The following is a 696283-nucleotide window of genomic DNA, read 5'->3' on the forward strand; positions in this document are numbered from 1 at the left end:
GGCGCGCAGCATCTCGATGGTGCGCCGGACCTGCGCCGCGGCAGCACCGAGGCGTGGACGCTGGGTGGCAACTGGTACCTGCGCGACAACCTGCGCTTCATGCTCAACGTGATCGAAAGCCGCAACCGCGACCGCTTGGCCGGGGTGACGGTGGACCGCACGCGCGCGGTCACCGGCCGCCTGCAGTACGACTTCTAGGCCCGACATTCCGGGCATTCCGCCCGGGCCCCTTCCACTCCCCACGTCCTGTTTTCGCAAGGAGTCCGCAGATGATGCTGAGCATCCTCGGCTTTGGCATGGTCATTACGTTCATGTACTTGATCATGAGCAAGCGCCTGTCGCCGCTCGTCGCCCTGATCACCATCCCCATCCTGTTCGCGCTGATCGGTGGCTTCGGTGCCGGCATCGACGAGATGATGCTGGAGGGCATCAAGAAGATCGCACCCACCGGCGTGATGCTGATGTTCGCCATCCTCTACTTCGGGGTGATGATCGACGCCGGCCTGTTCGATCCGCTGGTGCGGGTGATCCTGCGCTTCGTCAAGGGCGACCCGATGAAGATCGTGCTTGGCACCGCGGTGCTGGCGATGCTGATCTCGCTCGATGGCGATGGCTCGACCACCTACATGATCACCGTCTCGGCGATGCTGCCGCTGTACCAGCGGTTGGGCATGAACGCGCTGAACATGACCTGCGTGACCATCCTTGCCGGCGGCGTGATGAACCTGACCCCGTGGGGCGGCCCGACCGCACGCGCGGCCACCGCGCTGCACGTGGACCCGGCCGACGTGTTCGTGCCGCTGATCCCGTCGATGGTGATCGCCTGTGCCGGCGTGCTGCTGCTGGCCTGGTACCTGGGCCTGAAGGAACGCCGTCGCCTGGGTGTTGTGACCCTGCCCAAGGGCGGCAGCTGGATGGACAACAGCGTGTCCGACGACAGCAACGCGCTGCCGACCGTGGAAGATGCCGAAGACATCAAGCGGCCGAAGCTGCTGTGGGTGAACCTGGCACTGACCGTGGCGCTGATGACCGCGCTGATCATTGGCGTGCTGCCGATGCCGGTGCTGTTCATGGTCGGCTTCGCCATCGCCCTGGTGATCAACTATCCGAACCTGGCCGAGCAGCGCCGCCGCGTGGTCAACCACGCCGGCAACGTGCTGTCGGTGGTGTCACTGATCTTCGCCGCAGGCATTTTCACCGGCATCCTCAACAACACCGGCATGGTGGAGGCGATGTCGCACAGCTTCCTGGCCGTGATTCCGGAATCGTGGGGCCCGTACCTGGCGGTGATCACGGCGGTGGCGTCGATGCCGTTCACCTTCTTCATGTCCAACGACGCGTTCTACTTCGGCGTGCTGCCAATCCTGTCCGAGGCCGCCGGCAATTACGGCATCACCCCGGTGGAAATGGCGCGCGCCTCGCTGGCCGGCCAGCCGGTGCACCTGCTCAGCCCGCTGGTGCCGTCCACCTACCTGCTGGTGGGCCTGGCCAAGGTCGAATTCGCCGACCACCAGAAGTTCACCCTGAAGTGGGCCATCGCCATCTCGATGCTGCTGATGATCGGCAGCCTGCTGTTCGGCCTGTATCCCCTTGCCGCCTGACCCTTTGCCAAGGAGCCTTCTGCAATGACGCTTCGAATCGCTTACGTCACCAGTGGAATGGGCAGTGTCGGCACTGCCATCTGCCAGAGCCTGGCCCGCAGCGGCCACACCGTGGTTGCCGGCTGCGCGCCGAACTCGCCGCGCAAGGCCAACTGGCTGCGCGAGCAGCGCGAACAGGGTTTCGACTTCATCGCCTCCGAAGGCAACGCGACCGACTGGGCCTCGACCAGCGCGGCGTTCGCCAAGGTCCGCGCCGAAGTCGGTGAGGTCGATGTACTGGTCAACAACTCCGGCGGCAGCCGCGACCTGCTGTTCCGGCAGATGACGGTGGAGGACTGGAACGCGGTGATCGCTTCCAACCTCAACGCGCTGTTCAACCTGACCAAGCAGGTGGTCGATGGCATGGCCACGCGCGGCTGGGGCCGCATCATCAACATCGGCTCGGTCAGCGCCCACAAGGGCCAGATCGGCCAGGTCAACTACGCCACCGCCAAGGCCGCGATGCATGGCTTCAGCCGTGCACTGGCTGCCGAAGTTGCGTCGCGCGGGGTCACCGTCAACACGCTGTCGCCGGGCTACATCGCCAGCCAGGCGATCAGCAGCTTCCCGCCGGATGTGCTGGACCGGCTGGCCGCCTCGGTGCCGGTGCGCCGCTTGGGTCGCCCCGAAGAAGTGGCCGGCCTGTGCGCGTGGCTGGCCTCGGATGAAGCCTCGTACGTGACCGGCGCCGACTATCCGGTCAACGGTGGCCTGTACATGGGGTGAGCCCTCCCCACGGAGTGCGCGGGGCGGTGAACCTTCGTTCGCGAGTGGGATCCGGCCCCTTTTCTATCGGGTAGCAGGACACGCACGGGGGCCTGCGTCGTTCGTTGGTTTTTCGTAAAGAAGGTTTCATGTTCCGCTCGCATAGTGGCCATGCACCGCGCACGCGTGCCGGTGCCCCCCCCCATGCAACGGACCACCATGCAGACCCGACACCTGACGATCGCCGTGGCGATCGCGCTCTCCGCCGCCGCCAGCGCCCATGCCGCCACCGCCGCCGATACCGGCGCCAGCACCGATGCCGCGCTGAGCGCGCAGACGCTGGACACCGTCTCCGTGATCGGCCAGGGCGAGACCCGCCAGGTGCAGCGCATCACCACCGTCGACAAGCAGGTGCTGCCGCCGGGTACCAGTGGCCAGAAGATCCTCGACCGCCTGCCGGGCGTGTCGGTGCAGTCCAACGATGCCTTCGGTGCCAATGAGGAATCGCAGACCATCAGCCTGCGTGGCTTCGACAAGAGCCGCCTCGGCTACACGCTGGACGGCATCCCGCTGGGCGACAACAGCTACGGCAACTACAACGGCCTGAGCATCGCCCGCGCGATCATCGCCGAGAATCTGGCCGGTGCCGAGTTGTCGCAGGGCATCGGTTCGCTGGGCGTGGCCTCGACCAGCAACCTGGGCGGCACCATCCAGTACTTCTCGATGGACCCGTCCACCGAGTTCGGTGGCCGCGCCAGCGTCACCGTCGGCGACAACAGCCAGCGCCGTGGCTACCTGCGCGTGGATACCGGCGACCTCAACGGCTTCTCGGCCTATGTGTCCGGCGTGCACCAGGACCAGGACATGTGGGCCGCGCCCTACCAGAACCAGACCACCCGCCAGTTCAACGCCAAGGCAGTGTGGAATGTCGGCGACCACCGCTTCGGTGCGTTCGTGGCCACCTCGCGCGCCAGCCAGGCCAACTACGCCTACCTGTCCAAGGACATGCTGGCGCGTGGCCTGGGCTGGGATTGGAACATCTACGCGCCGGACTGGGATCGCGCCGTGGCCGCTGCGTACTGCGCGCCGGGCACCTACAACAAGGCACGCTGCAAGTTCAGCGGCGGCGTCAACAGCATCGACGATGCCTACTACCAGAGCCGCGCATTGCGCGACGACAACCTCTATTCGGTCGATGCCGACCTTCGCCTGGGCGAGCAGGGCCGCCTGAAGCTGCTGGCCTACCACCACGACAACCGTGGCCAGGGCCACTGGTGGGCACCGGGCCAGCCATCCTACCCGGGCACCGACAGGATGCTGCCGATCTCGATCCGCAGCACCAACTACACGATCAACCGCGATGGCCTGACCGCCGCATTGTCGTGGACGGTGGGCATCCACGAACTGGAAGCCGGCCTGTGGTACGAGCAGAACGACCATAACGTGTCGCGCAACTTCTACTACATCAGTGGCCCGTTCCTGGACGACCTGTACCTGAAGAACCCGGACCGCCTGCTGTTCAACCAGGACTTCGACATCCGCACGCGCCAGTTCTACGTGCAGGACCGCATGCGCTTCCTGAACCAACGGCTGACCGTGGACGTGGGCATCAAGAGCCCGAACACCCGCATGCGCGCCACCGCCCAGCCGGGCGTGGAAACCAGCATCGCTTCGGGCACGCTGACCGCCAAGAAGTCGGTGCTGCCGCAGGTGGGCCTGGGCTTCAAGCTCAACGCCAACAATGAACTGTTCGCCTCGTACGCCGAGAATATCGCCGCCTTCGTCGGTGGCGGCAGCGGTGGCCCGTTGCAGGTGTCGCCGGAATCGTTCGCAGCCAGCGCCGGCCTGGAGCCGGAGAAGTCCAAGAGCCTGGAAGCCGGCTTCCGTACCTTCGGCGAGAAGTACCAGGCCTCGATCGCGGCCTACAACGTGAAGTTCGACAACCGCCTGCTGTCGCTGAACCCGTGTTCCAGCATCGAAGTCGGCACGCGTCCGGAGTGCGTAACGCGCTTCATCAATGTCGGTTCGGTGAAGAGCCACGGCGCGGAACTGACCTTCATCCTCAAGCCGATCGACGGCCTGCAGTGGTACAACGCGCTGTCCTGGAACAAGACCACCTACGAGGATGACTACACCTCGGGCGGCGCGATCGTGCCGGTGGCCGGCAAGATCACGGTGGATACGCCGCAGCGCATGGCCTCCAGCGAGATCAGCTGGAACCGCGATGGCTTCTTCGCCAGCCTGCGTGCCAAGTATACCGGCAAGCGCTACTACACCTACACCAACGACCAGTCGGTGCCGGGCGTGACCACCTTCGACGCCGGTGCAGGCTACGACTTCGGCCCGGGCCTGGGCCTGCGCAACGTTCGGGTGTCGTTGAACGCGACCAACCTGACCAACAAGCGCTATGCCGGCCAGCTGAGTTCGTTCGCGCCGACCGATCCGAAGGGCACGCGGTATGCGATCCATGCGAGCGCGCCGCGGCAGCTGTTCATGACGGTGGCGGCGGAGTTCTAAGTCGAAAGCGTTGCTCCGCGGCGTCTTGATTATCATCGCGGGGCAGGGCCGGATGGGCCGGCGCAGGACACGCCGTAAACCCATCCATGGGGGCTCGATGGCGCCATCCATGGCGTCAACGGTCCTGCGCCGGCCCATCCGACCCTGCTCGACGGTTTCCCGCGCCACGGTGCGGAAGGCAAAGAAGAGCAAAACCAAAGAGCCGGGCATTGCCCGGCTCTTTGCTTTTCAAGCGCAATCCCTTCGGCGCGGTGATGTGCTGCCGCCCGCGCGGGAAACTGTCTGGCGGCGGTGGCGCACCCTGGCCAGGACCGTGAGGCGCATGGATGCGCCGATCGAGCCCCCATGGATGGGTTTACGGCGTGTCCTGGCGAGGGTGCCCCACCGCCGCCCAGCGATATCCATCGAGGCGCCAGCGCATCATCCCGCCAACGCATTTCATTCCGGCGCCAGCTGGTCCATCCGTATCCGGTTGGCGAACAGCGAGAACGCCAGCATCCCGGCCAGCCCGTTCGCCCGGCTCACCCAGTGCGGCAGCCAGCGCGGCGGCTTCAGCACACCCGCTTCGAACAGTGGCGCGAACGCAATCGCATCGGTCAGGCTCATCTTGCCGGCAAACAACCAGCGGCAGACCTGCAGGCGGTCCTCGGCCAGCATGTGCCGGAAGAAGGTATGCACCGACACCAGCCCGCGCAGGTACACCGTGTCCTTGGTGAACGCCAGGCCACCATTGGGCGGCACGCCACGGAACACGCGCTGTGCCGAGGCGAAACTCTCCTCCGGGTTCTGCCCGGCATCGCAGAAATAGCGGAACACTTCGATGAAGTCGGCGCCTTCGCGTGCCATCGCGATCGCTTCGGTGCGCAGGCTGATCCGCTTCAGGCGCTCGATGTCGATGCTGCCGGTGATCTGTTCGGCGAAGGTAGCCAGCCCTTCCTGGGTGGCCGTCACCCGCGGCGAGGACAACGCCAGGCTGGGCAATACCGGCTGGCCGCGACCGTTCAATGCGGTGAGCGAATGCACCAGCGCTTCATGGTGGAACAGCTGCGCGCGGTCGTAAGCGCTGAAGCGCGCGCTGGTACGCAGGCGGATGCGGGTCGGACCGGCAGCGGCCTTGGACACCAGCTCCGGATCCAGCTGAACCTGGATGATGCGCGATTCGAAGAACGCATCCAGATCGTTCTGCAGCTGCAGCTGCAGGGCAATGGCCGAGACCGGTACCTGCTCTTCCGGCGCCAGCAGTTCGTGATCGAGTTCGGTAGCGATCTGGATGAAGTGGCGCGCTGCGTCGCGCGTGCTTGGACCATTGCCCGGCAGCGGCTGCTCGGGTGCGCCGAACAGCTGCACCGAACAGGTATCGACTGCCGCAGTGCCCAGCCCCTCCAACAGCTGCGCGGCCAGATCCCAGCTCTGCGCCGACTGCTGCACATAGTGGCCCAGCGGGTGGCTGTCATCGCAGTCGCCGGCGATCGCGGCCAGCGCGCGGCGCTCCTCGCTGAAATCCAGCCTCGGGTAGTCCACCTTCGGCAGCACCGGCTGGCCGCGCGCCACGCTTTCCAGGAACGGTGCCTGCAGCGTGGCCGGCCAGCTGGTCAGGCCCAGCAGGCGGATGCCCCCCACGGCCTCGACCAGGCGCGCATCGAGCGCTGCATGGTGGGCCACGTCACGGTCCAGCGTCGCAGTCGGTTCCATGCGCGGACTATAACGCCCTGCCGTGCCCGGCGCGGTGCGCCGCCGCCCGTGCATCGGCTCGGGCGCTACATGAAATGACTCCACCGCGGACCAACTGTAGAGCCGAGCCCATGCTCGGCTGCCTTGTTACCGCCTACGCGGCTTCCCCGCCGGCCGGAACTGCTGGCCCTTGCCCTTCCTGCCGCCGCGTTCCTGCGCGGTCTCGGCCTGGCGTACGGCCAGCTTCGCTGCGGCCACGGCCACTTCTTCCTTCAGCTTGAAGTAGTTCAGCAGCCGGCTCTCTTCAATCTCGCCCGCGTCGATCGCTGCGCGAACAGCACAGCCCGGTTCCTGCTGGTGCTTGCAGTCGTTGAAGCGGCACTGTGCGGCCAGCGCTTCGATATCGGCGAAGCCGCCTTCGGACAGCGTCTCTTCACCGGTCGGCTTCAGCTCGCGCATGCCGGGGGTGTCGATCAGGCAGGCACCGGTCGGTAGCGGCATCAGCGCGCGGTGCGTGGTGGTGTGGCGCCCGCGCGAATCGTTGGCACGCACCGCGTTGGTCCTCATCCGCTGCTCGCCGAGCAACGTGTTGGTCAACGTGGACTTGCCGGCACCGGAGGAGCCGACCAGCACCACCGTGCGGCCGGGGCCCAGCCACGGTTGCAGCACCGCCACGCTGTCGGCGTCCAGGCCGTTGATCGCATGCAAGGCGATGCCCTGCATCTCCAGTTCTTCCAGCACTGCCAGCGCGTCCTCGCTGTATTCGGTCTGGTCGGCCTTGGTCAGCACCACCACCGGTTCGGCACCGCCACCGCCGACCAGCAGCAGGTAGCGCTCGATGCGGCGCGGATTGAAGTCAGCGTCCAGGCCACAGACGATGAACACCGTATCGATGTTGGCCGCGATCACCTGCTGGTGGTAATGCTCGCCTGCCGCGCCTCGCTTGATCGCGGTACGACGTGGCAGCAGGGCGACGATGCGGATGCCGTCCAGCAGCACCCAGTCACCCACCGCCGGCCGCTCGTGGCTGGGGAAGCGCGGGCGCTGCCATTCCGGCAGCGACTCGGCCTTGATCGACGCATCCGGGCCATCGGCCACCACGTAGTGGGTGCGGTGCTGCTCGATCACCCGCGCCGGGCGGGCCTGCGGATGCGTGGCCATCGCGGCCTGCCAGTCGGCCTGCTGCGCCGGGCCCGGCCAGGGCCAGCCAATGGTCTGCAGGGCGATGAAATCGGGGGTCTGGGTCATCGCGGCCATTCTACCTGTGCCGACGCCCTGCCAGCCCAGCAATGGCGGGCCCGGAGCCCTTGCCATGCAGTGCAGCAATTCCGGTAGGATGGAAGCCCCATGCCTTTTGACGGCCCAGCTCCCATGTCCACCACCTCGCTCAAGCCCCTGGCCATCCGCGAGCGCCTTTCCGAAGTGCGCTACGAAATCCGCGGAGAACTGGCGCGGCGAGCCCGGGAACTGGAGGCGCAGGGCCGCAAGCTGATCAAGCTCAACATCGGCAACCCGGGCAACTTCGGTTTCCGTGCGCCCGAGCACCTGCAGCGCGCGATTGCCGATGACATGGGCCGTACCGACCCTTACACCCACCAGCAGGGCCTGCCGGTCGCACGCGAAGCCATTGCCGCCGCCTATGCGCGCCGCGGTGCGCCCGATGCGCATCCGGACCGGGTGTTCGTCGGCAACGGCGTGAGCGAACTGATCGATCTGTCGCTGCGGGCGCTGTTGAACCCGGGCGATGAAGTGCTGGTGCCCTCGCCGGACTACCCGCTGTGGTCGGCCGCGGCCATCCTCAACGACGGCCGCCCGGTGTACTACCGCTGCGCGCCGGAAAACGGCTTCCAGCCCGACCCGACCGAGATCGAGACGCTGGTGTCCACGCGCACCCGCGCCATCGTGCTGATCAACCCGAACAACCCCAGCGGCGCCAGCTACCCGCGCGAACTGCTGGAGCGCGTGGTCGAGATCGCGCGCCGCCACAACCTGTTGCTGCTGGTCGACGAGATCTACGACCAGATCCTGTACGACGACGCGGTGTTCCAGCCGGTCGCGCCGCTGGCCGGCGACCATCCGTGCCTGACCTTCAGCGGCCTGAGCAAGGTGCACCGCGCCTGCGGCTGGCGCGTGGGCTGGGCGCACCTCAGTGGCGATGACGCACGCCTGGGCGATTTCCGCGCCGCGCTGGACCTGCTGAGCGCGCTGCGCCTGTGTGCCAACGTGCCGGGCCAGTACGCCATCGACGCGGCAGTGAACGGCCCGGACACCATTTCCGAGCTGTGCGCCCCCGGCGGCCGTCTGTATGAAACCCGGCGCACGGTGATCGAGGCCTGCGAGGCCAGCGAACACCTTTCGCTGGTTGCCCCGGCCGGCGCGCTGTACGCGTTCCCGGCCGTGGTCGGTGCCGCCGCCAAGGGCTTCGACGACCACACCTTCGCCCTGGACCTGATGAACAACGAAGGCGTGCTGGTCGTACCCGGCTCCAGCTTCAACGTGCCTTACCGCCATCACTTCCGCGTGACCCTGCTGCCGGAAGCCTCGGTCATGCGCGATGTGTTCGCACGCATCGACCGCGTGCTGGCCCGCCGTGCCGAGGACGCCACCAAGGTCGTGCCGCTGAAGCCGCGCCGTTCGGTGGCCTGAGCCGTGGCGTTGTCCTACCTGGCGCTGGGCGACTCGTACACCACCGGAGAAGCGGTTGCCGTCGAAGGCCGCTGGCCGCACCAGCTTGCCGCCGCCCTGCGTGCGCAGGGCATTGAGCTGTCCGATCCGCAGACCATTGCAACCACCGGCTGGACCACCGACGAACTCGATGCCGGCATCGATGCGGCCGCGCCGCAGGGGCCGTTCGATTTCGTCAGCCTGCTGATCGGCGTCAACAACCAGTACCGCGGGCGTCCTCTGGACGAGTACCGCAGCCAGTTCCGGGCCTTGTTGGAGCGGGCGATCGGCTTCGCCGGCGGTGATGCCGGGCGCGTGCTGGTGCTGTCCTTCCCCGACTGGGGTGCAACCCCGTTTGGTATCGGCAGCGGCCGTGACCTGGCCGCGATCGAGATCGAGACCGACGAGTTCAATGCCGCTGCCGAAGTGATCAGCACCCAGCAGGGCGTGGCCTTCGTCGACATCACCGATATCAGCCGTGACCAGGGCGACAACCCGGCGATGATCGCCGACGACGGCCTGCACCCTTCAGCACGGATGTACGCGCTGTGGAGCGCGCGCGCGCTGCCGGTCGCCGCCCACCTGCTCGGCGGAACGGACTGAGGCGATGGACGGCACGCCACGGAACGGCCCGCCCCTGCCCTGCACTCCCCTGGCCGCACCGCAGGCCCGTGCGATCGCCGAGGCATTCCGCCCCGCGCACGCCTGGGCCAGCCGCCGCGACTACTACTACACCCGCAGCAAGCTGGGCAGCGACCCGCTGTATGACGGCGTGCTGCAGCACCTGCCTGGCGACGGGCAACCCGTGCTGGACCTCGGCTGCGGGCTGGGCCTGTTCGCCCACGTGCTGCGCCAGCGCGGTGGCTCCCAGCCCTACCTGGGCGTGGACGTGGATGCCGGCAAGATCGCCCGCGCCCAGCGTGCCGCCACCGGCCTGCCCGCTGTGCGCTTCGACTGCCTGGACGTGCAGGCGCCGCTGCCGGCGCAGGCCGGGCATGTGCTGCTGCTGGATGTGCTGCAGTACCTGGACGCGGGCCCACAGCAGGCACTGCTGCGTGAGGCCAGTGCACGGGTAGCCCGCGGTGGCCGCCTGCTGCTGCGCACGCCGCTCGCTACCGGCGATGGCCGCGACCGCACTACCCGGGTGGCGGACCGGCTGGCCTGGCTGATCGGCTGGATGGGCACCCGCCCCCGTCATTACCCGGATCCGCAGGCGCTGCAGGCAACGCTGGTCGAAGCCGGATTACAGGTGACCCCCCCGCGTCCCCTGCATGGGCGCACGCCGTTCAACAGCTGGTTGCTGGTGGCCGAACGCCCCGCGTTGTAGCGCCGAGTGCAGTATGTGCCGGCGCTGCGCTACAGGATGATCGCCCCCCCTTGTAGCGCCGAGCCCATGCTCGGCTGCTCTACACCACCAGGGCCCGGCGTTACGGAACCGGCAGCCGCGCCTTCAGCCCCCGCTCGTCCAGCGCCTGCAGCACGCGTTCGATGATCGCCAGGTTGTGGCCGTGGGCGGCCCCCTCATGCAGCAGCACGATGGCGCCCGGGCGCAGGTCCGGCAGCAGCCGCGACAGCACGCCCTCCGGCGTGCAGCCGACACCGTCGTAGCCACGGGCGCTCCAGCCCACGCGCACCAGTCCCAGCGCCTTCAACACCGGCGCCACGAACGGATTGGTCATGCCCACCACCGAGCGGTACCAGCGCACCGGGCGACCGCCCACCGCCTGCAGCGCATGCTGGCAGCCCTCGATCTCGGCACGCATCGCTGCCGGGCCCAGCCGCCAGAAGCGCGCCTGTGGATGACTGTGGCTGTGGTTGCCCAGGTCGTGGCCCCGGCGCAGGATCTCCTGCACCAGCTCCGGCTGCGCCAGCGCCCGCTCGCCGACCAGGAAGAACGTGGCACGTGCCTGGTGGCGATCCAGCAGATCGAGCACGGCCCGGGTCTCCGGGCCGGGACCGTCATCGATGGTCAACCAGACGCTGTTGCCGGCCTCCGGTACCCGGCTCAGCACCGGTGCGTAGAAGTGGCAGTTGGGCAGGAACACCGGCACCAGAAAGAGCGCGTGGCTGGTCACCATCAGCGGCAGGCCCCACCGCCAGCCCGCCAGCGACCAGACCAGGATCACGGCCAGCTGCGACGCCACCAGCCAGGGCAGCCAGCGCCAGGGCCGGGTCGGGATGCGATGCAATGTTCCTGCGTTGCTCATCCCCCATGATGCCATGAGGGGTAGAATTGATGATTCGAATTCCCGGAACCCCGACGTCCATGTCCCTCGATCCCGCCCTGCGTTCGCGCATCGAATCCATCCTCAACGCCAACCGCGTCGTGCTGTTCATGAAGGGCCAGCCGTCGATGCCGCAGTGTGGTTTCTCGGCCAAGGCCGTCGGCGCCCTGCAGGACCTGGGCGTTGAGTTCGCCCACGTCAACGTGCTGGCCGACCAGGAAATCCGTGAAGGCATCAAGGCCTATGGCGACTGGCCGACCATTCCGCAGCTGTACATCGACGGCGAACTGGTCGGCGGCAGCGACATCGTGCTGCAGATGGCCGCCAGCGGCGAGCTGAGCAGCGTGCTGGGGCTGCCGGCACCGGACCGTACCCCGCCGAGCATCACCGTCACGCCGGCGGCCGTGGAAATGCTCAAGGGCGCGCTGGCCGATGCCCCGGGCGCGGCCCTGCAGCTGACCATCGACGCCCGCTTCCAGCCCAACTTCCAGCTGGCCCCCCACGACGAAAGCGCCATCGCCGCCGAGTCCAACGGCCTGCGCGTGCAGTTCGACCTGGCCAGCGCGCGTCGCGCCAACGGCATCACCATCGACTGGGTGGACGACATCCGCGGCAAGGGCCTGGCCATCGACAACCCGAATGCGCCCAAGCCGGTGCAGGAAATCAGCGTGCGCGATGCCGACGACCTGGTGCGTGCCGGCAACATCACCCTGGTGGACGTGCGCCCGGCCGACGAGCGCGAGATCGCTGCGGTGGGCGTGCCGTTCAAGACCTTCGACGGCAACGGCCGTGCCGAGCTGGAAGCCCTGCCCAAGGACACCGCACTGGCCTTCATGTGCCACCACGGTGGCCGCAGCGCGCAGGCCGCCGAACAGTTCCGTGCGCTGGGCTTCACCAAGGTGTTCAACGTCACCGGCGGCATCAATGCCTGGTCGGAAGATGTCGACAACGGCGTGCCGAAGTACTGATTGACGGCGCGGGGTCAGCGCCCTTTCCTGAGGAAAGCGGATCTGGCCCCCAAAAAAAGGGGACGGAGGGGATTAAGTCGTTTATGCCACAAACGACTTAATCCCCTCCGTCCCCTTTTTTCAGCCGGCGAAACCGCCTTCGGCCAGGTAATCCAGTTCTTCCGGGGTGGGGATGCGGCCCAGCACGGCATTGCGGTGCGGAAAGCGCCCGAAGCGACGGATGATGTCGCGGTGCAGCTCGGCGTACTGCAGGTATTCCTTGTCGCCCAGCACATCGAACATCGCCACCGAACGGTCCTGGTCCAACGGGTCCTCGGAGTGCTCGAACGGCAGGTAGATGAAGGCGCGCAGCTTCGGCACCAGCTGCAGGTCCAGGCCTTCCTCGATGGCGCGCATGGCGTAGTGCCGGGCCAGGCCATCGGTGGCATAGGAATGGGCAGTACCGCGGAAGCAGTTGCGCGGGAACTGGTCCAGCAGCAGCATCAGCGCCAGTGCGCCCTCGGCACTGCCCAGCCAGTGTTCACGCCCACGCGAAGCGGCGGCGAAATGCTCATCCAGGAACAACTGGCGGAACTGCGCGTCGAACGCATCGTCGCGGGCGAACCACTTCGCAGGGCCCGCTTCTTTCCAGAAATCCACCACTTGCGCGGCAACGTCCATCACCTACTCCCCAGGGCCGGCGCGCCGCGCCAGGCCATCATCATCATTCATCGAAGCGCAGGTGGCGGACCGACTTGCCGTTGCGCCGGATAAGCTTAAGCGCCTCGATACCGATCTGGATATGATTTTCCACGAACTGGGAGCTGACCTTGGCATCGGAAGCCTCGGTCTTGACCCCGTCGGGTATCATCGGCTGGTCCGACACCAGCAGCAGCGCGCCACTGGGGATGTGGTTGGCAAAGCCGGCGGCGAATACCGTGGCCGTTTCCATGTCGATGGCCATGCAGCGCATCGCCCGCAGCCGCTCCTTGAAGCCCTCGTCGTGTTCCCACACCCGGCGGTTGGTGGTGTAGACAGTGCCCGTCCAGTAGTCGTGGCCGCGGTCGCGGATCATGGTGGACACCGCACGCTGCAGCGCGAACGCCGGCAACGCCGGGACTTCCGGCGGCAGGTAATCGCCCGAGGTACCTTCGCCGCGGATCGCTGCGATCGGCAGCACCAGGTCACCCAGCTGGTTCTTGCGCTTGAGGCCACCGCACTTGCCCAGGAACAGTACCGCCTTGGGCATCACTGCCGACAGCAGATCCATGATGATCGCGGCATTGGGGCTGCCCATGCCGAAGTTGATCATGGTGATGCCATCGATGGTGGCACTGGCCATCGGCCGGTCCAGGCCGATGACCGGCGCACCGGTCAGCTCGGAAAAGGTGTGCAGGTAGCCGCCGAAGTTGGTCAGCAGGATGTGCTGGCCGAACTGGTCCAGCGGCACGCCGGTGTAGCGCGGCAGCCAGTTGTCGACGATTTCCTGCTTGCTCTTCATGGGCGGTCCGGTACGGCGTGGGGGCCGCCATTGTAGGCGTGCACGGGCCAACCCACACCTGGGCCGGCAACGAAGAAGGGCGGCCCTGCGGCCGCCCTCCTGGTTTCCCTGCGGGAACCGGTGGCTTAGAAGCGCACCGACCAGCGCAGGTTGGCACTGTGGTCACGGCTTTCGTCGCCAAACTGGCCGCTATAGCCCAGCTCCAGCTGCTGGCGTGTGGTCAACCATGCCGACAGCCCCAGTTCGGCCACCACCGTCCTGTCAGCCAACGGGGCACCGCTGACCACGAAGCTGTCGCTGCCGGTGGCAAAGGCGAAGCGGGCCGCCGGGTCGCGGTCACCGCTGGCATGGCGGTACCCGACGCCACCGCGCAGGTGCAGCCAGCTGTCCTGCTGGAACGAAGCCTTCAGGCCCTTGTCAAAACGCAGGCCGGCCGTGGCCACGGTGGTACGCAGATCGTCCACCTCACCCTGCAGTGCAGCCGCACCGCCGCGTTCGTTGACGCGCTTCATGTCCACTTCCACACGTGCGAGCTGCAGGTAAGGTTCCAACCCCGCCTCGCGGCCGCCGAAGCGGTAGCTCGCCTCGACGAACGCCTGGCGGGTGCGGCCGTCATAGCGTGCCGCCAGCGTATCGCTGTAACCGGAGAAGGCCAGCTCGCGGGTGCTCTTCACCTCATGCTCGCTCCAGGCCAGGCCACCCCGCAGGCCGAAGGCGCCCCAATCGTGACTGGCATAGGCCCCCAGGTGCGTATTGTCGACCTTGGCACGCGCACGGCGTCCTTCCTGCTGCTTGGCATCGGTACGGCCGGTACCGGCCAGCATGCCCACCTGCCAGCCGTTGATCTCGCGGTCCACGCCTACCAGCAGGCCGCTGCTGTTGGCTTCGGTGCGTGCGGTGTTGCCATTGCCGTCCAGCGTGGTGCTGCCACCGATGGCCTGTACCCAGACCCCCGTGGCGGCGTCGCCGTCTGCTCCCGGCGCGCGTACACCGACGCGGCGCGACAGTGCGGCATCACGCACGTAGCGGCTGCCCTCGACCAGGGCCATCGCGGTGGCCGCATGCAGCTCGCCGCTGAGGCCGTCCAGTGCAGCGCCTACCTGTTGAGGGAACAGCAGGGTCAGTGGGCGCGGCAGGCCCTGGTTGACCGCCAGCCGGTCGGCCACAGTGGCCACCGCGCGCTGGTTGTCGGTACTGGCGGCACTGGCGAGCGGATTGCCACGGGTGACTTCAATGCGCGCGCCACCGGTGCCATAGGACAGCCCGAATTTCAGGAACGGCGAGAACGCACTGAAGTCGGTGGTGGCGAACTGGCCGCGGATTCCGCCCTCGGCACGGATGAAGTTGAACTGCTCACCCAGGTAATAGGTGCCCGCTTCCGGCAGGGCGATCAGGGTGCCGCCCAGGGTGGCGGTACCGGTGACGCGCAACTGGTCACTGTGCCCGCCCGGGGCCAGCTCGGCCTGGTACACACCGGTGGCGGTCTGCACGTAGTCGCCGTTGATGGTCAGCGTGCCGATCGAGTTGCCCGGTGCAACGATACCGGCCACGGTGGTATCGCCCAGCTGGCCGATGCCCTTCAGTGTGCCGTTGCGGCCAACGAGGGTGTGACCACCGCTCTGCGTGCCGTTGAACGACAGCACGCCACCGTTGACGGTCAGGTCGGAGCCTGCGAGTAACCCGCCTGCATTCACACGGCTGTTGCCCAGGCTGGTCAACGCGCTGTTTTCCAGCCTTCCGTTCAATTCGAACGTCCCCTGCGCGGCCACCGAGGTGTGGGCGCCGCGCTGCACGCCGTCGAAGATGACCACGCCACCGTTGACGTTCAGGTCGGAGCCATCCAGCACACCGCGTGCGTTGATGTGGCTGGCGCCCCCCTGGCTGTTCAGCGCAGTGTTCTTCAACGTGCCATTGAGCAGGAAGCTGCCGCCGGCCACGTCCACCGCTCCGGTGAGCGTATTGACGCCATCCAGTTCGAGCACGCCCTCGCGCACCAGCGCACCGTTGAAGCTGTTGTCGCCGCTCAAGCGCAGCCAGCCGATGCCGCTCTTGGTCAGCTTGCCGGGGCCGCCGATGTCGTTGGTCCAGTTGTCCCAGGCATCGCCTTCCCACACTTTCAGGCCACCGGCACGCTGGTTCATCACCACGTCGGTGTCCACGCGCAGCGAACCGTAACCTTCGATGGCCTTGGCCAGGTTCACCAGGCCCCAACCGTAGATGTCGTCGATGCCGGGCGCGCCCAGATCGGTGGTCGTGGTCAGCAGCACATCGCGCACCTGAGCGCTGTCCAGATAGGGGAAGCGTTCAAACAGCAGGCCCAGCGCGCCGGTGACGTGGGGCGCGGCCATGGAGGTTCCACTCAGCAGCGCATAGCCATAGGTAGGCACGCGCTGCTGGATGTCCAGGCTGACGTTGCCGTTGGCGTCGATGCCGACGCTGCCGGCCAGGCTGGAATCATCACCATAGGCGGTCGATACGATGTCCGAACCCGGTGCGGCAAGGCACCAGTTGGCACTCAGGCCGCACTTGTTGGAACGATTGCTCAGGGTCAGATTGGTACCGACGTTGACCACGCTCAACCAGTACGGCTCGATGTCGGCGAATGCGCGCGGCAGCGTGGCGTAGAGGCCGGCGATGGGACTCTGCGCAGGCGTCGGAATGACCGAACTGGTATTGCCGGCCGCCCACACCTGGATCATCCCGCGCGCACGCGATCCGTCGGCAAAGGTGTTCAGGTACTGGCGGTCGTCCGGGTCGTTGTAGATCGCGTCCATGTCCGTCGCTGTTGTCGGTTCCGTGACCAGGCCCCAGCTATGGTTGATGGCACGCACGCCCTGCGCGTTCATCTGGGCATACAGGTCCTGGAAGGCGCTGACTTTCGGGCCGATCGCGCCCAGTGTCACGACCGAGTAGCCAGTCGCCGTGCGCTGCCACTCGCGGATGCTGTCGGAGAACAGCCGGCCAACGGTCAGGTCCGAACCGAAGGACACACCGTGCATGCCGCTTCCGTCCCGGTTCGCCGCGATGGTGCCAGCAACGTGCGTGCCATGGATCTCGAACTGCATCCCCGGCTGCACATAGGGGCCCGACTCGATGATCCTGCGGATGTTGTCGGGCACGTTGGCGTTGTACCCGACATAGCTGATCTGGACGTCATCGCCATCACTGGCGAAGCAGGCCGCCGGCCCACGCACTGCGGTGGTGTTGGTGCAGCGCGTGCCGTCAGCCATCAGATCGGCGATGCGGATGCTGCGGTTGTCCTTGCCGGCGAATTCCGGATGGTCCAGACCCGTGCCACTGTCGAATACGCCCAGGCGGATGCCCGCACCGGTCAGCCCGCGCGCATAGGCCACGTCGGCATTGATCGCAGCCAGGCCCCAGTCGAGTTCGAATTCACTGGTACGCCAGCTCGCAGCGTCGCCGGGCTTGCCCATGACCGGCTCCGCGGAAGCACCGGCGCTGGGAGCCAGCGCCGCCACCGGAATCGCTACCGAGGGAGCGATCATCGCGGGAGCGGAGGCGCTCACCCCGCTTTGCGCGGCGAACGCCGACTGCAGGCTGCGCTGCAGCTGGTAACGGGCCAGGGCGTCGTCACTGTCCTGGGCCAGTACCGGCAGTGCGGTGGCCACCAGCAACGAACCGACAATGGCCGACGCCAGCGGCGAGGGGAGGAAGGAACGGCGCGAAACGGTCGAACGGCGGAGCTTTGCAGCAGTCATCGGTTGCGTCCTTGATTCCATGAGAGGTACGGGCCCGGCTCCCTCGTTGGAGCAGGTGCGTAAGCTGGTGACACAGGTCAGCGCAAGACGTAATCAGCCCATTGCTTCATCCAACGTTAATATTTCCTTCACAAATCCTCCATCAGAAAATTCCTACCCCCCACGCCCCTGTCCAAGGTCACTTGGCAAGCCACACCGGCCCCGGCTAGCGTCGGTGGATTCATGTTTCTGGCGAGGGGAACTGCATGGCATCGACGTTGTTGCGCACCGGGGTGGCACTGGCGCTGGTTTCATTGAGCACGGCACCGGCGGTGGGCGCCTCGCGCTTCGTCGCCGATCCCTACCCCAGCACCTACCAGGCACACCCCGATGCACCGGTGCTGATCCAGAACGCCACCGTGCTGACCGGCACCGGCCAGCGCCTGGACAACGCCGACGTGCTGCTGCGCGACGGCCGCATCGTTGCCGTCGGCCGCCAGCTGCAGGCCGATGCCGCTGTCACCCGCATTGATGCACAGGGCAAGTGGGTCACTCCGGGCCTGATCGACGTGCATTCGCACCTGGGCGTGTATCCCAGCCCGGGTGTCGGTGCGCACAGCGACGGCAACGAGATGACCGCACCGGTCACCGCCAACGTCTGGGCCGAGCACTCGGTGTGGCCGCAGGACCCGGGTTTCGCCACCGCACTGGCCGGCGGCGTGACCAGCATGCAGGTGCTGCCGGGCTCGGCCAACCTGGTCGGTGGTCGTGGTGTGACCCTGAAGAACGTCCCCGCCATCACCTACCAGGCGATGAAGTTTCCCGGCGCGCCGTGGGGACTGAAGATGGCCTGCGGCGAGAACCCGAAGCGGGTGTACGGCGGAGGCAAGGGCGTCGCTCCGGCCACGCGGATGGGCAACGTTGCCGGTTACCGCGCCGCCTTCATCGATGCCGCCGACTACATCGCCAAGAACAAACCGAAGCCGGCCAAGCGCAGGAGCTGGTTCGGCAGCGACAAGGGCGACAGCGCCGGTGATGCTGGCGGCAAGCGCGATCTCAAGCTGGACACGCTGGCCGGTGCGATCGAGGGCGACATCCGCGTGCATATCCATTGCTACCGCGCCGACGAGATGGCCACCATGCTCGACCTGGCCAAGGAATTCGGCTTCAAGGTGGCCGCTTTCCACCACGGCGTGGAGGCCTACAAGCTGGCCGACCGGCTGGCCGCCGACGGCGTCTGCGGTGCACTCTGGGCCGATTGGTGGGGCTTCAAAATGGAAGCCTTCGACGGCATTCCCGAGAACATCGCGCTGGTCGACCGGCCGAAGAACAGCTGCGCCATCGTCCATTCCGATTCACCCGAAGGCATCCAGCGCCTGAACCAGGAAGCGGCCAAGGTGATCGCCGCCGCGCGCCGCGCCCACATGCCGGAGATCCCCCCCGAGCACGCCATCACCTGGATGACTGCCAACGCCGCCAAGGCGCTGGGCATCGAAGGCCAGACCGGCACTCTGGAGGCGGGCAAGATGGCCGACGTGGTGGTGTGGAACGGCAACCCCTTCAGCTCGTACGCGCTGGCCGAGCAGGTCTTCATCGACGGCCGCCGCCTGTACGACCGCAGCGCACCTGCGGCCACGCCACGTTCCGACTTCCAGCTTGGCCAGGAGGTGCACTGATGGGCGCGTTGAACAAGCGTCGCCGGGCATGGCTCGGCGCTACGGTCATGGTGCTGGCCTGCCTCTCCGCATCCGCGCAGGCGCAGGACCTGCTGGTGCGCAACGCGACCGTGCATACGGCCAGCACGCGCGGCAGCCTGAAGCACGCCGATGTGCTGGTGCAGGGCGGGATCATCCGCGCAGTCGGCAGCGGGCTGTCCGCCCCGGCCGGGGCCAGCGTGGTCGAGGCCGATGGCCGCCCGCTGACACCGGCGCTGTTCGGGGGCATCACCGAGATCGGCATCGAAGAGGTCTCCGGTGAAGCGAGCACGGTCGACAGCACGTTGAAGATCGGCGAACAACCGTTGCGCCCCGAGTTCGATGTCACCCTGGCGTACAACCCGGCCTCGGTGCTGATCCCGGTGGCACGCCTGGACGGCATCGGCTTCACCGCCCTGGGGGCGGCCACCGGCGGCGGCTTCGTTGCAGGCCAGGGTGGCGTGATGCGGCTGGACGGCAGCGCCGATCCCCTCGGGCCGCGCGCGCTGTTCCTGCGCCTGGGGTCGGCCGCAGTGGAGCTGACCGGGCAGTCGCGTGCAGCGCAATGGATGCTGCTGCAGCAGATGGTGGACGAGGCGCGTGGCCAGGTTGCCGCGGACTCACCGCACGCGCTGCTGACGCCGGCCGGGCGCCGCACGCTCAGCCGCTACCTGGCCGGGCACGGCCGCATCGTGGTGGAGGTGGACCGCGCGGCGGACATTCGCCAGCTGCTGCGCTGGGCCGCCCGCGAAAAGGTGAAGATCGCCATCGCCGGTGGCAGCGAAGCCTGGCAGCTGGCGCCGGAGCTGGCCGCCGCACAGGTACCGGTGTTCGTCGATGTGTTGTCCAACCTGCCGGCCAGCTTCGACCAGATCGGCGCCACGCTGGAAAATGCGGCACGCCTGCAACGTTCCGGCGTGGCGGTCTCGTTCGTGCAGCGTGGCGACGCCTCGCACAACGCCCGCAAGATGCGCCAGCTGGCCGGCAATGCCGTGGCCAACGGTTTGCCCTGGGCCGACGGCCTGGCCGGCCTGACCCGGGTGCCGGCGCAGGCGTTCGGCGTGGCCGACCAGATCGGCAGCATCGAGCCGGGCAAGCGTGCCGACCTGGTGCTGTGGGAGGGCGACCCGCTGGACGTGGCGCACTATGCCGAACAGGTCTGGCTGGGCGGCCGGGCGATGCCGATGCGCTCGCGCCAGACCGAACTGCGCGACCGCTACCTGCAGCGCAACGCGCAGCCCTGACCTCCAGTTATTCAAGGAAACCTGCATGGCCACCCTGCGCTGGTACTTCGACTTCGTCTCGCCCTATTCCTACCTGCATTGGCAGAAGCTGAAGCAGCTACCCCAGTTCGCACAGATCCAGACCGTGCCGATCGCCTTCGGTGCCGTGCTGCATCACCTGGGCAACCTCGGGCCGGCCGAGATTCCGGCCAAGCGCCGCTTCATGTACCGTCAGCTGCTGTGGACTGCGCAGGCCGAAGGAACACCGCTGCGGTTCCCGCCGGGCCACCCGTTCAACCCGTTGTCTGCCCTGCGGCTGTGCCTGGCCGCCGGTGGCGCCGTGCAGGCGGTGGACGTGCTGTTCGACTGGATCTGGCGCGACGGCAATGCCGCCGATAGCGCCGAGGCCCTGCGCGAACCGGCTGCGCGGCTGGGGATCGAGGATGTCGCCAGCGCCATCGCGGCCCCCGCGGCCAAGGAGCAGCTGCGGAGGAACACCGAGTCCGCCATTGCTGCCGGCGTGTTCGGCGTACCAACCCTGGCCATCGATGACGAACTGTTCTGGGGCAACGACGCCCATCCGTTGATGGCCGCCGTGCTGGCCGATCCCGCCCTGCTGCAGCAGCCCGAGTGGCAGCGCCTGGCCGAACTTCCGGTGGCCGTGCAGCGCAGTCGCTGAACAGGGCCTGGCGCATTTCCCTCGCGCGCCACGCCAGAATTTGAGATAGATTTCACGTTTCCGAACCTACAACCGCCCTGGAGGGGAGCCGCGGATGCGCATCGGAATCGTCGTCGACTCGGCCTGCGACCTGCCGCAGGACTTCATTGCCGAGCACAACATCGTGCTGCTGCCGATCACCGTCCGCATCGGCGAAGCCGTGCTGGCCGATCACCGCGATGAGCAGGCCACGCTGAGCTTCCTGCACGCGCACGTGGCCGAACACGGCGCCGAGGCGGAAACCATTCCCTTCAGCGTCAACCAGATCCGCGACCTGTTCCTGCAGCAGCTGGTGATCGATTACGACCACGTGTTCTGCATGACCATCACCAAGACCCGCAGCCCGATCCATGACAACGCGCTGCAGGCCAGCTTCGCCATCCTCAACGACTACAAGCCGGTGCGCCAGGCGGCAGGCTACAACTCACCGTTCGCGCTGCGCGTGCTCGATACCCAGAACCTGTTCGCCGCGCAGGCGGTTACGGCGGTGGAAGCCGTGCGCCTGCGCGAGAGCAACGCCAGCGTGCAGCAGATCCGCGAGCGGCTGGAGGAACTGTCCGGCAACGTGCACGGCTATATGGTCACCCGTGATCTGTACTACATGCGTGCGCGCGCACGGCACAAGGGCGACCGCAGTGTCGGCCTGCTCAGTGCGGCGCTGGGCAGCGCGCTGGACATCAAGCCGGTGCTGCACGGCTACCGCGGCGAGACCGGGCCGGTGGCCAAGATCAAGGGCTTCGACAATGCCGTGCAGAAGCTGTTCGCGGTGGTCGGCCAGCGCGTGCGTGCCGGGCTGATGACACCGACGGTGTGCGTCAGCTACGGCGGAGAACTGGACGAGCTGCGCACGCTGCCCGGCTACGCACAGCTGAAAGAGGTCTGCGCCACCCATGGCGTGACCGTGTACGAATCGGTGATGAGCCTGACCGGCATGGTCAACGTCGGCAAGGGCGCGGTCACCGTAGGCTTCGCCGATGGGCCGCATCGGTTCGAATGAGCGCTGGCCACGGCCGGAATCTGCACATCGATTCCACTGCGGTTGTGCCAGTCTTGCCGCACTTCAAGGAGAACGCCATGCCTGCGCAGTACCACATCAGCCTGCCCGATCCCTCCAAGGCCCGCGGCAACGACCCTGACCTGTCCTTCCATTCGCAGGGCGCCGCCGGCTTCGCCGAGGAACTGCAGGACGCGCTGCGCAGCGGCGCGCTGTTCGAGCGCTGGAAGGCCAAGCAACCCGACCCGGATGCGGTGGAACCGCAATGGGGCGTGACCGATCCGGAGGCCACCGTGACCGGCGAACAGAAGGATCTGCGCATCAACCTGGTGGCCACCACCCGCATCGACAGCGATGTGTTCAAGCAGCGCCTGCGCCTGCTGGCCGGCAGCCACTGGGAACTGCGCGACGTGCGTTGAGGCCACGCCGTGGTAGTGCCGGCCGCTGGCCGGCAACCGAGGAGATGCCGGCCACCGGCCGGCACTACCCAGTGCGATGTCCCTGGACGGGCGGCACGCCATGGGCTGGTCCGCTCAGCAGTCCATCGTTCCGTGCGCGTTGCCCTCGTCATCCAGCACGTGTGCGTGCAGGACCACCTGGTTGCGGCCAGCCCGCTTGGCGGCATACAGGCCGGCATCGGCGTCTGCCAGCAACTGATCGGCACTGGCCAGCGCCGGCGGATGCAGGTAACCCACGCCGACGCTGATGCTGACCGGGCCTTCCGGCAATGGCAGCGCTTCGACCGCTTCGCGCAGGCGCTCGGCCAGCGCCAGCACGCCCGACAGTGGGCTTCCAGGCACGATGACAGCGAATTCTTCACCGCCATAACGCGCAACGCTGTCACCGCCGCGACCTGCGACGCCCTTCAGCACCCCGGCCACCGCCTGCAGGCAACGATCACCGGCCGGATGGCCGTGCCGGTCGTTGAAGGCCTTGAAGTGGTCGATATCCACCAGCAGCAGGCCCAGCTCGGTGCCGCTGCGCCGCGCGCGATTCCACTCGGAGGTCAGCCGCGCATCGAACTCGCGGCGATTGGCCACGCCGGTGAGGCCATCCTGCCGCGCCAGTTGATCCAGCGCCGCCTGACGCTCCAGCAGATCGGTCTGCAGCAGGACGCTGCGCAGGCCGAAACCAAGGGTGGCTACGACGAAGCCCGCGACGGCCAACGGCCGCGCATGATCGACCACCAGCGTGCCGACCACCAGCAGCAGCAACGGCAGGATGATCGGACCGGCGGCCTGCACCGTCCTCGCCAGCCGCGGGTGTGCCGTGGTGCCTGTGTCCGGCGCCGTGTCCAGCGCCAGGCAGGCGATCAGCAGAAAAGGGACGTCGATCAGCAGGTCGTTGAACGCACCGAACGCATCATCGGAGGTGTAGTGGTTGATGTAGTAGGCCACCAGCAGATAGGCCAGTGCGTACAACGCCAGTGCACGGAAGAACCTGCGCCGTTCGGGCACGTCGCCGGCCAGCCATCGCACCACGGCGAACGCGGCGATGCACAGGTTCTGGATATCGAACATGCGTTGCATGTTGGCCAGCGCGTGGTCGTCGATGTCAACGCGGGCGGCAAACGACTGCGCGTGCACGAAGAACAGCACGCCCAACAGCGCCGCCATCGCCGCATCGATCAGGCTGATGCTGACCCGTTCCCGGCGCGCCCGGGCCAGGATGAACACCAGGGGCACACCGTAAAGCACGTAAAGGAACAGGCTTGCGCGCGGGGTGAAATCGGCACGCCCGGCGCCCAGGGCATCAATCATGTTGAACGCCATGCCGCCGGCCCACAGCAGCAGGGCCAGCGCCGTGGCGCGCCACCCCAGTGCCGCGCGGTCGCGGCGGGCCCGCCACAGGCAGGCGACCGCAGCCAGCAGCGGGGCGCCGGTCAGGAAAACGAAGGAACCCGCCCCGGCGGGACCGGGCCACAGGGCCAGCACCAGCCCATGGCACAGCACATACAGCAGCGCCAGCACTACCGGCATGCATCCCCCCGATCCGCAAGGCCGTCTGAGCGCACGATAGCGCTCCGGCACGCCACAGCGGCGTGATCCACTGCGGCAAAACGACACTCCGCGTGCATCACCATGGTAGTGCCGGCCGCTGGCCGGCAATCCCGGGGAATCCCTGGGCGTTCCGGTGGTGCCGGCCAGCGGCCGGCACCACCGGAACGCGCTCAGCCCTGCAGGGCGCGGGCGTGGTGGGCGATGTGCTCGCCGATGAAGCTGGCGATGAAGTAGTAGCTGTGGTCGTAGCCCGGCTGCAGACGCAGGGTCAGCGGATGGCCGGCGGCCGCGCAGGCCTGCTGCAGGCGCTGCGGCTGCAGCTGGGTCTGCAGGAACTCGTCCGCCTCGCCCTGGTCGACCAGCAGCGGCAGGCGCTCGTCAGCCATAGCGATCAGCTCGCAGGCATCCCATTGCGCCCAGTCGGCCGGACTGTCGCCCAGATAGGCATGGAAGGCCTTCTGCCCCCACGGCACGTGGCTGGGCGCGACGATCGGCGAAAACGCCGACACGCTGCGATAGCGCCCGGGGTTGCGCAGCGCGATCAGCAGCGCGCCATGGCCGCCCATCGAATGGCCACTGATCGCGCGCGCATCGGTGACCGCGAAGTTCGCCTCGATCAGCGCCGGCAGCTCCTGCGCCACGTAATCATGCATGCGGTAGTGCTCCGCCCAGGGCGCACGGGTGGCGTTGATGTAGAACCCCGCTCCCTTGCCGAGGTCGTAGCCTTCGGCATCGGCCACATCATCGCCGCGCGGGCTGGTATCCGGCGCAACGATGATTACTCCGTGCTCGGCTGCATAGCGCTGCGCACCGGCCTTGGTGATGAAATTCTGCTCGGTGCAGGTCAGGCCGCTCAGCCAGTACAGCACCGGCAGCTTCTGTGTTTCCACTTGCGGTGGCAGGTACACGGCGAACTGCATGTCGCAGCCCAGCGTGGTCGAATGATGGCGGTACACGTCCTGCCAGCCGCCGAAACAGGCGCGGTGTTCAATGCGTTCCATGGTGCTCTCCTGCGCGGCGCGTCAGCGCACGCGTGCTTCTGGTAGATGCCGACCTTGGTCGGCTTATCCACGCCCGGCGTGGATGCCTTGGTTGATCAGTTCATCCAGCTGTGCCAGCAGGCGCAGCAACGATTCGACGCCAGGCTGGCCGTCCAGGTTGCGATACGCCGCCACCGCCACGTCGCTGCGCGGTGGCCACTGACCGTCGGCGCGGGCCTCGTAGAGGCGCGGCAGGAATACCTGCGCAAGCCACTGCTCGAACGGCATGCCATCGTCGCTGCCGAAGGCCGAAGTCACCGCACGCGGTGGCCCCACCTCGCCGTCGACCCAGCCCAGCGCGCGCAACGCCTGCTCGATCGGCGCCACCAAGGCCGCGCGCGGGTCTTCCGCACGCGGCCGGCGCAGGGCATCGAACCAGCCCATGACGCGGCTCAGTAATGGACCACCGAACGGATCGACTTGCCTTCATGCATGAGGTCGAAGGCGTCGTTGATCCTGTCCAGGTCCATGGTGTGGGTGACGAACGGCGCCAGTTCGATATCGCCCTTCATCGCGTCCTCGACCATGCCCGGCAGCTGGCTGCGGCCCTTCACGCCACCGAAGGCGGTACCCATCCACTTGCGCCCGGTCACCAGCTGGAACGGGCGGGTGGAGATCTCCTGCCCGGCACCGGCCACGCCGATCACCACGCTCTGGCCCCAGCCACGATGCGCGCATTCCAGCGCCGCGCGCATCACGTTGACGTTGCCGATGCACTCGAAGCTGTGGTCCACACCCCAGGTGGTCATTTCCACGATGACCTGCTGGATCGGCTTGTCGAAGTCCTTCGGGTTGATGCAGTCGGTGGCGCCGAATTCGCGCGCCAGTTCGAACTTGGACGGATTGGTGTCCACCGCGATGATGCGGCCGGCCTTGGCCTGGCGCGCACCCTGGATCACCGCCAGGCCGATGCCACCCAGGCCGAACACCGCCACGCTGTCGCCTTCCTGCACCTTGGCGGTGTTGTGCACCGCGCCGATGCCAGTGGTGACGCCACAGCCGAGCAGGCAGACGTGTTCCGGGTTGGCGTCCGGGTTGATCTTCGCCAGCGAGACTTCGGCCACAACGGTGTACTCGCTGAAGGTCGAGCAGCCCATGTAGTGGTACAGCGGCTCGCCGTTGTAGCTGAAGCGGCTGGTGCCGTCGGGCATCACGCCCTTGCCCTGGGTGGCGCGCACGGCCACGCACAGGTTGGTCTTGCCGCTCTTGCAGAACAGGCATTCGCCACACTCGGCGGTATACAGCGGAATCACGTGGTCGCCCGGCTTGACGCTGGTCACGCCCTCGCCCACTTCCACCACGATGCCGGCGCCTTCATGGCCCAGCACCACCGGGAACAGGCCTTCCGGGTCATCACCGGACAGGGTGAACGCATCGGTGTGGCAGACACCGGTGTGGGTAATCTTCACCAGCACTTCGCCCTTCTTCGGCGGGGCGACGTCGATCTCGACGATCTGCAGCGGCTGGCCGGGACCAAAGGCGACGGCGGCACGGGATTTCATGGGTGGACTCTCCAGAGACAGGCAATGACAGGATGGGCGGCGCCATGTTGCGCCGTCGTTTACTTCAGGTACGAGCGGATCAACGCGCTCATGTCGCGCACGCGTTCGGCGCGTTGTTCGTCGGAGGCGGCGGGCTGGCCGAATTCCTCGCGCAGATGGGCCTCCATCACCTCGGACATCAGGCCGTTGACCGCGCCACGGATGGCGGCGATCTGCTGCAGCACCGGCCCGCAGTCGGCGCCGGCTTCCAGCGCGCGGTCAAGCGCATCGCACTGGCCGCGGATGCGGCGCACGCGGGCCAGGACCTTCTTCTTCTCTTCGGGGGAGTGCGGCATGGCGGGCCAGTTCGGAACTATACTGGGGGATAGTATACATGCGTATTGGCAAAGTGACGGAAATGGCATCTCCCGCCTCCGCAATAGTGCCGTTGAATCCTTTCATATCAATCAATTACAGAAATTGCGCTTCTACCGTTAATGCATCGGGGCATGCTGTAGGATCGGCAGAATCAGGAACCAGACAATGGGTGTTGGCATCCAACTCGGGCGCATCACCGATGAGATCGGCAGTGGCGCGTTTCTCTATGCCTTCTTCTCGACCATATCCGGCAACCTGGAGCCGAATGGCTGGGGAAGTCGATTCCCAATCCTCTTGAATCAGCTATACGCCGGCAGACTGCAGCAATCAGATGCTGCCGCCGCGCTGGCCGAACTACATAGGGTCCGCCGAGAGCTGGCCGAGCTTGCGCCAGCCCGTGTCATATGGTCGTTCGAGGATAGAACCCAGCGTCCACCGTGGGGAGACGATATCGCTGGCGACATCGACAGCCTGGCGACCTACTTCGTCACCTCACATGGGCACGATCTGATCGCGCTTCTGGCCGAGGTGTTTGAAGCACTTCAGGAAGGCGAAGACACGTCCGCCCGGATCATCAACTACTGATGCCCTACGCTCAATCAAACACGCCCTGAGCCGCCAACCGCGCCAGCTCATCCACCACGTAGCGCACCTTGGGCCGCAGGTGGCGGGTCGGTGGCCACAGCGCATGGATGTCGATATGCCGCTGCATGTGCGCATCCAGCACCGATTGCAGCGCCCCGGATTCCAGATGACGGCGTACCAGTGAAACGGGCATCTGGCAGATGCCCAGCCCAGCGATGGCCGCATCGATCACCGCGTCACCATCGTTGAGCTGGTGGGTCGCATTCGGGATGAACGTTCCCTCGGCATCGTCCCTGCCGATCCGCCACGCCACCGGCTGGCCGTGGCGGAAACCAACGACGCTGCGGTGCTGCGCCAGATCCTCCACGGAGGCCGGCACGCCATGCGCCTGCAGGTACTCCGGCGATGCGCAGGTGACCAGTCGTTGGCGACCCAGCCGGCGCGCGACCAGATGCTCGGCCTGGTGCAATCCGCCGAAGCGGATCAGCAGGTCGATGCCCTCTTCGACCGGATCGACGAAGTGATCGGTGAAGGTCATCGTCAGTTGCAGGTCCGGGTATTGCCGGCACAGGCGCAGCAGCACCGGCAGCACCACCAGGCGCCCGAACGAGGATGGCATGTCGATGCGCAGCCGTCCGCTGGGCAGGCCGGCCGACCCCAGGCAGGCCTCGGCGGCGGAGATTTCTTCCAGCGCCGCCGCACACGATGCGTAGTACGCTTCGCCGTCGGTGGTCAGCGCGATGCGCCGCGTGGTGCGGTGGAACAGGCGCACGCCCAGCCGCGCTTCCAGCCGGGCGATGGCCTTGCCCACCGCCGAGCGTGAGATGCCCAGCGCGTCGGCAGCCTCGGTGAAGCTGCCTGAGCGGGCCGTGGTAACGAACGTGACCAGGCCATTCAATGATTCCAGCGGCAGCATCTATCGCGCTCCATTGGGGACAAATAGTCCCGCACCTAGGGAGATCGAAGCGCTTTATGCGCCTGCATGTCAACTCCATTCTGTGTGCATCGCGCCGCTGGCGCCTCCTCCCCGCACCAAGATGACCGACATGACCGCCGCCCTGTTCCGCCCCTTCGATCTGGCAGGCATCGCCCTGCGCAACCGCATCGTGATGGCCCCGATGACCCGCGCCCGCAACCCCGGCGCGGTGGCCAATGAACTCACCGCGCAGTACTACCGGCAGCGCGCCAGCGCCGGCCTGATCATCAGTGAAGGCACCCCGGTCTCGCCGCAGGGCCAGGGTTACATCGACGTGCCGGGTATCTGGTCGGCCGAGCAGGTTGCCGGGTGGAAGCTCGTCACCGAGGCGGTGCATGCCGCACAGGGCACGATCTTCGCCCAGCTCTGGCACGTCGGCCGCATGTCGCATTCCTCGCTGCAGCCCGACGGTGGTCAACCGGTAAGCGCCGGTACCCGGCCGGTCGCCAGCGCACCGAAGAACACCTCGTTCGTCTATCTGGACGACGGCAGCCGCGGCCACGCCGATCCCACCCCGGCACGTGCGCTGGCCACCGAAGAGATCCCCGGCATCGTCGGCGACTTCGCGCGCGGCGCCGACAACGCCATCGCCGCCGGTTTCGATGGCATCGAACTGCATGCCGCCAACGGATACCTGTTCGAACAGTTCCTCAACCCGCTCATCAACCAGCGCGAGGACCGCTATGGCGGCTCGCTGCCCAATCGTGCGCGCTTGATCCTGGAGACCGTCGATGCGATGACCCAGCGCATCGGTGCGCAGCGGATCGGCGTGCGCCTGGCGCCGAACAACCTCACCTTCGACATGCCGCTCTACCCCGACAACGAGGCAACCTACCTGTACCTGGCCGAGGAGCTGGGCAAGCGCGGCCTGGCCTATGTGCATCTCAACGACAACCTGCAGGCGAGCCAGTCGGTGCTGGGCGAGGTGTTCCTGCGGCAGTTCAAGCAGGCCTACGGCGGCACCGTCATCCTGGCAGGTGGCATGACCCGCGAACGCGCCCTGCAGCTGGTCGAAGCGGGCATCATCGACCTGGCCGCGTTCGGCCAGCCGTTCATCGCCAACCCGGATCTGGTCGAGCGCTTGCAGCGCAACGTCGCGCTGGCCACGCCGGACCGCAGCACCTATTACGGAGGCGGCGAGGCAGGCTACCTCGATTACCCGGCCGCAGGCTGATCACGCACGGGGTCGGATCCCCGCCGCCGGCGGGGCTCCGACCCATGTCCTCAGGCATCCTCGCGCACGTACGCGAACGACTCGTCCAACCGCTCGCAGCCGATCACTTCAACGACGATGGCCTGTGCGTCGTCTTCGCTGATGTTTCCTTCTTCAATATCGTCAACGCGGGCAAACAGCTGCTGCAACGCCGCGTACTGGTCGTCGCGAAGGAAGGATTGGTGGGACTGCAACCAGCGCTGCAGATTGCCGGCCAGCTCGCCGTGCGACAGCAGCGTATATGGCGCTTGGTAGTCGGCAACGGCTTCGACCATCTTGCGGAACAGGAAATCCTGGTAGTTGGCGGCCAGCACATCGGCACGATCATCGTCATGCCACACCAGCACGACGGGGGGCTCGGCAAAGCCGGGCGCGTTGCTCCAGAAGCAGTAGCTGTCGCCGCCGCCGGTCCGCGCAAACGGCAGGAGCTGCAGGTCGGGACGCAGGGGATTGTAATGATCCTCGGCGGTCAGCTCCTGCCACGCCTCCAGCAGCTCGTCGTGTTCCAACGGCTCGTAGTCCTGGGCGTACAGCAGCACCGGCGGATCCGCCTGCAGCGTCGGGAATACCACCTCGGACCATTCCGGATGGGGAGCACCCCAACTCAACCGACCCGCTGCATGCAACTGCTTGAACAGGGGCGGGAAGGACTGGCCGGTGGCCTGTTCGATGCCGGATAGCGCGCTCATGGATGTCCTTGTCGATAGAGACCGCCCAGCTTGCCCGAATCCGCGCAGGAGATGAACCGGCCACAGCACGCGGCAGGACTAGACTGCGACCACCGGATGCCACCCATCGCTGCCATGAACGCCACTGCCCACAGCTTCATCGTCAACCTCGACGTCCCCGACCTGGCCGCCGCCGAAGACTTCTACATCCGGGCCTTCGGCCTGCGCATCGGCCGCCGTCTCGGCCCGGGTGCCGTGGAGCTGCTCGGTGGGCCAACGCCGCTCTACCTGCTGCACAACGACGCCGGCAGCGCCGCCACCGAAGACGGCGACGTGCGCGACTACGAGCGCCATTGGACGCCGCTGCACCTGGATTGGGTAGTGGATGACATCGACGCCGCGCTGGCACGTGCAGTCGCAGCCGGAGCGACGCTCGAGCAGTCCTTGCGCGAGCGTCGCTGGGGACGCATCGCCGTGCTGGCCGATCCGTTCGGCCACGGCTTCTGCCTGATCCAGTTCAGTGCTGAAGGCTACGACGCGCTGGTCGAATGACCGTTGCACCACTCACCACGGCAATGGCACTGCCTCGCCATTGGCACGCTCGCCGTAGTACAGCGACGGCAGCAAGCGCGAGAGGAAACTGAACTCCGTATAGCAGTGCTTGAGCAGGCCCAGGCCGACCGCATCGCCGGCCTCGCGGTGCGGATCGGCGCTGTCCAGGCCGAGCACGAAGCGGCTGCGCAGCACACAGCCAAACGGCGTATCACGCGCCACGTGCAGCATCTGCCCGTCGCAGGGATCACCGTTTGCATCCAGGCGGACGTGGTCGCCGAAGCCGATGCGCGCGGCAATCACCGCCGATACATCGCCTGCATCCTGTGCCGCCTGCAGGCGCTGGGGCACCAGCAGCGTGCGCGGGTCATGGAACTTCAGGCGTGCCGCCACCGGCGGAATGTCGGCCAGCGATTCCACCGCATGGATGCTGGCACCGTGGTAGCTGCGCCCGCGCTGCCACGCCGCGTCCCAGCCGCGATGCTCGACATGATCGACCGGATGCCACCAGCGGATGTGCTGGGTGGTCTCGAAGAAGGTGAACCACCAGTCCAGCATGCGGCCCTTGCAGCCGTGCAGATCGCTACGCACCGCCACCAGCAGGGTGCCGTCTTCGCGGCGCTGGATGCCGGTCTCCAGGTGCATCGGCGCCGGGTCGAGCAGATCGTGGTGGTCCAGCCAGGCGCGTGCGTTCACAGCGGTATCCATCGGGGTCTCCTGCGGTGTTGGGAGACCCGACAATACGGAAACGTTATTCGTTTCTCAATTAGCCGGATGCGGTAAGATGGGCACAATGAACAGCACGACCCTGTCCGAGTCCACAACGCCGACCCGCCGCCGCGGCCGCCCTGCGCGCCCGGAGGCGGAAGTCCGCCACGCGGTACTGCAGGCCACCCTGGAGCTGCTGCTGGCACAGGGTTACGAGGCCACCACCATCGAAGCGGTGGCGGCGCAAGCCGGGGTGGCGAAGAAGACGGTGTATCGCCACGCCAGCAATCGCGAGGAACTGGTTGGGCTTGCGGTGCGCGAATGGACCGACGGCTTCGCGCCGCAGCTGCAGCGCGATGCGCACGGTGCCGACGAGGTGCTGCCGTTGCTGCAGGACATCCTGCAGGCGGTGTGCACGCAGGCACTGTCGGCGCAGGCGGTGCAGGTGTTCCGGCTGCTGGCTACCGATTTCCCCGGCAAGGATGCGCTGCTGCAGGCCTATCTGGACAATGGCATCGAACGCGGCCGAGCGCTGCTGGCTGACTGGCTGGCGCGGCAGCAGCAGCGCGGGCTGCTGCGCGAGGGAGATCCTGTTCGCATGGCGCGATTGCTGCTGGCGATGGCCGTGGCCGAGCCGCTGCGCGAACGCGTGATCGGCGTGGTGGCCGAGGATGCGCCGGTGGAGGTGCACCTGCGTGAGTGCATGGCGTTGTTGGCGCCGGTGTTGCGGGTGCCGTAGGGTTGCCCCATCCGCGCATGGACGACAGTGGGTGGTGGGTGCCGTCCGTTGGTCGGCACCACATCATCCATCGCAGCTCATTCGCGCAGCATATCCACGAACGCGCGCAGGGCACCGGGCATCTGCCGCTGCTTCGGGTAGTACAGCGCGAAGCCGGCGAACGGTTCGCTCCAGTCTTCCAGCACTGCCACCATCTGGCCGGATTCGATATACGGCCGCGCCGTGTCTTCCAGCACGTAGGCCAGGCCGATGCCATCAAGCACTGCACCCACGACGGTGCCCTGCTCACTCAACGTGAGCCGGCCCGGCACATCGATCTCCAGCGCTTGCCCGCTACGCTCGAACTGCCACTTGTAGAGATGCCCGCTGGCGAAGCGGAAGCGGATGCATTCGTGTGCCGCCAGGTCCCGCGGATGCTGTGGTGCCGGGTGTCGCCGCAGGTAGTCCGGCGAGCCGACAATCAGCCCGCGCAACGGTGGCCCCATCGGCACCGCCACCATGTCCTCGGGCACGAACTCGTGCAGGCGCACGCCGGCGTCGTAGCCCTCGGCGACGATGTCGACCAGGCCATCGTTCTCGGTCAGCTCCACCCGCACGTCGGGGTGAGCGTGCAGGAAGCGCGCCAGTCGCGGCCCCAACTGGGTCGGTACCGCCGCGCGGGTGGCGTTGATGCGCAGCAGGCCGGCCGGGGCGGCACGGAACTGGTTCATCTCTTCCAGCGCGTCATGCACCTGGCCCAGCGCCGGCTGCAGGCGCTCCAGCAGGCGCTGCCCGGCCTCAGTCAGGGCCACGCTGCGGGTGGTGCGATGGAACAGGCCCACCCCCAACCGTTCTTCCAGCGCGCGGATCGCATAGCTCACTGCCGAGGTCGACAGCGCCAGCTCGGCACCGGCGCGGCGGAAGCTGCGGTGGCGGGCGACCGCGGCAAACGCGGCCAGGTGGGTGAGGTTGTCAGTGGCCATGATTGTGCAGTTCCACTTGATGAATCATGCCGATATCCACGCTTCTTGCCATTGCGAACGCGGCGTATTGTAAAGCGCCTTTCGATAAACCCTGCCAAGGATTCCCCATGTCCCTCGCCCGTGGTTACGCCGCCCATTCCCATACCGCCCCGCTGGTCCCCTATGAGTTCGAACGCCGCGCGGTCGGCCCGGACGATGTGCGCATCGAGATCCTCTACAGCGGCATCTGCCACTCCGACCTGCACCAGGCCCGCGACGACTGGGGTGGCTCGATCTACCCGATGGTGCCGGGTCACGAGATCATCGGCCGCGTCACCGAGGTCGGCAGCAACGTCACCCGCTTCAAGGTCGGCGACCACGCCGGCGTGGGTTGCATGGTCGACTCCTGCCGCCACTGCGACGCCTGCCAGCATGACCTGGAGCAGTACTGCGCCGAGGGCGCGACCTGGACCTACAACGGCCGTGAACGCGAAAGCGGCGCACCGACCTACGGCGGCTATTCCGACCACGTGGTGGTCGAGCAGCGCTTCGTGGTGAAGGTGTCCGACACCCTCGACCTGAAGGCGGCCGCACCGCTGCTGTGCGCCGGCATTACCACGTGGTCGCCGCTGCGCCATTGGAAGGTCGGCCCGGGCCAGAAGGTCGGCGTGATCGGCCTCGGCGGCCTCGGCCACATGGGCGTGAAGTTCGCCAAGGCGCTCGGTGCGCACGTAGTGATGATCACCACCACCCCGGAAAAGGGCACCGATGCCAAGCGCCTGGGCGCCGATGAGGTGCTGGTCTCGCGCGATGCGGCGCAGATGAAGGCGCACGCCGGCAGCTTCGACTTCCTGCTCAATACCATCCCGGTCAGCCATGACACCAATCCGTACATGGGCCTGCTCAAGCGCGAAGCCACCATGTGCCTGGTCGGCGTGCTGACCGAACTGGACCCGCCGTTGACCGGTGGCAGCGTGATCTTCGGCCGCAAGCACCTGACCGGCTCGGCGATAGGCGGCATGGCCGAAACCCAGGAAATGATGGACTTCTGTGCCGAGCACGGCATCGTCAGCGATGTGGAGATGATCGACATCAGGAACGTCAACGAAGCCTGGGAACGCATGGCGAAGAACGATGTGCGCTACCGCTTCGTGATCGACATGGCGACGATGAAGAACGCGGCCTGATCCAGGGCAGATGCGAAAAAGAAAAACCCCGGCAATGCCGGGGTTTTTTTCTGGTAGTGCCGGCCGCTGGCCGGCGCCCCCGCCTGGCACTACCGCAATCCACTCAGTACGCGAATTCGCGGAACACCGGATCGACGTCGCCGTGCCAGCGGCCATGGAACAGCGCCAGCTTGCGCTCGGCCGGGGTCAGGCCGGATTCGACGATCTCCTGCAGCACGTCCAGGAACTTGCTCTCGTCCTGGCCATCGGCATTACGTGCGGCGCGACGCTTGAGGCCTTCCACCGAGATCTTGACCGCCTCGCCGGCGAGGTCACGCACGGTGCCATTGCGGAACGGCAGGTTCATCGCATGCTTCGGCACGCCGTCACGCAGCGCATGGCGCTCGGCCAGGGTGAAGTCACGCACCAGGTCCCAGGCGGCATTCAGTGCGGTGTCGTCATACAACAGGCCCACCCAGAATGCCGGCAGCGCACACAGGCGGCTCCACGGGCCACCATCGGCACCACGCATTTCCAGGTACTTCTTCAGGCGCACTTCCGGGAACGCGGTGGTCATGTGGTCCGACCAGTCGCGCAGCGTCGGCAGCGCACCCGGCAGCACCGGCAGCCTGGCCTGCATGAAATCGCGGAAGCTCTGCCCGCTGGCGTCGTGGTAGATGCCATCGCGGTAGGAGAAATACATCGGCACGTCGAGCAGGTAGTCGACATAGCGCTCGTAACCAAAACCATCCTCGAACACGAAGTCGAGCATGCCGGTGCGGTCGGCGTCGGTGTCGGTCCAGATGTGCGAGCGGTAGCTCAGGTAGCCGTTCGGCTTGCCTTCGGTGAACGGCGAATCGGCGAACAGCGCGGTGGCGATCGGCTGCAGCGCCAGCGACACGCGGAACTTCTTCACCATGTCCGCTTCGGTGGCGTAGTCCAGGTTCACCTGCACCGTGCAGGTGCGGGTCATCATGTCCAGGCCCAGCGAACCGACCTTGGGCATGTACGAGCGCATGATCTTGTAGCGCCCCTTGGGCATCCACGGCATTTCATCGCGCTTCCACTTCGGCTGGAAGCCCATGCCGAGGAAACCCAGCTGCAGTTCGCCGGCCACCTGCGCCACTTCATTGAGGTGGGTGCCGGTTTCCACGCAGGTCTGGTGGATGGTCTCCAGCGCCGCTCCGGACAGTTCCAACTGACCGGCCGGTTCCAGCGTCACCGAGGCGCCATCGCGCAGCAGGGCAATCGTGCTGCCGTTCTCCTGCACGGGCTCCCAGCCGAAGCGGACCAGGCCGTTGAGCAGCGCTTCGATGCCGCGCTCGCCCTCGAAGGTCGGCGGGCGCAGGTCATCCAGGCGGAACCCGAACTTCTCGTGCTCGGTGCCGATGCGCCACTGCGCGCGGGGCTTCTCGCCGGAGGCGATCACCTCCACCAGCTGCGAGCGGTCGGTAATGGGGGTATCGGCGACGTGGCTGGGGCTCGACAAGGGAGAGGCTCGCTGGACGGTGGCGGGGGATGTGGGGCTCGCGGCCTTCCATCGCAAGGGCGCACTATAGCGTGGCACCCCGTCGCGTCATGCGACGGTGACGGGTTTCAGCATCCTACCGACGCCCTCTTGACCCTCGTACACTCAACGTCATGAGCCGCCATTCACGACACCCCGAACTGCACCGCTCCGAGCGCGTCGGCTGGCTGCGTGCCGCCGTGCTGGGCGCCAACGATGGCATCGTCTCGGTGGCCGGCCTGGTGGTCGGCGTGGCCGCCAGCGGCGCCTCCGCTGCGACCATCCTGGCCACCGGCGTGGCCGGCACCGTGGCCGGCGCGATGTCGATGGCCGCCGGCGAGTATGTCTCGGTGCAGACCCAGGCCGACACCGAAGACGCCGACCTGGCAATGGAAAAGCGCGAACTGCACGAAGATCCGCACAGCGAGCTGGAAGAGCTGGCCGCGATCTACCGCCACCGTGGCCTGGAGCCGGCGCTGGCACGGCAGGTGGCCGAACAGCTCACCGCCCACGACGCACTGGGCGCCCACGCGCGCGACGAGCTGGGCATCACCGATACCCTGCGCGCGCGCCCGCTGCAGGCAGCGCTGGCCTCTGCCGGCGCCTTCACCTGCGGTGCGGCACTGCCGGTGCTGACCGCGTTGCTCGCGCCGGTCGACAAGGTCGCGATGATGACCACGGCCAGTACCCTGCTCGGCCTGTGCCTGACCGGCGCGGTGGCAGCCCAGGCCGGCGGCGCCCCGCCGGTACGCGGCGCGTTGCGTGTGATGTTCTGGGGTGCACTGGCAATGGCCGCCGCTGCAGGCGTCGGTCGCCTGTTCGGCGCCCAGGTGACATGACCGGCATGCTGCCGCCAGTTACCGCACTGCTGGCCGAGATGGCCAGTCTGGCCGGCTGCGCACGCGCCGAAGGTTATGCGTGCATCACCGCTCGGCGCGAACATGGCGCCAGCTCGGTGGAGATTCCGCAACCCCAGTTCGCGATCCTGCTGGAAGGCCGCAAGCAGGTGCGTACCGCCCACCAGTCGCTGGAGTTCATCCCCGGCGACATCCTGCTGCTGACCCAGCGATGCCGCATCGATGTAGTCAACACCCCCGACCCACGCAGTGGCCGCTACCTCAGCGCCATCGTGCCGCTGTGTGCCGAAGTGCTGGCGGCCGCACGCACGCTGTGGAGCGGGGAGCTTCCCGCCGCTGGTCATGCGATGGCGCGACTGCCGTTGATCGATCATGGCGCGGTGCTGCGCCAGTGGCGGCAATCGCTGCAGGACGGCCGTTACAGCGAAGCGCGGCTGGCCCTGGCCTCGTTGGTACTGACCCTGTGCCGGCAGGGCCACGGCAACCTGCTGCTGCCGCAGGCGCCGAGCCTGGGCGAACAGATCCGCGACCGCATCGCCGCCGAACCGGCCCGCGACTGGCAATCGCGTGATGTGGAAGCGCTGTTCGCGCTGAGCGGCGCGACCCTGCGCCGTCGCCTGGCGGCCGAGGACACCAGCCTGCGCCAGCTGCTCACCGAGGCCCGGCTGGCGCATGGCATGCAGCTGCTCTACACCACGGACCTGCCGTTGAAGACCGTGGCCGCACGCGCGGGCTATCGGTCTGTGGCGAGTTTCAGCAAGCGCTTCGCCGAGCAGTACGGGCTGGCTCCCACAGACATTTGAGGGGGTTCGGCAGGGCTTGCAGCCCTGCACCTGCAGAGGCAACGGCAACAGCGAAAGCAACAGCAACAGCGGCTATCCGTGGGATGGCGGGGTGGGTCCGGTTGCGGGAGTGTCCGCGGCATGGATGCCGCGGCCAAGCCCCCATGGAAGGGTTTACGGCGTCTCCCGCAACCGGACCCACCCCGCCATCCCACGGATAGCCCGCTGTTGCTGTTGCTTCGGCTGTTGCTGTTGCTTCGGCTGTTGCTGTTGCTTCGGCTGTTGCCGTTGCCTCTGCGGGTGCAGGGCGCAGCCCTGCAGACAACACTCCTTCCCTGAGCATTCCACGTAGTGGTTTGAGCGCCGCGCACACGCCAGCCACGGCACGCTAGGCCAACGGAACCGCCCGTCATCCACCGAGACCCCTCATGACCCTGCGTCGCCTGCCACTGCACGCCACCCTGCTGCTGGCCCTGTCCTCGTTGCCACTGGCCGCCCTGGCCGAAGCCACCTCGCCCGCCCCCACCCGGCAGGGGCCGGCGTCTACCACCAGCGCGTCGGTGCGCTGCAGGTCACCGCCCTGTTCGATGGCGTGGTCGCGCTGGGCCGGCAGGAAGTGGTGGACGTGCCGCCGACGCTGGTCAGCCGCCTGTTGGAAGGCCGCTACGTGCCCGAAGACAAGAAGGGCCTGCAGACCGCGATCAACGCCTTCCTGGTGCGCCAGGGCAACCACCTGACCCTGGTCGATACCGGCACCGCGCAGTGCTTCGGCCCCGGCCTGGGCCAGGTGCTGGGCAACCTGCGCGCCTCCGGCGTGGACCCGGCCGAGGTGGATGAGGTGCTGCTGACCCACGCCCATCCGGACCACCTGTGCGGCGTACTCGACGCGCAGGGCAAGCCGGCCTACCCCAATGCCACGGTGTGGCTGTCCAGGGCCGATGCCGATTACTGGCTCAACCCGGCCAGCGAGGCCACCGCGCCGAAGGGCGTGCGCTTCGCCTTCCCGCTGGCACGCAACGCGGTGGCGCCGTATCAGGCCAGCGGCCACCTGCGCACCTTCAGCCCCGGCGATGCCCTGCCCGGCGGCGCGGTGGCGATGGACACCCATGGCCACACCCCCGGCCATGTCTCCTACCGGTTCGACAGCCAGGGCCAGTCACTGCTGGTATGGGGCGATGTGCTGCACTTCCACGCGGTGCAGTTCGCGCATCCGGAAGCGGCATTTGAGGCCGATTCGGACCGCAAGGCGGCCACCGCCAGCCGTCGCAGTCTGCTGCAGCAGGCCACGGCCAATGGTTGGTGGGTGGCTGGTGCACATCTACCGTTCCCCGGCCTGGGCCATGTGCGCAGCGAAGGCCAGACCTACGCCTGGGTGCCGGCGGAGTATTCGCCGTTGAAATGACCCGTGTAGAGCCGAGCCCATGCTCGGCTACCGCGCTCAGCGTGCCGGGATTCCACAGCCGAGCGTAGGCTCGGCTCTACAGGAAGGCAGGGGATGCCTTACTCCAGCCCCAGCCAGCCGCCGATCACGCCGCGGGCTTCGTCCACGCCGGTACGGTCTTCGCCGGAGAACACCTGCACGCTGACGCTGTCACCGTAAGCCGATTGCAGCTCCTTGCGCACCTTCTGCAGGGACTGCATCTGCTGGCTGCGGCTGAGCTTGTCGGCCTTGGTCAGCAACGCGTGCGCCGGCAGGCCACGCTGCACGGCATAGGACAGCATCTGCCGGTCGTAGTCCTTCAGGGGGTGGCGGATGTCCATCACCACCACCAGGCCCTTCAGGGCTTCGCGGGTGCGGAAATACCGGTCAATGAAGGCCTGCCAATGCGCCTGCAGGTCCAGCGGCACCTTGGCGTAGCCGTAACCGGGCAGGTCGACCAGATGCGCTTCCGGGGTGACCTGGAAGAACACCAGCTGCTGGGTGCGGCCGGGCGTCTTGGAGACGCGGGCCAGCGCGTTCTGGCGGGTCAGCGCGTTGAGCGCACTGGACTTGCCGGCGTTGGAGCGGCCGGCGAAGGCCACTTCGGCGCCTTCGTCAGGCGGCAGCTGCCGCACGTTGTGGGCCGAAAGGTGGTAACGGGCGCGTTCGATGAGCAATGACATGTGCCTAGGATCGCATGTTGCGGCGCCGCGCGCCCGTGCCGGCGGCCGCTGCGGCCATTTTGCTGCACTGCTGCGTTGACCGTGCGCGGAAACGGCGTTGATAATCCGGGCGATGCCGGCGGCCGCCGCCCGGCCCGGTCCATACGGAGCTTCAGCATGCGCCACGCTCGCGTTCTTGCCGTATCCGCCCTTGCCACTGCTGTAGTCGTTGCCGCTGCTGCGTTCGCGCAGACCACGTTGACCCCGCTGCCCGACAACGGGCCGATCAATACCGCCTCGCTGGAGGTGGATTTCAGCAAGACCCACTGGGGCGATGCCAAGGCCGGCCAGGCCAAGGCCTCGGCCTGCGCGGCCTGTCATGGCGTCGACGGCAATTCCACGGTGGAGATGTATCCGTCCATTGCCGGCCAGAGCGAACGCTACGTGGCCCAGCAGATGGCGCTGATCGCCAATGGCCAGCGCAGTTCCGGCGCAGCAGTGGCGATGGTGCCGTTCGTGCAGAACCTCACCCCGCAGGACATGCGTGATATCGGCGCCTACTTCGCCACGCAGAAAGCCAACGCCGGCATCGCCGATGACACGGCGGTCACCGAGGGCCCCTACAAGGGCATGAAGTTCTACGAGATCGGCCAGCAGCTGTACCGCGGCGGCGATGCCAAGCGCGGCCTGCCGGCCTGCATGGCCTGCCATGGCCCCAGCGGTGCCGGCAATCCCGGCCCGGCCTATCCGCATCTCGGTGGCCAGCACGCCAGCTATGTCGCGCGCCGCCTGCAGGAGTACCAGGCCGGCCAGACCAACGAGACCGACAAGGCACACTTCCAGATCATGGCCACGGTCGCGCAGAAGCTGAGCGAGCAGGAGGTGCAGGCGCTGTCGAGCTACCTGCAGGGCCTGCACAACAAGGCCGACGACGTGGCCGCTGCAGCCACGCCGACGCAACCGGCTGCCGCCCCCTGACCACCACTGGTCGGCCCGGGCCGCCACGTCGGCCCACGGCTGCGGTATGTTCCTTCACGCCGGCGACTGCGCCGGCGTTGCTTTTTTCAACGGAGATGCGTGTCGATGAGGTTGATTTCCCGCCTGCTGTTGTCCGTGCTGGTACTGCTGCCGCTGGCAGCCTGCGCCGCCACCCCCGCCAATGCCCCGCTGGTCGAGGGCAAAGACTACGAGCGCATCGCGCAGCCGGGCCCGTTCCAGCCGTTGGCCGGCAAGATCGAGGTGGTCGAGGTCTTCGGCTACACCTGCCCGCATTGCGCCCACTTTGAACCGCAACTGGAAGCCTGGGCGGCCAAGCTGCCGGCCGACGTGCGCTTCACCCCGGTCCCGGCCGCCTTCGGTGGCGCCTGGGATGCATGGGCCCTGGCCTACTACGCCGCCGACGAAGTCGGCGTGGCCAAGCGCAGCCACGCGGCGGTCTTCAAGGCCCTGCACCAGGATGGCTCGCTGCCGATGCAGAACGTTTCGGCCGATGAGCTTGCCACCTTCTACAAGGCCTACGGGGTGACCCCGGACCGTTATCTGCAGGCCCTGCGCGGCGATGCCGTACAGAAGAAGGTCGATGCCGCCCGCGCGTTCGCCCAGCGCACCAGGATCCCGGGTACCCCGGCGCTGATCATCAATGGCCAGTATCTGGTGCGCGGCAACAGCTTCGACGACCAGCTGCGCATCGCCTCGGCCCTGATCGCCCAGGCCCGCGCCGCCCGCGGCCGCTGAACCAACACACACCATCGACACGGCGCTGTCGCCGCCGCATGTCATCATTTCCCCCTGGCTGGCGCCTGGCGCCGGCCCCCACCTTTCCAGATGCTGGAGACGTTTCCATGAAGATCCGTTACGCCCTCGCCCTCGCAGCGCTGCTGCCGATCCTGGCGGCCTGCAAGGCCGACGACGGCAGCACCAACACCACCGCGGCGCCGGCCGAACCGGCTGCAGCTCCGGCGGCCACCGAACCGGCCGCTCCGGCCGCGGGCCGCGAAGGCACCGCTCCGGCGGCCGCCGAAGGCGAAAAGGCCCCGGCCGAAGCCACCCCCGCCGCGGCGCCGGCCCCGACCACCGCCGCGCTGACCGGCCCGGCCCCGGTGGAAGGCGCCGATTACCAGGTGATCCCGAACGGCCAGCCGTTCCAGCCGGCTGCCGGCAAGATCGAAGTGACCGAGATCTTCGGCTACGTCTGCCCGGCCTGCGCCGCATTCCAGCCGCTGGTCGGCCCGTGGAAGGCCGGCCTGCCCAGCGACGTGAACTTCGTCTACGTGCCGGCCATGTTCGGCGGCACCTGGGATGACTACGCCCGTGCCTTCTACGCCGCGCAGACCCTGGGCGTGCAGGAAAAGACCCACGAAGCGCTGTACGCCGCCATCCACTCGCAGAAGACCCTGAAGGGCGAGCGCGGCCGTGACTCGGTGGAAGACATCGCCAAGTTCTACGCCGCCTACGGCGTCGATCCGAAGCAGTTCGCGGCCACCATGGGCAGCTTCGCGGTGAATGCCAAGACCAACTCGGCCAAGCAGTTCGCCCAGCGCAGCCAGATCAGCGGCACCCCGTCGATCATCGTCAACGGCAAGTACCTGGTGAAGGGCAAGAGCTTCCCGGACATGCTGCGCATTGCCGACCACCTGATCGCCCGCGAACGCGGTGCGGCCCAGGCTCACTGATCCAAAGGACGTTGTTCCCGGCCGTGAATTCCCCCCGCACACGGACCCTGCGTTTGCTGACGGCCAACATCCAGGCCGGCTCAAGTACCCGCCGCTACAGCGACTATGTGACCCGCAGTTGGTCACATGCGCTGCCGGCGGGTCGCAAGCGCAGCAGCCTGGACGCGATCGCCACGCTGGCGCGCGACCATGACATCGTCGGCCTGCAGGAGGCCGACCCGGGCAGCCTGCGTTCGGGCTTCACCAACCAGACCCACTACCTGGCCCAACGCGCCGGCTTCAACTACTGGAGTCACCAGCCGAACCGGCGCATGGGCGGGGTCGCATCCAGCGCCAATGGCCTGCTGAGCAAGCTGGAACCGGTTGAAGTGCAGGATCACGCCCTGCCCGGCCGCATCGGCGGGCGCGGCGTGCTGCTGGCCAAGTTCGGCGACGGTACCGACGGCCTGGCGGTGGCGGTGGCGCATCTGTCATTGGGTGCGGGATCGCGGATGTCGCAGCTGGGCTTCATCGCCGAACTGCTGTCCGACCACCCCAACGCGGTGCTGATGGGCGACTTCAACTGCCTGGCAGAACGCCCGGAAATGCAGGTGCTGTACCAGAAGACCCGGCTGCAGCCGCCCGGCTGCATCGTGCCGACCTTCCCCAGCTGGCGCCCCGACCGCGCCATCGACCACATCCTGGTCAGCAGTGGCCTGCAGACTCGTACCGTGGAAGCCGTACCAGCCGCGTTCTCCGATCACCTCGCCCTGGCGATGCAGATCGACGTCCCGGCCGACGCCCTGCGCTGACTCGCCGTTACGGTAGGTGCGGACCGTTGGTCCGCACGCTCTGCGACGGGCGCCGCCCGGCGCCCCCTAAATCGGGGCATAAACGACTTAATCCCCTCCGTCCCCTTTTTTTCAGGCGGTGACGGGTGCCTTCAACCGCCGCGCGGTCATCGTGCTGCCCACCGAGGCCAGCACCGTGCAACCGATCGCCAGCCACTGCAATCCATGCAGGTGCTCGTGCAGCAGCAGCATCGCCCACAGCGCGGCCACGGCCGGCTCCATGCTGATCAGGATGCCAAAGGTCTCCTTCGGCAGGCGCTTGAGCGCCATCATTTCCAGCGACATCGGGATCGCGCTGGACACCAGTGCCACCAGCAGGCCCGCCGCCAGGATCTTCGGGTCGAGCAGCGCGGCACCGGCATGCACCACGCCCACCGGTACCACCACCAGAGACGCCGCCAGCAGCCCCAGCGAGACCGAGTGCCCGGCATGCAGATGACCGGCACGCTTGCCGAACACGATGTACAGGCCCCAGCAGGCCGCAGCGCCCGTCGCGTACAGCACACCGGCCGGGTCCAGCGCGGGGCCACCGCCGATCGGCAGGAGCAACAGCAGCCCCACCGCCGCGCAGCCTACCCAGAGGAGATCGATCGGGCGTCGTGATGACAGCATCGCCACCGTCAGCGGCCCGGTGAACTCGATGGCCACCGCGATGCCGAAGGGAATCGTGCGCAGGGCCATGTAGAACAGCAGGTTCATCAGGCCCAGGGTGAGCCCGTAGCGCAGGATGGTGATCGCATCCACGCAGCTGGTCTTCCAGCGCCATGGCCGCCAGAACATCAGCAGCAACAGGGCCGAGAAGCCCACACGCAGCGCGCTGGTGCCCTGGGCGCCGATCAGCGGGAACAGGTGTTTTGCGTAGGAGGTGCCGATGGCCAGCGAGGTGACCGAGCCGAGCACCGCCAGCGCCGGCAACATCGGCGCAAGTCGTGAGGTCTGCATGCGCAAAGTCTATTGCGCCAGCGCCGAGCACTTGGCTCAATTGACAGCCCGTTCGTGCAACTTCTGCTCGCCATGGCCACCGCCCCCGTGCTCGACAGCTTCGACCGCGCCATCCTCGACCTGCTGCAGCGGGACAACACCCTGCCGCAGCGCGAGATCGCCGAGACCGTGCACCTGTCCACCCCGGCCGTGCAACGCCGGATCAAACGCCTGCAGGACAGCGGTGTGATCTCGGCCAACGTGGCGGTAGTCGCCGCAGCCAAGGTCGGGCGACCGCTGACCATCATCGTCGAAGTGCGCGTGGTCAGCGAGCAGCGTGATCACGTGGCGCCGTTCAAGCGCCGCGTGCAGGACGACCCGGCGGTGCAGCAGTGCTACTCGATCACCGGCGACGGCGATTTCCTGCTGCTGGTGTCGGCCGCGTCGATGGAGGAGTACGAGGCGATCACCGAGCGGTTGTTCGGCGGCGATGACAACATCGAGCGCTTCCGCACCTCGGTAGCACTGGGAACGTTGAAGCGCAGTTTCAAAGTGCCGCTGGCCCCGGTTCTGTAGCGCTGAGCCATGCTCGACTGCGCTTTGACCGCAAAGTAACAGCCGCCGAGCATGGCTCGGCGCTACAGTCGGAGACCATGAACACATCGCCCTCCCACGCCCACCGCCTGCGCCGCTGGTTGCTGCGCGGCCTGTGGCTGGCCATTGCCGTCGTTGCGATGATGGCGTTGTGGAACAGTCCCTGGGCCGCCGCACCGAAGATGCTGTGGACACTCGCGCGGATGCCGCCGGCCACGCAACTGCCGGTGCCAGTGGACGGCGTGCGGCCACGCCAGATCGCCAACACCTTCGGCGCACCACGTGGCCGTGACCGCTCCCACGCCGGCATCGACATCTTCGCCAAGCGCGGCACCGCGGTGCGCAGCGTCACTGCCGGCGTCATCGCGGACGTCAGCGAGCGCGGCCTCGGTGGCCGCCAGGTCTGGGTGATCGGGCCCGGGCGTGAACGTTACTACTACGCCCATCTGGACGACTGGGCCGAGGGCCTGGCGCGCGGCCAGGTGGTCCAGGCCGGCGACCTGCTCGGGCATGTAGGCGACAGCGGCAATGCCAAGGGCACGCCGCCCCACCTGCACTGGGGCATCTACGGCGCCGATGGCGCGCGCGATCCGCTGCCGCTGCTGCGCTGAACCCAATGCGCTGCGTCGCGGCCCGCGTGAGTGCCTACCTCGTTCATGATTTGTAAATAGGAATAGTTCGTATTACCATTTCTTGCGTTTCCGGTGGTGCCAGGACGGCCTGCCCGCCCGTTTCCCCCCGTAGCGCCTCGCCTTCTGGATGCCGGCCGAGCGCGCGTGCTCGTCCAGGACCCCCATGACCCGTTCCGCCTTCCGTATCCCGCAGCCGCAGCGGCTGTCCGTTGCCGTACTCGTTGCACTCTGCGCCCTGGCCCCGGCCCCGGCCGCCTTCGCCGACACCGCCGCCGACCCGACCACATTGGACAAGGTAGTGGTCAAGGGCGAACGCGCCGAAGGCTATTCGGTGCGCCGAACCTCGGCCGGTACCCGCTTCGACCTGGCACCGCGCGAGATCCCGCAGTCGCTCAGCATCATCAGCCACCAGCGCATCGAAGATCAGAACCTGGACGACATCATCGACGTGCTGGCCAACACCACCGGCGTGACCAGTACCCAGTCCGACAGCGAGCGCACCGAGTTCTACGCACGTGGGTTCTACATCGACGCCTACCAGTTCGATGGCCTGCCCACGCAGATGGTGCAGAACTGGAGCTACGGTGATTCCGGCCTGGACCTTGCGCTGTACGACCGCGTGGAAGTGGTGCGTGGCGCCACCGGCCTGCTCAGTGGTGCCGGCAATCCGTCCGCGTCGGTGAACCTGATCCGCAAGCATGCCGACAGTGCCGAGCTGGCCGGCAGCGTGTCGGTGAACGTCGGCAGCTGGGGCCGCACCCGCACCACCGTGGACGTAGGCAGCGCGCTCAACGCCAGTGGCACGGTGCGCGGCCGCGTAATCGGCAGCTACCTGGACACCGATGGCCAGATGGACCGCTACAACCAGCGCAAGACGCTGGGCTATGCCGTCATCGACGCCGACCTGACTCCGGACACCCAGTTGAGCGTGGGCTACGACTACCAGCAGAAGCGCGCCAACGGCGCGACCTGGGGCGGTTTCCCGATGCTGTATTCGGATGGCTCGCGCACCGGCTACGACGAATCGTTCAACGCCAGCCCGGACTGGACCTACTGGGACACCACCAGCAAGCGCGCCTTCGCCACCCTGCAGCACGCCTTCAGCAATGGCTGGAAGTTCAAGGTTGGCGCCACGCACGATGAGACCAAGGCCGACGACAAACTGTTCTACCCGGCCTACAACGACTGGACCACGGGCGAATCGAACTTCGACAGGACCACCGGCGCGGGCATCTCGCCATCCGCAGGCTTCTACAACACTGAGCGCAAGGTCACCGGCGTTGATGGCTACATTGACGGCCCGTTCCAGCTGTTCGGCCGCGAGCACCAGCTGATGGCCGGCCTCAGCTACAACAGGCGCGAGTACGCCAACTACGGCGACTACCAGGTCGGTGGCCCGGGCCAGACCTGGGATCCGTTCGCCAGCTATCTGAACTGGACGGGCAAGATCGGTGAGCCGAACTGGAACCCGCTGGCCCTGGCCAGCGAGGGCACCATCACGCAGAAGGCCGGTTACGCGGCCGCGCGCCTGTCGCTGGCCGATCCGCTGAAGCTGATCATTGGCGCACGCTACACTGACTGGAAGAGCGAGGGTGAAGGCGCCGACCGCGCGCACAAGGTGACCACGCCGTACGCTGGCCTGGTCTTCGACATCAACGGGACGTACTCGACCTACGCCAGCTACACCGAAATCTTCCAGCCGCAGACGCTGAAGGACCGCAACGGCAGCTACCTCGATCCGGTCGATGGCAAGAGCTACGAAGTGGGCGTCAAGGGGGCGTGGTTCGACAACCGCCTGAATGCCTCGCTGGCGGTGTTCCGCATCGAACAGGACAACGTCGGCCAGGCCACCGGTGAACCCGTGCAGGGCAGCCAGAACGAGTTCGCCTATCGCGCCGCACGCGGCACCGTCAGCCGCGGCTTCGAGTTCGAGGTGAACGGCGAACTCGCCCCGGGCTGGAATGCGACCTTCGGTGCGTCGCGCTACGTGGCCAAGGACATCAACGACGCCGACATCAACACCAACCTGCCGCAGACCGCACTGAAGCTGTTCACCAGCTACACCCCGCAGTCGCTGCAGGCACTGACCGTCGGTGGCGGTGCCAACTGGCAGAACCGCATCTACTACCCGGTGCCGGCCTACGGCCGCATCGAGCAGAGCGGCTACGCACTGGTCAGCGCCTTCGTGCGCTACCGCATCTCGTCGGAGTTCAGCGTGCAGGCCAACCTCAACAACCTGCTGGACAAGAAGTACCTGTCGCAGATCAACGGCTACGGTGCCTACGGCGATGGCCGCAACGGCTCGCTGACGTTCACCTGGGCGTTCTGATCAGACGCGGGGTACGACCGCGCCGCACCTGTAGAGCCGAGCCCATGCTCGGCTCAGAGAATCAGCCGAGCGCGGGCTCGGCGCTACATCCGCAAGGCAGCGCCGGAACTGTCCGGCGCTGCCACCCTCACATCAGAAGCGCAGGTCCGCGCGCAGGTACCAGTAACGGCCACGCGGGATGTCGTAGGTCGAGGCGTCGTAGCCGTTCAACGAGCACGACAGGCAGATCGGCGGATCCTTGTCGAACACGTTGTTCAGGCCGGCGGTCAGCTGCAACCCCTTCATCCAGTCGATCTTGTAGCCCACCTGCATGTCGTGGAAGGTGGTGGCCGACAGCGTGTTGGTACCCGCAGCCTGGTTGCTGCACACCGGGAAGGCCGCGGCATCGCCACAGTTCTCGGTCAGCTCGGAGATGTGCCGCACCGTCCAGTTGGCGCTCCAGCGGTCCAGCGTCCAGCCGATGCTGGCGTTGCTGGTCCATTCGGGAATCGAACTGTCAGCCACTTCCACGCCGGGCTTCTGCGGCTGCTTCTGCCCGGCCGCGCCGGTGGCCTCGTAGCGGCCGACAAAGGTGTTCTTCCAGCCCAGCTTGAACTGGCCGATGGACGTCTGCGGCAGCGTCCAGAACAGATCCACATCCCAGCCGTCGGTCTTGATCGACCCCAGGTTGGTCAGGCGGTTGTTGAAGCTGCTGACCGCACCGGTGCTTGCACGGGTAATGCCATCACAGTAGATCGGGTCCAGCGTCTCCACGCACAGGTCCAGCTGGGTCTGCGCGTTGATTGCCTGGATCGCACCGTCGATGGCATGGCGGTAGAAGGTCACCTCCACATCGAAGCGCTCCGACCACGAGGCATTGTTGCCGAACCACGGGCTCCACACGAAGCCGGCACTGAAGCTGCGCGAGCGCTCCGGGTCCAGCTCGCGGTTGCCGCCGGTGGTCACCGAGATCTGCGAGTTGGCCTGCTGGAACCCGGCCGGTACGCCCAGCGCAGCACAGTTGGCCGCGCTGCCACGCGGCGGCGTACCGCCCAGGCCCACAGAGCACGGATCGAACAGCTGCAGGTCGGCACGCGCCGCCGAGCCGTACAGTTCACCGATCGACGGCGCGCGGAAGCCCTCGGCGTAGGTGGTGCGCAGCACGAAATCATCGGTCACCTGCCAGCGCAGGCCGTACTTGGGCGTGAACTCGCCACCGAAGGTGGAGTAGTCCGAATAACGGCCGGCCAGGCTCAGGTCCAGCTTCTTGCCGAACGAGGAATCGGCGAAGATCGGCACGCTCAACTCCAGGTAAGCCTCGTTGACATCGTAGGAACCGGAGGTCGGCTGCGACGGCACGCCGTTGTAGTGACCAATCACCGTCAGCGGATCGGGCTGGTAGGAGCCCTTGTACTTGCGGTACTCGAAACCGGTGGCGAAGGACACCGGACCTGCCGGCAGCGAGAACAGCTCGCTGGACAGGTTGGCGGTGAACAGGCTCAGCTCGTTCTGACTGCGGTCGCGCACCACCGGCTGGATCCACTTCAGCATGTCCGGGGTGATCGAACCGACGCCACCAAAGATGTTCAGCGGCACGCAGCCCGGCGTGGCCGCGCACACCGCCGGATCGCCCAGCGCCATGTTCACCTTGTAGATGTCATAGCTGCCGTAGTTGGTCTGTTCGGCCTTGTTCTTGCTGTACATGCCGTTGACGTCCCAGTACCAGCTGCGGTCGGCGGCATGGAAGTCACCGACCAGGCCGGTGGCGAAATAGGTGGTGTCCACTTCCTGCTTGAACACGCGCGCACCGCCTTCCACCGGACGGCGGCCGATCAGGCTCAGGTTGTCGCCCGCTACCAGGTCAAACCCGAACGGGTTGTACGGGTTGAGTGCAGACACGGTGATGTTGTCGGCCAGCGGATTGCCGGTGGCGCCATCGGGGCCGAAGAACAGCGGCTCGGGGCCGGCCTGGTTGGTCGACTCGCGACGGTTGCCCAGTGCCTTGACGTACCACTGCACGTTGTCGGTGATGTCGAAGCGGAACTGGCCGAACAGGCCTTTACGCTCCGACGGTGTCAGCACCATGTTGTATTCGGCGAAGTTGAAGCGGTCGGCGGTAGCGAAGCAGTGGTAGTCATCCGTGCGGCTGCAGCCGGCACTGCCGTCGTAGCGCGGATTGCTCACGCCGGTATTGGGCACGATGTTCTGCACCGCGCCGGTGTTCGGGTCGGTGAACATGAAACGGCCCTGCGGAATGCCGCCGCTGCCGAAGGCCAGACCGGTGCCGGGAATCGGGAAGCGCGACTGTTCGCGGTCCTTGGCAAACACCGGATCCTGCTTGGTCCAGCTGGCGCCCAGGAACAGGCTGAAGCGGTCGCCGCTCTTGCCCCAAGCCAGATCCACGCCCTTCTGGGTGCCGTCGCCCTTGCTGTACTCGCCGTAGTTCAGCGTCACCTGGCCACCATCGAAGTCACGGCGGGTGATGATGTTGACCACGCCGGCAATGGCGTCGGAACCGTACAGCGACGACGCGCCATCTTCCAGCACTTCGATGCGCTCGACGATGGCCAGCGGAATGGTATTGAGATCGGTGGCCGAGCCGACGCCGGAGGCGGACGACTCATTGACCCAGCGGATGCCATCGACCAGCACCAGCACGCGCTTGGCCCCCAGGTGGCGCAGGTCGACCTGCGCCGAGCCGGCACCCACGCCACTGCCATCGGGCGGGAAACCGAAGTTGCCGGACGAGTTGAACTTGGCGTTGAGCGCCGAACCGGAGCCGGTGAGCTGCTGCAGCACTTCGCCGATCGAGGTCAGGCCGGTGCGTTCGATGTCACCGCGCGTCAATGTCTGGATCGGCACCTGGCCTTCGACTTCAGCGCGCTTGATGCGGGTGCCGGTCACTTCCACCGCATCGAGGTTGGTGGTGGATTGTGCAGCGGCACCCAGCGGTGCCAGGGCCATCACGCACAGCGCGACGGCAACCGCCAACGGGCGGTGGTGCAGGTGATTCATTCGCTCTCTCTCCAAAGGAATGTCGGGACATGGACTGCCGCGCTCCCCCCTGCATGGCGGCAGCGTCTCCTTTGTAAACAAGTGGTAAAAGGCCCGGCGTGACGGTCGACACTCTTTCACGTGGAATTGACGCAATTACAGGCGCTTTGCGTCCGATAGCTGCAGTTATGACCTTGCGATGGTGTTCACGGCACGCGGCCTTGATGCCGGCCGCGACATCGCGCGCCGGGAGTTGCCGCATTTATCGAACAGGTCTTTGCCGAACCGTTTCAGGAGTAGTCTGAAATTGCTTGATTCAGAAGGCCCCGCTGATTGGTCCGGTCCAGACTCGAACCTCCAGCCAATCGCAGGAGGATCGATCATGAAACCAGCAAGTGGCGCGCCGGGCATTACGATGGTGATGACGCTGCTTCTTTTCCTGGCAGGCGAATCGAGAGCGGGCGGCGTGATCGAGTGCAACGACTACCCCTCTCCCAGCAATGCGGCCTTGGCCTCGGGAGAGGGACTGACGGTTGTGGTGGATTTCGAAGAGCCGAGTTGACTGCTTTCGACGTTGAACATGACCCTGAGAGCGGAAAGTGGCGAGCAAATCCGACCCCGGTTCCAGCGCAGATTGAAATGGCTTTTCTGCGGATCCTGGATGCGACGCTGTCAGCGGGGCAAGCGCCGCCCATGCAGCAATCACCGCATGAGCGGCAGTGAGACAACGCTCTATCGCACGAAGGCAATCCGCTCCATACCGGTCGCCTCGGCCGCGGCCAGAATCCTCGCCATGCCTTCGTACTCGGCCGCCGGATCGGTGGCGATGCGCAGCTCCGGCAGGTTGCCGGCATGTTCGCCCACCTGTGCCTGCAGGCGCGCCTGAAGCTCGCTGATCGTCATGGGCTGGCCATTCCAGCTGAGCTGGTTGGCAGCATCCAGGCGCAGCTCGATAGGCGGCGGCGGTTCGGGGCGATCGATCGTGCGATCGGTGGCCTGTGGTAACTGCACGGCAATCGGCCGGGCCACGATCGGCGCGGTCACGATGAAGATGATCAACAGCACCAGCATCACATCCACCAGTGGCGTGACATTGATGTCCGCCAGCGGACCGCTTCTTCCTGCGCTACTGAACGCCATGTGCCGCTCCCTGCAGCCGGGCCGTTCGCCCAAGGCCGACGTTACGACGCCTCCCGTCCCCTGCGGCAGTGGCCTGCGCGGGGTCATTCAGCTGTCGTTGCCGACGCTCGGCGTGCACGCAATGCGAAACTGAATTCAGCCATCGCCCGCTATGCTGGTCGCCATGACCCGACGCACTTCAACTGCCCTGTCCCTGCTGCCCTTGGCCACCACGCTGCTGATCGGCTGCGCCAACGCCCAGTCCCTCGACGCCCAGAACGCGCAGCTGAAGGCCGCGATCGCAGCCGCCGAACGCGGCCAGTTCGATCCCGGCCAGGCCGCTGCACTCAGCCGCCATCCGGCTTACGGATGGCTGGAGTACGCCAACCTGCGCCGTAACATCGACACCGTCGATACCGCGCAGGCACAGGCCTTCCTCAAGCGCTATGACGGCCAGGCCGTGGCCAACACGTTCCGCAGCGTGTGGCTGCCCTCGGTCGCACGCCGCCAGGACTGGCCCACCCTGCTCGCCAACTGGGTGCCCACCGACAACGCCGGCCTGCGCTGTGCGCAACTGACCGCGCGCCAGGTGACGGGCAAGGTCGATCCGCAGTGGATCAGCGAGGCGCAGGACCTGTGGCGCAAGAACGGCAAGTCGCTGCCGGACGGCTGTGATGCCGTTTTCGCCGTGCTGCAGGCGCAGGGTGGCCTGAGCGACGCCCTGCGCTGGGAACGCATCGATGCCGCCGCCGACGCCCAGCAGCCGGCCGTGATGCGCAGCGCCGCACGTGGCCTGCCTGCCACCGACCTGGCGCTGGCGAACAATTACGCTGCCTTTGTCGACAAGCCCAATGCCAGCGCGTTGAACTGGCCGCGCAACGAACGCAGCCGGCGCATCGCCACCGATGGCCTGGCCAAGCTGGCCAAGGCCGACCCGGCCGCCACCGAACAGCAGCTGCCGCAGTACGCCCAGGCGCTGGGCCTGAGTGCCGCGCAGCAGGGCCAGGTGCTATACCAGATCGCACTGTGGACGGTGGCGTCCTACCTGCCCGATTCGGCGCGCCGCCTCAACGCGGTGCCGGAATCGGCGTATGACGAACGCCTGCACGAATGGCGCGTGCGCGAAGCGATGTCGCGCGGCGACTGGCCGGCGGCGCTGACCGCCATCCGCAAGATGGGCAGCAAGCAGCGCAGCGACCCGCGCTGGCGCTACTTCGAAGGCCGGATGCTGGAGAAGACCGGCCAGGCCCAGCAGGCGCAGCCGCTGTTCCGCGAAGCCGCACGCGCACCGACCTTCCACGGTTTCCTGGCCGCCGACAAGCTGCAGCAGGGCTACACGCTGTGCCCGTGGAAGCCGAATGACAGCGCGCAGGCACAGGCAGCGGTCGCGCGCGACCCGGCCATCCAGCGCGCGATGGCGCTGTACCAGATCGACCGCGCCAGCTGGGCCGTGGCCGAATGGAACAGCGCGCTGTCGCGCTTCGATGACACCCAGCGCCGCCTGGCGGTACGTGTCGCGCAGGACAACGGCTGGTTCGACCGCGCCGTGTTCGCGCTCGGCAAGCAGCCGCAGGAACAGCGCCTGTACGACCTGCGTTTCCCGCTGCACCACGACGCCACCATCCGCCGCGAGTCGGCACGCAATGCCATCGACCCGGCCTGGGTGGCTGCGGAGATCCGAGCCGAAAGCACCTTCACTCCGCGTGCGCGCTCGCCTGCCAACGCCATGGGCCTGATGCAGGTGCTGCCGGCCACCGGTGCCAGCGTGGCCAAGTCCATCGGCCTGACCGGCTACGGCGGCGCCGACAGCCTGTACGACCCGGACACCAACATCGCGATCGGCACCGCCTACCTGCGCCAGCTGATGAACAAGTACGACGGCCTGCCGTACGTGACCATCGCCGCGTACAACGCCGGCCCGACCCCGACCGCACGTTGGCAGGGCCAGCGCCCGGGCTTCGATCCGGACCTGTGGATCGAGACCATCAGCTACAAGGAAACCCGCGAGTACGTTGCCCGCGTGCTGGCCTTCAGCGTGATCTACGACTGGCGCCTCAATGGTGATGCGCTGCCGCTGAGCGACCGCCTGATGGGCCGCCTGGTGGACAAGCGCAAGCGCTTCAGCTGCGCGGCCGACGCCGAGCAGGGCGGCGATTGATCACCCTCCTTCTGTAGAGCCGAGCCCACGCTCGGCTGCTGTTCTGTCCGGTAGCGCTACCGCCTAAGCAGCCGAGCATGGGCTCGGCTCTACAAGTCGGGCATGCGATGATCCCGACCATGAAGATCTATCTTGTCGGCGGCGCCGTGCGCGACCGCCTGCTGCAGCGACCTGCCGGCGACCATGACTGGGTGGTGGTCGGTGCCACGCCCGCGCAGATGGAAGCGCAGGGCTACACCGCCGTCGGCCGCGATTTCCCGGTGTTCCTGCACCCGGAGACCGGCGAGGAATACGCGCTGGCGCGCACCGAGCGCAAATCCGGCCGTGGCTATCGCGGCTTCGTGGTCGATGCCGATCCGGCGGTGACGCTGGAAGAAGATCTGCAGCGCCGCGACTTCACCATCAATGCGATTGCCTGCGACGAAGACACCGGCACGCTGGTCGATCCCTATGGCGGTGTCCGTGACCTGGAACAGCGCGTGCTGCGCCATGTCGGGCCGGCCTTCGTCGAGGATCCGCTGCGCGTGCTGCGCGCGGCGCGCTTCATGGCCCGTTTTGCACCACTGGGCTTCACCGTCGCCGAAGAGACCATGGCACTGATGCGCGAGGTCGCCGCCAGCGGTGAACTGGACGCGCTGGTGCCGGAACGCGTCTGGCAGGAACTGCGCAAGGCGCTGGTCAGTGAACGGCCCTCCGCCTTCCTGCGCACGCTGCACGATGCGCAGGCACTGGGCCCAATCCTGCCCGAACTGGAAGCACTGTACGGCGTACCGCAGCGTGCTGAATTCCACCCGGAAGTCGACACCGGCATCCACCAGGAAATGGTCAGCGACATGGCCGCGAAGCTCGCCCCCGGCGATGACCTGGTCGGCTTCGCTGCCCTCACCCACGATCTCGGCAAGGGCCTGACCCCGCCGGAGGAATGGCCGCGCCACATCATGCACGAGCAGCGCGGCATCAAGCCGTTGAAGGCACTGTGTGCGCGGTTGAAGATTCCCACCGAACACCAGCAGCTGGCCGAAGCGGTGTGCCGCGAGCACTTGAACGTGCACCGCATCGATGAACTGCGCGATGCCACCGTGCTGGAACTGCTGGGCCGCTGTGATGCGCTGCGCCGGCCGGAACGCGTGGCCCGCATCGCACTGTGCTGCGAGGCCGACAAGCGCGGCCGGCTCGGCTTCGAGGACGCCGACTACCCACAGGGCGAAACGCTCAAGCGCCTGCACCAGGCGGCGCTGTCAGTACAGGCGCGGGACCTGGATACCACCCATCTGAAGGGCCCGGCCATCGGTGAAGCGTTGGCCAAGGCGCGCGTAAAAGCCATCGCCGCCGCCCGCTGATCCGCAACCGCCGTGGCGGCCGCGCACCGACTCCCATGGGTAGTGCCGGCCGCTGGCCGGCAACCCCAATTCCCTGGATCAGTGCGCCATCCCACGGGTGATCGCCGCCGCACGCTGCTTCAGCTGGGCCACGGCATCGGGAATCATCTCCATGCCCACGTCCAGGCCCGGGTTCAGCACCAGGCCGACGCCGTCGCCGATACCGGCCAGCAGCGCGTGCACCGCGATCGGCATGGCATGCGCAAACTGCGGCAGCTGCTCGTGCCACAGGCCCGCGCGCTCGGGGGCGGTGAATACCGCGAACATCGGTTCGCCGCTTTCGCTGGTCAGCACCAGCGGCGAGATGCTCTCGTCCCAGGCGCCATCTTCGCCAATGGCCTTGTCCAGCAGCACGAACGCCGTCGAGGTCAGCAGGCCATCGAGGAACTGCGCTGCGGTCAGCGTGCCGTCCTGGGCCTGCAGCAGGCGCACCTCGAGGTCGTTGAGGGGGTCGAACGGGGTGTCGTGGTCCATGGTCGCTTCCGGTACGTGATTGCAGGGCAGACTTTAGCAGGCCCGCTCCTCAACCGAGGAATCCATGCCGCCACAGCCAGCCCAACGCCGCCAGACCGGCCACCACCACCAGCATCAGCGGCAGGCCGAAGCGGTGCCGCCACGGGATCGGCACCCCACCCAGCTGCTGGTCCATGGTGTCGGTGTCCAGCACCCAGCCGTGCCCGCACCGGGTGCAGGCCAGCTCATTACGGCGATGGTAGGTGAGGCCGAACAGCAGGTCGATGCGCGCCATCTTGTAGCGCAACTGGGGCGCGAACTCGGTTTCCGTCTGGCAGCGCAGGCAGTGGTGGGCCTCGGTGGGGCCGACCACCACCACCCGCTCCTGCTGGCCGATCAGGATCATGGATCAGCGGCCCTGGCAGGCGGGTTGGGCCAGCAGCCAGGCTTGGGCGGCGGCCACGGTGGCGGCGTCACCCTCGACGCGCTGGTCGGGCTCGATCTTCAAGCCGTCGCCACGATCATTGCGGTCCCGCATCACGCTGGTGGTCAGCAGCAGGCGGCTGCTATCGGCAAGCGTGTGCACGACATTGCCAGTGGAGACACCCGCAGTGGGCTGACCGAAACTCCGCGTCTGCGGACGACCACGCCACGCCAGCGCCGAGGCCTCGCCCGAACTGCCGGTGCGCGGTCCGAACAGCACTGCCACCGGCGCGCCGGGCTGCCGCAGCACATACCCGGACTGGCCGAAGTCCAGCACCGACTTGCCTGCACGCTGCACGGCGGTCGCGGTCAACGTCCAGCGCTCCGGCCCCTGTGCGGTTTCGAACGACCCCACATCTTCGTTGTTCACTACCGAGGTGCGCAGCAGCGGTGCCATGCCCAGCAGCATCGGCCACATGTTGCCACCGCTGTTGTCACGCAGGTCGACGATCCAGCCACAGCGCGCGCCGTCGTCCTTGCTGCGGATGACCTGCTGCCACCGCGCAGCACGCTCGATGTCCTGGCGGAACTTTTCCTGCGGCGTCGCGCCCGGCGTGGAGGCGTAGCCCTCGATGACCACCCAGCCGATGCGCATATCCACCGCATCGGCCGCCTTGGCCCGGTCCACGGCGGCGGCGCCGGCCTGCTGCGCCCGCGCAAGGAATTCGCTCTGGCGCTGGGTCGTCGTCCATACGCCGTGATTGCCCGTGCTGACCGCAATGGCTTCGCGCAGAACGGCCAGCCGTTGCGCGGGGTCGCCCTGCACCGATTGCAGTCGTGTGCGGGTGCCAGGCCAGTCCACCCGGTCGCGATACAGCGCCTGCCGTTCAAGCAGGTTGAGGATCTCGGCCTCCGCCTGCGGCGAGGGCACTTCGATTGCCTTGGGCGTATCGGCCATGGCGTTGGCAGCCACCAGCGCGATCACCAGCGCACCAATGCGACGCACTCCCTTGCGAACCTGCATGTGACGTTTCCTTGTCGTTGAGGCAGGCGCACAGCATAGCCCGCAGGTGATGGCTTTCGCCATGCGCGAACTGTCGTATCTGGCCCCGCCGCGGGTTGCAGCAAGACAGCGTGCACGCGATCAGTAAATTGCAACTTTGCCCATGTCATCGCCACGTAGAACGCGAGAAGGTTGCCTCCGTCGGCGCTTCCTGCGCTGACCGGGATTGGCGTCCTGAATGAAGCTTTTCACGAGCGGGCTTGCAACGTCGTTGCCGGCCCGAACAATGCACCGTCCGTCGTTCTGCGGCGGGCGGTGCGTGGGGATCCCCGGATCCGCCGGCGTCCTTCCTCGTGAAGAGCTTCACCGGCACGCCAACCCGCACCGCCCGCCACCTTGCATCCCGCAGGTGGCCTTGCCTTGTGAGGTTGCTGCCATGAACACGCCCTACCCCACCTATCCACGCCTGCATGCACTGCTCGGTGCTGCATTGCCCGGCCTGCAGCTGTCCACTACCGCAGCCGAAGCGTTGGAAGATGCGCTCACCGAAGTCCACGAACAGGCGCCGCCCTCCGCATTCTTCGCGCGGTTGCACGGCGTCGCTCACAGCCACGGAGCCGACGGCCAGGCGTGGCGCGAGCGGCAACTCAGCGAGGCGCGCGGTCGGGAACTGGCCGAGGCAACGCGCTGCCTTGCCGCATTGTCCGCCTGCGGCGGCGTGTTGCTGGCTGCACAGTCGGCGCGCGAGACGGACGATGCGCAGGCGCAGTGTCCGCCGCAGGTGGAGGAAGGGTTGCTGCATGCGGTGGTGGTGTTGGCCGATCATGCCGGGGCGCTGGTGGAACCGGATGCGTGCGCACCGCTGCTATAGAGCTGCGCCTATGCCCGGCTGCGCAGAGGTCATGGCGTGGGTGGGATTCGTGCCGACCAAGGTCGGCACCTACCCAAGGTTGCGGTTGTCACCAGTCCGCGCGCAGGCCGATGTTGCCTTCGATGATGCAGCGCTTCTCGTTGCGGTCACCGCCCAGCTCGCGCGTGTAGTCGGCCACCGCGTACGCGCTGATGGTGCGGTTGAAGCGCCCTACCACGCCGACACCGGCTTCGAGCGCGCGTGAGCGCTGCGAATTGATGATCGTGTCGTCGTCGAAGCGGATGCGGTCCTCGCCGGAGCGGCCATGCCGGTAATTCAGCTTGAAATACGGCTGCCAGCCGTTGTCGGCCAATTGATAATCGCCGGCCAGACGCAGGCCGATGCGGCCGGTCCAGGCGTTGTCGTTGTCGAAACGCACGCTCGACACCTCATCGCGGCGGTCGTCCAGCGACGTGCGTTGCCAGATCACCTGTAGCTGCGGTTCCAGCCACCATGCGGACTGCCCAAACCGCAGCAGCGGCTTGCCGGCCTCCACAGACACGCTGGTGCCATCACCGCTCAAGCCGAAGCCAAGCCCGCGCGAGGAACGCACGCGGCCGTCGTAACGGCTCTGCATCGCCACGGCGTCGATGTAGCCGCCGCTGCTGTCGGTGAACGTCCAGTACAGGCCCACGTGCTTGTCGTCCAGGCGGTTCTGGCCCACCTGCACGTTCTCCCAGCCCAATGCCAGGCCGGTGGTCTTGCCCTGCGCGCGGGTGCGGCCGACGAACACGCCGATCTGGTTGCGATGGTTGTCGGAGGCAGCGGCCCACACGTCGAGACCAGCCTGCAGGCCCATCACATCGCCATCGAAGCCGGGCTGCGCATCGCCCTTCCAGTGGATCTCGCTGCTCTGCCCCACCAAGCGGCCCCAGGCGGTGCGGAATGCGCCCTGGTTGTACAGCAGGCGCTGCTCGCCCTGCCGCTCGTGGAAGGTGCCGAGGCTGGCCAGCGAGGTCTCGCGCAGGAGCGGCGGCACCACGGCATAGGTGGCAGTCTCCACGCGGTACAGCGGCACCACCGCGCCCTCGGCGGGGCGTGCACCCGGCGTCGGCGGGGCACCGGTTCCGGGCAGCGCACCGCCGGCCACTGGCACGTCCGGCACGGCTGGATCGCTGGGTGGCGCCACCGGCGCGGGTTCCGGTGGCGGTGGTGGCGGCGCGGTCTCGCCCGCGGTCAGGTCCGGATCGGTGGCGCCTTCGGGCGGCGGCGGCGGTGCCGGGATGATCGGCGGCGGTGGGGCCACTGGAGGCGTCAGCGGTGGCGGTGTCGCGCTGCCGCCACCGTTGGGTGCTGGCGTCGGCCCGGTCACCAGCGTCGAACGCAGGTACCAGTTCTCGGCGGTACCGGCACTGACACCGCCCTTGAACAGGAAGTACTCGTAGGCACCGGCCGCAACCGGTGCGAACAGCGAGAACGCGCCCGGCGCGGTGCGGCCACCATTCAAGGCCTGCACCACCAGGATGCCATCGGCCAGCGTGGCGGCGCCGCTACCGCCGGCATTGAGCACGCCGATGCCGGTGGTCCCGGTGGCAGTACCGCCGTCGATCACCAGACGGTCGCTGGTGGACTTGTCCGCGCCCAGCACGGTACGCAGGTAAAGGCCACCGCCATCGCCTCGATAATTGCCACGCACGGTGAACACGTCGCCCGCGCCGGTACCGGTCAGGTCGATGCGCCCGGCATTGACCATCTCCACCAGTGCGCCACTGTTGAACGGACGGATGGCATGGCCGCCACTGCCCGCATACACGGTACTGGTGTCATCCACGGTGAGCGTGCCGGTGCCGGTTGCGCTGTCGCCCAGCACCAGGTCGCCATCGAAGCTCAGCTCGGTGCTGTTGGTCAGGCTGATCGTCTCCCAGTTCTGGAAGCGGCCCACGCCCGTGGTCTTGACGTTGCTCAGGTTGAGCTGGTCGATGCCACTGCCGCCGTCGAACAGCGGCACCGCACCTAGGTTGCCTTGGTTGAGGTTGCTGAGGTTGGCCACGTCGTTGTCCGGGCCCATGTCGATCGCGCCGTAGACGATGCCGCCGCCATTCCAGTTGAAGGTGTCATCGCCGGTACTGAGCAGTACCTGCCCGCGCACGGTGCCGTCGGTGATGGTCACGCTGTCGTTGCCGCCGCTGACGCTTATGTTGCCGCCGATGTAGGCGGTACCCGAGATGATGATGGTATCGGTGTCGAAACCGGTCACCACATTGCCATCCACGGTGCCGCCGGACTGGTCCCACAGGTTCTTGTCCAGCTTCATGTTGACGCGGCCGATGCGGCCACCGGTCATCCACGCCTGGTCGCCATCCTCGAACGCGCCGATGATGCGGCCACCACTCATGCGGAAGGTATCGATGTTGTCGCCCTGCTGCAGCGCGCCGATCGTGCCGCCACTCATGACGAAATCATCGCGGCCACTGCCCTGCGCTACCAGGCCGGTGACGGTGCCGCCGGTGACGGTCATCTGGTCATCGCCGTTGCCCTGGTCGACGCTGTCGATGGTGCCATTGCCCAGCAGCAGCACATCGTTGCCATCCCCTTGCAGGACGCCGCCGCTGATGCTGCCGGCCTGCATGTCCAGGCGGTCGTTGCCTGAATCGAACTGTACGCCGGTGCGCCCGCTGATCGTTCCGCGGTTGACCAGCACGCTGTCGCCCGCACCGACGAACTGCAGGGCGGTGTTGTTGCCGGTGCTGATGCTGCCCGCATTTTCGACACGGCTGCCGCCACCGAGCTGGACCGCCACACCGCCCACCGAACTGATCGTGCCCAGGTTGGACAACAGATGCCCACCAGCACCAACAAGCGAAATCGCGCTGCTGCCACCGCTCTGCTGCAGTTGTGCCGTGTTGGCGATATTGATGGTGATGCCGGCCGCGCCATTGGCCGTGATGGGAACAGTCTGCGGGTTCGGCGCATTGGCATCGCAGGTGACCGTCTGGCCGGCGACGGGGGCGGCGCTGTCACAGCCGGCCCAGGCGACGCTGGCACTCAGCAGCATGACGGACGGGACAGCCAGGGCCTGCAGCACGGAAACGGTGAGGCGGCGCGGACGGAAAGCGCGCGGAACGGCACGGGACATACAGCACTCCTGGACAAGGGATCAGGAACTGCGGATATGCGGTACTGCGCAGGCAGTCTGCCGTGTGGTGAACGGTTTCGATAGGTGAAATTGCGTGGCGGCCATCACAGTTCAGTTGCGAACTTGATCGGCCATCACCCCACCTCCACGTGGCTGAAATTATTCATCTTTGCAGCGGTCACAGGCCGCGCGGAGAGCATCCACGCATGGCGTGGATGAGGTGCCATCAGATCTTCAGATAGATCTTCCGCCGGTCCAGCCACCATGCCACGCCCCACCACAGCGCGACAAACACCAGCGCCTGCAGCATGGACGCCAGCTCCAGCGCCTGCGGCATTGCGGTGGCCAGTCGCTGCCAGACCCACCCCCAAACCCCGGTAGCCATCAGCACCACCGACATCACCGATGCGCCCAGATACGCCGTGATCGCATTGACGCCGAAGCGCCGGCCCAGCGCCGGCCAGCCCTTCTGGTCGATCAACAGGTGGCCCAGCCACAGCCCCAGCGCCGCCAGGCCACCGGTCCACAGCACGTAGCTGGGCGTCCACAACTGCTTGTTCAACGGCAGCACCACCGCCAGCAGCAGGCCCAACACCGCAGTCGCCACACCCAGCCCGGCCAGCGCCGCGGCACGTCCGCTGCGCAGCAGGCCTCCGGCCAACAGCCCGAGCACGGTACTGGCCAGCGCGCCCAGCGTGCTCAGCAATCCTTCCGGGTCATGGCCCAGCCCGGCATCGGCGTGCCATTGATAGATCCACGGCGCGAACAACGCGGTATCCAGGCGGCTGGCCGGGTTGGTCCATGGCGCCAGGTCACCGATGCCCAGCAGCAACACGGTGTACCCCACCAGCAGCGCGATCAGAGCGCCCACCTGCACGCGCGGCCGCGCGTAGACCGCCAGCACGCCCACCAACGCCGCACACACCGCGATGCGTTGCAGCACGCCCCAGATGCGGAAGTGATGGGTATCCAACGCCCACCAGATCAGCAGGTGCAGCAGCGCACCGGCCAGCAGGATGCGCAGCGCGCGCTCCAGCACGCCGCGCGCCAGTGCAGGTCGCGCCGACACGTCCAGCGCGCGCGGCGCTACGCTGAACGCCATCGACACGCCCACCAGGAACAGGAAGAACGGGAACACCAGATCGGTGGGCGTGCAGCCATGCCATTCCGAATGGCGCAGCGGTGCGAACACCGCACTCCAGTCGCCCGGGTTGTTGACCAGCAGCATCGCCGCCACGGTGATGCCACGCAGGGCGTCGATCGAGCCCAGTCGGCGTGGCGGCGTCGGGTTCATCAGGCGGCCTCGTACTGTCCGGCAATCCAGGTGCCACGCACCTGCAGGGCATCATCCAGCAGCACCAGGTCGGCCTGGTAGCCCTCGGCGATGTGCCCCAGGCGGTCGTCGACGTTGAGGAACTGCGCCGGGTAAGTCGAGGCCATGCGTGCGGCTTCGGCCAGCGGCTGGCCGAGCAGCTGCACGGTGTTGCGCACGGCGGTGGCCATGTCCAGCGCCGAGCCGGCCAGCGAACCGGCGGCATTGCGCACCACGCCGTCGATGGCGGTGATGGTTTCGCCGTAGAGCACGTAGCTGGGATCATCGGCACCGACCGGCGGCATCGCATCGGTCACCAGCAGCACGCGGCCGCGCGGCTTGGCCGCCAGCGCCACGCGCAGGCTGGCCGGATGCACATGCACGCCATCGACAATGACGCCGATCCAGCTGTCGCGGTCTTCCAGCGCAGCGCCCACCGCACCGGGCTCACGGCCCTGCAGCGGCGACATCGCGTTGTACAGATGGGTGAAGCCACGCACCCCAGCATCCAGTCCGGCGCGAATCTCTTCGTACGTGCCAGCAGTGTGGCCAGCAGCAACGATCACGCCACGTTCGACCAGCGCACGGATGGTCTCCAGCGGCACGCGTTCCGGCGCCAGTGTCAGCAGGGTCACGCCGTTGTCCAGCGAGGCGGCCAGCGCGATCTCGTCTTCGTCCGGCACGCGGAACTTGCTGGCATCGTGCGTGCCCTTGCGCGCCGGCGCGATGTACGGGCCTTCCAGGTGGATGCCGATCACGCCCGGCACGCCCTGCGCGATGGCCTCGCGCATCGCACCGATGGCTTCGCGCATCACCGCCACGTCATCGCTGATCAGCGTCGGCAGCATCGCGGTGGTACCAAAACGACGATGCGCCTGCGCAATGGTGCGCAGCGCCGCCACGTCCGGCGTGTTGTTGAACAGCGCGCCGCCACCGCCATTGACCTGCACATCGATGAAGCCGGGCAGCAGCCAGCCGCCGTCCAGATCGATCTGCTCGGCCGCCTGGCCCAGCTGCGGTGCAGCGTCAGGCAGCAGCGCGCTGATGCGACCGTCCTCGATCACCACCGCCAGATCGTCGCGGAACTCCTCGCCAGCCAGGATGCGGGCGTTGCGCAGGACCGTGGCCATCACACCGTCTCCGTAACCTTGTTCAGATGCGGCGGCAGATCCGGGTTGAAACCACGGCGCAGCGCCAGCGCATTGATTGCGCGATAGAAGCTCTGCACGGTCAGCAACGGTGCGCACAACGGATGCGGCGCTGCAGCCACCGGCAGGTTGCCGCCGGCCCCGGCCAGCCACACCTGCGCGCCCCGGGCAGAAAATTCCTCGACCACCGCGCGGGTGCCGGCGCCGGTTTCATCGGGCTGCGCGAAGGCCAGCACCGGGAATCCACGGTCAACCAGCGCCATCGGGCCGTGCTTGACCTCGGCCGAGCTGTAGGCTTCGGCATGCAGGCTGCAGGTTTCCTTGAACTTCAGCGCCGCTTCCTGGGCCGCCCCCAAGCCCAGGCCACGGCCGAGCACGAACAGGTTGGTGGCCTCGACCAGGCCTTCGGTCACCGCGCTCCAGTCGCACTGCCACGCCTCACGCAGCGCGTCGGGCAGCAGGTCCAGCGCCGCACGCAGGCTGCTGTCCTGCTTCCAGTACGCGGCCAGCTGCAGCAGCGCGGCCAGCGACGCCAGGTAGCTCTTGGTCGCCGCCACGCTCTTTTCGGCACCTGCGTGCAGCGGAATGACCGTGTCGGCCAGCTGCGCCAGCGGTGAATCCTCGACGTTGACCAGCGCGATCACGCGCGCACCGGCCGCCTTGGCGGCCTCGGCGTTGCGCAGCAGGTCCGGGCTCTTGCCCGACTGCGAGATGACGATGAACAGTGCGCCGCGCAGCTGCAATGGTGCGGCGTAGACCGACCCCACCGATGGCGAGGCCGACGCGACCACCAGGCCCAGCTGGGTTTCCAGCAGATACTTGCCATAGGTGGCGGCATGGTCGGAGCTGCCGCGTGCACAGGTGACCACGAACGGCGGCGGTGCAGCACGCAGGCTGGCGGCCAGGGTTTCGATGATGGCGTGGTTGCGCGAGAACTGGCGCGCAACCACGTCGGCCGCTTCAGCGGCCTCGGCGAACATCAGGGTGGACGTGGGGTCTGACAGCGACATGGCAGGCTCAGGCAGGATCGGAAGGAAGGGGGCGTGCGCCGGCGGGGCGCATCGGCGCGGTCGAACCACGCACCACCAGCTGCGGCACGAAGCCCTGGTTGTGCAGCGGCGCCGGCGCGTCGTCGTAGGCATCGCTGCGCAGCTGCGCGATCAGCAGGCGCGCGGCGTGGCGGGCGATGTCTTCGGTGGCCTGCTTGGCGGTGGTCAGCGGCGGCCACGACTGGCGCGAGAACGGGCTGTCCTCGAAACCGGCAATGGACAGGTCGTAGGGCACGTTCATGCCGGCCGACTTTGCGGCGGCCAGTACACCGGCGGCGATTTCATCGTTGGAACCGAAGATGGCGGTAGGTGGCTCGCGCAGCGCCAGCAGGCGGCGCGCACCGCGGAAACCGTCATCGAAGGTGTAATCGCCCTGCACCACCAGGTGCTTGTCCACGGTCATGCCGTAGTCCTTCAGCGCGGCTTCGTAACCGGCGTAGCGCTCGCCCGAAGACCGGTGCGAGCTGCCGCCCCAGAGGAAGCCGATGCGCTGGTGGCCCAGCTGGATCAGGTGCTCGGTGATCTCGTAGGCGGCCTCGCGGTCGTCCACGAACACACAGGCGCCATCGGCCGGGTCTTCGGTGGCGGCAATGATGCGCACCAGCTTGATGCCGCGCGCGGTCAGCGCCTGGATCAGGTCGCGGCGCTCGGACATGGGCGCGGTCAGCACCAGCCCGGCCAGGCGCGAACGCTGCACCCAATCGGCCAGCTCGTCGGCCAGCAGCGGCGAACTGGAATCGCAGGGGTGGATCTGCAGGCCGAAACCGGTCTCGCGGCACGCGGCCAGTACGCCGTTCTGCACGCCGATGATGTGGTACGGGTTCGGGTTGTCGTAGACCAGCCCGATCACGAAGGTAGTGCCGCTGCGCAGGTTGCGCGCGGACGGATCGGGCTCGTAGTCGAGCTCGGCGATGGCACGCAGCACCCGCGCACGGGTGGCCTGCATCACCGAGGGCTCGTTGTTGATCACCCGCGAGACCGTCTTCAGCGAGACCTTGGCCTTCTCCGCAACGTCCTTGATGGTCGCTCTGCGCATGGGTTTTCCCTGGGGTTGGCTGCCGTCCATCATCGCCGATCAGGCCTTGTCCTGCGGCAGGCCGGCGCGATGGCCGATCACCGAATAGAACAGGATGTACAGGTAGCACGGCACCATCAGCAGCACGAACACCAGCTGGAAGTCGATGTGCTGCTTGAGCACGGCGAACAGCTGCGGAATGATCGCGCCGCCGGCAATACCCATCACCAGCAGGGCCGAGCCGGTCTCGGTGAAGCGACCCAGGCCGCGGATCGCCAGCGGGAAGATCGCCGGCCACATCATGGCGTTGGCGAAGCCCAGCAGGGCCACGAAGGCCACCGACACGTAGCCGTGGGTGGCCCAGGCGCCGAGGCAGAACACCACGCCCAGCACCGCCGAAATGGTCAGGTAGCGCGACTGCGAGACCACCTTGGGGATCACCAGCAGGCCGACCACGTAGCCGATGAGCATCGCGCCGAGGGTGAGCGAGGTGAACATCTTGGTCTGGTCCAGCGGCAGGTCGAAACCATGACCGTAGGTACCGATCGCATCACCGGCCATCACTTCCACGCCGACGTAGACGAACAGGCAGAGCACGCCCAGCCACAGGTGCGGGAACTGGAAGATGCTGCTGCGCTCGGCTGCGCCGGCGGCCGTCGGGGTGGCGTTGGCCTCGGAGGACTTGATCTCCGGCAGCGGCGAGAACAATACGGCGACGGCCAGCAGCACCAGCAGGCCCGCCATGGCCAGGTACGGCGCATGGATCTTGGCGGCGAACTCATTGAGCAGGGCCACTTTGGTGACCGCGTCGGCCGCCTGTACCTGCTTGTCCAGGTCACCGATGCCATGCAGTACCAGGGTGCCGATCAGCACCGGCGCCAGCATGCCGGCGATCTTGTTGCAGATGCCCATCAGCGCGATGCGACGCGCTGCGGTCTCGATCGGGCCGAGGATGGAGATGTAGGGATTGATCGCCGTCTGCAGCAGGGCCAGCCCGCTGCCGATCACGAACAGCCCGCCGAGCGCACCCGGGTACCAGCGCTGGGTCGCGAACTCACCGAACAGCGCGGCCCCCCCGGCCATCACCAGCAGGCTCAGGCTCAGGCCCTTCTTCATGCCGGTGCGGCGCAGGATCCAGGACGCCGGCAGGGCCAGGAAGAAATAGGACAGGTAGAACACCATCAGCACCAGGAAGGCACCGACCTCGCTGAGTTCGAAGGCCAACTTGACGAAGGTGATCAGCGGGCCGTTGAGCCAGGTGAAGAAGCCGATCAGGAAGAACAACACGCCAACGATGGCGATGGAGGTGGCCACGTTCGGGCGCGCGCTTGCAGCGGGGACGGCGGACATCAGGAGGGCTCCTGCGGCGACGGCCGCAGAACGCGGCGTCGGAGAGTGGCTGGGAACAACGTTGTCACATTCTTTCGATGGACAACGGCGGTTTGTCAACTTCCATGCACGCCTGCCTGAACCTCGTGCTGCATTGCGCAAGTCCACCGCGGTATGCCCCGCTGAATGCGCGGCAGTCCTAGAGCCACGTGCGGCAATGGCTCCCACGTGAAACTCGCACTCACACCATGTAAACGTTTACTGCACGCCGCGTTCGTTGCAACGCAGCAACGAAAGTGTCACGAACTCGTTGACATCGTTGTCAGCGCGGTTACAGACTCCGCCACAATCGCCGCCCCGGTTCCGGGCCGGCCCCACCTGACAGCAGGAGCCCGCGTGACCGCCAGCCACCCCGCCCCGGCCCATGTCCTGTCCCGCGTTGCGCCCTCGTTCCTGGCCGCCGACGTCGGTGGCACCCATGTGCGCGTGGCCCGGGTCCAGGCCAGCGGTGATGCCGCCCACCCGGTGCAGGTGCTGGAGTACCGCAAGTACCGCAATGCCGACCACGCCGGCCTCAGCGCGATCCTGTCCGACTTCCTCGGCGAAGGCCCGCGGCCCACGCATTGCGTGGTCGCCAGCGCCGGCTACGCCCGCGAGGACGGCACGGTGATCACCGCCAACCTGCCGTGGCCGCTGTCGGCGCGCCAGGTGGAAGCCGACGTCGGCCTGCAGCGGGTCTACATCGTCAACGACTTCGAAGCGGTGGCCTATGCCGCCGCGCAGGTGGACGCCAGCGGCGTGCTGCACCTGTGCGGGCCGGACACCGCCACGCGCGGCCCGACCCTGGTGGTCGGCCCCGGTACCGGTCTGGGCGCCGCGCTGTGGATCCCCACCGCGCACGGCCCGGTGGTTCTGCCCACCGAGGCCGGCCAGCCGACCCTGGCGGCCAGCACCGAACTGGAAATGGCCATCGTCCGCCACATGCAGCGCGACCGCGCGCACGTGTCGATCGAGCATGCGATCTCCGGCCCCGGCCTGATGAACCTGTACCGAGCCGTGTGTGCACTGCAGGGGCAGGCGCCGACGCTGGCCAGCCCCGACGCAGTCACCGCTGCGGCCATGGCCGACAGCGATGCGCATGCGCGCCAGGCGCTGGATGTGTTCTGCGGCCTGCTCGGCAGCACCATCGGCGACATGGCCCTGTTCTACGGCGCCCACGGTGGCGTCTACCTGGCCGGCGGCATCCTGCCGCAGATCCGCGAATACCTGCGCGCCAGCACCTTCGTCGAACGCTACCTGCAGAAGGGGCCGATGGGCGAAGCACTGGCACGCATCCCGGTGAAGGTCGTCGAGCACGGCCAGCTGGGCGTGGTCGGCGCTGCCAGCTGGTACCTGCAGCAATCGGCCGCCTGACACCGCAACAGGCTTCAACGCAATCGCAGCACGCAGTACGTGGCACGCCAACGCACGGGACTTCGCCGCCGCCCCGCGCATGTCATCGCAACCGTAACCGAACACCGCCGCCGGCACCCAATCGAGTGATGAGGAGAGACATCATGAACACCCGCAAGACCCTGCTTTCGGCCGCCATCGTCAGCTGCATCGCCTTCAGTGCGCACGCGCAGCAGGCGGCCCCGACCGCCACCGATCTGGACACCGTGACCGTTACCGGCATCCGTGGCTCGATGGAAAAGTCGCTGGACACCAAGCGCGAAGCCAATGCGCGTGTGGAAGTGGTCACTGCCGAAGACGTGGGCAAGCTGCCCGCGCATAACGTGGCCGATACCCTGCAGCGCCTGCCGGGCGTGAACATCAGCTCGTCCAGCGCCGATGAAGGCGGTTTCGACGAAGCCGACCGTGTCAGCCTGCGCGGCACCAGCCCGAGCCTGACCCAGACCCTGATCAACGGCCACAGCGTCGGCTCGGCCGACTGGTTCGTGCTCAGCCAAGGTAGCAATGTCGGCCGCAGCGTCAGCTACACCCTGCTGCCGTCGGAACTGGTGCGCTCGGTGGAGGTGAACAAGTCCTCGCAGGCCAAGCTGCAGGACGGCGGCACCACCGGCACCGTCAACATCCTCACCCGCAAGCCGCTGGAATTTTCCAAGCAGATCACCGCTGAAGCCTCGATCGGCGCGGTGCGCTCGGACCAGGCCAAGTCGACCGACCCGCAGCTGTCGGGCCTGTTCAACTACAAGAACGACGACGGCACCTTCGGCGTGATGGTGCAGGGGTTCAGCCAGAAGCGTGAACTGCGTCGTGAAGCGCAGGAAATCCCGTCGGGCTTCTTCAAGATCGACCCGAACGGCACCGTAGCCAAGTCGAACCCGGACCTGGCCGGTGTCTATGCGCCCGCCCTGCTCGGCTCGACCCTGTTCGAGCAGACCCGCGAGCGCAAGGGTGGCCTGATCTCACTGCAGTTCAAGCCGGCCGACAATCTGACGCTGGGCCTGGAAGGCTTCAGTTCCAAGATGGAAGCCAACAACTACAACCGCAACTTCATGTTGTGGGGTAGCAAGATCATGGGCGACGACAAGGACGACGCCGGCGTGATCACCCGCCCGGGCCAGGCCCCGCTGCCAGGCTATGTGGTCAAGGATGGCGTGCTGACCAACGCCAACTTCGCAGGCGTCGCCGGTACGCCGTACGCGGTGTACGACATGATCTACCGCGAGGCCACCGCCAAGAGCAACTACATCACCCTCGATGCCGACTGGCAGATCAACGACAGCCTCAACGCCAAGTTCCAGGCCGGCAGCACCAAGGGCACCGGCACCACGCCGCGCCAGTTCATCGCGGAAGTGACCGTGGCTGACGGCGGCGGCGCCAATTGGACCACCCACGGCAACGGTTCGCCGGTGGACTGGAACGTCGGCGGCGACATCAGCCCGAACGGCGTGACCAGCTTCGGCACCTGGGGCAACCAGGAAGTCACTGCCGAAGACAAGGAAAAGTGGTTCACGGCGGACTTCAATCAGTACTTCAACGATGGCGGCGTGCTGAACTCGCTCGACTTCGGCGTGCGCTATGCCGACCACAAGCGCGAGGCGCTGTCGCCGGAAGGCGCAACGCCGGGCGCGATCTGGGACGCACTGAAGGGCGCCCCCACCGGCAGCTTCCCGGGTGGCTTCGCCGGCGGCATCGGCGGCAATTTCCCGCGCAACATCTGGTACTACACCCCCGGTGCGCTGAAGGACGCAGTGCTCAACAACTCCACCTGGCTGGCCGGCAATGACGGCCCGACCGGTCGCCACAACTATGGCGCCGAGTGGAAGGTGGCCGAAAAGAACTTCGCCGGCTATGTCCAGGCCAACTTCAGCGGCGACCGTTGGAGCGGCAACGTCGGCCTGCGCTACGTCAACATCAAGCAGGACATCGACACCTACCAGGCGGTCAGCGATATCGCCAACGCCGACGTCAGCAGCCTGTTCGGCAAATGGAAGGCGCTGTCGTTCGAAAACAAGCACGACCGCATCCTGCCCAGCGCGAACCTGAAGTTCGATCTGGCCGATGACCTGGTGTTCCGCTTCGCCGCGTCGCAGACCCAGACCCTGCCGGACTTCTCGGCACTGGGCGCATCGTCCTGGGGTTCGGACCTGACCAAGGTCGGCGGTGGCGGCAACCCGAAGCTGAAGCCGGTGCTGTCGACCAACTTCGACGCCAACCTGGAGTGGTACTTCATGCCGCGCGGCCTGGTGTCGCTGGGCGCGTACTCGATGAACCTGAAGGACTACGTGGCCTTCGGCACCCAGACCCAGATGCTGTACAGCGAGCTGAGCAACCAGCTGGAGGCCTACCAGGTCGCCGTGCCGGTCAACGCCGACGGCAAGGTCTACGGCATGGAGTTCGCCTACGAACAGCCGCTGGGTGAGAACTTCGGCCTGAACGCCAACTACACCTACGCCGACGGCAGCACCTCCCACACCTGGGAAGACGGCAGCAACAACCTGCTGGGTACCTCGAAGAACACCTACAACGTGGGTGCCTACTTCGAGAATGATACCTTCGGTGCGCGCGTCAGCTACACCTACCGGTCCTCGTTCCTGATCGGTCTGAAGGGCGCGAGCCCGTACTACCAGGATGATTTCGGCACACTGTCGCTGTCGCTCAGCTACAAGGCGACCGACTGGATGAGCGTGAGCTTCGATGCGCTGAACCTCAACAACCCGACCCTGAAGTACTACCAGAGCGCCTCGATCCCGAGCGCGTTCTATGAGAACGGTCGCCAGTACTACCTCAACTTCCGCTTCAAGTACTGATCCAGCGGCGGCAACATCGCCGAGTCGTGCACGCACGCCGGGCCTGGTCATTCCGGGCCCGGCGTTTTTCATGTATAGCGTTCATCGCACCGTTCCAAGGAGTCGTTCCGATGGTCAAGCCTTCCCGCGCCCGGATGCGCAGCGCGCTGCTGGGCAGCCTGATTGCCCTGCTGCCGGCACTGCCGGCGCTGGCCGCCGATCCCACGCCGGCCACCGAAGCACCCGGCCCGCAGCTGCGCACCGGCAGCCTGATGCTGATTCCCGCGCCAGCCACCGTGCAGCGCGGCCAGGGCAGCGGCATCACCGTACGCGCCGATACCGCGCTGCACGCCGAAGGCGAAGCCGCGCAGCGCGTCGCCACCCAGTTCACCGACCTGCTGGCGCGCAGTGGCGGTCCGCGCCTTACGCCGGCCAAGGGCAAGACGGCAGCCGCCCCGGGCGGCATCCGCTTCCAGATCGTGCCCACCTTCCGTGACAGCGGCGAGAGCTACACGCTGGAAAGCACCGCGCAGGGCGTGGTGATCCAGGCCGGCAACGAAACCGGCCTGTTCTACGGCGCAACCACGCTTGCCCAGCTGGCCACGGGCGGAAGCAACGGCGTGCTGCCCGCGGTACAGATCCAGGACGCGCCGCGCTTCAGCTGGCGCGGTTTCATGCTCGACTCGGCACGGCATTTCCAGAGCCTGGACGAGATCAAGCGCGTGCTCGATGCGATGGCCGCGCACAAGCTCAATACCTTCCACTGGCACCTGACCGATGACCAGGGCTGGCGCATGGAGATCAAGCGCTACCCCAAGCTGACCGAGGTGGGAAGCTGCCGCCTGCCGGCGGGTGATGGCGGCGTCGATCCGGCCAATGGCCAGGAGCATCCGTACTGCGGCTTCTACACGCAGGAGCAGATCCGCGAAGTGATCGCCTATGCCGCCAAGCTGCATATCCAGGTGATTCCGGAAATCGACGTGCCCGGCCATGCCACCGCCGCGATTGCCGCGTACCCGGAACTGGGTTCGATCGACACCCCGCTGAAGCCGATCAGTGAATGGGGCGTGTTCCCGAACCTGTTCAACGTGGAAGACAGCACCGTCACCTTCCTCGAGAACGTGCTGGAAGAAGTGATCGAACTGTTCCCTGCGAAGTACGTGCACGTGGGCGGCGACGAGGCAGTCAAGGACCAGTGGGAAGCCTCGAAGCAGGTGCAGCAGCGCATGCGTGCACTGGGCATCAAGGATGAAATGGCCATGCAGAGCCACATCATCAAGCGCCTGGAGACCTTCCTGGAGAAGCACGACCGGCGCCTGATCGGGTGGGACGAAATCCTCGAAGGCGGCCTGCCACCGCAGGCCACGGTGATGTCGTGGCAGGGCACCGAAGGTGGCCTGGCCGCGGCCAGTGCTGGCCATGACGTGGTCATGTCGCCGGTGGGCTACCTCTATCTGGATTACCTGCAGACGGCCTCGCCGAACGAACCGCCGGGCCGCCCGGCCCAGGTCAACCTCGGCAAGCTGTACAACTACGAGCCGGTGCCGGCCGAGCTGGCGGCCGACAAGCGCCAGCACATTCTCGGTCTGCAGGCCAACATGTTCACCGAGCACACGCGCACCTACGCACGCCTGCAGCACAACCTGTTCCCGCGCCTGGCGGCAGTGGCCGAGACCGGCTGGAGCACGCCGGAACATCGCGACTTCCGCGATTTCCTCGCGCGCCTGCCCGCGCAGCTGCAGCGCTACCGCGCCTGGGGCCTGGCCTACGCGCAGACCCCGTTCGAAGTGGGCGTGGACTACACCAACAACCGCGCCGCCAACACGGTGACCGTGTCGCTGGCCAATCCGCTGGGCTATGAAGTGCGCTACAGCACCGATGGCCAGCCGGTGACGGCGCAGTCGCCGCTGTACCAGCAGCCGCTGACCGCGCAGCTGCCCGCTACCGTGCAGGCCGCCGCGTTCTACCAGGGCCAGATGCTGGCGGCGAAGCCGACGGTCGCGGCGTTCAGCGCACAATCGCTGCTCAGCCGCCGCAGCGATGAGCTGCTCAGCTGCGTGGGCAAGAAGGGGCTGGTGCTGCGCCTGGAGGACGATGGCCCGCGCGAAGGAAATCGCGCGGTGTTCAACGTGGATATCTTCCAGCCCTGCTGGCGCTGGCCGCAGGCGCAGCTGGACGGCGTCGGCAGCGTGGAAGTCCGTGCCGGGCGCATCCCCTACTACTTCCAGCTGGCCCACGACGAGCCGAAGCGTCGCTTCGAAAAAGCGAGGCGCGCGCATGGCGAGATGCAGGTGCGTCGCGGAGATTGCAGCGGCAAGGTGCTGGCCGAAGTACCGCTGCCGGCCACGCCCGATGCCGATGGCTTCGTGACGCTGCGTGCGGCGCTGCCGAAGGGGACGCAGGGCACCGGTGACCTGTGCATCAACTTCACCGGCGACACGCGCCCGGCGATGTGGGTGCTGGATGAGGTCACGCTCAGGTAGGTGCCAACCTTGGTTGGCGCTTTGCGGCCGGATCCACGCATCGCGTGGATCTACTGATTCCATCCACGCATGGCGTGGATCTACTGTAGAGCCGAGCCCATGCTCGGCTGCTTTTCAACCGGAAAGCCGAGCATGGGCTCGGCTCTACAGGAACCTCACCCTCGCCAGCGCAGCAGCAGGTCGCGCAGCGGGGTCAGGGCCGTGACCATGCCGACCAGCACGCCCACCGTGTTGGCGATGGCGTCCATCGGGTCGGCCATGCGGTTGCTGGTCAGTGCGCCCTGCGCGAACTCGATGCCGATGCCCATCAACACCAGGGCCACGCCCACCCACAGCAGCGGCCTGCCGCGGCGGAACAGCTGCACAGCGCTGCCGGCCAGGATGAAGTAGGCGACGAAGTGCTCGCCCTTGTCGCTGTTTTCCGGCAACGGAATCGGCGGTGGCGGGATCAGGCAGACCACAATCACCAGCAGCACGGCCAAACCCCACAGCACGGCCCACAACCGCGGCCGCCGCAGCGGCTTGATCACCGGCAACACCTCGCTCACAGGCGCCAGCTCAGGTCACCCAGTTCGAAGGCCGGTTCGAAATCGACGCCACGCTGCAGGCCGATGGCCTGGAAGCGCTCGCCCATCTCGGTCGGCAGGGTCAGCTTCTTTACCTGGTCGCGCAACTGGATGCGGCCGACCTCGTCGGTGCGTTCCTCGGCCAGCAGCAGCACCTGGTCCAGGCCGTTGCCGAGCAGGAAGCTGGCCTGGCTGCAGTAGCCCGCCAGCTCGAAACCGCCGTGCATGCCGGCCTCGGCTATCGCGGTGAAATCCACCGACCCGGTGATGTCCTGCAGGCCCGGCCAGCGGTGCACGTCGTTGTGCACGTGGTGGCGGTAGAACGCACGCACGGTGCCCTCGTCGCGGTCGTGCTGGTAGAACTCGCTGCGACTGTAGCCGTAGTCGACGAACAGCATCGCACCACGCTGCATGCCACCAGCCACCGCCTGCAGCCAGTACGGCAGCTGCGGCAACACTTCGGAACGGTAGCCCTCGGCGAAAGGCTTTTCCAGGTAGCGCTCGATATGGCGCACCGCACCGTTGAGCAGGATGTCGGCCGGCTGCGCGCCACGGATGAAATTGCCTTCGGCGTCCAGCTCGACGGTTTCCTCGTAGACCTCGCCATCGCGGATCAGGAAGCGCGGGGTCGGCAGCGCGTCGATCACCTCGTTGGCGAACACCACGCCTTCCCAGGCCTCGTCGAACGGGCGGTCGACCCAGTCCACGCGCGCGGCCAGCTCGGCCGGCAGGTTCTGCTGCAGACGCTGCTGCTGGCGCTCGCGCAGATCGGCACTGGGTTCGAGGATGGCGTAGCGCGACGGCAGCGCATCCAGCTCGGCCAGGCGCAGCAGCACGGCCTCGGCGAAGGCGCCGGTGCCGCCGCCCAGCTCCAGCATCCGCGCCTGCGCGCCGAGCTGGGCGAACACCGGTGCCAGCGCATTGGCCACGCTGCCGGCAAACAGGCTGCCAAGCTCGGGCGCGGTGGTGAAGTCACCGCTGCCACCGAACTTGCTGGCGCCGGCGCTGTAATAGCCCCAGCCCGGGGTGTACAGGCACAGCTCCATGAAGCGCGAGAAGGGCATGGCCCCGCCCTGCGCGAGGATTTCAGCACGCAGGGCGGCCGCCAGCTGGTCGCTGTGGGCCAGGGCATCGGCTTCGGGCAGGGGGAAGGTGGGCTGCATGGCGTGTTCGAATGCGGTGACAATGTGCACAGGATAGCTGAGCCTTGGAGGACCCTCGATGAGCGATACCCACCCCGTGGTCCTGATCACCGGCAGCGCGCGCCGGATCGGCGCGGCCATCGCCCGCCAGTTCCACGCCTGTGGCTGGTCGGTGGTACTGCATGCCAACACCTCCAGCGCCGAACTGCAGCAGGCCGCGTTCGATTTCGACAATGTGCGGCCGGGCAGCGTGCTGGCCCTGCAGGCCGACCTGCGTGACGCCGACGCCCTGCCCGACCTGGTGGAACAGGCCGTCACCCACTTCGGCCGCCTGGACGCGCTGGTCAACAACGCCTCCAACTTCTTCCCCACCCCGCTCGGCCAGGTCACCGCCGAGGCGATGGACGCACTGTATGCAGTCAATGCACGTGCGCCGCTGCTGCTGTCACAAGCGGCGGCGCCCTACCTGCGCCGCCAGCAGGGCTGCATCGTCAACCTGACCGACCTGCACGGCACCGATCCGATGCGCGACCACATCGCCTACACCATGGCCAAGGCCGCGCTGGAGATGGCCACCCGCGCACTGGCACTGGAGCTGGCGCCGAAGGTGCGGGTCAACGCGGTGGCGCCGGGTGCGATCCTCTGGCCGGAACAGGGCAAGGACGATTTCGCGCGCGAGGCGCTGCTGGCGCGCACGCCGCTGGCGCGGATCGGCACGGTCGAGGAGATCGCCGAAGCGGTCTACTGGCTGGTGGCCGAAGCCAGCTTCGTCACCGGCCACACCCTGCGCGTGGATGGTGGGCGCACCGTCAGCTGAAATCTTGCCGGCCAGCGGCCGGCACCACCGGTAGCGCCGGGCCATGCCCGGCGAGCGCAGCGGCAACAACAACCCATCATTCCAGGTCCACCACCTCGAACGCCTCGCCAAACTGCGCGTGCGCCCGCCACAGCGTGGCCAGGTCCTGCCCGCTGACCGGGTCGATGAAGCCCGGCGCGATGTCCGCCAGCGGCTTCAGCACGAAGGCATGCTTCAGTTCCGGGCGCGGAATGCGCAGGTGGCCGGGGCCTTCCACCACCAGGTCGCCGTAGAACACCACGTCGATGTCCAGGGTCCGGTCGGAGAAGCGCGGCCCGCTGCGATCGCGGCCGTGCGCGTCTTCCAGCGCGTGCAGCCAGTCGTCCAGTTCCTGCAGCGGCAGGTCGGTGTCGATCGCCACGGCGTTGTTGAGGAAGGCCGGGCCGTCGAAGCCGACCGCGGCAGTACGGTAGGCCGGCGACACCCGCAGCGCGCCGAAACGCTCGCGCAGGGCCGTCACCGCGGCGTGGAGGTAGCGGCGGGGCTGGACGTTGCTGCCCAGGCTCAGGAGCACGGTGGTCATGCGGTTCAGGTGACGGCACTTGGGGGGCGTGGACATGCCGTCGTCACGGCGGCCTGCCTACAATCCGGGACGCACATGATAGGGCACCGACATGACCTATTGCGTTGGAATCGAGGTGGACGAGGGCCTGGTCTTCGCTGCCGACACCCGGACCAATGCCTCGCTGGACGATGTGCGCGTGCATCGCAAGCTGCACGTGTTCGAATATCCCGGCCAGGCAGCCTACGTGCTGATGGCGGCTGGCAACCTGGCCACCACCCAGCTGCTGGTGTCGCGCCTGGGCCGCGACGCCGCAGAGCGGCGCGTGCCCAACCTGCGCGACATGACCCACCTGTTCGAAGCCGCCGCGTATGTGGGTCAGCTGCTGGTGGACAGCCAGGTGCACAGCAGCCACAGCGAACACGGCCATGACGGGGTCAACACCCAGGCCACGCTGATCTTCGGCGGCCAGATCGCCGGCGAGCGGCCCGGGCTGTACATGATCTACCCGCTCGGCAACGCCATTGCCGCCTCGCCGGAGACGCCCTACCTGCAGATCGGTGAATCCAAGTACGGCAAGCCGATCCTGGATCGCATCCTCAGCCCGACCATGCGGCTGGAGGACGCCGCGCGCACGGCCATCGTCTCGCTGGACTCCACCATCCGGTCCAACCTGTCGGTGGGCCTGCCGATCGACCTGGCGCTGCTGCGCGACGGTGAACTGCGTATCGGCCGGCAACTGCGGCTGGGCGCGGATTCAGCGCTGTATGCCGATATCCACCAGAACTGGTCACGGCGCCTGGAACAGGCGGTGGACGCCCTGCCGCGGTTCCCCTGGGAAACCGACGAACGGTAGTGCCGGCCGCTGGCCGGCGACCGCGTTGATACCAGCACACAGGGATGCCGGCCAGCGGCCGGCGCTACCGGGGCATCAGCCCAGCGCTTCTGCCACGGCGCGGAAGACCTGCTGCATCTGCAGCGGCTTGTGCAGTACATGCACCTCCACTCCGGCCGGGAAGGCGTCGGCCGAGACCGGCACCGCAGGGTCTTCCAGCACCAGCGCCGGGCCGCGGTAACCGAGCGCAGCCATCTCGCCCAGCAGCTGGCTGGCCGGCAGCAGCTTGGAGCCGGCATCGGCAATCACCAGCGCCGGCATTGCCTCCTGCTGCATCCAGCGCAGCGCCGCCGGGCCATCGGAGGCCAACTGCAGCTGGTAGCCCTGGCTGGACAGCGCGTTACCGAGCAGCGACAGGCGCGTGGCTTCCCCATCGACCACCAGGATCGACTGGCCGCTGCCCAAGGCCACCAGCTGTTCGATCGGCTCGCTGCCGTCGATGATCTCGTGCATCGGCAGGCGCAGTTCGAAGCAGGTGCCCTGTCCCGGCTGGCTGCTGACATGGATGCTGCCACCAGCGCCCTCAACAATGCGCTTGCAGGAGATCAGGCCCAGGCCAGTGCCATCTGCCTTGGTGGTGAAGAATGGATTGAACAGGTGCGACAGCGTGTCCGCATCCATGCCAATGCCTTCATCGGCAACGCAGATACGCATCCAGTCCACGCCATCGCGCTGGCCGGCATGGCTGGCGGTCAGGCTCAGTCGGCCGCCGTTGGGCATCGCCTGGATCGCATTGAGTGCCAAGTTCAGCATGACCTGCTGCAGTTCGGTGTAGTTGGCATCCACTACCAGGCCTTCGTCCTGCACCTGCAGTTCCAGGCGCACGGCATCGGGCACGTTGCTGCGCAACAGCAGGGCCACCGCATCGAACAGGCCCTTGATCTCGATACGCTCGCTCGGCTTGCGCGAACCGCGCACGAACGACAGCATCGATTCGGCCATCTCGTGGCCGCGGCGGCCACACTCGGCGATGACGTCGGCCAGGTGGTGCAACTGCGGATCGTCGGTACGCGCCTTCAACAGGTCCGGCATGATCAGCAGCGGCTGCAGGATGTTGCGCAGGTCATGGCTGAGGCCGGCGGCGAGCAGCGACAGGCTTTCCAGGCGCTGCGCGCGCATCAGTTCGGTCTCCACCCGTGCGCGCTCTACGGCGCTGCGGGCATCGCGGATCGCACGCGCCACCGCCGACGGCAGGCGCGCCGGCTGGTGCTTGATGATGTAATCGTTGGCGCCTTTCTGCAGCGCCGCCACCGCGTTCTCCTCACCCATGGTGCCGGAGACGAAGATGAAAGGGACTTCCGGCGCCGTCTCGCGCACGATGCGCAGCGCATCATCACCGGAAAACCCCGGCATGCTCAGGTCGGACAGCACGATGTCCGGCTGGAACGCGGCCAGTGCCTGGCGCAGCTCCGCCTCGCTCTCGACGCGCTCGAAACGAGCGTCCAGGCCCGCATCGAGCATCTGTTCGGACATCAGCTCGGCATCTTCCGGTGAGTCCTCCACCAGCAGGATGCGCAGCGCCCCCAGGGCAGGACCGGTCAGGGGCATGGGCTCACTCGAGTTCCGGTGCCTGGTTGATCAACGCCCAGAACTTGCCCAGGGTCTGCACCGCACCGAAGAACTGGTCCACGTCCACCGGCTTGACCACGTAGGCATTGACCCCCATGTCCCAGCTGCGGGCCAAATCACTTTCCTCGCGCGAGGACGACAGGATCACCACCGGCAGGCGCTTGAGTTCTTCGTGCTCGCGGATCTGCCGCAGCACTTCCAGGCCGTCCATGCGCGGCATCTTGATGTCCAGCAGCAGCACCGCCGGCAGGCCTTCCTCGCGGTTGGCGAAGGCGCCGCGGCGCAGCAGGTAGTCCATCACTTCCACGCCATCCTCGACGTGCACGATGGGATTGGCCAGACGCGCCTCTTCCAGGGCGTCGATCGCCATTTCGGCATCGGCCGGGCTGTCTTCGGCGAGAAGAATGGTGCGCAGAGTCGTCATGCAGAGGGACCTTGTTTGTCCGCGTCGGTCGCGGGGGGCAGGTAGAAGTGGAAGGTGGCGCCGACGTCCGGTTCGGCCTCGGCCCAGATACGGCCGCCATGGCGGGTGAGCACGCGACGGACGCTGGCCAGGCCGATACCGGTTCCGGGGTAGTCGCTGGCCTTGTGCAGGCGCTGGAACACACCGAACAGCTTTCCGGCATAGGCCATGTCAAAGCCTGCACCATTGTCGCTGACCGTGAACTGATGGCCGCCGTCGGGCTGGGGCTGGTAATCCACGCGGATCTTCGCCGGTTCGCGGTTGCCCGAGTACTTCACAGCGTTGCCAAGCAGGTTCAGCCAGACCTGGCGGATCATGTTCTCGTCACCCACCACGATCGGCAGCGGCGCGATGTTCCACTCCACCTGGTGCACGTGGCCGCTGGCCTCAGCCTCGGCCTGCAGATTGGAATCGAGCATGGCGCGGGTATCGGCCACCAGCGACTGCATGTCCACCGCCTGGTGCCGCATTGCCGCACGGCCCAGCCGCGAATAGACCAGCAGGTCGTCGATCAGCGCGGCCATGCGCCGCGCCGAACTGGAGATCACTTCCAGGTAATGGCGGCTCTTGTCATCGGCCGCATCGCCGAGATGGCGCGACAGCTTGTCGGAGAATCCAGCCACGTGGCGCAGCGGCGCCCGCAGATCGTGCGAGACCGAGTAACTGAAGGCTTCCAGTTCCCTGTTGACCTCGGACACCTGTGCAACCTTGCCTTCCAGCTGGCGGTTCAGTTCCTCCACACGCAGCTGCACCGCACGCTGCACGGTGACGTCGCTGACCGTGAGCAACACCACTTCGTCATCGGTGTCCGGCAGCGGCATGCGCCGCGCGTTGAGCAGCATGTAGCGCACCAAGCCATCGGCGGTGCGCTGTTCATGCTCGAAGTCCCAGAGTTCCCGGCCGCGCAGCAGCACATCGGACAGTCGCTGGCGCATCACCGGGTCTTGCCACGCACCGTTGCCGACGTTATCCAGCACCAGGCCCTCGGCGCGCTCATCCTGCAGACCATACAGCTCGGCGAAAGCAGGATTGTGCAGCTGCACGCGCAGATCGCGGTCGAGCAGCACGATCGGCTCGCGCACCGTCTGCAGCACCGACGCTGCTCGCGCGGCCGAACGCAATGACTGCCGCTCGGCGTGCAGGCGGCGGCCGATCTGCCGCTGCAGCAGCCACAGCACCAGGCCGAGCAACGCCAGCTGGACCACCAGCGAACTCCACGACACCAACTCGGTCTGCTTGCGCTGGCGGGCGGCCTGCTCGGCGCGCTGTGCCAGCAGCTTCTGCTCGCTGGCCTGCAGTTCCTCCACCAGCCCGCGGATCGGATAACGCGTGCTCAGGTCCTGCACCAGCTCGCGCTGGTCACTGTTGGGCTCTGACTTTGCCAGTTCGCGGGCAAGCGCCATGCGCCCTTCCAGCATCGACTCGATGCGGCCGATGCGGATCAGCTGCTCAGGATTGTCGCGGGTCATCCGGCCCAGTTCAGCCAGGCGACCGGGAAGTTCATTGGCTTTGGCCATGCGCTCGCGCAGGCCAGGCGCGTCCACGCCCTTGGACAGGGTCAGCGCGGCCGATTCGACATCGCGTACATCGGCCTGCAGCTGCTGCAAGGCCACGCCGACAGCCTGGGTATGATTGACCCAGGCCATCGCATCTTCGCTGTCCTGCTGCAGGTGGCGCAGTGTCAACCACGGCACCACGATGATCGCTGCGGCGGCCAGCGCCAGGGCGGGCATCCGCCAGCGGTCCCAGATGTCATCACTGAAAACCAGCGCCATAGTTCCTCATCAACACGGCCGCAAAGCATGGGCCGTACCCGGCCCCAGTGCGGCGGAACCGGCAATATAGCGCAGGCGGGTCAAAACTCTGGAGTTTCCAGCGCCGCTGGCTGAACGGCTGGTACTTCGGCGCTGTACGGCCGAGCCCACGGTCGGCTGGAACCCAACGGCAGCCGAGCACGGCTCGGCTTCACGCGGGAGTGGGCGCCCCATACCGGGGCGCCCACTCCGCCAGGTCAGCGCTTGGCAGCAGTGCTGACCTTCAGTGCAGCGGCATCGACGCGGGTCACGCCCTTGATGCCCTTGGCAGTGGCAACCGCCTTGTCCTTCTCGGCCTGGGAGGCCACCGCGCCGCTCAGGCTGACAACGCCGTTCACGGTTTCCACCTTGATCTCCGTGCCCGGAACGTTGCTGCTGGCCAGCAGGTCGGCCTTCACCTTGGTGGTGATCCAGGTATCGGTCACAGGCTCATTGGAGTCATGGCGATCAGCATGCGTGGCCGGATGGCTGCTGGTCGGCGGGCTCTTGGCAGCGGGATCCTTTGCAAATGCAGCCGAGGAGGACAGCGCCAGGCCCAGCGTCAAGGCAGAAGCAATCAGTGTGCGGGAGGTATTGCTCATCGTGTCGTACTCCTTCGGGATGTGCTGCCAGTCTGGACAAGCCGCCGTAGAGCAGGCGTGGCGCTGCGGTCATGCCGCCGTGAATCGGACCGTTTCCTGGGGCAACGGTTCAGTTTGGCCTGCCACCACCCGTCGTATACCCTGCCCTTCCCACAGCCGGAGCTCTGCCATGCGCCCCGACCTGCAACTGGCCCTGATCGGCTACGGCCTCGCCGGCCGCGTCTTCCATGCGCCGCTGATCCAGCACACACCCGGGCTGGCGCTGCACAGCATCGTCAGTTCGCAGCGCGACACATTGCTGCGCGCGTTCAGCGACGTGCACGTGCGTGCGATGCCGCAGGACGTGTTCGACGATCCGGCCGTGGACGCAGTGGTGATTGCCACACCGAACGCGCAGCACGCGCCGCTTGCAATCGCGGCGCTGGCCGCGGGCAAGCACGTGCTGGTCGACAAGCCGTTTGCGCTGGATGTCGCTGAAGCCGAAGCGGTACTGGCTGCGGCACGCAGCGCCGGCCGCATCGCCACCGTGTTCCAGAACCGGCGCTTCGATGCGGATTTCCTCACCCTGCAGGCGCTGCTGGCCGAAGGCGCACTCGGCGACGTGGCCGAGTGCCATGCGCATTTCGACCGTTACCGGCCGCAGGTGCGCGATCGCTGGCGCGAGCAGGACGGGCCCGGTAGTGGCCTGTGGTACGACCTGGGTCCGCATCTGCTGGACCAGATGCTGGTGCTGTTCGGCTGGCCCGAGGCGATCGATGCGGATCTTGCCGTGCTGCGCCAAGGCGGCAGCGGCATCGATTACTTCCACGCCGTGCTGCACTACCCGCGGCATCGCGCGATCCTCCATTCCGGTTCATTGGTCGCGGCACAGACCCCGCACTTCAGCGTGCATGGCAGCAAGGCAAGCTGGATCAAGCACGGCCTGGACGTGCAGGAGGCGCAGCTGCGCCGCGGTGTGGCACCCGGTGCGCCAGGCTGGGGTATCGATCCGCGGCATGGTGAGCTGGTGCGCTGCGATGCCGAAGACAACGTGCAGCGCACGACGGTGGACAACCTGCCTGGCGACTACCGGCGGCTGTATGCGCAGTTCGCCGCGGCGATGCACGGCGACGGCGAAGCTACGGTCAGCCCGGTGCAGGCACTGCAGTTGATGCAGTTGCTGCAGGCGGGCATGGACAGTGCGCGCGAAGGGCGGCGAATCGCGTTGGGGTGATCGGCAGGGCTGCGCCCTGCACCCGCAGAAGCGGTAGTGCCGGCCGCTGGCCGGCAACCTCAACAGCAAAAGCCGGCTATCCGTGGGATGGCGGGGTGGGTCGGGTTGCGGGGGACGCCGTAAATCCGTCCCTGGAGGCTTGGCCGCGCCATCCATGCCGCAGACACCCCCGCAACCGCCCCCACCTGGCCTTCGGCACTTTCCCGCGATCTGCCAGTAGATCCACGCCATGCGTGGATGACGTGCAAACAATCGGAAAATGCTTTTGCAGAGTCGAGCCATGCTCGACTGCCCCTGGCGCCATGGGGGTCAGCGCCCTTTCCTGCGGAAAGGGGTCCGACCCCGATTGCTTACGACTTCTTGATGGCGTGCCCACCGAACTCGTTGCGCATCGCCGACAGCAGGCGGTCGGTGAACGAGTTGGATTCGCGCGAACGCAGGCGTTCCAGCAGCGACAAGGTGATCACCGGGGCCGGCACGTCCAGCGCGATGGCTTCGGCGACGGTCCAGCGGCCTTCACCGGAATCCTCCACATACGGCGCGATGCCATCCAGCGACGGATTGCGCTTGAGTGCTTCGGTACTCAGGTCCAGCAGCCACGAACGCACCACGCTGCCGTGCCGCCAGACTTCGGCCACCTGGGCAAGGTCCAGCTCCATCTCCTGCTTGCGCTCCATCAGCGCGAAGCCTTCGGCGTAAGCCTGCATCATTCCGTACTCGATACCGTTGTGCACCATTTTGGTGAAGTGGCCAGCGCCGGATGGGCCGACACGCGCCCAGCCGCGGTCCTCGGCCGGTGCCAGCGTACGCAGCAGCGGCGCGATCTGCTCCACCACCGGCGCTTCGCCACCGACCATCAGGCTGTAGCCCTCCTGCAGGCCCCACACGCCTCCGCTGGTGCCGCAGTCGACGTAGCCCAGGCCGTCCTCGGCCAGCGCCTTGGCGCGGCGGATCGAGTCCTGGTAGTTGGAGTTGCCGCCATCGATGACGATGTCACCCTCGGCCAGGTGCGGGGTCAGCTGGCCCAGCGTCTGGTCGACGGTTTCGCCGGCCGGCACCATCAGCCACACCACGCGCGGCACCGGCAGCGCGGCCACCGCGGCGGCCAGCGAATCAACCACCTCCAGGCCGGCCTCGGCGGCGCGCTGGCGGGCGCCTTCGCCCGGGTCGTAGCCGACCACGCGGTGGCCGCCGCGATGCAGGCGCTGGGCCATGTTGGCGCCCATGCGGCCGAGGCCGATCATTGCAATATCCATTGTTTCACCTTCAGTTGGGGTCTAGGGTCAGGCTGCCTGGCCTGCCGGTAGCCGCGCAGTGGCGCAGCTGCGCCTCGCGCCAACGCCGGTAGAGCGTGGTATGCAGATTGTGCACCGCCAGGTCGATCGAAAAGGGGGTTCGCGGGTTGCGGTCAAGCAGGCGGGCGATGTGGTAGCCGATGGGACGTATACCGCGCGGATGCACATAGATCACGAACTGCTGGTAGAACGGATCGTCCAGCAGGCGGTCCATGCGTGCCAGCGTGGCGTGGTAGCGCGGCGCAAGCGCCGCGCGCACCTCAGGGTCGCGCTCGAACAGCAGGCGTTCGAAGTAGCGCTGGCCGGTGCGCGGGATGTCCTGCGCGAGTTTCCATAGTTCGACGTTGCGCTGGTCGTACCAGGCCAGGCCGCCATGCGTGGCCAGCGCCCGCGCAGCGTCCTCGCCCACCTCGACCACCACGAAGTTCTCGGCCTGGTTGCTCAGGTCGTCCAGCGTGCCCTTGTCGTATGCATGCTCGATGAAACCAGGCACACCGACGAACGCCTGGCGCCCCATCGCCGAGGTACGCACTGCCTTGCCATCGGCGAAGAAATCGCCGGCATGCGCGCCAAGCAGGATGCTGTCGGTCCCATGCAGGGCGAGAAAGGTGCCGATCGACAGCTCATCCGCAGAGAACTCGGTATCGAAGGCAGCATCGCCATACAGCTCGCGCTGGGTGGCCAGCTGCGCGACCTGGCGGCCGACACCGCATTCGGCACGCACGGCACCGTTGTAGAACGCCTGCAGCGCCTTGCTGTTGCCCGCGCTGGGAACGAAACCGCGGCCAAGACTGTGCGTACGCTGCCAGCCTTGAGCGCGCGGGCCCTGCAGGCCGAAACCGATCCAGCCCATCTGCAGGCCGAAGAAGCGGAAGCGGGTGTTGGCCTGCAATGCCGAGGCGGCGCGTTGCGTGGCCGCCCCCAGCTGGAACGCATAGGCGCAGATCGTGGCCGGATCGTCCAGCAACTGCTGCAGCAGCGCTTGGCGTGCAGCAGCGGACATGTGCGCCGGCCAGCGCACGTGCAGATCGCCTGCTGCCTGCGCCTCGGCCAGCGACGCACGGGTGCACACCGCGCCACCATGCACCTGCGGCTCCTTCAGCGCGGCCTCGTCGAAGCGCCAGCCCAGCCGCAGCAGCAGCCCCTGGGCGCAGTCGCCGGCTGTGGCCGCCACGCCCATCACAGGCGCGAGCAACAGGGCCGCGCCCATCAGCCAGCCGTGCACGTTCACCCTTGGTCCGTGCGGACCGGCGCGGGCTCAGGAACTGCTGCGGGTGGTGGCGGCGGTGGCGTGCCCGCAGCCTGTGGCAGGTACTGCTGCAGGCGCTGGAAGAAACGGCGATAGAAATCGGCGTCGGTAACCGTGCTGCTCGCCACTTTCACCAGCGAATCGTCATTGCTGCCGAACGGCAGTGATACCGAGCCCAGTGCACCGACGCCGACACTGGCGGACGTCGGGCTCTTCTTCAACGCATAACGGTCCTGCACGGCGCTTACGAACACCAACGCCTGATCGCCCCGGGGCGCACAGGAGATGCGCAGCACCAGCTGCTCATGGTCGTCTTCGCGCGGCTGGAAGTTCTTGTTGCCTTCCACCTGTGCGTCATCGGCACGGGCGATGGCGTACCCCTGGCTGAGCAGGGTGCGCCGCGCCGCTTCACAGGCATCGCCGGGGCGGCCATCGACGGTACGCGAGAACGTGTCGCCGGAATCGAAGGATTCGCGCAGCAGCGTGCTGTCTGCGGCACGGCCACCACAGGCCGACAGGATCAGGGCGCTGCCAAGCGCCACAACAGCACTGGAAACGAGGGAGGACCGCATGGGTGCTCCTGCGAGGACGGTACCGGCAAGGGTAGCCCCCCAGCTGTGTGCGGCAGGTCGAAAGCACCCGCGTCAGGCGGCCCCGTTTGCAGCCGGTTCATGCACGAAAAAAGCAGAAGGCCGGCAATGCCGGCCCTCGGGTATCACATACCGTGTCCGGCTCAGTCCGCCCAGCGACCGGCGCCGGTCGACTGCGGCAGCACCTGTGCCGACAGCGGGCGGTCGTTGGCCAGCAGGTTCACCGCATCGGCCAGGATGGACGCCGACTCGCGCAGCAGCGGGTCCGGGCGCTTCTCGGCCGCCTTCTCGCGCGCGGCGTCCTTGACGATGTCGCGCTCGTTGCCCGTCAGGCCGTCATCGCTGCTGTCATCCGCCAGCGGGTCCAGGGCCAGGCCCAGCTCCTTGCGCTGCAGCTGGCGTTCCTTGCGCTGGGCATCCTGGCGCTCACGCTCGGCGCGGCGCGTGGCCTCGTTGAGCGAGATGTACTTCTTGGCCGCCTCGGTGCGGAACTGTTCCACGTCCTCGTTCCACCACTGGAACTCCTTGTCGGTGGCGATGCGTGCGTCGTGGCGGGTTTCCAGCTTCGGCAGCAGCGGCGCGAAGTTGCCGTACTGGGTGTGCGGCACGGCGGCGATGCGGGTCCACGGCAGGGCGTTGTCGTAGGTGCTCTCGCCGAACTCGGTGGCGTCGACACTGGCCGGGAAGGCCAGGTCGGGCACCACGCCCTTGTGCTGGGTGCTGCTGCCGCTGATGCGGAAGAACTGGGCGATGGTCAGCTTGACCTGGCCAAAGCGCTGGGTCTCGCCGCTCGGCCAACGGTCGAGGTCGACGATGTTCTGAACGGTGCCCTTGCCGAAGCTGGTTTCACCGATCACCAGGCCACGACCGTAGTCCTGGATGGCACCAGCAAAAATTTCCGAGGCCGAGGCCGAACCGCGGTTGATCAGCACCGCCAGCGGGCCATCCCACGCCACGCCCTGGTTGCGGTCGCTGTTGACGGTGACGCGGCCACCAGACTCGCGCACCTGCACCACCGGGCCCTGCTCGATGAACAGGCCGGTCAGTTCGATGGCTTCATCCAGCGAACCGCCGCCGTTGTTGCGCAGGTCCAGCACCACGCCGTCCAGCTTGTCGTTCTTGAAGCCGGCCAGCAGCTTGGCCACGTCGCGGGTGGCCGAGGCGTAGTCGGCCGCATTGCGGCGACGGCCTTCGAAGTCCTGGTAGAAGGTCGGCAGCTTGATCACGCCGATCCTGCGTGCCGGCTCGCCATTGGCGGCCGGGATGGTCATGGTCTCTCCCTTCGCGGCCTGTTCGGCCAGGCGCACCTTCTGGCGGGTCAGCACCAGGGTGTGGTGCTTGCCGTCGGCACCCTCGGCGGCCGGAATGAATTCCAGCTTCACCTGGGTATCCTTGGCACCGCGGATCTTGGCCACGACGTCGTCGATGCGCCAGCCGATCACGTCCTCGACCAGGCCGGACTTGCCCTGGCCGACGCCGACGATGCGGTCACCCGGCTTCAGCGTGCCATCCACTGCAGCCGGGCCACCGGCGATGATCTCGCGGATCACCACCATGTCGTCCTGCCGCTGCAGCTGCGCACCGATGCCTTCCAGCGAAAGCGACATCGCCTGGTTGAAGTTCTCGGCGGTGCGCGGGGTGAAGTAGTCGGTGTGCGGATCGACAGCGCTGGTGTAGGCGTTCATGAAGAACTGGAAGACATCCTCGCCCTTCAGCTCGTTGACCGACTTTTCAAGCGTGGCATAGCGCTTGTCCAGCGTCTTGCGGATGTCATCGGGCTTCTTGCCGGCCAGCTTAAGGCGCAGCCAGTCATTCTTCACCGACTTGCGCCACAGCTCATCCAGCTCGGCGCTGCTGGCGGCCCACGGCACCTTCTTGCGGTCGTACTCGAAGCGCTCGTCGGTGGTGAAGTCCGGTTCCTGCTTGAGCAGCTTGCGCGCGTAGGCCACGCGCTCGCCGACGCGCTGCTTGTAGACCGCAAAGACCTGGAATGCCGGCTCCAGCTCGCCGCCGCGAATGGCCGAGGAAATGTTGGCTTCGAACGGCGCAAAGCGCGCCACGTCGGCCTGGGTGAAGTACTGCTTGCCGCCGTCAAGCGTCTCCAGGTAGCGCTTGAACACGTCCTTGGACGTGGCCTCGTCCAGCGCGCGCGGGCGGTAGGCATAACGGCTGTCGGACAGCAGGCCGTACACCAGCTTGGAGGTGGTCACCTGATCGGCGGTTACCGCAGCGGGCAATGCCGGCGAGTCGGCCTTGGCCGCCAGCGCCAGCGGCGCCACCAGCGCCAGGGCCATCAGGAATGCGGGGGCTTTGAATTTCATTGACGTGCTCGAAGGCGCCTTGCCAAGGGGGAGACTGCGGGGTGTTAAGACACCACGACAGTGCCGAAAGTTGCCGGGTTTGTCACCCGGCCGCGCTCGGTGGAAAACCAGCCTAGCCGGGCCGGTGTAGCAAATTGTGAATGCATGTAGAGCCGAGCCAATGCTCGGCTGGCCGGCAGCAAGCAGCCGAGCATGGGCTCGGCTCTACGGCAGGCAGAGGTGTGCGGACCAAGGGTCCGCACCCACAGGAGAAGTAGCTCCCACCCACCGGCAGGGTGTCAGGAAATGCCGGCGCCCTTGGCCTGGACGTCGGCGTGGTACGACGAGCGCACCATCGGGCCGGAGGCCACGTGGCTGAATCCCAGCTCGTAGCCGTAGTCCTCCAGCGCCTTGTAGTCCTCGGGAGTCCAGTACTTCAGTACCGGGTGGTGATGCGCGGTCGGCTGCAGGTACTGGCCGATGGTGATCATGTCCACATCGTGCGCGCGCAGGTCGCGCATGGTGGCCTTGATCTGTTCGAAGTCTTCGCCCAGACCCAGCATGATGCCGCTCTTGGTCGGCACGCCCGGGTGCTGCGCCTTGAAGTTCTTCAGCAGGTTCAGCGACCACTGGTAGTCCGCACCCGGGCGCACATTGCGGTACAGGTCCGGTACGGTTTCGATGTTGTGGTTGAACACATCCGGCGGGTTCTGCGCCAGGATCTCCAGCGCGCGCTCCATGCGGCCCTTGCCACGGAAGTCCGGCGTCAGCACTTCGATGCGGGTACCCGGCGACTTTTCGCGGATGGCGGTGATGCAGTCGACGAAGTGCTGGGCACCGCCGTCACGCAGGTCATCGCGGTCGACGCTGGTCACCACCACGTACTTCAGGCCCATGTCGGCCACGGTCTGGCCGAGGCTGGCCGGTTCGTTGGCATCCGGCGGCTTCGGGCGGCCATGGGCCACGTCGCAGAACGAGCAGCGGCGGGTGCAGACCTCGCCGAGGATCATGAAGGTGGCGGTGCCATGGCCGAAGCATTCGTGGATGTTCGGGCAGCTGGCTTCCTCGCATACGGTCACCAGGCGGTTTTCGCGCAGCTTGGCCTTCAGGTTCTGCACGGCATTTCCCGAGGGAATGCGCACGCGGATCCATGACGGCTTGCGCAGCACCGGCGCGTCGGCGAACTGCACCGGCGAGCGGTTGATCTTGTCACCGCCCAGCTGCTTGACCCCGGCCTGCAACGGCGCGGCGGATGGGGAGTCGCCCTGCACGATCTGCAGGGGAATGGAACGGGCGGTGGTTTCAGTCATGGCAGTTCCGGGAGCGGTCAGGCGGCCGCAGAAAGATCGGGCAGTTCGTGCGTGGGCTGGAGCAGCAGGCCGAACTGGCGGGCCAGGTGCTCCAGCAGTACCGGCTTGACGGCCTCCATGCCGGAGGGCCCGCCCAAGTCTACTACCGAGGTCACCTGCAACCCCTGATAGCCACAGGGATTGATGCGGTGGAAGGGTTCCAGGTCCATGGCCACGTTGAAGGCCAGCCCATGGAAGGTGCAGCCGCGCCGCACACGGATGCCGAGCGCAGCGATCTTGGCACCACCGACGTAGACGCCCGGGGCGCCCTCGCGGCGTTCGGCACCGATGTTCCACTCGGCCAGCGTATCGATGAGGGCCTGCTCGATGCGGCACACGTAGTCGCGGACCCCGATCCCCAGCCGCGGCAGGCGCAGCAGCGGATAGACCACGATCTGGCCGGGACCGTGGTAGGTCACCTGGCCACCTCGGTCCACGTGCAGCACCGGGATCTCACCCGGTGCCAGCACGTGCTCGTCCTTGCCGGCCTGGCCCAGGGTGAACACCGGGTCGTGCTCGACCACCCACAGCTCGTCGGCATCGTTGTCGCTGCGCTGGTCGGTGAAGCGCTGCATGGCGCGCCATACCGGCTCGTAGGCCTGGCGGCCGAGGTCACGGACCACCGCCGGACGCGGCGCGCGGTGTTCCGGGGCGGCTTCGGCCGGGCAGCTGTCGGCTACAGCGTCCACTTCACTTCCGGGTGGTCGCGCAGCGCCTGGTGCGCCAGGTCGTACTGCTCGCGGCTTTCGGCCTTGAACACGATGCGGACGGAGACGTACTTGCCGTTGGAGGAGTGCTTCCAGCTGATGCGTTCGTTGACCACATCGATGCCGGCAGCCAGCAGCAGGCGGGGGAGCTCATGTTCCAGGCCGCGGTTGGCCGGGCCCATGGCGCTGAGCTCGAACTGGCCGGGGAACTGGAAGCCGTGGTCGGGGTTGTCGGACTTGATTTCCATGGAGCCATTATCGGGCCGCAGGGCAACAAACCCAAGAGTATTCATCAACGCCAAACGGCGCACCGGTGAGTCGCTGCGTTGCAGCTGAACAGACGTTCAGCATTGGTCATTGCCCCGAAGCCCGCTACAGGAGGGTTCAGGATTGTCCTCACGAGACAATGTCGTTTTCGGAACAGACAAGTGATTCGAACGCGCTCGTTCCGTCACGTCCCCGCGAGTACCGTGTCGCGGCATACAACGACAGACAGAACAAAGCCCTCCCAATGAGTCCCCCTTCCCACCGCCGCCTTGCGGCCCTCGGCCTGTACGGCCTGCTGGCTGCTGCCCTCCCGCTTGCCGCCCAGGCGGCCGAACAATGTGGCCCGGACGCGATGCGCGACCATCCGCCGCAGGTCAATTTCCGCGTCGACAACGACCTGTTCGGCGGCCGCCACCAGGATCAGGGCTATACCAACGGTGCGCTGTTGACCCTGGTCTCCCCCAATCTGGTCGATTACACCGACGACCCCTGCCTGCCGCGCATGGCGCGCTGGGTGAACCGGTACCTGGAAGGGCTGCATCCGGGCAGGTTCGAACAGCAGAACATGATCTTCAGCATCGGCCAGGGGATTTTCACCCCAACCGATTTCAGCCGCAGGGACCTGATCGAGGACGACCGCCCTTACGCCGGCGTGCTGATCGCAAACTTCGGTTTCAATGCGCGCAGCGGCGACCGCCTGCAGACCACCCAGCTGACACTGGGCGTGGTCGGCCCGTGGGCGCAGGGCAAGCAGGTGCAGAATGCCGTGCATGAAGTGTTGGGCGACGAGAAATTCAAGGGTTGGGACAACCAGCTGCACAACGAACCACTGTTCATGCTGACCCATGAGCGCATGCGCCGCTGGCCGGGCGATGCCAGCGTCAATGCCGACGGTTGGGGTTGGGACGCGATCAGCCACTACGGCGGGTCGATCGGCAACCTGGAAACCAAGGCCAATTTGGGCGGTGAAGTGCGCTTCGGCTGGAAGCTGCCGGATGACTTCGGCAGCACGCCGTTGCGCCCGGCAGGTGAGAACACGGCGCCGACCCGCGGCGGCCGCCCAAGCGGGTGGTCCTGGCACCTGTTCGCGACCTCCGACGCTGCCTGGGTGATCCGCGACATCACGCTGGATGGCAACACCTTCCGCAACAGCCACAGCGTGGACAAGCGCCATGTGGTGGCCTACGGCGGGTACGGCGTGGCGGTGATGTACGGCCGCTGGAAGTTCGCTGCCGCGCGCTACCACAGCACGCGCGAATTCAACGGCCAGCGCCAATCGCCGGTGTTCGGCAGCTTCACCATCAGCCGCTCGCTGTAGGCGAGGGGCTGAGGGTGAAGCGGGTAGGTGCCGACCGTTGGTCGGCACACCGGTTACTGCATCGCTCGCTGCAAGTGAGGCGCTGCCGGTAGTGCCGGCCGCTGGCCGGCTCTCGCAGTTCCGGATGGATTCATGGGGAGCCGGCCAGCGCCCGGCACTCCCCCTATCCGCATCCGACATCCCGAAACGAAAAGGCCGGCATACGCCGGCCTTTTCATTCACCACGCCGGGGCGTGGATCATTCCGATTCCCACCACATCCAGAAGCTGTCCCACAGGCGCTTGAAGAAGCCGGCCTGTTCGACGGCAGCCACAGCGACCAGCGGCGCTTCGGCGACGACCTTGCCGTCCAGCGTGACCTTCACGGTGCCGATCTGCTGACCGGCAGTGAACGGTGCCTCCAGGGTCTTGGGCACGTCGATGCTCGGCTTCAGGTCGTTGTAGCGGCCGCGCGGCACGCTGACCAGCATCGGCTGCGCCACGCCCAGCTGCACCTTGTCGGCGGTGCCCTTCCAGACCTTGTGCTCGGCCACGGGCTTGCCCGGCTCGTACAGGCGGTGGGTCTCGAAGAAGCGGAAACCCCAGTTCAGCAGGGCCAGGCTGTCATCAGCGCGCTGCTTTTCCGACGCACCACCCAATACCACGGCGATCAGGCGCTGGTCGCCGCGCTGCGCCGAACTCATCAGGCAGTAACCGGCTTCGGAGGTGTGGCCGGTCTTGATGCCGTCGACGCTGCCATCTCGCCACAGCAGCAGGTTGCGGTTCGGCTGCTTGATGTTGCCGACCTGGAATTCCTTGATCTTGTTGTACGCGTAGGTTTCCGGGTAATCACGCACCATCGCGCGGCCCAGCAGTGCCAGGTCATAGGCGGTGCTGTGGTGGCCTTCGGCGGTCAGGCCGTGGGCGTTGACGAAGTGCGAGTTCTTCATGCCGATCTTGGCGGCGTAGCTGTTCATCAGCGACGCGAAGGCTTCTTCGCTGCCGGCCACATGCTCGGCCAGGGCGATCGCGGCGTCATTGCCGGACTGGATCGCCATGCCCTTTTCCATGTCTTCCAGGCGTGCGGTCTGGTTGACCGGGAAGCCGCTGTAGCTGCCATCGGTGCCGGCGCCGCCTTCGCGCCAGGCGCGCTCGCTCATCATCACCTGGTCATCCGCACGGACCTTGCCGTTCTTGACCTCGGCGGCAACCACGTAGGACGTCATCACCTTGGTGATGCTGGCCGGGGCCAGCTGCTCGTGGATGTTTTCGCCAGCCAGCACCTGGCCGGTGGCGTAGTCCATCAGCACCCAGGCCTTGGATACGCTCGGCACCGGCGCCGGGGGGGTGGCAACGGTGGCCGGGGCGGCGGCGGCAGGCGCAGGCGTGGCCGGGGTCGGCAGCGGCGTCTGGGCGGAAGCCAGGCCCACCACCAGGGTGGCGGCCAGGGCGGTGGCGGCGGAACGGAAATTCATTGGACAGCAGGCTCCAGGGGACGGCCAGGAATGGAGGGTGGAACGAAGCGGCCATTGTAAGGCCGTGCGAGCCTGGGCCGGCAGCACCAGCCCAGGCGGGTCAATCCTTGACGATCTGCGGCGAACCCAGGCCCAGACCGGCGATGCGGCCGACAAGTTCCGCGGCACTGGCATGGTCGCTGGCGGGAACGCGCAGCCGGAACAGGGTGCGGCCACCGGCGGCGATGTCGCTGATGGTCGCGCCGACAATGCCGGCCGCGTTGAGCTGGCCCATCGCGCGGTTGGCATTGTCGCGGCTGGAGAAGCTGGCGACCTGCACCATCACCGCGCCGACCACCTGCTGCGACAGGCTGGGGGCTGCTGCGGTGGCGGGCACCGTACGCACTGCGGCCGGCGCGACCGTGCGCGGCGCGGCGCTGGCGACTGCAACCGGCGCCATTGTGGGGCTGCGCACCGGCGGTGCGCTCGGCGGCAGGCTGCTGACCGCCACGTCCGGCACCGCGCTGGCCACGCCCTGTGTGGTGGCCGGCTGGCCACGCGCAGGCGTGGCGTCGGCCGGAAGGCGCTTGACCAGGCGATCGATGTCGCTGTCGGCGGTGGCACGCGCAGCCGTTACCGGGCGCGTACTGGCCGCCGCGACAGCCGTTTCGGCGGCACGGCGCTCGCGGCGCGACGGCTTCTGCGCCAGCAGGTTGCCCTCGCCCGGCTGCAACGCGCGCACCTCCACATTGCCGGTACCGCGCTGGGTGATGCCCAGCCGCACTGCGGCGGCATAACTGAGGTCGACCACACGGCCATCATGGAACGGGCCACGGTCGTTGACGCGCACGATCACCGACTCGCCGTTGTCCAGGTTGGTCACACGGGCGAAGCTGGGCAGCGGCAGCGTCTTGTGCGCGGCGGTGAACTGGTACATGTCGTAGACCTCGCGGTTGGAGGTCAGGCGGCCGTGGAACTTGGCGCCGTAGTACGACGCGGTACCGCGCTCGACATAGTTGCGGGTGTCGTCGAGCACCTTGTACGACTTGCCCAGCACCACGTACGGCGACTTGTTGCCGATGGCCGAACGCTCTTCGGCGGTCACTTCCGGCTCGGGAATGCAGGCGACGTTGGGAATGTAGTCCGGGGTGCTGTCGCGCACGCCTGGCTTGTACAGCCCCCCGGCGGTGTAGTTGCCGCGCGTGTTCGGGTCTTCCTTGGCCGCGGCATAGGGCGAGCCTTCGGGGCAATGCGCCGGGCGCGAGCCCCGACCCTGCACCACCGTGCCGCTGGGCTTGCCACCGTGGCCGGCCGTGGCCGGCTTCTTCGGCGCACTGCTGCAGGCCGCCAGCGCGAGGACGATCAAGCTCGGGACCAGCCATCTGATGTTCATGCCGGGGGCAGCTCCTGTCCGGCGATGGCCTGCGACAACTGGAACACGGCCATCGCGTACATCTTCGAGAGGTTGTAGCGGGTGATCGCGTAGTAGTTCTGGAAGCCCAGCCAGTACTGCTTGCCGGTGCTGCCTTCAAGCGTGATCGGCGTTGCGGTGGCGCCCGGCTGCACCGCAGCGCTGGGCTGGTAGCCGCGCTGGGCCAGGTCGGCCAGCGACCAGGTCGGCATCCATTCGGTCGGGTTGAACTCCTCGCGACCCGGCGCCAGCGTGGCCGGTACGGCCACCTGGCCACCACGGACCCAGCCGCCCTTCTTCACGAAATAATTGGCGATGGACGAGAACACATCGTCGTAGCTGGTGAACAGGTCGCGACGGCCATCGCCATTACCGTCCACGGCGTAATCGAGATAGCTGGACGGCATGAACTGGCCCATGCCCATCGCACCGGCATAGCTGCCCTTGAGCGTGGTGATGTCCAGCTTTTCCTCACGGCCCAGCTCGAACAGCTTGGCCAGCTCATCGCGGAAGAACAGCTCGCGGCGCACTTCGCGTTCCAGCTTGGCCGGGTCGCCACTGCGCGGGTAGTAGAACGCCAGCGTGTACAGCGCATCGAGCACGCGGTGGTTGCCGGCATTTTTCCCGTAACTGGTCTCCACGCCGATGATCGCCACGATCACCTCGGCCGGCACGCCGGTGCGCTGCTGCACGCGATCCAGTTCGGCACGATGCTGGGCCAGGAACGCGCGGCCGCCATCGATGCGTGCCTTGCTGATGAACATCGGCCGGTATTCGTTCCACGGTTTGACCCGTTCGGCCGGACGCGACATGGCGGCGATGATCGGCTGGCGCACCTGCGCCTGGTCGAGCACGCTGCTGATCTGCTCCGGCCTCAGGCCATAGCGCTTGGCGGTATCGGCAATGAAGCGGGCCCGTGCAACCTCGAACGGCACCGGGGTGAGATCGACCGGCGGTGCGGTGGCGGCAGCGGCTTCAGGCGCGGCCTCGGCCGGACCATGGGCCTTGGCGGACGGCTGGCGCGGCGTGCTGCTGGCCTGCGGCGAAGACGGTGGGGACTTCGGCTGGGTCGCGCAGGCGACCAGGCCGAGGGTGAGCATGCAGGCCAGAGTGCGTCGAATCATCGTCGCAGGTTAGCAGGTCATGGATGAATTAAAACCCCTAACACCATGAATCACAACGATTTGCCCCCGTTCAGCGGGAAATGTGAAGACGTCGTGATCGGGCTCCCCCATTCAGATAGAGGTGGCCGGTTGCGTCCCCATCCCCGCAGACGCAACCGGCGACCGGATCCGGTCGGTACCTGCGCGGCTGCCGCTCCCCAGTGACAGTTCCCCGCGCTCCCTGTACCCGTTGGATCAGTACTGCTCCCGCCCGACGCCCCCTCGCGCTGCATCGATTGACGGCGCGCCGTGCCGAACGGGCCGCCATTGTGCAGGCCGATTACGACAAGTCCATTGATCAAGATCAACGCGGCGTAAAAGTGTGAACCAGCTAACGTTTTTTGCGGACTTTGGTCAGCGGGTGTGCTGTCGTGCAGCGTTGTGAGAACGCTTCCATAACTGGCGTTGCGCAGAGTCAGGAAGTTTCCAGCCATCGGCGCAGCCCCTCGTGGGTGGTGTCTGGGTGGTCGCGGAAAGGAGAAGCCGCGGGTGGGCCGGTCGGGTTGGGTACGCGGGGGACGCCGTGAATCCGTCCCTGGAGGCTTGGCAGCCGCATCCATGCGGCTGACACCCCCGCGTACCCAACCCGACCGGCCTCTGACAGATTTCGGAGGTCTGCCACCCACGGAGAAGAAAAAGAAGATCAAAAGATCGCGACGCTGCGCTTGCTCGTGACCCGAGCATGGATCGGCTCTACACAAGGCAATGAAGCGACCCGCCAGGCCGCCTTTGCTTTTGATCTTCTTTTTCTTCTCCGGGGGAGACGCGCACGGAACCTGTCCGTGGCCGGGTAGATGGGCTGCGCAGGGGCGTGAGCCGCATGGATGCGGCGACCGAGCTTACATGGATGTACTTGCATCGTCCCCTGCGCGGCCCATCTACCCGGCCCCACCCATGAACTGCTTTGCGCGGTCATCCACGAGGGGCTGCGCCGTTGGCTGGAAACCCTATCCCCCGTGCACAGGTCGGTGCCCGCGCACCGCCATCACCAGCCCGATACCCGCCAGCAGCGACACCGCCGAGGTACCGCCATAACTGATCAACGGCATCGGAATGCCCACCACCGGCAGCAGGCCGGAAATCATCCCGCCGTTCACCAGTACGTACACGAAGAACGCCAAGCCCAGGCTGCCGGCCAGCAACCTTGCGTGCGTGTCGCGGGCGTGCACCGCGATCCACAGGCAGCGGCCGACCACGAACAGGTACAGCGCAAACACGGTGGCCACCCCGATCCAGCCGAACTCTTCGGCCAGCACCGAGAACGCGAAGTCCGTGGTGTACTCAGGCAGGAAGTCCAGCGTGGCCTGGGTGCCCTGCCCCCAGCCGCGCCCGTCCCAGCCACCGGAGCCGATCGCGATGCGTGACTGCAGGATGTTCCAACCGGTGCCGAGCGGGTCTGCCGCCGGATCGAGGAAGGTCAGCACGCGATCCTTCTGGTACTGACGCAACAGACCGAACCATGCCAGGGGTGCGGCCACCGCAAGCCCTGTTGCCCCGGTCGCCACCCATCCCCAGTGCAGGCCCGCCAGCAACAAGGCGAACACGCCGCTGGCGGTGACCAGCGTTGCGGTACCGAGGTTGGGCTGCATCAGGATCAGTACTGCAGGCATGCCGATCAGCACCGCAGCCGTCAGTACCGTGCGTGGCGACGGCGGCAGCGGTTGGCGATGCAGGTACCAGGCCATCATCAGCGGCAGGCTGAGCTTGAGCAGTTCGGACGGTTGCAGGTAGAACACGCCGAGGTTGAGCCAGCGCTGCCCGTATTTGCCGGTGCCGACCACGTAGACCGCCATCAGCGGCAGCATCGACAACGCATACAACGCTGGTGTCCACGCCCGCAGGCGCAGCAGCGAAACACGCGACAGCAGCCACATCGCCACCAGGCCACCGGCAAAGCGCGCCGCCTGCCCGGCCACGGGGCCGGACACGCTGTGCAGCACCGCCAGGCCGACGCCCATCAGGATCAACAACGCAACCAGCAACGGCAGATCGATCGTGCGCACCGCCTCACGGCAGCCGCCAAGCAGTCGTTTCCATTCCACACGGCCACGGTAGCAATGCGTGCTTGCGTGAAGCTGTCAGCGCGGTGCCGCATTTGTAGAGTCGAGCCATGCCCGACTGCCTTTCATACAGCAGAAGCAGCCGAGCATGGCTCGGCTCTACAAGAATCAGGAGCAGGAAGCGCGGCGACTAGCCGTAGCCGCCGTGCACCGGGTTGTGGCTGCGCACCGCCATCACCAGGCCGAAGCCGGCCAGCAGTGACACCGCCGAGGTACCGCCGTAACTGATCAGCGGCATCGGCACGCCCACCACCGGCAGCAGGCCGGAAATCATCCCGCCGTTGACCAGTACGTAGACGAAGAACGCCAGTCCGGTGGCCCCGGCAAGCAGGCGCGAATAGGAATCGCGCGATTGGCTGGCAATCCACAGGCAACGCCCGATCACCAGCAGGTACAGCGCCAGCACGGTGGCCACGCCGATCCAGCCGAATTCCTCGCTCAGCACCGAGAACGCGAAGTCGGTGGTCTGCTCGGGAATGAAGTTCAGGTGCGACTGCGAGCCCTCGCCCCAGCCCTTGCCATCGAAGCCCCCGGAACCGATCGCGATCTTCGACTGGATGATGTTCCAGCCGGCGCCAAGCGCGTCCATTTCCGGGTCCAGGAACATCATGATGCGGTCCTTCTGGTACGGCCGCAGCAGCCAGAACCAGGCCACCGGCGCGACCGCGGCCACGCCGCCTACGCCCAGCCCAACCCACCACCACGGCAGGCCTGCCAGCAGCAGCACGAACACGCCACTGGCGGCGATCAGCACACCGGTGCCGAAGTCCGGCTGCAGCATCACCAGGCCGGTCGGTACGCCGATGATGACCAAGGCCACGAGCACGGTATTGAAGCGCGGTGGCAGCGGCATCCTGTGCAGGTACCAGGCCACCATCATCGGCAGGCTCACCTTCAGCAGCTCGGCCGGCTGCAGGTAGAAGAACTTCAGGTCCAGCCACTGCCGGCCATACTTGCCGGTGCCGAGCACGAACACCGCCAGCAACGGAATCATCGAGATCGCATAGATCATCGGCGTGGCCGAGCGGATGCGCAGGATAGGCACGCGCGAGATGCCCCACAGCGCCGCCATGCCCACCGCGAAGCGCGCGCCCTGGGCCATCACCAGGCTGTCGCCTCCGGCACTCTTCAGGGTCGCCAGGCCGATCACCATCAGCGCGCCGAGGGCCAGGCACAGCACCCAGTCCAGCGTACTGAAGAAGCGGCGCAGCATGTCGCCGGCCCAACGCAGGAACACTCTCATCGTGCGGGCTCCGCAGGGGTCGGCCGTGGCGTGGCCGGCAACGCGGCGGCCTGCGCATCCGGCTGCGGCGCGGGTGCAGGCGCCGGTGCAGGCACGCCGATCAGCACCGGATGTTCTCCCACCTGCGCAGCGGCAAGATCGCCGGCCTGGCGCGCGCTCGCGTCTTCGTTGTCGAACGCGGTGGCGCCGATGGCAGTGGTGCCGCGCTCGCTGTCCAGCGGCTGCATGCCTTCGGGCATCTTGCCCAGCAGGTAGGCATCGAACACCTTGCGGGCGATCGGCGCCGCGGCTGAACCACCGTAGCCACCGCCTTCCACCGCCACCGCAATCGCGATCACCGGGTTTTCGACCGGCGCGAAGCCAACGAACAGCGCGCGGTGGCGCAGGTGCATCGGCAGGCTCTTCGGGTTCACTGCAGCAGTGCCCTTGCGGCTGATGACCTGTGCGGTACCGGTCTTGCCGGCCATCACGTACGGCGCACCCACCGCCACGCGCCAGCCGCTGCCGCCGGGCCGCATGGTCGCCATCATGCCCTCGCGCACGGCCTGCACGTTGTTGGGGTTGGGGCTGATCGGCTTGCTTTCGCCGGCCGGCATTGCCGTCCAGTCGCTGTCGAATCCTTCGCGCTGCTGGATCACCAGGTGCGGGGTGCGCAGCTGGCCGTCGGCCAGCGCGCTGACGCCGCGCGCCAGCTGCAGCGGGGTGACCTTCCAGTCGCCCTGGCCGATGCTGATGTTGACCGTGTCGCCCGGGAACCAGGCTTCCTTGCGGGTCTTCCGCTTGTAGGCCGGCGACGGCAGGATGCCGCCGATTTCGCCGGTGAGGTCGATGCCGGTCGGCTGGCCGAAGCCGTAGTACTCCATGTAATGGTCGAAGCGCTCGATGCCCAGGTCCAGCGCCAGCTTGTAGTAATAGGTATTGACCGATTCGGCGATCGACTTGCGCAGGTCGGTCCAGCCGTGGCCGCCGCGATGCGCATCACCCCAGCCACGTGAAGTGCCGGGCAGGTAGAACATGCCGGTGGACAGCACCTTGTCTTCCGGGCGGCGCACGCCCGAATCCAGGCCGGCCAGGCCGATCAGGGGTTTCAGCGTGGAACCGGGGGCGACGCCACCGAGCACCAGGCGGTTGAACTGCGGCCGCGACGGGTTTTCGTTCAATGCCTTGAAGTCGGCATGGGAAATGCCGTTGACGAACAGGTTGGGGTCGTAGGACGGCAGGCTGACCATCGCCAGCACTTCGCCGGTACGCGGGTCCATCGCCACCGCCGAGCCTTCCTGGTCGCCGAAGGCAGCCACCATCGCGCGCTGCAGGTCGGCGTCGATCGACAGCCGCAGGTCCGCACCGGACTGCGCGGCCACCCGGCCGATGGTGCGGATCGCGCGGCCCTGCACGTTGGTCTCGACCTGTTCATAGCCGACCCGGCCACGCAGCTGCTGCTCGTAATAGCGCTCCAGGCCGGATTTGCCGATGTGGGTCAGCGCGGCATTACCTTCGCCGAGGATTTCCAGATCCTTGTCATCGACGCGACCGACGTAGCCGATGATGTGCGCGAACAGATCGCCATACGGGTAGCGCCGGGTCAGGTAGGGTTCCAGCTCGACCCCCGGGAAACGCCAGCGGTCGACGGCAAAGCGCGCCATCTCCTCGTCGCTCATGCGCAGCTTCAGCGTGACCGGCAGGAACTTGCGGCGCGCCTTGCGCGACTTGTTGAACGCTTCAAGCTCTTCCGGGCTGATGCTGATGATCTTCGCCAGCCCTTCCAGGGTGGCGTCCATGTCCTTGACCTTGTCTGGGGTCACGTCCAGGCGGAACGCCGGCACGTTCTCGGCCAGCAGGCGGCCATTGCGGTCGTAGATCATGCCGCGCCCGGGCACCACCGGCCGCGGCTTGATGCGGTTGGCTTCCGAGCGCGTGGCATAGACGTCGTGGTCCAGCACCTGCAGCTTGAAGTACCAGCCGCCCAGCCCCAGCAGGCAGACCAGCACGCCCAGGAAACCGAGCGCCGCGCGACGGCGGAACTGCTCGGCTTCGGCGTGTGGATTCTTGACCTGGCGGCGCGGAATCATGGCTCAGCGCCCGCGCTTGCCGAAGCGCACCGCGTCCAGCAGCACGAACACCAGCGGCCACAGGCCCATGCCCAGCAGCGGGGCCCACCAGTACGACCACGGCAGGGTCGGTTCGCCCACCAGGATGTGCACCAGTGCGCTGACGATGCGGTCGTTGAACAGCAGGCCGCCGATGGCCAGCATCTGCTGCGACATCGGGAAGAAGCGGATGCGCGCGCGGAAGCGCTGCAGGATGAAAGCCAGCATCACCAGCCGAAGTGCCTGTTCGCCGAGGACACCGCCGTACAGCAGGTCGGCGATGACGCCGCTGGCGAAGGCGATGCCCAGGCCGACGCGCTCGGGCGCTTCGATGACCCAGTACGCCAGCACCAGCGCCAGCCAGTACGGGCGCAGCGGCTGCAGCAGCGCCGGCAACGGCAGCAGGCCCAGCAGCAGCGCCACCACCAGGCTGGCCGGCAGCACCCATGGGTTGTCGCGCAGGCGGCTCATCGCTGCGCCTCCGGCGTGGTCGGGTGCCGGCCAGCGGCCGGCACTACCGGAGCAGCAGGATCAGGGGAGGATGCGGGGGCAACAGACCTCGTTTGCGACGAGGGCTGTTGCCGGCCAGCGGCCGGCACTACCGGGGCGCTGACCGGAGCTGGCGTCGATGCCGCTGGCGCGGTTCCCACGGGCACGGTGGCGCCGGTGGCCGGGCCACCCGGGGCGGTTTCTTCCAGCTGCAGGCGCAGCTCCGGCGGAATGCGGATCGCCGCGCCCGGGCGCAGCAGCAGCACGTCGCGGCCGCGGTCGAGCTGCGCCGCCGGCTTCAGTTCGCCGACCAGGAAGGCATGGGTGTCGTCCGGTCGCAGTGCAGTGATGGTGCCGACCGGGAAGCCCGCCGGGAAGCGGCCACCGAGGCCGGAGGTGACGATCTCATCGCCCACTTCCACCCCGGCGCTGAGCGGAATATCGCGCAGTTCCAGCGTGTCGCCGCGGCCATAGACGATCAGGCGAACGCCGTTGCGGGCCACGGTAACCGGCACGGCATGGTCAGGGTCGGTCAGCAGCAGCACGGTAGAGGTGCCGCCGGTGACGCTGATCACCTGGCCCATCAGGCCGCCGGCGTCGATCACCGCCTGGCCGACATGCACGCCCTCGCGGCTGCCGGCATCGAGTACCAGGCGCTGTTTGACCGGGTCCAGGTCGATGTCCAGGATCGGCGCCAGCTGCACGTCCAGGCCACTGCGCTCGGCCACGTTCAGCAGTTCGCGCAGCTGGGCATTGTCCAGTGCGGCGGTCTGCAGGCGGGTCAGGCGCGCGTTGGCCAGCAGCAGCTGGTTGCGCAGTTCGCGGTTTTCGGTGACCAGCTGGCTGTGGCTGGCGGCGGAATCCTTGACCTGGTTGCCGAGCTTGCCGGGCAGGCCGGCCAGTGCCCAGACCGGCTGCACCAGGCTGTTGGCCTGCTCGCGCAGGCGCGCCAGCCAGCCGGCCTGGTCATCGAGCACGATCAGCGTGATGGCCAACGCGAGATAGGCCAGCAACCGCAGGGGGCTGGCGGCATCACCGGATCGGGAGGCGACGGGAGGACCGGCGTAGGGCGGCACGGCAACGATTCAACTGGCAGAAGGCGGAAGGGAAACACGCGGGCGCCCCGCCGGTGCCGGCCCGCCATCACGGCGGGCCGCACCCCGGAAGGGCGCGGCGGGCAGGAACGGCCGGGACGGCTTATTCCGGCGCAAAGAACTCGTTGCCGTGCATGTCCACCAGCTCCAGCGCACGACCGCCGCCGCGGGCCACGCAGGTCAGCGGATCGTCGGCCACCTGCACGTGCAGGCCGGTTTCCTCGGAGATCAGGCGGTCCAGGTCGCGCAGCAGGGCGCCGCCACCGGTCAGCACGATGCCGCGCTCGGCGACGTCGGCGCACAGTTCCGGCGGGGTCTGCTCCAGCGCCAGCTTCACCGCGCTGACGATGCCCGACAGCGGTTCGTGCAGGGCCTCGAGCACCTCGTTGGAGCTGATCTTGATCATCTTCGGCACGCCCTCGGCGAGGTTGCGGCCGGAGATTTCCATCTCGATCACTTCCGCCTGCGGGTAGGCGCAGCCCAGCTCGACCTTGATGCGCTCGGCGGTGGCTTCACCGATCAGCATGCCGTGGTTGCGGCGCACGTAGTTGGTGATGGACTCGTCGAAGCGGTCGCCGCCGATGCGGACCGAGGCCGAATAGACGATGCCGTTGAGCGAGATCACCGCCACTTCGGTGGTGCCGCCGCCGATGTCGATGACCATCGAGCCACGGGCTTCGGTGACCGGCATGCCGGCGCCGATCGCGGCGGCCATCGGCTCTTCGATCAGGAACACGTCACGGGCACCGGCTTCCTCGGCCGATTCCTTGATCGCGCGGCGCTCGACCTGGGTCGAACCGGCCGGCACGCAGACCAGCACGCGCGGGCTCGGGCGCAGCACGCGCGACTTGTGCACCTTCTTGATGAAGTGCTTGAGCATCGCCTCGGTGTAGGTGAAGTCGGCGATGACGCCGTCCTTCATCGGGCGGATGGTGGTGATGTGGCCCGGGGTACGGCCCAGCATCTGCTTGGCTTCGGCGCCTACGGCTGCCACCGAGCGGGTGCCACCGATGGCACGGTCCTGGCGCACGGCCACGACCGATGGCTCGTTCAGTACGATCCCCTGCCCGCGCACGTAGATGAGGGTGTTGGCCGTGCCCAGGTCGATGGACAGGTCGTTGGAGAACATGCCACGGAGTTTCTTGAACATCTGAGGAAGGAGTCCTGAGGGGTGTCGTGCCCGCCGCGGGATGGCGAAAAAATGGGCAGAAATCGAGGCCGACAAGCCTAGCAACCCGCCTGCCGCCGAGCAAGGAAAAAACTAGCTGAACCCGCGTCTTCACAGGCTTTCGGCCTGATCAGGTCTCACCCGGTTCTGGCCCTGAGCGGCACCAGCGGGTAACCTTTGCGCCGTCGGGCGCCCAAGGGCGCCGTTTGCTTGCCCGCTGAACCGGGCCGGCCCACCCCAAAATTCACCGCATAGGCTTACATCGATGTCCGCTCTGATCTGTGGTTCTCTTGCCTTCGACACCATCATGGTGTTCCCGGACCAGTTCAAGAATCACATCCTGCCGGACAAGGTGCACATCCTGAACGTGTCGTTCCTGGTCCCACGCATGCGCCGCGAGTTCGGCGGCTGCGCCGGCAACATCGCCTACAACCTGCACCTGCTGGGTGGCCAGCCGATCCCGATGGGCACGGTGGGATCGGACTTCGGCCCGTACCGCGAGTACTTCGAAGGCCTGGGCATCGACCTGTCGCGCGTGCGCGTGATCGATGAGCTGTTCACCCCGCAGGCGTTCATCACCACCGATCACGACAACAACCAGATCACCGCCTTCCACCCGGGCGCGATGATGCGTTCCTACGAGAACCACGTGCGTGGCGTGCCGGGCGTGACCCTGGGCCTGGTCGGCCCGGACGGCCGCGAAGGCATGATCCAGAACGCGCAGGAATTCCACGAGGACGGAATCCCGTTCATCTTCGACCCGGGCCAGGCCATGCCGCTGTTCAACGGCCCGGAGCTGCGCGCGTTCATCGATCAGGCCGACTACGTGGTGGTCAACGACTACGAGTCGAACCTGCTGCAGGAGCGCACCGGCTGGGACGAAAAGGAGATCGTCAGCCGGGTCAAGGCCTACATCACCACCCGTGGCCCGAAGGGTGCGGTCATCCACACCCCGGAAAAGAGCTACGACATCCCGCCGGCGCACGAGCGCCGCGTGGTCGACCCGACCGGCTGTGGCGACGCCTTCCGCGCCGGCCTGATCTACGGCATCCAGAAGGGCTACGACTGGCTGACCATCGGCCGCATGGGCAACCTGATGGGCGCGCTGAAGGTCGAACACCCGGGCACGCAGAACCAGCGCTTCACTTTCGATGAGTTCAACGAGCAGTTCAAGCAGCAATTTGGCTACGCGCTTAGCGCGTAACCAAATTGCTCGCGCATTCCACCTTATCCCCGCGCCTTCGGCGCGCCCCCTTGAACAACAAGGGGCTTTCCACCCGATGCGCTGCTGGGAATGCTGTTGGTAGGTGTCGACCTTGGTCGACACACTGTTTGATTCCTGTAGAGCCGAGCCATGCTCGGCTTGCGCGCGCCAGCGCGATCTGACCGGAGAGCAGCCGAGCGTGGGCTCGGCTCTACATCATCAGGCGCCCTGCCAGGCAGCCAACAAGGCGCGGCAATCGGCGAAATGCCAGTCGGCACGGCCCGGCCACGGATTTTCCGGCAGATTGACCAGCACGGTGTGCGTGCCTGCGGCACGGCCGCACTCCAGGTCGTAGGCGTGGTCACCGACCATCACTGCCTCCGCAGCCCCGATCCCCCAACGCCGCAGATGCTGCTGCAGGCCATCCGGTGAGGGTTTGGGCACCGCTTCATCGCGGCCGATGATGTCGGCATCGTCGAACAACGCCCCGACCCCGATCGCGTCCAAGGTCAGCTTCGCCAGCGCATGATCATTGCGGGTCAGGATGCCGAGCCGGCAGCCTGCCGCCGACAACGCGCGCAGCAGCTTCAGCGCACCCGGTGCCGGCAGTGCGTCCTCGGCCAGCGCGCGCTCATGATCCAGCAGCCACGCGCGCTTGGCCTGCGCCGGTGCGTCCGGCAAGGCCGCAATATGGTCAAGGATGTCTTCCTCGGCCGCGATCTCCAGCGCGTGGCGGATCGCGGCGAAATCATGCACGGCGACGGTCAGCGTGCCATCCATGTCGAACACCCAGTGCCGGATCGCGGACAACGCGTGCACGGCGCTGCCCGCCGCAACGATCACTGCCACCACTGCGGCATGCGGCTGGCGTCGACGCCACCGGTTTCGAACACAGCGGTGCGGGTGCCACCGGCCTTGACCGGGAACTCGATGCTGATCGATTTGCCCTTGCGCGCCAGCTTCCACAGCGCCTTCTGGTCGGTGATGAACAGGGCAATGGCTTCATCGGTCTTCGGACGCCACGCCGCCATGGAAATCGGCTTGCCGTCGTCCACGGTTACTTTCACCGTGCACTGCGGGCAACGGAAATCGCCGGCCTGCAGCACCAGATACGCATGCCGCTTCCACTCCGGATGATCGCGGAACACCAGCTGCACCGGCTTGGCGCCGCTGCCATCCACGTCCACCCGTTCCTTGCTGTAGATCTGCGCCGAAACCTGGTTGCCCTTGTTGCCCACCGGGATCTGGTTGTACTGCCACAGTGCCTGCATGCGGCGCAAGTCGCGCGCGGCATCGCCCTTGGCCTTGACCTCGTCGAAGCCTGCGGCGATGCGCTCGGCGGCCGCGGTGTCCTTGTACTGGTCCAGCAGCGAGGCACCATGCAGGCGCGCGCGCTCCCAGTCCTGCGCGGCCACGGCCATGTCGTACTGCTTGGCCACGTCTTCGGCCTTGGCCTCCTTCTGCGCCTGCACGGCGGCTGCGGCGGCTTCCTTCGCCTTGCGTTCTTCCTCGGGGTTGCTGCAGGCGGCCAGCGCCAGCGTGCAGGCGGTGAGCAGGATCAGTCGTTTCATGGCGGAGGTCCTTTGCGAGTGCATCCCGATTCTATCGGCAGCGAAAAGCGGATACACCAACGGCGGGTTTCCCCGCCGTTGGTGGTGAAGCAGTGACCGGTTGCCGGCCAGCGGCCGGCACTACCGCTTACTTGGCTTCAGCCTTGGCCAGCATGTCCTGGACCGAGGCGGTGGTGATCGGGTGGTAGCCCGGCTTGGCCTTTTCGAAGGCCTGCTTGGCCAGCTCCAGCCCCTTCGGGGTCTTCACCAGTTCGGCGTAGATCGGCAGGATCAGCTTGCGACGGCCGACGCGCTCGATGAATGCCGCCGCGCCTTCATTGGCCTGCTCGTAGCCGCTGCGGATCGCCAGCGGGTACCAGCGCATGGCGATTTCGCCATTCGGGGTGCCGGTGAAGTGGAAGGCCTTGTCCAGCGTGGCCAGCTTGTCCAGCGGCTGGGTCGCGCCCAAGCCGTCGATGAAGCGCACCCATTCCTGGGTGCTCCAGTCGGCGATGACCTGGCTGCTGGGCACGGTGCCGGCGCTGGCAAAGGCGATGCGTGCGGTATCGACGCTGCTGAAGTTGCGCGACTGCGCCTTGGCCGCGAACGCCGGGATACCCGGCTCGTCCAGCCATGCCTTCAGTTCGGCCTCGGTCACTGCCGACGGATTCTTCGGCAGCAGGTTCTTCTTCATGTAGCCGACGAACTGGTCGGTGTTCGCGCTCTGGAAAGCATGGTCATCGAACCAGCCGCGCAGGAACGGATCGAAGGTCTCGCGGCCGAAGCGCTGCTCCAGGAACTCCAGGAACCATGCACCCTTGACGTAGGCGACCTGGCTGAGCGCTTCGTCGGGGTCGCGCTCGTTCAGCGGCGGCAGCGCCAGCGCCTGGTCGGCCGGGCTCATGTCCTTCACTTCGGCCAGCAGGTCGGTCTGGTCGATCTGCTTCTCCATCTCGGCCATCTCCTTGCCGTACAGGGCTTCGGTGATGCGGCCCTGGACGTAGGTAGTGAAGCCTTCATTGAGCCAGATGTCCTTCCAGCTGGCGTTGGTCACCAGGTTGCCCGACCAGCTGTGCGCCAGTTCATGGGCGACCAGCGAGACCAGCGACTTGTCGCCGACGATCACGGTCGGGGTGGCGAAGGTCAGGCGCGGGTTCTCCATGCCGCCGAACGGGAACGACGGCGGCAGCACCAGCATGTCGTAGCGGCCCCAGCGGTATTCGCCGTACAGCTTCTCGGCGGCACCGATCATCTTCTCGGTGTCCTCGAATTCCTTGGCGGCCTTGTTGACCATGGTCGGCTCGGCCCAGACGCCGGAGCGGCCGGAGATCGGCTCGAACACCAGGTCGCCGGCCGCGATGGCCAGCAGGTAGGACGGAATCGGCTGCGGCATCTTGAAGGTGTAGTCACCGTCACGCGCGGCCTTCGGATCGTTGTCGGCGCTCATCAGCACCATCACGTCCGGGCGCGAGACCACGTGCGCGCTGTAGGTGAAACGCACGCTCGGGGTGTCCTGCAGCGGCACCCACGAACGGGCGTGGATGGCCTGCGACTGGCTGAACATGAAGGGCAGCTTCTTGCCCTCGGTCATCGACGGCGCCAGCCACTGCAGGCCCGAGGCCGTCGGTGCGGTGTGGTAGCTCACTTCCACCTTGGCCGGCTGTTCCGGGGCCTCGATGGTCAGCTTGCTGCCGAACACCTTGTCAGCGGCGGCCAGCTCGAACTTCAGCGGGCTGCGCGCGCCGTCGGCGGCGACGGCCTCGACCTTGGACACGGTCAGCTCGCGGGTGTCGAGCACCAGCTGCCTGGCGTCCTTCTGCTTCCATTCCAGGGTGTAGGTGGCGGTGCCGCCGATCTGCTTCTGGTCGAAGTCCAGCTTCAGATCCAGCGCGATGTCCTTGATGACGACCTTGTCCGGCTCGGCGTACGAGCTTTCGTCGTGGCTGCGGTTCTCGGCGTTCACGGGGGCGGCAGGGGCCTTTGCGGCAGTCGGGGCGGCGGCGGGCGCGGCCGCCTCCTGGGAGCAGCCGGCGGCCAGGGCCACGGCCAGCGGAAGGAGCATCAGCGGATTACGCATGAATCGGGACCGTTACGGGGATCAAACCCCAATGGTAACTCCCTCCGGCCGCGCAGGCGTTGCGCGGTGCGGGGTAATGGCGGCCCACAGCACCGGTAGTGCCGGCCGCTGGCCGGCATCCGCACGGACGATGACCGGGCACGGGGATGCCGGCCAGCGGCCGGCACTACCCGGACACCGGGCTTACAGCTTGTAGCCGGAGTGGATCGAGACGATGCCGCCGGTCAGGTTCTTGTAGTGGCAGCGCTCGAAGCCGGCCTGCGCCATCATCGCCTTCAGTTCGTCCTGCGGCGGGTGCTTGCGGATGCTCTCGGCCAGGTACTGGTAGCTGTCCGAATCGTTGGCGAACAGCTTGCCCAGCTTCGGCAGGATCTTGAACGAGTGGAAGTCGTAGATCGGCTTGAACCAGTCCGCGGTGACTTCGGAGAACTCCAGCACGCGGGCCTGGCCGCCCACTTTCAGCACGCGGTACATCTCGCGCAGGCCAGCGTCCTTGTCGGTCACGTTGCGCAGGCCGAAGGCGATGGTGACCAGGTCGAAGCTGTTGTCCGGGAACGGCAGGGCCTCGGCGTTGCACTGCACGTAGTCCAGGCCCAGCACCAGGCCGCGGTTGGTCAGGCGGTCACGGCCGACCGACAGCATGCCGGCGTTGATGTCGCCCAGCACCACCGAGCCCTCGGCGCCGACGCGCTCCTTCAGCAGGGCGGCGATGTCGCCGGTGCCGCCCGCCAGATCGAGCACGCGGTCGCCCGGCTTCACCTGCGCGGTGGCCACGTAGTAGCGCTTCCACGCCCGGTGCACGCCCAGGCTCATCAGGTCGTTCATCAGGTCGTAGTTGCGCGCGACCGAGGTGAACACCTGGCCGACCAGCTTCTGCTTGTCCTTGGCGGCGACGTCGCGGAACCCGAAATGGGTGGTACCGGCTTTGTAGGGGGATTCGCTCATGGCCCCGATTATCGCACCGCCGGGGGCCAGCGGCACCCCCTGCCCGTATCATGGCGGGCCACGACTTACCGGAGCCCCGCATGATCACCACGCCCGACTACCAGGCCCTGCTGCAGACCGCCATCGCCGAAGCCCGCCAAGGCCTGGCCGAGGGCGGCGTGCCGATCGGCGCGGCCCTGTACCACAACGACGGCCGCCTGCTTGGCTGCGGCCACAACCGCCGCGTGCAGGAAGGCGACCCGTCGGTGCACGGCGAGACCGATGCGTTCCGCAAGGCCGGCCGCCAGCGCCGTTACCAGGACACGATCATGGTCACCACCCTGGCACCGTGCTGGTACTGCTCTGGCCTGGTGCGCCAGTTCAACATCGGCACCGTGGTGGTGGGCGAATCGCGCACCTTCCAGGGCGGCATCGACTGGTTGCGGGAAAACGGCGTCAACGTGATCGACCTCGACAACCAGGAATGCGTCGACCTGCTCGGCGATTTCATCAGCCGCCATCCGGACATCTGGAACGAAGACATCGGTGAATGAGCCACACACCGTCATCCGTTGAACCCGTTTAATGAACGCTTCAGTGCCGCCACCTCTTAGTGCGGACAGCGTTTGCGGCCATTGCCGTGACCGCGCGCACAGTCAGCTGGACTGCGTGCACACACTGCGGTAACACCCCACCCGGCTGACACGCCTAGGGTGGGGTTACCGGGGCTCGTTTCCCCGGCGGAGCCAGCCATGTGCGCGCACGCCGTACGACCTACGCCCGACCCGATCCTCGAATCCATCCGCGAACGCCTGCAGCAGCACTTCGCGCTGCACCGGCGCAGTGCGTCGTTCTGGAGTGCCTACCAGGGCCTGCAGCTGGAACTGGTGCGCGGCCAGCCACGCGATCACGAGCGACTGTGCAACGCGATGGCCACCATGGCCGAGCAGATGGGGGCGGTCGAGCACGCGCAACTGATCAGCAATCGCCACACCGGCTCCACATCCCGCTGACGCGGCATGCACCGGCAGATACGCCACACTCCGATGAACCCCCACTCCCTTTCCACTCAACCGAACTGGATTGTCATGCACGCTGAAGTCCCCACCATTCCTCCGGTCATCAACGTAGACGCCGAGCTTGACCACTGGCGCCGCCAGCATGCCGAGGGCGCACTGCCGCACAACTCGTTCGGCTCCTACGTGCCGTGGATCAAGTTCGCCTGTGATTCGCTGATCACCCAGCCGCGCGCCAGCGAGGCCGAACGTGACGAAATGTTCCAGACCCAGTACGCCCTGCAGATCATGCCGCGGCTGAGCGAAGCACAGGCCCGCGAGTTCGTCGACCTCTGCTGGCAGCACGTCTATCAGAGCAGCCCGGTGCGCAGCCTGCAGGCGCCACGACTGCAACGCATGCGCGCCTGACGGCCGCTGCACGGCGCCTCCACGCGCCACTGCCGATCATCCTCGTCACCTGGGTGGGACGACGACGATGAAAGCACGAAACCTGTTCAATACGATCGCCAAGAAGGCCGCGGCCGCCACGGGCTCGCCGTGGACCTTCCTGGCTGCAGTGGCGATCGTGGTGATCTGGGGCATCAGTGGCCCGGTGTTCGGCTTCAACGACACCTGGCAGCTGGTGATCAACACCGGCACCACCATCATCACCTTCCTGATGGTGTTCCTGATCCAGCACACGCAGAACGCGGACACCGCCGCGATGCAGATCAAGCTGGACGAGCTGATCCGGGCAACCGCCGAGGCCAACAACGAGCTGTTGGACCTGGAAGAACTGGACGAAGCGCGCCTGGAAGAGATCCGCGCCGAATACGAGCGCATGGCCCGCGAGGCCGGTGACGCGCTGCTGCGCGTGCGCGCCTGCCGCGCGGCCCCGCGCGATGATGAAGCGATCTGACGGTAGCGCCGGGCCATGCCCGGCGAGCACGAAGTGCGGTCCGTCCCAGACGTCAGGCATGCAGGAACGAAAAGCCGCCGGGCGTGGCCCGGCGCTACCGGTATCGAATTGCTGCTCAGCTGCGCTCGTGCCAGCCACCGCCCAGCACCTTGTACAGCGTGATGCGGTTGGCCTGCTGCGCCAGCCGCGCCTGCAGCTGGGTCTGTTGTGCGTTGTAGGCGGTACGTCGCGCATCCAGCAGGGTCACGAAGCTGTCCAGGCCCGCGTCGTAGCGCGCCTGCGACAGGCGGTTGGCCTGTTCGGCCGCTTCCACCAGGCGCTGCTGTGAACTCACCTGCTCGTCCAGGCTGACATTCAACGCCAGCGCATCGGCGGTTTCGCGGAAGCCCACCTGGATCGACTTCTCGTACTGCGCCAGAGCGATATCACGATCGGCGTTGGCGATGGCCAGGTTGGCGCGCAGCTTGCCGCCCTGGAAGATCGGCAGCGTGATCTTCGGCAGGAAGCTCCACACGCGCGTACCGCTGTCGAACAGGTTGGACAGTTCGCTCGAACCACTGCCGATGCTGCCGGTCAGCGAGATGCTGGGGAAGAACGCCGCGCGTGCCGCACCGATATTGGCGTTGGCCGCCAGCAGCTGGTGCTCGGCGGCCATGATGTCCGGGCGCTGCAGCAGCACGTCGCTGGGCAGGCCGGCCGGCGGCGGTGCCAGTGCCAGCAGCTGCGGTTCGATGCCGTCCGGCAGCAGTGCCGGATCGAGCTGGCCACCGGCCAGCAGCGCCAGCGCGTTGCGGTCCTGGGCCAGCTGGCCACGCAGGCGCGCAGCATCGGTGCGCGCGGTCTCGACCAGCGTGCGGGTCTGGGTCAGTTCCAGTGCCGAACTGCCGCCACGCTCGTGGCGGGCCTCGGCCAGGCGCAACGAATCTTCGTAGGTCTTCAGCGTGGCCTCGGCGATCTTCAGGCGCTGCGCGTCGGCACCATACGTCAGCCACGCAGTTGCGGTCTCGGCAACCAGGCTCAGCTGCGCGTTGCGGCGGTTGGCGGCCACCGCGAAGTACTGTTGCAGTGCCGCTTCACTGAGGTTGCGCACGCGGCCGAACAGGTCCAGCTCGAACTCGGCCACGCCGACACCGGCGGTGAACTGCTCGCTGACACCGGCATCGGTGCCCTGGCGCTGCATCTGGCCGGTAACGGCCACGCCGGGCACGCGATCAGCGCGCTGCACACGGTACTGGCCGCGCGCGCGTTCAACGTTGAGCACGGCCACGCGCAGGTCGCGATTGTTCTGCAGCGACTGCTCGATCACCTGCTGCAGGCGCGCATCGGTGAAGAAGTCGCGCCAGCCGACGGCGGCGGCATCGGCCACCTCGCCCTGCGCGGCCTCGGCCGGCCACTGCGCCGGGATCGCCGGGGCGACAGCGGTGTTCTTCGGCACCAGGGTGGAGCAACCTGCCAGCGCGAGCGCGGCGGCAATGGAAAGGAACAGGGATGCACTTTTCATGGGAATGACTTCCATCGGTACTGCCGGATGGCAGGAGGTAGTGCCGGCCGCTGGCCGGCAACCTCGTTGGATTCACATCAAGCGATCAGCAGATGCCGGCCAGCGGCCGGCACTACCGTTACAGGTCACATCGTGGATTTGCGCTTGAACACGCGCTGCACCACCACGAAGAACAGCGGCACGAAGAACACGCCGAGCACGGTGCCGACGATCATGCCGCCGAGCACGCCGGTGCCGATCGCCTGCTTGGCGCCGGAACCGGCACCGGTAGAGATCGCCAGCGGTACGACGCCCATGCCGAAGGCCAGCGAGGTCATCACGATCGGGCGCAGGCGGTCGCGCACGGCGTGCATGATCGACTCGATCAGGCTGGCGCCCTTTTCCAGGTTTTCCTTGGCGAACTCGACGATCAGGATCGCGTTCTTGCTGGTCAGGCCTACCGTGGTCAGCATCGCCACCTGGAAATAGATGTCGCGTTCCAGGCCCTTGAAGGTGTTGGCCAGCACTGCGCCGAGGATACCCAGCGGGGCCGCCAGCAGCACCGCGGTCGGCACGCTCCAGCTTTCATACATCGCGGCCAGGCACAGGAACACGATCATCAGCGACAGCGTGTACAGCAACGGCGTCTGCGAGCCGGCCTGGCGTTCCTGGTAGGACATCGCCGTCCACTCGATGCCGAAGCCCGCGGGCAGCTGCTTGGCCAGCTGCTCGATCTCGGCCATGGCATCGCCGGAGGCGACACCCGGGGCCGGTTCGCCCTGGATCTCCATCGCCGACACGCCGTTGTAGCGCTCCAGGCGCGGCGAACCGTAATCCCAGTGCTTGGTGGCGAATGCACTGAACGGCACCATCTCGCCCTTGTCGTTCTTCACGGACCAGAGGTCGAAGTCCTCCGGGACCATGCGGAACGGCTGGTCGGCCTGCACGAACACGCGCTTGACGCGGCCACGATCGACGAAGTCATCGATGTACGAGCTGCCCCACGCAGCGGCCAGCGTGCCGTTGATCTGGTCGATCGACAGCCCCAGCGAGGTCGCCTTGGCCGCGTCGATGTCGATGCGGAACTGCGGCGTGTCCTCCTGGCCGTTCGGGCGCACGTTGGCCAGCTTCTTGCTGGCGGCGGCCAGGCCGAGCAGCTGGTTGCGTGCGGCGACCAGTGCCTCGTGGCCCTGGCCGCTGTTGTCCTTCAGGAAGAAGGTATAGCCCGAGGCAGTACCCAGTTCCGGAATGGCCGGCGGCGGGAAGGCAAAGATGAAGGCATCCTTGATCTGGCCCAGGGCAGCCATCGCACGACCGGTGATCGGCATCACGCCATTGTCGGCGTCACGCTCGCTCCAGTCCTTCAGCTTGACGAACGCCATGCCGGCGTTCTGGCCCATGCCGGCGAAGCTGAAGCCCTGCACGGAGAACACCGAATCCACCGCATCCTTCTCGTTCTGCAGGAAGTGGTTCTCCAATGCCGCGATCGATTCCAGCGTGCGCTCCTGGGTGGCGCCGACCGGGGCCTGCACCAGCGCCATCAGCACGCCCTGGTCTTCGTTGGGCAGGAACGAGCTGGGCAGGCGCACGAACAGCACGCCCATCAGCACGAACAGCGCCGCCACGATGCCCATGAAGCGCCACGGACGATGGATGATCCCGCGCACACCACGCTGGTAACTTTCGCTGGTGCGGTCGAAGCCACGATTGAAACCGTTGAAGAAGCGACCGGCCAGGCCGCGGTGGGCAACATGATGCTCGCCCTTCTTCAGCGGCTTGAGCATGGTCGCGCACAGTGCCGGCGTCAGCACGATCGCCACCAGCACCGACAACGCCATTGCAGAGACAATCGTGGCCGAGAACTGCCGGTAGATCACGCCGGTGGATCCGCTCATGAAGGCCATCGGGACGAACACCGCCGACAGCACCAGGCCGATACCCACCAGCGCACCGGTGATCTGGCCCATCGACTTGCGGGTCGCTTCAAGCGGCGACAGTCCTTCCTCGGACATGATGCGCTCGACGTTCTCCACCACCACGATGGCATCGTCCACCAGCAGACCGATCGCCAGCACCATCGCGAACATGGTCAGCATGTTCACCGAGAAGCCCAGCATCGCCAGCACGCCGAAGGTACCCAGCAGCACCACCGGCACGGCGATGGTCGGGATCAGGGTGGCGCGGAAGTTCTGCAGGAACAGGTACATCACCACGAACACCAGCACGATCGCTTCGAGCAGGGTCTGCACCACGCCCTTGATCGACACGCGCACGAACGGGGTGGTGTCGTACGGGATCTCGGCCTTCAGCCCGGCCGGGAAGAAGCTCTTCATGTCTTCCAGCGCAGCGTCCACGCCGGCCGCAGTATCCAGCGCGTTGGCGCCGGTGGCCAGGGTGACCGCCAGGCCGCTGGCCGGCTGGCCGTTGTAGCGGGTGACGAAGTCGTAGGACTCGGCACCCAGTTCGACGCGGGCGACATCACCCAGGCGCAGCTCGGCACCGTCCGGCGCGCCGCGCACGATGATGTTGCGGAACTGTTCCGGGGTCTGCAGGCGCGACTGCGCGTTGATGGTGGCGTTGAGCTGCTGGCCCTTCACCGACGGCGCACCGCCGAGCTGGCCGATCGCCACCTGGGCATTCTGTGCCTTGATTGCCGCAGTCACTTCCGCGACGGACAGGCCATAGGTATGCAGCTTGTTCGGGTCCAGCCAGATGCGCATGGCGTACTTGCCACCGAATACCTGGATGTTGCCCACGCCTGGCACGCGGCTCAGGCGATCGACGACATTGGAACCGACGTAGTCGGCGATGTCGTTGGCGTCCATGCTGCCGTTCTCGGACACGAACGCGATGACGTTCAGGAAGCCCGAGCTGGACTTGGCCACGTTGATGCCCTGCCGCTGCACTTCCTGCGGCAGCAGCGGCATGGCCAGCTGCAGCTTGTTCTGCACCTGCACCTGGGCGATGTCCGGGTTGGTGCCGCTCTCGAAGGTCAGGGTGATGGTGGCCTGGCCGTTGGACGAGCTGTTGGAGGAGAAGTAGATCAGGCCATCAAGGCCCTTCATGTTCTGCTCGATGATCTGCGTCACCGAGTCCTCGACCACCTTGGCCGATGCACCCGGATAGGTGGCGCTGATTTCCACCGCCGGCGGTGCGACGTTGGGGTACATCGAGACCGGCAGCTTGAACAGGGCCAGGCCGCCGGCGAGCATGATGATGATGGCGATCACCCACGCAAAGATGGGTCGATCGATGAAAAAGCGTGCCATGGAGTTCTCCGCTTACTTCGCGTCGCCGGCCGGGGCGGCAGGCTGGGCGGCTGCCGCCGGCTTGGCCGGAGCAGCGCCCTTCTCGGTGGCCTTGACCGGCATGCCGGGGCCGATCTTCTGCAGGCCTTCGACGATGACCTTGTCACCGGCCTTCAGGCCGTCCTCGACCAGCCACTTGTCGCCGACCGTGCGGCTGACCTTGACCGGGCGCACTTCGACCTTGTTGTCCTTGCCGACCACCATCGCGGTGGTGTCGCCCTTCGGATCGCGCGCGATGCCCTGCATCGGCACCAGCACCGCATCGCTGCGCACGCCGCCGCCGATCACCGCACGCACGTACATGCCCGGCATCAGCAGGCCGTCCGGGTTGTCCACCTTCACGCGCAGGCCGAAGCTGCCGGTGGTCGGATCGACGCTGACTTCGGAGAACTCCAGCGTGCCCTTGTGCTCGAAGGTGCTGCCGTCTTCCATCAGGATGCTGACCGGCAGGGTCTGGTTGTCCTGCAGGCGGCCGGCAGCCAGTTCGCGGCGCAGCTGCAGCAGTTCGGCGGAGGACTGGGTCAGGTCGACATAGATCGGATCCAGCTGCTGCACGGTCGCCAGTGCATTGGCCTGGCCGGCGCTGACCAGCGCACCCTGGGTAACGCTGGACTTGCCGATGCGGCCGCTGATCGGCGCGGTGATGCGGGCATAGCCGAGGGTGACGTTGGCCGCGTCCAGCGAGGCCCTGGCGGCACCGACATCGGCCTCGGCCTGCTTCTGCGCGGCGACGGCGTTTTCCAGGTCCTGCTGGCTGACCGCGTCGACCTTGGCCAGCTCGGTGATGCGCTTGGCGCTCAGGCTCGCGGCGTTGGCCGTGGCTTCGGCGCGGGCCAGCTGGGCGCGGGCGCTGTTGGCCTGGGCGCGGTAGCTGGCGTCCTCGATCTGGTACAGCGGCTCGCCGGCCTTGACCATGCCGCCTTCGGTGAACAGGCGCTTGGCAACGATGCCGTTGACCTGCGGGCGCACTTCGGCGACCAGGAAGGCGTTGGTACGGCCCGGCAGTTCGCGGGTCAGACCCACGGTTTCGGACTTCAGCGTGACCACGGTGACGTCACCCGGGCCCTGCTCGGGGGCCTGGGGCTGGCCGCCGCAGGCAGCCACGGCTGCGGCGATGGCCAGCGACAGTGCAAAGGGTCGGATTCGGCTCAGCAACATGACGGAAAGGCTCTTAGGGGAAGGAATCTCAAATCGCGCTGATACAGGCCGAAAGCGCCAGCAGGCAACGCGCACCAGCGGGGAGTGGGAGCCGGACCGGCCTGCCACGCACACGACGGGAATGATGGGAGCGAAATATACATACATGATTGTTTGTTTGTAAACCGGTACAATTCAGCCACGTTTCACCCGCACTCGTACCTACCCATGGCCCGCAAGACCAAAGAGGACACCCAGGCAACCCGGGAAGGCATCCTTGACGCCGCCGAAGCCTGCTTCCATGAACACGGCGTGGCCCGTACCACGCTGGAGATGATCGGCGCCCGCGCCGGCTATACCCGTGGCGCGGTGTACTGGCACTTCAAGAACAAGAGCGAGGTGCTGGCCGCGATCGTCGAGCGGGTGCACCTGCCCTTCATGCAGGAACTGGAGCGCACCTCCACCGACCAGCGCGACACGCCGGTGCACGACCTGCGCGCGGTGATGATCCACTCGTTCATCGAGCTGTCCGAGGACGAACGCCTGCGCAAGACCATGGAGATCATGCTGCGCAGCGATGCGTCGGCCGACACCAGGGTCCTGACCGAAATGCAGCAGGCCGGCTTCCGCGATGCGCTGGACCGGATGGAGCGCGCCCTGCGCCGCGCCAAGGACCTGGGCCAGCTGCGCGAGGGCGCCGACCCGAAGATCGCCGCACGCATGCTGCACGCCACCGTGCTGGGCGTGCTGCACGGCGCGATGGTCGAACCGGAACTGATGGACCTCAAGCGCGATGGCATGCTCGCGCTGGACATGACCCTGGCCGCCTACGTGAAGGATGGTGTGTTCGTTCCCGGCACCGTCCCCGAGCCGCTGCCCGAGGCGTGAACGAGGCTGCTCCCATCACTGCGGCACCCCCTGCAAGGGCAGATCGATGATCCTGGACAACGTGGTGTGGGGCTTCATCGGGTGTGGCAGCGTCACCGAGAAGAAGAGCGGGCCGGCCCTGGCCAACACGCCGGGCTCACGGGTAGTGGCGGTCATGCGCCGCAATGCCGCATTGGCCGAAGACTATGCACGCCGCCACGCGATTCCGCGCTGGTACGCGGACGCCGATGCACTCATCGCCGATCCGGAGGTGAACGCGGTCTACGTTGCAACACCGCCCTCCACGCACATGCACTACGCATTGCAGGCGATTGCTGCAGGCAAGCCGGTCTACATCGAAAAGCCGATGGCCATGAACCACGACGAGTGCCAGCGCATCATCGCGGCCAGCGCCCGCAGCGGCGTGCCCGTGTTCGTGGCCTACTACCGCCGTGCCCTGCCCCGCTTCGCACAGGTGAAGCAGTTGCTGGACAGCGGCGCGATCGGTACGCCGCGCAGCGTGCGCGCCACCCTGCATCGGCCACATTCGGCGGCTGCCGCATCGCCGGACTTCTGGCGAACCAACCCCGCCATCGCCGGCGGCGGGCTGTTCGTCGATCTGGGCTCACACACGCTGGACCTGCTCGACCATCTGCTGGGGCCCCTGAGCGACGTGCGCGGCCTGGCCAGTTCGTTGACCGGCGCCTACGCCGCCGAAGACAGCGTCTCGATGTGCTTCCGCAGCGGGGTGGGGGCGCACGGCATCGCGCAATGGAGCTTCTGCGCGTTCCGCCGACAGGACGAGGTCGAGATCACCGGCGACCTGGGGCAGCTGCGCTTTGCCACCTTCGAGGACGTTCCGGTGGTGCTGGAGACCGAAGCGGGCGTGCAGGCATTCGATATCCCGAACCCGCCATCGGTCCAGCAGCCGTTGATCGCCTCCGTCGTGGACGAACTGCGCGGCCACGGGCACTCGCCCTCGAACGGCATCAGCGCCGCCCGCACCAGTGCAGTGATCGACCAGGTACTGCAGGCCTACCGCGCCCGGCAATCGCGCTGAGCGCCAACGCAAAAGGCCGCCCTGCGGCGGCCTTTTGCGTTGCAGCGGATGGAGTCAGGGCCCTCGCCACGGCGAAGGATCCGACCTCGATGCGCATTACAGGATGTAGCGGCTCAGGTCCGGGTCCTGCACCAGCTCACCCAGGTGTGCATCGACGTAGGCGCTGTCGATGGCCAGGGTTTCGCCATCGCGGTCCGGTGCCTCGTAGCTGAGCGAATCCAGCAGGCGCTCCAGCACCGTATGCAGGCGGCGCGCGCCGATGTTTTCCTGGCGCTCGTTCACCTGGAACGCGATCTCGGCCAGGCGCTCGATGGCATCGGCAGTGAAACTGACCTTGACGCCTTCGGTGGCCAGCAGTGCTTCGTACTGCTTGGTCAGCGCCGCCTTCGGTTCGGTCAGGATGCGCACGAAGTCGCCCTTGCTCAACGCGCCCAGCTCAACGCGGATCGGGAAACGGCCCTGCAGCTCCGGAATCAGGTCGCTGGGCTTGGCCAGGTGGAACGCGCCCGACGCGATGAACAGGATGTGGTCGGTCTTGATCGTGCCGTACTTGGTGGACACGTTGGAGCCTTCCACCAGCGGCAGCAGGTCGCGCTGCACGCCTTCGCGGGAGACATCGCCACCGCCCACGTTGTCGCCGCGCTTGGCAACCTTGTCGATCTCGTCGATGAAGACGATGCCGTGCTGCTCGCAGGCCTCGATCGCCGCAGTGCGGATATCGTCCTCGTTGACCAGCTTGCCGGCCTCTTCCTCGATCAGCAGAGGACGCGCGGCCTTGATGGTCAGCGTGCGCTTGTGCGCCTTCGCGCCGCCACCCAGGTTGGCGAACATCGACTTCAGCTGCTGGCCCATTTCCTCCATGCCCGGCGGGGTCATGATGTCCATGCTGACATTGGCCGCCAGGTCGAGCTCGATCTCACGCTCGTCCAGCTCACCGTTGCGCAGCATCTTGCGGAACTTGATGCGGGTCTCGTTGTCCTGCGCCGACGGTTCGTTGCGGGCGACTTCAGGATCGAAACCGATGCCGCCGCTACGACGCGGCAGCAGCGCATCGAGGATGCGGTCTTCGGCGCGTTCTTCGGCCTGGGTACGCACGCGCACCTTGGCCTGTTCGCGATAGAGCTTGACCGCGGTGTCGGCCAGGTCGCGGATGATCTGCTCGACGTCCTTGCCGACGTAGCCCACTTCGGTGAAGCGCGTGGCTTCGACCTTCACGAACGGCGCGTTGGCCAACGTAGCCAGGCGGCGCGCGATCTCGGTCTTGCCGACGCCGGTCGGGCCGATCATCAGGATGTTCTTGGGCATCACTTCATTGCGAAGCTCCGGCGCCAGCTGCATGCGGCGCCAGCGGTTGCGCAGGGCGATGGCCACGGCACGCTTGGCGTCGTGCTGGCCCACGATATGCCGGTCCAGTTCCTGCACGATCTCGCGCGGGGTCATGGTGGCGGAGGATACTTCGATCTTCGGCATGGTTGTGCTCACGGATTCAGATGCATGTAGAGCCGAGCCATGCTCGGCTGACGGGCAGCCCTGCCGAGCATGGCTCGGCACTACAGAAGAGCGGTCACAGCTCCTCGACCACCACGTTGCGGTTGGTGTAGATGCAGATGTCGCCGGCGATGCCGATCGCTTCACTGGCAATCGTGCGCGCATCCAGTTCGGTATGTGCCATCAGCGCGCGCGCGGCCGACAGTGCATACGAGCCACCGGAGCCGATGGCGATGATGCCGTCCTCCGGTTCGATCACATCGCCGGTGCCGCTGATGATCAGCGAGGTTTCCTTGTCAGCCACGGCCAACAGGGCTTCAAGCTTTCCGAGGCGGCGCTCGGTGCGCCAATCCTTGGCCAGCTCGACCGCAGCGCGCTGCAGCTGGCCGTGCTTTTCCAGCTTGGCCTCGAACAGCTCGAACAGGGTGAAGGCATCGGCGGCGGCACCGGCGAAACCGGCCAGCACCTGGCCGTCGCGGCCAAGGCGGCGCACCTTGCGCGCGTTGCCCTTCATCACGGTGTGGCCCAGCGTGACCTGGCCGTCGCCGGCAATGGCCACGTGCTCGCCGCGACGGACGCAGACGATGGTGGTGGCGTGGAAAACGTTGGGGTTCTGACTGGGGTCCATGATGCCTCCGGGGTGACAGAACCAGAGGTGGGGACTGCGCTGCGCCCTTCAAGCCACCCGCGACCGGCCACCGCAGGGGCAACGTTCAGCTTTCTCCGCTGCCCTCGCTGCTGCGTCGGCGCTTCGCGCGCGGATGCGCGGCGTCGTAGACCTTGGCAAGGTGCTGGAAATCGAGGTGGGTATAGATCTGCGTGGTGGCGATGTCGGCATGGCCCAGCAGCTCCTGCACACCGCGCAGGTCGCCGGACGATTCGAGAATATGGCTGGCGAAACTGTGCCGCAGCATGTGCGGATGCACATGCTTGAACAGGCCCTGGCGCTGCGCCAGCTGGCGGATGCGGATCTGCACCGCGCGCTGGCTGATCGGCCCGTTGCGGCCAGGAAACACCGGCGAGGCCGGGCCGCCACCACTTTCGGCACGCCACGCCTGCAGCGCTTCGCGTGCGGGCCTGCCGAACGGCACCCGGCGCTGGCGGTTGCCCTTGCCCAGCACGTTGACCAGGCCGCTGGCGAAATCCAGGTCGCGCCAGGTCAGTGCGCAGACTTCGCTCAGGCGCAGGCCCGAGGAGTAGAACAGCTCCAGCAGCGCGCGATCACGTCGGCCGAGTTCACCTTCCGGTTCAAGCTCGACCAGCTGTACGGCTTCGTCGGCATCGAGCACCTGCGGCAACCGGCGCGGTGCGCGCGGGGCCTTCAACGTCGCTGCCGGGCTGGCCTCGATGCGTCCGTGCTTGAGCAGCCAAGCGTAGAAGCTGCGGCAGGCCGACAGGCGGCGCTGCAGGCTCTTGGCCGACAGCCCGCGCCGATGCTCATCGGCCACGAACTGGCGCAACGCATCGGCATCGAGTGCCTCCACGGCTACGCCACGCGGCTCGGCCCAGACCGACAGCGCGTCCAGGTCGCGGCGGTAGGCGTCGAGTGTGTGCGCCGACATCCGCCGCTCCACCTGCAGATGCTGCAGGAACGCCTGTACCGCGCTCATCGCCGTCGTGCCCTGCTCAGCTCGGGAAGCGCTTCAGGCCAGTGGCCAGGGCGTCGCCCATCATGCGCAGGAACAACGTGCCCATGCCCGGGTAGAAACGGTTCGGATCATGGCTGCCGACCGCGATCAGGCCAACCCCCGGCAGCGGCAGCAGCGCGGTGGTCTGCACCTCCTCGCTGCGCGCGCCGTACAGCACGGCGTTCTTCTCCGGCTGCAGGCGGCCGCAGATCGGCTCGCCGTCCTTCAGGCAGTCGCGGAACGGGCCCAGTTGCGGATCATCGGCGGCGATCACCTGCAGCCAGTCGGCCTGTTCCAGCCCGGCCACCGGCGCATGCACCACCAGCCGCACCAGGTCGCCGGCGAAGTCTTCCTGCAACGAAGCGGCCATCGCACGCAGAGTGTCGGCCGCATTGTCCTGCTTCATCAGTGCCAGGGTCAGCTGATGCGTGCGCACCGCCAGCCGCTCGTTGACCTGGGCGGTCGCGCCCAGGTCGGCCAACCGTCGCGCCAGCTCGCGGTTCTTCTCGCGCAGCACTTCCAGCTGGTAGCTGGCCAGCGATGCGGTCGGGCCGTCATCGCGCGGCACCACCAGGGTCAGGGCCAGGTCCGGGAACTGCTTGAGGAAGCCGGGATGACGCCGCAACCAGGCAGCGACTTCGTGGGCCCCGAGCTTGTCGACGGTTTCGCTCATGCCATCCACTCCCCTTCGAAGACGAATGCGGTCGGGCCGGCCATCACCACAGGCTGGCCATCCCCCGGCCACTGGATGCGCAGGTCACCACCGGGCAGGCTGATGCGGGCATCGCGCTGCAGGCGGCCGCGCTGCATCAGGGTCACCGCAGCGGCGCAGGCGCCACTGCCACAGGCCAGGGTTTCGCCGACGCCGCGCTCGAACACGCGCAGGCGGGCGTGCGCCGGGCCCATCACCTGGGCGAAGCCCACGTTCACCGAGCGCGGGAACGAAGCATGCTGCTGCAGCAGCGCACCGACGCGCTCGACCGGCGCAGCATCGATCAGGCCGACTTCGATCACCGCATGCGGGTTGCCCATCGACACTGCGGCGAAGCGCACGCTTTCGCCCTGCAGCGGCAGCAGGTATTCCTCGCGCGGATGGGCGAAGCCCATCAGCGGCACGTTGGCCGGCTCGAAGGCAGGCACGCCCATGGTTACGGCGAACTGTCCGTCACCGAGCACCTTCACTTCATGGCTGGCCAGCGGGCTGTCGATGACGAACGCATCGCCCTGCGCACTCCCTTGGCGCACCAGCCAGGCCGCGATGCAGCGTGCGCCATTGCCGCACTGCTCGGAATTGGAACCGTCGGCATTCCAGATGCGGTACGAGGCCGCCGAGCCTTCCGCACGCGGCGCTTCGATGGTCAGGATCTGGTCGCAGCCGACGCCGGTGTGGCGGTCGGCAAGGCGCGCGGCCAGTTCGGGCGTAGGCGGCGCGGTGCCGTCACGCAGGTCGATCACTACAAAATCATTGCCCGCGCCGTGCATCTTGCTGAAGCGCAGCGCCGTGGAACTGGCCTTACTCATCCCCGCTGCCCGCCTTCTTCGCTGGCGCGGGTGCCGGCTGAGTGGTCGTTGCAGCCGGATCGACGGTCGTGGCGGGGGCAACGGCGCCCTGGGCCTCCGCCGGGGTCGCCTCGGTGGCGGGCTCGGCAGCGGGTTCGACGGTTTCTTCCACCGGCACCGGCTTCTGCGGCAGTACCAGCGGGCCCTTGTTGCCGCAGGCGGCGAGGAGCAGCAGCGAGGCCGCTGCCAGCGGAATCAGGATGGCGTTTCGATGGGGGATCTTCATGCCCCGAGTATAGCCATTGGCGGCTGAGCGGTTGGTGCAGGGCGGCACGCCACGCATCCGCCGGGCATGGCCCGGCGCTACCGTAACCGGGCGCCGCAGGTAGCGCCGGGCCATGCCCGGCGGGCAATCATTGCTTTGGCGGCAGCGGCCGCGTCCACAGCCAGATCGCCACCACGGTCATGCTGCCGATCGAGAACCACTTCACCCAGGCAATCGGTACGCACCACAGCATGATGGCGGCGCATACCGCCATGGTGATCGTGGCCATCCACTTGCCGTAGCGGCTGACCGCCCCGTGTGCCTGCCAGTTGGCGATGGCCGGGCCGAAGCGTGGATGCTGCAGCAGCCAGTTGTGCAGGCGCTCGGAGCCACGCGAGGCGGCCCAGGCCGAAATCAGGATGAATACGGTGGTCGGCAGGCCCGGCACGAAGATGCCGACGATGCCGGTGCCGAGGCTGACATACGCCAGCAGCCACCACGCCCAGCGGAAACGCACCACGCGCGGAGGCGTGGCGGCATCGCGAGGGGCGGAAGGATCTGGCGCGCTCATGGCCGCAAGGATACCGGTTCAGGGTGCCAGGCAGCGCCCGGCACCCTGTCGCGATCACGGCTGGGCGATGCCCAGCTGCTGCAGCACGAACGCGTACGACTCGGACAGCTCGCGGTAGCGCTGGAAGCGCCCCGACTTGCCGCCGTGGCCGGCTTCCATGTTGGTGCGGAACAGGATCGGGTAGTGGCCGGTGTTGTCGTCACGCAGCTTGGCCACCCACTTGGCCGGCTCCCAGTACTGCACCTGCGAATCCCACAGGCCGGTACCCACGAACAGCGCCGGGTACGCCTGCCGCTTCACGTTGTCGTAGGGCGAGTAGGACAGCATGTAGTCGTAATACTGTTTCTGTTCCGGGTTGCCCCACTCGTCGTACTCATTGGTGGTCAGCGGAATGGTCGGGTCGAGCATGGTGGTGACCACGTCGACGAACGGGACCTGCGCCACCATCACCCGGTAATCCTGCGGGGCCTGGTTGGCCACCGCGCCCATCAGCAGGCCGCCGGCGCTGCCACCGGACGCGGCCACGCGATCCTTCGCCGCCCAGCCCTGTGCGACCAGGCCACGGGTGACGTCGATGAAGTCGTTGAAGGTGTTCTGCTTGTGCAGCAGCTTGCCGTTCTCGTACCAGTCGCGGCCCATTTCCTGGCCGCCGCGGATGTGGGCGATGGCATACACCACGCCGCGGTCGAGCAGGCTCACCGCGGTCTGGTTGAAGTACGGATCCATCGACATGCCATAGCTGCCATAGGCGTACTGGAACAGCGCGCCCTTGCCGTCCTTCTGGTAGCCCTTGCGGTAGACCAGCGACACCGGCACCTTCACGCCATCACGTGCGGTGATCCAGACGCGGTCGGTTTCGTACTTCGACGCGTCATAGCCGATCACCGGCTGCACCTTCAGCTGGCGGCGTTCGCCGGTGGCGGTGTTCAGCTCGAACACGGTGGTCGGGGTGGTCATCGAGGTGTATACGTAGCGCAGCCAGGGCGTATCGGCCTCGGTGTTGTCGCCCAGGCCCATCGAGTACGCTGGCTCATCAGCCTTCACGTAGTCGCTGCGGCCATCCTTGAACAGCAGGCGGATGCGTTCCAGGCCCTCGGAGCGTTCGGCGATGGCGGTGTAGCCATCGAACAGTTCGAAGCCTTCGATGAACACCGCATCGTCGTGCGCGATCCAGTCCTTCCACTGCGCACGCGAAGTGGCATCGGTCGGCGCAGTGACCAGCTTGAAGTTCTTCGCGCCGTCGTTGGTGCGGATCACCCAGCGGCCGTCGTAGTGGTCGGCATCGTACTCGACGTCACGCTGGCGAGGGGCCAGCACGGTGAACGTGGTCGGGTCGCCGGCCGGTGCGTAGCGCTCTTCCGAGGACACGGTGCTGTGCACGCCGATGGTGATGAAGCGATCATCGCGGGTGCGGCCGATGCCCATGTAGAAGCTGTCGTCCTTCTCTTCGTAGACGACGGTGTCGGCGCTGGCTGGAGTGCCCAGCACGTGCTTCTTCACGCGCACGGTCAGCAGCGTTTCCGGATCGTTCTCGACATACAGCACGGTGCGGTTGTCGTCGGCCCAGACCAGGTCGCCGGAACTGCCGGTGATCACATCGGGCAGCACCTTGCCGGTGGCCAGATCCTTGAAGCGGATCGTGTACTGGCGGCGGCCCACCTCATCCTCGGCCCAGGCCAGCAGCTGGTTGTCCTGGCTCACTTCCATCGAGCCGACGCTGAAATAGCCCTTGCCGGCGGCCATGGCGTTGACGTCCAGCAGGATCTCCTCGGCGGCCTCCATGCTGCCCTTGCGGCGCGCGTGGATCGGATAGTCCTGGCCGGTCTCGAAGCGGCTGTAGTACCAATAGCCGCGCTCACGCGCCGGCACGCTGGAATCGTCCTGCTTGATGCGGCCGACGATCTCCTTGTACAGGGTGTCTTCGAGCGGCTTGAGCGGCGCCAGCACCTGGTCCGCGTAGGCATTCTCGGCCTGCAGGTAGGCCAGCATGTCCTTGTTCTCGCGCTTGTCGTCGCGCAGCCAGTAATAGTCATCGTTGCGGGTCGCGCCGAACGGCGCCTTGACCACATGCGGATGCTTGGCGGCATCCGGCGGAACAGGCGGAGTGGCGGCGGTGGCAGTAGTGGTCATCAGGCTGGCGAGCAACAGGCAGAGAGTGGATTTCATGTAGTGGGGTTCCTTGAACTGCAATGCAATGGCGTCCTTGTGCCCGAGTCTGGGTTGCAGGAGGGCTGCGGGCAACCCTGCGGATCGTCATGGGGAGTGCCGGCCGCTGGCCAGCAACCTCACGAACCCGGAGACGGTCGGAATGCCGGCCGGCGGCCGGCACTACCAGAACGCATGCCCCAGACGCGCGGCGTACCATGGGCACATGAGCACCCTGCCCCACACGCCGGGCTACAGCCGGCGCAGCCATGAAATCGCTCCATTCCACGTGATGTCCCTGCTGGCCCGCGCACAGGCGCTGGAGCAGGCCGGCCACGATGTGATCCACCTGGAAATCGGCGAACCGGACTTCACCACCGCCGAACCTGTCGTGCGCGCCGGCCAGGCCGCATTGGCCGCCGGTCATACCCGCTACACCGCCGCACGTGGCCTGCCGGCTCTGCGTGAGGCCATCAGCGGCTTCTATCGCAGCCGTTACGGGCTGGATATCGACCCTGAACGCATCCTGGTCACACCGGGTGGGTCCGGTGCGCTGCTGCTGGCCAGCAGCCTGCTGGTCGATCCCGGCCGCCACTGGCTGCTGGCGGACCCCGGCTATCCGTGCAACCGCCACTTCCTGCGCCTGGTGGAAGGCGGTGCGCAACTGGTACCGGTCGGGCCGGAGACCGCCTACCAGCTGACCCCGTCACTGGTGGAACAGCACTGGGATGCCGACAGCGTCGGCGCGCTGGTCGCCTCACCGGCCAACCCGACCGGCACCGTGCTTTCCGCCGACGATCTGGCCGCACTGTCGCAGGCCCTGCACGCGCGGGGCGGCCACCTGGTGGTGGACGAGATCTACCACGGCCTCACCTATGGCCTGGATGCGCCCAGCGTGCTGCAGGTGGATGACAGCGCGTTCGTGCTGAACAGCTTCTCCAAGTATTTCGGCATGACCGGCTGGCGGCTGGGCTGGCTGGTGGCACCGCCGGCCGCGGTACCGGACCTGGAGAAGCTGGCGCAGAACCTGTACATCAGCGCCTCGAGCATCGCCCAGCATGCCGCCCTCGCCTGTTTCAGCGAGGAATCGATGGCGATCTTCGAACAGCGCCGCGACGCGTTCCGCCAGCGTCGCGACTTCCTGCTGCCCGCACTGCGTGAGCTGGGCTTCCGTATCGAGGTCGAGCCGCAGGGCGCGTTCTACCTGTACGCAGACGTCAGCGCGTTCACCGACGATGCGCAGGCGTTCTGCACCCACTTCCTGGAAACCGAGCATGTGGCATTCACGCCCGGGCTGGATTTCGGCTTCCATCGTGCCAACCAGCACGTGCGCCTGGCCTATACCCAGGAAGTGCCGCGATTGCAGGAGGCGGTGGAGCGGATCGCGCGTGGGTTGAAGAGCTGGGGCACCTGATCGCCCTGCGCGAACAGCATCCACGCATGACGTGGATCTACTGGCTCCACGCCACGTGGATACGCGGACCCAACGAAAAACGCCGCCCGAAGGCGGCGTTTTTCATTCCGTCACTTACCGCCGAGGCGTTCCCACAGGAAGCTGTAGGCCAGCGCCGACATGTGTGCGGCCTGCGCGTTGTTGGCGGCGCCGCCGTGGCCACCTTCGATGTTCTCGTAGTAGGTCACGTCCTTGCCGGCGTCGATCATCTTCGCCGCCATCTTGCGGGCATGGCCCGGATGCACGCGGTCATCGCGGGTGGACGTGGTGAACAGCACCGGCGGGTACTTCTTCTTCGCATCGAACAGGTGGTACGGCGAGAAGGTCTTGATGAACTCCCAGTCGCTGGTATCCGGGTTGCCGTACTCGGCCATCCACGATGCGCCTGCCAGCAGGTGGTTGTAGCGCTTCATGTCCAGCAGCGGCACCTGCACCACCACCGCACCGAACAGCTCCGGGTACTGGGTCAGCATGTTGCCGGTCAGCAGGCCACCATTGCTGCCGCCCTGCACGCCCAGGTGCCTGGCGCTGGTGATCTTGCGCTTGACCAGATCGCGCGCCACCGCGGCCATGTCTTCATAGGCCTTGTGGCGGTTCTGCTTCAGTGCCGCCTGGTGCCAGCGCGGCCCATACTCGCCACCGCCACGGATGTTGGCGACCACGTACACGCCGCCCTTTTCCAGCCAGGCGCGGCCCATGCCACCGGAATAGCTCGGGGTCAGCGAGATCTCGAAGCCACCGTAGCCGTACAGCAGGGTCGGATTGGAACCGTCCAGCTTCATCGCCCGATCGTGCACAACGAAGTACGGCACGCGGGTGCCATCCTTGCTGGTGGCGAAGTGCTGCTCGATCACCTTGCCCTTGGCATCGAAGAAGGCCGGCATGGTCTTCAGCGTTTCCGGGGCCTGGCCGATCTCGGCCAGCGCCAGCGTGGTCGGGGTCAGATAGTCGGTGGCCGTCAGCCACACCGCGTCGCTGTCATTGCTGTCGACCGCAGCCACCCCCAGCGTGCCGAAAGCCGGTGCACCAACGAAGCGGCTGGTCTGCCAGCCATTGGCGCCCGGCGTCAGCACCGACAGGCGGTTCTTGACGTCGTCCAGCACGTTCAGCACCAGATGGTTCCTGGTCCAGGTGGCGCTGGCCAGCGAGGTGGTCGCGGTCGGGGTGAACAGCACGTCGAACTCGCGCTTGCCGGCCAGGAAGTCATCCAGCTTGGTGGCCAGCAACGAACCGGGCGCATAGGTCTTGCCCCCGACAGTCCACGGATCACGCAGCTCCAGGGTCAGCCATTGCTTGTGCAGGCCCTTCTCGGCCGAATTCGGCGCGTCGATCTTGGTCAGCGTGCCATCGTCACCGCGCAGATAGATCTCGTTGTTGTAGAAGGCGAGCGTGCGGCTGACCAGGTTGCGTTCGAAGCCCGGAGTGTCATCGTGCGTCGCCGCGATGTACATGTCTTCCGGCTTGCCTTCGTAAACCGTCGTGGCCGAGGCCATCGGAGTGCCACGCTTCCACAGCTTGGCCACGCGCGGGTAGCCGGAGGTGGTCATCGAGCCGGCACCGAAGTCGGTGTAGACGAACACGGTATCGCGGTCGATCCAGTTGAGGCCGCCCTTCGACTCCGGACGGAAGAAGCCATCCTTGATCCAGGTCTTGTTGGCCAGGTCGAATTCGCGGGTGACGTCGGCATCGGCGCCGCCGCGCGACAACGCGATCAGGCAACGGCTGTAGTCCGGGCGCAGGCAATCGGCGCCGTGCCAGACCCAGTTCTCACCCTCGGCCTTGTTCAGTGCATCCAGGTCGAGCACGGTTTCCCACTGCGGCGAGGCCTTGCGGTATTCGGCCAGGGTGGTGCGTCGCCACAGGCCACGCTCGTGCTGCTGGTCCTTCCAGAAGTTGTAGTAGTAGTCGCCGATCTTCTGCACGGCGGGAATCTTGGCATCGGAGTCGAGCACCTCGCGGATGCTGGCTTCCATCTGCTTGAATGCCGGGGTCTGCGCAAGGCGCGCCTCGGACTTGGCGTTCTGTTCCTTGACCCAGGCCAGCGGCTTGTCGCCGGTTACGTCTTCGAGCCAGGCGTAACGGTCGGTGTCTTCAGCGGCCACGGCGGTCCCCACCGAGGCAGCGGTCATCATGCCAGCCAACAGGCAGGCGGAAGCGAATCGTGACATTGCAGCTCCAGGCAGTCATAAGCCCTGGAACGCTAGCATGGATCACCGCTGTCGCCCCCGTGTCGAAGGTCAGGCCGCGGCGGTGGCGCCCCGACGGCGGCGGGCCGCACCGCCACCGCGTCGGTCCGCCTGTCCACCGGTGTGACGCGCCCGCCGCAGCCACGACAGGCGAGGCAACGGGAAGCGCAGCAGCGCCCACCAGGCCACCAGCGGCATGCCCACCAGCCACATCGGCAACCAGCCCAGCCATGCGCTGCTACCACGCGCGGCCGGCCAGACCAGGACCAGTGCCACACCGGCCAGGGCCAACTGCCGCACGCTGCGCAGCAGGCGCGGGTCGGCACGTTCAAGGCTGACGCGTTCAGCTGCAGGGCGACGGACGGAACGTGCGTTCATGGGGCTTCTCCGGTAGACAGTGCAACACAGCTTGGTCAATGCCCTTCTCAAAGGCTGCGACACCATTGACGGATCGCGCACGCTCAGTCGACCATGCTCACGCAAAGCCCTCCTGAGCCCGCTCCCGCATGACTTCGATCCGCCCGCTCTGCGCCATGCTCTTGGCCCTGTCCCTGGCGGGCCCCGCCGTGGCCGCCAGCGAGCCGCCATCGCCCCGTGCCAGCGCCCCACGCGTCGCCGACCCGGATGCGCCGATCGACCTGAAGCGCTTCATGGGTACCTGGTACGTGATTGGCCGCGTGCCGAACTTCGTCGAGCGCGGCCATGTGGCCAGCGTCAACGAGTACGAACTGCGCGACGCGCACAAGGTCGGCATCACCTACCGCTATCGTGATGGCTTCGGCGAACCCCTGCAGGAGATCCGCGCACGCGCCAGTGTCGATCCGGACAGCGGCAATCACGGCTGGCGCACCTGGTTCTATCGCGTGGTGCCTACCCATTCACGGGTGCTGGAAGTAGCACCGGATTATTCCTGGGCACTGATCGGCTACCCGGGCCGCGAGATGGCCTGGATCTTCTCGCGCACACCGGACATGGACAAGGGCCTCTACAAGGAACTGGCCGAGCGCCTGCGTGACGAATACGGGGTGAACACCGACAAGCTCAAGCGTGTGCCACAGCGCCCGGAGCAGGTCGGCAAGCTGGGTTACGAAGTACCCAACGTGCGTTGAGAGAGCGCCGGGCGCAGATGTAGTGCCGGCCGCTGGCCGGCAGCTCCGGCACACCTGGAGCAGCGCATCGTTGCCGGCCAGCGGCCGGCACTATCTGAGGCGGGCTACTTGCGGGTGTAGTGCGCGACCAGGCGGTCGCCGAGCATCTGCAGCAGCTGCACCAGGATCAGCAGCACCACCACGGTAACCAGGGCCACGTCGGTGCGGTTGCGCTGGTAGCCTTCGCGCAGCGCCAGGTCGCCCAGGCCGCCGGAACCGATCGCGCCGCCCATGGCAGTGAAGCCAACCAGAGCAACGGTAGTGACCGTGGCGGCGGCAATCAGGCCCGGCCGCGCCTCGGGAAGCAGCACCCGGGTGACCAGTTGCCAAGTGGTGGCACCCATCGACTGCGCGGCCTCGACCACGCCGCGGTCCACTTCGCGCAGCGCGGTTTCCACCAGGCGCGCGTAGAACGGCGCCGCACCGATGACCAGCGCCGGCAACGTGCCGAGCACGCCGATCGACTGGCCCATCAACCACAGCGACACCGGGATCAACACCACCATCAGGATGATGAAGGGTACCGAACGCAGCAGGTTCACCACGATCGCCAGCGCGCCATAGGCCAGTGGCCGGCGTTTCATCTGCGGCGCGCCGAACACGTACAGCAGCACGCCCATCGGCAGGCCGATGGCCAGGGTAAGCGGCAGCGAGCCGGCCATCATCAGCAGCGTCTCGAGGGTGGCCTTGCCGATATCCACCCACTTGTCCGCATCCAGGTGGCGGAAGAAGCCGCCGGCAGTAGCGATGATCATCGACGCAGTTCCTCAACGTGCACGCCGGCGGCCACGAACGCGGCCTGCGCGGCGGACTGGTCACCGCCCACCAGGGCGACGACCAGCTGGCCATACGGGGTGTCCTTGATCCGGTCGATACGGCCGGACAGGATGTTGTAGTCGACCCCGGTCTGCCGCGCGACGCTGCCGAGCAGGGGTTCGTAGGTGTCGCCACCGAGGAACGTCAGCCGCACGATGCGGCCACCGACGGCATCGAAATCGCGATGCAGCGCACCTTCGTCCATGTGCTCCGATTCGCTGACGAAACGGCGCGTGGTCGGATGCTGTGGATGCAGGAATACCCGGGTGACCGGCCCGGTCTCGACCATCTGGCCGGCGTCGAGCACGGCGACGCGGTCGCAGACGCGGCGGATCACGTCCATCTCGTGGGTGATCAGCACGATGGTCAGGCCCAGCTCGCGATTGATCTTCGACAGCAGCGACAGCACCGATGCCGTGGTCTGCGGATCGAGCGCACTGGTGGCCTCGTCGCACAACAGGATCTGCGGACGCGTTGCAAGTGCGCGGGCAATGCCGACGCGCTGCTTCTGGCCACCGGACAGCTGCGCCGGATACTTCTGCGCATGCGCTTCCAGGCCAACGGTCTGCAGCAGCTCGACCACGCGTGCGTCGATCTCCGCCTTCGGCGTGCCGGCCAGCTCCAGCGGGAAGGCGACGTTGCCGGCCACCGTGCGCGACGACAGCAGGTTGAAGTGCTGGAAGATCATGCCGATGCGCCGGCGCAGCGCGCGCAGGCCGTCCGCGTCCAGTGCGGTGACATCCTCGCCACCGATCAGCAGACGCCCACCACTGGGTTCTTCCAAGCGGTTGATCATGCGGATCAGCGTCGACTTGCCGGCGCCGGAATGGCCGATGATGCCGAATACCTCACCGGCCTCGATGGTCAGGTCCAGCGGCTGCAGCGCGCTCACTGCGCGGCCGGCAACGGCATAGGATTTGTGCAGGCGCTGGAACTCGATCACGGGCGTGGCTCACCGGCTGGGTGACGGAAGGGGGCGTGCAGCCTACCAGCGCAGGCGGTCGCGCGCCCGCGCCATGGGCCAGAATGTTATTCCTTTTGGTTCTAAGCCGCTGCCCGCGGTAGCGCCGGCCGCTGGCCGGCACCTGCAGCGGTCCCTCCGGCGCGAGGGGTTGCCGGCCGCCGGCCGGCCCTACCCCGGCTCAGGGGTGGTCCAACGGCTTCGGCGGCTCCTGCCGGTTCACCCGCTCGCGATGCAGCAGGTACAGGCCGGACGCAACGATGATCGCCGCCCCCACCCAGGTATAGCCATCGGGCAGCTGGCCCCAGAACGCCAGGTCCCAGCCGATCACCCAGACCAGCCCGCTGTACTCCAGCGGCGCGATCATCGAGGCCTCGCCCAGCTGGAAGGCCCTGGTCAGGGCGATCTGGCCCAGCGCTCCGGCCAGGCCCATGCCGCCGATCAGCGGCGCATGTGCCAGTTGCAGTGGCACCCAGCCGGGAAGGGCCAGCAGGCCGGCACCGATGGCCATGATCACCAGGAACCAGACCACCATCGACTGCGAGGTATCGGTGCGGGTCAGCAGGCTGACCGTGATCGCGGCTACGGCATAGGCGGTGGCCGCGGCCAGCACCATCAGCCCAGGCACCGAAATGAAGCCGTCCACGCCCGGCCGCAGCACGACCAGCACGCCGACCAGGCCGATGCCGATGGCCACCCAGCGCCGCGGCCCGACCCGTTCGCCCAGCAGCGGCACCGACAGCGCAGCGATCAGCAGCGGGGCAACGAAATAGATGGTGTAGGCAGTGGACAGCGGCAGGTCGCGCAGGGCGAACACGAAGCAGCCGATCATCGCCATGCCCAGCGCACCACGCAGCAGGTGCAGCCCCCAGCGGCGCGGCACCAGTGAACGCGGCCCGGCGCTGGCCAGCACCCAGACCAGCACGAACGGCAACGAGGCCGCGCCGCGCAGGAAGGTCACTTCCAGGGTGGGATAGCTGGCCGACAACTGCTTCATGCCGGCGTCCATCAGCGAGAAGCAGGCGACCGCAGCGACCATCCAGGCCACTGCGCGCGAGGGAGAGCGTTGCACGTTCATGGCCCATTATCGCCCGGTCGTCGCTTTCTGTAGAGCCGAGCCCACGCTCGGCTGCTCTTCACAAAGCAGCCGAGCGTGGGCTCGGCGCTATAAAGGGCGGGCATAGGGCCCTCGCGATAGAATGGCTGCCACTGAATCCTGCGGAGCATCGCCATGCCTTCCTTCGACGTCGTGTCCGAAGTCGACACCCACGAACTGACCAACGCCATCGACCAGGCCAACCGCGAACTGGCCACCCGCTTCGATTTCAAGGGCGTGGATGCCAAGTTCGAGCGCGATGGCGATGTGATCAACCAGTTCGCGCCGACCGAGTTCCAGCTCAAGCAGATGAACGACATCCTGCGTGCACGCCTGGCCGCGCGCGGCATCGATGTGCTCAGCCTCGAATTCGGCGACATCGAGACCAACCTGGCCCAGGCCCGGCAGAAGATCACCGTCAAGCAGGGCATCGAGCAGAAGGTCGCCAAGAAGATCGCCGCTGCGCTGAAGGAGGCCAAGCTGAAGGTCGAAAGCCAGATCAACGGCGACAAGCTGCGCGTGCAGGGCAAGAAGCGCGATGACCTGCAGGACGCCATCGCCGTGCTCAAGGCCGGCAAGTTCGAGCTGCCGCTGCAGTTCAACAATTTCCGCGATTGATCTGGCCGCCGGGCATGGCCCGGCGCCGGCACCTGCGGTACGACGGCGCGTTGCAAGCGACGCGCCTACAATGTCCGCCCCGCCAGCCGACGTGCCCGCCATGACCGACACCCACCTGCCCACCGATGACCCGATCGCCGCCACCCGCCTGTGGCTGGAGCGCATCGTCATCGGCCTGAACCTGTGCCCGTTCGCCAAGGCGGTGTATGTGAAGGACCAGGTTCGCATCGTGCTCAGCGATGCGACCACGACGGAAGCCCTGGTTGAGCAGCTGGCCGAGGAACTGGTCCTGCTGCGCGATACGCCGGCCGAGCAGATCGATACCACGCTGATCGTGCATCCGCAGGTGCTGACCGATTTCCTCGACTACAACGACTTCCTCGACAACGCCGATGCGGCGATCGAGGCACTGGACCTGCAGGGCATCCTGCAGGTGGCCAGCTTCCATCCGGACTACCAGTTCGAAGGCGTGGCGCCGGGCGATGCCAGCAACTACACCAACCGTGCGCCATTCCCCACCCTGCACCTGCTGCGCGAAGACAGCGTGGCGCGCGCGGTGGACGCGTTCCCTGATCCGGACGTGATCGTCGAGCGCAACATCCAGACCTTGGACCGTATCGGCGTGGACGGCTGGCATCGCCGCCTGCGTGGCGAAGACCTGTCGTGAGCACGGTGCCGCCGATTGCCGCTTGGCCGGCCGCGCCACTGTCGGGCAAGGTGGTGCTGGTCACCGGCGGCGCCAACGGCATCGGCCGTGGCATCGCCCAGTGCGTGCTCGGTGCAGGTGGCCGCGTGTTGATCGGCGACCTGGACGTGGAAGCCGGCCAGGCCTGCCTGCGCGAGTGGCAACGCGGTGAGGACGCCGCATTCCAGCACCTGGACATTACCGACGAAGCCAGTGTGCGCGACTTCATTGCCACGGCCCTGCAGCGTTTTGGTCGCATCGACGGACTGGTCAACAACGCGGGCATCGCCGGTGCGCACGGCTCGCGGCTGCAGGACATGGACTGGGATGAATGGCAGCGCCGCCTGTCGTCGCTGCACGGCGCTTTCCTGTGCAGCAAGCACGCGTTGCCGGCGCTGACAGCCAGCGCCGCCGGCGCCATCATCAACATCGCCTCGACCCGCGCCTGGCAATCCGAAGCGCACAGCGAGGCCTATGCGGCGGCCAAGGGTGGCCTGGTGGCCTTCACCCATGCGCTGGCGATCAGCGCCGGACCGGCGGTGCGGGTGAACAGCATCAGCCCGGGCTGGATCGGCACCAGCGAGTGGCAGGCACCCTCACGGCGACACGCGCCGGAGTACTCGGCCATCGACCATGCGCAACACCCGGTCGGCCGCGTCGGCCAGCCGGAGGACATCGGTGCGTTGGCCGTATACCTGCTGTCATCACTGTCCGGTTTCAGCACCGGCCAGGATTTCATCGTCGACGGCGGCATGACCCGGAAGATGATCTACGCCGAATGACCCACCACCGGTAGTGCCGGCCGTTGGCCGGCGTTCCGGTAGATCCATGCCATGCGTGGAGGGCGGTGAAGTGCCAACCAAGGTTGGCACCTACCCGACGCCTTACGCCATGCCCGAGTGACGCAGCAGCGCGTCGATCTGCGGTGCACGGCCGCGGAAAGCCCTGAAGTTCTCCGCCGCCGGGCGGCTGCCACCGCGCGACAGGATCTCATCACGGAAGCGTGCACCGGTTTCCGCGAGCGCATGCGGCGCTTCCTCGAACGCGGCGTAGGCATCGGCGCTCAGCACCTCGGCCCACTTGTAGCTGTAGTAGCCGGCCGCATAGCCCCCCGCGAAGATGTGGCTGAACTGGTGCGGGAAGCGGTTCCAGGCCGGCGGGTGGTTCACCGCCACTTCCGCGCGCACGCGGTCGAGCAGCGCCAGCACGCTGTCCTGCGCTGGCTCGAACTGGCTGTGCAGCAGCATGTCGAACAGGCCGAACTCCAGCTGGCGGACGGTGGCCATGCCGCTATGGAAGTTGCGTGCAGCCAGCATGCGCTCGTACAGCGCGCGTGGCAGCGGCTCGCCACTGTCCACATGCGCGGTCATCGCCTGAAGGTGCTCCCATTCCCAGCAGAAGTTCTCCATGAACTGGCTCGGCAGCTCGACCGCGTCCCACTCCACGCCGTTGATGCCGGCCACGCCCAGTTCGCCGATGCGGGTCAGCAGCTGGTGCAGTCCGTGGCCCATCTCATGGAACAGCGTGGTCACTTCGTTGTGGCTGAAGGTGGCCGGCTTGCCGTTGGCACCCCGGCCGAAGTTGCACACCAGGTAGACCAGCGGCGTCTGCACGCTGCCGTCGGCGCGCACGCGACGGTTGCGGCAATCATCCATCCACGCCCCGCCGCGCTTGCCCTCGCGTGCGTACAGGTCCAGGTAGAACTGGCCGACCAGCGCGCCCTGCGCATCGACCAGGCGGAAGAAGCGCACGTCTTCGTGCCAGACCGGCGCGCTGTCCTCCTGCACATGCACGCCATACAGCTGCTCGATCACCGAGAACAGGCCGCCCAGCACCTTCGGCTCGGTGAAATACTGCTTCACCTCCTGCTCGGAATAGCTGTAACGCGCCTGCTTCAGGCGGTCGGCGGCGAACGCCAGGTCCCAGGCCTGCAGGGCATCGATGCCCAGCTGCTCGCGTGCGAACTGCTCCAGCTCGGCGCGGTCCCTGGCGGCGAACGGCTTGGCGCGCGAGGCCAGGTCACGCAGGAAACCGAGCACTTCGGCCGGGTCCTGCGCCATCTTGGTCGCCACCGAGTAATGGCCGTACGAATCGAAGCCGAGCAACGCAGCCAGTTCGGCGCGCAGGGCCAGGATGCGGTCGATGTTGCCGCTGTTGTCCAGTGCGTCATCGCCGAATTCGGACGCACGCTGGGCGCTGGCGCGGTACAGGATCTCGCGCAGGTCGCGGTCCTCGCCCCAGGTCTGCACTGGCAGGTAGCACGGCATCTGCAGGGTCAGTTTCCAGCCGGCCTTGCCGTCCTTCCGTGCTGCGGCATGCGCGGTGGCCTTCACGTCTTCCGGCAGGCCCTTCAGCCGCGCTTCGTCTTCGATGATCAGCGACCAGGCATCGGTAGCGTCGAGCACGTTCTGCGAGAACTTCGCCGACAGCGCCGACAGTTCTTCCTTGATCGCAGCAAAACGCTGCTGGGCCTCGGGCGCCAGCTCGGCGCCGCCCAGGCGGAAGTCGCGCAGGGTGTTGTCCAGCACCTTGCGCTGGGCTTCATCGAAATGCGCCGCCTCCGGGCTGGCGGCCAGCGCCTGGTACTGCCGATACAGCGCCAGGTTCTGCCCCAGCGCACTGGCGAAGCGGGTCACCCGCGGCAGGTTGCTGTTGTAGGCCTCGCGCAGTTCCGGGGTGTTGACCACGCCCTGCAGGTGGCCGACCAGGCCCCAGGCGCGCCACAGTCGCTCGGTCGCGTCGTCCAACGGGGTGACGAAGGTCTCCCAACGCACCGGCTGCACCTGCTCGGCCGCGCTGACGGCGGCTTCGGCCTCGGCCAGCAGCACATCCAGCGCCGGCGCGACGTGCTCGGGGCGGATCGCCTCGAAGCGCGGCAGGCCGGAAAAATCGAGCAGGGGGTTGGCAACGGTCACGGCAGATCTCCAGGATACGGGCCCGGCACCCGGGCAGCCCTCCAGATATGGCGCTGCCGGGCGCGGCTGACAAGGGGGCACGGCATTCACATCGGCCTTACGCGCGCCCCCCGAAGCTCTGGATGCGGGGGAGTCCGCAGCGGCACGTACCGAACGAGGCCCCACATGGAAGGTCTGGCTGCAGTTGCATCCGCCTCACCGGTGCGGTCGCTGGCACTGTCTGCCAGCGCGGCCGAACTGGCCTGGATCGCCGCGCTGTGCGATGCCGGCGACGACGCCCCGCGCCACCTGCAGCAGTTGCAGGCGGTGCTGCAGCAGGGCGGCACGTTCAATGAAAGCCAGGAGTGGTACCCGTTCGAAGTGGTCGAGCGCGGCGCCAGCCAGCTGCAGCTGGGCCATGAGCGCGAGTTCGTGATCTGCGTGCTGCTGTGGTTGCAGGCATTGGCCCAGGGCCGCGCCAGCATCCTGGATCCCACCCTGCACCTGGATGACCGCGCGATGGACATCGAGGCCTTGCCCGATGCACTGCGCGACGCGGTACTCGACGCCTTCACCGCAGCGGGTTACTGAGACACCGTCGCGGACGCCGACATGGCCCGGCGACAACGTCGGCCGTCCTACAACGCTTCCAGGCTGCACCACGGCAATTCGGGCAGTCCCTGCCCGGCCACCGCAGCGGCCAGCTGTGCGTCGGCGCCGTCGACATCAATGCCCTGGCGCGCGTACCACGCCGGATCGTAGTAGCTCTGCGCATAACGCTCGCCGCTGTCGCACAGGATGCTGACGATGCTGCCCTGGTGGCCCGCCTCGCGCATCCACTGCGCCGCCTGCAGCACGCCGATGAAGTTGGTGCCGGTGGAGCCACCGACGCGTCGGCCGAGCTGGCGGCTGACATGGCGCATCGCAGCCAGGCTCAGCGCGTCGGGTACCTTGACCATCGCATCGACGCTGGTCGGGATGAAGCTCGGCTCCACCCCTGGCCGGCCGATGCCTTCCACGCGCGAACCACCACTGCAGGTCAGGTCGCGCCAGTCCTGTTCACCGGCCACGGCGGCCCGGTAGCCGTCGAAGAACACCGACACTTCCGGGTCCGCGCACAGGATGCGGGTGTCGTGGCGGCGGTAGCTGACATAGCGGCCCAGGGTGGCGGCGGTGCCGCCGGTGCCGGGGCTGCACACGATCCATTCCGGAACCGGGCTGGGCTCTTCGGCCATCTGCTTGAAGATGGACTCGGCGATGTTGTTGTTGGCACGCCAGTCGGTCGCGCGCTCAGCGTAGGTGAACTGGTCCATGAAGTGGCCACCGGTTTCACGGGCCAGCTTTTCCGAATCACAGTTGAGGTCGCAGGCGCGTTCGACCAGGTGGCAGCGGCCGCCTTGGAACTCGATCGCGGCGATCTTTTCAGGCGAGGTGGTGGCCGGGATCACCGCAATGAACGGCAGGCCGAGCAGGCGCGCGAAATAGGCTTCGGACACCGCCGTCGAGCCGCTGGACGCTTCGATCACCGGTCGCCCTTCGCGCAGCCAGCCATTGGCCAGCGCATACAGGAACAGCGAGCGCGCCAGCCGGTGCTTGAGGCTGCCGGTGGGATGGCTCGACTCATCCTTCAGGTACACATCGATGCCCTCGAACCCGGGCAGCGCCAGCGGGATCAGGTGGGTATCGGCGGAGCGGTTGAAATCGGCTTCAATCTTGCGGATGGCGGCGGCCACCCATTCACGCTGCGACATGGCGGGCAATCGTTGTCAGGACGGAACGGTGCGATCCGGCCATTGTACGTCGCGGTACCGTCAGGTGCTGGCCGGTAGAATGCCCCCATCCGGCCGGCAACGGCCCTGTCTGAAGGACCTCCCCCCATGACCATTCCCGCCCTGCGCGATGTCCCCGGCGTCGCCGCCCAGGCCCCGGCCGAAACCACCGGCTTCGTGTTCAACCACACCATGCTGCGTGTGAAGGACATCACCGCCTCGCTGGACTTCTACACCCGCGTGCTCGGCTACCAGCTGATCGACAAGCGCGACTTCCCGGAGGCCCAGTTCAGCCTGTACTTCCTGGCCTACCTCCCGGCCGGCGTGGTGGTACCGGAAGACGACAGCCAGCGCCGCGTGTGGATGGCCGGCCTGCCGGGCGTGCTGGAACTGACCCACAACCACGGCACCGAAACCCAGGACGGCGCGGTCTACCACGACGGCAACAGCGACCCGCGCGGCTTCGGCCACATCTGCGTGTCGGTGCCGGACATCGAGGCGGCCTGCCAGCGCTTCGAGGACCTCGGGGTAACCTTCCAGAAGCGGCTGACCGACGGTCGCATGAAGAACCTGGCCTTCATCAAGGACCCGGACGGCTACTGGGTCGAGATCATCGCCAACGTCTGACCCGGAAAGGGGCACAATTCCGGTAGCGCCGGGCCATGCCCGGCGGCCTTGAGCAGGCCGCGCTACGCGCTCGCCGGGCACGGCCCGGCGCTACCGACTCCGTCCCCTTTTTGAAGAGGTTCGTATGGAAACGATGGAACTGCACCGTGGCCGCCTGATCGACCACATCCAGCTGGTGGTGCGCGACCTGGCCGCCAGCCGCCGCTTCTACCAGGCAGTGTTCGATACGATCGGCATCCCACTCGGCGGCGAAGGGCCGGACTTCTTCTGGGCCGACGAGCTGTTCATTTCCAGCGCCAGCAGCCGTGCCGCCGCCGGCCAGCTGACCGGCCGCCATCATCTAGCCTTCCAGGCCCGCGACAGCGCCACGGTCGATGCCTTCCACACCGCTGCCATCGCCGCCGGTGGCACAGACAACGGCGCACCGGGCGAGCGCCCCTACCACCCGGGCTACTACGGCGCCTTCGTGCTCGACCCCGATGGCAACAACATCGAAGTGGTCTACCACGGCCCGGCGAACTACAGTGCCGACTCGGTGAAGGTGACGTTCTGACTTCACCGACGCCGTGAACGAAGAAGCCGGGCAATGCCCGGCTTCTCTGTTTCCAGCGCTGCAGCCCTCAGTGGGCGGCCATGTAGATGTCCTGCAGCACGGCCTTTTCCAGTTCCAGCTCGCCCAGCAGGTTCTTCACGATATCGCCCAGGCTGAGGATGCCGACCAGCTGGTTGCCGTCGGTCACCATCAGGTGACGGCGACGCGAGTACGTCATCAGCGACATGGCCTGCTTCAGCGTGGCGTCCGGCGCAATGCCCTCCAGGCCCGTGGACGGCAGGCTGGAAATCACCCGGCGGCCGGCCTGCGGGCCATCGTCGGCCAGGGTGCGCACGATGTCCTTCTCGGAGATGATGCCGACCGGGGCATCGTCCTTCATCACCACCAGCGCAGCGATCCTGTTCGCGCTCATCTTGTGGGCGGCGGCACCGATGGTGTCTTCGGCATCGATGGTGATGACAGCTTCTTTTTTGGATTGCAGGAGTTCGCGGACGTTCATTCTTGTTTCCTGGTGCAGGTCACTGAAGTCAAAAAAGTGTGCTCTTCCGATACGCCCCCTCCCCGGGAACAGACCTTTCAGCGCACGTCTGGCGCACCCGTCTGCCGCATGGGAGGCATCGGCAGACGACGTGCTGCAACGCGAACGAGGTGGGGGTTCAACCGCTCAACCCGGACCTCGGTCAAATCGATTCTACGACTGCGACCATCGGTCACTACCGGCATCGATAGGACAGTTCGTCGTGGGAACCAGCTGACGATCCAGAGAATGGCACCGCGGCTGAAACCGCCGCTGAATACAAGCGCAGTTGCGCATTAAAGATTGATTGCCCGCTGCCGACAGCGGACAGAACACCCGGCGGCAATCCCACTTCGCACTGTCCGGCCAAACGAAAGGGCCCACGCGGGGCCCCTTCGCTTGCAGCATCCAACCGGAGCGATGGGTATTACTCCACCGTCACGCTCTTGGCCAGGTTGCGCGGCTTGTCCACGTCGGTGCCGCGTGCCAGCGCAGTGTGGTAGGCCAGCAGCTGCACCGGGATGGTGTGCACGATCGGGCTGAGCACGCCGGCGTGGCGCGGGGTGCGAATCACGTGCACGCCTTCGGACGCGTTGAAGTTGCTGTCCTGGTCGGCGAACACGAACAGCTCGCCGCCACGCGCGCGCACTTCCTGCATGTTCGACTTCACCTTTTCCAGCAGGCTGTCGTTGGGGGCGATCACCACCACCGGCATATCCTCGTCCACCAGCGCCAGCGGACCATGCTTCAGCTCACCTGCCGGGTAGGCCTCGGCGTGGATGTAGGAAATCTCCTTGAGCTTGAGCGCGCCCTCCAGCGCGATCGGGTAATGCAGGCCACGGCCCAGGAACAGCGCATTGGACTTGCGCGCAAAGCGTTCGGCCCACGCCGCGATCTGCGGTTCCAGGTTCAGCGCGTGCTGCACGCTGCCCGGCAGGAAGCGCAGCTGCTCCAGGTAATCCGCTTCCTGCGCCGCGTCGATGCGGCCATGCAGCTTGCCCAGCACCACGGTCAACTGGAACAGCGCGGCCAGCTGGGTGGTGAAGGCCTTGGTCGAAGCCACGCCGATCTCGGCGCCGGCACGGGTGTAGCAGACCAGCTCGCTGGCGCGCGGAATCGCGCTTTCCGGCACGTTGCAGATCGACAGCGTGTGCTTGTGGCCAAGCGCCTTGGCGTACTTCAGTGCCTCCATCGTATCCAGCGTTTCGCCGGACTGGGAAATGGTCACGACCAGATGCTTCGGGTTCGCATAAGCGGCGCGGTAGCGGTACTCGCTGGCGATCTCCACGCTGCACGGCAGGCCGGCGATGGCCTCGATCCAGTAGCGCGCGGTCAGGCCTGCGTAGTAGCTGGTGCCGCAGGCAATGATCTGCACGCCCTCGATGCCCGACAGCACCGCCTCGGCGTTCTTGCCGAACAGCTCGGCCGGGAAGCCACCGGCGTCGATCGCCGCTTCGATGGTGTCGCCCAGCGCACGCGGCTGTTCGTGGATTTCCTTCTGCATGAAATGGCGGTACGGACCCAGCTCCAGCGAGGCCAGCGACACATCGGACAGATGCACGTCGCGCTCGACCGGCTGGTCATGCTCGTCGAAGATGCGCACGCCATCGCGACGGATCTCGGCGGTGTCGCCCTCTTCCAGGAAGATCACCTTGCGGGTGGCCGAGATCACCGCCGAGACGTCGGAGGCGACGAAATTCTCGCCCTCGCCCAGGCCGATCAGCAGCGGGCAGCCCATGCGCGCGCAGACGAAGCGCTCCGGCTCGGCGCGGCTGACCACGGCCAGCGCATAGGCACCGGTCAGCTCTTTCACCGTGTGCTGCAGCGCCACCAGCAGGTCATCGCCGTCCTTCAGGTGGTGGTGGATGAGGTGGGCGATGACTTCGGTATCGGTCTGCGACTCGAAGGTGTAGCCCAGCGCACGCAGCTTCTCGCGCTGCTCCTCATGGTTCTCGATGATGCCGTTGTGCACCAGCGCCACGCCATGGCTGATATGCGGATGCGCGTTGGCCTCGGTGACACCACCGTGGGTGGCCCAGCGGGTGTGGCCGATGCCCAGCACCGCATTGAAGCCCTCTGCCTCGGCCGCGGTGGCCATTTCCAACACACGACCGGTACGACGCACGCGGCGTACATCGCGGCGCTCATCCTGGTCGACTACCGCAATACCCGAGGAATCGTAACCACGGTATTCAAGACGCTTCAGCCCCTCGATCAGTACCGGCACCACGTCGCGATCAGCGATCGCACCCACGATTCCACACATGTCACGCGTTTCCTTGAAGACGATCGGCGCATTCTAGCCCGCGCGTCCGGCGTCGCCCTCCTGTCCGCTTAATGAAAGTGTCCGGAAAGGTGTCCGCGGACACCCGGACACTTCGCCTCCTCATCCAACCTATTGAACCAAAAGGAAATAAGGTTGGCACGCAACCTGCTTGGTACTGGTTACCACCGTCAGGCACGCATCCGATGATCCGCGACACCTCCGCACAGGACCAGATCGTTTCCACCGCCCCGGCCGGCACCTCCCGCGTGGCCTGGCACCGCTATCGCTGGCCGGCGCTGGGTGCCATCGCGCTGCTGGCGGGCATCGGCTGGGCGGTACATGCCTGGTCCAATGCCAGCCGCTCCTTCGACAGCAGCCGCGTGCGCATCGCCGAAGTGAAGCGCGGCGACCTGGTGCGCGACATCGCCGCCGACGGCCGCGTGATCGCCGCCAACAGCCCGATCCTGTATGCCATCTCGGCCGGTACCGTGGACCTGAAGGTGGTCGCCGGTGACGTGGTCAAGAAGGGCCAGGAGCTGGCGATCATCGACAGCCCGGAACTGCGCAGCAAGCTGGCCCAGGAACAGGCAACGCTGGCCGGGCTGGAAGCCGAGGCCAGCCGCGCCGCGCTGGACGCGACCCTGGCCCGCGCCAAGTCCCGCAAGGAAACCGACCAGGCCACCATCGAGCGTCAGGCCGCCGACCGTGACCTGCAGCGCTACCAGCGCGGCTACGACGGCGGCGCGGTACCGCAGATCGACCTGGCCAAGGCCAAGGATTCGCTGAAGAAAGCCGACATCGCCCTGGCCAACGCCACCACCGATGCGCGCCTGCAGAGCCAGGGCGCCGACCTGGATGCCCGCAACAAGCGCCTGCTGGCCGACCGCCAGAAAGCGGTGGTGGCCGAAGTGCAACGCCAGGTCGATGCGCTGACGCTGCGCGCGCCCTTCGATGGCCAGGTTGGCCAGGTGCAGGCCGTGCAGTCCACCAACCTGGCCGCCAACGCGCCGGTGCTGGGCGTAGTCGACCTGTCCAAGTTCGAGGTCGAGATCAAGGTGCCGGAGAGCTTCGCCCGCGACCTGGCGATCGGCATGCCGGCCCAGCTGACCGGTGGCAACGGCCAGCCGTTCCCGGGCGAGATCAGCGCAGTATCGCCGGAAGTGGTCAACGGCGAGGTCAACGCCCGCGTGCGCTTTGCCAGCGCGCAGCCCGAAGGCCTGCGCCAGAGCCAGCGGATGTCGGTGCGCGTGCTGCTCGATACCCGCAAGGACGTGCTGAAGGTCGAGCGCGGCCCGTTCGTCGAACAGGGCAACGGCATGGCCTACGTGATGGATGGCCGCACCGCCGTGCGCCGTCCGGTGGAACTGGGCGTCAGCAGCCTGGGCGAAGTGGAAATCAAGTCCGGTGTGCAGCCAGGCGACCGCATCGTGGTCTCCGGCAGCGACCTGTTCAAGGACGCCGAACGCGTCTCCGTCAACTGACACCTGATACCTGAATCCTGGAGAGAGGACACCCCATGTACATGCTCGAAATGCGTTCGGTCGCCAAGGTCTTCCGTACCGAACAGGTGGAGACCCACGCTCTGCGCTCGCTGGAACTGCAGGTCAAGGAAGGCGAGTTCGTCGCCGTCACCGGCCCGTCCGGTTCCGGCAAGACCACGTTCCTCAACATCGCCGGCCTGCTGGAAACCTTCACCAGCGGTACCTACCTGCTGGACGGGCAGGATGTGAGCACGCTGGGCGACGACGCACGCAGCCGCCTGCGCAACCAGAAGATCGGCTTCATCTTCCAGGGCTTCAACCTGATTCCCGATCTGAATCTGTTCGACAACGTCGACGTACCGTTGCGCTATCGGAAGATGAGCGCCAACGAGCGCCGCGAGCGCATCGAGAAGGCGCTGACCCAGGTCGGCCTGGGTTCGCGCATGAAGCACTACCCGAATGAGCTGTCCGGCGGCCAGCAGCAGCGCGCGGCCATCGCACGCGCCCTGGCCGGCAGCCCTCGCCTGCTGCTGGCCGACGAACCGACCGGCAACCTGGATACGCAGATGGCGCGCGGCGTGATGGAACTGCTGGAGGAGATCAATGCCGCCGGCACCACCATCGTGATGGTCACCCATGATCCGGAACTGGCCGCGCGTGCGCAGCGCAACGTGCACATCGTCGATGGCCAGGTCACCGACCTGGTGCGCGAACCGGTGCTGGCCACCCCGCCGCGCCACATCGTCGCCGTCAACGAGTGAGGGGCCGGCCATGTTCGCCTACTACGCCCGACTGGCGGTGCGCAGCTTCCGCCGCAACAAGGTCCTGACCGCGCTGATGGTGGTGGCCATCGCCCTCGGCATCGGTGCCTCGATGACCACCCTGACCGTGTTCCATGTGCTGTCCGGTGACCCGATTCCCGGCAAGAGCGACCGGCTGTTCTACGTGCAGCTCGATGCCGCGACCGGCGCCTATGTCGCCGGGGAGGAACCGGAAACCCAGCTGACCCGCTTCGACGGTGAAGCGCTGCTGCGCGAGGCCAAGGGCGAGCGCCAGGCGCTGATGAGCGGCGGCGGCGGCACCATCGAACCGGACAACAGCACCCTCAAGCCCTTCAGCATCGACACTCGCTGGACCTCGGCCGATTTCTTCCCGATGTTCGAGGTGCCGATGCAGTACGGCCGCCCCTGGACGCGCGAGGACGATGAAGGCCGCGCACGCGTGGTGGTCATTTCCAAGGCGCTCAACGACAAGCTGTACCAGGGCGCCAACAGCGTGGGCCGCGACCTGCGCATGGAAGGCCAGAGTTACCGCATCGTCGGCGTGATGAAGGAATGGAGCCCGGAGCCGCACTTCTACGACCTGACCACCGGCAGCTACGGCAAGAACGAAGACCTGCTGCTGCCGATCTCCACCTCGTTCGACCTGAAGCTGGGCAGCAACGGCAACATGAACTGCTTCGGCGAGAATCCCGATGGCAACAGCTACTCGCTCAACGCGCCCTGCGCGTGGCTGCAGTACTGGGTGGAGATGGACCCGGCCAAGGCCACCGACTACCGCCGCTACCTGGAGAACTATTCGAGCCAGCAGCGCCAGGCCGGCCGCTTCAAGCACCCGCCGAACGTGCGCCTGCGCACCGTGATGGAATGGCTGGACTTCAACGGCGCGGTGCCCAGCGACGTGCGCCTGCAGCTGTGGCTGGCACTGGGTTTCCTGGGTGTCTGCCTGGTCAACACGGTGGGCCTGCTGCTGGCCAAGTTCCTGCGCCGCAGTGGAGAGATCGGCGTGCGCCGCGCACTCGGTGCCAGCCGTGGCCAGATCTTCCTGCAGTGCCTGGTGGAAGCCGGCGCGGTCGGCGTGGTCGGGGGCGTGCTGGGCATCGGCCTGGCCCTGCTCGGCCTGTTCGCGGTGCGCCAGCAACCGGTGGAGTACGCAAAGCTGGCCCACCTGGACGGCAACATGCTGCTGCTCGCGCTGGGCCTGACCCTGTTCGCCAGCCTTGCCGCCGGTTTCCTGCCTGCCTGGCGCGCCATGCAGGTCACTCCGGCCATCCAGCTCAAGTCGCAGTAAGCAATCGAACGAGGACTCCCATGGACATCCGCCCCATCCTCAGCACGCTGCGCCGGCACAAGACTGCCGCTGCCCTGATCGTGCTGGAAGTCGCACTGACCTGCGCCATCGTCTGCAACGCGCTGTTCCTGGTCAGCCAGCGCGTGGAGAAGATCAGCATGCCCAGCGGCATCGCCGAGAACGAACTGGTGATGCTCCGCGTCAGCGGCATCGGCAAGCAGACCGATGCCATGGCCCGCACCCGTGAGGACCTGGCGTCATTGCGTGCGCTTCCCGGCGTCAGCAACGTCACCATCATCAACCAGGTGCCTTTCCGCAACGGCTCGTCCAGCAGCAGCATCTCGCGGGAGATCGACCAGGAACGGCCGACCACCAACGCTTCGATGTACACCCTGTCCGAGAACGGGCTGGCGACGATGGGCATCAACCTGATCGCCGGCCGCGATTTCCTGCCCGGCGAGTACCAGAACTTCGAAGACGCCAGCAAGGGGGGCGCCAAGGAAAACGCCATCCCGGTCATCCTCACCCAGGCCACCGCCGCCAAGATGGAACCCAACGGCAGCGCGCTGGGCAAGACCTACTACATGGGCAAGCAGCCGCTGCACGTGGTCGGCATCGTCGACACGCTCAGCACGCCCAACGGCTGGAATGACAACTGGACGAACTCCATGCTGCTGCCCATGCGGCGCACCTTCGACGAGGGTGGCACCTATGTGCTGCGCACTTCGCCGGAACGCCGCCAGGAGGTGCTTGATGCGGGGGCTGCTGTACTGGAGCGCAACGACCCCAACCGGCTGATGCGCGACAAGCTGACCTATGAAGACCAGCGCAAGGACTTCTTCAAGAACGACCGCGCGATGGTTGGCCTGCTGATCACCGTCAGCGTCTCGCTGCTGGTGGTCACCGCACTGGGCATCATCGGCCTGGCCAGCTTCTGGGTGCAGCAGCGCAGCAAGCAGATCGGCATTCGCCGCGCACTCGGTGCCACCCGCGGGCAGATCCTGCGCTACTTCCAGACCGAGAACTTCCTGCTGGCCTCGCTGGGCATCGTGCTGGGCATGCTGGCGGCCTACGCGATCAATCTGGCACTGATGAACCTGTACGAGCTGCCACGCATGCCCCTGTACTACCTGCCGCTGGGCGCGCTGCTGCTGTGGGTGCTGGGCCAGGTCGCGGTGTTCGGGCCGGCCCGGCGCGCGGCAGCGGTCCCGCCCGCAGTTGCCACGCGGGGCGCGTGAGATGCGTGCCTGCCGGATGCTGTTGATGGCACTGCTGCCACTGCCGGCGCTGGCCGGCGGTGGCAGCTCGCAGACGCTGGAATGGCGCCAGGATGATGCCCGCCTGGCGCTGCGCTCGACCGAGGGCCAGGTACGGGTGGAAGCCGCGCGTCCGGAAGCCCGCTTCGGCGTGCGCAGCGGCGACCGCATCCTGCGCCTGGACGATACGGCTGTGCGGCGGATCGAGCATCTTGCCGATGCGCTGCGGCATTCCAGTGCCCCGACTGCGTACCTGTTGCTGCGCCGCGACAAACGCGAGCTCACCGTCCCGGTGGACGCCACCTCGTGGCGGCTGGCGCTGGTCGCTCCGCCACCGCCGCCACCGCCGCCACCCGCGCGGCGCTGAAACCAGCCCGCCCTCGTCGCCGCGGCTTTGGCTATGCTTGATGGGTGGCGCCGGGCTCTCCCGGCGTATGGATACGAACACGGCTCCATCGGCGCCGCCCATCCCTTTCTGCAGAACTGCTTGATGCCTTCGATCCTGATCATCGACGACAACGCCAGCGTGGGCACCGCGCTGGACGTGCTGTTCTCCCTGCATGACATCGACACCCTGCAGGCGCAGAGCCCGGCCGAAGGGCTGGCCCTGCTCGAGTCGCAGCCGGTTGATCTGGTGATCCAGGACATGAATTTCAGCGAGGACACCACCTCCGGCGAGGAGGGCGAAGCGCTGTTCGCACAGATCCGCGCGCGCCACCCGGACCTGCCGGTGATCCTGCTCACCGCCTGGACCCACCTGAGCAGCGCGGTGGACCTGGTCAAGGCCGGTGCCGCCGACTACCTGGCCAAGCCCTGGGACGACCGCAAGCTGCTGACCACGGTCAACAACCTGCTCGAGCTGTCCGAGGCACGCCGCGAGCTGGACCGGCGGCGCGCGCGTGAGCTGCGGCAGCGCAACGCGCTGGAAGAGAAGTACAAGCTCTGTGGCGCGGTCTTTGCAGATCCGGCCAGCGAGCGCGTCATCGCGCTCGCCTGCCAGGTCGCGCGCTCCGAACTGCCGGTGCTGATCACCGGTCCCAACGGCGCTGGCAAGGAGAAGATCGCGCAGATCATCCAGGCCAACTCGCTGGTGGCCAAGGGCCCGTTCATCACGGTCAACTGCGGCGCATTGCCGTCGGAACTGATCGAAGCCGAACTGTTCGGTGCCGAGGCCGGTGCGTACACCGGCGCCAACAAGGCACGCGAAGGCAAGTTCGAGGCCGCCGATGGTGGCACCCTGTTCCTGGATGAGATCGGCAACCTGTCGCTGGGCGGGCAGATGAAGCTGCTGCGTGTGCTGGAAACCGGCCGCTTCGAGCGTCTTGGCTCCAATCGCGAGCGCCAGGTCAAAGTCCGCGTGGTCAGTGCGACCAATGCCGACCTGCCGGCGATGATCCGCGACGGCACCTTCCGCGAAGACCTGTACTACCGCCTCAATACGGTGGAACTGGTACTGCCACCATTGGCCGAACGCCCGGGCGACATCGTGCCGCTGGCCGAGCGCTTCCTGACCGCCGGCAAGCCGCTGTCCAGCGCCGCCACCGCGGCCCTGCAACGGCATCCCTGGCCCGGCAACGTGCGCGAACTGCGCAACGTGATCCAGCGCGCCGAGCTGCTGGCGACCGGCAACCGCATCGAAGTGGCCGACCTGAACCTGCCGCGTGCCGCACCTGCTTCGCGACCGGCGCCCAGTGCCGGCAATGATCCTGACCGTGCGCGCATCGAGGATGTGCTGGCGCGCAACCACGGCGTCATCGCCCAGGCCGCCGCCGAACTCGGCCTGAGCCGCCAGGCGCTGTACCGGCGCATGGACCGGCACGGCATCCCACGCGAATGAAGCGGCGTTCGTTCACCTTCCGCCTGTTCCTGCGCCTGCTGCCGGTGCTGGCGCTGGCCGCCGCGTTGCCGTGGCTGCTGGCGTACTGGATGGACCACGGCTGGGTTGTGACCACCGTGTCGGCACTGATCCTGCTGTCGCTGATGTGGTGGACGCTGCGCCGTGCCACCGCCCCCGTGCGGTCACTGATGCGGGCCCTGGCGGGCACCACCAGCAGCTATCGCGACGGCGAATACAACTTCGGCGTGCACTGGCCCGGCAATGACGAGCTCGGCGACCTGGTGCAGGCACACCGCGAACTGGGTGATGTACTGCGTGCACAGCGGCAGGGCCTGGTGCAACGCGAGCTGCTGCTGGACACAATGGTGCAGAACACGCCGGTGGCGATGCTGCTGATCGCCTCCGGCGGCGATGGCATCGCCCGCGTGGTGTTCTCCAACTTGGCCGCGCGCAAGTTGCTGCATGGCGGCTGGAAGCTGGAAGGACAGCGCCTGGAGGACGTGCTGGAACAGGTGCCGGTGGAACTGCGCGATGCCATCGCCCGCGGCGGCGACAGCCTGTTCGCGGTGCATGCGGAAGGCGAAGACAGCGACGAGGATGACGAACAGGTCTATCACCTCTCACGTCGTTCTTTCCACCTCAATGGCCGTCCGCACGACCTGTTGCTGGTACGCCTGCTCACCGCCGAGCTGCGCCGCCAGGAAGTGCAGACGTGGAAGAAGGTGATCCGGGTGATCAGCCATGAGCTGAACAACTCGCTGGCACCGATCGCTTCGCTGGCACACTCCGGCGGCGTGCTGGTGCAGCGCGAGCGCTTCGATCGGCTGCCGGAGATCTTCACCACCATCGAAGACCGGGCGCGCCATCTGGAAGGTTTCATTCGCGGCTATGCGCGTTTTGCCAAGCTGCCGCAGCCGCAGTTGCAGACCGTGCACTGGGCCCCCTTCCTGTCCAGCCTGCGCCAGCAGATTCCGTTCACCATGGAGCGCGAGCCGGACGAGGAACTGAGTAGCCGCATCGACATCGCGCAGTTCGGGCAGGCGTTGTTGAACCTGTTGAAGAACGCGCATGAGGCCGGCGCCGAAGCCGATCCGCCCAATGATGACGTGCAGGTGCAGCTGACGCGGTTGCCGCAATGGCTGCGCCTGGATGTGCTGGACCGTGGCAAGGGCATGAACGAGCAGGTGCTGCAGAACGCGCTGATGCCGTTCTATTCCACCAAGCGCAACGGCACCGGGCTGGGGCTGGCGTTGACCCGCGAGATCGTGGAGGCGCACGGCGGGCGTGTGTCACTGCAGAATCGTGGCGATGGCGGGTTGTGCGTCTCGATCCTGCTGCCGGTGGGGTGAGTTGCCGACTTGGCTCGGTCTGCCAGTGGATCCACGCCATGCGTGGATGTGCCGACCAGGGTCGGCACCTACCAGACCCGCCGCATCGCCACCCGCAGGTGCATCGGAAACCCGAGCGCAGCCTCTTCCGCCATCACCGACTGCAGCCCGGCATCCCACTCCGCCTCCGGCACTTCAACGAATCCTTCGCTGGCATAGAAAGGCGCATTCCACGGTACGTCGATCAACGTTGTCAGCACCGCTGACGCGTAGCCGTCGGCCCTGGCCTGTGCCAACGCATGGCGCAACAACGCGCGGCCATGGCCTTGCCGCCCGTGTGCAGGATCCACATCCATCTGCAGCACATGGAACTCGCCTGCCAATTCTCCCGCCAGCACGTAGCCGGCAATGCCGCCGCCGGCCGCATCCACCACCCACAACTGCCCGCGCTCAAGGCCGTACTGCAGTGTCGCCAGGTCCAGGCTGTGGCCGGTGAACACCCGATAGGCTTCGTGGTCCCTGAGCAGTTCGCCAGCGCGCTGTTCAATGCCCGGCAGCAGGCCGAGCTCGTCGGCGTGCGGAATGCGTGCCTCAGGCCTTCTTGAGCGGGCGCTTCCAGCCATCGATGGTTTCCTGCCGTGCACGTGCCAGTGTCAACTTGCCATCAGGCGCGTTGCGGGTAATGACCGAGCCGGCGGCGATGGTCGCGCCTTCGCCGATCAGTACCGGCGCGACCAGCGAACTGTTGGAGCCAATGAATGCGTTGTCGCCGATGGTGGTGGTCGACTTGTTCACGCCATCGTAGTTGCAGGTGATGGTGCCGGCACCGATGTTCACCCTGCTGCCGATCACCGCGTCGCCCAGATAGGTGAGGTGGTTGGCCTTGCTGCCCACACCGAGGGTGACCTTCTTGGTCTCGACGAAGTTGCCGACGTGCACGCCATCGGCCAGCACGGTGCCCGGGCGCAGCCGTGCGAACGGGCCAATCTGCGCAGCGCCTTCGGTGACCACGCCGTCCAGATCACAGTGCGCACGCACTTCGGTGCCTGGCCCCAGGTTGACGTCCTTCAGCCTGTTGAACGGGCCTACGGTGACGCCGTCACCGAGCACGATGTTGCCTTCAAGGACAACGTCGACATCGATCAGCACATCGCTGCCCACGGTGACGGTGCCACGGATATCCAGGCGTGCCGGGTCGCGCACGCGCGCGCCCTGTGCGCACAGTGCACGCACCGCACGGCGCTGCCAGGCGCGCTCCAGCTGCGACAGCTGCCAGGGATCATTTGCCCCCTCGGCCTCCTGCGCATCGGCGACCAGCGCCATCTCGGCCGGGGTGTACTCGTTCGCGGCGAACGCGAACACGTCAGTGAGGTAATACTCGCCCTGGGCGTTGCTGTTGGACAGCTGCGACAGCCAGCGGCGCAGCGCGGTCGACTCGGCGGCGATGATGCCGGTATTGATCGTGCGCACGCGCAGCTGGTCGTCAGTGGCGTCCTTCTGCTCGACGATGGAGCCGACCTTGCCCTCCGCATCGCGCAGCACGCGGCCGTAACCGGTCGGGTCATCGAGCTCGGCCACCAGCACCGCCAGGCGCCCCGGCTCCGACAGCAGGTGGCGCAGGGTCTGCGCACGGATCAGCGGCACATCGCCGTACAGCACCAGCACCTGCGCCGCATCGGGCACCTGCGGCATCGCCTGCGCCACGGCGTGGCCGGTGCCGAGCTGCTGCGCCTGTTCGGCCCACTGCAGGTCGGGCTGGTCGGCGAAATACTGCCGCACCGCCTCGCCACCATGGCCATGGACCACGTGGATCGCCGTAGGCTGCAACTCGCGGGCCACATCGATCACATGCGCCAGCATCGGCTGGCCGGCGATCGGCTGCAGCACTTTCGGCAGCACCGACTTCATGCGCTTGCCCGCGCCAGCGGCGAGGATGATGACGTGCAGGGGTTGGGTCATGGAAAAGGCGGTCCGTGGTTCGTTGCAGATGATTCTAGAGCGTGGGCCGTTAACATGGGCATCCCGCCTCCTTCACCACGCTGATGGGCCTCGTCCGCCAGGGAAGCACCTATCTCGTCATCGGGCTCGTGCAGCTGCTGGTCGATTGGCTGGTGTTCGTGGCCGCCAGTGCGCTGGGCATGCCGGTCGCGCCGGCCAATATCACCGGTCGCTTGGCCGGCATGCTGCTGGGCTTCTGGCTCAACGGCCGCTACACCTTTGCCGAGGCCGGCACCCGCAAGCTGGGATGGAAGCGCTTTGCACGCTTCTTCGGGCTGTGGCTGCTGCTGACCGCAGCGAGCACGCTGCTGGTCAGCCTGGTCGACCAGGCGCTGGGCCTGCAGTACACGTGGCTGGCCAAGCCGCTGGTGGAAGGCGGGCTGGCCTGCGTGTCGTTCCTGTTGATGCGCTACGTGGTGTATCGCTGAGACGGGGCGGGATCCGGGATGCCGGATCGGGACCGGGATCGGGATCGGGATCGGGATCGGGATCGGGATCGGGATCGGGATCGGGATCGGGATCGGCATCGGCATCGGCATCGGCATCGGCATCGGCATCGGCATCGGTAGAGTCGACTGTCAGTCGACTGCTCTTCCATCAGGCCGCGAAAATCCCGCGCTGCGCGCGGTAGTCGACTAACAGTCGACTCTACCCCGTCGACTCTACCCGGTCGGCGCTGCCCCGCCAGCACAAACAAGAACGCCGGCACAGGGCCGGCGTTCTCGTGGGTGCAGCGCGAACCTCAGTGCTTGAGATTCTTGCGCAGGCGTTCCAGTGCCTGCAGCTGGACGACGGCCTCGGCCAGCTTCTGCTGGGCTTCGGCCACTTCCATCGCTTCGCCGCGGTTGGCCAGGATGCGTTCGGCTTCTTCCTTGGCCTTGCGGACCGAGGCTTCGTCGATGTCCTGCGCGCGGATCGCGGTGTCGGCCAGCACGGTCACCACCTGCGGCTGCACTTCCAGGATACCGCCGGAGATGGCGAAATCCAGCTGCTCGCCATTCGGCGTGGTCACCACCACCTTGCCCGGCTTCAGGCGGGTGATCAGCGGCGCGTGCTTGGGCGCGATGCCCAGTTCGCCCAGCTCACCGGTGGCCACGACCAGGGTCGCTTCGCCACGGAAGATTTCCTGCTCGGCGCTGACGATGTCGCAACGGATCGTGCTCATGCAAATCTCTTCGCTGTTCGCGGCGGCGCAATGCCACCGTGGGGGTCCACCGGCGCGGGCGGTTGCCCGGCGCCGGCGTCAGGTCGGGCAGGATAGCTCCCGCCCGTCCCGGATCAGGCCTTCTCGGCCATCTTCTTGGCCTTCTCGACCGCTTCTTCGATGCCGCCGACCATGTAGAACGCCTGCTCCGGCAGGTGGTCGTACTCGCCATCGACGATGGCCTTGAAGCCACGGATGGTGTCCTTCAGCGGCACGTACTTGCCCGGCGAACCGGTGAACACTTCGGCCACGTGGAACGGCTGGCTGAAGAAGCGCTCGATCTTACGGGCGCGCGACACGGCCTGCTTGTCCTCTTCGGACAGTTCGTCCATGCCCAGGATCGCGATGATGTCCTTCAGTTCCTTGTACTTCTGCAGGGTCTGCTGGACGCGCTGGGCGGTGTCGTAGTGCTCGTGGCCGATGACCAGCGGGTCCATCTGGCGGCTGGTGGAGTCCAGCGGATCGACGGCCGGGTAGATACCCAGCGAGGCGATCGAACGCGACAGGGTGACGGTCGAGTCCAGGTGGGCGAAGGTGGTCGCCGGCGACGGGTCGGTCAGGTCGTCCGCGGGAACGTAGACGGCCTGGATCGAGGTGATCGAGCCGTTCTTGGTCGAGGTGATGCGCTCCTGCAGGACGCCCATTTCCTCGGCCAGGGTCGGCTGGTAACCCACCGCGGACGGCATACGGCCCAGCAGTGCCGACACTTCGGTACCGGCCAGGGTGTAGCGGTAGATGTTGTCGACGAACAGCAGGACGTCCTTGCCCTTGCCGTTTTCGTCCTTCTCGTCGCGGAAGTACTCGGCCATGGTCAGGCCGGTCAGCGCGACGCGCAGACGGTTGCCCGGCGGCTCGTTCATCTGGCCGTACACCATCGCCACCTTGTCCAGGACGTTGGAGTCCTTCATTTCGTGGTAGAAGTCGTTGCCCTCACGGGTACGCTCACCCACGCCGGCGAACACGGACAGGCCGCTGTGCGCCTTGGCGATGTTGTTGATCAGCTCCATCATGTTGACGGTCTTGCCGACGCCGGCGCCGCCGAACAGGCCGACCTTGCCGCCCTTGGCGAACGGGCACATCAGGTCGATGACCTTGATGCCGGTTTCCAGCAGCTCGGTGGCCGGGGACTGGTCTTCATACGACGGCGCAGCGCGGTGGATTTCCCAGTTGTCGCTGGCAGCGACCGGGCCGGCTTCGTCGATCGGACGGCCCAGCACGTCCATGATGCGGCCCAGGGTGCCGGCGCCGACCGGCACCGAGATGCCACGGCCGGTGTTGACGGCAACCAGGTTGCGCTTCAGGCCGTCGGTGGAACCGAGGGCGATGGTACGCACCACGCCGTCACCCAGCTGCTGCTGGACTTCGAGGGTGATCTCGGTGTTTTCCACCTTCAGTGCGTCGTACACCTTCGGCACCGATTCACGCGGGAATTCGACGTCGACGACCGCGCCGATGATCTGAACGATCTTGCCCTGACTCATTGCTGCATCCTCTAATGTGTGCTTTGAACGAACGCGGTCAGACTGCTGCCGCGCCGCCGACGATTTCGGAGATTTCCTGGGTGATCGCTGCCTGGCGCGCCTTGTTGTAGACGAGCTGCAGGGTGCCGATCAGCTTGTTGGCGTTGTCGCTCGCCGCCTTCATCGCAACCATGCGTGCGGCATGCTCGGAGGCGACGTTTTCCAGCAGTGCCTGGTACACCAGCGACTCGATGTAACGCGTCATCACGTGCTCCAGCACGGTCGCGGCATCGGGTTCGTACAGGTAATCCCAGTCGTGGTGAGCGACCTGCTTCTCAGCCGGCGGCAGCGGCAGCAGCTGATCGAAGCTGGCCTTCTGCACCATGGTGTTCACGAAGCGGTTGTACACCAGGTACACGCGGTCGATCTTGCCTTCGGTGAAGGCGTCGAGCATGACCTTGATCACACCGATCAGCGATTCCAGCTTCGGCACGTCGCCGATGTGGGTCACGCTGCCGACCATGTTGACCTTCACGCGGCGGAAGAAGGTCGAAGCCTTCTGGCCGATGGTCACCAGGTCCACTTCGGCACCCTTGTCCTGCCATGCTTTGGCTTCGCCCAGCATCTTGCGGAACAGGTTGTTGTTCAGGCCGCCGGCCAGGCCGCGATCGGAGGAGATCACGATGAAACCGACCCGCTTGACCTGCTCGCGCTCGACCAGGAACGGATGCTGGTAGTCGGTGCTGGCCTGGGCCAGATGACCGATCACCTGCTTCATCGCCTGCGCGTACGGACGCGAGGTCTTCATCCGATCCTGCGCCTTGCGGATCTTGGAGGCCGAGACCATTTCCAGGGCGCGCGTCACCTTGCGGGTGTTCTGCACGCTCTTGATCTTGGTTTTGATTTCGCGTCCGCTTGCCATCTCTTGTTTCCCGTGGCGCGGGGCTGATGCCCCGCGTTGTTCAACCGTTTGTCATCTGGTCCAGCGGAGCCGGAGGCTCCGCTCTACAGGACCGCGATTACCAGCTGCCGGTGGTCTTGAACTCGGCGATGCCCTTCTTGAAGGCACCTTCGATGTCGTTGTCCCAACCGCCGGTGGCGTTGACCTTGCTGATCAGCTCGCCCTGGGTGTTGGCGAAGTGGGCGTGCAGGCCTTCTTCGAACGCCAGCAGCTTGTTGACCGGCACGTCGTCGAGGTAACCCTCGTTGACGGCGTAGATCGACAGCGCCTGGTTGGCGATCGACATCGGCGCGTACTGCTTCTGCTTCATCAGCTCGGTGACGCGCTGGCCACGCTCCAGCTGCTTGCGGGTCGCTTCGTCCAGGTCCGAGGCGAACTGCGCGAAGGCAGCCAGCTCACGGTACTGGGCCAGCGAGATACGGATACCGCCCGACAGCTTCTTGATGATCTTGGTCTGGGCCGAGCCACCGACGCGCGACACCGAGATACCGGCGTTCACGGCCGGGCGGATGCCGGCGTTGAACAGGTCGGTTTCCAGGAAGATCTGGCCGTCGGTGATCGAGATCACGTTGGTCGGAACGAACGCGGACACGTCGCCGGCCTGGGTTTCGATGATCGGCAGCGCGGTCAGCGAACCGGTCTTGCCGGTGACCTTGCCTTCGGTGAACTTCTCGACGTACTCCTCGGACACGCGGGCAGCGCGCTCGAGCAGACGGGAGTGCAGGTAGAACACGTCACCCGGGTAGGCTTCGCGGCCCGGCGGACGCTTCAGCAGCAGCGAGATCTGGCGGTAGGCGACGGCCTGCTTGGACAGATCGTCGTACACGATCAGCGCGTCTTCGCCGCGGTCCATGAAGTACTCACCCATGGTGCAGCCCGAGTAGGCGCTGATGTACTGCATGGCAGCCGATTCGGAAGCGGTCGCGGCCACCACGATGGTGTGGGCCAGCGCGCCGTTCTCTTCCAGCTTGCGCACGATGTTGGCGATGGTCGACGCCTTCTGGCCGATCGCAACGTACACGCACTTGATGCCGGTGCCCTTCTGGTTGATCACCGCATCGATCGCCATGGCGGTCTTGCCGGTCTGGCGGTCACCGATGATCAGCTCACGCTGGCCACGGCCGATCGGGATCATCGAGTCGACCGACTTGTAACCGGTCTGCACCGGCTGGTCGACCGACTTGCGCCAGATCACGCCCGGAGCAACGCGCTCCACCGGAGCGGTCAGGTCGGTGCCCAGCGGGCCCTTGCCGTCGATCGGCTCGCCCAGCGCGTTCACGACGCGGCCCAGCAGTTCCGGACCGACCGGCACTTCCAGGATGCGACCGGTGGTCTTGGCGACGTCGCCTTCGCGCAGGTGCTCGTAGTCACCCAGGACCACGGCGCCGACCGAGTCGCGCTCCAGGTTCAGGGCCAGTGCGAAGGTGTTGTTCGGCAGTTCGATCATTTCGCCCTGCATCACGTCGGCCAGACCGAAGATGCGCACGATGCCGTCGGACACGCTGGTCACGGTGCCTTCGTTGCGCGATTCCGCGGCCAGCTTGACCTTCTCGATGCGGTTCTTGATCAGTTCGCTGATTTCGGAGGGGTTGAGCGTGGTTGCCATCGTCAAGTCCTAGTGCCGGCAGCGGGGCCGGACGTTAAATGAATTCAGTTAGCGAGCGCGGTCTGCAGACGGGCCAGCTTGCCCTTCAGCGAACCATCGATGACCACGTCGCCGGCGTCGATCACGGCGCCGCCGATCAGCGAGGCATCGACCGCGGTGGTCACGTCGACCTCGCGGTTGAAGCGCTTGCGCAGCGCGACCTTGATCGCATCCAGCTCAGCGGCCGACAGTTCGGCGGCCGAGGTGACGGTGGCCTTGACCACGTGCTCGGCTTCGGCGCGCAGGGCGTCGAACATGCCGGCGATTTCCGGCAGCAGCGGCAGACGGTGCGACTCGGCCAGGACGGCCAGGAAGCGCGAGTAGGTCTCGCCGTGCGACACCGGCGCCAGCAGGGCGACGGCGTCGTCACGACCCAGCTCCGGGTTGGCGAGCAGGGCCGCCACGCGCGGGTCGGCGGCGACGTGGGCGGAGAACGCCAGGGCGTCCGACCACGGCGCGAACGCGCCTTCGTCGCGCGCGGTCGCGAACGCGGCGCGGGCGTACGGGCGGGCAAGCGTGAGGGCCTGGCTCATCCTTAGATCTCCGAGGCCAGCTCGTCGAGCAGCGCCTTGTGGGCGTTGGCGTCGATTTCGCGCTTGAGCAGCTTTTCGGCACCGGTCACGGCCAGCGCGGACACCTGCTTGCGCAGATCTTCACGGGCACGGTTGGCGGCGGCGTCGATTTCAGCCTGGGCCAGTTCCTTCTGACGGGTGGCTTCGGTGATCGCTTCGTTACGGGCAGCATCAACGATCTGGTTGGCACGCGCGTGGGCCTGATCGATGATCTCGTTGGCCTTGGTGCGGGCTTCCTTCAGCGCTTCGTTGACCTTCTCCTGCGCCTGGGCCAGATCTTTCTGGCTGCGGTCGGCAGCAGCGAGGCCCTCAGCAATCTTCTGCTGGCGCTCCTCGATCGCGTTCATCAGCGGCGGCCAGATCTTGGTCGCGATGATCCAGATCAGACCAGCGAAGGCCAGCGCCTGCGCAAGAAGGGTGAAATTGATATTCATGGTTAGCTCGATCGCTGGTTTCGGGGTGGACGCGCCGCCGTAGCGGCACATCCGGCCTTCATCCGAAACCGGGTGCATCAGCACCCGGTCGTCTCAAACCGCTGTATCAGCCGGCCAGAGCCTTGGTGACGGCGCCAGCGAAGGCAGCCGACAGCGGGTTGGCGAAGGCCAGCAGCAGGCCAACGGCGACCGAGATGATGAACGCGGCGTCGATCAGGCCGGCGGTGATGAACATGCGGACCTGCAGGACCGGGATCAGTTCCGGCTGGCGGGCGGCCGACTCCAGGAACTTACCAGCCATGATGGCCAGACCCAGACCGGCGCCCAGCGCGGCCAGGCCGATCATGATGCCGACGGCAAGGGCGGTGGAGCTCTGAATCTGCGCGAAGTTGGTCAGGACGGCGAAGTACATGGTTATCTCCAGGAACTTAAGTTGCTAAGGGTGATGAAACGGATGAAGGTTGAAACGCGTTGAAGCTTGAAACTCAGTGAGCGTCTTCCGACAGGCTCAGGTACACGATCGACAGCATCATGAAGATGAAGGCCTGCAGCGGGATCACCAGCAGGTGGAACAGCATCCAGCCGAGGCCGAACACACCACCGGCAATGGCACCGAAGAAACCGGCACCACCCAGCACCCAGATCAGCAGGAACACGATTTCGCCGCCGAACATGTTGCCGAACAGTCGCATCGCCAGCGAGATCGGCTTGCTCAGCCACTCGACGATGTTGAGGATCAGGTTGAACGGCATCATCCACTTGCCGAACGGCGCCGTCAGGAATTCCTTGATGAAGCCGCCCAGGCCCTTGGACTTGAGCGCGAAGAACAGCATCAGGAAGAACACGCTGATGGCCATGCCCAGGGTGGCGTTGACGTCAGCGGTCGGGACCGGCTTCCAGTAGTGCACGCCCGCCCATTCCAGCGGCTTGGCGATGAAATCGGCCGGGATCATCTTCAGCAGATTCATCAGCAGAATCCAGAAGAAGATCGTGATGGCGATCGGCGTGACCAGCTTGCTCTTGCCGTGGTAGGTGTCCTTGGCCTGGCGGTCGACGAACTCCAGGCAGATCTCGACGAAGGCCTGCCACTTGCCCGGCACGCCGGCGGTGGCCTTGCGGGTCCCCAGCCAGAACGCGACCACGATCACCAGGCCCATCAGGACGGCGGTGAGGAAGGTATCGACGTGGATATGCCAGAACATACCCTCACCCTTGCCGACCGGCGCGGTCAGGTTGTGCAGGTGATGCTGGATGTAGCTGGTAGGGGTTAGAGCCTCGCCCGCCATGTGTCCGGAACCTTCAGTTAATTGAATTCTGTCAACGCCTGGCCATGGCCAGGACCTGGAACATCAAGCCGACGGCGATACCGGCCAACAGCGCCAACGCAGGCAGCTTGAAGACCAGGAACCCCACCAGCAGGACGCCGAAAACCACGACCCACTTGGCCACGATCGCAATGATCAGGCGAGCCATCGCCGATCCTGCGGCCACCGCACCTCCGCCCAGCGCCATCCGTGCTGCAACCCAGCCACCGGCCGAAATGGCCACACCAGACGCCAGCGCGCCGAGGGCATATTTCGGACCCACCAGCAGGAAGGCCAGGGCCAGGACAGCGACCGCGGCCAGCGGGTAGACCGCGGCGCGCAGCATCAGTCGCCGACCCGCGTCAACGGAGTTCAGCACAGGACGTCCCGCGTGGTTGCATGTGGAGGGTTGAGGCGGCTACAGCAGGGGGGGCCTCATCGAGCCGCCAAATTATAGCAATGGGACAATTTGCGAGACAACCGCTGCCTGTTCATCCCGGGAAGGCGCAAGTTGCGGTAACGGTTACATTTTTGCGTACCACCGGGGGGACAATGACGTCCGCACGATGTTGCACCGCAGTATTGAACTTTGGTCGCAGTCGACGGAACTTTCACCGGATGCGCCGGTCCGATTACTCGACCTGCCTGCAGCATCCTCGTCGGCTCCACCCCGCAGGTCCCACGATGGCCCCGAAGCCCGGCTCCGGGGCCATCTTTTTGCATCGTCGCGACAGCGCTGAACCGTGCACACGCCGTGGACCATACGTTCACGGATGGTGGACGGGCCTGTCCCGCACAGTGGTCTTCATTCTGATGAACCACTGCAAGGACTCTTCGATGCGCCCCGTACCCACCCTGCTCGCCCTTTCCCTGCTCGCTGCCGGCGCCTCGTTCGCCAATGCCGCCCACGCCGCCGAAGGCGACGACCGTTTTGCCCTGCGCCTGGGTGCGATGAATATCGACTCGGACAACACGCTCCGCGGCAACACCAACGTGGCCGGCCAGGACATCGGTTTCTCCGAGGACTTCAAGCTGGGTGGCAAGGAGTGGGAGCCGCGCATTGACGGCATGTTCCGCATCAGCAACCGCCAGCGCCTGCTGTTCAACTACTTCAAGTACGACAAGGACCGCCGCGAGACCCTCGGCCAGGACATCTCCTTCGGTGACGTCAGCGTGCCTTCCGGCAGCTTCGTCAAGGGCGAGCTGAAGTACCAGGTGGCCAGCCTGGTCTACGACTACTCGGTGGTGGACACCGACACCTTCGACCTCGGCCTGCAGCTGGGTGCCGAGTACGCCAAGGTCAGCACCAAGGCCTACGCCGATCTGGGCACTGTCTATGAAGGCCAGTTCCTCAACGAGAAGACCGACGGCGTGGCGCCGGTGGTCGGTGCACGCTTGAGCTTCACCCCGTCCGAGAAGTGGATGATCACCCTGCAGGGCCAGTACCTCAACACGCGCTGGGGCAGCTTCGATGACTACAAGGGCGACCTGAGCCGCGCCAACGCCATCGTCGACTACCGCTTCACCAGGAACTTCGGCGTGTTCGCCGGCTACGACTGGTTCAAGCTTGATGCGGACAAGAAGGGCAGCGATGGCACCATCGGCCTGAAGCAGGAATTCAAGGGCCCGGTGGCCGGTATCAGCTTCGTGTTCTGACACCCGCCCCTTCCACGGCACTCTCTCTCCTGGCGCGGCCTCCGGAACATCGGGGCCGCGCTCTTTTGTGCTGTTTTTCCCTGCGTGCAGGAGCAAGAGCAGCTGGGTCGAGCGCTTGAGGGAGCGGGTCAGGCATCCCGGCGGCCTGAGCACCGGCTCTCGACTATCCGCAAGCCGAGCCGCTGTGCGGGTGGCAGGCGTTTGGACAAAGTAAAGGAGGAGGCGACCGCCGCAGGCGAGTGACGGGGACATTTGCCCAAATGCCTGCCACCCGCGCGGCGGCCCGAACGCTCGCAATGAGAGTGATCGAGGCTCAACAAAAAAACCCCGGCAAACGCCGGGGCTTTTCATTTGGAACGGCGCGGGCGCCTTACTTCTTCTTCGGCATGTACAGATCGGTGATCGTGCCGTCGTAGATTTCCGAGGCCATCGCCACCGACTCGCTCAGCGTCGGGTGGGCGTGGATGGTGTGGCCGATGTCTTCGGCTTCCGCACCCATCTCGATGGCCAGGCCGATCTCGGCCAGCAGGTCACCGGCATGCACGCCAACGATCGCACCACCGATGATGCGGTGGGTCTCTTCGTCGAAGATCAGCTTGGTGAAGCCCTCGGTACGGCCGATGCCGATCGCGCGGCCACTGGCAGCCCACGGGAACTTGGCCACGCCGACCTTCAGGCCCTTGGCCTTGGCTTCGGTCTCGGTCACGCCAACCCAGGCGATTTCCGGGTTGGTGTAGGCCACCGACGGAATCACACGGGCCACCCACTCCTTCTTGTGGCCGGCAGCCACTTCGGCGGCCAGCTTGCCTTCGTGCGTGGCCTTGTGGGCCAGCATCGGGTTGCCGACGATGTCGCCGATGGCAAAGATGTGCGGCACGTTGGTGCGCATCTGGCGATCCACCGGGATGAAGCCACGCTCGGTGACCTGCACGCCGGCCTTCTCGGCATCGATCTTCCTGCCGTTCGGCGAACGCCCGACGGCCACCAGCACGCGGTCGAAGGTGCCCTGCGCCAGCGCAGGCGCCTGGCCTTCCTCGGCAGCTTCAAAGGTCACGGTGATGCCCTTGGCATCGGCGGTGACGCCCGAGGCCTTGGTCTTCAGGTGCACTTCGATGCCCTGCTTCTTCAGGCGGTCGGCCAGCGGCTTGACCAGGTCCTTGTCGGCGCCCGGCATCAGCTGGTCCATGAACTCGACCACAGTGACCTTGCTGCCCAGCGCGCTGTACACGGTGGCCATTTCCAGGCCGATGATGCCGCCGCCGACGACCAGCAGCGAGCCCGGCACTTCGGCCAGCTCCAGCGCATCGGTGGAGTCCATCACGCGCGCGTCGTCCCACGGGAAGTTCGGCAGCTTCACCGCCTGCGAACCGGCAGCGATGATGCACTTCTGGAAGCGCAGCAGCTGGGTGCCGCCGTCAGCGGCGGTGATTTCCATCTCGTTGGCCGAGATGAACCTGCCGACGCCCTGCACGTTGCGGACCTTGCGCTGCTTGGCCATGCCGGCCAGGCCCTTGGTCAGCTGGTTGACGACCTTTTCCTTGTACTGGCGCAGCTTGTCCAGGGTGATGGTCGGCTTGCCGAACTCGACGCCGAAATCACCGGCATGGGCCACTTCGTCGATTACCGCGGCGGCGTGCAGCAGCGCCTTGGACGGAATGCAACCGACGTTGAGGCAGACGCCGCCGAGGCTGGCGTAGCGCTCGACCAGTACCGTATCCAGGCCGACGTCGGCGGCGCGGAAGGCGGCGGTGTAGCCGCCCGGGCCGGAACCCAGCACGACCATTTCGCATTCGATGTCGGCCGGCTTGCCGCTGGACAGCGCCGGCTTCGGCGCAGCCGGTTCAGCCGGGGCGCGGTGCGATGGGGTCACCGGCGGCTTGCTGGCCGGAGCGGCCGCAGCCGGAGTCGGCGCAGCGGCCTTGGCCGGGGCTTCGGCGGCGCCTTCAGCGTCCAGCACCACGACCACGGCGCCTTCGGACAGGGTGTCGCCCAGCTTGACCTTGATTTCCTTGACCACGCCGGCAGCCGAGGACGGCACTTCCAGGGTGGCCTTGTCCGATTCCAGGGTCACCAGACCCTGATCCTTCTTCACCGTGTCGCCGACGGCGACCAACACTTCGATCACCGGCACATCGCTGTAATCGCCGATGTCGGGAACCTTGACTTCAATCGTGGCCATGGTGGGTTTTCCTCGTGCCCGACCGGCATGGCCGGTGGGCTGTCACTGCATCTGTTCACGCGGCCGCGCCAGGGGCTGCGGCCGCACGGTGGGGGCGAAGCGGTGCTTTACAGCAGCACGCGGCGCATGTCGGCCAGTACCTGGGACAGGTACGTGGTGAAGCGTGCGGCCAGGGCGCCGTCGATGACGCGGTGGTCGTAGCTCAGCGACAGCGGCAGCATCAGCTTCGGTGCGAATTCCTTGCCGTTCCAGACCGGCTGGATGGACGACTTGGAGACACCGAGGATGGCCACTTCCGGTGCATTGACGATCGGGGTGAACGCGGTGCCACCGATGCCGCCCAGCGAGCTGATCGAGAAGCAGCCGCCGCTCATGTCGGCCGGGCCGAGCTTGCCGTCGCGCGCCTTCTTGGCCAGTTCGCCGGTTTCCTGCGCGATCTGCACCACGCCCTTCTTGTCCACGTCGCGGATCACCGGCACGACCAGGCCGTTCGGCGTGTCGGCGGCGAAGCCGATGTGGAAGTACTTCTTCAGGGTCAGGTTTTCGCCGCTGGCATCGAGCGAGGCGTTGAATTCCGGGAACTTCTTCAGCGCCGCGGCGCTGGCCTTGATCAGGAAAGCAAGCATGGTCAGCTTGATGCCGGCCTTCTCGTTCTCCTTGTTCAGCGCCACGCGCAGCGCTTCCAGGTCGGTGATGTCGGCCTGGTCGAACTGGGTGACGTGCGGGATCATCGCCCAGTTGCGGGCCAGGTTCGCGCCGGAGATCTTCTTGATGCGCGACAGCGGCTGGACTTCGGTCTCGCCGAACTTGCTGAAGTCGACCTTCGGCCAGGGCAGCAGGTTCAGGCCACCACCGGCAGCGACGGCAGCACCGCCGGCAGCCGGCACGCCACCGCTGAGCGCGGCCTTGACGAACTTCTGCACGTCAGCCTTGGTGATGCGGCCGCCCTTCTCGGTGCCGTTGATCTGCAGCAGGTCCACGCCCAGTTCGCGGGCGAACACACGCACCGCCGGGGTGGCATACGGCACCTTGGCCGGCAGCACGCCATCAGCGTTGAACTGCACCGGCGGGCTGGACGGGGTACCGGCCGAGGCGATCTCGCGGGCCGCCAGCTTGTCCGGCTGCGCCGGCACGGCGACCGGCTCGACCTTGGTGGCTGTCTCAGCGGCTGCAGGCGCGGCGGCAGCGGCGGCCTTGGTCGGTGCCGGCGCGGCAGCGCCCTCGGCCTCGATGATCGCAACCACATCGCCCTGCGACAGGTTGTCGCCGACCTTGACCTTGATCTCCTTGACCACACCGGCCACCGAGGACGGCACTTCCATGGTGGCCTTGTCGCTTTCCAGCGTGACCAGGCCCTGGTCCTTCTTGACCGTGTCGCCAACGGCGACCAGGACTTCGATGACCGGAATGCCGGCGTAGTCGCCGATGTCCGGCACCAGCGCTTCAACGGCACCACCGCTGGCAGCCGGAGCAGCTGCGGCCGGGGCCGGCGCGCTCTGGGTAGCGGCAGCCGGGGCAGCGGCCTTGGCCGGCGCCGGCGCGGCAGCCGCCGGCTTGGCGGCGTCCGCTTCGCCTTCAGCCACTTCGATCAGGGCCACGACCTTGCCTTCGGACAGGCTGTCGCCCACCTTGACCTTCAGCTCCTTGACCACGCCAGCCACCGAGGACGGCACTTCCATGGTCGCCTTGTCGCTTTCCAGCGTCACCAGCCCCTGGTCCTTCTTGACCGTGTCGCCGACGGCGACAAGCACCTCGATTACCGGGATATCGCTGTAGTCACCGATATCGGGGACAAGTGCTTCCTTGATTTCGGCCATGGGGATAACTCCGGCAATCTGGTGTAGGGAAACGTCTATTGTGCGGCCAGCGGGGTCCAGCGCCAACCGTTACAGGTGTTTTCAGTACGCACGCAGCCGGGACACGCTGTTGCCCATGGGTTGCGCCTGCCACCAGTCGGTAGCGTATTGTCCCTACGATGTCCGCTTCATGTCGCCAGTGCGTCTGCCACCGGCTGCCAGGCCTGGCGCAGGCGCGGCAGCGACCAGGCCGCATTGGCCGGGCTGGTCGACGGCAGTACCACCCGTTTCGGCGGGGCCTCCAACCGTGGCAGCACCCAACGCTGGAATGCCTGCGCTGACGCGGCGCCATTGCAGCCAACCAGCTTCAGCTCGGGCAACGCGGCGATCAGTTCCGGCAGTGCATTGGGCACTTCCGTGCCACGCACGATCTCCGCATCCAGACTGCCCCGGCGCTCACAGCGGCCGATCACATCCCACAGGCCGATGCCTGCGGCGTTCAACGCCTGCAGCCGCGCTGCATAGGGCAGATCCGCACTGAAGCCACAGATATCGGCCATCAACGGCCAGAAACGGTTGCGCGGATGCGCGTAGTAGCGCTGCTCCTGCAGCGACGCCACGCCTGGCATCGAGCCCAGCAGCAGCACGCGGCACTGCACGTTCACCTGCGCTTGCAGGCCAATGCACAACGTTGCTTCGCTCACATCTTCTCCAACTGCATGAATGTCAGCGAGGGCCGAAAACCCCATGAATACAGGCATTCCGCACCCGTCGCTGAACAAGGAAAACTATTTTTTAACGTGCGTCGGATTCGATTCATGTTGGGGCGACTACGGTGTGCTCGCCCCGCAACCGGGGGCCCAAAACAAGAAACATTAGGAGATACCCCCATGCGCTCCATCCGTATCCTGAGTCTCGCCCTGCTGACCTCCGCCGCCTTTGCACCGGCCGCTTTCGCCCAGGACAGCAGCAGCACCGACACTGCCTCGGGCAAGCATTTTGCCGTGGTTGGCGGCATCTCGCTGCTGGAACCGAAGAACGACCCGATCACCGGCGTGAAGAAGACCGATGGCGGCCCGGCGCCGACCGTCAGCTTCAGCTACTACATCAACGATAACTGGGCCGTTGAACTGTGGGGCGCTGCCGACAAGTTCGAAAACAAGTTCAAGGGCCCGAACAACGCCCGCCTGGGCTCGGTCGAGCAGCAGCCGGTCGCGCTGAGCGGCCAGTACCACTTCGGCCAGGCTGACAACGTGTTCCGCCCGTTCGTGGGCGTGGGCTACTACCAGTCGAGCTTCAGCAACGAGAAGCTGGGCAACGGCGCTGACACCGACATCCGCTTCAAGGATGCCAAGGGCGTGATCGGTACCGTCGGCGTGGACATGAACATCAACTCCACCTGGTTCGCCCGTGCCGACGCCCGCTACATGCGCGCCCGCCCGGACGTGAAGGTTGGCGGCGAAAAGATCGGCGAAGCCAAGATGGATCCGTGGACCGTCGGCTTCGGCATCGGCGCCCGCTTCTGATCCAGGCTGCACCTGCTTCACTGATGTAACGCGACGGGCCCTTCGGGGCCCGTCGTCGTTTCCGTCACCCGCGTTCCACCTGTAGAGCCGAGCCCATGCTCGGCTGCTTTTATGTAGAGTCGAGCCCATGCTCGACTGCCTTTTTGTAGAGTCGAGCCCATGCTCGACTATCGGGAAAGCAGCCGAGCATGGGCTCGGCTCTAGACAAACGGGGTGCGAAGGCGCGATGGAGGAAGTCGACCTGCTGGTGATCGGTGGCGGCATCAACGGCGCCGGCATCGCCCGTGATGCCAGCGGACGCGGACTGCGCGTCCTGCTGTGCGAACAGCATGACCTGGCCGCGCATACCTCCAGTGCCAGCAGCAAACTGGTCCACGGCGGCCTTCGCTACCTCGAACAGGGCGAATTCGGCCTGGTGCGCAAAGCGCTGGGTGAGCGTGAGACGGTACGCCGGCAAGCCCCTCACCTGGTCCATCCTCTGCGTTTCGTCCTGCCCTGGGAACCGCACCTGCGCCCGCGCTGGATGCTGCGCGCGGGACTGTGGCTGTACGACCATCTGGGCCGGCGCAGCCCTGCGTTTCCCGCATCGCACGCACTGGACCTGCAACGCGATCCGCTGGGTCGCTGGCTCTCCCCCTCGCTGCGCATCGGCTTCAGCTACGCCGATGCGCAGGTCGATGACGCGCGGCTGGTGCTGCTCAACGCCCTGGATGCCGCGCAGCGCGGCGCACAGGTGCGGGTCCGCAGCCGCTGCATCGACCTGCGCCCCGTTCACGGCCGATGGCAGGCCGTTCTGGAATCCGCCCATGGCCAGCCGCACCCGGTGACTGCGCGCGCCGTTGCCAATGCGGCTGGTCCGTGGGCCGGCGGCCTGCTGGAACAGATGCAGGGGCGCGGCGATGGCCCCGCGCTGCGCCTGGTGCAGGGCAGCCACATCGTGCTGCGCCGCCCCTGGCCCAGCGACAGCGCCTGCCTGCTGCAGCAGCCCGATGGGCGCGTGGTGTTCCTTCTGCCCTTCGCCCACGACCACCTGCTGGTCGGCACCACCGACACCGACTATCGCGGTGACCCGGCGCGCTGCAGCGTGCTCCCTGCGGAGGTGACGTACCTGTGTGATGCGGCCAATCGCTACCTGCGTGATCCCATCGCAGCGGAGGATGTGGTCTGGCGGTTCGCTGGCGTACGCCCGTTGCTGGCCGATCCCGATCCGCGTGCGGCACGACTCAGCCGTGATTACCGCCTGCAGTTGCAGTCCCACCCGGCACCGGCGCTGCACGTGCTGGGAGGCAAGCTCACCACCTACAGGGTGCTGGCCGAGGAAGCGCTGGAGCTGCTGCGGCCGGCGCTGCCGCAGATGGGCCCGGCGTGGACGGCAGGCGGAGACCCGCTGCCTGGCAGCGACTGGGGCGACGCCACGCAGGCGTGCTCGCGCCTGCAGTTGCTGGCACCGTGGTTGCCCGAGGAAATCGCACGCCGCTGGGCCGACGCCTACGGCAGCCGCAGCGCGGAGCTGCTGCATGGCCTGCAGGGTGTGAACGATCTTGGCGAGGACTTTGGCGGCGGCCTGCACGCGCGGGAAGTCGCTTTCCTGCGTGAGCACGAATGGGCCTCGAATGCCGAGGACGTGCTGTGGCGGCGGAGCAAGCTGGGGTTGCGGCTGGACGCGGCGCAGGTGGCACGGCTGCAGGCGTGGATGGAGCAAGCCAGCGTGTAGAGCCGGGCCATGCTCGGTTGCATCCGCACAACGCAGCCGAGCATGGCCCGGCTCTGCAGGAAGCTGAGGTACCTTACCCCGACCGCTCTACCGGAGACGCTGCATGACGCCCCGCTACGTGCTGGCCATCGACCAGGGCACCACCAGTTCGCGCGCGATCCTGTTCGACCGTGCCGGCGACATCGTCGGCAGTGCACAGCGCGAATTCGCACAGATCTTCCCCCAGCCCGGCTGGGTCGAGCATGACCCGCGCGAGATCCTTACCAGCGTCTATGCCACGCTGACCGAACTGCTCAGCCGCGAACAGATCGATCCGCGCCATATCGCTGCGCTGGGCATCACCAACCAGCGCGAAACCACCGTGGTCTGGGACCGCGCCAGCGGCCAGCCCATCCATAACGCGATCGTCTGGCAATCGCGGCAGAGCCACGCCATCTGCGAGCGGCTGAAGTCCGACGGGCATGAAGCGCTGGTCCGCGAGCGGACCGGCCTGCTGATCGACGCCTATTTCTCCGCGACCAAGGTGCGCTGGATCCTCGACCACGTGGAAGGTGCGCAGCAGCGCGCCGAGCGTGGCGAGCTCCTGTTCGGCACCATCGACAGCTGGCTGGTGTGGAACCTCAGCGGTGGCCAGGCGCACGTGACCGATTACAGCAATGCCGCGCGCACCCTGCTGTTCAACATCCACACGCTGGACTGGGATGAAGACCTGCTGGCGCTGCTGGACATCCCGCGCGCGATGCTGCCGCAGGTGCGCGACTCCAGTGCGGTGTACGCACACACCCGGCCGCAGTTCTTCTTCGACCACCCGATCCCGATCGCCGGCATCGCCGGTGACCAGCAGGCGGCGCTGTTCGGCCAGGCCTGCTTCCAGCCGGGCATGGTCAAGAACACCTACGGCACCGGCTGCTTCATGCTGATGCACACCGGCACGCAGGCGGTACGCTCGCGCAACGGCCTGCTGACCACCATCGCCTGGGGCCTGGACGGGCGCGTGGAGTATGCGCTGGAGGGGTCGATCTTCATCGCCGGCTCGGTGGTGCAGTGGCTGCGCGACGGACTGCGCATGATCGAAAGCGCCAGCGACAGCCAGGCGCTGGCCGCACAGGTACCCGACAGTGGCGGCGCCTACCTGGTGCCGGCGTTTGTCGGCCTGGGCGCGCCCTATTGGCGCAGCGATGTGCGCGGCGCGATGTTCGGCCTGACCCGCGGTACCCGCAAGGCGCATTTCGTGCGCGCCGCGCTGGAAGCGATGGCCTACCAGACCCGCGACGTGCTCGATGCAATGCAGTCCGATGCCGGTATCGCGCTGACCGAACTGCGCGCCGATGGCGGTGCGATCGGCAACGACTTCCTGGCCAGCTTCCAGGCAGACATCCTCGGTGTGCCGCTGCTGCGGCCGCGGTTGACCGAAACCACCGCGCTCGGTGCGGCCTATCTGGCCGGCCTGGCCGTCGGGTTCTGGTCCAGCCGCGAACAGATCACCGCGCAATGGGGCCTGGACCGGCGCTTCGAGCCACAGATGGACGTGGCCCAGCGCGAGAAACTGTATGCCGGATGGCAGCAGGCGGTGGCCGCCACCCTCGCCTTCCACGTCGATTGAAACTGCAATGCCCTGCCCTGCTGCGGCACACGTGGAGTGACACGGTAGAGCCGAGCCATGCTCGGCCGCCGCCGGTGAAATGCCGGAAACAGCAGAGCCGAGCGTGGGCTCGGCTCTACAGGGAAGGCAGTGTCGACGAAGGTCGACACCCACCGTTCAAATCAACAGATCAGCCGCAATCAGAACGCCGGCAGCACCGCGCCCTTGTACTTGGTCTCGATGAAGGCCTTCACCTGCGGACTGGTCAGGGCCTTGGCCAGTTTCTGCACACGGGCGTCGTCCTTGTTGTCCGGGCGCGCGACCAGGAAGTTCACGTAGGGCGAATCCTTGCTCTCGATCGCCAGAGCGTCCTTGGTCGGGTTGAGGCCGGCATCCAGCGCGTAGTTGGTGTTGATCAGTGCCAGGTCCACCTGGTCCAGCACGCGCGGCAGCATCGCCGAGTCGAGTTCGCGGAACTTCAGGTTCTTCGGGTTGGCGGTGATGTCACGCAGGGTCGACAGCGCGTTGGCCGGATCCTTCAGCTCGATCACGCCGGCCTTGTGCAGCAGGATCAGCGCGCGGCTGTTGTTGCTCGGGTCGTTCGGGATCACCACGTCGGCACCGTCGCGCAGCTCGGCCAGCGACTTGACCTTGCGCGAATAGGCACCGAACGGCTCGATGTGCACGCCGATCACCTTCACCAGATCGGTCTTGCGATCGCGGTTGTAGGCATCCAGGTACGGCTCGGTCTGGAAGTAGTTGGCGTCCACCTGCTTCTGCACCAGCTGGTCGTTGGGCTGCACGTAGTCGTTGAACACGCGCACGTCCAGGTCCACGCCTTCCTGCTTGAGGATCGGCTTGACCACTTCAAGGATCTCGGCATGCGGCACGGCCGTGGCGGCCACCACCAGCTTCTGCGAGGGCTCGCCGGACGTGCCGCAGGCGGTCAGGGCCAGCGCAGCGGCGAGCAGGGGCAGCAACAGGGTCTTCTTCATGGGCGGAAGGGTTCTCGGGGGGAGTGTCAGGATTTTTCGTAGTTGCTCAGGGCCAGCTCGAGCAGCGCCTTGGCCTGCTCGCGCAGCATCACCGGCTCGATGATCTCGGCATCCGAACCATAGTGCAGCACGTCCATCAGCAGCTCGCGCGAGACGCTGTACGGCACCTTCAGTTCGTAGCGGCCATCGGCCAGGAAGCGGCCCTGCTGCTTGGAATGCCAGTGCTCGTCGGCCACCCAGCGCGCGGCCTTGGCGCTGAACAGGATGGTCGCCCAGCCCTTCGGCGCACCAGAAAAAATGCCATAGCTGGCGCCGAGCTGCTCGTCCAGCTCGCTGTCGGCGACATCGCGGGCGGTGCTGTCGATCACCCGTGCCTTGTGGATGCGGTCCACGGCGAAACTGCGCAGCGCCTCGCGGTCATGGTCCCAGGCATCCAGGTACCAGTTGTCGCGATAATGGGTCAGGCGCTGCGGCGAGACGGTACGCTTGGTCGGCTCGTCGGTGGAACGGGCACGGTACTCGAACGCCAGCTGGCGGCGCTCCAGCACGGCCGATGCGACGCTGCGGAAGCTGCCTTCGTCAAACTTGCGGCCACGGTGCGGAATCACCCGCACGCGGTCCACCGGCCAGCTGGACACGCCCGCCTGGGCCGCCAGCAGGCTCTCGATGCGCTGCTGCAGCGGCGCCAGCACCGACGACAGCACGCCACCGCCGGTGCGCGCCAGCAGGTGTTGCGAAGCCAGCAGGGCATGCAGCTCCTCCGAGCTGAGCCATAGGCCAGGCAGTTCGAAGCGGTCGCTCTCGTCGGCCTGGTAACGGAAGCCTGCCTCGCCGTCGCCCTCGATCGGTGCCATCAGCGCATCGCGCAGGAAGGCCAGGTCGCGGTAGACGGTGGCACGGGAACAACCGAGCTTGTCCTGCAGGGTCGCCACCGTCACCGGATAGCGCGCGGACTTGAGCAGACGATGCAGGGCGGTGATGCGTTCGTATCGGTCCATGCCCCCGATTATGTCCGAGTCGCGGGTCTTGTGTGGGACGTTTGGGCTATCGTGGTCGCCCCCACCCCATGGAATGCCCGATGCGCCGGTTGCCTGCCCTGTCCCTGCTGGCCTGCCTGCTGCTGGCCGCCTGCGATCGCGCGCCGGCGCCGGCGGGCACCGAGGCCCCGGTACCCGCCGCCGATCCGGCACAGGCGGTGCTGGGCGCCAGCCAGCGTTTCGCCGCCCTGCGCAGCTTCCACGCCGAACTGGAAGTGCTGGGCGCGCCGCAGCGGGTACGCAGCGCCATGGACTTCGTTGCACCCGACCGTTTCCGGGTGGAGACCCCGGCCGGGCCGCAGACCATCATCGGCGACACCCTGTTCCTGCAGGCCGACGGTGCGATCCGCCAGGTGCCGGCCCCGCCCGGCCTGCTCGAGCAGTGGCGCAACCCGCTGCCGGCCGACGCCCTGCCCGCCGACCTGAAGGCCGAAGATCTCGGCAGCCAGGCGCTGGACGGGGTCGAGACCCGTCACTACCGGCTGCGCGGCAACCAGCCCGGCGAACGCCTGGAGTACTGGGTGGATGCCCAGGGCCTGCCACGCCAGATCGTGCGCAGCGGCAGCAGCAATGGCCGCAGTTTCCAGCTGCGGCTGCGCTATTCGCGCTTCAACGACCCGGCGTTGCGCGTCGATCTGCCCTGAATGGGCGGTCGCGGCAACGTCTGCTGAAGCGGGCGTTTGGATCGATTCGGACCGCCATCACGCTTCCAGTATCATCACCGGCTGTCAACCGCTTCGGAGTAGTCCCGATGTTCCTGCGCGTGTCCCTGCTGATCCCCCTGCTGCTGTGCGCGCCGCTCGCGTACGCACAGGATGCCTCCGAACTGGCGGCGATGTCCTCGCCGTGGAGCGGCAGTGGCGGCGAGCTCGGCTTCGCTTCGGCACGCGGCAACAGCAGCACCGAGAGCTTCAACGGCCGCCTGCGCCTTCGCTACACCGACGGCGACTGGGTTCACAGCATGGACCTGGCCGGCCTGCGCTCCAGCTCCAAGGTGACCGAGACCCGCGATGACGGCACCACCACCCGCCGCAACAACACCACGGCCAATCGCTACACCGGCAGTGCCGGCAGCGCGCTGCAGCTGGGCGAGCACCGCCAGCTGACGGCCACGGTGCGTACCGAGCGCGACGACTTCGCCACCTACGACCGCCAGAGCTCGTTCGGCCTGGGTTACGGCACCCGCCTGTGGAACACCGAGCGCTTCTCGTTCGACGCGCAGATCGGTCCCGGTGTGCGCCGCACCCACAGCACCGAGGACGACCGCACCCGCACCGGCATGATCGGCCGCGGCCTGTTCGACATGAAGTACTCGCTGACCGACAACACCGACCTGGTCAACACGCTGCTGGTCGAATCCGGTTCGTACAACACCTTCGGCCAGAACGACTTCGGCGTGTCGGTGAGCATGAACGAGCACTTGGCGCTGAAGGCCGGCTGGCAGGCGCGTTACAACAGCGACGTCGCTGTCGACAAGCGCAAGACCGATACGCTGACCACGATGAACGTGGTCTACAAGTTCAAATAAGCAGAACGGGCGCCGGGGCGCCCGTTTCGTTTTTGTAGAGTCGAGCCATGCTCGACTTGAGCGCGAAGCCCGGGATTTTCCCGGCGAAGAGCAGCCGAGCATGGCTCGGCTCTACAGACATCGGGGCTCAGGCGTTCAGCAGTTCGCCGGCGCCATCGTCCAGCAGCATGTTCGCCACGCGCTGGCCCAGCGCTTCCGGGGCATTGGCCGGGCCCACCGCCTCGGCACGCACCGCACGGCCATCGCTGGCGCTGCCAACCAGCCCCTGCAGGTGCAGGTCGTCGCCCTGCCACTGCGCGATGGCCGCCACCGGCACATGGCAGCTGCCATGCAGCGCACGGTTCATTGCCCGCTCGGCTTCCACGCAGGCACGGGTAGCCGCGTCATCAAGCTGGCCGAACAGCGCCCTCAGGTGCGCATTGCCGCCATCGCACTCCACCGCCACCGCGCCCTGCGCCGGGGCCGGCAACCACTGCGGCGGTTGCAGGCGCGCGACGATGCGCTCACCCAGGCCCAGGCGCTCCAGGCCGGCCACGGCCAGCACGATGGCGTCGTAGCCGCCGTTGTCGAGCTTGGCCAGGCGGGTGTTGACGTTGCCGCGCAGGTCGAGCAGCTCCAGGTCCGGGCGCAGCGCGCGCAGCTGGGCCTGGCGGCGCAGCGACGAGGTACCGACCCGCGCGCCGATCGGCAGCGCGTCCAGCGAGGCGTACAGGTTGGAGACGAAGCCATCGGCCGGATCGTGTCGGGGCAGGATTGCCGGCAGCGCGAACGGCTCGTCCAGTTCCATCGGCACGTCCTTCAAAGAATGCACGGCGCAGTCGGCCTCACCGCGCAGCATGGCCAGCTCCAGTTCCTTCAGGAACAGGCCCTTGCCACCGATCGCGGCCAGCGAGCGGTCGAGCACCTCGTCACCGCGGGTGCTCATCGGCACCAGTTCCACATGCAGGCCGGGATGGGCCTGGCGCAGGCGGTCAGCGACGTGTTCGCTCTGCCAGAGGGCGAGCGGGCTCTTGCGGGTGGCGATGCGAACGGTTTCCATCCGGTCATTATCGCGCCTCCGGCGCGGATACGGCCAACGGCGGAGCCCCTCGTGGCTGGCGGAGGGGTCGTGAAAGCAACAGCCGCGCTTGGCCGGGCGGGGTGGGGTGGCGGGACCGTTGGCGCCATGGGCCCGAGGCATGCCTCGGGCGGGTTGGGCAGGACGCCCAACCCCGGTCTTGCCGTGTGCGCAGGACAGCGCACACGAGCAAGGCGCCATCGAGCTTACAGGGATGTACTTGCAGCGTGTCCCGCCACCCCACCTCGGCCCGACCCAGTACGTAGCACCAACGAGCCGACCAACCCGCCGTTGCTGTTGCTGTTGATGTTGATCTGAAAGCAGTCGCGGCCGCAGGCCGCGCGGAAACCTCACAGATGCCGCAGTTCCTGCTTCAGCGTCGCCACGCAGCGGCGGCTGACTTCCAGCGGTTGCTTGCCATGGCGCAGCATCGCCTGCACCTGGCCGCCCGTGCCACGACGCAGCTCCACCAGCTCATGGCGCGCCACCAGGCAGTTGCGATGGATGCGGATGAAGCGGCTGGCGAACTCCTCTTCCAGCGACTTCAGTGACTCTTCGATCAAGTCTTCTCCACGCGCGTGGTGCACCACCACGTACTTCTCTTCGGCCTGCAGGTAGTGGATGTCGTCCAGCGGGATCAGCCGAAGGCTGCCACGCAGGCGTGCGCACAGCATGCTCCGTGCCTGTTGCCCACGATGGTCCTGCGGCTGGCCATCACGGCCGGCCAGGAACGTGCGTGCGCGTGCAATCGCCGCCGCCAGGCGTTCGGCGCGCACTGGTTTCATCAGATAGTCGATCGCCGCAGCCTCGAACGCCGACAGCGCATGCGCATCGTAGGCGGTGCAGAACACCACCGCCGGCCGGGGTTCGAAGCTGGCCAGATGACGGGCCGCTTCCAGGCCATCCAGCCCGGGCATGGCGATATCCAGAAGGACCAGGTCCGGCTGCAGCTCCGCGCACGCGTGCAGGGCCTGCTCGCCGTTACCGGCCTCGGCCACCACGACCACGCCGTCCTGCGCGGACAACAGGCTGCGCAGGCGCTCGCGCGCCAGCGGTTCGTCATCGGCGATGACTACCCTCACGATCGCTCCCTCACTGGATCGGCACTGTCACCTGGCAGGCATAGTAGCCCTCGCTCCAGCCAGCCGTCATCCGCGCGGCGCTGCCGAAACGCCAGGCCAGCCGATGGCCGATGCTGTGCTGGGCATGGCCGGCACCGCGCGCCAGGGCCAGTCCGGGCGCCTGCGGGTCGGGCGCCGGGTTGCGCACGCGGATCTGCAGCTCGTTGCCCTCGCGCACCAGCTGCAGCTCGATGGTGCCGCCCTCGGGCAGCCGCGAGATGCCATGCAGCACGGCGTTCTCCACCAGCGGCTGCAGTACCAGGCGAGGCAGGGGAAGATTCCAAGGCAGCGGCTCATCGCGCAGCCAGCGCACCTGCAGACGCTCGCCCAGGCGCAGTGATTCAATCGACAGGTAGCGCTCGGCCAGCTCGCATTCGTCACGCAGGGTGGAATCGCCCTCGCCCGCGCCTAGGGCAGCACGGAACAGATCGGACAGGTCCAGCACCGCACGCTCGGCCACCGCCGGATCGCGATGCAGCAGGCTGGCGATCAGGTTCATGCTGTTGAACAGGAAATGGGGGCGGATCCGCGCCTGCAGCGCATCGGCCTGTGCGCGTGCGTTGGCCTGCACCTGCGCGGCCCAGCGGTCACTCACGTAGAAATAGCGCAGGGCCAGCGCGGTGATCAGCGCGGTGGTGGCCGCGCTGCCCAGCGTGAAGCGCCAGAAGCTGATGCCGCGGGCGAAGTTGTCGCCCAGCACCGCGTACAGCGCATGCACGATGCCGGCGCAGATCACCGCGATCAGTGTCGCCAGTGCGATGGCCGCCACAGCCCCCAGCACCTGCGGCAGCCTCGACAGCGCCTGCCGCAGCAGGCACAGGCTGGCGGTCACCGCCAGCGCAAGCCACAACGCGAAGCCGCTGGCCGACAGCAGTTCGCCGAAGGTCCAGTGACGGCTACCGTCGGGCGCCAGCGCCAGTACCACCACCACCAGCTCGGCCAGGCCGAGCATCGCCGCCAGCCGCGGCAGGCGGCACAGTTCCGGCATCCACGGCGGGGCGCTGGCCGGTGACATGGCTCAGGCAGCGCCCAGGCGTTCCTGCAACCAGTCACCCAGCGCCTGGATTTCTTCGGCGCAGACCTGGTGGGCCATCGGATAGCTGTGCCACTCCACCTCCAGGCCCATCGCCTGCAGGGCCTGCGCGCTGTGTACGGCCACCGCCTGCGGAATCACCGGGTCGCTGCTGCCATGGGCCATGAACACCGGCACCTGCACCGCACCGTCAGCGCGCTTGGCGCTCTCGGCCTCGGGCAGGTAGGTGGACAGTGCAATCAGGCCGGCCAGTGGCGCCGTGCGTGACAGTGCGGCGGTCAGGATGATCGCGCCACCCTGCGAGAAACCGGCCAGGAAGATCTTCTCCGGAGCGATGCCGCGCTCGATCTCACGCGCGATCAGCGCATCCAGCTGCAGTACCGAGTCCTGCACGCCGGCCATGTCGGCGCGCGAGCGGAAATCCATGCCGACGATGTCGTACCAGCCGCGCATCGGCACGCCGTTGTTGATCGTGATCGGCCGCACCGGCGCATGCGGGAACACGAAGCGCAGCGCTGGCCAGTGCGGACGCACCAGCTCCGGCACGATCGGCGCGAAGTCGTGACCGTCGGCGCCAAGGCCGTGCAGCCAGATCACCGACCACTGCGGCGAGGCGCCGGTTTCCTGTTCCACCGTTTGCAGCATGATGTGGCTCCTTCAAGTTCGAGCCGCATTATGCCGCTGCCGCAGGGCGATCAGTACAGCGGCGGTTGTTCGGCCGCTTCCCGGCGCAGCTGTGCAGCGCGTACCAGCACCGGCGGCGGGATGTTCTCTTCGGGGATATCGAGCAGGCCAAGCCGATGCAGGAAGGTACCCGGCCCGCGCGATGACGTCAGCGCCACCACCGGGACCGCCAGCACCATGCCGATCACCACCGGCGCCATCCACGCGGCCAGCGACGGCGATACGGCCCAGGCCAGCACGCCCATGAAGGCACCGAATACGCCGAGGCCGCCATAGCCGCGGATCAGCGCCAGCCACGAGATACCACCGTCGTCACGCTGCTGCGCGTCCCAGCCGGAATCGCGCCCGGACAGCACTTCGGCGACGCCGCGCGACTGCACGTACATCACCACCGGCGCCATCAGCGCGGCCAGTACGGTTTCCACCAGCATCGAAACGAACGCGCGGATCGCGCCACCACAGCCACGACGGTCGACCGGCTCCAGAAGCATTGCCAGGTACCCCAGCACCTTGGGCAGCAGCAGCACGGCCATGGTGGCAGCGAACAGGCGAACCACCTGTTCTTCGTCCTGTGCGCGCCAGTAAACGCTGGGCGACAGGTGCAGCAGGGCGTTGAAATCAATGCCTTCCTGGAACAATGGAATGGCGATGCCGATCAGCATCAGCATCGCCCACATCGGCGCGGTGAAGTAATGGCCGATGCCGATCAGCATGTGCGTGCGGCTGATCCAGTGCAGGCCACGGCTGCCGACCACCTTGCCGTGTTGCAGGTTGCCCTGGCACCAGCGGCGGTCGCGCACCAGCAGGTCAGTCAGTGTCGGAGGGCCTTCCTCGTAGCTGCCACCCAGGTAGGGCACCATGTGCGCGGCCCAGCCACCACGCCGCATCAGCGCCGCTTCGACGAAGTCATGGCTGAGCACATGGCCGCCGAACGGCTTGCGTCCTGGTAGCGCTGGCAGGCCGGCGTGGTCTGCGAAGGCGCGGGTGCGGATGATGGCATTGTGGCCCCAATAGTTGCTCTCGGCGCCATGCCACCAGGCCACGCCACGCGCAATCACCGGCCCGTACACGCGGCCACCGAACTGCTGCATGCGCGCGAACAGGGTACGGCCACCGATCACCGACGGCAGGGTCTGGATCAGGCCGACGTCGGCGTTGTGTTCCATGCCGGCCACCAGGCGCACGATGCTGTCGCCGGTCATCAGGCTGTCGGCGTCCAGGATCAGCATCTGCGGGTAGGCGCCGCCGAAGCGGCGCACCCAGTCGGCGATGTTGCCGGCCTTGCGCCCGCTGTTGTCGCCACGGCGGCGGTAGAACAGCCGCACCCGGCCATCAGGTACACGCTCGCGCAGTTCGGCAAACACCTGTTCCTCGGCACCGGCGATGTCCTCGCGGCGGGTGTCGCTGAGCACGAAGAAGTCGAAGCGGTCGAGCTGGCCGGTGGCCGCCACCGACTCGTAGATCGCCTGCAGGCCCGCCAGCAGGCGGCGCGGGTCTTCGTTGTAGGTTGGCATCAGCAGCGCGGTGCGGCTGTGTACCGTAGGCAGCGGCTTGTCCGGATCGATGCCCAGCCGGTAACCCCGGTCGAACACCGCCGTCAGGAAGCCGGCCACGGCACTGGCGAACGACAGCGCAATCCAGGCGAACAGGCCGACGAACAGCACCAGCAGGCAGGCTTCAAGCACGCTGATGCCGTTGGCCGACAGCACCCGCCACATCATCCGGGTAGCGATGGCGGTCATCGCCAGCGTGCCGCCGAAGATGTAGAACCGGCGCAGGCCGATCAGCCGCGGCGAGGTGCGGTGGCGTCGAACCTTCAGATGGCCCTCGCGCAGGGTCTGCTCGGGCATCTGCAACGGCGATTCCACCGGCAGCAGCGCCCAGCCGGCATCAAGCCGGGGCGTATCCGCTTCCGCATGGATGGTCTGCACCCCCATTGCCGCCTACTCCGCGCGGTCGGCACGGCCGGCCATCCCGGCCGGGCTGCATGCACCAAGGTTCCCGGCGCGCTTTCCCGGCGCCCGCACTTGTCCTGGCTGCGTCGGCCTCACGCCGCGCAGTCGCTGTCTGTCACTACCGGAACCCACACGATCTCCAACAGGGCGGAATCGAAAATGCGGCCCAGTCTAGGGCGCCGGATGTAAGCCGGGTGCGAAGGCCTACGCCGGGATTTATCCCCATTCAGCAAACAGCAGGCGAGTCTGGCAGCCAGGTATCGGATGTCACCTCGTCGCCTCCTGTGCTGGATCGTAACAAATGCGAACGGTTATCATTTCATGAACCAGGCAGGTTGCCGTCGTCCGCACGGTCAAAACCCACCCAGCTGCGCCGGTTCCAGCTCCGGCGCCGTACGACCCATGGAAGGGAGCTGCCCGCTGTCTGCGTGCGCCTGCTGCCTCCATCGGGTCTCCCTCCTCCGATGGAAGCCATCATGCCCCTGTCCCGTTCCCGTCCCGCGCGCCCGCCGCGCACCCGCTTGGCCAGCGCCCTGGCCGCCGCCTGCCTGCTTGGCCTGCCCGGCATGGCTGCCGCAGAGGCCAGCGCCGATGCCTCCACCACGAATCTGGATACCGTGGTGGTTACCGCCTCGGGCAACCAGCAATGGATCAAGGATGCCCCGGCCAGCATCAGCGTAATCAGCCGCGAGGACATCGAACGTCAGCCGGTGCACGACCTGGCCACCCTGCTCAGCCGTGTGCCGGGCGTGACCGGTGGCCTCAGCGCGGTCGGCGAGCAGTCCAAGATCAAGCTGCGCGGCATGCCGTCGAACTACACGCTGGTGCTGGTGGACGGCAAGCGCATGGGCAGCTCGGCGTCGACCAACTACCGCCCCGACCTCGGCCGTCAGGATCTGAACTGGATCTCGCCGGAGCAGATCGAACGCATCGAAGTGGTGCGCGGGCCGATGTCGTCGCTGTATGGCTCCGATGCCATGGGCGGGGTGATCAACATCATCACCAAGCGCATCGGTGATGACTGGAGCGGCAGCGCCACCCACAGCTACACCCGCCCCGCTGACGGCAAGCGCGGCGATACCCAGCAGATCGGCGCAACGTTCTCCGGCCCGCTCGGCGAGCGCTTTGGCCTGCGCATCGGCGCCAACAGCATGCGCCGCGATTCGGACCGCTCCAACGGCGGTGTCTACGGCAATGCCTATGCGGGCGAGAAGGACCGCAATGTCGACGCGCTGCTGCAGTGGAACCTGAGCGACGCACAGGCGCTGTCGCTGGAAGCCGGCCATGGCGTGCAGCAGACCTTCATCGATGCGTCGCTGGAAAAGCAGGATGAAAGCGCGTGGGGTGCCAGTGAGCTCAAACGCAGCTCGCTGGCGCTCAACCACGATGGCAAGTGGAGCTTCGGCAATTCGAAGATCAGTGCGTACTGGACCGAGTACAGGAACAACATCGGTGCTACCGGCCGTTCCGAAGCAACAGATACGATCATCGAGGGCAACCTGACCACGCCGTTCACCCTCGGCGTTGAACACCAGTTTGCCGTGGGCGGCCAGTGGAAGCGCCAGGAACTGACCAACACCGATACCATCGGCCGCGCGCCGATCGACTATGCCGGCAATGCCGTCAGCGGTTCCGATCTGGAAGTGGATACCTGGGCCCTGTTCGTAGAAGACGGACTGAAGCTGCACCGCACCCTGGCACTGACCCTGGGCGCGCGCCTGGACCACCATGAGAAGTTCGGTGGCCACGTCAGCCCGCGCGCCTACCTGGTCTGGCATCCGGCCGAGCAATGGACCATCCGCGGTGGCGTTTCCAAGGGCTTCCGCGCGCCCAGCCTGACCGAGAACTCGCCCAGCGCCGCCACCCAGTCCGGGGGCCGTGGCTGCACCTCGCTGATCCCGCTGGGCTATACCCGTGGCGGCTGCTACATGGCCGGAAACCCGGACCTGGACCCGGAAACCAGCACCAACCGCGAGATCGGCATCAGCTTTGGCAACGACCTGGTCGATGCCGGCCTGACCTACTTCCACACCGACTTCAGGAACAAGATCGAGTACGCACCGCTGGGCAGGTTCAACGGCATCTGGTGGACACGGATGAGCAACGTGCAGCGCGCACGCACCAGCGGCATGGAAGGCAACCTCAATTTCCGCTTCGGCGAGCACTGGCGCTGGCGCACCTCGGCAACCTGGATGAAGGAAGCCAAGAACCTGACTACCGGCCGCAACCTGATCGATACGCCGGAATTCTCCGGCTATTCGTCGCTGGACTGGACGCCCAACACGGTGTTTTCCAGCAGCCTGTCGGCGCAGTACACCGGCAGGCAGACCGGCACGGCGACGACCTTCCTCAAGGCCTACGCGCTGTATGACCTGACCGCAGCGCTTAACGTCAACGAGGTGCTGGCCCTGCGCGGTGGCATCAGCAACCTGGCCGACAAGACGCTGTATGCCGAAGGCTCCACCGACTACTTCGTCGCTGGGCGCAGCTACTTCCTCAGCATGACCGCACGGTTCTGAGCCGCGCGCGCGCCGTGATCGCGCTGGCGTGATGCCAGCGCGATCAACGGTGGCGGATTACTCGCTTTCCAGCGCGGCCGGCGCCGCGTCCCGCGTGGCGGCCGTGCGCGCACGGTCCATCGCCACCGCCAGTTGCTGGCGCGCGAGCAGTTGTTGTGCCTGCACCACTTCAGGTGTCGGCAGGAGCACCGGCCCCGGTGCGTTTTCCGGTGTAGCAGCTGTGGTCATGCAACCTCCATGGACATCCCGCCGCCGCCGGGGTCAACCGCGGCGGCAGCGGAACTGCGCACCCTAACCTAAAAACAAGGCGGGCGGGTGACGGTGCGGCGCCGGGCCGCAGCCGTCGGAACAAGGCAGGCGTCACATTTTTGACGGCAGCGCTTGGATCCTGAATAGGACTTGTCCTATCATGAAAACGTTTTCTCACAGGGATGTTTCCCCAATGAATACCACTGACCTGTCCCAGTTCAGCCCGAAGTGGCAGTTCCGCTTCAACTTCTTCCGCCAGCACGGCGCCCCCAAGAACCCCGGCTTCAAGCAGGCCTGGAAGGCGCTGTCCTTTGGTGACCGCCTGAAGATCAACCTGAACTTCTTCGCGCTGTTCTTCGGCGCCATCTACCTGCTGATCCTTGGCATGTGGCGCAAGGCACTGGTGGTGATCGGCATCAACATCGTACTGGCCATCATCACCATGTTCCTTCCCGACGTTGTCGGGCGCATGCTGTTCATCGCCATGAACCTGCTGGTCGCCTCCAGCACCAACTACAGCTACTACCTGGAGAAGGTGGAAGGGCGCACCAGCTGGAACCCGTTTGAAGGCATGTTCTGAGCCATCAGACCTGCGCAGGGATGCGCGGCAAGGATGCAAGCGACGCCCGGCCTCCGCCGGGCGTCTTCGTTTTCTGGCTCAGGCCGCGCGGCGTGCCGTGGCCATCGGCCCGGCCTGCAGGCGGAAGCGCGACACCGCCACCGCCAGCTGCTCGGCCTGCTCCTCCATCGCGCGGGCTGCTGCACTGGCTTCCTCCACCAGTGCAGCATTCTGCTGGGTGGTTTCGTCCATCTGCACCACGGTCTGGTTGACCTGCTCGATGCCGGCCGACTGTTCGCGCGAGGCGGCCGAGATCTCGGCCATGATCTCATTCACGCGGCCGACCTGACCGACGATGTCCTGCATGGTGCGTCCGGCACCGTGCACCAGCTGCGCACCGGCTCCGACCTGTGCCACCGAAGCGTCGATCAGCTCCTTGATCTCCTTGGCGGCACCCGCTGAGCGCTGCGCCAGCGCACGGACTTCGCTGGCGACCACGGCGAAGCCACGGCCCTGCTCGCCGGCCCGCGCGGCTTCCACCGCCGCGTTCAATGCCAGGATGTTGGTCTGGAACGCAATGCCATCGATCACCGAGATGATCTCGGCGATGCGCTGCGACGAGGCTTCGATCTGCTGCATCGTCTGCACCACCTGGCTGACCACCTCGCCCCCTTCGCTGGCCACGCCCGCTGCGGAACCGGCCAGCATGTTGGCCTGCAGCGCGTGGTCGGCATTCTGGCGCACGGTGGAGGTCAGTTCCTCCATCGACGCGGCGGTTTCTTCCAGATTGGCGGCCTGCTGTTCGGTGCGGCGCGACAGGTCGCTGTTGCCGGCCGCGATCTCGCCAGCGGCCAGGCGGATGCTGGCCGCCGACTGCTGGATCTGTCCGACGATCTGAGTCAGCTGCTGCACGGTGCTGTTGGCATCGTCGCGCATCACCGCGAACACCCCGTGGAACTCACCCTGCATGCGCGCAGTGAGGTCGCCGGCGGCGATCGCGCGCAGCAGCGTAGACAGTGCAGCCAGGTTGTGGTCGCTGACCTGCATCATTGTGTTCAAGGTCTCCACCATGCGGCGGAAATCATGCTCGAAGCGCAGCGCATCACCGCGCACGGCGAAATCACCGGCAGCGGCGGCGGCGGCCAGCTGCTGGATCTGCTCGTTGATCGCAGCCAGGTTGCCCTTGGTGGTTGCCATCGCGGCGGTGAATGCCGCCTTCTCGCCCGGCAGCGCTTCCATGTCCACGCTGAGGTCGCCCACGGCGTAGCGCTGCATCACCTCGACCAGGCGCTGGGTGACCGCATTGCTGGAGGCCACCAGCTGGTTGCTGTCGGCCACCATGCGGCCGTACTCGCCCGGGAACGCCGCAGCATCCATGCGGTAGCTGAGTTCCCCGGCATCGTGGCGGCGCGCCATTTCGGCCTGCGCAGCCATCACTGACTGCAACTGCCCACGCATGCCCTGCATCGCGTCCAGCAGTCGCCCCACTTCGTCGTTGCTGCGCGCCGGCAGCGTGCTGTCCAGCTTGCCGGCGGCGACATCACCGGCCACGCGCACCGCTTCGGCCAACGGGCGGATCGCCAGGCGGCGCAGCAGTACATGGACACCGGCGCTGAGGCTCAGCGCGGCGATCACGCCGACCAGCAGGGTCAGCCACAGCAGCTGGCGTGCCTCAGCCACGATCACCGCGTGCGGCATCACCACGCCCAGGGCAAAACGCTGCGGCGCATCGCCGACCCGCAGCGGTACATACACCCGCACATTGCCGGCCGCATCCGGAGTGAAGGCCTCGAACGGACGGTCGGCGGCAATGTCGGCCAGCATGCTGCGGGTCTGCGCGTCGCTGCGCGGCTTGCCGATCTCGGCGGCATTGGCCGAGGCCAGCACCACACCCTTCGGCGACAGCAGTTCGACACGACCGGCCCCCATCGGCTTCAGCGTGGCCAGGTGCTTCTGCAACGCCGCCAGCGAGAAGTCCACGGTGAACACGCCCAGGAATCTGCCGTTCTCGATGATCGGCGTGCTCAGGGTGCTCATGAGCACCTTCTGGCCGGCGATGTCATAGGCGTAGGGTTCGCTGACCTTGGGCAGCTTGTCACGGCTGGGCCCCATGTACCAGTCGCCCGATCCGCTGGCGGTCTCGGTGTAATCGGTCATCACCGACTGCTGCGGCTTGCCGTCCTGCCAGGCCCAGTAGCTCATGTAACGGCCGGTGGCATCGTGTGCTTCGGTATTGACGAACTCCGCATCCTTGCCGTCGAAGGCATCGGCCTCCCACATGGTGCTCTTGCCGAGCCATTGCGGATGAGCACGCAGCTGTTCGCCGAGCACCGCCGCCAGGCTGGCGCGGTCGGGCACGTCGCCACGGGCACGCTGGGCCAGCACGCTTTCAACCATGGCATCGTTGCTGGCAAAGGCGGTGCCCAGGTCAGCCGCCACCTGGCGCGCCTCGGCGTTGGCCTCGCTGGTCATGGTCTGGCGCGAGGCGCTGATCAGACTGGCGCTGGCCTGCCGGTAGATCAGGAACGCGGTCAGGCCGAAGCACAGCAGCGCGATCACAGCGGTGCCCAGCATCAGCTTGTGGGCGATGCTGCCCGGGCGTTGGGCAGTGGCGGAGCGGGAAGAAGGCATGGGAGGGTCCGCAAGGCAATTCAGGACGACCGGCGTCACGAGGACACCGCGCAGGCGCGCGATCCGTCGCGCAGGCCACCGGCCGCCGGGCCGCGCCCGGTGCACGAGGCACACCGGGTTTAGCGGCCGGCCGCCATCGAGATTGAGGCCAGCGGCCTGCACATTCCTGAACCTGCTCAGGGTGGGCTCGGTGCCCGCCCCCTGCGACCATCTCATTCGGCGACCCGATCCTTGATCCACTCCGCCCTTGGCAGCACCTCGATGCTGCCGGCGGCGTACTGCTGCAGCACGTCGTCCGGGCCGAAGCGCGGCTGCCAGCCCAGCACGCTGCGCAGGCGGGCACTGTCGTAGACGCGATCGATGCTCAACGGCAGCGGCCAGCCCCGTCGTTCGAACTCGGCCAGCAGCTGTGGCGCGCGGCGTGCCAGCACGCTGCGCGGGTGGGTGGCCAGCTCCAGGCAATCCTCACGCCGGAACGGCGTCGGAGCGCACGCGATGTAACGCGCGAAAGCGGCGCCTTCGTCCAGCAGCAGTGCAGCATGCGCGCTGGCTACATCACGTGCGTCGATACCGCGGTGCAGGCGGAACATCGCCATGCGTTCGGGCGGCTCGGGGAAGCAGCGGGCCATGCGCAGCACGCGCACGCTGAAGGCCGGCGCCGCAGCGGCTTCGGCCAGTGCTTCGGCCTGCAGCTTGGTGCGGTGGTAGATCGTGCGCGGCAACGGCTCGGTGTCTTCATCGATCCAACGGCAGCCACCGGCGACCACGGCGTGGCCGTACAGCGCGGTTGTACTGGTCAGCACGAATCGCCGCGCCCCGGCTTCGCGTGCGGCCTGCAGCAGGTGCGCGGTCGCCTCCACGTTGATCTGGTGGAACACCCCGTCCGGCACCAGGCCGACGTGGGGTGCGTGCAGGGCGGCGGTATGGATCACCGCGTCAACGCCCTGCACCGCCCGTGCGACAGCCTGGTGATCGGTGACATCGGCAATGATGCGGGTGGTGGCGAATGGGCTGCGATCCAGCCCCACCACTTCGTGGGAGGCCGCCAATGCGCCGAAGATCGCGCGCCCGATCCGCCCGGAACTGCCGGTCAGCAGAATCTTCATTGAGTCCATTCACTCGAAGCGCCCGGGAACTACCGGGATGCCTCGATTCTAGGCACGCTGCATGTCGTCTGCGATAGGGCGCAATTGCAATTGTGCGTTCATTCCCGCGAGGCCGATCGGGCCAGCAGCTGCCGCGCGACGAACAGCGGATCGTCACCGCCTGCCGCGTCGGGCGTGACACCGGTGCGTTCCCAGTTGGTTCCGGTATGTAGATTGATCGGCTGCCGATCGGGAATGCTGATCTGATAGCCATCCGGCAGCAGCACAGGATCATCGACCATGTGTGCAGCGCCGCCGCTGCGCGTGCCGACAATGCGTGCACGGCCCAGCGCCTGCAGCGAGTAGGCGACGAACTCGGCAGCCGACGCGGTGCGGCGATCGATCAGCACGACCAGCGGCTTCAGGTAAGTGGGCAGGCTTGCCGGCGGCAGTGGTACCAGCGTGCGCCGCCCGCGCTGGTCCAACTGCTGCACCGCGTCGATCTTCGCGTCCAACAGCGTGCGCACCAGCAGGTCGGCACTGCCGTCATCCCCGCCGCCGTTCTGGCGCAGATCCAGCACCAGGCCATCGGTGTCGGCCAGCAGCTCGAGGGCGGCGGCGAGTTTCGGCCGGGCCAGATCCAGCGGATAGAATGTGCTCAGCCGCAGGTAACCGATGTTGCCCTCCAGCACCCGTACCTCGCGCACGCCAGCGCCATTGCTGCGCGCATCCGCGCGCCATGCCATCAGCCAGTCGTCCTGGCCGGCCGTTGCGTCCACGCGCTCTACATGGAAGTGGCCATCGAACGTGTCCAGGTCCTGGTTCAGGCGTGCGCTGAAAGCCTTCGGATCCGAGCAGCTGTCCACATAGCGCTGCTGGGTGGACCAGCCGCGCACGGCTTCGGCAATGCGTGCGCCTTCGGCCGCATCCAGGTACTGCGCCTCTATCGCCGTGGCCGCTGCCTGCAGCACGGCGTCCTGCGCCGGGCAGGCGGCCGCCAGCAACGCGCCAAGCATCCACGAAACCGTCATGATCGCCTCCGTCGCCTTGATGATATATAAGTGCTTATATATCATTGTCATCATGGATCTCCAACGTGCAACTCTGGGAACGCTGCTGCGTGCCCTGCTCGACCAGCTCGACCAGCTCGACCCGGCGGTCGAGCAGGCCTACCGGGATCTGCAACTGGACTACCGGCCGCGCTACACCCCGGTGCTGCGCACGCTGATGGTGCAGGGCCCCTGCCGCATCAAGGATCTGGCACTGGCCTGCGGGCTCAGCCACTCCGCGCTCAGCCAGACGGTTTCAGCGATGGTGCACGACGGCTGGCTGCACGCTGCGGTGGGCGAGGACAGCCGCGAACGCATCCTGCAGTTGAGCCCGCACGCCCTGCAGGCATTGCCGGCGCTGCAGGCGCAGTGGCAGGCTACGGAGCTAGCGGCCCGCAGTCTCGACGCCGATCTTGGACAGTCGTTGGAACAGGTGCTGCGTGAGGCATTGAAGGTGCTGGAGCAACGACCGTTCGCGCAACGCCTGCGCGACGCCCGCCTGCGCTGATGCAGTGCGTCGGCGACACCCCGCGTGTTCGCCGGTGGTGGTGGTCCTGGCATTCGCCTGAATGGAGGACTCATCAACCACGTGCGCATGCCGGGTGAAGACCACGGCGGGGATGGCGACCTCGGCTTAGCACGCACTGGCCAAGCATTGGCGCTGTCGCCGACCACGGCGCCGCCCATGCAGAAGGATACTTCCCATGACTGAGCAGAATCACCGCTCCAACCGGGGCTTCGCCTCGATGGACCAGGCCAAGCAGCGCGCGATCGCTGCCAAAGGCGGACGTGCGGCGCATGCCTCCGGCAATGCGCATGAGTTCAGCCGCGATGAGGCACGTGCGGCAGGCCGCAAGGGCGGCGAGGCGATCAGCCGTGATCGGCAGCACATGGCCGCGATCGGGCGCGAGGGTGGGCACGCGCGCCACGCCAACGCGCGCCAGCAGCAGCAGCAGCAGCAGCAGCAGATCGAGCATGGTGGAGAGGCTCCGCACCGCCAGCAGAAGTGATCATCACGCGGCCAGGCCGTTTCCCGTCGGCGGTGCCATCCTGCAGCCACAAGCTGGGCCAGGGTACCGGCCGATGCCATCGCCCAGCCGACGCCGACGGCCGTGCCACTGCGGTACCACGTAAGCATCCGCGGCGCGGCGTGCATTGCGCCCGGTTGCGCGATAGGCGCACGCGCGTGTCCTGCCAGCCCCTGTGATGTCGATTGCCACGCAGGGTCGGCCTGTCACGGGGTAGCAGGCGGCGTTGGAACCGTCCTGCTCAGGTGTGCACGAGGATGTTCAACAGCCGCCCGAATGGATCGCGGACAAAGAAGCGGCGCACGCCCCAGGGTTCATCGACCGGCCCATACTCCAGCGCGATGCCGGCCTTACGCATGCGCTCCAGCACCTGCTGCAGGTCGTCCACCTCGATCGACAGGTCCGGCACCGCGGCGCCGGAACCGCCTTCACTGGCAAAGCTGACCTGCGCCAGCGCACTGCCCTGCCCGCCATGGGTGACGATCCAGCCATGATCCATCACCACGGGCATGCCAAGCAGCTCGCCATAGAAGGCAGCGGCCCGTTCCGGCTCAGCCGTGGCGATGTTGGCGACGACGCGTTTGACGGCCATGGCATGCTTCCGTTGGACAGGGCCCATCCAGACTGCCCGACCTTCCACGGAAACAGAAGAGCCCCGTCAGTGACGGGGCTCCCACACGGCTCAATCGGCGCGACTCACACGCCCATGCACAGATCGACCACGCAGGTATTGTACGCCTGCTGGCATTCCCCAGCGTCGGCCCCACTGGCCAGGCACATCTGGTAGGCCCGCCAGCAGGGCGCGTCGCAAGGCTCGACAGGGCCCGCCACCGCCACCGAACCGGTACACGCCAGCGCGAACAGCGCCGCCACGATCACTTTCCTGACAGTACGCATCACCATCACTCCCTGATAAGCCTGGTGAGCCCAGGCCGGCTCACGGTAGCGGGGGAGCCGCGAGGCAACGTGAACACCGGCGTCACGCCACCTTAACGCGTTCATAAAAATTCCTTCACACTACTGGGGGTGATTGGCGCGCTGCGGGGTTAACGGCGTTGTTGTCCGTCAACCAAGGAATGTTGTCCGATGAATCACCCGCAGCACGGCTGTTCGTCCCACTCCCGCTTCCCGCTGCACAGCCGCCTGGCGTTGGCCGTGGCCAGTTCGCTGTTGCTGGCTGCAGCGCTTCCCGCCATGGCCAGCGAGTCACTCGACGCTTGGCAGCAGCAGCGCCAACTGCAGGCGGCATGGGCGCAGCCCACGTCGATGGCGAGCGCGTCGGCCGGCGCCAACGCAGCGGCCGCAACACCCACGGCAGCAGCCAGCAGCACGTCGCTCCTCGGTAACGCAGGTGATCCGGCCAGTTGGCACACGGAGGAATTCAACGCCGACTGGGGCCTGGCGGCGACCCACGCCGACGACGCCTATGCGCGTGGCCTGACGGGCACCGGCATCCGCCTTGGCGTGTTCGACAGTGGCACCGGCCTGGACCATCCGGAATTCGCTGGCAAGAACCATCGCAGCATCCACATCGCCGACGTGCTCGCCGATGGCACGCGCTGCACCAACACTGCACAGCTCACTGGCCCCGGCGCCTGCTTCTCAAGTGACGGCGACGACGTGCAGGTCAGCTACGTCGGGTTCAACGCAAACGTCCCGCAGAACATCCGCGATCTGATCCTGGCGGGGCCCTATGTACAGCCCGGTATCGGCTACGAAGTGCACGGCACCCATGTTGCCGGCACCATCGCTGCCAACCGTGATGGCAACGGCATGCATGGCGTGGCCTTCGGCGCCGATCTCAGTGTGGCCCGCCTGTTCTTCAACAGCGCCAGCGAATGGCAGCGTACGGCGACCGGGTATTCCGTAGTCTCGCTGGGCAGCGTCGGGCCGGATTCGTCCGCCGTGGTCGACATGTATGCGCAGATGAATGCCCAGGGCGTGCGCGCGGTCAACCACAGCTGGGGCCTGAGCAAGGAACCCGATGCGGTGCTGATGGACCGGATCTACAACGATCCCGATTATCGCGACTACCTTGCCACTTATGCAGATGGATCACGCGCCAGGGGAATGATCCAGGTCTGGGCGGCAGGCAATTCGCCGGCGCGCGGTGCTGCGGCTCCTGTATCGGCCAGCCCGATCGCCGGCATGTACGCCACCCTGCCGCGTGCCTTCGCCGACATCGAAAAATACTGGCTCAGCGTCGTCAACGTTGGACAGGATTTCACCCTCAGCCTGACCTCCAACAAGTGCGGGCTCAGCGCCAACTGGTGCCTGGCGGCCCCGGGTTCCAACATCAACTCCACGGTCTACGGCGATGACTCCGCCGTTGCGGCGTCGTTGGGCGTTGATGCCAACGGCAACCTGTCGCTCGACGTCACCCAGCGCGTGCCAACCTACAGCTACGGGCTGCTCAGCGGCACGTCGATGGCCGCACCGCACGTCACCGGTGCGCTGGGCCTGTTGTTCGAACGCTTCCCCTATCTGGACAGCGCGCAGGTCCGCGACGTGCTGCTGACCACCGCGCGTGATCTTGGCGCACCCGGCATCGACGAGATCTACGGCTGGGGACTGATGGACCTGCGCAAGGCCATCGAAGGCTACGGCTCGCTGCGCGTGGACACCAACGTGGTGATGAACCAGAAGGCCGGTGGCCTGAAGGTGTGGGAAGGCGATGCCTGGGATGACTGGACCAATGACATCGGCGGCCCCGGCAAGCTGACCAAGTCCGGCATCGGCTGGTTGCGCCTGAGCGGTGACAACAGCTTCAACGGCGCGGTACTGCAGGACGGTACGCTGGAACTGAACGGCGCCAACGCGCTTACCGCGGCGGTCGAAGTGCAGGGCGGCCAGTTCCTGCTCAACGGCAGCCTGTTCTCCACCGCACTGACCACTACCGGTGGCGTGAGTACGGTCAGCGCCAGCGCCGTGCTGAAGGACAGCAACCTGAGCGTCAACGGCGGCGTGGTGTCCTTCAACGGCACGCAGACCGGCGGCACCACCACGGTCGGTGCCAACGGCCTGCTGAAGGGTGTCGGTACGCTCGGCACCACCCAAGTCGACGGCATCATCGCGCCCGGCAATTCAATCGGCACGCTGACCATCAACGGCAACTACGTGCAGGGCGCAACCGGCGTCTATGCCGCCGAACTTGCTCCAGGCGGGCGCAGTGACCAGTTGCACGTGACCGGCACCGCCACCCTGGGCGGTACCCTGCTCGCGCTGCCGGAGCCGGGCACCTATTACCTCGGCGAGCAGTTCAATTTCATCCGCGCCGACGGCGGTCTCAACGGGCAGTTCGCGAAGACCGACTTCAGCGCGTTCTCGCCGTTCCTGCAGTTCAGCCTGGCGTACGGCGCCAACGGAGCACGCATCGACGTGGCCCGTGGTGCATCGCTGGCCAGTGCGGCCACTACGCCCAACCAGCATGCGGTTGCGGCGGCGGCCGATGGCCTGGCGATCAACCAGGGCCTGCCCAAGCCGCTGACACAGCTGTTCCCGCAGCAGGTCGGTGCCGTACTCGACGGCCTCAGCGGCGAGCTGCACGCAGCCACCTCGCTGGCGCTGGTGGAAGGCAGCCGTCATGTCCGTGACGCTGCGTTGTCACGCCGTGCCGGCGCAACCGCACCGGGATCCGATACGGGTGACGCCACCGGTGCCTGGGTGCAGGCACTGGGCGGCAACAGCAGGCTGGATGGCAACAGCAACACCGCGCGCACCGATGCCAACAGCAATGGCCTGCTGGTGGGCATCGACCGCGAGTTCGATGGCTGGCAGGTCGGCGTGCTGGCCGGTACCGGCCGCACCGACGTGAAGCAGCTGGAGCGCCGTGCCAAGTCGAAGATCGACAACACGCACGTCGGCGCCTATGCCAGCCACGCCTGGGGCGGCTTCGGCCTGCGCGGTGGCGTGGCATGGAGCAAGCACAAGGTGAAGAGCACGCGCGATGTCGGCTTCGCCGGCTTCAGTGACAGCCTGAGCGCGCGCTACAACGCGCATGCGCGCCAAGCGTTCATCGAAGCGGGCTATCGCTTCGGCAACGCGGAAGGCGGGTTGGAGCCCTACCTGCAGGTGGCTCGCGTGGAAGTGGACCTCAAGCAGATCAACGAGCGCGGTGGCGCGGCGGCGCTGCACGGCGAGGTGGACGACACCGGCACCACCACCGCTACCGCAGGGCTGCGCTTCGACAAGGGCCTGAAGGCATCATTCCAGCAGGACAGCTGGCTGCATCTGCGCGGTGGTCTGGGCTATCGCCGCGCCTTCGGAGACCGCAGCCAGGTGGCCAACCTGGCCTTTGCCAACAGCAGCACGCCCTTTGCAGTCGAAGGCGCACCGATTGCCGAGAACGCTGTCGTGGCCGAGCTGGGCCTGTCGGCGTGGCTGACGCCGCGGCAGCAGCTGGAGCTGGGCTACAGCGGCCAGTTCGGCAGTGAAAGCCGCGACCATGGGGCCAGTGCTCGCTGGTCCATCCGCTTCTAAACACGTGTTCTCTTGACGGGTTGGGGCGGCCTTGCGGCCGCCCCTTTTTTGCCCACCCCCAGCGCTATGCGCGACGGCGCAGGGCGGCGGCACCTGCCAGGCTGGCAAGTGGCAGCAGCAACCCATAGGCCACCAGCGGCCACACGGTATCGCCGGGTAGCACAAGGATCACCAGCGTGCCGATGCCTGCCACGATAAGGCTCTGCACTGCGTAGTACAGGGCCACCGCCGCACCCGACGCATCGGCGAAATCACGCAGCGCACCGTTGGCAGCCACTGAAACCACCATCACAAGCCCCACCGCGATGCCCCACATGGGCAGCACCACGCCGATCAACGAGGGACGCCACGCGGCGGCCGACGCCATCAGCAGCGCCCCGGCCACCATCACCCACAGGCCGCGCAGGAAGGTACCGCGCACGTTCCAGCGCCCAATGCACGCGTTCGCCATCCGCGCCGTGACGATCATCACCAGTGCCACCGTCGCGAAGGCCAGGCTGAACGACAGCGGCGAGTACTGCATGCGCCCGACCAGCAACCGGGGCGCGACTGAGAAGAACACGAAGAATGTGCCCATGCCCGCGCTGAAGCCCAGCGTGTAGACCCAGAACGCGCCGCTGCCGAGGATGCGTCGTGCCGCCGGTCGCGCCCCGTCATGGCACTGCGGGCGGGTTTCGTGCCAATGCCGCACCGCGCGCAGGCCGGCGATCGTGCCCAGTACGCCGAGCAGAACGAAGATCGCGCGCCAGCCGACGGCACCAGCCAGCAGTGCGCCCAGAACAGGCCCCAGCGCCGGCACGAAGGCCAGCATCGAAGCGAACAACCCATACAGCGAGGCGCCTTCGGGTGTATCGGCATAGACGTCACGGACCGTGGCGAAGGTCGCCACCAATGCCGCCGACGCTCCTACCGCCTGTACGGTTCGCCAGGCCAGAAAAGCGGCGCCGCTGCCGGACAGGGCCAGCGCAAACGACGAAAGCGCGAACAGCAACGCCCCCAGCAACAGGACCGGGCGTCGCCCGATGCGGTCGGACAATGGACCAAACAGCAACTGGCCCAGCCCGAGCGCCAGCAGGTAACTGCTCAACGTGAGCTGCACCAGCGTCGGGGATGTCTGCAGTGCCTGCGGCATCACCGGCACCACAGGAAGATAGACGTCCAGGGCCAGCGAGGCCAGGAGGTCGAAGGGCGCCATCAGCACAATGGCCGACGGCAACGGGTGGGCCCAACGCGGGGCCTTTCGATTGAACATGGGGAGTCTCCGCCCGGAGTGATCCGGCGGCGATCCATCCACTTCGCGTGCATCGCAGGGATGATCACCGCAACAACGTCTGCATCGTTGTTGCGGCTCAGCGAACTGTCTGCGGACCGTTCCCGTTGCTCATGGTGTTGATCGTTGGCGGTGCGGAACCGGTGCAAGTGTAGCAGCGACCGGTTCAGGGTGGCCGGGGCAGCGGTGCCGCCCCGGCCGCGGCGACCCTGGGGAGTGGGCCGCCGCTGATCGTCAGGCCGCCTTCATCGCATGCTTGCGCGCGCGCATCACGTTGTGGCACTCCTGCACTTCGGGCAACAGCTGAGTGACTTCCTGGCGCACCGCCGGCGGCAGTTCATTATCCTTCAGCACATCCTTGAACGCGCCCAGCAGGCGATCCTCGGACTCTTCCAGCTCGGCCACGTAGCCATAGTTGGTATCTCCGAACGCGGCGCGGACCTTGCCGTAGAACTGCTGCATCGAACCCACCACGGTGCCATGCTCGGCCGGCTTGCCGCCGCTGGCAGCCACCGAACCGCTCAGCGCCGCGACGATGCGGCCCTTGACGCCGGCGATACGGGTGAACAAGGCCGACAGCTCGGCATCCTTCACCTTGGTTGCGGCCTCTTCGTAGAACGACTTGCCGTCGCGGGCGATCTCGATCAGGTCGTTGAGGCGGTGTTCGATGGTGGACTGGGTGCTCATGGCCTTGCTCCTGTATCTTCGTTTCAGGGGGAGAAAAGCAGCCTCGACTGCGCTGCCTGCGGTTCCACTGTGGACATGCTCGTGTGGTTCGCGGGTGAGCAGCGATTGATATGCACATCACTTCACCCAACCCGCACTGACTGCTTCACGCCACAGTGGCGCGTGGCTCACATCGAGCGGTGCTGGCCAGCCTCACCAGGGAACGAACAGGATGATCAGCACGATCACCACGACCGCGGCGAGCGCTCCCATCAGTACGTTTCTCTGGCGCCAACTGGGCTTCGGTTTTCCGGGGGTATTCATGCCTGCTACCTGTCTCTGCGGATGACCCCGGCAGACTGATGGATCGGCGGCGGTACGTGCGTGCAGGACGCGTGCAGGTGACGTGCAGGGCGCCGCCATCGATGTCGATTTCCGGGACGCCCGCTCGTCAGATCATCAAAGCCCTTCCCTCACCACGCGGACTGCTGCCATGACCGCCATCCTCACCGCCTTCGCCACCTCTCCCGACCGCGGCCAGGGCTTGGCCCGTGACATGCGCGTTCGCTGGGCGCTGGAAGAGCTGGACGTGCCCTATGACGTGCAGCTGCTCAGCTTTGCCGAGCTGAAGCAGCCCGCGCACCTGGCACGCAATCCGTTCGGGCAGATTCCCACCTGGCAGGAGGGCCACCAGGTCCTGTTTGAATCCGGCGCGATCGTCCTGCACCTGGCCGAACAACATTCCGGCCTGCTCCCGGTTGATCCGGATGCCCGCATGCGCGCGGTCATGTGGCTGTTTGCCGCACTGAACACGGTAGAGCCGCCGATTGTCGAGCGCTCCATGGCCTGGGTGCTGGAGCGCGAGCAGCCGTGGTACGCACAGCGGCTGCCGATGCTGGATGAGCGGGTTCGGGCGCGATTGGCGCAACTGTCAACATGGCTGGCCAACGCGCCGTGGCTGGACGGCGATTTCAGCGTGGGCGACCTGATGATGGTTTCGGTGCTGCTGCGTCTGAAGAGCAGCGGGCTGCTTGACGAGTATCCGCTGCTGGTGGCCTATGTGGCACGGGCAACGCAGCGTCCCGCCTATCAGCGCGCGTTTGCTGCGCAGCTGGCGGTATTCCAGAACGGGTAGTTCCGCGCCATGCGTGGAAATACTCAGCGCAAGCTGCGCCGGCAGGCGGCCTGCACCAGCATCAGCTGCGCCACCAGGATCAGCATCGCGCAGCCGGACAGCAGCCACGGATCGATGTACCACTGCGCGTTGAAACTGAAATCACCGGCGGAAATGCGCTTCCAGCCGTTGAAGTGCTGCATCGCTGCGACCACGAACGCGAAGCCACCGGCTGTGTACGACAACCAGGGCACGATGAGGCTCCCCGGGCGCGCGAACAGCGTGAGCAGGCCGAGCACGCCGATGACCGTGCGCTGCACGCGGCAGTACGGGCAGACATAGGCCATCCCGCTCCATTCCACCGCCCAGGCCAGCAGGCTGACCAGCACGGCCGCGCCTGCCGCGGCGTGCAGGACTTTCGGCGTGATCATCATGCCACTCTCGTGTGCCATCCCGTGCTCCTTGGTTGAAAGACCTAGGCAGGGTAGCAGTGCTGCAGCCTCATCCCTTCTTGATGACGGTCCGCTTGCCGATGGTGCTGGTCTTGCCAGCGGTCGGCCTGGCCAAGCCAGGAATCAGGAAATCGGTGACCTTGTGGCCCATCGACACCTTGGACGCCAACCAGCGCGGCATGCGCCCGCGACCGGTCCAGGTCAGGCGCTTGTATTCCGGGTCGCGATACTTGGGCGCGACTTTGCCGGATTTACGGCGGGCGGGTTTGCGGGCGGGCGCAGGTGTTTCCGAGGCTTGGCCGCCAAAGAGTTCTTCGATGGTGTATCCGGCTTCGGCGGCGGCGGCCTTCAGCATCCGGCGCACCGCACTGGCCGGACGGCGGCTGGAAATCAGCTGTTTCCGCCGTTCAGCGGCAACCACCAGGGCACCCAGCTCGCGAAGGCTGAGCGATTCAATATCGATCGTCATGCGGGAAAGGTCTACTGCAGCGCGGCAGCTGTCAAGGCGCCCTGCCCGGCGCGTAGACACGGGCTTCACCGCCGGTGGGCTCCGATCGCCTGCGTCGGCCATCTCCGAGGACCTCGACGTGAGCACTTCATCGCATTCGCTCGCCTACCTGCTTGCACGCATCCTGCTGATGGCCCTGTTCCTGGTGTCCGGGCTGGGCAAGCTCGGTGATCTCAGTGGTACCCAGGGCTACATGGAGGCAATGGGAGTTCCCGGCATCCTGCTCTGGCCGACCATCGCTTTCGAAATCGGCAGCGGCCTGTGCATCCTGCTCGGCTTCCAGACCCGGCTGGTGGCGGTCGTACTGGCAGGTTTCAGCCTGGTCACCGCTTTCATCTTCCACCACAACTTCGCCGATCAGACCCAGCAGATCATGTTCCTGAAGAACCTGGGCCTGGCCGGTGGCTTCCTGCTGCTGGCCTGCACCGGAGCCGGGCGCTACAGCATTGATGGGCGTGGGCGGCGCGGATAAGCAGGCTGCATGCCGCCATCACCCCTGGCCCACGGGCGGGACGCGCTGCAGACGCAGGTTTCGCCATGTCGGCTGGGAGCTGCGGAAATCCACCGCTTCGCCATCGCTGGTGAACAACAAGCCTGGCTCCACTTCGGTGACCAGGCGGATGCCATTGATGTACAGCCAGCCCTGTCGCTGCTCCAGCACAACGGACATCGACGGTTTTCCCCACTGGTCGATGCGATAGCGCCCCAGCCAGGGTTGCCAATGGGGCGCCTGCGGCCCCGTGGGCCCATCGATGGGATCGTTCTGGTCCAGGCCGTCCTCGCCGTTGCTGCATTCCAGGTGCGCCGGCAGCATGTCCGTCGCCGCATGGTAGCGGTACGTCGCAACTTCTCCATCGGTGTCCACGGTGAACAGTTGGTCGCCGTCGATGGCCGCAAAACGGCCGCCCACAGCTTGCGCCCCACGATGCAGTTGCAGTTCACCGCTTCCGGCAACCACGATCTTCGCCTTGCCGCTGCGCCCGATCCAGCTTCCCGCCATCCGCTGCACCTGGTCCTGGTTCAACCTGATCGGCGCCAGGGAAGACAGGGGCACACGCGGCTGACGAGGCCCGAAACGCGCCGACAACAGCTGATCGAGCAGACGCTCGCCAATGCCGTACCCCGCAGACGTCGCGCGATTGAACATCGCGGCAAATCCAGCGTTTGCCTGCCTGCAGTAGGTGAACACGCACCCGAACCCGAAGCCCCCGCCGCGGTGGTGCAGCAGCCTCACCGATGTACTGCCGTAGAGGCGTTCGCTGCGCATGACACCGAGCCCGTAGTCACCGCCCAGGCCGAAACCATGCATCTCGTCCCAAAGGTGAGGCTCGAGCAGTTGCTGCGCACCGGATCGACCGCCACCGAGCAGGAAGCCAAGATACTTCGCCATGTCGGCGGCACTGGTCCAGACGCCTCCCGACACCACCAGCGGCGTCACCGGCGGTACCTGCGCATGGCCTTCCTGGGTTCCCAGTGCCCGCCCCTTGCTTGCCAGGTAGATCGAGGCATCGGCCGTACTGTCGTGCATTCCCAGCGGCTCGAAGATCCGGCGCTGCAGCCAGGCCGGATAGCTGATGCCCGCAACCTGCTCAATGACATGACCGGCAAGGTCGAAGCCCAGGTTGGAGTAGCGATAGCGCGTACCCACTGGAAAGCGCAGCCATGTCTGCGAGATGCTGCGGACGTGCGCATCAAAGCCCGGCGACGCCGGTTCGTAGTTGTTGCCCAGTGGCGCCTCGTGCGTGAATCCCGCGCGATTGGCAAGCAGCAGGCGCAGGCTGATGCGCTCCTGTGGAGCATGCTCGAAGCGGCTGCGCACCGTGAACGACGGCAGATAGCGGGTAATGGGCACGTCCAGATCAAGGATGCCGTCCTGCACGGCCAACAGCACCGCCACCGCAGCGAAATTCTTCGAGGTGGACTGGATGCTGAACATCGTGCTGGCGTCTACGGCCGCGCTGCCCTGGCCTGATACGTGACCGAAGCCTTCAGTCCAGCGCACCTGCCCGCCTTCGACCAGGCAGACGGCAGCGGCACCGATGCCGCTGCCGTCCATGGCCGAGCGGATCACGCCGCGTTCCGCGTCGATCAGGCTCCCGGTGGTGACGGTTGGCTGCGCCACCGCAGCAACGCCGGTGGGCATGAGCGTGGCCGCCGGAGCGGCAGCAGCGTTGGCCAGGAAGGCGCGACGACTGAGCGTACCAGGCATCAGATCACTCCACTTCGGGATGCCGCCATCTTCCCGCCAGCAGAAATGGCGGGGCATGTGTCATTCGGCACAGAGTGCGGTGATCGACACTGCTGCACCTTCGCCGGCTGCGCAGGCCTCAGCCCGGAGAGAGCGGCAAGCGGATTCCCTGCGCCGCAACAAGGGCGCGGCACTCGCTCCAATAGGCCTGTGGCGGTTCCCGGAGCTCTGGTCGTGACCAGTCGTCGGTGATGTGCAACGGGTCGCCCGGCACCGGGTCCGAAGCGCGTGAAGGACCAGAACGTAAACAAGGACTGAATACGAACCAAGGCGGACCGGGGGAGGCTGCACCACTTTTCCGTTCTCTGCGGGCGATGCAGATGTGCACAAGACGATCGAGTCCATCTCTGGGGACTTGCATGCACTCCGTTTCAGTTGCGCGAGCAGCTCCAACGTTGTTGCGTCGCCTACCCGACCCAGTGTTAATCGCAAGGAAACTGCACCACCCTCATGGAATACAGAAGTTCATCGCAGAAATTCGCTGCAGCACTCGTCGTTGCCGTACTCGCCACGGGAGCGGTGGCGGCCCTTCTCCTCCTTCGCCCCACGCCACAGTCCTCGCAAACGGCACCGAACGTTGAACAGGCGGGCGGGCAGCGCAAGGATCCTTCTGCGCCGACACCCTCGGCTGCGTCACCCGCGTTACGGCCTGCCAACAGCACGAGCATGCTGTTTCCTGGTGTTCCGCAGAATCGCGATGGAATGGAACCCAAGGACGATGATCCATTTGATGGGCGTAGCCGCGCGGAGCAACGCTGGCTGGATGAACACGGCTATCCGAATACCGCGCAGTGGGCTTCCTATTCCAGCGCGCCCGATGCGTTGCTGGAACAAGCCGCCCACGGCGGCGACAAGCTTGCGCGCACCATGCTGGACTCGCGAAAGCTTCCCGATCAAACCGCCTTGGACCGGATGATGTCGTCCGCAGTGGACGGCAACTACTTTGCACTGCAACTGCTTGCGACTCATTTCGCATCCACCGGTCGAGCGGGAAACATCAACGCATACGCGGTTTCGCGCGTCCTGGAGATGCGCGCAGACCCTTCCGCCGCGCTTGGCAGGGAAATCATGTTCTCTGCACCGCTCACTATCGAAGAGCGGATGCAGGGGGAGGCCGAAGCGCTTCGTCTGAATGCCACATTCAACCAGCTCTACCAGGAACGAACCGGCGTCCCGTTCGTTCCCGATTACCGCCCGTTCCCCGTTGACAACTCGCAAGGATGGCAATGAAACCTGCAAGTAAATTCGTCCTGGCCACCGCTGCTTTCACCGTTACCGGTGTTGCTCTGGCCTGCACCGTTCTTCCAATGCTCCCGTTCTCGATATCGGTCGACCTGAAGGATATCGCGGCGGCCAAGCAAGCCGGTGCCTCATCCGCAGATGCGCCCAACCGGGCATTCCTGAAGAAGCTGGATGAGACCGCTGAAAGGACGTTCGGTGCGGATGCATGGCGCAACACGTCCTTCGTCGGCAACGTCATGTACAAAACAAAAATCATGATGATGACCGGCTCAAGCATGATCACCGTCAGCAAGCCGTGCGGGAAGTCGGCAGAAGAGTCAGGCGGCACCGAGGACAGCTTCGCCTCGACACCCCCGTCTGGCGGTGGTGGTGGTGGCAGCACTGGCGGTGGTGGCGGGATCGGCGGCTGGTTCCCCGGTGGTGGCGGGTGCTTCGGCAACTGTCAGCCGCCCCCGCCGGTCGCGTTGGTCCTATCGAGAATCTGCCACGATCCTGAGGGCACCACAATGAAAGGGCATCGCCGCAAGGTGCTGCCCTTGGCGCCCCTGACGCACCAGCCAGACGCCATCGGGGCGTCGTCACTGGACTTTGCTGGACGTTCAATTGGTGGGCCCACCAGGATTCGAACCTGGAACCAAGGGATTATGAGGCCTCTATAGGGCTTCCACAACCTTCCACAGGCGCCCCGGCTTTAAGCTAAGTCGTTGATTTTCTCAGGTTGTGCGACCACCTGCGCCCATCATCGTCCACCTCTTTCCATGGACAAACGGTCACCGAGCGGTCACCAATGGGCGCATCAAAGGGAATGCTTACAGCGAAGGGACTGGCCGCACTGCCGGCCGGCGAATGGGCCTCAGATCCGGCGCCGCGCGGCGCGGGCTGCCTTGACGTGCGCAAGCTGGCCGGCGGGCAGCTGCGGTTCTACTACAGGTACACGAAGTCCAACGGGCAGCGCGACCGCCTGCTGATCGGCACCGGCCTGGCGCTGACCGCGGCACGCGAAGCGGCGGCGGCGTTGTCACGGCGGTATCAGGCCGGCGAACGGGATCTGCGCGACGCGATCGCGGCCGAGGCAGCAGCCGCGGACCGCGCGAAGGCTGAGGCCCTGGCCGAATCGACACGGCGATCTGGTGCATCGCTTGGCGCTCTGATGACGGCCTACGTCGAGAGCTTGGAGGGCGCTGGCAAGGTCTCTGCCGCCGCGACGCGCGCTTCCATCAAGCGCCACATCGAGGATCCGTGGCCAGCCCTCTGGGCGCGCCCGGCGTCCGAGCTTGAGCTGGATGACCTGCTTCCGATCCTGTCGCGACTGGTGCGCGCCAAGAAGCTGCGCGAGGGCGGCAAGATCCGGTCGTATCTGCGGGCGGCGTATGCAGCAGCGATCGCAGCAAAGCAGGATGCGGCAGCCCCCGACGCTCTGCGCGTGCTCAACGTATCCAGAAACCCGGCGCGCGACCTGGCCACGCTCGACAGCGGGCAGCCGCGCGACCGGGTTTTGTCGGTGGCCGAGCTTCGTGCCTACTGGCGCCGGATCGAGGCGATGCCCGGGAGGGAGGGCGCTCTGGTGCGCTTCCACCTGCTGACCGGGGGGCAGCGCATTGCACAGCTGATGCGGCTGAAGTGGTCTGATCACGATCACGACACGGACACCGGCACCGGATCCGTCCGCTTGCTCGACATCAAGGGGCGTCGCCGCGTGGCTCGCGTGCACCTGGTGCCACTGCTCCCGCTGATGGCTGCGGATCTCGCCGTCTTGCGCGGCGATGATGACAGTGAAGGCGGCGGCGACGGCGCCAGGCCGCACCTGTTCTCGCTCACCGCCGGAAAGGCGCCGGCCACCTATGACGAGTTCCGGGGAATCATGGATCCGGTGGTGGCTAGCATGGTGGCCGCCGGCGAGCTGACATCGCCGTTCACGCCGGGCGATCTACGACGCACGGTGGAGACTCGGCTCGCTGCGCTGGGCCTGTCGGAAGAAGTCCGTGGCCACCTGCAATCTCACGGCCTGAGTGGCGTCCAGAAGCGGCACTACAACTTCTTCGAGTACGACGCGGAGAAACGCGCTGCGGTGGAGGCCCTGTACGAACTGCTTACCGGCGCCGGTGCGACGGTGGTGCCGATGCGCAAGGGCCTGAGCCGTTAGAACGGCAGGTCCTCGGGCAGATCCAGGCCTACTAGGCGGCCTGCAGCGCGCTGATGACTGCTGGCAGCAGCCCGCAGCCGCTGAGCGCTCTGACGCCGGCGAGCACGGGCTCGCCAGCTCCCTGAGTTGTCCAGTTCGAGGTCCGTAGCCTGCTGCAGCTTGGCTGCGGCCTTAGCCTCGAACAAGGTTCCACCATTGCTGCGATATGTCATCCACCGAGCCTGACACCAGACTGTCGCGTAGACCGCGACACGTCACGAGCCTCTCCGATCGCCCGGCAGCGGGCAAAAAAAAAGGCCCCCGGAGGGGGCCCTTTTCCATTCATCGACCGTGGAGGCTACTCAGCACTAGGCTCTGATGAGTCATCGGCTGGCACACCACTTCCCGACGGCGCTCCATTGCGTCCTGAGCGAACTCGAACGCGCGGACCACCTGCCCCTGGATTCCCGGCGTCCACTGGCTCTCCACTGCTCTGGTCGGAGCTTGGGGCTGCGCCTGGGTCTGCGTCTGCAGCTGGAATGTCGGATTCATGGGACGTACCTTCGTGTGAATTGGGGAGAACCGGAAAATTGATGAATCTGGGTTGCTGGTGTTCGCTGGGGTATTGCAGCATTGCCCACGCAAACTGAACGAAAGCGTTTTCCGCGGGCGTAAGCGGTGACACCCTCTTGAAGAGGTTCGAAGCTTCTTTCCGGTCAATGACGAAACTATGGGAAGGGTAGTCATTGATCAGTGATTTTAGGGCGTCATCCTTAAGGTTCTGCGAATAGCCATCCAGCCGGCCGCCGTACTCAAAGGCGATGCGAGTGGCACGTTGCAGCTCACCAAGGCGCAGAGGATCCACTTGGTTCAGGAGCGGAGCAGCCATTGCAGCGCCAATGTGGGCGGCCATTTCTGCAGCCAGCTTGGTCGACAGCCCCATCCGCCTCGCTTCGCCTAGCATTTGATGGTAGCCCCAGCGAACATGCTGTCCTACGACACCCAGCGCTTCTGTGATGTCCAGCCCAGAACTGCGCTCCTGCAGCTCGGTTCCTTTGAAAACCTGCACGTCTAGGGGACCCAACTCGCCCCTATCACCGATGCCAAGCTCATTGGCAGCGATGGCGATCAAGGTGCCGGCACTCTTGCACCAGCTCGGAACGGCTACTCGGAGTCCGTCCTTGTAATGATGACGGAGACAGCGGGCAATTCGATACCCACCGTCCGGGTCGCCACCAAAGGTGCTCAAAACGACAGTGGCCTTCTGCTTGAGCGGCCGGCTAGCAAGCAAGTCACTGAGCTGTGAGTGCAGCTCCCGGGTGATCGGGCTTGCGATAACGATGTAGTCGCGCTCCGGATCCTCGCCCGAAAGCATGTCCAAAACCTCTGAGTACGTTGACACCTTTTCCCCCTGTGACGCCGTCCTGGCCGGCGAATCTTACAACGCGTTCGACGAATTTTCGGAACTGAGCCAGTCTCACCACCTGAGAAATTCTGAACGAAATTCAGCCCGTTAAGGATTCAGGGGCATCAGATAGTGGTCCTGCAATTGCTGTGCCACCAAGCAGCGCCAGCTTTCCGCCAAGGTGAGGCCATTAGTACTTATACTAATAGAACGCAGTCTCGACGCGTGAGACATGCCGCTCCCAGAGTACGCCCATGCAGTCCCTTCCCAACTCCCATACGCTGGCCCGCCCAATCGGCCCGGCCATGATCGATGGCCCGGCGCAGTTCGTGCCCCTTGCCGCAGCGCGCGCGCGGCTTGGCTTCCCTTCGCCGGCCGACGACTTCATGGACGACGCGATCGACCTGCATCGCCTGCTGGTACGCAACCCCGCCGCCACGTTCCTGTACCGCGCCGATGGCTGGTCCATGAGCGGCGCCGGCGTCAGCGACGGGGACATCCTGGTGGTCGACCGGTCGGTAACCCCCCAGGCGGGGGACCTGGTCATCGCCATCTGGGACGGGAACCAGCCCACCTGCAAGGTGCTGCAGCTCTTTGAAAGCCACATCGAGCTGCACTCGGCCAATCCGGACTTCCCCCCCATCGTGCTGGAGCAATCCACAGAGGTGGAAGTGTTCGCTGTCGTTGGAGTCGTCCGCCAGATCAAACGCCGGAGCGGCCGTGTTCGGGCTCGTTGACGGCAACAACTTCTACGCCAGCTGCGAGCGCGTGTTCCAGCCAGGCCTTCGCGGCGTTCCGCTGGTGGTGCTGAGCAACAACGACGGCTGCGCGATCGCGCGCTCGGCCGAGGCCAAGGCGCTCGGCATCAAGATGGGCCAGCCCGCTCACGAACTGAAGCACCTGGTGCGCCGGCATGGCCTGCAGATGCGCTCGGCCAACTTCGGGCTCTATGGAGACATGAGCGCCCGGGTCGTGAGCGTTCTGCGGGAGGCCGCGCCGCGGGTGGAGGTCTACAGCATCGATGAGAGCTTCATCGACCTGGACGGAATCCGGGATCGCGAGCGGTTCGCCCAGGATCTGCGCCAACGTGTGCACCGGTGGACCGGCATACCGAATTGCATCGGCATTGGCCCCACGAAGACCCTGGCCAAGTTGGCCAACAAGGTGGCGAAGAGTGCTGACGGTGTGATCGACCTCGGCAATGCGGCCTACAGGGACACGGTGCTGCGGACATTCCCCGTAGGTGATCTATGGGGCGTCGGCCGCCGGCTGGCGCCGCGGTTGGAATCCATGGGCATCAGCACCGCCGCAGCACTACGCGACGCGCCGGCGGACGACATCCTGGCCACCTTCGGTGTCACGTTGGCACGCACTCAACGTGAGCTGCAGGGACATCCGTGCATGGAACTGGAGGAAGTTGAGCCGGATCGGCAGCAGATCATGGTGAGCCGGTCCTTTGCGGATCGCGTGGAAGACCATGATGCGGTAGCTCAGGCGCTGGCCACCTTCGCCACCAGGGCCTGCGAGAAGCTTCGCGCGCGCGGGCTCGTCGCCGCCGGCGTCTGGGTGTTTGCCCATTCGGACGCATTCCGTCCCGAGCTGCGGCAGCACAACGCTACCAGGTCGGTAAGCCTGCCGGCCGCTACCGCCGACACCATGGTTGTGCTGGCCGTGGTACGCCGGCTGCTGCGCGGCCTGCTACGCGAAGGCATCGGCTACAAGAAGGCAGGTGTGGCGCTGCTCGACCTGGCCCGGCCGGATGAGCTGCAGGCTGATCTCTTCGGGCCGACAGTAGTCGGCAATGACACGCTGATGGCCACCATGGACCGTATCAACCAGAAATTCGGGCGCGGTACGGCTGGCCTCGGCGCATCTGGTTGGCAGGCGCGGCCAGCGTGGGGCATGCGGCAGCACATGCTCTCGCCGAACTACACGACTTCTGTGCACGAGATCCCTCCGGCGCGATGCTGATGCTTCAGTTGCAGACCGCCGACTGGCGTGAAGGCTGCGGCCGCCGGGTGGCGGCCGCAGCTGTGCACATCAGGTCAGATGGTCAAGCTGAGACAGAACGCTCTCCTTCCACTTCAGCTGCTGTACGTCAGTGCCGGAGAGCTGCTTCTTGTGGACCTGCAGCAGTACCCCGAAAGCTTCGCCAGCGGGAGTAAGGCACCACTGTCCATCGCGCTTCGTCTGCAGACCACGCCCCTCCAGCAGCTTGTTGAACTTCTGGGCAGAGATGCCACGCCGGCGGCCAAGTTCCGTCGGAGTGAAGCAACGGACGCCGTCAATGACGATCGCCACCGGAGCTGCCTTGCTCCAAGCTTCGGGGAAAGGTGCGTCAGGCAAATTCGCTGCATTAAGCAGCTTCCCGGTCGGGAACGTGAAGGAAGCGTCGTCAACATTCAGCATCTTGCCGAGCATCAGACTGGGGAAAACGGGTACAACCTGCTTACCATTCTTCATGGCGGTGATCTCGCTCAATGCAGAGCATGAACCACAGCAAGTTGACGTTCGCTAGCAAGGCGCTATGATCGCCGACAGCCGTTAGGGAATCCTAACTGCCTTACATCCGCCGCTGGTAACGGCGAATGTGAGTTGCCGTAGTACATGTACTGCGGTTAGTGACGTAGGTGGCCTGAGGATCTCTTCGCCGGGACCTCGGGCCATCTTTTTTTTGTCGGACCAGTACCTTGCGTTGGTGTGGCAAGGGCGCTAGCGACCGACGGCCACAAGATAGTGAGGCCGATGTGGGCCGTCAACGCCAAATGTAGTGAAATTCGGCAATCCCTTGTGCCGCAAGGATCTTGTGATCGGCGACCCGATCAGTTGCTTCAGACCTGCCGGAACGGCTTGCGCAGTCAAGTCAAAATAATGTATGGGCGGTGGTACAACGCACCGCGAGAACAGAACAATGACGGCGACGTACGACCTTGAATGTTCAGGCGGAAGCTAGGCGGCCAGCCTATGCTCATAGAACGGGTGCCGCTTGTCGTCAAAGATCCGGTACAGCGCGGCTAGGTCGGCCGGGTCCGGATTGAGCCACGCATCCACGTGCTCGGGCTTGATGTTGATGATTGTCCGGTCATGCCCGGCGGCAGCGACCTCGGGCTCTGGGTCGTCGGTGACGGCGGCGAACGACAGCAGATCCGGCTCTTTGCCAGCCGGATCCTTCCAGTGCGACCACAGGCACGCGACCAGCATCGGCTCGCCCGTGCGCGGGGTGAACTGCACCACCTGGTTCTTCCCGTCCGGGCCTTCAACGTTCTCGTAGAACGTGTCAACCACCATCAGGCCGTGGGTGTGGCCAAATGCCGGCGCCCAGAACTTCTCCAGGCTGTCGCGACGGGCGTTGTAGGTGCCGGGGAAGCGCTGGTCGTAGTTGGCCGGCTTCCCGGCCAGGCGGCACTGGTAGCGCATCGGCTTGATAACCAGCTTCCCACCCTCGGAGACGATCACCGGGGCGTACACGCCGGGGAAGATGCGGCTGTCGCGGTCCTTCGGCTCAACGCGCTGCAGGTCCGCCAGCCGCGCCTTTGCCCGCTCGATCTTGTTGCCGGCAATCCGCACGTCCTCGCGGGCCTTCTTTGTCTCCTTCACCTGCAGCGCGCGCTCAGCGTCGGCCATCCGCTTGCGGTTGGCGAACAGCTCCTGCTCCAGCACCGCGGCCTCGGCCCGGTTCCACTGTTCCACCTCAGCCCAGACCGCCAACTCCGCCGGGCTCGCCCCGGTCCGGAAGGCGTCGTCCATCGCCTTCGGGGTCTTGGGCCGCTTCTTGCCCGGGTCGTGGGCATAGAGAGCCGCGAACTCCTGCAGCGATAGCGTGGCGCCGGTCATCCGGACCAGCTTCTGATAGGCGGCGGTGATCTGGGCGGAATAGCACATGCCGCCATCTGGCCCCCATGGCTGTTGAAGCAGCGTGACGGCGTCCCCATTACGGATAGACAACCAGTGAGAGGGAACACCTATGGGCGAGACACCAGAGCAGCTGCAGGACGAGATTGACTTCCTGAAGCAAGAGATCGAACGAGTCAAAGCTTTGCAGGACCAGCTCAGTCCTGCCGAGTACAGGGCCAAGATTGATGAGAACCACGAGCGTATTAACCAAATCGATCAGATTTTGGCCGGCTTGGGAGAGGAAGACTTGGAGGAGGAGAACGATCTGCTCAATGAGCGCGACTCCCTCCTGAACGAAGGTCCGGGCGGCCTCGATTCTCTCGATGAAGAGATTGAGGAGCGCGAGGAAAAGCTGAAGAAGCTCGGCTAGAAGTGATGGCGGGGCCTAAAGGCCCCGCTTTTTCAATCAAGCCACGAAGCAAGGCGCACACCCAGCAGCCGGTGCTCCCGGGGATACCGCCTCAGCCGCCCGGTGAACATGCCGCGGAACAACCACGAGGATCTGCTGCAGCAGGTCGCATAGGCGCGCATCAACCGAACCCCAGCGGCACCTCCGTCAGGTCCACGATGAAGATCGTGGCGTTCTGCGGCCCCATCGTCACGCCGCCAACCGGGAAGGTGTTGGTGATCAGGGTCTGCTGGGAGACCGCCTGCTTGGAGAGGAAGATCCTGTTGTCGCTGGTCATGTGGAAATAGTCGGCGTTCATCGTGCAACGGTCCTGCGCCACGGACGAGTAGTAGAACCGCGGCGATGGGATGGCGATGCCGATCTTGGTGCCCGGGAAGAACTGGCCGATCTCTACAGGCGGCCCAGCCACCGCAGGCAAGGCGACCACCTGCAGCACGCGCAGGCCCTTCCGCCTGGAGTCGTAGAAGACGGTCCCATCTTCACCACGCATCCGCAGCCCCACCAGACCGGAAGCTGCGCGCTCAGCGGCGCTGAAGGTGTAGTACTCCAGCGACTTGTTTGGAGCCGACCTCGATGCGTATGCGAAGCACGTCACGCCGCTTTGCACCAGGCTGAAGCCGGTATTCACCGACACTGAGTCGTTCACATATCGGCAGACGTGCAGGTTGGACGTACCGTTGGTGCTGGCCAGGAATCCGCGATCTGGCCAAAAGGCGAACGGCGGTGATCCGCCGGTCGCGCCGCCGGAGAACGATCCGGTATCGAGCGTGCCCGACTTGGCCAGCTGCAGGTTCCGATAGCCGGCCCCAATCTGGATTTGGCCGGTGCCCTGGTTCCGCACGCGTAGTCCAACGGCCATCAGCTGTAGATCCCGTAGTGAAGGGTGATTCCGCCCACCGTGTCAGTGGTGGGCCGGCTCGGAAACATCTCCATCCTGACGTGGTAGTTCACCACGTCAGGGTCCCAGCTCCAGTTGATGCTGTTGCCGGAGATGGTCACCGAAGGCACCAGCATGCCGTAGGCCGACCGCTGCCCTTCGCAGGTGAAGTAGTAGAAGGGCTCACCGCCGGAAAAGTCGTTGACGATGAGCCCCCCATTCGCCTCGGGCGGAGCAACCCACTTGTTGTTGGAATTGACCGGGTTATAGAGCGGGAACGTGTACGACCCGATCATCTTCGACAGCTTGGTGGTGACCGTGGTCTCCACGTAGCCATCAGCTCGTCGTATGCGGAGCCCGACCAAGGTCACAGCAACACCCCCACTTCAACAGCTGGAATTCCGTTCGGGTGATAGACGTAGACGCCTTGATTGACGACGTGCAACTTGTAGCCATCTGGCGTGTTCCCGTTCAGTTCGAAACCACCGTCCTTGCTGATTCGCCAGCCGGTTTGCCCTGGAACATAGTTGTCTGACTGGATTACGCCACCGATCTTTGCGTTGGTGATCGCCGCATCAGCGATGTTGGCCGTGTTGATCCACGCGGTTCCGATCAGCGCCTGGTTGATGAAGGTCTGCCCGCCCTGGATCACGAACGGCGAGGTCAGCTGCCCGTTGACCAGGTTGACGAACGCAAAGCGATCGGCGGTGAACAGCACCTGGCTCTGGTAGCTGCCATCCGGCTGGTTCTCGATACCGATACCCATGCCGGCCGCGTAGTACTGCCCGTTGGCGGCGATCTGCAATTTCAGGCTGTAGGAGGCGCTGATCTTGCCATTCACGTCCACTACGGCTTCGCTGACCTGCTGCACCATTGCCTGGGTTTCGCCCACCGACGCTTCGGTGCTGTCCACCCGCCGGCCCAGCGCATAGTCACCGCTGGCAATGACGGTCAGCGTGGTGATCGTGCCGGCAAACGAGTCCTCATCGCCTGCGTTCCAGTCCTCATCGCCTGCATGCTCGGCGCTGTACTGTGCGACCAGGCCGTCCACCCGGTTGCCCACCGCAGTGACCTTGCCGTCGATCTCCGTAACGTCCAACTCCAGCTGGTCGATCCGCCCGACCAACGCACCGGCCTCGGCCACGGCATCGCCTACGCTCTTCCACTTCGTGCCCGGCGGTTCCTCATTGCCGGGTTCGGCGTCGGTCCACAGCCAGATCTTGCCGTTGTGCACCACCGTCTGGCCCGGCTCATACGTGGCATCTGCGACCCAGATCAACGGGACGATGCTGCTGATGCTCTCGATCTCCGACAGCAGCTCCTGCCCCAGCGCGCTCTTGTTGATGAGGCCGGAGAAGTACGCGTCGTATTCGGTCACGTCGGTGCTCGACTCGCCCACCACGCCCGCACCAGCCGGATACCACGGCCCGATGTTGCCGCTGCGATCCACCAACCGTCCCCAGAAGTAGAACTTCGCGCCGGCGGCCAGGCCATCGAGCCGGTGCCGGTTCTGGGGATAGGCGAAATCGCCCAGCTTCGTCGCGCTTTCCAGGTTCGGTCCCGCGCTGCGCCAGATCTCGGTGCGTTCCGTATCGGTTGCCCCGGGCGGGAACGCCCAGGCCAGCTGGATGCCGAACACCACCGACGCGGCCGTCAGCGAGGTCAACGACGGCGGCGGCTCCGTCTTGCCCTGAATGTCGGTGAGGACGCTGAGGGCCGGCTGCGACACGGCATTGAGGGCATTGACCGCACGCACCCGGGCCAGGTACTTGCCCGCGTAGATCCCCCGCACCTCCGCGCTGGCCGTGCCCACGCGCCCGACACGCACCCAGTTCAGGTCGTCCCGGCGCCATTCCACGTCGTAGGCAATCGCCTTGTCGGCGGCGTCCCACTCGATGGTCAGCACCGGCGTAGCAATACCCTGATCGATCACCACATGCGAGGACATGCGCACGTTGGTCGGCGGCGGCTGCACGCTGGGCGGCACGATGCTGACCGGCGGCGGCTCCAGCCGGGTGCCGTCATCGATCGCACCGAACTTGTCCGGGCGATGGGTCAGCCCCGTGATGCGGTAGGTCAGCCCGTCTTCCTCGGTGATGCTGATCACCCGGAACTGCTCCATCACCAGGTCGGTCGATTCCGTCGCCCAGATCGAGTGCGCCACCGGCACCTCGCTCCAAGGCGCTGAGACCGTCACCACGCGCGTGTCCGGATTGACCCCGTTGATGGTACGGGCCTGGGTCTTGCCGCTCGGCAGCGTTGCGCGCAGGACGTCCCCGACCTGCATGGAGGGCGGCACCACGTCCAGGGTCAGGCTGCTCGCCGTGGCCGCACTGATACGGCCGGAATTGCGCCGGCCAGCGCGCTTGGCGTTGGCCACCTGGATCACATCCCCCGGCATGCAGTTCAGAGCATCGAGGCCCACGGCAAAGCTGACGGTCTCCGTCTCAAGATTTTCGCTGTAGAGGATATGCAGCCCCACGCGCTGTGCCTGCGACTTGGAGTGGCAGCCGAAGGCCGTCACCTCGATCTGATTCACGCCGTAGCGCGCGATGCCCTCCTGCAGCTGGACCGGCTCGACCTTCTGCCGGCCGAAGTCGTCGGGATCCGACCACGACACCAATGCCACGGTGTGCCGCGCCTTGCCGCCGCTACCGATGTAGGTGAACTTCCCATCGACCACGTTCGCCTGGCTGTAGGTGTAGACCGGGTCCTTCGGCATGTCTGCCGAGGCCATGATCTGCCCTGCCGCGTAAAAGCTGATGCCGCGGAACATGCTGGCCATGTCCTGCAGCACCTTGTGGGCCGACTCCCGGGTCTGCAGGTACAGGCTGCAGGTGAAGCGCGGCTCCATGCCTCCAATGCCGTCGCTGACCAGCTGATCGCAGTACTGCGCGATCTCGTACAGGCGCCACTTGTTCACCCAGTCCAGCGGGATGCGGTCGCCCAGGCCGAAACGGTCGTTGGTGACCATGTCGAAGAACACCCACGCCGGGTTGTTCGTCCAGGCCGACTTGAAGGTGCCATCCCACACCCCGGTGTAGGTGCGCGCGATCGGGTCATAGTTGCTCGGCACACGGATGATCCGACCCCAGATTCGGTATGCCGTGGTCGGCTTGCCCTGGAACTGGCTGCCGTCGATCTGGATCGCGGCCAGTGCGCAGTTCGGGTAGCGCAGCTTCACGTCGATGATCTCGGTCATCGAGATCACGTTCACGGTGTCGGCGACGGTGGAGCTGTTCGCATTCGGTGTGAGGCGGCGGATCCGCGCCTGCCACTGATTGCCCGGCGGCAGGTCGATGCGGTGGCTGCGCTGGTACTCGGTGGTCGTCTTGCCACGGAAAGCGTTGCTCAGCACCGTGCTGAATGCACCGCCGTCGGTGGACAGATCGATGGCGTACTCGACGGCATAGCCCTCGGTGTCGCCGTTCTCGGTGTTCTGCCGCTGCAGGGCGGGCACGCCGAACCGGATTCGAACCGCAGACAGGTCCTGCCCGGACGCTGCGCGCACCACCGGCGTGTCGCGCAGCTCGACGCCAACGCCGATCTCATTCTCGACGGACGGGAAGCCCGGGATGTACTCCTGATCCTGCGTACCCGAGCGCGTCTCGACCCGCACGCCGTTGAAGTTGAAGGTGCCGTCGCTGTTCTGGATTGGCACCTCATTGAGGTAGATGGACTGGTTGCCGGCCACCAGACCCCGAATCTCACCCTCGCTGATCAGGTCCAGGACCTTGGCATAGGAGATCGAGTGCAGGCTGTCCGGGGTCTCCACCGGCGTGCGGGCGTTGGTGCTGCTCTTGCCGCCTGCGCCGATCACATCAGCGCACGCCAAGGCCAGTGTATCGTGCTGGTAACTGACGGCTCGGTTCACTGCTGATCCTCCGCGTAGATGCCGCCGCTGATCACCACGGATCCGACGACCATCCCCTTTGTGTCGTGCCCGCCGTATGCGACGGGCACGGGGTTGCCTTGGGCCTGTACGTTTACAGGTCCGTTCATGCTGTAATTCGGCGTGTTCTCGGCGCTCTCCTTTGTGCCCAGGCCACGCGGCTGGGGCGACAGCATCTGCGCCACGCCGCCGATGGCCAGGCTCCAGCCGGCAGCGCCGACAGCGCCCCAGAACTTGGCCGCTGCGGCGCCGGCACCCGGACCGCCGGCGATGGAGGCCACCACGATCAGGGCCACGCCGACGATGGTCTGCAGGGCACCGCCGCGCTTGGAGCCAACCAGCACCGGTGCGATGCGGATATCGTCGGCACCCGGCGGATCATGCAGCTGCGCCTTGCTCAGGTTCTCGCGGCCGATGAACACGGCGAACTCGATGCCCTGGTCCTTGCAGCCGGTCAGGAACTGCCGGAAGCCGGGCAGCAAGATGCCCAGCGCGAAAATGGCCTCGGCCGGGCTATTCACCGCCAGCTGGAACTTTCGGCCGAAGCGGGCACCCAGGCGGCCGTACAGCCGGACAGTGCGCAGACGCTCAGTCATGGCGAGCCTCCTTGTGGCGGACGATGTAGCGGGTGCGCTCAGCCCACATGCCGCCGTACACCACCGTTTCAGACAGGCGGCCGTGCATGTGGTGCAGCATCTTCCCGTCGCCCAGATAGACGCCGGCATGGTTCGGCACCGGCGAGCGGATCTGCATCAGGATCATGTCGCCGCGCTGCGGCTCCCCCTGGATGACCGCGAAGCCCTCGGCGCGCAGCCGGTCCAGGCTGTAGAGGTCCTGGCCCATCTCCCACCAGTCGTCCTCCCGCTCGTACTGGCTGAGATGGATGCCAAGCTCGCGCGAGTAGAAGTCGCGCACCAGGCTGTAGCAGTCCAGCTGGCCGTGGGCGAACTGCCGGCCCACCAGCGGCGCCTCGTAGCCGCACGGCTCGATGGTCTGCAGGTCTCCACACTCGGGATCTGCACCGGTGACCTGGCCAACGCTTACGATGTGCCACGGCAGGCCGCTGGCCTCACACATGACGCGGTCAGCGTCAGAGGCCGCGGCGGACGCGTTCGGGTGGCTGTGCACGACGGCCAGCACCTCTCCCACGTCCTCAGCGTCGGCAAAGTCCTCCGCCGGCAACCGGAAGTGCTCGCTGGGCGTGGTAGCCAGGTTGCGGCACGGGATGTACGTCTCCCCGTCGCGGCCGGCCACGATCAGGCCGCAGCACTCGCGCGGGTATTCGGCCACGGCATGCGCCTGGATGGCCTGCAGGGTGGCCTGTTGCATGGATCTCGCCCATAGAAAAGGCCCGCGCTGGGCGGGCCTGGTGGTGTTGCTGGTGCAGCACGAACGTTCGGTGGTGCGGCTCGGTGGGTCGTCAGGTCCGCAGCAGGCCAGCGGCCGGGAACCCACCGTGGGGGAGAGGCTTGTCCTGGCCGAACCGTAGTTGGCAGCTCCTGACCAGGCCGGCGCACACATCCCTGGCCGGGTCGTCCACCGGCTGGTCGTTGATATCGAAGTACGCCGAGCCGGTGTAGCCGCAGTAGGGGCCGCGATAGCCGCCGTGCAGCAGCGCGCTGCAGATCCTGGTGCACTGCCGCGCGGGCAGCTCCCGGCCGTTGAAGTCGGCCACGGTGGTGAGCTCGAATTCGACCGTCTCGTCGTCCTCGCCCACCTTACGTTCGATGTACCAGATCTCGTCCGGGAAGTGCTCGTTGGGGTCTGCGGTAGGGTTTCTGCTACCGGTCATGTCAAGGCCAGTGAACTGATACTCCGTCGCCTCCGGACCTCGCTCAAACTGCGCGTTATCGATCGTGAGATCAATGTCGCCGGCAGTGCCAGAATTGTGCCCGCGCCAAATTGCCCTCGCTCGTACCCCTCCAGCAGGACACAAGGCGCTGACTGAGTACCGCTGGCGAGTTTCCGTCAGGACGAACGACTGCTGTCGCGTCGAGCCAATCACTGCTCCCGAAGCACCAAGGAACTGGATGTAGAGGTCCATCCGCTGGCCAGATCTGCCGTAGGCGTACACCGAGTTGGTATACGTCTGGCCAGCCATGACCTCCGGGCGACTGGCCGCCTCCGTCTCAGCGCCGATGTATGCGCCGCCATCGGCGTTGGCGGCGGACATGCGAAGCGCCCTGCCACCCGCGTTCGGTGTGTAGCTGACGGAGAACGTCCTGCTAGAACTGGTCACATAGCGAGTAGGAAGCGCGCTTCCACTGTTGCTGTACTCGAATCCGCTGTTGACCAGCAGATTCCGCAGGGGCGGAAAGTTCGCGCCGTCCAGGTACTTGACCAAGGTCTGGCGGCGGATCAGCTTTGCACCGGCCAGGTCCTGGAACATGCGGCACATGGCGCCGATTACGCCGTTGACGTTGCTGACCTTCAACCGCGGGTTCGGCTGCTGCTCGCTGGTGCGCTCGAAGCCCGTGGCGTTGATCGGCCACGGCCCGTACTCCTGCCCCTGCCACCAGATCGGACCCGACTGCAGGTGCGCGTGGAAAAAGAGCTGATCGGCACCGAAGCTGGTGCAGTCCAGCTCGTAGACGGTTACCCGGCCACCCGGTTCGAGCTGCTGGGCGTCAGCGGTGATCATGCTGCTCCCTCCGACTGCGCTCCCGCAGCTTCCAGCGTGGCAAGGCGGGATTCCAAGGCGCCCACCTGCAGGCGCATCGCTTCCTCGCGCCGGCAGCCTTCCTGGTGCGCGGCAACCAAGTAGGCGATCAGCTGGTCAGTGGCCCAGCCAGCGTACTGGTCGTCGATCACATCTTCGATGATTACCTCGGGCGTGTGCTGCCGCATAGCGTCATCGGCCATGACGAAAGCGCGATCGAGACCGTCGGGGTTGTAACGGGCCAGGTACTTGCCAATCCGAACATTCAGGCCGCGTAGTGCATCAGTCGCTCCAACGATCGGGCGAAGGCTCCCTGGCTCCTTGATGGCCGGGTCCGAGCCACCGTTTACGAAGCTGCCGGGGGCAGTCGCGTTTCCGTTTGCCTGAAACTGGAAGCGTTGACCGTTCGCGACGAGGCCAAGGTGGCCGGCCCTGTGAAATTCAATGAACTGTTGAGTGGTCGAATCAACCACGCGACCGAATCGCCAGTTGAACGACGACCACGAGGTGCTGCCGTCAGCAGTCTCTCGATAGTACTGCATCTCGACACGATCGTCGTTGTCGCCCGGCTTGGCATTCCACGACCCGAGGATGTAACCCTGGTACTGGCCGGCCGGGATGTTGTTGCCGACCACTTTCAGCTGGTTGGTGTCGAAGCGAACCGCTGGAGCTGAGCCGAGGATCAGACTGCCGGACATCTTCAGCAGCCCGTCCGCATTGCCGGCAGAGTTCAGGCCACGCAGCACCGGGTTGCCCGAGCCATCGTTCTGGACGCCAAACATTGCGCCGTTGGCGGAGAGTTTCCAGGTAAGCCCACCGGTCATGCTGTCGCCAGCCTTCTTTACAGCACTCGCTACCGCGTCCTTGGCCTCATTGGCGAGCCCTTCAAGGTAGGCATCGTTCGCATTGATTTTCTGCGACATGACGCGGGCAGGCTCACCGCGCTTGCCGTTCGGCTGCGGCGTGTCGATGTCGATTGGCTGAAGTGCCATGTTCACTCCTTACGGCTGGAACGTTTGTTCGAAGGTGCAACTGATGCGGATGTACCCTTCCGTCTCATCGGTCGCAGACAGTTTTGTGCAGCGGAACCTGGCCTGTGCTTCATTCGGCGGTGTCCAGAAGAAACTCTCACCACGTGTCTTGCGCAGGCGCAGGAATGTGCGGACAGCTGCCATGTCATCGGATTGAAGGTGCCCCCACAGCTCGACACTCCAGGTCTGCCGCTCGTTATTGATCCCATCGGCTGCTACTTGCTCGTAGCCGTCGCCAAATCGGGCTGTGCTTTCCGCGTAGGAGTACTCCACCTGCGGTTGCTGGCTGTACACGCGCCAGATAAAGGTGTCGGTCATCGCCCTGCTCCCATCACCCGCATCGCACCGCCGTCCTTCATGGACCTGACCTGCGCTTCATTGATCTTCATATCAATCAGCTGCCCGATTTCCTTACCGAACCGCTGCCACATCGGGGTATCAGCAGACACGTCTGTCGAGCCGTCACTGTTGACGATCACGTTCACCTCCACGGTGGATGGCCCCACGCCCAGGAAGCTTGGTGACGACGTCCCAACCGCGCCTCCGTCGGCGTAGCCCGGGAGTCCACGGCGCATAGCCTCGACGACACCCACGCCGCCGGCTCGAGCTATGTCCGCTTGGGACCAAACCACTTCGCCCTTGTGTACTACGCCAGCAGGCTCATTCACACCACCGTCGCCGGTATATCCACCGGTGGAGTACCCACCGCCGAGACGCATGTTCTGGAAAAGCTGGTTGTTGATGCTGCTGGTGCCGGAGGTGACGGCCTGGTTGCCGGCGGCAGTGACGCCTCCGCCGGCCCAGGCGCCGGCCACCGAGTTGACGATGCCCAAGATTGCCTGCCGCGCGGCGATCCGCGCCAGATCAGCCAGGACCGACTTGGTGAGGTCGGAGAAGCTGAGCTTCCCGGTCGTGGTGAACTTGACCCACGCGTCTTCGAAGCCACCGATGGCGTTTCCGACCACGTCGCCCATCTGCCGCGCGGCATTGCCGGCCTCCTGCTGGTAGTTCGCCCAGGCAGCGGTGGCGCCTGCCAGCCAGCTTCCCTCGGCCTGCTGCAGCTCGTCGTAGCCGCTCTTGATGATCTGAAGACGGTCTAGCGTCTTGGCATGCAACAGCGCCCTTTCTTCTTCGAAGGTGATCTGATCGATCTGATCCGCGTTCCGCTGCAGGCTCAGTTCTCGGAGTTTCTCCGCCTCGTCCGCGATGGCTTCGTTGATCCGCTGCTGTATTTCATACTCGCGATCGCCCATGCCAACACGCTGCGCCTGGGTCGTCAGCTGACGCCGTAGCGCCTCATTACTGGCATCCAGTGCACTGGCGTAGGCTTTGACTGCGTTCTCCCGCGCCTTGGCAGCCGACTGCTCCTCTTTCGCAAGCACCTCCACTGCAGCGGCACCTTCGATACGCAACTTGGCCAGTCGTGCTTCTAGCTCGCCGATCTGTCGGTTGACGTTGATTGCATCTTTGCCGCTAACGCCCTGCTTCTGCAGGAATTCAATCTGGCGCTGAAGCGAGCGAGATTGCGCGTCATTTCCCTGCTGCAGCAGCTCCCTCATACGGCTGTAGTATTCGGACGCCGTAATCTCGCGTGCTGAGTACTGTGCACGTAGCATCTGCGTGCTCGCCGTGATCTGCGCCTGTTCCTCTACCAGATCATCCTTGAAACCGCGTAGGCCGGCGGACCGTGATGCTGCGCCGGTGCCGGTCGCTGCCTTTTCCCGGTACTTCTTCTCAATGGCCGCGACTGCGGCGGCGCGCCGCCTCTCGATGGCCTCCGCCTCTGCAATGAGGCCTGACGCCTGGGCCTTTCGCCGGGCCGCTGCGGCTTCACCATTGACACGCTCTACCTCTTGCCGCTTCTTCTCTTCCTTGCTGGCCTGGGACTCGATGATGGAATCCATCTCCGAAATGAAATCGGTCGATGCAGCCTGAGCAGCTTTTACCTCCGCATCCTTGCGCTCTCTGATCAGATCAGCGGCCAATGCCTTGATCTTCTCCGACCGGTCTTTGATGGACTTCTCCATCGCCGCCAGGGCAATAGGATTACGGGCCAGCGGTAGGCCGCGCTGGGTACCGTTGGCCAGATTGTTCAGCTTCTCCAGTTCCCGCTGGTTTTCTGCCACCAGCTGCTGCATCTGTGCGGCAGCAGGCCCAAGGCCGACGTTCACCTGCATCGCCGACCAGGCCTTCGTGGCCTCGACCCACAGGTCCTTGAATCCCCGGATCACCGGGTTCTGGCTGGCGCGGACCCGAGCGAGCGCCATGACGGTTTCATCCGCTGCTGCACGGGTGATCACAGTCACAGCGTCCTGATTCCGGCCCTGATCCTGCAACGCCTTCACCTGCTCGTAGAGCGCCAGGGTCATGAAGTTGACCTGCTCGTTGAGCTTCTGCATTCCTTTGACCGGGTCTTCCGCCAACTTCGCGTACAGGGCGATGGTTCCATCGAGCGCCTGCCCGCTGATTTCCTTCATCGCCACGGCTGCATTGGCCACGTCCTGAAGATTCTGCGCGGCAATCTTCCCGTTCGAGCCGACGGCCTGAGCCGCCTCGGCACCAACGCCGGCGGCAACCTGCAGCGCGTCGCTGGTCTTCTGAGCCATGGTGACGAGCGTCAGGGTCGTCGCGGCCGCCTCATTGCGCGACAGGACAAGTGCCTTCGTGTAGGCCTGGGCCTGCTGCTCGGCGTCATACCAGGCGTAGACCACCAATCCGACAGCCGCCGCGGCCAAGGTATACGGATTCACCATCCCAAGCAGCGCCGACGAGACCCCCTTCAATGCCGGCTCCACACCCCCGAAGCTGTCCTTGATCTGGCCACCCTGCTGCACCAGCACTGTGAAGAAGGGCATGCCGCCCTGCAGGCTGGTCAAGATGTCGGTGAACTGCGCCGGTAGCTGGCGCATCGCCTGCGCCGTCTGCCCTGCAGAGACCCCCAGCTCCGTGATGTTGTTCTTCGTCGGCAGCGGCCTGGCCGCCTCCGTGCGTACCTCGCGCAGCTGGCGAGTGAGCACGCCCAAGCCCTGCCGAATGTCGGCCAGGTCCGCGCTGATGCGGACGCGCAGATTTGCTGAAGGATCAGCCATCGTTCGATATTCCTTGTCGCTGCTGTGCCGGGGCCTGGCCGCGCAGAGCAGCCAGGTACATCTGCCAGTCGGCAGCCGGGGCGGCCATAGCCATGCGCGTGGCCACGGCGAATTCCGCGATGCGATCGCGCTCAACCTGCGCAGCTGCGGCGGTGAAGGCTCGCAGCTGTGCCAGGGTGTAGGTCATCACCTCCGCGCGGGAGTGTCCGTGGGCGATGAGGTACTGGATCAGGTCGGCGAGGCCGTACTCTCTTCCGCCGGAAGCTTCGCCTGCAGCAGAAGCCGCCGCAGGCGGAGGGCGAAAAAATCCCTGTTGAGCCCGACAACCGCCTCCAGCAAGTCAGCGATCTCGTCCAGCGTTGCCCCCGCAACCCATTCCGCCTCGCGTCCGATTGCCACCCCCAAAGCCGCGGCGATCTCGTTGCTGTCCTGCTCGAGCAGGTCGAGCAGGATGGCACCGACGCCAGCACGATCGGCGCCCTCGACCACACCGGCCATCATCGCCACTCGGGCGATGATGGTGCGGCTGGCCGTGATGAAAGGACCGATCTGTTCCAGGCGCAGGGGACCCACAACCACCTTCTCGCCACGTACAAGAACCGTGCGCGTCGGCGGGGCGATCACGTCATCATCGGCCACGGCTTACTTCTCCTGCTGCCAGTAGAAGTAGGCCGACTTGTCGTTGCCCGTGGCCTTCGACGAGTCCTTGAGCAGCGCGCCGGGCACGCTTCCCGCGCCGAACTCGTTGCCGATCAGGCCCATGCTCTCAATGACGCCGCCGGCCACCTTGTGCGCTACCAGGCGGACCAACTTGCCGCCGCGTGCCTCGTTGGCACCGTAGAACTGCATCTCGTAGAACTTCTGCGAGGTGACCGCAGCTTCAACGTGGCCCAGGTCCGCGTTCTTGTAGGTGACCTTGATGTTCGGGGTGCCGACCGCGGACGGTGCTGCAATCGCAGATCCTACCGGGATGAACAGCATGCCGCGCTCGAAACGATAGTCCTTCCCGGCCTCGTAGGCGGTGGTTCCGGTTGCTGGCTTCACGGCGGTCACCTCCGTGGCCAGGCGCGACAGTGGCGCAAAGCTGCCCGGAACGGCCAGCACCGGCTCATCGGTGACGGTACCCGCGGCGATGCTGCTGGCCTTGCCGCGAGTTGCCCGGGCGAAGTTCTCCGGGTTGAAGTCGTGGAACGTGTAATTGAGGTTGTAGCCGGTCACGCGATCGACACGGTTGGCCGTGCCGCCGCCGGGGTTCTGGTAGTCGGCCAGCTCGATGGTATTGGTCTGCGGCGCCACGGTATAGGCTGAGATATTGCCGATCTCCAAGAACGGATCAGCGGTGTTCCACTCACGGATCAGGACGATTCCTGCGCCCAGGTAGCTGTAGTCTTCGGCCATGATGGCTCTCCAGTTGGGTTGCCGCTGTGCGGCGGGTTATTTCTTGGGGATGTGGGTCTGGTAGGTGATCAGCACGCCGACCCAGCCGGCGCTGGCCTTCTCCGGCATCAGCGGTTCCATCCCGACGTACACCGGTACCTGGATGCCGTCGGGGAAGTTGCGGGCTACGCACTGGCTATCCATGGCCGCCTCGATATCGGTCACCAGGTCGTCCAGCGCCTGCTGGTATCCCTCGGTGTCGGTGGGAACCTTGGCGATGACGCTGACGGTGGTAAGCCGGTGCGTGTTGACTTTCGAGGGGCTCTCCGCCCGCTGCTGCTTCTCGATCACGGCCGTCAGCACAGTCTGCGTGTCCTGATCACCGGGCTTCGGCTCCAGTGTCCAACCGGCACCGGCATCGGTCAGGTAGCCGTTGTCGGTGCTGATCAGCTGCAGCGTCTTGCCCATCGCCTGCAGCAGCTGCTTCCGCGGGCTGGGGGTGCGATCAAACATTGGCCACCTCCCACACCGCCGTCGATTCGTCGGCGTGGATCTTCTGGACCAGTTTGAGCCGGCGGCCGGTGCCCTCAATCCGCACCACACCGCCCGCGCGAGGGGTGATTTCGGCCAACTGGAGCGTCACCCGATCAACGGTGGTCGCGATGGGCGCCACATCGTCGGGTGTGAACTGCTCCACGGCCTCGTCCAGCAGCACTATGCACGGCACCTCAACCGTGCCGCCCGGTTCTTTGTAGTGGGCAGCATCGGCGACGCCGGCTGCGCGGAAGGCATCGAACGCGACTGCGTCGAAGGCCTGCATGAAGGCTTTCTGGTTCAAGGCAGGGGCCTCACGGTTTCCATGGCCTTTTCCAGCTCGCGCTTCAGGAAGAACGGCATCAGCCGCTTCCAGGTGTCCTCGGCCATGCCGAAGATGTCGTAGCGCGGCGTGTAGGCGGCGGTGTTGGTGAAGATGAAGATGGATCGGACACCCGATCCGCGTCCGATTCGCTCATAGATGCCCGGGCGCAGCACGCCGCGGCGCTTGGTGATCACGAAGTACTCGCCATCACGGTTGTTGCCTTTGCCCCGTCGCCGCTTCCGGCTGACACTGGTCTCGTTCTGGTACCGGTCCCGCTGGGCGCCCAGCTGCGACAGGATTTTGGTCACCTGGCCGGCCGGAACATTGCCGTACTGGTTCGCCTGAGCGCCCCGACCCATCACCGCAAACTGCGTCGGCGACAACAGGCCTCGGCTCTGCAGGAGCCGCTCGAAGCCCTTCCGGCGGCGCTGACCACCATCCACCTCGGCAAGCAGGTACTTCGCCGGCGGCGTGCCCTTGAAGGCCTCGTCCCGGAGGTAGATTTCGGCGTACGGCTGGGCCTTGGTGGCCTTGCGGTACATCGCTGCGTTGACTGTCAGCGGCGTGGGCCGGTCGAACACCCGCGGCGCCTGGCGCTTCCAGCGCTCGCGGATCTCGTAGGCCACCTTGTTGGCGGCCTGCGATGCAGCGTAGGGCAGCTGGGACTGCTCCAGCGCGGTCAGCTGTCGCCCGAAGACGTTGTCGGGGTCGACCCCGATCCTGATCTGGGCCATACACCCTCCTGCCTGGCCCGCCGGAGCGAGCCAGGCACCGTTGGCTTACTTCGCACCGGCCTTCAGACGGATCACCGCATCCGGTCGGGTGTTGATGTTGAGCGGGTTGGACTGGCTTTCCAGCTGGATGCCCTTGTTCATGCGCATCGGGGCGGTCTTGGTGTAGTACGGCAGGCCAATGCCGCGCACCGTTTCCAGGTAGTCCGCCGGCGCGAAGCGGGTCAGGAACATGTCCGGCACACCCAACGGGAACGCGATGGCCTCGCCATCGGCCAGGGCCAGATCGCCGCCGGTATTGCCCTGGAGCTCTTCGAAGGTGATATCGCCGAACACGAAGCCCTTGCGGACGTCATCGCGCAGTGCGGCACCATCCTGCCAGCGCTCATAGGCCTTCTGGACGTCCGGGTGGTCGGTCAGGGCATCGAAGAAGCCGGCGCTGCAGAACACATGGATGCCGGTGTACGGAATGCCACCCAGCTTCTCCTCGATTGCGCGCTTGATGGCCATGCACTTGGCGCGGACCTTGGTGGCGTCCTTGTTCAGCTCCATGCCGATGACGGTCTGGCTGACACCGAATTCCTCGTAGAAGTCGATGATCACCGAGCCGTCAGCATCGAGCAGCTTGCCCTGCAGCGCGCCCATACGGTGGTATTCGATGGTGAAGTCCAGGTCGCGCTTGTGCACCGCCTGCAGCGCGTTGACCACGGCGGCAACGTTGGCGCCTTCCGGGTCGGCCGGGTCATAAACGCCCAGCAGCTGGTCAGCCATGACCGTCGAGTTCTGCGGCAGGTGGGTGGTTTCCAGCAGCTTCACCTTGCCACGCTCCAGCCCCTTGGGCTGGCCGGGCGCACCGCGCGGAACGTTCGGGACCAGCACCAGCTTGGTGCCCTTGATACCCACCTTGACGATGGTGGTGCCGACTAGGCCATCTTCCTGGAACAGGCGCATGTCGGCCAGCCGCGTGGAGATGCGCGGCAGGTTGTTGATGTAGGCGTTCAGGGCGTCGAAGCTCAGCACGCCCAGAGCCAGAAGGGTCTGCAGATCCATGGTGATTTCTCTCTTGGAATGGGATACGAAAAGGCCCCGCCAAAGCGGGGCCAGGGGTCAGCGGGTGAAGAGGGAGCTGCTCGGCGGTCAGCCGCCGGCAGCGGCTGCGATGGTGATGGTGTCGCTGATGGCTTCGCCCAGGTCGGTGGCCGTCACCTTGAGGGTGTAGTCGCCCGCTGCGCTCAGCGTCGCGGCATCCCAGGTGATGACGCCGCCCACGGCTGCCTTCGCACCGCCGCCGGCCAGGCTTCCGGTGCCGCTGGCCTTGGCCAGAGTGGCGCTGACGGTGCTGCCGGTGACCAGGGCACCAAAGACGTCCTTGACGTGTACCACGATCGGGCCCAGCGCAACCCCGGCGGTGCCGGTCAGCGGTTCGGACACGAACACCAGGTGATCGGCTGCGTTCGACGCGATCGGCTGCTGGGTCCAGCGGGTGATGATTCCCGACTCGGCCAGGCTCAGCGCGGCCAGCAACTTCTGATCGTCGGTAACGCCATCAGCCCAGACCAGCTTTTCGCCAAAGACCTCTGCATCGCGTGCGATCGCTGCGCCCTTCACCGCCAGCTCGCCAGCGTTCGCACCGGTATCCACCGGGCCGTAGAGCACCTTCACTGCATCGGCACCGTTGGTGGCCACGGTATTGTCGGCCTTGAGCAGGGTGCCGGCGGCCAGCATGCCCTGCCCGGCCGGCAGACGGATCAGTTCGCGGCTGCGCTCGCCGCCTGCTTCGGACAGCAGGAATTCGCCGGTGCGGGTGCCGGCCAGAGAGATTTCCATCGTCAGTTACCTCGGTTCTTGTAGATGTTGTTGGGGTTCAGCTGCGCCTTCATTTCGGCGGCTCGTTGATCGGCCATGGAGGCCGGGTGTGCGGTGACGACCTGAGTACTCCGGCCCTCTTCCGCCTTCATCGACAACAGCTGTGCACGCACCGTGTCGAGGTCGGTGTTCTTCTCGATGAAGCTGGCCGCGATCGTGTCGTCGCCACGCAGTGCAGCCGCGCATGCATCCTGGACTGCGGTCGCGTACTCGATCGCGCTTTCCGCCTGCTCACCCTCCGGCTGCGCGCGACGCAGCAGGGCCACAGCGAGCGACGGCGGTAGATCGCTGGAAGCGACCGCGGCAGCCAGCGCGGCTGTCGGGTTCTCCAAGACGGCTGCCGGCGGCGCGAGTGCGGCCTCGGACACCAACGGCGTTGCCGCTGCCTCCGGCTCGTCGTCCGGATCCGCGCCGCCCGGCGCGGGCGGCGGTGCCGCTTCGGCCGCGCCGAGGTGCGCGATCAGGTCGTGCCAGGTGCCGAGCCGGGTAGCAAAACCCACCGCCACAGCGGCCTGGCCGCGGTAGCAGGCCGCCTCGGTGGTGCGCACCGCTTCGGCTTCCATGTCGAGGTTGCGCGCGACGGTATCGACGAACAGCGTGTACATGTCCTCCAGATCCGCCATTGCCTCTGCGTGCGCTTCCTCGCTGAGGGGGAAGTTGGGGTTGAAGTCGACCTTGCGGGCACCTGCGAAAAGCGGGGTGACCTTCAGGCCGATCTGTGCGTTGTTGCCACTCCAGTCATGGTGGAAGCGGACCACGCCCACCGACCCGACGCCGCCGGTGCGGCTGACCCAGATCTCGTCGCACGCCGAAGCGAGGGCGAATCCGGCGGAGTACGCGTGGTCATCGACCAGTGCATACATCGGCTTCCTGCCACGCGCCTCGAAGATGTGGTCGACCAGATCAAAGCAGCCAGACGCCATGCCGCCCGGCGTGTCCAGCCGCAGGATGATGGAGGTCACCGCATCATCGTTGAGCAGTTCATCGAAGAAGTCGCGCACCGCGGCGTAGCTCACCGGACCTGGGCCGCTGGTGCCGGGCATCGGCCGGTTGACCATTGCACCGGACAGGTTGATCACACCGATCAGTTTCTGGGCGACGCCCACCGGCTGCCCGTCGGCGCCGGACACTTCGAAGCGGTCGGCCTTCAGCACGCTGTCGTCGCTGGTGACCTTCCCTTCCAGATAGCCGCCCACCAGTGCCTCGCCGATGGTCGGCTGCACCAGCAACGGCTGATTGAGGACCGCGGCCGCGAGCGAGGCCACCACAGGCGCACGGCTGCCGCGACCCAGCATTCGGGCCAAGAGGCCAGACTTACTCGTCATCGTCATTCCCTTCATCGTTGTTGGCGCCAGGGGCGCCGGGTTTGTCGTCCTGCCGGGCACCGGAGGCGTTCGTACGCCTCGGGTCGCTGTCGTAGCGAAGCCCGGCCGCGTCTGCGCGCTCGTTGTCCAGCGCCTGCTCAGCGTCGACCTGTTCGGGATCCTCGCCAGCGCCCAGCACCACCTTGCTGCGTGATTTGAAGCCCGCCCGCACAGCCTTGAGTTCGGACGTCACGTCCTGCACCGGGTGGCTCCACGGCCAACCCTCGGGCACCCACAGGGTTTCGGTCACGTCGTCGCGAAGGGCCGCATACCGTGGCACCTTCAGCAGGCCGGCCAGCACCGCTTGATCAATGAAGGCGTCGCGAACCTTCTGGCAGAACATGGGGATCATGTAGAGCCACTGGTCCTGCTCGATGACACGGCGGAACTCGTTGAGGATCAGGCGCAGCGCGCGGTCGGAGACGTTGCGCAAGTCGCCGGTGAGCACCTCGTAGGGCACGTCCTGGCTGGCGCAGATCGCCAGCAGGTGACCGCGCAGAAACTCCGCATAGTCAGACCCGGCACTGGGCGGATCGGCGAAGTCGATTTTCCGACCCGGTGGCAGCTCCTGCAGCGTGCCGGGTTCCAGGCCACCGATGGCCGTTCCATCGGCGTCCTCACCGGTGATCAGATCTCCGACGGCATCGCCCTCGTCGCCATCAGCGCTGGCATCTGATGTGATGAAGCCGGCGAACAGGTTGGCCAGCGCCTGCCGTTCCAGCACCGCGTCATCGAGGCGGTCCAGGTTGAACATGCGCAGCAGAGCCGGAGCGGAGCGTGGTACGCCCCGCATCGCACCGGCGCGGCTGGGCCGGAAGAGGTGCAGCACCTGCTCCGCAGGCACACGCACCAACTCGTTGCCGTTGACGGTCTGCTGCAGATCCCCGGGATGTTCCCGGTACATCCAGTAGGCCACGCGGCGCCCGATGCGATCGACCTCAATGCCTTGTCGAATCGCGTTTCCGTTGCTGGCCACGCCGTTGTAGTGCTGCGGGCACTGCTCCGATTCGATCAGCTGCACCTGCAGCGGCACCGGCAAGCCGTCCTCGGGCCGCCGGTAGCGGAGCCGGGCGAACACCTCGCCGGCTTCGTTCCACTCGCGCCAGGACAGCGCCTGCAGGCCCTCCCAGCCCAGCACGCCGTCTGCATCAGCGTACTTGCCCCAGCGGGTCCACAGCTTGGTGAGCTTCTTCTTGTGCTCCTTCGACCCCCAAACTGGCTTTGCTTGGATGCCCGTGGCGATGCCGTTGGATACGCTCTTGTTGAGCGCACTGACCATCCACGGGTCATTGCGGGCCAGATGCCGTGCCCGGGCCAGCAATGTGGAAAGGCCCGTCAATGCGGCATTGGGCCCGAGCGAGGTCGGCCGGAAAGTGCGCAGGCGTCGGCCATTGCCGGCGGCGCGGTAAGGGCCTTCGGCGATATCAGACATTTCCGGTCCCCGACTGGTAGAGGCGCACGATGCGGCGACGCCGTGGCGCGCCTGATGCTTGGCCAATCTCGTCCCGCATCTGCTTCAGCAGCCGCCGCATCGAGTCCAGGCTTTGGTAAGTCACAGTTCGGTCGGCGTAGCGGACGCTCAGGACGCCCGCCGAGATAGCTGCCTCCAGCTTCGCGACCTGTTCTTTGGTAAATGCCATATCAGCGTCCCAGGTACTTGCTTCGGATGACGCGGCGGGTTCGCGTGCGCGGCGTTGGCGCCGGCGCGACGTCGTCTGCCCTCACGTCTGGGTTGTCGTCCCACGGCGCGGCCCATGCCGGCGGCGCGGTCCAGTTGATGGCCGGAACCTTCAGCCACAGCGCCATGCCTTCGGCATAGCCGCACAGGTCGAAGGCTTCGTTGCGGCGCTTGGCCAAGTTTTCCCAGCCTCGTGCCGTCCTCGATTCGGCCGTCAGCTCCGCGTAGAACGCCTCGGGCAGCCAGTCGGGAAAGTGGTAGTAGCCCGGCCCGGGCTCGGCCCGCTTGATGTTGGCGTCCACCGTGTCCTTCAGTCGGTCCACGTTGAGCAGCAGCTGTGGCACATCGCCCTTCGACCCTGATTTGCGGTCCCGGCGCTTGCTGCTGTCCGGGAAGGTCTCCCGGAACAGCCCACCCTCGCGGCGCGCGTCGCCCTTGATCAGCCTGACCCTGGCGTGCAGCTTCCGGGCCCTGAGCGAACGCCAGAACTCCAGCGCGCGCACCGAGGTGCCCGACTTGCCGCCCCAGTCGATACCCACCGCATGCACCGGCATGCTGCGGCCGGTGGCATCGTCCAGCGGGTAGCGCCGGCAGATGACTTTCTCGACCAGGCGTTCCCAGTCTTCCAGGTACTTCGGCGGGTCCAGTGGCAGGAAGCCGCCCGAACCGTCCTCCCGCTTGGAGGTGCGCAGGGTGAAGGAATCGACCACCCACCGCTCCAGTTGCCCGGATTCCCCGATGCCGAAGCCCAGCACCAGCACGACGAACCGGTTGGCCTGGACGTCGACCTCACCGAGCAGGAAACGCACGCCCGCCGGCACAGCACCCGCAGGCCAGACCTCGGCCCGCTCCTGCATCTCGTTCGGATCACTGGCAGAGCGCGCTGCCATCGGCACGTAGTTGATCGCGCCGTCGACGTTGTGCGTGGTCTTCAGCGGCCGCTCTTCACCGGTGGTGGCGAACGTCCGCAGCGCCTGGAAGTAGCGCTCGATCAGCGATTCCCAGGACTGGTAGGCGGCTGCAACACCACCCAGCCAGTAGCTGGCGATGCGCGCTTCCGGCCTTTCACCGGTGACCGTTCCGTCGGCGTGCACGACCTGGCCCTCCGCAGCCCACACGCCGCTGCGGTTCATCCCGTCCTTCCACCGGTGCTGCAGGCCCACACCGCAGTGCGGACAGTGCAGCAGCGAGTAATGCCGCGCCATCTTCTGCACGTCGTCCAGCACGACCCGTTCGAGCAGTTCCTCCATCGGCGGTAACGCGAAGCCGTCATAGCCTGGCGCTGCCTGAAACCGCTCGCCGCACTCCGGGCATGGCCAGTACCAGCGGCGGCGGTCGCCGCGCGCGTACAGCGCCGCGATGCCGGCCGCCGGCGGACCTTGGTGTGGGTGCAGAGGCTTCCACGCACCGTCGGCGTAGTCGGTTGCCGGGCTCGATTCGGCCACCACCATGCCGGCGGACATGTAGGTCTGCGTGCGCTTCAGGCCAAGGCCGAAGCACTCGTCGATAGTCAGGTCGCCGGTGTAGTTGTCCACGTCCGTCATCAGGACGTCGTGGATGTCCTTGCCCGACAGCACCGACACCGACGGCCAGCCCATGCGCAATGACATTCCTGACCGGAAGAACTTCAGCAGGATGTTGTCGTCGTGAGCACGCGGGCTCAGCCTGGAGCGCAGATCCGGGCTGGCGGCGATGCTGCGGGCGATACGGGTCTTGCTGTAGTCCTCGGCCGCATCCTTGGACATCTGCACAACCATGGCGTCGGCCGGGTTGCAGGTGATCAGGTAGGCCAAGCGCGCATCGATCAGCGAGATGGTCTTGCCAGACCGCGCCGGCCCTACGAACACCACCGCCTCGTAGTGACGGCTACCCGTCGTGTCCAGCGGCTCGACCATGTAGGGCGTCGTGTCCGGATCCCAAGATCCGGCGGCGCCGGCGGCATTGGCCACCTGCAGCACGCGCGCTCCCTCGCTCACCCTGATGCGGCGCGGCGGCCGGATCATCTCGGCAACGCCTTGGCGCACGCTACGCGCTGTCGCGTACGTCGTCATCGGTGATGCCCTCGTACATGGATTGCCGGACGCGATCGCACTCGTCCTGGACCTTGACCACCTGCTCCGGCGTGAGCCCGGCCTTGCGCTCGAGCACGTCAGGCAGCGTGTCGAAGAACTGCACGACCTTCTTCACCAGCTCGGCGTAGTCGGCCTCGACCTCTGCGGCCGGCACCAGCTGCCCGATGGTCGACTCGACCTTCAGGCGCTCGTTCTCCGACTGGTAGTAGGCGCGGCGCTCCATCGGCGGCAGATCGCGCGGATCGACCACGCCCTCCGCGCCGAACGCCGCGGCACCCGGGTTCACCAGCGCCGGTGCTGCATCGGCCAGACGATAGACGTCGTGCCCAGCGCGCTTGGTCAGCGGCGGGACGCCGGCCTCCTTCAGCCGCTTGCTGGCCGTTCGGCGGTCCATTCCGAACTCATCCGCCAGCCTGGCCACGGACCAGCCCTTAGTGAATTCGTGGATGTCGGCCATGTGCTACCCGATGCGCAACCTATTCAGCTATGAAAATGCGGTTTCTCCCGGGAAAATCCGCCAAAACCGTGCCCTGTGGTGGAGCACCATAGAGGCCGAAAAACTGTCTTTGACCGGGGTCCGAATTCCCCCCGGTTGCTGTGGGTAAGCCCGGGGGCCCCCGCACACACGTTGCCAACAAGTTGTCCACAGGGCTGTCCATGGCGAGGTGTGATCCCCGTCACATAGAGTCACCTCGACCATTCCGGTCGCTAGGAGAACGACATGGCAGGTAATCCCGAGCAGTTCGTCGTTTACAAGGACAGTGCTGGTGAGTTCCGTTGGCGCCTCTTCGCTCAGAACGGCAAGGTGATCGCAGACAGCGGTGAGGGCTACAAGAACCGAGGCGACTGCGTTCATGGAACAAGGCTGGTCGCTTCGATTGCTGCGGTCGCCGCTATCTGGGATGCAGACAACGAGAAATGGATTGAATGACCGAGGGGGCGGCGCACACTGCGCCGCCTTCCTTTTAATGATGGCCACCTACTGTGCTGCCGGCTTCCCCTGCACCTGGTCGATGGCATCGAACTGCGCCTCGTACTGCAGCAGGCAACGCTTCCGGCCGTTGCTCACCTCGAATACGGCAGACGGCGCCGCTTCCTTCACCCACATACAGCGCTTCCGCAGCTGGGCGTCGATCGGCACGTAGGTGGCCACCGGAACCGTGATGACGGCTGCCGGCGGCGCGTTCGGCTTGGTAGGTGCTGCATCGCACGCGGCCAGCAGCGCAGCGGTAGCAACCACGATGGTGCGCATATCAGTACCCCTTCAGTGCTGGGCAGGCGGAATCGAGCAGCTCCAGTGCTGCCTTGCAGGTGTCCGGCCGTTGTTCGTAGCGGCCGCGCCAGGTGGAGGCCTCCTTCTCGGAAGCCTCGATCTTTCCGGCCAGGTCCTGAAGTGCTGCCGCGCTCTCTGCCTTCAGGGCTTCCAGCTTCTCGGCTTCCGCCCTCAGTGCGGCGGCCACCTCAGCAAGCCGCTGATCGCGGCTGTCCACGTCGGCCTGCAGTCGGGCGGCATCGGCCTGCCAGTCGGCCCGGACCTTGATCACCTGGGCGCTCAGGTCGCGGATCTTCTGCTCCTTCTCCCAGGCAGTCAGCCCGGACACCATGCAGCCGAACGCCAGCACCGCACACACCAGCTTGACCTTGCTGCCGGGCTTGCTCAGCCACTGCAGCGCGTCGGCAGCGGCGCCTACGATCAGCGTCCACAGCGCGCGAAAGAAACGAATCAGTACGCTCATGGCTTGTCGCCTCCGATGGCGCCGGTGGCCCGCTCCACCATGCGCACGTAGCCGGGCAACAGCCGGCGGATCAGGACGCCGGACAGGCCGGCCAAGGGCAGCTGCGGGGCGCCCGCCAGCGCCGGCCAGATGGACGCGGCAACGGCGATGACCCATGCGGCCACGATGGCGTAGGCGACGACCGCCACAGCCAAGGCAGCCCAGCGCGCGGCGGTCTGCAGGAGGCGATGGCCGCGCCGGCGGCTGGCGTCAGCGGCTACCCGCTCCGCGTCCTTCTCTGGCAGTAGCAGGACGCCGATCAGCGCTCCCGCCATGGCAACTAGCAGCACGGACTGCGGTACGCCGAGGATCACCCGTTCGGCCTCCCGCAGCGCATCTGCCGTTGCCGGTGCCACAACGGCCGCGGTGAACGTCCCGACAATGGTTTTCAGAGTGCTCACGGGCTCAGTCACGGTGCCACCGTCCCGCCGGCCTTGCGGTACACGGCTAACAGGTCGGCAATCTCGTGTTCATGCTGACCGTAACCAGCGCCCGGCAGGCTGGCCCAGATATTGCTGACCGCCTTGATGGCTTCCCGGATCTTGCCCGCCTGGATCAGCGGCAGCGCGCGGCGCTCACGGATCTGCTGCAGCGCAATCAGATCCTGGCTCAAGGGCGAAAAGTCCTTGAGGCCGAGCGTCTTCTTGTACGCGTCGTAGTAGCGGCGCAGCAGCTGGTAACGGCCGGCGGCGGTTGACTGGATCTTGAGCTTCGGCAGGTCCACCAGGACACGCGGATGGTCGTCGTAGCTCTTGAACAACTGGCCACCGACGATCACGTCATAGCCGTCGTCCTTTGTCGCCTGCTTGCCGTTGTCAGTCCCTTCGGACCAGGCCAGCATATCCAAGAAGGCAACAGTGTTGGTGCCCCCCGCTTGTTGCGCGGTGATCTTGGCCATCGGTGATTCCTGCAAATAGGCCCCCGTCCCCGCTGCCGACTTGGCGCAAAGATTGATCCGGTGTTGGGGCGGGTAGAGGTGGAGCGGGCGCCGCAAATCAGACGCACTTGGCTGTCAAGGTAGGACGCCCATGCTGATTGATTTGCCCCGCCCAAAAAGAGGGCCCCGACATTTCTGACGGGGCCCTTCAGTTACATCAATTTATCAATTATCAGGCAGCGTGCTGGACGCTTAAATCTAACCTTGCACCGAGAGCACGCAATGCCTCATCGATGGTGTCGATCTTTGTTGGATGACCAAGGTTAACGATCCGGTTCACCACTTGCGGGGATGTACCCAAGCGCCTGGCCAATTCCGAACGCGTCACTCTCTTGGCAATCATCTCGTTCAGCAGTAAGACCTTTGCGGTAAAGCCAGCCGGAAGTGGAATTCCGACCTCGCCGCGTTGAAGCTCACTTGGTAGTGGAACAGTTCTGCGATCCTCAAAGTAAAATTCCATTGCAGTAGCAAGAGCTCCGGCAGCCATTTCAACTGCCTCTTCTTTCGTATCTCCTTGCGTGATTGCTTCAGGTATATCTCTAAACGTCACTACAAATCCGCCATCTTCTGATGAAGACAACTTTGCTGGATAGATCATGTGATAGATGAACCTCGCAAGCCTCAAGCTTCCGCCCCTTACAGGGGCGGTGCCTTGATACCGAGCTGCTTGATGATGGATTTCCGCGTTCCTTCCTTCAATTCAGCAGCGTGCCGGGGCAGTGTCGTTTGCTTCCCGTTGTAGTACAGCTTGGTGTGACTGGATCCTTCCTTCATCACCACGCCAAGGGACAGCAACCACCGCCTGAACTCGCTCGTTTTCATCAGCCTCCTATGTTGTTTGGATGGAGGCCATCATACACACTTTTGCTTAATGTGTAAACACTTTTGCTTATTTGAGAAGAGAGGGCCTAGACCCTTGTCCCACAAGGCCTGGCTGGTCAGCCATTGCCTGTGCCGACCGCGAAGATGACGAACCGCAGGTGACTGGACCTCCCGAGTCCAGGCCTGCGGCCGCCACAGCCCTTCAAATTCCTACTGCTACCCTTACAGCTGTAACGCGCCGACGCTTCTCGCGATAGGCACTCTTCCGATGAGCTTCGATAAGACGCTTCATGGTGAAGACCTTTCGCAGGTCCACATCTTCGAGCACCCAATCTTTGACTCTGGACATATGAGCCTCGATGGCGACGTTGAGAGCCTTCTTGTGCCCCACGTCAGTCCAATCAAATCGGAACCACTCTCCATTGGAGCCAAACGGCGCCAGTTCAACGTGGAGTTCCTTCTCAATCAATCTGGCTTGGGCGCGGCTCATGCACTTGACCATGCCCGCCTTGACTAGCGGTATAGGACATCCCGTTTGGATGGCACCAATCCGTGAGTAGGGATCGTCACTTACACCGATCTTGACGTACATGGGGCCTTGCGCGTCGCGGGCCATCAACAGGTATACGTAGCATCGACCGAGGGCCCAGCGCCCATTGCAGTCGTACACCCCGTTATGCACTTTGTCGCCCATGGTCCCAATTGGACACGAACTGTGGTTCCCGCTGCAACTGCGGTAAGGTTCCTTACCGCACTCGCGCGAATGCGGTAAGGTTCGAGGCAACTGCGGTAATGTTGCTTAACGCATAGGACTTCTTCAAAGGAATTGGATATGGCTGAAGTGCTTCAGATCACTCGCACCCGAAAGGACGATGCTGGAAAGGTATCTACCTTCACGACAGTAATCTTGGCGGATCAAATTTCGTCATTTGAGTATCGACCAAACCTCATTTCCCTTTCTGTCTACATGAAATCTGGGCAAACCCACGATTTCACTCTTCTCACGAAGGAACAGGGTGACGAGCTGTATGCGTTGCTGATGGGTTCTCAGCATGATCTTGGACACAAAGCTGTCGACTTTGCGATCAAGACCGGATTCTAACGTGACTGTTGCGGGACGGCGCCTTGCTGTCCCGCCACACAGTCAGGCCTACCGATTGAATACCCTGCCACTGAATTCCTTCCGCCCATCTTCCAGCGCCTGGCGCAGGGTTGCAGCAGCAATCCCGTACACGCGCAGGTAGTCCCCCTTCCGCATCTTGGCCGCCTTGGCAGCATCCTGTGCGGAAATCTTCCCTTCGGGCCACACTAGGTCGTTCACCGCGTCCTGCAACACAAGCCTCATGCGCCAGCGGTCCGCCGGGTCATCCATTCGCAGCGCGGGCTTTACGCCACTTCGCCGTTGCCACTGAATCTGCCGCATCACGCGCCTTGCCAGGGAGCGCCCCAGCGCGGGCAGCGACACCCCCTGCCCGCGCAGCGCCACCGCCAGCACGATCTGTTTGGCCAAGGCATCGCCCATCATGCCGACGGCACCGGCGATATCAGCGGACGTAAGCGGCGGCATGCTTGACCGGCCGTCCGATGGCTCGCGGAAGCTCCCGCCGACCAGCATGCGGGCGATCAGCTCGAGCGGGTCACGCTGCAGGGTGGGCTCTGGCACCGGTACACGGTCGCGCACCACCCTCGCTGCTGGCGGCGCCGGAGGCGCGTGGTGTTTGTGTCCCCACGTCTTGGCCGCCTGAGCTTCCGCATCTGCGCCGACGCACAGCTCACTCTGGGCGCTGCAGCGCGCACACACGACCTGCGCGGTGCGCCGGCTGCTGGAGCTGCCCCGCGCGCGCATGCGCACCTCGTCGCTTCCGCAATTGCCGCACGGCGTCAGGGCCGCCGCGGGCGCGGCTACTGCCGACATCAGACCACCTCGCAGTTGCTGACCCAGCGCGACCGGCCGTCCTGCCAGACGTCCCACACGCTGCCGTCGACCTGACACCTGATAGGGCCTTCCCTACCCTCCAGGTAGAGGTAGTGGGTTGCCTCATCCAGGCTCGGGAAATTCGGGATCATCGGGAGGTCTCCATGGTTGTCACGTTCGTTGTTTCCAGGGCCATGCCCTGTCGTTGAAGGAATTGCTGGGCCAGCGCGCGCAACTGGTTCTCGCCTACGTCCCGGCGCTCCACCAGGTGTTCCCCCGGGCTGCGCACGCCTTCGATCTGCTCCCGCTTCACCCCGAGCACGTCCGACACGATCGGGTCGCTGCCGCTGTCGGAGAGCAGGAAGTACGGCCGACCAATTCCCTTCAGCTGCAGCTGCTCTTCCATGGCGGTACCCGGCTTGACCGGCGTCACCTCCCGGCGCATGACGACTCCCCCGGCCATCAGCTCACGTCCGGCCGCTGCGCGGCCTCAATTGCTTGGCGCATGTCTCGGCGCGTCGCTTGGGCCAGACAGGCAAGGCGAGCCGCGCGGGTGAAGGCCTCGGCCAAAATCTGTTGGGCCTCGTCCTTCAGGTTCCACACGACAAGGCATTCCGGATCATTGCTGCGCACGTCTCGATCCATTGCCGCAACTTCGGCCAGGGCATGCACTGCCCGGTCCGCAAGGCTAGGATGGTCAGCCATGGACCACCTCCGCAGCCAGCTGCAAACCGGTAGCCGCGTCGGCCTGAGCCCATGTCATCTGCCCCCGGTCGATGCTTTCGGCCAGCCGCGACAGACCCTTCGCGGTCACCAGCACCTGCTCGTGTACGCGCTCCTGCTCACCGTCGGTGCGCTGGATGCACGCCTTGTGCACCAGCAAGCCCTGCTGCAGGCGGTTCTGGTACGCCAGCCAGTTCTTGCTGCCCGCGCGGCGGTAGATCCAGCCGTGCTCGGACAGCCAGGCGAACAGCTGGCGCGGCTGGACCTGCAGCATCTTGGCGGCGGTGCTGATGTTGAAGGCACCGTCAGCCTGGGTCAGCCGCAGCAGCGCGCGGACCTGCGGCTCCTGGTACTGCACACGCGCCTCAAGGATCTCGGCCTTCTCGCTGTAAGACAGCAGCAGCGCGCGCAGCGTTGCCGGATCGGTCAGCGCCTGCATCGGGTCAGGCGCCGCCGCCCCGGCCGTGAGCGCGTCATAGGCGCGGATCACCTGCAGGCTGAAGCTGGGGCTGATCCACATGGCGTAGGCATAGACCAGCTCGCGCACCACGTAGCTGCCGCCGTAGCGGCCGGCCACCGAGTGCACCGGGTAAATCCGGGAATCACCGGAGTTGACCAGCTCGGCCACCAGTTCCTCGGTCTGCTTCAGTCGCTGCCAGTCGCTGGGCTGGTGCCGCTTGGCGCCGCCGGCAGCCTGGTGCAGGTCATTCAGGCAGAACCTGCCCACGTCGTCGCGGCGCACAGTGACCCCGCCAATCATCATTTCGTTCAAGAGAACACCTCCGTTTTCCAGCCGCCGCCTGGGGCGCGCTGGACTGCCAGGAATCGAAACGGGTACATCTCGGCGGCCACCTTCACCTTCACGCGGGCGTCTTCCTCCCAGAAGCCCTTCACCTCGTGAGCCTCCAGGTCACCAGCGGCCGTCATCACGAAGAAGTCGATGGTGAGGTGGGTCTTTTCGGCCAACTTCAGCTTCACGGACTCGAACCGGAACCATGCGATCTCGCCGGCGGCCAGCTGCAGCGCCAGATGCGCGGCATAGGCTTCTTCGGTCTTGTTCATCTCCCCGGGCACGTGCCGCGGCCTGCCGCGTGCCACCTTGCCGGCGGCGTTTCCACTGCCAGAGGGCTGAACAGCGGACGGCGGACGGTAGGCGCGCGGCGCGGCCGGTGCTGGCCCCGCTGCCGGCGCACTGGCCTGCACAAGGCGGCGCATGCCTTCCGGCATGTCCTGCACGGTTGCGTACCGCAGGGAACGGCTGGATGTCTTCTTCGGCGGCATCAGGCAGATGCCTCCATAGCGCTCCACACGCGCATTGCTCGCTGCCGGAATGCGTCGAACTCCTGCCGGGCGCGTTGCTGCGCGGCCTGGTGCTCGCGGTCCATCTGCTCGAGCATGCAGTCGAATTCGACGTTAAGCAGTGCCATCAGCTGTTCCATGGACAAACCGCCGCGCGTGCGCTGCCCCGATGGTGGCGCGAGCATTGGCATGGCCAGCTGCTGCTGACCCGAGGGCGGCGCCGGCGCACGCTCTACGCGGCCGGCCTCAGTCGCAGCCCACGTCGCCACCGGCCGCCCGTCGCGGCCGCTGTCGCGGTTCTCGCACCTGCGCACCAGCCCATCACCATCCAGCTCTCGCAAAAGGCCAGCCACGGCGGCCGTGCTCAGCAGCATCACCTCGCGCGGCGCGCCTGACTCGAGCGCGGCGTTGCCCATCAGCTCCAAGGCCTCCGCTGCAGTGCTCTCGCCGTGGATGCCCAAGCAGAACAGCAGCAGCTGCCGTTGGTAGGCGCGGATTTCAGCCGGCTCCATGCGTGCCTCCGAAACCCAGATCCGCCGCGGCCTTCGCCATGGCGCTGCGCGCGGCGTCACGGTTGCGCACCACGTGCAGCTCTGGCTTGGGTGCAGGCAATGCAGCCATCGCCTCGGGCACGGTGCCGCCGTCCATGACGTGCTTCACCGCCCTGTCGTAGGCGTTGGCCAACATGCGCTGCTGCTGCGCGCCGCTCTCGGCCGTGGCGTAGGCGTGCAGGTCCAGATTCGACCGCACCAGCACGGTGAACCCGCTATGTGCTTGGCCGGGTCGCATCTGGCCATCAACCTCTGCCAGCGACGGCACGCCCAGGCACATGGCCCGGAACTGCCCGGGGTTCGGCGGCCACTGCAGCGCACTGCGCAGGCAGTGGCCCATACCGTCGGCTACCTGTCGCGGGGTGATGCCAACCAGCACCTGGAACCACAATTCACCGGCGGTGGTCAGGCTGCCCGCGTTGTTCACTGGGGCCGAGCCGTTCTCACGCACCCACTTCCCGGGAAACATGCCGGCCATCCGTTCCCACACCGTCCACAGCATGCTCACCGCGCGCTGGTCGGGCTCAATGGTGGACGGGTTCGAACTCGACGTCGATGACATCGCCGCCCGTTCCGCCAAAGCCGCCAACTCCCGCGCGCTGCTCGAATTGTCGCCGCTGCTCTGTGACCTGATCGGCAGAACCTGGCTGATGGCTTGCATTGGTGCCTCCGGTGGTATTGGGGATTGCGGGCATTGCGCCTGCCGCATGGCGGTTGCGGGCGGTCTTGATTGCCCAAGGGAACGGGTTCGTGACCGGTGGCGATCGCGCCAGCCCTTCAGCGACCGTGTGCCCCAGCGTCTCCGGCGTCACGCCCTCCTTCAGGGCGGCCAGCAGGTCGGGGTGGCTCGGGTTGGTGGAATGGCAACCGGCCTTGCGCATCAGCAAGCACGCACGCCCCGCGTCGGTCACGCCTCCCAGAGATCCTTGAGTGAGATGTGATGTATCTGGAGTAGTAATGGGGTCTGGGGTCTGGGTACCCGTGTTCACACCTGTGTTCACACCACCTTTCACACGTGACTCTGCGTGACATGTCACGCGTGACAACTGATCGAATGTCACGCGCTCGTCGCCCGTGACATGCGTGACATGGAGCGCCTTCAGCTGTGCCATCGTGACCATTCCTCCCGGCACGACGCCGACGGCGCGCAGGTCTTCGAACAGCATGGTTCTGCGTGCTCGGGTGCGTGCTTGGCGCTCGGTTTCATTGCTCTTTCGGGCATCGCGTCGACCTTGGCCCTCGGCAATACGGCCTTGCGCCTTGGCGATTTGTTCATCGCAGCGCTTGCTGTGCCGCAATCCGTCTTCTGCCACGGGGAAGTAGCGCTCGGCGACCTTCTTGACCGCAGCCTTGTCCGCCGCAGTGATTGCGCCGGCGATGATGTACAGCTCGGCCAGGCTCTCTGGCAGCGCCTGCTCTTCCGAGTAGTACGCCAGCATCAGCTTGAAGTAGACGCCGTGGTCGGTCAGGGACAGTCGGGTCGTGTCCTTGAGGTAGTCGCCCGGGAACATCTCGAAGTAGATCATCAGGGATCCCCGGCACCTTGCTTGCCGCGCGCCACAGCACCGGAGCTGCCAATCCTGGTCAGCTCATGCTCGTTGGGCGGCAGCGTCTCCAGCCGGTATGTCTCACCCAGACTGTTGCGCCAGCGATACGCCGTGGCGCGGCTCACGCCGAAGTGCCGGACAATGGCCTCAACGGTTGGGAAATCGCTGAGCTCGACTGCCCAGCGCATGAACTCCATGACGATCCTGGTGGTGTTGTAGCCGGCAAGAGCGTGCTGCGGCGCGCTGCGTCGCGGCTTCTTTTCAGACATCGCGGTGGCTACCGGAGCTACGGCCGGCTCTCGCTCGGCCGGAGCGGCGCGGAGCGCAGGGCCACAGCGCAGACCGAGGGTCGGACTGATGTTCATCCTGTCGCCCCCGCATGACCCGATACGGGAACTTCACGCCCCATCGCGGTGCTCAGCTGCCGCAGGCTGGGAAGCCGCCGCCTGGCGGCCGCCGGGTCGTTGAGGTCCTGCAGCGCTAGCTGCCAGCGATATGCCGTCGCGCGCGACAGGCCGAATTGCTTCTGGAGCACATCAACGCGCACCGGCTGCGGCTGCTCTTTGGCCCAGAGGACTACATCCACCATGGGCAGGAGCGGTACCACACTCTCGGGGATGCGACGGCCGGCACTGTCGAATTCGCTGACCACCGCGATTGCCCAGCTCACCATTGCACCGCCGCTCATCGCTGCGCACCCTGCACCGCTCGCGGCGCCAGATCCTGCAGGTGGCCCGACACGTAGCGCTTGGCCGTCACCAGTTCCGCCTCGAGCTGACCGATCTCGTCCAGCGCGCGGCGCAGCTCAGGTATGTCCTTCGGGCAGATGCGGCCGTCGGCCAGGACGTTGGTGATCGCTTCGAGCGTGTGGCCGAACTCCACCGACAGGCGGGCCACAGCCAGCACGCCGGCATGCGGCTCCATCATCGGAATACGGGCACCGAGAAAGCCATAGCGCTGGGCCAGCTCACGCGAGCAGGCGTCGCGCCAGTGCGGCGGCAGCGCACGAACCCACGACTCTTCCAGGTCAACAGGCATCTTGACTGTGCCATTGCGGATACGGGCAATGAGCTGGCCGTTGGACTTCAGCGCTTTTTCGGCGCTGTCGGCGTCTACACCGACATGGAAGTGCAGGATGCGCTCGGCTGGCGCCACGTCCGCCATGTACTGCTCGGCGATCGCCTGGGCGAGGCTGCTGTCGGTGTGGCCGCTGTTGCGGATGGCGTCCGTCGTGTGGCGGAACACCACCGCAGAGCGCGGCTCGTGGTACTGAGGATCAGGCTTCATTTACGCACCTCGGGAGGCGATGCAAAGTGGTCGCCATGGGCAGGACGACCGAAATTCAGGGATTGGGTGGTTTGCGGATCGCGGCTCAGGGGTCTGACCGGACGCGGTTACACCGCGTCGACCGGCACAATCCGGTCAGCGTCTGGGTCGGTCTCCGAGCAGGCGAGTTCGCCGAAGATGTCAGGCCGCAGTTCATGTCTCGAGACTTGGGTCATCGCCTCGATCGACAGGATGTGGTGCGCGGCAACCGGCCGACGGCCTGTGCGCCATTGCGAAACCAACGCGGGGTGAACCTTGAGCAGGCGCGCTAGTGCGCCCTGCCCTCCTACCGCTTCGATGGCCTTTTGGATCGGTACCACGGGGTGGTTGGGCTCGTTCATGCGCCAAACATAGCAGTGCTATTTACCTCTGTAAATAGCATCGCTGTTCGTTTTCCTGAACACCTTCAAATAGCATTGCTATATGCCTAGGCCAGCCAACCCCAAGACCGCTGAAGGCCGCGCAATCGCGGAGGCCATCACCCGCGCCGGCCTGACCCAGGCGCTGGTTGCCGAGCGACTGGAGGTCACCCCAAGCTTCATTTCTCAGTTTTCGACTGGCTTGCGACCAGTGCCGTGGGACAAGGCAGAGGCTTTGGCCGATGTTCTCGGGCTGCAGCCCCAGGAAGTAAGCGCTGAGTACGCTCGCCTGATGGACAGTTTCGGCACGTCTCAGGTTGCGAGACTTAACGCCGATATCGTCGTGGCCGCCATCGCTGTGGTGCGCAAGGCTCTAGATCTGGCCACAGGCGAGACATTTGATGTCGAGCAATCGCCCGATCTGTTCGCCCAGGCGCTGCGCGTTGCACTTGCCGCGGATTTGAGGAAACAGGGGAAGCGTACAGATGGATCTCGATCAGGAGATGGACAAGCTGGCTCAGCTGATCGCGCTGCGCGCGCAGCGGAAGATGGGCGAGAAGCCCATGCTCACGGTGGTCGGAAGCGTAAAGCCGGCTGAGCTGCCAGCTACAGCACCTGATGGAGTCAGTAGGCAAATCACGTACTCGGCGGGCCGCATGGACGTCGTACTTCGTGAATCCCACTGCCGGATGATTCGGCACTTTCAGAGGCGCTGGGGCGCTCCCATGCAGCTCCTGATCGATCAGGCTTGTTTCGGTTACATGGGCATCGAACAGCTTCCGGATGCTGACCTGATCCAGCTGCATAGGGACCTGGAGCGCGCCGAAGATTGCCTGCGGGACGGCGTCAGCTTTGAAGATGCCGGCTTGCTCCGCAGCCGCTATGGATGAGAGGCATGACCGATGAGGAAGAACTTATCTGCCGCTGGAATCGTGGTGCTGGCCCTTTGCGGGTGCGTCAACGCAAGCAATCCTAGCAACGATCCTGCGCGCGCCGCAGCTGCCCGTGCATCTGCATCGGCAGCCGAGGCTGCGACAAAAGCTCAAGAGGCTATCGACACGCTCAAGGGATCAACGGCCGAACTGTGCGAAGGCGAGTCCACTGCTGCCGAGCGCATCATGAAGGCAAGGCAGATGGGCACACCCATGGCTACCGTCATGGCGACTGCGACGAAGTATGGTGAGCCGTACGTGGGCTTCGTCCACAAAGCATATGAACTTCCTCGCTTGACCAGTGATGCCGCCAAAGACGTGGTCACGGGGGAATTTAGAGACGCTGCATACAGCGACTGCCTCAAGCGCTGGGGATTCTGATTTCTTAACGGATTCAGAAATTCATTGAGGCAAACGCGCCTCGTAAACAGCATCGCTATTGTATTGGTTAGATAGCAGCGCTATTGTTCCGTCATCGGCAGCCGCCGGAACGGAGACCTAGCAATGCCCCTGATCCTCAGCACCAAGCGCACCGCCCGCGTCGGCGTGGCCGCCTTGGCGTGCTTCATCGCCCTGGGCGTGGTTGCCTGGGCCACCCCCGTCGATGCACCCGCCGCGGCTACCGGCGACGCGCCAGACGGCCTCGTGATCACCAGCCCCCGCATCTGCGCCGCCCTGGCTGTGTATGAGCTGGCCGCCAGGGACGATTGGGCGCTGCGTGCCACCGTCGCCAACACGACCCTCAACGCTTTCCGCGATGCAGACCGGGTGCCCGACTGTGCGGCAGGTGTCACTGCGGCGCTGACGCAAAACTTCGAGCCGGCGCGCTGGCAGCTTTCCCTCGACGCGGCCGATGCCGTCCTGAGCGGCTCCTATGAGATTTCCCCGGCGGCATGCGTCCGGGCCAATGCGGTTGTCCCCCTGTCGACCGCAGACGGCAAAGAGCCGAGCACCTCCCCGGTGCTGGCGCGGGCGCAGTGCGTCATGCACGAACTGGCCTTCGTGGAGGTGGCGCCATGATCACCGGCCTCCGTACTGAACAGCGCGCCGCGATGATCGGCGCACAGCGCCTGCCCCTGAGCCCCACCGAATCTAAGGTGCTGCAGCTGATCATCAACGCAGGTGACACCCCGATCAGCCGCTCCGCGCTGGAAGAGAGCCTGTATGGCGGTACCGGCCGCAAATCGAACACCGTCGAGGTGACCATTTGCCGCCTGCGCCAGAAGCTGGCCCAGCACGGCTACCGCATCAATGCCACCCGCAGCCGTGGCTACACGATCAGCCAGGCCGGTGCAGCATGATGGCCGCAATTACCTACCCCCTCGCACAGCGCGCGGCCGTCGCCGCCAAGGCAGCCGCTACGGCCGCCGTTGGTATGGGCTTCGCACCGAACCTGGTCGCCGCAGCCGCTGACGTTGCCGCGCGCGCAGTGCTGGAGCGTCGCGCCAGTGCCGGCCGAGCCATCGCCGACGTGCGCAGGAACCTTCGCCGCATGTTGCGGGCACAAGGCGGTGCCGCATGAGGGCGCCTGCGATCAAGCTCCCAGCACCCGATCTGACGTCGGACCAGCGCGCGGCCTTGGAGCGCGCGAAGCGCCCCCGCCGCCATCCCTACCGTGTGTATTGCACGCACCAGGCGAGCGCGCAGCGTCAGCGCGAGGCGGAAGAGCAGCGCCAGCGCGTCGCGCCGAACCTGCATAGGTTGGTGCGCTGATGGACGGCCTGCATCCGATCGGCGGCGGCCTGGACGCGGTGATCGTCAGCACGGCCGCACCGACACCCGAAGAACGGCTGCAGCGGTATGCGGCGGCCGTTGCTGCCCACCCGTGCCGCTGGTTCTCGCTGCGCGTGCAGTTCGGCCAGATCCTGCAGCGCTCGCTCAAGAGCGGCCGCCGGGTGGGCTACGCAGCCTGGCAACGGCAGATGCCGGCTCTCTGGCCCCGGGTACACATCAACTGACTGGAGAAGCTTCGTATGCCGACCATCACTGTCGACGTCGACCTTGACGATTTCGATGACCAGGACCTCTTGGAGGAGTGCAGGGTTCGCGGTCTCAATGTGCTGCCCACTGCCCCTGCCGATGTGCCTGTTGCGGAGCTGGTTGTAGAGCGCGCCTATCTCGCGGCTCGCGCCATGACCGAACTTCCGCAGGAGCTGAAAGACATGTTCTGGGTCGTGCATGGCCGCGCAATCGCATGACGTCGAAGGGCCGCCCGGGATGGGCCTCCGCAACCAGCTCGACATCTTCGACCACAACCCAGCCCGCCTGGCCAAGGCCAACCGCGTTGCGGCCGAGAACGCCCTGACCGATCCGTTCTTCTCCCAGAGGGTCCGACAGGACCGTCACGACTACTACATCGCCGAAGCCGAACGCCTTGAGCGCTTGGCAGCCATGGCCGAGAAGCCGGCCACCACCGCAGCCTGAGATCTCCCGATGAATCAACCTCAGAACAGCACTCGAATCGCGCTAGGCAAGGCTCCAATTTCGGGAAAAGCCCTAATTAAAGATCTTTCCTTCGCTGTTGACCCCTCTTATGTGTCGCAGCGCGCGGCTCGCTGTGAGGAGCGCGACGCGCTCGCTCTGGGGTGTCCCGTTCAACAGCTTAATGAAGTGGCGATCAGTGACGTTCCCGTTGCCGTCCACTGCCTCTATGACTGCATCAAAGTTGCCAGGGTCACGGATTCGTTCAATAGCAGCGGCTCGAAGCATGTACCCGTCTCGCGGAGCGCCACCAAGCAGTGCGTTCGCCTTCGTGGCACCGGCGGCGCGCGCAGCTTCAACAGTTGCAAGTGGACCGAAGCCATGCCCGAAGAAAAGAGTGTCCCCGTCAGGATCGTCCTCAACCATTACGTGAACGAACCAGCCGGCTTCCACACGATAGAGATTGACGGTAGCAACCTTTCCGTTCAACTGAACCGCAAAGAAGTCCCGATCCTGATCCGGAGATGCATTCATTTTCGTCGACACCCATTCCGTTTGGTTGACCGACTGTATCACCGTGCTCAGATCGAAAGTGACGCTGGAAGGTTGGGGGGCTCGTTGCATGGCTGACGGCTCCCACGCTTTCAACTTCCCCATGCCGCAGCACTCACGGCTGCGCCCCGGCGAGATCGTTGTGGATCTGTTCGCCGGAGGTGGCGGCGCATCGGAAGGGCTTAAGCAGGCCCTCGGCATCGATCCCGCCCTGGCCTACAACCACGACGAGCTGGCCATCGGCATGCACGCCGCCAACCACCCGCTGACCCAGCACCACCGTGAGGATATCTGGCACGCCGACCCGCGCGTGGACGTGGCCGGCCGTCCCATCGGCTGGTTCCATGCCTCTCCGGACTGCACGCATTTCAGCCAGGCTAAGGGTGGCCAGCCGCGCAGCAGGAAAACCCGTGCGCTGTCGTGGGTGGTGTTGAAGTGGGTTGGCCAGCTGCTGCGCGCTGATCGCCTGCACGGCACCAACACCGCGCCGCGCATCATCTCCATGGAGAATGTCTGGCAGATCCTGACCTGGGGCCCGCTGGTCGCAAAGCGCTGCAAGACCACCGGCCGCGTCATCAAGATGGACGGCACCGTTGCAGCGCGCGGCGAGCGCGTTCCGGTGGAGAACCAGCAGCTGGTGCCGGACAAGCGCCACAGCGGCCGCACTTGGCAGCAGTTCGTGGCCGCACTGCGTGTGCTGGGCTACGTGGTCGAGTGGCGCAAGCTGGTGGCCAGCGACTATGGCGCAGGCACCAGCCGCGAACGCCTGTTCCTGCTCGGCCGCCGCGACGGTCAGGCCATCGTGTGGCCCGAGCCGAGCCACGGCCCTGCTCCGGGGCAGAAGCCGCGCGTGACCGCCGCCGACTGCCTAGACTTCTCCATCCCCTGCCCGTCCATCTTCGGCCGCAAACGAGACCTCGCAGATGCGACCATGCGGCGGATCGCGAAGGGCGTAATGCGCCATGTGCTGCAGTCCGCTGATCCGTTCCTCGTGCCGGTGCCACCCATCTGCCGCGACAACAGCAGCGCCGCCGCTGCCTTCATCGCCGAGCACGCGAACAGCAGCCACGCCCTCGGCTCCATGCGCGCGGACGAACCGCTGCGCACGGTATGCGCCGGGGTGAAGGGGGGCCACTTCTCTGTGGTGTCTCCGACGCTTGTCCAGACCGGCTACGGCGAGCGCGAGGGCCAGGCCCCGCGTGCGCTGGACATGCAGCAGCCGCTGGGCACGATTGTCGCGGGCGGAGTGAAGCACGCTGTGGCCGCGCCGCACCTGGTGAAGTTCCGTGGCGACAGCATCGGCACGGCGGCCACCGAGCCCGTGCCGACGATCACTTCTGGTGCTGGTGCAGCTAGGCCGGCCGGCGCAGCGCATGCCCTCGGTGTAGCCGCCGCCTCACTGGTAACGCTGCGGCGGAACATGGTCGGCGCCGATGCGCGAACGCCGCTCACCACCGTAGCCGCTCAGGCCGAACACCACGCGGTATCGAGTGCCTTCATGGTCCAGGCCGCACACGGCGAAGGTCGAACTGGCGGCGTCCAACGCTGGGGAACTGGCAGCAAGGATGCTCGCTCACCGGTCGGCACGGTCACTGCCAGTGGCAATGGCGGGCATGCGGTGGCACAGGCGGAGCTGGCACAACTGTCCCCCGAGCAGGAGGCAGGTGCCCTGCGAGTTGCCGCGTTCCTGGTGAAGTACTACGGCAGCGGCATCGCCGTGGGGCTGCATGACCCCGTGGACACGGTCACCACCAAGGACCGCCTGGCGCTGGTCACCGTGGTCATCAAGGGCACGCCCTACGTCATCGTTGATATCGGCCTGCGCATGCTCAAACCGCATGAGTTGTTCCGCGCGCAGGGCTTCCCGGTGACCTACATCATCGACCGCACCGCCGACGGAACGGTACTGAAGACCACTGCGCAGGTTCGAATGTGCGGCAACAGCGTCAGCCCGCCCCCCATGCTCGCGATCGCAGAGGCGAACTTGGACCGGGTGCCGGCCGACATGGCGGTGGCGGCATGACTGACCTCTGTAAAGGGCTACCCAATCTGATAGCCCTCGGGAAGAAGCCCCACGTAGCTCATTCCCGAGACTTCCATCATGAAGGATCCATTCTGGGTTTCGCGTGCCCTTCCTATGAAAAGAACCTTTCTACCAACGAGCCCGGTAATTGCTTCAAGTTGATATCTCGCCTCGAGCTTCTTCGCGAGAGCGGGCAGGATTTCAAATCCCAACGCCGGCTTCGGAGCGCCGTTGAAAACTTGCGTGTTGTAGTACTGATTGGTCCGCGTCAATTCGCCCCAATAGCCTCGGAGCTCACCCACATGTTTCCTACGATCTGCTTTGGGTATCTCTACAAAAAACTCATTCACCGGAATATCGCCGCCAGGCGTAGCGATCACCAAGTTGCTCGTTTTGAAGGTGGGGGCTGCATACAGCCACTCCAGCAGTTTGTCCGCATTACGTTGAATCTTCGTCTTTGCGGGCTCCCCTCCACCGGCAAATCGCCTGCCACCCCCACCTCGCTCTTGGTGGCCACGCACACCACCGGCTCTGCCCTCAGCACCGTCTTCAGCACTCATTCCCAAGATGATCTTGGTGTTATCGGCTTCAAGCCTTTGCACGAGGTCGTCTCCGGCCTCACCCCAAGGGTCTTCCGAGCGGACCGCCAGCTGGCAATTGTCGAGGTGCCTTGCTCCGAAACAGGGACCGCGACCGGATACGGAGGCCTTTCGAAAGTACCCCGGCTCTTTGCACTCGTCGCAGATGAAATTACGACGAAGTGCTTGGATCTGCTCTGGGGGCAGAAGCGAGAACTCCAGGGCGATGTGCTTCTGCCCCGTAATGGTGTTGAACGCGAAATCCATACGCCCCCCCCATGCGAAAGTTTCCATTTAACTTTCACAATTCTTAAACGCCTCCGCCTCCTAATGCAATCGGATATTCCCTACCCAACGCATGCTCCGACCGATTCACCTGAGCCCACTCCCTCGTTCCGCGGGGCCGGTGCGTGAGTCCCGGCCCAAAGGTCTCGGCTACTAAGGCTGCTCTACGCGGTCCGGCGCCGGTGCACGCGTCGGTTCGCGACATGATCCGCCGCCACTGCCGGGAGCACGGGAAACAGCTGGCCTGCCTTGCGCCGGCTTGGGGCTGCCAGGTGTTCAGCGTTTGGCGCGCATTCGGCCGGACGTCCCGCCCCCTGCAGCCGCATCAGGTCGAGGGCGCGATCACAACGCTGCAGCTGGACGAGTTCGACGCCAACGAGCTACGGCTGCGCGCTGCTCGCGAGGCCGGGTGGCACATCGATCCCAAGATGCTGCTCGAGGGCGAGGCATGAGCGGCGATGCCTCGACCATCAGCACAGCACCGCCGCCGACTGCGAGTGACGCCGTGCGCGAGATGCGAGCTGCAGGCCGCGCCGGCCATGCGGTGCCGGCCGATCAGGTGAATCGATGGGCCACCACGCTGATGCGTCTTTTCGGTCAGCAGCGGGCCGTCAGGCTCGAGCAATGGGGCGGATCGTTCTGGTTTCAGATCGATGAAAGGCAGTGGTACCGAGCCCTTGCAGCTGGCGAACAGGTCCGGGCTCTTTACACCCAGCCGCTGCTCCACGAGGTCCGCAGGGCCGGCAAAGATCGGGATCACATCTGGTCGGCGGATCGAACGCACTGCACCGTCTGTAACGACCCCTTCGATTGGGCCGATCCGTACTGCAACCCACCCAAGCCGCCGACGCCCATCGCGCTGAAACCCCAGCCGTTCAATCCGTCCTGGGTTCTCCCGCTGCTCGACCGACTGGAGCGAGCGTTGAAGCGTGAAGGCAAGCGGGAAAGGGACGAGTGGGGTTTCCGAATTGCGCAGATGCGTAAGTCAATCGAAGAGCATACGAAGGAGAAATCACATTGACCGTTGAGCACATCAAGGCCGCCGCGGGCGAGCGGTCACCACTGATCCACCAGCAGCGCGCGGCCATAGCGGTTGCAGCAGCGCTCGAAACCGCCCTGACCAGCACGCGCCCCGCCAGCGGCTGCGGCCGCGCATTGACCTTCACTTTTGCCGGTGAGCCGCAGCTACAGGCCGCGTGCGACGCCTGGCGCGCATACGCCCTCGCAACCATCGACACGCCGGCGCCACTGGCGGCGACGGCGACCCAGCGGCTGACGGCCCAGATCGGCCTCGCCCTTTTCGATGACCCCACCATGGACCTGACACAGATCGCCAACCTTGTGCTTACGGCACGGTCGGATTCGCACACTGCGCTGCTGTTGGCGCCCACCACTGAAGTAACGGAGGCCCGAGATGGGCGCAGCTGAGAACATCCCCGAAGTCCTGCTGAAGCTCGAGCAGGTCGAAGCCCAGACCGGGATGAAGAAGAGCTACATCTACCGCGAGATGGAGAAGGGCACTTTCCCGCCCAGGCACAAGGTCGGCGGCGGCACTCGCTGGTACCAGAGCGACATCCAGCGTTGGATCCGCGCACGCAGGAGCGCCCCGCAGTGGACGCCCGAGGATGCGGATCGGCCAGCGGCCAACTGCGACAGCAGCGGAGCCTAAACGGTCACCGAGCGGTCACCGAGCGGTACTGGCTTGACGAAGAAGGCACTGCGGATGATCCTAAGTGCCTGATTCGATGGTGGGCCCACCAGGATTCGAACCTGGAACCAAGGGATTATGAGTCCCCTGCTCTAACCGTTGAGCTATAGGCCCGGCGCAGCGCCACAGTGTAGTGGAGCCTGCGCTCAACCGGCTACCCGCCGGCGCCAAGACACACTGAAAAACCCTCAGCCATCGCTACGCAACGCCGCGCGCCCAGGCTTGCGCAACAGCTGGCTCACCCAAACCGCGCGCCCATCTCCCGCACCCGCTCGGCGTTCGCCCCCGCCAATGACCGCATTGCTGGCGACTGGATCCGCCCGTCAACAGCCACGCACTGCCAGAATGCTTCAGCCACCGGTGCCGCCCAGCGCAGATGCTGCAGATCACCACTGCCCAGCGGTGCGACCGGCGACAGCGGCTCGTCCGCGCGCAACACGCCCAGCTTTGACGGCGCCAGCGACATCGGCAGCATGTCGTAGACCGGCGCCAACGGCAGCGGGCCGCGATCAACGAAGTGGAAGGCGATGTTGCCGTGGTGCATGTCGCTGTTGCCGATCAGCCGCCCGAACGCGTGGCGTCGGCCCATCGCCTGCACGGTGTCGGCCGTCAGCCAGCCTTGATCACGCAGTTCGGCGCCTGCAACCGGCCACGCTGGGGTGACCTCGCCGGTGAACGCAGACGATAGCGACAGCAGCGAGACCAGGCCTCGCCGCCCCAGCAGATCGGGCGTGCGGTCGAAGCGCTCGATTTCCAGGAAGGTGTGCGTGGGCGACTGCAGCAGTTCACTGGACGCCGCGGCTTGTCCGGACTGGCGCAGGGCCTCAAGCGCCAGATGTTCGCAGACCAGCAGATCGCTCCAGCGCTGGGCGGCGGCGCCTTCATCGGGCTGCGCGAACTTGACCAGCACCGAGCGGCGCCTGCCGTGTACCTCCACGGTGGCGGTGAACTTGGGTTGCTCGCCACCCGGCGAGGAGCCCACGTCCTCTCCGTCCAGCGCAGCACGCGCACGCTCGCGATACTGTGCAAGACGATCGTCGGCCGCAACCCGATCGATCGGCGCCTGCAACGCCTCCATCGCCGCCTCCACAGCAGCGATACCGAGCAGCAGATCGCCCGCTTCAGTCCCGCCAGCGGTTACCAGGGCCATCAACACATCGTCCGGTTGCCAGCCATTGAGGTTCTTCGGCAGGCCGAGCGCCTGCCCACGGCCATGGGCGAAGCTGCGACCAAGAAATCCCTGCGGTCGCAGGTCATCCAGGTACCACGGTAAGTCAGGAAAGAAGGCAGCAACGCCACCTTCGGGCGCGCGTCGCAGGTTCGGGCAGTCAGGCCCGGCGTCGACATGGAAGCCGCCTCCTACCAGCGCAATTACCCGCCCCAGCTCCTCCAGCGTCGCATCTTCGCGCAGCCGGTACAGCGGCCATTCGCTGCCTGCCCGGGTGGGCCGCCGCAGCGCATAGGCGGTTGCCCGCGTTCTGCCCATGCGCACCACCTGCGGGCCACTGGCGGCCACCAGCCGGCTGAGCGCCATCCGGTCCACCCCCAGCCGCTCGGCCAGCGCCGCGGCTGGTAGCGGCTGGCCGGGGGCCAGCTGAGCGATCAGATCCAATACCTGTGGGCGTTGAGCGCGTGGCATGTGCATTACGTAATACGAAGCTTGTTACGTAATTAGCATCAAAAAAACGGGACTGCAAGCACGACCTTGCATCTATGAGCCTGAAAATAATGGACATATTCACGAATCGCCAGCTTCGACGCGGATCTTTGTTACATTATTTGTTACGTAATTATATGGCTCTTCCGAGCACTGGCGGGGCGTTACAGGGATGTGGTGGCAAAGAAAAACCCCGCCGAAGCGGGGTTTCTCTCAACACATCAGCCATCGCCGGATATCAATCGATATCCAGGAAGCTGCGCAGCTGCTCCGAGCGGCTCGGGTGACGCAGCTTGCGCAGGGCCTTCGCTTCGATCTGGCGGATGCGCTCGCGGGTCACGTCGAACTGCTTGCCGACCTCTTCCAGCGTGTGGTCGGTGTTCATGTCGATGCCGAAGCGCATGCGCAGCACCTTGGCTTCCCTCGGGGTGAGGCCGGCCAGCACGTCGCGCACGGTTTCAGACAAGTTGATGTTGGTGGTGTTCTCGATCGGGGACTCCACGTTGGTGTCCTCGATGAAGTCGCCCAGATGGGAATCCTCGTCGTCACCGATCGGGGTTTCCATCGAGATCGGCTCCTTGGCGATCTTCATCACCTTGCGGATCTTGTCTTCCGGCATGTCCATTTCCTTGGCCAGCTCCTCCGGCGTGGCCTCGCGGCCATACTGCTGGAGCATCTGGCGGGAAATGCGGTTCAACTTGTTGATCGTCTCGATCATGTGCACCGGGATACGGATGGTGCGCGCCTGGTCGGCGATCGAGCGGGTGATCGCCTGGCGGATCCACCAGGTGGCGTAGGTCGAGAACTTGTAGCCGCGGCGGTATTCGAACTTGTCCACCGCCTTCATCAGGCCGATGTTGCCTTCCTGGATCAGGTCCAGGAACTGCAGGCCGCGGTTGGTGTACTTCTTGGCAATCGAGATCACCAGGCGCAGGTTGGCCTCGACCATTTCCTTCTTGGCCTTGCGCGCCTTGGCTTCACCGTAGGCCATGGCACGGCTGATTTCCTTCAGCTCTTCCAGGTCCAGCTGGGTCAGCTTCTCGATGTCGATCGTCGCCTGCTGTTCGGCAATGATCTGGTCCTTCACTTCGCGCAGGGCCGACGACCACTTCTGCTTGCGCTTCAGTGCGTCTTCCACCCATTCCAGGTTGGTCTGGTTGCCTTCCCAAGAACGGATGAAGTCCTTGCGCGGCATGCGCGCGGTGACGGTGGCCAGGTTCAGCACACGGCGCTCATGCGACTTGATGTCGGCCATGGTGTCGCGCAGCTGCTTGGTCAGCACGTCGGTCAGCGGCAGCGGCAGCTTCAGGGTGACGAACACCGCCGACATCTCTTCGCGCAGGCGCGGGAGGTTCTTCTTGTCGCCCTTGGTCGCGGCCTTCTTGAACGCATTGAAGGCATCGCTCAGCGCCTGCATGCGCGCGGCGACTTCCTCCGGGTCCGGACCGGTCGGTGCGGCTTCTTCCTCGCCACCCTCGACATCATCGTCCTCGTCCTCGTCACCTTCGGCGTCGGCATCGCTGCTGTCATCGGCAGCGACCGCCGGCGGCGCCGGCTCTTCGTCGACCAGATCATTGAACCCGACGATCACTTCGGCCAGGCGCTTCTTGCCTTCCTTGTGGGCTTCGTAGTCGTTCAGCAGCGACTCGACCGACACCGGGAACTGGCCGAGCGCGGCCTGGACCTGGGAGAGGCCTTCCTCGATGCGCTTGGCAATGGCGATTTCGCCTTCGCGGGTCAGCAGCTCGACGGTGCCCATTTCGCGCATGTACATGCGCACCGGGTCGGTGGTACGGCCACCTTCGGTGTCGAGCGCGCTCAGCGCGGCGGCAGCTTCTTCGGCCGCGGTGTCATCGACTTCGCGGTTGCCGGTGTTGCCGTCGTTGAGAAGCAGGGTTTCCACATCCGGCGCAACTTCATGGACATCGATGCCCATGCCGTTGATCATGCCGATGATGTCTTCGATCTGTTCCGGGTCGACCATGTCGTCCGGCAGATGGTCATTGACTTCGGCGTAGGTCAGGTAGCCCTGTTCCAGGCCCTTGCTGATCAGTTGCTTGATTTCGGATTGGGCAGGACGTTCGTTGGCCATGTAGTGCTCGCGCCACCGGCTGGGTAGGAAATAGGGAACGTAGCATTATACCAGCCCGGGGCCCCGCCTGCCGGGCGGTGGTCCCGCAGGCTCAGGGCCGGAGAAGGAAGGTCACAGGACCGTCATTGACCAGGCTGACGACCATATGGGCACCAAACCGGCCTGTTTCCACCCCTGGCGCGTGATTTTCACGGCAGATCTCGACAAATTGATTGAACCCGCGTTCAGCCTCCTCCGGCGCTGCGGCGCTGGTGAAGCTCGGCCGCATGCCCGAACGGGTGTCAGCGGCCAGGGTGAACTGGCTGACCAGCAACAGGCCGCCGCCGGTGTCACGCAGCGACCGGTTCATTTTCCCGGCCTCGTCGGCGAACACCCGGTAGCCCAGCAGGCGCTCGGCCATCCGTCGCAGCTGGGCCTCGGTATCGCCCGGCTCCATGCCCACCAGCGCCAGCAGGCCTGGTCCGATCTGGCCCACGGTTTCATCATCTACATGGACAGCAGCCTGGCTGACACGCTGGATCAGGACGAGCATCTGGGCTTCCAATGAACAGGGCCGGCCACGATAGCAGCGCCCTTGGCTAAACTGGCGCCAATGAATCCGCAACGCAAAGCCCGGCTGGTCCACCGCGCCACCACCCTGTTCGCCCGCCTGCCCTGGCCGCTGCTGCGGGCGTTCGCGCGCACCCTGGCGTGGGCCTGGATCCGTCTCAATGCCCGTGAGAGCCGTGTCACCCGGCGCAACCTCGAACTGGCCTACCCCGACCTGGACAGTGCCGCGCGGGACCGCCTGCACCGCGATCTGCTGCGCTCCACCGCGCTGCAGGCCATCGAGACCCTGCGGCTGTGGAGCCAGAGGCCGGCCGACAACCTGCGCCTGCATCTGAAGCAGCGCCACGGCGAGGCCCTGTACGACGCAGCCCTGGCCAGCGGCAAGGGCGTGATCGTGGCCGCGCCGCACTTCGGCAACTGGGAGCTGCTGAACCAGTGGCTGGCCTCGCGCGGGCAGATCGCCATCGTCTACAAGCCGCCGGAGGACGAGGCCAGCGATGCCTTCCTGCAGCTGGTGCGCGGCGGCCAGAACGTGCAGCAGGTGCGCGCCGAGGGTCCGGCCGTGCGCCAGCTGTTCAAGGTGCTCAAGGACGGCGGTGCCACCGGCATCCTGCCCGACCAGCAGCCCAAGGCCGGCGACGGCGTGTTCGTGCCGTTCTTCGGCGTGCAGGCGCTGACCATGACCCTGGTCAACCGACTGGCCGAGCGCACCGGCGCCACCGTGCTGTACGGCTGGTGCGAGCGCATCGGGCCGGGCATGCAATTCGCCCTGCACATCGAACCGACCGACCCGGCCGTGGCCGACCCGGACCCGCAGGTGGCCGCCACCGCGCTCAACGCCGGCATCGAGCGCATCGCCCGCCGCGACCCGGCGCAGTACCAGTGGACCTACAAGCGCTATACGTTGCGGCCGCCGGGCAGCGGCGAGGAAGACCCGTACGCAACTGAGGAACACCCCCACTGACGGCCGCCTGCGACCACTGGCCGCACCACGTTGAATACGACGCCGTCGCCCCCATAGAGACTGCGATGTCCGCCTCCCCCGGTCCTGCCATGCCTGCTGCTTCTTCCCTGTTCGGCGATCCGGCCGCGATCCGCTGTGAGCGCGCGGTGGCCGAACTGCGCGCCGGTCGCCCGGTGCTGCTCCACGATGGCCACGGCCAGCGCCTGGCGGTGATCGCGCTGGACAGCGCCACGGCCAGCAGCTTCGCTGCCTTCGCCAATGCCGCCCGCGAGCGGCATTACCTGTTCCTGACCGCCACCCGCGCCCGCGTGCTCGGCGTGGAGGCCCCGCAAGGCGCACGCCTGCCGCTGGCCGGCGTTGCCTTCGATGCCCTCCCCTCGCTGGGCTACCTGCGCGAGCCGGGCCCGATGCCCGACGGCTGGACGGCGGGCGATGCCTTCGATGCCGGCGCGGTGGAACTGGCCCGCCTGGGCCTGTTGCTGCCGGCGATGGTGGCGGTACGCCTGGACGTTGATGACCGCACCTTCGAGGGCGCCGCCGAGGTGGCCCTGTGCGACCTGGCCGAAGGCGCAGCACATGCGGCCCACGACTACGAACTGGTGGCGCGTTCGCCGGTGCCGCTGCGCGATGTCGGCATGACCACCTTCGCGGTGTTCCGCGGCGGCGTGGCCCAGCGCGACCAGGTCGCGATCATCGTCGGCGAACCGGACCTGTCGGCGGTGGTGCCGGTGCGCGTGCACTCCTCATGCCTGACCGGCGACCTGTTCGGTTCGCTCAAGTGCGACTGTGGTGACCAGCTGCGGCGCGGCCTGCGCAAGCTGAAGGAGCTGGGCGGCGGCGTGTTGCTGTACCTGGACCAGGAAGGCCGTGGCACCGGCATCGCAGCCAAGATGCGTGCCTACGGCTACCAGCACGACGGCCTGGACACCATCGACGCCGATGCGCAGCTCGGCTTCGGCGCCGACGAGCGCCGCTACGGCAGTGCGGTGGCCATGCTGCACGGCCTTGGCATTTCGCGCGTGGCGCTGCTCAGCAACAACCCGACCAAGGCACAGCGCCTGCGCAATGCCGGCATCGAGGTACTGGACTGCATTCCTGTCACCGGCGAGATCACCGCCGAGAACGAGCACTACCTGCGCACCAAGGCCGATCGCGCAGGACATCTGCTGGACGTGGATGCGCTGATCCAGGCTGCCCAGTAACGCAGCCGACCTGCTACCGTCTGCGCGGTGCGGCTACCGCCGCCACCGCTCGCCCTGCCACCTGACGGAGCCCGCGTGACCGACATCTCCCTGACCGCTCCGCCCGCCGACGCGTGGCAGTCGCTGCCGCGCCGCGCCGCGCGGCTGGCGGCATTGGAAGGCGCTTTCGGCGGCCTGTTTGTGCCAGGCCTGCCGCTGGCGGCTGCATGGTGGTTCTTCGATCTACCAGGCGGCGCGTGGGTCGCCGCCCTCGGGCTGCTGGCAGGGGCTGCATGTGGCGCATGGCTCAGCCACCGCCGCCTGGTCCGCACCCGTTGGCGGCTGGACGCACAGGGCCTGGGCCTGCGGCGAGACCTGATGTGGCAGCTGGAAACCCGTATTCCCATTTCGCGCGTACAACACCTGGACCTGCGCAGGGGCCCGCTGGAACGCCGTGCAGGACTTGCCACGCTGATCGTGCATACCGCCGGCACCCGCATGAGCGCGGTAACCGTGAGCGGCCTGGATGAAACCGACGCCGAGCGTCTGCGCGACACCCTTTCGCACCAGCTCGACCAGGACGCTGACGCCCTGTGAGCCTGCCACCGCCTCTGCCTGCAGCACTGCGCGCCGGTGGCGAGGACCACCGCCTGCACCCGTGGTCATGGCTGTTCGTGCTGCTGATGCAGCTGCGCCACTACTTCCTGCCGCTGGTCGCACTGCTGGTATTCGGTCAGCGCGGCGACCACGATCCGATGTGGGCGCAGTTGATCCCACTGTCGGCGATCGCCGCGCTGGTCCTGGTCTCGGTGCTGCAGTACCTCAGCTACCGTTACCGCATCGGCAGCGATGCGATCACCGTGCGCAGCGGTCTGCTTGCGCGCAACCGGCGCGAGATTCCGTTCGCCCGCATCCACAACGTGGAAGTGCGGCAGAATCCGCTGCACCGGCTGTTCGGCGTGGCCGAGCTGCGCCTGGAGTCGGCCGGCGGCGTGCGCCCCGAAGCGGAAATGCGAGTGCTGAAGCTGGACCAGGCGCTGGCGCTGGAACGTCTCGTGCGCCAGCGCGGGCAGGCACCACAGGCCGCCGACGCTGTCCCCGCGCCTGCGGTCACCGTGGCCGACACCGAACACGTCCTGCTGCGCCTGTCCAGCTGGGACGTGATGCGCATGGGCCTGCTCTCCAATCGGGGCTGGGCACTGGCGGTTGCCGCCTTCGGCGTGCTGTTCCAGACCGTGCCGCGGCCGGTGATGGACGAAGCCATCCAACGTGGTGGCCGCGAGGCTTTCGGTTACGCCAGCCACCTGCACCCCGGCGTAGCAGGCGCTTTCCTGCTGCTGGCCGCCGCACTGCTGCTGGGCTGGCTGGCGCTGCGCGTGCTGTCGGTGGTACTGACCCTGCTGCGCTATCACGGCTTTACCCTCAGCGAGCAGGATCGCCGCCTGACCGTCTCCGCCGGTCTGCTCAGCCGCACCCGCAGCAGTGTCGCGCGTCGCCGCATCCAGGCCTGGACGCTGCGCGAATCCACCCTGCATCGCTGGTTCGGCCTGCGCCAGCTGCGCATCGACAGCGCTGCCGGTGGCCCTGCGCGCGATGAGGACCGCGCCCTGCGCGAGCTGGCACCACTGGCCCAGGCGACGCGCTGCGAGCAGCTGGTGCAGCACCTGTTGCCTCAGCTGCAGTGGCCGCCGACGCAATGGCACTCCATTCCGCAGCGTGGCTGGTGGCGGCTGTGCCTGGGAACGCTGCTGCTGGTACCCCTGTTGGCCGCAGCCGCGTACTGGCGCTGGGGGCCATGGGGCCTGCTGGTGCTGGCGTGGCTGCCGGTGGCGCTGCTGGTCGCTCATCGGCAGATGGCACGCATGGCCTGGCACCTGGACGAGCACTACGTGGCAGTGCGTGGCGGTTGGTGGAAGCGCTGGTGGCGCTGGGCCGAACTGGACAAGGTGCAGGGCCTGCGCTTGCTGCGCTCGCCGCTGGACAAGCTGTTGGGCACCAGCAGCCTGCAGCTGGATACTGCCGGCGCGCATGGCGATGTGGCATTGACCCTGCACCATCTGCCGCAGGCACAGGCGCAGCAGGTGATGGATCAGCTGGCTGCGGCGCTGGCGCGGCGCAAGCTGCGCTGGTAGGTAGTGCCGGCCGCTGGCCGGCAACCGCAGACATCCCCGAGCTTGCCGGCCAGCGGCCGGCATTACCGCGAGCGGGGGCGCGCATCCACGCACGGCATGGATCTACTCTAGAGCCGAGCCAATGCTCGGCTTACCGCTGCGACGGGCCCCAATAGCCCAGGTCCCTGCGGATCTGCAGATCACGCATCCAGCTGCCGAACGGCTTGCGCCGCAGCGCGCCCATTTCACCGGACAGGAAATCCTCGGTGGCCGCGATTACCCGCTCGCTGGACAGGCCGTCGCGGTACGGATGGATGGCATCGGCATAGCGCACGATCTCCGCCTGCAGCGCCGCGTCCGGGTGCAGCGCACGCGTCAGCATCGCCTCCAGCTGCGCAGGATCATTGAAGTCGATCATGTGTGGCTTGGGCACGCGGTTGCGGAAGGTCACCACCGGCTTGTGCTGCACGATGAACTCCGAAACGATCGACGAGGTATCCGACACCAGCACGTCGGCGGCGCGCTGCGCGGACATCACCTGCTCCGGCTCGATGAAGCGGGCATTGGCACCGGCCAGCGCGCGGTAGCGTTCGAACAGGTCCTGCGGGCACTTCGGGTGCAGGGTGAGAAGCCAGTAATGGTCACCGGCGGCGATATCGGCGGCGATCTGCGGGTGCAGGTGCGGCGCTGCGCTCAGGCGCTCGGTGAAGGTCGAACCGAACAGGATCACCGGGCGTCCTCCAGCGGCGGCGCGCAGCGCGGCGCTCTCGCCACCATCGTCGCGGAACAGCGGATCCAGCTTCGGCCAGCCCGTCTCGGCCACCGCGAAGTGGCCCTGCAGGGCCGCGATCTCACGAAACGGCGCGGTGGTGGCCGGCCCCTGCGTGCAGTACAGGTCGAACATGCCGCGCACCCGGAAGTGGCCGCGCGCGCTGTCCCGCTTCTCCACGTTGAAGCCATGGAACAGCTGCACCTTGGCGCCCGAAAGGAACGTCGGCACCCAGTTGGCCGCGCTGAACACCGCCCGCGGACGCAGGGCCAGGGCCTGCTTCAGGCCCACGTTGGGCACCCCCGGCAGGCTGCTGCCGGCCGCGCCGTCCTCGAACCAGGCCGCTACCTCCTGCCCGGATGCGTGCAAGGCCTGCGCCAACGGGGCGAGAATAGGCAGCGCATAGCGCTCCGTCGCAAACAACAGGTACCCGGCCATCATGTCCTCCACGACCGCTCCCATCGAACGGCCTCGCATCTCGGCGTGCATTATCGCGTTCAACGAGGCCGGGCGCATCGGCGACTGCCTGGCCTCGCTGGCGTTCTGCGATGAGATCGTGGTGGTGGACTCGTACTCCACCGATGCCACCGTCGCCATCGCCGAAGCTGCCGGCGCCCGTGTTCTGCAGCGCCGGTTCGACGGTTTCCGCAGCCAGAAGGCATTCTGCGTCGAGCAGGCCCGCCACGACTGGGTACTGTGCCTGGATGCCGACGAACGGATCAGTCCGGAACTGCGCGCGGCCATCGAACAGGCCCGCGACAGTGGCTTCAGCGGCCATGCCGGCTACCGTTTCGCCCGCCTGTCGGAGTATTTCGGCAGGTTCCTGCGCCATGGCAACGCCTACCCGGACCGAGTGTTGCGCCTGTTCGACCGCCGCCAGGGCGGCTGGCGCGGCAAGCGCGAGATCCACGAGGCTGCCAGCGTCGACGGCAGCGTCGGTACCCTGCGTGGCGACCTGGTCCACTATCCGTACCGCTCATTGCAGCAGCAGCTGGCCAAGACCGAGAAATACGCGCGGATGATGGCCGAGCACGAGTTCGCACGCGGCAAGCGGGCCACGCTGGGCAAGCTGGTGCTGGCGCCGGCCTGGCGGTTCTGGCGCGGCTTCCTGTTCCGTGGCGGCTTCCGCGACGGCTGGCATGGACTGGTCTATGCCTACGTACGCGCCAACTACGTGCGGCAGAAAACCATCATGCTGTGGATGCTGGGCAACGGCCAGGCCGTGGCTGACCCGCCGAACCCCTGATCGCCCGGCCCTGTCCGGGGCGCCGCTGGATCACGCCCCGGTGATTGCCCGGTGGCGCGCGCCCTCGACGATCGACAGGCCGGTCAGCAGGCCGACCAGGGTCACGTAGAAACTGGCTGTCATCTGGTGCGCGAACATCGACTGGGTCAGGCCGCACAGTGCATAGGTGATCACCAGCATGATGCCGGCTGCGGCCGGCCCCCGGAAGGTCGACCGTCCGCTGCGGCGATGCAGGCGCACGAACAACCAGAGCGGGATGCCATACACCGCCAGCAACAGCAGCAGGCCCGGTACGCCCTGGGTCGCTGCCCATTCGGCAACATCGTTGTGCGCATGCCCCAGGTGGCAACGCAACTCTTCCGGGTTCTCACGGCAGACCGGCACGCGCAGCATCGCGCTGTCGAAATGACCGATGCCAACACCCACCAGCGGGTGGTCGAGGAAGGTCTCCCAGGCCACCTGCAGGCGTTCCACGCGGGCACCGGCGGAAGAATCACTGTCGCCCAACTCCATCCGCTGCACGTCACTGTGCAGCTCGCTCAGGCGGACCTGGTGGCGCAGTTCCGGTACCGACAGCAGCAGGGTCGCACCGATCGCCAGCATGCCTGCCAGCACCGACAGGCGCGCCGCGCCGGTGCGCCAGCGCAGGCTCAACGTCAGCACCACCAGCAGCGCCAGCAAGGCGGCGAACACACCGCGGCTGCCGGTCAGCACGATGGTGCCGCAGCCGGCCGCCATGCCGAGGATCACCAGCGACCAGCGCCGCGACGGGCGACAGAACACCAGCAGCACCATCAAAACCATCACGATGTCGGCCAGCACGATGGCGTTGGTGAACAACTCTGCGCGCGGGGCGCCACCCAGCACCTGCCACAGTGACATCGCGAAGGCGGCGAGCAGGCCGGTCAATGATCCGTACCAGAGCCACCGCACGTCGGGACGCAGCGCGCAGACCCACAGCGCGATCCACGGGATCACCACGAACCGCGACCGGTTGTCGACGTCACGCAGGCCCTGCTCGAACAACACTACCGACATTAGGCCGAGCGCCAGCACCGCCAGCATCAGCCAGGCCAGCACTTTCACCGGCTGGCCGGCCATCCCGCGCGCGCGCCACAGCAGCTCCGGCGCCAGCAGCGTGCTCAGCAGCAGCAGCAGGCCATACGGCAACAGGTTGATGGGCACGGTCAGCACCAGTGCCGGCAGGCAGAACAGGCCCAGTTGGGCCAGCCCATGCGCCACCCGCTGACGTCCGCCGGCGGGAACGCCCAGCGGATCGCCGGCCATGAGGTTCAGGTTGTCCGGTGAAGCTGGCACGTCGGGAAGTATCGCTGCAATCGGCTGGAAAGAACGGGAAGGGGCGGTGCAGGCCATCCCGGCCTGCTGTTTTACTGCCTTTGACCCCGCTTGGGCAGACTGGACAAGCAGGAAGGGGGGGACTAGTCATGTTCCTGCAGACGCCGTTCACGTTCCCGCTCCTCTGCGGTGACCACGCAGGGCACCTTCACCGCCGTCGCCGGCACCAGCCACCAGCGCCGCCGGTTGGCTACGCCGGCCAGTTCAGAGCGGCTGCGGTCGACGCACGACAGCATTGCGTACTCGTGGACCAGCAACCAACGGCGTTCGGGCGCAAGCCGCTGCCAGCGCGTGGCCGCAATCAGCTGCTCGTCCCAGTCCGCCTCGAAACCGAAGGTCGCTGCGGGGCGGTCGGCCAGCAGCAGATGCTGCTCCTTCCAGGCCACCAGCCCAAGCTCGGCATCCGGGCCCAGCCGTGTACCAACCGTGCGCATCAGGCCGCGGGCGGAACTGGAATCGTTCAGCAGCGGGTAGCCGACCAGGCTGTACAGCACCCAGACCATCGCCAGGGTCGACACCAGCGCCAGATGCCGGCGACGACCGCAGGCCAGCAGGCTCAATGCGCCCCACACGCCCATCGCCAGGATCGTCCAGGCCAGCGCGTCGACGGCGCCGGGCGCCAGTCCGCGGCTGTGGGTCAGGCGCAGCTCGAAGGCCGGGTCGCCCAGCACCGCCATCGCGCCAGCCAGGACCAGGCCCAGTGACAGCAGGCCGGTGAACACTCCCACCACGGCCTGCACATCGCGCCGCTTCAGCAGCCCCGGCAGCAACGGCGCCAGCGCCAGGCAGAACATCGGCAGCGCCGGCAGGATGTAGACATCGCGCTTGCCGTCGGGGATCGAGAAGAACAGCACCACCATCAACCACCAGGACAGCGGCAGCAGATAGCGCGGATCGCGCCGGCGCAGCCGCCGCAACCAAGCCGGAAGCGCCCACGGCAGCAGCAGGAACGCGGGGATCCACATCGACGGCATGATCGCCAGGAAGTACCACCAGGGCTGGTGGTGGTCCCACGAGTGCGTATAGCGACGCGCCGTCTGCTGGAACAGGATGTCGTCCATGTACGCGCGGTATTCGTCCGAACCGGTGGCAAAACCGGCCAGCAGCATCGGCGCCAGCCACAACGACACCGCCAGCAGGAAGGCCAGCGGCGCCAGCCAGAAGCGGGCATCGCGCGCGTGCAGTGCCACCCGTGGCCATTGCAGTACCGCAGCGGTCACCGCCGGCACGATCATCAGCAGCGCCAGCATGCCCACGCCCTTGGTGATCACGCCGATGCCAGCGAAGAACCAGCCCAGCCACCACCAGCGCCAGCCTGGTCCCAGCAACAGGTGGCGCAGCAGGCCGTAGTTGGCCAGGGTGATGAACAGCAGCAGCAGTGGATCGATCTGCGCCTTCTTCGCCTGGAAGGTGAACTGCAGCGCGAACAGCAGCGCCCAGCCGGCGTAAAGCCCCACCCGCCGTGTCCACAGCCGCCGCCCGAGGTCGACCACGCACCACAGCGTACCCAGTACCGCCAGCAGCGACGGCAGCAGGAAGGCCACGCGCCACTGCCCGACCAGGCCGTACAGCGTAGCCTGCCACCACATCAGCATCGGCGGCTTGTCCGAATACAACTCGGTACCGCGGTGCGGGAACAGCCAGTGGCCGCTGTCGACCATCTGCTTGGCCACCAGCGCAAAGCGCGGCTCGTCCGATGGCCACGGATCACGAAGGCCCAGCCCGGCCCCCAGCAGCAGCAGGGCCATCGCCACGAACAACCACGTCTCGCGCGACGCGCGGGAATTCAGCATGGGACTCGGAACGTCAGCGGGGGTCAGGCTGTTTTTAGCAGACGCGCGTAAAAGAATCCGTCAGCATCGCTGTCACCCGGCAGTCGCTGGCGCGCGATTCCCTCGCAGTCCAGGCCGAATCGGTCATCCAGCGGCTCTGCCACCGCGTCCGGGTGCCATTTCAGGAACGCCCGCACCTGGTCGATGTTCTCCGCACGCAGGATCGAGCAGGTGGCATACAGCAGCACGCCGCCCGGACGCAGCATCGACCAGCAGGCCTCCAGCAGGCGGGCCTGCACACCGACCAGCGCATCGATATCCTCGGCACGTCGGTGGAACATCACATCCGGCTGCCGCCGGATCACGCCGGTGGCCGAGCACGGGGCATCGAGCAGGATCGCGTCGAACGGCACGCCATCCCACCAGGCACCCGGATCACTGGCATCGGCAGCCAGGGTCTGCGCATGCTCGCCCACGCCAGTGCGAACGTAGGTGTCACGTGCACGGGCCAGGCGGCGCGCGTCGATATCCAGCGCCAGCAGGCGCAGGCCGGGGTCGCGCTCCAGCAGGTGCGCCGACTTGCCACCGGGGGCCGCACAGGCGTCCAGCACGCGGGCACCGGCCGCCGGGGCCAGCGCGTCGGCCGCACACTGCGCCGACAGGTCCTGCACCGAGATGGCGCCTTCGGCGAAGCCGGGCAGCTGATTCACGGCAACCGGCGAGGCCAGGCGCAACGCGTCGGCGCTGAGCGGACTGGCTTGCGCGGTAATGCCAGCTTCGGCCAGCGTCGCCAGTGCCTTGTCGCGGCCGCCCTGCTGGCGGTTGGCGCGCAACCACAACGGCGCCGGCTGCAGGCTGGCGGCAAAGATCGCCTCGGCCTGGGCCGGCCAGTCGCGCTCGACGGCATCGGCCAGCCACGCCGGGAAGGCATCGCGCGCAGGCTGTTCCGGGAAACCTTCGCGCTGCGCGCGGCGCAGGATCGCATTGACCAGGCCCGCCTGGCGCTCACGACCCAGGGCACGCGCGGCATCGACCGTGGCCGACAACGCCGCGTGCGCCGGCAACGCCAGCACGTCCAGTTGGGCGAACCCGACCATCAGCAGCGTGCGCAGGTCGGCATCACGCGCCGACAGCGGCTTCTGCATCCACGACTGCAGCGCCGCGTCATAGGTACTGCGGCGGCGCAGGACGGCGAAGCACAGCGCTTCCAGCAGCGCGCGGTCGCGGCTGTCGGCCAGCTTCGGCAGCGCCCAGGCCAGTTCGGCCTTCAGCGACCGGCCACGGGTGAACACCTGTGCCAGCACGCGTGCGGCCAGCATGCGCGTGGCCGCTCCCGGCGCCGCCTTGGCGACGGAGAAATCGTTCTGCTTCGACACCGCTTATGCTCCCACGCGCAGATCGCGGCGGGCGTTGAGGTAGTCGGCCGCAGTAATCGCCTTGCCACCTTCCCGCTGCAGTACACGCAGGCGCAGTGCGCCCTGGCCACAGGCGATGTCGATGCCATCACGGCCGGCGGCCAGCACCGTGCCCGGCGCCTGGCCGTGGTCTGCCTCCAGTGCCACCGCGCCATGGATGCGCACGCGTTCGCCGGCCAGCGTTGCCTCGGCGATCGGCCACGGATTGAACGCGCGCACGGTACGCGCCAGCGCGCCGGCGTCCTGCGCCCAGTCCAGCCTGGCTTCGGCCTTGTCCAGCTTGTGCGCATACGTCACGCCCTGTTCCGGCTGCGGCCGCGCGATCGGCTTGATGCCCGCGCGCAGCAGGCCCAGGCCATCGGACAACACCTGGGCACCAAGCTCGGCCAGCTTGTCATGCAGCTGGCCGCCGGTATCGGTGGCCGCGATCGGCAGTTCCTGGTGCAGCAGCACCGGGCCGGTGTCCAGGCCGGCCTCCATCTGCATGAGGCAGACGCCGGTCTTCGCATCGCCGGCCTGGATCGCACGCTGGATCGGCGCGGCACCGCGCCAGCGCGGCAGCAGCGAGGCATGCACGTTCCAGCAGCCATGGGTCGGAATGGCCAGCACCGCCTTGGGCAGGATCAGGCCATAGGCCACTACCACCATCAGATCCGGCTGCAGGTCGCGCAGCTGCTGCTGGGCGGCCGCGTCCTTCAGCGACTCCGGCTGGTAGACCGGAATGCCACGGGCCACGGCTTCCAGCTTGACCGGCGACGGCGCCAGGCCACGGCCACGGCCGGCCGGACGATCAGGCTGGGTGTAGACGGCCACGACCTCATGATGGCGCGCAGCCGCGCGCAGCGATGACACCGCGAATTCCGGCGTACCGGCAAAGACAATCCTCATGGCTACCCCACTTGCAGGATGGATTCGTGCAGGAAAGAAAACGGCGCCGTCGGCCGGCGCCGTACAGCCCGCGCTTGCCGCGCAGGCGCGGGCCACCCGAAGGGTGGCCCGGATTGGCGATCACGCCACGTGCTTGCGCTGCTTGGCCAGCTTCTTGCGCACCATCTCGCGCTTGAGCGGCGACAGATAGTCGATGAACAGCTTGCCGTCCAGGTGATCCATCTCATGCTGGATGCAGGTGGCCAGCACTTCGCCGGCTTCCATCTGCTGTTCCTGGCCGTTGCGGTCCAGGTATTTCACGGTGATCGTATCGGCACGGGTCACGTCGGCGAAGATGCCCGGAACCGACAGGCAACCTTCCTGGTACACCCGCCCCCCTTCCCTGGCGACGATTTCCGGGTTGATGAACACCTGCGGTTCATTCTTTTCTTCGCTGACATCGATGACCATGAAGCGCTTGTGCACGTCCACCTGGGTGGCAGCCAGGCCGATGCCCGGCGCGTCGTACATGGTCTGGAACATGTTGTCGATCAGTTCCTGGAAGGCCGGCGTGGTGACTTCAGCGGCGTCGATCAACGCGGCCTTGGTACGCAGGCGCGGATCGGGGAACTCGAGAATGGGGAGAAGGGCCATGGCTGTTTCCGGGTAATGGGCCGGCACGCCGGCATACGTCGCAGATTCTAGCTCCAACGCTTGCCTTGCGCCCCGGTTTCTGGACTATAGTGCGCGGACCTGTTGGGGAATCAGGGCTTCACACCTATGTTGCTTCGTTTTCGTACGGTCGTCGCCGCGGCGATGCTGACCGTGGCTGCCTATGCTACCGCCGTGGAAGTGAATGGCGGGCACCCGGACACCTATGTGGTCCGAAAAGGGGATACGTTGTGGGATATCGCCGCACGTTTCCTGCAGAAGCCCTGGCTGTGGCCGGAGATCTGGCAGGCCAATCCACAGATCGCCAATCCGCACCTGATCTATCCCGGTGACGTGCTCAGCCTGGCCTACCTGGACCGGGTGACCGTCGCTGCCAAGCCCGGCCCGCGCCAGGAAGCCCCGATCGATGCCATTCCGCTGGCCCAGGTCGAGCCGTTCCTGAAGCAGCTGAGCGTGGTCGACAGCATCGACCAGCTGCCCTACGTGGCCGGCCTGGAAGAAGAGCGCCTGCGCGTCACCAGCGGCAGCGCGGTGTACGTGCGCCTGGCCGACGCCCAGCTGGGCCAGCGCTGGGCCGTGGTCCGCCCGACCGTGCGCTACGCCCAGCCCAAGCCGACCGAGGACCTGACCGCCAACGGCGACGTCACCCCGGGCAGCGGCAACCTGTGGCGGGCCTACAACGCCCCCAACCACCGCCGCGGCGTGCTTGGCTATGAGCTGGCCCAGGTCGCCACCGGTACCATCACCCACGTCGCCGGCGGCAAGGTCGAGGTGTCCACCCTGGTGCTGGACAAGAACGAGGGCGGCCGCGAGGTACGTGCGGGCGACCGCCTGGTCCCGGTCGAGGCCAGGCCCTACGACCTGCAGTTCATCCCCCATGTCCCGGCCGCCGGTGTCGAGGGCGTCGACGTGCGCGTGCTGGCCGTTGCCGACATGTTCACCGCTGGTGGGCCGCGCGACGTGATCGCGATCTCCGCAGGCCGCGCGCAGGGCGTGGACAACGGCACCGTGTTCTCGCTGTGGCGCCCGGGCCGCCACGTGGCGCACCGCATGAAGTACCCGAACTCCTCGCGCATGGATGATTCGCTCAGCACCGGCGCCGGCCGCGTCTCGCTGCCGGACGAATACGCCGCACACGCCATGGTGTTCCGTACCTTCGACAACGTCAGCTACGCACTGGTGATGCAGGGCGTGAAGCCGGTGCGCGTGGGATACAACGCACTGCACCCGGATGCGCGGTAGAGTCGACTGTTAGTCGACTGCTCTTCACCGCCCCCCGAAAGCGCCCGCGCTGCGCGCGGTAGTCGACTGACAGTCGACTCTACAGGGGCGGTCTCCGGCAAAGTCTGACAGCCACATGCGAAGGCGCCCTAGGGCGCCTTTGTTGCATGCGCTCGATAGTGGGGGGATGACCAACCAAGCTGACGAGGCGCTGCTGCGCCTGTTGATGGCAGGCGGCGCGCTGGCACCACGGCGGGCCCTGCTGCAGGCCGCAGGCAGGGCGGAAACCGCGATCGCGCAGGGTGCCGCGAACTGGCGCGCGCACGGTTGCACGCCAGAGCAGTGCGCCGCACTGGACCGCCCCGACGCCCGGGCCTTGGCCGTGGCACGGCGCTGGCTGGAAGACGACAACCAGCACCTGCTGGCCTTCACCGATCCGGCCTTCCCCCCGCCCCTGCTGGATGTCCCCAATCCCCCCCTTGCGCTGTTCATCGCCGGCGACCCCAGCCGGGCCTGGCGCCCATCGGTTGCGCTGGTCGGCAGCCGCTCGCCAACGCCGGGCGGACGCGCGCTGGCAGCCCGGTTTGCCGGCTGCTTCGTCGACGCCGGGCTGGCGGTGACCAGCGGCCTGGCGGCGGGCATCGATGCCGCCGCCCACCAGGGCACGCTGGACGCGGGGGGCTGCACCGTGGCGGTGATCGGCACCGGACCGGACCGCGCCTATCCGGACAGCCACGCCCGGCTGCAGGCGCGCATCGCCGCCGAAGGCGTGGTGCTCAGCGAGTACCTGCCCGGCACGCCCGCACGCCCCGGCCACTTTCCTGCCCGCAACCGGCTGGTAGCCGGGCTGGCCCTGGCCACGGTGGTGGTCGAGGCCGCCCAACGCTCGGGTGCCCTGATCACCGCACGCCTGGCCGCCGAGGCCGGCCGCGAGGTCTGCGCCCTGCCCGGCTCGGTGCTCAATCCGCGCGCTGCGGGCTGCCACAGGCTGATCCGCGAGGGTGCCGCACTGGTCGAGCGCCCGGAGGAGGTCCTCGAACTGCTGGCCCCCGCCCTCCGCCAGCAGCTGCCGGGCTTGCAATCACGGCTGGCCACCCCCACTGAACAGGCATCGCCCGCACGCCTGCCGGCGCACTGGGCCGACGACCCTGACTACCAGTGCTTGTGGCGGGCGCTGGAGCACAACCCAAGCAGTATGGATTCACTGATCACACGCTGTGGATTGACGGCGCCCCAGGTGTCCTCCATGCTGCTGGCCATGGAACTGGCGGGAATCGTGGTGTGCGTACACGGCCGCTACTGTCGAACTCCCTAGTTTCTTCACCTCCACAGCGTCGCGCGACGCAGGCCGAGGGGCAATGAAAGAGAGCATCCTGGATGTACTGCTGTACCTGTTTGAACACTATTTCAGCGAAGATGCGGACCTGATCCGTGACCGCGATTCGCTTCAGAACGGCCTGATCCAGGCCGGTTTCAGCCCAACCGAGATCAACAAGGCGTTCGACTGGCTCGATGCCCTGGCCGCGCAGCGGCCGAGCGTGGCCCAGGCTCGGGTCGATGGCCCCGTGCGCGTGTACCACGGCCCCGAGCTTGACAAGCTGGACGTGGAATGCCGCGGGTTCCTGCTGTACCTGGAACAGCACGGCATCCTCGATGCCGACCAGCGCGAGCTGGTGCTGGACCGGGCAATGGCCCTGGACCAGGACGAACTGGACCTGGACGACCTGAAGTGGGTCGTGCTGATGGTGCTGTTCAACCAGCCCGGCTCCGAGGCGGCGTATGCCTGGATGGAGACGCAGATGTTCATGGACGAGCCAGAACCCCTGCACTGACCGTACACTTGGGGGCATAGCGCATTCAGGAGCGTCCCCGTGAGCGAGTGGTTCCATGCAGAAGGCAACCGGCAGCAAGGCCCGCTGCCGGCGGAACAGTTGGTCGAGTTGTTCCGCAACAACCAGATCTCCCTGGACACCCTGGTCTGGCGCGACGGCCTGCCGCAATGGCAGCCGTTGCGCACCGTGGTCGACGAGCTCGGCCTGATCGTGCCGGCGCTGGACGCCGCTGCACCGCCCGTGGAACCCGAACCGGAGCCGGCAGCACCGCCTCCGCCGCAGCCACCGGTGCTGCCACCGTCCACGCCCTACGCCACCAGCGCAGCGGCCAGCGCCCTGCCGACGCCGAAGAAGAAGCTGTCCGGCTGCGCCCTGACCGCCATCATCGGCGGCGGCCTGCTGCTGGTGCTGGTACCGATCGTGGCCATCCTGGCCGCCATCGCGCTGCCCGCCTACAACGACTACACCCTTCGCGCCAAGGTCGCCGGCGCAGTGACCACACTGCAGCCGCTGAAGGACCAGGTGCAGCATTTCGCCGATGACGAAGGCCGCTGCCCGGGTGGCAACGACGCCGGCTTCCCGGCCCCGGGTGATTTCGCCCATGCAGGGCTGTCAGCGGTGAACATCGGTCGCTTCAACAACGGCCACTGCGGCATCGAAGCCACCCTGGCGCTGCCCGGCAAGAGCCTCGATGGCGATCTGCTGTGGCTGGAATACGATCGCGACAGCGGCCGCTGGGAATGCAGCGGCGAGAGCAACGACAAGTACCTGCCGCCGTCGTGCCGCGGCTGAACCGCGCGCACGCCAGCACCTCCAAGGATGATTCAACAGGGAACATGCAATGACTGAGTGGTACTACGCCGAAGGACAGCAACGCCAGGGCCCGCTGCCGGTCCAGGAGATCCGCCAGCGCTTCCAGCGCGGCCAGCTCAACCTGGACACCCTGGTCTGGCGGGAGGGCATGGCCCAGTGGGCTGCGCTGCGGCAGATGGTCGACGAGCTCGGCCTGCAGACGCTGGCCGATGCCAGCACTGCCAGCAGCAGCGGCGGGTTCGACCTGCGCAGCGACTACGCCGCCATCGACAGCGGCACCGCACCGCTGCCCGGCACCGGCGCGCTCAGCAGCTCGCCTTACAGCGCTCCAGCGACCACCAGCAGCGGTGGCCACGCGCAGCCGGTGGTTGGCGGTGAAGTGGTCTACGCAGGCTTCTGGAAGCGTGTGGCGGCCTACATGATCGATTACTTCGTGCTGGTCGTCCCCGGCAGCATCATCGGTGCCATTCTTGGTGCGATACTCGGCGCCAGCATGGGCGCGGTGGGCAGCGGCGAATCGGCCATCGAGATCGTTGCCCAGCTGGCCAGCGCCCTGATCAACCTCGGCATCGGCATGGCCTACTACACCTGGTTCCATGCCTCGCAGGGCGGCGCCACGCTGGGCAAGATGGCAGTCGGTATCAAGGTGGTGCGCGGCAACGGCGAACGCCTGACCAAGGCCCGCGCATTTGGTCGCTACTGGGCCATGCTGCTGAGCAGCTTCACGCTCGGCATCGGTTTCCTGATGGCCGCCTTCACCGAACGCAAGCAGGGCCTGCACGACATGGTCTGCGACACCCTCGTGGTCGACCGCTGGGCCTACACCGACCAGCCGCAGCTGCAGCGCCGGGAGCTGGGCACGGTAACCGTACTGGTGCTCGTGCTGACCGGCCTGCTGTCTCTGGTCGGCCTGGCCCTGCTGGTGTTCGCGGTAGGCTTCATCGCCAAGATGGCCTCGTGAACGGCCATCCTCACGCCTGGCTGCTTGACACGGGCCGGCCGGGCGTGATTCCTCTAATAAGGTGAAACCTGAACGCCCGGCACATTACCGGGCGTTCAGTTTATGGATTTGCCCGTGGCCGCTTCACTAATGCGGCCGTTTGCTCCACCCTAGCGGCCCCTTCTCCCGGTCCGCCCACAGACCTCTCCCGACATGCCCAAGCACCTGCTCATCGTCGAATCGCCAGCCAAGGCCAAGACGATCAACAAATACCTCGGCAAGGACTACACCGTCCTGGCCTCGTATGGGCATGTGCGTGACCTGATCCCGAAGGAAGGCGCGGTCGACCCGGACAACGGGTTCGCCATGCACTACGACGTGATCGACAAGAACGAAAAGCATGTCGATGCGATCGCCAAGGCCGCCAAGGGTGCCGACGACATCCTGCTGGCAACCGACCCGGATCGCGAAGGTGAAGCGATCAGCTGGCACATCGCCGAGATCCTGAAGGAACGCGGGCTGGTCAAGGACAAGCCGATGCAGCGCGTGGTGTTCACCGAGATCACCCCGCGCGCCATCAAGGAAGCGATCAGCCAGCCGCGCGCGATCGCCAGCGACCTGGTCGATGCCCAGCAGGCGCGCCGCGCGCTGGACTACCTGGTCGGCTTCAACCTGTCGCCGGTGCTGTGGCGCAAGGTCCAGCGCGGCCTGTCCGCAGGCCGCGTGCAGAGCCCGGCGCTGCGCATGATCGTCGAGCGCGAGGAAGAGATCGAAGCCTTCGTCGCCCGCGAATACTGGTCGATCGCGGCCGAATGCGCGCACCCGTCGCAGCACTTCAACGCCAAGCTGGTCAAGCTGGACGGGCAGAAGTTCGAGCAGTTCACCATCACCGACGGTGACACCGCCGAAGCCGCCCGCCTGCGTATCCAGCAGGCCGCGCAGGGCTCGTTGCATGTCACCGACGTGGCCAGCAAGGAGCGCAAGCGCCGTCCCGCGCCACCGTTCACCACCTCGACCCTGCAGCAGGAAGCCTCGCGCAAGCTCGGCTTCACCACCCGCAAGACCATGCAGGTTGCGCAGAAGCTGTATGAGGGCGTGGCCATCGGCGACGAAGGCACCGTCGGCCTGATTTCGTACATGCGTACCGACTCGGTGAACCTGTCGCAGGACGCGCTGGCGGAAATCCGCGACGTGATCGCCCGCGACTACGGCATCGCCTCGCTGCCGGACCAGCCCAACACCTACCAGACCAAGTCGAAGAACGCCCAGGAAGCGCACGAAGCGGTGCGCCCGACCTCGGCCCTGCGCACCCCGGCCCAGGTCGCACGCTTCCTCACCGACGACGAGCGCCGCCTGTACGAACTGATCTGGAAGCGCGCCGTCGCCTGCCAGATGATCCCGGCCACGCTCAATACCGTCAGCGTCGACCTGTCGGCCGGCAGCGAGCACGTGTTCCGTGCCAGCGGCACCACGGTGGTGGTGCCCGGCTTCCTGGCCGTATACGAGGAAGGCAAGGACAGCAAGAGCGCCGAGGACGAGGACGAAGGCCGCAAGCTGCCGGCGATGAAGCCGGGCGACCGCGTGCCGCTGGAACGCATCCAGGCCGAACAGCATTTCACCCAGCCGCCGCCGCGCTACACCGAAGCGGCGCTGGTGAAGGCGCTGGAAGAGTACGGCATCGGTCGTCCCTCGACCTACGCCTCGATCATCCAGACCCTGCTGTTCCGCAAGTACGTGGAAATGGAAGGCCGCAGCTTCCGCCCGTCCGACGTCGGCCGCGCGGTGTCCAAGTTCCTGTCCAGCCACTTCACCCAGTACGTGGACTACGACTTCACGGCCAAGCTCGAAGACGAGCTTGATGCCGTTTCGCGTGGCGAAGAAGAGTGGATTCCGCTGATGGCTCGCTTCTGGGAGCCGTTCAAGGAACTGGTGGAAGACAAGAAGGAATCGGTCGACCGCGCCGAGGCCAGTGGCGCGCGCGAGCTTGGCACCGATCCGAAGACAGGCAAGCCGGTCAGCGTGCGTCTGGGCCGCTTCGGGCCGTATGCCGCCATCGGCAGCACCGCCGAGGACGCCGAGGAGAAGCCGAAGTTCGCCTCGCTGCGCCCTGGCCAGTCGATGCACACCATCTCCCTGGAAGACGCGCTGGAGCTGTTCCTGATGCCGCGCGCGCTGGGTGAGGACAAGGGCGAGCCGGTCAGCGTCGGGATTGGCCGCTTCGGGCCGTTCGCCAAGCGTGGCAGCACCTACGCCTCGCTGAAGAAGGAAGACGACCCGTACACCATCGACCTGGCCCGTGCCGTGTTCCTGATCGAAGAGAAGGAAGAGATCGCGCGCAACCGGATCATCAAGGAATTCGAGGGCAGCGACATCCAGGTGCTGAACGGCCGCTTCGGCCCGTATATCAGCGACGGCAAGATGAACGGCAAGATCCCCAAGGACCGCGAGCCGGCATCGCTGACCCTGGCCGAAGTGCAGCAGCTGATGGAAGAAACCGGCAAGCCGGTGCGCAAGGGCTTCGGCGCCAAGAAGGCGGCAGCGAAAAAGGCACCGGCCAAGAAGGCGGCAGTGAAGAAGGAAGCGGCGCCGAAGAAGGCTGCTGCCAAGAAGGCGCCGGCAAAGAAGGCGGTGAAGAAGGCCGCCGCAAAGAAGGCCCCGGCGAAGAAAGCCGTCAAGAAGGCCGCTGCGAAGAAGTAGATCCACGCCATGCGTGGATGAGGGGCAAGGTGTGCGGACCAACGGTCCGCACCTACCGTCCGCGCCGACCACCCCTTCTGCACGCAGCAGGGGGATAATGGAGGCCCACGCCGGGCCGGTCGCCGCCATGAAAGAACTCACCCTGGACTCTGCTGTCGCCACGCTCCGCGCCGGCGGCGTGATCGCCTACCCGACCGAAGCGGTCTGGGGCCTGGGCTGTGATCCCTCGCAGGAAGCGGCAGTGCACATGGTGCTGCGGCTGAAGCAGCGACCGATCGAGAAAGGCATGATCCTGGTCGCGGCCGAGCTGGCGCAGCTGGAAGGCTGGGTGCGCCTGCAGGCGCTGCCCGACGCCCGCCAGCGCGCGGTACTGGCCAGCTGGCCCGGCGCCAACACCTGGATCCTGCCCGCTGGCCCGCGCGCGCAGCCCTGGGTCACCGGCGAACACAGCGGCATTGCGGTGCGCATCAGCGCGCACCCGCTGGTGGCCGAACTCTGCCGCGCCTGGGGCGGCCCGCTGGTCTCCACCAGCGCCAATCTGGCCGGCGAACCACCGGCGCGCAGCCGCGAAGAGCTGGATCCGCGCCTGCTGCGCCTGCTCGACGGCATCCTTGACGGACAGACCGGTGGCCTGGCCCAACCCACCCCCATACGCGACGCGCTCAGCGGCAACGTGCTGCGGTCCTGAGCCACCGATTGCACTGCCGCGGACAATCACGCACGCTGCCGCCATGAGCCTGCTGCGCGCCACCTTCAGCCTGTGCCTGCTGCTGCCGTGGACGGCGTCCGCAGCCGAAGACGTGCGGGTGTACCGCTGCGTTTCCAGCAACGGGGCCGTGGCCCTGCAGGACACGCCCTGCAACAGCGGCCGCCAGCAGGTTCGCGACCTGCAGCGCCCGCGCGATCCCGCTCCACGGGTGGTGCGCAGTGATGCCCCGCCTGCGCCGCCCGGCGAAACCCCGGTCATCCGCGAGCGCGAAGTCCGCCACGTCTACATCCAGCCGCCGCAGCCGATGTACGAATGCGTGAGCGATGATGGCCGACGCTATACCAGCGACAACAACGAAGGCAATCCGCGCTGGGTGCCGTTGTGGACCAGTGTCTGGCTGCCACACGCCCATCACGGCCCGGCCTACCCCGGACCGCGCCCGGCCACCGGCACGCCGATCGGCGAAGGCGCGGGTTATCGTCCCCCCTCGATCGGCATGGGCGTGCAGGTTCCGGCCGGCAGCGTGCTGGTCCGCGACAGCTGCCATGCGTTGCCGCCGCAGGAAGTCTGTGCGCGACTGCGTGATCGCCGCTGGGAACTGGATCGCCGGTACAACAGTGCGCTGCAGAGTGAACGCACCGCCATCAGCAACGAACAGCGCGGCATCGATGCGCGCCTGTCGCGCGATTGCGAACGCTGACCGCAGCAAGCCGCCGCGGCCTGTACGCTGTACGCATGAACCGAGTGATCTGGCTGCTCCTGGTGCTGCTGCCTGGAAGCGCATTGGCCGAAGAGGGCGTGATCTACCGCTGTACCTCCAGCAGCAGTGACATCCCTACCCTGCAGCGCACGCCGTGCCCCACTGGCAGCAGGCAGCAGGTGCTGCGCATACCCGGCAAGGGCAACGCGCAGCCGGCCGCCGCTGCCCCTGTGGCCGCTGAACCTGCCCCCACCCCGGTGGAAACACCCGCGCCGCTGCCGGCCAACCCGGGTGTTGCGCCTGCGGCCCCAGCGAAGGCACGACGCGCGGACGAAGGACGCACGATCATGGAAGCAGGCATGGTCGAACACGAAGGAGACGACCAGATCCTTGACAGCGCGACGCTGCGTCGCGATGCCGAGGCCCGTGCTGCTGGAAGTGACGGTTCACCGAAGCCGCCGCTTCCTCCTATCTTCCAGTGCACCGACAGCCAGGGCGGCGGCTACCTGTACGAGTACGAGGCTGCGCCAGGTCGCTGCGAGCTGATGACAGTACAGGGCCTTGGCGGAGTGACGCCGGTGAATGCCGCCAGCTGTGAAGTGGTGCGCGATCAGTGCGAAGCGCTTCCCGAAGCGCAGCGCTGCGGTGCCTGGCAGCAGCGCTTCCGCGATGCCCGCGGCCGGGAGCGCTTCGCCGCGCCCGAGAACCGCGACAGCGCGCGCAAGGACCGCGAGCGGTTGCAGGGTGTGCTGGAGGCCAGCAACTGCCCGGTGCCGGGGTGACCGCCATCCGGTAGTGCCGGCCGCTGGCCGGCAACTGCAATCAACTGAATATCCTGTGGTTGCCGGCCAGCGGCCGGCACTACCCTTCCGAAGATCAGAACCCGTAGCGCAGGAAGCCGCCGTCCACCGCGATGCACTCGCCGGTAACGTAGCTGGCTGCCGGCAGGCACAGGAAGCCCACGGCCGCAGCCACTTCCTCCGGCTCGCCGATACGACGCATCGGCGTGCGATCGATCACTTCCTCGTAGTAGTCCGGGTCCGACAACGGGCCGGACGTGCGCCGGGTACGGATGTACCACGGTGCCACTGCGTTGACGCGGATGCCATCTTCGGCCCACTCGACGGCCAGGTTGCGGGTCATCTGGTGCATCGCCGCCTTGGTCATGCCGTAGACCACGCCACTGCGCACATGGGTCAGGCCGGACACGCTGCCGACGTTGACGATGGACGACGACGCGTGGCGTGCCAGCAGCGGATGTGCGTAGCGCGACAGCTCGAACGCCGAGAACAGGTTGGTCTCGAAGATCTTGCGCCACTCGTCTTCGGAGTACTCGGTGGCCGCCTTGGTGACGTTGCCGCCGGCGTTGTTTACCAGGATATGCAGGCCATCGCTGTGGTCCTCCACCCAGTCCAGGATCTGGCGGCGGTCTTCGTCGTCGGAAACATCGGCGGCCAGCGCATGCACCTGCATCTGCGGATACACATCCAGCAACTCGTCGCGCGCGGTCTCCAGCATGTCGATATCGCGGCCGACGATCATCAGGTCGGCACCGAACCCGGCCAGTTCATGCGCGATGGCCAGGCCGATGCCGGCACTGGCGCCGGTGATCAGGGCAGTCTGGCCGTCCAGCCGCCACCGTTGCTGGGTCATGAGTCCTCCGGGGCCGCGCCCGCTGTGTTTCGATGCAACAAGGATACGCGCTCACGGCCGCCCCCTGCCGAGGATGCGACACTGCCCGCACGCCCATCACGGAGTGCCGCCATGCGCATCCTGGTCCTGTCCACGTCCCTGCTGGCCACCGTGCTGCTGTCCGCCTGCCAGCGCCCGCCAACGCCGAACCCGGAGAAGCCACCGGTGCCCAAGGCGATGGCGCGCGCGATGCAGGGGCCGCTGGACCGCGCCAAGGGCGCGCAGAAATCCGTCGATGACGCCGCTGCGGGCGAGCGCAAGGCCGAGGCCGACGCGACGCAGTGACCTGTGGGGTCAGAACCCTTAGCGGGCAAAGGGATCCGACCCCACCGACGAGAACGCCCGGCCGAAGCCGGGCGTTTACAGTAGATCCACGCCATGCGTGGATGTGCTCCGGTCAGAACCCGCAGAAGCAGTACGCCAGCGCCTTCACCGGTGCGCCATTGCCCTTTTCGCGGGCCGCGTTCTCGACAAAGCGCAGCTGCGTATCCACTTCCGGCATCGTGCGCGCCAGCAGCATCCGCGCCATGCCCGAATCGGACAGCATCCAGGCACCAGCGCGGCTGCCGGCGAAACCGCTGACGAACTGCGCGAACGGCGTGGCCGCCTTCTCGATGTAGCGCACGCGATAAGCGTCGGCCTTGCCCAGCTTGGCGCGGCTGGCGGCGTCGGCCACGGCATCCTTCAGCCCACCGAAGGCATCGACCAGGCCACGTTCCTTGGCCTGCGCACCGCTCCACACGCGGCCACGGGCCACTTCGTCGACGGCCTCGACAGGCTTCTTGCGGGCGTCGGCGACGCGACCGGTGAAGTCGGCGTAGCCCTTGTTGATCACCGACTGGATGACCTGGCCCACGGCCGGATCCATCGGCCGGGTGACATCGAACGCACCGGCGAAGCGGGTGGTGCCGACGCCATCGGTGTGCACGCCGATCTTGTCCAGCGCGCGGCTGAAGTTCGGCACCATGCCGAAGATGCCGATCGAACCGGTGATCGTCGACGGATCGGCGTAGATGCGATCGGCGTTCATGCTGATCCAGTAGCCACCGGAGGCGGCCAGGTCGCCCATCGATACGACCACCGGCTTGCCGGCGGCCTGCAGGGCGACCACTTCACGGCGGATCTGCTCGGAAGCGAACACTTCTCCGCCCGGCGAATCCACGCGCAGCACGACCGCCTTGACATCGTCGTCGTCGCGCGCGGCACGCAGCAGCGCCGACGTCGATTCGCCACCGATGCGGCCGGCCGGCAGGTCACCGCCGCTGATCTCGCCGGACGCCACCACCACTGCCACCTGCGGACGGTTGTCGACCGGGTTGCGGCGCGCATCAAGCTGGCCCAGGTAGGTGCCGAAGTCGACGTTGCGGAAGCCACCGTCGGCATCTTCGTCGGCCACGCCGCGCTCGATCATCAGGTCCTCGAACTCTTCGCGGGTCTTCAGCGCGGTCACCAGCTTCTGCTGCAGGGCGAACTTGGCCAGATCACCACCAGCAGCAGCGATGCCTTCCGGCAGCGTGTCGATGCCGGCGGCCAGCTGTGCCGGATCCAGGCGGCGGGCCTTGGCGATGTCGCCCAGGTAACGCTGCCAGACGTCGTTCATCCAGAACAGGTCGGCTTCCTTGGAGGCCGGTGACGCCGCGTCGAGCACGTACGGCTCGGCCGCGGACTTGTACTCGCCCACCTTGAACAGGTGCACGTCCACGCCCAGCTTGTCCTGCAGGCCGGTGCGGAAATACTGGCGGTAGCGGCCGAGGCCCTCAAGCACCACCGAACCCATCGGGTCCAGGTAGACCTCGTCGGCCTGTGCGGCCAGCAGGTACTGCGACTGGCCCATGCTCTCGCTGTAGGCCACCAGCTGCTTGCCGGAGGCACGCAGGTCCTGCAGTGCCGCAGCCACTTCACGCAGCGAGGCGAAGCCCGAGGGCTGCAGCTTGTCCAGCTCCAGCACCACGCGCTCGATCTTCTTGTCTTCCTTGGCCGACTCGATCACCCGCAGCAGGTCGCGCAGCTGGATCTCTTCGGCACCGTTGTCGCCCACCGCCTTGGCCAGTGCGCGGCTGACCGGATCGGCGCTGAACTGCTCGACCAGCCGGCCTTCCGGCGCGATCACCAGGGTGGTGCGGTCCTGCAGCGACTTGCTGGCACCGGCGCCCATGCCGGCGGCGATGACGAACATCACCAGCAGCAGGAACAGCAGGCCGAAGAACACCAGGTTGAGGATCAACCGGCGGGTGAAGTTCATGACGTCCCACAGCCCGATGAAGAAACTGGCGACGGGATTGCGACGCGCCGGGGGCAGCGGGGGCACGGGGTGATTCATGGAACGCTCCGGATGGCTTCTTGCCGTGGTACCAGCATAGCCGTTGCCGCGTGATGCGGCATCGGACACAAGTCAGGGGATCGCCCGCCATGGGTGGGCAGGCGGGCGGGACGATCAGGACAGCATCGACTGGCCGATGCGCAGGCTGCTGCGGCGCAGGCGCCAGCCCATCAGGATGGCAGCGGCAGTCAGGCCGACGATCAGGCCGATCCACATGCCCTGCGGGCCCATGCCCAGCCCCAGGCCGAGCCCGGCGCCGAGCGGCATGCCCAGGCCCCAGTACGCAAACATGGCGATGAACATCGGCACGCGGGTGTCCTTCAGGCCGCGCAGCGCACCGGCCGACAGTACCTGGATGCCGTCCGGGAACTGGAAGGTGGCCGCGTACAGCAGCAGGGTCGAGGCCAGCCCGGCCACCGCCAGGTCGTTGGTGTAGACACCGACGATGGCGTCGTGGCCGAACAGCAGCACCGCCGCCGACAGCGTCTGCGTGCCCATGATGATCGCGTAACCGGCCCAGGCCGCGCGTCGCACGCCGAAGCCATCGCCACGGCCGACCGCATGGCCGACGCGCACGGTGGTGGCCTCGGCCACGCCCATCGGAATCATGAAGCACAGCTGGGCGACGTTGATCGCGATCTGGTGCGCCGCCGCTTCATTGGCACCCAGGCGACCGATCAGCAACGCGGTGACGATGAACAAGCCACCTTCCATCAGCACGGTGATGCCGATCGGCAGGCCGGTGCGCAACAGCTCCCAGATCGCCTTCCAGCGCGGCCCTTCGAAATGCGAGAACAGCTGCAGGTGGGCAAAGCGCCTGGTCCGCCACAGATAGAGGGCAAACGCCGTGGCCTGCAGCCACATCATCACCGCCGAAGCGATGCCCAGGCCTTCCGCACCCAGTTCCGGGAAACCGAGCTTGCCATTGGCCAGCACATAGCCCAGCGGCGCCAGCACCAGCAGGCCACCGAAGCCAAGCAGCATGGTGGGCAGTGTCCAGTGCATGCCTTCGCTGAGGTAGCGCATGCAGAAGTACAGGGTCAGCGCCGGGCCGCCCCAGCGCACCGCATGCAGGAACGCAGTCGCCCCCGGCACGATGTCCGGTGCGATGCCGAAGGCCGGCAGCAGCGGCGGCACCACCGTAAGGAAGGTGAACATGATCAGGCCCAAGCCCAACGCCAGCCACAGCGCCTGGCGGAACAGCGGGCCGATCTCGCGCTCGCGGCCAGCGCCGTGCAGCTGCGACACCGAGGCGGTGAGCGAGATCAGGGTGCCGATCGGAATCAGCATCGGCAGCCACAGCAGGGCGGTACCGATGGTGACTGCGGCAAGGGTGGCCGTGGCGTGGTGGCCGGCAATCACGTTGTCGACGAAGGAGATCAGACCGGTGGACACATGGCCCAGCACGAGCGGCAGGGCGAGCAGACCGGTGGCGCCGACTTCCTTGCTGAAGCGCGGCGTGGAGGTTGCAGTAGACATAAGGTGCTTGACGCGAACTGCGGTTGCGCGCGAAGGGCACAGGCACCGGGTTGCGGGCGCCCATCTTACGCGGGCAGCGCGTGCATTCCCATGACATGGCGTGAATGCCGGGTTGCGGCTGCCCCAAGCAAAAAGGGGACGGAGGGGATTAAGTCGCATTCGGCACTGACTGGCCTGATACGACTTAATCCCCTCCGTCCCCTTTTTCTACTGGCCGGCCTGGCGCTTGAGCCAGCTGTCGCGTTCGGCGGCGGGTACCGCGAGGAAGGCGCTGCGTACCGCATCGCGTTCCTGCGGCGGCGTGCGCTGCGCGACCAGGGTCAGCTGGGCCAGCTGCGCCGGGCTGAGTTGGCGCAGCACGGCCAGCGCCGACTCGCGTTGCTCCGGCGGCACGAATCCGAACAGTCCGTGCAGCTTGGGGAACTCCAGGCCCAGCTGCGGGCCCAGCCGCCATCCGTCGCGGAACGCCTGGTCCTGTGCCTGGAACTGCTGCCGCATGCGCTGCTGTTGATCGGCCGGCAGCGCATTGAAGCGCGCGGCGGCCTGGCGGATGCGCTCGCGCTCGGCTTCCGGCAATGCGCGCCAGGCGGCGTAGTCGGCGCGGCGCTGGCGCTGCTGCTGCGGATCGAGCTGGGCAAAGCCAGCCGGTGCCGCGGTCGAAGCCGGCGGCACGGCCGGGGTGGCCGGCGATGGCGGCGGCAATGGCACGTTCAACGATTGCGGCGCCGCAGACAGGGACAGCGGCAAGGCCAGCAACAGGCTGGCGAACACGGACTTATTCATCGGCGGCGGCGGTTTCCAGCGTGGCACTGGCCGGCTCCGGTCGGCTCGGCTTGGCTTGCGATTCGTCCACCGGCAGCGGACCGCCCGCGGCGGTCCATGCGTACAGGTCAGCATCGGCAACCAGCGGGTAGTCGCGATCGGCCAGCATCGCTGCGTCGTCATTGGCTTGGGCATGCGTTGCATCCGGCGTGGCGTCGACCTTGCTCGGTGGCAGGGCTTCCACCGTCACCGGACCGGCCTCGCCCACGACGCCTTCCGGCAGCGGCGCATCGTTGCCGAAGGAACGTCCCTGCAGGTAGCGCCAACCCAGCGCAGCGGCCAGCAGCACCGCCACGGTTACCAGCAGGATCAGCGGACCACGCCAGCGCGGCTTGGCGGCCGTACGACGGCGCTTGCCATGGGCGGCCGCGCGCTCGTCCCGCTGCGGTGCTCGCCAGCTGGAGGTCGGCGCTTCATTGTGGGCGGCGGGTGCCGCCGGCTGCTGAAGCTGCTGCAGGCGCGTGGCCGGCAGTTCACGGATACGCGCCTGTACCTGTTCGGCCAACTGGCGCCAGGCCGCGGCATCGGGCTGGCCCTGGGCATCGCGCGGGCAGGCATCGGCCAGCAGGTGCTGGTAGCCGGCCTCGTCCTGGTCGAGCACGCGCGTGGCGATGCTCTCGTCCAGGCTGCCGCCTACCCGCAGCAGCAGCGCCAGGCGCGGCAGCGGCGACATCGCAGCCAGCGCGGCCAACGGTGGCGCCCATTGGCCACCCACCGGCTCGCGCAGGGCCTGGCGCTGGCCCAGCAGGGTCCAGAAGCGGGTCGGCCACTGCGCCATCGGCAGGTCGCTGGCAACGGCCGCGAACGCGCGCATCACTGCCACCAGGGTCTGTTCGGCGCGCGCGGCATCGCCGCACTGCAGCTCAGCCACCACCAGGGCGCGGCGCTCGACGCCACGCAGGAACGCCGACAGCGCGCCGGCCGCGGTCGAGGAAACAGGGGCGGGCACAGCCGTCATCGGTCACTCCAAAGGTCTGGGGGAATGATAGCGGCAGGCAATCGACGCCCGTAGGACTTGCGCCCACGGATACTTCGTGCTGCAGGTTGTGCACAGCACCACGCTCCCGGCGCGGGAAACTGCGGCAAGCAGCTGAATTCACTCTGTTTCAGCAATGTTTCACACTTAAACTGTTGATTTTGAATAGTTTTTAAGTGTGGCTATTTTTTGACCAACCCAAGCGTGAGCTCGTCGCCATCGGCCTCCTGCGTTCCCGTCGACCGGTAACGCACAACGTTATCCACAGAACATGTGGATAAGCCTGAATCTCCAATGGACACCGATATTTAGGTGACATTTATGATTCAACGGGCGCCGCTCCGCCGTCTCCCACCCCGCCATTCGCGCGCGCATGGCCCGGTACACTGGCCCGATGCTTTCACCGATTCCGACCCTGCAGGTCGCCCTGCCCGTCCCCCTGCCCCGTCTGTTCGACTACCTGTCGCCGGAGGGCGATGGCCCCACGGTTGCGGTCGGCTGCCGCCTGAAGGTGCCGTTCGGCAACCGCGAGCTGGTCGGGGTGGTGGTGGGGCACGGCCAGACCGACGACGGCCAGGGACTGCGCCAGGCGTTGGCCTGGTGCGACCCGCAGCCGCTGCTGCAGGGGGAGCTGTGGCAGAGCCTGCAATGGCTGGCGCGTTACACCCACGCACCGCTGGGCGAGGTACTGAGCACCGCCCTGCCAGGACCGCTGCGTCATGGCGAAGCCCTGCCCGACACCCACCACTGGGGCTGGCAGTTGACCCCCGAAGGCCATGCCCAGCGCGGGAAGCTGCGCGCCGGCAGCCGCCCGCGGCAGTTGGCCGAACTGCTGGCCGGGGCCGTGGTGGATGAGGATGTACTGGGCGAACGCATGGAGGACTGGCGCACCGCCGCGCGCAGCCTGGCCAAGCGTGCGCTGGCCGAGCGCGTGGCGATGACGGTGGCACCGCAGCATGCGCAGCCGCTGCCCGGCCCCACCCTCAACCCGGACCAGGCCGAAGCGGTGGCCGCCATCAACGCCGCCGAAGGCTTCCAGCCCTTCCTGCTGGATGGCGTGACCGGCAGCGGCAAGACCGAGGTGTACCTGCAGGCCATCATCCACTGCCTGGCGCAGGGCAGGCAGGCGCTGGTGCTGGTGCCGGAAATCGGTCTGACCCCGCAGACCCTGGCACGCTTCCGCGGCCGCCTTGGCATCGCCGTGCACGCATTGCATTCGGGGTTGAACGACAACGAGCGCGCGCGCGTCTGGGCTGCGGCTTCGCGCGGCGAGGCACGGGTCATCGTCGGCACCCGCTCGGCGGTGTTCACGCCATTGCCGCAGGCCGGGCTGCTGATCATCGACGAGGAACACGACGGCAGCTACAAGCAGCAGGACGGCATCCGCTATCACGCGCGCGATTTCGCTCTGGTCCGGGCCAAGGCGCTCGGCATTCCGGTGCTGCTCGGCAGTGCCACCCCTTCGCTGGAAACGCTGCATAACGCCTACGCCGGGCGCTACACCCACCTGCGCCTGAAGCAGCGTGCCGGTGATGCGCGGCCACCGCGTGTGCGCATCCTCGATGTGCGCAAGCGGCCGCTGCACGATGGCCTCTCGGCTGATGTGCTGGCCGGCATCGACGAGCACCTGCAGCGCGGCCAACAGGTGCTGGTGTTCAAGAACCGGCGTGGCTACGCGCCGGTACTGCTGTGCCACGACTGCGGCTGGACCGCACCGTGCAACCGCTGCGATGCACCGATGACCGTGCATGGCGGCGGCCGCCGCCTGCAGTGCCATCACTGCGGCGCGCGACAACCGGCACCGCTGGCATGCCCGGCCTGCGGCAGCCTGGCGCTGCAACCGCAGGGCATCGGCACCGAACGCCTGGAAGAGCATCTCACCGCGGCCTTCGCCGACGTCCCTGTGGTGCGCATCGACCGCGGCACCACGTCACGTCGCGATGCACTGGAACAGCAGCTGGCGAGACTGGGCGACCAGCCCGGCATCCTGGTCGGCACGCAGATACTGGCCAAGGGCCACGACCTGCCGAAGCTGACCCTGGTGGTGGTGGTGGGCATCGACGAAGGCCTGTTCTCCGCTGACTTCCGCGCCAGCGAGAAACTCGCGCAACAGCTGATCCAGGTGGCCGGTCGCGCCGGGCGCGCACGTGACCCCGGCGAGGTCTGGCTGCAGACCCATCACCCCGGGCATCCGTTGCTGGAAACCCTGGTCAGCGGTGGTTACCACCCGTTCGCACAGGCGGAGTTGAACCAGCGGCAAGCCGCAGGCTTCCCGCCATTCGCGCACCTGGCGCTGATGCGCGCCGAAGCGCAGCAGGTGGAGCATGCCAATGCGTTCCTGATGGCCGCACGACAGTTGCTGGGCGAGCAGGACGTGGTCGAGGCCTACGGGCCGATGCCAGCACCGATGCCACGCCGCGCTGGCTACCAGCGAACGCAGCTGCTGCTGTCTGCCATGCAGCGGCCGCCACTGCATGGCGTGCTTTCGCAGCTGGTGCCACAGCTGTACGCGCTGCCGGAAGCACGCAAGGTGCGCTGGTCGCTGGATGTGGATCCAACGGACCTGTATTGATCCCGTAGAGCACTGCCGAGCATGGCTCGGCACTACCGTAGAGCCGAGCCATGCTCGGCTGCGTTTCAGCACCGGGCAGTGCTTACGTCAGCGGCGACATCACGCCGCGCTGGTAGGCCGGCCGCTCGCGCAGGCGGGCGTACCACTCGGCCAGGTGCGGCAGTTCCGGCCGCTGGATCGGCAGCTCGTACCAGGCGTAGATCAGCGAGCCCAGCGGAATGTCACCCATCGCGAACTTGTCGCCCGACAGCCACGGCTGTTTGGCCAGCGTGGCATCGGCCATCGCCAGGTAATCGCCGGCGCGCACGATCGCGGCATTGATCCGCGATTCGTCCCGGTCGGCCGGGGCGGTGCGCATGATGCCCCAGATCAGGTCGCTGTACAGCGGCGCCATCCGCGAGGTGCTCCAGTCCATCCACTTCTCGGCCTGGGCACGCTCCATCGGGTCTTCGGCGTACAGCGTGCCCAATGCGTAGCGTGCGCTCAGATAGCGCACGATGGCGTTCGATTCCCACAGCGGCAGGCCATGGTCTTCGATCACCGGCACCAGGCTATTGGGATTCATCGCCTGGTACTCCGGCGTCTGCGTGCCGCCGTGGCTGCCACCGACTTCGATGGATTCATACGGCAGGCCGATCTCCTCGGCGCACCACAGCACCTTGCGGACGTTACTGGAATTGCGGCGGCCCCAGATCTTCAACATGCGGGTTTTTCCTTGCTGGCAATGCGAGCGGCAACGATACGCCTGATCGGGTGGGGTGTGTGCGTGCCGAATGCGGGATCTTGCATCCAGCGTTGCCGGCCAGCGGCCAGCACTACCGGTTTTTCTTCGGCAGCGCGCGCACGTAGGATGACTTGCCGTCCTTCTTCAGCTCGAACAGCCCGATCGCTGCCAGCAGATCACTGAGCTTGCCGTAACCGTAGTTGCGCGGATCGAACGAAGCCTGGTTGCCGATCTGGCTGCCAACCGGCCCCAGATGCGACCAGCCATCCTCGCCCTCGGCCGAGGACACCGCGCGGCGCAGCATCTTCACCAGCCGGGTGTCGCTGCGCATTTCCGCACCGCTCTTGCGCGGCCGCGCATCGTCGTTGGCCACCGGCTCGTTCGAGGCCTGTTCGCTGGAGGCCTGTTCGGTATCCGGCACGCTGGCGTGGGTCTGGCCCAGCGCTTCCAGGTAGGTGAACTTCGAGCACGCGTTGACGAATGGCTCGGGCGTTTTCTTCTCGCCGAAGCCGTACACCTTCACGCCATCGGTCAGCAGACGCATCACCATCGGAGTGAAATCGGCATCGCTGGAGACAATGGCGAAGCCATCAAGGTTGCGTGCGTAGAGCAGGTCCATGGCATCGATCACCATCGCCATGTCCGAGGCATTCTTGCCCTTGCTGTAGGCAAACTGCTGGATCGGGCGGATCGCATATTCGTGCAGCACCGCTTCCCAGCCCTTCAACCGCGGGCTCTTCCAGTTGCCATAGGCGCGGCGCACGTTGGCCACGCCGTAGCGGGCGACTTCGGCCAGGACCTCGTCGATCTTCGAGGCCGGCGCATTGTCGGCGTCGATCAACAGGGCGATGCGCTTTTCCGGTTCGCTCATGGGCTCCTCACGGGCCGTTGCCTGAACCCGAGTATCGCCGATCCGGGCAGGCGCTGACGTGACAGGTGGCCGCCGTGCGAAGATGCCAGGCGCTTCCCCCGATGCCCCCACTGGAGTGAGTCGATGAGTCGCGAGCGCGTTCCCCACCTGGTCGTTGTCGGCGGCGGTTTTGCCGGTCTCTGGGCCACCCGTGCCCTGGCCCGCGAGCGCATACGCATCACCCTGGTCGACCGCCGCAACCATCACCTGTTCCAGCCGCTGCTGTACCAGGTGGCCACCGCCGGCCTGTCCGCACCGGATATCGCCGCACCGCTGCGCCACATCCTCGGCCACCAGCGCAATGTGGAAGTCCGCCTCGGCGAAGTGGTGGCCATCGACAAGCAGGCGCGGCAGATCCGCATGGCCGATGGCAGCACGCTGGACTACGACAGCCTGCTGCTGGCCACCGGTGCCACCCACGCCTACTTCGGCAACGACCAATGGGCCGATGATGCGCCCGGCCTGAAGACGCTGGACGATGCCATCGCGCTGCGCCGCAAGCTGCTGCTGGCGTTCGAGCGTGCCGAGGCCGAACCGGACCCGGCAAAGAAGGCGGCGTGGCTGAGTTTCGCCGTCGTCGGTGGTGGTCCCACCGGCGTCGAACTGGCCGGCACGCTGGCCGAGATCGCGCGCCACACGCTGCGCAACGAGTTCCGCCACATTGATCCGGCCAGTGCGAAAGTGCGGCTGATCGAGGCCGGGCCGCGCGTGCTGTCCTCGTTCCCGGAAGTGCTTTCGCTGAAGGCGCGTCGGCAGTTGGAGAAGCTGGGCGTGGAAGTGCTGACCGGTACCCCGGTGAGCGACATCGACAGCCAGGGCTTCACGCTCGGTGACCAGTTCGTGCCGGCACGCACGGTGGTGTGGGCCGCCGGCGTGGCCGCTTCACCGCTGGCGCGCACGCTGGACGTGCCGCTGGACCGTGCGGGCCGCGTGCCGGTGCAACCGGACCTGACCCTGCCCGATCACCCGGAGCTGTTCGTGGCCGGCGACCTGGCCGCACTGAGCCAGGCCGACGGCAAGCCGGTACCCGGTGTGGCGCCCGCGGCCAAGCAGATGGGCAAGTACGTGGCCGAGGTCATCCGCGCGCGCCTGCACGGCAAGCCCGAACCCGGTCCGTTCAAGTACGCGGACTACGGCAACCTCGCCACCATCGGCCGCATGGCCGCGATCGTGCACCTGGGCCGACTGCAGCTGTCGGGCGTGCTGGCGTGGTGGTTCTGGCTGGCCGCGCACGTGTTCTTCCTGATCGGCTTCCGCAACCGCATCGTGGTGCTGCTGAACTGGGCCGTGGCGTACTGGAGCTACCAGCGCAGCGCGCGCATCATCTTCGGTGATGACCAGGACGACCGGCGACCGAAGCGCTAGGGCCGCACGCATGCTCCTGTAGCGCCGAGCCATGCTCGGCTGCACTTCGCGCGGTTTGCAGAAGCCGAGCATGGGCTCGGCTCTACGGCGCCTTCGGTTTCGGGTACCACAGTGCGTTGACGATTACCCAGCGCTGGTCGAAGCGCCCCATGTGGAAGTAGTCGACGAACCACGGGGTTTCCAGCCGCACCGAGGCCGCGTTGCCGGTCACGTCCAGCACCGTGCAGCGGCGGTCCCATTGATCCTTCGGGGTCTTCAACGCGCCCTGCTTCGTCAGCGAGACCAGTTCTTCCTTCGACATACGGCGCAGGCCCAGGCGTTCGTCGGGCGTATCGCCGAGGACCGCGCGCTTGGCCAGCTCCGGATGCAGGGAGCGGGCGACGCGCTGCGGGTCGGCCTCCAGCTGGCCGTCAACGTAATCGTGGCAGGTGGCTTCGATGGCCGCGAGGGTGGCCGGGTCGGCGGCGGGGCTCGTTGCTGCGGAAAGAGCGAACAGCAGGGCGATCGTGGACATCCGGGTCTCCAGCGCTGAGGGCTGGGCGATCATGGCATGTGCAAGCCGCATCCACGCATGGCGTGGATCTACTGTAGAGCCGGGCCCATGCTCGGCTTCACCATCAGGCAGCAGCAACAACAGCCGAGCGTGGGCTCGGCTCTACAGAAGCGCAGGATCCGGGGCCTGCAGCCAGGCCAGCTTGCGTTCGCGCGGCTGCTGCTTGAGCTGCCATTCGGCCCGTGACGCGGCGGCCCGGTCCGGGTACTCGCGCACGGCCAGCACGCGCAGCGGTGGCCGCGCCCGGGTGTAGCGCGCGCCCTTGCCGGCCTGGTGGGCGGCGAAACGCGCGTCCACGTCGGTGCTGATGCCAGCGTAATAGCTGCCGTCGCGGCATTCGAGCAGGTACAGGAACCAGGGGCGGAGGGACGGAGTCATGCCCGGATTATGCCGTGCTGCACTGCAGCGGATATACTGGCGCCCGAATGCAGGAGAGAGGCGCCGCGCTGGCGCCCGCCGAAGGCGCAGGCTCCCATGATCGCTCAGGCCGGTGGGCTGGAATCCCACCAACCATGCATTCGACTCGCCGAGCTGGAGAGAGGTCACCGGGCACGCCTGGGACGATCCGCCGAAGGGGCACGCGGCCCATGCCGCTGAACTCTCAGGCAAAAGGACAGCGGGAGCGGCACCGGTCATCGTCATCCCGTCATTGCGCAGGCAGTGGCGGTAGTCGCGCATGGCCGGCCCCACCGCGCCCGGAGCCTGTCCCATGCTGCTGTCCGTCATCTACCTGATTGCCATTTCCGCCGAAGCCATGACCGGCGCACTGTCCGCCGGCCGCCGCCGCATGGACCTGTTCGGCGTGGTCATGATCGCCTGCGTCACTGCCCTCGGTGGTGGTTCACTGCGCGACATCCTGCTTGGCCATTACCCGCTGGGCTGGGTGAAGCATCCCGAGTACCTGGGTTTCACCGTGTGCGCGGCGCTGATCGCCACCTGGGTGGCGCGCTGGATGCACCACTTCCGCCGCACCTTCCTGGTGCTCGATGGCCTGGGCCTGATCGCCTTCACCCTGATCGGGTGTTCGATCGCGCGTGAGGCCGGCCATGCGATGCCGATCGTGCTGATCGCCGGCATGCTGACCGGTGCCTTCGGCGGCGTGCTGCGCGACATCCTCTGCAACGAGGTGCCGCTGATCTTCCAGAAGGAGCTGTACGCGATCATCGCGCTGCTGACCGGCGCGGCGTATCTGTTGCTGCTGCACTGGGGCGTGGCCGACGCCACCGCGATCCTGTGCTGCCTCGGCGGCGGCTTCGCGTTGCGCCTGCTGGCGATCCACTACCGCTGGGAAATGCCGAAGTTCGTCTATCACGACGAAGTGCATTGAGGTTCGCGTTCTCCACGTCGCCCAGCGCTTGTTGCCGTGTTGCGTTGGGACGCTGTCTCCAGCGCCACGGCGCCCATCTGGTCCCTCAGTGGCGGACCACGAATCCCCCCGAGCGCCCACTGGACGGCGCCCGCAGCTCTTCATCGAATGCATCCTTGATCGCGTTGATCGCCGCGCCGCGGTCCATCCCGCCACTCACGACCAGAGCATCTGCGACATGCTGGGCGACGTCTGCCAGGATGCGTCCCCACGCATGCTCCTCTCGAATGCCAGGACGATCGCCATACAGGCCAACGTTCAGCGAAGCATGCAATCCCCGTTCGGCAATCCACACGCGGATCATCTCGATGGAATCCTCATCGCGCTGTGCGCCTTCTGGAATGATCAGTTCTTTCATGGCTGCGGCCACCAAACAGGAAGTGGCATTGTGACGTGACCTGGAGCGTACGTGGAGCGGATCTTCTACAAAGCCCCGCGCTTCGCGGGCTCGACGCTACATGAAGGCCCCATCCATCGTTCTCACCACCCCGGCGATGTACCTGGCGCTGTCGCTCATGCGCAGCGCCAGGCGCATCGCCGGTGCAGATGGGCCGGTCTCCAACTCCGACCGGCCCTGATCGCGGCCGCACCCCCGCAGGCGCTGGCCGCCATCCACACACGTGCCGCACTCAGGCGGCTTCCATCAGGCGGCTTCGGACACCTTCACTTCACGGCGGGCGCGCACGGCCGCGGCCAGCCGCTCCAGCACCGTCACGGTGGTGTCCCAGTCGATGCAGCCATCGGTGATGCTCTGCCCATAGACCAGCGGTTGGCCTTCCACCAGTTCCTGGCGGCCACCGACCAGATGGCTCTCGATCATCACGCCCACGATGCGCTGTTCGCCGTCTTCCAGCTGAACGGCGATGTCCTCGATCACCTTTGGCTGGTTTTCCGAGTTCTTCAGGCTGTTGGCGTGGCTGGCGTCGATCATCAGGCGCGTCGGCAGCTTGGACTTGGCCAGCACCTGGCAGGCCTCGGCGACACTGGTCGCGTCGTAGTTCGGCTGCTTGCCGCCGCGCAGGATCACATGGCAATCCGGGTTGCCGGTGGTCGACACGATGGCGGTGCCGCCCTGCTTGGTGACCGACAGGAAGTGATGCGGATTGGACGCAGCACCCACCGCGTCAGCGGCGATCTTCACGTTGCCATCGGTGCCATTCTTGAAGCCGACCGGGCACGACAACCCCGACGCCAGCTCACGATGTACCTGGCTTTCGGTGGTGCGTGCGCCGATCGCGCCCCATGCCACCAGGTCGGCGATGTACTGCGGCGAGATCACATCGAGGAACTCGACACCGGCCGGCAGGCCCAGCTTGTTGATGTCGCGCAGCAGGCCGCGCGCGATGCGCAGGCCCTTGTCGATCCTGAAGCTGCCGTCCAGGTCCGGGTCGTTGATCAGGCCCTTCCAGCCCACCGTGGTGCGCGGCTTCTCGAAGTACACGCGCATGACGATTTCCAGTTCACCGGCCAGCGCGTCGCGCAGCGGCTTCAGGCGCTGGGCGTACTCGATGGCGGCCTTCGGGTCGTGGATCGAGCACGGGCCTACCACCACTGCCAGGCGGTCGTCGCGGCCATGCAGGATCTGGTGCAGGGCCGCGCGCGAGGCGCTGACGGTGTCGGAGGCTTCATCGTCACAGGGCAGCATCGCCAGCAGCTGGGCTGGCGGTGTCAGCGGTTCGATGGTGCGGATACGCAGGTCGTCGGTGTGCGGGGGCATTGCGGGAGATCTCCGGAACGTTGGGGGTCCCCAGCGTGGCGGCATGAAAAAAGCCGCCAGGTTCGCTGGCGGCTTTCGGGAATGCGTCTGAAGCTTTCTTCAGGGTGAGCGCAATCCTTCCTCCGCCGGTGGCTTCGGAAAGTAATACCAGTAAAAGCTGGTGGGGGCTGCGTTCATGGGATCTATTGATAGCACAGCTTTTGCGCAGTGCAAAATGTTTCATACGCAACTGGGGACGCGGTTCAGCGAGATGCGCGCCAGCCCGGCCTACGCGGCGGTAACCACGCAAAGTCGCTCATTTGCCATGCACTTCCACGTCCAGCAGCAGGCCCTCATGGATGTCGGCCCAGCGTTCCAGCACGCGATCCAGTTCCTGCCGGGCCTCGTCCAGCTGCTCGGGGTTGAGCAGGGAACGCGCGGTGTAGAGGTCGGAAACCAACCGCCGCAGGGCCGATTCCTGGATGGCCACCGACGGCCCCTCGAGCCCCGGCAACTGCAACGCCGGGCTGTCGCCAAGAGGGCCGAACAGCGTGACCTGGAGCGTGCTCTGCATGATCGACTTCCCTGCGGATGGACATGGGCAATGTCCTGTTTACCGCGTCCGGGTGACAGGCGCATGTGCCACCCATGCCGAGGACCGGATCTGCCGGCGTCTGCCGCCCCGCTACAAGGCGGCCAGGTCGGCCAAGTGCTGGGCCATGCTGTCCATCGCGCCTACCGCATGGGTGGTGGTGAAGTACTCATGCCAGCCGGTGGCGGCAATGCCAGCCACCAGCGCATCGACCTCCTCGCGGCTCGCGCAGCGCCAGACCGCATAGAACTGTTCATCGCTGCTATGCGGTACGTCCCTGGCAATGCGGCCCATCGCCAGCGGCGTGATGCGGGCTGGATCGAACTGCTGCATGCCGGCGCCAATACGGGCGAAGAAGGCATTCCGCTGCTCGGGCGGCAGTGTGGTCCAGGCCGGCGTGGCGGTATAGAGCTCGATGAAGGTGTGCGACATGGTGGTTCTTCCTTGAGGTTGACGGGGTTGCGGGGTTGTCGGCCAGCATCCGGCACTACCGGAGCGAGCGCAGTGCGCGTTTGCGGATGTAGGCGTTGGCGTCGCTGTGGCGCTCGTGCTGCCAACGCGTGCACAGCACGCGCAGCCACTTCGGCTGAGTCTTGCCGGCATCATTGAGCCAGTTGCCGACCGAATCCTGCACGTAGCGTTCCGGGTCGTCAGCCAGTGCTTCCAGCATCGGCAATGCATGTTCAGGGTGCTGCTTGAACAGCGCGATATGTGTGGCCCAGACACCGCGCGGACGCAGTGCTTCGCAGGCGAAGCGGCGCAGGTACGGCGAAGTTTCCTGTGTCCACGGTTGCAGGTACTCAAGCGCCTGCATCGGCGCGGCAACGATGTCCGTGCGTAGCGCCAGCCACGCCCATTCGCGCACACCGAAGTGTGGATCGTCGGCCAGCGTGCGCATCTGCTGCAGCTTCTCTGCCAACGTCGCGCGGGCATCGCTGCCGATCAGGTAGCAGGCCCAGCCGCGCACGGTGTCGGACGCATGGTCCTGCCATTGCACGGGATCGCCCTGCCCCGCCTCACGCAGCAGTTGCGCAGCCAAGGCCATGCGCAGTGTGATGCCCTTGCCTGAAGCATCCTGCATGCGTTGCAGCGCTTCCGGTGCAAGCGCAGGCGCTACCACCTGCAGCAGCGCGGCGAAATCCACTGCCAGGCATTCGGCCAGATGGGTGGCGGCGACGCTGCCAGTGTTGAGGGCATGCAGCCGTTCCGCCGCAATCGCCGGGCTCATGCCGCAGGCTCTCGTCCGGCATCGGTGTGCTGCCAGACCTTATGCAGCAATCGCGACAGGTGCTGCTGTTCATCGGAGTCCAGACCATTGAACAGGCCACCGATCCACTGCGTGTGCTGGTCGAACAGCGTCTCGGCCAAGCGCTTACCCGGTCCCGTCAGTACGATCTGCAGGCGGCGGCCATCCTCGGCATCGCAGCGACGCTGCAGCAGTCCTTCGCGCTGCAGGCCATCCAACAGGCCACTGATGGTGGCGCGGGTCACGCCTGCGCGCTCGGCCAGCACGTGGGGCGGCAACGTGCCGCCGGCCCCATGCAACAGGAACAGCACGATGAAGCGACCCTCACTGAGCCCGTGTGGTGCCAGCCGGGCGGCGCAGTCGCGATCGATTGTCGAGGACAGCGACAGCAACTGGAAGCACAGATGCAGCTGGGCGACATTGGCGTGGCCGCGCCGCCGGGCCTCGTCCAGAAGGGCGCCATGCTTTGCCTCGAGCATCATGATTTCCGTTCTGTTTAGGCGCCTAATCATATTCACGCCACAACAGAATGCAAGACTGGCCGGGCCAGCCGCCGATCCACGCAGGGCGCGCTCCTGGCACAAGGGGTGGAAGCAGCCGAAGCTGCGGTAGCATCGCGCCACGTCCCGCCAGGAGGTCCACGCATGCGCCGTGTTGCCCTGTTGTTGCTGACGCTGTTCCCGCTGGCCGTGCTGGCCGCGCCGCCCCCGGTACCCACGCCGGCCCACATCGATGCCGAAGCCCAGCGCCTGATGCATGCCGCCCACGCGCGCGGCATGGCTCTGGCGGTGATCGATGGCGGCAAGGTGGTGCATGTGGCCGCCTACGGTGAACGCAACGCCGCAGGCGAGCCGCTGCGCACCGACACCGTGATGTACGCTGCGTCACTGACCAAGATGGCTTTCGGCCATCTGGTCGCACAGCTGGCGCAGGACGCGCGGATCGATCTGGATGCCAGCATCGCTACCGCCCTGGACAAACCGCTGCCGGACTATCCACCGGAACCGAAGAAGTACGCCGACTACAGTGTGCTGGCCGGAGATGCCCGCTGGCGCCAGCTCACCCCGCGCCTGCTGCTCAACCATTCCAGTGGCTTTGCCAACTTCGGCGTTCTGGAGCCCGATGGGCGCCTGAAGTTCCACTTCGATCCGGGTAGTCGATATGGGTATTCCGGAGAAGGACTGATCCTGTTGCAGTTCGTGATCGAACGCGGGCGGCTGGGCGAGGATGTGGGTGCGTTGATGCAGCAGCGCGTGTTCGATCGCTTCGGCATGGCGCGCACCAGCATGCTGTGGCGCGCGGATTTCGCCGGCAACCTGGCCGATGGCTGGACCGCCGAAGGCAATACAGAGCCGCACGATGAACGCAGCCGCGTGCGTGCGGCTGGTTCGATGGATACCACCATCGCCGATATGGCCCGTTTCGCCGCTGGCTACGTGCGCGGCGATGGATTGTCAGCGGCGATGCGCAGGGAGCTGGTGCGGCCGCAGCTGCAGATCACCACCGCCAGCCAGTTCCCCACCCTGCAGCCGGAGCTGCCGAAGGCGCAGCAGCGCAAGGACCTGGCGGCTGGCCTGGGCGTGGTGACGTTTCTCGGCCCGCAGGGCGCAGGCTTCTACAAGGGCGGCCACGACGATGCGGTGGGCAATACGCTGGTATGCATGGAGCAGCACCAGCGCTGCGTGGTGATCCTGGGCAACGATGTGCGGGCAGAGGCGGCCTTCCCGGCCTTGGTGGCGTTCGTGCTGGGCGACACCGGCGTGCCGTGGCAGTGGGAGTACGGCGCGGCGAAGGCGTTTGTCAGATGATCGAAGCGTTACCGTTGCACACAGGTCCCGCAGTCGTGCAGCATGCAGACACGGATGCAATGCAGGAGACAGGATGAATCGCCCAGAGATCGATGCCATTGCCGAAGCGGTGTTGAAGCCGGGTGCACGACGTCTGTGCATCGCTGCACGCCATCGCCAGGCGGCACATCGGCAGCGACGTCAGCGGGTGGGAGCCGGCGCCAGTCTGATCGGCATGGCGGCGGGCCTGCTGCTTGCGTCGATCACGGAGCTGCCGTGGGTACAGGGCATGATCGCGGGAGGCGCGCTGGCCCTGCTGGTGGCCCACCTGTGGCTGCAGCGGCGCGAGGGCCGCGCGTAGATCCCCGCCTGGGAGCGGCATCCACGCATGGCGTGGATCTACTTTGATTCCGACCGGCCACAAAAAAACCCCGCCTTCCGGCGGGGTTTTTCATTGCAGGGTGACAGCGGGGACTTAGAAGTCCATGCCGCCCATGCCACCCATGCCGCCCATGCCACCGGCGCCGCCCATGGCCGGCTCGTCCTTCTTCGGAGCTTCGGCCACCATGGCTTCGGTGGTGATCATCAGGCCAGCGATCGAGGCGGCGTTCTGCAGCGCCGAACGGGTCACCTTGGTCGGGTCCAGGATGCCGAACTGCAGCATGTCGCCGAACTCGCCGGTGGCCGCGTTGTAGCCGAAGCTGCCGGTGCCTTCCTTGACCTTGTTGATGATGACCGACGGCTCGTCACCGGCGTTGGCAACGATCTCGCGCAGCGGGGCTTCCATCGCACGCAGGGCAATCTGGATGCCGTGGTTCTGGTCTTCGTTGGCGCCCTTCAGACCGGCCAGCGCGGTGATCGCGCGGACCAGGGCAACACCGCCGCCCGGGACCACGCCTTCTTCAACGGCTGCACGGGTGGCGTGCAGGGCGTCGTCGACGCGGTCCTTCTTTTCCTTCATCTCGATTTCGGTCGAGGCGCCGACCTTGATCACGGCAACACCGCCGGCCAGCTTGGCCACGCGTTCCTGCAGCTTCTCGCGGTCGTAATCGGAGGAGGTGTCCTGGATCTGGGTCTTGATCTGCGCCACACGGGCATCAACGTTGGCCTTGTCGCCGACGCCGTCGATGATGGTGGTGTTCTCCTTGGAGACCTGCACCTTCTTGGCGCGGCCCAGGTCCTTGATGGTGGCCTTTTCCAGCGACAGGCCGACTTCTTCGGAGATCACGGTGCCGCCGGTCAGCACGGCCATGTCTTCCAGCATCGCCTTGCGACGGTCGCCGAAGCCCGGGGCCTTGACGGCCACGACCTTGACGATGCCACGGATGGTGTTGACCACCAGGGTCGCCAGCGCTTCGCCTTCGACTTCCTCGGCCACGATCAGCAGCGGCTTGCCGGCCTTGGCGACGCCTTCCAGCACCGGCAGCAGGTCGCGGACGTTGGAGATCTTCTTGTCGTGCAGCAGGATGAACGGGTCATCCAGGTCAGCGGTCTGCGACTGCTGGTTGTTGATGAAGTACGGGGACAGGTAGCCGCGGTCGAACTGCATGCCCTTGACCACGTCCAGCTCGTTGTCCAGGCCCGAGCCTTCTTCAACGGTGATGACGCCTTCCTTGCCGACTTCCTTCATCGCGTCAGCGATGATCTGGCCGATCGACTCGTCCGAGTTGGCCGAGATGGTACCGACCTGGGCAATCGCCTTGTCGTCGGCGGTCGGCTTGGAGATGTTCTTCAGCTCGGCGACGGCGGCCGACACGGCCTTGTCGATACCGCGCTTGAGGTCCATCGGGTTCATGCCGGCGGCCACGGCCTTGGCGCCTTCGCGGATCAGGGCCTGGGCCAGCACGGTGGCGGTGGTGGTGCCGTCGCCGGCGTCGTCGTTGGTGCGCGAAGCAACTTCCTTCACCATCTGCGCGCCCATGTTCTCGAACTTGTCAGCCAGTTCGATTTCCTTGGCGACGGAGACGCCGTCCTTGGTGATGGTCGGGGCGCCGAAGCTCTTTTCCAGCACGACGTTGCGGCCCTTCGGGCCCAGGGTGGCCTTGACGGCATTGGCGAGAACGTTGACGCCGCGCACCATGCGCGAACGGGCATCTTCACCGAAACGGATATCCTTGGCAGCCATGTGCAGTTACCTCATCTGGTAGCGCCGGGCCATGCCCGGCGGCTGGGTGTTGGAATCAGGGGATGGAACAGGTCGCGCCGGGGCTCAGCCGATGACGGCGAGCACGTCGTCCTCGCGCAGGACCTTGTATTCGACGCCTTCGCTCTTGTACGAGCTGCCGGCGTACTGGCCGTAGATGACCTTGTCGCCGACCTTCAGCGACGGCGCGCGCACGTTGCCGTTGTCCAGCGGCTTGCCCGGGCCGACGGCCACGACCTCACCCTTGGTGGACTTTTCCTTGGCCGAGTCGGGGATGACGATGCCACCGGCGGAGATTTCGTCGGCTTCGATCGGCTTGACCACAACGCGGTCGTGCAGCGGCTTGATGCTCATAGGAGACCTCTTAAGTGATTGATTGGTCTAAAAAAGTCCGGCGATGTTAGCACTCGCCCCAGGCGAGTGCCAGAACCGCACGTGAAGAAACCCGACAACGTCGGGAGCAGGGCAGAGATGGAGCCCCGCCGCCCCCTTTCAAGGGCGGAATGAAAAAATTTTTCCACCCGCGCGCCTCGGCCAGGGCGTCGGTCCAGATCAATTTCGGTGACAAGCGTCGCACTGTCAGACATCTGAGGTTCATTTACGACAAAGTGTCACTGGATCGGCCTTAGGCTCGGTCCGGCATTCCCAATCACAAGGAGGAGTCGATGCGATTGCTGTCCCCGCTTGCCGCAGCCTGCCTGCTGGCGCTGGCCGCTGCGCCGGCCCAGGCCGAGGTCTTCATCAACGAACTGCACTACGACGACAGCACCGCCGCCGGTGACGTCGGCGAAGCGATCGAGGTCGTAGCCACTGCCGGTGAGGACCTGTCCGGCTACCGCCTGTACCTCTACAACGGCAGCAATCCGTCCGCCGCCACCGTCTATGCCAACAACCCGGTCCCGGCCGGCACCGCCGCCGGCTGCGGCAGCGCCACCATCGCCGTGGTCAGTTACCCGACCAACGGGATCCAGAACGGCCCGACCGACGGCATCGCCCTGGTCGATGCCAGTGGCAAAGTGGTCCAGTTCCTCAGCTATGAGGGCGCCATCACCGCCTCCGGTGGCCCCGCCGCCGGCATGACCAGCCAGAACATCCCGGTAGCCGAGACCAACAGCACCGCGCCGGGCACCTCGTTGCAGCTGACCGGCAGCGGCAGCCAGTACACCCACTTCACCTGGGCCGAATCGGCCGGCCAGACCTTCGGCAGCTGCAACAACGGCCAGACTTTCAGCGGCGGTGGCACGCCAGGCCCGAACACGCCGCCGTCGGTGTCCACCACCACCCCGGCGCAGGGCAGCAGCACCTTCCCGGCTGCGGCCGATCTGGAAGTGGTGTTCAGCGAAACCGTGAACCTGGCCAGCGGCGCGTTCGCGCTGAGCTGCGGCACCTCCGGCAGCGTGCCGCTGACCTTCCCGGCCAGCGGCCGCAGCGTGAAGCTGTCCACCAACACCGCGCTGGTGGCCGGTGAAGCCTGCCGCTTCGACATCCGCGCCGCGCGCATCACCGACCTGCAGGGCGCACACCCGGCCGCCGACAGCCGCATCGCCTTCACCGTGGCCAGCACCGGCGGCAATCCGGACCCGGGCAACCCGGGCGTGCCGGCCGGCTACTACTCCAGGGTCAACACCAGCAGCCCCAGCCAGCTGCGCTGCTCGCTGCACGCCACCATCAAGGGCCATACCGCCTACCCGTACAGCGGCTCGGGCACCAATACCTGGACCATCCTGGAAATCGCCGACGAGGATCCGAACAACCCGAACCGCATCCTCGATGCCTACCGCAACCGCAGCTACGCCAAGGTCAGTGATCGTGCGGGCACCGGCAGCGGCCTGACCTACAACCGCGAGCACACCTGGCCGAACTCGCTGGGCTTTGCCACCACCACCGGCGACAAGGGCCTGCCGTACGCCCCGTATACCGACACCCACATGCTGTACCTGACCGACGCGCAGTGGAACGCCGATCGTGGCAACAAGCCGTTCGGCAAGTGCGACGCCAGCTGCGGCGAGCGCGCCACCGAGGCCAACAACGGCCAGGGTGGCGGCAGCGGTGGCTATCCGGGCAACTCCAACTGGGTGCGCACGCCGGACGGCAACACCGGCACCTTCGAGGTGTGGGGCAAGCGCAAGGGCGACATGGCGCGTGCGGTGATGTACATGGCGATCCGCTACGAGGGCGGCAAGGATGCGGCGACCGGCCAGTCCGAGCCGGACCTGGAGCTGACCGACGACCGCAGCAAGATCGTCAAGACCAGCAGCTCACCGGCCTACATGGGCCTGCTGTCGACCCTGATCGACTGGCACCTGTCCGACCCGCCGGATGATGCCGAGCGTGCGCGCAATGACGTGGTCTACAGCTTCCAGGGCAACCGCAACCCGTTCATCGACCACCCCGAGTGGGCCACCCCGGCCCTGTTCACCTCGGCCAAGCCGGCCACCTGCCAGCTGGCCAACTGACCGCGCAACGCAGCGGTCCACGGCCGCCGCCGGGCCCTGGCCCGGTGGCGGCCCTATACTCGATGGTCATGTCGACCGTCGATCCCGTCCTGCTGCTGTTGACCACCTGCCCGGACCGGGCCAGTGCCGAGCGCATCGCGCACGCGCTGGTCGGCGAGCGCCTGGCCGCGTGCGTGACCCGCCTCGATGGCGCGCAGTCGACCTACCGCTGGCAGGGCGAGGTGACCACCGACGCCGAGCTGCAGCTGCTGGTGAAAACCACCGCGAGCCGCGTCGATGACGCAATCGCCCGGATCGTCGAACTGCATCCGTATGAACTCCCGGAGTGCATCGCGGTCGAAACCCGGGCCGGCCTGCCGGCGTATCTGGATTGGATCCGGGCACAGACCCGGGAGGACACTGATTGAAGACTCTGTTTGCGCGTGGCGCTGCCTTGTGCGCCCTGTTGTGCCTTTCGCTGCCCGCCTTCGCCCTGGATGAGAAAGACCTGCTGCCGGTGGACCAGGCGTTCGCATTGACCGCCACTGCCCCCGAACGTGGCCAGGTGCAGCTGCAGTTCAAGATCGCGCCAGGCTATTACCTGTATCGCCACCGCACCAGCGTCAAAGCCGACCCGGCCTTCAATGCCGGCGCGCTGCAGATGCCCAAGGGCGACAAGCACCACGACGATTTCTTCGGCGAGGTCGAGACCTATCGCGAGCGCCTGCTGGCCACCCTGCCCGGCACGCCGACCGACGCTGCCGGCACCATCAGCCTGGAAGTGCGTTATCAGGGCTGCGCCGATGCCGGTGTCTGCTACCCGCCGCAGAAGCGCGTGGTGCAGGTCACCCTGCCGGGCGCCGGTGCGGCGGCGGCGGTGCCTGCCGCGCGTGCCGGTGCGGCCAGCCCGTTCAATAACCCGCTGGCCGGTGCCGGCAACAGCGGTGGCCTGCGCCTGCCGGGCGCGGCCAACAACAGCCAGGCCCTGCCGCTGCCGTCGGAACAGGCGTTCGGCTTCGATGCCATCGCCAGCGACGGCAACACGCTGCTGCTGCGCTTCAGCCCAGCGCCCGGCTATTACCTGTATCGCGACCGCACCTCGCTGAAGCTGGAAGGCAGCGCCGGCGTGCTGGCCGGCAAGCCGCGCTGGCCAGCCGCGCAATCGCATCGCGACGAGCACTTCGGCGATGTCTCGGTCTACTTCAACCAGGTGGAAGTACCGCTGCCGCTGCGCCGCGCTGTCACTGATGCCGTCGACAGCACCCTGGTGGTGACCTTCCAGGGCTGCCAGACCGATGGCATCTGCTACCCGCCGATGACCCGCCGGGTGAAGCTGTCGATTCCGGCCGGCAAGGTCAGCGCCAGCGCCGACCAGGCGCCAGCGCGCAATGACGTGATCAACCCGCTGCCTGCTGCCAACGGTGCACCGCGCGAAGCCGCCAACGGCGCCCCGCTGCGCCTGCTGCCAACCGTGCCCAACACGGATGCAGCGGCACCGGCCGCCGCAGGTGGCGCCACCGCCAGCAGTGAATTCGCCACCGATGCACAGGGCGACAATGCGCTGCGCACGCGTCCGCCGGTGACGACGCCGAATCCTGATCGTTCGTTCGTCTGGGTCCTGCTGCTGGCGCTGGCCGGTGGCCTGGTACTGAACCTGATGCCCTGCGTGCTGCCGATCCTCTCGCTGAAGGTGCTGAGCCTGGCGCAGAGCGGCGAAAGCGCGCAGCGCGCGCGCAGCCACGCGCTCTGGTACACGCTGGGCGTGCTGGTCGCGTTCGCCGTGATCGGCGCGTTGATGGTCGGCCTGCGCGCGATCGGCAATGCCGTCGGCATCGGCTTCCAGCTGCAGCACCCGGGTGTGGTGGCGGCGCTGGCCTACATCATGTTCGCGGTAGGCCTGAGCCTGTCCGGCGTGTTCACCCTGGGCGGCGGCATCGGCAATCTGGGCCAGTCGCTGGCCAGCCGCAGCGGCCCGGCCGGTGACTTCTTCACCGGTGCGCTGGCCTGCGTGGTCGGCAGTGCCTGCGTCGGCCCGTTCATGGGTGGCGCGATCGCCTACGCGTTCATTGCCCCGCCGCTGAAGGCGATGACCGTGTTCCTGTTCCTCGGCCTGGGCCTGGCGCTGCCGTTCCTGCTGATCGGGTTCGTGCCGGCGCTCGCACGCCGCCTGCCCAAGCCGGGCCCGTGGATGGAAACGCTCAAGCACGTGCTGGCCTTCCCGATGTATGCCACCGCGCTGTGGCTGCTGTGGGTGCTGGGCAAGCAGCGTGGCGTGGATGGCATGGCGCTGGTGCTGGGTGGCCTGCTGCTGCTGGCGTTCGGCCTGTGGCTGTTCGAGCGCAACCGCTGGACCGGCTCGCGTGCGGTGACACTGCTGGGCGTACTGCTGGCGATCGGCGCGCTGGTGCCGGCCTGGGGTGTGACCCAGCTCGCACCGCCGGCGCGGGCCGCACAGGCCGCCAGCGACAACGTGGTCGAGTATTCACCGCAGTTGCTGGACCGCCTGCGCGCCGACAACCGGGTGGTGTTCGTCAACATGACCGCCGACTGGTGCGTAAGCTGCAAGGCCAACGAGCGCGCCGTGCTGTCGCGGCCGGAATTCAAGGAACTGCTCAAGCGCACCAACGCGGTGTACATGCGCGGCGACTACACCAATGTCGACCCGCAGATCACCACGTTCCTGGAAGAGCACAAGGCCGTGGGCGTGCCACTGTACGTGGTGTACGGCCCCGGCGCGCCGCCGACCGTGCTGCCGACCCTGCTGACCCAGGCGGTGGTGGAGGAAGCGCTGCTGCGCACCGCACGATGAAGTGGCAACGGCCAGCGCTGCTGTGGACAGCGGTGCTGGCCGCCGGCCTTGGCCTGTGGGCCGGCCATCGATTGACACCGGCGCCGGTGGCGCCTGAGGCCGTGCCGGGAGCGCCTGCTGTGGCGGCTGCCGCACCCACCCTGCAGGTCGGCGACAGCCTGCCCGCACTGTCGCTGCCGGATCTTGAAGGCCGGCCGCTGGACCTGCGCCAGCACGCTGGCGGTCGCCCGCTGTTGATCAATGTCTGGGCCAGCTGGTGCGCGCCCTGCGTTGAAGAAATGCCCGAACTGGCGCGTTTCGCACATGTCCAGGGCGAGCACGGTGTGCAGGTGCTGGGACTGGCGCTGGATACGCCGGAGGACGTGCGCCGTTTCCTGCAGCGGGTACCGGTGGATTACCCGATCGTGATCGAGACCCCGGGGCCGCGCGATGCCAGCGTGCAGCTTGGCAATACACAGGGCCTGCTGCCCTACAGCGTGCTGTTCGATGCACAGGGGCGGCTGGTGAAGGCGAAGCTGGGACCGTTCGCCCACGGCGAGATCGACAGCTGGGTGAAGTGAGGGGGGGTTTTTGCAGGGCTTGCAGCCCTGCACCCTGCTCAATGCAACGGCAACGGCCAGAGCCAAAGCCAAAGCGGGCTTTCCGTGGGATGGCGGGGCGCTGTGGCTGTGCAGGACACGCCGTAAACCCCCCTCCGGGGTCCGGCCCAGCCGCTGGCGGCTGTGCGTTCGGGCGCTTGCGAAGCAGTGCTTCGCAAGCAAAGCGCCCTCACCCATGGGGGCTCGATGGCGCCATCCATGGCGCCAACGGTCCTGCACAGCCACACCGCCCCACCTTCGACAGATTCCGCCGGCTGTTGGTAGGTGTCGACCTTGGTCGACACATCTGTCAGATATCGAATGAAATTCCGGGGTCAGATCCGTTTTCCTACGGAAAACGGATCTGACCCCAAGAGTATTTCCGACAGATCGCGGAAATCTGTCGAAGGCGGGGTGGGTCCGGTTGAGGGGGCGTGAGCCGCATGGGCCCGAGGCATGCCTCGGGCGGGTTGGGCAGGACGCCCAACCCTGGTCTTGCCGTGTGCGCAGGACAGCGCACACGAGCAAGCGGCGACCGAGCTTACATGGACGTACTTGCAGCGTCCCCCTCAACCGGACCCACCCCGCCAACCCACGGAAAGCCGGCTTTTGACGTTGACGTTGCTCCGGCTTGTAGCGGGTGCAGGGCTGCAAAGCCCTGCAACAAGACCCTCCTTGACCGTAGCCCGTCCGCCACGGAGAATTCCGCGATTAATTCTCATTTGCTGTTGCGCAGGATGCGGGCGGCAGCCTTCGGGGCCCCCTCCTTCGATGTTCAAGAACGTCCTGTTCCAACTGCACTGGCTGCTGGGCATCACCGCCGGCGCCGTACTGGCCGTGATGGGCCTCAGCGGCGCCGTGCTGTCCTTCGAGGATGAGCTGCTGCGAGCGGCCAACCCCGGCTTCGCCGAGATCGCTGAACACCATGCTGATGGCCAGCTTCCGCTCGAACTCAGCGAACTGGCAACGCTGCTGCAGGCCGGCGGTGATCGCCCCCTACAGCGCCTGCGCGTGGATGCCACCGGCCAGCGACCGTCGGTGGCGCGCTTTGCTGGCGGCAAGGAACACTGGGTGTACTTCGACCCCTACAGCGGTGAGCGCTTCAGCGCCCTGCGCGGGCAGGCGCTCTTTGACTTCGTCGAGGACCTGCATCGGCATCTTGCCGCCGGTGAGCGCGGCAAATGGATCACCGGCAGCTGCGCCATCGCCCTGGTGTTCTTCACCTTGTCCGGGCTCTACCTGCGCTGGCCACGACGCTGGTGGCACTGGCGCAGCTGGCTGGCAGTGGAGTGGAAGCGCAGTGGACGCGGCTTCCTGTGGAGCCTGCACTCCGTGGCCGGCACCTGGGTGCTGTTGATCTACCTGATGAGTGCGCTGACCGGCCTGTGGTGGTCCTTCGACTGGTACCGCAGCGCCGCCAACACCCTGCTGGGCGTCGCACCGGCCGCCAAACACAAGGTCGCCGCCGACGCCGCCCTGGACCTGGAGCGCATCGAAGCCACGCTGTATGCGCTGCCCGGCGTGCGCACCGGCTACATCGACCTGCGTCTGCCGGAGAAACCGGGGCAGGTACTGAATGTGCGCGTGATGGCCGGTGACCCGTCGCAGCGCGGTGGGCGGCATGACCGCGCGCACGATCTGCTGCAGCTGGATCCGGCCAGCGGGGCCATCCTCGATTCACGCCCCTACGCGCGCCAGGGCACCGGAGGACAGCTGGCCACCAGCGTGTTCGCATTGCACTCGGGCAGTTACTTCGGCATGCCCGGGCGGGTGGTGGTGATGCTCAGCAGCCTGGGCATGAGCCTGTTCTTCATCACTGGCTGGCTGCTGTACCTGGACCGGCGCCGCAGCCAGTGCGCTGCGCGCGGGCTGCGCAAGTCGCTGCCAGCAACACCTGCAGATGGCAATGGCACGCCGTGGCTGGTGGTGCATGCCAGCCAGAGCGGACTGGGCGAACAACTCGCATGGCGCGCTGCCGCGCAGCTGCAAGCATCCGGCCATGCAGTGCAGGTTCTGCCGCTGGCCCGCGTCGATGCCGCGCGGCTGGCACGCACCGCACAGGCATTGTTCGTGCTGAGCACCTTTGGTGATGGCGAACCTCCGGATGCGGCGCGGGGCGCTGCGCGACGGCTGCTGGCACAAGCGCCGGATCTGTCGGGCCTGCAGTTCGGCCTGCTCGCCCTGGGTGACCGCCAGTACCCGCATTACTGCGGCTTTGGCCGCCAATTCGATGGCTGGCTGCTGGGCAACGGGGCACGTGCGCTGTTCGAGCGCATCGATGTCGATGCCGCTGCGATACCGGCGCTGCGCCAGTGGCAGCAACATCTCGGCGCGCTGACCGGCATCGCCACCGATGACAGCGTGTTGCCGACCGCGACGCAGATGCACGAATGGCGCCTGCTCGGCCGTGACCGCCTCAATCCAGGCAGCGTGGGCGGCGCCATCTGGCACATCCGTCTTGCGCCACCGGCCGATGTGCAGTGGCAGGCGGGCGACATCCTGCACATCGCGCCCCGCCACAACGCGCGGCACGCCGTTGCGGTGCTGAAGGCACATGGGCTGGATCCCCAGCAGCCGCTGCTGATTGACGGCCAGCCGCGCACGCTGTTGGCGCTGGCCAGCGAGCGCGAGCTGCCCGATGCCGATGCTGCGCTGTCGGTGCAGGATGCCTGCCTCTGGCTGGCAGGGCTGCCACTGCTGCCGGGGCGCGAGTACTCCATCGCATCCTGTACGGATGACGGTGCGGTCGAACTGGTGGTACGGCTGGTCCATGACGAAACCGGACGCACCGGCCTGGGTTCGGGCTGGCTGTCGCTGCATGCGCCTGCCGGTGCCAGCATCGTGGCCCGTGTGCACCGCAACCCCGGTTTCCATCGCGTTGGCGGTGCGCCAATGGTGCTGATCGGCAATGGCACCGGCATCGCGGGCCTGCGCAGCCTGCTGCGCGAAGCCGCGCATGCAGGTGAGCACGGGCACTGGCTGCTGTTCGGCGAACGCCAGCGCGCGCACGACTTCCTGTTCGCCGATGAGATCGAAGCGTGGCAGGGCGATGGCCATCTCGCGCGGGTGGACCTGGCGTTCTCGCGCGATGGTAAGGGCGGCTATGTGCAGGATCGCCTGCGTGCAGCAGCCGATGCCCTGCGCGACTGGATGCAGCGCGGTGCGGTCATCCACGTCTGCGGTTCGCTGCTGGGCATGGCCGAAGGTGTGGACCAGGTGCTGCGCGAAGCACTGGGTGATGAAGCAGTGGAAACGCTGCTGGAGAACGGCCGCTACCGCCGCGACGTGTATTGATTCCTGCCAGCGCGCATTGGCCCGAGCCGAGCATGGGCTCGGCTCTACAGTGTGCCTGCAGCCGATGTAGAGCCGAGCCGACGCTCGGCTGATTCCCGGCCAGCCGACAAGGAACCGCAGGCTAGGCCGCCGCAGCGCGCGCCTGTGGCATCGACTGCAACTGGAACGCGCCCACCGCTTCGGCCAGCGCGTGTACCTGCGCCTGCATCTGCGCGGTGGAGGCACCAGCCTCTTCCACCAGGCTGGCGTTGCGCTGGGTGCTGGCTTCCATCTGCACGATGGTCTGCTTCACCTGCGCGATGCCGGCATGCTGGTCCTGCGATGCACTGCGGATACCGGCCAGCAGCTCGGCCAGCTGCTGCACGCTGCCAACGATCTCGCCCATCGTGATGCCCGCCTGCTCGGCCTGCTGGTTGCCCTGGCCAACACGCGCCACCGAATCCTCGATCAGTCCTTTGATCTGCTTGGCCGCTTCGGCACTGCGCTGGGCCAGCAGGCGCACTTCCGCAGCCACCACGGCGAAGCTGCGGCCCTGCTCACCTGCGCGCGCGGCTTCCACCGCGGCATTCAGCGCGAGGATGTTGGTCTGGAAAGCGATGCCATCGATCAGCTGGGTGATGTCGCCGATCCGCCGCGAGGCCTCGCTGATGCCATGCATGGTTGCGACCACCTGGCCGACGGCCTCGCCACCACGCTGGGCCACCGCGGCCGCCCCCTGCACCAAGGCATCGGCGCGGCCCGCGGCATCGGCATTGCGGCCAACGGTGTCGGTCAACTCGTGCATCGACGCTGCCGTCTCTTCCAGGTTGGCCGCCTGCTGTTCGGTACGCTGCGACAGATCATGGTGACCGGCAACGATCTCACCCACACCGGTGTCGAGGCTGGACGTCGCCTGCTGGATGCGGGTGACGATGCGGCCCAGTTGCGCGACCGTGGCGTTGGCATCGTCGCGCATGCGTGCGAACACGCCCTGCAGCTCACCTTCCATGCGCACGCTGAGGTCACCACGGGCCAGCGCCGCCAGAAGCGCCTGCAGATCGCCGAGGTTGGTCTCGAAGGTCGCCAGCAGGCGGTTGATGCTGGTCGACAACGTGCGCACGAAGCCCTGTTTTCCCTCCAGCGCGATGCGGCCGTGCAGGTCGCCATGTGCGGCGGCGTCGACCAGTGCTGCCACTTCGGTTTCCAGCAGCGTTTCCAGCGCGCGGCTGCGCCACTCCACTGCCACGCCGAGGAAATGCCCTTCGTCGGTGATGGCATTGGCGATCAGCTGGTAGCGCACGCCGGCATGGCCGATCTCGCGCTCCTCGCGCTGGCGTACGCCGGCCAGGCTGGCCAACGCCGGATGCAGGCGTACCGCGTCGCTGCCCACCAGCGCTTCGTTCGGCAGTTCAAGCAGCTGCAGCAATGCCGGGTTGGCGTAGGCGACCTGCCCTTCCGCATCGATCACCATCAGGCCGGTCTGCGCGCTATCCAATGCCTGGCGCACGCGGGTGTTGCCGCGGGCCACCGCACGCTCGATCTCGATGCGCGCGCGCAGGCGCTGCTGCATGTCGACCAGGCGCTGGGCCAGTTGGCCGATCTCGTCGTTGGCGTTGTAGACGCGCAGGGTGGTGTCGAGGCGGTCGTCGGCGATGTCGCTGGCGAAGCGCAGGGTGTCCTGGATCGGCCGGCGCACCGCACGCAGCACCAGCACCAGGCTGGTGATCAGCACGCCGGCCACCAGCAGCAGGGTCAGTGCGAACAGCACGCTCATGGTGCGCGCGCCGGCCTGCTGGCGTGCCTGCGCCCTGGCCAGCGCCGCCACCTGCGCCCGCTGGAATGCGGCCAGTGCAGGCGCTACGTCCGCAGCGGCACCCAGCAGCGACTGCGCTTCCACATCCAGGCCGACACGGGCAGCGGCATACCCCAGCAATGCGGCCTGATACGCCTCCATCCCGGTGCGCAGGGTGTCCTGCACATCCGCAGGCAGGCCCGCCAGCGCGAGGTCGAACGGCAGCTTCTCCTCGCTGGCGCGGTCGGCGTGGGTGGAATCACCGTCGAGCAGCAGCAGTGCCTCCTGCCTTCGCATCTTCTGCAGGGACAGCGCCAGCGCGGGCCGTTGCTGCACATCCACCTGCGCCTGCAGAGTGTCGGCGGCCTGCTGCAGCTGCGCAGCGAGGCCGGCATCACCACGGCCCATCTCGTCGACCCGTTCGAACAGGGCGGCCACACCCTGCGAGAACGCGTCGGCGGCTTCGGTCAGCGCCTGCAGGGCCTTGCGCCGGCCAGCATCCATCGGCATCGCGCGCAGCGCCTGCAGATCGGTCTGCAACGCCTTCTGCGTGGCCAACAGCTGCGCGCGGTCGGCATCATCGAAACTGCGTGCATACTGGGCCTGCAGGCGACGCGCTTCGGCCACCCGCGTGGACAGGCTGGCAGCCAGATCGCTGCCGCGCTGGTAGCTGGCCTGGCTGCGCGCAGCCAGTGCGTTGGCATGGCCAGTCCAGGCGTAGACAGCAGCGATCGCCACCAGGCCCAGGCCGCAGATCCACAGTGTGGCCTTGAGCTTGTTGGCCACGCTGAGCCGATGTGGCTGCAGCCAGCGCAGCAGCCCAGGGGACGCCGAGTGCAACGCAGCAAGGCGCGTGCGCAGGGACCGGAGGTGGGGGACAACGGCCGACATGACAGACTCCAGGCGGAAAGACGCATCTGTATCGGCCTGACTCAGGACAACTTTAGGGCTTTCTTCGTCTGCGTCCCCCCATCGCTGGTGGACGCGGCCTTTGTACCGGGTGCAGGCGACGGAGGCATGACACGGCCGCCGCGCTTGACCTCAACCCCGGTTGGGGGAGCACAGTGGGCATCCCTCCCCCGCCCGGTGTCTCCATGACGACGCTCGATGTCCCCCGCTACCTGCAGCGCCTGCAGCTGGATGCACCGCCACCGCGGACCCTGGCCGGCCTGACCTTGCTGCAGCAGCGCCACAACGCACTGCTGCCGTTCGAAACCCTCAGCTGCCTGCTGCGCGATGCAGTACCGATCGACCTGGACAGCGTGCAGCGCAAGCTGCTCGACGACCGTCGTGGCGGCTACTGCTTCGAACTCAATGGCGGCCTGCTGGCACTGCTGCAGGCGCTGGGCTTCGATGCACAGCCGTTGAGCGCGCGCGTGCTGCTGGCCGCCCAGGACGGCGAACTGACCGCACGCACCCACCTGCTGCTGCGCGTGCAGGTGGACGGCGATGACTGGCTGGTGGATGCCGGTTTCGGCAGCCTGACCCCGACCGTGCCGCTGCGCCTGCATGATCCGCAGCCACAGGCCACGCCGCACGAGCGCTACCTGCTGCGCCGACTGCCTGGCAACGGTGATTTCGTGCTGTCGGCCGAGTCCCACGATGGCTGGCGGGCGATGTATCGGTTCGACCGGCAGGCGCCGGCACCAATCGACAACGTGGTGGGCAACTGGTACGTGTGCACCCATCCCGATTCCAGCTTCCCCGGCCAGCTGCGCGCATCGCTGACCGGGCCGGACTGGCGCCGCACGATCGGCAGCGGCAACTACACCGAGTACCGCCCCGGCCAGGTACCGGACAAGCGTCCGCTGCACGATGTTGCCGACGTGCGCGAGGTACTGCAGCAACGCTTCGGCATGCAGTTGCCCGAAGACCCGCGGCTTGACCCGGCGATCAATGACTGGCTGCAGCGCTCACGCGCCGAAACCTTGTAGCGCCGAGCCCATGCTCGGCTGAGCTTGGGCTGCTGGGTCAACAGCAGCCGAGCATGGGCTCGGCTCTACGCAACCGCGCGCGCCTGCAGCGCGATACGGTTGCCTTCACTGTCGAAGATCTCGGCCACGCGCCAGTCGCCCGCGTCGGCCGGTCCGAAGCGCAGCGCAGCGCCCGCTTGCAGTGCACGCTCCAGGCTCACGTCCAGGTCATCGACGCCGATGTAGATGCGCGCACCGTGGACGGAGGGCAGATAGTCGGCCCCCCGCACCAGCGCCATGCTGGCACCGGCGGCCTCATCGGAAAACGGCAGGTAGGCCATCCGGCAGTCGTGCTGCAGGATCGGTTCGTCCACCGCCACCTGCAGCCAGTGCTGGTAGAACGTGATGGCCCGGGCCAGGTCAGTGACCGGTATCTCGACGTGCAGGATGGGGTTCATGTCCGCAGGATAACCGGATACTGACACTGCCTTGCAGGTCCGTACTGGCATGCTGAACCGCCCTTTCCCCGCGGAGTCCTGCATGTCCCTGGCCGATCATCGTGGTGCGCTGGCACCGCTGGGCTTCCTGCGCGTGGCCATCAACCTGGGCAACCCTGTGCTGGCACAGGGCGATGCGCGCTCACCGCGCGGTCCATCACTGGAACTGGCGACCGCGTTGGCGCAACGGATGGGCGTGCAGGCCCGCTTCACCTGCCACGACGCCGCAGCCTCGGTGGTTGCCGCGGCCGCCGAAGATGCCTGGGATCTGGCCTTCCTGGCGATCGATCCGGCGCGTGCCGACCGCATCGCCTTCAGCGCCCCCTATGTGGAGATCGAAGGCACCTACCTGGTGCGCGAGGACAGCCCTGCGCAACAGGTGGCCGACCTCGACCGCGAGGGGCTGCGCATCGCGGTGGGCCGCGGTGCAGCCTACGACCTGTTTCTCAGCCGTGAACTGCGCCACGCGATGATCGAGCGAGCCGAGACGTCGGCCGCTGCCATCACCCTGTTCGATCTGCAGCGCCTGGATGCCGCTGCCGGCGTGCGCCAGCCGCTGGCCGCCTGGGCGCAGGCGCATCCCGGCCACCGCGTGCTGGCCGACCGTTTCACCGTGATCCAGCAGGCGGTCGCGGCGCCGGCCTCGCGCCCCGCCGATGCACTGCGGGCGCTGTTCGAGGAAGTGGAAGCGATCAAGGCGGGCCCGTTGCTGGAGGAAGCGTTCGCGCGTGGCGGGCAGGCGGTCACGCTGGTGCGATGAGTTTGGAGTCGAGCCATGCTCGACTCGCCCTCCGCAAGCGCAGTCGAGCGTGGCCCGACTCTACAGATGCAGATGCGATGGTCGAGCATGCCGCGACGCTACGGATGCGCGTCTGCCATGTGTCGCACATGCTCAGCAGCCTGCGCGTGCAACCAGTCGCGAAAGGCGAGGAAGCCGCGATGGCTGGCCGAGCGCTGCGGGTACACCAACCAATGCGGCCACGCCGTCTTCAGGCGCTGGCTGGACAGGGCGACCAGCTGGCCGGAGTCGAGCAGCAGCCTCGCCCGCGTCACTCGGCCGAGGGCCACGCCCACGCCGTCCAGAGCGGCGCGATGGTGCGCCTCCGAATCATCCAGCACCGCCACGAACCGCGCCGGCGCACTCTGCCCACTCAATGCAAACCACGCGCCCCAGGCGCCGTCCGGATCACCCAGCAGCGGCCACTGGTTCAGCGGCACGCGCTCGATCCCTCCCATGCGTTCGATCAGCGCCGGGCTGGCCATCGGCAGCAGCCATTCATCGAACAACGGTTCCACCACCAGGCCCGGCCATTGCCCGCTGCCCAGACGCAGCGCGGCGTCGAACTGGCGCTGCCGCTCGAAATCGACCAGGCGCTCGCTCGACTGCAGGTTGATCTCGATCTGTGGGTGCTCAGCCACGAAATGACCCAGGCGCGGTACCAGCCACGCCGACGCCATCGATGGCACCGCGCTGATCGTCAGTACGTGCTCGGCACGCGCCGCATAGGGCTGGAAGGCTTCGTTGATCGCATCCAGGTGCGGCCCCACCTGGTCGAGCAGGCGCTGTCCCTCCAGGGTGAGCGAGACACCCCGCGGCTGGCGGATCAGCAGCGGCTGCCCGAGCCGCTCTTCCAGTTGCCGCATCTGATGGCTGAGCGCGCTGACGGTCAGGTTCATCGACGCTGCCGCACGCGACAGGTTGCCCAGCCGGGCGGCAGCCACGAAGCCCTGCAGGGCATGGAGCGGAGCACGGGACATCAGGCTTGAAATCCTCTCACGTCACGCTTGCGGAAATGTCGCTTCTTGCCGCTTCATGCTGCCCGTATCGTGCAATCCACTCAAGTGGAGGCGCGCTCATGAACATCTTCGGCGGTTTGTTGTTCCTGCACGGCCACGTGGCCAGCGCCGAGCTGGCACGCCAGCTGGCCGGCCCGTCCACACCGGCTCCGCCGCGCGCGCCGCAACCGGCCACGCCGGTTCAGCGGCCGCGAACCCGTTGAACGCTCTTCAACCTGCATACCAGCGTTGGACGTGTTCAGGCAGCCACGGCATTGGATCGATATCCAATGCCCGACAACCGTCGAGGGTGTCCCGCAGCACACCCTCGCCGGGGCCGCCCGGCATCCGCAGGCCTTCCTCTTCCGGAAGCTGCACCGCCGCCCAGTCGTGCAGCCGGTCCATGCGCACGCGCAGCGCAGCCCGCAGCCATGCCTTCAGCGGGAAACAGCGATAGCCCTGTTCGCCCAACGCATCAACCGCGAGCAACAACGCCTGGTTGGCACCACGTACCCACTCGGTGTGGCCTCCGGCCTTGTCCTGGACCGTCATCGGCGCCGGTGCGCGGTGCGCCTTGAACGGCGAACGCAGCTGCAGCTCCAGATCCCGCGCATCGCGCTCGCTTTCCGCTTCCACCAGTGCACCGGCGTCGAGGTCGAAGAACTCGAACCAGCGCCGGTGCAATGCGCTGATGCGTCCGAGCGGATCACGTGAAAAGCCGATCTTCGCGTAGTCTTCCCACGCACAGGGGAAGACATAGGCAAAGACACGACCGTCGATGCGGATATCCGATTGCATGTGCGCAGGCTGCCTCGTCAACAGCCCGGGCGCAACCGGGCGTTACCGTGTGCACTGCGGCGCTTGGGCAGTGCGGCTTCATGCAGCCGCTGCGGACTATCCTTGCTGGCTGTCGCTGTCACCACCGCCGCCATGCCCTCTGCTGCACCTGCCCCCCTACCGGCCTCGTCCATCACTCTGGAAGCGGCCACCTTTGCGGTGATTCACCAGTACAACGCGGACATCGCCAGGCAACCGGCTTCGCTGACCAAGCTGATGACCGCCTATGCGGCTTACGAATGTGTGGAAGAGCGCGGGCGTTCGTGGGACGACGAAGTCCCCATCGCCGCCGACGACGTGCATGCGGTCGCCGACGATGAAACGCGCATGGTCCTGGTGCCCGGCGAGACAATCTCCCTGGCGCGCCTGCTGGAAGGGTTGATGGTGGTTTCCGGCAATGACGCTGCATTGGCGATCGCGCGCCACCTGGACGGATCGCAGGCGGCATTCCTGGAACGCATGAACCGGCACGCACGCCAGCTCGGGCTGGGCAGCATCTGTTTTGCCAGCGTGTCGGGCATCACCACACCGCACCATGCCTCCAGCGCGCGCGACATGGCGGTGCTGGCCGCCCGCCTGTTGAACGATCATCCGCAGATCCTGGCGATCACCGCGCAGCGCGCGTTCGCCCATGGCAGCTTCAACCGCAGCAACCAGAACGCCCTGCTCGGCGAAGACGGCGTGGACGGCTTGAAGACCGGCTACACCCAGGCCGCAGGCTTCTGCCTGGCCGCCACCGCGTGCCCGCCAGTACCCGGGCGGGACCAGCCGGTACGGCTGATCACCGTGGTGCTGGGCTCTGCAAGCCGCGACGCGCGCGACGCACTGGTGCGCGACCGGCTGGCCGCGGGATTCGCCGCTCTGGCCGGCGGCTGACCGCTCGTGCGGCTCAGCGCCGCTTGACCGTCGCCACGATCAGCCGCTGCAGCTCGGCCACGGCACCGGCCTTGTCCAACGCGCCGGCAACAACACCCTCTGAAAGGGCTTCAGCCGCACCGAGGATGGCCCAGCGCCCCGCCAGCGACACCGTGCCGCCGGTTGCGAACGGGCCCAGCCAGACCTGGCAGTTGTCGATGAAATCCTGCTGGTAGCGCCGTCGCACCTCATACAGTTCCGGCGCCCCCACCAGCGCGGCGAGGATGCCTTGCACTTCGCTGCCCTGGCTGAGGACGCAGTCGATGTAGCCGGAGGCGATGGCCGCCGCCCGATCGACCAGTTGCGCCCGGGCGCGGCCGATGCGCTCGTGGAAGACCACGGTCTGGCGTCCGTCATAGTCATCGTAGAGCGCCGCCAGCAAGCCATTGCGGGTCACGAAGTGATCGTAGGCCACAGGCTTGGTCACGCCCGCCGCCTCGGCCAGCCGCCCCAGCGTCAACGCTCCGGTGCCTTCTCCGCGAACCAGTGCCCAGGCCACATCCAGCAACTGGCGGGTGCGTTGCTCCCGGGTCATTCGGCGGCGCGTGGGGGTGGCGTTGGCGGGCATCGGCGGAGCACGGCGATCAGCGCATCGGAACACCGATTTTACGGCCGATCGCCAGCGCGGTCTGCAGATGCGCTTCAGCGGCACCGGTATCGGCGTCCAACAGCAGGTCGGACGACAGCACGCGTGCGCCGCAATAGTCAAAGATGCCCATGTCGATCTGCGTCCTCATTGCCGCGTCGTAGCCACGACGTTCGACCATGGCTGCGTCGGCGCCGCCCAGCGCCACCAGATGCACATTCAGGCGCTGCAGCTTCTTCACCAGCCTGCCCTGCGCGTCCTGCGCGTAGGCCCAGTCGTTGGTGAACACACGGTCGATCCAGCCTTTCAGCAGCGCCGGGAACGACCACCAGTACAACGGGAACACCAGCACCAGCGTATCGGTGGCATCCAGCCTCGCGTGCTCGGCAGCGACATCGGCGGGTACCGCGCCGGTGCTGCGGAACAACGCCTGGTCCTGCGGGTTGAAGCGCGGATCGAAGCCTTCGGCCATCAGGTCGGCATAGGCCACGGTGTTGCCGGTGTCGGCCGCGGCAATGGCATCACCGATGCGACGCGCCATCGCGTGGGTCAGTGAACCGGGCTCAGGGTGGGCGATGACAATGAGGCTGTGCATGGGGATCTCCAGACATCAATACCTACCAATGGTAAGTATCGATTCCGGGGAAGCCAGCGCCACTGATGGGACGCTGTTTTCGCGTCCAACGTATAGTGCAGCGATGCCCTGTGGGACACCCGGACATGGATCGACGCCTGCCCCTGACGATACTGACGCTGCTGCTGTCGCTGTTGCTGCCATCCGCCTTCGCGGGTGAGCTCAGTCCCAGTGACGCGAAGGCCCTGCGCGATGATGTGCGCGCCCTGATGACTGCCTACGCCCGCGGCGATGCGGACTTCCTCATCGAGCGTACGCATCCCAGCCTCAAGCGGCTGGCCGGCGGCGATGAGGCCTTCCAGGCGATCACCCGCGATGCGCTGAAGAAGCAGCACAGCGGCGGCGTGGTGGTCATCAGCGAAGACGTCGGTGTGCCGACCCGGACCTATGCGGCCGGGGAGGAAGAAGTCTGCTTCGTGCCACGCCAATCCCTGGTACGGGTGCGTGAAACCCCGATGCGCAGCACCACGTTCATGGTGGCCGTGCGCCGCGTTGGCGGTTCCGGGTGGACGTATCTGGACGGCACGGGGCTGCAGGACAATCCACGCCTGCTTCGCCAGCTGCTGCCAGCGCTGGAACCCGGCGTGATCCTGCCCAAGCGTGAGATCGAGGCGTTGTAGTCGCCGGCCCTTCCCGCCATGCAGGGCGCGGGCTACCGGAACAACGCGTTCAAGGCAGACCCGGACGCCGCCTGCTGCAGGCCATCGAAGCGTCCATCCTGCACGATCGGCTGGGTCGCCTGCATCAACCCACCCCACGCAGCTCGCGCCAGCGCACCGCCCAGGCTGACCCGCCGCACGCCGAGTGCGGCGATGTCCTGCAGGCTCAGCGGTGTCGGTCCACCCACCAGCAGGTTCACCGGCTTCGAGCCCGCGGCGGCGACCACCGCGCTGATCTGTTCGCGCGTGCTGATGCCCGGTGCATACAGCACATCGGCGCCGGCCTCGGCATAGGCGCGCAGGCGCTGCAGGGTGTCCTCCAGATCCGGCACGCCAACGAAGAAATTCTCGGCCCGCGCGACCAGCAGCACATCGCCCCCCGCGCGGTCGATGGCCGCACGTGCTGCACACAGTCGCTCGACCGCCTGCCCGATCGGCCGCAGCGGCGCATTGGCCACGCCGCTGGCGTCCTCGATCGACAGCGCCGCGATACCGGTGTCGATGGCCGCCGCCACCGCCTCGCCCACTGCCTGTGGCGTGGCGCCGAAGCCATCACCGAAATCGGCGTTCAACGGCAGCGGTGTCGCGGCCGCCATCAGCCGCAGATGTTCCAGTGTGGCCTGCAGCGAAACCGCCCCATCCGGCCGCCCTTCACTCCAGGCGCAGCCGGCACTGGTCGTGGCCAGTGCCTGGAAGCCCTGCCGCTGCAGGTAGCGGGCGCTGCCCACGTCCCACGGATTGGGCAGCACGAAGCAACCCTGCGCGTGCAGCTGGCGGAAAAACGCGCGCTTTTGCTGTGTGTCGGCATCGGGCGAGATCATGGAAGGGCTCCGGGGCGGCAGACCTGCACCCTAGCCCGCCCAGCGGCCACGCTCAACGACAACGGGGCGCACCTGCATGAGGTGATGCCCCCTGCTTATTGGACGCTGTGGATGCGGGTGCCCGAGCGTGCTTGCCTGCCCACACGATGCCGCCACGGAGCCCTTCATGCACCCGGACCCGCAGACCCTCACCGATGCCGGCGACGATGACACCCACTGGGCCGACCTGCTCTCGCCCGCACGCCGACGCCTGATCGCTTCGGCGGGTCTGGCCGCTGGCGGCCTGGCCAGTGCCTCGACCGCCGCCGCAGCACCGCGCGGCAACGACGCGGTGAACACCACCGAGCCTGGCCGCCCCGGCTTCCGGGCCATCGTGCCGCCAGCACCGGAAGGGCGCAGCCCCTGGGGCCAGGCCACGGCCAGCGAACCGACCCCGCGCCCGGCCAGCGTGCGTCCCGGCGAGGCCACCCTGCCCGTGACCCCACGCGCCTACACCGACATCAAGAGCTATCACGCTCACATCTACTTCGATGAGGACAGCTTCGAAAAGGCCGCGCTGCTACGGCGCTGGGCCGCCGAGCGGTTCCCGGTGGAGCTGGGCAACTGGAACCTTGAGCCGCGTGGGCCGCATGTCACGCCCTCGTTCTATTTCGGCTTTACCAACGACCTGCTCCCCGTGCTGGTGCCCTGGCTGCAGCTCAACAGCCTGGGCCTGACCATCCTGATCCATCCCAACACCGGGGACGGCCGCGCCGATCATCTGTATTACGCGTTGTGGGTGAACCGCGCGCAGCCGGTCAATGCCTACAACTGGCCGGCGCCGAAGCCCGGGCAGCCGGAACCGCTGGAAGAGGTGTTCCCAAACGTGGTGCCGACGGTGCCGCTGGAGACCTGACCCGCCTTTCCGGTGGGTGCGTAGCTTGCTGCATATGGAACTTCCTTCATCCACGCATGGCGTGGATCTACTGACCGCCGGCCCCGTCGCCCGCGCTTGGCGCGGATCCCCCGGCGTGGCCCTTGCCGCCATCGTCGGCCTACGTGCATCCATCCCCCGCCCGCACGGCATTCAGCGCGCCTTGATCCGCCGCCCCGCATAGGGCCGCAAGCGCTTCCGCAGATTTCAAACGGTCGATTGAAACGCTGCAAACTTCGCCGAACTGGACAGCATCCGCCGGTTCCGCCAGACTGCCGCCCTTTCCCGTCTTCCGGATCCCATGGCGAAGCTGCTGGTCCTGCACGGCCCCAACCTCAACCTGCTCGGCACCCGCGAGCCGGAGGTCTACGGCCACACCACGCTGGCCGACATCGACCAGGCCCTGGTTGCCCAGGCCTCGGCCGCCGGGCACGCCGTAGAGAGCCTGCAGTCCAACGCCGAGCATGTACTGGTGGACCGCGTGCAGGCCGCACGCAACGACGGCACTGCCTTCATCCTTATCAACCCCGCCGCGTTCACCCACACCTCAGTGGCCTTGCGCGATGCGCTGGCGGCGGTGGCGGTGCCGTTCATCGAAATCCACCTGTCCAACCCGCATACCCGCGAACCGTTCCGCCAGCACAGCTACTTCAGCGACAAGGCGATGGGCGTGGTGTGCGGCTTCGGTGCCGACAGCTACCGCTACGCGATGGACGCGGCGCTGCTGCGGGTATCCGCCACCTGATTGTCGACCCGGGCGCCCACGGCGCTCTCCTCACCTAGAAGAAACCAAAGAGGCCCTCATGGATCTGCGCAAAATCAAGAAGCTGATCGACCTGCTGGAAGAGTCGAACCTGGCTGAGATCGAAATCAAGGAAGGCGAAGAGTCGGTGCGCCTGTCGCGCGCGCCGGTGGCCGGCTACGCCGCCCCGGTCGCCGCCCCGGTGTATGCCGCTCCGGCCGCTCCGGCGGCGCAGGCGATGCCGATGCAGTCGCCGACCGAAGCCTCCACCGGCGGCACCGCCAAGCCGGGCCCGGCACTGCCGGAAGGCCACGTGCTGCGCTCGCCGATGGTCGGCACCTTCTACGCCTCGTCCGCCCCGGACAAGCCGGCCTTCGTCACCGTTGGCCAGCAGGTCAAGGAAGGCGAGACCCTGGCCATCATCGAAGCGATGAAGATGTTCAACCCGATCGAAGCCGACACGTCCGGCACCATCGTCGCCATCCTCGGCGAGAACGGCCAGCCGGTCGAATTCGACCAGCCGCTGTTCGTGATCGGCTGAGGGGCACGCCATGCTCGACAAAGTCGTCATCGCCAACCGAGGGGAGATCGCGCTGCGCATCCTGCGCGCGTGCCACACCCTCGGCATTCGCACGGTGGCCGTGCACTCCACGGTCGACCGCAACCTCAAGCACGTGGCCATGGCCGACGAGTCGGTCTGCATCGGTCCGGCGCCGTCGCCGCAGAGCTACCTCAACATCCCGGCCCTGATCGCCGCCGCTGAAGTCACCGACGCCCAGGCCATTCACCCGGGCTACGGCTTCCTTTCGGAGAACGCCGACTTCGCCGAACGCGTGGAGGAGTCCGGCTTCATCTTCATCGGCCCCAAGGCCGACACCATCCGCATGATGGGTGACAAGGTCGAGGCCATCCGCGCGATGAAGGCCGCCGGCGTGCCGTGCGTGCCCGGTTCGGGCGGCCCGCTGGGTGATGACATCGTCGCCAACACCAAGATCGCCCGCGAGATCGGTTACCCGGTCATCATCAAGGCGGCCGGCGGTGGCGGTGGTCGCGGCATGCGCGTGGTGCACGCCGAAGCCTCGCTGAAGACCTCGATCGAAACCACCAAGAGCGAGGCCAAGGCCGCGTTCGGCAATGGCGAGGTCTACATGGAGAAGTTCCTGGAGAATCCGCGCCACGTGGAAATCCAGGTGCTGGCCGACGGCCAGGGCAACGCCATCCACCTGGGCGAGCGTGACTGCTCGATGCAGCGCCGCCACCAGAAGGTGGTGGAAGAAGCGCCGGCACCGGGCATCACCGCCGAGCAGCGCGAGCAGATCGGCAAGGTGTGCGTGGAAGCCTGCATCCGCATCGGCTACCGCGGCGCCGGCACCTTCGAGTTCCTGTACGAGGACGGCCGCTTCTACTTCATCGAGATGAACACCCGCATCCAGGTGGAGCATCCGGTCACCGAAATGGTCACCGGCATCGACCTGGTGGCCGAGCAGCTGAAGATCGCCGCCGGCCAGAAGCTGTCGATCAAGCAGAGTGACGTGGTGCTGACCGGCCATGCCATCGAATGCCGTATCAACGCCGAGGATGCAGAAACCTTCGTGCCGAGCCCGGGCACCATCACCGGCTTCCATCCGCCGGGCGGTCCCGGCGTGCGCGTGGACACCCACATCTACAGTGGCTACCGCGTGCCGTCGAACTACGACTCGATGATCGGCAAGCTGATCGTGCACGGCCCGGACCGCGAAACCGCCATTGCCCGCATGCGCGTGGCACTGAGCGAAATGGTGGTCGATGGCATCAAGACCAACGTCGCGCTGCAGCAGCGGATCATGCGCGACAAGGGCTTCCAGGCCGGTGGCCAGAACATCCACTACCTGGAAAAGCGTCTTGCCGAGCGCAAGAACAAGCCGATCGCACTGACCTGATCGGCGCCGCGTGCTGGACATGAAAAGGGCGGGGATATCCCCGCCCTTTTCCATTGCTGCAGCGCCGAGCCCATGCCCGGTGCTACAGCAGGCGCATCAGCGCTTGTCGGCAGCTTCGGCCGGGATCTGCGAGTTCGCCAGCGGACGCACGCCGTTGGGCGAGGTCGGGTCGACGATCACCATGGTCTCGGTCGAACCATCCGGCCACACCACCTGGAAGGTGCTGCCCGCCGGCAGCGACGCAAACGGCATGCCGCTCTGCGCCCGATAGACCGCAGCCACCTGGCTGGCACCGGCACGGCGCACGTCTTCCTGCGCCTTCACAGTAGTCAGTTCCACCTTCGACAGATGCCGGTAGCGATCTTCATAGGTATCGATCATCAACAGGCCAACGGCGCCGGCCGAGTAGGCCACGAACAGGGCCACCCAGAACCAGAACTTGGCCCCGTGCAGGAATCGGCGGTAGTTCATTGCTCGTTCCTCTTTCCAACCAATCGCTTGATCCATTCCTTCATCTTCCCAGCGCCCTGCCGCGATACCGCAGCGTCATACACGAAATCCCGGAAATCCTGCGTACCATCCTGCGAACAGATCCCTCCGTTCGCACAAAAACTGTTGACCAGCACACTGTCTGCCCCACACGGTAGACCGAGTTCGCAGGCCGCGAGCCGCCATGCGAGTTCACTCAGCTGCTCGCCCGCCACCAGCCCGCTGAGCGCGCGGTCACCCGAGGCACGCACGCCCATCCCCGGTGCGATGGCCATGAAGGCCTCCGGGTCACGCGAGGTGCGCACCCGTTCAACCAGGTCACGGCGGTACTCGGGGCTGTCCTGCAGCGGTTCGCCCTCGGCGAACAGCGCAGCCTCGGCAGCCAGGTTGCCCTGTGCAGCCGCCTTGCGCCGTTCGGACAGCACCAGGGCCGTGCCCAGCTTGTCGCCCGGCACGAACCCGCCGCAACGCTGCGCGACGCGTTCGCGCGCCTGCACCATCGCCGGTGCGGCAGTCAGGCCCAATCCGGCCAGCACGTTGTTGTCCAGGCGGTAGCCACCCGGATCGACCGCATACTGCGCGCAATAGTCGTAGACACGGCTGAGCATCCAGCGCGCCTCGTGATTGCCTTCGTCCGCCTGCGCACGCAAACGCTGCGCATAGGCGTAGAGGTCGGTGGCCTCTTCGAGATCAGCGCGGATATCCAGGGGCAGCCCGGACGGCAATGCACCGCCACGCTCGAAGGGTGCCAGCCGGCGCGCGAGCGCCTCCGGCATCACCGGCAGCGGTGCCGCACTGTCAGTGGCCGCCCCCCCAACCGCCAGATCCGCCGAGGCTACCGAAGAAGCCGGAGCATGGCCGCTGGCCCGATAACCGGCCACGCCCAGCACGGCCACGGCCGGCAGCACGAGCAACCAGGTTTTCAGGGTAGGAGCGAAGGCCATCGGCGGCGGCGGGCGATACGGCACACAGGAAAGCACGAAGTTTAGCAAGGCCCGACGGGCCTGTCTGAACGGGCTTCGTTCATCCAGGCACAGCATCTCAGGCAATACGGAGACGCTCCGATGGTCTAGCATGGCCCCCTTTCCCGCGATTGCCCCCACCACCATGCCGTTCCTGGAACTGACCCTGCGCTGCACCGAAGCCACCCAGCCCCGCTATGAAAATGCGCTGGAGGACGTGGGTGCACTGGCCGTGACCCTGCTCGATGCCGAGGCCGATACCAGCAACGAACAGGCCATTCTCGAACCAGGCGTGGGCGAGACCCCGCTGTGGGACACCCTGGTGCTGAGCGCGCTGTTCCCCGCCGACAGCAACGCGCTGTTGCTGCTGGCCGCACTGGAATCCTTCGATCCAGAACTGGACTGGAGCAGCGGCAGCTTCCGCGCGGTCGAGGATGAAGACTGGGAACGCGCCTGGCTGGACCAGTTCCAGCCGATGGATTTCGGCAGCCGTACCTGGATCGTGCCGTGGAATCACGAACTGCCCGACGCCGCACAGGCCGCCGACGCCGCCGTGGTACGGCTGGACCCGGGCCTGGCGTTCGGTTCGGGTACCCACCCGACCACCGCACTGTGCCTGCGCTGGCTGGACCAGTTGGCCATGGATGGCCTGCTGCAGGGCCAGCGCGTGCTCGACTTCGGTTGCGGCTCGGGCATCCTTGCACTGGCCGCGCTGAAGCTGGGCGCCGCTGAAGCCATCGGCGTGGACAACGATCCGCAGGCGCTGGTCGCCACCGCCGACAATGCCGAGCGCAACGGCGAACAGGCCCGCATGCACGTGTACCTGCCGCAGGACGAGCCGGCCGCGACCTATCCGATCGTGGTCGCCAACATCCTCGCCTCGGCGCTGGATGCGCTGGCCGAACTGCTGGCCGCACGCGTCGCCGCCGGCGGCCGCATCGCCCTGTCCGGCATCCTGCATGGCCAGGAAGGCGAACTGCTGCAGCGCTACGCGGCCTGGTTCGATGATCTGCAGGCCACCCAGGACGGCGACTGGATGCGCATCACTGGCGTGCGCCGCGCCTGATCGTGGTTGAATGACCGCTGGATCCGAGCCCGCGCCCTGAGCATGTCCGAGCCGAACCCACCCCGCCGCCCCCTGGCCACCTTCCTGCGCAAGACCCCGGAAGGTGAGGTTGCGCCTGCGTCCGATCCGCGCATGCAGGATCAAACCGGGCAGACAACGCCTGTGGAGCAGGTGCAGGCCGAGCCCAGCAATCTGGCGCAACCACCGGCCACACAAATGCGACACGACGATGACGCTGTCATCGTTGCTGAAGCTGCAGCCATCGAACCGGCGCTGGCCGCGGTGCAGGCAACAGCGGTCGCCAGCGATGCCCCCAGCTTCCTCGGCAGCGCACGCCAGCGCACGCAGCCAGCCCCCCGCTGGCACTGGCTGCTGGTCGCCGGGCTGGCGTTGTTGCTGGTCCTGCAGAGTGTGCTGGCCGACCGTGCGCGGCTGGCTGCCGACGCCGGCAACCGCGCATGGCTGGGTGCACTGTGTGGCGTGCTGCGCTGCAGCCTGCCCGCCTGGCACGAGCCCGCTGCGTTCACCATGACCAGCCGCGAGATCCGCCCCTTGCCAGGCCAGGCCGGCGTGCTGCAAGTGCAGGCCAGCATCCGCAATGATGCGCGCTGGGCACAGGCGTGGCCGGACCTGCGGCTGTCATTGTCCGATGCCGATGGCCGGGTGATCGGCAGCGGCGTGTTCACGCCCGCGCAATACCTGGGTGAGAACCCCGGCGCAGCCCTGCTGGAACCGGGCCAGAGCGCGCGCGTCGCGTTCCGGGTACAGGAGCCCGCTGCGTCCACCGTCGCATTCACCTTCGACTTTCTCTGACCGGGGGCAGGCGACCAGCCGTGGCAGGCCGGGCACGCTCGCGCTAGACTGGCCGCCACCACCTCGTCCGGCCGCGCGCTCCGCGCGCACGGGCCAACCGAATCGGGAACCCCCTTGAACGCTGTCCTTTCTCGTCCTGACAACAGTCGTGGCGCTCCCCGGCCACCGCTGCGTGAACACGTCGCCCAGTCCGTGCGCCGCTACCTGCGTGACCTTGATGGCTGCGATGCGGACGATGTCTACGAGATCGTGCTGCGCGAGATGGAGATCCCGCTGTTCGTGGAAGTGCTCAACCACTGCGAAGGCAATCAGAGCCGCGCCGCGGCGATGCTGGGCATCCACCGTGCCACCCTGCGCAAGAAGCTGAAGGAATACGGCATCAGCGCGTAAGCGCGCGCCTGGGTGGCGCCAGCCGCTGGCGGGCAACCCAATGATGCACGATGGCACGATGTTGCAGTTGCCGGCCAGCGGCCGGCACTACCGGTAGATCCACGCCATGCGTGGATGGAAGCCGGCAGAATCAACCGCCGCCGCCCGCCTTCCAGTAATACCGCACCACGTGGAAGAACACCGGCGCGGCGAAGCACACCGAATCCAGCCGGTCGAGCATGCCACCATGGCCCTCGATCATGTGGCCCCAGTCCTTGATGCCACGATCACGCTTGATCGCCGACATCACCAGGCCGCCCCAGAACCCCATCAGGTTGATCAGCAGCGACAGGCCGAACGCCTGCAGCGGCGTGAACGGGGTGATCCACCACAGCGCTGCGCCCAGCGCGCTGGCACTCAGCACGCCACCGACGAAGCCCTCCACCGTCTTCGATGGCGACAGCTTCGGCGCAATCAGATGCTTGCCCAGCAGCTTGCCCCAGATGTACTGCAGCACGTCCGAGGACTGCACCACGATCACCAGGAAAGCGAACAGCAATACGTTGCGCGCCGGATCGTAGCCCGGCACGTGCAGGTTCAGCAGCAGCGGCACGTGCGAGATGCAGAACACGCAGATCATCAGGCCCCACTGCACCTTCGCGGTCCGCTCCAGGTAGTGCGTGGTATCACCGCCGATGGTCGACAGGATCGGCAGGAACAGGAACGCATAGACCGGAATCAGCAGCGTGTACATGCCGTACCAGTCGATCCACACCAGGTAGTACTGCCACGGCAGGACGATGTAGAACGCGGCCAGCAGCGCGTAGTAGTCGCCCGAGCGGGTCGGCGCCAGCGTGATGAACTCGCGCAACGCGAACAGCGAGATGATCGCGAACAGCACGATCACCCCGGCACGTCCGAAGAACAGCGCCAGCCCGACCACGATCGCCATCACCCACCAGGCGCGGATGCGTGACACTAGGTTGGCGATGACTGCACTGGGCTGGCCGCGCTGGCGCCAGCGCAGGGTCTCGGCCACCAGCGTGGCCAGCACCAGCACCGCCCCCACACCGGCAAACAGCAGGCCGGTCTGCTGGCCGACACTCTGCGTTGCCAGATCGCCAGATACATCCAGCACGAAACTCATGCACGACCTCCATTCGGCGCCAGGTCCAGCAGCGCCTGTCGGCTGCGGGCCAGGAAGGCGGCCTTGTCCTCGTCAGCCTGCAGCCGCAGCGGCGTACCGAAGGTGGCCGTGCACAGCAGCGGCAGCGGCAGGAACCGGCCCTTGGGCATCACCCGCTTCAGGTTGTCGATCCACACCGGCACGAACTCCAGTTCCGGTCGTTGCCGTGCCAGGTGGTAGATGCCGCTCTTGAACGGCAGCAGCGGCTCATCGCCCACATTGCGCGTGCCTTCCGGAAACAGGATCAGCGAGCAGTCTTCGTCCACGGCCTCGCGCAGTACCTGCAGCGGATCCTGCTGACGATGCCCGGCCTCGCGCTCGACCAGCACACCGTTGAACACCGCGTCGATCAGGTAGCGACGCAGGCCGTCGCGCTGCCAATATTCGGCCGCGGCCACCGGGCGCACCTGCCGTCGCAATGCCGGTGGCATCGACGACCAGATCAGCACGAAGTCACCATGGCTGGCATGGTTGCCGTAGTACACGCGACGCTCGCTGGACGGCGCACAGCCGATCCACAGCGCGCGGGCGCCGGTCACCACATGGATCGCGCCACTGCAGGCGCGGGCAATCAGTTCGGCAAGCATCGGTCCCTCCCGTTCACGTCTGCGGCCACAACACGGCCACCACCAGCAGTACGAACTGCACTGCGGTCAGCAGGTACTGGCGCAGCAGCAGGCGGCGCATGCCGGCCCAACGCGCATCCCAGCCGCGCAGTTGTGCAGCGGGCGAGGCACGGCGCAGGCCACTGTCGTGCAGCAGCTGATCGGTGCGGCGCGCGGCGGCTTCGTCGTGCAGGCCCTCATCGCGCAGCAGCTGCAGCAGATCGGCATCCAGCCCCACACGCCACGCGTGGTAGGCCTGTGCGATGCCCGCGGCAACACTGAGCAGCAACAGCCCGGCAGCGATCATCGCCAGCCCCGTCTCGATGCCGAGCAGCAGCAACGCCACCAGCAACAGGCCCAGCGACAGGCATGCCGGCCAACGCCCCTGCCGCAGCAGCAGCTGCATGGTCGCCAGATCGGGAACGGTGCTCATGCGCGCGCTCCTGCTGCAGCGGTGATGGCATGCAGATGCGCCGCGCCCAGCACGATGCCGGGGCGTGCCACACGCACGATCGCGACCGCAGCGTCAGCATCGGCCGCACGACCGCTGCGCAGCAGCCAGGTGGCCACGCTGGCCGCACTGCGCGAATAGCCCAGCGCACAGCACACCAGCAACGGTCCGTGCGCATGGAGCCGCTCGATGGCCTCGACTGCCTCGCGCAGCTGCTCCGGCGTGGGCACTACCAGGTCCAGCATCGGCACACTGGCGTACGCCGCGCCTGGCGCGCGGCAGGACAGCTCGGCACAGGCATCCACCACGCCCGACAGTGGCGGCGGCAACGCGCCGTCGGGAATGCGCCCCAGCCACACGCCGTCCATCACCGGCACCGGCTGCGGCACACGCCGCGTCCATAGCCGCGAATTGATCCAGGCTGCACCCAGGTACGGCGCCAGCAGCCAGCGCGCGGCCACGGTCAGGCGACCATCGGCGCGTTTCTGGAACACCGCCGTACCCAGCCCGGCATAGGCCAGCGCCACCAGCAGCAGCGACACCACCGGCCACAGCAGCCAAAGCGCCGTGCCCCCCAGCACCACCACCGGCACCAGCAGCACCCCCGCGCCCAGCAGGTAGAAAGAGGCCAGACGCCAGCGCTTTGGATCACGCGCCGTGCGCCAGGCCCGCAGTGGCGGCGTGCCCTGCTCGGGCCACAGCCAGACGCACAGCCAGCCGGCCAGCAGGCCGGTCGGGATATCGATGAAATGGTGCTGGAACGTGGTCAGCACCGAGACGCCGATCAGCAACGCCCACACATGCAGCACCCAACGCCACACGCCGTGCAGATACTGCGCGAACTTCACCCACAGCACGATCAGCAGCACGATGTGCAGCGACGGCGCCTGGTTGAACGGCTTGTCGAAACCCAGCAGCACATCGAACAGCCAACCGAACACGCCGCCGATCTCCGGCCGCTCGAAGCTGAAGCGCAGTGGCCACAGCAGGAAACAGGTCACCGCGATCAGCTGTGCACTGAGCAGCCGCAGCGCGTGCCGGTCCAGTTCGAGGCGCTGACGGCACAGGAAGAACGAGACCGCATAGAACAGGTCGATCGACCAGTACGGCACGATCGTCCACGGCACGAACGGGATGCGCGTCTCCCAGGCGAACGCCATCACCGGCAGCGTAGCGTGGCGGCCGGCCATCCAGTTGGCGAAGCCGTAGCTGGCAAAGAAGAACGGACCCAGCAGCGCCAACCACAGCAGGGCGCGCCGCCAAGGGCGCCCTTCCACGGCCAACGGGGTTGCGGCCAGCGTCGCCATCACGCGGTCCGGCGCGCCAGCGACACGGTGAAGATGCCGAAGTCATCGATGCGCTGCGCCACCTTCTCGAACCCGGCCAGGCGCACCAGCTCATCCATCTCCTGCTGGGTACGGCGGCGCATCACCCACGCGGCGCCGCCTCGATGGCTGGTCAGCGCGCGGGCGATGAATTCCAGCTGCGGGTGCCAGGGCTGGCCGGTGTAGGCCAGGTAGCCGCCCACCGGTACGGTTGCGGCGATGCCCTGCAGCGAGCGCAGCACGGCGTCGTTGTCGGGGAATAGTTCGTACAGGCCCGATACCACCGCCAGCGTAGGCGCCGGGTCCACCGCCGCCAGTTGCGCCGGATCGAACGCATCGCCCTGCTCGAAGTGGGCGATGTCGGCTGCACCGAGGCGCTCGATCAAGGCCTGGCCCTGGGTCACGTTCAGATCGCTGAAATCACGCAGCACGATGCGGTCGGCGCGCTGTTCGCCCTGGCCCAGCGCTTCCAGCACATAGCGGCCATGGCCGGCGGCCACGTCCAGCACGCGCACCGGCGTGCCCTGCCCGCGCAGGCGCTGGGCAGCATCGCGCAGCAGTTCCTGCAGGTGCTGGCCACGGATGCGGATGCCGCGCCAGCCGATTGCGTCCAGGTAATTGCGGTCGACCATGCGGCCCAGCGGGCCCTTGCCGCGCGCTTCGTTGCGATAGATGTAGTCGAGCGTGCTGCCGGAATCGAAACCGGTCTGCAGGCCCAGCGCAATGCCTTCGGACAGCGTGCCACCGAAGCGCAGGCCGCCGCGCACCACGCGCCAGCGCAGGTCGGCCAGGCTGTTGCGTTCGGGTGGCCACGCCAGGATCTCTGATTCCTCGAAGGTCGGTCCATGACGGTGCGCGTCACGCCGCGGCAGTTCGCGCAGCGGCTCGGCAAAACGCGCCTGGATGAAGCTGCGGATGCGCGCCAGTGCTGGTGCCCGATCGCGCTCGCCCAGCGTGTCGTGGAAGAAGCCCGGCAGATGCACCCGCTCCTTGATCGGGCTGGACAGGCGTTCATAGAAGCGATCCTGCGGGCCACGGTGCACCACGAAGTCCGAACCGGACACCAGCAGCTGCACCGGCACGCTGATGGCCTGCGCATCGGCGACGATGCGGTCAGCCGCTTCGTAAAGGCCCAGCAGCACGCGCACCGAGATCGGCCGGGTGATCAGCGGATCGGTACGGTAGCTTTCCACCCGCGCCGGATCATGGGTCAGCCACTGCGGCTTGACATAGCTGTTGACGAAGAAGTTGCCGCGCAGCTTCTGCATCAAGGCCAGGCCCGGGCGCGCGAACGGCACGTACAGCTTCACCTTGAACGCCGGCGAAGCCATCACCAGCGCACGCAGGCGCGGCGCGTAATCGTGCACCCAGGTCGCGGCGACCACCGCGCCCACGCTCTGCGCGATCACCACGATATTTTCCACCGCGATGCCGTGCTCGGCACCGATATGGGCAATGAAGCTATCGAGGTCGCGCACCAGCGCCGGGAAGCCCGGTGCATCGCCACGTGCGCCCAACGAACGGCCATTGCCGCGCGCATCCCAGGCGAAGAAGGCGGTGTCGGGCAGGTCCAGCTCATCGACCAGGTGGGTGACCCGGCCGGAGTGCTCGTGGCCGCGGTGCAGCAGCACGATGGCCTTGGTGGCCGGGGTTGCGGTGGTGCCCGCCCAGTACCGGTAGAACAGCGGTACCTGGTCGAAGCTGTGGAATTCCCGTTCCTGCGCCTGACGCATGCAATCTCCTGATTGTCTTTTTGTATCTGCTTGATTAATTCGGCGAAACCGCCGCTTCCCGCAGTCCGCGACGGACGCGGTTGATCATCGTCAGCACGCACAACACTGCCATGGCTGCAGCCACGCCGCTGGCCGTCAGTGCACCGCCCCAGCCGAAGGCCAGCAGCAAGCCCAGCGCACCGATCACGAAGGCGCGGTCGCTCTTGCCCATCGGGCCGTCATAGCGGCGGCTGGCACCGACCATCAGCCCCAGCACGCCGGCGTACTCGCTCAGCGCCGCCGTCCAGGCCAGCAGCCACAGCGCCTCCGGGCGCACGCCGGGTACGCTGAGCAGGCTCAGGTACAGCGCCGCATCGGCGATCACATCGCACAATTCGTTCAGATAGGCGCCCAGCCGCGATTGCTGGCCGAATTCGCGCGCCAGCATGCCGTCCACCGCGTTGAGCGCCATGCGCAGCAGCATCCACAACGGCAGCAGCAGGTACAGCAGAGGCTGGGCAGGCGCGCAGCACCACACGGCCGCGGCCACCAGCAGCGAGACCAAGGCAGCGGCCACGGTCACCGTATTGGCAGTGATCCCCATGCGGAACAGACCGCGTACGGCCGGACGCAACAGGTCCTGGAAACGTCCTTTCAATGCGTAGATCGACATGATCCGTACCCGCTGATCCTTGGCAGTGCGGGGCACAGCCTACCCCATCGTTGGCAGATTCCAACAACCCTGCTCCGGTCCGCAGCCCAGCCCCCGGATCGGGCCGGATCGATGTGCCCGACCCGCCTTTACGTCAACTGCCACGGCAAATCTGCCCCTGCGGCGCCCGCCACCGGCCCCCACCGCCTACAATATCGGCCCCGCTCCGCTGCCGATTCCGTCCCATGACTGCTGATCTGTTGCCCGTCCGCCGGGCCCTCCTCTCCGTTTCCGACAAGACCGGTCTGGTCGAGCTGGCCACTGCGCTGGCGGCACGCGGCGTGGAGCTGCTGTCCACCGGCGGCACCGCCAAGGCGATCCGCGAGGCGGGCCTGGCCGTGAAGGACGTGGCCGAGGTCACCGGTTTCCCGGAAATGATGGACGGTCGGGTCAAGACCCTGCACCCGATGGTGCACGGCGGCCTGCTGGGCCGCTCCGGCCTGGATGACGCGGTGATGGCCGAGCACGGCATCGGCGCCATCGACCTGCTGGTGCTGAACCTGTACCCATTCGAATCGGTCACCGCCAAGGCCGACTGCACCCTGGCCGACGCGGTCGAGAACATCGACATCGGCGGCCCGGCCATGCTGCGTTCGGCGGCCAAGAACTTCGCCCGCGTGGCAGTGGCCACCGACCCGTCGCAGTACCCCGAGCTGCTGGCCTCGCTGGCGGCCAACGACGGCCAGCTGACGGCTGCAACCCGCTTCGCGTTCTCGGTGGCCGCGTTCAACCGCGTCGCCCAGTACGATGCGGCGATCAGCAACTACCTGTCGGCGGTCACCGCCACCGACGCCGCCGTGCCGGTGCGTGCCGAGTACCCGGCACAGATGAACTCGACCTTCGTGAAGGTGATGGACCTGCGCTACGGCGAAAACCCGCACCAGAGCGGCGCGTTCTACCGCGACCTGTACCCGGTGCCGGGCACGCTGGCCACGTTCCAGCAACTGCAGGGCAAGGAACTGAGCTACAACAACCTGGCCGATGCTGACGCGGCGTGGGAATGCGTGCGCCAGTTCGATGCGCCGGCCTGCGTCATCGTCAAGCACGCCAACCCGTGCGGCGTGGCCGTCGGTGCCGGCAACGGCGATGCCTACGAGCTGGCCTACGCCACCGACCCGACCAGCGCCTTCGGCGGCATCATCGCCTTCAACACGCCGCTGGACGCCGCCACCGCCAAGGTGATCCTGGACCGCCAGTTCGTGGAAGTGCTGATTGCCCCGGACTACGAGCCGGCCGCGCTGGAGTACGCGCAGAAGAAGGCCAACGTGCGCGTGCTGCGCATCCCGCATGGCGATGGCCTGAACAACTTCGACAGCAAGCGCGTCGGCTCGGGCCTGCTGCTGCAGTCGTCGGACAACCGCGGCATGACCCGCGACGAGCTGAAGGTGGTCAGCAAGCTGGCGCCGACCGACAAGCAGTTCACCGACCTGCTGTTCGCCTGGAAGGTAGCCAAGTTCGTCAAGTCCAACGCGATCGTCTATGCCAAGGACAACCGCACCATCGGTGTCGGTGCCGGGCAGATGAGCCGCGTGTACTCGGCCCGCATCGCCGGCATCAAGGCCGCCGATGCGAACCTGGTGGTGGAAGGTTCGGTGATGGCCTCCGATGCGTTCTTCCCGTTCCGCGATGGCATTGATGCCGCCGCTGCCGCCGGCATCAAGGCGGTCATCCAGCCGGGCGGTTCGATGCGCGATGCCGAAGTGATCGCCGCCGCCGACGAACATGGCCTGGCCATGGTGTTCACCGGCGTGCGCCACTTCCGCCACTGATCCGCATCACCAAGCCGGGCCCTGCCCGGCTTTTCTTTTCCGCACCCGAGAACCCTGTCCCATGAAGATCCTCGTCATCGGCTCTGGCGGCCGCGAACACGCCCTGGCATGGAAGCTGGCCCAGTCCTCCCGTGTCACCGAAGTGATCGTGGCGCCCGGCAACGCCGGTACCGCCAGCGAAGACAAGTGCCGCAACGTGGCGGTGAAGGTGACCGATATCGACAGCCTGCTGGCGCTGGCCCAGGCCGAAGGCGTGGCGTTGACCGTGGTCGGCCCGGAAGTACCGCTGGTGGCCGGCGTGGTCGACCGCTTCCGCGCCGCCGGCCTGCGCATCTTCGGGCCGACCGCCGCCGCCGCGCAGCTGGAAGGCAGCAAGGCCTACGCCAAGGACTTCCTGGCCCGCCACAACATCCCCACCGCGTTCTATGCCGTGCACACCGACGTGGACGCTGCCCTGGCCTACATCCGCGAGAAGGGTGCGCCGATCGTGGTCAAGGCCGATGGCCTCGCCGCCGGCAAGGGCGTGATCGTCGCAATGACGTTGGCCGAGGCCGAAGACGCGGTGCGTGACATGCTCTCCGGCAACGCGTTCGGCGATGCCGGCGCCCGCGTGGTGATCGAGGAATTCCTCGATGGCGAGGAAGCCAGCTTCATTTCGATGGTGGACGGCGTGCATGCGCTGCCGATGGCCACCTCGCAGGACCACAAGCGCGTCGGCGACGGCGACACCGGCCCCAACACGGGTGGCATGGGCGCGTACTCGCCGGCGCCTGTAGTGACGCCGGAGGTGCATGCACGCGTGATGCGCGAAGTGGTGAACCCGACCGTGCAGGGCATGATCGCCGACGGCATCCCGTTCACCGGTTTCCTCTACGCCGGCCTGATGATCGATGCCAGCGGCGCGCCGAAGGTAATTGAATTCAACGTGCGCTTCGGCGATCCGGAAACCCAGCCGGTGATGCTGCGCCTGCAGTCGGACCTGGTCGAGCTGGTGGAAGCGGCGATTGATGGCCGCCTGGACCAGGTAGAAGCGCAGTGGGATGCGCGCCCGTCACTGGGCGTGGTGCTGGCCGCGAAGCCCTACCCGGAATCGCCGATCACCGGTGATGTGATTTCCGGCCTCGGCGACGTGCCGGCCAGCGCCAAGGTGTTCCATGCCGGTACGGCATTGGATGCGCAGGGCCAGGTGGTCAGTGCCGGCGGCCGCGTGCTGTGCGTGGCCGCACTGGGCGACAGCGTGCGTGATGCGCAGACGAAGGCCTATGCCGGCGTGGCCAAGGTGAGCTGGGCCAACGAGTTCCACCGCAACGACATCGGCTGGCGCGCGATCGCGCGTGAGGGGTAAGGCCTGATAGATCCACCACGCAGCCTCCTGCATGGAACCAGATCACGGATTCTGGGAGTCTTCACCGTCCTCGGCATGGAAGCCGGGACGGTGCGCTTCGGGAAGAGGCGACGCACGTCAAGCGAAGGAAATTACGCTGATTGAATCCGCTATTTCGCCGAGTCAAGATAACGTTTCCAGTTCTCGAAGAGCCGCGCAACGTTCTGCTCATGTGAGTGAGCGGACGGATCATACCCATCAGAAGCTGGCATGTACCTGACAAAGCTCTCCAGAGACTCCGGGTAATCAAAATCAGCGTAGATCCTCTCAACCTCTCCGAGCGGATCAGCAATCTCATCGCGCTTGGCGTAGGCGTCCGCGAGAAATGCAACAAGCCATCTTCTGAGAATCTCATCCTCGTTTGAGTTCTTATCGAATGCCGCCAACTGCGCAGCTACGCTATTACGCTCATCGGGAAGAACCCCTTCAAGCCTTTCAATCAAGGCGTTCAGATTGAACTTCCCTTCCAGTTCCTTCTGCTCCGACGCGCAGTGCTTCACAACCTCAAAGTCAATCAGATGGCGCCCCAGTGCCCATGCCACCTCGGTCTGATTCCAGGGTCCATAGGGTTGAATAGAGTCATACGTTCTCATGGACACTCACTTCTTGTTTGGTATTCCGTTCATGCTGCCACCTTCCACAAATCTTTGATGGGTCAAGTCGCCAGCCTTGTCGACTATGTATTCAAATCGACCGGCCTTTCCATTGAGTTCACCTGGCAGCTGCGTCAGAGTGCGGACCACGCCGTCACCCCCTGTCAACGGAGTATGAACACCCGCTTCTGCAGCCGTCTCTCGCATAAAGGTCGCCGAATTGTGCCCAGCGTCGGCTTTGAGTGCACTTCCCACAGGTCGGGAATTCAGAAGTGCCCGACCTTCAACACTCAGAGCATTGGATGCCGCCACACCTGCTCCACCGGCACCTGTAACTCCTGCGATATCAGCAGCGATACTGGTAGCTGCTGATATGACACTTGGATTGGCCATCGCAACCATGCCAGCTTCGATCAGCACTGGGGCAGCCATTGCCGCTGTAACAGCGATTGCGGCCGGTCTCATCGGCTCGTATACGGCGCCATTTCCGGCAGCAATATCCCTCCGATGCTGCTCAACGAATCGCTCTGCGGCCTGCCTTCCATCCGCATCGACGAACCTGTAGGGATTCCCGTTCGCGTACCGATACCTATTGAACTGCTCAACTGGCTTTTGGTGAGCGGTGACTGGGTCCACTGACAAAAACACACCCAATTGTGGATCCATGTAGCGCTGTTGCATGTAGCTCAGCCCTGTGGCCGAGTCACTCACATGTCCGGCGTACCCAGGTCCATCCGTGACCTGACCGCCTACCACGGCCCCGTAGGGCTCGTAGTCATATCGTTTGATGACGTTGCCGTTGGCATCGCTTTCGGCCACAACCGAGCCGAGGGCATCAGTGTGAATGTATGTGATCGTTGTCTGGGCGATTGCGGATGGTGACAGGCCAAGGCCCATCAGCAGCAAGCAGCACAGCCAGGCGCCTATGACACCAAGCTTGCGAGTTCGACCTTCAAATGCCCCGAAGCGGGTGGACACACCGCCTGCAGTTTTCCCGAACCTGCGCATCATTCCAATCCATGAAAGAGCCTTGAAGCAAGGCTTGGCATTCATAGCACAGGAAGGCAGTCATCGGAGTCCAACTCCAGGACTGAGGCCAAAGGGACCATTCTGAATTGGACCAGGCCCTTGGCTATGAACCTCGCGAGGGCTTGAACGGCCACCGGAAGCGCATGACTGCCAGCCATGGGCTGGTACTACTGAAGCAGCCGATCAGCGGCCTGCATTACCAACTGCCATGCCGGCCGAACAAAAAAAGCCCCGACCAACGCCGGGGCATTTCATCAGAACGGGTTCCGGAAATAGGAACCGAACCTAAGATCCATGCCTTACGCGGTGAACAGCGCCTTCATCTTCTTCAGGGCATTCGCCTCGACCTGGCGGATGCGTTCGGCCGACACGCCGTACTCGTCTGCCAGTTCCTGCAGCGTCACCTTGCTGTCGGCATCCAGCCAACGGCGGCGGATGATGTCACGCGAACGCGCATCCAATTCGGCCAGGCCTTCGCGCAGCAGCTGCATCTGGTTGTCTTCGTTGTCCTCGCGCTCGTAGGCCATCGACGGGTCTTCATCATCGGCAACCAGGAACGCAGCCGGCGACGGCGGTGCGTGTTCGTTGTCCTCGTCGGACGGCGCATCGAAACCGATATCGCGGCCGGACAGGCGCGACTCCATTTCCATGACCTCGCGCTCGGACACGTTCAGATCCTTGGCCACCGCGCTGACTTCCGCCGCGTTCATCCAGCCCAGGCGCGTCTTCGACTTGCGCAGGTTGAAGAACAGCTTGCGCTGCGCCTTGGTGGTGGCGACCTTCACGATGCGCCAGTTCTTCAGGATGAACTCGTGCATTTCGGCACGGATCCAGTGCACGGCGAAGGAGACCAGGCGCACGCCCATGTCCGGGTCGAAGCGCTTGACCGCCTTCATCAGGCCGATGTTGCCTTCCTGGATCAGGTCGCCCAGGGCGAGGCCGTAGCCGTTGTAGCCGCGGGCCACGTGCACCACGAAGCGCAGGTGCGAATGCACCAGCTCGCGGGCGGCGTCCAGATCGTTGCCGTCGCGGAAGCGACGGGCCAGGTCCTGTTCGTCATCGACCGACAGCACCGGAATCTGGTGCACGGCACCGATGTAGGCGTCCAGCGAACCGAGCGCACTGGGAATCGGGAGATTGTTTGCCACAAGGGCAGTAGAGGTGTTCTGGCTCATAGGCACCCATCTTAGCAGTCCGGGATTTGGACTGCTAAAGGAGGAAAAAGTTCCAGCATCCTATTGATGCAACACTGGTCCCAAACAGAACCCTACCGTAGCGCGATTTGATGACAGTGGCGAGCACGCTTTTCGGGATTCACAATCCCTTGGAATTCAAGCAATTACCCACTGAAAACCTGCCGATTCCGGTCAAGCGGAGCTGAACGCGCCGTTCCGGAGGCCCATTCAGGACGGGGAACGTTGCCCGGCGTTCAGGCCCGGCCACTCGCCGGCGCTCAGAGCGCCGAGCGCGGCGGCAGCGACCAGTCGATCGGGGCCTGGCCGCGGCGCTGCAGGTACTCGTTGGCCATGGAGAAATGGCGGCAGCCGAGGAAGCCACGATGGGCCGACAGCGGCGACGGATGCGGGGCCTTCAGCACGCGATGGCGGCGGGTGTCGATGACCTTGCCCTTCTGCTGCGCGTAGGCGCCCCAGAGCATGAACACCAGGCCTTCGCGCTCGCGGTTGAGCACGTCCACCACATGATCGGTGAAGCCTTCCCAACCACGGCCCTGGTGCGCGCCGGCCTTGCCCTCCTCCACCGTCAGCACGGCATTGAGCAGCAGCACGCCCCGTTGCGCCCACGGGATCAGGCAGCCGTGGTCCGGGCGCGGGATACCGAGATCGCTCTCGATCTCCTTGTAGATGTTCAGCAGCGACGGCGGCACCGGCACGCCGGGCGGTACCGAGAAACTCAGGCCGTGGGCCTGGCCGCGCCCGTGGTACGGGTCCTGGCCGAGGATCACCACCTTCACCTGCTCGAACGGCGTGGCGTCAAACGCTGCGAAGATCTGCGGCCCGGGCGGGAACACCGCCGCACCGCTGGCCTTGCGCTGGCGCAGGAAGGCCGACAGCTCGCGCATCTGCGGCTGCAACAGGTACTCACCGACGTGCTGCTTCCAGCTCGGTTCCAGCTGGATCGTCGGGGTGTCGGTTACTTCATCGATCATCGCAACAAAGGTCCATCATTCAATCGAGCCAGGCGCAGCTGGAACAGCACCTTGGTGACCAGCAGCCGCTCTTCGATCGGCTTGAGCACCAGGTCGTTGGCACCGGACTGCAGCAGCCCGGTCTGGTTGTGGGGGTTGCCGTCGCCGGTCATCACCAGCACGGGCAGGCGGCGCTTGCCGTAGCCGAAGTCCACGCGCACGCGCTGCACCACGTCGCGGCCGCTCAGCTCGCCCTTCAGGGTGACGTCGGTCAGCACCAGGTCGATGCGGTGGCGGCTGCGGCCCAGCGACTCGGCGGTGAGCAGGGTGAAGGCCTCTTCGGCGCTGACCACGTGCAGCACGTTCAACTGCTGCCGCTCGAGCATGCGCTTGGTGGCCTCGGCCACTACGCGGCTGTCCTCGATATAGAGGATGGTGGCGCCGGGGATGGTCTGCGGCTGCACATAGCCACGGATGAAGGTCGCCAGCGCTTCATGGCCCAGGGATTTGTCGAAATAGTCGGTGACGTACTCGGTGAAGCGGCGCTGCTCCAGGTGCTGCTGGGCATCGCCGGAAACCACGATCACCGGCACATAGGCCTGTCCGGCCGCTTCGCGGACCATGCGCGCCAGCGCCAGGCCGTCGCCATCACGCAAGGTCAGCGAGGTCGTCACCAGGTCCACCGGGCCCTGCGCCAGCGCCTGCTGCGCGTCTTCGATGCTGTCGCAGCCAATCACCTCCACGCCCGGCAGGTCGCGCTGCAGGACGTCGGCGATCAGCTTGCGGACCAGCTTCGAGCCATCGACCACCATCACCCGCGTCGCGGGCCCTTCAAGGTGCTTCAGCGCTTGCGGTTGCATGCCGGTCTCAGGTATCGGTCGGGCGGGTCTGGCGGAGGAAGTGGCCGGTCACCAGCCAGGCACCCAGCCAGCCCAGCAGCAGCGTGCCGAGCAGGACCAGGCCACCATGCAGCAGGTCCAGGCCATGCAGCACGAACGGGCTGCCGTAGCTGCGCGAGAGTTCGGCCAGCGGCACGCGCAGCGCGGCACCGGCGGCGCCGATCAGGGCCAATGCAACCGCGCCTGCGCCCAGGCCATACCACGCACCCAGATACAGGAACGGGCGGCGGATGAAGCCATCGCTGGCGCCGAGCAGCTGCAGCACGCCGATCTCTTCGCGGCGGGCCTGGATGTCCAGGCGTACCGTGTTGCCGACCACCAGCGCGGCCCCCGCGCCGAGCAGTACCGACAGCACCTGCACCAGCCGCGCGCCGAACGCCAGCCAGGCATCCAGGCGCTGGCGCCACAGCGCATCGTGCTGCACCAGGTCGGCCTCGGGCAGGCTTTCCAGCGCGCGCGCCAGGCGTGCGTCATCCTTGCCCTGGCCGGGGGTGATCACCAGCAGCGAGGGCAGCGGATTGTCGTTGAGTGCGTCGATCGCCTCACCGAGGCCGGCATCGCGCAGTTCCTGCAGGCCCTGCTCCGGCGTGCGCACGTTCACTTCGGCCACGTCGTCGCGGTCGCGCAGCTGGCCCGCCAGGCGCAGCGCGCCGGGACCATCGACGTTGCCCTTCAGGAACACGTTGATGTCGCGCGACTGCTGCACGCTGCCGGCGAACTGCTTGAGGTTGTCCAGCGCGATCGACAGCCCCAGCGGCAACGCCAGCGCCAGCGCCATGACCATCACCGTCAGCAGGGTCGCCCACGGCTTGCGGCAGGCACGGCCCAGGCTGAACACCACGCTGTGCACGTGGTGCTGGAACCAGACGCCCACGCGCGAGGGGGCGGCGGCTTCGCTGTTTTCGTTCTTCGCCATGGTTACTCCGCCAGGTCCTGCGGCGAGATGTCATCCACCAGCCGGCCGTGGTCAAGGATCAGCACGCGCTTGCGCATGCGGCGCAGCAGCGGCAGGTCGTGACTGACCACCAGCACGCTGGTGCCGCGCGCGGGCAGTTCGGCGAACAGGGCCATGATCTCCGCCGCCAGGGTCGGGTCGAGGTTGCCGGTCGGCTCATCGGCCACCAGCAGCTTGGGCTCGCCGACGATGGCGCGGGCGATGCCCACGCGCTGCTGCTCGCCGGCCGACAGCTGCGAGGGCAGCGCCTTCTCGCGATGGCCCAGGCCCATCCGCTCCAGCACCGAGCGCACGCGCTTGCTGATGTCGCCACGGCGGGTGCCGCGCAGGATCAGCGGCAGCGCCACGTTCTCGGCGATGGAGCGGTCCATCAGCAGGCGGTGGTCCTGGTAGACCGCCCCCACCGCGCGTCGGTGGCGCGGCACGTCGCCGCCGCGCACCTTCAGCAGGTTGCGCTCGTCGAACACCACCGCGCCGCGGCTGGGCCGCTCGTCGAGGTGGATCAACTTGAGCAGCGTACTTTTACCCGCACCGGAATGGCCGGTGACGAACAGCATCTCGCCCGGCGCGACCTCGAAGCTGACATCGGTCAGCGCCTCGTGGCCACCGGCGTACTGTTTGCTGACATTGTCGAAGCGCAGGACACTCATGCCCCGATTATGCAGGACCGGCGCGACGTCGTGGAGACGGTGGGTGCCACCGGCCCCGCCTGGTGGGTGCCGACCGTTGGTCGGCACACCTTTCAAAGCCACCCGACCAACGATCGGGTGCTACCCGCTGATCGGCAGCGCCGATCAGCTGCCCGACAGCATCCGGCGGATCTTGCGGCCGATGCGGGTCAGGAACGAGTCACCGGTATCGGCGGCGGTACGCACCGGCTTGGCCACCACCTGCACCGGGGTCACCGGGCTGGCGCCGTTGCCGGCGTTGGCCTGTACACCCTCGGTACCTTCGACCGGACGGCCGTGGCGACGACGACGGCGCTTGCGCGGCTTGTGCTCACCGTCCACCGTAGCTGCCGGTGCGCCTTCGGCACGCGGCGGGCGCGGCGGACGCGGGGCCTGGGCGGCGGCGCCTTCGGCACCGGCAACCGCGGCGGCTGCGCCCTGCTCGCCTTCCACGCGCGGCTTGCGCGGGCCACGCGCACGGCGTTCGCCGCTGCGTTCACCGTCGCGACTACCGCGGCCACCACCACTGCCTGAGCGGCCGCCGCTGCGGCCACCGCCCCGACGCTCTTCCTCGGCGGCGCGGGCTTCGCGCGCTTCGCGGAAGATCTGGCCGACGCTTTCGTTGTCCTCGCCTTCCTCGCCTGCCGCCGGCGCCGGGCGTTCCGGGCGCGGCAGCGGGGTCAGCAGTTCCTTGGTGACCGGTTCGGACGGAATCTTCTGCTCGATATAGGCCTCGATGTCCGGCAGGCCCATGGCGTAGCGTTCGCAGGCGAAGCTGATCGCATCACCCTCCTCACCCAGGCGCGCGGTACGGCCGATGCGGTGCACGTAGTCTTCGGCGTCGAACGGCAGATCGTAGTTGTAGACGTACTTGATGCCGTCGATGTGCAGGCCGCGCGCGGCCACGTCGGTGGCCACCAGGATTTCCAGCTGGCCCTTCTGGAAGCGGTTGAGCAGGCTCTCGCGCTTCTTCTGCGGCACATCGCCGGACAGCACGCCGACACGGTAGCCGGCCTTTTCCAGCGAACGCGCCACGCGCTCGACGAACACCTTGGTGTTGACGAAGACCATGGTGCGCGCGCCTTCGCTGCGCGACAGCAGGCCCAGCAGCAGCGGAATCTTTTCGTCGTCGGCCGGGAAGTAGATGCGCTGGCGCACGCGCGCGGCGGTGATGGTCTCGGCTTCGACCACCAGCTTCTGCGGTTCGTTCATGTGCTCGTAGGCCAGCTCCAGCACGCGATGGCTGAGGGTGGCACTGAACAGCAGGGTCTGGCGGGTGGTACGCTCGGGCATGCGGCGGAGCAGGAAGCGGATGTCCTTGATGAAGCCCAGGTCGAACATGCGGTCGGCTTCGTCCAGCACGCAGATCTCGCAGGCGTGCAGCGACACCACCTTGTGCTGCTTGACGTAGTCGATCAGGCGGCCCGGGGTGGCGATGATCACGTCCACGCCCTGCTGCAGCAGCTCGCGCTGCTTGTCGTAATCCACGCCGCCGTAGACCAGGGCGAAGCGCAGGCCCAGGTCGGAACCGAACTTCACCGCATCCTTGTGGATCTGGATGGCCAGCTCGCGGGTCGGGGCGAGGATCAGCGCGCGCGGATCTTCCGGCTTGCGATCGGCCAGCGCCGGACGCGTCAGCAGGCGGTTCACGACAGCGACCAGGAAGGCCAGGGTCTTGCCGGTGCCGGTCTGGGCCTGGCCGGCAACATCACCACCGGGCAGCGCGACCGGCAGGGTCAGCGCCTGGATCGGGGTGCAACGGGTGAATCCGGCTCCTTCAAGGCCGGCCTGCAGGGCCGGATGCAGCTCGAAGGAGGAGAAGGTCAAATCGGTCAGCGGTTTGTCGCTCATGAGTCCGTCTTGGTATGGCCGCCGGCCCGTGGGGCGGCTGGCACTTCAGCGTCTGGGGGCACCGTCGCAAACTGCGGCCCCTGCGGCGGGTTGGCAGGCTGGGACCACCTGGTCCGCGCGCCGCACAATGCCCCAGTTTACCGCACTCGGGCAGGCAAACCGGAGTGCGGCGTCTCATGGCATCCAGAGACGCTACCTTCACCCAGCCACACCGGACTTGAACGGCCTGCCCGGGTTCGCTGGTGTCGCCCACTGCCAGCCCCATGTACAGGAAGACAGTGAAATCCGACACATACCGGCCATCGAAGCGATCACGATACGCTGGGTTCCAACCGGCGCCTGTCCCTGCCCTGCGATAGGGGTACACTGCCGGCCGTGAGCGTCCAGGCATCCCGCCGAACGCACCGCGGCAGTGCGCCGCGAGGCAACGACGAGGGTCGCGCCACCGGGCATGGCCCAGTTCACCCACCTCCGGCATGGCCGGGTGCAATCCAAGACGAGAAACCAAGATGAGCGACAAGGTTGTACATGTCGGCGATGCCGACTTTGATAGCGCAGTGCTGAATTCCAAGGAACCGGTGCTGGTCGATTTCTGGGCCGAGTGGTGTGGCCCGTGCAAGATGATCGCCCCGGCGCTGGACGAACTGGCCGATGCCTATCAGGGCCGCGCCAAGATCGCCAAGGTCAACGTTGACCACAACCGTGCGCTGGCCGCCAAATACCACGTGCGTTCGATTCCGTACCTGGTCGTGTTCAAGGACGGCGAGAAGGTCGGCGAGCAGATCGGTGCGGTGGGCAAGGCCCAGCTGGCCGGCCTGCTGGACAAGGCCCTGGCCTGATCCTGCGGTTCTCCGGCAGCCGCCGAACGCGGCTGCCGGCGGCGCCCCTGCGCCCATGATGAATGCTGTTCCCGGCGACCCTTGCATGGCGCCGCAGGCCGATGATAGTGTCGGCATATCCGGCCGCGTTCGCGTGCCGCACCCTCTGGACGCAGTTTCTTCCAGACCCATTCCCAACGTTCGCCGCCCCAGCCGGGCGCTCGCACCTTCAAGCGAGGAATAACGCTCTTGTCCGATAACACTTCCGAAACCGGCAGCGCCGATGCGCCCGCCGAAAAGCGTGTGCGCAAGCCCCGCGTGAGCAAGGCCGCCGCCCCGGCAGCCGCCGAAACCAGCGCCGCTCCGGCGCAGCCGACGCTGCCGTTGGCCTCCGCGCCCGAAGCTCCCGCGCCGGCGCCTGCCGCAGCACCTGCACCGAGCGCGCCCGCCGCCGAGGCCCCTGCCAGCAGTGGCGGTGGCGAAGGCAGCGAAGGCCGCGAATCCGGCCAGCCGCGCCAGCAGCACAACCATCAGGGGGGCGGCCAGAACCAGGGCCAGAACCCATACAACCAGAATGGCCAGCAGGGCCAGGGGCAGGGCAACCGCCGCGACCGCTTCCGCAACCGGCGCGACCGTGACCGCAACAACCGCTTCCGCGACGAGGGCATGCCCAACGACGGCGGCGAGCAGCAGCCGTTCGTGCCGCGCCCGCACGCCAACGTGCCCGAGGGCTTCCCGGTCTATTCGCTGAGCGACCTCAAGCGCATGCCGGCACAGAAGCTGCTGGAAATCGCCGAGCAGCTGCAGATCTCCGAAGGCGTGGCCCGCGCCCGCAAGCAGGATGTGATCTTCGCCCTGCTGAAGGTGCTGACCCGCCACGGCGATGGCGTTGCCGCCGACGGTGTGCTGGAAATCCTGCCGGATGGCTTTGGCTTCCTGCGCGCGGCTGAAGCCAGCTACCTGGCCGGCCCGGACGACACCTACATCTCGCCCAGCCAGATCCGCCGCTTCAACCTGCGCACCGGCGACCACATCTCCGGCCGCATCCGCTTCCCGAAGGACGGCGAGCGCTACTTCGCGCTGAACATCGTCGACACCATCAACGGCGAGCCGATCGAAGCGTCGAAGAACAAGGTGCTGTTCGAGAACCTGACCGCGCTGTTCCCGCGCCGCCGCTTCACCCTGGAGCGTGGCAACGGTTCGTCGGAAGACATCACCGGCCGCATCCTCGACCTGATGGCGCCGCAGGGCAAGGGCCAGCGCTCGCTCATCGTGTCGCAGCCGAAGGCCGGCAAGACGATGATGATGCAGCAGGTCGCCACCGCCATCACCACCAACCACCCGGACGTGCACCTGATCGTGCTGCTGATCGACGAGCGCCCGGAAGAAGTGACCGAAATGCAGCGCACCGTGCGCGGCGAGGTCATCAGCTCGACCTTCGACGAGCCGGCCGCGCGCCACGTGCAGGTGGCCGAAATGGTCATCGAGCGCGCCAAGCGCCTGGTCGAGCACAAGAAGGACGTGGTGATCCTGCTCGACTCGATCACCCGCCTGGCCCGCGCCTACAACAACGTGGTGCCGAGCTCGGGCAAGGTGCTGACCGGTGGTGTGGACGCCAACGCCCTGCACCGCCCGAAGCGCTTCTTCGGTGCCGCGCGCAACGTGGAAGAAGGCGGCAGCCTGACCATCATCGCCACGGCGCTGGTGGACACCGGTTCGAAGATGGACGAGGTGATCTACGAAGAGTTCAAGGGCACCGGCAACAGCGAAGTGCACCTGAGCCGTCGTATTGCTGAAAAGCGCGTGTTCCCGGCCATCGACATCAACCGTTCCGGCACCCGCCGCGAAGACCTGCTGATCGAGCCGGAACTGCTGCAGAAGATCTGGATCCTGCGCAAGCTGCTGCATCCGATGGATGAAATGGCCGCGATGGAATTCCTGCTGGACAAGATGAAGAACACCAAGTCCAACGACGAGTTCTTCGGTTCGATGAAGCGCTGATCCGGCGTTGCATCGGAAGAAGCCTGCCGCTCGCTGCGGCAGGTTTTTTTTTGCCTGCAGGGCGACCTGTTTCACTTTGCCGCCTCCGACTTTTGGCGATAATTCGCCCTATACCCTGCCCGGCCCCAAGGGCGTGGCCACCGATTCCCGCTGTCGCCCCTTCCGGAGAACCGGTCGGGTCCAGCCTCCTGCCGGATCCGTCGACGCATGCGAACGCTGTCTCCCCGCCTCAACCTGGGCAAGCTGATCCTCGCCCTGGCCCTGCTCAGCGCCATCATCGCCCTGGCCAATACCCTGCTGGCCAGCTACCGGGTGCAGCGCGACCAGCTGGTCGGCAATACCCTGGAAGCCAACCGCGTCTATGCCACCAAGCTGGCCGAGACCACCCAGAACTTCCTGCTGGCCGCGCAGCAGGAGTTGGCGTATGCGGCCACCCGGCTGGGCCAGAGCAATCTCGATCCGGCACAGGCGCAGGACGAAGCCAGCCGCCTGCAGTTGCAGACCAACAGCTTCAATTCCTCGCTGGTGGTCGATGCCGATGGCCTGGTGATCGCCACCTCGCCACAGACCCTGCAGTTGCAGGGCGAGATCCTGCACAGCGTCGGCAACAACGCGGCACTGGCCGCGCGCCAGCCGATGATCAGCGACCCGTACCAGTCGGCCACCGGCAAGCTGCTGGTCTCGCTGTCGCACCCGATCTTCGACCGCCAGGGCCGCTATCGCGGCTACGTCAGCGGCACCCTCTACCTGCGCCAGCGCAGTGCGCTGCACACGCTGCTGGGCAAGCACTACTACCGCGACGGCTCGTACCTGTACGTGGTGGACCGCCATGGCCGCCTGCTGTACCACGCCGATGGCAAGCGGGTCGGCGACTACGTGGTCGGCAACCCGGCGGTGAAGGCAGTGGTGCGCGGTGAACGCGGTGCGCAGCAGGTCCGCAACAACCTGGGCGTGTCGATGCTGGCCGGCTATGCGCCGGTACCGGCCACCGGCTGGGGCATCGTCGCCCAGCGGCCGACCGAGGCCACGCTGCAGCCATTGTCGCGGTTGATGACCGCGGTGATCTGGAACGCGATCCCGCTCGGCCTGCTGTCACTGCTGGTCACCTGGTGGTTCGCCCGCCGCATCTCGCTGCCACTGTGGCAGCTCGCACGCAACGTGCAGGGCGGCGAAGACACCGGCAATGCGATCAGCCACGTCAGCGGCATCCGCGCGTGGTACTTCGAGGTCGCCCAACTCAAGCAGGCAGTGCTGCACAGCTTCAATGCCCTGCAGGACCGTATCGGTACGCTCAACCGTGCCAGCCGTACCGACCCGCTGACCGGCCTGCTCAACCGCCGCGGCCTGCAGCAGGCACTGGACGCGCTGCAGGTGCAGGGCATCCCGTTCGCGATCCTGGCGCTGGACATCGACCGCTTCAAGTCGATCAACGACAGCCATGGCCACGACGTCGGCGACGCCGCCATCGTCCACATCGCCGACCAGATGCGCCGCTATTCGCGCGACAGCGACATCCTCTGCCGCGCCGGCGGCGAGGAATTCCTGCTGCTGCTGCCGGGCATCAGTACCGACTCGGCCCGCCAGGCCGGTGAACGCCTGCGCCAGCACATCGCCGATCACCCATTCGAACCGGTCGGCACCATCACCGTGTCGCTGGGCGTGGCTCACTTCCCCAGCTTCCATGTCGACGCCGAGCAGGCATTGCGGCTGGCCGACAAGGCGCTGTACATGGCCAAGGAACAAGGCCGCAACCGGGTGGTGATTTACCCTTACGCCGACTGACGCGGAGCCGGGCTGCCCGGCTCCGCAGCGGGTCTCAGCTCTGTTGCAGCGGGGTCAGCAGGCGCAGGCCGCGCTTGGCGCCGTCCACCATGTAGACGCCGCCTTCCGGCAGCAGATCGCTGCCGGCCTGCTCGACCGGGTCGGCCTCGTGCCACGGCACGCTCTGCCGCGGCCCCGGAATGAAAGCGCGCCAGCGGCCATAGCGTTCCGCCTCTGCATTGGGATCATGGTTCAGGGCGAAGTTCACCGGGATGCGAACCGTCCAGCTGTCCCGGGTGCTGTCCTCCCCGGTGGTCGGTGGCTTGAAGGTCCAGGTGCGGGCGGTGCTGACGCTGGCTCTGGCCAGGATGTCGCGCATCTTGGCCAGGGTCCGCTCGGACGCGACCACAGCCATGTTCACCTGCTCGGCGGCCACGTCGGCCACTGTTCCGTCGCGCGCCACCTTGACCAGCAGCAGCACCTCACCCTGGCCACCGTTTCGGTAGGCCGCCTCCGGGTAGCGCGGCGGTGTCATGTGCAGCGGGGTCACCGAATCAGTGGCCTTCGGATCGTACTCGCTGAAGTCGACACTGGTCATGCTGATTTCATAACCGCCATCGGCCGCAGCCTTGCCGCGCAGGCGAACGCGCAAAGGGGCCCGCGTGGCCACCGCCTGGCCAGCGCGCAGCGTGGGCTCGAAGCGCCAGCCCCCGATGGTGCCTTCGACGAAGGAGGCGATGCCCGGGGCGACCATGGCTTTCTGGTCCAGCACCAGCGAACTGACCGCGCCCTCCGGCGTGACCTCGATATGACCGGACAGCACCATGCTCATTTCCGCAGTCGCACGTACAGCACGTGCGGTCTGCGCAGTGGCGTCACCTGCAAGCAGGGGGGCGCCGGCACCGACGGCCAGCGCGAGGGCGAGAAACAGTGGAGAACGCATCATTGCCGGATCCTTGGTGATGATCGGCGAGAGTACCTCAGCCCAAGCGCCCAGGACAGCCGGCTCAGGCCAGCCGGTGCGCGCCCGAATAGGGCGGCGTGTCCGGATAGTCACCTCGGCCGAAGCGTTCCTGCAGGCCCTGCCACCAGCCCGGGTCGAACAGGTGCCGGTAGTGCTCGCGCACCGCTGCCAGCTCTGCAGCGGGCAGGCCCATGAACGGGCCGAAGCGCTCGGGAAACACGTCGCGCGGACCAACATGGAACCAGGGCTCGTCGGCCATGGCCTCCTCCGGCGTACGCGGCTGCGGCCACGCACGGAACACGCAGTCGCTGACCAGGCACAGCTCGTCATAGTCGTAGAACACGGCCCGGCCGTGCCGTGATACACCGAAGTTCTTCGGCAGCATGTCACCGGGGAAGATGTTGTTGCGCGCCATGTCGGTGATCGCCTGCGCATAGTCGAGCACCGCTGCACGTACCGCCTCCCCGCCCTGCTCGCGCAGGTACAGGTTCAATGGACGGAAACGGCGCTGCACGTAGCACAGTGCGATCTCCACCTCATCGCCATCAACGCGTACGCTCTGCGCGCACTGCTGCAGCAGTTCGTCCAGCAAGGCCGGCGCGAAACGCGCGCGCGGAAAACGCAGATGACGATAGGGCTGCGCATCGAGCAGGCGGCCGACACGATCGAGATTGAACACCAGCGCGTACTTCTCTTCCACCTGCTGCCGCGACATCGCCTTGGGCCACGCGAAACGGTCGCGGATCAGCTTGAACACCAGCGGATAGCTGGGCAGGGTAAACACCGCCATGACCATTCCCGGCGTGCCTTCGGCATGCACCAGCCGCTCCTGCGGGTGCTCGTTGAAGTGGCGGAAGAACGTGCGGTAGCGCTCGGTCTTGCCCTGCTTGGCACGTCCCAGCACCGTGTAGATCTCATCGATGGGCTTGCCCGGCAGCAGGCTGCGCAGGAACACCACGGCATCGCCCACCGTACCCAGATCGGCCTGGAAGTAGCTGCGCGACACGCCAAACAGATGAGCAACATCACGGCGCCGGGTCAGCACCGCATCGGCACGCAGGCCGCGCGCGTCGTTGACCAGGGCAATCACGCAGGGTGAGAAGCGGTGCTCGCCGAATACACGTCCAACCAGATAGGCGCGGCGCTCGCGGTAGAACACGGTATCGAGCAGCTCGATGCTGCGCACCGGCGTGTCACCCCAGTGGGCCAGATCATCCTGCAGGCGCACGGCGATGGCCGCCGCGCAGCGCAGCTGGTGCGCGTACGGAATGTCGAAACGATAGTCGGCCAACACGCGTTGCAGGGCCTCCACCGGCCGCGTCGGCGAGACGGCATAGGTATGCCGCGCGACGGGATGGGTGATCGCATCGGACGGCTCAACGTCGAAAGCAATGAATTCCAGCGCCGGGTCCACGCCGCGGGTAGCGAACAGGCGCCGCGACAGCGTGTTGTAGAAGGTCTTGTACAGCTCGGCGTCGATCAGGCCCTGCAGTAACGCGCTGTAGCCGGCGTGCACCTGCAGCCACAGCGCGCGCTCGCCGATCGCGTCACCGGCGAGGCGGCGCAACGCATCCATCTGCTCGGCGATGCACAGATCGTAGAGGGCGATGCGCTCGACTGCATCCTGTCGCGCACCGGCCCAGTCGCGCTGCTCGAAGCGCTGCCGCGCCCGCGCGGTGATCGCCGCGAAGCGGGCATGGTACTGCTCGAAACCATCGCGGATGGCACCGGCGATACGCGGCGCCAGCTCGGTAGCGATGTCAGGCTTGGACATGCATGGCTCACCCGGGAAGACCGGCTTTACCATACGCTGGCGTGGGGTTGCTTGTGTAGAGCCGAGCCCATGCTCGGCTGATCCAGGCAGAAGCAGCCGAGCATGGCTCGGCTCTACAGTTGCAAAGAGCAGTCGGGCGGGCTCGACTCTACCAAAGCCAATGGCTCAGATCGCCAGTTCGGCCTCCACGTCCTGCACCTTGCGTCGGGCCAGTGCAAGGTTGGACTTGGTCCGGTCCAGCACGATGTAGAAGAACAGTCCCTTCTTCTTCGCGACCGGTCGCATGATGTGGTACGCCTTGCCCAGCGAGATCAGGATATCCTCGATGCTGTCATTGAGGTTCAACGAGGCGGCGGTCTTCATCTTGGCCCGGATCACTTCGGTGTTGCCGGCAGCGGCCACCTCCATGTCCATGCCGGCACCGGCTTCGCCCAGCAGCATGCCGCTTTCGTAGTCGACCAGCGCCACTGCCTGCGCGCCGTCGATGCCCATCAGTGCGTTCAACGATTCATTCAATCCAGCCACGTCGCACCCCTTGTCGATGTTGGTTCGAGCCCCTCGTTCCCCTGCGGCCGGGCTCACGATCCGCCGAGTTCGGCCAGGATCGCCTGGCCACATTCCCTGCTCTGCCACAGCACCTGGCCGATCACGCTGCGCTGGTCGCAGGCCGCCATCAGCAGCAGCGGTGCACGTCCCTCGTGCTGGATCGCCAGCATCAGCACCTTGCCGCCGGCCGCCTCCAGCATCAGCGTCTGCAGATCCCCCAGCAGCAGCTCGCGCCCGACCGCCGCGGCCAGCGCCAGCATCGCGCTGGTCATTGCCGCCAGCCGTTCGCCGCGCCCTTCGGCACCAGCGCTGACCAGGGCAAAGCCATCGACACTGGCCAGCACTACCGTGCGCACGCCTTCCACCCGCTGCTGCAGGTCCTGCAGCAGCGGCTGCAGGCGCGCACGCTGGCCGGCATCGGGCAGCACCGCCATCTGCCCGTCAGCCATGCGCGGCCACCAGTGCGTGCGCTTCCATTTCGCTCATCAGTACATCCATCAGCAGCAATCCCTGTTCGCGGTCGCGGGCATCCACCGCCAGCAAAGGCAGCGGTTGATCATCCAGGCTGGCGCGTGCAGCCCAGTCGTCCAGCGCAGCGTGCGGCGCCTGGTCGAGATGGGTGACCGCCACCACCAGCGCCAATGACGCTGCGAACGGCTGCAGCACCTGCAGGTAGTCCTCCAGCTCGCCGGCCAACCCGGCACGGCGCGCGTCCAGCAGCAGCACCGCACCACGTGCCCCCTGCAGCAGGATCGGCCACAGGAAATCAAAGCGCTGCTGGCCGGGTGTCCCGTAAAGCCGCAGGCGTTCGCCGTTGGGCAGGTCGATGTCTGCGTAGTCCAGCGCGACGGTGGTGGAGGCCTTGTCGGCACCGAGGCGATCACTGTTGGCCACATCGGTGTCGATCACCGCGCCGGCCGCGATGCTGCGCACGAGTGTCGACTTGCCGCTGCCCATGCCACCGAGCACGACCACCTTGTGCTCACGCATTGCGCTCGCTCCCACGCAGGTGGCGCCACAGGCGGGCAAGCAGGCCGTTGTCGGTGCCATTGCCGCGTAGGGCCGTCATCGGTGCCGCCGGGGCGCTCTGCAACTGCGCGTAACCGCAGAGATAGGCGGCATGGATGAAATCACGCACCGCCGCAGCCGGCAACTCGAGCAGCATCGCGCATTCTTCAACCGTGCACGCGCGCTTGAGCAGCAGCGAACACAGGCGGAAGCCATCGTGGTCGTGGCCCAGCACGCGGAAATCCGGCCAGCGCAGCAGCTTCACCGAGGCGCCACGCAGGCGTTCGTCCAGTGCCTGCCAATGTCGGCTGCGCTGTGCCCACTGCCACAGCAGGGGCCGCAGTGGCTGGCGCGGCCGCTCACCGGCCAGGGCCTGCAGGCGAGCCGGCGTGAGCGCATCCAGCTGCAGGCGTTCGAAGGCATCGGCCAGGCGCTCTACCAGCGCGCTCGCGGGCTCCTGCAACAGCACGGCCTGGTCATGCTCGAGGTCCATCAGCAGGACGGGGTCACCCGCGTCACTCAGCAGTGCCTGCCCCTGGCGCAGGGGCAGCCGCTCGCGCAGCAGGCGGGTGATGGCGTGTGCACCATCGGCAAGACGGATCGGTGCGGGTGCGTGCATGGTCAGGGGCTCCACTGCCAACTGCATCCCGCGCAGGGCGCGGCCGATGGCACCGTCATCAAGTATGTCCTGAGGGCCATCGCCGTCGCGCAGCTGGCCCCCCAGATCCTCGATCCAGCACTGCAGTCGCGGGCGTTGCTGGCGCATGCGCAGGGCCGCGTTGCGCAGCGCCGGCGTATCGCGGATGACCAGCAGGTCGCAATCGTCCAGATCCTGGCTGCGGCGGATCTGGCCGTCCGGCAGCGCCGATGCTACGCGTAGCCGCTGCAGCAGGGCCTGCTCGCCCTGGATGTCGGTTCCCACTACCAGCACGCGTGCCATCCGTGTTCCCCGTGCGGCCACCTCCCCGGTGGCCTCGCGTCGCCAAGGCTAGGACATCGCCAGCGGCAGCCGTCGTGATCGACTGCTCAGATCGGGAGCGGTTGCAGACGGTGTCCGATCGGTTCTGCGACGGCCATCGCGGGCAAGTTTCATGCCGCTTTGACGGCATTCCGACGGCCAACGGATGTCACGGTTCTGGACGCGGGTCGAATGGGGCCGCCCAAAAAGAAACCCGCGCCGAAGCGCGGGTTCCGGGGTCACGACCGAACGGCGACGGATCAGCCGCGCAGCTGCTCCAGCGCGGCGTTGAAGGTCGCGCTCGGGCGCATCGCCTTGCTGGCCTTGGCCACGTCCGGGCGGTAGTAGCCGCCGATGTCCACGGCCTTGCCCTGCACCGCGACCAGCTCTTCGACGATCTTCTGCTCGTTGTCGGTCAGTGCCTTGGCCAGCGGGGCGAAGCGCGCCTTCAGTGCAGCATCTTCGTCCTGCGCGGCCAGGGCCTGGGCCCAGTACAGCGCGATGTAGAAGTGGCTGCCACGGTTGTCGATGCCACCCAGCTTGCGCGACGGCGACTTGTCGTTGTCCAGGAACTGGCCGTTGGCTTCGTCCAGCGCCTTGGCCAGCACACGGGCAGCGGCGTTGTCGTAGCGGTTGCCCAGGTGTTCCAGCGACGCGGCCAGGGCCAGGAATTCACCCAGCGAATCCCAGCGCAGGTAGTCTTCCTCGACGAACTGCTGCACGTGCTTCGGAGCCGAACCACCGGCACCGGTCTCGAACAGGCCGCCACCGGCCATCAGCGGCACGATCGACAGCATCTTGGCGCTGGTGCCCAGCTCCATGATCGGGAACAGGTCGGTCAGGTAGTCACGCAGCACGTTGCCGGTCACCGAGATGGTGTCCTCGCCCTTGCGGATGCGGTCCAGCGAGAACGCGGTGGCTTCCACCGGCGGCAGGATGCGGATGTCCAGACCGGCAGTATCGTGGTCCTTGAGGTACTGCTCGACCTTGGCGATGACCTGCGCGTCGTGGGCACGGGCGGCATCCAGCCAGAACACGGCCGGGGTGCTGCTCAGGCGGGCGCGCTCGACGGCCAGCTTCACCCAGTCCTGGATCGGCGCGTCCTTGGTCTGGCACATGCGCCAGATGTCACCGGCTTCGACGGCATGCTCGAACACCACGGTGCCAGCATCGTCGGTGACCTTGACCACGCCATCGGCAGCGATCTGGAAGGTCTTGTCGTGCGAGCCGTACTCCTCGGCCTTCTGTGCCATCAGGCCGACGTTCGGCACCGAACCCATGGTGGCCGGGTCGAAGGCGCCGTGCGCCTTGCAGTCATCGATGACGGCCTGGTACACGCCGGCGTAGCAGCGGTCCGGAATGACGGCCTTGGTGTCCTGCAGCTTGCCTTCGGCATTCCACATCTTGCCGGAGTCGCGGATCATCGCCGGCATCGAGGCGTCGACGATCACGTCGCTCGGCACGTGCAGGTTGGTGATGCCCTTGTCCGAGTTGACCATGGCCACGCCCGGGCGCTGTGCGTACTCGGCAGCCAGGTCGGCTTCGATCGCAGCACGGGTGGCTTCCGGCAGCGACGGCAGGCGCGCAGCCAGGTCACCGATGCCGTTGTTGGCATCGAAACCGGCCTGCTTCAGCACGTCGGCGTGCTTGGCCAGCACGTCCTTGTAGAACTCGTTCACCGCCACACCGAACATGATCGGGTCGGAGACCTTCATCATGGTCGCCTTCAGGTGCAGCGAGAACAGCACGCCCTGGGCCTTGGCATCGGCAATCTGCTCGCCGATGAACGCGGCCAGTGCCTTGCGGCTCATCACGGCGGCATCGACGATCTCGCCGGCCTTGACCGCGGTCTTTTCCTTCAGCACAGCGGTGCTGCCGTCATTGCCGTGGAAGGTGATCTTCAGCGAACCGGCATTGGCCAGGGTGGCCGACTTCTCGCTGCCGTAGAAATCACCGGCGGCCATGTGCGCGACATGCGACTTCGAATCCGGCGCCCAGGCGCCCATACGGTGCGGGTGCTTGCGCGCGTAGTTCTTCACCGACAGCGGTGCACGGCGGTCGGAGTTGCCTTCGCGCAGCACCGGGTTCACCGCGCTGCCCTTGACCTTGTCGTAGCGCGCCTTGTAGTCGCGCTGCTGGTCGTCGGCCGGGGTTTCCGGGTAATCCGGCAGCGGGTAGCCCTGGTCCTGCAGTTCCTTGATGGCCGCCTTCAGCTGCGGCACCGAGGCGGAAATGTTCGGCAGCTTGATGATGTTGGCGTCCGGGGTGGTTGCCAGCTGGCCCAGTTCGGCAAGGTCGTCGCTGACCTTCTGTGCATCGGACAGCAGTTCCGGGAACTGCGACAGGATGCGGCCGGACAGCGAGATGTCACGGGTTTCCACCACGATGCCGGCTGTACCGGTGTAGGCGTCAACGATCGGCAGCAGCGACTGGGTGGCCAGGAACGGGGCTTCGTCGGTCAGCGTGTAGAGAATCTTGGACATGGGGGACTTGGACTCTGTAGCAGTGCTCAGGGGAAGGCCGGCGCCAGCGCCGGGCCACGTGCAACCGTGTCGCGCGCGGGGCGGAGCCCCACGCTTTCCCCGTCGCCGTCAGGGTGGGCGCGCGGCGGGGAAACCCCTGCATTGTCGCGTTTTCAGCCGCGCGGGGCAAAGCCACGCCATACGCGACGGTACTGCATGCCGGCAACGCTGTGATCCATCCACGCCTGGATGAAGCCCGCCCACAGCATCAGTGGATCCACGCCATGCGTGGATGAAGCCGACCATCGCACAACAAAAAAGGACGCAGCCTCGCGGCTGCGTCCATCGTGAGCCCTGCCGGGAGAGAGTCGGCTGGACTTACTTGACCTCGAACTCCTGCGGCGTTCCGGCCGCCTTGCCATCGACGGTGACCTCGGCGCGGTACTTGCCGGCCGGCCAGCCCTTTGCATTCTTGAACGTGACGTTGGTGGTTTCCGCACCACTGGTGTTCAGGGTGGCGGTCTGTTCGCCGGCCACCTGGCCGTCCTGATAGGTCAGCTTCGCGCCAACGCTGACATTGTTTGCCGCACCGTCGGTCTTGACCGAGACGATGATGTCGTCCTTCGGTGCGAACAGAGCCGTCGTCGCAACCGACTTGTCGGCGGCGGCGGTCTTTCCGACCGTGACCGACGAGACGCTGACAGCAGCGGCTTCGGCCATCGGCGGCGGCGCGCCGGTCATCGGGGCCGGTGCTGCCGGTTCGGCCGGAGCGGTCGCTGCCGGAGCGGCATTGTTGTCGGTCGACTCTTCTTTCTTCTTGCAACCGACCAGGGCGACGCTGCCCAGCAGGGCGGCGATCAGGGCGGTCTGGAGCGGGGTGGTCTTGATCATTCGGGGTTCCTCCCAGGGATTGTCGGACGGCGTTCTGGCCGGCTTACTTCGGCGGCAGTTTCAGGGTCTGGCCCGGGAAGATCTTGTCCGGGTCATCAAGCACATCGCGGTTGGCTTCGAAGATCTTCTTCCAGGCATTGGCGTCGCCCAGATGCTGCTTGGCGATCTTCGACAGCGAGTCACCCTTCTGCACGGTATAGGTGCCGCCGCTGACAACGTCTGCGGTGCTGTCCACCGAAGCGCTGACACCGGAGAAGTCCGCCTTCGGCACCTGCTCGGCGGTACTGTCGACACTGCCACTGACGCCGGAGAAATCGGCTTTCTTCTCGGTACTCATCCACAACTCCCGTCTGCATGACTACGTGATTGGCACGGTGCCATGGCGGTTGTTAAATGGGGATGGTGCAGATGTGAAGCCGCCCCCGGGGGCGGCTGAACAATCGGGGGAATGGACACTCGATAGTGCCGGCCGCTGGCCGGCTGTGCCACGGGATCCGGCCTTGGCCGATTGCCGGCCAGCGGCCGGCACTACCGGTAACCGCCTGCGGCGGTTACTGCCGCAGCTCGCGGTAGGTCGCGGCCGGGGCGACGATACCCGGGCTGGCACGCCAGGGGTTGATGTCCAGGCCACCACGGCGGGTGTAGCGGGCCTCAACCTCCAGCCAGTGCGGCTGGCAGCGCGCGGACACCTCGCTGAAGATCCGCTCAACACACTGCTCGTGGAACTCGGCATGCTCGCGGTAGCTGACCAAGTAGCGCAGCAGGCCGGCGCGGTCGATCTTCGACCCACGGTAACGCAGGCTGACCGTGGCCCAGTCCGGCTGGCCGGTAACCGGGCAGTTGGACTTCAGCAGCGCCGAGACCAGAGTCTCCTCCACCACCTCGCCCGCATCGGCGGCGAGGAAGTCCGCCTGCGGCGGGCCGTAGCAGTCGATCTCCACGTCCAGCCCGTCGATGGATTCGCCAAGCGGCGTCTCTCGCAGCTCCGGCAGGCCGAACTCCACCTGGACCGGCGCACCGGCGCAGGCCGACAGATCCGCCACGATGCGCGCGCGCAATGCCTCGGCGCTGTCGATACGGGTGCTGTTGAGGGAGTTGAGGTACAGCTTGAACGACTTGGATTCGATCAACCGCGGCGAGGTGCAGGGCACCTGGACGGTGGCGACGGCGACCTGCGGCTTGCCGCGCGGGTCGAGCCAGCTCAGTTCGAACGCATGCCAGCGGTCGTGGCCGACGAACGGCAGCGCGGCATCATCGAGGCCGATCTCGGCACGGGCGCCACTGCGCGGGATGGGAAACAGCAGGCCGGGATCGTACTGCGACGGGTAACTGACCTCGCGACCGAGGCTGGAATCCTGTGGGGTGTTCATGGGGGGCATTGTATCGCGCGGAGGGCGGGCCTTCGGCCGGGCCGGCCAACGGCGAAGCCCCTCCGTGGTGGTTGTATTGGGATGATCGCGAAAGGCGGTCTATCGGCTTGGCCGGGTGGGCAGGCGGGTCGGGGGACGCCGTAAACCCGTCCATGGAGGCTTGGCCGCGGCATCCATGCCGCAGACACCCCCGCCCCGCCTGCCCACCCGGCCCCTGACAGTTCCTTGCACGCGGCCACCACCACGGGAAAGATCAGAAAATCAAGATCAAAAGCCGATTCTTCAGACGTTCACGACGCCTGCCGTGTCGACCAAGGTCGACACCCACCAGAAGCAGAGTGTCGTTCCGACAGCCCGCGGGAAACTGTCGAAGGCGGGGCGGGTCCGGTGGCAGGGGCGTGAGCCGCATGGGCCCGAGGCATGCCTCGGGCGGGTTGGGCAGGACGCCCAACCCCGGTCTTGCCGTGTGCGCAGGACGGCGCACACGAGCAAGCGGCGACCGAGCTTACATGGACGTACTTGCAGCGTCCCCTGCCACCGGACCCACCCCGCCATCCCTCAGGAAACCAGCTTTTGCCGTTGACGTGGCTTTGGTCTCGGCGGGTGCAGGGCTGCAAGCCCTGCCAACACCCCTCACCCCGCAGGCGTACCGGTACCGTGCAGGTAATCCAGGCTCACCTGCAGCAGCGCACGCAGACCCACATCCAGCGCCTTCTCATCCAGCAGGAACTTCGGCGAATGATTGGCCGGCGCCGTCGCCGGGTCGATGCCCACGCTGGTGGAACCGACGAAGAAGAACATGCCAGGCACTTCCTTCGCGTACAGCGAGAAATCCTCCGCGCCCATCTGCAACGGTGGCTCGTATACGTTGTCCTTGCCCACCACCGCCTGCAGGCTCGGCAGCATCTTCGCGGTCAGCGCCGGGTCGTTCACCGTGGCCGGGTTGCCCTCCGATTCGTAGATGTCGGTCACCGCCTTGGCACCGTGCGCGGCGGCCGTGTGCTCGGCCACGTTGCGCAGGTCGGCGAAGATCTGCTGGCGCATCCTTTCGTCGAAGGTGCGGATGGTGCCGACCATCTCCACTTCATCGGGAATGATGTTGTAGCGGATGCCGCCGTTGATTGCGCCGAAGGTCAGCACCGCCGGTTGCTTGGACAGGTTGGCACGGCGGCTGACGATGGTCTGCGCGGTGCCGACCAGATCGGCGGTGGCGACGATCGGGTCAACACCGTTCCACGGTGCCGAGCCATGCGTCTGGCGCCCGATCACTTTGATGCCGAAACGGTCCGAGGCGGCCATCAACGGGCCACCGCGCACCGCGATCTGGCCGGCCTGCACGCTGGAGAACACATGCAGGCCAAACACCGCCTCCGGCTTGAAATCGGCGAACAGCCCTTCCTTCAGCATGAGTGCGGCACCGCCCTCTTCCGGCGGCGGCGCGCCCTCCTCGGCCGGCTGGAAGATCAGCATCACCTGGCCCGGCAGGTCCTTCTTCATCGACACCAGTGCTTCGGCCACGCCGAGCAGCGTCGCGGTGTGCGCGTCGTGGCCACAGGCATGCATCACGCCCACGGTCTGCCCGCGGTACTGGTCAGTGACCCTGGAAGCGAACGGCAGGCCGGTCTGCTCGGTCACCGGCAGCGCGTCCATGTCCGCGCGCAATGCGATCTTCGGGCCCGGCTTGCCGCCTTCGATGATCGCCACCACGCCGTGGTGGGCGATGCCGGTCTTCGGCTTCAGGCCCATCGCCCGCAGGCGCTTGGCGACTTCGGCCGAGGTACGCACTTCGCGGTTGGACAGCTCCGGGTGCTGGTGGAAATCACGACGCCACTCGATCACCTTGGACTGCAGCCGCTGCGCGGCGGCGGTCACTTCCGGGCGCTGCCCGTCCTGGGCGTGGGCAAGGGCCGGCAGGGCCAGCAGCAGGGCGGACAGCAGCAGCGAACGGCGCATCACAATCTCCACGGCAGGGGGTTCCAGCTGAATGTAGGGCAACACTGCCGCCACGGGAACCTCCGGCGCGGCATCCGGTCTTAGCGCCCGTCCCATCCGTCATGCAGGAAACGTGATGTGGCACAGGTATGCTTTGCGCATTGCCCGCCGGGCTCCGCCCGGTCCAGCCCTCTTGGAGTCCTCGTAATGTCACGTGTTTGGAAGATCGTGCTGCTGGTCGTGGCAGTGCTGGTGCTGGCCGTGGTCGGCCTGCGCGTCATCGGCGGCGGCAAGGACAAGGCTGGAAAACCCGCTGCGGGCGCGCGCCAGGGCGGCGAAGACCCGGATGCCGGCCCGGTGCCGGTGACCGTGGTCGATGCCACGCGCCAGGACGTGCCGGTGTATGCCAGCGCGCTGGGCACGGTGACTGCGATGAACACCGTGACCGTCAGCCCGCAGGTCGGCGGCCAGCTGATGAGCCTGAATTTCCGCGAAGGCCAGGAAGTGAAGCAGGGCGACGTGCTGGCGGTGATCGACCCGCGCACCGCCCAGGCCAGCTACGACCAGGCCGCTGCGGCCAAGCGCCAGAACGAGGCGCTGCTGGCCACCGCGCGCTCCAACTACCAGCGCTCGAACGCACCGGAGTATCGCCAGTACGTCGCCAAGACCGATCTGGATACACAACGAAACCAAGTGGCACAGTACGAAAGCGCAGTCGCTGCGAACGAGGCCAGCATGCGCTCGGCGCAGGTGCAGCTGCAGTACACCCGGGTCACTGCGCCGATCTCCGGCATCGCCGGCATCCGTGCGGTCGATGCGGGCAACGTGGTCAACGCCGGCACCGCGCTGGTCACGCTGACCCAGATCCATCCGATCCACGTGCTGTTCAACCTGCCCGAGCGCCAGCTGGGTGATGTGCGCCAGGCACAGGCCGCCGGCACGGTGCCGGTGGCCGCGCTGGACCGCGCCGACTCGCATGTTCTGTCCGGCGACGGCAAGCTGGACGTGGTCGACAACCTGATCAGTGCGGACAGCGGCACGTTCAAGGCACGTGCGGTCTTCGACAACACCGACAATGGCCTGTGGCCGGGCCAGTTCGTCAACGTCCGCATGCAGCTGCGCACGATTGCCGGTGGCGTGGTCATCCCGACCCAGGCCGTCCTGCGTGGGCCGGATGGCGAATACGTCTATGTCGTGCAGGGCGACAACACGGTGAAGATGCAGACCGTGCGCAGCGGCGTGGAAGTGGGCGACAGCCAGGTGCAGATTGCCGAAGGCCTGAAGGGCGGCGAGCGGGTGGTCAGTGAAGGCCAGTTCCGCCTGAAGCCGGGCAGCAAGGTCACCGCACTGAAGCCGGGCCAGACCCCGGCCGCACCGACCGAGGCCGAGCTGAAGGCGGCCGAACAGAAGAACGGTGGCGGCGGTGGCCGTCGCGGTGGTGGCCCGCGCTGAGCGCAGGCGACTGTTCTCCCTCGCGCCGGCATGCTCGTCGGCGCCGACATTGAAGTGCCAGCAAGGATCAGTCCGTGGGCTTTTCGACGATCTTCATCCGCCGCCCGATCGCCACCTCGCTGTTGATGGCGGGCCTGTTGCTGCTGGGCATCCTCGGCTACCGCAAGCTGCCGGTGTCGGCGCTGCCGGAAATCGATGCGCCCAGCCTGGTGGTCACCACCCAGTACCCCGGCGCCAACGCCACCACCATGGCCTCGCTGGTCACCACGCCGCTGGAGCGCCAGTTCGGGCAGATCTCCGGGCTGGAGCTGATGACCTCCGACTCGTCGGCCGGGTTGTCCACGATCATCCTGCAGTTCTCGATGGACCGGAACATCGACATCGCCGCGCAGGACGTACAGGCGGCGATACGCCAGGCCACCTTGCCCTCGTCGCTGCCCTACCAGCCGGTCTACAACCGGGTGAACCCGGCTGACGCGGCCATCGTTACCTTGAAACTGACGTCTGACACGCGTCCGCTGCGCGATGTCAACAACTACGCTGACTCCATCCTGGCCCAGCGCCTGTCGCAGGTGCAGGGCGTCGGCCTGGTCTCGATTGCCGGCAACGTGCGCCCGGCCGTGCGCATCCAGGTCAATCCGGCGCAGCTGTCGAACATGGGCCTGACCCTGGAACAGCTGCGCAGCGCGCTCACCCAGGCCAACGTCAATGCGCCCAAGGGCTCGTTGAACGGCAAGACCCAGTCCTACAGCATCGGCACCAACGACCAGCTGGCCAGCGCCGCCGAGTACCGCGACACCATCATCAGCTACAAGAACGGCCGCCCGGTGCGGCTGTCGGACGTGGCCGAGGTGGTCGATGGCGTGGAGAACGACCAGCTCGCCGCCTGGGCCGATGGCAAGCCGGCGGTGCTGCTGGAAGTGCGGCGCCAGCCCGGTGCCAACATCGTGCAGACGGTCGAGCGCATCCGCGCGATCCTGCCGCAGTTGCAGGGCGTGCTGCCAGCCGACGTGCACCTGGAGATCTTCAACGACCGTACCGAGACCATCCGCGCCTCGGTGCACGAAGTGCAGTTCACCCTGATCCTCACCATCGGCCTGGTGGTGGCGGTGATCTTCGTGTTCCTGCGCCGGTTGTGGGCCACGATCATTCCCTCGGTGGCGGTACCGCTCTCGCTGGCCGGCACTTTCGCGGTGATGGCCTTTGCCGGCATGTCGCTGGACAACCTCTCGCTGATGGCGCTGGTGGTGGCCACCGGTTTCGTGGTCGACGATGCGATCGTGATGATCGAGAACATCGTGCGGTATATCGAACAGGGCAAGAGCGGCAAGGAAGCGGCCGAGATCGGTGCACGCCAGATCGGCTTCACCGTGCTGTCGCTGACCATCTCGCTGGTGGCGGTGTTCCTGCCGCTGCTGCTGATGCCAGGCGTGACCGGCCGCCTGTTCCATGAGTTCGCCTGGGTGCTGAGCATCGCGGTGGTGCTGTCGATGCTGATCTCGCTGACGCTCACCCCGATGATGTGTGCCTACCTGCTCAAGCCCGATGCCCTGCCCGAGGGCGAGGACGCGCATGAGCGCGCGGCGGCGGCCGGCAAGCAGAACCTGTGGACGCGCACCGTCGGCCTGTACGAGCACAGCCTGGACTGGGTGCTGGGCCACCAGCGCCTGACCCTGGCCGTGGCCGGCGGCGCACTGGTGCTGACCGTGCTGCTGTACGTGCTGATCCCCAAGGGCCTGCTGCCCGAACAGGACACCGGCCTGATCACCGGCGTGGTGCAGGCCGACCAGAACATCGCCTTCCCGCAGATGGAGCAGCGCACCAGGCAGGTGGCCGAAGCGCTGCGCCAGGATCCGGACGTGACCGGCGTGTCGGCCTTCATCGGCGCCGGCAGCATGAACCCCACGCTCAACCAGGGCCAGCTGTCGATCGTGCTGAAGGAACGCGGCGAGCGCGATGGCCTGGAGGAGATCCTGCCGCGCCTGCAGAAGGCAGTGGCCGGCATTCCGGGGGTGGCGCTCTACCTGAAGCCGGTGCAGGACGTAACCCTGGATACCCGTGTGGCCGCCACCGAGTACCAGTACTCGCTGTCGGACGTGGATTCGGCGACGGTGGCGACCCAGGCCACGCGCCTGACCGAAGCGCTGCGCAAGCGCCCGGAACTGGCCGACGTCGACAACAACCTGTCCAGCCAGGGCCGCGCCCTGGAGCTGAACATCGACCGCGACAAGGCCAGCGTGCTGGGCGTGCCGATGCAGACCATCGACGACACGCTCTACGATGCGTTCGGCCAGCGCCAGATCTCGACCATCTTCACCGAGCTCAACCAGTATCGCGTGGTGCTGGAAGTGGCACCGGAGTTCCGCACCAGCACCGCGCTGATGGAACAGCTGGCGGTCGCCTCCAACGGCGCCGGCGCATTGACCGGCACCAATGCCACCAGCTTCGGCCAGGTCACCTCCTCCAACTCGTCCACCGCCACCGGCATCGGCGCGCAGAACACCGGCATCACTGTCGGCGCCGGCAACATCATTCCGCTGTCGGCGCTGGCCGAAGGCAAGGTGAGCAGCGCACCGCTGGTGGTCAGCCACCAGCAGCAGCTGCCGGCGGTGACGGTGTCGTTCAACGTGGCGCCGGGCTATTCGCTGTCCGAAGCGGTGCGAGCGATCCAGGAGACCAAGGACAGCCTGGACATGCCGGCACACCTGCATGCCGAATTCATCGGCAAGGCCGCTGAATTCACCGGCAGCCAGACCGATGTGGTGTGGCTGCTGCTGGCCTCGCTGGTGGTGATCTACATCGTGCTGGGCGTGCTCTACGAGAGCTACATCCACCCGATCACGATCATCTCCACCCTGCCGCCGGCCGGTGTCGGCGCGCTGCTGGCGCTGATGCTGTGCGGGCTGAGCCTGTCGGTGGATGGCATCGTCGGCATCGTGCTGCTGATCGGCATCGTCAAGAAGAACGGCATCATGATGGTCGACTTCGCGATCGAGGCGCGCCGCGCCGGTGCCAACGCGCATGAAGCGATCCGTCGCGCCTGCCTGCTGCGCTTCCGCCCGATCATGATGACCACCGCTGCGGCAATGCTCGGCGCACTGCCGCTGGCGCTGGGCACCGGCATCGGTTCGGAGCTGCGCCGCCCGCTGGGTATCGCCATCGTCGGCGGCCTGCTGCTGTCGCAGCTGGTCACGCTGTACACCACGCCGGTGATCTACCTGTACATGGAGCGCTTCTCCGAGTGGCTGGCGCGCCGCCGCGAACAGCGCGCGCTGCGCAATGGTTCGCTGCAGGAGCCGCAGGCATGATCCACGCCCCGCTGCTGCGGGAGGCCGCACGATGAACCTGTCCGGCCCTTTCATCCGCCGCCCGATCGGCACCGCGCTGCTGGCCATCGGCCTGTTCATGGTCGGCCTGATCTGCTACCTGCGCCTGGGCGTGTCGGCGCTGCCGAACATCGAGATCCCCGTGATCTTCGTGCACGCCAGCCAGTCCGGCGCCGATGCGGCAACCATGGCGTCCACGGTCACCGCACCGCTGGAACGCCACCTCGGCCAGCTGCCGGGCATCGACCGCATGCGCTCGTCGAGCTCGGAAGGCAGCTCGCTGGTGTTCATGATCTTCCAGAGCGGCCACGACATCGATTCGGCCGCGCTGGACGTGCAGACCGCGATCAACTCGGCGCAGGCCGACCTGCCCTCGGGCATGGGCTCGCCGATGTACCAGAAGGCAAACCCGAACGACGACCCGGTCATCGCCATTGCGCTGACCTCGCAGACGCAGTCGGCCGACGAGCTCTACAACGTCGCCGATTCACTGCTGGCACAGCGCATCCGCCAGATCAGCGGCGTGGCCTCGGTGGACATCGCCGGTGCCTCGACGCCGGCCGTGCGCGTGGACGTCAACCTGCGCCTGATGAACGCGCTGGGCCTGACTGCCGATGATCTGCGCAACGCCGTACGCGCAGCCAATGTCACCTCGCCCACCGGCTTCCTCAGCGATGGAAATACCACCACCGCGATCATCGCCAACGATTCGGTCGCGCGTGCAGCCGACTTCGCCGACCTGGTGGTGAAGACCCAGGGCGATGGCCGGGTGATCCGCCTGAAGGACATCGCCAACGTCTATGACGGCCAGCAGGATGCCTACCAGGCCGCCTGGTTCGACCACAAGCCGGCGGTGGTGATGTACGTGTTCACACGCGCCGGGGCCAACATCGTGGAGACCGTGGACCGGGTCAAGGCGCAGATTCCCGCGCTGCGCGACTACCTGCAGCCCGGCACCACGATGACGCCGTACTTCGACCGTACGCCGACCATCCGCTCGTCGCTGCATGAAGTGCAGATTACCCTGCTGATCAGCCTGGCGATGGTGGTGCTGACCATGGCGCTGTTCCTGCGCCGGCTGGCGCCGACCCTGATCGCCGCCGTAACCGTGCCGCTGTCGCTGGCCGGTGCGGCGCTGGTGATGTACGTGATGGGCTTCACCCTGAACAACCTGAGCCTGCTGGCGCTGGTGATCGCGATCGGCTTCGTGGTGGACGATGCGATCGTGGTGATCGAGAACATCATGCGCCATCTCGACGAGGGCATGCCGCGGATGCAGGCGGCACTGACCGGCGCGCGCGAGATCGGCTTCACCATCGTCTCGATCACTGCCTCGCTGGTGGCGGTGTTCATTCCGCTGCTGTTCGCCAGCGGCATGATGGGCGCGTTCTTCCGCGAGTTCACCGTCACCCTGGTGGCGGCCATCGTGGTCTCGATGATCGTCTCGCTGACGCTGACCCCGGCGCTGTGCAGCCGCTTCCTCAGTGCGCACGACCACAGCGCGCCGCCGTCGCGTTTCGGCCGCTGGCTCGATGCCGGCCACGAGCGGATGCTGCGCATCTACACCGTGTTCCTCGACTTCTCGCTGCGCCACGCGCTGCTGCTGTCGTTGACGCCGTTGCTGCTGATCGCCGCCACCATCTTCCTGTTCGGTGCAGTGAAGAAGGGTGCGTTCCCGCCGCAGGACACCGGCCTGATCTGGGGCCGGGCCAATTCCAGCGCCACCGTTTCCTTCGAGGACATGGTCAGCCGCCAGCGTCGCATCACCGACATGCTGATGGCCGACCCGGCAGTGAAGACCGTGGGCGTTCGCCTGGGCAGCGGCCGCCAGGGGTCGAGTGCGCAGTTCAACATCGAGCTGAAATCGCGCAGGGAAGGCCGTCGCGAAACCACCGCGCACGCCCTGGCGCGGCTGAGCGCCAAGGCCGACCGCTACCCCGACCTGCAACTGCGCCTGCGCGCTATCCAGGATCTGCCCAGCAATGACGGCGGCGGCTCAAGCCAGGGCGCGCAGTACCGCATCTCGCTGCAGGGCAACGACCTGGCATCACTTCAGGAGTGGCTGCCCAAGCTGCAGGCGGAGCTGAAGAAGAACCCGAAGCTGCGCGACGTCGGCACCGATGTGGACAACGCCGGCCTGCGCCAGAACATCCAGATCGACCGCGCAAAGGCTGCGCGCCTGGGCATCACGGTCGGCGCCATCGACGGCGCGCTGTACGGCGCCTTCGGCCAACGCCAGATCTCCACCATCTACTCCGACATCAACCAGTACAGCGTGGTGGTCAATGCCCTGCCCTCGCAGACCGCCACGCCGGCGGCGCTGGATGAGGTTTACGTGCGTGCGGGCAACGGCGACATGGTACCGATCACCGCGGTGGCCACCCAGGTGCCCGGCCTGGCACCGTCGCAGATCACCCATGAAAACCAGTACACGACGATGGACCTCAGCTACAACCTTGCTCCGAACGTGAGCATGGGCGAAGCCAAGGCGATCATCGACGCCACCGTAGCCGGCATGCGCATGCCCGGTGACATCCGCCTGGCCGACGACGCGGGCTTCGGCTTCAATTCAGATCCCAGCGACATGCTGATCCTGGTGTTTGCCGCGATCCTGACCGTCTACCTGGTGCTGGGCATGCTCTACGAGAGCCTGATCCACCCGGTCACCATCCTGTCCACGCTGCCGGCGGCGGGCGTCGGTGCGCTGCTGGCGTTGTTCGGCACCAACACCGAACTGTCGGTGATCTCGATGATCGCGCTGGTGCTGCTGATCGGCATCGTCAAGAAGAACGCGATCATGATGATCGACTTCGCGCTGGTGGCGCAGCGCGAGCATGGGCTGGCGCCGCGCGAGGCGGCACGCGAGGCCAGCATCGTGCGCTTCCGTCCGATCATGATGACGACGATGGTGGCGATCCTGGCAGCGGTTCCGCTGGCGATCGGCCTGGGCGAAGGGTCCGAACTGCGTCGTCCGCTGGGTATCGCGATGATCGGCGGCCTGCTGTTCTCGCAGAGCCTGACCCTGCTCAGCACGCCGGCGCTGTACGTGATCTTCTCGTGCCTGGCCGAACGCTGGCGGGCCCGTCGCGCGCGCAGGCGCGAAGCGAAGCTGCTCAAGCGCGCGCAGCGGGCGTAGAGCGGCCCATCCACGCATGGCGTGGATCTACGGGGGTAGAGCCGGCCACTGGCCGGCTTTCTCCGTACGGCGAATCTGCCGGCCAGCGGCCGGCACTACCGTGGATGCGAATGGTGGGTACGGACCGTGGGTGCGGACCGTTGGTCCGCACGCCTCCAGGTTTGACGTGCCGTAACGAAAAGAGAACAATTCTCATCCAGCTACGGTCCTGCGCCCCGTTGCGGCGCCCCGCTGCCTTCCCCGGCCAGCCTGCGTGATCCCAGCCACTGCCCCTTCCCCCACCCGTGGGCGGATGGCCTGTGGCCGTCCGTCGAGGACCACCATCGATGCTGCCTTCCCGTCTCCCCCGCCTGGCCCTGCTGGCCTCCGCCCTGTCCGCCGCCTGCGCTGCCCATGCCGAAGCGCCGGCCGTCAGCCGCAAAGCCACCGATCTGGATGCGGTGAATGTCACCGCCGAACGCCCCCATACCGACGCCGGCGCACTGGGCGACCGCGCCCTGCGCGACACTCCGTTTGCGATCACCGCTGTTGGCCGCGAGCAGATCGAGCAGCGCCAGGTGGTCTCGCTGGGCGAAGCCTTCCTGCTCGACCCTTCGGTCACCACCCAGGTCAGCGCCTACGCCAGCGGCTGGAGCTCACCCATCCGCAATCGCGGTATCGAACTGAATTTTGACAGCTATCGCGTCAATGGCCTGCAGGTCTCTTCCTGGGGTACCGAATGGCCGCTGGAAGTGATGGAACAGGTCGATCTGCTGAAAGGCCCGGGCGGCTTCCTGTACGGGTTCGGTGCACCCGGCGGCATCGTCAACTACATCACCAAGAAGCCGACGGACACGCCCACCTTCTCCGCCCAGCTGGGTTGGCGTGAACAGGGCATCGTCAGCGGCGGCATCGACGTTGGCGGACGTTTCGGCAACGAGCAGATGTTCGGCTACCGTTTCAACGCCTTCCAGGAAAAGGGCGAGACCTTCAATGGTGGGCACGTCGATCGCAAGGTTGGCGCACTCTCGCTGGATGCCCGCCTGAGCGATGTACTGACCTGGACCTTCGACGGCGTATTCCAGTCACGCGATCTGCGCGAAGAATCGCCGCAGTACTACTTCCGTGGCCTGACATCGCTGCCGCGACCGATTGCCGGGGATACCCACAACAGCGTGCCCGGCACCTACTACGACACCCGATCCAGCCTGCTGTCGACCGGCTTGAACTGGCAGATCAACAGCGACTGGAAAGCCAGCCTGAGTTACGGCGTCACCACCTCGTGGAACGACGTCAACAAGATCTTCGCCTACATCGACAATCCCAACGGCGACTATGACGTCAACGTCTACGAACTGGGCGGCAAGAGCGAGTGGAAGCTGGCCCAGGCGATGCTGCAGGGCAGCTTCCGCACTGGCCCGCTGCAGCATCAGGTGGTGGCGGGCATCAGCCACCAGACCGGGCTGGGCTGGGACCGCCCCTACGAATGGAACCTGATCGGCCGCGGCAACCTGTACCAGCGCCACGCCATCCGCCACGATGCCGTCGGTTCACGAGTGATGACCCGTGGCGACGAAGCCGTGCAGCAAGCGGTGTTCGCAAGCGATACCGTCGATCTCGGCAGTGGCTGGTCGGTATTGGCAGGCTGGCGTTACAACGACTACGAGACCAGGGGCCGCTACCACACCTACCCGGTCACACCGACCTACGCGGTGATGCTCAAGCCCCGCGAGGCCGTCACCCTCTACGCCAGCTACATCGAATCGCTGGAAGCGGGCAGCCGCGTGGGCAACAGCTACGTCAACGCCGGCGACGTGCTCGACCCGACCATCAGCACGCAGTACGAGATCGGCGCGAAGGTCGAGGGGGCACGCTGGAATGCGAACCTGGCGGCGTTCCGGCTGGAGCGTGGCGCCAACATCGATGAGCTCACGCCTGCCGGCAAGCGCCTGGTGCAGGACGGCATCACGCTGTACGAAGGCATCGAAGCCAGTGCCGACCTGCACCTCAACGATGCCCTGGAGGTCGGCGGTGGCGTCACCTGGCTGGACCCGACCTACGACAGGCTGTCGCCGGCCAGCGCCGCACAGGAAGGCAACCGTACCGCCGGTGCCGCGCGCTGGAGCGGCGTCATGCATGCCACCTACCAGCTGCCGTGGGTGGACGGCCTGGAAACGTATGCGGCCGTGCGCTACTACGGCGATGTCTGGTACGACGCCGACAACACCCTGAAGCTGCCCGACTACACGCTGGTGAATGCCGGCGTCGGCTACCGGCTGCTTGCCTCGGGCCACCCGGTGACCCTGCGTGCCAGCGTCGAGAACCTGGCCAACCGGAAGTACTGGTCCAACGCTGGCGCCGGCCTGCCGCGTACGTTCGCGGTGAGCGTTCGGTTCGACATGTAGGGTCCGGCAGCACCGTGGGTGCGGACCGTTGGTCCGCACTCCATATTTCACGCGCAGCCCGCAATAATGGTGGAAGACCCTTCCACCGAGCCTGCATGTCCGCCCGCCAATCCCGCCTCAGCCGCCTGTGGGCCCACGAGAAGGCCAGCTATGGCCTGCGGGTGTTCATCGCCCTGGCCGCAGCGCTTGCCGTGTGCTGGCAGCTGGACGCGCTCACCGCCCTGCCCGGCGTGTTTCTCGGCATCATCGCCAGCGCCATCGCCGAGACCGACGACAACTGGTGGGGCCGCACCAAGGCGGTACTGCTGTCGCTGCTGTGTTTCTGCCTTGCCGCAGCATCGGTGATCTGGCTGTTCCCGTGGCCGTGGATCTTCATTGGCGCGCTGGCGCTGTCCACCTTCGGCCTGACCCTGCTCGGTGCGCTCGGCGAGCGCTATGCGTCGATCGCCCAGGCGACGGTGACGCTGGCGATCTACACCATGATCGGCCTGGAGCAGCATGGCGCCGGCGACCTGCACAGCGCGCTGGACGCGGTCAGCCACCTGCTGGCCGGTGCGGTCTGGTACGGCCTGCTGTCGATCCTGTGGACCGCGCTGTTCGCCAACCGTCCGGTGCGCGAACGCGTAGCGCGGCTGTATCAGGAACTGGGCCGCTACCTGCAGCTGAAGGCCGCGCTGTTCGAGCCGGTGAGGGAAGCAGACCTGCAACGTCGCCAACTCGACCTGGCCGAACAGAACCGGCGTGTGGTCGGTGCGTTGAACGAGGCCAAGACAGCGATCCTGGCCCGCTTCGGCCGTTCCGGGCGGCCGGGCGTGAACTCCGGTCTGTACCTGCGTCTCTATTACATGGCACAGGATTTCCACGAGCGCGCCAGTTCCTCGCACTACCCCTATGGCGCGCTGGTCGACGCCTTCTTCCACAGCGATGTGCTGTACCGCTGCCAGCGCCTGCTCGACCTGCAGGGCCAGGCCTGCGCGCGCCTGGGCGAAGCGATCCGCCTGCGCCGTCCGTTCGTGTATGGCGAAAGCAACCAGCAGGCCGGACGCGATCTGGCCGATGCGCTGGCCTACCTGCGTGACCAGCAGCGCCCGCAGTGGCAGCGCCTGCTTGGTTCTCTGGACCTGCTGGTGCACAACCTGCGCAGCATCGAGCGCCGCCTGCTGGACGCGGAGCGCTCCGAGGCCAGTCTGGACAACGTCGACACCCGCCTGCGCGACAGCAACCCGCACACGTTGCGCGAGATGGGCGTGCGCATCCGCCAGCAGCTCACGCCCGGCTCGGTGCTATTCCGCCATGGCCTGCGCATGGCGCTGGCGCTGATCGCCGGCTTTGCCGCGATACGCCTGTTCAATGCACAGAACGGCTCGTGGGTGCTGCTGACCATCGTGTTCGTGTGCCGCCCCAACTTCGGTGCCACCCGCCAGCGCCTGGCGCAACGCATCGTCGGCACCGTGGCCGGCCTGGTACTGACCTGGGCGCTGTTGCAGCTGTTCCCACAGCTGCACGTGCAGCTGCTGATCGCACTGCTGTCGGCGCTGCTGTTCTTCTTCACCCGTACCGATCGCTACCTGGTGGCATCGGCGGCGATCACGGTGATGGCGCTGACCTGCTTCAACCTTATCGGCGACGGCTTCGTGCTGATCGTGCCGCGCATGGTCGATACGCTGCTGGGCTGCGCGATCGCCGCCGTCGCCGCATTCCTGATCCTGCCCGACTGGCAGGGCCGGCAGCTGCATCTCGTCCTGGCACGCGTGCTGGACACTGCGGCTCGCTACCTGGATTCGGTGCTGGGCCAGTACCGCAGCGGCATGCGCGATGACCTGGCCTACCGCATCGCCCGCCGCGACATGCACAACGCCGACGCCGCGCTGTCCACCGCATTGTCGAACATGCTGCGCGAACCCGGCCATGTGCGCCGCAATCTGGATGCCGGCTTCCGCTTCCTGGCGCTGTCCAACACGCTGCTGGGGCATCTGTCGGCGCTGGGTGCGCACCGCGACCAGGTGGACAGCTATGCTGGCGATCCACTGGCGCTGGCCGCGGGCGATCGCGTGCGCAAGGCACTTCAGCAGCTGGCGACGGCGCTGACCGCGCGGCAACCCGTTGCGGAAGATGACAACGACTCAGACCGCGCGGTGGCCGCCGAGCTGGAGCAGATCGACGAGGCGATGCCGCCGAAACTGCAGCTGATCCGTACCCAGATGGCGCTGGTGCTGCGGATGCTGCCGAAGGTGCGTGCAGCGGCCAATGAGGCAGTGACCAACCTGACCTGATTCCTTGTCGCTGGTCGGACATCCCATCCGCGCGTGGCGTGGATCTACTGCACCGTGTGCAACCGTGTGTTGCGCCTTGCGATGCATTCCGATCACGTTCCCGCGCGGATACTGGGTGATCCCCTGGTACTGGAATCCCCGATGAAGATCGAACTCGCCGGCCGCACCGCGCTGGTCACCGCCTCCACCGCCGGCATCGGCCTGGCGATCGCCCAGGGTCTTGCCGCGGCGGGTGCGCGGGTCATTCTCAACGGCCGCAGCACCGACAGTGTCGAACGCGCCCGCCAGCGCCTGCTCGCTACCGTTCCGGGTGCCGAGGTGATCGGCGTGGCCGCCGATCTCTCCGATGCGGCCGGCGTCGATACGCTGCTGGCCGGCCTGCCCAAGGTCGACATCCTGGTCAACAACGCCGGCGTCTTCGGCCCCGAGGACTTCTTCGAGACCGAAGATGCCACCTGGGAGCGTTACTGGCAGACCAACGTGATGTCCGGTGTGCGCCTGTCGCGGGCACTGCTGCCGGCGATGGTCGATGCCGGCTGGGGTCGCGTGCTGTTCATCTCCTCCGAATCGGCACGCAACATTCCCGCCGATATGATCCACTACGGGGTCAGCAAGACCGCGCAGCTGTCGCTGTCGCGCGGCCTGGCCAAGCGCGTGGCCGGCAGTGGCGTCACCGTCAACGCGGTGCTGCCCGGCCCGACCCTGTCCGATGGCTTCGCGGCGATGTTCGAGGATGAACGCAAGCGCAGCGGCAAGCCGCTGGAGCAGATCGGCCGCGAGTTCGTGATGGCACACAGGCCATCCTCGGTGATCCAGCGCACTGCCACGGTCGAGGAAGTGGCCAACATGGTGGTGTACCTGGCCTCGCCGCAGGCTTCCGCCACCTCCGGCGCGGCGCTGCGCGTGGACGGCGGCGTGGTCGACGATATCGTCTGAGGGTGCTGGCAGGTGTGCGGACCAACGGGTCCGCACCCACAGGTCCGTACCCACAGCAGATGGGCAGGAATGCTAGGCTGCGCCGGTCAAGGAGGCTCCATGTCCGGTCACAACCAGTTCGCCCTGCTGCGCCAGCGCCGTTTCCTGCCGTTCTTCGTGGTCCAGGCACTCGGCGCGTTCAACGACAACGTGTACCGGCAGGCGATCATCAGCATGTTGCTGTTCATGGCCGTGCCGGAGGAGGAGCTGGGGCTGTACGCCACGCTGGCACCGGCCATCTTCATCCTGCCCTACTTCCTGTTCTCGGCACTGGCCGGGCAGATCGCCGACAAACTTGAGAAATCGCGACTGATCGTGATCACCACCACCATGGAGATCGTGATCATGTCGCTGGCGGCCGCTGGCTTCCTCACCCAGAGCGTGCCGGTGCTGCTGGTGGCCCTGTTCTGCACCGGCATGCAATCGACCCTGTTCGGCCCGGTGAAGTACTCGGTGCTGCCGTCGGTGCTCAAGCCCGAGGAACTGACCGGCGGCAACGGCCTGGTCGAGATGGGCACCTCGATGTCGATCCTGTCCGGCATGATCGTCGGCGGCCTGGTGTTCACCGTGGCCGGCAGCCACGGCACCGTGGTGGCGGCCTGCGCGATCATCGCGCTGGCGATCTGCGGCAACATCGCCGCGCGCCTGATTCCCAAGGTCGATGCCGGCGACCCGAACCTGAAGATCAACTGGAACCCGCTGCCGGAATCACTGGCGGTGCTGCGCATGGCGCGCCAGCAGAAAGCCGTGCGCAATTCGATCCTGGGCGTGTCCTGGTTCTGGTTCGTCGGCACCGTGCTGACCTCGCAGCTACCGGCCTATGCGGTGACCAACCTGGGCGGTGAGCCAACCCTGTACATCTTTGCGCTGGCCCTGTTCTCGGTTGGCACCGGCATCGGCTCGCTGCTGTGCGAGAAGCTGTCGGCGCGCACGGTGGAAATCGGCCTGGTGCCGCTGGGCGCGTTCGGCATGACCGCGTTCCTGCTCGACCTGTACTTCGCCCGCAGCGGCGAGGCGACCGTGCAGGGGCTGGCCATCGGGCCGTTCCTGCAGCAGCCGGGCAGCAGCCGCATCGTCATCGACCTGGTCGGCATCGGCCTGTTCACCGGCATCTTCGTGGTGCCGCTGTTCGCGCTGATCCAGAGCCGCACGCCGAAGGCGCAGATGTCGCGCGTGTTCGCGGCGCTGAACATCCAGAATTCCGGCTTCATCGTCGCTGCGGCCCTGCTGTCGCTGGCCGCGCACACGCTGCTGCACTGGACCATCCCGCAGCAGTTCCTGGCGCTGGCCATCGCCAACGCGCTGGTGGCGATCTACATCTTCACCATCGTCCCCGAATTCCTGATGCGCTTCCTCAGCTGGCTGATGGTGCGCACGCTGTACCGGCTGCGCCCGCACGGCATCGAGGCCAACGTGCCCGACGAAGGCGCCGCGCTGCTGGTCTGCAACCATGTCAGCTACATGGACGCGCTGATCCTGTCGGCGACGATTCCACGCCCGGTGCGCTTCGTCATGTACTACCGGATCTTCAACATCCCGGTGATGCGCTGGATCTTCCGCACCGCCAAGGCGATCCCGATCGCCGGCGCGCGCGAAGACCCGGCGCTGATGCAGCGCGCGTTCGACGAGATTGACGCCGCGTTGGCCGAAGGTGAGCTGGTCTGCATCTTCCCGGAAGGTGCGCTGACCAGGGATGGTGCGATGGCCCCGTTCAAGTCGGGCGTTGAGAAGATCCTCCAACGGCGGCCGGTGCCGGTGGTGCCGATGGCCCTGCGCGGCATGTGGTCGAGCATGTGGAGCCGGCGCGACAGCCGCCTGGGCCGCATGCGGGTGCCGCGCCGTTTCCGTGCCACCGTCGAAGTGGTCGCGGCGCCGGCCGTGGATGGCCACAGCACCAGCGCCCCGGTGCTGGAGGCCCAGGTGCGGGCACTGCGCGGCGATCACGCCTGACGGACCCGGCCCGCCAAGCGGGCCCGGCAGCCTCCCCCGCATAGGCCACCGTCCGGTGACGTACGCGACATGTCGTGACTGTAAACGCATACATGCAACGTCGGTTGCGGTAGATTACGCACCCACAGGGGGGAGGTCCGGCCGATACATCACGGCTGGCCACCAAGGAATGGAGTCTTGCTTTGAATCAACCACCACCGCTCAGCCGTCCGGTCTACATCCCCAACCATCTGGTCTGGGCGATCCTGACGACGCTGTTCTGCTGCCTCCCGTTGGGCGTGGTGTCGATCGTCTATGCCTCCCAGGTCGATGGCCGCCGCGCGGCCGGCGACCTGCCGGGGGCCTACAGTGCGTCGCGCAAGGCGGGCTGGTGGGCGGTGGCTTCGGCCGTGGCCCTGCCGGTCCTGTTGCTGTTGTGGTTCGGGCTGTTCGGCGGCTTGGCCGTGCTGGGCGCTCTTTCCGACCAATGATCTACCACCACCACCCATCAAGGAGCTTGAACCCATGAATACCGCCACTCCGCAGGTCCCGAACAACCTGGTCTGGGCGATCCTGACCACCCTGTTCTGCTGCCTGCCGGCCGGCATCGTGTCGATCGTCTATGCCGCCCAGGTCAACGGCAAGCTGGCCGCTGGCGACATTGCCGGCGCCCAGGACTCCGCCGCCAAGGCCAAGAAGTGGGCCATCTGGTCGGCCATCGCCTGGGCCGTCGTGGTCGTGCTGTACGTGCTGTTCTTCGTTGTGCTCGGCGGCATGGGCGCGATGAGCAACAGCGGCTACTGATACGCCTGGACGGATCCGGCGCCTGCGCCGGATCCGTTGTTGCATGTCCGCGCTTCCTGCTCGTTCCCGGTTCGCCCGCTGGGCGCCGCTGCTGGTTTCCGCCGGCCTGGCCGCGGGCGCCACGGTGCTCCTGCGCAACGTCAATCCGTATGTCGCCGGCAATCCCTTGCCGAGCTGCCCGCTGTACGCGCTGACGGGCCTGTACTGCCCGGGATGTGGCAGCACGCGCTGCCTGTATTCGCTGGTCCACTTCGACCTGCCCGGCGCGATGGCGATGAACCCGCTGCTGGTCATCAGCCTGCCGTTCCTGTTGCTGATGCTGCTGAACATCGCCGGCATCCGCCCACGCCTGCTCGACCCGCTCATGCGGGTGCTGGCCAATCCTGTGTTCTGGCTCTGGGTGCTGCCTGGGTATGCGCTGCTGCGCAACCTGCCGTGGGCACCGTTTACCGCGCTGGCGCCGATCTAGGTTTCCAGCCAACGGCGCAGCCCCTCGTGGTGGGCGGCGTTCGTCGATCATGGGGTTGGCCGGGCGGGATGGGTTTGCGGGGGACGCCGTGAATCCGTCCGTGGAGGCTTGGCCGCGGCTTGCTCGTGTGCGCTGTCCTGCGCGCACGGCAAGACCAGGGTTGGGCGTCCTGCCCAACCCGCCCGAGGCATGCCTCGGACCCATGCCGCGGACACCCCCTCAAACCCATCCCGCCCGGCCACGGACAGTTTCCGTGCGCGTCCGCCACGGAAAAGAAAGAGAAGATCAAAAGCGGATAGCTTCGCTGCGCTCGCTCGGAGCCGAGCATGGCTCGGCTCTACAGAACGTCAGTGCACGGAAAACTGTCGAAGGCGGGGTGGGTCGGATGGCGGGGGTGTGAGCCGCATGGATGCGGCGACCAAGCCTCCATGGACGGATTCACGGCGTCCCCCGCCATCCGACCCACCCCGCCAACCCGCAGCAATCCTGCCGTTGCTGTTGCTGTTGCTGTCGCCTCTGCAGGTGCAGGGCTGCAAGCCCTGCCAGAACACCTACGTCACCCAGCCTGCAATCACCAGCAACGCGAGGATCGCCAGCCACAGCAGCAGCATCCGCCACACCAGGCTCATCGCATCACGCAGGTCCGGCAGCCGCTGCCACACCGGCAACAGCCCGGCCTCGGTGTAATCGTGCGCATCTTCGCGCAGCTCGGCGTTGACGCTGGCCCGCGCCACCGCGCCCAGGAACCCGATGGTGCCGGCCAGCCGCTCGCCATGCGCCTGGCGCCACGCCTTCCACGCCGTATCGAAGTTGCCCACCAGCGCCATCGAAAACGCCATCAGCTGCGCCACCGGCCACTCGATCCAGCCCAGCAGGCGCTGCGCCAGCGCCAGCGGCTCCACCGGCACGCGGGCACGCATCGGGCTTTCCGCCATCAGCGCCAGCAGCCGGTACCCCAGCGCACCGGCCGGGCCCAGCAGCAGGAACCAGAACAGCACCGCGAACCAGCGCCGCAGCGCGTTGAGCACGGTGGCCTCGACCAGCGACGGCACGTCTTCGCGCAGGCTGCCACCGGCCGCCTGCAGGTTGCGCACGGCGGCCTGACGCGTTGCGGCGTCGTCCGCATCGATGATCGCTTCGATATCACGATCCAGATCACGCGGCCCCCAGCACCAGGCCAGCACCGCCACGCCCAGCATCAGCGACGGCAGCCCGAACAGCACCCCGCGCAGCAGCCATGCCAGCAGCGCCATCAGCAGCAGCGGCGGCAGCAGTGCCAATGCAACACCGGCCGGTCCCTGCCACGCCTTTCCGCCATGCGCGTCCAGCCAGCCCAGCCAGCGCCGGAAGCCGTCGAAACGGCGCAGCGAGGCGGCAGCGGCCGGGGCAACATGGCCCAGGGCCAGTGCCACCAGCACGGCGGCCAGAGTGGTGAACATGGCAGGTCTCCCTACGAAACGGAACGCTCGGCGCCGTTACCTTACCTGTCGCAGCGGCGCCCCTCAGCGGTGAACCGGACTGTAACCCGGGCCGTGTTCAGGTGGCGGCAATACAGCAGCCACAACCGGCCCGGCCGCAGGCCGGTTCAGCCCTGCTGCTCGCGGTACCAGTGTTCGATCAGGCCGCGCGAAATCGAGATCGGCGGCGACAGGCGGATGCCCTGGCCATCGTCGTCCGCATCGCGTGCCAATGCTGCGCCAACCTCATCGGCAGTGAACCAGCGCGCGTCTTCCAGTTCGCCATCCACAGTCGGCAGGTCATCCTGCGCCTGTGCACGGAAACCGATCATCAGCGCGCCGGGGAACGGCCACGGCTGCGAACCGAGGTACTGGCAGGCGGTCACCCGCACCTTGCTCTCCTCGTGCACTTCACGCACCACGGTCTGCTCGAACGTCTCGCCGGGTTCGACGAAGCCGGCCAGCACCGAGTAACGACGCGGGGCCCAGTTCGACTGCCGGCCCAGCAGCAGCCGGCCCTGGTTCTCCACGGCGACGATCACGGCGGGATCGACACGCGGGTAGTGCTCGGTGGAACACTGCGCGCAACGGCCGACGAAGCCGCCTCGGGCAAACGCCACGGCGCCGCCGCACACACCGCAGAAGCGGGTGCGCGAGTGCCAGTAAGACATGCCGCGGGCATAGCTGAAGGCGGTCGCATCGGCCATCGACCACAGCAGCGCGGCCTGGCGCAGGTCGAGGCGACGTGGTGCGGTGACGGTGACGCTGGCGGCTTCAACCGAGAACCATGCTTGTTCCCCGCGCAGGCCGAGGAAGATCGCGGAGCCGGGACCACCCCCGATGTCGGCGCCGGTCAGCGCCAGCGGCTGGTCGTCATCGCCGGTAAAGGCGCTGCCGTCCTGATCGAGCACGAGAATGTGCGCGCCCGGCCACAGGCGCGCCAGTGCATCGGCATCGTCGCGCAGGGCATCGGCGCGCTCCAGCGGTTCGCCAACGAAGGCGAAACCGGAAAGCGGCGAAGAAGTATTGGGCATCCGGCAAGCGTGCCGCCAATCGATGCGGGTGGCAAGGTCGGCGCTGTGCGCAATCTGCTGTTGTGTGCATGGAGGCACAGAGCATCCACGCACGGCGTGGATCAACTGATCCGCTCTGGTGGGTGCCAACCGTGGTTGGCACATCCTGGCCACAGGGCTCTTACATGCTGAAGCTGCTGCCGCAGCCGCAGGTGGTCTTTGCGTTCGGGTTGCGGATCACGAACTGGGCACCGGTCAGGCTCTCGGTGTAATCCACCTCGGCGCCCATCAGGTACTGCAGGCTCAGCGGATCGACCAGCAGGGTCACCCCGCTGGTCTGTACCGCCAGGTCATCCTCGGCACGGTTCTCGTCGAACTCGAACCCGTACTGGAAGCCCGAACAGCCGCCGCCCTCGATGTACACACGCAGGGCCAGGTCGGGGTTGCCCTCTTCCTGGATCAGGGATTTGACCTTGGCGGCCGCCGACTCGGTGAAGTTCAGCGGGCGCTCCAGCGATTGGTAATCGGGCGCGGCAACCGGAGTGGCGCCGGGCAGGGAGACTAGCGTGCTCATGATGCCAGCATGGGGGTGCCGGGGATGGCTTTCAAGCCATCGCCTCGGCCAGCTTGCGGCGTGCAGCAGTGTCGCCCTTGCCGCCATTGGCCTCATCGCCTTCCGGCGCCGGCAGGGCCGCCATCGGGGCGCTGGCATGGATCAGGCGGCCGTTCAGCTGGGCGCCCGCATTCATCTCCACCACCTGGTAATGGACGTTGCCATTGACCCGTGCGCTCGGGGTCAACTCGACCTTCTCGGTGGCGTGTACATCGCCGTCCAGGCGGCCGCTGATGACCACCACCTGCGCGCGGATCTCGCCCTCGATCACGCCATGCTCGGCGACCGTCAGGGTCGCGCCACTGGCGCCTTCGGCGGCGATCACCTTGCCATGGATGCGGCCTTCCACGTACAGGCCACCACTGAATTCCACATCACCGCGGATCACCACCTGGTTGCCGATCAGGGCATCCACCACCAGCTGGCCTTCACGGTTGGATTTGCTGCTTCCGAACATCTGCCTACTCCCCTTTGGCGGCCGGCGCACCGGCCTGTTTCCAGTCGAATACCTGGGTGGTACCCCCCGTACCACTCCCCAATGTCACCCGCACGCGTTGCGGGGTGAAGTCAGCCGGCAGCATCACGCTGCCGGTGAGCTGCTGGAAGTACCGGAACGAGTAATCCTGTCCCGGTACCTTGCTGCGCTGGTGCAGATCATCCCAGCTGATCGTGGCCAGCTTGCCGTTCCTGACGCCTTCCACGGTGAAGCGCATCTGCCCCTGGCTGATGGCGCCGCGGTTGAGGTTCTGGGTCAGCACGGCGGTGTACTGCCAGGTGCCGGCCGCTTCCGGGCTGAACTCGATCGAATGGGTGTTCAGGCCCTTGCGCTGGCTGGTCGAACCCACCAGGCGCTCATAGAAGGCAACGTCGGCACGCAGGCCGGCGATTTCCTCATCGCGCTCGGCCAGCGAGGACTGCACCTCGGTGTTGGCAGCGCGGCTGATGCGGTCGGAGGCTTCCAGCGTGGCCTGCTTCTGGCGCAGTTCGGTCAGCTGCGCCTGCAGCGTCTCGGCACGCTTCTCGGCGGCCTGCAGGCGCTGGCCCTGGGCATCGCGCGGGGTGGCCATCCAGCAGCCACCGAGCACGGCCAGCACCAGGCTGAGCAGCCAGATGCCGCCGATCACCAGCAGGCGGCGACGGTCGGCAGGCGGTTGCGGCGCGCCGGGCAGGCGGACCTGCACGCGCATGGGAGGACGGTTGGTCATGGGTGGTTTCCGGGGTATCGCAAGGGCGACACCGGTACGGCCCCTGTGGCAAACGACGGGCTAGTGTATGACAGGACGGGTGGGTTTCCTGCGCAGCAGCGAGCCACGGTCTGTGGCGTTCAGGCATGCCATCGTCGATAGTGTGGTCCCCTGCACAGTTCCGTCGCCGGAGCATCGCCATGACCGAAGCCCACCTGTTCGTGATCGGCATCCTGCTGGCCTGGCTGGCCGGCATCCGCGTCTACCTCACCGTGTTCGGTGTCGGCCTGGCCGGCCTGCTCGGCTGGGTCGACCTGCCACCGGCCCTGCAGGCTACTGAATCGTGGTGGGTGCTGGGCACTTCGGCGGCGCTGGCGGTGACCGAATTCTTCGCCGACAAGATTCCCGGCGTGGACTCGGCGTGGGATCTGGTGCAGACCCTGGCACGTGTACCCGCAGGTGCCTTCCTTGCCGCAGCCACGCTGTCGCCGGATGGGCAGCTGGGTACCGGCGCACTTGCTGCCGGTGCCGGTGTCGCGCTGGCCAGCCATGGACTGAAAGCCGGCACCCGTGCCCTGCTCAATACCTCGCCCGAGCCTGCCAGCAACTGGGTGGCCTCCGCCGCCGAGGACACCGTGGTGGTCGGGGGCCTGGCCCTGGCCCTGGCGCACCCGTGGATCGCGCTGATCGTGGTGCTGGCCTGCAGCCTGGCGGGCGCGCTGCTGGTGTGGCTGGTCTGGCGCACCTTGTGGAAGGGCGTGCGCTGGCTGGCACGCAGTGCGTCGCCGGACGGTCCGCGCCAGCCGGGTACCGGTTGAACCTCGGGCTTGTCGCATAATGGACGCGAACACCAGGAGCACCGATGGCCGCAAACGAATCCCCCGCGGGCGCCCGCCCGGGACGCGCTGAATCCCCTCCGGCCGATCATTGGCAACGCTGGGCCGCGGAGCCGGCGAGCGCGGTCGCCGCAGTACCCGCAGTGGTTCCGCCGCTGGCCAGCTGCGACATGCCCGCATCGATCGGCAGCGCGCCACCGCCTCTGCCGGGCCCGGCCTTCCTGGCCGAGGCTGGCAACAACGACCAGGCGCCGTTGGCCTCCGATTCGCCCTACCGCGTGCTGATCGTCGAGGACGACCGCGCCCAGGCCCTGTTCGCGCAGAGCGTGCTGCACGGCGCCGGCATGCAGGCAATCGTGCACAGCGACGCCGATGGCGCGCTGCAGGCGATCAAGGAACACCGTCCCGACCTGATCCTGATGGATCTGCACCTGCCCGGACTGGATGGCATGCGACTGACCGCACTGATCCGCCAGCAGCCCGGCCTGCAGCTGCTGCCGATCGTGTTCCTCAGCGGCGATCCGGATCCAGAGCGCCAGTTCGAAGTGCTCGACAGCGGCGCCGACGATTACCTGAGCAAGCCGATCCGCCCGCGCCACCTGATCGCCGCCGTGGCCAACCGCATCCGCCGCGCACGTGCGCAGGCCGCGACCCTGCCCGGTGCCAGCGGCGTACCGGCCACCAGCAATCCGGAAACCGGCCTGCCGACGCGCCATCACGTGCTGCAGCAGCTCAACACCGCACTCGCCCACCGCGACCGGGGCGGTGTGTTCTTCATCGAAGTGGCCAGCGCGCTGGGGCTGCGCGAACGCTATGGTTATGCCGCCTTCGAGCGCCTGATGGTACAGGCCGGGCAGCGCCTGGCCGAGGCCGGCCATCCACACCTGCTGGCACGCCTGAACGACAACAGTTTCCTGCTGCTGGCCCGCAACGCCGACGAAGATGCCCTGGAAGGCATCGCCGCTTCCCTGCGCGAGCAGCTGTCGGCGCGTGCCTTCGTGATCCGCGACGACGAATCGGTGCACCTGCGCGGCGTGGTGGGTTATGCGCCGCTGTCGCCGGGCTTCGACGATGCCAACGCTGCACTGGAAGCGATCGAGCGCACCACTCTGCAGGCACGCCTGCTCAGCGCCGGTGTGGCGGGCCATGTGCACCGCCAGGCCGTCACCGAACAGGAGCACCTGGCACTGCTGGAAGGCCAGCTGGAGCTGGCCTATCAGCCGATCGTCGCCGTCGCCGGTGGCAACACCGCGCAGTACCAGCTGCTGCTGCGCCTGCGCCAGGCCGATGGCACGGTGCTGGCGGCCGGCCAGGTTATTCCGGCCGCCGAAGCGGCAGGCCGTATCGCCGACCTCGACCAGCAGGTGATGGAGCACGCGCTGGGCCTGCTGGATCTCTACCGGCACGCCACGCCGCCGCTGAACCTGTTCGTCTCGCAGTCGCTGCGCACCCTGCAGCGCGACGCCTTCGCCGACTGGCTGCTGGAATCGCTGCAGCAGCGTGACCTGCCGGGCAGTGCGCTGGTGATCGACGTGCGCCTGCCCGACGCACTGATCCACACCGTGCCGCTGCAACAGTTCTGCCAGCGCATGGCCGGCCCCGGGGTGCGATTCTGCCTGAGCCAGTTCGAGCCCAGCGGCGAAGCCGACGCCCTGCTGACCCAGCTGCCGCTGTCGTTCGTGCGCATGGCCGCGCGCTTCTCCAGCAGCCATGCCAACCCGGCCACGCGCGAGGAACTGCGCAAGGCGATCGAACAGGCACATGCGGCCGGGCTGCAGATCATCGGGCAGCAGATCGAGGACCCACAGGCCGCCGCGGCGATGTGGGTCGGCGGCGTCGACTACATCCAGGGCAACATGGTGCAGTCGGCCGGCAGCGACCTGAACTTCGACTTCCACAACGCGGTGCTCTGACGTGCCGCTGTGGGGCGTGCTGCTGGTTGCCCTTGCCGCGGCCGCCGTGGCGCTGCTGTTGGGCCTGCGCCTGCGCGCACGCAGCCGTGCACTGTCCCGGCTGCAACGCGCACACGATGCGCTCGCCGCCGAACGCGACCAGCTGCGCCGTACCACCGAACGCCAGGGCCAGCTGGAACAGCAGCTGCTGCAGGCCAAGCAGGCCGCCGAAGCAGCGGTGCTGGCCAAGGGCGAGTTCCTGGCCACCATGAGCCACGAGATCCGCACCCCGCTCAACGGCATCCTGCCGATGCTGGAGCTGATCGCGCACGGGCCGCTGGGCGAGGACCAGCGGCAGATGCTGGCCACCGCTTCGGCCAGTTCACAGCAGCTGCTGCGCATCGTCGATGACATCCTCGACTACTCACGGCTGGAAGCACAGGCGCTGGAACTGGAAATCACCAGCTTCAACCTGCGCGATCTGCTGGATGGCGTGGTGCAGCTGATGCAGCGCGCCGCCGACGCCAAGGGCCTGTCCCTGACCCTGCAGCTTGACCCGTCGGTGCGCCTGCCGGTGCGCGGCGACCCGGTACGCCTGCGCCAGGTGCTGAGCAATCTTCTGGCCAATGCCATCAAGTTCACCGCGCGCGGCCAAGTACAGCTGCGCGTGCAGCGGCTGGGCGAAGGCGCGGCCCAGCACCAGCTGCGCTTCGAGATCATCGACACCGGCATCGGCATCGATGAGGCACTGCAGGCACGCCTGTTCCAGTCCTTCAGCCAGGCCGATGCCTCGACCACGCGCATCTACGGCGGCACCGGCCTGGGCCTGGCCATCTGCAGGCGCATCATCGACCTGATGCACGGGCAGATCGGCGTGCAGTCCACGCCCGGCCAGGGTGCTACGTTCTGGTTCGAGATTCCGCTGCTGAAGGTGCCCGGCGACCTGCCGGCGATGGCCCGCGCGCCGACAGCGCTGCTGCTGTTCAGTGCCGATGCAATGCTGCAGAAACGCATCGAGCGCATCGCCGCCCACCATGGGCTGCAGGTGCAGATGCTGAGCCAGCTGGACGCCGTGGTCGAACAGCTGCGCACCGCGCCGCAACCCGGGCAACCGGCACCGGCGTGGCTGCTGGTCGATGCACGCGCGCGGCGCAGCGGCGAGGCGATGCTGCAGCAGGCACTGGCCGAGCGCGGTGACGACGACGCACTGCAGGTGCTCTGGCTGCAGGATGATGCACCAGCGCAACGACCGCGCCAGCGCCAGCTGCCCACGCACTTCGACGATGCCGCATTGCATGCACTCCTGGCCGCACCTGTCACGCCTGCCCGTCCTGCCGCCCTGCTTTCCAGTGTCGGAGATGGGGTACCCGCGCCGGTGCTGCCGCCACTGCACCTGCGCGTGCTGCTGGTGGAAGACAATACGGTCAACCGGATGGTGGCCGAGCAGCTGCTGCGCGTATTCCAGTGCGAGGTGCGCAACGCCGTCGATGGCGAGCAGGCATTGGCCGCACTTCGCGAAGGCGGCGTGGACATCGTGCTGATGGATTGCCAGATGCCGGTGCTGGACGGCTACGCCGCCACGCGCCACTGGCGTGCGGAAGAAGCGGAAACCGGGCGAGCGCGCCTGCCGATCATCGCGATGACCGCCAATGCCATGGCCGGCGACCGCGAGCGCTGCCTGCAGGCTGGCATGGACGATTACCTGTCCAAGCCGATCGCCCGCGCCACGCTGCATGCGCTGTTGAAGCGCTGGGGTGGCGGTAAAGCCGCATCACCTGCACGGCCTTCTGCAGAGCCGAGCATGGCTCGGCTGACGGCCAACAGCAGTGGGGCTCCATCAGCCGAGCATGGCTCGGCTCTGCAGGACGATGACAGCCGAGTGGGCTCCAAGCCACAACCGGTACTCGACCGCGATGTGCTGGACGAACTGCACGCGGTGATCGGCGACGCCGCCATCCAGATCGTGTCGGTCTTTCTTGACGATGCGCCAGCGATGGTGCAGCAGCTGCAGCAGGCCGCGCAGAGCGGCGACGAGCCCCGCCTGCAGGCGGTCGCGCACAGCCTGAAATCGTCGAGTGCGAACGTGGGAGCCCTGTCGCTGTCGGCGGTCGCGCAGCGCATCGAACGCGAGGCCCGTGGTGGCAGCCTGCAGCGCCCCGCGGTGGCGGTCGCGCTGCTGGTTGCCGAATTCGCCCGGGCACGTGTGGCGCTGACGGGCTACCTGGCGCAGCATCGTGCCGGCCAGGACAGCTGACTCACTCTTCCAGCTTGCTCAGCAGGTACTTGGGCTCGCCGATGCGCTCGATCAGGTCGAGCTGGGTTTCCAGCCAGTCGATGTGTTCTTCTTCCGAATCGAGAATCTTCACGAACAGCTGGCGACTGACATAGTCGCCGACCGAATCGGCATAGGCGACGGCCTCGCGCAGGGTGACCACGCCGTCGCGCTCCAGCGACAGGTCGCACTGCAGGATCTCGGTCGGGTTCTCGCCGATGCGCAGCTTGCCCAGCGCCTGGAAGTTCGGCAGGCCTTCGAGGAACAGGATGCGGTCGGCGAGCATGTCGGCATGCTTCATCTCGTCGATCGATTCCTTGTACTCGTGCTCGGCCAGTTCCTTGATGCCCCAGTTCTTCAGCATCTTGGCGTGCAGGAAGTACTGGTTGATCGCGGTCAACTCGTTGTAGAGGACCTTGTTGAGGAATTCGATGACCTTGGTGTCGCCCTTCATGGGATGCTCCTGCACGCTGAAAACGCAGGCACTTTAACGCCTTGTCTGCGGCCGTGAAGGAACGCGAATCGTGCGCATTGGCCTGTGCGGCCGCGCGTGAAGGATGCGAAAGCGCGGCGTCAATGCGCCGCGAAGAAACGATCAGGCAACCTGGGCCAGGCCCAATACCGGCAGCGGCAGATCGTGGGTCGCACGCGCCTTGGCCAAGAGGTCCGCGGCCATGTCCAGGCAGGAACCGCAGGTCGCACCACAGCCGGTCCGCATGGTCAGTTCGGCCACCGTGCTGACACCATGGCTGGCGGCTTCGCGGATCTGGTGGTCGGTGACTCCGTTGCAGATGCAGACGTACACAGGCGGGAACCGGGCTGACAGGCCAGGAGCGGCCTGATGGCTATTCCAATGGAAACGAGAATGGTTGTCAATCAGAGACCTGAACCATTCTCGATACCGTTCAGCCCGTCAGCTGGCTGGGCCATCACCCGTGGCCTTCTTCGGCCAGTAGCCGCGCGTCCGCGGGCGCTTGCGCGGGCGGTCGTGGCCGGCCGTGTGGCCGGGCATCCAAGCCTCGGCGGCGCTCTTGGGCATGGCGGTTACGCCCTGCCCGGCGACCCCGCGCGCCAAAGGCGCCAGATGACGCAGTGCGCGCGCATAGACGCCGCGCTTGAACACCACCACATGCTCCACCGGGTACCAGAAATCGACCCAGCGCCAATGATCGAACTCGGGCGAGTCAGTGTGGTCCAGCTTCACATGGGATTCGTCGCCGGTCAGGCGCAGCAGGAACCAGACCTGCTTCTGGCCGATGCAGACCTGCCGCTCGTTGCGGCGGATGGCCCGCGCCGGCAGCTTGTAGCGCAGCCAACCGGGCGTGGCCCCGAGCACTTCCACATGCTCAGGCAGCAGGCCGGTTTCTTCCTGCAGTTCACGATACATGGCCTCGACGGGCGTCTCATCGGTGTTCATGCCCCCTTGCGGGAACTGCCAACCATCCCGGCGCACGCGTCGTGCCCAGAACACCTGGCCGTCCTGCCGCATCAGCACAATGCCGACGTTCGGTCGATAGCCGTCCGGATCGATCACGATGCGGACTCCTAAGAAAATCTACTGCCCGGGACTATCCCACGCCCTCTGTCGGCCCACAAGCACGGCACAAAAGTGTTGACAGGGACGGTACACATCCGCAGAATAGCGGGCTCACCAAGGCTATGTAGCTCAGCCGGTTAGAGCACAGCACTCATAATGCTGGGGTCGGTGGTTCGAGTCCACCCATAGCCACCACACTGAAAATGAAGTTGTTTTTCAGCGTGATAAGTGAGAAAATCGTTGTACGTTTTGCCCCGTCGCCAAGCGGTAAGGCACCTGACTCTGACTCAGGCATTCGGTGGTTCGAATCCATCCGGGGCAGCCAAATTAAAAGCAAAAGGCCAGATCGAAAGATCTGGCCTTTTGCTTTTAATTTGGTCACGCATTCCACCTTATCCCCGCGCCTGTCGGCGCACCCCCTTGAACAACAAGGGGGCTCTTCTCCAGAGAGAGGCCCGGGGTCGGACATGCAAAAAGACGGGTAGTGCCGGCCGCTGGCCGGCAACCACGAAATGCCTGACTCCAAAACGACAAAAGCCCGGCCGAAGCCGGGCTTTTGCTTTTCCATCCAGCGGGCCCCCGAAGGAGCCCAACCAGGCGCAGCAGATCAGCGCTTGGAGAACTGGGTGGCGCGGCGGGCCTTGTGCAGACCGACCTTCTTACGCTCGACTTCGCGGGCGTCGCGGGTCATGAAGCCAGCCTTGCGCAGCTCGGACTTCAGGCTTTCGTCGTACTCGACCAGCGCACGGGCGATACCCAGACGGATCGCACCGGCCTGGCCGGTGGTGCCGCCGCCAGCGGCGGTGACCAGGATGTCGAAGCTTTCGGTGTTCTTGGTCAGCTCGAGCGGCTGGCGCACGATCATGCGCGCGGTCTCACGACCGAAGAACTCGTCCAGCGGACGACCATTGACGGTGATGTTGCCCGAACCCTTGCGCAGGAACACGCGAGCGGTGGAGGACTTGCGGCGGCCAGTGCCGTAGTTTTGAGTGATAGCCATGATTAGATATCCAGAACCTGCGGCTGCTGTGCGGCGTGCGGATGCTCAGTGCCGGCGTAGACCTTGAGCTTGCGGTACATCTGGCGACCCAGCGGGCCCTTCGGCAGCATGCCCTTGACGGCGATCTCGATCACGCGCTCCGGGTGGCGCTCCAGCGCCTGGGCCAGGGACTCGGTCTTCAGGTTGCCGATGTAACCGGTGAAACGGTGATACATCTTGTCCTGCAGCTTCTTGCCGGTGACGGCAATCTTTTCTGCATTGATGACGACCAGGTAGTCGCCGGTATCAACGTGCGGGGTGTAGACCGGCTTGTGCTTGCCACGCAGACGGCGGGCCAGCTCGGTGGCGAGACGGCCCAGGGTCTTGCCCTCGGCGTCGACGAGGTACCAGTCGCGCTGGACGGTCTCGTTCTTGGCAGTGAAAGTGCTCATGAAGAACTCTAGGTTAGGTCGGGCTCATTGCGGCGAAAGGCTCGCCGGAACTCTGCCACGCGTTGTGAAAAGGTGAAGCGCAAGAGGCGGGATTGTACTGGCCTTGCCAGCCACTTGCAAGTGGACCGTCAGGCCGGGTTGGCACGGACGCAGGGCCGGGCGAGAATCGGGGGGACTTCCGCCCCACCGCGTACTGCCATGACCGTGCTCCGCCAGACCACCCCGCTGGACCACCTGCTGACCGAGGCGCAGCGCGCCCTGGACACGGTGTTCGGCAACCCACCGGCGGCCCGCCCCTACCCGGCTGCGGAGACCGACGAGCCCGGCATGGGCAGCGCCGAGCGCCGCCATGCAGCCGGCCTGATGCGGATCAACCACGTCGGCGAAGTCTGCGCGCAGGGCCTGTATTTCGGCCAGGCCGCCGTGGCCCGCGACCCGGCCACGCGTGAACACCTGCTGGAAGCGGCCCAGGAAGAGACCGACCATCTGGCCTGGTGTGCCACCCGGCTGGCCGAACTGGACAGCCGTCCCAGCCTGTTCAACCCCCTGTGGTACGCCGGCAGCTACACGATCGGCACCCTGGCCGGGCTGCGCGGCGACGGCTGGAACCTGGGCTTCGTGGTCGAGACCGAGCGCCAGGTGGAAGCCCATCTGGACGAGCACCTGGTCAATCTGCCGCCCGGCGATCTGCGCAGCCGCGCGGTCATCCAGGTGATGAAGGAGGACGAGGCCCGCCATGCCGAGCACGCCGAGCAGGCCGGCGCACGCCGCCTTCCGTTCCCGATTCCGGGCGCGATGGCACTGGCCTCCAGGGTGATGAAGACCATCGCTTACCGCATTTGAACGGCCGCCCGCACCAACCGTGCGGGCCTACCAGGAGGTGCGGGGGGGGGCCGACGGTGGGGGCCGACGGTGGGGCCCGACCGTTGGTCGGGCCATCAATCAGTTCGGCGACACCAGCTTCAGGCCGATCACGCCGGCCACGATCAGGCCCACGCAGGCCAGGCGCGCCGGCGATGCGCTGTCGTTGAACAGGTAGATGCCCAGCACCGCCACACCCATGGCACCGATGCCGGTCCAGATCGCATAGGCCGTGCCGACCGGGATGCTCTTCATCGCCTGGCTCATCAGGTACAGGCTGATCAGGGCGGAGACCACCGTAGCAACGGTGGGCAAGGGTTTGCTGAAGCCTTCCGAGTACTTCATTCCGAGGGCGAAACCGATCTCGAACAGGCCGGCCAGCAGCAGGTAGATCCAGGGCATGGGTGGGGGCTCCTTACCTTTTTGGGAAAAAACGAAACGGCCCGGTGTTTTCACACCGGGCCGTGGGTCGGTACATCACCATGGAGCAAATCGCGCGTGCGACGCCAGTTCCACGGGGCGGGTCGTCCCGCCTGGGTGGCGATGCCTGCGGGCATCGCACATGGGGCTTACTCGGACAGGTTCCGGCCGTGGAACAACTCTTCGATCTCGCGCTTGAGCAGCGCCTCGATCTTCATGCGCTCCTTGAACGACAGGTTCCTGGCCTTTTCCTCGAACAGGTACTGGTCCAGGTCGAAGTCCTTCAGGTGCATCTTCGTGTGGAAGATGTTTTCCTGGTAGACGTTGACGTCGAACATCTCGTAACGCGACTTGATGTTCTTGGCCAGGAAGTTCTGGATCGAGTTGATCTTGTGGTCGATGAAGTGCTTCTTGCCCTTCACATCACGGGTGAAGCCACGGACGCGGTAGTCCATGATCACGATGTCCGATTCCAGGCTCTCGATCAGGTAGTTCAGGGCCTTCAGCGGGGAAATGACGCCACAGGTGGCCACGTCGATGTCCGCGCGGAACGTCGCGATACCTTCCTGCGGATGGGTCTCCGGGTAGGTATGGACCGTGATGTGGCTCTTGTCCATGTGCGCGACCACGGCGTCGGAGATCAGCTCCTTGCCGGCCAGCTTCTTGTCGATCACCGGTTCTTCGGAGATCAGGATGGTCACCGAGGCACCCTGCGGGTCGTAGTCCTGGCGGGCCACGTTCAGGATGTTGGCGCCGATGATCTCGGCGACATCGGTCAAGATCTGAGTCAGCCTGTCGGCGTTGTACTCTTCATCGATGTATTCAATGTAACGCTGACGCTCCTCTTCGGTGCGCGCGTAACACACGTCATAGATGTTGAAGCTCAGCGCCTTGGTGAGGTTGTTGAAACCCTGCAGCCTCAGGCGAGGCAACGGCTTGACCACGGCGGTCGATTCCTGTGTAAGAAGGGAAAGGGGGAATTATGGGGCAAACTGCCCCCGGGGGGAACGTGAAGAGCGCTCACATCTGGCACACTGTTTGCCCTTAACAATTGCGCTGGTTAAGCTCCGCTATCGACCCCGTGAATCCGTTCATGCGCAGAGGGAGCGCTCCTATCGTGTCAACCGTGCGCCTAGCTAGCAGTCCACTGGCCCTGGATATCGCCACAATCGATCGTTTCCTGGCGCACAGCCACAGGCGGCGATACCCCACCCGTACCGACGTCTTCCGGCCCGGGGACCCGGCGGGAACCCTGTATTACGTCATCAGCGGCTCGGTTTCGATCATGGCCGAGGAAGATGACGATCGCGAGCTGGTGCTGGGCTACTTTGGTGCCGGCGAATTCGTCGGCGAGATGGGCCTGTTCGTCGAATCGGACCGCCGCGAGGTGATCCTGCGGACCCGCACCGCCTGCGAGCTGGCTGAAATCAGCTACGAGCGCCTGCATCAGCTGTTCCTCGGCCCGCTGTCGGCCGATGCCCCGCGCCTGCTGTATGCGCTGGGCCAGCAGATTTCCAAGCGCCTGCTCGACACCAGCCGCAAGGCCAGCCGCCTGGCGTTCCTGGACGTGACCGACCGGATCGTGCGCACCCTGCACGACCTGGCGCAGGAACCGGAGGCGATGAGCCATCCGCAAGGCAGCCAGCTGCGTGTATCGCGCCAGGAGCTGGCGCGCCTGGTCGGCTGCTCGCGCGAGATGGCCGGCCGCGTGCTGAAGAAACTGCAGACCGACGGCCTGCTGCATGCCCGCGGCAAGACCGTGGTGCTGTACGGCACCCGTTGACCGTTGAGCACCCGGTGGGTGCGGACCTTGGTCCGCACTCCCTGGCGCGCTAGGCTCGGTGCATGGAGCTGAGCAGCGAATTCTGGTGGTTCATCCTCATCGGCCTGGGCGCACAGCTGGTCGACGGCGCGCTGGGCATGGCGTTCGGCCTGGTGTCCTCGTCGGTGATGCTGAGCATGGGCCTGCCGCCGGCGCAGGTCAGCGCCAGCATCCACACCGCTGAAGTGTTCACCACGGGCGCCTCGGGGGTGTCGCACCTCGCAGCCGGAAATGTCGATAAACGCCTGTTCCTGCGCCTGGCCCTGCCCGGCGCAGTGGGCGGCGCCCTGGGCGCGTACGTGCTCACGCAGCTCCCGGGCGAGATCATCCGGCCACTGATCTACCTGTACCTGCTGGTGCTGGCGATCATCATCCTGGCCCGCGCCGCTGGGCGCTGGATGCCCAAGGGCGAGATCCGCCGGGTGCCGGTGCTGGGCTTCTTCGCCGGCCTGCTCGACGCCAGCGGCGGCGGTGGCTGGGGGCCCATCGCCACGTCCACCCTGCTCGCCCGGGGCGGCCAGGCGCGCACCACCATCGGAACAGTCAACGCGGCCGAGTTCGTGGTCACGTTGACGGTGTCAGCGACCTTCCTGTTGTCGATGGGCGTGCAGCACCTGCAGATCGTCGCCGGCCTGCTGATCGGCGGCATGATGGCCGCGCCGGTGGCGGCGATCCTGGTCAAGCGGGTGAAGGAGCGCTGGGTGCTGGTGGCCGTGGGCGTGCTGGTGCTGGGCATCAGCCTGTTCCAGATCGGCCACGCGGTGTACGGGCACCTGGGGCGCTGAGCGCTTGCCGGCCAGCGGCCGGCACTACCGGACGGAGAAGCGCCGGCACAACCGCGACGGAGAAGGGTAGTGCCGGCCGCTGGCCGGCAGATCCGTCATCGTGCGATGGGGTCGGAGGCCCTACGCGGATCTGACCCCGGGCTACGCCTTGTCACCGCCGCGGTCAGCGCAGCCCCAGTTGAGGATGCGGGTGCCGGCGGGCAGCACGCGGCGGAAGAACGCCACCCGGCCCGGCTTCGGGTTCACCACCACCGGTGCCTTGGCCGCCAGCAGCAGCGGCAGGTCGGCGGTGCTGTCGGAGTAGGCGATATCGATATCGCCGTAGCCGCGCTCGCGCAGCATGCGCATTTTCTCTTCGTTGTGGCAGTGACGGGTTGGACCGACGCCGCCCAGCCGTGGGCCGACCTCGGTACCGATCACCGGCACATCCTGATGGGCCACGAAGGCCAGGATCGCGCGTGCAAGCTCCGGCGGCGCACCTGTGGCAACCACCACGCGGTCGCCCTTGGCCCGGTGCGCGGCGAACACCTCCAGCGCCTGCGGCAGCAGCTTGGCGCGCATCTGCGCCTCGTTGCGCAGCACATAGGCGTCGATCACCTTGTTGAAATCGCGCGCACGGTGCAGGCCGAAGCTGCCGATCCACACGTAGACCGAAATGCCGGCACGACGGGTCGGCAGCAGCGCCACCATCGGCCCGGCGATCGGCGTGACCAGCAGCGCCGCCAGCATGCGCAACGGGTTGCGCTTGATCAGCGAGGCGAACAGATGGGTGCCCGAATCGCCGTCGTAGAGGGTGTGGTCGAAGTCGAAGACCACCAGCGGCGCATCCTCGCGCGGCGTCGGATAGTGCGTTTTCATGCCGCGAAGAATAGCTGACGCAGGCCCTCGCCCGGCTCTTCCACGCGCATGAAGGCCTCGCCCACCAGGAACGCGTGGATGCCGGCATCACGCATCAGCGCCACGTCCTGCGGCCCCAGGATGCCACTCTCGGTGACCAGCAGGCGGTCGCGCGGCACGGCCTGCTGCATGTCCAGCGTGGTCTGCAGCGACACCTCGAAGGTGCGCAGGTTGCGGTTGTTGATGCCGATCATCGGTGCCGGCACCTGCAGCGCACGCTCCAGTTCGTCGATGTCGTGCACTTCCACCAGCACGTCCATGCCCAGCGACAGCGCCAGTTCGGACAAGGTGGCCAGCTGGGTGTCGTCCAGCGCGGCCACGATCAGCAGGATGCAGTCGGCGCCCAGCACGCGCGCTTCGTACACCTGGTAAGCGTCGATCACGAAGTCCTTGCGCAGCACCGGCAGCGTGCAGGCCTCGCGGGCCTGCTGCAGGTAGGCGTCGGCACCCTGGAAGAAGTCCACGTCGGTCAGCACCGACAGGCAGCTGGCACCGCCGAATTCGTAGCTGACGGCGATGTCGGCCGGGCGGAAGTCCGGGCGGATCACACCCTTGGATGGGCTGGCCTTCTTCACCTCGGCGATCACCGCCGGGTCGCCATTGGCCACCGCCGCCTGCAGCGCGCGCACGAAGCCGCGTACCGGCGGGGCGCTGGCCGCGGCGGCCTGCAGCTCCTCAAGCGGGCGCTGGGCGCGGCGCTGGGCCACTTCTTCGGCCTTGCGGGCCAGGATCGTCTGCAGGATGTCGCTCATCGTCTTCGGGTCGGTGCGGGGGCGGTGAGGACGGCCATTATCGGGCCATCGACGGGGTCAGGCTGAACCGCGCGCTCAGGCAACCAGCGCGCGGGTGGTTTCAATGTACTGCTGCAGGCGCTGGCGGGCGCTGCCATTGGCGATGGCGGCACGGGCACGGGCCAGGCCATCGCCGATATCGCTGGCCACGCCGGCAACGTACAGGGCGGCACCGGCATTGAGCGCCACGATGTCCAGCGCCGGGCCCGGCTCGTTGTCCAGCACCGCGCGCAGCATCTGGATGGACTGTTCCGGGCCGTCCACGCGCAGGTTGCGGCTGGCCGACATGGCGATGCCGAAGTCTTCCGGGTGGATCTCGTACTCGCGGACCTTGCCGTCGCGCAGCTCGCCCACCAGGGTGCCCGCCCCCAGCGAGATCTCGTCCATGTTGTCGCGGCCCCAGACCACCATCGCGCGCTCGGTGCCCAGTTCGCGCAGCACGCGGGCCTGGATGCCCACCAGATCGGGATGGAACACGCCCATCAGCACAGACGGCGCGCTGGCCGGATTGGTCAGCGGGCCGAGGATGTTGAAGATGGTGCGCACGCCCATCTCGCGGCGTACCGGCGCGACCACCTTCATCGACGGATGATGGATCGGCGCGAACATGAAGCCGATGCCGGTCCGCTCGATGGCCGCGGCCACCTGATCCGGCTGCAGTTCGATCACCGCGCCCAGCGCTTCCAGCGCATCGGCACTGCCGGACTTGGACGACACGCTGCGATTGCCATGCTTGGCCACGCGCGCGCCGGCGGCGGCCGCGACGAACATCGAGCAGGTGGAGATGTTGAAGGTGTGCGAGCCATCGCCACCGGTACCGACGATATCAACCAGGTTGGAGGTATCGGCCACCGGCACTGGCCGGGCGAATTCACGCATCACGGTGGCCGCCGCGGCGATTTCGTCCACGGTCTCCTTCTTCACGCGCAGGCCGGTGAGGATCGCGGCGGTCATCATCGGAGACACATCGCCGCGCATGATCTGCCGCATCAGGTCGACCATTTCGTCGAAGAAGATTTCGCGGTGCTCGATGGTGCGATGCAGGGCTTCCTGGGGGGAGAAGCTCATGGGTATGCTCCTTGGATCAGGCCGCCGGGCGCTGGAGGAAATTGCGCAGCAGCGCGTGGCCGTGTTCGGTGAGGATGGATTCGGGATGGAACTGGACGCCTTCCACCGGGAACTGGCGGTGGCGCAGGCCCATGATCTCTTCGATCGAGCCGTCCTCGTTCTCGGTCCAGGCGGTCACTTCCAGGCAGTCGGGCAGACTGTTCTTGTCCACCACCAGCGAGTGGTAGCGGGTGGCCTGGTAGCGGTCCGGCAGGCCGGCGAACACGCCCTTGCCTTCATGTCGGATCGGCGAGGTCTTGCCGTGCATGATGTTGCCGGCGCGGATGACGGTGCCGCCGTAGACCTGGCCGATGCCCTGGTGGCCCAGGCACACGCCGAGGATCGGCGTGGTCGGGCCCAGGCGTTCGATCAGCTCCAGCGAAACGCCCGCTTCGTTGGGGGTGCACGGGCCGGGCGAAATGACGATGCGCTCGGGCTTCTGCGCGGCGATCTCGTCCACGCTCATCACATCGTTGCGCACCACCTTCACTTCGGCGCCCAGCGTCTGCAGGTACTGCACGAGGTTGTAGGTGAAGCTGTCGTAGTTGTCGATCATCCACAACATGGTCAGGTTCCGTCGCTTATCAGGAAAATGGCGTACACGTTTTCGGTGTAGGTGATGGGGCCGGCTTCAATGGATTCGGGCTCAGCGGGCGCGGGCGCGGAGGCGGGCGCGTAGCTGCCGGTCACCGAGATCCTGTCGAGGTCCCCGCCGTCCTCGCCCTGCTGGGGCCATTGCCCGGCCCGGATGCCGTAGGCGAAGTCCGGCGCCACATCGGAGATGCTGTACAGGCCACGCACTCTTGTTCCATAGGCCTTGGCCAGGCCCTGCGCGGACTCGCGGGTCTGGGCCGCTGCCTCGCCCTTGAGTTCGCGGCGCAGCGCCACTTCGCCCGAATAGGTCGGCGCCAGGCTGCTCACCTGTACGTTCTCGTTGGCCTTCAACGCCCCCAGCACATCCTGCATCGCCTTCACGCTGGCGAAGCTGGCACGCAGCTGGCGCGATACACGGGTACCGATGAAGACCTGCCGGTTCTGCTCATAGCGCGTGGCCGGGCCGATCCGCAGGTTGTCCGCACGCACGCTGCCGTCCACCGCCTTGTGCTGCTTGAACAGTGCCAGCACGCGGGCAACGTTGTCCTGCACGCGGCGGCGCGCGGCGTCGGCGTCCATGTCGGTCTCTTCGATGTTCAACTGCAGGCCGAACCGGTCCGGCATCACCGTGCGGCTGCCCTGCCCCTTCACCAGCAGGTGCGGCTGCGAGGGAATCGTGTTGGCCTGCGCCCACGCAGACGGGGCCATCGTGGCCAGCAGTGACGACCACAGCAATGCGCTCAGCAGCTTCATGCGGTACTCCTTGTCTTGAATGGGAACAGCGGAAGGTGCCGCGGCGCAGGCCACGGCACGGGGAGGATCACAGGCCCTTGGCGGCCTGGGCGACGGCGCGGAACAGCGCGCGGCCCTTGTTCATCGTCTCATCCCATTCCTTGTCCGGGTCCGAGTCGTAGACGATGCCGGCGCCGGCCTGCACGTACAGGCGGCCGTCCTTGATCACCGCGGTGCGGATCGCGATCGCGGTATCGGCATCGCCGTGCCAGCCGATGTAGCCGATGCTGCCGGCGTAGACATTGCGCTTGATCGGTTCCAGCTCGCGGATCACTTCCAGCGCGCGGATCTTCGGCGCGCCGCTGACCGTGCCGGCCGGGAAGGTGGCACGCAGCACGTCGGCATAGCTCAGGCCCGGCTGCAGCTGCCCGGTCACTTCGCTGACGATGTGCATCACGTGGCTGTAGCGTTCGATCACGAACTGCTCGCCCACCTCCACGGTACCTGCCTTCGAGACGCGGCCGGCATCGTTGCGGCCCAGGTCGATCAGCATCAGGTGCTCGGCGCGTTCCTTCGGATCGGCCAGCAGCTCGGCTTCCAGCGCCAGGTCCAGCTCGGGCGTGGCGCCACGCGGGCGGGTGCCGGCGATCGGGCGCACGGTGACTTCGCCGTCCTGAAGGCGTACCAGGATTTCCGGCGATGAACCGACCACCTGCAGGTCGCCGACATCCAGGAAGTACATGTACGGCGACGGGTTCAGTGCACGCAGCGCGCGGTACACATCCACCGGGCGCGCCTTGAACGGCACGCTCAGGCGCTGGCTGAGCACCACCTGGAAGATGTCACCGGCGCGGATGTATTCCTTGCTGCGCTGGACCGCATCGACGAAGCCTTCGCGGGTGAAGCCGGAGACGAAGTCGGACTCGTCCAGCACGTCGCTGTTGAGCGGTGCGGGATAACCGGCGCCGGGCGCGCGCAGCTTGGCAGTCAGCGCATCCAGGCGTGCCTGGGCCTGCTCGAAGGCGCCCTCGACCCGTGGGTCGGCGTGCACGATCAGGTACAGCCGGCCCTTGAGATTGTCGAACACCGCCAGCTCGTTGGAATCCAGCAGCAGGATGTCCGGCGTGCCCAGCTCATCGCGGCCGGCCGGCGGGGCCAGGCGCGGCTCGATGTAGCCGATGCACTCGAAACCGAACCAGCCGACCAGGCCACCGGTGAAGCCCGGCAGGCCTTCCAGCTTCGGCACCGAGTGGGCGCTGCGCAGCGCCTCGACTTCGGCGAACGGGTCGGCCACTTCGCGGGTGTCCGCCACCTGGCCGTCTTCGCGCACAGTCAGCGTGTGGCCATGGAAGGCGTACACGCGACGCGCCGGCAGGCCGATGATCGAGTAACGACCAAAGCGCTCGCCGCCTTCGACGGATTCAAACAGGTAGGTATTGGGGCCGTCGGCGAGCTTCAGATAGACCGAAAGCGGCGTGTCCAGGTCGGACAGCACTTCACGGACGACGGGAATGTGGGTGTGGCCTTCAGCGGCCTGCTGCTGAAACTGAGCGTGCGAGTTCAAGACGACTTTCCTTCCGGGACACAGCGTTATGGGGGCGGACGACGGCAACGGGCCACCATCGCCACCAACGGCGTGCGGAAGAAAGGGTATGCGGGGTCGTCAGGCTGGACACCCCCTGACTGTATCGCAGCCGGGGCGGGAGGGGAACCCTGGGAAACTGAACCACGGGAAAGCACAGGGCTCATGGCGGGGACCGGTGGGGGACCGGCGCGGGAACCGGTAGAGTCGACTGTTAGTCGACTTGCGCGCGTAGCGCGGGATTTTACGCCGTCGGAACGAAAAGCAGTCGACTAACAGTCGACTCTACCTCCCCTACCCCGCCAGCAACGGGCAACCGACCGGCAGGTGCATGCGCACCCTGCCCGGCACGCACTCGATGCGGAACTGGCGGGCCTGGACTGGTTCGCCGTCCAGGTTGAGGGTCAACGGGCGCTCGGACTCCACCTGCAGCCACGGCAGCCGCGCACGCGTGGCCAGCTGTTCCAGCGCCGCCTGGGTGCCCGACTTCAGCATCTGGCCGAGCGTGGCGGTGACCTCACCCTCCAGTTCCGGAAGCACGGTGACATCCAGCAGCCCATCGTCGATCATGGCCTGCGGGCACAACTGCTGGCCACCGCCGGCCTGCCGGCCATTGCCGATGCCCAGGGCGATGAAGTCGCCTTCCCACGCGAAATCCGGGCCGGACAGCCGCGCGGTGATCGGCTCGATGCGGCCCAGCTTGGCGATGCCGGTGATCACATAGGCCAGCCCGCCCAGCATCTTCTTCAGGCCGGCATCGGTCTCCACCGTCACCTGCGTGCCGAAGCCACCGCTGGCGAGATTGGCGCACCACCATTGCGTGCCATCGGCGTCCACGCGCAACAGGTCAATGGCGTGCGGCGTCGCCTGCCCGATCAAGGCGAAGGCCTCCTTCGGCTCGGTGGGAATGCCGGCAGCAGTCGCGAAATCGTTGGCGGTCCCCATCGGAATCAGCGCCAGCGAGGGCAGCGCATCTGCCGGCTCCTCACGATGTGCCAGTGTCTCGGCCACCGCACTGAGCGTGCCATCGCCACCGGCGGCCACGATCACGTCCACGCCATGATCGATCGCCTCGGCCACGTAGCGTTCGGCGTCACCGTCTTCCCAGGTCACCCGCACTTCCAGCTGCACGCCCTGTCCGCGCCAATGGCCGACGGCGTCGCGCAACTCATCGTTGCCGGCGGATTTGCCGTTGAGGATCAGGCGCCAGCGCGGGGTGGTCATGCAGAGCTTCCAGGGATGCGGTGGCACAGGCTAGCAATGCGCTGTTTGCCCGTGGTGAATGTCACGCAGATGTCATTCAGCTGCTGGAGAATGGAAGGCCATAGCAGGGACGACGGATGGAGGCAGGATCAGCCTCCCACGCATGCAGCGAGGCCACGCCAGTGATTGGCGTGGCCTTTTTTTTGCCGGCCGTAGATCCACGCCATGCGTGGATGCATTTCACGTCAACCGTTGGCGAAATCGTGCAGCGCCTGGCCCTGCAGCCGGTACACGGTCCACTCGTCCTGCGGCTTTGCGCCGGCGGCGGTGTAGAACTCGATGGCCGGGGTGTTCCAGTCCAGCACCGACCATTCGAAACGACCGCAGCCTTCGGCCACGGCCTGGCGGGCGATGTACTTCAGCAGTGCCTTGCCGGCGCCGCCGCCGCGCTTCTCCGGGCTGATGTAGAGGTCTTCCAGGTAGATGCCCTTGCGGCCCAGCCAGGTGGAGTAGTTGTAGAAATACACCGCATAGCCGATGGCCTCACCGTCGGCTTCGCAGATCAACGCGCGGGCAGTCGCATCGGCACCGAACAGGCTTTCGGCAATACCGATCTCATCGGTCTGCACCGAATGCTCGGCCTTCTCGTAGATGGCCAGTTCGCGGATGAAGCGCAGGATCAGGCCAGCGTCGGCCACGGTGGCCGGGCGGATGTTCAACACGGCCACCGTACCCATGGCTCAGCCCCTTGCCGCAGCAACGTTCGCGCGCATCTGCGCGATCACGTCCTGGTAGCTGGTCCTGGCGTTGAAGATGGCCGAACCGGCAACGAAGGTGTCAGCGCCGGCGGCGGCGATCTCACCGATGTTGTCGGCTTTCACGCCACCGTCGATCTCCAGGCGGATGTCCTTGCCGCTGGCATCGATCATCTTGCGCACCACGCGCAGCTTGTCCAGCGCCGAGGGGATGAAGGCCTGGCCGCCGAAGCCCGGGTTGACCGACATCAGCAGCACCAGGTCCAGGTCATCCAGCACCCAGTCGAGGGTGTCCACCGGGGTGGCCGGATTGAGCACGATGCCCGGCTTGCAGCCCAGCGAGCGGATCAGCTGGATGGTGCGGTGCACGTGGCGGCTCGCCTCCGGATGGAAGCTGATGTAGGTGGCACCGGCCTCGGCGAAGTCCGGGATGATGCGGTCCACCGGCTCGACCATCAGGTGCACGTCGATCGGCGCGGTCACGCCGTGCTTGCGCAGCGCCTGGCAGACCATCGGGCCGATGGTCAGGTTCGGCACGTAGTGGTTGTCCATCACGTCGAAGTGGACCCAGTCCGCGCCAGCGGCGAGGACGTTGTCGACTTCCTCGCCGAGACGGGCGAAGTTGGCAGAGAGAATGGACGGGGCGATGAGGCAGTTGGACATGGCCGGGGCCTTCGGAACGGGGAAAGGATTCTCCCGCCCGCAGGCGGGACTGTCGGATCAGCGCTTGCGCAGGGTCTTGATGCGGTCGTAGGCGGCGTTGATGCGCCGCGACTTCTGCTCGGCCTGCTGCTGCAGCTCGGGGGCGGCGCCGCCAAGCTTGTCGGGGTGGTACTGCGAGATCAGCTTTCGGTAGGCGCGCTCGATCTCGGCATCGGTGGCCTCGGAGGTCAGCCCCAGCTCCCGGTACGGGTTCTCCTTGTTCAGGCGGAACCAGTCCGAATCAAAGGCATGGCCGATCAACAGGCCGACTACCGCGCCGAACAGCGGATTGGGCCGGAACAGCAGGGCCCCGGCGATGAAACCGAGCAGTTTTCCGTACCAGCGCATGGCGCCCCAGGGTCGACCGGCGAAATGGATGCTCATTTTACGTCACAGCGGGCCCGGACCGCTTTACACTAGGCCGCCCGCTGGTCAGCGGGCCCGCCGGGTCCGCTGGGCAGCCGTATCGACAACGCCCCAGGAGTGCCCGTGCCAACCACGCTGTTGCAATCCGATCTCCCCGGCCTGCCCTTGCGCCATCGCGGCAAGGTGCGTGATGTGTTCGATATCCCGCGCGAGCGGCTGCCTGCAGGGACCCCGCCGGGCGACTACCTGCTGATGGTGGCCACCGATCGCCTGTCGGCGTTCGACGTGGTCCTGCCCGACCCGATCCCGGGCAAGGGCGAGATGCTCTGCCAGGTCTCCAACTTCTGGTTCGCCAAGACCGCGCACCTGATGCCCAACCACCTGACCGGCATCGACGTGGCCAGCGTGCTGCCCGAAGGCGTGGACCCGGCCCTGTATGCCAAGCGCGCGGTGGTCACCCGCAAGCTGAAGCCGGTGCCGGTGGAAGCGATCGCCCGCGGCTACCTGATCGGCAGCGGCTGGAAGGATTACCAGCGCACCGGCAAGGTCAGCGGCATCGATCTGCCCGACGGCCTGCGCCAGGCCGAGCAGCTGCCCGAGCCGATCTTCACCCCCTCGACCAAGGCCGCCGTCGGCGACCACGACGAGAACATCGATTTCGACGCGATGGTGAAGCAGGTCGGTGCGGACCTGGCCGAGCGCGTGCGCGACGCCACCCTGCGCATCTACAAGTTCGCCGCCGATTACGCCCGCGAACGCGGCATCCTCCTGGCCGATACCAAGTTCGAGTTCGGTACCGACGCCGATGGCCGCCTGTACATCATGGACGAGATGCTGACGCCGGATTCCTCGCGTTACTGGCCGGCCGACGAGTACGAAGTGGGTACCAGCCCGCCGAGCTACGACAAGCAGTTCGTGCGCGATTACCTGGAGACGCTGGACTGGGGCAAGACCGCCCCGGGCCCGACCATCCCGGGCGAGATCATCGAGCGCACCCGCGCCAAGTACGCCGAGGCGCTGCAGCGCTTGGCCGGGATCAGCGTCGACTGATCCGCCTGCGCCCCCGGCCGGACAGGCGGGGGCACTCTGAAGGGGTAGTGCCGGCCGCTGGCCGGCAACCTCGGCGAATCCGCAGCCAGGCATGGCCTGGCTCTGGTAGTGCCGGCCGCCGGCCGGCAACCTCATGAACTCGGCTATGCTCTGGAGTGCCGGCCAGCGGCCGGCACTACCGTTGTCCGAGGAAGCAACGCAGCATGCAGACATCCACCGAGCTTGCGCGGCCGATCGACCGCTATTTCGCCAGCTACTCCGACGACCATCGCAATGTGATCAACCAGCGCATCCACGTGGTGGCGGTTCCGGCGATCCTGTGGTCGGTGGTGGCCCTGCTGTGGTGCCTGCCGCCGCTGATCACCTGGTTCCAGTACGGCATCTGGTCGGCGTTCGCGATGTTCAGCGCCTGGTGCTTCTACAACAAGCTGTCGCGCCCGCTGGGCATCGGCATGCTCATCCAGTTCTTCGTGTTCGGCTGCCTGTGCCGCCTGCTGGAAGCCGAAATCGGCCTGCAGGCCCTGCGCTGGCTGGCGGTGGGCGTGTTCGTGGTGGCCTGGATCGCGCAGTTCATCGGCCACACGTTCGAGGGCCGCAAGCCCAGCTTCCTGACCGACCTGACCTACCTGCTGATCGGCCCGGCCTGGGTGATGGCCAAGTTCTACCGCAAGCTCGACTGGCGGTACTGACCTGACCAGGGCCGACGGCGCACCTCGTTTCCTGAACGGGCAGATCCCGTCACCCGCACTCCACGACGGCCCTGCCAGCCTGCGCCGGTGATCCGCTCCCCACTTCCCGCCCGTCGACGGCAGCCCCTGTGCGACAGGGCCTGCGGTCTCCCTGCGTGGGCGTAGGGTGTCCCCCGAGAGCAACCCGGGAGGGACCGCAGGAACGTGATGTTGCGCCGCAGAAAAAATGAATCAGCGAACGTTACATGCAATTGATCGCTGTTCGATGGGTTTCGGCGACATTTCGCAGCCTGTTATCCTCCCTGACCTGCTCGTGAATCATGGATTCCCTGCATGCTCCCCAGCCTGCCCCTGCTGCTGGCCCTGCCGTTCCTGATGGCAGCGGCTGTTGCGGCCTTCCCCCGTAGTTCGCGCTCGACTGCTGCCTGGCTGGCGGCGCTGGCGCCGTTGGGCGGGCTGGCCATCCTCGGCTGGCTGACCCCGGCGGTGCTCGATGGCCAGGTGGTTCGCACCCTGGTGCCCTGGCTGCCACAGATCGGCCTGGACTTCACCCTGCGCCTGGACGGGCTGGCGTGGATGTTCGCCGGGCTGGTACTGGGCATCGGCGCGCTGGTGGTGCTGTACGCGCGCTACTACCTGAGCCAGCAGGACAACGCGCACCGCTTCTACTGCTACCTGCTGCTGTTCATGGGCGCCATGCTGGGCATGGTGCTGTCGGGCAACCTGCTGTTGCTGATGATCTTTTGGGAAATGACCAGCATCAGTTCGTTCCTGCTGATCGGCTTCTGGTCGCACCGCCAGGACGCCCGCGAAGGCGCACGCATGGCGCTGGTGATCACCGGTGGCGGTGGCCTGGCCCTGCTCGGTGGCGTGCTGCTGATCGGCCGCATCGTCGGCAGCTTCGACCTGGACGTGGTGCTGGCCGCTGGCGAGCAGATCCGCGCCAGCGCGCTGTACCCCTACGCCCTGTTCCTGGTACTGGCCGGCATCTTCACCAAGAGCGCGCAGTTCCCGTTCCACTTCTGGCTGCCGCACGCGATGGCGGCGCCGACCCCGGTCTCGGCGTACCTGCACTCGGCCACCATGGTAAAGGCCGGCGTGTTCCTGCTGGCGCGGCTGCATCCAGCGCTGGCCGGCAGCGACCTGTTCTTCTACACGGTCAGCGGCATCGGTGCGATCACCCTGTTGATCGGCGCCTGGAACGCGATCTTCCAGCACGATCTGAAAGGCCTGCTGGCTTACTCGACCATTTCCCATCTGGGCCTGATCACCCTGCTGTTCGGCCTGTCCACGCCGATGGCGGTGGTGGCCGGTGTGTTCCACATCCTCAACCACGCCACCTTCAAGGCCTCGCTGTTCATGGCCGCCGGCATCATCGACCATGAGACCGGCACCCGCGACATGCGCAAGCTGGGCGGCCTGCGCAGGCTGATGCCGTTCACCAGCGCGCTGGCAATCATTGCCTCGCTGGCGATGGCCGGCATCCCGCTGCTCAACGGCTTCCTGTCCAAGGAAATGCTGTTTGCCGAGGCGATCACGGCCGGCGGCCCGGGGATCATGCGCACGGCGGTGTCGATCGCCGCGCTGCTGGCCGGCGTGTTCGGCGTGGCCTACAGCCTGCGCTTCGTGCACGACACCTTCTTTGGCCCCGGCCCGCACGACCTGGATCGCGTGCCGCATGAGCCGCCGCGCTGGATGAAGGTACCGGTGGAACTGCTGGTGGTGATCTGCGTGGCAGTAGGCATCGCCCCGGCACTGACCGTGGCGCCGGTGCTGCATGCCGCTGCGGCGTCGATCCTCGGCAGCGCCATGCCCGAGTACAGCCTGGCGGTATGGCACGGCTTCAACCTGCCGCTGGCGATGAGCGCGATCGGCGTGATCGGCGGCGTGGCGCTGTACTTCGGCCTGCGCAAGCTGATCAACCTGCACGCCGTGACCAACGTCAGCACTGGCCGCAATGTGTTCCATGCGCAGCTGGATGCCGTGTCCGCACTGGCCATGCGCCTGACCAACGGCATCGCCAACGGCAGCCTGCAGCGCATGCTGCTGGGCCTGGTGCTGGTGGCGATCACAGTTGCCGCCGCGCCGTTCGTGGCAAATCCGGCCTCGCCGAACTGGACCGCGCCGCAGCCGGTTCCCTTGCTGGGCTGGGCGCTTTGGCTGGTGATGATGGCCTGTGCGGTCGCCACCCTGCGCATCTACAAGCAGCGCCTGCTGGCGGTGCTGCTGGTCGGCGGCGTCGGCCTGATGGTGGCGCTGACCTTCGTGTTCCTGTCCGCACCCGACCTGGCCCTGACCCAGCTGCTGGTGGAGATGGTCACCCTGGTGCTGATGCTGCTGGGCATGAACTACCTGCCGGCGCAGTCCGGGCCGGAACGTCCGCGCTGGCGCAAGCGCCGCGATGCGGTGATCGCGATCATCGCCGGCGCCGGCCTGGGTGCGCTGGCCTATTCGGCGATGACCCTGCCGCCGAACACCATGGCCGGCGAACTGCTCGCCCGTGCGTTGCCCGAGGCCTATGGCCAGAACGTGGTCAACGTGATCCTGGTCGACTTCCGCGGCTTCGATACCTTCGGCGAGATCACCGTGTTCGGCATCGCCGCGCTGGTGGTGCATGCCCTGCTGCGGCGCACGCGGATGGCACCGGAGCAGATCATGCCCGGCCCTCCGATCAAGCTGCCGGTACCAGCCGACCTGGCCCAGATCATGTTCCCGCTGACCCTGACCGTATCGATCTTCCTGTTCCTGCGCGGCCACAACGCGCCGGGCGGTGGCTTCATCGCCGGCCTGGTGCTGGCGGTGCCGCTGCTGATTCAGTACGTGATCCAGGGCACCGCATCGGTGGAGTCGCGCTTCGGCTTCGACTACATCCGCTGCATCGGCATGGGCCTGCTGATCGCCCTGCTCAGCGGCAGTGCCTCGATGCTGTTCGGCGTGCCGTTCCTCACCAGCGGCCACCTCGATCTGCACCTGCCGCTGATCGGCGACGTGCCGCTGGCCAGTGCGATCGGTTTCGACATCGGCGTCTACCTGGTGGTGTTCGGCGGCGCCATGCTGATGCTGTCGATGATGGGCACGATCAAGCCCTCGCGTACCCGCACCGCCCGCAAGGGCGAGATCGACCTGCAACGCCGTTCGGCCCGCACCGGGGAGATGCACTGATGGAACTGGCCCTTGCGACCGCGATCGGCGTGCTGACCGCCATCGGCATCTACCTGCTGCTGCGCGCGCGCAGCTTCGATGTGATTCTCGGCATGACCTTCCTGTCCTACGCCACCAACCTGCTGATCTTCGCCGGTGGCCGCGTGGTGCTGGGCAAGGCGCCGGTGCTGCAGGAGGGCGTGGACAGCCACCTCGGCAACTACACCGATCCGCTGCCACAGGCGCTGGTGCTGACCGCGATCGTGATCGCCTTCGCGATGACCGCAGTGAGCATCGTGCTGGCCATGCGCAGCCGCAGCGACAACCACAGCGACCATGTGGACGCCCACGAGCCCGACGATGACCTGCAGGATGAGCGCGTGCCGCCGCGCCAGGGCGAGGACCGCGCATGAACCACCTGGTGATCCTGCCGATCCTGATTCCCCTGCTGGGTGCTGCACTGTCGCTGTTCGTCGAACACCGTCGCTACGGCCCCAGGGTGCAGCGCGCCGTCGCGTGGACCGCGCTGTCGGCGCTGGCGCTGGCGGTGGGCCTGCTGTTCGCGTCGACCGCGGGCGGTGACATCAATGTCTACCTGCTGGGCGACTGGCCGTCGCGGCTGGGCATCGCGCTGGTGGCCGACCGGCTGTCGGCGTGGATGCTGCTGACCACCCTGCTGCTGGCCATTCCCTGCCTGCTGCACGCCTGCTCGGGCTGGGACCGCCGCGCACCGCACTTCCATGCGCTGTTCCAGTTCCAGCTGGTCGGCCTCAACGGTGCGTTCCTGACCGGCGACATCTTCAACTTGTTCGTGTTCTTCGAGGTGATGCTGATCGCCTCCTACGGCCTGCTGCTCAGCGGTGGCCGCGGCCTGCGCATGCGCATCGGCCTGCACTACGTGGTGTTCAACGTCACCGCCTCGACCCTGTTCCTGATCGCGCTGGGCCTGCTGTACGCCACGCTGGGTTCGCTGAACATGGCCGAGCTGTCGCAGCGCATCGCCGAAATACCGCCGGCGCAGCTGACCCTGGTGAAGGCGACGATGGGCCTGTTGCTGCTGGTGTTCTGCGCCAAGGCCGCGCTGATGCCGCTGTACCTGTGGCTGCCGGAAGCCTATTCGCGTGCGCCAGCAGCGGTGGCTGCGCTGTTCGCGATCATGACCAAGGTCGGCCTGTACTCGGTGCTGCGCATCCAGATGCTGTGGTTCGGCGATGACGCAGGCGCGATGGCCGGCTATGGCCGCGACTGGCTGCTGTGGGCCGGCGTGGCGACGCTGGTGCTCGGTGGCCTGGGTGCACTGGCCGCGACCCGCCTGCGCGTCCTGATCTCGTACCTGGTGATCGTGTCGGCGGCCACGCTGTTCATCGCCTTCTCGGTGGGCACGCCGCAGGTACTCTCAGCGGGCCTGTACTACCTGCCGCACAGCAGCTTCGTCGCCGCCGCGCTGTTCCTGATCGCCGACCTGATCCGCCGTCGTCGCGGCGGTGCCAGCGACCGCAAGGAAGTGGTGGCACCGATGCCGGGCAAGGAAACCCCAGCGGTGCTGTTCCTGATCGGGGCAGTGTCGGTGGCCGGCCTGCCGCCACTGTCCGGCTTCCTGGCCAAGGCCGCGCTGCTGGCCGGCATGCCGGCGCAGTACACCGGGCCGGTCTGGACCGCCGTGCTGGTCAGCAGCCTGCTGGTGATCATGGGCCTGACCCGCGGCGGCATCCGCCTGTTCTGGCGCGTGCCGCCGGTCGATCCAGAAGCACCGAAGCCGCGCAAGGCTCCCCTGCGCCGGGTAGAGCTCTACGCCGCCTGCCTGCTGCTGGCCTACGGCATCGGCATGACCCTGGCCGCTGCACCGTTGATGCGCTACACCGACGCCACCGCCGCACAGCTGCTGCATCCCAGCGAGTACGTGCAGCAGCTGCGCGCGACCACGCCGGAGATCCGCCAGCCATGACTGCCCAGCACTCCCTGTTCCGTCGCCTGATTCCCTCGCCGATGCTCAGCATCATGGTGGTGGCGTTCTGGCTGCTGATGTCCGACAGCTTCACCCTCGGCCAGATCGTGCTGGGGCTTGTGCTGGGCGTGGTGGTGCCGCTGTTCGCCGCGCGCCTGGACCGCGAGTTCGCGCGCATCGGCACCCTGCGGCCGCTGCCCAGACTGGTGTGCGTGACCCTGTGGGACATCCTGATGTCCAACATCCGCGTCGCCCTGCAGGTGCTGGGCCCGGAAAAGAACATCCACCCGGGCTTCATCTGGCTGCCGCTGGACATCGCCAACATCCACGGCATCGCCGCGCTGACCAGCATGATCACCCTGACCCCGGGCACGGTCTCGGCCGCGCTCAGCGACGACCGCAAGTTCCTGCTGGTGCATGTGCTGCACCTGGAGGATCCACAGGACCTGATCGATACGATCAAGCGCCGTTACGAGGCGCCGTTGATGGAGATCTTCCCATGACCGGTTTTGAAGTCATCCAGACCACCCTGGTGGTGTGCATGCACGTGGTCGGCCTGGCCATGCTGCTGGCCACCTGGCGCCTGCTGCGCGGGCCGACCGTGCCCGACCGCATCCTCGCACTGGACACCCTGTCGGTGACCGCGATCGCCGAGCTGATGCTGTTCGGCATGTACCTCAATTCACCGATCTACTTCGAGGCGGCGTTGATCATCGCCATGCTCGGCTTCGGCAGCACCGTGGTGCTGAGCAAGTTCGTGCTGCGCCGGGACATCGTCGAATGATCACTGCCATCCAGATCGGCCTGTCGATCCTGCTGCTGTTCGGCTGCTTCTTCATCCTGGTGGGCGCACTGGGCCTGGTGAAGCTGTCGACCTTCTTCAAGCGCCTGCACGCGCCGACCAAGGCCAGCACGCTGGGCGTGGGCTGCGTGTTGGTGTGCTCGGTCTGCTACCACATCTTCCTCGGCCAGGACCCGCAGCCGCGCGAGCTGCTGATCACCGTGTTCCTGTTCATCACCGCACCGATCAGCGCGCACATGATGGCCAAGGCCGCGCTGTCGCTGCTGATGGAGACCCGCCCCACCCTGCCGGGCAACGAACGTGCCGCCGAGGAGCAGCTGCCACCGCCGGAGCCGGTGCGGGAAGAAGAAACCACGCAGAACCGGTAGAACCGGCCGCTGGCCGGCAATGTGACGCCCCGTAGGTGCCGACCGCTGGTCGGCACGAACAGCAGCCAAGCATGGGCTCGGCTCTACAGCGCCGGTGCGCCGACCAGCAGCAGTTCCAGCACGAACCAGCCGACAAACGCGACCAGCAGGATCACACCTTCGCCGCGGCTGATCTTCAGGTCGCCACGCAGCATCGGGTACAGCACCAGCGCGAACGCCAGCAGCGCCGGCAGTTCCAGGCGCACGAACGAGGCCGGCAGCGCCAGCGGCTGCAGCACGGCCATCGCACCGATCACCAGGAGCAGGTTGACCACGCTGGAACCCAGCACGTGGCCCAGCACCATGTCGCCATGCCCGCGACGCGCGGCGGCGATGGCGGTGGCCACTTCCGGCAGTGCGGTACCGATCGCCACCGGCAGCAGGCCGACCAGCAGCGGCGTCCAACCCAGGGCGACGCCAAAGTCGGCGGCGGCGCCCACCACCAGGCGCGCGCCCCAGTACAGCGTCAACGCGGCAATCAGCACGCGCAGCACGTTCAACGGCAGGCTGGTGCGGCTCAGTGCGGACTCGGCGATGGCCACCTGCACCTCCGCGCTCTCGCTGCGACCACGGCGCAGCAGCAGCACCTGCACCACGATGAAGCCGGCCAGCAGTATGCCGCCCTCCCAACGTGCCAGGCCGCCATCAAGCCCGAACAGGATCAGCAGCACACCTGCCGCCAGCAGCGACCACCACAGCACCGTCTGCAGGCGCGCGCGCAGCAGCAGGGGCGCAGCCATGGCCGCCACGGCCAGGGTCAGGCCCAGGTTGGTGATGCTGCTGCCGACCGCATTGCCCAGCGCCAGTTCTGGCTGGCCCACCGCCAGCGCGCGCGCGTTGACTGCCAGCTCCGGCAACGAGGTGGCCACCCCGAGCAGCAGCAGCCCGGCAGTGAATGGGCTGGCCCCGAAACGCTGGGCCAGGCCGGACACGGCCTTGACGATGGAGTCCCCGCCCAGCGCCAGCAGCAGCAGGCCGAGCAGGAACCAGGCAATGGCAATGGCGATCATCGAGCACTCCCCCAGCGGTGGTGGCGCGATTCTACGCGTGGCCCGAGCGCATGGCTCGGCGGTGGATCAAGGATCAGCCACAGCCTTCGGCGTAATCGACCTGTGGGGTCTTGCCGACGCGCCAGGCACTGACCCGACCATCAGCGCCGAGCGCGAAGTCGATGACCGCACCACCCTCCTGCGCCGGGCGCACGCGCAGGTGCTGGGCCTTCTCGTCGTACTTGTCAGGGCCGACATCGGCCCGCTCCGGGTACAGCACCTGCAGCTCACCCAGGGTCATGCCGACCTTGCCGCCGCCTGGTGCGGTGATGGCGGCGCTGCGCACGTCGTAGCGCACCAGCTTGCGGCCTTCGATCATCAGGCGCGGCTCTTCGGCATCCTGCGGGCGCAGGAAGTAGCAGCCGTCGTTGCTGTCGTCAGCCGGCAGCGGCTTGCCGGCCGCATCGGCGCCCAGACCCTGCAGCGGCGTGCCGAAGCCACTGCGGACCTCGGCGATGCCGGCGCCCAGCGCGGCGCCGCCGAAACCATCCAGGCGCGCGGGACTGTCCTCGCGACGGTCATTGGCTGGACGGGCGGCCAGGTCGGGATCCGTCGACTGCGCAGGCCCGGTCGCCGAGGCGGTTTCCGCCGGGGTGTCGCTGCCGCTACCGGCCGCCCCCTGCTTGTCGGGGCCCGCACTGCAGGCGGCGAGCGAAAGGAGCAACAGACCAGCAATCGGGAGGTGCTTCATCGGTGCGGTTCCCTGGCACGAAGATGGCTGCACGCTAACCCATCCGGTGTGCAGGCGCTGCATTGTCATCGCGGTTTCATCGCCCTCGTTCAGGCTCGGCGAGCACCGATCTGGCCGTCCCTTCCATGCAACCGCGCAAGACCGATCTCGCCCGAACCGCGCTGCAGGCCCACCGCGCGCCGCTGGACATGCGCCAGCGCCGGCTGCTGATCCTGTGCGACGGCCAGCGTACCGTCGCCGACCTGACCGGTCTGCTTGGACAGGATGCGCCGGCGATGGTCATCCAGCTGGTGCAGGCGGGCTATCTGGCGACCGGCACGGCAACGGCGGCGGCACCCCCTCACGCCGCTGCCGAACCGGCCAATGCGGCGCTGGTGAAGGTGCCAACGAACGCCAGCGCCACGCCGGTCGAACGTCGCCGTTCGCTGGTGGCAGCGCGCATCTACCTGCTGGGTATCCTGGAAATGCAGCGGCATCCGCAGGCAGCGGCACTGTTCCGCGATCTGCAGCAGGCGCGTGCGGAGGATGAGGTGCTGCAGCGGCTGCAGTCGGCGATGCAGCTGCTGCCCGCGCTGACTTCGGATGGCTATTGCCAGCGCGTGCGCCAGCGCCTGCTGGAGGCGTTGCCGCGGGAGCATTGCGACGCCTTCGCCGAGGTGGCGTAAGCGCAGGTTCCGGCGCATCGTGCCGACCAACGGTCGGCACCCACCACGCTAGCGGGACGACCGGAAATTGTTGCGCAGGCCGTTCCAGCACTGCTGGTAGTCGCCCTGACGGTGGCCGGCGGCCAGTGCCTGTGCGGTCGGGCGGATCACCGCGCGGGTCTCGAACATGAAGGCCATCGTGTCCTTGATCACATCGGCCTTCGACAGATCCGCATTGGAGGCCTTGTCGAAGGTCGGCGCATCCGGGCCGTGGCCGCTCATGCAGTTGTGCAGCGATGCGCCACCCGGCACGAAGCCTTCGGCCTTGGCGTCGTAGGCGCCATGCACCAGGCCCATGAACTCGCTGGCGATGTTGCGGTGGAACCACGGCGGACGGAAGGTGTTCTGCGCCACCAGCCAGCGCGGCGGGAAGATCGCGAAGTCCATGTTGCTGGTGCCCGGGGTGTCGCTGGGCGAATGCAGCACCAGGAAGATCGACGGATCCGGGTGGTCGTAGCTGATCGAACCGATGGTGTTGAAGCGACGCAGGTCGTAGCGGTACGGCGCGTAGTTGCCGTGCCAGGCCACCACGTCCAGCGGTGAATGGTCGATCGGTGCACGCCACAGGCGGCCTTCGAACTTGGCGATCAGTTCGAAGTCGCCATCCACATCCTCGAACGCCGCATGCGGGGTTTCGAAGTCGCGCGGATTGGCCAGGCCGTTGGATCCGATCGGGCCGAGGTCGGGCAGCTTCAGCAGCGCACCGTAGTTCTCGCAGATGTAGCCACGGCTCGGGCCATCGGGCAGTTCAACGCGGAAGCGCACGCCGCGCGGGATCACCGCGATCTGCTGCGGCTCGATCTCGATCACGCCCAGCTCGGTCAGCAGGCGCAGCGCGCCCAGCTGCGGCACGATCAGCAGCTCGCCGTCGGCGTCGTAGAAGTAGCGGCCGACCATGTCGCGGTTGGCAGCGTATAGGTGGATGCCCACGCCGGCATGCGCATCGGGCGAGCCGTTGCCACCCATCGTGTACAGGCCTTCGACAAAATCTGTCGGCAGCTCCGGCAGCGGCAGCGGGCTCCAGCGCAGCTGGTTCGGCGAGGCCGGCTGAGCGCCGAAATCACACTGCAGCTGCGACTGCGCGAAGGGGGTGAACTCGCCATGGGCCACCGCCGGGCGGATCCGGTACAGCCAGCTGCGGCGGTTGCTGCCGCGCGGCGCGGTGAAGGCGGTGCCGGTCAACTGTTCGGCGTACAGGCCGTGGGCCACCTTCTGCGGTGAGTTCTGTCCGACCGGCAGCGCGCCGGCGACGGCCTCGGTGGCGAATTCGTTGCCGAAGCCGGACTGGTAGCCGCGGGCGGTGATGGCGGGGGACATGGGAACTCCAGAGATTGCCGGCCAGCGGCCGGCACTACCATTCGGACAGGCAATGTCGACCGGAAGCCGACATTGCCTGCAGACCTTACAGCACGCCGCGGCGGATCTGGTCGCGCTCGATGCTCTCGAACAGCGCGGTGAAGTTGCCTTCGCCGAAGCCTTCGTTGCCCTTGCGCTGGATGATCTCGAAGAAGATCGGGCCGATGCAGTTCTGGGTGAAGATCTGCAGCAGCTTGCGCTGGTGGGTTTCCGGATCGGCATCGATCAGGATCTTGTTCTTGGCCAGGCGCGGCACGTCTTCACCGTGGTTCGGCACGCGCTGGTCGATCACCTCGAAGTAGGTCTCCGGCGTATCCAGGAAGTCCACGCCCTGCGCGCGCATTGCTTCGACGGTCTCGTAGATGTTCTCGGTGAAGCAGGCGATGTGCTGGATGCCCTCGCCCTTGTACGCGTCCAGGTACTCGTTGATCTGGCTCTTCGGGTCCGAAGATTCGTTCAGCGGAATGCGCACGATGCCATCGGGCGCGGTCATCGCCTTGGACACCAGGCCGGTCTTCAGGCCCTTGATGTCGAAGTAGCGGATCTCGCGGAAGTTGAACAGGCGCTCGTAGTAATCCGACCACTGCTGCATGTTGCCGAAGTACAGGTTGTGGGTCAGGTGGTCGATGAAGGTCAGGCCGAAGCCCACCGGGTGCAGGTCGGCGCCGGCGATCGGCTCGTAGTCGCCGTCGTAGATGCTGCCGGCCGCGCCGTAGCGGTCGACCAGGTACAGCATGCAATCGCCGATGCCCTTGATGACCGGGGCGCTGACCGCCTTGCTGTCCGCCTTGAAGGCGATGGCTTCGGCACCGTTGCCCAGCGCGGTCTGGTAGACCTCCTGGCCCGGCTTCTTGAAGCGGATGGCGAAGCCGCACGCGCACGGACCGTGCTTCTCGGCGAAGTCGGCGGCGAACGAATCGGGGTCTTCATTGACCAGGAAGTTGACGTCGCCCTGGCGATAGACGGTAATCGGACGCTGCTTGTGCTTGAGCACCGCGCTGAAGCCCATCTTCCGGAAGTACTCGTGCAGCTCCTGGCCACGGCCGGCCGGGGCGGCGAATTCGACGAACTCGAAGCCGTCGATGCCCATCGGGTTCTCGAAGGTGGTGACCTGCATGCCGGGGTTGGGGTGCGAGGCGGTCGGGACTGCGGTATTCATGGCGTGGCTCCGAATCGGTACCGCATCGGTACAAACCAGGTGCGGGCAGGTAGGGACCCGGCGAGAATGCAGGGTCTGGACCCACCCCTTATAGTTACACTTGAAACCACCAGCAAGGTGCACCGCAACATGAGCCCCGATCCCGCCTCGACCCGCCTGCGTGCCTCGCACGTCCTGCTCGACCTGGAACAGTTCCTGCCGTACCGGCTGAGCGTGCTGTCCAACCGGGTCAGCGGCAACATCGCCAAGCTATACGGCGATCGTTACGGTCTGGCGATCCCCGAGTGGCGGGTCATCACTATCCTGGCGCTGTACCCGGGTTCCTCGGCCAGCGAGGTCTCCGACCGCACGGCGATGGACAAGGTGGCGGTCAGCCGCGCCGTGGCCCGCCTGCTGGAGCGCGGCTTCATCAAGCGCGAGACCCACGGCGATGACCGCCGCCGCTCGGTGCTGGCGCTGTCCGCGGCCGGCTTCGAGGTGTACGAAACCATCGCACCGATGGTGATCGAGATCACCCGCAAGCTGATGTCGGTGCTGAGCGAGGAGGAGGAACAGCTGCTGGAAAAGCTGATCCTGCGCCTGGCCGGTGACGGCCTGGAGCGGATGGGCGAAGGCGTCTGAAAGAAAAAGGGGACGGAGGGGATTAAGTCGTAATGAGTACAGGTGTGCCTGAAACGACTTAATCCCCTCCGTCCCCTTTTTTCAGCTCAGGTGCTTGCGCCGCGCGTGGATCCACGGCACCGCCAGCGCCGCGATGGCACCACCGGCGAAGCCAAGTGATGCAGCAACCGTGGCCGCCTCGACCGCACCGGGCAGCGCCAGCGCCGCCGCCACCAGCAGCAGCGACGGCAGGCCGACGAAGGTGCCCAGGAAGAAATGCCAACGCGGTGACCAGGTGTTGAGCTGCAGCAGGCTGACCGGTTGCCAGGCTTCGGATGCGGCCTCTTCGGCGATCTTCGCCACGGCCTTGCCCAGATCCACTTCCGGCAGCGCGCGCCCCTGCCGTGCGGTTGCCAACAGCTCGGCCACGGCCTCCACAGGCGGGAAACTGGACGGCCACGCGACCGGCGCCGGCACGCCATACGCGGTCAGCAGCGGCACGCTCAGCCACGGCGCCACCAGCGGGCGCATGCGACGGCGACCATGCACGCACCAGATCTGCGACTGGCCGTGCGCGGTGACGCTGTACAGCGCCAGTTCGTTGGCCGGCGGGTAGCCGAGCATGGTCACCCGTGCCGCCAGGCTGTCCTGGCCCATCGCGCGCAGGAAACCGGGGCGGCTACGCCCCTCCTGCATCCACGCCAGGCCGAGTGCACCCACCAGATAGGCCTCGGCCACGTCCTTGCTGCCGGCGGTGGCGCGTTCGTCGCTAGCCAGGTACCAGGCCAGCGATTTCGGTTCGGCGACATCGTCCAGGCCCCAGCGGCTGTCGTCACCCAGCACATGGCGCACCGGCAGGCGCGCCGGCGCGGTTTCGCCACGTTCGCCGGGTTGCAGGAACGGCAGCACGCCTTGGATGAAGGTGGACAGTTCAATCGCGCGCACGCCATGGCCCTGCCACTCCGCTGGCAGCAGCCCGGCCAGCTGGCCATCGGCGGCCAGTGCATCGAGCCGCGATTTCTGCTCGACCAGTTTCTGCACCGCACCCTTCAGCACCACGTTATCGGGCAGCGCGATCTGCGGCAGGCGATGGCGCGGCGGTGCCAGGTCGACGGTGGCCTCGCCGGTACCGGCGTCATCCAGCAGCGCCTCCTGCGGCGGCAGGGTCACGCCCTCGCCTGCTCCACCCTCGGCCAGCTCACTGGCGGGTCCGGGCAATCGTTCGGCGTGGTCGCTGTGCATGGGCGTTCCGGAAGGTTGCATCGACGGGATGTCGACTGAGGTCCTTGCCGGTAACGGCGAGCGCGTTGCGATATTGAGATGCCGATTCCGGGAATGTGACCGCAACCACAGTAGATCCACGCCATGCGTGGATGCACTTCTGTGCCGACCAGCGGTCGGCCCCCACCGGGGATGGCGGTCAGCGGTTGGCATCCGCCGGGGTTGGCGGTCACCTGCCGGCCAGCGGCCGGCACTCCCCTATTCCGGTTTGTCGGGTGCCCACTGCTTGAGGAACCCGCTCACCCGCGCAGGCTGGAACGCCTCGCCCCTGCGCAGCTCAGCGGTCGCCTGCGACACCAGCAGGCCACCATCGGCGTCCAGCACCAGCAGATGCGGATAGTCGCGTTCCATCACCGGGAACTGGGCAAGGAACGCGGTGTTGGGCTGCTCGTCGCTGGCGTTGACCTTCACCCACACGTAGTGGGCATCGCGGAAGCGACGCAGGTCGCCGTTGCCTTCCACCACATCGTCCAGCGCCCGGCAGCGCTCACAGGCGGCGTTGCCGATCTCCAGCAGGATGCGCTTCTTGCCCCGCTGGGCTTCCACCTTGGCGGTGGCCAGGTCATCGGCGGGGTTGCGGGCCGGGTCGAACTGCGCACCGAGCCCGGCGATGGCGGCGATGTCCGCCGCCACCGGAGTGTTGCCCGAGGCCACCGGTTCGCTGGGGTCAGCGACCGGTGGCTCGGTGGGTCGGGTATCCAGGGGCTGCGTGGGCTCGGCGGTCGCAGGTGGTTGCGGTTGGGAACAGGCGCCGATCAGCGCCGCAAAGACCACCACTACCGCAGTACCGAGCTTGCTACGCATGCCTTCTACCCTCTCATCATCATTTGACGCCGTGCATCAGCTTGTTGATCAGCGGGGCGATCAGGAACAGCACCACGCCGGAGCCGATCAGGGCCCAGAACCCGAAGGTATACCCCTTCAGGGCCGACTCGACCGTCATGCCGCCTTCACCACTGACCACGCCAGCGAAGATGCCCGACAGGTTGTTGCCGATGCCGGTGGACAGGAACCAGCCACCCATGCCGAAGCCGACCAGGCGCACCGGGGCCAGCTTGGTCACCATCGACAGGCCGATCGGCGACAGGCACAGCTCACCCACCGACTGGATGACGTAGACCATGAACAGGGTCCAGAACGGGATCTTGCCGTCCACCACCATCTGCGACAGGGCGAACATCAGCAGCGCGAAGGCGGCGCCGTTGAACAGCAGGCCCAGGCCGAACTTGCGCGGGATGGACGGATTGGCGCGGCCCATGGCGACCCAGATCCAGGCGATCACCGGGGCAAGGGTGATGATCGCCACCGAGTTGACCGACTGGAACCACGCGGTCGGGAAGGTCCAGCTGCCGAACTGGCGGTTGACGATGTTCTCGGCCAGGAAGGTGAACGAGCTGCCGGCCTGCTCGAAGAACATCCAGAACATCACGTTGAAGGCGAAGATGATCAGCATGGCGATCACGCGGTCGCGCTGCACCTTGCCTTCGCGGATGCCCTCGACCAGCAGCAGGACGGCCAGCGCGGTGAACATCGCACCCAGGATCCAGGCCAGCGCGGTCGCGCCGGTGGCCAGCAGGAAGTACGCGACCGGGATGGCGACCACGGCACCGGCCAGCACCATGATGATGCGGCCGAACCCTTCAGCGCCGGCCGGCGGTGCACCGATGCCCTTCAGGCCGGCACGACCGATGTAGAACCACACCAGCGAGATCAGCATGCCCACGCCGGAGGCGATGAACACGACCTTGTAGGACGGCATCGCATCGGTACCGAACACCTTGCGGGCCAGGTACTCGGTCAGCACCGGGGCGATCATCGCGCCGATGTTGATGCCCATGTAGAAGATGGTGAAGCCCGAATCGCGGCGCTCGTCCTTCAGCCCGTACAGCTTGCCGACCATGGTCGAGATGTTGGGCTTGAACAGGCCGTTGCCGACGATGATCGTGGCCAGGCCGAGCTTGAAGATGTGCTCCTGCGGCAGCGAGATCATGAACAGGCCGGCGGCCATGATGATCGCGCCGGTCAGGATCGAGCGCTGGTAGCCCAGTACCCGGTCGGCCACGTAGCCACCGAAGATCGCCGCGGCGTACACCAGGGCCAGGTAGGCGCCATAGATGCGGCTGGCGTCGCCTTCACCGGCAGCGCTGCCGTTGTAGAACTGGGCGACGATGTACAGCACCAAGGCCCAGCGGATGCCGTAGAACGCAAAGCGTTCCCAGAACTCGGTCATGAACAGCATCCACAACGGGCGCGGGTGGCCCAGCGTGGTCTTGAAGTCCGGCAGCGCCGGCTCTGGGGTGTTCGCAGTGGCGTTTACGCTCATGCGGATTTCCTGGTTCGGTGGATGACGAGCACGTCCGCTGTGCAGTTGAAGCAACGCGCGAGGATCACCGACTTCTGGCGTTCACGTCAAATACACGCCGTTTGAGGCAGGTGGCAGCCTGCTCCCTGAACTTGCATCTGAAACGATCCAGCCGCCGGCTGGGATCCAAGCTGAATGGGGATCAACCCAGCGCTGTCGGGGGCGCGGCCTGCAGGCTGGTGCGCACCTGGAACAGCTCGGGGAAGAAGGTCAGCTCCAGTGCCTTGGCCAGGAAGCCCACGCCGGACGAGCCACCGGTGCCGCGCTTGAAGCCGATCACCCGCATCACCGTGCGCATGTGGCGGAAGCGCCACAGCTGGAAGGCGGTCTCCAGGTCCACCAGGTCCTCGCACAGCGCGTACTCGCGCCAGTAGCGGTCGGTGTCCTGGTAGATGCGTTCGAAGACCGGCTGCAATGCGTCGTCGGCCACGTGCGGCTGGGTCCAGTCGTGGGCCTCGTAGACCGCCGGCACGGCATGGCCGAAGCGGGCCAGGTACTTCAGGAACTCCTCGTACAGGCTCGGCGCCTCCAGCACGGTGCGCAGCTGCGCCTGCCCGGCCGGGTCATGCTCGAACACCTGCAGCATCTGCGCGTTCTTGTTGCCCAGCAGGAACTCGATGTAGCGGTACTGCAGCGACTGGAAGCCCGAAGACGGGCCCAGCACGTCGCGGAAGCCCATGTACTCGGACGGGGTCAGCGTTTCCAGCACCGACCACTGCTCGGTCAGCTGGCGCAGCACCTGCTTGCTGCGCGCCAGCACCTTGCGGCACTGCCAGACTTCATCGCGCTGCAGGAAGCCGATTGCGGCACGCAGCTCATGGCCCAGCAGCTTCAGCCACAGCTCCGAGGTCTGGTGCTGGATGATGAAGAGCATCTCGTCATGGTGCGGCGGGCTGGACAGCGGCTGCTGCGCGCTGAGCAGCTGGTCCAGCCGCAGGTAGCCGCCGTAGGTCAGGCGTCCCTGCAGGTCGGTGTGGATGCCGGCTTCGAGATCGCGTTGGTTGTTGTCGACGGACATGGGCGGGACCAGATCGGGGGCGGCAAGGGTAGCGCGTTGCCGCCGCGCTGGCAGCCGCCGGGTCCATACCGGAGCGTGCGGTTGGCCGTGGAGCATCGGCCGATCCCGGGCCTGCGCGTGGAACCGTCCAGGCCGTTGTACTGGCGGTCAGCCAGAGGCGTATTCTGATGCTTTGCAGCAACGACTGAATACGTTGTTGTTATTGGCCCCCCACCCTCCGGCAGGGGTAAAAGGGGGAATCCCCGTGTTGCGGCGCAGGAAGGCTATTCCGTACGCGTTCCTTAACATGGCGATTCATATCATTTGTAACTTCTCTGTCGAAGGTGCAGTACGCAATGACGGTTGCCGCTGAATTCAAGATCGAATACCTGCAGTACCTGGACACGGACGGCACGCTCGTCCGTGACGACCTGCCCGCGTCGCTGCGCGACCCCAAGGTCCTGGTACCGCTGTTCAAGCAGATGCTGTTCGTACGCACGTTCGACAGCAAATCCATCGCGCTGCAGCGCACCGGCAAGCTGGGCACCTATGCCGCCTGCCTGGGCCATGAAGCCGCGCACGTGGGTATCGGCGCGGCGATGCAGAAGGACGACGTGTTCGCGCCTTCGTACCGCGAGTATGGCGCGATGTTCATGCGTGGCGTGCGCCCGCACGACGTGCTGATGTACTGGGGCGGCGACGAACGCGGCAACGATTACGGCGGCAACGCGGCCAAGGACTTCCCGTTCTGCGTGCCGATCTCCACCCAGTGCCTGCATGCCGCAGGCGCGGCGCTGAAGTTCAAGCTCAACAAGGAACCGCAGATCGCGGTGGCGGTGTGCGGCGACGGCGGCAGCTCCAAGACCGACTTCTACGCAGCACTGAATTCCGCCGGCGCCTACAAGCTCCCGCTGATCCTGTGCATCGTCAACAACGGCTGGGCCATCTCGGTTCCGCGTTCGGCCCAGACCGGTGCCGAAACACTGGCGCAGAAGGGCCTGGCCGGCGGCCTGCACTGCCTGCAGGTGGATGGCAATGACCTCATCGCGGTGCTGGCGGCCATGGAGCAGGCGCGCGAACGTGCGCTGGCCGGCGACGGCGGCACCGTGCTGGAACTGATGACCTACCGCCTGTCCGACCACACCACCGCCGACGACGCGCGCCGCTACCGCGACGACGCCGAAGTGAAGGATGCCTGGCAGCGCGAGCCGATGCTGCGCCTGCGCAAGTACCTGATCAACGCCGGTGTGTGGAGCGAGGACGAGGAAAGCGCCTGGGTCGCCGAGTGCGGCACGCGCGTGGACGAGGAAGTGAACCTGTACCTCAACACGCCGGTGCAGCCGGTCGAGGCGATGTTCGACTTCCTGTATGCCGATCCGCCGCCGGACCTGCTGGCCCAGCGTGCCCAGGCGATCGCCCTGGAGAAGCGCCATGGATGAGATCAAGAACGGCGCGCCCGGCGCGCACACCAACGCCGCCGACAGCGCTGCGGTCGCGCGCGGAGAAGAGAGCATGACCACCACCCCGATCACCCTCATCGAAGCCATCACCCAGGCGCTGGCCTGGGAGCTGGAACACGACCCGTCGGTGCTGGTGCTGGGCGAAGACGTGGGCGTCAACGGCGGCGTGTTCCGTGCCACTGCCGGTCTGCAGCAGCGCTTCGGCTCGGACCGCATCCTCGACACCCCGCTGGATGAAACCACCATCGCCGGCCTGACGATTGGTCTTGCCGCGCAGGGCATGAAGCCGGTGGCAGAAGCCCAGTTCGATGGCTTCATGTACCCGATGGTCGACCATATCGTCTGCCACGCCGCACGCCTGCGTTACCGTACCCGTGGCCGCCTGCACTGCCCGATGGTGCTGCGCGTGCCGTGGGGCGGTGGCATCCGCGCGCCGGAACACCACAGCGAAGCCAACGAGGCGATCTTCACCAACGTGCCGGGCCTGCGCGTGGTGCTGCCGTCGTCGCCGCAGCGTGCGTACGGCCTCCTGCTGGCCGCGATCCGCGAGCCGGATCCGGTGATCTACATGGAGCCCAAGCGCATCTACCGCCAGTACAAGGAAGTGGTCGTCAACGACGGCGAAGCCTTGCCGCTGGACGTCTGCTTCGTGCTGCGCGACGGCACCGACGTGACCCTGGTGACCTGGGGTGCGCAGGTGAAGGAAGCGCTGGAAGCGGCCGACAAGCTGGCCGGCGAAGGCATCAGTGCCGAAGTCATCGACGTGGCCACGCTGCGTCCGCTGGACTTCGCCACCATCGCCGAATCGGTGGCCAAGACTGGCCGCTGCGTGATCGTGCAGGAGGCCCCGAAAACCGCGGGCTTCGGCGCCGAGATCGCCGCGCGCCTGGCCGAGGAATCGATCTACGACCTGCTGGCCCCGGTCGAGCGCGTTACTGGCTACGACACCCACATTCCGCTGTTCCGCCTGGAAATGAAGTACCTGCCGAGCGTTGAGCGGATCGTGGCTGCGGCCAAGCGCGCGGTGGCGGCCGGCTGACATGCGAGCCCGCCTTCTGGGGGCTTACCGCAGCCAGTATCCCAACCCGCTCCGGTTCCACACCGGCCAGATCGTCGAAGTAGGTGTACGTGACGAGGAGTGGCCGGCGTTTGCCTGGGTACGCACCAACGATGGGCGCGCTGGATGGGCGCCCATCGCCTGGTTGCAGCTGCTGGACGAGGGTCGCGCCGAAGCCCTGTGCGACTACGACGCCCGCGAGCTGGATGTGGAAAGCGGCGAGATGGTGAAGCTTCATCACGAACACGGCGGGTGGTGGTGGTCCGAGCGCGCCAATGGCGCGACGGGTTGGCTGCCGGCCCGCGAACTGGAACTGCTGGAAGAGAACTGCAAATGAGCCAGACCAAGAACTTCAACCTGCCCGACCTGGGCGAAGGCCTGCCGGACGCGACCATCGTCGAGTGGTTCGTCAAGGAAGGCGATGTGATCAAGCTGGACGAGCCGCTGGTGTCGATGGAGACCGCCAAGGCCGTGGTGGAAGTGCCCTCGCCGTTCTCCGGCAAGGTGCTGAAGCTGTCCGGCGGCGCCGGCGACATCATCCCGACCGGCTCGGTGCTGGCCAGCTTCGAACTGGACCCGAACCTGCCGCAGCGCGCCGATGGCCAGGACACCGGCCACAGCCATGGCCACGCCGCACCGGCCGCGCCGGCGGCCGCACCGACCCCGCCGCCGCTGCCGGCTGCGCCGGTCGCCGCGGAACAAGCCAAGCCCGCCGCAGCCGAGCGCGATGACGCCGGTACCGTGGTCGGCGCCATGCAGAGCTCCAATGCTGTGCATGCCGAACAGGCGCTGGCCGTCGGTGGCGTCAAGGCCGTGCCGGCCGTGCGTGCGATGGCGCGCAAGCTGGGCGTGGACCTGAGCCGCGTGGCCGCTACCGGCACCGATGGCGCGGTCACCATGGCCGACGTCAAGCAGGCCGCCGCCAACGGCACCGCCAAGCTCGGCGCCGCTCCGGCACCGGTCGCTGCCGCCGCGTATGCCGCGCCGGCCCCGGCGCAGGTGTCTGCCCCGGTGCAGAGCGAAGCCCGCACCCCGCTGTCCGCCGCCGGCAAGCCGATGCGTACCCAGCCGCCGGGCGTGGTCGCCAAGGGCCAGCCGGAACCGCTGAAGGGCGTGCGCCGCAACATGGCCCGCGTCATGGCCGACGCGCACAGCAAGGTCGTGCCGACCACGCTGAACGACGACGCCGACATCCACGCCTGGCTGCCGGGCAACGACGTCACCGCCCGCCTGGTTCGCGCCATCGTCGTTGCCGCACAGAAGGTGCCGGCCATGAACGCCTGGTTCGACGGTGAAGCGCTGACCCGCACCCTGCACGCCCAGGTGGACATCGGCATCGCCGTGGACACCGACGACGGCCTGTTCGTGCCGGCCCTGCGCAATGCCGACATGCTCGATGCACGCGGCATCCGCGAAGGCGTCAACCGCCTGCGCGAGCAGGTGGAATCGCGTTCGATCGCGGCGTCGGAACTGAGTGGTTACACCATCTCGCTATCCAACTTCGGTATGTTCGCCGGTCGTTACGCAACCCCGGTCGTGGTGCCGCCGTGCGTGGCCATCGTCGGTGCCGGCCGTGCCCGCCACCAGATGACCCCGGTGATGGGCGGCGTGGAAGCGCACAAGGTGATCCCGCTGTCGGTCACCTTCGACCACCGCGCAGCCACCGGCGGTGAAGCCGCCCGCTTCCTGCGCGCGATGATGGACGACCTGGCACTGGCCAGCTGATCGGCCACCTGACCGGTGGGTGCCAACCGTTGGTTGGCACCTGACTTGGAAAGAACGCCGGGCATTGCCCGGCGTTTTTTGTGCCTGCTCCGTCGCGCTCCATCCACGCATGGCGTGGATCTACACAATGCGGGCGATCAATCGCGCGCGACCAAGCCCTCGGCACGGCTGTAGACCCGCAGGCGGTGGCCATCAGGATCTGCCCCGACAAAGGTATGGCCGAATTCCAGCGTCACCGGCGCCTGCAGGATCTGCACGCCGAGGGCGCGCCACGCATCGTGCATCTGCTGCACGGCGTCGGGGTTGGCGACCACCATCGCCAGTTCGGCGGCACCGGCCTGCGCGGACACCGGCGGTTGCACATCGTCGCGCTGCCACAGGCCCAGTGCAGCGCCATCGCCGAGCAGGAACAGGGCAAAGCCGGGCGACTGCTCGACCGGCGGCTTGCCGAGGATGCCGCTGTAGAAGGCGGCGCTGGCGGCGACGTCGCGCACGTACTGCAGCAGGGTGCTGGGCTTGAACATGGGGAAGCTCCGTTGTTGGGAGCGATCATGGTGGTACGGCCCTGCTGACAGATTCTGTCAGTAGAGTCGACTGCCGGTAGAGTCGACCGTCGGTAGAGTCGACTGTTAGTCGACTGCTCTTCCTTCAACGCGCTTGAAACCCCGCGCTGCGCGCGATAGTCGACTAACAGTCGACTCTACCCCGCCGCCCGCTCCCCGCTGTTGCTGTGGCTACGAACGGTCCAGCCAGTCCGGCGCGATGCCCTGCGCCTTCTGCCAGCGCCGCAGCAGGGTGGCGCGCGGCACGAGGTAGCGGTCCTCCAGCACACGCACCTGACGGATGCGATCCAGCCGGAAGTGGCGGAAATCCTCGCGGTGCTCGCACCACGCCGCCAGCATCGGCACCTCATCGAAGTAGCCCAGCGCGAACGGCCAGACGACGCGCACGCTGCGCTGGCCGTGCGCATCCTCGTAAGCGAACTTCAGGCGCTGCTGCGATCCCACGGCTTCGCGCACGGCCTGCAGGCGTGCAGCCGGCACCTTGGCCGCAGCACGCGACGGGCCAACGCGCAGGCCGCTGTCACGCAGGGCCTCGCGGCGCGCCACGGGCAATACGTGCGCGATGCGCGCCAGGGCGTCACGTGCGGCCTCGGCCAGCGCCGGCTCGGTGCGCGCGGCGACCCAGCGCAGGCCGAGCACCAGCGCATCGATCTCGGCCGGTGGCAGGGTCATCGGCGGCAGGGTATCGCTCGGCGCCAGCTGGTAGCCGACGCCGGCCTCGCCACGCAGGTCGGCGCCCTGCTCGCGCAGGGTCTCGATATCGCGGTACAGCGTGCGCAGACTGATGCCCAGCGCGTCGGCCAGCGTCTGCCCGGCCACGGGTCGCCGATGGCGGCGCAGCAGCTGCAGCAGCTGGGTCAGGCGCAGCGCACGCGACATCAGCCGACCAGCGCGCGCGATGCCACCACGTGCTCGCCCGGTTGCGGGGCCAGCGCGGCCTCGACCAGTGCCTTGGCGATCTCGCTGGCCGGGTTGATCCGCCACGCCCGCGGCAGTACCGGCCCCAACGCGCCGAGTACCGTCAGTGCGAAACGCTCGCCGCGACGCACCTCGTTGCGCTCGCCACCGATCAGCCCTGGGCGGACCAGGGTCAACGAGTTGAAGCCCAGCGCGCGCAGATCGCGCTCCAATGCACCCTTCACCCGGCTGTAGAAGATCGACGACTGTGGGTTGGCGCCGGCTGCGGAGTTCAGCACAAAGGTCCGCGCCCCCTCTGCCTGTGCCAGGCGGGCGAACGCCAGCGGATAGTCGTGGTCGATGCGATGGAAGGCCTCGCGGCTGCCGGCCTGGGCGATGGTGCTGCCCAGTGCGCAGATGACCGCGTCCACGCGCGCCCATTCTGGCGAAGTGGGCAGCGCGTCGAAGGCCAGCACCGGGTTCTCGAGCTTCCCGTGAGTTACACCCAACGGACGGCGAGTGGGCGCCACCACGGCGCTGCAGCGCGGGTCGTCCAGCAGCCTGGGCAGGGTCAGCCCACCGACCAGGCCGGTCGCCCCCAGCAACATCACGCGCATCAGCACCTCCACTGCGGCATCCTGTCGCCCATCCTAGCCGTTCAAGCCGTCGGCGGCCGCGCCGATATGCTGGAACCAGTCCCTGCCAGCCCCAGGATTCGCTCCATGACGGACCAGCCCGACCACCGCCCTGCCTCCGGTACCGCCCTTGGGCCGCCGGCACGCGTGCGCGCGGTGGTGGACGATGGGCTGGGTGACCGCGTGGTGCTGCAGGGCGGCGGTGGCGTGGCCCTGCAGCAGCTGTTCGCAGGCGCCGACGCGCCGGAACCGCTGCTGGCGGCGTTCGCCAACGGCATGGCCACCCTGCCGGGCGAGCTGGGCGACATGGGCGACCGCCTGCAGTCGGCACAGGCCAGCGCCGATTGGCCGCGCTATGGGCGCGCGATGCGGCAGCTGATCGACAAGTACATCCGCACCATCGAACAGCATTCCCCAGACGGGCAGCCGGAAAGCCTGCGCTTGTCCGAGCAGCTGCGGCTGCTGCTGGGCGGTGCGGTGGTGGCCCTGCTGCAGCACGACCCGGACCTGCGCGAACAGGCGCAGGCCCTGGCCACGCGCCTCCGCCAGTGGCAGCCGGGTACCGCACTGGAGCCGATCGAACAAGGAGTGCGCGAACTCGGCCACCAGGTCGGTGTGCGTGCCGAGAGCTGGCAGGAGCAGCAGGCGCTGCTGCTGGAGCTGTTCGCGCTGCTGCTGGAGAACGTCAGCGAGCTGCTGGATGACCGCAGCTGGCTGCAGGGCCAGATCGCGGCAGTACGCCAGCTGCTGGACGGGCCGTTGGAAGCGGAAGCGGTCGAGCGCACCCGCGCCGAGTTGCGCGAAGTGATCTACAAGCAGGGCCTGCTGCGCCAGGGCATCGACGATTCGAAGGCGGCGATGCGCGGGTTGATGGGCGAGTTCATCGAGCGCATGGATGGCATGGCCACCAGCACCGGCGAATACCACGACCGCATCGGCAGCTACGCACTGCAGCTGCGCGAGGCGCGTAGCATCGCCGACCTCAACCAGTTGCTACAAGACGTGATGCGCGACACCGGCAAGGTGCAGCAGCAGGCCGCGCAGGCCCGCGATCACCTGGCCAGCGCGCGGCAGGAAGTGGAACGCGCAGAGCAGCGCATTGCCGAGCTGGAGCAGGAACTGCGTGCTGCCGGTGACCTGGCGCGTATCGATCCGCTGACCCAGGCACTGAACCGCCGCGGCCTGGACGAACTGCTCCAGCGTGAACTAGCGCGTGCCATGCGCAACAACTCGCCGCTGGGCGTGGCGGTGATCGATCTGGATGATTTCCACCTGACCAACGAGGCGCACGGTCACGCTGGTGGCGATGCTTTGCTGCAGCACCTGGTGGCCGTGTGCAAGCTGCTGCTGCGCGCCACCGACGGCATCGCACGGTTGGGCGGCGACGAGTTCGTTCTGGTACTGCCGGAAACCCAGGGCGCCGACAGCATGGCCACCGTGCAGCGCCTGCAACGTTCACTGGCGCACCGCGTGCTGACCGTGCAGGACCGGCGCGTGCCGGTGCATTTCAGCGCCGGGCTGGCGCAATGGCAGCCCGGTGACGATACCGAGACCCTGCTGCGCCGCGCCGATGACGCGCTGTATGCGGCCAAGCGGCAAGGCAAGAACCGGGTGCAGGCGGGCTGATGATCCAGCGTGCAGACGCTGTAGCGCCCGAGCCCATGCTCGGGCGGCGGCGCGCAGCGCCGTAGAGCAGCCGAGCGTGGGCTCGGTTCTACAGATCATTTCCCGCGCAGCTTCTGGAACCCGGTCACCGCCGCCAGCACGATGGCGCCGGCGATGATGCCGACCACCATGTTGGCCGCAGCACTGATCAGCCAGCCCCACTGCCCTTCACCGCCCAGCGCCTGCACCGCGTGGTGCAGCGCCGGCACGTTGTGCACCAGGATGCCGCCGCCGACCAGGAACATGGCGATGGTGCCAGCCACCGACAGGAACTTCATCAGCCACGGCGCCGAGGCCACCAGGCCGCGACCGAAGGCGGCCAAAGCCCCACCCTTGCGCGACAGGTACAGGCCGACGTCATCAAGCTTCACGATGCCCGCCACCAGCCCATAGACGAAGACCGTCATTGCCAGTGCAACCACGGCCAGCGTGACCAGCTGGTTGGTGAACGGTGCGGTGGCGACCACCCCCAGCGTCAGCACGATGATCTCGGCCGAAAGGATGAAGTCGGTGCGGATCGCGCCCTTCACCTTGTCCTTCTCCCACGCCACCATGTCCACCTGCGTATCGGCCAGCGCCTTGCGCCGTTCGGCCTGATGCTCGGCGTCGTCCTCAGCTGAGTGCAGGAAGCGGTGCGCCAGCTTCTCCACGCCTTCAAAACAGAGGAAGGCACCACCGATCATCATCAGCGGCACGATCAGCGGCACGTTCCAGCCGCGGCTGCGCAGCCAGGCCTCCAGGGCGCTGATCGCCAGTGCTGCCGGTACCAGGATCACCTTGTTGACCAGCGAGCCCTTGGCCACCGCCCACACCACCGGCAGTTCACGGTTGGCGTTGACTCCGGTCACCTGCTGCGCGTTCAGCGCCAGGTCGTCGCCCAGCACGCCGGCGGTTTTCTTCGCCGCGACCTTGGTCAGGACCGAGACATCGTCGAGGAGGGTGGCGATATCGTCGAGCAGGGCGAACAGGCTGGCACCGGCCATGGGAAGTCCAGAGAGGGAATGAGCGGATTCTGACCGATCCGGTGTGGACTGCGGAAGACGTCGGATTCACCGCGTGCCCACCGCCCCCCGGCGACACTGCGGAATCCGGACATTGCCGGCCCGTGGCCGGCGCTACCTGTCTTCGTCGCATGGGAGTTCCGCTTGAGCAATCCGCCCACCGCCAATGGCAATCCTCCGCTGGTCAAAGGCATGAACCGGCGCAGCCAGATCCTGCGCCTGCTGATGCGCTATCGCCATTCAGGGGTGTTCTCGGGAATGAACCTGGATGCCGCGGGCAATCCGGCCGACGTACCGGCAGATGGCAACCCGGAACAGTTCGTCAGCGATCTGGAAGCGCTGGGCCCGACCTTCGTCAAGCTGGGCCAGATGCTGTCCACGCGCCCGGACATGGTGCCGGTAGAGTTCGCCACGGCGCTGGAGCGCATGCAGGAAAAGGTAGCGCCGATTCCCGTCGAGCGCATCCACGCCATCATCGAGCAGGAGCTGGGCGTAGGGGTGAACAAGCTGTTTGCCGCGTTCGACCCCGAGCCGCTGGGCTGCGCATCGATCGCGCAGGTGCATCGGGCCGTGCTGCACGACGGACGCCAGGTGGCGGTGAAGGTGCAGAAGCCTGAAGTGGCCGCACAACTTCGCTCGGACCTGGAGGCGCTGCGCAGCTTCGCGCTGGCCGCCGACCACCTGACCCAGGTGGGCCGCCGCGTGCGCCTGCGCGACTGGCTCAACGAGTTCGCCAAGACCCTGATGCAGGAGCTGGACTACCACGCCGAGGCCGAGAACCTGGCCCGTTTCGGCCGGCATCTGAAGCCGTTCCGCCGCCTGTGGATTCCGCAGCCGCTGTGGGACTACAGCAGCCAGCGCGTGCTGACCATGGAACTGGCCACCGGCGTGCGCGTGGATGCGATTCCCGATGTGCGCCGCACCGAACAATCGATGGACCCGCTGGCGGCGGCGCTGATCCGCGGCTACCTGGACCAGATCTTCGTGCACGGCGAGATCCACGCCGACCCGCACCCCGGCAACCTGCGGGTGATGCCCGATGGACGGCTGGCGATCTTCGACCTGGGCATGGTTGCGCACATGCCGCCGCGCCTGCGCGAGCGCTTGCTGAAGATCCTGTTCGCAGCGGTCGATGGCCGTGGCGAGGAAGTGGCTGACGACCTGATCAGCATCAGCACGCGGCTGGAGGCGTTCGACGAGGAACGTTATCTGCGCGAGACCGGCCAGTTGATCGCGCGTTACGCCGCCAGCGGCACGTTCTCCGAAGGCCGCGTGGTGCTGGACATGGTGCGCATCGCCACCGCCTGCGGCCTGCGCACGCCGCCGGAACTGAGCCTGCTCGGCAAGGCCCTGCTCAACCTGGAAACCGTGTGCCGGCTGCTGGCGCCAGAGCTGGACACGCGCCGCATCGTCGAGCGCCAGCTGCAGCATGTGATGCGTGCGCGCCTGAAAAAATCACTGTCCGCAGCCAACATCGCCAGCGAGGCGATGGAGCTGCAGCAGTTGCTGCGCGATGGGCCGCGCAAGCTGTCGGACATCATGGCGTTGCTGGCCGAGAACCGTCTGCAGATGAAGGTGACGGGCCTGGAAGAATCGCGGCTGATGGAGAACCTGCAGAAGATCGCCAACCGCGTGGCGGCCGGCATCATCAGCGCGGCATTGATCATGGCCGCCGCGATGATGATGAAGATCGACACCGGCTGGCACCTGTTCGGCTATCCACTCATCGCCCTGATTCTGTTGTTCATCGGCGTAGTGCTCGGCCTTGGCATCGTAACCAGTGCATTGCTGTTCGACCGTCGTGCGCGGGCACGCGAAGAACGCGGGCATCGCTAGCGCATCGACAGAAACACCCGTATTCATGCAATTTTTAATGCAATCCAGCTACCCCTTTCACGCTCGTTTTACCTTCTGAGCGCGATTACGCGCGCGTCATTTCAACAAACATTTCAGTCAGGTTCGTGCATGCACTATCGGGTCATCGGCCTGTCACATGCATGTGCTTGCGGCAGCGCCGGTCGGATGGACACGCGTCGGTACGACGTCCATCACCACCACCCCGTCACTGCCGAAGCTGCCTATGCTCTGGATACTGCTGCTGTCGTTGTTGCTGTTGTGCTGGTTGTTCCTCGCGTCCGACAAGTGGGTGTGGTGGAAGGCCGGCGCGTTCTCGCTGCTGCTGCTCATGCTCAGCGCATGGTGGCTGATCGACAAGCTGTCCGGTGATGGGCTCAACGCTGCCACCCTTTACCACCTCGGCGCCGACATGGAAGGCGCCGGTGTCTCCGACTTCAAGGGCTACATCGCCGGCTTCATCGTGCTGGCGCTGGTCTCGCTGCTGCCGCTGTTCGCCACGCGGGTGAAGCGCTGGCGCCGGCCCGGCCACGGTGGCGCGCTGTTCGCGGGCTTCGCGGCCGTGTGGGTGGCCACGATCATGATCAGCCCGCTGGCCCGCGACGGCCAACGCCTGTACCAGCAGCTGCGCCCGGTCGACTTCTCCCGCATCGCCCCCGAGTATCAAGTACCGACGCAGCCCTTGCAGCGCCCACGCAACATCGTCTGGATCTACGGCGAAAGCCTGGAGCGCACCTACCTGGACGAGAACGTGTTCCCAGGCCTGATGCCCAATCTCAACCGCCTGGCCACGAAGTCGCTGGACGTGCGCGGCCTTGCCTCGGCCGAAGGCAGCGGCTGGACCATCGCCGGTCTGGTGTCGTCGATGTGCGGCGTGCCGCTGACCACCTCGCAGGGCGATGAAAACAGCATGGACCGGATGGGCAGCTTCCTGCCCAAGGCAGTGTGCCTGGGCGACTACCTGAAGCAGCAGGGCTATACCAACCATTACCTGGGCGGAGCCAACGGCCAGTTCGCCGGCAAGGGCCAGTTCCTGGCCAGCCACGGTTTTGACGAAGTGCATGACCTCGCCTGGTTCAAGCAGCAGAAAAAGATCGGCCGCATCCACTACTCGGCCTGGGGCGTGCACGACGACGTGCTGCTGGATACCGCCTACCAGCGCTTCGAACAGCTCTCGCGCGCCGGCTCGCCGTTCATGCTCACCACGCTCACCATGGACACCCACCACCCGGCGGGCCACCTGCCGGTGTCGTGCAAGGGCGAGCGCTACCAGAGCCAGTACGGCAACATCAACATGCTCAACGCGCTCAAATGCAGTGACCGGCTGATCTCGCAGCTGGTCGAACGCATCCAGGCCAGCCCGTACGGCAAGGACACGCTGATCGTGATCGCCTCCGACCACCTGGCGATGCCCAACGATCTGACCCACATCCTGACCCGGCAGAAGCGCGAGAACCTGCTGCTGTTCCTGGGCGATGGCATTGCGCCGCAGCAGCTCAGCGCCGACGCCGGCACCACGCTGGATTCGGGTGCGACTCTGCTCAGCCTGCTGGACCCGAACCTGAAGACGATGGGCTTCGGCCGTTCACTGATCGACCCGCAACGCGCGCCCAGCGCCAGTGTGGCCGCGCGACGCGACCAGGGTCGCGACTACCCGCAGTATCTGGCGTTCGCCCGTTCGCTGTGGCTGGGTGAACCTACGCGTGAACTGAAGATCGACGGCGACGACCAGGTGGTGGTCGGCCTGCAGCACGTGCAGCCACCGGTGCTGCTCGAGTACGACAAGGACTGGGGTTTGAAGTCGGTCTACCTGGAGAACACCTCGCGCCAGTTCGATGACGCGGATCCGGACAACACGCTGGCCTATGTTGATCGCTGCACCGCGTTCGAGGACGGCTCGGCCGACGGTGACTGGTGCGCGCTGCTGGTCAACCGCGACAACGGCATCAAGCTGTACCGCGACAACGACCTGCGTGCCGGCATCGCGGTCGATGCCCCGCTGGATGCGTTCCAGGGCCCGCGCCCGAGCGTGCGCCAGGCGCACATGATCACCCAGAAGGGCCGCCGCACCCGTGCCGGCCAGTACATGCTGCAGCTGGTGGCGAGCACGCGCCCGGATCGCGGTTTCTGGATCGAAGCGGTGTCCTCGCAGCGCAAGGTGGTACTGGCCCAGCAGTGGGTGCAGCCCGATGCGGACGGCAAGATCAACGTGTCTTTCGGGCTGGACCACGAAGTGGATGATCTGGAGATCCGCGCGTGGTTGAACCATGCCGAGAAGCTGGCGGTGGATACGTTCGCACTGGTGCCGTCGCGCAGCCGACCGCGCGGGTAGGGTTCTTTGCAGGGCTGCGCCCTGCACCCGCTACAAACCGGGGCAACGGCAACAGCAACAGCGTGCATTCCGTGGGATGGCGGGCGGTGTCGGAGTGCGGGGACGCCGTAAATCCGTCCCTGGAGGCTTGGCAGCCGCATCCATGCGGCTGACACCCCGCACTCCGACACCGCCCCACCTCTGACAGATTCCTGCGGCTGTCGGTAGGTGTCGACCTTGGTCGACACAATCTGTCAGATATCGAAAATCAAAATGGGGTCAGATCCGTTTTCCTACGGAAAACGGATCTGACCCCAATAGTATTTCCAACAGATCGCGGAAAACTGTCGAAGGCGGGGTGGGTCCGGTTGCGGGGGCGTGAGCCGCATGGATGCGGCGACCGAGCTTACATGGACGTACTTGCAGCGTCCCCCGCAACCGGACCCACCCCGCCATCCCTCAGGAAACCAGCCTTTGCTGTTGCTGTTGAAGTTGCCGGCCAGCGGCCGGCACTACCGCGGGTGCAGGGCGCAGCCCTGCAGAACACCCCCTACTCCTGCGGATCGCGGGTGATGTGGATGTCGGTCGGGGTCGACAGCGGGATGTTCCGCTCCGCCAGGATCTGCAGCAGGCTGAAGTACAGATCGCTGCGGGTTGCATACACCTGTCGCGGGCTGGCCACGTACGCGAAACTGTTGATGGTGATCTGGCCACCGGCAATGCTGTCGATGTAAACCGTCGGTGCCGGCTGCTGCAACACGTTGGCGTGCGCGGTATACGCATCCAGCAGCGCCTGCCGCAGGTTGCCGACATCAGTGCTGGGCGGCACCGCGAACTGGATCTGGATGCGGCCCTGGTTGTTGCCCATCGTCATGTTGCGCACGGTCTTGGTGACCAGCTCGGAGTTGGGCACGATCAGCGTCGACTTGTCGCCCACCTGGATCTCGGTCGATCGCAGGCTGATGCGGCGGATGTCGCCCTCCTGGTCACCCAGCTTCACCCAGTCGCCGATCTTCACCGGCCGCTCGGCCAGCAGGATCAGGCCGGAGACGAAGTTCTGGGTGATCACCTGCAGGCCGAAACCGATACCCACCGACAGCGCGCTGACCAGCAATGCCAGCTTGCTCAGCTGCAGGCCCATCGCCGACAGCGCCCAGATCACCGCGATGATGATGCCCACATAGCGGGCAACGGTACTCACCGAATTGCGCGCGCCCAGGTCCAGCTCGGTCTTGGGCAGGTAGGTGTCGGTCAGCCAGCGCTGTACCAGCTGGGTAACGGCCAGGCCAGCCAGCAGCACCAGCACCGCCAGCACGATGCGCACCGGCTCCAGCTTGGTTCCGCCAATGTCGAATCCAGAGGTGAACAGCGAGGAGAAGCGCTCCACCACCGCGCCGATGTTGCCGAACGGTGCCACCAGCGCCAGCAGCGCGATCAGTACGACGATGGTGCGCAACGCCGCCGACAGCAGCACGCCCGCCTGTTCCAGCCGCGATACGCTCAGGCCGGTGCTGAGCAGGATGGTCTGGCCGACCTTGCTGTCGGCGTTTAGCATCCAGGTGCTCAGGTCATCGACGAACTTGAACAGCAGGGTCGCCGCCAGCACCACGATGCTGCCGCCAATCAGCTGCTGGTTCACGAACTTGGCGAAATTCAGGTAGCCCATCAACGTCGCGGCGATGGCGGCCACCACCGCGACGTTGCCCGCTACGCGTGCCAGTACCAGCCAGCTGCTGCGACGCACCGGCGTTGCCGCACCCACGCCATCGGCCTGTGCCTCCAGCTTGGCCTCGGCTTCGGCGGTCTGCCGCCGATGCAGGCGCGCCAGGGTCACCAGCATGGCCATGATCAGGCCGAGGTAGGTCAGGGCAATCAGGCCGTCCAACGCCACCGTGGTGACGTCGCTGGTGCGCGTAGCCTGGTCGAGGGCCACCAGCACCGTGCTCAGCCAGGCCAGCGCCGCCGCGCCCCAGGCGTATTTGCGCAGCTTCAGCGCGGCGGTGTCGTCCAGGTTCAACAGCCGCCATGACGGGCGCTTGGGCACCAGCAGGCAGGCGCTGAGCGCGGCAATGAAGGCGGCGCGGAACGTGGCCGTCTCCAGGCCGTCGGCCACCACCTGCAGGCGCGGCGCGATGGCATCGATCGCATCCAGCGCCGCCATCAGCACCACCACGGCATAGCCGGGCAGCAACGTGCCGACCAGCAGCAACCACATGGCCAGGCCAGAACGGCGCAGGCGTCCATCAGGCGCACGATCGGACGCGGCGAACTGCCGCCCCAAGCGGCGCAGCCACAGCCGCAGCGGGAACATCATCACCAGCGCGGCGATCAGGCCCAGCAACGGCGTGCCCCAGCCATTGGCCCGGACGCCGGCAACGAACGTATCGCGCCCCTGCTCGGCCAACGGCGCGACGCGTGCGATATCGATGGGCAGGCGCTCGGCCACCTTGCTCCACAGTGCCGGAGACAACGGCGAGGCGACCTTCTTCCCCATGTCTTCGGCGCGCTGCGCAGTGCGCTGCTGGTCGATGTCGGCTGCCAGCTGCTGGGCACGCACGGCACTGGTCTTGGCCTGCGCCACCGATGCGGCCAGGCCGTCGCGCTGCTTGTTGATCGTGCGCCGTTGCGCCGCCAGTTCGGGCGGGTCGGTGGTGCCCTCGGCAGGCGTGCCCAGCTGCGCCAGTTGTTCGTCGAGGCGAACCAGCTGGGGCTGCAGCGCCTTTTCCAGCGCCTCGGCGTCACGCCGTACCTGCGAGGCATTCTCCGACAGCATCGCCAGCGTCTCGATGGCTTCAGCATCGCCACGCTTGCGATCGATCTCCTTCAGGCTGGACTCGATCTGCGCCAGCTGCTGCTTTGGCGTAGGGTCTTCATCCTGTGCCAGCACCGGCGCGGACAGCAGGAGGGCAGTGCACAGCAGCAGGGCCAGCCAGGGCCCCCGTGCACGGATCGATCGCAGGAAAGAAGACACGCCAGACATACCAGTTCGCGCGGACCACCGCGCCTGCGCGCGACTATACGGCACAGGCGGTCAACAGCGGATGGGCGGCCCCGTCAGCGTCGCGCGTCAGTACTTCAGGCGCAACTCTTCCACCGTCGGCTGTTGCAGGGCATACCAGTCCTGGAACTCTTCCTCGGTAATCTCATCGGGCGCATACACCGCCACCGGGTACCAGTCGTGGTCGGTCGGCAGCGGCTGGCGCGGGCCGGCACGCAGGCTGTAGCTCACGCCCTCGTAGTCGACCAGGTCATCGACCTGCGGCCACTGTTCGCGCGCGAACGCGGATTCACTCTTCAACAGGATCACCTGGTACATCGGCACCTCCACCTCGGTTGGATCAGGAAAACACGGCGCTGGCGGCAGGATACCGCCAGGCCGGTGGCAACAGGCACGTCGCAGCGGCGACGGAACGTTCTGGACACGGCCATCTCCCCGGCTTCACCCGCCCATGGCGAGCCCATCGGCATCGTGGAGACCCACCCCTGCCACCACTGCCGATGACCGACCACCCACCGCTGAAGACCGTCGCCGACCTCAAGCTGCCCCGTTACCTGGGCACCTGGTACGAGATCGCCCGTCTGCCGATGCGCCACGAGCCGGAAGGCTGCACCGACGTGTCCGCGCACTACACCCTGCTCGACAACGGCAACGTCGGCGTCACCAACCGCTGCCGCATGGACGGCGAGATCGAAGAGGCAACCGGCGAGGCCTGCGCCGTCGACAACGACAGCGCGCGCCTGGAAGTCAGCTTCCTGCCCAAGGGCCTGCGCTGGCTGCCGTTTGCCAAGGGCGACTACTGGGTGATCCAGATCGCCCCGGACTACAGCGTTTCGCTGGTGGGCAGCCCGGATCGCAAGTACCTGTGGCTGCTGGCACGCGAGCCGCAGCTGGACGCCACCGTGCAGGAACATTATCTGGCCGCAGCGCGCCTGCAGGGCTTCGATCTGTCCGAACTGATCCAGACCCCGCATACCGGCCACCCGACCGCCTGAGCAGCACACTTCATGGACCTGAAAAGTGGCTACCCGTGGTGGGCCATACGCAACGGACTGATCCAGGCGTTCCCGCCGCTGGAAAAGGACCTGCGCTGCGACGTGCTGGTGGTCGGTGGCGGCATCACCGGTTCACTCATCGCCGACGAGCTGTCCCGGCATGGCCATGACGTGGCCTTGATCGAGCAGCGCGACATCGGCTGGGGCAGCACGGCCGCGAGCACCGCGCTGCTGCAGTACGAGATCGACACCCACCTGCTGGAGCTGGCCCAGCGCTATGGCAACGATGCGGCCGCCCTGGCCTACCGTGCCTGTGCCGATGCGATCCCGGCATTGGGCGAAGTGGCACGTGGGCTGAAGGACGTGGATTTCCGGCAGATGGACAGCCTGTATCTGGCCAGCCGGCGGCGCGACGTGCCGCGCTTGATGGCCGAAGGTGCTGCGCGCCGCGGCATTGGACTGGACGCCCGCTGGCTGGACCGCGAAGCCCTTCGCGAACGCTTCGACGTGGACGCCGGTGGCGCCCTGCTGACCCGCCAGGCGGCCCGGGTTGACCCCTACTGCCTTACCTACGGCCTGCTCAAACGGGTGCGCCGGCGCGGTGGCCATGTGCACGACCGCACGGTGCTGCACACGCTCAAGCCCGGCGCGCAGGGCGTAACCGCAATGACCGAGGCCGGCGCCACGGTCCGCGCCCGCCATGTGGTCCTGGCGATGGGCTACGCCAGCCAGCGCTGGCTCGAGCAGCGGGTCGCACGCAACCGCAGCAGCTATGCCTTCATCACTGATCCCATTGATGCGGGCGCGCTCGGCCGGCTGCGCAACACCATGGTGTGGGAGAGCGCACGCCCGTACCTGTACCTGCGCGCCACCGGCGACCGCCGCCTGCTGGTGGGCGGGCTGGATGACGCCATCGACATTCCGGCTCGCCGCGACCGGCGCGTGCAGCACAAGGCCGACAAGCTGATGGATCAGCTGCTGCACTGGTTCCCGCGTCTGGATCCGGTACCAGCGTTCTCCTGGGCCGGCACCTTCGCTGAAACCGCCGACGGCCTGCCGTTCTTTGGCCCGCACGACCAGTGGGGGGCGCGGGTGCATTTCGCCATGGCCTACGGCGGCAACGGCATCACCTATTCGATGATCGGCGCGCAGCTGCTGCGGGCCCGGATCGAGCGGCGCAGGCATCCGCTGGAGGGATTGTTCGGATTCGGGCGGTTGTGACCTGCGGCCAGGCACGGCCTGGCTCTACCCCAATCCGGTGCCGACAGGCATCATTCAAGCAACCCCTGCTAGCGTCGGCCTGTACCGCCGCGTGTTGCGTGGCCACCTGTCCGCTGGAGCGCCGTCATGATCCGCCCCCTGACCCTGCTGCTGTGCCTGGCCCTGCCGGGAACCGTGCTGGCCCAGTCCGCCGCTGGCGCCACTGCGCCGCAGGCCGCTGGCCTGGACCTGACGCTGCCGCAGGCGCCAATGCGCTACCTCAACGACCCGGCCCTGCAGCAGGACCCGCCCGGCACTTATTACGGTGACAAGAGCGGCCCGCGCGTGCACGACGACGCGAAGATCGCCGACGTCACCGACGACAAGGTCAAGGTGTCCGGCAGCTTCACCACCGGTATCGGCTATTCGAAGAACGGTGGCAACAGCCACTACAACGCGGCCACGCTGAACCTGAGCAAGAACTACACCACCGATGAGGGCAAGACCCACGGGGTCAACGTCAACATCCACGTGAGCGAAGGCAAGGGACCGGGGTTCTTCGGTCCGTATGGCGGCTACTACGGCCGCGGCCCGGGCTATTGGGACTACCCGCCGCCGTACGGCTGGTAAGCCAGCTCCTGTAGAGCCGAGCCCATGCTCGGCTACGGTTGGCCGCAAAGCCGAGCATGGGCTCGGCTCTACATGGGCAAACGTCAATCCAGCCAGCCATCGCGCTCGCTGTGCAGGATGCGGCCGTCATAACCGCTCAGGCGCACATCCACCTTCTGGTTGCGTGCATTGCGGGCCTCCAGCGACCAGGTCGCACCATCGCGTTCCAGCGAATGGATCTCGCGCAGGCCATGCGCCTGTGCCCGTGCCAGCACCTGCTCGGTGGTCAGCAGCGCGCGGCCGCTGTGCTCGTCGAAGATCTCGCCGGTCTTCGGGTCCACATAGACCTCGCTGAAGCGGCCATCAGCGCGGCTCACGTCGGCCTCCCACAGGCCGTCATCGCGCTCGATCTCGTGGATCTGGGTGTAGCCGGCCTTGCGCAGGGTCTGTTCAACCTGGGCCATGCCCAGCGGCGCGGCCTGTACGGCCGGCGCGACGGTCAGCAGGGCAACAGTGGCGAGGGTGAGCGACTTCAACATGGGGGTTCTCCTGTTCGTGTTCGTGACCGGACCATCCCGGCAACGCCACAATGCACCCCGTGGTTAACAGCGCCTTAGCCGGCACTGTTAGCCAGCTGTTAGTCACCCCCGGCACACTCACGCCTGTTCCTACAGCCCTCCCTGCGCCCCGATGCTCTCCACCCTGCCCCTGCTGCTGGCCCTGGCCAACGCCCCGACCGCCGCCGCGCCCGTCCAGGACCCGGCGCAGCAGGTCGCGCGCCGTGCCGTGCAGCAGGGCCGCTACGTGCCATTGGAAAGCGTGGTGCGCGATGCACTCAAGCGCTACCCGGGCCAGCTGCTGGAAGTGGAGCTGGACGATGGTGTCTACGAAGTGGAGATCCTGCGCGGCGACGGCGTGGTGGTGGAGCTGGACTATGATGCGCGCAGCGGAAAGCTGCTGAAGACGGAGCTCGACGACTGATGCGCATCCTGTTGGCCGAAGACGATGCCGCACTGGCACAGCGCCTGGTGCCCCTGCTGGAACAGGCCGGCTATGTGGTGGAGTTGGTTGCCGATGGTCGCCAGGCCGAGGAGATCGGCCAGATCGAAGACCTGCAGGCCGCCATCGTCGACCTCGGCCTGCCCGGGCTGGACGGACTGAGCGTGATCGAGCGCTGGCGCGGCAATGGCCGCAGCTTTCCGGTGCTGGTACTGACAGCGCGCGGGCGCTGGCACGACAAACTGGCCGGCTTCGACGCCGGTGCCGACGACTACCTGACCAAACCGTTCCAGGCCGACGAACTGGTGCTGCGCATGCGCGCCCTGATCCGCCGCAGCCATGGCCATGCCAGCCCGCGCCTGCACTGCGGGCCGCTGCAGCTGGACGTCAACGCCGGCCGCTTCGAACTGGACGGACAGCCGCTGGCGCTGAGCCCGCAGGAGTTCCGCCTGCTGAGTTACTTCATCCACCACAGCGGCCAGGTGATCGGCCGTGATCGCCTGGGCGAGCAGGTGTTCGAAGGCGGCCACGACCCGGACTCCAACGCCCTGGACATGCTGCTGGGTCGGGTCCGCCGCAAGCTCGGCATCGATCTGATCCAGACCGTGCGCGGCCAGGGCTGGCGGCTGGCCGCGCCGTGAGCCGGCAACCGTCGCTGCGACGGCGCCTGCTGCTGGCCGGTGGCGTCGGCCTGCTGCTGGTCTCGCTGCTGGCCAGCGCGCTGCTGGGCGAGCTGTTCAAGCGCAGCGCGCGCGACCGCCTCGACCACGAACTGCAGCAGGACATGCTGACGCTGGTCGCGCAGATGGAAGTTGCTTCCGACGGCCAGCCGCAGCTGCGCCAGGAACCGAATGACGCGCGCTTCCAGCGGGTGTTCTCCGGTGCCTACTGGCAGATCGCCGGTGCCGATGGCCGCGTGCTGCTGCAGTCGCGCTCGCTGTGGGATGAAACGCTGGCGGCCGCGGCCGCCGGCCCGGCCACCCGCAACCTGGCCGGGCCGCTGCAGCAATCCTTGCGCGCACGTGTGCAGCAGGTGCGCCTGCCACGTGCCGGTGAACCGTTCGTGGCCGTGGTCGCCACCGACCGCAGCGCGCTGGATGCCGATGTTGCCGCGTTTCGGCAGCGCACCGCCATCGCGTTGGGTGTGCTGGTCGCAGCGTGGCTGGCGGTGCTGGCCAGCCAGGTGCACTTCGGCCTGCGTCCGCTGCACCGCCTCGGTACACAGCTGGAACGGGTGCGGCGCGGCGACGCGCAACGCATCGACACGCAGGGACTGGGGGCAGAGGTCGCGCCACTGGGCGAAGAACTCAACGCGCTGCTGGAGCACCAGCAACGCATGGTCGCGCGCGCGCGCACCAGTGCACAGGACCTGGCGCATGCATTGAAAACCCCATTGAGCGTGCTGGCCACCGAGGCTGACGGCGACGGCGCGGACTGGCGGACCACCGTGCGCGAGCAGAGCGCCCGCATGCAGGCCAGTGTTGACCGTTACCTGGCGGCAGGGTTGGCCGCAGACCATCGCCAGCGCAGCGACGTTGCGACTGTCGCGCAGGCGCTATGCCGGTTGATGGCACGCGTGCATGGCGAACGCGGCATTGCGTTCACGGCCGCAGGTATCGATCCAGCGTTGCAGTTCGCCGGTGCCAGTGCGGATCTGGAGGAGATGCTGGGTAATCTGTTGGACAACGCCGGGCGATGGGCATGGCAGCAGGTCAGCGTCGGCGCTGACATCCATGAAGGGCGGCTGCGCATCGACGTGCGCGATGACGGCCCCGGTCTTGCGGCAGAGGCGCTGGCGCGGGTGGTACAGCGTGGCGTGCGGCTGGATGAGCGCGAAGGCAGCAGCGGGTTGGGCCTGGCAATCGTGGGCGATATCGCCGCCAGCTACGGCGGGCGGTTGGCGTTGGAGAATTCGCAGCCCGGCCTGCGCGCAACGTTGTGGTTGCCGGTGGGGTGACTCGTCAACGCTGGAACGCCAGGCCGGTAGAGTCGACTGTTAGTCGACTTTCGCGCGCAGCGCGGGATTTCCAGGCACCGCAGCCAAGAGCAGTCGACTAACAGTCGACTCTACCGCCTTCGCCGGGCATTTCAGTTCCCCATCAACGGTGATGCATCCACCAGCAATCAATCGCGTCCAGCACGATGTGGATGATCAAACCGATGCCGAACAACCTGGTCTTCTTCGGCACGCACAGCCCCGCGTAGACGGCGATGGCCGGGGCCGTATGCAGCGGGTGGAAACCGATGCTGCAGCGGTTCGGTGCGTAGATCGGGTCGGCCAGCAGGTGGTCCAGGTCGATGATCCAACCCAGCAGCATCAGCAGCCACGCCGAAGCAAAGCGCTTCCGCCAGAACAGCCATGCCAGCAAAGCTGGCACGGCGGCATGCAGGAACAGGTGGAAGATCGCGCGCGCGCTCATCGGGACCGGTAGCGCCGGGCCTATGCCCGGTGTTCGCGTTTACCTCAGACCAGCGGTTCGTCGGACAGGTAGGTGTAACCGGTCAGGCCGGCTTCCAGTGCCTCCGACAGCTCCTGCGCGCGTTCCGGCGACAGCTGCGCCTCGGCCACGCGCTGCGCATAGGTCGCACGCAGCTCATCCAAGCGGTAGCCCACGTAGTCCAGCATCACGTCGGTGGTGTCGCCGCGGCGCTGCTGGGTAATGGCATAGCCATCGGCATCGGCCAGCACTTCCACCGCGTCGGTATCGCCGAACAGGTTGTGGATGTCGCCCAGGATTTCCTGGTACGCGCCGACCATGAAGAAGCCGATGCGGTAGCTCTCGCCCGGCTTCATCTTGTGCAGCGGCAGCGAGCTGTCCAGGCTCTCGTTCTCGACATAGGTTTCCACCATGCCGTCCGAGTCGCAGGTCATGTCGGCGATGATGCCGCGGCGGTCCGGGGTCTCGTCCAGGCGCTCGATCGGCACGATCGGGAACACCTGGTCGATCGCCCACACGTCGGGGATCGATTCGAACACGCTGAAGTTGACGAAGTACTTGTCGACCAGGCGCTCGTTCAGTTCGTCCAGCACCGGGCGATGGCTCTTCTCGTCATAGCTCAGGCGCGCACGCACGCCGTGGGCGATGGCGTAGAACAGATCGTCGATGCGCGCACGCTGCGGCAGGTCGATCTGGCCCAGTGCGTAGCTGGCCAGGCCTTCGGCATGGAAATGCTGGGCTTCCTGGAACAGTTCCACCGCCGGGCGCACGTCCAGCTCGTCGTGGATTTCGCGCAGGTGGCGGATCGCCGCCGGTTCGTCGTCGTGCTGGTCCGGCACGCGGCCTTCCTGCGCTTCTTCCACTTCCGAGACGTTGGCGATCAGCACCGCGTGGTGCGCGGTCATCGCACGGCCGCACTCGGTGACGATGCGCGGTGGGGTCAGGCCGAACTCTTCGCAGGCATTGGCCAGCGGCTGCACGATGTTGCTGGCGTAGGAATGCAGGCCGTAGTTGATCGAGCAGAAGCTGCGCGAACGGGTGCCTTCATAGTCCACACCCAGGCCACCGCCCACGTCGACGTGGGTGATCTTCGCACCCAGGCGCGACAGCTCCACGAAGTAGCGGGTGGCTTCACGCATGCCGTTGGCGATGTCGCGCACGTTGGAGATCTGCGAGCCCATGTGGAAGTGCAGCAGGTTCAGGCAATCGGCGTACTCGGTGTCACGCAGCGACTTCCACAGGTCCAGCAGCTGGCGCGGCGACAGGCCGAACTTGGCCTTGTCGCCACCGCTGTTCTGCCACTTGCCGGCGCCCAGCGAGGCCAGGCGCATGCGCACGCCCAGGCCCGGCTTCACGTCCAGCGCCTTGGACTCTTCCAGCACCAGCTTCAGCTCGGACGGCTTCTCGATGACGATGAAGGTCTGCAGGCCCAGCTTGCGGCCGATCAGGGCCAGGCGGATGTACTCGCGGTCCTTGTAGCCGTTGCAGACGATCAGCCCGCCCGGGCGCGACAGCGCCAGCACGGCCATCAGCTCGGGCTTGCTGCCCGCTTCCAGGCCGAAGCCTTCGCCGTGGTGGCTGGCCAGGGTGCCGGCCACGCCGCGGGTCTGGTTGACCTTGATCGGGTACACGGCGGTGTAGCCGCCGCTGTACTCCCAGTCCTGCTGGGCCTGGGCGAAGGCCGCCTGCAGCTTGCCCAGCCGCTGGCCGAGGATGTCCGGGAAGCGCACCAGCAGCGGCAGCTTGGCGCCGGCCGCGCGCGCCGCATCGACCACCTTGGGCAGCGACACCACCGGGCCGTCCGCCCCGGTCGGTCTCACCACCATGTGCCCGGCCTGATCCACGTCGAAGTAACCGTCCGCCCAATGCGGGATCGAGTAGGTCTTGCGGGCTTGGTCGAGGGACCAATCGGTCATTTCAGTCGGCCTTGTTGGCAATAAAAGGGGGGGCATGATAACGCCTATGTGCCCACAGGTTCGTTATCATGCGCGCCCGCGCCCGTGACAGGTTCCAACCTGAACGGGCCGATCCGTCCGGATGTGGCATCTGTGCCACGCGGCCCCGCCCGCCAGCCCGGCTCCACCCCTCCGAACAGGACTGTTTTCCAATGACTGACAGCAACAACTGGTACATCGAACACTTCGAGCGCACCGGCTCGGCCATCGGCTACCGCATCACCGGCAAGCTGGACGAGGTGCAGTCGCCGTTCCAGAAGATCGAGATCTTCCAGACCACCGACTGGGGCAACCTGATGACCATCGACGGGGCCATCATGCTGACCAGCAAGGACAACTTCTTCTACCACGAGATGATCAGCCACCCGGTGCTGTTCACCCACGCCGCGCCCAAGCGCGTGGTGATCATCGGTGGCGGCGACTGCGGCACCCTGCGCGAAGTGCTCAAGCACACCGGCGTGGAGAGCGTGACCCAGTGCGATATCGACGAGCAGGTCACGGTGATGGCGCGCAAGCACTTCCCGGAACTGTGCGACTCCAACGACGACCCGCGCGCCGAGCTGCTGTTCGACGACGGCGTGGCCTACATGGCCAACTGCCCGGCGGGCAGCGTGGACGTGGTGATCGTCGATTCGACCGACCCGGTCGGCCCGGGCGAAGGCCTGTTCAACAAAGCCTTCTACGAGAGCTGCTTCAAGGCCCTGAAGGACGATGGCATCCTGGTGCAGCAGTCCGAGTCGCCGCTGATGCAGCTGGAGCTGATCAACGAAATGCGCACCGAGATGGGCAAGGCTGGCTTCGGTTCGTTCAAGACCCTGCCGTTCCCGCAGCCGTGCTACCCCACCGGCTGGTGGAGCGTGACCATGGCGCGCAAGGGCGACAGCAGCTTCGACTTCCGCCAGGCCGACTCGGCCGCCAAGACCTTCAACACGCTGTACTACACCGCCGCGCTGCACACCGGCGTGCTGGTGACCCCGCCGTTCGTACAGGCTGCATTGAAGGGTTGATCCAAACAAAAACCCGCGCTGGCGACAGCGCGGGTTTTTGCTTTCTGTAGAGCCGAGCCATGCTCGGCTGCTCTTCGGACAGGTTGCGATAAATCAAGCCGAGCATAGGCTCGGCTCTACAGTCACAGCGCCCAGATACCCGCGATCACCGCCACCACCAGGCCCCACTTGATCAGCTGGTAGGCCACCACGCTGCGCTCGCGCAGCGCCTTGGCCTTCAGGCGCACCTTGTAGACGCTGCCAAAGGCCTTGTTGACGCCGCCGGTCGGGTCACCCGGCAGGTTCGGCGAGGCGCCACCGGCCAGCAGCGTGGCCGCCACCGCGCGGTTGAACAGCCCCGGCAGGCCGAAGCGCAGCGGGCGGGCGATATCGCAGAACAGGATCACGCGGTCCTGCTGCGTCTCGTTGTGCGCATGGTGGATGTAGGTCTCGTCGAACATCATCCACTCGCCGTCGCGCCAGCTCTTCTTGATGCCGTCCACCTCGATGTAGCAGGCATCGTCGTTGGGCGTGCTCAGGCCCAGGTGCAGGCGCAGCGAGCCGGCGAACGGGTCGCGGTGCGGGCGCAGCTCGCTGCCCGGCGGCAGCTGCGCGAACATCGCCGCACGCACATCCGGGATTGACTCGATCAGCGCCGTGGTCTTCGGGCACAGCGTCTTCGCCGACGGGTGCGACGGGCCGTACCACTTCAGGTAGAAGCGCTTCCAGCCTCGGCGGAAGAACGAATTGAAGCCGGCATCGTTGAACGTGCTGGAGGCGGCGATCTTCTGCGCGTCGCGCAGCGCCAGCGCCTCGTCGCGGATCATCTGCCAGTTCTGGCGCAGCGGCTCCAGCTGCGGGAACTCCTTGCCCGGGTCCAGGAACGGCGTGGTCGGTACCTTCGAGAACATGTACATGACCACGTTGATCGGGGCCATGAAACTGGAGTGGTCCAGCAGCTGGCGCGACCAGCGCGCGCGGACCTTGCCACGGAAGTGGATGTACAGCACGCAGGCCACGAACAGCGCTGCAATGACGATTTTGATGATCAAAGCACTTTCCTCCAGCCGCGGCCGGAACGGGAAACGGGGCGATGCACGGCCAGGCAGCCAGCACCGGTGGGGAACGCGGCAGGGGACGGGGACGTGCCGGAGGGGGCGGCCGCCGATGTCGCGGATTAACAGCTTATGGTCGGCAGGCCGTGCGCCGGGGTCAAGTTGCCCGTGCGCCGTGTTCATCCGGTTGCGAAGGAGGCGCAGGGCTGGGCGCGCAAGCTGTTGATGCTAAAGGCCAACTGGAATAAATGAGACAGAATTGTCCGACTCTGCGCGACGAACTGTTCCAGCCACGACCCCGACATTTCTCCGACAAATCGTGGAATAGCGAACTGGCGAGTACTAAAATTAACGAAAACTTAGTAACTCCCTGTAACACCGGTTCGCTTGACGCTTTGCGCCACCCACCGGGTCGTCCGAGACCCCGACATGCATCTTCCTGCCCTGCCATCCTCCTCCTGCGGCGATGACGCCGCCTCCCCGCTGCTGCTCAAGCGCGGCGAGCGTTTCCTGGCCCCGGATGTCTACCGCACCTGCCTGGACGGGCGCGAGGCGGTCATCAAGGACTATTCCCGCTACCGCGGCACTCCCGTTTCGCTGATCGCGCGACTGATGGTGCGCCGTGAAGCACGCATGCTGCAGCGCCTCGGCGGCTGGAAGCATGCCCCCGCACTGCTCGGCACCCTGGGCGGCCTGGCGCTGGGCATGGAGTTCATCCCCGGCCAGACGCTCAGCACCGCGCAGGCGGTGGGCAATGAAGTGTTCGAGCAGCTGCAGCACGCGCTCAGCCGTTTGCACGCAGCCGGCATCACCCACAACGACCTGCATGGCACCAACGTGGTGGTCAGCGGCGGCGTGCCGGTGCTGCTGGACTTCACCTCGGCCTGGCGCGCCCCGCGCTGGCTGCGCCGCAATCCACTGAGCCGGCAGATGCGCCGCAGCGACATGAAGAACCTGCTGAAGATGCGCCAGCGCGTGACCGGCCAGGCCCCGAGTGCCGCGCAGGCCGCGCTGGTGGCCGACCCGGGCTGGGTGGCCGCGGTGCGGCAGGGCTGGAAGCGGTTCTACAAGTGGGCCAAGCGGCGGTAAGCGCTGTTCGCCCTGCATTGCTTGCGCGACTGCGGTTTGCCCCTGCATTTGCCCCGGGCCACACGCCCGATGTGCTCTGCGATACTCGTCGGCACGCCACTCGCAAGGACGCTGGGGATGCCGACACCTGAACACACCCACCTGCTGACTGCAGCCGCAAGATCCATACTGCGCCCCTTGGGCTGCGTGCAGAAAGGCCGTTCGCGCACCTGGCTTGACGACCAGGGCTGGTGGGTCGGGGTGGTCGAGTTCCAGCCTTCGGCATGGGACAGGGGCAGCTATCTCAATGTCGGCGCCTGCTGGCTCTGGGAAGAAAAGGACTACCTGTCCTTCGACGTGGGCGGCCGCGTTGCCGGATTCCAACCCTTCACCGAGACCGCCGAGTTTGCCTCGGCCGCACAGACACTGGCCGAGCAGGCCGCAGCCGAGGTAATGGCCCTGCGTGACCGCTTTCCCACCCCGGGGCACGTGCGTACATTGATGAGTCATCACCCCAAACCGGGCATCCGCGAACACATCCATGCGGGCATCACTGCCGGGCTGGCGGGCGCTTACGACGAGGGTCGCAGGCACTTGGCACTGGCCGCTACGGAGACCCACCCAGCGCCATGGGTCGATGTGCTGAAGCAACGCTGTGCCGAACTCACGCCGCTGCTGCAACCTGATGGCGGCTTCGAGGCAGAGATCGGCGCCATCGTGACGCGCACCCGCCGCGCGCTCGGTCTGCCGGAGTGGCGGTCGTCACCCCTCATTCCGCCCGGTTGATCACACCGGGAGGGCACTTCGTCGCACACGGGTATTCGCGCCTCCCGATCCCGGCTAGGGTCATCGCCTTCCACGCACAGGACTGCACCGAACCATGCGCCACTGGCTCCTTCTCGCCTGGGCTACCCTGCCCTTCTCCGCCGACGCCATTGTCATCCGCAGTGATGTGGATGACAGCGCCTACCGCGTACCGGCATCCGCGTTCCCGGCCTTGGCCGACCTGCCCGGGGAGGGCCACGGCGTCCTGATCGCGCCGCGCTGGGTGGTGACCGCCGCACACGCCGCGCCCATGGAAGGCATGGACACCGAGGTGCAGATTAGCGGTCGCCCGTACCGTGTCGAGCGCGTGTTCGTGCATCCCGGTTACCGGCGCATGCCCGAAGCGCTTGGCCAGGCAGCGCTGGCGTCAGGGAACCCAGGCCCCATCCACGCCTTCCTCGCCGCCTCCGATGACATCGCCCTGATTCAGCTGGCCGCACCGGTCAGCGACGTTGCGCCGGTTCGCCTCTATCGCGGGCAGGCCGAAGCGGGAAAGATCGCTACTCTGGTCGGCAAGGGGGCCACGGGCACCGGCATGACCGGGCTGGCGCCGGGTGGGCCGCACCGCGGCGAACTGCGCCGCGCCGAAAACGCAGTGACAGGTGGCAATAGTCGTTACCTCTGGTATCGATTCGACGGGCCCGACGGCGGCCTGCCACTGGAGGGCGTGCTCGGCAGCGGTGACAGCGGCGGCCCATTGATGATCCACGGCGCTCATGGTTGGGAGCTGATCGGCCTGGGCTCGTGGATTACCGCAGTGCCGGAGCATGCGCTTGAAGCCGGCTACTACGGGCAGGTGGTGCACAACGTGCGCATCTCGCGCTATGCCGACTGGATCGACACCATGATACGCACCGCGCCGTAGAGTCGAGCCTGCTCGACTCAAGCAACCCGCCGGCCAAGCGACAGAGCCGTATAGCCTGGTGGCATTGAATGCCTGACGGGGTACAGCCGACTGCTAGTCGACTGCTCTTCCCGTCCGTGACCGAAATGCCCGCGCTGTGCGCGATAGTCGACTAACAGTCGACTCTACCCAGAAGTGTTCCCGGGACCAGTCGCGTTCGCGCATCCTGCGATGCACTTACAACGCGTCCGCGTCCAGTTCACCGGTACGAATACGCACCACGCTGCCCAGGTCGTACACGAACACCTTGCCGTCACCAATCTTCCCGGTGCCTGCTGCCTTCACGATCGCCTCAACCACGGCCTCCACCTGGTCATCGGTCACCGCCACTTCCAGCTTCACCTTCGGCAGGAAATCGACCACATACTCCGCGCCGCGGTACAGCTCGGTATGGCCCTTCTGGCGACCAAAGCCCTTCACTTCCGTCACCGTGATCCCGGTAACCCCACGCTCGGCCAGCGCTTCGCGCACGTCGTCGAGCTTGAACGGCTTGATCACCGCCATGACCATCTTCATCGTCTATCTCCTGTCTTCCGGCGTGGAGGATAGCGCCTGAACGTGGTCCGTGCGAAGCCGCTGCGGCCTGTCCGGGCAGTGGGTGCCAGCAGTATCCTTGTGCCCGAATGGCCTGCCCGCGCCGGATGCACGGGCCCACCCCCACGGAGCACCCCATGATCGACCTGAACCAAATCGATGACCTCGCCCGTCGCCTCAGCGACCTGGTGCCGCCGGGCCTGCGCGAATCGCGCGAGGAACTGCAGGCCACCTTCAAGAGCGCGCTGCAGGCCGGCCTGGCCAAGCTGGACCTGGTCACCCGCGAGGAGTTCGAAGTGCAGCGCGCCGTGCTGCTGAAGACCCGCCAGAAGCTGGATGCGCTGGAAACGGCCGTGCGCGAGCTGGAAGGGCGCGGCGCCGCAGAATGAAAAAAGGAGGCGCACTGCGCCTCCCGTTTACAGATTATTTCCCGGATGGGGCCTTGCAGCAAGGCCCACCGGACGCCCTAGACTCGCCGGCCTGTCGATCCGGCAGGGCAGAGAGGGGCAGCAGCGATGGCGCAGGACACCGATTGGACACCCGTTTCGCATGACACCTGCGACCAGGTCGCCGGGCCGTTCTATCACGGCACCCGCGCTGATCTGGCGATGGGCGAGCTGCTGAGCGCGGGCTTCCGCTCCAACTATCGCGACAGCGTGGTGATGAACCACATCTACTTCACCACGATTGCCAAGGGCGCCGGGCTGGCTGCGGAGATGGCCAAGGGTGAGGGGCGGCCGCGCGTGTATGTGGTGGAGCCGACCGGGCCGTTCGAGGACGACCCGAACGTGACCAACAAGAAGTTTCCCGGGAACCCGACGCGGTCGTATCGGAGTGCGCAGCCGTTGCGGGTGGTGGGGGAGATTGTGGAGTGGGAGCTCTACGGCGCGGAGTTCGTTCGGCAGTTGAAGGCGTTTGTTGCTTCGGGGAGTGGGGAGATCATCAACTGACACTGATAAGGAGGAAGATCAGCGCTTCCCTGCGGCCGCTATTTGCAGGGTGTGCTACCCGGTAGCTCGCCCTTCAGCCGTCGCATCGTGGAGTCGAGCGCTCCAAGGAACGACGCATCGTCGTCTGTCACAAGCGCGCGCGCCCGCACCAGCATCACCTCAGCCCGGCGGCAATTCTCCCTCCCCCCCAACGAAATGAGATGGGAAGCGAGGCGCTGCATCGCCGCAGGATCTCCTCTCGAAACCCCCTCCTCCATCCATTGCCTATAGAGGGCTGCATTGCCTATCTCGCGGTAGTGATTCTCCACCAACGCCTGAGCGTGCCCATCGCCAGAGCGGGCCCTGGCTTCCATCTGTGCTGCGGATTCGGGGCCGTAGCTTTCGCTTCTGCTCCCTGCGATCACATCGCCTGTGGCTTTCTCGGAAGAGGCTCCTCCGGAATTGCCACATGCCGAAAAAAGCAACATCAGCCAAGCTGGCAACGAAGCCTTAAGGCTTGTCATTTTGGTTTTCCGATGGTCTGAGTAAGAGGAAGCCTACTTCCAGTCTGTGATCCAGCAAATGTTATGGTCGTCGAGCCGTTTGCATTGAATCGAATCGTCTTGATGGCTGGGCCTGAACTTCCAGTACCGCCTGGAGTCAATCGATTCCAGACACCTGGCGCGCCCTTGCCGTCCTGCTGCATGTTAACACGCAGGGTAACAGGGCCACCTGAGTAGTTTGTGGGATACATGACAAAACCACTCGGCGCATAGACGGTGGAATCGTTCAGATCGGCCCATAGCTGGCCAATTGACTTGTTCAATCCTGTTGGGGCCACGCCTAAATGACACGCAGCCATGAATACGGTTTGCCCACGTTTCAAGCCGAAGTCACTTCGAGCGCGATCAAGGGACTCCGACGATTTGAAGTCCGTGTAGCGCGTTGAGTTGCGCTGGTCCTGTACCAGATCTGGATTTGCGTGAGCGGTGAGCGTAAACATTGAGCGTGAATCTACCGCGTCTCCAGCCCTCCTTAATCCCGCCGGATCGTGGTCGCCGAACAGATTCATGCTGGAACGGCCATCAGGATCAATATATCTGTACGGATTGTTGTCGGCGTACCAGTAACGATTGAACGATCCCGCTGGAGTTCTATGGGCAGCGATTGGGTCCACTGACAGAAACCGCCCCACCTGCGGATCATAGTAGCGCTGCTGCATGTAGGACAGACCATTAGTGCTGTCGCTCACATGGCCAGCATAGCCGACGCCATCAGCAAGAGGGCGCTCCAGCAATTCCCCATAAGGATCGTAAACGCTTCTCTGGACTACGGCTGCGGCCGTGTCTGTGACCGCAACGGGCGATCCCAGCGCATCGAGATGCTGGTACTTGGGGCGGGTCACGCCATCACTTCCAGTCTCCAATGTCGCGACCAGCAGCTCTCCCAGGTAGAGGTACTCTCTGGATGTCCCATCACGCTCGCTCTGCTGGCGACGGAGCCTTCCCTCCCTGTCGTACATCGAGTGAATGGAACCACTACCCTGCAACCATGCCAGTACGCGCCGACCATGCGCATCGTAGCGGTATGTCTCAGGACCCGGCGCCAGTCTCATTCGATTGCCTATGTCGAAGACAAAGCTCTGCCCGTTTCGCATCGACAGGTTGCCTTGCACGTCGTAGGACAGCCCCATCGTTGTCGCATCAGCACTGGATCTGACGTTGGTCAAACGATTGTGCTGGTCATAGTAGTAGGAATGATCCTTGCCACCCGCAAGCTTTGCGCTCTGCATATTGTCCAGGACGTCATACGTGAAACGAACAACACCATCACCCCCAAAGGCGGCGGAGGTGGCCTGGGTGAGACGATCCAAACCGTCATACATCATCGTGCGGCTACGGCTTCCTTGTCCGATTTCGGCAATCGTGACAACGTTTCCATTCAGATCGTAGTCGTAGTTCAGAATACTGACATTCGGAAGCGCACTGAGGCGCGCCGGGAGCCCTCGGACGTTCAGGTCCTGCTCGAACCTGATGCCATTACCATACGTGAAGCGGCTTGCAACACCTGCCGCGTGATGGGACGCGCCAAGCACGTAGTCTCCAACCCGGGTTGCCCGGCCGAGAGCATCAGGCGCCAAGGCCACATACAGGCCACTGGGATACTGGATCCCGCTACGCGAGCCGTTGGCATCGTAGGAATAGCCAAGTCCCCACGTGTACCATCCCTCCTGTGAACTCGACTCTCCAATCAGCAGCCTGCGCTTGTTGTAGCTGTAGGCATTGATGGTGTGATTTGCTCCTCCGTCATTAGCCGTAGAGATGCGCGCAGGCAACCCATCTGCGGCATAGGTCCAGATTTGATTGCCATTGCCATCCGGGAAGGAGAGCGTAGACACCCGATTGCGAGCGTCATAAGTCAGATCGACACGACGAGGCGAGCCATGGGCGGCAGCTATATCGCAGTTGCCCGGATCCGGAAGGTCCAAGCCGCTCGCTGTCCAGATGGTATTGTCCCCGCCGTCATATCCCATCACTGTGCTGCCAGACTCCGGTTCGATCGACTTGCACAGGCTTCCGCCCTCGCCGTAAACCAGAGTTCTGCGCAACTGGATGCTGCCAGTAGCATCCCTACGCACAATGGCCGTCGGGCGCCCATATCTGTCGCGGGGGATATCAGTAAACTGCCCCTCGGGCGCACTGATTGCGATCACAGCCGACTGGATAGGGGAACCGAAAGCCTGATACTGGAATCTCGTAGTGGCTCCCCGAGGGTCGGTCGTCGCTCTCCGATTCCCGGGCTCGTAGGCCACAACGGTCGTTGCGAGTCCCGCGTCAGTATCCTTTGAAATCGATGTCACCCGCCCCAGTGCATCGTATTCGGTCCAGACACCCTTCAATGGTGGAAGGACGACGCGAGTGTTTGTGTTGGCGGTAGCGTCTCCGAAGCGTCCAACGCCTTCCTGATTCATCCTCCACTGGAGAGGGTACTGACCTGCCGTTGATGGCGCAGTGATGGAGAACAGGAACTCGACGATTCCATTCGGTGGAACATCATGCGGCAGGGGGATTCGCGCTGCACCCCAGACGGTATTGTCCGAAGGGCTTTCCGTTGCAAGGCTGTAGCCTGCACCACTGCTCCAGGTCGTCTCGCCAGTATTTCGAAAGCGAAGACGCATCTGGACAGTGCTCCCTGCCTGCACTTCAACCGGGATGCCTCCTCCCTCCTCCGTACGCGCATTGTTTACCGGTGCCGCCACACTGATCACTACATTCGACGTCGCAGGGCCAAACCATCCTTTGCCATCCGCCCACATCTGCCGCTGGAAGTTGTAGTTTCCTGGCGTCGCTGGCGCCTGCAGCGGGACAGCGATATCCACAACTTCCCCTGGCGCTACGGCTCGTGGGAGCGCGGTACGCGCCGCTCCCCATTGGGTGGAATCGGTCGGGTTTTGCGCCCCCAACCAATGGCTACCCGGTTGCCACACCGTATCGCCCGTGTTCTTCATCCTAACAAACGCCGTCTGGGTGCTACCCGTTTTCATTGCAGGCGCAACGCTCTGACTCTGAAACTCGGCGCTGTTCACCGGCTGCCACACAAAGAAGCCAATCTGGCCCGTGCTCAGACCAAACCAGCTTCCATTCCGCTGCATCTGGAAAGTCACGCCATACCAGCCTCCATTGGCAGCCCCTGTGCTGGGTGTAAGCGTGACGTTGAAAGTGGCGCTTTGACCGGGAGGTATGACCGCAGGAACGGCTGAGCTCGCTGCGTTCCAGTAGACCAGCCCGTTGTCCGGCATGCTCAGCGCATAGCCTCCCTCCGGTGACCAGGTGGTCTCACCCGTGTTCCTCATGGTCACAGTTGCGACGAACGGTTGCCCCGCGACCACCCGATTTGTATTGAGCGACGCAGCAACCTTCTCAGCGGAATCCACGGGTGCAGGCGGTGGATTGACCGTGATGACCACCGGTCCGCTCTGCAACGACCGGACAATTTCCTCACCGTTGAGATTGCGGATGCCCTGGGCAGTCAGCATGTACTGGTACGTACCAGGTGGGAGTCCGTAAACGGTGTAGGTTCCGTTGGCGAAATTGCTGAGCAGAACTCCGTTCTGTGTCAGGCGTACGTTGTCAATGTACTCCGATTTTGATCCGCCGTTGGTGCTGCCATACCCGACCGTCATGCTGACGGTAGCGGGCGCGATATACACCGTCTGTGCGGGCCCGGTGAGCTTCACCCATGCCTGGGCATACGCGGCGGGGCTGGCTGCCAGAACCAGAACCACCACTGCCATGGCACGAATCCAGCCCAGTCGCTCAGTGAGCGCCGAATTCATCAGGATGCTCGTCACGGCTCCCCCAGACGATAGCGGCCCGGATTGGACTGGAAGGTGGTTCTTCCAGCGTGGTCGTACGCGCTAATCACCTGCATCAGCGTGGAGCTTCGACTTGTCGCGTCGTACTCCTCCCTCAGCACTGGACGCAGGAGTGCGTCGCGATAGGTAATCCGACGCGCATTCCCTGTTGCCTCGATTTCTCGCCAATGACCAGCAGCCAAGCCTCGCTCAGTACCGGCAGTACGTTGGTGATTGATGACGGTATCGTTCCAGCCAACGGTGTCATCCGACGGATAGCGGATCAGACTCACGCGTCCCATCGCATCGTAGGCAAATACCGTCGTTGCTGATGTTTCGTCGGTCTTGCTCAGCAACCAGCCATTGTCGTCTACCGTGGCAGAGATGCTGGTGCCATCCGCGTAGATAACACGGCGGGGAGTACCCCGCTTGTAGTCCTGCATCTGCGTAATGTTGCCGTTGCCATCCTTCGCCTGCACCACGTTTCCCAATGCGTCGTACGCAAGCGTCTGTTTCAGCTTGCCAAACAGCCACGTTGCTTGTGGAAGCGATTGGGCATTGTACTCAGTCCGGCTTTGCTCGATCCCCGTGTCGATATCGACGACACGCGCCTTCTGACCCAATGTCCAGGAAGAGAGATCGTCATGGAACGTAGTCCGGTCCTTGGATACACCGACATCGCTGCCACTATAGGTTTCCACCGGCCTTGCGAATGCGTCGAAGCGATCTACCCGTTCGGTGTAGGACGTCCCCTCGCGGAGGGTTACTGCCAGCTTCTGCGGCTGGATGAGGCCCTCCGCGGGCGTCATGATGCTCAGCGACTGCCCCACTAGAGGAATGAACTGCCCTGCGGCGTCTTCCTTGGCCAGGTATTGGTAGGTCACACCCTCCAGCGTGGCTCCTGCAGCGTTGGCGGTGCGCGTTTCCAGAATCTTTCCTTCATCGATGCGCGGCCGCACCCCGAAACGATAGCTCACGACGCTACTGTCCGGCTGGGTAATCGTCGTCCATCGACCGCCGGCGGAGAATCCGTCTTGGAAGGAGTAGGACGTCGCCATCGTAGGCAGGCCGGCACCCGTGATCGTGCGCTGCTGCAGGCTCCAGACGCCGGTATAGGGAATCTGTTCCGGCGACGAGCAGGGGCTTATGTCTGTCGCCCGGTAAAAATAGCGATAGGCAAGCGAGTAGGCTGCGGTGGCACCTGATGGGTGACCTACGGTGTAACTGTAGGGTCCGTATACGGTTCCCATTCGCGGATCACATTCTGACCCTTCCTGTGTAGGACCAAACGTGGGCGGCCTGAGGGTGCCTGTAACCGTGTAGGTCCAGCGAGTGCCGTCAGGCTGCACAACCGCCGCCAAGCCACCGTCGATGCCCGATCCAAGGGCACCTGGTTCGCGGTACTGATAGGTCCACGTGCGACCATTTGCCGAAGCGCTGGAGATTCGTTCGCCGTTGTAGGCAATGCTTATCGATCGCCCATCACTGCTGCTGATCGAGGTGAGCTTGTCGCCTGAGTAGGCATAGTTGACCCAGTTGCCGAAGCGATCTTCAACCCGAGTCGCCAGGAAGAACACATGGCTGCGCGAAAGAACGCGGGTCGGTGCCAGCGGATTGTCCCTGTAGCTGAACAACGGCATTTCCCGGGTGACCACCCAGTTCAGGTAGTACTTGGTCCCATCCGGCGCCAATGCAAGAAAGGCCTCGCCCGGTACTCCATTCTGCGTCTGCGGCAGACAACGGATCCGGACATTACCCGTCGTTACCCATGCATACGTCAGCCCATCGGCAGGCATTGGCACGCCAGCCGAAGCCACCAACAACTGCGATGTTCCATCGCCGGGGAGATTCAATCCATATCCATTCCAGAATGCGGCTTCCGGAAAACTACCCATGCCGTCGCCGATGTAGGGCTTTTTCTGCTGGGAACACCTTTGAAAGCGCGAAGCGTCGTCGTCGGGCCCAACCACCCACCCACGGCTGCTGAACACGCCCTCAAGATGCGGAATATCGATGTCCCAATCGTAGAAGCCGGCAAGATCGCCAGGTTTGCTGTCTTGATAGAGATAGCGCTCGCTTATCGAGCGCTTCCGAACCAGTTCCACTGGAGGTCCGGCATTTCCTGGGATCGCGATGTCGGTTACCGAAAAGCTGAGCTGACCATTGAACAGTGAGATGTTCTCGCCGAAGGTCTTTTCGTCAAGGCGCCCCATCTGTTGTGCCTTGCCCACCTTGTTCGCGTACTCCGATTCTGGTTGCACAAGCTGCTGGGCAGCAACAGACGAAGCAACGAGGCACAGCAATACTGGTGCGAACCGCAACCACCTGGATCCCATAACGTTCCCCTGGCGAAAATGAACAATCCGTTCATGCAGCGACGCCGATTCTGCACTGAGATTTCGATAGGCACAGGTCAGTGAACGCCGCAACTCGTTGTAGGAATTCCCCTACTTCCAGGATCCGTAAACACGGGTCCCCAACGAATCTGCACAACTTCCGCGCTATGCGCCCACGCCAAAAGCGACTAGGACCCTGGCGGTCTCCGCCCAAATCCTTGGCGTTCCACACAACGGCAGATAATCGCCACTTCCACCCTGCAACGGCAGTAGGGACTCGAAAGCGCGCCGTTGTGATGAGGTTCGCGCATGCCAGCCGGCATCAGCTTGGGTACTTAGCCGTAGTCTGAGGGGAGAAAGGTCCTTGACAAGCGCCCGCTATTGCCAAGGGCGTAGCGCTAGCCTCGAGTGGTTCCGTACCCAGCGACGATGCACGCAGCAAAGTTATCCTGATGCACTCGCACGTAGATCAGCCAACGGCGAAGAATCTTCACCACATTCTCAGCTCCACGCGCTCAATGGCCATCCATGTCCGTCCCATGCCTACCCCTCAATTCACCGTATGCGTCGTCAGCTCATTGAAGCTCCGGCGCACCAGGTACCACGCAACCAGGAACGGCCACAGCGAGTTGATCGACGAGAACACGCGCTGGGTCAGCCCCCTGAACCCCTCCGGATCCGCCCCCACCACGTTCAACCAGAGATAGACGATGCCCCCGATGCTCACCACAGCGGTCACGGCGTACGCCCTTCGGTTGGCAGACCACGCGCTCAATTCGATGTGCGACATCGCCGGTGCAATGATGTTTGCGATGCCAATGGTGTAGAAGCCGTGCATCGGATGGCCCATGGGCCAGAGCCCGTTGGTCAGCATGGAGATGCCAAAGATCATCCAGCAGATCGCGCCTACGGCAATCCGGCAGCCGGACTCTCGCCATACCCCGATGGCAAACGCCACGAAGCCCACGCCGCAGCCGATGGGGGCAATCCTAGCGCAGATGCTTGCAAGCGTTGGTGTCTGCAGCAGCTCGCTGGCGTGCTGTGCAAGCGGGTTGTAGCCCGGCGCAAACACGGCGGCAACGCTGGTCCAGAACAGGAACCATGGAAGCGGGACCAGACCCGCGCAGAGAAGCAGTCGGCTGCGGCGTGACACGTGCAGTGGTCCTTGTTTGGCCTGCGCCAGTGGGTGGAATCCAATCGAACGCTGCAAAACCTTCCTGCTGCGGGCAGGACGGCCCTCAGTGACTACAGCAGTAGTCAGATTGCGCGCGGCACTCGATGGGTTCAATAGGCAAGAAGTCATTTAAACCATCCAGCGGGTGTCGCAGCGGTTCGGTTGCATGAGCGATCACGCATGCCCGATGGGCGAGTGCTGTCGCATTTGCCGCGCCTTGCATCTCTGACGGAAGGTTCTGACGACTCTGTTCCAGAAGTGCTGCTGCGCCAAGCACGCCAAGGCTCTCGCCGCTTTCTCCGCTATGCGACAATGCCAAAAGCGTCTCGGGTTTTGGCGGCATTGACCCTACCCGTTGGCATTCCGAACAACAGCAGGTAATCGTTACTGCGCCACCGTGCATCGGTGGTCGGGACTCGAAAGCCCGTTTTGTTGGGAAGTAGTTTGCGCTTGCCAGCCGGCACCACCGCGCGTGGTGCCGGCTGGCAATCCGTCTGCCGGCTATGGCGGGCGGGGCGTGGGGGTCTTGTACCCGCCGGTTCCCAACATCCGGTTTTCGAGCCACGCTCTGCCCGCCACCTTTATCGGTGGCGGCGTCCGCCTGCTTGCACGGAGCCCGCCATGACCACACCGCACTCCCCTCCTCCACGCCCCATCCAGGAAGCACCGTCACCCGCGCCTGCGCTGGACCCCAACAGCCTCATCGCCATCCTGCACGCCATCGGTGCGGGCGCTGCGGCCGACGGCCAGCCCTGGCCCGAGCGGCACCACCTGCGCAGCCGGCAGATGGCGTTGTCCGACGCCGACTGCGCGCTCACCGGCCAGCGCATCGTGCAGGAGATCCTGCTGGCGGCCGAGCGCACGCGCCAGAACGGCGAGCCGGAGCAGTACGTGGGCGACCGGGTGATGGAGGGGCTGGTGATGGCCGATCTGGCGCTGACCGCCTTCATCCACGAGCGGATGCGACCCAAGGACTGAGCGCGCTTATGGCGCGGAGTTTTCTGCCTGTGTGCGGGGTGACGAATGAAGATGCACGGCCTTGCCGCTGCGGTGGTGTGCATCGCGGTGATCGGCGCGATGTTGGTGGAGTGGCCCGAGCCCACTGGCGATCAGGTGTGGGCCTACCAGAAGCTGCAGCCGGCCGATTACCGTCTGCTGCACAGTGATGCGCGCGGGTTTGTGACCGCAAAGGCCCACGAGGGCTTTGAACTGCATGCGCGCCATGCCGGCGCAACGTCCTTCGAGATCCGCTGCAGGGGCGTTGTGGTGATGGACGTGGAGAACGCGCCGTCGCGCGTGCTGATCCGCATGCCTGCCGATGCCCGCTGGCGGGCACCGGATATCGAACGTCTGCGCATCAGCTTCGAGCGCTGGCTGGATCTGCACCAGAGCCAAGGGCGGTTGCTGGTGGAAAGCGCGGGGCCTTCGTGGGTTGAGGCCCGGTTTGGGCGCTTCAATGGGTTGGTGCAGGATGAGCAGCGGTGTCTGCTTGGGGCCCGAGGACACCGCCAAGCCGATCCCACCAACTACTTCAGCGCTGAAGTGCCATCGTAGGCTGACGCTCACAGTGGCGCTGCGTCTGAACAGCAAGGGGCCGCCCGATGCTCGATCGCGAGGGGCCAAGCTCCGCCACAACTACTTCAGGAGGCTGGCGGTCGAAGCCCTTGTAGGCGGTGCACGTCTCTCCCGTCTGGCCAATGGGATACGTTGAACTCTCCACCTCTTCCCCGCACCCCGGCAGGCCCATGGCGAGCGAGAGGGCCATCAGTACTCGCAAGCCCCCAGGGACTTGAAGTGAACGCAGCTTTTCCAGCAGCCAATGTGGAGATTGGCATGCTTTCACTTGAACGCCGGTGAACCTCCCCGCAAAAAGCACAAGCCGCCCATTGGGCGACTTGTTCTCTAGTGCAAACGAGATCACGGAAGGGGGCACGCCTATCGCCTTCGACGCGAATTTTCCCACCACTGCTTCAGCGCAAGAAACAGATGAAGGAATAGGAAGATCACCGCGAAGTAGCCCCAAATACGCAATCCCGTATGCATAGCGTCCGGGTAATTGCGGTACGTGAGAACTGCGAAGTAAGAAACGCCAAAGACCGCAGCGAGAAGCTGAGTGCCTATGAGGCCTTTCAGCAAGGGACTCATTTTTTCTTCTCCAGGTCCTTCTGCACGATAGTCGCCCCTGCTCCCGCCAGGCCCTGACCCGCTTGGGACGCCGCACCCTGGAGTGCCGATTGCCTGGGAATGGCAGTTCCGGTTGACGCAGTGGCACTTGCCATGTTCGGCCCACCTGGGCCGCGGGATTGACTCAGCCGTTGGAGTGATCCGCGCGCAGCTGGGCCTGCGAAATCACCCATGGCAACGCCAACCCCGGAGGCTGCCAATCCACCCGCTGCACTGCCAATCGCATTTGAAGCGACGCCCTCCGCCGTGATGGGTTGCCCTTTGATTGCGCTCTCTGCGGCGGAGCCAGCACCGCCCGCCACCGCATTGACCACGGTCTGTATGGCAACCGCACGCCCTACCGAAATCGTGCCGGAACCCACTGCCGCAACGGCCACTCCACCAGCGCCTCCGGAGACTGAGCCAACCGCAGCAGCAATGCCAGCCTCCACTTTGTCGATAGGCTTATCCGGATTCATGGCTTTCTGGACCGCGATGTCTGCGAGGCCGCCCAGGACGGCGCCGTAGATGAATGGCATTACCGGAACCCTTCCGTCCGGATCGGTGAAGGAGTACGGATTGCCATAAGCGTAGCTGTATCGATTGAAGTGTTTCGTGCTTGAATGCGTAGAGATCGGATCCACCGAGAGGAAGAGTCCCAACTGGGGATCATAGTAGCGCTGCTGCATGTAGCTCAGCCCAGTGGCAGCGTCGCTCACGTGTCCCGTATATCCAGGTCCATCCGCAACCTGCCTGCCAACAACGGCACCATAGGGTTCGTAGTCATAGCGCTTGACCACGTTGCCATTGGCGTCGGTCTCGGCAACCACCGAACCAAGCGCATCGGTATGAATGTAGGTGACCGTCTCGGCACTTGCCGATGGCGTCAGCGCCAGGCTCATCATTAGTGTGCAACAGAGCCAGGCCCCCCACGGGGCCCCGTTCGGGAATGCGCTTCGCCACCCCCAAAGGACGAGGGAAACACGACGATCAGCCTCCTCAAACGTTTCCATTCCCCCCATCCCCTTGAAAGAGCCTTCCAGCAAGATTCCGTCTTCATATCACAGCCCCCGATGGCTGGGGAAGTCACATTGAAAACCAGTGCGAGTCGACGTGAATCAAGCGGTGGCTGTTGCCACGCTGTTTTTCCAGAAGCATCCATGGTTGCACCACCTGGATGCCCCAAGTGGAATTGGCGTAGCGCTTGGAAATGCGTGGCCATGTGTAACCGACGCCATTCAATTTGAGTAGCACGTCAATTTGAGTAGCACGGCGAATTGGCGTCCATCGTTCACTTGATGGCCGAATCTTGCTTCCGCAGAGGAGGAAGGCATGCCCCAACCGTCTGCCGGAATCCCCCTAGCCGCTTCACCAGCAATTCCCGATATCCCATGCGGAACGCCTGCCGCACCATCAAGCATCCCTCTGCAGGAATCCACACATGAGCCTGGCGCTGGTCCACAGCCGTGCCCGCGCCGGGGTCGATGCCCCACTGGTGCGGGTGGAAGTGCACCTCTCTGGCGGCCTGCCTGCCACCCAGATTGTCGGCCTGGCCGAGACCAGCGTCCGCGAATCACGCGAGCGCGTGCGTGCCGCCCTGCTCTGCGCGCGCTTCGACTTTCCGCAGCGACGCATCACTCTGAATCTCGCGCCCGCCGACCTGCCCAAGGAAGGTGGACGTTACGACCTGGCGATTGCGCTGGGCATTCTTGCCGCGAGTGGTCAAGTCGATCCGCAGTCACTGCTGCAGTACGAATTCCTGGGCGAGCTTGGCCTGACCGGTGAGCTGCGGCCAGTGGCGGGTGCACTGCCCGCCGCAATTGCCGCCGCCGAGGCTGGGCGCATTCTGGTGGTGCCTCCGGGGAATGCCGCAGAGGCTGCGTTGGCCGAGCACGCCGATGTGCGTGTAGCGCGTACGTTGCTGGAATGCTGCGCCGGGCTGGGCAATCCGCGCCTGTTGCCACCCGTGGAGCGCGTGGACTCGACACCGTTGCCACTGCCCGATCTGGCCGACGTGCGCGGGCAGGCGCATGCACGGCGCGCGTTGGAAGTGGCCGCAGCAGGTGGTCACCATCTGTTGTTGATCGGTAGCCCTGGCTGCGGCAAGACGCTGTTGGCCTCGCGCCTGCCCAGCCTGTTGCCGGATACCGAAGAGACTGAGGCGCTGCAGCTTGCCGCGATTGCGTCGGTGAGTGGCGAAGGGCTGGACCCAAGACGTTGGCGGCAGCGGCCCTTTAGAGCGCCCCATCACAGCGCGAGCGCGGCGGCGCTGGTGGGTGGGGGCAACCCGCCCTGCCCCGGTGAAATATCACTGGCCCACCATGGAGTCCTCTTCCTTGATGAGCTCCCAGAATGGAACCGCAGCGCGCTGGAAACCCTGCGCGAGCCACTGGAATCCGGCCACATCCGCATCGCCCGCGCGGCACGCAGCGTGCAGTATCCGGCGCGCTTTCAACTGGTGGCGGCGATGAATCCCTGCCCCTGTGGCTGGGCCGGCGACCGCAGCAACCGCTGCCTGTGCAGCGACGAACGCATCAACCGCTACCGTGCGCGCGTGTCCGGTCCGTTGCTGGACCGCATCGATCTGCATATCAGCGTGGCGCGTATGGACGCGGTGGAGCTGCGGGAGAGCACGCCACTGGGTGAGCCCAGTGCTGCGGTACGTGCACGGGTGGAAGCCGCCCATGCCCGGCAGCAGGCACGTGGCGGGCTCAATGCACGTCTTCCGCCGGCGGCGCTGCGGGCGTGCACGAAGCTGAGCGAGGCCGATCAGGATCTACTTGAGCAGGCGATTGAACGTCTGCAGCTTTCCGCACGGGCGATGCACCGGATTCTGCGCGTGGCGCGCACGATTGCGGATCTGGCGGGTTGCGAGGGTATCCAGACCGCGCATCTGGCTGAGGCGATTGGCTATCGGCAGTTGGATCGGGGAAATGCATGAGCCTGATTGCCGGGAGCCCTCGTCCGCACGGGAGCAGCAACAATCAAAAAAATACCCCGGCCGCGTGCCCAGAAGGACAGAGACGGTACCGGGGTGTACCTGACCACCGTACCCCACACGGCGGCACACTGCAATCGGCATCAGTGGAGGCGTCCAGGCAGCGATGAGCCATGACAGATTCGAAGAAGCCCTTTCCCTGGAGCGCTTTGGCCGCTACCTGGATTGGGCGGGGGGCGACCGTAGCCGAGCCATCGCCCTGTATGGATGCAATACCCACTTGTCTGAAAGCCTCTACGCACCACTGCAGACGTTGGAAGTGGCACTGCGAAACCGCATCCACACCGTTCTGACCCAGGCCAAGGGCGAGGCGTGGTACGGCCGAGGCGCTGGCGCCCTGAAGGTTGCTCATCAACTCGAGCAGGTCGCCAAAGCCGTCAACGAATTGGTCAGAGCGGGAAAGACGGTAACAGCAGGCGGTGTGGTCGCCAGTCTCACCTTCAGTTTCTGGACAACAATGTTCAACAAGGACTACGAGGCCCTTTGGCAGCAGATCCTTCACCGGATTGCGGACCCCAGTGCGCCCAGGGGACTGAAGAGGAGGAGCTTCGGGACCGCTGACTCGCATACGCGTGCTACGCAACCGCATCGCCCATCACGAACCGATCCTCGGCTGGAACCTGCGCGGGCACCACGATGAGATTCTGACGCTGATCGAATGGCTATCGCCGCCCGCCGCGACATGGTGTCGTGAGAATAACCGCTTTCCTCAGGCATACCCGGAAGACGGAATCACCTTGGTATGTTCGCCCGAGTCGAATAGACGCTGACTGCGCGTGTCCTCCTGCGGCCGGGTGCGAAGAGCGGTCGACTAACAGTCGACCCCACCAAGGGCAGGCATCAGGCTGCCGAATGCAACCATCCCCGCTTCGCCAGCAACGCCACCCGACGGCTGACCAGCGCGTGCAGCTCCGCCAGCTCCGACGCCCGGTCAGCCGTCATGTTCCCGCCAAACAGCACCCGCGACAACGCCGCCTCGTCGCTGTCGTCCGGGTGCTGCCACCGGTCCCGGTACACCTTCTGGCACACCAGCCAGGCCAGCCGCAGCCCCCCACCGGGCAACGGACGGACCACGCGCTCGTAGACGTGCCAGAACTGGTACTCGGCCTGCAGGTCGATCACAGGTGTCACGGACGGCGCCTGCCGGGGCCGTCCTGGGCCCCGGATGCCGAACAGCGGGGTTCGCGGGTTGTACTGAGCCATGTCGACAGCATGACCCAGCAACATTGTGGGAACCTTGCGTCGCCGCCAGAAAATCCCTGTTGATTGCCCAAGGGGGGCCAGGTGGGTTTGGGGGGCCGCCAAGTGCATCCACGCATGGCGTGGATCTACCTAGAAGGTCATCGAGGTACTGAACATCAGCTGCCGTGGCGCGCTGCGCTGCAGGGTCTGGTAATCCCCAGAGAACGACGAGCCGGCAATAGTGGCGGTGCCGATGTTGTGGCGGTTGAACAGGTTGCTCACGTCCAGCCGCAGCTCCAGCCCCGGCACGGCGCTGTCGGCACCGAAGCGGTAGGCGGCATAGGTGTTGACCTGCCAGAACGTCGGTACGCGGATGTCGTTCTCGTAGGTGAAGGGCTGGCGCAGGTAGGAGGTGCTGGTGGCGCCAAAGCGCCAGTCACCAAAGTGGGCGGACAGGTCGCTGACCAGCGAGATCTGCGGGTAGCCCGGCTGGGCATTGCCCTTGATCGGGTACACCGTGTCGCCCACCACGAAATCGCTGTCGTAGTACGAACGGGCCACGGCCACACCCTGGTAGAACTGCAGGTGGTCGGTCAGGTCGGCGGTGATGCCGAGGTCTGCGCCGATCACATGCATCTTCGGCATCAGCCGCACCGTGTTGATCTGCGCGAACTGGGTGCCGATGGCGGCCGACAGCAGGCGGTTGCGGATGTCGTTGTAGAACACGTCGCCGGTAATCGTCAGCCGGTCGAAGCGGTGTGATGCGCCCACGGTGAGGTTCCAGTTCTTCTCCGGGCGCAGCGTGCCGGCCACGCGGTCGAACTCTTCCTGGTCGGTGATGGTCCATGCCGAGGCGGTGTAGCCGATGTTGCCGCGCTGGGCCACGCGGTAGCCGTTCATGGTGTTGGCCAGGTCGATGAAGGCGTCGGTGGATTCGGTCGGGCTCCAGAACAGCGAGACGTGCGGCAGGAAGTTGCTCTTCGCGCGCAGCGTGCCGTTCACCGGCCGGTCCTTGGCATCACCCAGGCCGCCACCGCGGGTGCGGAAGTCCACGGCCTTGAAGCCGACACCCAGCTTCAGCGTGTCGTTCAGCACGATGTCGTCCTGCAGGTAGAACTGGCGCGAGCGGGTCACCCAGCTCGATGCGTTGTCGGTCTTGAACGCGGGGCCGTACACGTCGAACGGGCCGGTGGCCTTCAGCGGCGGGCCCTCGCCCAGCAGTGGCTGCTGGTACCACTCGGTCTTGGCCGCGGCCTTGCTCTTCTCCTGCCAGAAACCGGCAGTGAAGGTGTGCGCGCCGGTCTCGAACTGCAGGTTGACCATGCCGCCCAGACGGTTGAGGCGCGGCGTCTGTACCTGTTCGGAGAACGGTGCGCCGTTGGGCGACGGTACGGTCGGGTCGGTCAGCGTGGCCTGGGTGTGGCTGTTGGCGTTGTACAGCTGCACGTTGCCACTCAGCGCCGGGGTGATCTGGAAGCGATGGTTGATCGATGACACGCGGTCGCGGGTGGTCTGGCCGGTGTCGTACGGAATCAGTTCGGACAGCTCACCGCACGTGTAGGCGCCGCAGGATTTGTCCGCGTTTTCCGGCGAAGCCACGTACCAGGCCCAAGCGTAGTCCGGATAGAAGATGTCGGCCTTCCAGCCCAGCTTGCGGATCATGTCGAAGGAGATGTTGTTGTAGCCCCAGACCTTGGCCTTGCTGTCGGACAGGAACACGGTGACATCGCCCCAGGCGACGTCCTGCTGCAGCTTCAGGTCGCCGCGCAGGAAGTTCTGCGTGCCCTCGCCCTGGTACTTGTCGGCGGACACGCGCTGCAGGTCGACCAGCACTTTCGGGCCATGCTCACCGAGCTGGCCGCTCTGCCCGGACACGGTGGTGACCAGCGTGTTGTTGCTGCCCACGCCCTGCTTCACGCGCAGGCTGGGCGTGTCCTGCAGCTCGCGCAGGCGGTATTCCAGGCTGCCGCCGTTGATGCTGCTGGAGAACACGCTGACCGGTGCGCCGCCAGGGCTGACCGTGATCGCGCCGATACCATCGGGCACGCCCACGTTCACCACGCTGGTGCCGGTGAGCGAGAGGAAGCCGTTGTCGTTCAGCGGCACGCCCTCGAAGGTGATGCCCATTTCATTCATGCGGAAGCCGCGCACGAACAGGCTGGTGGCCGAGATATCCAGACCCAGCCCATCGGTGGCGGTGTAGCTGGCACCGGGCACCTGCTTGAGCGTGGCCAGGCCGTTGTTGCCGGTGACCATCGCGTCGAGATCTTCGGCCTTGATGATGTAGCGGTTGGGACCGACCACCTGGGTCGGTGCCACGGCCGCACCGCGCGGTGTGGCGATGACCTGCAGGGCGTTAAGTGTAGTGGGCGTGTCGAGCGCGGCATCGTGCGTTTCTGCGGCGTACGCAGGGGCTGTGATGGCCGCGATGATCGCCAAGGCAAGGCGTGTCGTGGGTGGGGTGTTCATGGCAGCAGATCCAGGGTGCAGGGGGAAAGCGGCGCAGGCGCCCGCCCAGCGCGTTGCAGCGCCGATGTCGGCGCCCTGGCTGGCAGTGCGATTGCGTTGAGGGGGTAACAGCGCGGTGCGCGCCGGTCAGCAGATGAAGACGATCATCTGCCGCAGGATTCGATGGCGTGATTTCGACGTGCGGAATTCTTGCATCGCGCTGCCGCATCCGCCATTGCGCCGTGGTACAGCGGCGATGGCGGTGGGGATGGGTGGGCTATACGCGGGTATAGCCGTGGTCGGCGCTTGCCGATTGCGTGTGCCAACCAAGGTTGGCACCTACCAGTGCAAGGGGACGCGCGGTTACTGCAGGACGAAACGCTCAATGGCGCGCGCCACGCCTTCATCGGCATTGCTGGTGGTCTCGAACCGCGCCACCGCCTTCACCGCGTCGATGGCATTGCCCATCGCCACGCTGGTACCGGCGTATTGCAGCATGGTCAGGTCGTTCTCCTGGTCACCGATGGCCATCACGTTGGCGCGGTCGATGCCCAGGTGCTCGGCCAGCTTCTGCAGGCTCGGGCCCTTGCCGGCGCGGTGGTCGAACACTTCCAGGAAGAACGGCGCGCTCTTCAGTACCGCGAAGCGCTCGGTCAGTTCGCTCGGCAGGCGCGCGATGGCGGCATCCAGGACGTCCGGCGCGTCGATCATCATCAGCTTGATGAAGGACATCGATGGATCCATGTCCTCCACGCGACGATACGACAGCGGCATCCGCGAGAGATGCGAGTCGGCCACGGTGTAGTAGCTGATGTCCTGGTTGGGCGTGTACATGCGCCGGCTGTCCAGCGCCTGGAAGTGCACGCCCAGGTCGCGGGCCACCTGCTCGCAGAACAGGAAGTCGTCGAAGCTGAGCGGATATTCGACCACGGTTTCGCGCGTGCCGATGCGCTGCACCAGGCCGCCATTGCAGGCGATGCAGTAGTCGTCGTTGCCGGTGATGCCCAGCTCGTGCAGGTACGGCGCCAGGCCCGGAACCGGGCGGCCACTGGTCAGCACGATGTGCACGCCCAGCGCCCGCGCCTGCGCGATGGCCTTCCTGGCGCGGGAGGTGAGCTGGTGCGACGGGTCCAGCAGCGTGCCATCCATGTCGATGGCGACCAGTTCGATGGTCGATTGCCGGCGGCCCATGTCCATTGCGTTCAACTCGTGCGGGGCACGCCAGTTTACCCCCTCATGCCCGGTTCACCTCTTTGCCCACGTTGGCCGGGATACTGGGGGAGCCTGTGCGTCCCCCACCGCAGGACGGCCCGTTGACCGCCCTTCCCTGGAGAACCTTGCGACGCATGACCTACCGTGCCCCCGAAACCAATGACAGCGCGCCCCTGGCCCAGCAGATCGAGCAGATGATCGACGAGCTGCCCGGCGACCAGGTGCGCGTCGGCACCCTGCTCAGCGCGCTGGGCGATGAGGGCCTGCTGCTGATCGTGATCCTGCTCTCGGCCATCTTCATCATCCCGGTGTCGATTCCAGGGCTGAGCACCGTCTTTGGCGCCTCGATCCTGCTCATCGGCCTGAGCCGTGTGCGCGACCGCCCGCTGTGGGTGCCGCAGAAGCTGGCGCGTCGCGAGATCGCCACCGACAAGCTGAAGGCCAACCTCGGCCGTGCGCTGAAGTGGGTGCACCGCATGGAGCGGCTGTCGCGGCCGATGCGGCTGGCGGTGATGGTGCGCTCGAAGAAGATGATGCGCCTGAACAACCTGATGCTGGTGTTCGCGACCCTGCTGCTGATGGCGCCGGCCGGGCCGATTCCTTTCAGCAACACGCTGCCGGCACTGGCGCTGATGTCGTTTGCGATTGGCTTCATCCAGCGCGATGGCGCGGCGGTGGCGGCCGGTTATGGTTTCGTGGTGGCAACGGTGGTGTATTTCGGCGTGCTGCTGGGCGGCGTGGGGTTTGCCGCCGAGTCGGTGTTCAGCGGGTTCCGCAGCAGTACTGCGGAACTGTAGAGCCGAGCCCATGCTCGGCTGCTGTTCGCTCGGTGCACGGAAACCCGCGCGCTGCGCGCGTAAGCCGAGCATGGGCTCGGCTCTACAAAGGCCGGATCCACAGCAGTCGAGCGTGGCTCGACGCTACACAGCTATTTCGCCGACACCCGCCACACCACGTCGCCCACGTCGTCGGCCACAAGCAGCGCGCCTTCGGCGTCCATCGCCATGCCCACCGGTGCACCCATCAGGGTCTTCTCGTCCTTCGAGGCGAAGCCGCTGACCACGGTCTGCGGCCGCCCGGTCGGCTTGCCGTCCTTGAACGGTACGTAGACCACTTCGTAGCCACTTAGTGGCGAACGGTCCCAGCTGCCGTGTTCGCCGATGAAGGCACCGCCGTGGTACTGCGCCGGCAGTGCCTGGCCGGTATAGAACAGCAGGCCCAGCGGCGCCACGTGCGAGCCGATCGCGTAGTCCGGCACGATCGCCTTGGCCACCAGGTCCGGCCGCTGCGGCTGCACGCGCTCGTCCAAGTGCTGACCGTAGTAACTGTAGGGCCAACCGTAGAAACCATCTTCTTTCACCGAGGTCAGGTAATCCGGCACCAGGTCGGCACCGATCTCATCGCGTTCGTTCGCAACAGCCCACAACTTTCCGGTGCTCGGCTCCCAGTCCAGGCCGGTCGGGTTGCGGATGCCCGAGGCGAAGATGCGGCTGCCACGGGTGGCCACGTCCACTTCCAGCACCACCGCACGGCGGTATTCGACGGCCAGGCCGTTCTCGGTGATGTTGCTGTTGGAGCCCACGCCCACATACAGCTTGCGGCCATCACGGCTGGCCAGCAGTTCCTTGGTCCAGTGGTGGTTGATGGTGCTGGGCAGGTCGGTGAACTCGCGGCCCTTGTCCGACATGCGGGTTTCGCCGGGCACGTAGTGGTACTGCATGATGTTGCCGGTGTTGGCCACGTACAGCGTGTCGCCGATCAGCTGGATGCCGAACGGCGAATGCAGGCCCTCGATGTAGACATGCTGGGTCCACGTGTTCGTTCCCGGCGCGCGGCGCAGCAGGGTGACCCGGTTCCCGCCCTTGCCGGCCTTGCCCGAGCGCGCTTTGACCTTGCCGGCAATCCACTGCTTGGGCGTGGTGACCGGTTCTTCGCCGGGGCCGTTGCCTTCCACCACCAGTACGTCGCCATTGGGCAGGGTCAGCAGGCGCCGCGGATGCTGCAGGTTGGCGGCGATGCGCTCGATCTTCAGGCCCTCGGCCACCGTGGGGGTCTGTCCATCAGCCCAGCCGACGCCCTTGGGCACCTGCATCGGCGGCATCAGGAAGTTGGCCGGCTTGGGCAGCGGCGGCTGCGGGCCCGACTGGTCGGCGGGATGGTATTCAGCCTTGCCTGCGCAGGCCGACAGCATCACGGCCAGCGCCAGGGCGCCCATGGTGGGCAGGATGTGCTTAGCCATGACGACCTCCCTGCAGCACCGGCGGCTGCAGTGACAGCAGGATCAGACCCAGGGCGATCAGGGCCACGGTCAGCGCCGACAGGATCGTGCCCGGCACCGCAACGGCGTACGCATCGCGGCTGTGCACGAAGGCGTTCCAGATGGCCAGCACCACCGCGACCAGGTTGAGCAAGAAGTCGATGCGGTCGATGCGGGTGGCTGTGCCGTTGCGGCGCCAGACCGCGAACAGGTTGATCAGGCGCGGCACGATGGCGATCAGCAGGCCGAAGGTGATCAGCCAGGCGGCCGCCTTGCCCCACATCACCTCGGCGCTGTTGAGGTAGATCGCGTCGAAGATCAGTGCGCCGACGAAGAAACCGAAGGGTATCGGGTTCAACAGGCTGAACAGTGTGGTGCCGAGGCCGCGATGGGCCTGGGCGAGCGGATTGACCATCATCGTGCTCCGTGCGGAAGGGTGCACGGGCTGTAGTAGCACAGCGCGATGTGAGGGCGCGCGATGACACATGGTAGATCCACGCCATGCGTGGATATGCGGGCCAACCAAGGTTGGCGTCCACCAGATGCGGGGCTCGGCAGTCGTCATTACCCCGCGGCATAAGCGTTTGTGACGCAATCGGCACATCTGCAGATTGGGTGTGTGAAGAGGTAGGGGGTTCTTCGTTGTGTCGCGTTTGGCTCGTTGCGATGGGGCAGATCCGCCCCGCCGTCCTGCCATGCCGATTCACAACAGAAGGATTCGTGTATGAAGCGACACACGCAACGCTCCGCGCCACCGCGCTCTGCGCGCCTGGCCCTCGCCACTGCCCTGGTGCTGGGCAGCCTGGCCGTCACCGCCCAGGCCCAACAGGCCGATCCACTGGCGGGGATACAGTGGCACCTGCTCAACACCGGGCAGACTGTCCCGGCTGACACACTGCCGGTGGCCGGCAACGACCTGAACGTGGATGGCCTGTTCCGCAATGGCATCCGTGGCCAGGGCGTCACCATCGCCATCGTCGATGACGGCCTGCAGATCGCGCACCCTGACCTGGCCGCCAACGTGGCGGCGGTGGCCGGCAAGAACTTCACCAATGGCTCGAACAACCCCACCCCGACCAACCCGGATGTCGACAACCACGGCACCATGGTCGGCGGCATTGCGGGCGCGGTGGGCGCCAACAACCTGGGCGTGCGCGGTGTGGCGCCGGCGGCGACGCTGAAGGGCTTCAACCCGATTTCGCGCTCGGCCCTGGGCAACCAGCAGAGCAACATCGAGTACGCCTGGTGGGACGGCGCGGAGTCGGCCGACGTGCAGGTGTTCAACAACAGCTGGGGCGCCGGCCCGGGCAATCCGAACCTGCCGCTGGCGTACAGCGAAAACACGATTCGTTCGTACGAGCAGGCGCTGTCGGGTACGCGCGGTGGCCGCGGCGGCATCTACGTGAAGTCGGCCGGCAACAACTTCAACAATGCCTCGATCAGCCAGACCCAGGATGTCTGCACCACCGACACCAAGAACCGCAACACCGGCTGCGTGCCGGCTGGCCGCGACCCGCGCAACAACCTGTTCAACGTCATCACCGTAGGCGCGGTGCGCGCCGATGGCGTGCGCTCGTCGTATTCGTCCACCGGCTCGGCGCTGTGGGTCTCGGCCTTTGGCGGCGAGTACGGCCTGCAGGCGCAGTACGCGCCCGGCCTGGTGGCACGCGCCTACGACCCGGCCATCGTCACCACCGACGTGACCGGGTGCGCGCAGGGCAGCAACAAGAACACCAACCGCCAGAACACCCTGGACAGCAACCTGTCGGCCATCGACAGCACCTGCAACTACACCGCCAAGATGAACGGCACCTCGGCGTCGGCGCCGATGGTCTCGGGCGTGGCGGCGCTGGTGCTGGAAGCCAACCCGAACCTGTCCTATCGCGATGTGAAGTACATCCTGGCCACCACCGCCACCCGCAACCACCCGAACCAGCCGGCGGTGACGCTGGCCGACGGCCGCACGCTGGTGCCGGGCTGGACGGTGAATGCTGCCGGCCGTGCCTACAGCAACTGGTATGGCTTCGGCGTGGTCAACGCTGCACGCGCGGTGCAGGTGGCCGAGAACTTCCAGTCGCTCGGTGCGCTGGTCGACAGCGGCTGGCGCAACACCACGCGTACCGTGGCCATCGGCAACACCTCGGCCGCCGCCGCACGCCTGACCTTCCAGCTGGCCAACGGCGCGCGCAACATCGAGAGCGTGCAGCTGGGCTTCCGGGTCAACCACCGCAACACGCGCCAGCTGCAGTTCGTGCTGGTGTCGCCCAGCGGCACCCGCAGCGTGGTGCAGCCGGCGTTCACCGCGATCGGTTCGGGCACGGGTGGCGCGCAGAGCAACTTCACCAGCTGGGACCTGCTGTCCAGCAATGCCTTCCTGGATGAGAACGCCACAGGCACCTGGACGCTGGAAGTGACCGACATGGGGCAGGCCGCGACCGCTGCATCGCGTGGCAACCTCGAATTCTTCAAGATCCGCGTTCTGGGGCACTGATGATGAAGACGACCATTCTGTTGAGCACGCTCACCTTCGCGGTGATGACCTCCCCTGCCTGGGCACAGAGCTCGGGGCAGACCCCTCCGGCCAGGACCCTGTCGACCGTGGATGCGCAGGAACTGAAGGCATCCGCTACCGGCCGCACATTCGACGTGGGCGGCACGCGTTTCCAGCTGTCGCCCTCGGCAACGGTAAAGCAGGCCAGCGGCGGCCAGTTCACGATCACCCCGCAGGCGGCGGCGACCACCAGCGCGCGTACCAAGCGTTCGCTGGATGGCGCCACCGCCGCGCCTGCTGATGCCGGTGCCGGCAAGTTCGCGGCGGCGGTGTCCCGTGACGGCGCGCCGGTGGTGGCGACCTCGCGGGTCAAGGTGTTCTTCACCGATGCAGCCTCGGCCCAGCGCGCAGCCGCCGCCACTGGCGGTACCGTGGTGAAGGTCTCCAAGGCTTCAGGCCAGGCCATCGTGGAGTACCCGTCGGTGAACGCGGCGCTGGATGCGACCACCAGGCTGCTGTCCATCGCCGGTATCCGCGCGACCGAGCCGGACGTGGTGCAGTGGGAAGAGACCAAGTAAGGCGTTGAGTGGTGCCCCTGGCCGGTTGGCTCTCCTGGCCGGCCGGGGGATGGGTGTGTGGGGAAGTGCCGACCAACGGTCGGCACCCACCGCGGTGGGGGTGACGTCAGCGCGCGGCGAGTGTGTCGCTTTGCTTGAGACTGCAGCTGGCCAGTGCGTCGTTGCCGGCGGCGGGATGAGCGGGCTCCAGCAGCAGGCGCTGCACGTCGGAAAACAGCTTGTCCACCGGCATGCCATAGGGCGCGAACAGGCGCAGGCGGCCCTGGCGGTCGAACACGTAACCGCCCGCGATATGGCTCATGGTGTAGGTCTCCGGCACCTGGCCGGGTTCCTTCTCGTAGAACGCCTTGAAGTCGCTGGCCATCGCGGCCAGCTGCGCTTCGTTGCCGACCAGCGCGATTGCCTTGGGGTCGAACGCTTCCACGTAGGTCCGCGCAACCTCCGGGGTGTCGCGGGCCGGGTCGACGCTGACGAACACCACCTGCAGCTGGTCGGCATCCTTGCCCATCAGGTGCTTGACCTGGCTCAGCTCGACCATGGTGGTCGGGCACACATCCGGGCAGCTGGTGAAGCCGAAGAACAGATAGGTCACCTGCCCCTGCAGGTCCTTCGGGCCACGCACGGTGCCGCGGCTGTCGGGCATCGACCAGTGCTGGCCGAGCTCTTCGCAGGCGATGTCCTTGGAGTAGAAGTCCATGCGCGACTGCGCACTGCAACCGGCCAGCAGGCCGAGCAGCAGGCCTGCGGCCAGCCGCAGGCCACGGTGGGGGAACGCGATGCCTTTCACGGTTCGCAGGCTCAGTTGATCATCATGTGGTAGTGCATGCTCCAGATGATCCACACCGACAACGCGACGATGATGAACAGGATCACCAGGGTGAACACGAAGCTGGCCAGGTTCCAGCCACCTTCGGACTTGCGGTCCATGTGCAGGAAATAGACCAGCTGTACCAGGATCTGCGCCACCGCGAAGCCGACCAGCAGGAACAGCGTGAGCGGCCGCGACAGCACCGGGTTCATCACCAGTGCGAACGGCACCACGGTCAGCAGCGCGCACAGCACGAAGCCGATCAGGTAGGACTTGGTGGAGCCGTGCGCATTGCCGGCGCGCGAGGTTTCGACGTGGGCCATGTCAGAAGGCTCCGATCAGGTAGACGAAGGTGAAGACGCAGATCCACACCAGGTCCAGGAAGTGCCAGAACAGGCTCAGGCACGACACGCGGGTGATGTTGGTCGGGGTCAGGCCACGGCGGTAGACCTGGTGCATGACCACCGCCATCCAGATCAGGCCGCTGGCCACGTGCAGGCCGTGGGTGGCGACCAGCGCGAAGAACGCCGACAGGTAGGCACTGGTGCTGGGGCCTGCGCCTTCGTGGATCAGGTGCGAGAACTCATAGATCTCCATGCCGATGAACGAGGCACCGAGCACGAAGGTCACGCCCAGCCAGCGCAGCACCGCCGAGGTGTCGTGGCGATGCATCGCCAGCACGGCCTGGCCGTAGGTGATGCTGGACACAAGCAGCAGGAAGGTCTCGGCCATCACGAACGGCAACGAGAACAGCTCCTTGCCGGTGGGGCCGCCGGCGTAGGCGGTGCTGAGCACCGCGTACGAGGCGAACAGCGAACCGAACAGCACCAGGTCGGACATGAGGTAGACCCACATGCCGAACACCTTCATGCCGCCCTGTTCGTGGCCGTGGTCGTGCTCGTGGTGGTCCTCGTGCGCCTGCGTGTCGCTGGCCAGCTCGGGGCGGGTCAACAGGTTCATGCGCGTACCTCCTTCAACTTGGCCAGGCTGGCCGCTTCGGTGCGCGCCACCTCTTCGGAACTGACGTAGTAGTCCACGTCCTCGTCGTAGGACCGCACGATCAGGGTCACGATCATCGCGATGAAGCTGGCCGCGGCCATCCACCAGATGTGCCAGACCAGGGCGAAGCACAGCACCAGGATCCAGATGTTGAGGATCAGCGGCACGCCGGTGTTCTTCGGCATGTGGATCGGTGCGTACTTCTTCGGCGGCGGCGGCAGGCCGCGCTTCTTCGCTTCGTGGAAGGCGTCCAGCTCATCGGCCTTGGGCACCACGGCGAAGTTGTAGAACGGCGGCGGCGACGGCGTGGCCCATTCCAGCGTGCGTGCGTTCCACGGGTCGCCGGTCAGGTCCAGGTTGCGCTTGCGGTCGCGAACGCTCACGTAGATCTGCACCAGCATCAGGATGATGCCCGCGAACACGAACAGCGCACCGATGAAGGCGGCGATCAGGTACGGCGTCCACGCCGGGTTGTCGTACTGGTTCATGCGGCGGGTCATGCCCATGAAGCCGAGCATGTACAGCGGCATGAAGGCCAGGTAGAAGCCGATCACCCAGCACGCGAACGACCACTTGCCCAAGCGCTCGTTGAGGGTGAAGCCGAACACTTTCGGGAACCAGTAGGCGAAGCCGGCCAGGTAGCCGAACAGCGCGCCGCCGATGATGGTGTTGTGGAAGTGCGCGACCAGGAACAGGCTGTTGTGCAGCAGGAAGTCCGCGCCCGGGATGGCCAGCAGCACGCCGGTCATGCCACCGATGGTGAAGGTGACCAGGAAGGCGATGGTCCACAGCATCGGCACGCTGAACTCGACGCGGCCGCCGTACATGGTGAACAGCCAGGTGAAGATCTTCACGCCGGTGGGGATGGCGATGATCATCGTCATGATGCCGAAGAATGCATTGACGCTGGCACCGGAGCCCATGGTGAAGAAGTGGTGCAGCCAGACGATGAACGACAGGATGCCGATCGCCAGCGTGGCACCGACCATCGACTTGTAGCCGAACAGCTTCTTGCGCGCGAACGTGGCGGTCACTTCGGAGAAGATGCCGAACGCCGGCAGCACCAGGATGTACACCTCCGGATGGCCCCAGGCCCACACCAGGTTCACGTACATCATCGGGTTGCCACCCAATGTGTTGGTGTAGAAGTTGAAGTCCAGGTAGCGGTCCAGGGTGAGCGCACCCAGCGCCACGGTCAGGATCGGGAAGGCGGCGATGATGATCACGCTGGTGACCAGCACGGTCCAGGTGAACACCGGCATCTTCATCAGGGTCATGCCCGGCGCACGCATGCGCAGGATGGTGATGAACAGGTTGACGCCGGTCAGCAAGGTGCCGACACCGGACGCCTGCAATGCCCAGATGTAGTAGTCGACACCCACGCCTGGACTGAACTCGATGCCCGACAGCGGCGGATAGGCGACCCAGCCGGTCATGGCGAATTCGCCAACGCCCAGCGAGATCATCATCAGCGCAGCGCCGACCACGAAGATCCAGAAGCTGAAGGCGTTGAGGAACGGGAACGCCATGTCGCGCGCACCAATCTGCAGCGGCACGATGATGTTCATCAGGCCGACCACGAACGGGGTGGCCACGAAGAAGATCATGATCACGCCGTGCGCGGTGAAGATCTGGTCGTAGTGCTCCGGTGGCAGGAAGCCGTCACTGCCCGGCCCGGCCGCCGCCAGCTGCGCGCGCATCATCAGCGCATCGGCAAAGCCACGCACCAGCATGACCAGCGCCACCACCACGTACATGATGCCGATCTTCTTGTGGTCCACGGTGGTGAACCAGTCACGCCACAACGGGCCCCACAGCTTGAAGTACGTCACCGCGCCAAGCAGCGCGACGCCACCCAGCACCATGGCCACCAATGTGACCACGACGATCGGCTCGTGCAGCGGCACGGCCTCCCACGTCAATTTACCCAACATGTTCGTTACTCCTGGGAAACCTGGGCACCGCCGGCAGCGCCCGCCGGGGTAGCCGCAGCGGTGTTCTCACCGACGCCGATGAACTGGTCGATGACCTTCTTGAACAGCAGCGGTTCAACACTGGAGAAGTGCTGCACCGGTGCGTTCTTCGACGGCGCGGCCAGCGCCTTGAACTGCGTGAAGCTGAGCGCGTCCGGCGCGCTGCGCACTTCGGCCACCCAGCGCTCGAAGTCTTCGTTGCTGCTGGCCGTGGCGATGAACTTCATGTTCGAGAAGCCATGCCCGCTGTAGTTGCCGGACATGCCACGGAACTGGCCGGGCTCGTTGGCGATCAGGTGCAGCTGCGTGCGCATGCCGGCCATCGCGTAGATCTGCCCACCCAGCTGCGGGATGAAGAAGGTATTCATCGTCGAGTTGGAGGTGATATTGAACGCCAGCGGGCGGTTGGCCGGGAAGTTGAGCTGGTTGACCGTGGCGATGCCCAGGTCCGGGTACACGAACACCCACTTCCAGTCGGTGGCGATCACGTCCACGTGCAGCGGTTCGCCAGCCACGTCCAGCGGCTTGTAGGGGTCCAGCTCGTGGGTGGACTTCCACACGATCACCGCCAGCACCGCGATGATGATCAGCGGCACGCCCCAGACCACGATCTCCACCTTGGTGGAGTGCGACCAGTCCGGCGTGTATTTCGCTTTGGTGTTGCCGGCGCGGTAGCGCCACGCGAACACGAAGGTCAGCACGATGGCCGGTATCACCACGATCAGCATCAGGCCGATGCAGATCAGGATCAGGTCGCGCTGGGCGAGCCCGACCATGCCCTTCGAATCCAGCAGCACCCAGTCACAGCCCGACAGGCCGACGCAGGCCAGGGCGACCAGCGCCAGGCGGATGCGGTTCCAGCAGATATTCATTGGAGGTCAACCCTGTTGAAGAAGCGCGCTTGACCGGCTCGCCTGCGCGCAGCGCCCGGGCGTGGAGCGGCTACACTGTGGGTACGAGGTCGCCTACAAGAGGGCGAACCACTCCAATCAAGCCCATACAAGATACATCATTGTATGGACTTGTGCACCTGCACGTATGGAAAAACCTGACCGATGACGCCACCTGCCGCCGGCCGCCGCCTGAAACACCCCAATCGCACCTGGGTTCGCCCCTTCCGCGAGGGCGCCGGCCCGCTGTACCTGCAGATTGCCCAGCAGGTGCGCGAGGCGGTGGACGACGGCGTGCTGCGCCCGGGCGACCGGCTGCCGCCGCAGCGCGACCTGGCCCAGCAGGTGGGCGTGGACCTGACCACGGTCACCCGCGCCTTCGCCGAGCTGCGCCAGGCCGGCCTGCTGGATGCGCAGGGCGCCGGCGGTACCTTCATCGCACTGTCGGCCGGAAACCGCAGCACCTCAGTGGACCTGAGCATGAACATCCCGCCGCTGCTGGGCAGCGCGCCGTTCGCACAGGGCATGGAGGCCGGTTTCCAGCACGTCGGGCAGCAGCTGGGCCAGGGCGAACTGATGAGCTACCACGTCGGCGCCGGCACCCGCGAGGACCGCGCCGCCGCCGTGCAGTGGCTGTCACCGATGCTGGGGATGGTCGGTGCCGACCAGGTGGTGATCTGCCCCGGTGCGCAGACCGCACTGTGCGCGCTGATCCTGGCCCGCACCCAGCCGGGCGAGCTGATCGCCGCCGAGCAGCTGACCTACCCGGGCCTGCTGGCCGCCGCGCGCGTGCTGCAGCGGGGCGTGGTGCCGGTAGCGATGGACGCCGAAGGCATGCTGCCCGATGCGCTGGAAGAAGCCTGCCAGCTGCGCCGCCCGCGCCTGCTGTACCTGGTACCGACCATCCAGAATCCGACCACGGCGACGATGTCGGCGCAGCGCCGGCAGGCCCTGCTGGCGGTGGCGAAGCGCCACGATCTGACCGTGATCGAAGACGATCCCTACTGGTTGCTGGCCGGTGATGCCGCGCCGCCGCTGGCCGCCCACCGCGACGCCGGCTGCCCGGTCTACTACATCTCCACCCTTTCCAAGTGCCTGGCACCGGGCCTGCGCACCGCCTACCTGGTGGTGCCGGCCGGCGAACCGATGGAACCGGTGCTGGACGCCCTGCGTGCGATCGCGCTGATGCCGACCCAGTCGATGGTGGCGGTGGCCTCACAGTGGATCCGCAGCGGCCAGGCCGAGGACATGGTACGGCGCTTCCAGCAGGAGCTGCGCGAGCGCCAGGCGATTGCGGCGCGGTACCTGCCGTCCCGCGCGCGGGCGCACCCGGCCGGCCTGCACGTATGGCTGCCGCTGCCGCCACGGCTGGACCAGTACCGGCTGATCCAGGCCGCGCAGGAACAGGGGCTGGGCATCGCCAGCTCGGACGCCTTCAGCGTGGAAGAGCCGCCGCCGGGCAACGCCATCCGCCTGTCGCTGGGCGGCGCGGTCGACCAGGGCGCTTTGGCCGGGGCGCTGGCCAAGCTGAACGAGATCCTGTCCGAAGTTCCCGAGGCCCGGCACAACGCCATTGTCTGAACCGAACGCATGGCGCCCAATCCATACAAAATGATATTTTGTATGCAATGTATGGATGAAGGGACGTGCATCGATGCGCGCCGAGAAACTGAAGTTCCACCTGGTGATGGCCGGGTGCGGTGGCTTTGTGGTGCTGATGCTGGCCGCGCTGGCCTGGGTCTGCCTGCAGCCACAGACCGTGGACGTACAGGCCGCCGAGCGCCACGCCATCGAGCAGTGCCTGCAGCGCAGCGAGGATCCGTCGCGTAGCGAGATCCAGCGCCGCGCGCAGGCCGACTCCTGCCGCGAGATGCGCAAGCAGTACGTGCACAAGTTCGGCGGGGACGCGTCCTGATGGGCGCAGCCGCGCCGCGTCGCCGCTGGCTGCTGCCGACGATGATCGCCCTCGCCTGCCTGTTCATGGCCGGCGTGGCGGCTGCGCTGTGGCAGTACTTCGGCTACAGCGCGCAGTCCACCTTCACCGAACAGGCCATCGTCTTCGACGACTCGCAGCTGCGCCTGCCGGCCGATCTGGCCGGAGATACCGGCCGCATCCGCGTGGTGCATTTCTGGGACCCGGCCTGCGGCGTGTGCAACCGCGAGACCGGTGCGCACCTGAGCTACCTGATCAGCATGTACCGCCGTGCCGGCATCGACTTCTACGCGATCCGCCGCCCTGGCACGCAGGGCGCGCTGCCCGAGCCGCTGCGCAACAAGGTGATCAACCTGCCGACCATCGACGGTATCGAACACATCCCGGCCAGCCCTGCCGTGGCGATCTGGGACCGGCACGGCCATCTGGCGTATGCCGGCCCGTACAGCATCGGCATGGTCTGCAACTCGGCCAACAGCTTCGTCGAACCGCTGCTGGACAGACTGGTGCGCGGCGAAACCGTGCGCCCGAAAGGACTGCTTGCCGTGGGCTGCTACTGCCCCTGGCAGGCCAAGCGCTGAGGACGCGCAATGACATCACCGACGCGGGCCGGTTCGGCCGCCGCAAACAACAACGGCGGTCACCTGTCCGAACCGACCGATGGTTATGGACAGGCTCCCGCCGTCGGAAGCAACGATACGCCCCGACATGCTCCGTACATGCCGCGACCGGATGTCGCAGCCCGCGAATGGGTGCAGGACGTGCTCGCGCACAACGGGCCGATCTACCTGCGCATCGTCAATTCGCTGGAGCGCACGGTGCGCCGCGGCGGTCTTGCACCGGGGCAACGCCTGCCCTCGCAGCGCGCGTTGGCGCAGCAGCTCGGCGTCGACCTGACCACGGTAACGCGGGCATTCGATGAAGCACGCAAACGCGGCCTGATCGAAGCGCGCGGGCCACAGGGCAGTTTCATCGCACCGCCCAAGGCCGGCTTCGACCAGGTGGTGGACCTGAGCATGAACGTGCCGCCGGTGCCCGACGCCGACGCGCTGGCAGAGACGCTGCGCCGTGGTGCCGCCGCCGTGCTTGCACGCAGCGACGCGCCGAACCTGATGACGTATCACCTGGGTGGCGGCAACCCCACTGATCGCCATGCTGCGGCGCGTTGGCTGCAGCCGATGCTGGGCGCCGTGGATGACGACTGCCTGCTGCTGACCGAAGGCGCGCAGGTGGCGTTGGCCGCGATCCTGGTCAGCCAGGGCCGCGATGGCGATACGATCCTGTGCGATGCGCTGGTCTATCCGGGCCTGTTGCAGGCCGCAGCGGCGCTGGGGCGTCGGCTGATGCCGGTGGACAGCGACGAACACGGCATGTGCCCTGAAGCGCTGCTGCGGCAGGCACGCGAAAGCGGCGCGCGCCTGGTCTATCTCAACCCCACCTGCCAGAACCCGACCGCGCTGACCCTGCCGCTGCAGCGGCGCGAGGCGCTGGCGCGTGTACTGGAGAGCGAAGGCCTGCTGGCGATCGAGGATGATCCGTACTGGCACCTTGCCGAAGATGCACCGATACCCCTGGCAACGCTGGCACCGCGCCATGTGTTCTATGTGGCGACGCTGTCGAAGGTGATCAGCCCCGGCCTGCGCACCGCATTCGTGCAATGCCCGAGCGCTGTGCACGCCGAGGCGATGACGGCGGCGTTGCGGGCGACGCGACTGATGGGGCATCCGCTGGTGTCGGCGCTGGCCAGCCAGCTGCTGCTGGATGGCTCGGCGCAATCACTATTGGCCCAGGTACGCACCGAGGCACGCGAACGAATGCGCATGGCGCGTTACCTGCTGGCACCGTCGCTGCTGCAGCGCGCGGAAGGGCTGCATGCGTGGTGCCGGATACCGGCGCCGTGGACCGATGCCACGCTGGTGCGTACCGCCCAGTTGCAGGGGCTGGCGATTGCGCCGTCATCGGCGTTTTGTCCGCCGGGGGTCTCGCACCAGTATGGCGTGCGTCTGTCGCTGGGGCTGGCAGCGGACCGAGGGCAGCTGGAGAGTGCGTTGCATCGGATTGACCGGTTGTTGTTGTCCGATGCGTTGCCGGCGATCGAGCGGTAGGCGTGGAATGGGATGTGCCGACCAACGGTCGGCACCCACCCGATCGGTAGTGCCGGCCGCTGGCCGGCAGCTGCTCGTGGGCGACGATCATGAGGTTGCCGGCCAGCGGCCGGCACTACCGTTCATGATCAGGCCAGGGCGGAGAGCGCCTGCACCAGCGCATCCATCTGCTGCGGCCGGGTGAACACCGACGGCGTCACCCGCACGCAGGCGCCGGAGTCCAACCCGTCGCGATGGGTGGTGAACACGCGATGCTCGTCCAGCAGGCGCTTCTGCAGCGCCATGTTGTCTGCCACGCTGGTGCGCCCGCGCAGGCGGAAGCTGGCCAATGCGCTGGCCAACGCCGGGTCCGGTGAAGACAGCACTTCGATATGCGCCATCTGCCGCGCAGGCACCGTCCAGCGCTCGCGCAGGTAGCGCAGGCGCGCCTGCTTGTTGGCCGCGCCGATACGCTGGTGCAGCGCGATCGCTTCTGGCAGCGCCAGGTAAGCGGCGAAGTTGACCGTGCCGGTGTGCACACGGCTGCCCACGCGGCCATCGTCGGTCTCGCCCATGTACGGGTCGAGGTCCGCAACGCGGCCCTTGCGCACATACATCGCGCCGACGCCGACCGGTGCGCCGATCCACTTGTGCAGGTTGATGCCAACGAAATCGGCCTTGAGCTGCGGCACCGCGTAGTCGATCTGGCCGAACCCGTGCGCCGCATCAACGATCACGTCGATGCCGCGTGCCCGCGCACGTTCGGCGATTTCGGCCACCGGCAGCACCAGCCCATGGCGATGGCTGACCTGGGTCAGCAGCACCAGCTTCAGGCGTGGCAGCCGCGCGAACGCGGCCTCGTAGGCCTGCAGGATCTGCACATGGTCGGGCACCACCGGCAGCGCGATGCGCTCGACCTGCACGCCACGGCGCTGCTGCAGCCAACGCATCGCACCGATCATGCTGTCGTAGTCGATGTCGGCGTACAGCACCTGGTCGCCGGGCCGCAGGCGGTTGTAGCCACCGATCAGCGCCAGCATCGCCTCGGTGGCGCCTCGGGTCAGTGCGATCTCATCCGCGCCCACGCCCAGCAGTCCGGCCACCTGCCGCTGCACCGCCATGTACTGCGCCGGGAACGCATGACGGCCATACCAGGCGTTGCCACGGTTCACTTCAGCGGTATGGCGCTGGTAACTGGCCAGCGTTTCGCGGCCCATCGCGCCCCAGTAGCCATTCTCTAGGTGGTTCACTTCGTCGGTGATGTCGAAGTGGCTGGCCACGGCGGCCCAGTAGCTCTCATCGCGGGCCAGCACGTCCGGCGCCACGGTCGTTGCGGGAATCTGCATGGACGCAGCGTAACGCGTGGCAGCCATGGCGGGCAGTGAAGAAAGTGCGGCTGCGGCCGGCAGCAAGGAGCCGGCACGCAACAGGAAGCGGCGGGTCGGGTCCATCAGAAGCTCAGCCGGTACTGCGCGTACAGGTTGGCGCCGTCGGTGTCGTACGGCGCGTTGCGCGAGTAGACCAGGCCGCGACTGGCCTGGAAAGTGGCCTCATCCGGGTAGCGGTCGAACACATTGTCGGCGCCGACGCGCAGGCTGTGATGCTCATTGATGCGATACCCCACAGCCAGGTCGAGGAAGCTCATCGCGCCGAAGCGCTGGTAGATATCGCCCACCGCATTGCCGCTGGAATCGGTCCAGGCGCCGTAGTAGCGCATGCGTGCCATCAGCGACCAGGCGCCGATGTCCCAGCTGCCGGTCAGGCTGCCCTTGTGCTCGGGCAGGCGGTCTTCGAACAGCACGCGCTGGGTCTCATTGGTTGCCACCGAGGTGCTGCCGTTGTCCACGCGGGTGCGGTTGTAGTTGTAGGCCAGGGTCAGCGTCATGCGGCCCGCGCCGAGGTCGCGCAGGTAGTTGCCGACCACGTCCACGCCGGTGGTGGTGGTATCGAAGTCGTTGGTGAAATAGTTCACCGAGGTATAGCCCAGCGGATTGGGCGTACCGGCCGGAATGGCGAAACTGGCCGACTGGCTGAAGCGGTCGCTGAGCTTGATCTGGTAGACATCCACCGAGCCGGACAGACCCAGGTCGGTGCGCCAGGTCAGGCCCAGCGAGGCGGTGCGTGATTCTTCCGGCTTCAACGGCCTGGCACCGAGCAGCTGCGCCAGCGGATCGTTCGGCGACAGGCGGCCGCTGGTGAAGATCTGCAGCGTGCGCGTATCCAACCCCTGGGTGGTGCTGGTGGTGTTGAGCTGCGCCGGCGTCGGTGCGCGGAAGCCGGTCGACACGGTGCCGCGCAGGGCCACGTCCGGGGTAATCGCAAAGCGCGCCGACAGCTTGCCATCCAGCGTGCTGCCGAAGCTGGAGAAGTCCTCGTAGCGGCTGGCCGCGCCGATGCTCCAGCGCTCGCCCAGCGGCACCTCCATGTCCACGTAGGCAGCCTTGCTGCGCTGGCTCCACTGCCCGGCCTGGCTGGCCGAGAAACCGGGCGCACCATTGGAATTGGCCTCCAGGCCTGCAGCCGCGCCCGGTCCCGCCGCGTATGACGCCGGGTCACCGGCGCGCACCTGGTAGGTCTCCTGGCGGAACTCGCCACCGAAGGCGACGTTGATCGGCCTGGTCAGCGCGGCCACGTCCCACTCATAGTTGAAGTCGGCGTTGGCGTTCTTCTCGGTCTGGGTCAGGCGGCCGAGATCGAAGTCGGTCGGGCTGGCCGGGCCGAGCGAGGCATTGATCGAGTTCTTCAGGCTGTAGTCGATGGCGTTGCGGCCATACGAGGCGCTCACGTCCCAGCGCAGCTTCGGTGTGATCTCGCCGCGCAGGCCGCCGACCAGCTGCAGGTCGTTCTGGACGTTGCCGTACTGCGGGCTGAAACCCACCGGGTAGATCGAGCGCAGGTTCCAGCCCGGGAAGATGACGGTGGTGCGGTAGGCGCCGGTGGTGGTGTCCGGATTGCGCCAGTTGAAATCACTGACGCCATCGCTGTGGCTGTAAAGACCGAACGCATACAGCTCCAGCGCGTCGCTGGCGTTGGCCTTCATGTTGAAGCCGACGCGGCGACTCTCCAGTTCCGGCTGGCCCCAGCGCTGCACCGGGTTGGGCACCTCCAGCTCCGGATGTACAGCCTGGAAGGCGATCGCATCCGGGCGCTGGCGGGTACGCGAGGTGGCGTCTGAATTGGACGACTCGGCGAACAGCACCAGGCTGCCATAGTCGCCCAGCGACCAGCCGGTGCGCGCACTGAAGTCGCGCGAGGCACCGTCGCCCTGCGCGTACTGCGAATAGCCGGCGGTGATCCCGGTGCCGGGGCCGTCCTCAAGAATGATGTTGATGACACCGGCGATGGCGTCCGAGCCGTACTGCGCCGATGCGCCGTCGCGCAGCACTTCGATGCGCTTGATCGCGCTGGTCGGAATCTGTGCAAGGTCGGCCGCCTGTGCACCACGGTTGCCGAGCAGCGCGCTGCGGTGGAAGCGGCGGCCGTTGACCAGCACCAGGGTCTGGTCCGGCGACAGGCCACGCAGGGTGGCCGGACGCACGAACACCTGCCCGTCGGCCATCGGCAGGCGCTGCACCACGAATGATGGCACCAGCTGGGCAAGCACGTCCTTCAGGTCGGTGGATTCAACGGAGCTGATGTCTTCCTTGCTGAACACGTCCACCGGCGCCAGTGTTTCGAACTGGGTGCGGTTGGAGGCACGGGTACCGGTGACCAGCATTGCATCAAGCTGGGTGGGCGCGGCGCGGCTGCCGCCTGCGGCATCGACCGCATCGGCCTCCGCTGCGATCGCGCCTCCTGCGCTGGCCATGGAAAGGGCGAGGAGGATGGAACGCGAAAGCTTCGAACGATGCACGGCAGGACTCCGGGAGGACGCGACAGGGCCAGCACCTGCGGGGATATCCCAGGCCTGGACAAGGCGCGCAGTCTCAGCGCGATCTGTGAAGGAGGCATGACGTCAGTGCGACAGCTTGAGTCCGCGCAGGCGCAAGAACTGCTAAACGCCGCGCCTGCCGATCCGCTACTGTGTCCAGCATCGGATTCATGGAACGACAGGATGAGTGCGGCAGGCAAGGCGGTGTGGTACATCGAAACCCATGCGGAGCAGCCGCTGGCCTTGGCCGATATCGCCGCTGCGGTGGGACTGTCGCCGTTCCATCTGTCGCGCCTGTTCCAGGCCCGCACCGGCACGTCGGTGGTCCGTTACCTGCGTGGGCGCCGCTTGACAACAGCCGCGCAGCGGCTGGCCAACGGCGCATGCGACATCCTGCAGGTGGCGATTGGCGCGGGCTACACCACTCATGCCGCGTTTACCCGTGCCTTCAGCGAACAGTTCGGGCAGACACCGGAACGGGTACGCGAACAGGGCACCGATGGGCTGGCGCTGGTGCAGGCGATCCGCGTGGACGAGGCGCCGGCTGCCTGCGCTGAGGCGCCACAGCTGCTCGACACCCCGGCCTTCCAGCTGGCCGGCATCGGCATGCGCCATACCCGCAACAGCGGCGGTGCCATTCCCGGGCAGTGGGCCCAGCTCAACCGGGAATGGCCGGCGCCGGCCCCGGTCAGTTTTGGGGTGTGCTGCAACAACGACGACGACGGCGGCTTCGACTATATCGCCGCGCTGCCGATTGGTTCACTTGGCCCTGTACCCGCGCACTGGCAGCGCGTGGATGTGCCCGCACGACGCTACTTGGTGGCCTGGCACGGCGGGCACATCTCGGCCATCCGCTCGACCTGGTTCTGGTTGCTGGATCACTACCTGCCCAGCGCCGGCCTCAGCCTGGCCGACGCGCCGGACCTGGAGCGCTACGACGCCCGGTTCAACGAGCACACTGGCAACGGCGGCGTGGAGATCTGGCTGCCGGTAGACGAAGGTCCCTGCTGACATGGAGCTGAAGATGCGCGTGAACATCACAATTGTCGGGCTGCTGCTGATGGCAGCGGCGCTCTCCGCCCACGCAGGCGACACCTGGAAAGCCGGCGAGCGCCATGGCACCACGACGGTGGCCAGTGCCGCCGTGCGCGATGCGCAGCACCGCAACACCCTGCGCTACACGGTGTGGTATCCGGCACCAGCCGATAGCAGCGAAGTCGAGGTGACCATCGGGCCGCCTGGCACGCCCCTGTTCGATGTTGGTCGCTCGGCGATGGATGCGCCGCCCGCAGGCGCTCGCCTGCCGACACTGCTGCTGTCGCATGGCAACGGCGGCAGCGCGCGCATGATGGGCTGGCTGGGCACCGCGCTGGCACGGAAAGGTTATCTGGTGATCGCGGTCGATCATCCCGGCAACAATGGTGCCGACCAGATGACCCTCCATGGCAGCATGTTGACCTGGCTGCGCGCGGATGATCTGCGCGCGGCACTGGCGGCCGTGCAGGCCGATCCAGTGCTGGGCCCGCACGTCGATCCTGAACGTCTGGGTGTTGCCGGTTTCTCGGCCGGTGGCTACACCGCGCTGTTGGCGGCTGGGGCGCAACCGGACCTGCAGCGACTGCTGGCGTTCTGCACGGCGCATCCGGATGACGGCGTCTGCCGGCCTCAACAGGAAGCGGCAACGCACACGATGGAGGCGCGTGTTGCCGCTGCGGCGTCGGCCGAGCTGTCGCCGTGGATGTCCCACGCCAACGACGCACGCGCCATTCCCGGCGTGCGCGCGGTGTTCCTGTTGGCACCGGCGATCATCCAGGCCTTCGCGCCCGAGCAGCTGGCCTCGTTGCGGCTGCCCGTGTCGATTGTGCTTGGCGAGGCTGACACGGTTGCGCCGCCACAGACCAATGGCGCGGCCGCGCGTGCGGTGATTGCGGGCGCTGCACTGCAGCTGCTGCCAGGTGTCGGCCATTACGATTTCCTCGCCGCATGCACCCCGACCGGGCAGCAGCGGCTGCAGGACCTCTGCAGCACGTCAGTGCCAAAGGCAAAGACCCACGCGCAGACAGTGGACGCAGCAGTGCGGTTCTTCGACCATTCACTGCGCTAGTGGCCGCCGGGCGTGGCCCGGCGCTACAGTGGGCGCGTCCACGGAGAATCGATCATGCGCCTGCTGCACCTCACCCTGCCGGTATCCGACGTCGCTTCCGTGGCCGCGTATTTCCATGATGTGCTGCAGCAGCGCGTGGTCGGCAACCATGTGCACATCGGCTGGAGCACCATCGAACTGCAGCCGGCGGGTGATTACCCCGTCGGTGGCGTGCACCTGGCCTTCAACGTACCGGACAACCGCTTCGGCGAGGCGATGGCCTGGTTGCGTGAACGTACCCCGCTGCAACGTAATCCTGAGGGCCTGGATTACTTTGCGCTGGAGAGCAGCTGGCAGTCGCAGTCGGTGTACTTCACCGGTCCTGATGGCCTGATCCTCGAGTTGATCGGCCGGCGCCGTCTTCCAGTCAGCACGCACGCAGGCGCCTTCCATGGCAGCGAGCTGACCTGCCTGAGCGAGGTTGGCCTACCCAGCCACGATGTCGATGCGGTGCGCGAACAGTCCAGCCAGCGCTTCGGCCTGCAGCCGATCAGCCCGCCGTCGCCGCAGTTCGCGCCGGTGGGCGACGACGAGGGCCTGCTGATCATCGTCGCCGCCGACCGTCGTTGGTTCCCCGAGCAGAAGGACCTGCCCAATGCGCAGGGCGTGCAGCTGCAGGTGGGTGATGTGAACGGTAGCGGCGAACTGCGCGATGCCGCGCTGGGCTGGCGGGTGTGGGCGGCCTGAGCTACCAGCTGCCCGAAGCGCCGCCGCCGCCGCTGCGACCACCACCACCGGACCAGCCGCCGGAACTGCTCGAGGACGAACTCGACGACGAGGTGCTGGACGAGGAACGGTAGCCTTGGGACGACCTTCGTCCGCTGCGTGCTTTTTCGCCGGGCAGCAGGGTGAACAGCCAGATGAAGTACAGGAACAGCGTGCCTACGCTGGACACGATCATCGCCAACACACGTGCGTTCTCGTCGCTGGCCCGGTCGATGGCCAGCAGCGCGCCCAGCGCATAGGCGCCGGTCAACAGCACCAGTACCACCAGCTGCACGGCGAAGCTGTTGCGGTTCCTGCGCCAGCGCGCGCGGCCGGCCTGCACCAGGAAGAACACCAGCATGGCGGCAAGGGCGACCGCCAGGTTCAGCAACGTGTGCAGGGCAAGGCTGGGCGGCAACTGGCCACGGACCAGCATCACCGCGAAGAAAACGATACTCACGGCCAACATGCCGCACAGCACGATGCGCACACCACGGCTGCGACGCCAGCACCACCCCACCAGCGCCGCCACCGGTACAGCAGGTAACAGCACAAAGAACAGCGCAGGCAGCACATGCCGCGGCAGCAGCAGCGTCGCCGAAACCAACCCAGCGGCCATCACTGCCGTTACCAGCAGCGGTCTACCCCAGGCAGGCAATGTCGGCCAATTCGGCCTGGGCATTGCCGCATTGGCTGCCAATGCCTTGCGCCGCCGCTCACGGCGTTTAAAGCTGAACTCGGCCCCGGTCCTGGTGGCCAGCAGGCGCGGCGGTGATCGCCACAGACCGGCCAGGAACCCCACCAGCAACGTCAGGGCAACGACCGAATCCCCTATGCGCCAATCCGCTGGCAACAGGTTGCGTGCGGATGCATCTTCCTGGGGCGGCAGCGGCTCGCCATCGATCAACGCCACCAGCACCTTGCTGCCGTCCAGCAGGCCCTGGTCCAGGCCTCCCTCACGCAGGCGCGGCACGATCGCCTTGTCGATGATGCGCGCGGCATAGGCATCGGGAATGGTGCCTTCCAGGCCATAGCCGGTCTGGATGCGTACGCGCCTGTCCTGCACTGCCACCAGCAGCAACACCCCGTCATCGACACCGGCGCGGCCCAGCTGCCACTGTTCGAAGACGCGCTGTGCATAGGCTTCAATGCCGTCATCGCCAACACTGGGCACCACCAGCACCTGCAGTTGCGCGCCTTTGCGTGCCTGCAGCTGCAATGCCTGCTCGCGCAGCGTGGCGCGGGTGCTGGCGGACAGCGCGTTGGCGGTGTCCACCACCGGGTCATCCAGTGCCGGGATCGCGGCCGCCGCCAGCACTGGCAGCGGCAACAGGCAGAGCAGCAGTGCCAGCCCTACCCGCTGCCATGCGTTGCGCCACCGCAGCACCCGGCTCATGTGGACGCCATGCTTTGCAATGGCGGCGTGCTGTGCATCATGCGAAACGGCATCCGTGTATGTCCTTGCCCCATGAACGGAAAAGCCGGCCGGATTACCCCGGCCGGCCTCCTTTACCACACACCTCTTCACACGCAGCGGTCAACGGCCCATGGCCACGCGCTGCTGCTCGTCCTGCACGTGTTGCTGCGAAGGCTCATGCTTGGCCAGCATTGCAGCGCTGGTCTCCTGCAGGCTCGGTGCCGTCTGGGTCATGTCCACCGCAGTACGGAAGCCGGGAACGGTGCCGATGACGAAGGCCTTGCCATCCTGCACGGTGACGCCCTGCAGCTTCTCCGGTGAATCGATGCCGGCGGCCTTGGCCTGGGCGGTCACATACGCGCTCATCTCGTTGCAGATCATGCCCGGCATGTGGCCACGGATCGCATTGTGCAGCGGCGTATCCGGATGCGCCTTGTCGCCCAGTTGCGGCCCCTTCGGCGCCGCCTCGGCATGGCTGCGGCCTTCGGCCAGCTTGCCCAGCGTCGCCGGACCCGCCACGCCATCGGCGGTGAGCCCGTGCTGCTTCTGGTAGGCGATCAGTGCGTCCCTGGTATTGGCACCGAACTTGCCATCCTCGCTCAGCGGATTGCCTTGGCCGTCGCGCACGCCCAGGCGGTTGAGTTCCTTCTGCAGCGCAGTCACTTCCTCGCCCTTGGTCCCCTGGCGCAGCACACCGTTGTGGTCGGCGTCATGCGAATGGCCACCCTTGCCGGTTTCCTTCAGCTTGCCGTGGTCCCAGAAGTCCTGCGGGCTGAGCAGCTTGCCGTGCGGATCCTTCAACTGGTAATGCACGTGCTGGGCATACTGCCCAGCACCGCCCGGGCCACGCCCGCCCATGGTGCCGATCGGCTCGCCCGCCTTGATCGGCTGGCCTTCCTTCACCTGGGTCGAGTGCAGGTGCAGGATCTCGTGCGAGTTGCCCTGTGCATCCCTGATCTTCACCGTGCCGTAGTCGCCACCGACGAACGTCACCGTTCCGGAGATCGGCGCGTGGACGGTCGGGTGCTGCAGATTACGGCCGTGCTGGCCGCCGACATAGTTGAAGTCGGTGCCACCGTGCGGCTTGTGCGCGCGGTGTTCGCCGAACTCACCGGTAACGTGCGGCTTGACCCCGTTCTGCGGGGGCAGCATCACCTGCATCGTCTGCTCGAAGGTGCGGGTCTGGCCTTCGGCATGCGCCGCTGCCGGCTTGGCCTGCGCGTGGGTGGCCGCAGCTGCGGCGGGGGCCGCGTGGCTGCCATGGGACTGGCCGTGGGTCAGGCCCAGGCGCTGCTCCACGAACCGCTCGTACTTGTCCACGTACGGCATCACCTTCTTTTCAGACAGGGTGAGGCCGCCGTAATCGCGGGTCGGGCCGTCGTGGTGGTACTTGTAGATGTACTCCTCACCCTGGCCGCGCTTGTGCGCCAGCGTGCGGTTATCGATGTAATGGTCAACCAGTGCGTCGGACTGTGCGCCGACGTCGAAGCGGTTGCGGCTGTTGAGGTGGTAGTGATTGCCGGTCTTGTCGATGAACTGGCCCAGGCCCGAGGCCGAGGTGGTGCCAGCGGCGGCATCGGGGTTGAAACCCGATTCAACGCGGGCGATGGCCAGTACGTGCGCCGTTTCGCGTGGGGTCAGGCCCTTCTCGCGCGCCGACTCGATGATCGTGTCGATCACCCGTGACTGTACTTCCGGGGTCGCATCGCCCCACCGGCGGGAATTGCCATGCAGGCGGCCGTCGCTCTGGTCGATCGGCTCCCGGTAGTGGCTCCACGGTTTGATGCGGTCACTGCTGTAGGCCGCCCCGCGGGGCTGGACCATGTCCTGGTAGATGTCTGCCATGTCTGTGCTATCCATTCTATGAAAAAGGGGATTTCCTTAAGGGGTACTGCTCCTGGTACTTCTGGTACTGCGGTGCTGCGGTGCTGCGTTCACAGCGCGCGTGCGACGTCCTGCCGCTGCGCTCAGTCTTCGATGTAGTTCACCTCCGGGTGCTTGATGCCGAGCGAGTCGATCAACGTCTCGTACTCGTCGTTGTTGGGCTCCTGCTCCTCGCCTTCCGCGCCGCGCAGCGGGGGTGTGCTGTGGGTCAACTGGCGGCCACTGGCGTCGTACAGGTAGTACCACTCGCAGAAGCTGCAGCCGAACGGCAGTTCACCGTACTGCACGACGAAGTACGGCGTACCGCTGCGGTCCTGCACGCAGGCCAGGCCAACGGCGGTATAGCCGTCCATCTCCTTGGGCGCAGCAATGGCCTGGCGTGCGCCGTCCTTTTCGATTTCCAGCGTGGTCAGCCGGGAAGCGTCCGTGTCTTGGGTGGGCTGGGCCGCCAGGTGCAGGCGGGTGCCTTGGCAATCGATATGCATGCCGGTCTCGTCGCGCGTAAGAGAGGTGGGAAGGTCCGCAACGGCAGCCGCTGGTGCGGCCGGCGTCGCTGCCGGGTCAGTAGAAGCGGGGGCCGCCGCCGGTGCAGCCGCCTCAGGGCCGCTGCAGGCAGCAAGCATCAGGGCCAGCACGGGGGCAACGGGAGACAGACGCATGCGGTGCTCCTTGGGTGAATCACACGACCGCCCGAAGGCGGTCGCTCAGGGGTCAGATCGATTCGTCCTCACGCTTGACCAGTTGCCAGCACGGCTTCTGGGCAAAGGTGTAGATCTGCTGGTCGCTGGTATCGGGGGTGCGCATCTGCACCTGTACCTGGCCGTCGGGCAGGCGGGTGACCTGCATCTCGCGGCCCTGGCGTTGCAGCGTGGCCGGGTCCGGCATCACCGGCCATTCGACCTTGGCAAGCGGCACCTTCTCCTCCACCTTGCGTGGCTCCGGCTCGGCGTCGCCATCGATGTGGCTGTCCAGCAGCGGATCGGCAGTGGACGTTTCCTGCAGCGCGATCTCGTTGCCGAAATGCTTGAGGAAGTCGTCGAAGACCGGATGGGGGCAGCTGGCAGACGCGTCTGCCGGGGCCGCGGCAACCGGCGTGGCCGGCGTCGTGGCGGCGGCCGTGCTGCTCGGAGCCGGTGCGGCGGCGTCAGTGATGGCAGCCTGGGGCGCAGGCTTGCAGCCCGACAGCGCAAGCCCCAGGGCAAGCGCAAGCAGGGCAACGGGGCGGAGCTGGTTCAAGGGATCCTCCTGATTCCGGGCGGTCGCGCGCGGTTCCGGCGCGGTAGGGAGGCAAGGATAGCCATGCCTCTGTCGATTCAGTTTCAACATCCGCTGTCAGGAATATCCCGACATGCTGAATTGAGACTCATATCACACTTGGACTGAAATCAACGTCATCGCAGCAGCCGTTAGACTACGCCGCACATGCTTCGACCCTGGCCCCCATGCGCGCATTCCTGCTTGCCCTCTCCCTGCTGGCGCCAACGCTGTGGCCTGGTGTTGTGGCCGCACTGGAGGTCCGGGAAGGCGACCTGCTGTTCGTCACCGCCGGCCGCAGCGGCCTCAGCGCGGCCATCGACGATGCCACCGGCAAGCAGCACGGCCCCAGCTTCGACCACGTGGCCCTTGTCGCCTTGGCGTCGCAGGGGTGGGAGGTACTGCACGCCGACGAGAAGGGATCGCGCCGGCAATCCCTGGTCGAGTTCCGCCAGGACGCCCGCGCCAGGCAGCGGCAGATCGTGGTCTATCGCCTGCAGGCACCGCAGCAGGCCGCCATCAAGGATGCGATCGCGACCGCACGCACGATGCTGGGCAAACCGTACAACACGTCATACGTGTTGAACGAGGACAGCTACTACTGCTCGGACTTCATCGAGCGCGCATTCCGTGCGCACCATGTGTTCGCGTTGCAGCCGATGAACTTCCGCAACCCGCAGACCGGGCAGATCGCCCGGCACTGGGTGGATCTGTACCGCGGCATGGGCATGGACGTGCCGCAGGACCAGCCCGGCACCAATCCCAATGACATGTCGGCGGCGCCGGTGCTGCAGCGCATCGGCGTGCTGGAATAAGCGAAGCCCCGCACAGGGCGGGGCTTCGCGGGTTGCCCAGGCTGGGGCATCGAAGTCACTCTTCCTCGTCCTGCCCACCCTGCTGCTGGTTGCGCTGGTTGCGCTGCTGCTGTTCCTGCTGCTGTTGCTGCTGCTGGTCGCGGCCGCGCCCCTGCTGCTGATCCTGCTGGTTCTGCTGGCCCTGCTGCTTCTGGTTCGGGTTCTGGTTCTGCTGTGCCATGTCCGATCTCCAAAGCCACGCGCGGAATGCGGTGGACGGGACCATCGTCTGCAGCGATTGGTTAATCACACGTGGGTGGCCAGCTACATTCGTGTGTACGCCTGTGAATGAACGCGCGGAACCTCTTGCGGCACAAGCGCCTGAAGGATTCATGCGGGTTCGGCATGTGCGCATGCCGTCATCGGCGTTGCACGCATTCATGGCGCTCGCAGCCGGAGACACGCGCTGAACGAGGCTGGCTTTCCCGGCTCACACAGGGAAGCCAACGCTGCATTCATGGCATCACCGGCGGCACGTACGCCAGCGTCATCCCCAGCAGCCACAGCAGGCCCAGCACCAGCGGGATATGCACCAGCAGCTGGATGAAGGTGAAGCCCACGATGTCGCGTGCCTTCAGGCCCAGCACGCCCAGCAGCGGCAGCATCCAGAACGGGTTGATCAGGTTCGGCAGCGCTTCGGCCGCGTTGTAGACCTGCACGGCCCAGCCCAGGTGCGCCTTCAGTTCGTTGGCGGCCTGCATCACGTAGGGCGCCTCGATGATCCACTTGCCGCCACCAGACGGCACGAAGAAGCCCAGCACCGCCGAATAGACGCCCATCACCAGCGCGAACGAATCGGTGCTGGCCACGTGCACGAACAGGCTCGACAGCCGGTGCGCCAAGGTCTGCCCGTCACCGCCGGCGGCGTGGGTGAGGATCATCGCGATACCGCCGTACAGCGGGAACTGGATCAGTACGCCGGTGGTGCTCGGCACCGCCTTGGCCACCGCGTTGAGGAAGCTGCGCGGGCGCCAGTGCAGCAGCAGGCCCAGCGAAATGAACAGGAAGTTGTAGGTGTTGAGGTTGGCGATGGCGGTGACCACCGGTTTGTTGGCGAACTCGTTGAACAGCCAACCCAACGCCAGCAACGAGAGCAGCACGGTCAGCAGCGGGCTGTATTCCAGCCACTCGCCCGGGCGCGTGCGGCGCTGCAGCGGCTCCGGCTCGGCCTGCGCGGCGCCCGGGAAATCCTCGGCGGTACGCGCACTGCCGGCCGCAGGCGCGGTCAGCCAAGCGATCAGCAGCGAGACCAGGATCAGCACTGCGGTCAGCGCGATCGACTGCCACAGGAAGATGGTTTCGGTGAACGGCAGCACGCCGGTGATCTCCACCAGCCCCGGCGGCATGCTGGCCGGGTTGGCCTGGAGCTGTGCGGCCGAGGAACTCAGCCCCATGGCCCACACCGCGCCCAGGCCAAGATATGCCGAAGCACCGGCCGCGCGGTAATCCATGCGCAGCTCGGTACGGCGGGCCAACGCGCGGACCAGCAGGCCGCCGAACACCAGCGAGAAACCCCAGCTGAGCAGCGAGGCGAGCATGCTGACCAGGCCCACGTACACCACCGCGCCGCGACCGGTGCGCGGCACACGGGCGAGGAAATCGATGAAGCGTGCGACCACCGGCGCGGTGGCCACGGCGTAGCCACCGATGACCACGAAGGCCATCTGCATGGTGAAGGGAATCAGGCTCCAGAAGCCGTCACCGAAGGCGCTGGCGGTGGCCTGCGGGGTCGAGCCGAAGCCCATCGCGGCCAGCGCGACGATGACCACGCCCAGCACCGCGAACACATACGCGTCGGGGAACCACTTTTCCGCCCAGGCGGCCGAGCGCAGCGCTGCGCGCGCCATCCAGCCATCCTGTACTGCTGCCTTCGAGGCCATCGCCTACCCTCCCAGGTTCGATGGATCGATTCTGGGCGGTGGGGTGCAGGCTGTCAGCCACCTATTGGTCGTAGGCGGCGGAGAAGGGTAGTGCCGGCCGCTGGCCGGAAACCTCGGAATCACAAACGGGTGCAGCCGGCCAGCGGCCGGCTCTACCCCACCGTAGGTTCAACGCAGCGCCAGGTCCACAGCGATGCCGGCAAACAGCGCGGCACCCACCCAGTTGTTGTGCAGGAACGCCTTGAAGCACGGGCCGCGCTCGCGGTTGCGGCAGATCCAGAACTCGTAGACCACCAGCACCGTGGCCACCGCCACGCCGGCCAGGTAGTAGCCGCCCAACCCGCCGCGCACGCCAACCAGCGCCATGGTGGCCAGGAACAGCGCGTACAGCACACCCTGGATGACCAGGTCGAGATCACCGAACAGGATCGCGGTGGAGTGCGAGCCCATCTTCAGGTCGTCCTCGCGGTCGACCATGGCGTACCAGGTGTCGTAGGCGGTGGACCACAGGATGTTGCCGGCATACAGCAGCCAGCCCAGCATAGGCACCTCGCCCTGCACGGCGGCGAACGCCATCGGGATGCCCCAGCCGAACGACATGCCCAGGTAGACCTGCGGCAGATGGGTGTAGCGCTTCAGGTACGGGTAGCTGGCGGCCAGGAACACGCCGATGAAGCTCAGGCCGATGGTCAGCCCGTTCAGGGTCAGCACCAGGCCGAACGCCACCAGCATCAGCACGGCGAACAACGCCAGCGCGGCACGGCCGCTGATCGCGCCGGTGGCCAGCGGCCGCGCCTTGGTGCGCTCCACATGCGGGTCGAGCCAGCGGTCGGCGTAGTCGTTGATGACGCAACCGGCCGAGCGGGTCAGCCACACGCCGGCGGTGAACACGAACAGCGTCCACAGCGGCGGCAGGCCGCCCGCGGCCAGCCACAGCGCCCACCAAGTGGGCCACAGCAGCAGCAGCGTGCCGATCGGGCGATCAGCGCGCATCAGACTCCAGTAATGCCGCCAACGCGGCGTCGCCGGCGACTGCGGCGAAATGAGGGGGGTATCAGCCATGGCGATAGGATACTCCTGCCCCTCCGGCAGGGGTTTGCCGGTGGGGGGAGATTTGTTCGGCGAAACTGGATAGAATGCCGGTCCCGCACCGCCTCATGGCGCTGCGATGCCCGCCCCGGCACTGGTCGGTGGCGCGGCGGTTCTACAACGCGCCCGTAGCTCAGCCGGATAGAGTAGTGGCTTCCGAAGCCATTGGTCGGGGGTTCGAATCCCTCCGGGCGCGCCATCTTCCCCTGCTCGTTCCCGTCACCCCGGGCCTCTCGCTTGCGCTTCCACGTCAACGTGGCTCAGGAGCGAACGGCATCGAGCGATGTGTGCAACCTTGAAGATCGCGCACGACGATGGAAAGCGCCTGCCCTTTCTGCACGGCACCGGGCAGGAAGGCGCCCTTGCCGTCGTACAGGAAGGTTTCAATCTCACCACGTGCAACCACCAGGTCCGCAGCCGGCGGCTTGAGCTCTTCCAGAACAACATTGAAGGGACGCCAGGCCAGACCGTGTTCGTCGCGGATATCGGTCGATACCGCGTGTGCATGCGCCTGCCGATCCACGCTGGCCAGTGGCAGCCGTAGTGCCTGCGATCCCTCCGTAGCGATCTGGAACCTGCCAAGGACCACCGTATCCACAGTTTCACTGCCGACGTAGGTGATCGTGGCCTCGGGACACTGCACGGCATCGGCCGGGTGCGATGCACACGCGGCCATGCTTGCGGTCAGGAGCAGAATGATCGGCCGGATCATTGGCTGGCACCTGGCACATCGCTACCCTGCCCGGGGTTTGCAGCGGCGCGCGTAGTGGTAGCGCCCGGCCTGCGCGCATAGCTGTAATCGGGATCGCGCCAGGCGCGCACGATCGGACTTCGTGCGTGCCTGATCGCGCCGGGGACCCAGGACAACATCAACACCACGGCCCAGATCGCAGCCAGCCAGAACCATCGGCCCGAGGCATAGGCCCAGATCATGGGTAATGCAGCCAGCATTACGATGATCTGTGTATACAACAGGTAGAGCGTATACAGGCCCAAGCGAGGATCCGAGCGCAGCACCACGCCACATCCCCTGCATGCCGTCTTCGCCTGCCGTCTCGATGCGGAAAGCAGTGGAAACCGCTGCCCCGCGGCGCCGCAAAGTGGACAGGTGAAGGTCAGCAGGCGCATCAGGCAGCTCCTCTCTGTCGTTTGACATCAACTGTCCGGCACGAAGCCGAGCCTAGCATGGGCTTGGTAGGGGGACGCCACAAACAACAACGCCGGGCTATGCCCGGCGTTGTGTTCAAAGCAGTCGAGCATGGCTCGACTCTACACAGAGCAGATCAGTACTTACCATCGAACGCGAAGATCGGCTTGCGCGTCTTCCACGCACCAGCAGTAAAATCCGGAAACTCCAGCGTCTGGAAGCTGTTGGCGATCGACTGCTCGCTCAGCGGCGTGATCGCACTCCAGGTCACCGCGTCGTAGATGTCGATCGGCATCGGCGCCTTGGCCTTCAGCGCTTCCACGAAGGCATGGATGACGAACCAGTCCATGCCACCGTGGCCGGCGCTGGCGGCGGTATCGGCATTCTGCTTCCACAGCGGGTGCTCGTACTCGTCCTGGTACTTCTTGAACTCCTCCCACTGGTGCGGCGGGCTGCGGCCTTCGATGTGGATCGAATGGTTCACGTCCATCCACAGACCCTTGGTGCCCTGCACGCGGAAGCCCATCGAGTACGGGCGCGGCAGCGAGGTGTCGTGCTGCAGCAGGATGGTCTCGCCGTTCTCGCAGGCCAGCGTGGTGGTGACGATGTCGCCGAGCTTGAACTTCACCTTGGTGCTGGGGTGGGTGGTGCCGCCACTCTTGGCCACGGTGTATTCGTGCAGGCCACGCGCCTTGGTCGCGAAGGCATTGATGTGGGTGAAGCGGTTGCCACGGTTGATGCCGGTGTACATCGCGCACGGGCCGATGCCGTGGCTGGGGTACAGCTCGCCGTTGCGCTCCACCGAATGCTCGGTGCGCCAGCGGGCTTCGCTCCAGCCCTTGGGCCCGAACTCCACGCCGCTGTCGTAGGGCTGGTTGGGGTCGCCGGAATTGAACTTCACGCCGCGCAGGTCGTGCTGGTAGCCGGCCTGCAGATGCACCAGCTCGCCGAACAGGCCCTGGCGCACCATCTGCAACGCCGCCATCACGTCGCGGCGGTAGCAGACGTTCTCCAGCAGCATGTACGGGGTACCGGTGCTCAGCTGGGTCTTCAACACGTCCCAGTGGTCCTGCAGGGTGATGCCGGCCACTACTTCGCAGCCCACGGCCACGCCGGCCTGCATCGCGGCAATCGCCATCGGCGCGTGGTACTCCCACGGCGTGGCGATGATCACGCCATCGATGCCCTTCTGTTCCAGCAGGCGCTTCCACGCGTTGGTATCACGATCCTGGCCATAGGTCTTCGGCGCGGGCTTGCCGGCCTTCGCCACCATCTCTGTGGCACGGCCCAGCATGATCGGCTCGATGTCGCACAGGGCAACCACTTCGACGTCGTCGCGACGTACCAGCTCCTTCAGCAGCACCAGCCCACGCATCCCGGTGCCGATCATGGCCAGGCGCACCTTGCGCCCGCGTGCCCATGCCGGGGTCTGCGGCAGCAGGCTGCTGGCGGCGACAGCGGCACTGGCCGCGATGAATTCCCTACGCTTCATGGCAGACATCTCTCCTCTTGGCAGCGAGCCGGCCGTAGCCGGCCCGCCGGGTCACGCAAACGGAATTACTTGAATCGGTAGCCGATGGTCACACTGTAACCACGACCGAAGATGGTGGCGTAGTCACTGGAGTCACCCAGGAAGCTGTTCGGATCGTAGAACGGCAGGCGGTTGAACAGGTTCTTGACGGTGAAGCTCAGGTTCCACGCGTCATCCGGGCGCCAGGTGACGCTCATGTTGGCGGTCCACCACGACGGTGCACCATCGCACTTGCTCTTCTGCAGGGTCAGGTAGCCGCCGGTGCAGGTTTCCTTGTTGTTGCTCTCTTCGTCGATCTGGTCGGTGGCCCACTTGGTGCCGCCCACGTAGTTGACGAACATGCTGGTGGTCACCTGCTTGTAGGTCCAGTCTGCATTGAGCGTGGCACGCAGGCGCGGGTTGTTGTAGTAGCCCACCACGTCGCCGTAGTACCAGCCGTTCTCCGCGTCCATGTAGAAGCGGTTGCGGTTGGCGATGGTGGCGGCCAGGCCGATGTTCAGGTTGCCCCAGTCGCCCAGCGAGAAGCGGCTGCGCGCGTCGATGTCGAATCCGTCGATCAGCGTCTTGCCGCGGTTCTTGTACTGGCCGACCACGCTGGCCACGTTGCCGGCGGAGTAGCCCGGCAGGGTGGCCGGGCAGCTCACGCCGCTGGCCGGGTCGGCGCACATCGCCGCCAACTGGGCAAGATTGGCACGGTCGCTGTCGGTGATCGGCGAGCGCGACATCGAGATGATGTCTTCCATGCGGCGGTAGTCCGGCGCGACGATTTCATTGTCACGGTAGATGAACCAGTAGTCGGCCGACACCGACAGCCAGGTTGCTGGCTCGTATACGAAGCCGAGGGTGGCGATCTTGGCCTTTTCCGGCTTCAGGTCCTTGTTCGGCTGGGTCATGCGCGCCACGGTGCGGCTGCAGTCGACGTTCAGCAGGTTCTTGCCGAGGTCGACGTCACCGGGCCGCTGCGACTTCAGCAGCAGGTTGGCGATGGCGTTGGTCTCGCCGCAGCGCAGTTCATCACGGAAGCCACCGAGCTGTGCGAACACGCCGCCATTGCCGGACTCGGCCAGGCTCGGTGCGCGGAAGCCGGTGGAATAGGTGCCGCGCAGCATCAGCTGGTCGAAGGCCTGGTACTTGAAGCCGATCTTCGGCGCCACGTTGGCACTGAAGTTCGGGTACTTGTCCACGCGCACCGCCGCATCCACTTCCAGCTTGTCGGTGATCGGCGCCACGGTCTCGGCGAACAGCGCGTAAGTGTTGCGCTTGCCATCGAACCACGAGCCACCCTGCTGGGTGATCAGGCCGTTGGCCGCATCCGCATTACCCGGGGTGTAGAAGGTCTCGCGGCTGGCGTTGAAGCCGAACGCGGCGCGCATCTCACCGGCCGGCAGCTGGAACAGCGGTCCTTCGATCTTGCCGTCCAGGGTATGCAGGCGGGTCCACGACTGGATGTCGAAGGTCGGGAACGCTTCACGGATCAATGCGGCGTTGGCTTCGCTGATCTCGCCGAACTTGTACGCCGGGTGGTCGGAAATGATCACCCGACCGGTACCCGGATCGATCGTGTACGGCCCGAACGCCTTCTCGAAGCCCTTGGTGTTGACGTTGATCGTCTGGTAGGTGGTGGAGTGGGTACCGGCGCTGGCGAAGGCGGTCTCCCAGTTCCAGTCACCTCGGTTGCCACGCGCACCGGCCAGCACGCGGTAGCTCTTGTCGGTGTTGCGCTGGCCGAAGTAGTTCGGGCCGGCATCCTGCAGCAGGTAGTTCAGGCCGACCACCCCGCCCATCATCGCCTTCAACTGCGGACTGGCATGGTTGTATTCGTTGTTGGGGCCCAGGAACGGGTACAGGAACTGGTTGACGGTGTTGCCGGTATTGCGCGAGAACCAGCTGGTCGGGTTGCCGGTGGTGGTGCCGTAGGTGCGCGGCGTGCCACCGTTGGCGCGCAGGTCGATGTCGGTGTAGGTCGCCTCGGCGAAGATCTCGGTGTTGTCACCGACCAGGAAGGTGCCGTTGAGGTAGGCGGTGTTGCGCTCGGACTTGGCGCCGGCATCGATCTCGTTGTTCATCCAGGTTTCCCAGACGCAACGCGGGCCGGCCGCTTCACTGGTCAGCACGTTCCTGCAGCCCGGCGCAGCTTCCTGCACGCGGCGGCCGGTGACCGGATCGAAGGCGAAGTAGGTGCCCGGGTTGAACTCGCCCGGCTTGCTGCCCACGCCCAGGCGCAGGTTGTTGAGGTAGTTCGGGTTGTTGACGTAGTACTGGTCGGGCCGCTTGTCGTAGAAATCGCTCAGCGGAATCGCGTCGCGACGGTACATGTTCACCGCGCCGTAGATGTTGAAGCGGTTCTCGGCCAGGTCACCGAAGCCGGCGGTGATGCTGGCCTGGCGCTCGCCGTAGGAGTCGATGCGCGAGGACGTATCGTTGGTGAAGCTGACCTCGGCACCCTGGAAGTTGCGCTTGGTGATCACGTTGATCACGCCGGCCACCGCGTCGGTGCCGTACACCGCCGAGGCGCCGTCGGTCAGCACTTCCATGCGCTCGATGGCCGCGGCCGGAATCGCATCGATGTTGACGAACTGGGTCTGGAAGCCGGCCGGGGCACCGTAGTACGACAGGCGGCGACCATTCAGCAGCACCAGGGTGCCCTGCGCGCCCAAGCCACGCAGGTTGGCCTGCGAAGCACCGTCGGAACCGGTGAACAGCGAACGCGCGTCCTGCTGCGCCGGGCGGGCGGCCGGCAGGTTGTCGAGCACCTGCAGCAGCGTACGCGCACCCATGTTCTGGATGTCCTGCTTGCTGATCACCTGCACCGGCGAGGCGGTTTCAACGTCGGTGCGGCGGATGTTGGAGCCGGTGACCTCGATGCGGGCCAGGTCGGTGGCCTTGTCCTTGCTCTCCTGGGCGAAGGCAGGAACGGCGACCGACAGCAGCACGCCGGCGATGGCAAGCGACAGCGGAGCGATCGAACGACAGGGGGGGCGGTGGTGGCGGGCGGGCAACATCGGGGTTCTCTCCTGGCAGGGGTGCAGCGCAATAAGTGAGCGCGTGGGCGTTCGGCGGGCAAAACGCTCCCGGGCCACGGCCACGAGGGCCGTAGTCGGAATGGGCGGGGGGAGGAGCGGTGTTACGAGGGGGTCATGGGGCGACGATGCTGGCGGAGTCGCCCTCCTGGCCGATCAGTACGGCGTTGGCCCAGTTGGCACAGACCTGGGCGGGTTGGCTGCCCTGCGCACCCAGCGTGCGCAGGCTCAGGGTGGAAAGGCCACGGATGTCCAGCTCCGGCTTGACCACGCCGGGTGCCTTCACCAGGCCGCTGTCGTACAGCAGGCGATTGTCACCCCAGACCTGGAACTGCAGGCCACCGGCGCTGCGGCAGGCGTCGTCGATGCCGAGGTCGGCACGCAGCAGGTGCCAGCCGCCCTGCAGGCGCAGGTCGATGCGGCTGTTGGCGCCGACGCCCAGGCCACGGCGGAACTGCAGGCCGTTCATGCGCATGCCGGCGTCGCCACGGAACGACTGGTCGGCGCGCACCTGGCTGGCCAGCGCGGCCGGCACCGGCAGCTCGGAGAGATAGCGCTGCCGGGCCGGTCGCTCCGGTTCCTGGTGTTCGAGGATGTGGAAGGTGGACAGTGCGATCGGGCCGACGTCGCGCGGCTGCAGCGCATCGAAGGCGCGGGCACTGTCCTGTGCGGCGGTAACCATCGGATCGGTGCTGCTGGCGCCATCGCCTTCCGGGTTCTGCACGCTCAGCACGCGGAAGCGCAGCAGGCGGCCGGCATGGGCCGGGAACGCGATGCGCTGCACGCCTTCCTTCAGCTGCAGGCGGCCACGTGCGATCGGCTCACCCCATTCGCCATTGCTGTCGCCCAGGTACACCTCGTAGTCGCGTACCTGGCCGTGCTTCCAGTTCTTGTCGTTGCGCGGCGCGATGTCGATGCCATCGATCATCCTGCGCTCGCCGAACCCGATCACCCACTCATGCGCACCGGTGCGCACGGCTTGGTTGCGCACACTGCGGAACCAGGTGGCCGGATCGTCGTCGAAGGCATTTTCCAGCGCATGGCCAGGCTCTTCGGCCGGGCGGTTGACCACCAGCAGGCTGTCGGCCGGCAGTTCGCGGCCCAGCACCGGCGCAGCCGGATAGGCATCGTCGGCGGCCGCAGCGGCCACCGCGAAGTCCAGCTGCAGTTGCAGCGGCTGGCGGATGTCCTGGGTAGCGGTACGCACGTGCAGCGTGCCACGGCGCTCCTTGGCATCGAAGTACCAGCCTTCAGCCGCACCGTTGAACGCCGCCGCATCGGCCAGCGCCGGCAACGCGCGGCCACCGGCATGCACCGCACGCGGCGCCTGCCGGCTGAGCACGCGCAGGCCATAACGGCGCTGCGCCAGCTGGCCGTTGTACTGGCCCTGCACCGGATCGATCTGCACCTGCACCGGGCCACTGCCCTGCACCGGCGCCTGCACTCGGATCTGCTGCGTGCTCGACTCACCCTGCTGGTAGCGGCGCGTGGTGCCATCGTCTTCGTACAGCGTGTACTGCGACTCGCCCTGCGGATACAGATCGAAGGTCACTTCATCGAGCGGCTTTTCGCCGTCGAACAGCATCGAGGGGTACATCGGCAGGATCGCTCCGGCACGCACGAACACCGGCAGCGTGGCCAGGTCCACCTGGCGGTCGAGCTGGCGGCCGTCGGCGCCGGCCTGCGCGCGGCGGCCATCCCAGTAGTCGATCCAGCCGCCGGCCGGCAGGTGGATATCGCGGCGCCAGCCACGGCTGGCCGCCTGGCTGCGGTACACCGGCGCCACCAGCAGATCGCGGCCAAGCAGGAACTGGTACTTGTAGGTTTCATCCTGCGCATGCGGGTCGCGCGGGTTGTCCCACATCAGGCCGCGCACCGGCGGTGCACCGGTCTGCGCGGCCTCGTGCACGAGCCCGTACATGTACGGGGTCAGGCGCATCTTCAACTTCAGGTAATCGCGGTTGATGCTGCGATAGGGCTCGTCGTACCACCAGGGGTGCTTGCGTGCGTTCGACGACCAGCCGCTCATGCCCATCAGCACCGGGGTGAAGGCTTTCCACTGCAGGTCGCGGGTGAAGGTCTCGGCGCTGCCGCCGAAGATCGCATCCACGTCGCCACTGGCGTAGGCCATGCCGGACAGGCCCGAACCGACCAGGGTCGGCACGTGCCAGCGGATGTAATCCCAGCTGCTGCTCTGGTCGCCGGTCCATGCCACCGCGTAGCGCTGGATGCCGGCCCATCCCATCACCGTCCACAGGAACGGGCGCGAATCGGAGTTGTCGAGGATGCCGTTGAACGCCTGACGGTTGGCGTCCATCGCGAACTGGTAGCCCTTGCCGGTCCAGGCCACGTCCAGCTTTTGCACGCGGCTGCCGGCCTTGCCCACTTCCCAGGCGATCTTGTCGACGCCGTTCTCGGTCCACAGACCGGTGCGGAAGCCGTACTTGGCCAAGCCCTGCACGGTTTCCGGCAACTGCTTGTAACCGCAGCCGTAGCCGTCGTTGGGCAGGATCCAGCCACCGGGCATGTCGTGGGCGCGGTACTGCTTGGCCACGCTGTCGATCACATCGGGGGTGGTACCGGTCGGGCCGTCGCTCCAGCCTTCGGGCACGGTGCCGGGCTTCCTGCTGTTGTCGCCATCGTTGTAGCAATCGGCGTCGCCGTAGGACAGCGCCCAGCGCGCGACCATGTTCGGGCGGCCAGTCAGCTGGGTGTAGCGCTCGATCAGTTTCGGCAGGTCGGCGCCGACGAAGTAATAGGCATCGAAGCGGTCTTCGCGATGCAGCAGCGTGGACTGGTCGGCCTCGCGCAGATCGTAGCTGCCATCGCTCCAGGTATTGCGCAGCATGCCCCAGCCACGGCTGCTCAGCAGCATCGGTGCAGGGCTGGGGCGGTCGCCCTCTTCCCAGCCGCCGGAATAGGACACCTCCAGCTCGCGGCCCTTGAACTGGTAGCGGCCGTTCTGCTGGCCGCCACCGAAGTAGCCCTCATCGGCCTGCGAGGACAGCACCTGCACGCTCTGCGTGGCATCCAGGTCCAGCGGCTGCAGTTCCTGCCACAGCGCGGTGGGTTGGCCGTTGTCCAGCCGTTCCAGGCGCATGCGCAGCGGCTGCCGCTGTACATGCAACACCAGTGACTCGGTGCGCACGCGGATTTCCTGCGCGTCTTCCTCCAGTTGCGCCTGCACGTTGGCCTTGGGCTGCGGCAGCACGATCGGTGCGGCCTTGTCGCCGGCACCGGTCAGCGTGCCATTGCGGCCTGCCTGCACGCGGATGATGTCGGTGGCCGGCAGTTCGATGCGGAGGCGCGCGCCCTTGTCGGTGTACAGGTCCCAGCCCTGCACGCCGTCGCGGCTGGCGCTGGCGGCAACCGAACGCAGGTTGCCGACCGGCTCGGCGCGGGCCGTCATGGACGCCAGCATCAAGGCCGGCACTAGGGCCAGCATCAGCGGCGAGCGACGAACGCAGATTTCCACACGGACTCCCAACCCGTTTACCGGGCGTTTCGAAAGCGGTTGGGCCGACTCTAGGGCAGCGATTCGAAAGATGTCAACAAATTGAAAGGAAAAAGGAAGATATATTCCTTTGAAACGAAAGTTGTTGCGTTGCAATACTTTGTGTAAACGCTTGCAACTGCCTGTTAAGCGTTGTGCGATACGGCATTTGCCCCGTTCTTTCGTTTTCCCGAGCACTCGGCAGCGAGAAAAGTCATCGCGCTATTTTCTTTCTTTTTACTTTCGATGTTTGACATTTCGAAAGAAAACGCAGATGGTGCGCTGGCCCAACTGGAACCTCCGAATGGACGTCACCCTGCTTTCCGATGTGTCCGCCTGGCAGCGCCTGGGCGGAGCCGATACCGCTACCGAAATCGCCCAGCAGCCCGCGCTGTGGGAAGCCCTCGCCCAGGACCTGGCGCGTGCCCGCGACCGCCTGCAGGCCTTTCTTGGCAACAGCCTCAACGATCCCAACCAGCGCGTGCTGTTCACCGGCGCCGGCAGTTCGGGCTTCATCGCCGAAATGGTGGCCGACGCGATCAATGCGCAGTGGCCGGCCGAGGTGCGCGTGGTGCACACCACCAGCCTGCTGACCCATCCGGCACTGTACCTGCAGCGCGACCGCCCGACCCTGCTGGTGTCGTTCGGCCGCAGCGGTTCCAGCCCGGAAAGCGTGGCCGCGGTGGACCGCGTGCGCAGCGATGTGGATGACGCGCGCTTCCTGGACATCACCTGCAACGCCGATGGCGAACTGGCCCGTCGTGGCGCGGGGCGTGCCGATACCTGCACCCTGCTGATGCCGTCGGCCAGCTGCGACCGCGCCTTCGCCATGACCAGCAGCCTGACCTGCATGCTGCTGGCTGCGCTGACCGTGTTCGATCGTTCGCCGTGGGATGCGCGCGTGGCGCGCCTGAAGCAGATCGCCGCGCTGGCCCGCGAAGGCCAGGCGCAGTGGGATGCACCGGTGGCGGCGCTGGCGCAGCGCCCGTTCAACCGCATCATCTACCTCGGCAGCGGCCCGCTGGAAGCGCTGGCGCGCGAGTGCGCGCTGAAGGTGCTGGAGCTGACCGCCGGCCGCGTGCTGGCGTTGGCCAACACGCCATTGGGGTTCCGCCATGGCCCGAAGTCGACGCTGGACGGCAACACCCTGGTGGTGGTGCTGCGCAGCGTGCAGCCGCTGGCGCGCCGCTACGAGCAGGACCTGCTGGAAGAGCTGCGCCGCGACGGCGTGGCCGGCCAGGTGCTGGCGATCGGCCCGCATTCGGACATCGGCGCCGATGACGAATACACCCTCACCGTGCCGGCACTGGACGATCCGTGGCTGGCACCGGTGTGGCTGGGCTTCGCGCAGTTGTTCGCGCTGCAGCGCTCGGCCGCGCTGGGCCTGACCCCGGACAACCCGTTCCCGGACGGCACCGTCAACCGCGTCGTCAAGGGCGTCACCATCCACCATGGCTGAGCTGATCGCCCACGCCTGCTATGGCATCGACATCGGCGGCACCAAGATCGAGCTGGTGGCGTGCGATGCGGCGATGCAGGTCACCTGGCGCCGCCGCGTGGCCACCCCACAGGGTGACTACGACGGCTTCCTGCAGGCGGTGGGGGCGCTGGTCGCCGAGGCGGACGCTGCCCTCGGCCGCAGCGATGCGGCCATCGGCATCGCCCTGCCCGGCGTGCGCGACCGCCGCAGCGGCCGCCAGCTCAGCGCGAACGTGCCTGCACTGACCGGCCAATGCGTGGCGCAGGATCTGCAGGCACGCCTGCAGCGCCCGCTGCACTTCGGCAACGATCTGCAGTGCTTTGCCCTGTCTGAAGCGCACGGCGGCGCGGCTGACGGCTACCCCAGCATGTTCGGCGCCATTCTCGGCACTGGTGCCGGTGGTGGCTTCTGCCTGCAGGGCCGCCTGCTGACCGGTTTCAACGGGCTGGCCGGCGAATGGGGCCACTGGAGCGTGCCCGGTCATCTGCTGCAGCGCCACGGCCTGCCGCTGATCGACTGCGCCTGCGGCCTGCAGGGCTGCGTGGAGCGTTATGTGTCCGGCAGTGGCGTGGCGATGATCGAGCGCCACCTTGGTGGCAGCGCCGCCGACGCCAGCGCCGTGATCGCCCTGGCCGAAGCCGGTGATGCCCGCGCGCGCAAGGCGCTGGACATCCACCGCGACCTGCTCGGCCACAGCCTGGCCGCGCTGGTGCTGGCGCTGGACCCGCACGTGATCGTGCTCGGCGGCGGCCTTTCGCAGTACGCGCCGCTGTACCAGCACCTGCCCGCCGCCATCGCCACCCACCTGTTCAAGGGTGTGCAGGTGCCACCGATCGTGCCGCCACGCTTCGGCGATGCCGGTGGCGCACGTGGTGCCGCCCTGCTCGCCTGCCAACCCTCGTTTTCCTGATGTCCGGAGCCTGACCATGTCCCCGTTGCAGACCCTGCTTGCTTCCCACCGCGCCGGTGCCAATGTCGGCCTGTACAGCGTCTGCTGCAGCAACGAGCAGGTGCTGCGCGCGGCCATGCACGTGGCGCTGGCGCACGGTACCGTGCTGCTGATCGAGGCCACCTCCAACCAGGTCGACCAGTTCGGCGGCTACACCGGGATGACCCCGCCGCAGTACCGCGATTACGTGGGCACGCTGGCCGATGAAGAAGGTTTCCCGCGCGAGCGGCTGATCCTGGGTGGCGACCACCTCGGCCCGAATGCCTGGCAGAAGCGCCCGGCCGCTGAAGCGATGACCCACGCACGCGTGCTGATCGAAGCCTATGTCGCCGCCGGTTTCCACAAGATCCACCTCGATTGCAGCATGTCCTGCGCCGATGACCCGGTGCCGCTGCCCGATGCCGTCGTTGCCGCACGCTCGGCCGAGCTGGCCGAGATTGCCGAGCGCACCGCCGCCGAACACGGCCTGCCGCCGCCGGTCTACGTGATCGGTACCGAGGTGCCGATTCCCGGGGGTGAAGCCTCGCTGGCCGAGGGCCTGCAGGTGACCACGCCCGCTGCTGCCGCGCAGACCCTGGCGATTCATCAGCAGGCGTTCGATACGCCGCAGCTGCGCGATGCGTGGCAGCGCGTGATCGCCATGGTGGTGCAACCGGGGGTGGACTTCGACCACAGCAGTGTGCACGAGTACGACCCAGCCGCCGCCAGCAAGCTGGCCGACTTCCTCGAACAGCAGCCGCGCATCGTGTTCGAAGCGCATTCCACCGACTACCAGCGCGAAAGTGGCCTGCACGCCTTGGTGCGCGACCACTTCGCCATCCTCAAGGTCGGCCCGGCGGCGACCTTCGCCTACCGCGAAGCGCTGTTCGCGCTGGCCGCGATCGAGGCCGAACTGCTGCCGGCCGCACAGTGCTCGCGCCTGCCGCAGGTGCTGGATGAAGTGATGGTGGCGCAGCCGAAGTACTGGCAGTCCTACTACCAGGGCGATGAGGCAGCGCTGCGCCTGCTGCGCAGCTATTCCTTCAGCGACCGCTGCCGCTACTACTGGGGCGAGCCCGCGCTGGTGCAGGCGGTGCAGACCCTGTTCGCCAACCTGGAACAGCACGCGCCGCCACTGGTACTGCTCAGCCAGTACCTGCCGGAGCAGTACCGCGCCGTGCGTGAGGGCACGCTGGCCAACACGCCCACCGCGCTGGTGCAGCACCGCATCGGCCTGTGCCTGGGCGAGTACGCCCGTGCCTGCAGCGCCAACCAGGCCGGAACCCGCACGCATCACGCAGACGCGGCTGCCGCCGTTGCTGCGAACGGCTAATCTCTACCTTTCCCCGCGACACCGAGAATGGCCATGCGCAACACCCGCTCCCGCCGGCAACAGATCCTGCAGCTGCTGATCGAGCACGGCTCGGTGCAGGTGGCCGATCTGGTCGAGCGCTTCGGCGTGTCGGCGGTGACCATCCGTACCGACCTGACCCACTTCGAATCGCAGGGCCTGGCCAATCGTACTCACGGCGGTGCCACGCTGGTGCGCACGCCGCCACAAGAACAGGACATCCACGAAAAGGACGCACTGAACCTGCCGCTGAAGGAATCGATCGGCGCGTGTGCCGCGCGCCTGGTGCGGCCCGGTGACAACATCATCATCGACTCCGGCTCGACCACGATGACCCTGGCCCGCCACTTGCGCACCCAGCGCGACGTGACGGTGATGACCAATGGGTTGAACATCGCCTGGGAACTGGCCAACGCGCCCGGCATCAACGTGCTGCTGACCGGTGGACTGCTGCGCCAGCAGTCGTTGTCGCTGCAGGGCAGCCAGGCCGAAGCCAGCCTCAACTCCTACAGCTTCGACACCCTGTTTCTGGGCGTGGACGGCCTGGACCTGCAGTTCGGGCTGACCACCCACGATGAAGCCGAAGCCCGCCTCAACCACCGCATGGTCGAGCGCGCGCGCCGCATCGTGGTGCTGACCGACGCCTCCAAGTTCGGCCGCGTCAGCCTGCACCGCATCGCACTTCTCGATCAGATCCACGCCATCATCACCGACGCCGGCATCGACGACGCAACCCGTGAAGGGCTGCAGCGGGTGGGCATCGAAGTGATCATCGCCGAGCCCACTGCATGACCGACACCCGCACCCTGCATGGCCGCATCCTCACCCCGCTGGGCTGGCGGCGTGGCCAGGTCCACTTCGATTCGCACGTGCGCCAGCTGCAGGTGGACGACCACAGCGGCGCCGACGACCTGCAGCTGCCGGTGATCCTGCCCGGCTTCGTCGACCTGCATGTGCATGGCGCGGCCGGCGTGGACCTGATGCAGGGCGGCGACGTGGCACGCACCATCGCCCGCACCCATCTGCGCTTCGGCACCACCACGCTGCTGGCGACCACCATGACCGCCGGGCTGGACGAGATCGAGCACGCGCTGCACGGCGTCGCTGCGGCGATGGCGGCGCCCGATGCCGACGCCGCCAGCATCGTCGGCGTACATCTGGAAGGACCGTTCATCAGCCCGCAGCGGCTGGGCGCACAGCCCAATCGTACGATCGAGGCGACGGTGGCACTGGTGCAGCAGCTGCACGCGCTGGCGCCGATTCGGGTGATGACACTGGCGCCGGAAATCGGCGAGCACACCGCGCTGATTCCCGCGCTTTCGGCAATGGGCATCCGTGTGCAGCTTGGCCACAGCGCTGGCACTTACGAAGAAGGTGTTGCTGCGCTGCAGGCCGGGGCTTCCGGCTTCACCCATCTGTTCAACGGCATGACCGGCGTCGACCACTACCGGCCTGGCATCGCCGCGGCGGCGCTGGCACATGCGCAGTACGCCGAGATCATTCCCGACCTGCAGCACATCCATCCCGGCGTGATCCGCCTGGCCGCGCGCGCGATTCCGCGCCTGTACGCGGTGACCGACGCGACTGCCGCCACCGGCATGCCCGACGGCGAGTACGCGCTGGGCGAGCAGCGCGTGCACAAGTGCGGCGGCTGCGTGCGCCTGGCGACGGGTTCGCTGGCCGGCAGCGCACTGACCATGGACCAGGCGCTGCGCAACCTGGTGCGCGTCGGCCTGGACCTGGCCGACGCCTCGCAGCGGGTTTCCACCTTCCCGGCCGACTATCTGGGCCTGGGCGATCGCGGCCGCATCGCGCCCGACGCCCGCGCCGACCTGGTGGTGCTGGACGCCGAACTGCGCCTGCAGCAGGTGGTCATTGGTGGGCGCGTGGTCGATCTGACCTGACGCAAGCGATGCGGCCCGGATGCCGCGCGGGCTCCCTGTAGAGCCGAGCCATGCTCGGCTCACCGCGCGAAGCGCGGCATGGGGAACCTCGATATCGGAATGGAAAGCAGCCGAGCATGGCTCGGCTCTACAGAATGCACTCTGCGACGAACCGCCGCCGGGCCTGGCCCGGCGCTACCACAGGAACTGCCGATGACTGCAAGCACCGCCCCGCGCTGGCCCGTACGCTACCTGCTCTTCATCGGCGGCCTGGGGGGCCTGCTGTACGGCATCGACATCGGCATCATCGCCGGTGCCCTGCCCTATCTTGAAGCGACCGCCAGTCACGCCTGGCAGCTCAGCAGCCAGCAACTCGGCTTCGTGGTGGCGGCGGTACTGCTGGGCAGCGTGCTGTCCTCGCTGTTCGCCGGCATGGTCGCCGACCTGATTGGCCGCCGCGGCGCGATGCTGCTGGCCGGCCTGCTGTTCACCGCTTCGATTCCGATCATGGCACTGGCCTCCGGCTACACGCCGCTGCTGCTCGGGCGGCTGCTGCAGGGCATCAGTGGCGGTTTGATCGGCGTCGTGATTCCACTGTACCTGGCCGAAGTGCTCAGCCCCGAGCGGCGTGGACGCGGTGCGGCGATGTTCCAGCTGCTGCTGACCATCGGCCTGGTGCTGGCGGCACTGATCGGGCTGTACCACGCCCATGCGGTGGATGCCGCCGCCGAAGCCGTGCGCTCGCTGCCGGTCGCGCAGCAGGCGCAGGAACTGTTCACGGTGAAGGACCACGCCTGGCGCACCATCTTCTGGAGTTGTCTGGCGCCTGGCCTGCTGTTCTGCGCCGGTATCTTCTTGCTGTCCGAATCGCCACGCTGGCTGGTGCGCCGCGGCCGCATCGCTGAAGCCCGGCGCAGCCTTCAGCGCGTCCTCCCCGCCGCAGAGGTTGAGCCCACGCTGGCCCAGATCCAGGCGCCGGAATCGAGCAGCAGCGACGGCAAGCGAGACCCACTGCTCAGCCGCCGCTACGTGGTGCCGTTCGTGCTGGCCTGCGTGGTGCTGGCCTGCACCCAGGCCACCGGCATCAATTCGGTGCTGGCCTACGCGGTGAACATCCTCAACCAGGCCGGCCTGTCCGGCTCGGTGGCCAACGGCGCCGACGTGGCGATCAAGCTGCTGAATGCGGTGATGACCGTGGTCGCGCTGCTGCTGGTCGATCGCAAGGGCCGCAAATTCCTGCTGATGCTCGGCAGCGGCGGCATCTGCGTGGCCCTGCTGGGCGCGGCCACGCTGTTCTTCCAGGCCGAACGCGGCCGTACCGACGTGCAGCCGCAACTGCAGGCAGCGGTCAGCGGCGACGGCCTGCGGCTGGTGCTGGATGATGCGCAGTGGCAGCGCCTCGGCGCTGGCATCGACAGCGAAGGCCGGCCGCTGCAACTGACCGTGTCGTATGCCTACGGCGACTTCACCAATGTGCGCGCCCTCCGCAGCGACAACCTGACCGACCGCGAGCTGCGCATCGAGCGTGCCGGCACCGTGCAGCCGGACAGCGTGATCGGTGCGTTCTTCCGCAAGCTGCATCTGAACCCGTTCGCCGACCCGGCCAGTGCCAGCCAGGCGCCATTGCGCATCGAGCAGGCCCGCATCGGCCCGGTGCCGCCGCCGGCCCATGGCTGGGCCGTGGCCGCCTGCATCCTGGTGTTCGTGGCGTTCTTCGCGGTCGGCCCCGGCGTCTGCGTGTGGCTGGCACTGTCGGAACTGATGCCGAACCGCATCCGTTCCAACGGCATGAGCATCGCGCTGCTGATCAACCAGTTCGTGTCCACCACCATCGCCGCGATCTTCCTGCCCACCGTGGGCCACTACGGCTATGCGAGCATGTTCGTGTTCTGGGCGGCGTGTACCTTCGTGTTCTTCCTGGTGGCCGCATTCTGGCTGCCGGAGACCAAGGGCAAGTCGCTGGAAGAGATCGAGGCGCGGTTCGCCCGGTAGCGGTCGACCTTGGTCGACCTCCCCGCGCGGCGCGGGTTCATGGCGCGTCCGTCAGTCGCCAGTGATGTGCTTCGCCAGCTCCTGCGCCTCGGCAACGCTGGGCAGCCCGCTCAGCATCATCGATTCGCCGAACGGCCCCTGCACCGTCGCCACCATCAGCACACGGCCATCCACGCTGATCGCTGCCCGCTGGCCCACCAGTGCTGCCGTGTCATCGTGGATGCGCTGGTGCGCTTCGGGCCGGTAGCGGATCTGCAGGCCGGGCTGCTTGGCATCGTCCAGTACGTAGCGCACATCAGCAATGTCCGCACTGCCGGCAATCGGCGGCTCGCGCAGGGCCAGGGTTTCGCCTTGCCATTGCGCCGGCCGGCCTTTGCCGGAGGCGTCCACCGCGCTCAGGCGCACATCCACGCCGGGGCGTGGCGCATGATCCTTGCCTGCCAAGGCATCGGGTGTGGCGCCAGGCATGCATCCGGTCAGGGCCAACGCCACGCCCAGCAACAGGGAAAGCGCAGCCCTCACTTCAGCTTCCGCAGCTTGAATGCCACCAGTACCTGCAGCAGCCCATACAGCAGGCTGCCGATGCCGATCCACAGCGTGGTCACCGCCACGCCTGCGTACGGGTTGGCCGCAAACAGCAGGCCCAGCACCACCGCAAGCACACCACTGAGTATCAGCAACCACTCGCCCTGGATCTGCTTGCGCACGCGGATCGCGAACACGATGCGATAGATGCCCGCCACCAGCAGCCACGCTGCGAGGAACAACACCAGCACGCTGGCGGTGGCCAGCGGGTTGATCACCGCCAGGATGCCGAAGCCCAGCGAGGCGATGGCATACAGCGCCAGCCACCCACGCGAGGCACCACTGCCGCCGCTGATCAGTGCGAACAGGCTGATGACACCTTCAACGATGGCCATCACGCCCAGTGTCCACGCCAGCGCCATCGCTGCGGACAAGGGCCAGCCGATGGCAACGATGCCAAAACCCAGTGCGACAAGCCCGTACAGCAGCAGGATCCACCAGCTACGGCCAACCGCCGACAGCAAGGGAGACAAGGGGGAATTCATGACCACTCCTTCGATCCGGAACCGGCCTCATCCTAGCCCCTGTGGATGAAGAGGGCGATCACGGCGCCCGCGCGCAGACCCACACGCGCACCTCCGCAGCGCCCACCAGGCGCAGCGTCTCGGCAACCTCCATCACCGTGCTGCCGGTGGTCATCACATCATCGACCACGGTCAGCCGCGTTGGCACCAAGCCACGCACATCGAACGCATCGAACAGATTTTCCCTGCGCTGTTCGGCCGTGCGCTCGGACTGCGGCGCGGTGTGGCGCCGCCGGTACAGCCCCTGCCAGACCGGCATCGGCAGCAGCCGGCACAGCTCGCCCGCCTGGTTGTAGCCGCGCTGGCGCAGCCGGCGATTGTGCAGCGGCACCGGCACCAGCGGTGGACACCACCACGGCGGCGGTGCGCGCTGCATCAGCTGCGCGAGCAGGCGTCCGGCTGCGAGATCCTGATGGAACTTGTAGCGGACCAGCAACTGGTCGACCGGTGGCAGGTACAGCAGGCTGGCGTGGGTAGCCGTCTGTGGCGGTACCTCCTCGCGGCAGCTGCCACAGACGATCAACGCGGTGTCGGGCAACGGCAACGCGCAGCGCAGGCAGGCACGGCCTGCCCAGGGCAGATCGGCCAGGCAAGCGCAGCACAGATCAAGATCATCGTGGCCCGGGTCGCCGCAGACCAGGCAGCGGAGCGGTAGCAGCACACCAAGCAGTGCGCGCGAGACACGGGTTGCCGAACGCAGGCGATAAGTACGCATCACCCAATACTTGATGGCGCACGCCGCGTGCGGCCATCGGCGAAGCACCGATTGCAGTGTCGGAACTGCCCTCAACTGCGACGGGGGCCGCCGCCCGTCAGGAAAGGCGTTCACCCTGTCCGGTCGCCGGTGGCGTAGCGGCGGGCCCGATCAACAACTCTGCCAACCCACGGTAGATCGGCACCCGGCAGACCAGCCCGGACACGCCACGCGCGATCAGCACCGTGGCCAGGATCGGCAGCAGCAGATCACCACTGTCGGTCAGCTCCAGCGAGATCACCGCCGACGTCAGCGGGGCCTGGGTAACGCCGGTGAGGTACGCACACATGCCCAGCAGCACGAACGCGCGCGGGTCCACGCCCGGCATCAGCACCGCCAGATTGTGGCCCAGTCCCGCACCGACCGCCAGCGCGGGCGAGAACAAGCCTCCGGGAATACCGGCCACGTACGATGCGAGGTTGGCCAGCAGCTTCATCAACCCGAACTCGTGGCCGACCAGCGCCTGCCCCTGCACCAGGCTGCGCGCCTGCTCGTAGCCGGTGCCGAACGCGCCTTCACCGAAGACCAGGGCGAGCAGTACCACCGCCATGCCGCAGCCTGCGGCCAGCAGCACCGGATGCCGCTGCCGCAGTTGCCCGAGCCAACGCGGGCGGCCCGCCGCACTGGCCAGCACCGCACGCGCGAACAGGCCGCCCAGCAGCCCTGCCACCACGCCGCAAAGCAGGATGGCCAGCCAGCCCTGGCCGAGCGGCAGGCGTGCACTCACATGGCCGAAGTAGGTGTAGTTGCCGAGCAGGCCCAGCGACACCACGCCGCCGACGATCACTGCGGTCAGCAGGGTGCCTGAGAAACGATGCTCGAAGCGGCCGCTGAGCTCCTCGATGGCGAAGACGATACCGGCCAGCGGCGTGTTGAAGGCCGCCGCGATACCCGCCGCACCACCGGCCAGCAGGAAGTGCGAGAGCTCGCGGGGATCCTTGAAACCGAACCAGCGGCCGAACAGATACATCAGGCTTGCGCCTACGTGCACGGTGGGCCCCTCGCGCCCGACCGATGCGCCCCCCAGCAGCGACAGCGAGGTCAGCAGCAGCTTGCCGGCCGAAACCGCTGGGGAAAGGTTGGTTTTCCGGAACGGCTCATCGGCCTTGTCCAGCGCAGCGATGACCTGCGGAATGCCGCTGCCCCGCGTGGGCTTCAGCACGCCGGAAGTGAGCCACGCCAGCAGCGCGAAGATGCCGGGCGTGAGCAGCAGGGCCCACCATGGCGAGTGCGACGTGATGCGCTGGAACAGATGGAAGGCCGCATCGCTGGCCTTGGCGAACAGGATGGCCACCAGCGCTACGGCCACAGCCCCGCCCCAGAGCGCGGCACGGCGGCGCCATGCCTCGCTTAGGACCAGCGCGGTGATGCGGCCGCGAAGGCGATGGAGATCGGTCATGCGAGGCAGTGTGGACGCAGCGGGAGCAGGTGGACAGCGGTCACTGTGGCCGAAGGCCTTGCAGGATGCGGTGAAATGCCTGGACACGGGCCGTCCCGACAACCTGCCCAATGCGCACACCGCCAGACGGGCAGGCGCTCCCGCCACCGCCGCTTTCCCATACTGCGCACGTTGGGATGCTGGCGCCGCCACTGCTGATGAAGCGGCAGGTGCACCAGCTCATCATCGGTGGCATCAGCGGTCAGGGCTGGTGCGGGATGCGTACCTCGCAATAGCGCATGCGGGTCAGGTCACCCTGCGCTTCCAGCACGCCGCACGCAACCAGTTCGCGCACGCGCTGGGCGTAGAAGACATCGGTAATGCTGGGGCGGCGCTGCGGGTCCAGCGATATCGCGTTCCCCACGATGTAGGCGACTTTCCGGAACTGCCCATCGCAGTGTGAAAGCAACTGTCCGTCGATCCATGCAATGTCGTCGTCGGTCAGCGCGGCGATGCTCTGCCGCTGCTGCCCGGTCAGATGGGCATCGCCGTCGGGCGCCTCATCGGCGTGGTGCAGGCAACCATTGATGGCCAGCAGGCGAGCCAGCACGAACAGACCGACCTTCTGCAGCTCCTCGTCAGGCAACGTCGACGGATCGAGCTGCCCCGCCCCCGCCGCGTAGTCCCTGAGGGTCACGAAGACCCTGTGCTGCCAGTGCCCGGGTTCCCCCGCTTGGCGCAGATCATCCATCACCACGCGCAGGCGGCCGTCAGGCAGTTCGGCCAGGCTGCACAGCACCGCATGGCGGCGGATCGGGTAGGGCTGGTAGCTGTCCATGGCACGTGCTCGCGAGTCCGTATGCGGCAATGAACTTACACCGTAGCGCGCATTTCTGGCAGTCGATTTCTGTAAACCGACTTAATTACCAATTAGTTGACAGCATTCACCAACCCACCCACACTGCCGCCCTCGCTCCACTCGTACCCAAGGTCCGCCATGGCTGCTGCCATCCGCCACGACTGGCATCACGACGAACTGCAGGCGCTGTTCGATCTGCCGTTCCCCGAGCTGCTGTTCCGCGCCGCCGCGGTGCACCGCGAGCACTTCGATCCGGCGCAGGTGCAGGTGTCCACGCTGTTGTCGGTGAAGACCGGAGGCTGCCCGGAAGACTGCGCGTACTGCCCGCAGGCGCAGCGCTACAGCACCGGGGTGAATGCGCAGAAGCTGATGGAGACCGACGCGGTGCTGGCCAAGGCGCGCCAGGCCAAGGCCGCCGGTGCATCGCGCTTCTGCATGGGTGCCGCGTGGCGATCGCCAAAGGACCGCGACATTCCGAAGGTGGCGGCGATGATCGCCGGGGTGAAGGCGCTGGGCCTGGAGACCTGCGCCACGCTGGGCATGCTCAGTGGCGAGCAGGCACGTGCGCTGAAGGATGCGGGCCTGGACTACTACAACCACAACCTCGACACCGCGCCGGACTACTACGATTCGATCATCCACACGCGCCAGTACCAGGACCGTCTGGATACGCTGGAGCACGTGCGCGATGCCGGCCTGAAGACCTGCTGCGGTGGCATCGTCGGCATGGGCGAGACGCGCGCGCAGCGCGTTGGCCTGCTGCTGGCACTGGCCACGCTGCCGGCGCATCCGGATTCGGTGCCGATCAACAAGCTGGTGCAGGTGGCGGGCACGCCGCTGCATGGCAGTGCCGAACTGGACCCGTTCGAGTTCGTGCGCATGATTGCGGTGGCCCGCATCGCCATGCCGCGCGCGATGGTGCGGCTGTCGGCCGGGCGCGAGGCGATGAGCGACGAGCTTCAGGCGCTGTGTTTCCTGGCCGGTGCCAATTCGATCTTCTACGGCGACAAGCTGCTGACCACCGGCAACCCGGAGAGCGAGCGCGACCTGGCTCTGTTCGCGCGGCTGGGGTTGCAGCCGATGGCCGTGCAGGTGGATGCCGAAGGCCACGACCACGGCGGCACCGTGCACGCCGATATCAGCGCCGATGCACCCGGCTGCGGCTGCGCTCACGCGGCCTGAGACGGGCCGCAAGCAGGCGCCGCGGCAACGCGCTACCCTAGCCGCTCCGTCGACGCATTCAGCCACCATGGCCCGCCCCGACCTGACCGCCCGCCTCCACGCCCAGCGCGCTCTGCGCGATGCCCAAGGCCGTCGCCGCCCGCGACGCACGGTCACCCGACGTGATGGCGTGCGCCTGGAAGTGGACGGCCAGTGGCTGACCGGCTTCTGCAGCAACGACTACCTGGGCCTGGCCCAGCAGTTCAGCGTGGTCAACGCGCTGCAGGACGCCGCCGCACGCGAAGGCGCTGGCGCCGGTGCCTCGCACCTGGTCTGCGGCCACCACGCCCTGCATGAGGCGCTGGAACGCGAGGTGGCCGAGTGGCTGGGCTATCCGCGTGCGCTGCTGTTCGGCAGTGGCTTCGCCGCCAATCTGGCGGTGCAGCAGGCACTGCTGAGCGAAGAGGACGATGTCTGCGTACAGGACAAGCTCAACCACGCCAGCCTCCTTGATGCCACCCGGCTGGCCGGTGCGCGCCTGCGCCGCTACCCGCACCTGGATGCGGAAGGCGCGATGCGCCAGCTCAAGCACGCGCCCGACGGCGCGGCAATGCTGGCCACCGATGGTGTCTTCAGCATGGACGGCGACATCGCACCGCTGCGTGCATTGTCGCTTGTGGCACGCCTGCAACAGGCGCTGTTCTATGTGGATGATGCGCACGGTGTAGGCGTCGTCGGTGATGGCCGTGGTGCCGTGGCCGCCGCCGGACTGGGCGTGGACGATGTGCCGCTGCAGCTGGTCACGCTGGGCAAGGCACTGGGTGGTTCCGGCGCCTTGGTGCTCGGCCGCGACGACCTGATCGAGCATCTGGCCGAAACCGCGCGCCCGTACATCTACACCACCGCCGTGCCACCGGCGATGGCCGCTGCTGCGCTTGAAGCAGTGCGCCTGGCGCGCCGCGACCACTGGCGTCGCACCAAGCTGACCGACCTGATCGCGCTGTTCCGCAGCGAAGCACGTCGCCATGGGCTGGACCTGATGGCTTCGGAGACGCCGATACAACCGCTGCTGTGTGGTGACGATCACCGCGCCGTGGCGATGTCCAAGGCGCTGGAACAGGCCGGTTGGCTGGTCGGCGCGATCCGTCCGCCCACGGTGCCCGAAGGCAAGGCGCGCCTGCGCATCACACTATCCGCGCTGCATACGCCGGAACAGGTGCGCGGCCTGGTGGAGGCTCTCGCCAGCGCGCGCGATCGCGTGACCCTGGCGGTGCGTGACGCCGCGCCACCGCCGTTGCCTGTCTTTGCCTGAGCCTGCTGTCGTTTTCCCATGCATATCGACGTCACCGGCCAAGGGCCGGACCTGGTACTGATCCATGGCTGGGCCCTGCAGGGCGGTGTGTTCGCGCCGCTGGTGCAGCGCTTGGCCGATCGGTTCACCCTGCATCTGGTTGATCTGCCTGGCCATGGCCACAGCCGCGAGGACAGCACGCCGCTGCGCCTGCCGTTCGTGGTCAACGCCATTGCCGCGGCCACGCCGCCGGCGGTGTGGTGCGGCTGGTCGCTGGGCGGTCTGTTCGCGCTGCACGCGGCGGCGACGCTGCCCAAGGTACGCGGGCTGGCGATGATCGCGGCCACGCCACGCTTCGTGCGTGGCGAAGACTGGCCGCATGCAGTGGAACCGGCGGTGTTCGAGCAGTTCGGGCGCGAGCTGGCCACCGACTTCGGCGGCACCCTGGAACGCTTCCTCGCGCTGGACGTGATGGGCTCGGCACACGCCCGCGAGGAGCTGCGCATCCTGCGGCAGCGCCTGGTCGAGCGCGGTGCGCCCACCGAACGCGCCCTGCTGGAAGGCCTGCGCCTGCTCGAAAGCACCGATCTGCGCGGCGCGCTGCCGACGCTGGGCAAGCCCAGCCTGTGGATCGCCGGCCAGCGAGACCGGTTGGTGTCTCCGGTGGCGATGCAGGCCGCCGCGGCGCTGGCCCCGGGCGCGCAGGCGCTGACGATCGCCCATGGTGGACATGCGCCTTTCCTCGGCCATGCCGATGAGGTGGCCGCCGCCCTGCAACACTTCGTTGCCGGCCTGTCACCGGCCGATGGCGGACAATGAGCCCCCTCCGAATTCCGCAGGATTGACGCATGGATCTGGGTATCAACGGCCGCTGGGCACTGGTCTGCGGCGCAAGCAAGGGGCTGGGCCTGGGCTGCGCGCGTGCGCTGGTGCGCGAGGGCGTCAACGTGGTGGTCGTGGCTCGTGGCGAGGAGGCACTGCAGGTTGCCGCCGCAGGGCTGAGCGCCCTGCCCGGTGCCGTTGAGGTCCGCGCGGTCGCCGCCGACGTCACCACCGAGGCCGGCCGTGCTGCGGCGCTGGCCGCATGCCCGCAGGTGGACATCCTGGTCACCAATGCCGGTGGCCCGCCACCGGGCGACTTCCGCAATTTCGAGCGCGACGACTGGATCGCCGCGCTGGACGCCAACATGCTGGCGCCGATCGCGCTGATCCGCGCCACCGTCGACGCGATGATCGCGCGTGGCTTCGGCCGCATCGTCAACATCACCTCGTCGGCGGTGAAAGCCCCGATCGACATCCTGGCGTTGTCCAACGGCGCGCGCAGTGGTCTGACCGGTTTCGTCGCCGGCCTGGCGCGCCGCACCGTGGCCCACAACGTCACCATCAACAACCTGCTGCCCGGCCAGTTCGACACCGACCGCCTGCGCGCCAACTTCGCCCACAGTGCGGGCAAGGACGGCGATGCCGGCGAAGTCGCCGAACGCCGCCGCCAGCAGATTCCCGCCGGCCGCTTCGGCACGCCTGACGAATTCGGCGCCGCCTGCGCCTTCCTGTGCAGTGCACAGGCCGGTTACCTCACCGGGCAGAATCTGCTGATCGACGGCGGCGCCTACCCCGGTACGTTCTAAGAGAGTTCGCAATGCCGTCCCACTTCGATGCCCGCCATGTCCGTCGCGCGTTCGCGCGTGCCGCCACCAGTTACGACGCTGCCGCCGCCCTGCAGCGCGAGGTGCAGTCGCGGCTGATCGAATCGCTGGACTACCTGGAGGCACGCAAGCCCGAGGTGGTGCTGGACATCGGCGCCGGCACCGGCCATGCAAGTGCGTTGATGAAGAAGCGCTGGCCGAAGGCGCAGGTGATCGCGCTGGACGTGGCGCTGCCGATGCTGGACCAGGCCAAGCGCCAGGCCGGCTGGTGGAAGCCGTTCCAGCGCCTGTGCGGCGACGCCGCTGCGCTGCCGCTGGCCGACAACAGCGTGGACGTGATCTTCAGCAACCTGTGCCTGCAGTGGGTGGACGACCTGCCGGCGGTGTTCGCCGGGTTCCGCCGTGTGCTCAAGCCCGGTGGCCTTCTGGTGTGCTCCACCTTCGGCCCGGAAACGCTGATCGAACTCAACGAAGCCTTCGCCGCCGCCGATGACCGCCCGCACGTCAGCCGCTTTGCACAGATCGCCCAGTTCGGTGATGCGCTGATGATGGCCGGCTTCCGTGACCCGGTGCTGGACCGCGATCTGTTCACCCTGACCTACGACGACCTGCCCTCGTTGATGCGCGAACTGCGCGCGATGGGCGCAACCAACGCACGGGTGGACCGCCGCCATACGCTGACCGGGCGTAGCCGTTTCGCGGCGGCGGCAGCGGCGTATGAACCGATGCGGCGCAGCGACGGCAAGCTGCCCAGCAGCTGGGAAGTGATCTATGCCCATGCCTGGGCACCGGACCCGGGCGCACCGATCCGCGAAGGCGGGCATGACGTGGCCTCGGTACCGGTGTCGGCGATTCCAATCCGGCGCAAGCAGACCTGATCGTCTGGTAGTGCCGGCCGCTGGCCGGCAACCTCACGATTCCATGGTGGGCATCTGCCGGCCAGCGGCCGGCACTACCCAATGCGACGCCGCGCCCAACGCAGGCTTCCGCCCTCAGGTATTGGCCGGCGAACTCAGCGGCGGGCGCACCAGGTCGCGGTGGAAGAAGTAGATCTCCTGCACCAGGAAGCGCCAGCTGGTGTGGAAGCTGCGGAAGCGCGTGCTGGGCGTGGACGAGGCCAGCGCATCGATGCCCAGTGCCTTGCTCAGTCGCAGCGCGCGCGCCATGTGCAGCGGGTCGCTGACGATGATCACCCGGTGCAGGTCGCGCTGGTCCATCAGTCGCTTGGCTTCGACCAGGTTCTGCACGGTGTTGCGCGAAGCGGTCTCGATCAGGATAGCGTCGTCCGGCACGCCATGCTTGAGCGCATAACGCCGCGCCACCTGCGATTCGGAGAAGCGCGCACCGGTGCCGCCATAGCCACCGGTGAAGATCAGCAGCGGCGCATAGCGTGCTTCATACAGATCCAGCCCATGGCGGATGCGTTCTTCGAACACTGGTGACGGCTTGGCGTCGTAGGCGGCGGCACCCAGCACGATGATGGCGTCGGCCTTGGCGGCCTGGTCGCGCTCGCCGACCCAGACGATCCAGGCAGTCACACCCAGCAGCCAGATCACCAGCAGGACAAACAGCCGCCACAGCCAGCCCAGCAGGCCGGTGCGAGGCCGATGCCGGTCGCGGCTCATGGCGCCCCCCAGCGCAACGCGGGCAGGTCGACGTTGCCGCCGGACAGCACCAGGCCCACGCGCAGGCCGGCAAAACGTTGCGGCTGTGCCAGCACCGCGGCCAGTACGGTGGCCGAGGATGGCTCGACCACCTGCTTGAGCACCTCCCACAGCAGGCGCATCGCCGCCATCGTCGCGGTGTCATCAACCACGATCACCTCGGCACCTGCCGCGCGCAGCAATTCGAAATTCGGCGCGCCGATCAGGGTACGCAGTCCATCGCAGATCGTGTCCGGGGCGAACGCGCCCTGGCGCTCGCCAGCGGCCAGCGAGCGCGCGGTATCGTCGGCTCCGGCTGGCTCGGCCAGCACCAGGCGGGTCTGCGGGCTGGCGTGCTGCAGGGCCAGCGCGGTGCCGCTGGCCAGGCCACCGCCGCCCACCGGCACCACCAGCACGTCGAACGGGCCGTCGCTGTGCAGCAGCTCCAGCGCGGCGGTGCCCTGCCCCGCCATCACCGCCGGGTCGGTGTATGGATGGACGAGAGTCGCGCCGGTATCGGCCTGCACTTTGGCGCAGGCGGCCTCACGATCGGCGGTGGTCGGCGGGCAGCGCCAGAGGGTGGCGCCATGGCGCGCGATGTTGGCCAGCTTGGCCGCCACCGCGCCTTCCGGCACCACCACGTGACAGGGAATGCCACGCGTGCGCGCGGCCAGCGCCAAGGCGGCGCCATGATTGCCGGAGGAGTGCGTGACCACGCCGGCACTGGCGCGATCGGCCTCCAGCGACCACACCGCGTTGCAGGCACCACGGAACTTGAATGCGCCGCCGCGCTGCAGGTGCTCGGCCTTGAACGCGAGCTGCGCGCCGGCCAGCGCATCAAGCATGCGCGAGCGCAGTACCGGGGTCACGCTGGCATGCGGGGCAATCCTCGCCGCAGCAAGCAGGACGTCATCGGCGCGGGGCAACAGTGAATCGCTCATGACGCAAGATTAACGTATGGCTTCGCGCTGGCGACCGGGGCGCAGGTCATGCCAGCATGCAGGCCTACGCCTCCATTCATCCTGGCCGGCAGAATTAAGGGCCGATTCAACGCCGGCGCCCGAAGCTGACTGCACACCCGTCCTCTGGGGGGACCCACCATGAAAATGCGCCTGATGCTTGCCGGTGGCCTGTTGCTGGCCCTGACCGGCTGCACCACCTACGACTATGTCGGCGGCGGCCGCAGCGGCAGCTACTACCACGGTGCGCCGTCGGTGGAGTACCGCTACCCGGCCGGCTATCCCTACAACTACGGCCCCTACTACGGTGGCTATGGCGGCTACTACGGCGGCTACGGCAACCCGTATTACTCGCGCCCGATCTACCGACCGCCGCACAACCACCGCCCGCCGCCGCGCCCGGGCAATGGTGGCGAGCATCGTCCCCCGCCGCCGTCACGGCCGTCGTACAACGGTGGTTCGCCGTGGCGGAACATGGATTCGATGCGGCGCCCGCCGCAGTCGAACGCCCAGCCCTCGGCGCCCCAGGCCCGTCCGGCACCGGCACCGAGTGCGCCGAGGATGAACGGTTCCCCCTGGCGCAACATGGATCGTGCGACGCAACGCACAGTTGAGCGCTGAACCGTCTTGCATTTCACACGGTCCAAGCCGCAATCTACGCGAACAGTGACGGCCCGCGTCACAAAGTGACAAGAACGACAGGGGCCGCCGCACAAAGCTCTACGTCGATATCCGACAGGAACATCTGGATCCCCCCTGTTCCGGCCCTGTCGGATGTCGGCACCTCTGAAGGCAGACGGCCCCGCAATGCGGGGCCGTTTGTTTTATCGGGTCCCCAACCGGCGAGAGCCTGGGTTTCGGTAGATCCACGCCATGCGTGGATGGCGCCTTCCTGACAGCCGCAAAAAAACAGGGCCGGACAGTCCCCCGACTGCCGGCCCTCTGCTCCCCCATCGTGCGCCTGTACCGGCCCCTGTTCCAATTCCGGTCACGGGCGCCTGCGGCGCCAGCCACGATGGGTGCTATTGGGTTATCTGCAAAAATCCTGCCAACTTTAGGGCCGATTTCGCCGCCAACTGGCCGGCGCCGGCGTCCGGACCCCGAATGGCGCTAAAATCGCCACCCCGGCGCCGCCCCCGGCCGCGCCTGCCCCAAGCTGAACAGCCCCCATGAACCCGTCCTTCCATCGTTACGACGTCATCGTCATCGGCGGTGGCCACGCCGGCACTGAAGCCGCGCTGGCCGCGGCCCGCACCGGCGTGCGCACCCTGCTGCTGACCCACAACATCGAAACCGTGGGTGCGATGAGCTGCAACCCGGCCATCGGCGGCATCGGCAAGGGCCACCTGGTCAAGGAAATCGACGCGCTCGGCGGTGCGATGGCGCATGCCGCCGACCGCGCCGGCATCCAGTGGCGCACCCTCAACGCCTCCAAGGGCCCGGCCGTGCGCGCCACCCGCTGCCAGGCCGACCGCAACCTGTACCGCATGGCGATCCGCGCCATCGTCGAAGGCCAGGCCAACCTGACCGTGTTCCAGGCGGCCGTCGATGACCTGGTCATCGAAGGCGACGCCGTGCGCGGGGTCATCACCCAGACCGGCCTGCGCTTCGACGCCGAGGCCGTGGTGCTGACCGCCGGCACCTTCCTGGCCGGCAAGATCCATGTCGGCCCGACCCAGTACGCCGCCGGCCGCATGGGCGACCCGCCGGCCACCACGCTGGCCGCGCGCCTGCGCGAGCGCCCGTTCCAGGTGGACCGCCTGAAGACCGGCACGCCGCCGCGCATCGACGGCCGCTCGCTGGACTACAGCGTGATGGATGAGCAGCCCGGCGACTCGCCGCGCCCGGTGATGTCCTTCCTGGGTTCGGTGGACGAGCATCCGCAGCAGGTCAGCTGCTGGATCACCCACACCACCGAACAGACCCACCAGATCATCCGCGACGCACTGCACCGCTCACCGCTGTACAGCGGCCAGATCGAGGGCATCGGCCCGCGCTACTGCCCGTCCATCGAGGACAAGGTGGTGCGCTTTGCCGAGAAGGCCAGCCACCAGATCTTCGTCGAACCCGAAGGCCTGGGCATCGTCGAGATCTACCCCAACGGCATCTCCACCTCGCTGCCGTTCGACGTGCAGCTGGAGATGGTGCGCAGCATCCGCGGTTTCGGCAACGCGCATATCACCCGCCCGGGCTACGCGATCGAGTACGACTTCTTTGATCCACGCGGGTTGAAGGCTTCGCTGGAAACCAAGCTGGTCAACGGCCTGTTCTTCGCCGGCCAGATCAACGGCACCACCGGCTATGAAGAAGCCGCCGCGCAAGGCCTGTTGGCCGGCCTCAACGCTGCACGCCAGGTGCGCGGGCTGGACGGCTGGTGCCCGCGCCGCGACGAGGCGTACCTGGGCGTGCTGGTGGATGACCTGATCACTCACGGTACCAACGAGCCCTACCGCATGTTCACCAGCCGCGCCGAGTACCGCCTGCAGCTGCGCGAGGACAATGCCGACCAGCGCCTGACGCCGGCCGGCCGCGAGATGGGCTTGGTGGATGACCGCCGCTGGAACGCGTTCGAGACCAAACAGGCCGCTGTTGCTGCCGAACGCGCACGCCTGGGCGCGCTGTGGGCAACCCCGGCCAATGCGCTGGGCCGCGAAGTGCAGGACACGCTGGGTGTGGCGGTCAGCCGCGAGACCAGCGTGCTGGACCTGATCAAGCGCCCCGAGCTGGACTACGCGCAGCTTATGCAGGTGCCGTCGCTGGGCCCGGCGGTGGCCGACGCCAAGGTGGCCGAACAGGTGGAGATCGGCGTGAAGTACGCCGGCTACCTGGACCGCCAGCGCGAGGAGATCGAGCGCCAGCAGCGGCATGAAGCCACGCCAATCGCCGAAGCCTTCGATTACGCGGCGGTGCGCGGGCTGTCGGCCGAAGCGCTGCAGAAGCTGGAGCGCGTGCGCCCGCAGACCATCGGCCAGGCGCAGCGCATTCCGGGCATGACCCCCGCGGCAATCTCGCTGCTGCTGGTGCACCTGGAGCGTGCACGCCGCGGCCGCGTGGCGTAACGCGGGATCGGTGGATGCCATCCACCAATGCGGCGCGCGATCCGTTCTGGCAGGTGTCGACCTTGGTCGACACGGATGCATGAGGCATTCCGGCAGTTGCGGGTGGCGGGGTCGCCATTGGCCGAGCGCGTATCATCGTCGCGGACGCCCTGATTTCCGGAGACATCGATGAACCCGCTGCGCCCCTTCCGCGACAAGATGCCCGTCCTCGGCGAGCGCGTGTACATCGACCCGTCGTGCACGATCATCGGTGACGTGGAGCTGGGCGAGGACGTCTCGGTGTGGCCGGGCACGATCATCCGCGGTGACGTCAACTACGTGCGCATCGGCGCACGCACCAACGTGCAGGACGGCACCATCATCCACGTCAGCCACCACAGCCCCTACAACAAGGCCGGCTACCCGACCCTGATCGGCGAAGGCGTGACCGTCGGCCACGGCTGCATCATCCACGCCTGCACCATCGGTGATTACAGCCTGATCGGCATGGGTGCCTGCATCCTCGACGGCGCGCGGGTCGAGCGCCATGGCTTCGTCGGCGCCGGTGCCGTGGTCGGCCCGGGCAAGGTGGTCGGCGAAGGCGAGCTGTGGGTGGGCAACCCGGCCCGCCCGGCACGCACGCTGAGCGACAAGGAAATCGAGGCGCTGCATTACTCGGCCGACCACTACGTGCGGCTGAAGGACGAATACCTGGGCTGAGCGGCCAACGCCGCCATGCGGCTCTGCTAAAGTCTGGGCCCGACCAGGACCTGTCGAGACCCCCATGCCTGTGGCTGCCTGCCGGAGAGGACTCCGGCGCCCACAACGAAGGCCATCACGCTGATGGCCGCACCGATGCTCGATACCTACCGCGAGGTGGTAACGCCGGAGGGTGTGCCGCTGCAGTTGCCTGCAGCCGGCCCGGTACCGAGGGCGATGGCCTGGCTGGTCGATCTCGGCGTGCGCATCGCGGCACTGGTGCTGATGTCGATTCCGCTGGCACTGCTGGACCAGTTCGGTTCCGGCCTCTACCTGGTGCTGATGTTCCTGGTCTACTGGGCCTACCCGATCGTCTGCGAAGCAGTGTGGGGACGCACCCTGGGCAAGCGTGCGCTGGGGCTGCGCGTGCTGTCCCGCGATGGCGCGCCGGCAGGCTGGATGGCGGCGATCACCCGCAACCTGCTGCGCACGGTGGACATGCTGCCCTTCGGCTATGCGCTGGGCCTGATCAGCAGCCTGTTCGATCCGCATGGCCGCCGTCTGGGCGACCTGGTGGCAGGCACTGTGGTGGTGCATGCACCCGCGCTGTACCTGCCACCGCCGCCGACCATCGGCAGCGTGCTGGCCCCGCCGCAGCCCCTGCGACCAGAGGAACAGGCCGCGCTGATGGCATTCGCCGAGCGCGCGCCACGCTTGTCGGCGGCGCGCCAGCAGGAGCTGGCCGGTATTGCCGAGCCACTGACCGGCACCCACGGCCAGGTCGGCGTGTTGCGCCTGTATGCGATGGCCAACTGGCTGCTGGGGCGGCGATGAAACAGGAGCAGTTCGTCGCCCGCTACCAGCAGGAATGGCAGGATCTGGAGCAGTGGCTGCTGCTGCGTGCCGGCGCCTCACGCCGCACGCGCCGCAAGGCCAGCGGCCTGGCACTGGACGACACTACCTTCCCGCAGCGCTACCGGCGGCTGTGCCAGCAGCTGGCGCTGGCCCGCGAGCGCGGCTACAGCCCGCAGCTGGTGCAACGCCTGCAGCAGCTGATGCAGCAGGGCCACAGCGTGCTGTATCGCACGCCGCCAACGCGCTGGCGGCGTGCCCTGGAGTTCCTGGTGGCCGATTTTCCGCTGCTGGTGCGCAGCCAGGCGCGCAGCATGTGGGCGGCGCTGGCGATGTTCGCGCTGCCGGCGGTGGCCTGCTTCGTGCTGGTGCAGGTCTATCCGGACCTGATCCACATGCTGATGGACAACCGCCAGATCGCCGAGATGGAGCGCATGTACGATCCCGCCGCCGAGCGCCTGGGGCGTGACAGCGGCACCGACTGGATGATGTTCGGCCACTACATCATGAACAACATCAGCATCGCCCTGCGCGCCTTCGCCAGCGGGCTGCTGGCCGGGCTGGGCACGCTGCTGGTGCTGCTGTTCAACGGCGTGATCATCGGTTCAGTGGCAGGCCACCTGCAGCACATCGGCCATGGCGACCCGTTCTGGCGCTTCGTGGTCGGCCACGGCGCCTTCGAGCTGACTGCGATCGTGATCGCCGGCGGTGCCGGCCTGCAGCTGGGCATGAAGCTGCTGGCGCCGGGCCGGCGCAGCCGCCTGGATGCACTCGTCGACGGCGGCCGCATCGGCGCGCGGCTGTGCCTCGGCGTCGCCTTCATGCTGTTGGTGGCCGCCTTCATCGAAGCCTTCTGGTCATCGATCGCCGAAGTACCTGCATGGGGCAAGTTCAGCGTGGCCGGTGTGTTGTGGGCCGGCGTGCTGCTGTGGCTGTGGCGCGGCGGACGTGGAGCTGGCCATGCGCATTGACCACCTGGACGTGGCGCTGCGTGCCCGCAGTGGCTGGGAAGCGATGGAGCTGGGCACCGCGCTGTCCCGCCGTCACGCGCGCGCGCTGTGGGGCAGCTGGCTGCTGGCCAGTGCACCGCTGTTCGTGATCTTCAACGCGCTGGGCTGGTGGCTGGATGCCTTCGGCTGGGCCTGGCTGGCGATGTGGTGGTGCAAACCGCTGTTCGAACGTGCGCCGCTGTATGTGCTGTCGCGCGGCATCTTCGGTGAACCAGTCGGCACGCTGGCCGCGCTGCGTGCGCAACGTCACTGGGGCAACAGCGGCTTCTGGGGCTACCTGGGCTGGCGCCGCTTCAGCGTACTGCGCAGCCTGTGCCTGCCGGTGAACCTGCTGGAAGGCAACACACCGGACCAGCGCGGCCCACGCCGCCGTGCGGTGGCCGCCGGGGCTGCAGGCGCGGCACTGGTGCTGACCGTGAGCTGCATGGCCTTCGAAGTGGTACTGGTATCCGGCGCGATCGGTGCGGTGTTCATGTTCATGCCACTGGAGCTGATGTCCGAATCATGGCGCGCCGCATGGGACATGATCGGCCAGGACACACCCGCATGGGCACGGCTGGGCTTCAACCTGGCGTGCTGGCTGGCCTCGGTGCTGATCGGCCCGTTCTTCGTCGGTGCGGGCTTTGGCCTGTACTTGAACCGGCGCACGCAGATGGAAGCCTGGGATGTGGAGATCGCTCTGCGCCGCCTGCGCGAGCGGCTGCTGCCGGCGGCATCGACGCTGGCCCTGCTGCTGTGCCTGGCACTGCCGCTGGTCTCCGCACCGGTGCATGCGCAGGACACAGACGCCGAGCCCGAACGAGCCATGGGCAAGCCCAACGACCGTGGCATCGACGCCGAGGAAAGCGACGAAGCACCGACCATCGACCCGGCCAACACCCCGGCAGCGATCTTCGGCGGTACGCCGGTGGACACCGCCGGTTTCCGTCAGGCAGTGAACCGCGCCTATGAAGACCCGCTGCAGCGCCCGACCCGCCAGGTCACCCGCTGGAAGCCGATCGAACAGGCCGAGGAAGAGAAGAAGGAAGACAAGCAGCTGCAGCGTGGCACCAACAGCAACGGTGAACGCAAAGCGCGCAAGGACGGCATCGCCTGGCTGGCGCGGCTGGCCGAATGGGGCCTGTGGGGGCTGCTCGGCGTCCTGCTGCTGGTGCTGCTGCTGACCGCACGGCTGTGGCTGCCGTGGCTGCGGGGCAGTGGCCGACGCAAGGCCGAGGCCGCACCGCCGGTGGTGGAGGAACAGGTGGAGTTGCCGGTGGTGCTGCCGCCGGACGTGGCCACCCAGGCCGGCCTGCTCTGGGACCAGGGCCGGCCGCGGCAGGCGCTGGCCCTTCTGTACCGCGCCAGCGTGCGCACGGTGGGCGAGCGCAGCGGTATCGCGCTTCCACCCGGTGCCACCGAAGCGCAATGCCTGCGCGCGTCGCGGCGCATGCCCGAGGCCAGCGACCGTGACCTGTTCGCGCGCATCGTGCGCATGTGGCAGTACGCCGCCTACGGTGGCCGCCTGCCCAGCCGCGCCGATTTCGATGCGATGGCCGATGCCCTGCGCCAGCAGTACGGGTGGCAGGCATGAGTCCGCGCCTGTTCTGGTCGCTGCTGCTCGGTGCATTGGTGCTGCTCGGCGTACCGCTGGCGATCCTCTACCTGCGCACGCACGAGCGGGTAACCGAGACCATCCGGCTGCCGCCACGGGGCGAGGCGGCCTACAACCCGCTGTACGTGCTCGGCCAGGCCCTGCGCGCTGATGGCATCGCCGTGCACTCGCGGCCGCGGCTGGACCTGCAGCAGATGGCGCTGGGTCCGCACGACACGCTGGTGGTGCTGCAGGACAGCAGCGAACTGCCGGCGCCCGTTGCCAGCGCGCTGCTGGACTGGGTCGACCGTGGCGGCCACCTGCTTGTACGTACACCGCCGCCGGTCGAGGACGATACCGGCAGCACGCAGGGCCCCCTGCTGGACCGGCTGGGCGTGGACAGCCTGTTCCAGCGCAGCGATTGCCAGCCGTTCCATGTCGACGACGATCCTGGCCACGTTGAATTCTGTGCTGGCCGCCGCTTCACCCTGGGTTTTGCCGCCAATGCGCAGGCCGAACGCCGCTGGGGCGGTGACCGTGACCTGGTGTTCGCGCGCCTGCGCCATGGCCAGGGCAAGGTGAGCGTGCTGGCGGACATGGAGTTCCTGCGCGGTGATGTCGACTCGCCTGCCGCGCGCCTGGCCGCGGCTGCCGGCGGTGCCAGCGATGGCCTGCACGACAAGGCTCACCGCGACCTGACCCGCTATCTGCTCGATCCGAACTACGGCAAGGGTGCGGTCTGGCTGATCTATGCCAGCCGTCCACCGTCGCTGTGGGCGCGCCTGTTCTACCAGGGCTGGCCGCTGTGGGCGCCGCTGCTGCTGGCCCTGCTGGGCTGGTTGTGGGCCCGCTCGCAACGCTTCGGCAGCCTGCTGCCGTCACCGGTACTGGAACGCCGTTCGCTGCTGGAACACGTGCACGCCAGTGGTGAATTGCTGCTGCGTTTCGGCCACGGTACGCGCCTGTACGAGGCCGTTCTCGCCCTGTTCCTGCACCGCCTGCGCCTGCGCGCACCGGTGGCTGCCGCACTGGATGGTGCGCCACGCGAACAGGCCATCGCCGAACTGCTGAAGTGGCCGCAAGGCCGTGTTGCCGCCGCACTGACGCCACCTCCGCCGCACGATTCCTCCGCCCTGCGCGAGCGTATCCGCTTGCTGCTCCAGATGAGATCCCTGCTATGACCGAAGTCCCCGAGCTGCCGGCGGCCGCCAACGCCCGCCTGATCGAACGCGTCGATGCCATCCGCACCGCCGTTGGACACGCCTTCATCGGCCAGGCCGATGTACTGGACCAGATCCTGGTGGCGCTGCTGGCCGGTGGCCACGTGCTGATCGAGGGCGTGCCCGGGCTGGGCAAGACCCTGCTGGTGCGTGCACTGGCACAGGCCCTGGAGCTGGACTACGGGCGCGTGCAGTTCACCCCCGACCTGATGCCCAGCGACGTCAGTGGCCACGCGGTGTACGACCCGAAGAGCGAGAGCTTCAAGATCCGCCGCGGCCCGGTGTTCACCAACCTGCTGCTGGCCGACGAGATCAACCGTGCACCGGCCAAGACCCAGTCGGCGCTGCTGGAAGTAATGCAGGAAGGCCAGGTGACCATTGAGGGCAAGGCCTTCACCCTGGCGCCGCCGTTCATGGCGCTGGCCACGCAGAACCCGCTGGAGCAGGAAGGCACCTACCCGCTGCCGGAAGCACAGCTGGACCGCTTCCTGCTGAAGGTGCTGATCGACTACCCCCAGCTGGAGGACGAGAAGCGCATGGTGACCGCGATCACCAGCGGCCGCGCTGCCAGCGATTTCGACCTGAGCCAGGTGCCGCGTGTGCTCGGTGCCGGCGAGCTGCTGGAACTGCAGCGTGCCACTGCGGCGATCACCGTCGATGACGAGGTGATCGACTACGCGGTGCGCATCGTCGCCGCCACCCGGCAGTGGCCGGGCATCGCCGTCGGCGCCGGTCCGCGCGGCAGCATCGCGCTGGTGCGTGCCTCGCGCGCACAGGCGGTGCTGGCCGGCCGCGACTTCGTCACGCCGGACGACGTGCGCGACATCGCCCGCCCGGCGCTGCGGCACCGCATCGCGCTGGCCCCGGAACTGCAGATTGAGGGCCAGGACGCCGACGACGTGCTGGGCGCGCTGCTGGCCAAGGTGGAAGCGCCGCGCCGATGAGGCCGGCCCCGCTGCTGCTGGCGCTGCTGCTGGCCTGGGCCGCCCTGGGCGGGCTGGTGCTGGGCGGATGGCTGCCGCGCTGGAGCTGGGCACTGGCGGCCGTGGCCATCGCGTTGCCCGCGCTGTGGGACCTGTGGCGGCAGTGGCGGCGTGCATCGCCGCAGGTGCAGCGCGAGCTGCCCGAAGCGCTGGCACTGGGCATGCGCCGCGAGGCGGCGTTGCGTGTGCAGGCCGAGCAATCGATGACGGTGCAGGTGTTCGACCTGGTGCCCGGCGGCTGGCCGCTGGAAGCGCTGCCGCAGCGCGTGAGCCTGCAGGCCGGTACGGCATCCACCCTGCACTACCACCTGCAGCCGCTGCAGCGTGGGCACTTCCGCTTCGAGGGGGTGCACCTGCGCATGCGCTCGCCGTGGCGCCTGTGGTGGCAGCAACGCACGCTGCCGCCGGCGCTGGAGGTGCGGGTCTATCCGAACTTCGTGCCGCTCACCCGCTTCGCATTGTTCAGTGCCGACCAGGCCTCGCGGCTGGTCGGTGCGCACGTCAAGCGCCGCCGTGGCGAAGGCACCGACTTCCACCAGATGCGCGAGTACCGCATCGGCGACAGCCTGCGCCAGCTGGACTGGAAGGCCACCGCACGTGCGCGCAAGCTGATCTCGCGCGAGTACCAGGACGAGAAGAACCAGCAGTTGCTGCTGATGCTCGACAGTGGCCGGCGCATGCTGGCCAGCGAAGGCGGGCTCTCGCACTTCGACCATGCCTTGAATGCCTCGCTGGTGGTGGCCTACCTGGCGCTGCGCCAGGGCGATGCCGCCGGCCTGTACGCTGCCGGGGGCGAACGCCGCTGGGTGGCACCACAGCGCGGCATGGGCACGGTCGAGCACCTGCTGCGCGCCAGCTACGACCTGCAGCCGCGCGCGGTGGCCACCGACTACCTGGCTGCGGCCACCGAAGTATCGCTGCGCCAGCGCCGGCGTGCGCTGGTGATGCTGGTCAGCAATGTGCGCGACGAGGACATCGAAGACCTGCTGGCGGCGGTGCGCCTGCTGCAGCGGCGCCACCTGGTATGCGTGGCCAGCCTGCGCGAGCGCGAGCTGGATGGCGCGCTGGAGGGTGACGTGCAGACCCTGGAAGACGCCACCCAGGCCGGTGCCGCCGCGCTGTACCTGCAGCAGCGCGCGAAGGCGCACGAGGCACTGCGCAACGAGAAGGTGATGGTGCTGGACGTGACCGCCGACGCCCTGCCCGGCGCGCTGGTGGAGCGCTATCTGGCGGTGAAGCGCGAAGGGTTGTTGTAGCCCTGCGCTTGACCGGAGCCGAGCATGGGCTCGGCTCTACACGTGTTGTTCCGTAGAGCCGAGCCCACGCTCGGCTGCCGTATCAGCGCTCACCCAACAACCGCCGCTGCAACCGCTCCACCGCACGCTGCAGCAGCACCCGGTTGCGGGCCAGCTTCATCCACTGCGGCAGGCGCGAGAACATGGATCGGTGATGGCCGCGGCTTTCGCGCAACGTCGCGCCCGCGTATTCGTGCAGTGCCTGCAGATGTTCAGCGTTATAGGCCCAGAGCAGGCCCGCGCGGGTCGGTTCGACCAGGCGCAGCGGCAATCCGAAGTGCGGATCGGCAGGCTCGGCGTCACGCAACGGACGCACCGCGACCGAAACATCGGTACTGCGATCACATTGCGCACATCGAGCAGCGAAGCACGCCGGTGCAGGCACTCCGGCGGGAGCCCGGCGACGCACATGCAGCCACTGATACCCACAGAATCCACAAGGTTGGCGGCCCAGCATGTAGACCGCACCGACCCAGTCACCACTATCCAACGCAGAACTGCAGCCGGTGCAGCGGAAACGCGCGGTCCATCGATAGGGTTTCCAGCTGGCGATAACCCAACCGGAGGTGTCGCAGCGATGGCAACGCACCGCGACGCGGTCCGCGAATGCCTGCAGGCTGCGCCCGTCATCGAAATGCCGACCCGGCACGGGCGTGGCACGCCCATGCCGGCCAGGCCAGCGCTGCACCGTCATCAGACGTAGATCCGCGTCGGTGCCTCATCTACGATCGCGTGCGGCACGAAGCGCGCACTGTCGCGGGTGATCGCGCTGTCGTCCTCGCGGATGCCGATGCCGCAGGCGTGGTCACCGATCACCCAGCTGCCGATCAGCGGATAGCCGCCTTCGAAGCGGGTCAGCGGATGTGCGCGCTGGATGATCGCCGGGCCATCGTAGGGACCGTCGCTGCGCTGGGTGCTGCCATCGGCCAGATGCATCTCGATGTTGGCGCCCTCGCGCGAGAACAGCGGCTTGCGCACCCAGCCCGACGGCAGCGTGCTGCCGTCATCGAAGTGAGCCTCCAGCAGGTTCGGATGGCCCACGTTGCGCTGCCACAGCAGCGGCAGGATGCCCTTGTTGCTCAGCACCGCCTTCCAGGCCGGTTCCAGCAGCTGCACGCCGGAACCGGGCAGCGCGCGGCCAAACTCTTCAGCCATCAGGTCTTCCAACGGGTACAGCTTGAACAGCGTGCCGATCACCGAATCATCCAGCGCGGTGAAGCGGCCGTCCTCGGACAGGCCGATATCCTCGATGGCGATGGCCTGGCCATGCAGACCGGCCTGCGAGGCGCAGTCGCGCAGGTAATCGACAGTGCCACGGTCTTCTTCGGAGCTGCCCACCGCGCTGAAGAACAGCGGCGGCGGCAGCTGCGTGGCCAGTTCGCCGAAGCGCTCGACCAGCGCCTCATGGATCGCATTGAACTGGTCGGCATGCTGCGGCAGGCGGCCGGCGTTGCGCTGGTCTTCCAGCCACTGCCACTGGAAGAAGCTGGCCTCGAACAGCGAGGTCGGCGTGTCGTAATTCAGCTCGTACAGCTTGGCCGGGCCGGTGCCGTCGTAGGCCAGGTCCAGGCGGCCGTAGAGGTGCGGCTGGCGCTGGCGCCAGCTGTCGGCGATCCAGTCGCGGTAATGCGACGGAATCGCCAGCTGGTCCATCAGGCGCTCGCTGGCGATGACATCACCGACCAGGTCCAGCGCCATCTGGTGCAGCTCGGCGCTGGGGTCTTCGATGTCCTGTTCGATCTGGCGCAGGGTGAACGCGTAGTACGCGCGTTCATCCCAGTACGGCTGGCCATCGATGGTATGGAAACGGAAACCCGCTTCCTCCGCGCGTGCCCGCCACTGGGCACGCTCGGCAATCCGGATACGCTGCATGGGTCGATCAGCCGCCGTAGCTGCCGCTGCTGCTGCGGCGCGCGCTGGTGTTGCCGAAGCCACCACGGCTGGCAGTGACCGCACGGTTCGGCTCGCTGGTGACCGGCGCCAGGCCGGCCTTGCCGGCACCGATGCCGCTGGCGGTGTTCAGGCCGCCGGTGCCGCCCGGTGCCGGGCGCGCCCAGCCAGCGTTCTTGTCCTGGTAAGCCGGTGACGACGCCGGCGCCTGCGGGGCGAGGCCGCCGCGGTTGCTCAGCATCTGCGACATGAAGAAGCCCATCATCATCGGGCCGATGAACGAGGTGCCGGCCGAGGTGTGCTGCTGCACGCACTGTTCCGGCTTGTAGTCCTTCTCGCAGGCTTCCTTGCTGGCGTACTTCGGTGCCGCATCGGCGGCCTGCTTCTGCGCTTCGGCAAAGGCATTGCGGCACGACGACGGATCACCGGTGGCCTCGGTGCAGGCCTCCACCGAGGTGTACAGGCCTTCCTGCACCTTCACCTCCGGCTCCTTCTGGCAGGCGGTGAACAGCAGCGGCGCGGCGCTCATAAGCAGCAGCGCGGTGGTGCGGGAACGTTTCATGGCCTCATGCCCTGTCGACGGATCAATGCCCCAATGATGCCAAATCCGGGCCAGCAACCGGAATCGGCAAAGTGCGAAAGATGAACGGCCTTTCATTTTCGTCGTTCCCCATCATCCGCGCATGACGTGGATCCACCGGTGTCGACCAAGGTCGACACCTACCAACAGCCGCAGGAAACGTCGAAGGCGGGGTGGGTCCGTTTTCAGGGAGCCAGATCAGTGAGCCGCATGGATGCGGCGACCAAGCCCCCATGGACGGGTTAACGGCGTCCCCTGCCACCGGACCCACCCCGCCATCCCACGGATAGGCCAGCTGTTGCTGTTGAGGTTGCCGGCCAGCGGCCGGCACTACCGCGGGTGCCGGGCGCAGTCCGGCCGGACCACCTCCGGTGGTTGCAGCAGCAACCGAAAAAATTGGCCATGATCGGCTGACCCCCACGTCGTACGGCACGCCCGTTCCGCCCGCCATGCCCGAATACCGTTCCCGCACTTCCACCGCCGGCCGCAACATGGCCGGCGCCCGCGCCCTGTGGCGTGCCACCGGCATGAAAGACGGCGACTTCCACAAGCCGATCATCGCCATCGCCAACTCCTTCACCCAGTTCGTGCCCGGCCACGTGCACCTGAAGGATCTTGGCCAGCTGGTCGCGCATGAGATCGAACAGGTCGGCGGTGTCGCCAAGGAATTCAACACCATCGCCGTGGACGACGGCATCGCGATGGGCCACGACGGCATGCTGTACTCGCTGCCCAGCCGCGAGATCATCGCCGACGCCGTGGAGTACATGGTCAACGCGCACTGCGCCGACGCGCTGGTGTGCATCAGCAACTGTGACAAGATCACCCCTGGCATGCTGATGGCCGCGCTGCGCCTGAACATCCCGGTGGTGTTCGTCTCCGGCGGGCCGATGGAAGCGGGCAAGACCAGACTGTCCGAGCACAAGCTGGACCTGGTCGACGCGATGGTGGTGGCCGCCGATGACAGCGCCTCCGACGAGAAGGTGGCCGCGTTCGAGCGCAGCGCCTGTCCCACCTGCGGCTCCTGCTCGGGCATGTTCACCGCCAACTCGATGAACTGCCTGACCGAAGCGCTGGGCCTGTCGCTGCCCGGCAACGGCACTACGCTGGCCACCCATGCCGACCGCGAGGCGCTGTTCCGCCGCGCCGGCCGCCTGATCGTCGAGCTCTGCCATCGCTGGTACGGCGGCGAAGACCCGAGCGCGCTGCCGCGCGGGATCGCCACCCAGGCCGCGTTCGCCAACGCGATGACCCTGGACATCGCCATGGGCGGCTCCACCAACACCATCCTGCATCTGCTGGCCGCAGCGCAGGAAGCGGAGGTCGACTTCGACCTGACCCACATCGACGCGCTGTCGCGACGCGTCCCGCAGCTGTGCAAGGTGGCGCCGAACACACCGAAGTACCACATCGAGGACGTGCACCGCGCCGGCGGCGTGTTCGGCATCCTCGGTGAACTGGATCGCGCCGGCCTGCTCGATACCACAGTGCCGACCGTGCACAGCGCCAGCCTGGCCGACGCACTGAAACGCTGGGACGTGGTGCGCAGTGACAACGACACCCTGCACACCTTCTTCAAGGCCGGCCCAGCCGGCATTCCCACCCAAGAGGCCTTCAGCCAGGCCACGCGCTGGCCGACGCTGGACCTGGACCGCGCCGGGGGCTGCATCCGTTCGCTGCAACATGCGTATTCGCTGGAGGGCGGCCTCGCGGTGCTGCGCGGCAACCTGGCTGTCGATGGCTGCGTGGTGAAAACCGCCGGCGTGGACGAATCGATCCATGTGTTCGAAGGCCCCGCGCGCGTCTATGAAAGCCAGGACGCCGCCGTCGCCGGCATCCTCGCCGACGAGGTGCAGCCGGGCGAGGTGGTGGTGATCCGCTACGAAGGGCCGAAGGGCGGCCCGGGCATGCAGGAGATGCTGTACCCGACCAGCTACCTGAAATCGAAGGGGCTGGGCAAGCAGTGCGCGCTGCTCACCGACGGCCGCTTTTCCGGCGGCACCTCGGGCCTGTCGATCGGCCACGTCTCGCCGGAAGCCGCCAGCGGCGGCACGATCGGTCTGGTGGAAGATGGCGACCGCATCCGCATCGACATCCCCGCCCGCCGCATCGACCTGCTGCTGGATGAGGCCACGCTGGCCCAACGCCGCGCCGACGCCGATGCGAGCGGCTGGAAGCCACGCGCACCACGCCCACGCAAGGTCACCAGCGCGTTGAAGGCTTACGCCCTGCTCGCCACCAGCGCCGACAAGGGTGCCGTACGCAACACCGCCCTGCTCGGCGATTGACCGCCATACGGTCGTGATCCGTTATGGTGGCCAGGAGGTCACCAACACGGAGGTTGAGAGGATGTTGCTTTCCTTTGCGCTGGCCGCTGCCATGGCCACGTCAGCAGAACCGCCAGAAGCGCCCGATTGCCGCTACGACCGTGCAGCGATGCTGGCGATGGAACCGGCTGCGTTCGATCAGGACCTGGAAGGTGGCTGGCGCACGCTGGCCGACCGTGGCTGTACCCGCGAAGCTGCCGATCTGCTGTCCGCCTACGGCGCACTGCCCAAGGCAGCAGGCAATGCCATCATCACGTGGCACGAGGGCCAGCTTCGCGCGGAGCTGGGGCAGACCGCAAAGGCGATCATGCTGATGGAACGCAGCCACAAGCCGGTGAACGGAGGCGACCCGGGATACTGGAATGCCTATGTGGATGGCATGGTTGCGTTCCTGCGCCAGGACCGCAGCGCCCTTGAAAAGGCTCGTGCGAGGCTGCTCGCGATACCGACGCCCACCATCATGGCGGAGAACATCAAGGACGGTCGCTACCACTTCACCACCGAGGGCGGGCAACGGGTGCAGATGCCGTGGCCGCCGAACCTGGACGTGCTTGATGGACTGCTGCGCTGCTTCGGCAAACCCTACGCGGAGGCCTATGGGCCAGGGTGCCGGAACCCGGAAAGCAGGTGAGGTTCTCCGCCGGGCATGGCCCAGCGCTACCGGTGCGTCTCAGCCGATCACGCGCTTGAACGGTGGCAGCGCGTCGATGATGCGCTTGCCGTAGCGGCGGGTCAGCAGCCGCGAATCGAGGATGATCACGCGGCCGGTGTCGGTGGAGGTGCGGATCAGGCGGCCGGCGAACTGGGTCAGCGTGCGCAGCGCGTGCGGAATGGCGATCAGGTTGAAGGCATTCAGCCCACGCCCTTCGAACCACTCGCTGAGGGTGGCGGTCTGCGGGTCGGTCGGCACCGCGAACGGCACCTGGGTGATCACTACCGTGGTGCAGGCTTCGCCGGGCAGGTCGAGGCCTTCACCGAACGAGTTCAGTCCAAACAGCACCGAACCCTCGCCTGCGGCCACGCGGCGCAGGTGCTCGTCGATCAGCCGGGTCTTGGACATCTCGCCCTGCACCAGCACCTGCTTGCGGCGCGCGGCCGACATCAGCCCGACCACCTTCTCCATCTTCCAGCGCGAGGTGAACAGCACCATCGAACCCTTGGCCCAGTCCAGCTCGGTGTCCAGGTAGCGCGCCACTTCGCGGGGATGGCCTTCGCGATCGTCGGGGGTGACCGGAAACTTCGGCACGATCAGCTCGGCCTGGTTGGGCAGGTCGAACGGCGACGACAGCGAGACCATCTCGGCCTCTTCCGGAATGCCGTTGTCGATCGCCAGCGACTGGAAATCGCCACCGCCGGTCAGCGTCGCCGAGGTCATCACCACCGAGTCCACTTCATCCCACAGCAGCTTGCGCAGCACGTGCGCGGCCGACACCGGCGAGCCGTGCAGCACCAGGTCGCCGTCGCGGGTGGCGGTGACCCAGCGCGCCATCGGCGGCGCGCCGTCCTTGTCCTCGCGGCGCCAGGCCTGCCACAGGTTGTACTGCTGCTCGATCATCTCCAGCGCCATGCCCAGGTTGCGCTGCAGGCGCTCGCGTGCGGCATCGTCCGGCTTGCCCTTGGCCACCTGCGCGGTGGCGGCATGCGCCCAGTTGTAGAGACTGCGGGTATCGTCGGCCAGCGCCTCGATCGGCTCACGCCAGGCCTCGGGCAGGCGCCCGTTGGCCGCGCGCCACATTGGTTCCTCGTCGGCCGGCGCCGGCATCCACACCCGCTCGATGTGGTCACGGAACGCGCGCAGCTGCTTGGCCACGTTGCTGGCGACCTCGATGGCTTCGTTGGGCAGCAGGTTGCCGAGCCGGTCCTTGTCGACTGCGCGGTAGGCACCGGCAATCAGGATCTGCAGGCGGCCGGTGCGCTTGGCCATTTCATCCAGCGCCAGGCTGGCCGCACCCTGGTCGATGGCCACGTTGCCGATGTGATGGCCTTCGTCCAGCACCAGCAGCATGTCCGACGGCGGCGCGATCAACGGCTGGCCGTTGTCGCTGTCACCGATCGACAACGCCGACAGCAGCAGCGCGTGGTTGGTGACCACGATCTGCGCATCGCGCACGGTATTGCGCGAGCGCAGCACCGCGCACTGCGCCGAATAGGCACAGCGGCGCCCGGCGCAGCCCGAGGCCGGCGTGGTGATGCGGCTGCGCAGGCCGGGGCTGATGGTCTCCGGTGCGTTGTCGATGTCGCCATCCCAGCTGCCGCTGGTGAAGGCGTCGGTCAGGCGCTTGGCGATGTCCATTTCGATCGGCGCCAGCGGCCGATCGAACAGCGGCGCGTCATCCTCGAACATGCCGCCCTGCGAGCCCTCACCCTGTGCCTCGGCAGCATTGCGCGTGCACAGATAGCGAGTGCGGCCCTTGGCCAGCGCCACGGTCGCTTCCAGGCCGGTGGCCTTGAGGAAATTCGGAATGTCGCGCTCGACCAGCTGCGACTGCAGCGCCACGGTGCCGGTGCTGATCACCAGCTTCTTCCTGGTGGCCAGCGCGATCGGTACACCTGCGGTGAGGTAGCCCAGGCTCTTGCCGACGCCGGTGGGCGCCTCGACCACGCCGACGCCGCCACTTTTCGACAGCGCACGCGACACCACGCCGATCATCTGGCTCTGCGAGCGGCGGGTGGAGAAGCCGGGGGTATTGGCCTGCAGCGTGGTGTACGCCTTGCGGATCGCGTCCTTCAAGGCGTCATCGAGCATGCGCGGAGCGGCGACGGTTTCGGTCACGCCGGGAACTACCGTAGCTGGATCAGGCCGGTCATTGTCGCATGGCCGGCCACGACCGCCGCCGCTGCCTGCCTGAACAAGCCAGCGACGACACCCGGCGGCCGGATGAACACGCCGGACGCTGCTGGGGACAGACCAGGGCCGTCACCGGGAGGTCACTGCACCACGTTGCCACGCAGCCGCAGCAGGCGCACCAGCGCCCACACCAGCAGCACCACGCCGATGGCCTCAACCATTGCCAGCGCGAAGTGCAGCACGCCGAGGATGGTGCCGATGCCCGACACGGCGCCGAAGTTGCCGCTGCTGACCAGCCACATCGGCAGGATGCCCGCTGCCAGGCCGCCAAGAATGGACAGCAGCAACAGCAGCAGGCCGGCCAGGGCGCCGGTGCGGGTGGCATCGCGCGGCGCGCCGACCACCCAGACCAGGCCGATGCACAGCGCGATCAGCACCGGCAGGCGCACGCCCACCATGCTCAGCACGGTCACCAGCAGGGTTGTGCCGTCCATCGATCAGTCCTCGCCGGCCAGCACGGCCGAGCCCTGGCGCAGCGACTGGTAGACCTCATCGGTCTGCGGGCGCACGCCATGCCACTGCAGGAAGCTCTCGGCGGCCTGTTCGACCAGCATGCCCAGCCCATCCACGGTATTGCGGCAGTTGGACGCGCGTGCCCAGGCCAGGAAGGCGATGGCAGCCTCGCCGTAGTTGAGGTCGACGGCGGTGGTCATCGAGTTGACCAGCGACAGCGGCAGCTTGAACTCGACGTCGCGGTCGCGGCCGGCCGAGGTGGCATTGACGATCAGCTCGAAGTCACCCAGGTCACGCAGGTCTTCCCAGTAGCGGCTGATCGCGCGGCCCGGTTCGCCCATCGCGTCGATCAGTTCATCGGCGCGTTCCGGTGTGCGGTTGACCACCACCAGCTCGGTGATGCCGGCATCGAGCAGCGCCGGCGCGACGCTGCGCGCGGAACCGCCGGCGCCGATCAGCAGCACGCGGCGGCCACGCAGGTCCAGGCCATGGCGGTCGGTCAGGTCACGCACCAGGCCGATGCCATCGGTGGTATCGCCGTGCCAGCGGTCGCCCTTGCGCAGCAGCGTGTTGACCGAGCCGGCGCGCCGCGCGCGCGCGGTCAGGGTGGTGCACACCGAGAACGCGGCTTCCTTGTGCGGCGAGGTGACGTTGGCACCGACACCGCCTTCGGCGGCGAAGGCTTCCAGGCCGGCCAGGAACGCATCAGGGGCCAGGTCGATTGCACGGTAGTCGATGCTGATGCCTTCCTGGCGACCGAACGTCGCGTGGATCTGCGGCGACTTCGAGTGGGCAACGGGGTGTCCGAAGACGGCGTAACGGTCGGTCATGGAATCCTCAAGCTGGCTAGACTGATGCTCTTTCGTGCACGGAACCGGATGATGCGCATCACCCCGCCCCTGCTGGTGCTTGCCGCCAGTCTACTCTCTGCCCCCGTGGCGATGGCGTTGAACGAGTACGGCATCGAAGGCATGGGCGTGGTCTCCACCCGTGCCGACGAGGGCCGCGCCACGATCAGTCCCGATGGCCAGCGCATCGTCTTTGCCCGCCGCGGTGAGGCTGGCTGGGGCCTGTGGGAGGCGCGCGTGGTCGGCGGCCGCTGGCAGCAGGCGCAGGCCCTGCCGGTAGGCGTGGCCGGTGAGGTCCGTGATCCCTACTTCAGCCGTGACGGCCGCTGGCTGCTGTTCGCGGCCGGCCGCGAGGGCAGGCTGGCGCTGTACCGCGCCGCACTCTCCGCCGATGGCCAGCTGGGCAAGGCGCAGCCTTTGGCGGGCGACGGTGACCGCCGCGAAGAGCGCGGACCAGCCCTGAGCGTGGATGGCAAGCGGCTGTTGTTCGCCCGCCAGCAGGGGCGTGGTGCCGGCTGGGACCTGCTCGTGGCGACGCTGGACGCGCAGGGCGTGCGTGGCCCGGCAACCGCACTGACCACCTTGAACAGCGGCGACGACGAGACCGACGGCGACTGGCTGGGCAACGACGGCGCGGTGGTGTTCAGCCGCGGCAGCGGCACGACCGCACAGGTGTGGAGCAGCGGCTGCGCGTGGAGTGGCGCGGTCCTGCAGCCGTTGGGACTGTCGTTCAACCAGACCGGCGGCTGGACCGGCGCGCCTGTGATCGACAACGCCAAGCCGGGCGAGATGCTGGTGGCCAGCAGCGCGGCGAAGGCGCCGCGCGCCGGTGGCGTGGACGTGTACCGCTTGGCGGTGCCGAAGGTGGCGGCGGTGGCCGGGTGCGTGCCAGGCGTGCGGTAACGGCAGACGCCAACCAAGGTTGGCGACTACCAGGGCGATGGAGGTGCCAGGTGCGTGCGATAGATCCACGCGATGCGTAGATGATCGCGGGGTAGGTGCCGACCTTGGTCGGCACGCCAAGGTGCCAACCAAGGTTGGCACCCACCCGTCAGCGAGACAACACCTTGGCGCGCTGCTGCTCGTACTCCAGCTCACTCAGCTGGCCGTTGTCCTTGCGCTGGTTCAACGCGGCCAGCTCGGCCTGCACGCTGTCCGGCAGCGCCTGCTCACGGGCCACGTGGCGGGCAGCGGAGAGCTGTTCCGGCGGGCGCTTGCCGGCCCGCCAGGCGGCGATGAAGACACCGACGATGATGGCGCCGAACACCAGTGTTCCGGTGCCCCAGATCAGCCATTGCATCCATCCCAGTTCGGGTGCCATCGCAGTCCTCCGTCTATCGTGTCGCTATTGTCAGCGCTCGCGCAGCCATCGCGCCACCTGCGGCGCGAAATAGGTCAGTACGCCGTCGGCACCGGCCCGCTTGAAGCCCAGCAGCGACTCCAGCACGCAGGCGCGTTCGTCCAGCCAGCCGTTGGCGAAGGCGGCCTTCATCATCGCGTACTCGCCACTCACCTGATAGGCGAAGGTCGGCACACCGAATGTCTCCTTCACCCGGCGCACCAGGTCCAGGTACGGCATGCCCGGCTTGACCATCACCATGTCGGCGCCCTCTTCCAGGTCCAGCGCGATCTCGCGCAGGGCCTCGTCGCCGTTGGCCGGGTCCATCTGGTAGGTCTTCTTGTCGGCCTTGCCGAGGCTGGCCGCGCTACCCACCGCATCACGGAACGGGCCGTAGAACGCCGAGGCGTACTTGGCCGAGTAGGCCATGATGCGCACGTTGATGTGGTTGTCGGCATCCAGCGCACGGCGGATCGCGCCGATGCGGCCGTCCATCATGTCCGACGGCGAGACGATGTCGACCCCGGCTTCGGCGTGCGACACCGACTGCTTGACCAGCGCTTCCACGGTGATGTCGTTCAGCACGTAGCCCTTGTCATCGATGATGCCGTCCTGGCCGTGGGTGGTGTACGGGTCCAGCGCCACGTCGGTCATCACGCCCAGCTCCGGGAAGCGCGACTTCAGCGCGCGGATCGCACGCTGCGCCAGGCCGTCCTCGGCCCAGGCGGCCGATGCATCCAGCGACTTCAGCGACGGGTCGATCACCGGGAACAGGTCGATCACCGGAATGCCCAGCTCCAGCGCCTCTTCGGCAACCTTCAGCAGTTCTTCGATCGACAGCCGCTCCACGCCCGGCATCGACGGCACTGCGGTGCGGCCGGCCAGTTCGTGCACGAACACCGGGTAGATCAGGTCGTCGGTGGTCAGCGTGTTCTCGCGCATCAGGCGGCGCGAGAACTCGTCGTGGCGCATGCGGCGCGGGCGGTACAGCGGGTGGGACATGGCAGGCTCCGAGGAGTGGCTATTGCAACAGGTAGCCCTGCGGCAGCAGGGGTTCGGGCAACGGGCGTTCGCCGAGCGCATCGAGCTGGTCGATCTCGATCGTGCGCACCAGCGCGTCCAGCGGCAGATCGTTCGGCTCAAGGCCGAAGGGGTCTTCCATTTCTTCGCCCAGCTGGTCCAGGCCGAAGAAGGCATAGGCCAGCACCGCCGACAGCACCGGCGTGCCCCAGCCCAGCGAACTGGCCAGGCCGAACGGCAGCAGCACGCAGAACATCCACGCGCAGCGGTGCAGCAGCAGGGTGTAGGCGAACGGCAGCGGCGTGGTGAGGATGCGCTCGCAGCCGGCCTGGATCGACGACATCGCGTGCAGGCGCTCTTCCAGCTGGGTGTAGAGGATCGGATCGAGCTCACCGCTGCGCAGCGCCTGGGCCAGTTCGGCGGCGATCATCGCCAGCAGCGCGTCGGGCACGTTCTCGCGCTGGCCCAGCTGTTCGCGCTGGCGCTTGTCCAGCCACGGCAGGGCCATCAGCGCCACGATGCGCCCACGCAGGCGCCCGGCCAGGGCGTGGGCGAACGCGGTGGTGACGTAGGCGATGCGGCGACGGCGGCCGGTGTCATCGGCCAGCAGCAGGTTCACCTGGCGGGCCAGCGAACGCGATTCGTAGACCAGCTGGCCCCACAGCTTGCGGCCTTCCCACCAGCGCTCGTAGCAGGCGCTGTTGCGGAAGCTGAGGAAGATCGACAGCACCAAGCCGAGCAGCGTGAACGGCGTGACCGACACGCGTTCGATGCCGGTCGGCGGCGCCAGTTCCACCACCGCAGCCACGGCGATGGACAGGATCAGGATGGCCAGCACCTTGGGCGCGATCGCTTTGACGATCGAACCGCGCAGGATGTACAGCAGTTGCCAGCCGTGGGGACGGGGTCGGATGATCATGGGGCAGCCGCGCCGGGCGCGGATTCACAGGCACGCGGGGGGCTCGCGCAGCCATTCATTGTACGCCCCCTGCCCGGCCATCGGCCGTGCGCCTGCGACGCCCTGTCGCACCCGGGCGCGGGCTCAGATGACGCCACCACCCAGGCCGAGGCGGAGGATGCCCACCACCACCACGATGCCGTTCAGGACCAGGCCGGCCCAGGCCCGGCCACGCTTGCTCGGGTGGGTGAACAGGATGCCCAGCGCGGCGATGACCGCGCCCACCGCAGCGAACGGGATCAGGAACCAGTTGCCCCAGCCGAGCAGTGGAATCAGCGCCAGGATCATCCACAACAGCGCCAGTACGCCCCACAACAGACTGATCACGCCCATGCCACTCTCCCGCAGTTGGTTCCTGCCCCAACCATAGACGTTCCCGCTGCCGTCGCCTACTGCCGTTGGCGGGGCTGTCACCCCCGGCGTGCTAGCGTGCTGCCGTGCGTGCCCCGGCCCGGGTGTTGGCGCCGATTCAGAGTGGCCCGCCGATGATCGCAACCAGTCCTACAGGGGTCGTGCCATGAACATCCGTTGGGCCGCGTTGGCGGCCATCCTGCTGGTCGCCGCCGGCTGTGCCAGCACCTCCAAGGTGATGCTGGGCCGCGCCCGCGCACCGATCGATCCGGCTCTGGTGCAGATCTACTCGACGCCACCGGCCGGTTCGCAGGAAATCGCCCAGCTGGAATCGGCGTCCGCCGTCGGCTTCGGCACACAGGGCCAGACCGATGCAGCTGTGGCACGCCTGAAGCGCGAGGCCGCCGCGCTCGGCGCCAATGGCGTGGTGCTGATGGGCGTGGGCAGCAGTGGCTCGCCGGTGGGCATGTCGGTGGGCGCCGGCACGTTCGGCTCGCATGTGGGTGGCGGCGTCGGCATCGGTATTCCGACCACGCAGAAGCGTGCCGCCGGCGTCGCGATCTGGGTGCCGAATCCGGCACCGCCGGCGCGATTGCCGACACAGGTGATTACCCCGCAGCGGTGAGGCGGCAGCGTCACCGCGGGTAGCGCCGGGCCATGCCCGGCGTCTCTCCCGCTGCGCTCGCCGGGCATGGCCCGGCGCTACCGATTATTTCTGCCGGTACTTCGGCACGAACACCTTGTTCACCGCATCAGCCAGCTGGTCCGGCGGCAGCAGGCCCTGGTCGAGCAGGAAGTTGTTGAACGCAAGGCGGTCGAACTTCGCACCCAGTGCCAGCTCGGTCTGCATGCGCAGTTCCAGGATGCGGGTGTAGCCGTAGAAGTAGCTGCCCGCCTGGCCCGGCATGCGCACCATGTAGCGGTCCAGTTCCTGGGTGGCCATCGCCTTGGACAGGCCGACCTGCTCCATCAGCACGCGCTCGCCGTTGGCGCGGTCGGTCAGGCCGAGGTTGAGCATCGGGTCCAGCATCGCGCGCGCGGCGCGCAGCAGGCGGAACTGCAGGGCGATCATCTGACCGTCCAGCGGTTCGTAGGGCACCATCTCGGCCTCGGCATACAGTGCCCAGCCTTCCACGTTCACCGAATTGAACGCGAACATGGTACGTGCCAGCGACACGCCACGCTCGACCATCGCGGTGAACTGGAGCTCGTGGCCGGGGCGGCCTTCATGCGCGCTCAGCGTCCATGCTGCCGCACCGAAGTTGAAATCGTCGTACTGTGCGCCCGGGCCCGCCGCCGGGTTGCCCAGCGGCAGCACGAAGGTGCCCTGCTGCCCGGTGTTGTTGACCAGCGGCGCCGGCAGGAAATGCGGCGCGGGACTGGCCGCGCTCTCGGCGGCCGAACCCAGGCGCATCTGCATGGCGCGCTGGGGCACGTCGACGATGGCATGCTCGCGGATCAGCGGATCGATCGCGTCGATCACCTTGCGGTAGTGGCCTTCCAGATGGTCGTCGGCGATCTTGTCGGCCTTCAGCGCGCGGATCACCGCCACCGGGTCGCTCGGGTCGGCCACCTTCAGGCCCTTGTCCTTCACCACCAGCGGCGCCAGCTGCTGCATCACCGAGCGGGTTTCCATGAACTCCAGCTGTGCGCGCTGCATCAGCAGCTTCGGGTCGATGTCGATGCCGACCTGCTTGAGCTGGTAGGCGTACAGCGGCGCCGGCAGGCGCGCATCGGTGCGTGCCTTCGGCAGCACTTCCTTGCGGGTCCAGGCGGCGTAGTCCTTCATCTGCCCGGCCAGGGCCTTCATTGCTTCATCGGTGCCGGCGATCTGGTACTTCTTCAGCAGCGACTCGATACCGGTGATGTAGGTCTCGACGTTGTCCAGCGACTGCTGCACTTCGATCCTGGTCGGCTGCAGCAGGCTGCTGTCCTTCAGGCGCTCTTCGTAGCGCTGGCGGGCCAGCGTGGTGAAGGCGGTGCCGCCCGGCTGCAGGCCGGCATAGGCCTTGAGGCGGTCGATCGCCTTGGCCCGGCGCTCGGCCGGCACCTGGTCGGACAGCAGCAGGTTGAGGCCGCTGAACACGGTCTGCGGCGCATCACTCCACGGCAGCAGGTATTTCTCGTTGAGCTCGCTGCCTTCGATGTTCTGGCTGGCGGCGTGGATCATGATCTCCAGGTCCTGGCGGACGTTGGGATCCTTCTCGGTGGCCAGCTTTGCCTTGAGTTCATCGCGGGCTTTGGCCATGGCGGCGCGATAGCGCTTGCCGTTGTCCGGGCCAAGGTCTGCGACCTTGTCGTCGTAGCCGGGAACGCCGAAGAAGCCGGTTTCCTCCGGCTGGAACGGGCCTTGTGCATCAAGCAGGATCTGCGCCAGTGCATTGCTGCGGGCAACCCAGGCCGGGCTGGCCGGGGTAGCGGCCTTGGCGGCGGGTGCGGCCAGCGCCGGTGGCGCAGACAGCAGCGGTGCGGCAGTCAGGGCCAGGGCAACGGCGAACGCAATCGGCTTCATGGTGCACTCCAGGACGGGGTTGCCCGCACCCTACGCGCTCACGGCGATGGCGACAATCGGCGGGAAGTCATGGCGGCTGGTTGTGCAGCCGGGGCTCCGCGGAAGCCTGCCGGCGCAGAGTCGACTGTCAGTCGACTATCGCGCGCAGCGCGGGGGGTTCGCTATCTGACCGAAGAGCAGTCGACTGACAGTCGACTCTACCCGGTCGACGTCCCGCAGTCGCCTGCCCGGGGAGGTCACAACGCGGCGGTCAGCGGGCATTCGCCGCGATCACGGCAGGCCTGCAGCTCGCACTCCTGCGCAGCCTCATCATCATCCAGCGCCGTCAGGTCGAAGGTCTGCTTGTCTTCGGCCAGCACGTACATCACCGGGTAGTCCCAGACATCGTCACGACGGATGCCCTGCACGAACAACCGCCCGCGTGCCTGCGGCCCTTCCAGCGCAACGGTCAGGCCAACGTCGCGCTGGCCGTTGATGGCGGTCTGCATGCTGCCCAGCGGCATCGATTCGATATGCAGCGGCTCGCCGAAGGCTTCCACCAGTTCGATGCTGCAGCCCGCGCGGCGCAACGCTTCGCGCATCGGTGGACTTTCGCGTGCCGCCTCGCTCCAGCGCAACAGGCTCCAGGTCACCACGCCACCGGCGCCACCCAGCACCAGCACCACCGTCAGCGGCATCGCCCAGCGCCAGTGGCGGCGCCACCATCCGGTGGACGTCTGGCGATGGGCGGGAATCGGCGGTGGCAGGGTCATCGGCGGGCTCCTTCCCGGTTGCGGATCAGGGTTTCAGGCAGCGTCCCAGGAAGGCTTCGGCCACGCGGTAGCGATGCAGGGCATCGGCGCCCGACAGGCCATGCTTGGCACCCGGGTAGGTCATCAGCTCGAACGGCTGTGCACGCTTCTGCAGCGCGCTCATCAGGCTGGTCGAGTTGGTGAACAGCACGTTGTCGTCGGCCATGCCGTGGATCAGCAGCAGCGGCGAGCGCAGGCCGTCGATATGGGTCAGCACGCGCGCTTCGCGATAACCGGCTTCATTGCGTGCCGGCAGATCCATGTAGCGTTCGGTGTAGTGGCTGTCGTACAGGCCCCAGTCGGTCACCGGCGCACCGGCCACTCCGCAGGCGTACTGGTTCGAGGCCTTGGCCAGCAGCATCAGGGTCATGTAACCGCCGTTGGACCAGCCCTGCACGCCAATGCGCGCCGGGTCCACCCACGGCTGCTGCTTGAGCCAGGCCACGCCGCGCAGCTGGTCGGTCACTTCCACCGTGCCCTGCTTCCCGTACAGCGCACCACCGAAGTCGCGGCCGCGACGCGGGGTGCCGCGGTTGTCCAGCGAGAACACCACGTAGCCCTGCTGGGCCAGGTACTGGTTGAACAGGTGATCACCGCGGCCGGGCCAGCTGTCGGTGACGGTCTGGCTGGCCGGGCCGCCATAGACATACACCGCCACCGGGTAGCGCTTGGACGGATCAAACCCGGCCGGCTTGATCAGGCTGTAGTTCAGTGGGGTCTTGCCATCGGCGGCGGTCAGCGTGCCGAACTCGACCGGGCGCTGCGCGTCGCGGTAGCGCGCATACGGGTGCCTGGGATCGGCCAGGTCGTTCTCCACCAGCGTAGCGATCTTCTCGCCATTGGCGCGGAACAGCTCGATCTGCGGCGGCGTGGTGCTGTTGGACCAGCTGTCGACATAGACGCTGGCATTGCGGGCGAACGTGGCGCTGTGCATGCCCGGTGCCTTGGACAGGCGCTGGGGCTCACCGCCCTGCAGCGATACCGCGTAGATCTGGCTTTCGCGCGAGGTTTCGATGCCGGCGCGGAAGTAGGCCTTGCCGGCCTTCTCATCAACCGCCAGCAGTTCGTCCACCGGCCAGTTGCCGTGGGTCAGCGCGGTGGTCTTGCCCTTGCTGTCGATGCGGTACAGGTGCTGGAAGCCGGTACGCTCGGACGACCACAGCACGCTGCCGTCTTCCAGGAAGCGCAGGCTGTTATGCAGCGGCACCCAGGTCGGGCTGGTCTCGTGGGCGAGCACGCGCTGGCGGTTGGAGTCGAGCGCCACTTCCACCAGGTCCAGCTGCTTCTGGTCACGCGACTGGCGCTGGAAACTCAGGTGCTGCGGATCGCGCCAATCGACGCGGGCCAGGTAGATATCCTGTTCCCTGCCGAGGTCGACCCAGCGCGGCTGCGCATCGGCGGCCGGTGCGATCACGCCCAGCTGCACGCGCACGTTGGCGTCGCCGGCGGCCGGGTAACGCTGCTCGATCACGTCGGTGCGGTCGGCATAGACCTCGTAGCGCTTCTGTACCGGCACCGGCGATTCATCGATGCGGGCAAAGGCAATGGCCGAATCATCCGGCGCCCACCAGTAGCCGGTGTGGCGATCCATCTCCTCATCGGCGACGAACTCGGCCACGCCGTTGCCGATGGTGGTGCTGCCGTCGTGGGTCAGCTGCAGCTGCTTGCCATTGGCCAGGTCGATCACCCACAGGTTGCGGCCGCGGATGAAGCTGACGAAACCGCCCTTGGGCGACAGCTTGGCGTCGGTGGCGAAACCTTCACCGTGGGTCAGGTGGCGCACGGCCGCCTGGCCCTGCTGCTTGAGGTCGTACAGGTAGAGTTCGCCGCCCAGCGGGAACAGCAGGCGCTGCGCGTCCGGCGACCACTGGTAATCAACGATGCCGGTCATCGCGGCGATGCGCTGGCGCTCGCGGCGTGCCTTTTCCTCGTCGCTGAGGGTCTCGGTGCCGGGCAGCACCACCTTGGAATCAACCAGCAGCCGGGTCTGGCCGCTACCGATGTCGTAGGTCCACAGGTCCAGCTGGTTTCGGTCGCTGTCCTTGCCGCGCAGGAAGCTGACCTGCGATCCGTCCGGTGCCACCTTGGGCTTCATCAAGGTCGGGCCGGACAGCGGCAGCGGACCGGTGATGGCTTCCAGGGTCAGCTTTTCAGCGTGGGCAGCGGTTGTGGTGGCAAGCATGAGGGCGAGCGAAGCGAACAGGTGGCGCATGGAGGATCCCGGCAAACGGCAGGTCCGCCCCCGCGATGGACGCGGAGCGGTCGTCCCCCATCCTAACCAAGCCCGTGCGGGAAGGCAGCATGACCTTCTGCCCATAGCAGTGCGGACGAGTGCCGACCAAGGGTCGGCACCCACCACCCGTAGATCCACGTCACGCGTGAATGACGCCGTCCTGGTTCAACGCTGGCCGAACAGGTGCTTGCGCTCTTCGTCGCTGAGCGGCTTGCCGGCGTTGGGGTTCACCTGCTGGCGCAGGGCATAGGCGCGCTGGGTGGCCGGGCGTGCGGCAATCGCTTCATGCCAGCGCTTGAGGTTCGGGAACGCGGCGAAGTCCACCGGCAGCGTGTCGTAGGCGCCGACCCACGGGTAGCTGGCCATGTCGGCGATGGTGTACTCATCGCCGGCCAGGAAGGCGTGCTGGGCCAGGCGCTTGTCCATCACCCCGTGCAGGCGGCGCACCTCGTTGTCGTAGCGCTCGATGGCATAGGGAATCTTCTCCGGCGCGTACACGTTGAAGTGGCCCATCTGGCCACTCATCGGGCCCAGGCCCGCCATCTGCCAGAACAGCCATTCCAGGGTGGTCACGCGGCCACGCGCGTCGCTGGGCAGGAAGCGGCCGGTCTTCTCGGCCAGGTACAGCAGGATCGCGCCGGACTCGAACACACTCTGGGGAGCACCGCCATCGGCCGGGGCATGGTCGACGATGGCCGGCATCTTGTTGTTCGGCGAGATGGCCAGGAATTCCGGCTTGAACTGGTCGCCCGAACCGATGTTGACCGGGTGGATGCGGTACTCCAGGCCGGCTTCCTCCAACAGCAGGGTCACTTTGTGGCCGTTCGGGGTGGGCCAGTAATACAGGTCGATCATGGCGGCGGCTCGGGGTGCGGAAAGGAACCTGAAGTCTAGTGCGTGAGTTGGGTTGGCACCGTCATGGCGGGCCGGTAACCTCGCGGCTCCCCCGAAACGCACTGTCCTGCATGAGCCACAGTCCTCGTCCCTTGTCCCCGTTGTCCTCGCTGATCTTCGCCTCGCGCTGGCTGCAGCTGCCGCTGTACCTGGGCCTGATCCTTGCCCAGTGCGTCTACGTGTTCCTGTTCGGCAAGGAACTGTGGCACCTGCTGTCCCACTCGGTGTCGATGGGCGAACAGCAGATCATGCTGATCGTGCTGGGCCTGATCGACGTGGTGATGATCTCCAACCTGCTGGTGATGGTGATCGTCGGCGGCTATGAAACCTTCGTCTCGCGCCTGCGCCTGGAAGGCCACCCGGACCAGCCGGAATGGCTGAGCCACGTCAACGCCAGCGTGCTGAAGGTGAAGCTGGCGATGGCGATCATCGGCATCTCCTCGATCCACCTGCTGAAGACCTTCATCGCCACCAGCGCGTTGAAGGGACTGCCGCTGTGCAAACCGGAACAATGGGCAGCGGCAGTGTCTTCGGCGTCGACCAGTTTCTACAACGCTGGCGTCGATACCTGCACGACCATGACCCAGGAAGGTGTGCTGTGGCAGACCATCATCCACTGCGTGTTCATCCTGTCGGCGATCGGCATCGCCTGGACCGACAAGCTGATGTCCAACGGCCACAGCAAGTCGCACGACAAGGCACACGACCACTGAGGTCGCCGCCGGCCACGACATGATCACTGCGGCCCCACCCGGCCACCACCCCTTGTGCGGGGCGGTGGCCGGGATGCTAGATTGCATCCTCGCCGTTGCCGGCGGTGGCGTCGGGAAACGCCACCCTGCCGCGCCTGGACCACGGGTCCCGGCCATGCATATCAATGATTTACGTCACGTCGTCTTCTAGAGGGGAGCAGGATGTCGCACGTCTCAACGATCACCGCCGCGCGCCGGTGGCTGCCGGTTGCTTTGGCACTGGCGCTGGCCGCCTGCTCGGGCAAGGAAGAATCCGCAGCACCGGCTCCGGCCGCCGCCCCCACCGCCGCTGCACCGGCCGCACCGGTGGTCGCCGCCAAGGTGCAGTCGATGGGCACCGAGCAGCTGCGTGAGTCGGCCAGCCAGGCCCTGCGCGAGAACCGCATGTACGCGCCGGCCGGCGACAATGCCATCGAGTACTACCTCGCCCTGCGCGACAAGACCCCGGACGACGCCTCGGTGAAGAGCGCGCTGACCGACCTGCTGCCCTACACCCTGATCGCCGCCGAGCAGCACCTGGGCCGCGAGGACTACACCGAAGCACAGCGCCTGGTGGCACTGATCGAGAAGGTGGATGCCTCCGCGCCCGCCCTGCCGCGCCTGAAGGACGGTCTGTCCAAGGGCGTGGAAAACGCGGCCAAGCGCACCGAGACCGAAGCGGAGAAGGCAAAGAAGGACGCCGAGGAGCGCAGCAAGCAGCAGATCGAACAGCAGCGCCTGGCCGAACAACGCGCCAAGGAAGCCGACGCGGCCAAGCAGATCGCTGCCCAGCAGGACGCCGCACGCCGCGACAACGAACGCCAGGAAGCCGAGCGCCAGGCCGCCGCACGCCGCGAAGCCGAACAGAAGCAGCAGCAGGCCGCGGCCCAGCAGGCCAGCGCGGCGCGCCAGGCCGCGGCTGCCGCCGCGCCCACCCTGCGCCCGATCAGTACGCCGGCGCCGCGCTATCCGGCCGAGGCACTGCGTTCGGGAACGTCGGGCGAAGTGCTGGTGGAGATCACGGTCGGTACCGACGGCTCGGTGGTCAACGCCCGCGTGCTGCGCGCAACCTCCGGCCGCACCTTCGACCGCGAAGCCCTGAACGCAGTCAAGCGCTGGCGCTTCGAGCCGGTCAGCGCGCCGGTCACCACCCGCCGCACCCTGGTGTTCGCGCCAGGCGGCTGACCGCAGAAAAGGGGACGGAGGGGATTAAGTCGTTTCCGCCCCAAAATGACCACACGGCCCGGCATCTCCGGGCCGTGTCCGCTTCAGGAGAGGCTGTCAATCAGGCCTTGCAGTGCCGGATCGCGCGCGGCCAGCACCTGGAACAGGCCCAGCGCATGCAGGCCCGGCAGCAGCCCACGCAGATCTGCTTCGGCGGTGGCGCGGGTGGCGTCATCGCTGGCGGGGTCCTGCCAGTCACGGACGCTGGCGAGGAAGGCGCCCACGCTGCCCTTGCGCACGGTGAGGCCGTTTACCTGCACGTCGTTCTGATGGTCGGGAAGAATGTCCTGGGGCTGCATCGGGGCGGCTCGTGTTGGAATGGGCGCCCAGTGTGGCGCGCGCGGATCGGCGCTTCTGCCGTATAACTGCCAATGGATATGGCAGATCAGACACCGACCGGCTTGATTGATCCGGCATTGGCGGACGCCGACGACGGCCCCATCGTGCTGGCCGGCCAGCTGCGCGTGCCCGGAAGGCGGCGCACCGCGCGCCACCAGCACGTGCGCGGCCAGTTGCTGGGTGCCCACCACGGCCTGCTGCGGATCGAGGCCGGCGACCTGCACTGGCTGCTGCCGGCGGGGCATGTTGCCTGGATACCGCCCTTGCTGCCCCACGCTCTGGTAGGGGCAGACGCATTCGATGGCTGGAGCCTGTACGTCCGCGCCGATGCCGGCCTGGATCTGCCGCCGCTGCCCCGCATTTTCCAACCCGACGTGCTGTTGCAGGCGGCGGTGACGCGGGCACTGCGCTGGCCGCATCAGGCACTGGACGCTGCGCAGGCACGCCTGGCCGGCGTCATCGCCGATGAGATCCGTGCCAGCATTCCCTTGCCACTTGCCCTGCCACAACCGCAGGATCGACGGTTGCGGCGGATCGCGGCGGCGCTGGCACGGTCGCCGGACGACCTTCGCAGCGTCGAAGCGTGGGCAGCCACCAGCGGACTGTCCAGCCGCAGTCTCGCCCGCCGTTGGCAGGCCGAAACTGGCATGACCTTGAGCCAGTGGCGGCAGCGCCTGCGCGTGCTGCTGTCACTGCCACGCCTGCTGGCAGGCGAACCCGTGATCAGCGTTGCGCTGTCAATGGGCTACGACACGCCCAGTTCGTTCATCGCCGTGTTCAAGCGCGAGATGGGGGTAACGCCTGCGCGGTACGCAAAAGGGGACGGAGGGGATTAGGTCGCTTCTGACTCCTCCGATACGCCGGCGCGGCATTACCTGATGCCCCACGCCACGGTGCCGATGCCAGGCTGAGGCACCCTTCGACCTGGGAATCCCATGCCCCGACAAGCGCGCCTGATGCTGGCCGGCCAGGCCTATCACGTGATCCAGCGCGGTGTGAACAAGGGTGCGATCTTTGTCGACGACATCGACCGGCAACTGTTCCTGCATCTGCTGCACAGCGCTTTCCTCAAGCACCGCGTCGCACTGCATGCCTACGTACTGATGGACAACCACATCCACCTGCTGGCCACGCCATCCACGCAGCGTGGGCTGGCCGATGCAATGCGCATGCAGGGCAACAACTATGTGCAGGCTTTCAACCAGCGGCACGGCCGCACCGGTCCCCTGTGGCAGGGCCGCTTCCATTCCTCGATGATCGACAGCGACGCTTACCTGCTCAGCGTATACCGCTACATCGAACGCAATCCCGTTCGTGCCGGCATTGCGGTCAGTGCTGAAGATCATCCGTGGTCCAGCGTGCACGGCAACCTTCAACGACGCGATGACCCCATGCTGACCCCGCATCCCGCATTCAGAGCGTTGGCCGCGACCGCTCGCAACAGGACGGCGGTGTATGCGCGATTCCTGCGCGATGTGAATGCGTCCGCCGATCTGCCCGCAATCCGCAGTCATAGCGCCAAACAGCGTCCGTTGGGGGATGCTGCGTTCCTGCGGATGGTAGAGAAGACGCTCGGGCGGCCGGTGGCGATGCGAAGACAAGGCCGCCCGCGCAAGGAGGGGACGGGAGGGGCAGAAACGACTTAATCCCCTCCGTCCCCTTTTTTGCGGTCAGCCGGAGATGGCCAGGCGCTCGTTGTGGTAGCGGCGCACGGCGGCGAACCACAGCATAGCGGCCAGGCCGAGGCTGGCACCGAGGTAGATCGCCCAGACCGTCGGGGTGATGGTCTCGTGGCGGATCACCTTCAGCAGCATCTGGTTCTGCGACAGGAACGGCACGGCGTACTGCCACATCTCGCTCTTCAGCGGATAGGCCACCAGGGCGTAGCCAGGCAGCATCGGCAGCAGCATCAACCAGGTCATGTGGCTCTGCGCTTCCTTCATGCTCTTGGCCGCAGCCGACAGGAAGGTCAGCAGCGAGGTGCCGATCAGCAGCATCGGCAACATCACCAGCAGCATCTGCAGCATCGAGCCGACGTTCATGTTGAACTGGCGGCCGATGTTGCCGGGGGCGATCTGCGCGCTCACCTTGAACGCGACCAGGGTCAGCAGCAGCGACACGAAACCGACCACGCAGGCGGCGGCGATCTTGCCGCTGACGATCGCACTGCGCGAGCCCGGCGTGGCCAGCAAGGGTTCCAGTGACTGCCGCTCGCGCTCGCCGGCCGTGGCGTCCATCACCAGGTAGGCGCCACCGATGAACGAGGTCAGCGTCAGCAGTACCGGCAGCAGCATCGACAGGATCATGCCGCGCTTGGCCTCGGCACTGGCCAGGTCCTGGCGCGCCACGTCCAGCGGGCGTGCCACCTGTGCGTCGATGCCGCGTGCCATCAGGCGCAAGGCACCGACCTGGCCGTTGTAGGTGGCCAGCGCCGCCTCCAGGCGTGCACTGGGTACTTCGGCCGCGCGACGCGTGCTGTCCTTGATCACCTCCACCAGCGCCGGCTTGCCCTCGGCCCAGTCCTTGCCGAACTCATCGCTGATGCGCAGCGCCACATCGATGTCCTGGGTGCGGATGGCCTCGGCCAGGTCCTTCGGTGCCGGTGCGGTGTTCAGCCCCTGCGCGGCGAGGAAGCGCACCAGGTTCGGCGCGTTGTCCGCACCGATGGTCGGAATCTGCAGCGGTTGTTCAATCTGGGTGCGCACCCGGCTCTCGGCCAGCTTGCCCATGCCCAGCAGCAGCACCGGGTACAGCAGTGGCCCGAACAGCAGGGTCAGAAGCAGCGTGCGGCGGTCACGCGACAGGTCACGCAGCTCCTTGCGCATCACCGTCATCAGGGTCGACATCATGCTCATGCGTGCAGGCCCTCTTCGCTGCCGATCAGTTTCACGAACGCATCTTCCAGGTTGGATTCGCCGGCCTGCGCACGCAGTTCGTCGGCGCTGCCGGCGGCCATCACCGTGCCCTTGGCGATGATCACGATGTGATCGCACAGCGCGGCCACCTCCTGCATGATGTGGCTGGACAGGATCACGCAGCGACCCTCGTCGCGCAGGCCCAGCAGGAAGCGGCGCAGCGCGCGCGTGGTCATCACGTCCAGGCCGTTGGTCGGTTCATCGAGAATGACGTTGCGAGGGTCGTGCACCAGCGCGCGGGCAATCGCGGTCTTGGTGCGCTGGCCCTGCGAGAAGCCATCGGTCTGGCGGTCGAGGATGTCACTCATGTCCAGCGCATGCGAGAGCACCTCGATGCGTTCGCGGATGCGCTCGGCCGACAGGCCATGCAGTTCGCCGAAGTAGGCGATGTTCTCGCGCGCAGTCAGGCGCTTGTAGACGCCACGCGCATCAGGCAGCACGCCGAGGTGGCGACGCACCTCCACCGGATTGCGCGCCGCATCGATGCCGTCGACAGTGATGCTGCCCTGATCGGGCGTCATCAGCGTGTACAGCATGCGCATGGTGGTGGTCTTGCCGGCACCATTGGGCCCCAGCAGGCCGGTGATGCGGCCATCCCCGGCGCGGAAGCCGACGTTGGACACTGCCTGGATACGGCCGGTGCGGGTGTCGAAGGCCTTGTGCAGGTTGTCGGCGACGATCATGGTTCCCATCCGTTGAACGAGGTGAACGCCGGCACGTAGCTCAGCGTATCCAGGCAGCCGGCGTCCAGCGCCTTGGCATCGGTCGTGTCGATGAACTGGCCGAGCAGGCGCGGCATGCAGCCGGCGGTCAGCGTGCCGTGGCCCTGGCCACGGGCGACCAGCGCGCGTCCATTGGGCAGGCCCTTGAGGACCTGCTCGGCATAGCGCGGCGGGGTCACCGGGTCCAGTTCACCAGACAACAGCAGCGCCGGTACGTCACTGCGCAGCGGCACGGCATTGGCTGCCGGTGCCGGACGGTGCGGCCACACCGGGCAGGCCGCGAAGAACGCACTGGCCACCTCGTTGCCAAACAGCCGCTCGGGATCCTCGGCCGGCGCGTGGTAGCGCGGCGCATCTTCGCTACAGATCACCGACCAATGCATCCCGCGGTTGATCTGGAAATCCATGCTGCGGTTCGCACCGCGTGCCAGCGAGGCGAGCGGCGCGTAGCGGCCGTGCGCGGCTTCATCAAGAACCAGCGGCAGCAATGAGGCGTACTGGGGTACGTAGGAAAACGCAAAAGCCAGGCCCACCACGCTGTCCGGTGTCAGCACATCCTTCCGGGTCCCGTAGGTGCCGGGGTCGCGATACTCGACCGGAACCGGTGCACGGCGCAGGGTCTCCACCACGCTGCGCAGCTGCGCACGGGTATCGGTCGGGAAGCGCTTGCTGCAGGTAACGTCCTTGCGGCACTGCGCCGACTGCAGGGCGATCGCGTCCTCGAATGTCCTGGCGAAATCGCCGCCCACCACCAGCTCATTCGGCACCACGCCATCGATGACGATGCTGCGGGTGTGCTGTGGATAGGTGCCCGCATAGCGCTGGGCCACGCGGGTACCGTAGGAGCCGCCAACCAGGTTGAGCTGGTCCACACCGAGCGCCGCACGCACCGCATCCAGATCGGCGATCGCCTCGGTGGTGGTGTAGAAGCGCGCATCGGCACGCCCCTGCAGCGATGCGGCACAGCGCTGGGCGTAGTCGCGCAGCGATGCCTCGGAAGGCGCGGCATCCTCGTCCATCGGCAGCTCCTTCCCGTCCGCGCCCAGGCAGCTGAGCGGGTTGGAACCGCCGGTGCCGCGCTGGTCGATCAGGAACACGTCGCGCTGTTTGCGCACCTGGCGCAGTGCAGTATCGACGATGACCGCCACCTCGCTGGCCGCCTGGCCGGGGCCGCCGGCCAGGAAGAACACCGGATCCGGCTGGCTGGCGCCGCTGCTGCCCGATTCCAGCCAGGCGATACGCAGGCCGATCCGGCGACCGTCAGGCTGGGCCCGGTCCTCCGGCACCTGCAGGGTGGCGCACTGCGCCTCCACGTTGGCGCTGGCACCTACCGTGGACAGCGTGCAGGGCTGGAAATCGATCGTGCCGAAGCGGCGGCCGGGTGCGTCAGTGGCGCCCTCGGCGCCGGGTGACGGCGACTGGCTGCAACCGGCAAGCATCAGGCTGGCCAGCATCCCGGCCAGCGCGAGGAGGTGTCTTTGCATCGTGCTCGTTTCCCCTGGAAGACGTTCCTGGCAACCACGACGGGCTGCCGCGGAAGATGTGACCCAACTTACACGGGCAGCGCGCCGACGGCGATGGGCAATGACGAATCCGCCGCCAACGGCGCGCAGACCGGACGGTCCTGCCCCTCGGCCTTGGTCGGCACAGGGCGGCATCGGCGGCGACCCGCAGCGCCCCACGGGCCAGTGCCCCGGCCTGACGGCGATGCGGGGTCTGAAAACGGCGAGCACGGCCGCCGGCGCACGCGCAGAATCCGCCGCAGACCCAGGAGACACCCATGCACACGTGGTACCTCGGTGGCATCGACCATCGCCCCTTCCTGCACCTGTTCGAGATGAGCGACTGCGCGCTCGCTGCGCTCGGCATCCAGCGTCGCTGGGTCGGCGCCAGCGGCGGACATCCCTGCCGGATCAGCCTGAGCGATCCCGCGCCTGGCAGCGAGCTGCTCCTGCTGTCCCACGCCCACCTGCCGCTGCATTCGCCGTACCGCGCCGCCGGCCCGATCTTCGTGCAGCGCGGCGTGACCCGTTGCGTCCTGCCGCCGGGCGAGGTGCCCCCGTATGTGCAGCGCCGGATGATCTCGATGCGTGCCTATGACCACGCCGCGCTGATGTGCGGTGCCCAGGTCTGTGCGGGCACCGAGGTGGGCGGCCATCTGGATGCGCTGTTTGCCGACCCGTCGGTGGCGTTTGTCCAGCTGCACAACGCCGCGCATGGCTGTTTCTCGTGCCAGGCAGATCGGGTGGGTACCGGGACTGCGTCGCGTGATCTCCATGACGTGATCGATGCCACGCCGGTCACGTGACGTCCAGCGCATCCGTTCAGCCCTGCGTGAAGCCTGCGGGAAGGGCTTCACATGCGCAGTCACGGATCGGCACTGCGATGGTTCCGCCGCCTGCAGTGCGACTCGATACTCGCCCTGGTGCCGCCGAAAGTCCGCCGCCCAGCGCAGCGCCTGCGGTCACCGTTCCCTTTCGACGACCACAAGGATGCGCCATGTCATTCCGACCCACACCGCTGTTGCTGGCCACCTCGTTCGCCGCTGCGGGCCTGTGCCTGGCCGGCAACGCGTTCGCCCACGGCACGATGACCACGCCGGTCAGCCGCGTCTATGCCTGCTTCCAGGGCAATCCCGAGAATCCGACCAACCCGGCCTGTGCCGCTGCAAAAGCGATTGGCGGTTCACAGGCGTTCTACGACTGGAACGGCATCAACCAGGCCAACGCCAACGGCAACCATCAGGCCGTGGTGCCCGACGGCAAGCTGTGCAGCGGCAACAACCCGACCTTCCGCGGCCTGGACGTGAACCGCAGTGACTGGCAGACCACGCCGATCCACGCCGATGCCAATGGCAGGTTCACCTTCGTGTTCAAGGCAACCGCGCCGCACGCCACGCGCGACTGGCGCTTCTTCGTCACCCGCGACGGCTGGCAACCGGGCAGCCCGTTGCGCTGGGCCGACCTGCAGGAGTTCTGCACGCTGGGCAATACACCGCTCTCCGCCGATGGCACCTACAAGCTGCAGTGCACGCTGCCGCAGCGCACCGGCCAGCATGTGATCTACAACACCTGGCAGCGCTCGGATTCGACCGAGGCGTTCTACACCTGCATGGACGTGCGCTTTGAAGGCGGCGGCGGTGGTACGACGCCGGCACCGCAATGGCAGGATGCCGGCCCGGTCACCGCCCGCGGTGAATTGCCGGTCGGTACGACGCTGGCACTGCGCGTGTTCAATGCCAGCGGCAACGATGTCGAACGTGTGGAAGCGACGCTGGCCAGCGGCCAGACCTCGGCCGCGCAATGGCCCTTGGCGCTGGCCCGCAAGGTCAATGCCAGTGCCCAGCATGCGCGCGTGGGCGTGCTGGCCAATGGTGCAATCACGCCGACGGCCTCGGCCACCGCCAACCGCGTGTACCTGAAGGATGGCAACCGCTTCCAGCTCGACACGAAGGTGCCGGACCCGGGCACGCCGTCGCCGGGCGGTGATTTCGACCATGTGTACCCGGCCGGTATCGGCGGCTATGTGCCGGGCCAGACCGTGGTGAAGGGCACCGACGGCAAGCTGTACGCCTGCCGTCCGTTCCCGGAGGGTGCATGGTGCAACGTCAATGCCGAGGCCTACCGGCCGGGCGTGGGCGCGGCCTGGCGCGATGCGTGGATCGCGTACTGAGGCAGTGATGCGGGAGGCGGTGCACAATGCACCGCCTTTCGCCCGGATGACGGCACAGTAAGCACCGTGTTGCAGATCGAACACAGCCGCCATCGATTTCAAACTTGTCCGATGTTGCCGGCGCATCTGCATGTGAAGACTCCTTGAGGTTTCCCACACCTCGCAAAGGAGTCTCTGCATGCACCTGTCCCATCGGGCAGTCTTCGCACTGTCCGTCGTCGCCGGCCTGGCCTTGTCCGGCAGCGCCTTCGCCCACGGCACCATGACCAAGCCGCTCAGCCGCGTGAAGCAGTGCCACGAGGGCAATCCGGAAAACCCGACCAACCCGGCCTGTGCCGCAGCCAAGGCCATTGGCGGCGCGCAGCCGTTCTACGACTGGAGCGCGATTGCCCACGGCAATGCCAATGGCAACCATCGCGAACTGGTGCGCGATGGCGAACTGTGCAGTGCCAGCATTCCCAAGTACCGCGGCCTTGACCTGAACCGTACCGACTGGCCGACCACACCAATCCGCGCCGACGCGCGTGGCCGCTACACCTTTGAGTTCTATGCCCCGGCCCCGCATGCCACCCGCGAGTGGAAGTTCTATGTCACCCGTGATGGCTGGCAGCCGGGCAGCCCGCTGCGCTGGGCCGACCTGCAGGAATTCTGCACACTGGGCAACGTGCCGGTGGACGGCAAGACCTACAAGCTGGACTGCCCGCTGCCCAAGCGCAGTGGCCAGCACATCATCTACAACACCTGGCAGCGTTCGGATTCGGGTGAAGCGTTCTACACCTGCATGGATGTCCGCTTCGAAGGCGGCAACGGCGTGATTCCGCCGCCGCAGTGGCAGGATGCCGGCCCGGTCACCGCCCGCGGTGCGCTGGAGGCAGGCACCACGCTGACCCTGCGCGTGTTCAATGCCAACGGCAACGATCTGGAGCGCCCGGAAGTGACCCTGGCCGCCGGCCAGACCGCTCCGGCGCAGTGGCCGATGGCGCTGGCCAGCAAGGTCAATGGCAGCGCCCAGCACGCCCGCGTCGGCGTGATGAAGAACGGCGTGATCACGCCGGTGGCGTCCGCCACCGAGAACCGTGTCTACCTGAAGCCGGGTCATCGCTTTGAACTGGAAACCCAGATTCCGGGTCCGGGCCCGGTCGATCCGGTCGATCCGCCGGGTGGCGATTTCGACTTCGTGTATCCGGCAGGCCTCGGCAGCTACAAGCCGGGCGAGACCGTGGTGAAGGGCACCGACGGCAAGCTGTACGCCTGCCGCCCGTTCCCGGAAGGTGCGTGGTGCAACATCAACGCCGATGCCTATCGCCCAGGCACCGGCTTTGCCTGGCGTGATGCCTGGATCGCGTACTGAGGCATGGCACCGGGGGCGGCGTGATGCCGCCTCCGATTTGCGGGATTGCCGGCCAGCGGCCGGCATTACCAGGGTTCGTGGGGTTGCCGGCCAGCGGCCGGCACTACCCTGGCTTACTTGCTGCTGACGTACTTCTCGCGGCGGATCTGCGGGTTGCCCAGGCCGGCGGCCTTCAGCAGCTCGGCGCAGGCATCGACCATGTCCGGGTTGCCGCACAGGTAGGCGATGTCGGTGGCCGGGTCCGGCGTGAAACCGGCCAGCGCCTGCTGCACGTAGCCGTGCTGTACATCCGGGTGCGGTTCGGCCGGCAATTCGCGCGACAGGCACGGAACATAGCGGAAGTTCGCGTGCTTTTCGGCGAAGCTGTAGAAATCTTCGCTGTACAGCAGCTCGCCCGGGCTGCGCGCGCCCTGCAGCAGCACGATCTGCACATCGCGTTCGGCCATGGCCTTTTCCAGCAGCGGCAGCATGGAACGGTACGGGGTAACGCCGGTACCGGTGGCGATCAGCAGGTAACGGGCGTTGTGGTCACCGGGATTCAGGCAGAACCGGCCATAGGGGCCGGACGCACTGATCTGGCCGCCCGGCTCCAGTGCCTCGAACAGGGCCGTGGCAGCACCACCGGGCACGAAACTGACCGCGATGTCCACCGCCTCGCCCGGGCCCAGCGCATGGTCGTGGATGGTCGCCAGCGAGTAGCTGCGCTTGGTTTCGGTGCCGTCGGCGTAGCTGAAATGGACCTGGATGAACTGGCCGGGCTGGAAATCCAGTGGCTGTCCATCATCACGCACGAACTGGTAGTGGCCGACGGTCGGGGCCAGCATGCGGCAGCCGACCAGCTTGAGGGGGAATTGAACAGGCACGACTTTTCGGGACAGTGTGTAGCCGGGGCAAGCCCTCGGGGTCTTCTATAATAGCCCCTCCCCGCCCCTCTCCAGCGCCAGCCCATGGGCGCGAAGGCTTCGAGCTTGGCATCCCAGAACGATACGGCGCCCGCCCTGCGCGTGCGCGACCTGCGCAAGACCTACGACAACGGCACCCAGGCCCTGAAGGGCGTTTCCCTGGAAGTGGCCCCGGGCGACTTCTTCGCCCTGCTCGGCCCCAACGGGGCCGGCAAGTCGACCCTGATCGGCATCATCAGCTCCCTGGTCAACCTCAGCGAGGGCCAGGTGGAGGTGTTCGGCAGCGACCTGGTGCGCAACCGCAGCGCGACCATGCGCCTGATCGGGCTGGTGCCTCAGGAAATCAACTTCAACCTGTTCGAGAAGCCCTTCGACATCCTGGTGAACTACGCCGGCTTCTATGGCGTGCCGCGCGAGGAAGCCGAGCAGCGCGCCGAAGAGGAACTGAAGCGCGCGCACCTGTGGGAAAAGGCACAGGTGATGAGCCGCACACTGTCCGGCGGCATGAAGCGCCGGCTGATGATCGCCCGCGCGATGATGACCCGCCCGCGCCTGCTGATCCTGGACGAACCGACCGCCGGCGTGGACATCGAGATCCGCCGCGACATGTGGCGCGTGCTGAAGGAGATCAACGGTGCCGGCACCACGATCATCCTCACCACGCACTACCTGGAAGAGGCCGAGTACCTGTGCCGCCACCTGGCGATCATCAACCATGGCCAGATCGTCGAACAGGGGCCGATGCGCACCCTGCTGGCCAAGCTGGACGTGGAAGGCTTCCTGCTGGACATCGACGGTGACCTGCCGGCGCAGCTGCCGGTGATCGAGGGCGCGACGCTGACCGCCCCGGACCCGCACACGCTGGACATCGATATGCCACGCGCGATGGACCTCAACCGCGTGTTTGCGACGCTCAACGCGTCCGGTATCCGCGTGCGTTCGATGCGTACCAAGAGCAACCGCCTGGAGGAGCTGTTCGTGCGCCTCACCGGCAACATGGAGAAGCCCGCATGAGCACCACCGAGCTGACCGACGGCCAGCGCAACCGCATCGCGCTGATGACCATCGTGCGCCGCGAAGTCGCCCGCATCATGCGCATCTGGGGCCAGACCCTGGTGCCGCCGGCGATCACCATGACCCTGTACTTCCTCATCTTCGGCAACCTGATCGGGTCGCGCGTGGGTGACATGGGCGGCTACACCTACATGCAGTTCATCGTGCCGGGCCTGGTGATGATGAGCGTGATCCAGAACAGCTACGGCAACATCAGCTCCTCGTTTTTCGGCGCCAAATTCGGCCGCCACGTCGAAGAGCTGCTGGTCAGCCCGATGCCGAACTGGGTGATCCTGTGGGGCTATGTGGCTGGCGCGGTGCTGCGCGGCCTGATGGTGGGCGTGATCGTGCTGATCATCGCGATGTTCTTCACCCCGGTGCGCATCCCGCACCCGCTGGTGATGCTGACCACGGTGATCCTGGGCGCGACGATCTTCTCGCTGGCCGGTTTCATCAACGCGGTGTATGCGAAGAAGTTCGATGACGTGGCGATCGTGCCGACCTTCATCCTGACCCCGCTGACCTATCTGGGTGGCGTGTTCTATTCGGTGAAGCTGCTGCCGGGCTGGGCCGAGGCGGCCACGCACGCCAACCCGATCTTCTACATGGTCAACGCGTTCCGCTATGGCCTGTTGGGCAGCAGCGATGTACCGCTGCCGGTGGCCTACGGTCTGATGATCGGTTTCGTGGTGGTGCTGACGGCGCTGGCGCTGTGGCTGCTGCGCCGTGGCGTGGGCATGCGCAGCTGAGTTTTGCCTGCAGGGCCTGCGGCCCTGCACCCGCTGAATCAACGTCAACGTCAACTTCAACGGCAAAAGCTGACTATCCGGGGGATGGCGGGGTGGGTCCGGTTGCGGGGGACGCCGTGAATCCGTCCATGGAGGCTCGGTCGCGCCATCCATGGCGCTCACGCCCCCGCAACCGGACCCACCCCGCCTTCGACAAATTCCTGCGATCTGCCGGGGAGCCGTTCTGCGCTGCTGTTGGTAGGTGTCGACCTTGGTCGACACGATGGATCCAAGCCATGCGTGGATGAAGCGATCTCTGTAGAGCCAAGCCGATGCTCGGCTCTTTTTTGCCCGCAATCTCCGGCACAATCGCAGATCTGATTCCCCCAGAAAGCGGTGAACGTGCAATGCGCATCCTGATCCTCGGCGCCGGCGGTACCGGCGGTTACTTCGGTGGTCGCCTGGCCCAGGCCGGCGTGGACGTGACCTTCCTCGTGCGCCCCGCGCGCGCCGCCCAGCTGGACCGCGACGGCCTGGTGATCCGCAGCCCGCTCGGCGATGCCAGCTTCCCCGTGCAGCATGTCACCGCTGATGCACTGCCCGCATTGGCCGCGCAGAAGCCGTTCGATCTGGTCATCCTCAGCTGCAAGGCCTACGACCTCGACAGCTCGATCGACGCCATTGCTCCAGCCGTGGGTGCGAACACCGCCGTGCTGCCGATCCTCAACGGCCTGCACCACTACAACGCGCTGGACCTGCGCTTCGGCCGCGACGCCGTGCTCGGCGGCCTGTGCTTCATCAGCGCCACCAAGGCCCCCGACGGTGCGGTGCTGCACCTGGGCAAGCCGGCCAAGCTCACCTTCGGCGAGCGCGATGGCGGCGCGGCGTCCGCACGCGTGCGTGCCTTCGCCGCTGTCTGCGCGCAGGCCCATCTTGATCACCTGGCGAGCGAACACATCGGCCAGGAACAGTGGATCAAGTACACCTTCCTGACCGCGCTGGCCGCCGCGACCTGCCTGCTGCGTGCGGATATCGGCACCATCGTCGCCACCGATGATGGCGAGGCGATCGTACGTGGCCTGTACGACGAGTGCCTGGCCGTGGCCGAAGCTGCCGGTGAGCCGATTCCCGATGCCGCGCAGGACACCGCGCGCGGCACCCTCACCCAGGCCGGCTCTGCATTGAAGGCATCGATGCTGCGGGACCTGGAGGCTGGCCAGCAGGTCGAGGCCGAGCAGATCGTCGGCGACATGCTGGCGCGTGCACGCAAGGCCGACCAGGAAGCCCTGCTGCTGCAGGTCGCCTACAGCAGCCTGCAGGCCTACCAGGCACTGCGCGGCGCGTGAGCCTCCCGTTGCAGGCCAGCGCGCTGCCTATGCGGGTGCTGATCCTCGGTATGGGCTGGAGCGGATGCGTGCTGGCCCCGCATCTGCAGGCGCGGGGCGTGCACGTCGTCGGCACGGTGCGTAACCCCTCGTCGGCGCCCGACGATGGCCTGCTGCGGCATCAGCTGCACGCTGACTCCCCACCGTCGCCCGCCCTGCTCGATGAGGTCGCGCAGGCCGAGGCCGTGCTGTGCAGCGTGCCGCCAGATGCCGCGGGCGACCCGGCACTGCGCCTGCTGCTGCCGGCTCTGCGGGCCAGCCCGGCACTGCGATGGCTGGGCTATCTGTCGTCCACGTCGGTGTATGCCGATCGGGCCGGCGGCTGGGTTGACGAGCGCAGCGCAGCCGATGCCACCGAAGCAGCCGGCGTGCAGCGCCTGCGTGCCGAAGCGCAATGGCGTGCGCTTGCAGAGGTACGTGGCATCGCTTCGGCGGTGTTCCGCCTGCCCGGCCTGTACGGGCCGGGGCGCAATGCGTTGCTGCAGCTGTCACAGGGCCGTGCCCGCCATGTGATTCGGCCGGGCCTGGCGTTCAACCGCCTGCACGTAGAGGATCTTGCGGCAGTGATCGTCGCGGCGATGCAGCGACCGGTTGCGCAGGGGATATACCTGCCCAGCGATGACGAGCCGGCACCACCGCAGGATGTGCTGGCCTTCGCCGCGAAGCTGGGCGGGTTTGCGATGCCACCTGCCGTGGCGTGGGACGACCCTGCACTCAGCCCGACGCTACGGCGCTTCTACGAGAGCAACAAGCGCATCGACAGCCGTGGCACGCGTGAAGCGCTGGGGTGGGCACCGCGGTTTCCAACGTATCGGGAAGGGCTGCAGGCGCTGGCCGCTTCGCTCGCCGGGCATGGCCCGGCGCTACCGGACAGCGCTTTGTAGAGCCGAGCCCATGCTCGGCTGCTCTTTGCGTCTTTCGCGCTGCGCGCGATAAGCCGAGCATGGGCTCGGCTCTACGGATCAACCGGCGTTGGGCAGGCGGAAGAACGCACGCGTCGCCGCAGTCGCATTGGCCGCCGTCACTGCAACGTCCTCGCCACGGTCACGTGCCAGTTCTTCCACGATATGCGAGAGGAACATCGGTTCGTTGCGGCGGTCCTTCGGCATCGGCTTCAGCGTGCGCGGCAGCAGGTACGGTGCGTCGGTCTCGATCATCAGGCGGTTGGCCGGGATGTTCTTCACCAGTTCGCGCAGGTGCGCGCCACGGCGCTCGTCACACAGCCAGCCGGTGATGCCGATGTACCAGTCCTGATCCAGGTAGTCGAACAGTTCGTCGCGTTCGCCGGTGAAGCAATGCACCACCGCCGGGCCGATACGGCCTTCGAAGTTCTTCATCTGTGCCATGAAATCGGTATGCGCATCGCGCTGGTGCAGGAACAGCGGCTTTCCATTCTCAGCGGCCAGCTGCAGCTGTCGCTCGAAGGCACGGTGCTGCGCCGGGCGCGGCGAGAAGTCACGGAAGTAGTCCAGCCCGCACTCACCCACGGCCACAACTTCCGGGTGGGCATGCAGCGCGCGCATCTCGGCATCACATTCCTCGGTGTATTCCACCGCATGATGCGGGTGCACGCCGGCCGTCGCGTACAGGAAGCCCGGGTGCTGCTGGGCCAGCTGCACGGCCAGCGGCGAGTGCTCGCGGCTGGCGCCGGTGATGACCATCTGCACCACGCCGGCCTGGCGCGCGCGGTCCAGCACGGCGTCACGGTCGCGGTCGAAGGAATCGTGGGTCAGGTTGGCGCCGATATCGATCAGGTGCATGGTCATCGCGGGGGAAAAGTGCCCGCGCATTGTACCTGCGCCCGCCGTGGCCCCTTATCCTTTGCACATGAACGCCCCGCTCTTCCCGATTTCCCCGCTGCTGCCGCAGATCCAGCAGCACCTGGCCGCGCAGCCACGGCTGGTGCTGGAAGCCCCGCCCGGCGCGGGCAAGACCACCCAGGTGCCGCTGGCGCTGCTCGATGCACCGTGGTTGCAGGGGCGGAAGATCATCCTGCTGGAGCCACGCCGGGTGGCCGCGCGCAGCGCCGCGCTGTTCATGGCGCGGCAGCTCGGTGAAGAGGTGGGTGGCACGGTCGGCTACCGCATCCGCTTCGAGAACAAGGTCTCGGCGCGCACGCGCATTGAAGTCGTCACCGAAGGCATCCTGACCCGCATGCTGCAGGAGGACCCGATGCTGGAAGAGGTCGGTGCGATCCTGTTCGACGAATTCCACGAGCGCCATCTCAGCGGTGACCTCGGCCTGGCGCTGGCGCTGGACGTGCAGGCGCAGCTGCGCGATGACCTGCGCCTGGTAGTGATGTCGGCCACGCTGGATGGCGAGCGCCTGGCACGCTTCCTCGATGCGCCGCGGCTGAGCAGCGAGGGCCGCAGCTACCCGGTGACGGTCAGCCATTTCCCGGCGCGCCGCGATGAGACGCTGGAACTGCAGGTGCGCCGCGCGGTGCAGCAGGCCCTGGCCGATCACCCCGGTGACCTGCTGGTGTTCCTGCCCGGCCAGCGCGAGATCGCGCGCGTCCAGGCCGGCCTGCAGGAGTCACTCGATGGCAACGTCGAGGTGCTGGCGTTGCATGGCGAGCTGCCGGTGGAACAACAGGCGCGCGTGCTGCAGATGGCCAGCGATGGCCGCCGTCGCGTGGTGCTGGCGACCAACCTGGCCGAGTCGTCGGTGACCCTGCCCGGCGTGCGCGTGGTGATCGACAGCGGCCAGGCGCGCGAACCGCGCTACGACCCCAACAGCGGCTTCACCCGGCTGGACGTGGTGTCCATCGCCCAGGCGTCGGCCGACCAGCGCGCCGGTCGCGCCGGTCGCGTGGCCGAAGGCGTGGCCTGGCGGCTATGGCCGCAGTCGCAGCGATTGGAGCCGCAGCGCCGTGCCGAGATCGACCAGGTGGAACTGGCCGGACTGGCGCTGGAACTGGCCGCGTGGGGCAGCAGCGACCTGCGCTTCCTCGACCCGCCACCGGCCGGCCCGATGGGTGCGGCGCGCGAACTGCTGCAACGCCTGGGTGCACTGTCGGACTCGGGCGCGATCACCGCACTCGGGCGCCGTGTACTGGCGCTGGGTACGCACCCGCGGATGGCGGCGATGCTGCTGGCAGCGCCCGATGCCCGCGCGCAGGCGCTGGCCACCGATCTGGCCGCCCTGCTGGAAGCGCGCGACCCGCTGCGCCAGGGCGGTGACGCGCTGGCGAGCCGCTGGCGCGCACTGGCTGCGTTCCGCAATGGCCGCATACCGGGCGATGCCAACCGCAGCGGGCTGGCCGCCATCGATGCCGCCGCCAGGCAGTGGCGTCGCCGCCTGCGCTGCGAAGCCACGCCGCCGGCCAGCATCGAGGCCCATGAGCTGGGCGACCTGCTCGCGCACGCCTTCCCAGACCGGATTGGCGTCCAGCATCCCAGCGATCCATTGCGCTACCTCCTGGCCAATGGCCGCAGCGCGCGCCTGCACGAGCTGAGCGACCTGCGCGGCGAGCCGTGGCTGGTGGCCAGCGAACTGCGCTTCGAAGCGCGCGATGCGTTGTTGCTGCGTGCCGCACCGGTGGATGAAGGCCAGCTGCGCAAGGCATGGCCGGAGCGCTTCGTCACCGAAGACGTGGTGCGCTGGGACAGCGAGCGACGCGCCCTGGTGACGCTGCGCGAGACCCGTTTCGACCGGATCGTGCTGGACAGCCGCTCGGCCGGCCGGGTCGATCCGCAGCACGCCGCGCAGGCGCTGACCGATGCGGTGGCCGAGCTCGGCCTGCAGGCGCTGCCGTGGACCGAGGGCCTGCGCCAGTGGCAGGCACGGGTGGAATCGCTGCGGCGCTGGATGCCCGAGCTCGGCCTGCCCGACTGCAGCGACGACGCCCTGCTGGCCAATCGCGCGCAGTGGCTGCAGCCCGCGTTCGCCGGCAAGACGCGACTGGATGCGCTGGACGAATCCAGCTTCGGCGAAGCGCTGAAATCGCCACTGGAGTGGCCACAACGGCAGCTGGTCGAGCGTCATGCACCGACCCGCATCACCGTGCCCTCCGGGTTGGAGCGGCCGATCACCTACGCACTGGACAGCGAGAGCGGCGAACCGCTGCCGCCGGTGCTGGCGGTGAAGCTGCAGGAACTGTTCGGCCTGGCCGACACGCCGCGCATCGCCGATGGCCGCGTGCCGCTGACCCTGCACCTGCTCTCCCCCGGCGGCCGCCCGCTGCAGGTCACCCAGGATCTGCGCAACTTCTGGGAAAGCACCTACGCCGAAGTGAAAAGGGAGATGAAGGGCCGTTACCCGCGCCATCCGTGGCCGGATGACCCGTGGACGGCCACGGCCACGCATCGGGCCAAGCCGCGCGGGACGTAGCCGGACCCTGAGTGATCCTGAATGGCTGCGGTAAAGTCACACCGCGTGCCACCTCGACTGACATACCGTTTACGGGCAACACGCGACACTGGACTTCGACCCGAGGCAAAGGACCCCCGCATGAGCAAGCTGACCGTAATCACCGACCGCGCTCTGGAGCGCGCCCTGGACCTGGCCCACAGCGCCGGCGACGGCCTGAAGAGTGCCGGTGGCAGCCTGCGCCACCTTGGGCCGCAGGCCAGTGACTGGATCAAGACCGGCGCGGCGCTGGGCGCCGTCAAGACCGGTGGCAAGGTGGCCACCAAGTTCGCCCGGCGCAACCCGGCGGTGACCATTGCCGCCGCTGCGGTGGGTGTCGGCCTGCTCGGCTATGCGCTGTACCGCAAGCAGCAGAAGAAGAAGGCCGCCAACGGCCACGTGGTGAATGGCCAGGCGCAGCGCATCAATGCGCGTGACCGCCGCAACGACACCGTGGTGGACGAGCACAGCGATATCGGCAGCGACGCCTGAGTCTGCCGGGGTCGGCTTCCTTCCGCAGGAACTGAGCCCATCAGCCCGCTATGAGGGCCGGATACCGTAGGGTATCCGGCCCTTCCTGTTTCAGCCGATCTGCCGCCACTGCCCCGGCTGCAGGTCGTCCAGGCGGTAGGGTCCCATCGACACGCGGACCAGCCGCAGCGTCGGCAGGTTCACCGCCGCGGTCATCCGCCGCACCTGGCGGTTGCGGCCCTCGCGGATCGTGATCGCCAGCCAACTGTCGGGCACGGTCTTGCGGAAGCGCACCGGCGGATCGCGTGTCCACAGCGACGGCGCCGGATCGAGGCGCTCGATCTTCGCCGGCAAGGTCGGTCCGTCATTCAGCTCCACCCCATCGCGCAGCCGTTGCAGCTGCTCATCGCTGGGCGTGCCTTCCACCTGCACCCAGTAGGTCTTGTCGGCCTTATGCCTGGGGTCGGTCAGCTTGTGCGCCAGCGTACCGTTATCCGTCAGCAGCAGCAGGCCTTCGCTGTCATGGTCCAGGCGACCGGCGGCATACACGCGCGGCGGCAGGCCGAACCCGGCCAGCGTCGGCCGCGGCGGTACGCTGCGGTCGGTGAACTGGCAGAGCACGTTGAAGGGCTTGTTGAAGGCGATCAGCATTGCGGGCACGACGGGCAGCAGGTGCAGCATTGTCCCATGCCGCGCAACCTCGGCCGAGCGCGGCCCCGGTGCTGCCGGGCATCACGCCGGCCGAGGCTGCGGCGCGATCAACCGAAGACCTTCCACTCAAGCAGGAAAGAGCCCAGCACCAGTGCGATGCCGCACGCCGCGATGACATTGGCCCGGCGCCGCAGGCGAACCGGCGGCGGATTCATGGCACGCGCACGCTCCTCCAGCAGCGCACCGGCAAACAGCACGGCAAACCCCACGGTCGCCACCAGGTCGTAGGCATGGCCACCGTAGAACACGAAGTCAATCAGCCGCGCCAACACCAGCACTGCAACAGCGATATAGAACACCTTCTTCAACTGTCCACTCCATTGGCAGCAGGGCCGGGCCAGGCCCGGCGGATACACGTTACGTCCATTGTGACGCCGCAGCGCTCACCGGGCGCAGCCCGGCGCCGCCCGCTACGGCTTGATGAAGCGCAGGGTCATGCGGTCGCTTTCACCGATCGCCTGGTACTTCGCATCATCGGCCTTGTCGTGCTGGTTGGTCGGCGGCAGCGTCCACACGCCGTTCGGGTGGTCCTTGGTGTCGCGCGGGTTGGCGTTGACCTCGCTGCGTGCATCCAGCTTGAAACCAGCCGCCTCGGCCATCGCGATCACCTGCTGCTGGCCGACATAGCCGGTGTCATCATCGTCGGCTACGTCGGCCTTGGCACGATGCTCGACCACGCCCAGCACGCCGCCCGGCTTGAGCACGTTGAAGAAGCCCTGGAACATGCCCTGCGCCTGGCCGGCCTTGCGCCAGTTGTGCACGTTGCGGAAGGTCAGCACCACATCGGCTGAATTGGCCGGGCCGAACACCGGCTTGGCCGGATCGTAGGCGACCACGGCAGTCTTGCCGAACTGTGCCGGCGCACCGGCGTACTTCTTCTCCAGGCTGTCGCGGCTGCGCTGCTGGTAGTCACGGCCGCGGCCTTCGGGCACCGCCATCGGATCGACCACCGCAGCAACGTAGTGGCCCTTGTCGTGCAACAGCGGCGCCAGGATCTCCGAGTACCAGCCGTTGCCGGGGGTGATCTCGATGACGGTCTTTTCCGGTGCCACCTTGAAGAACGACAGCGTCTGCGCCGGATGACGGAAGCCATCGCGCTTGACGTTGTTGGCATCACGGGTCGACGCCTTCACCGCCGCATCGATGGCCGGTGAGACCTGGATCTTCGCCGGCGCCACCGTGGACGGTGCGGCGAACGCGGGAACGGCGGCAAGCAGGGCCGAAGCAAGCAGCAGGCGGCAACCACGCAGGGACGAAGCAGGCATCATCGGAGCGACTCCAGCGGAAGATGCGGCGAGACTAGCAGCCGCGGCGTCCCAGGTGTTCACAAAACGTTAGCGGCGTGCGCGGCGCGGAACACTGTTTTGTGGTCACCGCCGCAGCACGGTCACACTACGCGTTCTATTCTGCAGCACTTCCCCCAAGGAGTCCGTGCCCATGACGGCAACCCGCGAACTGGGCCGTTCCGGCCTGCATGTACGTCCGCTCGCCTTCGGTGGCAACGTGTTCGGCTGGAGCGCCGATGAAAAGGCCAGCTTCGCCCTGCTCGATGCCTTCGTCGATGCCGGCTTCAACCTGGTCGACACCGCCGATGTGTACTCGGCCTGGGTGCCCGGCAATGCCGGCGGCGAATCGGAGACGCTGATCGGCAAGTGGTTTGCCCGCAGCGGAAAGCGCGACAAGGTGGTGCTGGCAACCAAGGTGGCCAAGTGGGCCGAACGCCCCGGCCTGACCCCGGACAACATCAATGCCGCGGTCGAGGATTCGCTGCGCCGCCTGCAGACCGACGTGATCGACCTGTACCAGGCCCACGAGGATGACGAGTCGACGCCGCTGGAAGCGACCCTGGCCGCGTTCGGCCGGTTGATCGAAGCCGGCAAGGTGCGTGCGATCGGCGCCTCCAACTACAGCGCTACGCGCCTGGCCGATGCGCTGAAGGTGTCCACCGACTACAAACTGCCGCGTTACGAAACCCTGCAGCCGGAGTACAACCTGTATGACCGCGCCGGCTACGAAAAGGAACTGGAACCGCTGGTGCAGCGCGAACAGATCGGCGTGATCGGCTACTACGCGCTGGCCAGTGGCTTCCTCAGCGGCAAGTACCGCACGCCGGCCGATGCAGCCAAGAGCCCGGCACGTGGCGAAACGGTGGTGAAGCGCTATCTGAATCCGCGCGGCCTGCGCATCCTGCAGGCGCTGGATGACGTGGCCAGCAAGCACGGCGCCAGCGCTGCGCAGATCGCACTGGCCTGGCAGATCGCACGGCCGTCGATCACCGCACCGATCGTCAGCGCCACCAGCGTCGAACAACTGCACGATCTGCTGGCAGCAGCCAACGTATCGCTGAGCGTGCAGGATGTCGCGCAGCTGGATGCCGCCAGCGCGGAAGCCTGAGGGCCGGTAGTGCCGGCCGCTGGCCGGCATTGCACGCATACCGAAGAAAATAATTGAACAAATTGGTTGCGCGCGACTAAATCGTGGTTTATCGTGCGCACCTCGTTTCAACAACCACTGGAAACTTCCCTTGAACGCGCATTCCGTCGCCACCGCCAAACTGCTGCCATGCCTGCGCATGGACGTGCTGGCGCGCGCGTTCGGCAAGGAAGACCAGCTTACAACGGCCTGATATCCGCCCTGCGGAGATCGGCCACCCCGATCTCCGAGGCCTGACGACGCCCTCGGAACGCAAGTCCCGGGGGCGTTTTTTTTGCGTCGGCACAAGGACCCGCGATGCCAGAACTGCACCCCGCGCGGCAACCCGCCGCTCACTGACCCAGGCCTTTCCTGCCCCGCCGAAGGATTTACTTCGCGCGACCGGCAGCGCCTGGACATTATCTGCATCGCACCCAAACATTATCGCTCGCCGATAATGTCGGTGGCCTGCACCCTCGATTCTCCAACGGTCCCGTTTCCACCACGGGCTGGTGCGCGCGGCGTTGCCGTGGCGTATGCCGGAAGTCGCGGACATGCCATCGCCTGGATCGCCTGCTGGAGGCAGGCGCCGGTTCGCCGGTACGCGGTTCGATTCCGCGCGGTCCCCAACTGGATAGCTCAGCTTGGTCAGAGCAACGGATCCTGATTCCGTCTGTCGTGGGTTCGACTCCCACTCCAACCACATGACCTGTCACGTCATGACTTGAAGCAACACCCGGGGCGCAAGCCCCAGCGGCCATCGTCGCCGTCCACCGCCATCGCCTTCGGACGGGGCGTGGACGGCAACGGACCGCACGCCGGGCCCCGGCCCGCCGCCACTGCCAGCCACGTTCCGCCCCGGTGCTGCCTGCCGGGAACGACGATGGCAGCACTGCCGGTGCACCGAAAGCTCCGCGCGCGGACCGTCCGCCGATGGCCGCCCTCTTCCGCTGCCTGCACGCGGTGTGCAGGCGGCCGCGCCACGACCTGATCGACCCGGGTCATGGCGATTCATCCGCAACGGGTCGAACCACCAGAGCCATACAAGGAGAGACTCCCATGTTCTGGACCATCAAGGTCGTGATCGGCGACGGCGAGCGCGGCCTGGTGTATCGCAACCGTCGTTTCCAGCAGATCCTGCTGCCGGGCGTGCACCGCCTGTCGCTGTTCGGCGGCCGCCCACACGTGGACATCCACACTGCATCGAAGGGCACGGCCTACACCGGCAGCGACCAGGACAGCCTGATCGAGGCACTGGGCGCGCGGTTGGACACGCACTTCGTGCTGGCCAACGTCGGCGCCAGCGAGGTCGGTCTGTTGCTGCGCAACGGCCGCATAGATGAAGTGCTGCCGCCGGGCAGCCGCCGTCTGTACTGGCGCGGTTCGGTCGACACCCAGGTACGCGTCATGGCGCTGGGTGACGATCCGCGCATTCCGGCGGACGTGCAGCAGCGCCTGGGCCAGTTGGGCGTGCTGCCGCGTGTGGCGGTGATCAGCACCGTGCCGAGCGAGTCGGTGGGCCTGCTGTTCATCGACGGCACGCTGCGGCAGACGCTGGATGCCGGCCTGCACGCGTTCTGGAACTTCAACGGCAACGTGTCGGTGGAGCGTGTGGAACTGCGTGCACGTTCACTGGACGTGTCCGGCCAGGAGCTGCTCAGCCGCGACAAGGTGACCCTGCGGGTGAACCTGGCCGCGACCGTGCAGGTGGTCGACCCGGTGCGTGCACACCGCACGCTGAGCAATGCCGATGAGTTCATCTATCGGCAGCTGCAGTTCGGCCTGCGCCAGGCGATTGCCGTGCGCAGCCTGGATGAGCTGCTGGGTGACAAGGCGGCGCTGGACGGCGAGATCGCCTCACATGTGCAGGCGGCAATCGAGGGCCACGGCGTGCGGTTGCTCAGCGTCGGCATCAAGGACGTGATCCTGCCGGGCGAGATGAAGGAGATCCTCAACGGCGTGGTGCTGGCCGAGAAGCAGGCCCAGGCCAGCGTGATCCGTCGCCGCGAGGAGGCCAACGCCACGCGATCACAGCTCAACACCGCAAAGCTGATCGAGGACAACCCGGTGCTGATGCGCTTGAAGGAGCTGGAGGCACTGGAGAAGGTCACCGAGAAGATCGACACGCTCACCGTGTTCGGCGGCCTGGATGGCGTGCTGAAGCAGCTGGTGACGATCAGGTAGGGGGTAGCGGCGGCGCAGGGACGCGCCGCCGGCCCATCAAGGACATACACGAAGACATGGACACTCAACACAACTATCAATGGCTGCACGTCGAGGGCACCACGCCGATCAAGGGCTGGGTCAACGGTGTGCCGCTGGAAGCGCAGGCGCATGAGCAGCTGCGCAACATCGCCGCGATCCCGTTCGTCGGGCCGTGGGTGGCCGTGATGCCGGACGTGCACCTGGGCAAGGGCGCGACCGTCGGCTCGGTGATCCCGACCCGCGGTGCGATCATCCCGGCCGCGGTCGGCGTTGACATCGGCTGCGGCATGGCGGCGGTGCGCACCACGCTGCGCGCCAACGACCTGCCCGACGACCTGCGGCAGCTGCGCAACAGCATCGAGCGCAGCATTCCGGTCGGCAACGGGCGCGGCGGCGAGCATCACCGCATGCCCGACAGCATCCACACGCGGCTGGTGCAGTCCGGGCTGGCCGACGGCCTGGAGAAGATCAAGGACAAGCACCGCAGGATCCGCACCGATAAGCTGGACCGCCAGCTGGGTACGCTGGGCGGCGGCAACCACTTCATCGAACTGTGCCTGGACGAGACGGATACGGTGTGGGTGATGCTGCACAGCGGCTCGCGCGGCACCGGCAACCTGATCGGTACCTACTTCATCGAGAAGGCGCGCGAGGAACTGGCCCGGCGCGTGCTGGGCTTCCACCTGCCGGACAAGGACCTGGCGTTCTTCATGGAAGGCGAGCCGCTGTTCGATGACTACGTCGAAGCCGTGTCGTGGGCGCAGGACTACGCCCGGCAGAACCGCGAGGCGATGATGTCGCGCGTGCTGGCCGAGATGCGCCACCGGCTGCCGAAGTTCCAGCTGGCGGCAATGGCGGTGAACTGCCACCACAACTATGTACAGAAGGAAACGCACCACGGGCAGGAGCTGCTGGTGACCCGGAAGGGGGCCGTCAGCGCTCGCGAGGGTGAGCTGGGCATCATTCCCGGCAGCATGGGCACGCGCAGCTACATCGTGCGTGGCAAGGGCAACGCGGACAGCTTCCACAGCTGCAGCCACGGTGCCGGCCGGGTGATGAGCCGTGGCGCCGCGCGCCAGCAGATCACGCTGGCCCAGCATCGCGAGGCCACCGCGCACGTGGAATGCCGCAAGGACAGCGGCGTGCTGGACGAGTCACCGGCCGCGTACAAGTCGATCGACGATGTGATGGCCGCGCAGCTGGACCTGGTCGACGTGGTGCACACCCTGCGCCAGGTGTTGTGCGTGAAGGGGTAACGGAGCGGTGCCGGCCAAGGCCGGCACCCACCGCACCCGATTGCAGTAGATCCACGCCATGCGTGGATGGAACAGCGCCGACCAAGGTCGGCCTCTACCTGTGCAACGTTCAGCGCGCGATGCTGTCTTCGGCCACCAGCGCGTGGTGCACGCCGATGCCCGCGCGCACGCCTTCGGCCATGGCCAGGGTGATGTTGCCGACCGTCGTCGCATCGCCTGCGGCATACACGTTCGGCACCGAGGTCTGCTTCATCGCATCGACCTCGATCAGCACGCCCAGCGGGCTCTCGACCAACGTGCAGCCCAGCTGCTGCACCAATGGCGTGGCCATCACCTGGGCGGCCGGCACGAACAAGGCACGCTGGGCGATTCGGCGGCCGTCGGCCAGCTCCACTTCCAGCCAGGTCGGCTGGTCGCCCTGCACGCCCAGCACGGGTGATGTCTCGATCTGCACGCCGCGCTGCTGCATGGCGGCGCGTTCCTCATCCGTGATGTCCAGTCCCATGCTGAAGAACGTGACATTGCCCCAGTCGGCGAACAGCGGCGCCTTGCTGGCGGACATCGGATGACCGCCAAGCAGGCCAATGGCACCACCACCCACTTCATAGCCATGACAGTACGGGCAGTGCAGCACGGTGCTGCCCCAGCGCTCGGCGAGGCCCGGCAACGCCGGCAACTGGTCGGCGATGCCGCTGGCCAGCAGCAGCTTGCGCGCGGCCAGCACCTGGCCATCGGCGGTACGCACTTCCACGCCTTCGGCGCGGGCGGTGGCCTGCACGGCTTCGGCATGCACCCAACGCACTGTGGGGTAGTCCAGCAGCTGCTGTCGCGCGGTCTTCAGCAGCTCGGCGCCGCTGATGCCATCCAGCCCCAGCACGCCGTGCGAATGGCCGGCGAAACGGTTGCGCGGTGAACCGGCATCGATGACGGTGACCGGGCGACGGGCGCGGGCGAGGATCAGGCCGGCGGCAATGCCGGCATAGCTGCCGCCGACGATGAGCACATCAGGATTCATGATGACCTTCCAGGGAACGGTGATGGGCGAGATGGCGGGCGAAGTCGGCGCCAAGCTGGTCCAGCGTGGTCGCCTGCAGCCGCGCTTCGAGCAGGCGCTGCGCTTCGCGCGCCCCATCGAGCAAGGCGCTGTTGACCAGCCGCTGGATCGGGCAGCCACCGCCGGAGTCGCGGGCGCCGACCTGCACCAGCGGTGGTGCGCCCACAGCCAGATAGATGTCATGCAGGGTGATCGTTGCAGCATCACGGGCCAGGTGGCTGCCACCGCCATGGCCACGGGCGCTGCGAACCAGGCCCGCCCTGTGCAGCTGCGCCAGCAGACGGCGGATCACCACCGGATGGGTCGGCAGGCAGGACGCCAGCTGCTCGGAGGTGCGCGGGCCGTCCTGGCCGACCAGATGCGCCATCACGTGAAGGGCGTCGGAGAGCGGGTTCGCGGTCTTCATGTAACTACGATAGTTACATTTATATCCCCTGTCCAGGGTCCACATTTGTTCCATACGGACACATTTGTCCTATGAAACAGTTCCTTCACATCACTAAACGAAACGCTAATGTGATTTATGTCGCACTTCAGCGGGAGCTTGGCGGGTCGATACCGCAATGCCCCTTCCCGAGAGTGCTTCCCCATGAATGCGTCTGTCCGTGCTCCGCGCCTGCAGTCCAAGCTGCTCGGCGCGGTGTCTGTTGGCTTGGCCGTGGTCCTGCTGTGCGCGCTGGCTGGCCTGGCCTCCGCCTGGTTCAAGTTGTCCACCGAGGTTCCGCCCGAAGTCACGCACAGCCGCGACGCCGAACGCCTGCAGCGTGAGTTCCGCGGCCAGGTGCAGGAATGGAAGAACGTGCTGCTCCGCGGCCACGACGACGCGTTGCGTCAGCGCCACCTGGACGCTTTCGACAACGAAGGCCGCTTGGTCGAACGGCTGGCCAAGGGCCTGGTGACCAGCCCGGACGCGCGCACGCGTGAACTGGCGCAGGCGTTCGTTGGCCTGCACGCGCAGCTGCAGCAGGACTATCACGCGGCGCTGCAGGCATTTGCCGCGGCCGGCTACGATCCGGCCGCCGGCGACAACCTGGTGCGCGGCAAGGATCGCGCGGTGGCGACCGCTCTGGATGCATTGAGTACGCATGCCACGCAGGTGGCCGAAGCGGCGCTGGCGGCACGTTCGCAGCAGGCCCGGCAGACCCTGCTGCTGTGCGCGGCGCTGACCGTGCTGGCCGCCGTGTTGCTGCTGATGGGCCTGGCCTGGTGGCTGCGGCGCGCGGTGGTGCAGCCGGTGCTGGCGGTGGAAGCCGCTGCGCGTGCCGTGGCCGCCGGTGATCTGCAGCACGTGGTGCAGGTGCGCAGCCGCGACGAGATCGGTCGCCTCGCGCAGGCGATGCAGGCGGTGCAGTCCACGCTGCGCGGCGTACTGGACGCACAGGCGACGATGGCGCAGGCGCATGACGCCGGCAGCATCAGCCATCGCATGGAGGCCAGTGCGTTCCCGGGCGCGTTCGGCACCATGGTGGCCGACTGCAACACGCTGGTTGACGCGCACATCCAGGTGAAGATGCGCGCGATCTCGATCATGGGCCGCTATGCCGTCGGTGACCTCAGCCAGGACATGGAACGCCTGCCCGGCGAAAAGGCCGTGATCACCAACGCATTGGATACGGCCAAGGCCAATCTCGGCATGATCAACGGCGAGATCCGCCGCCTGGCCGAAGCCGCCGCCGCCGGTGACTTCAGCCAGCGCGGCGACAGCGCACGCTTCGAGCATGATTTCCGCGCAATGGTCGACGGCTTGAACCGATTGATGCAGACCACTGAACTGAACCTCGGCGAGGTCTCCAGCATGCTGCGCGCGATTGCCGATGGCCGCCTCGGCGCGCGCATGCACGGTGATTTCCAGGGCGTGTTCGCGCGTATCGCCGGCGACGCCAACACCACCGCTACGCAGCTGGCAACCATCGTCACCGACATCAAGCACGCCTCCGGCAACATCCACACGGCGGCGGCGGAGATCGCCGCCGGCAACAACGATCTGTCGCGCCGTACCGAACAGCAGGCCGCCAACCTGGAAGAGACGGCGGCATCGATGGAGGAACTGACCTCCACCGTGCGCCAGAACGCAGAGCATGCGCGCCAGGCCAACCAGCTGGCGATCGGCGCGCACACCGTTGCCTCTCACGGCGGCAGCGTGGTCGGCCAGGTGGTGGCAACGATGGATGCCATCGAAACCTCGTCGCGGCAGATCGCCGAGATCATCAGCGTGATCGACGGCATCGCCTTCCAGACCAACATCCTGGCGCTGAACGCCGCGGTGGAAGCGGCACGCGCCGGCGAGCAGGGCCGCGGCTTCGCGGTGGTTGCCAGCGAAGTGCGCACCCTGGCACAGCGTTCGGCGGCAGCCGCGAAGGAGATCAAGGCGTTGATCGAAGCGTCGGTGGAACAGGTCGGCCACGGTGCACGGCGCGTGCGCGAGGCCGGTGACACCATGGCCGAGATCGTGGCGTCGGTGCAGCGCGTCACTGACATCATGGCCGAGATCTCCGCCGCCTCGCAGGAGCAGAGCGCGGGCATCGAACAGGTCAGCCAGACCGTGATCCAGATGGACGGCACCACCCAGCAGAATGCCGCGTTGGTGGAGGAAGCCAGCGCCGCCGCACGCAGCCTGGAACAGCAGGCGAACCGGTTGATCGACGCGGTGGATGTGTTCGACCTGTCGACCACCGCTGCAGCGAAGGACGCGCTGATGCGCGCGGCCTGATTGATCCGGTTGCCGGCCGGCGGCCGGCACTACCGTGGAGCGCAGACAGGGGGAGTGCCGGCCGCTGGCCGGCAGCTCCCAACGCTGCATGGGTGGCGGCATGAACAGTGCGGACCAACGGTCCGCACCCACCACCACCTGCCGTCGTACACGTCGATGCAATGCACCGTTGCCGGCATGCACACGGCCGCTGGCCTACCCTTTCGTGGATATTCCCGCCTCCCTCCCCCTCTGCTGGAGCCCCCATGACTGTCCCCGCCTTCGGTCTCGGTACCTTCCGCCTGAAAGACCAGACCGTGATCGACTCGGTGCGCAACGCGCTGGATGCCGGCTACCGCGCCATCGATACCGCGCAGATCTACGGCAATGAAGCCGAGGTCGGCCAGGCCATCGCCGATTCCGGCGTGCCGCGCGAAGAGATCTACCTGACCACCAAGGTCTGGATCACCGCGTTCAAGCGGGAAGCGCTGCTGGCCAGCCTGCATACCAGTCTGGAAAAGCTGCGTACCGATCATGTGGACCTGACGCTGATCCACTGGCCGTCGCCGAACGACAAGGTCGACGTGCCGATGGAGGAGTACCTGCCGGCGCTGGCCGAGGCCAAGGCACAGGGCCTGACGAAGGCGATCGGCATCTCCAACTTCACCATCGCCCAGACCCGCAAGGCCATCGAGATCCTTGGCGCCGATGCCATCGCCACCAACCAGATCGAGATCCATCCCTACCTGCAGAACCGCCTGCTGGTGAAGTTCCTGCAGGACAACGGCATCCACGTCACCGCCTACATGAGCCTGGCCTATGGCGAGGTGACCAAGGATCCGGTGATCCAGGCCATTGCCGGCCGCCACCAGGCCACTCCGGCGCAGATCGCGCTGGCCTGGGCGCTGCAGCAGGGCTTCTCGGTCATTCCGTCCTCGACCAAGCGCGAGAACCTGGCCAGCAACCTGGAAGCGGCAGCGATCCGCCTGACCGACGAAGACATGGCGCAGATCGCCAAGCTGGATCGTGGCCATCGCCTGGCCAATCCGGAAGGCATTGCGCCGGCCTGGGATTGAAGAGCGGCCGCCGGGCATGGCCCGGCGCTACCGGATACGCGTGGGTAGCGCCGGGCCATGCCCGGCGGATCCATCAGGCCTGCAACAACCAGCCTCGCATCGCCGCACTGACCTCGTCCGGCTTTTCCATCGGTGCCAGGTGCCCGCAATCGGGCACCACCACCAACTGCGAGTGCGGCACCAGCGCGTGCATTTCCTCGCTCACCGCCAGCGGCGTGATGCGATCGTTGGCGCCGCACACGATCAGCAGCGGATCGCGATAACCAGCCAGCACATCATGGCCATCACGGCGTTCCAGTGCGCTCTGGCGCAAGAATACTTCCGCGCCCAGGCGAGCGGTCATGTCGCGCACGCGTTGCACCAGCACGTAATCGTCCAGCCGCGAGGCATCGATGTAGCTGCGCATCAGCGCATCACCAAAGCCATGGAACCTGCCGGGCAGGCGCACGCTGGCCCGTTGGCTGCGGCGCTGCTCGGCACGTTCCGGTGAATCGGCGTGGATCGAGGTATCGATCAGCGCCAGCTGCAGCACGCGCTCCGGCGCAATGCGCAGGATCTGCTGGGCGACGAAGCCGCCCAATGAGAAACCGGCCAGCGCAAAGCGCTCCGGTGCCTGTGCGAGCACGTCCTCGGCCACCGCCTGCAGGGTTTCGCCACGGGTCTGGTCGCCTACCGTGCAATCGGCGATGTCGGCAAGATCAGCCAACTGTGAGCGCCACAGCTCAGCGTCGTTGAGCAGGCCAGGCAGCAGCAGCAGGGGGATACGGTCGGTCATGGGGGTATTGTCGCGCCAGCACGGTGACGGAACCATGCCGCAACAGGGGGCGGATTGTAGCGTCGAGCCACGTTCGACGGCTGCATAGCCAGTGGCGCATGGCTCGACGCTACAGAAGACAGCGGCGGAGCCGCTCTTTGGCGACACCATCACCATCTACACCGCGCTGTGCGGACAGGCCGCGAGGAAACCTGGCGCAGCAGAGACAAGCAAGCACGGCAGCTGGCTGCCAACCCGATCATCGGCATGCGCTACGACGCCATCTATGTGATGACCGGGCTGACCGTGCGGCTGTGCTATGGCACGGCGGTGGCGGTGGAACCGCAGCGGTGATCCTGTAGAGCCGAGCCCATGCTCGGCTCAGGCGTGCCCGTGAGATGTAAGGCAGCCGAGCGCAGGCTCGGCTCTACAACGGGGTTCCGGGCACTTCGACCTGCTGCACCGGCAAGGTCACCATCATCACCGTCGGGTCATCCGGGTCCAGCTTCGTCTTGAAGCCCAGGCTCTGGCACATCGCCAGCATGGTACTGTTCTCGCGCAGCACCTGGCCTTCGACCACGTCCAGGCCCAGCCACTTGGCGTACTCGATCATGATCGCCATCAGCCGCCAGCCGATGCCATGGCCCTTCAGGTCCGAGCGGATCAGGATGCCGTACTCACCGCGGTGGTAATCCGCATCGGCGTGCAGGCGCACCGCGCCAAGCATTTCGCCACTGCGCGGTTCGATCGCCACCAGTGCGATCGAGCGTGCGTAGTCGAGCTGGGTCAGGCGCGCGATGAACTCGTGGCTGAAGTGCTTCACCGACTGGAAAAAGCGCAGGCGCAGGTCCTCGTCGCTGACGCGGGCGAAGAACGCACGGAACAGCGCGTCGTCCTCCGGCCGCACCGGACGCACGAAGGCACGGCCGCCATCGGACAGTTCGATGGTGCGCTCCCACTCCTTCGGGTACGGGAACACCGAGAAGCGCGGGTGGCCACGGCCCTTGTGCAGGATGCGCGACGGCGCCACCGCCACGCGTGCGTCGAGGGCGAGGATGCCCTTGCCGTCGACCAGCAACGGATTGATGTCCAGCGTACGCACTTCGGGAATGTCGGCGGCCAGCTGTGCCAGCTTGACCAGCGCCAATGCCAGTGCGCGCTCGTCGGCGGCAGGCACATCGCCATAGGCCTTGAGGATGCGCGAGGCGCGGGTCTGGCCGATCAGCTCGTGCGCCAGGCGCAGGTCCAGCGGCGGCAGCGCCAACGCCTTGTCATTGATGACTTCAACCGCGGTACCGCCACGGCCGACCACGATCACCGGGCCGAACGTCGCGTCATCGGCAATACCGACGATCAACTCGCGCGCCTTCGGGCGAACGATGGTCGGCTGCACAAGCAGACCATCGATGCGCGCATCCGGCCGCAGCTGGCGTGCACGCGACAGGATCGCGTTGGCCGCGCTCTGCACCGCCGGCAGGGTGGACAGGTTCAGGCGCACGCCGTCCACTTCCGACTTGTGCGGAATATCCGGCGAGAGAATCTTCAGCGCGACCGTGGCACCGCGTTCCAGCAGCGGCTGCGCCAGATCCATCGCCTCGTGCGCGTCACGCGCATGCATCACCGGCGCGGAGGGAATGCCGTAGGCCTTGAGCAGTTCATGCGTAGCCAGCGGGTCCAGCCACTGCTGGCCGTTGGTCAGCGCGGCATCGACCAGTGCGCGCGCGGCGGCCGTGTCGACGCTGAAGTCCTGCGGCAGGCTGGGCGGCGTTTCCATCAACGCGTTCTGCGCTTCGCGGTAGCGCACCAGATGCTGGAAGCCACGTACGGCTTCGGCCTCGGTCGGATAGGTCGGCACCCGCGCCGCGTTGAGCGTGGCGGTGGCCTGGTCATCGTTGCCCAGCCACACCGCGAACACCGGCTTGTCGCGATGATGGCGCGGGCGCAGGCCGAGCGTGCGGGTGAGTGCCTGCGCGGCGTCCGCCGATGAGGTGAACGCGGTCGGCACGTTGACCACCATCACCGCGTCGTTCTCGTTGTCGGCCAGCAGCGCTTCGATGGCCGCGGCATAGCGGTCACCATCGGCGTCGACCACGATGTCGACCGGATTGCTGCGCGACCAGCCCTGTGGCAATACTGCATCGAGCTTCTGCACCGTGCTGTCGGACAGGGTGGCCAGCGTGCCTTGCAGCGCGATCAGCTGGTCCACGGCAAGGCGACCGACGCCGCCACCATTGCTGAGAATGGCCAGGCGGCGGCCAGGGAAGGTGCCCAGCCGCCCCAGTGTTTCGGCGGCGGTGAACAGCTCGTCCAGCGCACCGACGCGCAGCAGGCCGGCGCGGTTGAAGGCGGCACCGTACACATCATCGGCACGGGCCAGGGCCTGCACATGGGTATCGCGGCTGCCCGGCTGCACGCGCTCGGCGCGCCCCGACTTCACCACCACCACCGGCTTGGCGCGGGCGGCGGCACGCGCGGCCGACATGAACTTGCGCGCGTCCTTGATCTGCTCGACGTAGAGCAGGATGGCGCGGGTACGGTAGTCGGTGGCGAAGTAGTCGAGCAGGTCGCCGAAGTCGACGTCCATCGTATCGCCCAGCGAGACCACGGCGGAGAAGCCGACCGAGCGCGCTACGCCCCACTCCACCAGCGCGGCGGCGATCGCCGAGGATTCGGAAATCAGCGCGAGGTCGCCTGCCTGCGGGAAGTGCGCGGCGATACTGGCATTGAGTCGCGCGTGCGGTGCAATCACACCCAAGCAGTGTGGGCCGAGGATGCGCAGGCCATGCTTGCGCGCCACCGCCTCCACCTGCGCCGACAGCGAGCCCGGGCCTTCACCCAGGTGCGCGGTGAGGATGATCGCCGCCTGCACGCCACGTTCGGCGGCAGTGCGCACCACCTGCGGCACGATGGCCGCTGGTGCGGTGATCACCGCCAGGTCGGGGACCCAGTCCAGGTCCTTCAGCCGCTTGACCGTGCGGATGCCATCGATCTCGGCATGCCGCGGATTGATCCACGCCACCTTGCCGGGGAAGCCGGTGCCGCGCAGGTTGCGCATCACCGCGCGGCCGGCCGAACGCTCACGCGGACTGCCGCCGATCACCGCGACCGACTGCGGACGGAACACGGACTGCAGGTGGTAGGTACTCATGCGCCTACGGTACACGGACTGGCGCGGCAACGGCATGATCGTGCGCAAGGTCCTGACACCGCACCCACGCATGACGTGGATCTACCGCCGGGACCAGTAGATCCACGTCATGTGTGGATGACGCTCCCGTTACAACAGCGTGCCGTGCAGGATCATGGCGGCGATGCTGAAATAGATCACCAGGCCGGTCACGTCCACCAGGGTGGCCACGAACGGGGCCGAGGCGCTGGCCGGGTCGAAACCGAGCCGCTTGAGGATGAAGGGCAGCATCGAGCCGGACAGCGAACCGAAGGTGACGATGCCGACCAGCGCGGCACCGATGGTGATCGCCAGCAGGATCCAGTGCTCGCCGTAGTCATGCAGGCCACCCAGCTGCCAGATCACGATGCGCACGATGGCCAGGCAGCCGAGGATCGCGCCCAGCACCATGCCGGTGGGCACTTCGCGCAGGGCCACCTTCCACCAGTCGCGCAGGCGCAGCTCGCGCAGCGCCAGGCTGCGGATCAGCAGCGAAGTGGCCTGCGAACCGGAGTTGCCGCCCGAACTCATGATGAGCGGAATGAACAGGGTCAGCACCACCGCGCGCGCCAGTTCGTCCTCATAGTGCTGCATCGCGCTGGCGGTCAGCATCTCGCCCAGGAACAGCACGCTCAGCCAGCCGGCGCGCTTGCGCAGCATCTCCAGGAAGCCGATCTGCATGTAGGGCTTGTCCAGTGCCTCCATGCCGCCGAACTTGTGCGCGTCCTCGGTCGATTCCTCGATCAGCGCGTCGAGCACGTCGTCCACGGTGACGATGCCGAGCATCTGCTGCTGTGCATCGACCACCGGGATCGCCAGCAAGTCGTGGCGACGGATCAGCCGTGCCACTTCTTCCTGGTCCATCAGTGCGTCCACCGTCACCGGTGGATTGACCTGGGCCACGTCCAGGATCGACTCCTCCGGCAGGCCGGTGATCAGCCGGCGCATGGTCACCACCTGCTGCAGCTGCTGGCTGGACGGCTCCAGCACGTAGATCGCGTACACCGTTTCACGGGTGCGCTCGACCTGGCGGATGTGCTGCAGGGTCTGCGCCACGGTCCAGCTGGCGGGTACCGCCACGTACTCGGTGGTCATCAGCGCACCGGCGGTGTTCGGCGGGTAGCTGAGCAGCTTCTGGATGGCCTGGCGGGCGTCGGTGCCCAGCAGCGGGATCAACCGCGCGCGTTCTTCCTCATCCAGCTCATGGACGATGTCGGTGGCGCGGTCGTCGGCCATCAAGCCGAGCAGGGCGGCAGCGCGCGCCGGTGGCAGCGCTGCCACCAGCTCGCCACTGCGGTGCAGTTCCGGCGCTTCCAGCATTTTCACTGCACGCGGCAACGGAAGGGCAGCCAGCGTTTCCGCGGCGCGGGTCAGCTCCAGCGTGTTGAGGAATTCCACCGCATCGGCAGTGTTGAAGTTCGCCAGCGGCGCGGCCAGTGCGGCGGCATCGGCCACCGGGCGCAGCAATTGCTTCTGGTTCATCGGGTTTGCCTTGTGGGGGTGCGACCTCGCGCAACGCCAACGCAGGCAAACCGTCCCGATGTCAGGCGGTGGCCATCGCTGGCGTCGAACGAGGTCGACTTCTACTGTCGCTGGACATGGGTTGGGGACTCCGGGATGCGTGTGCCGGCGGACGCGCCGCCAGCGGCGGGCAGTCTGGACCCGTGGACCATGCAGGTCAACCCGGTCCCGCCGCGGCAGCACCCTGCCCGCAGGTTGTTCTCGTGCATGCACAGGCCGGCGCGCATAATGGCGCGGTGGTGTTCGCCACGCTTTTCCCAACCCGAACGGACGCACAGCGGCTCCCCCGATGACCAGGTATTCCCATGCATAGCGGTGGTCTGGAACTGGCGCTGGTGCTGCTGCTGGCGGCGGTCATCGCCGTGCCGGTGTTCAAGAAGTTCGGCTTCGGCGCGGTGCTGGGCTACCTGGCGGCCGGTGTGGTGCTGGGCCCGGACGGGCTGGGCTTCGTGCAGGACGCCGACCGCATCCTCGGCGCCGCCGAGATCGGCGTGGTGATGCTGCTGTTCGTGATCGGCCTGGAGCTGTCGCCGGCACGCCTGAAGGTGATGCGGCGCTCGGTGTTCGGCGCCGGTGCGGCACAGGTGGCGCTGTCCGGGCTGGTGCTGGGCGGCCTGCTGCTGCTCGACCACTTCCAGTGGAAGAGCGCGCTGGTGGTAGGTGTGGCGCTGGCGCTGTCATCCACGGCGGTGGGCCTGCAGCTGCTGTCCGAGCACAAGGCGATCAACAGCGACCATGGCCGGCTCGGGTTCGCCATCCTGCTGTTCCAGGACCTGATCGCGATTCCGCTGCTGGCGGCCATCCCGCTGCTGGGCGGGGTGAAGAACGAGACTCTGCGCTGGGAAGACGCCGCCGTGGCCCTCGGTGCGCTGGCCGTGGTGATCCTGTGCGGGCGACCGGTGCTGCGCAAGGTGTTCAGCATCATCGCCCGCACCCGCAGCCCGGAAGTGTTCACCGCCACCGCACTGCTGGTGGTGCTGGGCACCGCCTGGTTCATGCAGGAAGCCGGCCTCAGCCCCAGCCTCGGCGCGTTCCTGGCCGGCGTGCTGCTGTCCGATTCGGAGTTCCGGCATGAGCTGGAAGCGCAGATCGAGCCGTTCAAGGGCCTGCTGCTGGGCCTGTTCTTCATCGCGGTGGGCATGGGCATCGACCTGGACCGCATCGCGGCCGAGCCGTGGATGATCGCGGCTGGCGTCGGCATCCTGCTGGTGGTCAAGTTCAGCCTGCTGTACGCGATCGGCCGCATCGCCCGGCTCAGTCCGCGGCAGTCGCTGCTGCTGGGCAGCGTGTTGTGGCTGGGCGGCGAGTTCGCTTTCGTGGTGTTCAACGAAGCGCAGCGCGCGCACCTGCTCGGCAATGCCAACCACGACCGGCTGGTGGCGATCGTGGGCCTGTCGATGGCGATCACGCCGCTGCTGATGATCGCGCTGCTCAAGCTGCTCGGCCAGGAGAAGGCCGCACCGCGCGAGGCAGCCGAGGCCGACAAGGTGGCGCCGGACAACCGCCCCAAGGTGCTGATCGCCGGCATGGGCCGTTTCGGCCAAGTGATCGCGCGCCTGCTGACCGCGCAGAAGGTGCCGTTCGTGGCGCTGGAGGCGAACCCGGACACCGTGGCCGACCTGCGCCGTTTCGGCAACCAGCTGTATTACGGCGACCCGACCCGGCCGGAGATGCTGCGTGCGGCGGGCGGCGAGCACATCGATGTGTTCGTGATCACCGTGGACGACCCGGAGACCAACCTGCGCGCGGTGCGCATGGTGCGCCGGCTGTACCCGGACGCGACGGTGCTGGCGCGTGCGCGCAACCGCCAGCATGCCTGGCGCCTGATGGACATGTCGGCCGAGCCGTTCCGCGAAGTGTTTGGCACCAGCCTGGAGATGAGCGGCCGCGTGCTGACCGCATTGGGCGTGGCGCCGGACGTGGCCGAACGACACGTGCAGCGCTTCCGTGAGCATGATGAGCAGCTGCTGCGTGACCAGTACCTGGTGTACGACGACGAGGCGGCGGTGATCCAGACCTCGCGCGATGCACGCAACGACCTGATGCATCTTTTCGAGGCCGACGCGGAAAGGGACGGCGAGTAGGTGTGCCGACCAACGGTCGGCACCCACCCGATCAATGGCGGACCCGGTAGTGCCGGCCGCTGGCCGGCAATCCCGTGTTCCCGGAGATGTCATGAGGTAGCCGGCCAGCGGCCGGCACTACCCTTTTCCAGCGATCAGCCGTTGTCGCGCAGGAACCGCGCCATCGACGAAACGCCCGGCACGCGCGGTTCGAACTCACCGGCCACGTCGATGAAGCCGCGCATCACGGCGATCTCGCGCGGGCTGCGGTTGAGGCTGTCGCGTGCTTCCGGATCCGCCCCCGCGCGCAGCAGGCGCTGCACCAGCAGCGGCAGGCCATGCAGCGCGGCCAAATGCAACGGGCCGAAGCCGCGCGGATCACGCACGTCCAGGCTCACGTCCTCATCCAGCAGGCGCTCTACCGCCGCCATCACCACCTGCTCGTCGCAGGCGGTACCCGGCTCGGCGCGAGCGCCCAGCAGCAGCAGCAGGGGCGTGACCGAACCGGCGGCGGCCTGGTCCGGCTCGGCGCCCGCCAACAGCAGGGTGTCGAGCAGGGCCAGCAGGCGCGAGCGGTCGCGGGCACTGAAACCGTACAGCGCGGCACAGTGCAGCGGGCCCAGCTGCTGCGCGTCACCGGCATGCACGTCGGCACCGGCAGTGAGCAGGCGCGCGACGATGTCCGGCAGACCCAGCGCCGAGGCCAGCATCAGCACGGTCACCCCGCCCGGCAGGCGATGTTCCAGCTTGGCGCCGGCATCGAGCAGGGCCGAAACGATGTCCACCTGGCGCATGCTGACCGCCGCCGACAGCGGCGTCGCGCCACTGGCCGCGGCGTGCTGCGGATCGGCGCCGCGCGCCAGCAGCAGGTCGGTCACCGCCAGGTGGCCGCCACCGGCTGCACGCAGCAGTGCGGTGCAGCCCTGAGCGTCGACCGCGTCGACGGCAAATCCCAGATCGATCAGGCGGCGCACGGCGTCTACATCACCGGCCATCGCAGCGGCCGGCAGATCGGCCTCGCGCAGGGTACGGCGCGGCAACGGCCACACCCGCCAGTCCAGCCAGTCGGCCAGATCACGGCGACCGATCGACAGCGCCACGCCCAACGGCGTCTGGCCGTCGGCGGCGCGGGCTTCCGGCGAGGCACCGTGCTGCACCAGCAGCTTCAGTGCGCCTTCGCGGGCCAACGCGGTGGCCAGGTGCAATGCGGTCATGCCGTGGCTGTCGCGCGCTTCACGATCAACACCGGCCTTGAGCAGGGCCTGCTGCAGGCGCAGCCAGCCCAGGCGCACCGCGAGCGACAGCGGCGGATCGCCGGCCGGCGAGGCGGCGAACGGATCGGCGCCACGTTCCAGCAGTTCCAGTGCCAGCTGTTCCAGGCCACGGGCGGCCTGGTCGTGCTGCGCACACGCTGCGAGGAAGCGTGCCAGGCCACCGCGTCCGGCCGGCGACAGGCCACGCTGCAGCATGACCTGCAGCGCCGGCACCGCGTCGATGCCGCGCGACAACAGCGCGAACATCGGCGTGTCGGAACAGGCGTCACGCACGTAGGGATCGGCACCGTGGGCCAGCAGCCAGTCGACCGCACGCGGCTCCAGCGCCAGCTCCGGATCGAGCAGCAGGCCACCCAGCTCTTCCGGCTGGCACAGCTTGGCCAGCGCGGCCATGCCTTCGGTGTTGCCGAAGCCCAGCGCTTCGCGCAGCAGGGTCAGCGGCGGGCGGTCCGGCAGCAGGCCACTTGCGCCGGCGGCTTCGCCACGCTCGGCCAGTCCATCGCTGACCGCAGCCGGCAATGGATAGGACGGGTCCAGCAGAGCCACGATCGCCCAGCGGCCGGCTTCGGCGGCATAGTCCACCGCACGGCGGCCGACCGGATCGGTGGCATCGGCGGCGATGCCGAGTTCGACCAGGCGCTTGATCAGCAGCGGCGAGACATCCTCGGCCATCGCCGCCAGCTGCACCGCATTACGGCCTTCGCCGTCCACCGCGACCAGGTCCGGCTTGTGCGGCAGCAGATGCTCGATCACGGCGGCGCGACCTGCACGGGCCGCTTCCAGCCACGGCGTACGGCCCAGCGCATCGCGCGCTTCCAGATTGGCGCCGGCAGCCAGCAGCACGCCGATGATCTCGACGTGACCGGCCAGCGCCGCTTCATGCAACGCGCTGCGACGCTGGCGATCACGCGCGTCGGCCCGCGCCTTGTGCTTGAGCAGCAGCTGCACGCCCGCCGGATCGTCGTCCTCGGTGGCGGCGGCGGCCAGCAGCACCGGGGTGCCATCGGCCGGTTCGCAGCGTGCACCGCGTTCGAGCAGGAAACGGGCCAGGCGCCAGTTGCCGACCTGGCAGGCCACGGCCAGCGGCGACCAGCCCTCGTTGTTCAACGCATCGACTTCGGCGGCGGCATCGCGCAGCAGCGCCGCCACACCCGGGTCGGAACTGCGCGCGGCATGGTGCAGCGGCGTGTTGCCATCGCTGTCGGTGGCACGCGAGTCGGCACCGTTGGCGAGCAGGGTCATCACCGCCTCGGGGCGGCCATGCCAGCTGTCACGGGTGGCGGCCAGCAGCGGGGTCATGCCCCGGTGCGGTGCGTTCACATCGACGCCGCGGGCGATCAGCTCGCGCAGCAGGCGCAGGTCCGGCAGCACCGCTGCCAGCACCGCCAGGCTGCGCTGGTCGCGCCAGTTCGGGTCCGGCAGCGCATGCGGATCGGCACCGGCCTGCAGCAGTTGCAGGCCCCGGTCGATGCGGCCATGGCGGGCGGCTTCATACAGCGCCGGGGTCAGCTCCTGCGGCGCCATCGCCTCCAGCGGCGTGGTTTCGACCGCAGCGGAGAACATCGGTTCGCGCTCGTCGCTGGCCGTGGCCAGTGGGCCTGCGCGCAGCGACACCAGCGGTGCCGGCGCCACCCGCTGCAGCAGCAGGTGCAGCACGGGAGACAGCAGCACCACCGCCAGCGCGGCGGGCCAGTGTGCGCTTTCCGGCAGCAGCCCCGGCCAGGCCGGCAGCACCACCAGCGCGGCCAGCGCGATCACCAGCGCGGCCACACCGAGGCCGCGCCAGGCGCCCAGGTCACGCCCCGCCAGCGCCTGCCAGTGCTGGGCCAGGCTGCCGTCGAGGCGTTCGACATCGTTCCACAACGGCCAGGTGCGCCAGGCGGCGAGCAGGCCGGCACTGACCAGCACGCTCAGGCCCAGCACCGCCGCAAGGCTGCCGCTGTCGCGCAGCGCCGCCAGCGGCCAGGCCAGCAACAGCGCCAGCAGCAGCGGCGCGGCCGTCCACAACGCCAGCAGCGCCGGCAGGTCCTGGCGAGCGACCACCTTCAGCGGCAGCAGCGCGCGGCTGCGACGCCACCATGAGATCGCCAGCGCGAACGCTGGCTGCGCCAGTGCGGCCAGGACGGCACCCGGGAAGCCGCCCACGGCGGCGCCCAGCGCCAGCACCGCGCCCGCGGCGAAGGCAATTGACACAAGGCGCGGACGGGAGGCGTCAGTCATAGTGGCGCGGCATCAGGCTGGCCACCGACGGCGGCACCTGCAGGTAGAACCCGCGCTCGCTCATTTCGCTGCGGACCTTTTCCGGGTCAGCCTGCGCCAGGCGGCGCTGGGCATCCAGGGCCACCTCCAGGACGAAGGCGAGCGTCCCCAGCGAGGTGAGCAGCGGCGCGGGCAGCGCGCTGAAATCATCGCGACGGGGAACGTAGACGTAGGTGTCCGGCTTGAGTTGGCTTTTATAGACGTAGGCGTGCATGTCCGCGGGACGATAACCCGGGAAGAGCCATGATTGTGTCGGAAAGCCGACACCGGGGAAAGCCGTCAGCCGACGTTGGCGGCGTGATCGACGGCGTTTCCCCGGCGAGGTTCAGCAATGTGGCGGCGTCGTTCAGCCACGGCTGCCACCACACGGGCGCTTACTTGACCTTGGCGTAGGTGCCCTTCAGCGCGACACCCGCGAGGATGGCACCGGCGTAGCACTCGTAGTTGGTGCTGCTCTTGAACTCGTTCTTCTTGTAATAGCTGACGATGTCGACCACGGCGTTGGCGCCGCGCGACTTGGCACCGTCCTGCAGCGCGCGCAGTGCCGACAACGCAACCCAGCGGCAGGCCTCGGCATCGCTCTTGTTGGCGGCGTTGGTCTTCTTGTTGGTCACGTCTTCGCCCAGGCGCTGCTGCACGCTGACCGGCTGGCCGGCCAGATAGAAGCGCACGCTGCCGTCGATGCCAGCGTCCTTGGCGGCCTGCGAATTGACCAGTTCCTGCAGGGACTGTTCGACACGCGTGTCGCGGGCAGAGGCGGTGGAGGTCAGGGCCAGCAGCGCGGTGGCAGTGGCGATCATGAGAGTGCGGCGCATCGAAACTTCTCCTTGTCAGGGGTGCGGGTGGGTAGCGGAAACAGTGCGGTGGGACGGTGGTTCACTCGCGCCAGCGGCGGAACACCAGCGAGGTGTTGATGCCGCCGAAGGCGAAGTTGTTGCTCATCACGTACTCGGCCTGCAGTTCGCGGCCCTGCCCGGTGATGAAGTCGAGCTGGCCACAGCGCGGATCGACCTCGGCCAGGTTCAGGGTCGGCGCGAACCAGCCGGTGCGCATCATCTCGATGCTCAGCCAGGCCTCGAACGCGCCACAGGCACCCAGCATGTGGCCGACGTAGCTCTTCAGCGAGCTGATCGGCACGCGGCTGCCGAACACCTGTGCGGTGGCCTGGGTCTCGGCGATGTCGCCGTGGTCGGTGGCGGTGCCATGGGCGTTGACGTAGTCGATCTGCGCCGTGTCCAGGCCGGCATCTTCCAGCGCCAGGCGCATCGCCTGGGCCATGGTGTCGGCGCTGGGCTGGGTGACGTGCTGGCCATCGCTGTTGGTGCCGTAGCCGACCACCTCGGCCAGGATGGTGGCGCCACGCGCCTGCGCGTGTTCCAGGTCCTCCAGGATCAGCGTGCAGGCGCCCTCGCCCAGTACCAGGCCATCACGGCCGGCATCGAACGGGCGCGGGGTGGTCTGCGGCGCGTCGTTGCGCACGCTGGTGGCGAACAGCGTGTCGAACACCGCCGCAGCGGTGGCATCGAGCTGCTCGGCACCGCCGGCCACCATCACCGTCTGCTTGCCGCTGCGGATGGCTTCATAGGCCGCGCCCACACCCTGGCTGCCCGAGGTGCAGGCGCTGGACGTGGTGTACACGCGCCCGGACAGGCCGAAGAACACGCCGATGTTGACCGGCGCGGTGTGGCTCATCATCTTCAGGTAGGTGGTGGCACTGATGCCATCGGTGGTGAACTCGTTGAGCATGCGCCCGAATTCACCGGTGGCCTCATGGCTGCCCGACGAGGAACCATAGGCCACGCCGGTACGGCCGCTGCGCAGCACCGGATGCTCGTGCAGGCCGGCTTCGCGCAGTGCCACCTCAGTGGCGCGCACCGACATGATCGCGACCTTGCCCATCGAGCGGGTGGTCTTGCGGTTGTAGTTGGGCGGCAGCGCGAAATCCTGCGCCGGCGCCGCCAGCTTGGTGTTCAGCCCGGCATACACATCCCATTCGGGCATCGCGCGCACCGCATTGCGGCAGCTGCGAAGATGCGCTTCGATGGTGGGCCAGTCGTGGCCGAGCGGACTGATGGCGGCGGCGCCGGTGACCACCACGCGACGATCGGCGGCCATCAGAGCATGCCTCCGTTCACCGAGATCACCTGGCGGGTGATGTAGCCGGCCGGCTCGGACAGCAGGAACGCCACCGTCGCCGCCACTTCGTCGGGACGGCCGACGCGGCCGGCGGGAATCAGCTTGAGCGCGTGTTCAACCACTTCATCGTTGAGCATTTCGGTTTCGATCAGGCCCGGAGCCACGCAGTTGACGGTGATCTGGCGGCTGGCCAGTTCCAGCGCCAGCGCCTTGGTGGCACCGATGATGCCGGCCTTGGCAGCACTGTAGTTGACCTGGCCGCGGTTGCCGGCCAACCCGGATACCGACGACAGGGTGACGATGCGGCCCGGCTTGCGCCGCCGTACCATCGGCATGATCAGCGGATGCAGCACGTTGTAGAAGCCATCCAGGTTGGTGTGGATGACCTGGTCCCAATCGTCCTCCGACAGCGCCGGGAAGGCGCCGTCACGGGCGATGCCGGCATTGCAGACCACGCCGTAATACGCGCCATGTGCCTCGACATCGGCTTCCAGCGCGGCCCTCGCGGCCTCGCGGTCGGCCACGTCGAACACCAGCACGCGGGCCTGCTGGCCCAGTGCCTGGATCTCAGCCTCCACGGCCTGTGCCTCTTCCAGGCGGCTGCGGCAATGCACCACCACGTCGAAGCCATCGCGCGCGATGCGCAGCGCAATGGCCCGGCCGATGCCCCGGCTGGCGCCGGTCACCAGCACGCTTCGATTCCCTGTCATGCCTGTCCACTCTCCAGATAGGCCATCGCGTCGGCCGGTTCGTACACCGACACGTTGGCTGTCGCCCATTCGTCCTCACCTGCCAGGATGCGGCAGGCGAACATCCCCAATCCATTGTCACCCAACAGCTCGCAGCGCGCCTGTACGCGCAGTCGCGAACCGCTGGGGAAGCTGCTGCGCGCGCTGCTGTAGCGGCGGCTGCCGAGCAGGAAGCCCAGCTGCGGCGGCTTGCCGGCCGCTCGCGCGCGGCAGCCGGCCCAGGCCGCGATGGCCTGCGCCATGTATTCGATGCCGACCCACGCCGGCACTTCGCCGTTCTCCACGAACAGGCCGGCCTCGGGCACCACCAGTTCGGCCTCGAGGGTGTCCTGGTCCCAATGCGTGATGCGCTGCAGCAGGCACATGTCCTGGCGGTGCGGCACCACCTCTTCGATTGCATACAACGTGTTCATCGACGCTCCAGTGCCAGCACGGCATTGCTGCCGCCGAAGGCGAACGAATTGCTCAGCACCCGCCGCGGTGGCTGCGCAAGGCGCGTGCCCGGTGCGACCAGCGGCAGCACCGGCAGTGCCGGGTCGGCCACGCCGTCCCACCAGTGCGGCGGCAGCAGCTGCTGCGGGTTCTCGGCCAGCACGATCCAGCACAGCGCCGCCTCGATGGCACCCGAGGCACCCAGCGTGTGGCCGGTCAGCGGCTTGGTCGAACTGGCTGGCACGCTGTTGCCCAGCACCTGCGAGACCGCCAGGCTTTCCATCGCATCGTTGTGGCCGGTGGCGGTGCCATGCAGGTTCACGTAATCCACTTCGTCTGCGCCCCAGCCTGCGCGCAGCAGCGCCTGCTGCAGCGCATCGATGGCACCCAGCCCCTGCGGGTCGGGCGCGGACATGTGGTGGGCATCGGCCGACTCACCCCACCCCGCCAGGCATACCGGGCCGGGTTCGCGGGTGAGCAGGAACAGCGCGGCACCCTCGCCGATGTTGATGCCGGCGCGGTGCTGCGAGAACGGGTTGCAGCGTGCCGCCGACACCGATTCCAGCGCGCTGAAGCCAGCCACGGTGAAGCGGCACAGCGAATCGGCGCCACCGGCGATCACCGCATCGACGATGCCGGCGCGCAGCATGCGCGCGGCTGACATCAGTGCCTTGGCACTGGACGAACACGCGGTGGACAGGGTCCACGCCGGTCCCTGTGCGCCGCTGCGCTGGCGCACGAACTGCGCGGCGGTGCCCATTTCCTGCTGGGCGTAATCGAAGCCCTGCGGCCACTGGCCCTGTTCAGCGTGGCTGCGCAGGGCCTGCTCGGATTCACCGATGCCCGAGGTGCTGGTGCCCAGCACCACCGCCACGCGCTCGGCACCATGGCGGGCAATCGCCGCGGCCACCGCCGGTGCGATCTGCGCCAGCGCCACGTCCAGTAGGGCGTTGTTGCGCCCGCGCAGGGCCACCGGCAGGTCTTCCAGCGCCGGCAGCGGCGTGCGGACCTCTCCCAGCGCCAGGGTGCGCCCCGGCAGCAGGCTGTCGTTGTCGCTGAGCCCGCCCGGCACATCGGCGAACATCGCCGACGCGACCGCAGTGCGGCCATCGCCGAGCGCGCAGACCACGCCCAGGTCGTTCAGGTAGATCGGTGCACTCATGGGTCCTGCCCGGCCATATCGATCGATTCGATGCGCAGCGCATAGCCTTCGGCGCGGTTGTCCAGCTGCACGCTGCCATCGTCCAGGCGCTGCAGCAGCAGCCACACCGTGCCGTCGCGCGACAAGCTGCGCTGGTGGCCGTCGTCGATGACCTCCCAGCCGGCCGGCAGCGCTGCGGCGATGGCCGCGGTCGGCCACAGCGCGAACTGCAGGTCATCCAGCACACGCTCGGCACGCACCTGCGGCGGCAACCACGGCGCACGCTGCTGGGTCAGCTGCTGGCCGTCCCACTGCAGGCGCACGCCGGTCTGGCCCATCGCCTGCACCGCCAGCTGCACCCGCTGTGCATCGGCTTCCAGCAGCGCATCGAGGTCGCGCTCATGGCTGCCGAAACGGAAGTGCAGCTGCTGCTGCAGCGCCAGCGGCGCCGGCAGGCTGGCCGGCGACAGGCGCAGCGGCGGCAGTTCCACCTGTGGCTTGGGCATGCGCCCGGCACAGGCGGCCAGCAGCAGGCACAGCAGCAGGGCCGCAGTACGGAAGATCAGGCGCTGCACAGTTCCTCCAGCACGCGCATGCGACGGCCGCTTTCGTCGGCCACATACGGGTTGTTGGTGTCCCAGGCGTAGCCGGCCAGGATGGAGCTGATCATGTCGCGCACTTCGGGCTGCTGCTGCGGGTGGTAGATGATCTTCTGGAAACCGCCGTCGTACCAGCTTTCGACGAAGCGGCGGAAGGTCTTCACGCCGGCGCGCAGCGGGATCGAGAATTCAGCTTCCCAGTCGACGGTTTCACCGGCATAGCGGCGCGCCAGGCATTCGCTGGCCAGCTGCGCGGACTTGAAGGCAATGGTCACACCGGACGAGAACACCGGATCGAGGAACTCGCCGGCGTTGCCCAGCAACGCGTAGCCGGGCCCCCACAGCGAACTGACGTTGGCCGAGTAGCCGGTGATGCGGCGCACCGGCAGCACCGCCCATTCGGCGTTGGCCAGCAGGCGGGTCAGGTTGGGGTCCTCGCCGACGACGGCCTGCAGCTTCTGCAGGTCGTCACCCTCGTAGCGCTCGAAGAACGACGGCTCGGCGACCACGCCCAGCGAGCAGCAGCCGTTGGAGAACGGGATCGTCCAGTACCAGACGTCGATGTGCTCGGGATGGGTGGTGATCAGGATCTTGTTGCGGTCGAAGTCCGCTTCGGCCGGAATGTTGTCGCGCACGTGGCAGAAGATCGCGCCGCGCACCGGGAAGTTGGACGGCGACTCCAGCTGCAGCAGCCGCGGCAGCAGGCGCGCGAAGCCGGAGGCATCGAGGATGAAATCGGCCTCGATGCGGTATTCACTGCCGTCCGGGCGGCGCACCGTCACCGCCGGTTGCTCGCCCGGCTCGACCGCAAGCACTTCGTCGCCGAAGCGCAGCGTGGTGCCCATGCGCTCGGCACCGCGTGCCAGCACGTTGTCGAAGTCGGCGCGCTGCACCTGGTAGGTGGTGCCCCAACCCGGCGAGAACTTCTTCCTGAAGTCGAATGCAGTGCGCGCTTCGCCGTGCACGAAGGCGGCACCGTTCTTGTACTGGAAGCCCGCCTCGACCACATCCTGCAGCAGGCCGGCCGCCTCGATGTACTCCATGCTCTGCGGCAGCAGGCTTTCGCCGATGGAGAAGCGTGGGAACTGCTGGCGTTCCAGCATCAGCACCTGGCGGCCCTGCTGGCGCAGCATCGCCGCAGCCACCGAACCGGCCGGGCCCGCGCCGATGATCAGGATTTCAGTACGTTCGACAGCATCCACAGCAGTGTTCATCGGTGCGTCCTTGTTGCTCGATCAAGTGGAAAGAAGGAAGTCGGAAAACAGGCTCAGGCCGGCGGCAGATCGTGCGGCGGCGGACGGAACAGCGGCGAGATCAGCCAGACCAGGCCGATGCCGAACAGCAGGGTCAGGCCGAACGCGCGCAACGCCGGGGTCTGCGACAGGCCCAGCAGACCGAACGACAGCCAGGTACTGGCCGCGCCCACGCACACCGCCAGCCAGGCACTGGCATCACCGCGGTGCTCGATCAGGAAGATGCCGTAGTCGATGCCCATGCCCAGCAGCAGCATCAGCGCCAGCACGTTGAACAGCTGCAGCGGCTGGCCGAACAGGCCCAGCAGGCCCAGGGTCAGTGCACCGGCAATCAGGGTCGGTGCGAACACGCGCCAGGCTTGGCGTCGGTAGCGCAGCCACAGCGCGCCGAACACCAGCACGATGCCGACCAGCAGCAGCCCGCCCATCAGCTTGCGGTAGTGGCCCAGCAGCTGCGAGAAGTCGGCGGTACGGTCCACCCAGCGCACGCCGGGCAGGCCCTCGGCCGCGCCACGCAGGGTGGTCAGCGCATCGGCACGCGACAGGTCATCGACCATCACCACGCTGATCATCTGCCCGCCCACCGCGCCCACCCACAGGTGACGGAACGGCTGCGAGGCGGGCGAGGCCAGAAAGGCTTCGGCGGTAAGCGGCGCATCCGCGAACTGCGGACGCTGCAGCGGCTCTCCCACCGCCTCGGACACGGCCGACAGCACGCCAGGTTCCACCTTCGCGGTCAGCGCGGCATCGGCCTGCTGGCGCGCCGGCGACGGCAGCCAATCGCTGATCGCGCGATAGCCACCAATGCGCTTGTCGTTGGCCAGTACACGCAGGCGCTCGGTCAGTGCTTCCTCGCGCTGCAGCAGCTGCGCAGCATCCGCGCCCTGCACCAGGTAGAACTGCGCCGGGCTGGGCATGCCCAGCAGCTGGCTCAGGCGGATCTGCTGCGCCATCAACGCTGGCGGTGATGACTGCAGGCTGCGCAGGTCGTCGTTGCTGTGCAGGCGTGCGATGCCGATTGCAGACAGTGCCAGCGTGATCACCACGAACATCGTCACCGCGCGACGGCCATGCAGGCGCGGGAAGCGCTCGAGCGTGTTGCCCAGCCACTGCGAGAACCGGGTCTGGCGGATCTCGCCGCCATCGAGCCACGGGAACCAGAAGATCACCGTGAGGAAAGCAGCCGCCAGACCGACCACCGAGAACAGTGCCATCTGGCGCAGGCCCGGGAACGGGGCCAGGCCCAGTGCCAGGTAGGCCAGCGCGCTGGTCAGCAGGGCCAGCCACAGGCCGGGCAGCAGGTGCCGCAGCAGCTTCCAGCGACGATCGGCCGGCTCGGCCTGGCGCGAGGCGAACCAGTGAATGCCGTAATCCTCGGCCACACCCACCAGCGATGCACCGAACACCAGGGTCAGCACGTGCACCTTGCCAAACACCAGCACGGTCACCGCCAGTGCCACGCCGCAGCCGATCAGCAATGACGCGGCGACCAGCAGGATCGGGCGCAGCGAACGGAACGCCAGCCACACCAGCAGCAGCACCGCGGCCAGCGAGCCCCAGCCGATCGTGTTGATCTCACGGTTGGCCTGCACTGCGGCTGCCTCGGCATGCAGCGGCACGCCGGCGTGCAGGATCTCCAGCTCCGGTGCTACGGCCTTGGCCGCCTTTCCGGCGCGTTCCAGCAGGCCATCGAGATGGCGTTCGCCGTCAAGCTGGAATGCCGAACCAGGTGTATCGAACTGCAGCACGGCCCAATGCCTGCCCTCGGCTTCCAGCAGGCCGTCATCGCCCAGCCGCAACCCCGAGCCCTGCGCCTGCTGCTGCCACCATTGCGGCCACAGCGACAGCGGGTCCTGGCGCCAATCGGTCAGGCGTGGGGCGCCCATCGGACCGTACAGCGCAGCCAACGCCTGCTCCGCCAACGCGCCCGGCTCGCTGCCCTGCAGCTGCTCGCGCTGGGCCGGGGTCAGCAGGCGGTCGCGGTACGGCGCGTAGAACGCGCGCGCCTCATCGAACCAGCCCTCGATGGAACCACTGGGCACCAGCAACGCGTGATCGGCATCCTTGGCCATAGCCGCAGCGAACGCGGACTGCGCGCGCTTGGCGGCGGCACCGTCCTGGCTGCCCAGCAGCACCACCACCTGCCGTGAACTGCCATCGGCGATGCGCCGGGTGACGTCGCTCAACAGGCGGTCATGCGCATCCTGCGGCAGCAACGCGAGGATGTCGGTGTCGATCCGCGATTGCTGGCTCCACAGCTGCCACTGCTGTGCGCCCAGCGCCAGCAGCACCAGCAGCCAGGCAATGCCCAGCCAGTGCCACCAGCGCCGCAACCGGTCCGGTGGGTTCGATGCCACGGCCTCACTCAAAGCGGCGGGCCTCGTCGGCATTGAGCGTGGCCGGCGCCTCGCTCAACGCGCTGAACTGGATCTGCGTGCGGTCCTTGTTGGCCTCGACGATCTCGACCTGGCGCACGTAGCGGTCACCTTGCAGGGTCAGCGACTGGAAGGCCTTGGCCAGCATCGCCGACTTCGGCGTCAGCCGCAGCCGCCAGCCCTGCCCTTCACGGCTGGCCGCCACGTTGAACTGGCCGGACAGCGCCTGCACGTCGCCACTCATCAGCGCGAACATGATCGCGTTCACCGAACGCATCGCCGGCTGCTGCCGTGCATCGAGCTCGACACGGGTGCTGCCATCGCGCTGGCGGCTGAGGATGCGGTCGGCGGTGACCACCACTTCGGAGGGGAACGGCTTGAGCGTGGTCCAGATCACGCCATGCTGGCGCGCGACCACGAACTGGCCCTGCGAGCGCAGCGGGTTCCTGAAGCCGCTGACCTGCTTTTCCTGGCTGAACTGGCCACGCAGCACGTCCGGCCGCGCCACCGCCTGGGTGATCGCATCAATGGCGGGGTCGGCCGCCTGCACCTGCGGTGCGGCAACGAAGATCAGCGCGCACAGCAGCGCGCTGGAAAGACGGACAAGGGTGTTCACGGTGCAGGCACTCCCAGGCGTTCCCACAGTACCGGCGGGCACTGGTACAGCATTTCCTTGCTGCCCGCGTCCACCGCGACCTGGATGGTCATCGCGCGGGTCAGCACCTGGCCGCTTTCCGCATCGAGGATTTCATACTCGATCTTCAGCCGGTTCTCCCATTCCACGATGCGCGCGACCACGCGCAGGGCCTGGTTGAACAGCAGCGGGCGCACGTACTTCACCCGCGCATCGACCACCGGCCACAGGTAGCCCGATTCGAGCATCTGTGGATAGTCGTAGTCGTAGCGCCCGAGCAGCGCGCAGCGCGCGATCTCGAAGTACTTGAAATAGTTGCCATGCCAGACCACGTTCATCGGATCGCAGTCATGGAAGGCGGGCGTCAACGCAATTTCGCCAACCCGTTCAATAACCTCATTCACCGGCGTACAGCTCCCAACGTTGCGCGCGGATCTCCACCAGCAGTTCCCGCAGTTCGCGATCCAGCGCGCGGTCTTCTTCAACCAGGGCGATGCGCTGCCCCAGGTCGGCGTACATGTCGGCCAGACTGCCATGCAGCTGCGCGTTCAGGCCAACCCGTTCGCGCAGGGCCAGGCCCTGGCGGGCAGCGATCAGCATCGCGGCCACCACCTGTTCAGTCAGTTCGATCACGCGCAGGCAGTCACGCGCGGCGATGGTGCCCATGCTGACCTTGTCCTGGTTGTGGCATTCGGTCGAACGCGAGAACACGCTGGCCGGCATGGTCTGCTTCAGCGCTTCGGCGGTCCACGCCGACACGCTGATCTGCAGTGCCTTCAGGCCATGGTTGATGGCCGCGCGCGGGCCGGTGGCCGCCGACAGGTTGGCAGGCAGCCCATGGTTGTAGCGGGCATCGACCACCAGTGCCAGCTGGCGGTCGAGCAGATCGGCAACGTTGGCCACGGTGTTCTTCAGGGTGTCCATCGCCAGCGCGATGTGGCCCCCGTAGAAGTGGCCGCCATGCAGGATGCGCTCGCCGTCGGCATCGATCAGCGGATTGTCGTTGGCGCTGTTCAGTTCGGTTTCGATCAGCTGGCGCAGGAACGGCAGGCTGTCCTCCAGCACGCCGATCACATGCGGCGCGCAGCGCAGCGAATAGCGGTCCTGCAGGCGCTGTTCATTGCGCGGCGGACGCTCGCTGTGCAGGTCGCTGCGCAGGCGCGCGGCGATGCGGCCCTGGCCCGGATGCGGCTTGGCCGCGAACAGGGTTTCGTCGAAGTGGTGCGCGTTGCCGTCGCTGGCCAGCACGTTGAACGCGGTCAGGCGCGTGGCCATGCGTGCCAGGTAGTCGGCGCGCTGCCAGGCCAGGCAGGCCAGGCCGGTCATCACGGCGGTGCCGTTCATGATCGCCAGGCCTTCCTTCGGCCGCAGCTTCAGCGGGGTCATGCCGATCTTCGCCAGCACCTCGGCTGCCGGCCGCACGCGGCCGTCGTGCAGCACCTCGCGCTCGCCGCACAGCACCGCCGCCACGTAGGACAGCGGCGTGAGGTCACCACTGGCACCGACCGAGCCTTCGGCCGGAATCATCGGCAGCACGTCGTGCTGCAGCAGCGTGGCCAGGCCTTCCAGCAGCGGCACACTGACACCGGACATGCCACGCACCAGCGAGGCCAGGCGCGCGGCCAGCACCGCACGGGTCTCGACCGGGTCCAGGTAACGGCCCAGGCCGCAGCCATGGTAGGTGTACAGGTGGTGCGGCAGTTCAGCCACCAGTGCCGGCGGGATGTTCACCGTGCACGAATCGCCATAGCCGGTGGTCACACCGTAGATCACGCCATCCTCGCGCAGCAGTCGGTCGAGGAAGTCGGCGCCGCGCTGGATGTGCGCGCGGAACGCCGGCGCGTCGCTCAGCGCGGCCTCGCACTGGCGCTGGGCCAGGGCAACCACGTCTTCGATGGTCAACGGTGCATCGCCAAAGCGGCACACGGGTACGGCGTCAGTCGTCATGCGGAGCCTGATCCCAGAAGGGGAAGAAATTGAACCAGTCCAACGGGGACTGGATGACCTGCAGTTCCAGCCAGCGCGCGAAGCGCTGTGCCTGTTCGGCCAGTGCGGCGTCGCGCGAGCCACGCGGCAGCACGATGCGGTCGGCGAACTGTTCGAATGCAACGCGATAGCCCTCGCCCTGGTGCAGGCAGGCCATGGTGTAGACCGGGCACCCCAGCGCGGCGGCGAGTACATAGGCGCCGATCGGGAACGGGGCGCGGTGGCCAAGGAAATCGGCGGTGACGCTGCGGCCACCCTGTACCGGCGTGCGGTCGCCGACGATGGCAACGAAGCCCCCCGCCGCAACGCGCTCGGCCAGCATCACCGCCGTGGCCGGCCCCATTTCGGTCACCTGCACCAGTTCCACCGCCGCCAGCGGGTCCAGCCGCTGCAGCAGACGGTTGAAGCGCTGCGCGTGTGCGGTATGCACCAGCACGGTGATGCGGAATCCCGGCACCTGCTCGGCCAGCACCTGGCACAGCTCCAGGCAGCCGATGTGCGCGGTGAGGATCAGCCCGCCCTCGCGGCGCGCGATCTTCTGCAGCACCAGGTCGCGGTGCAGGTGGATGCGTTCGGCCGGGTAGCGCCCGCCCAGGCCGAGGATCTTGTCCAGCATCGTGTCGGCGAAGGTAAAGAAGTGGCGCAGGCTGTCACGCCGTTTCGGCGCGCGGCCGAGCACGCCGCTGTGCGCCTGCAGCCGCTGCAGGTACTGCATCGAGGCCTGGCGCCCTACACGGTTGCCCAGCCAATGGCAGGCCACCACCGGCCACACGCACAGGCGGAACGGCCAGCGCCCGAACCAGCGGTGCACCCAGCACAGGAACAGCACGCCGGCCACCGAGGTGGATTCGCCGATGTCGGCCCAGTGTGGGGCGCCCTGCGCGGCCGTCATCTCAGCGCTGCCCCCGCAGGCGGCGCCACAGCAGGCGCGGCGCGCGCCAGAGCATGCCGAAGAACAGACGGGTATGCATGCGGCTGATGCGCACGTTGTCGCGCCACACATCGAAGTGCGACACGCCATCGGCAGGATAGGTCACGCGCGTGGCCAGGTGCTCGACCGGCAGCCCGCGCCAGTACAGGCGCACCATTATTTCGGTATCGAAGTCCATGCGCCGGCCGATGGTCTCTTCACCGATCACGCGCAGCACCGGCGGCAGTGGATACACGCGGAAGCCGCACATGGTGTCGCGCAGGTGCAGCGACAGCGTGTTGATCCAGACCCAGATGTGGGTGGCGTAGCGACCGTACAGGCGCGCCTTGGGAACACTGGCGTCATAGGCCGGAATGCCACAGATCACTGCACCCGGGTGCAGGCGCGCGGCTTCGATGAAGCGTGGCAGGTCAGCCGTATCATGCTGGCCGTCGGCATCGATCTGCAGCACGTGGCTGTAGCCTCGCGCGCCGGCCTCGGCGAAACCGGCCAGCATTGCCCCGCCCTTGCCCTGGTTCATGTCCAGGCGCAGCAGGTCGACACCCTGGCGTTGTGCCAGCGCGCGCAGCACCGCCGCGCACCCATCGTGCGAACCATCGTCGACCAGCAGGCAGGGCAGTCCCGCGGCCTGCACGCCGTCGAGCACCGCCGCGATGGCGTGCTCGTGATCGTAGACGGGAATCACCACCAGTGGCGCGAATGCGGCACCGGCAACGGCCGGATCAGTCCGCATCGGCGAAGACCACTTTGCCGCTGGCATGCACACCATGGCTGGAGGTGTAACGGAAGGCCAGCGCGCTGCGTGCGGCATCCCAGTCCAGCTGCAGGGTCAGCTCATCGCCGGGGCGGGCCACGTGCTGGAATTTCACCGCATCCATGCGCAGAAACGCTGCCGGCATTGCGAACACCTGGCGGCCGAAACGCACCGCCCAATCCAGCTGCGCCACGCCGGGCAGGATCGCTGCCTGGGGGAAGTGGCCCTGGAACGGCCGCAGCGTCGGGTCCAGGGTCATGCGCAGGGTGGCGCTGGCGGCGTCGCGGCGGTCCCAGACCGGCACCGGCATCAGTGGCTGGAACAGCGCTGCCAGCGCCGCCTGGGTTACCTTGCCCTGCGCATTGATCGGCAGCGCCTGCACCAGGCGCCAACGGCGCGGCCGGGTCACTGCGTCATGCGCGTGCGCCAGGCGCGCACCAAGGCGCTGGCCCAGGGCGCGGCGCGCGGTGTCGCCACCCGCCAGCAGCGCCCGGTCAGCCGGTACCACCACGGCCGCCAGCTGCTCGCGCTGGCCGGGCAGGACCAGCACGCGCGCGTCGTCCACTTCGGCGTCTTCGCGCAGCGCGCGCTCCAGTGCATCCAGCGAGACGCGGCGTTCTTCGATCTTGACGATGCGATCGGCCCGGCCCAGCAGGCGGAACCGGCCATCGGCCAACGCTTCCACGCGGTCCTGGGTACGCCACCAGTCGAGGGTTTCCAGATGCGCCGAGGCGACGGCCAGGCAGCCATCCTCGATGCGCCACTGCACGCCCGGCAACGGTTGCCACGGTGGCAGGTCGGTGTCCCAGCGGCGCCAGGCGATGCCACCGGTTTCGCTGCTGCCGTAAACCTCGGTCGGCGCCACACCCAGCCACTGCCGCACCTGGCGTGCGGCTTCTTCCGGCAGCGGGCCGCCTGAGGAGAACACCGCGCGCAGGCGGCCATGCAGGCTGGCCCAGTCCAGCTGCTCGGGCAGGCGCTTGAGGTGGGCTGGCGTCGCCACCAGCACCGTGTCGGTACCGGCCAGCGCACCCACCAGGTCTTCATGGAAGAACCGGCGTGGATGGATCAGGCGGCCGGCGGCCAACGGCCACAGCACGCGGAACAGCAGGCCGTAGATGTGCTGGTGGGATACCGTGCCATGCACCTGCACGCCCTCCATCTGTGCGCCGAACGCAGCCTGCAGCGCATCCACCTCGCGCGCCAGCTGGTCCAGCCGCTTGCCGATCGCACTCGGCTGGCCGGTGCTGCCGGAGGTGAACACGCACAGCTCGCAGGCGCGCTCGTCCAGCGCCTGCAGCCCGTCGTCCAGCGTGGCGTCCAGCGCCGCCAGCGGGCGATAGTCGGCCGACACGTCGCCTGCGAAACCGCTCACCTGCGGTTGCAGCGCCTGCAACGTGGCCGGCAGGTTGTCGGCGGCCAGGAACACCCGCTTGCCGGCATGCCAGGCACCGAACAACGCCGCGGCAAAGGCCACCGCATCATCGAAATACAGGGCCCAGTCACGCCCTTCGGTCGTCGCAAATGCGGCGCGCCAGGCCAGCACGCGCTGGCGGAAGTGGGCGTGGTCGATCACCTCGCCATCGCAGACGCCAACGCTTCGATGCGGCAGCGCCGCCAGCAGCAGCCTGTCAAGGGCAATCCACTCAGCCATGCGCGTGCGCCGCCTTCACCCGCCGCCGCACCAGCCACTCACCTGCGAACAACACGCCCATCATGACGTACGCCAACAATCCGTTGTAGAGCATCCAGGCCCGGTCCGACGCGTACAGCGCGGTCAGCAGGGCCAGGCTGCCGTTGAGAACGAAAAACCCGCACCACACCTGGGTGACGCGTCGGGTATAGGCCACCGCGAACGGGGGCAGGTCCGGCTCCTGCAGCCGCGCCAGGCGCTCCACCAGCGGTGGCCCGAAGCGCAGGCTGGTGCCGAACACTGCCAGCATCACCGCATTGACCAGCGCCGGGTACAGCTTCAGTGGCAGGGCCTGGTTGAGCACGGTAGCCAGTACCGCCAGCAGGCCGGTGCCCGCCGCTGCGGCCCACCACAGCGGCTGGCGCGAACTCAGCGCGCGCAGCAGGGCCAGGGTGAACAGCAGCAGCGACAGCCAGCGTGGCTCGAAACGACCCATCGCCAGGTACACCAGTACCGGGTAGGCCAGCGAGATCGCAGCCACCACGACCGTGCGTGCGCGTGCCATGGTGGAGCCGTCGGCGCTGCGGTCAGGCGGCTGCCTGGTCCGGCAGCAGCCTGTGCACCACATCGACGATGTCCTGCACGGTACGCACGGCCTTGAACGCTTCCGGCTGCAGGTTGCGGCCGAGCAGCGGCTTGAGCTGCACGATCAGGTCCACCGCATCGATGCTGTCGATGTCCAGGTCGTCGTACAGGCGGGCTTCCGGGGTGATCCGGGCCGTTTCGATCTCGAAGCTGTCGGTCAGGATGCTGACGATGCGTTCGAACAGTTCATTCTTGGTCATGGCAATTCCTGGCGCCGTTACGACTGGCGGGCGGCGACGAACTCGCCGAGCGCGCGCACGCTGGAGAAATGGCGACGGGTTTCTTCCGAATCGGCCGAGAGGCTGACACCGTACTTCTTCTGCAGCGCCAGTCCCAGCTCCAGCGCGTCGATCGAATCCAGGCCAAGGCCCTCGACGAACAGCGGCGCGGTCGGATCGATGTCCTCCGGCGTGATGTCCTCCAGCGAAAGGGAGGAAATGATCAATTCCTTGATCTCGTGCTCAAGTGCTTGCACGGTTCGGATCTCCAGACAGGTCGAAATAACGAGAAAGGTGCTCGGTGACGCGACGGGCCGCCAAGGCATCCCCCCTTGGCGAGTCGTCTTCGGCCAGAAATGGCGCGATCGGGATATCTTCGCCGATCTGCAGCCGAACGTGAAAGCGACGTGAGGGGACACGATACCACTTCTGCCCCTTGGTCAGCGTTGGCGGGCTGCAGGTGATCCGCACCGGGGTGACGTCGATGCGGCCCCGTACGGCGATGTTGGCGGCCCCGCGCTGCAGCCGCGGTGGCTGCCCCGGCACGCTGCGGGTGCCTTCCGGGAAGATGACCAGGGTGCCTCCAGCGCGCACTGCGGCCACACAGTCATCGACCAGGCCGGCGCCATCGTCATTGGAGATGTAGCCGGCAGCCCGCACCGGGCCGCGCATGAACGGGTTGCAGGCCACCGCCCGCTTGACCACGCAGTCGGCGTTGGGAAGCAGCGAGATCAGGCAGACCACGTCGATCAGGGTCGGGTGGTTGGCCAGCACCAGCAGGCCGTCGCGCTGCAGGCGTTCGCCGCCCTCGATCTCGTAGGTCATCACCCCCAGCCCGCGCATCAGCCGCAGATGGCTGGCGAACGCGACCTGGACCACGCGCCGGGCGCGGCGGCGCCGCGCCACCGGATCACGCATCAGCAGCAGCACCGGCATCACCAGAACGCCGAGCAGCAGCCCGCCCAAGCCGAATGCGGCAAAGCTCAGGCCGGTGCCGAGCACCCGCCAAGCATGATCGAGACGGCGCAGCGCCTCAGCCACGGCGCCCCCAGCGCCAACGCTGGCCCTGAGCCACGTGCTCCAGCGCCGGCGCGCCGGACAGCAGAAAGCGGTGCAGGTCCAGCGCGTGCGGCAGCGTGCCCGGGGCGGTGGCAGTGGCCTCCGGCGCCGCCTCCCACTGCAGGGAGAGGATCGGCTGGCCCGGCATCGGCGCCGTCAAGCGCCAGCACCAGGCAAAGAACGGGTCAGGTTCGTCGGCAAACGTCGCGTAAATTTCAGGAAGCGGCGACTCATAGACCACCACCCGCACTTCGCGGGCGCCATCGGCGAGCAGACCGGCCGCTTCCAGGCAGGCGGTCTCGACCGTGGCCTGGCCGGCGGCCAGCGCCAGGTAGTTGCCGCGGTGACCGCGCGCGATCGAATACAGCGCGGCGATCGCGTTGTGCACCGACAGGCCGAACCCCGTCGGTGACAGGGGCTGATCGCTGGCGAGCGCCCCCAGCAGCTCCATCGAACGGGCCACGTCGCCGTGGCGGCTGGCGAACACCAGCGGCACCTGGCTGTCAGCGCCCTGCCCGTCCTCGCACCAGCAGGCAGCCTGGATCGCCATCCGGCCCAGCCGCTCGATTCGACGGCGCTGCATTGCCGGGATTTCGGCGAGCGGCGGCGTGTCTTCGCCAACCGGCGGATACGGCGCATCGGCCCAGCCCAGCCACTGGCTACGCTCGCTCAGGCCGGGCGCCCAGGCAGCCCAGTCGACGATGGAGAATTCGATCATTAGCGAAGGTGCTTCAACGGGAGAACGATAGGCACGAGCCATTACGGCGACGCGCGGCGGCCCCCCGTTCCTGCAGCCGTGCGTCCGTCCAGGACGTCGCCGGCTGCCCCCCTGGCTGCCGGAAAGGAGCGCACGCTAGCACGTCCCGCCCGGGGTGTGCAGATTTCACATTCCACAACAGGGGGCCCGGCACCAGCGGGCCCCGCTTCAATCGATCAGTGGTAACCGCTATCGGCGCGCACTTTGCCGCGGAACACCCGGTACGACCACGCCGTATAGCCGAGGATGACCGGCAGCAGAATGACCAGGCCGACCAGGCTGAAGCCCAGCGAGGAGGCCGGCGCGGCGGCCTGCCACAGGGTCATCGACGGTGGCAGCAGATAGGGCCACATGCCCAGCACCAGGCCGAGGAAGCCAAGCACGAACAAGGCCAGGCTGAGCAGGAACGGCGGCAGGTCGCGGCGCGGATGGGTCGCGCTGCGCCACAGCGCGGCGGCCACCGCCAGCGTCAACAGCGGCACCGGCGACAGCCACCAGAAGTTGCCGTCGCTGAACCAGCGCGCCATCAACCGCGAATCGAGGAACGGCAGCCAGCTGCTGACCAGGCCCATCGCCGCGATCACCGCCACCACCAGCGGCCGGGTCATCTGCCGGGCCAGCGCCTGCACGCGCCCTTCGGTCTTCAGGATCAGCCAGGTGCTGCCCAACAACGCATAGCCAGCCACCAACGCAGCACCGGTCAGCATCGCGAACGGGCTGAACCAGGTGAATGCGCCGCCCTGGTAGACGCCGTCCACCAGCGGGATGCCCTGCACCAGGGTGCCGAGGATCACGCCTTGGGCAAAGGTCGCCAGCAGCGAACCGAGGCCGAACGCCACGCTCCACAGCCGGCGCGATCGATGCGCCTTGAAGCGGAACTCGAAGGCCACGCCGCGGAACACCAGCGCCACCACCAGCAACAGCACCGGCAGGTACAGCGCCGACAACAGCACCGCATAGGCCTTCGGGAACGCCGCCAGCAGCCCGGCGCCGCCCAGTACCAGCCAGGTCTCGTTGCCGTCCCAGATCGGCGCGGCGGTGTTCATCATCAGGTCCAACTGCTCCTCGTCCTCGGCGAACGGGGCCAGGATGCCGATACCGAGCACGAAGCCATCCAGCACCACGTACATCAGCACGCCGAAGCCGATCACCGCAAACCACGCCACCGGCAGCCAGGTCATCAGGTCCATGTCAGCGCTCCTCCAGCGGTTCGTCGGCCGCCGACAGCGGGCGTGCCGGGGTGTGGCTGCCGTGGTCCAGCGATGGCCCATCATCGTGCGGACGCGGTCCGTGGCGCAGGATCTTCACCAGGTACCAGATGCCCCAGCCGAACACGAAGGCGTAGCCAACGACGTAGACCGCCAGCGACAGCGCGGTCATCCACGCGCTCTGCGGGCCGACCGCATCAGCGGTGCGCAGCACGCCATACACCACCCACGGTTGGCGGCCCATCTCGGTGACGAACCACCCGGACAGCAGCGCGATGAAGCCGCTGGGCAGCATCCAGTTCCAGCCGCGCAGCAGCCACGGCGAATCCAGCAGCTTCCTGCGCCACAACTGGAACGCCGACACCCAGGCCAGCAGCAGCATCAGCGTGCCCAGCCCGACCATGATGCGGAAGGCGAAGAACACCGGCGTCACCGGCGGCCGCTCGCTGGACGGTACCGAAGTGAGCGGGTCGAAGGTGCCGTCCAGGCTGTGGGTGAGGATCACGCTGCCCAGCTTCGGGATGGCAACTTCGAAATCATTGCGCTCTTCCTTCTCGTTCGGCAGCGCGAACACCACCAGCGGTACGCCCTCGCCCTCCTTGGTTTCATGCCAGTGCGCTTCCATCGCCGCTATCTTCATCGGCTGGTGCTTGAGCGTGTTCAGGCCATGCATGTCGCCGACGAAAATCTGCACCGGCACGGTCAGTGCCGCGAACGCCACCGCTGCCACCAGCATGCGCCGGCCCGCTTCCACATGCGTGCCCTTGCGCAGGTACCACGCACCGACACCACCGATCACGAAACAGGTGGTGATGAACGAACCCAGCGCCATGTGCGCCAGGCGATAGGGGAACGAGGGGTTGAACACCACTTGCCACCAATCGACTGGATGCACGATGCCGTTGACCATCTCGTAGCCGGCCGGTGTATGCAGCCAGCTGTTGGACGACAGGATCCAGAACGTGGAGAACAGCGTGCCCAGCGCGACCATGCAGGTGGACAGGAAATGGAGGCGCGGCGAGACCCGGCCCCAGCCGAACATCATCACGCCGAGGAAGCTGGCTTCCAGGAAGAACGCGGTCAGCACCTCGTAGGTCAGCAGCGGGCCGATGACCGTGCCAGCCACCTCGCTCAGCCGCGGCCAGTTGGTACCGAACTGGAAGGCCATGACGATGCCGCTGACCACGCCCATGCCGAACGACACCGCGAAGATCTTCTGCCAGAAGAAATACAGCTCGCGCCACACGGGCAACTTCGTGCGCAGCCAGCGCCATTCGATGAAGGCCAGCCAGCTGGCCGTGCCAATGGTGAAGGCGGGGAACAGCACGTGGAAACTGATGACGAATCCGAACTGGATCCGGGACAACAACAACGCGTCCAAGGGACGCCTCCTGCCTGTGACCGGTGGGATACCGGACCACTTTAGGAGGATTTCGTTAAGACGGGATGCGACCGGGTGACGCGCTGCTTCACTTTGTCGCAGGGGAAGCCGGGTGACAGGATGAATGGGCTACAGGGGCTTCAGCAAGGCCAAGGGCGGCTCCTTGGCGATTCGCAGGGCGCGGGGTACAAGTGCAGTCAAGCAGGCCGCCATCACCAGCACGACAGCGCTCGATATCGAGAACCACGGTGAACCTGTGATGCCGTCCTGCGGCGACCCTACCCACTGCAACGACACCGCGCCGAGCAGGGCGCCCAGCGTGGTGAACAGTGAAACCTCGAACATGATTTCGGCGAAGATCACGGACCTGCGAGCACCCAATGTCCGTCGAACCCCGATGGAGTACCGGCGCCGGTCAAGCCACGCGCCTACAACTCCGGAAACGCCGGCCATCAGCACACCGAGAACAACGGCCGTCATGACCGCGAGCACGGTCGTAGCAAAGCGATCAGCTTTGACGTAGGCATCGCGATATCCCGCCAGGGTCTCGACACCGGCCGGAGTCACGATCCGGTAAGGCCGCTGCAGCGCATCGACAGTACGATCAAGCGATGAACGATCAACCTCCGACCTCCACTTCGCCAGATAGTAGCGACTGGCGCCCATGGGGAGGCCCGGAAGCAGCGCCCACTGCGAGTCCCGCTCATTACCTCCTGGTGCCGGTCCAGCAACAGAGGCAAACACGCCCATGATGACCCGGCTGCTGCCGGGGCCGAAATACAGGTGGCGGCCAACAGCACTCTCCGTTCCGAACAGTCGGGCAGCCAGCGATTCACTGATCAGCACCACCGGAGTGCCTTCAACCATGTCGTCCTCCGTGGCGTCCCGCCCCAGGACGATTCCCGCGCCCAGCATCGCCAGCAGACCAGAGCTTGCAGTTACCACGGGAATGCGATCACATCCGGCAACGTCTGTCGTACCCGCATTCATCGAATACACCATGGCCGACTCACTGGTGCATACGCCGTATCGATGGGCTCTTCCTCCGAACGGAACAGCGTCGCTCACAACCGTGTCCTGAACACCGGGCAGCCGGATCGCGGACAGGTCTGCCCGCTGCACTGCTGCATCCGCGCCTTCTTCGACATCGGATACCCTGACCACACCAATCGATGCTGCCTCCCGGATGCTCCCGGTGTTCAATCTGGCGAAGCTGTCCAGCGCAGATTGCAGTGCGAACGCACATGCCAGGCTTGCAAGCGCTGCCTGCACTGCAAGCAGTGCGGCGCTTCCCAAATGCCGTCGAGTCTCCCTCATCGATTCGATCATTTCAGGCAACCCCCTTCGCAAAGGCATTCGAAAGGGAGCTGACCCTGCAGATTTCAAACGACGGGACCAATGAACAGAGCAACGTCGTGACGACTCCCAGGCCGGCGGCCATCAGCATTGCCCCAGCATGCATCGCGGTTATCGCGCTGGGCAGAACGTCTCCCGCAGCAACCACCCGGATTCCCAGCATATAGGTGACGACAGCGAGCGCACTGCTTGCGGCTCCCGCCGCGATGGATTCCCACATGAGCTGGATGAACACGTCCCGGCGTCGCGCGCCCAGTGCACGTCGTATCGCGAGCTCCCGCCGACGGCGCCCCAGACTGAAGCTGAGCAGCGCCGCCGCGTTGACGATGCACACACCGAGAAGGATCAGTGACAGCCGAAGCTGCATCCTGGCCCGCTCTGGAACCAATCCCAGCCTGTCCAGCCAATCCTTCAAAGGCCAGAGTGCCACCTGCTGGGTGCCTGGTTCGATCCGAAGACCCTTTGCCTGTGCATAGGCATTCAGATTCGCCCGGTAGGCGGCGACATCATCTGCGGTGGGCAGCCACGCCCACAATTGAAGCCATGACACGTTGGCTCCTGCAGGGTCCGTGTCCTGGTCACCTCCCCAAATCGCCGTCCCGTCCACAACAGTCAGCCTGTCCGCGATTGCGGTCTCAACCGGCAGGTAGATCTCGTCAGGTTCCACAAACGGCCGGCGTGTGAGATCTCCCTGAAACATCGGCACCGGATGCCAGTCCTCCGCGACACCCACAACGGTATAGGTGCGCCTGCCCAGTTCCAACCGATGACCAACACAGTCCTGTGCACACTCACGCGCGGCGAGCGCACGCGAAAGCACCACGATTCGACTCGCAGCATGCCCCTCCTCGGCGGTCCATGCCCGTCCTTGAACAACGGCAATGCCAAGCACACTGAAGACTTCCGACGTAGCGAACCTCGCACGCAGCCTTGCGCTGGAGGCTCCCGGCCGGGAGAGCGTCACCGCCCCCCCTGCCATTGCTGCCTGTTTCCACGTCCCACCTTGGCCCAGAAGCGCCTTCGCATCTGGCCAGGTCAGTGCCTGTCCCGGATCCGGGGAACCACTGCGCAGGGCATCTGGACGCGCGTCAAGGTACGGGCGGAACAATGCGGAGCTCCGGCCTGGTGCGGGATCCGACGATGCCTGGAGAACAATGGAGAGCATCACGGTGGTGATCCCTACCCCCGCACCCAGCATGAGAGCGATTGCCAGATGAGTGCCGATCCGTTGCTTGAAACGGGCAAGCGAAAGCTGGATGTAGTAGAGCATCATCCAACTGCAGCCGGCGTTGGATTACTGGCGCACCTGTCCATGTGATTCTCACTCCATACCCGTGGAAGCTGATGGTTGAGAGTCTCTGATTGTGAAACTCCGACTCAAGCGGAGGGATGGAGTTTGCAACTTTCCTCAGGAAACACACGTAGCTCGCGGACCCTGGATAGAGCGACTGCCACTGATGACGAGGCCGACGTGACGGAGTCTGACGGGAAAGGCCAACTGCCGACGTGGAGACAACGCCCGACGCTTGGATATCTGATCGGAAGTTGGAGGAAGAAACGTCCCAAAGCAGTTGCGGGCGTCAATGTTCTTCTAGACCCAGAAGTACCAAGCGCCGGCCGCCAGCAGCGCACCCACCAGCATTACCTGCACCACCACATAGCCCACGCCACTGTCGCGCGACTCAGCGGCAATGCGCTTCTGCAGCGCCTCACTCACGTCCGGCGCTTCTTCCTGCCGAGCCTGCTCACGCAACGCCTGCGCCAGCGCGCGCTCTTCCGCATCGCGAGGGTCGGTGGGTGGGTTCACAGCAGCTCTCCGGCAGTGGCATGCCGCGTCAGTTCCTGCTTCAGGACCTGGCGCGCGCGGTGCAGGTGGCTCTTGATGGTACCGCGTGCCAGCCCGGTCACCTGCTCGATCTCGGCCAGATCGAAATCCTCCAGGTAATGCAGGCCGACGATCAGCCGCTGCGGTGCACTCAGCCGTTCCAGCGCCTCGCCAAGATGGCGACCAGCCTGCAGCGCCTCGCTCAGTTCAGCCGGCCCCGGCCCTTCATCGCCAATACCCAGTTCCTCGGGTACTTCCACCGCCACCATCCATTGCGCCTCCAGCCGTCGCCGGCGCAGGTGCTGCAACGCCGTGGTGTAATCCACCCGTGAAACCCAGGTGCGCAAAGAGGATTCAAAGCGGAACCGGTGCAGCTGGCGGAACACGGCCAGGAAGGTTTCCTGCAGCAGGTCAGCCACCTGGTCGCGGTCGCCCACCATGCGTCCGATCACATGCGCGCAGGTGCGCTGGTGGGTCTCCACCAGCTGCGCGAAGGCCGACTGCGAGCCGTCGATGATGGCCCGCACCAAGGCTTGGTCCGCATCCAGCGGTTCGATGGGTGCCGCCGTCGCCGCCGTATCGTGGCGGCGATGGCCCCGCAGTGCCGACAATGCTTCGCCGAGCAGGCTCATCTACGGGGCGCCCCCTGTGCCCGTGGCATGCGCCGGCTCAGCCCTTGCGCGCGGCAGGGCGGGTGAAGTGCCAAGCCAGCAGCTGGCCAAGGCCGGCGCTGCCAACCATCGCAGCGGTGGCGCCGAAGGTCAGCTCGCGTGCACCGATCGCCTCCAGCAGGCCCATCGCCACGGCCAAGCTGACCAAGCTGATGCCCCAGCGCAGCGCGCCCTGGCGGCGGCGCTCTTCTTCCAGCACGGCCAGCGAGCGGATCACTTCCTCGGGCACGTGCGGGGCCACCAGCTTGCTACGCGCGCGGGCATCGGCAATGGCGTGGATCGCGTAGGCGATGCAGATGAAGAGGGTGATCGGGATCAATTCCTGCATGGTCGGGCTCCTGTTCGGTGGATGATGCGGGTTCAGGAGAATGGATGCGCGACCACGGCAACCGGTTGCGCCACTTTGCCAATGCCGCTGCCATGACCTGTGGCCCCTGCCCCCGGCCCGGACGGCTGCTACCCTTGGCCGGTTTCCTCTTCTGGTGCCGTCCGCCCATGTCCCGAGTGCTGCCCCTGTCCCTCCTGCTGTCGGCCGTGCTGGCCGCACCGGCCGCGCACGCCGCGCCGACGCCGATCACCATTGAACAGGCGATGGCCGACCCGGACTGGATCGGTCCGCCGGTCGAGAAGGCCTGGTGGTCGTGGAACAGCCAGCAGGTGGAGTACCAGCTCAAGCGCAGCGGCAGCCCGGTACGCGACACCTTCCGCCAGCCGCTGACCGGCGGCGTGGCCGCGCAGGTGGCCGATGACCAGCGCGGCACCCTGGACGTGGCCGATCCCGTCTACGATCGCAACCGCAGCCGCAGCGCCTTCGTGCGCAATGGCGATGTGTTCGTGCGCGACCTGCGCAGTGGCGCGCTGACCCAGCTCACCCGCAGCAACGAACGCGCGGGCAACGTGAACTTCGCCGCCGACAATGGCGTGATCTGGCGCGTCGGCCAGAACTGGTTCCACTGGACCGCCGCCAGCGGCGTGCAGCAGGTGGCCAGCCTGAAGGCCGAAAAGGATCCGCGTACGCCGCCGAAGGCCGATGTGCTGCGCGACCAGCAGCTGCGCACGCTGGAAACCCTGCGCCGCGACCGCGAGCAGCGCGAGGCATTGAAGGACCAGGACCAGCGCTGGCGCCAAGCCGACCCGACGCGTGCGCCGGGCCCGGTGTACCTGGGCGCCGACGTGGAGATCGCCGACAGCGTGCTGTCGCCGGACCTGACCCACCTGATCGTGGTGACCAAGCCGAAGGACTTCGACGACGGCCGCACCAGCAAGATGCCGCTGTATGTGACCGAATCGGGTTACGAGGAAACCGAGGACACCCGCACCCGCGTCGGCCGCAACGGCTTCGAGCCGCACACGCTGTGGTACGTGGACGTGCGCACCGGCAAGGCCGAAAAGCTCTCGCTGGCCAGCCTGCCGGGCATCAGCACCGACCCGCTGGCCGAACTGCGCCGCAAGGCCGGCAAGGACGCGCTGAAGGGTGAGCGCAGCGTGCAGGTGATGAGCGACTTCATGGGCGGCGGCATCCGCTGGAGCGCCGATGGCCAGCAGGCCGCGGTGATGCTGCGTGCCAACGACAACAAGGACCGCTGGATCATCAGCGTCAACGCTGCCGACGGCCGTGTGCAGAACCGCCACCGCCTGACCGACAACGCCTGGATCAACTGGGGCTTCAACGATTTCGGCTGGATGGCCGATGGCCGCACGCTGTGGCTGCTGTCGGAGGAATCGGGCTTCTCGCACCTGTATACCCAGGCCGGCACGGCCAAGCCGCAGGCGCTGACCAGCGGCAAGTGGGAAACCTCGGCGCCGGTGCCGTCGGCCGATGGCAAGGGCTTCTACTTCCTGTGCAACCAGCAGGCGCCGCATGACTACGAAGTCTGCGCGGTCGACACCGGCAGCCGCCAGGTGCGCGAGCTGACCAGCCTCAACGGCGTGGAGGATTTCTCGCTGTCGCCGGACGGCCAGCAGCTGCTGGTGCGCTACTCCGGCGCCTACCTGCCGCCGCAGCTGGCCGTGCTGCCCAGTGCCGGTGGCCAGGCACGCGTGCTGACCGACACCCGCACCGCCGACTACAAGGCGCGCCAGTGGATCCAGCCGAAGCTGGTGGCAGTGCCGTCCAAGCATGGTGCTGGCGTGGTCTGGGCCAAGTACTACGAACCGGAAAACAAGGAACCGGGGAAGAAGTACCCGATCGTGATGTTCGTGCACGGCGCCGGCTACCTGCAGAACGTGCACCAGCGCTACCCGGCCTACTTCCGCGAGCAGATGTTCCACAACCTGCTGGTGCAGAAGGGCTACATCGTGCTGGACATGGATTACCGCGGCAGCGAGGGCTACGGCCGCGACTGGCGCACGGCCATCTACCGCAACATGGGGCACCCGGAACTGGAAGACTACAAGGACGGCCTGGACTGGCTGGTCGACACCCAGCAGGGTGACCGCGACCACGCCGGCATCTACGGTGGTTCCTACGGCGGTTTCATGACCTTCATGGCGCTGTTCCGCTCGCCGGGCACCTTCAAGGCCGGCGCCGCGCTGCGCCCGGTGGTGGACTGGCACAACTACAACCACGGCTACACCAGCAACATCCTCAACACCCCGGACATCGACCCGGAGGCGTACCGCGTTTCCTCGCCGATCGAGTATGCGCAGAACCTGCAGGACAACCTGCTGATCGCCCACGGCATGATGGATGACAACGTGTTCTTCCAGGATTCGGTGAACCTGACCCAGCGCCTGATCGAACTGCACAAGGACAACTGGTCGATCGCCCCGTACCCACTGGAACGTCACGGCTACGTGCGTGCCGATTCCTGGCTGGACCAGTACAAGCGCATCCTCAAGCTGTTCGAGCAGAACCTGAAGTGAGCAACGCCGCAGCCACGATCCGGATCGTGGCTGCGGTCATCCTGGATGACCGCGGCCAGGCGCTGGTGGTGCGCAAGCACGGTGCACGCCGCTTCATCCAGCCAGGTGGCAAGCCCGAACCCGGCGAGGCGCCCCTGCAGGCGCTGGCCCGCGAGCTGGACGAGGAACTGGGGGTACAGCTGCGCGCCAATGCCGCCATCGGGCTGGGCACGTTCGAGGACTGGGCGGTGAACGAACCCGGCCACCGCGTGCAGGCACAGGCCTGGTGGGTGCAGGTGGACGGTGCGCCGCAGGCGCGCGCCGAGATCGCCGAGCTGGCCTGGGTGCCGCTGCAACCGCCGCATGGCCTGCCCTTGGCACCCTTGAGCGAACACCATATCCTGCCGGCGGTCGCCACCCGGGTGACGGTCCGCTGAGCAGGCGGGCGCCGACTGCAAGGACATCGGATGTCAATGTCGATCCCGTCGATCCCCTCGCCGCCGTCCCCGGCCTATCACGCCTGGGTGCGCCCGGTGGCACAGGCCTCGTTCTGGCTGTCACTGCTGCTGACGATCTACTTCGTGCTGCAGGGACTGGTGCTGTGGCCGCTGAACCACCTTGCGCTGTGGCACCTGGTGGAAAGCGAAGTGCAGCACCAGCAGCTGCACAGCCTGGTCTGGCTGCTGGCGCACCCGGTGGCCGCGTCAATGATCGTCGCGCTGTTGTGCCTGGCCTCGACCGTGTCCAGCTGGGGCCTGCTGCGTGAACGTCGCTGGGGCCTGTGGAGCTTCGTGGTGCTGCTGCTGTTGAGCGGCTTGAGCAACTTCGCAGTCGCCTGGTGGCTGGACGTGTTCATGCGCGACCTCATCCCATTGCTGGCCGATGACCCGGCCCTGCTGCAGGAGCTGCAGCTGAAACGCTGGCTGATCACGCTGACCGTGGTCGGCATGTCGTTCGTGCTTCTCGGCCTGCAGGGCTGGCTGGCCTGGCGCCTGCTGCGCCCCGACGTGCGCGCGCGCTTCCGCTGAGTTCTGCCGGGTGTGGGCCAGGGCCTCCGGCAGCACCCGGCGTTTTGCTTTTGATCGTCAACGAGTCGACATGCTCTCACTCGCACCGTACCGCCACTGGCTGGCCTGGGCGTTGCTGCTGGCCACGCCGGTGGCCGCGGCACAGGCACCGCAATGCGGCCTGTTCAAGGCCGACGAAGGCAGCAGCACGCTGCGCGTCAGCTCATCCAACCGTGGCGAGCAGAAGCACTTCGGCAGCGCTCCGACCCCGGTCGCGTTCCAGCAGATCGAAGGCAAGCTGCAGCTGGTGAGTCTGGAATATGGCCTGCCCAGCGCGCTGCAGGTGCGCGACCGTGGCCGCACCCTCGAGGTGGACGGCACGGTCTACACCCTGCAGGCCCCTGCACAGTGCGCCGCAGCCGCTGCGCCGGCTGCGGGCAGCTGCCTGGCCGATGCGGCGGCCTGCCTGGACAACCGCCACGAGGCGACCCCGACCGTGCTGGCAGCGGCGTGCCGGGAAGGCGTGCCCGGCATGTGCCTGCAGCTGGCCGATCGCTGGCATGACGAGGCCAGGGCGCCGGCCACGCCGGATGAGGCGCAGCAACAGGCCCTCCTCGATACCGCACTGGCCGGCATCGAACTGCCTGTGCCGTGCCGGAATGGCGGCTTCAGCAACGAGACACCGGCCTGCGCAGCGGCGCTGGAAGCGGATCCGGCGCTGCGGGAGCAGATCGTCAAGGCCGCGATGGGTGCGGCGATGGTCGAAGCCGTGAGCTCCGTGCTGTCACCCTCCACGCCGGTAGTGGTGCCGGCCGCGCAGCGCCAGCAGCTGTTGCAGTTGTGCCAGCAGGTCGGCCATGGCGGCTTCTGCAGCCGCGTAGCCGAGCTCTCGTGGGAATCCGGCGACCCCTTGCAGGCGGTGCAGGCACTGACCACAGCGTGCGCGCCCGGCAAGGACAGCGCCGCCTGCGAGCGCCTGCCTGCATTGCAGGCGCTGGGCGCCTCGTTGCGACCGCAGCCGGCTACGGCGCTGCCCTGCGGCACCTTCCGCGCCGCAGGTGGCCTGATGGATACGCTGGACTTCGGCGATGCAGGACGGGTCGGCATCGGCTGGGACAGCCAGCTGCGTGCTCGTGTCGAAGACGGCGACATCCGCATCCGCCACGACAAGGGCGGCGACTTCGTGCTGCGGCCGTTGCCCGGGGGCCAGCTGCTGGGCCTGGACACGTGGACACGCTTCCAGGTGTTCGTGCCGACCGGCGAGGGCGCGAGCACCTGCAGCCCGCCGAAACACTACACGGTGCTGCCGCTGCCGCAGGACTGCCCGCAGGCGCTGGCCAGCGGCGGTGCCGAAGCCTGCTGCGCGCAGGGCAAGCTGCAGGGCTGCAACATTCTTGGCAACCGTCTTGCGCTGTCCGGCCAGTGGCGACAGGCGGCAGAGCACTACACCACCGTGTGCCGTGCCGGCGTGCGCGAGGGCTGCGAAAACCTGGTCGCAGCGCAGGGCCGCAGCAGCGACGTCGACGCCCATGCGACGCTGGAGCGGCTGTGTGCCGCCGACCGCAGCGGGCGCCACGTCGCCTGCGACGTGCTGGACACCGGAAACTGGAGCGCCCTGGAGCTGGGCCGCGTCCTGCAGGAGGCGGTGGACGAAGCGACGGCCGAGGACACTCCGGCGCCGCGCGCTTCCAACCGCAAGCGCTGAGCCTGCCAGGGCCTGTCCGCAGCGTTGGCCGGGCCCTGCGGTAAAGTACGCGCCATGAATGAATTCGAGCGCGTGCGCACCTACCTCACCGACCTGCAGGACCGCATCTGTGCGGCGATCGAGGCCGTCGATGGCCGGGCCCGCTTCCAGGAAGACCTGTGGCAGCGTGCAGAGGGCGGTGGCGGGCGTACCCGCGTGCTGCGCGACGGTGCGGTGTTCGAGCAGGCCGGCATCGGCTTCTCCGACGTTGCTGGCAGCCGCCTGCCGCCGTCGGCCTCGGCCAACCGCCCGGAACTGGCGGGCGCCTCCTGGCGCGCCACCGGCGTGTCGCTGGTGTTCCACCCGCTCAACCCGTACGTGCCGACCACCCATGCCAACGTGCGCTTTTTCCAGGCGCAGCGCGACGGTGAAGTGGTGGCCAGCTGGTTCGGCGGCGGCTTCGACCTGACCCCGTTCTACCCGTTCGACGAGGACGTGCAGCACTGGCACCGGGTCGCACGCGATCTGTGTGCACCGTTCGGCGACGAACGCTACGCCGCGCACAAGCGCTGGTGTGATGAGTACTTCTTCCTGCGCCACCGCAACGAAACGCGCGGCGTCGGCGGTCTGTTCTTCGACGACCTGCACGGCGACTTCGAGCGCGATTTCGATTATCTGCGCGCGGTCGGCGATGGCTTCCTCGACGCCTACCTGCCGATCGTGCAGCAGCGCAAGGACGCCATCTATGGCGAGCGCGAACGCGAGTTCCAGCTGTACCGCCGCGGCCGCTACGTGGAATTCAACCTGGTCTACGACCGCGGCACCCTGTTCGGGCTGCAGAGCGGTGGCCGCAGCGAAAGCATCCTGATGAGCCTGCCGCCGCGGGTGCGCTGGGAATACGGCTTCTCGCCCGAACCCGGCAGCCCCGAATCGCGCCTGGCCGACTACCTGGTGCCGCGCGACTGGCTCTGAGGGGTGTCGTCGCGCGTGGCGTGGGCTCGGCGCTGGTCAGCTGCCCTTCCGCGCGATGATGGTGATGTGCCCTGTCGTCTCCAGCAGGGCAATCTGCACATCTTCAATCTGCAGCCCGCCCTGCTGGCGCAGCGCGGCATCGAAGTCGGCGCGGCTGATCAGCTCGCGGCGAAGTACTGCCTCGAACAGGCGACCATCGCGCGCGATTACGGTGGGTTCTCCTTCGATCAACCGCTCCATGCGCCGATTCCGGGTGGTGAGCCAGCCCACCCCGTAGTTCAGCAGGATCAGGGTCGCCGCCAGCAGCAGGCCGCCGCCCAGCGAGGTATCCGTGCCCAGCAGCGCGTTCTGCACCGCGTTGCCCAGCAGCACGATCAGCAGCACGTCGAACGGCGTGATCTGCCCCAGAGCCCGCTTGCCGCCCAGCCGGACCATGCCCAGCACCACGACGTAGACCACCACCGCGCGCAGGATGAATTCCCACCACGGCATGGCCAGGGCGAACAGGTCGGGCATGGTCTTCCCCTGCGGAACGGTGGCCCAGCCTAGCACCTGGGGTCAGATCCCTTTGCCCCATCGGCGCCTGGGGTATTCCATCGGCACAAATAAAAAGCCCCGCTGACCAGGGGGAGGTCAACGGGGCCGGGGAACGGGCACTTGGGGAGGAGTCCCCGTTCCGAGATCTGCTCCAGGGGATGGGAGAGATCCACAACAGGCATTGCGCCTGTCGGGAGTTATAGAAGCACTCCGAACACTAACGGTTCGTGAAGGGGCCCCATTTAATGAAATTCAATCGGGGCAACATTCATGGTCGAGTCAGAAACCCCCGACTCATGAACAAATTCACGTCGTTTTCGGCCAGGAATGCGGTCAGTGCGCTTCATCCCAGTTGCTGCCGACGCCCGTATCGACCACCAGCGGCACCCGCAGTTTGGCCGCTTGCGACATGCGTTCCACCACCTGCAAGCGCAAGTCTTCGACGAAACTGCTTTCGGTTTCGAACACCAGTTCATCGTGCACCTGCAGGATCATCCGTGCCGGTGCCCCGCTGTCGCGCAGCCACTGGTCCACATCCACCATCGCGCGCTTGATGATGTCGGCGGCTGTGCCCTGCATCGGCGCGTTGATCGCGGCGCGCTCGGCCCCGGCACGCAGGCCCTGGTTGCGGGCGTGGATGTCGTTCAGGTACAGGCGGCGGCCGAACAGGGTTTCCACATAGCCCTGGTCGCGGGCCTGCTGGCGCATCCGTTCCATGAAGTCGCGCACGCCCGGGTAGCGGCTGAAGTACAGCGCCACGTAATCCTGCGCCTGGCCGCGGTCAATGCCCAGGTTGCGGGCCAGGCCGAAGGCGCTCATGCCGTACATCAGGCCGAAGTTGATCGCCTTGGCGGCGCGGCGCTCGTTCGGGGTCACCTCCTCCAGCGTGCGCCCGAACACCTCGGCGGCGGTGGCACGGTGCACGTCGGCGCCCTGCTCGAAGGCGCGCACCAGGCCCGGGTCCTCGGACAGGTGCGCCATGATCCTCAGCTCGATCTGCGAATAGTCGGCGGCCAGCAGCTGGCAGCCTTCCGGGGCGATGAACGCGCGGCGGATGCGACGACCGTCCTCGGTGCGGATCGGGATGTTCTGCAGGTTCGGGTCCGACGAGGACAGGCGGCCGGTGGCGGCACCGGACTGGTGGTAACTGGTATGCACCCGGCCGGTGTCCGGGTTGACCATCTCCGGCAGCTTGTCGGTGTAGGTGCTGCGCAGCTTGGCCAACCCGCGGTAGTCGAGGATCACCCGTGGCAGCTCGTGCTGGTCGGCAATTGCCTCCAGTGCCTCTTCATTGGTGCTGGGCTGGCCCTTCGGGGTCTTCACCACCGCCGGCAGCTTCAGCTCGTCGAACAGCACCGCCTGCAGCTGCTTGGGCGAATCCAGGTTGAAGCTGCGGCCGGCCAGCTCGGTGGCCTTCTGCTGCGCGGCCAGCATGCGCGAGGACAGGTCCTGGCTCTGGCGGCGCAGTTCGTCGGTGTCGATCCGCACGCCGTTGGCTTCAATGCTGGCCAGCACCGGCACCAGCGGCATCTCGATGTCGCGGTACACGCTGTCCAGCGCCGGCTCGGCCAGCAGCTGCGGCTGCAGCGCGCGATGGAGGCGCAGGGTAATGTCGGCGTCCTCGGCCGCATAGCGGCTGGCTTCGTCGATGCCCACCTGCGAGAACGGAATCTGCTTGGCGCCCTTGCCGGCCACGTCCTCGAACTTGACGGTGCTGTAGCCCAGGTAACGCAGGGCCAGCGAATCCATGTCGTGACGGGTGGCGGTGGAGTTGAGCACGAAGCTCTCGAGCATGGTGTCGTCGTGGTAGCCCTGCACCTCCACGCCGTGGCGGCGCAGCACATGCAGGTCGTACTTGCCGTGCTGGCCCAGCTTCTTCTTCGCCGGGTCCTGCAGCGCCGGCCGCAGCGCATCCAGCACCTGCTGCATCGGCAGCTGGGCCGGCGCACCCGGGTAGTCATGGCCGACCGGAATGTAGGCCGCCCTGCCCGGCTCGACCGCCAGGCTGATACCGACCAGGCGCGCGCGCATCGCGTCCAGCGCATCGGTTTCGGTGTCGAAGCTGATCAGGTCGGCCTGCTGCAGGCGCTCGACCCAGGCCTGCAGCTGCTCGGCGGTCAGAACGGTCTCGTATTCACCCGGCGCGGACAGTGCCGGATCCAGCGTGCCGGCGGCGGGCGCCTCGGCGCTGCCCCGCGCGAAGCCGGCCGCGGTACCGCGCAGGCTCGGGGTGGCCTCGCTGGCCGCTGCCGGCGCCGGCACAGGCGCACCCAGTTCCTTCAGGGCCTGGGTGAAGCCGTAGCGCGTATACAGTTCGGTCAGCTCCGGCACGTCCTGCTCGCGCAGCGCCAGGCTGGTCGGGCTGGCCTCGAGCGCCAGGTCGGTGCGGATGGTCACCAGCTCGCGGTTCAGCGGCAGGCGCTCCAGCGCGGCGCGCAGGTTCTCGCCGATCTTGCCCTTCATGGTCGGCGCGGCCGCCATCACCCCGTCCAGGTACTGGTACTCGGCCAGCCACTTGGCAGCGGTCTTCGGCCCGCACTTCTCCACGCCCGGCACGTTGTCGACCGCGTCGCCCATCAGCGCCAGCAGGTCGACGATCTGATCGGCGCGCACGCCGAACTTGTCCATCACCGCCGCGTCGGAATCCATGCGGCTGCCGGTCATGGTATTGACCAGCTCGATACCCGGGCGCACCAGCTGGGCGAAGTCCTTGTCGCCGGTGGAGATGGTCACCTTCAGGTCCTGCGCCAGGCCCTGCAGCGCAAGCGTGCCGATCACATCGTCGGCTTCCACGCCGGGGATGCGCAGGATGCTGATGCCCAGCGCTTCGACGATGCGGCACATCGGCTCGACCTGGCTGCGCAGCTCATCGGGCATCGGCGGGCGGTTGGCCTTGTACTGGTCGTACAGGTCATCACGGAAGGTCTTGCCGGGCGCATCGACCACGAACGCGACGTAGGCCGGGCGCTCCTTCAGCGTCGAACGCAGCATGTTGACCACGCCGAACAGCGCGCCGGTAGGCTCACCCTGTGCATTGGACAGGGGCGGCAGCGCGTGGAACGCGCGGTACAGGTAACTGGACCCGTCGATCAGGACTAATCTGCTCATGCGCCGATTCTACGCGCCCGTGCCTGCACCGCGACGACACGGCACGCACCTGGCGATGGGGCATAATCAGGGCTCTCTCCAGGCAAAGGCCCCTGCCGATGAAGACCCTGATGCTGGCTTCCCTGCTCCTGCTCGCTGGCTGCGCCAGCATGGGTGGCGCAGGTGCTCCCCCGGTGGACGTCAAGGGCGCCGATGTCTCCAAGCGCACTATGGACAACGGCGATGTCATCGAGGAATACCGTGTGTCCGGCCAGCTGCGCATGGTCAAGGTGACGCCGTCGCGCGGTGCCCCGTTCTACATGTACGACAAGAACGGCGATGGCCGATTCGACAACGACAAGGATGGCGTGTCGCCGGTGTACTGGAAGCTGTACAGCTGGTGATGTGACCGGGGTCGGATCCCTGCAACTCAGTAGATCCACGCCATGCGTGGATCCACCCCGCCCCCCACAAAAAACAACGCCGGCGCGCATCCTGCGGCCGGCGTCGGGTCCCCTCCCCGGGAACACTTGAATCAGCGGATGACCAGCACCGGCAGCGTGCTGCGCGCCAGCACCTCGGCGGTCTGGCTGCCCAGCAGCACGCGGGTCATGCCCCGGCGGCCATGCGAGGTCATCACGATCAGGTCGCTGTTGCGCTCGGCCGCCGTCTCGATGATGCCGTCGGCCGCGTAGCGGTCCAGCACGTGCACCGGGTTGGCGGTGATGCCCTGCTCGGCGGCCTTGGCCAGCGCCGGCTGCAGCACCTTCTGCGCGCCTTCCTCGCGGTCAGCCTTGTATTCCGGGCTGTTCATGTAGCCCACGCTCCAGCCCATGGCGTCGTACATGCCGACGGCCCACGGCTCGGACACAGTCACAATATCGACCTCGGCATTGAGGTCCTTGGCCAGCTCCAGGCCCTTGGCCAGGCCCTTGTCGGCCAGCTCGGACCCGTCGGTGGCAATCAGGATGCGCTTGTACATGGTAGGGCTCCGTGGCGATCTGCCAGATGGGAACGACACCATTGCACACCGGATGTGCAGGCTGCGCCTTGAGCAGGATCAATCCGGCGTAGAGCAGCGCCCGTGCGCGCCACCCGCTTGCCCGCCCCCCCTTCTGTAGAGCCGAGCCCATGCTCGGCTGCTTCTGGCGGGAAAAGCAGCCGAGCCTGGCTATGCCGGTCGTCCTGACCGGCACCCTTCGGGCCGTCGCAAGCGACGTTGGCAGCGGCTACTGCCGCTACCTTCGGCTCTACAACAATGTCGCTCAGGCGATCTGCACCACGCGTGCGTTCTGGCACAGCGGGTAGCTGCCCACGAATTCAGCGATTGCATCGCGCATCGCCTCGAACGATTGGCCGTACATGTACAGCGCGGTCTCGCTCGGGCCCTGCCACCAGCTGCAGATCTCGCCAAGGCCATCAATGCGCTCGGACAGCTGCTCGAACACGTGGTTGGAATCGCACTGCTCGTAGACGTCGTCCGGAAGGTTCAGGCCGTCCAGGTAGATGCCCAGGCCCTCGGTCACGCCGAAGCTGCGATCCGCTTCGCCTGCCCCCTGGATCTTCGACCCCTTCGGCGCACCCAGCTGCTCCAGCAGGTCGATCAGCTTCGGCACGCCACTCGCATCGACCAGCGCCACTTCGATGTCGCCGTATTCGACCTCACCCAGATCGGACATCGCAGTGCCGCCGCCGGTGAGCTCGCCCACCTGGGCCGCCTGCAGCAACGCGTCAAGCGGATCCTCGAACAGCTCGTGGCGATGCTCCGGCTGCAGCCGGGCGTTCAACTTCACGGTGACGTGCAGCGTGGGTTCGGTCATGGGGCGTTCCTGGAAGAAGTGCCGCCTATTGTAGAGCCGAGCCCATGCTCGGCTGCTTTTGGCGGTACAAGCAGCCGAGCATAGGCTCGGCTCTACAGGTATCCCGCCCCTCGACGGTGATCAGATCACCGTCAGGTTGGCGTAGGCCATCACCAGCCACTTGCTGCCGGCGTCGGCGAATTCGACCTGCACGCGGGCGTGTGCGCCGCTGCCTTCGTAGTCGGTCACCATGCCTTCGCCAAACTTGGGATGGGTAACCAGCGCGCCGAGCTTGACCGGGGGTGCCTCGATCGAGGCGTGGCCCATCACCCGGCTGGCGCCCATCAATGCCGGCCGCGAGACCTGCACCTTCGGGCGCACTTCGTGCAGCAGCTCGCGCGGAATCTCGCGCAGGAAGCGCGACGGCAGGCTGTAGTTGTCCTGGCCGTGGATGCGGCGCGATTCGGCGTAGCTCAGCACCAGCTTCTGGCGCGCGCGGGTGATGCCGACGTAGGCCAGGCGACGCTCTTCCTCCAGCCGCCCGCTTTCTTCCAGCGAACGTGCGCTGGGGAACAGGCCGTCTTCCATGCCTGCCAGGAACACCAGCGGGAATTCCAGGCCCTTGGCCGAGTGCAGGGTCATCAACTGCACACCGTCCTCGCCGGCCTGCGCCTGGCCTTCACCGGCCTCCAGCGCGGCATAGGCCAGGAACGCGACCAGCTCGTCCATGTCCTCGCCCACTTCCTCGATGTCGTCGGCGCGGCGCACGAAGCGCGAGGCGACCGAGACCAGTTCGTCGAGGTTGTCGGTGCGCGATTCCGAGTCCAGCGAATTGCGGCTTTCCTTGCTCCAGTGCTCGCGCAGCTGCGAGCGGGCCAGCACGTGGTCCACGCGCTCGGCCAGCGTCATGTGCACGGTCTGCGCCTGCAGCTCGTTGACCAGCCCCAGGAAGCCGGCCAGTGCATTGCGCGCACGTGCGGCCAGCGCGCTGCCCTGGGTGACCAGCATCGTCGCTTCCCACAACGAAATGCCCTGCGCACGCGCCTCGCGGCGCACTTCGTCCAGCGTGCGGTCGCCGATGCCCCGGGTGGGCGTGTTGACCGCGCGCTCGAAAGCGGCGTCATCATTGCGGTTGGACAGCAGGCGCAGGTAGGCCAGCGCGTCCTTGATTTCGGCACGCTCGAAGAAGCGCATGCCGCCATACACGCGGTACGGCACCTGTTCACTCAGCAGCGCTTCTTCCAGCGCGCGCGACTGCGCGTTGCTGCGGTAGAGCACGGCCACTTCGGTGTAACTGCCACCGTCGCGCACCCACTGGCGGGCGCGCTCGACGATGTAGCGCGCCTCGTCCATCTCGTTGTACGCCGCATACAGGTCGATCGGCTCGCCGTCGCCGCTGTCGGTCCACAGCTGCTTGCCGATGCGGTCCGGGTTGTGCGCGATCACCGCGTTGGCGGCGCCGAGGATGTTGGCGGTGGAGCGGTAGTTCTGCTCCAGGCGGATGGTCTGCGCACCCGGGAAGTCGCGCAGGAAGCCCTGCACGTTCTCGACCTTGGCACCGCGCCAGCCGTAGATGGCCTGGTCATCGTCGCCGACCACGAACACGTGGCCGGAATCGCCGGCCAGCACGCGCACGAAGGCGTACTGGATGGCGTTGGTGTCCTGGAACTCGTCCACCAGGATTTCGCGGAAGCGGGCGCGGTAATGCGCCAGCAGGGCCGGGTTGTCGCGCAGCAGTTCGTGCGCGCGCAGCAGCAGCTCGGCGAAGTCGACCAGGCCTGCGCGGTCGCAGCGCGCCTGGTACTCGATGTAGGCCTGGCGCATGGTTTCCAGCCACGCGTCGTGCGGTTCGGGCTGGATGTGCTGCGGGCGGCGGCCTTCGTCCTTCTGCGCGTTGATCCACCACGCGATCTGCTTGGGCGGGTACTTGCCGTCGTCCAGCTCCAGCGCCTGCACCACGCGCTTGACCAGCCGCAGCTGGTCGTCCGAGTCCATCACCTGGAAGCCTTCGGGCAGCTTGGCGTCCTGCCAGTGCAGGCGCAGCAGACGGTTGGCCAGGCCGTGGAAGGTACCGATCCACATGCCACGGCTGCCATGGGGCAGCTGGGTGTCGATGCGGTGGCGCATCTCGCCGGCCGCCTTGTTGGTGAAAGTCACCGCGAAAATGCCGTGGGTCGGCACGCCATCGACTTCATGCAGCCAGGCGATGCGGTGGGTGAGTACGCGGGTCTTGCCGGAACCGGCACCGGCCAGCACCAGGTGGTGGCCGGGAGGAGCGGAGACGGCTTCGCGCTGGGCCGGGTTCAGGCCATCAAGCAGGTGGGAGACATCCATGCCCCCATTTTACGGCATCGCCGTCGCGGCTCCTGCGACCACTTCGGTGGCGAGCGCCTGCGCCTGCTGACGCAGTTCAGGCACCGCCAGGCTTTCCCACAGGCTGCCGATGCGCAGGCTGCCGAGCACGCCCAGCCGCGCCTGCGGCTGGCCACCGGCGGCGCGCAGGCGGTCGCCCGGCACCGTGCTGTCCAGGCCCAGCCCATGCGGGCCGGGGCGTGCCAGGCCCTCGGCCTGCAGCTGCTGCAGCAACGGATTGCGCAACGCGTTGGCGCGGGTTTCCACGCCGGTGGCGTTGACCACACCGCCGATCGTCCAGTGCTGTTCATTGCCGTTGGCATCGCGACCCGACAGCCGCAGGGCATCGCCTTCGCGGCCGACGGATTGCAGGCGGGACCGGTGAATGCGCAGTTGGCCGCTTTCGGTCAGCGCCTGCAGCTGTGCGTCGACCTCTTCGGCGATGCGGTGGCGATGCACGTCCCAGTAGCGCACCACATGGCGCAGGAAACGACGCTGGTCGGCCTCGTCGAGGCTGCACCACAGCGCCTGCCCGTGCGGACGGATGCGGTCCATCACGCCCTGCCACGGCAGGCCATCGGCCTGCGCTTGACGGGCGAAGCCACGCAGCGCACGCAGGCGCTGGCGCAGGTTCATCGGCAGCAGCACCGCCGGATCGAAGCTGGGCAGGCCGCCGTGCGCGTGCGGCAACGGCAGCAGGCCATGGCGCGAGATCACATGCAGCGGGCCGGTATGACCGGCGGCGACCAGCGCCAGCACGGTGTCGGCCATGCTCAGGCCGGAGCCGACAATGGCCACGGCCTGGTCGCCGGCCAGGGTACGCACACCGTCGTAGTCCCAGGCCTCGATCACGTCATCGGCGGGCAGTGCGTCGGCACCGGCCACCGGCAGCGGCCGCATGCTGTTGCCGGTGGCGAGCACCGCCTGCGCGGCATGCAGCGTGCTGCCATCGCCGAGTGTCAGCTGGTAGCCGTGGTCATCCGGCTGCAGGCCCAGTACCGGCTGCGCGATCACCTGCAGCTGTGCGGGGCTGGCGGCCACGGCCTCCTGCAGGCGTTGCTGCAGGTAGGCAGCAAAGTAATGGCGACACACGTAACGCTCGCCCAGCACCTCGCGCGCCTCGCCCGGGTAGGCGTTGGCAGCCGTCAGGTAGTCGAGGAAATCGCCGGGCTGGTCGGCAAACGCACTCATCTTTGCCGCCGGTACGTTCAGCAGGTGCTCCGGCCATGGCGTGGCATAGGCGATACCCTGGGCCAGCTGCGAGGCGGGTTCGAAGATGGCCAGCGCCAGCGGCGCGTGGGCCTGGCGCAGTACCTGGATCGCCACCAGCACCCCCGCCGCACCACCACCGATGATTGCCAGGTCCAGTTCGCCATTACGCGGTGAATCAGTCATGCACCGATTGTAGGCCATCGGCGATGACAGGAATGACGGGAATAACCGGGGGTAGAGTCGACTGTTAGTCGACTATCGCGCGCAGCGCGGGATGTTTATCGCAAGAGCAGTCGACTAACAGTCGACTCTACCCCGCCGGTTGCATCCACCCCAACGGTTGCATCCACCTCGTCGGTTGCACGCTCCGCTCACATCAACGCATCGGCCAGGCGCGCGATGCCTTCGCGGCTGCGCCGCCACGTGGGGCGACTGCGCCACTGCTGCAGATCCAACTGCCGCGACTCACGCAGGTAGCCGTCCTCGATCCCGCACAACTGCTTCACCAGCGCGTGGTCGTAGCAGATCAGGCCGATCTCGGCATTCAGCGCGAACGAACGGATATCCATGTTGATCGAGCCGAGTACGGCGATGTCCTCGTCCACGCTCATGTGCTTGGCGTGCAGGAACTGCGGTTCGTACAGCGCGATGCGCACGCCACAGCGCAGCAGCTCGTCGTAGTAGGCCTCCTGCGCCCATGACGTCAGCCGCTGGTTGTTGCTGGCCGAAAGGATCAGCTGCACCTGCACGCCGGACAAGGCCGCAATGCGCAAGGCGCTCAGCGTGGCTTCGTCGGGCACGAAATACGGGGTGACCATCACCAGCCGGCGCCGCGCCAGGTGGATCAGCGCCGCCACCGCATCGCGTGCGTTGCTGTAGGGATAGGCGGGACCGCTGGGCAGCAGCTGGGTGGCGATGTCGTTGCTGCACTCGGGCACATCGGCGATCACGTCCAGGCGCTGGCCGGTTTCCATGTACCAGTCGCTGGCGAACACCGCTTCCAGATGCGCCACCGCCGGGCCACGCACGCGCGCCACCAGCTCGCGGTTTGGGTGGCCGGGCACGAACTGCGGACCGGCCAGGTTCTGCGAACCGACATAGGCCACTTCGTTGTCGATCACCGCTATCTTGCGGTGGTTGCGCAGGTCCATGCGCCCGCTGCGGCGCCAGCGCAGGCCACCGGGCAGCATCGCGCGCACTTCGATGTCGCGCGCCTGCAGGCGCTTGCGATAGGCGCGCAGGCCACGCTTGGCGCCCACCGCATCGAGCAGCACGCGGCACTGCACGCCACGCGCGGCGGCACGCTGCAAGGCCTCGACAATGGCCTCGCCGACCGCGTCATCGAACATCAGGTAGTACAGCAGGTGCACGCGGTCTTCGGCCTGGTCGATGTCGGCGATCAGCGTGTGCAGCGATTCGTCGTAGTCGGTCAGCAGATCGACGGCGTTGCCATGCACCGGCATGAAGTCGCCCTGGCGCTGCACCAGCGGCACGATCTCGGCGCTTGCGGTGTCCGGCTGCGGTGTCCAGCGCAGGCGGTGCTGCAGCGCCTGTTCCTCGCGGATGACCTGCGAGGCCTCGGCCTGGCGGCGGATGCGCTCACGCGAAAGCCACGGGTGGCCGAACAGCAGGTACAGCGGCAGGCCCAGCAGCGGCACGAAGCCGACCAGCAGCAGCCAGCTGCGCGCCGCCCCCGGCGTGGTGCGGGTGGGAATCCAGCACAGCGCGACCAGCCGGATCAGCCAGTCGATCAGCAGCAGATACGAACCCAGCAACCACTCGAACAGCATCGCGTCGCCCGTCGGGAGGTGATGGGCCATTCTGCCCAGCAGGATTTGTAGAGTCGAGCCATGCTCGACTGCCTTTCGAACCGACGGCAGAGAGCCAGCGTGTCGACCAGGGTCGACAGCTACCGGGTGCGGGGAGAGCGTGCCGACCAACGGTCGGCACCCACCACCTGGATGCCAGGCATGAAAAAACCCGCCACAAGGGCGGGTTTCTTCGCGGGGATCAGCAATCCGTGCGGATTACTTGATCTTGCCTTCCTTGTACAGGACGTGCTTGCGCACGACCGGATCGTACTTCAGGAATTCCATCTTCCCCGGGGTGTTCTTCTTGTTCTTGTCGGTCGTGTAGAAGTGGCCGGTACCGGCCGAGGAAATCATACGGACCTTATCGCGCTTGCCTGCCATGATGCTTTACTCCTCAGACCTTTTCGCCGCGCGCACGCAGCTCAGCCAGAACGGAATCAATGCCGTTCTTGTCGATGGTGCGCAGTGCATGCGCGGAAACACGAAGCTTGACCCAGCGGTTCTCGCTGGCCACCCAGAAACGGCGCTCGTGCAGATTCGGCAGGAAACGACGACGGGTCTTGTTGTTGGCGTGCGAGACGTTGTTACCCGTCTGCACTCGCTTGCCGGAAACCTGGCATACGCGGGACATTGCGCACCTCGATAGTAGTAGTTGTCAGCCCGTAGCCCGGGCGACGGCGGCCTCGATGGTTGCCCACCACACGTCAAGAGAATCAAAGGGTTACGCTGGCGTTGGGCGGCCGGGGACGTGCTCCCGGGGGCGCCGCCCGGTAGAAAACCGGACACAGCGAGCCGCGCATTATGCACGGGTTCAAGCAGTTGCGCAAGTTACCCACAGGCTGCGGCTGACGTTGGGCGGCCGGGGACGTGCTCCCGGGGGCGCCGCCCGGTAGAAAACCGGACACAGCGAGCCGCGCATTATGCACGGGTTCAAGCAGTTGCGCAAGTTACCCACAGGCTGCGGCTGAACCGGCAGGGCCGGGAGCCCGCCAACCGGCATACTGGCCCGGATCACTGCGGAGCTTTCCATGCGGCTGCTGGCCCTGACCTACGGAACCGAAGGCGATACGCGCCCGCTGGCCATGCTCTGCCATGGGCTGATCGGCGCAGGCCACGCGGTGACACTGCTGGCCGATGGCGGCACCCTGGGCAGCGCGCAGGCCCTGGATGTGCCCCACGCGGCCCTTGAGGGCGACATCCATGACGAAGTGGTCGCCCTGGTGTCGCGTGGCAACGGTGTTGCCGCCGCCAGGTCCGGTCTGGCACGGATGGCGCTGCAGCATGTCAGCGGCTGGATGCGCCAGGCCGATGCGGCTGCCGAAGGCTGCGATGCGATTCTGACCGGCGGACTGGCGGCCTTCGTCGGCATGAGCGTGGGCGAACGCCGCGGAATGCCGGTCATCGGCACCGGCATGATCCCGCTGACCCCGACGCGGGCCTTCCGCTCTCCGTTCCTGCCACCGGGACGCTCGCCGGGCTGGTTGAACCGCGCCAGCTATGGGCTGGTCAACGGCCTGATCTGGCGCCAGTTCCGCCGGCCGATCAACGCGGCACGCCAGCAACTGGGGCAATCGCCGCGCCGCGCGTTGTGGTCCGGCCTGCCGATGCTCTATGGCATCTCGCCGCAGCTGCTGCCGCCACCGGCGGACTGGCCAGCCGACCACATCGTCTGTGGCCAGTGGCGGCTTCCTGATGCGCCGTGGAAGCCCCCGGTCGATCTGCAGGCCTTCCTCGATGCCGGGCCGCCGCCGGTGTACCTGGGCTTTGGCAGCATGACCGGGTTTGATCGCGAGCGCGTGCTGCCGGCCCTGCTGCAGGCGCTGGCGCCACGCCGGGTGCTGCTGTTTCCGGGGTGGGCCGGGCTGCCGACGGGCGCGCTGCCAGCAGATGTGTTCGTGCTCGGCCCGACGCCACACGAAGCACTGTTCCCGCATTGCGCACTCGCCATCCACCATGGTGGCAGCGGCACCACGCATTCGGCCTGCCGCGCCGGCATTCCCTCGCTGGTGATGCCGTTCGCCGCGGATCAGTTCTTCTGGGCCGATCGCCTGCATCGGTTGGGCGTGGCACCGGCACCGTTGTCATCGAAGCGACTGGATGCAGCAACGCTGGCGGCAGCCATCACCTTCGCTGAAACCGACGCAACACGCGCACGCGCGGCAGCCCTGGGCGCGGCGATGAGCCATGAGGACGGGGTGGCACGTGGGGTGGCAATGATCGAGCGCTGGTTGCGGCCGGTGTAACAGCGGCCAGGCCTCAGCGCAGGTGCGGAATCACCTGCGCCAGCAGATGGGCATCCTTGAGCGCGCCGTGCAGGCCGCGCTGGCTGGGAATGCGCAGGCGCTGCAGCACATCATCCAGCTTGTTGCCTTGGCCCGGCCAGCGCCCGCGCGCCAGCTTCAGGCTGCAGGTGATGCGGCAGTGCTGGGCCAGCGTGCCGGGGATACCGGACAGACGCAGCTCGTTGTCCAGGAAGCCCACATCGAAGGTGGCGTTGTGCGCGACCATCTCGCTGCCGCGCAGGAACTCCAGCAGTTCGGCCGCCTTGCTGGAGAACAGCGGCTTGCCCACCAGCATCGCATCGCTGATGCCGTGCACGCGCTGTGCGCCCCAATCCACCTTGCGCTGCGGCTGCAGGTAGGTGTGGAACTGGCGACCGGTGAGCTGGCCATCGATCAGCTCGACGGCACCGATTTCGATCACGCGGTGTCCCAGGCGGTGGGAGATGCCGGTGGTTTCGGTGTCCAGTGCGACGATGCGATTCATGCGTGGCGATGTGTCCTGTTGCGTGCGGTGGTGATTTTCGCATGCCGGTAGAGCCGGGCCCACGCTCGGCTGGCGTGCGTAGCGCGGGCTTGGTGATGCCAGAAGCAGCCGAGCGTGGGCTCGGCTCTACAGATGCGCGCGCGATCAGCCCAGCGCTTCCACCACCCAATCGATGAACACCCGCAGCCGCTGGCTCATGTGCCGGTTCGGCGGGAACATCACGTGCATCGGCATTGGCGGCAGCTGCCAGTCCAGCAACACCGGCAACAGCTCGCCACGCGCCACATGCGGCTCGGCCATATAGCTGGGCAGCGCCACCACGCCCAGCCCCGCCAACGCGGCGGCCAGATAGGCGTTGCCGTCATCGAAGCCGACCGTATAGCGGCCCTGCACCTCAACGCGCTCATCGCCGCGCTGCGCGCTGAACACCCGCGCCCGGCCACTGCGCGGGCTGAGGAAGCCGACCATGTGGTGGTCGGGTCCTTCCAGCGCGCGTGGGTCGGTCGGCAGGCCGAAGCGCTGCACATAGCCGGGGCTGGCGTGGAAACCGATCGACAGCGCGCCGAGCGGCCGCGCCACCAGTGCCGGATCGGCCGGGGTGCCGCCGCGGATCACGCAGTCAACGTTGTCGGCGATGACGTCGACCTCGCGGTCACTGACGCCGATGTCCAGCTGGATCTCCGGGTAACGCGCTTGGAAATCCGGCAGTGCGGGTACCAGCCGCAACCGCGCGTAGGGTCCGGGTACATCAACCCGCAGGCGGCCGCGCGGCTGGCTGGCCGCGTCACCCAGCCCGCCCTCCACCTCTTCCAGCTCGGCCAGCAGGCGGGCGATGCGCGGGTAGTAAGCCGCGCCATCGGCGGTGACGCTGACCCGTCGGGTGGTGCGGTTGAGCAGGCGCAGCCGCAGGTGTGCCTCCAGCTGCTGCACCAGCTGGGTGACCGTGGTGCGGCTGACCTGCAGAGTGTGCGCGGCGCGGGTGAAGCTGCCGGTCTCCACCACCCGGGCAAACGCCCGCATCGCCTCGAAACGGTCCATGGCGGGCCCTGATTGTTTGGAATTGGCAATCAATCTAGGCCGATCATCGCGGTTTATCCAGACAGCGCTGGCAGGGAGGATGGCGTTCTCTCCCACGGGATCTTCCCCATGTCACAGCGTGATGTCGTTTTCCCCGCCGGACGCCAAGCCCTGTACGAGCGCAACCGCTACTCGCCGGCGATCCGGTCCGATGGCTTCCTGTTCGTTTCCGGCCAGGTCGGCAGCCGCGAGGACGGTTCGCCCGAGCCGGACTTCGAAACCCAGGTGCGCCGCGCCTTCGAGAATCTCAATGCGGTGTTGGCTGCCGCCGGCTGCACCTTCGATGACGTGATCGACGTGACCGTGTTCCTGGTCGATCCGGAAACCAACTTCGAGAAGGCCTGGGCGATCGTGCCCGAGTACTGGGGCCAGGCGCCGCACCCGACCCTGACCGGCATCGGCGTGACCTGGCTGTACGGGTTCCAGTTCGAGATCAAGGTGATCGCGAAGCTGCCTGCAGACCGGTAGTGCCGGCCGCTGGCCGGCAATGTGTCGGGGGTCGAAAAGCGTGTCGACCAAGGTCGACCCCTACCGGGGGGCTGATCGTGCGAAAGCAGCCGAGCGTGGGCTCGGCTCTACAGAAGCGCAGCCCGGTGGGCCGAAAGGCCCGCCCCACCTGAACGGGAGATTCCGACGTATTCCCGAAGCGGCCATTGATATTGTATCCGGCGAAAACCGCTTGCTAGCCTCCCCTTCATGCGCTGGATCACCCGCCACCTCCGTTCGACCCTGCTGATGCTGCTGATGGCGGCATTCGTGGTCGTGCCGGTGGCCGATGCCCTGGCGTGCACGGTGGAACCGCACGCCAGCACGGTGCATGTGGAGTCCACACCGGATTCCGATGGCGACAGCGACGGCAAGCATGTCGGTGCCTGTGGCCACAACCACTGCCACCACTCCAACCTGAGCCTGCCGGCGCACACGATCGCCGCCTTCGGGGCGCCCCTGCCGGCGCGCTGGATGAGTGCGGGCGATGCGGCGACCTATGCAGTCGCCCAGGATGAATTGACGCGTCCACCCCGGGCGTGAGTTGAGCGCGTCCCGCGATTGCGGGCTCCCGTTTCACTCACAACCGGAATCCCCCTATGTCGATCCTGACACCTCGGTCGCCGCGTGCGGCCGGGCTGGTCGTCGCCGTGTTGCTGGGCCTGGCCCCGGCGGCATCGGTGATGGCGCAAGCCGCCCCCTCCTACGACACCCTGCTTGAACGCCTGGACCAGCTGCCCGGCACTCGTGTGGGCACGGCACTGGCTGAGGCCGCCGATGCGCGCGCCGACCAGGCCCGTGCGCTACCCAACCCCTCCCTTTCCTGGTCGGCCGAAAACGCCTGGGGCTCCGGCACCTACCGCGGCATGGGCAAGGCCGACACCGTACTCACCCTGTCCCAGCCGCTGGAGGTCTGGGGCCAGCGTGGCGCGCGCGTTCGTGCCGCCCGTGCCGAGGCCCAGGCGGCCAACCTGCGTGGCGCGCAGAGTCGCAGCGACGTGGCCAGCCAGCTGGCGGTGGTCTATGCACAGGCGGAAAGTGCACTGCGCCGCTACACCCTGGCCGAGGAAGCACTGTCACTGACCCGCGATGACGCCAACGCCGTCAACGCCATGGTCAAGCAGGGCCGCGAACCACAGCTGCGCGCGGTGCAAGCGCAGAGCGAAGTAGCCAATGCCATGGCGTCGCTGGATGAAGCACAGGCGTTCCGCGATGCCGCGCTGGCCCGCCTGGCCGGTGCTGCACTGCTGGATGCGCCGGTGCAGTCGATCGACAACAGCCTGCTCGACCGCGCACCACCGCTGCCGCGCGGTGCCACCGATACCGCACTGGCAGTGCGCATTGCCGAAGCCGAAGCCGATGCGGCGAGCAAGCTGGTCGACGTGGAGCGCAAGCGCGCCCTGCCCGACCTCAGCGTCACCGCCGCACAGACCCGCTTCCGCGAAGGCGGCGAGCGTGCCTACAACCTCGGGCTCAGCCTCAGCATCCCGCTGTTCGACCGTAACCGCGGTGGCATCCGCGCCGCCAATGCCGACCAGCGCGCGGCCGAGGCACGCCTGGACCAGCAGCGCCGCGACAGCGAGGCCGCACGCCTGTCCGCCGTGGCCGGGCTGAAGGCGGCCGGCAGCCGCACCCGTGCCGCCGATGAAAGCGTGGTCGCCGCCGAAGAGGCCTACCGCCTTGCACGCATCGGCTTCGACGCCGGACGCATCTCGCAGCTGGAACTGCGCAGCACGCGCAGCGCCCTTATCGCCGCCCGCGCCGCCGCCGTAGATGCGCGCCTGTCGCGCGTCGGCGCGGAAATCGATCTTGCCCGCCTCGAAGGGCGCGCACCTTTTGTGGAGGCCCCATGACTCTCTCCCGTACCTTCCCGCTGATCGGCGGCGTGCTGCTGACCGTGCTGCTGGCCGGCTGCGCCGGCAATGCGCAGACACCTGCAAATGAAGACCCCGCCGCGGCCAAGGCCGGCACCGACGATGGCCATGGCCACGCGACCGACAGCAAGGAAGCCAAGGCGGAAGCCGCCAAGGCGCCGGCTGGCGCCGATGAAGGCGTGGTGCCGCTGACCCCGGAGCAGATCAAGGCGTCCGGTATCGAGGTGGTCGCCATCGGCCGCGGTGGCGGTGGCTCGACGCGCCTGTCCGGCCGCGTCGAGCCGTCGGTGGGCGCACGTGCCTCGGTGGCGTCGACCGTTACCGGCCGCGTCGAACGCGTGCTGGTCGCACCGGGCACCGCAGTGAAGCAGAACCAGGCCCTGGCCATCGTGGTCAGTGGCGAAGCGGCGGTGTTCCGTGCCAATGCGCTGGCCGCCTCGGCCGAAGCCGAGGCCGCGCGCCTGGCCTATGGCCGCGACAAGGCGCTGGTCGACCAGGGCGTGGTCGCGCGCCAGGAGATGGAAGCCTCGCGCGCACGTTCGCTGGCGGCACAGGCCCAGGCCGCTGCCGCGCAGGCCCAGGCCGCCGCCAACGGCGCGCCCGATGCCAGTGGCCGCGTGCGCATCACCAGCCCGGTGGCCGGCATCGTCGGTAACGTGCAGGTCACTCCGGGCGGTGTGGTCGCCGCCGGCAGTGCAGTCGCCGATGTCGCCGACCCGTCGATGAACGAGCTGGTGTTCACCGCACCGCCGGCGCTGGCTGCACAGGTCACGCCGGGCATGAAGCTGGAAGTGAGTGTGCCGGGGGGCAGCTTCACCGCCACCGTCACCGGCTCGGCCGCCGATGTCCGCCAGCAGGGGGGCGTCGCGGTGATCCGCGCCACGCCGGTCGATGCGCCACTGCCGCCGGCCGGTTCGCCGGTGTCAGCCGTGGTGGTCACCGAAGGCCAGGACGGTTCGCTCAGCGTGCCCGCCGATGCGGTGCAGAACGTCGATGGCAGCAGCGCGGTGTTCGTCGCCGTCGACGGTGGCTTCAAGGCGCAGCCGGTCCTGGCCGGGCGCCGTGCCGGTGACCGCATCGAGATCCTCGGTGGGTTGAGCGGCAGCGAACGCATCGTCGGTGCCAACGCCTTCCTGCTCAAGGCCGAACTGGCCAAGGGCGAAGCCGAGCACGGCCACTGAGGAGGCGACCATGTTCAAGCTGATCATTGAAACAGCGGTGCGCCACCGCTGGCTGGTGGTGTTCATGGCCGCGCTGATCGCCGCCGTGGGCCTGTTCCAGCTGGGCAAGCTGCCGATCGACGCGGTGCCGGACATCACCAACCGCCAGGTGCAGATCAACACAGTGGCACCGGCGCTGACACCGGAGCAGATCGAGCGGCAGGTGACCTATCCGCTGGAAACCGCGCTGGCCGGCATTCCCGGCCTGACCACCACGCGTTCGCTGTCGCGCAATGGCTTCTCGCAGGTCACCGCGATCTTCACCGATGCGACCGACATCTACTTCGCCCGCCAGCAGGTGGCCGAACGCATGCGCGAGGCATCGGAGGACCTGCCCGATGGTGCATCGCCGATGCTGTCGCCGGTCACCACCGGCCTCGGCGAGGTGCTGATGTGGACGGTGGACTTCACCGCGTTCGATCCGGCCAAACTGGCCAAGCCCGGTGAAGCCGGCTGGCAGGCCGGCGAGGTCTACCGCACGCCGGAAGGCAACCTGCTGCGCACGCCGGAAGAGCGCGCGACCTACCTGCGCACCGTGCAGGACTGGATCATCGCGCCGCAGATGCGTTCCAGCCCGGGGCTGGCCGGCGTCGATACGGTCGGCGGCTATGTGAAGGAATACGGTGTGCACCCGGACAGTGCCAAACTGGCCGCGCACGGCCTCGGCCTGGCCGACCTGGTCACTGCCCTGCAGCGTTCCAACGTGCAGGCTGGTGCCGGTTTCGTACAGCGTGCCGGTGAGGGCCTGGTGGTGCGGGCCGATGGCCTGGCGCTGACCACCGATGACCTGGCACAGGCCCCGGTAGCCACCCGCAATGGCGTAGTGGTGCGCGTGGCCGACGTGGCCACCGTGGAACTGAGCCGCGCGCCGCGCCTGGGCGCGGCCAGCCGCAACGGCCACGAGGCCGTGCTCGGCACCGCGCTGATGATCGCCGGTGGCAACAGCCGCACCGTGGCCCAGGCCGCTGCGGCGCGCCTGGAACAGGTGAACAAGTCGCTGCCGGCCGACATCGTGGCCGCGCCGGTGCTGGACCGTAGCGTGCTGGTCAATTCCACCATCAAGACCGTGGCCAAGAACCTCACCGAGGGCGCGCTGCTGGTAGTGGTGGTGCTGTTCCTGCTGCTGGGCAATCTGCGTGCGGCGACGATCACGGCGCTGGTGATTCCGCTGTCGTTCCTGTTCGCAGTGATCGGCATGAACCGCTTCGGCATCAGCGGCAACCTGATGAGCCTGGGTGCGTTGGACTTCGGCATCCTGGTGGATGGCGCGGTGATCGTGGTCGAGTCGACCCTGCTGATGCTGGGCCAGCGCCGCGCCGAACTGGGCCGTGCGTTGACCGCGATGGAACGGCTGCGCGTGGCCGCCGATTCGGCAATGAAGATGGCGCGACCGGCGGCGTTCGGCCAGCTGATCATCCTGCTGGTGTTCGCGCCGATCCTCACCCTGGAAGGCGTGGAGGGCAAGACGTTCCACCCGATGGCGGCCACCTTCATGCTGGCCCTGGTCGGTGCCTTCCTCTTCTCTTTCACCTTCGTGCCGGCGATGGCCGCACTGCTGGTGCGCGAGCCGAAGCTGAAGGACGGCGAGGCACACAGCAATGATGGCGAGCACGAAACCAAGCTGATCCGTGTACTGCGTGCGCGCATCGAGCCGGTGATCCGCAAGGCCGTGGCGCATCCGCGCACGGTAGTGGCCGGTGCGGTGATGATGGTGGTGGTGGGCATCGGCTCGTTCTCGCTGCTGGGCCGCGAGTTCATGCCGACGCTGGACGAAGGCAACGTGGCGATGCAGGCCCTGCGCGTGCCATCGACGTCGCTGGAGCAGTCACTGGCCATGCAACTGGCGTTGGAGAAGGTGATTGCCAAGCAGCCGGAAGTGGAAACCGTGTTCTCGCGTACCGGTACCGCCGAGGCGGCGATCGATCCGATGCCGACCAATATCTCCGACAGCGTGATCGTGCTGAAGCCGCGCAAGGACTGGCCCGATCCGAAGCTGGACAAGGAAGCCCTGGTGGCGCGCTTCGAGAAACTGGCCGGGCAGCAGCTGGGCAACAGCTTCGAGTTCAGCCAGCCAATCGAGCTGCGCTTCAACGAGCTGATTTCCGGCGTGCGTACCGACCTGGCCGTAATGATCTTCGGCGATGACTTCAGCCAGCTGCAGAAGGTGGCCGACCAGGTTGCGTTGAAGCTGCGCGCGGTGAACGGCGCGGCCGACGTGCGGGTGGAACAGATCTCCGGCCTGCCTACGCTCAACGTAGCGATCGATCACGTGGCGGCGGCGCAGTACGGGCTGACCGCTGCGGACGTGAGTGATGCGCTGTCCACCGGCATTGGCGGCACTGCGGCCGGCAAGATCTTCGAAGGTGATCGCCGCTTCAACGTGGTGGTGCGCCTGGACGATGCCTCGCGCAACGATCCGGACCAGCTCGCGTCACTGCCGATCGCCACGCCGTCAGGGCTGGTGATTCCGCTGTCGTCGGTGGCGCGCATCACGGTGAGCGAAGGGCCGAACCAGATCAGCCGCAACAATGGCAGCCGCCGTGTGGTGGTGCAGGCCAATGTGCGTGGCCGCGACCTGGGCGGCTTCGTCGGCGAGGCACAGGCAGCGGTGGCCGGCGTGGCACTGCCGCCGGGTGCCTACCTGACCTGGGGCGGTCAGTTCGAGAACCTGCAGCGCGCGGAGAAGCGGCTGGCGACGGTGGTACCGGTGGTGTTCCTGCTGATCGGCAGTCTGCTGTTCATGGCGCTGCGCAGCGGCAAGGAAGCCATTCTGGTGTTCAGCTGCGTGCCTTTGGCGCTGGTCGGCGGCATCCTCGCGCTGCTGCTGCGTGGCATGCCGTTCTCGGTATCGGCGGCGGTTGGCTTCATCGCCGTCTCCGGCGTGGCGACCTTGAACGGCTTGGTGTTGATGCAGGCGATCCGCGAGCGCCTCGACGCCGGCGACCTGCCGCTGCAGGCGGCGATCAACGGTGCCTCCAGCCGCATCCGCGCGGTGCTGACCACGGCGCTGGTAGCGATCGTCGGCTTCATTCCGATGGCGATTGCCAGCGGTTCCGGTGCGGAGGTGCAGAAGCCGCTGGCGACGGTGGTGATCGGTGGCCTGATCACCGCCACCGTGCTGACCCTGCTGGTGCTGCCGACGTTTGCCGCACGCGTGGCCAAGCCGCGGGCGGTGGGGTGAGGTGAGAGGGGGTCGGAGCCCCGCCCTTCGGGCGGGGCTCTGACCCGATCGCATCACGCTCGCCGGGCATGGCCCGGCGCTACCACCGCGCATTCTGGTAGCGCCGGGCCATGCCCGGCGACGCGTCGGGTCAGGCCTTCTTGCGTTCGGCGATGTAGGCCTGGATCTGCTGTTCCAGCACCGGCAGCGGCACCGAGCCCTGCTTGAGCAGGGTGTCGTGGAAACCCTTGATGTCGAACTTGTCGCCCAGCTCCTTCTCGGCCTGCGCACGCAGGCGCACGATGGCGATCTCGCCCAGCTTGTAGCTCAGCGCCTGGCCCGGCCAGGAAATGTAGCGATCCACTTCGGTGGTCACTTCATGCTCGCTCAGCGCGGTGTGGTCACGCAGGTAGGCCAACGCCTGCTCGCGGGTCCAGCCCTTGCTGTGCACGCCGGTGTCGATCACCAGGCGCGCAGCACGCCACATCTCGTAGGTCAGACGGCCGAAATCCTCGTACGGGGTTTCATAGATGCCCATTTCCACGCCCAGCTTCTCGCAGTACAGCGCCCAGCCTTCGCCATAGGCGGAGATGTAGGCGTTGCGGCGGAACTCGGGCAGGTTCTTCTGCTCGGCGGCGATGGCGCCCTGCAACGCGTGGCCCGGATCGGACTCATGCAGGGTCAGTGCCGGCAGGTTGTACAGCGGGCGCGACGGCAGGTTGTAGGTGTTGAGCCAGTAGGTGCCCATGCCACCGCGGCCGGCGGTCCAGAACGGCGCAATGTCCGGCGGCACCGGCACGATGGTGAAGCGGGCGCGTGGCAGCGTCATGTACTTGCCAAGCTGGCCATCGGCGCGCTTGGAGATCCACGCGGCACGCGACAGCAGCTCCTCCGGCGTCTTGGCGTAGAACTGCGGGTCGGTACGCAGGAAGGTCAGGAATTCGGCGAAGCTGCCCTTGAACTTCACCTGCTTGATGATGTCGTTCATTTCCTTCTGGATGCGTGCGACTTCATCCAGGCCGATGCGGTGGATCTCGTCCGGCGACAGGTCCAGCGTGGTGTATTCGTGGATCTGCTGCTTGTAGTACGCCTTGCCGTCGGGCATCGCTTCGGCGGCCAGGGTGGTGCGCGCCTGCGGCACGTACTCGTTGACGAAGAAGGTGCGCAGCTGCTGGAACGCCGGCACCACCTTGCCGCTGATCGCTTCACGCGCCTGCGCCTGCAGCCTGGCCTGTTCGGCCGCCGGAACGGTGTTGGGCAGCTTCTTGAACGGCGCGTACAGTGGCGACTCGGTCGGGTCCTTCAACTCGGCGACGGTGGCGATGGACACCTCGCGGCCATCGAGCACCGCGCGCGGCACGCTGAAGCCACGCTTCAGGCCGGCGCGCATGTTCTCTGTCTGCTGCCCGAAATAGCGCGGCACATCGTTCAGCCGTGCGATGTAGTTCTGGTAATCCTGCACGGTCTTCATCTCGCGCCGGGCCATGAAGGACAGGTTGGACCAGAACGAGGAGTCGGCGTTGAACGGCATCTCGTAGCCGCGCAGGCGCACCTCTTCGGCGAGGTTGAACACCTGGTCGCGGTAGATCGCGTAGTTGACCTGGTTGTCGGGCGACAGGGTCTTCGGGTCGATCTTCTTCAGCGCGGCCAGGGTCTCGTCCCACACCTTCAGGCGCGCCTGCTGCGCGGCCGGGCCGACGTCGGGCATGCGGGTGGCATTGGCCGGGGCGTCCTCGTCCTCGCTGGCCTCGCCGCCGCCATCCTGGCGCCACTTCCATTCCTTCTCGTACACCGCACGGAAGGCGGCATCCGCGGGCGATTCGGTGGCCACGCTGGCCGACGCGGCGGTGGCGGGCGGTGCAGCCAGCGCCACAGCGGGGGCGGACAGGGCGAGCAGCAGGGCAACGGCAAGACGGGTTTTCACGAGCACAGGTTCCCGGGAAGGCAGACCCCGATCATGGCACCGCCCACGGTCCAAGGCATGGGACGAAGGTCCTGCCTGCGCAGCAGGCAGGACCGGGAACCGCCCGCAGGCCGGGGACCCAGCGGCGCAGGCGCGTGGTAGAGCCGACTGTCAGTCGGCTGCTCTTCCGCCACATGCAGCAAAGCCCGCGCTCCGCGCGAAAGTCGACTGACAGTCGACTCTACCCACGGCGGGCAGGACCGGGCCCCGGCCGAAGGCACGTAGTAGGCCGACTGGGTAGAGCCGACTGTTAGTCGGCTGCTCTTCGGCCAAACGTGGCAAAGCCCGCGCTCCGCGCGAAAGTCGACTGACAGTCGACTCTACCCACAGCAGGCAGGACCGGGCCCCGGCCGAAGGCGCGTGGTAGCGCCGACTGGGTAGAGCCGACTGTTAGTCGGCTGCTCTTCCGCCAAACGTGGCAAAGCCCGCGCTCCGCGCGAAAGTCGACTGACAGTCGACTCTACCCATGGCAGGCACCCCGCAGGCCTCAGTGGCTGGCCTTGTCGCGCTTCCAGCCGCGGTGCTTGATGTCCAGGTGCAGGCTGTACAGCGCGGTGAACGCCGGGAACAGGTTCTGCAGCACACCCACCGAGTCCTGCTTGGCCGAGAACAGGAAGTAGCTCAGCGTCATCAGGCTGCCGATCACGCTCATGTACCAGAACAGGCGCGGGATGACGGGCTTGCCGGCACGCTTGGAGGCGATGAACTGGACCAGCCAGCGGCCGCCGAACATCAGTGCGCCGGTGTAACCGATCAGCTTCCAGCCGGTTACATGCAGGCCGGTCCAGTACAGCCAGGTCAAGGGCTGATCCAGCCAGTGAAGCTCCAGATCCATCAGCGCTCCTCCACCGCGGTGCGCTTGCTTCGGGTGATCAGCCAGGCCACGCCACGCAGATCGCGGATGCCGACCAGCGCACGGCCGAGGTTGTTGTACTTGGACACGCCAGCGGTACGGTGGCGGTGGTTGACCGGCACACTGGTGGTCTTCCAGCCGGCGCGCTGCATCAGCGCCGGCAGATAGCGGTGCATGTGGTCGAAATACGGCAGGTCGAGGAACGCGCTGCGTTCGAACAGCTTGATGCCGCAACCGGTGTCGGGGGTGTCGTCGCGCAGCATGCGCGCACGGATGGCATTGGCCCAGCGACTGGCCCAGCGCTTGCTGCTGCTGTCCTGCCGGTTGACGCGCCAACCGGCGAACAGCTTCACCTGCGTGTCGGCGGCGTCGCGTGCGGCGAGCAGCTTGGGAATATCGGCCGGATCGTTCTGGCCATCGCCATCCAGGGTCGCGATCCACGGCGCCCGCGCATGCTTGACGCCGGTGCGCACCGCCGTGCTCTGCCCGCTCTGGTTCACATGGTGCAGCACGCGCAGTTCCGGGGTGGTTGCCTTCAGCCCCTGCAGCACCGCCAGGGTGTCATCACGCGAGTGGTCGTCGATGTAGACGATCTCGAACGGGACTCGGCCACGCAGCGCAGCGGTGATTTCGGCGACCAGCGGGGCAACATTGTCGCGCTCGTTGAACACCGGGACGACAACGGAAAGCTCGGGTTGGCTCATAAGGCACTCGGCCAAAGGGGGGACAAAGACCGCGCATTCTCCGAAACCGAGGTTATCCGAAGATGAACCCGGCGGCGTGAGGATCCGTCCTCAGGCGCGATCGCCAAAATACTCGCGGCACCACAGCACCACAGGCGGCAGGCCTTGTTCGATCGGGGTCACCGCATCGAAGCCGAAAGCGTCATGTGCGCGCCGGGTATCGGCCATCGTGCGCACCATGTCGCCCGGCTGCATGGGCTTGTAGACCTTCTGCGCAGGGCGGCCGGCCGCCTGCTCGATCACGCTGATGAAGCGCTCCAGCTCGACCGGCGTATGGTTGCCGAGGTTGAACACCCGGTGCGGCACCGGGCCGTCGGCCGGATGCGCGAGGGCACCGAGGATACCGGACACGATGTCGGAGACATGTGTGAAATCGCGCTGCATGCGGCCTTCGTTGAACACGTCGATCGGCCGACCGGCCAGCACCGCGCGCGAGAACAGCAGCGGTGCCATGTCCGGCCTGCCCCACGGGCCATACACGGTGAAGAATCGCAGCCCGGTGGCATGCAGGCCGTACAGCTGTGCGTAGGTGTAGGCCATCAGCTCGTTGGCCGCCTTGGTCGCCGCGTACAGCGAGCGCGGCTGGTCCACGCGCTGGTCCTCGGAGAACGGCGGCGTGGCCGAGTCGCCATACACCGAACTGCTGGAGGCATACACCAGGTGCTGCACGCCACGGTGGCGGCACAGCTCGAGCATGTTGACGAAGCCGACCAGGTTGCTGTCGACGTAGGCCTGCGGGTTTTCCAGCGAATAGCGCACGCCGGCCTGTGCAGCCAGATGGATCACGGCGGTCGGCTTCACTTCGTCGAACAGCGCGGCCAGGCCTTCGTTATCGGTCAGGTCCAGCGTGCGCAGGTCCAGCGCCGGGCACAGCGCGGCCACGCGGTCACGCTTGATCTGCGGGTCGTAGTAATCGTTGAAGTTGTCCAGACCGACCACGGCCTGGCCGGCCTCCAGCAGCGCGCGGGCGGTGTAGGCACCGATGAAGCCGGCAGCGCCGGTAAGCAGGATGGTCATCGCGGGTCTCGATCAAAGCACCCCGCTGCCATCGGCGTGGCCGACGTCGCGGGGATGCGTCGGCCGGCGTGATGTGGCGCCGGGTTCAGCCCTGGCGCGTACGCAGCTTTTCCAGCACGCCGTCCAGGGTGTCCAGATCGGTGTAGTGGATGATCAGCTTGCCCTTGCCGCCACGGCCGTGGTTGATCGCCACCTTGGCACCCAGCGCTTCGGACAGTTCGGTTTCCAGCGAGGCGATGTCGGCCTGCTGCACCTTCGGCGTCGCCACCGGGCGGTTGCTCGGCACCTTGCCGGCGGCGAAGGCCTGCGCACGGCGCTCGACCTCGCGCACCGACCAGCCTTCATCGGCCGCTTCCTGCGCCAGCTTGCCGGCCAGCTCGGGAGCCAGGGTCAGCAGCGCGCGGGCGTGGCCCATTTCCAGGCGGCGGGTTTCCAGCAGCAGCCGGATCGCCACCGGCAGCTCCAGCAGGCGCAGCAGGTTGGACACCGCCGCGCGCGAGCGGCCGACGGCCTCGGCGGCCTCGGCATGGGTCAGGGTGAACTCGCTGATCAGGCGCTGCAGCGCCTCGGCTTCTTCCAGCGGGTTGAGGTCTTCGCGCTGGATGTTCTCGATCAGCGCCATCGCGATGACGGTGCGGTCTTCCAGCTCGCGCACCACCACCGGCACTTCGTCCAGCCCGGCCAGCTGCGATGCGCGCCAACGGCGTTCACCAGCGACGATTTCGTAGTTGCCCGCCGGCAGCTGGCGCACCAGGATCGGCTGGATCACGCCCTGCGACTTGATCGAGTCGGCCAGCTCGGACAGCTTGCCCTCGTCCATCTCGCGGCGCGGCTGGTACTTGCCCGGCTGCAGCTGGCCGACCGGCAACTTGCGCAGCACTTCACCCGGCAGCGGCTCGATCACCGCGGTGGTGGCCTGCACCTGGCTGACCGCGCCCTTCGGGCCCAGCAGCGCGTCCAGGCCACGGCCGAGGCCTCGCTTCTTGGCTGCCGGCTTGCTGCTGGTCATCAGACGGTCTCCACGGCCTTGCCGGCCTTGTTGCGTTCGTTGTTGCGGCGGATGATCTCGCCGGCCAGGCCCAGGTAGGCCACGCCACCGCGCGAGGCGCGGTCGTAGCCGACGATGCTCTGGCCATGGCTGGGTGCCTCGGCCAGGCGCACGTTGCGCGGCACGATGGTGCGGAACACGCGGTCGCCGAAGTGCTCGGTGAGCTCGGCCGAGACCGCATTGGCCAGGTTGTTGCGCACGTCGAACATGGTGCGCAGCACGCCTTCGATCTCCAGCGCGGGGTTCAGGCTGGTGCGCAGCGCTTCGATGGTTTCCACCAGCGCGCTCAGGCCTTCCAGTGCGTAGTACTCGCACTGCATCGGCACGATCACCGAATCGGCGGCGGCCAGCGCGTTGAGCGTCAGCAGCGACAGCGCCGGCGGGCAATCGATCAGGATGTAGTCGTACTCGTCGCGGATCGGCGCCAGCGCGCGCTTCAGCCGCTGCTCGCGCTCGCTCTGGCCCATCAGCTGGATCTCGGCGGCGGTCAGGTCGATGTTGCCCGGCAGCAGGTCGTAGCCTTCGGCGGTCTGCACGCGCACATCGGCGGCGCTGTTCTCGCCCAGCAGCAGATCGCAGGTGGAGGCCGCCAGCTCACGCTTGTCCACGCCGCTGCCCATGGTCGCGTTGCCCTGCGAGTCCAGGTCGACCAACAGCACGCGCTTGGGTGCGTTGGCCAGGGAAGCGGCCAGGTTGACGGCGGTCGTGGTCTTGCCGACGCCACCCTTCTGGTTGGCGATGGCGATGATGCGGGCCATGCGGGTGTGCCTCGTCGACGGATGGTTGGGACCGGTCATTATGCGTACAACCGGCCCCTTGCGGAAATCGTGGATCGCCAACCCGTTGTTCCACAAAGGGCTGGCGGCGCGAATCAGGGACCTGCAACGGTGACCAGGTGGCGTTCGCCGGCCAGGCCGGGCACGCTCAGCGGGGTCACCTCACGCACCTGCCAGCCAGCCGGCAGTTCCGCGATCTCCTCATGCGGGTAGACGCCCTTCATGGCCAGCAGCACGCCGCCGGGCCGCAGCAGGTGGCCACCGACGCGGACGATGCCGGCCAGGGTGTCCATCGCGCGGGCGGTCAGCTGGTCATAACGGCCGGCCTCGTCCAGCGCCTCGGCGCGCGATTCGGCGACGCGGGCATTGCCCAGGCCGAGCTGGCGCACGGCCTCGCGCATGAAGCGCGCCTTCTTGCCGTTGCTCTCGACCAGGGTGACCTGCAGGCCCGGGCAGGCGATCGCCAGCGGGATGCCCGGCAACCCGGGACCGGTACCGAGGTCGGCCAGGCTGCCATCAGCCACGAACGGCTGCATCGCCAGCGAATCGAGCAGGTGGCGGGTAACCATCTCCTGCGGGTCGCGGATGGCGGTGAGGTTGTAGGTGCCGTTCCAGCGGTGCAGCAGGGCCAGGTAGCGCAGCAGCGGCGGCGCCAGCGCGGCGTCCAGGCCCATGCTGGCCAGGCCCTGTTCCAGCGTGGCAGCCACGCTGGCGGGAAGTGGGTGTTCGCTCATGCCGCCATTATCGCCGGTTTTGCGCGCTGATTCCCCGCTTCAGTGCGGATACCAGGCCAACGCCGCACGGAACTGGCCGCTGGCCTGCCATTCGTGCAGGTGCCAGCGCGCGGCCTCGCCCAGTTCCAGGTCGCACCAGCGCAGGTGCAGGGCGCCATCGGCCCCCGGCGCCAGCTGCAGGCGGTGCAGGCCGAACGAGATGCCCTGGCCGTGCGCCTTCAGGATCGCCTCCTTGACGCACCACGCGCGGAAGAACCAGTGCTCGCGGTCGGCCTCGTCCAGGCGTTCCAGCCAGGCCACCTCCTGCGGGTGGAAGAAGCGCCGCACGATTTCCAGAAGACGAGGCCGCGGCCGCAGCAGTTCCAGGTCCACGCCCAGCCGCACGCCTTCGCCCAGCGCCACCAGCAGCACCTCACCGCTGTGGCTCCAGCCGGTCCCGTAGTGGGCCAACGGGCCGCTCAGCTCCGGCCGGCCCTTGTCGTCACGGACCAGTGGCAGCGTCTGCGGATCGGTGCCCAGCGCCTGCGCCAGTACCTGCCGGGCCTGCGGTTCACCGCGCTGGCCCGGCACGTGCGGGCAGCGCCAGACCGTCACGGGGCCGAAGCGCCAGGGGCCGTCGAGGGTGGCTGGCAGGCTCATCCGCACGCGCCCATCACGCAATTGCACGACGGGTTCACAGCCGTGCGCGTCAACTGGTCACAGTTTCCCACCGGAGGTTCGATCATGGGCATCATCATCTGGCTGATCGTCGGCGGCATCGTAGGCTGGCTGGCCAGCATCATCATGAAGCGCGATGCCCAGCAGGGCATCATCCTCAACATCGTGGTCGGCATCGTCGGCGCGCTGATTTCCGGCTGGCTGTTCGGCGGTGGCATCAACGAAGCGATCACCATTCGAACCTTCCTGTTCTCTCTGATCGGTGCGGTGATCCTGCTGGCGATCGTCAACCTGTTCACCCGCAAGAGCATACGGTGATCTGAGGGGTAGCGCCGGGCCATGCCCGGCGTCACCCTGCCGCCGCTGCGCTCGCCGGGCATGGCCCGGCGCTACCCCAACTCAACCCAACTGCACCCACGCCGGCGCATGGTCGCTCGGACGATCCCAGGTGCGCGGCTCGCGGTCGATGCCCGAAGCCACCGCACCGCTCTTCAGCGCATCGGAAACCAGGGTCAGGTCGATGCGCAGGCCCAGGTTGCGGCGGAAGCCGGCGGCGCGGTAATCCCACCAGCTGAAGGTACCCGCCTCGTCGTTGTGCAGGCGGAAGCCATCGTGCAGCCCCAGCTGCAGCAGCTTGTTGAGCGCGCCGCGCTCGGCGGTGGAGGTCAGGATGTGGTTGTCGTTCCACACCTCCGGGTCGTGCACGTCGCGTGCGTCCGGGGCAATGTTGAAGTCCCCCATCACGATCAGCTTCGGGTGCCGCTGCAGTTCTTCGGCGATCCAGGCATGCACCGCCTCCAGCCAGCGCAGCTTGTAGTCGTATTTGTCGGTGCCGATGTCCTGGCCGTTGACCACGTACAGGTTGATCACCCGCAGGTCACCGAAGGTGCCGGCGATGACGCGCTTCTGCTCGTCCTCGAAGCCGGGAATGCCGATCTGCACGTCCTGTGCAGGCTCACGCGACAGCAGCGCCACGCCGTTGTAGGTCTTCTGGCCGGCGAACACGCTGCGGTAGCCGGCGGCGATCAGCGCAGAGTCGGGGAACTTGTGGTCCTCCAGCTTGGTTTCCTGGATGCCGACGATGTCCGGGCCGAACTCCCTGAGCCACTGCTCCAGGTGCGGCAGGCGGACATTGAGCGAATTGACGTTCCACGAGGCGATCTTCATGCGGGCATTCTACCCGGGTGGCCGGGATGGGGCTCGGGCCGGATTCCCGTGTAGAGCCGAGCCCACGCTCGGCTGCATTGATCGGCACCCAGCCAGGAGCAGCCGAGCGTGGGCTCGGCTCTACAGAAGAATCGGGCCGGGCCCTGATTCAGCAGAGCCACGCCCTGCCTGGGTTCACCGCAGCAGCAGCTTCAACAACCCCGCAATCTTCGAATACGGCGGGCGCAGCCGGTCACTGGCCGCCCAGCGTGACTGCCACAGCACCGGCAGCAGCTTGCTCATGGCGTCGAACCCTGCCCGGCCGTGGTACGCGCCCATGCCACTGGCCCCCACCCCGCCAAACGGCAGGCCATCGGCGGCGAAATGCAGCAGGGTGTCATTCACGGTCACCCCGCCGGCCACCACCTGGTCGAGGATGCGTTCCACCGTCGCGCGGTCCTGGCTGAAGGGGTACAGCGCCAGCGGGCGGTCACGCGACAGCACGTCGGCCAGCGCGGCATCCAGGTCCGGATAGGCCCGCACCGGCAGGATCGGCCCGAAGATCTCCTCGCGCATCAGATCCAGGTCGTCCGGCGGGTCCAGCACCACGGTCGGCACCAGCAGGCGCTCGCGGTCGGCGCGCGCCTCATCCACCTGCGCCAGCGAAATGACCGGCACGCCGCACTCGCGCGCCTGCGCCAGATAGCCCTGCAGGCGCCGGTACTGGCTGTCGTTGATGATGCGCGTGTAGTCGTCGGCATCGCTGAAGTCGCCATAGCGCTCGCGCACCTGCTGCTGCAGCGCCTGCACGAACTCGCGCTGGCGCGCGGTATCGATCAGCACGTAATCCGGCGCGATGCAGGTCTGGCCAGCGTTGAACCACTTGCCGGTGGCGAGCCGCGCTGCGGCTTTATCCAGCGGGAAATCGCGACAGACAATCGCCGGCGACTTGCCGCCTAGTTCCAAGGTGACCGGCACCAGATGCTCGGCGGCGGCGGCCATCACCTTGCGGCCAACAGCCGTCGAGCCGGTGAACAACAGATGGTCCAGCGGCAGCGAGGACACCGCGGAGGCCACGTCTGCCCCGCCCTGCACCACCGTCACGCGATCGGGCGGGAACACACTGGCCAGCAGATCGGCCAGGAACGCGCTGGTGCGCGGCGTGTGTTCAGACGGCTTCAGCAGCACATGGTTGCCCGCGGCGATGGCGGTGGCCAGTGGCACCAGTGCCAGCGTGACCGGGTAATTCCAGGGCGAGATCACCCCGACCACACCCAACGGCGTCGGCCGCAGCTGCGCGCGCGCCGGCCACAGTCGCCAGCCCGCCCCCACCCGCTGCGGCTTCGACCAGCGCCGCAGGTGGCGGCGCAGGTGGTCGATGGCCGACAGCACGCTCATGCCATCGGCCAGTTTCGATTCGGTGTGGGCGCGGTGGCCGAAGTCCTCGGCGATGGCCTGGGCCATCTCGTCCAGGCGTGGCTTCAGCGCCTCGCGCAGGCGGCGCAGGTCGTGCTCGCGCTGGTCGAGCGAAGGGCGCTGCGACTGCCACGCGCTGCGCAGGGTGTGCAGGATGGCGGGGAGATCGGCCGGAGTAAGGGTGGTCATGGGCCGATTGTAGGGTCGAGCCGTGCTTGGCTCGCATGCCAACCTTCACGCGGTGGCGCATGGCCTCATTGGCCGGGATGTGTTCAATAACGTCATCCGATCCAAGAATAGTAAGGACATGTGCAATTTCGTACTTTCTTCATGGCCATGCTGGTTCACCCGCCTCAGGCTAATGATTCTCCAAAACCAGATGATGGGAAAATGCGAATTATCTCCGCATGCTTGGCTGGCTGGGTTCTGATTACTGCAACCACGGTCGCAGCAAGTCCACCCATTGATTACGCCCGGGTCGTCAACGCCAAGATCTCAAAAATGCAGGGACTTTGGGTGCGATTTCTTGATGTCTCAGGTTCCCCGTGCTTCACGATTCAGATCTTCAAATCTGCTTCGTTGGACACGCTCATCCGCCATAAGGAAATCTGCTCGATCGGGGGAAAGAGATTCTCGAGTGATTTCAGTTACGTCGGAATCACGGAAGTTCAGTTCAAAGCAGATCATCTGAGCCTGAAAGTCGAAATCATACATGCTCCTCCCAACTTTGATTTTGATGATGTACGAACCTGCTCAGTGCCGATACGAAATGGCACCATCGGAGATCTGGTGTGTTGAATCGGCTGCTGACTCCCCCAGCTTTGATGCTTGCTATTGGTGTTGCTCTGCTCAGCAACACCAGTAAGGCCACCGAGCACCCCATCGACTATTCGAAGGTCACCAATGCGGAACTGCGAGGGGCAGGGAATCTCCTGGTCAGATACGTGCTGACAGCAGACAATCCGTGCCTGACGATCCAGTACCTGAAACCCGGTCATCCAGGCGTCTTCCTGCGCGAACGGACCATCTGTTCTCTCGGCGAGACCCGATTTGATCGCGACTTCGCCTTGGTCGAATTCAAGACCCTCGATTTCCACGATGATCGTCTGGATGTAGAAATGGAATTCACTCCCTCGCGAAGGGGCCACAAGGCGATCAGGCGGTGCTCCATCGCCCTGCAACCTGATTCCATCGGCGATCTGATATGCAATCGATGATGGTAGGGCTTGCTATGGCCGCGGTACTGTCTCTGACCGCAGAGTCGACCGCTCCCCGGCCGGCCCGGTCCTCCATCGCGCTGAACAAAGAGCGAGAGTATGTCCCGATGGTGGGCGACAGCCTGGCGTCGCTTGTAGGCGAGCTGGACGGCGAGCCCACCTCTGGCGCCACCATCGATCGGGTGCTGGCTGCATTGGAGGAGCGACTGAACCGCATCTCATGCAAGCCAACAGAGCCCGATGACGCGCAATCGCTGCCACGTGACGTCACCTGCAGCGCACCTGATGCAGAGCACCTTTTTTCCTACTACGCGGCCTTGCGGCGGGCAGAGACGCCGGCAGAACACGATGGTCATGGCCGTCGCTTTCTAGATGCCTATGAGATGTTGCTCAAGGACTCACCGGATGTCGCCCTCACGCGGCCACGCAAAGATGAAGCAGTGGACGGGCTGTTGCACTTGCTCTTTCCGTTCGAAGCCTGGAACAAGAGGCTAAACATCCCTCGCAATCAGGTGCACCTCCCATTTGTTCCTGTATGCAACCTCGTTGTCGCTCGCGCTGCGCGTTGCCCGGGAGCCGACCAGTTGCGCAGGCAGATCCGCCAGGCAGGCGATGAGAGCGCGCAGCGTCGGTTCTGCATCGAAGCGTTTTCAAGGCGGCAGTTTGAGCAGAGCGATGGATGCCCGGAGTAGCACGTCCTGCGACCGGGGTCGGAGCCCATTCGCGCGCGAAAGGGTTCCGACCCCAGTCGCCACCCCACAAACAAAAAGGCCGCGATCTGCACCACGGCCCCTGAAACCCGGTGGGTGCCGACCGTTGGTCGGCACGCCGGTTATTTGGTGATATCCACGTCCTTGGTTTCGCGCAGGAACAGGCCGCCGATCACCACCGACATCAGCGCGATGATGATGGGGTACCACAGGCCGTAGTACAGGTTGCCGGTACCGGCCACCAGCGCGAAGGAGATCGCCGGCAGGAAGCCACCGAACCAGCCGTTGCCGATGTGGTACGGCAGCGACATCGAGGTGTAGCGGATGCGGGTCGGGAACAGTTCCACCAGGTAGGCAGCGATCGGGCCGTAGACCATGGTCACGTACAGCACCAGCAGCCACAGCATGAACACCGTGCCGGCAATGTTGATGCGTGCACCATCGGCCTTGGCCGGGTAGCCGGCGGCGGTCAGGGCGGTCTTCAGTTCCGCACCGAACGCATCGGCCTTGGCCTTGCCGTCTTCCTTGGTCAGGCCGGCGGCCTCATACGAGGTGACACTGGCGCTGCCCACGTTCACCATCGCCAGCGAGCCGGCGGCGGCGGGCTGCACGTCGTACGGCACACCGGCCTTGGTCAGCGCGGCGGTGGCCACGTCGCAGGAGCTGGTGAACTTGCGCAGGCCCACCGGATCGAACTGGAACGAGCAGGTAGCCGGGTCGGCCACGACCAGGGCCGGCGAGCTGCTGCGGGCTTCTTCGATGGCCGGATTGGCGAAGTGGGTCAGGCCCTTGAAGATCGGGATGTAGGTGACGGCGGCCAGCAGGCAGCCGGCCAGGATGATCTTCTTGCGGCCGATACGGTCGGACAGCCAGCCGAAGAAGATGAAGAACGGTACGCCCAACGCCAGCGCGGCCGCGATCAGCAGGTAGGAGGTGGTGGCATCGACCTTCAGCATGCTGCTGAGGAAGAACAGCGCGTAGAACTGGCCGCCATACCAGACCACCGCCTGACCCGCCGCCGCACCGAGCAGGACCAGCAGCATCAGCTTCAGGTTGCCGCCCTTCAGGCTGTCACGGAACGGGGTCTTGGAACCCTTGCCCTCGGACTTCATCTGCTGGAACAGCGGCGACTCGCTCAGCTGCAGGCGGATCCACACTGAGACACCCAGCAGCAGGATCGAGACCAGGAACGGAATGCGCCAGCCCCAGGCTTCGAAGGCTTCATTGCCCAGGAAGTAACGGCAGGCCAGGATGATCAGCAGCGACATGAACAGGCCGAGCGTGGCGGTGCACTGGATGAAGCTGGTGTACAGGCCGCGCTTGTCGTCCGGCGCGTGCTCGGCCACGTAGGTGGCGGCACCGCCGTACTCGCCGCCCATCGCCAGGCCCTGGGCCAGGCGCAGGATGATCAGGATCACCGGTGCGGCAAACCCGATCGAGGCGTAGTTGGGCAGCACGCCGACCAGGAAGGTCGAGATGCCCATGATCAGGATGGTGACCAGGAAGGTGTACTTGCGGCCGATGCGGTCGCCGAGGCTGCCGAAGAAGGCCGCGCCGAACGGACGCACGAAGAAGCCGGCGGCGAACGCCAGCAGGGCGAAGATCATGCCCGTGGTTTCATTGACGCCACTGAAGAACTGCTTGGCGATGATGGCCGCGAGCGAGCCGTACAGGAAGAAGTCATACCACTCGAAGACCGTGCCGAGGCTCGAGGCGAAGATGACCTTCTTGTGGCCCTTGGTCAGGGTGCCCGCTTTATGTGCGGTGCTGGGTGTACTGGACATGGGACGCTTCCCCTCCGAAGCAATCGTTGTTGGTGGGTGCCGACCGTTGGTCGGCACTCAATTCGGTAGATGCCGACCTTGGCCGGCACCCCATCTCGGTAGGTGCCGGCCGCTGGCCGGCACGCTCTTAGAAGCTGTACTTCGTGGTGAACTGCAACCGGGTGATGTCACCCTTGTTGCCGTTCTCCACTTCGCGACGGCCATACATCAGCTCGGCGCCGATATCGACCTTGGGCAGCGGTGAATAGAAGATGTTGCCGCGGACGCTCTGCACGCTCTTGGTCACCAGCGGGCCGAGGATGCTGTCGTTGTCGTAGTCGCTGCGCGCGTAGATCAGGTTGGTGCGCAGCTTCGGCGAGAACGCATGCCGCCAGCCGACGTAGCCGGCCAGCACGCCGGTCGGGTTGAGCTCATCGCGGGCCACGTCGTAGGCGCTGTCGGCGGTGATGCCCAGGCCGATGTAGCGGGCGATGCCTTCGCCGCCGGTCAGCTGGTAGTGCAGCGAATCGCTGTCACCCATCACCCACTTGCCGCCCAGGGTCAGGCCGCCGGCCACCTTGTCGGCCTTCGCGCCGGTGGCCTGGTTGTCGACCTTCAGCTGACGGACGATGCCGCCGACGCCGAAGGTGCCCCAGTCGCCCTTCCAGCCATAGCGCAGGGTCAGGTCGGGCAGGCTGCCACGGTCGGAGTTGGCGCTGGCGTTGGTCCAGGCACCGGTGACCGGGTTGCGGGTGCCGGTGAGGGTGGTGGTTTCCGGGTTTTCCAGTGCGACACTGAAGCCGCCCTGGGTGTAGCGCACCTGCGCCTGGCGCACGAAGATCACGCCGTCGGTGGGGCCGACGAAGTCGACCGCTTCGGGCAGTGCGGCCGCGTCCATGAAGTTGGACCAGGTCTGGCCGGCCAGCCAGTTGTTCCAGTACATGTAAGCGTGGCGCAGGGTCACGCCGTAGGTGTTGGTGGCGGTCTGGTTGCCCAGCGAGTTGCCGAAGAAGTCCATCTCGAAGAACGCACCGGCCTTGTTGCCCGATTCGCTGACGTTGTCGATGCCCAGGTTGAAGCGCGAGAACTTGGCATGGGCGTTGAAATCGGTGCCCGAGCGCTTGCCGCTGCCGCCAGCGCCTTCGACCGGGGTCTGGCCCGGCAGGTACAGCGAACGGCCGGTGGCGTCGTCGGCCAGCTGGCCATCGCTGGTCTGGGTGGCCAGGAAGTCGGCCTTGATGAAGCCGCCGATCTTGACCGTGGTGCCCGGCGCGGCGCCCGGGGTGAGGGTGGTGACCTGGATCGGCTGCTTGCCGGCCGGCACCTGTGCGACCGGCTTCTGCTCGGCCTGCACCGTGCGCACTTCGGTCACGGCCTGCTGGGTCTGGCTGATCTGGGTCTGTTGTTGTTGCTGCGAAGACAGCAGCAGCTGGACCTGGCGTTCCAGTTCGGCAACGCGTGCTTCCAGTGCCTTCTCTTTGGCGGTCTCTGCGAACGCCATGCCCGGTGCGACCAGGGCGACCAGCAGGCAGGCCGCCAAAGGTGTGCGCACGGCTTTCAACGTACGGTGGCTCATGTTGCCCTCTCTCCCAAGTGGCAAGGTGATGCCGCGCGTGGGGCACGGTCGAGCCGAGACTGCGGGGCGATTATGTATAGCGGCTATTCGCCATTGGTCGAACCCGGGCCTGCAAGGCGCTCACTTTCGACCATGGTCTAACCAGGGTGGTGACGCGGCCGGGGGTGGATGGGGCAAACTGAGGGGGATCGGTCGTTGCAATGCTGCGACCGCACATACAAAGTCAACGTGCAAGTGAGGGTGCCATGGCTGATATCTACCCCGTCGATCCGCAGTTCGCCGCCAAGGCACGCATCGACAAGAAGACCTATGAACAGCAGTACCAGGCGTCGGTGGCCGATCCGGATGGATTCTGGGGCAAGGCCGCCGAGCGCCTGCAATGGATGCGCAAGCCGACGAAGATCAAGAACGTCAGCTATGACCTGTCCGACTTCCGCATCAAGTGGTTCGAGGATGGCGAGCTCAATGCCAGCGTGAACTGCCTGGATCGCCAGCTGGAAACGCGCGGCGACAAGACCGCCCTGCTGTTCGAGCCGGACGGCCCGGATGCACCGGCCCAGCATGTGACCTATCGCGAGCTGTACGAGCGCACCTGCCGCCTCGGCAACGCGCTGCGCAACCTCGGCGTCAAGAAGGGCGACCGGGTCACCATCTACCTGCCGATGATCGTCGACGCCGCGGTGGCCATGCTGGCCTGCGCGCGCATCGGTGCGATCCACTCGGTGGTGTTCGGTGGCTTCGCGCCGAACTCGATCGCCGACCGTGTCAGCGACTGCCAGAGCAAGCTGATCATCACCGCCGACGAAGGCCTGCGCGGTGGCCGCAGGATTCCGCTGAAGGCCAACGTCGATGCCGCGCTGAAGCTGCCGGGCACCAATACCGTGGAAACCGTGCTGGTGGTGCGCCACACCGGCGGTGCCGTGGACATGCAGGCCCCGCGCGACCGCTGGTTCCACGATGTGGTGGACAGCCAGCCGTCCACCTGCGAACCGGAACGCATGAACGCGGAAGACCCGTTGTTCATCCTCTACACCTCCGGTTCCACCGGCAAGCCGAAGGGTGTGCTGCACACCACCGGCGGCTACCTGCTGTATGCGGCCTACACCCATGAAGCGGTGTTCGACCTGCGCGAGGACGACATCTACTGGTGCACCGCCGACGTCGGCTGGGTCACCGGCCACAGCTACATCGTGTACGGGCCACTGGCCAACGGTGCGACCTCGCTGATGTTCGAAGGCGTGCCGAACTATCCGGACACCTCGCGCTTCTGGAACGTCATCGACAAGCACAAGGTGAGCATCTTCTACACCGCCCCGACCGCCATCCGTGCGCTGATGCGCGAGGGCGAGGAGCCGGTGAAGAAGACCTCGCGCGCGTCGCTGCGCCTGCTCGGCAGCGTGGGCGAGCCGATCAACCCGGAGGCCTGGCGCTGGTACTACGAGGTGGTCGGCGACAGCCGCTGCCCGATCGTCGATACCTGGTGGCAGACCGAGACCGGCGGCATCCTGATCTCGCCGCTGGCCGGCGCGATGGACCTCAAGCCCGGTTCGGCCACCCTGCCCTTCTTCGGCGTGCAGCCGGCGCTGGTCAATGCCGATGGCGAGATCCAGGACGGCCCGACCGAGGGCAACCTGATCATCCGTGATTCCTGGCCGGGCCAGATGCGCACGGTCTACGGCGACCACCAGCGCTTCATCGATACGTATTTCCGCACCTACCCGGGCAGCTACTTCACCGGCGACGGTTGCCGCCGCGACGAGGACGGCTACTACTGGATCACCGGCCGCGTAGACGATGTGATCAACGTGTCCGGCCACCGCATCGGCACCGCCGAAGTGGAAAGCGCGCTGGTCTCGCACCCGAAGGTGGCCGAGGCGGCCGTGGTCGGCTTCCCGCACGACGTCAAGGGCCAGGGCATCTACGCCTACGTCACCCTGGTGGCCGAAGAGGCACCGAGCGATGAACTGCACAAGGAACTGATCGCCTGGGTGCGCAAGGAGATCGGCCCGATCGCCACGCCGGACCACCTGCAGTGGGCGCCGGGCCTGCCGAAGACCCGCTCGGGCAAGATCATGCGCCGCATCCTGCGCAAGATTGCCGAGAACGCGCCGGACCAGCTTGGCGACACCTCGACCCTGGCCGATCCGTCGGTGGTGGCGTCGCTGGTGGACGAGCGCAAGGTGCGCTGACGTACGACCCGGGGTCGGATCCCTTTCGGCAAGGAAAGGGCTCTGACCCCATCTGCTTTCCCCCACGGTTCCCCCCGACCATGACCACCCTCCTGATTGCCGATGACCACCCGCTGTTCCGCGAGGCCCTGCGTGGGGCCGTGCAGCGGGTCATCCCCGGCGTGCAGCTGTTCGAGGCCGACAGCGTGGAAGCGTTGTATGCACTGGCCGACCAGCACAACGACGCCGACCTGGTCCTGATGGACCTCAATATGCCCGGTGCGCAGGGTTTCAACGCGCTGGTGCACATGCGCTCGCTGCACCCGCACCTGCCGGTGGTGGTGGTGTCCGCACGCGAAGAAGCCACGGTGATGCGCCGCGCGCTCGACCACGGTGCGCTGGGCTTCATTCCGAAGTCTGCGGATTCGGACACCATCGGCCATGCGCTGGGCGCCATCCTCGATGGCGAGACCTGGGCACCGCCGGAAGCGCACAACGTGCCGCCTACCGGCAGCGAAGAACGCGAAGTCGGCCAGCGCCTGCGCGAGCTGACCCCGCAGCAGTTCCGCGTGCTGCAGATGCTGGGCGCCGGGCGCTTGAACAAGCAGATCGCCTACGACCTCAACGTCTCCGAAGCGACGATCAAGGCCCACGTCACCGCCATCCTGCGCAAGCTGGGCGTAACCAACCGCACCCAGGCCGTGCTGATGGCCGGCAAGCTGGCCATCGACGACGACGCCATCGTACTGCCGCCGGAAGAAGACTGAAGGTGACGGACTGCGGAGCCGAGCATGGGCTCGGCTCTACAGACGTCATGATGCCCCTGTAGAGCCGAGCCCACGCTCGGCTGCTCTTTGCCTCAATACCAATCACTCCTCAAGCAACCATCGACTCCACACATAGGGGTATTCCCCGATGCGCGTGGCCAGTCCAGCACGCACGGGATTGGCCGCGATGTACATCGCCTGCGTGCGCAGGCACTCATCGCCGCGCAGCGCATGGTCGTAGTATCCCGGCTGCCAGATCGGCGCGTTGGCATCAGCGCGCCTGGCGATGGATCTTCCACTCCGGGACTTCAGGATCTGCATGCAGCCGGCCAGCGTGCCCGTACGCAGCTCGATCAACCAATGCAGGTGGTCCGGCATGATCACCCAGGCCAGGGAGAAGGTACGACCGGTTTGCTCGACTGTGCGCAGCGCTTCGATCAGAAGATCGACGTTGCCCTTGTCACTGAACCAGGGACGACGCGCATGCGTCACCGTCGTAAGGGCATAGACATTGCCGGTATGCGACCAACGACCATAACGGAGTGCGGGACTGGCCATGCGAAGACGCTATGGCACGCGTGACAGCCTCTCCATCAGTGCAACACCGCAATGCTTGTCAGCCAACACCCTGATGTAGAGCCGAGTCCATGCTCGGCTGCCATGCAAAGCAGCCGAGCGTGGGCTCGGCTCTACAGATTTCCCTGCTTACCCCACGCCGTGCAGGTGTTCGTACAGGATCGTCGCGCCGATGATCATCAGGATCACGCCGCCGATGATCTCGGCACGCTTGCCGACCATGCTGCCCAGCACGCGGCCGAGCATGATGCCGACGGTGACCATCGTCAGCGTGCACAGACCGATGACCGCCGCCATCACGCCGATATGCACGTCCATGAAGGCCAGGCCGATGCCCACGGCCATCGCGTCGATGCTGGTGGCGAAACCGGTCAGCGCCAGCTTCCAGAAGCCGTGGTGCTGCGAAGGGTCTTCGTCTTCCTCGGCACTGTCCGGGCGCAGGCCGTTGTAGATCATGTGGATGCCCAGCGCACCGAGCAGGCCGAAGGCGATCCAGTGGTCGAATGCTTCCACGTACTGCAGGGCGGCACGGCCGAGCAACCAGCCGATGATGGGCGTGATCGCCTCGATGACGCCGAAGATGATGCCGGCCCGCAGTGCATCGCGGAACACCGGCTTGCGCATGGCCGCACCCTTGCCGATCGCCGCAGCGAAGGCATCGGTGGACATGGCAAAGCCGATCAGGAGGATCGAAATGGGGGACATGGACAGCGGCTGAGGTCGGGCTAGGACGGACGCACGGCCTGCGCTCGCGCCCAACCTGACGTTGCGCGCGCGGGCCGCTGGTCTCGCCAACCATCATGGTTGTCCACGCCACGGCGCACTGGCCGAGTATGTTGACGTGGACGATTCCTGCGAAGGAATCCGGCTACTCCCCAAGGGGACGCGAAGCTTAGCATCGCGATTCGCGCGTGGCGCATTTCCAGCGAAACGCGCAGGCAGGGCTGGTTTGTATAGCGATGGCTATATCAGCCCCGCACTGCGTGGGGGAGCCGAGCATGGGCTCGGCTCTACAGTTGCCAATCAGGCGTCGCTATTGCCGGCGTCGCGCAGCGCGCCGAGGAAGGCGCGCAGCGAGGCCGGCTTGATCGGCTTGGTCAGCACGCGGTAGCCACGCTCGCGCGCCATCCGCTTCAGCTCGTCGCGGCCATCGGCGGTCAGCAGCGCACCCGGCAGCGGATAGCCGGCCGCCTCGCGCAGCGCCACCAGCGCATCAAGGCCGTCCATGCGGTCATGCAGGTGGTAGTCCACCAGCATCACCTGCGGGCGCTCGGCGATCTTCTCCAGTGCCTGGTCGACGGTGGCGGCGGTGATCACCTGCACCTGCCAGCGGCCGAGCAGCGCGCGCATGCCGTCGAGGATTTCCTCGTCGTTGTCCACGCACAGCACCCGTAGGCCCGCCAGCGAATCGCTGCGCACCGGTGTGGCCACGGCCTGGGTCGCCTTGGCAGGCTCGGTGTAGCCGGGCAAGGGCGCAACCCGTGGCAGGATGATCGAGAACATCGAGCCGCTGCCGACGCGGCTGCGCGCATTGAGGCGATGGTCAAGCAGGCGCGAGATGCGCTGGCAGATCGACAGGCCCAGCCCCAGACCCTGCTCGCCCCAGTCGAACGGCTGCTGGTAACGGTGGAACTCATCGAAGATCTGCCGCATGTGGTGCTCGGGAATGCCGGGACCGGTATCCCATACCTGCAGCTCCACTTCGTCGCCACGATGGCGCACCGCCAGCACGATGCGCCCCTGGCGGGTGTAGCGCAACGCGTTGGCCAGGAAATTCTGCAGCACGCGGCGCAGCAGGCGGCGATCACTGCGTACCCACGCCGGGCGCGCGAACAGGTCCAGGCGCAGGCCACGACCGGCGGCGACCGGCGTGTACTGCGCCGCCAGTTCGCGCATCAACGCACTCACGTCGAATTCGCCGATCACCGGGTGCAGGCCACCCGCATCCAGCCGTGACACGTCCAGCAGGCCATCGAGCAGCTCCTCAGCCGCACGCAGCGACGCGTCTACGCGTTCGGCCAGATGCTTCTGCTCGTCGCTCACGTGATCGCTGTCGCGCAGCGCGGACGCAAACAGGCGCGCGGCGTTCAGCGGCTGCAGCACGTCGTGGCTGATCGCCGCCAGGAAGCGCGTCTTCGACTGCTGTGCGACCTCGGCCTCATGCGAGCGCTCGGCGACGCGCTGTTCCAGCGTCTCGTTGGCTTCAAGCAGCGCCTTTTCGGCGTGCTTGTAGTCGGTGATGTCGTTGTAGCTGGTCACGTAGCCGCCGCCGGGCAGCGCCTGGCCGCGCATCTCGATCACCTTGCCGTCGCTGCGGGTGCGCTCGAACACGTGCGGCGAACCGGCGCGCATGTAGCCGATGCGGCGGTTGATCTGCACTTCGATATCGCCCTCGCCCAGCTCGCCGCGCTCGGCGTTGTAGCGGATCAGGTCGGCCACCGGGCGGCCCACGTAGAGCATGCCGTCGGGGTAACCGAACATGTCCTGGTAGCGGCGGTTCCACGCGGTCAGGCGCATGTCCGGGTCGACTACGCTGACCCCGGCGCTGATGTTCTCCAGCGTGGTCGACAGGATCTCGCGGTTGAAGCGCAGTTCCTGCCCGGCTTCGTCCAGTACCGCCACCACTTCACCCAGGTCCATGCCCGAGCCACGCAGCAGGCTGGTGAGCAGCAGGCGCGCCGATGCCGCACCAATCGAGGCGGCCAGCAGCCGTTCGGTGAATTGTACCCAGGGGCGGTCCGCAGGCGCCGAGGACTGAAGCTCGCGCCCCAGCGACTGTGCCTGCTCGAAAAACGAACGCCGCGCGTGGCGCTCTCCGACCACGCGCGAGGCCAGTGCCAGCAGGTCGCCCACATGCACGTGGCCGGGCCAGCCACCGGCCACCGACGGGCGCTCGGCATACGGGTCGAGGAACGGCGCGGCGCGCAGCCGCTCGTCCACACCGGGGCGCCAGCGCGCGGACACCAGCATCATCGTCGCCGCGTTGACCAGCAGCGACCAGAACGTGCCGTGGGTCAGCGGATCCCAGCCGGACATGCCGAACAGCTGCTGCGGACGCAGCCACTCGATGCCGAACGGGCCGTGCTGCACCCAGGCGGCGTCGACCCAGCCGGCCATGGTCATCGCCGGCAGCAGCAGGGTGTACAGCCAGGTGGCAAAGCCCAGCAGCATGCCCACTTCGACGCCGCGCCGGCTGGCACCGCGCCAGTACAGGCCGCCGATCAGGCCGGGCGCGAATTGCGCCACCGCTGCGAACGCCATCAGGCCGTACGAGGCCAGCGTGCTGTCGTTGCTGCTGGTGCGGTAGTAGCTGTAGGCCATCAGCGCCAGCAGCAGGATCGCCAGGCGGCGGATCCACAACACGCGCGAGGCGACGTCAGCGGCTTCCTGGTGGTCACCGCTCCGACGCAGCAGTACCGGCATCACCAGATCATTGCTGACCATGGTCGCCAGCGCGATGGACGAGACGATGACCATGCCGGTGGCCGCCGAGAAGCCGCCCACGTAGGCGATCAGCGCCAGCGCATTGCGGCCTTCGGCCAACGGCAGCGCCAGCACCATCGAGTCGTCGGCGACGCTGCCGCCGGTGCCGAACAGGGTCACGCCGGCGGTGGCGATCGGCAGCACCATGCCCGAGATCAGCACCAGGTAACCGCCGAACATCCAGCGCGCGCGGCGCACGTCGCGCACGTCACCGCACTCGACCACGGCCACGTGGAACTGGCGCGGCAGGCAGATGATGGCGAGGAAACTGAGCAGGGTCTGCGAGATGAAGCCGACCGGCGGCAGGCCGGTGAACAGCGTATGCACCGACTCGACCACCGCGTCGGTGCGGTTGCTCAGCCACAGGTAGGCGAACACGCCCACCGCCAGCATCGCCAGCAGCTTGATCACCGATTCAAAGGCAATCGCCAGCATCATGCCGTGGTGGTGCTCGGTGGCATCGACCTGGCGGGTACCGAACAGGGTGGCGAACAGCGCCATCAGCAATGCCACGTATAGCGCCGGGTCGGTGAAGAACCCGGTCGGGCCGGTGTTGCTGGTCAGCACCTGCAGGCTCATCGCCACCGCTTTGTACTGCAACGCCAGGTACGGAATGATGCCGATCAGCGCGATGATCGCCACCAGCGCCGCCAGCCGCCGCGAGCGACCGAAGCGCGAGGAGATGAAATCGGCGATGGAGACCACGTTCTGGCTGCGTGCGATCAGCGCCAGGCGCTCGATGATGCGCCAGCCGAACAACAGCAGCAGCAGCGGGCCGATGTAGATCGGCAGGTAGCCCACGCCATTGCGCACGGCAGTGCCGACCGCGCCGTAGAAGGTCCACGACGAGCAGTACACCGCCAGCGCCAGGCTGTAGACGACCGGCCGCAGCCAGGGCCGGTCGGGGTACATCGGCCGACGGTCGCCCCACCACGCCACGCCGAACAGCAGCGCGGCATAGGCAACCGAGACCAGCAGCAGGATCCAGCTGGAGACCACGCGTGCGTTTCCGTCAGGACAGGGGTCAGTAGATCACGACCGCTGGTCGTGCGGGTAGGTCATGGCGGTGGGTCACGACCATTGGTCCGTCTGGTGGGTCACGACCGTTGGTCGTGGCGGGGACATCCGTGCCCACTGACAGTGGGCACCTACCGGGAATCAATGGGCACCCACCAGGAAGCGGTGGGCGCCTGCCAGGTACCGGTTTACTGGGCCGGTACGCCCATTTCCTTCAGCAGCTCGGGTGCCGGGTAGACCTTGGCCAGCAGCCAGCGCAGGTAGCGCATGTCCACGTGCACGGCGCGCTTGTAGCGCGGGTCGAACCACCAGCTGGCGCTGACCGATTCCCAGTTGCTGTCGAAGTTCAGGCCGATCAGTTCGCCCTTGGCGTTGAGCACCGGCGAGCCGGAGTTGCCGCCGGTGGTGTCCAGGTTGGTCAGGAAGTTGACCGTCTGGGTCTTCAGCGCCGGGTCGGCAGTGCTGCCGAAGTCACCCTTGGCGATCGCGGCCAGCAACGGCTTGGGTGCGTCGAACGGATAGGCGTTGGTGTTCTTCTCGACGATGCCGGCCACGGTGGTCACCGGCGAGTAGGTCACGCCATCGCGCGGGTGCAGTGCCTCGACCCTGCCGTAGCTGATGCGCAGGGTGCGGTTGGCATCCGGGTACACCGCGCGGCCCTGCTTGGCACGCCAGGCGAACAGCGCCTGCATGTACGCCGGGCGCAGGCGCAGCTGCTCGCCTTCGCGGGTCTTGCTCTCGTTTTCGATGCGCAGCTGCGCGGCCACCAGCGGGCCGGCCACGGCGATCAGCGGATCGGCGGCCAGGGCCTTGCCTTCGCGTGCGGCGGCAAAGCGCGACAGGCGCTGCGCCTCATCGCCCAGCTGGGTTCCGGCGTACAGGGTGTCCAGCGCCGTGGCCAGCTGCTGCGGGGTGCGGCCGAAGGCCGCGTCGAACTCGGCCACGCGCTGCGCGTCCGGCAGCTGCTGGTAGCGGGTCAGCAGGGTGGTCAGCAGGGCCTTCTCGACCTCCGGCGCGTAGCGGCGCTGGACCTGCTTGAGCACGCCTTCGATCATCGCCTGGTCGCGCTGCTGGTAACCGCTCTCGCGCTGCGCGTCAGGCTTGGCCGATTCGATGCGCAGGCGCTCCAGCAGCAGCGCAGAGCGCAGCAGCTGGCTCTGCGCGGCGATCTGGTCCAGCAGCAGGTCACGCTCGCCCACCGCCGCGCCCTGCGACAGGTTGGCCAGCAACGCCTTGATGTCGCCCTGGTACTTGCGGTCGGTCGCGGCCAGCATCGCGGTCTCGTCGGCGGCACGCTGGGCCTTGGCGTCGCTGCGCAGCAGGCCTTCCAGTTCGCCAGCGGCGCGCTTGCGGTTGTTCTTCAGCGACTGCAGCTGCGAGGCATAGCGGGTACGCGCCTGCGCGTCCTTGGCGGTGGCGGCCTCGATGGTGTCGATCATCTGCTGGAACACCGACACGCGGCGCGGCAGCACGGCATCGATCTGGCCGGCGAATTCGGCGGCGGTACGGTGGCGATAGGTGATGCCCGGGTAACCGGCCAGCATCGCGTAGTCGCCTTCCTTCGGGCCTTCCACCGACATCTGCAGGTGCGCCGGTGCCTGGTAGGGCACGTTGTCCTTGCTGTAGGCGGCCGGCTTGCCGTCCTTGCCGACATAGGCGCGCAGCAGGGTGAAGTCGCCGGTGTGGCGCGGCCACATGAAGTTGTCGATCTCGTCGCCGTAGTTGCCGATCGCGCGCGGCGGCGCGTACACCAGGCGCACGTCGCTCAGTTCCAGCTGGGCGATGCGATAGAAATCGGTGCCGTAGTACATGTTGGCCACCGAGCAGCGCACGCTGCCGTCCTTCTCGCACTCGGCCACGATCTGCTTGCTGGCCGCATCAACCGCATCGAAGTAGGCGCGGCCGGTCTTGCCACGGGCCTGCGCCAGCACCTGGTCGGTCACCTTGTCGAAGCCGACGGTGACCAGCACGCGGAAGTCCGGGTTGGCCGGGCGCTCGTCGGCGCGGTCCTTGGCGATGAAGCCACCGTTGATGAGGTCGTGCTCGGGCGAGCTGTTGTACTGGATCACGCCCATCGCCACGTGGTGGTTGGTGAGCAGCAGGCCGTCGGAGGACACGAAGGAGCCGGTGCCACCACCGGCACGCACCACGGCACTCAGCGGCGGTGCCGTCACGTTGGCCAGGTCGGCCGGATTGCCCTTGAAGCCTGCGGCCTGGAGCGGCTTGGCCAGTTCCGGCAGCTGGGTCGGCATCCACATGCCTTCGTCGGCGTGAGCACCGGCGGCGAGGGTCAGGCCCAGGGCCAGGGCGGTGGGAAGGGCTTTGCGTGGTGACATGAGGCAATCCGGTACGACAGAACAGCCCGGGACCATAGCCGCTGGGGCCGGATGGGGCAACGGCCGATGGTTGGGGGCCTGTCAGGTAGAGCCGAGCCCATGCTCGGCTGCTCTTCCTGCAGACCGCGCTGCGCGCGGAAGCCGAGCATGGCTCGGCTCTACAGGGATGCCACGGCGGGTTATTTCTCCCGCCGCCAGTTGATCGACCCACGGTTTTCCACCGTGCTCGACTCCACTTCCACATCAAACCCGCGGCGCAGCAGGTACTTCAGCGTGATCACCGAACCTGCGCCCACCAGCGACACGCCGTAACCCACGTACAGCTTGGGCGAGATGTACTTGCCGACGCCGATCACCGAGCCGCCCAGTGCGCGCGACTGGCTCACGCCGGCATCGTCCAGGCCCAGCTTGGCACCCAGCTGCGACGCCAGCAGGCCACTGCCGGCCGAGAGCGCCGCCGAGGCCGCGTTGACCTGCTGCGCCTGGTCGCTGCTGGCGCCGGTCAGGCTGCGTCCCAGAACCAGATAGGCCAGTGCCTCGGACTGCGACATCGCAGGATCGGACCACACGTCGGCACGCGGTTGCTGGGCACGCCCGGTCACGTCGATGCCGGCGGTGACATCACCGATCCGTCGCTCGGCACGGATGTTGATGCGCGGGTCGGACACCGCGTTGTAGTTCCAGTTGAGGTTGCCGCGGGTGATGGTCAGGTCCTGCCCGTACGCCTTGTAGCGGCCGCTCACTTCCAGGCCGCCATTGGCGGTCATTTCGCGGCCGGGCTTGGCCCAGACCTGCATCTTGCCGGTCAGCGCGCCCTTCAGGCCGAACCCGGTCATCTTCACCTTTTCGCCGAGGCTGACGGTCAGGTCCATGTCCAGCGGCGAGGTGCGCGACTCTTCCGGATCAGCCGGATCCAGCACGACCACGTCTTCGGACACCGAGGTGCCACGGTCCAGGCGCTCCAGGTCGATGTCGGCCTCTGGCACGTGGACGGTACCGCGCAGCTCCATCGCTGCCTTGGCCAGGGTGAAGTCGAGGTTGGGGTTGGCGACGATGCGCAGTTCGCTGGTGTTGGACAGCAGCACGTTCTCGCCGTGGATCTTCAGCTGCAAGGGCTGCGCATCACCGAACCACGACAGGCCACCGTCCACGTACAGCGTGCCCTGGCCGGAGTTGGCCTGCGCGGTGATCTTGGCTGAACCGTCGGGCTGGGCCACGAAGCTGCCCTTGCCCTGGTCGAAGGTCAGGCCCAGCGCCGGGAATTCACCCTTGAAGTTGCTCAGCTGCGCGTCGCCACCCAGCGACGGCTGCCCGCGCGTACCGCGCAGGCTCACGTGGCCCTCGATCAGGCCGGTCGGGCGCACGATGTCCGGCGAGAACAGCTCCAGCCAGTACAGCCGCGACATGTTCAGATAGAGCTCACCGTTCAGTGGTGCACTGGCTTCCCAGCCGGTCTGCATCTTCGCGTCGACGAAGCCGTTGCCCTGGAAGCCCATGCCCAGGTAGCCCTTGATGCTGGACGGGGTCATGTCGAGCTTCAGCGAGAACTGGTCATAGCGCACCAGTTCGCCGCGGGTGGTATCGCCCACGGTGTTGCGGTTCTCGCCCAGGCGCACGCCGCCTTCCTTCGAGCGCACTTCCACATGGCCTTCCCAGGCCGCGCCACGCGGGCGGATCTGCGCGTCCAGGCTGACGTCGCCGCGCAGATAGATGCGGCGGCCGGACTGCGGCGGCAGCCACGGCTGCACCAGCGCCAGCGGCAGCGCGTCACTGCGCACCACCAGGCCTTCGCGCGGCCAGTTGGCCTGTGCGCACAGCGCGCCGCTGCTGGCGGCGGCCAGGCAGGCTTCGGACAGGGTGTAGGTGCTGCCGTTGATCGCGAACGCCGCCGGTGCACGCAGCGACCACGCATCACCCTTCACCGGTGCGATGCGCAGCGATGCCAGCTCGCCGCGCCACTGCGTGCCCTGCTGGCGCACGCTGCCCTGCAGCTCGATCGCCCCCATCTCGTTGCGGGTCTGCGCAGCCAGGCGCAGGTTGGAGACGCTGCCCTGCGCATCCACGTTCAAGCGCTCCAGCAGCATACCCGCGTTGACCTGCTGGCCCTGGATCGCCAGCGTGCCGCTGTCGCCGCGCCACGGCAGGCGGCCCTTGATGCTCACGCTTTCGGCGCCGTAGCCGTCCCAGTTGAGGTTGTTGCCGACCAGGTCGGCGGTGATGTCCGGCGCGTCGCGCGGGCCCTTCACCTGTACCTGGCCACGCAGGCCACCGTCGGCGCCCGGCAGCAGATCGCTCAGCTGCAGCGGTTCGAAACGCGCATCGATATCGAGGCGGTCGCCGACCTTGCCCGACGCGGTCACCCGGCTGCTGCCCAGCGACAGCTTCAGGTCGCCCTGGCCCTGCGCGCCCTGCAGCGCGAACTTTCCCTGCGCATCGAGATTGCGCTGGCGCAGCACGCCCTTCAGCGACGGCAGATCGACCGTGGCTTCCAGCGTACCCGAGGTGCCCGGTGCGGCATTGGCCGGCGGCGGCAGCTGGCGGCCCTTGGAGGCCAGGTTGCCGGACAGGCGGCCGTTCCAGCCCGGCACGAAATAGCCGGGGTCGAAGTCCTTCAGCGTGGCCTTGGCGTCCCAGTCCAGCTGCGGTGCCCACGCCACCTGGCCTTCCACCTGCAGCTGTCCACCCGGCGTCTGCGCCTGCAACTGGTGGATCGACGCGGCCTGGTCGTTGCCGCGTACGTCAAAGCGCAGCTGGGCCTTCTGCTTTTCGCGTTCGACATCGGCGCGGCCGATCGCCGCCCAGGCCTTCAGGGTACCGGCCAGGCCGAAGCGTGCTTCCTTCAGGGTGACCGGCACCGGTGCGCTGCCGGCGGTGTTCGGGTCCGGTGCCGGCACCCAGGTCAGGTCACGCGCGACCACCGAGAAGTTGAGCTTCTGCTGGTCTTCCTGACTGAAATCGGCGGTACCTTCCAGCCGCGCCTCACCGCCAAGGCCCTTCACCAGCAGCGGTGAGACCTTCAGCACCTGGTCCTGCAATGACACCACCGACGGTGCCAGTTCCAGTTCCTGATCGCCCTGCTTTACCTTGCCACGCAGGTTGGCATTGCCGCCCTTGCCGGCGGCGGTGAAGTCCAGCGACAACGGCGCGATCGCCGAGCTCGCCAATGCTGGCGACAGCAGCGCCAGATCCAGCTCGTCGCTGCGCACGCTGGCGTTCCAGGTCGGGTCGGTGCGGCCATCGAACACCAGCATCGCGTGCAGTGGCTTCGGCGCGCGCCCGGCTACGGCCACTTCCATGTGCGACAGGTCTCCGCGGGCGACCAGGCCCACCGTGGCGGCCGTGCGCCCACGCGGTGCCGGCAGCACGGCAGTGACGGTCACGTCGGTGTCGTAGTCCTTGGCCGGGATGTAGCGACCCTGGGCGGTGAAGTTGCCCATGTCGCTGTCCACCACCAGCCTGCGTGCCTGGAACTCGCCATTGGCGATCTCGATGCCACCACGCACGCGACTGATGTCGATCACCGGCTCGTTGGCCTGGCTGATGCGGAAGCCGTCGATGGCAATGGCGTCGGCCTGGATCGCCAGCGGCATCTCGATCTGCGGCAGCGAATCGGGCCACGACGGCAGCTTGAACGGCTCATCGCTCTTGGCCAGGTTCAACGTCGCGTTGCTCAGCTCCAGCTTGTCCAGCAGCAGCTTGCGGCCCAGCAGCGGGCGCAGGTCCGGCTCCAGGTAGGCGCGCTCGGCGTGGAAATGGATGTCGTCGTAACGGAAGTCGACGTTGTACAGGGTCAGCGGCCCTGCCACCGGGCCGTCCACCTTGTCCCAGGTGAAGCTGGCACCCACCGGGAGGCGCGCCACCACCTGGGCCAGCAGTACGTCACGGCCGGCCACGGTCTGCAGCAGCCAGTACACCGCCAGCAGGGCCAGCAGCACCAGGCCCAGCACGCCCACGCCGGACCAGGCCCAGAAGCGGCGGCGCCGGTAGAAACGCACGCGCGGCGGCCTGTTCGGAGTCGGTGCAGAGGCACTCACAGGTCCGCTCCGATGTTGAGGTACAGCTGGAACTGCGAATCCGGGTTGTTCAGGCCGTGCGCGATATCCACCCGCACCGGGCCCACCGGCGATTTCCAGCGCACGCCGAAGCCGACGCCGGTATGCAGGTCGATGGTGTTGTCAAAGGCACTGCCGGTATCGACGAACACCGCCGCCCCCCAGGGGCCACCGTTGAAGTAGTGCTCGTACTCGGCCGAGCCGATCACCAGGTTCTTGGCACCCAGCGCATACTTGTCCGGCTTCGGCGTACGCGGGCCAACCTCACGGTAGGCGTAGCCGCGGATGCTGCGGTCACCACCGGCGAAGTAGCGCAGGCTCGGCGGCATCGCCACCAGGTCGCTGGTCCAGGTGGTGCCACCCTCGCCGCGCAGGATCAGGCGATTGCTATCGCCCACCGGGATGTACCAGCGCAGCACGGCATTGGCCTGCACGAAGCTGGTGTCCGAACCCGCACCTTCCACACCGGCGCGCATCGTTGCCGTACCGCTGACGCCCTTGCGCGGGAACAGCTCGTCATCGACGTCGACGTAGTCGGCGACCAGCTGCGGGTACACCAGCGTCGAGGTGTTGTAGACCGCGTCGGTGAATTCGGTGCCGGAGGCATAGCGCCAGCGCTCGCGCAGCGCGTTGATCGAGGCGATCGCGGTCCAGTGTTCGTTGATCTCGCCGCTGCGGCTGGCGATCAGCTTGAAGTTGCGCAGGTCGATGTAGTCGGTCTGCTCGTCATACGCGCTGGCAGCGAAGGTGTACCAGCCATCAAGCCAGTTGAAGGCCGGAATGCGGTAACTGGTGACCAGGCTCTTGCGCTTCTGCGCATAGTCCAGCTGCGTGTTCATCTTGTGGCCGCGGTTGTTCAGGAACCGCCGCTCGATGCCACCGCGCACACCCGGGCCGCTCTCGCTGCCGTAGCTCAGGCCCGCGGTGTAGATGGTGCGCTTGGCCCGGGTCAGCTTCACGTCCACCGGCACTTCGCCGTTTTCATCGGCCTGGTCCGGGCGCGGCTGGATGTCGATCACGCTGAAGTAGTCCAGCTTGGTCAGCGACTCGCGCAGCCGGTCCAGCTTGCCCTCGTGGTAGTAGCTGCCCTGGTCCCAGTACACCAGTGGATCGAACAGCTTGTCGACGAAGTAATCCTGCTCGAAGCGCACCGGGCCCATGTTGTAGCGGCGGCCGCTGTCCCAGGTCAGGTCGATGTCGGCGGCGTTGTCGGCGCGGGTGATCTGCACCTGGCGCTGGGTGTAGTCGGCATCGAAGTAGCCGCGCTCGGCCAGGCGCCGGGTGATGGTGATCTTGCTGGCTTCGTACTGGGTGTGCTCGAAGCGCTGGCCCTTGCGGGGCTTGAAGGCGGCCAGGTCGTCCTGCAGGTACTGGTCGTACATCGCCGGGCCGGTGATGTCGATGTGCTCGCGGCGCACGGTCACCGGGGCCCCCTTGTCGACATGGATGAGCACGCGCACGTGCTCATCCTGACGCGGCGCCTCGACCTTGATCACCGGGTTGTAGTACCCGAACGGTTCCAGCGCCTGGCGGGTCTGCCGCTCGGCCTGCGACAGCAGGTACTCCAGGCGCGATTCACCCTGCTCCTTGCCGATCGTGTCGAACAGCGACAGCGATTCCTGGATGTTCTCGATGATTGCGGCGTCGTCGCCCTTGTCCAATCCCTTGATGTCCACCTTGTCGATGGTGCCGCGCGCGTGGGCCACGGAGGTGGCGGCCAGCGACAGGACCATCAGCGGCAGGGCGTATTTCTTTGGCTGCATGCGGCACAGCATACCGACCGGAGGTGACGATGCGAAATGCATCACGTCGTTGGAGATCGGTTGTTAAGTGGCGGTCAAAATACGCGCCTTTGTGGCGATCATCGGGATCGCACGCGAGGATGCCGACGTCGCGTGCGGCGACGCCGATGATCCCGATGGACATCCGCCGGCGATGTTCCGGTAGTGCCGGCCGCTGGCCGGCAACCCACAGATCCGGGGCAATGCCGGCCAGCGGCCGGCACTACCGATACGGGCGTCAGCTCGACAGATGCTCGATCGCCGCCACCTTGCCCAGGCGCTCGCCCAGCATCGTCAGCAGTGCCAGGCGGTTGCCACGCAGTGCCGGATCTTCCGCGTTGACCATCACGCCATCGAAGAACGCGTCGACCTGCGGACGCAGGCGCGCCAGGCGTGCCAGCACCGCCACATAGTCCTTCTGGTGCAGGCTGGCGCCGGTGTCATCGATGGCGGCGGTGACCGCTTCGGCCAGCGCGCGCTCGGCATCTTCCTGGAGCAGTGCCGCGTCGATCTGCGCCGGAATCTCGCCCTCGGCCTTGCGCAGGATGTTGCGGATGCGCTTGTTGGCCGCGGCCAGCGCTTCGGCTTCCGGCAGCGTCGCAAAGATGCCGATCGCATCCAAGCGGCGGTCGAAGTCGTACAGCGAGGCCGGTTTCAGCTCGGCCACAGCGTTGAAGTGTGAAGCCGGCACGCCCTTGTCGCCGTAGTAGCCCTTCAGGCGGTCGAGGATGAAGTCGTACAGCTCGCCGACGTCGGCCTGCACGTTGCGCGCCGCCAGGCCGCCGTTGGCGCTGGCCAGCAGCGCGCGCAGGTCCAGCTCGAAGCCGCTTTCGATGATCGTGCGGGCCAGGCCCAGCGCGTTGCGGCGCAGGGCGAACGGGTCCTTGTTGCCGGTCGGCTTCAGGCCTGCAGCAAAACCACCGGCCAGCGTATCCACGCGTTCGGCGATGGCCAGCACCTTGCCCAGCGGCGATAGCGCGATGTCATCACCACCGAAGCGCGGCTGGTAGGCCTCGTCGATGGCCAGCGCAACCTCGGCCGATTCACCACCTGCCACGGCGTAGTGGCGGCCGGCGATGCCCTGCAGTTCCGGGAATTCGTTGACCATGCGCGACTGCAGGTCGTTCTTGGCCAGCTCGGCAGCCCGCTTGGCCTGCGCCGGGTCGGCACCGACCTGGGCTGCGATCACTTCGGCCAGTGCGGCCACGCGCGCCACCTTGTCGGCCACGCTGCCCAGCTTGGCCTGGTAGGTCACCGTCTTCAGGCCCTCACCCATCGACACCAGGCCCTGCTTCAGATCCTCGTCGAAGAAGAACTTGGCATCGGCGAAGCGCGGGCGGATCACCCGCTCGTAGCCCTTGGCCACTTCGGCCACGTTCTTCGACTCGATGTTGGCAATGCCGATGAACTTCTCGGTCAGCGTGCCGGCCGCATCCAGCACGGGGAAGAACTTCTGGTTGATTTCCATCGTCTCGATCAGCGCTTCCTGCGGCACCGCCAGGAACGCGGGCTCGAAGCTGCACAGCACTGCCGACGGCCATTCGACCAGGTTCACCACCTGCTCCAGGTTGTCCTCGGTGATGCGGGCACTGCCACCGGCCTTGGCTGCGGCGGCTTCGACCTCGGCGACGATGCGTGCGCGGCGCTCGCTCGGATCGACCAGCACGAACGCGGCGCGCAGCGCTTCAACGTAGTCCTGCGGCTGTGCCAGCGACACGGTCTGGTCGTGGTGGAAGCGGTGGCCACGGCTGACACGGCCGGCCTGCAGGCCGAACAGTTCGGCCTCGACCACAGTGGCACCGTGCAGCAGCACCAGCCAGTGCGCCGGGCGCGCGAAACCCCAGGCGTGATCGCCCCAGCGCATCGGCTTGGGAATCGGCATCGCCGCGATCGCCTCGCGCAGGATCTCCGGCAGCAGGCTGGCGGTGCTCGCGCCCGGGGTCACTGCGCGGTGCACGAAGCGCTCACCCTTGTTGTCGGTGGTCTTCTCCAGCGCGGTCCAGTCGATCCCGGCCTTGGCGGCGAAGCCCTGCAGGGCCTTGGTCGGCTGGCCTTCGGCGTCCAGCGCGATGTTCAGGTACGGGCCCAGCACTTCGCTGTGCTGTTCCGGCTGTTCCAGGCCGACGCCCGGCAGCAGCACGGCCAGGCGGCGCGGGGTGGACAGCGGGCGCGCATCGCCCAGTTCCAGCGCGATGCCACGCTTGCGCAGGCCTTCGACAACACCGTCAAAGAAGGCCTGGGCCAGGCCCGGCAGCGCCTTGACCGGCAACTCTTCGGTGCCCAGTTCAATCAGCAGGGGGGACAGTTGGCTCATCGTTTCAATCCTGTGGTGGGGGCGCAGCGCGCGACGCGTCCGGCGCCCCGGAGTAAGGGGGAGAGCGCGGCCTTCAGGCCTTCTTCGCACCCGGGAAGCCCAGCTTCTCGCGCTGCTCGTAATACGCCTTGGCCACCGCCTGGGCCAGCGCGCGCACGCGCAGGATGTAGCGCTGGCGCTCGGTCACGCTGATCGCGCGGCGCGCATCGAGCAGGTTGAAGGTGTGGCTGGCCTTCATCACCTGCTCGTAGGCCGGCAGCGGCAGGCCCACTTCCACCAGCTTCTGCGCTTCACGCTCGCAGGCATCGAAGCGGTGGAACATTTCGTCCACGTCGGCGTATTCGAAGTTGTAGGTGCTTTGCTCCACCTCGTTCTGGTGGTAGACGTCGCCGTAGGTCACCGGCTGGCCGTCCGGGCCGTAGGTCCAGACCAGGTCGTAGACGTTGTCGCAGTTCTGCAGGTACATGCACAGGCGCTCGAGACCATAAGTGATCTCGCCCAGCACCGGGCGGCATTCCAGGCCACCGGCCTGCTGGAAGTAGGTGAACTGGGTCACTTCCATGCCGTTGAGCCAGACTTCCCAGCCGAGGCCCCACGCGCCCAGCGTCGGCGATTCCCAGTTGTCCTCGACGAAGCGCAGGTCGTGCACCAGCGGATCGATGCCCAGTGCCTTCAGCGAATCCAGGTACAACTGCTGGATGTTGTCCGGCGCCGGCTTCATCGCCACCTGGTACTGGTAGTAGCGCTGCAGGCGGTTCGGGTTCTCACCGTAACGGCCATCGGTCGGGCGCCGCGACGGCTGCACGTAGGCCGCATTCCAGCCTTCCGGACCGATCGCACGCAGGAAGGTGGCCGGGTGGAAGGTACCGGCGCCCACCTCCAGGTCGAGCGGCTGGATGAGCACGCAGCCCTGCTGGGCCCAGAACTGGTTCAGGGTCTGGATCAGGCCCTGGAAGGTGATCGGAACGGTCGGGGTCGCGGACATGCGTACGAGTCTTGGCCGGCAAGGGGGTGCGCTAGTATAACGGCCGACCTGCGGGGCATTCCGTACCCGGGAGGAGCAGGCAGATGGAACATCGGCTGCCGGTGGGCCCGCCCGGCGAGCCAGGCGGCGTCCCGCTGCCGTGGGGCCGCCTGCATTTCGAGCAGGTGGGTGCGGCGCTGCTGGCCGACGGCCTGGTCGCCGAGCACGAGGGCGAGCGCATGCGGTTTTCTGCACAGGGCGCGCGCAATGCCAGTGAAGTGCACCCGCTGGTGCTGCTGTCCAACCTCAAGCTGGCCACCCGCGACGGCGGCGAACTGACCCTGGAACGCCTGACCGAATGGCTGGCCCAACGCACCGGCAACCGCTACCTGCGTATCGATCCGACCCGGGTCGACGTCGCTGCGGTCACCGCGCTGGTCTCCCACGCCTATGCCCGTCGCCACCGCTTCCTGCCGCTGGCAGTGGATGCCGAACGGGTGCTGGTGGCCACCAGCGAGCCGCTGGTGCAGGAATGGCGCCGCGACCTGCAGCACCTGACCCGCCGCCGCATCGAGCTGGCGGTGGTCAATCCGCTGGACCTGCACCGCTACACCATGGAGTTCTACGGGGTGACCCGTTCGGTGCGTGGCGCGCGCGGCGACGTCCGCGGCGAGGCCAGCACCACCCTGCCCAGCTTCGAGCAGCTGGTCGAGCTGGGCCGCACCGGCGACGTCAATGCCGACGACCAGCACATCGTGCACATCGTCGACTGGCTGCTGCAGTACGCCTACGAACAGCGCGCCTCGGACATCCATCTGGAGCCGCGTCGCGAGATGGGCCGCATGCGCTTCCGCATCGACGGCGTGCTGCACAAGGTGTTCGAGGTGCCGCCAGCGGTGATGACCGCGGTGGTCAGCCGTATCAAGGTGCTCGGCCGCATGGACCTGGCCGAGCGGCGGCGCCCGCAGGATGGCCGCATCAAGACCCGCTCGCCGGGTGGCCGCGAGGTCGAGATGCGCCTGTCGACCATGCCCACCGCCTTCGGCGAGAAGTGCGTGATGCGCATCTTCGACCCGGATGCCGCGTTCAAGAGCATCGACCAGCTCGGTTTCAGCCCGCAGGAGGTCGCCGGCTGGAATGCGCTGGTCGAGCGGCCGCACGGCATCGTGCTGGTCACCGGTCCAACCGGCTCGGGCAAGACCACCACCCTGTATTCCACGCTGAAGCGGCTGGCCACGCCGGACGTGAACGTGTGCACGGTGGAGGACCCGATCGAGATGATCGCGCCGGAGTTCAACCAGATGCAGGTGCAGGCCAACATCGACCTGGACTTCGCCAGCGGCGTGCGCACCCTGCTGCGGCAGGACCCGGACATCATCATGATCGGCGAGATCCGCGACCTGGAGACCGCGCAGATGGCGGTCCAGGCCTCGCTGACCGGCCACCTGGTGCTGTCCACCCTGCATACCAACGACGCGCCCTCGGCGGTCACCCGCCTGCTCGACCTGGGCGTGCCGCACTACCTGCTCGCCAGCACCCTCAACGGCATCCTCGCCCAGCGCCTGGTGCGCACGCTGTGCCCGCACTGCAAGCAGCCGCACACCCTTGGTGCTGCCGACTGGGCGGTGCTGGCTGATAGCGATGGCGCATATCCAGATGCCGCCACGCCCTGTCGGCCGGTTGGCTGCCTGGAGTGCCGGCGCACCGGATTCCTTGGCCGCATCGGCCTGTATGAGTTGCTGCCATTGGGCTCGCGGCTGCGCGGGCAGATCCGCGCCGACATGGATCTGGCCGGTTTCAGCCGTGCCGCACGTGCTGAAGGGCTGCGGACCCTGCGCCAGGCCGGGCTTGAAAAGGTGGCGCAGGGGCTGACTACAATCGAGGAAGTCCTGTCAGTACTGCCGCCCCCGGATGAATCCAGCCCCGTTCCTGATCGTTGAAACCGGCCGACCGGTGCCGCCGCTGCGCCGCTATGGGCGCTTTCCACACTGGATTCGCGTCGCCGCCGGACTGGAAGAACACGAGACGGTGGTGGTCGATGTCGAACACGGTGATGCCCTGCCCGATCCGCATGCCTTTGCTGGCGTGCTGGTGACCGGCTCGGCCGCCTTCGTCACCGACCACGCCGACTGGAGCGAGCGTAGCGCCGTATGGCTGCGCCAGACTGCCCACGCCGGTCTGCCAGTGTTCGGCATCTGCTATGGCCATCAGTTGCTGGCCCATGCGCTGGGGGGCGAGGTGGCCTACAACCCGGCTGGCCGAGAGTCCGGCACGATCGAACTGGAACTGCAGCCGCAGGCGGCACAGGACCCGTTGTTCCAGGGCCTGCCGCAGCATTTCGCCGCCCACGCCACCCACCTGCAGACCGTGCTGCGTGCGCCCGAGGGTGCCCAGGTGCTGGCACGCTCGCCGCTGGACGGCTGCCATGCATTCCGCTGGGGCCGCCACGCCTGGGGGGTGCAGTTCCATCCGGAATTCGCCACCCACCACATGCGCGGCTACGTGCGTGCCCGCGCCGACTGCATCGGTCGCCACGGCGGCTGCGCCCGCACCATCGAGCGCGCAGTCAGCGCCGCGCCGCTGGCCCGCCAGCTGTTGCGCCGTTTCGTGCGCCAGGCGCGGCTGTCTTCAGCCCAGCCGATGGCAAAACAGGGATAATCGGCGGCACGGGCAGCCGCCCGGCCCCTCCTGTCCCTCCCGGATGTCCATGAAAGAGATTCGCAAGCTGCCGGCTTCGGCGGGCGCCCAGTGGTTGCTGGATACGTTCTCCCTGTACCGGCGTGCGCCGCTGCAGCTGGCCCGGATCGGCCTGGCCTGGCTGCTGGTGAGCTGGCTGGTCACCCTGTTGTCCACGCTGATTCCCGGCGCGGCAGGCATGGCCGTGCAGCTGATGACCCTGGCCATCTCGCCTATCATGTTCGGCGGCATGCTGTATGCCGTGGGCGAGATCGACGAAGGCCGCCCGGGCCTGGCCTCGCACTTGCTGCAGCCGATCCGCGACCACCGCGTCAGCCACCTGCTGGTGCCGCTGGCGATCCAGGTGCTGGCGGTACTGCTGCTGGGCGCGCTGCTGTTCATGATGATCGGTCGCGAGGGCTTCACCGCCTTCAGCGAGGTCATGACCAAGATGGAAGAGATCAGCCGCAGTGGCCAGCAGATCAAGCCGGACGATGCCGCCGCGCTGGTCGCCAACCTGCCGGCAAAGCGCATTGCGCTGTGGATGCTGCTGGTGTTCCTGAGCGCGGTGGCGCTGTCGCTGGCGATGTTCACCCAGCCGGCGCTGGTGGTGTTCGACAAGCAGAGCGGCATGCATGCGCTGCGCCTGAGCCTGCAGGGCTGCATCGAAAACATCGGCGCGATGATCGTGTTCGCCGCACTCGGCCTGATCGCCGCGTTCTGCATGTACATCCTGTTCGTGATCGTGATCCAGATCGCGATGCTGATCGGTGGTCCGCTGGCTGCGGCCTTCATCGCCCAGCTGGTACTGACCACGGTGCTGATGCCGCTGTACGTCGGTGCGGTCTACGCCGCGTGGAAGCAGATGTTCGTGCATCGCGGCAGCCGTGCAGCGCCGCCGATCCCGACCACGCCGACCTCGAGCGACGTGTTCCACGCCTGACCGGTCCCACCGGGAGCGCCGGGCCATGCCCGGCGGTGGCATCACATCGCACCCCGCACGCCGGGCATGGCCCGGCGCTACCGCATCACGCGGCGGGTTTCTTCACTACCGACGACGGCACCAGCCAGCGCGCGGCGTGGATGCCCAGCTCGTACAGCAGGCACATCGGGATCGCCAGCATCAGCTGCGAGACCACGTCCGGCGGAGTCAGCACTGCGGCTACCACGAAGATGCCGACGATTGCGTAGCCACGGCCTTCCTTGAACTGCTGCGGCGTCACCCAGCCCAGCAGCACCAGGATCACCATCGCCACCGGCAGTTCGAAGCTGCCGCCGAAGGCGAAGAAGATCGCCAGCACGAAATCCAGGTAGGCGTTCGCATCCGGGGTGATCGCGATCACGTCCGGGCTGAAGGTGGTGAGGAAGTGGAACACCGCCGGCAGCACCAGGAAGTAGGCGAAGGCGCAGCCGATGTAGAACAGCAGCACCGACGACACCAGCAGCGGTACGGCCAGGCGTTTCTCACGCGCGTACAGGCCCGGGGCAACAAACGCCCACAACTGGTACAGCAGCCACGGCACCGCCACGAACAGGGCGACGAAGAAGGTCAGCTTCAGCGGGGCGAAGAAGGCGCCGGCCGGGTTGGTGGCGATCATCGTCTGCCCGTTTGGCAGCTGCGACACCAGCGGTTCGGCCAGCGCGTTGTACAGCTTCTGGGTAAACGGCAGCAGCGCCAGCAGCACCACGCCCAGGCCCAGCAATGCGCGCACCAGGCGGCCGCGCAGTTCCACCAGATGTTCGACCAGCGAGCTTTCGCCGAAATCCTGTTCACTCATGGCTGGCGCTCCGTGCTCTGCGGCGGCGGTGTCGCGGATGCTTCAGCGGGCGCGTCTGCAGCCGCCCCGGCAACGGCGCCAGCCTGGGCCGGTGGGTCCACGCCGGGCTGGGCAATCATGTGCGGCGGCAGATCGGCCTGCGCCGGTGCTCGCACTTCCTGCGCCAGATCGTCGCCCTGCTGCCGCGCCTGCTGGGCCTGGCGACGGAGCGCTTCGCCACTGGCGCGCAGCTGGTTCTCGGTGTCCTGCATGCCTTGGCGCACGTCCTGCATCTGCCGCTTGATCTCTTCGGCGTGCAGTTCGCGCTCCAGTTCCTGTTTCACCGAATCCCACTGGTTGCGGGCACGACGCACCCACAGGCCGGCGAAGCGGGCCGCCTTGGGCAGGCGCTCGGGACCGAGCACCACCAGAGCGACCACGGCAATCACCAGCAGTTCGCTGAAGCCGATATCGAACACCGCGACCGCTCCGGATCAGCGTGGGTTGCGGTCGTGCTCGTCCTGCACGGTGCGCGAGGCATCCTGGCTGCGCGACTCGTCGCCCAGCTGCGCGTTCGGCTTGTCGTCGTCGCGCATGCCCTTCTTGAATTCCTTGACTGCCGAGCCGAGGTCCTTGGCGCCACTGGTCAGGCGCTTGGTGCCGAACACCAGCAGGACGATGGCCAGCACGACCAACCAATGCCAGATGCTGAAACTGCCCATAAAGACGCTCGTTACGTTAGTGATCAGGCTGTCGAGCATAGCGCACCGGCTGTAAGCCGGCGCGCGTGACGAAAGTCAGTTCCCGCCCAGCGTTTCCGTGCGGATTTCGCCGTCATTGACCGGCTGGAAGCCCTGCTGCTGCGGTGGCGGGGTCTGCGGCACGTTCTGCAGCGGCGCCGTGGTGGCTTCCGCCGGGGCGGCCGGTGCTGCCTGAACAGGCGCCGGCGCAACCGCCGGGGCCGCTGCCGGACGTGGTGCGCTGCCGTTGCCGCTGCGGTTGCTGCGTGCAGCGTAGGTGGCCTCTTCCAGGCGGTCACGGAAGGCCACCACATCCATCGACGGCGAACCGGCAGCGCGGCCTTCGAAGATCATGCGCGGCGTGGTGTTGCTGCCGTAGGCATCCAGATTGGCGGCATCATCGATCTGCAGCACCGCACCATCCAGCGCGACGCCGGCAAACAGGCCGCGCGCGCGCGACCAGGACCAGATCTCGGCCTTCAGCTGGCCGTCGGTGGCAGCGGCGGCATTGCGGCCGACCGGGCCGGCGGCGACACCGGCATCGGCGCCCAGCGTGAACTTGCCATTGACCAGGTTGTCCAGGCTGCGGTCGTTGCGGAACACCAGCACCACGTCCGAGGACTGCACGCCGGCCTGGAAGCCGATGCTGCCGCCGGTCAGCTTCACGAACACCGGATTGGACCAGGCGCCGTTGGGCATGCGCACCGACATCAGGCCGTGGCCACGACGACCACCAATGACCAGACCGGCCTTGATCGTGTCGGGAATGACGATGACCGCGCGGCCTTCGTCGAGCAGTTTGTCCGGAATGCCCTGTTCGGGGATTTCCTGGATTTCAGCAAGCACGCGCACGGCATTGCGCGCACGCTGGTCTTCCTGCGGTCCGGCCATGGCCTGGCTGGACAGCAGGCTGGCGGCGATCAGCAGGGCTTGGATCGGGCGACGCATGGCAGGCTCCAGAAGTCAGTCCATAGGAAGATATAGCAAGTGACTGAAATTAGTAGCGTTGTCATGAATCCCCAATGAGCGTTCCCTGCTCACATTGATGCGCGCTATGCCTGCAATCCGAACCCTGCATCCCGGCACGGCGCCGGATCGGCGACAATACCGCCCATGCTCGACGCACCCGATACCGCCGTGCTGGCGGTCAACCTAGGCACGCCCGAGACGCCGACGGCCCCCGCCGTACGCCGTTACCTGGCCGAATTCCTGTCCGACCGCCGCGTGGTCGCGATCCCGCCACTGCTGTGGCAGCCGCTGCTGCGCGGACTGATCCTGCCCCTGCGCAGCAGTCGTTCGGCGGCCAAGTACGCCCAGGTCTGGCTGCCCGACGGCTCACCGCTGATGGTGCATACACGCCAGCTGGCGCAGGCCATGCAGGCCCTGTTGCCGACCCTGACAGTGCGCCATGCGATGCGTTACGGCGAACCGGCGCTGGCCAGCGAGCTCGACCGCCTGGCAGCCGACGGCGCGCGCCGCATCGTGGTGCTGCCGCTGTACCCGCAGTACTCCACCACCACCACCGCCTCGGTCGAAGACCGCGTCGATGCGTGGCAGCGCCGCAACCCAGGCGTAACCGTCAGCCTGGTGCGCGATTACTCGGTCGATCCAGGCTGGGTCGAGGCCGTGGCCGGATCGATCCGCCGCTACTGGGAGCAGCACGGTCGCGGCCAGAAACTGATGTTCTCCTTCCATGGCATCCCACAGCGCCTGGCCGACGCGGGCGACCCGTATCCGCAGCGCTGCGAGGCAAGCGCGCAGGCCATCGCCCACGCACTGGGCCTGGGCAGGGACGACTGGCAGATGGGTTACCAGTCGCGCTTCGGCCGCGAGCGCTGGCTGCAGCCGTATGCCGAGCCCAGCCTGTGGGCGCTGGCCGAATCCGGCGTGAAGCAGATCGACGTGGTCTGCCCGGGCTTTGCCACCGATTGCCTGGAAACGCTGGAGGAAGTGGCGCTGGGCTTCACCGAGACGCTGGCCGAGCGCGGCGCGACGATGCGCTACATCCCCTGCCTCAACGCCGATCCGGAACACGCTCGCGCCCTGGCGCGGCTGGCCGTGGCCTCGCTGGCATGAGTCTGCAGCCGTTTGAACTGGAGGTCGGTGGCGCGCGCGTCGCCGGCCTGCGCAATCACGGCGACGGCCCGCGCGTGCTGGCCCTGCATGGCTGGCTCGACAATGCGGCCAGCTTCGTGCCGCTGGCGCCGCACCTGTCGCCGTTGCAGCTGGTGGCCATCGACCTGCCCGGGCATGGCCACAGCGCGCACCTGCCGGCCGGTGCCAGCTACACCACGGCCGCCGCGATCTGCCACGTACTCGATGTCGCCGACGCGCTGGGCTGGGACCGCTTCAGCCTGCTCGGTCATTCAATGGGCGCCGGCATCGCCAGTCTCACCGCCTCGGTCAGCGACCGCGTCGAGCGGCTGGTGGCGATCGAAGCACTGGGCGGCCTGCGTGGCCCCGAGGAAGAAACGGCCAACCGTCTGCGTGAACATGTAAACGCCACGCGGGGACTGGCACGCAAGCAGTTGCGCGTGTTCCCTGACCTGGCCGCGCCGATCCGTGCGCGGATGATGACCAACCAGCTCAGCGAAGGATGCGCACGGCTGCTGGTCGAGCGGGGCGTGGAACCGGTCGAGGGCGGCTACCGCTGGTGCAGCGATCCGCGGCTGATGCTGCCTACCGCGATCCGCCTCAGCGAAGGCCAGATCGACAACCTGCTGCAGGCCATCGCCTGCCCGACGCAGGTAATCTATGCCACGCCTGCGCAGTCCTACTACCCCGAGCCGATGCGCAGCGAGCGCCTGCAGCACCTGCGCAACGGGCGGCTGGCGGTGTTTCCCGGCAACCATCACCTGCACATGGAAAACCCGGAACAGATCGCAGACGTGATCCTGCACTTCTTCAGCAACGACAACGCCGGCTGAGTCGCGGCGTCCGCGCACTTCACTCCGCGCAGTTGCGGCCGATACATCAGTTGCGGGCCCCTGCGCCCGCCGCACGCGGACCCGGTCGGGCCTGCGGCGTGTGTCTGGTCCTGCAAGGAAGTCCGCATGCCCGCTCTGCTGCACCGTCATCCACAGGATGTGGCCACGGTGCCACGTCTGCCCGTCGCTGATCGCGTCGCATTCCCCGAATTCCCGGCACCCGCCCTCGTCACGCCCTGCTGCGTGCGTTGCGGCGTGGCCGTTGTCTTTAGCTGACCCAGGAGTCGCCGATGTCCGTTGCATCCTCCCGTCCCCCCGATACCGCCCGCCTGCCGCATCTGCAGCAGCTCGCGCGCCGCGCTGACCGCCGCCTGCTGATCGGCAGCGGGATATTGGCTATGGCTGCCCTGGTGCTGGCGCTGCGTGGGCCGCAGGCACAAGCCGCCGCGTTGGCGGCCGTCGCCGTATTGCCAGCCGCGTGGTTGGGCGGCCCCCAGGCGGGCCGGGCCGTCGCCCGCAACGGTCTGGCGTTGCTGTTGTCGCTGCAGCTGGCCGTGTTGTGCGCGATCATCAGCCTGTCACCGGCATTGCCGATTGCCCTGCTGCTGGGCGTGCTGCTGGGCCACCGTGATCGCCTTCCGGTGTGGCTGGCCGGTGGCGTCGGTACGCTCTCCCTGCTGGCACCGCTGCTGGACGGTACTGCGCTGTGGCCGGCGCTGCTGCAGGCCGCGATGCTGGCCGGCCTGACCCTGTTCCTTGGCCAGGTCGCACTGCGGCTCCGCCAGCAGACCGAAGCACTCGGCCACGGTCCCCGCCGGCTGGCCGCGCTGGCGCGCGACATCGCCACCGGCGCCGATCTTGGTGCACATGCTGACACCACCGCCTACGCACCAGGTTCGCTGGCCCATGCGCTGGCCGACACCGCACGCCATGTGCAGGCCCAGCGTGGACGCGAAGCGGAGGCACACGCCGAGAACGCGCAGATCCGCCAGGCCCTCGATGCCTCGCGCACCGCGATGATGATTGCCGACAACGATCACGTGATCCGCTACGTGAACCGCTCGGTGGTGGCCCTGCTGCGTAACCAGCAGGCAACGTTGCGCCAGGCCTTCCCCGATTTCGATGCCGAGCGCCTGGTCGGTAGCAGCATCCATCGCTTCCACGCCAACCCGGACCGGATCCGCGCCATCCTCAATGGCCTGCAGGTCAGCCACAACGGCAAGGTACAGATCGGCCCGGTGCACTTCGCACAGGTGGTTACTCCGGTCTTCGACGCACAGGGCGTGCGCCTGGGCTTCGCCGTGGAGTGGCATGACCGTACCCATGAGCTCGCGTTGGAGAACGCCGTCGCCGGCATCGTCGCGGCCGCCGCCGCCGGCGACCTCGACCAGCGCCTGCAGGCAACCGAAGGTGCCAGCTTCCTCGATGGCCTCACCGGTGGCATCAACCAGTTGCTGGATACGTTGGGCAGTACGGTTGACGAGGTGCGGCAGATGCTCTCGGCGCTGGCCAGCGGCGATCTCGATCGACGCATGCATGGTGAGTATCACGGCGCCTTTGCCGCGATCCAGCGCGATGCCAACGCCACCGCCGGCCAGCTGGCGCGCATGGTGGGCCGTATCCAGCAGTGCGCGTCCTCGATCAGCACCGCTGCGAGCGAAATCGCTGCGGGCAATGGCGCGCTGTCCGAGCGCAGCGAGCGCCAGGCAGCGCACCTGCAGGAAACCGCCGCTTCGATGGAAGAGCTGACCGCCACCGTGCGCCAGAACGCTGCCCATGCGCGCGAGGCGAGCCAGCTGGCAATCACCACCCAGAGCGCCGCCAGCGACGGCAACGTCGCCATGCAGCGGGTCGTCGACACCATGCAGGCGATCGAGGGAGCCTCGAAGCGGATCGGCGACATCACTGGCGTGATCGATGGCATCGCCTTCCAGACCAATATCCTCGCGCTCAACGCGGCAGTGGAGGCCGCCCGTGCCGGCGAGCAGGGCCGCGGCTTCGCGGTGGTGGCCAGCGAGGTGCGCGTGCTGGCGCAGCGCTCCGCCGCCGCCGCACAGGAAATCAAGAAGCTGATCGATGAGGCGGGTCGCCAGGTGGGCGAAGGTGCCCAGCTGGTGGCCGATGCGGGCCAGCGGATGCAGGGCATTGTCGGGGGCGTTGAGAATGTCAGCCACCTGATGCACGAGATCTCGGCGGCATCTCAGGAGCAGTCGGTTGGCATCGAGCAGATCAACCAGACCGTGGTGCAGATGGATCAGGCCACGCAGCAGAACGCGGCGCTGGTGGAGGAGGCCACCGCTGCCGCACGTGAGCTGCAATCGCAGGCTGGGACGCTGACTGAAGCGGTGTCGGTCTTCCGCCAGCAGGAAGCACACGAGGTCCCGGGGGCCGCCTGATCAGGGTCTGCCAAGCGAGTGGATGAGGACGGCGCCCGCAGGGCGCCGTCTTTTTATGCGTGACCTGCCCCTGGTAGTGCCGGCCGCTGGCCGGCAACCGATTGCTGTGTGGGCCTGCTGTTGGTAGCGGCCAACCTTGGTTGGCACCGCTGCTCCTCGCAGGGGGTATCCAAGCATGGCGTGGATCTACCGGGCGATGTAACGCCATCGGGTTGCCGGCCAGCGGCCGGCACTACCCGGTGTTTACCGCGCACAAAGTTGCCGGCCGCTGGCCGGCAAACGACCGCTGTGTGCGCCTGCTGTTGGTAGCGGCCAACCTTGGTTGGCGCCGCTGTTCCTCGCAGGGGGATCCACGGATGGCGTGGATCTACCGGGCGATGTAACGCCATCGGGTTGCCGGCCAGCGGCCGGCACTACCGGCGTTTGCTACGTACAAAGAAAAACCCCGCTGCGTGAGCAGCGGGGTTTTGGGTGTAAACCCTGGCGATGACCTACTCTCGCATGGCTTGAGCCACACTACCATCGGCGCAGCTGCGTTTCACTTCCGAGTTCGGGATGGGATCGGGTGGTTCCAC

At 66.8% G+C, this 696283-nt stretch carries 645 protein-coding genes, 5 tRNA genes, 1 rRNA gene, 3 pseudogenes and 3 riboswitches (1 of these 657 only partly in view); of the genes and pseudogenes, 271 read left to right on the forward strand and 383 right to left on the reverse strand.

The window, feature by feature from the left end; genetic code table 11:
* From AC5P9W_RS00505 to AC5P9W_RS00520, 4 genes are all read left to right on the forward strand, one after another.
* On the forward strand, window positions 1–198 hold the 3' end of the coding sequence (locus AC5P9W_RS00505; protein WP_111098059.1) for an OprO/OprP family phosphate-selective porin. It extends 942 nt beyond the left edge of the window; 198 of the gene's 1140 nt are visible here — the last part of the coding sequence; its start codon lies off the left edge, out of view; the stop codon is at window positions 196–198.
* Window positions 199–272: 74 nt separating this feature from the next.
* Complete coding sequence (locus tag AC5P9W_RS00510; RefSeq protein ID WP_029550722.1) at window positions 273–1601, forward strand: CitMHS family transporter; 1329 nt, start codon at window positions 273–275, stop codon at window positions 1599–1601.
* 24 nt (window positions 1602–1625) lie between these two features.
* Window positions 1626–2366 (forward strand): acetoacetyl-CoA reductase, encoded by a 741-nt coding sequence (gene phbB, locus AC5P9W_RS00515; protein ID WP_005419193.1) that lies wholly within the window; start codon window positions 1626–1628, stop codon window positions 2364–2366.
* 198 nt (window positions 2367–2564) lie between these two features.
* Window positions 2565–4862, forward strand: coding sequence for a TonB-dependent receptor (locus AC5P9W_RS00520; RefSeq protein ID WP_495218624.1), 2298 nt, complete (start codon window positions 2565–2567; stop codon window positions 4860–4862).
* A gap of 438 nt (window positions 4863–5300) precedes the next feature.
* Here the strand turns inward: AC5P9W_RS00520 and AC5P9W_RS00525 are convergent, their stop codons facing one another.
* Entirely contained in the window at window positions 5301–6554 is a 1254-nt protein-coding gene (locus AC5P9W_RS00525) for a flavohemoglobin expression-modulating QEGLA motif protein (protein ID WP_329858896.1), read from the reverse strand.
* A gap of 126 nt (window positions 6555–6680) precedes the next feature.
* Window positions 6681–7790 (reverse strand): ribosome small subunit-dependent GTPase A, encoded by a 1110-nt coding sequence (gene rsgA, locus AC5P9W_RS00530; RefSeq protein WP_021203922.1) that lies wholly within the window; start codon window positions 7788–7790, stop codon window positions 6681–6683.
* 114 nt (window positions 7791–7904) lie between these two features.
* Here rsgA and AC5P9W_RS00535 point away from each other — a divergent pair, with 114 nt between their 5' ends.
* From AC5P9W_RS00535 to AC5P9W_RS00545, 3 genes are read left to right on the forward strand one after another with little or no spacing between them, the layout of a single operon-like run.
* Window positions 7905–9179 (forward strand): pyridoxal phosphate-dependent aminotransferase, encoded by a 1275-nt coding sequence (locus AC5P9W_RS00535; protein ID WP_495218627.1) that lies wholly within the window; start codon window positions 7905–7907, stop codon window positions 9177–9179.
* 3 nt (window positions 9180–9182) lie between these two features.
* Complete coding sequence (locus tag AC5P9W_RS00540; protein WP_111104241.1) at window positions 9183–9800, forward strand: SGNH/GDSL hydrolase family protein; 618 nt, start codon at window positions 9183–9185, stop codon at window positions 9798–9800.
* 4 nt (window positions 9801–9804) lie between these two features.
* Complete coding sequence (locus AC5P9W_RS00545) at window positions 9805–10524, forward strand: class I SAM-dependent methyltransferase (RefSeq protein ID WP_021203924.1); 720 nt, start codon at window positions 9805–9807, stop codon at window positions 10522–10524.
* Window positions 10525–10624: 100 nt separating this feature from the next.
* Here AC5P9W_RS00545 and AC5P9W_RS00550 read toward each other — a convergent pair whose 3' ends face one another.
* Window positions 10625–11404 carry a polysaccharide deacetylase family protein gene (locus AC5P9W_RS00550; RefSeq protein ID WP_019662075.1) on the reverse strand — a complete coding sequence of 260 codons (780 nt, stop codon included), beginning with the start codon at window positions 11402–11404 and terminating at the stop codon, window positions 10625–10627.
* A 59-nt stretch (window positions 11405–11463) separates the two neighbouring features.
* On the opposite strand from AC5P9W_RS00550, the gene grxD reads away from it, so the two are divergent.
* Window positions 11464–12390, forward strand: coding sequence for a Grx4 family monothiol glutaredoxin (grxD, locus tag AC5P9W_RS00555; protein WP_026347276.1), 927 nt, complete (start codon window positions 11464–11466; stop codon window positions 12388–12390).
* 120 nt (window positions 12391–12510) lie between these two features.
* Here grxD and AC5P9W_RS00560 read toward each other — a convergent pair whose 3' ends face one another.
* The 3 genes from AC5P9W_RS00560 to AC5P9W_RS00570 all read right to left on the reverse strand — a co-directional run bounded on the left by AC5P9W_RS00560 (window position 12511) and on the right by AC5P9W_RS00570 (window position 17589).
* Window positions 12511–13050 (reverse strand): DUF924 family protein, encoded by a 540-nt coding sequence (locus tag AC5P9W_RS00560; protein ID WP_019662077.1) that lies wholly within the window; start codon window positions 13048–13050, stop codon window positions 12511–12513.
* 43 nt (window positions 13051–13093) lie between these two features.
* Window positions 13094–13870 (reverse strand): AMP nucleosidase, encoded by a 777-nt coding sequence (locus AC5P9W_RS00565; RefSeq protein ID WP_058983588.1) that lies wholly within the window; start codon window positions 13868–13870, stop codon window positions 13094–13096.
* 125 nt (window positions 13871–13995) lie between these two features.
* Window positions 13996–17589 (reverse strand): autotransporter domain-containing protein, encoded by a 3594-nt coding sequence (locus AC5P9W_RS00570; RefSeq protein ID WP_197575532.1) that lies wholly within the window; start codon window positions 17587–17589, stop codon window positions 13996–13998.
* Between the two features lie 245 nt (window positions 17590–17834).
* Between AC5P9W_RS00570 and AC5P9W_RS00575 the strand changes: the two genes are divergently transcribed.
* The 5 genes from AC5P9W_RS00575 to AC5P9W_RS00595 all read left to right on the forward strand — a co-directional run bounded on the left by AC5P9W_RS00575 (window position 17835) and on the right by AC5P9W_RS00595 (window position 22616).
* Complete coding sequence (locus AC5P9W_RS00575) at window positions 17835–19244, forward strand: amidohydrolase (RefSeq protein WP_207050125.1); 1410 nt, start codon at window positions 17835–17837, stop codon at window positions 19242–19244.
* The gene (locus AC5P9W_RS00580) at window positions 19244–20506 is read left to right on the forward strand and encodes an amidohydrolase family protein (protein ID WP_021203928.1); all 1263 of its coding nucleotides are present in this window, start codon (window positions 19244–19246) and stop codon (window positions 20504–20506) included. The genes AC5P9W_RS00575 and AC5P9W_RS00580 overlap by 1 nt, the downstream gene beginning before the upstream one ends.
* Window positions 20507–20531: 25 nt before the next feature.
* On the forward strand, window positions 20532–21164 hold the full coding sequence (locus AC5P9W_RS00585) for a 2-hydroxychromene-2-carboxylate isomerase (protein ID WP_021203929.1): 633 nt from the start codon (window positions 20532–20534) through the stop codon (window positions 21162–21164).
* A 94-nt stretch (window positions 21165–21258) separates the two neighbouring features.
* Window positions 21259–22200 carry a DegV family protein gene (locus AC5P9W_RS00590; protein ID WP_021203930.1) on the forward strand — a complete coding sequence of 314 codons (942 nt, stop codon included), beginning with the start codon at window positions 21259–21261 and terminating at the stop codon, window positions 22198–22200.
* A 77-nt stretch (window positions 22201–22277) separates the two neighbouring features.
* A complete protein-coding gene (locus AC5P9W_RS00595) occupies window positions 22278–22616 on the forward strand; it encodes a hypothetical protein (protein WP_111104260.1) in 339 nt (112 codons plus the stop codon).
* A 114-nt stretch (window positions 22617–22730) separates the two neighbouring features.
* On the opposite strand, the gene AC5P9W_RS00600 is transcribed toward AC5P9W_RS00595, so the two are convergent.
* The 5 genes from AC5P9W_RS00600 to frmR form a co-directional block, all read right to left on the reverse strand.
* A complete protein-coding gene (locus tag AC5P9W_RS00600) occupies window positions 22731–24176 on the reverse strand; it encodes a GGDEF domain-containing protein (protein WP_329866061.1) in 1446 nt (481 codons plus the stop codon).
* A gap of 191 nt (window positions 24177–24367) precedes the next feature.
* Window positions 24368–25198, reverse strand: coding sequence for an S-formylglutathione hydrolase (gene fghA, locus AC5P9W_RS00605; protein WP_188250328.1), 831 nt, complete (start codon window positions 25196–25198; stop codon window positions 24368–24370).
* 63 nt (window positions 25199–25261) lie between these two features.
* Window positions 25262–25621 carry a YqcC family protein gene (locus AC5P9W_RS00610; protein WP_021203933.1) on the reverse strand — a complete coding sequence of 120 codons (360 nt, stop codon included), beginning with the start codon at window positions 25619–25621 and terminating at the stop codon, window positions 25262–25264.
* Between the two features lie 8 nt (window positions 25622–25629).
* Window positions 25630–26739: an S-(hydroxymethyl)glutathione dehydrogenase/class III alcohol dehydrogenase gene (locus AC5P9W_RS00615; RefSeq protein ID WP_019662086.1), complete on the reverse strand. Its 1110-nt coding sequence runs from the start codon at window positions 26737–26739 to the stop codon at window positions 25630–25632.
* Between the two features lie 59 nt (window positions 26740–26798).
* Complete coding sequence (frmR, locus tag AC5P9W_RS00620) at window positions 26799–27074, reverse strand: formaldehyde-responsive transcriptional repressor FrmR (RefSeq protein WP_005411009.1); 276 nt, start codon at window positions 27072–27074, stop codon at window positions 26799–26801.
* Between the two features lie 187 nt (window positions 27075–27261).
* On the opposite strand from frmR, the gene AC5P9W_RS00625 reads away from it, so the two are divergent.
* Window positions 27262–27681, forward strand: a complete 420-nt coding sequence (locus AC5P9W_RS00625) for an Imm70 family immunity protein (RefSeq protein ID WP_206621952.1) — start codon at window positions 27262–27264, stop codon at window positions 27679–27681.
* Between the two features lie 10 nt (window positions 27682–27691).
* On the opposite strand, the gene AC5P9W_RS00630 is transcribed toward AC5P9W_RS00625, so the two are convergent.
* Window positions 27692–28597: a LysR family transcriptional regulator gene (locus AC5P9W_RS00630; RefSeq protein ID WP_206621951.1), complete on the reverse strand. Its 906-nt coding sequence runs from the start codon at window positions 28595–28597 to the stop codon at window positions 27692–27694.
* A gap of 130 nt (window positions 28598–28727) precedes the next feature.
* Here AC5P9W_RS00630 and AC5P9W_RS00635 point away from each other — a divergent pair, with 130 nt between their 5' ends.
* Window positions 28728–29831, forward strand: a complete 1104-nt coding sequence (locus tag AC5P9W_RS00635) for an alkene reductase (protein ID WP_134731672.1) — start codon at window positions 28728–28730, stop codon at window positions 29829–29831.
* Window positions 29832–29881: 50 nt separating this feature from the next.
* Here the strand turns inward: AC5P9W_RS00635 and AC5P9W_RS00640 are convergent, their stop codons facing one another.
* Window positions 29882–30559 carry an SMI1/KNR4 family protein gene (locus AC5P9W_RS00640; protein ID WP_134731670.1) on the reverse strand — a complete coding sequence of 226 codons (678 nt, stop codon included), beginning with the start codon at window positions 30557–30559 and terminating at the stop codon, window positions 29882–29884.
* Between the two features lie 114 nt (window positions 30560–30673).
* On the opposite strand from AC5P9W_RS00640, the gene AC5P9W_RS00645 reads away from it, so the two are divergent.
* Window positions 30674–31090, forward strand: coding sequence for a VOC family protein (locus AC5P9W_RS00645; protein WP_134731668.1), 417 nt, complete (start codon window positions 30674–30676; stop codon window positions 31088–31090).
* Window positions 31091–31102: 12 nt separating this feature from the next.
* On the opposite strand, the gene AC5P9W_RS00650 is transcribed toward AC5P9W_RS00645, so the two are convergent.
* Entirely contained in the window at window positions 31103–31798 is a 696-nt protein-coding gene (locus AC5P9W_RS00650) for a DAPG hydrolase family protein (RefSeq protein WP_021203939.1), read from the reverse strand.
* A gap of 76 nt (window positions 31799–31874) precedes the next feature.
* Here AC5P9W_RS00650 and AC5P9W_RS00655 point away from each other — a divergent pair, with 76 nt between their 5' ends.
* A complete protein-coding gene (locus AC5P9W_RS00655) occupies window positions 31875–32537 on the forward strand; it encodes a TetR/AcrR family transcriptional regulator (RefSeq protein ID WP_495218632.1) in 663 nt (220 codons plus the stop codon).
* 77 nt (window positions 32538–32614) lie between these two features.
* Here the strand turns inward: AC5P9W_RS00655 and AC5P9W_RS00660 are convergent, their stop codons facing one another.
* Window positions 32615–33499 (reverse strand): LysR family transcriptional regulator, encoded by an 885-nt coding sequence (locus AC5P9W_RS00660; RefSeq protein ID WP_019336462.1) that lies wholly within the window; start codon window positions 33497–33499, stop codon window positions 32615–32617.
* Window positions 33500–33606: 107 nt separating this feature from the next.
* Between AC5P9W_RS00660 and AC5P9W_RS00665 the strand changes: the two genes are divergently transcribed.
* A complete protein-coding gene (locus AC5P9W_RS00665) occupies window positions 33607–34665 on the forward strand; it encodes an NAD(P)-dependent alcohol dehydrogenase (RefSeq protein WP_495218635.1) in 1059 nt (352 codons plus the stop codon).
* A 103-nt stretch (window positions 34666–34768) separates the two neighbouring features.
* Here the strand turns inward: AC5P9W_RS00665 and AC5P9W_RS00670 are convergent, their stop codons facing one another.
* A complete protein-coding gene (locus AC5P9W_RS00670) occupies window positions 34769–36133 on the reverse strand; it encodes a glutamate--cysteine ligase (RefSeq protein WP_021203943.1) in 1365 nt (454 codons plus the stop codon).
* Window positions 36134–36285: 152 nt separating this feature from the next.
* Between AC5P9W_RS00670 and AC5P9W_RS00675 the strand changes: the two genes are divergently transcribed.
* The 3 genes and pseudogenes from AC5P9W_RS00675 to AC5P9W_RS00685 all read left to right on the forward strand — a co-directional run bounded on the left by AC5P9W_RS00675 (window position 36286) and on the right by AC5P9W_RS00685 (window position 39192).
* A complete protein-coding gene (locus AC5P9W_RS00675; protein WP_021203944.1) occupies window positions 36286–36990 on the forward strand; it encodes a VIT1/CCC1 transporter family protein in 705 nt (234 codons plus the stop codon).
* Entirely contained in the window at window positions 36987–37811 is an 825-nt protein-coding gene (locus tag AC5P9W_RS00680) for a helix-turn-helix transcriptional regulator (protein ID WP_134735873.1), read from the forward strand. The genes AC5P9W_RS00675 and AC5P9W_RS00680 overlap by 4 nt, the downstream gene beginning before the upstream one ends.
* Window positions 37812–38218: 407 nt before the next feature.
* Window positions 38219–39192, forward strand: a pseudogene (locus AC5P9W_RS00685) (MBL fold metallo-hydrolase).
* 98 nt (window positions 39193–39290) lie between these two features.
* Here the strand turns inward: AC5P9W_RS00685 and yihA are convergent.
* Window positions 39291–39893, reverse strand: a complete 603-nt coding sequence (gene yihA / locus AC5P9W_RS00690) for a ribosome biogenesis GTP-binding protein YihA/YsxC (protein ID WP_014038472.1) — start codon at window positions 39891–39893, stop codon at window positions 39291–39293.
* A gap of 156 nt (window positions 39894–40049) precedes the next feature.
* On the opposite strand from yihA, the gene AC5P9W_RS00695 reads away from it, so the two are divergent.
* The 4 genes from AC5P9W_RS00695 (at window position 40050) to AC5P9W_RS00710 (ending at window position 43335) form a co-directional block, all read left to right on the forward strand.
* Window positions 40050–40850, forward strand: coding sequence for a c-type cytochrome (locus AC5P9W_RS00695; RefSeq protein ID WP_019660638.1), 801 nt, complete (start codon window positions 40050–40052; stop codon window positions 40848–40850).
* A 105-nt stretch (window positions 40851–40955) separates the two neighbouring features.
* A complete protein-coding gene (locus AC5P9W_RS00700; RefSeq protein ID WP_019660639.1) occupies window positions 40956–41606 on the forward strand; it encodes a thiol:disulfide interchange protein DsbA/DsbL in 651 nt (216 codons plus the stop codon).
* A gap of 107 nt (window positions 41607–41713) precedes the next feature.
* Window positions 41714–42544, forward strand: a complete 831-nt coding sequence (locus AC5P9W_RS00705; protein WP_111102090.1) for a thiol:disulfide interchange protein DsbA/DsbL — start codon at window positions 41714–41716, stop codon at window positions 42542–42544.
* 53 nt (window positions 42545–42597) lie between these two features.
* Window positions 42598–43335 carry an endonuclease/exonuclease/phosphatase family protein gene (locus tag AC5P9W_RS00710; protein WP_021202520.1) on the forward strand — a complete coding sequence of 246 codons (738 nt, stop codon included), beginning with the start codon at window positions 42598–42600 and terminating at the stop codon, window positions 43333–43335.
* Between the two features lie 111 nt (window positions 43336–43446).
* Here AC5P9W_RS00710 and AC5P9W_RS00715 read toward each other — a convergent pair whose 3' ends face one another.
* On the reverse strand, window positions 43447–44316 hold the full coding sequence (locus AC5P9W_RS00715; RefSeq protein WP_031270844.1) for an EamA family transporter: 870 nt from the start codon (window positions 44314–44316) through the stop codon (window positions 43447–43449).
* 72 nt (window positions 44317–44388) lie between these two features.
* Here AC5P9W_RS00715 and AC5P9W_RS00720 point away from each other — a divergent pair, with 72 nt between their 5' ends.
* The 3 genes from AC5P9W_RS00720 to fhuE all read left to right on the forward strand — a co-directional run bounded on the left by AC5P9W_RS00720 (window position 44389) and on the right by fhuE (window position 47850).
* Complete coding sequence (locus AC5P9W_RS00720) at window positions 44389–44871, forward strand: Lrp/AsnC family transcriptional regulator (RefSeq protein ID WP_021204649.1); 483 nt, start codon at window positions 44389–44391, stop codon at window positions 44869–44871.
* A 77-nt stretch (window positions 44872–44948) separates the two neighbouring features.
* The gene (locus AC5P9W_RS00725) at window positions 44949–45500 is read left to right on the forward strand and encodes a M23 family metallopeptidase (protein ID WP_021204650.1); all 552 of its coding nucleotides are present in this window, start codon (window positions 44949–44951) and stop codon (window positions 45498–45500) included.
* Window positions 45501–45684: 184 nt separating this feature from the next.
* Window positions 45685–47850, forward strand: a complete 2166-nt coding sequence (gene fhuE, locus AC5P9W_RS00730) for a ferric-rhodotorulic acid/ferric-coprogen receptor FhuE (RefSeq protein ID WP_111098698.1) — start codon at window positions 45685–45687, stop codon at window positions 47848–47850.
* A 132-nt stretch (window positions 47851–47982) separates the two neighbouring features.
* On the opposite strand, the gene AC5P9W_RS00735 is transcribed toward fhuE, so the two are convergent.
* Entirely contained in the window at window positions 47983–50793 is a 2811-nt protein-coding gene (locus tag AC5P9W_RS00735; protein WP_425605080.1) for a TonB-dependent receptor, read from the reverse strand.
* A 412-nt stretch (window positions 50794–51205) separates the two neighbouring features.
* Between AC5P9W_RS00735 and AC5P9W_RS00740 the strand changes: the two genes are divergently transcribed.
* On the forward strand, window positions 51206–51385 hold the full coding sequence (locus tag AC5P9W_RS00740; RefSeq protein ID WP_206621861.1) for a hypothetical protein: 180 nt from the start codon (window positions 51206–51208) through the stop codon (window positions 51383–51385).
* Between the two features lie 170 nt (window positions 51386–51555).
* Here AC5P9W_RS00740 and AC5P9W_RS00745 read toward each other — a convergent pair whose 3' ends face one another.
* Window positions 51556–51963 carry an ExbD/TolR family protein gene (locus tag AC5P9W_RS00745; RefSeq protein WP_021204654.1) on the reverse strand — a complete coding sequence of 136 codons (408 nt, stop codon included), beginning with the start codon at window positions 51961–51963 and terminating at the stop codon, window positions 51556–51558.
* 151 nt (window positions 51964–52114) lie between these two features.
* Here AC5P9W_RS00745 and AC5P9W_RS00750 point away from each other — a divergent pair, with 151 nt between their 5' ends.
* The gene (locus AC5P9W_RS00750) at window positions 52115–54100 is read left to right on the forward strand and encodes a transglycosylase SLT domain-containing protein (RefSeq protein ID WP_111102092.1); all 1986 of its coding nucleotides are present in this window, start codon (window positions 52115–52117) and stop codon (window positions 54098–54100) included.
* Between the two features lie 119 nt (window positions 54101–54219).
* Entirely contained in the window at window positions 54220–55440 is a 1221-nt protein-coding gene (locus AC5P9W_RS00755; protein ID WP_206621862.1) for a multifunctional CCA addition/repair protein, read from the forward strand.
* A gap of 78 nt (window positions 55441–55518) precedes the next feature.
* On the opposite strand, the gene AC5P9W_RS00760 is transcribed toward AC5P9W_RS00755, so the two are convergent.
* Genes AC5P9W_RS00760 through AC5P9W_RS00770 form a run of 3 tightly spaced genes read right to left on the reverse strand, consistent with a single transcriptional unit; the run spans window position 55519 to window position 57379 of the window.
* Window positions 55519–55953, reverse strand: a complete 435-nt coding sequence (locus tag AC5P9W_RS00760) for an SseB family protein (protein WP_021204661.1) — start codon at window positions 55951–55953, stop codon at window positions 55519–55521.
* A 49-nt stretch (window positions 55954–56002) separates the two neighbouring features.
* A complete protein-coding gene (locus tag AC5P9W_RS00765; RefSeq protein WP_495218636.1) occupies window positions 56003–56338 on the reverse strand; it encodes a hypothetical protein in 336 nt (111 codons plus the stop codon).
* A gap of 3 nt (window positions 56339–56341) precedes the next feature.
* A complete protein-coding gene (locus AC5P9W_RS00770) occupies window positions 56342–57379 on the reverse strand; it encodes a S41 family peptidase (protein WP_495218637.1) in 1038 nt (345 codons plus the stop codon).
* 415 nt (window positions 57380–57794) lie between these two features.
* On the opposite strand from AC5P9W_RS00770, the gene AC5P9W_RS00775 reads away from it, so the two are divergent.
* Window positions 57795–58229, forward strand: coding sequence for a hypothetical protein (locus tag AC5P9W_RS00775; protein WP_495218638.1), 435 nt, complete (start codon window positions 57795–57797; stop codon window positions 58227–58229).
* A gap of 88 nt (window positions 58230–58317) precedes the next feature.
* Here AC5P9W_RS00775 and AC5P9W_RS00780 read toward each other — a convergent pair whose 3' ends face one another.
* From AC5P9W_RS00780 to AC5P9W_RS00805, 6 genes are all read right to left on the reverse strand, one after another.
* The gene (locus AC5P9W_RS00780) at window positions 58318–61344 is read right to left on the reverse strand and encodes an autotransporter family protein (protein ID WP_495218639.1); all 3027 of its coding nucleotides are present in this window, start codon (window positions 61342–61344) and stop codon (window positions 58318–58320) included.
* Between the two features lie 226 nt (window positions 61345–61570).
* Window positions 61571–62638 carry an acyltransferase family protein gene (locus AC5P9W_RS00785; protein ID WP_021204667.1) on the reverse strand — a complete coding sequence of 356 codons (1068 nt, stop codon included), beginning with the start codon at window positions 62636–62638 and terminating at the stop codon, window positions 61571–61573.
* A complete protein-coding gene (gene nagA / locus AC5P9W_RS00790; protein ID WP_495218640.1) occupies window positions 62638–63786 on the reverse strand; it encodes an N-acetylglucosamine-6-phosphate deacetylase in 1149 nt (382 codons plus the stop codon). Before nagA (AC5P9W_RS00790) ends, AC5P9W_RS00785 begins: the two co-directional genes overlap by 1 nt.
* Window positions 63786–64814 (reverse strand): SIS domain-containing protein, encoded by a 1029-nt coding sequence (locus AC5P9W_RS00795; RefSeq protein ID WP_021204669.1) that lies wholly within the window; start codon window positions 64812–64814, stop codon window positions 63786–63788. Before AC5P9W_RS00795 ends, nagA (AC5P9W_RS00790) begins: the two co-directional genes overlap by 1 nt.
* A 7-nt stretch (window positions 64815–64821) precedes the next feature.
* On the reverse strand, window positions 64822–65889 hold the full coding sequence (locus tag AC5P9W_RS00800) for a LacI family DNA-binding transcriptional regulator (protein ID WP_005411045.1): 1068 nt from the start codon (window positions 65887–65889) through the stop codon (window positions 64822–64824).
* 39 nt (window positions 65890–65928) lie between these two features.
* The gene (locus AC5P9W_RS00805) at window positions 65929–67218 is read right to left on the reverse strand and encodes a sugar MFS transporter (RefSeq protein ID WP_021204670.1); all 1290 of its coding nucleotides are present in this window, start codon (window positions 67216–67218) and stop codon (window positions 65929–65931) included.
* A gap of 375 nt (window positions 67219–67593) precedes the next feature.
* On the opposite strand from AC5P9W_RS00805, the gene AC5P9W_RS00810 reads away from it, so the two are divergent.
* The 3 genes from AC5P9W_RS00810 to AC5P9W_RS00820 all read left to right on the forward strand — a co-directional run bounded on the left by AC5P9W_RS00810 (window position 67594) and on the right by AC5P9W_RS00820 (window position 73915).
* Complete coding sequence (locus AC5P9W_RS00810; RefSeq protein WP_456115582.1) at window positions 67594–68610, forward strand: glucokinase family protein; 1017 nt, start codon at window positions 67594–67596, stop codon at window positions 68608–68610.
* A 143-nt stretch (window positions 68611–68753) separates the two neighbouring features.
* The gene (locus AC5P9W_RS00815) at window positions 68754–71453 is read left to right on the forward strand and encodes a TonB-dependent receptor (RefSeq protein ID WP_021204672.1); all 2700 of its coding nucleotides are present in this window, start codon (window positions 68754–68756) and stop codon (window positions 71451–71453) included.
* A 110-nt stretch (window positions 71454–71563) separates the two neighbouring features.
* Entirely contained in the window at window positions 71564–73915 is a 2352-nt protein-coding gene (locus AC5P9W_RS00820) for a family 20 glycosylhydrolase (protein ID WP_111098689.1), read from the forward strand.
* A 155-nt stretch (window positions 73916–74070) separates the two neighbouring features.
* On the opposite strand, the gene AC5P9W_RS00825 is transcribed toward AC5P9W_RS00820, so the two are convergent.
* Together AC5P9W_RS00825 and AC5P9W_RS00830 are read right to left on the reverse strand one after the other, a co-directional pair.
* Entirely contained in the window at window positions 74071–74463 is a 393-nt protein-coding gene (locus AC5P9W_RS00825; RefSeq protein ID WP_021204674.1) for a VanZ family protein, read from the reverse strand.
* Entirely contained in the window at window positions 74460–75644 is a 1185-nt protein-coding gene (locus tag AC5P9W_RS00830; RefSeq protein ID WP_495218641.1) for a class I SAM-dependent methyltransferase, read from the reverse strand. The genes AC5P9W_RS00825 and AC5P9W_RS00830 overlap by 4 nt, the downstream gene beginning before the upstream one ends.
* A gap of 58 nt (window positions 75645–75702) precedes the next feature.
* Between AC5P9W_RS00830 and AC5P9W_RS00835 the strand changes: the two genes are divergently transcribed.
* A complete protein-coding gene (locus AC5P9W_RS00835; protein ID WP_019660663.1) occupies window positions 75703–76440 on the forward strand; it encodes a pteridine reductase in 738 nt (245 codons plus the stop codon).
* Between the two features lie 76 nt (window positions 76441–76516).
* Here the strand turns inward: AC5P9W_RS00835 and folK are convergent, their stop codons facing one another.
* Window positions 76517–77002, reverse strand: coding sequence for a 2-amino-4-hydroxy-6-hydroxymethyldihydropteridine diphosphokinase (gene folK, locus AC5P9W_RS00840; RefSeq protein WP_134731692.1), 486 nt, complete (start codon window positions 77000–77002; stop codon window positions 76517–76519).
* Between the two features lie 91 nt (window positions 77003–77093).
* On the opposite strand from folK, the gene AC5P9W_RS00845 reads away from it, so the two are divergent.
* Complete coding sequence (locus AC5P9W_RS00845) at window positions 77094–77837, forward strand: proteasome-type protease (RefSeq protein WP_494533743.1); 744 nt, start codon at window positions 77094–77096, stop codon at window positions 77835–77837.
* Between the two features lie 75 nt (window positions 77838–77912).
* Here the strand turns inward: AC5P9W_RS00845 and AC5P9W_RS00850 are convergent, their stop codons facing one another.
* From AC5P9W_RS00850 to AC5P9W_RS00865, 4 genes are all read right to left on the reverse strand, one after another.
* The gene (locus AC5P9W_RS00850) at window positions 77913–79424 is read right to left on the reverse strand and encodes an ATP-binding protein (protein ID WP_019660666.1); all 1512 of its coding nucleotides are present in this window, start codon (window positions 79422–79424) and stop codon (window positions 77913–77915) included.
* 4 nt (window positions 79425–79428) lie between these two features.
* The gene (locus AC5P9W_RS00855; RefSeq protein WP_005411057.1) at window positions 79429–79869 is read right to left on the reverse strand and encodes a response regulator; all 441 of its coding nucleotides are present in this window, start codon (window positions 79867–79869) and stop codon (window positions 79429–79431) included.
* Window positions 79866–81683 (reverse strand): sensor histidine kinase, encoded by a 1818-nt coding sequence (locus AC5P9W_RS00860; RefSeq protein WP_019660667.1) that lies wholly within the window; start codon window positions 81681–81683, stop codon window positions 79866–79868. The genes AC5P9W_RS00855 and AC5P9W_RS00860 overlap by 4 nt, the downstream gene beginning before the upstream one ends.
* A 236-nt stretch (window positions 81684–81919) precedes the next feature.
* Entirely contained in the window at window positions 81920–82303 is a 384-nt protein-coding gene (locus AC5P9W_RS00865) for a BON domain-containing protein (protein ID WP_019660668.1), read from the reverse strand.
* 169 nt (window positions 82304–82472) lie between these two features.
* Here AC5P9W_RS00865 and AC5P9W_RS00870 point away from each other — a divergent pair, with 169 nt between their 5' ends.
* Complete coding sequence (locus tag AC5P9W_RS00870; protein ID WP_021204678.1) at window positions 82473–83516, forward strand: oxidoreductase; 1044 nt, start codon at window positions 82473–82475, stop codon at window positions 83514–83516.
* A 350-nt stretch (window positions 83517–83866) separates the two neighbouring features.
* On the opposite strand, the gene gnd is transcribed toward AC5P9W_RS00870, so the two are convergent.
* From gnd to AC5P9W_RS00905, 7 genes are all read right to left on the reverse strand, one after another.
* Complete coding sequence (gene gnd / locus AC5P9W_RS00875; RefSeq protein WP_111098686.1) at window positions 83867–84772, reverse strand: phosphogluconate dehydrogenase (NAD(+)-dependent, decarboxylating); 906 nt, start codon at window positions 84770–84772, stop codon at window positions 83867–83869.
* Between the two features lie 10 nt (window positions 84773–84782).
* On the reverse strand, window positions 84783–86021 hold the full coding sequence (locus tag AC5P9W_RS00880) for a hypothetical protein (RefSeq protein WP_111102121.1): 1239 nt from the start codon (window positions 86019–86021) through the stop codon (window positions 84783–84785).
* A gap of 17 nt (window positions 86022–86038) precedes the next feature.
* On the reverse strand, window positions 86039–86632 hold the full coding sequence (locus tag AC5P9W_RS00885; protein WP_019660672.1) for a DUF2242 domain-containing protein: 594 nt from the start codon (window positions 86630–86632) through the stop codon (window positions 86039–86041).
* A 161-nt stretch (window positions 86633–86793) separates the two neighbouring features.
* Window positions 86794–88971, reverse strand: a complete 2178-nt coding sequence (locus AC5P9W_RS00890; protein WP_019660673.1) for a carboxy terminal-processing peptidase — start codon at window positions 88969–88971, stop codon at window positions 86794–86796.
* A 278-nt stretch (window positions 88972–89249) separates the two neighbouring features.
* The gene (gene lipA, locus AC5P9W_RS00895) at window positions 89250–90260 is read right to left on the reverse strand and encodes a lipoyl synthase (protein ID WP_019660674.1); all 1011 of its coding nucleotides are present in this window, start codon (window positions 90258–90260) and stop codon (window positions 89250–89252) included.
* Window positions 90261–90277: 17 nt separating this feature from the next.
* Window positions 90278–90988, reverse strand: a complete 711-nt coding sequence (lipB, locus tag AC5P9W_RS00900) for a lipoyl(octanoyl) transferase LipB (protein WP_019660675.1) — start codon at window positions 90986–90988, stop codon at window positions 90278–90280.
* Window positions 90976–91254 (reverse strand): YbeD family protein, encoded by a 279-nt coding sequence (locus tag AC5P9W_RS00905; protein WP_005411067.1) that lies wholly within the window; start codon window positions 91252–91254, stop codon window positions 90976–90978. The genes lipB and AC5P9W_RS00905 overlap by 13 nt, the downstream gene beginning before the upstream one ends.
* A 263-nt stretch (window positions 91255–91517) precedes the next feature.
* Between AC5P9W_RS00905 and AC5P9W_RS00910 the strand changes: the two genes are divergently transcribed.
* Window positions 91518–92591 carry a lipid A deacylase LpxR family protein gene (locus AC5P9W_RS00910; protein WP_021203734.1) on the forward strand — a complete coding sequence of 358 codons (1074 nt, stop codon included), beginning with the start codon at window positions 91518–91520 and terminating at the stop codon, window positions 92589–92591.
* 238 nt (window positions 92592–92829) lie between these two features.
* On the opposite strand, the gene AC5P9W_RS00915 is transcribed toward AC5P9W_RS00910, so the two are convergent.
* The 9 genes from AC5P9W_RS00915 to AC5P9W_RS00955 all read right to left on the reverse strand — a co-directional run bounded on the left by AC5P9W_RS00915 (window position 92830) and on the right by AC5P9W_RS00955 (window position 104720).
* The gene (locus tag AC5P9W_RS00915) at window positions 92830–94044 is read right to left on the reverse strand and encodes a D-alanyl-D-alanine carboxypeptidase family protein (RefSeq protein ID WP_021203735.1); all 1215 of its coding nucleotides are present in this window, start codon (window positions 94042–94044) and stop codon (window positions 92830–92832) included.
* A 100-nt stretch (window positions 94045–94144) separates the two neighbouring features.
* On the reverse strand, window positions 94145–95416 hold the full coding sequence (locus AC5P9W_RS00920; RefSeq protein WP_019660679.1) for a septal ring lytic transglycosylase RlpA family protein: 1272 nt from the start codon (window positions 95414–95416) through the stop codon (window positions 94145–94147).
* Complete coding sequence (gene mltB / locus AC5P9W_RS00925; protein WP_021203736.1) at window positions 95413–96558, reverse strand: lytic murein transglycosylase B; 1146 nt, start codon at window positions 96556–96558, stop codon at window positions 95413–95415. The genes AC5P9W_RS00920 and mltB overlap by 4 nt, the downstream gene beginning before the upstream one ends.
* A gap of 986 nt (window positions 96559–97544) precedes the next feature.
* Entirely contained in the window at window positions 97545–98639 is a 1095-nt protein-coding gene (gene rodA, locus AC5P9W_RS00930) for a rod shape-determining protein RodA (RefSeq protein WP_031270823.1), read from the reverse strand.
* A gap of 148 nt (window positions 98640–98787) precedes the next feature.
* Window positions 98788–99900 (reverse strand): rod shape-determining protein RodA, encoded by a 1113-nt coding sequence (gene rodA / locus AC5P9W_RS00935; protein ID WP_019660682.1) that lies wholly within the window; start codon window positions 99898–99900, stop codon window positions 98788–98790.
* Entirely contained in the window at window positions 99897–101969 is a 2073-nt protein-coding gene (gene mrdA, locus AC5P9W_RS00940) for a penicillin-binding protein 2 (protein WP_021204560.1), read from the reverse strand. The genes rodA (AC5P9W_RS00935) and mrdA overlap by 4 nt, the downstream gene beginning before the upstream one ends.
* Before the next feature lie 3 nt (window positions 101970–101972).
* Entirely contained in the window at window positions 101973–102458 is a 486-nt protein-coding gene (mreD, locus tag AC5P9W_RS00945; RefSeq protein WP_021204559.1) for a rod shape-determining protein MreD, read from the reverse strand.
* Complete coding sequence (gene mreC / locus AC5P9W_RS00950; protein WP_206621543.1) at window positions 102455–103552, reverse strand: rod shape-determining protein MreC; 1098 nt, start codon at window positions 103550–103552, stop codon at window positions 102455–102457. The genes mreD and mreC overlap by 4 nt, the downstream gene beginning before the upstream one ends.
* A 121-nt stretch (window positions 103553–103673) precedes the next feature.
* On the reverse strand, window positions 103674–104720 hold the full coding sequence (locus tag AC5P9W_RS00955; RefSeq protein WP_005419402.1) for a rod shape-determining protein: 1047 nt from the start codon (window positions 104718–104720) through the stop codon (window positions 103674–103676).
* Window positions 104721–105003: 283 nt separating this feature from the next.
* Between AC5P9W_RS00955 and AC5P9W_RS00960 the strand changes: the two genes are divergently transcribed.
* Window positions 105004–105942, forward strand: coding sequence for a carbohydrate kinase family protein (locus AC5P9W_RS00960; RefSeq protein WP_019660686.1), 939 nt, complete (start codon window positions 105004–105006; stop codon window positions 105940–105942).
* Window positions 105943–106161: 219 nt separating this feature from the next.
* On the opposite strand, the gene AC5P9W_RS00965 is transcribed toward AC5P9W_RS00960, so the two are convergent.
* The 4 genes from AC5P9W_RS00965 to ubiE form a co-directional block, all read right to left on the reverse strand.
* Window positions 106162–106782 carry an HAD family hydrolase gene (locus AC5P9W_RS00965; protein WP_031270516.1) on the reverse strand — a complete coding sequence of 207 codons (621 nt, stop codon included), beginning with the start codon at window positions 106780–106782 and terminating at the stop codon, window positions 106162–106164.
* The gene (locus AC5P9W_RS00970; protein WP_021203907.1) at window positions 106782–107513 is read right to left on the reverse strand and encodes a hypothetical protein; all 732 of its coding nucleotides are present in this window, start codon (window positions 107511–107513) and stop codon (window positions 106782–106784) included. The genes AC5P9W_RS00965 and AC5P9W_RS00970 overlap by 1 nt, the downstream gene beginning before the upstream one ends.
* A gap of 127 nt (window positions 107514–107640) precedes the next feature.
* Complete coding sequence (locus AC5P9W_RS00975) at window positions 107641–109569, reverse strand: M1 family metallopeptidase (RefSeq protein ID WP_021203906.1); 1929 nt, start codon at window positions 109567–109569, stop codon at window positions 107641–107643.
* 183 nt (window positions 109570–109752) lie between these two features.
* Window positions 109753–110514, reverse strand: coding sequence for a bifunctional demethylmenaquinone methyltransferase/2-methoxy-6-polyprenyl-1,4-benzoquinol methylase UbiE (ubiE, locus tag AC5P9W_RS00980; RefSeq protein WP_019660690.1), 762 nt, complete (start codon window positions 110512–110514; stop codon window positions 109753–109755).
* An 80-nt stretch (window positions 110515–110594) separates the two neighbouring features.
* Here ubiE and AC5P9W_RS00985 point away from each other — a divergent pair, with 80 nt between their 5' ends.
* The 4 genes from AC5P9W_RS00985 (at window position 110595) to AC5P9W_RS01000 (ending at window position 112407) form a co-directional block, all read left to right on the forward strand.
* Window positions 110595–111047 (forward strand): nucleoside deaminase, encoded by a 453-nt coding sequence (locus tag AC5P9W_RS00985; protein ID WP_005419409.1) that lies wholly within the window; start codon window positions 110595–110597, stop codon window positions 111045–111047.
* A gap of 198 nt (window positions 111048–111245) precedes the next feature.
* Window positions 111246–111506, forward strand: a complete 261-nt coding sequence (locus AC5P9W_RS00990; protein ID WP_021203905.1) for a hypothetical protein — start codon at window positions 111246–111248, stop codon at window positions 111504–111506.
* Window positions 111507–111581: 75 nt separating this feature from the next.
* Window positions 111582–111917 carry a hypothetical protein gene (locus tag AC5P9W_RS00995; RefSeq protein WP_021203904.1) on the forward strand — a complete coding sequence of 112 codons (336 nt, stop codon included), beginning with the start codon at window positions 111582–111584 and terminating at the stop codon, window positions 111915–111917.
* Between the two features lie 67 nt (window positions 111918–111984).
* Window positions 111985–112407, forward strand: a complete 423-nt coding sequence (locus tag AC5P9W_RS01000; RefSeq protein ID WP_010481401.1) for a low affinity iron permease family protein — start codon at window positions 111985–111987, stop codon at window positions 112405–112407.
* A gap of 115 nt (window positions 112408–112522) precedes the next feature.
* On the opposite strand, the gene smeF is transcribed toward AC5P9W_RS01000, so the two are convergent.
* The 3 genes from smeF to smeD all read right to left on the reverse strand — a co-directional run bounded on the left by smeF (window position 112523) and on the right by smeD (window position 118353).
* A complete protein-coding gene (smeF, locus tag AC5P9W_RS01005) occupies window positions 112523–113923 on the reverse strand; it encodes a multidrug efflux RND transporter outer membrane subunit SmeF (protein WP_134729978.1) in 1401 nt (466 codons plus the stop codon).
* A gap of 110 nt (window positions 113924–114033) precedes the next feature.
* Window positions 114034–117156, reverse strand: a complete 3123-nt coding sequence (smeE, locus tag AC5P9W_RS01010) for a multidrug efflux RND transporter permease subunit SmeE (RefSeq protein ID WP_111102108.1) — start codon at window positions 117154–117156, stop codon at window positions 114034–114036.
* A 12-nt stretch (window positions 117157–117168) separates the two neighbouring features.
* Entirely contained in the window at window positions 117169–118353 is a 1185-nt protein-coding gene (gene smeD, locus AC5P9W_RS01015; RefSeq protein WP_111102109.1) for a multidrug efflux RND transporter periplasmic adaptor subunit SmeD, read from the reverse strand.
* A gap of 207 nt (window positions 118354–118560) precedes the next feature.
* On the opposite strand from smeD, the gene smeT reads away from it, so the two are divergent.
* Complete coding sequence (gene smeT, locus AC5P9W_RS01020; RefSeq protein ID WP_019660698.1) at window positions 118561–119220, forward strand: efflux transporter SmeDEF transcriptional repressor SmeT; 660 nt, start codon at window positions 118561–118563, stop codon at window positions 119218–119220.
* A gap of 46 nt (window positions 119221–119266) precedes the next feature.
* On the forward strand, window positions 119267–120259 hold the full coding sequence (locus tag AC5P9W_RS01025) for a Gfo/Idh/MocA family protein (protein WP_111098678.1): 993 nt from the start codon (window positions 119267–119269) through the stop codon (window positions 120257–120259).
* Window positions 120260–120355: 96 nt separating this feature from the next.
* Here AC5P9W_RS01025 and hslU read toward each other — a convergent pair whose 3' ends face one another.
* The 8 genes from hslU to AC5P9W_RS01065 all read right to left on the reverse strand — a co-directional run bounded on the left by hslU (window position 120356) and on the right by AC5P9W_RS01065 (window position 127877).
* A complete protein-coding gene (hslU, locus tag AC5P9W_RS01030) occupies window positions 120356–121729 on the reverse strand; it encodes an ATP-dependent protease ATPase subunit HslU (protein ID WP_095378276.1) in 1374 nt (457 codons plus the stop codon).
* A 94-nt stretch (window positions 121730–121823) separates the two neighbouring features.
* On the reverse strand, window positions 121824–122375 hold the full coding sequence (hslV, locus tag AC5P9W_RS01035; protein WP_005411093.1) for an ATP-dependent protease subunit HslV: 552 nt from the start codon (window positions 122373–122375) through the stop codon (window positions 121824–121826).
* A gap of 85 nt (window positions 122376–122460) precedes the next feature.
* Window positions 122461–123357, reverse strand: coding sequence for a tyrosine recombinase XerC (gene xerC, locus AC5P9W_RS01040; RefSeq protein ID WP_111102110.1), 897 nt, complete (start codon window positions 123355–123357; stop codon window positions 122461–122463).
* A 16-nt stretch (window positions 123358–123373) separates the two neighbouring features.
* Entirely contained in the window at window positions 123374–124048 is a 675-nt protein-coding gene (locus tag AC5P9W_RS01045; protein WP_019660702.1) for a DUF484 family protein, read from the reverse strand.
* Window positions 124045–124896, reverse strand: coding sequence for a diaminopimelate epimerase (gene dapF, locus AC5P9W_RS01050; RefSeq protein ID WP_111098675.1), 852 nt, complete (start codon window positions 124894–124896; stop codon window positions 124045–124047). The genes AC5P9W_RS01045 and dapF overlap by 4 nt, the downstream gene beginning before the upstream one ends.
* Window positions 124889–125161 (reverse strand): LPS translocon maturation chaperone LptM, encoded by a 273-nt coding sequence (lptM, locus tag AC5P9W_RS01055; RefSeq protein WP_031270510.1) that lies wholly within the window; start codon window positions 125159–125161, stop codon window positions 124889–124891. The genes dapF and lptM overlap by 8 nt, the downstream gene beginning before the upstream one ends.
* Window positions 125162–125288: 127 nt before the next feature.
* Window positions 125289–125711 (reverse strand): YbaN family protein, encoded by a 423-nt coding sequence (locus AC5P9W_RS01060; protein WP_021203896.1) that lies wholly within the window; start codon window positions 125709–125711, stop codon window positions 125289–125291.
* A 54-nt stretch (window positions 125712–125765) separates the two neighbouring features.
* Window positions 125766–127877 carry a S9 family peptidase gene (locus AC5P9W_RS01065; protein WP_111098702.1) on the reverse strand — a complete coding sequence of 704 codons (2112 nt, stop codon included), beginning with the start codon at window positions 127875–127877 and terminating at the stop codon, window positions 125766–125768.
* 205 nt (window positions 127878–128082) lie between these two features.
* Between AC5P9W_RS01065 and AC5P9W_RS01070 the strand changes: the two genes are divergently transcribed.
* The gene (locus AC5P9W_RS01070) at window positions 128083–129270 is read left to right on the forward strand and encodes a pyridoxal phosphate-dependent aminotransferase (protein WP_288041823.1); all 1188 of its coding nucleotides are present in this window, start codon (window positions 128083–128085) and stop codon (window positions 129268–129270) included.
* Window positions 129271–129380: 110 nt separating this feature from the next.
* On the opposite strand, the gene AC5P9W_RS01075 is transcribed toward AC5P9W_RS01070, so the two are convergent.
* Both AC5P9W_RS01075 and AC5P9W_RS01080 read right to left on the reverse strand, forming a co-directional pair.
* Window positions 129381–131477: a prolyl oligopeptidase family serine peptidase gene (locus AC5P9W_RS01075; protein WP_111098347.1), complete on the reverse strand. Its 2097-nt coding sequence runs from the start codon at window positions 131475–131477 to the stop codon at window positions 129381–129383.
* Window positions 131478–131546: 69 nt separating this feature from the next.
* Window positions 131547–131873 carry a hypothetical protein gene (locus AC5P9W_RS01080; RefSeq protein ID WP_021203893.1) on the reverse strand — a complete coding sequence of 109 codons (327 nt, stop codon included), beginning with the start codon at window positions 131871–131873 and terminating at the stop codon, window positions 131547–131549.
* A gap of 128 nt (window positions 131874–132001) precedes the next feature.
* Here AC5P9W_RS01080 and AC5P9W_RS01085 point away from each other — a divergent pair, with 128 nt between their 5' ends.
* Window positions 132002–132604: a lipocalin family protein gene (locus AC5P9W_RS01085; RefSeq protein WP_019660709.1), complete on the forward strand. Its 603-nt coding sequence runs from the start codon at window positions 132002–132004 to the stop codon at window positions 132602–132604.
* A 104-nt stretch (window positions 132605–132708) separates the two neighbouring features.
* Here the strand turns inward: AC5P9W_RS01085 and AC5P9W_RS01090 are convergent, their stop codons facing one another.
* The 3 genes from AC5P9W_RS01090 to AC5P9W_RS01100 form a co-directional block, all read right to left on the reverse strand.
* On the reverse strand, window positions 132709–133398 hold the full coding sequence (locus AC5P9W_RS01090; RefSeq protein WP_021203892.1) for a methionine ABC transporter permease: 690 nt from the start codon (window positions 133396–133398) through the stop codon (window positions 132709–132711).
* Window positions 133395–134402, reverse strand: coding sequence for a methionine ABC transporter ATP-binding protein (locus AC5P9W_RS01095; protein WP_021203891.1), 1008 nt, complete (start codon window positions 134400–134402; stop codon window positions 133395–133397). The genes AC5P9W_RS01090 and AC5P9W_RS01095 overlap by 4 nt, the downstream gene beginning before the upstream one ends.
* A gap of 199 nt (window positions 134403–134601) precedes the next feature.
* Window positions 134602–135498 carry a DMT family transporter gene (locus AC5P9W_RS01100; RefSeq protein WP_019660712.1) on the reverse strand — a complete coding sequence of 299 codons (897 nt, stop codon included), beginning with the start codon at window positions 135496–135498 and terminating at the stop codon, window positions 134602–134604.
* Between the two features lie 153 nt (window positions 135499–135651).
* Between AC5P9W_RS01100 and AC5P9W_RS01105 the strand changes: the two genes are divergently transcribed.
* The 3 genes from AC5P9W_RS01105 (at window position 135652) to AC5P9W_RS01115 (ending at window position 137601) form a co-directional block, all read left to right on the forward strand.
* Entirely contained in the window at window positions 135652–136134 is a 483-nt protein-coding gene (locus tag AC5P9W_RS01105) for a YajQ family cyclic di-GMP-binding protein (protein WP_049411069.1), read from the forward strand.
* Between the two features lie 100 nt (window positions 136135–136234).
* The gene (locus AC5P9W_RS01110) at window positions 136235–136801 is read left to right on the forward strand and encodes a DUF1415 domain-containing protein (RefSeq protein WP_031270500.1); all 567 of its coding nucleotides are present in this window, start codon (window positions 136235–136237) and stop codon (window positions 136799–136801) included.
* The gene (locus AC5P9W_RS01115; protein ID WP_495218646.1) at window positions 136798–137601 is read left to right on the forward strand and encodes an SDR family oxidoreductase; all 804 of its coding nucleotides are present in this window, start codon (window positions 136798–136800) and stop codon (window positions 137599–137601) included. The genes AC5P9W_RS01110 and AC5P9W_RS01115 overlap by 4 nt, the downstream gene beginning before the upstream one ends.
* 102 nt (window positions 137602–137703) lie before the next feature.
* Here the strand turns inward: AC5P9W_RS01115 and AC5P9W_RS01120 are convergent, their stop codons facing one another.
* A complete protein-coding gene (locus tag AC5P9W_RS01120; RefSeq protein ID WP_111098351.1) occupies window positions 137704–139734 on the reverse strand; it encodes a M3 family metallopeptidase in 2031 nt (676 codons plus the stop codon).
* Window positions 139735–139899: 165 nt separating this feature from the next.
* On the opposite strand from AC5P9W_RS01120, the gene AC5P9W_RS01125 reads away from it, so the two are divergent.
* On the forward strand, window positions 139900–140304 hold the full coding sequence (locus AC5P9W_RS01125; RefSeq protein WP_021203884.1) for a hypothetical protein: 405 nt from the start codon (window positions 139900–139902) through the stop codon (window positions 140302–140304).
* Between the two features lie 47 nt (window positions 140305–140351).
* Here the strand turns inward: AC5P9W_RS01125 and AC5P9W_RS01130 are convergent, their stop codons facing one another.
* Window positions 140352–141464 carry a PLP-dependent cysteine synthase family protein gene (locus tag AC5P9W_RS01130; RefSeq protein ID WP_111102115.1) on the reverse strand — a complete coding sequence of 371 codons (1113 nt, stop codon included), beginning with the start codon at window positions 141462–141464 and terminating at the stop codon, window positions 140352–140354.
* Between the two features lie 126 nt (window positions 141465–141590).
* On the opposite strand from AC5P9W_RS01130, the gene gloA reads away from it, so the two are divergent.
* Both gloA and AC5P9W_RS01140 read left to right on the forward strand, forming a co-directional pair.
* Window positions 141591–142109, forward strand: coding sequence for a lactoylglutathione lyase (gloA, locus tag AC5P9W_RS01135; RefSeq protein ID WP_111098353.1), 519 nt, complete (start codon window positions 141591–141593; stop codon window positions 142107–142109).
* 124 nt (window positions 142110–142233) lie between these two features.
* Entirely contained in the window at window positions 142234–142662 is a 429-nt protein-coding gene (locus tag AC5P9W_RS01140; RefSeq protein ID WP_019660719.1) for a VOC family protein, read from the forward strand.
* A 67-nt stretch (window positions 142663–142729) separates the two neighbouring features.
* Here the strand turns inward: AC5P9W_RS01140 and AC5P9W_RS01145 are convergent, their stop codons facing one another.
* Both AC5P9W_RS01145 and glmS read right to left on the reverse strand, forming a co-directional pair.
* On the reverse strand, window positions 142730–143161 hold the full coding sequence (locus AC5P9W_RS01145; protein WP_014648481.1) for a CBS domain-containing protein: 432 nt from the start codon (window positions 143159–143161) through the stop codon (window positions 142730–142732).
* Window positions 143162–143606: 445 nt separating this feature from the next.
* Window positions 143607–145445 (reverse strand): glutamine--fructose-6-phosphate transaminase (isomerizing), encoded by a 1839-nt coding sequence (gene glmS / locus AC5P9W_RS01150; protein ID WP_111102116.1) that lies wholly within the window; start codon window positions 145443–145445, stop codon window positions 143607–143609.
* Window positions 145446–145648: 203 nt separating this feature from the next.
* Here glmS and AC5P9W_RS01155 point away from each other — a divergent pair, with 203 nt between their 5' ends.
* The 7 genes from AC5P9W_RS01155 to AC5P9W_RS01185 all read left to right on the forward strand — a co-directional run bounded on the left by AC5P9W_RS01155 (window position 145649) and on the right by AC5P9W_RS01185 (window position 153438).
* Window positions 145649–146926 carry an efflux RND transporter periplasmic adaptor subunit gene (locus tag AC5P9W_RS01155; RefSeq protein WP_111102117.1) on the forward strand — a complete coding sequence of 426 codons (1278 nt, stop codon included), beginning with the start codon at window positions 145649–145651 and terminating at the stop codon, window positions 146924–146926.
* Between the two features lie 35 nt (window positions 146927–146961).
* The gene (locus tag AC5P9W_RS01160) at window positions 146962–147687 is read left to right on the forward strand and encodes an ABC transporter ATP-binding protein (RefSeq protein ID WP_014648484.1); all 726 of its coding nucleotides are present in this window, start codon (window positions 146962–146964) and stop codon (window positions 147685–147687) included.
* 10 nt (window positions 147688–147697) lie between these two features.
* A complete protein-coding gene (locus AC5P9W_RS01165) occupies window positions 147698–148996 on the forward strand; it encodes an ABC transporter permease (protein ID WP_019660722.1) in 1299 nt (432 codons plus the stop codon).
* 20 nt (window positions 148997–149016) lie between these two features.
* Window positions 149017–150234, forward strand: coding sequence for an ABC transporter permease (locus AC5P9W_RS01170; RefSeq protein ID WP_019660723.1), 1218 nt, complete (start codon window positions 149017–149019; stop codon window positions 150232–150234).
* A 16-nt stretch (window positions 150235–150250) separates the two neighbouring features.
* Window positions 150251–150619 carry a PDZ domain-containing protein gene (locus AC5P9W_RS01175; RefSeq protein WP_031270494.1) on the forward strand — a complete coding sequence of 123 codons (369 nt, stop codon included), beginning with the start codon at window positions 150251–150253 and terminating at the stop codon, window positions 150617–150619.
* Between the two features lie 123 nt (window positions 150620–150742).
* Window positions 150743–152089 (forward strand): sigma-54-dependent transcriptional regulator, encoded by a 1347-nt coding sequence (locus AC5P9W_RS01180; protein ID WP_111098356.1) that lies wholly within the window; start codon window positions 150743–150745, stop codon window positions 152087–152089.
* Window positions 152086–153438, forward strand: coding sequence for a sensor histidine kinase (locus AC5P9W_RS01185; protein ID WP_019660726.1), 1353 nt, complete (start codon window positions 152086–152088; stop codon window positions 153436–153438). Before AC5P9W_RS01180 ends, AC5P9W_RS01185 begins: the two co-directional genes overlap by 4 nt.
* Window positions 153439–153506: 68 nt before the next feature.
* Here the strand turns inward: AC5P9W_RS01185 and AC5P9W_RS01190 are convergent, their stop codons facing one another.
* Both AC5P9W_RS01190 and glmU read right to left on the reverse strand, forming a co-directional pair.
* The gene (locus tag AC5P9W_RS01190) at window positions 153507–154040 is read right to left on the reverse strand and encodes a GNAT family N-acetyltransferase (RefSeq protein ID WP_206621546.1); all 534 of its coding nucleotides are present in this window, start codon (window positions 154038–154040) and stop codon (window positions 153507–153509) included.
* Window positions 154009–155376, reverse strand: a complete 1368-nt coding sequence (glmU, locus tag AC5P9W_RS01195; RefSeq protein ID WP_111098358.1) for a bifunctional UDP-N-acetylglucosamine diphosphorylase/glucosamine-1-phosphate N-acetyltransferase GlmU — start codon at window positions 155374–155376, stop codon at window positions 154009–154011. The genes AC5P9W_RS01190 and glmU overlap by 32 nt, the downstream gene beginning before the upstream one ends.
* 83 nt (window positions 155377–155459) lie before the next feature.
* Between glmU and AC5P9W_RS01200 the strand changes: the two genes are divergently transcribed.
* Window positions 155460–155843 carry a GtrA family protein gene (locus AC5P9W_RS01200; RefSeq protein WP_021203877.1) on the forward strand — a complete coding sequence of 128 codons (384 nt, stop codon included), beginning with the start codon at window positions 155460–155462 and terminating at the stop codon, window positions 155841–155843.
* Between the two features lie 314 nt (window positions 155844–156157).
* On the opposite strand, the gene AC5P9W_RS01205 is transcribed toward AC5P9W_RS01200, so the two are convergent.
* The 9 genes from AC5P9W_RS01205 to AC5P9W_RS01245 form a co-directional block, all read right to left on the reverse strand.
* Window positions 156158–156580: a F0F1 ATP synthase subunit epsilon gene (locus AC5P9W_RS01205; protein ID WP_005419509.1), complete on the reverse strand. Its 423-nt coding sequence runs from the start codon at window positions 156578–156580 to the stop codon at window positions 156158–156160.
* A 113-nt stretch (window positions 156581–156693) separates the two neighbouring features.
* Window positions 156694–158100: a F0F1 ATP synthase subunit beta gene (gene atpD, locus AC5P9W_RS01210; RefSeq protein ID WP_005419510.1), complete on the reverse strand. Its 1407-nt coding sequence runs from the start codon at window positions 158098–158100 to the stop codon at window positions 156694–156696.
* Window positions 158101–158137: 37 nt separating this feature from the next.
* Window positions 158138–159001 carry a F0F1 ATP synthase subunit gamma gene (gene atpG, locus AC5P9W_RS01215; protein ID WP_005411129.1) on the reverse strand — a complete coding sequence of 288 codons (864 nt, stop codon included), beginning with the start codon at window positions 158999–159001 and terminating at the stop codon, window positions 158138–158140.
* 97 nt (window positions 159002–159098) lie between these two features.
* Window positions 159099–160646, reverse strand: a complete 1548-nt coding sequence (gene atpA, locus AC5P9W_RS01220; RefSeq protein ID WP_005419511.1) for a F0F1 ATP synthase subunit alpha — start codon at window positions 160644–160646, stop codon at window positions 159099–159101.
* Between the two features lie 44 nt (window positions 160647–160690).
* Window positions 160691–161218: a F0F1 ATP synthase subunit delta gene (locus AC5P9W_RS01225; protein WP_019660730.1), complete on the reverse strand. Its 528-nt coding sequence runs from the start codon at window positions 161216–161218 to the stop codon at window positions 160691–160693.
* Between the two features lie 2 nt (window positions 161219–161220).
* Complete coding sequence (locus AC5P9W_RS01230) at window positions 161221–161691, reverse strand: F0F1 ATP synthase subunit B (RefSeq protein WP_005419512.1); 471 nt, start codon at window positions 161689–161691, stop codon at window positions 161221–161223.
* A gap of 106 nt (window positions 161692–161797) precedes the next feature.
* Entirely contained in the window at window positions 161798–162103 is a 306-nt protein-coding gene (gene atpE, locus AC5P9W_RS01235) for a F0F1 ATP synthase subunit C (RefSeq protein ID WP_005411133.1), read from the reverse strand.
* A 73-nt stretch (window positions 162104–162176) separates the two neighbouring features.
* Window positions 162177–162977, reverse strand: coding sequence for a F0F1 ATP synthase subunit A (atpB, locus tag AC5P9W_RS01240; RefSeq protein WP_005411134.1), 801 nt, complete (start codon window positions 162975–162977; stop codon window positions 162177–162179).
* 31 nt (window positions 162978–163008) lie between these two features.
* Window positions 163009–163374 (reverse strand): hypothetical protein, encoded by a 366-nt coding sequence (locus tag AC5P9W_RS01245; RefSeq protein WP_014648497.1) that lies wholly within the window; start codon window positions 163372–163374, stop codon window positions 163009–163011.
* A gap of 458 nt (window positions 163375–163832) precedes the next feature.
* On the opposite strand from AC5P9W_RS01245, the gene AC5P9W_RS01250 reads away from it, so the two are divergent.
* On the forward strand, window positions 163833–164651 hold the full coding sequence (locus AC5P9W_RS01250; protein ID WP_019660733.1) for a hypothetical protein: 819 nt from the start codon (window positions 163833–163835) through the stop codon (window positions 164649–164651).
* Between the two features lie 370 nt (window positions 164652–165021).
* Here the strand turns inward: AC5P9W_RS01250 and lpdA are convergent, their stop codons facing one another.
* The 3 genes from lpdA to AC5P9W_RS01265 all read right to left on the reverse strand — a co-directional run bounded on the left by lpdA (window position 165022) and on the right by AC5P9W_RS01265 (window position 169330).
* On the reverse strand, window positions 165022–166830 hold the full coding sequence (lpdA, locus tag AC5P9W_RS01255) for a dihydrolipoyl dehydrogenase (RefSeq protein ID WP_456115819.1): 1809 nt from the start codon (window positions 166828–166830) through the stop codon (window positions 165022–165024).
* 107 nt (window positions 166831–166937) lie between these two features.
* Window positions 166938–168647: a dihydrolipoyllysine-residue acetyltransferase gene (gene aceF, locus AC5P9W_RS01260; protein WP_456115820.1), complete on the reverse strand. Its 1710-nt coding sequence runs from the start codon at window positions 168645–168647 to the stop codon at window positions 166938–166940.
* Window positions 168648–168814: 167 nt separating this feature from the next.
* Window positions 168815–169330: a DNA-deoxyinosine glycosylase gene (locus AC5P9W_RS01265; protein ID WP_207049357.1), complete on the reverse strand. Its 516-nt coding sequence runs from the start codon at window positions 169328–169330 to the stop codon at window positions 168815–168817.
* Window positions 169331–169516: 186 nt separating this feature from the next.
* Between AC5P9W_RS01265 and AC5P9W_RS01270 the strand changes: the two genes are divergently transcribed.
* From AC5P9W_RS01270 to glpK, 3 genes are all read left to right on the forward strand, one after another.
* A complete protein-coding gene (locus AC5P9W_RS01270) occupies window positions 169517–170152 on the forward strand; it encodes an OmpW/AlkL family protein (RefSeq protein WP_019660737.1) in 636 nt (211 codons plus the stop codon).
* Window positions 170153–170378: 226 nt separating this feature from the next.
* Window positions 170379–171866, forward strand: a complete 1488-nt coding sequence (gene glpD / locus AC5P9W_RS01275; protein WP_206621548.1) for a glycerol-3-phosphate dehydrogenase — start codon at window positions 170379–170381, stop codon at window positions 171864–171866.
* A gap of 103 nt (window positions 171867–171969) precedes the next feature.
* Entirely contained in the window at window positions 171970–173469 is a 1500-nt protein-coding gene (gene glpK / locus AC5P9W_RS01280) for a glycerol kinase GlpK (RefSeq protein ID WP_456115821.1), read from the forward strand.
* Between the two features lie 179 nt (window positions 173470–173648).
* Here glpK and AC5P9W_RS01285 read toward each other — a convergent pair whose 3' ends face one another.
* Together AC5P9W_RS01285 and AC5P9W_RS01290 are read right to left on the reverse strand one after the other, a co-directional pair.
* The gene (locus AC5P9W_RS01285) at window positions 173649–174443 is read right to left on the reverse strand and encodes a MetQ/NlpA family ABC transporter substrate-binding protein (RefSeq protein WP_019660740.1); all 795 of its coding nucleotides are present in this window, start codon (window positions 174441–174443) and stop codon (window positions 173649–173651) included.
* 26 nt (window positions 174444–174469) lie between these two features.
* The gene (locus AC5P9W_RS01290; protein ID WP_019660741.1) at window positions 174470–175441 is read right to left on the reverse strand and encodes a helix-turn-helix transcriptional regulator; all 972 of its coding nucleotides are present in this window, start codon (window positions 175439–175441) and stop codon (window positions 174470–174472) included.
* Window positions 175442–175521: 80 nt separating this feature from the next.
* Here AC5P9W_RS01290 and AC5P9W_RS01295 point away from each other — a divergent pair, with 80 nt between their 5' ends.
* Window positions 175522–176124, forward strand: a complete 603-nt coding sequence (locus AC5P9W_RS01295) for a LolA-like protein (RefSeq protein ID WP_069139700.1) — start codon at window positions 175522–175524, stop codon at window positions 176122–176124.
* A 107-nt stretch (window positions 176125–176231) separates the two neighbouring features.
* On the forward strand, window positions 176232–177008 hold the full coding sequence (locus AC5P9W_RS01300; RefSeq protein ID WP_019660743.1) for a DUF481 domain-containing protein: 777 nt from the start codon (window positions 176232–176234) through the stop codon (window positions 177006–177008).
* 127 nt (window positions 177009–177135) lie between these two features.
* Here AC5P9W_RS01300 and hemC read toward each other — a convergent pair whose 3' ends face one another.
* The 5 genes from hemC to mdoH all read right to left on the reverse strand — a co-directional run bounded on the left by hemC (window position 177136) and on the right by mdoH (window position 182840).
* Complete coding sequence (gene hemC / locus AC5P9W_RS01305) at window positions 177136–178047, reverse strand: hydroxymethylbilane synthase (protein WP_111099183.1); 912 nt, start codon at window positions 178045–178047, stop codon at window positions 177136–177138.
* A 368-nt stretch (window positions 178048–178415) separates the two neighbouring features.
* Complete coding sequence (locus AC5P9W_RS01310) at window positions 178416–179147, reverse strand: LytR/AlgR family response regulator transcription factor (RefSeq protein WP_019660745.1); 732 nt, start codon at window positions 179145–179147, stop codon at window positions 178416–178418.
* A gap of 10 nt (window positions 179148–179157) precedes the next feature.
* Window positions 179158–180201 carry a sensor histidine kinase gene (locus tag AC5P9W_RS01315; protein WP_021204095.1) on the reverse strand — a complete coding sequence of 348 codons (1044 nt, stop codon included), beginning with the start codon at window positions 180199–180201 and terminating at the stop codon, window positions 179158–179160.
* A gap of 3 nt (window positions 180202–180204) precedes the next feature.
* A complete protein-coding gene (locus AC5P9W_RS01320) occupies window positions 180205–180864 on the reverse strand; it encodes an alpha/beta hydrolase (protein WP_019660747.1) in 660 nt (219 codons plus the stop codon).
* 50 nt (window positions 180865–180914) lie between these two features.
* Entirely contained in the window at window positions 180915–182840 is a 1926-nt protein-coding gene (mdoH, locus tag AC5P9W_RS01325; protein ID WP_019660748.1) for a glucans biosynthesis glucosyltransferase MdoH, read from the reverse strand.
* Between the two features lie 494 nt (window positions 182841–183334).
* Between mdoH and AC5P9W_RS01330 the strand changes: the two genes are divergently transcribed.
* Window positions 183335–185377 (forward strand): TonB-dependent receptor domain-containing protein, encoded by a 2043-nt coding sequence (locus tag AC5P9W_RS01330; protein ID WP_197575114.1) that lies wholly within the window; start codon window positions 183335–183337, stop codon window positions 185375–185377.
* A gap of 57 nt (window positions 185378–185434) precedes the next feature.
* Here the strand turns inward: AC5P9W_RS01330 and AC5P9W_RS01335 are convergent, their stop codons facing one another.
* The gene (locus tag AC5P9W_RS01335; protein WP_021204097.1) at window positions 185435–185605 is read right to left on the reverse strand and encodes a hypothetical protein; all 171 of its coding nucleotides are present in this window, start codon (window positions 185603–185605) and stop codon (window positions 185435–185437) included.
* Window positions 185606–185819: 214 nt separating this feature from the next.
* Between AC5P9W_RS01335 and AC5P9W_RS01340 the strand changes: the two genes are divergently transcribed.
* On the forward strand, window positions 185820–186206 hold the full coding sequence (locus AC5P9W_RS01340) for a DUF2628 domain-containing protein (RefSeq protein ID WP_019660750.1): 387 nt from the start codon (window positions 185820–185822) through the stop codon (window positions 186204–186206).
* A 78-nt stretch (window positions 186207–186284) separates the two neighbouring features.
* Here AC5P9W_RS01340 and AC5P9W_RS01345 read toward each other — a convergent pair whose 3' ends face one another.
* The 3 genes from AC5P9W_RS01345 to AC5P9W_RS01355 form a co-directional block, all read right to left on the reverse strand.
* On the reverse strand, window positions 186285–188816 hold the full coding sequence (locus AC5P9W_RS01345; protein WP_329866106.1) for a methyl-accepting chemotaxis protein: 2532 nt from the start codon (window positions 188814–188816) through the stop codon (window positions 186285–186287).
* A gap of 212 nt (window positions 188817–189028) precedes the next feature.
* Entirely contained in the window at window positions 189029–189922 is an 894-nt protein-coding gene (locus AC5P9W_RS01350) for an NAD-dependent epimerase/dehydratase family protein (RefSeq protein WP_019660752.1), read from the reverse strand.
* Between the two features lie 98 nt (window positions 189923–190020).
* Window positions 190021–190932 carry a S41 family peptidase gene (locus tag AC5P9W_RS01355; protein WP_111098711.1) on the reverse strand — a complete coding sequence of 304 codons (912 nt, stop codon included), beginning with the start codon at window positions 190930–190932 and terminating at the stop codon, window positions 190021–190023.
* A gap of 52 nt (window positions 190933–190984) precedes the next feature.
* Between AC5P9W_RS01355 and AC5P9W_RS01360 the strand changes: the two genes are divergently transcribed.
* Window positions 190985–191458, forward strand: coding sequence for a MarR family transcriptional regulator (locus AC5P9W_RS01360; RefSeq protein WP_188249651.1), 474 nt, complete (start codon window positions 190985–190987; stop codon window positions 191456–191458).
* Between the two features lie 196 nt (window positions 191459–191654).
* Complete coding sequence (locus AC5P9W_RS01365; RefSeq protein ID WP_019660755.1) at window positions 191655–191960, forward strand: KGG domain-containing protein; 306 nt, start codon at window positions 191655–191657, stop codon at window positions 191958–191960.
* 259 nt (window positions 191961–192219) lie between these two features.
* Here AC5P9W_RS01365 and AC5P9W_RS01370 read toward each other — a convergent pair whose 3' ends face one another.
* Window positions 192220–192570 carry a VOC family protein gene (locus AC5P9W_RS01370; RefSeq protein ID WP_058978719.1) on the reverse strand — a complete coding sequence of 117 codons (351 nt, stop codon included), beginning with the start codon at window positions 192568–192570 and terminating at the stop codon, window positions 192220–192222.
* Window positions 192571–192674: 104 nt separating this feature from the next.
* Entirely contained in the window at window positions 192675–192875 is a 201-nt protein-coding gene (locus AC5P9W_RS01375; protein WP_031270690.1) for a hypothetical protein, read from the reverse strand.
* Between the two features lie 189 nt (window positions 192876–193064).
* Here AC5P9W_RS01375 and AC5P9W_RS01380 point away from each other — a divergent pair, with 189 nt between their 5' ends.
* Window positions 193065–196457: an autotransporter domain-containing protein gene (locus AC5P9W_RS01380; protein ID WP_206621552.1), complete on the forward strand. Its 3393-nt coding sequence runs from the start codon at window positions 193065–193067 to the stop codon at window positions 196455–196457.
* 64 nt (window positions 196458–196521) lie between these two features.
* Here the strand turns inward: AC5P9W_RS01380 and cml are convergent, their stop codons facing one another.
* Both cml and AC5P9W_RS01390 read right to left on the reverse strand, forming a co-directional pair.
* Complete coding sequence (gene cml / locus AC5P9W_RS01385) at window positions 196522–197709, reverse strand: CmlA/FloR family chloramphenicol efflux MFS transporter (protein ID WP_329866108.1); 1188 nt, start codon at window positions 197707–197709, stop codon at window positions 196522–196524.
* A 252-nt stretch (window positions 197710–197961) separates the two neighbouring features.
* On the reverse strand, window positions 197962–198414 hold the full coding sequence (locus tag AC5P9W_RS01390) for a PA2169 family four-helix-bundle protein (RefSeq protein ID WP_005419568.1): 453 nt from the start codon (window positions 198412–198414) through the stop codon (window positions 197962–197964).
* 472 nt (window positions 198415–198886) lie between these two features.
* Here AC5P9W_RS01390 and AC5P9W_RS01395 point away from each other — a divergent pair, with 472 nt between their 5' ends.
* Window positions 198887–199528 (forward strand): glutathione S-transferase family protein, encoded by a 642-nt coding sequence (locus AC5P9W_RS01395; RefSeq protein WP_058978725.1) that lies wholly within the window; start codon window positions 198887–198889, stop codon window positions 199526–199528.
* Between the two features lie 23 nt (window positions 199529–199551).
* Here AC5P9W_RS01395 and AC5P9W_RS01400 read toward each other — a convergent pair whose 3' ends face one another.
* Window positions 199552–199959 carry a hypothetical protein gene (locus AC5P9W_RS01400; protein WP_019660761.1) on the reverse strand — a complete coding sequence of 136 codons (408 nt, stop codon included), beginning with the start codon at window positions 199957–199959 and terminating at the stop codon, window positions 199552–199554.
* Between the two features lie 49 nt (window positions 199960–200008).
* The gene (locus tag AC5P9W_RS01405) at window positions 200009–200428 is read right to left on the reverse strand and encodes an H-NS histone family protein (RefSeq protein WP_019660762.1); all 420 of its coding nucleotides are present in this window, start codon (window positions 200426–200428) and stop codon (window positions 200009–200011) included.
* 118 nt (window positions 200429–200546) lie between these two features.
* Between AC5P9W_RS01405 and AC5P9W_RS01410 the strand changes: the two genes are divergently transcribed.
* A complete protein-coding gene (locus tag AC5P9W_RS01410; protein WP_019660763.1) occupies window positions 200547–200939 on the forward strand; it encodes a DoxX family protein in 393 nt (130 codons plus the stop codon).
* Window positions 200940–200957: 18 nt separating this feature from the next.
* Here AC5P9W_RS01410 and AC5P9W_RS01415 read toward each other — a convergent pair whose 3' ends face one another.
* Window positions 200958–202610 (reverse strand): serine hydrolase domain-containing protein, encoded by a 1653-nt coding sequence (locus AC5P9W_RS01415; RefSeq protein ID WP_495218650.1) that lies wholly within the window; start codon window positions 202608–202610, stop codon window positions 200958–200960.
* Window positions 202611–203417: 807 nt separating this feature from the next.
* Here AC5P9W_RS01415 and AC5P9W_RS01420 point away from each other — a divergent pair.
* The 3 genes from AC5P9W_RS01420 (at window position 203418) to AC5P9W_RS01430 (ending at window position 206100) form a co-directional block, all read left to right on the forward strand.
* Window positions 203418–203945, forward strand: coding sequence for a hypothetical protein (locus AC5P9W_RS01420; protein ID WP_495218651.1), 528 nt, complete (start codon window positions 203418–203420; stop codon window positions 203943–203945).
* On the forward strand, window positions 203942–204616 hold the full coding sequence (locus AC5P9W_RS01425) for a hypothetical protein (protein ID WP_495218652.1): 675 nt from the start codon (window positions 203942–203944) through the stop codon (window positions 204614–204616). Before AC5P9W_RS01420 ends, AC5P9W_RS01425 begins: the two co-directional genes overlap by 4 nt.
* Before the next feature lie 146 nt (window positions 204617–204762).
* Window positions 204763–206100, forward strand: coding sequence for a hypothetical protein (locus tag AC5P9W_RS01430; protein ID WP_495205277.1), 1338 nt, complete (start codon window positions 204763–204765; stop codon window positions 206098–206100).
* 337 nt (window positions 206101–206437) lie between these two features.
* Here the strand turns inward: AC5P9W_RS01430 and AC5P9W_RS01435 are convergent, their stop codons facing one another.
* On the reverse strand, window positions 206438–207454 hold the full coding sequence (locus AC5P9W_RS01435) for an SDH family Clp fold serine proteinase (protein ID WP_180845924.1): 1017 nt from the start codon (window positions 207452–207454) through the stop codon (window positions 206438–206440).
* Window positions 207455–207738: 284 nt separating this feature from the next.
* On the opposite strand from AC5P9W_RS01435, the gene AC5P9W_RS01440 reads away from it, so the two are divergent.
* Window positions 207739–208221, forward strand: coding sequence for a LexA family protein (locus tag AC5P9W_RS01440; protein ID WP_180845923.1), 483 nt, complete (start codon window positions 207739–207741; stop codon window positions 208219–208221).
* Complete coding sequence (locus AC5P9W_RS01445; RefSeq protein WP_495218654.1) at window positions 208205–209455, forward strand: Y-family DNA polymerase; 1251 nt, start codon at window positions 208205–208207, stop codon at window positions 209453–209455. Before AC5P9W_RS01440 ends, AC5P9W_RS01445 begins: the two co-directional genes overlap by 17 nt.
* A 69-nt stretch (window positions 209456–209524) precedes the next feature.
* Here the strand turns inward: AC5P9W_RS01445 and AC5P9W_RS01450 are convergent, their stop codons facing one another.
* Window positions 209525–209965: a hypothetical protein gene (locus tag AC5P9W_RS01450; RefSeq protein WP_495218656.1), complete on the reverse strand. Its 441-nt coding sequence runs from the start codon at window positions 209963–209965 to the stop codon at window positions 209525–209527.
* Between the two features lie 468 nt (window positions 209966–210433).
* Window positions 210434–211366 (reverse strand): SOS response-associated peptidase family protein, encoded by a 933-nt coding sequence (locus AC5P9W_RS01455; protein ID WP_495218657.1) that lies wholly within the window; start codon window positions 211364–211366, stop codon window positions 210434–210436.
* A gap of 82 nt (window positions 211367–211448) precedes the next feature.
* On the opposite strand from AC5P9W_RS01455, the gene AC5P9W_RS01460 reads away from it, so the two are divergent.
* Window positions 211449–211748, forward strand: a complete 300-nt coding sequence (locus AC5P9W_RS01460) for a hypothetical protein (protein ID WP_495218659.1) — start codon at window positions 211449–211451, stop codon at window positions 211746–211748.
* A 160-nt stretch (window positions 211749–211908) separates the two neighbouring features.
* Here the strand turns inward: AC5P9W_RS01460 and AC5P9W_RS01465 are convergent, their stop codons facing one another.
* The 22 genes from AC5P9W_RS01465 to AC5P9W_RS01570 form a co-directional block, all read right to left on the reverse strand.
* On the reverse strand, window positions 211909–212646 hold the full coding sequence (locus AC5P9W_RS01465; RefSeq protein WP_495218661.1) for a hypothetical protein: 738 nt from the start codon (window positions 212644–212646) through the stop codon (window positions 211909–211911).
* Window positions 212646–212993 (reverse strand): hypothetical protein, encoded by a 348-nt coding sequence (locus AC5P9W_RS01470; RefSeq protein ID WP_495218663.1) that lies wholly within the window; start codon window positions 212991–212993, stop codon window positions 212646–212648. Before AC5P9W_RS01470 ends, AC5P9W_RS01465 begins: the two co-directional genes overlap by 1 nt.
* Window positions 212994–213031: 38 nt before the next feature.
* Window positions 213032–216538: a TipJ family phage tail tip protein gene (locus tag AC5P9W_RS01475; protein WP_495218665.1), complete on the reverse strand. Its 3507-nt coding sequence runs from the start codon at window positions 216536–216538 to the stop codon at window positions 213032–213034.
* Window positions 216535–217152 (reverse strand): tail assembly protein, encoded by a 618-nt coding sequence (locus AC5P9W_RS01480; protein ID WP_495218666.1) that lies wholly within the window; start codon window positions 217150–217152, stop codon window positions 216535–216537. Before AC5P9W_RS01480 ends, AC5P9W_RS01475 begins: the two co-directional genes overlap by 4 nt.
* A complete protein-coding gene (locus tag AC5P9W_RS01485) occupies window positions 217145–217885 on the reverse strand; it encodes a C40 family peptidase (protein WP_495218667.1) in 741 nt (246 codons plus the stop codon). Before AC5P9W_RS01485 ends, AC5P9W_RS01480 begins: the two co-directional genes overlap by 8 nt.
* 91 nt (window positions 217886–217976) lie before the next feature.
* Window positions 217977–219197, reverse strand: coding sequence for a phage minor tail protein L (locus AC5P9W_RS01490; RefSeq protein ID WP_495218669.1), 1221 nt, complete (start codon window positions 219195–219197; stop codon window positions 217977–217979).
* On the reverse strand, window positions 219194–220207 hold the full coding sequence (locus tag AC5P9W_RS01495; protein ID WP_495218670.1) for a hypothetical protein: 1014 nt from the start codon (window positions 220205–220207) through the stop codon (window positions 219194–219196). Before AC5P9W_RS01495 ends, AC5P9W_RS01490 begins: the two co-directional genes overlap by 4 nt.
* Window positions 220208–220216: 9 nt before the next feature.
* Window positions 220217–220564: a phage tail protein gene (locus AC5P9W_RS01500; protein ID WP_495218672.1), complete on the reverse strand. Its 348-nt coding sequence runs from the start codon at window positions 220562–220564 to the stop codon at window positions 220217–220219.
* Entirely contained in the window at window positions 220561–223335 is a 2775-nt protein-coding gene (locus tag AC5P9W_RS01505) for a phage tail tape measure protein (protein WP_495218674.1), read from the reverse strand. Before AC5P9W_RS01505 ends, AC5P9W_RS01500 begins: the two co-directional genes overlap by 4 nt.
* Entirely contained in the window at window positions 223328–223522 is a 195-nt protein-coding gene (locus tag AC5P9W_RS01510) for a hypothetical protein (protein ID WP_064239305.1), read from the reverse strand. Before AC5P9W_RS01510 ends, AC5P9W_RS01505 begins: the two co-directional genes overlap by 8 nt.
* A 41-nt stretch (window positions 223523–223563) precedes the next feature.
* Window positions 223564–223974: a DUF6631 family protein gene (locus AC5P9W_RS01515; protein ID WP_064239306.1), complete on the reverse strand. Its 411-nt coding sequence runs from the start codon at window positions 223972–223974 to the stop codon at window positions 223564–223566.
* Window positions 223975–223977: 3 nt separating this feature from the next.
* Complete coding sequence (locus AC5P9W_RS01520; protein WP_087786502.1) at window positions 223978–224733, reverse strand: phage tail tube protein; 756 nt, start codon at window positions 224731–224733, stop codon at window positions 223978–223980.
* Window positions 224734–224769: 36 nt separating this feature from the next.
* On the reverse strand, window positions 224770–225225 hold the full coding sequence (locus AC5P9W_RS01525; protein ID WP_235643171.1) for a hypothetical protein: 456 nt from the start codon (window positions 225223–225225) through the stop codon (window positions 224770–224772).
* Window positions 225218–225550 carry a head-tail joining protein gene (locus tag AC5P9W_RS01530; protein WP_495218676.1) on the reverse strand — a complete coding sequence of 111 codons (333 nt, stop codon included), beginning with the start codon at window positions 225548–225550 and terminating at the stop codon, window positions 225218–225220. The genes AC5P9W_RS01525 and AC5P9W_RS01530 overlap by 8 nt, the downstream gene beginning before the upstream one ends.
* A complete protein-coding gene (locus AC5P9W_RS01535; protein ID WP_495218677.1) occupies window positions 225547–226305 on the reverse strand; it encodes a hypothetical protein in 759 nt (252 codons plus the stop codon). The genes AC5P9W_RS01530 and AC5P9W_RS01535 overlap by 4 nt, the downstream gene beginning before the upstream one ends.
* 45 nt (window positions 226306–226350) lie before the next feature.
* Window positions 226351–227352 (reverse strand): major capsid protein, encoded by a 1002-nt coding sequence (locus AC5P9W_RS01540; RefSeq protein WP_495218679.1) that lies wholly within the window; start codon window positions 227350–227352, stop codon window positions 226351–226353.
* 87 nt (window positions 227353–227439) lie between these two features.
* Window positions 227440–228129, reverse strand: a complete 690-nt coding sequence (locus AC5P9W_RS01545; RefSeq protein WP_495218681.1) for a head decoration protein — start codon at window positions 228127–228129, stop codon at window positions 227440–227442.
* Between the two features lie 2 nt (window positions 228130–228131).
* Window positions 228132–229508, reverse strand: coding sequence for a S49 family peptidase (locus tag AC5P9W_RS01550; RefSeq protein ID WP_495218682.1), 1377 nt, complete (start codon window positions 229506–229508; stop codon window positions 228132–228134).
* Window positions 229483–231030 carry a phage portal protein gene (locus AC5P9W_RS01555; RefSeq protein WP_495218683.1) on the reverse strand — a complete coding sequence of 516 codons (1548 nt, stop codon included), beginning with the start codon at window positions 231028–231030 and terminating at the stop codon, window positions 229483–229485. The genes AC5P9W_RS01550 and AC5P9W_RS01555 overlap by 26 nt, the downstream gene beginning before the upstream one ends.
* Window positions 230957–231172, reverse strand: a complete 216-nt coding sequence (locus AC5P9W_RS01560) for a phage head-tail joining protein (RefSeq protein ID WP_049461274.1) — start codon at window positions 231170–231172, stop codon at window positions 230957–230959. Before AC5P9W_RS01560 ends, AC5P9W_RS01555 begins: the two co-directional genes overlap by 74 nt.
* A 1-nt stretch (window position 231173) precedes the next feature.
* The gene (locus tag AC5P9W_RS01565; protein ID WP_495218685.1) at window positions 231174–233213 is read right to left on the reverse strand and encodes a terminase gpA endonuclease subunit; all 2040 of its coding nucleotides are present in this window, start codon (window positions 233211–233213) and stop codon (window positions 231174–231176) included.
* Window positions 233214–233235: 22 nt separating this feature from the next.
* Window positions 233236–233739 carry a DUF1441 family protein gene (locus tag AC5P9W_RS01570; protein ID WP_008265668.1) on the reverse strand — a complete coding sequence of 168 codons (504 nt, stop codon included), beginning with the start codon at window positions 233737–233739 and terminating at the stop codon, window positions 233236–233238.
* A 264-nt stretch (window positions 233740–234003) separates the two neighbouring features.
* On the opposite strand from AC5P9W_RS01570, the gene AC5P9W_RS01575 reads away from it, so the two are divergent.
* Entirely contained in the window at window positions 234004–234213 is a 210-nt protein-coding gene (locus AC5P9W_RS01575; RefSeq protein WP_231352323.1) for a YegP family protein, read from the forward strand.
* 48 nt (window positions 234214–234261) lie between these two features.
* Here the strand turns inward: AC5P9W_RS01575 and AC5P9W_RS01580 are convergent, their stop codons facing one another.
* The 7 genes from AC5P9W_RS01580 to AC5P9W_RS01610 form a co-directional block, all read right to left on the reverse strand.
* Window positions 234262–234534 (reverse strand): hypothetical protein, encoded by a 273-nt coding sequence (locus AC5P9W_RS01580; protein ID WP_495218687.1) that lies wholly within the window; start codon window positions 234532–234534, stop codon window positions 234262–234264.
* A gap of 1 nt (window position 234535) precedes the next feature.
* Window positions 234536–235018 carry a hypothetical protein gene (locus AC5P9W_RS01585; RefSeq protein ID WP_049461266.1) on the reverse strand — a complete coding sequence of 161 codons (483 nt, stop codon included), beginning with the start codon at window positions 235016–235018 and terminating at the stop codon, window positions 234536–234538.
* Window positions 235015–235458: a hypothetical protein gene (locus tag AC5P9W_RS01590; RefSeq protein WP_223224762.1), complete on the reverse strand. Its 444-nt coding sequence runs from the start codon at window positions 235456–235458 to the stop codon at window positions 235015–235017. The genes AC5P9W_RS01585 and AC5P9W_RS01590 overlap by 4 nt, the downstream gene beginning before the upstream one ends.
* Before the next feature lie 8 nt (window positions 235459–235466).
* Window positions 235467–235955, reverse strand: coding sequence for a glycoside hydrolase family protein (locus AC5P9W_RS01595; protein WP_197648846.1), 489 nt, complete (start codon window positions 235953–235955; stop codon window positions 235467–235469).
* Between the two features lie 211 nt (window positions 235956–236166).
* Complete coding sequence (locus AC5P9W_RS01600) at window positions 236167–236592, reverse strand: type II toxin-antitoxin system HicB family antitoxin (RefSeq protein WP_197648848.1); 426 nt, start codon at window positions 236590–236592, stop codon at window positions 236167–236169.
* Between the two features lie 38 nt (window positions 236593–236630).
* Window positions 236631–236816, reverse strand: coding sequence for a type II toxin-antitoxin system HicA family toxin (locus AC5P9W_RS01605; protein ID WP_197648850.1), 186 nt, complete (start codon window positions 236814–236816; stop codon window positions 236631–236633).
* Window positions 236817–237018: 202 nt separating this feature from the next.
* Window positions 237019–237510, reverse strand: coding sequence for a GIY-YIG nuclease family protein (locus AC5P9W_RS01610; RefSeq protein ID WP_353949816.1), 492 nt, complete (start codon window positions 237508–237510; stop codon window positions 237019–237021).
* A gap of 138 nt (window positions 237511–237648) precedes the next feature.
* Between AC5P9W_RS01610 and AC5P9W_RS01615 the strand changes: the two genes are divergently transcribed.
* Window positions 237649–237918: a hypothetical protein gene (locus tag AC5P9W_RS01615; RefSeq protein WP_353949815.1), complete on the forward strand. Its 270-nt coding sequence runs from the start codon at window positions 237649–237651 to the stop codon at window positions 237916–237918.
* Between the two features lie 48 nt (window positions 237919–237966).
* Here AC5P9W_RS01615 and AC5P9W_RS01620 read toward each other — a convergent pair whose 3' ends face one another.
* From AC5P9W_RS01620 to AC5P9W_RS01675, 12 genes are all read right to left on the reverse strand, one after another.
* Window positions 237967–238731, reverse strand: coding sequence for a hypothetical protein (locus tag AC5P9W_RS01620; RefSeq protein WP_495218691.1), 765 nt, complete (start codon window positions 238729–238731; stop codon window positions 237967–237969).
* A gap of 148 nt (window positions 238732–238879) precedes the next feature.
* Window positions 238880–239176 (reverse strand): hypothetical protein, encoded by a 297-nt coding sequence (locus AC5P9W_RS01625; RefSeq protein ID WP_495218692.1) that lies wholly within the window; start codon window positions 239174–239176, stop codon window positions 238880–238882.
* A gap of 17 nt (window positions 239177–239193) precedes the next feature.
* Entirely contained in the window at window positions 239194–239436 is a 243-nt protein-coding gene (locus AC5P9W_RS01630; protein WP_495218694.1) for a hypothetical protein, read from the reverse strand.
* On the reverse strand, window positions 239429–240217 hold the full coding sequence (locus tag AC5P9W_RS01635) for a phage antirepressor KilAC domain-containing protein (RefSeq protein ID WP_495218841.1): 789 nt from the start codon (window positions 240215–240217) through the stop codon (window positions 239429–239431). Before AC5P9W_RS01635 ends, AC5P9W_RS01630 begins: the two co-directional genes overlap by 8 nt.
* 5 nt (window positions 240218–240222) lie before the next feature.
* Window positions 240223–240735 (reverse strand): hypothetical protein, encoded by a 513-nt coding sequence (locus AC5P9W_RS01640; RefSeq protein ID WP_478489669.1) that lies wholly within the window; start codon window positions 240733–240735, stop codon window positions 240223–240225.
* Window positions 240735–241265, reverse strand: coding sequence for a hypothetical protein (locus tag AC5P9W_RS01645; protein WP_064239322.1), 531 nt, complete (start codon window positions 241263–241265; stop codon window positions 240735–240737). Before AC5P9W_RS01645 ends, AC5P9W_RS01640 begins: the two co-directional genes overlap by 1 nt.
* Window positions 241252–241866 (reverse strand): hypothetical protein, encoded by a 615-nt coding sequence (locus AC5P9W_RS01650; protein WP_495218696.1) that lies wholly within the window; start codon window positions 241864–241866, stop codon window positions 241252–241254. The genes AC5P9W_RS01645 and AC5P9W_RS01650 overlap by 14 nt, the downstream gene beginning before the upstream one ends.
* A complete protein-coding gene (locus AC5P9W_RS01655) occupies window positions 241829–242830 on the reverse strand; it encodes a YdaU family protein (protein ID WP_495218698.1) in 1002 nt (333 codons plus the stop codon). The genes AC5P9W_RS01650 and AC5P9W_RS01655 overlap by 38 nt, the downstream gene beginning before the upstream one ends.
* On the reverse strand, window positions 242830–243120 hold the full coding sequence (locus AC5P9W_RS01660) for a hypothetical protein (protein ID WP_197591097.1): 291 nt from the start codon (window positions 243118–243120) through the stop codon (window positions 242830–242832). The genes AC5P9W_RS01655 and AC5P9W_RS01660 overlap by 1 nt, the downstream gene beginning before the upstream one ends.
* Window positions 243121–243212: 92 nt before the next feature.
* The gene (locus AC5P9W_RS01665; RefSeq protein ID WP_197591096.1) at window positions 243213–243539 is read right to left on the reverse strand and encodes a hypothetical protein; all 327 of its coding nucleotides are present in this window, start codon (window positions 243537–243539) and stop codon (window positions 243213–243215) included.
* On the reverse strand, window positions 243536–244138 hold the full coding sequence (locus tag AC5P9W_RS01670) for a DUF8585 domain-containing protein (protein ID WP_234413093.1): 603 nt from the start codon (window positions 244136–244138) through the stop codon (window positions 243536–243538). Before AC5P9W_RS01670 ends, AC5P9W_RS01665 begins: the two co-directional genes overlap by 4 nt.
* Before the next feature lie 107 nt (window positions 244139–244245).
* Entirely contained in the window at window positions 244246–244518 is a 273-nt protein-coding gene (locus AC5P9W_RS01675; protein WP_495218701.1) for a helix-turn-helix domain-containing protein, read from the reverse strand.
* Window positions 244519–244600: 82 nt separating this feature from the next.
* Here AC5P9W_RS01675 and AC5P9W_RS01680 point away from each other — a divergent pair, with 82 nt between their 5' ends.
* From AC5P9W_RS01680 to AC5P9W_RS01720, 9 genes are all read left to right on the forward strand, one after another.
* Entirely contained in the window at window positions 244601–245134 is a 534-nt protein-coding gene (locus AC5P9W_RS01680; RefSeq protein WP_495218702.1) for a helix-turn-helix domain-containing protein, read from the forward strand.
* A complete protein-coding gene (locus tag AC5P9W_RS01685) occupies window positions 245022–245426 on the forward strand; it encodes a hypothetical protein (RefSeq protein ID WP_495218703.1) in 405 nt (134 codons plus the stop codon). The genes AC5P9W_RS01680 and AC5P9W_RS01685 overlap by 113 nt, the downstream gene beginning before the upstream one ends.
* Window positions 245427–245438: 12 nt before the next feature.
* Window positions 245439–245849, forward strand: a complete 411-nt coding sequence (locus AC5P9W_RS01690) for a hypothetical protein (RefSeq protein ID WP_495218705.1) — start codon at window positions 245439–245441, stop codon at window positions 245847–245849.
* 123 nt (window positions 245850–245972) lie between these two features.
* Complete coding sequence (locus AC5P9W_RS01695; RefSeq protein ID WP_495218707.1) at window positions 245973–246488, forward strand: hypothetical protein; 516 nt, start codon at window positions 245973–245975, stop codon at window positions 246486–246488.
* The gene (locus AC5P9W_RS01700; protein WP_495218709.1) at window positions 246485–246769 is read left to right on the forward strand and encodes a winged helix-turn-helix domain-containing protein; all 285 of its coding nucleotides are present in this window, start codon (window positions 246485–246487) and stop codon (window positions 246767–246769) included. The genes AC5P9W_RS01695 and AC5P9W_RS01700 overlap by 4 nt, the downstream gene beginning before the upstream one ends.
* Window positions 246769–246990, forward strand: coding sequence for a hypothetical protein (locus AC5P9W_RS01705; RefSeq protein ID WP_495218711.1), 222 nt, complete (start codon window positions 246769–246771; stop codon window positions 246988–246990). Before AC5P9W_RS01700 ends, AC5P9W_RS01705 begins: the two co-directional genes overlap by 1 nt.
* 190 nt (window positions 246991–247180) lie before the next feature.
* Complete coding sequence (locus AC5P9W_RS01710) at window positions 247181–247426, forward strand: hypothetical protein (protein WP_180890547.1); 246 nt, start codon at window positions 247181–247183, stop codon at window positions 247424–247426.
* 15 nt (window positions 247427–247441) lie between these two features.
* Entirely contained in the window at window positions 247442–247666 is a 225-nt protein-coding gene (locus AC5P9W_RS01715) for a hypothetical protein (protein WP_180890548.1), read from the forward strand.
* Between the two features lie 19 nt (window positions 247667–247685).
* Window positions 247686–247892 carry a hypothetical protein gene (locus AC5P9W_RS01720; RefSeq protein ID WP_495218713.1) on the forward strand — a complete coding sequence of 69 codons (207 nt, stop codon included), beginning with the start codon at window positions 247686–247688 and terminating at the stop codon, window positions 247890–247892.
* A 72-nt stretch (window positions 247893–247964) separates the two neighbouring features.
* Here AC5P9W_RS01720 and AC5P9W_RS01725 read toward each other — a convergent pair whose 3' ends face one another.
* Window positions 247965–248513 (reverse strand): hypothetical protein, encoded by a 549-nt coding sequence (locus AC5P9W_RS01725; RefSeq protein WP_495218715.1) that lies wholly within the window; start codon window positions 248511–248513, stop codon window positions 247965–247967.
* Here AC5P9W_RS01725 and AC5P9W_RS01730 point away from each other — a divergent pair.
* Window positions 248512–250464, forward strand: coding sequence for a DNA cytosine methyltransferase (locus AC5P9W_RS01730; RefSeq protein ID WP_495218717.1), 1953 nt, complete (start codon window positions 248512–248514; stop codon window positions 250462–250464). The genes AC5P9W_RS01725 and AC5P9W_RS01730 overlap by 2 nt on opposite strands.
* 17 nt (window positions 250465–250481) lie before the next feature.
* Here the strand turns inward: AC5P9W_RS01730 and AC5P9W_RS01735 are convergent, their stop codons facing one another.
* Window positions 250482–251309: a hypothetical protein gene (locus AC5P9W_RS01735; protein WP_495218718.1), complete on the reverse strand. Its 828-nt coding sequence runs from the start codon at window positions 251307–251309 to the stop codon at window positions 250482–250484.
* Window positions 251310–251530: 221 nt separating this feature from the next.
* Here AC5P9W_RS01735 and AC5P9W_RS01740 point away from each other — a divergent pair, with 221 nt between their 5' ends.
* Genes AC5P9W_RS01740 through AC5P9W_RS01755 form a run of 4 tightly spaced genes read left to right on the forward strand, consistent with a single transcriptional unit; the run spans window position 251531 to window position 252996 of the window.
* Window positions 251531–251779 (forward strand): hypothetical protein, encoded by a 249-nt coding sequence (locus AC5P9W_RS01740; RefSeq protein WP_263467553.1) that lies wholly within the window; start codon window positions 251531–251533, stop codon window positions 251777–251779.
* The gene (locus AC5P9W_RS01745) at window positions 251776–252348 is read left to right on the forward strand and encodes a hypothetical protein (RefSeq protein ID WP_495218719.1); all 573 of its coding nucleotides are present in this window, start codon (window positions 251776–251778) and stop codon (window positions 252346–252348) included. The genes AC5P9W_RS01740 and AC5P9W_RS01745 overlap by 4 nt, the downstream gene beginning before the upstream one ends.
* On the forward strand, window positions 252345–252755 hold the full coding sequence (locus AC5P9W_RS01750; RefSeq protein ID WP_495218721.1) for a hypothetical protein: 411 nt from the start codon (window positions 252345–252347) through the stop codon (window positions 252753–252755). The genes AC5P9W_RS01745 and AC5P9W_RS01750 overlap by 4 nt, the downstream gene beginning before the upstream one ends.
* Window positions 252742–252996, forward strand: a complete 255-nt coding sequence (locus AC5P9W_RS01755; protein ID WP_494525243.1) for a helix-turn-helix transcriptional regulator — start codon at window positions 252742–252744, stop codon at window positions 252994–252996. Before AC5P9W_RS01750 ends, AC5P9W_RS01755 begins: the two co-directional genes overlap by 14 nt.
* Before the next feature lie 77 nt (window positions 252997–253073).
* Here the strand turns inward: AC5P9W_RS01755 and AC5P9W_RS01760 are convergent.
* The 4 genes from AC5P9W_RS01760 to dtd form a co-directional block, all read right to left on the reverse strand.
* Window positions 253074–253149 (reverse strand) — tRNA-Ile (locus tag AC5P9W_RS01760).
* Between the two features lie 124 nt (window positions 253150–253273).
* Complete coding sequence (gene yjjJ, locus AC5P9W_RS01765; protein WP_242015185.1) at window positions 253274–254647, reverse strand: type II toxin-antitoxin system HipA family toxin YjjJ; 1374 nt, start codon at window positions 254645–254647, stop codon at window positions 253274–253276.
* Window positions 254648–254930: 283 nt separating this feature from the next.
* On the reverse strand, window positions 254931–256784 hold the full coding sequence (gene rpoD / locus AC5P9W_RS01770; protein ID WP_019660768.1) for an RNA polymerase sigma factor RpoD: 1854 nt from the start codon (window positions 256782–256784) through the stop codon (window positions 254931–254933).
* Window positions 256785–256875: 91 nt separating this feature from the next.
* Window positions 256876–257316, reverse strand: a complete 441-nt coding sequence (gene dtd, locus AC5P9W_RS01775; RefSeq protein WP_019660769.1) for a D-aminoacyl-tRNA deacylase — start codon at window positions 257314–257316, stop codon at window positions 256876–256878.
* Between the two features lie 60 nt (window positions 257317–257376).
* Here dtd and AC5P9W_RS01780 point away from each other — a divergent pair, with 60 nt between their 5' ends.
* From AC5P9W_RS01780 to AC5P9W_RS01795, 4 genes are all read left to right on the forward strand, one after another.
* Window positions 257377–258297, forward strand: a complete 921-nt coding sequence (locus tag AC5P9W_RS01780; RefSeq protein WP_021203245.1) for a lauroyl acyltransferase — start codon at window positions 257377–257379, stop codon at window positions 258295–258297.
* Between the two features lie 65 nt (window positions 258298–258362).
* Window positions 258363–259499: a GTP cyclohydrolase II RibA gene (ribA, locus tag AC5P9W_RS01785; protein ID WP_019660771.1), complete on the forward strand. Its 1137-nt coding sequence runs from the start codon at window positions 258363–258365 to the stop codon at window positions 259497–259499.
* Between the two features lie 75 nt (window positions 259500–259574).
* The gene (locus AC5P9W_RS01790) at window positions 259575–260075 is read left to right on the forward strand and encodes a PH domain-containing protein (RefSeq protein WP_021203244.1); all 501 of its coding nucleotides are present in this window, start codon (window positions 259575–259577) and stop codon (window positions 260073–260075) included.
* Entirely contained in the window at window positions 260072–261610 is a 1539-nt protein-coding gene (locus AC5P9W_RS01795) for a PH domain-containing protein (protein ID WP_495218725.1), read from the forward strand. The genes AC5P9W_RS01790 and AC5P9W_RS01795 overlap by 4 nt, the downstream gene beginning before the upstream one ends.
* A gap of 130 nt (window positions 261611–261740) precedes the next feature.
* On the opposite strand, the gene AC5P9W_RS01800 is transcribed toward AC5P9W_RS01795, so the two are convergent.
* Complete coding sequence (locus tag AC5P9W_RS01800; RefSeq protein WP_111101739.1) at window positions 261741–262799, reverse strand: CDP-glycerol glycerophosphotransferase family protein; 1059 nt, start codon at window positions 262797–262799, stop codon at window positions 261741–261743.
* Between AC5P9W_RS01800 and AC5P9W_RS01805 the strand changes: the two genes are divergently transcribed.
* Window positions 262798–263604, forward strand: coding sequence for a glycosyltransferase family 2 protein (locus AC5P9W_RS01805; RefSeq protein ID WP_021203241.1), 807 nt, complete (start codon window positions 262798–262800; stop codon window positions 263602–263604). The genes AC5P9W_RS01800 and AC5P9W_RS01805 overlap by 2 nt on opposite strands.
* A gap of 30 nt (window positions 263605–263634) precedes the next feature.
* On the opposite strand, the gene AC5P9W_RS01810 is transcribed toward AC5P9W_RS01805, so the two are convergent.
* From AC5P9W_RS01810 to def, 5 genes are all read right to left on the reverse strand, one after another.
* A complete protein-coding gene (locus AC5P9W_RS01810) occupies window positions 263635–264891 on the reverse strand; it encodes an O-antigen ligase family protein (RefSeq protein ID WP_021203240.1) in 1257 nt (418 codons plus the stop codon).
* A gap of 152 nt (window positions 264892–265043) precedes the next feature.
* Window positions 265044–266753 carry a glycosyltransferase family 39 protein gene (locus tag AC5P9W_RS01815; RefSeq protein ID WP_495218727.1) on the reverse strand — a complete coding sequence of 570 codons (1710 nt, stop codon included), beginning with the start codon at window positions 266751–266753 and terminating at the stop codon, window positions 265044–265046.
* Window positions 266754–266776: 23 nt separating this feature from the next.
* Window positions 266777–268108, reverse strand: a complete 1332-nt coding sequence (gene rsmB / locus AC5P9W_RS01820) for a 16S rRNA (cytosine(967)-C(5))-methyltransferase RsmB (protein WP_021203239.1) — start codon at window positions 268106–268108, stop codon at window positions 266777–266779.
* Between the two features lie 3 nt (window positions 268109–268111).
* Complete coding sequence (gene fmt / locus AC5P9W_RS01825) at window positions 268112–269035, reverse strand: methionyl-tRNA formyltransferase (protein ID WP_111113035.1); 924 nt, start codon at window positions 269033–269035, stop codon at window positions 268112–268114.
* 120 nt (window positions 269036–269155) lie between these two features.
* A complete protein-coding gene (gene def, locus AC5P9W_RS01830) occupies window positions 269156–269668 on the reverse strand; it encodes a peptide deformylase (protein WP_227844038.1) in 513 nt (170 codons plus the stop codon).
* A gap of 126 nt (window positions 269669–269794) precedes the next feature.
* On the opposite strand from def, the gene AC5P9W_RS01835 reads away from it, so the two are divergent.
* From AC5P9W_RS01835 to AC5P9W_RS01875, 9 genes are all read left to right on the forward strand, one after another.
* Entirely contained in the window at window positions 269795–270928 is a 1134-nt protein-coding gene (locus AC5P9W_RS01835) for a LysM peptidoglycan-binding domain-containing protein (protein WP_111101734.1), read from the forward strand.
* 166 nt (window positions 270929–271094) lie between these two features.
* Window positions 271095–272222, forward strand: a complete 1128-nt coding sequence (gene dprA / locus AC5P9W_RS01840) for a DNA-processing protein DprA (RefSeq protein ID WP_495218730.1) — start codon at window positions 271095–271097, stop codon at window positions 272220–272222.
* Between the two features lie 43 nt (window positions 272223–272265).
* A complete protein-coding gene (locus tag AC5P9W_RS01845) occupies window positions 272266–272739 on the forward strand; it encodes a DUF494 family protein (protein ID WP_005411195.1) in 474 nt (157 codons plus the stop codon).
* A 39-nt stretch (window positions 272740–272778) separates the two neighbouring features.
* A complete protein-coding gene (locus AC5P9W_RS01850; protein ID WP_206621884.1) occupies window positions 272779–273531 on the forward strand; it encodes a pilin in 753 nt (250 codons plus the stop codon).
* A gap of 49 nt (window positions 273532–273580) precedes the next feature.
* Entirely contained in the window at window positions 273581–274513 is a 933-nt protein-coding gene (locus AC5P9W_RS01855; RefSeq protein ID WP_134730044.1) for an RDD family protein, read from the forward strand.
* Window positions 274514–274705: 192 nt separating this feature from the next.
* Entirely contained in the window at window positions 274706–277189 is a 2484-nt protein-coding gene (locus AC5P9W_RS01860; protein ID WP_021203233.1) for a DNA topoisomerase I, read from the forward strand.
* Between the two features lie 97 nt (window positions 277190–277286).
* Window positions 277287–277877, forward strand: a complete 591-nt coding sequence (tsaC, locus tag AC5P9W_RS01865) for an L-threonylcarbamoyladenylate synthase type 1 TsaC (RefSeq protein WP_019660786.1) — start codon at window positions 277287–277289, stop codon at window positions 277875–277877.
* 43 nt (window positions 277878–277920) lie between these two features.
* Window positions 277921–278598 carry a DUF4124 domain-containing protein gene (locus tag AC5P9W_RS01870; protein WP_021203232.1) on the forward strand — a complete coding sequence of 226 codons (678 nt, stop codon included), beginning with the start codon at window positions 277921–277923 and terminating at the stop codon, window positions 278596–278598.
* A gap of 35 nt (window positions 278599–278633) precedes the next feature.
* Window positions 278634–279380, forward strand: coding sequence for a hypothetical protein (locus AC5P9W_RS01875; protein ID WP_188249659.1), 747 nt, complete (start codon window positions 278634–278636; stop codon window positions 279378–279380).
* A 94-nt stretch (window positions 279381–279474) separates the two neighbouring features.
* On the opposite strand, the gene AC5P9W_RS01880 is transcribed toward AC5P9W_RS01875, so the two are convergent.
* The gene (locus AC5P9W_RS01880) at window positions 279475–280251 is read right to left on the reverse strand and encodes an SDR family oxidoreductase (protein ID WP_021203230.1); all 777 of its coding nucleotides are present in this window, start codon (window positions 280249–280251) and stop codon (window positions 279475–279477) included.
* A gap of 111 nt (window positions 280252–280362) precedes the next feature.
* Here AC5P9W_RS01880 and AC5P9W_RS01885 point away from each other — a divergent pair, with 111 nt between their 5' ends.
* A complete protein-coding gene (locus AC5P9W_RS01885; protein WP_111097651.1) occupies window positions 280363–280575 on the forward strand; it encodes a hypothetical protein in 213 nt (70 codons plus the stop codon).
* A 112-nt stretch (window positions 280576–280687) separates the two neighbouring features.
* Here AC5P9W_RS01885 and sppA read toward each other — a convergent pair whose 3' ends face one another.
* From sppA to AC5P9W_RS01905, 4 genes are all read right to left on the reverse strand, one after another.
* Window positions 280688–282610 carry a signal peptide peptidase SppA gene (gene sppA / locus AC5P9W_RS01890; protein WP_134730050.1) on the reverse strand — a complete coding sequence of 641 codons (1923 nt, stop codon included), beginning with the start codon at window positions 282608–282610 and terminating at the stop codon, window positions 280688–280690.
* A 114-nt stretch (window positions 282611–282724) separates the two neighbouring features.
* Window positions 282725–284089: an MATE family efflux transporter gene (locus AC5P9W_RS01895; protein WP_188249661.1), complete on the reverse strand. Its 1365-nt coding sequence runs from the start codon at window positions 284087–284089 to the stop codon at window positions 282725–282727.
* Window positions 284090–284296: 207 nt separating this feature from the next.
* Window positions 284297–284872 carry a DUF3106 domain-containing protein gene (locus AC5P9W_RS01900; RefSeq protein ID WP_111097649.1) on the reverse strand — a complete coding sequence of 192 codons (576 nt, stop codon included), beginning with the start codon at window positions 284870–284872 and terminating at the stop codon, window positions 284297–284299.
* Entirely contained in the window at window positions 284865–285869 is a 1005-nt protein-coding gene (locus AC5P9W_RS01905) for a hypothetical protein (RefSeq protein WP_155030196.1), read from the reverse strand. The genes AC5P9W_RS01900 and AC5P9W_RS01905 overlap by 8 nt, the downstream gene beginning before the upstream one ends.
* 412 nt (window positions 285870–286281) lie before the next feature.
* On the opposite strand from AC5P9W_RS01905, the gene AC5P9W_RS01910 reads away from it, so the two are divergent.
* Window positions 286282–288459: a primosomal protein N' gene (locus tag AC5P9W_RS01910; protein ID WP_171952584.1), complete on the forward strand. Its 2178-nt coding sequence runs from the start codon at window positions 286282–286284 to the stop codon at window positions 288457–288459.
* 82 nt (window positions 288460–288541) lie between these two features.
* On the opposite strand, the gene AC5P9W_RS01915 is transcribed toward AC5P9W_RS01910, so the two are convergent.
* Together AC5P9W_RS01915 and AC5P9W_RS01920 are read right to left on the reverse strand one after the other, a co-directional pair.
* Window positions 288542–289162, reverse strand: a complete 621-nt coding sequence (locus AC5P9W_RS01915; protein WP_019660796.1) for a glutathione S-transferase family protein — start codon at window positions 289160–289162, stop codon at window positions 288542–288544.
* A gap of 112 nt (window positions 289163–289274) precedes the next feature.
* The gene (locus AC5P9W_RS01920; protein ID WP_010481148.1) at window positions 289275–290054 is read right to left on the reverse strand and encodes an NYN domain-containing protein; all 780 of its coding nucleotides are present in this window, start codon (window positions 290052–290054) and stop codon (window positions 289275–289277) included.
* Between the two features lie 123 nt (window positions 290055–290177).
* Between AC5P9W_RS01920 and AC5P9W_RS01925 the strand changes: the two genes are divergently transcribed.
* Window positions 290178–291458 (forward strand): NAD(P)/FAD-dependent oxidoreductase, encoded by a 1281-nt coding sequence (locus AC5P9W_RS01925; RefSeq protein ID WP_495218733.1) that lies wholly within the window; start codon window positions 290178–290180, stop codon window positions 291456–291458.
* Between the two features lie 82 nt (window positions 291459–291540).
* On the opposite strand, the gene AC5P9W_RS01930 is transcribed toward AC5P9W_RS01925, so the two are convergent.
* Both AC5P9W_RS01930 and AC5P9W_RS01935 read right to left on the reverse strand, forming a co-directional pair.
* Window positions 291541–291972, reverse strand: a complete 432-nt coding sequence (locus AC5P9W_RS01930) for a nuclear transport factor 2 family protein (protein ID WP_111104310.1) — start codon at window positions 291970–291972, stop codon at window positions 291541–291543.
* 141 nt (window positions 291973–292113) lie between these two features.
* Complete coding sequence (locus AC5P9W_RS01935) at window positions 292114–292389, reverse strand: GIY-YIG nuclease family protein (RefSeq protein ID WP_021203220.1); 276 nt, start codon at window positions 292387–292389, stop codon at window positions 292114–292116.
* Window positions 292390–292429: 40 nt separating this feature from the next.
* A riboswitch (glycine riboswitch) is annotated at window positions 292430–292519 on the forward strand.
* A gap of 13 nt (window positions 292520–292532) precedes the next feature.
* A riboswitch (glycine riboswitch) is annotated at window positions 292533–292638 on the forward strand.
* Between the two features lie 82 nt (window positions 292639–292720).
* Between AC5P9W_RS01935 and AC5P9W_RS01940 the strand changes: the two genes are divergently transcribed.
* Window positions 292721–293338 (forward strand): trimeric intracellular cation channel family protein, encoded by a 618-nt coding sequence (locus tag AC5P9W_RS01940; RefSeq protein WP_019338935.1) that lies wholly within the window; start codon window positions 292721–292723, stop codon window positions 293336–293338.
* A gap of 85 nt (window positions 293339–293423) precedes the next feature.
* On the opposite strand, the gene AC5P9W_RS01945 is transcribed toward AC5P9W_RS01940, so the two are convergent.
* The 6 genes from AC5P9W_RS01945 to AC5P9W_RS01970 form a co-directional block, all read right to left on the reverse strand.
* Window positions 293424–293735 carry a DUF5076 domain-containing protein gene (locus AC5P9W_RS01945; RefSeq protein ID WP_495218735.1) on the reverse strand — a complete coding sequence of 104 codons (312 nt, stop codon included), beginning with the start codon at window positions 293733–293735 and terminating at the stop codon, window positions 293424–293426.
* A 285-nt stretch (window positions 293736–294020) separates the two neighbouring features.
* Window positions 294021–295094 (reverse strand): 3-deoxy-7-phosphoheptulonate synthase, encoded by a 1074-nt coding sequence (locus AC5P9W_RS01950; RefSeq protein ID WP_478405477.1) that lies wholly within the window; start codon window positions 295092–295094, stop codon window positions 294021–294023.
* Between the two features lie 295 nt (window positions 295095–295389).
* On the reverse strand, window positions 295390–295647 hold the full coding sequence (locus AC5P9W_RS01955; RefSeq protein WP_005411217.1) for a hypothetical protein: 258 nt from the start codon (window positions 295645–295647) through the stop codon (window positions 295390–295392).
* Between the two features lie 111 nt (window positions 295648–295758).
* On the reverse strand, window positions 295759–296097 hold the full coding sequence (locus tag AC5P9W_RS01960; protein ID WP_010481139.1) for a DUF6616 family protein: 339 nt from the start codon (window positions 296095–296097) through the stop codon (window positions 295759–295761).
* Between the two features lie 55 nt (window positions 296098–296152).
* Window positions 296153–296893 carry a DNA alkylation repair protein gene (locus AC5P9W_RS01965; protein ID WP_021203218.1) on the reverse strand — a complete coding sequence of 247 codons (741 nt, stop codon included), beginning with the start codon at window positions 296891–296893 and terminating at the stop codon, window positions 296153–296155.
* The gene (locus AC5P9W_RS01970) at window positions 296890–297390 is read right to left on the reverse strand and encodes a MarR family winged helix-turn-helix transcriptional regulator (protein WP_021203217.1); all 501 of its coding nucleotides are present in this window, start codon (window positions 297388–297390) and stop codon (window positions 296890–296892) included. The genes AC5P9W_RS01965 and AC5P9W_RS01970 overlap by 4 nt, the downstream gene beginning before the upstream one ends.
* A 165-nt stretch (window positions 297391–297555) precedes the next feature.
* Here AC5P9W_RS01970 and AC5P9W_RS01975 point away from each other — a divergent pair, with 165 nt between their 5' ends.
* Complete coding sequence (locus tag AC5P9W_RS01975) at window positions 297556–298719, forward strand: serine hydrolase domain-containing protein (RefSeq protein WP_206621886.1); 1164 nt, start codon at window positions 297556–297558, stop codon at window positions 298717–298719.
* A 73-nt stretch (window positions 298720–298792) separates the two neighbouring features.
* Window positions 298793–299059 (forward strand): hypothetical protein, encoded by a 267-nt coding sequence (locus AC5P9W_RS01980; RefSeq protein ID WP_206621887.1) that lies wholly within the window; start codon window positions 298793–298795, stop codon window positions 299057–299059.
* A gap of 114 nt (window positions 299060–299173) precedes the next feature.
* On the opposite strand, the gene groL is transcribed toward AC5P9W_RS01980, so the two are convergent.
* Both groL and AC5P9W_RS01990 read right to left on the reverse strand, forming a co-directional pair.
* Window positions 299174–300823 (reverse strand): chaperonin GroEL, encoded by a 1650-nt coding sequence (gene groL, locus AC5P9W_RS01985; RefSeq protein ID WP_005411226.1) that lies wholly within the window; start codon window positions 300821–300823, stop codon window positions 299174–299176.
* 84 nt (window positions 300824–300907) lie between these two features.
* The gene (locus AC5P9W_RS01990) at window positions 300908–301195 is read right to left on the reverse strand and encodes a co-chaperone GroES (protein WP_005411227.1); all 288 of its coding nucleotides are present in this window, start codon (window positions 301193–301195) and stop codon (window positions 300908–300910) included.
* Between the two features lie 311 nt (window positions 301196–301506).
* Here AC5P9W_RS01990 and AC5P9W_RS01995 point away from each other — a divergent pair, with 311 nt between their 5' ends.
* The 5 genes from AC5P9W_RS01995 (at window position 301507) to AC5P9W_RS02015 (ending at window position 309957) form a co-directional block, all read left to right on the forward strand.
* Window positions 301507–303297 carry an endonuclease gene (locus tag AC5P9W_RS01995; RefSeq protein WP_111097641.1) on the forward strand — a complete coding sequence of 597 codons (1791 nt, stop codon included), beginning with the start codon at window positions 301507–301509 and terminating at the stop codon, window positions 303295–303297.
* Between the two features lie 68 nt (window positions 303298–303365).
* On the forward strand, window positions 303366–303704 hold the full coding sequence (gene cutA / locus AC5P9W_RS02000; RefSeq protein ID WP_010481118.1) for a divalent-cation tolerance protein CutA: 339 nt from the start codon (window positions 303366–303368) through the stop codon (window positions 303702–303704).
* Window positions 303701–306085: a protein-disulfide reductase DsbD family protein gene (locus AC5P9W_RS02005; protein ID WP_021203212.1), complete on the forward strand. Its 2385-nt coding sequence runs from the start codon at window positions 303701–303703 to the stop codon at window positions 306083–306085. Before cutA ends, AC5P9W_RS02005 begins: the two co-directional genes overlap by 4 nt.
* A complete protein-coding gene (locus AC5P9W_RS02010; RefSeq protein ID WP_019660809.1) occupies window positions 306082–306645 on the forward strand; it encodes a TlpA family protein disulfide reductase in 564 nt (187 codons plus the stop codon). Before AC5P9W_RS02005 ends, AC5P9W_RS02010 begins: the two co-directional genes overlap by 4 nt.
* A gap of 789 nt (window positions 306646–307434) precedes the next feature.
* Complete coding sequence (locus AC5P9W_RS02015; protein ID WP_495218736.1) at window positions 307435–309957, forward strand: PepSY domain-containing protein; 2523 nt, start codon at window positions 307435–307437, stop codon at window positions 309955–309957.
* A 121-nt stretch (window positions 309958–310078) separates the two neighbouring features.
* Here the strand turns inward: AC5P9W_RS02015 and AC5P9W_RS02020 are convergent, their stop codons facing one another.
* A complete protein-coding gene (locus AC5P9W_RS02020; RefSeq protein WP_478434280.1) occupies window positions 310079–312619 on the reverse strand; it encodes a methyl-accepting chemotaxis protein in 2541 nt (846 codons plus the stop codon).
* A gap of 203 nt (window positions 312620–312822) precedes the next feature.
* Here AC5P9W_RS02020 and AC5P9W_RS02025 point away from each other — a divergent pair, with 203 nt between their 5' ends.
* Window positions 312823–313662 carry an arylamine N-acetyltransferase family protein gene (locus AC5P9W_RS02025; RefSeq protein ID WP_111102229.1) on the forward strand — a complete coding sequence of 280 codons (840 nt, stop codon included), beginning with the start codon at window positions 312823–312825 and terminating at the stop codon, window positions 313660–313662.
* A 65-nt stretch (window positions 313663–313727) separates the two neighbouring features.
* On the opposite strand, the gene AC5P9W_RS02030 is transcribed toward AC5P9W_RS02025, so the two are convergent.
* Entirely contained in the window at window positions 313728–314099 is a 372-nt protein-coding gene (locus AC5P9W_RS02030; protein ID WP_134730086.1) for a VOC family protein, read from the reverse strand.
* 82 nt (window positions 314100–314181) lie between these two features.
* Here AC5P9W_RS02030 and AC5P9W_RS02035 point away from each other — a divergent pair, with 82 nt between their 5' ends.
* Window positions 314182–314898 carry a transporter substrate-binding domain-containing protein gene (locus AC5P9W_RS02035; RefSeq protein WP_134730088.1) on the forward strand — a complete coding sequence of 239 codons (717 nt, stop codon included), beginning with the start codon at window positions 314182–314184 and terminating at the stop codon, window positions 314896–314898.
* A 98-nt stretch (window positions 314899–314996) separates the two neighbouring features.
* On the opposite strand, the gene AC5P9W_RS02040 is transcribed toward AC5P9W_RS02035, so the two are convergent.
* Window positions 314997–315896 carry a LysR substrate-binding domain-containing protein gene (locus AC5P9W_RS02040; protein ID WP_134730090.1) on the reverse strand — a complete coding sequence of 300 codons (900 nt, stop codon included), beginning with the start codon at window positions 315894–315896 and terminating at the stop codon, window positions 314997–314999.
* Between the two features lie 98 nt (window positions 315897–315994).
* Between AC5P9W_RS02040 and AC5P9W_RS02045 the strand changes: the two genes are divergently transcribed.
* A complete protein-coding gene (locus AC5P9W_RS02045; RefSeq protein WP_019660816.1) occupies window positions 315995–316138 on the forward strand; it encodes a hypothetical protein in 144 nt (47 codons plus the stop codon).
* A gap of 7 nt (window positions 316139–316145) precedes the next feature.
* On the opposite strand, the gene AC5P9W_RS02050 is transcribed toward AC5P9W_RS02045, so the two are convergent.
* Complete coding sequence (locus AC5P9W_RS02050) at window positions 316146–316712, reverse strand: GIY-YIG nuclease family protein (protein ID WP_021203266.1); 567 nt, start codon at window positions 316710–316712, stop codon at window positions 316146–316148.
* A gap of 132 nt (window positions 316713–316844) precedes the next feature.
* Here AC5P9W_RS02050 and AC5P9W_RS02055 point away from each other — a divergent pair, with 132 nt between their 5' ends.
* Window positions 316845–317627, forward strand: a complete 783-nt coding sequence (locus tag AC5P9W_RS02055; RefSeq protein ID WP_206621895.1) for a D-alanyl-D-alanine carboxypeptidase family protein — start codon at window positions 316845–316847, stop codon at window positions 317625–317627.
* Between the two features lie 13 nt (window positions 317628–317640).
* Here AC5P9W_RS02055 and AC5P9W_RS02060 read toward each other — a convergent pair whose 3' ends face one another.
* Window positions 317641–318234, reverse strand: a complete 594-nt coding sequence (locus AC5P9W_RS02060) for a TetR/AcrR family transcriptional regulator (RefSeq protein WP_021203264.1) — start codon at window positions 318232–318234, stop codon at window positions 317641–317643.
* A gap of 16 nt (window positions 318235–318250) precedes the next feature.
* Window positions 318251–318847 (reverse strand): NAD(P)H-dependent oxidoreductase, encoded by a 597-nt coding sequence (locus tag AC5P9W_RS02065; protein ID WP_019660820.1) that lies wholly within the window; start codon window positions 318845–318847, stop codon window positions 318251–318253.
* Between the two features lie 125 nt (window positions 318848–318972).
* On the opposite strand from AC5P9W_RS02065, the gene AC5P9W_RS02070 reads away from it, so the two are divergent.
* Window positions 318973–319506: a hypothetical protein gene (locus AC5P9W_RS02070; protein ID WP_206621893.1), complete on the forward strand. Its 534-nt coding sequence runs from the start codon at window positions 318973–318975 to the stop codon at window positions 319504–319506.
* 32 nt (window positions 319507–319538) lie between these two features.
* On the opposite strand, the gene AC5P9W_RS02075 is transcribed toward AC5P9W_RS02070, so the two are convergent.
* Window positions 319539–320366 (reverse strand): isocitrate lyase/PEP mutase family protein, encoded by an 828-nt coding sequence (locus tag AC5P9W_RS02075; protein ID WP_206621894.1) that lies wholly within the window; start codon window positions 320364–320366, stop codon window positions 319539–319541.
* A 166-nt stretch (window positions 320367–320532) separates the two neighbouring features.
* On the opposite strand from AC5P9W_RS02075, the gene AC5P9W_RS02080 reads away from it, so the two are divergent.
* The 4 genes from AC5P9W_RS02080 to accC all read left to right on the forward strand — a co-directional run bounded on the left by AC5P9W_RS02080 (window position 320533) and on the right by accC (window position 323940).
* Window positions 320533–321261, forward strand: coding sequence for a DOPA 4,5-dioxygenase family protein (locus tag AC5P9W_RS02080; RefSeq protein ID WP_164144688.1), 729 nt, complete (start codon window positions 320533–320535; stop codon window positions 321259–321261).
* A gap of 319 nt (window positions 321262–321580) precedes the next feature.
* Window positions 321581–322024 (forward strand): type II 3-dehydroquinate dehydratase, encoded by a 444-nt coding sequence (aroQ, locus tag AC5P9W_RS02085; protein WP_019660823.1) that lies wholly within the window; start codon window positions 321581–321583, stop codon window positions 322022–322024.
* A gap of 58 nt (window positions 322025–322082) precedes the next feature.
* Complete coding sequence (accB, locus tag AC5P9W_RS02090; RefSeq protein ID WP_019660824.1) at window positions 322083–322562, forward strand: acetyl-CoA carboxylase biotin carboxyl carrier protein; 480 nt, start codon at window positions 322083–322085, stop codon at window positions 322560–322562.
* 10 nt (window positions 322563–322572) lie between these two features.
* The gene (accC, locus tag AC5P9W_RS02095) at window positions 322573–323940 is read left to right on the forward strand and encodes an acetyl-CoA carboxylase biotin carboxylase subunit (protein WP_021203259.1); all 1368 of its coding nucleotides are present in this window, start codon (window positions 322573–322575) and stop codon (window positions 323938–323940) included.
* 96 nt (window positions 323941–324036) lie between these two features.
* On the opposite strand, the gene AC5P9W_RS02100 is transcribed toward accC, so the two are convergent.
* Both AC5P9W_RS02100 and AC5P9W_RS02105 read right to left on the reverse strand, forming a co-directional pair.
* Window positions 324037–324411, reverse strand: coding sequence for a hypothetical protein (locus AC5P9W_RS02100; RefSeq protein WP_010481078.1), 375 nt, complete (start codon window positions 324409–324411; stop codon window positions 324037–324039).
* Window positions 324408–325373: a hypothetical protein gene (locus AC5P9W_RS02105; protein WP_021203258.1), complete on the reverse strand. Its 966-nt coding sequence runs from the start codon at window positions 325371–325373 to the stop codon at window positions 324408–324410. The genes AC5P9W_RS02100 and AC5P9W_RS02105 overlap by 4 nt, the downstream gene beginning before the upstream one ends.
* 163 nt (window positions 325374–325536) lie before the next feature.
* Here AC5P9W_RS02105 and prmA point away from each other — a divergent pair, with 163 nt between their 5' ends.
* The 3 genes from prmA (at window position 325537) to fis (ending at window position 327660) form a co-directional block, all read left to right on the forward strand.
* Entirely contained in the window at window positions 325537–326457 is a 921-nt protein-coding gene (gene prmA / locus AC5P9W_RS02110) for a 50S ribosomal protein L11 methyltransferase (protein WP_478405884.1), read from the forward strand.
* Between the two features lie 42 nt (window positions 326458–326499).
* Window positions 326500–327270, forward strand: a complete 771-nt coding sequence (locus AC5P9W_RS02115; protein WP_021203257.1) for a DUF3426 domain-containing protein — start codon at window positions 326500–326502, stop codon at window positions 327268–327270.
* A 114-nt stretch (window positions 327271–327384) separates the two neighbouring features.
* Complete coding sequence (gene fis, locus AC5P9W_RS02120) at window positions 327385–327660, forward strand: DNA-binding transcriptional regulator Fis (RefSeq protein WP_005419706.1); 276 nt, start codon at window positions 327385–327387, stop codon at window positions 327658–327660.
* Window positions 327661–327790: 130 nt separating this feature from the next.
* Here the strand turns inward: fis and AC5P9W_RS02125 are convergent, their stop codons facing one another.
* Genes AC5P9W_RS02125 through AC5P9W_RS02150 form a run of 6 tightly spaced genes read right to left on the reverse strand, consistent with a single transcriptional unit; the run spans window position 327791 to window position 333591 of the window.
* Complete coding sequence (locus AC5P9W_RS02125) at window positions 327791–328786, reverse strand: phosphatidate cytidylyltransferase (RefSeq protein ID WP_021203256.1); 996 nt, start codon at window positions 328784–328786, stop codon at window positions 327791–327793.
* A complete protein-coding gene (locus AC5P9W_RS02130; RefSeq protein WP_021203255.1) occupies window positions 328783–329412 on the reverse strand; it encodes a lysophospholipid acyltransferase family protein in 630 nt (209 codons plus the stop codon). The genes AC5P9W_RS02125 and AC5P9W_RS02130 overlap by 4 nt, the downstream gene beginning before the upstream one ends.
* A gap of 13 nt (window positions 329413–329425) precedes the next feature.
* Window positions 329426–329863 (reverse strand): hypothetical protein, encoded by a 438-nt coding sequence (locus tag AC5P9W_RS02135; RefSeq protein ID WP_021203254.1) that lies wholly within the window; start codon window positions 329861–329863, stop codon window positions 329426–329428.
* Window positions 329860–331188: a phosphatase PAP2/dual specificity phosphatase family protein gene (locus AC5P9W_RS02140; protein ID WP_197575076.1), complete on the reverse strand. Its 1329-nt coding sequence runs from the start codon at window positions 331186–331188 to the stop codon at window positions 329860–329862. The genes AC5P9W_RS02135 and AC5P9W_RS02140 overlap by 4 nt, the downstream gene beginning before the upstream one ends.
* Window positions 331188–332939 (reverse strand): bifunctional alpha/beta hydrolase/class I SAM-dependent methyltransferase, encoded by a 1752-nt coding sequence (locus tag AC5P9W_RS02145; RefSeq protein ID WP_206621897.1) that lies wholly within the window; start codon window positions 332937–332939, stop codon window positions 331188–331190. Before AC5P9W_RS02145 ends, AC5P9W_RS02140 begins: the two co-directional genes overlap by 1 nt.
* A 34-nt stretch (window positions 332940–332973) precedes the next feature.
* The gene (locus tag AC5P9W_RS02150) at window positions 332974–333591 is read right to left on the reverse strand and encodes a CDP-alcohol phosphatidyltransferase family protein (protein ID WP_021203251.1); all 618 of its coding nucleotides are present in this window, start codon (window positions 333589–333591) and stop codon (window positions 332974–332976) included.
* Between the two features lie 224 nt (window positions 333592–333815).
* Between AC5P9W_RS02150 and purH the strand changes: the two genes are divergently transcribed.
* Together purH and purD are read left to right on the forward strand one after the other, a co-directional pair.
* The gene (gene purH / locus AC5P9W_RS02155; protein WP_021203250.1) at window positions 333816–335399 is read left to right on the forward strand and encodes a bifunctional phosphoribosylaminoimidazolecarboxamide formyltransferase/IMP cyclohydrolase; all 1584 of its coding nucleotides are present in this window, start codon (window positions 333816–333818) and stop codon (window positions 335397–335399) included.
* Between the two features lie 61 nt (window positions 335400–335460).
* Entirely contained in the window at window positions 335461–336744 is a 1284-nt protein-coding gene (gene purD, locus AC5P9W_RS02160; RefSeq protein ID WP_021203249.1) for a phosphoribosylamine--glycine ligase, read from the forward strand.
* 149 nt (window positions 336745–336893) lie between these two features.
* Here purD and AC5P9W_RS02165 read toward each other — a convergent pair whose 3' ends face one another.
* From AC5P9W_RS02165 to rhlB, 8 genes are all read right to left on the reverse strand, one after another.
* Window positions 336894–337376, reverse strand: coding sequence for a DUF2247 family protein (locus AC5P9W_RS02165; RefSeq protein WP_021203248.1), 483 nt, complete (start codon window positions 337374–337376; stop codon window positions 336894–336896).
* 6 nt (window positions 337377–337382) lie between these two features.
* The gene (locus AC5P9W_RS02170; protein ID WP_241745059.1) at window positions 337383–338429 is read right to left on the reverse strand and encodes an RHS repeat-associated core domain-containing protein; all 1047 of its coding nucleotides are present in this window, start codon (window positions 338427–338429) and stop codon (window positions 337383–337385) included.
* Between the two features lie 275 nt (window positions 338430–338704).
* Window positions 338705–339580: an RNA polymerase sigma factor RpoH gene (gene rpoH, locus AC5P9W_RS02175; protein WP_099559904.1), complete on the reverse strand. Its 876-nt coding sequence runs from the start codon at window positions 339578–339580 to the stop codon at window positions 338705–338707.
* Window positions 339581–339858: 278 nt separating this feature from the next.
* Window positions 339859–340572 carry a uracil-DNA glycosylase gene (ung, locus tag AC5P9W_RS02180; RefSeq protein ID WP_099559903.1) on the reverse strand — a complete coding sequence of 238 codons (714 nt, stop codon included), beginning with the start codon at window positions 340570–340572 and terminating at the stop codon, window positions 339859–339861.
* Window positions 340569–341411, reverse strand: coding sequence for a response regulator (locus AC5P9W_RS02185; protein ID WP_019660837.1), 843 nt, complete (start codon window positions 341409–341411; stop codon window positions 340569–340571). The genes ung and AC5P9W_RS02185 overlap by 4 nt, the downstream gene beginning before the upstream one ends.
* A 7-nt stretch (window positions 341412–341418) precedes the next feature.
* Complete coding sequence (gene ftsX / locus AC5P9W_RS02190) at window positions 341419–342366, reverse strand: permease-like cell division protein FtsX (RefSeq protein ID WP_019660838.1); 948 nt, start codon at window positions 342364–342366, stop codon at window positions 341419–341421.
* A 2-nt stretch (window positions 342367–342368) separates the two neighbouring features.
* Complete coding sequence (gene ftsE / locus AC5P9W_RS02195; RefSeq protein WP_005411273.1) at window positions 342369–343055, reverse strand: cell division ATP-binding protein FtsE; 687 nt, start codon at window positions 343053–343055, stop codon at window positions 342369–342371.
* 144 nt (window positions 343056–343199) lie between these two features.
* Window positions 343200–344924 (reverse strand): ATP-dependent RNA helicase RhlB, encoded by a 1725-nt coding sequence (gene rhlB / locus AC5P9W_RS02200; protein WP_019660839.1) that lies wholly within the window; start codon window positions 344922–344924, stop codon window positions 343200–343202.
* Between the two features lie 509 nt (window positions 344925–345433).
* Between rhlB and trxA the strand changes: the two genes are divergently transcribed.
* The 3 genes from trxA to AC5P9W_RS02215 all read left to right on the forward strand — a co-directional run bounded on the left by trxA (window position 345434) and on the right by AC5P9W_RS02215 (window position 349525).
* Window positions 345434–345763 (forward strand): thioredoxin, encoded by a 330-nt coding sequence (gene trxA / locus AC5P9W_RS02205; RefSeq protein WP_005411275.1) that lies wholly within the window; start codon window positions 345434–345436, stop codon window positions 345761–345763.
* 228 nt (window positions 345764–345991) lie between these two features.
* Window positions 345992–347743, forward strand: a complete 1752-nt coding sequence (gene rho / locus AC5P9W_RS02210; protein WP_019660840.1) for a transcription termination factor Rho — start codon at window positions 345992–345994, stop codon at window positions 347741–347743.
* A 207-nt stretch (window positions 347744–347950) separates the two neighbouring features.
* Entirely contained in the window at window positions 347951–349525 is a 1575-nt protein-coding gene (locus AC5P9W_RS02215) for a sensor domain-containing diguanylate cyclase (RefSeq protein WP_111098612.1), read from the forward strand.
* Between the two features lie 34 nt (window positions 349526–349559).
* Here AC5P9W_RS02215 and AC5P9W_RS02220 read toward each other — a convergent pair whose 3' ends face one another.
* The 11 genes from AC5P9W_RS02220 to AC5P9W_RS02270 form a co-directional block, all read right to left on the reverse strand.
* Complete coding sequence (locus AC5P9W_RS02220) at window positions 349560–350450, reverse strand: energy transducer TonB (protein ID WP_134730138.1); 891 nt, start codon at window positions 350448–350450, stop codon at window positions 349560–349562.
* 61 nt (window positions 350451–350511) lie between these two features.
* Window positions 350512–352242 (reverse strand): bifunctional isocitrate dehydrogenase kinase/phosphatase, encoded by a 1731-nt coding sequence (aceK, locus tag AC5P9W_RS02225; RefSeq protein WP_155030216.1) that lies wholly within the window; start codon window positions 352240–352242, stop codon window positions 350512–350514.
* Between the two features lie 165 nt (window positions 352243–352407).
* Window positions 352408–352767 (reverse strand): hypothetical protein, encoded by a 360-nt coding sequence (locus AC5P9W_RS02230; protein WP_005419760.1) that lies wholly within the window; start codon window positions 352765–352767, stop codon window positions 352408–352410.
* Window positions 352768–352820: 53 nt separating this feature from the next.
* Entirely contained in the window at window positions 352821–353237 is a 417-nt protein-coding gene (locus AC5P9W_RS02235) for a roadblock/LC7 domain-containing protein (RefSeq protein WP_021202038.1), read from the reverse strand.
* A complete protein-coding gene (locus AC5P9W_RS02240; RefSeq protein WP_010481027.1) occupies window positions 353230–353778 on the reverse strand; it encodes a GTP-binding protein in 549 nt (182 codons plus the stop codon). Before AC5P9W_RS02240 ends, AC5P9W_RS02235 begins: the two co-directional genes overlap by 8 nt.
* Complete coding sequence (locus AC5P9W_RS02245; protein WP_021202039.1) at window positions 353771–354736, reverse strand: hypothetical protein; 966 nt, start codon at window positions 354734–354736, stop codon at window positions 353771–353773. Before AC5P9W_RS02245 ends, AC5P9W_RS02240 begins: the two co-directional genes overlap by 8 nt.
* A 278-nt stretch (window positions 354737–355014) precedes the next feature.
* The gene (locus tag AC5P9W_RS02250) at window positions 355015–357237 is read right to left on the reverse strand and encodes an NADP-dependent isocitrate dehydrogenase (protein WP_019660847.1); all 2223 of its coding nucleotides are present in this window, start codon (window positions 357235–357237) and stop codon (window positions 355015–355017) included.
* 357 nt (window positions 357238–357594) lie between these two features.
* Window positions 357595–358107 (reverse strand): hypothetical protein, encoded by a 513-nt coding sequence (locus tag AC5P9W_RS02255; RefSeq protein ID WP_206621898.1) that lies wholly within the window; start codon window positions 358105–358107, stop codon window positions 357595–357597.
* A 43-nt stretch (window positions 358108–358150) separates the two neighbouring features.
* A complete protein-coding gene (locus tag AC5P9W_RS02260; RefSeq protein ID WP_005419771.1) occupies window positions 358151–358444 on the reverse strand; it encodes a LysM peptidoglycan-binding domain-containing protein in 294 nt (97 codons plus the stop codon).
* A gap of 214 nt (window positions 358445–358658) precedes the next feature.
* Window positions 358659–359477: an NADPH-dependent 7-cyano-7-deazaguanine reductase QueF gene (gene queF / locus AC5P9W_RS02265; protein ID WP_111098606.1), complete on the reverse strand. Its 819-nt coding sequence runs from the start codon at window positions 359475–359477 to the stop codon at window positions 358659–358661.
* Window positions 359478–360110: 633 nt separating this feature from the next.
* Complete coding sequence (locus AC5P9W_RS02270) at window positions 360111–361430, reverse strand: M20 family metallopeptidase (protein WP_206621899.1); 1320 nt, start codon at window positions 361428–361430, stop codon at window positions 360111–360113.
* Between the two features lie 186 nt (window positions 361431–361616).
* Here AC5P9W_RS02270 and AC5P9W_RS02275 point away from each other — a divergent pair, with 186 nt between their 5' ends.
* The 10 genes from AC5P9W_RS02275 to AC5P9W_RS02320 all read left to right on the forward strand — a co-directional run bounded on the left by AC5P9W_RS02275 (window position 361617) and on the right by AC5P9W_RS02320 (window position 378157).
* A complete protein-coding gene (locus AC5P9W_RS02275) occupies window positions 361617–362861 on the forward strand; it encodes an efflux RND transporter periplasmic adaptor subunit (RefSeq protein WP_188249673.1) in 1245 nt (414 codons plus the stop codon).
* A 74-nt stretch (window positions 362862–362935) separates the two neighbouring features.
* The gene (locus AC5P9W_RS02280; protein ID WP_111098934.1) at window positions 362936–366169 is read left to right on the forward strand and encodes an efflux RND transporter permease subunit; all 3234 of its coding nucleotides are present in this window, start codon (window positions 362936–362938) and stop codon (window positions 366167–366169) included.
* A 31-nt stretch (window positions 366170–366200) separates the two neighbouring features.
* Window positions 366201–369323, forward strand: a complete 3123-nt coding sequence (locus AC5P9W_RS02285) for an efflux RND transporter permease subunit (RefSeq protein WP_021202131.1) — start codon at window positions 366201–366203, stop codon at window positions 369321–369323.
* A gap of 326 nt (window positions 369324–369649) precedes the next feature.
* Window positions 369650–371707 (forward strand): TonB-dependent siderophore receptor, encoded by a 2058-nt coding sequence (locus AC5P9W_RS02290; RefSeq protein ID WP_206621900.1) that lies wholly within the window; start codon window positions 369650–369652, stop codon window positions 371705–371707.
* A gap of 95 nt (window positions 371708–371802) precedes the next feature.
* On the forward strand, window positions 371803–373980 hold the full coding sequence (gene yccS, locus AC5P9W_RS02295) for a YccS family putative transporter (RefSeq protein WP_021202133.1): 2178 nt from the start codon (window positions 371803–371805) through the stop codon (window positions 373978–373980).
* Window positions 373981–374121: 141 nt separating this feature from the next.
* Window positions 374122–374916 carry an SDR family NAD(P)-dependent oxidoreductase gene (locus tag AC5P9W_RS02300; protein ID WP_111102378.1) on the forward strand — a complete coding sequence of 265 codons (795 nt, stop codon included), beginning with the start codon at window positions 374122–374124 and terminating at the stop codon, window positions 374914–374916.
* A gap of 99 nt (window positions 374917–375015) precedes the next feature.
* Window positions 375016–376905 (forward strand): MFS transporter, encoded by a 1890-nt coding sequence (locus AC5P9W_RS02305; RefSeq protein ID WP_111102379.1) that lies wholly within the window; start codon window positions 375016–375018, stop codon window positions 376903–376905.
* Window positions 376906–377087: 182 nt separating this feature from the next.
* The gene (locus AC5P9W_RS02310; RefSeq protein ID WP_005419784.1) at window positions 377088–377375 is read left to right on the forward strand and encodes a CD225/dispanin family protein; all 288 of its coding nucleotides are present in this window, start codon (window positions 377088–377090) and stop codon (window positions 377373–377375) included.
* Window positions 377376–377409: 34 nt separating this feature from the next.
* On the forward strand, window positions 377410–377688 hold the full coding sequence (locus AC5P9W_RS02315) for a CD225/dispanin family protein (protein WP_019661492.1): 279 nt from the start codon (window positions 377410–377412) through the stop codon (window positions 377686–377688).
* A 43-nt stretch (window positions 377689–377731) separates the two neighbouring features.
* Window positions 377732–378157 carry a DUF2752 domain-containing protein gene (locus AC5P9W_RS02320; protein WP_111098929.1) on the forward strand — a complete coding sequence of 142 codons (426 nt, stop codon included), beginning with the start codon at window positions 377732–377734 and terminating at the stop codon, window positions 378155–378157.
* A gap of 551 nt (window positions 378158–378708) precedes the next feature.
* Here the strand turns inward: AC5P9W_RS02320 and ampE are convergent.
* From ampE to AC5P9W_RS02345, 5 genes are all read right to left on the reverse strand, one after another.
* Entirely contained in the window at window positions 378709–379596 is an 888-nt protein-coding gene (ampE, locus tag AC5P9W_RS02325) for a regulatory signaling modulator protein AmpE (protein ID WP_021203729.1), read from the reverse strand.
* Window positions 379597–379742: 146 nt separating this feature from the next.
* The gene (nudC, locus tag AC5P9W_RS02330; RefSeq protein WP_111103067.1) at window positions 379743–380648 is read right to left on the reverse strand and encodes an NAD(+) diphosphatase; all 906 of its coding nucleotides are present in this window, start codon (window positions 380646–380648) and stop codon (window positions 379743–379745) included.
* Between the two features lie 160 nt (window positions 380649–380808).
* Window positions 380809–381201, reverse strand: a complete 393-nt coding sequence (erpA, locus tag AC5P9W_RS02335; protein ID WP_005419789.1) for an iron-sulfur cluster insertion protein ErpA — start codon at window positions 381199–381201, stop codon at window positions 380809–380811.
* A 31-nt stretch (window positions 381202–381232) separates the two neighbouring features.
* Window positions 381233–381697 (reverse strand): bactofilin family protein, encoded by a 465-nt coding sequence (locus AC5P9W_RS02340; protein ID WP_006398829.1) that lies wholly within the window; start codon window positions 381695–381697, stop codon window positions 381233–381235.
* Between the two features lie 4 nt (window positions 381698–381701).
* Window positions 381702–382445 carry a DUF6776 family protein gene (locus AC5P9W_RS02345; protein WP_019661496.1) on the reverse strand — a complete coding sequence of 248 codons (744 nt, stop codon included), beginning with the start codon at window positions 382443–382445 and terminating at the stop codon, window positions 381702–381704.
* A gap of 179 nt (window positions 382446–382624) precedes the next feature.
* Between AC5P9W_RS02345 and AC5P9W_RS02350 the strand changes: the two genes are divergently transcribed.
* From AC5P9W_RS02350 to AC5P9W_RS02360, 3 genes are read left to right on the forward strand one after another with little or no spacing between them, the layout of a single operon-like run.
* The gene (locus AC5P9W_RS02350; RefSeq protein WP_019661497.1) at window positions 382625–383242 is read left to right on the forward strand and encodes a DUF4126 domain-containing protein; all 618 of its coding nucleotides are present in this window, start codon (window positions 382625–382627) and stop codon (window positions 383240–383242) included.
* A 44-nt stretch (window positions 383243–383286) separates the two neighbouring features.
* Window positions 383287–385173 (forward strand): EAL domain-containing protein, encoded by a 1887-nt coding sequence (locus tag AC5P9W_RS02355; RefSeq protein ID WP_111103065.1) that lies wholly within the window; start codon window positions 383287–383289, stop codon window positions 385171–385173.
* A 1-nt stretch (window position 385174) separates the two neighbouring features.
* Window positions 385175–387406, forward strand: coding sequence for an ATP-binding protein (locus AC5P9W_RS02360; RefSeq protein WP_288041529.1), 2232 nt, complete (start codon window positions 385175–385177; stop codon window positions 387404–387406).
* 1 nt (window position 387407) lies between these two features.
* Here AC5P9W_RS02360 and bfr read toward each other — a convergent pair whose 3' ends face one another.
* The 3 genes from bfr to AC5P9W_RS02375 all read right to left on the reverse strand — a co-directional run bounded on the left by bfr (window position 387408) and on the right by AC5P9W_RS02375 (window position 388958).
* Window positions 387408–387878 (reverse strand): bacterioferritin, encoded by a 471-nt coding sequence (gene bfr, locus AC5P9W_RS02365; RefSeq protein WP_005414691.1) that lies wholly within the window; start codon window positions 387876–387878, stop codon window positions 387408–387410.
* A gap of 141 nt (window positions 387879–388019) precedes the next feature.
* Window positions 388020–388229, reverse strand: a complete 210-nt coding sequence (locus AC5P9W_RS02370; protein WP_019661500.1) for a (2Fe-2S)-binding protein — start codon at window positions 388227–388229, stop codon at window positions 388020–388022.
* Window positions 388230–388337: 108 nt separating this feature from the next.
* The gene (locus AC5P9W_RS02375) at window positions 388338–388958 is read right to left on the reverse strand and encodes an RNA pyrophosphohydrolase (RefSeq protein WP_019661501.1); all 621 of its coding nucleotides are present in this window, start codon (window positions 388956–388958) and stop codon (window positions 388338–388340) included.
* 121 nt (window positions 388959–389079) lie between these two features.
* Here AC5P9W_RS02375 and AC5P9W_RS02380 point away from each other — a divergent pair.
* Together AC5P9W_RS02380 and AC5P9W_RS02385 are read left to right on the forward strand one after the other, a co-directional pair.
* Window positions 389080–389156, forward strand: a tRNA-Met gene (locus AC5P9W_RS02380).
* Between the two features lie 55 nt (window positions 389157–389211).
* Window positions 389212–389286: transfer RNA gene (locus AC5P9W_RS02385), tRNA-Gln, on the forward strand.
* Between the two features lie 282 nt (window positions 389287–389568).
* Here the strand turns inward: AC5P9W_RS02385 and rpsI are convergent.
* On the reverse strand, window positions 389569–389961 hold the full coding sequence (gene rpsI / locus AC5P9W_RS02390; protein WP_019661502.1) for a 30S ribosomal protein S9: 393 nt from the start codon (window positions 389959–389961) through the stop codon (window positions 389569–389571).
* 2 nt (window positions 389962–389963) lie between these two features.
* Window positions 389964–390392, reverse strand: a complete 429-nt coding sequence (gene rplM / locus AC5P9W_RS02395) for a 50S ribosomal protein L13 (protein WP_005414692.1) — start codon at window positions 390390–390392, stop codon at window positions 389964–389966.
* A 198-nt stretch (window positions 390393–390590) separates the two neighbouring features.
* Here rplM and coq7 point away from each other — a divergent pair, with 198 nt between their 5' ends.
* Window positions 390591–391235 carry a 2-polyprenyl-3-methyl-6-methoxy-1,4-benzoquinone monooxygenase gene (gene coq7 / locus AC5P9W_RS02400; RefSeq protein WP_058978875.1) on the forward strand — a complete coding sequence of 215 codons (645 nt, stop codon included), beginning with the start codon at window positions 390591–390593 and terminating at the stop codon, window positions 391233–391235.
* 99 nt (window positions 391236–391334) lie between these two features.
* On the opposite strand, the gene AC5P9W_RS02405 is transcribed toward coq7, so the two are convergent.
* Both AC5P9W_RS02405 and speD read right to left on the reverse strand, forming a co-directional pair.
* Window positions 391335–391655 carry a DMT family transporter gene (locus AC5P9W_RS02405; protein WP_005419816.1) on the reverse strand — a complete coding sequence of 107 codons (321 nt, stop codon included), beginning with the start codon at window positions 391653–391655 and terminating at the stop codon, window positions 391335–391337.
* A gap of 167 nt (window positions 391656–391822) precedes the next feature.
* Window positions 391823–392617 carry an adenosylmethionine decarboxylase gene (gene speD, locus AC5P9W_RS02410; protein ID WP_019661504.1) on the reverse strand — a complete coding sequence of 265 codons (795 nt, stop codon included), beginning with the start codon at window positions 392615–392617 and terminating at the stop codon, window positions 391823–391825.
* Between the two features lie 149 nt (window positions 392618–392766).
* On the opposite strand from speD, the gene crp reads away from it, so the two are divergent.
* Together crp and AC5P9W_RS02420 are read left to right on the forward strand one after the other, a co-directional pair.
* Window positions 392767–393456, forward strand: coding sequence for a cAMP-activated global transcriptional regulator CRP (gene crp / locus AC5P9W_RS02415; protein WP_010482649.1), 690 nt, complete (start codon window positions 392767–392769; stop codon window positions 393454–393456).
* Between the two features lie 62 nt (window positions 393457–393518).
* A complete protein-coding gene (locus AC5P9W_RS02420) occupies window positions 393519–394280 on the forward strand; it encodes a sulfite exporter TauE/SafE family protein (RefSeq protein WP_019661505.1) in 762 nt (253 codons plus the stop codon).
* A gap of 141 nt (window positions 394281–394421) precedes the next feature.
* Here the strand turns inward: AC5P9W_RS02420 and AC5P9W_RS02425 are convergent, their stop codons facing one another.
* The 10 genes from AC5P9W_RS02425 to AC5P9W_RS02470 form a co-directional block, all read right to left on the reverse strand.
* Window positions 394422–395138 (reverse strand): haloacid dehalogenase-like hydrolase, encoded by a 717-nt coding sequence (locus AC5P9W_RS02425; RefSeq protein WP_021202670.1) that lies wholly within the window; start codon window positions 395136–395138, stop codon window positions 394422–394424.
* Window positions 395135–395929 carry an indole-3-glycerol phosphate synthase TrpC gene (gene trpC / locus AC5P9W_RS02430; protein ID WP_019661507.1) on the reverse strand — a complete coding sequence of 265 codons (795 nt, stop codon included), beginning with the start codon at window positions 395927–395929 and terminating at the stop codon, window positions 395135–395137. Before trpC ends, AC5P9W_RS02425 begins: the two co-directional genes overlap by 4 nt.
* Window positions 395930–396004: 75 nt before the next feature.
* The gene (gene trpD, locus AC5P9W_RS02435; protein ID WP_019661508.1) at window positions 396005–397036 is read right to left on the reverse strand and encodes an anthranilate phosphoribosyltransferase; all 1032 of its coding nucleotides are present in this window, start codon (window positions 397034–397036) and stop codon (window positions 396005–396007) included.
* A 16-nt stretch (window positions 397037–397052) separates the two neighbouring features.
* Window positions 397053–397640 (reverse strand): anthranilate synthase component II, encoded by a 588-nt coding sequence (locus AC5P9W_RS02440; RefSeq protein ID WP_019661509.1) that lies wholly within the window; start codon window positions 397638–397640, stop codon window positions 397053–397055.
* Window positions 397641–397642: 2 nt separating this feature from the next.
* Complete coding sequence (locus tag AC5P9W_RS02445) at window positions 397643–398422, reverse strand: SIMPL domain-containing protein (protein ID WP_021202668.1); 780 nt, start codon at window positions 398420–398422, stop codon at window positions 397643–397645.
* Window positions 398423–398489: 67 nt separating this feature from the next.
* Window positions 398490–399965 (reverse strand): anthranilate synthase component I, encoded by a 1476-nt coding sequence (gene trpE / locus AC5P9W_RS02450; protein ID WP_134735175.1) that lies wholly within the window; start codon window positions 399963–399965, stop codon window positions 398490–398492.
* Window positions 399966–400277: 312 nt separating this feature from the next.
* A complete protein-coding gene (gene yegS, locus AC5P9W_RS02455; protein WP_164144958.1) occupies window positions 400278–401207 on the reverse strand; it encodes a lipid kinase YegS in 930 nt (309 codons plus the stop codon).
* Window positions 401208–401431: 224 nt separating this feature from the next.
* Window positions 401432–401914: a GNAT family N-acetyltransferase gene (locus AC5P9W_RS02460; RefSeq protein ID WP_026347198.1), complete on the reverse strand. Its 483-nt coding sequence runs from the start codon at window positions 401912–401914 to the stop codon at window positions 401432–401434.
* Window positions 401915–401926: 12 nt separating this feature from the next.
* A complete protein-coding gene (gene rpe, locus AC5P9W_RS02465; protein WP_206621322.1) occupies window positions 401927–402604 on the reverse strand; it encodes a ribulose-phosphate 3-epimerase in 678 nt (225 codons plus the stop codon).
* Between the two features lie 57 nt (window positions 402605–402661).
* Complete coding sequence (locus tag AC5P9W_RS02470; RefSeq protein ID WP_008265098.1) at window positions 402662–402991, reverse strand: J domain-containing protein; 330 nt, start codon at window positions 402989–402991, stop codon at window positions 402662–402664.
* Between the two features lie 141 nt (window positions 402992–403132).
* On the opposite strand from AC5P9W_RS02470, the gene AC5P9W_RS02475 reads away from it, so the two are divergent.
* The 8 genes from AC5P9W_RS02475 (at window position 403133) to AC5P9W_RS02510 (ending at window position 411004) form a co-directional block, all read left to right on the forward strand.
* Window positions 403133–404059, forward strand: a complete 927-nt coding sequence (locus tag AC5P9W_RS02475; RefSeq protein ID WP_167693003.1) for a phosphoribosylaminoimidazolesuccinocarboxamide synthase — start codon at window positions 403133–403135, stop codon at window positions 404057–404059.
* Window positions 404060–404262: 203 nt separating this feature from the next.
* Window positions 404263–404748 carry an Mpo1 family 2-hydroxy fatty acid dioxygenase gene (locus AC5P9W_RS02480; RefSeq protein ID WP_010482667.1) on the forward strand — a complete coding sequence of 162 codons (486 nt, stop codon included), beginning with the start codon at window positions 404263–404265 and terminating at the stop codon, window positions 404746–404748.
* Window positions 404749–405081: 333 nt separating this feature from the next.
* A complete protein-coding gene (locus AC5P9W_RS02485) occupies window positions 405082–407910 on the forward strand; it encodes a monovalent cation/H+ antiporter subunit A (RefSeq protein ID WP_495218748.1) in 2829 nt (942 codons plus the stop codon).
* Window positions 407910–408302, forward strand: coding sequence for a Na+/H+ antiporter subunit C (locus AC5P9W_RS02490; RefSeq protein WP_005419863.1), 393 nt, complete (start codon window positions 407910–407912; stop codon window positions 408300–408302). Before AC5P9W_RS02485 ends, AC5P9W_RS02490 begins: the two co-directional genes overlap by 1 nt.
* On the forward strand, window positions 408299–409834 hold the full coding sequence (locus tag AC5P9W_RS02495; RefSeq protein ID WP_111103650.1) for a monovalent cation/H+ antiporter subunit D: 1536 nt from the start codon (window positions 408299–408301) through the stop codon (window positions 409832–409834). Before AC5P9W_RS02490 ends, AC5P9W_RS02495 begins: the two co-directional genes overlap by 4 nt.
* Window positions 409831–410337 (forward strand): Na+/H+ antiporter subunit E, encoded by a 507-nt coding sequence (locus AC5P9W_RS02500; RefSeq protein ID WP_021202662.1) that lies wholly within the window; start codon window positions 409831–409833, stop codon window positions 410335–410337. The genes AC5P9W_RS02495 and AC5P9W_RS02500 overlap by 4 nt, the downstream gene beginning before the upstream one ends.
* Complete coding sequence (locus AC5P9W_RS02505) at window positions 410334–410618, forward strand: K+/H+ antiporter subunit F (RefSeq protein WP_005411334.1); 285 nt, start codon at window positions 410334–410336, stop codon at window positions 410616–410618. Before AC5P9W_RS02500 ends, AC5P9W_RS02505 begins: the two co-directional genes overlap by 4 nt.
* Window positions 410615–411004, forward strand: a complete 390-nt coding sequence (locus AC5P9W_RS02510) for a Na+/H+ antiporter subunit G (protein WP_012481450.1) — start codon at window positions 410615–410617, stop codon at window positions 411002–411004. Before AC5P9W_RS02505 ends, AC5P9W_RS02510 begins: the two co-directional genes overlap by 4 nt.
* An 83-nt stretch (window positions 411005–411087) precedes the next feature.
* Here the strand turns inward: AC5P9W_RS02510 and AC5P9W_RS02515 are convergent, their stop codons facing one another.
* Together AC5P9W_RS02515 and AC5P9W_RS02520 are read right to left on the reverse strand one after the other, a co-directional pair.
* Window positions 411088–412053, reverse strand: a complete 966-nt coding sequence (locus tag AC5P9W_RS02515) for a sodium:calcium antiporter (protein WP_021202661.1) — start codon at window positions 412051–412053, stop codon at window positions 411088–411090.
* A gap of 73 nt (window positions 412054–412126) precedes the next feature.
* Window positions 412127–412783, reverse strand: coding sequence for a hypothetical protein (locus AC5P9W_RS02520; protein WP_019661522.1), 657 nt, complete (start codon window positions 412781–412783; stop codon window positions 412127–412129).
* 125 nt (window positions 412784–412908) lie between these two features.
* Between AC5P9W_RS02520 and AC5P9W_RS02525 the strand changes: the two genes are divergently transcribed.
* Window positions 412909–413448, forward strand: coding sequence for a hypothetical protein (locus AC5P9W_RS02525; RefSeq protein WP_111099321.1), 540 nt, complete (start codon window positions 412909–412911; stop codon window positions 413446–413448).
* 48 nt (window positions 413449–413496) lie between these two features.
* Here AC5P9W_RS02525 and hmgA read toward each other — a convergent pair whose 3' ends face one another.
* On the reverse strand, window positions 413497–414804 hold the full coding sequence (gene hmgA, locus AC5P9W_RS02530; protein ID WP_111099322.1) for a homogentisate 1,2-dioxygenase: 1308 nt from the start codon (window positions 414802–414804) through the stop codon (window positions 413497–413499).
* An 85-nt stretch (window positions 414805–414889) separates the two neighbouring features.
* Window positions 414890–416002, reverse strand: a complete 1113-nt coding sequence (hppD, locus tag AC5P9W_RS02535) for a 4-hydroxyphenylpyruvate dioxygenase (protein WP_021202657.1) — start codon at window positions 416000–416002, stop codon at window positions 414890–414892.
* A 129-nt stretch (window positions 416003–416131) separates the two neighbouring features.
* Between hppD and AC5P9W_RS02540 the strand changes: the two genes are divergently transcribed.
* Window positions 416132–416623 carry a MarR family winged helix-turn-helix transcriptional regulator gene (locus AC5P9W_RS02540; RefSeq protein ID WP_026347199.1) on the forward strand — a complete coding sequence of 164 codons (492 nt, stop codon included), beginning with the start codon at window positions 416132–416134 and terminating at the stop codon, window positions 416621–416623.
* Between the two features lie 81 nt (window positions 416624–416704).
* Here AC5P9W_RS02540 and AC5P9W_RS02545 read toward each other — a convergent pair whose 3' ends face one another.
* From AC5P9W_RS02545 to AC5P9W_RS02560, 4 genes are all read right to left on the reverse strand, one after another.
* The gene (locus AC5P9W_RS02545; protein WP_111099323.1) at window positions 416705–417844 is read right to left on the reverse strand and encodes a hypothetical protein; all 1140 of its coding nucleotides are present in this window, start codon (window positions 417842–417844) and stop codon (window positions 416705–416707) included.
* Between the two features lie 237 nt (window positions 417845–418081).
* Window positions 418082–418687: a thioredoxin family protein gene (locus AC5P9W_RS02550; protein ID WP_111099324.1), complete on the reverse strand. Its 606-nt coding sequence runs from the start codon at window positions 418685–418687 to the stop codon at window positions 418082–418084.
* 19 nt (window positions 418688–418706) lie between these two features.
* Complete coding sequence (locus AC5P9W_RS02555) at window positions 418707–420206, reverse strand: peptide MFS transporter (protein WP_005419890.1); 1500 nt, start codon at window positions 420204–420206, stop codon at window positions 418707–418709.
* Between the two features lie 181 nt (window positions 420207–420387).
* Window positions 420388–421263, reverse strand: coding sequence for a tryptophan 2,3-dioxygenase (locus AC5P9W_RS02560; RefSeq protein ID WP_010482684.1), 876 nt, complete (start codon window positions 421261–421263; stop codon window positions 420388–420390).
* Window positions 421264–421598: 335 nt separating this feature from the next.
* On the opposite strand from AC5P9W_RS02560, the gene pdhA reads away from it, so the two are divergent.
* Genes pdhA through AC5P9W_RS02580 form a run of 4 tightly spaced genes read left to right on the forward strand, consistent with a single transcriptional unit; the run spans window position 421599 to window position 425484 of the window.
* The gene (gene pdhA / locus AC5P9W_RS02565) at window positions 421599–422681 is read left to right on the forward strand and encodes a pyruvate dehydrogenase (acetyl-transferring) E1 component subunit alpha (RefSeq protein WP_021202655.1); all 1083 of its coding nucleotides are present in this window, start codon (window positions 421599–421601) and stop codon (window positions 422679–422681) included.
* Window positions 422674–423741 (forward strand): alpha-ketoacid dehydrogenase subunit beta, encoded by a 1068-nt coding sequence (locus AC5P9W_RS02570; protein ID WP_005414714.1) that lies wholly within the window; start codon window positions 422674–422676, stop codon window positions 423739–423741. Before pdhA ends, AC5P9W_RS02570 begins: the two co-directional genes overlap by 8 nt.
* Before the next feature lies 1 nt (window position 423742).
* Window positions 423743–424096: an SH3 domain-containing protein gene (locus AC5P9W_RS02575; RefSeq protein WP_005411349.1), complete on the forward strand. Its 354-nt coding sequence runs from the start codon at window positions 423743–423745 to the stop codon at window positions 424094–424096.
* Complete coding sequence (locus AC5P9W_RS02580; protein ID WP_111104597.1) at window positions 424093–425484, forward strand: dihydrolipoamide acetyltransferase family protein; 1392 nt, start codon at window positions 424093–424095, stop codon at window positions 425482–425484. The genes AC5P9W_RS02575 and AC5P9W_RS02580 overlap by 4 nt, the downstream gene beginning before the upstream one ends.
* A 137-nt stretch (window positions 425485–425621) precedes the next feature.
* On the opposite strand, the gene AC5P9W_RS02585 is transcribed toward AC5P9W_RS02580, so the two are convergent.
* The 3 genes from AC5P9W_RS02585 to AC5P9W_RS02595 all read right to left on the reverse strand — a co-directional run bounded on the left by AC5P9W_RS02585 (window position 425622) and on the right by AC5P9W_RS02595 (window position 427561).
* Window positions 425622–426008, reverse strand: coding sequence for a VOC family protein (locus tag AC5P9W_RS02585; protein ID WP_111104600.1), 387 nt, complete (start codon window positions 426006–426008; stop codon window positions 425622–425624).
* A 210-nt stretch (window positions 426009–426218) separates the two neighbouring features.
* Window positions 426219–426926 (reverse strand): helix-turn-helix transcriptional regulator, encoded by a 708-nt coding sequence (locus tag AC5P9W_RS02590; protein ID WP_111104603.1) that lies wholly within the window; start codon window positions 426924–426926, stop codon window positions 426219–426221.
* Window positions 426926–427561 (reverse strand): Rossmann-fold NAD(P)-binding domain-containing protein, encoded by a 636-nt coding sequence (locus tag AC5P9W_RS02595; RefSeq protein ID WP_180832758.1) that lies wholly within the window; start codon window positions 427559–427561, stop codon window positions 426926–426928. The genes AC5P9W_RS02590 and AC5P9W_RS02595 overlap by 1 nt, the downstream gene beginning before the upstream one ends.
* Window positions 427562–427666: 105 nt before the next feature.
* On the opposite strand from AC5P9W_RS02595, the gene AC5P9W_RS02600 reads away from it, so the two are divergent.
* Window positions 427667–429205 (forward strand): GGDEF domain-containing protein, encoded by a 1539-nt coding sequence (locus AC5P9W_RS02600; protein WP_111104606.1) that lies wholly within the window; start codon window positions 427667–427669, stop codon window positions 429203–429205.
* Between the two features lie 95 nt (window positions 429206–429300).
* On the opposite strand, the gene AC5P9W_RS02605 is transcribed toward AC5P9W_RS02600, so the two are convergent.
* Complete coding sequence (locus tag AC5P9W_RS02605; protein WP_021202649.1) at window positions 429301–430227, reverse strand: DUF808 domain-containing protein; 927 nt, start codon at window positions 430225–430227, stop codon at window positions 429301–429303.
* A 207-nt stretch (window positions 430228–430434) separates the two neighbouring features.
* Here AC5P9W_RS02605 and AC5P9W_RS02610 point away from each other — a divergent pair.
* Together AC5P9W_RS02610 and AC5P9W_RS02615 are read left to right on the forward strand one after the other, a co-directional pair.
* Window positions 430435–432081 (forward strand): annotated as a pseudogene (locus AC5P9W_RS02610) (ABC1 kinase family protein); the annotation flags it as partial.
* Window positions 432082–432325: 244 nt separating this feature from the next.
* Window positions 432326–434431, forward strand: coding sequence for a phosphoglycerol transferase I (locus tag AC5P9W_RS02615; protein WP_111104610.1), 2106 nt, complete (start codon window positions 432326–432328; stop codon window positions 434429–434431).
* A gap of 529 nt (window positions 434432–434960) precedes the next feature.
* On the opposite strand, the gene AC5P9W_RS02620 is transcribed toward AC5P9W_RS02615, so the two are convergent.
* Together AC5P9W_RS02620 and AC5P9W_RS02625 are read right to left on the reverse strand one after the other, a co-directional pair.
* Window positions 434961–437390 carry a DUF3772 domain-containing protein gene (locus AC5P9W_RS02620; protein ID WP_329858751.1) on the reverse strand — a complete coding sequence of 810 codons (2430 nt, stop codon included), beginning with the start codon at window positions 437388–437390 and terminating at the stop codon, window positions 434961–434963.
* Window positions 437391–437477: 87 nt separating this feature from the next.
* Window positions 437478–437726 carry a hypothetical protein gene (locus AC5P9W_RS02625; protein ID WP_021201923.1) on the reverse strand — a complete coding sequence of 83 codons (249 nt, stop codon included), beginning with the start codon at window positions 437724–437726 and terminating at the stop codon, window positions 437478–437480.
* A 182-nt stretch (window positions 437727–437908) separates the two neighbouring features.
* Here AC5P9W_RS02625 and AC5P9W_RS02630 point away from each other — a divergent pair, with 182 nt between their 5' ends.
* The 3 genes from AC5P9W_RS02630 (at window position 437909) to AC5P9W_RS02640 (ending at window position 440233) form a co-directional block, all read left to right on the forward strand.
* On the forward strand, window positions 437909–438403 hold the full coding sequence (locus AC5P9W_RS02630) for a lipocalin family protein (protein ID WP_021201924.1): 495 nt from the start codon (window positions 437909–437911) through the stop codon (window positions 438401–438403).
* A 12-nt stretch (window positions 438404–438415) separates the two neighbouring features.
* Window positions 438416–439624, forward strand: a complete 1209-nt coding sequence (locus tag AC5P9W_RS02635) for an NAD(P)/FAD-dependent oxidoreductase (protein ID WP_111104466.1) — start codon at window positions 438416–438418, stop codon at window positions 439622–439624.
* 126 nt (window positions 439625–439750) lie between these two features.
* Window positions 439751–440233, forward strand: coding sequence for a hypothetical protein (locus AC5P9W_RS02640; protein WP_019661543.1), 483 nt, complete (start codon window positions 439751–439753; stop codon window positions 440231–440233).
* Between the two features lie 83 nt (window positions 440234–440316).
* Here AC5P9W_RS02640 and AC5P9W_RS02645 read toward each other — a convergent pair whose 3' ends face one another.
* Window positions 440317–440751 carry a PepSY domain-containing protein gene (locus tag AC5P9W_RS02645; RefSeq protein WP_043401290.1) on the reverse strand — a complete coding sequence of 145 codons (435 nt, stop codon included), beginning with the start codon at window positions 440749–440751 and terminating at the stop codon, window positions 440317–440319.
* A 151-nt stretch (window positions 440752–440902) separates the two neighbouring features.
* Between AC5P9W_RS02645 and AC5P9W_RS02650 the strand changes: the two genes are divergently transcribed.
* From AC5P9W_RS02650 to AC5P9W_RS02660, 3 genes are read left to right on the forward strand one after another with little or no spacing between them, the layout of a single operon-like run.
* Window positions 440903–441193 carry a PepSY domain-containing protein gene (locus AC5P9W_RS02650; protein WP_061480249.1) on the forward strand — a complete coding sequence of 97 codons (291 nt, stop codon included), beginning with the start codon at window positions 440903–440905 and terminating at the stop codon, window positions 441191–441193.
* Window positions 441193–441852, forward strand: a complete 660-nt coding sequence (locus AC5P9W_RS02655) for a response regulator transcription factor (protein WP_206621328.1) — start codon at window positions 441193–441195, stop codon at window positions 441850–441852. The genes AC5P9W_RS02650 and AC5P9W_RS02655 overlap by 1 nt, the downstream gene beginning before the upstream one ends.
* Complete coding sequence (locus tag AC5P9W_RS02660; protein WP_495218754.1) at window positions 441849–443168, forward strand: sensor histidine kinase; 1320 nt, start codon at window positions 441849–441851, stop codon at window positions 443166–443168. Before AC5P9W_RS02655 ends, AC5P9W_RS02660 begins: the two co-directional genes overlap by 4 nt.
* Before the next feature lie 142 nt (window positions 443169–443310).
* Here the strand turns inward: AC5P9W_RS02660 and AC5P9W_RS02665 are convergent, their stop codons facing one another.
* Entirely contained in the window at window positions 443311–443631 is a 321-nt protein-coding gene (locus AC5P9W_RS02665) for a DUF6122 family protein (RefSeq protein WP_005411369.1), read from the reverse strand.
* Between the two features lie 44 nt (window positions 443632–443675).
* The gene (gene speA, locus AC5P9W_RS02670) at window positions 443676–445565 is read right to left on the reverse strand and encodes an arginine decarboxylase (protein ID WP_005411370.1); all 1890 of its coding nucleotides are present in this window, start codon (window positions 445563–445565) and stop codon (window positions 443676–443678) included.
* A 191-nt stretch (window positions 445566–445756) separates the two neighbouring features.
* Between speA and speE the strand changes: the two genes are divergently transcribed.
* Complete coding sequence (gene speE / locus AC5P9W_RS02675) at window positions 445757–446611, forward strand: polyamine aminopropyltransferase (RefSeq protein WP_111104454.1); 855 nt, start codon at window positions 445757–445759, stop codon at window positions 446609–446611.
* A gap of 122 nt (window positions 446612–446733) precedes the next feature.
* Here the strand turns inward: speE and AC5P9W_RS02680 are convergent, their stop codons facing one another.
* On the reverse strand, window positions 446734–447639 hold the full coding sequence (locus AC5P9W_RS02680) for an aspartyl/asparaginyl beta-hydroxylase domain-containing protein (RefSeq protein WP_032954620.1): 906 nt from the start codon (window positions 447637–447639) through the stop codon (window positions 446734–446736).
* A 435-nt stretch (window positions 447640–448074) separates the two neighbouring features.
* Here AC5P9W_RS02680 and AC5P9W_RS02685 point away from each other — a divergent pair, with 435 nt between their 5' ends.
* The 3 genes from AC5P9W_RS02685 (at window position 448075) to AC5P9W_RS02695 (ending at window position 450403) form a co-directional block, all read left to right on the forward strand.
* Complete coding sequence (locus AC5P9W_RS02685) at window positions 448075–448734, forward strand: RIO1 family regulatory kinase/ATPase domain-containing protein (protein WP_049417050.1); 660 nt, start codon at window positions 448075–448077, stop codon at window positions 448732–448734.
* Window positions 448735–448851: 117 nt separating this feature from the next.
* Complete coding sequence (locus AC5P9W_RS02690) at window positions 448852–449499, forward strand: hypothetical protein (RefSeq protein WP_258392476.1); 648 nt, start codon at window positions 448852–448854, stop codon at window positions 449497–449499.
* Window positions 449500–449593: 94 nt separating this feature from the next.
* Window positions 449594–450403, forward strand: coding sequence for a S1 family peptidase (locus tag AC5P9W_RS02695; RefSeq protein WP_495218756.1), 810 nt, complete (start codon window positions 449594–449596; stop codon window positions 450401–450403).
* A 216-nt stretch (window positions 450404–450619) separates the two neighbouring features.
* Here AC5P9W_RS02695 and AC5P9W_RS02700 read toward each other — a convergent pair whose 3' ends face one another.
* The gene (locus AC5P9W_RS02700) at window positions 450620–450958 is read right to left on the reverse strand and encodes a P-II family nitrogen regulator (protein ID WP_005411374.1); all 339 of its coding nucleotides are present in this window, start codon (window positions 450956–450958) and stop codon (window positions 450620–450622) included.
* Between the two features lie 155 nt (window positions 450959–451113).
* On the opposite strand from AC5P9W_RS02700, the gene ubiK reads away from it, so the two are divergent.
* Both ubiK and arr read left to right on the forward strand, forming a co-directional pair.
* Entirely contained in the window at window positions 451114–451365 is a 252-nt protein-coding gene (ubiK, locus tag AC5P9W_RS02705; RefSeq protein ID WP_005419983.1) for a ubiquinone biosynthesis accessory factor UbiK, read from the forward strand.
* 126 nt (window positions 451366–451491) lie between these two features.
* A complete protein-coding gene (gene arr, locus AC5P9W_RS02710; protein WP_021201936.1) occupies window positions 451492–451926 on the forward strand; it encodes an NAD(+)--rifampin ADP-ribosyltransferase in 435 nt (144 codons plus the stop codon).
* Between the two features lie 499 nt (window positions 451927–452425).
* Here the strand turns inward: arr and AC5P9W_RS02715 are convergent, their stop codons facing one another.
* From AC5P9W_RS02715 to AC5P9W_RS02725, 3 genes are all read right to left on the reverse strand, one after another.
* Window positions 452426–456241 (reverse strand): RHS repeat domain-containing protein, encoded by a 3816-nt coding sequence (locus AC5P9W_RS02715; protein ID WP_146268439.1) that lies wholly within the window; start codon window positions 456239–456241, stop codon window positions 452426–452428.
* An 11-nt stretch (window positions 456242–456252) separates the two neighbouring features.
* A complete protein-coding gene (locus AC5P9W_RS02720) occupies window positions 456253–458688 on the reverse strand; it encodes an RHS repeat domain-containing protein (protein WP_146268438.1) in 2436 nt (811 codons plus the stop codon).
* 457 nt (window positions 458689–459145) lie between these two features.
* The gene (locus tag AC5P9W_RS02725; RefSeq protein ID WP_111104450.1) at window positions 459146–459748 is read right to left on the reverse strand and encodes a DUF998 domain-containing protein; all 603 of its coding nucleotides are present in this window, start codon (window positions 459746–459748) and stop codon (window positions 459146–459148) included.
* Between the two features lie 642 nt (window positions 459749–460390).
* Between AC5P9W_RS02725 and AC5P9W_RS02730 the strand changes: the two genes are divergently transcribed.
* Together AC5P9W_RS02730 and AC5P9W_RS02735 are read left to right on the forward strand one after the other, a co-directional pair.
* The gene (locus tag AC5P9W_RS02730) at window positions 460391–460747 is read left to right on the forward strand and encodes a hypothetical protein (protein ID WP_021201939.1); all 357 of its coding nucleotides are present in this window, start codon (window positions 460391–460393) and stop codon (window positions 460745–460747) included.
* A gap of 45 nt (window positions 460748–460792) precedes the next feature.
* Complete coding sequence (locus tag AC5P9W_RS02735) at window positions 460793–461323, forward strand: cold-shock protein (protein WP_111104498.1); 531 nt, start codon at window positions 460793–460795, stop codon at window positions 461321–461323.
* A 587-nt stretch (window positions 461324–461910) separates the two neighbouring features.
* Here the strand turns inward: AC5P9W_RS02735 and AC5P9W_RS02740 are convergent.
* Entirely contained in the window at window positions 461911–462834 is a 924-nt protein-coding gene (locus AC5P9W_RS02740) for an RHS repeat-associated core domain-containing protein (RefSeq protein ID WP_495218758.1), read from the reverse strand.
* A gap of 539 nt (window positions 462835–463373) precedes the next feature.
* Between AC5P9W_RS02740 and AC5P9W_RS02745 the strand changes: the two genes are divergently transcribed.
* Complete coding sequence (locus AC5P9W_RS02745) at window positions 463374–464873, forward strand: YifB family Mg chelatase-like AAA ATPase (protein ID WP_111098660.1); 1500 nt, start codon at window positions 463374–463376, stop codon at window positions 464871–464873.
* 163 nt (window positions 464874–465036) lie between these two features.
* A complete protein-coding gene (locus AC5P9W_RS02750) occupies window positions 465037–465570 on the forward strand; it encodes a hypothetical protein (RefSeq protein ID WP_241744888.1) in 534 nt (177 codons plus the stop codon).
* Window positions 465571–465770: 200 nt separating this feature from the next.
* Here the strand turns inward: AC5P9W_RS02750 and AC5P9W_RS02755 are convergent, their stop codons facing one another.
* The 3 genes from AC5P9W_RS02755 to yidA all read right to left on the reverse strand — a co-directional run bounded on the left by AC5P9W_RS02755 (window position 465771) and on the right by yidA (window position 469757).
* Window positions 465771–466157, reverse strand: a complete 387-nt coding sequence (locus tag AC5P9W_RS02755) for a hypothetical protein (RefSeq protein WP_206621331.1) — start codon at window positions 466155–466157, stop codon at window positions 465771–465773.
* Between the two features lie 105 nt (window positions 466158–466262).
* Window positions 466263–468581, reverse strand: a complete 2319-nt coding sequence (locus AC5P9W_RS02760) for a TonB-dependent receptor (protein ID WP_206621332.1) — start codon at window positions 468579–468581, stop codon at window positions 466263–466265.
* Window positions 468582–468923: 342 nt separating this feature from the next.
* Window positions 468924–469757 carry a sugar-phosphatase gene (yidA, locus tag AC5P9W_RS02765; RefSeq protein ID WP_206621333.1) on the reverse strand — a complete coding sequence of 278 codons (834 nt, stop codon included), beginning with the start codon at window positions 469755–469757 and terminating at the stop codon, window positions 468924–468926.
* A gap of 149 nt (window positions 469758–469906) precedes the next feature.
* On the opposite strand from yidA, the gene AC5P9W_RS02770 reads away from it, so the two are divergent.
* Window positions 469907–470569: an exopolysaccharide biosynthesis protein gene (locus AC5P9W_RS02770; RefSeq protein ID WP_111098655.1), complete on the forward strand. Its 663-nt coding sequence runs from the start codon at window positions 469907–469909 to the stop codon at window positions 470567–470569.
* A 131-nt stretch (window positions 470570–470700) separates the two neighbouring features.
* Here AC5P9W_RS02770 and AC5P9W_RS02775 read toward each other — a convergent pair whose 3' ends face one another.
* Together AC5P9W_RS02775 and AC5P9W_RS02780 are read right to left on the reverse strand one after the other, a co-directional pair.
* Complete coding sequence (locus AC5P9W_RS02775; RefSeq protein ID WP_206621334.1) at window positions 470701–472011, reverse strand: PQQ-dependent sugar dehydrogenase; 1311 nt, start codon at window positions 472009–472011, stop codon at window positions 470701–470703.
* Complete coding sequence (locus AC5P9W_RS02780; protein WP_021201954.1) at window positions 472004–472444, reverse strand: DUF2231 domain-containing protein; 441 nt, start codon at window positions 472442–472444, stop codon at window positions 472004–472006. The genes AC5P9W_RS02775 and AC5P9W_RS02780 overlap by 8 nt, the downstream gene beginning before the upstream one ends.
* 309 nt (window positions 472445–472753) lie before the next feature.
* On the opposite strand from AC5P9W_RS02780, the gene AC5P9W_RS02785 reads away from it, so the two are divergent.
* A complete protein-coding gene (locus AC5P9W_RS02785) occupies window positions 472754–474520 on the forward strand; it encodes a S8 family serine peptidase (RefSeq protein WP_049441989.1) in 1767 nt (588 codons plus the stop codon).
* Window positions 474520–475098, forward strand: a complete 579-nt coding sequence (locus AC5P9W_RS02790; protein WP_197576016.1) for a DNA breaking-rejoining protein — start codon at window positions 474520–474522, stop codon at window positions 475096–475098. Before AC5P9W_RS02785 ends, AC5P9W_RS02790 begins: the two co-directional genes overlap by 1 nt.
* A gap of 106 nt (window positions 475099–475204) precedes the next feature.
* Here the strand turns inward: AC5P9W_RS02790 and AC5P9W_RS02795 are convergent, their stop codons facing one another.
* The 5 genes from AC5P9W_RS02795 to cyoA are packed head-to-tail and all read right to left on the reverse strand — an operon-like array spanning window position 475205 to window position 479750.
* Entirely contained in the window at window positions 475205–475885 is a 681-nt protein-coding gene (locus tag AC5P9W_RS02795; protein ID WP_111104520.1) for an SCO family protein, read from the reverse strand.
* An 11-nt stretch (window positions 475886–475896) separates the two neighbouring features.
* Window positions 475897–476229, reverse strand: coding sequence for a cytochrome o ubiquinol oxidase subunit IV (cyoD, locus tag AC5P9W_RS02800; RefSeq protein WP_005411473.1), 333 nt, complete (start codon window positions 476227–476229; stop codon window positions 475897–475899).
* 1 nt (window position 476230) lies between these two features.
* Window positions 476231–476866 (reverse strand): cytochrome o ubiquinol oxidase subunit III, encoded by a 636-nt coding sequence (cyoC, locus tag AC5P9W_RS02805; protein WP_005414759.1) that lies wholly within the window; start codon window positions 476864–476866, stop codon window positions 476231–476233.
* Window positions 476863–478839 carry a cytochrome o ubiquinol oxidase subunit I gene (gene cyoB / locus AC5P9W_RS02810; RefSeq protein WP_197576014.1) on the reverse strand — a complete coding sequence of 659 codons (1977 nt, stop codon included), beginning with the start codon at window positions 478837–478839 and terminating at the stop codon, window positions 476863–476865. The genes cyoC and cyoB overlap by 4 nt, the downstream gene beginning before the upstream one ends.
* Before the next feature lie 5 nt (window positions 478840–478844).
* Window positions 478845–479750, reverse strand: a complete 906-nt coding sequence (gene cyoA, locus AC5P9W_RS02815) for a ubiquinol oxidase subunit II (RefSeq protein WP_010482114.1) — start codon at window positions 479748–479750, stop codon at window positions 478845–478847.
* A gap of 183 nt (window positions 479751–479933) precedes the next feature.
* Here cyoA and AC5P9W_RS02820 point away from each other — a divergent pair, with 183 nt between their 5' ends.
* Genes AC5P9W_RS02820 through AC5P9W_RS02835 form a run of 4 tightly spaced genes read left to right on the forward strand, consistent with a single transcriptional unit; the run spans window position 479934 to window position 483806 of the window.
* A complete protein-coding gene (locus tag AC5P9W_RS02820; RefSeq protein WP_197576013.1) occupies window positions 479934–481349 on the forward strand; it encodes an aminotransferase-like domain-containing protein in 1416 nt (471 codons plus the stop codon).
* Between the two features lie 55 nt (window positions 481350–481404).
* Window positions 481405–481683 carry a hypothetical protein gene (locus tag AC5P9W_RS02825; protein ID WP_227852303.1) on the forward strand — a complete coding sequence of 93 codons (279 nt, stop codon included), beginning with the start codon at window positions 481405–481407 and terminating at the stop codon, window positions 481681–481683.
* The gene (locus tag AC5P9W_RS02830; RefSeq protein WP_021201963.1) at window positions 481683–482282 is read left to right on the forward strand and encodes a DUF6436 domain-containing protein; all 600 of its coding nucleotides are present in this window, start codon (window positions 481683–481685) and stop codon (window positions 482280–482282) included. Before AC5P9W_RS02825 ends, AC5P9W_RS02830 begins: the two co-directional genes overlap by 1 nt.
* Window positions 482283–482291: 9 nt before the next feature.
* Window positions 482292–483806 carry an aminotransferase-like domain-containing protein gene (locus tag AC5P9W_RS02835; RefSeq protein ID WP_111104523.1) on the forward strand — a complete coding sequence of 505 codons (1515 nt, stop codon included), beginning with the start codon at window positions 482292–482294 and terminating at the stop codon, window positions 483804–483806.
* 128 nt (window positions 483807–483934) lie between these two features.
* Here the strand turns inward: AC5P9W_RS02835 and AC5P9W_RS02840 are convergent, their stop codons facing one another.
* Together AC5P9W_RS02840 and AC5P9W_RS02845 are read right to left on the reverse strand one after the other, a co-directional pair.
* On the reverse strand, window positions 483935–485236 hold the full coding sequence (locus AC5P9W_RS02840; protein WP_111104526.1) for an aminotransferase class V-fold PLP-dependent enzyme: 1302 nt from the start codon (window positions 485234–485236) through the stop codon (window positions 483935–483937).
* Entirely contained in the window at window positions 485236–487638 is a 2403-nt protein-coding gene (locus AC5P9W_RS02845) for a TonB-dependent receptor plug domain-containing protein (RefSeq protein ID WP_495218764.1), read from the reverse strand. Before AC5P9W_RS02845 ends, AC5P9W_RS02840 begins: the two co-directional genes overlap by 1 nt.
* A gap of 201 nt (window positions 487639–487839) precedes the next feature.
* Between AC5P9W_RS02845 and AC5P9W_RS02850 the strand changes: the two genes are divergently transcribed.
* The 3 genes from AC5P9W_RS02850 to AC5P9W_RS02860 are packed head-to-tail and all read left to right on the forward strand — an operon-like array spanning window position 487840 to window position 490486.
* Window positions 487840–488667 (forward strand): AraC family transcriptional regulator, encoded by an 828-nt coding sequence (locus tag AC5P9W_RS02850; protein ID WP_021201967.1) that lies wholly within the window; start codon window positions 487840–487842, stop codon window positions 488665–488667.
* 49 nt (window positions 488668–488716) lie between these two features.
* Window positions 488717–489760: an alpha/beta hydrolase family protein gene (locus tag AC5P9W_RS02855; protein ID WP_425605105.1), complete on the forward strand. Its 1044-nt coding sequence runs from the start codon at window positions 488717–488719 to the stop codon at window positions 489758–489760.
* 54 nt (window positions 489761–489814) lie between these two features.
* The gene (locus tag AC5P9W_RS02860) at window positions 489815–490486 is read left to right on the forward strand and encodes a VOC family protein (RefSeq protein WP_021201969.1); all 672 of its coding nucleotides are present in this window, start codon (window positions 489815–489817) and stop codon (window positions 490484–490486) included.
* Between the two features lies 1 nt (window position 490487).
* Here AC5P9W_RS02860 and AC5P9W_RS02865 read toward each other — a convergent pair whose 3' ends face one another.
* From AC5P9W_RS02865 to AC5P9W_RS02880, 4 genes are all read right to left on the reverse strand, one after another.
* A complete protein-coding gene (locus tag AC5P9W_RS02865) occupies window positions 490488–491900 on the reverse strand; it encodes a TPM domain-containing protein (RefSeq protein WP_206621335.1) in 1413 nt (470 codons plus the stop codon).
* Window positions 491901–492041: 141 nt separating this feature from the next.
* The gene (locus tag AC5P9W_RS02870) at window positions 492042–493766 is read right to left on the reverse strand and encodes a peptidoglycan-binding protein (protein WP_206621336.1); all 1725 of its coding nucleotides are present in this window, start codon (window positions 493764–493766) and stop codon (window positions 492042–492044) included.
* A 122-nt stretch (window positions 493767–493888) separates the two neighbouring features.
* On the reverse strand, window positions 493889–494464 hold the full coding sequence (locus AC5P9W_RS02875; RefSeq protein WP_227852309.1) for a hypothetical protein: 576 nt from the start codon (window positions 494462–494464) through the stop codon (window positions 493889–493891).
* 52 nt (window positions 494465–494516) lie between these two features.
* On the reverse strand, window positions 494517–495041 hold the full coding sequence (locus AC5P9W_RS02880; RefSeq protein WP_019661618.1) for a hypothetical protein: 525 nt from the start codon (window positions 495039–495041) through the stop codon (window positions 494517–494519).
* 206 nt (window positions 495042–495247) lie between these two features.
* Here AC5P9W_RS02880 and AC5P9W_RS02885 point away from each other — a divergent pair, with 206 nt between their 5' ends.
* On the forward strand, window positions 495248–495874 hold the full coding sequence (locus AC5P9W_RS02885) for a YiiX/YebB-like N1pC/P60 family cysteine hydrolase (RefSeq protein ID WP_019661619.1): 627 nt from the start codon (window positions 495248–495250) through the stop codon (window positions 495872–495874).
* 55 nt (window positions 495875–495929) lie between these two features.
* Here the strand turns inward: AC5P9W_RS02885 and AC5P9W_RS02890 are convergent, their stop codons facing one another.
* From AC5P9W_RS02890 to ubiA, 3 genes are all read right to left on the reverse strand, one after another.
* Window positions 495930–496094, reverse strand: coding sequence for a hypothetical protein (locus AC5P9W_RS02890; protein ID WP_005414774.1), 165 nt, complete (start codon window positions 496092–496094; stop codon window positions 495930–495932).
* Between the two features lie 274 nt (window positions 496095–496368).
* The gene (locus AC5P9W_RS02895) at window positions 496369–497793 is read right to left on the reverse strand and encodes a TIGR00366 family protein (protein WP_180876413.1); all 1425 of its coding nucleotides are present in this window, start codon (window positions 497791–497793) and stop codon (window positions 496369–496371) included.
* A 168-nt stretch (window positions 497794–497961) separates the two neighbouring features.
* Window positions 497962–498855 carry a 4-hydroxybenzoate octaprenyltransferase gene (gene ubiA / locus AC5P9W_RS02900; protein WP_111178112.1) on the reverse strand — a complete coding sequence of 298 codons (894 nt, stop codon included), beginning with the start codon at window positions 498853–498855 and terminating at the stop codon, window positions 497962–497964.
* 149 nt (window positions 498856–499004) lie between these two features.
* Here ubiA and AC5P9W_RS02905 point away from each other — a divergent pair.
* Window positions 499005–499081 (forward strand) — tRNA-Arg (locus AC5P9W_RS02905).
* A gap of 51 nt (window positions 499082–499132) precedes the next feature.
* Here the strand turns inward: AC5P9W_RS02905 and AC5P9W_RS02910 are convergent.
* The 5 genes from AC5P9W_RS02910 to AC5P9W_RS02930 form a co-directional block, all read right to left on the reverse strand.
* Complete coding sequence (locus AC5P9W_RS02910; protein ID WP_495218766.1) at window positions 499133–499594, reverse strand: adhesin; 462 nt, start codon at window positions 499592–499594, stop codon at window positions 499133–499135.
* A complete protein-coding gene (locus tag AC5P9W_RS02915; protein ID WP_019661622.1) occupies window positions 499591–500010 on the reverse strand; it encodes a hypothetical protein in 420 nt (139 codons plus the stop codon). Before AC5P9W_RS02915 ends, AC5P9W_RS02910 begins: the two co-directional genes overlap by 4 nt.
* Before the next feature lie 155 nt (window positions 500011–500165).
* Window positions 500166–501521, reverse strand: coding sequence for a Gfo/Idh/MocA family protein (locus AC5P9W_RS02920; RefSeq protein ID WP_206621337.1), 1356 nt, complete (start codon window positions 501519–501521; stop codon window positions 500166–500168).
* A 65-nt stretch (window positions 501522–501586) separates the two neighbouring features.
* Window positions 501587–504562 carry a TonB-dependent receptor gene (locus AC5P9W_RS02925; RefSeq protein WP_495218767.1) on the reverse strand — a complete coding sequence of 992 codons (2976 nt, stop codon included), beginning with the start codon at window positions 504560–504562 and terminating at the stop codon, window positions 501587–501589.
* A gap of 133 nt (window positions 504563–504695) precedes the next feature.
* Window positions 504696–508055, reverse strand: a complete 3360-nt coding sequence (locus tag AC5P9W_RS02930; RefSeq protein WP_206621339.1) for a TIM-barrel domain-containing protein — start codon at window positions 508053–508055, stop codon at window positions 504696–504698.
* A gap of 322 nt (window positions 508056–508377) precedes the next feature.
* Between AC5P9W_RS02930 and AC5P9W_RS02935 the strand changes: the two genes are divergently transcribed.
* From AC5P9W_RS02935 to AC5P9W_RS02960, 6 genes are all read left to right on the forward strand, one after another.
* Window positions 508378–509532: an SIS domain-containing protein gene (locus tag AC5P9W_RS02935; protein WP_495218769.1), complete on the forward strand. Its 1155-nt coding sequence runs from the start codon at window positions 508378–508380 to the stop codon at window positions 509530–509532.
* Entirely contained in the window at window positions 509525–510463 is a 939-nt protein-coding gene (locus tag AC5P9W_RS02940; protein WP_180832726.1) for an ROK family protein, read from the forward strand. The genes AC5P9W_RS02935 and AC5P9W_RS02940 overlap by 8 nt, the downstream gene beginning before the upstream one ends.
* A gap of 16 nt (window positions 510464–510479) precedes the next feature.
* Window positions 510480–511814: a D-tagatose-bisphosphate aldolase, class II, non-catalytic subunit gene (locus AC5P9W_RS02945; protein WP_206621341.1), complete on the forward strand. Its 1335-nt coding sequence runs from the start codon at window positions 510480–510482 to the stop codon at window positions 511812–511814.
* Between the two features lie 33 nt (window positions 511815–511847).
* A complete protein-coding gene (locus AC5P9W_RS02950; protein WP_180832724.1) occupies window positions 511848–512624 on the forward strand; it encodes a DeoR family transcriptional regulator in 777 nt (258 codons plus the stop codon).
* A complete protein-coding gene (nagA, locus tag AC5P9W_RS02955; protein ID WP_021203357.1) occupies window positions 512621–513736 on the forward strand; it encodes an N-acetylglucosamine-6-phosphate deacetylase in 1116 nt (371 codons plus the stop codon). The genes AC5P9W_RS02950 and nagA (AC5P9W_RS02955) overlap by 4 nt, the downstream gene beginning before the upstream one ends.
* 192 nt (window positions 513737–513928) lie before the next feature.
* A complete protein-coding gene (locus AC5P9W_RS02960; protein ID WP_111103898.1) occupies window positions 513929–515707 on the forward strand; it encodes an MFS transporter in 1779 nt (592 codons plus the stop codon).
* A 51-nt stretch (window positions 515708–515758) separates the two neighbouring features.
* Here the strand turns inward: AC5P9W_RS02960 and AC5P9W_RS02965 are convergent, their stop codons facing one another.
* The 5 genes from AC5P9W_RS02965 to AC5P9W_RS02985 all read right to left on the reverse strand — a co-directional run bounded on the left by AC5P9W_RS02965 (window position 515759) and on the right by AC5P9W_RS02985 (window position 519786).
* Entirely contained in the window at window positions 515759–516175 is a 417-nt protein-coding gene (locus tag AC5P9W_RS02965; protein WP_111098672.1) for a SecDF P1 head subdomain-containing protein, read from the reverse strand.
* A 50-nt stretch (window positions 516176–516225) separates the two neighbouring features.
* A complete protein-coding gene (locus AC5P9W_RS02970) occupies window positions 516226–516777 on the reverse strand; it encodes an HdeD family acid-resistance protein (protein ID WP_021203354.1) in 552 nt (183 codons plus the stop codon).
* A gap of 58 nt (window positions 516778–516835) precedes the next feature.
* Entirely contained in the window at window positions 516836–517531 is a 696-nt protein-coding gene (locus AC5P9W_RS02975; protein WP_180832723.1) for a ComF family protein, read from the reverse strand.
* Window positions 517532–517628: 97 nt separating this feature from the next.
* Window positions 517629–518969: a chloride channel protein gene (locus AC5P9W_RS02980; RefSeq protein ID WP_058979044.1), complete on the reverse strand. Its 1341-nt coding sequence runs from the start codon at window positions 518967–518969 to the stop codon at window positions 517629–517631.
* A 241-nt stretch (window positions 518970–519210) separates the two neighbouring features.
* Window positions 519211–519786, reverse strand: coding sequence for a DUF3658 domain-containing protein (locus AC5P9W_RS02985; RefSeq protein ID WP_180832722.1), 576 nt, complete (start codon window positions 519784–519786; stop codon window positions 519211–519213).
* 159 nt (window positions 519787–519945) lie between these two features.
* Here AC5P9W_RS02985 and bioB point away from each other — a divergent pair, with 159 nt between their 5' ends.
* From bioB to bioC, 5 genes are all read left to right on the forward strand, one after another.
* Entirely contained in the window at window positions 519946–520989 is a 1044-nt protein-coding gene (bioB, locus tag AC5P9W_RS02990; RefSeq protein WP_134730943.1) for a biotin synthase BioB, read from the forward strand.
* A gap of 67 nt (window positions 520990–521056) precedes the next feature.
* On the forward strand, window positions 521057–522280 hold the full coding sequence (bioF, locus tag AC5P9W_RS02995; protein WP_134730941.1) for an 8-amino-7-oxononanoate synthase: 1224 nt from the start codon (window positions 521057–521059) through the stop codon (window positions 522278–522280).
* Window positions 522281–522298: 18 nt separating this feature from the next.
* Window positions 522299–523078 carry a pimeloyl-ACP methyl ester esterase BioH gene (gene bioH / locus AC5P9W_RS03000; protein ID WP_111103912.1) on the forward strand — a complete coding sequence of 260 codons (780 nt, stop codon included), beginning with the start codon at window positions 522299–522301 and terminating at the stop codon, window positions 523076–523078.
* 29 nt (window positions 523079–523107) lie between these two features.
* Window positions 523108–523887, forward strand: a complete 780-nt coding sequence (locus tag AC5P9W_RS03005; RefSeq protein WP_495218774.1) for an SDR family oxidoreductase — start codon at window positions 523108–523110, stop codon at window positions 523885–523887.
* Window positions 523888–523898: 11 nt separating this feature from the next.
* Window positions 523899–524783 carry a malonyl-ACP O-methyltransferase BioC gene (gene bioC / locus AC5P9W_RS03010; protein ID WP_111098626.1) on the forward strand — a complete coding sequence of 295 codons (885 nt, stop codon included), beginning with the start codon at window positions 523899–523901 and terminating at the stop codon, window positions 524781–524783.
* Window positions 524784–524897: 114 nt separating this feature from the next.
* Here bioC and AC5P9W_RS03015 read toward each other — a convergent pair whose 3' ends face one another.
* Entirely contained in the window at window positions 524898–525542 is a 645-nt protein-coding gene (locus tag AC5P9W_RS03015; protein ID WP_029379804.1) for a YdcF family protein, read from the reverse strand.
* A complete protein-coding gene (locus tag AC5P9W_RS03020; RefSeq protein WP_058979056.1) occupies window positions 525527–526489 on the reverse strand; it encodes a pyridoxal-phosphate dependent enzyme in 963 nt (320 codons plus the stop codon). Before AC5P9W_RS03020 ends, AC5P9W_RS03015 begins: the two co-directional genes overlap by 16 nt.
* A gap of 159 nt (window positions 526490–526648) precedes the next feature.
* Between AC5P9W_RS03020 and AC5P9W_RS03025 the strand changes: the two genes are divergently transcribed.
* From AC5P9W_RS03025 to AC5P9W_RS03065, 9 genes are all read left to right on the forward strand, one after another.
* Window positions 526649–527128, forward strand: a complete 480-nt coding sequence (locus AC5P9W_RS03025; protein WP_058979058.1) for a hypothetical protein — start codon at window positions 526649–526651, stop codon at window positions 527126–527128.
* Window positions 527129–527676: 548 nt separating this feature from the next.
* Complete coding sequence (mnmG, locus tag AC5P9W_RS03030) at window positions 527677–529566, forward strand: tRNA uridine-5-carboxymethylaminomethyl(34) synthesis enzyme MnmG (protein ID WP_021203344.1); 1890 nt, start codon at window positions 527677–527679, stop codon at window positions 529564–529566.
* A 168-nt stretch (window positions 529567–529734) separates the two neighbouring features.
* On the forward strand, window positions 529735–530265 hold the full coding sequence (locus AC5P9W_RS03035) for a gamma carbonic anhydrase family protein (RefSeq protein WP_019661650.1): 531 nt from the start codon (window positions 529735–529737) through the stop codon (window positions 530263–530265).
* A gap of 123 nt (window positions 530266–530388) precedes the next feature.
* Complete coding sequence (locus AC5P9W_RS03040; protein ID WP_019661651.1) at window positions 530389–531078, forward strand: RDD family protein; 690 nt, start codon at window positions 530389–530391, stop codon at window positions 531076–531078.
* On the forward strand, window positions 531075–532067 hold the full coding sequence (locus tag AC5P9W_RS03045) for a stage II sporulation protein M (RefSeq protein ID WP_021203337.1): 993 nt from the start codon (window positions 531075–531077) through the stop codon (window positions 532065–532067). Before AC5P9W_RS03040 ends, AC5P9W_RS03045 begins: the two co-directional genes overlap by 4 nt.
* Window positions 532057–533679 (forward strand): DUF4129 domain-containing protein, encoded by a 1623-nt coding sequence (locus tag AC5P9W_RS03050; RefSeq protein ID WP_031270172.1) that lies wholly within the window; start codon window positions 532057–532059, stop codon window positions 533677–533679. The genes AC5P9W_RS03045 and AC5P9W_RS03050 overlap by 11 nt, the downstream gene beginning before the upstream one ends.
* Window positions 533676–534860 (forward strand): DUF4350 domain-containing protein, encoded by a 1185-nt coding sequence (locus AC5P9W_RS03055; RefSeq protein WP_495218776.1) that lies wholly within the window; start codon window positions 533676–533678, stop codon window positions 534858–534860. The genes AC5P9W_RS03050 and AC5P9W_RS03055 overlap by 4 nt, the downstream gene beginning before the upstream one ends.
* Window positions 534857–535843 (forward strand): AAA family ATPase, encoded by a 987-nt coding sequence (locus tag AC5P9W_RS03060; RefSeq protein ID WP_014648782.1) that lies wholly within the window; start codon window positions 534857–534859, stop codon window positions 535841–535843. Before AC5P9W_RS03055 ends, AC5P9W_RS03060 begins: the two co-directional genes overlap by 4 nt.
* On the forward strand, window positions 535840–537138 hold the full coding sequence (locus AC5P9W_RS03065; protein WP_206621342.1) for a DUF58 domain-containing protein: 1299 nt from the start codon (window positions 535840–535842) through the stop codon (window positions 537136–537138). Before AC5P9W_RS03060 ends, AC5P9W_RS03065 begins: the two co-directional genes overlap by 4 nt.
* An 82-nt stretch (window positions 537139–537220) precedes the next feature.
* On the opposite strand, the gene AC5P9W_RS03070 is transcribed toward AC5P9W_RS03065, so the two are convergent.
* Genes AC5P9W_RS03070 through AC5P9W_RS03080 form a run of 3 tightly spaced genes read right to left on the reverse strand, consistent with a single transcriptional unit; the run spans window position 537221 to window position 539629 of the window.
* Entirely contained in the window at window positions 537221–537871 is a 651-nt protein-coding gene (locus tag AC5P9W_RS03070; protein ID WP_031270168.1) for a hypothetical protein, read from the reverse strand.
* Window positions 537871–539049, reverse strand: coding sequence for a glutathionylspermidine synthase family protein (locus AC5P9W_RS03075; RefSeq protein ID WP_021203332.1), 1179 nt, complete (start codon window positions 539047–539049; stop codon window positions 537871–537873). Before AC5P9W_RS03075 ends, AC5P9W_RS03070 begins: the two co-directional genes overlap by 1 nt.
* 7 nt (window positions 539050–539056) lie before the next feature.
* Window positions 539057–539629, reverse strand: a complete 573-nt coding sequence (locus AC5P9W_RS03080; protein ID WP_021203331.1) for a DUF1190 domain-containing protein — start codon at window positions 539627–539629, stop codon at window positions 539057–539059.
* Window positions 539630–540096: 467 nt separating this feature from the next.
* Between AC5P9W_RS03080 and ilvD the strand changes: the two genes are divergently transcribed.
* Both ilvD and AC5P9W_RS03090 read left to right on the forward strand, forming a co-directional pair.
* Window positions 540097–541935: a dihydroxy-acid dehydratase gene (ilvD, locus tag AC5P9W_RS03085; protein ID WP_021203330.1), complete on the forward strand. Its 1839-nt coding sequence runs from the start codon at window positions 540097–540099 to the stop codon at window positions 541933–541935.
* 61 nt (window positions 541936–541996) lie between these two features.
* Window positions 541997–542605, forward strand: a complete 609-nt coding sequence (locus tag AC5P9W_RS03090; RefSeq protein WP_021203329.1) for a hypothetical protein — start codon at window positions 541997–541999, stop codon at window positions 542603–542605.
* Window positions 542606–542644: 39 nt separating this feature from the next.
* On the opposite strand, the gene dinG is transcribed toward AC5P9W_RS03090, so the two are convergent.
* The 3 genes from dinG to aroE all read right to left on the reverse strand — a co-directional run bounded on the left by dinG (window position 542645) and on the right by aroE (window position 546105).
* Window positions 542645–544720, reverse strand: a complete 2076-nt coding sequence (gene dinG / locus AC5P9W_RS03095; protein ID WP_181451894.1) for an ATP-dependent DNA helicase DinG — start codon at window positions 544718–544720, stop codon at window positions 542645–542647.
* Window positions 544721–544902: 182 nt separating this feature from the next.
* Complete coding sequence (locus AC5P9W_RS03100) at window positions 544903–545256, reverse strand: hypothetical protein (RefSeq protein ID WP_188249736.1); 354 nt, start codon at window positions 545254–545256, stop codon at window positions 544903–544905.
* Window positions 545257–545259: 3 nt separating this feature from the next.
* Entirely contained in the window at window positions 545260–546105 is an 846-nt protein-coding gene (gene aroE / locus AC5P9W_RS03105; RefSeq protein WP_019661661.1) for a shikimate dehydrogenase, read from the reverse strand.
* A 48-nt stretch (window positions 546106–546153) separates the two neighbouring features.
* Between aroE and AC5P9W_RS03110 the strand changes: the two genes are divergently transcribed.
* Window positions 546154–547026, forward strand: a complete 873-nt coding sequence (locus tag AC5P9W_RS03110; RefSeq protein WP_206621343.1) for a PD40 domain-containing protein — start codon at window positions 546154–546156, stop codon at window positions 547024–547026.
* Window positions 547027–547174: 148 nt separating this feature from the next.
* On the opposite strand, the gene AC5P9W_RS03115 is transcribed toward AC5P9W_RS03110, so the two are convergent.
* The 4 genes from AC5P9W_RS03115 to AC5P9W_RS03130 form a co-directional block, all read right to left on the reverse strand.
* A complete protein-coding gene (locus AC5P9W_RS03115; RefSeq protein ID WP_019661663.1) occupies window positions 547175–547444 on the reverse strand; it encodes a hypothetical protein in 270 nt (89 codons plus the stop codon).
* 30 nt (window positions 547445–547474) lie between these two features.
* Entirely contained in the window at window positions 547475–548464 is a 990-nt protein-coding gene (gene hemB / locus AC5P9W_RS03120) for a porphobilinogen synthase (RefSeq protein WP_006400669.1), read from the reverse strand.
* 19 nt (window positions 548465–548483) lie between these two features.
* On the reverse strand, window positions 548484–549401 hold the full coding sequence (locus AC5P9W_RS03125; RefSeq protein WP_019661664.1) for a bestrophin family protein: 918 nt from the start codon (window positions 549399–549401) through the stop codon (window positions 548484–548486).
* 123 nt (window positions 549402–549524) lie between these two features.
* Window positions 549525–549773, reverse strand: a complete 249-nt coding sequence (locus tag AC5P9W_RS03130; RefSeq protein WP_006475755.1) for a hypothetical protein — start codon at window positions 549771–549773, stop codon at window positions 549525–549527.
* Window positions 549774–549957: 184 nt separating this feature from the next.
* Between AC5P9W_RS03130 and AC5P9W_RS03135 the strand changes: the two genes are divergently transcribed.
* Window positions 549958–550416, forward strand: a complete 459-nt coding sequence (locus tag AC5P9W_RS03135; protein ID WP_010482223.1) for a hypothetical protein — start codon at window positions 549958–549960, stop codon at window positions 550414–550416.
* Window positions 550417–550500: 84 nt separating this feature from the next.
* Here AC5P9W_RS03135 and AC5P9W_RS03140 read toward each other — a convergent pair whose 3' ends face one another.
* The 4 genes from AC5P9W_RS03140 to AC5P9W_RS03155 form a co-directional block, all read right to left on the reverse strand.
* Window positions 550501–552303 (reverse strand): DUF885 domain-containing protein, encoded by a 1803-nt coding sequence (locus AC5P9W_RS03140; RefSeq protein WP_134735731.1) that lies wholly within the window; start codon window positions 552301–552303, stop codon window positions 550501–550503.
* A 236-nt stretch (window positions 552304–552539) separates the two neighbouring features.
* On the reverse strand, window positions 552540–553055 hold the full coding sequence (locus AC5P9W_RS03145) for a cytochrome c oxidase assembly factor Coa1 family protein (RefSeq protein WP_019661666.1): 516 nt from the start codon (window positions 553053–553055) through the stop codon (window positions 552540–552542).
* Between the two features lie 25 nt (window positions 553056–553080).
* Complete coding sequence (locus AC5P9W_RS03150; protein WP_206621344.1) at window positions 553081–555306, reverse strand: S9 family peptidase; 2226 nt, start codon at window positions 555304–555306, stop codon at window positions 553081–553083.
* Window positions 555307–555492: 186 nt separating this feature from the next.
* On the reverse strand, window positions 555493–556182 hold the full coding sequence (locus AC5P9W_RS03155; protein WP_019661668.1) for a glutathione binding-like protein: 690 nt from the start codon (window positions 556180–556182) through the stop codon (window positions 555493–555495).
* A 110-nt stretch (window positions 556183–556292) separates the two neighbouring features.
* Between AC5P9W_RS03155 and AC5P9W_RS03160 the strand changes: the two genes are divergently transcribed.
* Window positions 556293–556934, forward strand: a complete 642-nt coding sequence (locus AC5P9W_RS03160; RefSeq protein ID WP_019661669.1) for a TIGR00645 family protein — start codon at window positions 556293–556295, stop codon at window positions 556932–556934.
* A gap of 201 nt (window positions 556935–557135) precedes the next feature.
* On the forward strand, window positions 557136–558137 hold the full coding sequence (locus AC5P9W_RS03165) for an energy transducer TonB (protein ID WP_019661670.1): 1002 nt from the start codon (window positions 557136–557138) through the stop codon (window positions 558135–558137).
* Between the two features lie 83 nt (window positions 558138–558220).
* On the opposite strand, the gene AC5P9W_RS03170 is transcribed toward AC5P9W_RS03165, so the two are convergent.
* Complete coding sequence (locus AC5P9W_RS03170; protein WP_021203321.1) at window positions 558221–558475, reverse strand: hypothetical protein; 255 nt, start codon at window positions 558473–558475, stop codon at window positions 558221–558223.
* A gap of 78 nt (window positions 558476–558553) precedes the next feature.
* On the opposite strand from AC5P9W_RS03170, the gene AC5P9W_RS03175 reads away from it, so the two are divergent.
* Together AC5P9W_RS03175 and AC5P9W_RS03180 are read left to right on the forward strand one after the other, a co-directional pair.
* Window positions 558554–559351, forward strand: a complete 798-nt coding sequence (locus AC5P9W_RS03175) for a helix-turn-helix domain-containing protein (protein ID WP_111103940.1) — start codon at window positions 558554–558556, stop codon at window positions 559349–559351.
* A gap of 99 nt (window positions 559352–559450) precedes the next feature.
* A complete protein-coding gene (locus AC5P9W_RS03180; protein ID WP_032959053.1) occupies window positions 559451–560161 on the forward strand; it encodes a transposase in 711 nt (236 codons plus the stop codon).
* 24 nt (window positions 560162–560185) lie between these two features.
* On the opposite strand, the gene AC5P9W_RS03185 is transcribed toward AC5P9W_RS03180, so the two are convergent.
* The 3 genes from AC5P9W_RS03185 to AC5P9W_RS03195 are packed head-to-tail and all read right to left on the reverse strand — an operon-like array spanning window position 560186 to window position 563636.
* Window positions 560186–561370: an ABC transporter permease gene (locus tag AC5P9W_RS03185; RefSeq protein ID WP_019661674.1), complete on the reverse strand. Its 1185-nt coding sequence runs from the start codon at window positions 561368–561370 to the stop codon at window positions 560186–560188.
* On the reverse strand, window positions 561367–562113 hold the full coding sequence (locus AC5P9W_RS03190; RefSeq protein ID WP_206621345.1) for an ABC transporter ATP-binding protein: 747 nt from the start codon (window positions 562111–562113) through the stop codon (window positions 561367–561369). Before AC5P9W_RS03190 ends, AC5P9W_RS03185 begins: the two co-directional genes overlap by 4 nt.
* The gene (locus AC5P9W_RS03195) at window positions 562110–563636 is read right to left on the reverse strand and encodes an alpha/beta hydrolase (protein WP_021203317.1); all 1527 of its coding nucleotides are present in this window, start codon (window positions 563634–563636) and stop codon (window positions 562110–562112) included. The genes AC5P9W_RS03190 and AC5P9W_RS03195 overlap by 4 nt, the downstream gene beginning before the upstream one ends.
* A gap of 296 nt (window positions 563637–563932) precedes the next feature.
* On the opposite strand from AC5P9W_RS03195, the gene AC5P9W_RS03200 reads away from it, so the two are divergent.
* The 3 genes from AC5P9W_RS03200 to AC5P9W_RS03210 all read left to right on the forward strand — a co-directional run bounded on the left by AC5P9W_RS03200 (window position 563933) and on the right by AC5P9W_RS03210 (window position 567175).
* On the forward strand, window positions 563933–564460 hold the full coding sequence (locus AC5P9W_RS03200; protein ID WP_021203316.1) for a DUF1203 domain-containing protein: 528 nt from the start codon (window positions 563933–563935) through the stop codon (window positions 564458–564460).
* 191 nt (window positions 564461–564651) lie between these two features.
* Window positions 564652–565824, forward strand: a complete 1173-nt coding sequence (locus AC5P9W_RS03205; protein WP_021203315.1) for a lytic polysaccharide monooxygenase auxiliary activity family 9 protein — start codon at window positions 564652–564654, stop codon at window positions 565822–565824.
* A gap of 178 nt (window positions 565825–566002) precedes the next feature.
* The gene (locus tag AC5P9W_RS03210; RefSeq protein ID WP_111103948.1) at window positions 566003–567175 is read left to right on the forward strand and encodes a lytic polysaccharide monooxygenase; all 1173 of its coding nucleotides are present in this window, start codon (window positions 566003–566005) and stop codon (window positions 567173–567175) included.
* Between the two features lie 113 nt (window positions 567176–567288).
* Here the strand turns inward: AC5P9W_RS03210 and AC5P9W_RS03215 are convergent, their stop codons facing one another.
* Window positions 567289–568038 carry a ferredoxin--NADP reductase gene (locus AC5P9W_RS03215; RefSeq protein ID WP_019661680.1) on the reverse strand — a complete coding sequence of 250 codons (750 nt, stop codon included), beginning with the start codon at window positions 568036–568038 and terminating at the stop codon, window positions 567289–567291.
* A gap of 84 nt (window positions 568039–568122) precedes the next feature.
* Here AC5P9W_RS03215 and AC5P9W_RS03220 point away from each other — a divergent pair, with 84 nt between their 5' ends.
* From AC5P9W_RS03220 to AC5P9W_RS03235, 4 genes are all read left to right on the forward strand, one after another.
* Window positions 568123–569091, forward strand: coding sequence for an ABC transporter ATP-binding protein (locus AC5P9W_RS03220; protein ID WP_019661681.1), 969 nt, complete (start codon window positions 568123–568125; stop codon window positions 569089–569091).
* Complete coding sequence (locus AC5P9W_RS03225; protein ID WP_005411568.1) at window positions 569088–569879, forward strand: ABC transporter permease; 792 nt, start codon at window positions 569088–569090, stop codon at window positions 569877–569879. Before AC5P9W_RS03220 ends, AC5P9W_RS03225 begins: the two co-directional genes overlap by 4 nt.
* Before the next feature lie 386 nt (window positions 569880–570265).
* Complete coding sequence (panE, locus tag AC5P9W_RS03230; protein WP_021202554.1) at window positions 570266–571204, forward strand: 2-dehydropantoate 2-reductase; 939 nt, start codon at window positions 570266–570268, stop codon at window positions 571202–571204.
* Window positions 571205–571233: 29 nt separating this feature from the next.
* Window positions 571234–572127, forward strand: a complete 894-nt coding sequence (locus AC5P9W_RS03235; RefSeq protein WP_180832799.1) for a Rossmann-fold NAD(P)-binding domain-containing protein — start codon at window positions 571234–571236, stop codon at window positions 572125–572127.
* 78 nt (window positions 572128–572205) lie between these two features.
* Here the strand turns inward: AC5P9W_RS03235 and AC5P9W_RS03240 are convergent, their stop codons facing one another.
* Entirely contained in the window at window positions 572206–573003 is a 798-nt protein-coding gene (locus AC5P9W_RS03240; RefSeq protein WP_457894625.1) for a TatD family hydrolase, read from the reverse strand.
* Window positions 573004–573070: 67 nt separating this feature from the next.
* Between AC5P9W_RS03240 and hrpB the strand changes: the two genes are divergently transcribed.
* Together hrpB and AC5P9W_RS03250 are read left to right on the forward strand one after the other, a co-directional pair.
* The gene (hrpB, locus tag AC5P9W_RS03245) at window positions 573071–575575 is read left to right on the forward strand and encodes an ATP-dependent helicase HrpB (protein ID WP_495218782.1); all 2505 of its coding nucleotides are present in this window, start codon (window positions 573071–573073) and stop codon (window positions 575573–575575) included.
* A gap of 120 nt (window positions 575576–575695) precedes the next feature.
* Entirely contained in the window at window positions 575696–576085 is a 390-nt protein-coding gene (locus tag AC5P9W_RS03250; RefSeq protein WP_019661686.1) for a hypothetical protein, read from the forward strand.
* 90 nt (window positions 576086–576175) lie between these two features.
* Here AC5P9W_RS03250 and AC5P9W_RS03255 read toward each other — a convergent pair whose 3' ends face one another.
* The 3 genes from AC5P9W_RS03255 to AC5P9W_RS03265 form a co-directional block, all read right to left on the reverse strand.
* Window positions 576176–576715: a pseudouridine synthase gene (locus AC5P9W_RS03255; RefSeq protein WP_026347220.1), complete on the reverse strand. Its 540-nt coding sequence runs from the start codon at window positions 576713–576715 to the stop codon at window positions 576176–576178.
* Window positions 576716–576822: 107 nt separating this feature from the next.
* Complete coding sequence (locus AC5P9W_RS03260; RefSeq protein ID WP_224329425.1) at window positions 576823–577074, reverse strand: hypothetical protein; 252 nt, start codon at window positions 577072–577074, stop codon at window positions 576823–576825.
* Between the two features lie 111 nt (window positions 577075–577185).
* Entirely contained in the window at window positions 577186–578043 is an 858-nt protein-coding gene (locus tag AC5P9W_RS03265) for a class I SAM-dependent methyltransferase (protein ID WP_019661688.1), read from the reverse strand.
* A 169-nt stretch (window positions 578044–578212) separates the two neighbouring features.
* On the opposite strand from AC5P9W_RS03265, the gene AC5P9W_RS03270 reads away from it, so the two are divergent.
* The 4 genes from AC5P9W_RS03270 to AC5P9W_RS03285 all read left to right on the forward strand — a co-directional run bounded on the left by AC5P9W_RS03270 (window position 578213) and on the right by AC5P9W_RS03285 (window position 582648).
* Window positions 578213–579169: an aldo/keto reductase gene (locus tag AC5P9W_RS03270; protein WP_021203477.1), complete on the forward strand. Its 957-nt coding sequence runs from the start codon at window positions 578213–578215 to the stop codon at window positions 579167–579169.
* Between the two features lie 649 nt (window positions 579170–579818).
* Window positions 579819–579890, forward strand: a tRNA-Gln gene (locus AC5P9W_RS03275).
* A 356-nt stretch (window positions 579891–580246) separates the two neighbouring features.
* Window positions 580247–581371 carry a slipin family protein gene (locus tag AC5P9W_RS03280; protein ID WP_134730892.1) on the forward strand — a complete coding sequence of 375 codons (1125 nt, stop codon included), beginning with the start codon at window positions 580247–580249 and terminating at the stop codon, window positions 581369–581371.
* 56 nt (window positions 581372–581427) lie between these two features.
* Window positions 581428–582648 carry an RtcB family protein gene (locus tag AC5P9W_RS03285; RefSeq protein ID WP_019661691.1) on the forward strand — a complete coding sequence of 407 codons (1221 nt, stop codon included), beginning with the start codon at window positions 581428–581430 and terminating at the stop codon, window positions 582646–582648.
* Between the two features lie 109 nt (window positions 582649–582757).
* On the opposite strand, the gene AC5P9W_RS03290 is transcribed toward AC5P9W_RS03285, so the two are convergent.
* Complete coding sequence (locus tag AC5P9W_RS03290; RefSeq protein ID WP_021203479.1) at window positions 582758–583663, reverse strand: NAD(P)/FAD-dependent oxidoreductase; 906 nt, start codon at window positions 583661–583663, stop codon at window positions 582758–582760.
* The gene (locus AC5P9W_RS03295; RefSeq protein WP_021203480.1) at window positions 583653–584108 is read right to left on the reverse strand and encodes an Rrf2 family transcriptional regulator; all 456 of its coding nucleotides are present in this window, start codon (window positions 584106–584108) and stop codon (window positions 583653–583655) included. The genes AC5P9W_RS03290 and AC5P9W_RS03295 overlap by 11 nt, the downstream gene beginning before the upstream one ends.
* 183 nt (window positions 584109–584291) lie before the next feature.
* Here AC5P9W_RS03295 and AC5P9W_RS03300 point away from each other — a divergent pair, with 183 nt between their 5' ends.
* Window positions 584292–586412: a methyl-accepting chemotaxis protein gene (locus AC5P9W_RS03300; protein ID WP_206621350.1), complete on the forward strand. Its 2121-nt coding sequence runs from the start codon at window positions 584292–584294 to the stop codon at window positions 586410–586412.
* Window positions 586413–586657: 245 nt separating this feature from the next.
* Window positions 586658–587467: a 2,5-didehydrogluconate reductase DkgB gene (gene dkgB / locus AC5P9W_RS03305; protein ID WP_111098814.1), complete on the forward strand. Its 810-nt coding sequence runs from the start codon at window positions 586658–586660 to the stop codon at window positions 587465–587467.
* A 73-nt stretch (window positions 587468–587540) separates the two neighbouring features.
* Here dkgB and AC5P9W_RS03310 read toward each other — a convergent pair whose 3' ends face one another.
* Window positions 587541–588242: an alpha/beta fold hydrolase gene (locus AC5P9W_RS03310; protein ID WP_111098815.1), complete on the reverse strand. Its 702-nt coding sequence runs from the start codon at window positions 588240–588242 to the stop codon at window positions 587541–587543.
* Between the two features lie 136 nt (window positions 588243–588378).
* On the opposite strand from AC5P9W_RS03310, the pseudogene AC5P9W_RS03315 reads away from it, so the two are divergent.
* Window positions 588379–588575, forward strand: a pseudogene (locus AC5P9W_RS03315) (heavy metal-binding domain-containing protein); the annotation flags it as partial.
* 73 nt (window positions 588576–588648) lie between these two features.
* Here AC5P9W_RS03315 and AC5P9W_RS03320 read toward each other — a convergent pair.
* The gene (locus AC5P9W_RS03320; protein WP_021203484.1) at window positions 588649–591369 is read right to left on the reverse strand and encodes a bifunctional acetate--CoA ligase family protein/GNAT family N-acetyltransferase; all 2721 of its coding nucleotides are present in this window, start codon (window positions 591367–591369) and stop codon (window positions 588649–588651) included.
* Window positions 591370–591498: 129 nt separating this feature from the next.
* Window positions 591499–592869, reverse strand: coding sequence for a magnesium transporter (mgtE, locus tag AC5P9W_RS03325; protein ID WP_019661699.1), 1371 nt, complete (start codon window positions 592867–592869; stop codon window positions 591499–591501).
* A gap of 344 nt (window positions 592870–593213) precedes the next feature.
* Between mgtE and AC5P9W_RS03330 the strand changes: the two genes are divergently transcribed.
* Window positions 593214–594992 (forward strand): monovalent cation:proton antiporter-2 (CPA2) family protein, encoded by a 1779-nt coding sequence (locus AC5P9W_RS03330; protein ID WP_021203487.1) that lies wholly within the window; start codon window positions 593214–593216, stop codon window positions 594990–594992.
* A gap of 134 nt (window positions 594993–595126) precedes the next feature.
* Here AC5P9W_RS03330 and AC5P9W_RS03335 read toward each other — a convergent pair whose 3' ends face one another.
* The 28 genes from AC5P9W_RS03335 to AC5P9W_RS03470 all read right to left on the reverse strand — a co-directional run bounded on the left by AC5P9W_RS03335 (window position 595127) and on the right by AC5P9W_RS03470 (window position 622575).
* On the reverse strand, window positions 595127–598465 hold the full coding sequence (locus tag AC5P9W_RS03335; protein WP_021203488.1) for an ankyrin repeat domain-containing protein: 3339 nt from the start codon (window positions 598463–598465) through the stop codon (window positions 595127–595129).
* Window positions 598458–598718 carry a YcgL domain-containing protein gene (locus AC5P9W_RS03340; RefSeq protein ID WP_014648833.1) on the reverse strand — a complete coding sequence of 87 codons (261 nt, stop codon included), beginning with the start codon at window positions 598716–598718 and terminating at the stop codon, window positions 598458–598460. Before AC5P9W_RS03340 ends, AC5P9W_RS03335 begins: the two co-directional genes overlap by 8 nt.
* 160 nt (window positions 598719–598878) lie before the next feature.
* The gene (locus AC5P9W_RS03345; RefSeq protein WP_005420284.1) at window positions 598879–599319 is read right to left on the reverse strand and encodes a hypothetical protein; all 441 of its coding nucleotides are present in this window, start codon (window positions 599317–599319) and stop codon (window positions 598879–598881) included.
* 61 nt (window positions 599320–599380) lie between these two features.
* The gene (locus tag AC5P9W_RS03350; protein WP_021203489.1) at window positions 599381–600619 is read right to left on the reverse strand and encodes a beta-ketoacyl-ACP synthase; all 1239 of its coding nucleotides are present in this window, start codon (window positions 600617–600619) and stop codon (window positions 599381–599383) included.
* Window positions 600619–601350 carry a 3-ketoacyl-ACP reductase FabG2 gene (locus AC5P9W_RS03355; protein WP_021203490.1) on the reverse strand — a complete coding sequence of 244 codons (732 nt, stop codon included), beginning with the start codon at window positions 601348–601350 and terminating at the stop codon, window positions 600619–600621. The genes AC5P9W_RS03350 and AC5P9W_RS03355 overlap by 1 nt, the downstream gene beginning before the upstream one ends.
* Entirely contained in the window at window positions 601347–601802 is a 456-nt protein-coding gene (locus AC5P9W_RS03360) for a hotdog family protein (protein WP_019661704.1), read from the reverse strand. Before AC5P9W_RS03360 ends, AC5P9W_RS03355 begins: the two co-directional genes overlap by 4 nt.
* A complete protein-coding gene (locus AC5P9W_RS03365; RefSeq protein WP_021203492.1) occupies window positions 601799–602983 on the reverse strand; it encodes a beta-ketoacyl-ACP synthase in 1185 nt (394 codons plus the stop codon). The genes AC5P9W_RS03360 and AC5P9W_RS03365 overlap by 4 nt, the downstream gene beginning before the upstream one ends.
* Window positions 602980–603537 carry a DUF3261 domain-containing protein gene (locus AC5P9W_RS03370; protein WP_021203493.1) on the reverse strand — a complete coding sequence of 186 codons (558 nt, stop codon included), beginning with the start codon at window positions 603535–603537 and terminating at the stop codon, window positions 602980–602982. The genes AC5P9W_RS03365 and AC5P9W_RS03370 overlap by 4 nt, the downstream gene beginning before the upstream one ends.
* The gene (locus AC5P9W_RS03375; protein ID WP_206621980.1) at window positions 603525–604775 is read right to left on the reverse strand and encodes an NAD(P)/FAD-dependent oxidoreductase; all 1251 of its coding nucleotides are present in this window, start codon (window positions 604773–604775) and stop codon (window positions 603525–603527) included. The genes AC5P9W_RS03370 and AC5P9W_RS03375 overlap by 13 nt, the downstream gene beginning before the upstream one ends.
* Before the next feature lie 53 nt (window positions 604776–604828).
* On the reverse strand, window positions 604829–607204 hold the full coding sequence (locus tag AC5P9W_RS03380) for an MMPL family transporter (RefSeq protein WP_329866857.1): 2376 nt from the start codon (window positions 607202–607204) through the stop codon (window positions 604829–604831).
* On the reverse strand, window positions 607176–607805 hold the full coding sequence (locus AC5P9W_RS03385; RefSeq protein WP_111098818.1) for a LolA family protein: 630 nt from the start codon (window positions 607803–607805) through the stop codon (window positions 607176–607178). The genes AC5P9W_RS03380 and AC5P9W_RS03385 overlap by 29 nt, the downstream gene beginning before the upstream one ends.
* Window positions 607802–608227, reverse strand: coding sequence for an acyl-CoA thioesterase (locus AC5P9W_RS03390; protein WP_111098819.1), 426 nt, complete (start codon window positions 608225–608227; stop codon window positions 607802–607804). Before AC5P9W_RS03390 ends, AC5P9W_RS03385 begins: the two co-directional genes overlap by 4 nt.
* Window positions 608220–609770 (reverse strand): HAL/PAL/TAL family ammonia-lyase, encoded by a 1551-nt coding sequence (locus AC5P9W_RS03395; RefSeq protein ID WP_014038932.1) that lies wholly within the window; start codon window positions 609768–609770, stop codon window positions 608220–608222. Before AC5P9W_RS03395 ends, AC5P9W_RS03390 begins: the two co-directional genes overlap by 8 nt.
* On the reverse strand, window positions 609760–610701 hold the full coding sequence (locus AC5P9W_RS03400; RefSeq protein WP_021203498.1) for a lysophospholipid acyltransferase family protein: 942 nt from the start codon (window positions 610699–610701) through the stop codon (window positions 609760–609762). Before AC5P9W_RS03400 ends, AC5P9W_RS03395 begins: the two co-directional genes overlap by 11 nt.
* A gap of 1 nt (window position 610702) precedes the next feature.
* Entirely contained in the window at window positions 610703–611473 is a 771-nt protein-coding gene (locus AC5P9W_RS03405; RefSeq protein ID WP_495218786.1) for a glycosyltransferase family 2 protein, read from the reverse strand.
* The gene (locus tag AC5P9W_RS03410) at window positions 611463–613148 is read right to left on the reverse strand and encodes an ApeI family dehydratase (protein WP_111098820.1); all 1686 of its coding nucleotides are present in this window, start codon (window positions 613146–613148) and stop codon (window positions 611463–611465) included. The genes AC5P9W_RS03405 and AC5P9W_RS03410 overlap by 11 nt, the downstream gene beginning before the upstream one ends.
* Entirely contained in the window at window positions 613141–613692 is a 552-nt protein-coding gene (locus AC5P9W_RS03415; protein ID WP_026347223.1) for a COG4648 family protein, read from the reverse strand. The genes AC5P9W_RS03410 and AC5P9W_RS03415 overlap by 8 nt, the downstream gene beginning before the upstream one ends.
* Before the next feature lie 22 nt (window positions 613693–613714).
* Complete coding sequence (locus AC5P9W_RS03420; RefSeq protein WP_006402206.1) at window positions 613715–613972, reverse strand: acyl carrier protein; 258 nt, start codon at window positions 613970–613972, stop codon at window positions 613715–613717.
* Between the two features lie 17 nt (window positions 613973–613989).
* Complete coding sequence (locus tag AC5P9W_RS03425) at window positions 613990–614247, reverse strand: phosphopantetheine-binding protein (protein ID WP_005411610.1); 258 nt, start codon at window positions 614245–614247, stop codon at window positions 613990–613992.
* Window positions 614234–615031, reverse strand: coding sequence for a lysophospholipid acyltransferase family protein (locus AC5P9W_RS03430; RefSeq protein ID WP_021203501.1), 798 nt, complete (start codon window positions 615029–615031; stop codon window positions 614234–614236). The genes AC5P9W_RS03425 and AC5P9W_RS03430 overlap by 14 nt, the downstream gene beginning before the upstream one ends.
* Window positions 615024–615767 (reverse strand): beta-ketoacyl synthase chain length factor, encoded by a 744-nt coding sequence (locus tag AC5P9W_RS03435; RefSeq protein WP_019661717.1) that lies wholly within the window; start codon window positions 615765–615767, stop codon window positions 615024–615026. Before AC5P9W_RS03435 ends, AC5P9W_RS03430 begins: the two co-directional genes overlap by 8 nt.
* A 215-nt stretch (window positions 615768–615982) precedes the next feature.
* Window positions 615983–616996 carry a cytochrome d ubiquinol oxidase subunit II gene (gene cydB / locus AC5P9W_RS03440; RefSeq protein ID WP_021203502.1) on the reverse strand — a complete coding sequence of 338 codons (1014 nt, stop codon included), beginning with the start codon at window positions 616994–616996 and terminating at the stop codon, window positions 615983–615985.
* A 1-nt stretch (window position 616997) separates the two neighbouring features.
* Window positions 616998–618395: a cytochrome ubiquinol oxidase subunit I gene (locus tag AC5P9W_RS03445; protein ID WP_021203503.1), complete on the reverse strand. Its 1398-nt coding sequence runs from the start codon at window positions 618393–618395 to the stop codon at window positions 616998–617000.
* 129 nt (window positions 618396–618524) lie between these two features.
* Window positions 618525–619724, reverse strand: coding sequence for an ABC transporter permease (locus tag AC5P9W_RS03450; protein ID WP_495218789.1), 1200 nt, complete (start codon window positions 619722–619724; stop codon window positions 618525–618527).
* A 1-nt stretch (window position 619725) separates the two neighbouring features.
* Window positions 619726–621021 carry an ABC transporter permease gene (locus tag AC5P9W_RS03455; protein ID WP_241744991.1) on the reverse strand — a complete coding sequence of 432 codons (1296 nt, stop codon included), beginning with the start codon at window positions 621019–621021 and terminating at the stop codon, window positions 619726–619728.
* 321 nt (window positions 621022–621342) lie between these two features.
* On the reverse strand, window positions 621343–621558 hold the full coding sequence (locus AC5P9W_RS03460; protein ID WP_206621677.1) for a hypothetical protein: 216 nt from the start codon (window positions 621556–621558) through the stop codon (window positions 621343–621345).
* On the reverse strand, window positions 621555–622208 hold the full coding sequence (locus tag AC5P9W_RS03465) for an RNA polymerase sigma factor (protein WP_111102301.1): 654 nt from the start codon (window positions 622206–622208) through the stop codon (window positions 621555–621557). The genes AC5P9W_RS03460 and AC5P9W_RS03465 overlap by 4 nt, the downstream gene beginning before the upstream one ends.
* 37 nt (window positions 622209–622245) lie before the next feature.
* Entirely contained in the window at window positions 622246–622575 is a 330-nt protein-coding gene (locus AC5P9W_RS03470) for a hypothetical protein (RefSeq protein WP_206621676.1), read from the reverse strand.
* A 167-nt stretch (window positions 622576–622742) separates the two neighbouring features.
* Between AC5P9W_RS03470 and AC5P9W_RS03475 the strand changes: the two genes are divergently transcribed.
* From AC5P9W_RS03475 to hemF, 5 genes are all read left to right on the forward strand, one after another.
* A complete protein-coding gene (locus tag AC5P9W_RS03475; RefSeq protein ID WP_206621675.1) occupies window positions 622743–625112 on the forward strand; it encodes an alpha/beta hydrolase family protein in 2370 nt (789 codons plus the stop codon).
* Complete coding sequence (locus AC5P9W_RS03480; RefSeq protein WP_111102303.1) at window positions 625109–625528, forward strand: NUDIX hydrolase; 420 nt, start codon at window positions 625109–625111, stop codon at window positions 625526–625528. The genes AC5P9W_RS03475 and AC5P9W_RS03480 overlap by 4 nt, the downstream gene beginning before the upstream one ends.
* 30 nt (window positions 625529–625558) lie before the next feature.
* Window positions 625559–626119, forward strand: a complete 561-nt coding sequence (locus tag AC5P9W_RS03485; protein ID WP_111102304.1) for a hypothetical protein — start codon at window positions 625559–625561, stop codon at window positions 626117–626119.
* Window positions 626120–626189: 70 nt separating this feature from the next.
* Window positions 626190–627803, forward strand: a complete 1614-nt coding sequence (locus AC5P9W_RS03490) for a hypothetical protein (RefSeq protein WP_111102305.1) — start codon at window positions 626190–626192, stop codon at window positions 627801–627803.
* A 54-nt stretch (window positions 627804–627857) separates the two neighbouring features.
* A complete protein-coding gene (hemF, locus tag AC5P9W_RS03495) occupies window positions 627858–628754 on the forward strand; it encodes an oxygen-dependent coproporphyrinogen oxidase (RefSeq protein ID WP_021203513.1) in 897 nt (298 codons plus the stop codon).
* A 36-nt stretch (window positions 628755–628790) separates the two neighbouring features.
* Here hemF and AC5P9W_RS03500 read toward each other — a convergent pair whose 3' ends face one another.
* The gene (locus tag AC5P9W_RS03500) at window positions 628791–629270 is read right to left on the reverse strand and encodes a DUF421 domain-containing protein (RefSeq protein WP_021203514.1); all 480 of its coding nucleotides are present in this window, start codon (window positions 629268–629270) and stop codon (window positions 628791–628793) included.
* Window positions 629271–629624: 354 nt separating this feature from the next.
* Window positions 629625–632399: a DNA polymerase I gene (polA, locus tag AC5P9W_RS03505; protein ID WP_495218796.1), complete on the reverse strand. Its 2775-nt coding sequence runs from the start codon at window positions 632397–632399 to the stop codon at window positions 629625–629627.
* A gap of 98 nt (window positions 632400–632497) precedes the next feature.
* Here polA and AC5P9W_RS03510 point away from each other — a divergent pair, with 98 nt between their 5' ends.
* Window positions 632498–632782 (forward strand): DUF2782 domain-containing protein, encoded by a 285-nt coding sequence (locus tag AC5P9W_RS03510; protein WP_005411628.1) that lies wholly within the window; start codon window positions 632498–632500, stop codon window positions 632780–632782.
* 131 nt (window positions 632783–632913) lie between these two features.
* Here the strand turns inward: AC5P9W_RS03510 and AC5P9W_RS03515 are convergent, their stop codons facing one another.
* The 7 genes from AC5P9W_RS03515 to rpmB all read right to left on the reverse strand — a co-directional run bounded on the left by AC5P9W_RS03515 (window position 632914) and on the right by rpmB (window position 640183).
* Window positions 632914–633360, reverse strand: a complete 447-nt coding sequence (locus AC5P9W_RS03515; protein WP_111102307.1) for a universal stress protein — start codon at window positions 633358–633360, stop codon at window positions 632914–632916.
* A gap of 283 nt (window positions 633361–633643) precedes the next feature.
* Window positions 633644–634198 (reverse strand): hypothetical protein, encoded by a 555-nt coding sequence (locus AC5P9W_RS03520; protein ID WP_111102308.1) that lies wholly within the window; start codon window positions 634196–634198, stop codon window positions 633644–633646.
* A 120-nt stretch (window positions 634199–634318) separates the two neighbouring features.
* On the reverse strand, window positions 634319–636511 hold the full coding sequence (uvrD, locus tag AC5P9W_RS03525; protein WP_329866845.1) for a DNA helicase II: 2193 nt from the start codon (window positions 636509–636511) through the stop codon (window positions 634319–634321).
* Between the two features lie 9 nt (window positions 636512–636520).
* A complete protein-coding gene (locus tag AC5P9W_RS03530; RefSeq protein ID WP_329866843.1) occupies window positions 636521–637942 on the reverse strand; it encodes an FAD/NAD(P)-binding protein in 1422 nt (473 codons plus the stop codon).
* Between the two features lie 170 nt (window positions 637943–638112).
* Window positions 638113–639531, reverse strand: a complete 1419-nt coding sequence (cls, locus tag AC5P9W_RS03535) for a cardiolipin synthase (RefSeq protein ID WP_329866902.1) — start codon at window positions 639529–639531, stop codon at window positions 638113–638115.
* A gap of 237 nt (window positions 639532–639768) precedes the next feature.
* Complete coding sequence (gene rpmG, locus AC5P9W_RS03540; RefSeq protein WP_169411268.1) at window positions 639769–639936, reverse strand: 50S ribosomal protein L33; 168 nt, start codon at window positions 639934–639936, stop codon at window positions 639769–639771.
* Between the two features lie 10 nt (window positions 639937–639946).
* The gene (gene rpmB / locus AC5P9W_RS03545; protein ID WP_005411638.1) at window positions 639947–640183 is read right to left on the reverse strand and encodes a 50S ribosomal protein L28; all 237 of its coding nucleotides are present in this window, start codon (window positions 640181–640183) and stop codon (window positions 639947–639949) included.
* 397 nt (window positions 640184–640580) lie between these two features.
* Here rpmB and AC5P9W_RS03550 point away from each other — a divergent pair, with 397 nt between their 5' ends.
* A complete protein-coding gene (locus AC5P9W_RS03550; protein WP_206621671.1) occupies window positions 640581–641795 on the forward strand; it encodes a nucleotide disphospho-sugar-binding domain-containing protein in 1215 nt (404 codons plus the stop codon).
* Window positions 641796–641808: 13 nt separating this feature from the next.
* Here the strand turns inward: AC5P9W_RS03550 and dnaQ are convergent, their stop codons facing one another.
* Window positions 641809–642318, reverse strand: coding sequence for a DNA polymerase III subunit epsilon (dnaQ, locus tag AC5P9W_RS03555; RefSeq protein WP_111102312.1), 510 nt, complete (start codon window positions 642316–642318; stop codon window positions 641809–641811).
* A gap of 144 nt (window positions 642319–642462) precedes the next feature.
* Window positions 642463–643356, reverse strand: coding sequence for a LysR family transcriptional regulator (locus AC5P9W_RS03560; RefSeq protein ID WP_206621670.1), 894 nt, complete (start codon window positions 643354–643356; stop codon window positions 642463–642465).
* Window positions 643357–643464: 108 nt separating this feature from the next.
* Here AC5P9W_RS03560 and AC5P9W_RS03565 point away from each other — a divergent pair, with 108 nt between their 5' ends.
* From AC5P9W_RS03565 to AC5P9W_RS03585, 5 genes are all read left to right on the forward strand, one after another.
* On the forward strand, window positions 643465–643863 hold the full coding sequence (locus AC5P9W_RS03565) for a RidA family protein (protein WP_111102314.1): 399 nt from the start codon (window positions 643465–643467) through the stop codon (window positions 643861–643863).
* Between the two features lie 228 nt (window positions 643864–644091).
* Complete coding sequence (locus tag AC5P9W_RS03570; RefSeq protein ID WP_021203525.1) at window positions 644092–644424, forward strand: hypothetical protein; 333 nt, start codon at window positions 644092–644094, stop codon at window positions 644422–644424.
* Window positions 644425–644480: 56 nt separating this feature from the next.
* On the forward strand, window positions 644481–645734 hold the full coding sequence (locus AC5P9W_RS03575; protein ID WP_111098839.1) for a TolC family protein: 1254 nt from the start codon (window positions 644481–644483) through the stop codon (window positions 645732–645734).
* Window positions 645731–646936, forward strand: coding sequence for an efflux RND transporter periplasmic adaptor subunit (locus tag AC5P9W_RS03580; protein ID WP_188250630.1), 1206 nt, complete (start codon window positions 645731–645733; stop codon window positions 646934–646936). The genes AC5P9W_RS03575 and AC5P9W_RS03580 overlap by 4 nt, the downstream gene beginning before the upstream one ends.
* A gap of 10 nt (window positions 646937–646946) precedes the next feature.
* Complete coding sequence (locus AC5P9W_RS03585) at window positions 646947–650156, forward strand: efflux RND transporter permease subunit (protein ID WP_495218806.1); 3210 nt, start codon at window positions 646947–646949, stop codon at window positions 650154–650156.
* A gap of 130 nt (window positions 650157–650286) precedes the next feature.
* Here AC5P9W_RS03585 and AC5P9W_RS03590 read toward each other — a convergent pair whose 3' ends face one another.
* The 8 genes from AC5P9W_RS03590 to AC5P9W_RS03625 all read right to left on the reverse strand — a co-directional run bounded on the left by AC5P9W_RS03590 (window position 650287) and on the right by AC5P9W_RS03625 (window position 657908).
* Window positions 650287–652059, reverse strand: a complete 1773-nt coding sequence (locus AC5P9W_RS03590; protein ID WP_111098842.1) for a DUF885 domain-containing protein — start codon at window positions 652057–652059, stop codon at window positions 650287–650289.
* A gap of 526 nt (window positions 652060–652585) precedes the next feature.
* On the reverse strand, window positions 652586–652933 hold the full coding sequence (locus AC5P9W_RS03595; RefSeq protein ID WP_058979230.1) for a lipid-A-disaccharide synthase N-terminal domain-containing protein: 348 nt from the start codon (window positions 652931–652933) through the stop codon (window positions 652586–652588).
* Window positions 652933–653655 carry a glycosyltransferase family 2 protein gene (locus tag AC5P9W_RS03600; protein WP_111098843.1) on the reverse strand — a complete coding sequence of 241 codons (723 nt, stop codon included), beginning with the start codon at window positions 653653–653655 and terminating at the stop codon, window positions 652933–652935. Before AC5P9W_RS03600 ends, AC5P9W_RS03595 begins: the two co-directional genes overlap by 1 nt.
* 90 nt (window positions 653656–653745) lie before the next feature.
* Window positions 653746–654711 carry an NAD-dependent epimerase/dehydratase family protein gene (locus AC5P9W_RS03605; protein WP_019661750.1) on the reverse strand — a complete coding sequence of 322 codons (966 nt, stop codon included), beginning with the start codon at window positions 654709–654711 and terminating at the stop codon, window positions 653746–653748.
* 85 nt (window positions 654712–654796) lie between these two features.
* Window positions 654797–655720 (reverse strand): ParB/RepB/Spo0J family partition protein, encoded by a 924-nt coding sequence (locus AC5P9W_RS03610; protein WP_005411652.1) that lies wholly within the window; start codon window positions 655718–655720, stop codon window positions 654797–654799.
* Window positions 655720–656517, reverse strand: coding sequence for a ParA family protein (locus tag AC5P9W_RS03615; RefSeq protein WP_019661751.1), 798 nt, complete (start codon window positions 656515–656517; stop codon window positions 655720–655722). Before AC5P9W_RS03615 ends, AC5P9W_RS03610 begins: the two co-directional genes overlap by 1 nt.
* Before the next feature lie 113 nt (window positions 656518–656630).
* Window positions 656631–657269 carry a 16S rRNA (guanine(527)-N(7))-methyltransferase RsmG gene (gene rsmG / locus AC5P9W_RS03620; protein ID WP_111098844.1) on the reverse strand — a complete coding sequence of 213 codons (639 nt, stop codon included), beginning with the start codon at window positions 657267–657269 and terminating at the stop codon, window positions 656631–656633.
* A 39-nt stretch (window positions 657270–657308) separates the two neighbouring features.
* Window positions 657309–657908 carry a 4'-phosphopantetheinyl transferase family protein gene (locus AC5P9W_RS03625; protein ID WP_021203532.1) on the reverse strand — a complete coding sequence of 200 codons (600 nt, stop codon included), beginning with the start codon at window positions 657906–657908 and terminating at the stop codon, window positions 657309–657311.
* An 84-nt stretch (window positions 657909–657992) separates the two neighbouring features.
* On the opposite strand from AC5P9W_RS03625, the gene AC5P9W_RS03630 reads away from it, so the two are divergent.
* On the forward strand, window positions 657993–658244 hold the full coding sequence (locus tag AC5P9W_RS03630; protein ID WP_005411656.1) for a GlsB/YeaQ/YmgE family stress response membrane protein: 252 nt from the start codon (window positions 657993–657995) through the stop codon (window positions 658242–658244).
* A gap of 81 nt (window positions 658245–658325) precedes the next feature.
* Here AC5P9W_RS03630 and xth read toward each other — a convergent pair whose 3' ends face one another.
* Both xth and AC5P9W_RS03640 read right to left on the reverse strand, forming a co-directional pair.
* Window positions 658326–659093 carry an exodeoxyribonuclease III gene (gene xth, locus AC5P9W_RS03635; protein ID WP_021203533.1) on the reverse strand — a complete coding sequence of 256 codons (768 nt, stop codon included), beginning with the start codon at window positions 659091–659093 and terminating at the stop codon, window positions 658326–658328.
* A gap of 174 nt (window positions 659094–659267) precedes the next feature.
* Window positions 659268–660677 (reverse strand): coniferyl aldehyde dehydrogenase, encoded by a 1410-nt coding sequence (locus tag AC5P9W_RS03640; protein ID WP_329866832.1) that lies wholly within the window; start codon window positions 660675–660677, stop codon window positions 659268–659270.
* A gap of 141 nt (window positions 660678–660818) precedes the next feature.
* Here AC5P9W_RS03640 and AC5P9W_RS03645 point away from each other — a divergent pair, with 141 nt between their 5' ends.
* The 3 genes from AC5P9W_RS03645 to AC5P9W_RS03655 are packed head-to-tail and all read left to right on the forward strand — an operon-like array spanning window position 660819 to window position 662397.
* Window positions 660819–661286, forward strand: coding sequence for a hypothetical protein (locus AC5P9W_RS03645; protein ID WP_164194061.1), 468 nt, complete (start codon window positions 660819–660821; stop codon window positions 661284–661286).
* Window positions 661283–661705, forward strand: coding sequence for a hypothetical protein (locus tag AC5P9W_RS03650; protein ID WP_164194059.1), 423 nt, complete (start codon window positions 661283–661285; stop codon window positions 661703–661705). Before AC5P9W_RS03645 ends, AC5P9W_RS03650 begins: the two co-directional genes overlap by 4 nt.
* Window positions 661706–661719: 14 nt before the next feature.
* The gene (locus AC5P9W_RS03655) at window positions 661720–662397 is read left to right on the forward strand and encodes a hypothetical protein (protein WP_164194057.1); all 678 of its coding nucleotides are present in this window, start codon (window positions 661720–661722) and stop codon (window positions 662395–662397) included.
* Window positions 662398–662537: 140 nt separating this feature from the next.
* Here the strand turns inward: AC5P9W_RS03655 and AC5P9W_RS03660 are convergent, their stop codons facing one another.
* A complete protein-coding gene (locus tag AC5P9W_RS03660; RefSeq protein WP_279938706.1) occupies window positions 662538–664199 on the reverse strand; it encodes an MFS transporter in 1662 nt (553 codons plus the stop codon).
* Window positions 664200–664326: 127 nt separating this feature from the next.
* Window positions 664327–665754, reverse strand: a complete 1428-nt coding sequence (locus tag AC5P9W_RS03665; protein ID WP_058979243.1) for a DcaP family trimeric outer membrane transporter — start codon at window positions 665752–665754, stop codon at window positions 664327–664329.
* Window positions 665755–665999: 245 nt separating this feature from the next.
* Between AC5P9W_RS03665 and acs the strand changes: the two genes are divergently transcribed.
* The gene (gene acs / locus AC5P9W_RS03670) at window positions 666000–667943 is read left to right on the forward strand and encodes an acetate--CoA ligase (protein WP_180876313.1); all 1944 of its coding nucleotides are present in this window, start codon (window positions 666000–666002) and stop codon (window positions 667941–667943) included.
* An 80-nt stretch (window positions 667944–668023) separates the two neighbouring features.
* Window positions 668024–668689, forward strand: coding sequence for a response regulator transcription factor (locus AC5P9W_RS03675; RefSeq protein ID WP_111098071.1), 666 nt, complete (start codon window positions 668024–668026; stop codon window positions 668687–668689).
* A 102-nt stretch (window positions 668690–668791) separates the two neighbouring features.
* On the opposite strand, the gene AC5P9W_RS03680 is transcribed toward AC5P9W_RS03675, so the two are convergent.
* The 8 genes from AC5P9W_RS03680 to glyQ form a co-directional block, all read right to left on the reverse strand.
* Window positions 668792–669247, reverse strand: coding sequence for an REP-associated tyrosine transposase (locus tag AC5P9W_RS03680; RefSeq protein WP_134735316.1), 456 nt, complete (start codon window positions 669245–669247; stop codon window positions 668792–668794).
* A gap of 147 nt (window positions 669248–669394) precedes the next feature.
* Window positions 669395–669970: a manganese efflux pump MntP gene (locus AC5P9W_RS03685; protein WP_111098073.1), complete on the reverse strand. Its 576-nt coding sequence runs from the start codon at window positions 669968–669970 to the stop codon at window positions 669395–669397.
* An 88-nt stretch (window positions 669971–670058) separates the two neighbouring features.
* Window positions 670059–670148: riboswitch (yybP-ykoY riboswitch) on the reverse strand.
* A gap of 140 nt (window positions 670149–670288) precedes the next feature.
* A complete protein-coding gene (locus AC5P9W_RS03690) occupies window positions 670289–673747 on the reverse strand; it encodes a hybrid sensor histidine kinase/response regulator (RefSeq protein WP_495218818.1) in 3459 nt (1152 codons plus the stop codon).
* A 206-nt stretch (window positions 673748–673953) separates the two neighbouring features.
* On the reverse strand, window positions 673954–676101 hold the full coding sequence (locus AC5P9W_RS03695; protein ID WP_197576100.1) for a S46 family peptidase: 2148 nt from the start codon (window positions 676099–676101) through the stop codon (window positions 673954–673956).
* Window positions 676102–676280: 179 nt separating this feature from the next.
* Window positions 676281–680135 (reverse strand): translocation/assembly module TamB domain-containing protein, encoded by a 3855-nt coding sequence (locus tag AC5P9W_RS03700; RefSeq protein WP_288041674.1) that lies wholly within the window; start codon window positions 680133–680135, stop codon window positions 676281–676283.
* The gene (locus AC5P9W_RS03705) at window positions 680132–681928 is read right to left on the reverse strand and encodes an autotransporter assembly complex protein TamA (RefSeq protein ID WP_155030475.1); all 1797 of its coding nucleotides are present in this window, start codon (window positions 681926–681928) and stop codon (window positions 680132–680134) included. Before AC5P9W_RS03705 ends, AC5P9W_RS03700 begins: the two co-directional genes overlap by 4 nt.
* Before the next feature lie 244 nt (window positions 681929–682172).
* Entirely contained in the window at window positions 682173–684248 is a 2076-nt protein-coding gene (glyS, locus tag AC5P9W_RS03710) for a glycine--tRNA ligase subunit beta (protein WP_155030373.1), read from the reverse strand.
* 73 nt (window positions 684249–684321) lie between these two features.
* The gene (gene glyQ, locus AC5P9W_RS03715; protein ID WP_155030374.1) at window positions 684322–685233 is read right to left on the reverse strand and encodes a glycine--tRNA ligase subunit alpha; all 912 of its coding nucleotides are present in this window, start codon (window positions 685231–685233) and stop codon (window positions 684322–684324) included.
* Between the two features lie 83 nt (window positions 685234–685316).
* Here glyQ and AC5P9W_RS03720 point away from each other — a divergent pair, with 83 nt between their 5' ends.
* The 3 genes from AC5P9W_RS03720 to AC5P9W_RS03730 are packed head-to-tail and all read left to right on the forward strand — an operon-like array spanning window position 685317 to window position 688831.
* Window positions 685317–687152: a GspE/PulE family protein gene (locus AC5P9W_RS03720; protein ID WP_495218824.1), complete on the forward strand. Its 1836-nt coding sequence runs from the start codon at window positions 685317–685319 to the stop codon at window positions 687150–687152.
* On the forward strand, window positions 687124–687870 hold the full coding sequence (locus AC5P9W_RS03725) for a glutamine amidotransferase (RefSeq protein ID WP_111102328.1): 747 nt from the start codon (window positions 687124–687126) through the stop codon (window positions 687868–687870). Before AC5P9W_RS03720 ends, AC5P9W_RS03725 begins: the two co-directional genes overlap by 29 nt.
* 49 nt (window positions 687871–687919) lie before the next feature.
* Window positions 687920–688831, forward strand: coding sequence for a BPSS1780 family membrane protein (locus AC5P9W_RS03730; protein WP_019661770.1), 912 nt, complete (start codon window positions 687920–687922; stop codon window positions 688829–688831).
* A gap of 85 nt (window positions 688832–688916) precedes the next feature.
* On the opposite strand, the gene tatC is transcribed toward AC5P9W_RS03730, so the two are convergent.
* The 4 genes from tatC to AC5P9W_RS03750 form a co-directional block, all read right to left on the reverse strand.
* Window positions 688917–689666 (reverse strand): twin-arginine translocase subunit TatC, encoded by a 750-nt coding sequence (tatC, locus tag AC5P9W_RS03735; RefSeq protein ID WP_058979271.1) that lies wholly within the window; start codon window positions 689664–689666, stop codon window positions 688917–688919.
* Complete coding sequence (gene tatB, locus AC5P9W_RS03740; protein ID WP_021204697.1) at window positions 689663–690124, reverse strand: Sec-independent protein translocase protein TatB; 462 nt, start codon at window positions 690122–690124, stop codon at window positions 689663–689665. The genes tatC and tatB overlap by 4 nt, the downstream gene beginning before the upstream one ends.
* A gap of 15 nt (window positions 690125–690139) precedes the next feature.
* Window positions 690140–690367, reverse strand: coding sequence for a Sec-independent protein translocase subunit TatA (tatA, locus tag AC5P9W_RS03745; RefSeq protein WP_026347229.1), 228 nt, complete (start codon window positions 690365–690367; stop codon window positions 690140–690142).
* A gap of 75 nt (window positions 690368–690442) precedes the next feature.
* Window positions 690443–691333, reverse strand: coding sequence for a lipid-binding SYLF domain-containing protein (locus AC5P9W_RS03750; RefSeq protein ID WP_019661773.1), 891 nt, complete (start codon window positions 691331–691333; stop codon window positions 690443–690445).
* A 165-nt stretch (window positions 691334–691498) separates the two neighbouring features.
* Between AC5P9W_RS03750 and hemH the strand changes: the two genes are divergently transcribed.
* From hemH to AC5P9W_RS03765, 3 genes are all read left to right on the forward strand, one after another.
* Window positions 691499–692461: a ferrochelatase gene (gene hemH / locus AC5P9W_RS03755; protein ID WP_495218827.1), complete on the forward strand. Its 963-nt coding sequence runs from the start codon at window positions 691499–691501 to the stop codon at window positions 692459–692461.
* Entirely contained in the window at window positions 692458–693312 is an 855-nt protein-coding gene (locus AC5P9W_RS03760) for an alpha/beta fold hydrolase (RefSeq protein WP_019661775.1), read from the forward strand. The genes hemH and AC5P9W_RS03760 overlap by 4 nt, the downstream gene beginning before the upstream one ends.
* A 290-nt stretch (window positions 693313–693602) precedes the next feature.
* A complete protein-coding gene (locus tag AC5P9W_RS03765; RefSeq protein ID WP_495218830.1) occupies window positions 693603–695708 on the forward strand; it encodes a methyl-accepting chemotaxis protein in 2106 nt (701 codons plus the stop codon).
* A 478-nt stretch (window positions 695709–696186) separates the two neighbouring features.
* Here AC5P9W_RS03765 and rrf read toward each other — a convergent pair.
* A 5S ribosomal RNA gene (rrf, locus tag AC5P9W_RS03770) occupies window positions 696187–696283 on the reverse strand; the annotation flags it as partial.

The organism is Stenotrophomonas sp. YJH_SMC_33 (assembly GCF_059372295.1).

Excerpts from the sequence above, each read along its gene's own strand:
- AC5P9W_RS00510 (WP_029550722.1), top strand. The coding sequence starts at position 273 with ATGCTGAGCATCCTCGGCTTTGGCATGGTCATTACGTTCATGTACTTG.
- phbB (WP_005419193.1), top strand. The coding sequence starts at position 1,626 with ATGACGCTTCGAATCGCTTACGTCACCAGTGGAATGGGCAGTGTCGGC.
- AC5P9W_RS00520 (WP_495218624.1), top strand. The coding sequence starts at position 2,565 with ATGCAGACCCGACACCTGACGATCGCCGTGGCGATCGCGCTCTCCGCC.
- AC5P9W_RS00525 (WP_329858896.1), bottom strand. The coding sequence starts at position 6,554 with ATGGAACCGACTGCGACGCTGGACCGTGACGTGGCCCACCATGCAGCG.
- rsgA (WP_021203922.1), bottom strand. The coding sequence starts at position 7,790 with ATGGCCGCGATGACCCAGACCCCCGATTTCATCGCCCTGCAGACCATT.
- AC5P9W_RS00535 (WP_495218627.1), top strand. The coding sequence starts at position 7,905 with ATGTCCACCACCTCGCTCAAGCCCCTGGCCATCCGCGAGCGCCTTTCC.
- AC5P9W_RS00545 (WP_021203924.1), top strand. The coding sequence starts at position 9,805 with ATGGACGGCACGCCACGGAACGGCCCGCCCCTGCCCTGCACTCCCCTG.
- AC5P9W_RS00550 (WP_019662075.1), bottom strand. The coding sequence starts at position 11,404 with ATGAGCAACGCAGGAACATTGCATCGCATCCCGACCCGGCCCTGGCGC.
- grxD (WP_026347276.1), top strand. The coding sequence starts at position 11,464 with ATGTCCCTCGATCCCGCCCTGCGTTCGCGCATCGAATCCATCCTCAAC.
- AC5P9W_RS00560 (WP_019662077.1), bottom strand. The coding sequence starts at position 13,050 with ATGGACGTTGCCGCGCAAGTGGTGGATTTCTGGAAAGAAGCGGGCCCT.
- AC5P9W_RS00565 (WP_058983588.1), bottom strand. The coding sequence starts at position 13,870 with ATGAAGAGCAAGCAGGAAATCGTCGACAACTGGCTGCCGCGCTACACC.
- AC5P9W_RS00570 (WP_197575532.1), bottom strand. The coding sequence starts at position 17,589 with ATGACTGCTGCAAAGCTCCGCCGTTCGACCGTTTCGCGCCGTTCCTTC.
- AC5P9W_RS00575 (WP_207050125.1), top strand. The coding sequence starts at position 17,835 with ATGGCATCGACGTTGTTGCGCACCGGGGTGGCACTGGCGCTGGTTTCA.
- AC5P9W_RS00580 (WP_021203928.1), top strand. The coding sequence starts at position 19,244 with ATGGGCGCGTTGAACAAGCGTCGCCGGGCATGGCTCGGCGCTACGGTC.
- AC5P9W_RS00585 (WP_021203929.1), top strand. The coding sequence starts at position 20,532 with ATGGCCACCCTGCGCTGGTACTTCGACTTCGTCTCGCCCTATTCCTAC.
- AC5P9W_RS00590 (WP_021203930.1), top strand. The coding sequence starts at position 21,259 with ATGCGCATCGGAATCGTCGTCGACTCGGCCTGCGACCTGCCGCAGGAC.
- AC5P9W_RS00595 (WP_111104260.1), top strand. The coding sequence starts at position 22,278 with ATGCCTGCGCAGTACCACATCAGCCTGCCCGATCCCTCCAAGGCCCGC.
- AC5P9W_RS00600 (WP_329866061.1), bottom strand. The coding sequence starts at position 24,176 with ATGCCGGTAGTGCTGGCGCTGCTGTATGTGCTGTGCCATGGGCTGGTG.
- fghA (WP_188250328.1), bottom strand. The coding sequence starts at position 25,198 with ATGGAACGCATTGAACACCGCGCCTGTTTCGGCGGCTGGCAGGACGTG.
- AC5P9W_RS00610 (WP_021203933.1), bottom strand. The coding sequence starts at position 25,621 with ATGGGCTGGTTCGATGCCCTGCGCCGGCCGCGTGCGGAAGACCCGCGC.
- AC5P9W_RS00615 (WP_019662086.1), bottom strand. The coding sequence starts at position 26,739 with ATGAAATCCCGTGCCGCCGTCGCCTTTGGTCCCGGCCAGCCGCTGCAG.
- frmR (WP_005411009.1), bottom strand. The coding sequence starts at position 27,074 with ATGCCGCACTCCCCCGAAGAGAAGAAGAAGGTCCTGGCCCGCGTGCGC.
- AC5P9W_RS00625 (WP_206621952.1), top strand. The coding sequence starts at position 27,262 with ATGGGTGTTGGCATCCAACTCGGGCGCATCACCGATGAGATCGGCAGT.
- AC5P9W_RS00630 (WP_206621951.1), bottom strand. The coding sequence starts at position 28,597 with ATGCTGCCGCTGGAATCATTGAATGGCCTGGTCACGTTCGTTACCACG.
- AC5P9W_RS00635 (WP_134731672.1), top strand. The coding sequence starts at position 28,728 with ATGACCGCCGCCCTGTTCCGCCCCTTCGATCTGGCAGGCATCGCCCTG.
- AC5P9W_RS00640 (WP_134731670.1), bottom strand. The coding sequence starts at position 30,559 with ATGAGCGCGCTATCCGGCATCGAACAGGCCACCGGCCAGTCCTTCCCG.
- AC5P9W_RS00645 (WP_134731668.1), top strand. The coding sequence starts at position 30,674 with ATGAACGCCACTGCCCACAGCTTCATCGTCAACCTCGACGTCCCCGAC.
- AC5P9W_RS00650 (WP_021203939.1), bottom strand. The coding sequence starts at position 31,798 with ATGGATACCGCTGTGAACGCACGCGCCTGGCTGGACCACCACGATCTG.
- AC5P9W_RS00655 (WP_495218632.1), top strand. The coding sequence starts at position 31,875 with ATGGGCACAATGAACAGCACGACCCTGTCCGAGTCCACAACGCCGACC.
- AC5P9W_RS00660 (WP_019336462.1), bottom strand. The coding sequence starts at position 33,499 with ATGGCCACTGACAACCTCACCCACCTGGCCGCGTTTGCCGCGGTCGCC.
- AC5P9W_RS00665 (WP_495218635.1), top strand. The coding sequence starts at position 33,607 with ATGTCCCTCGCCCGTGGTTACGCCGCCCATTCCCATACCGCCCCGCTG.
- AC5P9W_RS00675 (WP_021203944.1), top strand. The coding sequence starts at position 36,286 with ATGAGCCGCCATTCACGACACCCCGAACTGCACCGCTCCGAGCGCGTC.
- AC5P9W_RS00680 (WP_134735873.1), top strand. The coding sequence starts at position 36,987 with ATGACCGGCATGCTGCCGCCAGTTACCGCACTGCTGGCCGAGATGGCC.
- yihA (WP_014038472.1), bottom strand. The coding sequence starts at position 39,893 with ATGTCATTGCTCATCGAACGCGCCCGTTACCACCTTTCGGCCCACAAC.
- AC5P9W_RS00695 (WP_019660638.1), top strand. The coding sequence starts at position 40,050 with ATGCGCCACGCTCGCGTTCTTGCCGTATCCGCCCTTGCCACTGCTGTA.
- AC5P9W_RS00700 (WP_019660639.1), top strand. The coding sequence starts at position 40,956 with ATGAGGTTGATTTCCCGCCTGCTGTTGTCCGTGCTGGTACTGCTGCCG.
- AC5P9W_RS00705 (WP_111102090.1), top strand. The coding sequence starts at position 41,714 with ATGAAGATCCGTTACGCCCTCGCCCTCGCAGCGCTGCTGCCGATCCTG.
- AC5P9W_RS00715 (WP_031270844.1), bottom strand. The coding sequence starts at position 44,316 with ATGCAGACCTCACGACTTGCGCCGATGTTGCCGGCGCTGGCGGTGCTC.
- AC5P9W_RS00720 (WP_021204649.1), top strand. The coding sequence starts at position 44,389 with ATGGCCACCGCCCCCGTGCTCGACAGCTTCGACCGCGCCATCCTCGAC.
- AC5P9W_RS00725 (WP_021204650.1), top strand. The coding sequence starts at position 44,949 with ATGAACACATCGCCCTCCCACGCCCACCGCCTGCGCCGCTGGTTGCTG.
- fhuE (WP_111098698.1), top strand. The coding sequence starts at position 45,685 with ATGACCCGTTCCGCCTTCCGTATCCCGCAGCCGCAGCGGCTGTCCGTT.
- AC5P9W_RS00735 (WP_425605080.1), bottom strand. The coding sequence starts at position 50,793 with ATGGCCCTGGCACCGCTGGGTGCCGCTGCACAATCCACCACCAACCTC.
- AC5P9W_RS00740 (WP_206621861.1), top strand. The coding sequence starts at position 51,206 with ATGAAACCAGCAAGTGGCGCGCCGGGCATTACGATGGTGATGACGCTG.
- AC5P9W_RS00745 (WP_021204654.1), bottom strand. The coding sequence starts at position 51,963 with ATGGCGTTCAGTAGCGCAGGAAGAAGCGGTCCGCTGGCGGACATCAAT.
- AC5P9W_RS00750 (WP_111102092.1), top strand. The coding sequence starts at position 52,115 with ATGCTGGTCGCCATGACCCGACGCACTTCAACTGCCCTGTCCCTGCTG.
- AC5P9W_RS00755 (WP_206621862.1), top strand. The coding sequence starts at position 54,220 with ATGAAGATCTATCTTGTCGGCGGCGCCGTGCGCGACCGCCTGCTGCAG.
- AC5P9W_RS00760 (WP_021204661.1), bottom strand. The coding sequence starts at position 55,953 with ATGGACCACGACACCCCGTTCGACCCCCTCAACGACCTCGAGGTGCGC.
- AC5P9W_RS00765 (WP_495218636.1), bottom strand. The coding sequence starts at position 56,338 with ATGATCCTGATCGGCCAGCAGGAGCGGGTGGTGGTGGTCGGCCCCACC.
- AC5P9W_RS00770 (WP_495218637.1), bottom strand. The coding sequence starts at position 57,379 with ATGCAGGTTCGCAAGGGAGTGCGTCGCATTGGTGCGCTGGTGATCGCG.
- AC5P9W_RS00775 (WP_495218638.1), top strand. The coding sequence starts at position 57,795 with ATGAACACGCCCTACCCCACCTATCCACGCCTGCATGCACTGCTCGGT.
- AC5P9W_RS00780 (WP_495218639.1), bottom strand. The coding sequence starts at position 61,344 with ATGTCCCGTGCCGTTCCGCGCGCTTTCCGTCCGCGCCGCCTCACCGTT.
- AC5P9W_RS00785 (WP_021204667.1), bottom strand. The coding sequence starts at position 62,638 with ATGAACCCGACGCCGCCACGCCGACTGGGCTCGATCGACGCCCTGCGT.
- nagA (WP_495218640.1), bottom strand. The coding sequence starts at position 63,786 with ATGGCCACGGTCCTGCGCAACGCCCGCATCCTGGCTGGCGAGGAGTTC.
- AC5P9W_RS00795 (WP_021204669.1), bottom strand. The coding sequence starts at position 64,814 with ATGTCGCTGTCAGACCCCACGTCCACCCTGATGTTCGCCGAGGCCGCT.
- AC5P9W_RS00800 (WP_005411045.1), bottom strand. The coding sequence starts at position 65,889 with ATGCGCAGAGCGACCATCAAGGACGTTGCGGAGAAGGCCAAGGTCTCG.
- AC5P9W_RS00805 (WP_021204670.1), bottom strand. The coding sequence starts at position 67,218 with ATGTCCGCCGTCCCCGCTGCAAGCGCGCGCCCGAACGTGGCCACCTCC.
- AC5P9W_RS00815 (WP_021204672.1), top strand. The coding sequence starts at position 68,754 with ATGAACACCCGCAAGACCCTGCTTTCGGCCGCCATCGTCAGCTGCATC.
- AC5P9W_RS00820 (WP_111098689.1), top strand. The coding sequence starts at position 71,564 with ATGGTCAAGCCTTCCCGCGCCCGGATGCGCAGCGCGCTGCTGGGCAGC.
- AC5P9W_RS00830 (WP_495218641.1), bottom strand. The coding sequence starts at position 75,644 with ATGCAGCCCACCTTCCCCCTGCCCGAAGCCGATGCCCTGGCCCACAGC.
- AC5P9W_RS00835 (WP_019660663.1), top strand. The coding sequence starts at position 75,703 with ATGAGCGATACCCACCCCGTGGTCCTGATCACCGGCAGCGCGCGCCGG.
- folK (WP_134731692.1), bottom strand. The coding sequence starts at position 77,002 with ATGACCACCGTGCTCCTGAGCCTGGGCAGCAACGTCCAGCCCCGCCGC.
- AC5P9W_RS00845 (WP_494533743.1), top strand. The coding sequence starts at position 77,094 with ATGACCTATTGCGTTGGAATCGAGGTGGACGAGGGCCTGGTCTTCGCT.
- AC5P9W_RS00850 (WP_019660666.1), bottom strand. The coding sequence starts at position 79,424 with ATGCCCCTGACCGGTCCTGCCCTGGGGGCGCTGCGCATCCTGCTGGTG.
- AC5P9W_RS00855 (WP_005411057.1), bottom strand. The coding sequence starts at position 79,869 with ATGACGACTCTGCGCACCATTCTTCTCGCCGAAGACAGCCCGGCCGAT.
- AC5P9W_RS00860 (WP_019660667.1), bottom strand. The coding sequence starts at position 81,683 with ATGGCGCTGGTTTTCAGTGATGACATCTGGGACCGCTGGCGGATGCCC.
- AC5P9W_RS00865 (WP_019660668.1), bottom strand. The coding sequence starts at position 82,303 with ATGAGCAATACCTCCCGCACACTGATTGCTTCTGCCTTGACGCTGGGC.
- AC5P9W_RS00870 (WP_021204678.1), top strand. The coding sequence starts at position 82,473 with ATGCGCCCCGACCTGCAACTGGCCCTGATCGGCTACGGCCTCGCCGGC.
- gnd (WP_111098686.1), bottom strand. The coding sequence starts at position 84,772 with ATGGATATTGCAATGATCGGCCTCGGCCGCATGGGCGCCAACATGGCC.
- AC5P9W_RS00880 (WP_111102121.1), bottom strand. The coding sequence starts at position 86,021 with ATGGGCGCGGCCCTGTTGCTCGCGCCTGTGATGGGCGTGGCGGCCACA.
- AC5P9W_RS00885 (WP_019660672.1), bottom strand. The coding sequence starts at position 86,632 with ATGCGGTCCTCCCTCGTTTCCAGTGCTGTTGTGGCGCTTGGCAGCGCC.
- AC5P9W_RS00890 (WP_019660673.1), bottom strand. The coding sequence starts at position 88,971 with ATGAAATTCAAAGCCCCCGCATTCCTGATGGCCCTGGCGCTGGTGGCG.
- lipA (WP_019660674.1), bottom strand. The coding sequence starts at position 90,260 with ATGACTGAAACCACCGCCCGTTCCATTCCCCTGCAGATCGTGCAGGGC.
- AC5P9W_RS00905 (WP_005411067.1), bottom strand. The coding sequence starts at position 91,254 with ATGGAAATCAAGTCCGACAACCCCGACCACGGCTTCCAGTTCCCCGGC.
- AC5P9W_RS00910 (WP_021203734.1), top strand. The coding sequence starts at position 91,518 with ATGAGTCCCCCTTCCCACCGCCGCCTTGCGGCCCTCGGCCTGTACGGC.
- AC5P9W_RS00915 (WP_021203735.1), bottom strand. The coding sequence starts at position 94,044 with ATGAATTTCCGTTCCGCCGCCACCGCCCTGGCCGCCACCCTGGTGGTG.
- AC5P9W_RS00920 (WP_019660679.1), bottom strand. The coding sequence starts at position 95,416 with ATGAACATCAGATGGCTGGTCCCGAGCTTGATCGTCCTCGCGCTGGCG.
- mltB (WP_021203736.1), bottom strand. The coding sequence starts at position 96,558 with ATGATTCGACGCACTCTGGCCTGCATGCTCACCCTCGGCCTGGTCGCC.
- rodA (WP_019660682.1), bottom strand. The coding sequence starts at position 99,900 with ATGAGAGTGTTCCTGCGTTGGGCCGGCGACATGCTGCGCCGCTTCTTC.
- mrdA (WP_021204560.1), bottom strand. The coding sequence starts at position 101,969 with ATGATTCCGCGCCGCCAGGTCAAGAATCCACACGCCGAAGCCGAGCAG.
- mreD (WP_021204559.1), bottom strand. The coding sequence starts at position 102,458 with ATGAGCCGCCTGCGCGACAACCCATGGGTGCTGCCGGCCAGCCTGGTG.
- AC5P9W_RS00955 (WP_005419402.1), bottom strand. The coding sequence starts at position 104,720 with ATGTTCAAGAAACTCCGTGGCATGTTCTCCAACGACCTGTCCATCGAC.
- AC5P9W_RS00960 (WP_019660686.1), top strand. The coding sequence starts at position 105,004 with ATGTCCGCTCTGATCTGTGGTTCTCTTGCCTTCGACACCATCATGGTG.
- AC5P9W_RS00970 (WP_021203907.1), bottom strand. The coding sequence starts at position 107,513 with ATGAAACGACTGATCCTGCTCACCGCCTGCACGCTGGCGCTGGCCGCC.
- AC5P9W_RS00975 (WP_021203906.1), bottom strand. The coding sequence starts at position 109,569 with ATGCGTAATCCGCTGATGCTCCTTCCGCTGGCCGTGGCCCTGGCCGCC.
- ubiE (WP_019660690.1), bottom strand. The coding sequence starts at position 110,514 with ATGAGCGAATCCCCCTACAAAGCCGGTACCACCCATTTCGGGTTCCGC.
- AC5P9W_RS00985 (WP_005419409.1), top strand. The coding sequence starts at position 110,595 with ATGATCACCACGCCCGACTACCAGGCCCTGCTGCAGACCGCCATCGCC.
- AC5P9W_RS00990 (WP_021203905.1), top strand. The coding sequence starts at position 111,246 with ATGTGCGCGCACGCCGTACGACCTACGCCCGACCCGATCCTCGAATCC.
- AC5P9W_RS00995 (WP_021203904.1), top strand. The coding sequence starts at position 111,582 with ATGCACGCTGAAGTCCCCACCATTCCTCCGGTCATCAACGTAGACGCC.
- AC5P9W_RS01000 (WP_010481401.1), top strand. The coding sequence starts at position 111,985 with ATGAAAGCACGAAACCTGTTCAATACGATCGCCAAGAAGGCCGCGGCC.
- smeF (WP_134729978.1), bottom strand. The coding sequence starts at position 113,923 with ATGGAAGTCATTCCCATGAAAAGTGCATCCCTGTTCCTTTCCATTGCC.
- smeE (WP_111102108.1), bottom strand. The coding sequence starts at position 117,156 with ATGGCACGCTTTTTCATCGATCGACCCATCTTTGCGTGGGTGATCGCC.
- smeD (WP_111102109.1), bottom strand. The coding sequence starts at position 118,353 with ATGTTGCTGAGCCGAATCCGACCCTTTGCACTGTCGCTGGCCATCGCC.
- smeT (WP_019660698.1), top strand. The coding sequence starts at position 118,561 with ATGGCCCGCAAGACCAAAGAGGACACCCAGGCAACCCGGGAAGGCATC.
- AC5P9W_RS01025 (WP_111098678.1), top strand. The coding sequence starts at position 119,267 with ATGATCCTGGACAACGTGGTGTGGGGCTTCATCGGGTGTGGCAGCGTC.
- hslU (WP_095378276.1), bottom strand. The coding sequence starts at position 121,729 with ATGCCGAAGATCGAAGTATCCTCCGCCACCATGACCCCGCGCGAGATC.
- hslV (WP_005411093.1), bottom strand. The coding sequence starts at position 122,375 with ATGGACCCCAGTCAGAACCCCAACGTTTTCCACGCCACCACCATCGTC.
- xerC (WP_111102110.1), bottom strand. The coding sequence starts at position 123,357 with ATGAGCGCGGTACAGGCGTTCCTGCAGCATCTGCAGGTGGAGCGGCGG.
- AC5P9W_RS01045 (WP_019660702.1), bottom strand. The coding sequence starts at position 124,048 with ATGAGCGAAACCGTCGACAAGCTCGGGGCCCACGAAGTCGCTGCCTGG.
- dapF (WP_111098675.1), bottom strand. The coding sequence starts at position 124,896 with ATGAGTAAGGCCAGTTCCACGGCGCTGCGCTTCAGCAAGATGCACGGC.
- lptM (WP_031270510.1), bottom strand. The coding sequence starts at position 125,161 with ATGAAGATCCCCCATCGAAACGCCATCCTGATTCCGCTGGCAGCGGCC.
- AC5P9W_RS01060 (WP_021203896.1), bottom strand. The coding sequence starts at position 125,711 with ATGAGCGCGCCAGATCCTTCCGCCCCTCGCGATGCCGCCACGCCTCCG.
- AC5P9W_RS01065 (WP_111098702.1), bottom strand. The coding sequence starts at position 127,877 with ATGAAATCCACTCTCTGCCTGTTGCTCGCCAGCCTGATGACCACTACT.
- AC5P9W_RS01070 (WP_288041823.1), top strand. The coding sequence starts at position 128,083 with ATGAGCACCCTGCCCCACACGCCGGGCTACAGCCGGCGCAGCCATGAA.
- AC5P9W_RS01075 (WP_111098347.1), bottom strand. The coding sequence starts at position 131,477 with ATGTCACGATTCGCTTCCGCCTGCCTGTTGGCTGGCATGATGACCGCT.
- AC5P9W_RS01080 (WP_021203893.1), bottom strand. The coding sequence starts at position 131,873 with ATGAACGCACGTTCCGTCCGTCGCCCTGCAGCTGAACGCGTCAGCCTT.
- AC5P9W_RS01085 (WP_019660709.1), top strand. The coding sequence starts at position 132,002 with ATGACTTCGATCCGCCCGCTCTGCGCCATGCTCTTGGCCCTGTCCCTG.
- AC5P9W_RS01090 (WP_021203892.1), bottom strand. The coding sequence starts at position 133,398 with ATGATCATCGCTACTGCCGGCGGCTTCTTCCGCCACCTGGATGCGGAC.
- AC5P9W_RS01100 (WP_019660712.1), bottom strand. The coding sequence starts at position 135,498 with ATGAACGTGCAACGCTCTCCCTCGCGCGCAGTGGCCTGGATGGTCGCT.
- AC5P9W_RS01105 (WP_049411069.1), top strand. The coding sequence starts at position 135,652 with ATGCCTTCCTTCGACGTCGTGTCCGAAGTCGACACCCACGAACTGACC.
- AC5P9W_RS01110 (WP_031270500.1), top strand. The coding sequence starts at position 136,235 with ATGACCGACACCCACCTGCCCACCGATGACCCGATCGCCGCCACCCGC.
- AC5P9W_RS01125 (WP_021203884.1), top strand. The coding sequence starts at position 139,900 with ATGGAAGGTCTGGCTGCAGTTGCATCCGCCTCACCGGTGCGGTCGCTG.
- AC5P9W_RS01130 (WP_111102115.1), bottom strand. The coding sequence starts at position 141,464 with ATGTCGCAGCGTGAATGGGTGGCCGCCGCCATCCGCAAGATTGAAGCC.
- gloA (WP_111098353.1), top strand. The coding sequence starts at position 141,591 with ATGACCATTCCCGCCCTGCGCGATGTCCCCGGCGTCGCCGCCCAGGCC.
- AC5P9W_RS01140 (WP_019660719.1), top strand. The coding sequence starts at position 142,234 with ATGGAAACGATGGAACTGCACCGTGGCCGCCTGATCGACCACATCCAG.
- AC5P9W_RS01145 (WP_014648481.1), bottom strand. The coding sequence starts at position 143,161 with ATGAACGTCCGCGAACTCCTGCAATCCAAAAAAGAAGCTGTCATCACC.
- glmS (WP_111102116.1), bottom strand. The coding sequence starts at position 145,445 with ATGTGTGGAATCGTGGGTGCGATCGCTGATCGCGACGTGGTGCCGGTA.
- AC5P9W_RS01155 (WP_111102117.1), top strand. The coding sequence starts at position 145,649 with ATGATCCGCGACACCTCCGCACAGGACCAGATCGTTTCCACCGCCCCG.
- AC5P9W_RS01160 (WP_014648484.1), top strand. The coding sequence starts at position 146,962 with ATGTACATGCTCGAAATGCGTTCGGTCGCCAAGGTCTTCCGTACCGAA.
- AC5P9W_RS01165 (WP_019660722.1), top strand. The coding sequence starts at position 147,698 with ATGTTCGCCTACTACGCCCGACTGGCGGTGCGCAGCTTCCGCCGCAAC.
- AC5P9W_RS01170 (WP_019660723.1), top strand. The coding sequence starts at position 149,017 with ATGGACATCCGCCCCATCCTCAGCACGCTGCGCCGGCACAAGACTGCC.
- AC5P9W_RS01175 (WP_031270494.1), top strand. The coding sequence starts at position 150,251 with ATGCTGTTGATGGCACTGCTGCCACTGCCGGCGCTGGCCGGCGGTGGC.
- AC5P9W_RS01180 (WP_111098356.1), top strand. The coding sequence starts at position 150,743 with ATGCCTTCGATCCTGATCATCGACGACAACGCCAGCGTGGGCACCGCG.
- AC5P9W_RS01185 (WP_019660726.1), top strand. The coding sequence starts at position 152,086 with ATGAAGCGGCGTTCGTTCACCTTCCGCCTGTTCCTGCGCCTGCTGCCG.
- AC5P9W_RS01190 (WP_206621546.1), bottom strand. The coding sequence starts at position 154,040 with ATGGCTGGAAGCGCCCGCTCAAGAAGGCCTGAGGCACGCATTCCGCAC.
- glmU (WP_111098358.1), bottom strand. The coding sequence starts at position 155,376 with ATGACCCAACCCCTGCACGTCATCATCCTCGCCGCTGGCGCGGGCAAG.
- AC5P9W_RS01200 (WP_021203877.1), top strand. The coding sequence starts at position 155,460 with ATGGGCCTCGTCCGCCAGGGAAGCACCTATCTCGTCATCGGGCTCGTG.
- AC5P9W_RS01205 (WP_005419509.1), bottom strand. The coding sequence starts at position 156,580 with ATGAGCACGATCCGTTGCGACATCGTCAGCGCCGAGCAGGAAATCTTC.
- atpD (WP_005419510.1), bottom strand. The coding sequence starts at position 158,100 with ATGAGTCAGGGCAAGATCGTTCAGATCATCGGCGCGGTCGTCGACGTC.
- atpG (WP_005411129.1), bottom strand. The coding sequence starts at position 159,001 with ATGGCAAGCGGACGCGAAATCAAAACCAAGATCAAGAGCGTGCAGAAC.
- atpA (WP_005419511.1), bottom strand. The coding sequence starts at position 160,646 with ATGGCAACCACGCTCAACCCCTCCGAAATCAGCGAACTGATCAAGAAC.
- AC5P9W_RS01225 (WP_019660730.1), bottom strand. The coding sequence starts at position 161,218 with ATGAGCCAGGCCCTCACGCTTGCCCGCCCGTACGCCCGCGCCGCGTTC.
- AC5P9W_RS01230 (WP_005419512.1), bottom strand. The coding sequence starts at position 161,691 with ATGAATATCAATTTCACCCTTCTTGCGCAGGCGCTGGCCTTCGCTGGT.
- atpE (WP_005411133.1), bottom strand. The coding sequence starts at position 162,103 with ATGTACTTCGCCGTCCTGACCAACTTCGCGCAGATTCAGAGCTCCACC.
- atpB (WP_005411134.1), bottom strand. The coding sequence starts at position 162,977 with ATGGCGGGCGAGGCTCTAACCCCTACCAGCTACATCCAGCATCACCTG.
- AC5P9W_RS01250 (WP_019660733.1), top strand. The coding sequence starts at position 163,833 with ATGCGCCCCGTACCCACCCTGCTCGCCCTTTCCCTGCTCGCTGCCGGC.
- lpdA (WP_456115819.1), bottom strand. The coding sequence starts at position 166,830 with ATGGCCACGATTGAAGTCAAGGTTCCCGACATCGGCGATTACAGCGAT.
- aceF (WP_456115820.1), bottom strand. The coding sequence starts at position 168,647 with ATGGCCGAAATCAAGGAAGCACTTGTCCCCGATATCGGTGACTACAGC.
- AC5P9W_RS01270 (WP_019660737.1), top strand. The coding sequence starts at position 169,517 with ATGCGCTCCATCCGTATCCTGAGTCTCGCCCTGCTGACCTCCGCCGCC.
- glpD (WP_206621548.1), top strand. The coding sequence starts at position 170,379 with ATGGAGGAAGTCGACCTGCTGGTGATCGGTGGCGGCATCAACGGCGCC.
- glpK (WP_456115821.1), top strand. The coding sequence starts at position 171,970 with ATGACGCCCCGCTACGTGCTGGCCATCGACCAGGGCACCACCAGTTCG.
- AC5P9W_RS01285 (WP_019660740.1), bottom strand. The coding sequence starts at position 174,443 with ATGAAGAAGACCCTGTTGCTGCCCCTGCTCGCCGCTGCGCTGGCCCTG.
- AC5P9W_RS01290 (WP_019660741.1), bottom strand. The coding sequence starts at position 175,441 with ATGGACCGATACGAACGCATCACCGCCCTGCATCGTCTGCTCAAGTCC.
- AC5P9W_RS01295 (WP_069139700.1), top strand. The coding sequence starts at position 175,522 with ATGCGCCGGTTGCCTGCCCTGTCCCTGCTGGCCTGCCTGCTGCTGGCC.
- AC5P9W_RS01300 (WP_019660743.1), top strand. The coding sequence starts at position 176,232 with ATGTTCCTGCGCGTGTCCCTGCTGATCCCCCTGCTGCTGTGCGCGCCG.
- hemC (WP_111099183.1), bottom strand. The coding sequence starts at position 178,047 with ATGGAAACCGTTCGCATCGCCACCCGCAAGAGCCCGCTCGCCCTCTGG.
- AC5P9W_RS01315 (WP_021204095.1), bottom strand. The coding sequence starts at position 180,201 with ATGTCACCGGCCAGCGCCCCGCCGTGGATGCCGGAACTGTGCCGCCTG.
- AC5P9W_RS01320 (WP_019660747.1), bottom strand. The coding sequence starts at position 180,864 with ATGCTGCAAACGGTGGAACAGGAAACCGGCGCCTCGCCGCAGTGGTCG.
- mdoH (WP_019660748.1), bottom strand. The coding sequence starts at position 182,840 with ATGGGGGTGCAGACCATCCATGCGGAAGCGGATACGCCCCGGCTTGAT.
- AC5P9W_RS01330 (WP_197575114.1), top strand. The coding sequence starts at position 183,335 with ATGCCCCTGTCCCGTTCCCGTCCCGCGCGCCCGCCGCGCACCCGCTTG.
- AC5P9W_RS01335 (WP_021204097.1), bottom strand. The coding sequence starts at position 185,605 with ATGACCACAGCTGCTACACCGGAAAACGCACCGGGGCCGGTGCTCCTG.
- AC5P9W_RS01340 (WP_019660750.1), top strand. The coding sequence starts at position 185,820 with ATGAATACCACTGACCTGTCCCAGTTCAGCCCGAAGTGGCAGTTCCGC.
- AC5P9W_RS01345 (WP_329866106.1), bottom strand. The coding sequence starts at position 188,816 with ATGCCTTCTTCCCGCTCCGCCACTGCCCAACGCCCGGGCAGCATCGCC.
- AC5P9W_RS01350 (WP_019660752.1), bottom strand. The coding sequence starts at position 189,922 with ATGAAGATTCTGCTGACCGGCAGTTCCGGGCGGATCGGGCGCGCGATC.
- AC5P9W_RS01355 (WP_111098711.1), bottom strand. The coding sequence starts at position 190,932 with ATGACGGTTTCGTGGATGCTTGGCGCGTTGCTGGCGGCCGCCTGCCCG.
- AC5P9W_RS01360 (WP_188249651.1), top strand. The coding sequence starts at position 190,985 with ATGGATCTCCAACGTGCAACTCTGGGAACGCTGCTGCGTGCCCTGCTC.
- AC5P9W_RS01365 (WP_019660755.1), top strand. The coding sequence starts at position 191,655 with ATGACTGAGCAGAATCACCGCTCCAACCGGGGCTTCGCCTCGATGGAC.
- AC5P9W_RS01370 (WP_058978719.1), bottom strand. The coding sequence starts at position 192,570 with ATGGCCGTCAAACGCGTCGTCGCCAACATCGCCACGGCTGAGCCGGAA.
- AC5P9W_RS01375 (WP_031270690.1), bottom strand. The coding sequence starts at position 192,875 with ATGCGTACTGTCAGGAAAGTGATCGTGGCGGCGCTGTTCGCGCTGGCG.
- AC5P9W_RS01380 (WP_206621552.1), top strand. The coding sequence starts at position 193,065 with ATGAATCACCCGCAGCACGGCTGTTCGTCCCACTCCCGCTTCCCGCTG.
- cml (WP_329866108.1), bottom strand. The coding sequence starts at position 197,709 with ATGTTCAATCGAAAGGCCCCGCGTTGGGCCCACCCGTTGCCGTCGGCC.
- AC5P9W_RS01390 (WP_005419568.1), bottom strand. The coding sequence starts at position 198,414 with ATGAGCACCCAGTCCACCATCGAACACCGCCTCAACGACCTGATCGAG.
- AC5P9W_RS01395 (WP_058978725.1), top strand. The coding sequence starts at position 198,887 with ATGACCGCCATCCTCACCGCCTTCGCCACCTCTCCCGACCGCGGCCAG.
- AC5P9W_RS01400 (WP_019660761.1), bottom strand. The coding sequence starts at position 199,959 with ATGGCACACGAGAGTGGCATGATGATCACGCCGAAAGTCCTGCACGCC.
- AC5P9W_RS01405 (WP_019660762.1), bottom strand. The coding sequence starts at position 200,428 with ATGACGATCGATATTGAATCGCTCAGCCTTCGCGAGCTGGGTGCCCTG.
- AC5P9W_RS01415 (WP_495218650.1), bottom strand. The coding sequence starts at position 202,610 with ATGCCCACCGGCGTTGCTGCGGTGGCGCAGCCAACCGTCACCACCGGG.
- AC5P9W_RS01420 (WP_495218651.1), top strand. The coding sequence starts at position 203,418 with ATGGAACCCAAGGACGATGATCCATTTGATGGGCGTAGCCGCGCGGAG.
- AC5P9W_RS01425 (WP_495218652.1), top strand. The coding sequence starts at position 203,942 with ATGAAACCTGCAAGTAAATTCGTCCTGGCCACCGCTGCTTTCACCGTT.
- AC5P9W_RS01430 (WP_495205277.1), top strand. The coding sequence starts at position 204,763 with ATGCTTACAGCGAAGGGACTGGCCGCACTGCCGGCCGGCGAATGGGCC.
- AC5P9W_RS01435 (WP_180845924.1), bottom strand. The coding sequence starts at position 207,454 with ATGCTTTCGGGCGAGGATCCGGAGCGCGACTACATCGTTATCGCAAGC.
- AC5P9W_RS01440 (WP_180845923.1), top strand. The coding sequence starts at position 207,739 with ATGCAGTCCCTTCCCAACTCCCATACGCTGGCCCGCCCAATCGGCCCG.
- AC5P9W_RS01455 (WP_495218657.1), bottom strand. The coding sequence starts at position 211,366 with ATGTGCTATTCCGCCCAGATCACCGCCGCCTATCAGAAGCTGGTCCGG.
- AC5P9W_RS01460 (WP_495218659.1), top strand. The coding sequence starts at position 211,449 with ATGGGCGAGACACCAGAGCAGCTGCAGGACGAGATTGACTTCCTGAAG.
- AC5P9W_RS01465 (WP_495218661.1), bottom strand. The coding sequence starts at position 212,646 with ATGGCCGTTGGACTACGCGTGCGGAACCAGGGCACCGGCCAAATCCAG.
- AC5P9W_RS01480 (WP_495218666.1), bottom strand. The coding sequence starts at position 217,152 with ATGACTGAGCGTCTGCGCACTGTCCGGCTGTACGGCCGCCTGGGTGCC.
- AC5P9W_RS01485 (WP_495218667.1), bottom strand. The coding sequence starts at position 217,885 with ATGCAACAGGCCACCCTGCAGGCCATCCAGGCGCATGCCGTGGCCGAA.
- AC5P9W_RS01490 (WP_495218669.1), bottom strand. The coding sequence starts at position 219,197 with ATGATCACCGCTGACGCCCAGCAGCTCGAACCGGGTGGCCGGGTAACC.
- AC5P9W_RS01495 (WP_495218670.1), bottom strand. The coding sequence starts at position 220,207 with ATGGCACTTCAGCCAATCGACATCGACACGCCGCAGCCGAACGGCAAG.
- AC5P9W_RS01500 (WP_495218672.1), bottom strand. The coding sequence starts at position 220,564 with ATGACCGACACCTTTATCTGGCGCGTGTACAGCCAGCAACCGCAGGTG.
- AC5P9W_RS01505 (WP_495218674.1), bottom strand. The coding sequence starts at position 223,335 with ATGGCTGATCCTTCAGCAAATCTGCGCGTCCGCATCAGCGCGGACCTG.
- AC5P9W_RS01510 (WP_064239305.1), bottom strand. The coding sequence starts at position 223,522 with ATGACCTACACCCTGGCACAGCTGCGAGCCTTCACCGCCGCAGCTGCG.
- AC5P9W_RS01520 (WP_087786502.1), bottom strand. The coding sequence starts at position 224,733 with ATGGCCGAAGACTACAGCTACCTGGGCGCAGGAATCGTCCTGATCCGT.
- AC5P9W_RS01525 (WP_235643171.1), bottom strand. The coding sequence starts at position 225,225 with ATGTTTGATCGCACCCCCAGCCCGCGGAAGCAGCTGCTGCAGGCGATG.
- AC5P9W_RS01535 (WP_495218677.1), bottom strand. The coding sequence starts at position 226,305 with ATGGCCCAGATCAGGATCGGGGTCGACCCCGACAACGTCTTCGGGCGA.
- AC5P9W_RS01540 (WP_495218679.1), bottom strand. The coding sequence starts at position 227,352 with ATGGATCTGCAGACCCTTCTGGCTCTGGGCGTGCTGAGCTTCGACGCC.
- AC5P9W_RS01545 (WP_495218681.1), bottom strand. The coding sequence starts at position 228,129 with ATGGAAATCTCTCTGGCCGGCACCCGCACCGGCGAATTCCTGCTGTCC.
- AC5P9W_RS01550 (WP_495218682.1), bottom strand. The coding sequence starts at position 229,508 with ATGAAGGGAATGACGATGACGAGTAAGTCTGGCCTCTTGGCCCGAATG.
- AC5P9W_RS01560 (WP_049461274.1), bottom strand. The coding sequence starts at position 231,172 with ATGGCATTTACCAAAGAACAGGTCGCGAAGCTGGAGGCAGCTATCTCG.
- AC5P9W_RS01565 (WP_495218685.1), bottom strand. The coding sequence starts at position 233,213 with ATGATCCGGCCGCCGCGCCGCATCAGGGTGAGCGAGGGAGCGCGCGTG.
- AC5P9W_RS01570 (WP_008265668.1), bottom strand. The coding sequence starts at position 233,739 with ATGGCCGACATCCACGAATTCACTAAGGGCTGGTCCGTGGCCAGGCTG.
- AC5P9W_RS01575 (WP_231352323.1), top strand. The coding sequence starts at position 234,004 with ATGGCAGGTAATCCCGAGCAGTTCGTCGTTTACAAGGACAGTGCTGGT.
- AC5P9W_RS01580 (WP_495218687.1), bottom strand. The coding sequence starts at position 234,534 with ATGCGCACCATCGTGGTTGCTACCGCTGCGCTGCTGGCCGCGTGCGAT.
- AC5P9W_RS01585 (WP_049461266.1), bottom strand. The coding sequence starts at position 235,018 with ATGAGCGTACTGATTCGTTTCTTTCGCGCGCTGTGGACGCTGATCGTA.
- AC5P9W_RS01595 (WP_197648846.1), bottom strand. The coding sequence starts at position 235,955 with ATGGCCAAGATCACCGCGCAACAAGCGGGGGGCACCAACACTGTTGCC.
- AC5P9W_RS01600 (WP_197648848.1), bottom strand. The coding sequence starts at position 236,592 with ATGATCTATCCAGCAAAGTTGTCTTCATCAGAAGATGGCGGATTTGTA.
- AC5P9W_RS01605 (WP_197648850.1), bottom strand. The coding sequence starts at position 236,816 with ATGAAAACGAGCGAGTTCAGGCGGTGGTTGCTGTCCCTTGGCGTGGTG.
- AC5P9W_RS01610 (WP_353949816.1), bottom strand. The coding sequence starts at position 237,510 with ATGGGCGACAAAGTGCATAACGGGGTGTACGACTGCAATGGGCGCTGG.
- AC5P9W_RS01615 (WP_353949815.1), top strand. The coding sequence starts at position 237,649 with ATGGCTGAAGTGCTTCAGATCACTCGCACCCGAAAGGACGATGCTGGA.
- AC5P9W_RS01620 (WP_495218691.1), bottom strand. The coding sequence starts at position 238,731 with ATGTCGGCAGTAGCCGCGCCCGCGGCGGCCCTGACGCCGTGCGGCAAT.
- AC5P9W_RS01625 (WP_495218692.1), bottom strand. The coding sequence starts at position 239,176 with ATGCGCCGGGAGGTGACGCCGGTCAAGCCGGGTACCGCCATGGAAGAG.
- AC5P9W_RS01630 (WP_495218694.1), bottom strand. The coding sequence starts at position 239,436 with ATGGCTGACCATCCTAGCCTTGCGGACCGGGCAGTGCATGCCCTGGCC.
- AC5P9W_RS01635 (WP_495218841.1), bottom strand. The coding sequence starts at position 240,217 with ATGATGATTGGCGGGGTCACTGTGCGCCGCGACGACGTGGGCAGGTTC.
- AC5P9W_RS01640 (WP_478489669.1), bottom strand. The coding sequence starts at position 240,735 with ATGCCGCCGAAGAAGACATCCAGCCGTTCCCTGCGGTACGCAACCGTG.
- AC5P9W_RS01645 (WP_064239322.1), bottom strand. The coding sequence starts at position 241,265 with ATGGAGCCGGCTGAAATCCGCGCCTACCAACGGCAGCTGCTGCTGTTC.
- AC5P9W_RS01650 (WP_495218696.1), bottom strand. The coding sequence starts at position 241,866 with ATGTCATCGACGTCGAGTTCGAACCCGTCCACCATTGAGCCCGACCAG.
- AC5P9W_RS01655 (WP_495218698.1), bottom strand. The coding sequence starts at position 242,830 with ATGATCTACTTCGAGATGTTCCCGGGCGACTACCTCAAGGACACGACC.
- AC5P9W_RS01660 (WP_197591097.1), bottom strand. The coding sequence starts at position 243,120 with ATGTCTGAAAAGAAGCCGCGACGCAGCGCGCCGCAGCACGCTCTTGCC.
- AC5P9W_RS01665 (WP_197591096.1), bottom strand. The coding sequence starts at position 243,539 with ATGAGCGGCGGTGCAATGGTGAGCTGGGCAATCGCGGTGGTCAGCGAA.
- AC5P9W_RS01670 (WP_234413093.1), bottom strand. The coding sequence starts at position 244,138 with ATGAAGCCTGATCCTCAGTACCACGAGCCGCGCTCTGCGGTGGTGTTC.
- AC5P9W_RS01675 (WP_495218701.1), bottom strand. The coding sequence starts at position 244,518 with ATGAACGAGCCCAACCACCCCGTGGTACCGATCCAAAAGGCCATCGAA.
- AC5P9W_RS01680 (WP_495218702.1), top strand. The coding sequence starts at position 244,601 with ATGCCTAGGCCAGCCAACCCCAAGACCGCTGAAGGCCGCGCAATCGCG.
- AC5P9W_RS01685 (WP_495218703.1), top strand. The coding sequence starts at position 245,022 with ATGGATCTCGATCAGGAGATGGACAAGCTGGCTCAGCTGATCGCGCTG.
- AC5P9W_RS01690 (WP_495218705.1), top strand. The coding sequence starts at position 245,439 with ATGAGGAAGAACTTATCTGCCGCTGGAATCGTGGTGCTGGCCCTTTGC.
- AC5P9W_RS01695 (WP_495218707.1), top strand. The coding sequence starts at position 245,973 with ATGCCCCTGATCCTCAGCACCAAGCGCACCGCCCGCGTCGGCGTGGCC.
- AC5P9W_RS01700 (WP_495218709.1), top strand. The coding sequence starts at position 246,485 with ATGATCACCGGCCTCCGTACTGAACAGCGCGCCGCGATGATCGGCGCA.
- AC5P9W_RS01705 (WP_495218711.1), top strand. The coding sequence starts at position 246,769 with ATGGCCGCAATTACCTACCCCCTCGCACAGCGCGCGGCCGTCGCCGCC.
- AC5P9W_RS01710 (WP_180890547.1), top strand. The coding sequence starts at position 247,181 with ATGGACGGCCTGCATCCGATCGGCGGCGGCCTGGACGCGGTGATCGTC.
- AC5P9W_RS01715 (WP_180890548.1), top strand. The coding sequence starts at position 247,442 with ATGCCGACCATCACTGTCGACGTCGACCTTGACGATTTCGATGACCAG.
- AC5P9W_RS01720 (WP_495218713.1), top strand. The coding sequence starts at position 247,686 with ATGGGCCTCCGCAACCAGCTCGACATCTTCGACCACAACCCAGCCCGC.
- AC5P9W_RS01730 (WP_495218717.1), top strand. The coding sequence starts at position 248,512 with ATGGCTGACGGCTCCCACGCTTTCAACTTCCCCATGCCGCAGCACTCA.
- AC5P9W_RS01725 (WP_495218715.1), bottom strand. The coding sequence starts at position 248,513 with ATGCAACGAGCCCCCCAACCTTCCAGCGTCACTTTCGATCTGAGCACG.
- AC5P9W_RS01735 (WP_495218718.1), bottom strand. The coding sequence starts at position 251,309 with ATGGATTTCGCGTTCAACACCATTACGGGGCAGAAGCACATCGCCCTG.
- AC5P9W_RS01740 (WP_263467553.1), top strand. The coding sequence starts at position 251,531 with ATGATCCGCCGCCACTGCCGGGAGCACGGGAAACAGCTGGCCTGCCTT.
- AC5P9W_RS01745 (WP_495218719.1), top strand. The coding sequence starts at position 251,776 with ATGAGCGGCGATGCCTCGACCATCAGCACAGCACCGCCGCCGACTGCG.
- AC5P9W_RS01755 (WP_494525243.1), top strand. The coding sequence starts at position 252,742 with ATGGGCGCAGCTGAGAACATCCCCGAAGTCCTGCTGAAGCTCGAGCAG.
- rpoD (WP_019660768.1), bottom strand. The coding sequence starts at position 256,784 with ATGGCCAACGAACGTCCTGCCCAATCCGAAATCAAGCAACTGATCAGC.
- dtd (WP_019660769.1), bottom strand. The coding sequence starts at position 257,316 with ATGCTCGTCCTGATCCAGCGTGTCAGCCAGGCTGCTGTCCATGTAGAT.
- AC5P9W_RS01780 (WP_021203245.1), top strand. The coding sequence starts at position 257,377 with ATGAATCCGCAACGCAAAGCCCGGCTGGTCCACCGCGCCACCACCCTG.
- ribA (WP_019660771.1), top strand. The coding sequence starts at position 258,363 with ATGTCCGCCTCCCCCGGTCCTGCCATGCCTGCTGCTTCTTCCCTGTTC.
- AC5P9W_RS01805 (WP_021203241.1), top strand. The coding sequence starts at position 262,798 with ATGTCCTCCACGACCGCTCCCATCGAACGGCCTCGCATCTCGGCGTGC.
- AC5P9W_RS01800 (WP_111101739.1), bottom strand. The coding sequence starts at position 262,799 with ATGATGGCCGGGTACCTGTTGTTTGCGACGGAGCGCTATGCGCTGCCT.
- AC5P9W_RS01810 (WP_021203240.1), bottom strand. The coding sequence starts at position 264,891 with ATGGCCGGCGATCCGCTGGGCGTTCCCGCCGGCGGACGTCAGCGGGTG.
- AC5P9W_RS01815 (WP_495218727.1), bottom strand. The coding sequence starts at position 266,753 with ATGCTGAATTCCCGCGCGTCGCGCGAGACGTGGTTGTTCGTGGCGATG.
- fmt (WP_111113035.1), bottom strand. The coding sequence starts at position 269,035 with ATGAGGATTGTCTTTGCCGGTACGCCGGAATTCGCGGTGTCATCGCTG.
- def (WP_227844038.1), bottom strand. The coding sequence starts at position 269,668 with ATGGCCCTTCTCCCCATTCTCGAGTTCCCCGATCCGCGCCTGCGTACC.
- AC5P9W_RS01835 (WP_111101734.1), top strand. The coding sequence starts at position 269,795 with ATGTTGCTTCGTTTTCGTACGGTCGTCGCCGCGGCGATGCTGACCGTG.
- dprA (WP_495218730.1), top strand. The coding sequence starts at position 271,095 with ATGACCAACCAAGCTGACGAGGCGCTGCTGCGCCTGTTGATGGCAGGC.
- AC5P9W_RS01845 (WP_005411195.1), top strand. The coding sequence starts at position 272,266 with ATGAAAGAGAGCATCCTGGATGTACTGCTGTACCTGTTTGAACACTAT.
- AC5P9W_RS01855 (WP_134730044.1), top strand. The coding sequence starts at position 273,581 with ATGACTGAGTGGTACTACGCCGAAGGACAGCAACGCCAGGGCCCGCTG.
- AC5P9W_RS01860 (WP_021203233.1), top strand. The coding sequence starts at position 274,706 with ATGCCCAAGCACCTGCTCATCGTCGAATCGCCAGCCAAGGCCAAGACG.
- tsaC (WP_019660786.1), top strand. The coding sequence starts at position 277,287 with ATGGAGGCCCACGCCGGGCCGGTCGCCGCCATGAAAGAACTCACCCTG.
- AC5P9W_RS01870 (WP_021203232.1), top strand. The coding sequence starts at position 277,921 with ATGAGCCTGCTGCGCGCCACCTTCAGCCTGTGCCTGCTGCTGCCGTGG.
- AC5P9W_RS01875 (WP_188249659.1), top strand. The coding sequence starts at position 278,634 with ATGAACCGAGTGATCTGGCTGCTCCTGGTGCTGCTGCCTGGAAGCGCA.
- AC5P9W_RS01880 (WP_021203230.1), bottom strand. The coding sequence starts at position 280,251 with ATGACCCAGCAACGGTGGCGGCTGGACGGCCAGACTGCCCTGATCACC.
- AC5P9W_RS01885 (WP_111097651.1), top strand. The coding sequence starts at position 280,363 with ATGCGCATCCTGGTCCTGTCCACGTCCCTGCTGGCCACCGTGCTGCTG.
- sppA (WP_134730050.1), bottom strand. The coding sequence starts at position 282,610 with ATGAATCACCCCGTGCCCCCGCTGCCCCCGGCGCGTCGCAATCCCGTC.
- AC5P9W_RS01895 (WP_188249661.1), bottom strand. The coding sequence starts at position 284,089 with ATGTCTACTGCAACCTCCACGCCGCGCTTCAGCAAGGAAGTCGGCGCC.
- AC5P9W_RS01900 (WP_111097649.1), bottom strand. The coding sequence starts at position 284,872 with ATGAATAAGTCCGTGTTCGCCAGCCTGTTGCTGGCCTTGCCGCTGTCC.
- AC5P9W_RS01905 (WP_155030196.1), bottom strand. The coding sequence starts at position 285,869 with ATGACGGCTGTGCCCGCCCCTGTTTCCTCGACCGCGGCCGGCGCGCTG.
- AC5P9W_RS01910 (WP_171952584.1), top strand. The coding sequence starts at position 286,282 with ATGCTTTCACCGATTCCGACCCTGCAGGTCGCCCTGCCCGTCCCCCTG.
- AC5P9W_RS01915 (WP_019660796.1), bottom strand. The coding sequence starts at position 289,162 with ATGTTGAAGATCTGGGGCCGCCGCAATTCCAGTAACGTCCGCAAGGTG.
- AC5P9W_RS01920 (WP_010481148.1), bottom strand. The coding sequence starts at position 290,054 with ATGAGCGAACCGGAAAAGCGCATCGCCCTGTTGATCGACGCCGACAAT.
- AC5P9W_RS01925 (WP_495218733.1), top strand. The coding sequence starts at position 290,178 with ATGAGTCGCGAGCGCGTTCCCCACCTGGTCGTTGTCGGCGGCGGTTTT.
- AC5P9W_RS01930 (WP_111104310.1), bottom strand. The coding sequence starts at position 291,972 with ATGTCCACGATCGCCCTGCTGTTCGCTCTTTCCGCAGCAACGAGCCCC.
- AC5P9W_RS01935 (WP_021203220.1), bottom strand. The coding sequence starts at position 292,389 with ATGACTCCGTCCCTCCGCCCCTGGTTCCTGTACCTGCTCGAATGCCGC.
- AC5P9W_RS01940 (WP_019338935.1), top strand. The coding sequence starts at position 292,721 with ATGCTGCTGTCCGTCATCTACCTGATTGCCATTTCCGCCGAAGCCATG.
- AC5P9W_RS01945 (WP_495218735.1), bottom strand. The coding sequence starts at position 293,735 with ATGAAAGAACTGATCATTCCAGAAGGCGCACAGCGCGATGAGGATTCC.
- AC5P9W_RS01950 (WP_478405477.1), bottom strand. The coding sequence starts at position 295,094 with ATGCCCCCGCACACCGACGACCTGCGTATCCGCACCATCGAACCGCTG.
- AC5P9W_RS01955 (WP_005411217.1), bottom strand. The coding sequence starts at position 295,647 with ATGCAGAGCACGCTCCAGGTCACGCTGTTCGGCCCTCTTGGCGACAGC.
- AC5P9W_RS01960 (WP_010481139.1), bottom strand. The coding sequence starts at position 296,097 with ATGTCGCACACCTTCATCGAGCTCTATACCGCCACGCCGGCCTGGACC.
- AC5P9W_RS01965 (WP_021203218.1), bottom strand. The coding sequence starts at position 296,893 with ATGAGCCCGGCGATTGCGGCGGAACGGCTGCATGCCCTCAACACTGGC.
- AC5P9W_RS01970 (WP_021203217.1), bottom strand. The coding sequence starts at position 297,390 with ATGCTCGAGGCAAAGCATGGCGCCCTTCTGGACGAGGCCCGGCGGCGC.
- AC5P9W_RS01975 (WP_206621886.1), top strand. The coding sequence starts at position 297,556 with ATGCGCCGTGTTGCCCTGTTGTTGCTGACGCTGTTCCCGCTGGCCGTG.
- AC5P9W_RS01980 (WP_206621887.1), top strand. The coding sequence starts at position 298,793 with ATGAATCGCCCAGAGATCGATGCCATTGCCGAAGCGGTGTTGAAGCCG.
- groL (WP_005411226.1), bottom strand. The coding sequence starts at position 300,823 with ATGGCTGCCAAGGATATCCGTTTCGGTGAAGATGCCCGTTCGCGCATG.
- AC5P9W_RS01990 (WP_005411227.1), bottom strand. The coding sequence starts at position 301,195 with ATGAGCATCAAGCCGCTGCACGACCGCGTTGTGGTCAAGCCGATCGAA.
- AC5P9W_RS01995 (WP_111097641.1), top strand. The coding sequence starts at position 301,507 with ATGCGATTGCTGTCCCCGCTTGCCGCAGCCTGCCTGCTGGCGCTGGCC.
- cutA (WP_010481118.1), top strand. The coding sequence starts at position 303,366 with ATGTCGACCGTCGATCCCGTCCTGCTGCTGTTGACCACCTGCCCGGAC.
- AC5P9W_RS02010 (WP_019660809.1), top strand. The coding sequence starts at position 306,082 with ATGAAGTGGCAACGGCCAGCGCTGCTGTGGACAGCGGTGCTGGCCGCC.
- AC5P9W_RS02015 (WP_495218736.1), top strand. The coding sequence starts at position 307,435 with ATGTTCAAGAACGTCCTGTTCCAACTGCACTGGCTGCTGGGCATCACC.
- AC5P9W_RS02020 (WP_478434280.1), bottom strand. The coding sequence starts at position 312,619 with ATGTCGGCCGTTGTCCCCCACCTCCGGTCCCTGCGCACGCGCCTTGCT.
- AC5P9W_RS02025 (WP_111102229.1), top strand. The coding sequence starts at position 312,823 with ATGACGACGCTCGATGTCCCCCGCTACCTGCAGCGCCTGCAGCTGGAT.
- AC5P9W_RS02030 (WP_134730086.1), bottom strand. The coding sequence starts at position 314,099 with ATGAACCCCATCCTGCACGTCGAGATACCGGTCACTGACCTGGCCCGG.
- AC5P9W_RS02035 (WP_134730088.1), top strand. The coding sequence starts at position 314,182 with ATGTCCCTGGCCGATCATCGTGGTGCGCTGGCACCGCTGGGCTTCCTG.
- AC5P9W_RS02040 (WP_134730090.1), bottom strand. The coding sequence starts at position 315,896 with ATGTCCCGTGCTCCGCTCCATGCCCTGCAGGGCTTCGTGGCTGCCGCC.
- AC5P9W_RS02045 (WP_019660816.1), top strand. The coding sequence starts at position 315,995 with ATGAACATCTTCGGCGGTTTGTTGTTCCTGCACGGCCACGTGGCCAGC.
- AC5P9W_RS02050 (WP_021203266.1), bottom strand. The coding sequence starts at position 316,712 with ATGCAATCGGATATCCGCATCGACGGTCGTGTCTTTGCCTATGTCTTC.
- AC5P9W_RS02055 (WP_206621895.1), top strand. The coding sequence starts at position 316,845 with ATGCCCTCTGCTGCACCTGCCCCCCTACCGGCCTCGTCCATCACTCTG.
- AC5P9W_RS02060 (WP_021203264.1), bottom strand. The coding sequence starts at position 318,234 with ATGCCCGCCAACGCCACCCCCACGCGCCGCCGAATGACCCGGGAGCAA.
- AC5P9W_RS02065 (WP_019660820.1), bottom strand. The coding sequence starts at position 318,847 with ATGCACAGCCTCATTGTCATCGCCCACCCTGAGCCCGGTTCACTGACC.
- AC5P9W_RS02070 (WP_206621893.1), top strand. The coding sequence starts at position 318,973 with ATGGATCGACGCCTGCCCCTGACGATACTGACGCTGCTGCTGTCGCTG.
- AC5P9W_RS02075 (WP_206621894.1), bottom strand. The coding sequence starts at position 320,366 with ATGATCTCGCCCGATGCCGACACACAGCAAAAGCGCGCGTTTTTCCGC.
- AC5P9W_RS02080 (WP_164144688.1), top strand. The coding sequence starts at position 320,533 with ATGCACCCGGACCCGCAGACCCTCACCGATGCCGGCGACGATGACACC.
- aroQ (WP_019660823.1), top strand. The coding sequence starts at position 321,581 with ATGGCGAAGCTGCTGGTCCTGCACGGCCCCAACCTCAACCTGCTCGGC.
- accB (WP_019660824.1), top strand. The coding sequence starts at position 322,083 with ATGGATCTGCGCAAAATCAAGAAGCTGATCGACCTGCTGGAAGAGTCG.
- accC (WP_021203259.1), top strand. The coding sequence starts at position 322,573 with ATGCTCGACAAAGTCGTCATCGCCAACCGAGGGGAGATCGCGCTGCGC.
- AC5P9W_RS02100 (WP_010481078.1), bottom strand. The coding sequence starts at position 324,411 with ATGAACTACCGCCGATTCCTGCACGGGGCCAAGTTCTGGTTCTGGGTG.
- AC5P9W_RS02105 (WP_021203258.1), bottom strand. The coding sequence starts at position 325,373 with ATGGCCTTCGCTCCTACCCTGAAAACCTGGTTGCTCGTGCTGCCGGCC.
- prmA (WP_478405884.1), top strand. The coding sequence starts at position 325,537 with ATGCCGTTCCTGGAACTGACCCTGCGCTGCACCGAAGCCACCCAGCCC.
- AC5P9W_RS02115 (WP_021203257.1), top strand. The coding sequence starts at position 326,500 with ATGTCCGAGCCGAACCCACCCCGCCGCCCCCTGGCCACCTTCCTGCGC.
- AC5P9W_RS02125 (WP_021203256.1), bottom strand. The coding sequence starts at position 328,786 with ATGAGTTTCGTGCTGGATGTATCTGGCGATCTGGCAACGCAGAGTGTC.
- AC5P9W_RS02130 (WP_021203255.1), bottom strand. The coding sequence starts at position 329,412 with ATGCTTGCCGAACTGATTGCCCGCGCCTGCAGTGGCGCGATCCATGTG.
- AC5P9W_RS02135 (WP_021203254.1), bottom strand. The coding sequence starts at position 329,863 with ATGAGCACCGTTCCCGATCTGGCGACCATGCAGCTGCTGCTGCGGCAG.
- AC5P9W_RS02140 (WP_197575076.1), bottom strand. The coding sequence starts at position 331,188 with ATGGCGACGCTGGCCGCAACCCCGTTGGCCGTGGAAGGGCGCCCTTGG.
- AC5P9W_RS02145 (WP_206621897.1), bottom strand. The coding sequence starts at position 332,939 with ATGCGTCAGGCGCAGGAACGGGAATTCCACAGCTTCGACCAGGTACCG.
- AC5P9W_RS02150 (WP_021203251.1), bottom strand. The coding sequence starts at position 333,591 with ATGTCGATCTACGCATTGAAAGGACGTTTCCAGGACCTGTTGCGTCCG.
- purH (WP_021203250.1), top strand. The coding sequence starts at position 333,816 with ATGACTGCTGATCTGTTGCCCGTCCGCCGGGCCCTCCTCTCCGTTTCC.
- purD (WP_021203249.1), top strand. The coding sequence starts at position 335,461 with ATGAAGATCCTCGTCATCGGCTCTGGCGGCCGCGAACACGCCCTGGCA.
- AC5P9W_RS02165 (WP_021203248.1), bottom strand. The coding sequence starts at position 337,376 with ATGAGAACGTATGACTCTATTCAACCCTATGGACCCTGGAATCAGACC.
- AC5P9W_RS02170 (WP_241745059.1), bottom strand. The coding sequence starts at position 338,429 with ATGAATGCCAAGCCTTGCTTCAAGGCTCTTTCATGGATTGGAATGATG.
- rpoH (WP_099559904.1), bottom strand. The coding sequence starts at position 339,580 with ATGAGCCAGAACACCTCTACTGCCCTTGTGGCAAACAATCTCCCGATT.
- ung (WP_099559903.1), bottom strand. The coding sequence starts at position 340,572 with ATGATCGATGAAGTAACCGACACCCCGACGATCCAGCTGGAACCGAGC.
- AC5P9W_RS02185 (WP_019660837.1), bottom strand. The coding sequence starts at position 341,411 with ATGCAACCGCAAGCGCTGAAGCACCTTGAAGGGCCCGCGACGCGGGTG.
- ftsX (WP_019660838.1), bottom strand. The coding sequence starts at position 342,366 with ATGGCGAAGAACGAAAACAGCGAAGCCGCCGCCCCCTCGCGCGTGGGC.
- ftsE (WP_005411273.1), bottom strand. The coding sequence starts at position 343,055 with ATGAGTGTCCTGCGCTTCGACAATGTCAGCAAACAGTACGCCGGTGGC.
- rhlB (WP_019660839.1), bottom strand. The coding sequence starts at position 344,924 with ATGAGCGACAAACCGCTGACCGATTTGACCTTCTCCTCCTTCGAGCTG.
- trxA (WP_005411275.1), top strand. The coding sequence starts at position 345,434 with ATGAGCGACAAGGTTGTACATGTCGGCGATGCCGACTTTGATAGCGCA.
- AC5P9W_RS02215 (WP_111098612.1), top strand. The coding sequence starts at position 347,951 with ATGCGAACGCTGTCTCCCCGCCTCAACCTGGGCAAGCTGATCCTCGCC.
- AC5P9W_RS02220 (WP_134730138.1), bottom strand. The coding sequence starts at position 350,450 with ATGATGCGTTCTCCACTGTTTCTCGCCCTCGCGCTGGCCGTCGGTGCC.
- aceK (WP_155030216.1), bottom strand. The coding sequence starts at position 352,242 with ATGTCCAAGCCTGACATCGCTACCGAGCTGGCGCCGCGTATCGCCGGT.
- AC5P9W_RS02235 (WP_021202038.1), bottom strand. The coding sequence starts at position 353,237 with ATGGCTGACGGGCAGATGGCGGTGCTGCCCGATGCCGGCCAGCGTGCG.
- AC5P9W_RS02240 (WP_010481027.1), bottom strand. The coding sequence starts at position 353,778 with ATGCGTGAGCACAAGGTGGTCGTGCTCGGTGGCATGGGCAGCGGCAAG.
- AC5P9W_RS02245 (WP_021202039.1), bottom strand. The coding sequence starts at position 354,736 with ATGGCACGCGTGCTGGTAGTGGGAACCGACATCCAGGGCGAGCAGGCC.
- AC5P9W_RS02250 (WP_019660847.1), bottom strand. The coding sequence starts at position 357,237 with ATGTCCAAGATTCTCTACACGCTGACCGACGAAGCCCCGTTCCTGGCC.
- AC5P9W_RS02255 (WP_206621898.1), bottom strand. The coding sequence starts at position 358,107 with ATGATCAAGACCACCCCGCTCCAGACCGCCCTGATCGCCGCCCTGCTG.
- AC5P9W_RS02260 (WP_005419771.1), bottom strand. The coding sequence starts at position 358,444 with ATGAGTACCGAGAAGAAAGCCGATTTCTCCGGCGTCAGTGGCAGTGTC.
- queF (WP_111098606.1), bottom strand. The coding sequence starts at position 359,477 with ATGAACACCCCACAGGATTCCAGCCTCGGTCGCGAGGTCAGTTACCCG.
- AC5P9W_RS02270 (WP_206621899.1), bottom strand. The coding sequence starts at position 361,430 with ATGCGCCGTTCGCTGCTGCTGTCCGCCCTGCTGCTGGCCCTGCCGGCC.
- AC5P9W_RS02275 (WP_188249673.1), top strand. The coding sequence starts at position 361,617 with ATGTCACGTGTTTGGAAGATCGTGCTGCTGGTCGTGGCAGTGCTGGTG.
- AC5P9W_RS02285 (WP_021202131.1), top strand. The coding sequence starts at position 366,201 with ATGAACCTGTCCGGCCCTTTCATCCGCCGCCCGATCGGCACCGCGCTG.
- AC5P9W_RS02290 (WP_206621900.1), top strand. The coding sequence starts at position 369,650 with ATGCTGCCTTCCCGTCTCCCCCGCCTGGCCCTGCTGGCCTCCGCCCTG.
- yccS (WP_021202133.1), top strand. The coding sequence starts at position 371,803 with ATGTCCGCCCGCCAATCCCGCCTCAGCCGCCTGTGGGCCCACGAGAAG.
- AC5P9W_RS02300 (WP_111102378.1), top strand. The coding sequence starts at position 374,122 with ATGAAGATCGAACTCGCCGGCCGCACCGCGCTGGTCACCGCCTCCACC.
- AC5P9W_RS02305 (WP_111102379.1), top strand. The coding sequence starts at position 375,016 with ATGTCCGGTCACAACCAGTTCGCCCTGCTGCGCCAGCGCCGTTTCCTG.
- AC5P9W_RS02315 (WP_019661492.1), top strand. The coding sequence starts at position 377,410 with ATGAATACCGCCACTCCGCAGGTCCCGAACAACCTGGTCTGGGCGATC.
- AC5P9W_RS02320 (WP_111098929.1), top strand. The coding sequence starts at position 377,732 with ATGTCCGCGCTTCCTGCTCGTTCCCGGTTCGCCCGCTGGGCGCCGCTG.
- ampE (WP_021203729.1), bottom strand. The coding sequence starts at position 379,596 with ATGTTCACCACTCTGGCCGCCGTGCTGGTGGCACTGGCCCTGGGCCAT.
- nudC (WP_111103067.1), bottom strand. The coding sequence starts at position 380,648 with ATGCCCAATACTTCTTCGCCGCTTTCCGGTTTCGCCTTCGTTGGCGAA.
- erpA (WP_005419789.1), bottom strand. The coding sequence starts at position 381,201 with ATGAGCACGCTAGTCTCCCTGCCCGGCGCCACTCCGGTTGCCGCGCCC.
- AC5P9W_RS02340 (WP_006398829.1), bottom strand. The coding sequence starts at position 381,697 with ATGTTCGGAAGCAGCAAATCCAACCGTGAAGGCCAGCTGGTGGTGGAT.
- AC5P9W_RS02345 (WP_019661496.1), bottom strand. The coding sequence starts at position 382,445 with ATGACCAACCGTCCTCCCATGCGCGTGCAGGTCCGCCTGCCCGGCGCG.
- AC5P9W_RS02350 (WP_019661497.1), top strand. The coding sequence starts at position 382,625 with ATGACCGAAGCCCACCTGTTCGTGATCGGCATCCTGCTGGCCTGGCTG.
- AC5P9W_RS02355 (WP_111103065.1), top strand. The coding sequence starts at position 383,287 with ATGGCCGCAAACGAATCCCCCGCGGGCGCCCGCCCGGGACGCGCTGAA.
- bfr (WP_005414691.1), bottom strand. The coding sequence starts at position 387,878 with ATGAAGGGCGACACCAAGGTCATCGAATTCCTCAACAAGGTCCTCTAC.
- rpsI (WP_019661502.1), bottom strand. The coding sequence starts at position 389,961 with ATGGCTATCACTCAAAACTACGGCACTGGCCGCCGCAAGTCCTCCACC.
- rplM (WP_005414692.1), bottom strand. The coding sequence starts at position 390,392 with ATGAGCACTTTCACTGCCAAGAACGAGACCGTCCAGCGCGACTGGTAC.
- coq7 (WP_058978875.1), top strand. The coding sequence starts at position 390,591 with ATGACCGTGCTCCGCCAGACCACCCCGCTGGACCACCTGCTGACCGAG.
- AC5P9W_RS02405 (WP_005419816.1), bottom strand. The coding sequence starts at position 391,655 with ATGCCCTGGATCTACCTGCTGCTGGCCGGCCTGTTCGAGATCGGTTTC.
- crp (WP_010482649.1), top strand. The coding sequence starts at position 392,767 with ATGCGCAGAGGGAGCGCTCCTATCGTGTCAACCGTGCGCCTAGCTAGC.
- AC5P9W_RS02420 (WP_019661505.1), top strand. The coding sequence starts at position 393,519 with ATGGAGCTGAGCAGCGAATTCTGGTGGTTCATCCTCATCGGCCTGGGC.
- AC5P9W_RS02425 (WP_021202670.1), bottom strand. The coding sequence starts at position 395,138 with ATGAAAACGCACTATCCGACGCCGCGCGAGGATGCGCCGCTGGTGGTC.
- trpC (WP_019661507.1), bottom strand. The coding sequence starts at position 395,929 with ATGAGCGACATCCTGCAGACGATCCTGGCCCGCAAGGCCGAAGAAGTG.
- trpD (WP_019661508.1), bottom strand. The coding sequence starts at position 397,036 with ATGAGCTTCTCCCCCCAGGAAGCCCTGCATCGCACCATCGAGCACCGC.
- AC5P9W_RS02440 (WP_019661509.1), bottom strand. The coding sequence starts at position 397,640 with ATGTTGTGGATGATCGACAACTACGACAGCTTCACCTACAACCTCGTG.
- AC5P9W_RS02445 (WP_021202668.1), bottom strand. The coding sequence starts at position 398,422 with ATGAAGCTGCTGAGCGCATTGCTGTGGTCGTCACTGCTGGCCACGATG.
- yegS (WP_164144958.1), bottom strand. The coding sequence starts at position 401,207 with ATGACCACCCCGCGCTGGCGCCTGATCCTCAACGGCAAATCCGCCGGC.
- rpe (WP_206621322.1), bottom strand. The coding sequence starts at position 402,604 with ATGTCCAACTGCCTCATCGCCCCGTCCATTCTCTCTGCCAACTTCGCC.
- AC5P9W_RS02470 (WP_008265098.1), bottom strand. The coding sequence starts at position 402,991 with ATGCGCTGGTACGGAAAACTGCTCGGTTTCATCGCCGGGGCCCTGCTG.
- AC5P9W_RS02480 (WP_010482667.1), top strand. The coding sequence starts at position 404,263 with ATGCAGACATCCACCGAGCTTGCGCGGCCGATCGACCGCTATTTCGCC.
- AC5P9W_RS02485 (WP_495218748.1), top strand. The coding sequence starts at position 405,082 with ATGCTCCCCAGCCTGCCCCTGCTGCTGGCCCTGCCGTTCCTGATGGCA.
- AC5P9W_RS02490 (WP_005419863.1), top strand. The coding sequence starts at position 407,910 with ATGGAACTGGCCCTTGCGACCGCGATCGGCGTGCTGACCGCCATCGGC.
- AC5P9W_RS02495 (WP_111103650.1), top strand. The coding sequence starts at position 408,299 with ATGAACCACCTGGTGATCCTGCCGATCCTGATTCCCCTGCTGGGTGCT.
- AC5P9W_RS02500 (WP_021202662.1), top strand. The coding sequence starts at position 409,831 with ATGACTGCCCAGCACTCCCTGTTCCGTCGCCTGATTCCCTCGCCGATG.
- AC5P9W_RS02505 (WP_005411334.1), top strand. The coding sequence starts at position 410,334 with ATGACCGGTTTTGAAGTCATCCAGACCACCCTGGTGGTGTGCATGCAC.
- AC5P9W_RS02510 (WP_012481450.1), top strand. The coding sequence starts at position 410,615 with ATGATCACTGCCATCCAGATCGGCCTGTCGATCCTGCTGCTGTTCGGC.
- AC5P9W_RS02515 (WP_021202661.1), bottom strand. The coding sequence starts at position 412,053 with ATGATCGCCATTGCCATTGCCTGGTTCCTGCTCGGCCTGCTGCTGCTG.
- AC5P9W_RS02520 (WP_019661522.1), bottom strand. The coding sequence starts at position 412,783 with ATGAAGCACCTCCCGATTGCTGGTCTGTTGCTCCTTTCGCTCGCCGCC.
- AC5P9W_RS02525 (WP_111099321.1), top strand. The coding sequence starts at position 412,909 with ATGCAACCGCGCAAGACCGATCTCGCCCGAACCGCGCTGCAGGCCCAC.
- hmgA (WP_111099322.1), bottom strand. The coding sequence starts at position 414,804 with ATGTCCCCCGCCATCACCGCCCGCGGCTACCAGTCCGGCTTCGGCAAC.
- hppD (WP_021202657.1), bottom strand. The coding sequence starts at position 416,002 with ATGAATACCGCAGTCCCGACCGCCTCGCACCCCAACCCCGGCATGCAG.
- AC5P9W_RS02540 (WP_026347199.1), top strand. The coding sequence starts at position 416,132 with ATGAGCCCCGATCCCGCCTCGACCCGCCTGCGTGCCTCGCACGTCCTG.
- AC5P9W_RS02545 (WP_111099323.1), bottom strand. The coding sequence starts at position 417,844 with ATGCACAGCGACCACGCCGAACGATTGCCCGGACCCGCCAGTGAGCTG.
- AC5P9W_RS02550 (WP_111099324.1), bottom strand. The coding sequence starts at position 418,687 with ATGCGTAGCAAGCTCGGTACTGCGGTAGTGGTGGTCTTTGCGGCGCTG.
- AC5P9W_RS02555 (WP_005419890.1), bottom strand. The coding sequence starts at position 420,206 with ATGAGCGTAAACGCCACTGCGAACACCCCAGAGCCGGCGCTGCCGGAC.
- AC5P9W_RS02560 (WP_010482684.1), bottom strand. The coding sequence starts at position 421,263 with ATGTCCGTCGACAACAACCAACGCGATCTCGAAGCCGGCATCCACACC.
- pdhA (WP_021202655.1), top strand. The coding sequence starts at position 421,599 with ATGACGGTTGCCGCTGAATTCAAGATCGAATACCTGCAGTACCTGGAC.
- AC5P9W_RS02570 (WP_005414714.1), top strand. The coding sequence starts at position 422,674 with ATGGATGAGATCAAGAACGGCGCGCCCGGCGCGCACACCAACGCCGCC.
- AC5P9W_RS02575 (WP_005411349.1), top strand. The coding sequence starts at position 423,743 with ATGCGAGCCCGCCTTCTGGGGGCTTACCGCAGCCAGTATCCCAACCCG.
- AC5P9W_RS02580 (WP_111104597.1), top strand. The coding sequence starts at position 424,093 with ATGAGCCAGACCAAGAACTTCAACCTGCCCGACCTGGGCGAAGGCCTG.
- AC5P9W_RS02585 (WP_111104600.1), bottom strand. The coding sequence starts at position 426,008 with ATGTTCAAGCCCAGCACCCTGCTGCAGTACGTGCGCGACGTCGCCGCC.
- AC5P9W_RS02590 (WP_111104603.1), bottom strand. The coding sequence starts at position 426,926 with ATGTCGCGTGCGCTGCGCCTGACCCAGCTGCTGCAGCTGCTGCGCCGC.
- AC5P9W_RS02595 (WP_180832758.1), bottom strand. The coding sequence starts at position 427,561 with ATGCGCGTGATGTTGCTGGGGGCGACCGGCCTGGTCGGTGGGCTGACC.
- AC5P9W_RS02600 (WP_111104606.1), top strand. The coding sequence starts at position 427,667 with ATGACGGACCAGCCCGACCACCGCCCTGCCTCCGGTACCGCCCTTGGG.
- AC5P9W_RS02605 (WP_021202649.1), bottom strand. The coding sequence starts at position 430,227 with ATGGCCGGTGCCAGCCTGTTCGCCCTGCTCGACGATATCGCCACCCTC.
- AC5P9W_RS02615 (WP_111104610.1), top strand. The coding sequence starts at position 432,326 with ATGCTCTGGATACTGCTGCTGTCGTTGTTGCTGTTGTGCTGGTTGTTC.
- AC5P9W_RS02620 (WP_329858751.1), bottom strand. The coding sequence starts at position 437,390 with ATGTCTGGCGTGTCTTCTTTCCTGCGATCGATCCGTGCACGGGGGCCC.
- AC5P9W_RS02625 (WP_021201923.1), bottom strand. The coding sequence starts at position 437,726 with ATGTACCAGGTGATCCTGTTGAAGAGTGAATCCGCGTTCGCGCGCGAA.
- AC5P9W_RS02630 (WP_021201924.1), top strand. The coding sequence starts at position 437,909 with ATGACCGACCACCCACCGCTGAAGACCGTCGCCGACCTCAAGCTGCCC.
- AC5P9W_RS02635 (WP_111104466.1), top strand. The coding sequence starts at position 438,416 with ATGGACCTGAAAAGTGGCTACCCGTGGTGGGCCATACGCAACGGACTG.
- AC5P9W_RS02640 (WP_019661543.1), top strand. The coding sequence starts at position 439,751 with ATGATCCGCCCCCTGACCCTGCTGCTGTGCCTGGCCCTGCCGGGAACC.
- AC5P9W_RS02645 (WP_043401290.1), bottom strand. The coding sequence starts at position 440,751 with ATGTTGAAGTCGCTCACCCTCGCCACTGTTGCCCTGCTGACCGTCGCG.
- AC5P9W_RS02650 (WP_061480249.1), top strand. The coding sequence starts at position 440,903 with ATGCTCTCCACCCTGCCCCTGCTGCTGGCCCTGGCCAACGCCCCGACC.
- AC5P9W_RS02655 (WP_206621328.1), top strand. The coding sequence starts at position 441,193 with ATGCGCATCCTGTTGGCCGAAGACGATGCCGCACTGGCACAGCGCCTG.
- AC5P9W_RS02665 (WP_005411369.1), bottom strand. The coding sequence starts at position 443,631 with ATGAGCGCGCGCGCGATCTTCCACCTGTTCCTGCATGCCGCCGTGCCA.
- speA (WP_005411370.1), bottom strand. The coding sequence starts at position 445,565 with ATGACCGATTGGTCCCTCGACCAAGCCCGCAAGACCTACTCGATCCCG.
- speE (WP_111104454.1), top strand. The coding sequence starts at position 445,757 with ATGACTGACAGCAACAACTGGTACATCGAACACTTCGAGCGCACCGGC.
- AC5P9W_RS02685 (WP_049417050.1), top strand. The coding sequence starts at position 448,075 with ATGCATCTTCCTGCCCTGCCATCCTCCTCCTGCGGCGATGACGCCGCC.
- AC5P9W_RS02690 (WP_258392476.1), top strand. The coding sequence starts at position 448,852 with ATGCCGACACCTGAACACACCCACCTGCTGACTGCAGCCGCAAGATCC.
- AC5P9W_RS02695 (WP_495218756.1), top strand. The coding sequence starts at position 449,594 with ATGCGCCACTGGCTCCTTCTCGCCTGGGCTACCCTGCCCTTCTCCGCC.
- AC5P9W_RS02700 (WP_005411374.1), bottom strand. The coding sequence starts at position 450,958 with ATGAAGATGGTCATGGCGGTGATCAAGCCGTTCAAGCTCGACGACGTG.
- ubiK (WP_005419983.1), top strand. The coding sequence starts at position 451,114 with ATGATCGACCTGAACCAAATCGATGACCTCGCCCGTCGCCTCAGCGAC.
- arr (WP_021201936.1), top strand. The coding sequence starts at position 451,492 with ATGGCGCAGGACACCGATTGGACACCCGTTTCGCATGACACCTGCGAC.
- AC5P9W_RS02715 (WP_146268439.1), bottom strand. The coding sequence starts at position 456,241 with ATGAATTCGGCGCTCACTGAGCGACTGGGCTGGATTCGTGCCATGGCA.
- AC5P9W_RS02730 (WP_021201939.1), top strand. The coding sequence starts at position 460,391 with ATGACCACACCGCACTCCCCTCCTCCACGCCCCATCCAGGAAGCACCG.
- AC5P9W_RS02735 (WP_111104498.1), top strand. The coding sequence starts at position 460,793 with ATGAAGATGCACGGCCTTGCCGCTGCGGTGGTGTGCATCGCGGTGATC.
- AC5P9W_RS02740 (WP_495218758.1), bottom strand. The coding sequence starts at position 462,834 with ATGAGCCTGGCGCTGACGCCATCGGCAAGTGCCGAGACGGTCACCTAC.
- AC5P9W_RS02745 (WP_111098660.1), top strand. The coding sequence starts at position 463,374 with ATGAGCCTGGCGCTGGTCCACAGCCGTGCCCGCGCCGGGGTCGATGCC.
- AC5P9W_RS02750 (WP_241744888.1), top strand. The coding sequence starts at position 465,037 with ATGAGCCATGACAGATTCGAAGAAGCCCTTTCCCTGGAGCGCTTTGGC.
- AC5P9W_RS02755 (WP_206621331.1), bottom strand. The coding sequence starts at position 466,157 with ATGTTGCTGGGTCATGCTGTCGACATGGCTCAGTACAACCCGCGAACC.
- AC5P9W_RS02760 (WP_206621332.1), bottom strand. The coding sequence starts at position 468,581 with ATGAACACCCCACCCACGACACGCCTTGCCTTGGCGATCATCGCGGCC.
- yidA (WP_206621333.1), bottom strand. The coding sequence starts at position 469,757 with ATGGACATGGGCCGCCGGCAATCGACCATCGAACTGGTCGCCATCGAC.
- AC5P9W_RS02770 (WP_111098655.1), top strand. The coding sequence starts at position 469,907 with ATGACCTACCGTGCCCCCGAAACCAATGACAGCGCGCCCCTGGCCCAG.
- AC5P9W_RS02775 (WP_206621334.1), bottom strand. The coding sequence starts at position 472,011 with ATGGCTAAGCACATCCTGCCCACCATGGGCGCCCTGGCGCTGGCCGTG.
- AC5P9W_RS02780 (WP_021201954.1), bottom strand. The coding sequence starts at position 472,444 with ATGGTCAATCCGCTCGCCCAGGCCCATCGCGGCCTCGGCACCACACTG.
- AC5P9W_RS02785 (WP_049441989.1), top strand. The coding sequence starts at position 472,754 with ATGAAGCGACACACGCAACGCTCCGCGCCACCGCGCTCTGCGCGCCTG.
- AC5P9W_RS02790 (WP_197576016.1), top strand. The coding sequence starts at position 474,520 with ATGATGAAGACGACCATTCTGTTGAGCACGCTCACCTTCGCGGTGATG.
- cyoD (WP_005411473.1), bottom strand. The coding sequence starts at position 476,229 with ATGGCCCACGTCGAAACCTCGCGCGCCGGCAATGCGCACGGCTCCACC.
- cyoC (WP_005414759.1), bottom strand. The coding sequence starts at position 476,866 with ATGAACCTGTTGACCCGCCCCGAGCTGGCCAGCGACACGCAGGCGCAC.
- cyoB (WP_197576014.1), bottom strand. The coding sequence starts at position 478,839 with ATGTTGGGTAAATTGACGTGGGAGGCCGTGCCGCTGCACGAGCCGATC.
- cyoA (WP_010482114.1), bottom strand. The coding sequence starts at position 479,750 with ATGAATATCTGCTGGAACCGCATCCGCCTGGCGCTGGTCGCCCTGGCC.
- AC5P9W_RS02820 (WP_197576013.1), top strand. The coding sequence starts at position 479,934 with ATGACGCCACCTGCCGCCGGCCGCCGCCTGAAACACCCCAATCGCACC.
- AC5P9W_RS02825 (WP_227852303.1), top strand. The coding sequence starts at position 481,405 with ATGAAGGGACGTGCATCGATGCGCGCCGAGAAACTGAAGTTCCACCTG.
- AC5P9W_RS02830 (WP_021201963.1), top strand. The coding sequence starts at position 481,683 with ATGGGCGCAGCCGCGCCGCGTCGCCGCTGGCTGCTGCCGACGATGATC.
- AC5P9W_RS02835 (WP_111104523.1), top strand. The coding sequence starts at position 482,292 with ATGACATCACCGACGCGGGCCGGTTCGGCCGCCGCAAACAACAACGGC.
- AC5P9W_RS02840 (WP_111104526.1), bottom strand. The coding sequence starts at position 485,236 with ATGGACCCGACCCGCCGCTTCCTGTTGCGTGCCGGCTCCTTGCTGCCG.
- AC5P9W_RS02850 (WP_021201967.1), top strand. The coding sequence starts at position 487,840 with ATGAGTGCGGCAGGCAAGGCGGTGTGGTACATCGAAACCCATGCGGAG.
- AC5P9W_RS02855 (WP_425605105.1), top strand. The coding sequence starts at position 488,717 with ATGGCAGCGGCGCTCTCCGCCCACGCAGGCGACACCTGGAAAGCCGGC.
- AC5P9W_RS02860 (WP_021201969.1), top strand. The coding sequence starts at position 489,815 with ATGCGCCTGCTGCACCTCACCCTGCCGGTATCCGACGTCGCTTCCGTG.
- AC5P9W_RS02865 (WP_206621335.1), bottom strand. The coding sequence starts at position 491,900 with ATGAGCCGGGTGCTGCGGTGGCGCAACGCATGGCAGCGGGTAGGGCTG.
- AC5P9W_RS02870 (WP_206621336.1), bottom strand. The coding sequence starts at position 493,766 with ATGGCAGACATCTACCAGGACATGGTCCAGCCCCGCGGGGCGGCCTAC.
- AC5P9W_RS02875 (WP_227852309.1), bottom strand. The coding sequence starts at position 494,464 with ATGCGTCTGTCTCCCGTTGCCCCCGTGCTGGCCCTGATGCTTGCTGCC.
- AC5P9W_RS02885 (WP_019661619.1), top strand. The coding sequence starts at position 495,248 with ATGCGCGCATTCCTGCTTGCCCTCTCCCTGCTGGCGCCAACGCTGTGG.
- AC5P9W_RS02890 (WP_005414774.1), bottom strand. The coding sequence starts at position 496,094 with ATGGCACAGCAGAACCAGAACCCGAACCAGAAGCAGCAGGGCCAGCAG.
- AC5P9W_RS02895 (WP_180876413.1), bottom strand. The coding sequence starts at position 497,793 with ATGGCCTCGAAGGCAGCAGTACAGGATGGCTGGATGGCGCGCGCAGCG.
- ubiA (WP_111178112.1), bottom strand. The coding sequence starts at position 498,855 with ATGGCTGATACCCCCCTCATTTCGCCGCAGTCGCCGGCGACGCCGCGT.
- AC5P9W_RS02910 (WP_495218766.1), bottom strand. The coding sequence starts at position 499,594 with ATGATCCGGCCGATCATTCTGCTCCTGACCGCAAGCATGGCCGCGTGT.
- AC5P9W_RS02915 (WP_019661622.1), bottom strand. The coding sequence starts at position 500,010 with ATGCGCCTGCTGACCTTCACCTGTCCACTTTGCGGCGCCGCGGGGCAG.
- AC5P9W_RS02920 (WP_206621337.1), bottom strand. The coding sequence starts at position 501,521 with ATGAAGCGTAGGGAATTCATCGCGGCCAGTGCCGCTGTCGCCGCCAGC.
- AC5P9W_RS02925 (WP_495218767.1), bottom strand. The coding sequence starts at position 504,562 with ATGTTGCCCGCCCGCCACCACCGCCCCCCCTGTCGTTCGATCGCTCCG.
- AC5P9W_RS02935 (WP_495218769.1), top strand. The coding sequence starts at position 508,378 with ATGGACGTCACCCTGCTTTCCGATGTGTCCGCCTGGCAGCGCCTGGGC.
- AC5P9W_RS02940 (WP_180832726.1), top strand. The coding sequence starts at position 509,525 with ATGGCTGAGCTGATCGCCCACGCCTGCTATGGCATCGACATCGGCGGC.
- AC5P9W_RS02945 (WP_206621341.1), top strand. The coding sequence starts at position 510,480 with ATGTCCCCGTTGCAGACCCTGCTTGCTTCCCACCGCGCCGGTGCCAAT.
- AC5P9W_RS02950 (WP_180832724.1), top strand. The coding sequence starts at position 511,848 with ATGCGCAACACCCGCTCCCGCCGGCAACAGATCCTGCAGCTGCTGATC.
- nagA (WP_021203357.1), top strand. The coding sequence starts at position 512,621 with ATGACCGACACCCGCACCCTGCATGGCCGCATCCTCACCCCGCTGGGC.
- AC5P9W_RS02960 (WP_111103898.1), top strand. The coding sequence starts at position 513,929 with ATGACTGCAAGCACCGCCCCGCGCTGGCCCGTACGCTACCTGCTCTTC.
- AC5P9W_RS02965 (WP_111098672.1), bottom strand. The coding sequence starts at position 516,175 with ATGCCTGGCGCCACACCCGATGCCTTGGCAGGCAAGGATCATGCGCCA.
- AC5P9W_RS02970 (WP_021203354.1), bottom strand. The coding sequence starts at position 516,777 with ATGAATTCCCCCTTGTCTCCCTTGCTGTCGGCGGTTGGCCGTAGCTGG.
- AC5P9W_RS02975 (WP_180832723.1), bottom strand. The coding sequence starts at position 517,531 with ATGCGTACTTATCGCCTGCGTTCGGCAACCCGTGTCTCGCGCGCACTG.
- AC5P9W_RS02980 (WP_058979044.1), bottom strand. The coding sequence starts at position 518,969 with ATGACCGATCTCCATCGCCTTCGCGGCCGCATCACCGCGCTGGTCCTA.
- AC5P9W_RS02985 (WP_180832722.1), bottom strand. The coding sequence starts at position 519,786 with ATGGACAGCTACCAGCCCTACCCGATCCGCCGCCATGCGGTGCTGTGC.
- bioB (WP_134730943.1), top strand. The coding sequence starts at position 519,946 with ATGGCTGCTGCCATCCGCCACGACTGGCATCACGACGAACTGCAGGCG.
- bioF (WP_134730941.1), top strand. The coding sequence starts at position 521,057 with ATGGCCCGCCCCGACCTGACCGCCCGCCTCCACGCCCAGCGCGCTCTG.
- bioH (WP_111103912.1), top strand. The coding sequence starts at position 522,299 with ATGCATATCGACGTCACCGGCCAAGGGCCGGACCTGGTACTGATCCAT.
- AC5P9W_RS03005 (WP_495218774.1), top strand. The coding sequence starts at position 523,108 with ATGGATCTGGGTATCAACGGCCGCTGGGCACTGGTCTGCGGCGCAAGC.
- bioC (WP_111098626.1), top strand. The coding sequence starts at position 523,899 with ATGCCGTCCCACTTCGATGCCCGCCATGTCCGTCGCGCGTTCGCGCGT.
- AC5P9W_RS03020 (WP_058979056.1), bottom strand. The coding sequence starts at position 526,489 with ATGAGCGATTCACTGTTGCCCCGCGCCGATGACGTCCTGCTTGCTGCG.
- AC5P9W_RS03025 (WP_058979058.1), top strand. The coding sequence starts at position 526,649 with ATGAAAATGCGCCTGATGCTTGCCGGTGGCCTGTTGCTGGCCCTGACC.
- mnmG (WP_021203344.1), top strand. The coding sequence starts at position 527,677 with ATGAACCCGTCCTTCCATCGTTACGACGTCATCGTCATCGGCGGTGGC.
- AC5P9W_RS03035 (WP_019661650.1), top strand. The coding sequence starts at position 529,735 with ATGAACCCGCTGCGCCCCTTCCGCGACAAGATGCCCGTCCTCGGCGAG.
- AC5P9W_RS03040 (WP_019661651.1), top strand. The coding sequence starts at position 530,389 with ATGGCCGCACCGATGCTCGATACCTACCGCGAGGTGGTAACGCCGGAG.
- AC5P9W_RS03045 (WP_021203337.1), top strand. The coding sequence starts at position 531,075 with ATGAAACAGGAGCAGTTCGTCGCCCGCTACCAGCAGGAATGGCAGGAT.
- AC5P9W_RS03050 (WP_031270172.1), top strand. The coding sequence starts at position 532,057 with ATGCGCATTGACCACCTGGACGTGGCGCTGCGTGCCCGCAGTGGCTGG.
- AC5P9W_RS03055 (WP_495218776.1), top strand. The coding sequence starts at position 533,676 with ATGAGTCCGCGCCTGTTCTGGTCGCTGCTGCTCGGTGCATTGGTGCTG.
- AC5P9W_RS03060 (WP_014648782.1), top strand. The coding sequence starts at position 534,857 with ATGACCGAAGTCCCCGAGCTGCCGGCGGCCGCCAACGCCCGCCTGATC.
- AC5P9W_RS03065 (WP_206621342.1), top strand. The coding sequence starts at position 535,840 with ATGAGGCCGGCCCCGCTGCTGCTGGCGCTGCTGCTGGCCTGGGCCGCC.
- AC5P9W_RS03070 (WP_031270168.1), bottom strand. The coding sequence starts at position 537,871 with ATGACGGTGCAGCGCTGGCCTGGCCGGCATGGGCGTGCCACGCCCGTG.
- AC5P9W_RS03075 (WP_021203332.1), bottom strand. The coding sequence starts at position 539,049 with ATGCAGCGTATCCGGATTGCCGAGCGTGCCCAGTGGCGGGCACGCGCG.
- AC5P9W_RS03080 (WP_021203331.1), bottom strand. The coding sequence starts at position 539,629 with ATGAAACGTTCCCGCACCACCGCGCTGCTGCTTATGAGCGCCGCGCCG.
- ilvD (WP_021203330.1), top strand. The coding sequence starts at position 540,097 with ATGCCCGAATACCGTTCCCGCACTTCCACCGCCGGCCGCAACATGGCC.
- AC5P9W_RS03090 (WP_021203329.1), top strand. The coding sequence starts at position 541,997 with ATGTTGCTTTCCTTTGCGCTGGCCGCTGCCATGGCCACGTCAGCAGAA.
- dinG (WP_181451894.1), bottom strand. The coding sequence starts at position 544,720 with ATGCTCGATGACGCCTTGAAGGACGCGATCCGCAAGGCGTACACCACG.
- AC5P9W_RS03100 (WP_188249736.1), bottom strand. The coding sequence starts at position 545,256 with ATGGACGGCACAACCCTGCTGGTGACCGTGCTGAGCATGGTGGGCGTG.
- aroE (WP_019661661.1), bottom strand. The coding sequence starts at position 546,105 with ATGACCGACCGTTACGCCGTCTTCGGACACCCCGTTGCCCACTCGAAG.
- AC5P9W_RS03110 (WP_206621343.1), top strand. The coding sequence starts at position 546,154 with ATGATGCGCATCACCCCGCCCCTGCTGGTGCTTGCCGCCAGTCTACTC.
- AC5P9W_RS03115 (WP_019661663.1), bottom strand. The coding sequence starts at position 547,444 with ATGGCACCCGAACTGGGATGGATGCAATGGCTGATCTGGGGCACCGGA.
- hemB (WP_006400669.1), bottom strand. The coding sequence starts at position 548,464 with ATGTCCCACCCGCTGTACCGCCCGCGCCGCATGCGCCACGACGAGTTC.
- AC5P9W_RS03125 (WP_019661664.1), bottom strand. The coding sequence starts at position 549,401 with ATGATCATCCGACCCCGTCCCCACGGCTGGCAACTGCTGTACATCCTG.
- AC5P9W_RS03130 (WP_006475755.1), bottom strand. The coding sequence starts at position 549,773 with ATGGGCGTGATCAGTCTGTTGTGGGGCGTACTGGCGCTGTTGTGGATG.
- AC5P9W_RS03135 (WP_010482223.1), top strand. The coding sequence starts at position 549,958 with ATGAACATCCGTTGGGCCGCGTTGGCGGCCATCCTGCTGGTCGCCGCC.
- AC5P9W_RS03140 (WP_134735731.1), bottom strand. The coding sequence starts at position 552,303 with ATGAAGCCGATTGCGTTCGCCGTTGCCCTGGCCCTGACTGCCGCACCG.
- AC5P9W_RS03145 (WP_019661666.1), bottom strand. The coding sequence starts at position 553,055 with ATGACCCTGCCACCGCCGATTCCCGCCCATCGCCAGACGTCCACCGGA.
- AC5P9W_RS03150 (WP_206621344.1), bottom strand. The coding sequence starts at position 555,306 with ATGCGCCACCTGTTCGCTTCGCTCGCCCTCATGCTTGCCACCACAACC.
- AC5P9W_RS03155 (WP_019661668.1), bottom strand. The coding sequence starts at position 556,182 with ATGATCGACCTGTATTACTGGCCCACCCCGAACGGCCACAAAGTGACC.
- AC5P9W_RS03160 (WP_019661669.1), top strand. The coding sequence starts at position 556,293 with ATGAGCCACAGTCCTCGTCCCTTGTCCCCGTTGTCCTCGCTGATCTTC.
- AC5P9W_RS03165 (WP_019661670.1), top strand. The coding sequence starts at position 557,136 with ATGTCGCACGTCTCAACGATCACCGCCGCGCGCCGGTGGCTGCCGGTT.
- AC5P9W_RS03170 (WP_021203321.1), bottom strand. The coding sequence starts at position 558,475 with ATGCAGCCCCAGGACATTCTTCCCGACCATCAGAACGACGTGCAGGTA.
- AC5P9W_RS03175 (WP_111103940.1), top strand. The coding sequence starts at position 558,554 with ATGGCAGATCAGACACCGACCGGCTTGATTGATCCGGCATTGGCGGAC.
- AC5P9W_RS03180 (WP_032959053.1), top strand. The coding sequence starts at position 559,451 with ATGCCCCGACAAGCGCGCCTGATGCTGGCCGGCCAGGCCTATCACGTG.
- AC5P9W_RS03185 (WP_019661674.1), bottom strand. The coding sequence starts at position 561,370 with ATGAGCATGATGTCGACCCTGATGACGGTGATGCGCAAGGAGCTGCGT.
- AC5P9W_RS03190 (WP_206621345.1), bottom strand. The coding sequence starts at position 562,113 with ATGATCGTCGCCGACAACCTGCACAAGGCCTTCGACACCCGCACCGGC.
- AC5P9W_RS03195 (WP_021203317.1), bottom strand. The coding sequence starts at position 563,636 with ATGCAAAGACACCTCCTCGCGCTGGCCGGGATGCTGGCCAGCCTGATG.
- AC5P9W_RS03200 (WP_021203316.1), top strand. The coding sequence starts at position 563,933 with ATGCACACGTGGTACCTCGGTGGCATCGACCATCGCCCCTTCCTGCAC.
- AC5P9W_RS03205 (WP_021203315.1), top strand. The coding sequence starts at position 564,652 with ATGTCATTCCGACCCACACCGCTGTTGCTGGCCACCTCGTTCGCCGCT.
- AC5P9W_RS03210 (WP_111103948.1), top strand. The coding sequence starts at position 566,003 with ATGCACCTGTCCCATCGGGCAGTCTTCGCACTGTCCGTCGTCGCCGGC.
- AC5P9W_RS03220 (WP_019661681.1), top strand. The coding sequence starts at position 568,123 with ATGGGCGCGAAGGCTTCGAGCTTGGCATCCCAGAACGATACGGCGCCC.
- AC5P9W_RS03225 (WP_005411568.1), top strand. The coding sequence starts at position 569,088 with ATGAGCACCACCGAGCTGACCGACGGCCAGCGCAACCGCATCGCGCTG.
- panE (WP_021202554.1), top strand. The coding sequence starts at position 570,266 with ATGCGCATCCTGATCCTCGGCGCCGGCGGTACCGGCGGTTACTTCGGT.
- AC5P9W_RS03235 (WP_180832799.1), top strand. The coding sequence starts at position 571,234 with ATGCGGGTGCTGATCCTCGGTATGGGCTGGAGCGGATGCGTGCTGGCC.
- AC5P9W_RS03240 (WP_457894625.1), bottom strand. The coding sequence starts at position 573,003 with ATGCACCTGATCGATATCGGCGCCAACCTGACCCACGATTCCTTCGAC.
- hrpB (WP_495218782.1), top strand. The coding sequence starts at position 573,071 with ATGAACGCCCCGCTCTTCCCGATTTCCCCGCTGCTGCCGCAGATCCAG.
- AC5P9W_RS03250 (WP_019661686.1), top strand. The coding sequence starts at position 575,696 with ATGAGCAAGCTGACCGTAATCACCGACCGCGCTCTGGAGCGCGCCCTG.
- AC5P9W_RS03255 (WP_026347220.1), bottom strand. The coding sequence starts at position 576,715 with ATGCTGATCGCCTTCAACAAGCCCTTCAACGTGCTCTGCCAGTTCACC.
- AC5P9W_RS03265 (WP_019661688.1), bottom strand. The coding sequence starts at position 578,043 with ATGATGCCTGCTTCGTCCCTGCGTGGTTGCCGCCTGCTGCTTGCTTCG.
- AC5P9W_RS03270 (WP_021203477.1), top strand. The coding sequence starts at position 578,213 with ATGACGGCAACCCGCGAACTGGGCCGTTCCGGCCTGCATGTACGTCCG.
- AC5P9W_RS03280 (WP_134730892.1), top strand. The coding sequence starts at position 580,247 with ATGTTCTGGACCATCAAGGTCGTGATCGGCGACGGCGAGCGCGGCCTG.
- AC5P9W_RS03285 (WP_019661691.1), top strand. The coding sequence starts at position 581,428 with ATGGACACTCAACACAACTATCAATGGCTGCACGTCGAGGGCACCACG.
- AC5P9W_RS03290 (WP_021203479.1), bottom strand. The coding sequence starts at position 583,663 with ATGAATCCTGATGTGCTCATCGTCGGCGGCAGCTATGCCGGCATTGCC.
- AC5P9W_RS03295 (WP_021203480.1), bottom strand. The coding sequence starts at position 584,108 with ATGAAGACCGCGAACCCGCTCTCCGACGCCCTTCACGTGATGGCGCAT.
- AC5P9W_RS03300 (WP_206621350.1), top strand. The coding sequence starts at position 584,292 with ATGAATGCGTCTGTCCGTGCTCCGCGCCTGCAGTCCAAGCTGCTCGGC.
- dkgB (WP_111098814.1), top strand. The coding sequence starts at position 586,658 with ATGACTGTCCCCGCCTTCGGTCTCGGTACCTTCCGCCTGAAAGACCAG.
- AC5P9W_RS03310 (WP_111098815.1), bottom strand. The coding sequence starts at position 588,242 with ATGACCGACCGTATCCCCCTGCTGCTGCTGCCTGGCCTGCTCAACGAC.
- AC5P9W_RS03320 (WP_021203484.1), bottom strand. The coding sequence starts at position 591,369 with ATGAGTACCTACCACCTGCAGTCCGTGTTCCGTCCGCAGTCGGTCGCG.
- mgtE (WP_019661699.1), bottom strand. The coding sequence starts at position 592,869 with ATGAACCAGAAGCAATTGCTGCGCCCGGTGGCCGATGCCGCCGCACTG.
- AC5P9W_RS03330 (WP_021203487.1), top strand. The coding sequence starts at position 593,214 with ATGCATAGCGGTGGTCTGGAACTGGCGCTGGTGCTGCTGCTGGCGGCG.
- AC5P9W_RS03335 (WP_021203488.1), bottom strand. The coding sequence starts at position 598,465 with ATGACTGACGCCTCCCGTCCGCGCCTTGTGTCAATTGCCTTCGCCGCG.
- AC5P9W_RS03340 (WP_014648833.1), bottom strand. The coding sequence starts at position 598,718 with ATGCACGCCTACGTCTATAAAAGCCAACTCAAGCCGGACACCTACGTC.
- AC5P9W_RS03345 (WP_005420284.1), bottom strand. The coding sequence starts at position 599,319 with ATGCGCCGCACTCTCATGATCGCCACTGCCACCGCGCTGCTGGCCCTG.
- AC5P9W_RS03350 (WP_021203489.1), bottom strand. The coding sequence starts at position 600,619 with ATGGCCGCCGATCGTCGCGTGGTGGTCACCGGCGCCGCCGCCATCAGT.
- AC5P9W_RS03355 (WP_021203490.1), bottom strand. The coding sequence starts at position 601,350 with ATGACAGGGAATCGAAGCGTGCTGGTGACCGGCGCCAGCCGGGGCATC.
- AC5P9W_RS03360 (WP_019661704.1), bottom strand. The coding sequence starts at position 601,802 with ATGAACACGTTGTATGCAATCGAAGAGGTGGTGCCGCACCGCCAGGAC.
- AC5P9W_RS03365 (WP_021203492.1), bottom strand. The coding sequence starts at position 602,983 with ATGAGTGCACCGATCTACCTGAACGACCTGGGCGTGGTCTGCGCGCTC.
- AC5P9W_RS03375 (WP_206621980.1), bottom strand. The coding sequence starts at position 604,775 with ATGAACACTGCTGTGGATGCTGTCGAACGTACTGAAATCCTGATCATC.
- AC5P9W_RS03380 (WP_329866857.1), bottom strand. The coding sequence starts at position 607,204 with ATGCCGACGAGGCCCGCCGCTTTGAGTGAGGCCGTGGCATCGAACCCA.
- AC5P9W_RS03395 (WP_014038932.1), bottom strand. The coding sequence starts at position 609,770 with ATGACGACTGACGCCGTACCCGTGTGCCGCTTTGGCGATGCACCGTTG.
- AC5P9W_RS03400 (WP_021203498.1), bottom strand. The coding sequence starts at position 610,701 with ATGACGGCCGCGCAGGGCGCCCCACACTGGGCCGACATCGGCGAATCC.
- AC5P9W_RS03405 (WP_495218786.1), bottom strand. The coding sequence starts at position 611,473 with ATGCGGACTGATCCGGCCGTTGCCGGTGCCGCATTCGCGCCACTGGTG.
- AC5P9W_RS03410 (WP_111098820.1), bottom strand. The coding sequence starts at position 613,148 with ATGGCTGAGTGGATTGCCCTTGACAGGCTGCTGCTGGCGGCGCTGCCG.
- AC5P9W_RS03415 (WP_026347223.1), bottom strand. The coding sequence starts at position 613,692 with ATGGCACGCGCACGCACGGTCGTGGTGGCTGCGATCTCGCTGGCCTAC.
- AC5P9W_RS03420 (WP_006402206.1), bottom strand. The coding sequence starts at position 613,972 with ATGACCAAGAATGAACTGTTCGAACGCATCGTCAGCATCCTGACCGAC.
- AC5P9W_RS03435 (WP_019661717.1), bottom strand. The coding sequence starts at position 615,767 with ATGATCGAATTCTCCATCGTCGACTGGGCTGCCTGGGCGCCCGGCCTG.
- cydB (WP_021203502.1), bottom strand. The coding sequence starts at position 616,996 with ATGGACCTGATGACCTGGCTGCCGGTGGCGTGGTTTGCGGTGATCGGC.
- AC5P9W_RS03450 (WP_495218789.1), bottom strand. The coding sequence starts at position 619,724 with ATGATCGAATCGATGAGGGAGACTCGACGGCATTTGGGAAGCGCCGCA.
- AC5P9W_RS03455 (WP_241744991.1), bottom strand. The coding sequence starts at position 621,021 with ATGCTCTACTACATCCAGCTTTCGCTTGCCCGTTTCAAGCAACGGATC.
- AC5P9W_RS03465 (WP_111102301.1), bottom strand. The coding sequence starts at position 622,208 with ATGAGCCTGCTCGGCGAAGCATTGTCGGCACTGCGGGGCCATCGCCGC.
- AC5P9W_RS03470 (WP_206621676.1), bottom strand. The coding sequence starts at position 622,575 with ATGCAGGAATTGATCCCGATCACCCTCTTCATCTGCATCGCCTACGCG.
- AC5P9W_RS03475 (WP_206621675.1), top strand. The coding sequence starts at position 622,743 with ATGTCCCGAGTGCTGCCCCTGTCCCTCCTGCTGTCGGCCGTGCTGGCC.
- AC5P9W_RS03485 (WP_111102304.1), top strand. The coding sequence starts at position 625,559 with ATGTCAATGTCGATCCCGTCGATCCCCTCGCCGCCGTCCCCGGCCTAT.
- AC5P9W_RS03490 (WP_111102305.1), top strand. The coding sequence starts at position 626,190 with ATGCTCTCACTCGCACCGTACCGCCACTGGCTGGCCTGGGCGTTGCTG.
- hemF (WP_021203513.1), top strand. The coding sequence starts at position 627,858 with ATGAATGAATTCGAGCGCGTGCGCACCTACCTCACCGACCTGCAGGAC.
- AC5P9W_RS03500 (WP_021203514.1), bottom strand. The coding sequence starts at position 629,270 with ATGCCCGACCTGTTCGCCCTGGCCATGCCGTGGTGGGAATTCATCCTG.
- polA (WP_495218796.1), bottom strand. The coding sequence starts at position 632,399 with ATGAGCAGATTAGTCCTGATCGACGGGTCCAGTTACCTGTACCGCGCG.
- AC5P9W_RS03510 (WP_005411628.1), top strand. The coding sequence starts at position 632,498 with ATGAAGACCCTGATGCTGGCTTCCCTGCTCCTGCTCGCTGGCTGCGCC.
- AC5P9W_RS03515 (WP_111102307.1), bottom strand. The coding sequence starts at position 633,360 with ATGTACAAGCGCATCCTGATTGCCACCGACGGGTCCGAGCTGGCCGAC.
- AC5P9W_RS03520 (WP_111102308.1), bottom strand. The coding sequence starts at position 634,198 with ATGACCGAACCCACGCTGCACGTCACCGTGAAGTTGAACGCCCGGCTG.
- uvrD (WP_329866845.1), bottom strand. The coding sequence starts at position 636,511 with ATGGATGTCTCCCACCTGCTTGATGGCCTGAACCCGGCCCAGCGCGAA.
- AC5P9W_RS03530 (WP_329866843.1), bottom strand. The coding sequence starts at position 637,942 with ATGGCCTACAATCGGTGCATGACTGATTCACCGCGTAATGGCGAACTG.
- cls (WP_329866902.1), bottom strand. The coding sequence starts at position 639,531 with ATGCTGTTCGAGTGGTTGCTGGGTTCGTATCTGCTGCTGATCGACTGG.
- rpmB (WP_005411638.1), bottom strand. The coding sequence starts at position 640,183 with ATGTCCCGCGTATGCCAGGTTTCCGGCAAGCGAGTGCAGACGGGTAAC.
- AC5P9W_RS03550 (WP_206621671.1), top strand. The coding sequence starts at position 640,581 with ATGCGGCTGCTGGCCCTGACCTACGGAACCGAAGGCGATACGCGCCCG.
- dnaQ (WP_111102312.1), bottom strand. The coding sequence starts at position 642,318 with ATGAATCGCATCGTCGCACTGGACACCGAAACCACCGGCATCTCCCAC.
- AC5P9W_RS03560 (WP_206621670.1), bottom strand. The coding sequence starts at position 643,356 with ATGGACCGTTTCGAGGCGATGCGGGCGTTTGCCCGGGTGGTGGAGACC.
- AC5P9W_RS03565 (WP_111102314.1), top strand. The coding sequence starts at position 643,465 with ATGTCACAGCGTGATGTCGTTTTCCCCGCCGGACGCCAAGCCCTGTAC.
- AC5P9W_RS03570 (WP_021203525.1), top strand. The coding sequence starts at position 644,092 with ATGCGCTGGATCACCCGCCACCTCCGTTCGACCCTGCTGATGCTGCTG.
- AC5P9W_RS03575 (WP_111098839.1), top strand. The coding sequence starts at position 644,481 with ATGTCGATCCTGACACCTCGGTCGCCGCGTGCGGCCGGGCTGGTCGTC.
- AC5P9W_RS03580 (WP_188250630.1), top strand. The coding sequence starts at position 645,731 with ATGACTCTCTCCCGTACCTTCCCGCTGATCGGCGGCGTGCTGCTGACC.
- AC5P9W_RS03585 (WP_495218806.1), top strand. The coding sequence starts at position 646,947 with ATGTTCAAGCTGATCATTGAAACAGCGGTGCGCCACCGCTGGCTGGTG.
- AC5P9W_RS03595 (WP_058979230.1), bottom strand. The coding sequence starts at position 652,933 with ATGGATCTGGAGCTTCACTGGCTGGATCAGCCCTTGACCTGGCTGTAC.
- AC5P9W_RS03600 (WP_111098843.1), bottom strand. The coding sequence starts at position 653,655 with ATGAGCCAACCCGAGCTTTCCGTTGTCGTCCCGGTGTTCAACGAGCGC.
- AC5P9W_RS03605 (WP_019661750.1), bottom strand. The coding sequence starts at position 654,711 with ATGACCATCCTGCTTACCGGCGCTGCCGGCTTCATCGGTGCCTACACC.
- AC5P9W_RS03610 (WP_005411652.1), bottom strand. The coding sequence starts at position 655,720 with ATGACCAGCAGCAAGCCGGCAGCCAAGAAGCGAGGCCTCGGCCGTGGC.
- AC5P9W_RS03615 (WP_019661751.1), bottom strand. The coding sequence starts at position 656,517 with ATGGCCCGCATCATCGCCATCGCCAACCAGAAGGGTGGCGTCGGCAAG.
- rsmG (WP_111098844.1), bottom strand. The coding sequence starts at position 657,269 with ATGAGCGAACACCCACTTCCCGCCAGCGTGGCTGCCACGCTGGAACAG.
- AC5P9W_RS03625 (WP_021203532.1), bottom strand. The coding sequence starts at position 657,908 with ATGAGCCTGCCAGCCACCCTCGACGGCCCCTGGCGCTTCGGCCCCGTG.
- AC5P9W_RS03630 (WP_005411656.1), top strand. The coding sequence starts at position 657,993 with ATGGGCATCATCATCTGGCTGATCGTCGGCGGCATCGTAGGCTGGCTG.
- xth (WP_021203533.1), bottom strand. The coding sequence starts at position 659,093 with ATGAAGATCGCCTCGTGGAACGTCAATTCGCTCAATGTCCGCCTGCCG.
- AC5P9W_RS03640 (WP_329866832.1), bottom strand. The coding sequence starts at position 660,677 with ATGACCACCCTTACTCCGGCCGATCTCCCCGCCATCCTGCACACCCTG.
- AC5P9W_RS03645 (WP_164194061.1), top strand. The coding sequence starts at position 660,819 with ATGGCCATGCTGGTTCACCCGCCTCAGGCTAATGATTCTCCAAAACCA.
- AC5P9W_RS03655 (WP_164194057.1), top strand. The coding sequence starts at position 661,720 with ATGGCCGCGGTACTGTCTCTGACCGCAGAGTCGACCGCTCCCCGGCCG.
- AC5P9W_RS03660 (WP_279938706.1), bottom strand. The coding sequence starts at position 664,199 with ATGTCCAGTACACCCAGCACCGCACATAAAGCGGGCACCCTGACCAAG.
- AC5P9W_RS03665 (WP_058979243.1), bottom strand. The coding sequence starts at position 665,754 with ATGAGCCACCGTACGTTGAAAGCCGTGCGCACACCTTTGGCGGCCTGC.
- acs (WP_180876313.1), top strand. The coding sequence starts at position 666,000 with ATGGCTGATATCTACCCCGTCGATCCGCAGTTCGCCGCCAAGGCACGC.
- AC5P9W_RS03675 (WP_111098071.1), top strand. The coding sequence starts at position 668,024 with ATGACCACCCTCCTGATTGCCGATGACCACCCGCTGTTCCGCGAGGCC.
- AC5P9W_RS03680 (WP_134735316.1), bottom strand. The coding sequence starts at position 669,247 with ATGGCCAGTCCCGCACTCCGTTATGGTCGTTGGTCGCATACCGGCAAT.
- AC5P9W_RS03685 (WP_111098073.1), bottom strand. The coding sequence starts at position 669,970 with ATGTCCCCCATTTCGATCCTCCTGATCGGCTTTGCCATGTCCACCGAT.
- AC5P9W_RS03695 (WP_197576100.1), bottom strand. The coding sequence starts at position 676,101 with ATGTCACCACGCAAAGCCCTTCCCACCGCCCTGGCCCTGGGCCTGACC.
- AC5P9W_RS03705 (WP_155030475.1), bottom strand. The coding sequence starts at position 681,928 with ATGCTGTGCCGCATGCAGCCAAAGAAATACGCCCTGCCGCTGATGGTC.
- glyS (WP_155030373.1), bottom strand. The coding sequence starts at position 684,248 with ATGAGCCAACTGTCCCCCCTGCTGATTGAACTGGGCACCGAAGAGTTG.
- glyQ (WP_155030374.1), bottom strand. The coding sequence starts at position 685,233 with ATGTCCGCGACCCCGACCGTTCCGATCACCTTCCAGGGCCTGATCCAG.
- AC5P9W_RS03720 (WP_495218824.1), top strand. The coding sequence starts at position 685,317 with ATGGAACATCGGCTGCCGGTGGGCCCGCCCGGCGAGCCAGGCGGCGTC.
- AC5P9W_RS03725 (WP_111102328.1), top strand. The coding sequence starts at position 687,124 with ATGAATCCAGCCCCGTTCCTGATCGTTGAAACCGGCCGACCGGTGCCG.
- AC5P9W_RS03730 (WP_019661770.1), top strand. The coding sequence starts at position 687,920 with ATGAAAGAGATTCGCAAGCTGCCGGCTTCGGCGGGCGCCCAGTGGTTG.
- tatC (WP_058979271.1), bottom strand. The coding sequence starts at position 689,666 with ATGAGTGAACAGGATTTCGGCGAAAGCTCGCTGGTCGAACATCTGGTG.
- tatA (WP_026347229.1), bottom strand. The coding sequence starts at position 690,367 with ATGGGCAGTTTCAGCATCTGGCATTGGTTGGTCGTGCTGGCCATCGTC.
- AC5P9W_RS03750 (WP_019661773.1), bottom strand. The coding sequence starts at position 691,333 with ATGCGTCGCCCGATCCAAGCCCTGCTGATCGCCGCCAGCCTGCTGTCC.
- hemH (WP_495218827.1), top strand. The coding sequence starts at position 691,499 with ATGCTCGACGCACCCGATACCGCCGTGCTGGCGGTCAACCTAGGCACG.
- AC5P9W_RS03760 (WP_019661775.1), top strand. The coding sequence starts at position 692,458 with ATGAGTCTGCAGCCGTTTGAACTGGAGGTCGGTGGCGCGCGCGTCGCC.
- AC5P9W_RS03765 (WP_495218830.1), top strand. The coding sequence starts at position 693,603 with ATGTCCGTTGCATCCTCCCGTCCCCCCGATACCGCCCGCCTGCCGCAT.